709 protein-coding genes, 12 tRNA genes, 2 other RNA genes, 1 pseudogene and 1 riboswitch (2 of these 725 cut by a window edge) are annotated in these 922,746 nt (G+C 44.6%); of the genes and pseudogenes, 473 read left to right on the top strand and 251 right to left on the bottom strand.

The features are described from left to right. The 16 genes from rplF to carA form a co-directional block, all read left to right on the top strand. Window positions 1–282 carry the 3' portion of a 50S ribosomal protein L6 gene (gene rplF, locus K1Y79_RS08065; protein WP_220249471.1) on the top strand. It extends 273 nt beyond the left edge of the window, so only the last 282 of its 555 coding nucleotides appear in the window; its start codon lies beyond the left edge, outside the window; it ends in the stop codon at window positions 280–282. Window positions 283–368: 86 nt separating this feature from the next. Continuing rightward, window positions 369–722, top strand: a complete 354-nt coding sequence (rplR, locus tag K1Y79_RS08060; protein WP_220249470.1) for a 50S ribosomal protein L18 — start codon at window positions 369–371, stop codon at window positions 720–722. Between the two features lie 36 nt (window positions 723–758). Continuing rightward, window positions 759–1,277, top strand: coding sequence for a 30S ribosomal protein S5 (gene rpsE / locus K1Y79_RS08055; protein WP_106604070.1), 519 nt, complete (start codon window positions 759–761; stop codon window positions 1,275–1,277). Window positions 1,278–1,345: 68 nt separating this feature from the next. Continuing rightward, window positions 1,346–1,531 (top strand): 50S ribosomal protein L30, encoded by a 186-nt coding sequence (gene rpmD, locus K1Y79_RS08050; protein ID WP_220249469.1) that lies wholly within the window; start codon window positions 1,346–1,348, stop codon window positions 1,529–1,531. A gap of 109 nt (window positions 1,532–1,640) precedes the next feature. Then, on the top strand, window positions 1,641–2,087 hold the full coding sequence (gene rplO / locus K1Y79_RS08045; protein WP_220249468.1) for a 50S ribosomal protein L15: 447 nt from the start codon (window positions 1,641–1,643) through the stop codon (window positions 2,085–2,087). Window positions 2,088–2,261: 174 nt separating this feature from the next. After that, window positions 2,262–3,605, top strand: coding sequence for a preprotein translocase subunit SecY (secY, locus tag K1Y79_RS08040; protein ID WP_220249467.1), 1,344 nt, complete (start codon window positions 2,262–2,264; stop codon window positions 3,603–3,605). A gap of 220 nt (window positions 3,606–3,825) precedes the next feature. Continuing rightward, on the top strand, window positions 3,826–4,626 hold the full coding sequence (map, locus tag K1Y79_RS08035) for a type I methionyl aminopeptidase (RefSeq protein ID WP_220249466.1): 801 nt from the start codon (window positions 3,826–3,828) through the stop codon (window positions 4,624–4,626). A gap of 114 nt (window positions 4,627–4,740) precedes the next feature. Next, window positions 4,741–4,959: a translation initiation factor IF-1 gene (gene infA / locus K1Y79_RS08030; RefSeq protein ID WP_012789309.1), complete on the top strand. Its 219-nt coding sequence runs from the start codon at window positions 4,741–4,743 to the stop codon at window positions 4,957–4,959. A 26-nt stretch (window positions 4,960–4,985) separates the two neighbouring features. Beyond that, window positions 4,986–5,102 carry a 50S ribosomal protein L36 gene (gene rpmJ, locus K1Y79_RS08025; protein ID WP_012789310.1) on the top strand — a complete coding sequence of 39 codons (117 nt, stop codon included), beginning with the start codon at window positions 4,986–4,988 and terminating at the stop codon, window positions 5,100–5,102. Between the two features lie 36 nt (window positions 5,103–5,138). Continuing rightward, the gene (rpsM, locus tag K1Y79_RS08020) at window positions 5,139–5,519 is read left to right on the top strand and encodes a 30S ribosomal protein S13 (protein ID WP_162334101.1); all 381 of its coding nucleotides are present in this window, start codon (window positions 5,139–5,141) and stop codon (window positions 5,517–5,519) included. A gap of 92 nt (window positions 5,520–5,611) precedes the next feature. Beyond that, window positions 5,612–6,013, top strand: coding sequence for a 30S ribosomal protein S11 (gene rpsK, locus K1Y79_RS08015; protein WP_012789312.1), 402 nt, complete (start codon window positions 5,612–5,614; stop codon window positions 6,011–6,013). 163 nt (window positions 6,014–6,176) lie between these two features. Further along, window positions 6,177–6,782, top strand: a complete 606-nt coding sequence (gene rpsD, locus K1Y79_RS08010; RefSeq protein WP_220249465.1) for a 30S ribosomal protein S4 — start codon at window positions 6,177–6,179, stop codon at window positions 6,780–6,782. 126 nt (window positions 6,783–6,908) lie between these two features. Next, entirely contained in the window at window positions 6,909–7,904 is a 996-nt protein-coding gene (locus K1Y79_RS08005; protein WP_012789314.1) for a DNA-directed RNA polymerase subunit alpha, read from the top strand. A 66-nt stretch (window positions 7,905–7,970) separates the two neighbouring features. Continuing rightward, a complete protein-coding gene (gene rplQ, locus K1Y79_RS08000; protein ID WP_220249464.1) occupies window positions 7,971–8,453 on the top strand; it encodes a 50S ribosomal protein L17 in 483 nt (160 codons plus the stop codon). A gap of 163 nt (window positions 8,454–8,616) precedes the next feature. After that, window positions 8,617–9,444: a hypothetical protein gene (locus K1Y79_RS07995; RefSeq protein WP_220249463.1), complete on the top strand. Its 828-nt coding sequence runs from the start codon at window positions 8,617–8,619 to the stop codon at window positions 9,442–9,444. A 95-nt stretch (window positions 9,445–9,539) separates the two neighbouring features. After that, window positions 9,540–10,649, top strand: coding sequence for a glutamine-hydrolyzing carbamoyl-phosphate synthase small subunit (gene carA / locus K1Y79_RS07990; RefSeq protein ID WP_220249462.1), 1,110 nt, complete (start codon window positions 9,540–9,542; stop codon window positions 10,647–10,649). Between the two features lie 807 nt (window positions 10,650–11,456). Here the strand turns inward: carA and K1Y79_RS07985 are convergent. Continuing rightward, window positions 11,457–12,650, bottom strand: coding sequence for a pyridoxal phosphate-dependent aminotransferase (locus K1Y79_RS07985; RefSeq protein WP_220249461.1), 1,194 nt, complete (start codon window positions 12,648–12,650; stop codon window positions 11,457–11,459). A 153-nt stretch (window positions 12,651–12,803) separates the two neighbouring features. Continuing rightward, window positions 12,804–13,196: a DUF1573 domain-containing protein gene (locus K1Y79_RS07980; RefSeq protein ID WP_220249460.1), complete on the bottom strand. Its 393-nt coding sequence runs from the start codon at window positions 13,194–13,196 to the stop codon at window positions 12,804–12,806. A gap of 207 nt (window positions 13,197–13,403) precedes the next feature. Between K1Y79_RS07980 and K1Y79_RS07975 the strand changes: the two genes are divergently transcribed. Both K1Y79_RS07975 and K1Y79_RS07970 read left to right on the top strand, forming a co-directional pair. Next, window positions 13,404–15,803 carry an alpha-ketoacid dehydrogenase subunit alpha/beta gene (locus K1Y79_RS07975; RefSeq protein ID WP_220249459.1) on the top strand — a complete coding sequence of 800 codons (2,400 nt, stop codon included), beginning with the start codon at window positions 13,404–13,406 and terminating at the stop codon, window positions 15,801–15,803. Window positions 15,804–16,223: 420 nt separating this feature from the next. After that, a complete protein-coding gene (locus K1Y79_RS07970) occupies window positions 16,224–16,934 on the top strand; it encodes a response regulator transcription factor (protein WP_220249458.1) in 711 nt (236 codons plus the stop codon). A gap of 84 nt (window positions 16,935–17,018) precedes the next feature. On the opposite strand, the gene K1Y79_RS07965 is transcribed toward K1Y79_RS07970, so the two are convergent. Beyond that, window positions 17,019–17,729 carry a YebC/PmpR family DNA-binding transcriptional regulator gene (locus K1Y79_RS07965; RefSeq protein WP_220249457.1) on the bottom strand — a complete coding sequence of 237 codons (711 nt, stop codon included), beginning with the start codon at window positions 17,727–17,729 and terminating at the stop codon, window positions 17,019–17,021. Window positions 17,730–17,894: 165 nt separating this feature from the next. Further along, window positions 17,895–19,385: an amino acid permease gene (locus K1Y79_RS07960; protein ID WP_220249456.1), complete on the bottom strand. Its 1,491-nt coding sequence runs from the start codon at window positions 19,383–19,385 to the stop codon at window positions 17,895–17,897. 199 nt (window positions 19,386–19,584) lie between these two features. Between K1Y79_RS07960 and K1Y79_RS07955 the strand changes: the two genes are divergently transcribed. The 3 genes from K1Y79_RS07955 (at window position 19,585) to K1Y79_RS07945 (ending at window position 23,001) form a co-directional block, all read left to right on the top strand. Next, window positions 19,585–20,946: a dicarboxylate/amino acid:cation symporter gene (locus K1Y79_RS07955; RefSeq protein ID WP_220249455.1), complete on the top strand. Its 1,362-nt coding sequence runs from the start codon at window positions 19,585–19,587 to the stop codon at window positions 20,944–20,946. 132 nt (window positions 20,947–21,078) lie between these two features. Continuing rightward, on the top strand, window positions 21,079–21,723 hold the full coding sequence (locus K1Y79_RS07950) for a DedA family protein (RefSeq protein ID WP_220249454.1): 645 nt from the start codon (window positions 21,079–21,081) through the stop codon (window positions 21,721–21,723). Between the two features lie 39 nt (window positions 21,724–21,762). Then, window positions 21,763–23,001 carry an MFS transporter gene (locus tag K1Y79_RS07945; protein ID WP_220249453.1) on the top strand — a complete coding sequence of 413 codons (1,239 nt, stop codon included), beginning with the start codon at window positions 21,763–21,765 and terminating at the stop codon, window positions 22,999–23,001. 54 nt (window positions 23,002–23,055) lie between these two features. Here the strand turns inward: K1Y79_RS07945 and K1Y79_RS07940 are convergent, their stop codons facing one another. The 3 genes from K1Y79_RS07940 to K1Y79_RS07930 form a co-directional block, all read right to left on the bottom strand. After that, the gene (locus K1Y79_RS07940; protein WP_220249452.1) at window positions 23,056–23,517 is read right to left on the bottom strand and encodes a MarR family winged helix-turn-helix transcriptional regulator; all 462 of its coding nucleotides are present in this window, start codon (window positions 23,515–23,517) and stop codon (window positions 23,056–23,058) included. A gap of 255 nt (window positions 23,518–23,772) precedes the next feature. Then, window positions 23,773–24,711 (bottom strand): malate dehydrogenase, encoded by a 939-nt coding sequence (gene mdh, locus K1Y79_RS07935; protein WP_220249451.1) that lies wholly within the window; start codon window positions 24,709–24,711, stop codon window positions 23,773–23,775. Between the two features lie 81 nt (window positions 24,712–24,792). Beyond that, the gene (locus K1Y79_RS07930; protein ID WP_220249450.1) at window positions 24,793–25,302 is read right to left on the bottom strand and encodes a peroxiredoxin family protein; all 510 of its coding nucleotides are present in this window, start codon (window positions 25,300–25,302) and stop codon (window positions 24,793–24,795) included. Between the two features lie 366 nt (window positions 25,303–25,668). Between K1Y79_RS07930 and efp the strand changes: the two genes are divergently transcribed. From efp to accC, 3 genes are all read left to right on the top strand, one after another. Then, a complete protein-coding gene (gene efp, locus K1Y79_RS07925) occupies window positions 25,669–26,235 on the top strand; it encodes an elongation factor P (RefSeq protein WP_220249449.1) in 567 nt (188 codons plus the stop codon). A 54-nt stretch (window positions 26,236–26,289) separates the two neighbouring features. Next, window positions 26,290–26,769 carry an acetyl-CoA carboxylase biotin carboxyl carrier protein gene (accB, locus tag K1Y79_RS07920; protein ID WP_220249448.1) on the top strand — a complete coding sequence of 160 codons (480 nt, stop codon included), beginning with the start codon at window positions 26,290–26,292 and terminating at the stop codon, window positions 26,767–26,769. 112 nt (window positions 26,770–26,881) lie between these two features. Continuing rightward, window positions 26,882–28,219, top strand: a complete 1,338-nt coding sequence (accC, locus tag K1Y79_RS07915; protein ID WP_220249447.1) for an acetyl-CoA carboxylase biotin carboxylase subunit — start codon at window positions 26,882–26,884, stop codon at window positions 28,217–28,219. Between the two features lie 77 nt (window positions 28,220–28,296). Here accC and K1Y79_RS07910 read toward each other — a convergent pair whose 3' ends face one another. From K1Y79_RS07910 to K1Y79_RS07900, 3 genes are all read right to left on the bottom strand, one after another. Continuing rightward, on the bottom strand, window positions 28,297–29,118 hold the full coding sequence (locus K1Y79_RS07910; protein WP_220249446.1) for a hypothetical protein: 822 nt from the start codon (window positions 29,116–29,118) through the stop codon (window positions 28,297–28,299). A gap of 107 nt (window positions 29,119–29,225) precedes the next feature. Beyond that, window positions 29,226–30,047 carry a hypothetical protein gene (locus tag K1Y79_RS07905; protein ID WP_220249445.1) on the bottom strand — a complete coding sequence of 274 codons (822 nt, stop codon included), beginning with the start codon at window positions 30,045–30,047 and terminating at the stop codon, window positions 29,226–29,228. A gap of 182 nt (window positions 30,048–30,229) precedes the next feature. Then, window positions 30,230–32,428: a glutamine synthetase III family protein gene (locus K1Y79_RS07900; RefSeq protein ID WP_220249444.1), complete on the bottom strand. Its 2,199-nt coding sequence runs from the start codon at window positions 32,426–32,428 to the stop codon at window positions 30,230–30,232. Between the two features lie 362 nt (window positions 32,429–32,790). Between K1Y79_RS07900 and purL the strand changes: the two genes are divergently transcribed. Beyond that, window positions 32,791–35,043 (top strand): phosphoribosylformylglycinamidine synthase subunit PurL, encoded by a 2,253-nt coding sequence (gene purL / locus K1Y79_RS07895; RefSeq protein ID WP_220249443.1) that lies wholly within the window; start codon window positions 32,791–32,793, stop codon window positions 35,041–35,043. A gap of 1,442 nt (window positions 35,044–36,485) precedes the next feature. Here the strand turns inward: purL and K1Y79_RS07890 are convergent. After that, window positions 36,486–37,727, bottom strand: a complete 1,242-nt coding sequence (locus K1Y79_RS07890) for an aminotransferase class I/II-fold pyridoxal phosphate-dependent enzyme (protein WP_220249442.1) — start codon at window positions 37,725–37,727, stop codon at window positions 36,486–36,488. A gap of 120 nt (window positions 37,728–37,847) precedes the next feature. Between K1Y79_RS07890 and pafA the strand changes: the two genes are divergently transcribed. The 3 genes from pafA (at window position 37,848) to K1Y79_RS07875 (ending at window position 41,185) form a co-directional block, all read left to right on the top strand. Continuing rightward, complete coding sequence (gene pafA / locus K1Y79_RS07885; RefSeq protein WP_236059524.1) at window positions 37,848–39,539, top strand: alkaline phosphatase PafA; 1,692 nt, start codon at window positions 37,848–37,850, stop codon at window positions 39,537–39,539. 96 nt (window positions 39,540–39,635) lie between these two features. Next, window positions 39,636–40,415: an enoyl-CoA hydratase/isomerase family protein gene (locus K1Y79_RS07880; protein WP_220249440.1), complete on the top strand. Its 780-nt coding sequence runs from the start codon at window positions 39,636–39,638 to the stop codon at window positions 40,413–40,415. A 125-nt stretch (window positions 40,416–40,540) separates the two neighbouring features. Then, the gene (locus K1Y79_RS07875; protein WP_220249439.1) at window positions 40,541–41,185 is read left to right on the top strand and encodes a DUF4412 domain-containing protein; all 645 of its coding nucleotides are present in this window, start codon (window positions 40,541–40,543) and stop codon (window positions 41,183–41,185) included. 90 nt (window positions 41,186–41,275) lie between these two features. On the opposite strand, the gene K1Y79_RS07870 is transcribed toward K1Y79_RS07875, so the two are convergent. Then, window positions 41,276–41,659 (bottom strand): hypothetical protein, encoded by a 384-nt coding sequence (locus K1Y79_RS07870; RefSeq protein WP_220249438.1) that lies wholly within the window; start codon window positions 41,657–41,659, stop codon window positions 41,276–41,278. 152 nt (window positions 41,660–41,811) lie between these two features. Here K1Y79_RS07870 and K1Y79_RS07865 point away from each other — a divergent pair, with 152 nt between their 5' ends. The 3 genes from K1Y79_RS07865 (at window position 41,812) to K1Y79_RS07855 (ending at window position 45,025) form a co-directional block, all read left to right on the top strand. Continuing rightward, a complete protein-coding gene (locus K1Y79_RS07865) occupies window positions 41,812–43,242 on the top strand; it encodes a tetratricopeptide repeat protein (RefSeq protein ID WP_220249437.1) in 1,431 nt (476 codons plus the stop codon). A gap of 277 nt (window positions 43,243–43,519) precedes the next feature. Beyond that, entirely contained in the window at window positions 43,520–44,284 is a 765-nt protein-coding gene (locus K1Y79_RS07860; protein ID WP_220249436.1) for a phosphosulfolactate synthase, read from the top strand. A 9-nt stretch (window positions 44,285–44,293) separates the two neighbouring features. Continuing rightward, a complete protein-coding gene (locus tag K1Y79_RS07855) occupies window positions 44,294–45,025 on the top strand; it encodes a shikimate dehydrogenase family protein (protein ID WP_220249435.1) in 732 nt (243 codons plus the stop codon). 97 nt (window positions 45,026–45,122) lie between these two features. Here the strand turns inward: K1Y79_RS07855 and K1Y79_RS07850 are convergent, their stop codons facing one another. Next, on the bottom strand, window positions 45,123–45,920 hold the full coding sequence (locus K1Y79_RS07850) for a class I SAM-dependent methyltransferase (protein ID WP_220249434.1): 798 nt from the start codon (window positions 45,918–45,920) through the stop codon (window positions 45,123–45,125). Between the two features lie 102 nt (window positions 45,921–46,022). On the opposite strand from K1Y79_RS07850, the gene truB reads away from it, so the two are divergent. Continuing rightward, window positions 46,023–46,712 carry a tRNA pseudouridine(55) synthase TruB gene (gene truB / locus K1Y79_RS07845; RefSeq protein ID WP_220249433.1) on the top strand — a complete coding sequence of 230 codons (690 nt, stop codon included), beginning with the start codon at window positions 46,023–46,025 and terminating at the stop codon, window positions 46,710–46,712. A 67-nt stretch (window positions 46,713–46,779) separates the two neighbouring features. Here truB and tamL read toward each other — a convergent pair whose 3' ends face one another. Beyond that, on the bottom strand, window positions 46,780–49,155 hold the full coding sequence (gene tamL / locus K1Y79_RS07840) for a translocation and assembly module lipoprotein TamL (RefSeq protein ID WP_220249432.1): 2,376 nt from the start codon (window positions 49,153–49,155) through the stop codon (window positions 46,780–46,782). A 167-nt stretch (window positions 49,156–49,322) separates the two neighbouring features. Here tamL and K1Y79_RS07835 point away from each other — a divergent pair, with 167 nt between their 5' ends. Further along, window positions 49,323–50,069: a TrmH family RNA methyltransferase gene (locus K1Y79_RS07835; protein ID WP_220249431.1), complete on the top strand. Its 747-nt coding sequence runs from the start codon at window positions 49,323–49,325 to the stop codon at window positions 50,067–50,069. 70 nt (window positions 50,070–50,139) lie between these two features. On the opposite strand, the gene K1Y79_RS07830 is transcribed toward K1Y79_RS07835, so the two are convergent. After that, entirely contained in the window at window positions 50,140–51,372 is a 1,233-nt protein-coding gene (locus tag K1Y79_RS07830; RefSeq protein ID WP_220249430.1) for an ABC transporter permease, read from the bottom strand. Between the two features lie 148 nt (window positions 51,373–51,520). On the opposite strand from K1Y79_RS07830, the gene K1Y79_RS07825 reads away from it, so the two are divergent. Continuing rightward, window positions 51,521–52,813 carry a type IX secretion system plug protein gene (locus K1Y79_RS07825; RefSeq protein ID WP_220249429.1) on the top strand — a complete coding sequence of 431 codons (1,293 nt, stop codon included), beginning with the start codon at window positions 51,521–51,523 and terminating at the stop codon, window positions 52,811–52,813. Window positions 52,814–52,981: 168 nt separating this feature from the next. Here the strand turns inward: K1Y79_RS07825 and K1Y79_RS07820 are convergent, their stop codons facing one another. From K1Y79_RS07820 to ffs, 3 genes are all read right to left on the bottom strand, one after another. Then, window positions 52,982–54,298, bottom strand: coding sequence for an NAD(P)/FAD-dependent oxidoreductase (locus K1Y79_RS07820; RefSeq protein WP_220249428.1), 1,317 nt, complete (start codon window positions 54,296–54,298; stop codon window positions 52,982–52,984). A gap of 251 nt (window positions 54,299–54,549) precedes the next feature. Next, the gene (fsa, locus tag K1Y79_RS07815; RefSeq protein ID WP_220249427.1) at window positions 54,550–55,200 is read right to left on the bottom strand and encodes a fructose-6-phosphate aldolase; all 651 of its coding nucleotides are present in this window, start codon (window positions 55,198–55,200) and stop codon (window positions 54,550–54,552) included. Window positions 55,201–55,442: 242 nt separating this feature from the next. Further along, window positions 55,443–55,542, bottom strand: an RNA gene (gene ffs / locus K1Y79_RS07810) — signal recognition particle sRNA small type. Window positions 55,543–55,799: 257 nt separating this feature from the next. Here ffs and K1Y79_RS07805 point away from each other — a divergent pair. Both K1Y79_RS07805 and K1Y79_RS07800 read left to right on the top strand, forming a co-directional pair. Continuing rightward, entirely contained in the window at window positions 55,800–56,249 is a 450-nt protein-coding gene (locus K1Y79_RS07805; RefSeq protein WP_220249426.1) for a DUF5684 domain-containing protein, read from the top strand. A gap of 91 nt (window positions 56,250–56,340) precedes the next feature. Further along, window positions 56,341–56,814 (top strand): RDD family protein, encoded by a 474-nt coding sequence (locus K1Y79_RS07800; protein ID WP_220249425.1) that lies wholly within the window; start codon window positions 56,341–56,343, stop codon window positions 56,812–56,814. Between the two features lie 6 nt (window positions 56,815–56,820). Here K1Y79_RS07800 and K1Y79_RS07795 read toward each other — a convergent pair whose 3' ends face one another. Next, the gene (locus K1Y79_RS07795) at window positions 56,821–57,546 is read right to left on the bottom strand and encodes an RDD family protein (protein WP_220249424.1); all 726 of its coding nucleotides are present in this window, start codon (window positions 57,544–57,546) and stop codon (window positions 56,821–56,823) included. 231 nt (window positions 57,547–57,777) lie between these two features. On the opposite strand from K1Y79_RS07795, the gene K1Y79_RS07790 reads away from it, so the two are divergent. The 5 genes from K1Y79_RS07790 to K1Y79_RS07770 are packed head-to-tail and all read left to right on the top strand — an operon-like array spanning window position 57,778 to window position 63,185. Further along, complete coding sequence (locus K1Y79_RS07790) at window positions 57,778–58,761, top strand: stage II sporulation protein M (protein ID WP_220249423.1); 984 nt, start codon at window positions 57,778–57,780, stop codon at window positions 58,759–58,761. Further along, complete coding sequence (locus K1Y79_RS07785; RefSeq protein WP_220249422.1) at window positions 58,758–59,621, top strand: hypothetical protein; 864 nt, start codon at window positions 58,758–58,760, stop codon at window positions 59,619–59,621. Before K1Y79_RS07790 ends, K1Y79_RS07785 begins: the two co-directional genes overlap by 4 nt. Window positions 59,622–59,629: 8 nt before the next feature. After that, complete coding sequence (locus K1Y79_RS07780; protein ID WP_220249421.1) at window positions 59,630–60,853, top strand: DUF4350 domain-containing protein; 1,224 nt, start codon at window positions 59,630–59,632, stop codon at window positions 60,851–60,853. Beyond that, window positions 60,854–61,834 (top strand): AAA family ATPase, encoded by a 981-nt coding sequence (locus K1Y79_RS07775; RefSeq protein ID WP_220249420.1) that lies wholly within the window; start codon window positions 60,854–60,856, stop codon window positions 61,832–61,834. A 10-nt stretch (window positions 61,835–61,844) separates the two neighbouring features. Further along, window positions 61,845–63,185 carry a DUF58 domain-containing protein gene (locus K1Y79_RS07770; protein ID WP_220249419.1) on the top strand — a complete coding sequence of 447 codons (1,341 nt, stop codon included), beginning with the start codon at window positions 61,845–61,847 and terminating at the stop codon, window positions 63,183–63,185. On the opposite strand, the gene K1Y79_RS07765 is transcribed toward K1Y79_RS07770, so the two are convergent. After that, entirely contained in the window at window positions 63,174–63,818 is a 645-nt protein-coding gene (locus tag K1Y79_RS07765; RefSeq protein WP_220249418.1) for a hypothetical protein, read from the bottom strand. The genes K1Y79_RS07770 and K1Y79_RS07765 overlap by 12 nt on opposite strands. 343 nt (window positions 63,819–64,161) lie before the next feature. On the opposite strand from K1Y79_RS07765, the gene K1Y79_RS07760 reads away from it, so the two are divergent. Beyond that, a complete protein-coding gene (locus K1Y79_RS07760) occupies window positions 64,162–64,629 on the top strand; it encodes a hypothetical protein (RefSeq protein WP_220249417.1) in 468 nt (155 codons plus the stop codon). Between the two features lie 19 nt (window positions 64,630–64,648). On the opposite strand, the gene K1Y79_RS07755 is transcribed toward K1Y79_RS07760, so the two are convergent. Next, window positions 64,649–65,047, bottom strand: coding sequence for a winged helix-turn-helix transcriptional regulator (locus K1Y79_RS07755; RefSeq protein ID WP_220249416.1), 399 nt, complete (start codon window positions 65,045–65,047; stop codon window positions 64,649–64,651). 171 nt (window positions 65,048–65,218) lie between these two features. Here K1Y79_RS07755 and K1Y79_RS07750 point away from each other — a divergent pair, with 171 nt between their 5' ends. Beyond that, window positions 65,219–65,818, top strand: a complete 600-nt coding sequence (locus tag K1Y79_RS07750; RefSeq protein WP_220249415.1) for an FMN-dependent NADH-azoreductase — start codon at window positions 65,219–65,221, stop codon at window positions 65,816–65,818. 186 nt (window positions 65,819–66,004) lie between these two features. Here the strand turns inward: K1Y79_RS07750 and K1Y79_RS07745 are convergent, their stop codons facing one another. After that, window positions 66,005–67,006, bottom strand: coding sequence for an NAD(P)H-dependent flavin oxidoreductase (locus tag K1Y79_RS07745; RefSeq protein ID WP_220249414.1), 1,002 nt, complete (start codon window positions 67,004–67,006; stop codon window positions 66,005–66,007). 15 nt (window positions 67,007–67,021) lie between these two features. Then, on the bottom strand, window positions 67,022–67,612 hold the full coding sequence (locus K1Y79_RS07740; RefSeq protein WP_220249413.1) for a riboflavin synthase: 591 nt from the start codon (window positions 67,610–67,612) through the stop codon (window positions 67,022–67,024). A gap of 76 nt (window positions 67,613–67,688) precedes the next feature. Between K1Y79_RS07740 and rpsU the strand changes: the two genes are divergently transcribed. The 12 genes from rpsU to nusG all read left to right on the top strand — a co-directional run bounded on the left by rpsU (window position 67,689) and on the right by nusG (window position 72,663). After that, window positions 67,689–67,928, top strand: coding sequence for a 30S ribosomal protein S21 (gene rpsU, locus K1Y79_RS07735; RefSeq protein WP_236059523.1), 240 nt, complete (start codon window positions 67,689–67,691; stop codon window positions 67,926–67,928). Window positions 67,929–68,010: 82 nt separating this feature from the next. Then, window positions 68,011–68,955 (top strand): tyrosine-type recombinase/integrase, encoded by a 945-nt coding sequence (locus K1Y79_RS07730; protein ID WP_220249412.1) that lies wholly within the window; start codon window positions 68,011–68,013, stop codon window positions 68,953–68,955. 191 nt (window positions 68,956–69,146) lie between these two features. Next, window positions 69,147–69,446, top strand: coding sequence for an HPF/RaiA family ribosome-associated protein (locus K1Y79_RS07725; protein ID WP_220249411.1), 300 nt, complete (start codon window positions 69,147–69,149; stop codon window positions 69,444–69,446). Window positions 69,447–69,695: 249 nt separating this feature from the next. Then, window positions 69,696–69,769: transfer RNA gene (locus K1Y79_RS07720), tRNA-Thr, on the top strand. Window positions 69,770–69,836: 67 nt separating this feature from the next. Then, window positions 69,837–69,918: transfer RNA gene (locus K1Y79_RS07715), tRNA-Tyr, on the top strand. A 131-nt stretch (window positions 69,919–70,049) separates the two neighbouring features. After that, window positions 70,050–70,122 (top strand) — tRNA-Gly (locus tag K1Y79_RS07710). Between the two features lie 68 nt (window positions 70,123–70,190). Further along, a tRNA-Thr gene (locus K1Y79_RS07705) sits at window positions 70,191–70,262 on the top strand. A 30-nt stretch (window positions 70,263–70,292) separates the two neighbouring features. Then, window positions 70,293–70,364, top strand: a tRNA-Phe gene (locus K1Y79_RS07700). A gap of 70 nt (window positions 70,365–70,434) precedes the next feature. After that, entirely contained in the window at window positions 70,435–71,622 is a 1,188-nt protein-coding gene (gene tuf, locus K1Y79_RS07695) for an elongation factor Tu (RefSeq protein WP_220249410.1), read from the top strand. A 119-nt stretch (window positions 71,623–71,741) separates the two neighbouring features. After that, window positions 71,742–71,812, top strand: a tRNA-Trp gene (locus tag K1Y79_RS07690). 66 nt (window positions 71,813–71,878) lie between these two features. Then, a complete protein-coding gene (gene secE / locus K1Y79_RS07685; protein WP_220249409.1) occupies window positions 71,879–72,073 on the top strand; it encodes a preprotein translocase subunit SecE in 195 nt (64 codons plus the stop codon). Next, the gene (gene nusG, locus K1Y79_RS07680; protein WP_012789374.1) at window positions 72,073–72,663 is read left to right on the top strand and encodes a transcription termination/antitermination protein NusG; all 591 of its coding nucleotides are present in this window, start codon (window positions 72,073–72,075) and stop codon (window positions 72,661–72,663) included. The genes secE and nusG overlap by 1 nt, the downstream gene beginning before the upstream one ends. Before the next feature lie 57 nt (window positions 72,664–72,720). Here the strand turns inward: nusG and K1Y79_RS07675 are convergent, their stop codons facing one another. Next, window positions 72,721–73,296 (bottom strand): DUF1579 domain-containing protein, encoded by a 576-nt coding sequence (locus K1Y79_RS07675; RefSeq protein WP_220249408.1) that lies wholly within the window; start codon window positions 73,294–73,296, stop codon window positions 72,721–72,723. 111 nt (window positions 73,297–73,407) lie between these two features. Between K1Y79_RS07675 and K1Y79_RS07670 the strand changes: the two genes are divergently transcribed. The 14 genes from K1Y79_RS07670 to K1Y79_RS07605 all read left to right on the top strand — a co-directional run bounded on the left by K1Y79_RS07670 (window position 73,408) and on the right by K1Y79_RS07605 (window position 96,136). Then, window positions 73,408–74,613 (top strand): transglutaminase domain-containing protein, encoded by a 1,206-nt coding sequence (locus K1Y79_RS07670; RefSeq protein WP_220249407.1) that lies wholly within the window; start codon window positions 73,408–73,410, stop codon window positions 74,611–74,613. A 272-nt stretch (window positions 74,614–74,885) separates the two neighbouring features. Then, entirely contained in the window at window positions 74,886–75,329 is a 444-nt protein-coding gene (gene rplK, locus K1Y79_RS07665) for a 50S ribosomal protein L11 (protein ID WP_220249406.1), read from the top strand. A gap of 46 nt (window positions 75,330–75,375) precedes the next feature. Beyond that, a complete protein-coding gene (gene rplA, locus K1Y79_RS07660; RefSeq protein ID WP_220249405.1) occupies window positions 75,376–76,065 on the top strand; it encodes a 50S ribosomal protein L1 in 690 nt (229 codons plus the stop codon). 39 nt (window positions 76,066–76,104) lie between these two features. Beyond that, a complete protein-coding gene (rplJ, locus tag K1Y79_RS07655) occupies window positions 76,105–76,638 on the top strand; it encodes a 50S ribosomal protein L10 (RefSeq protein ID WP_220249404.1) in 534 nt (177 codons plus the stop codon). Between the two features lie 96 nt (window positions 76,639–76,734). Continuing rightward, entirely contained in the window at window positions 76,735–77,109 is a 375-nt protein-coding gene (gene rplL / locus K1Y79_RS07650; RefSeq protein ID WP_220249403.1) for a 50S ribosomal protein L7/L12, read from the top strand. A gap of 245 nt (window positions 77,110–77,354) precedes the next feature. Next, window positions 77,355–81,164, top strand: coding sequence for a DNA-directed RNA polymerase subunit beta (gene rpoB / locus K1Y79_RS07645; protein WP_220249402.1), 3,810 nt, complete (start codon window positions 77,355–77,357; stop codon window positions 81,162–81,164). A 146-nt stretch (window positions 81,165–81,310) separates the two neighbouring features. After that, window positions 81,311–85,606, top strand: coding sequence for a DNA-directed RNA polymerase subunit beta' (rpoC, locus tag K1Y79_RS07640; RefSeq protein ID WP_220249401.1), 4,296 nt, complete (start codon window positions 81,311–81,313; stop codon window positions 85,604–85,606). Between the two features lie 99 nt (window positions 85,607–85,705). Next, a complete protein-coding gene (locus K1Y79_RS07635; protein WP_220249400.1) occupies window positions 85,706–86,422 on the top strand; it encodes a DUF4397 domain-containing protein in 717 nt (238 codons plus the stop codon). A gap of 145 nt (window positions 86,423–86,567) precedes the next feature. Further along, window positions 86,568–87,185: an OmpH family outer membrane protein gene (locus K1Y79_RS07630; protein ID WP_220249399.1), complete on the top strand. Its 618-nt coding sequence runs from the start codon at window positions 86,568–86,570 to the stop codon at window positions 87,183–87,185. An 89-nt stretch (window positions 87,186–87,274) separates the two neighbouring features. Beyond that, window positions 87,275–88,696, top strand: a complete 1,422-nt coding sequence (locus K1Y79_RS07625; RefSeq protein ID WP_220249398.1) for an APC family permease — start codon at window positions 87,275–87,277, stop codon at window positions 88,694–88,696. 907 nt (window positions 88,697–89,603) lie between these two features. After that, on the top strand, window positions 89,604–90,563 hold the full coding sequence (locus tag K1Y79_RS07620; protein WP_220249397.1) for a FecR family protein: 960 nt from the start codon (window positions 89,604–89,606) through the stop codon (window positions 90,561–90,563). 109 nt (window positions 90,564–90,672) lie between these two features. Beyond that, complete coding sequence (locus tag K1Y79_RS07615) at window positions 90,673–93,831, top strand: TonB-dependent receptor (protein ID WP_220249396.1); 3,159 nt, start codon at window positions 90,673–90,675, stop codon at window positions 93,829–93,831. Window positions 93,832–93,929: 98 nt separating this feature from the next. Further along, the gene (locus K1Y79_RS07610) at window positions 93,930–95,318 is read left to right on the top strand and encodes an FIG domain-containing protein (RefSeq protein ID WP_220249395.1); all 1,389 of its coding nucleotides are present in this window, start codon (window positions 93,930–93,932) and stop codon (window positions 95,316–95,318) included. A 62-nt stretch (window positions 95,319–95,380) separates the two neighbouring features. After that, entirely contained in the window at window positions 95,381–96,136 is a 756-nt protein-coding gene (locus K1Y79_RS07605; RefSeq protein WP_220249394.1) for a hypothetical protein, read from the top strand. A 458-nt stretch (window positions 96,137–96,594) separates the two neighbouring features. Here K1Y79_RS07605 and K1Y79_RS07600 read toward each other — a convergent pair whose 3' ends face one another. Further along, window positions 96,595–97,956, bottom strand: coding sequence for a S41 family peptidase (locus tag K1Y79_RS07600; RefSeq protein ID WP_220249393.1), 1,362 nt, complete (start codon window positions 97,954–97,956; stop codon window positions 96,595–96,597). A 42-nt stretch (window positions 97,957–97,998) separates the two neighbouring features. After that, entirely contained in the window at window positions 97,999–98,517 is a 519-nt protein-coding gene (locus K1Y79_RS07595; RefSeq protein WP_220249392.1) for an RNA polymerase sigma factor, read from the bottom strand. Between the two features lie 155 nt (window positions 98,518–98,672). On the opposite strand from K1Y79_RS07595, the gene K1Y79_RS07590 reads away from it, so the two are divergent. The 5 genes from K1Y79_RS07590 to K1Y79_RS07570 all read left to right on the top strand — a co-directional run bounded on the left by K1Y79_RS07590 (window position 98,673) and on the right by K1Y79_RS07570 (window position 101,559). Then, on the top strand, window positions 98,673–99,275 hold the full coding sequence (locus tag K1Y79_RS07590) for a DUF4254 domain-containing protein (protein ID WP_220249391.1): 603 nt from the start codon (window positions 98,673–98,675) through the stop codon (window positions 99,273–99,275). Window positions 99,276–99,278: 3 nt separating this feature from the next. Further along, window positions 99,279–100,331, top strand: a complete 1,053-nt coding sequence (locus tag K1Y79_RS07585; RefSeq protein WP_220249390.1) for a glycosyltransferase family 9 protein — start codon at window positions 99,279–99,281, stop codon at window positions 100,329–100,331. Between the two features lie 61 nt (window positions 100,332–100,392). Then, window positions 100,393–100,463: transfer RNA gene (locus tag K1Y79_RS07580), tRNA-Gln, on the top strand. Window positions 100,464–100,555: 92 nt separating this feature from the next. Beyond that, window positions 100,556–101,092 (top strand): dihydrofolate reductase family protein, encoded by a 537-nt coding sequence (locus K1Y79_RS07575; protein ID WP_220249389.1) that lies wholly within the window; start codon window positions 100,556–100,558, stop codon window positions 101,090–101,092. A gap of 71 nt (window positions 101,093–101,163) precedes the next feature. Next, a complete protein-coding gene (locus K1Y79_RS07570) occupies window positions 101,164–101,559 on the top strand; it encodes an acyl-CoA thioesterase (protein WP_220249388.1) in 396 nt (131 codons plus the stop codon). Window positions 101,560–101,645: 86 nt separating this feature from the next. Here K1Y79_RS07570 and K1Y79_RS07565 read toward each other — a convergent pair whose 3' ends face one another. The 4 genes from K1Y79_RS07565 to K1Y79_RS07550 all read right to left on the bottom strand — a co-directional run bounded on the left by K1Y79_RS07565 (window position 101,646) and on the right by K1Y79_RS07550 (window position 105,873). Then, a complete protein-coding gene (locus K1Y79_RS07565; RefSeq protein WP_220249387.1) occupies window positions 101,646–102,653 on the bottom strand; it encodes an acyltransferase family protein in 1,008 nt (335 codons plus the stop codon). Between the two features lie 102 nt (window positions 102,654–102,755). Then, complete coding sequence (locus tag K1Y79_RS07560) at window positions 102,756–103,421, bottom strand: methyltransferase domain-containing protein (protein ID WP_220249386.1); 666 nt, start codon at window positions 103,419–103,421, stop codon at window positions 102,756–102,758. Between the two features lie 157 nt (window positions 103,422–103,578). Then, the gene (locus K1Y79_RS07555; protein WP_220249385.1) at window positions 103,579–104,382 is read right to left on the bottom strand and encodes a TerC family protein; all 804 of its coding nucleotides are present in this window, start codon (window positions 104,380–104,382) and stop codon (window positions 103,579–103,581) included. Window positions 104,383–104,415: 33 nt separating this feature from the next. Continuing rightward, window positions 104,416–105,873 (bottom strand): SDR family oxidoreductase, encoded by a 1,458-nt coding sequence (locus tag K1Y79_RS07550; protein WP_220249384.1) that lies wholly within the window; start codon window positions 105,871–105,873, stop codon window positions 104,416–104,418. Between the two features lie 133 nt (window positions 105,874–106,006). Between K1Y79_RS07550 and K1Y79_RS07545 the strand changes: the two genes are divergently transcribed. Then, window positions 106,007–106,705, top strand: coding sequence for an HAD family hydrolase (locus tag K1Y79_RS07545; protein ID WP_220249383.1), 699 nt, complete (start codon window positions 106,007–106,009; stop codon window positions 106,703–106,705). Window positions 106,706–106,855: 150 nt separating this feature from the next. Further along, entirely contained in the window at window positions 106,856–109,219 is a 2,364-nt protein-coding gene (locus tag K1Y79_RS07540; protein ID WP_220249382.1) for a family 78 glycoside hydrolase catalytic domain, read from the top strand. A 263-nt stretch (window positions 109,220–109,482) separates the two neighbouring features. On the opposite strand, the gene K1Y79_RS07535 is transcribed toward K1Y79_RS07540, so the two are convergent. Further along, window positions 109,483–109,818, bottom strand: coding sequence for a S24 family peptidase (locus K1Y79_RS07535; RefSeq protein ID WP_220249381.1), 336 nt, complete (start codon window positions 109,816–109,818; stop codon window positions 109,483–109,485). A gap of 563 nt (window positions 109,819–110,381) precedes the next feature. Between K1Y79_RS07535 and K1Y79_RS29260 the strand changes: the two genes are divergently transcribed. Further along, window positions 110,382–110,507, top strand: coding sequence for a hypothetical protein (locus tag K1Y79_RS29260; RefSeq protein ID WP_262903159.1), 126 nt, complete (start codon window positions 110,382–110,384; stop codon window positions 110,505–110,507). A gap of 33 nt (window positions 110,508–110,540) precedes the next feature. Here K1Y79_RS29260 and K1Y79_RS07530 read toward each other — a convergent pair whose 3' ends face one another. Beyond that, window positions 110,541–111,479 carry a hypothetical protein gene (locus K1Y79_RS07530; protein WP_220249380.1) on the bottom strand — a complete coding sequence of 313 codons (939 nt, stop codon included), beginning with the start codon at window positions 111,477–111,479 and terminating at the stop codon, window positions 110,541–110,543. A gap of 44 nt (window positions 111,480–111,523) precedes the next feature. Here K1Y79_RS07530 and K1Y79_RS07525 point away from each other — a divergent pair, with 44 nt between their 5' ends. Together K1Y79_RS07525 and K1Y79_RS07520 are read left to right on the top strand one after the other, a co-directional pair. Next, window positions 111,524–111,892, top strand: a complete 369-nt coding sequence (locus K1Y79_RS07525) for a type IX secretion system membrane protein PorP/SprF (protein WP_220249379.1) — start codon at window positions 111,524–111,526, stop codon at window positions 111,890–111,892. Window positions 111,893–112,184: 292 nt separating this feature from the next. Then, entirely contained in the window at window positions 112,185–114,419 is a 2,235-nt protein-coding gene (locus K1Y79_RS07520; protein WP_220249378.1) for a GH92 family glycosyl hydrolase, read from the top strand. 124 nt (window positions 114,420–114,543) lie between these two features. On the opposite strand, the gene K1Y79_RS07515 is transcribed toward K1Y79_RS07520, so the two are convergent. Beyond that, a complete protein-coding gene (locus K1Y79_RS07515; RefSeq protein ID WP_220249377.1) occupies window positions 114,544–114,846 on the bottom strand; it encodes an ArsR/SmtB family transcription factor in 303 nt (100 codons plus the stop codon). A gap of 103 nt (window positions 114,847–114,949) precedes the next feature. Between K1Y79_RS07515 and lysA the strand changes: the two genes are divergently transcribed. The 4 genes from lysA (at window position 114,950) to K1Y79_RS07495 (ending at window position 118,645) form a co-directional block, all read left to right on the top strand. Beyond that, window positions 114,950–116,257: a diaminopimelate decarboxylase gene (gene lysA / locus K1Y79_RS07510; RefSeq protein WP_220249376.1), complete on the top strand. Its 1,308-nt coding sequence runs from the start codon at window positions 114,950–114,952 to the stop codon at window positions 116,255–116,257. 13 nt (window positions 116,258–116,270) lie between these two features. Then, window positions 116,271–116,927 carry a suppressor of fused domain protein gene (locus K1Y79_RS07505; protein ID WP_220249375.1) on the top strand — a complete coding sequence of 219 codons (657 nt, stop codon included), beginning with the start codon at window positions 116,271–116,273 and terminating at the stop codon, window positions 116,925–116,927. Window positions 116,928–117,113: 186 nt separating this feature from the next. After that, window positions 117,114–117,950, top strand: coding sequence for a DUF4846 domain-containing protein (locus tag K1Y79_RS07500; protein ID WP_220249374.1), 837 nt, complete (start codon window positions 117,114–117,116; stop codon window positions 117,948–117,950). Between the two features lie 131 nt (window positions 117,951–118,081). After that, window positions 118,082–118,645, top strand: coding sequence for a DUF1349 domain-containing protein (locus K1Y79_RS07495; RefSeq protein WP_236059521.1), 564 nt, complete (start codon window positions 118,082–118,084; stop codon window positions 118,643–118,645). Window positions 118,646–118,791: 146 nt separating this feature from the next. Here the strand turns inward: K1Y79_RS07495 and K1Y79_RS07490 are convergent, their stop codons facing one another. The 6 genes from K1Y79_RS07490 to K1Y79_RS07470 form a co-directional block, all read right to left on the bottom strand. Further along, window positions 118,792–121,191 (bottom strand): glycoside hydrolase family 2 protein, encoded by a 2,400-nt coding sequence (locus K1Y79_RS07490; protein ID WP_220249373.1) that lies wholly within the window; start codon window positions 121,189–121,191, stop codon window positions 118,792–118,794. A 233-nt stretch (window positions 121,192–121,424) separates the two neighbouring features. Then, window positions 121,425–123,158: a discoidin domain-containing protein gene (locus K1Y79_RS07485; RefSeq protein ID WP_220249372.1), complete on the bottom strand. Its 1,734-nt coding sequence runs from the start codon at window positions 123,156–123,158 to the stop codon at window positions 121,425–121,427. A 191-nt stretch (window positions 123,159–123,349) separates the two neighbouring features. After that, on the bottom strand, window positions 123,350–124,216 hold the full coding sequence (locus K1Y79_RS07480) for a TIGR02452 family protein (protein ID WP_220249371.1): 867 nt from the start codon (window positions 124,214–124,216) through the stop codon (window positions 123,350–123,352). A gap of 227 nt (window positions 124,217–124,443) precedes the next feature. Beyond that, window positions 124,444–125,043: a hypothetical protein gene (locus K1Y79_RS07475; RefSeq protein WP_220249370.1), complete on the bottom strand. Its 600-nt coding sequence runs from the start codon at window positions 125,041–125,043 to the stop codon at window positions 124,444–124,446. A 262-nt stretch (window positions 125,044–125,305) separates the two neighbouring features. Then, complete coding sequence (locus tag K1Y79_RS29255; protein WP_262903158.1) at window positions 125,306–125,437, bottom strand: hypothetical protein; 132 nt, start codon at window positions 125,435–125,437, stop codon at window positions 125,306–125,308. Window positions 125,438–125,832: 395 nt separating this feature from the next. Then, window positions 125,833–126,141, bottom strand: a complete 309-nt coding sequence (locus K1Y79_RS07470) for a LysE family translocator (RefSeq protein ID WP_220249369.1) — start codon at window positions 126,139–126,141, stop codon at window positions 125,833–125,835. A gap of 154 nt (window positions 126,142–126,295) precedes the next feature. Here K1Y79_RS07470 and K1Y79_RS07465 point away from each other — a divergent pair, with 154 nt between their 5' ends. Continuing rightward, the gene (locus K1Y79_RS07465) at window positions 126,296–126,958 is read left to right on the top strand and encodes a hypothetical protein (protein WP_220249368.1); all 663 of its coding nucleotides are present in this window, start codon (window positions 126,296–126,298) and stop codon (window positions 126,956–126,958) included. Between the two features lie 62 nt (window positions 126,959–127,020). Here K1Y79_RS07465 and K1Y79_RS07460 read toward each other — a convergent pair whose 3' ends face one another. The 6 genes from K1Y79_RS07460 to K1Y79_RS07435 all read right to left on the bottom strand — a co-directional run bounded on the left by K1Y79_RS07460 (window position 127,021) and on the right by K1Y79_RS07435 (window position 135,315). Further along, window positions 127,021–130,032, bottom strand: a complete 3,012-nt coding sequence (locus K1Y79_RS07460; protein ID WP_220249367.1) for an ATP-binding protein — start codon at window positions 130,030–130,032, stop codon at window positions 127,021–127,023. 1 nt (window position 130,033) lies between these two features. After that, window positions 130,034–130,453 carry a response regulator gene (locus tag K1Y79_RS07455; RefSeq protein WP_220249366.1) on the bottom strand — a complete coding sequence of 140 codons (420 nt, stop codon included), beginning with the start codon at window positions 130,451–130,453 and terminating at the stop codon, window positions 130,034–130,036. 291 nt (window positions 130,454–130,744) lie between these two features. Beyond that, window positions 130,745–131,635, bottom strand: a complete 891-nt coding sequence (locus K1Y79_RS07450; protein WP_220249365.1) for a hypothetical protein — start codon at window positions 131,633–131,635, stop codon at window positions 130,745–130,747. 743 nt (window positions 131,636–132,378) lie between these two features. Continuing rightward, window positions 132,379–132,449 (bottom strand) — tRNA-Gln (locus K1Y79_RS07445). 219 nt (window positions 132,450–132,668) lie between these two features. Further along, window positions 132,669–134,237 (bottom strand): S8 family peptidase, encoded by a 1,569-nt coding sequence (locus tag K1Y79_RS07440; protein WP_220249364.1) that lies wholly within the window; start codon window positions 134,235–134,237, stop codon window positions 132,669–132,671. A 271-nt stretch (window positions 134,238–134,508) separates the two neighbouring features. After that, window positions 134,509–135,315, bottom strand: a complete 807-nt coding sequence (locus tag K1Y79_RS07435; protein WP_220249363.1) for an AraC family transcriptional regulator — start codon at window positions 135,313–135,315, stop codon at window positions 134,509–134,511. A 147-nt stretch (window positions 135,316–135,462) separates the two neighbouring features. On the opposite strand from K1Y79_RS07435, the gene K1Y79_RS07430 reads away from it, so the two are divergent. From K1Y79_RS07430 to K1Y79_RS07420, 3 genes are read left to right on the top strand one after another with little or no spacing between them, the layout of a single operon-like run. Next, the gene (locus K1Y79_RS07430) at window positions 135,463–136,746 is read left to right on the top strand and encodes a TolC family protein (protein ID WP_236059520.1); all 1,284 of its coding nucleotides are present in this window, start codon (window positions 135,463–135,465) and stop codon (window positions 136,744–136,746) included. Window positions 136,747–136,749: 3 nt separating this feature from the next. Continuing rightward, a complete protein-coding gene (locus K1Y79_RS07425; RefSeq protein ID WP_220249362.1) occupies window positions 136,750–137,817 on the top strand; it encodes an HlyD family secretion protein in 1,068 nt (355 codons plus the stop codon). Beyond that, on the top strand, window positions 137,810–139,405 hold the full coding sequence (locus K1Y79_RS07420; RefSeq protein ID WP_220249361.1) for an MFS transporter: 1,596 nt from the start codon (window positions 137,810–137,812) through the stop codon (window positions 139,403–139,405). The genes K1Y79_RS07425 and K1Y79_RS07420 overlap by 8 nt, the downstream gene beginning before the upstream one ends. Here the strand turns inward: K1Y79_RS07420 and K1Y79_RS07415 are convergent. Next, complete coding sequence (locus K1Y79_RS07415) at window positions 139,402–140,919, bottom strand: hypothetical protein (protein ID WP_220249360.1); 1,518 nt, start codon at window positions 140,917–140,919, stop codon at window positions 139,402–139,404. The genes K1Y79_RS07420 and K1Y79_RS07415 overlap by 4 nt on opposite strands. Before the next feature lie 846 nt (window positions 140,920–141,765). On the opposite strand from K1Y79_RS07415, the gene K1Y79_RS07410 reads away from it, so the two are divergent. Genes K1Y79_RS07410 through K1Y79_RS07365 form a run of 10 tightly spaced genes read left to right on the top strand, consistent with a single transcriptional unit; the run spans window position 141,766 to window position 158,995 of the window. Continuing rightward, entirely contained in the window at window positions 141,766–144,669 is a 2,904-nt protein-coding gene (locus tag K1Y79_RS07410; RefSeq protein ID WP_220249359.1) for a SusC/RagA family TonB-linked outer membrane protein, read from the top strand. Continuing rightward, on the top strand, window positions 144,669–146,183 hold the full coding sequence (locus K1Y79_RS07405; protein ID WP_220249358.1) for a RagB/SusD family nutrient uptake outer membrane protein: 1,515 nt from the start codon (window positions 144,669–144,671) through the stop codon (window positions 146,181–146,183). The genes K1Y79_RS07410 and K1Y79_RS07405 overlap by 1 nt, the downstream gene beginning before the upstream one ends. Then, on the top strand, window positions 146,180–147,781 hold the full coding sequence (locus K1Y79_RS07400; protein ID WP_220249357.1) for a carbohydrate-binding protein: 1,602 nt from the start codon (window positions 146,180–146,182) through the stop codon (window positions 147,779–147,781). The genes K1Y79_RS07405 and K1Y79_RS07400 overlap by 4 nt, the downstream gene beginning before the upstream one ends. 11 nt (window positions 147,782–147,792) lie before the next feature. After that, window positions 147,793–148,833, top strand: coding sequence for a DUF5007 domain-containing protein (locus tag K1Y79_RS07395; protein ID WP_220249356.1), 1,041 nt, complete (start codon window positions 147,793–147,795; stop codon window positions 148,831–148,833). 25 nt (window positions 148,834–148,858) lie between these two features. Continuing rightward, window positions 148,859–151,993 carry a SusC/RagA family TonB-linked outer membrane protein gene (locus K1Y79_RS07390; protein WP_236059519.1) on the top strand — a complete coding sequence of 1,045 codons (3,135 nt, stop codon included), beginning with the start codon at window positions 148,859–148,861 and terminating at the stop codon, window positions 151,991–151,993. Window positions 151,994–152,011: 18 nt separating this feature from the next. Further along, on the top strand, window positions 152,012–153,538 hold the full coding sequence (locus tag K1Y79_RS07385; protein ID WP_220249354.1) for a RagB/SusD family nutrient uptake outer membrane protein: 1,527 nt from the start codon (window positions 152,012–152,014) through the stop codon (window positions 153,536–153,538). A 10-nt stretch (window positions 153,539–153,548) separates the two neighbouring features. Continuing rightward, the gene (locus K1Y79_RS07380; RefSeq protein WP_220249353.1) at window positions 153,549–154,250 is read left to right on the top strand and encodes a hypothetical protein; all 702 of its coding nucleotides are present in this window, start codon (window positions 153,549–153,551) and stop codon (window positions 154,248–154,250) included. 17 nt (window positions 154,251–154,267) lie between these two features. Next, window positions 154,268–155,839: a DUF5008 domain-containing protein gene (locus tag K1Y79_RS07375; protein WP_220249352.1), complete on the top strand. Its 1,572-nt coding sequence runs from the start codon at window positions 154,268–154,270 to the stop codon at window positions 155,837–155,839. Between the two features lie 17 nt (window positions 155,840–155,856). Further along, entirely contained in the window at window positions 155,857–157,581 is a 1,725-nt protein-coding gene (locus K1Y79_RS07370; RefSeq protein WP_220249351.1) for an alkaline phosphatase family protein, read from the top strand. A 31-nt stretch (window positions 157,582–157,612) separates the two neighbouring features. Further along, window positions 157,613–158,995 (top strand): discoidin domain-containing protein, encoded by a 1,383-nt coding sequence (locus tag K1Y79_RS07365; RefSeq protein ID WP_220249350.1) that lies wholly within the window; start codon window positions 157,613–157,615, stop codon window positions 158,993–158,995. An 84-nt stretch (window positions 158,996–159,079) separates the two neighbouring features. Here K1Y79_RS07365 and K1Y79_RS07360 read toward each other — a convergent pair whose 3' ends face one another. Next, window positions 159,080–160,339 carry a PA2928 family protein gene (locus K1Y79_RS07360; protein WP_220249349.1) on the bottom strand — a complete coding sequence of 420 codons (1,260 nt, stop codon included), beginning with the start codon at window positions 160,337–160,339 and terminating at the stop codon, window positions 159,080–159,082. 183 nt (window positions 160,340–160,522) lie between these two features. On the opposite strand from K1Y79_RS07360, the gene K1Y79_RS07355 reads away from it, so the two are divergent. Together K1Y79_RS07355 and K1Y79_RS07350 are read left to right on the top strand one after the other, a co-directional pair. After that, a complete protein-coding gene (locus K1Y79_RS07355; protein WP_220249348.1) occupies window positions 160,523–161,041 on the top strand; it encodes an O-acetyl-ADP-ribose deacetylase in 519 nt (172 codons plus the stop codon). Window positions 161,042–161,111: 70 nt separating this feature from the next. Further along, on the top strand, window positions 161,112–162,263 hold the full coding sequence (locus K1Y79_RS07350) for a glycoside hydrolase family 172 protein (RefSeq protein ID WP_220249347.1): 1,152 nt from the start codon (window positions 161,112–161,114) through the stop codon (window positions 162,261–162,263). Here the strand turns inward: K1Y79_RS07350 and K1Y79_RS07345 are convergent. Continuing rightward, on the bottom strand, window positions 162,257–162,691 hold the full coding sequence (locus K1Y79_RS07345; protein WP_220249346.1) for a response regulator: 435 nt from the start codon (window positions 162,689–162,691) through the stop codon (window positions 162,257–162,259). The genes K1Y79_RS07350 and K1Y79_RS07345 overlap by 7 nt on opposite strands. Before the next feature lie 191 nt (window positions 162,692–162,882). Between K1Y79_RS07345 and K1Y79_RS07340 the strand changes: the two genes are divergently transcribed. The 40 genes from K1Y79_RS07340 to K1Y79_RS07145 all read left to right on the top strand — a co-directional run bounded on the left by K1Y79_RS07340 (window position 162,883) and on the right by K1Y79_RS07145 (window position 226,114). Next, entirely contained in the window at window positions 162,883–163,644 is a 762-nt protein-coding gene (locus K1Y79_RS07340; protein WP_220249345.1) for a hypothetical protein, read from the top strand. 1,290 nt (window positions 163,645–164,934) lie between these two features. Further along, window positions 164,935–165,447, top strand: coding sequence for a hypothetical protein (locus K1Y79_RS07335; protein WP_220249344.1), 513 nt, complete (start codon window positions 164,935–164,937; stop codon window positions 165,445–165,447). A 39-nt stretch (window positions 165,448–165,486) separates the two neighbouring features. Next, window positions 165,487–166,491, top strand: coding sequence for an AraC family transcriptional regulator (locus tag K1Y79_RS07330; protein WP_220249343.1), 1,005 nt, complete (start codon window positions 165,487–165,489; stop codon window positions 166,489–166,491). Between the two features lie 821 nt (window positions 166,492–167,312). Then, entirely contained in the window at window positions 167,313–169,049 is a 1,737-nt protein-coding gene (locus K1Y79_RS07325; RefSeq protein ID WP_220249342.1) for a hybrid sensor histidine kinase/response regulator, read from the top strand. Between the two features lie 116 nt (window positions 169,050–169,165). Then, window positions 169,166–170,200 carry a terpene synthase family protein gene (locus tag K1Y79_RS07320; protein ID WP_220249341.1) on the top strand — a complete coding sequence of 345 codons (1,035 nt, stop codon included), beginning with the start codon at window positions 169,166–169,168 and terminating at the stop codon, window positions 170,198–170,200. 253 nt (window positions 170,201–170,453) lie between these two features. Beyond that, a complete protein-coding gene (locus tag K1Y79_RS07315; RefSeq protein WP_220249340.1) occupies window positions 170,454–171,809 on the top strand; it encodes a T9SS type A sorting domain-containing protein in 1,356 nt (451 codons plus the stop codon). 623 nt (window positions 171,810–172,432) lie between these two features. Next, complete coding sequence (locus tag K1Y79_RS07310; RefSeq protein ID WP_220249339.1) at window positions 172,433–175,609, top strand: SusC/RagA family TonB-linked outer membrane protein; 3,177 nt, start codon at window positions 172,433–172,435, stop codon at window positions 175,607–175,609. Window positions 175,610–175,620: 11 nt separating this feature from the next. Continuing rightward, on the top strand, window positions 175,621–177,384 hold the full coding sequence (locus tag K1Y79_RS07305; protein WP_220249338.1) for a RagB/SusD family nutrient uptake outer membrane protein: 1,764 nt from the start codon (window positions 175,621–175,623) through the stop codon (window positions 177,382–177,384). Window positions 177,385–177,445: 61 nt separating this feature from the next. After that, window positions 177,446–179,551 carry a DUF3826 domain-containing protein gene (locus K1Y79_RS07300; RefSeq protein ID WP_220249337.1) on the top strand — a complete coding sequence of 702 codons (2,106 nt, stop codon included), beginning with the start codon at window positions 177,446–177,448 and terminating at the stop codon, window positions 179,549–179,551. Beyond that, window positions 179,544–182,633 (top strand): DUF6298 domain-containing protein, encoded by a 3,090-nt coding sequence (locus tag K1Y79_RS07295; protein WP_220249336.1) that lies wholly within the window; start codon window positions 179,544–179,546, stop codon window positions 182,631–182,633. Before K1Y79_RS07300 ends, K1Y79_RS07295 begins: the two co-directional genes overlap by 8 nt. 9 nt (window positions 182,634–182,642) lie before the next feature. Further along, window positions 182,643–184,043: a glycoside hydrolase family 140 protein gene (locus K1Y79_RS07290; RefSeq protein WP_220249335.1), complete on the top strand. Its 1,401-nt coding sequence runs from the start codon at window positions 182,643–182,645 to the stop codon at window positions 184,041–184,043. 11 nt (window positions 184,044–184,054) lie between these two features. Next, complete coding sequence (locus K1Y79_RS07285) at window positions 184,055–184,957, top strand: glycoside hydrolase family 43 protein (RefSeq protein ID WP_220249334.1); 903 nt, start codon at window positions 184,055–184,057, stop codon at window positions 184,955–184,957. A 5-nt stretch (window positions 184,958–184,962) separates the two neighbouring features. After that, window positions 184,963–186,795 (top strand): exo-alpha-sialidase, encoded by a 1,833-nt coding sequence (locus K1Y79_RS07280; RefSeq protein WP_236059518.1) that lies wholly within the window; start codon window positions 184,963–184,965, stop codon window positions 186,793–186,795. Then, entirely contained in the window at window positions 186,795–190,550 is a 3,756-nt protein-coding gene (locus K1Y79_RS07275) for a family 78 glycoside hydrolase catalytic domain (RefSeq protein ID WP_220249332.1), read from the top strand. The genes K1Y79_RS07280 and K1Y79_RS07275 overlap by 1 nt, the downstream gene beginning before the upstream one ends. Beyond that, the gene (locus K1Y79_RS07270) at window positions 190,547–191,440 is read left to right on the top strand and encodes a sugar phosphate isomerase/epimerase family protein (RefSeq protein WP_236059517.1); all 894 of its coding nucleotides are present in this window, start codon (window positions 190,547–190,549) and stop codon (window positions 191,438–191,440) included. Before K1Y79_RS07275 ends, K1Y79_RS07270 begins: the two co-directional genes overlap by 4 nt. 70 nt (window positions 191,441–191,510) lie before the next feature. Further along, a complete protein-coding gene (locus K1Y79_RS07265; RefSeq protein WP_220249330.1) occupies window positions 191,511–195,884 on the top strand; it encodes a glycosyl hydrolase in 4,374 nt (1,457 codons plus the stop codon). Continuing rightward, complete coding sequence (locus K1Y79_RS07260) at window positions 195,884–198,265, top strand: glycoside hydrolase family 2 TIM barrel-domain containing protein (RefSeq protein ID WP_220249329.1); 2,382 nt, start codon at window positions 195,884–195,886, stop codon at window positions 198,263–198,265. The genes K1Y79_RS07265 and K1Y79_RS07260 overlap by 1 nt, the downstream gene beginning before the upstream one ends. A 14-nt stretch (window positions 198,266–198,279) precedes the next feature. Further along, window positions 198,280–201,069, top strand: a complete 2,790-nt coding sequence (locus K1Y79_RS07255) for a family 78 glycoside hydrolase catalytic domain (RefSeq protein WP_220249328.1) — start codon at window positions 198,280–198,282, stop codon at window positions 201,067–201,069. Between the two features lie 613 nt (window positions 201,070–201,682). Further along, window positions 201,683–202,663, top strand: a complete 981-nt coding sequence (locus K1Y79_RS07250; RefSeq protein ID WP_220249327.1) for a pectinesterase family protein — start codon at window positions 201,683–201,685, stop codon at window positions 202,661–202,663. Between the two features lie 20 nt (window positions 202,664–202,683). Next, window positions 202,684–204,219, top strand: a complete 1,536-nt coding sequence (locus K1Y79_RS07245) for an MGH1-like glycoside hydrolase domain-containing protein (RefSeq protein ID WP_236059516.1) — start codon at window positions 202,684–202,686, stop codon at window positions 204,217–204,219. A 207-nt stretch (window positions 204,220–204,426) separates the two neighbouring features. Continuing rightward, window positions 204,427–206,682, top strand: coding sequence for a beta-glucosidase BglX (gene bglX, locus K1Y79_RS07240; protein ID WP_220249325.1), 2,256 nt, complete (start codon window positions 204,427–204,429; stop codon window positions 206,680–206,682). Window positions 206,683–206,907: 225 nt separating this feature from the next. Beyond that, on the top strand, window positions 206,908–207,762 hold the full coding sequence (gene hisG, locus K1Y79_RS07235; RefSeq protein WP_220249324.1) for an ATP phosphoribosyltransferase: 855 nt from the start codon (window positions 206,908–206,910) through the stop codon (window positions 207,760–207,762). A gap of 156 nt (window positions 207,763–207,918) precedes the next feature. Further along, window positions 207,919–209,208, top strand: a complete 1,290-nt coding sequence (gene hisD / locus K1Y79_RS07230) for a histidinol dehydrogenase (RefSeq protein ID WP_220249323.1) — start codon at window positions 207,919–207,921, stop codon at window positions 209,206–209,208. Between the two features lie 11 nt (window positions 209,209–209,219). Beyond that, entirely contained in the window at window positions 209,220–210,275 is a 1,056-nt protein-coding gene (gene hisC / locus K1Y79_RS07225) for a histidinol-phosphate transaminase (protein WP_220249322.1), read from the top strand. Window positions 210,276–210,353: 78 nt separating this feature from the next. After that, the gene (gene hisB / locus K1Y79_RS07220) at window positions 210,354–211,490 is read left to right on the top strand and encodes a bifunctional histidinol-phosphatase/imidazoleglycerol-phosphate dehydratase HisB (RefSeq protein ID WP_220249321.1); all 1,137 of its coding nucleotides are present in this window, start codon (window positions 210,354–210,356) and stop codon (window positions 211,488–211,490) included. A 335-nt stretch (window positions 211,491–211,825) separates the two neighbouring features. After that, window positions 211,826–213,235, top strand: a complete 1,410-nt coding sequence (locus K1Y79_RS07215) for an anthranilate synthase component I family protein (protein ID WP_220249320.1) — start codon at window positions 211,826–211,828, stop codon at window positions 213,233–213,235. Window position 213,236: 1 nt separating this feature from the next. Then, the gene (locus K1Y79_RS07210) at window positions 213,237–213,806 is read left to right on the top strand and encodes an anthranilate synthase component II (protein WP_220249319.1); all 570 of its coding nucleotides are present in this window, start codon (window positions 213,237–213,239) and stop codon (window positions 213,804–213,806) included. Window positions 213,807–213,816: 10 nt separating this feature from the next. Beyond that, on the top strand, window positions 213,817–214,812 hold the full coding sequence (trpD, locus tag K1Y79_RS07205; RefSeq protein ID WP_220249318.1) for an anthranilate phosphoribosyltransferase: 996 nt from the start codon (window positions 213,817–213,819) through the stop codon (window positions 214,810–214,812). After that, a complete protein-coding gene (gene trpC / locus K1Y79_RS07200; protein ID WP_220249317.1) occupies window positions 214,809–215,609 on the top strand; it encodes an indole-3-glycerol phosphate synthase TrpC in 801 nt (266 codons plus the stop codon). Before trpD ends, trpC begins: the two co-directional genes overlap by 4 nt. After that, a complete protein-coding gene (locus K1Y79_RS07195) occupies window positions 215,606–216,241 on the top strand; it encodes a phosphoribosylanthranilate isomerase (RefSeq protein ID WP_220249316.1) in 636 nt (211 codons plus the stop codon). Before trpC ends, K1Y79_RS07195 begins: the two co-directional genes overlap by 4 nt. Before the next feature lie 7 nt (window positions 216,242–216,248). Continuing rightward, window positions 216,249–217,475: a tryptophan synthase subunit beta gene (gene trpB, locus K1Y79_RS07190; RefSeq protein WP_220249315.1), complete on the top strand. Its 1,227-nt coding sequence runs from the start codon at window positions 216,249–216,251 to the stop codon at window positions 217,473–217,475. Between the two features lie 10 nt (window positions 217,476–217,485). Further along, window positions 217,486–218,262, top strand: coding sequence for a tryptophan synthase subunit alpha (gene trpA / locus K1Y79_RS07185; protein ID WP_220249314.1), 777 nt, complete (start codon window positions 217,486–217,488; stop codon window positions 218,260–218,262). Between the two features lie 3 nt (window positions 218,263–218,265). Beyond that, entirely contained in the window at window positions 218,266–218,859 is a 594-nt protein-coding gene (gene hisH, locus K1Y79_RS07180) for an imidazole glycerol phosphate synthase subunit HisH (protein ID WP_220249313.1), read from the top strand. A gap of 1 nt (window position 218,860) precedes the next feature. Continuing rightward, complete coding sequence (hisA, locus tag K1Y79_RS07175) at window positions 218,861–220,018, top strand: 1-(5-phosphoribosyl)-5-[(5-phosphoribosylamino)methylideneamino]imidazole-4-carboxamide isomerase (RefSeq protein ID WP_220249312.1); 1,158 nt, start codon at window positions 218,861–218,863, stop codon at window positions 220,016–220,018. Between the two features lie 132 nt (window positions 220,019–220,150). Next, the gene (gene hisF / locus K1Y79_RS07170; protein ID WP_220249311.1) at window positions 220,151–220,906 is read left to right on the top strand and encodes an imidazole glycerol phosphate synthase subunit HisF; all 756 of its coding nucleotides are present in this window, start codon (window positions 220,151–220,153) and stop codon (window positions 220,904–220,906) included. A 69-nt stretch (window positions 220,907–220,975) separates the two neighbouring features. Beyond that, a complete protein-coding gene (hisIE, locus tag K1Y79_RS07165) occupies window positions 220,976–221,584 on the top strand; it encodes a bifunctional phosphoribosyl-AMP cyclohydrolase/phosphoribosyl-ATP diphosphatase HisIE (protein WP_220249310.1) in 609 nt (202 codons plus the stop codon). A gap of 24 nt (window positions 221,585–221,608) precedes the next feature. Further along, the gene (locus tag K1Y79_RS07160; RefSeq protein ID WP_220249309.1) at window positions 221,609–222,691 is read left to right on the top strand and encodes a TlpA disulfide reductase family protein; all 1,083 of its coding nucleotides are present in this window, start codon (window positions 221,609–221,611) and stop codon (window positions 222,689–222,691) included. 129 nt (window positions 222,692–222,820) lie between these two features. Beyond that, on the top strand, window positions 222,821–223,966 hold the full coding sequence (locus tag K1Y79_RS07155) for a TlpA disulfide reductase family protein (protein WP_236059515.1): 1,146 nt from the start codon (window positions 222,821–222,823) through the stop codon (window positions 223,964–223,966). Window positions 223,967–224,096: 130 nt separating this feature from the next. After that, on the top strand, window positions 224,097–224,453 hold the full coding sequence (locus K1Y79_RS07150; RefSeq protein ID WP_220249308.1) for a BlaI/MecI/CopY family transcriptional regulator: 357 nt from the start codon (window positions 224,097–224,099) through the stop codon (window positions 224,451–224,453). 5 nt (window positions 224,454–224,458) lie between these two features. Continuing rightward, window positions 224,459–226,114, top strand: coding sequence for a M56 family metallopeptidase (locus K1Y79_RS07145; protein WP_220249307.1), 1,656 nt, complete (start codon window positions 224,459–224,461; stop codon window positions 226,112–226,114). An 87-nt stretch (window positions 226,115–226,201) separates the two neighbouring features. Here the strand turns inward: K1Y79_RS07145 and K1Y79_RS07140 are convergent, their stop codons facing one another. Beyond that, window positions 226,202–227,254: a formylglycine-generating enzyme family protein gene (locus tag K1Y79_RS07140; protein ID WP_220249306.1), complete on the bottom strand. Its 1,053-nt coding sequence runs from the start codon at window positions 227,252–227,254 to the stop codon at window positions 226,202–226,204. Window positions 227,255–227,356: 102 nt separating this feature from the next. On the opposite strand from K1Y79_RS07140, the gene K1Y79_RS07135 reads away from it, so the two are divergent. After that, window positions 227,357–228,712 (top strand): GH1 family beta-glucosidase, encoded by a 1,356-nt coding sequence (locus K1Y79_RS07135; RefSeq protein ID WP_220249305.1) that lies wholly within the window; start codon window positions 227,357–227,359, stop codon window positions 228,710–228,712. A 1,271-nt stretch (window positions 228,713–229,983) separates the two neighbouring features. On the opposite strand, the gene K1Y79_RS07130 is transcribed toward K1Y79_RS07135, so the two are convergent. Continuing rightward, entirely contained in the window at window positions 229,984–231,216 is a 1,233-nt protein-coding gene (locus tag K1Y79_RS07130; protein ID WP_220249304.1) for a hypothetical protein, read from the bottom strand. 20 nt (window positions 231,217–231,236) lie between these two features. Further along, window positions 231,237–232,571 (bottom strand): DUF4270 family protein, encoded by a 1,335-nt coding sequence (locus K1Y79_RS07125; protein ID WP_220249303.1) that lies wholly within the window; start codon window positions 232,569–232,571, stop codon window positions 231,237–231,239. Window positions 232,572–232,822: 251 nt separating this feature from the next. On the opposite strand from K1Y79_RS07125, the gene K1Y79_RS07120 reads away from it, so the two are divergent. From K1Y79_RS07120 to K1Y79_RS07105, 4 genes are all read left to right on the top strand, one after another. Continuing rightward, window positions 232,823–233,842: a Kelch repeat-containing protein gene (locus K1Y79_RS07120; protein WP_220249302.1), complete on the top strand. Its 1,020-nt coding sequence runs from the start codon at window positions 232,823–232,825 to the stop codon at window positions 233,840–233,842. Next, window positions 233,835–234,203 carry a DUF4907 domain-containing protein gene (locus tag K1Y79_RS07115; RefSeq protein ID WP_220249301.1) on the top strand — a complete coding sequence of 123 codons (369 nt, stop codon included), beginning with the start codon at window positions 233,835–233,837 and terminating at the stop codon, window positions 234,201–234,203. Before K1Y79_RS07120 ends, K1Y79_RS07115 begins: the two co-directional genes overlap by 8 nt. A gap of 178 nt (window positions 234,204–234,381) precedes the next feature. After that, entirely contained in the window at window positions 234,382–235,644 is a 1,263-nt protein-coding gene (locus tag K1Y79_RS07110; RefSeq protein WP_220249300.1) for a sensor histidine kinase, read from the top strand. Beyond that, entirely contained in the window at window positions 235,619–236,329 is a 711-nt protein-coding gene (locus K1Y79_RS07105; protein WP_220249299.1) for a LytR/AlgR family response regulator transcription factor, read from the top strand. The genes K1Y79_RS07110 and K1Y79_RS07105 overlap by 26 nt, the downstream gene beginning before the upstream one ends. Window positions 236,330–236,422: 93 nt before the next feature. Here the strand turns inward: K1Y79_RS07105 and K1Y79_RS07100 are convergent, their stop codons facing one another. Beyond that, complete coding sequence (locus K1Y79_RS07100; protein ID WP_220249298.1) at window positions 236,423–237,550, bottom strand: cysteine desulfurase family protein; 1,128 nt, start codon at window positions 237,548–237,550, stop codon at window positions 236,423–236,425. 436 nt (window positions 237,551–237,986) lie between these two features. On the opposite strand from K1Y79_RS07100, the gene K1Y79_RS07095 reads away from it, so the two are divergent. The 5 genes from K1Y79_RS07095 to K1Y79_RS07075 all read left to right on the top strand — a co-directional run bounded on the left by K1Y79_RS07095 (window position 237,987) and on the right by K1Y79_RS07075 (window position 245,748). Next, window positions 237,987–238,583, top strand: coding sequence for an RNA polymerase sigma factor (locus tag K1Y79_RS07095; RefSeq protein WP_220249297.1), 597 nt, complete (start codon window positions 237,987–237,989; stop codon window positions 238,581–238,583). 55 nt (window positions 238,584–238,638) lie between these two features. Further along, window positions 238,639–239,622: a FecR family protein gene (locus tag K1Y79_RS07090; protein WP_220249296.1), complete on the top strand. Its 984-nt coding sequence runs from the start codon at window positions 238,639–238,641 to the stop codon at window positions 239,620–239,622. A gap of 131 nt (window positions 239,623–239,753) precedes the next feature. Further along, window positions 239,754–242,969, top strand: a complete 3,216-nt coding sequence (locus tag K1Y79_RS07085) for a TonB-dependent receptor domain-containing protein (protein WP_220249295.1) — start codon at window positions 239,754–239,756, stop codon at window positions 242,967–242,969. Between the two features lie 11 nt (window positions 242,970–242,980). After that, window positions 242,981–244,399, top strand: a complete 1,419-nt coding sequence (locus K1Y79_RS07080) for a hypothetical protein (RefSeq protein WP_220249294.1) — start codon at window positions 242,981–242,983, stop codon at window positions 244,397–244,399. A gap of 8 nt (window positions 244,400–244,407) precedes the next feature. Next, window positions 244,408–245,748 carry an alkaline phosphatase family protein gene (locus tag K1Y79_RS07075; protein WP_236059514.1) on the top strand — a complete coding sequence of 447 codons (1,341 nt, stop codon included), beginning with the start codon at window positions 244,408–244,410 and terminating at the stop codon, window positions 245,746–245,748. Between the two features lie 153 nt (window positions 245,749–245,901). Here K1Y79_RS07075 and glmM read toward each other — a convergent pair whose 3' ends face one another. Next, complete coding sequence (glmM, locus tag K1Y79_RS07070) at window positions 245,902–247,284, bottom strand: phosphoglucosamine mutase (protein ID WP_220249293.1); 1,383 nt, start codon at window positions 247,282–247,284, stop codon at window positions 245,902–245,904. Window positions 247,285–247,507: 223 nt separating this feature from the next. On the opposite strand from glmM, the gene K1Y79_RS07065 reads away from it, so the two are divergent. The 30 genes from K1Y79_RS07065 to K1Y79_RS06920 all read left to right on the top strand — a co-directional run bounded on the left by K1Y79_RS07065 (window position 247,508) and on the right by K1Y79_RS06920 (window position 278,902). After that, window positions 247,508–249,520, top strand: a complete 2,013-nt coding sequence (locus K1Y79_RS07065; protein ID WP_220249292.1) for an LTA synthase family protein — start codon at window positions 247,508–247,510, stop codon at window positions 249,518–249,520. 47 nt (window positions 249,521–249,567) lie between these two features. Then, complete coding sequence (locus tag K1Y79_RS07060) at window positions 249,568–250,311, top strand: class I SAM-dependent methyltransferase (RefSeq protein WP_317197475.1); 744 nt, start codon at window positions 249,568–249,570, stop codon at window positions 250,309–250,311. A 2-nt stretch (window positions 250,312–250,313) separates the two neighbouring features. Further along, window positions 250,314–250,892 carry a phosphatase PAP2 family protein gene (locus tag K1Y79_RS07055; RefSeq protein WP_220249290.1) on the top strand — a complete coding sequence of 193 codons (579 nt, stop codon included), beginning with the start codon at window positions 250,314–250,316 and terminating at the stop codon, window positions 250,890–250,892. After that, entirely contained in the window at window positions 250,889–251,620 is a 732-nt protein-coding gene (locus K1Y79_RS07050) for a ZIP family metal transporter (RefSeq protein ID WP_220249289.1), read from the top strand. The genes K1Y79_RS07055 and K1Y79_RS07050 overlap by 4 nt, the downstream gene beginning before the upstream one ends. Window positions 251,621–251,644: 24 nt before the next feature. After that, window positions 251,645–252,946 carry a hemolysin family protein gene (locus K1Y79_RS07045; protein WP_220249288.1) on the top strand — a complete coding sequence of 434 codons (1,302 nt, stop codon included), beginning with the start codon at window positions 251,645–251,647 and terminating at the stop codon, window positions 252,944–252,946. A gap of 162 nt (window positions 252,947–253,108) precedes the next feature. Then, entirely contained in the window at window positions 253,109–254,647 is a 1,539-nt protein-coding gene (locus K1Y79_RS07040) for an HAL/PAL/TAL family ammonia-lyase (RefSeq protein WP_220249287.1), read from the top strand. A gap of 20 nt (window positions 254,648–254,667) precedes the next feature. Then, window positions 254,668–255,396: a 3-oxoacyl-ACP reductase FabG gene (gene fabG / locus K1Y79_RS07035; protein WP_220249286.1), complete on the top strand. Its 729-nt coding sequence runs from the start codon at window positions 254,668–254,670 to the stop codon at window positions 255,394–255,396. Between the two features lie 266 nt (window positions 255,397–255,662). Further along, a complete protein-coding gene (locus K1Y79_RS07030; RefSeq protein ID WP_220249285.1) occupies window positions 255,663–256,886 on the top strand; it encodes a beta-ketoacyl-[acyl-carrier-protein] synthase family protein in 1,224 nt (407 codons plus the stop codon). 237 nt (window positions 256,887–257,123) lie between these two features. Further along, window positions 257,124–257,381 carry a phosphopantetheine-binding protein gene (locus K1Y79_RS07025; protein ID WP_220249284.1) on the top strand — a complete coding sequence of 86 codons (258 nt, stop codon included), beginning with the start codon at window positions 257,124–257,126 and terminating at the stop codon, window positions 257,379–257,381. A 263-nt stretch (window positions 257,382–257,644) separates the two neighbouring features. Next, complete coding sequence (locus K1Y79_RS07020) at window positions 257,645–258,271, top strand: lysophospholipid acyltransferase family protein (RefSeq protein ID WP_236059512.1); 627 nt, start codon at window positions 257,645–257,647, stop codon at window positions 258,269–258,271. A 9-nt stretch (window positions 258,272–258,280) separates the two neighbouring features. Continuing rightward, complete coding sequence (locus K1Y79_RS07015) at window positions 258,281–258,700, top strand: 3-hydroxyacyl-ACP dehydratase (RefSeq protein WP_220249282.1); 420 nt, start codon at window positions 258,281–258,283, stop codon at window positions 258,698–258,700. 13 nt (window positions 258,701–258,713) lie between these two features. Continuing rightward, window positions 258,714–259,418, top strand: a complete 705-nt coding sequence (locus K1Y79_RS07010) for a hypothetical protein (RefSeq protein ID WP_220249281.1) — start codon at window positions 258,714–258,716, stop codon at window positions 259,416–259,418. Window positions 259,419–259,436: 18 nt separating this feature from the next. After that, window positions 259,437–259,886: an acyl-CoA thioesterase gene (locus tag K1Y79_RS07005; RefSeq protein WP_220249280.1), complete on the top strand. Its 450-nt coding sequence runs from the start codon at window positions 259,437–259,439 to the stop codon at window positions 259,884–259,886. Beyond that, complete coding sequence (locus K1Y79_RS07000; protein WP_220249279.1) at window positions 259,883–261,031, top strand: beta-ketoacyl synthase N-terminal-like domain-containing protein; 1,149 nt, start codon at window positions 259,883–259,885, stop codon at window positions 261,029–261,031. The genes K1Y79_RS07005 and K1Y79_RS07000 overlap by 4 nt, the downstream gene beginning before the upstream one ends. A 17-nt stretch (window positions 261,032–261,048) precedes the next feature. After that, entirely contained in the window at window positions 261,049–262,116 is a 1,068-nt protein-coding gene (locus K1Y79_RS06995; RefSeq protein ID WP_220249278.1) for a methyltransferase, read from the top strand. A gap of 22 nt (window positions 262,117–262,138) precedes the next feature. Then, window positions 262,139–263,386 (top strand): NAD(P)/FAD-dependent oxidoreductase, encoded by a 1,248-nt coding sequence (locus tag K1Y79_RS06990; RefSeq protein ID WP_220249277.1) that lies wholly within the window; start codon window positions 262,139–262,141, stop codon window positions 263,384–263,386. Window positions 263,387–263,388: 2 nt separating this feature from the next. After that, window positions 263,389–264,009 carry a beta-ketoacyl-[acyl-carrier-protein] synthase family protein gene (locus K1Y79_RS06985; RefSeq protein WP_220249276.1) on the top strand — a complete coding sequence of 207 codons (621 nt, stop codon included), beginning with the start codon at window positions 263,389–263,391 and terminating at the stop codon, window positions 264,007–264,009. A gap of 14 nt (window positions 264,010–264,023) precedes the next feature. Next, on the top strand, window positions 264,024–264,281 hold the full coding sequence (locus K1Y79_RS06980) for a phosphopantetheine-binding protein (protein WP_220249275.1): 258 nt from the start codon (window positions 264,024–264,026) through the stop codon (window positions 264,279–264,281). Between the two features lie 3 nt (window positions 264,282–264,284). Beyond that, complete coding sequence (locus K1Y79_RS06975) at window positions 264,285–265,499, top strand: beta-ketoacyl-[acyl-carrier-protein] synthase family protein (RefSeq protein ID WP_220249274.1); 1,215 nt, start codon at window positions 264,285–264,287, stop codon at window positions 265,497–265,499. A 3-nt stretch (window positions 265,500–265,502) separates the two neighbouring features. Further along, on the top strand, window positions 265,503–266,567 hold the full coding sequence (locus K1Y79_RS06970; protein WP_220249273.1) for a beta-ketoacyl synthase N-terminal-like domain-containing protein: 1,065 nt from the start codon (window positions 265,503–265,505) through the stop codon (window positions 266,565–266,567). Then, window positions 266,561–267,337: a polysaccharide deacetylase family protein gene (locus K1Y79_RS06965; RefSeq protein ID WP_220249272.1), complete on the top strand. Its 777-nt coding sequence runs from the start codon at window positions 266,561–266,563 to the stop codon at window positions 267,335–267,337. The genes K1Y79_RS06970 and K1Y79_RS06965 overlap by 7 nt, the downstream gene beginning before the upstream one ends. Beyond that, window positions 267,330–267,962 carry a LolA family protein gene (locus K1Y79_RS06960; RefSeq protein ID WP_220249271.1) on the top strand — a complete coding sequence of 211 codons (633 nt, stop codon included), beginning with the start codon at window positions 267,330–267,332 and terminating at the stop codon, window positions 267,960–267,962. Before K1Y79_RS06965 ends, K1Y79_RS06960 begins: the two co-directional genes overlap by 8 nt. Next, window positions 267,940–268,560 carry a hypothetical protein gene (locus K1Y79_RS06955; protein ID WP_220249270.1) on the top strand — a complete coding sequence of 207 codons (621 nt, stop codon included), beginning with the start codon at window positions 267,940–267,942 and terminating at the stop codon, window positions 268,558–268,560. The genes K1Y79_RS06960 and K1Y79_RS06955 overlap by 23 nt, the downstream gene beginning before the upstream one ends. Beyond that, window positions 268,560–268,925 (top strand): 3-hydroxyacyl-ACP dehydratase, encoded by a 366-nt coding sequence (locus K1Y79_RS06950; protein ID WP_220249269.1) that lies wholly within the window; start codon window positions 268,560–268,562, stop codon window positions 268,923–268,925. The genes K1Y79_RS06955 and K1Y79_RS06950 overlap by 1 nt, the downstream gene beginning before the upstream one ends. Continuing rightward, the gene (locus K1Y79_RS06945; protein ID WP_220249268.1) at window positions 268,925–270,133 is read left to right on the top strand and encodes a DUF2062 domain-containing protein; all 1,209 of its coding nucleotides are present in this window, start codon (window positions 268,925–268,927) and stop codon (window positions 270,131–270,133) included. Before K1Y79_RS06950 ends, K1Y79_RS06945 begins: the two co-directional genes overlap by 1 nt. Before the next feature lie 15 nt (window positions 270,134–270,148). Further along, entirely contained in the window at window positions 270,149–274,024 is a 3,876-nt protein-coding gene (locus K1Y79_RS06940; RefSeq protein WP_220249267.1) for a trifunctional MMPL family transporter/lysophospholipid acyltransferase/class I SAM-dependent methyltransferase, read from the top strand. After that, a complete protein-coding gene (locus K1Y79_RS06935; RefSeq protein WP_220249266.1) occupies window positions 274,014–275,519 on the top strand; it encodes a phytoene desaturase family protein in 1,506 nt (501 codons plus the stop codon). Before K1Y79_RS06940 ends, K1Y79_RS06935 begins: the two co-directional genes overlap by 11 nt. 12 nt (window positions 275,520–275,531) lie before the next feature. Next, window positions 275,532–277,220: a C45 family autoproteolytic acyltransferase/hydolase gene (locus tag K1Y79_RS06930; protein ID WP_220249265.1), complete on the top strand. Its 1,689-nt coding sequence runs from the start codon at window positions 275,532–275,534 to the stop codon at window positions 277,218–277,220. Window positions 277,221–277,222: 2 nt separating this feature from the next. Then, complete coding sequence (gene acpS, locus K1Y79_RS06925) at window positions 277,223–277,600, top strand: holo-ACP synthase (protein WP_220249264.1); 378 nt, start codon at window positions 277,223–277,225, stop codon at window positions 277,598–277,600. Window positions 277,601–277,612: 12 nt separating this feature from the next. Continuing rightward, window positions 277,613–278,902, top strand: coding sequence for a phenylacetate--CoA ligase family protein (locus K1Y79_RS06920; RefSeq protein ID WP_220249263.1), 1,290 nt, complete (start codon window positions 277,613–277,615; stop codon window positions 278,900–278,902). Here K1Y79_RS06920 and K1Y79_RS06915 read toward each other — a convergent pair whose 3' ends face one another. Next, on the bottom strand, window positions 278,903–279,388 hold the full coding sequence (locus K1Y79_RS06915) for a DUF6702 family protein (RefSeq protein ID WP_220249262.1): 486 nt from the start codon (window positions 279,386–279,388) through the stop codon (window positions 278,903–278,905). Window positions 279,389–279,458: 70 nt separating this feature from the next. Between K1Y79_RS06915 and K1Y79_RS06910 the strand changes: the two genes are divergently transcribed. After that, the gene (locus tag K1Y79_RS06910; protein ID WP_236059511.1) at window positions 279,459–280,049 is read left to right on the top strand and encodes a HupE/UreJ family protein; all 591 of its coding nucleotides are present in this window, start codon (window positions 279,459–279,461) and stop codon (window positions 280,047–280,049) included. A gap of 44 nt (window positions 280,050–280,093) precedes the next feature. After that, window positions 280,094–282,421, top strand: a complete 2,328-nt coding sequence (locus K1Y79_RS06905) for a M1 family metallopeptidase (protein WP_220249261.1) — start codon at window positions 280,094–280,096, stop codon at window positions 282,419–282,421. A gap of 484 nt (window positions 282,422–282,905) precedes the next feature. Here K1Y79_RS06905 and K1Y79_RS06900 read toward each other — a convergent pair whose 3' ends face one another. Then, the gene (locus tag K1Y79_RS06900) at window positions 282,906–283,091 is read right to left on the bottom strand and encodes a hypothetical protein (RefSeq protein ID WP_220249260.1); all 186 of its coding nucleotides are present in this window, start codon (window positions 283,089–283,091) and stop codon (window positions 282,906–282,908) included. A 17-nt stretch (window positions 283,092–283,108) separates the two neighbouring features. Then, on the bottom strand, window positions 283,109–283,984 hold the full coding sequence (locus K1Y79_RS06895; RefSeq protein ID WP_220249259.1) for an SPFH domain-containing protein: 876 nt from the start codon (window positions 283,982–283,984) through the stop codon (window positions 283,109–283,111). A 186-nt stretch (window positions 283,985–284,170) separates the two neighbouring features. On the opposite strand from K1Y79_RS06895, the gene K1Y79_RS06890 reads away from it, so the two are divergent. After that, entirely contained in the window at window positions 284,171–284,980 is an 810-nt protein-coding gene (locus tag K1Y79_RS06890; RefSeq protein WP_220249258.1) for an alpha/beta hydrolase, read from the top strand. Window positions 284,981–285,131: 151 nt separating this feature from the next. Here K1Y79_RS06890 and K1Y79_RS06885 read toward each other — a convergent pair whose 3' ends face one another. The 7 genes from K1Y79_RS06885 to K1Y79_RS06855 form a co-directional block, all read right to left on the bottom strand. Then, on the bottom strand, window positions 285,132–286,718 hold the full coding sequence (locus tag K1Y79_RS06885) for a SusD/RagB family nutrient-binding outer membrane lipoprotein (protein ID WP_220249257.1): 1,587 nt from the start codon (window positions 286,716–286,718) through the stop codon (window positions 285,132–285,134). 11 nt (window positions 286,719–286,729) lie between these two features. Continuing rightward, the gene (locus tag K1Y79_RS06880) at window positions 286,730–289,849 is read right to left on the bottom strand and encodes a SusC/RagA family TonB-linked outer membrane protein (RefSeq protein ID WP_220249256.1); all 3,120 of its coding nucleotides are present in this window, start codon (window positions 289,847–289,849) and stop codon (window positions 286,730–286,732) included. A 334-nt stretch (window positions 289,850–290,183) separates the two neighbouring features. Beyond that, window positions 290,184–291,773 carry a SusD/RagB family nutrient-binding outer membrane lipoprotein gene (locus tag K1Y79_RS06875; protein WP_220249255.1) on the bottom strand — a complete coding sequence of 530 codons (1,590 nt, stop codon included), beginning with the start codon at window positions 291,771–291,773 and terminating at the stop codon, window positions 290,184–290,186. A 13-nt stretch (window positions 291,774–291,786) separates the two neighbouring features. Next, window positions 291,787–295,251, bottom strand: coding sequence for a SusC/RagA family TonB-linked outer membrane protein (locus tag K1Y79_RS06870; RefSeq protein ID WP_220249254.1), 3,465 nt, complete (start codon window positions 295,249–295,251; stop codon window positions 291,787–291,789). 84 nt (window positions 295,252–295,335) lie between these two features. Next, a complete protein-coding gene (locus K1Y79_RS29090; protein WP_220249253.1) occupies window positions 295,336–296,340 on the bottom strand; it encodes a FecR family protein in 1,005 nt (334 codons plus the stop codon). Between the two features lie 63 nt (window positions 296,341–296,403). After that, a complete protein-coding gene (locus K1Y79_RS06860) occupies window positions 296,404–297,003 on the bottom strand; it encodes an RNA polymerase sigma factor (RefSeq protein ID WP_220249252.1) in 600 nt (199 codons plus the stop codon). A gap of 218 nt (window positions 297,004–297,221) precedes the next feature. Continuing rightward, entirely contained in the window at window positions 297,222–298,097 is an 876-nt protein-coding gene (locus tag K1Y79_RS06855; RefSeq protein WP_220249251.1) for an AraC family transcriptional regulator, read from the bottom strand. 292 nt (window positions 298,098–298,389) lie between these two features. Between K1Y79_RS06855 and K1Y79_RS06850 the strand changes: the two genes are divergently transcribed. From K1Y79_RS06850 to K1Y79_RS06815, 8 genes are all read left to right on the top strand, one after another. Next, window positions 298,390–299,424, top strand: a complete 1,035-nt coding sequence (locus tag K1Y79_RS06850) for a LacI family DNA-binding transcriptional regulator (protein ID WP_220249250.1) — start codon at window positions 298,390–298,392, stop codon at window positions 299,422–299,424. A gap of 483 nt (window positions 299,425–299,907) precedes the next feature. Further along, entirely contained in the window at window positions 299,908–303,027 is a 3,120-nt protein-coding gene (locus tag K1Y79_RS06845; RefSeq protein ID WP_220249249.1) for a SusC/RagA family TonB-linked outer membrane protein, read from the top strand. Between the two features lie 18 nt (window positions 303,028–303,045). After that, a complete protein-coding gene (locus tag K1Y79_RS06840; RefSeq protein WP_220249248.1) occupies window positions 303,046–304,938 on the top strand; it encodes a SusD/RagB family nutrient-binding outer membrane lipoprotein in 1,893 nt (630 codons plus the stop codon). 210 nt (window positions 304,939–305,148) lie between these two features. After that, window positions 305,149–305,724, top strand: coding sequence for a redoxin domain-containing protein (locus tag K1Y79_RS06835; protein ID WP_220249247.1), 576 nt, complete (start codon window positions 305,149–305,151; stop codon window positions 305,722–305,724). Between the two features lie 71 nt (window positions 305,725–305,795). Then, the gene (locus K1Y79_RS06830) at window positions 305,796–307,076 is read left to right on the top strand and encodes a cytochrome c (protein WP_236059510.1); all 1,281 of its coding nucleotides are present in this window, start codon (window positions 305,796–305,798) and stop codon (window positions 307,074–307,076) included. A 459-nt stretch (window positions 307,077–307,535) separates the two neighbouring features. Continuing rightward, window positions 307,536–310,844: a SusC/RagA family TonB-linked outer membrane protein gene (locus K1Y79_RS06825; protein ID WP_220249246.1), complete on the top strand. Its 3,309-nt coding sequence runs from the start codon at window positions 307,536–307,538 to the stop codon at window positions 310,842–310,844. Window positions 310,845–310,876: 32 nt separating this feature from the next. Continuing rightward, window positions 310,877–312,481: a SusD/RagB family nutrient-binding outer membrane lipoprotein gene (locus tag K1Y79_RS06820; protein ID WP_220249245.1), complete on the top strand. Its 1,605-nt coding sequence runs from the start codon at window positions 310,877–310,879 to the stop codon at window positions 312,479–312,481. A gap of 117 nt (window positions 312,482–312,598) precedes the next feature. Beyond that, the gene (locus tag K1Y79_RS06815) at window positions 312,599–313,921 is read left to right on the top strand and encodes a cytochrome c (protein WP_317197474.1); all 1,323 of its coding nucleotides are present in this window, start codon (window positions 312,599–312,601) and stop codon (window positions 313,919–313,921) included. 86 nt (window positions 313,922–314,007) lie between these two features. Here the strand turns inward: K1Y79_RS06815 and mutS are convergent, their stop codons facing one another. Beyond that, entirely contained in the window at window positions 314,008–316,614 is a 2,607-nt protein-coding gene (gene mutS, locus K1Y79_RS06810) for a DNA mismatch repair protein MutS (protein ID WP_220249244.1), read from the bottom strand. Between the two features lie 106 nt (window positions 316,615–316,720). Between mutS and K1Y79_RS06805 the strand changes: the two genes are divergently transcribed. The 9 genes from K1Y79_RS06805 to K1Y79_RS06765 all read left to right on the top strand — a co-directional run bounded on the left by K1Y79_RS06805 (window position 316,721) and on the right by K1Y79_RS06765 (window position 323,223). After that, window positions 316,721–317,263 carry an RNA methyltransferase gene (locus K1Y79_RS06805; protein WP_317197473.1) on the top strand — a complete coding sequence of 181 codons (543 nt, stop codon included), beginning with the start codon at window positions 316,721–316,723 and terminating at the stop codon, window positions 317,261–317,263. Continuing rightward, window positions 317,260–318,126 (top strand): UbiA-like polyprenyltransferase, encoded by an 867-nt coding sequence (locus K1Y79_RS06800; RefSeq protein WP_220249243.1) that lies wholly within the window; start codon window positions 317,260–317,262, stop codon window positions 318,124–318,126. Before K1Y79_RS06805 ends, K1Y79_RS06800 begins: the two co-directional genes overlap by 4 nt. 10 nt (window positions 318,127–318,136) lie before the next feature. Continuing rightward, on the top strand, window positions 318,137–318,547 hold the full coding sequence (ruvX, locus tag K1Y79_RS06795; RefSeq protein WP_220249242.1) for a Holliday junction resolvase RuvX: 411 nt from the start codon (window positions 318,137–318,139) through the stop codon (window positions 318,545–318,547). A 45-nt stretch (window positions 318,548–318,592) separates the two neighbouring features. Then, window positions 318,593–319,171: a peptide deformylase gene (gene def / locus K1Y79_RS06790; RefSeq protein ID WP_220249241.1), complete on the top strand. Its 579-nt coding sequence runs from the start codon at window positions 318,593–318,595 to the stop codon at window positions 319,169–319,171. Between the two features lie 67 nt (window positions 319,172–319,238). Further along, a complete protein-coding gene (locus tag K1Y79_RS06785) occupies window positions 319,239–319,787 on the top strand; it encodes an RNA polymerase sigma factor (RefSeq protein ID WP_220249240.1) in 549 nt (182 codons plus the stop codon). 4 nt (window positions 319,788–319,791) lie between these two features. Continuing rightward, complete coding sequence (locus K1Y79_RS06780; protein WP_220249239.1) at window positions 319,792–320,652, top strand: anti-sigma factor; 861 nt, start codon at window positions 319,792–319,794, stop codon at window positions 320,650–320,652. Window positions 320,653–320,879: 227 nt separating this feature from the next. Next, entirely contained in the window at window positions 320,880–321,431 is a 552-nt protein-coding gene (locus K1Y79_RS06775; protein ID WP_012789579.1) for an RNA polymerase sigma factor, read from the top strand. Between the two features lie 2 nt (window positions 321,432–321,433). Continuing rightward, window positions 321,434–322,267: an anti-sigma factor gene (locus K1Y79_RS06770; protein WP_220249238.1), complete on the top strand. Its 834-nt coding sequence runs from the start codon at window positions 321,434–321,436 to the stop codon at window positions 322,265–322,267. Window positions 322,268–322,293: 26 nt separating this feature from the next. Next, window positions 322,294–323,223, top strand: a complete 930-nt coding sequence (locus K1Y79_RS06765; RefSeq protein ID WP_220249237.1) for a hypothetical protein — start codon at window positions 322,294–322,296, stop codon at window positions 323,221–323,223. Window positions 323,224–323,309: 86 nt separating this feature from the next. Here the strand turns inward: K1Y79_RS06765 and K1Y79_RS06760 are convergent, their stop codons facing one another. Both K1Y79_RS06760 and K1Y79_RS06755 read right to left on the bottom strand, forming a co-directional pair. Beyond that, window positions 323,310–324,974, bottom strand: coding sequence for a gliding motility-associated C-terminal domain-containing protein (locus tag K1Y79_RS06760; protein WP_220249236.1), 1,665 nt, complete (start codon window positions 324,972–324,974; stop codon window positions 323,310–323,312). A gap of 64 nt (window positions 324,975–325,038) precedes the next feature. Further along, window positions 325,039–326,109 (bottom strand): RluA family pseudouridine synthase, encoded by a 1,071-nt coding sequence (locus tag K1Y79_RS06755; RefSeq protein ID WP_220249235.1) that lies wholly within the window; start codon window positions 326,107–326,109, stop codon window positions 325,039–325,041. 165 nt (window positions 326,110–326,274) lie between these two features. On the opposite strand from K1Y79_RS06755, the gene lipB reads away from it, so the two are divergent. Further along, on the top strand, window positions 326,275–326,997 hold the full coding sequence (gene lipB / locus K1Y79_RS06750) for a lipoyl(octanoyl) transferase LipB (protein WP_220249234.1): 723 nt from the start codon (window positions 326,275–326,277) through the stop codon (window positions 326,995–326,997). A 247-nt stretch (window positions 326,998–327,244) separates the two neighbouring features. Here lipB and K1Y79_RS06745 read toward each other — a convergent pair whose 3' ends face one another. From K1Y79_RS06745 to K1Y79_RS06730, 4 genes are all read right to left on the bottom strand, one after another. Continuing rightward, window positions 327,245–328,006, bottom strand: coding sequence for a hypothetical protein (locus K1Y79_RS06745; RefSeq protein WP_220249233.1), 762 nt, complete (start codon window positions 328,004–328,006; stop codon window positions 327,245–327,247). A 198-nt stretch (window positions 328,007–328,204) separates the two neighbouring features. Next, window positions 328,205–329,134 (bottom strand): 1-aminocyclopropane-1-carboxylate deaminase/D-cysteine desulfhydrase, encoded by a 930-nt coding sequence (locus K1Y79_RS06740; RefSeq protein WP_220249232.1) that lies wholly within the window; start codon window positions 329,132–329,134, stop codon window positions 328,205–328,207. A 208-nt stretch (window positions 329,135–329,342) separates the two neighbouring features. Then, the gene (locus K1Y79_RS06735; protein WP_220249231.1) at window positions 329,343–331,664 is read right to left on the bottom strand and encodes a family 20 glycosylhydrolase; all 2,322 of its coding nucleotides are present in this window, start codon (window positions 331,662–331,664) and stop codon (window positions 329,343–329,345) included. Window positions 331,665–331,770: 106 nt separating this feature from the next. Continuing rightward, the gene (locus tag K1Y79_RS06730) at window positions 331,771–333,111 is read right to left on the bottom strand and encodes an alpha-L-fucosidase (protein WP_220249230.1); all 1,341 of its coding nucleotides are present in this window, start codon (window positions 333,109–333,111) and stop codon (window positions 331,771–331,773) included. Between the two features lie 201 nt (window positions 333,112–333,312). Here K1Y79_RS06730 and K1Y79_RS06725 point away from each other — a divergent pair, with 201 nt between their 5' ends. The 16 genes from K1Y79_RS06725 to K1Y79_RS06650 all read left to right on the top strand — a co-directional run bounded on the left by K1Y79_RS06725 (window position 333,313) and on the right by K1Y79_RS06650 (window position 351,914). After that, window positions 333,313–334,215, top strand: a complete 903-nt coding sequence (locus tag K1Y79_RS06725; protein WP_220249229.1) for a sugar phosphate nucleotidyltransferase — start codon at window positions 333,313–333,315, stop codon at window positions 334,213–334,215. Between the two features lie 405 nt (window positions 334,216–334,620). Next, window positions 334,621–335,526, top strand: coding sequence for a branched-chain amino acid transaminase (locus K1Y79_RS06720; protein ID WP_220249228.1), 906 nt, complete (start codon window positions 334,621–334,623; stop codon window positions 335,524–335,526). 407 nt (window positions 335,527–335,933) lie between these two features. Next, complete coding sequence (gene ilvD / locus K1Y79_RS06715) at window positions 335,934–337,613, top strand: dihydroxy-acid dehydratase (protein ID WP_220249227.1); 1,680 nt, start codon at window positions 335,934–335,936, stop codon at window positions 337,611–337,613. Beyond that, window positions 337,579–339,336 (top strand): biosynthetic-type acetolactate synthase large subunit, encoded by a 1,758-nt coding sequence (gene ilvB, locus K1Y79_RS06710; protein WP_317197472.1) that lies wholly within the window; start codon window positions 337,579–337,581, stop codon window positions 339,334–339,336. The genes ilvD and ilvB overlap by 35 nt, the downstream gene beginning before the upstream one ends. Before the next feature lie 38 nt (window positions 339,337–339,374). Further along, complete coding sequence (gene ilvN, locus K1Y79_RS06705) at window positions 339,375–339,965, top strand: acetolactate synthase small subunit (protein WP_220249226.1); 591 nt, start codon at window positions 339,375–339,377, stop codon at window positions 339,963–339,965. 38 nt (window positions 339,966–340,003) lie between these two features. Beyond that, window positions 340,004–341,047 carry a ketol-acid reductoisomerase gene (gene ilvC, locus K1Y79_RS06700; protein ID WP_220249225.1) on the top strand — a complete coding sequence of 348 codons (1,044 nt, stop codon included), beginning with the start codon at window positions 340,004–340,006 and terminating at the stop codon, window positions 341,045–341,047. Window positions 341,048–341,139: 92 nt separating this feature from the next. Next, on the top strand, window positions 341,140–342,396 hold the full coding sequence (gene ilvA / locus K1Y79_RS06695) for a threonine ammonia-lyase IlvA (RefSeq protein ID WP_236059508.1): 1,257 nt from the start codon (window positions 341,140–341,142) through the stop codon (window positions 342,394–342,396). A gap of 120 nt (window positions 342,397–342,516) precedes the next feature. Beyond that, a complete protein-coding gene (locus tag K1Y79_RS06690) occupies window positions 342,517–343,470 on the top strand; it encodes an NADP-dependent oxidoreductase (protein WP_220249224.1) in 954 nt (317 codons plus the stop codon). Window positions 343,471–343,600: 130 nt separating this feature from the next. Beyond that, entirely contained in the window at window positions 343,601–344,731 is a 1,131-nt protein-coding gene (locus tag K1Y79_RS06685; RefSeq protein ID WP_220249223.1) for an NAD(P)/FAD-dependent oxidoreductase, read from the top strand. Window positions 344,732–344,850: 119 nt separating this feature from the next. Beyond that, window positions 344,851–346,557: a sodium/sugar symporter gene (locus tag K1Y79_RS06680; protein ID WP_220249222.1), complete on the top strand. Its 1,707-nt coding sequence runs from the start codon at window positions 344,851–344,853 to the stop codon at window positions 346,555–346,557. 49 nt (window positions 346,558–346,606) lie between these two features. Beyond that, a complete protein-coding gene (locus K1Y79_RS06675) occupies window positions 346,607–348,088 on the top strand; it encodes a xylulokinase (RefSeq protein ID WP_220249221.1) in 1,482 nt (493 codons plus the stop codon). A 63-nt stretch (window positions 348,089–348,151) separates the two neighbouring features. Next, window positions 348,152–349,480: a xylose isomerase gene (gene xylA / locus K1Y79_RS06670; protein WP_220249220.1), complete on the top strand. Its 1,329-nt coding sequence runs from the start codon at window positions 348,152–348,154 to the stop codon at window positions 349,478–349,480. A gap of 260 nt (window positions 349,481–349,740) precedes the next feature. Further along, on the top strand, window positions 349,741–350,691 hold the full coding sequence (locus tag K1Y79_RS06665; RefSeq protein ID WP_220249219.1) for an aldose 1-epimerase: 951 nt from the start codon (window positions 349,741–349,743) through the stop codon (window positions 350,689–350,691). 70 nt (window positions 350,692–350,761) lie between these two features. Continuing rightward, window positions 350,762–350,947 (top strand): CsbD family protein, encoded by a 186-nt coding sequence (locus K1Y79_RS06660; RefSeq protein WP_220249218.1) that lies wholly within the window; start codon window positions 350,762–350,764, stop codon window positions 350,945–350,947. 1 nt (window position 350,948) lies between these two features. Then, the gene (locus K1Y79_RS06655) at window positions 350,949–351,098 is read left to right on the top strand and encodes a lmo0937 family membrane protein (RefSeq protein WP_110054992.1); all 150 of its coding nucleotides are present in this window, start codon (window positions 350,949–350,951) and stop codon (window positions 351,096–351,098) included. A gap of 96 nt (window positions 351,099–351,194) precedes the next feature. Further along, window positions 351,195–351,914: a carboxypeptidase-like regulatory domain-containing protein gene (locus K1Y79_RS06650; protein ID WP_220249217.1), complete on the top strand. Its 720-nt coding sequence runs from the start codon at window positions 351,195–351,197 to the stop codon at window positions 351,912–351,914. Window positions 351,915–351,997: 83 nt separating this feature from the next. On the opposite strand, the gene K1Y79_RS06645 is transcribed toward K1Y79_RS06650, so the two are convergent. Together K1Y79_RS06645 and K1Y79_RS06640 are read right to left on the bottom strand one after the other, a co-directional pair. After that, the gene (locus tag K1Y79_RS06645; RefSeq protein WP_220249216.1) at window positions 351,998–353,086 is read right to left on the bottom strand and encodes a S1C family serine protease; all 1,089 of its coding nucleotides are present in this window, start codon (window positions 353,084–353,086) and stop codon (window positions 351,998–352,000) included. A gap of 41 nt (window positions 353,087–353,127) precedes the next feature. Continuing rightward, window positions 353,128–353,709 carry an RNA polymerase sigma factor gene (locus tag K1Y79_RS06640; RefSeq protein ID WP_220249215.1) on the bottom strand — a complete coding sequence of 194 codons (582 nt, stop codon included), beginning with the start codon at window positions 353,707–353,709 and terminating at the stop codon, window positions 353,128–353,130. Window positions 353,710–353,977: 268 nt separating this feature from the next. On the opposite strand from K1Y79_RS06640, the gene K1Y79_RS06635 reads away from it, so the two are divergent. From K1Y79_RS06635 to K1Y79_RS06600, 8 genes are all read left to right on the top strand, one after another. Next, complete coding sequence (locus K1Y79_RS06635; protein WP_220249214.1) at window positions 353,978–354,193, top strand: hypothetical protein; 216 nt, start codon at window positions 353,978–353,980, stop codon at window positions 354,191–354,193. A gap of 560 nt (window positions 354,194–354,753) precedes the next feature. Next, on the top strand, window positions 354,754–355,578 hold the full coding sequence (locus tag K1Y79_RS06630; RefSeq protein WP_220249213.1) for a prephenate dehydratase: 825 nt from the start codon (window positions 354,754–354,756) through the stop codon (window positions 355,576–355,578). A 33-nt stretch (window positions 355,579–355,611) separates the two neighbouring features. Further along, on the top strand, window positions 355,612–356,778 hold the full coding sequence (locus K1Y79_RS06625) for a pyridoxal phosphate-dependent aminotransferase (RefSeq protein ID WP_220249212.1): 1,167 nt from the start codon (window positions 355,612–355,614) through the stop codon (window positions 356,776–356,778). 5 nt (window positions 356,779–356,783) lie between these two features. Then, window positions 356,784–357,626, top strand: a complete 843-nt coding sequence (locus K1Y79_RS06620; RefSeq protein WP_220249211.1) for a prephenate dehydrogenase — start codon at window positions 356,784–356,786, stop codon at window positions 357,624–357,626. Window positions 357,627–357,706: 80 nt separating this feature from the next. After that, the gene (locus K1Y79_RS06615) at window positions 357,707–358,798 is read left to right on the top strand and encodes a chorismate mutase (RefSeq protein ID WP_220249210.1); all 1,092 of its coding nucleotides are present in this window, start codon (window positions 357,707–357,709) and stop codon (window positions 358,796–358,798) included. A gap of 13 nt (window positions 358,799–358,811) precedes the next feature. Continuing rightward, entirely contained in the window at window positions 358,812–359,837 is a 1,026-nt protein-coding gene (aroB, locus tag K1Y79_RS06610) for a 3-dehydroquinate synthase (protein WP_220249209.1), read from the top strand. Window positions 359,838–359,849: 12 nt separating this feature from the next. Continuing rightward, window positions 359,850–361,130 (top strand): 3-phosphoshikimate 1-carboxyvinyltransferase, encoded by a 1,281-nt coding sequence (aroA, locus tag K1Y79_RS06605; protein ID WP_220249208.1) that lies wholly within the window; start codon window positions 359,850–359,852, stop codon window positions 361,128–361,130. A 62-nt stretch (window positions 361,131–361,192) separates the two neighbouring features. Further along, window positions 361,193–362,188: a chorismate synthase gene (locus tag K1Y79_RS06600; protein ID WP_220249207.1), complete on the top strand. Its 996-nt coding sequence runs from the start codon at window positions 361,193–361,195 to the stop codon at window positions 362,186–362,188. 150 nt (window positions 362,189–362,338) lie between these two features. Here the strand turns inward: K1Y79_RS06600 and K1Y79_RS06595 are convergent, their stop codons facing one another. The 5 genes from K1Y79_RS06595 to gcvP all read right to left on the bottom strand — a co-directional run bounded on the left by K1Y79_RS06595 (window position 362,339) and on the right by gcvP (window position 369,701). Then, window positions 362,339–363,061, bottom strand: coding sequence for an FKBP-type peptidyl-prolyl cis-trans isomerase (locus K1Y79_RS06595; protein WP_220249206.1), 723 nt, complete (start codon window positions 363,059–363,061; stop codon window positions 362,339–362,341). 70 nt (window positions 363,062–363,131) lie between these two features. Continuing rightward, entirely contained in the window at window positions 363,132–365,027 is a 1,896-nt protein-coding gene (locus K1Y79_RS06590; protein ID WP_220249205.1) for a CocE/NonD family hydrolase, read from the bottom strand. A 23-nt stretch (window positions 365,028–365,050) separates the two neighbouring features. Next, entirely contained in the window at window positions 365,051–365,401 is a 351-nt protein-coding gene (locus K1Y79_RS06585; protein ID WP_220249204.1) for an MmcQ/YjbR family DNA-binding protein, read from the bottom strand. A gap of 130 nt (window positions 365,402–365,531) precedes the next feature. After that, entirely contained in the window at window positions 365,532–366,050 is a 519-nt protein-coding gene (locus tag K1Y79_RS06580; RefSeq protein WP_220249203.1) for a hypothetical protein, read from the bottom strand. A gap of 780 nt (window positions 366,051–366,830) precedes the next feature. After that, window positions 366,831–369,701 (bottom strand): aminomethyl-transferring glycine dehydrogenase, encoded by a 2,871-nt coding sequence (gcvP, locus tag K1Y79_RS06575; protein WP_220249202.1) that lies wholly within the window; start codon window positions 369,699–369,701, stop codon window positions 366,831–366,833. A 315-nt stretch (window positions 369,702–370,016) separates the two neighbouring features. Here gcvP and K1Y79_RS06570 point away from each other — a divergent pair, with 315 nt between their 5' ends. Beyond that, entirely contained in the window at window positions 370,017–370,511 is a 495-nt protein-coding gene (locus K1Y79_RS06570; RefSeq protein ID WP_220249201.1) for a YkgJ family cysteine cluster protein, read from the top strand. Window positions 370,512–370,515: 4 nt separating this feature from the next. Here K1Y79_RS06570 and K1Y79_RS06565 read toward each other — a convergent pair whose 3' ends face one another. Continuing rightward, window positions 370,516–371,772 carry an MFS transporter gene (locus K1Y79_RS06565; protein WP_220249200.1) on the bottom strand — a complete coding sequence of 419 codons (1,257 nt, stop codon included), beginning with the start codon at window positions 371,770–371,772 and terminating at the stop codon, window positions 370,516–370,518. A 305-nt stretch (window positions 371,773–372,077) separates the two neighbouring features. Between K1Y79_RS06565 and K1Y79_RS06560 the strand changes: the two genes are divergently transcribed. Beyond that, window positions 372,078–374,210, top strand: a complete 2,133-nt coding sequence (locus K1Y79_RS06560; RefSeq protein ID WP_220249199.1) for a carboxy terminal-processing peptidase — start codon at window positions 372,078–372,080, stop codon at window positions 374,208–374,210. A gap of 112 nt (window positions 374,211–374,322) precedes the next feature. Here the strand turns inward: K1Y79_RS06560 and K1Y79_RS06555 are convergent, their stop codons facing one another. Together K1Y79_RS06555 and topA are read right to left on the bottom strand one after the other, a co-directional pair. Beyond that, a complete protein-coding gene (locus K1Y79_RS06555; protein WP_220249198.1) occupies window positions 374,323–375,210 on the bottom strand; it encodes a transglutaminase-like domain-containing protein in 888 nt (295 codons plus the stop codon). Between the two features lie 23 nt (window positions 375,211–375,233). Beyond that, complete coding sequence (gene topA / locus K1Y79_RS06550) at window positions 375,234–377,588, bottom strand: type I DNA topoisomerase (RefSeq protein WP_220249197.1); 2,355 nt, start codon at window positions 377,586–377,588, stop codon at window positions 375,234–375,236. A 306-nt stretch (window positions 377,589–377,894) separates the two neighbouring features. Between topA and K1Y79_RS06545 the strand changes: the two genes are divergently transcribed. From K1Y79_RS06545 to K1Y79_RS06530, 4 genes are all read left to right on the top strand, one after another. Next, complete coding sequence (locus K1Y79_RS06545) at window positions 377,895–378,662, top strand: Rossmann-like and DUF2520 domain-containing protein (RefSeq protein WP_220249196.1); 768 nt, start codon at window positions 377,895–377,897, stop codon at window positions 378,660–378,662. Between the two features lie 86 nt (window positions 378,663–378,748). Further along, window positions 378,749–379,270, top strand: a complete 522-nt coding sequence (locus K1Y79_RS06540; protein WP_220249195.1) for a KdsC family phosphatase — start codon at window positions 378,749–378,751, stop codon at window positions 379,268–379,270. Window positions 379,271–379,325: 55 nt separating this feature from the next. Beyond that, the gene (locus K1Y79_RS06535) at window positions 379,326–380,267 is read left to right on the top strand and encodes a geranylgeranylglycerol-phosphate geranylgeranyltransferase (RefSeq protein WP_220249194.1); all 942 of its coding nucleotides are present in this window, start codon (window positions 379,326–379,328) and stop codon (window positions 380,265–380,267) included. Continuing rightward, window positions 380,267–380,845 carry a Maf family protein gene (locus K1Y79_RS06530; RefSeq protein ID WP_220249193.1) on the top strand — a complete coding sequence of 193 codons (579 nt, stop codon included), beginning with the start codon at window positions 380,267–380,269 and terminating at the stop codon, window positions 380,843–380,845. The genes K1Y79_RS06535 and K1Y79_RS06530 overlap by 1 nt, the downstream gene beginning before the upstream one ends. Window positions 380,846–380,873: 28 nt before the next feature. On the opposite strand, the gene K1Y79_RS06525 is transcribed toward K1Y79_RS06530, so the two are convergent. Beyond that, on the bottom strand, window positions 380,874–381,236 hold the full coding sequence (locus K1Y79_RS06525) for an iron chaperone (protein ID WP_220249192.1): 363 nt from the start codon (window positions 381,234–381,236) through the stop codon (window positions 380,874–380,876). A gap of 105 nt (window positions 381,237–381,341) precedes the next feature. On the opposite strand from K1Y79_RS06525, the gene K1Y79_RS06520 reads away from it, so the two are divergent. Then, window positions 381,342–382,445: a TlpA disulfide reductase family protein gene (locus K1Y79_RS06520; protein ID WP_220249191.1), complete on the top strand. Its 1,104-nt coding sequence runs from the start codon at window positions 381,342–381,344 to the stop codon at window positions 382,443–382,445. 152 nt (window positions 382,446–382,597) lie between these two features. On the opposite strand, the gene K1Y79_RS06515 is transcribed toward K1Y79_RS06520, so the two are convergent. Both K1Y79_RS06515 and K1Y79_RS06510 read right to left on the bottom strand, forming a co-directional pair. Then, the gene (locus K1Y79_RS06515) at window positions 382,598–383,794 is read right to left on the bottom strand and encodes a homoserine dehydrogenase (protein ID WP_220249190.1); all 1,197 of its coding nucleotides are present in this window, start codon (window positions 383,792–383,794) and stop codon (window positions 382,598–382,600) included. 165 nt (window positions 383,795–383,959) lie between these two features. Beyond that, window positions 383,960–385,138, bottom strand: coding sequence for a trans-sulfuration enzyme family protein (locus K1Y79_RS06510; protein WP_220249189.1), 1,179 nt, complete (start codon window positions 385,136–385,138; stop codon window positions 383,960–383,962). Between the two features lie 157 nt (window positions 385,139–385,295). Further along, window positions 385,296–385,416: riboswitch (SAM riboswitch) on the bottom strand. Between the two features lie 143 nt (window positions 385,417–385,559). Here K1Y79_RS06510 and K1Y79_RS06505 point away from each other — a divergent pair. From K1Y79_RS06505 to K1Y79_RS06480, 6 genes are all read left to right on the top strand, one after another. Beyond that, complete coding sequence (locus K1Y79_RS06505; RefSeq protein ID WP_220249188.1) at window positions 385,560–386,870, top strand: DUF2851 family protein; 1,311 nt, start codon at window positions 385,560–385,562, stop codon at window positions 386,868–386,870. 193 nt (window positions 386,871–387,063) lie between these two features. Beyond that, complete coding sequence (locus K1Y79_RS06500) at window positions 387,064–387,912, top strand: hypothetical protein (protein WP_220249187.1); 849 nt, start codon at window positions 387,064–387,066, stop codon at window positions 387,910–387,912. A gap of 41 nt (window positions 387,913–387,953) precedes the next feature. Next, the gene (lipA, locus tag K1Y79_RS06495; RefSeq protein WP_220249186.1) at window positions 387,954–388,868 is read left to right on the top strand and encodes a lipoyl synthase; all 915 of its coding nucleotides are present in this window, start codon (window positions 387,954–387,956) and stop codon (window positions 388,866–388,868) included. Window positions 388,869–389,195: 327 nt separating this feature from the next. Next, window positions 389,196–390,527, top strand: a complete 1,332-nt coding sequence (locus K1Y79_RS06490) for a TolC family protein (protein ID WP_220249185.1) — start codon at window positions 389,196–389,198, stop codon at window positions 390,525–390,527. Between the two features lie 56 nt (window positions 390,528–390,583). Further along, window positions 390,584–391,723: an efflux RND transporter periplasmic adaptor subunit gene (locus K1Y79_RS06485; protein WP_220249184.1), complete on the top strand. Its 1,140-nt coding sequence runs from the start codon at window positions 390,584–390,586 to the stop codon at window positions 391,721–391,723. Between the two features lie 36 nt (window positions 391,724–391,759). Beyond that, complete coding sequence (locus tag K1Y79_RS06480) at window positions 391,760–394,933, top strand: efflux RND transporter permease subunit (protein ID WP_220249183.1); 3,174 nt, start codon at window positions 391,760–391,762, stop codon at window positions 394,931–394,933. Between the two features lie 83 nt (window positions 394,934–395,016). On the opposite strand, the gene K1Y79_RS06475 is transcribed toward K1Y79_RS06480, so the two are convergent. Next, window positions 395,017–395,421 (bottom strand): MDR/zinc-dependent alcohol dehydrogenase-like family protein, encoded by a 405-nt coding sequence (locus K1Y79_RS06475; RefSeq protein ID WP_220249182.1) that lies wholly within the window; start codon window positions 395,419–395,421, stop codon window positions 395,017–395,019. 196 nt (window positions 395,422–395,617) lie between these two features. Beyond that, window positions 395,618–398,296, bottom strand: a complete 2,679-nt coding sequence (locus K1Y79_RS06470; protein ID WP_220249181.1) for an AsmA family protein — start codon at window positions 398,294–398,296, stop codon at window positions 395,618–395,620. Window positions 398,297–398,403: 107 nt separating this feature from the next. On the opposite strand from K1Y79_RS06470, the gene K1Y79_RS06465 reads away from it, so the two are divergent. Further along, window positions 398,404–398,997, top strand: a complete 594-nt coding sequence (locus tag K1Y79_RS06465) for a TrmH family RNA methyltransferase (protein ID WP_220249180.1) — start codon at window positions 398,404–398,406, stop codon at window positions 398,995–398,997. Window positions 398,998–399,012: 15 nt separating this feature from the next. Here K1Y79_RS06465 and K1Y79_RS06460 read toward each other — a convergent pair whose 3' ends face one another. The 3 genes from K1Y79_RS06460 to K1Y79_RS06450 form a co-directional block, all read right to left on the bottom strand. Continuing rightward, the gene (locus tag K1Y79_RS06460; RefSeq protein WP_220249179.1) at window positions 399,013–399,912 is read right to left on the bottom strand and encodes an NmrA family NAD(P)-binding protein; all 900 of its coding nucleotides are present in this window, start codon (window positions 399,910–399,912) and stop codon (window positions 399,013–399,015) included. A gap of 127 nt (window positions 399,913–400,039) precedes the next feature. Further along, a complete protein-coding gene (locus tag K1Y79_RS06455; protein WP_220249178.1) occupies window positions 400,040–402,448 on the bottom strand; it encodes a ribonucleoside-diphosphate reductase subunit alpha in 2,409 nt (802 codons plus the stop codon). 90 nt (window positions 402,449–402,538) lie between these two features. After that, the gene (locus tag K1Y79_RS06450) at window positions 402,539–403,510 is read right to left on the bottom strand and encodes a ribonucleoside-diphosphate reductase small subunit (protein WP_220249177.1); all 972 of its coding nucleotides are present in this window, start codon (window positions 403,508–403,510) and stop codon (window positions 402,539–402,541) included. A gap of 485 nt (window positions 403,511–403,995) precedes the next feature. On the opposite strand from K1Y79_RS06450, the gene K1Y79_RS06445 reads away from it, so the two are divergent. The 5 genes from K1Y79_RS06445 (at window position 403,996) to K1Y79_RS06425 (ending at window position 408,835) form a co-directional block, all read left to right on the top strand. Then, window positions 403,996–404,628, top strand: coding sequence for an ABC transporter ATP-binding protein (locus K1Y79_RS06445; RefSeq protein ID WP_220249176.1), 633 nt, complete (start codon window positions 403,996–403,998; stop codon window positions 404,626–404,628). A 9-nt stretch (window positions 404,629–404,637) separates the two neighbouring features. Then, on the top strand, window positions 404,638–405,744 hold the full coding sequence (locus K1Y79_RS06440; RefSeq protein WP_220249175.1) for a hypothetical protein: 1,107 nt from the start codon (window positions 404,638–404,640) through the stop codon (window positions 405,742–405,744). A gap of 96 nt (window positions 405,745–405,840) precedes the next feature. Continuing rightward, window positions 405,841–406,713, top strand: a complete 873-nt coding sequence (locus tag K1Y79_RS06435) for a YegJ family protein (protein WP_220249174.1) — start codon at window positions 405,841–405,843, stop codon at window positions 406,711–406,713. Between the two features lie 27 nt (window positions 406,714–406,740). Beyond that, window positions 406,741–407,823 carry a Gfo/Idh/MocA family protein gene (locus K1Y79_RS06430; RefSeq protein ID WP_236059507.1) on the top strand — a complete coding sequence of 361 codons (1,083 nt, stop codon included), beginning with the start codon at window positions 406,741–406,743 and terminating at the stop codon, window positions 407,821–407,823. Window positions 407,824–407,989: 166 nt separating this feature from the next. Then, the gene (locus K1Y79_RS06425) at window positions 407,990–408,835 is read left to right on the top strand and encodes an MATE family efflux transporter (protein ID WP_220249173.1); all 846 of its coding nucleotides are present in this window, start codon (window positions 407,990–407,992) and stop codon (window positions 408,833–408,835) included. A 3-nt stretch (window positions 408,836–408,838) separates the two neighbouring features. Here K1Y79_RS06425 and K1Y79_RS06420 read toward each other — a convergent pair whose 3' ends face one another. Beyond that, window positions 408,839–410,392, bottom strand: coding sequence for a hypothetical protein (locus K1Y79_RS06420; RefSeq protein WP_220249172.1), 1,554 nt, complete (start codon window positions 410,390–410,392; stop codon window positions 408,839–408,841). Window positions 410,393–410,609: 217 nt separating this feature from the next. On the opposite strand from K1Y79_RS06420, the gene leuC reads away from it, so the two are divergent. The 5 genes from leuC to K1Y79_RS06395 all read left to right on the top strand — a co-directional run bounded on the left by leuC (window position 410,610) and on the right by K1Y79_RS06395 (window position 416,160). After that, a complete protein-coding gene (leuC, locus tag K1Y79_RS06415; RefSeq protein ID WP_220249171.1) occupies window positions 410,610–412,007 on the top strand; it encodes a 3-isopropylmalate dehydratase large subunit in 1,398 nt (465 codons plus the stop codon). A 12-nt stretch (window positions 412,008–412,019) separates the two neighbouring features. Further along, window positions 412,020–412,778, top strand: coding sequence for a methyltransferase domain-containing protein (locus K1Y79_RS06410; RefSeq protein ID WP_220249170.1), 759 nt, complete (start codon window positions 412,020–412,022; stop codon window positions 412,776–412,778). A 38-nt stretch (window positions 412,779–412,816) separates the two neighbouring features. Continuing rightward, complete coding sequence (gene leuD, locus K1Y79_RS06405) at window positions 412,817–413,416, top strand: 3-isopropylmalate dehydratase small subunit (RefSeq protein WP_220249169.1); 600 nt, start codon at window positions 412,817–412,819, stop codon at window positions 413,414–413,416. 95 nt (window positions 413,417–413,511) lie between these two features. Continuing rightward, complete coding sequence (gene leuB, locus K1Y79_RS06400) at window positions 413,512–414,591, top strand: 3-isopropylmalate dehydrogenase (RefSeq protein WP_220249168.1); 1,080 nt, start codon at window positions 413,512–413,514, stop codon at window positions 414,589–414,591. 60 nt (window positions 414,592–414,651) lie between these two features. Continuing rightward, on the top strand, window positions 414,652–416,160 hold the full coding sequence (locus K1Y79_RS06395; protein WP_220249167.1) for a 2-isopropylmalate synthase: 1,509 nt from the start codon (window positions 414,652–414,654) through the stop codon (window positions 416,158–416,160). Window positions 416,161–416,208: 48 nt separating this feature from the next. Here K1Y79_RS06395 and K1Y79_RS06390 read toward each other — a convergent pair whose 3' ends face one another. After that, the gene (locus tag K1Y79_RS06390) at window positions 416,209–416,925 is read right to left on the bottom strand and encodes a M15 family metallopeptidase (RefSeq protein ID WP_220249166.1); all 717 of its coding nucleotides are present in this window, start codon (window positions 416,923–416,925) and stop codon (window positions 416,209–416,211) included. A gap of 115 nt (window positions 416,926–417,040) precedes the next feature. On the opposite strand from K1Y79_RS06390, the gene K1Y79_RS06385 reads away from it, so the two are divergent. The 7 genes from K1Y79_RS06385 to fucP all read left to right on the top strand — a co-directional run bounded on the left by K1Y79_RS06385 (window position 417,041) and on the right by fucP (window position 423,024). Beyond that, window positions 417,041–417,823 (top strand): SDR family NAD(P)-dependent oxidoreductase, encoded by a 783-nt coding sequence (locus tag K1Y79_RS06385; protein ID WP_220249165.1) that lies wholly within the window; start codon window positions 417,041–417,043, stop codon window positions 417,821–417,823. Between the two features lie 91 nt (window positions 417,824–417,914). Next, complete coding sequence (locus tag K1Y79_RS06380) at window positions 417,915–418,667, top strand: hypothetical protein (RefSeq protein ID WP_220249164.1); 753 nt, start codon at window positions 417,915–417,917, stop codon at window positions 418,665–418,667. 56 nt (window positions 418,668–418,723) lie between these two features. After that, complete coding sequence (locus K1Y79_RS06375; RefSeq protein WP_220249163.1) at window positions 418,724–419,575, top strand: fumarylacetoacetate hydrolase family protein; 852 nt, start codon at window positions 418,724–418,726, stop codon at window positions 419,573–419,575. 63 nt (window positions 419,576–419,638) lie between these two features. Then, window positions 419,639–419,971 carry an L-rhamnose mutarotase gene (locus K1Y79_RS06370; RefSeq protein WP_220249162.1) on the top strand — a complete coding sequence of 111 codons (333 nt, stop codon included), beginning with the start codon at window positions 419,639–419,641 and terminating at the stop codon, window positions 419,969–419,971. A 71-nt stretch (window positions 419,972–420,042) separates the two neighbouring features. Then, window positions 420,043–420,870 carry an amidohydrolase family protein gene (locus K1Y79_RS06365; RefSeq protein ID WP_220249161.1) on the top strand — a complete coding sequence of 276 codons (828 nt, stop codon included), beginning with the start codon at window positions 420,043–420,045 and terminating at the stop codon, window positions 420,868–420,870. A gap of 36 nt (window positions 420,871–420,906) precedes the next feature. Further along, window positions 420,907–421,689: an SDR family oxidoreductase gene (locus tag K1Y79_RS06360; protein ID WP_220249160.1), complete on the top strand. Its 783-nt coding sequence runs from the start codon at window positions 420,907–420,909 to the stop codon at window positions 421,687–421,689. Window positions 421,690–421,725: 36 nt separating this feature from the next. Next, complete coding sequence (gene fucP / locus K1Y79_RS06355) at window positions 421,726–423,024, top strand: L-fucose:H+ symporter permease (RefSeq protein WP_220249159.1); 1,299 nt, start codon at window positions 421,726–421,728, stop codon at window positions 423,022–423,024. A 51-nt stretch (window positions 423,025–423,075) separates the two neighbouring features. Here the strand turns inward: fucP and K1Y79_RS06350 are convergent, their stop codons facing one another. Beyond that, a complete protein-coding gene (locus K1Y79_RS06350; RefSeq protein WP_220249158.1) occupies window positions 423,076–423,654 on the bottom strand; it encodes an O-methyltransferase in 579 nt (192 codons plus the stop codon). A 61-nt stretch (window positions 423,655–423,715) separates the two neighbouring features. Between K1Y79_RS06350 and K1Y79_RS06345 the strand changes: the two genes are divergently transcribed. Both K1Y79_RS06345 and K1Y79_RS06340 read left to right on the top strand, forming a co-directional pair. Continuing rightward, window positions 423,716–424,444 carry an MbnP family protein gene (locus K1Y79_RS06345; RefSeq protein ID WP_220249157.1) on the top strand — a complete coding sequence of 243 codons (729 nt, stop codon included), beginning with the start codon at window positions 423,716–423,718 and terminating at the stop codon, window positions 424,442–424,444. 3 nt (window positions 424,445–424,447) lie between these two features. Then, a complete protein-coding gene (locus K1Y79_RS06340) occupies window positions 424,448–425,506 on the top strand; it encodes a cytochrome-c peroxidase (RefSeq protein WP_220249156.1) in 1,059 nt (352 codons plus the stop codon). A 1-nt stretch (window position 425,507) separates the two neighbouring features. Here the strand turns inward: K1Y79_RS06340 and K1Y79_RS06335 are convergent, their stop codons facing one another. Continuing rightward, window positions 425,508–427,724: a DUF4954 family protein gene (locus K1Y79_RS06335; RefSeq protein WP_220249155.1), complete on the bottom strand. Its 2,217-nt coding sequence runs from the start codon at window positions 427,722–427,724 to the stop codon at window positions 425,508–425,510. Window positions 427,725–427,745: 21 nt separating this feature from the next. Then, a complete protein-coding gene (gene glmS / locus K1Y79_RS06330; protein ID WP_220249154.1) occupies window positions 427,746–429,581 on the bottom strand; it encodes a glutamine--fructose-6-phosphate transaminase (isomerizing) in 1,836 nt (611 codons plus the stop codon). A 222-nt stretch (window positions 429,582–429,803) separates the two neighbouring features. On the opposite strand from glmS, the gene K1Y79_RS06325 reads away from it, so the two are divergent. Further along, window positions 429,804–430,337: a histidine phosphatase family protein gene (locus K1Y79_RS06325; protein WP_220249153.1), complete on the top strand. Its 534-nt coding sequence runs from the start codon at window positions 429,804–429,806 to the stop codon at window positions 430,335–430,337. A gap of 191 nt (window positions 430,338–430,528) precedes the next feature. Here K1Y79_RS06325 and mgtE read toward each other — a convergent pair whose 3' ends face one another. Together mgtE and K1Y79_RS06315 are read right to left on the bottom strand one after the other, a co-directional pair. Further along, a complete protein-coding gene (gene mgtE, locus K1Y79_RS06320) occupies window positions 430,529–431,905 on the bottom strand; it encodes a magnesium transporter (protein WP_220249152.1) in 1,377 nt (458 codons plus the stop codon). Window positions 431,906–431,956: 51 nt separating this feature from the next. Beyond that, the gene (locus tag K1Y79_RS06315) at window positions 431,957–432,826 is read right to left on the bottom strand and encodes a bestrophin family protein (protein ID WP_220249151.1); all 870 of its coding nucleotides are present in this window, start codon (window positions 432,824–432,826) and stop codon (window positions 431,957–431,959) included. Between the two features lie 97 nt (window positions 432,827–432,923). On the opposite strand from K1Y79_RS06315, the gene K1Y79_RS06310 reads away from it, so the two are divergent. The 5 genes from K1Y79_RS06310 (at window position 432,924) to hutI (ending at window position 438,362) form a co-directional block, all read left to right on the top strand. Then, on the top strand, window positions 432,924–433,313 hold the full coding sequence (locus K1Y79_RS06310) for an SET domain-containing protein (RefSeq protein WP_220249150.1): 390 nt from the start codon (window positions 432,924–432,926) through the stop codon (window positions 433,311–433,313). A gap of 100 nt (window positions 433,314–433,413) precedes the next feature. Next, window positions 433,414–433,899 carry a MarR family winged helix-turn-helix transcriptional regulator gene (locus K1Y79_RS06305; RefSeq protein WP_220249149.1) on the top strand — a complete coding sequence of 162 codons (486 nt, stop codon included), beginning with the start codon at window positions 433,414–433,416 and terminating at the stop codon, window positions 433,897–433,899. 22 nt (window positions 433,900–433,921) lie between these two features. Then, complete coding sequence (hutH, locus tag K1Y79_RS06300; RefSeq protein ID WP_220249148.1) at window positions 433,922–435,490, top strand: histidine ammonia-lyase; 1,569 nt, start codon at window positions 433,922–433,924, stop codon at window positions 435,488–435,490. Continuing rightward, the gene (hutU, locus tag K1Y79_RS06295) at window positions 435,468–437,132 is read left to right on the top strand and encodes a urocanate hydratase (RefSeq protein WP_220249147.1); all 1,665 of its coding nucleotides are present in this window, start codon (window positions 435,468–435,470) and stop codon (window positions 437,130–437,132) included. The genes hutH and hutU overlap by 23 nt, the downstream gene beginning before the upstream one ends. A gap of 3 nt (window positions 437,133–437,135) precedes the next feature. Continuing rightward, window positions 437,136–438,362 (top strand): imidazolonepropionase, encoded by a 1,227-nt coding sequence (gene hutI, locus K1Y79_RS06290; RefSeq protein WP_220249146.1) that lies wholly within the window; start codon window positions 437,136–437,138, stop codon window positions 438,360–438,362. An 82-nt stretch (window positions 438,363–438,444) separates the two neighbouring features. On the opposite strand, the gene K1Y79_RS06285 is transcribed toward hutI, so the two are convergent. Continuing rightward, window positions 438,445–440,163 carry a cellulase family glycosylhydrolase gene (locus tag K1Y79_RS06285; protein ID WP_220249145.1) on the bottom strand — a complete coding sequence of 573 codons (1,719 nt, stop codon included), beginning with the start codon at window positions 440,161–440,163 and terminating at the stop codon, window positions 438,445–438,447. 308 nt (window positions 440,164–440,471) lie between these two features. Between K1Y79_RS06285 and hutG the strand changes: the two genes are divergently transcribed. Next, the gene (hutG, locus tag K1Y79_RS06280) at window positions 440,472–441,473 is read left to right on the top strand and encodes a formimidoylglutamase (RefSeq protein WP_220249144.1); all 1,002 of its coding nucleotides are present in this window, start codon (window positions 440,472–440,474) and stop codon (window positions 441,471–441,473) included. 94 nt (window positions 441,474–441,567) lie between these two features. Beyond that, window positions 441,568–442,167 (top strand): hypothetical protein, encoded by a 600-nt coding sequence (locus K1Y79_RS06275; protein ID WP_220249143.1) that lies wholly within the window; start codon window positions 441,568–441,570, stop codon window positions 442,165–442,167. Between the two features lie 204 nt (window positions 442,168–442,371). Here the strand turns inward: K1Y79_RS06275 and purU are convergent, their stop codons facing one another. Further along, entirely contained in the window at window positions 442,372–443,235 is an 864-nt protein-coding gene (purU, locus tag K1Y79_RS06270; protein WP_220249142.1) for a formyltetrahydrofolate deformylase, read from the bottom strand. Between the two features lie 65 nt (window positions 443,236–443,300). On the opposite strand from purU, the gene K1Y79_RS06265 reads away from it, so the two are divergent. Both K1Y79_RS06265 and K1Y79_RS06260 read left to right on the top strand, forming a co-directional pair. Next, on the top strand, window positions 443,301–443,792 hold the full coding sequence (locus tag K1Y79_RS06265) for a metallophosphoesterase family protein (protein ID WP_220249141.1): 492 nt from the start codon (window positions 443,301–443,303) through the stop codon (window positions 443,790–443,792). A 38-nt stretch (window positions 443,793–443,830) separates the two neighbouring features. Continuing rightward, window positions 443,831–444,934: a DUF4421 domain-containing protein gene (locus K1Y79_RS06260; protein ID WP_220249140.1), complete on the top strand. Its 1,104-nt coding sequence runs from the start codon at window positions 443,831–443,833 to the stop codon at window positions 444,932–444,934. Here the strand turns inward: K1Y79_RS06260 and K1Y79_RS06255 are convergent. Together K1Y79_RS06255 and K1Y79_RS06250 are read right to left on the bottom strand one after the other, a co-directional pair. Continuing rightward, window positions 444,931–445,575, bottom strand: a complete 645-nt coding sequence (locus K1Y79_RS06255) for an HD domain-containing protein (RefSeq protein ID WP_220249139.1) — start codon at window positions 445,573–445,575, stop codon at window positions 444,931–444,933. The two genes, K1Y79_RS06260 and K1Y79_RS06255, sit on opposite strands and share 4 nt — an antisense overlap. 76 nt (window positions 445,576–445,651) lie before the next feature. Next, the gene (locus tag K1Y79_RS06250) at window positions 445,652–447,919 is read right to left on the bottom strand and encodes an aconitate hydratase (protein WP_220249138.1); all 2,268 of its coding nucleotides are present in this window, start codon (window positions 447,917–447,919) and stop codon (window positions 445,652–445,654) included. Window positions 447,920–448,153: 234 nt separating this feature from the next. Between K1Y79_RS06250 and K1Y79_RS29505 the strand changes: the two genes are divergently transcribed. Both K1Y79_RS29505 and K1Y79_RS06240 read left to right on the top strand, forming a co-directional pair. Beyond that, window positions 448,154–448,375, top strand: coding sequence for a PspC domain-containing protein (locus K1Y79_RS29505; RefSeq protein WP_220249137.1), 222 nt, complete (start codon window positions 448,154–448,156; stop codon window positions 448,373–448,375). Window positions 448,376–448,710: 335 nt separating this feature from the next. Continuing rightward, window positions 448,711–449,514: a DUF4382 domain-containing protein gene (locus tag K1Y79_RS06240; protein ID WP_236059506.1), complete on the top strand. Its 804-nt coding sequence runs from the start codon at window positions 448,711–448,713 to the stop codon at window positions 449,512–449,514. Between the two features lie 82 nt (window positions 449,515–449,596). Here K1Y79_RS06240 and K1Y79_RS06235 read toward each other — a convergent pair whose 3' ends face one another. Both K1Y79_RS06235 and kdsA read right to left on the bottom strand, forming a co-directional pair. Continuing rightward, on the bottom strand, window positions 449,597–449,998 hold the full coding sequence (locus K1Y79_RS06235) for a hypothetical protein (protein ID WP_220249136.1): 402 nt from the start codon (window positions 449,996–449,998) through the stop codon (window positions 449,597–449,599). A 284-nt stretch (window positions 449,999–450,282) separates the two neighbouring features. Beyond that, window positions 450,283–451,110 (bottom strand): 3-deoxy-8-phosphooctulonate synthase, encoded by an 828-nt coding sequence (gene kdsA / locus K1Y79_RS06230; protein WP_220249135.1) that lies wholly within the window; start codon window positions 451,108–451,110, stop codon window positions 450,283–450,285. A 253-nt stretch (window positions 451,111–451,363) separates the two neighbouring features. Here kdsA and K1Y79_RS06225 point away from each other — a divergent pair, with 253 nt between their 5' ends. From K1Y79_RS06225 to K1Y79_RS06215, 3 genes are all read left to right on the top strand, one after another. Next, window positions 451,364–452,308, top strand: coding sequence for an NAD-dependent epimerase/dehydratase family protein (locus tag K1Y79_RS06225; protein ID WP_220249134.1), 945 nt, complete (start codon window positions 451,364–451,366; stop codon window positions 452,306–452,308). A gap of 47 nt (window positions 452,309–452,355) precedes the next feature. Next, entirely contained in the window at window positions 452,356–453,216 is an 861-nt protein-coding gene (locus K1Y79_RS06220) for a helix-turn-helix transcriptional regulator (RefSeq protein WP_220249133.1), read from the top strand. A 77-nt stretch (window positions 453,217–453,293) separates the two neighbouring features. Next, window positions 453,294–454,313 carry a S41 family peptidase gene (locus tag K1Y79_RS06215; RefSeq protein ID WP_220249132.1) on the top strand — a complete coding sequence of 340 codons (1,020 nt, stop codon included), beginning with the start codon at window positions 453,294–453,296 and terminating at the stop codon, window positions 454,311–454,313. 75 nt (window positions 454,314–454,388) lie between these two features. On the opposite strand, the gene K1Y79_RS06210 is transcribed toward K1Y79_RS06215, so the two are convergent. The 9 genes from K1Y79_RS06210 to K1Y79_RS06170 all read right to left on the bottom strand — a co-directional run bounded on the left by K1Y79_RS06210 (window position 454,389) and on the right by K1Y79_RS06170 (window position 462,627). Beyond that, complete coding sequence (locus K1Y79_RS06210) at window positions 454,389–455,636, bottom strand: sulfate adenylyltransferase subunit 1 (RefSeq protein ID WP_220249131.1); 1,248 nt, start codon at window positions 455,634–455,636, stop codon at window positions 454,389–454,391. Window positions 455,637–455,747: 111 nt separating this feature from the next. Beyond that, complete coding sequence (cysD, locus tag K1Y79_RS06205) at window positions 455,748–456,656, bottom strand: sulfate adenylyltransferase subunit CysD (RefSeq protein ID WP_220249130.1); 909 nt, start codon at window positions 456,654–456,656, stop codon at window positions 455,748–455,750. Between the two features lie 74 nt (window positions 456,657–456,730). Continuing rightward, on the bottom strand, window positions 456,731–457,414 hold the full coding sequence (locus K1Y79_RS06200; RefSeq protein WP_220249129.1) for a phosphoadenylyl-sulfate reductase: 684 nt from the start codon (window positions 457,412–457,414) through the stop codon (window positions 456,731–456,733). Between the two features lie 780 nt (window positions 457,415–458,194). Further along, complete coding sequence (locus tag K1Y79_RS06195) at window positions 458,195–458,623, bottom strand: RrF2 family transcriptional regulator (protein ID WP_220249128.1); 429 nt, start codon at window positions 458,621–458,623, stop codon at window positions 458,195–458,197. Between the two features lie 57 nt (window positions 458,624–458,680). After that, a complete protein-coding gene (dapB, locus tag K1Y79_RS06190) occupies window positions 458,681–459,397 on the bottom strand; it encodes a 4-hydroxy-tetrahydrodipicolinate reductase (RefSeq protein WP_220249127.1) in 717 nt (238 codons plus the stop codon). 24 nt (window positions 459,398–459,421) lie between these two features. Then, a complete protein-coding gene (locus tag K1Y79_RS06185) occupies window positions 459,422–460,042 on the bottom strand; it encodes a DUF5683 domain-containing protein (RefSeq protein ID WP_220249126.1) in 621 nt (206 codons plus the stop codon). 73 nt (window positions 460,043–460,115) lie between these two features. Beyond that, the gene (locus K1Y79_RS06180; protein ID WP_220249125.1) at window positions 460,116–461,051 is read right to left on the bottom strand and encodes a ParB/RepB/Spo0J family partition protein; all 936 of its coding nucleotides are present in this window, start codon (window positions 461,049–461,051) and stop codon (window positions 460,116–460,118) included. Beyond that, entirely contained in the window at window positions 461,035–461,856 is an 822-nt protein-coding gene (locus K1Y79_RS06175) for a ParA family protein (protein ID WP_220249124.1), read from the bottom strand. The genes K1Y79_RS06180 and K1Y79_RS06175 overlap by 17 nt, the downstream gene beginning before the upstream one ends. Window positions 461,857–461,946: 90 nt before the next feature. Then, a complete protein-coding gene (locus K1Y79_RS06170) occupies window positions 461,947–462,627 on the bottom strand; it encodes a metal-dependent hydrolase (RefSeq protein ID WP_220249123.1) in 681 nt (226 codons plus the stop codon). 293 nt (window positions 462,628–462,920) lie between these two features. Between K1Y79_RS06170 and K1Y79_RS06165 the strand changes: the two genes are divergently transcribed. The 5 genes from K1Y79_RS06165 (at window position 462,921) to porQ (ending at window position 469,839) form a co-directional block, all read left to right on the top strand. Beyond that, the gene (locus K1Y79_RS06165; RefSeq protein WP_220249122.1) at window positions 462,921–464,186 is read left to right on the top strand and encodes a metallophosphoesterase; all 1,266 of its coding nucleotides are present in this window, start codon (window positions 462,921–462,923) and stop codon (window positions 464,184–464,186) included. A gap of 121 nt (window positions 464,187–464,307) precedes the next feature. Then, on the top strand, window positions 464,308–465,267 hold the full coding sequence (locus K1Y79_RS06160; protein ID WP_220249121.1) for a hypothetical protein: 960 nt from the start codon (window positions 464,308–464,310) through the stop codon (window positions 465,265–465,267). A gap of 189 nt (window positions 465,268–465,456) precedes the next feature. Beyond that, window positions 465,457–466,074, top strand: coding sequence for a porin family protein (locus tag K1Y79_RS06155; protein WP_220249120.1), 618 nt, complete (start codon window positions 465,457–465,459; stop codon window positions 466,072–466,074). Between the two features lie 175 nt (window positions 466,075–466,249). Next, complete coding sequence (lon, locus tag K1Y79_RS06150) at window positions 466,250–468,652, top strand: endopeptidase La (RefSeq protein WP_220249119.1); 2,403 nt, start codon at window positions 466,250–466,252, stop codon at window positions 468,650–468,652. 134 nt (window positions 468,653–468,786) lie between these two features. Next, a complete protein-coding gene (porQ, locus tag K1Y79_RS06145) occupies window positions 468,787–469,839 on the top strand; it encodes a type IX secretion system protein PorQ (protein ID WP_220249118.1) in 1,053 nt (350 codons plus the stop codon). Window positions 469,840–470,004: 165 nt separating this feature from the next. Here porQ and K1Y79_RS06140 read toward each other — a convergent pair whose 3' ends face one another. Beyond that, entirely contained in the window at window positions 470,005–470,736 is a 732-nt protein-coding gene (locus K1Y79_RS06140; RefSeq protein WP_220249117.1) for a pyridoxine 5'-phosphate synthase, read from the bottom strand. Between the two features lie 121 nt (window positions 470,737–470,857). Then, the gene (gene ahcY, locus K1Y79_RS06135) at window positions 470,858–472,186 is read right to left on the bottom strand and encodes an adenosylhomocysteinase (protein ID WP_220249116.1); all 1,329 of its coding nucleotides are present in this window, start codon (window positions 472,184–472,186) and stop codon (window positions 470,858–470,860) included. Between the two features lie 487 nt (window positions 472,187–472,673). On the opposite strand from ahcY, the gene K1Y79_RS06130 reads away from it, so the two are divergent. Beyond that, window positions 472,674–478,739, top strand: a complete 6,066-nt coding sequence (locus tag K1Y79_RS06130) for a T9SS type B sorting domain-containing protein (protein ID WP_220249115.1) — start codon at window positions 472,674–472,676, stop codon at window positions 478,737–478,739. 2 nt (window positions 478,740–478,741) lie between these two features. Beyond that, entirely contained in the window at window positions 478,742–479,653 is a 912-nt protein-coding gene (locus K1Y79_RS06125; protein ID WP_220249114.1) for a PorP/SprF family type IX secretion system membrane protein, read from the top strand. A 296-nt stretch (window positions 479,654–479,949) separates the two neighbouring features. Here the strand turns inward: K1Y79_RS06125 and K1Y79_RS06120 are convergent, their stop codons facing one another. The 6 genes from K1Y79_RS06120 to rplU all read right to left on the bottom strand — a co-directional run bounded on the left by K1Y79_RS06120 (window position 479,950) and on the right by rplU (window position 484,129). After that, window positions 479,950–480,444 carry a GNAT family N-acetyltransferase gene (locus K1Y79_RS06120; protein WP_220249113.1) on the bottom strand — a complete coding sequence of 165 codons (495 nt, stop codon included), beginning with the start codon at window positions 480,442–480,444 and terminating at the stop codon, window positions 479,950–479,952. 141 nt (window positions 480,445–480,585) lie between these two features. Then, window positions 480,586–481,212 (bottom strand): DsbA family protein, encoded by a 627-nt coding sequence (locus K1Y79_RS06115; RefSeq protein ID WP_220249112.1) that lies wholly within the window; start codon window positions 481,210–481,212, stop codon window positions 480,586–480,588. A 27-nt stretch (window positions 481,213–481,239) separates the two neighbouring features. After that, on the bottom strand, window positions 481,240–482,913 hold the full coding sequence (locus tag K1Y79_RS06110; protein ID WP_220249111.1) for a DNA polymerase/3'-5' exonuclease PolX: 1,674 nt from the start codon (window positions 482,911–482,913) through the stop codon (window positions 481,240–481,242). 100 nt (window positions 482,914–483,013) lie between these two features. Next, window positions 483,014–483,445, bottom strand: a complete 432-nt coding sequence (locus tag K1Y79_RS06105) for a histone H1-like repetitive region-containing protein (protein WP_220249110.1) — start codon at window positions 483,443–483,445, stop codon at window positions 483,014–483,016. 73 nt (window positions 483,446–483,518) lie between these two features. Further along, window positions 483,519–483,791 (bottom strand): 50S ribosomal protein L27, encoded by a 273-nt coding sequence (rpmA, locus tag K1Y79_RS06100; protein ID WP_106603224.1) that lies wholly within the window; start codon window positions 483,789–483,791, stop codon window positions 483,519–483,521. A gap of 35 nt (window positions 483,792–483,826) precedes the next feature. Further along, window positions 483,827–484,129 (bottom strand): 50S ribosomal protein L21, encoded by a 303-nt coding sequence (gene rplU / locus K1Y79_RS06095; RefSeq protein WP_220249109.1) that lies wholly within the window; start codon window positions 484,127–484,129, stop codon window positions 483,827–483,829. Between the two features lie 312 nt (window positions 484,130–484,441). Here rplU and K1Y79_RS06090 point away from each other — a divergent pair, with 312 nt between their 5' ends. The 4 genes from K1Y79_RS06090 to ssrA all read left to right on the top strand — a co-directional run bounded on the left by K1Y79_RS06090 (window position 484,442) and on the right by ssrA (window position 489,254). Then, window positions 484,442–485,935 carry a GH3 auxin-responsive promoter family protein gene (locus tag K1Y79_RS06090; protein ID WP_220249108.1) on the top strand — a complete coding sequence of 498 codons (1,494 nt, stop codon included), beginning with the start codon at window positions 484,442–484,444 and terminating at the stop codon, window positions 485,933–485,935. 130 nt (window positions 485,936–486,065) lie between these two features. Beyond that, window positions 486,066–487,232, top strand: coding sequence for a 1-deoxy-D-xylulose-5-phosphate reductoisomerase (locus tag K1Y79_RS06085; RefSeq protein WP_220249107.1), 1,167 nt, complete (start codon window positions 486,066–486,068; stop codon window positions 487,230–487,232). A gap of 95 nt (window positions 487,233–487,327) precedes the next feature. Next, complete coding sequence (rseP, locus tag K1Y79_RS06080) at window positions 487,328–488,662, top strand: RIP metalloprotease RseP (RefSeq protein ID WP_220249106.1); 1,335 nt, start codon at window positions 487,328–487,330, stop codon at window positions 488,660–488,662. A gap of 218 nt (window positions 488,663–488,880) precedes the next feature. Further along, window positions 488,881–489,254, top strand: a transfer-messenger RNA (tmRNA) gene (gene ssrA, locus K1Y79_RS06075). 700 nt (window positions 489,255–489,954) lie between these two features. On the opposite strand, the gene K1Y79_RS29500 is transcribed toward ssrA, so the two are convergent. Beyond that, window positions 489,955–490,149, bottom strand: coding sequence for a recombinase family protein (locus K1Y79_RS29500; RefSeq protein WP_394370758.1), 195 nt, complete (start codon window positions 490,147–490,149; stop codon window positions 489,955–489,957). Then, window positions 490,100–490,489, bottom strand: coding sequence for a serine integrase family protein (locus K1Y79_RS06065; RefSeq protein ID WP_220249104.1), 390 nt, complete (start codon window positions 490,487–490,489; stop codon window positions 490,100–490,102). Before K1Y79_RS06065 ends, K1Y79_RS29500 begins: the two co-directional genes overlap by 50 nt. A 902-nt stretch (window positions 490,490–491,391) precedes the next feature. Here K1Y79_RS06065 and K1Y79_RS06060 point away from each other — a divergent pair. The 17 genes from K1Y79_RS06060 to K1Y79_RS05980 all read left to right on the top strand — a co-directional run bounded on the left by K1Y79_RS06060 (window position 491,392) and on the right by K1Y79_RS05980 (window position 524,845). Beyond that, window positions 491,392–492,813, top strand: coding sequence for a hypothetical protein (locus K1Y79_RS06060; RefSeq protein ID WP_220249103.1), 1,422 nt, complete (start codon window positions 491,392–491,394; stop codon window positions 492,811–492,813). A 312-nt stretch (window positions 492,814–493,125) separates the two neighbouring features. Next, window positions 493,126–494,202 carry a hypothetical protein gene (locus tag K1Y79_RS06055; RefSeq protein ID WP_220249102.1) on the top strand — a complete coding sequence of 359 codons (1,077 nt, stop codon included), beginning with the start codon at window positions 493,126–493,128 and terminating at the stop codon, window positions 494,200–494,202. Between the two features lie 173 nt (window positions 494,203–494,375). Next, window positions 494,376–497,903, top strand: a complete 3,528-nt coding sequence (locus tag K1Y79_RS06050; protein WP_220249101.1) for a hypothetical protein — start codon at window positions 494,376–494,378, stop codon at window positions 497,901–497,903. A 40-nt stretch (window positions 497,904–497,943) separates the two neighbouring features. After that, window positions 497,944–502,338: a DUF6443 domain-containing protein gene (locus tag K1Y79_RS06045; RefSeq protein WP_220249100.1), complete on the top strand. Its 4,395-nt coding sequence runs from the start codon at window positions 497,944–497,946 to the stop codon at window positions 502,336–502,338. Window positions 502,339–503,716: 1,378 nt separating this feature from the next. Then, complete coding sequence (locus K1Y79_RS06040; RefSeq protein ID WP_220249099.1) at window positions 503,717–504,487, top strand: helix-turn-helix domain-containing protein; 771 nt, start codon at window positions 503,717–503,719, stop codon at window positions 504,485–504,487. 166 nt (window positions 504,488–504,653) lie between these two features. Then, entirely contained in the window at window positions 504,654–505,073 is a 420-nt protein-coding gene (locus K1Y79_RS06035; protein WP_220249098.1) for an ester cyclase, read from the top strand. A gap of 2,003 nt (window positions 505,074–507,076) precedes the next feature. Beyond that, window positions 507,077–507,319, top strand: coding sequence for a hypothetical protein (locus K1Y79_RS06030; protein WP_220249097.1), 243 nt, complete (start codon window positions 507,077–507,079; stop codon window positions 507,317–507,319). Window positions 507,320–507,428: 109 nt separating this feature from the next. Continuing rightward, complete coding sequence (locus K1Y79_RS06025) at window positions 507,429–508,643, top strand: DUF4221 domain-containing protein (RefSeq protein ID WP_220249096.1); 1,215 nt, start codon at window positions 507,429–507,431, stop codon at window positions 508,641–508,643. A 14-nt stretch (window positions 508,644–508,657) separates the two neighbouring features. Further along, window positions 508,658–509,116: a hypothetical protein gene (locus tag K1Y79_RS06020; protein ID WP_220249095.1), complete on the top strand. Its 459-nt coding sequence runs from the start codon at window positions 508,658–508,660 to the stop codon at window positions 509,114–509,116. A gap of 14 nt (window positions 509,117–509,130) precedes the next feature. Further along, complete coding sequence (locus tag K1Y79_RS06015; RefSeq protein WP_220249094.1) at window positions 509,131–511,398, top strand: hypothetical protein; 2,268 nt, start codon at window positions 509,131–509,133, stop codon at window positions 511,396–511,398. A gap of 95 nt (window positions 511,399–511,493) precedes the next feature. Beyond that, entirely contained in the window at window positions 511,494–514,148 is a 2,655-nt protein-coding gene (locus tag K1Y79_RS06010; protein WP_236059505.1) for an outer membrane beta-barrel protein, read from the top strand. Next, complete coding sequence (locus K1Y79_RS06005; RefSeq protein ID WP_220249092.1) at window positions 514,145–514,924, top strand: GLPGLI family protein; 780 nt, start codon at window positions 514,145–514,147, stop codon at window positions 514,922–514,924. Before K1Y79_RS06010 ends, K1Y79_RS06005 begins: the two co-directional genes overlap by 4 nt. Window positions 514,925–515,106: 182 nt before the next feature. Continuing rightward, entirely contained in the window at window positions 515,107–516,030 is a 924-nt protein-coding gene (gene lepB / locus K1Y79_RS06000) for a signal peptidase I (RefSeq protein WP_220249091.1), read from the top strand. Further along, a complete protein-coding gene (locus K1Y79_RS05995) occupies window positions 516,027–517,772 on the top strand; it encodes an O-antigen ligase family protein (protein WP_220249090.1) in 1,746 nt (581 codons plus the stop codon). Before lepB ends, K1Y79_RS05995 begins: the two co-directional genes overlap by 4 nt. Before the next feature lie 20 nt (window positions 517,773–517,792). Continuing rightward, window positions 517,793–520,501, top strand: coding sequence for an RICIN domain-containing protein (locus K1Y79_RS05990; protein WP_220249089.1), 2,709 nt, complete (start codon window positions 517,793–517,795; stop codon window positions 520,499–520,501). Window positions 520,502–520,696: 195 nt separating this feature from the next. Further along, the gene (locus K1Y79_RS05985) at window positions 520,697–521,482 is read left to right on the top strand and encodes an FkbM family methyltransferase (RefSeq protein ID WP_220249088.1); all 786 of its coding nucleotides are present in this window, start codon (window positions 520,697–520,699) and stop codon (window positions 521,480–521,482) included. A 456-nt stretch (window positions 521,483–521,938) separates the two neighbouring features. Further along, window positions 521,939–524,845 (top strand): CshA/CshB family fibrillar adhesin-related protein, encoded by a 2,907-nt coding sequence (locus tag K1Y79_RS05980; RefSeq protein WP_220249087.1) that lies wholly within the window; start codon window positions 521,939–521,941, stop codon window positions 524,843–524,845. Between the two features lie 125 nt (window positions 524,846–524,970). Here K1Y79_RS05980 and K1Y79_RS05975 read toward each other — a convergent pair whose 3' ends face one another. Continuing rightward, window positions 524,971–525,312 carry a HopJ type III effector protein gene (locus K1Y79_RS05975; protein ID WP_220249086.1) on the bottom strand — a complete coding sequence of 114 codons (342 nt, stop codon included), beginning with the start codon at window positions 525,310–525,312 and terminating at the stop codon, window positions 524,971–524,973. A gap of 377 nt (window positions 525,313–525,689) precedes the next feature. Here K1Y79_RS05975 and K1Y79_RS05970 point away from each other — a divergent pair, with 377 nt between their 5' ends. The 5 genes from K1Y79_RS05970 to K1Y79_RS05950 all read left to right on the top strand — a co-directional run bounded on the left by K1Y79_RS05970 (window position 525,690) and on the right by K1Y79_RS05950 (window position 530,378). Continuing rightward, entirely contained in the window at window positions 525,690–526,148 is a 459-nt protein-coding gene (locus tag K1Y79_RS05970; RefSeq protein ID WP_220249085.1) for a hypothetical protein, read from the top strand. A gap of 161 nt (window positions 526,149–526,309) precedes the next feature. Then, window positions 526,310–528,025, top strand: a complete 1,716-nt coding sequence (locus K1Y79_RS05965; RefSeq protein ID WP_220249084.1) for a tetratricopeptide repeat-containing sensor histidine kinase — start codon at window positions 526,310–526,312, stop codon at window positions 528,023–528,025. Then, window positions 528,022–528,654: a response regulator gene (locus K1Y79_RS05960; RefSeq protein WP_220249083.1), complete on the top strand. Its 633-nt coding sequence runs from the start codon at window positions 528,022–528,024 to the stop codon at window positions 528,652–528,654. Before K1Y79_RS05965 ends, K1Y79_RS05960 begins: the two co-directional genes overlap by 4 nt. A gap of 191 nt (window positions 528,655–528,845) precedes the next feature. Next, window positions 528,846–529,607 carry a hypothetical protein gene (locus K1Y79_RS05955; protein WP_220249082.1) on the top strand — a complete coding sequence of 254 codons (762 nt, stop codon included), beginning with the start codon at window positions 528,846–528,848 and terminating at the stop codon, window positions 529,605–529,607. 402 nt (window positions 529,608–530,009) lie between these two features. After that, the gene (locus K1Y79_RS05950) at window positions 530,010–530,378 is read left to right on the top strand and encodes a hypothetical protein (RefSeq protein WP_220249081.1); all 369 of its coding nucleotides are present in this window, start codon (window positions 530,010–530,012) and stop codon (window positions 530,376–530,378) included. Window positions 530,379–530,440: 62 nt separating this feature from the next. Here K1Y79_RS05950 and K1Y79_RS05945 read toward each other — a convergent pair whose 3' ends face one another. Next, complete coding sequence (locus K1Y79_RS05945) at window positions 530,441–531,631, bottom strand: hypothetical protein (RefSeq protein ID WP_220249080.1); 1,191 nt, start codon at window positions 531,629–531,631, stop codon at window positions 530,441–530,443. A gap of 283 nt (window positions 531,632–531,914) precedes the next feature. Between K1Y79_RS05945 and K1Y79_RS05940 the strand changes: the two genes are divergently transcribed. After that, the gene (locus tag K1Y79_RS05940) at window positions 531,915–534,953 is read left to right on the top strand and encodes a sensor histidine kinase (RefSeq protein WP_220249079.1); all 3,039 of its coding nucleotides are present in this window, start codon (window positions 531,915–531,917) and stop codon (window positions 534,951–534,953) included. Here the strand turns inward: K1Y79_RS05940 and K1Y79_RS05935 are convergent. The 7 genes from K1Y79_RS05935 to K1Y79_RS05905 all read right to left on the bottom strand — a co-directional run bounded on the left by K1Y79_RS05935 (window position 534,950) and on the right by K1Y79_RS05905 (window position 546,089). Further along, window positions 534,950–535,609, bottom strand: coding sequence for a response regulator transcription factor (locus K1Y79_RS05935; RefSeq protein ID WP_220249078.1), 660 nt, complete (start codon window positions 535,607–535,609; stop codon window positions 534,950–534,952). The genes K1Y79_RS05940 and K1Y79_RS05935 overlap by 4 nt on opposite strands. Window positions 535,610–536,008: 399 nt before the next feature. Next, window positions 536,009–538,795 carry a hypothetical protein gene (locus K1Y79_RS05930; protein WP_220249077.1) on the bottom strand — a complete coding sequence of 929 codons (2,787 nt, stop codon included), beginning with the start codon at window positions 538,793–538,795 and terminating at the stop codon, window positions 536,009–536,011. Between the two features lie 43 nt (window positions 538,796–538,838). Then, window positions 538,839–541,004 (bottom strand): hypothetical protein, encoded by a 2,166-nt coding sequence (locus tag K1Y79_RS05925; protein WP_220249076.1) that lies wholly within the window; start codon window positions 541,002–541,004, stop codon window positions 538,839–538,841. Between the two features lies 1 nt (window position 541,005). Beyond that, window positions 541,006–542,631, bottom strand: coding sequence for a HEAT repeat domain-containing protein (locus K1Y79_RS05920; RefSeq protein WP_220249075.1), 1,626 nt, complete (start codon window positions 542,629–542,631; stop codon window positions 541,006–541,008). A 37-nt stretch (window positions 542,632–542,668) separates the two neighbouring features. Next, complete coding sequence (locus tag K1Y79_RS05915) at window positions 542,669–542,863, bottom strand: hypothetical protein (RefSeq protein ID WP_220249074.1); 195 nt, start codon at window positions 542,861–542,863, stop codon at window positions 542,669–542,671. Between the two features lie 208 nt (window positions 542,864–543,071). Continuing rightward, window positions 543,072–545,486, bottom strand: coding sequence for a TonB-dependent receptor (locus K1Y79_RS05910; protein ID WP_236059504.1), 2,415 nt, complete (start codon window positions 545,484–545,486; stop codon window positions 543,072–543,074). A 219-nt stretch (window positions 545,487–545,705) separates the two neighbouring features. Next, window positions 545,706–546,089 carry a VOC family protein gene (locus K1Y79_RS05905; RefSeq protein ID WP_220249072.1) on the bottom strand — a complete coding sequence of 128 codons (384 nt, stop codon included), beginning with the start codon at window positions 546,087–546,089 and terminating at the stop codon, window positions 545,706–545,708. Window positions 546,090–546,182: 93 nt separating this feature from the next. Between K1Y79_RS05905 and K1Y79_RS05900 the strand changes: the two genes are divergently transcribed. The 3 genes from K1Y79_RS05900 (at window position 546,183) to K1Y79_RS05890 (ending at window position 549,113) form a co-directional block, all read left to right on the top strand. Next, window positions 546,183–547,412: an exo-beta-N-acetylmuramidase NamZ family protein gene (locus K1Y79_RS05900; protein ID WP_220249071.1), complete on the top strand. Its 1,230-nt coding sequence runs from the start codon at window positions 546,183–546,185 to the stop codon at window positions 547,410–547,412. A gap of 109 nt (window positions 547,413–547,521) precedes the next feature. Then, window positions 547,522–548,640: a DUF4236 domain-containing protein gene (locus K1Y79_RS05895; RefSeq protein ID WP_220249070.1), complete on the top strand. Its 1,119-nt coding sequence runs from the start codon at window positions 547,522–547,524 to the stop codon at window positions 548,638–548,640. A gap of 80 nt (window positions 548,641–548,720) precedes the next feature. Beyond that, entirely contained in the window at window positions 548,721–549,113 is a 393-nt protein-coding gene (locus K1Y79_RS05890; RefSeq protein ID WP_220249069.1) for a DUF5763 domain-containing protein, read from the top strand. A 5-nt stretch (window positions 549,114–549,118) separates the two neighbouring features. On the opposite strand, the gene K1Y79_RS05885 is transcribed toward K1Y79_RS05890, so the two are convergent. Beyond that, on the bottom strand, window positions 549,119–549,469 hold the full coding sequence (locus tag K1Y79_RS05885) for a VOC family protein (protein WP_220249068.1): 351 nt from the start codon (window positions 549,467–549,469) through the stop codon (window positions 549,119–549,121). Window positions 549,470–549,956: 487 nt separating this feature from the next. On the opposite strand from K1Y79_RS05885, the gene K1Y79_RS05880 reads away from it, so the two are divergent. Together K1Y79_RS05880 and K1Y79_RS05875 are read left to right on the top strand one after the other, a co-directional pair. Then, window positions 549,957–551,426 carry an RICIN domain-containing protein gene (locus K1Y79_RS05880; RefSeq protein ID WP_220249067.1) on the top strand — a complete coding sequence of 490 codons (1,470 nt, stop codon included), beginning with the start codon at window positions 549,957–549,959 and terminating at the stop codon, window positions 551,424–551,426. A gap of 123 nt (window positions 551,427–551,549) precedes the next feature. Next, window positions 551,550–555,158 (top strand): TraB/GumN family protein, encoded by a 3,609-nt coding sequence (locus tag K1Y79_RS05875; RefSeq protein WP_220249066.1) that lies wholly within the window; start codon window positions 551,550–551,552, stop codon window positions 555,156–555,158. Window positions 555,159–555,237: 79 nt separating this feature from the next. Here K1Y79_RS05875 and K1Y79_RS05870 read toward each other — a convergent pair whose 3' ends face one another. After that, entirely contained in the window at window positions 555,238–555,468 is a 231-nt protein-coding gene (locus tag K1Y79_RS05870; RefSeq protein WP_220249065.1) for a hypothetical protein, read from the bottom strand. Window positions 555,469–555,664: 196 nt separating this feature from the next. Between K1Y79_RS05870 and K1Y79_RS05865 the strand changes: the two genes are divergently transcribed. Continuing rightward, on the top strand, window positions 555,665–556,393 hold the full coding sequence (locus K1Y79_RS05865; protein WP_220249064.1) for an SDR family oxidoreductase: 729 nt from the start codon (window positions 555,665–555,667) through the stop codon (window positions 556,391–556,393). Window positions 556,394–556,504: 111 nt separating this feature from the next. Here the strand turns inward: K1Y79_RS05865 and K1Y79_RS05860 are convergent, their stop codons facing one another. The 3 genes from K1Y79_RS05860 to K1Y79_RS05850 all read right to left on the bottom strand — a co-directional run bounded on the left by K1Y79_RS05860 (window position 556,505) and on the right by K1Y79_RS05850 (window position 558,357). Next, entirely contained in the window at window positions 556,505–556,861 is a 357-nt protein-coding gene (locus K1Y79_RS05860; RefSeq protein WP_220249063.1) for a hypothetical protein, read from the bottom strand. Between the two features lie 433 nt (window positions 556,862–557,294). Further along, window positions 557,295–557,654 (bottom strand): DUF6717 family protein, encoded by a 360-nt coding sequence (locus K1Y79_RS05855; RefSeq protein WP_220249062.1) that lies wholly within the window; start codon window positions 557,652–557,654, stop codon window positions 557,295–557,297. Window positions 557,655–557,973: 319 nt separating this feature from the next. Continuing rightward, window positions 557,974–558,357: a hypothetical protein gene (locus K1Y79_RS05850; RefSeq protein WP_220249061.1), complete on the bottom strand. Its 384-nt coding sequence runs from the start codon at window positions 558,355–558,357 to the stop codon at window positions 557,974–557,976. A gap of 156 nt (window positions 558,358–558,513) precedes the next feature. Between K1Y79_RS05850 and K1Y79_RS05845 the strand changes: the two genes are divergently transcribed. Further along, on the top strand, window positions 558,514–560,490 hold the full coding sequence (locus K1Y79_RS05845; RefSeq protein ID WP_220249060.1) for a tetratricopeptide repeat-containing sensor histidine kinase: 1,977 nt from the start codon (window positions 558,514–558,516) through the stop codon (window positions 560,488–560,490). Then, window positions 560,480–561,115, top strand: coding sequence for a response regulator transcription factor (locus tag K1Y79_RS05840; protein ID WP_220249059.1), 636 nt, complete (start codon window positions 560,480–560,482; stop codon window positions 561,113–561,115). Before K1Y79_RS05845 ends, K1Y79_RS05840 begins: the two co-directional genes overlap by 11 nt. A 2-nt stretch (window positions 561,116–561,117) precedes the next feature. Here K1Y79_RS05840 and K1Y79_RS05835 read toward each other — a convergent pair whose 3' ends face one another. Together K1Y79_RS05835 and K1Y79_RS05830 are read right to left on the bottom strand one after the other, a co-directional pair. After that, window positions 561,118–561,672 carry a zinc-dependent metalloprotease family protein gene (locus K1Y79_RS05835; protein ID WP_220249058.1) on the bottom strand — a complete coding sequence of 185 codons (555 nt, stop codon included), beginning with the start codon at window positions 561,670–561,672 and terminating at the stop codon, window positions 561,118–561,120. Window positions 561,673–561,700: 28 nt separating this feature from the next. Beyond that, complete coding sequence (locus K1Y79_RS05830) at window positions 561,701–562,672, bottom strand: hypothetical protein (protein ID WP_236059503.1); 972 nt, start codon at window positions 562,670–562,672, stop codon at window positions 561,701–561,703. Between the two features lie 117 nt (window positions 562,673–562,789). Here K1Y79_RS05830 and K1Y79_RS05825 point away from each other — a divergent pair, with 117 nt between their 5' ends. The 6 genes from K1Y79_RS05825 to K1Y79_RS05800 all read left to right on the top strand — a co-directional run bounded on the left by K1Y79_RS05825 (window position 562,790) and on the right by K1Y79_RS05800 (window position 569,228). Continuing rightward, window positions 562,790–563,347: an RNA polymerase sigma factor gene (locus K1Y79_RS05825; protein ID WP_220249056.1), complete on the top strand. Its 558-nt coding sequence runs from the start codon at window positions 562,790–562,792 to the stop codon at window positions 563,345–563,347. Next, window positions 563,322–563,957 (top strand): hypothetical protein, encoded by a 636-nt coding sequence (locus K1Y79_RS05820; protein ID WP_220249055.1) that lies wholly within the window; start codon window positions 563,322–563,324, stop codon window positions 563,955–563,957. Before K1Y79_RS05825 ends, K1Y79_RS05820 begins: the two co-directional genes overlap by 26 nt. A gap of 14 nt (window positions 563,958–563,971) precedes the next feature. Further along, window positions 563,972–565,075 carry a hypothetical protein gene (locus K1Y79_RS05815; protein WP_220249054.1) on the top strand — a complete coding sequence of 368 codons (1,104 nt, stop codon included), beginning with the start codon at window positions 563,972–563,974 and terminating at the stop codon, window positions 565,073–565,075. A gap of 334 nt (window positions 565,076–565,409) precedes the next feature. Next, entirely contained in the window at window positions 565,410–565,793 is a 384-nt protein-coding gene (locus tag K1Y79_RS05810) for a VOC family protein (RefSeq protein WP_220249053.1), read from the top strand. Between the two features lie 91 nt (window positions 565,794–565,884). Then, window positions 565,885–568,224, top strand: a complete 2,340-nt coding sequence (locus K1Y79_RS05805) for a GAF domain-containing protein (RefSeq protein ID WP_220249052.1) — start codon at window positions 565,885–565,887, stop codon at window positions 568,222–568,224. Between the two features lie 143 nt (window positions 568,225–568,367). Further along, window positions 568,368–569,228 (top strand): helix-turn-helix domain-containing protein, encoded by an 861-nt coding sequence (locus K1Y79_RS05800; protein ID WP_220249051.1) that lies wholly within the window; start codon window positions 568,368–568,370, stop codon window positions 569,226–569,228. Between the two features lie 89 nt (window positions 569,229–569,317). Here the strand turns inward: K1Y79_RS05800 and K1Y79_RS05795 are convergent, their stop codons facing one another. From K1Y79_RS05795 to K1Y79_RS05785, 3 genes are all read right to left on the bottom strand, one after another. Beyond that, on the bottom strand, window positions 569,318–570,025 hold the full coding sequence (locus K1Y79_RS05795; protein ID WP_220249050.1) for a M17 family peptidase N-terminal domain-containing protein: 708 nt from the start codon (window positions 570,023–570,025) through the stop codon (window positions 569,318–569,320). A gap of 3 nt (window positions 570,026–570,028) precedes the next feature. After that, the gene (locus K1Y79_RS05790; RefSeq protein WP_220249049.1) at window positions 570,029–571,411 is read right to left on the bottom strand and encodes an alginate export family protein; all 1,383 of its coding nucleotides are present in this window, start codon (window positions 571,409–571,411) and stop codon (window positions 570,029–570,031) included. A gap of 213 nt (window positions 571,412–571,624) precedes the next feature. Further along, the gene (locus tag K1Y79_RS05785; protein WP_220249048.1) at window positions 571,625–572,101 is read right to left on the bottom strand and encodes a Dps family protein; all 477 of its coding nucleotides are present in this window, start codon (window positions 572,099–572,101) and stop codon (window positions 571,625–571,627) included. Between the two features lie 214 nt (window positions 572,102–572,315). On the opposite strand from K1Y79_RS05785, the gene K1Y79_RS05780 reads away from it, so the two are divergent. Further along, a complete protein-coding gene (locus tag K1Y79_RS05780) occupies window positions 572,316–572,762 on the top strand; it encodes an SMI1/KNR4 family protein (RefSeq protein ID WP_220249047.1) in 447 nt (148 codons plus the stop codon). 138 nt (window positions 572,763–572,900) lie between these two features. Here the strand turns inward: K1Y79_RS05780 and K1Y79_RS05775 are convergent, their stop codons facing one another. The 7 genes from K1Y79_RS05775 to K1Y79_RS05745 all read right to left on the bottom strand — a co-directional run bounded on the left by K1Y79_RS05775 (window position 572,901) and on the right by K1Y79_RS05745 (window position 580,073). Next, window positions 572,901–573,959: an aminotransferase-like domain-containing protein gene (locus tag K1Y79_RS05775; protein WP_220249046.1), complete on the bottom strand. Its 1,059-nt coding sequence runs from the start codon at window positions 573,957–573,959 to the stop codon at window positions 572,901–572,903. A gap of 74 nt (window positions 573,960–574,033) precedes the next feature. Further along, complete coding sequence (locus tag K1Y79_RS05770) at window positions 574,034–575,200, bottom strand: MFS transporter (RefSeq protein WP_220249045.1); 1,167 nt, start codon at window positions 575,198–575,200, stop codon at window positions 574,034–574,036. Window positions 575,201–575,206: 6 nt separating this feature from the next. Further along, window positions 575,207–575,890, bottom strand: a complete 684-nt coding sequence (locus tag K1Y79_RS05765) for an HAD family hydrolase (protein WP_220249044.1) — start codon at window positions 575,888–575,890, stop codon at window positions 575,207–575,209. A gap of 12 nt (window positions 575,891–575,902) precedes the next feature. Next, a complete protein-coding gene (locus tag K1Y79_RS05760; protein ID WP_220249043.1) occupies window positions 575,903–576,925 on the bottom strand; it encodes a zinc-dependent alcohol dehydrogenase in 1,023 nt (340 codons plus the stop codon). Next, window positions 576,906–578,168 (bottom strand): aspartate aminotransferase family protein, encoded by a 1,263-nt coding sequence (locus K1Y79_RS05755; RefSeq protein ID WP_220249042.1) that lies wholly within the window; start codon window positions 578,166–578,168, stop codon window positions 576,906–576,908. Before K1Y79_RS05755 ends, K1Y79_RS05760 begins: the two co-directional genes overlap by 20 nt. A 541-nt stretch (window positions 578,169–578,709) precedes the next feature. Next, entirely contained in the window at window positions 578,710–579,225 is a 516-nt protein-coding gene (locus K1Y79_RS05750; protein ID WP_220249041.1) for a hypothetical protein, read from the bottom strand. A gap of 338 nt (window positions 579,226–579,563) precedes the next feature. Then, complete coding sequence (locus K1Y79_RS05745) at window positions 579,564–580,073, bottom strand: hypothetical protein (RefSeq protein WP_220249040.1); 510 nt, start codon at window positions 580,071–580,073, stop codon at window positions 579,564–579,566. 185 nt (window positions 580,074–580,258) lie between these two features. On the opposite strand from K1Y79_RS05745, the gene K1Y79_RS05740 reads away from it, so the two are divergent. Genes K1Y79_RS05740 through K1Y79_RS05730 form a run of 3 tightly spaced genes read left to right on the top strand, consistent with a single transcriptional unit; the run spans window position 580,259 to window position 583,973 of the window. After that, the gene (locus K1Y79_RS05740) at window positions 580,259–580,759 is read left to right on the top strand and encodes a (2Fe-2S)-binding protein (RefSeq protein ID WP_220249039.1); all 501 of its coding nucleotides are present in this window, start codon (window positions 580,259–580,261) and stop codon (window positions 580,757–580,759) included. Beyond that, window positions 580,756–581,742 (top strand): FAD binding domain-containing protein, encoded by a 987-nt coding sequence (locus K1Y79_RS05735; RefSeq protein ID WP_220249038.1) that lies wholly within the window; start codon window positions 580,756–580,758, stop codon window positions 581,740–581,742. The genes K1Y79_RS05740 and K1Y79_RS05735 overlap by 4 nt, the downstream gene beginning before the upstream one ends. After that, window positions 581,742–583,973 (top strand): xanthine dehydrogenase family protein molybdopterin-binding subunit, encoded by a 2,232-nt coding sequence (locus tag K1Y79_RS05730; protein WP_220249037.1) that lies wholly within the window; start codon window positions 581,742–581,744, stop codon window positions 583,971–583,973. Before K1Y79_RS05735 ends, K1Y79_RS05730 begins: the two co-directional genes overlap by 1 nt. A 74-nt stretch (window positions 583,974–584,047) precedes the next feature. Here K1Y79_RS05730 and surE read toward each other — a convergent pair whose 3' ends face one another. Then, entirely contained in the window at window positions 584,048–584,782 is a 735-nt protein-coding gene (gene surE / locus K1Y79_RS05725; protein WP_220249036.1) for a 5'/3'-nucleotidase SurE, read from the bottom strand. Window positions 584,783–584,843: 61 nt separating this feature from the next. On the opposite strand from surE, the gene K1Y79_RS05720 reads away from it, so the two are divergent. From K1Y79_RS05720 to K1Y79_RS05710, 3 genes are all read left to right on the top strand, one after another. After that, window positions 584,844–585,734 carry a diacylglycerol/lipid kinase family protein gene (locus tag K1Y79_RS05720; RefSeq protein ID WP_220249035.1) on the top strand — a complete coding sequence of 297 codons (891 nt, stop codon included), beginning with the start codon at window positions 584,844–584,846 and terminating at the stop codon, window positions 585,732–585,734. A gap of 70 nt (window positions 585,735–585,804) precedes the next feature. Next, window positions 585,805–586,788 (top strand): ABC transporter ATP-binding protein, encoded by a 984-nt coding sequence (locus K1Y79_RS05715; RefSeq protein WP_220249034.1) that lies wholly within the window; start codon window positions 585,805–585,807, stop codon window positions 586,786–586,788. Between the two features lie 30 nt (window positions 586,789–586,818). Continuing rightward, complete coding sequence (locus K1Y79_RS05710) at window positions 586,819–588,375, top strand: 3'-5' exonuclease (RefSeq protein ID WP_220249033.1); 1,557 nt, start codon at window positions 586,819–586,821, stop codon at window positions 588,373–588,375. Window positions 588,376–588,377: 2 nt separating this feature from the next. Here K1Y79_RS05710 and K1Y79_RS05705 read toward each other — a convergent pair whose 3' ends face one another. Together K1Y79_RS05705 and K1Y79_RS05700 are read right to left on the bottom strand one after the other, a co-directional pair. Beyond that, window positions 588,378–588,800: a response regulator gene (locus K1Y79_RS05705; RefSeq protein ID WP_220249032.1), complete on the bottom strand. Its 423-nt coding sequence runs from the start codon at window positions 588,798–588,800 to the stop codon at window positions 588,378–588,380. A gap of 1 nt (window position 588,801) precedes the next feature. Beyond that, window positions 588,802–590,271 (bottom strand): ATP-binding protein, encoded by a 1,470-nt coding sequence (locus K1Y79_RS05700; RefSeq protein WP_220249031.1) that lies wholly within the window; start codon window positions 590,269–590,271, stop codon window positions 588,802–588,804. 282 nt (window positions 590,272–590,553) lie between these two features. Between K1Y79_RS05700 and K1Y79_RS05695 the strand changes: the two genes are divergently transcribed. The 6 genes from K1Y79_RS05695 (at window position 590,554) to recB (ending at window position 602,950) form a co-directional block, all read left to right on the top strand. Further along, complete coding sequence (locus tag K1Y79_RS05695; protein ID WP_220249030.1) at window positions 590,554–591,183, top strand: (2Fe-2S)-binding protein; 630 nt, start codon at window positions 590,554–590,556, stop codon at window positions 591,181–591,183. Next, window positions 591,180–592,169 (top strand): FAD binding domain-containing protein, encoded by a 990-nt coding sequence (locus tag K1Y79_RS05690; protein ID WP_220249029.1) that lies wholly within the window; start codon window positions 591,180–591,182, stop codon window positions 592,167–592,169. Before K1Y79_RS05695 ends, K1Y79_RS05690 begins: the two co-directional genes overlap by 4 nt. A gap of 18 nt (window positions 592,170–592,187) precedes the next feature. Next, window positions 592,188–594,359: a xanthine dehydrogenase family protein molybdopterin-binding subunit gene (locus K1Y79_RS05685; protein WP_220249028.1), complete on the top strand. Its 2,172-nt coding sequence runs from the start codon at window positions 592,188–592,190 to the stop codon at window positions 594,357–594,359. 102 nt (window positions 594,360–594,461) lie between these two features. Further along, window positions 594,462–596,267 (top strand): exodeoxyribonuclease V subunit alpha, encoded by a 1,806-nt coding sequence (gene recD / locus K1Y79_RS05680; RefSeq protein ID WP_220249027.1) that lies wholly within the window; start codon window positions 594,462–594,464, stop codon window positions 596,265–596,267. 16 nt (window positions 596,268–596,283) lie between these two features. Continuing rightward, window positions 596,284–599,475 (top strand): exodeoxyribonuclease V subunit gamma, encoded by a 3,192-nt coding sequence (gene recC / locus K1Y79_RS05675; RefSeq protein ID WP_220249026.1) that lies wholly within the window; start codon window positions 596,284–596,286, stop codon window positions 599,473–599,475. 16 nt (window positions 599,476–599,491) lie between these two features. Further along, window positions 599,492–602,950 carry an exodeoxyribonuclease V subunit beta gene (gene recB, locus K1Y79_RS05670; protein WP_220249025.1) on the top strand — a complete coding sequence of 1,153 codons (3,459 nt, stop codon included), beginning with the start codon at window positions 599,492–599,494 and terminating at the stop codon, window positions 602,948–602,950. Here the strand turns inward: recB and K1Y79_RS05665 are convergent. Together K1Y79_RS05665 and K1Y79_RS05660 are read right to left on the bottom strand one after the other, a co-directional pair. Next, window positions 602,947–603,837: a DUF6999 family protein gene (locus tag K1Y79_RS05665; RefSeq protein ID WP_220249024.1), complete on the bottom strand. Its 891-nt coding sequence runs from the start codon at window positions 603,835–603,837 to the stop codon at window positions 602,947–602,949. The genes recB and K1Y79_RS05665 overlap by 4 nt on opposite strands. 10 nt (window positions 603,838–603,847) lie before the next feature. After that, on the bottom strand, window positions 603,848–605,719 hold the full coding sequence (locus K1Y79_RS05660; RefSeq protein WP_220249023.1) for a beta-ketoacyl-ACP synthase III: 1,872 nt from the start codon (window positions 605,717–605,719) through the stop codon (window positions 603,848–603,850). A 435-nt stretch (window positions 605,720–606,154) separates the two neighbouring features. Between K1Y79_RS05660 and K1Y79_RS05655 the strand changes: the two genes are divergently transcribed. The 6 genes from K1Y79_RS05655 (at window position 606,155) to K1Y79_RS05630 (ending at window position 613,153) form a co-directional block, all read left to right on the top strand. Continuing rightward, window positions 606,155–606,451, top strand: a complete 297-nt coding sequence (locus K1Y79_RS05655; protein ID WP_220249022.1) for a hypothetical protein — start codon at window positions 606,155–606,157, stop codon at window positions 606,449–606,451. Window positions 606,452–606,528: 77 nt separating this feature from the next. After that, entirely contained in the window at window positions 606,529–608,844 is a 2,316-nt protein-coding gene (locus K1Y79_RS05650; RefSeq protein WP_220249021.1) for a DUF5703 domain-containing protein, read from the top strand. Window positions 608,845–608,906: 62 nt separating this feature from the next. Further along, window positions 608,907–610,388 carry an alpha-amylase gene (locus K1Y79_RS05645; protein WP_236059502.1) on the top strand — a complete coding sequence of 494 codons (1,482 nt, stop codon included), beginning with the start codon at window positions 608,907–608,909 and terminating at the stop codon, window positions 610,386–610,388. Between the two features lie 109 nt (window positions 610,389–610,497). Further along, on the top strand, window positions 610,498–612,009 hold the full coding sequence (locus K1Y79_RS05640; protein WP_220249020.1) for a S10 family peptidase: 1,512 nt from the start codon (window positions 610,498–610,500) through the stop codon (window positions 612,007–612,009). Window positions 612,010–612,059: 50 nt separating this feature from the next. Beyond that, a complete protein-coding gene (locus K1Y79_RS05635) occupies window positions 612,060–612,629 on the top strand; it encodes a Crp/Fnr family transcriptional regulator (protein WP_220249019.1) in 570 nt (189 codons plus the stop codon). Window positions 612,630–612,706: 77 nt separating this feature from the next. Then, entirely contained in the window at window positions 612,707–613,153 is a 447-nt protein-coding gene (locus tag K1Y79_RS05630) for a carboxymuconolactone decarboxylase family protein (RefSeq protein ID WP_220249018.1), read from the top strand. Between the two features lie 174 nt (window positions 613,154–613,327). Here the strand turns inward: K1Y79_RS05630 and K1Y79_RS05625 are convergent, their stop codons facing one another. Beyond that, complete coding sequence (locus K1Y79_RS05625) at window positions 613,328–613,993, bottom strand: response regulator transcription factor (protein ID WP_220249017.1); 666 nt, start codon at window positions 613,991–613,993, stop codon at window positions 613,328–613,330. A gap of 1,342 nt (window positions 613,994–615,335) precedes the next feature. Between K1Y79_RS05625 and K1Y79_RS05620 the strand changes: the two genes are divergently transcribed. From K1Y79_RS05620 to K1Y79_RS05505, 24 genes are all read left to right on the top strand, one after another. Further along, window positions 615,336–617,129, top strand: coding sequence for a T9SS type B sorting domain-containing protein (locus K1Y79_RS05620; protein WP_220249016.1), 1,794 nt, complete (start codon window positions 615,336–615,338; stop codon window positions 617,127–617,129). Between the two features lie 26 nt (window positions 617,130–617,155). Continuing rightward, window positions 617,156–618,166: a PorP/SprF family type IX secretion system membrane protein gene (locus tag K1Y79_RS05615; protein WP_220249015.1), complete on the top strand. Its 1,011-nt coding sequence runs from the start codon at window positions 617,156–617,158 to the stop codon at window positions 618,164–618,166. A gap of 26 nt (window positions 618,167–618,192) precedes the next feature. Next, window positions 618,193–620,517, top strand: a complete 2,325-nt coding sequence (locus tag K1Y79_RS05610; RefSeq protein WP_220249014.1) for an OmpA family protein — start codon at window positions 618,193–618,195, stop codon at window positions 620,515–620,517. 316 nt (window positions 620,518–620,833) lie between these two features. Beyond that, complete coding sequence (locus tag K1Y79_RS05605) at window positions 620,834–624,916, top strand: glycosyl hydrolase family 18 protein (RefSeq protein WP_220249013.1); 4,083 nt, start codon at window positions 620,834–620,836, stop codon at window positions 624,914–624,916. A gap of 128 nt (window positions 624,917–625,044) precedes the next feature. Next, complete coding sequence (locus K1Y79_RS05600) at window positions 625,045–626,499, top strand: T9SS type A sorting domain-containing protein (RefSeq protein ID WP_220249012.1); 1,455 nt, start codon at window positions 625,045–625,047, stop codon at window positions 626,497–626,499. Window positions 626,500–626,665: 166 nt separating this feature from the next. Beyond that, complete coding sequence (locus K1Y79_RS05595) at window positions 626,666–628,279, top strand: glycosyl hydrolase family 18 protein (RefSeq protein ID WP_220249011.1); 1,614 nt, start codon at window positions 626,666–626,668, stop codon at window positions 628,277–628,279. 79 nt (window positions 628,280–628,358) lie between these two features. After that, entirely contained in the window at window positions 628,359–629,525 is a 1,167-nt protein-coding gene (locus tag K1Y79_RS05590) for a carbohydrate-binding protein (protein WP_220249010.1), read from the top strand. A gap of 37 nt (window positions 629,526–629,562) precedes the next feature. Continuing rightward, window positions 629,563–631,641 (top strand): T9SS type A sorting domain-containing protein, encoded by a 2,079-nt coding sequence (locus tag K1Y79_RS05585; protein WP_220249009.1) that lies wholly within the window; start codon window positions 629,563–629,565, stop codon window positions 631,639–631,641. 285 nt (window positions 631,642–631,926) lie between these two features. Further along, the gene (locus K1Y79_RS05580; RefSeq protein ID WP_220249008.1) at window positions 631,927–632,511 is read left to right on the top strand and encodes an RNA polymerase sigma factor; all 585 of its coding nucleotides are present in this window, start codon (window positions 631,927–631,929) and stop codon (window positions 632,509–632,511) included. A 206-nt stretch (window positions 632,512–632,717) separates the two neighbouring features. Further along, window positions 632,718–633,725 carry a FecR family protein gene (locus K1Y79_RS05575; protein ID WP_220249007.1) on the top strand — a complete coding sequence of 336 codons (1,008 nt, stop codon included), beginning with the start codon at window positions 632,718–632,720 and terminating at the stop codon, window positions 633,723–633,725. Window positions 633,726–634,013: 288 nt separating this feature from the next. Then, window positions 634,014–637,673: a SusC/RagA family TonB-linked outer membrane protein gene (locus K1Y79_RS05570; protein ID WP_220249006.1), complete on the top strand. Its 3,660-nt coding sequence runs from the start codon at window positions 634,014–634,016 to the stop codon at window positions 637,671–637,673. 11 nt (window positions 637,674–637,684) lie between these two features. Then, the gene (locus tag K1Y79_RS05565; protein ID WP_220249005.1) at window positions 637,685–639,139 is read left to right on the top strand and encodes a RagB/SusD family nutrient uptake outer membrane protein; all 1,455 of its coding nucleotides are present in this window, start codon (window positions 637,685–637,687) and stop codon (window positions 639,137–639,139) included. Window positions 639,140–639,170: 31 nt separating this feature from the next. Further along, on the top strand, window positions 639,171–640,082 hold the full coding sequence (locus K1Y79_RS05560) for a zinc-binding metallopeptidase (RefSeq protein ID WP_220249004.1): 912 nt from the start codon (window positions 639,171–639,173) through the stop codon (window positions 640,080–640,082). Window positions 640,083–640,114: 32 nt separating this feature from the next. Then, a complete protein-coding gene (locus tag K1Y79_RS05555; protein WP_220249003.1) occupies window positions 640,115–641,398 on the top strand; it encodes a DUF4302 domain-containing protein in 1,284 nt (427 codons plus the stop codon). A 46-nt stretch (window positions 641,399–641,444) separates the two neighbouring features. Further along, window positions 641,445–650,387 (top strand): Ig-like domain-containing protein, encoded by an 8,943-nt coding sequence (locus K1Y79_RS05550; protein WP_220249002.1) that lies wholly within the window; start codon window positions 641,445–641,447, stop codon window positions 650,385–650,387. Between the two features lie 147 nt (window positions 650,388–650,534). After that, entirely contained in the window at window positions 650,535–654,578 is a 4,044-nt protein-coding gene (locus tag K1Y79_RS05545; RefSeq protein WP_236059501.1) for a PKD domain-containing protein, read from the top strand. A 22-nt stretch (window positions 654,579–654,600) separates the two neighbouring features. Continuing rightward, a complete protein-coding gene (locus tag K1Y79_RS05540; protein ID WP_220249000.1) occupies window positions 654,601–655,608 on the top strand; it encodes a PorP/SprF family type IX secretion system membrane protein in 1,008 nt (335 codons plus the stop codon). A 39-nt stretch (window positions 655,609–655,647) separates the two neighbouring features. After that, the gene (locus K1Y79_RS05535) at window positions 655,648–657,432 is read left to right on the top strand and encodes an OmpA family protein (protein WP_220248999.1); all 1,785 of its coding nucleotides are present in this window, start codon (window positions 655,648–655,650) and stop codon (window positions 657,430–657,432) included. 34 nt (window positions 657,433–657,466) lie between these two features. Then, on the top strand, window positions 657,467–658,498 hold the full coding sequence (locus K1Y79_RS05530; protein ID WP_220248998.1) for a PorP/SprF family type IX secretion system membrane protein: 1,032 nt from the start codon (window positions 657,467–657,469) through the stop codon (window positions 658,496–658,498). A gap of 70 nt (window positions 658,499–658,568) precedes the next feature. After that, on the top strand, window positions 658,569–659,129 hold the full coding sequence (locus K1Y79_RS05525; protein ID WP_220248997.1) for a hypothetical protein: 561 nt from the start codon (window positions 658,569–658,571) through the stop codon (window positions 659,127–659,129). 106 nt (window positions 659,130–659,235) lie between these two features. Next, entirely contained in the window at window positions 659,236–659,817 is a 582-nt protein-coding gene (locus tag K1Y79_RS05520) for an RNA polymerase sigma factor (RefSeq protein ID WP_220248996.1), read from the top strand. Between the two features lie 265 nt (window positions 659,818–660,082). Beyond that, window positions 660,083–662,704: an outer membrane beta-barrel protein gene (locus K1Y79_RS05515; RefSeq protein WP_220248995.1), complete on the top strand. Its 2,622-nt coding sequence runs from the start codon at window positions 660,083–660,085 to the stop codon at window positions 662,702–662,704. Window positions 662,705–663,251: 547 nt separating this feature from the next. Beyond that, complete coding sequence (locus tag K1Y79_RS05510) at window positions 663,252–663,593, top strand: LytTR family transcriptional regulator DNA-binding domain-containing protein (RefSeq protein WP_220248994.1); 342 nt, start codon at window positions 663,252–663,254, stop codon at window positions 663,591–663,593. 408 nt (window positions 663,594–664,001) lie between these two features. Beyond that, window positions 664,002–664,955 carry a hypothetical protein gene (locus tag K1Y79_RS05505; RefSeq protein ID WP_220248993.1) on the top strand — a complete coding sequence of 318 codons (954 nt, stop codon included), beginning with the start codon at window positions 664,002–664,004 and terminating at the stop codon, window positions 664,953–664,955. Between the two features lie 62 nt (window positions 664,956–665,017). Here the strand turns inward: K1Y79_RS05505 and K1Y79_RS05500 are convergent, their stop codons facing one another. Then, the gene (locus K1Y79_RS05500) at window positions 665,018–665,347 is read right to left on the bottom strand and encodes a hypothetical protein (protein ID WP_220248992.1); all 330 of its coding nucleotides are present in this window, start codon (window positions 665,345–665,347) and stop codon (window positions 665,018–665,020) included. A gap of 200 nt (window positions 665,348–665,547) precedes the next feature. Next, window positions 665,548–666,408, bottom strand: a complete 861-nt coding sequence (gene prmC / locus K1Y79_RS05495; RefSeq protein ID WP_220248991.1) for a peptide chain release factor N(5)-glutamine methyltransferase — start codon at window positions 666,406–666,408, stop codon at window positions 665,548–665,550. Between the two features lie 76 nt (window positions 666,409–666,484). Between prmC and ribD the strand changes: the two genes are divergently transcribed. From ribD to K1Y79_RS05480, 3 genes are read left to right on the top strand one after another with little or no spacing between them, the layout of a single operon-like run. Further along, window positions 666,485–667,546, top strand: a complete 1,062-nt coding sequence (ribD, locus tag K1Y79_RS05490; protein WP_220248990.1) for a bifunctional diaminohydroxyphosphoribosylaminopyrimidine deaminase/5-amino-6-(5-phosphoribosylamino)uracil reductase RibD — start codon at window positions 666,485–666,487, stop codon at window positions 667,544–667,546. Between the two features lie 44 nt (window positions 667,547–667,590). Next, the gene (locus K1Y79_RS05485) at window positions 667,591–669,069 is read left to right on the top strand and encodes a hypothetical protein (RefSeq protein WP_220248989.1); all 1,479 of its coding nucleotides are present in this window, start codon (window positions 667,591–667,593) and stop codon (window positions 669,067–669,069) included. A gap of 3 nt (window positions 669,070–669,072) precedes the next feature. Next, window positions 669,073–669,681 carry an IMPACT family protein gene (locus tag K1Y79_RS05480; RefSeq protein ID WP_220248988.1) on the top strand — a complete coding sequence of 203 codons (609 nt, stop codon included), beginning with the start codon at window positions 669,073–669,075 and terminating at the stop codon, window positions 669,679–669,681. A gap of 131 nt (window positions 669,682–669,812) precedes the next feature. On the opposite strand, the gene K1Y79_RS05475 is transcribed toward K1Y79_RS05480, so the two are convergent. Together K1Y79_RS05475 and K1Y79_RS05470 are read right to left on the bottom strand one after the other, a co-directional pair. Beyond that, the gene (locus tag K1Y79_RS05475; RefSeq protein WP_220248987.1) at window positions 669,813–670,712 is read right to left on the bottom strand and encodes a 3-hydroxyacyl-CoA dehydrogenase family protein; all 900 of its coding nucleotides are present in this window, start codon (window positions 670,710–670,712) and stop codon (window positions 669,813–669,815) included. A 47-nt stretch (window positions 670,713–670,759) separates the two neighbouring features. Then, window positions 670,760–671,443, bottom strand: coding sequence for a carboxypeptidase-like regulatory domain-containing protein (locus K1Y79_RS05470; protein ID WP_236059500.1), 684 nt, complete (start codon window positions 671,441–671,443; stop codon window positions 670,760–670,762). Window positions 671,444–671,611: 168 nt separating this feature from the next. Between K1Y79_RS05470 and K1Y79_RS05465 the strand changes: the two genes are divergently transcribed. Further along, window positions 671,612–672,706 (top strand): Mrp/NBP35 family ATP-binding protein, encoded by a 1,095-nt coding sequence (locus tag K1Y79_RS05465; protein WP_220248985.1) that lies wholly within the window; start codon window positions 671,612–671,614, stop codon window positions 672,704–672,706. Between the two features lie 86 nt (window positions 672,707–672,792). On the opposite strand, the gene K1Y79_RS05460 is transcribed toward K1Y79_RS05465, so the two are convergent. Both K1Y79_RS05460 and K1Y79_RS05455 read right to left on the bottom strand, forming a co-directional pair. Then, a complete protein-coding gene (locus K1Y79_RS05460) occupies window positions 672,793–674,148 on the bottom strand; it encodes a Gfo/Idh/MocA family protein (RefSeq protein ID WP_220248984.1) in 1,356 nt (451 codons plus the stop codon). Window positions 674,149–674,173: 25 nt separating this feature from the next. Further along, window positions 674,174–675,034, bottom strand: a complete 861-nt coding sequence (locus tag K1Y79_RS05455; protein ID WP_220248983.1) for a sugar phosphate isomerase/epimerase family protein — start codon at window positions 675,032–675,034, stop codon at window positions 674,174–674,176. A gap of 301 nt (window positions 675,035–675,335) precedes the next feature. On the opposite strand from K1Y79_RS05455, the gene pyrF reads away from it, so the two are divergent. The 3 genes from pyrF to K1Y79_RS05440 all read left to right on the top strand — a co-directional run bounded on the left by pyrF (window position 675,336) and on the right by K1Y79_RS05440 (window position 678,606). After that, window positions 675,336–676,157, top strand: a complete 822-nt coding sequence (pyrF, locus tag K1Y79_RS05450; protein ID WP_220248982.1) for an orotidine-5'-phosphate decarboxylase — start codon at window positions 675,336–675,338, stop codon at window positions 676,155–676,157. 142 nt (window positions 676,158–676,299) lie between these two features. Next, a complete protein-coding gene (locus K1Y79_RS05445; protein WP_220248981.1) occupies window positions 676,300–677,478 on the top strand; it encodes an acyl-CoA dehydrogenase family protein in 1,179 nt (392 codons plus the stop codon). A 102-nt stretch (window positions 677,479–677,580) separates the two neighbouring features. Then, window positions 677,581–678,606: an FAD:protein FMN transferase gene (locus K1Y79_RS05440; RefSeq protein ID WP_220248980.1), complete on the top strand. Its 1,026-nt coding sequence runs from the start codon at window positions 677,581–677,583 to the stop codon at window positions 678,604–678,606. A 61-nt stretch (window positions 678,607–678,667) separates the two neighbouring features. Here K1Y79_RS05440 and K1Y79_RS05435 read toward each other — a convergent pair whose 3' ends face one another. The 4 genes from K1Y79_RS05435 to K1Y79_RS05420 all read right to left on the bottom strand — a co-directional run bounded on the left by K1Y79_RS05435 (window position 678,668) and on the right by K1Y79_RS05420 (window position 682,254). Then, window positions 678,668–679,288 (bottom strand): outer membrane beta-barrel protein, encoded by a 621-nt coding sequence (locus K1Y79_RS05435; RefSeq protein ID WP_220248979.1) that lies wholly within the window; start codon window positions 679,286–679,288, stop codon window positions 678,668–678,670. 23 nt (window positions 679,289–679,311) lie between these two features. Then, on the bottom strand, window positions 679,312–679,944 hold the full coding sequence (locus K1Y79_RS05430) for a DUF4136 domain-containing protein (protein ID WP_220248978.1): 633 nt from the start codon (window positions 679,942–679,944) through the stop codon (window positions 679,312–679,314). Between the two features lie 285 nt (window positions 679,945–680,229). After that, a complete protein-coding gene (locus K1Y79_RS05425) occupies window positions 680,230–680,874 on the bottom strand; it encodes an HAD family hydrolase (RefSeq protein ID WP_220248977.1) in 645 nt (214 codons plus the stop codon). 918 nt (window positions 680,875–681,792) lie between these two features. Beyond that, on the bottom strand, window positions 681,793–682,254 hold the full coding sequence (locus K1Y79_RS05420; protein ID WP_220248976.1) for a hypothetical protein: 462 nt from the start codon (window positions 682,252–682,254) through the stop codon (window positions 681,793–681,795). Between the two features lie 315 nt (window positions 682,255–682,569). Here K1Y79_RS05420 and K1Y79_RS05415 point away from each other — a divergent pair, with 315 nt between their 5' ends. The 5 genes from K1Y79_RS05415 to K1Y79_RS05395 all read left to right on the top strand — a co-directional run bounded on the left by K1Y79_RS05415 (window position 682,570) and on the right by K1Y79_RS05395 (window position 691,777). Continuing rightward, window positions 682,570–683,166, top strand: coding sequence for an RNA polymerase sigma factor (locus K1Y79_RS05415; RefSeq protein ID WP_220248975.1), 597 nt, complete (start codon window positions 682,570–682,572; stop codon window positions 683,164–683,166). A gap of 71 nt (window positions 683,167–683,237) precedes the next feature. Further along, the gene (locus tag K1Y79_RS05410; RefSeq protein ID WP_220248974.1) at window positions 683,238–684,410 is read left to right on the top strand and encodes a FecR family protein; all 1,173 of its coding nucleotides are present in this window, start codon (window positions 683,238–683,240) and stop codon (window positions 684,408–684,410) included. Window positions 684,411–684,575: 165 nt separating this feature from the next. Beyond that, window positions 684,576–688,082, top strand: coding sequence for a SusC/RagA family TonB-linked outer membrane protein (locus K1Y79_RS05405; RefSeq protein WP_220248973.1), 3,507 nt, complete (start codon window positions 684,576–684,578; stop codon window positions 688,080–688,082). A 16-nt stretch (window positions 688,083–688,098) separates the two neighbouring features. Then, entirely contained in the window at window positions 688,099–689,490 is a 1,392-nt protein-coding gene (locus tag K1Y79_RS05400) for a RagB/SusD family nutrient uptake outer membrane protein (protein WP_220248972.1), read from the top strand. A gap of 73 nt (window positions 689,491–689,563) precedes the next feature. Then, complete coding sequence (locus K1Y79_RS05395; protein ID WP_220248971.1) at window positions 689,564–691,777, top strand: redoxin domain-containing protein; 2,214 nt, start codon at window positions 689,564–689,566, stop codon at window positions 691,775–691,777. A 110-nt stretch (window positions 691,778–691,887) separates the two neighbouring features. Here K1Y79_RS05395 and K1Y79_RS05390 read toward each other — a convergent pair. Together K1Y79_RS05390 and K1Y79_RS05385 are read right to left on the bottom strand one after the other, a co-directional pair. Then, window positions 691,888–691,971, bottom strand: a tRNA-Leu gene (locus K1Y79_RS05390). Window positions 691,972–692,035: 64 nt separating this feature from the next. Next, entirely contained in the window at window positions 692,036–693,184 is a 1,149-nt protein-coding gene (locus tag K1Y79_RS05385) for a sensor histidine kinase (RefSeq protein ID WP_220248970.1), read from the bottom strand. 114 nt (window positions 693,185–693,298) lie between these two features. Here K1Y79_RS05385 and K1Y79_RS05380 point away from each other — a divergent pair, with 114 nt between their 5' ends. Next, the gene (locus K1Y79_RS05380; protein WP_220248969.1) at window positions 693,299–694,324 is read left to right on the top strand and encodes a glycosyltransferase family 2 protein; all 1,026 of its coding nucleotides are present in this window, start codon (window positions 693,299–693,301) and stop codon (window positions 694,322–694,324) included. Window positions 694,325–694,375: 51 nt separating this feature from the next. Further along, window positions 694,376–694,576 (top strand): hypothetical protein, encoded by a 201-nt coding sequence (locus tag K1Y79_RS05375; RefSeq protein WP_220248968.1) that lies wholly within the window; start codon window positions 694,376–694,378, stop codon window positions 694,574–694,576. Between the two features lie 521 nt (window positions 694,577–695,097). Here the strand turns inward: K1Y79_RS05375 and K1Y79_RS05370 are convergent. From K1Y79_RS05370 to K1Y79_RS05360, 3 genes are all read right to left on the bottom strand, one after another. Then, window positions 695,098–695,170 (bottom strand) — tRNA-Gly (locus tag K1Y79_RS05370). Between the two features lie 104 nt (window positions 695,171–695,274). Continuing rightward, window positions 695,275–695,347, bottom strand: a tRNA-Gly gene (locus K1Y79_RS05365). Between the two features lie 727 nt (window positions 695,348–696,074). Next, entirely contained in the window at window positions 696,075–696,212 is a 138-nt protein-coding gene (locus K1Y79_RS05360; RefSeq protein WP_220248967.1) for a hypothetical protein, read from the bottom strand. A 113-nt stretch (window positions 696,213–696,325) separates the two neighbouring features. On the opposite strand from K1Y79_RS05360, the gene K1Y79_RS05355 reads away from it, so the two are divergent. Continuing rightward, window positions 696,326–697,864 carry an alpha-N-arabinofuranosidase gene (locus K1Y79_RS05355; protein WP_236059499.1) on the top strand — a complete coding sequence of 513 codons (1,539 nt, stop codon included), beginning with the start codon at window positions 696,326–696,328 and terminating at the stop codon, window positions 697,862–697,864. A gap of 182 nt (window positions 697,865–698,046) precedes the next feature. Here the strand turns inward: K1Y79_RS05355 and K1Y79_RS05350 are convergent, their stop codons facing one another. From K1Y79_RS05350 to K1Y79_RS05320, 7 genes are all read right to left on the bottom strand, one after another. Further along, window positions 698,047–700,602, bottom strand: a complete 2,556-nt coding sequence (locus K1Y79_RS05350) for a TonB-dependent receptor (protein ID WP_220248966.1) — start codon at window positions 700,600–700,602, stop codon at window positions 698,047–698,049. 335 nt (window positions 700,603–700,937) lie between these two features. Beyond that, window positions 700,938–703,196, bottom strand: a complete 2,259-nt coding sequence (locus K1Y79_RS05345) for a DUF4838 domain-containing protein (RefSeq protein WP_220248965.1) — start codon at window positions 703,194–703,196, stop codon at window positions 700,938–700,940. Window positions 703,197–703,207: 11 nt separating this feature from the next. Continuing rightward, window positions 703,208–706,075: a tetratricopeptide repeat protein gene (locus K1Y79_RS05340; protein WP_220248964.1), complete on the bottom strand. Its 2,868-nt coding sequence runs from the start codon at window positions 706,073–706,075 to the stop codon at window positions 703,208–703,210. 2 nt (window positions 706,076–706,077) lie between these two features. Beyond that, on the bottom strand, window positions 706,078–707,574 hold the full coding sequence (locus K1Y79_RS05335) for a glycosyltransferase family 2 protein (RefSeq protein ID WP_220248963.1): 1,497 nt from the start codon (window positions 707,572–707,574) through the stop codon (window positions 706,078–706,080). Between the two features lie 27 nt (window positions 707,575–707,601). Then, window positions 707,602–709,062, bottom strand: coding sequence for a glycosyltransferase family 2 protein (locus K1Y79_RS05330; RefSeq protein WP_220248962.1), 1,461 nt, complete (start codon window positions 709,060–709,062; stop codon window positions 707,602–707,604). 8 nt (window positions 709,063–709,070) lie between these two features. Then, window positions 709,071–710,198, bottom strand: coding sequence for a HEAT repeat domain-containing protein (locus K1Y79_RS05325; RefSeq protein WP_220248961.1), 1,128 nt, complete (start codon window positions 710,196–710,198; stop codon window positions 709,071–709,073). A 70-nt stretch (window positions 710,199–710,268) separates the two neighbouring features. Next, a complete protein-coding gene (locus K1Y79_RS05320; RefSeq protein WP_220248960.1) occupies window positions 710,269–710,652 on the bottom strand; it encodes a response regulator in 384 nt (127 codons plus the stop codon). 433 nt (window positions 710,653–711,085) lie between these two features. Here K1Y79_RS05320 and K1Y79_RS05315 point away from each other — a divergent pair, with 433 nt between their 5' ends. From K1Y79_RS05315 to K1Y79_RS05295, 5 genes are all read left to right on the top strand, one after another. After that, window positions 711,086–714,496, top strand: a complete 3,411-nt coding sequence (locus K1Y79_RS05315) for a response regulator (protein WP_220248959.1) — start codon at window positions 711,086–711,088, stop codon at window positions 714,494–714,496. Between the two features lie 15 nt (window positions 714,497–714,511). After that, window positions 714,512–715,333, top strand: a complete 822-nt coding sequence (locus K1Y79_RS05310; protein ID WP_220248958.1) for a CheR family methyltransferase — start codon at window positions 714,512–714,514, stop codon at window positions 715,331–715,333. A gap of 24 nt (window positions 715,334–715,357) precedes the next feature. Then, window positions 715,358–715,918, top strand: coding sequence for a chemotaxis protein CheB (locus tag K1Y79_RS05305; protein WP_220248957.1), 561 nt, complete (start codon window positions 715,358–715,360; stop codon window positions 715,916–715,918). 53 nt (window positions 715,919–715,971) lie between these two features. Then, window positions 715,972–717,057, top strand: coding sequence for a sensor histidine kinase (locus K1Y79_RS05300; protein ID WP_220248956.1), 1,086 nt, complete (start codon window positions 715,972–715,974; stop codon window positions 717,055–717,057). 72 nt (window positions 717,058–717,129) lie between these two features. Beyond that, window positions 717,130–717,342: a hypothetical protein gene (locus tag K1Y79_RS05295; protein WP_220248955.1), complete on the top strand. Its 213-nt coding sequence runs from the start codon at window positions 717,130–717,132 to the stop codon at window positions 717,340–717,342. 130 nt (window positions 717,343–717,472) lie between these two features. Here K1Y79_RS05295 and K1Y79_RS05290 read toward each other — a convergent pair whose 3' ends face one another. Both K1Y79_RS05290 and K1Y79_RS05285 read right to left on the bottom strand, forming a co-directional pair. After that, window positions 717,473–718,612, bottom strand: a complete 1,140-nt coding sequence (locus tag K1Y79_RS05290; RefSeq protein WP_220248954.1) for a FecR family protein — start codon at window positions 718,610–718,612, stop codon at window positions 717,473–717,475. Between the two features lie 42 nt (window positions 718,613–718,654). Next, window positions 718,655–719,188 (bottom strand): sigma-70 family RNA polymerase sigma factor, encoded by a 534-nt coding sequence (locus K1Y79_RS05285; RefSeq protein WP_220248953.1) that lies wholly within the window; start codon window positions 719,186–719,188, stop codon window positions 718,655–718,657. A gap of 457 nt (window positions 719,189–719,645) precedes the next feature. Here K1Y79_RS05285 and K1Y79_RS29495 point away from each other — a divergent pair. The 4 genes and pseudogenes from K1Y79_RS29495 to K1Y79_RS05270 all read left to right on the top strand — a co-directional run. Beyond that, window positions 719,646–719,963 (top strand): annotated as a pseudogene (locus tag K1Y79_RS29495) (STN domain-containing protein); the annotation flags it as partial. 36 nt (window positions 719,964–719,999) lie between these two features. Next, a complete protein-coding gene (locus K1Y79_RS05280; RefSeq protein ID WP_220248952.1) occupies window positions 720,000–723,170 on the top strand; it encodes a SusC/RagA family TonB-linked outer membrane protein in 3,171 nt (1,056 codons plus the stop codon). Between the two features lie 17 nt (window positions 723,171–723,187). Beyond that, on the top strand, window positions 723,188–724,546 hold the full coding sequence (locus K1Y79_RS05275; protein ID WP_220248951.1) for a RagB/SusD family nutrient uptake outer membrane protein: 1,359 nt from the start codon (window positions 723,188–723,190) through the stop codon (window positions 724,544–724,546). Continuing rightward, window positions 724,543–725,937 carry a TlpA family protein disulfide reductase gene (locus K1Y79_RS05270; RefSeq protein WP_220248950.1) on the top strand — a complete coding sequence of 465 codons (1,395 nt, stop codon included), beginning with the start codon at window positions 724,543–724,545 and terminating at the stop codon, window positions 725,935–725,937. Before K1Y79_RS05275 ends, K1Y79_RS05270 begins: the two co-directional genes overlap by 4 nt. 621 nt (window positions 725,938–726,558) lie before the next feature. On the opposite strand, the gene K1Y79_RS05265 is transcribed toward K1Y79_RS05270, so the two are convergent. Both K1Y79_RS05265 and K1Y79_RS05260 read right to left on the bottom strand, forming a co-directional pair. After that, window positions 726,559–727,080, bottom strand: a complete 522-nt coding sequence (locus K1Y79_RS05265; RefSeq protein WP_220248949.1) for a hypothetical protein — start codon at window positions 727,078–727,080, stop codon at window positions 726,559–726,561. A gap of 531 nt (window positions 727,081–727,611) precedes the next feature. Next, on the bottom strand, window positions 727,612–728,022 hold the full coding sequence (locus K1Y79_RS05260; RefSeq protein ID WP_220248948.1) for a MauE/DoxX family redox-associated membrane protein: 411 nt from the start codon (window positions 728,020–728,022) through the stop codon (window positions 727,612–727,614). A 351-nt stretch (window positions 728,023–728,373) separates the two neighbouring features. On the opposite strand from K1Y79_RS05260, the gene K1Y79_RS05255 reads away from it, so the two are divergent. From K1Y79_RS05255 to K1Y79_RS05235, 5 genes are all read left to right on the top strand, one after another. Continuing rightward, the gene (locus K1Y79_RS05255; protein WP_220248947.1) at window positions 728,374–729,639 is read left to right on the top strand and encodes a Gfo/Idh/MocA family oxidoreductase; all 1,266 of its coding nucleotides are present in this window, start codon (window positions 728,374–728,376) and stop codon (window positions 729,637–729,639) included. A 160-nt stretch (window positions 729,640–729,799) separates the two neighbouring features. Then, window positions 729,800–731,104 (top strand): HEAT repeat domain-containing protein, encoded by a 1,305-nt coding sequence (locus K1Y79_RS05250; RefSeq protein WP_220248946.1) that lies wholly within the window; start codon window positions 729,800–729,802, stop codon window positions 731,102–731,104. A gap of 94 nt (window positions 731,105–731,198) precedes the next feature. Next, window positions 731,199–731,606: a hypothetical protein gene (locus K1Y79_RS05245; RefSeq protein ID WP_220248945.1), complete on the top strand. Its 408-nt coding sequence runs from the start codon at window positions 731,199–731,201 to the stop codon at window positions 731,604–731,606. Window positions 731,607–731,908: 302 nt separating this feature from the next. Beyond that, a complete protein-coding gene (locus tag K1Y79_RS05240) occupies window positions 731,909–734,542 on the top strand; it encodes a glycoside hydrolase family 2 protein (RefSeq protein WP_220248944.1) in 2,634 nt (877 codons plus the stop codon). 556 nt (window positions 734,543–735,098) lie between these two features. Further along, a complete protein-coding gene (locus tag K1Y79_RS05235; protein ID WP_220248943.1) occupies window positions 735,099–735,845 on the top strand; it encodes a hypothetical protein in 747 nt (248 codons plus the stop codon). A gap of 326 nt (window positions 735,846–736,171) precedes the next feature. On the opposite strand, the gene K1Y79_RS05230 is transcribed toward K1Y79_RS05235, so the two are convergent. The 11 genes from K1Y79_RS05230 to K1Y79_RS05180 all read right to left on the bottom strand — a co-directional run bounded on the left by K1Y79_RS05230 (window position 736,172) and on the right by K1Y79_RS05180 (window position 749,030). Beyond that, window positions 736,172–737,575 carry an undecaprenyl-phosphate glucose phosphotransferase gene (locus tag K1Y79_RS05230; RefSeq protein WP_220248942.1) on the bottom strand — a complete coding sequence of 468 codons (1,404 nt, stop codon included), beginning with the start codon at window positions 737,573–737,575 and terminating at the stop codon, window positions 736,172–736,174. A gap of 149 nt (window positions 737,576–737,724) precedes the next feature. Then, entirely contained in the window at window positions 737,725–738,462 is a 738-nt protein-coding gene (locus K1Y79_RS05225; protein WP_220248941.1) for an FkbM family methyltransferase, read from the bottom strand. Next, window positions 738,459–739,562 carry a glycosyltransferase family 4 protein gene (locus tag K1Y79_RS05220; RefSeq protein ID WP_220248940.1) on the bottom strand — a complete coding sequence of 368 codons (1,104 nt, stop codon included), beginning with the start codon at window positions 739,560–739,562 and terminating at the stop codon, window positions 738,459–738,461. Before K1Y79_RS05220 ends, K1Y79_RS05225 begins: the two co-directional genes overlap by 4 nt. A 4-nt stretch (window positions 739,563–739,566) precedes the next feature. Further along, on the bottom strand, window positions 739,567–741,006 hold the full coding sequence (locus K1Y79_RS05215) for a hypothetical protein (RefSeq protein ID WP_220248939.1): 1,440 nt from the start codon (window positions 741,004–741,006) through the stop codon (window positions 739,567–739,569). A gap of 11 nt (window positions 741,007–741,017) precedes the next feature. Further along, entirely contained in the window at window positions 741,018–741,872 is an 855-nt protein-coding gene (locus tag K1Y79_RS05210) for a hypothetical protein (protein ID WP_220248938.1), read from the bottom strand. Window positions 741,873–741,926: 54 nt separating this feature from the next. Continuing rightward, window positions 741,927–742,568 carry a class I SAM-dependent methyltransferase gene (locus K1Y79_RS05205; protein WP_220248937.1) on the bottom strand — a complete coding sequence of 214 codons (642 nt, stop codon included), beginning with the start codon at window positions 742,566–742,568 and terminating at the stop codon, window positions 741,927–741,929. Continuing rightward, window positions 742,561–743,256, bottom strand: a complete 696-nt coding sequence (locus tag K1Y79_RS05200) for an FkbM family methyltransferase (protein WP_220248936.1) — start codon at window positions 743,254–743,256, stop codon at window positions 742,561–742,563. Before K1Y79_RS05200 ends, K1Y79_RS05205 begins: the two co-directional genes overlap by 8 nt. Beyond that, on the bottom strand, window positions 743,253–744,602 hold the full coding sequence (locus tag K1Y79_RS05195; protein WP_220248935.1) for a flippase: 1,350 nt from the start codon (window positions 744,600–744,602) through the stop codon (window positions 743,253–743,255). The genes K1Y79_RS05200 and K1Y79_RS05195 overlap by 4 nt, the downstream gene beginning before the upstream one ends. Continuing rightward, a complete protein-coding gene (locus K1Y79_RS05190) occupies window positions 744,595–746,955 on the bottom strand; it encodes a GumC family protein (RefSeq protein ID WP_220248934.1) in 2,361 nt (786 codons plus the stop codon). The genes K1Y79_RS05195 and K1Y79_RS05190 overlap by 8 nt, the downstream gene beginning before the upstream one ends. Window positions 746,956–746,963: 8 nt before the next feature. Beyond that, window positions 746,964–747,728: a polysaccharide biosynthesis/export family protein gene (locus K1Y79_RS05185; protein ID WP_220248933.1), complete on the bottom strand. Its 765-nt coding sequence runs from the start codon at window positions 747,726–747,728 to the stop codon at window positions 746,964–746,966. Between the two features lie 63 nt (window positions 747,729–747,791). Beyond that, the gene (locus K1Y79_RS05180; protein WP_220248932.1) at window positions 747,792–749,030 is read right to left on the bottom strand and encodes an acyltransferase family protein; all 1,239 of its coding nucleotides are present in this window, start codon (window positions 749,028–749,030) and stop codon (window positions 747,792–747,794) included. A gap of 322 nt (window positions 749,031–749,352) precedes the next feature. On the opposite strand from K1Y79_RS05180, the gene K1Y79_RS05175 reads away from it, so the two are divergent. Then, window positions 749,353–750,258, top strand: coding sequence for a hypothetical protein (locus tag K1Y79_RS05175; protein ID WP_236059498.1), 906 nt, complete (start codon window positions 749,353–749,355; stop codon window positions 750,256–750,258). Window positions 750,259–750,283: 25 nt separating this feature from the next. Beyond that, on the top strand, window positions 750,284–751,084 hold the full coding sequence (locus K1Y79_RS05170; RefSeq protein WP_220248931.1) for an FkbM family methyltransferase: 801 nt from the start codon (window positions 750,284–750,286) through the stop codon (window positions 751,082–751,084). A gap of 81 nt (window positions 751,085–751,165) precedes the next feature. Here the strand turns inward: K1Y79_RS05170 and K1Y79_RS05165 are convergent, their stop codons facing one another. Next, window positions 751,166–751,675: a hypothetical protein gene (locus K1Y79_RS05165; RefSeq protein WP_220248930.1), complete on the bottom strand. Its 510-nt coding sequence runs from the start codon at window positions 751,673–751,675 to the stop codon at window positions 751,166–751,168. Between the two features lie 212 nt (window positions 751,676–751,887). On the opposite strand from K1Y79_RS05165, the gene K1Y79_RS05160 reads away from it, so the two are divergent. The 3 genes from K1Y79_RS05160 to K1Y79_RS05150 all read left to right on the top strand — a co-directional run bounded on the left by K1Y79_RS05160 (window position 751,888) and on the right by K1Y79_RS05150 (window position 755,895). Beyond that, window positions 751,888–753,309 (top strand): RtcB family protein, encoded by a 1,422-nt coding sequence (locus K1Y79_RS05160; RefSeq protein ID WP_236059497.1) that lies wholly within the window; start codon window positions 751,888–751,890, stop codon window positions 753,307–753,309. Between the two features lie 73 nt (window positions 753,310–753,382). Next, window positions 753,383–754,348 (top strand): MBL fold metallo-hydrolase, encoded by a 966-nt coding sequence (locus K1Y79_RS05155; RefSeq protein WP_220248928.1) that lies wholly within the window; start codon window positions 753,383–753,385, stop codon window positions 754,346–754,348. A gap of 977 nt (window positions 754,349–755,325) precedes the next feature. Continuing rightward, complete coding sequence (locus K1Y79_RS05150; protein WP_220248927.1) at window positions 755,326–755,895, top strand: hypothetical protein; 570 nt, start codon at window positions 755,326–755,328, stop codon at window positions 755,893–755,895. Between the two features lie 114 nt (window positions 755,896–756,009). Here K1Y79_RS05150 and K1Y79_RS05145 read toward each other — a convergent pair whose 3' ends face one another. After that, a complete protein-coding gene (locus tag K1Y79_RS05145; RefSeq protein ID WP_220248926.1) occupies window positions 756,010–756,942 on the bottom strand; it encodes a helix-turn-helix domain-containing protein in 933 nt (310 codons plus the stop codon). A 105-nt stretch (window positions 756,943–757,047) separates the two neighbouring features. On the opposite strand from K1Y79_RS05145, the gene K1Y79_RS05140 reads away from it, so the two are divergent. Then, the gene (locus K1Y79_RS05140) at window positions 757,048–757,884 is read left to right on the top strand and encodes a methylated-DNA--[protein]-cysteine S-methyltransferase (protein WP_220248925.1); all 837 of its coding nucleotides are present in this window, start codon (window positions 757,048–757,050) and stop codon (window positions 757,882–757,884) included. A gap of 273 nt (window positions 757,885–758,157) precedes the next feature. Here the strand turns inward: K1Y79_RS05140 and K1Y79_RS05135 are convergent, their stop codons facing one another. Both K1Y79_RS05135 and K1Y79_RS05130 read right to left on the bottom strand, forming a co-directional pair. After that, window positions 758,158–758,544: a hypothetical protein gene (locus tag K1Y79_RS05135; protein ID WP_220248924.1), complete on the bottom strand. Its 387-nt coding sequence runs from the start codon at window positions 758,542–758,544 to the stop codon at window positions 758,158–758,160. 13 nt (window positions 758,545–758,557) lie between these two features. Then, the gene (locus tag K1Y79_RS05130; RefSeq protein ID WP_220248923.1) at window positions 758,558–759,091 is read right to left on the bottom strand and encodes a YceI family protein; all 534 of its coding nucleotides are present in this window, start codon (window positions 759,089–759,091) and stop codon (window positions 758,558–758,560) included. Between the two features lie 164 nt (window positions 759,092–759,255). Between K1Y79_RS05130 and K1Y79_RS05125 the strand changes: the two genes are divergently transcribed. Continuing rightward, complete coding sequence (locus tag K1Y79_RS05125) at window positions 759,256–759,702, top strand: DoxX family protein (protein WP_220248922.1); 447 nt, start codon at window positions 759,256–759,258, stop codon at window positions 759,700–759,702. Here K1Y79_RS05125 and K1Y79_RS05120 read toward each other — a convergent pair. From K1Y79_RS05120 to K1Y79_RS05105, 4 genes are all read right to left on the bottom strand, one after another. After that, the gene (locus tag K1Y79_RS05120; RefSeq protein WP_220248921.1) at window positions 759,695–760,270 is read right to left on the bottom strand and encodes a Crp/Fnr family transcriptional regulator; all 576 of its coding nucleotides are present in this window, start codon (window positions 760,268–760,270) and stop codon (window positions 759,695–759,697) included. The two genes, K1Y79_RS05125 and K1Y79_RS05120, sit on opposite strands and share 8 nt — an antisense overlap. Window positions 760,271–760,285: 15 nt before the next feature. After that, a complete protein-coding gene (gene coaA, locus K1Y79_RS05115; protein WP_220248920.1) occupies window positions 760,286–761,227 on the bottom strand; it encodes a type I pantothenate kinase in 942 nt (313 codons plus the stop codon). A gap of 48 nt (window positions 761,228–761,275) precedes the next feature. After that, window positions 761,276–762,634, bottom strand: a complete 1,359-nt coding sequence (locus K1Y79_RS05110; RefSeq protein WP_220248919.1) for an NAD-dependent succinate-semialdehyde dehydrogenase — start codon at window positions 762,632–762,634, stop codon at window positions 761,276–761,278. A 158-nt stretch (window positions 762,635–762,792) separates the two neighbouring features. Next, window positions 762,793–763,791, bottom strand: coding sequence for a helix-turn-helix transcriptional regulator (locus tag K1Y79_RS05105; RefSeq protein WP_220248918.1), 999 nt, complete (start codon window positions 763,789–763,791; stop codon window positions 762,793–762,795). Window positions 763,792–764,322: 531 nt separating this feature from the next. Here K1Y79_RS05105 and K1Y79_RS05100 point away from each other — a divergent pair. Beyond that, window positions 764,323–767,169, top strand: a complete 2,847-nt coding sequence (locus K1Y79_RS05100; protein ID WP_220248917.1) for a TonB-dependent receptor — start codon at window positions 764,323–764,325, stop codon at window positions 767,167–767,169. Window positions 767,170–767,392: 223 nt separating this feature from the next. Here K1Y79_RS05100 and pyk read toward each other — a convergent pair whose 3' ends face one another. Continuing rightward, window positions 767,393–768,883 carry a pyruvate kinase gene (pyk, locus tag K1Y79_RS05095; protein ID WP_220248916.1) on the bottom strand — a complete coding sequence of 497 codons (1,491 nt, stop codon included), beginning with the start codon at window positions 768,881–768,883 and terminating at the stop codon, window positions 767,393–767,395. A gap of 11 nt (window positions 768,884–768,894) precedes the next feature. Beyond that, window positions 768,895–769,875 carry a 6-phosphofructokinase gene (gene pfkA, locus K1Y79_RS05090; protein WP_220248915.1) on the bottom strand — a complete coding sequence of 327 codons (981 nt, stop codon included), beginning with the start codon at window positions 769,873–769,875 and terminating at the stop codon, window positions 768,895–768,897. Between the two features lie 387 nt (window positions 769,876–770,262). On the opposite strand from pfkA, the gene K1Y79_RS05085 reads away from it, so the two are divergent. Together K1Y79_RS05085 and K1Y79_RS05080 are read left to right on the top strand one after the other, a co-directional pair. Next, the gene (locus tag K1Y79_RS05085) at window positions 770,263–772,338 is read left to right on the top strand and encodes a prolyl oligopeptidase family serine peptidase (RefSeq protein ID WP_236059496.1); all 2,076 of its coding nucleotides are present in this window, start codon (window positions 770,263–770,265) and stop codon (window positions 772,336–772,338) included. A 171-nt stretch (window positions 772,339–772,509) separates the two neighbouring features. After that, window positions 772,510–773,403 (top strand): SDR family oxidoreductase, encoded by an 894-nt coding sequence (locus tag K1Y79_RS05080; RefSeq protein ID WP_220248914.1) that lies wholly within the window; start codon window positions 772,510–772,512, stop codon window positions 773,401–773,403. A 523-nt stretch (window positions 773,404–773,926) separates the two neighbouring features. Here K1Y79_RS05080 and K1Y79_RS05075 read toward each other — a convergent pair. The 3 genes from K1Y79_RS05075 to K1Y79_RS05065 all read right to left on the bottom strand — a co-directional run bounded on the left by K1Y79_RS05075 (window position 773,927) and on the right by K1Y79_RS05065 (window position 779,822). Beyond that, window positions 773,927–775,006: an HU domain-containing protein gene (locus tag K1Y79_RS05075; protein ID WP_262903156.1), complete on the bottom strand. Its 1,080-nt coding sequence runs from the start codon at window positions 775,004–775,006 to the stop codon at window positions 773,927–773,929. Window positions 775,007–775,081: 75 nt separating this feature from the next. Continuing rightward, window positions 775,082–776,731 carry a TonB-dependent receptor gene (locus K1Y79_RS05070; RefSeq protein ID WP_220248912.1) on the bottom strand — a complete coding sequence of 550 codons (1,650 nt, stop codon included), beginning with the start codon at window positions 776,729–776,731 and terminating at the stop codon, window positions 775,082–775,084. Between the two features lie 22 nt (window positions 776,732–776,753). Then, window positions 776,754–779,822, bottom strand: a complete 3,069-nt coding sequence (locus K1Y79_RS05065) for a tetratricopeptide repeat protein (protein ID WP_220248911.1) — start codon at window positions 779,820–779,822, stop codon at window positions 776,754–776,756. Window positions 779,823–780,324: 502 nt separating this feature from the next. On the opposite strand from K1Y79_RS05065, the gene K1Y79_RS05060 reads away from it, so the two are divergent. The 4 genes from K1Y79_RS05060 to K1Y79_RS05045 all read left to right on the top strand — a co-directional run bounded on the left by K1Y79_RS05060 (window position 780,325) and on the right by K1Y79_RS05045 (window position 783,982). Beyond that, window positions 780,325–780,738, top strand: coding sequence for a DoxX family protein (locus K1Y79_RS05060; protein ID WP_220248910.1), 414 nt, complete (start codon window positions 780,325–780,327; stop codon window positions 780,736–780,738). Between the two features lie 85 nt (window positions 780,739–780,823). Next, complete coding sequence (locus K1Y79_RS05055; protein ID WP_220248909.1) at window positions 780,824–781,243, top strand: acyl-CoA thioesterase; 420 nt, start codon at window positions 780,824–780,826, stop codon at window positions 781,241–781,243. Window positions 781,244–781,246: 3 nt separating this feature from the next. Continuing rightward, window positions 781,247–782,503, top strand: a complete 1,257-nt coding sequence (locus K1Y79_RS05050; protein WP_220248908.1) for a CinA family nicotinamide mononucleotide deamidase-related protein — start codon at window positions 781,247–781,249, stop codon at window positions 782,501–782,503. A 42-nt stretch (window positions 782,504–782,545) separates the two neighbouring features. Next, entirely contained in the window at window positions 782,546–783,982 is a 1,437-nt protein-coding gene (locus tag K1Y79_RS05045; RefSeq protein WP_220248907.1) for a dihydrolipoamide acetyltransferase family protein, read from the top strand. 235 nt (window positions 783,983–784,217) lie between these two features. Here the strand turns inward: K1Y79_RS05045 and K1Y79_RS05040 are convergent, their stop codons facing one another. After that, window positions 784,218–784,544 carry an RNA recognition motif domain-containing protein gene (locus K1Y79_RS05040; protein WP_220248906.1) on the bottom strand — a complete coding sequence of 109 codons (327 nt, stop codon included), beginning with the start codon at window positions 784,542–784,544 and terminating at the stop codon, window positions 784,218–784,220. A gap of 191 nt (window positions 784,545–784,735) precedes the next feature. Between K1Y79_RS05040 and K1Y79_RS05035 the strand changes: the two genes are divergently transcribed. Further along, the gene (locus tag K1Y79_RS05035; RefSeq protein ID WP_220248905.1) at window positions 784,736–785,452 is read left to right on the top strand and encodes an HAD family hydrolase; all 717 of its coding nucleotides are present in this window, start codon (window positions 784,736–784,738) and stop codon (window positions 785,450–785,452) included. A 27-nt stretch (window positions 785,453–785,479) separates the two neighbouring features. Here the strand turns inward: K1Y79_RS05035 and K1Y79_RS05030 are convergent, their stop codons facing one another. The 8 genes from K1Y79_RS05030 to K1Y79_RS04995 form a co-directional block, all read right to left on the bottom strand. Then, a complete protein-coding gene (locus K1Y79_RS05030; RefSeq protein ID WP_220248904.1) occupies window positions 785,480–786,094 on the bottom strand; it encodes a DUF4230 domain-containing protein in 615 nt (204 codons plus the stop codon). A gap of 243 nt (window positions 786,095–786,337) precedes the next feature. Beyond that, window positions 786,338–786,853: a cupin domain-containing protein gene (locus K1Y79_RS05025; RefSeq protein WP_220248903.1), complete on the bottom strand. Its 516-nt coding sequence runs from the start codon at window positions 786,851–786,853 to the stop codon at window positions 786,338–786,340. 93 nt (window positions 786,854–786,946) lie between these two features. After that, the gene (locus K1Y79_RS05020; protein WP_220248902.1) at window positions 786,947–787,771 is read right to left on the bottom strand and encodes a DUF6597 domain-containing transcriptional factor; all 825 of its coding nucleotides are present in this window, start codon (window positions 787,769–787,771) and stop codon (window positions 786,947–786,949) included. A gap of 198 nt (window positions 787,772–787,969) precedes the next feature. Next, entirely contained in the window at window positions 787,970–790,726 is a 2,757-nt protein-coding gene (locus tag K1Y79_RS05015; protein ID WP_236059495.1) for a S9 family peptidase, read from the bottom strand. Window positions 790,727–790,787: 61 nt separating this feature from the next. Further along, window positions 790,788–791,669, bottom strand: coding sequence for a DMT family transporter (locus tag K1Y79_RS05010; protein WP_220248901.1), 882 nt, complete (start codon window positions 791,667–791,669; stop codon window positions 790,788–790,790). An 8-nt stretch (window positions 791,670–791,677) separates the two neighbouring features. Next, window positions 791,678–792,424 carry a polyprenol monophosphomannose synthase gene (locus tag K1Y79_RS05005; protein WP_220248900.1) on the bottom strand — a complete coding sequence of 249 codons (747 nt, stop codon included), beginning with the start codon at window positions 792,422–792,424 and terminating at the stop codon, window positions 791,678–791,680. Window positions 792,425–792,493: 69 nt separating this feature from the next. Continuing rightward, on the bottom strand, window positions 792,494–793,267 hold the full coding sequence (locus K1Y79_RS05000; protein ID WP_220248899.1) for a 3'-5' exonuclease: 774 nt from the start codon (window positions 793,265–793,267) through the stop codon (window positions 792,494–792,496). Window positions 793,268–793,276: 9 nt separating this feature from the next. After that, complete coding sequence (locus tag K1Y79_RS04995) at window positions 793,277–794,629, bottom strand: UDP-N-acetylmuramate--L-alanine ligase (protein WP_220248898.1); 1,353 nt, start codon at window positions 794,627–794,629, stop codon at window positions 793,277–793,279. A 334-nt stretch (window positions 794,630–794,963) separates the two neighbouring features. Here K1Y79_RS04995 and ytxJ point away from each other — a divergent pair, with 334 nt between their 5' ends. The 3 genes from ytxJ to aroQ all read left to right on the top strand — a co-directional run bounded on the left by ytxJ (window position 794,964) and on the right by aroQ (window position 796,424). Continuing rightward, the gene (gene ytxJ, locus K1Y79_RS04990) at window positions 794,964–795,293 is read left to right on the top strand and encodes a bacillithiol system redox-active protein YtxJ (RefSeq protein ID WP_220248897.1); all 330 of its coding nucleotides are present in this window, start codon (window positions 794,964–794,966) and stop codon (window positions 795,291–795,293) included. A 93-nt stretch (window positions 795,294–795,386) separates the two neighbouring features. Then, a complete protein-coding gene (locus tag K1Y79_RS04985; RefSeq protein WP_220248896.1) occupies window positions 795,387–795,953 on the top strand; it encodes a UbiX family flavin prenyltransferase in 567 nt (188 codons plus the stop codon). 57 nt (window positions 795,954–796,010) lie between these two features. Then, a complete protein-coding gene (gene aroQ / locus K1Y79_RS04980; RefSeq protein WP_220248895.1) occupies window positions 796,011–796,424 on the top strand; it encodes a type II 3-dehydroquinate dehydratase in 414 nt (137 codons plus the stop codon). A gap of 85 nt (window positions 796,425–796,509) precedes the next feature. Here aroQ and bioB read toward each other — a convergent pair whose 3' ends face one another. From bioB to K1Y79_RS04955, 5 genes are all read right to left on the bottom strand, one after another. After that, a complete protein-coding gene (gene bioB, locus K1Y79_RS04975) occupies window positions 796,510–797,505 on the bottom strand; it encodes a biotin synthase BioB (RefSeq protein ID WP_220248894.1) in 996 nt (331 codons plus the stop codon). A gap of 110 nt (window positions 797,506–797,615) precedes the next feature. Then, a complete protein-coding gene (locus K1Y79_RS04970) occupies window positions 797,616–798,716 on the bottom strand; it encodes a M42 family metallopeptidase (RefSeq protein WP_220248893.1) in 1,101 nt (366 codons plus the stop codon). A 43-nt stretch (window positions 798,717–798,759) separates the two neighbouring features. Beyond that, window positions 798,760–799,614 carry a UbiA family prenyltransferase gene (locus K1Y79_RS04965; protein WP_220248892.1) on the bottom strand — a complete coding sequence of 285 codons (855 nt, stop codon included), beginning with the start codon at window positions 799,612–799,614 and terminating at the stop codon, window positions 798,760–798,762. Between the two features lie 152 nt (window positions 799,615–799,766). Next, complete coding sequence (locus K1Y79_RS04960) at window positions 799,767–801,305, bottom strand: acyl-CoA carboxylase subunit beta (protein ID WP_220248891.1); 1,539 nt, start codon at window positions 801,303–801,305, stop codon at window positions 799,767–799,769. 20 nt (window positions 801,306–801,325) lie between these two features. Then, a complete protein-coding gene (locus tag K1Y79_RS04955) occupies window positions 801,326–801,775 on the bottom strand; it encodes a hypothetical protein (protein WP_220248890.1) in 450 nt (149 codons plus the stop codon). Between the two features lie 129 nt (window positions 801,776–801,904). On the opposite strand from K1Y79_RS04955, the gene K1Y79_RS04950 reads away from it, so the two are divergent. Next, window positions 801,905–802,888: an acyl transferase gene (locus K1Y79_RS04950; protein WP_220248889.1), complete on the top strand. Its 984-nt coding sequence runs from the start codon at window positions 801,905–801,907 to the stop codon at window positions 802,886–802,888. On the opposite strand, the gene K1Y79_RS04945 is transcribed toward K1Y79_RS04950, so the two are convergent. Beyond that, a complete protein-coding gene (locus tag K1Y79_RS04945) occupies window positions 802,885–803,592 on the bottom strand; it encodes a hypothetical protein (protein ID WP_220248888.1) in 708 nt (235 codons plus the stop codon). The two genes, K1Y79_RS04950 and K1Y79_RS04945, sit on opposite strands and share 4 nt — an antisense overlap. Before the next feature lie 283 nt (window positions 803,593–803,875). Between K1Y79_RS04945 and K1Y79_RS04940 the strand changes: the two genes are divergently transcribed. The 3 genes from K1Y79_RS04940 (at window position 803,876) to K1Y79_RS04930 (ending at window position 807,116) form a co-directional block, all read left to right on the top strand. Beyond that, window positions 803,876–804,079 carry a hypothetical protein gene (locus K1Y79_RS04940; protein WP_220248887.1) on the top strand — a complete coding sequence of 68 codons (204 nt, stop codon included), beginning with the start codon at window positions 803,876–803,878 and terminating at the stop codon, window positions 804,077–804,079. Between the two features lie 534 nt (window positions 804,080–804,613). Further along, window positions 804,614–806,071 (top strand): T9SS type B sorting domain-containing protein, encoded by a 1,458-nt coding sequence (locus K1Y79_RS04935; RefSeq protein ID WP_220248886.1) that lies wholly within the window; start codon window positions 804,614–804,616, stop codon window positions 806,069–806,071. Between the two features lie 280 nt (window positions 806,072–806,351). Beyond that, entirely contained in the window at window positions 806,352–807,116 is a 765-nt protein-coding gene (locus tag K1Y79_RS04930) for a hypothetical protein (RefSeq protein ID WP_220248885.1), read from the top strand. A 397-nt stretch (window positions 807,117–807,513) separates the two neighbouring features. Here the strand turns inward: K1Y79_RS04930 and K1Y79_RS04925 are convergent, their stop codons facing one another. Both K1Y79_RS04925 and K1Y79_RS04920 read right to left on the bottom strand, forming a co-directional pair. Then, window positions 807,514–807,888: a response regulator gene (locus tag K1Y79_RS04925; protein WP_220248884.1), complete on the bottom strand. Its 375-nt coding sequence runs from the start codon at window positions 807,886–807,888 to the stop codon at window positions 807,514–807,516. A gap of 9 nt (window positions 807,889–807,897) precedes the next feature. Beyond that, window positions 807,898–808,626 (bottom strand): sensor histidine kinase, encoded by a 729-nt coding sequence (locus K1Y79_RS04920; protein WP_220248883.1) that lies wholly within the window; start codon window positions 808,624–808,626, stop codon window positions 807,898–807,900. A 429-nt stretch (window positions 808,627–809,055) separates the two neighbouring features. Between K1Y79_RS04920 and K1Y79_RS04915 the strand changes: the two genes are divergently transcribed. The 21 genes from K1Y79_RS04915 (at window position 809,056) to K1Y79_RS04815 (ending at window position 832,826) form a co-directional block, all read left to right on the top strand. Beyond that, on the top strand, window positions 809,056–809,760 hold the full coding sequence (locus K1Y79_RS04915; RefSeq protein WP_220248882.1) for a response regulator: 705 nt from the start codon (window positions 809,056–809,058) through the stop codon (window positions 809,758–809,760). 144 nt (window positions 809,761–809,904) lie between these two features. Beyond that, complete coding sequence (locus K1Y79_RS04910) at window positions 809,905–810,699, top strand: polysaccharide biosynthesis/export family protein (protein WP_220248881.1); 795 nt, start codon at window positions 809,905–809,907, stop codon at window positions 810,697–810,699. A 51-nt stretch (window positions 810,700–810,750) separates the two neighbouring features. Next, a complete protein-coding gene (locus K1Y79_RS04905) occupies window positions 810,751–813,141 on the top strand; it encodes a GumC family protein (RefSeq protein ID WP_220248880.1) in 2,391 nt (796 codons plus the stop codon). A gap of 183 nt (window positions 813,142–813,324) precedes the next feature. Beyond that, a complete protein-coding gene (locus K1Y79_RS04900; RefSeq protein ID WP_220248879.1) occupies window positions 813,325–813,888 on the top strand; it encodes a UpxY family transcription antiterminator in 564 nt (187 codons plus the stop codon). A gap of 20 nt (window positions 813,889–813,908) precedes the next feature. After that, on the top strand, window positions 813,909–814,928 hold the full coding sequence (locus tag K1Y79_RS04895; protein WP_220248878.1) for a mannose-1-phosphate guanylyltransferase: 1,020 nt from the start codon (window positions 813,909–813,911) through the stop codon (window positions 814,926–814,928). Window positions 814,929–814,943: 15 nt separating this feature from the next. Next, window positions 814,944–815,885 (top strand): GDP-L-fucose synthase, encoded by a 942-nt coding sequence (fcl, locus tag K1Y79_RS04890; protein ID WP_220248877.1) that lies wholly within the window; start codon window positions 814,944–814,946, stop codon window positions 815,883–815,885. Window positions 815,886–815,919: 34 nt separating this feature from the next. Then, window positions 815,920–817,266, top strand: coding sequence for a UDP-glucose dehydrogenase family protein (locus K1Y79_RS04885; RefSeq protein WP_220248876.1), 1,347 nt, complete (start codon window positions 815,920–815,922; stop codon window positions 817,264–817,266). Window positions 817,267–817,307: 41 nt separating this feature from the next. Continuing rightward, window positions 817,308–818,405: a GDP-mannose 4,6-dehydratase gene (gene gmd / locus K1Y79_RS04880; RefSeq protein ID WP_220248875.1), complete on the top strand. Its 1,098-nt coding sequence runs from the start codon at window positions 817,308–817,310 to the stop codon at window positions 818,403–818,405. Window positions 818,406–818,429: 24 nt separating this feature from the next. Next, window positions 818,430–819,758, top strand: coding sequence for an MATE family efflux transporter (locus K1Y79_RS04875; RefSeq protein WP_220248874.1), 1,329 nt, complete (start codon window positions 818,430–818,432; stop codon window positions 819,756–819,758). Then, a complete protein-coding gene (locus K1Y79_RS04870; protein ID WP_220248873.1) occupies window positions 819,755–820,771 on the top strand; it encodes a polysaccharide pyruvyl transferase family protein in 1,017 nt (338 codons plus the stop codon). The genes K1Y79_RS04875 and K1Y79_RS04870 overlap by 4 nt, the downstream gene beginning before the upstream one ends. Continuing rightward, window positions 820,728–821,849 carry a glycosyltransferase family 4 protein gene (locus K1Y79_RS04865; protein ID WP_220248872.1) on the top strand — a complete coding sequence of 374 codons (1,122 nt, stop codon included), beginning with the start codon at window positions 820,728–820,730 and terminating at the stop codon, window positions 821,847–821,849. Before K1Y79_RS04870 ends, K1Y79_RS04865 begins: the two co-directional genes overlap by 44 nt. A gap of 4 nt (window positions 821,850–821,853) precedes the next feature. Further along, complete coding sequence (locus K1Y79_RS04860; protein ID WP_220248871.1) at window positions 821,854–823,083, top strand: glycosyltransferase family 4 protein; 1,230 nt, start codon at window positions 821,854–821,856, stop codon at window positions 823,081–823,083. Between the two features lie 65 nt (window positions 823,084–823,148). Further along, window positions 823,149–824,507 carry a hypothetical protein gene (locus K1Y79_RS04855; RefSeq protein ID WP_236059493.1) on the top strand — a complete coding sequence of 453 codons (1,359 nt, stop codon included), beginning with the start codon at window positions 823,149–823,151 and terminating at the stop codon, window positions 824,505–824,507. Between the two features lie 535 nt (window positions 824,508–825,042). After that, window positions 825,043–826,224: a glycosyltransferase family 4 protein gene (locus tag K1Y79_RS04850; protein ID WP_220248869.1), complete on the top strand. Its 1,182-nt coding sequence runs from the start codon at window positions 825,043–825,045 to the stop codon at window positions 826,222–826,224. Between the two features lie 46 nt (window positions 826,225–826,270). Then, window positions 826,271–827,401, top strand: a complete 1,131-nt coding sequence (locus tag K1Y79_RS04845; protein ID WP_220248868.1) for an XrtY-associated glycosyltransferase XYAG1 — start codon at window positions 826,271–826,273, stop codon at window positions 827,399–827,401. Between the two features lie 7 nt (window positions 827,402–827,408). Continuing rightward, window positions 827,409–828,266 carry a glycosyltransferase family 2 protein gene (locus K1Y79_RS04840; protein ID WP_220248867.1) on the top strand — a complete coding sequence of 286 codons (858 nt, stop codon included), beginning with the start codon at window positions 827,409–827,411 and terminating at the stop codon, window positions 828,264–828,266. A gap of 5 nt (window positions 828,267–828,271) precedes the next feature. Beyond that, window positions 828,272–828,742 (top strand): VanZ family protein, encoded by a 471-nt coding sequence (locus tag K1Y79_RS04835; protein WP_220248866.1) that lies wholly within the window; start codon window positions 828,272–828,274, stop codon window positions 828,740–828,742. A 6-nt stretch (window positions 828,743–828,748) separates the two neighbouring features. Beyond that, window positions 828,749–829,315, top strand: a complete 567-nt coding sequence (locus K1Y79_RS04830; protein ID WP_220248865.1) for a WcaF family extracellular polysaccharide biosynthesis acetyltransferase — start codon at window positions 828,749–828,751, stop codon at window positions 829,313–829,315. Between the two features lie 33 nt (window positions 829,316–829,348). Then, window positions 829,349–830,596, top strand: a complete 1,248-nt coding sequence (locus K1Y79_RS04825) for a WcaI family glycosyltransferase (protein ID WP_220248864.1) — start codon at window positions 829,349–829,351, stop codon at window positions 830,594–830,596. Window positions 830,597–830,618: 22 nt separating this feature from the next. After that, window positions 830,619–832,004: an undecaprenyl-phosphate glucose phosphotransferase gene (locus tag K1Y79_RS04820; protein ID WP_220248863.1), complete on the top strand. Its 1,386-nt coding sequence runs from the start codon at window positions 830,619–830,621 to the stop codon at window positions 832,002–832,004. A gap of 135 nt (window positions 832,005–832,139) precedes the next feature. Further along, window positions 832,140–832,826, top strand: coding sequence for a histidine kinase (locus tag K1Y79_RS04815; protein ID WP_220248862.1), 687 nt, complete (start codon window positions 832,140–832,142; stop codon window positions 832,824–832,826). 108 nt (window positions 832,827–832,934) lie between these two features. Here K1Y79_RS04815 and K1Y79_RS04810 read toward each other — a convergent pair whose 3' ends face one another. The 7 genes from K1Y79_RS04810 to nirB all read right to left on the bottom strand — a co-directional run bounded on the left by K1Y79_RS04810 (window position 832,935) and on the right by nirB (window position 845,282). Then, entirely contained in the window at window positions 832,935–834,422 is a 1,488-nt protein-coding gene (locus K1Y79_RS04810; protein ID WP_220248861.1) for a malate:quinone oxidoreductase, read from the bottom strand. Window positions 834,423–834,581: 159 nt separating this feature from the next. Then, a complete protein-coding gene (locus tag K1Y79_RS04805) occupies window positions 834,582–836,063 on the bottom strand; it encodes a rubredoxin (RefSeq protein WP_220248860.1) in 1,482 nt (493 codons plus the stop codon). 2 nt (window positions 836,064–836,065) lie between these two features. Beyond that, window positions 836,066–839,623 carry a nitrate reductase gene (locus K1Y79_RS04800; protein WP_220248859.1) on the bottom strand — a complete coding sequence of 1,186 codons (3,558 nt, stop codon included), beginning with the start codon at window positions 839,621–839,623 and terminating at the stop codon, window positions 836,066–836,068. Between the two features lie 2 nt (window positions 839,624–839,625). Continuing rightward, window positions 839,626–840,930, bottom strand: coding sequence for a NarK family nitrate/nitrite MFS transporter (locus K1Y79_RS04795; protein ID WP_220248858.1), 1,305 nt, complete (start codon window positions 840,928–840,930; stop codon window positions 839,626–839,628). 39 nt (window positions 840,931–840,969) lie between these two features. Beyond that, window positions 840,970–842,316: an alginate export family protein gene (locus K1Y79_RS04790; protein WP_236059491.1), complete on the bottom strand. Its 1,347-nt coding sequence runs from the start codon at window positions 842,314–842,316 to the stop codon at window positions 840,970–840,972. A 53-nt stretch (window positions 842,317–842,369) separates the two neighbouring features. Then, window positions 842,370–842,738, bottom strand: coding sequence for a nitrite reductase small subunit NirD (gene nirD, locus K1Y79_RS04785; protein ID WP_220248857.1), 369 nt, complete (start codon window positions 842,736–842,738; stop codon window positions 842,370–842,372). 24 nt (window positions 842,739–842,762) lie between these two features. Next, window positions 842,763–845,282, bottom strand: a complete 2,520-nt coding sequence (gene nirB / locus K1Y79_RS04780) for a nitrite reductase large subunit NirB (protein WP_220248856.1) — start codon at window positions 845,280–845,282, stop codon at window positions 842,763–842,765. Window positions 845,283–845,475: 193 nt separating this feature from the next. On the opposite strand from nirB, the gene cobA reads away from it, so the two are divergent. Both cobA and K1Y79_RS04770 read left to right on the top strand, forming a co-directional pair. Further along, the gene (cobA, locus tag K1Y79_RS04775; protein ID WP_220248855.1) at window positions 845,476–846,234 is read left to right on the top strand and encodes a uroporphyrinogen-III C-methyltransferase; all 759 of its coding nucleotides are present in this window, start codon (window positions 845,476–845,478) and stop codon (window positions 846,232–846,234) included. Beyond that, window positions 846,221–846,913, top strand: coding sequence for a Crp/Fnr family transcriptional regulator (locus tag K1Y79_RS04770; RefSeq protein WP_220248854.1), 693 nt, complete (start codon window positions 846,221–846,223; stop codon window positions 846,911–846,913). Before cobA ends, K1Y79_RS04770 begins: the two co-directional genes overlap by 14 nt. On the opposite strand, the gene K1Y79_RS04765 is transcribed toward K1Y79_RS04770, so the two are convergent. From K1Y79_RS04765 to K1Y79_RS04745, 5 genes are all read right to left on the bottom strand, one after another. Further along, a complete protein-coding gene (locus K1Y79_RS04765) occupies window positions 846,910–847,533 on the bottom strand; it encodes a response regulator transcription factor (protein WP_220248853.1) in 624 nt (207 codons plus the stop codon). The two genes, K1Y79_RS04770 and K1Y79_RS04765, sit on opposite strands and share 4 nt — an antisense overlap. Before the next feature lie 16 nt (window positions 847,534–847,549). Continuing rightward, complete coding sequence (locus tag K1Y79_RS04760; protein ID WP_220248852.1) at window positions 847,550–849,532, bottom strand: tetratricopeptide repeat-containing sensor histidine kinase; 1,983 nt, start codon at window positions 849,530–849,532, stop codon at window positions 847,550–847,552. A 511-nt stretch (window positions 849,533–850,043) separates the two neighbouring features. Continuing rightward, the gene (locus tag K1Y79_RS04755; protein ID WP_220248851.1) at window positions 850,044–852,230 is read right to left on the bottom strand and encodes a catalase; all 2,187 of its coding nucleotides are present in this window, start codon (window positions 852,228–852,230) and stop codon (window positions 850,044–850,046) included. A gap of 58 nt (window positions 852,231–852,288) precedes the next feature. Then, window positions 852,289–852,897, bottom strand: a complete 609-nt coding sequence (locus K1Y79_RS04750) for a YciE/YciF ferroxidase family protein (RefSeq protein WP_220248850.1) — start codon at window positions 852,895–852,897, stop codon at window positions 852,289–852,291. Between the two features lie 224 nt (window positions 852,898–853,121). Beyond that, window positions 853,122–853,550, bottom strand: coding sequence for a DUF983 domain-containing protein (locus K1Y79_RS04745; protein WP_220248849.1), 429 nt, complete (start codon window positions 853,548–853,550; stop codon window positions 853,122–853,124). Between the two features lie 186 nt (window positions 853,551–853,736). On the opposite strand from K1Y79_RS04745, the gene K1Y79_RS04740 reads away from it, so the two are divergent. After that, complete coding sequence (locus K1Y79_RS04740) at window positions 853,737–856,964, top strand: AsmA family protein (protein WP_220248848.1); 3,228 nt, start codon at window positions 853,737–853,739, stop codon at window positions 856,962–856,964. An 86-nt stretch (window positions 856,965–857,050) separates the two neighbouring features. On the opposite strand, the gene K1Y79_RS04735 is transcribed toward K1Y79_RS04740, so the two are convergent. Beyond that, a complete protein-coding gene (locus tag K1Y79_RS04735) occupies window positions 857,051–858,379 on the bottom strand; it encodes a hypothetical protein (protein WP_220248847.1) in 1,329 nt (442 codons plus the stop codon). Between the two features lie 222 nt (window positions 858,380–858,601). Then, on the bottom strand, window positions 858,602–859,198 hold the full coding sequence (locus tag K1Y79_RS04730; RefSeq protein ID WP_220248846.1) for a hypothetical protein: 597 nt from the start codon (window positions 859,196–859,198) through the stop codon (window positions 858,602–858,604). A gap of 1,245 nt (window positions 859,199–860,443) precedes the next feature. Here K1Y79_RS04730 and spt point away from each other — a divergent pair. Genes spt through K1Y79_RS04680 form a run of 10 tightly spaced genes read left to right on the top strand, consistent with a single transcriptional unit; the run spans window position 860,444 to window position 871,483 of the window. Continuing rightward, window positions 860,444–861,649, top strand: a complete 1,206-nt coding sequence (spt, locus tag K1Y79_RS04725) for a serine palmitoyltransferase (protein WP_220248845.1) — start codon at window positions 860,444–860,446, stop codon at window positions 861,647–861,649. Next, window positions 861,650–862,828, top strand: a complete 1,179-nt coding sequence (locus tag K1Y79_RS04720) for a hypothetical protein (RefSeq protein ID WP_220248844.1) — start codon at window positions 861,650–861,652, stop codon at window positions 862,826–862,828. It begins immediately after the preceding gene. Further along, window positions 862,825–863,808, top strand: coding sequence for an NAD-dependent epimerase/dehydratase family protein (locus K1Y79_RS04715; protein ID WP_220248843.1), 984 nt, complete (start codon window positions 862,825–862,827; stop codon window positions 863,806–863,808). Before K1Y79_RS04720 ends, K1Y79_RS04715 begins: the two co-directional genes overlap by 4 nt. 36 nt (window positions 863,809–863,844) lie before the next feature. After that, window positions 863,845–865,170 carry an inositol-3-phosphate synthase gene (locus tag K1Y79_RS04710; protein WP_220248842.1) on the top strand — a complete coding sequence of 442 codons (1,326 nt, stop codon included), beginning with the start codon at window positions 863,845–863,847 and terminating at the stop codon, window positions 865,168–865,170. Further along, window positions 865,167–865,631 (top strand): phosphatidylglycerophosphatase A family protein, encoded by a 465-nt coding sequence (locus K1Y79_RS04705; RefSeq protein ID WP_220248841.1) that lies wholly within the window; start codon window positions 865,167–865,169, stop codon window positions 865,629–865,631. The genes K1Y79_RS04710 and K1Y79_RS04705 overlap by 4 nt, the downstream gene beginning before the upstream one ends. Next, complete coding sequence (locus tag K1Y79_RS04700; RefSeq protein WP_220248840.1) at window positions 865,628–866,029, top strand: GtrA family protein; 402 nt, start codon at window positions 865,628–865,630, stop codon at window positions 866,027–866,029. The genes K1Y79_RS04705 and K1Y79_RS04700 overlap by 4 nt, the downstream gene beginning before the upstream one ends. 10 nt (window positions 866,030–866,039) lie before the next feature. Continuing rightward, on the top strand, window positions 866,040–868,586 hold the full coding sequence (locus K1Y79_RS04695; RefSeq protein WP_220248839.1) for a DUF5686 and carboxypeptidase-like regulatory domain-containing protein: 2,547 nt from the start codon (window positions 866,040–866,042) through the stop codon (window positions 868,584–868,586). Window positions 868,587–868,608: 22 nt separating this feature from the next. Beyond that, entirely contained in the window at window positions 868,609–869,880 is a 1,272-nt protein-coding gene (locus tag K1Y79_RS04690; protein ID WP_220248838.1) for a DUF4833 domain-containing protein, read from the top strand. 25 nt (window positions 869,881–869,905) lie between these two features. Further along, window positions 869,906–870,526, top strand: coding sequence for a sterol desaturase family protein (locus K1Y79_RS04685; protein ID WP_220248837.1), 621 nt, complete (start codon window positions 869,906–869,908; stop codon window positions 870,524–870,526). A gap of 6 nt (window positions 870,527–870,532) precedes the next feature. Continuing rightward, the gene (locus tag K1Y79_RS04680; RefSeq protein WP_220248836.1) at window positions 870,533–871,483 is read left to right on the top strand and encodes a phosphatase PAP2 family protein; all 951 of its coding nucleotides are present in this window, start codon (window positions 870,533–870,535) and stop codon (window positions 871,481–871,483) included. Here the strand turns inward: K1Y79_RS04680 and K1Y79_RS04675 are convergent. Beyond that, the gene (locus K1Y79_RS04675; protein ID WP_220248835.1) at window positions 871,473–872,687 is read right to left on the bottom strand and encodes a tetratricopeptide repeat protein; all 1,215 of its coding nucleotides are present in this window, start codon (window positions 872,685–872,687) and stop codon (window positions 871,473–871,475) included. The two genes, K1Y79_RS04680 and K1Y79_RS04675, sit on opposite strands and share 11 nt — an antisense overlap. A gap of 309 nt (window positions 872,688–872,996) precedes the next feature. Between K1Y79_RS04675 and K1Y79_RS04670 the strand changes: the two genes are divergently transcribed. Beyond that, the gene (locus tag K1Y79_RS04670; protein WP_220248834.1) at window positions 872,997–873,689 is read left to right on the top strand and encodes a sulfite oxidase-like oxidoreductase; all 693 of its coding nucleotides are present in this window, start codon (window positions 872,997–872,999) and stop codon (window positions 873,687–873,689) included. 266 nt (window positions 873,690–873,955) lie between these two features. Here K1Y79_RS04670 and K1Y79_RS04665 read toward each other — a convergent pair whose 3' ends face one another. The 3 genes from K1Y79_RS04665 to K1Y79_RS04655 form a co-directional block, all read right to left on the bottom strand. Beyond that, window positions 873,956–875,551: a hypothetical protein gene (locus K1Y79_RS04665; protein ID WP_220248833.1), complete on the bottom strand. Its 1,596-nt coding sequence runs from the start codon at window positions 875,549–875,551 to the stop codon at window positions 873,956–873,958. Between the two features lie 51 nt (window positions 875,552–875,602). Beyond that, complete coding sequence (locus K1Y79_RS04660; RefSeq protein WP_220248832.1) at window positions 875,603–877,510, bottom strand: AAA domain-containing protein; 1,908 nt, start codon at window positions 877,508–877,510, stop codon at window positions 875,603–875,605. A gap of 156 nt (window positions 877,511–877,666) precedes the next feature. Continuing rightward, window positions 877,667–878,656, bottom strand: a complete 990-nt coding sequence (locus tag K1Y79_RS04655) for an EndoS/ChiA family endoglycosidase (protein WP_220248831.1) — start codon at window positions 878,654–878,656, stop codon at window positions 877,667–877,669. Between the two features lie 472 nt (window positions 878,657–879,128). Here K1Y79_RS04655 and K1Y79_RS04650 point away from each other — a divergent pair, with 472 nt between their 5' ends. Then, complete coding sequence (locus K1Y79_RS04650; protein ID WP_220248830.1) at window positions 879,129–879,923, top strand: phosphatase PAP2 family protein; 795 nt, start codon at window positions 879,129–879,131, stop codon at window positions 879,921–879,923. A gap of 223 nt (window positions 879,924–880,146) precedes the next feature. Here the strand turns inward: K1Y79_RS04650 and K1Y79_RS04645 are convergent, their stop codons facing one another. The 3 genes from K1Y79_RS04645 to K1Y79_RS04635 all read right to left on the bottom strand — a co-directional run bounded on the left by K1Y79_RS04645 (window position 880,147) and on the right by K1Y79_RS04635 (window position 882,513). After that, complete coding sequence (locus tag K1Y79_RS04645) at window positions 880,147–880,680, bottom strand: hypothetical protein (RefSeq protein ID WP_220248829.1); 534 nt, start codon at window positions 880,678–880,680, stop codon at window positions 880,147–880,149. A gap of 169 nt (window positions 880,681–880,849) precedes the next feature. Next, window positions 880,850–882,100 (bottom strand): adenosylmethionine--8-amino-7-oxononanoate transaminase, encoded by a 1,251-nt coding sequence (gene bioA, locus K1Y79_RS04640; protein WP_220248828.1) that lies wholly within the window; start codon window positions 882,098–882,100, stop codon window positions 880,850–880,852. A 32-nt stretch (window positions 882,101–882,132) separates the two neighbouring features. Then, entirely contained in the window at window positions 882,133–882,513 is a 381-nt protein-coding gene (locus tag K1Y79_RS04635) for a VOC family protein (RefSeq protein ID WP_220248827.1), read from the bottom strand. A 191-nt stretch (window positions 882,514–882,704) separates the two neighbouring features. Here K1Y79_RS04635 and K1Y79_RS04630 point away from each other — a divergent pair, with 191 nt between their 5' ends. Continuing rightward, entirely contained in the window at window positions 882,705–883,712 is a 1,008-nt protein-coding gene (locus K1Y79_RS04630; protein WP_220248826.1) for an RNA ligase (ATP), read from the top strand. Window positions 883,713–883,754: 42 nt separating this feature from the next. Here the strand turns inward: K1Y79_RS04630 and K1Y79_RS04625 are convergent, their stop codons facing one another. Next, a complete protein-coding gene (locus K1Y79_RS04625; protein WP_220248825.1) occupies window positions 883,755–884,486 on the bottom strand; it encodes a GntR family transcriptional regulator in 732 nt (243 codons plus the stop codon). 170 nt (window positions 884,487–884,656) lie between these two features. Between K1Y79_RS04625 and K1Y79_RS04620 the strand changes: the two genes are divergently transcribed. From K1Y79_RS04620 to K1Y79_RS04605, 4 genes are read left to right on the top strand one after another with little or no spacing between them, the layout of a single operon-like run. After that, entirely contained in the window at window positions 884,657–887,569 is a 2,913-nt protein-coding gene (locus K1Y79_RS04620; protein ID WP_220248824.1) for a glycoside hydrolase family 38 N-terminal domain-containing protein, read from the top strand. Between the two features lie 17 nt (window positions 887,570–887,586). After that, complete coding sequence (locus tag K1Y79_RS04615; RefSeq protein WP_220248823.1) at window positions 887,587–889,431, top strand: class I mannose-6-phosphate isomerase; 1,845 nt, start codon at window positions 887,587–887,589, stop codon at window positions 889,429–889,431. Next, window positions 889,428–890,741: an MFS transporter gene (locus K1Y79_RS04610; protein WP_220248822.1), complete on the top strand. Its 1,314-nt coding sequence runs from the start codon at window positions 889,428–889,430 to the stop codon at window positions 890,739–890,741. Before K1Y79_RS04615 ends, K1Y79_RS04610 begins: the two co-directional genes overlap by 4 nt. Continuing rightward, window positions 890,741–891,574, top strand: coding sequence for an ROK family protein (locus K1Y79_RS04605; RefSeq protein WP_220248821.1), 834 nt, complete (start codon window positions 890,741–890,743; stop codon window positions 891,572–891,574). Before K1Y79_RS04610 ends, K1Y79_RS04605 begins: the two co-directional genes overlap by 1 nt. 101 nt (window positions 891,575–891,675) lie before the next feature. On the opposite strand, the gene K1Y79_RS04600 is transcribed toward K1Y79_RS04605, so the two are convergent. Continuing rightward, entirely contained in the window at window positions 891,676–892,254 is a 579-nt protein-coding gene (locus tag K1Y79_RS04600; protein ID WP_220248820.1) for a dihydrofolate reductase family protein, read from the bottom strand. Window positions 892,255–892,391: 137 nt separating this feature from the next. Here K1Y79_RS04600 and K1Y79_RS04595 point away from each other — a divergent pair, with 137 nt between their 5' ends. Further along, window positions 892,392–893,372 carry a GlxA family transcriptional regulator gene (locus tag K1Y79_RS04595; protein ID WP_220248819.1) on the top strand — a complete coding sequence of 327 codons (981 nt, stop codon included), beginning with the start codon at window positions 892,392–892,394 and terminating at the stop codon, window positions 893,370–893,372. A 1-nt stretch (window position 893,373) separates the two neighbouring features. On the opposite strand, the gene poxB is transcribed toward K1Y79_RS04595, so the two are convergent. Then, window positions 893,374–895,098 carry a ubiquinone-dependent pyruvate dehydrogenase gene (poxB, locus tag K1Y79_RS04590; protein ID WP_220248818.1) on the bottom strand — a complete coding sequence of 575 codons (1,725 nt, stop codon included), beginning with the start codon at window positions 895,096–895,098 and terminating at the stop codon, window positions 893,374–893,376. Between the two features lie 236 nt (window positions 895,099–895,334). On the opposite strand from poxB, the gene K1Y79_RS04585 reads away from it, so the two are divergent. The 5 genes from K1Y79_RS04585 (at window position 895,335) to K1Y79_RS04565 (ending at window position 899,577) form a co-directional block, all read left to right on the top strand. Then, window positions 895,335–895,562 (top strand): hypothetical protein, encoded by a 228-nt coding sequence (locus K1Y79_RS04585; RefSeq protein WP_220248817.1) that lies wholly within the window; start codon window positions 895,335–895,337, stop codon window positions 895,560–895,562. Window positions 895,563–896,223: 661 nt separating this feature from the next. Beyond that, the gene (locus tag K1Y79_RS04580; protein WP_220248816.1) at window positions 896,224–896,886 is read left to right on the top strand and encodes a DUF4272 domain-containing protein; all 663 of its coding nucleotides are present in this window, start codon (window positions 896,224–896,226) and stop codon (window positions 896,884–896,886) included. Window positions 896,887–897,049: 163 nt separating this feature from the next. Beyond that, a complete protein-coding gene (locus K1Y79_RS04575; protein ID WP_220248815.1) occupies window positions 897,050–897,337 on the top strand; it encodes an ArsR/SmtB family transcription factor in 288 nt (95 codons plus the stop codon). A gap of 47 nt (window positions 897,338–897,384) precedes the next feature. Then, window positions 897,385–898,071, top strand: coding sequence for a GNAT family N-acetyltransferase (locus K1Y79_RS04570; RefSeq protein ID WP_220248814.1), 687 nt, complete (start codon window positions 897,385–897,387; stop codon window positions 898,069–898,071). Window positions 898,072–898,188: 117 nt separating this feature from the next. Continuing rightward, complete coding sequence (locus tag K1Y79_RS04565; RefSeq protein WP_220248813.1) at window positions 898,189–899,577, top strand: Fic family protein; 1,389 nt, start codon at window positions 898,189–898,191, stop codon at window positions 899,575–899,577. A 14-nt stretch (window positions 899,578–899,591) separates the two neighbouring features. Here the strand turns inward: K1Y79_RS04565 and K1Y79_RS04560 are convergent, their stop codons facing one another. Further along, entirely contained in the window at window positions 899,592–900,917 is a 1,326-nt protein-coding gene (locus K1Y79_RS04560) for an APC family permease (protein ID WP_220248812.1), read from the bottom strand. A 237-nt stretch (window positions 900,918–901,154) separates the two neighbouring features. Between K1Y79_RS04560 and K1Y79_RS04555 the strand changes: the two genes are divergently transcribed. The 4 genes from K1Y79_RS04555 (at window position 901,155) to K1Y79_RS04540 (ending at window position 907,918) form a co-directional block, all read left to right on the top strand. Then, entirely contained in the window at window positions 901,155–901,757 is a 603-nt protein-coding gene (locus tag K1Y79_RS04555) for an RNA polymerase sigma factor (protein ID WP_220248811.1), read from the top strand. A gap of 163 nt (window positions 901,758–901,920) precedes the next feature. Further along, window positions 901,921–902,880 carry a FecR family protein gene (locus K1Y79_RS04550; RefSeq protein ID WP_220248810.1) on the top strand — a complete coding sequence of 320 codons (960 nt, stop codon included), beginning with the start codon at window positions 901,921–901,923 and terminating at the stop codon, window positions 902,878–902,880. Between the two features lie 157 nt (window positions 902,881–903,037). After that, entirely contained in the window at window positions 903,038–906,268 is a 3,231-nt protein-coding gene (locus K1Y79_RS04545) for a SusC/RagA family TonB-linked outer membrane protein (RefSeq protein ID WP_236059490.1), read from the top strand. Window positions 906,269–906,301: 33 nt separating this feature from the next. Next, complete coding sequence (locus tag K1Y79_RS04540; RefSeq protein ID WP_220248808.1) at window positions 906,302–907,918, top strand: RagB/SusD family nutrient uptake outer membrane protein; 1,617 nt, start codon at window positions 906,302–906,304, stop codon at window positions 907,916–907,918. 108 nt (window positions 907,919–908,026) lie between these two features. Here the strand turns inward: K1Y79_RS04540 and K1Y79_RS04535 are convergent, their stop codons facing one another. Continuing rightward, the gene (locus tag K1Y79_RS04535) at window positions 908,027–908,491 is read right to left on the bottom strand and encodes an ankyrin repeat domain-containing protein (protein ID WP_220248807.1); all 465 of its coding nucleotides are present in this window, start codon (window positions 908,489–908,491) and stop codon (window positions 908,027–908,029) included. A gap of 105 nt (window positions 908,492–908,596) precedes the next feature. Continuing rightward, complete coding sequence (locus K1Y79_RS04530) at window positions 908,597–909,064, bottom strand: ankyrin repeat domain-containing protein (protein WP_220248806.1); 468 nt, start codon at window positions 909,062–909,064, stop codon at window positions 908,597–908,599. 297 nt (window positions 909,065–909,361) lie between these two features. Here K1Y79_RS04530 and K1Y79_RS04525 point away from each other — a divergent pair. Then, a tRNA-Gly gene (locus K1Y79_RS04525) sits at window positions 909,362–909,432 on the top strand. A 34-nt stretch (window positions 909,433–909,466) separates the two neighbouring features. On the opposite strand, the gene K1Y79_RS04520 is transcribed toward K1Y79_RS04525, so the two are convergent. The 4 genes from K1Y79_RS04520 to K1Y79_RS04505 all read right to left on the bottom strand — a co-directional run bounded on the left by K1Y79_RS04520 (window position 909,467) and on the right by K1Y79_RS04505 (window position 912,787). Continuing rightward, window positions 909,467–909,910 carry a PepSY-like domain-containing protein gene (locus K1Y79_RS04520; protein WP_220248805.1) on the bottom strand — a complete coding sequence of 148 codons (444 nt, stop codon included), beginning with the start codon at window positions 909,908–909,910 and terminating at the stop codon, window positions 909,467–909,469. A 77-nt stretch (window positions 909,911–909,987) separates the two neighbouring features. Beyond that, window positions 909,988–910,779 (bottom strand): HAEPLYID family protein, encoded by a 792-nt coding sequence (locus K1Y79_RS04515; RefSeq protein ID WP_220248804.1) that lies wholly within the window; start codon window positions 910,777–910,779, stop codon window positions 909,988–909,990. A 65-nt stretch (window positions 910,780–910,844) separates the two neighbouring features. Then, window positions 910,845–912,116 (bottom strand): sensor histidine kinase, encoded by a 1,272-nt coding sequence (locus K1Y79_RS04510; RefSeq protein ID WP_220248803.1) that lies wholly within the window; start codon window positions 912,114–912,116, stop codon window positions 910,845–910,847. Further along, window positions 912,113–912,787, bottom strand: a complete 675-nt coding sequence (locus K1Y79_RS04505; RefSeq protein WP_220248802.1) for a response regulator transcription factor — start codon at window positions 912,785–912,787, stop codon at window positions 912,113–912,115. The genes K1Y79_RS04510 and K1Y79_RS04505 overlap by 4 nt, the downstream gene beginning before the upstream one ends. Before the next feature lie 215 nt (window positions 912,788–913,002). On the opposite strand from K1Y79_RS04505, the gene K1Y79_RS04500 reads away from it, so the two are divergent. Beyond that, window positions 913,003–913,662: an alpha/beta hydrolase family protein gene (locus tag K1Y79_RS04500; protein ID WP_220248801.1), complete on the top strand. Its 660-nt coding sequence runs from the start codon at window positions 913,003–913,005 to the stop codon at window positions 913,660–913,662. 99 nt (window positions 913,663–913,761) lie between these two features. Here the strand turns inward: K1Y79_RS04500 and K1Y79_RS04495 are convergent, their stop codons facing one another. Continuing rightward, entirely contained in the window at window positions 913,762–914,415 is a 654-nt protein-coding gene (locus tag K1Y79_RS04495; RefSeq protein ID WP_220248800.1) for a hypothetical protein, read from the bottom strand. Window positions 914,416–915,145: 730 nt separating this feature from the next. Here K1Y79_RS04495 and K1Y79_RS04490 point away from each other — a divergent pair. The 6 genes from K1Y79_RS04490 to K1Y79_RS04465 all read left to right on the top strand — a co-directional run. After that, entirely contained in the window at window positions 915,146–915,793 is a 648-nt protein-coding gene (locus tag K1Y79_RS04490; RefSeq protein WP_220248799.1) for an SEC-C domain-containing protein, read from the top strand. A 183-nt stretch (window positions 915,794–915,976) separates the two neighbouring features. Beyond that, window positions 915,977–918,379 carry an ABC transporter permease gene (locus K1Y79_RS04485; RefSeq protein WP_220248798.1) on the top strand — a complete coding sequence of 801 codons (2,403 nt, stop codon included), beginning with the start codon at window positions 915,977–915,979 and terminating at the stop codon, window positions 918,377–918,379. Window positions 918,380–918,465: 86 nt separating this feature from the next. Continuing rightward, window positions 918,466–918,921 carry a 6-pyruvoyl trahydropterin synthase family protein gene (locus K1Y79_RS04480; RefSeq protein WP_220248797.1) on the top strand — a complete coding sequence of 152 codons (456 nt, stop codon included), beginning with the start codon at window positions 918,466–918,468 and terminating at the stop codon, window positions 918,919–918,921. A gap of 286 nt (window positions 918,922–919,207) precedes the next feature. Next, window positions 919,208–919,708, top strand: coding sequence for a hypothetical protein (locus tag K1Y79_RS04475; protein WP_220248796.1), 501 nt, complete (start codon window positions 919,208–919,210; stop codon window positions 919,706–919,708). A gap of 86 nt (window positions 919,709–919,794) precedes the next feature. After that, window positions 919,795–920,295, top strand: coding sequence for a DUF3347 domain-containing protein (locus K1Y79_RS04470; RefSeq protein WP_220248795.1), 501 nt, complete (start codon window positions 919,795–919,797; stop codon window positions 920,293–920,295). 958 nt (window positions 920,296–921,253) lie between these two features. After that, window positions 921,254–922,746, top strand: the 5' portion of a protein-coding gene (locus tag K1Y79_RS04465) for a hypothetical protein (protein WP_220248794.1). Its footprint extends 109 nt past the window's final position; only the first 1,493 of its 1,602 coding nucleotides appear in the window; its start codon is at window positions 921,254–921,256; the stop codon falls past the right edge of the window.

Here is a 922,746-nt window from a genome sequence, read left to right as displayed (position 1 = left end):
GGTGTGGGTTATAAAGCCGCTAACCAGGGTCAACTGCTGGATCTGTCTCTGGGTTACTCTCACAACATTGTGATTGAAATCCCTAAAGAACTGAAAGTATCTACCCTGACTGAAAAAGGTGCTAACCCTAAGATCATGCTGGAAGGTATTGACAACCAGTTGTTAGGACAGGTAGCTGCTAAAATCCGTAGCCTGCGTAAACCAGAGCCTTACAAAGGTAAAGGTGTTCGCTATAGCGATGAAGTGGTTCGTAAGAAAGCAGGTAAGTCTGCAGGTAAATAATTTTAATTAGCTAATCGGCGCGTGCCGCTGATTAGCTAATTCAACAACATTCCGGCAGTATCGGAATGATAAAAATAAAATCAGAAATGAGCACAAAAGTTAATAGGAGACAGAAGATCCGCTACCGCATCCGTAAAAAGTCTGTAGGTAGTGCACAGAAGCCGAGATTATCTGTATTTCGCAGCAATAGCGATATTTACGTGCAATTGATAGATGATGCTAATGGCGTTACTCTGGCTGCTGCTTCTTCCCGCGATAAAGATATCCAGGCACAGAAAGGTACCAAGAGCGAGAAATCTAAGCTTGTAGGTGCTGCACTGGCTACAAAAGCTGTAAACCTGGGCATTACTACCTGCATTTTCGACCGCGGTGGTTATCTGTATCATGGTCGCGTAAAGAGCGTTGCTGATGGCGCCAGAGAAGGTGGCCTTCAATTCTAAATCAAATTGATTAAATCGTAATTCGCAAATAACAAAATGGCAAAGAATACATTTAATAGAGTAAAGGCCGGTGACCTGGAGTTGAAAGAGAAGGTTGTGGCTATCAACCGTGTTACTAAGACCACCAAAGGCGGACGTACTTTCAGTTTTTCTGCCCTGGTAGTAGTAGGTAACGAGCACGGTGTAGTAGGACACGGTCTGGGTAAGGCTAAAGAAGTGCAGGAAGCTATCACAAAAGGTATCGACGATGCTAAGAAAAATCTTATCAAAGTCCCTGTAATGCATGGTACTATTCCTCACGATCAGTTAGCTAAGGAAGGCGCTGCGAAAGTCCTGATTAAACCAGCTGCTCATGGTACTGGTGTAATTGCGGGTGGTTCAATGCGTGCCGTACTCGAGAGTGCAGGTATCACTGACGTTCTTGCAAAGTCACTGGGTTCCGCTAACCCTCACAACGTGGTAAAAGCTACCTTCAAAGCATTAGGTCTCCTGCGTGAACCTATCCAGATAGCTAAAACCAGAAGCGTATCACTGAAGAAAGTATTTAACGGATAATAACACTATCCAGTTAACGGGGTGGATGATCCTTTCCCGGCAATTGTAAAGTGCTAATTCAAATAACAATGGCAAAGATCAAGATCACTCAGGTAAAAAGTGGTATAGACCGTCCTGAACGTCAGAAGCTCACCCTGAAGGCGCTGGGACTGAAAAAAATGAACGCCACTGTAGAAGTGGAAGCAACTCCCCAGATCCTGGGTATGGTGCGCAAGGTGAATCATCTGGTAAAGATTGAAGGAGAGCAGGCTTAATAAATTTTATTAGCCGGAAAATTATCCTACATTTATATCGGATATTTACGAACAAACATTTTACATTAAAGCGAGCGGTTAATTTCCGCGTAAGTAAAAACAATTAGAAATGAATCTGCATACGTTACAACCTGCAAAAGGTTCCGTACATAAAGAGAAGCGCCTTGGTCGTGGTGAAGCATCCGGTAAAGGTGGTACTTCCACAAAAGGTAACAAAGGTGGTCAGTCACGTGCTGGTTATCAGAGCAAAAGAGGTCACGAGGGTGGTCAGATGCCAATTCAGCGTCGTATGCCTAAACGTGGTTTCAAGAGCTTAAATCCAACAGAATATCAGGTGTTCAACATCGGTCAGATCGATCACCTGGTTGAAAAATATAGCCTGCAGGAATTTTCTCTGGAAAACCTGTATATCAACGGGCTGATCAACAGGACTGCGAAAGTGAAGATCCTGGGTCAGGGAGAACTGAAGGCGAAAGTAACCGCAAAAGTGAGTGCGATCAGCGAGAAAGCCAAGCAGCTGATAGAAGCAGCGGGTGGAACGGTAGAGCTGGTATAAAGATTTCACGACTGAGGAGACGCCTACGCAGTAGTGCGTCTTTTCACATTTTATCAAGCCAGAGAAAACAACACAAATCCCGGCCAGAGTTACTGGATAGCAGCTAATGCAGGTTCGGAATTTGGTCCCGCTTAAACCGGGATGAAATTTTGAATATTAAACATTCATCTTCCTGTGAAGAAATTTATCGAAACGATTAAGAATATCTGGAGCATCGAGGATTTGCGTAACCGCATTCTCACTACATTGCTTCTTGTCCTCATCTATCGTGTAGGATCCTATATCGCGTTACCCGGTATCGATGCCAACAGTTTGGGTATGGGAGAGTTTGCCAACAAGTCTGAAAAGGGTATCCTTGGACTATTCAACATGTTCGCAGGTGGTTCCTTCTCCAGGGCCTCCATCTTCGCTCTCGGCATTATGCCCTATATCTCTGCGTCTATAGCCATACAACTGCTTACAATTGCCGTGCCTTATTTCCAGAAATTGCAGAAAGAAGGCGAAAGCGGTAGAAAAAAGATTAATCAGTACACCCGTGTATTGACAGTGATAGTTACTGGTTTCCAGGCAAGCGCTTACGTAGCCTTCCTGAAACAGCAATCTGCTGGTTCAATAATCCCTGAATACGGTTCAGCTTTCTTCTGGCTGACTACTACCGTTGTACTTACAGCAGGTACACTGTTCGTAATGTGGCTGGGTGAGAAAATCACAGACAAAGGTATCGGTAACGGTACTTCTATCATAATCATGGTCGGTATCCTTGCACGTCTTCCTCAGGCGATTATCCAGGAGTTTTCCTCCAGGAACGCCCAGAGTAACGGTGGTGCAATGCTGTTCCTGATTGAGCTGGCTGTATTCGTACTGATTACTATTGGTTTGATCCTGCTGGTACAGGGTACCCGTAAGATCCCGGTAAACTATGCAAAACGTATTGTTGGTAATAAACAATTCGGCGGTGTACGTCAGTTCATTCCACTGAAAGTAAACGCAGCTGGTGTTATGCCGATCATCTTTGCACAGGCGATTATGTTTATCCCGGCAACAGCTATCGGGTTTGCTACAGATAGCAATTCCGGCTTTATCCGCATCTTCAGTGATCATACAAATGGCTGGTACAACCTGATTTACGCTGTACTGGTAATTGTATTCACTTATTTCTATACTGCGCTGATATTCAATCCGACTCAAATGGCGGATGAAATGAAACGTAACAACGGTTTCGTGCCAGGTGTTAAACCAGGTCAGGCTACCGCTGATTACATCGGTGCTGTAATGGATCGTATCACCCTGCCAGGTGCATTCTTCCTGGCGCTGGTTGGTATCCTTCCTGGTATTGCAGCTGCCGTGAATATCAACAGCAACTTTGCTACCTTCTTTGGAGGTACATCCCTGCTGATCATGGTGGGCGTTATCCTGGATACGCTCCAGCAAATAGAAAGCCAGCTCCTGATGCGCCATTACGATGGTCTGATGAGCACCGGCAGGATTAAAGGAAGAACAGCTCCGGCTAACGTTTAATCCTTATCCGGCCACTGGCGATAAATAGCCACAGAAGCATAAAACCAACAGAGAGTCACCTCATCTGCGGGTTTTATGCTTGCGTGGCTTCATATTTTAAGTAAGAGCTTTGAGAAATTTGCGGTAAGGGCAGATTCCGTATTTTATGTGGTTACGATCATTATTGACACAATGTGTTACCGCACTTTCGAAACTGAACTTTCCGAACCCGTTTTTAAGTATGGTGCATTATAAAACAAAGGAAGAAATTGAGCTGATGCGTAAAAGCGCATTGCTCGTGAGTGCTACATTGGAAGAAGTGGCTAAGCATCTGAAACCGGGGATGTCTACCCTTGAAATCGATGCAATTGTAGAGAAATTCATCGTTGACAACGGAGCTGTTCCGTCTTTCAAAAATTACAAAGGATTCCCGAAGAGCTGTTGTATATCTGTTAATGCAGAAGTTGTGCACGGTATCCCGAATGCTTATGTTTTACAGGACGGAGACATCGTAAGTGTGGATGTTGGTGTGCTGCTGAATGGCTATCATGGCGACAGTGCCTACACATTTGCCATCGGCAATGTGAAACCTGAGGTACTGCAGCTGATGAAGGCTACCAAAGAGGCATTGTATAAAGGTATTGAAAAGGCAGTGGCGGGCAACCGTATCGGTGATATTGCCTATGCTATTCAGGAACATACTGAGAAACAGCGTGGTTATGGCGTTGTGCGTGAGCTGGTAGGGCATGGACTTGGAAAGAACCTCCACGAGGATCCTCAGGTGCCTAACTACGGTAAGCGCGGCAGTGGCCCTATCATGAAGGAAGGGCTGGTAATAGCAATAGAACCTATGGTCAATCTGGGAGTGAAAGAGGTAGAGTATATGGAAGACGGATGGACTGTTATTACACGGGATGAGAAACCGTCTGTCCATTTTGAGCACAATGTGGCGGTAATGAAGGGTAAACCAGATATACTTTCCTCATTTGAAGGTATAGAAAAGGCGGAAAAGGGCAACCCTGCACTTAATTCAAGCTATTGATTTTCAATGCATAAACACTGTTTCAAAAAATTATCCACAATTATTGAACGTGTTTGGGTATTAATTTTTTCTTTTTCTTAAGATTTCACTATCTTTGCAGTCCTAAAAATTTTTATGGCAAAACAGGCACTCATTAAACAGGATGGAATAATACTAGAAGCCTTGTCTAACGCTATGTTCAGAGTTAAGTTAGAGAACGGGCATGAGATTTTAGCGACCATTTCTGGCAAGATGAGAATGCACTATATCCGCATCCTGCCTGGTGACAAAGTAGGGGTTGAGATGAGTCCATACGATTTGAGCAGAGGCAGAATCATATTCAGATATAAATAACAATACAGACTTATAATTTATAACTTATGAGGGTAAGAGCTTCCATAAAAAAAAGAAGTGCAGATTGCAAAATCGTGCGCAGGAAGGGTAAATTGTTGGTGATCAACAAAAAGAATCCCCGTTTTAAACAACGTCAGGGATAATCATTTTATAATAACACAGTAAATTAAAATACAAATATGGCACGTATCGCCGGTATCGATCTTCCTAAAAATAAAAGAGGAGAAATTGGCCTGACCTACATTTTTGGTATTGGTCGTTCTACCGCTCAATATATTCTGGAGAAGTCTGGTATAGACTTAAACAAGAAAGTTAAGGACTGGAACGATGATGAGCAGGCAGCTATCCGTAACATCATCAATGGTGAGTTTAAGGTAGAAGGCCAGCTGCGTTCTGAAGTACAGATGAACATTAAGCGTCTGTTGGACATAGCTTGCTATCGTGGTCTGCGTCATAGGAAGGGCTTACCGTTAAGAGGTCAGCGTACCCGTACCAATAGCCGTACCCGTAAAGGTAAACGTAAGACGGTTGCAGGTAAGAAGAAAGCGCCTAAGAAATAAACTTGATAATACAAATAACAAGTTCCGGTTTCCAGTAGTCGTATATATGGCAAGGGGAATCTGGAACCTGGAACCTGGAATTTTTTATAATTATGGCAAAAGCACAAAATACAAAAACTGCTGCTAACAAAAAGAGAGTAGTTAAAGTTGACAACTACGGTGATGTACACATCTCTGCTAGCTTCAACAATATCATCATCAGCATTACCAACAAACAGGGACAGGTAATCTCCTGGTCTACTGCAGGTAAAATGGGCTTCAAAGGTTCTAAAAAGAACACTCCGTATGCAGCTCAGCTGGCTGCTTCTGACGCTGCAAAGACAGCAATGGAAGCAGGTCTGAAAAGGGCAGATGTTTTTGTAAAAGGCCCAGGTGCTGGTCGTGAGAGCGCAATCCGTGCTATCGCTAACTCCGGTATCGAGGTTAACATGATCAAAGACGTTACTCCTTTACCTCACAACGGTTGCCGTCCTCCTAAGAAGAGAAGGGTATAGGATTCAACATATTCTGCGGTACTTCGAAAGTGGAAGGCTGGAATATCATTCGGGCCGGCGCTTTCGAGTTGCCGTTTGACACTTTTATTAAATAATGGGTATATGATCAGGTTTAAGATTTTTTAAAGATCATATACCAGCACTAAAAAATCTATTACAGAACATGGCAAGGTATACAGGACCAAAGACCAAGATCTCCAGAATTTTTGGAGAACCGATTTTAGGAAACGGTAAATATTTAGGCAAGAATAGTAACCCTCCGGGTCAGCACGGTGTAAGCCGTAAACGTAAACAGCTGGGCGAATACGCATTGCAGCTGCGTGAAAAACAGAAAGCGAAATACACTTATGGTGTACTGGAGCGTCAGTTCGCTAATCTGTTCGTTGAAGCTAACCGTCGTAAAGGTGTTACCGGTGAAGTATTGATCAAATTGCTGGAAGCACGTCTGGATAACGCAGTATTCCGTCTGGGTATCGCACCTTCACGTCCTGCTGCACGTCAGTTGGTTTCTCACAAGCATATCACTGTTAACGGCCAGGTAATGAACGTACCTTCTTATCAGCTGAAACCAGGCGATATCATCGGTCTGAAACCATCTGCAACAACCAACACTGCTATCACTAGCAACATTCGTGGTAAAAACCCTAAATTCAGCTGGTTGGATTGGAATGAGAAAGAAATGAAAGGTACTTTCATCGCATATCCAGAGAGAGAGAGCGTTCCTGAGAACATTAAGGAGCAGCTGATAGTAGAATTGTACTCTAAATAATAATATGTCTTTAGCCGTTAAGCATGGGTCATTAGTTGCCAGCGTATTTAATTTACGCAGGTTGCTAAAGGCTGCATGTTAATGGCTAAAGCCAGTTTTACATAAACAATTAAACTTAACATATCAATGGCAATTCTGAATTTCCAAAAGCCTGATAAGATCGTTTTGCAGAAGTCAACAGACTTTGAAGCTCAATTCGAATTCCGGCCGTTAGAACCGGGTTACGGTGTGACTGTGGGTAACGCGCTGCGTCGTGTGCTGCTGTCATCTCTGGAGGGTTATGCCATTGTGGGAATAAAGATTGAAGGTGCAGATCATGAGTTTGCTACTTTAAAAGGAATTACTGAAGACGTTACTGAAATTATCCTGAATCTGAAACAGGTGCGTTTCAAACGTATTGTTGAGAACGAAGTTAACAACGAGAAAATTCAGATCTCTATTAAAGGTAAAACTGAGTTCCGTGCCGACATGATCGAGAAAGCAACCAGTGCTTTCCAGATCATGAATCCTGAATTGCTTATCTGTACGCTGGATCCATCTGCAAAGCTGGATATCGAATTAACTATCGGCAAAGGCCGTGGTTATGTGCCAGCTGAAGAGAATAAACCTAAAGATGCTGTTTTCGGCTATATCGCTATCGACTCTATTTTTACGCCAATCAAAAACGTAAAATATAGCATCGAGAACACCCGTGTGGAACAAAAGACTGACTATGAGAAGTTGATCATGGAAGTGATCACTGATGGTACCATCCACCCGGAAGAAGCTGTTAAACAGGCCTCCCGTATACTGATTCAGCACTTGATGATCATCACTGATGAGAATATCAGCTTTGATACAAAGGATACTGAGAAAGAAGATGTGGTTGACGAACAGACTTTGCAGCTGCGTAAAATCCTGAAGACTCCTCTGGAAGATCTGGATCTGAGCGTTCGTGCCTTTAACTGTCTGAAAGCAGCTAAAATCAATTCCCTGAGCGAACTGGTGCAGTACGAGCAGGAAGAACTGATGAAATTCAGAAACTTTGGTCAGAAATCTCTCAGCGAAATAGAGCAGGTACTGAACGAAAGAGGTTTACATTTCGGTATGGATCTGTCCAAACTGAAATTAGACGAAGAATAGTAACATTCAATAATAAGTACCCTGTAATTCCTGACACGGTATAGGGGAATCTAAAAACAAAGCGTCATGCGTCACGGAGTAAAATTAAACCACCTCGGCAGAACTGCCTCACATCGCAAAAGCCTGTTATCTAACCTGGCAATCGAACTGATTAAGCACAAACGTATCACTACCACTCTGGCGAAAGCTAAGACTCTGCGTGTATATGTTGAGCCACTGCTGACAAGAGCTAAAAGCGATTCTACCCACAACCGTAGAATTGTGTTCAGCTACCTGCAGGATAAAGAAACTATCAAAGAACTGTTCGGTGCTATTAGTGAGAAAATCGCTAACCGTCCAGGTGGTTATACCCGTATTATCAAATTAGGTAAACGTGTTGGTGACAACGCGGAAACTGCGCTGATTGAGCTGGTTGACTTTAACGAAATTTATGGCGGTAAAGTTGAAAAAGATGCAGCTCCAGCTAAGAAAACTCGTCGTGCTGGTGGTAGCAAGAAAAAAGCTACTGAAGAAGGTGCGGCTTCAACTGAAGAAAAAGCAGCTGAATAATTATTTAGCACAGCTTCAATTCATAAAGAGATCCCGGAGAATACTCCGGGATTTTTTTGTCTATACCCTTCCCCATACACTCTAAATTAATTATATTTTTTTGTAATATCGTGCCTTGAATGAGTTTCCGGCGGACGATTCCGCATTAAAGTCTCTATATCTTATGATTTACCTGAAATGTAAAAGTTGTGGGCACTACAACGAGCTCAAATCTGAGTTTCTTACCTTTTGCGCAGATTGCGGCAAAAAATTACCTGTCAACTATGCAGAATGGAAATTGAAGCATCCTGAAGGAAGTTTCGAGCAGTTTCAAAAAGACAAGGGCGTCAAACAAAAAAAGGCAAGGGCAAACCATTTGGGGATTTTACAACAAAGATATTTGGCCTGGGCTGGCCGACGTGGCGTAATCATTACGCTGATACTAGTGATTGGACTGGCAGCAGTAGCTGGCGGCTATATCGGAAAGCGCGTGGTATACAACTTGATTTACCCTAAAATCAATAAAGCCTGGTTATATTCATCTTGGGAAACGGTAAAAATCGGTAGACAAGCTATTGAGATTAGCACTCCAATGCATCTTGGTGTAAACGATAGACCTCTGGCACCGGAAATAGCTCAGTTTGTAGAGTATGCGAAAAGCTATCGTAACAGAGTAGAAGAGGGAATGCACGTGGAAGTGAATATGTACAGCTATAGGGCAAATGTATCAAATGATCTGGAAGTCGCAGGTGCTGCGTCCGCTACAGAAATGAAGAAGAATAAGGAGATTTCTGATCTGAAATATACTACAGATACCCTGAGCCAGAATGGAATGGCTGCTTTACTACAGGAAGGCAGCTTCCTGTACAAAAACGGTGTTCGTCTGTCCTTTGCCAATCTTCTCATGGTAAATGGCCAGCATCGGTGGGAAGTGGTAATTAGGTATCGAGAGGATGATACAATAGGATTGGAGACGGCACATCGTATTATAAAATCGATTCATGTCAAATAACGAAGCAAAAGATTAACAATTTATCGTGGTAAATTCACGATTGTTAACCATTTATTCAATAACTTTGCACGATTTTTTAAAACGAAAAAATAAGCATGCCTCAGACTAGATCGATCCAGCCAGCCGTACTGTTGTTAGATGACGGAACGGTATATCACGGAAAAGCTTTTGGTAAAATAGGCACCGCCGCCGGTGAATTGTGTTTTAACACTGGAATGACAGGATACCAGGAAGTATTTACGGACCCGTCATATAAAGGCCAGGTACTGATCATGAACAACTGTTACGTAGGTAACTATGGTGTTAAGAAAGATGATGTTGAGAGTGAGAATGTTAAGATCAGTGGATTGATTTGTAAGAATATAGCTTACAATTACTCCCGTCAGATGGCTGACGGTTCTTTGGAGAAATTCCTGGTTGAAAACAACCTGGTTGCTATCCATGATGTGGATACCAGGGCACTGGTAGCTCATATTCGCAGTAAAGGTGCTATGAACTGCATTATCTCATCGGAAATACTGGATGTAGAGCAGCTGAATGCTAAATTGCAGCAGGTGCCTTCAATGGAAGGACTGGCATTATGTGCTGAGGTGTCAACCAAAGAAGCATATAATGTTGGAGATCCGGAAGCAGAAATTCGTATTGCAGTGCTGGACAACGGCGTTAAGCGTAATATGTTGAAGTGTTTGTCAGAAAAAGGTGCTTATCTGCAGGTCTTCCCTACAGATACTCCGTTTGAAGAATGCGAGAAGTTCAAACCAAATGCATATTTTGTTTCTAACGGCCCTGGAGACCCAGCTCCATTAAAGTATGCTGTAGACACCGTTAAGAAGATTTTGAACGCCAATAAGCCAATGTTCGGTATTTGTCTCGGTCATCAGTTGCTGGCACTGGCAAATGATATTCCTACTTATAAAATGCATCATGGACATCGCGGTTTGAATCACCCTGTAAAAAACCTGGCAACAGGTCGCTGTGAGATTACTACTCAGAATCACGGTTTCGCAGTTGATCCAAAGGCAATCGCTGCAAGCGAGACAGTGGAGGTTACACATGTAAACCTAAATGATTCTTCCATTGAAGGTATCCGTATAAAGAATAAGCCGGCATTCTCGGTACAGTACCACCCGGAATCAACTCCTGGTCCTCACGATAGTCGATATTTATTCGATGACTTTTTTAGCATGATTAAAGAAAACATGTGATATTATTAAAATAAAGCTGGAGAGGCGGTCCTACAAGGCCGCCTCTTTTCATTAAAGACTTCATGATTGTAGTAACGCATGTATTATAACACGTCGGCATGCTACTGAAATTGTATCCTATTTTTTAATTTCTTAAATACCTAAGGTTAGTCGAGGAGTATTTCAGAAACAAGTACACTGATTGATCGGTGATAGGTAAGGTAGTATGATGTGGGAGAAATACTGGAAAATGTTATTAAACCAACTAGTCATAAAACCAACTAGTCATAACTAAACTAATTGATTATCAATTAGATTGAAATTATTGGGCAAAAAAATACGGCTCCGTGATCGGAGCCGTTTGCCTTTATAAATTCCACGTTATGAAAAACTGATACAAAAATACGGTATTTAGCTAAAACGTTTTAGTTTCTGTCAAACTTTTTTACAAAATTTTGATAAATCATACTTCCGTGTTACTAGCTCGCAATTCACTTTCACAACTCGAAGTTCAGAATAATAAAACGTCTATAGAAATTCTTAAGGTTAAATTTATGCTAAACAAGTTTAAGCCACAATCATCAGCACTCTTCAACACCATTTGTTTAGTTGCCTTTTGCAATTCAAATATACGTCGGAAACTTGAAGAAAAAAATATTTCCCGTTGAAAAATTTAGGTTTCGCTATGCAAAATGTCTATATGTAATTATTTATAATATTAAAAAAGGGCGTTTTATGCCCCTTTTTGGTAGAACTACAAATATTAAGGCTATATAGAATTTAATTTAATGCATTAAAGAGGCGATTCGCCTACTGGTAATGTTGTACTTACACTCGCCCAGGATAAACTTCAAGTGCTTTCGCTAAACAGATCATGGCCTGACGTATATCATTTTGATTAAGCACATATGCCAATCTAACTTCGTTTGCACCCAATCCAGGGGTTGCATAAAATCCGGTTGCTGGCGATAACATAACGGTTTGCTGTTCGTAGGAAAAAGATTCCAGAAGCCACTGACAGAATTTATCCGCATTATCAATTGGTAGCCTGGCAATGGCATAGAAAGCCCCCCCCGGATTGGGACAGAATACGCCAGGTATTTCATTTAGCATACCTACCAGCACATCGCGTCGGCTCTGATACTCAGCTTTAATTGTATCAAAATAGTCTAATGGTAAATCAACGGCAGCTTCACCCGCAATCTGGGCAAAGGAGGGTGGGCTCAAACGAGCCTGCGCAAATTTCATAACTGCATCTAATACAGTTTGGTTTTTTGTAACCAGGGCTCCGATTCTTCCTCCACAAGCGCTATAACGTTTTGAAATTGTATCCATTAGGATCACATTTTCTTCCAATCCTTCCAGATTCATCGCGGAGAAATGCTCTCCGGTATAGCAAAATTCACGATATGCCTCATCAGAAAATAGGTATAGGTTATGGCGAAGGCACAGATCTTTCAAAATAGAAAGTTCTTCCTTACTATACAAATACCCTGTAGGATTATTAGGATTGCAGATCATGATTGCTTTAGTGCGGGGAGTGATCGCCTTCTTAAAGGCTTCCATCGCAGGTAAAGCAAAGCCAGTTTCAATTTTCGCAGTGATTGTACGTACATTTACACCAGCTTCGATAGCAAAGCCATTATAATTGGCGTAAAATGGCTCAGGCACTAATACTTCGTCTCCTGCATCCAGGCATGCCATAAAGGCAAACAGTATGGCCTCTGAACCTCCTGTAGTAACGATAATTTGCTGGTGATTCAATTTGATGCCAAACCGTTCATAATAAGTAACCAGCTTGCGACGGTAGCTTTCATTACCTGCGCTGTGGCTATATTCCAGTACCTTGAAGTCTGAGTGGCGTACTGCGTCTAAAACCTGTTTCGGGGTTTCAATATCCGGCTGACCAATATTGAGATGATATACTTTAGTCCCGTTCTTTTTTGCATTTTCTGCAAATGGAACCAGCTTTCTGATGGGAGAAGGTGGCATTTGTTCCCCTCTCTTACTAATGGTAGGCATAAAATTGTTTTGATTTTTGAGTAGACAAAGGTAGTGGATAATGAGGGGATATGTGGATAAGTTATTATCAACGTGGAGTAACTATAAGTTAAATGCAAACGCCTTACAGACTATCTGTAAGGCGTTTAGCACGTTTATAAGGTATAATGAATTTTAGTTTTCTACAGTACCAGTCAGGTGCAGTTCCTTGTCCTGATCGATACCTTTTAACCTTACCCAAACAGTCTTATTCTGTTGGCCTACACTGTTAGCGCTGTAGCTTGCGGTAATTTTACCTTTTTTACCTGGCAGAATTGGCTCTTTAGTCCAAGTAGGAGTAGTACATCCGCAACTAGCACGAGCTGTTTCGATCAGTACTGGCTCTTTGGTAGTATTTGTGAATTCGAAGTCAACCGAAACTGGTTTATTCAGTTTGGTCTTGCCGAAATCAATAGTTTCCTGTTTGAATTTTACTTTCGCATCAACAGGGTTTCCGTTCTGTGTTTGCGCCCACAGCGCTGTTGTTAACAGCATGCTCGCAAATAGGGATAAGATGAATTTTTTCATGTATAATGTGGTTTTAAAACGATTGGTTAAAAAAAAGATCATCGTTTACTTAATAACAAATTTACAGCCAAAAATAATGTCTTGACGAAGAATTTCTTAAAATCTTATTAAAAAAATTCAAATTATTTTATGCATTACATTCTCAGACATTTCGCAACTGTATAATTAACTATAATTAACCTTACTTTTGTACTTTAACAAAGAGGCATGATAGAAAACAATGAACTGACTATGAACACGGAAAGCCGGTTATCATTCGAAGAATTTCGGAAGGAAGTACTGGCTGATTACCGACTGGCCTGCGAAAGTAGGGAAGTTAGTCTGCTAGCCCGTAAGGAAGTACTTACTGGCAAGGCCAAGTTCGGTATTTTCGGTGATGGTAAAGAAGTGGCTCAGATCGCCATGGCTAAGTACTTCCAGCCCGGAGATTTTCGCTCAGGTTATTATCGTGACCAAACCTTTGCCTTTGCCACAGGTATTGCCACGCCAGAACAATTCTTTTCGCAGATGTATGCCGATCCGGACCTGGCAAATGAGCCATTTTCTGGCGGACGTCAGATGAACTCTCATTTTTCAACTCCTAATCTCGCAAAGGATGGAAACTGGCTGGATCTTACAAGTATCAAGAATACCGCTACAGATATGTCTCCCACGGCCGCACAAATGCCACGGGCGCTGGGACTTGCATTTGCATCCAAGTTGTTTAGAAATGTAGAGGTACTTAAAGAATTTACGAAGCTGTCAAACAATGGTAATGAGATTTGTTTCGCTACTATAGGAGACGCATCTACATCAGAAGGTCATTTTTGGGAAACAATGAATGCCGCTGGTGTATTGCAGGTACCCTTAGCTGTGTTTGTATGGGATGATGGCTACGGTATTTCGGTACCACGGAAGTATCAAACAACCAAGGATTCAATTAGTGCTGCACTTGAGGGCTTCCGGAAGTCTGAAGATTCTAACGGATTTGATATATATAAAGTAAAGGGTTGGGACTATGCGGCGATGTGTGAAACTTTTGAGGCTGGAATCAGAAAAATCAGGGAAACGCATACACCAGCGTTATTCCATGTCGAAGAAATGACCCAGCCACAAGGACATTCTACCAGTGGCTCGCATGAGCGTTACAAAACTAAAGACCGTCTGGCATGGGAGAAGGAATTTGATTGTAATCATCAAATGAGACAGTGGATACTAGAAAATGCACTGTCAGATGAAGCTACACTGCTATCAGTTGAAGCCGAGGCTAAAACGGTGGCACAAGATGCTCGTAAAAATGCCTGGGAAAAATACATCAATCCTGTGCGTCAGCATGTACAACAGATGTTAAGCCACGGTGAAGCCGTGGCGGGGCTGCCGGACGTGGATAATGGCAGAATAAGGACACTTCTGCATGACCTACAGGTAAATCGAGAGCCTTTAAGAAGGGATATTCTGAAAACTGCTGCAACTATCCTCTTTACCCATAAACGGGTGAAGGCACCAGAAATGGATGCCCTCAGAACATATTATGAGGACCTGTTGGCTCGGGAAAGGAACAATTATAATTCACTGTTGTATGCCGAAGGTGTAAACGCAGTATCCAGTGTACAGGCTGAGCCTGCAGTTTACGCTAATGATGCTGTTTCGCTGAATGGTTATGAGATATTAAACAAGTACTTTGATCAACTGATTGAGAACAATCCAAGGGTATTTGCTTTCGGAGAAGACGTTGGTAAGATTGGAGATGTTAATCAGGGGTTTGCTGGCTTGCAACAGAAACATGGTACAGATCGCATATTCGATACTGGTATACGCGAACTTACTATCATGGGTCAGGGGATAGGCATGGCCTTAAGAGGACTCCGACCAATAGCCGAAATACAATATTTGGACTACCTTATTTATGGTTTGCAACCCCTTAGTGATGACGTTGCCAGTTTGCAATATCGTACGAAAGGCATGCAGTACTGCCCAATTATTGTGCGTACCCGGGGACATCGATTAGAAGGTATCTGGCATTCGGGCTCACCGATGAGTATGATCTTGGGGTCATTAAGAGGTATGAACGTTTGTGTACCCCGTAATATGGTGCAGGCTGCGGGTATGTACAACACTTTGTTGGCTGCAAACGAACCGGCTCTGGTCATTGAGTCACTCAACGGTTACAGGCTGAAGGAAAAGATGCCACAGAATCTGGGCAGCTTCAAAGTTCAATTGGGAGTGCCAGAGGTTGTACACGAGGGCAGTGATATTACTATTGTATCTTATGGTTCAACATTGCGCATCATTGAAGAGGCTATTCAGTCACTTGAAAGAATGGGCATATCGTGCGAATTGGTAGATGTACAGACACTGCTGCCTTTTGATATTAACCATCAGATACTGGAATCACTGAAAAAGACAAATCGCATTCTGTTTGTGGATGAAGACGTTCCTGGTGGTGGAACAGCATATATGTTCCAGCAGGTGATGGAATTACAGGGGGGATACAAATGGCTGGACGTAGCGCCAAGAACATTGAGTGCACAAGCACATCGGCCAGCGTATGGTTCTGATGGCGATTATTTCTCTAAGCCCAATGTAGAAGACGTAATTAGGGTGGTGATGGAAATGGTTGAAGAATAGTTTAAATCGTTATAATAGAAAGCAAGGCATAGTAGCCTTGCTTTCTTATTTCTACTCAATTATGTTTAAGAAGATGTTAACGTACTGAACAAATATTGGAATTTGTTTCTATGCAGAAATACTTAAATAATAGCCTAATAACTATTAGTAGCAAGGGCAGAATTTCTATAGGACAATACATTAACCAAAAGTTATTTCCTATTCCGAATGACAATTAATATATTAGACATGCTTATTTTTCATTAGGTTGCGAATGAACGAAATGAATAGAAGTATAGATTGTAGATTAGCCAAAATCTGAGAGAATAAAACTAAATTGGATAAACATTTAGTCCACGTCAAGAGTTAATAATTTGTCATTTTGTAAGAGTTTTTTGTCAGGAAAAGACTTCTAAATTAACCATCAACCCAAAGCCATTTATGAAAGCAGGAGTTCTGTTAGTAGAAGACGACCATTTTTTTGCAAAAGTCATCAAAAGCCATCTTGAAAAAGCGGGCTACCTTGTAGTACATTGCTCTGATGGTGAGGAAGGATGGCATACCTTTCAGGAACGTCCCTTTGACATCTGCCTGCTTGATGTAGTGATGCCAGGAATGGATGGATTTGCCCTAGCCAGGGAAATCAGAGATAGGAATGAAAACGTTCCCATTATTTTTACTACATCCAGATACATGGAGCAAGATAAGTTGAATGGTTTTGAGTGTGGAGGTGATGACTACCTGGTAAAACCTTTCAATATGGAAGAACTTCTTTGCAGGATGGAAGTATTTATGAAGAGAAGTCGCCTACTGCAAAATGATAAACAGATTATTTTTAAACTTGGAACATTGATATTCAATTATAGCGAGTTTAAAATCTATCATCCACCAACTAGCCAAACTATTAACTTACCGCCTAAAGAAGCCGAATTACTCAAATTTCTCTGCGATAATCCTAATAAACGTTTAAAACGTGAAGGTATTCTACTCAGCGTATGGGGTAACGACGATTTCTTCACTGGCCGCAGTATGGATGTATATCTTACCCGTATCCGTAAGCATTTCAAACTGGACAATACCATTAAATTGGAAACAATACATGGTAAAGGATTGCGTCTTGTAATTGAGAGCGAGGTTTGCCGCGTTTTATAGCAATATATAATCATTAACTAACTACTATAAAAGAAAAGCCCTGTCATTTGACAAGGCTTTTCTTTTATAACTTTATCTCAACTACTAACGAAGGTTGTGGAAAACCTGCTGAACGTCATCATCCTGTTCCAGACGATCAATCAACGTCAACACTTCTTTAGCCTGTTCTTCGTTCAATTCAACTGTTGTCGTTGGTATACGTTGTAACTCTGAACTGATAGGAACAATACCTCTTTCTTCCAGCGCTTTTGACATATTACCGAACTCGGTGAATGCAACGTGGAGTACAATATTACCCTCACTGTCTTCACCAATTTCTTCCAGACCTGCATCGATCAATTCTAATTCCAGCTCTTCCAGGTTCTGCCCTTCGTTTTTAATCTTGAATACACCTGTACGGTTGAATAAGAAACCCACAGAACCACTGTTTCCAAGGCTACCGCCTTCTTTGTTAAAGTGCATGCGCACGTTGGCTACGGTACGGGTAGTATTATCAGTCGCTGTCTCAACCATTACCGCTACTCCATGTGGAGCATATCCTTCATATACTACTTCCTCATAATCAGTCTTGTCTTTGCCCATCGCCCTTTTAATAGCCGCTTCAACACGGTCTTTGGGCATGTTAACACCTTTAGCGTTCGCTATGCATCTACGGAGTGCGGGGTTATTATCAGGATCAGGACCTCCCTGCTTCACAGCAATCGCTATTTCCTTGCCTATCCTGGTAAACTGTTTGGCCATCCTGTCCCATCTGGCGAACATGGTGGCCTTTCTTACTTCAAATATTCTTCCCATAGTGGGTATGATTAATTTTTAAGAAAATCGAGACGCAAAAATAGTCACTTTTATAGTAATAATTAGCTTCTTAAGCAGTCTTGAAATAACAAGGCCGGAAAATCATGTGCTTTGCAGCCCTGATTTTCCGACCCCGGGATCAGTATATTTATACTAAGATTCTAATTACAATTTTCTGGCTTTACTATGCTTGACGCTGTAACCAAAGTAGATACCAAAGCCAAGCAGCAGCCAAACTAACAGACGTGCCCAGTTTTCAAATCCAAGACTAATAATCATCGTCAGACAGAACAGCGCGCCCAAAATAGGAATGAAAGGTACTGCCGGAGTTTTGAATGCACGTGGTAAGTCAGGATTTGTTTTTCTCATCACGATGACACCTAAACAAACCAGAACAAACGCAAACAGGGTACCGATGCTGGTCATATCGCCTACTACGCTGTCAGGAACGAATGCAGCGAAAAGTGATACAAATACAAAGAACAGCAGCTGAGATCTGTATGGTGTACGGAATTTAGGGTGCAGGTTTGAGAATACTTTTGGAACCAGACCATCGTTTGACATAGAATAGAATACTCTCGTCTGGCCTAACAACATTACCAGTATTACAGATGAGAAACCTGCCAGGATTGCTACAGTTACGAAAGTAGATAACCACTGGTAGCCAGGCATGTAAGTGTCAATTGCATAAGCTACAGACGCTTCACCACCTTCTCTCAGAAAGTCTTTATAAGGCGCAATACCTGTAAGTACATAAGAGAAGAGTATATACAGTAAAGTACATATAGCAAGTGATGCAAGGATACCTATTGGCATGTTCTTCTTAGGATTTTTGGTTTCCTGAGCAGCTGTAGACACTGCGTCGAAACCAATAAATGCAAAGAACACTACACCCGCCCCTCGTAGTACCCCCGGGAATCCATGAAACCAGAAGTCGCTATAATTGATCACTTTACCATTGTGCATAGTAACAGAACCTGCATCAGCTGGAATAGTGAATGGCGTATGGTTAGCCGGATTAATAAACTGCCATCCCAGTATGATCAGCAGTATTACGATAGCCACTTTGGTAATAACGATGATGTTATTAACAATGGCAGAACCTTCAATACCGCGGATTAATAATAAGGATAGTACCAATAATATAAACACAGCAGGTAAGTTCATGATACCGTGAACGCCTGCATCAGATGTTTCAAACGGACTATGAGACCACTCATATGGTATGGAAAACCCGAAGGCCGTGTCTAGTAGCTTATTAAGATACTGAGACCATCCAATAGCAACTGTAGCTGCACCAAGTGCATATTCCAGTACCAGATCCCATCCAATTATCCATGCGATAAACTCACCCATCGTTGCATAAGAGTAGGTGTAAGCACTACCAGCGATAGGAATCATTGAGGCAAACTCAGCATAGCAAAGACCTGCCAGGGCGCAACCAATAGCAGCAATAATGAAAGAGATCGTAACAGCCGGACCAGCATGTTGTCCCGCAGCGGCCGCTGTTCTAACAAAAAGCCCTGCACCTATGATAGCGCCTATACCCAAAGCTATAAGAGATCCCGCACCAAGGGTACGTTTCAGACCTTTTTCAGATTCGGATGCTTCAGCTAATAACAGGGAGAGTGGCTTTTTTACAAAAAGTTTGCCCATACTAATTGAGATATTGTGGTTGACGTTTAAGTGGTTTAGTTTGTTGTTTCGTTTTATTACAGATCGCCAAATATAAATATCAAAATGCAAACGCTCAGCTTTTATTTTATAAATGAGCTTACAAGTTTACAGTACTAACCTTATTTTTGGGGAATTTTAGCGTTTAGCATATATATTAATTGTAATTAAAAGGCAAGGAATGAAGAGATCCAACCGGCTTACCTTATTTATATTCATAGCCATGGTGCTGGGCATCCTGACAGGATACATTGTGAACGTAAGTTATGCGGAAACTTACGGCGGAGGCGCTCAACAGGTAGCAGCAGATAACAATATACATGGTGGGCTGGCCGGATATATTACCGGTCTGAATACAGGCAGAGGCAAGACAGGGGATATGGTTATTCAGAAGTTTGCGGATAATATTTCGATTCTTACAGATATATTTTTGCGTCTGGTAAAAATGATCATTGCTCCGCTCGTATTCTCCACATTGGTAGTCGGTGTCGCCAAACTTGGAGATATCAAGGCGGTAGGTCGTATAGGCGGCAAAACAATGTTGTGGTTTATTTCAGCTACTTTCGTTTCGCTTTTCCTTGGACTGGTCCTGGTTAACATTATGCAACCCGGCCATTCCCTGAATCTCCCCCTACCTGACTCACACGCAAGCAGTGGGGTGGCGGCAGCCAGCATGACGCTGAAAGGATTCTTTCAGCATGTTTTCCCGGATAGTGTTGTAAACGCGATGGCGCACAATGAAATATTACAAATAGTAGTATTCGCGTTATTTTTTGGTGTTGCAACAGCTGCTATCGGTAGTACGGGTGATATAGTGGTTAAGTTCATGGATAGCGTTGCGCACATCATGCTGAAAGTAACAGGTTATGTGATGAACTTTGCACCATTTGCTGTATTTGGTGCTATGGCAGCGATCATTTCCCAGAAAGGTCTGGGTATATTACTGACTTATGGTAAGTTCATCGGGCAGTTCTATATTGGTCTGGCGGCTCTTTGGATAGTTATTGCTTTGGCAGGATCAATTGTACTAGGTAGAAAAGTACTTATCCTACTAGGACTTGTTAAAGATCCACTTCTGTTAGCATTCAGTACTGCAAGTAGTGAAGCTGCTTACCCTCGTACAATGGAAGAACTCGAGAAATTTGGTTGTGACAAACGTATCGTAAGCTTCGTACTGCCATTGGGCTACTCCTTTAATCTGGACGGCTCTATGATGTACATGACCTTCGCCAGTCTCTTTATTGCACAGGCTTATAACATGCAGCTGGGTATAGAACAGCAGATTTCTATGTTACTTGTCTTGATGATTACTAGTAAAGGCATCGCTGGTGTGCCAAGGGCTTCCCTGGTAGTTATAGCCGGTACACTCGCTATGTTTGACATCCCGGAAGCAGGTTTGTTATTACTGCTCGGGGTGGATCACCTGCTGGATATGGGACGCTCAGCAACAAATGTAATTGGAAATGCAATGGCTACTGCAGTAGTTTCCAAATGGGAAAACTCACTTACTCCTGTATCTGACGCCCAGTTAAAAGAAGTATAACAAATCAATAACAGTTTTATGCTTAATTTGTCGGCCCTCTGCCATCGTTATTGCACACCAAGGCGTCTGATGCGGAAGTAAGGCAGTGTAAGCACCTATATTAGTACCTGATTTCGAGATTATAAAGAACATATGGACCAGTTTGTAGAATTATTCAAGCATCTTATTAATCCGCAGTGGATCATCGATCATGGCGGACTGTATTTATTATTGATGATCGTTTTCGCCGAGACCGGCCTGTTTATCGGTTTCTTCCTGCCAGGTGACTCCCTCCTGTTTGTAGCTGGTATATATGTAAACCTGCTTTCTGCAAGTTTCTACGATGTGCCTTTTGTAGTAATAATGCTGATGATTGCAGTTGCGGGTGTATTAGGTAACTATGTAGGATACTGGTTCGGTCGTAAATCCGGGCCGCTCTTATTTAATAGGAAGGACACTTTCTTCTTTAAACAGAAACATCTTTACCAGGCGAAGGAATTTTATGAGAAATATGGTGGCGGCGCTATCTTCCTGGCGCGTTTCCTTCCTATCATCCGTACGTTTGCACCTATCGTAGCGGGTATCGTACAGATGGAACCAAAACGTTTCATGTTCTTCAATGTAGTCAGCTCTTTCTGCTGGGTATTCTCTATGATGCTGGCAGGTCACTATCTGGATAAAGCATTCCCTACTTTGAAAGATCACCTGGAGCTGATAGTTATTATATTAATAGTTATAACTACTTTACCTGTCGTTATTAAGTTATTCTTTGGCAAAAGCAAGCCATCTGCATCCTGAGTATAGCGTTGCGAATGGATAAATAATTATTTCACTGTTATGAAACCGGGCAAGAGCACCTCAACGATTTTCAATGTCGCTGTGTTAGTAGCGTCATTGGGGTATTTCGTGGATATCTATGATCTTCTGTTATTTACGATCGTCAGGGTGCCCAGTCTGAAAGACCTGGGCGTACCACAGGATGAAATTGATTCAGGAGTAGGAATGCTCCTGATCAACGTTCAGATGTTGGGCCTCCTGGTAGGGGGGATTTTCTGGGGTATCCTGGGAGATAAAAAAGGCCGGTTGAAAGTATTATTTGGTTCCATTCTGCTTTATTCTGTTGCTAATATTGCCAATGGCTTTGTAACGGGTACCAACGGTTACCTGTTCTGGCGCTTTATTGCCGGCCTCGGACTTGCAGGTGAACTGGGTGCCGGTATCACTCTCGTTGCTGAAATTCTTCCAAAAGAAAAAAGAGGTTACGGTACCATGATTGTTGCTACGGTAGGAGTATCCGGAGCGGTGGCAGCTAATCTTATTGCTAAACTGGTACCTGACTGGAGATATTGCTACTTCATCGGCGGCGGACTTGGTCTCCTGTTACTCTTCCTGCGTATCAGTGTAATGGAATCGCATATGTTCAGCCAGGCGGTAGAGAAAGATGCTGTGGGTAGGGGAGAGTTTCTTGCTCTTTTTAATAATAAAGACCGGTTTGTTAGATACCTGAAAAGTATCTTACTGGGAACCCCCACCTGGTTTGTGGTAGGTATCCTGGTAGCCTTCTCCAATAAGTTTGCTGTGGAGATGGGGGTAAAATCGCCAATTAATCCAGGTGACGCGGTAGCCTTTTGTTATGCAGGACTGGTACTGGGTGATTTTTCCAGTGGCTTACTGAGTCAATTGCTCAAGAGCCGTAAGAAAGTCATGATGATCTTTCTAATGCTGACTGCTGTCTGTGTTGCCTTTTACTTAAACCTCCACGGAGCAGAAAAGTGGCTTTTCTATACAGTCTGCTGTATCCTCGGATTCAGTGTAGGCTTCTGGGCAATCTTCGTTACAATTGCTGCAGAGAGTTTCGGTACAAACCTGCGTGCCACTGTAGCCATTACAGTACCTAACTTTGCAAGGGGTATGCTTCCACTGATTACCATGTTATTTGCCGGTTTCCAGAACTATTTGACCTACCTGCAAAGCGGTGCTATCGTTGGTATGATCTGCATAGCAGTAGCGATGTTTGCATCTTACACAGTAGAAGAAACCTTCGGGAAAGACCTTAATTACGAAGAAAAAATTTAGAAAAATAACTGGACTGATTGAGTAACAATACTCATTCAGTCCTTAATTCTGACATCAATAACGTGTCAATATCTTATCCAGCAGTAGGTTGAGCTGGATCGCTTCCTCTTCATTAAGTGATAACTTCAAAGAATCTTCCAAATCAGGCAGGTCTGCATCTATGACATCTAGCAGTGCCAGGCCCTTTTCTGTAATCTGTACATCTACAGCCCTACGGTCTACTTCACTACTTTTTCTTTCTACCAGACCAGCTTTACGCAAACGTTCCACAAGACGTGATACATCACTCATCCTGTCAAGCATCCGTTCCTTTAAAGTATTGATATTGGCTGCTTTAGGATGTTGCCCACGCAGAATCCGGAGAATATTATATTGCTGCATGGTGATGTCAAACTTCTTAAAGAAATGTTGATGACGCGACACTATCCAGTTGCCGACGAAGATGAGACCAATTAACCCTTTATTATACTCGCTGGTAAAATTTTTCTGCGAGATTAGTTTTTCTATGTTTGACATAAGTGAGAATGTAGTCGGGTTAAAAATACGAATATTCAATCATGCATTTGGCAAACAAAACAACAGGTTTTGTATAATAGCCGTTGAAACGAATGTAATAAATCTTTTTAGTCACCGAAAAGTATTTATTCCGGAGAGTACAGCTGTATCAGCTGAAAGAGAGGGTTGGTACTCAAAAGGACATAGTAAAGGCTGACTGATAGCCTATTCATTTTTGGCTATTAGTCAGCCTTTTATATTAGGATGAATATATTATTAAGCGACCACTTTCATATTATCCAGTACATCCATTACCTCTTTTACGTGTGTAGCTGATGTCTGGAGAAGCTTAGTCTCGCTTTCATTAAGCTGTAACTCGAGTATTTTTTCAATACCATTTTTGCCCAATACTACCGGTACACCCAGATAAATGTCCTTCAGGCCGTATTCGCCGGTTAGCCATGCACAACAAGGGAATATCCTTTTCTCGTCCTTGAGGATAGCTTCAACCATTTGTGCTGCAGCAGCTCCTGGCGCATACCATGCAGATGTTCCCAGTAGATTTACAATCTCTCCTCCGCCTACTTTGGTGCGTTGAATAATAGCTTCGAGTTTATCGGAAGCAATAAGTTCTGTGACCGGTATGCCAGATACGGTCGTATAACGTGGAAGGGGCACCATAGTATCTCCATGACCACCCATCAGGATAGCCTGGATATCTTTTGGAGAGCAACCAATTTCATCTGCAAGGAATGCACGGTAACGTGCCGTGTCCAGAATACCAGCCATACCGAATACTTTACTGCTGTCTTTCTGTGCTGTCAGAAATGCACAATAAGTCATGACATCCAGCGGGTTGCTAACAACAATAATGACGGCATCAGGAGAATACTTATTAATATTTTCCGTCACTGACTTAACAATATTAGCATTAGTAGAAATCAGGTCATCCCTGCTCATGCCGGGTTTACGTGGTAAACCAGAGGTAATAACAACAACATCGCTGCCAGCTGTTTTAACATAATCATTCGTAACACCGGTCACTTTGGTGCTATAATAATCAATCGGGGCCTGCTGCCAGGTATCCAACGCCTTTCCTTCTGCTGTACCTTCCTTAATATCCAACAACACAACTTCCTGTAAGAAATCTCTGTGAGCCAGCACATTAGCACAGGTTGCGCCTACATTACCAGCTCCTACGACAGTAACTTTCATCGTTTGTATAAATTTTAAAAGGTGAAGAATATGAGGATGAAACAAATGTACCCATGGCCACTGAAACAGGCCCGCAACGAATTAATTAAGGTATTTCATCAATTCCTCCAGCTTTATGGTGCCCTCAAAGCCTTTTACAAACTTCTGCTTCTTGTCATAAACAAACACGCCGGGGAAATAATGAAGATCATAGAAATACATGATCTGCCTGGTAGGCTCGCTGGCCATTGTAATATTTGGGTACTTCTTAATATTATAACTATTATAATACTCTTTCATCTGATCCGCCTTGAAAGGTGTTAGCATCAGGATCTGAGTTTTTTTGAATTTGTCAATATTCTGCAAGACTTCCTCTGTAAAGTGCTTGCAATGATCACAATCTACACTAAAAACAAAGACAATAGTTGTGGTGTTTTTCTTCAGGTTATCTTTAGTATTAATGATGTGTCCGTCCGGTAATGTAATCTTATAATTCGGTACTACCGGAAACTGAAGATAAGGTGGTTGATCCGTTGGCCCTACTGCTGTTTTAGTCTGCGCTTGTATTAAAAACGGCAGACAGCAGCATAAAATGGTAAGAAAACGCTTCATGTTTGAGTCTGATTTTGTACGCTTGAGTTTTGTATCAGACTAAAGGTATCGAATTTTGTAATAGTCCAGACCAATGCTAAGCGACTCAGAACCTTTATTTTGGATGAATAATTTACTTAAACAAGGGCTATCCTATAGCCAGGGAAGGCGGGTGTGGACTATCTTTCGATTTTTTTATAAAAAAATTACTAGATTACCCTTCCTTACACTATGTTTGCATTCCTAAAAAAAATAATAGATAAGAATAGGGTCTCAGTATTACACTAAAACAATTAAGGAAGCAATCAGTTCATGAAGGATTTTGCCAGAATGAGTTACTTTTGCACTCCTAACGTATTTTTAACTATATAAATTAAGTATCCTTTTATGGCTACCACTGCAGATATCAGAACAGGATTAATTATTAAACTGGATAACAGTTTATATTCTGTTGTAGAGTTTGGTCAGAACAAAACAGCCCGTGCCGCTGCTAAAGTGTGGGCTAAACTGAAAGGTGTTGACAATAGCAGATCTATTGAACACACCTGGAACTCAGGCGACACCATTTACCCTGTACGTGTTGAAAAGAAAGCATTCCAGTTTTTATACCAGGATGACAGTGGCTATAACTTCATGGATAACGAAACATTCGAGCAGATCGCACTGCCTGAATCAATGATTGATGCTCCACAGTTCCTGAAAGAAGGTCAGGAAGTTGGCGTGTCTATCAATACAGAAACTGAACAACCAATGAGCGTAGAGCTGCCTGATAAAATCGTAGTAAAAGTAACTTACTCCGAGCCAGGTCTCAAAGGCGATACTGCTACCCGTACGCTGAAACCAGCAACCGTTGAAACAGGCGCTACTGTGAACGTTCCCCTGTTCGTAAACGAAGGTGAACTGATCAGAGTAAACACCAAAAACGGCGATTACATCGAAAGAGTAAAAGAATAGTTTTAGTCCATATATTATCTACTTACAAGCATTTCTAAACCAAAAACTGTCTACATGGATTTTAAACAGATTCAGGAGCTGGTAAAAATGGTCAACAAGTCCAATATCAGCGAACTGAGCATAGAGCAGGACAAGTTTAAGATTACTATAAAGCAAAAAGATAACGAACAGCCAGTTTATACTGTTCCCGCAGTAGCTGCTCCGATTTATCAACCAGTACCACAGGCAGCCCCTGTAGCACAAGCCGCTCCGGCTGCAGCTGCAGAAGCTCCTAAAGCAGAAGCTAAAGCTGACAACCTGGTAACTATCAAGTCTCCGATGATCGGTACTTTCTACCGCAGCCCTGGCCCTGATAAACCATCTTTCGTTAATGTCGGTGATGATGTTACTTCAGGTAAAGTAGTTTGTATCATTGAAGCAATGAAACTCTTCAATGAGATCGAAAGTGAAGTGAGCGGTAAAATTGTAAAGGTACTGGTAGACGATGCTTCCCCTGTGGAGTACGATCAGCCTTTATTTTTGGTAGAACCATAATTTATTACTTTAAAAGGTTGGAATATTATGAGATGGATAAGGAAATTTCCCTAATCTCATAGTTTTCCAACCTTTTAAGGTTTATTACTTTTCTTTAACCTATTGAAAAAACATGTTTAAGAAAATATTGATTGCCAATCGTGGAGAGATCGCCCTGCGTATCATTCGCACCTGTAAGGAAATGGGCATCAAAACGGTGGCTGTTTACTCTACCGCAGATAAAGACAGTCTGCACGTAAAGTTTGCAGATGAAGCGGTATGTATAGGTAAACCACAAAGTAGCGAATCCTATTTGAATATACCTCACCTGATGGCTGCAGCAGAAATAACCAATGCTGATGCAATACATCCTGGTTATGGTTTCCTGGCAGAAAATGCCCGTTTCGCAGAGATCTGTGGTGAACACGGCATCAAATTCATCGGCCCCACTCCGGAAATGATCCGTAAGATGGGTGATAAGATGACTGCAAAAGAAACAATGATCGCTGCAGGTGTACCGGTTATTCCTGGTTCCGGAGGCTTATTACAGAGCCTGGAGGAAGCAAAGAAGCTGGCAAAAGAGATGGGCCTGCCTATCATCCTTAAAGCTACTGCAGGTGGTGGTGGTAAAGGTATGCGCGTAGTGTGGAAAGATGAAGAGCTGGAAAACGCGTACAATATGGCTAAAAATGAAGCCCGCGCCGCTTTCAATAACGACGGTATCTACATGGAGAAATTCGTGGAAGAGCCTCGCCACATTGAAATCCAGGTAGCTGGTGATCAGTATGGTAAAGTATGTCACCTCAGTGAGCGTGACTGCTCCATCCAGCGCCGTCACCAGAAACTGGTAGAAGAATCTCCTTCTCCGTTCATGACACCTGAACTGCGTGAGAAAATGGGTGAGGCAGCTATCAAAGCCGCTTCTGCTATCAACTACGAAAGTGTGGGTACTATCGAGTTCCTGGTAGACAAACACCGTAACTTCTACTTCATGGAAATGAATACCCGTATCCAGGTAGAACATGGTGTAACGGAAGAGGTAATCAATTTTGACCTGATCAAAGAACAGATCAAAATCGCTGCCGGTATCCCAATCTCCGGCAAAAACTATACTCCGGAAATGCACGTAATCGAATGTCGTATCAATGCTGAAGATCCGTACAATGATTTCCGTCCATCTCCTGGTAAGATCACTACCCTCCACATTCCTGGTGGGCATGGTGTACGTGTGGATTCCCACATTTATGCCGGTTACGTGATCCCTCCTTACTATGATTCAATGGTGGCTAAACTGATTACCATTGCACAGACCCGTGAGGAAGCTATCAATACTATGGAGCGTGCGTTAAGCGAATTTGTGATCGAAGGTGTAAAAACTACCATTCCTTTCCATCAGCAGCTGATGCGTGATGAGAACTTCCGTAAAGGCAACTTTACGACCAAATTCACAGAAACATTCAAACTGGTTTAATCTGGTGAGATATATAAAAGCCGGCCTGTCCTTAACAGGCCGGCTTTTCTGTTTTTAAGCAATCCGGTTACTACTCGTTATTTACATTTATAGGTAATTGTAATATCGCTCAGGTCCGCATCCAGGAAAGGAACTACTAGTTCCGTGTTGTCAGCAGGAAACCGTAGCGGAAGGCCATACTTATTATAATTGCTGGCTGTTTTTACATTATTCTCGCTGTAATTACGAGTTAGCAATTGCCACACTTTATTCGTGCGCAGGAAATTGACTTTGTCGTCGTACAACCGGTAATATATAGTGTCTTTGTAGCCGAAATTTACGAGATTATACGTTTGTTTTGCCAGATTGTTGGCGCTGTTATATATGTAGGTTTTTTCATACCATGCATAGTTATCTTCATAGAAAGACTTTTCTCCAATAAGCCGACCCGCGTGGTCGTAATCAAAGTAAATAACAATCAGCATCATAGGATGAAATGGATAAGGGATGGGATGAGCACCGATGAAACCATTCGTATAAAAACTGTCCATGTATGGTCTGTCGCTATTACCCTGGTATTTGAAACGGTGCCATTCCCGAAATTCCGCTCCATAGCTACCATCTTCATAGTGAAGGATCTGATCTGTGAGCCGGTTTTTGGCATCATACCGGTAGGTTTCGTTTTCATTGCCGGTGGCAACATCCGAACGGGTACGTAATATTGGATTACCGGCGCTGTTGTAAGTAAATGTATTGACAACTTGTCCTTCTTCCCATTCGCTGTTCCCTACATATGTCTCTATTTGACAAAGGGGAGCACCACAATCAGGGGGAAAGTCCGTTTTACCGCAGGAAGCCAATACGCAAAGCATGCTTGCAGCGATGAACACATGAAAAGTAAAGTTGAGACGTTTTTGCATGAGGGGGATTTTTTAGGGGGTAATGAATATGAGTCTTTAATAGGCTGTGAAGCCAGATTGACTGAAAATAGCAGGAGGGAGACGGTTAATAAGCAGTAGGGAGCTGATTATTTGCACTTATAGGTAATCTTCAGATCCGTGTATTCTACATCCAGGAAGAATTTCCGGGTTCCTCTATTAGCCGAAGCAAATTGTAAGGGCAGTCCGTATTTGTTATAGCTGTCAGCAGGGAAAGTGTTATTCTGGCTATAATCTCTTGTCAGGAACTGCCATACTTTGTTTGTGCGCAGAAAATTAATCTTGTTATCATACCTGGGGTAATAGACGGTATCTATAGTACCGTGTTCGTTGTAGACGGTGATCTGTCTTTCCAGGTTACCCTGACTGTTATACTCATAGGTAGCCTGATTCCATTGAGTGCCGTTTTCATCAAAGGAACTTTCTTTAATAATACGGCCTTTTGCATCATACTCGAACCGCACGGTCATGCGTAGGAAAGGTGCACCTGGACGTGGTATCGGATGTTCTCCGATGATACCAACCAGGTAAAAGCTGTCCATATAAGGCCGGTCGCTGTTACCCTGGTACTTGAAACGGTGCCATTCCCAGTAATCTTCGCCTTGTTCCATCCGTCCATAACCGGTGATCTGGTCAGTAAGTCGGTTTCGTGCGTCATAGCGGTAGCGCTCGTTTTCGTTGCCGGTAGCCACATCTGAGCGGGTGCGCAATACCGGGTTACCGGCGCTGTTATACTCTATAGTACTGTTGCTGGTCCAACTGTTAATGTAGTCAGTACCTTCAACTTTTTCAATCTGGCAGAAAGATGCGCTGCCGTGAGGTGGTACATCTGTTTTGCCGCAGGCTGTAAACAGGCAGAGTATTGCCATGCCCATAGCAGCATGTAGGGAAACAGCGGGATGTGTTCTCATGAGGGAGTTTTTAGGGGTAATGAAAAATGAGTGTGTGCCTTTGAAATAAATAGAGGATTGCTTAAAAACGGGCAGGAGGGGTATCGGGTTAAGAGTCTATCGAAGATAAGCATAAGTTATTATAACACAAAGCCCCGGGTAAATACCCGGGGCTAATCATACACCAAAACAATCTTACGGTTTTATCGCAAGAAAAGCAGCTCTCTGTACTTAGGCAGTGCCCATTGTTTATCATCAACAAGGAACTCCAGTTTATCCGCGTGATAACGGATAACATCAAAGTACGGCTTAATTTTATCACAATAATCTATAGCTTTCTGGCGGCTGTCAGTAACTTTATTAGCTACTTTGCGCGCTTCGATCATAGCCTGTACATTCTCACTGATGACATTAATATGTTCAGCTATTTTAGAGGCGATCTGCGTCTGCGCTTTAACGGCGTTGTCACCAAGACCAATACCCTTCAGACCATTGATGTTGGCAATCAGGCTGTTGAGATAGGTAATGGCAGAAGGCAGGATAGTGTTAGTAGCCAGATCACCGATAACACGGGCTTCGATCTGTACTTTCTTCACATAATCCTCGAGCAGGATTTCATGACGTGCATGTAATTCTTTCTCGTTGTATATGCCTACTTCAGTGAACAGTTTAGTTGATTTTTCGGTAACGTATGCATCCAGTGCTTTAGGAGTGGTTTTTACGTTAGCAAGACCTCTCTTTTCAGCTTCTTTCTCCCAATCTTCGCTATAACCGTCACCTTCAAATAAAACTTTCTCCGAATCTACAATATATTTCCGAAGAGTTTGCATAATAGCAATCTCTTTTTTCTCGCCTTTTTCAATCAGGGCGTCCACTTCCACTTTGAAGTTTGCCAGTGTTTTTGCAACAATTGTGTTCAGCACAGTCATAGCAGAAGCACAGTTTGCAGAAGAACCTACCGCGCGAAATTCAAACTTGTTACCAGTAAAGGCAAAAGGTGAAGTACGGTTACGGTCAGTGTTGTCCAGCAGCAATTCTGGAATGTGACGGTGCAGATCCAGTTTCAGGATAGCTTCGTCCTGCTCATCAAACTTGTTGTTCACACGGTTTTTAACTTCCTGCAGTACATCAAACAGGTATTTACCAGAGAATACAGAGATGATAGCCGGAGGCGCTTCGTTAGCACCCAGACGGAAGTCATTGCTAGGAGATGCAATAGATGCTCTCAGCAGGTCTGCATAATCATGAACCGCTTTGATAGTATTTACAAAGAAGGTCAGGAACATCAGGTTGGTCTTCGGGGTTTTACCCGGAGCCAGCAGGTTTACACCAGTATCTGTAGCAAGGCTCCAGTTATTGTGCTTACCTGAACCGTTTACACCTGCAAATGGTTTCTCGTGCAGTAATACTCTCAGTTTGTGACGTTTTGCCACTTTGGTCATAACGTCCATCAGCAGGGAGTTGTGATCCACCGCGATGTTTACTTCTTCAAAGATTGGCGCACACTCGAACTGGGAAGGAGCCACCTCATTGTGACGTGTTCTTAAAGGAATACCCAGTTTGTAAGACTCAACCTCGAAATCGCGCATGAACGCATATGCACGCTCAGGAATAGAACCGAAGTAATGATCTTCCAGCTGCTGTCCTTTGGATGGAGCGTGACCAACTACAGTACGGCCGCACATTACCAGGTCAGGACGCGCATTCGCCAGACTTTCGTCAACCAGGAAATACTCCTGCTCCCAACCCAGGGTAGCAGTAACCTTGGTTACATTTTTATCAAAATAGTTACAAACATCTACAGCCGCTTTGTCAATAGCAGAAAGTGCTTTCAGCAAAGGAGCTTTGTAGTCCAGTGATTCACCGGTATATGCAACAAATATAGTAGGTATGCAAAGTGTTTTGCCCTGACCCTGCTCCAGGATAAATGGAGGAGAGGATGGATCCCATGCAGTATAACCACGGGCTTCAAATGTCGCACGCAAACCACCATTAGGGAAGCTGGAAGCATCAGGCTCCTGTTGAACCAGGGCATCGCCATCAAAAGTTTCCAGCGCAGAACCATCACCTTTCAGTGTGAAGAAAGAGTCATGTTTTTCAGCAGTCGTACCGGTTAAAGGCTGGAACCAGTGGGTGTAGTGGGTTACACCTTTTTTCATCGCCCATTGTTTCAGACCAGAGGCGATTTGCTCAGACATCTTACGATCGATCTTAGTGCCGGATTTTATAGAGTTCATTAAGCTCTTATAAGCCTCATCACTCAGATTCTCGCGCACTACTTTTCCTGCGAATACATTGCTGCCGAACACCTCGGTAATCTTTGTACCGTTAAGTTGCTCAGGCTTGATTTTTAAATCAACACCAGAAAGGTTTTCCAGTGCGGTGAAGCGTAACGATTGCATGCTGTAAATAATTTTACACAAAAGAACAGTGTTGCGCTAACATAAGCAAGAATTAAGTTGATTTTAACTAAAAAATTACATTTAGAGTTGGAAAACGTTAATATTTTTGATTTTTAAATAAAAAATGAATACCCACTACCTTTTAAACTGATATATTAAAAAAAACATAATTTGATATATCTGAGGCCTGTTTGCATTGTACTATCGATATATCCCTCACCTGCCAGAAAATGATATCGCTAAGAGTATTGAATATCTTATATTTATAAGGCCTGTGAATTGGCAAGAACTTTGTCTGATGTCTTAAAAAAAACTATACGTTTTTTTTATTTGTTTTATCTCTCACTTATACATCTAGTTCCATGCAAACTAACGTAGAAACCACCAATAAATTCTCCCAAACAACTGTCGAAACAGCAGAACAACTTGGCCTTACAGCAGATGAATTTGAACGCATAATAGGTATATTGGGCCGCATCCCCAACTTCACAGAACTGAGTATGTATTCTGCAATGTGGAGTGAGCATTGTAGTTACAAAAACTCGATCGTGTGGCTGAAATCATTGCCCCATGAAGGAGACCGCCTGTTGGTGAAAGCCGGTGAAGAAAATGCCGGTCTTGTGGATATAGGAGACGGCTATGCATGCGTATTTAAGATCGAATCACATAATCACCCGTCGGCAATAGAACCCTTCCAGGGCGCTGCCACTGGTGTAGGCGGTATTCATCGGGATATCTTCACTATGGGCGCACGCCCTATTGCTGCACTGAACTCTTTGCGCTTTGGTAATATTAATGATAAGAAAACGCAACACCTGGTACGAGGGGTTGTAAAAGGTATAGGCCACTATGGTAATTCCTTCGGTGTACCCACCGTTGCCGGTGAAGCATACTTCGAGAATTGCTATAACACCAACCCACTCGTTAATGCAATGAGTGTCGGCCTGGTGAAAGTAGGCCAGACAGTATCCGCTACCTCGCATGGTGCCGGTAATCCTGTGTTCATCGTCGGTTCGGCAACAGGTAAAGATGGTATCGGCGGCGCAGCGTTCGCAAGCGCCAATATTACCGAAGACAGTGTGGAAGATCTGCCCGCAGTACAGGTAGGCGACCCTTTCCAGGAAAAGAAACTGCTGGAAGCATGCCTTGAGATTATCCCTACCGGCGCTCTCATTGGCATGCAGGATATGGGTGCCGCCGGTATTACCTGCTCTACCGCAGAAATGAGTGCCAAAGGTGGACATGGTATGATCATTCACCTTGATAAAGTTCCTACCCGCCAGGAAAATATGAAAGCCTGGGAAATACTGCTCAGCGAAAGCCAGGAAAGAATGCTGATCGTGGTTCAGAAAGGTAAGGAAGAAGATATCCTGAAGATATTTGATAAATGGGACCTTCACTGTGTACAGATAGGTGAAGTCACCACTGATAAACAGTTGAAGTTTTATCTACACAGTCAGCTGGAAGCAGATATCCCTGCAGATAGCCTCGTGCTGGGCGGAGGCGCTCCTCAGTACCATCGCGCCTACACTGAACCTGAATACTTTGAGAAAGTAAAAGCTTTCGATATTCATAAAATACCAGACACGCTCGACCCGCAGTTCGCAGCTGAAAGACTGGTTAAACTACCTAATATCGCCTCCAAACGCTGGATATATACACAGTATGACAGCACGGTGGGCGCTGCCAACGCCAGTACAAACGCACCCAGTGATGCTGCAGTTGTAGCATTAAAAGATTCAAAGAAAGCACTGGTGCTGACTACAGACTGTAACAGCCGTTATGTATATGTGGATCCCCATATCGGCGGACAAATTGCCGTTGCTGAAGCTGCGCGTAACATTGTATGCAGTGGCGGTGAACCTGTGGCAATTACCAATTGCCTCAATTTCGGTAACCCGTATGATCCTGAGGTGTACTATCAGTTCGTACACGCTATCAAAGGAATAGCAGAAGCCTGCCGCAAGTTTAATACGCCTGTTACCGGTGGTAACGTAAGTTTCTATAATCAGTCTCCGGATGGTGCCGTATATCCGACGCCAACAATCGGCATGCTGGGCCTACTGGATAATATTGCTGACCGTATTACCCTTGACTTCAAGGAATCAGGTCACCTGATATATATGCTTGGACGCAGCCGTAATGATATCAGCAGTTCAGAATACCTGCATAAGCTGATCGGTATTGAATATAGCCCTGCGCCGCATTTCCACCTGGAAGAAGAGCATCGTCTGCACCAGACCATCGCTAAGCTGAACAAAGCGGGTATTATACAATCAGCTCATGATGTAAGTGAAGGTGGATTGTTTGTTACATTACTGGAAAGCGCGATGAGCTCCGGATTAGGATTTGATATCCATACGAACCCTAATTTCCGTAAAGATGCCTTCCTTTTCGGGGAAAGTCAGAGCCGCGCTATTGTTACCATCAGACCGGAAGACAAGGAAAAGTTTGATGCAGTATTACATACAGTGATAGATGCTACTGAGCATTCAATTAAATTTGAGAAGCTGGGTGTTGTGAAAGGAGAGCATGTAGTGATCGATGGAGAAGACTGGGGTACTGTTGCAGTGTGGAAACAACCATATGATATTGCAATTGAATCTCATCTGTAGCAAAATATTCATACCATAAAATTTAGGAGGTACAACGTATATACCACATGGGTGTTATGTTGTGCCTCTTAACATTTTAAGCCTGTCCGTCATACACTTATACATGTGTAATGACGTCGAAAATCGCAACAGATCACGGTTTTCAGGTAGTGTTATTGTTATTGTATCGTTAATTTCTTTTAACAACTCATTAACAAAATGACATGTTCGTGTGAATTTATATCGCACTGCTTAGAGTACTTTTGATGAAGAGAAATGCGAATACACCGGGTCTGATGAAAAGGACCAAGTTCAATAATATTTTATCCCTGGAATCATGAAGGTGATTCCTGTCCTATGATAACCGATGCCAATTTTATCCTCGGAACTAACACTTCCGGACCTATGAAATGTAAAGAATCATTTTACCTACGGAATTAAAAGGATTCCGATCCTATGAAAACCAACTAGTCAATTATCCCTGGAATTAAAAGGATTCCAGCCTATGAAAACCAATTTGAATTAGAACAATTTGTATTCCTGGGGGCATTTGCTTCCAGACCTATGAAAGCTAGTTTATTTATCCCAGAAACCTTAGGGTTTCTCAATTCTATGGAGACCAATTGTTCTGCCATGTCCTAATGAAAGCTAAGTGAAATTTACACCTAGTGAGAAAGAACGATTTGTTGTGAAGCCCCTCGTATAAACGAGGGGTTTACTTTTTTATATACGTTCTAAGATTATGCAAATGTTGTGCCACTCGCTTCTGACTATGCCGATATAAAACCAGTGCCTCAAAAATTTATTGCTAACTGGTATATATTAACTACCATTCAACTTCATTTCACTCTAAAATTCAATACAGATAAGGGTTTCGCTATAGCAGCGCTACGTCCGCGAATTGATCAAATTATCTATTCCCGGGCCCGCTTACTCAAGTTTTTGAGTAGAAAATCGTGAATTAGACGGTACAACATGTGCTATTTGGTCCTTTGTTTCCCTACTTTTCCCAGTAATATGCCATTATTTCTTGTTCAATAAGTCTACGATCCAGGTAGATGAACCCCTCCTGGAAGTTGTGTGTGTCAATTGATTAAAGACATTAAAATAAGCGTCCTCATTATTTGATTTAATCAGGACTAATGTTTCATACCATCGGATCACCAAAAGGTCATGTTAAGGGCACCTCAATATCCCGGGGATATCGAAGTGCCCTTAACATGACCTTTTGGTGATGATATCATTTGAAAGTTAAAGCGGCATCTGACCAATTAGCAGCCGTCAGATCTTACAAATATTTTCCAGGGTAGCGGTCAGATGACCGAGTGAATTTCGTCGGGGGGCAACAAGTGCAGGCTGTTTTTTTGGTCAAGGGGAGGAGTGGGTTGCTTTGTCTGGTGCAGATTCCGGGAAATAAAAAAAAGCCCCGACCAACCGGCCGGGGCTTTTTCTATTGAGTTTGATTATACCATAGGTATTTCAGCAACCTCGTATATTTTCTTGTCCAGTTTCTCTTTCGTCTCGCTGAATGCTTTCAGTGTCAGTTCGATATCCTCATCGTTGTGTGCAGCGGTTGGGATAAGACGGTAGATGATCTGTCCTTTTGGAATAACCGGGTATACCACGATAGAGCAGAAGATATTATAGTTCTCACGCAGGTCGAGGCACATAGCTGTAGCTTCAGGAATATCGCCCTGCAGGTATATTGGCGTTACAGGAGAGTTCGTTCTTCCGATATTAAAACCACGGTCACGCAGGCCTTGCTGCAGTTTATTCACATTTTCCCAGAGTTTTGCTTTCAGCTCAGGGTTTTTGCGCATCAGTTCTACGCGTTTCAGATGTCCGATTACCAGTGGTAAAGGAATTGATTTAGCGAAGATCTGGGAGCGCATATTGTAGCGCAGGTAGTTGATGATAGCTTTGTCACCACTCATAAAAGCGCCGATAGAAGCACCAGATTTAGCAAAAGTGTTGAACAGCAGGTCAATTTTATCTTGTACACCCTGTTCTTCACCTGTACCTGCACCGGTTTTACCCATTGTACCGAATCCATGTGCGTCGTCCACCATGAAACGGAATTGATATTTTTCTTTCAGTGCTGCGATTTCTTTCAGTTTACCCTGATCACCCGCCATACCAAATACACCTTCGGTAATCACAAGGATACCCCCGCCGGTAGTTTTGATCAGTTCCTCTGCACGTCTCAGCTGTTTTTCACAATCTTCAATATCATTATGTTTGAACACATAGCGGTGACCCTGGTGGAGGCGCAGACCATCGATGATGCTCGCGTGGCATTCTGCATCGTACACAATTACGTCACGACGGTTACAAATAGCATCGATCGCACTCATAATACCCTGATAACCATAGTTCAGCAGGGTAGTGTCTTCTTTGCCCATGAAATCGGATAATTCTTTCTCCAGCTTTTCGTGGTAGTTCGTGTTACCACTCATCATACGGGCTCCCATTGGGGTGGCCAGACCGTAATCTGCTGCTGCTTTTGCGTCAGTAGCTCGTACCTCGGGGTGGTTAGCCAGACCCAGGTAGTTATTCAGGCTCCATACAACTTTCTCTTTGCCCCTGAAATTCATACGGGGGCCAATTTCACCTTCCAGCTTGGGGAACGCGAAGTAGCCATGGGCTCTGTCAGAGTGCTCGCCTATAGGGCCCATGTGCTTAAGCAGTTTCTCAAAAATATCCATATGTTAAATAATAATTAAGAGTGATCATTCGAAAACCCGCACAAAGGTATTAAAATATTAGTTTTTGTAAACTTGGGTTACCTTTGAAAATGTGAATAATAAATAATGTATTTAAGAACTATGAATTGTAAATTCTTGTCGTATGTATGCATCACGGCAACGCTGTTGGTTACACAATCGCTGAATGCTCAGAAAGCTACTTCACCAAAACCTGGTTATGCAACTGCATGGAGCAAACCTGCTGTTCAGAAGAATATTACCCGTCCCAAGCTGGTGGTGGGACTCGTAGTCGATCAAATGCGCTGGGACTATTTATATCGTTATGCTAACCGTTATGTTGATGGTGGATTCAAACGATTAGTTAAAGAAGGTTTCTCCTGCGAAAATACGCTAATTAATTATACGCCAACCATTACGGCCTGTGGTCATACCTGTATATACACCGGTTCTGTACCTGCTGTGCACGGTATTGTAGGTAATGATTGGTATAACAGAGAGCTTAACAGGGATGTGTATTGTGCAGAAGATTCAACTGTTAATACTGTAGGTAGTACTTCTGCTGCCGGTAAAATGAGTCCGCGCAACATGCAGGTCACTACTATCGGCGATGAGCTCAGGATAGCCACTAATTTCCAGAGTAAAGTGGTAGGTGTGGCTATCAAGGATCGTGGTGCGATACTGCCTGCCGGCCATAGCGCCAATGCAGCTTACTGGTATGATGGCAGCACTGGCAACTGGGTAACCAGTAGTTACTATACCAGCCAGCTGCCTGACTGGGCTACTGATTTCAATAGCATGAAATGGCCTGCACGTTACCTTAGTCAGCCCTGGATGCCATTGTATCCTATTGAAACATATACTTTAAGTACGGCAGACAACAAGCCTTATGAAGGTCCGTTTAAGCCGGCAGTAAACCCGACTTTCCCGCATAACCTGGGTGGTGACAAAGGAAATCCGTTTAAAGCGATTGCATCTACTCCATTTGGTAATACCATGACCCTCGAATTTGCCAAAAAAGCAATGGAGGCGCATCAACTGGGTAAAGGAAGTGTGACAGACATGCTGGCAATCAGTTTATCTTCAACAGATTACGTAGGTCACCAGTTTGGCCCTAACTCTGTTGAGATTGAAGACACTTATCTGCGTCTCGACAAAGACCTGGCTGCTTTCTTTAAATACCTGGATGCGACAGTAGGTAAAGGCCAATACCTGTTTTTCATCACTGCAGATCATGGCGTGGCACATGTCCCTGGATTTATGCAGGAAAACAAAATGCCAGGTGGTAGCTGGAGTGAAGGAAAGGCAGTAGTTGAACTGAATAAGCAGGTGAAAGAACAATTCGGTCTGGAAAAAGCAATAGCAGGTGCCAGCAATTATCAATTGTATCTTGATCACGATGCGATTGCCAGATCAGGTAAATCTGCAGTGGAAGTACGTGATTTCATTATCAATACATTACTGAAAGACCCTGCTGTCAGCAATGCATTCCCTTTACAGCAACTGATGACCACCACATTGCCTGAGCCTATGCGTACGATGATGGCTAATGGTTTTAACAGGAAGCGTAGCGGGGATATACAATTTGCTTTACAGCCTAATTATATTGACGGAGGTAAGACCGGTACAACACACGGATTATGGTATCCTTATGATGCACATATTCCATTAGTCTGGATGGGTTGGGGCGTACATGCCGGTAAAAGCAACCGCACGATGGGCATGACTGATATTGCACCTACCATTGCTGCCATGCTGCATATACAGATGCCGAATGGTAATGTTGGACACGTAATAGAAGAAGTTGCGAGATAATAGCAGCATTTCGGATAACAGCTAATTTCAGATCGCGGAATTTAACAAGTTCTTGGTATATTCATTCCGCGATCTGAAATCGCTAATCCGATAACAATGGTTTTCGAACATATCCTGTACAATGTAACCGAGCGTGTTGCCACGATCACGCTGAACCGTCCGGAAAAACGCAATGCGCTAAATGGCGCTATCGTTGCAGAATTACGTAAGGCTTTCCAGGAAGCCGATTCAGATCCGGAGGTAAAAGTCATCATTCTCAAAGGCGCCGGCGAAGCCTTTTGCGCCGGAGCAGACCTTGAATATCTTCAGCAACTTCAGCTGAATACCAGAGAAGAGAATCTTGCAGATTCCAAAGAGCTGATGCAACTCATGCAGCAGATTTATTATCATGACAAAATAGTGATTGCCCAGGTAGAAGGGCATGCCATTGCCGGCGGCTGCGGACTTGTTACGCTCTGCGATCTTAGCTATGCTGTACCAGAAGCGAAGCTGGGGTATACAGAGGTGAGAATAGGGTTTATTCCGGCGCTGGTTTCTGTTTTTCTGGTGAGGAAGATAGGAGAGGGAAGGGCCCGGGACCTGTTATTGACAGGCAGGTTAATTACTGCTGCACAGGCAGAAGCATATGGCTTGCTGAATGAAGTGGTGCCGGCCGATCGTATAGCAGCGCATGTAACTAAGGTAGCGGAAGACCTCTGCAAAGGAGCATCTGCCAACTCACTGAAAATAACCAAAAGGCTGATTACCTCTGTATTCGATCAGCCGATAGAAAACGCGTTGGAAATGGCTGCTCAGCTGAACGCAGATACAAGAGAACACACTGACTGTCAGAGAGGTATAAAGGCCTTTCTGGCGAAGGAAAAGATGGTCTGGTAATCCGGTATGATTTTTTCACTACACCTATAAAGCCACGCATAATTATCCCTATACAACGGAAGCGTTATGCAAGGTGACATCCGGCCTTAATTTTTAAAACTTTTCGGATGAAATACATAACTGTCATGCAAAAAGCTCTTTTAACACTTGTATGTTGCCTGCTGATTTCCAGTAGCCTGTTTGCGCAGCGGCTGGTATCAGATGCAAAGATTGTTTACAGTATCGAACATCCGCCACAGACAGAACCTTCTTTTGAAGGTGGCACCCTTACCCAGTATATGAAAGGGCATCTGAGCAGGGTAGATATCGACTTTAAGAATGTTCATTACAGCTATCTTATTAACAGTAAACAGGAATCGGTAGTAACGCTTATTAACAATCATGGGGACAAATACCTCATCCGGGCAGGCAAGGAGGAATATACCAAGGAACTGAAGGAATATACCCAGGTGCAGTTTAAAGATGCCGGGGAGACGAAGCAGATAGCCGGTTATAACTGTAAAAAGGCCATTGGGAAAATGGCAGACGGCCAGACTTTTGAGGTATATTATACTGCAGATCTGATACCGGAGAACAAGCAGTACAACCGCCGTTTTATCAATCTGAAAGGTATTCCGCTGCAATTCGAGATAATTAACAAGAGTGGCTCTAAAATGAAGGTAGTTGCTACGAAAGTTGATCTGTATGCAGTACCAGGTTCTTACTTTGACGTTCCAAAGACAGGGTATAAGGAAATAAGCCGTGAGGAATTACAGAAAATGGGAAGTTAATACGGAGAGATCCGGATAGTAATAAAAAGAGAAAGGTCCTGTATCATACAGGACCTTTCTCTTTTTATGCAAATGCAAAGTAGATGATAATTAGTTCTTCCGGAGGGGCAGCACGATGTGCAGCTGATGGAAGTTCAAATTAGTAGGTGGCTGAATCTGCGTAGCATATGGCAGAACATATGTTACGTTCCCTTTCTTGATAGTCATTACTGACTTAAAGTTCCAGGAATTGGTTTCAGACAGTTTGAAGTTAGAGCTCATGGCACCATTAAAACGGAACCCTGCATCAAGGCTCAGTTTTGTCTTTCCTGACAGGTTAGTCAGGGATACCTTCGTCTCGTTCTTCTTGATCTTGTCTTTATTATCGGAGGTTAAGTTATCGTTCGCAGCAGCAGTTAGTCCTGTGAACAACAGGAGGCCTGCCAATAAGAAAGACAATGAAAACGTGTGCAATATGTTAGTTATCTTTTTCATTGTATCACAAATGTACAAACTTTTCTATATATTATATAACAAATCCTTAACGAAGATACACAAAATTCCTAAAGTAATGTTAAATATTTTTAACAAATCTGGTCAATCTGGTGGATTGCTGGCCGATTCAAAAAATACTTATATTTACATTAATGAATCAAGACTTTCCATTTTTAAACGACGATTTTGAGGAGTTAAAAGACTTGTTGCTGCAGTTTGAAAACCTGAAAGCTGGCACGTCTCACTCCTTTCTCGACGAAGATTCTTTTGAACTGATCATAGACTACTATGATGAGCACGATGAACTTCCTAATGCCATGCAGGCTGCTGAGATGGCAATAGAGCAGTTTCCTTATTCATCAACGCTACTTCTCAAAAAGGCTAATTTACTTATAGAATCGAAGAAATACCAGGAGGCCATGGACCTGCTGGAAAAGGCTGCAATACTGGATAGTACTGATATTAACCTGTATATTCTGCAGACTGATGTGTACCTGGCAATGAACCAGCATGACAAGGCGGCAGCCCTGCTGGAAGAACAGATAGCTGCTTTTGATGGAGAAGATAAGACGGAACTGCTGCTCGAGCTGGCCGATGTGTATGATGACTGCGAAGAATTTGAAAAGGTTTTTGACTGTCTGAGACTTACACTTGAACACGACCCGAACAATGAGGAGGCTTTGCATAAAATCTGCTTCTGGACGGAATTTACCGGCCGGAATGAAGAGAGCATTCGCCTTCATACCAATATCATTAATGAGCATCCCTATAATCACTTAGCCTGGTTTAATCTGGGAACGGCTTATCAGGGACTTAAACTATACGAAAAGGCAATTGACGCTTACCAGTACGCTATTGTGATTGATGAGAAGTTCGACTATGCCTACCGGAACATGGGCGACGCCTATATCCGGTTACGCAAGTATGCAGAGGCAATCGATGTCCTGAAGAAGCACCTCGAGATAGCTAAACCGGAAGATGTTATCTACGAGGCTATCGGACATTGTTACGAGCGTCAGCGCAAGTACACACAGGCCCGCTATTATTATCGCAAAGCCTCTCACCTAAGTCCCGGCGATGACAAGCTGTACTACAAGATAGGGGTGGCCTATATGACAGAATCCAACTGGGAGAATGCGATCAAGTCTATCATGAGCGCAATTAAGATCAACAAGAACAGCGCTGAATACCTGATAGCCCTTGGGCAATGTTATCTTGAACTGGACAAGGACAAAGAAGGACTGATCCACCTGCTGGCAGCCGTGCGTATGCGTCCTTCCAGTATCACTACCTGGCAGGAGTTCATCCGTGGCCTGTATATAGCAGGATTCTTTGATGAGGCACTGATTCAGTTAGAGGCAGCTATTCAGAAGGTAGGACATAAGCCGGTATTACAGTATTACCTGGCCGCCATAATGTTTGCTACCGGTAAGTCAAAAGAAGGCATGCTTCAGCTGGAAACTGCTTTGCAGATGAATCCGAAACATGTGAAGAAACTCGTTGAACTGGATCCTACATTACTACAACATCCTGGTATTGTAGAACTCGTAACAAGGTACAAGCGAACCAAAAAAACGAAGTAATTATATCATAGTCCGGAACCTCCGTTCCGTAAATGCGTAATATTATGTGCTGTAATTTAGCATCATATATTACGCATTTTTCGTTTCAATATATTGATGGGTAATGTGTTATGAGATAAGAAATTTTCTTTCCGATAAAAGCCTTTATTTGAGACTCTTTAACCGGAATGTGTTAATTTTGCGCCGGTTAAATAAGATGGGCAGTCCCTATTCCGGAAAACCAGTGAAGTATAGTTGTTTGATTTTCAAACAATCAAGACGATAAAAAAACGTTCAAATGAATTTTAATCTGACACAAATTCCCGATCGGACAAAGAAACCTCGTAACCATGGTTTGACTATGGTGATGGATAAAGGGCTAAGTTTGGAAGAAGCTAAGAATTTTTTATCGGTAGCATCTCCTCACGTAGATATCCTGAAACTGGGTTTCGGAACTTCGTTCGTTACTCCTAACCTGCGCCAGAAAATAGAATTATACCAGTCTGCTGATATCCCCGTATACTTCGGAGGAACTTTATTTGAAGCATTCCTGATCCGTAACCAGTTTGACGATTTTGTGAATGTGATCAAAGATTATGGTATCAAACATATTGAAGTGTCAGACGGTTCTATCACTATCCCACACGCAGAAAAATGCGGCTATATCGAGAAACTGTCCAAAATAGCAACCGTATTAAGTGAGGTAGGTTCTAAAGATGCTGAGCACATCATTCCTCCATATAAATGGATAGAACTGATGAATGCTGAGCTGAGTGCAGGCGCAACTTATGTAATTGCAGAAGCACGTGAAAGTGGAAATGTGGGTATCTACCGCGGTACTGGTGAAGTAAGAGAAGGTCTGGTACAGGAGATCCTGACTAAGATCCCATCAGAGAAGATTATATGGGAAGCTCCGCAGAAAGCACAGCAGCTTTATTTCCTGGAACTGATCGGTTGTAATGTAAACCTGGGTAACCTGGCTCCGCATGAAGTGATCTCCCTGGAAGCAATGCGTATCGGCTTAAGAGGAGATACTTTCCACCTGTTCCTGGATAAAGCTTAATCGGTCTTTATGAAGGTATATGGTCTAATAGGATATCCGCTGAGTCACTCTTTCTCTAAAGGGTTCTTTGCAGAGAAATTTGCCCGGGAAGGCATTAAAGAATGTATATACGAGAGTTTCCCTATTCCTGCGATAGATGAATTGTCCACATTGATGGCTCAACAGCCGCAATTACAGGGACTCAACGTTACCATTCCCTATAAAGAAGTTGTTATACCATATCTTGATGAATTAAGTCCTGCTGCCGCTCAGATCAAGGCAGTGAACTGCATTCACTTTAAAGATGGCCGTAGAATTGGGTACAACACAGATGCCATCGGATTTAAAAGGTCGCTTGAACCTTTACTTACACCACATCATAACAAAGCATTGGTACTTGGCACCGGTGGTGCTGCTAAAGCTGTTCAATTCGTGCTGGAAAGTCTGCATATCCCTTACCAGCTGGTTAGCCGACAGGCTTCCGACAGTACAATCAGTTATGAGCAGCTGGATGCACCGACCATGGCATCACATACATTAATTATCAATACTACCCCCCTGGGGATGTATCCTAACGTTGATGCAGCTCCTGCAATACCATATGACCTGCTGACCGAACGTCATCTCCTCTATGATCTGATTTATAATCCTGTTGTAACTACCTTCCTGCAGAAAGGCGCAGATAAAGGTGCAACTATTAAAAATGGTCATGAGATGTTGATCCTTCAGGCAGAAGCAAGTTGGGAAATATGGAATGGATAAGAAGGTATCACCGGATAAAGAGATCTAAAATAAATATTAAATAAAGAGAGGGCGCACCATCCGGATGCGCCCTCTCTCTATTATCTTATAGCCATTCTTAATTGACCTTAATCATATAGTATACGCAGGTCGTAAAGAAGTTTCTTACGAACGGTATTGCCGCTACTGGTCCGAACTGTAGTCTTGGCTTAAGGCCGAATTTATACTTGTAAATCGGATTGATCAGGTAGAACTGTTTCTTAGTGATCATAAAGCCCTGCCGTTTTACAATTTTCTCAAAGCGCTCAATGGAAATACCGGTTTCTTTGATCTCCATCAGTTCTGCAATGATATTAGGCGGTTCACCGAAGGCGCGTAATACGCCCCTATATAATGGATTAGGAAGCAGGTGTACGTAAGGTAACATGCTCAGGACTTTGTTAACACAAGTCTGCTGGTGACCACCATGCGGCATGTACCAGGGTGGAAATCCGAAATATACCTGACCACGGGGAGTAAGCAGATTCTTAAGGTAACCGATAATCTTTGCCTGATCAGGAATATGTTCGATCGCATCTTTCAAAATGATCAGATCAAAGGAATGCTTATACTCACCCAGGAAATCAACATCATAGATGTTCTTGTTGACAAGCTGCATGTTTCCGGCATCCACATATTTCTTCAGATAGTCATGTGCCAGTGCGATCTTGTCATCTGACAGGTCTACACCCACACAATAACAACCTTTTTCAAGAAAGGGTATCAATACGCCTCCTTCACCACAGCCTATTTCCATGATCCGCAGGTCTGGAGTTATCGGCAGGGCTGCATCGATAAAAGGCAGCACATAGTTGATGGAATTATCCACCTGTTGCTGATATCTGACATTCGCGTTGCTGTGTTGTACTAAAGACATATTATGAAAATTGCGTGAAAATACTGAAAAAGCGCATATTTTATACCACTCTACTCTCTGACCTGGTGAACGCTCATGCTGTGTTTCTATTATCTTTGCGGGATGAATCAGACTGCTGAAAAGAATATTTACGAAGAAGGACAGGTGATATTGATCAACAAACCCCTGAAATGGACCTCCTTTGATATCGTAAGAAAGATCAGGAATACCACTAAAGCTAAAACTGGTCATGCCGGCACACTTGACCCGCTGGCTACAGGTTTACTGATCTGCTGTACTGGTAAAATGACCAAAAAGATCAATGAATACCAGGCACAGGAAAAGGAATATACTGGCACCTTCACCATAGGATCAGTTACGCCTACATATGACCTGGAATCTACTCCTACAGATTTTAAACCTGTTGATCATATTACAGCGGAGATGATTCATGAGGCTACTCAGCAGTTCCTGGGGGAACAACAGCAGTTGCCACCTATCCATTCTGCTATCAAACAGAATGGGAAACCTATCTACGAGCTGGCAAGAAAAGGTGTAGAAGTAAAGGTAGAGCCACGTACTGTGTTCATAAAAGAATTTGTAATTACAGCTATTGAGATGCCTGTTATACATTTCCGTGTGGTTTGCAGCACCGGCACTTATATCCGCTCTTTGGCTAATGACTTTGGCGCTGCATTGGGAGTGGGCGGATATATGAGCAGTCTTTGCAGGACGAGAATAGGAGCCTTCAAATTGGAGGATGCCTGGGAAATGGATAAGTTCATTGAAGAAGTAGGAGGAAAACTGAAATAAATCATTCCATATAAAAAGCCTGATCTCCAGATCAGGCTTTTTTATTTGCAGTAACAGATAGTATAGCTTAAAAAGGATAACCGATAGCTACGTTCCAGATAATATTGTCTCTTCGCCACTTTGAATCTCCCAGTTGCCACTGACTTAGATACCAGCCACTTTTATTACCTGTGAAATAAGGTACTTTAACTGGTATGCCCCAATCCATTCTCACCAGGAAGAAAGAGAAGTCCAGTCGTAGGCCAGCGCCGGTACCTACTGCCAGATCGTGATACAGATTCCTCAGATTAAACTCACCGCCCACACGAGTTGTATCTTTTCTCAACATCCAGATATTGCCAATATCCAGGAAGGTGGCACCTTTTAGATTAATACTGCCATCAAAAAGACGCAGCAGATCAAAACGGTATTCTATATTAGCTTCCAGCTTCATATCACCGGTCTGGTCAGGGAATGTGCTGGCAGTTAAAGAGCTGTCTTTAAAAGTACCTGGCCCTAATGTGCGTAGTCGCCAGGCGCGGATACTGTTTGGTCCACCAGCCGTAAACTGACGGATGTAAGGCATTACGTCTGACTTACCATAGGGAATACCCACGCCTCCATAAATGCGCGTTGCCAGTAATGAATGGTCGTTCAACGTCCAGTAATGCCGGTAGTCAGCCTCCAGTTTCAGGAAATTGGCGATTGGCATATTCGTCAGTCTTTCCAGGTCATTACCATTGGTAGCAATGGCGCCCCAAACACTATTGATCCCATTCAGCCAGGCTCCTGATTCTTCGATGTTGGCACGGAAATAAGAGTAATGATTTTTATGTAATACGTCGTTGTTACTATAGATGTAGGTTACGTTTTCTCCGCCAATGAATGCTGGCTCAAAACTACGCTTCAGGTACGGGTTCAGATTGACTACCGTCTCACGGAACACAGGATTCAGGTTCACGCCTACGTAGTTCAATGAGATTGGCTTCACGATCCAACGTTTATACAAAGAAGCATTCCATTCGTAGCCAAAAGAGGCGTTTACATTGGATATGTAGAATCTGGAAGAACGGGTCAGATAGTCAACTCCGGCGGTCAATCTCGTTCTCACTGTAGTACGGGTACCCTGGGCAATACGAAAAGGGGTGATGAATCTTGGAAATATCAGACTTACCTGTCCCCCGATCTCCTGTGATTGTAACATCCAGGAGCCTTGTGAGCGGATCAGTTCAATACCTGTATTCAAACTGACGTTCAGCTGTGTAGCTGAATGACCAATGTTCAGGTGTTTATAGTTTAAGCTGACGCCACTACCCATCAGGTAGTCAGAGCTGGTACTGATTTCAAAGTTAGCTCCAATTTCCTGGCGGCGTTTAGGGGTAAGGAAAAGGTAAGCATTCAGCGTATTAGGCGTATCTTTTCTTTCCCGGTATTGTAGCGTTACAAACTGCCATGCTCCCAGGTCGTATAATCTATTGATGGCGTCATTGGTATGTTGCTGGGAGAAGGTTTCACCACTTTTCAGCAGAATGGAACGGTCCAGGACAGATGGCTTGAGTATATTTTGCCTGTAACGGATGGTCAGCTCCCTTCGCTGGATAGTTTTGAACATCGAGTCTGCATTATTGCCGTATACAGGATAATCCGGGTAGGCAACAATACTATCGAGTACATATTTCTGGTAGCGGATGGACGAATCTTCCGGATGCCAGATACGTACACTGATATCCAGTTTAGGTCTATCCTGTCCTTTACGCTCGTTATAAACATTGACGATACCTTCAAATGGGTTCATCAGGTTGCGGAACAGTGTTTTATGCAGGGTATCGATCTCAAACTCGATAGCATCACGATCAAATTTGTAGTAACCCGCATTCCTGATCAGGCGCATAAGACGTTCCCGCTCGCTGCCTAATACTTCCTGTTTATAGGCCATCCCGGTTTTAATCAGTGATAGTTGTTCACCTTCTTTTACCACTTTCAGGATATTGGTATCAGGAACCTCGTAATAAATTTTATTGATGACGAAGTTCTTACCAGTGTTAACCTTGTAGGTAACTTCGACTTTCTGTCTTTTTACCGATTCCTCATAATCTATTGTCGCATAAAAGTAGCCCTGGTTATTCAGGTAGCCGAGCATGCGTTTGACAGATTCTTTTGTTTTTGTAGAATCATATATAACAGGTTCTTCCAGGTTACGGGGAGATAACACCAGGTTCCAGAACCAGTTGCTTTTTTTCTCATTATACTTCTGGTTGAACAGCCATACCTTAAAACGGGTGCCGAGGAAGAGAGAGTTGGACTGCTGCAGCATTAATTGTTTGGAAGTAAGGGAGCTGCGGATGTCCTGCTTTTCAACGGAAGACGCTTCTCCTTTTACATCTACATCAGCGTCAACATATAGCAGCTGATTTTTCTGCAGGTACTTTGTATTGGAACAGCCAGCCAGCGCGAGCGATATCATCAGGATGATCGAATAGTTCAAATAAGTAAAAAGGGAACTATGTGGCCGCTGCTGCATCAGAGTCAATACAATTATTAATAATTAGAAGCTTTGTTTTCTGTTTATTTTAATAGAGACCATTTCCGTGTGGCTTTGCCGATTAAAATAATTCCTGTAGGTTTGGCTCTATGTTGTCGAAGGCGCAAATTAAGTATATTCAATCATTACAGCATAAAAAATACCGTCAAAAATCCGGCCAGTACATTGCTGAAGGCGATAAGATCGTGCCTGAGCTGCTACAGGAGGGTGTTCCCGTTAAAGAAGTATATGCAACTACCGCCTGGATTAATACTCACAGGCCATTGTTAGACCGTACTGCTGGTGTAGGTGTAACGGTGGTAGATGAGAATATGCTGAAGCAACTGTCCGCACTCACTACTCCGAATCAGGCGCTTGCCTTGCTAGATATACCTGTCGCGCCTCCGGTTGTGCCGGGATCTCTCAAAGGCACAATATCACTGGCATTAGAGACTATTCAGGACCCGGGTAATCTGGGTACAATCATTCGTATAGCCGATTGGTTCGGTATCAGGCAGCTTATTTGTTCGCCTGACTGTGTGGATGCCTATAACCCGAAAACAATCCAGGCGACTATGGGTAGCATTGCCCGTGTGCGTATTATTGAAAGTGATATAGTCACATTCTTACAGCAATCCGGCATGTCATCTTATGCCGCTACCCTCCATGGTAGTGATATAACAGGGTTTTCGAGGCTGGAGGAAGGGATTATACTGATTGGTAATGAATCCCGGGGACTCAGTGACGCAGTAATAGCTGCAAGTACCCATAAGATCACTATCCCCCGCCTGGGTGGTGCAGAATCGCTGAATGCAGGTGTAGCTGCAGGTATAATCTGTGGTAGATTATTAATATAAAGTAATATTACAATAACAGAAACGGCGGCTGTTCTCATCAGAACAGCCGCCGTCTTCGTATAAAACAGTATTACTTGAACTGAATAGCCTTTACAGGAGTAATCCGCCTGATTACCCGCGATGGCACAATTAACACCAGCAGACATATCAGCAATGTGCCGGCATTAATCAGTACTACTTCCCACCAGTGTAATGAAATAGCGGCTACAGACATATAGTAAGACTCCTCAGGCAATTTGAAGAACCCGGTTGTCTTTTGCAATACAGCAATACCTATCCCGAGAATGTCTCCAAGGATAAGGCCTGCCAGGACTATATATCCTGCCTGATAGATGAATATTTTCTGGATATTGAAGTTCCGCATACCCAGCGCTTTCACAATACCGATCATATTTGTGCGCTCCAGAATAAGTATCAGGATGGCGGTAATCATGTTAATAACTGCGACAATGGTCATGATGACCAGTATAATGATCTCATTTTTATTCTGCAGCCTAAGCCAGGCGAAAATATTAGGGTAGATTTCTTCAATAGAGCGCATGAACAGCTTATCGGGTATTACTTCATAAGCAGCGCCTGCAATAGGTTGTATATTCTTGTAGTTATTGGTAAATACTTCATAGCCTCCTATACTACCGGGCTCCCAGTCATTCAATTTACGTATCAGTTCAAGATCCCCGATGATATAAGTTTTATCATATTCTTCAATGCCCGTTTTATAAATACCGCCAATTGTCAGTTTACGCGCCCTTGGAGGTTGTCCTGCACCTTGGATAAAATAAACAATCAGCGGATCATGTAGTTTCAGGTGTAATTCTCTGGCCAGACTGACAGATATGATGACTTCAGGAGCATAACTGCTGTCCCTATAGTGAATAGGGGTACCTTCCTGCAGGAACTGCTGTAAATTCTTCCAGTCATACTGGCGGTCTACTCCTTTAAAGATCACTCCCTCCAGGTCTTTTTCTGCCTTTACAATAGCTGATTTGGTGGCATATGCGTTAACTGTAAGAATACCAGGAATCTGTTTCAGCTGTTTTACTACCTCCGGATCAGCAATGAAAGGCGTCTGTTCTGTCAGTGGGCCTGCATTCGGCTGATACTGGGTAATGTGGATATGTCCCCAGAAACTGAAGATCTTCTGCTGGATTACCTGCTGGAAACCGTTCACCAATGCAACTGCGAGTATCATTACCGCTACGCTGATAGCGGTAGCCACAATGGCTATATTGATGATGAACCTCGAAAAGGAAGAGGACCGGTTAAATGCGATCCTTCTGGCAACAAATAAAGATAAACGCATGCGACAAATGTATTGAATATAATCCTAAACAGTTAGCTCCTCCCATATTGGCTCTGTCACCGCCGGTATAGCCATAATACCAAAGAAACAGCCTGCCGCGCTGTACAAGTTTAAAAAATAGTACCTTAATGTCTACTGAAATGAGATTATGAAGTTAAAATCCCTCTTTTGTATACCTGTAATATGCTTGCTGGTGTACGCCTTGCCTGTAACAGCGCAGGAGAACACCATTGGGCCTGACCACGTATACTACGATAACATCCGGTCTGTAAAGCTGAACCAGGCCGGCGACCAGCTAAGTTACCCCATGATCACACTGAATGGCAGCGAAAGACTGGAGCTGAGCTTCGATGACCTGGACAATGATGTAAAGAACTACTTCTATACATTCATATTGTGCAATGCTGACTGGACACCTGCACAGATCACACAGGTTGAATACCTGCGCGGCTTTTCTGAGAACAGGATACAGGAGTACCGCTTTTCCAGCATTGCATTGCAGAAATACACACATTATACCGTGCAACTGCCTAACCAGAACTGTTATCCCATCCGCTCAGGTAATTACCTGCTGAAGGTATATATGGATAGCGATACCAGTCAGCTGGCATTTACCAGGCGTATGCTGGTGGTAGGCAATAAAGCAGGCGTAAGTGGATTTGTACAGCAGCCGGTAACGCCCAAGATCTTCCGTACACACCAGAAGATCAATTTCTCTGTAAACACTGCCGGACTTAATATTGTCAACCCCTTCGATCAGACGAAAGTGGTGATTCTGCAGAACTACCGTTGGGATAATGCCATAAAATTCCCTCGTCCGCTGTTTGTGAAAGGAAACGTCCTGGAATACAATTGGGAGGTAGACTGTGTAATGCCTGCCGGTAAAGAATGGCGTTGGATTGATTTGCGTAGCTTCCGCCTGCAGACCGAGCGGGTAAAAAATACGGAATATGCGAGGGACCATACAAATATCTTCGCATTACCTGACTTTGAAAGAGGTGGGAAGATGTATCAGTTCATCAAAGATATTAATGGACTGTATTATCTCGCTACCTTGGATGATTATGATCCATTCTTTGAGGGAGATTATGCAACCGTGCACTTTTCCTTCCCGGTAGCAGAGCCTTATGCCGGGTATAATATGTATATACTTGGTGAACTGACCAACTACGAGTGTAATGATAATACCAGGATGATATTCAATCCTGCCACAAAAGCTTATGAAGGCACGCTCTTTCTAAAGCAGGGATTCTATAATTACGTGTATGCATTAGTGGATAATACGGTGGCTGGTAGTAAGCCGAGCACTGAACTGACAGAAGGTGACTGGTGGGAAGCAGAAAATAACTATACAATTCTTGTGTATTACCGTGCATTAGGAGGTAGAGCGGATGAGTTGGTATCTACAACAACATTAAATTCAATATTAAGCAGAAGATAAGGTCAGAAAGCAGGCATAGCGTAAAATACTGCCTGTTACCTAAAACGAGAAAGCTGCGGAAGTACTCCGCAGCTTTCTCGTTTTAGGTAACAGATCTTTTATTATCAGCTATATTTCAGTTGATACAGCACAGATACTATAAATGTCTGCATGCTTATGAGGTAATGACTAATTAACAGTTTGCCGCAGCTTCACAATATTGGCAGCGCCACGTTTGATAATGATCCTTGTACCACGGTCAAATGTAAAGTAGCGGTAGAACCAGTTACTGAATACTACCAGTTTGTTTCTGAAGCCAAGGAGGCTCATAAGGTGTACCGCCATCCACACCATCCAGGCTATAAAGCCACTCAGTTTCATTCCTGCAAATTCAGCAACAGCGTGGTTACGGCCTATAGTAGCCATGCTACCCAGGTCATTGTATTTGAAAGGTTTCAGACTATTACCTGAAGATCTCAGTATTTTTATCAGGTTAGCAGCCAGATTACCGCCTTGCTGGATAGCTACCTGCGCCACCATCGGATAACCTCTCGGGAATTTAGGATCATTTACCATCTGTGCAATATCACCGATAGCATAGATGTTGCTGGTACCGTTCACAAGGTTAAATTCATTGACAGTAATGCGGCCGTTAGGCAGGATAACATCCTGTGGAATACCATTTACCGGAACACCTTTAACACCTGCTGCCCACAGCAGGGATTGAGTATTCAGCGTATCGCCATTGCTAAGCACCAGTGTTTTGCCATCGTATTCTTTCACAACAGCATTACACAGTACTTTCACACCCAGGTGTTCGAGACTTTCCAGTGATTTTTTGGAAGAATGTTCGCTCATGCCGTTCAGTATACGGTTACTACCTTCAATAAGATAGATATTCATGAGAGACACTGGCAGTTCCGGATAGTCTTTCGGCATAATGTACTTACGCAATTCAGCAAATGCGCCAGCCAGCTCGACACCTGTAGGACCGCCGCCTACCATGACAAAGTTCAGTTTCGCTTTGATCTGCTCTTCATCAGTCAGCAACAAGCTTTCTTCAAACTGTTTAATCACATAGTTACGGATCTGAACAGCTTCGATCAGTGATTTCATGCCGATGGCATGTTCTTCAATAACTTTATTGCCGAAGAAGTTGGTAGTGCTGCCGGTGGCCAGTATCAGGTAATCGTATTTCAGTTCGCCAATACCGGTTTCGAGAATGTTTTCTGCAGGGCGTACACCGGTTACTTCGGCCATTCTGAAGAAGAAATTAGGCTGCTTTTTGAATATTCCACGAAGTGGGAAAGCTATACTATCTGTTTCAAGGCCGGCTGTTGATACCTGGTATAGAAGGGGTTGAAAGAGGTGATAGTTGTTTCTGTCCAGCATTACAATCTGTACAGGTGCATTCTTGAGTTTTTTAGCGAGGTTAATACCACCAAAACCTCCACCAACAATTACTACGCGAGGAAGTCCTGAATCCGGAATATTCGGTTGAATCATAATACAATCATTTAGCAATCAGAGAAATAAATTCAAAAATGATCGTGCTGTTTTCTATGCAACACTATGTATTCAAACGCCGGAGTTTATAAATGCATATCAAAATTACAATACTTTCAGAAATGAATGAAAGTTAATTGTGAAAGTGATAAATAATTCTGCAAAAATAGGTAAGGAAAGGGGATTCAGCGGTAAAAAAAAATCCCCGATGCTTGGCAAGCACCGGGGAATATACCCATCTAAAAATAAGACTACATTTTCTTTGCGTCTTCCAGGAATTTAGCCAGACCGATGTCAGTCAGTGGGTGTTTCAGCAGACCCATGATAGAATCGAGCGGGCAGGTACATACGTCAGCGCCAACTTCCGCACATTTGATGATGTGCAAAGGGCTACGGATGGAAGCAGCCAGGATTTCAGTTTTGAAGCCCTGTACACTGTAAATCTGAGCAATCTGAGAGATCAGTTCAACACCATCCCAGTTTGCATCGTCAATACGACCGATGAATGGAGATACGAAGGTAGCGCCTGCTTTTGCAGCCAGAATAGCCTGACCTGCAGAGAACACCAGCGTACAGTTAGTTTTGATACCGTTGTCGGTGAACCATTTCAGGGCTTTAATACCGTCTTTGATCATTGGCACTTTCACTACGATATTCGGGTGAATAGCAGCCAGTTTCTTACCTTCTTCAATAATGGCATCAAATTCAGTAGACAGTACTTCTGCACTGATAGGACCATCTACCAGCTCGCAAATTGTTTCATAATGTTTGAGGATGTTTGCCTCACCTTTGATGCCTTCTTTAGCCATCAGGGAAGGGTTAGTCGTAACACCATCAAGAACGCCCAGGTCGTTTGCTTCTTTTATCTGTGCAAGGTTTGCAGTATCTATGAAGAATTTCATTGTGAAATGATTTAGTCCTTTAAAATAAATATGCCGGTACAATAGTACGCAACAAATAAAATATAATCAATAGTAATCAGCATTCATTTGGTAATGAACTACCGAAACCAGATCTTACCTTTAATTAAACAGTTGAGATGCATTGGGTAGTAATCTCAGGTCATCCTTCTTTTAAGGTGAGTATAATTTATGTGTCTGATATCGACAGACGCCTGATGACCTGGAATAGAAAAAAGAAAAAAAAACGGCAAGTTACTTACATCGCACCGCTACAACCGCCTACCCTTGCTACATTCCTGTCCTGGGGGAGTTCAGCAGGAGCTGGTCGTATAAGACTTGCCGGTTGCAAAGGTAAGATAATTCAGATAACGAACAAATAAATGTTTAGAAAACACGAAACTTTTTTTAAAAAAGTTGATAAAAACCGCTAATCCAATGATCAATTCTGTATCTTTTGCTGTTATAAAGCTGTAATAAGTGAACAATTGAACCCTGCTGTTGCTGCTGAGATCTTGAAAAAATCTACCTCATGCAGGCAAAATTCATGATACAGCATCATCAAATTACATACATCCATTCTTCACCTAAACCCTCTCATCATGCAAGAAGCATCGTATGAATCTTCCGGCGAAGCCCTCATTACCGGATTTTCCCTGGTATTTATTTTAATTTGGTTCGCGATTATCGTATTTTACATCTATTGTAGCTGGAGAATATTTGAAAAGGCAGGAAAGCCAGGCTGGACCAGTATCATTCCTATCTACAGCACAATCATTATGCTGGAGATCGTTGGAAAACCCTGGTGGTACCTGCTGATGTTTCTGATTCCTATTTACGGATGGTTCATTTTGCCTATCATGCTTACCCATGATTTCAGCAAAAGCTTCGGAAAAGATATCGGTTTTACGCTTGGTCTGCTCTTCCTAAGTTTCATCTTTATTCCTATCATGGCCTTGAACAATGATATTCAATACGTAGGACCCGCCGGTAACCCTGGCGATCCTTCTCTCGATAATCAGATAGGCAGCATCGGGAAACCTGCCGTCTGAACAACTTTTTGCCATAATTAGTTATCTGCCGGTTGTGCTTAAAAAGCAACCGGCAGTTTCTTTTACCAGCGCCAACAATTATCACTATCATATGCAAAACCGCTTCGGAGACAATATTCACAAAAAAGGACTCATAGAAGATCTACACGCTATTCAATATACCCGCCGGGCCAGTAAAGCAGATCGTTTGGTCAACTACATCGTTGACTACTTCATCGGCGCGATCACCGGCTTAATCTTCTCCGGTGTATTACTTTTTATGATCAGCAGCATACTGAACAAACCAGGGTTTATAGAGTCAGACCTATTCGTCTTTCTGTGGATGGGACTTTACTTCACAGGGAAAATAGCGTACTATATTGGTTTTGAATATGGTAATAACGGCCGCACTATCGGAAAGATGATTACTGCAACCAGAGCTGTACAGGAAAGCGGTGCCCCACTTCAATTAAATGATGCATTTATCAGATCGCTGTGCCGCTGGATACCTTTGGAAACTTTCTCTGGTCTGGGAGATATACCCTTGCACGATGAATGGTCAAAAACAATGGTTATCAAGTATTAGTAAGCACTACCTGGTCGTGTAGTAGTTATAATCATTCAGGATAGTTTCAAGAAATTCAGCTGGCTGCATGTCTGTCTGTATCTCAAGCACATCCTTTACCCGATACGCCACGCGTGCTGTCAGTTCCGGATTCCTGGACTTAAATGCCTGATCCATCAGATTCTTGATCTTATTGATATCCCTGTCTGATAACTTGAGTATCTGGGGAAACTGTGGGGTGTAATCCACCGCAGACATATCTCTGAAAATAGTACCGCTCAGCGTTGCCCTTGTCTTTGTACTTACTACAATTGTTCCTGCCACAATATCTCCTAACCGCTGATCATAATCAGATCTTATCACCGCAATAACTGGAATAATGCCATTCCAGAAAAAATAAGGGGCTTCCAGCAATCTGAACAACCACCTGATCAGATGTTGACTGATACTCGGTTGCCCGCCCTGCATATTCCGCACTTTGATATTCATTATTACCTTGCCGGGTGTTTGTCCGTTCATAATAATCTCTAACACAAGGAAATAGAATAACACCGGTAACACACCCAGAAAGAAATACACCACGTAACTCGTTACCTGATCCAACTGCAGGTTATTGACTGTATATCCTAATATGACAATATACACCCCCCTGATAAAACTATCAATCAGCCAGCCAACGAAACGTTGAAACAGATTAGCTGTCTCAAATTCCAGGTCTATATTGAAAGAAGTGGGTATTTTTATATTGGCCATGTATAAATTTACTGATTAATCTATATGTTTGTAAGCAGCCTGTATGGCGCAGATTACAGACTAATCTAGCTACATTTCTCTAATATAAAATGATATCGGCACATTTTTTTGTATATTCTGAACGAATATCCGCCTAATGAGCAAATGGCCGCTTATTGACTTCAGTAACCGGCATGTAAACTTTGGACATTATTGCCTCTCAAACCAGGATGACGGACTAACAGACAGCCCATGCGTGAATCAACGTTTATAAAAAAGAATCTCCAGCGCTGGAAGAAGTATCAGGAACAACCTGCAGAAGATCCTGATGAAATGGCAGAACGCTTTACAAGCATCCTGGACGATCTGGCTTATGCCAAAACCTTTTACAGCTTCAGTAAAGTCACTACTTATATCAATAGCCTCGCAGCAGGCATCTATCATAGTATCTACGGCAATCGTAAAGAAAAGGACCATCGCTTCCGCAACTTCTTTGTGTATGAACTGCCCCTGTTGTTTCGTAAATACCACCGCCTTTTTCTCTTTACCTTTTTGTTCTTTCTGCTGTTCTGTATTATCAGTGCATTCTCTGCCGCACATGATGAAACCTTTGTGCGTGGCGTGCTGGGAGATGAATATGTGAGCATGACAGAACAGAACATCAATAACGGAGATCCCTTCGGCGTTTACAAACAGGAGAATGAACTCACCATGTTCCTGTGGATTGCCAGAAACAATATCACTGTTGCAATGATTACTTTCGTCAGTGGTATTACACTGGGCATCGGTACACTGTGGTATATGATGAAAAACGCTGTGATGCTGGGTGCATTTCAGTACTATTTCTTTTCAAAAGGACTAGGCTTCAAATCTGTACTGGTCATCTGGATACATGGTACGCTTGAGATCTCTGCTATTGTAATAGCAGGTTGCGCAGGCCTTGTAATGGTCAGCGGATTACTGTTTCCAGGTACGCGTAAGCGGCTGGATGCATTAAAGAAGACTGCCAGGGATGGTGTTAAAATCGTCATAACGTTGATGCCTGTATTTATTGTAGCAGCTTTTCTGGAAGGTTTTGTAACCCGTCATACTGCTATGCCGCTATGGGCCAGTTTCAGTATTCTGCTGGTATCACTGGTGTTTATTGTAGGATACTTTATTGTTTACCCGATCTACCTGCATAATAAAGGATATAAATTAGGTCCTAAAGCAGAAATTATAAAGCCGGAGCGATGAGGAAAAAGCGTGTCTATTATATCCTGATGTTATTCATCTTACCTTTATGCACCTTCGCACAGGAAGTAGTCTCTTCTGAACAACAGGATTCCATTGCGGTAGCTGATATAACAGAAGCAGCGGCAGCCAAAGAAGCTGTTGAGGTAGCGGCTGATTCTGCGGCAGCTGCGGCTGTACTGGCACGTACCAGACAGAATTACGCACTGTGGGATCAGGCGTCGCCTGCATTGGCAGATACGATACAATCTTATGCTGATTACCCGCTTGTCATACGTGGCGTACCTGATACTTTATTAAACATGCTCAGGAAAGATAAAGACCTGCAGTATGTACTGAGAACCAAAGAACCTCCGAAGGAAAATACTGCACTTACCAAGTTCCTGTTAGCGCTTAGTCAGCTGCTTGGCTACTTCCCCTGGCTGGTTATAATTTTCATCAGCGCCTGCTTCGCATGGTTGTTGTACGTATACCTGAAACAGAATGGTTATCTGTTTAAAAGAAAGTTACAGCATACAGTGAAAGTAACAGGTCTGGAAGAAGAAGTACAGACAGTAGACGTCTATCATCAGCAGATTGAACAGGCTATAAAAGATGGTCGGTTCAGGGTAGCGGTACGATTACTCTATCTGCAAACCTTAAAGGTGCTTGTAGATAAAGAGATCATCAGCTATAGCAGGGAAAAGACAAATGCTGCATACCTGCGCAGCATGTTGTCAACACCCTTCTACAAACAGTTTGCTGCGCTGACCTTGGATTATGAATATATCTGGTACGGAGAAGTGCCTGTTGATAACACACAGTTTAACAACATCCACACACAATTCCGTCAATTTATGAACGAATTAGGCTATACCCGGTGAAATCAAAGTTGATAGTAATAGTAGTGGCCATCATCCTGGTATTTGTAATCCTGCTGGCCTTCCTTTCAAAAAAGGCGCGGCCGGATAGTAACAATATCGAAGAGAAAGAATTGGCAAGACAAAGCTTTTCCTACAAGGATAAAAGCCCGGGTGGTTGTTATGCCATGTTCAAAGCAATATCCGGACTGTTTTATTATGAGATAAAGCCACAGGTTGTTACAAAACCTTTTACACGCACCTATACGAAAGATGCTACCTTATCATCCACAGATTATAACCTGTATATACTGGTTGCAGATAAGCTATTTATTTCGCCGGAAGATGCAAGTAATATGATGCAATTTGCCGCCGCCGGCAACCAGTTATTTATCGCAAGTAATCAACCTGATAGCCTGCTGCTGACGGAATTGCATATCTCCATACAGGATGAAGGCATCTTCCAGTACATGACCAATGCTGATCAGCGTTATGTGAATAAACGTCTGGCCCCAGACACTGCCTTCTCCCGTAAAGGGATAAAAGGAGGGAGTTACATTACCAGTCTTGATTCCAGTCGTACCACCATATTAGGAACAGATGCATACCATCGCCCGAATTTCGTACGTGTAACTGTAGATGACGGTGCCGTTTTCCTGCTGCTACAACCATCCACATTGACCAACTACTTCCTCATGAAAGACAGGAATATGGTATCGCTCGAAAAACAAATGGCATATACTCATCTTTACATGGACCATGTATATTGGGATGAGTTTTATAAATATCAGAATTACAGACAATCGTCTGACTTCAGCGAATGGCAGGTGCTGATGCGTTACCCTTCCATGCGGTGGGCATTATGGATGGCAGTAGCGTTGTTGCTGATATACCTCCTGTTTGAAAGCAAGCGCAGACAACGCATTATTCCTGACAGACCTCCGCTGGTGAACAACTCTCTGGAATTTGTAGATGCGCTGGGTCAGCTATACTATCAGCAGCATGATAACCGTAATCTGTCACAAAAGATCATCCTGCAGTGGCAGGAGTTTGTACGTACACGTTATTATCTGAATACAACAAATATGGACAACTTGTTTGCGGAAGCATTATCCCGCAAATCAGTAATGCCGATGAATCACATCAAGGGGCTGCTGCAGGATATCCAGCATATTCAGCAGACCAAACGGGTTACAGACGAAGAGTTACAGGTTTTTTACAAGAAAATACAGACGTTTTATATAAATACGAAATAAATGGAGGAGACTACATTTCAGCCCCGTACAGATTTTACTGCATTGCATGAGGCAGTAACAGCTATCAGGGAGCAGATCGGAAAAGTAATTGTTGGTCAGCATGAAATGATTGACCTTCTTATAGCAGGCCTGCTGACGCAGGGACACGTACTGATAGAAGGTGTACCCGGTGTGGCAAAAACGCTTACTGCGAAGCTGCTGGCACGTTGTATTGATGCAGATTTCACCAGATTACAGTTCACACCGGATATTATGCCGGCAGATGTAGTAGGCACATCTGTATTCAATCCGGAAAAGAGAGAGTTTGAATATAAGCGTGGGCCTGTCTTTGGTAACCTGGTACTAATAGATGAAATCAACCGTGCCCCGGCTAAAACACAGGCGGCTTTGTTTGAAGTCATGGAGGAAAGACAGATCACAAATGATGGTATCACCCATCATCTGCCTGCGCCTTTTATGGTGGTCGCTACTCAAAACCCGATAGAGCAGGAAGGAACTTACCGTCTCCCTGAAGCACAGCTGGACCGATTCCTCTTTAAGATAGAAGTAAAATACCCGACGTTGGCGGAGGAAATTTCGCTGTTACAGGCAATGAATCAGCACAATGGATTATCAGATATTACCAAACTGGTGCAGCATGTTGTAACTGCTACTCAAATCATCGAGTACCAACAACTGGTGCGCCGTGTGCATATTGAAGACAAACTGCTGCATTTTATAGCTGCCCTGATTCATGAGACACGTAATAACGCATCTTTATACCTGGGCGCGTCCCCGCGTGCTTCACTGGCTATAATGAATTGTGCAAAGGCGCATGCTGCCATGAATAGCCGCGATTTTGTAACTCCGGATGATATTGTCAATATGCTGCCGCATGTATTGCGTCACCGTATTGTACTGACTCCGGAACGTGAAATGGAAGGTATTACTACAGATGAAGTGATTGCACAGATTGTGAAGTCAGTAGAGGTACCACGATAAACAGCTTCTTATGTTAAAGGCATTTTATCAGTCACTGTTTTTTACCACCCGCTTCTATGCATTAATGGGAGGGATCGCTATTTTCTTTGTAGTGACTTTCTTTTTCCCATCTTTATTGATCGTAGCGCAGCTATTGACAGCGGCTCTATTGCTACTGGTCATGGTGGATATCTTTTTCCTTTACCAGGCTGGTAAACAACCTTTACAGGTGCAACGCGATATGGCCAGCAGGTTCAGTAACGGAGATGAGAATAATATCAGTTTAAAGCTGGTAAATAATTATCGTTTTCCCGTCACTGTTATTGTGATAGAAGAACTGCCGGTACAGTTTCAGGTGCGTGATTTCCGAAAGAAAGTCTTCCTTAAATCCGGAGAAGAAAAGGATATGAGTTATACGCTTCGTCCGGTAGAAAGAGGGGAGTACCAGTTCGGCAAAACAAATGCTTTTGTACGTAGTTTGCTAGGGCTGTCGCAGCGGCATATTGCGCCTGTAAATGAAACAACTATTAAGGTATATCCTTCATTCATGCAGTTGCGCAATTATGAGTTCTTCTCATTTAACAACAGATTGCAGGAATTAGGTGTGCATAAAAAACGTGTAATTGGTCATAGTACAGAGTTTGATCACATCAAGGAATACAGTCGTGGCGATGATGTACGTACACTTAACTGGAAAGCAACAGCCAGAAGAGGAACGCTGATGGTTAACAATTACGTGGAAGAGAAGTCTCAGCAAGTATATTGTGTAATTGACAAAGGCCGTAATATGAAGATGCCATTCAACGGCCTGTCATTGCTGGACTATGCAATTAATTCGTCTCTGGTGTTCAGTAATATTGCGTTACAAAAGGGCGATAAAACTGGTATGGTAACGCTGGCAGCGCAGCAAGTAGAAGTGTTGCCAGCTTCGAATAAGAAGACGCAGATGAACCTGTTGCTGGAGCGGCTGTACGCGCAGGAAACGCAGTGGGAAGAGAGTGACTATGAAAAGCTGAGTGTATCTCTGCGTAGTATGTTTTCACAACGTTCACTGCTGATATTGTATACAAACTTTGAATCGATGACTGGTCTGCAAAGACAGTTGCCTTACCTCCGCAGACTGGCAAAATATCACTTGTTGCTGGTAGTGTTTTTTGAGAACACCGAATTGAAAAAAGTTACAAAGGACGATGTGCATACTGTTGAAGGAATCTACCGGCAGGTAATCGCACAAAAGTTTGCATATGATAAGAAGCAGATGGTGAAGGAACTGACCCGTTATGGTATTCTGTCATTGCTGACTCCCCCCGAGCAACTTACATTAAACGTTGTAAATAAGTACCTGGAGCTGAAGGCCCGGTCACTCATCTAATAATATTTTCACGGGAATAGTACTGGTAATGGTCATCGCGTGATTTCTCTTATTCGTAGCTGTAACAGTAATGGAGCGGGTAGTCGCATCATTACTGTTTAGCAGCAGATCCTGCCCGATCAGTTTTCCCGCACTTGTCTCAAATTTTATCGTATTGGTATCCAGGGGATATATCTTTCCACTGCTGAAGATACCTTCTACGTTCAGGTAATATCTTATACCCCGTTTCAAGCTATCAGCATAATGGTTAAATCGGATGCTTTCCAGCCGGGGGAGCACAATTGTTGCTTTCAATGGTTTGGATGCATCTGGTATAGTAACCGTCAGATCAATAGCATAATGATCTTCCATCAATTGCTGCCTGTTAACCAGCAAATAACCGTTCTCTACATTGCCATTAGAACTGCTGATCTTGATACTTCTCCAGCGGTATGCTCCGCTTAATAAGCCTTCAGTTTTAACCTCCTGTCCGTCAGTATACTTAAATTCCAGTCCTATCCGTATGCGGTCATATATCTCCGCAACACCTTCCGGATCATAGCTTGCTTTCATACTAGTGATAGTACGCTGCTGTGCCTGCGCATTAAAATGGATAAGAAATAGTAGTGGTGCAAAGAATAGGTAAGCTTTCAAGTTCTTTTTTTAGCTGAAAAGTGAAAAAATCATTCCATATTTTCAAATAAAGTGTAGTAATGGGGGAGTATTAACAGATGTTAACAGTCTGCATGGACTGAGGCTATAGTTTAGTTGTTCGTTTTGATCGGGGTTAGTATTTTACGCTCTAAGGCTATCATAAGGTCACTAGAAGGTCGCTAAGAGGTCACTTGAATATCCCTGGGATATCCAAGTGACCTCTTAGTGACCGGATAATGCTAGTATGGACTAAAAGTAAAGGCAAAACATAACCCATCCCGACAATAATCCCGGAAAAATGTGTTATATTAGGAAACCATTCATTGTACGAAAATATCTCCCCATGGCAAAATATTTACAATACCTGAAAGACAGTCCGGTACACTTATTCCGTGTGCTGTATGTTGTTGCTTTTTTTACATTGATAAGCCTCTTGACTGTTCCATATGTCAAGGCGGTAGCTGCCACTTTAGGCAAAGGAACTTATAAGGACAATTTTGATGATAATCCCGGTCTTACTATTGCGTTTCTGCTATTGATCTCGCTCATCTTTTTCGTGGTAAATAAGCGGATGTTCAAAGCGACCAAAAGAGAGTCTAACGCTGTATGGACAATACACCTGGGGATAGATGTTGTATTATTTGCGCTCAGTGTATTATTGGAAATCAGCATGAATGCTTTGTGGGATAAATATGATTTCTCCACGCGTTCTTTGCTGGACCCGGTAATGATGTTGTTACTGCTATCGGCGAAGTACACTTTTATGCAGGTCTGGTATGCGCATCAGGATAGTAAGTATCTACCCAGGTAGTGATATAGATTTCAGATAATTACTTCGTCTCACTGTTGGCAGCAGCTTGCATTTCACTGCGGATCTTTTCTCTATGCATGGTGCCCCAGGCATCAAGCGCATGCAGTACTCCGCCGAGCGTATCACTGTAATCTGTCAGTTCATATTCTACCACTACAGGACGTCCATCATATACTTTTCTGATCACAAAGCCGTTCAATTCCAGTTCCCGTAGTTCATTAGACAATACTCTGGCAGAAATGCCTGTCACTAAACGCTGCAGTTCATTGAAGCGTTTACTGCCTTCTTCTCTTAACACGATAATGATCTTGAGTTTCCATTTACCTCCGATGGCATAGATCGCGTCATGAATAGCGTTAAGTCTTGCCGCACAGGCTTTTGCTGATCTTGCCGGATGTTCTGCTGTCTGTGTTTCCATGTACCGAAGATAATTAACTATCCGATAGGTTACTACTAACCTATTGTATACTGCTAACTATTTGTAACTAATCATGAATAGCTTTGTCCTATCAGTGTTAGTCACGGCTTGTCCGGCTTACTCACTAAAGTTTATTTAAATCTGTAAAAAACTAACAAGCAAACTATTCAGATGAAGAAGATATTAAAGATTGTATCGAGTGTTAAAGGTGCTGCTTCCAAGAGCACACAGCTGGCAGACGCTATTATTGAACAATTGATTGTGCGTTATCCTGGTAGCAGTGTAAAGGTAAAAGACCTGACGAAAGAGCAATATGCACATTTTGATGCTGCGCATCTGGCGGCGTTCAGAGGAGTGGGTGATATAGAGGGAGTAGCAGCGCAGGAAGCAGGTAAGGCTTCAGATGATGCCATTGCGGAGCTGCTGGAGGCAGATATTATTGTATTGGGGGTGCCGCTGTATAACTTTCATATTCCATCAACGTTGAAGGCATGGCTGGATCATGTGGTACGTGGTGGAAAGACGTTCTCTTATGCAAAGGGATATCCCGAAGGGCTGGTAAGTGGCAAGAAGGCATATATCGCACTGGCATCCGGCGCAATCTATTCGGAGGGGCCGGCAAAGGGAATGGATTTTGCGCCGCCATACCTGCAGACGATGTTAAACTTCATCGGCATTACTGATACGCAGCTGATCAGAGCTGAAGGATGCGATATGCCAGGTGTACAGGACACCGCACTGGAAAAAGCGTTAGCCACGCTGGAAGTATAAGCAGACGTGGATCAGCCAGGAGAGTATTGCCTGGCGATCGACCGGATGGTTTAATCTCCAGGAGGGTAATTGATTCGGAGCATGGAGTCTATATGATAGTATATAAGGAAAAAGCGGTAGCCCGTATGGCTGCCGCTTTTTCTTTTGATATAGTCTCACTGTATGTTTCCGGCAGACCGGTGTCATTTATCGGGTAATCAACTGACTGGTACGATCGAGTGTTTCTTCCAGTTCTAGCACCAGGCGGTCTACGATATTGCGTACGGGCAGGATATCTTCGACCATTTCGACACTTTGTCCGGCAGTCCATAGTTGTTGATAATTGCCGGGTTTAACAGCTTGTTCCAGCTTCTTCATACCTCTGACCTGTACCAGCATTTTGAAATATTTGCGGGTACTGGCGTTTTTACTCAGTTGTTTTTCCAGCCAGTTCTGTTTGTAGCCGATTTTTTGTGCAGCGGGCGTGTTAATCACGTTACACGGAGTGCCGGATAGTCTTTCAGTTAATACAATATCTTCCATGCCATAATCCAGAATGGCGTTTTTATAATCATTGCTTACGCCGGCTTCTTCACTGGCGATGAAGCGGGTACCGATGGATGCGCCATGTGCTCCGAGTATGAGGGCGCTGGCCAGTTGTTGTCCGGTAGCAATGCCACCAGCTGCTACGAGGATTTTGTCAGGAAAGGCTTTTTGCAGGGCGGGCACGAGGATATGCATAGGGTAGGGGCCGGCATGACCACCAGCACCTACGCATACAGCAATGAAGCCGTCGCATCCTGCCTGGGCAGCTTTTTCAGCGTGCTGGATGTTGGTAACATCACAGAGTACCTTTGCACCGTAGCTATGAGCGGCGGCAATCACTTCTTTGGGGTTACCCAGAGAAGTGATATAGAACGGAACTTCAGCAGCGACACAGTCTTTCAGGTGTTTGGCATAGAGTGGGTTTGTCTTTTGGACAATCAGGTTAACACCATAAGAGCCTTGTCCGGGGGGCAGTTGCGCCCGGTGTTGATTGAGTTGTTCCAGCACTTGCTTCAATTCTCCTTCTTTTCGGTAGTTGAGGGAGGGGAAAGTACCGGCGATCCCGCTGTCCATGGCAGCTTTGACCATTTTTTCATTGCTGACGAGGAACATGGGAGCCATAATAACCGGATGGCGGATGGCAAGGGCTGAGGTTAGTTGCATAAGTGGACGTTTGAGCTATGATCTGACGGCGAGCTGTCTGGCCACGAATTTACCCAGGATATCAAATTCCAGGTTAATAGTATGTCCGGGCTGAACAGCGGAAATATTAGTGTGTTCGTATGTATATGGAATTACGGCGATGGTAAATTCCGTATTAGTAACATTATATATAGTAAGGCTGATACCGTTGAGGCAGATGGAGCCTTTTTCCACAATCAGGCCGGCAAATTGTTCCGGGTAGCGGAAGCGGAACTCCCAGCTGCCGTTTTGCGGGGTGACAGATATGCATTCGCCAGTACTGTCCACATGGCCTTGCACCAGGTGTCCGTCAATACGGCCATTAAATATCATGGCTCTTTCCAGGTTTACTTTCTGGCCGGGGGTAAGTTGTCCGATATTACTTTTAATGAGTGTTTCGGCTACGGCAACGATATCGTATGATTCGTTGTCAACGCGGGTGACGGTCAGGCAGACGCCGTTATGGGCTAGGCTCTGGTCTATTTTAAGTTCGGGTGCCAGGGAAGAGCGGATGGTGATGACCATATTGCTACCTTCCTGTCTGGTGGCTATTACTTCTCCTAATGATTCAATTATTCCTGTAAACATGGGGCTAATTTAAGTAATAATAGGGATACGGGTGCGGTAGGGGGAGGTGTTGACATTTTTTTGATAATTAAAAAGAATGTTTTACTTTTGCCTTCCTGAAAAAAAAGGAGTATTAATTATGTTGATCATCGATTCCAAAGATTGCGAAAACATTGACAAGGCGCTCAAAAAATATAAAAAGAAATTTGAGAAAGCTCGCATCCTGTTGCAACTCAGGTCACGTCAATCTTTCACAAAACCTTCTGTTAAGCGTCGTACGCAAGTGCTGAAAGCTGTTTACAAACAGCAGTTAGCCAGTGGTAAATTAGACAATTGATTCTATCGGGGGTAATTCCCCACGCAAAATATCTGATGATTGTAAGGTTTACCATAACTTTACAATCATCAATTTTTTTATTTTGAGTGAAGTCTTACACCCGGTAGCCAATCAATTTTTGGCTTATATTCAGTATCAGAAGCGTTATTCTGCGCACACTTTCACTGCATATCAGCAGGATCTTACCCAGTTTTTTATTTTTTTGAAGTCACAATACGGCGATGTGTCCCTTCCGGACATATCGCATTTGCATGTCCGGTCGTGGCTGGCCTCACTGATGCGGGAGGGCATGTTAGCGAAGAGTATTAACCGCAAGATTTCCACACTTAAGTCTTTTTACAAGTATGCGATGCGTCATAAGGAGGTGACTACTACTCCGATGACGAAAGTGACGGCTCCGAAGATCGGGGTGCGGTTACCTGCGTTTATAGACGAGAAGGGGATGAAGGCATTGGCGGATAACAGGAGTTTGCGCCGGGGAAATGAGGGAGAGCCGATATTCAGTGATGACCTGACGGGGAAGACGCACCGGCTGATATTTGAGATGTTTTATCAGACAGGCATCCGTTTATCGGAGTTGATGGGGTTAAAGGCGCGGCATGTGGATGGGATCAGGTTAACCATCAAGGTGATGGGAAAGGGGAGTAAGGAACGTATTATACCTATCAGTGAGGGGTTATTGAAGCAGATCCTGGAGTATCGAGCGATGTGTAAAAGGGATTTAGCGGAGCCGGACCCGGAGATACTGATTATGAATCCGCAGAGTGGGAAGCCATTATATTCGCGTTATGTATACAATGTAGTGCATACTTACCTCACTTATCATGAGCTGACGACGATCAGCCGTAGAAGTCCACATATTATCAGGCATACCTTTGCCACACATCTTACTAATAACGGTGCGGATCTGAATGCAGTGAAAGATCTGTTGGGTCATGCAAGTTTGGCGTCAACGCAGGTATATACGCACAATAGCATTGACAGGTTGAAGGATGCGTACAGAAAGGCACATCCGAAGGGCGAATAGGACGTTTTGTACAGCTTTAACAAAATATTACTAAATGGTTATGTAAAAGAGTTGAAAGTTCATTAAATTAGTAATGAGTTCTTTGTATACTTTTTTCATTAGTCGATATCCATGACCATTAACACAATGAAAGCCTATGGACGTAATGTTACGAGCATGTACAAGATTGTTTAAAACTAAAAATTAGTGCTATGAACGTTCAAATTCAAACAGTACACTTTGACGCTGACTCTAAATTGATTGATCATGTGAGTAAAAAAATTCAAAAACTCAACACTTTTTATGACCGGATCATCAGCGTGGAAGTATTTTTAAAACTGGATGGAATTGCCCATCAGATTAAGGATAAAATAGCAGAAATAAAAGTCCACATCCCGCGCCAAGACTTATTTGTAAAGCACGAATCCAAATCTTTCGAGGAGTCATTTGATCTCGCCTTTGACTCTGTCGTTAACCAGATAAAGAGAACGAAAGAGAAAAAATTTCAATAAAATCTTAAAAATATTTTGGAATTAAATATCTGATTACTACCTTTGCCATCCCGATCAAAAAAAGGGATCGGCGAAGGTAGTAAAGTTCTTTACTGTACGGTGTTTTAGCCAATTAATACAAGTCGTAAAAGTTGGTATCCCGGTTGCGAAAAAAAAAGATTTTTGAAAAAAAATTTGGTGAAATGAAAAAATCACTTACCTTTGCAACCTCTTATAACGGATATCACTTATAAGATATCAGTATAATAAGCCAGCATAGCTCAGTTGGCCAGAGCTACTGATTTGTAATCAGTGGGTCGGGGGTTCGAATCCCTCTGCTGGCTCCGGAAAATTCCGAAGCAAAAAATAGTCCGGACGGACAATGATTTGGAGAGGAGTTTAAGGTAAAATGGGCAGGTTCCAGAGTGGCCAAATGGGGCGGACTGTAAATCCGCTGTCTACGACTTCATAGGTTCGAATCCTATCCTGCCCACACAGCGCAAATGTTCCGCCTTTGCCCCTAGCAAAGGCGGAACTTGTCTGTTAAGTGCAGGTTCTCTGATATAAGAAGGAGAGCGATAGAGTTGAGGCAAAGTTCTTTTTAATGTGTACCATTTATTAAATGCGGGAGTAGCTCAGTTGGTAGAGCGACAGCCTTCCAAGCTGTAGGTCGCGGGTTCGAGCCTCGTCTCCCGCTCATAGTGATACCGGTTCAACATTAGTTGTGGTATTACATGGGATGAAAGTTCTTTAAAAATTTTCAATGCTGTTGTAGCTCAGGGGTAGAGCACTTCCTTGGTAAGGAAGAGGTCGTGAGTTCAATTCTCATCAACAGCTCAACGGATTTCCAAACATCCGAGGTCCGGATTCGTTGTAGCTCAGTGGCAGAGCGTACCGGTAAAAACGGGAAGGGCGTGAGTTCAATTCTCATCAGCGAGGCAAGTTTGTAAAAGCCGTTTTTCAAAACAACTATCAATACAATCTTTACAAACCATCTAAAAAAAATACAATGGCAAAAGAAACCTTTAAGCGGGATAAACCCCACGTAAACATTGGTACCATCGGCCACGTTGACCACGGTAAGACTACCTTAACTGCTGCCATTACCAATATTTTGGCAAGCAAGGGTCTGGCAGAGAAGAAAGGATATGATGAGATCGATGCTGCTCCTGAAGAAAAAGAAAGAGGTATTACCATCAATACAGCACACGTTGAGTATCAGACAGCTAACCGCCACTACGCGCACGTTGACTGTCCTGGTCACGCTGACTATGTGAAAAACATGATCACTGGTGCTGCGCAGATGGACGGTGCTATCCTGGTGGTTGCCGCTACAGATGGTCCTATGCCACAAACTAAAGAACACATCCTCCTGGCTCGTCAGGTAGGCGTTCCTCGTATCGTTGTGTTCATGAACAAAGTTGACCTGGTTGATGACGCTGAGCTGCTGGAACTGGTTGAACTGGAAATCCGCGAACTGCTGAGCAAATATAACTATGATGGTGATAACACACCAATCATCAAAGGTTCTGCAACCGGCGCTCTGGCTGGTGAAGAAAAATGGGTAGCTGCAGTTGATGAACTGATGTCCGCAGTAGATGAATACATCCCACTGCCTCCACGTCCAGTTGATCTGCCGTTCCTGATGTCTGTAGAAGACGTATTCTCTATCACTGGTCGTGGTACTGTTGCAACAGGCCGTATCGAGCGTGGTAAGATTAAAGTAGGTGAACCAGTTGAAATCGTTGGTCTGATCGAAAAACCACTGACTTCTACATGTACTGGTGTTGAGATGTTCAAAAAATTACTGGATGAGGGTGAAGCTGGTGACAACGCTGGTCTGCTGCTCCGTGGTATTGAGAAATCTCAGATCCGTCGTGGTATGGTTATCGTTAAACCTGGATCTATCACTCCGCACACCGAATTTAAAGGCGAAGTATACGTACTGAGCAAAGAAGAAGGTGGCCGTCACACTCCGTTCTTCAACAAATACCGTCCGCAGTTCTACTTCCGTACAACTGACGTAACTGGTGAAGTTGAATTACCAGCAGGTGTTGAAATGGTTATGCCTGGTGATAACGTTTCTCTGTTAGTGAAACTGATCGCTCCTATCGCTATGGAGAAAGGTCTGAAATTCGCTATCCGTGAAGGTGGCCGTACCGTAGGTGCTGGTCAGGTTACTGAAATCGTTAAGTAATCACTTTGATATAATTAAAGGCCATTAGCAATTAGCAAATTGCAGCCGTCAGATAGATTTAATTTATGTAAATTTGTTTTGTCGGATAGCCTTAGGCTGAAGCTAATGGTCTTTTATACACGGGCATAGTTCAATGGTAGAATAGAGGTCTCCAAAACCTTTGATCTGGGTTCGAATCCTAGTGCCCGTGCTAAAATTGGTGAAAAGTGAAGGCTTTTCACCTTTCATGTTTTCAAACGGTTAATTTTTCAAACCAATGAATAAGGTTAGAGCATACTTCCGGGAGTCTTATCACGAGCTGGTTCATAAAGTATCCTGGCCTACATGGCAGGAGCTGCAGTCTTCCACAATGATTGTCTTAATTGCTACTATAGTTATCACTGCGATCGTTTGGGGTATGGACGCCCTCTCTCATCTCATGCTGACTCAATACTATAAAATTATTTCATAATGATCGATGCATCCAATAACCCTGCAGAAGAAACTAACATTCCGACCCAGGACACCAAATGGTACGTTCTGCGCGTAGTGAGTGGTAAAGAGAAGAAGGTAAAAGAATACCTGGATATCGAAGTACGCCGCTCCGATTGGGGTAACGTAATTACCCAGATATTTTTACCAGTAGAGAAAGTCTATAAAGTGCAAGCAGGTAAAAAGGTGATGCGCGAGAAAAACTTCTACCCTGGTTACGTAATGATCGAGGCAATAGATGGTAAGATGACTGATGAAGTTATCCAATCTATCCGCAACGTATCCGGCGTAATCCACTTCCTGGGTAAAGATAAGCCAATCGCCCTGCGCAAGGCAGAAGTCAATAAGATGTTAGGTAAAGTAGATGAAATGTCTGACAACGGACTGACCATGAGCGAACCTTTCATTGTTGGCGAGACTATCAAGATTATCGACGGACCTTTCAACGACTTCAATGGTATTATCGAAGAGGTAATCGAAGACAAGAAGAAGCTGAAAGTGACTGTAAAAATCTTCGGTCGTGCTACTCCTGTAGAGCTGAACTTTATGCAGGTAGAAAAAATAAGCTAACTATTTCAGCAATCATATTAAAAACGCCTCGTTCTAAGCGAGGCGTTTTTTTATTGTCTATTTTTTCCGGTTAAACTTGATCTCCATGGCCTTAAATTCCTTTCCGTCATGCGTCATGTACATCTCCATCTGATGATGGTCATCATCTAACAACTTAAAGATTTCTCTCACCGGCATGTCTTTACCCGTCATCGGGTCATATGCCTTACCAGTAAAAGTGATGGATTTGGTGGCATCATCCCAGGTCCCTTCAGTAGTCATGATACCTGTACCCATATTATCGATCCAGCTATTCACAAAAATCTTCTTTCCATTATCATAAGCTAATACGCCGTGACCCTCAAAAGGCATTCCCATCATTGTGCCCTTATGAATAGATTCCTGGTAGCGGCCTCCTAATATCATCTTGTTGACAGTAGTACCGGTTGATTTCGTTGGTGGCTGATCCGCAGCCATCCACATCGTCATATCAAAATCCCATTCCCCATCTGATTTGGCAATCATCTGATGGATCTGACCGGGACTCATATAATCCATCCAGGCTTTCTCTTCCGCAGATTGCGCCTTTCCGGCGGTGTTAAACAAAAGAAAGAATACGATCGCTGAGGCTGAAAATAACAATAGACGTCTCATAATTGGTGGAGTTTTATTGAAGAAATAACGTTTAAAACGAGAGAAGGTTGGCACCATGTCCGCTGTAAATCGTTGATTATTCTTAGTTTTGTGACTTCTTTGATGATATATATGAGATCTGTATACCTATTGTTAGCTGTAATGATATTTGCAATCAGCACATATGCACAGCCTAAAGAGAGAGTGAGCAGCGAGCGCCCTGTACCAGCCGCTATGACGATTCCGGCAGATGATTGTCGTACCCCGGTAACACTAAGTCATTATCTTAGCGCACACACCACTTCACAACGGGAATTTGTTCGTCAGCTATATAGCTGGATCGTTTGGATCATCAGCTATGATGTGACCAATATGTATAAGCCCGATTATTATAAAGATACGCTGGACGCAGCCAACAAGACATTGGCTACGAAGGCCGGTGTTTGTCAGGGGTATGCAAATCTGTACTATCTGACCTGTAAAGAGGCTGGTATTCCGGTACAGTTGATCGGTGGATATACCAAAACGCAGGGTAGGATTGATAATGCCAGCCATGCATGGGTGGCTGTTCGCCTGGACACGACCTGGTACATGACGGATCCGACCTGGGGTGCCGGGGTAGTTAATAATAACAAGTTTTTGCGTAAGCCGGTAGAGAGTTATTACCTGGTATCGCCGGCAGCGTTTATCAGAACGCATATGCCATTTGATCCGCTGTGGCAGTTGCTGGATCATCCGGTAAGAAATGAAGAGTTCCGTGATAATAACTGGGCGGCTGCTGCCGGCAGAGGTGTATACAATTATAAAGATTCAGTAGCTGCTTATAATAATATGGGCGACGACCTGCTGAAGTACAGGCTGGTAGTTAGTAGAATAGAAGGCGCAGGTATTACCAATCAGATGATCAGTCATGAACTGATGTATTTCAAGAACCTGGTAAGATTTATTGAAGATAACCGGAAGGTGGCAGCGCAGAACAGGCAGATTGATGATTTTAATACAAGCAGTAGTAAGTATAACAGGGCCGTTAACCTGTTCAATGATTTTGTACAGTATAAGAATAATCAGTTCAGACCTGCGAAATCTGACCAGGAGATTAAGGATATGGTAGCGGCGATCAGTAAAAAATTAGCAGAGAGCAGGAATGGTTTGGCGGGGTTAGATAGGAATGAGCCGGCGTTGAAGCGTAATATTGCAGAGCTGGAGGAGTCGTTGGCGGGACTGGAGAAGCGGGTAGTGGAGGAGCAGGCATTTGTGGAGAAATATGTGAAGACTGGCAAGCTGTTCAGAAAATCTTTATTTTATAAGACGACATGGATGGGAATACCATTAAATTAAACTAGATTTGTTGCCAACCATAGAGACATGGATAATGCCCTTGATAGTTTTTACTGAGGAGGGTTTAAGATAAAATACTTTTGCAATAGAATTGTAAAATTTCTGCCCCGAACTGATTATAATAGCAAAAAGAATGCCCGAAAGCAAATTCTTTTTGAGATTTAATATATTATTGTCTACCTTTGCATCCCCTTTAAAAGGTAAATTTTCTCCTTTTAGTTTTGGGAGTTTCGTCAGAAACGAGACGTTTTAACCAAATTAAACATTATAACATGGCAAAAGAGATCGCTACGTATGTGAAATTGCAGGTGAAGGGCGGCCAGGCCAACCCTGCTCCTCCGATTGGTCCCGCGCTGGGTTCCAAAGGTGTGAACATCATGGAGTTCTGCAAGCAGTTCAATGCCCGTACCCAGGATAAAATGGGTAAAGTATTGCCTGTGTTGCTGACAGTTTACACTGACAAGTCTTTTGATTTCGTAATTAAGACGCCTCCTGCTGCTGTTCAGCTGCTGGAAGCTGCCAAATTGCAGAGTGGTTCTAAAGAGCCTAACCGTAACAAGGTTGGTAAAGTTACCTGGGCACAGGTAGAAGCGATAGCTCAGGACAAGATGGCTGACCTGAACTGCTTCACCAAAGAAAGCGCTATGAAGATGGTAGCTGGTACTGCCCGTTCTATGGGTATTACTGTTGATGGTAACGCTCCGTGGAGTAACTAATTGTGTCACCCTGTTGAACGCAGGTTAACTTTAAAAACATTTTGCAATGGCAACTAAGAACAGAAAAGCAGCCGATACAAAGGTGGACAAAAACAAGGTTTACAGCCTGAAAGAAGCTTCCACACTTGTAAAAGATATTAACTGCACTAAATTCGACAGCTCTGTCGATTTACATATCCGTCTGGGCGTTGATCCCAAGAAAGCAGACCAGGCTATCCGTGGTTCCGTAACGCTTCCCCACGGTACTGGTAAAACAAAACGTGTACTGGTTCTTTGCACACCTGATAAAGAAGCTGCTGCAAAAGAAGCTGGTGCTGATCATGTTGGTCTGGACGAGTATATCCAGAAGATTGAAGCTGGTTGGACTGATATCGATGTAATCGTAGCTACTCCTGCTGTGATGCCTAAGATCGGTAAACTGGGTAAGATCCTGGGTCCTCGTAACCTGATGCCAAACCCTAAAACAGGTACTGTTACTAATGATGTAGCGGCAGCTGTTAATGAGGTGAAAGGTGGTAAAATCACCTTTAAAGTGGATAAGGCAGGTATCATTCACGCTTCTATTGGCCGTGTTTCCTTTGCTTCTGATAAAATTGAGCAGAACTCTCAGGAGCTGATCAACGCTATCATCAAGCTGAAACCAGCTACAGCGAAAGGTACTTACCTGAAAGGACTGTCAATGGCGAGCACAATGAGCCCGAGCATTACAGTTGACACTAAATCAGTTCAAAACTAATGATTGGCCGGTTGGCAGATCAACAAACTGACAAAAGCTATGAACAAAGATCAAAAAAATGAGGTGATTGAACTGCTGAAAAGTAAGTTCACTCAATATAACAACTTCTACATCACTAACACTGAGTCACTGACTGTTGCACAGGTGAACAACCTGAGAAGAGTGTGTTTCGACAAGAATGTAGAAATGAAGGTGGCTAAAAACACCCTGATTCGTAAAGCACTGGAATCTCTGGATGCTGAAAAGTATGCAGGTGTTTACGATGCACTGAATGGTGTAACAGCCCTGATGTTCTCTGACAGTCCGAAAGAGCCGGCAGTAATTATTTCTGCTTTCCGTAAGGACAACAAGAAAACTGAGAAACCTGAGCTGAAAGCAGCTTTCGTAGGTGATGAAATTTACACTGGCGATGCTCAACTGGCTAACCTGGTGAAAATCAAAACCAAAAACGAACTCATCGGAGACGTTATTGGTCTGTTGCAATCTCCTGCAAAACGTGTTCTCGCTGGCTTGCTTGAAAAAGCTAAGAAAGAGGGTGCAGGTGCTGAAGTTGAAGCAGCTCCAGCTGAGTAATCAGCTACAAGCCTTACTGGGCTTACATAACAACAATGGCTTCCAAGTCACAATATAAATCATTACAATACTTAAAATTCTTAAAAACACTATACAATGGCAGACGTTAAAGCATTAGCCGAACAATTAGTAGGTTTAACTGTTAAAGAAGTTCAGGAACTGGCAGATTTTCTGAAGAGCGAATACGGCATCGAACCAGCTGCTGCAGCAGTAGTAGTTTCTGGTGATGCAGGTGGTGGCGCAGCTGCTGCTGAAGAGAAAACTTCCTTCAACGTTATCCTGAAAAATGCAGGTGCTAGCAAACTGAACGTAGTTAAGATCGTTAAAGACCTGACTGGTCTTGGTCTGAAAGAAGCTAAGGAACTGGTAGACGGTGCGCCTAAGCCACTGAAAGAAGGTGTTTCCAAAGCTGAAGCAGAAGATCTGAAAGCTAAGCTGGCTGAAGCTGGCGCTGAAGTTGAAATTCAGTAGTCTTTGCTTAAAGATACCTCTTTATAAAGGTCAAAAGTGCTCCTGGCACTTTTGGCCTTCTTCCCTTTGGGAAAGTGTCTTTTTGGAGCGTCAAATAAGGGGGAATCACCAGGTCGGTGGATCTGACACAACAAGCGAAGACAGAAATTTTGAGGGTATTTGACAAAGATGTCTTAATTTCCCCGATTCATGTTGTGATTTACTTCACAATATTATATAAGTTAATATAACTGCTAACTTCGAATATGTCTCTAAAAAAAGCCCAAGCAAACGAAAGAGTAAATTTTGGAAAGATCAAACAAGTTACTGAGACACCGGATCTGTTGGCTATCCAAATCCAATCTTTCAAGGATTTCTTCCAGTTAGAAACCACACCAGACAAACGTAACAATGAAGGCCTTTTTAAAGTATTCAAGGAGAACTTCCCGATTACAGATACCCGCAATATCTTCAATCTGGAGTTTCTGGACTACTTTGTAGACCCTCCGCGATATACGATAGAGGAATGTATTGAACGTGGGCTTACCTATTCTGTACCGCTGAAGGCGAAATTACGTCTGAGCTGTAACGATGAGGAGCACGTTGACTTCCAGACTATTGTGCAGGACGTATTCCTTGGGAATATACCCTACATGACGCCTAGAGGTACATTCGTGATTAATGGCGCTGAGCGCGTGGTAGTATCCCAACTCCACCGTTCTCCTGGTGTATTCTTTGGACAATCCATACATCCAAACGGTACTAAAATCTACTCTGCAAGGGTGATTCCGTTCAAAGGGGCGTGGATGGAGTTTGCGACTGACATTAACAACGTGATGTATGCTTACATCGACCGTAAGAAGAAGTTCCCTGTAACTACCCTTCTGCGTGCGATCGGCTACGAGACAGATAAAGATATCCTCCAGCTCTTCGGAATGGCTGACGAGGTGAAAGCAGATAAGAAGAGCCTGGAAAAATATGCCGGTAAGAAACTGGGTGCGCGCGTACTCAGAAGCTGGGTGGAAGATTTCGTAGATGAAGATACCGGTGAGGTAGTGAGCATTGAGCGTAATGAGATCATGCTGGAACGTGACAGCATCCTGGATGAGGCGAATATCGAGACCATCGTGGATATGGGCGTGAAAAGCGTGTTTGTGCAGAAAGAAGAGGTGAGCGGCGACTTCTCAATTATCTACAATACTTTAAATAAAGATACATCTAACTCTGAGCTGGAAGCAGTTCAGCACATCTACCGCCAGCTGCGTGGTGCAGATGCGCCGGATGATGAAACAGCAAGGGGTATCATCGATAAATTGTTCTTCTCTGACAAGCGTTATGATCTGGGTGATGTAGGTCGTTATAAGATCAACAGAAAACTGGGTCTTGGCACTCCGCTCAACATGAAAGTGTTGACCAAAGAAGACATCATTGCGATCATTAAATACCTGGTACAACTTACCAACAGTAAAGCGGAGATCGATGATATCGATCACCTGTCTAACCGTAGGGTGCGTACCGTGGGCGAACAGTTATATGCGCAGTTTGGTGTTGGTCTGGCCCGTATGGCCCGTACCATCCGTGAGAGAATGAACGTTCGTGATAATGAGGTATTTACACCAGTAGACCTGATCAATGCAAGAACACTTTCTTCTGTAATTAACTCCTTCTTCGGTACCAGCCAGCTGAGCCAGTTCCTGGATCAGACTAACCCGCTGTCTGAGATCACGCACAAGCGTCGTATCTCTGCCCTCGGTCCCGGCGGTCTTAGCCGTGAGAGAGCTGGTTTCGAGGTGCGTGACGTACACTATAGCCATTATGGCCGTCTGTGTACTATCGAAACTCCGGAAGGTCCGAACATCGGTCTGATCTCTACACTTTGCGTACACGCGAAAGTGAACGATATGGGCTTTATCGAAACTCCTTACCGTAAGGTGAATGAAGGTAAAGTTGATATGGATAATGTGAAGTTCCTGAGTGCGGAAGAAGAAGATTCGGTGAAGATTGCACAGGCAAATGCACCGCTTGATGAATCAGGCAACTTCGTTAATGATAAGGTGAAATCCCGTGAAACCGGTGACTTCCCTATCCTTGACAGAGGGGAGGTAGAATACATGGACGTTGCTCCTAACCAGATCGTGGGTCTGAGTGCTTCCCTGATTCCGTTCCTTGAGCATGATGATGCTAACCGTGCGTTGATGGGATCAAACATGCAACGTCAGGCTGTACCGCTGATCAATCCTCAGGTGCCTATCGTGGGTACTGGTCTGGAAGGAAAAGCTGCGCGTGACTCCCGTCTTCAGATCACTTCTGAAGGTAAAGGTGTGGTTGAATTTGTTGATGCAAACGAGATCCATGTTCGTTACGAGCGTGATGAAATGCAGAAACTGGTTTCCTTTGAGGATGACCTGAAAATATATCAGCTGACCAAATTCGTTAAAACTAACCAGAGCACCTGTATCAACCTGCGTCCTGCAGTGAAGAAAGGTCAGGTACTGGAGTTTGGCGACTTCCTGACTGAGGGTTATGCAACCCGTGGCGGTGAACTGGCGCTGGGCCGTAACATGAAAGTGGCGTTCATGCCATGGAAAGGTTACAACTTTGAGGATGCGATCGTAATCTCTGAGCGTGTAGGACGTGAAGACCTCTTCACCTCTATCCACATCGACGAATACGAGCTGGAAGTACGTGATACTAAACTGGGTGAAGAAGAACTGACTCCGGATATTCCAAACGTAAGTGAGGAAGCTACCAAAGATCTGGATCAGAACGGTATCATCCGTGTTGGTGCGCATATCAAAGAAGGCGACATCCTGATTGGTAAGATCACCCCACGTGGTGAATCTGATCCTTCTCCTGAAGAAAAACTGCTTCGTGCGATCTTCGGTGATAAGGCTTCTGATGCGAAAGACGCGTCCCTGAAGGCACCTCCAAGCACAGAAGGTGTGGTAATTGACAAGAAATTGTTCAGCCGCGCCAAGAAAGACAAGAACTCCAAAACACGTGAAAAAGCGGCACTGGAGAAACTTGAAAAAGTACACCAGAAGAATGAAGAAGACCTGCTGGAAGTACTCATGGGTAAATTGCTGACACTCCTGAAGGATAAAACTTCTCAGGGTATCACCAACACTTACGGTGAAGTACTGATCTCCAAAGGATCTAAATTCTCTTCCAAGAACCTGGCAAACATCGACTTTCAGAATGTGAATCCGCTTGGCTGGACTACCGACGAGGTGACCAACGATCAGATCAACACATTGCTGCACAACTATAACATCAAGTACAATGAAGAACTGGGACGTTACAAACGTGAGAAGTTCAACATTTCAATAGGTGATGAGTTACCAGCAGGCGTACTGAAACTGGCGAAGGTATACCTGGCCAGCAAACGTAAGCTGAAAGTGGGTGATAAGATGGCGGGCCGTCACGGTAACAAGGGTATTGTTGCCAAGATCGTTCGTGATGAAGATATGCCATTCCTGGAAGACGGAACACCGGTAGATATCGTACTGAACCCATTGGGCGTACCTTCCCGTATGAACCTTGGTCAGATTTACGAAACTGTACTTGGATGGGCTGGTCTGAAACTGGGAGTAAGATTTGCTACACCTATCTTCGACGGTGCTACTACCGAAGAGATAGCAGACTATATAGACGAAGCAGGTTTACCAAGCTTTGGCCATACTTACCTGTATGATGGCGAAACCGGAGAGCGTTTCCACCAGAAAGCTACCGTGGGTGTTATCTACATGCTGAAACTGAGCCACATGGTTGACGACAAAATGCACGCCCGTTCTATCGGACCGTACAGTCTCATTACACAGCAGCCGCTGGGTGGTAAGGCGCAGTTCGGTGGTCAGCGTTTTGGTGAGATGGAGGTGTGGGCATTGGAAGCATACGGTGCATCCAACATCCTGCAGGAGCTGTTAACCATTAAGTCTGATGATATCGTAGGCCGTGCTAAAGCATATGAGTCTATCGTTAAAGGCGATAACATACCAAAAGCAGGCGTACCGGAGTCCTTCAATGTATTGATACATGAGCTTCGCGGTCTGGGTCTGGATTTGAAATTTGATTAATATTTGTCCATAAGTGATGGTCCATAGTCCCTGGCAGCCGCCTGGGACTATGGGCCTTAGGCTTTAGATAGTCAGACACGGTCCATGGATCAGCTTCTATGACCCGCGCACTGAATAACATGTGAATTTTCTTTAAACAACATACAATGGCCATCAAGAAAGAAAATCGTCCTAAATCTAACTTTAGCAGCATTACCATCAGTCTGGCTTCTCCGGATTCAATCCTGGAGCGCTCGTACGGGGAAGTGCTGAAGCCGGAAACTATCAACTACCGTACTTACAAGCCGGAGCGTGATGGTTTATTCTGTGAAAGGATCTTCGGCCCCGTAAAGGACTATGAGTGCTATTGCGGAAAGTACAAACGTATCCGTTACAAGGGTATTGTGTGTGACCGTTGCGGTGTGGAAGTAACTGAGAAAAAAGTACGTCGTGAAAGAATGGGTCACATCCGTCTGGTTGTGCCTGTTGTTCATATCTGGTACTTCAAATCATTACCAAATAAGATCGGTTACCTGCTGGGTATGAGTTCTAAAAAACTCGAAACCATCGTTTACTACGAAAGGTACGTGATCATACAGCCAGGTGCCAAACAGGAGAAAGGCCTGAACTATGGCGATCTGTTAACTGAAGAAGAATATCTTGACATACTGGATACCCTGCCGAAAGACAACCAACTGTTGCCTGACGAGGATCCAAATAAGTTCATCGCTAAAATGGGTGCTGAAGCGGTAGAAATGTTGCTGGCCAGAATCGATCTGGATGGCCTTTCTTACCAGCTGCGTAACCAGGCGGCAACTGAAACCAGCCAGCAACGTAAGGCAGAAGCCCTGAAACGTCTGAGCGTGGTGGAAGCTTTCCGTGAAGCAAATGGTCGTGTTGAAAACCGTCCTGAGTGGATGGTAATGCAATACATCCCTGTAGTACCACCTGAACTGCGTCCGTTAGTTCCATTGGATGGTGGCCGTTTCGCGTCTTCTGACCTGAACGACCTGTACCGCAGGGTGATCATCCGTAATAACCGTCTGAAACGTCTGATCGAGATCAAGGCGCCAGAGGTGATCTTACGTAACGAAAAACGTATGCTGCAGGAAGCAGTTGACTCGCTCTTCGATAACTCCCGTAAATCAAATGCGGTGAAAGCAGAAGGTGGTCGTGCACTGAAATCCCTGTCTGACGTACTGAAAGGTAAACAAGGTCGTTTCCGTCAGAACCTGTTAGGTAAACGTGTGGACTACTCTGGTCGTTCCGTTATCGTGGTAGGTCCTGAGCTGAAACTCCATGAGTGTGGTTTACCTAAAGATATGGCTGCTGAACTGTTCAAACCGTTCATCATCCGTAAACTGATCGAAAGAGGTATTGTAAAAACGGTTAAATCAGCGAAGAAGCTGGTTGACAGAAAAGAAGCAGTGGTTTGGGATATCCTGGAAAACGTTCTGAAAGGACACCCGGTAATGCTGAACCGTGCTCCGACACTGCACCGTTTGTCTATACAGGCGTTCCAGCCTAAACTGGTAGAAGGTAAGGCAATCCAGCTTCACCCGCTGGTGTGTTCTGCGTTCAACGCTGACTTTGACGGTGACCAGATGGCCGTGCACGTACCGCTGAGCAATGCTGCGATACTGGAAGCACAGTTACTGATGCTGTCTTCACATAACATTCTTAACCCGCAGAACGGTACGCCAATTACCCTGCCTTCTCAGGACATGGTATTGGGTCTGTACTATATCACCAAAGGCAAGAAATCTACTCCTACTGAAAAAGTAGAAGGTGAAGGTAAGGCCTTCTATTCTGCGGAAGAAGTAATCATCGCTTACAACGAGCAGCGAGTAAATCTGCATGCGAACATACGCGTAAAAGCAAATGTTCGTAATGAGAAAGATGAGCTGGTGAATAAACTGATCGAAACAACCGTAGGTCGTGTAATCTTTAACCAGTACGTTCCAAAAGAAGCTGGTTATGTGAACGCATTGCTGACTAAAAAGTCCCTGCGTGAAATCATCGGTGACATCATCAAGTATACTGATATCCCTAAAACTGCGAAGTTCCTGGATGATATCAAACAGCTTGGTTTCCGTACTGCATTCCGTGGTGGATTGTCCTTTAACATCAATGACCTGATCATCCCAGAGGTGAAACAGCACATGATCGATGGTGCTGCCAGTGAAGTTGACGAGGTATGGGATAACTATAATATGGGTCTGATCACGAATAACGAACGTTATAACCAGATCATCGATATCTGGTCCCGTGTAGATACCAAAGTAACAGAAACGCTGATCCGTGAGCTGGCAAATGACAAACAGGGCTTCAACTCTGTGTACATGATGCTTGACTCTGGTGCGCGTGGTTCCAAACAGCAGATTAAACAGCTGGCTGGTTTGAGAGGTCTGATGGCTAAACCGCGTAAGAGTGGATCTACCGGTTCAGAGATCATCGAAAACCCGATCCTGTCCAACTTTAAAGATGGTCTGAACGTATTGGAATACTTCATCTCTACGCACGGTGCTCGTAAAGGTCTTGCGGATACGGCACTGAAAACTGCGGATGCGGGTTATCTGACCCGTCGTCTGGTAGACGTTGCACAGGATGTTGTAATTAATGAAGAAGATTGTGGTACCCTGCGTGGTATTGCGACTTCCGCACTGAAAGATAACGAAGAGGTGGTTGAGCCATTGTACGATCGTATCCTCGGCCGTACTTCACTGCATGATGTATTCGATCCTCACACAGAGGAACTGATCGTTGAAGCAGGTGCTCAGATCACTGAAGATATTGCTCATCGTATCGAAGACAGCGCTATTGACACCGTTGAAATCCGTTCCGTACTGACCTGCGAAAGCCGCAGAGGTGTGTGCGTGAAATGTTACGGTAAAAACCTCGCTACGGGTTACATTACCCAGCGTGGTGACGCTGTTGGTATCATCGCTGCTCAGTCCATCGGTGAGCCTGGTACACAGTTGACCCTGCGTACCTTCCACGTAGGTGGTGTGGCTGGTTCTACTTCCGTTGAAACCGGCTTACAGGCTAAATTTGATGGTACTATCCAGTTCGATGGTCTGCGTACCACTACATACGAAAACAACGAAGGCGAGAAAGTTCAGGTGGTAATTGGCCGTACAGGTGAATTACGTATCATGGACATCAAAAATGACAGGTTACTGATCACTAACAACATTCCTTACGGTTCTACACTGCTGGTGAAAGACGGACAGAAAGTTGCTAAAGGTGATATGATCTGTACATGGGATCCATACAACGCCGTTATCGTGTCTGAAATCGCGGGTAACATCCGTTTTGACAGCATCATTGAAGGTATCACCTTCCGTGAAGAAGCTGACGAGCAGACTGGTCACCGTGAGAAAGTGGTTATTGAAACCAAAGACAAGAACAAGATCCCGTCTATCTATGTAGACGGTAATAAAGAGGTTAAATCTTATAACCTTCCGGTAGGTTCACACATCGTTATTGAAGAGGGTGAAGCTGTAAGAGCTGGTCAGGTAATCGTGAAAATCCCTCGTGTACTCGGTAAACTGCGAGATATCACGGGTGGTCTGCCACGTGTAACTGAACTGTTTGAAGCACGTAACCCAAGCAACCCGGCTATCGTATCTGAGATCGATGGTGTGGTAGCATTCGGTAACATCAAACGTGGTAACCGTGAAATCATCATCGAAAGCCGTGAAGGTCATATCAAGAAATACCTTGTTCCGCTGACACGTCACATCCTGGTGCAGGACGGTGACTTCGTGAAAGCTGGTACAGCGTTATCTGATGGTTCTATCACTCCTGCTGACATCCTGTCTATCAAAGGACCGTTTGCTGTTCAGGAATACCTGGTAAATGAGATACAGGAAGTATACCGTTTACAGGGTGTGAAGATCAACGACAAACACATCGAGGTAATCGTACGTCAGATGATGCGTAAGGTGAACATCGAGGATCCGGGCGATACCCGCTTCCTGGAAGGTGACACTACCGACAAATTCGAGTTCTTCGAGGAAAACGATAATATTTTCGATAAGAAAGTTGTAACTGAAGCTGGTGACTCTACCCTGCTGAAAGCTGGTCAGATCGTTACGCTGCGTCAGGTAAGGGAAGAAAACTCCCTGCTGCGCCGTGCAGATAAAAAACTGGTGGAATACCGCGATGCGAAACCGGCTACCTCCAGTCCACTGTTACAGGGTATCACGAAAGCGTCCCTGGGTACTCACAGCTGGATCTCTGCCGCATCCTTCCAGGAAACAACCAAAGTATTGTCTTCTGCAGCCATCAACGGTAAAACAGATGACATGCTCGGTCTGAAAGAGAATGTGATCACCGGTCACCTGATACCTGCAGGTACTGGTCTGCGCGAATTTGAGAATATGATCGTAGGTTCTAAAGAAGAATACGACATCCTGGCATCTTCTAAAGAAGTGTTCCAGTTTGACGAGGAAGAATAGTATTAATACACGCATGTATAAAAAAAATGTCCTGGCACTACGCCGGGACATTTTTTTTACGTGTAACTTTCGGCCAATTTAAATCATGGGATGAATGTTATGAAGCATTGGATCTATTTTGTATTAATTATCGCCACTGTGGGCATCGTTGCCTGCAACAAGGATAGTGACGACTCGATACCGGTTACCAGTTCCAACATCAATTTATTCCAGGCTATACCAGGCAGATCATTTGATGTATATGTGGACACGGTAAGCATCGGAAAAGGAGTGGAATATGGTGGAAGCACTGGATATAAATCGTTTGAAGCTAAACGGTACGTGATGATGATCACACCTGCGGGTAAGCCGGATTCTCCCTATATCGGGGGGCAAATAAGCTTACGTAATGGTTATCATTATTCAATATTTCTGTCAGAGAATAATGAAAGGCTGCCACAGGTGCTGCTAGTGGAAGATAATCTGAGGACTACGACTGCCGGTTATGGCAGGATGCGCTACGTTAATCTGAGCGACGCATTTATCAACAATTTTACAAGATTGACTGTAGACATCAAGGTGCACACAACTTTGTTGGATGGCAGAATTGATACAGCACGATATTTCCGTCGATTAAGTTACCAGGCAGCAACAGATTTTGCTGATGTGGCAGCAGGTCCGCATTCATTGTTTGTAACGTATCCGGATTCTACGCTGGCATTAAATGGGACTTCCGGCTATAGCTGCAATATCGAGGATCAAAAGCATTATACAATTATAGGTTACGGAAATGCGATGAAACCTGACTCTTTTAAATTAACAACATTTGTACATTAACATTCTCTTGGGTATACATTTCAAAAAGGGATATGTGAAAGTGTTGTTAAGTTAGTGAGGGACTTAGTATAATCATCTAAAAACCTTATTTTAGCCGTTCAATTTTAAAAAGTATTAAAGGAGATTAAAAAATCCACCTAACAACATGCGTACTACTAAACAATTTGTGAAAAGCGGACTATTAGCGGTATTAACAGCCGGAACATTTATTGCTTGCCAGCAGAGTAACAAACAGGGTAACAGTGGCGAGGCAGCTGCTGCAAAAGATGGCGGTGCTGTAACTAATAGCAGCTTTATCATTGCTTATGTGGATATCGACACCGTTGAAGCTCATTACGATTATTTCAAGGAGAAGAAGGCAGAATTGGAGAAGAAACAGCAGGCTATCGATAATGAACTAAACGCCAACGTACGCGCGTTACAAAATGAAGCAGCAGATTTCCAGCGTCGTGCAAGCTCAATGACCCAATCAGAGGGAGAGGCAACTCAACGTGCACTGTACAATAAGCAGCAGCAGCTTGAAGGCAAAGCACAGAATATGCGTTCACAATATGCTGAGCAGGAGAATAAGTTCAATGAGGACCTGCAAAAGAGGCTGAACGACTTCCTGACAAAATTCAATGCAGATAAACGTTATGCCTATATACTGTCTTATCGTACAGGAGCTAGCAACGTACTCTATAAGGATGAGAAGTATAACATTACTAATGAAGTAATTAAAGGTCTGAACGAGGCGAACGCTGAAGCTTCTCAGAAAAAATAATAGTTGCTATAGCAAAAACATTAGAAAATATTATATCTTGGAATCCCGTCTCATAATAAGAGACGGGATTTTTTGTAATATTCCCAGATATGGAAAACCAGAACACAGCTTTTCGTCCCAGTCTTAGTTTACTGGATGCAACCATGATCGTTGCCGGCTCTATGATCGGCTCAGGTGTTTTTCTAGTATCTGCTGAAATAGCCCGAAATGTAGGTTCCGCAGGATGGCTGACGTTAATGTGGGTGCTGGGAGGCATCGTAACTATTATAGCAGCTGTTAGTTACGGAGAGTTGTCTGGTATGTACCCTAAAGCCGGCGGACAATATGTTTACCTGCGTGAGGCATATAATCCGTTAGTGGCGTTCCTGTTTGGATGGACGCAATTCAGCGTTATTCAGACCGGAACCATTGCCGCTGTAGCGGTTGCTTTCGCAAAGTTTTCCTCATATATGATACCGGCATTTAGTGAAGAGAACTACTTGCTGAATCTAGGTTTTCTCAAAATATCTGCTGCGCAGATAGTAGCAATTATTTCCATTATACTACTTACTTGGATCAATACACGAGGAATCAAAAATGGAAAGATTATCCAGACAGTATTTACGTTGGCAAAACTGCTTTCCCTTTTTGGCCTGATCATATTCGGCTTTCTCCTGGGAGCAAAACAGGAGGTATGGGACGCTAACTGGACTAATGCCTGGCAGGCAGTCAGTCTGACGCAGGATGGTGGTCAGATCACAACCACATTGCTCTCAGGACTGGCATTATGCGGAGCGGTAGCTATTTCAATGAAAGGATCGCTATTCAGTAGTGATGCCTGGAATAATATAACATTCATTGCCGCCGAAATAAAAAATCCAAGAAAAAATATAGGCAGAGCGCTCTTCCTTGGAACTTTATTAGTAACAATCGTATACGTGAGTGCCAACCTGATGTATCTGGCAGTAGTACCTATGCACGATATTGCATTTGCTGCAAAAGATCGTGTAGCCGTAGTAGCCGCACAACAGATCTTTGGTAATAGCGGCGCTTATGTAATCGCTATAATGATCATGGTGTCAACTTTTGGTTGCAATAACGGACTGATCCTGGCCGGAGCTCGCATTTATTATACAATGGCAGAAGACGGGCTCTTTTTTAAGAAAGCTGCTGAACTGAATGAGCATAAAGTGCCAGCCAACGGTTTATGGATACAATGCCTGTGGGCTTCTTTACTTTGTTTGACAGGTAAGTATAATGATTTGTTGGTAATGGTTATATTTGGCGTGCTGATATTTTATGTTATCACAATTGCTGGTATCTTTGTGTTACGCAACAAACGTCCGGATATCGAACGTCCCTACAAGGCATTGGGGTATCCGGTGTTACCGATGATCTATATTGTAGTGGCTTCAGCACTCGCATTGTTACTGCTGATGTTTGAAAGTGGCTACGCTTTATCAGGTTTATTGATTATTGTTATAGGCTTTCCTTTATACTATTTAGCCATGAAGACACAAAAAAGCGTATAAAGGTCTACCAAAAGCCAAAACGGACAAGAAATACTTGTTGTTACACAAAAGTTGTATGTAAAATGGTTGAAAAAATATCCTACTGCTGTGGAACTTTCAGTGAATTGATGTAATTTGCATGAAGACTTCCGGATTAGAGGATCAAGTTATGTGTAACCCTTGACTCAACGACACGTATGAATAGAAAACCCTTTGTCAACTAAGAGCGCTACTTTACCAAGAAAGTGGTGAATGTATGGGAGGGAACCTATCATATAGCCTACGGTTGGAAGCCCGACAAGCATAAAGAGGAGTTAGAAGAGCCATTCCGACATCCAATTCAGATGTGTATGAAAGAATGACCATTCCATCAACATTGTTTGAAGATAGGTATTGCGTTCAGAAAAGAAGAAGGTTAACATTAGAAGACTATATGCCGACAAACGACATCAGAAAAAGACATTTATCATAAATTATTATAAGGCAATTCTTGCTCATTATGTGAGGCGCAGAAGATTTTGAAAGAAATCTCTCAGTTCTACAATGAACATTGAACGCCTGAAAGATTTGCATTCTCGAACATTCACATGACAATCTTAACAACAAGCGTATGGTATCTACCATACGCTTTTTTTATATTTATAAACATGCAGAGTGACACTGTTAGCAATGACCACTTTCAACAGTACCGTCGATAAAAGCCCGTTCCAGGCTGGCCCATGTCTATTGATACCCCGTGCTTTATATTGACCTCCTAGTTATGTCCTGTCTCTAATAGATATACTGTTATTAGTAGCACACAGTGATTTCTGATTAAATGCTGCTTAATGTTAAGGAATTATGAAGTCCGGTTTTGTGATTGGTACATCTTCTATTTCGTGGCGTTCTCTTTTTGTAGATTGAATAATCAGGACTACGAATACCGGAAATGAAAATAGATAAGCAACTACTGGAAAAATACTTTAAGGGTAACTGTACGGCTGAAGAGGCCGACCAGGTGGCAGCTTATCTGACTCAGCCGGATACTCCTGAGGCTGACGACTGGTTCAATGCAACGTACAGGGAAGTAGAGAGCGAGGATGTACAACCAACAACTCAGGCTATTAAAGAAACGAGAACAACAATCATCTACAGCAGATGGTATAGCATTGCGGCAGCGATAGCGGTACTGGTTGGTGTATGTACCTGGCTCTTACAGACCAGACACCGTAATGGTGCAAAAGTGACTTTAGCACTGACCTGGGATACTTTGGCCAATCATGATAAGAGTATCAAGCTGATGACAATGACTGATGGCTCGCGTGTATGGCTCGCTCCGCATTCAAGTATTGTTTATCCCAATAATTACAACGATACCAGCAGGGAAGTGTGGTTGCACGGAGAAGCGTTCTTTGAAGTTGCTCAGCATTCCGAAAAGACCTTCAGTGTTCATACTGGTCACCTGAAGACGATTGCGCTCGGTACTTCGTTTAACATCTCTACCGGCAACTATGCTGATGGTAGCATCCAGGTAAGTTTAAAAGATGGAAAAGTAGCGGTAATCAACAAGACTTTCTCACTCATATTACGTCCAGGAGAGATGGTCCGCTGTAGTGATAGTAGTTACTCCACACCTATAGCATTCAGTACGAAGGAAGTGATGGACTGGAGGAATGGGAAACTGGTATTTGACAAAACTGCGTTAGGAGATGTATTTGCAAAATTGCAATCCCGCTATGGATGTAAGATAATGGTAGATCAAACTGTAGTAAAGTCACAAAAGGTTTCCGGTGTGTTCCGCGCAGGAGCACCGGTACAAAATATCCTGGAAGCAATACAATTTGTCCATGGCTTTGAGGTGGTTAAAATTGATGAGAACACGTATGAGATAACTACGGGAAACAATTAAAGGTCACAACATAATTATCAGGGAGCACCTGACCTGTATTTATTTACTATCAAATAGCAATTTCTAAAGTATGCAAAAATCTACAAAAGGGTTTTGTAATGGGAGAGTTATGCAGAGCTGGAAAGCTTTCCTGTTATGTTTTTTTGCAGCAGGATCGCCTGCTGTGTTAATGGGGCAATCTTATCAAACACTAGGGGACAAAGTGTCTGTGAATCTACAAAATACCAATGCTGCAGCAGTGGTAAAATCACTTGAACAACAAACATCCTATACGTTCGCATATGATCCGGAATACCTGGCACATTGTACATTGGAAGCGGTAAAATTCAATGGTCAGCCGCTAGCCCAGGTCCTGAATTACCTGGACGTATATGCACCTATAGATATTGTTTTTGCAAATAATACTGTTGCCCTTAAACAGGGTAAACAAGATAGATCTTCTGTAAAAGAGAAAGGCCGTATTAAGGGTAAGATCGTTGATAACAAGAATGAACCTTTGCCTGGCGTGACAGTACAAGCAGATGGAGGTTTAGGCGTAGTGACCAGTGTGGATGGTACTTATGAGCTGAATCTTACACCAGGAACCTATACACTTACATTCAGCTATGTTTCTTACGACACCCGTAAGGTGACAGAAGTAGTTGTGAAAGAAGGAGGTGTAACTCCATTAGACATCATCATGAAGAGCAGCAGTTCGCGCCTGAAAGAGGTGACTGTAACTGGTAACTATAAGCGTGCATCTGTAGAAGGATTGTACGCACTTCAAAAAAATAATGCTGCTATTACTGATGGCATTAGCGCTGAGCAAATCAGCCGCACTCCCGATAAAAACATCGGGGACGTATTGAAACGTGTCACTGGTCTTTCTACTGTAGATAACAAGTATGTTGTAGTACGCGGCTTGAGTGAGCGTTACAACCAGGCTGTATTGAATGGCCAGATCATGCCAAGTACAGAATTAAACAGGAAGAATTTCAGCTTTGATATTGTACCCGCAAACATTGTTGAAAACGTAACAGTAGTAAAGACGCTGACTCCTGACCGTAGTGCTGAATTTGGTGGTGGGCTGGTTGAAGTTAATACACTGGATATGCCTGTTAGAGATTTCCTGAATATTGGTGTGGGTGGAAGTATCAATACGCTCACTACAGGAGAAAACTTCCGCACATTAAAGCTGGAGGGAAAAGAATACTGGGGTAAAGCCGCTGATCATCGTAATCTCCTCGGTCAACTGAAGTGGAATAATTCTGCGGAGGTGATAGCAAAATACGACGCTAGTAACAAAGACTTCAGGCAGTTTAGTAATAACTGGGGTGTATATGAAATGAAGGCTCCTTTATCTCAGAACTACCAGTTATCTGGTGGTAAGGTATTGCCACTTTCCGGTAACAGACAGATAGGTTTTGTAGCATCTGCCAGTTACAGGAATACTTTTCAGACGCAGGAAATTGATATGACGAGAGATGGTTTTGATTATGGCTTCAGTGGTAAACGCTATGGATTCACAACAAACCTCGGTGGTCTTGTGGGTATAGGTTATAAAAGCGAACGTACCAGATTAAGCCTGCAAAGTCTTTATATACGTACACTCGATCAGCAGTTGCTGATAGGACAGGGTGGACACATTGATCCAAGTGGATATCTGCTTGGATATTATGACCTGACCACACAAACATCATTGTCGCAGACCCAGTTGAAAGGGGAACAGGCAATTGGTAGTCGTGGTATTAAATTGAAGTGGTTGGGTAGTTATGTGTTATTAGATAAACAGAAGCCAGACAACCACCAGTTCCTGGCCTACACACTGGAAGATAGTAAGCTGCCTTCTAATGAGTTTAATATCAGCGGGCCATTTAGTGGCGGAATTAATGCCGGGGCATTACGTTGGTGGAGCCGTGCTTATGAGAAAGACTATAACTGGGATATCTCAATTTCAGCGCCCTTCAAACTAGGTGAGGGTAGCTTCCGTACAGATAATACTTTCAAAGCAGGCTATTCCGGCTGGAGCAAAAACAGGCTGTTTTACGTACTGAACACAGGATCCAGCAACTTTGATACACAGGATTATCCGCCATTGTCTCAGGCATTCTCACCGGAAAGAGGAGGTGAAATCTTTCTGAGCCGATTCTCTGATGATTTTCGCAGAACAGCGGCATTACACGGTATGTATGCAATGCTGGATAACAAAATCAACGATAAATGGAGACTAGTATGGGGTGTGAGAGCAGAACATTTTAACCTGAACAGAATCAACAATGTGTTGGATTCGGTATTCAGAATGATCAATGATTCGAGAGGAGGAAATAATCAGTTGGATTATAGCTCATTGTTAAACAGAGAACCCAACTGGCGATTGTTTCCATCAGCGAATCTGACATATAGCATGACGCCTTCAATGAACCTCCGCTTATCATATGCAGAAAGTATTATTCGCCCGGATCTGAGAGAGCTATCTTTCTTCCGTGAGTATGACTTCGAGCTGGGTGGTGCATATGAAAGTGCATTGGTGAAATCAACAACAGTTAAGCACTTTGACTTCAGGTATGAATGGTATCCCGGACCTGGAGAGATCCTGTCTGCGTCATTGTTCTACAAGAATTTCAATGACCCCATGGAAATTTATAAAATGGGAGATCTAAGAGTCTATCAGCTGAAAAATAATAAGACAGCTAAAAACTATGGTCTGGAGTTAGAAGCAAGGAAAAGTCTGGCATTTACAAAGGTTCCTTTCATCAAAGACATTACACTATATGGAAACTTTACAATGCTGGCTTCCCGGGTAACTCCGGTTGATATTGACTTCAACAGACTTGATCCGAATGATCCTAATAAAGTATTACCAAGTGAGTCAGTAAGAAAGGAAGAAAAAAGGCCACAAACAGGCGCAAGTAATTACATGGTTAATGCCGGCTTATATTATGATAAAAAGTTTGCCTCATTCAGCCTCGTGTATAACTATGTAAGTAACAGAATGTTCCGTCCGGCAGTATACTACAGCGAATCTCTCTTTGAACGTCCGCTGGAAGCACTCGATGCTCAGGTAGCAGTTAAGCTGCTCAAGCAGAAAATGCAGCTACGTCTGAATGTATCCAACCTCCTGAATAGTTATTCAATTGTATACCGCAATTTCTATAAAGACCCCGCTATAAGCACCCATCAGAAAGACCCAAGTGTGAAGGATCTCCTGTTTAAAAGAGGAGAAGACCAGATCGATTATCAGGCAAGGCCAGGAAGGACTTTTAGCGCAACTATCACTTATAATTTCTAAGCTTTTTTGCATACGCGTAAACCCAAGATAAAACCCTGATCAGGTATTATTCTTTAGACACACAAACCAAAAAACAAACAAACTCAAAACGAGAACCCATGAGAAAACAATCTCTGATTCTTTCTGTAGCAGTAGCGCTGATCGCTTTCAGCTCTTCATGTAAGAAAGATAGCAACATCGTAAACGATCGTCCATTGACAGCTGCAGCAGCTGACCACACTTGTGGTGATAGCACCATCTCCGGTGTAATCACTTCTAACCTGTATCTGGGTGACTGTAAGATCTACAAACTGAGCGGTATTGTGTACGTATCTAATAATGCTACACTGACTATTGCTCCAGGCGCTCTGATCCATGGTGTTAAAGGTGCTGCAGGTACTGCAGGTGGTACTTTAGTTATCACTCGTGGTGCTAAAATCAATGCTGCTGGTACCCAGGCAGCTCCAATTATCTTCACTTCTAACCAGGCAACGCCAGCTTCTGGTGACTGGGGTGGTGTAGTAGTATTAGGTAGAGCTGACATCAACCAGGGTGATTCTGCACTGGTAGAAGGTATCGGTGGTACACCTCCAGCAAGCGCTTATTATGGCGGTTCTATCAACAATGACAACTCTGGTGTACTGACTTATGTAAGAATTGAGTACGCTGGTTTTGAACTGACCTCTGACAACGAACTGAACGGTCTGACACTGGCTGGTGTTGGTTCCGGTACTACAGTTCACCACGTTGAAGTTTACAAATCTAACGATGACGCATTTGAGTTCTTCGGTGGTACTGTAAATGCTTCTTATCTGATCGCTATCGATCCGCTGGATGACATGTTCGATTTCGACAACGGTTTCTCTGGTACTATCGACTACGCTTTAGGTGTGTCTGATCCTACCCGTGCTGATAAGAGCCAGTCAAATGGTATCGAAAGCGATAACCTGGCTACTGGTGATTCAACTGTTGCTCCTTACACTAAAGCTATTATCAATCACATGACTATCATCGGTCAGTCAACTGCTGCTGCTGCTGCTATCACTAACGGCGCTCCGTCTGGTACTGGTAGATATGGTCGTGCTGCACACTTCCGCAGAAGCAGCCGTTTCGATGTAAGAAACTCTATCTTCATGGGCTTCACCAATGGTATCTCTGTTGATGGTTCTTCTGTAACATCTGGCGGTGTAACAAGAGTAAGCAACACTCCATGCGCTTATGTAAGAAACCTTTCTACAATGAGCAATAACCTGGTACATGCTTATACTAACCCAACTTTGTTGGAAGGTTCAAGCCTGTGTTCTGCGCTGCTGGCTAATAGATTTGCTGCACAGGTACTGCCTTACAGCGGTACTAATGCTAACGCTGGTATTCGTCTGGTTAACCCATTCGTAAGAGGTACAGCTGCTAACTATTATCCTGCTGCTACTAGTGATGCGCGCACATTTGCTGCCGGTGCATTCACATTTGGTGGTGCTGACTGGACTGCTGGTTTCGGTCGTTTCTAGTGATCACTATTATAGAGTGTGGAGAGCAAGTCTCTCCACACTTTCTTTAAAAACAATAAAACATGTTGAGATTTTCAAAGGTTATGTTAATGGCAGTTTTCGTATTAATGGCTGCCTGCAAAAAGGGGGAACCTGTAGATGAGTTTTATTTTGCTTCATTCACAGCAGAATTACTCGCTTTACCAGGAACAACGACAATAGATGCATACGTTGATGGCGTAAAAGTTGATTCGCTTGAATCAGGAAAAATTATAGGTACTGCCTCACCTTTAATGCTAGCCGCCGGAAGGGAAAGCACAATTGCATTTAAAAAGGCGGGTACAGACGAAGTGCTGATTGATACAGTGGTAAATGTTACAGCTGGTGATAAACTGGCGTTAAAATTGGCTTGTAGCCCGGAGCTTGGTATTCAAAGCTTTATCTCAGCCAGTGAAGGGAATATAGCAGTAGATACAGCTGTGTTCTTCATATTTAATCAGTTGCCGGTTGAATTACAGGCAGACGATGTACATGTTGACGCTTTTCTTTTCAAATATAATGGAACTGAGTATGTTGAAACAGGTATCTCCTGGATTGATTTTGCGAAGAACAAGCTGCATCCAAATCAGACAAAAATACAGGTGACCGCAGAAGATGGATCACCTATTGAATATATGGTCAAACTAAAGAATAGTGAAACCGGTGAATATCTGTCAGATGCTTTTGGTATCAGTGAACTTGGACTCTACTTTTTGCCTGGCGAAAGGCAGATCATCACATTTAGAGCCATGCAGGCATTTGGAAGATGGAAATTTATGACGGATACCGCTGCTTATTAAACATGATATTATTAACAATCATGACTGATAAATTAACCCCTTTGGCAAAATATGATGTTTGCATCGCATAACATCTCCTAGAATGTTTCACCGAATGGTATGTTGTATCAACAGCGTACCTTTTTTTATTATAAGCTACTGGTATACCTGAGGAACTCTATCCCTAATACCTTATTAAAAAGATTGTTATGAAAATGACCTTTTGACTAGTCCCAGTCATTATTGTACTGTTGACCTTAAACATTAACCTATAATAGCGTAATCCAACAACTGCAGTAAGCTATTTGTCTACTGTAGCTGTGCTGCCGAAGTACTAGGTATCAATGCATATATCTTGGCGGCTCCTGACTGGACAGAAGGCTTCTCAAGATGCTGACAATTGGTTTTCGCATAATAGCAAAGGGCTGCCTGAAAACAGCAAGCAGCCCTTTTATCATAAGGGTTATATCAACTAGTGATTATCTTAATACCGTTGGTATCTTTAGGATGTTCTTGTCTGCTATGTCACCCTGGGCATCAAAGTAGCGTTTCACTGACTTCTCTGGGAGTATATGTTCTCTTCCGCCGCCTGATATGATAGCAATTGCTTTGGCTATCAGAGGGTCACTTTCTTCTCCAATTTCGGCCAATGGTAACTTGCCCATTTCATCTACCTGGTAGTCCGGAGTAATACCATCCACATAACCGCCTGCATCTCTAGCATTGAACAGATTGTAAGTGACAGGTAGTAAAGTATATGGTATACGCTGCGGAGCACGCATATCTGTGATAATAACTGCTGCTTTATCTTTTCCAAGTGTAGACTGCCCGATCTGTATTACCTGCATATAAGGTTTCAGCGTATTAATGGTAAGTTCAGCCGCGGAAGCTGTTTGTGGTCCGGTAAGGATAAATATGCGCTGCAAGGACAATCTGGCGTCAGTAAGACTACTAAATTGTATAGGAGCATTATTCTCTGGCACTGATAAAGCAGACTTAAATGAAACAGTGCGATGTCCCATATTGTTATTACCTGCATATTTAGCGAAGGTGCTATTTTCATCAATATCTGGCGCAACTAGGGCATTAAGTAAGGCGGCACCTGCTACACTGCCCCCTGGATTATAACGCAAGTCGAGAATCAGCTCTGTGGCTCCAACGCTTTTGAACTGGGTGAATGCATGAATGACATTCGCATTGTAGCTGTCGTTAAATGCATTGTAGAACAGGTAGGCTACATTCTTACCATTCACCTTCCGGATATCTTGTTTGTATATAGGCTGTTCTCTGATGGTCCTGGCATTCAGGGTGATGTCTGCGCGTTTCGTAATTACATTATTGTCAGCAGTGGCCATTGTGAGTACAGCATCATTGCTGTTCAGCATGGACCGGCTCAGCGATGCTGCGTTGTCAGGGGTAAGTATTGTACCATTGATAGCAATGAAATAATCTCCTCTTTTGATGCCAAGGTTTGCAGGCCCGGAGCCGGGTACGGTCAGTTGTACAACACCAATTGCTCCGCCTGGTGCACTGGTATGGCTGATGATATTAAAGGTTAGTCCAAAGGTATGCAGCATATACCTGGTATTAGAGGATGGATTGTCAGGGCGGTAGATAGTCGAGAACCTATCAGCCTTGTCTTTCAACATACTGAAGAAATCTATAGCTGACGGCTGACTATCTGCCCTGGCAGGTAATGTGTGGTTCCAGAGGTAGAAGTATCTCATGCTGTCTAGTATCCAGGTATTGACCTCATGCCGGGTTACTACACCTGTAGGCACTGCGGGCTTATCTGCATCATCTTTTGAGCAGCTAATGACCAGTAAAGAAGCTGTTATCATGAAAAGGGGCTTCCGAAGCATATCACTGTAGGGTTAATCTGTTTACATATCATAATGCGCCATCATTTCCCGCCTGATATACTGCAGGGCAAGATTAAGATGATTTCTTACAGTAGTGGGCGACAAGCTTAATTGGTCAGCGATCTCTTTATGGCTTTTACCTTTGTCACGGCTCAGTAGATAGATATTCCGCCGTTGTTCAGGCATTTGTTCTATCAGTTTATGTACCTGCTGGCTAAATTCCTTCCGCATGAGCGAATCTTCATCTCCGCTTTCTGCTGTTGCCTGCCCTGTTGATAGTTCTGACAGTGATTTTCTTTCGCGGTATAGTTTTCTGGTCTCATCAATCACAATATGTTTGACAAATACGAACAGGAGGGGGAATACGTCCTGATCCTTATTCACCTTGTGAATATTCTCCCAAAGTTTGATGAAACACTGTTGTGTCACTTCCTCTGCCCGCTGACGGTCATCAGTAAGCTTAAATGCGAACCTGTACACCTTCTCCCTGTTGGCTTCAAATAACTGCCCAAAGAGTATTTTGGATGGGTTATCAGACATAGTGCTTGATATATGGTTGCTATAATGGAAAATAAATGTACGCAGCACATGTTACTTGAATGTTAAGCCTCTGTAGCAGGGCATTTCAGCTGTCGGAAAGTGGGTAGAAACTAGCCTATTATGAACTATTTCATCAATTTATATACATTTGCCCCATGTCTACAGAATTGTATAATAAGATATTTGATCAGTGTATAGCTGATTATCATGTACACAACAGCGTACACCAGCCTATCCATAATCCTTATGAAAAAACAGCTTTTGAGCACCTCCTGTACCTGAAAAACTGGATTGATACTGTGCAGTGGCACCTGGAGGACATCATCCGCGACCCATTAATAGATCCGGTAAAGGCGTTGGAAATCAAGCGGTGGATCGATCGCTCTAACCAGGAGCGTACTGATGTGGTAGAGTATATTGACGGTTATTTCCTTGACAAATACAAAGATACTCCAGCGGCAGCCGGTGCGACTATTAATACAGAAAGTCCTGCCTGGGCAATAGACCGCCTGTCTATCCTGGCATTGAAAATATTCCATATGCGGGAGGAAGCAACCCGTGCTGACGCTACTCCGGAACACCGTGAGGCCTGCCAGCGTAAACTGGATATCCTCCTGGAACAGCGTCAGGATCTGGGTAGTGCTATCAGCCAGTTACTGGAAGATATCGCTGCTGGACGGAAATACATGAAAGTCTATAAGCAGATGAAGATGTATAACGATCCTTCCTTAAATCCGGTGCTCTACAAGGGAAAATAGTCTATGCCTCAACATCTGAAAACTATACTGGCAATCCGGTTTTCCGCCATGGGAGACGTGGCAATGACCATTCCGGTAATGCAGCAGGTATTGGAACAACATCCTGATATACAGATCGTTTTTGTCTCTAACAAGAACTGGGGCGCTCTTTGTGCCGGTATTCCCAGGCTTATATTCCATCCTGCTGATCTGAAAGGTGCTCATAACGGTTTCAAAGGCCTCTTCCGCCTGTTTCGTGAACTGAACCAGACCTACCAGATTAACGCTGTTGCCGATCTGCATCATGTACTGCGCTCACAGATCGTGCGTACCTTCTTCAAATTAAGTGGCAGGCCAGTAGCTGCTATTGACAAAGGCAGGGCAGAAAAGAAAGCGCTTGCCCGTCCGGAAGCAAAAGTCCTGGTACCATTAACCAGTACTATTGAGCGATATGCGGCGGTCTTCAGGAAATTGAACCTCCCGGTCACCATTCACCCAGATCGTCCCGTTTTCACCCGTCAGGAGCTAAGTAATGAGATTCGGGAAGTTACTGGTCCTAAGAATGGAGATAAATGGATTGGATTGGCACCTTTTGCTACTTACAAAGAGAAAACTTACCCGCTAGCTAAAATAGAAGAGGTACTAGCCGCCCTGGTAAAAAGAAAACATACCAAGGTATTGCTGATGGGCGGGGGCGCAACAGAAGTCGCCCAACTAACTTCCCTGGCTGTAAAATATCCTGAGGCTGTCGTTGTAGCAGGAAGATTCCGCCTGCCACAGGAAATGGCCATCATTAGTAACTTCGATGTCATGATCAGTATGGACTCTGCCAATATGCACCTGGCGTCTCTATTTGGAGTGCCGGTTGTATCTATATGGGGCGCTACCCATCCATACGCCGGCTTTATGGGGTTTGGCCAGGATGAAAAGAATGCGGTACAACTGGAAAACCTTTCCTGCAGGCCCTGTTCCATCTTCGGCAACAAGCCTTGCTTCCGCGGGGATCATGCCTGTATGGAGTGGATTCCCCCAGCTTCTGTAGAGGAGAAAGTGATAAATTTGACAGAATCTGAATAAAATTTCAAGAATTTTTTTGCAGATTAAAAAAAAATACTAATTTCGCCATCCCAAATCGCGCTGTCCTATAGTATAATGGTAGTACATCTGATTTTGGTTCAGACTGTCTAGGTTCGAATCCTGGTAGGACAACAGAATAAAGAAACCGCTCTTGCAGCGGTTTTTTTATTACCCATACGTAACCCGGTTGTTCAAAAAACTTAACATTTGTAAAAAATACCCCTATGAGAAAGATAATCCTCTACATAGCTATTAGCCTCGATGGCTTTATTGCCCGTAAAGACGATGATATCAAATGGCTGACTGAATTTCCATATCCGGAAAATGACGACTATGGATATGCAGACCTGCTTTCCCGTATTGACACTACTATCATGGGGAACGCCACCTATAGCGTCGTAAGGGATTCACTCGAGCCCTGGCCCTACGGCGATAAAATGAGCTATATATTTACCCGTTCCGCTGCCGGTGAAGACACTGACAATATAAAGTTCATCCGTAACGATATTCCGGCTTTTATTGACCACCTGCAGCAAACCCCAGGTAAAGATATCTGGCTGATAGGAGGGGGCAAGCTCAATACCCTGTTTCTTCAACATGACTGGATTGATGAAATGATCATCCATGTCATACCCGTTATCATCGGAGAAGGCATCTCCCTGTTTGAAGGCAGTACTTTCGAGCGCCGTTTTAAACTGGAAGAAACCCAAACTTACTCTACCGGTGTAGTCATGCTACGCTATTCCAGACAGAACACTTAAAATCAATTCTGCATTTGTTACCGCTGTAGTATAATTTTGCAACTATACGTGTACGGCTAAATAACAGAGCAATGAATTTTTATACGCGCAAATGGGTTAAACCGGAAGACCTTAACGCACATGGTACCTTATTCGGAGGTAGCCTGCTGCGGTGGATAGATGAAGAGGCAGCCATCTATTCTATCATACAGCTGGGAACTAACAGATGTGTGACCAAGTATATGTCCGAGATCAACTTCGTCAGTTCTGCAAAACAGGGCGATATTGTAGAACTGGGCATAAAAGCTACTCACTTCGGGCGTACCTCCCTGACGCTGACCTGTCAGGTGAGAAATAAAATCACCCAGAAAACCATCCTGACTGTGGATAAAATGGTATTTGTAAGCGTGGATGAAAATGGTACTCCCTGGCCACATGGACGTACCAGGATTACCTACACCGATGAACGGTTACGCGAAGAAGGCTAATACCAGCTTTAAACAGTTATCATACACAAAAAAGCCAGTGAAATCATCGTTTCACTGGCTTTTCTTATATAATCAGTTTAATTGACTCAGGCTGCGGCGGCAACTTCCATCTGCACCGTCTTCCGGGGCGCATATTTAATCCTGTTTGATCTTTCAGAGAATGGACGCTCTATGTACTTCCAGAATACATATCCCACACCCAGGCAGAATAATACAGTGAAAACAAACAGCGCTATATCATACTGAGGCTTGACATACCGGCCTGCAAGATTGATAAGCTTTATCCCCAACGGGAAATGTAGTAAGTATACTGAATAAGAGATCTCCCCCAGAAAATCAAATGATTTATGCACCTTGCCGGTATATAGCATAATCACCAGGATTGTGAACGTTGCGGCAATAGTCGGCGCGGCCCCATCAAAGAGATAGGTAAATGCAACTATCGCTGTAATATACCCTGCTTCCAGCCAGTTTTTCCCGCCTTTCATGTACATCACATAGCCAATGATGCCTATCATAAAGTATAACAGATGACTAAAAAGGTCTATGTAGTTCACTACTGCTGTCTGGCTAAGCAGCATAAATAAAGGAATGCTTACTGCCAGTGTCAATCGCTGATACTTTTGCAGTAATACAAAGAATAACCCGATAAACAGATAGTATTCCGCTTCTACCTTCAGTGTCCAGAATACCGGATTGGAGTCTGGGTGATGCAGGTAAAAAAGACTAAGGAAAACAGACCAGGTGGTTTCGGGAAAAGCAATATGTTTTACTGCTGTGGATAATGCCAGTACAACCAGTGTGATGCCCAGCGCAATGAGGTATGGAGGATGTAAACGGATCAGGCGTTTTAATAGAAACTTTCCATAGTGTTCCAGCTGATAACGTCCTTTGTCCAGACTAAGGGGAATCACAAATCCGGAGATAACAAAAAATACCTGTACGCCGTATTTGCCATATTCATGAAATGCATTAAAAGTTCCTGCAAAGGCGTTACCCTCATTAAATGGTTGACCAAAGTGGCAAAAGCATACCATCAGCACAGCAAGTGCCCTTAGGAAGCTCAGGCTCTCTACCTTCCGTTGTGTGTTCATGATAAAAGTTTTTCTAAAGTATGGTAAGACAAAGATACTTTCTCTCACCTGTTGGTTCCCTTACTTAAAAGAGGGCATTTTAACTACTATAACAAGTAGCGTCTAGCCAGGAGTGCTTACCAATACCGAACCCTTCAGGATGTCCATTTTGACAAATGAGTCTGTTTCCCGGAAGCCGGCATCTATCCACAACTGCTTACATTGAGGGTTGGCATACAACACCTTAACAGGTCGTTGCTTCCTGTCAATACTCTCTTTTACCTTGTTGATAAAGTCCTCCATAATCACCTCGTCAAAAGGATTAAACAGAAAAATGACGCCCACTGTCTCAGGAACGGTATACTTGCGGGCATCCTGACAAGCAACACTGATCCGGATGTTCTTATAACGGGTATATAACATGTCCCGCATCTTGACGGCCGACTGATACAGGCGTGGGGAAAGGTCAATACCTGCCAATGCTTTGAATCCATAGGCGGCACCCATAGCCAATACTCTGCCTCTGCCACAGCCTACATCCAGCAGGGTGGTCTTCAGATCAGTTGGTTGAAGGTGGTCCAGTAGCCAGGTTGCGGTATAATAGTTAACCGGCTCATACATAGCAATGTGTTGCCGGTCCTCATCCGACACTTCTGTCGCCAGGTTGTCTGTGCCGATGGTCCGGATACCGTATTTTTTCTCTCCCCGGATCTCATGCCGGATGATGAACAATGCCAGGGCGATACCCCAATGCCAGCCAATATATATGAAATAAGACAGGTACCGCATAGTATTTATTGAGATGCAAACTGTTACAGGGTAATATCTTCGGGATTATAGGGTTCAAGCAGTAACATCTGTAATTTAAGTAATTTCTGGCAGATAGGGGTATAATGTAAAAGCTGCCCCGGGTCAGGAGGCAGCTTCCATAAATATGTATAGTCTTTTATGAATGATCCTTCAGCCGGGGCTGACGTAACTGTACTGGTTTGGTACTCTTGGACTTCATTTTCAGATTCAGCATCTCTATAAATACAGAGAACGCCATCGCAAAGTAGATATATCCTTTCGGGATGTGCTGCTCAAAGCTTTCTGCAATCAGCGACACACCAATCAATAACAGGAAGGAGAGTGCCAGCATCTTCACCGTAGGATGTTTATTTACAAAGTTGCTGATGCTTTCTGCTGCCAGTACCATTACGCCTACTGCAATAATTACCGCTACTATCATAATCTGGATATGGTCTGCCATACCCACGGCTGTAATAACAGAATCCAGCGAGAAAACAATATCCAGCAACAATATCTGTATGATTGTCCGGGTAAAGCTGGCCGGTTTAAAGTTCTCTGATTCATGCTCTCCGCCTTCCAGCTTTTCATGAATCTCTGCGGTACTCTTGTAGATGAGGAACAAGCCGCCTACCAACAAAATTAAATCCCTGCCGGATATAGCAGTAGCCTCCAGCCATTTGGGCGACGCTATACCTATCCATTCCCCGACATTAAACAGGGGGGTAGTCAGCGACATGATCCAGCTGATAGACAGTAATAGCAGTATCCGTACAAACATCGCCAGGGTAAGACCCAGCCTGCGTGCTTTTTTCTGTTGATCCGCAGGTAACTTACCTGCCAGGATGGAAATGAAGACAATATTATCTATTCCCAATACAATTTCCAGCACGCTTAGTGTTAAAAGGCTGATCAGTGAATCTATTGTAAACAGGCCTTCAGCGGAAAAGATGTTTTCCATGTTCAATATGCATTATAGGTTTGATGCTCAATCTTACACTTTTTTCCCTTTATCCTTTATTCCATTTGATAGCCGGCGAATCATACCGCCGAAAATGAAGTAATGGAAGGGTAACATCGCATACCAGTATAACCTTCCCCAAAGTCCGCGGGGCCGGAAAGTAGCCGTTTGCTTCAATACTGGTTGCTGATCCTCCTCCACTATCTGGAACTCCAGCCACGCTTCGCCGGGTAATCTCATTTCCGCAAACAGTAACAACCTGCGCTGCTGCTTGTCTGCCACCAATACCCGCCAGAAGTCCAATGCATCGCCGGCATGGATATCCTCAGGATGGCGTCGCCCTCTGCGTAAGCCTACTCCGCCAACTATTTTATCCAGAAAGCCCCGTATACGCCAGAGGGTATTCGCATAATACCAACCGGTATTGCCACCTATCCGCCATACATTCCCTAGCACTGCGGCCGTATCCATATCCTTACGGATTGGTATACTCTTCTCATCTTTCAGACAGCCATAAGTGGGTACTTCAATGTTATCCATCCACGTCTGCGGGGTGTTGGCTGAAGAAAAGGAGTCTTTCCAGCTGCTGGCCACCAGGTTCTGCTCTATCTTCCCGAAGGCTAGCTGTACTGCGTTCTTATAGGGCACGGGTTGAATGCCCAGTTTCCCGGCCAGATCGTTAGGCCTCGCTGTGACATCTACCTTCATGCTATCCACCAAATTTACTGCCAGCGGATAAGAGGTAGACGTAATGAAATATAACCAGTAAGAAGACAACCGGGGTGTCATTACCGGTAATGTCAGAATATAACGCTTCAGTTGCCTTACTTCCGCATATTGTAGCAACATCTGACGATAAGTAAGTACGTCCGGACCGGCAATGTCGTAATTCGCATTATAAGTATCTTCCCTGCCTGCCACGCCACAAAGGAAGTAGATGACGTCTCTGATGGCTATCGGCTGACACCGTGTATTCAGCCAGCGGGGTGTGATCATTACCGGCAACTTCTCTACCAGATCCCTGATAATTTCAAAGGAAGCACTGCCGGAACCTACTATAATACCGGCCCTCAACGCGGTTAAAGGTACCGGCCCCTCTTTCAGAATGTTCTCTACTTTCAACCTTGAACCTAAGTGCCTTGAAAGGTCTTCCTGGTTGACTATACCCGTCAGGTAGATGATCTGCTTACAATCGGTATTACTGATGAGTTGCACGAAACGCTTAGCCGAGGCAGTTTCCTTCTCCTCAAACTTACCCCGTGTGCTCATAGAATGTACCAGATAGTACGCTACATCAACATCCTTAGGGAAGACTGTTGCTCCTTCAGATTGCAGGAAGTCCACTTCCAGTACCTCTACCGGATAGTTCTGCTGCTGGTTAAACCTGTCTTTATCCCTTACGCAGCATATTACCTGATGTCCCTGTTCCAGCAGTACGGGAATCAGTCGCTGGCCTATATAGCCATTTGCGCCTGTCAGCAGTATCTTCAAAGTGAAAGTAGTTGATAGTTATCCCATGTACCGCAAAATCTGCACCAGTGATGCAGTGAACATTAACGGCTAAAAAACAGGGAAAACCGGCTGTTATTGGATACTTTTGTTTCATTAACCCTTATATAACAATATGAGTATAAAAGTAATTGCCTTTGATGCGGATGACACGCTTTGGATCAATGAACCCTATTTCCGCGAAACTGAAGCAGAGTTTTGCCAATTGATGGAAAGCTACCTGCCACAGCATACCGTAGTACGTGAACTACTCCAGACTGAAATCAAAAACCTGTCTCTCTACGGATACGGGATCAAAGGTTTCATACTGTCAATGATCGAAACCGCCCTGACCATCTCCAATAAAACTATTGATATCAATGCTGTGGAAAAGATCATTGAGTATGGTAAAGCGCTGCTGGCCAGACCAGTAGAAGTACTCGATGGCGTACCCGAAGTACTTGCTGCACTGAAAGAGAATTACCGGCTGGTAGTAGCTACCAAAGGTGACCTGCTGGACCAGGAGCGTAAACTGCGTAATTCCGGTGTGCTCCACTTCTTCCATCACGTCGAAATCATGTCAGATAAGCAGGAAGCCGACTACCGCAAACTGCTCAAACACCTGGATATTGCGCCCGAACAATTCCTGATGATAGGCAACTCCCTGAAGTCAGACGTACTGCCTGTACTCGGTATTGGTGGCAATGCTATTCATATCCCATATCACATCACCTGGGAACATGAACATGTAGATGTGCATATCGATAATCCAAACTTCAGGCAGGTAGAACATATCTCAGATGTACTGCCGCTACTGTATGCACCATCCATGTAGCCATACTATCATCCTCACTATATAACCATCCTATACTGTCTGCATAGCAGCGGATATACTATTGCCCGTAAATGCCTAATTATTACCGGGATTTACTATTTTGTAGCCCACGTTAAAATTCCATATTTACTCACTACTCAAGTCTAAGAAATGAATATTAAATGGATAGTGTACAGCGCTGCCGCACTAAGGAAGCTGCTGACTTTCGCTTTCTTACTGATCACGTGTACACTGCATGCCCAATACAATTCCTGGCAAGGTAGCTGGATCACAAATACAGAAGATACCACAGCCACCAAAGCACCCTACTTCAGAAAGACCTTCCGCGTTGATAAAAAGATTGCTAACGCTACTGCCTATGTAGCCGGCGTAGGTTATCATATCGTATATGTGAATGGCCGCTCCGTTACTGACGCAGTACTGGAACAGGCCTATACCCGCTATGATAAAAGACTGCTGTATAAAGTATACGATGTTACGTCGTTACTCTCCTCCAAAGGACCACAAAGTATTGCCGCCGAGCTGGGTAATGGCTGGTACAATATACAGTCACACGCGGTATGGGGCTTTCAGAATGCACCCTGGAGAAACACACCCCGGCTGCTGCTGGACCTGGTCATCCGTTACGAAGATGGTACTACTACCACTATTGCTACTGACGATTCCTGGAAATGTGCAACTGGTCCCAGCCAGTTCAACTGCCTTTACTCCGGAGAAATCTATGACGCACGCCAGGAAGTACCTGATTGGAATCAAACTACCTTCAATGACGCTTCATGGAAACAGGCGATGAAAACATCCTCTCCCGGCGGAGAGCTGCATGAACAGATAATGCCTTCAATCAAAATCATCAGGCATATAAAACCGGTATCTGTTAAGAAGCTGGGTACCGGCAAATATCTCTTTGATATGGGCCAGAACTTTTCAGGTGTTGCCACCCTGCGTGTAAAAGGGATAGCTGGTACCAAAGTGACCATGTATTACGGAGAAGTCCTTAAAGACGGCGCGCTCGATATGGTCCATAATACAGAACATATGCGTAGTATGCCCGGCGAACTCCGTTTCCAGACAGACGTATACTACCTGAAAGGTGGCGGCCAGGAAACGTTTACCCCCCGGTTTGTATACCACGGATTTCAATACGTACAGGTAGAAGCTGACAATGATCTTGCATTGGATAAACAGTCTCTTGAAGGGCTTTTTTATAGCACTGATTTTGAAGAAGCTGGGCACTTCACCAGCTCAGATGAGATGGTGAACAAACTATATGAAGCTGCCCGCCAGTCATACCGTAGCAATTTCCTCAGTATACCTACAGATTGTCCGCAACGTGAAAAGAACGGCTGGACTGCTGATGCACACATTTCAGCAGAGATCGGCCTGTGGAACTATCATACTGCCAGCAGTTACCGTAAGTGGCTACATGATGTGAGAGATGCCCAATTACCAAGTGGCAGTATGCCTGGTATTGCTCCGTCTAATGGCTGGGGGTATGACCGCCCGGGTAATGAAGAGTTTACTTTTGGCCCTGCATGGGGTAGTGCATTGGGATTTGTTACCTGGTACATGTACCTGTATCATGGAGATACGGCCCTTGTACGTGAACACTATGACGCATTTAAAAAGTATACAGATGTGGTAGCAAAAGGTGCAGAAGGGTATCTATTTAAACATGGACTGGACGACTGGATGTCGCTGGTTAAAACACCTGTTACCTTTACCTCTACTGCCTATTTCTACACAGATGCGTTACTGGTAGCTAAAATGGCGCGGGTGCTGGGAAATAAGGCAGACGAAGTTACTTATACAACACTGGCAGATAGTATCCGCAATGCTTTTAACCGTACTTATTTTGATGGCAATTCAGGGCATTATAAAGATAGTACCATGACGGCATTAAGTGCAGCCGTTTTTCATGAACTGGCTTCACCTGATGCAGCAGTATCTGCTGCGAAACAACTAGCTGCAAAAGTAGCGCGAAATAACTACCATGCAGACTTCGGTGTGATGGGTACCAAATATGTATTACCGATGCTAAGTGAGCATGGGTATGCCGACGTTGCATTCAGACTACTGACTGATACCGGTTACGCCGGTTGGGCACATTGGATTGCTAATGGCGCTACCACCTTGTTTGAAGACTGGCCAGGTGAGTTATCACATAATCATATCTTCTTTGGCGACTACTGTGCCTGGTTTTATAAGACACTGGCCGGTATCCGTCCGGATGAAAATGCACCTGGCTTTAAACACTTCTTTATACAGCCTGCTTTTGTACAGGCGCTCAACTTCGTAAAAGCTGATTATAACAGCCGGTATGGTAAGATCAAGGTAGAATGGAAAAGAAACAAACAAACTATCACACTTCAGGTTGAAGTGCCCTCATCGGCTACGTTGCGGTTGCCTGCAGGTTTGTTAAAAGACAAATCTTTGAAAAAGGTTACCATCGGTAATCAACCCTATGAAGAATTAACATTAGGCAGTGGCAAATACAGCTTCAAGATAAAAGCATAACATCACATGATTGCTATCAGATGCCCGGTATAACAGCCGGGCATTTTCTTTTGAGTAATGCCAGTATATTCCGTTGTATAGAAATGTACTGTAGTTACTTAGATGGATAACTGTTATTAGTTGGTGTAAATTGTGTTGATATGATATCCCGTGATGGGGTAGAAGGGTAGTAGCGTGTTTTCAGGAAGGTAACAGACAGATGGGAGGGGGTAGTCACATTATTTTGAGGGAAGGTCTGCGGGTTAAACACTTACCCTCAAATGTTACTTCTTTTTAGCGGAAGCCTCATAGATAATCTGGTGCTGGTATTCTCCGGTCACTACCTTTCCATAAATCGTCCTGGTCCAGCCATTTTCAAATCCGTGGTTGTTGGCAATAAGGAAACCTTTATGTGCATCCGTTTTAATGATCTTGTGGGCGTCAATGTAATGCCCTTTTACTTTGCAGAATACAATATCTCCGACCTTGTATTCGCTGGCTTTCTCAAAGGTCAGGCTGGTTCCGCTTTTAAGAATAGGCAACATTGAGCTGCCAAACGCCTTCATCTTTCCCCGGCCAGTTACTTCCAGCTCGTTTTTTAATCTTTCGTACTTGTTCATATTGCATTGTTTTCATGCTTATTGTTTCGCCTGCAAAGTAGGGTACCTGTATGCAATCTATTTGCGCAGGTATGAAGAAAATATATCATAAAATACTAACGCATTCATCTTGAATCATCTTTTCTCTGAAATGCACTCTGATACAAGATGGTCCATTTACTGCCTGTTCAGGCTTTAATATCCAATTCATATCAGCACTTATCCGTCACCAAAAGGGCACTTCAATATCCCCGGGATATTGAAGTGCCCTTTTGGTGCCCTTATGGTATAGGGATAATATGCATGCCAGACCGATACCAGGCGAGGTACACTATATGGAAATGGCCAGTTACCGGATAAGTCAATAAGGCTGTTGACATGCTGCTGACCGGGAGTGGTTGGACCCGGATCCCTGAGAAACAGCTGGCCAGGTATGACTGCCCGTCTTTATATTTGCCTGACACAGCAACCTGATCTGGTATGGAAAGGAAGGTATTAGTGGGTAAAAGCAATACAATCCTCATAAAGGAAGTATCACTGCCATTAATTTATATATTAATAAAATACTAATAAATTTATCTGTAATGCAGCATGCAGTGGCGACAAGCATAAAAAAGGGATGCCGGCGTGTCACGACGTTGCTGAAAAGAGTAGTGCTGGAAGGTATCCCGGAATTTCTACTGGCGCTGATAATGGGAGATATCTTTTGATCGCAGCTTGAAGGTAAGCGCTTCCCTCAGTGATCAGAACTGATGACTGTAAAAGTTCAATGCAGGCTCTTTGCCCTCGCTGATGGTTACATATCCTGAATTATCCGGCAGCAGTGCAATTCCTTCTCCTTGTTTTTCAGGAATATAAGGCAGCATCACCGCAGGTTTTGACATGGCTGCTTCTACACTTTCTCCCTGTTGCCTGGCCCAGTAGTATACCTGGTTTTTATCTTTTATGACGATATGTCTGCCATCCTGGGATATATCGCCGGCAGTGATCCAGGTAGCAGGTACGGTACCGACTTTCTGTAACGTGACTTTATCGCCATCTTTGAAGTTCAATGGCGTTTTATAAATACCTACGGCTTTCTCGCGCTTACTTACCACATATAAGAATCCTCCGATAGGATCTACCATTAGTGTTTCAGCATCCCGAGGGCCATCCGGGTAAGTAATATTCAATATCTCAGGTCTGATGCTCGTTTTACTACCTGGTGTTTGTACAGGTGCAGGAAACCGATAGATGCGCGTACCCAGGTCCAGGTGAATATTGTTACCAATATCGCCCACATATAGATATTGTTTTTGTGGAACCGGGCCGGGGCCTTCCGCAATATCTTCCCAATCGCGGTTCTTTACATCTTCCAGCTGTATTGTGCTGGTCAGATTTCCCTTATTGTCCAGCAGGTATATCTCTGGTTTATTGCCGCTATCATTGTGTGTCCAGAAATGGCCGGGTAACGCTTTGCTTGCTGCAAGGCCGGAGGCTTCGGTAATGTCAGATGAGTGTACTATCCCCAGCACCTGCGGTTGGACAGATGCATTGAGTGAGGAGGATTTCTTTTTCTTCTGCGAAGAGTGCTCTTGTTTATCTTTCTTCTTGTGGTCCTTTTTCTTCTTCTGCGCAGGCGCTGTTATTGCTACAGATAACAATATCGCCAGCAGGCTGTTAAAGATGATCTGTTTCCTCATTATACGATACTACGAAATAATGAGCATATAAACCATTCTAAGGCGTGAGTGCCTATCTAGGGAAGCTGGTGCCACCTTTGATTTGTACAGCAGGATACAGCAGGTGGGTTAAAGAGTACATCAGCCTGTTACCTTCTGTAATGATCAGATATCTTACCACATTGCCGGTAAGATCTGATATGAAAGCAGGATTGCAATACCGAGATCGTGTATGGGTAGATAGTGCTTATCGTCATCATGATAGTATGGCTGCGATGGTAGGAATAAATATTACTGCTGCTTTTAATATTGGCTATGCTTATAACTATAGAGCATCAGGCTGCAATATCATAAGTCAAGGCTTTTATGAAATTGTTACTGGTATGATGACTGGAAACCGGTTAGCGGATCTGTGTCCGCGCAATCTATGGTAATATGACGCTGTAGTAGCCGCTTTATCTGCATGTGTGGCTGGAGATAATGCTGTTAGCCTTTTCTGAATTGCAAACATACACCGAGACAGTAGCCAGGATGTCAATGTATGCTTTGATGTTATATGGGATCATTTTTTCAGGTGTATGTGGTAAAGATGTTGACGCTGGTTGGGCAAGTACAAAAGAAGTCGTCAGTACTATAACGTAGGAAAATAGCAGAAAACAGAGACGCCGGTTTTGGAGTCTCTGTTTTCATTTGTACTTTACCTGTCCTATCATGCAAAATGGAATTATGAAAAGAAACAGGTACTTGATAAGTACAGCCATGTTATTGGGGATTGTCACTACAGGTGTGGCGCAGCAACAAGCACCCACAGCCTCCGGGAATGCTAACCTTGAATTTATTGATCCAACAATTGGTAGCGTAGGACTAATACTTGAGCCGACGCGTCCGGCCATGTACCTGCCCAACAGTATGGTCCGGGTATTCCCGTCGCGCAAAGATCAGCTGGATGACCAGATTGGTTATTTTCCACTTACCATTGCCTCACACAGGCAACAGAGCCTGTTTGGATTTATACCGGTTTCTGGTGAGCTAACCAGTGATAACTGGCAGCGTGGCCTCACCTATGACCAGGAAGCAGTTAAGCCTTACGCTTATAAAGTATACCTGGAAGATGTGGATACATTGCAATTTTCTCCATCTGAGCGCAGTGGTTATTTCAGTGTTGGATTTTCGGGTAATAAGCCACATTTCTTGCGTCTCAGTGTTTTAAATAACAATGGTGAGTTGCACACACAAGGTAAGCGCGTTATCAGCGGGAAAGAGACCTTTAACGGAATGAGTGCCTTCTTTTATGCAGAGTTAAACGCTGATATTATTAGCACTGAGTACCGTGGAGATAAGAAGCAGCATATGTTTGTTGCGTTGGGTAACAAGTCACAGCGTGTAGATGTACGTTATGGCGTGTCTTTTATTAGTGTGGAAAAGGCAAAGGCTAATCTTCAGAGAGAAATTAATGTATGGAATATCAAGCCAGTCAGAGACAGGGCTTATGAGGCCTGGCAGCGTGTAATAGGCGGTATTAATGTGAAAGGGGGTACAGAAGCGCAGAAAAGGGTATTTTATACGTCGCTCTACCGCTCTTACGAGAGAATGGTGGATATCAATGAATATGGTCAGTATTACAGTGCTTATGATCATAAGGTGCATAACTCCGGTAGTCCGTTTTATGTGGATAACTGGCTATGGGATACCTATATAGCTTTAGAGCCTTTACAGACATTGCTCAATCCGGATGCACAGGTACATAAGATCAATTCTTACATTGCGATGTATGAACAGAGTGGGTGGATGCCTTCGTTTGCAGTTGCTCATGGAGATATGCCATGTATGACCGGTAACCATGCCGCTGCATGGATAGCTGACGCTTGGTTTAAAGGAGTAAGAGGTTTTGATCTGGCCAAAGCTTATGAGGGACTGAAAAAGAACTCATTGCAGGCAACATTGCTACCCTGGAGAAACGGTCCGGCTACATCTCTGGACTCTTTTTATAATAAGCATGGTTATATGCCGGCACTTAAGCCTGGAGAAAAGGAAACAGTCAAAGAAGTGCATGACTTTGAGCGCCGTCAGGCAGTGGCTGTAACGCTGGAAAATAGTTATGACGACTGGTGCATTGCACAGCTTGCAAAAGCAGCAGGTCATCCTGAAGACGTACCACTATTCCTGAAACGAGCCGCCAATTATAAGAATGTGTTCCGTGCAGATAAAGGCTTTATGTGGCCGAAAGACGCTGAAGGTAAGTGGATTGAACCTTTTGATCCAAAGTTCTCCGGCGGACAGGGTGGGCGTGACTATTTTACAGAGAATAACGCATATACTTATAATTGGGATGTTAAGCATGATCTGCAGGGGCTGTTTGAACTAATGGGTGGAAGAGCAAAAGCAGAAGAGAAGCTGGATAATCTCTTCCGTGAAAACCTTGGTCGCAGCAAATATCAGTTATGGTATACTTTCCCTGATGCAACTGGTCTTGTCGGACAGTTTGTGATGGGTAATGAACCTAGCTTCCATATTCCCTACCTCTATAACTATACCGGTGCGCCCTGGAAAACGCAGAAGCGTATTCGTATGCTGCTGGATACCTGGTACACAGACAACCTGTTTGGTATACCTGGAGATGAAGATGGCGGTGGGATGACTGCTTATGTGGTATTCTCTATGATGGGATTCTGCCCTGTAACGCCGGGTATTCCTGTATATAACATTGGCAGTCCGGTATTTGAAGAAATCAGTATTAAGCTTGCCAATGGTAAGACATTTACGGTATCAGCGCCAGGCAGTTCGGGAACTAACAAGTACATACAGAGCGCTATGCTGAACGGTCAGACGCTCAACAAGCCCTGGTTTACACATGATGAGTTAATGCAAGGAGGGGTGTTGAAATTGGTTATGGGCGAGCAGCCTAACAAGCAATGGGGTGCGGACGAAAAGGCATCACCGGTGTCAGCTATTGGCAATTAACAGTTAGTGATGGTTGGTCAATGTCAGTGACTCATTTTTTTGAATCTTATATAATCACCAAGGGCGCTTCATACTGTGAAGCGCCCTTGGTGATTATATAGACTTGTATGTTTCAGGAATCTTATTACAGTTCCTCTTTTATATGCATCCCTAGCTGCCTGATAGCTTCTTCATTTCGCTTATAGTGCGTCCATTGTCCCATACGGGTTGCTATCAGCAGATTAGCACGCTGCAGCATAGAAAGGTATTCTGATACTGTAGATTGCGTAAGTCCTGACTTTTGTTGTATATGCCCCACACATACGCCTGTCTTATCGAACTCACCACATTCCTGTTTTGGGAAGTGTTTTTCCGGTTCTTTTAGCCAGGCTAATATTTCGAGCCTTTTTTTATTGGATAAGGCTTTAAAAACTTCTACTTGATCCATACGTACAAAGGTATCGGAATTACTCGATTTTTATAGTTAGGGATTTCATAATGTTTTTATGAAAATAATTTCTTTTATCTTACTGTTTTATAGATAATTTTTTATGGATCTGTTTCAATATAAGAACGGCATATTGCATTGCGAAGACATTGCTGTAGATAGTCTGCCTGAAAGGGGGCTACCTACACCTTTTTATCTGTATTCTGCTAATACCCTGCGGTTACATTATAAAAAGATTTACAGTGCTTTTGAAAAACTGGACCCTACGCTTTGTTTTTCGGTCAAGTCCTGTAATAATGTGCATCTCCTGAACGAACTGGCTGCCCTGGGCGCAGGTATGGATATTGTAAGTGGCGGAGAGCTATTTGTTGTAAAACAGAGCAATGCTGATTTGTCAAAAGTCGTATTTGCCGGTGTTGGTAAATCAGATGAAGAGATAAAAGAAGCAATCACCAGTGAAGTTGGATACATCAATATCGAGTCAGAACAGGAACTGGCCCGGGTACAGGAACTGGCAGGGGAATTAAAGCGTGAGGTAAATGTACTGATCCGTATTCTGCCTGATATATTGGATGAGAAAACTAATGAGAAGACCCGTACCGGTTACAAGGGGGCTAAATTTGGTATTGACTATGCCAATGTGGAGACATTGATAGAGGAGAATGCTGATCATCCGTATGTGAAAATCAGAGGCTTGCATTGTCATATAGGCTCTCCAATCTCTTCATATACTTTTTATGAAGAATGTATCCACAAGATGGTGGAGCTTACCAAGGCGCTTAAACAAAAGAATATCATTCTGAAGGTGCTTAACATCGGAGGAGGTTTTCCAGCTAACTACATGGACAATGATAACTTTTCCTGGGAAAGTTTCGCAGGACCCATTATCAGTCTGTTGGAACCCTATGTAAAAAACGAAGGATTTAAGATTATTCTCGAGCCAGGAAGATCTATTTCTGCCAATACTGCCATACTGGTTACGAAAGTATTATACGTAAAACAATCAGGCGAAAAGCACATTGCTATCCTGGATGGTGGCATGACAGAGCTAATCAGGCCTGCTATGTACAATGCCTTTCATTTCATCTGGCCGGTTAAGCCTGAACCTCAGCACATACTTACTAACAGGAATTATCCGGTTGAGCAGGACGGTCTTACCAACTATGACGTAGTAGGGCCTATCTGTGAATCGTCCGACTACTTTGCAAAAGAACGTCCTTTGCCTACCTTAAGGCAAGGAGATTATGTAGCGGTATTTACAACTGGTGCATACGGCATGGTGATGTCCAGCAATTACAATCTGCACGTAAGACCAGCAGAGATTATGGTAGACAAGGACAAAGTATATATTATCAGAGAACGTGAAACCCAGGATGACCTTGTAAGGAAAATGATCAGACACGAATTGTAAATGTTTATAACCTATGACAAAGGAAGAGTATCAGAAACTATTCAATGAAGAAGATGCCGTAGGCTGGTTGTCTATAGATAAACAACTGGAAACTATCTACGGAAAGCAGGAACCCAGACATTATGCGCCGCCTTTACACTATGTTGCAGGTGGCGAAGATCCTATTGACGGCAGTAGTATTTATGATAGCGAAAAGCAATTCAGGCACTATCATATTATCAGTTATGGTATGTCACAGCTGTACTATGATGAAGAGCAGGCAGGAGGCGAATTTAGTAAATGGGGGTTTGAGTTTACCTTCAGACTGAAGCCGTTTGCAGAAGATGACGGAGATCCACTGTGGGCAATTCAGGTAATGAATAACCTTGCTCGCTATGTATATCAAAGCAAACGCTGGTTTGAACCCTACCATTTTATACCTGCCAAAGGACCTATCAGGCTGGAAACAGCTACAGATATCGTCGGACTTGCCTTTGCACCAGATCCTGAACTGGGAACTATAAAAACACCTCACGGCGAGGTGACCTTCCTGCAAATGGTAGGACTGACTTCAAAAGAAGTTGAACGACTACTTGCAAAACCGCAGACCGGTGAGGTAGAACGGCTCATTAATGAAATAAGAGAGTATAACCCATTGTTGATCACAGACCTGGACAGAACAGATAAGTAGATATTTGGAACTTGGGGTGTTATTGATTAATACTTGTAGTGCAGTAACTGAGAGCATCTTGTGAAAGTATGCTGTACGCAATTACTAATCTTTAATTCCCAGGTTCTTAACGCTTCCCCAACAAATTTTATCTTTCAGTTATGGAATTGCCCTTTCTGCTGCATCCTTAATAAAAATGCTGATCCATTGAGATATTTTACCTGGACTACTATGGTCCTGTTTGTTACCGTGGCCTCTATGTTATTCTGGCAATATCTTGAAGCAAGAAGCCTGCAATTACATTCTGTTGTTCATTATAAAACAGTAGGGCACTTGCCATTGCCTGCCAGTTATACCAGACCAGCAGCTGCCCCCGGATCTTTTGCTGCGTGGCTAAGGGCGCGGCCACTGAAAGAAAACAATACAGTATACCTGTATAATGGTGAAAAAAAGCCTAATCAGCAGGCGCAGTTTGCAGTACTGGATATCTCTGTAGGGAAAAAGGATCTGCAACAATGTGCAGATGCGGTAATTCGGTTGTATGCAGAATATTTATATGAAACCCGCCAATATGGAAAGATAGCCTTCCACGCAACGGATGGTACGCTAATGGATTATAACAGCTGGATGAAAGGCTACCGGTTTGTGATAAAGAATGGCCGTTTGCAGAAGAAACTTATTGGCGCTGCGTGTCAGGGAGATGCATGTTTTAGTGAATATCTTCAGGTGGTATTTTCTTATGCCGGTACGCTCTCTCTGAGTAAAGAACTGAAAACTGTGGATACCCCAGGTGCTATTCAGGCAGGAGATGTATTTATCCGAGGTGGTTCTCCCGGTCATGCTGTACTCGTGATGGACGTGGCAGTAAATGCTGCCGGACAAAAGACCTTCCTGCTCGCACAGAGCTATATGCCCGCACAGGATATTCACATACTTAAAAATCCTTCAGCTACACAACAGCCATGGTATCAATATAAAGGTGAAAAAATATTGAATACTCCAGAATGGACTTTTGAATGGAATCAGCTAATGAGGTTCCCGTAAGATTGTCACTCCCTATACTATGTGAAGCCGGTTAGGCTACTGATATTATCAGTATGCCTGCCGGTTTTTTGTATATTAGTGATAGTGCCGGTGAGTATTGTAAACTTCCTGTACTTGTAATCTCATTTATCATGTCAGACACTCAAAATAATCAGATGAAATGGAATAATGAACCCCTGCATTGGTCGGGCGATCAAAAGAAAATGACTTGTACCGTTGAACCGGATACCGACTACTGGAGAATTACGCACTATGGTTTTATCCGGGATAATGGTCCTTTTTATTACCAGGAGCTTACTGGGAATTTTGAAGCAAGTGTGAAGATTACCGGAGAATATAAAGAACTGTATCATCAGGCGGGATTAATGATACGTATTGATGAAAAGAACTGGATTAAGACCGGTATTGAATATGTAGACGGTGTACAACAGGTGAGCGCCGTCGTTACCCGGGAGGTGTCAGATTGGTCGGTGGTACCAAGGCATGATAATCCCGCAGCCGTCTGGCTTAAACTACTGCGTAAAGGTGACTATGTAGAAATCAGGTATTCATTTGACAATACACGGTATGACATGCTACGATTAGCTTATTTCCCTCCTGATGTACAAGTTGGTATTGGTGTGGTAGCTGCTGCTCCTGGTAAAGCCTCTTTCCATGTTGTCTTCGAGGACTTTGAAGTAAAAGCTATTGACTAGGTCTTAAATGCCTATATAAAGTGAAGGGCCCGTTTAGATAAACGAGCCCTTTATTGTTGTTGTCTTTTAATGATTAACCCGGGCTTCTTTATGCCGGATTAGTTGGACAGATTACTGTCCCTCTTGCAACGGGTAATATAATAAAGTTATTGATTCTTGCTGTTATCAATCGCCTGACGGAACATATTCCTTTCTTGCTCCGGAATATTCTGTCCATATTTTTCCAGGTAAGTATTAGCTACAGATGCGTAGTTGGACCAATCCTGTTTATTAAATGTATAGACGGTTTTCGCTCTCAGGTAAATTTCTTCACCAGGATCGCCATAAGGCTTGATGCTATTGGCTATAGCTGACCAATCAGGATCTGTGCTTTTCTGCAATACCGGGTCGATAACATCTTTAAATACTATGTTCATCAGTTTTACAGTAACCGGCCTTTTTTCAGTATTGGAGTTACTGCTTTTCAGGTGTTGCTGTAGTACTGCAAAGCCCTTGTCTTTGGTACTATTAGTAAACTGAAGGATCAGGTCCATTTGCTCAGGTGAATATGGAGCCTGAAGGGATGCAATATATGCACCTCCGGCAATATTTGCTCCTTCTTTGTCACCTGCTTGTTTGGCCATCATTGCCATTTTTAACAGGAATGCCGGATCGCGGCGTCCGTCGATATACTCCTGCAGCAACTTACTATACGCTACTGCTGGATCAGTAAGATCAGCGTTCATTGCTGTTACAGCAGGGATAGTACCAAGATCAGGATTGAGCGGCGCATGTATCTGACGCATTTGCTCAAAAGGAATTTTCACTACCTCACGGTCATATGTTAATAAACCGTTTTGTTCTCCTTCCACATCAAAAGGCTGTGTGTAAATAGAGCCAGATAGACCATCTGCTTCCAGCAGCTTCAGATGCTGGTTCATAATAGTATATTTCGCGGCCAGGGCAGCTGGTTTTTCCTGTATATACCCCCATGCGCTACCAGTATTCCACTGATGGTCAGGAATAAATACGCCAATACCACCAAATTCACCCAGTACTCTCGCTTTACCTGGTTCTGCAGGTGCATTCATCGGGTCAGGATATGAGTGAACATCAGTCATGTCTGCGCTTACCCAGGCATTAGGTGATGGGCTGCGAAGCTGCTCGTTTACATATAACATCTCGCCAGAGTGGCCATTTACTATACGGGAAGGATCTGCTGTTTTAATCCACTCTGTGATACGCTGCTGATCATATACTCCCCACTTCTCATTGAAGATAACCCAAGTAGTAATGGAGGGACTATTGTGTAATTGTTCCAAAGTCTCTTTAGTTTCTTTCTCATACTGCACCTTAGACCCTTCCGGCAATCCCTGGTTTGGGTTCACAAAGTCCTGCCATACCAGCATACCCAGCTTGTCAGCATGATAATACCAACGCGCAGGTTCTACCTTAATATGTTTGCGGATTGTATTAAAGCCCATGGCTTTGATCGCTTCAATGTCATACTTCAGTGCATTGTCTGTAGGGGCAGTGTATAGTCCGTCAGGCCAGAACCCCTGATCGAGGGTACCCAGGTTAAAGTATGGCTTATTATTCAGGAATATCCTGTCAACACCTTTAGCATCCTTCTGGATAGCAATCTTACGCATACCAAAGTAGCTTTTCACCTCGTCAGTAACCTTACCGCCTTTGGTTAATCTAACGGTCAGATCATAGAGAAAAGGACTGGCAGGAGACCAGAGTTTCGGATTCTTAACAGGCAGCTTCAGTGCAACGCCTGGCTTTCCCTTCACTTTCCCTACCTCAGTACCGTTGTCGATAGCAATCAGCTCAACCGAAGTACCGGCAGGCGCATTTACACTAACGTTCAGTATATTCTTGTCGATATCAGGTGTGAGGGTAAGTCCGGCAATATGTGCAGCCGGCACTGTCTCCATCCATACTGTTTGCCAGATACCGGAGGAAGGCGTATAATAGATATTTTCAGGGTTCAGCACCTGTTTACCATGTGGACCTACCCCTTCACTGGTGGGGTCATATACCTTCACGATAATCTCATTCTCACCATCTTTCAGCGCAGCGGTAATATCTTGCGAGAAAGACTGATAACCGCCGGTATGTGTACCGGTTTCTTTACCATTTACATACACTGTAGCCTGCCAGTCTACTGCCCCGAAATGTAAGAGTACATGCTCTCCGTCTTTCAGCGCTGGTTTGGTAAAGGTGCGTTTATACCAGAGATTCTCAGAAGGCTGTAGTGCCTTCTTCACGCCGGAAAGTGCTGACTCCAGCGGAAAAGGTACTAATATCTCTCCCTGGTAACCTGTAGGAGTAGCAGCATCTTTAGGGGTAACGGCGTAACTCCATAATCCGTTGAGGTTCTGCCAGTTCTCACGTACCATCTGTGGACGAGGATACTCTGGTAAGGCATTGGTAGGGGAAACTTCCTTGGCCCAACGTGTTTTAATCGTTGTTGGCTGGATCTGCCAACCGGTCTGTGCCATCAGGCCCTGACCAATCGCGACACTCAATAAACATACACTTGCGGTCTTAAACAGATTCATTGCTGTAAATGATTGGTTATTAATTGATTTTAGTCGTTGTGGAATAGTTCTAATGCCCCAGGTAATCGATTACGCAGTAATAGATAAAAGATCAGCGTTGAGGTATCACATCTAATAAGTATTTATTGATTAAATAGTAACGTGCGAATCAAAATCCTATCCTGGGGAAACAATTGTTTTGGTCTTAACTTCTCTTAGTTTTTGCATATAAAGATACGAAAAATCACTGAGAATCACTCGATTTTTATCACCGAACTTCTTATACCTGCTCCGTTTTCGTTGATGGGTTCGATCGAAAAATAATAGCTTGTATTTTTATCAAGTGTCTTCAAATAATACTCGTTTACACCGTATACCATAATACTAGTATATGACTTATCCGGTGATATGCCATAGTAAACATTATAAGCATATGCATCTGCCGAAGGGTGCCATTTCAACCATGCATTCCGTTTATCACTTTCCTGCCGGAGTACCATAAACTTCCTTACCTCAGCGGGTGGCTGCCCATTACCCTTGCCAAATACCCTAAGTCCACTGATGGCAAATTTACCATTAGCCATATGCACATTCTCCAGCTTTATATACCGGGTATGCACCGGCTTTCCCAGCTCTATATAATCATGCGGAACATCCTTTTTACTGCGGCTTTTATCAACGAGCAGCTGCCATTTCCTGCCATCCACAGAATGCCATAGCCTGTATTGGTGGTAGATGTCGGTCCGTTTACCCAGAATGTCTGCATCCTGGTCAGCATAATTGATCTGTACTGCATGTACTGCTGATACCTTTCCCAGGTCCGTCTGGATCCATTCCCCAGCTTTTGCAGTAGCTGCGCACCAATACGTTTTGATACTCTCATCTACGGCATTATTGGCATGAAAGGCTCCATAGGTAGAGGATACTGCAACCGGACGCTGATAGTTCAGCAGCATCCAGCCAGTAAATTGTCCTGCGCTGGTATTGTCAGGCAGGTAGTGCGGATAGTCTCCAAATGCGGTATTACAGTATAATATTCCTTCGCTGTCAAAACCCGCCGGCCAGATACCTATCCTCCGTTCAAAGTTGTTCTTAACATTTATTACTATAGTAGACACATGCCACCATCTATGATGCGTATCCTGGAAGGTCGCCCCATGCCCAGCTCCCCGGGCAAACCCACCTGCCTTATAGCTGAAAGGATTGTGTGACTGGTAGGTGAATGGCCCCAGGGGATAATCACTGATATATACCCCATCCCCATACCCGCTAAATTCTGTACCTGGTGCACCGTATTGAAGGTAATATTTACCCTGCTGTTTATTCATCCATGCGCCTTCCATGAAGGGCGACATAAAGTTGTTGTCACTGTATTCTCCAAAACGCTCCCACCCATGTTCATCATCATGCAGCTGTATCAGGTCCTGACGCTCGCCCTTGGGTTGCAGGGTGTGTCTGTCAATCTCCTGACCATACAGCGGATAGGTATTACTGGAACCATGATACAGGTATAGCCTGTTATCATCGTCCAGGAAAAAGGCAGGATCCCATGCGCCGGCACGGAAAGAATCCACCACTTCTTTCCAGGTGTCAGTACGGGGATTTGTGCTCATCCAGATAGGGAAGTTCTTTTCGTAGGTTGACCCGATAACAAACAACGTATCGCCCATGACAAATACTGCCGGTGCACAAAGTTCATCATATACCTTATGGTAGGGCTTCAGAAATTTTCTGGGTACAAAATGCCAGTCATACATGTCACTGCTCCACCAATATCCCCATTGGTTAGTGGAAAAGAGGTAGTAATCGCCTTTGAATAAAGTAATTACCGGATCTGCGGTGGCGCGGTGCCTGCCTGCTTCGGAAAAGTCAGGAATAGGGGTAAACCCATAGTCTATATTTACAGGATTGCAATACGTCCTTTGTTGCCCGCTTACCTGCACAACCATCAGGCACAACGACACCAGTAAATACATGGAGCTTTTCATAACAAACAGTTTCAGACACGCTAAAATTAAGGCTTTTGTCCAGGTTAGCTGTCATACTCTGCCCTTGTAATCGGAGTGATCCTTGACGGATCACTCCTGGTATAACCAGTTATAACAGAAAAATCCGCCTTGCAGTAGTAGTCATAAGGGTGTGAGCTGGTTAGTAATGGAGGCTACAATATTACCTGCTATTATCCGGTATAACCTACGGCTCCAAATTCCTTTCTAAAGGCATCAATGCTTGTACGTTTTGGAGAAGGATCATAGATGGCAAATACAATACGTTTAAACGCATATTTGAAAGTCTCGCTATACAGATGATGGGCAAACCAACGGGCCACATCTTCCGTCTTGTTCCTGAATACACCGCATCCCCATGCGCCAAGTACGAGCGTCGTCTGGTTGTTGACAACTGCGACCGACAGCAGCTTTTCTATCCGTTCCATCATTACTGGCTCTATTCTAGGTTCACTGGCTGGCTCATTATTCAATAATGCCCCTCTATTTACAGCGGGAGCTGTAATGATAGAGACGCGGTAAGGTACGTCCAATAAATGGTCCCTGTCATTTCTGAATACGGGTACCAAGGGAGAATAGATCATATGATCCGTATACAGTAAACTGCGGTTTTCTCGATTGATCTGATACATCTCTGGTTTAGCTTGCAGACTGGCATATAGCCCACTCGCCCTTGCGAGGCTCTCTTCCTGTGCCTGTGCGCCTGTCAGAAACCCACCGCCAGGGTTCTTCGCTGAAGCAAAATTCAGGCAGCATACATTCTCCTCCTGCTCCTTTATGATCAGCCTTGCAGCTGCTCCAAATGTCGTTTCGGCGGTAACCTCAAACCTGCACATGTCAGTTCCCCGCGTTTGCAGTAATGCGTCTCTTCTGATGATCACCTGATCAAAATCCTCGGGGGTATAGTGAACGGTCTGGCCTATTGTATACTGCAGATCTGCACTCAGATCTACTACTTCGTTGCTCCGGTTGGTGTAATTGCCTGTCGCTAATATGTCCTGGGTCTCATAAGCAATTCTTACTCTTTCATTCCTGTTCATCCGATAAAAATTCTTTGCGTAATAATGACACAAAGAGACTGCTTTTTACTGAAAGCGACAAATTAATTTCACCATACAACCTATTTTCTCAAAGCATATTCTATAAGTAATCTCACCTCTACACCTCTCCTTACCAACAAAATTACCTGTCCGCCTCCTACATCCTGCCGCCAATAAAAAGCCCGCTGTATAGACTACAGCGGGCCACCTTACTAAAAAAGATATGCTTATTTCGGTTGTACAACGCTCTTGGCAGCTGCCACTTTCAACGAAAGACGAGTTATTGAATCATTCAATACCACAAACTTCTCCTTCAGAAATTCCCTTTTTCCTCTGTCCAAATGATCCATTGCCAGTGAGTCTGTTACGGCCGACAGATTCTCTTTATAACGATTAAAACGCTCACGCTGTCCCGGGTTATCCTCCAGCTCCATATATTTCTGCAAAGTATCAAGGTAGCTGTTCTGCCTTGATTTTGCATCAGTAATCAGCTGACTGTCAAGATTCCGGCAAAGACTATCCGATAATAATTTACTCTTCTGGGAGGTGGCCAGAATGTTTAACACAGTATCCTTACTTTTCAGCAATGCTGCCTGATCAGAAATGACATGGTTCTTGTACGAAGTAGTCATAAAGGTAAAAATGCCTACTGTCACCGTCATGATGAAACATACCAGCATATAACGGTTAATCATTTTAATGATGTGTGGATTAACATCAGGCAATGGAACCAGGCTGCTGATCAGTTTATAAGCCAGGTACATCAGCAGAAAGCCAAAACCGGAAAGGCCGGTTCCTAATATCTGTACGATATCAACATTATCCATGGTATAGGTTTGAAAGTTCGATTGGATGTCAAATATAGAATATTTGGAATGTAATAGTCAATACCGCAGGTGGCTTCCCACAAAAAGAAACAGCCCGAAAACGGGCCGTAACTTGTTCTTTCTCATTTATTACCGTCCTACTTTCTTTGCTTATCCATTTTTTGCAGCAATGCTTTGGAAGGATACTTTGCCTTATACATAGCGTAAGTATATCCGGCTGCAAACCGAAGATTATCATACCACGGAATACAAGTAACCTGACTTACCTTATCACACCCGGTACACCTCCATCAATATCCTTTGTTTTGCCGGTGCCATTGTTACCTGAAAAATATATCATAGCAGTAACAGCGATGCGTAACATGCCGATCTCCGCCTTACGTGTACACTTCATTACCAGATCTATTTTGCGTGAAGGGAGGAATAGACAAGACAATAATGCCACAGACGGATGTTGCGTCCTGCACCATGTTATTGCCATGCAGTTTTCAGATAAGGTGTTCGTTAAATCGTTATGGATGTCAAATTGATTGGTTGATGTATAATAGTTATGGTTTTCGCGTCGCTGTTTGAGGTCAGTCTATGCATACAAGATACAGATATTTTCACACACAGACATACAAATCCAGTGGTAAATATTTTATAATGAATGACTTAGTATTGTACTGTTTTTTAAATTGTTGAGAAGATCATATATGTACATCCTCGCCTGGCAATACTTATTCCTTAAATAAAAAAGCCGGAGATATAGATCCTATCACCGGCCTTCAGTATATATCAAACAACTAATTACCTCTTCGTCATAGCAATCTTAATCCCCATCAGTATATACACCACACCAGAGGTCTTATTCATCCACTTATTGAAGCCCGGATTTGCCTTCAGCCGGTCAGAGAACATGGAAGAAAAATAAGTTATTATCAGAAACCACATCACTCCCAATATAGCATAAGTGATCCCCAGTGTTATAAATGGTGCCGGACTATTAAAATACTCCTTCCGGATAAACTGTGGAAAAAAGAAAAGGAAGAACAACGCTACTTTCGGATTCAGTGTATTAGTGAAGGATATACCGACTATACTACCTGTGCATGTCATAGGACGAAATAATGATGGTTTTGCAGGTTTTAAACAGGTATAACAAAAGGAACTTATCATGATATTCGTATAAATCCTTTTGAGTTTATATATTTACCTTTTTGCAGGCAATATCTGATTACCTCGTTTTTTGAAACTCTAATTAGCACTTTTTATGGGACTAGACTGGCGTCCGTTAGGCAAACCAAAGCCTGGCTGTAAGGACCGATTTGATCAGTTGTTTCGCATACTCCGTGGTATTGATCCTATACCGGTTAAGCCCGGTACAAGAAAGCGCTTTACAAGGGAAGAGTTGAAAGCGGAATGGTTTGATATCCAGATCCCATCTTATGAAACGATCCAGGCTCCCCGGGTAGGAAGAGACCAGGAGGCGGATGACTGGGTAAAAAGGCTATATGAGGCAAGTGAGCAGTCAGATACCCTGGAGGACTGGCAACGCCACTACGAGGGATACTACGTCATAGAACTGGCAAAAGAAACAGAAGGCGTACCGGTATACATCTCTGAAACCCAGGATGAAAATGTGTTCCGGGCAAAGTTTATTGAAGTATTCTGTAAAGAACTGCTGGGAGAGGCATTATATAACAAAGCATGGGAAACCCATACAGCCGAAGAGACGCTGGCATATGGTAAGCAGCTGCTGGAAGTAGCAGACAAACTGGCCAGTACACACAATCTTTGTTCTCTTAAAGATCAGCAGTTGCCGCCCGACGTAGAAGTAGGGTCGCTATCCAGCCAGGTACACATTCTCTATTCAGCCGCACGCTGGCTGATATTCTATGGGTCAAATGGTCATGGCTTTGAAGCTGATGCCTGATAAAAGCATAGGGGCCGCTGATTATCTCAGCGGCCCCTATGCTTTTATCAGTAAATAGATGTTTAGTTCTGCACAGGATCTACTGCCGCTGTTCCATCAAGAACAGGTAAATAGATAGAAAAAGAGCTACCTGCTCCCGGCTTTGAAGTAACGTTGATCATTCCCTCATGGTTCTCAACAATCTTCCTGCACATAGTTAGTCCAATACCATTACCCTCATAATGGGTTTGCTTCACCAATCGTTGGAAGATAGTGAATATTCTCTCTGCATACTGCTGGTCAAACCCGATCCCGTTATCCTTCACTACTATTTCATGATAGTCTACATTCTTCAGCAAGCCTCGTATGTTATTATGCGTTCCGGCGGTAATTACATTGGCTGTGACATGAATAACAGGCGCTGTTGTGGAGAACTTTAACGCATTACTCAACAGATTGAAGAACAATTGATTCATCTGGACTGGTATTGCTTTTATAACTGGCAAATGACTCACATTGATCACTGCCTGCCTGTTACGGATCACCAGCTCAAAATCATTAATGACCTGTTGTACAATAGTATTAAGATCTGTAACTTCTGTATGTGCGCTGGTAATATTCAGTTTTGAGAAATGTAGCAGGTCGTTGATCAGCGTAGACATGCGATTCGCAGAAGCTACAATCTTCTCCAGGTATTTATCGGGCGCAATAGTGCCTTCCTGTGACTGTTTAATCAGGATATCTGCAAAGATCTGAATCTTACGCAGCGGTTCCTGCAGGTCATGACTGGAGATGTGGGCAAAGTCCCGCAACTGTTGGTTACTACGCAGTAATTCCTCATTGGCAGATTTCAGATCGCTGGTTCTTTTTGACAGTGTCCTGGCAACGCCTATCTGCGTTTTGATCTTGGTAAGCAGTTCTTTTGCCGAAAACGGTTTCACCAGGTAATCATCTGCGCCGTCTTCCAATCCATCTACCCGGGCTTCATTTCCCGCTCTGGCTGAGAGGAAGATCAGCGGAATCGTCATCGTATGAACGTCTCCTTTCAACCGCTGCAACAAGCCTTTTCCATCCATTACCGGCATCATGATATCACTGAGTACCAGTGCAGGGGGCTGCTGCCTGATTTTATGCAGTGCATCCTGCCCGTTTGTGGCAGTCTGTACGGTATAATAAGGTTCCAGAAGTCTTGTGAGGTATTGACGCATATCTGTATTATCATCCACCACCAATACGACGTCTTTTCCATCGGACAGGTCAGGAGCAAATTCTTCAGCTTTCGACGGACTATTATCCAGCAGAGAAGCTGCTTCCTGCAGAAATGCCTTTTTCAGAAAATTGGTATCTATCTGTTTCTCTTTTTCTGATACTTGTGCCGCCGGCAGATGCGACCTGCCGAAAGGGATGCGGATAGTAAAGCAGGTGCCTTTGCCTAACTCACTCTCTATGCTGATGTCTCCGTTATGCAATTTTACCAGTTCATGCACCAGCGACAAGCCTATGCCTGATCCTTCATGGGTACGGCCTACGGCCTGCTCAACCCTGTGGAAGCGTTCAAACATATGCGGCAGCTCTTTTGCAGGAATGCCGGTGCCCGTATCTTCCACCTGTAGTATAGCTTCTGTTGCCGACTCAGATAGCCGCACGGTGATTGCACCCTCCATCGTATACTTGAAGGCATTGGACAGGAGGTTCAGGATGATCTTTTCCCACATCTCCTGGTCGGCATATACCTGTTTACTCATTGGCGGGCATTCTACATGCAGCTGCATGCCTGCTTTTTCAATGATCGCCCGGAAGCTGCTGGACAGGTCAGCGGTAAGCTGGGAAAGATTAACCGGCTGAAAGAACGCCTGTACACGACCTACTTCAACCCTGCTGTAGTCCAGTAAGTTATTTACCAGTTTCAGCAGCCTTTGTGCATTGCGGTGGGTAGAGGCAATATTGTCTAATACGGCAGGTTCTTCTTTGATTGCATCATGCTGTAACAATTCTTCCAGCGGGCCTAACATGAGTGTCAGCGGAGTTCTGAACTCATGGCTTACATTACTGAAGAAGGCTGTTTTAGCCCTGTCAATTTCTGCCAGTGCGGCCGCACGTTTCTGTTCCTGCTCATAGGCATACACATTCGAGAAGGCCGTATTAAAGGTGTTATTCAGTAATTCATAGAAGTTAAGGTAGGCCGGGTCCATAGCACGACAGGCGCTCACGCCGGCTACAAGAAAGCCAAAAGGTGTTTCCTGGCCGGATATCTGAATAGGTAGCAGCATGGCTGTACCTGGCGCTTGCGGATAAGGCGCACATTCAAACTGACCGAAAATATTGCCTAGTTCATCTACCTGCTGGATCCTGCCCTCTAATACGCTTCGCAGCGGCCATTTGTCATGGTCATTGTCAGGCGTAATCGTCTCCGGAGCCAGCATCGGAGCTTTCTCCACACCCATAGAAGTCATTAGTGTGGACTCGCCAGAATCGGCATTGATCTTATATAATAGCAGGAAGGGCAGGTCTGTAACATAATCCTCATGATGTGCGCCTGCCAGTGTGCAGATGTCATCAACAGTCTGCGCTTTCCCTATCTGCGCCGCAAGATCACGGAGTACCTGCGTGCGGCGAGCACTCAGCATCTTTTCTGTTGTTTCGGTAATAGGGTGGAAGATCCCTCCGACACCGCCCGATTCATCCCTGATAGGGGCGAAGGAGAAGGTCATGAAGGCTTCTTCAAGGTAGCCATACCGATCCAGAAACATGCGCTGGTCTTTGATATAAGTACCCTCGCCTTCCTGTCCGCGTGTAAAGGCATCGCCTACTACCGGTAATGCTGTCTCCCAGCAAATACGGAAGTTCTGTCCCATAGAGGCGGGATGTTTTGCCCCACAGATAGGGCGATAACTGTCGTTATATATCTGAATAGTCTCCGGCCCCCAGGCAATGAGAATCGGAAATGTAGATGATAAGCAAAGACTGACGGTAGTTCTTAAACTCTGCGGCCATGTCTCTATCGGTCCAAGCGCCGTTTGAGACCAGTCCATTGAGCGAATAAGTTTCCCCATTTCCCCTCCACCGGAAAGGAATTGCGTAGTATTTTCTGTCATGCTAAAGACCTTGTTGGGTTGGTTTGTATGTCGTAAAGAAATCACTCAACCTGTTGACCAGTTCATTGAATTTTGTTGGCTTGGATATAAATGCCGTAGCGCCAAGGCTTAGTGCCTGCGCCTTATTGTGCTCATCACTTGAAGTAGAATAGATGGCAATGGGTATCTGTTTCAGCTTTTCCTGATTCCTGATTTCGCTGAGGCATTCCAGGCCATCCAGACGGGGCATGTTGAGATCGAGAAAAATATAGTCAGGAAGCAATCCTTCATTCAGTCTTTCCATTGCTTCTACCCCGTCACTGGCAAATACGCACGAGTATTGCTTCAGTATACTATTCTCCATCGCAGCGGAAAATAACTCCTGATCATCAATATCATCATCTACAACAAAACAAGTAACAGGGGATTTTTCTGTATTCACTAAAGTCGTTATTTATTTAAAAGTACTCAATTTCAAGCATTGAAGACGCGATTATTTATCAGGGAAACTGTTTCTAGTCAAATTTCAGCATCGTTCAATATCCCAGGTGCCGCTGGTTATCAGTGTTAAATCGAAATCACCAGTAAGGTAAAAATGGTGTAAACCAGCGTTCAGGGATGATGGGTTACTAATATGAGGAGAGTGATAGGTAGAGAAGAAGGGGCCTGCATACAAAGGGCATTGTTTTAGCAGTAGCGGCGCTATAGCTATTCACTATAGCGCCGCTATGTATTATCTGATCATATATTCAAATGTCATGTAGGTATAATTATGATACATTCCATTAAAGTAAGATATTCTATACGAACCAACGTCGCCTGCTGTATTCAGTTCAAATTTGTTCAGCACATCTTCTTTGGTGTTGAAAGGGGCAGCAGGGGCAGTTACACGGTAATCAGCAGTCCCATTTCTGATAGCCAGGTCCTGTGGATTGACAAACTGATTGGTAAAGTGATTCGCATATGAACTTGTAGCGAACAAGGTTTTGAAGTTCGTTCTGTGTGCCAGTGCAAGTATATAACTCCTGTCAAAATTAAGTAGGGGCCTCGCATCTGCCGGCGCAGTATCATAGACATAACGCATGGTTGAAAGCACAGTCGGATACAGATTTTTAGATACAACAGAATCCAGTTGCGTATTTCTGTAGTAGTCATTTGTTGATATCAGTGTAAGATCCCCAGGAAAAGTCTGATACGTCAGCACACTTGATATCTTGTTTTTCGAATCGTATTTCAGCAGGCTGTAAAATTGCTCCAATGCCTCTTTCTGTACAATACTGTCGAGGCGGTTATCTTTATTGTAATAGAAGAAGTAATCGCTGTTTGAACTGGTATTCTTCTCATTCCTGATATGCATCTCGGTTATCTCTCCGTTGCCATTATAAGGGAACGTATATTCCAACGTGTCAGTATTACGCCAGTAGGAATAGAGCTTGCTTAGCTGTTTATTGGTATTGTATTCCAAGGAATCGATAATATACAGATCTCTCACATTGGAATTTTCCGATTCACTATAGGTATACGTTTTTGTGATCAGCGGGGTTGGTGTATTGATCTCCTCAGGCGTCTTTTCTTTAGCGCAGGCTGCCAGCAGCAGTAATACTGGGATAAATCTCGTTTTCATTAAAAATAATTAGGTAAGGGAATTTGGAATTGTTCACGAACTGACACCGTTCAATATAGTGTCGGTTCAATAATAATAATTTTTAATCAAATAGTTAAATATTAATAATTCTGTAAAGTGAGAGGTTATATTATTGTAGATAAGCTTTCTGGTAACAGCCATCTGCATTTCCCTGCCGCCGTGCGCCCGGTATCAGCAAATCAGGGTTGGTGCCGGGGCTACTATTAGTCTGATCAGCTTGAACCCACCGTGGTCAATTTCCTTTGTCCCCACAGACCAACATAATAACCCTATTGATAGTAGGCCTGGCAACGGTCAGAATAATGGCTTTTTAAACGGAAAGGATCTTAGGCAGCGCCCTGGCAGGAACGGTCATAGATATGGGTGTCGTAACCGCTAATTACCGTCTTGAACAGGCCTTATGTTTTATATTATCCCATCACCAACAGGTCACCAAAAGGGCACTTCAATATCCCCGGGATATTGAAGTGCCCTTTTGGTGACCTGTTAATCCCTGTTTAGTGTAAAACATGAGCCCTGAATGAGCATACCTCCATACCCGGCAATTGTGGCCGGCGGCATTGGTTGAAAAGTGATTTTAAACGGGGGAGATAAGGTCGTGTCAGGGATCGATAATAGCATGGGATGGTAAGCTGGTTGCCAGGCGTAGCGGTACGATAGCGGCGGGCGGCTTATGTACGGGTAAAATGAAAGAAGCCCGCTCATTGAGCGGGCTTCTTTTGTTGCCTGACCTGGATTCGAACCAAGACAAACAGAGTCAGAGTCTGTCGTACTACCGTTATACTATCAGGCAAGGTAGTGTTTGTTTCCCGTTAGCTTGTTGCTTGTTCGGGACGGCAAAATTATACAATAATTCACATTTTCCAAAAAAATCATGAAATATTTTACAAGTCATTGGTTATGAGTGTGAAATATTTTTAGCACTGGGAAACCAACGTACGATATAGCGCAAAAAGAAGGGCTGACCTTATTGGAGGCCAGCCCGTTATTGGAAATTGGAGATTTGATTGTCTTATTTGGTTTTGGCAGCCAGTTCCAATGCCTTATAAGCATTTACTACACCACCTGTACGGCACAGATCAGTCATCTGTACTGATTTAGGCTGTTCGTCTACGACGATGGTCACCGGATGATCTACCGGTACTACTGACTTCAGAATAATATCCTTTACCTGAACAGCGCTCAGTTTCGGATAATAAGAGCGGATCAGCGCAGCCAGACCGGCAACTACAGGAGCCGCCATACTGGTACCATCATGCAATGCGTATTTAGAGCCCGGTGTAGAGGAATAGATAGCTACTCCAGGAGCAAATACGTCTACACTCAGCTTACCATAATTAGAGAATGGAGCAGCCAGCGTTTCATTATTTTCCGGACCTGAGGCACCTACTTCAATCCATGCAGTAGCGGTATCGCCATTCTGGTATACACGGCTTGGATAGTTAGGCGTTACATCAATATTCTCAGCATCATTACCTGCGGCATGTACCAGCAGTACGTCTTTGGATATTGCATACTTCACTGCATCATCTACCACGTTTTTCTCAGGAGAGTAAGCTTTACCAAAACTCATGTTGATCACTTTAGCACCGTTATCAACTGCATAACGGATAGCATTTGCCACATCTTTATCTCTCTCGTCGCCATTTGGTACTGCTCTTACTGACATGATACGTACGTTATCAGCAATACCGTCAATACCCAGGCTGTTATTTCTGCCAGCACCTATAATACCTGCCACGTGTGTGCCGTGGTCAGCATCCGGACCAGTGGCATCGCCAGAACCGTAATATCTTTCAGTTGGATTATTATAGTCGTCACCAACAATAGCGCGCGGATCATAATCCAGGTTCAGCTGGTATTCTACCTGCTCTTTGAAATGGTTCAGTGCAGCATCCAGTTCTGCTGTTCTGAAAGCATTGAAATCAGGATAACGTTCCAGCTGCTGTGAGATCATTTGTTTGATCTGTGCCTCAGCAGGATTCTGTGGCGTATAGGCCTGTAAGTCTGCCGCCGTTGGATTAGTATTGCCCATCTTATTCAACATTGTATCTACCATACCTACAAAGCGGGTGATACCTGCCAGTGTCTGCTGAGCTTCTGAGAGTTTCAGATCATATTTGGACTTCAGCGTCTGGTACTGGTACAAACCAGCAGTATCAGTTGCAACACTGTTCAGACTGCCAAATTGTTTCTGTTGCTTACGGACCATTCGGGTCAGCTCAAGGTTGTCATAATCGACATTTCCTTTGGGGGAACCGATGAAGTTCCATCCATAAATATCGTCAGCATAATGGTTTTTATCGTCGTCCTTACCATTCGCTCTTTTCTCTTTAGCGTTGATCCAGAGAACGCTTTTCAGATCTTCATGTAATGTATCAACACCGCTGTCGATTACTGCAACAATAACTGTTTTGGATTTTTTGCCCTTCAGGAGCTCAGTATAAGCTTTCTCAACACTGATACCGAATACGGAATCTTTCTCAAGGTCCATGCTCTGCCAGTTGTGTTTCTGTGCATTAGCACCATACGCGGACAATAATAAGGTGGCAACAACTGCCGCTCTCTTACAAATATTCATGTGATAAAAAATTCATTGATCAGCTGTAGTCTTTTCTATTTGGCGACTAGCTGGGGTTGGTTTATTGAATTGTATGTTTTATAAATGCTACGTCCAATCCTGAGGTGCTCTGACTCGTGCTCGTGACCGAAATACTGTGGCGCAAGGTAGAAATTTAATAGTATTGGAAATGTTAAAAGTGGTTAGTGGTAATAGATTTATTCAATTGGATTAACCAATAAACTTTTAGCTGGCGTGTTACGGTGTTAATATACTATTGAAGAAGAAGTGTTTAGCTGGTTTTCAGATGTACATCATGCTGGAAGCTGGAAGGGCGTTTGTTGGTGAGCTGATAAAACACTTTACTGAAAGCGGCAATACTGCTATAGCCGGTCTGATACGCAATCTCACTCAGCGTTTGATTTGTTTGTAAGATCATCTCAATACCCTTCACAACCCGTAAGGTTTGCAGATATTGTACAAATGACATTTCCAGTATATTGGTGAATAGTCGGGAGAGGGTGCGTGCGCTGATATCAAACTGGTGACTAACACTTTCCAGGGTCAGCTGTTGATCAAAATGCGCTGCAATATATTGTAACACAGGCTTCAGACGTTCATGCTGAGTAGTAGGCAGGGAAACCGGCAATGCTGTTGTACTGATATCAGGCAGGATGTCTTTGATTGAACTTAGAAACCGGAAGCCGGGATCTCCTGGTAATACATGCCTTTCCCACCTGGCAGAGTAGTTAATCATTTCCAGTAACAGTTCAGTCACCGGGTATATTCCCAGCCGTGTATAAAACGGTGTAAGATGATCTTCCTGGCTGTAAAAATAGAGGTTCCTGGTTGTTGTGGACTTGGAGTGCCGGATCTGCATGTAATGCGCCTGTTGCTTCGGAATCCATATATAGTGACGGGCAGGTATGACGTAAGACTTGTCAGGCATATTGCAGAAAGCAATGCCGTTCTCCACATATGTTAACTGGCCTTTTTCATGGGCATGCATGGAGAACCTGCGTTCCACCTTTTCATGCATGACGTATACAGACGTAGGATGTACATCTATCTCATTTAAATAATCTGCCAGTACCTGCATATAAATAAAATGGCTTGATTGGACAAATAATTGGCAATTTAGATAAAAGCGTTCATATCTGCCCATAGTACCTTTGCCAGCAGAATAAAGATTATGTGTACCGATATAAGGAAGGTGGTGCTGATACTGCCTTTTATAATTCTAACAATGTGTGTAACGGCACATCAACCATATGATACTACAGCACCGTTACATCTCACCATCACGCAGATCTGGGAGAAAGCAGCCCTTAACAACAAAAGGATAGCCATGTCCCGCCTGCGCGTACAAACTACGGAAGAAGCAATTAAAGATGCGAAGGCGGAACGCCTGCCAGAGATAGATGCTGCCGGCACTTATGCCCGTGTTACCAATATGCCCGTATACAAGGACGGATATTTTAACACGCCTGAGCAATTTCCGGTGCTGCACAACTTTTACAAGGTAGGTGGAGAAGCGTACTTTAATATTTACAATGGCAATAAGACGAATCTTGAGATTAAGAAAGGCATTACGGAACATGCAATAGCGGAAGAACAAAAGAACCTGACCGTATCAGAAGTCAAATTCAATGCGGCAGTCTGTTACCTGGATCTGGCGCGTAGTTGCCGGTTTAAAGAACTAATAGCAAGAGATATAGAAGAACAGGAAAGGCAACTTGCCCATATCCGGGAGTTACAGAAGAATGGCGTGGTACTAAAAAGTGATGTACTGAGAGCAACGCTTAAGTTGTCCCGTCAGAAAATGGGCATGGTACAGATCGAAAATGATATCGCTATTGCCAGTCAGAAGCTGGCATTGATGATTGGTGTGGATGAACATCAGCTGATTGAGCCTGATAGTTCGTTTACAGCAGCATTGGAGCAACCGGCGTCATACGAGGCATATCTGGATATGGCAGCAGAACATGCGCATGAGTACAAGATCTCAGCAGGTGAGACCGCGTTAAGAGAACTGTCGCTGCAACAGGTAAAAGCAAACGTATCGCCCAGCGTAGGACTGTTTGCAGAATATGCTTTTTCTTATCCGCAGATACAGTTTTATCCATATGAAGGGGCTGCTTACGGCCTGGGTATGTATGGTGTAAAAGCCTCTTTTCCCATCTCATCGTTCTACCACAACAGGCATAAAGAGAAAGCTGCCGAGCTGCAACTGGAAAGGCAGGAAGTAGAACACCAGGAAACAGGAGACATGGTAAGGCAACAGGTAAATGAGGCATACCTCCGTTATAAGGAGGCGCTGACACGAATAGATGTAGCAGAGACCAATATTAAACAGGCAACAGAGAACCTGCGGATAGTGAATAACACGTACTTCAATCAGCTGTCTCTCGTTACCGACCTGCTGGATGCAGATACGCAGATGTTACAGACCAGGTTTGATCTGGTATCAGCCAGCATTGCTGCACGTGTCAGATATTATCAGTTACAAAAAGCTATAGGCAATTTATAAAGTATGACAGCCAGGAAGAACAGTCATAGCCGGACAGACAGGTTAATTACCTCCATCACAGGATGGGCGGCAGGTATTATACTGATGGTGCTGGGTATATGGGGAATAATGACATTACTTGAGCTGCGCAGGTACGAAGAGACCAATGATGCGCAGGTAGAAGAATATATTAACCCGATTACTGCCAGAGTAACGGGTTACATCAGCAGGATCAATTACGAAGAAAACCAGGATGTAAAGAAAGGCGACACCCTGCTGATCATTGATGATAGCGAATATCAGCTTCAGCAGCAGGAAGCGAATGCGGCGCTGCTGAATGCACAGGCACAGGTGGAGGTATTGCAAAGCAGTGTGTCTACTACAGCAAAAAGTGCAGCGGCTACAGCGGCTCAGATAGCGGCAGCAAAAGCAAAGCTCTGGAAGCAGCAGCAGGAATACGATCGTTACAAAAGACTCTACGACGCAGAATCTGCTACGAAACAGCAACTGGAGAATGTACAGACTGCGCTGGATGTGGCAAAGGCAGATTATGAAACAGTTCAGAACAGTTATGAAGCAGCAGTATCAAAAGTCAATGACATCCGGTCACAGAAAGCAGTACTACTAGCAGAAATAGAACGCCGGCAGGCATTGCTGGGACGTAATAAACTGGATGTATCCTATACAGTTATCCGTGCTCCTTATGACGGTAAAATGGGACGTCGTACCATACAGGAAGGACAACTGATACAAGCCGGACAGACTCTGGCATTCATCGTGAATCAGGCTACCGGTAAATGGATCATCGCCAACTTCAAAGAAACGCAGGTAAGCCATATGCATATAGGGCAGCCTGCAGATATTGAAATAGACGCTTTTCCCGGCAAGACCTTCAATGGAACAATAGAGTCCCTGTCACCCGCTACAGGCGCAAGGTTTTCATTATTACCTCCGGATAATTCATCGGGTAACTTTGTGAAGATTGTACAACGTATACCTGTACGTATCAAACTTACCAGCAGCAGTGCTGAAACAGTATCGTTACGTGCAGGCATGAATGCTACAGTAGCAATCAGTAAGAAAAATGGCTAACAGACATACCATATTCAAACCATGGGCTTCCGAATGGCTTATCCGTGCGGTGATCTTTCTGAACCTGCTTCCATCCATGCTGATGTTTGGTATCTCTACCGCCAGCGGGCCTAATGCGGCCGGCTACTACGGTATAGAACCAGCAGATGTGCAGTACTCCATGGTATTATTCTATGCATCGCTGGCCGGGTTCTTTGCGCTTGAGCGGAGATTCTTTGACTTCATCGCCAGCAAGGAGTACCTTGTTATTGGTGTGATCCTGCAGATCGTAACGTCTTATTTCTGCTATGTTACCCGGGATCTGTATGTATTACTTCCATTACGCTTCATACAGGGGATGGCAAATTGTGTGACTACCAGCGTGTGTATTACACTTGTGTTCAGCAGACTGAAGACGAACCGCTCACGGGAGATTGGTTATTCCCTTTTCTATGGGGTGCTATTGTGTATTACCGCATTTACTACACTCGTTACTGCGCCGATTATCGATGCTTTTGACTTCAATGTGTTGTACAAGTGGATGATCTTCATTTATGTGCCCGGAGCTGTACTATTGGTTATTATCATGAACAGGATACGGCTAACAAAGAAGTTTCCGTTGTACCAGCTTGACTGGGCCAGCTATGTAGTGTATACCACTATGCTTTGTCTGATGGGATACATATTATTGTACGGACAACAGTACGATTGGTTGAATGATCCGCGTATTCAGGCCGCCAGTATTGCCGTAGTACTACTGCTGATCATACATGTGCTGAGGCAGCGTTCATTGAAAAGGCCTTACCTGAGCCTGGAGGTATTCCGTTACCGTAACTATGTGATAGGAGTAAGTCTGATTGTTGTACTGTACGTGTGCAGGGGGGCTTTTAATATTACTACTAACTACTTCACAACAGTACTGGGTATGGATCCCAGGCATTTGTCCTATATACTACTGATGAATATTGCCGGCATTATTGTGGGCGTACTTTACTCCTCCCGATGGATATTGTTGAAGCGTTCCATGCGGTGGATCTGGATAGCAGGATTCTCTCTTTTACTCATATTTCATCTGTGGATGCATGTACTTTTTGCAACACAGGCCGATACACCTACTTTTATTGTACCATTAATTTTGCAGGGCATAGGCGTAGGCCTCCTGATGGCACCGATGATTATCTATGCCATTTCCTCGGTACCTCCGCACCTGGGTGGTACCGCATCCGCAACTGGCGTATTGTTCCGTTTCGCGGGGTTCTGTATCAGTATTGCGTTAATCAATTACTTTCAACTGTTCTCCAGGAAAGTTCACTACAACCGTTTCCTGGACCTGGTCACATCGCTGGATCCTTTGGCGACGGCTAAGCTGGTACACTATAAAACAGCTGTTGCAGCAAAAGGGATCCCAGCGGACCAGGCATCAAAAATTGCTAACGGTTTATTGTATCGCACAGCAGATATACAGTCGCAGATCAGGTTCTCTATGGACTACTATTACATGATCAGTTGTGTACTGGCGGCGATTATATTACTGATTGCATTTGCGCCTTACCTGAATCGTACAGTGGTTAATCTGAGGAATAATCAGCCAGCACCTGCAGCATACTAGTTTCTGGTACCTTGCTTTTCCTGCAGCACTGCCCCGAGAGATTTCCTCTTTAGTTTCGCTTCTATCCAGGCGCTGAAGTCAAACAGCTTTAACTGTTGTCGTTCGTATTTGTCGGCTCTTATCTTGTCAAAGCTGGCATTGATCTTTTTCCACAGCGCCGTTCTATAAGCTGTTACGGCAGGTATTTCACCACTTCCCAGGAATTTGATCACTGTTCTTTCCAACAGGTAAGAACGCCTGGTATCCGGTTGCAGGTGCCGCCGGAAGGCCCTTGTCTCATAGCGGATATATTCATAGTTACCCAGTTCGTACTGGATCAGCAAATGTACCAGCCGGCAGGTACGGTATACCGGGAGGGTACTGTAAAGGTTACTTTGCAATACCTGCTCCAGGCTGTTATGTGCATTGTTGATATCTTCATTGCCGAGGTAGATGAGCGCCATATATAGATAGAACTCTGCCTGCTTGCTGATGTCCATCAGGGGGATGTTCTTCTTTATAAGAGGTACATATTGGTATAACAGTGTCAGTGCAAATTTAAAGTTGCCGCTATCAATATATGCGCCTGATTCATAAATAAAGAGCAGGCGTTGCTGCATGATCTCAAAATAGACCCCATCACTTTTAAGGCGTTTTACCTTGTCGATGAAGGAGAGGAGTTCTTCATAATGTTTACCTGCCCGGAGGCTGTCAAGTATACCTTCAATGATCAGCAGGTGGTCGGCTGGCGTATCTTCAAACAATGAGGGGTGAGTCTCCAGTAACTGATTCAGCTGGTGGAACACCTGTAATGCGGCAGGATGATCGTTGGTAGCCAGGTGATAGTGCGCCTGGAAGAGCAGGTGTACTTTCAGGCTGGTAGCTGAATGAGGCAATGGATCAGGCATTCCTGCCTGTAATATGTCAACAGATTCCTGTTGTCTGAGCGTACGTGCGCTGCCTCTGTATAGCAGTGTATGGCGCAATGATTCATATAGCGAAGCCTGTTGCCGTATTTGTTGCATGGCAGTCATAGTCTGCAGGATGTCTGTCTGTTTATGCGCCAGTTCCTCTTCAGTAATACCCTGGAAGTTCAGCTGTTGCAGCAGTTGTATCTCTTCTTGCTGGGCCCATAGGAGTAATAGTTGCTTTTCATTCTGGGCAGCGGTAGTCTGTACTTTCTGCAGTTGTTTTAAAGCATCTTCATGTAAGGACCGTTCAAACAGGATGTCACATTTGAGTATACTGGCGGTCAGCATTGCAGTAGGGTGTTTCTGCATCCGAAGGTGCAGGAGGCAGTCCAGCAGTACCTTATAAAGGTATTTGCTGCACACCTCATAACTGCACCCGGCGTATTGCTCCTGAAATGCCAGTTTGAGAGCAGCAGTACTTCTGAAGGACTGATGTTCCATCAGATCGAATAGATTGACATAGTCTTTACTTCCTTGTTGGAGAGCAGTATACATGCGAAAGTATCTTTTTTCAGCCTTGGTTAGTGTATTAATCAGCCTGCTAAGCATATCAGCTTTAGCCATAATTCTGGTCGTTTAGATTTATAAGCCCTCAAAATTTTCCATTGTTGATGAAAACAGATATTGGTTGATGTGAAACAAAATAAGTTAAATAACGAATAGTACGTAGTTCAACTTGTGAAGCCATCATTATGCTTTTGGATTATCATAAATGTATGTAAATATTATATAATTGTTCTGAATTAGAACAGAGTTAAATTGTTGATTATGAACGTGTGGTAGGGGTCTGTAGTTTTGTTGTGTGCGCCGGAGGAGGTAATTGGGAATGTCTATTCTTTATAAAAAAAGGTTAAAAAGTTATCATATGGCTCATTATATTTGAATCGTAATAAAGGCACAAATGCAGATAGCATTAACCTGGATGTATGGATTCCCGTTAGCGAGCCCTGATGAAATCGAAGACGTTTAGTTAATCATAAGTATTCAACCTAATATCACCGTAGAAAACAAAAATTGTAGCAGGATCTAAAAATTAAATTAACAGGAGTAAAGTAACCAGCAGCTTCACAAGCATCAACAGCCAAACACATTTATTTCTTAAACCTAAACACAGAAGACATTTGATGAAAAGCATACGCTAAAACGTTTTATACGACAGTTAAGAGATACTAAATCCCTTGCAGACAACTGCATAAGCATCTATTTCACGTTATAGTTTCCACGGGTCTGGTTCGTGTTGTTCACCCAGAATACTGGTATAAATACCTCTCTTAGCGGCATGCTGCAAGAAGGCATAATGACTTTGGTTATGCGCTTCTGCTAATATCACTTTAAAATACATGATGTAATCGATTACTCAGCGCGTATACGTTGACGTGATCAACTCTGCCTGTCTTAAATTATTACCATATGCGTGTACTTGTACGAATCATAGTTTCGTGCCTGGCAGTATATTGCCCTAACCTTCTGGCAGGGCAGGACACTGCTAAGTTATACAGACGCCAGGTCAATGTGACCAGGGCTGACTCTATCCCGATGGAACGGGAAAATGCTTATCCATATTCTTCTTTGCATCAACTGCTGAAGGGAAATGCAGCCGGCGTATATATACAGGAGCCTACAGGAGAACAAGGGGCCTTCAGCAGTATTGCGCTGAGAGGTACTGCTATTCCTTTTATCAGTAGTAAGGATATATATGAGTCGCAGCCTACTGTTATACTGGATGGTATTCCATTGATTATGGATCATCCGTTCAGTTTTGATATACAACTGTTTGGTTATAATCGGCTGGGACCTGCTACCAATATATTCTCTGCTATTGACCTGAACAATATAGAGAAGGTAGAAGTGGTAAAAGACTTCGGGCGCGCTGCCATGTATGGGCCACGCGCTGCGAATGGAGGTGTAATACTGTTAACTACTAAAGCGCCTGTAATAGGCCGGCGTAAAATAAGCTTCAATACATACTTCGGTATGGTGCAACGCCCGCATATCCATACGACCAATGCTAAGTTTGAAAATGATTTCAGACAACGGTTTTATGATAAATATGCCACTACCGAGCAACTGCAGACATACCCGCTTTATCTGCGGGATTCTACTAACAATGCCTATTATGGCCCTTCCAACTGGACAGATCACTACTTTAAAAATACCCCGGTGTATGGTGTGAATGCCAGTCTTTCCAGTGGTACCGAACGCGCCAATTTTATGTTTGCTGCCGGTAACCAGCGCTCAGCAAATACAGCAGACAATAGTAAAATGGATCGCTATAACGCCATGTTTGAAATTAACATGGTGCCGTTGCATGGTTTTACAGTGTCTTCTATGATCAGTGCATCCAGATTGGAAAGAAGCCGTAGCTCCTGGCTACGGGATCGTTTCGCTGAAATGCAGTATATGCCTGATCTGAGTAGTCCGCTGCCGCCGAACAAGCAATACTACGGTCAGTACCTGAATGAGTTTAACAAATCTTTCGATGACAACAAGACCAACGAAATAAACGGTTATTTCAAGATGAACGTAAAGCTCGGAGACAGCTGGCAGATCACATCTATGTTTGGCTTTGATTATAATGAAGGCTTAAGGGACCTGTTCTATCCCAGCACACTGCTTGAAAAGGTAAACTACCTCTCTAATTACTTCGGATATAACCAGCGGGTTTTCTTTAACAATACCATCAGTTATAATCATACCTGGAAGCAGAAGCACCACCTGACTGTAGAAGCGGGGGAGAACTTCCAGGCTGATTATCATCGTTATAATTACGCTTATGCGTACAAAGGGCCTAACGATCTGATACGGGTAAATCTCCTGCACTCAGACAATACCAAATCAGAATATCTTTCTCCTAAGTCGTTTAATCATGCGCTGATATTCTCCTTCCTGGATAAGCAGCGGGCACGCCTGTTATCTTTTTATGGCCGTGCTGCTTATTCCTATGATGACCTGCTGGACGTATCCCTCCTGTTTCGTGCAGATGGTTCTTCCAGTGCACAGCCTGACAACTGGTGGTTATACACACCAACATTCACAGGAGGTGTAAATATCAAAAATATCTGGTTGAAAGACCAGGAGCAGGTGAACACATTGAGGTTACAGGCCAGCTGGGGAAGAATAGGCAGACTGATGCCTGATGACCGCTTCGGTGAAGGTCCGCAGTATACTTCCGATATGTCATTCAGTAATAATCCTGTGCGTTTCTCATACAATGGTTTCCCGGGTATCAGCAGGGCATATTCTTCCGGTTATATCGGATATGGTATTACCTGGCCTTACGCTGAGCAGTTGAATATAAATGTCAGCAGCGCTTTGTTTAATAATAAGTTGCAAGTGTCCCTGGACTTATATAACAAGGTTGATCACAACATGTTATTAGGTGTTCCCTTCGGTGCGGAATACGGCTATAACTTCCGGTATAAGAATGGGATGGACGTACGTAACCGTGGGATAGACCTTGGTGTGAAGGTGAACATATTACCTGCTTCCAGTGCTGTACAATGGGTGCCTGGCATCACGTTCAACTACAACAGGAATACCCTGCTGGCTTTGCCTGACGGACTCAGTGAACTTACCATTGCAAATGGCACTAAACTGTTAAGAGTAGGGCATGCAATTGATCAGTATTGGGTACTGGAGAATGATGGTATCTATAATCGTGATACAGATATTCCTGTGAACCCTACAGAAGGCCGGCGGCTGAACTACAAAGGTATACCGCTACAAGCAGGCGATCCCCGCTGGAAAGACCAGAACGGAGATTATATAATCGATGATAAAGATAAAGTGCTGAAAGGGCATGTGCTGCCAGTACTTTCCGGTGGTTTCAACAGTGACTTCTATTGGAGAGGTTTTACACTTGGTTGCTCCTTCTACTATACACTCGGAAGGAAGGTGATGAATGCAGAAGTGGCGGATAGGTTTGACTTTATCAATCGTGAAGGAAAGATAGACATGAGCGCAGTAAAGGAGATCACTTTCTGGAGCAAGGCAGGCGACTACGACAAGTATCCTTTATATAATCCATGGAGCACAGTTGACGCTTACCGTATAGATCAGGATATGTTTCTCGAAAACGGCAGCTTCCTGAAGCTAAGAAACCTTTCCCTGCAATATGATCTGACAACAGCTAAGTGGTGGAACAAGAAAGGAAAGGTTAACGGATTGTCGGTATATGCAACAGCCAGTAACCTGTTTACCATCACTCCTTACACTGGTGGCGATCCGGAACTGGTGGATTTCAATGGCTTTGATACCGGTTACTCCCTGCCGCTCTCCCGGACATATACCATAGGACTTAAAATGGATCTCTGATGAAACGTTTATTGCTTATAATAATCTGTTGCTGCTGTACGGCGCTTACAGGCTGCAACAAGTTGCTGGATATTAATTCATCTCATGCTGTATCTGAGGAGAACTTCTGGAACTCTCACCAGGATACCCGCACAGCGCTGATAGGCGTCTATGGGTTGCTGCGTGCAGCGCTGGCGGATAATAATGCCTGGTGGATGTATGGCGAATTTCGCAAGGGCGACTTCTACGCTATACAGCGGCAGGATATGAAAGCGCTGATCAGAAATGATCTCAGGGCTGCTTATCCTTTACTGGAACAGCTGTCTAACTGGAGGCGTTTCTATGCGGTGATCAATGCCGCTAATATGTTCCTGGAAAATGTTGGCAATGTACGTATACGCGACCCTAAATACTCTGAAGAGAATATGCGTGTGGATATAGCACAGATGCGTTGTATCCGCGCATATGTGTACTTCTTTCTTGTGTCAGTATGGGGAGACGTGCCGCTGATCACTGCTTCTCATGATGGGCAGTTCACCTTAAAGGCAAGGGAAAGTAAGGAAACCGTTCTTGCTTTTGTAGAGAAAGAACTGTTACAGGCCGCCGCCGATCTGCCTTACAAGTACAGCGCCAATGATCCTCAACAGTCAGGTAGCTACTATAATGAAACCAACACCCGCTGGTCTGGTGTACTGGCCCGTAAACACACTGCCTATGCTATTCTGGCGCATGTTGCCGCCTGGCAGGGTAAATACGTGGATGCTTCTGTGTATGGTCAGTTTGTGCTGGATAACTATTCTAAAGGAGGCAGCTACTACATTGGTACAGATGAATTAGTTAACAGTAATGGTTTCTTCAAATGGAAAAAGGATAATCATATTCTGGGCTTCAATTTTGACTGGGGGCATGTAGACGCGTCTTTCTCCGGGCACCTGGAAGAACTGACACTGGCTGCGCCGGTGGTGAATAAGGCCCTGCCAGATATCTATGTTCCGAAAGATACTATCCTGTCTTTGTTCAATCTGCCGGTGGATGAGCGCTTCAGTCTGGATACACTGACCGGAGTGCCAACATCACAACGCTACTTTACCAATTTCAATAGCCAGATACCCATTTTCAGTAAGATCAAAGTGATACAGGATGGTAATGTGGCAGATCCTTCGTTCCGGATTTACTCCAGCACTATTATTATCACCAGACTGGAAAATATAGCCCTGTTACAGGCAGAGGCCCTGGCCGTAATAGGGCAGCAACAACGCGCCATAGACCTGCTGAATACCATCAGAGACCTCCGTAGGATAAAACGATATGACAGTGCAAGAGAAGGAGATCTGATCGATGCCATATTCCGGGAAAGACGGAAGGAACTCATGGGAGAGGGATGGCGTTGGTTTGACCTTATCCGCTATAACAAGATCAAACAGAATGATCCGGCTTTTATGTCGCTGATTAATAGCGGTGGCATATTCTGGCCTGTGTCAGACGATGTTATGAAACAGAACCCATTGATCACCCAGAATCCTTATTGGCAATGATAAATAAGAAGAAAAAAAGGTTCGCTCTCAGCGGTTGGCTGGTACTGTCAGCCTGTATTACACTGTTGTATGCTGGTTGTAAAAAGGATAGCGGGTATTATGGTTATCAGAACCAACGTAAAGAGTTTGATGGCACAACTTACGATTTCCTTAAAAGTGAACATCAGTATGATTCATTCCTGCTGGCTATTGACAGGCTTAAGCTTACAGATACACTCAGGAATGGTCTGTATACTGTTTTTGCTCCTACAGACGCCAGTTTTAAGCAGGCTATTGAAAACATGAACACCCTGCGTACCATACAAGGCAGGGCACATATGTACATCAATACAGTACCATATGAGCAGCTGGATTCCCTGGTTTGCAGATATATCATCAGGGATACCTTCTCCTCACGTGTAATGACTTTGCAGGATGGACTAGGTTTAACGGCTATCAAGTATAGCTACCCCATGCATGGCAAGTTTAAACGTACTGATGCGGAAGGCCATGTAGAAGGAGGGCCGGGTGTAATCACCTTCAGCGATACCAAAGGAGTGATCTATACCAACCGTTGGAGTAAAGCCACTACAGTAGCCATAGATGTTGTTACTAAGACTGGTCTGGTGAACGTGCTGGAAAAGGATCACATGTTTGGCTTCGATGAGTTTATCCCAAGGATGAACCCCACCGTCTCATCTCCCTGGAATGATTTCCCTTTATACATCCCGGGTATTATCGGAATGGAACAATTTAACCGTGGCGGTAATAAGGTGGCTTACCTGGATTTCTCCCTGAACAACCAGGGCGGACAATACCGGCCTGCTGACCAGGTAGACATTACTACAGCCGGCGAAGGCGGACTAAAGGTTGGCTGGACTGAAACCGGTGAGTGGCTGGATTATACTGTTGAGGTAACAGAAACAGGTGAATACGATATGACACTTCGCTATGGCAGCGGGGGAGATGATGGCCGTATACATCTCGAGATGAATGGCCGCCCTGTTATCGGTAGTGCTATACTGATGCCAGGTACCGGAGGATATGACTCCTTCCGGGATATTACAACGACGGTGCAGCTTACCGCAGGCAGGCACGTGCTGAAAGTCTATTATGACTTCGCCAATTTCGATCTGCGCTTCCTGAAGTTTGTGCGTAAGAATGCGCCAATGCCAATACCAGGTGTCATTACCCTGGAAGATTACGATCCAGGTGGAGAAGGCGTAGGCTACCATGACAACAATACCCGTAATGAAGGCAATAAGTACCGCCAGTCAGAAGGTGTTGATATTGACTTCGCCAAGAACGAAGGCGGTGGTTACCAGATAGGCTGGACCGGCACAGGGGAATGGATGAATTACACAGTTAATGTGAAACAGACTGGTACTTACAACACATTTATCCTGGTAGGTTCAGAAGGTGTCAATGGCCGCTTTCATCTGGAGTTTGACGGTGTAGATGTAACAGGCCCCCTGAAAGTTCCAAATACCGGCGGTTATCACAAGCGACAGTCTATTGCTACCAGTGTGTACCTGACTAAAGGAACACATGTGATGCGCTTCTTTATTGATCATGATGGCTTTGATGTAAAGTCTGTCACTTTCCGTCCATTAAACTAATACGATCACCCATGCGAAGAACCTTACTGATATTATCACTGGTCCTGCTGCTGTTTGCCTGCCGGAAATGGGCAGCTGATGACCTGGATTTCCTTAGCGGAAGAGCAGTGTACAACCAGAAAGTCTTCTCTCCCATACTGGGCAGAACAACTTTGTACTCCCAGATCTTTAACACGGACAATTCCAGTACGCCAATCAGCTTCCGCATACTGAACGTGCGTTATAAGAAAGATGGTAAGCCCGCTGCCGATTTTGAGCAGCAGATGGATGTACGCGTATGGAAATCTACCTATACAGGAGAAGAGAAAACCCTTGCAGAAATAGAGGCCAAGCGGAGTATTGAAAAGCGGCCCATTTTTGAAGTGAATCCTACATCCGGCGACTTTATGCTTTGGGCAGAGGCTGTATCTGCAAATATGCGTCACCAGCCAGACTCAGGATACTTGTTTGATGTGGAAGCCACTAACTCCGGCGGTACTAATACCTACAAGGATCTTTCCCTGATGCCTATGCGGGAACAGGCCTATGCGCCTTATGAATACGACGCCATCACAGGAAGACGGCGCGCCAATTATCCCAACCCTAATGACTCCTCCCAGTTTGAGCTGATCTATAATCATCCTGGCGTGTACAATATGGTGGATGATGATACCAATCTGGATCTGAAAGGCGATAGCGTCAGGGTATTCTTCAACAGAAAAGGCAATGGCAATTCCCTGTCTTTCAAATTTATGGATAAAGACTCGCTGCCTATTAATCCAGCTAGTTTCAACCTTACGCCCTGGGATTCGCTGCTGCATGGCTTCGATAAAAAGATGACGGCTACAGAAGTTACTTACCAGGTGGCTTACCCCATACCTGCGATGCGCTTCAAAACAAGATATACTAATGGAGACGGATCTCAGGCTTACGTAAAATTCAGTTTCAGCCGCGTAGGGTTCGGCAATATCCGCCGGGTAGGGGTACTGGACCTCAATTTCAATATCTATCAGCAGGGAGACTGGGAAATTATATTCTACTTCCGAAATAACCCCCGGTTCAGGGATGAATGAGTTATCAACACAAAAATCTATCGCTATGCAATGTAAGCGTATGTATAAATTTTCAGGACTGCTATTACTACTATTGTTACCACTTTTCCTGAAGGCTCAGGAGAAAGTGGAGATCAAAGGTGTGGTAAGAGACGCACAGACCAATGAGCCGCTGGTCGGGGTAAGTATTATGGCGGGCACGCCCCCTAAAGCGGTAGGGGTGACCAATGCAAGTGGTACATTCTCTGTTGCTGTACCTCCGGATGCTCCGCTCGTATTCCGGTATATCGGCTTCTCTGACTATAAGCTGAAGCTAAAAGATAAACGCGACCTGGTAATCCGGTTGGTGGTGACGGAAAATAAGCTGAATGAAGCTATCGTTATCGGCTATCAGAAGAAGACCAGGGAAGTAACTACAGGGTCGGCCGTGATTGTCAGTGGTAAAGAACTGCAGGACATACCTGTATCCAACGTAGAACAGCTGTTGCAGGGCCGTGTAGCCGGACTGAATATCCAGAATAACACCGGTACGCCGGGTGGCAGAGGATTAATACAGATAAGGGGACTTTCTAACATCAGCGTATCCGGTAGTGGTAATGACGCGTTCCTGTCTCCCACATCTCCGCTGTATGTGATAGATGGTGTGCCCGTAGAAGCAGATGCAAATTTTGAATATGGCTACCAATCTGCAGGGCCGGGTGTAAGTCCTTTATCCCTCATCCCGCCGGAAGATATTGAAAGCATGGAGATTCTCAAAGACTCCCAGGCTACTGCCCTATATGGTTCAAGAGGTGCGTATGGTGTGATTCTGATCACTACCCGAAGAGGTAGTTCACCCATACCACTGGTAAGATATACAGGCAACTTCTTTATGAATAACCCGCCTAAACTGCGTCCGACAATTGGTGGTAAAGAAGAGAGAAGGATCCGTCTGGGTATGATCAACGGTGGCAGCAACATGGAAGATATCTACCTGATTTCTACCAAGCCGTTCCTGGCAGATAGCCTGAATCCTTACTATAACAACTCGACCGACTGGCAGGCTGTTTTCTATAATACGACCTACAACCAGACGCATAACGTAAATATCAGCGGTGGCGATCCTAAGTTCAATTACAAGGTGGATCTGGGTTACTACCATGAAAATGGTGTGATACGTAATACCGGCTTTGACAGGTATTCCATCAATACAAATATGCTGTACCAGCCTAATCCTAAATTCCGTGTATTTACTACGCTATCCACCCAGGTGGGAAGAAGGAACAAAGGGAATGGTAACGGTCTGACGCAAAGCGGGGTATCCAGCAATGCCTCCGGTTCATCCTTATTACCTGGCCCATCTTTCTATCAGAGCACCGCAGGTGTATTATCTGCCCTGAATACCAGGAACGATAATAAAACGGGCAACGTGCGTACCAGCCTGGATGTGAGCTACCAATTGGTGCCAGGACTGAACCTGGGTTCAAGCGTAAGCTATGATTACGCCTCTAATACGGAAGACAGGTTTACGCCTGCAGAAGCCAATAACGACTTCTCACAGATATATGCGTACAATGACCGTAAGTTTACTTTGTATAACCGTAACACGATCTCCTACAACCATGTCCTGAATACAAACCATAACTTCTTCATCTCTGCTTTCAATGAATTTTATAACCGCGGCTTCCAGGCACAGGTTATCCGGCAGGAAAAAACGCCGAATAATCAATACGAAGGACCGCTTGGTTATGATGGATATGCTTCCCGCGGAGGGGGTCTCCTGGATAACTACAGCAAGCAACATGTGGCCTCCTTTGCAGGAACATTCTCTTACAACTACAAGCAGAAATATGTATTCGACTTCAGCTATAGAATGGATGGTACTTCCAGCTCTGGCTTTGAAGATCCATACTCTAAAAACCCCGCTATCGGGTTCCGTTGGAACTTCAATAAAGAAGCCATCTTCGGTGACAGTAAATGGCTGACATATGGTTCACTGCGTGGTAGCTGGGGACAGAATATTGTGCCTACCGGCGATATCTTTTCCATCTATGGTACCTACGATCCGAGAGGAACCTATAATGCTAATCCGCGCCTTGGTATCAGCTTTAACCAGTTGCCCAATACCTTCCTGCAACCTACAGCTACTACCCAGTATAATGGCGGTTTTGAGGCCGGCTTCTTTGACAGCAGGATAGAGGTGATATTTGATGCTTACTACAAGACGGTGAAGAACCTGTTACGTACCAAGTCCCTGTCTAACATCACCGGCTTTAATGAAATTACTACCAATGAAACGTCGCTGATTAACTATGGATATGAACTGACACTGACCTTCCGGCCACTGCCGCGTACCAGTGAAGTACAATGGACACTGTCATTTAACGCTGCACTGAATAAGGATATCCTTACCAGTCTTCCTAACGGGGCCCGACAGCTGGTACAGTATGATAATAATACGAGCCAGCATACGCTGTTCCGTGTGGGCCGTAACAGCCTGACCAATTATCTGCTGCAAACAGAGGGGGTATACGCATCTGATGCAGATGTACCGGTTAATCCGGCTACAGGCCAGCGTTACCGTACCGCCAATGGTACCTTCTTCAAAGCCGGCGATCCTATCTGGAAAGATGTGGACGGCAACTACATCCTGGATGCCAACGACTATGTGGCAGCTGGTAACTCACAGCCACTGATCACCGGAGGTATACAATCTTACGTTAACTGGAAGAACTTCTCGCTGAATATCAGTACTTCCTTCACCCTGATAAGAGATATTCTCAACAATGCATTCGCTGAAAGAATGCAGTTCCTGGGTGATCCTTACGCTACTAAAGCAATGGTTGACTTCAGCGATGTGGATTACTGGAAAGGCCCCGGTAGTAGCGCCAGATATCCTAATCCTTTTGATTATAAACGTTACAATGATGTTCGTCCCTACCGTTATGATCAGACGCTGATACAGGAAGATGGCTCTTACTTCAAAGTGAATACCATGACGCTGGCTTACCTGGTAAGCAGGAAGTTCACCAACCGCTATGGTATCAACTCTGTCCGCATGTATATGTCTGGAAACAACCTGATCACCTTCTCTCCTTACAGCGGTCCTAACCCGGAAAATGTGTCAGCTATGGGCCGCGATCAGTCGGGTGGTTATCCGATAGCCCGCAGTTACAACGTAGGATTGAATGTGGAATTTTAACGTTTAAAATGTATTGCTATGTTCCGGAGGTTTATTTATATAACTGCCTGCCTGCTGCTGATAAGTCAGTACGGGTGTAAGAAGTTCCTGAATGTGGAGCCGCTGGACCGGCTGTCAGGAAACACTTTTTTCAAATCAGTGAAAGATGTGGAAGATAATGCATGGGACTTATACGGTTTGTTCAGAGATGCGACAGGCTCCTGTCCGCTGTTTGCACTTGCCGGAGAAGCCAGGGGTGGTATGCTCGCTATGTCACCTAAAAGTGATGGATCTGACAGGACATTTGTGGAGTTTGTATCAAGGAATGAATTGATACCGGTTATTTACCGGCCTGCGGGTAAGGAATTTTGGGACATCTTCGACTTGCATATGCTTGCTGACTGGAAGCCCTTTTACCGTGTTATACAGGCCTGTAATATCCTTATATATGAAATTAACAGGCGGGCTATTCCCGACCTGACTGAAGACCGTAAAAAGGCCTATATCGCAGAAGCTACCTTCATGCGCTGCATGGCATATTTTATCATGGTAAGACTCTGGGGCGATGTGGTATATTATACTGACGCTTATCACCAGTCGCCACTGCCCAGAGAGAAAATGGTGACCGTGGTAGATAACTGTATTACAGAACTGAATGCCACATTAGCAGATCTTCCCTGGACATTCAACGAGCCTGCCTACCAGGGTGCCCGTGCCAGCAGAGGTTCAGCTATCGCCCTGTTAATGGAGTTCCATATGTGGAATGCCGGCTTTGATAAAGCCAATGCGCAGAAACATTACCAGGCCACAGCCGATCTGGGCCAGGAACTGATGGAAAGCGGCGCTTATATGCTGCTGCCAATGGAAGAGTCTTTCACTATTTTTAAAGGCCGCTCAAGAGAAAGTCTGTTTGATATCGTGATCAGTTCCAACTACGGAGAAGGACTGGCAGAAAAATGGAATGACCTGTCTGAATTTGTAGTACACTATCCCTACAAACGTCCTGCAAACGGACACCAATACAGCTTTACCTATTTCCGCGCTGAATACCTGCGCCGACTGTATCCTTCCGGTGTACCTGATGCACGTATAGAAATGTGGTTTGACTCACAGATGTTTGCCAATGACGGCACATTCATGTTCCTTAAATATAACAGCTTGTACGAACAGGGTAATTCTGATGTGAATGTGGATAACAACCTCATTGTGTTAAGATACGCCGGCGCTGTCCTGTTAAGAGCAGAAGCACTGGCAGAGCTTAATAGACCGGATGAAGCGGTTAATCTGATGAACATAATCCGCCAAAGGGCCAGGACGCCGGCATACCGGGGCGGTACCCTGCAGGCGGTGAAAGATGCCATCTTCACTGAAAGAGCCAAAGAACTCATGATGGAAGGACACTATTACTTCGACCTGGTACGCACCGGCCGCGTTACCAATCAGCAATGGTGTTACTATCCACTTACTCAGGCACAGTTCGATAACGGCGGATGGACCTGGCCTATCAACACCGCTGCACTCGATAACAACCCTTACATGCAACTGAACAACTATTGGTTAAGATAAAAACAGTTTTATGCGCACAATACTATATCCGATCATAGCGCTGTTACTTGTGTGCAGCGCCTGTGGAAAAGATAAATATTACCAGGACTCAGGTACTCACGAACCTGCGTTTAATGGTACTTCGCTGGACTACCTGGATGCTGTTCCATTTTATTTTGACTCTGTCGCCACTATCGTCAGACTGGCAGGTATGGAAGAAGTGTTCAATGCTGATACGCTGACGTTCTTTGCACCTACTGACAGAAGTGTCTTAAGACTTATGCAGTTATTAAACGAACAGCTTTACATGCAGGGATATGATACGCTTAAAACGTTGGCAGACGTGCCCCGGCCTGTATGGCAGAAATACCTGCAGATGTACATGTTCCACGGCCGCAATGAACTGAAAGATTATCCGCAGATAGACTATGACCTGCTCAATACATATCCTGGCCAGGGATACCTGTCCTGGTTCGGTACGCCGATGAATATCGGCGTGGTATTCAATACCGACAATGGAGTGAAATATGTGGGCTACCGGCAACTTACCCTCGCCTGGATACCCGACCCGGCCAGACCCCGGGATAACTGGACTATAGAGTATGTAGCATCCTGTAACATTACAACCAGTAATGGGGTAGTACATGCCCTCAATACCAATCACTATTATTTCGGTTTTGACCCCTATCTCTTCCTGGCCGATGTGATTTCCTACATGGAAAACGGAGGTTGATTAAACGCCTGTAGCATATGAAAATGATTACCAGTGCAGTACTGCTGATGCTTGTCATGGCAGCCTGCGAAAAAGACGAAAAGTATACTGATCCGTATGCGGGAGGTAAAGATCCGTTAGGAGTACAGCTGAGTACTGAAATTCCGGCTCCTTCTGAAGCAGGCCCCGGTACTACTATAAAGTTCCGTGGAAAAGGACTGCTCAAACATAAGGATGTTTTGAAGTTCAATTTTAATAGTGAACCCGGCGAAATCGTCAATGTAGATTCTGCCGGCATACAGGTAAAAGTTCCGGTAACGGCAAGTACAGGTGTAACTTCTGTAACAATAGGAGATCAGATCTTTTTTGGTCCGCTATTCAGGGTAAGAGGTAACCTCGATATTGATAATAACTACAAGGTCGTTGTAGGCGCTAATAACTGGGTAAATGATGTACACCGCTTTGCGGATGGCAGGCTGTTGCTCGTAGGCGATTTCCTTGACTATGAACGCAAAGGTATTGTACGCCCCATCAGCAGAATTGTACTCACTTCCAGGGATGGTGAAATGGATCGTACGCTGCAGTCTGGAAGAGGTGCAGACGGCTCTCTTAACAGCATTGCAGCGCTACCCAATGGTAAGCTGGTAGTAGCCGGTAGCTTCGCTTCTTATGATATCCACCAGGCGGAAATACATAATATTACGGTGCTGAACAGTAACGGGTCGCTGGACTCTGTTAACGTCAAGACCTTTACCGACAGGGATACCGTTCCTTCATTCAATGGCGGTACAGATGGGCACATCTCTAAAGTATTTGTACATAATAACCGTATCACTGCTATCGGTCGTTTTAATTACTACCTGCAGTTTGTATATGGTAAATCCGACTACCGCCAGGAACGCGACTCCCTGATTACTGACAGTATACTGGTACGTCAGCTGATACGCTTCCACCCCGATGGCTCGCTGGACTCTTCATTTAATTATGATCTGACCCGGCACAGAAGCTTCGACGGCCCTAACGGCCCTGTTACAGACGCTTATCAGCAGGCAGATGGTAAAATCATTATAGTCGGACGCTTCACCCGCTATAATGGTCTGCCTGCACCTTATATAGCCCGTATTAACAACGACGGTACGCTGGATGCAGGCTTCGGAGGCAGCGGTGCTGACAATACAATCGGCTCTATTCGATTTAATGAAGTCACCAGACGCTTTGTGCTGGCCGGCCAATTCAAAAAGTTTGATAGCTCTCCTGCGGATGGATTAGTCCTGTTGCGTGAAGATGGTACGCCTGATGAACAGTTCAGGGCCCTCGGCAAAGCCAGCAACGAAAGCTACTGGGCCGCACAGCAATTAAGCAACGGAATGATCGTAGTCAACGGTGGATTTACCCGTTATGACGGTGTACACCGGAGCGGCTTTATGATACTTGACAGTAAAGGTAAGCTGGCACCAGGGTATAATAATACCGGTGATTTCTCAGGTACCCTCGTTCAGCTACTTGAGACCACCAATAGCTCCGGACAAATACAAGCCCTGATCATGGGACGGTTCAACCGCTTCAATGAAAAAGAAATCGGGAACGTGGTCCGTCTCTTATTCAAATAAAAATAATAACCGCTTATATGAAGAAGTTCAGTTGGCTGATACTCATCATCGGTATACTTTTTACAGCCTGTAATAAAGGCTTTGACCGACTGCTTGAAGACAGGGAATATGTTGACACTACTGGCGTAACAGGCAAACAGCCCAAGATATTGTTCCTGGTGATAGATGGTGCACGCGGAGAATCTGTAAGAAAAGCACAAGGGGCTAACCTGTTGGCGCTGGCAGATAATGCCATCTATTCGTGGAATAGTGTGAGCGATACCTTGCACCTCACTGCAACAGGCTGGGCTGACCTACTCACCGGTGTACGGAAAGAAAAACATGGTGTTGTGAAAAGTGATTTCAGTGATAACAAGTTGTCACAGTATCCTGTCATATTCAAATACATTAAAGACCGGATGCCTGCATTTCGCGTAGCTGCCTATAGCTCCAGCGACTCATTGGGTAAAATGCTCATCACAGATGCGGATGTGAACCGTACCTTCGGTAATGACGATAATGCTACCAGGCAGGCAATCCTGGATGAACTGAAAATAGACACTGCCGGCTTGGTATTCGGACAGTTTCACCAGGTGGCAGTTGCCGGTAACAATTACGGATATGACATCAGCATTCCGGAATATAAAAATGCTATCCTTCAGATAGACGATTATATAGGCGATATCATGGACGCACTCAGGCGAAGGAAAAGCTATTCACAGGAAAACTGGCTGGTTATTATCACTTCCGGCAATGGCGGTTCCTATCAGATCTCACCCGACGAAGATGACGGTACCATCCTCAGTAATCCTAAAATAAATACCTTCACGATCTTCTATTCTACCCGTTATATGCCCAGCTTTATTGATCGCCCTTATACCGGCGCACGTTATACCGGCAAATCAGTACGCCTGTATGGCAAGACGGCCGCAGAAGCTGTATATGCGACCATCGATAAGGGCAAGGAAGATCTGAACCTGGGTAAAACCAACCAGGTAACCATTGCCCTCAAAATCAAAAAAAATAAGACTATCTACGGAGACTATTCCTATACCTATCCAAATATTATCGGTAATAACCTGTCACTGGACTGGTGGAAAAATACCGGCTGGAGCATGTCTCTTGAGACAAATGCCTGGGGCGTACACTACGGACAATCAGGCGCCGGCTTCAATATGGTAACCGGCGCAAATATCAGCGACGGTAAGTGGCACGACCTGACAGCAGTATTCCTGAATCGTGATAACAAACGCTTCATCCGCCTGTTCACTGACGGTAACTTCAATACCGAACAGGAAATTACCTCCTATGGTAATTTTGATACAGACGCGCCCCTCACACTAGGCTGGGTGCCCGGTAATGTTGTTGATGATAACCGTTGGCTTAACGCCAATATCACCGAAATCCGGTTTTGGAGAGCAGCACTACCTGACAGCGTGATCAAAGCATATGTATGCGCTGACGAATTACCTTCCTCACACCCCTACAGGGATTACCTCATTGGTTACTGGCCATGCCGGGACGGTTTCGGAGGCGTGTTCAAAGATCAGTCGGAATATCAGCATGACTTCGTATTACATGGCGCTTACCAATGGGATGACTTCAATGACCTGATGTGCCCCAGTACAGCTACTAACCTGACACAACTGGTGCCGCAACCGGTAGATGTAGCCCGGCAGATACTAAACTGGTTGCAGATCGCCGCAGACACCAGGTGGCAGATGGATGGACGAGTATGGGTTACGCCTTACGCGACCATCTGAACCTGAATTATTAAATCGCAAATACGCTGATATGAGCCGCAATATATTTCCTGCACTGTTATTAGTATCGCTGTCCATAGTACTGTCCTGTAAAAAGGATAATAAGTTCAACGATGAGCAGCTGTCGCCTGTAAACGTCTCCATCCGCAGTACGAATGGAAAGATCATTGTCCCCTCGGGCAATAACTATACCCGCACGATTGATTACATGAATGTTCCCGTGAATATTCAGTTGTCTGCTACTGCACCAAAGATTTTTACAGTAGATGTGCTGGTTAACAACGACACCGTGCAACATATGATCGATGCCGGACAACTAGGCAATGCTGTATTACTGGAAGAGAATTATTATCAACTACCTAAATCAGCAGAGATGCGATTTGGTACAGATACACTAGCGCTACCTTTGCAAATCAGTATGCAGGCCATCGAAAGATTCTATGGTAAAACCCTTGCACTAGCCATCGCGCTTGACGATGCCGGTAAACAGAATACGCTGGATGCCGCAGGGAAAATGGCTGTGCTGCTGATTAATACAAAGGAAATAATTAAAGAAGAAGACATACACTATATCTCTTTCACCGGCGGTGGCAGCATCCTGAAACAACCCTCCGGCACAGATCATACCCTGGGTACCAGCCTGGTAGTACTGCCGGTTAGTGTAACGCTGGCCGGGTTAGCCGGTGGTGCATTTACGGTGAATGTGAGTGCAAGCGCAGATACTGCACAGGCATTAATAGATAACGGCTCATTGCCGGAATCTGTTATACTCAAAGAGGGTGATGACTACACTATTCCTTCTACGTTGTCATTTCCGGCTAATACGAATACAGCCCGGTTTGACCTCGTTATCAAGACAGAATCGTTGAGAAAATACGAACTCAATAAACCTATATTGGCATTGCGACTCAGCAGTCCCACCAAACATCTGCTGGATACAGCACGTAGTACTGTTGTAATGGAACTGGAGCCTGCAAGGTTGATTGAAACAGATATTACCAATACCAATATTGGTTTCAAAACACAATATGAGAATACCAGCAATGCGAATGAGACATCCGGCAAGTTGATTGACAACAACGTCAACTCCAAGTTCCTGCTGTTTAACTTCTCAACTCTCTGGGCGCAGCTGGAGTTTGCCACACCGCAAACAACCGGTGCCTATACCCTGACATCCGCAAATGACGGACCTGAACGTGACCCGAAAAACTGGACACTGGAAGGCTCTGATAACGGCTCTGACTGGACAGTGCTGGATACGCGTACCGATCAGTCTTTTGGCTCCCGTTTTCTGACAGTGAAGTATACATTTTCTAACCAGGTAGCTTATAAGTTTTACCGGCTGAACGTGTCGGCTGTCAGAAACAGTGACTTATTCCAGCTGGCTGAATGGCGATTGTTAAAACGCCCCTAACGTTTTCCTGTTCCCTCAAAATCAGGAGGTTTTAGATCCGCAGGCCGGCAAGAGTGCCGGCCTTTCTTTTATTTTCTAAAGAGATTATTCCGTTTTATCCGACCGGATATTGTAGTCGATAGTCCTGCCATCAGACAGTGAAATCAGGAGTATATGGTCTGCATCACCGGAGCGGCCGCCGTGATCAGCGCCGAGTATATAAAGCTGGTTACCTGCCCTGCGCACCTGGCTAATACCAGTTAACCTGGTAGCAACATGCCATAGCTTATCACCATCAGCAGCGATAGCGGTAAGTAATAGCGGCGCATGTTGTGCTACCGTCGCTTTGTGTAACACCAGGTATCCACCTCCCGGCAGCCTCAGCGGAATGTTTTGCTGGTGATTACCCCTGCTAAGTAACTGGTTAGCGGCTTTATAAAATTCAGGCTCCTTCACGGAGAATAAATTGCTGTCCTGTCCGGGTGCTTTCAGAAAGCCACCATATAGAAATACCTTATTATTTATCTTGTTTAGCGATACGATTGCAGTATCCTGCTGTGTGGTGTAAAGAAAGCGTCTGGGAGCTTCCAAAGCGCCGTAGGGTAACGCCATACCCTCCTGCAGTAACTCATAGTCATTATCATCCATAAAAGCGAACAGTTGGCCATCCGCTTTTGTCAATGTAACCAGCTGCTCCTGGTAAGTGCTGATAGCTGCTTTACGGTGCCGTTCCTGTTGTTGCCGAAAATAGCTGATTGCATGTATGTTACTGGCTGGTCTTGCAACAAGGGTGTTTTCATCCAGCAGATAGGCCAGTCCGTCAGCGCCTTTTATAACAACCGCATGCAGGGAGTCGTCGTATACATAGTTGTTGATAAATGCAGGGAAAATACTGCTTTCATTCATAGTCTTGCCTTCAAGACCTTTCAGGTCTTTATTGCGGGCAATCAGTTCCCCGCTTTCTTTACTGATTACATATAACTCGTTTCGTAGAAAGAAAAGATATTTGTCTGATTGTCCTAATAACACTGCATCACCCCAATTCTTGCCAGAACCATTTCTGGCATTCAGTTTTACCTCCCACCGTTTTTCTCCATGTGCAATATCGTATCCGCATGCGTAGTAGGTAGTGGAACCTGATACGCTGGTGGTACCGCCGCCTTTTGTGACGGAATGAGCGTTGAACTTCTTGACAACAGTAGCCAGTATTGTTGTGCTGCCCTGCCTATAAATCACAGCATCGCTTTGGGCGCTTATCCTGCTGTATTTGTTCATCGTCGAGAAGATGATATATAGCAGTCCTCCAAAGAATAACAGACCAATAATAATTGCCAGTATGCCGGTAAGCCTGGTCTTTTTACGCATAAGCAGCTTGCATTTACAGTACAACAAGCGCACAAGGTATAAATTTTATACATTTGAGAAGTAGCTGGCACTGGTAACAAGTGATGTTGATCGGCTGCAGGGGCTGCCTTACAGGACCGGTAGCCGATTTGTGGAAATGTAAGAATAGCCGGTCTTATTATAGTATGTGAAAGCGATTGATTTATGAAAATAATACTATTACAGGGAGATATTACGAAGATGGAAGTAGACGCAATTGTCAACGCAGCCAACACCTCTTTATTAGGTGGCGGAGGGGTAGACGGCGCTATCCATCGTGCCGGTGGACCTGCCATCCTGGAAGCATGTCGTAAGATTCGTGATCGTCAGGGAAGATGTGCACCAGGTGAAGCCGTAATCACAACAGCAGGTAACCTGCCGGCAAGGTTCGTTATTCACACTGTAGGTCCTGTCTGGAATAAAGGAAACGACGAAGAAAAACAGGTGCTGCGCAATGCATATCTCAACAGCCTTGACCTGGCTGTTAAAAATGGAGTGCAGACAATTGCTTTTCCGAATATCAGTACGGGTGTATACCGCTTCCCTAAAGATGTAGCAGCGGCAATTGCGGTCGCTGCCGTTAAGGAGTTTATGTCTCAGGATGACAGGATCACACACCTGATATTTGTCTGCTTTGAAAAAGAGAATTACGATATCTATTCAGGGCTGCTTTCGCAGAATTAACCGAGCGAAAATCAGTAATCAGGAATTACTGATTTTCTTTCCGTATTTTATGTAGCAAACCTGAAATACGATGAGAAAATTCCCGTTATCCTTCCTCTTCTTTTTCTGGGCATTGCCTCTGATGGCACAGCAGTTTAATGGTCTGGATATGAATCTTGGTAACCTGTACAGGTTATCTGATGCAAAGACCCGTTCTATCAGCCCCGAAAACTTTACCGGCGAAAAAGGTAAAGGCGGTATGGCCATCCCTGCCAAAGATGGGCCAGCTAATACAGCAAATGCTTCCCATGCTGCCCGCGATCTGGGGCAAGGCTGGAAAGTCAATCCCTTTGTTATCATCAAGCCCGGACAAACCTTTACTATGGGGGAAATAACAGGACCCGGCGCTATCCAGCACATCTGGATGACGCCTACTGGTGTATGGCGGTATTCTATTCTGCGCATCTATTGGGATGATGAAAACGAACCATCTGTAGAGTGTCCGGTGGGCGACTTCTTCGGGATGGCCTGGAACGAATATGCACCGTTAAATTCTATGGCTGTTACTGTCAATCCGGGTAGTGCCTTTAATAGTTACTGGATGATGCCCTTCAGAAAGAAATGCCGTATTACAATGGAAAATATCAACACGGAGCAGATGACATTGTACTACCAGATAGATTATACATTAACGGATGTGCCCGATGATGCAGCTTACTTTCATGCACAGTTCCGCCGGGTAAATCCGGATACTGCGTCTGACTATGTACTGGTAGATAATATCAAAGGGAAAGGGCAGTATGTGGGTACCTTCATGGCCTTGGGTGTGAATAACTCGGGTTGGTGGGGAGAAGGGGAGATCAAGTTCTTTATGGACGGCGATACCAGGTTTCCGACAATCTGCGGTACAGGTACGGAAGACTACTTCTGTGGCTCATACAATTTCGACAGGGGAGGGAAGTATACTGAGTTTTGTACACCCTACGCCGGATTACATCAGGTAATACGACCCGATGGGACATATAAAGCCCGGCAGCGATTTGGAATGTATCGCTGGCATATCATGGACCCTGTCCGCTTTGAAAAGGACTTACGTGTTACTATACAGGATCTGGGATGGAGGGAAGGAGGACGTTATTTGCAGCAGCATTCTGACATATCATCTGTTGTTTACTGGTACCAGACAGAACCACATAATACATTTCCTAAACTACCAGTTAAAGACAAACTGGAAGTTTACTGAGGAAGTGCTTTAGAGATAACCGCCTCCAGTTGTTTACAAAGTTCACCGAAACTGGATGGTTTAGTTAAAAAGTGAGATGCGCCCATCTCAGCAGTTTCCATACCATCTTTTTCTCTTAAAGAGGTAGAAAAGATCACGACAGGGATGTTACGATAGGCACTGTTCTTTTTTATCTCGGCTAGGAACTGCTTGCCGTTCATCTTTGGCATGTTCAGGTCCAGGAAAATAAGATCACATTCAAGCCTTTCATTCTCCAGCATATATAAACCCTCTTCACCGTCTGAAGCAAAATAACAAGTGGCCTCATTATCCACTATAGACATCGCTTCCCCAAAAAGCTCCTGGTCATCCAAGTCGTCGTCTACCAGCAAAATTACTTTATTAGCCATATGTGGCGCAAAAGTAAAGATAAATCTGCTTATCAGCATGATTTGAGGGCCATATTGTTTGCAGGTAATTATATTAAATAAAACATCGATAAGTATGTAATTTGCATCCATTACAAATCTTTATACCTGACCTATGACGACATATTTTAATACAACCCAGCGCCGCATACTTACCTCAGTATGGGTCATGTTGGTGGTATATTTTGTATGTTACCTGGCATCCGATATAATTGACCATAATACAGGTTATAAGTAGCAGGGAATACCTGGTGTTATATTTCTTCCTTGCTGGCGTGCTGTTCTTTAGCACAGCAGCGCTGGGGTATAGTGCTGAAGCCATCTATTACAAGACAAAGGGTGGCGATATCTGGTACCCCGTGATTTTACCTTACAGCATTTTACTAACCAGAGGTGTGGCCTACCTGGCCGTCTGTTTACTCGCAGGTTATTTGCTGCGCAACATTGTTATGAGTAGGAGTCTGACTATTGGCAGTAAAAATGGCTGTGCATATCTCTTTCATTTTACTTTTCCGTTTAGTATTGTTCCTGTCATATCCTGGTTGAAGGCCGCGCAGGTCCATACAACAGCAGAAGAAAATGCGCAGTTCTATCTTACCAGGGAGCGATCGTCATTGAATAATTTCTTTATCAGGATAGGATGTGCCGCAACGCTGATATCAGGTATCCATTCAATGACTGCTGCTGATAAGTTAGGTAGTGGCGTGGCTACAGGTATTGCTGTATTATCTTTCCTCACGGCATTGATGTATCCTATGTTGAAGCGCGTGAAAAGTGCCGTCTACTGGATGGTGGGATTCAATCTGTGCTCGCTGGCGTGTAAAGTAATGCTTGACAGAGAGATGAATGGGCTATTGGCGTATTATTTTGTCAGCGTATATATTTCTATGTATGTGATGATGGAAATGTTTCATCCGGTATTGAAGGATGTAGCGCTGGTTGAAGCGGAAGAGCAAGAGGCTGCCATGGCGTAATAGTGTTAATTATATTGCTGAAGACATCTTATCTCCGCTAATCATTTGCAGCTAAATAAAACAACTTATCATCCTGTAAAAAAGCTGCAGTGTGAGCAATTGTTTTTTTAGTGTAACGGTCTGCGATAGCTGATAACTATTCATCATGTTTCTGGCTTTTATTTCTGGAAATGTTGTAAATTCAATTGTCACATTTACAACTGAAATGCGCTACTGCACTGCTGCTGCGGTATGAAGCGCGGAACTAGCTAAATAACAGCCGTACGGAAGTATTTTGTTTGTTTTAAAGGACCAGCGATGTTTTGACGAAGATCCTACGAAGAGGCGACTGCCACCAGGTGTACTTGATTAGTTCAAGCGATGACCACGGGACGACTAAGCGAAGTCGAAGACATGGACTTGAATAGTCCAGGCGACGACCAAGGGACGGCCAAGCGAAGTCGAAGACGTGGACTTGAATAGTCCAGGCGACGGTCAAGCGAAGTCAAAGACGTGGACTTGAATAGTCCAAGCGACGACCAAGGGACGGCCAAGCGAAGTCGAAGACGTGGACATGAATAGTCCAAGCGACGACCAGGCGACGACCAAGCGAAGTCGAAAACGTGGACTTGAATAGTCTAAGCGACGACCAAGGGACGGCCAAGCGAAGTCGAAGACGTGAATATGAATAGTCCAAGCGACGGCCAAGCGAAGTCGAAGCCATGGAGTTGAATAGTCCAAGCGACGGCCAAGGGACGACCAAGCGAAGTCGAAGACGTGGACTTGAATAGTCTAAGCGACGGCCAAGGGACGACCAAGCGAAGTCGAAGACGTGGACTTGAATAGTCCAAGCGACGACCAAGGGACGGCCAAGCGAAGTCGAAGACGTGGACTTGAATAGTCTAAGCGACGACCAAGGGACGGCCAAGCGAATTCGAAGACGAGGACATGAATAGTCCAAGCGACGACCAGGCGACGGTCAAACATCGGAGAAGAATTAGACCCTGATCGATGAAGAAACAAACAAGTGACAAACAGCCTACGGTAAAGTGGTGAATCAGCGATTACAACAAAACCGTGTACAGTTAAGTTAACCTGAAATGGAAGGCAATCTTTACCTACGCTCGAGAAGCGTAATGTCTTTACAATCAAGCTTATACTTCACTTTTCCAGGTGTTTCGGCCTGCTGCCACCGACGATACTGCATCCTGCCTGCAGTGATATCCCTCCAACGTGTAAATAAGCCTCCCGGATAGGAAGGTTACAGCTTATCCCCCTGTTATCCTCTTCACTTATAAATAACTGACTGACATGAAACTTGACGTAAACTTCAATTCATTGTTACCGTTTAAACAATCGGAAAAAATACCTGCGTCTTTCGAGCATTTTTTATCTTCGGAAAAGCCCCCGTTGTATTACGACACGCCACAATGCAGTGTGTTGATACAACAAATGCATCTTTTTGAGAGAAGTTTCTGGTATACAGTTGTCAATGCGGCTGATGACAATCTGCTGCTGCGCTTTGACGTGTCCCCGGGCTTGCAGAAACTATTAATCTATTCCATCAGGAACGATAATGAAATCATGTTCCTCCACCAGGATATAGGTATTGATATTGCAGAAAACGATTACTGTTATCTGGGAGGAGGTTTCCAGTCCAGAGACCTGCGGGTATTAGTCAGCAAAGGCAACTACCAGTTACTGGCGTTTCCGTTTTCTGCCGAGCAGGATGATTATGAAAGTATGAAAAGTGCGGATACATTTACCTTTATCAACAAGTTCCTTTTTGCCCTCGGTTTGTTGAATACAGAGGCACGGAAGTAACAATTGTTGACCATGATTCTATCATAAAACCTTACCAATATGCCAATTGAGTTCCGGTTACCCGGGCCGCTTGCCCGGGAGGCAGTGGTAACCCACGCTGTGCCCGCGCGTTATCGTAAGTTACGATTGCCGGTGGATGATACGGTTGTTTATTGTACCTCCGGCAAATGGGGTACACTGTTACAACAAGAGGTGCAGCTTACAGACGGCTTTTATTGTGAGCTGTACATTGAGCCTGCTGAAGACCTGACTATTACATTGGCAGTGGCCAGACCACTGATCATAGTTCATACAGTGATGAGTGGCAGTACCCGGATGACTTACCCCGCCAGTCATATACAGTTGCAGGCAGGTAAAATCGGATTGCAATACCTGTCGTCTGATGTGGAATATAGCATCAGACTGACAGCCGGTGAGCCTTTTCGCAGTATTTATTTGCAAGCGCCGGTCGCCATGCTTCAGGAGCTGACGGGTGCCTATCCGCAGCTGCATGAGATGCTGCAGGCGGTAGCTGCGAATAGTACTTACGCTGCACATCTGCCGTATATCCGCCTCAATAGCGCTGTACGGACAGAAATGGGCAAAATGAGATGTTGCTCATTAACAGGCCAGGTGCGCAATCAGTATTATAGCAACCGTATCAGCGATATTGTCATTTCTTACCTGGATAGCATGCACCGTATAACCCTGCAGGATAGCCGCCTTATATTGCTCCACGAAAAAGAGATTGATGAATTTATAGAGAGAGTGGATAAATGTCCGGAAGAACATGTCAATGTTGAACAACGCGCCCACGCCCTGGGATTGACAGAACGGGCATTGGAGAATGCGTTTAAGCTGAAGCTGGGTAGTACTGTAAAGATTTATGTGTTACAGCAAAGGTTGGAGAAGGCCAAACAGTTATTGGTAGAAACGATGCGTAGTATTACAGATATTGCTATGGAAGTAGGCTATTCAGACCCCTCTTACTTTATCAGGATATTTAAGCAGTCAGAAGGTGTGACACCCGGCCGGTACCGGAGTGATCACAGCGCAACTGTATAGCGGTATATAGGAGAAAAGAAATAAAAAAGGCAGAATGGTTATTTGCCTTTGTCCTGCTATTTTTTAAGGTGGTTGGCGATATTTGTGACGTAACAATGATATTAACCCATATTGAGTATTCCCTGAGTCAGATAGTTAATGCCACATATGTACCTGATAGACCCTTGTTTTTGATCTGACGATGAGTATCACTTAAAGCATAATAAACGTAATTAAACATATTTGCCTTTTCATAATAATGCGGACAGGTATTCTCCAACGAATGCTGTTTTCCTCAACTACTTACGGAGTAAGTATGTCCGCATGAAGATCCATCAGCAGGATGACCACTCCTTTGCACAAGGTAAAGGGATGGCCTTCCGCTGGTGAAATATGAATGCCAGGCAGCTTTTTTTAATGGTATATTGAGGATATCTAGCTGTTCTGCCTGTCCAGGCGGGACATTTTCCGAACATCTTGTAAAGCATTTCGCTATAACAATGGAGATGGTCTTTTCAGTAAGAAAAGCCGTCATAAGCGATGCTTGTTCGTAAACTTCTTTTAGTGTCAGATTGATGCCTGCCATTACAATTCATCCATTCCGTTAATCCGTCATATGGCAGGCAGGACTAGTGTTGCACAGTTTCAGTATGGCCCGACCTTTCCCTCGTTAACTTGTTGTGTCAAAATGAACTGTTCCAGTCATTCCGGGAGAAGACATGCGTCTTTTCCCGGAATTTTGTTGCCCTGCGGTCTCTACTTTCTAGCTATTTGTCATTCATTTTCATTAAATTAGCATTGAATAACACCCTACAAAGTTACACCGGCGAAAACCTCAAAATATGTACAGATTGCTTTCCCTGATCAAGACGGGGACCGATGTTTTGGAGGAGAACAGGAAGCGCACCACAGTTGTTATAGTCAACGTCATGGCGATAATCCCTGCTATACTTGCACTTATTATGGGGCCTGTACTATTTGCTATAACCGGCAGCTGGCAAACTCTGATTTACCCATGGATAGAAGCAGGTATACTCACCGCCGCTGTTATTCTCAATAAAAGGCACCAGTTCAACAGGGCAGCCTTGCTGACATTCCTGGTACACTCTTTCGGACTCTTTTTCTTTGGGCTTTTTCTGGGTAGGGCTGCCTGCATAGAAGGGATCGTCATATTTATGATTGGCTTTAGTTTCCTGCTGTTTGAACGCCGGAAAGAACAGATATTAAGCATCTCATCTCTCTTGGTCATAGCCCTGCTTTTAGAGCTTAATTCGTTCTATAATGTGGTGCCCCACCTGCCATATCCGGAAAGTGCCGGCAACCTGATGTATACTATCATCTTTTTCCTGGTGACTTTCCTGAATATTATGGTATTACGTTTTTATAGTCAGGACTTCTCTGATTGGATAAGACGGCTGGAAATTAAAAGTAATTCCAAGAGTAATTTTATTGCCAAAACCAGCCATGACCTGAGGGGATCGATCAACGTTATTGAAAGTATACTGGAAGATTGGTTTGATCCTGCACATACAGCACCAGGGGAGTCTATTACAGTTTCCTATGACCAGGTATCTAATATGTACTTTGCTACCCAGGATGTCAAGCTGGTGATGAATGATGTACTAAGCCTCAGTAAAATCGAGTCAGGCTCTTATGACGACATCACGCGGTCAACAGTCAGCGTCCGGGAATGGCTTGCAAAGCGGGCCGCAGGGTATCAGGTGCTCGGAAACAGGAAGGCCGTGACCGTAACCTGCCATATTGAGGACGACGTTCCGGACTATATTGTAACAGATGCCGCTAAGCTACACCGCATCGTCATCAATCTGCTAACCAATGCCATCAAGTTTACCCGGAACGATACAATAGTAAAACTGCATGTATACCAGCAGGCGGGTACTACTATATGTCTTGATATTGCAGATGAAGGCCTGGGCATTGAGGAAAAGAACCTCGAAAAGATATTCAGTCCTTATGTATCGCAACAACATCAGCAGACCGAATCCACGGGCCTTGGACTGACTATTTCCAGGCATTTTGCCCGTCGTATGGGCGGGAATATCACCGTGAGAAGCGTGCCTGGGACAGGTAGTATTTTTACCTTAACACTGCCACTTGAGCAAGGAACTCCTCCACAAACGAAGATTCTGCCTCCGGCAGGTCATCAGATCAATGCCGCCCATAGTCATGAGCCACTATTGCCATTTCATGTATTGGTAGTAGATGATGATATTATGTGCCGGACTATCGCAGAAAGGCTGCTGAGCAAAATGGTGAGAAGCGTCATGGTGGCAGACAGCCTGGACAATGGTCTGTGGCTTGCTAACGAACAGCCGCCTAACCTTATTTTGCTGGACCTGAATATGCCGGGTATAAGCGGAAAAGAGATGCTTCACAAGATAAAGCATCACCCCCGGCTGGCAGATGTACCGGTTATTATCTGTTCAGCAGATGCATATGAAGAGACTATTGCCGATATGAAGAATTTTGGTGCAGACGGTTACCTGGTCAAGCCTATTACTACTTCAAGTCAGTTGTACAATGAAATTGTCAAATTCACCCCGACAATAGCAAACTGATTAATAGTTATTTTCCTCCTATGTTGGTTGCTGTGCAGCCATATAAATGCAGCATGGATTTATTTAAATTCAAAGTGATAAGAAACGATCTCTTAACATTTCTAAATCGCTTTGCCATGTTGTATTCGACATTCAACATCCCCACACTGTATTGCCCCTTTAATTCGCAGATCAGCCCTTATGCCAGTGCCGTAGAAGCCCATACAACCCAATGGGTGCAGCGGTTCGGATTACATGATGCTATAAGAGGCTACAAAGAATCCAAGTTCGCTTACATGACATCCCGCTTTTACCCCACAGCGGAGTATAAACGTCTTTGTCTGGCGAATGATCTGTTAGTATTACTCTTCCTGATGGACGACATCTTTGACAATAAAGATGAGGAAGCCCAGCATCCTGAGAATCTGAAGAAGCTCTTATATGCGTGCCTGGGTATTCTCAGGGAAGGACACATTTATACGCTGGAAGACTGGCATGACAGGAATACTCCGGGACAGGATATTGTGCACCGGAGTATCACCCAGGCGATGGTCGCAAAAGAACATCTGAACATCCTGGCGGCATTGTCTGACGTCTGGCAACGCGTTCAGCATTGTACCTCCGAAAGGTACCAGCAAACTTTTGTACAGGATATGCTGAAATTGTTTCACGCGGTGGACTGGCAGAATCAGAATGTGAATGCCGACCGTATACCATCTGTAGCTGACTATATCGAATCCCGTCCGCTGATAGGAGGTGCTCATATCGCCGCCACATTAATTGAACTGGCCGAACAGGTTCACTTGCCGGAGCATATCATTAATCATAAGAAACTTATGACACTGACAATGTTGTGCGGTCACCTGGGTTGCTGGGCCAACGACCTGTATTCATTGAAGAAGGAGATAGAGCAGGGCGATACCCACAATCTGGTACTCGTAATGAGGCAGGAGCGGCAGCTGGATATAGAGGAGGCCATCAATGAGACAGTACGGCTTCATAACCAGGAGATGATACAGTTTGAGCGGCTTTTCCATTCCCTGCCTTCTTTTGATGATCAGACGGACGAGGAAGTATATAAATATGCCTTTTGCCTGGCGATGATTGTACGAGGTAACATTGACTGGAGTTTACAGGATACTTCCCGGTATCAGCGACAGGCGTTCGCGTAAGGAAGTGAGGAGAAATGGTACAGTGGCAGGTGGGATTAATGCTCCTGGGATAAGTAACATTGCCAGTCAGAGGCATAAAATGTCAGGGAGACACATTAGGGTATCTGGATAAGCGTCGTTGAAACAGCTGACGGATAACTGATTAATACCCAATATGGTAATAGGGTATAGGGCTGCTTGTTATATCAGGCAGCCCTCTATTGTCTTACATATATAAGAATATTATTCTTTTTTAAGAAAACTATTCATTACTTTGATAGTAATTAACTATCCGGAGAACCTGATGACTATACCAATTAAGAAAACGCTTCCCTCAATAGCGCTAACCATTATTTATTGCCTGGCCTCATCCTTATTTATTCATGCACAGCATACCTATGTCATTGATCATGCCCGGTTTGCTTACAATCAGTATAACATAACGAGGATACAGGACAACAGGTCGGATTTCTTTCCCGATACAGGTACCGCGGACGATAATGCTCCGGCAGCGCCTGTAATAACCGTTCCCTTAAGCAATACAATCTATACAGATATAGCAATGACGATCAGTGGCACAGCCGAACCTTTGTCACTCGTAACGGTTTATCTGGATGGCAGTATACTGGTTACTGCTAGTGCAGATGATAGTGGCAACTGGACCGCCCTTTACACGTTGAACGGCATCACTGATGGAAACCATGTATTGCGTGCCACTGCTACTGATGCCACCAGGAATGTAAGTCAATTAAGCGCAGCTGTACCCGTTGTAAGGGATATATCTGTGCCTGGTCCGACGGCAGTGACTATATTATCTGACAATAAGAATAATTCTTATGCAAGAATAGGTGACGTAATTACCGTATATATTGCTGTGGAAGATCGCATTGCAGAACCGCAGATATTGATTGCTGACAGGCAGGTTCCGGTGGTAGCGGTGGGAGAGAAGGAATATACAGGAACCTATACCGTTACAGAGCAGGATATAGATGGAAACGTACCTTTCAGTATACGCTTTCACGGCCTCAATGGCAATGCCGGCGATACAATCACAGTAACTACAGATAACAGTCGGGTTTACATCGACAAAAAGCCGCCGGTAGCCACCATTAATACACTTGACGTTTCGCCGGTGAGAAAGGCTTTTGTAGTATATATCAGTTTCAGCGAGCCTATAGCAGACTTTGACCTGAGTTACCTTCGGGTGACCAATGCGGCCATTTCCAACCTCGAACATATCAGTAATAATGTGATGACCATTTTGGTGTCTCCTACATATGATGGTCCGGTTACGCTTGGTCTTACAGCCGGTGCCTCCCATGATGTGGCCGGGAATCCCAGTCTGGAATCAGACCAGTTTCAGATGGAGGCTATCTTTGGAGGGTATTTTGAGAAAGTTTATCCTAATCCTGCTTCCGGCATGATGCGTCTGCAGTTCATAGGTACAGTCAATGACAGGGCTAAAATAACGATGACCAGCTTCAGGGGAGTAGTAGTGTATGAAAAGGAGCTGTTAATGGATAGTAAGGCCCTCACACTGGATGTAAGTAGTATCCCTGCCGGGGCATATATTGTGACTATTCAGTCCAAGAATTATAGTTTCTATACGAATGTAATGGTAGTGCATTAACCCCGGATGAAAGAGGGATTGTTAATCTGGGAAATAAAAGCTTATGACAGTGGGCTACATGACAATTTTTAAGCGTCAATTATATTGTTGTTACAACATTTTACATATTTAAATGCTGCTTCTCTGGTAGATAAAAGCAATGTCTTTTCCCTGCTCATATCTTGTACAGTAAAGGTTTTTCGCGCATTTACATATGGAATCCCCCGCTTTTTTCACGCAGTGAGATTGTTAACCCCGATTTCCGGCAACGATTGCGTAAATAAAAAGCGAGAGAATAAAATTATTCTGTAGCTTGTCAGAAATTAGTGTCAGTAAGACACTGTAGACAAATAATTAGGTAATAATTCCATGGTTGTGAAGGGGGGCTGTAGCTCAACGACTGGTCCAGTACATATTGTCAAGATGCTCGGTGAAGGTTATGAAGATAAGCTTTAAAATTCCTTTGGTATGAAAATTTATGTATTCCACCATCTGGTCGCACAGAATATTTTTGGCAGGCGACTATGTTTGCACCGTTTCCTTAATTAAGAGGGTACCATTACTAGTATAATTCCACTATTACAAGCAGCATTTCGTTACGCCAACCGCTTAATGCATGCTGTATTCAGCAAAAAAATCAGCTGATGAAAGACTTTTTATTCCACAAGAAATTATTACTGCCAGGCGCACTATTACTGCAAATGGCAGCTTCTGCGCAGCAACTTGCTGCAACGAATCCCAATACGGCGCCGCCGGCTGTTACTCAGGCAAAGGAAATTATCCTGAAGGGGAAAATTATCGGTACTGAAGAAGGTGCTGGTATACCAGGTGTTGTTGTACGTGTAAAAGTAGGCAACAAAGGCACTACCTCCGGTGTAGACGGATCATACACACTTAAAGTGCACGAGAACTCTACCATTGTAGTGTCCCTGATTGGGTACACAACACAGGAAGTTCCTGTGAACGGCCGTCAGGTGATCAATGTGAATCTTGCCAAAGATGTGAAAGCGCTTGGTGAGACTGTGATTGTCGGATATGGTAGTCAGAAGCGTGCAAATGTACTGGGTGCAGTTGCAGCTGTCAATGCTACAGAAATTGAAGATCTTCCAGTAGCGAATCTGGCAACTGCCTTACAGAACAAGGTACCGGGAGTTTCTATTGCACAGGCTTCAGGACGGCCTGGTTCTTCAACCAGTCTGACTATCCGTAATCCTGTCACCTGGGCTGCTACCGGGTCTTCTACAGATCCACTATACGTAATTGATGGTTTCCAGTTATCCAAGCAGGATTTCGATAACCTTGACGCTACCCAGATAGAAACCATTACTTTCCTGAAAGATGCAGCAGCTTCTATCTATGGAGCCCGAGGCGCTAATGGTGTTGTACTGGTGAAAACAAAAATGGGCCGTCCGGGTAAGCCTCGTATCAGTTATGCCGGTTCACACGGTATCTCTTCTGCGACTTATATACCGGAAATGCTCAACTCTTATGACCATGCTTCCCTCTTGAACAATAAGTACACTTCGCTTAAGGAAACCAACCAGAATAAGTTTTATTCGCCTGAAGAACTGGAATATCTGAAGACGCATAACTATAACTGGATAGATGATGTGTGGAAAAACTCTCATCTCAGCCGTCATACTATCAATGTGAGTGGTGGTACTGAGCGGATCACTTTCTTCGCAGGTGGTAACTATTACTCCGAAGATGGTAATGTCGGTGATCTGAATATTACTAAGTATGGCCTTCGTATGGGTCTTAATACTAAGATAACGGATGGACTTACGGCCAGTATTTCCTTTGCAACAGATAACTCAAAAATAAACAGGCCCACGCCTAAGACAGTGCAGGCCGGAATGACAGAACAGTCAGACCAGATGAGTGCTACTGTCAGCGCCTTATTGCTTACGCCAGGATGGGTGCCCATGTATATCGATGGCAGGCCGGTATTCTCTTCTATACCAGGATGGCATCCGGGTGAGCTCGTAAAAACGGGCAGTTATAGCCGTAGCCGTACGCAGGGACAAACGATTAACGCCTCACTGGAGTATAAGGTGCCGGTAGTTGAAGGGCTGTCTTTCCGCGTACAGTATGCACGCAGTAACAGGACTAACTTCGGTAAAGAGTTCTATGTGCCTTATTACCTCTACAACTTTGTTAAAGAGGGAACGCATGAAAGCATACAGAATGTCATCTTTACCAACCAGCTTACCAGTACGAACCCGATGACGATGATCAAAAATGGGAACGTCATGACAGAGTCGTACGGTGGGTCTTCAAATTATCAGTTGAATGAAGCGATCACATACTCCCGTTCATTTGGAAAGCATGACATCGGGTTGGTGCTTGTTGCAGAGCAAAGTGAAGGAACTTCTGATGCATTTGATACCCGTCGTGAGCAGGTTGTAATACCAGGTATCGACGAGTTGTTTGCTTTCAGTATGGACAAGAACTTCTACGATAATTCCGGCTCTTCTGGTGAGACAGGCAGGATGAGTTACGTAAGCCGCCTCAATTATTCCTTTAATGATCGCTATCTGCTGGAAGCTACATTCCGGGCAGATGCTTCGCCGAACTTCCCTAAACAGTCCAGATGGGGATATTTCCCTTCTGCAGCAATAGGCTGGAGAGTATCGCAGGAAAAGTTCTTCCAGGATAATGTGAAGTTCATGAATGAGTTGAAGATCCGTTTCCAGGTAGGTCTGACGGGTAATGACGCGGTGAAGAACTTCCAGTATAGAGAACGTTATACACAGACCACCGGTATGCTGTTTGGCAATACCATGACCAGTGGCTTAAACAATAATGATATTCCTAATAGCACAATTACATGGGAGAAAGCCCTTTATAAAAACCTGGGCTTTGATGGTAGCTTCTTCGACCGTCGTTTCGACTTTGCCATAGATCTGTATCACCGCTATAACTATGATATGCTCATGCAGCCAACCAGTACAGTACCTACCAGCTTCGGCGGCGGTATTGCTGACCAGAACTATGGCCGCCTGAAGACTTATGGTATAGAAGCCGGGTTGACTTACAATGGTACTATTGGTAAGGAATTTAGATACTACACCACTGTTAACTTTGGTATCAGCGATAATAAGGTAATCCGCAAATACTACGGCGCTGGCGATACTGCCTGGAGAAATCCAATCGGGCGTAGAACAGATAATGGGCTGGAAGGATATAGGGCAACCGGCATGTTGCGCACACAGGCTGACGTGGATGCGCTATTATCAAAGAATCCTGATTGGACCATAGATGGGGAAAAACCTATTCCTGGTTTTATGAACTATGAAGACATTAATGGAGACGGCCGGATAGATCAGAATGACAAAACCAGGATAGCCCCGAGAGGTAGCAGCCTGTTTGGCGTAGGCTTTAACCTGGGTGCATCCTGGAAAAGCTTCAAGTTCAATATTAATATGTCTTTACAGGTAGGCGGTCATACGGTATATGACAAAACCGCACGTACACCGGCCACAGAAAATCAGCGTGCACTGGCCCTCTGGAGAGATTCCTGGTCACCGGAGAATCCAAACGCCAAGTATCCGCTGATCAATGCGCCGTTAATTAAGGAAATCTCAGATATCTGGATGGTGAGTGCTACGACTATGCGCGTCAATAATGCGACAATGTCTTACGCTATTCCGCAGGCATTGTCTTCCCGTCTGAAAATTCCGGAATTGAGGGTTTTTGTAACAGGTACTAATCTCTGGTCAATTATCAATAACCAGCCGTACAAGGATCCGGCTACTAATCTGGCTGTTGATTATCCTGCTTTACGCACCTATACTTTTGGTCTGAATGTGAGCCTCTAAATTATTATGCCATGCGAAAAATACTCAGCTATATATTACTTACCGCCAGTCTCACAGCCTGTTCAGATATTCTCGACAAGCGTGACCTGACAGGAATTGACGAACGTACCTGGGACCACGAGTCTACAGCTACGCTATATCTTAACAGGATATATGATCTGTCTATGCCTACCTGGCCTAATCTCAGCAGTGGGTCAACATTACCTACCGCCATTCATGACGTTTCCGACGATTACAACGGCGGTGATCAGAAGATATGGTACGGCACCCTGTCTGTAGATAACATTAATGACTTCTTTGGGGGTAATGCGTCTAATAACGTATGGGCCTACATCCGGAAAACAAATATCCTGCTGACAGAAATTGAGAAAGGCGCTTTACCACAGGATGTTAAAGCCAAGATTAAGGCGCAGGCTTATTTTCTGAGAGGATGGATGTATTTCCAGCTGGTGAAGTTATATGGCGGAGTGCCATATATTAGTCATCCGCAGGACTGGGTAACTGAAAATCTTTACGTTGCCAGGAATAAAACTTCAGAATGTATAGACTCTATTGCCCGTGATTTTGATATGGCTACATCCTTGCCTGCAGTTTGGGGTAGTGCAGATAAGGGCCGGATCACCAGAGGCGCTGCATTGGGTGTAAAAGGGCGTATGCTGATGTATTGGGCTAGTCCGCAGTTCAACCCTGGAAATGATCAGTTGCGCTGGGAAAGGGCTTATAAAGCCAATAGAGCGGCATATGATACCCTCCTGATAGATGGATATGGTTTGTTCCCCAGCTTCGCCAATATATGGCTGGATGAAGGGAGTGGTAACAAAGAGATTATCATGCTACGCTCATTTGATGGTGCTACCAAGGCCAGCTTGTTTGAAGACGCTGCACGTCCTAATTCTGAGTCCAATGGTGGCGGAGGTTCTTATCAACCGACACTGGATCTCGTGAATGCATTCCCGACCATCGATGGCGTGCCTATTACCAATGCTGGTTCAGGTTATGATCCTGTATATTACTGGAAGAACCGCGATCCGCGTTTTGATGCCACTATCGTTTACAATGGTGCAACCTGGGCACTGAGCAATAAAACCGGTCGCAAACAATGGATATACGCTGGGGTAACAGATGACAGGAATAAGCCTAATGTTACCGGATTCTATTGCCGTAAACATATTAATACGTCTACTATCAAGGATAATACAAAACTTGGCAAAACGGACTGGATAGAAATGCGCTTCGCAGAAGTAATGCTAAACCTGGCAGAGTGCGCTAATGCTACCGGTCGTACTCAGGAAGCATATGACCTGCTCATCGCTATTCGCAAAAGAGCCGGTATCAATCCTGGAGAAGGTGGACTATATGGTTTGAAACCAGGAATGACCAAAGATGAGATGTTTGAGACAATCATCAATGAGCGTCGTATAGAGCTGGCATTTGAGGGTAAACGTTACGATGACCTGCGCAGAAATAAGTTGTTTGATAAGCTGAACGGTAAGAAGCGTACAATCTTGAAAATCAGCGTTAAGGCACCATATACCGTAGCAGATCTGGAGAAGCCGGACGCAACTGGTATTCCACTGCGTGATAAACTTGATCTTAACGGACCGGATTATACAACGTATTTTACGGCAACGGAAGATGTGCTGGATACACAGCGGCCGATTAACTATCCGTCAAACTATTATTTTTACGCCATACCCACTACCAATATTACCAGAAACCCGAGTCTTGTGCAAACCCAGGGGTGGGGGAATGGCAACTTCAATCCTCTGGATTAAAAACATAACTTAATATACTATCTGTGAGCCATGCAGGTACACAGACCATTAAACTACTCGTATGAAACAATATCTCGCCGGAACTATGTTGATTGCCGCACTGGGCGCGGCACAGGGAGCATTCGCCCAGTATCCGACCATACCCAAGGCTGTGCAGAGCGTCAGTGATTCTATGCTGGACGCAGCAAAAAAGCATGCTGACGAAGCATGGGAGAAAGCATTGCCTATAGTAAAACAGGAAGCGCGTCAAGGTAAACCGTTTATACCCTTTGCTTCCAGACCTACTGATCTGCCTCAGGCCGCAATTCCTGCCTTTCCCGGTGCAGAAGGTGGCGGTGCGTATACCTTCGGTGGCAGAGGAGGAAAGATATTTGTAGTAACCAGCCTGGAAGATAGCGGACCTGGTACGTTACGCGAAGCATGTGAAGCTGGCGGTGCACGTACAATTGTGTTCAACGTTGCTGGTATTATTAAGCTGAAAACACCTATCATTCTGATGGCACCTTATATCACTATTGCCGGACAAACTGCTCCGGGCGATGGTGTATGTGTTGCCGGAGAATCATTCTGGATTAACACGCACGATGTCGTTATCCGCTATATGCGCTTCCGCCGTGGGGAGACAAATGTTGGTCGTAGGGATGATGCTTTGGGCGGTAATCCTATCGGTAATATCATCATCGATCATTGCTCTACCAGCTGGGGTCTTGACGAGAATATTTCTCTATACCGGCATATGTATAACCCGGGTACTGGCTATGCAGAAGAGAAGCTGCCTACGGTAAATATCACTATTCAGAACACTATATCATCAGAGGCGCTCGATACCTACAATCATGCCTTCGGTAGTACGCTGGGTGGAGAAAACTGCTCCTTCATGCGTAACCTCTGGGCTTCTAATGCCGGCCGTAACCCTTCTATCGGTTGGTATAGCATATTCAACTTTGTGAATAACGTAGTATTCAACTGGAAACACCGTACTGTAGACGGTGGCGACTATCGCTCCCAGTACAATATTGTAAATAACTATTTTAAACCTGGTCCTATTACACCAGCTGATGATCCGGTAGGTCACCGCATACTGAAGCCTGAATCCGGTCGTAGCAAACTGAAGTACCGTGAGTTTGGCAGGGCCTATGTAAATGGCAATATTATGGAAGGCTATCCGAAGATCACTGCCAATAACTGGGCTGGTGGCGTTCAGATAGAAGATATGGATAACGCAGGCGAATATGAGGCAGATATGAAAGTGAATAGTCCGCTGCCAATGCCACGTATGATGGTCATGTCAGCGAAAGATGCTTATCAGTACGTGCTGGATAATGCAGGTGCTACATTGCCTGTTCGTGATGCGGTAGACAGAAGAGTAGTTGAAACTGTAAGAACAGGTAAGATCCAGTATAAAGAGAACACTACTTCAAAAGTAGGTAGCGAGTACATCAAACGTCGCCTGGGTGAAGACTCTTACAAGCAGGGTATTATCTACGATATTGCCCAGGTAGGCGGTTATCCTGAATATAAAGGTAAACCTTACAAAGACAGCGACGGCGATGGTATTCCAGACGAATGGGAGATCCGTCATAAGCTGAACCCTAAAGATCCAAAAGATGCTGTACTGGATGCCAATGGAGATGGATACACAAATATCGAGGACTTCCTGAACGACATCAAGGGAGATAAGAAAAGCTACCAGATGATCGTTACGGAGCGTGCTGCTAAAATAGTGTCTACACTTGATATACACGATGCCGGTAAGTCACTGGAGCTACAGGATGTAATTGCACAGCAATATGCAGACCTGCATGAACTGGACGAAAAGAAAGACACTGTACGCGTACGTCAGCTGCATGATCGCTATCTGTCAAAACTGTCTTCTATGCTGACTACCGAACAGGTAACCCGTGTTAAAGACGGAATGACCTATGGTATTCTGCCTATTACATACAATGCCTATCTCGAAATGCTACCGCAGCTTTCAAAGCAGCAGCAGCAACAGATTCTTGCCTGGCTGGAAGAAGCGCGTGAGAAAGCAATGGATGCCGGATCTTCAGAGCAGAAACATGCCTGGTTCGGTAAATACAAGGGACGTATTAACAATTACCTCTCTGCAGCAGGTATTGATATGAAAAAGGCGGAAGCCGAATGGAAGAAACGTCGGAATGGCTAAGAGAATATTAACGATATGTATAGCGTGTTGCCTGCCATTACTGGCAGGCGCACAGGCAAAGAAACCAAAGCCTTTACCTCCCGTGTCATGGGACAAAGGACAGCTGGTATATCAGCCGGATGATAAGGGAAATCGTATTCCTGACTTCTCCTGGTGTGGATATATGGCTGGTGAACAGAAATTGCCCCTGGCCCCCGTAAGGGTCAGGGTGCTTGCTATGGAGGGTGATGCGACGGCTACCATTCAGGCTGCGTTGGACTACGTAGCTGCTCTGCCATTGAAAGATGGACTCCGCGGCGCTGTAGTGTTAGACAAAGGTATTTTCGAGATTAACGGCGGCCTGCATATCAACGCTTCAGGTGTGGTATTGCGCGGTAGCGGAGATAGCACGGTTTTACTGGCAACAGGCTACAGCCGAGAAGTACTTGTCCGTATCAGTGGTCGGAGTGATAAGAAGCTATCCACACCTGTGGGTATTACCGACAGTTATGTTCCTGTGAATAGCTCTGTGCTGCATGTGCCGGAGGGAACAACCTTCAAGGTAGGTGATGAAGTAGAAGTTACCAGGCCCAGTACTGCTTCCTGGATACAACTACTTGGTACTGCCCATTTCGGTGGCGGTATTACAGCTCTGGGGTGGAAACCCGGTGATCGTGATATACACTGGTCCAGGAAGATTGTCAGCATACGGCAAAATGAGGTTACACTCGACGTGCCCTTGACTAATGCGCTGGATACTACTTATGGTATAGCAACTATTGCCGCTTATACCTGGCCTGGACGTATTACACAGTCGGGTGTGGAAAACCTGCATTGCCGTTCCATCTATGATACGACTAATCTCAAAGATGAAGATCATTGCTGGACAGCCATTGCAATTGAAAATGCTGCTGATGCCTGGGTTAGACAGGTGAGATTTGAACATTTTGCTGGTTCTGCGGTAGCGGTACTGGAAACTGCCCGCCGCGTTACAGTGGAAGATTGTATTTCAACTGCTCCGGTATCAGAAATAGGCGGACAACGCCGTTATACCTTTTTTACGTCAGGGCAACAGACTCTGTTCCAGCGTAACTATGCACAACATGGCTATCATGACTTTGCAGCTGGTTTCTGCGCAGCTGGTCCCAACGCATTTGTACAGTGTACCTCTGATATGCCGTACAGTTACAGTGGGGCAATTGACAGTTGGGCTTCCGGATTGCTGCTGGATAACGTGATAGTTAACGCGCAGGCACTGGGTTTTCCTGACCGCGGCCAGGATGGCCAGGGTGCAGGATGGACTGCAGCTAATAGCGTATTATGGCAATGTGCCGCAGCAAGGATAGATTGTCCACGCCCGCCAGGGGCCATGAATTGGGCTTTTGGTGCATGGGCACAGTTTGCAGGTACTGGCGAATGGTATGCCTCTAATGAATATATACAGCCTCGCAGCTTATATTATGCACAGCTGGCCTCCAGAATAGGAGAGAAAGCTGCTGAACGGGCATTCCTGTTGCCCGATCTGGGAGATGCCTCAAGCAGCCCCACGCCGGCGGTAGCTGCACAATTGTCCAACGAGGCAGTTCAACCTGCAATTACCCTATACGAATGGATAGGGCAGGCAGCTCAACGCACGCCTATTCCCATTGAAACAAAAGGCATACGTATACAGGAAATAGTACAACCAGTATCTCCTGTAGCAGTAACAGGTATGCAAATCGTCAACGGATGGCTGGTTAACAAAGGCTCGGTACTTGTAGGAGAGCGCAGGGACGTATCCTGGTGGAGAGGGAATATCAGACCGGATGGTATTGAAAAGAGCACTCCGCATATTACCCGCTTTGTTCCGGGAAGAACAGGAACTGGTCTGACAGATAATCTCGACTCAGTAACGGCCTTTATGACCCGCGAGCATGTCGTTGCTATGGATCATAACTACGGCTTGTGGTATGAAAGAAGAAGAGACGACCATGAAAGGGTACAGCGCCTTGATGGCGATGTATGGCCGCCATTTTATGAACAACCTTTCGCCCGTAGCGGTGAGGGTATTGGCTGGGATGGACTCAGTAAATATGATTTGACAAAGTATAACCGCTGGTACTGGTGGCGGCTGCAGCAGTTTGCTGCACGAGCTGACCGCCAGGGGCAGGTACTGATACACCAGCAATACTTCCAGCATAATATCATTGAAGCGGGCGCTCACTATGCTGATTTCCCCTGGAGACCTGCCAATAACGTGAATAACACCGGATTTCCCGAACCACCACCATATGCAGGTGGTAAACGCATCTTCATGTCTGCACAGTTTTATGATACCACACATCCTGTGAGGAATCAATTACACCGTGCTTACATCCGCCAATGCCTGGACAACTTCCGCCTCAATCATAACGTCATTCAGCTGATTAGCGCTGAATTTACAGGGCCTTTGCACTTTGTGGATTTCTGGACAGACGTGATAGCAGAATGGAAAAAGGAAAAACAGGAACATCCTGTTATTGGCCTGAGCACTACTAAAGATGTACAGGATGCCTTGCTTCAGGATGCGCATCGTGCGCAGGTAATAGACCTGATTGATATCAGGTACTGGCACTATCAGGAGAATGGTACAGCTTATGCACCTGCCGGCGGGCAACATCTCGCGCCCAGGCAGCACGCACGCTTACTGAAGCCTAAACGTACTAATGAGAAAGAAGTCTATCGGGCAGTTCGTGAATACCGGGACAAGTATCCCGGTAAAGCGGTCATTTATTCTGCTGATAGTTACGATAAATACGGCTGGGCTGTATTCATGGCAGGAGGTTCTCTCGCCAGTATTCCATCCATAGCTGATCCTGGTTTTCTGTCTGCCGCTGCTACTATGCATCCGGCAGACATGCCGGGATTATGGGCGCTGACTAATGATCATAGTGATTATATTATTTATACCGCCGGTGCTGCCAGTATCAATATCCCTGGCGCTGCTGCCGGCTACCACGCCGTATGGATAGACCCATCCACCGGTAAAACCATACTCAGTAAGAAAAATATTAAAGCCGGTACCGGTCACGCATTATCTGCGCCGCAACAAGGTGCACTGGTACTCTGGCTCGTACGTAAATAAGGACCTACTATGCTGAACAGGAATTGTATTGCCATGCTCTCATTCTGTATGCTGCTTTGTTTTTCAGGATTGACCCAGGCACAACAGAAGAAATTGTTACCATTAAAGGTATCTGCTAATGGCCGCTATTTTGAAACCAGTGACGGAAAGCCATTTTTCTGGCTGGGCGATACTGGATGGTTGCTCTTTACCCGTCTTACCCGCGAAGAAACAGAACAATATCTCGATGACCGTCGCAAGAAAGGATTTAATGTTATCCAGGTGATGGTGCTGCCCGCAGTTACCGCTGCTAATATCTACGGCGATTCTGCCCTGATCCGAACAAATGTTGGTCAGACACTGACGACTACCGGCAATCAGCATACAGATTCTGTGCAATACGATTACTGGGACCATGTGGACTTTGTCGTCTCTAAAGCGGCACAAAAAGGATTGTACCTCGCGCTTGTACCGGTATGGGGTAGCCCTGTTAAGGCCGGGCTGGTAACAGCTAAGGACGCAGGAACTTATGCCTCATTCCTGGCCGACAGGTATAAACATGCGCCCAACATCATCTGGATGAACGGCGGCGACATCAAAGGCAGCGATGGTATGGATGTGTGGTTGACCATCGGCAAAACGCTACAACAGAAAGATCCCGGACACCTCATCACCTTCCATCCCAGAGGACGCACGCAGTCGTCAGATTGGTTTCATGATGCGCCCTGGCTCGCATTCAACATGTTCCAGTCCGGACACCGGCGTTATAACCAGGATACTGCTGCCATCGATAAGCAATATGGAGAAGATAACTGGAAATACGTAAATGCAGACTACAACAGAAAGCCTGTTAAACCTGTCATTGACGGAGAACCCTCTTACGAGGGTATCCCACAGGGGCTCCATGACCCTATTGAGCCATTCTGGGAAGATAAAGATGTACGCCGGTACGGATACTGGTCTGTTTTTGCCGGTGCATGTGGATATACCTATGGCCACAACGCCGTAATGCAGATGCATAAACATGGCGATGGAAAAGGTGTATATGGTGTAAGGGAATACTGGGAAGATGCTATAAATGCGCCTGGTGCCGGGCAAATGAAATACCTGCGGGAACTGATCTGCTCCCGTAACTATGCTGCACGTATTCCTGATCAGTCGCTTATTGCTGAAGATGGCAAAGGCTACCAGCATTTACAAGCCACCCGTGGAAAAGATTACGCATTTATTTATTCCTATACCGGTAAAAATATGGCTGTCAATATGGGACGTATACAAGGCAGCCGTGTCAAAGCAGCCTGGTACGACCCGAGAAACGGACAGACGAAAGAGATCGGCACATACCCTAATAAAGGCGTGATCGTGTTTGACCCTCCGGGAGAAGAGAAAGAAGGTAACGACTGGGTATTGGTGATGGATAGTGTTAAATAGTCTTTGTGCATATGCAACGAATCGCTTTATATATCATACTTGTCTCACTTTTCGCATGTCGCAGCAGTAAGGATGTGTACATGTTCAGCTCCTTCCGTGAACCCGGTAAGGACGGACTACACTATCTATACAGCTACGACGGCTATAAATGGGATAGCCTGCCTGGTAGTTTTCTTCCACCTTCTGTCGGAAAAGACAAGATCATGCGCGATCCCAGCATTGTAAAAGGCCCGGACGGTACCTTCCATCTTGTCTGGACTACCAGCTGGAAAGGCGACAAAGGTTTTGGTTACAGTGCTTCCCGTGACCTGCAACACTGGTCACCTCAGCAGTTCATACCTGCCATGGAGCATGAACCATCCACGGTAAATGTATGGGCTCCCGAGTTGTTCTATGATGATGTAAGTAAACAGTTCATCATCATCTGGGCTTCCTGTATACCCGAAAGATTCGAGAAAGGCATCGAAGCTGCAGATAACAATCACCGGATGTATTACACTGTAACTAAAGACTTTAAGACCTTTTCACCCGCGAAACTTTTCCTGGATCCGGGCTTCAGTGTAATTGATGCCGTCATTGTTAAGACTGCGCCAAAGGCATATACGCTGGTACTAAAGGATAATACCCGCAATGAAAGAAACCTGAAGATAGCCTTTGCTGAAAGTCCTTTAGGACCCTATAGCCAGGCTTCTGCTCCTTTTACCGGCAAACTGACAGAAGGTCCCACGGTGCTAAAACCTGGTAAAGAATGGTTGATCTACTTTGATGACTACGGTAATAAAAGATATGGCGCTGTAGCTACAACCGACTTCCGCCATTTCAAAGATATCAATACATCCATCCTTGTACCTGAAGGACATAAACATGGCACTGTATTTAAAGTACGCCGTAAAATATTGGATAAGCTCAAATGACGAATATGAGGATTACTGCAACGATATGTCTGCTGCTTGCATCATTGGCTGCTACTGCCCAGGAAAGTATCCGCTATACTAGCAATACCTTGGTAAATGTGGATTACCATCATGGTCAGCTACGTCCGGTAGCAGGTGTGCATAACATCCAGATCATGCGCGCTAACCGGGAACACCCGGAACTAGGTGACGATATGGGCTGGACGTACAATCATGCACCCATGCTGGCATATTGGAACAAACGCTTTTATGTGGAATACCTGAGCGACGAAGTAGGTGAAAGCATCCCTCCTGGACAAACCCTGCTGCTGTCTTCCGCTGATGGTTATCATTGGGAGAAACCAGTATTACTGTTTCCTCCATATAAGATACCTGACGGTACTACTAAGGAAGGGCATCCTGGTGTTGCTAAAGACCTGTACGCGGTGATGCACCAGCGTATGGGGTTTTATGTTTCTAAAAGCAATAAGCTGCTTGCACTGGGCTTCTATGGTATCTGTCTGGATAAGAAAGATGATCCTAATGACGGCAATGGCATAGGTCGTGTCGTGCGTGAGATATTACCGGATGGCAAATTCGGCCCTATCTACTTTATCAGGTATAACAAGAAATGGAATAAGAACAACACTATTTATCCCTATTACACTACCAGTAAAGACAAAGCTTTTATAGCTGCCTGTAATGACCTGCTGGCTACTCCGCTGATGATGCAGCAATGGAATGAAGAAGCTGACAGAGATGATCCCCTGATACCCATACAGAAGCAATACAAGGCTTTCTGTTACTATCACCTGCCAGACGGTAAAGTGGTAGGGTTATGGAAAAATGCGCTCACAGCTATGAGTAAGGACGAGGGGCGTTCCTGGAGTACCGTTGCGCGTGCGCCCGGGTTTGTTAACAGCAATGCCAAAATATGGGGGCAACGTACCACCGACGGCCGTTATGCTACCGTATATAACCCGTCAGAGTATCGCTGGCCACTGGCATTATCTGTAAGTCAGGATGGTATTGACTATACCAACCTTTTACTTGTCAACGGTGAAATTACTCCGATGCGGTATGGCGGTAATTATAAATCCTATGGCCCGCAGTATGTCAGAGGTATTGAAGAAGGCAACGGTATCCCTGCTGATAGCAACTTGTGGGTAACCTATAGCATGAATAAAGAGGATATCTGGATCTCTAAAATACCCGTCCCTGTTACCGATAAGGTGTCTGCACATGTCAATGATGTATTCCCGTCATTAGCTGCTGCTACTGCACTTAACAGCTGGAATATCTATAGCCCACGCTGGGCGTCTGTATCAATAGGTACTACTCCCGGTAAGGAACAGCAACTTATATTGGAGGACAAAGATCCTTTCGACTATGCCAAGGCAGAACGCCTGTTCCCTGCGGCACAGCAACTGGAAGTAGGCTTTACTGTAACGCCTGCGCAGAACAACCATGGGTGTTTACAGATTGAATTACAGGATGGGAAAGGTATACCAGGTATCAGACTGGTATTTGATGCAGATAGTGTATTCAAGGCTAAAGCAGGCGCGCGTTTCAAACACTTTATGAAATATGTACCTGATAGTGTATATAACGTTCGCCTGAAAATCAACACTGCGAATCGTTTTTATACCATCAATGTGAACGGTAAAGATGTGCTGACCAGCCTGACGTTCGCTCCGGTAGACAAAATGGAAAGAATCGTTTTCCGTACAGGTGAGCCCAGGCATTTTCCTGATGCGGATACGCCGGCAGACCAGGAATATGATCTTAAACGTGCCGGAGAACAAGAGCCACATACTGCGAAATTCTATATCAGGTCGCTCAAAACCTTACCACTATAATGCGTTTTTTTCTATACATATTATTCCTGCTCGGAAGTGTGCATGCTGTAAAAAGTGCTGCTCCTGTAGCGCTTTCCAATCTCCGTTGTGAGATGTTGGTGAACCCTGAAGGGATTGACGCTATCCGTCCCCGCCTTAGCTGGGAAATAACTGCCTCCGCAAGAAACGTAAAACAGGTGGCTTATGAGGTACAGGTGGCTTCTACCCGTCAGCAGCTGCTGTCAAACCAGGCTGATTTATGGAACAGTGGAAGGGTAGCTGCTGGTAATAGCATCCATATCGCATACAATGGAAAACCTTTGCTAAGCCGCCAACAGTGTTATTGGCGCGTGCGGGTGTTTACAACAGCCGGCGCTTCTGACTGGAGTGAGGTAGCAGTGTGGAGTATGGGACTGTTACTGCCTGCCGACTGGAAAGCCAGCTGGATAGGCGCTGATACCAGCTTCGCCTGGGATAGTGCACATGCCAAATTCTCAAGGCTTTCTGCCAGATACTATCGTAAGTCATTTGCAGTGAAACATCCTGTAAAAAAGGCAATGGTATATATCGCTGGCCCCGGACTGTACGAATGCTACTTCAATGGTCAACGTACCGGCTCCGCCGTTCTATCTCAGTCGCCTACCGATTACCGGAAGTCGGTGAAGTATAATACCTACGACGTTACCAATGCTATCAAAAAAGGCGAGAATGTCATCGGGACTGTGCTGGGTAACGGACGCTATTTCACTATGCGTCAGCAGTATAAACCGCATAAAATTACCACATTCGGGTATCCCCGGCTGCTACTGCAACTGGAACTGGAATATGCCAATGGTAAAAGGGAAACGATTGTCAGTGACGAAACCTGGAAGCTTACTGCCGATGGCCCGATCCGCAGCAACAATGAATACGACGGCGAAGAGTATGACGCGACTAAAGAAATGCCTGGATGGAACACTACAGGATTTAATGATAACAACTGGCTACCGGCTGGTATAGTGCCGGCTCCGGGTGGTGTGTTGCGCGCTCAGATGAATGAGCCGATGCGCGTTGTCAGAAGAGTAACCCCACTTGCTGTAAAGGAAAAAGCACCGGGCAACTATATCATTGATATGGGCCAGAATATGGTCGGCTGGTTGCAGATAAAAGTCAAAGGCAAGAGAGGACAACAGGTGGTATTACGGTTTGCAGAAACACTGAAAAATGATACTGCCTTATTCATGGATAACCTGCGCGATGCCCAGGTGACAGATAAGTATACCTTGAACGGTAAGGGAGAAGAAGTATGGGCTCCTTCTTTCGTATACCATGGTTTCCGGTATGCAGAGATCAGCGGTTATCCCGGTAAGTTGTCGGAAAAAGACCTGGAAGGCCAGGTTGTCAGTGATGATCTGGTGAATACCGGCTCATTTGAAACTTCCGATCCTACAATCAACAGTATCTATAAAAATGCCTACTGGGGTATACTGGGCAACTATAAAGGAATGCCGGTAGATTGTCCGCAGCGCAATGAAAGAATGCCCTGGCTCGGTGATCGTCCTACTGGTGCTTACGGTGAAAGCTTCTTATTCGACAATGCTAAGCTATATGCCAAATGGCTGGATGATATCGGTGAATCCCAGACCGATGCCGGCGCAATCCCGGATGTAGCACCTGCCTACTGGAAATACTATTCCGATAACATGACCTGGCCAGGTACTTACCTGATGATAGCAGACATGCTGTATCATCAATACGGCGATCTTCAACCTATCACAAAACACTACGCTTCCATGAAGCGCTGGTTGGCGTATATGAAAACCAAGTACCTGAAAGATGGTATCATGACTAAGGACAAATACGGCGACTGGTGCGTGCCACCTGAATCCAAGCAGCTCATCCATTCCAAAGACTCTTCCCGTATTACTGAAGGCGCATTGCTATCTACGGCATACTATTTCCGCTACCTGACAATGATGGCCCGCTTCGCTACCCTGCTGGATAAACCACAGGATGCAGCGACATTTAAGTCCGCTGCTGAAACTATACGGACTGCTTTTAATAAACGTTTCTTCCATAAAGACCATTACGGCAATAATACAGTGACGGCTAACCTGCTGCCGCTGTCATTTGATATAGTACCCGCCGCTGCACGTAAGCAGGTATTTACGCATATTATAGACAGCACAATGCTGAAGTACGGCGGACATATAAGCACGGGTGTAATCGGTACCCAATGGTTAATGCGTGGGCTTACTGCACAAGGACGTCCGGATGTAGCTTACCTGATCGCTGCTGACAGAGACTATCCTGGGTGGGGTTATATGGTCGCTAACGGGGCTACTACCATATGGGAACTATGGAATGGTAATACGGCTAATCCTGCTATGAACTCTCATAACCACGTCATGTTACTCGGTGACCTGCTAATATGGTTGTATGAAGATCTCGCCGGTATCAGGAGTAGCGGACCTGCTTATCAGCAACTGGAGATGAAGCCTGCGCTGGTGCCTGGTATGGACTTCGTCAATGCGTCATTTCATACTATGTACGGAATGGTGCGCAGCAACTGGAAAAAGGACGTAAATCAGTTCTCCTGGAAACTGAGCATTCCTGTAAATACTACAGCAACGATCTATATTCCTGCGTCAGCTGTAAATGCAGTGCTGGAAGGCGGCAAGCCTGTCTCCGCCAGTAAAGACATCACCTTCCTGCGGATGGAAGATGGTAAGGCAGTATTCAGTATCGGATCGGGGGATTATGAGTTTGCCTCCGATCTGCAACTGCCCTGGAAGAAAGGTATCCTGGAAGATGAATACATCTTTATTAACGCGCCTTTCCCCGAGAGTCACGCTGCTACTATAGCCGAGACGCCTGACGGCCTTGTCGCCGCCTGGTTCGGAGGTACAAAAGAGAGAAACCCGGATGTGGGTATATGGGTAAGCCATAAAGTCGGTAATAAGTGGACACCTCCTGTAGAAGTTGCCAATGGTATTATGTCTGACACGCTCCGTGTCGCCTGCTGGAATCCGGTCTTGTACCAGGTACCGGGCGGCGAATTACAGCTATACTATAAAACCGGTACAAAGGTCGCTACCTGGGTAGGATGGATGCGTACCTCCCAAGATCATGGTAAAACATGGTCTGCTGCCAAAGCGCTACCTCAAGGCTTCCTCGGGCCTGTAAAGAATAAGCCGGTATTGCTGGATAACGGCGAGCTGCTTTGCCCTTCCAGTACCGAAGGTAATGGCTGGAAAGTCCATTTTGAAGTAACCACTGATAATGGCCGTACCTGGACAATGAGAGGTCCCATCAATGATGGTAAAGCATTCAATACTATTCAACCCAGTATCCTCAAGCATGGTAACGGTAAGCTGCAGATACTTTGCCGCAGCAAAGAAGGCGCTGTAGTGCAATCCTGGTCGGCCGATAATGGCCGTACCTGGTCAGCAATGACAGCCACTGAGTTGCCCAATAATAATTCGGGTACAGACGCGGTTACTCTACAGGATGGTCGTCAAATGATTGTATATAACCATGTGAAAACACCCAAAGGAAAATCCAAAGGCGCGCGTACGCCACTCAATATCGCCGTGTCTGACGACGGCATCCACTGGTCTGCTGCACTTATTCTGGAAGACTCTCCGGTAAGCCAGTATTCCTATCCATCCATTATTCAGACGGCAGACGGATATGTACATGTTGTATATACCTGGCGCAGACAGCGCATCAGGCATGTGAAGATCGACCCACGCATGCTGGAAACCAAACCAATAATCAACGAACAATGGCCATGACAGATAAAACAAACAGAAGACAGTTCCTGGGTAATGCTGCCTTGCTGGCAGGTAGTATGTTACTGCCAGATGTGCTGCTGGCGGCAGTGAAAAAAGCACCGCGTTACCGTATTGCCGTTTGTGACTGGATGATACTGAAACGGCAAAAATTAAGTGCTTTTCAGCTTACGAAAGACATTGGGGCTGATGGGCTAGAGGTAGATATGGGTGGCCTGGGTAACCGGCCCACTTTTGACAGTAAACTCTCTGATCCTGCTGTAAGGCAACAATTCCTTGATGCCTCAAGAGACCTGAATGTAGCAATCAGTTCCATCGCTATGTCAGGTTTTTATGCGCAGTCATTTGCTGAAAGACCCGAGTATGAAAAGATGGTGCAGGACTGTATAGATACCATGGTGCAGATGAACGTGAAGGTTGCCTTTCTGCCCTTAGGTGTACAGGGCGACCTGGTAAAACAACCTGAGCTGCGCCCAGCTATTGTACAACGCCTGAAAACCGTCGCTGCTCATGCAGAAAAAGCCGGTGTGATCATCGGTGTTGAAACAGCGCTGCCTGCGAAAGAAGAAGTGAAATTACTCGATGAAGTCGGCTCACCCGCTGTCAAAAGCTATTTTAATTTCTCTAATGCATTGCAAGCCGGCAGAGACCTGATACAAGAGCTGAAAACATTAGGCGCAAAACGCATCTGCCAGATCCATTGTACTGATACAGATGGTGTATGGTTACAAAATAACCCACGTATTGACATGAAGGCTGTTAAAAAGACCCTGGACAAAATGCGCTGGAGTGGCTGGCTCGTTATTGAGCGCTCCCGCGATGCCAACGACCCGCGTAATGTAAAAAAGAATTTCAGCGCCAACACCGCTTACCTGAAATCAGTATTTCAGTAATAGCAGGCGTTACCTCATATTTATCCGACCGGAAAGAAGTTCCATTAGCTAAGTTCTCTGATTAAATGTTATGAAAAAGTTTTGCTTATCGATCATATTGCTGATTAGTGTATTTACTGGCAGGTCGCAAAACCTGGACAGCCTGTTCTGGCAGCCACCGGCTACTGCAAAGCCCTGGGTGTTCTGGTACTGGATGCATGCCAGTGTATCCCGGGAAGGCATAACAGCCGATCTGGAAGCAATGAAAGAAGCAGGTATAGGTGGCGCTTACCTGATGCCTATCAAAGGCAAGGCAAAGCCTCCTTACATGAATCCGCCGGTAGAGCAGTTAACCCCTGCCTGGTGGGATATGGTACGCTTTGCACACAGCGAAGCTGCCCGGCTTGGCTTACAGCTGGGTATGCACTTCAGCGATGGCTTTGCACTTGGTGGCGGTCCATGGATCAAGCCGGAACAGTCAATGCAGAAAGTAGTATGGACGGCCACCCAGGTAAGAGGCGGCGTCACTTTTAATAACACTTTAACTCAGCCAACGGCTTATCAGCATTATTACAAGGATATTGCTGTTCTCGCATTCCCGTCCACCGCTCCCCAGCTGCAGGTACCTGTGGTAACAACCAGTCAGCCGGGTATAAATGCGCAATTCCTGGCATCGCCGGGCAGTAAAGAAAGCTTCCGCAGCCAGGAGCCCTGCTGGATACAATATGCCTACGAAAAGCCGTTTACCTGTCACGCTATTACCATAATGACAAACGGGAACAACTACCAGTCACACCGGCTGCGTATTTCCGTTAGCGACAATGGGGTTGATTTCAGGCCTGCTGGTAAAATGGAAGCGCCCCGCCATGGATGGCAGGATACCGACGCGCCTGTTACCCACGCAATTAAGCCTGTAACGGCCCGCTACTTTCGTTTCTACTATGATAAAGAAGGTTCGGAACCAGGCGCTGAAGACCTGGACGCTGCCAAATGGAAGCAAAGTCTGAAAATAGCCGGACTTATTCTATCCGATCAGCCCCGGATTCACCAGTTTGAAGGTAAGAGTGCCGCCGTATGGCGTATCAGTCCATATACAACGCCTCAGCAACTACCTGACGCCGACTGTATTCCCCTGGATAAAATTATTGACCTCACTGCACTGATGGATACTAATGGCCGCCTTAACTGGAAAGCGCCGGCCGGTAACTGGACGGTGCTAAGAATCGGACATACCTCTACAGGACATACAAATGCTACCGGTGGTGCTGGTGCCGGACTTGAAGGAGATAAATTCAGCAGTACGGTAGTTAAGCTTCAGTTTGACCGCTGGTTTGGAGAGGCAAGACGCCAGATAGGTCCTGCCCTGGCAGATAGTATCCTGAAAGTATTTCATGTTGACAGCTGGGAGTGTGGCAGCCAGAACTGGTCGCCCGACTTTCGCAGTGAGTTTCGCAGACGCCGGGGATATGACCTCCTTCGCTACCTGCCTGCCATGGCAGGTTATCCCGTCCAGGATGCCAACACCTCCGAAGCTTTCCTGCATGACATCAGATCAACCATCACCGCATTAGTGCAACAGAACTTTTACGATACACTGTCGGCATTGGCACACGCTCACGGATGCCTCTTTACCGCTGAAAGCGTAGCTCCGGTAATGCCCGGAGACGGGATGCTACATTATCAGTCTGCCGATATACCGATGGGTGAATACTGGTTACGCAGCCCCACGCACGACAAACCTAATGATATGCTGGATGCTATATCAGGGGCACACATCTACGGAAAGCGCATCGTGCAGGCAGAGGCTTTTACAGAACTCCGCATGCGCTGGGATGAGCACCCCGGTATGTTAAAAACGCTGGGTGACCGCAATTATGCACTGGGTATCAACAAACTGGTTTACCACGTATTTACACACAACCCCTGGATCGACCGGAAGCCAGGTATGACGCTGGATGGTGTCGGACTATACTTCCAGCGTGATCAGACATGGTGGAAACCTGGCAAAGCATGGGTCACTTACGCGCAACGTTGTCAGGCGTTATTACAGCAGGGGAGGCCTGTAGCTGATATTGCAGTATTTACGGGAGAAGGTATTCCCCGCAGGGCTATCTTACCGGAAAGACTGGTGAACGTATTACCCGGTCTGTTCGGCGATAGCCTGCGACAGGCGGAATCACAACGCATGGCTAACAGGAGTAGCCCCCTTCGTGAAATGCCTATAGGTGTAACCGCCTCGGCTAACATCACAGACCCTGCTCACTGGGTTGATGCCCTGAAAGGATACCATTACGACTCATTTAATAAAGACGCTTTAGTCAGACTGGCCAGTGTTAAAGACGGTAACATCGTATTACCTGGCGGCGCTGTATATCGCATGCTCGTATTACCCGGCCAGCTGGCCATGTCCCCGGAAGGTAATCTTCTCTCCCGCGAGACCGTTTTCCACCTCAGAAGACTCTTGTCACAAGGTGCTACCATCCTGGTCAACGGCCCGGTAAGATCGCTGGAAGCGCCTGACAGTACTATCGTGCTGAAAGGTCCCGGCGTGCTGCAAGGCCCCTGGAAAAATAGCTCGCTGGAGACGCTGGGATTGACTCCCGACGTACTGGTAAAAGAGACTTCAGGTAAAAGGGCCGCTGCTATCGCCTGGACACATCGTACGGCTCCCGATTACGATATTTATTTTATTTCCAATCAGCAGGAAGGAGAGCGTACCCTCGATTTTTCATTCCGTATAACTAATCGCCTACCGGAGCTGTGGAATGCAGTAACCGGCGAACAACGCACAGCTTCCGACTGGGAGATGAAAGACGGTAGAACGTCGCTCAAAATACAACTCCCCGCTGCCGGTTCCCTGTTTGTGATTTTCCGTAAACCTGTATCGCCGCATACTATGCATCATGCCCCTAACTGGGCCGCATTTACTACCCTGCAAACCTTGAATAATGACTGGCAAGTCACCTTCGATAGTGCATCGGGTGGTCCCGCCGCACCGGTATTATTCAAAGAGTTGAAGGATTGGAGTAAAGACCTTACTCCGCAGATACGTTATTACGCAGGAACGGCACTTTACCGGAAGACCTTCCAATGGACGGCGTCTGACAGGGATACCATGAGCCGCATATGCATTGATCTCGGAAAGGTGGCCAATATTGCTACCATAACAGTCAATGGTATTGATTGTGGTGTAACCTGGACTCCGCCTTATAAAGCGGATATTACCCATGCTGTTCGTGCCGGTACCAACGAACTGGTAATTGCTGTAACCAATACCTGGGGTAACCGCCTGACCGGCGATACTGCTTTACCGGCAGATCAGCGCATCACCAATACTACTGCACCATTGAGGTTTGAAAAGACGTCTTTACTGGAGGCGGGACTGCTAGGACCGGTACAGCTACAGCAGGAAGTGGTGGTGCCGGCAGGAGAGGTAGCACAGTCTGTTATGCAGCAGGTCTACGAAGAAGTGAAAACTCCCTATAAGTATGGAATGGTTATGGTGCCTGCGGATGATAGCAAAAAGCTGGATTGCCCGAGCATTTTCAAAAAAGGACGTAAGTGGTATATGGTCTACATCATCTATGATGAAGGCCGTGGTTATGAAACCTGGCTGGCCGAAAGTAAAGACCTGTTGCATTGGAAAACGAAAGGTAAAATGATGTCATTCGCAGATACTTCCACTACCTGGGACAGTAATCAGCGTGCAGGCTATATCTCTCTGCAGGACCATATATGGGGTGGCAATTATAAATGGTATGATTACAAAGGTAAACATTGGATGACCTACATCGGAGGTGCACAGACAGGATATGAACAGGGCTTATTGTCTGTAGGAATTGCCAATACCAGCAAGCATATTACCAAACCACATGAATGGTACCGCTTCAATAAGCCCGCATTGATGGCTACAGATACCAATGCCGGCTGGTGGGAGAATAATACTATCTACAAAAGTTCGGTGATGTGGGATAAAACAAATACTACCGGACACCCATTCGTGATGTATTACAATGCTAAAGGAGATAGTCTGAAGCCTAAGCGCGGCAAAGAACGGATAGGTATGGCTGTGTCAGATGATATGGTGAACTGGACCCGGTTCGGTAAAGATCCTGTACTGGATCACTTCACCGGTATTACCGGCGACGCAGTGATACAAAGGATGAACAATACCTGGGTGATGTTCTATTTCGGTGCCTTCTGGAAAAACCGCCCGACGGCCTTTAACCGCTTCGCCTGCTCCTATGACCTGGTACACTGGACCGACTGGAATGGGCCTGATCTGATTAATTCTACAGAGGAATACGATGGGCGGTTCGCACATAAATCCTTTGTAGTAAAACATAAAGGAGTTGTATATCACTACTACTGCGCAGTGAATCAGAAAGATCAGCGCGGTATTGCTGTTGCAACTTCTAAAGATCTCGGAAAAAGTACTCTTCAATTTACGAAAGCTAAAAAATAATGCGCTGTCTACTAATCATCTCTTTCCTCTTTCTGTCTTGGATGCCGGCTAAAGCGCAGCGGATACAATTGTTTGACGACAACTGGTTGTTCTGGCGTGGTGCTGCACAGGGTGCAGAAGATACCTTGTTCAATGATGCTGACTGGCGTAAGGTAGGTTTGCCGCACGACTGGAGTATAGAAGACCTGCCAGGTACCGGCTCTCCCTTCAGCAAAGGTGCCTTAAGCCAGGTAAGCGGTGGCTTCACTACCGGTGGCAGCGGATGGTACCGCAAGCATTTCCGGCTACCTGCTGCTGACAAAAACAAACGTACGGTTATACAGTTTGATGGTGTTTACATGAATGCGCAGGTATGGATCAACGGAAAAAAATTGTCCAAACATCCATATGGATATACTGCTTTCTGGTATGACCTTACTCCCTACATACGATATGACAGGGAGAATATCATTGCTGTGAAAGTGCGCAATGAAGGAGAGAATAGCCGCTGGTATGCCGGTTCCGGTATTTACCGGCACGTATGGTTGCAAACGCTGGAGTCTGTACATGTTGCACAATGGGGTACTTACATTACTACGCCTGTTGTTACAAAACAATCTGCTGATGTACATGTTATTACAACACTGAAGAATGAGGATAAAACCGCAATTACTGCAACGCTGCTAACGCGCTTACTGGACGCTAAAGGACGTATGGTTGCGGAGCAGAAAACGCAACAGCTGGTCAGTAACTCCCGCGATACTTCATTACAACAGGTATTGCAGGTGAAGTCCCCTGCCTTATGGGATGTCAACGCACCGGTATTATATAAAGCCATCTCATACGTATATGTGGATAATGTGCTTAAAGACAGTGTGACCACACCCTTTGGTATACGTACGATTACTGTGGATGCAGAAAAAGGTTTTCAGCTGAATGGCAAAACCATCAAACTGAAAGGAGGATGTGTGCATCATGATAACGGTCCGCTAGGTGCAAAGGCTTATGACAGGGCCGAAGAACGGAAAGTCGCCTTGCTCAAAGCCAGCGGCTACAATGCAATACGTTGTTCACATAATCCACCATCGCCTGCATTCCTGGATGCATGTGACAAACAGGGTATGCTGGTAATAGATGAGGCATTCGATATCTGGAATGATGGTAAGAACCCTGACGATTATCACCTCTACTTTAAAGACTGGTGGCAGCGCGACCTGGAAAGCATGCTGTATCGTGACAGAAATCATCCGTCGATCATTATGTGGAGTACCGGCAATGAAATCCCTCACAGAGAAAAGCCTGAAGTAGCAAAAGTGGCGCGTATGCTGCGTGATCATATTCGCAGTATCGATACTACCCGCTTCGTTACCTGCGGTGTAAATGGTATTGCACCTGATAAAGACGCCTTCATTGCTACACTGGATGTAGCCGGGTATAATTATGCTGTTGATCAGTACGTGAAAGACCACGAGCGGGTACCACAGCGGGTCATGATGGCTACCGAATCTTTTGCCATAGATGCGGATAAGTATTGGATGGCAGTGAATGACAATCCCTGGGTGATAGGTGATTTCGTATGGACTGCTTTTGATTATATCGGAGAAGCAAGTATAGGCTGGTTAGGATATATGCAGCATCAGGGCTTCTATCCCTGGAATCTTGCCTATTGCGGCGATATTGATATCTGTGGATGGAAACGTCCGCAATCATACTACCGCGACGCATTGTGGATGCCTGACCAGATATCACTGTTTGTAAAACCTCCTACGCCTTCGTTCGACACCAACACCCGTAAAGTTGAATGGAGCCGCTGGGAATGGTATGACGCACGCGATAGCTGGAACTGGCAGGGTCATGAAGGCAAGCCGCTGGATGTAAGTGTGTACACATCTTACGAAGAAGTAGAACTGTTCCTCAATGGTAAGTCTCTCGGACGTAAAACTGCTGGTCGTGCCAACAGGTTCATGGCTGTCTGGCAGGTGCCGTATTCCCCGGGAAAGATCAGCGCCGTCGGTTACAATGGGAAAAAGAAATCTAAAGAAGTAGCACTGCAAACGGCAGGTAATACTACTCAGATCAACCTGACTGCCGATAGACAAAAGATCACTGCGGATGGTCAGGACCTCAGTTATGTTACAATCACGCTACGGGATGCTGATGGCAATATATGTCCTGATGCCGATACACAGCTGAAGTTTGATATCACAGGCCCTGGTACTATCGCCGGCGTTGGCAACGCGAACCCGGTAAGTACTGAAAGTTACCAGCAACCGCAACGCAAAGCCTGGAGAGGGAAATGCCTGGTTATCATCAAAGCTGAGCAGCAGGCAGGTGATATTACCCTGAAGGTGAATGGTGCAGGTTTACCTGCTGCACAGATCACAATTAATTCCACCCTGTAATAACAATAGATCATATGAACAAGTGGATGACCCTGTTATTGCTGATATGGTGTGGGAAAGGAAGTGCGCAGCAATTGCAGGTAGTTAACCTGCGAACAGACAGTAAAACAAATCCTGTAGGTTGTCAGCTGACGCCAGGACTTAGCTGGCAGCTGTCAGCCGATTACTATAGCTGTACTCAGCAGGCCTATCAGCTTCAGCTATCTGAAGATAGTACTACCTTATCAGCAAAAGCACATACCAGCAAGCGTATTGTCGATACCAACGCCTCCTGCAGGTTGCTGCCCGCTACGGTCAATCTCAGTCTACAACCGGCACGTACTTATTACTGGCGTGTACAGGTATGGGATAAAGAAGGTCGTACCTCCGGGTGGAGCAGGATAGCGCATTTTACTACCGAATTGAAAACAGTAGCAGATTGGAAAGGCGCTCAATGGATCGGTTATGAACAGATACCTGATTCCATGCTGGTAGTACCAGGTGTACACAGAGGTACTGACAAGTTCTACGAGAAACATAAAGCGCAGCAAAGGCCTGTAGTTCCACTGTTTCGCCGGGAATTTAGTGCCACGGGAAAGATTAAAAGCGCCCTGTTGTATATCAGTGGATTAGGGCATTATGAAGCCAGCCTTAACGGCAATAAACTGGGAGATAACTTCCTCGCTCCTGGCTGGACGCACTACAATGAAACAGCACTTTACAACACCTATGATATCACTTCACAGCTCAGACAAGGTGCGAATACGCTGGGTGTGATTGTCGGTAATGGCTTCTTTAATGTGAATAAAGAACGTTACCGTAAGTTGTCAATCGCCTATGGTATGCCACGCATGATCTGTAGATTGCTGATCACTTATGAAAATGGCAAAGTACAGGATATCATTTCCGGTCCGGATTGGAAAACGGCTCCTTCTCCTATAACCTTCAGCAGTATATATGGGGGAGAAGATTATGACGCCTCTAAAGAACAGACAGGCTGGGATCAACCGGGCTTTGATGACGCCACATGGAAGTCCGTTATTACCCTTAAAGCAACAGAGAAACGTTTGCTACCGGAAGAAGATCACCCGGTGAGGGTGATGGAAGTATTGCCGGTAAAAGCAGTTACACGACCGCAAACCGGCGTATACATGTATGACTTCGGACAGAATGCTTCGGGTATTGTGTCACTGAAAGTGAAAGGAAAGAAAGGACAGACTATCAAACTGATTCCTGCTGAACTGATCAATGACAGTAAGCTGGCCAACCAGAAAGCCACTGGCGGACCGTATTATTTCAGCTACACATTAAAAGGCGATGGGGAAGAGAGCTGGAGGCCACGATTTACTTACTATGGTTTCCGGTATGTACAGGTAGAGGGCGCTGCGCCAGACACGGCCTCAGATAGAGGCGACCTGCCTGTGCTGACCAACCTTGACCTTCTACATACCCGTAATGCAGCGCCGGTTAATGGCACATTCTCCTGTTCTAATGACTTGTTCAATCGTATACATACCCTGATACTGTGGGCTATTAAAAGCAATATGCAGAGTGTGCTGACGGATTGTCCGCATAGAGAAAAACTCAGCTGGCTGGAACAGGACTACCTGATGGGCAATGCTATACAATACAACTATGATATTGACCTGTTATACCGTAAGCTGATCCGGGATATGCAGGAAGCACAAACTAAAGAAGGGCTGGTACCTGATATTGCACCGGAGTATGTATTTTTTGACGATAAAGGATTTGGCTTCCGCGATTCTCCTGAATGGGGTAGTGCCAGCGTCATTGTACCCTGGCTGACTTACCGCTGGTATGGAGACAAATCCATTATCAATAGTGCCTACCCGATGGCCCGTAAATATGTGGAATATCTGACATCCAAAGCGGTGAACAATCTACTATCATACGGCCTGGGAGATTGGTTTGACAATGGACCTAACCGGCCGGGAGTGGCGCAGTTAACACCTGTAGGCGCGTCAGCAACAGCTATCTATTACTATGATATTGTATTAACTGCAAAGATGGCAACGATACTGGGTAAAGCAGCAGATGCCACCGCATTGAATAAGCTGGCCGCTACGGTAAAAAGTGCTTATAACAATGCATACTTCAATCCCGCTACGAAAGTTTACGCTACCGGCAGTCAGACGGCCATGGCGATGCCGCTATGCGTTGGTCTGGTGGACAGTGCTGACCGCAAAGCAGTGTTCAATAACCTGGTTGATTCCATTCGTCAGCAGGGCAAAAAACTGACAGCCGGCGATATCGGCTTCCACTTCCTGGTGCAGGCATTGCAGGAGGGCGGGGCTTCCGACCTGCTCTATGAAATGAACAATCGCAGCGATGTAGCAGGATATGGCTTTCAGCTTGCGAAAGGGGCAACAACCTTAACAGAATCCTGGGCAGCATTGGAGCAGGTTTCTAATAATCACCTGATGTTAGGCCACCTGATGGAATGGTTTTATACCGGACTCGGAGGTATTACGCAATCACCTGAATCAGTAGGTTATCGCCAGATACAGATCTGTCCCGAACTGGTAGGTGATATTACCTGGGTCAAAACCACCTATAATACGCCACACGGAACTGTTCGGAGCGCCTGGAACAAGAAGGGAGGGAAGGTGACTTATAACATCAGTATTCCGCCTAATACAACGGCTATTGTCAAGCTCCCGGCTACCAAAGACCGGCCAGTCAGCGCAGTTAGTGGTAATGCTGGACAAGTGAATGCGCTTGACGTGCAGCGGTACGAAGAGGGTAGGGCCGTGATTCATTTAGGGTCAGGAGATTATGAATTATTGGGCGCAGCGGTATTGTAGGTTGCCGGGAATTGTTAGGTAAAAGTATGGGTATTATTCGCTGAAGGTGGTACTAAGAGGTGAAGATACGGTTGACTTGAGTAGTCCAAGCGACGGCCAAGCGACCTCCAAGCGACGGCCAAGCTGTAGACATGGGTAGTCCAAGCGACGAACAAGCGACGAACAAGCGACGGCCAAGCCGTGGACTTAAGTAGTCCAAGCGGCGAACAAGCGACGGCCAAGCGACGGCCAAGCCGTGGACTTGAGTAGTCCAAGCGACGAACAAGCGACGGCCAAGCGACGGCCAAGCCGTGGACTTGAGTTGTCCAAGCGGCGAACAAGCGACCTCCAAGCGACGGCCAAGCCGTGGACTTGAGTAGTCCAAGCGGCGAACAAGCGACCTCCAAGCGACGGCCAAGCCGTGGACATGGGTAGTCCAGGCGGCAAACAAGCGACGGCCAAGCAACCTCCAAGCAAAATACAAGTGGATAACTAGCCGTCGTACACAATAAATGCCCGCCGACTGCCCTAGGCTTTTCCGGTAACGATTGCGTAAATAAAGCCTTCCCGCTGCTTCCTGAAATGGTAGATTTTTTTTAGCTTGTCCAATTCTGTTGGTGAATAATTCCTTGTTATGAAAAAGTACTTGTCTGTTATTTTCTTACCCGTTTTATTGCTGCTATGTGCGCAAATGTCGGCACAGGATACACGTGCCCGCCTGGTGGTAGCCACGGATGGAACAGGCGACTACAAGACTATCCAGGAAGCTGTGAATGCAGTCAGGGACTTTACACTATTCCGGGTAACTATCTTCATCCGTAAAGGTGTGTATCATGAGAAATTATGTATACCTACCTGGAAGTGCAGTATCACATTACAGGGAGAAGACAGGGATAGCACCATCATTACCAATGCCGATTATTCCGGCAAGGATTACCCCGGTAAAGATGCCTCCGGAAGAACAAAATTTGGTACGTTCACCTCTTATACTGTACTGGTTGCAGGCGATGATATCATAGCAGAGAATCTGACATTTGAAAATGCCGCCGGCCCTGTCGGACAGGCAGTAGCACTTCACGTAGAAGGAGATCGCTGCATATTCCGTAACTGCCGGTTATTAGGTAATCAGGATACTTTCTATGCAGGCAGGGCAGATAGCAGACAGTATTTCCAGGATTGTTATATAGAGGGAACGACAGACTTCATATTCGGCGCAGCAACTGTGTGGTTTGAAGGATGTACTATCCACAGTAAAAGAGATTCTTATATCACAGCTGCTTCTACTACACAGCGTCAATCTTATGGCCTGGTATTTAATCATTGCAGACTCACGGCAGATAGTACTGCCCGAAAGGTATACCTCGGCCGTCCCTGGAGGCCCTATGCAGCAACTTTGTTTATGAATAGTGAGCTGGGATCCCACATACACCCTGACGGGTGGCATAACTGGGGAAAACAGGAAAACGAACTCACAGCACGGTACAATGAGTATAACAATAGCGGAGCAGGTGCCGTTACAACCAGACGTGTTGCATGGGCGAAACTGTTAACAGCAAAGCGTGGAAAATATATTACACTTACTAAAGTATTTGGCAATTGGGATCCATTAAAGTAATAATTGTAGCTTGTCTTTTCATGCCGTTGCGCTTGTTTGCACAGCAGGTGAATGAATCTTCCGGGAATGCACAGGTACTCAATCCTGTGTTGAAAAAGTATGTAGCGCGTTTCAATTCGCTCGATTCAGAATATGTGAAGAATCATGTGAGTAATGCACAGGCTTACGAATGGCTGCAGGAAAATGTGCCGTTATTTGAATGTCCGGACACGACTATTGAACAGACCTACTATTACCGGTGGTGGACGTTCCGCAAACATCTGAAGGAAACCCCTGATGGTTTTATCTTCACAGAATTTATCTTGCCAGTGAAACATGCAGGCAGGTTTAATGCGCTGAGCTGCGCCTTCGGCCATCATGTATATGAAGGCCGCTGGTTAAAGAATAAGACCTACATAGATCAGTATATCCGGTATTGGTACCTGAAAGATGCGCAACAGAAAGCGCCCCGCTTTCATCAGTTCAGCAGCTGGGCACCTGATGCTATCTATAGCCGCTTCCTGACGGATGGCGATAGCGGTTTTGTGAAAGAGCTGTTACCATATATGGATGCCGATTATCGGCTCTGGGAACAGGAGAAGCGTTTGCCCGACGGCCTCTTTTGGCAATTTGATGTGAAGGATGGAATGGAAGAATCTATCAGTGGTGCACGCCGGGAAAAGCATACCCGCCCTACCATCAGCAGCTACATGTATGGTAATGCCAAGGCCCTGGCAAAGATAGCGGTAATGGCTGGGAATGATACCCTGACAGCCCGTTATACTGCTGATGCAGCCAGGATCAGGCGACTGGTACAGGACAGGTTATGGGATGATACCGCAGCGTTTTTTAAAGTCAGGCAGGCCATAAAAGGCAGAAGCGATACCCGATTCTCCAATGCGAGGGAACAAATAGGTTTTATACCCTGGTATTTTGATCTCCCTGCGGATAAGGCAAAGTATGCAAAAGCCTGGGAACAACTAACGGATACAAGCGGGTTTGATGCCCCATGGGGTATTACCACAGCAGAAAGAAGACACCCCCTGTTCCGCTCTCACGGATCAGGAGGCTGTGAGTGGGATGGTGCATTATGGCCCTTTGCCACCACCCAGACACTCAAAGGCCTGGCTAATCTGCTTACGAACTATAAGCATAGGGATGGGATGACGTCCGACGTATACTACAATACGCTACAGGTATATGCCCGTTCTCACCAGAAAAACGGTGAACCATACCTGGGTGAATACCAGGATGAACGTACCGGCTATTGGCTGAAAGGAGATGATCCGAGAAGTAGTTACTATAACCATTCAGGCTTCTGTGACCTTGTGATCAATGACCTTATCGGTCTGAAGCCCGCTGCTGATAATAAACTTGAAATATCTCCGCTGATACCTAAAGGTAAGTGGGACTGGTTTTACCTGGAAGAAGTACCATATCACGGAAAGCTGGTAAGTGTGATCTGGGACAAAACAGGCAAGCGGTATGGCAAAGGAAAAGGGCTGAGGGTGATGGTAGATGGAAGGGAAGTGTATAGCGGGAAAGATTTGAAGCGGGTAGTTGTGAAACGGTTATAAACAGTAATTTAATTTTATGTTACTCCCATTCAGCATAGCTGGATGGGAGTATTGTTTTATAACCCGCTTTCAATGGTCAACTGCCTTGCAATGGTAGGCTAGGCAGCGTATGGTTTTGGATACAGGTTGGGTGGCCGGCAGTGCATCATTCCCAATACAAAGATTTCCTACCTTTAGCCCCTCAATTAACTCCTAAACGACACAGTTATGAACAACCCGAAGCGCTTGTTAACAGCCCTTCTGCTATTAGCAGCACTCAGCGGGAAGGCCCAGACTACAAAACAGTCCTTCCTGAATAATCTTATTAAACGAATGACGCTGGATGAAAAGATCGGCCAGCTCAACCTGTTAACCAGTGATATGGATGTTACCGGCCCCTTCATGAAACCTGGCTATAAGAAGGACATTGAAGCAGGTCTGTGTGGCTCCATCTTTAACGCTTATACACCTCAGTACACCCGCCAGTTACAGGATATGGCCATGAAAACCCGGCTGAAGATACCACTGCTGTTCGGCTATGATGTTATCCACGGGCACAAGACGATTTTCCCTATTCCTTTAGGCGAAGCCTGTACCTGGGACATGGTATTACTGGAGCAAAGCGCCAGGATCGCCGCACAGGAAGCGAGCGCTGACGGCTTACAATGGACTTATTCACCTATGGTAGATGTTGCCCGTGACCCACGCTGGGGACGTGTAGCAGAAGGGGTAGGTGAAGACACCTGGTATGGTGTTCAGGTAGCGAAGGCAAAGGTGAAGGGTTACCAGGGATCAGACTTGTCTGCCAATAATACCATACTGGCCTGTGTGAAACACTTTGCACTGTATGGAGCCATTGAGGCAGGACGAGACTACAACACAGTAGATATGAGCCGTCGCCAGATGTACCAGTACTATCTGCCTCCGTATAAGGCAGCAATTGACGCGGGTGTGGCAACCGTTATGACCTCTTTCAACGAGATAGACGGTACGCCGGCTACCGCGAACAAGTGGCTACTGACAGATCTTCTAAGAAAAGACTGGGGCTTCAAAGGGTTTGTAGTGACTGATTATACCTCCATCAACGAGATGATCTCCCATGGAAATGTGAAAGATGAGTATGAGGCAGGCGCTGCTGCATTGAATGCAGGCGTGGATATGGATATGCAGGGAAGTGTCTTCTCCGGTCAGCTGAAAAAGCTGGTACAGGATGGAAAAGTTACCCAAAAGACAATAGATAGTGCGGTATATCGCATACTGGCAGCCAAATATGACCTGGGATTGTTCAAAGATCCGTATAAGTACTGCGACAATGCCAGGGCAGAAAAAGAGATTATGTCGGCAGAGAACCTGGCTGCTGCACAAAAGATAGCGGAGCGCTCTATTGTTTTGTTGAAAAACCACAATCAGCTGCTACCATTGAAAAAGGACGCTAAAATAGCCCTGATTGGTCCGCTGGCCGACAGCAAAAGAGACATGATTGGTAACTGGTCTGCCGCTGGCGACTTTAATAAGGCCGTAACCTTGCTGGAAGCGCTGAAGAAGAAAGGGGCCAACGTGCATTACCTCCCGGGGGCACATTATACCGCCGACACTACCTTATACAAAAGGGCCACCCAAAAAGCAAAGCTGGATGCAGCTGATACTGCTGATAGTCAGCAGATGCTGGCAGCAGCAGTAGCACTGGCACAGCAGTCTGACATCATAGTGATGGCTTTAGGAGAATCGCAGGGCATGACCGGAGAGGCAGCCAGCCGCTCCAACATCAGTATTCCGGAAAACCAGCAGGCACTTCTGAAGGCAGTATACGCCACCGGTAAACCAGTGGTATTGGTACTGATGAATGGCCGGCCTGTAACCCTGGAATGGGAAGATGCCCATATACCTGCTATCCTCGAAACATGGTTTCTGGGTACAAAAGCGGGTGATGCCATTGCGTCGGTATTGTATGGCGACTATAACCCGTCGGGTAAACTGACCATGAGCTTCCCGCGTAATGTAGGCCAGATACCCATATACTATAACCATAAAAATACCGGCCGGCCCATGAATCCGTCCAATAAGTATTCTACCAAGTACCTGGATACTGACAATGAACCCCTGTATCCGTTCGGTTATGGACTGAGTTATACAAAGTTTACCTATGGAGAGTTACAACTGAGTAAACAACAGATGACCGCCTCAGATAAGCTGCAGGTCAGTATACCGGTTACCAATAGCGGTAATTATGACGGGGAAGAGGTAGTACAACTCTATATCCGCGACCTGGTAGGCTCAGTAACACGCCCCGTTAAGGAGCTGAAAGGGTATAAAAAGATCGCATTAGCAAAGGGGGAGACGAAGACAGTTACTTTCGAGATAGCCGTGGAAGACCTGAAGTTCTATGATAAGGATATGCGCTGGAAGGCTGAACCAGGCGATTTTACGGTTTTTGTGGGCACAAATAGCCGGGACGTAAGGTCGGCAGGGTTTACATTAAAATAACAGGTCAGAAGGTAAAAATTAATTTGATTATTCAAAATAGTTATTACCTTCGCATCATTATTCAAATTATGAGCATCAACGTACATACCCATCATCACCATCATTCTTACCGCGCAGGTAGGCTGGGATGATTTTATGTACTAAATAATAAAGAAATTAGAACATGATCAGGGGCTTACCGAACGGTAAGCCCCTTTTTTGTTTTCACCGGAATATTGATAAAATATGAAACTCAGAATTGCGATTCAGAAATCCGGTCGTTTACACGACGACTCCATCAAATTGTTGAAAGAATGCGGCATAGACATCAACAATGGTGTTAATAAGCTGAAAACAGAAGCCAGCAACTTTCCGCTGGAAGTCTTCTTCCTGAGGGACGATGATATTCCGCAATACGTGGAAGACGGCGTAGCAGACATCGGTATCGTAGGTGAAAACGTAATCCTGGAAAAAGGTCGCCCTGTCCGAATCGCAGAAAAGCTGGGTTTTGGTAAATGCCGCCTGTCCCTGGCCGTATCTAAGACAGTAGAATACAATGGCGTGCAGGACATGGATAAACTGCGTATCGCTACCAGCTATCCGGTGATCTTACAGAACTTCCTCAATGAAAACAATATTACTGCAGAGATCCATGAGATCAGTGGTTCAGTAGAGATAGCGCCTGGTATCGGTCTGGCAGATGCCATCTGCGACCTGGTAAGCAGTGGTTCTACGCTGTTTATGAACGGCCTGAAAGAGGTGGAAGTAATCCTGAAATCAGAGGCAGCACTGATCAGTAACAATAACCTGACGCCAGAGCAGGAAGCGCTGTTGCAGAAGCTGTTGTTCCGTATCCAGGCCGTGAAGAAAGCAAAGAACAACAAGTATGTACTGCTCAATGCTCCGAATGATAAAGTGCAGGACATTATCAAACTGCTGCCAGGTATGAAGAGTCCTACCGTACTGCCGCTGGCAGAAGAAGGCTGGAGCTCCGTACACTCCGTGCTGAATGAAAATGCTTTCTGGGATATCATTGAAAATCTGAAAGCTGCCGGTGCCCAAGGTATACTGGTAGTACCGATCGAAAAGATGATCATGTAACATCTCATCCGGTCATTACACCTACTATCTTACTGATGCAATAGCAGGTCGGTGATGTAAAAGGCAACAATAGCTTGTTGCTGAAAGCATCACCGGCACTGAAAGCAAAGCGTCAACTGAAACAATTAATCCTTAATTCTTAATGTTTAATTGAGAATGCAATTCTTCAAATATCCTGAACGCTCACAATGGCCGGAACTATTACAAAGGCCGGTTTTAGATACAACAGCATTGGAAACCAGCGTGAGTAACATACTCGCCGCTGTACAACAGGAAGGTGATACTGCCGTACGCAGGTATGCACAACAGTTTGATAAAGTCAGCCTCGATGCGCTTGAAGTTAGTCCGGCGGAATTTGCAGCAGCAACAGCCTCGCTAGATGCAGCTCTGAAGAAAGCCATTCTCCAGGCGAAGCAAAATATTGAAGTGTTTCATAAAGCACAGCAGGAGCACAGCAAGATTATTGAAACAATGCCGGGCGTACAATGCTGGCGTAAGCCGGTGGCCATTGAAAAAGTGGGACTGTATATTCCGGGAGGTTCAGCACCGTTGTTTTCAACAATACTGATGCTGGGTATACCTGCGATGATTGCTGGTTGTAAGGAGATTATTCTCTGCACCCCTTCCAATGCTGCCGGAGAAGTACATCCCGCAGTGTTATTTGCAGCGCAGGAAGTCGGCATTGAACGCGTATTTAAAATAGGTGGTGTACAGGCGATTGGTGCAATGGCATATGGTACAGAAAGCGTACCGCGTGTACATAAAATATTCGGTCCGGGCAACCAGTACGTAACATGTGCAAAGCAACTGGTGAACAAAAGCGGCGTAGCAATAGATATGCCTGCTGGCCCTTCAGAAGTGGCTGTATTGGCAGATGAAACATGTGTGCCTGCCTTTGTAGCTGCAGATCTGCTTTCTCAGGCAGAACACGGCCCCGATAGTCAGGTGCTGCTGGTCACCACTACAGATGAAATTGTAGCGGAAGTGCAGAAAGAAGTAGCCGCTCAACTGGCCCAGTTGCCCCGTCAGGATATAGCTGCACGTGCTTTGGAAAACAGCCGTATCATATTGGTAAAAGATACAGCCGAGGCTATGGAACTGCTGAATACCTATGCGCCTGAACACCTTATCGTAGCTTGTAAAGATGATATAGCTATTGCAGATGCAGTGGTGAATGCAGGTTCTGTATTCCTTGGTAACTACTCTCCGGAAAGCGCAGGCGACTATGCTTCCGGTACTAACCATACCCTGCCTACCAACGGTTATGCAACAGCTTACAGTGGCGTATCACTGGATAGTTTTGTGAAGAAGATCACCTTCCAGCGCCTGACACAGGAAGGATTGCAGCAGATCGGTAATACTATCGAGATCATGGCGGCAGCTGAAGGACTGGATGCGCATAAGAACGCAGTAACAGTACGTCTCAAACAAAAGGCTCAATCTTAAAACTAACTACTATGTTCGATCTGAACAGCTTACTACGCGATAATATAAAACGCCTGGTGCCTTACTCTACCGCCAGGGATGAATTTAAAGGAGAAGCATCAGTATTCCTGGATGCCAATGAAAACAGTTTTGGTTCTCCGTTGCCGGTCAACTATAACCGCTACCCTGACCCGATGCAGTGGAAGGTAAAATATAAGCTGGCTGACATTAAAGGCGTGCCTCCGCAGAACATCTTTCTCGGTAATGGCAGTGATGAAGTCATTGATGTGTTGTACCGCTCATTTTGTCGTCCCGGAGTTGACAATGTAGTATTGTTCCCACCAACTTATGGCATGTATGAAGTAAGTGCTAATATCAATGATGTAATCGTAAGGAAGGTGTCGCTTACCCCCGATTACCAGATAGATATGGCCGCGCTGCAGGAAGCGGTGGACGAACATACAAAGCTGATCTTTATCTGCTCTCCGAATAATCCTACCGGTAACTCTATCAAACGTGCAGATATAGAGATGATCCTGAATAACTTCGATGGTATTGTTGTGGTGGATGAAGCTTATATCAACTTCGCCCGTCAGAAAACATTCATTGCCGAACTGACGGAGTATCCTAACCTGGTTGTAATGCAGACGCTCTCCAAAGCCTGGGGACTGGCAGCTTTACGCGTAGGGATGGCATTCGCAGGAGAAGAGATTATCAATGTCCTGAACAAAGTAAAGCCTCCGTATAACATCAATCAGGCAGCACAGGACCTGGTACTGGAAGCCTTGGATAACATTACGCAGGTGAATGAATGGATACGTGAGACAGTTGTGGAAAGAGATAAACTGGCAGCAGGTCTGATTCAGTTGCCACAGGTACTGGAAGTATACCCGAGTGATGCCAACTTCCTGCTGGCTAAAACAACAGATGCAAAAGGTATCTATAATCACCTGGTAGAAAAAGGTATTATTGTGCGTGACCGTTCGAAAGTGGAACTGTGTAATGGTTGTCTGCGCATTACCGTAGGAACACCGGATGAGAATACCGTGTTGCTTCAGACGATTGCAGAAGTGCAGGTAACAGCTTAATACAGCTCATTAAGATATCTCCGGCAGCATCATATCTCTGCCGGCCAGGAAAACATAAAGCGCCATAATTACAGTATAATGAAAAGAGTCCTCTTCATAGACAGGGATGGTACCATGATCAAGGAAGTACCTCCAACTTACCAGATCGATAGCCTCGAAAAGGTAGAATTTTATCCGAAGGTATTTACCTATCTGGCTCGTATAGCAGCAGAGCTGGATTATGAACTGGCCATGGTAACCAACCAGGACGGCCTGGGTACGAATAGTTTCCCGGAAGCCGATTTCTGGCCTGCTCAGAACTTCATTCTGCGTGCTTTTGAGAACGAAGGAGTGAAGTTTGATGCAGTGTTCATAGACCGCTCTTTCCCGCACGAAAATGCGCCTACGCGTAAGCCGGGCACAGGTATGCTTACCAGGTATTTCTCTCCGGACTATGATTTGGCTAATTCATTCGTGATCGGTGATCGTATCACAGATGTACAGTTGGCAAAGAACCTGGGTGCTAAAGCCATCTGGATCAATGAAGGTACAGGACTTGGCGGAGCAGAAATCAGCGGGGATGCAGCAGCGCTGAAAGATACTATTGCACTGGAATCGACTGACTGGGAGAAGATATACGAGTTCCTGAAGGTAGGGCTGCGTACAGTTACGCATACCCGTACAACCAAAGAAACAGATATAACTATCGCTATCAACCTGGATGGTACCGGTAAGGCCGATATCAGCACCGGATTGGGCTTCTTCGATCATATGCTTGATCAGATTGCCCGTCATGGCAGTATAGATCTTACCGTAAAGGCCAAAGGAGATCTGCATATTGATGAGCATCATACGATAGAAGACACTGGGCTGGCATTAGGCGAAGCAATGGCACAGGCACTGGCTGACAAAAGAGGCATAGAGCGCTATGGATTCTGCCTCCCTATGGATGATTGTCTGGCACAGGCTGCTATTGATTTTGGCGGCCGTAACTGGATTGTCTGGGACGCTAAGTTCAATAGGGAGAAAATAGGGGAAATGCCGACAGAAATGTTCTTCCACTTCTTTAAGTCATTTTCTGACGCAGCTAAGTGTAATCTGAATATCAAAGCTGAAGGTGAAAATGAGCATCACAAGATAGAAGCAATATTCAAAGTGTTTGCGAAAGCTATCAAGATGGCAGTAAAGCGTAACCCGATGAATATGCAGCTGCCAAGTACCAAAGGGGTATTGTAGCCGTCTGGTGAGGGTAAGATATCCCAAACGACTGAGGTGACAAATACAGGGAGTATTGACAGAAAATCAATAATTCCCCCGGAAGTTGTCACTTCACCACGAATCTCAAAATAAATTTGCATGTTTTCAAAAAACACCGGATATTTGTTTCGCAAGAAATTTAAACATGACAACAATTATTACAAACAAGCATTGGTGGTGGCACAATATCAGATCCTGATAGTGTGTTACAGTGCCATGTTTCGTAATGAGATATAATTGGAAGGCCCGCTGTTACACAGCGGGCCTTCTTCGTTTTTAAGATAGTCTCCCGACAAAACTCAATCACAAATCCAATGGGCAGTATTCAAGTCAAATCCAAATTCAAAAAAATGCTGGCAGACGTATTTACGCCTGTTGGTATTTATCTGCGGCTCCGCGACAAATTCCCCGGTACAGTATTGCTGGAAAGTACAGACTATCGTGCCAGCGAAAACAGCTTCTCTTTTATCTGTATCCAGCCGATAGCAGGAATAGAGGTAACAAGTACCAAGGACTTTGAATTTAAATATCCAAACCTCCCGCCAGAAAGGAAACAACTCAAGAACAAGCAGAGTGTACTGACTGAATTGGAGAAATTCCTCGGTAACTTCTCCTTCGTTGATAAACCAGTACTACCCGTAGTACACAGCCTGTTTGGATATAGCACATTTGAGTCTGTTCAATTCTTTGAGACAATAGAGTTTAATAAAGACAAGCAGAACGGTAATACCATCCCGCTGATGCGTTACAGGTTTTACCAGTATATAATCGCCATCAACCACTTCAAAGATGAGTTGTATCTGTGCGAAAATCAGGTGGATGGCCTTGATAGCGAGTTTGATCACATTGAATCACTCATCAGGCAGAAAGATGTGCCTAGCTATGGCTTCAAGGCAGAGGGATCAGAAAAAAGCAACTTTACTGATGAGCAATTTATGGAGATTGTCGAAAAAGGAAAACAACATTGCTTCCGCGGAGACGTTTTCCAGGTAGTACTCTCCAGAGCTTTCCAACAGCAGTTCAAAGGTGATGAATTTAATGTATACCGCGCACTCCGCTCTATTAACCCTTCTCCTTATCTCTTCTTCTTCGATTATGGTGACTATAAACTGATGGGTTCTTCCCCGGAAGCACAGCTCATCATCAAAGATAATAAAGCAACCATCCATCCGATAGCAGGTACTTTCAAACGTACAGGCAATGATGAGCAGGATCGTGAATTAGCAGCAAGACTGCTGGAAGATCCTAAAGAGAATGCAGAACATGTGATGCTGGTTGACCTGGCAAGGAATGACCTGAGTAGACTGGCTACTGATGTGGAAGTAGACTCTTATAGGAAAATACAATACTACTCACACGTTATTCACCTTGTTAGTGAGGTGACCGGTAAGATACAGCCGGGACTAAATCCATTCTCGCTGCTGGCAGCTACATTCCCGGCAGGTACGCTGTCAGGTGCGCCTAAGTATAGAGCGATGGAGATCATTGATGAAAATGAGCCAACTGCACGCGGCTTCTATGGTGGATGTATCGGCGCTGTAGGCTTTAATGGCGATTTCAACCACGCAATTATGATACGTTCCATACTCAGTAAGGCAAATACGCTGTACTATCAGGCAGGCGCTGGTGTAGTAGCCAAGTCTGTCGCGCAGTCTGAGATGGAAGAAGTGAACAATAAACTGAATGCTTTAAAACAGGCCATCATCCTGGCTCAAAATATCTGACATGAACATTCTGGTATTTGATAACTACGACTCTTTTACATATAACCTGGTACACCTGGTGGAAAAGATCATCAATGGCAAAGTAACTGTTGTGCGCAATGATGAGATTCCGTTAGAGAAAGTAAAAGATTACGACAAGATTATTTTGTCTCCAGGACCCGGCATTCCTGAAGAAGCAGGGCTGTTGCTGCCTTTGATTAAAGAATATGCATCCAGCAAATCTATATTCGGCGTATGCCTCGGGCAACAGGCTATAGGGGAAGCATTTGGCGCTAAGCTGATCAACCTGAAGGATGTATACCATGGTGTTGCTACCAATGTAAATATCACTGCCAGAGATGGACGCCTGTTCAATGGCCTGCCTGATCAGCTGGAAGTAGGCCGTTACCATTCCTGGGTGGTGGATGCAGCAACACTGCCGGCCGAACTGACTGTTACCGCAAAAGATGATAACGACTTCATCATGGCATTACAACATAAGACATACGATGTAAGCGGAGTACAGTTCCATCCGGAAAGTGTACTTACGCCACAGGGCGAAATGATATTGCGTAACTGGTTGAATGCATAAATTCCAAGCAATGAAAAAGATACTGAACTACTTATTTGAACATAAAACATTTACCCGCGATGCCGCTAAAGAGATACTGATCAGTATTTCAAAAGGCATGTACAATGAGAGTGAATTGGCCGCCTTTATGACAGTATTCCTCATGCGTAGCATCACGGTAGACGAACTGCTTGGCTTCCGCGATGCCTTACTGGAACTTTGTATTCCCGTAGATCTGAATGGGTATGATGTACTGGATATCGTAGGTACTGGCGGCGATGGTAAAAATACCTTCAATGTATCCACACTGTCTTGCTTCATCGTGGCAGGCGCGGGTGGTAAGGTGGCTAAACATGGTAACTACGGAGTCTCTTCAATCAGCGGTGCATCCAACCTGATGGAATCTGCCGGATACAAATTCAAGAACGATGATGCTAAACTCAGACAGGAACTGGAAGAAGCAGGTGTTTGTTTCCTGCATGCACCATTGTTCCACCCTGCCTTGAAAAATGTGGCAGGCATCCGCCGTCAGCTGGGTATCCGCACATTCTTCAATATGCTGGGACCATTAGTGAACCCGGCTTTTGCACAACATCAGCTGATAGGTGTGTACAGCCTGGAACTGGCAAGAGTGTATAACTACCTGTTCCAACAAACTGACAAACGCTATGCAATTGTTTATAGCCTCGATGGATATGATGAGATCTCATTAACTGCTGATACCCGTGTTATCACCAATGAAGGTGAAAAAGACTGGACACCTGAACAGCTGGGTAAACGTAAAGTGTATCCTGAAGATATCTACGGTGGTAATACAGTAGAAGCAGCCGCAAAGATCTTTATGAAGATCCTGAAAGGAGAAGGTACCTGGGCACAAAACTCTGTGGTGCTGGCAAATGCTGCAATGGGCCTGTATTGTATGAAGAAATATGATAACTATGCAGATTGTTTTCAGGCGGCTGTGGAGTCGCTGGAATCAGGTGCTGCACATAATGCATTCAAGAAGCTGATAAGCCTGCAATCATGAAGAATATCCTTACAGAAATAGTCGCTCATAAGCGTATCGAAGTAGCGGCTCTGAAACAACAGCGAAGTGTGGAAGTACTGGAACAGGCAGCCTGGTTCAAGCGCCCGACGTTGTCAATGGCGCAGTTCCTGCAGGACCCTGCAAAGACAGGAATCATTGCTGAGTTCAAACGCCGCTCTCCTTCAAAAGGAGTGATCAATGGTACTGCTACTGTGCAGGATGTGACAACTGCCTATGCCCGCTGTGGCGCATCGGCTCTGTCTGTACTCACAGATGAAAAGTTCTTCGGTGGTACTTCAGAAGACCTTCAGCAGGCACGTACACTGAATCATATACCGGTATTACGCAAAGATTTTATAGTAGATGAATACCAGATCATAGAGGCGAAAGCTATTGGTGCAGATGTTATTCTGCTGATTGCCGAATGCCTCACTAAACAGGAGGTTGCACATCTGGCACAATTTGCGCATAACCTGGGACTGGAAGTGCTCTTGGAAGTGCATAGCGGGGATCAGCTCGAAAAGGTAACAGATCATATACAGTCAGTAGGTGTAAATAACCGTGATCTTACTACTTTTAATGTAGATTTTAACCGTTCCTGCGAGCTGGCACCGCAGATACCCGCCGGTAAATGTAAAGTAGCAGAAAGCGGTATCAGCAATACCGATGCGATCATTACACTGAAACAGGCAGGTTTCCAGGGCTTCCTGATCGGGGAGAACTTCATGAAGCAGGATAGTCCGGCCAGGGCGTTTGAACAATTTGTTACAGAACTGGCTAATAAATCAGTACAATGAAAATAAAGGTCTGCGGTATCACCAGGAAAGAAGACCTGCAACGGCTCATAGAGTACCAGGTAGACTATGCCGGATTCATATTCTATGAGAAGTCGCCTCGTTTTGCTGCCAGCAAAATTGACGCACGCACTGTACGGGAGATTACTGGAATAAAGAAAGTAGGCGTATTCGTGAATGCTTCACAGGAACAGGTGCTACGCACCATCCTGGACTTTGGCCTGGATATGGTGCAACTGCATGGTGATGAAACACCAGCTTTCTGTGCTGCGATCCGGGAGAAAGTCACGGTGATCAAAGCTTTCCGTGTAGGAGAAGATGTCAACTGGGACGCGCTGCTTGCTGCTTATATGCCGGTAACTGATTATTTCCTTTTTGATACAGAAGCAGGCAAAGCATATGGTGGTACAGGCAAACGCTTCAACTGGGAATTATTACAGACATATCCATATACACATCCTTTTTACCTGAGTGGAGGAATAGGATTGGAAGAAACTCCCGAACTGCTGCAATTGCAGCTGCCGGCACTATTCGCAGTAGATGTCAATAGCAGGTTTGAAGAGCAACCAGGTATAAAGAATATGGAAAAGGTACGTTTGTTTATAGATCAGATTCAATCAACTTACTTAAAATAGTCATAGCATGAAGATAGCGGATAGCACGTTCGGCTCTAAGTATCATGTAGATGAGAAAGGTTTTTACGGACGGTTCGGTGGAGCATACATCCCGGAGATGTTGTTTCCTAATGTGGACGAGTTGCAACGTAACTACCTCAAGATTCTGAAAGATCCGGCCTTTCAGCAGGAGTTTGATGACCTGTTGAGAGATTATGTAGGTCGTCCTTCTCCTTTGTATTTCGCCAAACGTTTGTCTGAGAAATACAAAGCGCAGATCTATCTTAAACGTGAAGACCTCAACCATACAGGCGCACATAAGGTTAACAATACTATTGGTCAGATACTCCTGGCAAAGCGACTGGGTAAGACACGTATCATTGCAGAAACCGGCGCAGGACAACACGGCGTTGCTACTGCTACAGTATGTGCCCTGATGGGACTGGAATGCGTGGTGTATATGGGTAGTATCGACATTCAGCGTCAGGCACCAAATGTAGCCCGTATGAAGATGCTGGGTGCAACCGTTGTTCCTGCCACCAGTGGCAGCCAGACCCTGAAAGATGCCTGTAACGAAGCTATCCGTGACTGGATTAACAATCCGGTGAATACACACTATATACTCGGCACGGCTGCCGGCCCACATCCTTATCCTGACATGGTTACCCGTTTCCAGTCTGTAATAAGTGAAGAGATTAAGAAGCAACTGCTTGAAAAGACAGGCAAGGCTAATCCGGATTACGTGATGGCCTGTATCGGTGGTGGCAGTAACGCCGCCGGCGCATACTACCACTTCCTGGATGAGCCGGATGTGAAGCTCATTGCAATAGAAGCAGGTGGTAAAGGTGTCCACTCAGGTCATTCCGCAGCTACTACACAGTTAGGAAAGCTGGGTATCATTCATGCCAGCAAGACCCTGCTGATGCAAACGGATGACGGTCAGATCACTGAACCATACTCTATATCTGCCGGCCTGGACTACCCGGGTATTGGCCCATTGCATGCACATCTTTATGAGACCGGCCGTGCAACCTTCCTCAATGCGACAGATGAAGAAGCATTACAGGCAGCCTATGAACTGACCAGACTGGAAGGAATTATCCCTGCGCTGGAGTCTTCTCATGCACTTGCAAAACTGGCACAGGTTGCCTTCAAACCAAATGATGTGGTAGTAGTATGCCTGAGCGGCCGTGGTGATAAAGACATGGAAACATACATTCGTAATTTGCCCGGTAATACTGGCGGTAACGTATAAATACATTTTTATGAGCAATCGTATAGATCAATTATTTGCCGGCAAAAAAACAGGTGTACTAAATATCTATTGCACAGCAGGATTTCCTGAGCTCAACGATACCCTGCCTGTAATGAAATCGCTGCAACAGCATGGAGCTGATATGATAGAATTAGGTATGCCATTCTCTGATCCCCTGGCAGACGGCCCTGTTATACAGGATAGCAGTACCCGTGCCATCAAAAATGGAATGAGCCTTAAAGTCCTGTTTGAACAGCTGAAAGATTTCAGACAGCAGATACACCTGCCTGTGTTGCTGATGGGATACCTGAATCCTGTATTGCTGTATGGCATTGAGAACTTCTGTAAGAAATGTGCTGAAGTAGGCGTAGACGGTGTTATCTTACCCGACCTGCCCATGGATGAATATGAAACTGAGTATAAACCCGTTTTTGAGCAATATAACCTGCATCTGATATTCCTGGTTACACCGGAAACTACGGAAGACAGGATCAGAAAGATAGATACTGTTAGTAAAGGATTTATCTATGCTGTATCTTCATCTTCTACTACCGGTAAGGATAAGGACATGGGCCATCAGCAGGCTTATTTTGAGCGCCTGAATGCATTGCAACTTACTAATCCGGTATTGATCGGGTTTGGTATTAAAGATAAAGCTACCTTTGAGGCAGCCGCATCTCACAGCAATGGAGGGATTATCGGTACTGCCTTTATCCGCGCTATTGAAAATACGACCAACCTGGATACCTCAATAAAAGAATTTATTGCAGGGGTAAAACACAACTAGTATATGAAAACGGTTATCATAAAATACAATGCCGGTAATATCCGTTCGGTAATGTTCGCATTGGACAGAATAGGGGTGGAAGGTATTGTAACGGACGATCCGGAGACAATTAAATCTGCAGATAAAGTTATCTTTCCTGGCGTAGGAGAAGCCAGTACCGCCATGAAATACCTGCAGGAAAGAAAACTCGATAAGCTTATTACAGACCTTAAACAGCCGGTATTGGGCATCTGCCTCGGTATGCAGCTGATGTGTAAACATTCGGAAGAAAATAATACACCCTGCCTGGGCATCTTCGACGTAGAAGTAAAACGCTTTACATCTCCGGTAGACAATCTTCTGAAAATACCACAGATAGGCTGGAATAATATCACAGGACTATACAGCACTATGTTTGAGCATGTGCCTGAAAACTCTTACATGTATTTTGTGCACAGCTACTACGCAGCGCTTTCATCTGAAACAGTAGCTACTGCTAACTATGTTATCAACTACAGTGCAGGCTTGCAGAAAGACAACTTCTATGCAGTACAGTTCCACCCTGAGAAGTCAGCTGTAGCTGGTCAGAAAATACTTGAGAACTTCCTGAAGTTATAGTATGGCTATACAGATAAGAAGAATTGTCATTGATGATGCTTTACCATTACGCAGAGATGTGCTGTATCCGGAGTGGGAACTACATGCAGTCAGAGTCGATCATGATGACGACGGACTGCATTTTGGGTTATATGAAGATACCAGACTAAGAGGAGTGGTGTCGCTTTTCCTGCAGAAAGACAGTGCTCAGTTCCGTAAACTGGCAATACATCCTGATGTGCAAGGCAAACGATATGGCAGTCTGCTGATGCAATATGTAGAAGATTTCTGCCGGAAAGAACATGTCAAAACCTTATGGTGTAATGCACGTGATACTGCTGCCGGCTTTTATAAGAAACGTGGGTATGAATATGTAGGGGATCATTTCACAAAAGATAATATTGTCTTCATCAAAATGAAAGTACAACTTGACAGAAAAACGGATACCGGTATTACCGTTATTCCGGCTATCGATATTATAGATGGAAAGTGCGTGCGCCTTACACAGGGGGATTATGCACAGAAGAAAGTATATAATGAGCATCCGCTGGAAGTAGCCAAGGCATTTGAAAGTATTGGCGTCAGCCGCTTGCACCTGGTAGATCTGGATGGAGCAAAGAAAGGTGCTGTTGTTAACTGGAAAGTACTGGAAGCCATTGCAGGTAAAACTAACCTGGTAATTGACTTTGGCGGCGGCATCAAAACAGAAGATGATCTGCGTATTGTGTATGAGAATGGCGCTGCGCTGGCTACTATCGGAAGCATCGCAGTAAAAGATCCTGCCCTTTTTGCCAGCTGGGTAAAGAAATACGGTGCAGATAAAATCTTCCTGGGCGCTGACGTAAAAGAGGAAAAGATTGCTGTAGGTGGATGGCTGGAAACAACTGAACTCTCTGTTTTTGATTTCCTTCAGGAAAATATCAAGCAGGGTGTCAATCATATCTTCTGTACTGATATAGCTAAAGACGGTCTGTTACAGGGGCCTTCTGTCGCCCTATATGAAAAGATATTACAACAGTTTCCGGGTATTGATTTTGTTGCCAGCGGAGGTGTCAGCACAATGGCTGATGTACATACACTGGCTGAAATCGGGTGTAGCGGTGTGATTGTCGGTAAGGCAATCTATGAGGAAAAGATCAGTATGAAGGAACTGGCAGACTTTATCAAATCAAAAAACTAGCCATCGGCAATCAGTACCAAGGGTTGATAAGCTACACTCAGCTGATCTGAACTGATAGCTATTGCCAACAGATAAGCTTCTTGCCTCCGTTACTGATTACTGACGCTTAGCTCCCTAAACAAAACTTGTTTTATGTTAACAAAACGCATCATTCCCTGTCTTGATATTAAAGACGGTCGTACAGTAAAGGGTGTGAACTTTGAAAATATACGCGATGCCGGTGATCCAATAGAACTTGGTGCTTTATATGCAGAACAAGGCGCTGATGAACTGGTGTTCCTGGATATTACCGCTACTAATGAACGCAGAAAGACACTGTCTGAACTGGTCACCCGTATAGCAAAACATGTGAATATTCCTTTTACCGTTGGTGGGGGAATATCTTCCGTAGAAGATGTAAATGTGCTGTTACAGTCCGGGGCAGATAAGATTTCTGTGAATACCTCCGCATTTAAACGTCCCGAACTGGTAGACGAGCTGGCCCGCGAATTTGGTAGTCAATGTGTTGTACTAGCTATTGATACCCGGTTTGAAGATGGAGACTGGTATGTATACCTCAATGGCGGTCGTGTTAAAACAGATATTAAAGCGTACGACTGGGCAAAAGAAGCAGTACAACGCGGTGCAGGAGAGCTCCTTCTTACCTCTATGAATAATGACGGTACCAAGCAGGGTTTCGCATTGGATATTACCGGTAAACTATCGCAGCATCTGAATGTACCAGTAATTGCTTCAGGTGGTGCAGGTACTATGGATCACTTTGTGGATGTATTTGAAAATGCGCAGGCTGACGCTGCGTTAGCTGCCAGTATCTTCCACTATAAAGAGATCGAAATCCCTGCCTTGAAGACCTACCTGTATCAGCGCGGACTGAATATCAGGTTCTGATGCGCCGGAAAACTACTAATTTTACCGCGCAAAAGGGATTCCTTACCAATCAATAAACAAGCGTACAGCATGTACAATAATAAACAGATCAATTTCCAGAAAAGTGCCGATGGCCTGGTTCCTGCAATCGTGCAGGATGCAGCAACTCATAAGGTGCTCATGTTGGGATATATGAACCAGGAAGCCCTGGATAAAACACTACAGGAAGGAAAGGTGACCTTTTTCAGCCGCTCCAAACAGCGCCTGTGGACAAAAGGAGAAGAAAGCGGCAATTTCCTGACCCTTCAGGAAATAAGAGTAGACTGTGATAGTGATACCTTACTCATAAAGGCTACTCCTGCTGGCGTAGTATGTCATACCGGTGCAGATACCTGCTGGGAAGAAAGTAATGTGAGCAATGACTTCCTCGCAAAACTGGAGAGCATTATCACTGACCGTAAAAACAATCCATCAGACAGTTCCTATACCTCCAAACTGTTTGCTAAAGGAATCAATAAAATTGCACAGAAGGTAGGGGAAGAAGCTGTGGAAGTCGTTATAGAGGCGAAAGATGATAACGAAGAGCTTTTTCTGAACGAGTCTGCCGATCTGCTATTCCATTACCTGGTGCTGTTAAACGCTAAAGGTTACCAGCTGTCAGACGTGCTGGCCGTTCTCCAGAAAAGGCACAGTAAATAGCAGTTATTTTATATATTAGTGGGAATGAAACAACTTGTTACCAGCGCCTTTGCGGTGCTATTTTCATTTACAACCTTTGCACAGCAGCAGGTATCGGGTACACTGACAGGCGCAGACGGCAAAAAGCTGTACCTGTATTCAGATGATAGTAATACGCCGAAAGATTCCATCCTGTTGAAAGGTGGGAAATTTTCTTTTCAGATACCAGCTACCGAAGGACCCAGGATATTTGCTGTCATCCTTCAGGATGTTCAGAATCCCTTACTGGTTGTATCCGGAAAGGAGACTGCTCAGTATACACTTACCGCCCAGCAATTCCCTGTAGCTTCCTCGTTCAAAGGAAATGAGGATAACAGGACGATGCAGGCCTATCAAAGAACATTCCTGGCGCTTGTACAACAGGCACAGGCCCTGAATGCCGAAGCTGCAAAAATCCAGACAGACGATGAAGCAGGTAAGAACGCTTTCCGTGCTAAAGCATCTATCTTCAATGAAGATGTCATCACCGCTGGTACTGACTTTATCAAAGGCCATCCAAAACAGCTGGCCAGCCTGTGGATACTGGTCAATGAACTGAGAGGCAGACTGGAACCGGAAGACTTTGAAAAGTATTACGACCTGCTGGATAAATCACTTAAAAAAACCAAATACGGAGAAGCAGCCGCTAAATATATACGCACGGCAAAAGGAGAAGATGGTGGAGTAGCCACTGACTTCACCCAGGATGATGTGAATGGAAAACCCGTGAGCCTGTCCTCCTTCCGTGGTAAATATGTGCTGATTGACTTCTGGGCCAGCTGGTGCGGGCCTTGCAGAGCAGAGAATCCCAACGTCGTAAAGGCTTTTGAACGTTTCAAAGGTAAAAACTTTACTATCCTCGGCGTTTCGCTGGATCAGAGCAAAGATCGCTGGCTAGGCGCTATCAAACAGGATAATCTGCAATGGACCAATGTCTCTGACCTGAAAGGATGGGGCAATTCAGTAGCACAGTTGTACCATATTAACGCAATTCCTGCCAATTTGCTAATAGACCCTGAAGGAAATATAATAGGACGAAACCTGAGAGGTAGGGCTCTGGAAGCCAAACTGGAACAAATATTAAAATAATCAACTTGCCGGCCTCGTTCCCACACGAGGCCGCTTTATTTACCCTCACTCCCTTCACCGTTTATCACAATCAGGTTGATTTTCCTGCCGGGATATGTGAATTTCGTTAGTCTTAAATCATCTTAATCAATGAAGTCCGTAATGATGGCCGTGGCGTTTCTTGCGCCTATGGTCCTGTTGGCGCAGGAAAAATGGAAGGGCGAGCAAGCGTTTACGATTCAGGGAACCGTTACTGCATTACAAAAACCGGCAAAAGTATATTTGAATATCAGACGTTATGGTGATCATACACTCGATAGTGCCGAGGTGAAAGAAGGTAAATTTACCTTTTCCGGCACGCTGGCCGAACCTACAATTGCAAATATGTACCTCAGAATCCAGGAGCCTGTCGTGCAGACTGACTCTCAGGAAAGGAAAAGCTGTGACCTACTGACCGTATTCCTCGATAAAGGCAATATGACGCTTACTACAGAAGACTCTATCAGTCACGCAGTGGTAAAAGGATCAGTAGCACATGATGATTACATGCAGCTTAGCCAGCTGCTGAAAGACGTTAACGGTAAACTGGATGACCTGGAAAAACAATACCGGCAGGCATATATGGCTGAAGATGAGGAAGGTATGAGAAAGCTGGAGCCCCAGTTCGATGAACTTGAGACGCAACAGAAACAGATTCTGACCGGTTATCTGAAGAATAACAGCAAATCGCCTATCGCACTGTTTGTCTTAAATAAATACGCCGATTACGATATTGACCTGGCTGAAATTGAACCTATGTTCAACCGACTGGCCAAAAACATCCGTACTACACCGTCAGGGAAGGAATTTGCCGCCGGACTGGAAAAAGCAAAGAAAACAGCCATTGGTCAGCCGGCAATGGACTTTGCACTGCCGGATAAAGACGGTAAAAACGTGACCCTCTCGGCCTATAAAGGCAAGTATGTGCTGGTGGGTTTCTGGGCCAGCTGGTGTGGTCCCTGCAGGGCTGAAAACCCAAATGTGCTAAAAGCCTACAGCCGCTTTAGACACAAAGGGTTTGATGTCGTATCTATCTCCCTGGATGAAAAGCGGGAAAAATGGCTGGCAGCTATCCAGGCAGATAATCTTGCCTGGACCCAGGTGTCTGATCTTAAAGGATGGAAAAATGCTGTCGCTGAGAAATATGGTATCAAAGCTATTCCCCAAAACCTGCTCATCGATCCAAATGGTAATATCATCGCAAAGAATCTACGCGGCGATGCACTGGAACGTAAGCTGGAAGAAGTATTAAAGTAAGTACCCACCGTATAATAAAAGAAAAACATCCGTCACAAGCGGGTGTTTTTCTTTTTTAATTTGGCGGTTTACGAAATATTCGTAGATTTACGAAACGATCGTAAAAGGTTGTTTTCTAAATTGAATAAATATGGAAAAGCTTACACAGCAGGAAGAGCTGGCAATGCTGGCTATATGGAAGACAGGTAGTGGCTCCGTTAAAGACTTCCTGGAAGTACATCCTTCTCCCCAACCGCCATATACTACCCTGGCTTCTACCATCAGGAACCTGGAAAAGAAAGGATATCTCAGCAGCCGTAAAACCGGGAATGTATACGAGTATACTCCCATCATTCCCGAAGCAGAATATAAACAACGATTCATGAACGGTTTTGTAAAAGACTATTTCGAGGATTCGTATAAAGCCCTGGTTACCTTCTTCGCCAAAGAGAAGAAGATCACTCCGGAAGAACTAAAGGAAATCGTCAGGATGATAGAGAAAAACTGATAACCATGCTTATTTATCTGCTGAAAGCTAACATAGCACTTGTTTTGTTTTACCTGGCCTATTACTTCGGATTAAGGCGGTTGACATTCTATACCCTCAACCGTTTCTTCCTGGTAGGTGGTATCTTATGCGCTGCGGTTTGTCCGCTGATTGACCCTTCACTGTTCATCAGGGAACATCATGAGCTGAATGCGGTGGCAATCAGTTACATACCCGACCTGTCTACCCTGAAGCAACATCCTTCGGAGCCCTTTATCAACACCCTCCTGAAATATGTATTCTGGAGCGGTGTGGTGATAATGTCAGTCAGACTGATGGTACAGCTTTTCTCCTTATGGGGGCTACATCGGCAAACCAACAAGACGATCTATGAAAATGAGTCGCTGCGGATAATGGAAAAGCAGGCCAATCCTTTTTCTTTCCTTCGGAATATCTATATCAATCCATCCCTGCATACACCGGATGAACTTGTTGCTATCATCCGGCATGAAAAAATACATGTACAACAATGGCACAGCCTTGATGTACTGTTGGGAGAGCTGAACAAGATCTTCTATTGGTTTAACCCGGGTGCATGGTTAATGAGTGTTGCCATCCGGGAGAACCTTGAGTTTATTACTGACCGGAGCATTCTCCGCCAGGGAATTGATGCAAAAGCTTATCAATACAGCCTTATAAAAGTAAGTGGGATCCCATATGCGACGGCCATCGCAAACAATTTCAATTTCTCACACTTAAAACAAAGGATTATGATGATGAATAAGAAACGCTCATCCCGTTATAACTTGCTGCGTTACGTGGTATTGGGTGCTGTGATGGGTATTGCGGTACTTTCCCTGAATTTCACTCGTGCTATTGCCGGAGTAGAGACGTCTGCGAAACAATTAGCCGTAGTATTTCATCCGGATACGACTGAAAAGGATGCGCTACCACCACCTCCGCCTGCGCCACCTGTGCCGCCAGCTCCTCCGGCTCCACCTCCTCCGGTGAAAGGTAAAGCAAAAGTGTCGCCGCCAGCTATTCCAGCTGCACCTGCGGCAATACCTGCTCCTGCAGCAGCACCCGCGCCCGCAGCCACTCCTGCACCTGCTCCTGCTGATGAGTCATTGACAATGGCCGTTGCAGCAGAACCTGCACCTCAGGCTGATCCTGGTAAAGCAAGTGTTACACTCAGAAATGGAGGTGGCATCACTAAGAAGCCACTGTATCTCATCGATGACGTAATTATTGGCAATGACCTGCCAGAAGGCATGATAGACGGGAAAGATATCGCCTGCATCTTCGTTGAAAAAGATGAAGTGAGTATACAGAAATATGGTGAAGCAGGTAAAAATGGCGTGGTTAGAATTTATACAATCGCCCATGGCGCTCCTCCGGCAAATGCGAATGTACAGACATCAGCCAGCCAGAAAACGGCTCCAGCCACATTGGTATCAAGAGTTACTAATACCCCTGTTGCTGCGCCGGGTGCGTTATCCATCCAGGGAAACAAACACCGTGCATTACCCAGAGGTATCTCACTGAGAAAACCTCTCTCTTCCCATTCTGCAGTGACGGTTACCAGTAACGGGAAAAACAATGTCTTTGTAAACGGTAGCACAGATGTTAAGTCACAGATCAACGTAAATACAAATACTGCTAATACTACCGATAACAAGTAATACGCGGTGATCACATCAATAAAACAACACAAATTAAAAGCGGGTGCATCAGCTATGATACACCCGCTTTTAATTTATTTCCCAACACTATTTCGCTATACTTTTCACACATCTGAATCCAAGATTCTCCAGCCCTGACTCAGGAGATGTTTTCATCCTGGCTGTAACCCGGTATCCTGAACAATATTCATCTGTGCACATAAAAGAACCACCCCGTATCGTATGTTTAGCAATGGCTGGATCATCAGGATCATAACCGCCGGCAGGTCCCTGTGGATTCTGCTGTGCTTTCTGCGCATAATACCTGCTGTCATACCAGTCTGCACACCATTCCCATACATTACCGGCCATATCATACAATCCATACCCGTTGGGCGCATAGCTTTTCACAGGCGCACTTCCGAAATAACCATCCGTTTGTGTATTCTCGTAAGGGAAGTGTCCGTTCCAGGTATTCGCTTTTACCTTGCCTGTGGCTAAAGGTTCCCCGCCCCAGGGAAAAGGCTGGTCCTTCAGTCCACCCCGGGCAGCATACTCCCATTCTGCTTCTGTAGGAAGGCGTTTTCCGGCCCATTTGGCAAAAGCCTGTGCATCATACCAGGAAATGTGTACCACCGGCAGATTTTCTTTCCCTTTAATATCAGTAGCTGGTCCGCCGGGATGTTGCCAGCTGGCCCCTTTAATAAAAGACCACCAGAGAGACACATTATCAAGCGGAACAGGCTGCGAAGGTGGTGTAAAAACAATAGAGCCAGGTGCAAGCGCACTGCTGTCAGGCTCCGGAGAACCGGGAGGCAGCTGCTGCATCAGTTCTTCTTTCGATATTGGCTGTTCCGCTGTAGTTACATAACCTGTAGCCTGTACAAAAGCAGCAAATTCCTCATTAGTGACCTCATGTTCATCCATCCAGAAGCTGTCTACATATACTTCATGCCGTGGCCTCTCATCTGCACGGGCATCGGCATCATCTGCACCCATCGTAAATGAGCCTCCGGGTACTAATACCATACGATTCACTGCGTCGCCGGGTGCAGGTGTAATAGTAGTAGTGGCTTTGGTGACAGGCGCTGGCTGTTGTGCGCAGGCAGCCGACAACAGGCTGGAAATCAGCATCCATCTGGCAGTAGCATTACTAAACATTGTCTCAAGATCGTTAATCTGTATGTTAAATTTTAGTCTGCTTAACAATTAAATAATCGGTTATACAAATAAACTATTGTAAACTGCATCCTTGTTTTATCTATGGAACAATTCAGCGCACCTTTCAGCCGTCATGATTTTGGAGAGAATTTCCTTTGGGGAGTAACGATTTCCGCGTTCCAGAACGAAGGTGCCTGCGATGCAGATGGGAAAGGAAAGTCTATCTGGGATGAGTTTACCAGGAAGAAAGGTAAAATCAAGGATGGTGCCAATGCGCTTATTACCGTTGATTTCTATAACCGTTACAAAGAAGACATCCTGCTGGTAAAACAGATGGGATTCAATGTCTTCCGGTTCTCTATATCTTGGCCACGTATCTTACCCGATGGTACCGGTCAGGTGAATGCTGCCGGTATTGCCTTTTACCATAGGGTGATAGATGCCTGTCTGGAAGCCGGACTCATACCCTATATTACGTTATATCACTGGGATCTGCCACATGCATTGGAACAAAAAGGAGGCTGGTGCCATCGTGGTGTCATTTTCGCTTTTGAAGAATATGTACGCATCTGTGTAGAGGCTTTTGGGGATAAAGTGAAGAACTGGATCGTGATGAATGAGCCCTTTGGGTTTACCTCGCTTGGATATATGCTGGGGGTGCATGCGCCAGGCAAGTTTGGCGTTTCCTACTTTCTGCCTGCCGTGCACCATGTATTGCTTGCACAGGCTGCGGGCGCTAAAGTGATACGGGAAACCGTAAAGGGAGCTAACATCGGGACATCCTTGTCCTGCTCTTATATTTACCCGTATACGCAACAGGAAGCTGATATACAGGCTGCCAGGAAAGCGGATGCCTTGTTCAACCGGCTATTTATTGAGCCGGTACTGGGGATGGGGTATCCGGTGGATAGCTTTCCGCTGTTGCGCCGGATAGAGCGGCGTTATGCATTATGGCGGGACTGGGATCAGCTGTCTTTCGATTTTGATTTTATTGGTATACAGAACTACTTTCCGCTGGTCGTGCGGCGCAATGCCTTTATGCCTGTAGTGGGCATCTCTGAAGTAAAGCCTAAAATCCGTAAGGTGCCAATGACAGCGTTGGGTTGGGAGATCAGTGGAGAAGGAATGTATGCTATTCTGAAGCAGTTTGGCGCTTACAAAGATATCAGGCGTATGATGGTGACAGAGAGTGGAGCTGCCTTTGCTGATATTATGAGTGGAGGTAAAATTGATGATCAGGATCGTATCAGATACTTCAGCGAATACCTGGAAGGCGTGTTGAAGGCAAAAAGGGAGGGGATACCGGTAGATGGTTACTTTGCCTGGACGCTGACAGATAACTTTGAGTGGGCGGAGGGCTACCGTGCCCGTTTTGGCCTGGTACATGTAGACCGTGATACGCAGATACGTACGATGAAGAGCTCTGGCCAATGGTTTAGCTGGTTGTTAAACGCATGACGGACGGTTATTGTACACTGTATGCGCGCTGTCAACAGCTATTTTGTTCCTGTCTGGTCGCTTGCACTGTTCACTTTCAATAATGATAGCTTACCTATCTGCCCATCAGGTAATCAGTATGTAAGGTTCGTTAGACGGTCTACTTACACCATTACCAGATCTATTGAACAACCTGGTGATTCCCTTTGATACATTATCCTACTCGGAAAGACGATAATGATAGTAAACGGGTTACACATTTCCCGTACCAAACCCGGCAATACACTTATATCTCCTGATGGCCCGCTGGCCACTATTCCAATTGAGCTGCTATGAGAACTATTTCCGTGTCTCTCAAACCGCTTCCCACAGGCTCCCCCTTTAATAGAAAATATTACTTGCCGCTGATAATCATTGTGTTGAGAACTTAGAGGCCTGCTTTTTTGCCGGTATTTACCTATTACAATTGCCAGGGCCTTTATCCAGGTCTTATCGATATTGAAATGGCTGGTAGTGGGTGCAATTGTAGCTGTATGGGCGTCGGTTAGATAAGGGTTTATGTTTTACATCAACGATGCACCAAAAGGTCACCAGAAGGTCACTTCAATATCCCCCGGATATTGAAGTGACCTTCTGGTGACCTTTTGGTAAAGGCATGGAATAAAGAATAAGACGAGCATAAACCGATAAAACAGGATGAAGAATGCTACCCGGTTACCGGGATAGTAACACGGAAAAGCAAGTTTTTTGGAAGCAGGGTGAGGATTCTGCTTAGGGAATTGCCTTAGATGGCCTTTCCGGGGAGGCTGTGTTGATTATTTCGCGGTAGAGTACGGTGTTACATGTTCTTACTACAGTAATGGGATGGCATAGAGAAGCAGGCGCGGCTAGCCTCATACATTAGGATGAACAACGCTACCTCGTTACCGGAATAGTAGCACAGGAAAGCGAGTTTTTTGGAAGTCGGGGGATATGTTAACTTAAGGAATTGCGATGAATTGTTCTTCCGCAGCGGATAGCTAGGTTACTTTCCTGTAGGGTACTGTGTCGAATGGTATTGGGGAGATAACACGTTGCGTCAGGTAATGGGTGGGGGTAGGTTATCTGTGGATAAGTTGTCCGGAGTATCTGACCAGGGCGGTGAGAAAGTAGTGTATTCATCCTGTACCGGGTCTGGAAATTGCTGAGCAGGAGTACTATACAATGTATATCCGAGGCAGCATATCATTTAATGAAAAAAGCCCATAGCAATTGCTACGGGCTTTAATATGTTCGGGAATGATGGAATCAGATCAATCGTAAGTTCTGCGCAGGAACCAGATATCTCTTAATGAGAAGTGGAACACACCGTTCACATAAGTTTCTCTGATCAGACCGCCGCTGGTGGTACCTCTTTGTCCAACTTCAACACCGATATAGTAACGGAGGTAGTTAGATTTGGAAGGAAGTGATACACCTACAGTACCGGCGATATCTTTGATCTGGTTGTTATTGACAACCAGGTAAGATTTATAGTAGGAGGCGCCTGCCTGGATAACTACACCTTCAATCTGTTGTGAGCCGTACATGCGTCTGAAGGTATATTCCAGACCGGTTGATATACGTTCTGAGTTGGCCAGTTTATAATTAGCGGTGTTTGAGCGGGTTTCCCCCCACATTTGTCTGCGCCAGTCAGCCAACCAGCTGATGGTACCATTACTTAAGTGGATACCGGCACCATATTGTTCCGGGAGGGTATATTTTTCTTTAGGGAGATTATCCTCATAGAGGGTAGTCTCATTTGTGTTTATCACTATCAGCTTTTTATCATAGCTGAGATTAGTTTTGAATCGATAGGTAGCGCCCAGGCCCAGTACCCAGTCTCCGCCAAGTCTGCCGGCATATTGTATACCTGTATTGAACATGGTACTGAATGCATAGCGTTGGGTTTTGGTAGACACTGTATCACGGCCTACGTTTTCAACGACGTTGTTGGGACCAAAGAGGAAGTTGGTAGACACCCCAACGGCAAAGTTCTTATTCAGTCGGAAGCCATTGGAGATATATGCTTTATACACACCACCGGAACCTTCAGTAGTAGTGGTTTGGGGTGATGTATCGATGAATTTATTGGATATTAGTTTATAGTCAACGTTGCTGAACTGACCGAAACCGGCGCTCATACCCCATCTGCTATTCACTTTAAAACCCATGGCCAGACGCTTGATATTAACATCACCTGCTTGTCTGTTGAGGGTGCTGGCATCTTTATAAGTAACTGATTGAGCGCGCAGTGATACGTCAAACATGAAATGTTGACGAGGCAAAGCTGCATAGGAGGCAGGGTTCAGCTCATTCAGGTAGTTATCTGAACGACGGCCTATACCAGAGCTTCCCACACCGAAGTTGCGGGTGTAATCATGTTCTTCCTGGTCGCCGATGGCATACGCAGAATAGAGTGAATTGATACCGTGTTGTGCCATTGCCTTGCCGCCCAGTAAGAGCATCAGGCCGCATAAGCCGGTCGTATATTGTATTCGCTTCATGTAGTCAATTCTTGATTGCATTATTTATACCGCAGGTAATAAATCTGTATTGTGATCCTGTTAGAGGAATTTCTGCTATCCCCGAGTACTGTGCGTTCAAAGGTAGTTAAACCGGTCGTTCTCGGAGGCAGCAATGCAAGCCCACGGTATGCATTATCCGTAGCGTTCAATTGTGCAATACAATAATTGGTAATATCGTAAGTATACTCAGTTCCTGTATTATAAATGAAGTCAGTGATCAGATTGCCATACTGGACACCGCCGGTGAGCGGTGAACGGACTGTGTCTACAATCACATTGGCGTTATTGATTTCACCTAGAGGCAGGTTCGCCGGCAGTAAGTATGGGTACTTGTAGGTTGCTTTTTCCGGTCTGACAGTGAGTGTTGCTCTCATAATTTTGGAGAACTTGCTCAGCAGGTTAAAGGTGCGCAGGTATGGAAAATCAATACGGCCTACGAGGTTGGTCAGCGGCTGTACATAAAGTCTGTTGCCAGCAGCAGTCGAAGGCAGCAGTTTTTTGCCTGGACCGATGTTAACCAGCGGGGATCCTGCCGGACGTTCTACGTCAACATGGTTGAACTGCAAGGCAGGGTTGTATACAGCGAAGTCCCTGGTTTCCTGTTTAATCTCTCCCGGAGTGGTATGGAAGAAGAGGCGCAGGCACAGAGAGTCATCTGCTCTCAGGGAGGAGATGAGCTGGCTGTTAGGACCAGGTTTCAGTGCCAGACCTTTAAAATATTGTAAGAATTGTTGTTGATTGGTGATGGTGGTGGAGTTTTTGTTAGCCAGGTCAAAGAACTCTCTACCCAGTTCGTCATTGATTTTGATCCGGTAGATGGAATCACGGTGAGGGCGGAAAGTCATAGAGAGGCTACCCAGCGGCGTAGGGTCAGTAGCAAAATTGCTGTAGCTATACAGGAATGCACTGTTACCCGGGCGTTTGATCTCCTCTGTGACACGATATACTGAAATGTCCTGCGTTAAGGCGGTATCGCCGTAATGCTGCTTATTAGGACGTATTAATAATATAATTGAGTCATAGATAGCCCTGGAAGGGATAGCGCTACCACTGTAGGAGCGTACCTGCCAGAAAGAGGAGGCGGTTATTTTTCCGAAATACGGGTCATTGGTGGTACCAACGAGGGCAACACCCATGTTGGAAGTAGGAACAGAATCAAGGTATGCCGTGCTCATGTTCATAGTAATGGTATCTGTTACCAGATACTCTGTACCACTCTGGTCTGTGATACCTTCATACAAAAAACCTTCCTTTTCACAGGCAGCGGCGCCAGTGATCAATAAAGCACAAACCAGGTATTTACAGGCCACTTTGGCGCGGATACTTTTATTCATGGAGCGCAATTTTAGACAGGAACCCAACTTCCTGCTTATTTAATATGCGAATAAGCTCTTTTCATCGACGAATAACCATTCACATTCTTTGTGCTACTGTTGGGGTAGCAAGGCTGGCTATATCCTAAAAAACCAGTTGGCAGATAAAATGCCGGGATTTATCTGTCAAAAGTACCTAAATGTCTATTTTCTGATTGCACTTAAATAAGTGCGGATAATTTTGGCAGCTATTAAAAAAGTAAAAATAACTTATGCGCTATTTAAATGTATGTTTTCTGGGATTGGCAGTACTTACGTTAGCCTCCTGTTCATCAAGCGAAGATACGACCAGGCTGGGTAACTGGGTAAGAAGAGCAGATTACCAGGGCGACGCCAGAAGGGAAGCCGTAAGCTTTGTTATCGGAGATACAGCGTATGTGGGAACTGGCACCAGTGGTGTTGATGGTGGTACATTGTTAAGTTCTTTTTATAAGTACGACGCAGCGAAAGACAACTGGACTATGATAGCGTCTTTACAGGATCCGGCAGATGCCACCAGAAACCTGGCTCGTACAGGTGCTTCAGCTTTTGCTGCTGCTGGTAAAGGCTATGTTGCTACCGGTAGCGATGCAAATTTCAGATCCCTCCGGGATACATGGGAATACGATCCTGCTACCAACAGCTGGACCAGCAAAGCTGACTTCCCTGGTGCTGCACGTTATTTCGCTGTAGGTTTCTCTGTTAAAGGTCAGGGTTACATTGGTACCGGCTACGATGGCGGTAACAACATGAGTGACTTCTTCAAATACAATCCGGCTAGCAACAGCTGGACGCCGATCACTGCACTGAAAGATAAAAGAAGACAGGCAGTATCTTTTGTAATCAATGATAGCGCATACGTAGTAACAGGTACCGGCGCTGGTACAGTTCCTACCCGTATGTATGTGTATGATGCTACCAACGATATCTGGGTTGAAAAGGCTAAAATCGAAAACGCTACTGATGAGTCTTTCGATGATGACTACTCTTCTATCTCCCGTTACGCTGGTGTTGCTTTCGTAATCAACAACAAAGCTTATGTTACCACAGGTTCAAGCTCTGCTACCTGGGAATATGACCCAATTAACGACCGTTGGACAGAAAAAACCGCTTTCGATGGTGCTAGCCGTACCAGCGCAGTTGGTTTCTCTATCAAAAACAGAGGTTTTGTAGGTACTGGTTACTCCAGCAGCACTTACCTGGATGATCTGTATGAGTTTTATCCAGACCAGGAAAACGATACGAATGACTAATAAAAGGTCTTTTCTGATCGCTTCTCTGGCTATGGGACTGGCTTTTACAGCCTGTCAGCAAAAACAGACTGAACGAACTGAACATACTCAGACTACAACTACCGCAGTGCATGACAGCATTGCGGTAGTTACATATAAGCTGGACAACGGTGGTTGGGGCTATAAGATCAACAAAGGCTCCCACACCTACATTGAACAGCCATTCATTCCGGTTATCATCGGTAATAAGCCTTTTCAAAGCGAGGCCGATGCCAGGAAAGTAGGAGAAAATATTGCCGCTAAGCTCAGGAATAATCCCGGCGGACTGCCAGATCTCAGCCGGCAGGAGCTGCTTGAAATGAAAATAGCCGGTGTAGAGTAGCACTAAAACTCTCCGGTAGAAATATGTTAACTTCCTTTAATATTGGCCACAGTATTGTGTCTGGCCATACTGGCTGCCTATTCCCTCCCAAATTTTAACATTCCTTTTACTACGCTTAACAAATTTTAACAGCCTCTTTACCAGAATTGAGTGTAAGTTTATCGCGCTTTTGGGCTACATGATAAATTTAAAACAACTCTATAGAAGCAGGTTATTCAGGGTAGGACTGCACATTGTCGTCTGGACCAGTTTCCTGTTCTTTCCCTTTTTTATCTACCGGATTAAGATCCAGCATCCCTGGTTCTTCGCCCGGGAAATTGTGGATAACCTCTTCCTCATAGGCGTGTTTTATCTCAATTTTTATGTACTCATTCCCAGGTTTTTTACTTTAAAGAAGATTGTATACTATCTGTCTTTTGTCTTGCTGACGTTGATTTTCATCATTATGCAGCAGGCTGTCACAGAGTACTTTTTCTGGAAAACCTTTGCCTCCCAGGAAACAGTCATGGTACCGGGAGGGAACAGAGAAGCCGCTTTTGCACCACCGCCTCCGGGATTTATCAGGTATCACCTCCTGGAAAGCCGGTTTCATGCAAAACATGCCGAGTTGAAGGATGCAGCGCCGCAATATGCAGCTGCCACGCTGAATGACTCGCTCGGTTTCAGGGGAAGAGGGATGATCACCAGCCGGCAGGAACTGTCCTTCGTGGACTATGTAGTGTTCCCCGAAATACTGCGAAAGTCAATCTTTGCAGCGTTGCTGATGCTCTTTATGAGCGGGTTCATCAAAATTGCTCAGGAGTGGTTCAAGAGCGAGCAGCAAAGAGAAGCCCTGAAAGTGGAGAACCTGAATGCTGAGTTGAAGTTTCTGAAGTCGCAGATTAATCCACACTTCCTGTTCAACTGCCTGAATACCATTTATTCACTGGCACATAAACATTCCGTACAGACAGAACATGCTATCGTAAAGCTGTCTACCATCTTACGGTATATGATTTATGACTCCAACGAAGACAAGGTACAGCTGCAACAGGAATTGCAATACCTGGAAGACTATATTGATATTCAACGTCTTAGAATGCCTGATGACATAGTTGTCGATTATGCGGTACAGGGGAATACCGCCGGACTAAAGATAGCTCCCATGTTATTGGTACCCTTTGTGGAAAATGCCTTTAAGCATGGTATCAGCTACGCAGAGCCTTCGTTCATTGCCATTGCACTGGCTATTGAAAAGAATGAGATGAGGCTGGTTGTGGAAAACAGCCGTTTCAAGCAAAGAGTAGCAGAAAAGGGAGGTATTGGTTTACAGAATGTGCGTAAGCGCCTTGAATTACTGTATGCTGATCACCATGAGCTGGAGATCACAGAATCCGATAACCAATTTATTGTTGATTTAAAAATTGTGTTGAAAAATGATCAGGTGTATAGCGGTGGATGATGAGCCACTTGCGTTGGAAATAATCACTGATTTTGCAAAGAAGGTGCCCTTCCTGCAACTGGTAGGCACATTTGAGAATGCGACGGAAGCCTTACGCTTTCTTCAGGAAGAGCGTGTTGACCTGCTTTTCCTGGATATCAAGATGCCCGATATTACCGGTATTCAGTTGATGAAGTCCCTGAAATATCCCCCTATGGTGATCTTTACTACTGCATATGGAGAGTATGCACTGGAAGGATTTGACCTGGAAGTGGTGGACTATCTGCTGAAGCCAGTACCGTTTGAACGTTTCCTGAGAGCAGCTACTAAAGCCCTTGAGCTTAGAAGTATGTCGCAGCAGAAGAATGGCGACAGTAATAATGGGCATGTCAATGACTACATCTTCATTAAAACGGAATACAAGATCATCAAGATCAACCTGGAAGATATTTTATTCATCGAAGCACTGAAAGACTATACGAAAATCTATACTCCTTTTCAGCCAGTATTAACACTGCGCAGCCTTAAATCATTTGAGACCCGTTTGCCTGCAGACAAGTTTATCAGGGTACACCGCTCTTATGTAGTGTCACTGAATAAGATCAACTCTGTAGAAAAGAACACCGTGATGATTGCCAATCAGTCTATTCCTATCAGCGATGGCTACAGGGAAAAGTTTTATGATGTGATTAACCGGAATAGTTAGTACATCAGCAACTGTTAAGCTATAAAATGACAAGGGGAACCAGTATAATACTGATTCCCCTTGTCATTTTATAGCTTAAGCGGATATTACAGCTTAGACAATCTCTTTCAGTTTGGCAACAACTGCGTCAATCTCCTCTTTGGTATTATCTTTTCCAAAAGAGAAACGTACAGCTATTTTATTCGGATCGCTGTTGATAGCACGGATCACATGAGATCCCGCATCAGCGCCGGATGTACAGGCACTACCGCCGGAAGCGCAGATACCATTAATATCCAGGTTGAACAGTAGCATTTCACTCTTCTCTGTTTTAGGGAATGAAACATTCAGTACTGTGTACAGGCTGCGTCCATACAGGTCGCCATTATATCCTACACCGGGAATATGTTTTGTCAGCTCATCCATCATGTACATACGGAGGTCATTTATATGACTGCTGTATTTGTCCATATGTTCAGTAGCCAGCTCCAGCGCCTTGGCGAAACCAACGATACCGTATACGTTTTCAGTACCGGCACGCATGTTACGCTCCTGAGATCCTCCATGAATAAAAGGAGATATTTTTACATTCTCATTCACATACAGAATCCCTACGCCTTTAGGACCATTGAACTTGTGAGACGAACCGTTGATGAAGTGAACAGGTGTGTTACGCAGGTCAAATGGATAGTGGCCTACAGTCTGTACGGTATCAGAATGGAAGATAGCGTCAAACTCCTTACACAGGTTACCTACAGCATGAATGTCCAGCAGGTTACCGATCTCATTGTTGGCATGCATGAGACTCACGAGGCAACGCTCAGGAGAGTTAGCGAGTAATTCACGCAGATGTGCCATATCTACATGGCCGTTTGGCAGCAGACGTACATTGCTCAGTTTTATCTTTTCTTTGGAATGTGCATGCTCTACTGAGTGCAGGGTAGCATGATGTTCAATTTCAGAAGAGATAATGTGACGGCAGCCCAGGTTATGGATTGCAGCACTCACTGTGGTATTGGTACTTTCTGTACCACCGGAAGTAAAGAAGATCTCTCCGGGATTTGCATTCAGGATTTTGGCTACTGATTTACGTGCATTCTCTATGGCCAGTCTGCTTTCGCGGCCATAGGAGTAGATGGAAGACGGATTCCCGAACTTTTCTGTAAGGTAGGGCAGCATCACGTCCAGCACTTCTTTATCCAGCGCCGTGGTGGCTGCATTATCAAAATAAATTCTTTTCAAGATAGTGGGTGGTTTTTGATAAAAAAATGCCGTTGGCGGTGACAAAGGTCTGAATTTTTTACAAAAAATACCTGGTGTAATATACTACGTGACACTATTGTGATGATAGCTTCTATGCAAACCCAGTAGGCTTTGTCAGCATCAGGAGGCTTACACTTCGACTGGGATTGAGCTGTTGTTTTAAAGGTGTTTATTCCCAGTATAAGATAGGCCGCTATCTTTTTTAATAAATTTCTCCAGGGACCATGTTATTTCACCATTTTATAGGCTGATCTACCATAGAATAGCCCGTATACGACTGCTTATTACTTTATACTTTCTACATCACAGCCTGGATACTGACATTGTACGGAGTGGATGGTTACTAATAATAAAATGCCGGATATGATGAAGTTAATATTGAGTTTACATCCGGAAAGTATGTTTGTACCCTGATATGGAAAATTATTCAGACATCCGGCTACTGGATCTGATCAGGGAGGGCAATAATCACGCATTTACAGCTTTAGTGAACAGGTATTGGGAAAACCTGTACACGCATATCTATGCCAGGCTGAAACATCATGATGATGTGAATGATATACTGCAGGAAATATTTATATCTGTCTGGAAGAACAAAGAGACCATCACTGTAGATGACAATGAAACAATTGCTTCCTACCTTTTCAGGGCGGCCCGCTATTGCATCATAGATCATTTTGGTAAACCGCAGACGGCCATTTACAACGAAGAGTTGCTGGCAGAAAGCCTGGCAGCGCACATAACCGTCTCGGCACATGAGATATTAGTATCCAAGGAAATGGAACAACAGGTTGACGAGGTACTGAATCGTATGCCGGAACGCCTGCAGCTACCCTACCGCCTAAGCAGATACCAGCATCTGTCTAACCGGGAAATAGCCTCCCGGCTGTCGTTGTCAGAACAGACAGTGAAAAACAATATATCTATTACATTAAGATACCTGCGCACTCATTTCAATGAGCAAAACGGTATGGCCGGCATACTACTGATTACGATTATTATTCCTTCATAATTCCTTAACACACTTTAGCAGTACCACTGTTTCTGCCGGGAGATATGTATTGCGTATGAACAAAGGACGTCTTTCTACGGCCCAACTGAAGGTTGTATTGAATAAATATATGCAGGGTACTGCCACTCCCGAAGAGATCCGGGCGATCGGGGAATGGTATGACTCATTTGGACAGGACGAGAAGGTTTTACTGCCGGAAGAAAGGGAAGTATTGCGTACACAGGTGGTAACTGATATTGTGGATAAGCTGCAGGTTGCCGCATTGCCTAAAAAACGACGTACGTACCGCTGGCGGCATATTGCCGCTGTACTAGCAGGTGTCATAGCCGCAGGCACCTGGTTATTGTGGAAGAATCCTGGTAAACAGCAGCAGATACAACCTGACCAGGTCGTGGCAACAGCCGCCGGAGATAGAAAAACCATCCGTTTGTCTGACGGAACAGCTATTCACCTGAATGCAGGCAGCCGGGTATCTATATCTGGTGATTATGGAGAAGAGCGCCGCCTGGTGAAGCTGTCCGGAGAAGCATTTTTTGAGATAGCTCCCGATGCGGCACATCCTTTCCAGATACAGTCTGACAGTATCATCACTACAGTGTTAGGCACTTCCTTTAATATCCGCGCCTATCCGGGACAGGAAGAATGGCAGATCGCAGTTGCTTCGGGAAAGGTGAAGGTGATGGATGCTGCTTCACAGCAGATCCTGGCAGATACACTTACTGCAAACAGAGCCCTGAGCTGTAACCGCCTGACCAATAAAGTAACAGTAAGTGATATCAACACTAATATGACAGGCGCATGGCGCAATAACATCTTTTACTTCAATAACAGCTCCATCAGTGAAATTGCCGCAGAACTTGAGCGGCAATACAATATAAAAGTGTCGGTACATGGTTCAGGGCAGGAGCAGGGACATTATCAGATCAGTTTCTCCCGCGAGCCGGTGGACAAAGTGCTTAAAGTATTGGCAGGGTTAACAGGAATTACCTACAAGATACAGCCTGACAGCATCATTATTTACACACAAAAAACACATTAGCAGTATGGTAATGTAAAAATCAGTATGCCAACAAAAAACCGGAAGTGCTGGAACCACTCCCGGTAATGGTTGACTGCTCAAAGGCAGCAACATTTTTAACGGATTCAACTCACATTAAAAACATGTCAAAGATGCAAAAAAAATTCGCAGGTTATCGCGACCTGCTCAAAATGCTTTTTTCGCTAAAAATGAGACTTACCACCTTACTGACGCTTTTCTCTTACATGCTGTCTTTCGCTGCGAGCAGCACCGGGCAGTCTATGAATGAGGTTAAAGTAAGCCTGCAGGTTAATAACAGGCCATTGAAAGAGGTTTTTGCGCTGATTGAAGGGCAATCGCCTTTTATTATAGGATATAACAGAGATAACATTCCTGATAGCAGCCGGGTAACGTACAGCGCTACAAACAGGCCGGTAAGCGACGTGCTGAATGATCTGCTGCGCCTTTACCCGGTAGCGGTTAAACAGGTTAATGAGAAATATATTGTTGTGAATAAAGTCAGCCTGGCCGAGAAGCTATTGCTGCAACAACAGGTATTCGTCACTGGTAAAGTGACTGATAAGATCTCTGGCGAACCTTTGCCAGGTGTAAGCATCAGCATAAAAGGTACTTCTTCCGGAACAGCTACCAGTGCAGAAGGTAAGTTTTCACTGCGTTATCCGCAGGAGATGGAAAACATAACCCTGGTTGTATACTATCTGGGTTATAAGAAGCAGGAGCTGAATATCACCCGTGCTAATGCAGGTGCCCCACTGGCGATAGCGCTGGCCACTGACCGCCTGGGACTGGATGAAGTGGTAGTAACCGGGCAGGGACTGGACGTAAGTAAAAGAAGATTGTCAACTAATATCGTGAGCATCGGCGCAAAAGAACTGGATCAGGCCCCGTCAGGCAGGATAGACCAGATGCTGCAGGGTAAATTGCCAAATGCTCAGATAAGACTGACAGGCGGACAGGCAGGCGCTACTTCTATCATCCGCGCCAGAGGAGTAAACTCTGCCTTTGTTAACTCTACGCCTATTATTTATGTGGATGGAGTAAGAATGGATAACCTGAATACCGCCTCCAAATTAGGAGGAGGTAGTGCATCAGGTGCTGCGGTGAGCGCTATTGCCGACATTCCGATGGACAATATTGAAAAGATTGAATACATTAACGGCGGTGCAGCTACCACAATGTATGGCTCGGATGCAGCCAATGGTGTGATCCAGATATTCACCAAAAAAGGAGGCTCTGACAGAACCGATATCACGCTCGAAACACAGATGGGCATAGAAACGCCTACGTCGGACTACCTGCACTTCAAACGTACCAAAGACCTGTTATTCCAGAATGGTTTCTATCAGAAGCATCACCTGGCTATCAACGGAGGAAAGGATAATTTTGGATACAGCTTTTCCGGGAATTATAGTAATAGCGCCGGTGTACAGGTATTTGATCAGAACCGTAACAAACGTATAGATTTCTCCAGTGGTTTCCGTGCAGCATTAGGTAAGAAAGTTACTTATGAAAGTTCACTGACCTATGTGAACAATAACTATAAACGTAACAGAAATGGTAATCAGGGCGCTTATACTGGTCTTTGGTTTGCAGAGAGTGGCGCTTCTGCTATTACCGGACCGAGGTTCAATCCCAAGATAGACTCATTGTCTGATGCGGCGTTTCAACAAATGAAGGACTATGTATGGACAGCAGAGCAATTGCAGGATAATAGCATTAAAGTAAACCGTTTTCAGACCTCGCAGGTATTCAAATATACACCGCTTAAAAATCTGGTATTTAAAGCAACAGGCGGGGTAGACTACCGGGTATCGAGAAATCAGGTGATATCTACTAACCGGTACCTTTCCTTTACCACTAATACTAATGTTACCAACCAGGGTAGTGTAACAAATGCAGACAGAAAATACCTGGGTATTACGCTGGAACTCAATGGTCAGTGGAATGCAAAACTGGGTGATCTGTCATTTGTGACTACCGCCGGCGGACAGCTGTTCCGTAATGAGGATCAGCAGATATCCTATGTAGGTAGCGATATCAGGGATGGCTCCAAAATTATCACCAATGCCGCATTAAAGACAAGTGATGAATATTACCTGGAGGCAGTAAACTATGGTATCTATATCCAGGAGAATATTGGTTATAAAAACAAACTGTTCCTGGATTTAGGTCTGAGAGGCGATGGTAACCCGGCATTCGGTAAGAATATTGGTATACAATACTATCCTAAGGTAGGATTGTCTTATGTGCCAAGTGCAGAGCCATGGTTTGATGCAATAGCAGGAGTAATGTCTTCCGCCAAGGTAAGAGGTAGTTTTGGAGTAGCGGGTAATTTGCCAACACCGTTTGCCAATGAGCGTACCATTACCTTCAGTGGCTACCAGGGACAACAGGCAGCTTATTTTGGTCAGCCAGGCAATGATAACCTGAAGCCAGAGAAGACACAGACGGCGGAAGGAGCCATTGACATGGGCTTTGCACAGGACCGCATACTTGTATCAGCAGGTTACTACCATTCTATTACCAGGGACGCTTTGTTTTATGTACCACCAACACCCTCCAGTGGCCAATCGCAGTCGCAGCTGTATAATGTAGGTAAGATTCTGAACCGTGGTTTTGAGTTCAATATGATGGTGGTGCCAATACAGACTAAAAATACCACCCTTCGCTTTAATGCATCAGTCAATACCCTGTATAATAATGTATTGAGTTCTAACGGAGTAGCGCCTTTCAATATTAATGGTTTCAGTGCCAGAACTATCCAGACTGTGGTACAGGAAGGTTCTCCTATTGGTTTCCTGAGAGGTAACTACGGCGTATTTGCCGCAGATGGAACTTTGCAAAGTACTACTGCACAGCAGAATCTGGGAACTACTATTCCTGATATGTTCGGCAGTTTCGGCATGAACCTACGCTATAAGAACTTCGAGCTGTATGCAAACGGTGATTATCAAAAAGGTGCATTTGCCAATTCCTTTGACAGGCAGTTCCGCTTCAACTATGGTGCAGATAATGAGGGTATTTCCCAGGCAGAGGTTGATAAGAATGGCCGTTTAAACTGGCTGAACTTCACCAACAGGTTTATTGAAAAAACAGACTTTATTAAGATCAGAACTATTGGTATGAACTATACCCTGCGGGGCGGTGTGTTGCACAATAGGATCAAATCGGTAGTGATTGGCTTCATGGCGGTCAATCCATTGAATTTTGCAGCATCCAGCTTTGATCCTGAAGCGACTATTAGTGGCGCTGCTCAGGGACAGGGAGGTGCAACGACCGGCGGTATTTCCTATGCCACATACTCGGCTCCCCGCCAGTGGCTTGGATCATTAAGATTGAACTTTTAAATCCGGAAACAATGAAAAAACTCGCTTTATATACAATAGTAATAACAATGTTAGGCCTGGGCGCCTGTGATGTACTGAATCCTAATGTGACTGGTGATGTCTATGTGGATAATGCCGGCGCTACATCCAGCTGGATGAATGGATTACGGAGGCAGCTGGCATTAACAATGAATCAGGTAGTGGTGAGTACGGAGCTAGTATCTGACAACTACTTTAATAACCGTACACTGAGTAGTAAAGTGTTTGATATTCCTCAGATTGATTATTTCGATCTGGATGTCAATAACATGCAGGTACAGATACAGACACTGCGTACGATGGCCGAGTACGGATTGAGTACAGTGTTACCAAAGGACTCCAGTACCAGGGATTCACTGGTAGCAGAAGTATACTTCAGCCTGGGATTTGCGCATCTGTTGAGTGGTGAAATCTTCGTAGGCTTGCCTGCTACAGATAAAGGGGGGGTACTAACACCGGCAGAACACCTGAATACAGCTATCAGCAACCTGGATAAAGCAATCAGTTTACAATCTAATGTTGCTGAGAAGGCTGCTTACACATTGCTGAAGGCAAGGGCTTATTACAGTCTCGGAGATGCGGCCAATGCGGCAAAGTTTGCGCAGGAGGCGATGGGTAACACAGCATTATTGCGCCAGGTAAAGTATGACGGAGCGAATGGTGTATCTAATGACATGCAGACGTACATTTTCTCATCCGTGAACAATGAGTTTGCCCCTTTACCAAGGCTGGACTTTCTGGATCCTAAGTACTATCATATAAATCTGATCGCTACAGATCAGAAGCCTGTAACAATTGTGAAGGCCGAAGAAGCGTGGCTGATACTGGCAGAAACACAGATCTCTGCCAATAACCTGGATGCAGGTCGAACAACGCTCAAAAACCTGCTTACGAATGTTGTAGCACAGCGCCCGACTGTACAACTGGACGATTCCAAGGAGACCCGCAATGGAGGAAATAGAAAAGATTATCCGCTTACTTCAGCGCAGGTGAAGTTTGATGCAGAAGACAGTCCGAAAAGTGGCTATGTACTTGACCGTAAAGCTGGTCCGGTTACCGCATATACAGTATCCGGCACAAAAGTAACCCCTTCTTTGCTTGATGGCGCTGTTACACAGGACCAGCTATTGTACCTGTTGTACCGTATGCGTCAGGAGATCTTTTTTGCTGAGGGCCGTCGAATGATGGATCTGGGTATTAAGTTCCCGGTATCGCAGACAGAGCAACTGAATAATAGCAATGTAAAAGATGCAGATATCAAAGCACAGATTCCTTCTTTTATTCCGTTGAACCGTGGTATGGACGACTTTACCTATGATGTTACTAATAACCTGGTAACAATGAAATATGACATGAACAGAGTACTGGTGTCTAATAAGACATCTCCATTCATTTTCCCTTTTATCAAATAAACTATTACATGAGAAAGATATCCGTTCTGACTATTATTATATTGTGTTGCAGTGGTTTGCTGATGGCCCAGAAAGCGAAATACGTTATTATGGTTAGTGTAGATGGTTTCAGGCCTGACTTTTATATTGATCCGTCTTATCCGGCCCCTAACATGCAGCAGATGATGCATAAAGGAGTGTATTCAGCAGGTGTGAGGGGTATTTTTCCAACTGTGACCTATCCTTCACATACAACACTGGTAACCGGAGTGATGCCGGCAAAGCATGGTATTGTGTATAATACTCCTTTTGACCCTAAAGGACTGTCCGGCAAATGGGTAAAGGATGCTAAAGAGATCAAGGCACAAACATTATGGGCAGCGGCGCATGTAGCCGGTTTGAAGACGGCTTCTGTTTCCTGGCCCGTATCAGTAGGAGCAGATATTGATTACAATATTCCTGAGACATGGTCTGAGAACCATCCGGGTGACCGTCGTCCGGCTACTAGTCAGGATGCCACACCCAAGGGATTATTTGAAGAGGTGCAGGATAATGCAACTGGTAAACTGGAAGCAAATGATATGGATCTGCATTACCTGAGTATGAACGAAAACCTGGGTAGGATGACAGCCTACCTGATCAGGAAATACAAGCCTAACCTGGTAACAGTGCATCTGCCCTGTACCGATGAGGCACAGCACCGGGAAGGACGTGAAGGAGAGAGCGTACGAAGAGCAGTAGCATCCGCTGACAGAGCGATAGGGTGTATATGGGAAGCAGTGCAAAAGGCAGGTATCGAAGATAGTACAGCTATTATCATAACCGGTGATCATGGATTTGTAGATACTCATTCCAGTTTGTCCCCGAATGTATGGCTGGCAAAGATGGGACTGATAGGTACTACACCTGATAGGGGGAACTGGAAGGCTACCTTTCATGCTTCAGGAGGTTCTTCTTTTCTGATTCTCAAGGATCCCAAGGATATGAAGACTTTACAACAGGTAGAAAATATGCTGGGGTCGCTTCCACCTGCTCAGCAGAAACTTTTCAGGGTAATAGATCGTAAAACAATGGACAGGATGGGAAGTGATCCGGCTGCGGCCCTGGCGTTGACTGGTATGCAGGGTATTACTTTTAATAACAGTGCTGAAGGGCCTTTCCTGAGGCCAGGTAAAGGGGGGGCACATGGATATTTCCCTGATTTTGATGAGATCCGTACAGGTTTCGTGGCGATGGGAGCAGGGTTAAACAGTGGTAGTGTATTACGTGAAATGGGGCTGGAAGATGTCGCTCCGTTAATAGCGAAGCTGTTAGGAATTGAATTGAAGGATGCAGATGGAGTAGTTTATCCAGGGATAATAAAAAAGTAGCTAGAGATCGATAGTTACTGTAATTGTAAAAAATAATAGGGTGCTTCAATCAGAAGCACCCTATTATTTTTTATGTATGAACATCTAAGAAATTGAGGCCTCAAAACAGTTGTTCTGTTATAAAGCAATATCTTAGTTTCTGATTGTTAATGCTTAATGCATGAACTCCCTGATATCCTGCATAATTCTCTTCGCAATATTGTCGGCTGTTGTCTCATTCTGGCTTTCAGCATATATGCGGATGATAGGTTCTGTGTTGGAAGTTCTTAAGTGTACCCAGTCTCTGTCGAACTCTATTTTCAGTCCATCCTCAGTATTTATAGGCTGGTTTTTGTATTTCCCTCTGATTTTGTCAAAGATGGTGATTACGTCAACACCTTTATCGAGCTCAATCTTGTTCTTTGAAATGAAATAGTCTGGATAGCTATTACGGATTGCTTTCAGGTTCTTTTTACTGAGTGCCACATGGCTTAGGAAGAGACCGATACCGATCAGTGCATCGCGACCATAGTGTAGGTCTGGAACGATGATACCACCATTACCTTCACCACCGATTACAGCATTTACTTCCTTCATCTTACGGACTACATTTACTTCACCAACAGCGGAAGGGTGATATTCTCCGCCATTTTTGATCGTAACATCCTTCAAAGCCTGAGTAGAAGACAGGTTGGATACAGTGTTACCTTTTCTGCTTTTGAGAACGTAGTCAGCGACAGCCACCAGTGTATATTCTTCACCGAACATGCTACCGTCTTCGCATACAAAGCATAGGCGGTCTACATCAGGATCAACAGCAATACCAAGGTCGGCACTGGATTTATTGACTTCGTTACTCAGGGCGGTCAGGTTCTCCGGAAGAGGTTCCGGGTTATGACTGAAGCGGCCGTTAACTTCTTCAAAGAGTACGGTAACATCTTCTACACCCAGTGCTTTCAACAGGGCAGGAACGAAGATAGCGCCGGTAGAGTTAACAGCATCTACCACTATTTTGAAGTTGCGGGCTTTGATAGCTGCAACATCTACAAGCGGGTAGTTGAGCACCATATCGATGTGCTTCTGCATGTAAGAGTCGTCCTGTTTGTAAGAGCCGAGTTTATTGACGTCAGCAAAGGAGAAATCTTCGCGGGCGGCCAGGTCAAGTACAATAGCACCATCTTCTCCGGAGATAAATTCACCATCACCGTTCAGCAGTTTCAGCGCATTCCATTCTTTTGGATTGTGACTGGCGGTAAGGATAATACCACCTGCTGCATGTTCTGCCTTAACTGCCACCTCAACAGTTGGCGTAGTTGAAAGGCCGAGGTCTACAACATCCAGGCCTAATCCGTTAAGAGTAGCTACAACGAGTTGCTTGACCATTTCTCCGGAAATGCGTCCGTCTCGTCCTATCACCACTTTTTTATTATCGGATTGTTTGAGTAGCCATGTGCCGTATGCTGCTGTGAACTTTACAACATCGAGAGGAGAGAGCCCTTCTCCGGGTTTGCCTCCGATGGTTCCGCGAATACCAGAAATCGATTTGATCAGTGCCACGAATTTCAATTTTAAAGGAAGGGCAAATATAAAATTACAATCAGCAAAGAACAAATGAATTAAATATATAGTACTGCTTTCCAGTGATATAGTAAAATAATAGATGTGTTATAGTTTTAATGTGGGTGTATTATATAGGGGTTGGGAATCTTTTGGCCGTTTTTCTTTAATGCCACAGTTTAGCATACTTTTGCGTGTCAAATTAATCAACAGCTACGTTTACATGAAATATTTATGGAAGAGTATACCCCGGTATATTCGGTATGTGATCGTTCAAATCTTATTCCTGTACCTGTTCATGGTCGTATTCCGACTGGTATTTTTCCTTTTCTTCTTCAAGACGACAATTACTGGCAGTGCTCCCATACTAAAAGCCTGGAGCCTTGGATTACGGTTTGATCTACGGCTGGCTCTTTTTCTGTCGATACCGCTACTTATAACTGCTTTTATCGCCAGGAACCATTTTTTTACAAAGGCAGGTATCCGCAGGCCGTTGTTTATATACCTCTTCCTGGTATACCTGCTGCTTACCTTCGCCTACGTGTTTGACCTGGGACATTATGCCTACCTGGGGCTACGGATGGATCCGACGGTTACCCGATTTCTGGCTTACGGAGAGCGGGCAGATAACGCCCGTATGCTATGGCAGAGTTACCCGGTAGTACGTACAGTGTTTGGAATCGGGCTATTCCTTTTTCTGATAACGGTACAGTTCACGCGTAGCTATTACAGGTTGGGGGAAGAGCCCCCAGTTTTCCTGAATTGGAAAAGATATACAGGCTGGGTGGCTGCTTTGGTGGTGATGTTTGCTGCAGGTATTTATGCCAATATTGCCTATTTCCCATTGCGCTGGAGCCAGGCGATGTTCACTAAAGACAATGGTGTAACCAGTTTGTCCCTGAATCCGGTATTATATTATGTATCGAACATGTCGATGCAGAAGGACACATATGATGTAAGTAAGACTAAGGAGTTTTACCCATTAATGTCGCAATATCTGGGAGTGGAACAGCCCGATATAGAAAAATTGAACTTTGTACGTAGTATACCTGGAAAGGACGGAAACAGGATGAATGTGGTATTGGTAATGCTGGAATCGACAGGAGCGGCGGTTACCAGTATGTATAACAATCCCATGATGCCTACTCCTAATATGAAACGGCTGGCAGACAGCGGAATACTGTTTAAAAACTTCTATGTACCAGCGATCAGTACTGCCAGAACAGTCTATGGCGTAACTACAGGACTACCTGATATTACTGCCACAAAAACTGCTTCCCGACATCCGCAGATGGTAGACCAGCGGGTATTAATGGATCAGTTTAAGGGCTATGAGAAATTTTATATGCTGGGAGGAAATACCAATTGGGCTAATATCCGGGCGGTGTTCACCAACAATGTGGATGGAATACGGATCTTTGAAGAGGGGTATTATAAAGCCCCTAAGGCAGATGTATGGGGGGTGTCAGACTTTGATCTGATTACGGAAGCAGATGAGATCTTCAGGGACGCCACCAAGCGGAAGCAGCCATTTATCGCATTTCTACAATTGGCAGACAACCATCCGCCCTATACAACCACCAAAGGCCGGGGTGATTTTAAGAGGGTGACTGAAAAGGACATTGACCAGGAGAAGTTTAAAAAGGCAGGATTTGTATCAATGGAACAATTTAACGCCATTAGGTATGAAGATTATAATATTGGGCACTTAATGGAACTGGCAAAGCAGGGCGGTTACCTGGAGAATACGATATTTATCATGTTCGGAGATCATAATTGTACCCTGAATCCATATCATTTTATGCCTACGCCAGAATATGAGCTTATTATAGGAGGGGTGCACGCTACCTGTTTTATTTATTGCCCGGCGCTTGCAAAGCCCAAGGTTGTGGACTATGCAGTAAGTCTGGTAGATATATATCCTACTATGGCAAAATTGGCGGGAGTACCTGCAAAAAATTATACTTTAGGCCGGGATATGCTGGATACCACTATTACTAACAGGTACGCATTTGCTATATATTTAAAGAATCTCCAGCCTTATATGTCAGTGATTGGAGAGCGTTATCAGTATGAGATTAACACGTCTTCTCAGAAGTCGTACCTATATGATATGCAGGGAGATCCGTTAAAGGACGTGCGGCAGCAGTACCCGGATACGGCAAATGCGCTGGATAATTTAACGCGTGCATATTACGAAAGCACCCGATATTTGATGTTTAACAATAAAAAATAGAGCTTTGGGGCGTTCATCTGATCATGGAAGTTTTTAATGAGTTAGCAGTGGAAATACAAAAACATTGGTTTAAAGACTGGTTCAATTCGCCATATTACCATTTGTTATATAATAACAGGGACACGGCAGAAGCGGCGACATTCATTGATAAGCTGCTGCAGTACCTGCGTCCGCCGGCTGACGCGACAATGCTGGATGTAGCCTGTGGAAAAGGGCGACATTCTGGCTATCTGGCCTCCAAAGGATATACGGTAACGGGCATTGACTTGTCTATCCGCAGTATTAACATTGCCAAAAAGCTGGAAAATGACCATCTTAGTTTTTTTCAGCATGATATGCGGCTGCCATTCAGAGTGAATTACTTTGACCTTGTATTTAACTTTTTTACCAGCTTTGGTTATTTTGACACCGAACGTGAGAACGAGAACGCTTTGCGTACGATGAAAAACTCCTTGAAGCCAGGTGGAAAACTGGTACTGGATTATCTGAATAGCGCCTATGCGATGGCTAATTTGGTGCCAAATGAGGTGAAAGAGGAGGGAGACGTTGTATTTGAGATAGTGCGGGAGGTAAATGATGGTAAGTTTCAGAAGCAGATCAATATATTAGACCGTGCGAGGTTACAGCGTGCGACCTTTACAGAGAATGTGAGTGCATTTACCTTGTCAGATTTTGAAGAAATGTTTGTCCGCCAGGGTTTACAGATAACCGATATCTTTGGAGACTATCATTTTAATAGCTATGATGAACAGCATTCGCCGAGGCTGATTATTATAGCTGAAAAACAATAGCCATGTTAGAAAGACTGTTAAGACTGGATTACAAATTATTCTTTCATATCAATAACGTATGGAGCCATCCAGTACTGGATGCTTTTGTACCATGGTTGAGGGAGCCGTTTGTATGGGCACCGTTATATCTTTTCCTGCTAATGTTTGTAACGATGAATTATGGCTGGAGAGGTTTGTGGTGGGCAGCATTTTTCCTGATCACTTTCGGCCTGGCAGATCAGTCAAGTCTATTTATCAAAGATACTGTAGGGAGACTGAGGCCCTGTCGGGATCCGTTGATACAGCACTTCGTTAGATTGCTCGTTGTACACTGTCCGGGTAGCGGTAGTTTTACTTCCTCTCATGCAGCCAATCATTTCGCACTGGGCACTTTTTGTTTCCTCACTTTTAGGCATATCTCTAAATGGTTTGCCGCTTCGTTTTTTGTCTGGGCCGCGGTGATCTGTTACGCACAGGTCTACGTGGGCGTCCATTATCCGCTGGATGTAACAGGAGGTGGCCTGTTAGGTATATTCCTTGGAGTAATGAGCGCCGGAGTTTTTCAACGGCGTATCAGACTGGAACCTGAATTATCAACATGAACTGGATCTTTTTATTAATTGTTTTACTGGCTACCTTAGTTGGTGGAGTGATTCCTATGGTGGTTAAGCGGGTAAATCCCAATTTACCCATTTATATGCTGGCATTTACAGGAGCATGTCTGTTTGGCATTACTATCATGCATCTGTTGCCAGAGGTATACCATGAGTTGGGGCATCAGGCCGGAATCTTTATTGTATTAGGCTTTTTTCTGCAGGTAGCATTGCAGACCTTGTCGCATGGTACAGAGCATGGGCATACTCATATACCGACGGATAAGCATCACCACGTGCACCTTGCACCACTGCTGCTGGGATTATCAATACACGCCTTTATGGAGGGGATTCCGCTCGGTTTTCGTTTTCATGACCAGGCGGCCTTATCTTCCCTGGTAATTGGCGTTGCTGCGCATAAATTGCCAGAAGCGTTTACGTTGATAACGGTATTAATGCATTCGCACCAGCGGGCGGCTGTTACCTGGCGTACATTGATATTATTTGCACTGGTAACGCCCGTGGCGGCTTTACTGGCATCAGAGCTCGGTGAACATTCAGCTTTTATCTCCAACTTTACGGCTTATATTGTAGCGTTGGTTATAGGGGCATTTTTACATATTTCTACCACTATTTTTTACGAAAGCGGTACCAAGCATCATGAGCTCAGCTATCGTAAGGTGATAGCCATAGCGGCGGGTCTGGTTTTAGCATTTCTTACCTTAATATTTGAATAATTCTTTATTTTTAGGCTTTTAAACATGGAAGTCGTCGTCATTATCCTCATCCTTATTTTACTAAATGGCTTATTCTCAATGTCAGAGATTGCCATGGAATATGCTCGTAAAGCAAGGCTGGAATTTCTGGCCAACAAAGGGGATGAAAAGGCAAGGGCAGCCCTCAGGTTGGCCAGTAACCCGGACAGGTTTCTATCTACTGTTCAGGTAGGCATCACACTTATCAGCATTTTGATAGGAGTATTATCAGGTATTAGTCTTAAACCGCACCTGGCTTTTTACATATCTACTTTCCCTCAGTTAAGTAGTTATAGTGATGGCATTGCAATCACTATAATTGTAGTAGTTGTTACTTTCTTCACATTAGTGATAGGAGAACTTGTACCTAAGCGTCTGGGCATTTTAAGGCCTGAATCAATAGCCCGGCAGATGGCTGGACCGATGAAATGGGTTGCTACCATTACTTATCCCTTTATCTGGCTACTGTCTATTTTTACAAATTTCCTGATTAATATTTTCAACCTTAAACCGACCATCGATGGCAATGCCACTGAGGAGGAAATAAAAGCGCTGATCAACGAGGGTGCTACATCAGGAGCAATTGAAGAAACGGAGCAGGAGATAATTGAGCGGGTATTTCACCTAGGGGACAGGAATATCACGTCGTTAATGACGCACCGTACAGACATAGTGTGGCTGGATATCAATGATCCCAAAGAAATTATCCGGAGTAAAATATTTGATAGTCCTCATTCAGTTTATCCTGTGTGTGACGATGAAATCGATAATATTAAAGGTATAATATCTATCAAAGACCTTTATATGGCGGCAGCTGATAATAAACATGCGCTCGCTCCGATCATAAAAAAGCCGCTATTTGTCCCTGAAAATAACTCAGCATACCAAGTATTGGAGAAATTTAAGGAAACCCAAAGTCACGCAGCCTTTATTGTGGATGAATATGGGACTTTCCTAGGAATGATTACACTCAACGATATTCTTGAAGCAATTGTAGGCGATATGCCGGAAACAGGGCAGGACGATGATTATGAGATTGTGCTCCGGGAAGACGGTTCTTACCTGGTAGACGGACAGATACCTTTTTATGACTTCCTGGGCAAATTTGACCGGGAAGACTGGATGGCGGAATTTGAACAGGAATTTGATACTATGGCCGGCTTTATCCTGCACCATCAGGAGCATATTCCCAAGATTGGGGAAAAGTTCGAGTGGAGAGGATTTACTTTTGAGATAGTTGATATGGATGCCCACCGTATTGACAAAGTGCTTGTAGAAGCACCGGGGGAAGACGTTGAAGAGGGCTGATTACATAAGCTGTACGAGATCACACTTGTTACGAATTGTAAGTGGCCGGATACGTAGGATTATCATACTGATAAATTACGTAGTTCCCCATTTGTAATTCGTAATTGTTTTTTGCTAATTTTGAGCACTTTTTTACATAATCAAATAATTTAATTTAAGATAATGGTTGTTTTAGGAAGTAAGGTGCTTTCACTGGACGAAGTGTACCGCGTGTTATTTGATGGGGAGGAGTTAAGCCTGGAAGAAGCCGCTTTACAGCAGGTATCAGAAAACTTTGAGTTTCTGAAGAAGTTTGCGGCGAAAAAACTTATCTACGGTATCAATACAGGCTTCGGGCCGATGGCTCAATACCGCATCAGCGAGAGCGATACCCACCAGTTACAGTATAATCTTATCCGCAGCCATAGTTCAGGAGCAGGGAAATTCCTTGCACCACTATTGACAAAAGGTCTTATGATAGCGCGGCTCAGCAGTTTCATGCAGGCGCATTCTGGAGTACATCCGGAAGTAGTGCATTTACTGCGTGACCTGATTAATAAAGATGTATATCCTTGTGTGTGTGAACATGGTGGTGTAGGTGCCAGCGGCGATCTGGTACAGCTTGCTCACCTGGCATTGGTGCTAATTGGTGAGGGTGAAGTAATGTATGAGGGTAAACTTCGTCCGACAGGAGAAGTATATGCCCAATTAGGTTTAAAGCCTATAGGTGTGCATGTACGGGAGGGCCTTGCTGTGATCAATGGTACTTCAGCGATGACAGGTATTGCATTGGTAAATATCATTGAAGCGAAGAAGTTGCTTGGTTGGAGCTGTATCCTTTCGTCTATGATCAACGAGGTAGTTGAAGCTTTTGACGATCATCTGTCAAAAGAATTAAATGCTGTTAAGCGTCATGAGGGACAGAATAAAGTAGCTGCCGCTATGCGTAACGTGCTGAAAGATAGTAAGATGATTAGGCATCGTCCAGACCACTTCTACAAAGAGCTTGAAGAAGAAATCTTTAAAGATAAAGTGCAGGAATACTACTCTTTACGTTGCGTACCACAGGTGCTAGGTCCTATCTATGATACTCTTGTGCAAGCAGAGCAAATTGTAGTGCAGGAATTGAACTCTGTAAGTGACAATCCGGTAGTGGATCACCATCAGGAGAATGTATTCCATGGAGGTAATTTCCACGGAGATTACATCTCGTTGGAAATGGATAAGGTGAAGATTGCAATAACAAAGTTATCAATGTTGTCGGAGAGACAGTTAAACTACCTGATGAATGACAAGTTGAACCATAAGTTCCCTCCATTTATGAATTTGGGCAAATTAGGTCTCAACTTTGGAATGCAGGGTATTCAGTTTACAGCTACCTCCACAGTAGCGGAAAATCAGACTTTGTCATTCCCAATGTATGTGCATAGCATTCCTAACAATAATGATAATCAGGATATTGTGAGCATGGGTTGTAATGCGGCACTTATGACAAATCGCGTGATCGAGAACGCTTATGAAGTGTTGGCTATCCAGGTAATGACAATGCTGCAGGCAGTAGACTATCTGAATTGCCATGAGAAGTTGTCATCCATCTCAAACCGCATTTACACTGAAGTAAGGGCAATTTTCCCTAAATTTATTGAAGACAGTCCTAAATATAAAGACGCTAAAAAGATCAAGGAATACCTGTTGCAGCATGATCCAGCAATCGTGTGGTAACCTCCTAAAACAATTATCGGATGAAATGTGCTTTAATAACAGGTGGCTCCAGAGGTATCGGCAGGGCTGTATGTGTGAAAATGGCCGAAATGGGGTACTATATACTGATTAATTATAAAGGCAATGAAGCAGCAGCCATTGAGACGCTTGAAGCGGTAAGAGCGAAGGGGAGTGATGGAGCGCTGCTGCAGTTCAATGTTGGCAACAATGAGGACGTACAAGCTGTGTTAGGTGCTTGGGTGGAAAACAATAAAGAAAAACAGATAGAGGTACTGGTAAATAATGCTGGTATTCGTGAGGACAATCTGTTATTCTGGATGAATGCGGAACAATGGAGAAATGTACTGAATATCAGTCTGGATGGTTTTTATAATGTTACCAAACAGGTGTTAAATAATATGTTGATGAAACGTTATGGGCGTATTATTAACATCGTATCACTTTCAGGTATTAAAGGCCTTCCGGGACAAACCAACTATTCTGCTGCTAAAGCTGGCGTAATAGGTGCCACAAAGGCGTTGGCTCAAGAAGTAGCTAAACGGGGCGTTACGGTGAATGCAGTAGCACCTGGTTTTATCAAAACAGACATGACAGCAGAACTGAATGAGAAAGAACTTGCTGCTCAGGTGCCGATGAACCGGTTTGGTACGCCTGAAGAGGTAGCAGAAGCCGTTGCTTTTTTCGCATCTAAAGCATCTTCCTATATCACAGGGGAAGTGTTGTCAATCAATGGTGGACTATACACGTGAGCCTTGGTGATTAGAATGAAGAATCAGAATTGTTGTACACTGGACTTCTTTAGAGAAATTTGCTTTGCCATTAATCTCGATTTGTCCTGAGTTTTTGATTTTACAACTGTATACCAGTATAATGATAACAGGATTGAACATAAATTCCTGCATCAGTAAGATACCTGAAAAGTTAGGCATCAGAAGTATAAGAAGGTATTGTGGAGATATTCACGGCATTCCACGCTTAATACTTCATTCCTAATTCCTAATTTAAACAGTATTGCATGAACAGAGTAGTGATAACAGGATTAGGAATATATTCCTGTATCGGTAAGAACCTGGAGGAGGTACGTGATTCATTATACAAAGGAAAATCCGGTATTATACTGGATCCTGCCAGAAAGGCATTTGGTTATCGTTCAGGACTGACGGGTTATGTAGATCGTCCAGACCTGAAAGGCGTTCTCGACCGCCGCGCCCGGACAATGATGCCGGAGCAGGCGGAGTTTGCTTATATGAGCACTCGCGAAGCGCTGGAACAGGCAAAAATAGATCCTGATTATATAGAGAAAACAGAAGTTGGATTATTGTTTGGCAATGACAGTTCTTCCAAGCCGGTGATAGAAGCGAATGATATTATGCGGGAGAAGAAGGATACAATGCTAGTGGGTTCTGGCTCTGTGTTCCAGACAATGAACTCTACTGTAAACATGAACCTGGCTACTATTTTTAAGCTCAGGGGAATTAATTTTAGTGTAAGTGCAGCATGTGCGAGCGGCTCGCATGCAATCGGACTGGGCTATATGTTTATTCGTAATGGTATGCAGGATTGTGTCGTATGTGGTGGAGCCCAGGAAATTAATATTTACTCAATGGGAAACTTTGATGGTATAGCCGCATTTTCTGTGAGGGAAGATGATCCGGCAAAAGCCAGCCGCCCATTTGATCGGAACCGTGACGGTCTTGTACCAAGTGGCGGTGGTGCTACCGTGATATTGGAAAGTCTCGAATCTGCACAGCGCAGAGGTGCAAATATTCTGGGAGAGGTGATTGGTTACGGATTTTCTTCCAATGGTGCACATATATCGAACCCTACTATTGAGGGACCGGCACGTTCTTTACAGATTGCATTACAGGATGCAGGTTTACAACCTAAAGATATCGCTTACATCAATGCTCATGCAACTAGTACTCCAGCGGGCGACGCAAGTGAAGCAGCGGCAATTGATCTTGTATTTGGCGATTCAAAGCCATATGTGAGTTCCACGAAGTCGATGACTGGCCATGAATGCTGGATGGCGGGTGCAAGTGAGATCGTTTATTCCATGTTGATGATGCAAAATGGTTTTATTGCTCCTAATATCAACTTAGAAAATCCAGATGGAGCAGCTGAAAGGCTAAATATTAACAATACTACCATTAATAAAGATTTTAATATATTTTTGTCTAATTCCTTTGGCTTTGGGGGTACAAATTCTTCCCTAATAGTCAGAAAATGGGAAAAATAGATAGTTAACTGTCAACACTTTAATTACCACAACACCGGCAATAGTTAATATCTGCCCGGATATTTTTACCTTTGAGGGACTAAAAGAACAATACGCAGGAAAGGTTAATCGGTGAACTATTTGGAGGATCGCAACAATTGAAGAAACATCAGTCCGGATTAACAGCCAATCTAAAGCGAACTTTAATTCTGAATAATAACGTATATAGCTCAACCTATATCCTAGAGTTACACTGATATGGACAAACAAGAAATCATAAGAATTACGAATGCATTCCTAGTAGAGGAATTTGAAGCGGATGGGGACAAAATCACGCCTGATGCCAACCTGAAAGCTACACTTGATCTGGATAGTCTGGACTATATTGATCTGGTAGTTGTAATTGAAAACAACTTTGGATTTAAAGTAAATCCTGAAGATTTCCAGGGAATAGCCACATTCCAGAACTTTTATGATTACGTGGCTGATCGTATCAAACAAAAGGAGCTGGTATAATGTCTTCCTGGGAGGGGAAATCCAAAGGAAATAAGCTGGGGTATAGTATTTTTATAGGAACATTGCGTTATGGGGGCGTACTGCCTGCTTATGTATTATTAAGGTTTGTAGCCGCATATTATTTTTTGTTTTCCTATAGCTCCTCGCGCCCCATTTTTCAATACTTCAGAACCAGGGTCGGATATAGCTGGTGGCGTTCTCTAATAAGTCTGTACCGAAATTATTATATTTTCGGCCAGGTGCTTATTGATAAGGTCGTTGTTATGTCTGGCATAAAAAATAAATTCACCTTTGAATTTGATGGTGAACATTACTTGCGGGAAATTACTACTGCTGGTAGAGGCGGTATTATGCTCAGTGCTCATTTAGGTAACTGGGAAGTAGCAGGACACTTATTTAGTCGTTTGGAAACACGTATCAATATTGTCATGTTTGATGGCGAGCATGAGCGTATCAAGAAATACTTATCATCCGTTACAGGAGAACGTAACGTGAATATTATTGTTATTAAGGACGATTTGTCGCACATTTACGCTATAAATGATGCCCTCAGTAATCAGGAACTGGTATGTATGCATGCCGACCGGTTCTTGAAGGGAAACAAAACGGTGACTGTTCCTTTTATGGGAGCAGATGCCCGTTTTCCAGCAGGACCGTTCCTGTTGGCATCTACATTTAGGGTACCGGTGTCATTGGTGTTTGCCTTTAAGGAAACTGCCACTCATTATCACCTGTATGCTACCCAGCCAAGGGAATATCATGGCCGCCGGCGGCAAGGGGTAGAAAATGCCGTTCAGGATTTTGTTGGAGAACTGGAGGGAATGGTAAGAAAATATCCTGAGCAATGGTTTAATTATTACGATTTCTGGGAAATGCCAGAAGAAAAATAGACGATTTTTATGTTCATCCACACCGACAACATTACAGCATACATCCCGCAGCGTACACCAATCGTGATGATCAGCGGAATATTGGAAGTGAAAGACAATATCACCCGTACTGGTCTCCAGATAGCCGCAGACAATCTTTTTGTCGAAGAAGGTGTGCTTAAATCACCAGGATTACTGGAGAACATGGCTCAGACCGCCGCTGCGCGTGTGGGTTATGTTGCATTACAGGAAGGCACACCTGTACCTATCGGTTTTATTGGCGCGGTAAAAGACTTTGAAGTCTTCGCTTTTCCACCTGCTGGATCTTTTATCGAAACTACCACAGAAATACAAAGCCAGGTGTTCAATGCTACAATGGTTGCTGCCAAAGTGACCCTGGATGGAAGATTAATGGCTCAATGTGAACTGAAAATTTTCATAAATCCATAAATCCATTTTGTATATGACCACCTTAAGGAAATGTCTGTTTGCGAGCTTGACACTGGTATTAATCTGCTTGTCTCAAAGTGAGACCCATGGGCAGAGCCTCAGAGATTTTTTCAGCGATGAATCCGCTCCGCTGACTTACCTCGGTGTTGACTTCTCCATTGCAAAAGTGGAAGGCGAGGTAGCTACCGCTGATGAGATTGTGGCTAAATTTGAACCCATTAATACCGTTATAGTTACAGAACCAAAGAAGTATGATGTAGCTGGCAGTTTTAAGCGAACAAGTGTCATAAATTACCTTGATGCGGTAAGAAAACTTAATGCGAGTGTCAAAACTGACAAGATCAAAACAGATGTATTAGCAGAGCTGGAAAAAGGATTGACTGCGGTTGATATTGACAAACATGTGAAGAAATATGAATTGTCAGGCAAAAAAGGTATTGGACTGGTATTTATTGTAGATGGAATGAGTAAGACAAACAAGGAAGCATACGTATATGCAACTTTGATTGACCTGGCCAGCAAAAAGGTGCTCCTGGCAGAACGTTTTGCTGGTACAGCAAAAGGCTTTGGCTTCCGTAACTACTGGGCTTACCCAATATATAAGGTGCTCAATTCTATTGACCATGGTAAATACAAAGAGTGGAAAACCAAGGCTACAGCGACAGCTGAAACTAAGGTAGCTGCTATTGTCGGTCAGCACTGGAAGATGGCAAACTAATCAGGAAAAATAAAGATAATGAGCCCTGTATTGACCGAGCAAGTGAACATTTTGGTAAAGTTTAATGAAGCAGATCCATTAGGGATTGTATGGCACGGACACTATGTTCGTTATTTTGAGGATGGTAGGGAAGCATTCGGTGAAAAATACGGGCTGCGATACCTCGATGTTTATAGGGAAGGATATACCGTTCCCGTTGTCAATGTGCAATGCAACTACAAGCGCTCATTGCGCTATGGAGATCGTGTTATTGTGGACACTACCTATGTAAATACGGCTGCGGCAAAAATAAAGTTCGAGTATAAACTCTATAATTTTACAACCGGTGAACTGGTAGCAGATGGCAGCTCGCTACAGGTATTTCTTGATGCACCAACATCTACACTACAATTGACTATTCCACCGTTTTTCGAGAAATGGAAAGCCGATCATGGACTGATTCTTCCCCCTAATAATGTGAAAAGATGAAAAGCGTGTATGTAGTAGCGGATAATATTTTATCTCCGCTGGGCAGAACAACTGAAGAGAATTTTGCAAATGTCAGCAGTGGGCAAAGCGGTATAAGCCTGCATGATGATCCTAAAATGTCTGCGGGGCCCTTCTATGCTGCTATGATGGGAGTTGGACAGCTCGAGAGTAGCTGGAATGATGAAACTCTGGAACAATACACCAAGTTTGAGCAGCTGTTAATTCTATCAGTACAGAACGCCCTGGACAGAACGGATATTAATATTAACAATGGTCGTACTGCATTCATTGTTTCCACAACAAAAGGAAATATTGAATTACTTGAACAGCAGGAAAATCCTGCAAATGCGCCTTTGCAGGAGATGGAACTGACCAATACGGCAAAGAAAGTGGCGCAATACTTTAATTATACAGCAGAACCTATTGTTGTTAGTAATGCCTGTATTTCAGGATTGCTGGCTATTCTAACAGCTAGAAGGCTGATACTTTCCGGCCAGTATGACCATGCGGTCGTAACCGGTGCTGATGTCGTAACCAGATTTGTATTATCAGGATTTCAGTCTTTTCAGGCAGTTAGTAATGAACCTTGTCGTCCCTTTGATGCTGAGCGCAAAGGTGTCACTCTGGGTGAAGGTGCCGCAACCGTGATCATGACAGCTGATGAAACTTATCTGACTCCTGCATCTATTCGTGTAGGAGCCGGCGCAGTGAGCAATGATGCCAATCACATATCTGGTCCCTCCCGCACTGGTGCAGAGCTAAGTCTTGCTATGCAGCAGGCAATGAAAGGATCCGGGCTTACGCCTGCTGATATTGGGTTTGTTTCTGCGCATGGTACAGCTACGTTATATAATGATGAAATGGAGTCAAAAGCATTACACCTTGCGGGGCTTCTGGATGTACCAGTGAATAGCCTGAAAGGGTATTATGGGCATACACTCGGAGCCGCAGGGCTTATTGAAGCTGTAATAAGCATGCATGCTTTACAACAACAGATAGTGATCCCTACTATAGGATTTCGTGAGCTGGGCGTACCTCATCCTGTAAAGGTGAGCAATCAGATCAGCAGCAGGCCTATGCAATATTTTATGAAAACAGTATCAGGCTTTGGCGGTTGCAACGCGGCCATGATATTTTCAAAATAATCTAATCTTAATTTAGAATGGAGTTTTTTACTAAAGAGACGAAAACAGCATTACAGGCACAGGAAGCAGCACTAAGACTAGCCTTTGCCCCAATAGCTTTTCAGGCCACCCGCGCATTACGCGATATGGGTATTCTGCAGGCTATCAGCGATGCCGGACAAACAGGGCTTACAATTGAGGAAGTCATTGAGAAAGTATCCCTCTCCCGTTACGCTGTACGCGTATTACTGGAAGCAGGTCTGGGTATTGAACTGCTGATCATCAAAGATCAAAAATACATTCTAACTAAGACAGGTTATTTTATTCTGCACGACAAACTAACCCGCATTAACATGGACTTTTCACAGGATATCTGCTACCTCGGCATGAATCACCTGCAGGAAAGTTTACGGGAAGGTAAACCTGCTGGCTTAAAAGAACTCGGTCCATGGGATACTATCTATCCTGGTCTACCATTGTTGCCTCCTGAAATAGGAAAAAGCTGGTTTGACTTTGACCATTATTATTCCGATCTGGCGTTTCCACAGGCATTGCCAATCGTATTTGCAAATAAACCACGTCGCCTGCTTGACATTGGTGGCAACACTGGCAAATGGACACTTGCTTGTACTGCCTACGACAAAGATGTGCAGGTAACCATGTTTGATCTGCCAGGCGAGATTGCTATCGCTGCTCAGCGTGCAAAAGATGCAGGTGTAGCCGATCGGGTAGCGTTCCACGAAGCTAATATCTTAGATGAAAGCCTGCCTTTCCCTTCCGGTTTTGACGCTATCTGGATGAGCCAGTTCCTGGATTGTTTCTCCGAAGAACAGATCGTTTCTATTCTGAAGCGCTGTGGAGATGCCTTAACAGATCAAGGAACGATCTACATTCTTGAGCCCTTCTGGAACAGACAGCGATTCAAGGCGGCAGCCTTTTCATTACAGCAGACTTCCTTGTATTTCACCGCTATGGCAAACGGCAACAGCCAAATGTACCACACGGATGATTTCTTCAAATGTATTGAAGATGCAGGATTGCAGATTATTGAAGAGAACAACGAAATGGGTTTAAGCTACACACTGCTGAAATGTAAGAGAAAATAATCCATGTAACATAACATATCCCATGACCACAGAAACAGTAGACGTATTAGTGATAGGTGCAGGCCCTGCCGGAACAGTCGCAGCGTCAATTATCCACCAGGCGGGTTATTCCGTAAAGATCGTAGAAAAGCTTACATTCCCCCGGTTTGTAATCGGAGAAAGTCTGCTACCACGTAGTATGGAAGCCCTGGAAGAAGCAAAGTTCATCGACGCGATCAAGGCTCAAGGCTTTCAGGAAAAGTATGGGGCTAAGTTCGTGAAAGGAGATAGTGTTTGTGACTTCACATTCAAAGAGCAGCATACTCCGGGCTGGAACTGGACCTGGCAGGTGACAAGAGCTGATTTTGACAAGGCGCTGGCTGATGAAGTGGCCGCTATGGGTGTACCGGTTTCTTATGAAACTACCGTGACTGATATTCAGTTTAACGGATCTGATTCTGTAACAACAGTTGAAGACAAGCACGGAAACAAAAGTCAGATCGCTGCACGCTTCATTGTAGATGGTAGTGGTTATGGAAGGGTAATACCGCGTCTCTTTAACCTGGAGAAAAATTCAGTGCTTCAGCCACGTAAAGCGCTGTTTGCTCATACAGTTGATGCACGCCGCTCTATGGCAGATGAACCTAACCGTATCACAGCGGTTGTACATAAACCGGGCACCTGGATCTGGATCATTCCATTCTCAACAGGTATAACATCTCTTGGTTTCGTGGGAGATCCGTCTTTCTTTGAAGAATTTCCAGGAACGGCAGAAGAAAAATACCGGGCTATGCTGGAGTCAGAGCCATTTACCAGGGAGCGTTTTCGCGATGTGGAGCTGGTATTTGAGCCGCGTATACTGGAATCATGGTCTGCTACGACTGATAAGTTCTATGGCGATGGTTTTGTATTGACAGGTAATGTAACAGAATTTTTAGATCCTATTTTCTCATCTGGCGTAACTTTGGCATGCGTTTCCTCACAGACTGCAGCTAAACTGGTAATCCGCAAACTGAAAGGAGAGTCGGTGGATTGGGATAAGGAATACATGGAGCCAACCATGCAGGGTGTGAATACTTTCCGCTCTTACGTGATGGCCTGGTATGATGGTACGCTGGATAAGATCTTTTTCTCAAAAGATCAGCGCCCGGAGGTGAAAAACCAAATATGTTCAGTGCTAGCAGGATATGTATGGGATATGAGCAATCCGTTTGTTCAGAACCACAATACAGCCCTGAAACGACTGGCGCGTACTATTGAATTAACAGAAATAATAAAACAGGACCAATAGCTTTGTATAACGACGAGGCATATATAACAGGTAGTTGTGTGATCCGGAATAACCGGGTTTACCGCAATGGTACATTATTGTGGGAAGCACCGCAGGAACAGGAATTACCTGAGTTTCTGCGTGCCGGATATGATCATTTTGCCGGCCAGTATCCAAAGTTTCATAAAATGGACTCCCTCAGTAAACTAGGCTGGCTGGCAACGGAAGTGCTGCTTAAAGATCAGCCGCTGGATTATCCTGCTGAGAGAATCGGGCTGGTTTTGGCAAATAAAAGCGCCAGTCTTGACACGGACCTTCGGTACTTCGATACTGTGAAGGATATTGCGAGTCCGGCGTTATTCGTATACACACTTCCCAATATCGTCATGGGCGAGATCAGTATCCGGCATGGTTTCAAAGGAGAAAATGCCTTCTTTACGTCGGATGCTTTTGATGCAGCATTCATGACCGGTTATATCACGCAGTTATTTGCAGAAGGAGCTATGAACGCCTGTATCTGTGGATGGGTGGAGGTGATGGGACCTGTTTATGATGTATTCTTATACCGGGTAGAGCAGCAAGGGAACGGTGAAATATTTAATACACACAACCTGCAACGGGCAATTAACATTAAATCATTATAGCGTAATATTTTATCATGGAAAATTTGATGGCGGCACTGAAAGCGCAGATCGTGGAACAGCTGAACCTGCAGGAAGTTAAACCTGAGGATATCGGAGACGATCAACCTCTGTTCAAAGACGGTTTAGGGCTGGATTCTATTGACGCACTGGAGATCATTGTATTGCTGCAACAGCAGTATGGTATTAAGATAGCTAACCCTGAACAGGGACCTGAAATATTTCATTCCGTGCGTACGATCGCAGCATTCATTACCGCGCACCAAAATAAATAAATAATGCATAGTGATGTATGGATTGCCGGAGGCGGCGTCATTTGTGGTATAGGCAACAATCTGTCTGAATGCATGACTGCGTTCAAACATATGGAGCCGGGTATGGCGCATATGCAGTATCTGCACTCTGTACACCGTCATACATTTCCGGTAGTAGAAGTGAAAGCTTCCAATGAGATGCTGGCCGGATGGACCGGTATGTCTGCTAAACTTAGCCGCACAGCTTTATTAAGCCGTGTGGCTGCAGAAGAAGCATGGCAGAGTACAGGGCTGGGCGATATACGCAAGTTCCGTGTTGGTTTTATTTCAGCTAATACGGTCGGTGGAATGGATAAAACAGAAGATTTCTTTGCTGAGTATCTGCAGGATAATTCCGCAGGCCAACTCAGTCAGGTAATACATCATGAATGTGGTGCTATCACCGAACTGGTAGCTGACGCAATGGGTATCCGTCATCATATATCAACAATCAGTACTGCCTGTTCCTCTGGGGCGAATGCCTTAATGTATGGAGCAAGGCTGATTAAAAATAATATGGTGGATGTAGTCATTGCTGGTGGAACTGACGCATTGACCCGTTTTACACTGAATGGTTTTAACACCTTAATGATACTGGACCAGGCTGCCTGCCGTCCATTCGATGACACCCGTACCGGGCTGAATCTTGGAGAAGGCGCTGGTTATGTAGTACTGGTAAGTGATGCGCTGGCCGCAGAAATGCCGGCAGGAAAAACCCCTTGGTGCAGGCTAAGCGGCTTTGCCAACGCGAACGACGCTTATCATCAGACGGCCTCTTCTCCTGACGGTACAGGTAATTTCCTGGCAATGAAAGGTGCAATGGATATGAGTGGAATCAAACCAGAGGATGTGAGCTATATCAATCTGCATGGTACCGGTACGCAGAATAATGACGCGGCGGAAGGGAGCGCTATTGCAAGATTATTCGAGCCGCATTATCCACCGGTAAGCAGTACAAAATCTTTTACTGGCCATACCCTAGGTGCAAGTGGCGGGATAGAAGCGGTATTTTCTGCCTGGGCAGTGAAAGAAGGGGTGATCTATCCCAATGCCAATTTTACTAAACAAATGAAGGAATTACCATTTGCGCCGGTAACAGCCTTCTCTTCCGGTCATCAGCTGCAGCACGTCATGTCCAATTCCTTTGGTTTTGGAGGAAACTGTTCAAGTCTGATATTTTCAAAAAGTGCGCAATTGTAATATATGAACATCTATATACAAGGAACGGGTTGTGTATCTGCGCAGGAAACTTCAAAAGGTGGCGCGTTCCCGGAGGACATACTTCCCTGGGAGGGACCACGTCTGAAAGCCAGTGAGCCTGACTACAAGCAATGGATAGATGTAAAGCTGATACGCCGTATGAGTCGCGTCATAAAGATGGGAGTCGCAGCGGCACAGCTGGGCCTGCAGGAAGCAGGTGTGCAGAAACCTGACGCTATCATCACCGGCACTGCTTATGGTTGCCTGGATGATACCGGTGTGTTTCTTTCAAAAATGATCAACCAGCAGGAAGAGATGCTGACACCCACAGCCTTTATACAGTCAACGCACAATACTGTCGCCGGACAAATAGCGCTGATGCTGGGATGCCATGGTTATAACAATACCTTTGTACATAAAGGATTCTCTTTTGAAAGCGCCCTGCTGGATGCAGTCATGATCCTCAGGGAAGGCCAGTCTTCCACTATCCTGGCAGGAGCTATGGATGAGTTGACTAATCATAGCTTTAATATACTTTCCCGTTTTGATCTATATAAGAAAGAGCCTGTTACTCCTGATACGCTGTTAAACAGTCATACTCATGGTACTGTAGCAGGTGAAGGAGCAACCTGTTTTGTACTTGGAACGGAAAAAGGAGCGAATACAAAGGTGAAACTGGCTGGTGTGACTACCTTATATAAACCGGGAGGGAAAGCCGAAATTTCAGCAGATATTGCTGCTTTTCTCGCAGCTCATCAGTGCAGTGAGGAAGAGGTAAGCCTGGTGATTACCGGGCGCAATGGTGATGCCAGCGGTGATGAATGGTATGAATATGTGGAAACTCAGCTGTTACCAGGTAAACCTGTAGCCTGTTTTAAGCACCTCTGCGGAGAATATCCGACAGCTGCTGCTTTTGGTATGTGGATGGGGGCTAAAATCATTGCTGCACAGCAGGCACCTGCTGCTGCCCTGTTCAAAGGTCATTTGCCTGGAGAAGTGCGGAAGATATTGATTTACAATCATTACAAACAGACGCATCATTCGCTGATCCTCTTAACGGCATGCTGACACACCGTACCGCAAATATCGGCCTTTGCTTACTGGTAGTAACAGCGCTGCTGGTACATAACCTGTGGCTGACATTACCCTGGTGGATTTTTCTCATATTGCCAGTACCTTATGTTGCAGCATTGGTGTGGGGAGCCTGTACAATCAGCTCAGATTTTTATATCCCAGTGGTATGTGCGGCAGATACAGCAGAGAAAAAGATTGCAATTACTTTTGACGATGGTCCGCTTGAGCAACATACGCCTGCTATACTGGACATATTGCAGCGGGAACAAACGCCTGCCGCATTCTTTTGTATCGGTAGCCGCATCGGTGGCAGAGAAGCAATATTGCGTCGCATAGATGCAGAAGGACACATCATAGGTAATCATAGCTTCTCCCACCATTTCTGGTTTGATATGTTCGGACCACAAAAAATGCTGGCGGAGTTGCAACAGATGGATAATGCTGTAAAACATACAACGGGTAAACGTCCACTGCTCTTTCGACCGCCTTACGGGGTGACTAACCCTAATCTGGCTAAAGCCATTAGAATGGGAAATTACACGCCGGTTGGCTGGAATATCCGTTCGCTGGATACGGTGGCGAAAGATAAGACGGAACTGCTTGAAAGAATAAAGAAAGGTATACGCCCTGGAGCGGTGTTACTACTACACGACTCTATGGCAATAACCGCGCAGATACTACCCGAACTGATCTCTTATCTCAGGAAGGAGGGTTACTGCATTGAACGAATTGATAAATTATTAAATATACCTGCTTATGCGTAGATGGATTCTGCTATTGGTTTGTATGATCAGCGCCTTTCCTCTGATGGCCCAATCAGGTTTTAAGCCTGTAGCTGATGTGAGTGCCTTCAAACAACAGTTCGCAAAAGCATCTCAGGCCACCCAGTCTATTCAGTGTGATTTTGTGCAGGAAAAGAATCTGAGCATGCTGGCTGATAAGATTGTATCAAAAGGGAAGTTCTGGTTCAAAAAGGACAACAAGGTACGTATGGAATATGCACAACCATCATATTACCTGCTGATAATGAATGGAAAGGATATCAAAGTGAAAGACGGGCAAAAAGAGAACCGTGTATCCACCAAAGGAAACAAATTGTTCGATCAGATCAATAAAATCACCGTAGACTGTGTGCAGGGAAATATTGTGAATAACGCAGATTTTAATACAAAGGTGCTTGAAAATGCACAGGCTTATTTGCTGGAGATGACGCCAGTTAATAAGTCGTTGGCGCAATATTTTAAATCAATTCATCTGCTGGTAGATAAGAAAGACTTTTCCGTTAGTAAAATTGAAATGTATGAAGCTGGTGGCGACGATACCAGTATCAGCTTCCTGCACAAACAACTGAATGTAAACATTGCAGATGCGATTTTTGCTGTTAAATAGTATACTATTGGTTGGACTATTGTCTGGTTGTTCTTCTGCATATAAAAATCTGCAGCAGACTAATGGAGACGTACATTGTATCACAAAGTTCCGCCCGCAGTTTAAGAATACGCTCTATAGCACACAGGTTGATGTACTGAAGCATCATCTTAGCGGATTGCTGTTCTTCAAGCAAATGCCTGATAGCAGCTTACGGGTAGTGTTTGCCAATGAGATGGGCTTTAAGTTCTTTGATTTTGAGTTTACTAAAGACGGCGGTTTTTTCAAACATTACATGCTGCCTAAGATGGATAAGAAAGCAGTCGTTAAAACACTGCGCAGCGACTTTGAACTTGTACTCCTGCAGCCGGATCTGAGTAAGGCGCAGATAAAACGGGACAAGGACTATCATTACACTGTGGTACCAACAGAAAAAGGTAATAATTACTACATCACAGATACAACCTGCCAGGAGCTTGTAAGGATTGAAAAATCCTCCAGCAGAAAGCCGGTTGTAAAGGTCTGGATGCAGGACTATACTGCTGGCGTACCGGATACCATCAATATCCGTCACCAGGGCTTTAAATTTAATATTTCACTACAACGCGTACAGAAATAATGTTAGCAGGAAAATTATATACAGTAGAGCAGGAGCAGACTGCAGGAGAAACTGGCACATACCAGGTTTTATGGAATGCATCGCATCCCGTATTTGAAGGACACTTCCCTGGCCGTCCTGTAGTACCTGGTGTTTGCATGATGCAGACAATTCAGGAGCTATTGGAAAAATTGCTGGATAAAAAGGTAGTGTTGAAAAAGGCTGCCAGCCAGAAGTTCCTCAATATGATCGATCCTAACGCTCATCCGCGTGTAGAGATCGGTGTTCAGTATAAACTGCAGGACGGAGAGATAAAAGTGACTGCTTCTCTAAAACATGAAGCTATCACCTTTATGAAATTCCAGGGCACATTTGTTAGTGCATAATGACCGATTTTACTACATATAACGATCAGTTCACTGCACAGAAAGCAGCAGTCCTGGTACCCACTTACAACAATGCTAAAACGCTGGAATCAGTTATAAGAGATATTCTTTCTTATACTAACCATATTATTGTTGTTAATGATGGCAGCACAGATGAAACTGCGGCCATCCTGGATACCTTCCCGCAGATACAACGTGTTGAATACTTACCTAACAGAGGTAAAGGAATTGCACTACGCCGTGGTTTCAGATACGCTGTTGAACAGGGCTATGAGTATGTGATTACCATGGATGCCGACGGACAGCATTTCGCGTCTGATCTGCCGGTGTTCCTGGAAAAACTGAAAACAGAAAGGGAGACTATTGTTATCGGTGCCCGTAATCTCCAACAGGAGAATATGCCTGGTAAGAATACTTTCGCCAATAAATTCTCTAACTTCTGGTTCTATGTGGAAACAGGTCTGAAAGCGCCGGATACCCAATCCGGCTACCGCCTGTACCCGTTGTATGCCATGCGTAAGATGCGTTTCTGGTGTACTAAGTATGAATTTGAAATAGAAGTGCTGGTCAGAAGCTCCTGGAAAGGCATTAAGATTGACTGGGCACCTATTAAGGTATACTATCCCCCCGCAGAAGAAAGAGTTTCACATTTCCGTCCTTTCAGGGACTTTTCACGTATCAGTGTACTCAATACGGTACTTGTAACCATCGCCTTCCTATATATCAAACCCAGGGATTTCTTCCGGTACCTGCTGAAAGCTGAAAGCTGGCGTAGTATGTGGTACGATCACGTGCTGAATAAAGAAGAATCTAACTTTACCAAGGCCCTGTCTATTGGGTTTGGCGTATTCATGGGTATTATCCCGATATGGGGCTTTCAGATGGTTACGGCAATGGCGCTGGCTGTGCTATTCAGAATGAATAAGGCGCTGGTGTTTATGTTCTGTCATGTAAGCCTGCCGCCTATGATCCCTTTCGTCATCTTCGCCAGTTTTGCTACCGGCAGGATATGGGTAAAAGATGGGAGTCTGCTGCTGCCATTTAGTACCAGCCTCTCCCTCGATATTATTAAACAGAATCTATTTCAATATTTAACTGGCGCTTGTACACTGGCGGTCGCTGCCGGAGTACTCGTCACACTGTTTGTATATGTGCTGCTGGCTATCTTCCGGAATGATCCGGCCAGGCAACGCCAGGTACAACAGTAGTTGCTATCAAAAGATATGGGTAAGTTATTCGTAAGCATATATGATTTCTTCAACCGCCGTAAAGACTGGCTTTGGATATGTACCATCGTCTGCTTTGCCATGGCTGGCTATTTTGCCTCCCGTATTGAGCTGGAAGAAGATATTACCCGTATTCTTCCTAAAGATAAAACGCTGGACAAACTCCAGCAGGTCTTCAATGACTCCCGCTTTGCAGATAAGCTCGTAGTGATTGTATCTCAGAAAGATACTACCCAGGCTCCACAGCCTGATAGCCTGACTGCTTTCGCCCAGGCCTTTACGGATACAGTCACTGTTAAGTATGCCGATCATATCAAATCCTTTCAGTCCAGGGTAGAAGACAATACTGTCCTTGATCTCATGCAGGTAATACAACAACACCTGCCGGTATTCCTGGAAGAAAACGACTACCGGAAGATCGATTCATTGATCATACCGGACAGGTTACAACAGACGCTGCAGAGCAATTACAATACATTGATATCTCCTGCAGGACTTGTCGTGAAAAAGGTTATTGCTGCTGATCCTGTTGGCATGTCGTGGCTGGGTATCAAGAAGCTGCAGCATCTGCAGTATGATGACCAATTCGAGTTGTATGACGGGTTTGTAATGAGTAAAGATCAGCGGCATTTGCTGTTGTTTATCACGCCTGCCAATCCCCCTGGCGCTACCAGTAAAAACATGGTACTGCTCGACGGTCTGCAGCATGAAATTGATGCTCTACAGCAATACGCTACTACTACTGATGCCTTTTTCTTTGGCGCTGCTGCTGTTTCTGCCGGCAACGCTACCCAGATCAAGCAGGATTCGTTCCTGACGCTAGGGATCACTATTACCCTTATAGTGGTGCTCATCGCACTGTTTTTCCGCAGAAAGCGCGCCCCCGTTGTAATCATGCTGCCTGTAGTATTCGGTGGCCTGTTTTCGCTCGCAATTATAGCGCTTACACAACATAGTATTTCGGGTATCGCATTGGGCGTAGGCGCAGCTGTATTGGGTATAGCAGTGAACTATTCGCTGCATATCTTTAACCACCACCGTCACTCGCCCGATATCCGGGAGGTAATCCGGGATCTGGCTGAACCTATGACTATAGGTAGCTTTACTACTGTAGGCGGTTTTCTCTGCCTGCAGTTTGTACATTCGCCTATGTTGCAGGATGTAGGACTCTTCGCTGCCTACAGCCTTATCGGTGCTGCCTTTTTCTCTCTGATATTTCTGCCGCACTGGATTGTATTTGGCCGTGAGTCTGTACAGAAAGATGCGCATGCCGATACCTGGCTGGATAAGCTGGCTGCCTACCGCCCTGAAAAGAATAAGGTACTCGTAATGGGTATCCTGGCGCTCACCGTATTTTTCTTCTTTACTTCCAGTAAGGTAGAATTTGAAAGTGATATGATGCGGATGAACTTCATGCGCCCCGAGCTGAAAGCTGCGGAAGCAAAGTTCAATAAGATCAATGCCTATACTGCACAATCTGTCTACCTCGTAACCGACGGTGCCAACCTGGAAGAGGCCTTACGTAATAGTGAAAAGCTACAGCCGCTGGTACAGCAGCTACAGGCAGCAGGCATTGTGAAAAAGTATACCAGCGTTAACACCCTGCTTTTCTCTCGCCAGGAACAGCAACATAGAATACAACGCTGGAATGAATACTGGACGCCTGAAAAGAAGCAGCTATTGATCAGTTACCTGCAGCAGCATGGCCCTGCAGTAGGCTATAAAACGGCTGCATTCGACTCTTTTGCCAACTGGTTACAGCAGGACTTTACTGTTATACCTGATGAAGAGCTGCAAGCATTACGAACAGGCAACCTGGGTGATTTTATTACAGAGAAACCAGGCAGTGTATCCCTGGTTACGCTCCTCAAAATAGATCCCGCACAAAAGAATAGTGTATATGAGGCGCTTGGCCATCAGGAACATACTACCATCTTCGATAAGCAATATGTAGCTAACCGTCTGGCTGTAGTAATCCGTGATGAATTTAACAGTATAGCCTGGATGACGTCGCTCCTGGTATTTGCAGCGCTGCTTATTTCATACGGACGTATAGAGCTGGCATTGATCACCTTTATACCAATGTTAATCAGCTGGGTCTGGATTCTGGGTATAATGGGCTTATTCGGCATTAAATTCAATATTGTTAATATCATTCTCAGCACCTTCATTTTCGGCCTCGGAGATGACTATAGCATCTTCACCATGGATGGACTGATGCAGGAATATAAATACGGGAAAAAGGAAAATCTGTCCTCTTTCCGGTCCTCAATCTTCCTGTCTGCATTAACGACCATCCTGGGTATAGGCGTTATGATCTTTGCCAAACATCCCTCACTGCAGTCGGTAGCTCTGATCTCTATCATAGGTATCAGTTGTGTGGTATTGACCTCCCAGGTACTGATACCATTACTCTTTAACTGGCTGATTACTAATCGTGTAAAAAAAGGCAGGGCTCCCTGGACCATGCACGGCTGGTTAAAGTCAGTTTTCGCATTTACTTATTTCACCATAGGCTGCCTGGTATTAACCGTAATTGGCTGGATACTGGTGAAGTACAATCCATTTAAGAAGAAAGAACAAGCTAAATATCTCTACCACCGTATATTATCTGCTTACACCAGATCTGTGATTTACATCATGGGTAATGTGAAAAAGAAGATCATTAATCCGCTGGGAGAAAAGCTGGACACTCCTGCGGTCATTATCAGTAATCATCAGTCTTTCCTGGATATACTGGTTTCTACTATGCTGCATCCCAAGGTAATATTGCTGACCAGCGATTGGGTATGGAACTCACCTGTATTCGGCGCTGTTGTGAGGATGGCCGATTACTACCCGGTAGCTGAAGGTGCAGAAGGTAGTATTGAAAAGCTACGCAGGAAGGTAGCGGAAGGGTACTCTATCGTTGTATACCCAGAAGGTACCCGCTCTGTTGATGCCAGCGTCAAACGCTTTCATAAAGGCGCATTTTACATTGCTGAGCAGCTGGGCCTGGACATATTGCCTATCATGCTGCATGGCACCGCCTATACCATGAGTAAAAATGATTTCCTGCTGAAAGACGGTACTATTACCGTACAATACCTGCCCAGGATCAAAGCCGGAGATGACAGCTGGGGTGAAGGATACGCCGCACGTACTAAACAGGTCAGCCGCTATTTTAAGGCTGCTTATGAAAAGCTCCGCAGTGAGACCGAAACGCCTGCCTATTTCCGTCAGCAACTCATTTACAGCTATATCTATAAAGGTCCGGTATTGGAGTGGTACATGCGTATCAAAACAAAACTGGAAGGTAATTATGCCCTGTTCGACCAGTTATTACCCAAGAAGGGCCGTATACTCGATATCGGGTGTGGCTATGGCTTCATGAGCTACATGCTGCATTGGCTCTCTGCAGACAGAGAAGTGAAAGGGTTGGACTATGACGAAGAGAAAATAACCACTGCGCAACACTGTTACCTGCGTAATGAAAAGGTGAGCTTTGCCCATGCCGATATTACCAATTACACCTTCGGGCAGTATGATGCCTACGTCATCAGCGATGTACTGCATTATCTGCAACCGCATGAACAGGAAAAGGTATTGTCGGCCTGTATCGGCCAGCTGAATGACAATGGCGTCATCATTGTAAGGGATGGAGACAGCGATCTGGAAAAGCGCCATGAAGGTACTAAGCTGACAGAGTTATTCTCTACCAAGTTAATTGGCTTCAACAAAACAAAGGATAAACCCTTGTCCTTCTTTTCTTCTTCCCGTATGCGGGAAATCGTTGCTGCAAACGGCGCAGTAATGGAACAGATAGACAATACCAGATATACCTCGAACGTAATATTCATCATCAAAAAGTTACCCGCTGTATATGCAGTATGATGTAGTCATTATCGGAAGCGGGCTGGGAAGCCTCGTGTGCGGAGCTATTCTCGGCAAAAACGGATACCGTGTTTGTATTTATGAAAAGAACCGGCAGATAGGCGGTTGCCTCCAGACCTTCGCAAGAGATAAAGCCATTATTGATTCAGGTGTGCATTATATCGGCGGACTGGCACAGGGAGAGACGTTAAATCAGGTGTTCCGCTACCTCGGTATAATGGATAGTATGAAGCTGAAACGGCTGGATCTGGATGGATTTGACCGTATCCATTTCGGAGATGAAACCCAGGAATACCGGCTGGCGCAAGGATATGATAATTTTATCAGCCAGCTGTTGAAAGACTTCCCCGAAGAAAAAGACGCTTTACATGCCTACTGCGAAAAGATAAAAGATGTGTGCGATAAGTTCCCCCTGTTCAACCTGCGGATGGGAGATTATCGGGAGAAGGAAGCTGTCATGAAGCTGGATACCTATGATTTTCTACGTAGTATAACAGATAATGAAAGGCTGCGGCATGTACTGGCTGGTAACAATATGTTGTATGCCGGGGAGCAGGGGAAAACCCCTTTCTATGTCCATGCGCTGGTTCAGCACAGCTATATCGAAAGCTCCTGGAAGTGTATTGACGGTGGCTCCCAGATAGCCCGCAGCCTCAGTAAGGTCATTAAGGAAAATGGTGGCGATATTATCCGGAACACAGAAGTCAAACATATCGTTGAGTTTGATGGAAAGGTAGACCATATCGTGCTGGGCAATGGGGAAGAGATCAGCGCCAGGCACTATATCTCAGGACTGCACCCGACAACTACCATGCGCATGACACAAAGCGTCAGCCTGCGTAGTGCGTATCGCAACAGGTTACTGAACCTGGAGAATACCTTGGGTACATTCATGCTGAACGTAGTACTGAAACCAGGCACTTTCCGGTACCAGAACTACAACTACTACCATCACCTGTCAGATAATGCCTGGGATGGCGTAAAATATACCGATGACAACTGGCCGAATACCTATGCGATGTTCGTCTCTGCCTGTACAGGTAAGGAAGTATATGCTGATAACCTGTCCATTATGACTTATATGCGGTATGAAGATGTGGCGGAATGGCAGGATACATTTAATACAGATTCCCTTCCGGATGAAAGGAGCGCTGGTTATCAGGCTTTTAAGAAAGAAAGGTCAGAAAAGCTACTGGACGCTGTAGAAAGGCAATTCCCAGGGCTGCGTAATTGCATACTTGCCTATTATTCGTCTACTCCGCTGACCTACAGAGACTATCTGGCCATGCCGGAAGGCAGCATGTATGGGGTAGCAAAAGATGTCAACGATCCGTTAAAAACAGTTATATCTGCCGCCACCAGGCTCCCCAATTTGTATCTTACAGGGCAAAATCTGAACTTGCATGGGATTTTAGGCGTAACGATGACGGCAATAGTGACAAGTTCCGTATTGCTGGGCATGGAAAAGCTGATAAATGATATTAATGCGGCATAAATAAACTGATCGATGTCATTGTATAAGGGAAAAAGACGGAGCGGATGGCGTAAACTGGGAAGGGCGCTGTTGTATGTTATAGGGGCCATTATGTTACTGCTGGTTATACTCGTGGTGTATGTGATGAGTGTCTCACACATAAAACCACCAGAGATAGCTGATAAATCTTCCCTGCAATGGCAACGTAAACCACTGGACAGTACCAGCTACACGCTTGGTAACAGCTGGTTCCGGAAAAGCGAAAGCGGACTATATGAACTGTATGTTGAAGGAAAGCCCTTTGAAAGAGGCGTAGTAGAGGGAAAACTGACAGCAGAACTGGTAAAACGCCAGGAAGACCACTTTACTGATCAGATCAAGAAAATGATCCCCTCTCAGTCCTACCTGAAATTCCTGCGCTACTTTGTCGGTTTCTTTAACAGAAACCTGGCTGACAATATTGCTGAAGAAAATAAAGAAGAAATTTACGGTATCTCTTTTTCTGCTTCTGATAAGTATGACTTTATCGGTAGTAATTATGAGCGTATCCTCAATTATCATGCTGCCCATGACATTGGACATGCCTTGCAGAATATGGCGCTGGTAGCCTGTACCTCTTTCGGTACCTGGGATGGCGCTTCTGCGGATAGTAACCTGATCATCGGCCGTAACTTCGACTTCTATGTAGGCGACAAATTCGCAGAAGAAAAAATCGTTGCATTTTACCGTCCGGAGAAAGGATACCGCTTTATGATGGTCACCTGGGCCGGTTTTACCGGTGTAGCATCCGGAATGAATGAAAAAGGACTGACGGTGACTATCAATGCAGATAAGAGCGATATACCAACCGGTTCTGCAACACCTGTATCCCTGGTAGCCAGAGAGATCCTGCAATATGCCCGCAATATTGACGAGGCATGGCAGATAGCTAACAAGCACAAGATGTTTGTCTCTGAATCTTTCCTGGTCGGCTCTGCCGAAGATAACCGCGCTGCAATTATCGAGAAAACGCCTGAAAAGATAGATATCTACGATCCTAAAAATCAGTTCATTACCTGTACCAACCACTTCCAGGGAGATCTACTGGGTAAAGAAGATCAGAACGTCGAACAGCGGGATGCAACTGCTTCAGGCTATCGCTTCAACCGCTTATCCGAATTACTGAAGAAGAAAGGTCCGAATACGGTACAACAAACGGTAGACATTCTCCGTGACCGTTTTGGTATGCACGGACAGAATATCGGTATGGGCAACGAGCGGGCCATTAACCAGTTTATCGCTCATCACGCTGTGGTATTTGAGCCTAAGAAGAAGATGGTCTGGGTGTCTACTGCCCCCTGGCAGTTAGGTAAATTTGTAGCTTACAACCTCGATAGTGTATTCAGTATGAAAGGGTTGCAGTACAATCATGAGATACAGGATACTACGCAGACTATCGCTGCTGATCCGTTCCTGCAAACACAGGATTACCAGTCATTCGCCGCCTTCCGCAAGATCAAAACTGATATCATGGACGGCAAAGACGCTGATGTAAAACAGCTGATCAGGCTTAATCCTGAGTATTATCATGCTTATGTACTGGCCGGCGACTATTCCTTTAAAAGAAAGCAATACGGCACTGCCGCCGCCTATTATAATACGGCTTTGACCAAGGTCATAGCTACCAAAGCAGAGGAAGAACATATCCGCACACAGCTTGAAAAGTGCGCTGAAACCCATTAAGTATGATATACGGAATAGGTACCGATATTGTTGAAGTAGACCGTATAGCGGCTAAAATCCAGAAGGGGAAGGGATTCCGCGACCTGGTATTTACCGGGAAAGAGATTGCCTATTGCGAGCAACAGGTACATCCTGCACAGCATTACGCTGCCCGTTTTGCTGCAAAAGAGGCTTTCCTGAAAGCTATAGGTACCGGCTTCGGACATGGAGATGTACACTTCAACGAAATTGAGGTGGTAAACAGTGAAACAGGCAAACCTTCATTGCAGCTTACAGAGCATGCTGCTGACAGTTATAAACAAATACAGATTAAACAGATACATGTCTCTCTATCCCATGTGAAAGCAACCGCTGTCGCTATGGTGCTCATAGAGGTCTGAAAACCTACTACCATGTATATACCCGACATAGAACTGCAACCGGCCGCAGCCATCAGGAAGTTTCAGGAGAAAGAAGTACTACACCTGCTGGGATACCTGCGCCAGTTTTCTCCTTTTTACAGAGAATGGTTTGCGCAGCATGGTATACAACCTTCCACCGTTAAATCCCTGAACGATCTCTGGCTCATTCCACCGGTAACTAAAGAACATCTGCAACAGCAGAACTGGGATTTTTTATGTGTGGATAAGGGTAAAATTGCTGAATATACAACTACCTCGGGCACACTGGGTAATCCTGTGATCATTGCACTGACACAGAAAGATCAGGAACGCCTAAGCTATAATGAATACATCTCTTTCTGCTGTGCCGGCGGCACTGACAGCGATATCTACCAGCTGATGCTGACGCTGGACCGTCAGTTTATGGCCGGTATGGCCTATTATAACGGCATCCGTAAACTAGGAGCCGGCGTATTACGCGTTGGGCCGGGCGTTCCCTCCCTGCAATGGGAAAACATCCGCCGTATACAACCTACTACCATTGTGGCAGTACCGTCTTTTATTGTGAAGCTGATCGCTTTCGCCAAAGAACATAATATCGATATCAATGCATCCTCTGTAAAGAGTGCGGTATGCATCGGTGAAAACATCCGTAATGTGGATTTCTCTTTGAATGTGCTGGGTAAAAAGATCACTGAGCAATGGGATATCAAACTATATTCTACCTACGCCTCCACCGAGATGCAGACTGCCTTTACAGAATGTACTGCCGGACATGGAGGGCACCATCATCCGGAGCTGTTATATGTAGAGTTACTCGATGATAACAATCAACCCGTAGGTCCGGGGCAGGATGGGGAAGTCACCATCACCACGTTAGGTGTGGAAGGCATGCCGCTCCTGCGTTATAAAACAGGCGACATCTGCCGGTATTATGAAGAACCATGCACCTGTGGCAGGCATACCATGCGCCTGTCTCCTGTAATCGGGCGCCGCAAGCAGATGATCAAGTATAAAGGTACTACCCTTTATCCGCCTGCGCTGTTTGATCTGCTCAATGATATGGAGGAAGTGAAAGAGTTCGTAGTGGAAGTATTCTCCAATGAAATAGGTACTGACGAGATACTGCTGCATCTCTGGCCGATTGCAGAAACAGAAGATATTGACAGAAAGATCCGTTCCTATCTACAGGCAAAACTGCGTGTTATACCACAGGTACGTTACTGTTCACAGGCTGACGTCATGAAGATGCAGTTCCCTGAGGGCAGCAGGAAACCAATTAAATTCCTCGACAGGCGATAATCAGAAGGAGAAGTCTGCCGCTGCTTCCGGATTGTCCAGTTTAGTACTCTTTCTTATCCCGTTCAGGATAATATGAATCATGTTAATCTGATTAGGATGATTTTCATACAGGATGTCATTACGGACGTGCGCTTTCCGGAAAGGGAGGATCTTCTCTGCGGACAGGAAGCACCAGGCTGCCTCTTCTTCAATCTTATAGCCAAGATATTGCAGGCGTACCGGTTTGCCATCTGCAGTAATAAAAAGGTGTTTACGCAGGTAACCCGCTATCAGGCTGTCAGTAGCCGCCCTGTTGGCAGGATGGATAATATCCAGGGGGCCTTTGGATTGCTTCTTCAAGGCATTCTCCAGATCATCCGCAAAGATCCGGCAACTGATTTCCAGTTCATTACTAGCCTTGTTATGCACAATTTCTGTAACGCTTACATAAAAAGGGTGCCATGCCAGCCATGCGGTCACTAACCATTTATATAATAATACCCCCACTTGCCTAAAAAATTTTAAATATTAAACTGAGCTTTGTATAATTACTGAAACTAGCAACAAATATAGGGTAATGAATGAGTTTGTGATGTACTTTGAAATGGGATGGCAGCATATCGTGGATTGGGAAGGCATAGATCATATTCTGTTTATCGCGGCTTTATGCGCTATCTATCTGCTCAAAGACTGGCGGCAAGTACTGGTGCTGATCACGGCTTTTACCATCGGTCATTCTATCACCCTGGCATTGAGCGTAACAAACGTGGTGCATATCAGTAGTAGTCTTATCGAATTTCTGATACCGGTTACTATTTTTATCACCGCATTCTTCAATATTATCAGGAAGCAGACTGTTCCGGGTAAAGTGCAGCTGAACTACTTCTTTGCAGGGTTTTTCGGCCTGATCCATGGAATGGGCTTCTCAGGATACCTTAAAAGTCTGCTGGGCACACAGACCAATGTTGTTAAACCCTTGCTGGCCTTCAACCTGGGTCTGGAGTTCGGCCAGATAATGATCGTTACAGGTGTCATGCTGCTGGCAGGAATCATTGTTAATGTTACCCGTGTAAAACAGCGGGACTGGAATATGTTCCTTTCTTCTGCTATTTTCGGTATAGCATTCCTGATGGCTGCTGAGCGCTTTAAAGAATTAATGGTTAAGTAAGCAGTATTCAACCAGCTGCGACCTTTGAAATATAGATTTTGTTTATGAGAAAGAAATCCTTCCGACTTGCACTAGCCTTGTCCTTCATAACGGCACTTGCGCAGGCACAGAATCCGGGATCTAATCATGGTAACCGCTTTGAACAACTTGGTACCATGATCGCTGATCCGAATATGTATCGCTCTGCCTCCGGAGCGCCCGGACCTAAGTACTGGCAGCAACGTGCTGACTACGACATTTCTGCCACACTGGATGATGAGCAGCAGAAGCTCACCGGTGCAGAAACTGTTACTTATTACAATAACTCTCCGGATCCCTTGACGTACATCTGGCTGCAGCTGGATGAAAACGAGCATGATCTGAAAAGCGATAATAACAGCTTTGACATCACCACCATGTCTGAAAGGATGAGCATGCGTGCTGTGAATGGGCTGCTGGGTAACCCTGGCAGTAAAGAATTTGGGGTAAATATTGTTAAGCTGACAGATGAAAATGGTAAGGCAATACCTTATACCATCAACCAGACCATGATGCGTATTGATCTGCCGCAGGCCCTACAGCCAGGCCAGAAGATCCGTTTCAAGGTAGAGTGGTGGTATAATATCTCTGACCGTATGGTGCAGGGCGGCCGTGGTGGTTATGAATACTTCCCTGAAGATAAAAACTACCTGTATACAATAGCGCAGTGGTACCCCCGTCTGGCTGTTTACTCTGACTTCCAGGGCTGGCAGAACAAGCAGTTCACCGGTCGTGGCGAGTTCGCATTAACCTTTGGTAATTTCCGCGTACGTATGAACGTACCTGCTGACCACATTGTTGGTGCAACCGGCGAATGTCAGAACTATAAGGAAGTACTTACGCCGGCACAGTTTCAGCGCTGGCAGCAGGCGCAGACTGCCAAGCAGCCGCTGGAAGTAGTAACGCTGGATGAAGCTAATAAGTCACTGGCCGGCCATGCAACTGCCCGCAAAACATGGGTATATGAGGCTGAGAATGTACGTGACTTTGCCCTGGTATCTTCCCGCCGTCTGGTATGGGATGCCATGGCTACCAACGTCGAAGGCAAAAAGGTAATGGCCATGTCTTATTATGGTCCGGAAGCCTATCCGCTGTACAATCGTTACTCTACCAAAGTAGTCGCACACACCGTTAAAACCTATTCGAAACATACTATCCCATATCCTTACCCTGTAGCCATCTCCGTAGAAGCGGCTAATGGTATGGAATATCCGATGATCTGCTTCAACCATGGCCGTGCAGAAAAAGACGGTACCTACTCTGAATCTACCAAAAATGGTATGATCGGAGTAATCATCCACGAAGTAGGCCACAACTTCTTCCCAATGATCGTTAACTCTGACGAGCGCCAATGGTCCTGGATGGATGAGGGGCTGAACACCTTCTGCCAGTTCCTTACAGAACAGGAGTGGGACAATAACTTCCCTTCCAACCGCGGTCCTGCCTACAAGATCACTGACTATATGAAGATGCCGAAAGATCAGCTGGAGCCGATAATGGTCAATTCAGAGAACATTATCCAGTTTGGTCCGAATGCATATTCTAAACCAGCAACCGCTTTGAACATCCTGCGCGAGACCGTAATGGGACGCGAACTGTTTGATTTCGCATTCAGAGAATACGCACGCAGATGGGCATTCAAGCATCCTACGCCGGCTGATTTCTTCCGTACAATGGAAGATGCATCTGCCGTTGATCTCGACTGGTTCTGGCGTGGATGGTTCTTTGGGACAGAACCTGTTGATATTTCTCTGGACAGTGTCAGATGGTACCGCCTCGATACAAAAGATCCTCAGATCAGCAAGGGAGAAGCTAAAGCTAAGTATGAGCGCAGCGCTGACCATATCTCCCGGGCGCGTAACAAAGCAGCAGGTATGACGTTTGAAGTGGATAAAGACACCAGTCTGCAGGACTTCTACGTTAAATGGAACCGTTTTGAAGTAACACCGGAAGATAAAGCTGCATATGATGCATTCACAGCAGGTTTGTCACCGGCAGAAAAACGACTGTATGAAAGCAAAAAGAACTTCTACGAATTGTCTTTCTCTAACGTAGGTGGTCTGGTAATGCCGTTGATTGTAGAGTGGACGTTCACCGATGGTACAAAAGAAACTGACCGTGTTTCTGCTTACATCTGGCGTAAAAACGAGTTCAAAGTGACCAAGGTATTCGCCAAGGATAAAGAAGTAGCCAGCATCAAACTGGATCCATTGCGTGAAACTGCTGATATTGACGAAAGCAATAATAGCTGGCCGCGTGTAGCTGCGCCGTCCCGTTTTGAGATGTTCCGTCAGTCACAAGGTATCCGTGGAGCTTCCACCGGTAGCAACCCGATGCAGCGGGCAAGAAAGTAAAACCAGGATTTCTCATTCAGGTAGTATCTGCTGTTGGTATGCAGCAGGTTACAGACCAGAATAATATATAATAAGAAAGCCGTCTCAACAGTATGTTGAGGCGGCTTTCTTATTTGCTGCAAATGGCCATCCGGTTACTATCTCCCGGCCTTTTCATTGCCGGGCTACCGCCTGATAACGCTCTGGCATCCATGTTAACGGTTCACTTATCCGTCACCAAAAGGGCACTTCAATATCCCCGGGATATTGAAGTGCCCTTTTGGTGACCTTATGGTGAGGAGAAAATGTAAAAGACAAGACCTTATCAGACAGGCTTTCCAACGGGTTCTGACAGCTTTACCGCGTCAAAAGGAGGCCAGGTTGGAGATGGGAGGGGGCCAGACGCAAAAAAGGCCTGATCTGCCATGAGACCAGGCCTTTTTATTTCTAAGCCTTTTAAAGGGTAGTTACCGGATAACTGCTAACTTTTCCTGTAGCGTTTTCCTTACTGACCGTCTTTTTTCGGTTTCTCAGGTCCTTTCTTTACGGACCGTCCTGCTTCTTTCAATGCACGGTGAATGATCCATTCCAGCTGGCCGTTGATGCTACGAAATTCATCCGCAGCCCATTTTTCAATAGCCTCATACGTCTGGGTATCAATTCTTAGTACAAATGTTTTCTTATCCGCCATACCCTTTATTTACCAGGTTATTGATGAAGGGTACCTGTATTAACCACAGGTGCTACTTTCGATTCACCGCAAAGTACGACAAGCAGATTGGAAACCATTGCTGCCTTACGTTCTTCATCCAGTACAACAATATCTTTCTGGGATAATCTGTCCAGGGCCAGTTCTACCATTCCTACAGCACCTTCAACGATCTTGGTACGCGCTGCTACGATAGCAGTTGCCTGTTGGCGCTGTAGCATAGCGCCCGCAATTTCCGGCGCATAGGCCAGGTGACTGATACGCGCTTCCAGTACACTAATACCGGCTGGGCTCAGGCGTTCATTCAGTTCTTTTTCCAGCATCTCATTTACTTTGTCGCCACCATCCCGCAGGGTAATGTCTTCGGAAGATTCATTATCTTCCATTCTGTCATAAGAATAGCTTACTGCCAGGTGACGTACCGCCGCTTCACTCTGCACATTCACATACTGGAGGTAGTTATCCACCTCAAAAGAAGCCTTGTAAGTATCCTTCACCCGCCATACAGTTACAGCGGCAATTTCTATCGGATTACCCAGTTTATCATTCACTTTCAGCTGTTGCCCGTTATGGTTATGGGCTCTCAGGGACAGGTGAGCTGTTTTATATAACGGGTTTACCCACATTAAACCGTTTTCTTTTACAGTGCCGATGTATTTACCAAAGAAGGTTAATACACGGGAGTGATTAGGGTTGACGATGATTACTCCTTTCAGGATAAATATGCCTGCCAGGAAAAAGATGCTGGCAAAGAAGGCGTAAGAGCCAATGCCTTGTGCTGAAGACCAGATAAAAAGTATGAGGGCAGCAAGCAGGCTTACAAGAGCAAGGAAGATTGCCAGGTAGCCGGAGACGGGTTTAATGATCTTTTCCATGTTAATCTTGTTTTGATATCAAAATGATATCAAATCTAATTAAAAGTTATTGAACGGCCAAGTCCGTTTTTTAAGTGGATAGGTATGCATATCTGGTAATATGCAAACGGCAGGGATAGGGTAGTAACCGGAAGGTGAATTTGTACGCTTCGGGTAAACAGCTTATTTTAATGCAAAATTCACGATATGAAGTATATGTTAGGAAGTGTGCTGCTTTTGCTGGGCTTTTTCAGTGCCAATGCCGCAAAAGTGGATACAGTTGCGATCTATAGCAAGGCTATGCACAAAAGTCTGAAATGTGTGGTCATTACGCCAGACAGTTACCAGGATAAGCAGCAGCGTTATCCGGTAGTATACATCCTGCACGGGCATAGTGGCAATTATAGCAATTATATCACGAAGATACCAGCTATAGCCGCAGTAGCAGACGCCTATCAGATGATACTGGTATGTCCCGATGGAGGCTATAACAGCTGGTACCTGGATAGTCCGGTAGACAGTGCCATTCGTTTTGAAACGTATGTCGGGAAAGAAATACCCTCATTTATAGATGCTAACTACCGTACAAAAGCATCCCGTGAAAGCCGTGCTATCACCGGACTGAGTATGGGCGGGCATGGTGCATTGTACCTGGCTATTCGTCATCAGGAAACTTTTGGCGCTGCCGGCAGTATGAGCGGAGGTGTGGATGTACGCCCTTTCCCTAATAATTGGGAGCTGTCACAGAAGCTGGGTTCATATAAAGCGCATGCCGCCAACTGGGACCAGCATGTAGTTGTAAATCAGTTATCCCGTTTGAAGAGTGATTCGCTGTCAATCATTATTGACTGTGGTGTCAAAGATTTCTTTATTGATGTGAATCGCCAGTTGCATCAGCGGATGCTGGAGCAGGGTATTGCGCATGATTATATTGAACGTGCAGGTGCGCATACCTGGGAGTACTGGAGTAATTCCATCATGTATCAGTTATTTTATTTCCACCGCTTTTTCAAGTAGTATACGTACCTGCTGATAAGCAGGAAGGCCTTTCTGCATAAACGGTCTGCCACCACATCGCTGTATTAAATAAGTAAAAGCCGGACCTCGACAAGTCCGGCTTGTTATTGCTGCTTTTTTTATAGCGGTATAGATGGCTATACGAGAATTTTTATTGCTTATCCCACCACACGGGAGTGGTCAAAGCATTTGTGCCTTGTCTTGTAATGGCTTCCTGGTAATTAGTAGGGTTAGAGGCTAACTCTGTAGATGGGTACAGCATTCTGCGTGGAATCTTTCCACCTGTAGCATTGCCTACATAGTTTACAGGTGTCAGCTGCGGATAACCGCTTCTGCGCCAGTTTGCCCATGATTCATACCAGTCAAGCAGGCTTGCTGCCCAGTATTGCGTATTGATCTGATTATATCCATCCGCATCAGTGTACGGATGTGCAGTTAGATACGCCTGGATATCAGCATCACTGATCGCTGCTGTTGCACTATACTGCGCCAGTTGTTTCATAGCTGCTCTTACACCATTATTATAGTGAGTAGCTGCATTCGCGCCTACATCCCAGCCTCTTTTTGCCGCTTCTGCCAGTAACAGTTCTGTCTGTGCATAAGTGATTAGGAAGGAAGGGCCGTTTAATCTCAGCAAGACATTCTTGTTAAGCACTGAATATTTCTTCAGGTCACCAGGGTATCCGGGTGCTTTGGAAATATCTGTAGGACTGCTGCTGCCATTGGTATCATAGCCATTAGGCATGCCCAGCTGGTCGGCAGGTACTTCACTGTTGCTGGCAGGTACTACTGCGATGTATTGCAGGCGTGGATCATTGTTGTTTTTCAGGAAATCCATGAAGGTCTTACTGATGCTGGCTTCGCCGGGAGTATTAATAGCATTCCACTCACCCGAGAGGATGTTGCTCACCCTGTTCACCGTAGTTCTGCCACCAGTAGCATCATGTATGATAAAGGCATTGTCTTCGTTAGAGGCAAATAGTCCGCCGTCATATGCTTTTTCAGCCCAGGTTTTTGCAGCTGCTTCGTCTCTTTTGGTGAGGCGCATAGACAGGCGCAGCATTAGTGAGTAAGCTAGTTTTCTCCAGCTGGCAACTATCTGCGTACCATTCTGGGAACCGCCTTTATTGTATATCAGGTCGCCGGGTCCAGGTAATGGTTTGGTAGCATCCAATGCTTTGGCCGCTTCATCCAGTTCTTTCAGCATGTCCAGGTAAATGTCCTGCTGTGCATCATATTTAGGTGTGAAGTTTCTGTCGCTGTAACCTTTACCTGCTTCAGAATAAGGAATATCGCCGTAGATGTCTGTCAGCCTGTGAAAGATCATAACCTTTGCAATACGGCTGATGTTGTACAGGTTAGCCTGGAAGGGATTATCCTTGGTTACTCTGACTACATCCGTGATGTATTTGATCTGATCAGGATAGGCGCGTTCAAAGTAAGAAGCTGCCCAGCCTTCGTTTTGCAGGTATTTATCGCCGGCATACCAGCTTACATTAGACAGCTGTTGCATCATCATTGCGCAGTAGATGATGTTAACACGCCATGTTTCATAGCTGTAATCGCTGTTGCCTGTATATTCCAGCAAGGCGCGGGAGAAGTTATATTCGGGTACGCCGCTGGCTTCGCCAGACTTGTTTTTGTCAGTGTTGATGTCTTCAAAGTTCTTGGTACATGCCGGAGCCAGTAACAGCGCTGGCAGGCAAAGTACAAGTATGAGTTTATGGAGAGATTTCATTATTCCGGATTTTAGAATTTAACATTCAGGTTCACACCAAAAGAGCGGGTGGTAGGCAGACCTGCATACTCCAGTCCCTGTGCGTTACTGTTGCTGTAGTTGGATTCAGGATCGATGTTAGGCGTAGACTTTTTGAAGTAGAAAAGGTTACGGCCTACCAGGGAGATACTGATGCCATTCAGCTTTTCATGTAATGCTTTTCTGGAGAAATCGTAAGTCAGCGCCAGTGATCGGAACTTTATAAAGTCCGACTTGTATACCTGAAGTGCAGAGATAGAGGCCAGTCTGTTGTAATAATCATCCGCAACGATAGTAGTTGTTTTAGCTTCGCCGCCCTCGGTTACACCAGTTACTACCACACCGCCTTCACGTCCTGCCAGGGTTTCCTTGTGAAGACCATAGCTATATGCGTTGGCATTTGTACCGGAATAGATCTTACCACCGGCTTTAAAGTCAATCAGGAAACTAAGGTGTAACCTGCCGTAAGACACTTCGTTGCTCCATCCTCCTGTATAAGGCGCAACACCTGTACCCTGAGCAATGAGGGCATCTGTGCGCTGTGGAATACCTGATGCATCCACAATCATCTCACCTTTCTCATTACGTTTGAAATCATACACCATGATTTGTGAGTACGGCAGACCAACTACGTGGTTGATGAAGCCATCTTCAGTACGGGATTCGCCGCCTTCTACCAGCATGGAACCCTGACCTTCTGCCAGCTGAATAACCTTGTTTTTGTTATGTGCAAAGTTGAAGGTAGTTGTCCAGGAGAAGTTGGCTGATTTGACAGGCGTACCACCAACCATTACTTCAATACCTCTGTTCTCCAGTTTACCGACGTTTACCAGCGCGCTGGTATACCCTGAACCAGAGGATACAGTGGCAGTAACGATATCGTTGGAGGCCTGTTTATTGTACCAGCTGAAGTCAGCGAATATGCGGTTGTCGAGCAATTTCACTTCTGCACCCACTTCCACCTCTTTAACTTTCAGTGGTTTTAGCGCACTGTTAGGAATTTTGCTTTCTATTTCACCTAGCGGTACGCCATTGATGGTGTTACCCAGTGTGCTATAGTAGAGTGCAGTTTTATATTCATCTGCGTCGCCACCTACCTGTGCAAAGCCAGCTCTCAGTTTACCGAAGCTGAGCCAGTTTGTTTTGATAGTTTCAGAGAAAACATAGGAAGCGCTTACAGAAGGGTAGTTGTAAGAGTTGTTTTGTTTAGGCAATGTGCTGCTCCAGTCATTACGATCAGTGACGTTCAGATACAGGGTGCTGTTCCATGCCAGTTCCAGTGATCCGTATACAGAGTGTACTTCTTTATTATACTGGATAATCGAGCTGTTTTTGGTAGCGGCTGTAGCCGGGTTGTATACAAAAGGAAAGGCGAAGTTAGAGGCAGTTACATCATTGACTTTATCAGTTTTCTTCAGCAGGTTTGCGCCGGCGTTAAAGCTCAGTGATAACTTGCTGGTGATGTCTTTATTGATACCCAGCAATGCGTCTATGTTGGTTTCGTTGAACTGACGGTTTCTTTCCAGGTCAAGGCTGCCGGCAGGGCGGTAGGCGGTACCGGTAGGAGTGATGGATGTTGCGTTGAATCCGAAGTAGTCATTGGCCACACGCGCCTGTATGAATAACCAGGGAACAGGTGTGTATCGCAGACTGGTTACGCCCAGCACACGATCTTTCTTTGTATTATTTCTGAAGCGGTTGGCTGCAAAGAAGGGATTGGTGCTGAACAGATCGCTGGTATATACCAGTTCTTTGAACTGGGCATCATAGCCTGGTTCCAGGTAGCTGGCTGCTACGTTGGCAGGCAGGAATGCAATAGCATAGTTACCATTACCAGGGGCATCGCTGAGGTTAGAGCGGTTGTTTGTTATTTCTTTAGTATAGATAACGTTTGTTTGTCCGCTGAATTTATCAGAAAGCTTATAGTTCAGGTCGATGTTAACGTTATTGCGGATGTATTCAGTGTTAGGGTAGATACCTTTGTTGCGAAGATCTCCGACAGCTACACGATAGGTAGTTTTATCGCTGCCACCGGCTACTGACAGGGTATTACTGAATGTTGAACCTGTTTTATAGAAGTCTTTCATGCGGTCGCCCTGTTTGGAGTAAGGGTGTGCCACACCATCAAAAAGGGTAGTGGCAGAGCCATCCAGTTTGCTTCCCCAGCTGGAGAGGCCACTGTTAAGGGCTGACTGCTTATCAGTAGGCTTAGCGCCTTTGATACCCTGGCCGTATACATCCTGGAAGTCCAGGAAGTCATTTGCCTTTTCTACAGTTACGTTGCTGTTGAGTTCAACGCGCATCTGGCCGGCTTTACCGGATTTGGTGGTGATGAGAATAACCCCGTTCACGCCACGCTGACCATACAGTGCAGAGGCAGCAGCGCCTTTGAGGATGGTCATATCTTCAATATCATCAGGATTAATGCTGGATATACCGTCGCCTAAGTCAGTACCGCCCCATTTACCGGCAGAGCCGAGGTTAGCGTTATGCATAGGGATACCGTTCACTACATAGAGTGGTTGGTTAGCCCCGCTCAGAGAAGAGTTACCTCTGATAGTTACGCGGGATGAGCCGCCGGGGCCAGTAGCAGGAGGTGCGCTGTTCACACCAGCAACACGGCCAACGAGTCCGTTGGCTACGCTGATTTCCCTGGCTTTGGTCATATCAGCGCCTTGTACTTTAGATACAGCATAGCCGTTACTACGAGCTTCTTTACGTATACCTAATGCCGTTACAACTACTTCGTTGATGTTGGCCACATCTTCCAGCAGGGTAATGTCAATGGATGACTGGTCTCCGGCAGGAACTTCTTGTGTGAGGTAACCGATAAACCTGAATATCAGAATGTCTGACGGGGATTTAACAGAGATAACAAATTTTCCGTCTGCGCCGGTCGCAGTACCTGTTGTGGTGTTTTTAACCTGGATGTTAACGCCTGGGATGGGATTGCCGTTTTTGTCTCGCACGACACCCCTTACCTGCTTCTGCTGCCTCATGCTGGAGAGGGGCGTTGGAGCTGCGTAGGCAGTCTGTATGCCTTCCGTAAGCATCAGACCAAGCATGACTCCTGCAGTAACGCATGCTTTGTTAAAGCGTAGTGTACTTCTCATAGATACTCCTTTTGGTTGAATTGTTTAACCCTTTTTTTTGACATAGTACGGGCATCTGGATGCCGGGATGCATCCATACATTCTTTTGTCCAGAAGCCATCTATACTATTTCTGCGATACGTTTTTACTTTGGTTGATGAACGGCATACCAATGCATATCGATACGTTTTTCACGCTCGTAATTGTTGTGTTGCAATTCGTTAATCTGATTATTAGTTACATGTTCATTACGTGATGTGCGGCCTTGTCCCTTTGTGTCTCAACAGGAAATATCCTGCACATAAAGAGGTGTCGTGCGGAAATTACAATGGTACCATGCGAACAGAAAAAAAAGTTACTTTCTATCCCACCATAATCTGATGCCTCCGTTGTCTTCTCCGCGAAGCTTGCTGATAGCGCGTTTCACGCCTGCAGGGTTGGTAGCGTATTCAAATTGAATGAAGGGAATGCGGCGAATAAATGAGGAAGAAGGTATTTTTCCGCCACTGTTATTTATAACTATCGGAAATAATTTCGGGTAACCGGTGCGCCGAAATTCAGACCAGGCCTCTTGTCCGTCAGGGAATACAGCAATCCACTTTTGGGTAATGATACGTTCCAGCTTTTCATGTTCGGGTGCTTGCTCATTCCATCTGATGGTACACTGGCTAAGGTATACGCTGCCTTCGGGTATATTATTGACAGGATTTTGAGGATCTGTGTAGGGTTTAGGCTTCAGCGTATCATCGTTTACGTAACGGTGGTAAGCATTTGTGAGGTTATATTGTCTGAACGAGGCGTAGATGCCTTTCTCATAGTTCTCTTGTGCATCGCCTGCACCTTTCCAGGAGTAAAGTGCCGCTTCTGCTTTCAGGAAGAAGGCTTCTGAGGCAGTACATAGCTGTATCCGGGAGGGCTGCCATGCCAGTTTGGAGAATCCTGCATAGATATCCTTGCTTGTAATGGTGATACCGTTGCGGATACCATGGTAAATAGAGTCTTTTGTATCGGCAGGTACGAAATAATGAGGCAACCTGGGATCCCGGTATCCGCAGAGGAAAGATTCCATTGGTGCCCCCATCCTGATATCATTCCAGGAGTTACAGATTACATTCAGCGGGTGGGTAACAGGAGCAATACTGATATTAAAATTGTCTTCCGTATTATAAAGAAGTCCATATGTCTGGTTGAGTGCCGCTTCTCCTTCTTGCCTGGCCCTAACCGGGTCAGCAGCAGAAATGCGTAGTGCCAGGCGTAGTCGTATAGTATTGGCCAGTTTGATCCATTTGGTATAATCGCCGTTGTAAGACAGGTCAAACCTCCTGAACCGGTTGTCCGTCGCTGTTGGTATATACTGGCTTAAGGTAGTAATCGCTGAATCGAGATCTTTGAAGAAGGCATTATATACTTCTTCCTGTGTGTCGTAATCAATACTTCTGTCCTCATTGATCATGGCATACCGGGTATAGATAATAGGACCATAGATATCACTTACCCTATGCATGGCCAGTACCCGGATAATTTTGGCCCATGCATAGAAGTCGGGATACCTGCCCCGGCATTTATCCATTACAAACCGGCAATTCGGCATTACATTACCGTATGCAGTCAGCCAGGCGTCATCATTCCAGTTATCCAGCAGGTCATAGGTGATATTATTTCGGTTATCCTGGAAGGGGCTGGGCGTCATCATATAACCGGAGAACACATCCCCCATCAGGTTCTGCTGTAGCTGGGTGACTGATACGTCATTGCTGACATAAATGTTCAGCATAGCCTGTACTAAAGGGTCGCCTATTAGTCTGAAGTCGCCCTGTAGTTCATCATCATACATGTCATAGGGGTTGGTGTTGATACTTTCAAAGTTGCGGGTGCAGGCAACCTGTAAGATCAGCAGTGGCAATAGTATGATGATAATTTCGGTGACAGATTTTCTATTATTCATTCATAAGCTCTTTTTAAAGAACCAGTTTAATGTTGGCACCAAAGCTCCTTAGCGCGGATACACCAAAAGCGTCTATGCCCTGAAGGCCGTTACCGCTGCTCATGGATACCTCCGGGTCAAAAGGTGCGTGGATGGCAAAGAAGCATAGATTTCTGCCAATCAGTCCGAGCTGGAGTTTATTAATCCATTTACTCTTCAGTGGCAGCCTGCAGGTAAGTGATAACTCTCTGAGCCGGATATTGGTCGCATCGTACATATACATCTCTCCGATGCCTGCCCGCCCGCCGATTGTAGCATAGAATCTGCGTTCGTCATAAGTGGTGATGAGCGGGGTACCATCTTCATAGACTGCGTTGATAGTCATACCGCCTGCATCTCTGGCTTTTGCGCTGGCTTCGCTGACGCCGTAGGCATCGAGTACAGAGTTGGTTACACTCATGACTTTACCGCCAAAACGGCCGTCTATCAGAAAGCTGAGTGCGAAGCTTCTATAGGTCAGTGAGTTGTTCCATCCCAGCATAAACCGCGGATTAGGGTTGCCTACTTTTTTGAGTACGTTGCGTGTTTCCAGATTTCCTCTGCTGTCAATAACAAACTGTCCTTTATCGTTTTTGTATAGTTCTTTATTGGTGTAAATATCTCCCCATGAGCCGCCCTCCCTGATGAAGGACCCATACATGTTGGTGACAAAGTCAGTCAGGATATAGTAGTTATCCGGTCCGGCTCCGGGGATGCTGTTGTTGCTGAGTGTAACCACCTTATTGTTGTTTACCGTCAGGTTGAAAGTACTGCTCCATTTCAGATGGGTACGTTGAACAGGCACCAGGTTTAATATGGCTTCCCATCCCTGGTTCTGTATATTTCCCAGGTTCAGATAGTAGAACAGGTAGCCCGATCCGGAAGGGGCACGCACTTCCATGTACTGCTGATAGTTATTGTTCTTATACCATGTCAGATCTATGCCTACGCGATCCTGGAGTATCCGAATCTCTGCGCCGGCTTCCAGTGAGCGGTTATCCTCCGGCTTAAGGTAGATGCCGGGGTAGGGGGCACGCGTATTGAAATTGACACGCGTTACGCCGCCGGTAGTCTGTAACAGGAACCGGGCCGGTCTGGAAGCATAGGGAGCAATGTCGTTACCGGCTTTCGCATAGGATAGGCGTACTTTGGCAAAACTTACAGCGGCCGGCATACGGAGCCATTCGCTTAATATGGCGCTAACACCAGCCGAATAATAGAAGTAACCTTTGGCCTTTATAGGCGTGAAGGCAAATGTGCTGGACCAGTCGTTGCGGCCCGTTACGTCCAGGAATATGCGTTGCTTCCAGTTAAGCTGTGCGCTGCCAAACAGCGCCTGCAGTTGTTTCTTATCAATGCTTTGCTGAGCGTCCAGTGCACTGGGAGAAATGTTTGTAACTGCGAACACATTTGGTACGATCAGTCCTTCAGCAGCAGTAGGATTAGTACTGATCAGTGAACGGTCATGTGCTTTGACATCTGTAATACTTACACCCAGCATCGTCTGTAGCTTTAAGCCTGGTGATAGCTTCCTGGTAGCAGTCAGCATCATATCTGCATACAGCTGGGTATTATATTCTGTTTCGCGCGTAAGCCTGCCATTTGGCGGACTTAACACCTGTTGGGTACCAGCATGAGCCGACATCTGATAACTGTCGTTACTCCGATCTATATTACCTCTTACCTGTAAGGACAGCCAGTCTGTAATCTTGTATTTCAGTGAAAGGGATAACATGCTACGGTTCCTGGCTTCTTTTCGCTGCGCTTTATATTGGATCCAGTAAGGGTTCTGCTGATCATCCAGCCCCGGCCAGTTCAGGTCATTGCGGATGTTCCACCAATTCTGCAAGGGCAGGCTACGGCGTGTGTCAAAGTACTGGTACTGCTTATAATCATCAAAATTGATACCCCGGGGTAGGTTGTACAGGCCAGTCAGTGCGTTGTAGTAAAGTCCGGAGGAGGGTTTGTTCTCCACATCCTGTATCAGGTAGGTAAAGTTGGCGTCTACGAGCAGCTTCTTTTTAAGCAGATTGGCAGTGACACGGGTATTGAAAGTATGTCGTTGCAGGCGGTTCGCCGGTAGAATACCTTTATTCATTGTATTGGCGTAGGACAGATAGTATTGGGTGTTTTCGGCCCCGCCGCTGTAAGAGATGCTATTGGTGGAAGTAAGGCCTGTGCGGAAGAAGCTCTTTACATGGTTGGGCACATTGATACTACCGCCCCAGCTGTCAGCCGAACCAGGCTGCAGGTTATCTTTATCATCTCTGTAGGGGCGTATGGTTTGTCCGTAGCGGAACTGCAGGTTGGGCAGCAGTAAAGGAGCGTCTATCATCAGGTCAGACGATACATGGATCCGCGCTTTACCAGCCAGTCCTTTTTTAGTAGTAATCATGATGACGCCATTAGCAGCCTGGCTGCCATAAAGGGCAGCAGCAGAAGCGCTTTTCAGTACGCTGATACTCTCAATATCGTCGGGATTAAGGTTAGAGATACCGTCGCCACCATCTCTTCCGGCAGAACCTACAATACCAGAGGATTGTCCCCATATATCTGTAGGCTGTGAGGGCGTGAAGTTAGCCATAGGAACCCCGTCAATAATATAAAGTGGCTGGTTTTCCCTCGTCGATTTATTCCCTCTGAGTATAACCCTGGCAGAACCGCCTATACCGGATGCGCTTCTGTTTATCATGACGCCGGCAATTTTCCCTGACAGGCTGTTGATGACGTTAGCGTCTTTTACAGTAGAGATGTCTTCACTTGCCAGCTGGCCGGTGGAGTAGGAGAGTTCTTTATTGCTTTTGGGAATACCAAGGGCCGTGACAATCTGTTCATTGAGTCCGTGTACACTTTCTGTCAGGGTAACATCGACCAGTGGCCGGTCGCTGACAGCAACTTCCTTATGCAGATAGCCTACTGAGCGAAAGACAAGTACATCAGCTGGTGCAGCGCCGATGTTATAATAACCTTCATCATCAGCTTGTACGCCTTTATGAGAGCCTTTAATCAGAATAGTAGTACCTGGTAAAGGTTTTCCATGCGTGTTCAGTACCCGTCCGGTTATGCGGAAATCGTCTTTCCTGCTGTCGGAGGGGAGATCTGTACCAGCCGTTTGCTGTATATCTGACGATATGATGATCTTATCGCCTTTGATAAGGAAGGTAAGGCCGGTACGGGAAGACAGCCTGGTAAGTACTTCCTGTACCGGCAGATCTTTGCAATGAAGAGATATTCTTCTATTGAGATCAATGGTATTTTTATCGTAGTGAAAGTTCAGCTTACTCTGCGTGGATATGTCAATGATGATTTCAGAGATGTTCTTATCGTTGGCAGTGATAGTGACGCACTGATCGCAGGTACCGGCAGGTTGGGCACAAGCGGGATTGATTCCAGTCAATGAGGCCATTAACAGGAAACCGGCAATAATACATACTTTGCAGAAGTATGATTTTCCCCTCATATAGCCCCATTTACGTTTAGATACAAAAGCAGCTTCAGTGACGAAATATGATATGCCCTGCGAAGGGCAGTTGCTAAAACAGTATTACTTATTCTTCAGCCATACGGTGTCCTTCCCGATTGAATAGGAAAGTGATTCTGTAAGGCAAATGGTTTCGATGACATTTGCCAGGGTTTCCTGTCTGAAATTGCCGGTGTAGGTCCAGTCTTTTTTGCCGCTTTGATTGATGATAGTAATGCCATATTTATTTTCGATGGCGATACGTACCTGTTCATAGGAAGCGTCTTTAAATACCAGGTAGCCTTTTTGCCAGCCAATTGCCTCTTCTGTATTACAGGCGGTTTTAACCAGTTGTTGTGAGCGGAGGTCAAAGCTGACCTGCTCACTTGGCTGTAATATAACCGGTGGTTGAGAGGCGGTAGTGATTTTTACTTTACCAGTAAGCAGGGCCACGGTGATTTGTTGTTCGTGCGGGTAGGCGCGTACATTGAAGGTGGTACCCAGGGCAGTAGTATTAATATTGCCGGCATGAACGGTAAATGCTTTATTGGGAGCAGTAGCAGCGTCAAACCATGCTTCCCCTTCTTCCAGGAAGATGTCGCGGCTATTACCTGAGAAATGTTCAGGATAGCGTATCCGGGTAGCGGCATTAAGCATAATCTTACTGCCATCTTCCAGGGTCACTACTTCCTGGTTGCCTTTGGAAGTATGGACAGTCACGAAACCATTAGCTATGGTGCGGTTGCTTTCAGCGACATGACCGGCTAGCGGTTGGTTGGGAGAAGCAGGATGCGCCGCTCGTTGTTTTTGCTGGAAGAACCAGGCCCCTGCGGCCACCAGCAGCGTTACAGCGGCTGCCACGTAGTACCAGGTGCGCAAAAGGGGGCGTACCGGGGTAGCGGGTTGTATATGATAGTTAAGCGTGCGTTGTACCTCCGCGAGGTCGGCTTGTATCTCACGCTCACTTTTAGACGACGTATGTTGATTACCAATACTATCAAACCACTGTTCGATGACGGCGGTTTCTTCCGGGGTGCATTGGCCTTGATTATAACGTTCTAATATTTTCCTGATCTGATCTTGCTCCACTGCTTGCAATTTTGAAATGTCCCAATGATATGCTGATGTCGTGCCATAGGGGCAGAAGTACCATCAGTTAGCAAAAAATGAGTACATGGCCCTTGTAATGAGTAGGAACGCTACAAGGTCTGTTCTGGCATGATTGGCACGTAGTATCTTAAGGGCTTTGGTTATTTGGTTTTTAACGGTTTGCGGGGAAAGTCCGAGCCTGGTGGCAATTTGCTCAACAGTCTGATGTTCGACGCGGCTTAGCATGAAGATTTCTTTCATGCGCCCTGGCAGGTGGTTGATGGTTTCAAATACATCCTGTGTACGGGCTTTATTATCAACCAGTTCGGCAATGCCGCCAGGTTGTACGTCAAAATGTTCTATCAGTTGCTGGAGGTACTTGCGGTAGGTGGAGTTTTTACGGTAGATGTCGATGATCTTATGTCTGGCTGACTGGTACAGGTAAGACTTTAGTGATTCATTGACACTGATGGATTGCCTTCGTTCCCAGAGGGAAGTGAAGAGGTCCTGCAATACATCTTTGCCAGCTTCAGCGCCATCTATTTTACTAAGAATGTAAAGGTATAACGGGTGACTATAACGCTCGTAAATAACGTTAAAAGCATTTACACTGTCTTTTTGCAGCAGCGATAGTAATTCTTGGTCAGTATAATTACTATACATGGATTACAGTAAATAGATTTTGGTTGATAAATGGCTTATTATCAGCGAATAACTCCATTTATGTCGGCATCGTTCGTTATCAGCCGAAAGGAAATTAATACATTTTAGTCAATTACCAAATAATTTACAATAAGCTATCCTGGCCATGGCGCTTACCTGGCTGAAGATCAGTGTATAGCCTTGCTGATTTCAATAGCAAAGCTTTATAAGCGTATATCTCACGCTTCTTTCAGTCTCAATTCGTTTTTATACTCTTTCGGTGTTTTGCCTACAATCTCTTTAAAGAAGCGATTGAAGTTAGACAGGTTTTTGAATCCGCAGGAGTAAGCTATTTCCGCAATGGACCAGTCTTCTTCTGTCAGCCGTTTACATGCATGTCCTATGCGTACTTCATTCAGGAACTGTACAAAGGATTTCTTGGTACGGTTCTTAAAGAAGCGGCAGAAGGATTGCGGAGAAAGGTTGGTAATACTGGCCACGTCCTGGAGCGAGATTTCTTTGGAGAAATTACCCATCACATACTTGAATACTTCGTCAATCTTATGATTGTCTTTGGCGTTAAAGGCATGTGAATAACCAGTGCTTGCGAGATACTGTACATCTTTGGTTTCGGCCAGTATTTTAAGGATACTGAGCAGGGATATAATACGTTCCAGTCCTTCTTTCTTAGGCAGGGAAAGTATCTGTTCCTTCAGTATATCATAGGTTGGGCCTAGTATTTTCATACCTCGCTGTGCCCTGTGGAAAAGGTCTGTCAGTGACTTTGTCTCTGGCAGGCCGTAAAATTTCTCCCCGAAGATGTCTTTCGGGAAATAGATCACCACCGAGCGGGCTTTCAGCTGCTCATTGTTCTTGTGGTAGCTTTCATCATTGTACCATACGTGTGGAATGTGTGGTCCCAGAAACACCATGTCGCCTACATCAAAGCTTTCGATGCTGTCTCCAACGATTCTCTTACCATTGCTTTCCATGACGAATACCAGTTCACATTCAGGATGGAAGTGAAATGGTGTATTAAAATATGGATCACATCTTTCTATGATGGTGATCTGATTGTCGGCAAATGCCCCCACTTTTATCAGAATGGGTTTCATGTAGTTATAATTTAATCTTCCCTTTAACCCTGTGATGACTCTCGAAACAGTAATAAATAAACAATCGTTCGGTATATGACCCCCCTACTGTAAGTTATACAGACAGTAATTGCAAATCTCCCTGACAAAACTTTTTCTCAGAAAGTGCCAAATTATCAAATTTTGGTTAAAAAAGCATCAATTGTCCGCAATATTCATGATTTAAAAAATCCGCCTGTTATTTTTATTTTATTTGGCAATCTGCACTTAAGAGTCTAATTTTCTAACGAATATCAAACCAAATCTGAATTTCGTGAAAGGAATATCCATTAAAGATATTGCCCAAGAGGCAGGTGTTTCTCCTACAACAGTTTCTTTTGTATTGAATGGTAAAGGAAAAGAAAAAAGAATCAGTGAACAGGTCAGCAAAAGGATCCTGAAGATAGCTGGAAAACTTAAGTATAAGCCCAACCAGCTTGCCAGGGGGTTACGCACCGGCAAAACGAAAACAATCGGATTGATAGTGGAAGATATTGCCAATAGTTTTTTTGCTAATGTGGCAAAGGTCGTTGAAGACGAGGCGGATAAGTTTGGCTATAAGGTGTTGTTTGGTAGTACCGAAGACAATGAAGAAAAGGCCAAAGGTCTGCTTGAAGTACTCAGATATCGTCAGGTGGATGGTTATATTATTACTCCTACGCTCAATCTTGATAAAGAAATAGCCTCATTACAGAAGCCGGTTGTGCTGATGGACCGGTACTTCCCTAACATCGCAGACTCCAATTATGTGGTGGTAGACAATTTTCAGGGGGCTTATACAGCAGTTACTCACCTGGTAGAGCAGGGATATAAGAGAATCGGGATTATTACTACCACTTCATCCCAAATTCAGATGCAGCAGCGTCTCGAAGGGTTTGTGGATGCCTTGAAGAAACATGGACTGCCGGCAGGCAAGAATGTTATTAAGCGCCTTCCATTTGATCTGGACAGAGCTGGATTTATTCAGGAAATTACCCAGTATCTGCAAACGAATAAGGATCTTGATGCCTTGTTCTTCGCAACTAATTACCTCGGAATCTGTGGTATAGAGAGTATCCGTGCTATTGGTTTGCATATAGGTACAGACCTGGGTATGGTAAGCTTTGACGATCATGACATCTTCAGATTGCATAGCCCATCCATTACCTGCGTAGCTCAGCCGGTAGAGGAAATAGGCCGGCGACTGATACATATGCTGATTGATGAACTGGAGCAAACCACTGAAATACATGTAGCACAACACGTTGTACTTTCACTTGAGCTCAGGAAAAGAGAATCTTCTGTACCGGCTGTTCATGCTAACGTCTGACAGGCATTCACCGAGAAGCAATTATAGTCCAACCTGATACTATGCTGTCATTTACTTGATCAATTTTCAATAAACAAGGAATTTTGAATTGACATGTTTATGGCTGCTGGTATTTATGGACATTTCATGTGATGATTTGTGATGAACTGTGTGTTACTACTCATGAATATAACATCATTGTGTCATTTCATTGGTGTCGAACTACTGTAATTTTACCGAACTGTCAGCATAGTACTAAAACGTTTTACAGACTTGCCACGCAAGAAAAATTTTTATCAACTGGAACTAAATCATTCCACAATTATTAGTTACTCTGGAGGAGGGAAATTTTCAGAATAATTTAAAAAAAACTCAGGGACAAAAAGGGGAATAAACACGGAAAAACAAACGGGAGCTGCTTAACAGTACGATCTCAGGCGTATTGATTAACCGGTTTGCATGTCATATATTTTCTAAATCCACATTCATCATCAAAATCGAACTATGAAAAGATTGCTCATCTTTTTATCGCTATTCCTATGCGTGTGCATCAATGTGTCCGCACAGGATAAGCAGGCGGTATCAGGTACTATCAGAGATGCAGACGGTAGTCCGCTACCAGGCATAACAATTCTTGAAAAAGGCACTAAAAATGGCGCGCTTACAGACGCGGCCGGATCATTCAGACTACAGGTTGACCCCAAAGCTGTGCTGGTAGTTTCCGGTATAGGGTTTATCTCACAGGAAGTAGCTGTAAACGGCGTGAGCACACTTAATGTGAGTCTGGTCGTTGATAACAAAAATCTTGGCGAAGTGGTTGTAACTGCGCTGGGTATAAAACGTGAAAAGAAATCACTGGGTTATGCATTGCAGGAAGTTAGTGGTGAGAAGCTGGTTGCTGCAAGGGAAAGTAACCTGGCTAACGCATTGACCGGTAAAGTAGCCGGCCTACAGGTACTCCGTTCTAGCAATGGTCCTGCTGGTTCTACTAAAATTACCCTGCGTGGTAATAACTCTTTTAGAGAAGGTGGTAACCAGCCACTGATCGTTGTTGACGGTATTCCTCTGGATAACTTCACCGGCGCTTCTAATAATGACTATTGGAATCCTTCCAAAGATATGGGTAATGGTCTTGCTGACGTTAACCCGGACGACATTGAGTCTATGTCGGTATTGAAAGGTCCTGCAGCATCTGCATTATATGGTTCCCGCGCTGGTAACGGTGTGATCCTTATCACCACCAAGACTGGTAGAAAACAGAAAGGTCTAGGTATTACTTATACCTCTCAGGTAGGCTTCTCTGATATCTTCGCGCAACCTAACAGACAGAACACTTTTGCTCAAGGTAAAGAAAACATCTTTAATCCGGAGGAAACAGTAAACTGGGGTCCCGCTATTGAAGGCCAGACAGTAACAGACTGGCAGGGTAAAGAAACCCAATTAAGGACATATGACAATGTAAACAACTATTTTAACAGAGGATTTAATTTTAAGAATACTATCTCTTTCCAGCAGCAAGTGAGTGAGGGTACCTCTATCTACACTTCCATTACTCACCTTACTGATAAAGGTATTATTCCAGGCGCTAACCTGAATCGTACTAATCTGACCGCCCGTGCTGTATCGCGCTTTGGTGCATCCAAACGCTGGACAACCGATACCAAAATACAATACATCAATTCCAGAGCTAATAACCGTCCACAAAATGGTGATAACTCAGGTAACGTATTCCGTACCATTTACATGTTGCCTGTAAACATGGACATCAGAGATTTCAGCGTAGCAAGAAGGGACAACGGCAAAATGTTATGGTATGGTAACGGTAATGCTATTAATCCGTACTGGGCAAGACAATACGATCTGAACGAAGACGTAAGAGACCGTTTCCTGATGACAGGGGCATTGAAATATGATTTCACATCCTGGCTGAATGCTGAATTAAAAGCAGGCGCTGATATGTACGGTACTAACATAGAAGCTAAGCGTTATGCAGGTAGTCCTTCTCCGGTGAATGGCAGCTACAGCCATGGTAAAGAAACCTTCTCAGAATTAAACTACAGTGCATTGGTGACTGCAAGAAAAGACAATGTCATTGGTAAACTGGGAGGTGCGCTGACTGTAGGTGGAAACCTGATGAGACAGAAGCGTGATAAGCTGGATGCCTCTGTAGGTGAATTGCAGATACCTGATTTCTTCTTCCTTAACAACGGAAGATCTGCGCCATCAATCACTCCGTTCCTGAGCGAAAAAAGGATCAACTCCGTATATGGAAGCATTGGTCTGAATTGGGATGCATACTGGTTTGTGGATGTAACAATGCGTAATGACTGGTCTTCAGCGTTAAGCAAAGCCAATCAGTCGTATTTCTATCCGTCTGTGAGTTCATCACTTGTAGTTACCGAGATGATTTCACACCTGGGAGGCAGCCTCCCTTCATGGCTTTCCTATGGTAAATTACGTGCGTCTTATGCGATGGCTGGTAATGACCTGGATCCATATAGCCTGTACAACACGTATGAAGTGACTAAAGATCCTAACGGTAATACAGTAGTAAAAAGAAAACCAGTACTATATGATCCGAACGTTCGCAGTGAACTGATCAAATCAACAGAAATGGGTGCTGAAGCACGCTTTTTCAACAATCGCCTGAGTGTGGATTTCGCATGGTATAAGTCTAATGCAACCCGTCAGCTGATAGATCTGCCGATGGACCCATTGAGTGGTTATACAAAAAGAAAGATTAACGCAGGTAATATCCAGAATACTGGTATCGAGCTGATGCTGAATGCACGTGCATTGGATAATCCAAAAGGGTTGTCATGGGATGTAACAGTTAACTATTCCAATAACAAAAATACAATTGAAGAGCTGACACCGGGTATTAGTACTTATCCATTGGGTGGCTTTGATGATGTACAAGTACTGGCAAAAACCCATCAGAAGTATGGTGATATATGGGGTACTGCGTTCCAGCGTGTAGAAGATCCAAATAGCCCTGCATTTGGTAAGATGATAGTAAGCGCAAGTGGATTTCCGTTGGCTACACCCGATAAGAGATATTTGGGTAATCAACAGCCGGTTGGTATGCTGGGTGTGACAAACACGTTCTATTACAAAGCATTCTCTCTAGGTTTCCAGGTAGATGCACGTATCGGAGGAAAGATGTTCTCAGGTACACACTCTGCCCTGCAGAGAAATGGTATGGCGGCAGAAACTGTTGTGAACGGCAAACGTGATGAATTTGTAGTGGATGGTGTAGTGTATAATGAGCAAACAAAAACCTATGATCAGAACACCGTAGCGGTTAGACCTGAGCAATACTGGTCTTTAGCTATCAATGGTACCAACGTTGGTATTGTTGAAGCAAACCTGTATGATGCAACAAATGTTCGTCTGAGGAACCTGAATCTGAATTATAACCTGCCAGGTAAATTGCTGTCAAGAACACCAGTACAGAGAGCAAGCATTGGTTTCACCTGCACCAACGTGTGGATGATCTCCAGCCATATGAAAGGGCTTGATCCAGAGGCGGTGTATGCAACTTACACGAATGCTACAGGTTTTGAAGCAGGTAGTGCTCCGACATCACGTTCTTTCCTGTTTAACTTAACTGTTGGTTTCTAATTGTTGAAAAAAGAATTTATGAAAGCTATAATAAAGAGTGCTTGTTTAGTATTGACTGGTAGCTTATTGTTACAGTCGTGCTCTAAGTTTGAAGAGATTAACAACGATCCTAATAGTGCAAGTGAAGGCCAGGTAGAAGTAGAATACGCAATTAACGGTTCCATCACAGGTGCGCAGATGAATCCTGATGTAGCAGAACGTTCTTTCGTGCTTTACTGGAAAACCGCCGGTCGCCAGCACAGACAAGGTGGTCTCTCTAGCGGCGGTTATGATGATGGATGGACATCCGCCTACTATAATCAGGTGTCTGGTTGGCTGAATGGTATCAACTTGGCAATAGAGTTGGCCGAGAAAAGAATGGCTGACAATTCGGCTAAACCGCATACAAAAAACCTGTTGCAGGTAGCGCGTATATGGAGAGCTTACCTATTAAGTGAAGCGTCAGATAACTTTGGTCCGCTGCCAATTGAAGCTTTCCAGTCAAAGAACCCTGAGTTCAATAGTGTAAAAGAAGTATACTATTATATCCTGAAAGAGCTTACAGAAGCGGTAGCCGCTATAGACGAATCAGTAGCCAATCCTGATGGTCTGAGCAATTTCGATCCTGCGTATGGATATAATTATGCTAAATGGGTCCGCTACGCTAACTCCCTGCGTATGCGCCTGGCTATGCGTTTGTCAGAGGTAGATACAGAGAAGGCAAAGACAGAATTTGAAGCGGCAGTAGCTACCGGGAAACTGATTACCGAAGCAGATCATATTTTCAAAGTACAAGAAAAACCAGGATGGGATGACTTAACAGGTGTGATGAGCCGTGAGTGGAACGCACAATTGCTGTCGGCAACACTTAATAATCTGTATGTTGGTCTGGGTGGTATACCTTCTCAGCAGCAATTGCCGGATTCACTGCATAAGTATATCAAACCTGCTGATTATGTGGGGCTGAAGTTTGCCAATCACATGGCGTCTATGACGAATGATCCTGTTGCTGGTTATTGGTTTGATGGTTTGCAACAGACTATTGACCCTCGTGCTTATAAGACATTTATTGTTCCAGGGCAGTTCAATAACCCTGATTTCTCTCCTTATCCAACTTACACCAATGACGCGAAAACTGTAAAGCGTAATATGGACGGTTTTGGAGAAGTAAATGCGTCTTTCACCTGGAATGCAGCGACAACAGGAGACTGGGGTGAAAAGGGAGCGAAAAACTTCCTTTATACATATCCGGGTACTAATCCTCGCTTGGCACAACGTTTCAGAAACAGCACTAGTCAGCGTATATTCTTTGCACCATGGGAGACTTATTTTCTGATGGCTGAAGCCGCGGTTAGAGGTTGGGCTACTCCGGTATCTGCACAGAATGCATATGAGACAGGTGTTTCAAAAAGTTTTGAGTATTGGGGAGTAACTCAGTTCCTCAGCACTTACCTGGCATCTCAGGACTACAACAGAGCAGGCACTTCTGTACGATGGACGCATACAACAGAGCCTGGAGCAACGCATGCTATGAATTATATTGACGCATACACCAAAGCTCCTGGTACAGCCAATATCCTGTATCCGTCAAATACGCTGTATAAAAATGGTACGGTGAAAAATGATGCTTTGACCAAGATTATAACACAGAAGTTTATTGCTCAGGTGCCATGGTTACCGCTGGAAGCATGGAGCGATCAGCGCCGTCTGGGATTACCATTCTATGAGAATCCAGCTATTGAACGTCCTTTGCCAAATTTACCGGCACTTAATGCTGGTAATTACATGACAAGTGATATTCGGTTCTTCCCGCAGCGTCTAAGATACCCGAGCGGGCTCCCCAATAGTAATGCTGAGGGATACCAACAGGCAGTATCATTGCTTGAAGGTGCAGATGCAGTACTTACTCCATTATGGTGGGCTAAACACTAGAAAAGAATATAGGATAATATAAAAAAAATCCATGCTTATGCATGGATTTTTTTTATTACTTGTTTTAATTGTATATTGCTGCATATGAGAAACTAGGATGTATATCAACCACAACATCTATAAGAATCTATGAGAGCCTGAGTAGCAATTACCTAACTACTCTGCATCACGAACGATCGGATATACTGTTATGAGAAAACAATTGTCACTATGCCTAAATTATTTTTTTGGGTCCTGTTGTCAGGGCTGCTATCCTTTCAAACCATTACGACACATCTGATAGCCAGTACTGGAAAAATAACGGGAGAGAAATTAAAAGATTACAAAGGAAAGACCCATACCATCAGGCCTAAGGGGAAAGCGGTTGTATACCTTTTTCTTTCTCCGGAATGCCCGTTGTGTAAGAATTATGCGCCGGTTGTACAGGCAATACAAAGTAAATATCCAGAGATACAGTTCTATGGCATTGTGAGTGGAAAGACGTTTACAAGAGAGATGGTTGGAGAATATGCCAAAGATTATAAAATATCGTTTCCAATACTGATGGATCCGGATAAGCAGGTAGCGGACTACTTGCGGGCTACAGTGACTCCGGAAGCCTTGCTGATAGGTGAAAATGGAAGGGAATACTACCGTGGCCTGATCGATGACTGGGTAACCGGATTAGGTACCAAGCGCGCTAAAGCGAGTAAGCGTTACCTGGAACTGGCTATAGAGAACCTGCTATCAGGCAGCGACTTGACATATTCCACACGACCAATTGGTTGTCTTATCAGCAATTATTAATCTAATATACCAATCTGGTGAGCATGCACTGTAGGGTTGTGATAATATTATTGGCAATCTTTTTAAGAACTATGCAAGGCGCATCTGCGCAGAAAATTACGTGGAATCAGCATATAGCGCCGATCATTCACACTAATTGTACACCTTGCCATAAGAAGGCAGATGCGGCACCGTTTGAGCTGGTTACTTATGAAGACGTGGCGAAAAGAGCGGCGTTTATCAAGCAGGTGACTCAAAGCCGATATATGCCCCCATGGAAAGCGGATACGCACTATGCCAGCTTTGCCAATGAAAGACGTCTGACAGACGAGGAGATCAGGATGATTGCGGAATGGGCGGACACTAAAATGCCGAAAGGCAAAGATGTAGCGAAACAGGAGCCAGTCAGATACCAGGAAGGGACGCATTATAGCCGTCAGCCGGACACTATATTACAAATGTCTCGCCCCTTTCACTTGAAAGCAGACAACAAGGAGCGATTCATTGTATATAAAATACCGTTTGAGTTACCGGCAGATATGAATGTAGAGGCAATTGAGTTCGTGTCCAGCAACAGAAAGGTTATCCATCACGCCAATTATGAAATTGATGCTGTACCTGACCTTGATATTTATGCCGGACAGGAGTATATTAACCTAACAGAGGAAGACAGGGGAAAGTACCTTCAGTATGTACCTTTCCGGCAGCGAATGATATATTATGGAGGCTGGATTCCCGGAGCGACGTGCGAGTCTTACCCTAAAAACATTGGCTGGGTAATGCCTAAACGCGGTGTAATCCTGCTGACGTTGCATTACGCGCCGGTCGGAAAAGAGGAGGACAATATCAGTGGCATACAGTTGTTCTTTACTAAAACGCCGGTAAAAAGGGAGATACGCGCAGTGAGTTTTGGTTCAGGAGGAGTAGGTGAGAAGGACATTGATCCATTTTTCTATATACCGGCGGATGCAGTTAAAACGTTCCGTCTTAAAGTTACAGTGCCTGAAGACCAGTCTATAATGTATGTGTGGCCACACATGCATTACATTGGGAAGAAGTTCAAGGCATTTGGCGTTACTCCTGTCGGAGATACTGTTAAGATGGTATCAGTCACCGACTGGGATTTTAAATGGCAGGAAGTTTACTGGTACCCTAAATTATTGAAGTTACCCAAGGGTACGGTCATCCATATTGAGGCGATCTACGACAACACCGCTGCTAACCCGGCTAACCCATCATCGCCCCCACGGCTGATCTACTCTAGTGGAGACATGAAATCGACAGATGAAATGTTAACATTAGTGATGCTTTATCTGAATTATGAGAAAGGAGACGAAACAATTCCGCTGAAAAATGAAAACATATTGAAATAGGATATAATACTATTTTATTATTTCATTGTGCAAATTTCTCGTTTTAACCTGATTGTTAACAATAGCACAAAAATCTGTTAAATGTTTCTTGTTCATTCTGTTTTTATTTTTTAGCTTGGCGTTCGAAAGAGAAATAATAATATTATTTAATGTGTGAATTGAGGAAAGCGAATAAATAAGGGACATATAGAACAGTGGAGAACCAACAATAGAAGTATCGGAATAAAGTATCACCTATGCCGAATGATTTACGCTGATACTGTTCATAAAATAAGGTGCTATTGTAAAGAAGGAAACTGTGCAAGAAGGTAAACGAATCTGCTTTTTAATCTCAGCATTGTAGTAAAGATTTTTTATGAAGGAACATGAAGTGTTACCTCTTAATGGGAGAGGTGCAACTATACCTGTGTGTTTCATAAGACTAAACAAACATAATAAACTAAAATCCAAAAGAAAGCTATGCGAAGATCTCTCTTAGTGTGCACATTGCTTTTCTTATGCTGCTGCTTTACTGCGTTAGCACAGACTAAGATAGCGGTGACGGGAACTATCAAAGATGCCAAAGGGACCCCTCTCCCTGGCGTGACCGTTAAAGAAAAGGGTGTCTCTAATGGCGCCATGTCGAATCCAGACGGTACTTTCAGGCTGTCTGTACCAGCAGAAGGAACACTGGTAATTTCGTATGTAGGATTTGTTTCCCAGGAAATTCCTGTTGCTGGAAAAACTACAATCAACATCACATTGCAGGAAGATAACAAGAACCTGAACGAGGTTGTTGTAACTGCAATGGGTATTAAAAGAGAATCACGTGCACTCGGTTATGCTGTAAGCACTGTGAGCTCTAAAGATTTGACTCAGACTGCCAGCCCTACCATCGGTTCTGCCCTGTATGGTAAAGCTGCGGGTGTAAAAATCTCGACTGCTCCAGGTGGTGCTGGTGGCGCTGTTAACGTACAGGTGAGAGGTGTGTCTTCAGTAGGTCTGAACACACAGCCATTGTATGTAATTGATGGTGTGCCAATGAGAAACTTCTCTAACCCTGCAAGCAACAACTTCGGTACCAGCAATGGAAGGATCGATGGTAACGGTGCGAATGACATCAACCCGGAAGATATCGAAAGCCTGACAATCCTGAAAGGTGCGAGTGCAACTGCGCTGTACGGTTCTGAAGCGACCAATGGTGTGGTAGTAATCACAACTAAAAAAGGTACAAAAGGTAAAGGTCTCGGTGTAGAAGCTAACTATTCCTTCAACCAGGAAAGACTGGCAATGTCACCTGATTATCAGAATGAGTTTGGACCTGGTTATACTCCTGGTATTAACCTGGGTGCTTCTCCTAACAACCCTAACGCTGAAGGTTGGATCACTGAAAATGATGGTGATGTACACCCTTACTACAGAGCGTATGCTTCATTTGGTCCTAGATTTGATGGCCGTGAAGTTACCTACTGGGATGGCTCTAAAAGAAAATATGAGGCTCAGCCAAATAACTATAAAGATTTCTACCAGTCCGGTTACAACTCACAGGCAAACGTAGCTATCTCTAACGCAAATGATAAAGGTAGTTTCCGTTTCTCTTATACTCGTCTTGATTATAAGAGCATTATGCCAGGAAGTAACCTGTACAAGAACAACTTTAACTTCAATGGTACTCTGAAACTTCATGAAAGAGTAACATTGGATGTAATTTCTAGCTACAACAACTTCTTCAACCACAACCGTCCTAACGTACTGAACAGTGTTACCAACGCTTATGAAGGTATGTTCGGCCGTATGGATGATATGAGTGTTTTCAAAACCAGATATCAGACAAGAGATGGTTACAAATATGTAAGATTTAATAACTTGGCATATGGTGCGGAAGACAGATTCCCACTTAACCTGAGAGCATATCAGTTGCTGGATTATTTCTGGGATAACCTGCGTAACAGCTTCGATGAGACTCAGAACCGTTTCATCAACACTGCTACCCTGAGCATCAGATTACTGGATAACCTGACTATCAGAGGTAGAGCGGGTGGAGACTTCACTAACATGTCCTCTTCAGACATGCGTCATAACGACAGACCAGCAAGACTTGGTTACTCTGGTATGTACGCTACTGATTCAAGAAATAACAACGTATTCTACGGCGATGCGATGGTGGTGTACAACCCTAAGCTGACAAAAGACCTGGATATGACTGTTACCGGTGGTTATACTGCTCGTAAGACTACCTATAAATATAATAGAGTAAGCACACAGAACGGTCTGGTTACTGAAAACTGGTTCAGTATGCAGAACTCTGCACAGCAGGTACAGGCAGTTTCTGAACGTGCAACTCAGTATGATGTTGCTGGTTTCGGTGTCCTGAACTTCGCTTATAAAGGCTTCCTGTATGTAGAAGGTACTGCTCGTTACGAAGCAAGCAATACACTGCCTGTAGCTGTAAATTCTTATTTCTACCCATCTTTCAACGCAGGTTTCATCCTTTCTGATGTAGTTAAAATGCCAAAAGCAGTTAGCTATGCTAAGTTGAGAGGTTCTTACGGTTTCGTAGGTAACCACCCTAACCTGTATCAGGCGAACGTACTGTACACACAGTATGGTGTGCTGTACAACAACAACAATGTACTGTATCAGCAGCCTAACCACAAAGATTTCGGTAACGGTGGTCTGAAATCTGAAAGGAAAAGAGAATCAGAATTTGGTCTGGAAACGAGATTACTGGATAACAGAATCAGTGTTGACCTGAGTTATTATAACAATAAGGTTAAAGATCAGATCCTGTTCAGAAGCACTAAACCTTCTGATGGTGCAATCTCTCAGCTGGTAAATGCCGGTGACATTGCTAACTATGGTTTTGAAGCTGCAATCAGCGCTACTCCGATTGAAAGAAAAGATTTCCGTTGGAGCACCCGTTTCAACTTTGCAGTAAACAGAAACAAACTGGCTGCATTACCTGACGGACAGACCTTCCTGGAAGCAACCAACCTGGATAACAGATATGTTGTAATTCGTTCTCAGGTAGGTGATGCATTAGGTAACATCTATGTTCACCCTAACGTAACTGATGGTAAGGGTAACAAAGTTGTTGACGAAAACGGTCTTTATACTATCAACACTGTTGATTACGTAAAAGTTGGTAACATCATGCCTAAACTGGTAGGTGGTTTCTCTAACACAGTTAGCTATAAAAACTTCGCACTGGATTTCACACTTGACTATCGTTTCGGTGGTCACCTGGTTTCTACTCCTCAGTATTACATGATGGGTACAGGTATGCTGAAAAGCTCCCTGCAGTACAGAGACTTAGCTCGTGGCGGTATCTCTTACCGTGTTGAAGGTAATGAAGCAACCCAGGATCCAAGCCAGTTCTCTTTCGTAGCTGATCCAAACGGTCCTCGTAAAGATGGTCTGATCCTGCCAGGTGTGAAAGCTGATGGTACTCCTAACGACAGAATGATTTCTGCTGCTGATTACTATTTCAATAACTTCACATGGGGTAACACCGGTGACTATAGCGCAGCTGTTTTCAAAAACAACTATATCAAACTGCGTGAAGTTGCCCTGACTTACAATGTACCACAGAGCATCGCAAACAAAGCTCGTTTCCAGGGTGTTCAACTGTCTCTGATCGGACGTAACCTGCTGTATGTTTACAAATCACTGCCTAAAGGTCTTGATCCAGAGGTTGGTGTAGGTTCTCAGTGGTTTGCTCAAGGTATCGATCAAGGTACTGCTGGTCCAACAAGAAGCTACGGCGCTAGCATTCGTGCTCGTTTCTAATGTGTAATTGCAAATTGGATAAATAGAAAATAATGAAAAAAGTCTTCGTAAATATAGCCCTCTTCTGCTCATTGGCTGGTTTGTTCAGCTCTTGCGCTAAAAAGATGGAGGAGTCTTTCAACAACCCGGAGAAGATTTCCGAGGGTTCTTTAAGTAAACTTTTGACAGGTATGTTCCTGAACAAAAGGATACATCCTACCTATCATGACTACTTTACATTCATCATGCCGCTGACGGCTAACTACTCTCAATTAGTAGCTGCTCCATCAGGTAACCAGATGTATATCGTAAACCCTGCGTACATAGACGTTCGCTGGACAGACTTTTATGCTGGTTCCCGTGCAGATGATGGTCAGAACCCTGACTATAACTACAATGGTCCTGGTATCCTGAGCAACTATCGCGAAATGCAGACTACCTTAGGTCTGTTGCCAGCTGATCAGCAGGCAAGAAACCAGGTTTTCCTGAAATGTGCAGAAGTAGTGTTATACGATCAGGCATCTCAGATGATCGACCTGTGGGGTGACATTCCATTCTACCAGGCTGGTAACCTGAATACACCTGACCGTGTTACAAAAGATGCTCCTTTTGACGATGCGAAAGGTCTGTATAATGAGTTCATCACTAAGCTGAAAGACATCAACACTTACCTGGACACAGTTAATGTAGAAGTTGACGTAAAGTCTGAACTGACAACTGCTGATATCCTGCTGAGAGGCGACCTGGTTGCTTGGCAGCGTTATGCTAACTCCCTGCGCTTACGTCTGCTGATGCGTATCTCTAACACAGACGCAGCTGCACAGGCAGAAGTTACCACTATGCTGGCTAACGAGGCTACCTATCCGCTGGTTTCTAATAACGCTCAAAACGTGTTGTTCAAAGAAAGCCCAACCGCTATCAGAAGTGACCTGGTTGATCCGTTCACTAACTACTATTTCGGTCCTGAGTATCTGATCAACACCCTGCAGGAAACAAACGAAGATCCTCGTATACACGTAATGTGGGATGAAAATGAGTTCAACGGTTACAATGGTTTCCCTTGGAACGGTACTGCTGGTCAGTGGGAAGCTACTCAGCGTCAATACTCTGCGTTTGATACCGCTACCTTCACTTATAACGATAACATCCCTGGTGTGATCGTTACCGCTTCTGAAGTAAGCCTGCTGAAAGCTGAAGCTTATGAAAGATGGGGTCTGGGTGATGCGGCAACTCAGTACACAAACGGTCTGAGACAGTCAATCGAGTTCTATTACGGTATCAACCAGTCTGCTATTAAGAGACAAGGTCAGAATAACTTCAACCGTGCACCACTGGCTTCTCCTACTGCTGAAGCTATCAACAATTTCTTGGGTAAACCAGCTATCGCATATACTGGTTCAACTACAGAGAAACTGGCGAAAATCTATACACAGAAATGGGCACATTTCTTTGTACTGCAGGCAGGTCAGGCATGGGCAGAGCTGAGAAGAACTGGATACCCGGTATTACAGTTCCCGAACGTAGCTAACTCTATGGCACCAAACCCTCCAAAACGTCTGGTATATCCAACTAGCGAACAGATGTACAACGCAACCGAATACAGCAAAGTTGTGGAGAAAGACAAACGCGATAGGCCAATTTTCTGGGATGCTCAGTAATCTCCAGTAAATATAATATCCTGATAAGGGCCGGCTACCAAGCCGGCCCTTATTATTTTACCCCTACCTTTCCACGTTTTTAGCTACCTTACAGGTCTTAACTTATTCCTAATTCCTGTGAAAACGCTGCACAAAGGTTTTATATCATTTTGCTGCTGCCTGCTCCTAGTAATGCCGGTACTCCACGTGTCCGCCCAGCAGGTTACCTGGTCTCAGCATATCGCGCCTGTTATCCACCGTAATTGTACTCCTTGTCACCGTCCCGGAGACGCGGCTCCTTTCTCGCTTATCACTTATGAAGATGTTGCCAAAAGAGCCAATTTCATCAAGCGTGTAACAGAAAGTCGCTATATGCCTCCCTGGAAACCTGATCCGCACTATGTGTCATTTGCCAACGAAAGAAGGCTTACAGCCGAAGAAATCAGGCTGATCGGTGAATGGGCTGAGTCAGGCATGTCTAAAGGCGATGCTCCTGTTAAGGAAGAACCTCCAGTAACAACAACGGGCACGCTTAATAACCGACAGCCCGACCTGGTTGTGAAGATGAAAACTGCTTATACACTGAAAGGAGATAATGTAGAGCGCTTTATTGTATATAAACTGCCGTTTGAACTGCCTGATTCTATGGCGGTCGAAGCCATTGAGTTTGTGTCCAGCAACCGTAAGGTTATTCATCATGCCAATTACGAAATCAATGACGTACCTCACGCCGATTTTGATAATACTGCTGATTATGTAGATAACACAGAATCTCACCTGGATTATTACCAACAGTATATCAATTATCGTAAAAAGATGAAGTATTTCGGTGGATGGATCCCAGGCAGTAGCTACGAATCCTACCCTGAGGATATTGGGTGGATGATGCCAAAACGTGGCGTCGTATTGCTCACCGTACACTATGCGCCTGTAGGAAAAGATGAAGAAGTTATCAGCGGAGTACAGTTCTATTTCAGAAAGAAACTGATAAAGCGGATCATCAATGCTACCACTTACGGTTCCGGTGGAGTAGGAGAAAAAGACATTGAACCATTCTTCTATATCCCTGCGAATGTTGAAAAGTCTTTCAAGCTGAAAGTAAAACTAACTGAAACACAGTCATTATTATACGTTTGGCCACATATGCACCTGTTAGGTAAGTCTTTCAAAGCATATGCTGTTACACCGGCTAAAGACACTATCAGGCTTGTTTCTGTTCCGCAATGGGATTTTAACTGGCAGGAGATTTACTGGTTTCCGAAGATGGTTAAACTGCCCAAAGGAGCTGTGCTGATGATGGAGGGTGAATATGATAACACCGTGAATAACGCCTCAAATCCTTCTTTTCCGCCCCAGTTAGTATACGGCGCTATGCGAACAAAAGATGAAATGCTGACAATGATTATGATGACATTATCATATGAAGAGGGGGATGAAGGGCGCGACTTAAAACGACCTTAATACCATTAGTTATATACCAACAATAAGAAAGGGACTGTTCATTTATCTGAACAGTCCCTTTCTTGTAAATACAGGTAATGGGCTTGTTATAAGAGATTCTTGATCTCATTCAGCTTTAACAACGCCTCCACCGGCGTAAGCCTGTTGATATCTACCTCACCCAGCATATCCCTGATCTCTTTAAACGTATCACTGTGGGCATCAAAGATGCTAAGCTGTACTTTCTGTGCAGGACCTGCAATATCTTTCACATGCTTATCCAATGGCGCATCAATATGTTTCTGTTCCAGGTGTGAAAGAACTTCATTAGCACGTTGCAGTAATTGAGGTGGCATGCCCGCCATGCGCGCTACATGTATACCAAAACTATGACGGCTACCACCTGGTGCAAGTTTGCGCAGGAAGATCACCTTATTGCCTGACTCTTTATTGGTAATATGGTAGTTCTTAATACGACCATGTTTATTTTCCAATTCATTCAGTTCATGATAGTGTGTGGCAAAAAGTGTTTTAGGCTTATGCGGAGTCATATCATGCAGGTATTCTACAATACTCCATGCAATGGAGATGCCATCATATGTACTCGTACCACGGCCTATCTCGTCAAGTATCACCAGGCTGCGCGGAGTAATATTGTTGATAATACTTGCTGTTTCATTCATCTCTACCATGAAGGTTGACTCGCCTCCGCTGAGATTGTCAGATGCGCCTACACGGGTGAATATCTTGTCGGTCAGCCCTATCTCCGCTGCCGTAGCCGGCACAAAACTACCCATATGCGCCATCAGGGTAATGAGCGCTGTCTGCCTGAGTAAGGCTGACTTACCACTCATGTTAGGCCCCGTCAGAATGATGATCTGCTGTTGTTCTTTGTCCAGCACAATGTCATTTGCTACGTAACTTTCTCCTGGTGGTAAACCCCTTTCAATCACCGGATGCCTGCCTTCGCGGATATCAAGATGATAGCTTTCTGTTACTTTAGGACGATGATATTTATATTGAATGGCATTGTTGGCAAAGCTCAGCAGACAGTCCAGACGTGCAAGTACCTGCGCGTTCTGCTGTATAGCCTGAATATGCGGTTGCAAGGCTAACAGCAATTCATCAAACAGTTGAATTTCCAGGGCAAGGATTTTCTCTTCTGCTCCTACTATCTTTTCCTCATATTCTTTCAGCTCAGGCGTAATATATCTTTCTGCATTTGCCAGTGTTTGCTTACGGATCCAGGTTTCAGGCACTTTGTTTTTGTGCGCATTGGTAACTTCCAGATAGTAACCGAATACATTGTTGAATGCAACCTTCAGACTGGGAATGCCAGTGGCGTCAGATTCTGTTTGCTGTATACGTAGCAGATATTCCTTACCCGAGTGCGCAATCGTGCGTAGCCCGTCCAGCTCCGCGTGTATGCCATCCTGAATTACGCCTCCTTTGCTGACAAGCACCGGAGGTGTTTCCACTATCTGTTCGATAATGCGGCAAAGTATGCCCGGACAAGGATCCAGTCGCTCGCTCAGTTTCTTAAGGTATGGATGGTCGGATGCATCCAGGAGCTTTTTCACGCCTTCTACCTGCTGTAATGCTTTGGCGAGCATCATCACTTCGCGTGGATTGATCTTACGCAGCGGAATCTTGGAAACCAGACGTTCCAGGTCACCCGTTTGTTTCAGGTGTTGCAGTACTTCCCTTGCCAGGTCACCCTGTTTAATAAAGTATTCTGTTACATCCAGCCTTTCATTGATCTGGTTGATATCCCGAAGCGGAAGTACCATCCAGCGCTTCAATAACCTGGCTCCCATTGGCGTAACGGTAGTATCCAGTGTCTTCAGCAGTGTATGTCCATTCTCTACGCTGCTGCTCAGCAGTTCCAGGTTCCTGATGGTAAACCTGTCCATCCACAGGAAGTCATCCTGTTCAATACGCTGGATGTTGGTGATATGCTGCAGGTGAGGATGCTCTGTGTCGCGCAGATAGTGCAGGCATGCGCCTGCTGCTATAATAGCCTCAGGCAGCCCTTCTACGCCGAAACCTTTCAGACTGTGGGTTTCAAACTGTTTAAGCAATGTCTCCTGCGCATAATTGGCAGTGAAGATCCACTCTTCAAGTGTATATGTATAAAACCTGGAGCCAAATTGCTCCTTAAAATGTTTCTGTTGCTGGCGAGCAAATATGACTTCTGCTGGTTTAAAGCTTTGCAGTAGTTTATCTACATATTCAAGATTACCCTGCGCTATAAAAAATTCTCCGGTAGAAATATCCAGAAAGGCGACTCCATTAAGGTCTTTTCCAAAATGAACGGCCGCCAGGAAGTTATTGCTGGAGTTTTCCAGGATCTTGTCGTTTACTGCAACTCCCGGCGTTACCATTTCGGTAACTCCTCGTTTCACAATACCTTTTGCCACTTTCGGGTCTTCCAGCTGGTCACATACGGCCACACGGTAACCGGCTTTTACCAGTTTGTGCAGATAGGTATCCAGGGAATGATGAGGAAATCCTGCCAGGTCCTGCTGAGAGGCAGATCCGTTAGCCCTTTTGGTCAGTACAATACCTAATACTTTGGATGCAATGATCGCATCCTCATTAAAAGTTTCATAAAAATCTCCCACGCGAAACAACAGCACAGCGTCCGGGTAACGGGCCTTGATGGCCTTATGCTGTTGCATGAGCGGGGTTTCTACCGATTTGCTTTTTGCCATTCGGCAAATATATGGGAGAATTGGAAATTAAGAATTAGGGATTGAGAATTGAAAATGCAAATTGGTAGGGCTCTTCACACTTTACATTTTATTGTACTTTTGCAAAATGCGCAAACTTAGCATGGATGAACTAGGCCGTAAGACGGTTGACCAGTTCAGAGCGGCAGATAAAACTCCTTTGGTACTGGTACTTGACAATGTACGCAGTATGCATAATGTCGGTTCCGTATTCCGTACAGCAGATGGATTTCTCTTACAAGGCATCGTTTTATGTGGATATACGCCTGTGCCTCCGCACCGCGATATTCAGAAAACAGCATTAGGTGCTACAGAAACGGTTGAATGGCAATACTTTCCAACTACCGTAGAAGCAGTTAATGCATTACGCGAAGCCGGATATACTATTATGGCGGTTGAACAGGCAGTGAACAGCGTTATGCTGGATCAGTACACGCCGAACGCGGAAAAGCCGCTAGCGCTGGTTTTCGGTAACGAAGTATCCGGTGTGGATGGTGAAGTAATGAAACTTGTGGATGGCTGTATTGAAATACCTCAATCAGGTATGAAACATTCCCTGAATATATCCGTGAGTACTGGTATTGTGGTTTGGGATATCTTTGCAAAATTGAAAAAACAACAGTCATCATGATCGCAACTGTTAATAAATATCTTTCGCTGGTTAAATTCAGCCACACCATCTTCGCAATGCCTTTCGCACTGACAGGCTTTTTCATCGCTACTGTCAAGACGGACGCTGTTTTTAGCTGGCAAACGTTTCTGATGGTGGTGCTGTGCATGGTGTTTGCCCGTAGCGCGGCTATGGCTTTCAACCGGTACCTTGATGCGGATATCGACCGGAAGAATCCGCGTACAGTACAGCGTGAGATTCCGAAAGGGGTGATCACCGAAAAAAACGCCTTCATCTTTGTGGTGGTTAACTGCCTGTTGTTCATGGCCACTACCTGGTTTATCAATCTGCTGTGTTTCCTTTTATCTCCTGTAGCGCTTATGGTGGTACTGGGATATAGCTATACCAAGCGGTTTACGGCTTTTTGTCACCTGGTACTCGGATTGGGGCTTTCCCTGGCACCGGTAGGAGCGTACCTGGCTGTGACCGGGGAATTTGCAGTATTACCGGTGTTATTGTCTGTACTGGTACTATGTTGGGTGGCAGGATTTGACATTATCTATTCCCTCCAGGACGAAGATTTTGACCGTTCTCTTGCTTTAAATTCTATTCCTACCTGGTTAGGCAAATCTGGCGCGCTGCACTTCTCGGAAGGTCTTCACGTCGTAGCCGGGTTGCTGGCTGTTATTATAGGTATCTATGGCCAGTTCCATTGGGTATATGCTATCGGTGCGCTTGTATTTATAATAATGCTGGTTACGCAACATATGCTGGTAAAACCCAATGACCTCAGTCGTGTCAATATTGCCTTCATGACCACTAATGGTATCGCCAGTGTGGTGTTTGCCGTATTCGCCATCGCCGACATGTTCATATTCGGATAATATATATTATATGGCGCGCGTATTAGCGATTGACTATGGAAAAAAGAGAACAGGGCTGGCAGTAACCGATCCGTTGCAACTAATTGCTACCGGACTGACTACTGTCGCTACTCATGACCTGATCCCTTATCTGAAGAAATACCTGGCACTGGAAGCAGTGGAGCTGTTTCTGATTGGAGACCCGAAGAACCTGGATGGCGGTGCAACTCATGCTACCGCCCTGGTCACTGAGTGTGTACGTATCCTCGAAAAGAACTTTCCGCAGATACCTGTACGAAAAGTGGACGAACGCTTCACCTCCAAGATAGCCTTTCAGGCAATGATTGATAGCGGACTCAAAAAGAAAGACCGGCAGAATAAAAGCCTGGTTGACGAGATCAGCGCCACTATCATACTGCAGGAATATTTGCAGAATAAGTAATTGCCAATTCATTCTTACCTTTGCATTTCTGAAAAAAAATATACAATGATTCTACCTATAGTTGCTTACGGTCATCCGGTATTACGTAAAATGTGTGAAGATATAACTCCTGATTACCCGCAGTTAGAGCAACTGATCGCAAATATGTGGGAAACCATGTATGCTTCCAATGGTGTTGGACTGGCTGCTCCGCAGATTAACAGACCTATCCGTCTTTTTGTGGTTGATAGTGAGCAGATCATTAACAGCCTGGAAGAAGATGAGAAAAAAGACTACCCGGGCGATAATGGTATCAAACAGGCATTCATTAATGCATATATCGTAAGCACAGGCGGAGATGAATGGGCATACAACGAAGGTTGCCTTAGTATCCCTAAAGTGCGCGAAGACGTATACCGTCCCGAAACCGTAACGCTACGTTATGTAGATGAAAAATTCCAGCCACAGGAAAAAACCTTCACCGGCATTACCGCCCGCGTAATATTCCATGAATACGACCATATCGATGGTAAACTGTTCATTGATCACCTGAAACCATTAAAGCGCAGGATGATCAAAGGTAAGCTGGACGACATCTCCAAAGGCAAGATAAACGTTGATTACAAAATGATATTTCACAAATAAAATAAGTTAAAATTTTGTAATGTAAGAAAAGCCTGTTATTTTAGTGCCTGCAAACTAATACAATACATTGGGAGCGGCAGTCACATATACAGAATCCGAATTGGTACTTGGCCTCAAGGCGAGGAACGAAAAACATTTCGGGTACTTATATGATCATTATTCACCGGCATTATACGGTATTGCACTTAAAGTTCTTAACGATGAGTCAATGGCCGGTGATGTGCTGCAGGAAATCTTTCTCAAGATCTGGCGTGGTATTGAACGTTATGATACCGACAAAGGCCGTCTGTTTACTTGGATGGTGAATATCGCCCGTAATACTGCTATTGATACACTCCGCTCAAAGTCCCATAAAATGGGACAAAAGGTTGCAGAATTAGGCAGCAATACCCTTGCTTCTGAACAACTGGCTATTCACCCTTCTGTAGATCATCTCGGACTCGTGAAAGTGCTGGAACTACTCAGCAGGGAACAACGTGTTATTATAGACCTGGCTTATTATAAAGGATGTACGCAGGATGAAATAGCGAAGATATTGGACATCCCTCTGGGAACTGTGAAGACCAGGATGCGTAACGCGATCATACAATTGCGGAATATTTTAAAACAGATCTAAGCAAGTGGATGTTCAACGTTACATATCGTCCGGTGTTATTGAAAATCACGTTACAGGGTTGCTCTCTGAACCTGAAGCCCGTGAGGTAGAAGGAGCCATTCAGGAGTATCCGGAAGTAAAAGCCGCAGCAGACGCCATCCGGCAGGATATGGAGCGCTACATAGAATTGTGGGCCCAGAAACCGCCGGCAGGTATCAAACGGCAGCTCATGGAGCGCCTGCGTAAAGACGATGTACAAGACACACCCGCTGCATCTCCAATCACAACTACTACCGAAAAAACATACGACGACCCCTTCTCCGAAGAAAAAGGCGAAGGTGTTGCTCCTATTCGTATATGGCAATACAGTGCCGTTGCAGCTATCATATTGCTGCTGGCCAGTGTGACCATGAATGTAGTCTCTTATGGCAATTCCGATCAGTTTAAAGATCAGTATGCCGAAATGCAGGCTGAACAGGAAGCTATTAATGCCGAAAAACAAGCGCTTAAGGATGAACTAGCCTCGGTTCGCAAAGAGGCTGACATTCTGAAAAATCCCGCTTTTAAATGGACCCGCATGCCGGGTATGGGAAAACATACCGGCATCGTAGCTACCGTAGGGTGGAATCCGCAAACCAAAGAAACCTTCATCCTGGCACAGGAACTACCCGAGCCGCCTGCTGATAAGCAATACCAGTTATGGGCTATCGTTAACGGTAAACCCATTGATGCCGGTGTATTTGAACTGGGTAACAATGCCCGCGTCATACAAAAGGTGAAAGCTGTTGAAAATGCCCAGGTATTCGCAGTAACCCTCGAAAAGAAAGGCGGCAGCACCTCAGCAAGCCTTGACCAGATGTATGTAGCTGGTAAAGTTGCCGGTTGACCATCTCACTAATTTTACTCCATTCCTCCAACTATAACGCTCATTATCAATTATTCCGTAATAATTGCTATCTTTCCTTTATTATTGCATTCCCATTAACCATCGTTATTAGGATTTATTTGGATTGTAACTTCATGTTGTACCGGTACCAGTTAGTAGACTGTAGCACCTGCAGCTGAATGTAGTGAACACTGTGAAAAGTATTTTTAACAAAATTATTAACTGTTTTGGAATCCGCGTTCACATATACGGAATCTGAGCTGGTACAGGGGCTGAAAGCCAAAGACCAGAAGGTATTCGGCTACCTGTATGACCGATATTCGCCTGCCTTGTACGGGGTAGCACTTAAAGTGCTCAACGACGAGAGTAATGCGAATGATGTGCTGCAGGAAGTGTTCTTAAAAATCTGGCGTAATATAGACCGGTACGATGAAAGTAAAGGACGTTTGTTTACCTGGATGCTCAATATTACCCGTAACTCTGCTATTGACACACTCCGTTCAAAGGCACATAAAATGGATCAGAAAATCCAAGACATTGGAGATGACGTACATTTATATACAGGTAATTTAACTGTACACCCATCCGTTGACCATCTTGGACTTTCAAAGGTTCTTGAAAAATTAACTAAGGAACAACGAATCATCATTGATTTAGCGTACTATAAAGGTTGCACCCAGGAAGAAATTTCCAAGGTGCTGGAGATCCCTTTGGGTACAGTTAAGACTAGGATGAGGAATGCAATTATTCAATTGAGAAACTTGTTAAAATTAGTATAAGAGTGGACGCATCACGTTTCATATCGTCCGGATTGATCGAAGCTTATGTTAGTGGATTAGCAACCTCCAACGAAATAGAGGAGCTGGAACGCGCCATGGCACAATATCCGGAAGTAAGGGCTGCAGTAAATGACTGCCAGCTGGATATGGAACAATACATTATCCTGCAGGCAAAACCTGCACCCGCATTCATCAGACAAAACCTTCTTCAAACAATAGCTGATGAAGAAACAGCGCGGGAAAACGGAACCTATGTCGAAACATCTGAATTTCCGGAAGAAACAAAACAAACCGTTTATGTCAACAGCGCATGGCGCTGGGCTGCTGCCGCTGCGATCCTTCTGCTCCTGGGTAGCGTTGCCATGAATTACATCTTCTTCGGTCAGATAAATGACTACAAAGGACGTTACGAAGCATTACTCTCCGCACAAAATACATTAGCTTCCGAGTCTAATCTTTACCGCGCCCGCATGGAACAGATGGAACATACCATCAACATCTTCAAAGATCCCTCCATGAAAGCTGTCAGGATGCCCGGTACCAAACCCTTCCCAACTGCACTGGCAACTGTATACTGGAACCAGCAGTCAAAGGAAGTGTTCCTCATGGCCAACAACCTGCCAGCGCCCGCTGCCAATAAACAATACCAGCTCTGGGCTATTGTAGATGGTAAACCTGTTGATATGGGTGTACTCGAAACTACCAACACTACCGAACTGCTGCACAAAATGAAATCGATCGAAAATGCTGAAATGTTCGCTATCACTCTCGAAAAGAAAGGTGGTAGCCCGGCCCCGACGCTTGATCAGATGTATGTCGCAGGAAAAGCCAGCTAGTACAAGAAAATACATAATTTCGCAACATGCGAAAACTCTGGATCTACACTGTCTCACTACTATGCTTTCAACAATCCTTTGCACAGGATACCGCCATTTATAAAGGAATGACCGTCAACCTCGATGAAGTGATCGTTGAAGCCAAACGTATAGGCTTTGACGTCAACAGCTTTATCAAAAGAGTAGAAGACGATACAACCTTCTATCGTGCTTTTAAAAACCTACACCTTCTCGGTTATACCGCTGACAATGACATCCGCATCTACAATAAAAGCAATGCAGTACAGGCGTCACTGAAAAGTGAAACCCAACAGTCCATGCAAGGCAGATGCCGTAGTATGAAAGTACTCGACCAGCAGGTCACCGGCGACTTCTTTGATAAAAAAGGAGATTACAATTACTACACCGCCGAGCTGTATGGTAATCTCTTCTTTACCAAAGGTACTGTCTGCGCAGACGCGACCGGCGAAGAACCTGAAAGTGCAAAAGGTAGTATGGCCCGGCATAAAGCCCAGCTGAAAAAACTCATCTTCAATCCAGGTAAGCCTGTACGCGGTGTGCCCATCGTTGGAGGTAAAGTCGCTATCTTCGATCCGGAAGTAATGCGCCTGTATAACTTCGCTATCTCCTCCCAGGACTATCTTGGTGTAACCTGTTATGTCTTCAGCGCCAAAGCCAGGCCCGATCTGAATAGTATAGACAGGGGAGATGTAGTGGTTAACGAACTGATTACTTACTTCAATAAAGATAACTTTGAAATTGTTGGTCGTAAATACTCGCTGTCTTACAAAACCATGATGTTTGATTTCGACGTGAAAATGGATGTTCAGATGACCAAACAACAAGGCCTCCTCATTCCCGCGCTCGTTACTTATGATGGTACCTGGGACGTACCCTTCAAGAAAAGAGAGACGGCGAAATTCATTGCAAAATTTCATTCGTTTACGGCAAACTGATAACTGTCAATAACTGTTCTTATCGTTCATCTGGTCAACTATCTATAAACAAGAAGGGATGCTTTGTATAAAAGCATCCCTTCTTGTTAGTATATAACGGTTACTGCACCTGTCTTCTTTACTTTCTCTCCTGTCGATATCACCTTATAGTCTACCACCCACACATATGTGCCGACTGGCACTCTTCCTTTATCCCACGTGCCCTTCCAGCCAACTTCCGGATCTGTGGTATAGTAAATTCGCTGTCCCCACCGGTTATAGATGACCAGCTCAAAGTCACTGATCGGACATCGGACCTTCGGCCGGAAATAGTCATTCACCCCATCTGCATTAGGTGTAAATGCTGAAGGCAGATATACCTGGCAACCACATTCCTGAAACGCAATATCTATTTCATCTATTGATTGACCACAACTATTATTGGCCACGATCGCGTAATGCCCTGCCTGCGTAACCGGGAATATCGGTAAAGACGAACTGTCCTGCCATTTATAATTAGCGCCGGCTCCGTCAGGATGCAGGTTATACACCGTACCCATACACAACAAGGTATCTGCACCTAAATTAGTACGTAAAGTATCTTCAAAGATGACATGAATGGTATCCTGATCTATACATCGTCCCACCTTCGCTTCTACCCAATAATAACCGGTTTCCCTTACATAAAAGGTGGCCTGCTTCGAGGTATCCTGCCAGCGATATGCGGCAGTGCCAAAATCAGCTTTTAATACCAGCGTTTCGCCTTTACAAACAACGGTGTCATTGCCGAGTTCCAGCGCTTTTTCCGGGTTATAACGTATCAGGATTGTATCCAGTACCTCACAGGTATTATTGATTTCTACAAATACCCACAGGTCCCATCTGCTTCTGATAGTAGTAGTCCGCGTTGTTGCACGGTTGCCCCAGCGGTAGCCGGTTGCGCCATCGGTGTAAGCATCCAGCGTGACAGTTTCCCCCGGACAAAGAATAGTGTCCTTACCCAGAGAGAACGGATGTTCTGCGCCGGCAAATGCGATGTATATGGTATCCCGGTATACTCCGCAGCCCTTCGCATCTGCTGTAACAATATACTGAGTGGATGGCATCGCGGTGTCGCTGTGTACAATGATATTTGGCGTAATTTCTCCGGTACTCCAGAGATACGTACAGTTTTGTGCGGTGGCATCCAGCTCGATTGTCTCGCCGATACATAATACCAGGCTGCTATCGCCCAGGTCCAGTTCAGGAACAGGTGTATAAAAGATATTTACAGAATCCGGTACCAGACACCCGTTAATTTTCACCTTGTAGGTTGTCATCGAGTCTACCAGGATGCTGCGCTCGGTAGAACCGTCCTGCCACTCATAAGTAGCGCCAGGTACATCGGGTGCAGTAAGAGTAATTGTGGTGCTGTCACAGAGGGTCTGATCCGTAGGGCCAAAGTCATGTATGACGGGCTCCACGATGGTAAATGTTGTGGTAGATGTCTGCGGAACGCCTGCTCTGTAGGCGATCAGCTGCACAGTATAGTCACCAATGGTATTGTAAAGGTGGGCGCCTTTTATTCTTCGTGAAGTATCAGCCGCTCCGGAAGCCGGGTCACCAAAATACCAACGTACTGAGTCGATACCTGCAAGATCAGCTTGTGCAATATCAAATCTAACACTATCATTCCGGCAGGTCGTCGAGTACGTAAATTGTGTCTGTGCGCGGGCACTAAATGCACCCAGCATGGTTGTCAAAACCGCGATAAATAGGTATAGGTTTCTCATGAAGGGACATGGGTAAGCCGCTAAATTAAAACAAAAAATGATATGTTTTAATTTTTTAATGGATTTACTCCTCCAGTGGTCTGGCACTTACATAGCGCTTCCATTTCTCTAGCACAGACTTAAAATCCTCCGGTAACGGACTCTCAAAATGTATAGGTTTGCGGGTACGCGGATGGATAAATCCAAGTGTTTGCGCATGCAGGGCATGACGCGGCATGATTTCAAAACAGTTTTCCACAAACTGCTTGTATTTGGCGAAAACAGTACCTTTCAGGATACGGTTACCACCATAGGTATCATCATTAAACAGGGAGTGACCAATGTGCTGCATATGCACCCTGATCTGGTGCGTACGGCCTGTCTCAAGACGGCATTCAACCAGTGTCACATAGTTAAAACGTTCCAGTACCTTATAGTGTGTGATCGCCTCTTTACCATATTCCCCATCCGGATATGCATCCATGATCTTACGGAATCGCTGGTGACGGCCTACATGGGCTTCAATTGTTCCTTCATCTTCCTCAAAATCACCCCATACCAGGGCAAGGTATCTGCGTTGTACGGTGTGGTCAAAAAACTGCTTGGCCAGGTCGTTCATCGCCTTGTCAGACTTGGCGATTACCAATAAACCACTGGTATTCTTGTCAATACGGTGTACCAGCCCGAATCTTGGTATTGCCGGTTCCGGTACAGGGGTCGTACTACGGTCTCCCAGGTACCAGGCCAGGCCGTTCACTAGGGTACCAGTATAGTTACCGCAGCCGGGGTGTACCACCATGCCGGGCAACTTATTGATAATCATCAGATCTTCGTCTTCATAAACGATGTCCAGCGGCATTTCTTCCGGCAGTACTTCCGTATTCTCCGGATTTTTGTTAGAGAACACCACAATGCGGTCGTGTGCTTTTACCTTATAGTTGGATTTTACCGGTTTGTCGTTAACGATGACCATTCCATTATCGCAGGCCTGCTGGATCTTATTACGGGTAGCACCTTCCACCCGGTTCATCAGGAACTTGTCCACCCGAAGTGGCTCCTGTCCTTTGTCCGCTATAATATTTACCCGCTCGTACAGCTCCTCGCTGCCTTCTCCATTTTCCAATTCATCGTCAAGTTCAATCAGTTCTTCCGCCATGAGGATTTTAAATTTTTGCAAAGGTACAAATAACCGCGCGCAAGTAAGCAGGTCTATACGATGTACCTGCCAGATTCGTCTTCCTGAAAACATATCTTCGACCGGTTGCCGTCTCCGGGGCAGTAATCTCCGCAACCGGTAAATGCGTACTTTTGCACCTGTAATATGAACAAGAAGATCCATACCAAAGACCTGGGAATCATTGATTATCAGAAGGCCTGGGACTATCAGGAGCAACTTTTACAGGAGAATGTCCGCATCAAGCAGGCATTGGCAAAGGGGGAGGAGCCGGCAGGTCTGGCAAAGGAAACCACTAACTATCTGTTGTTTTGTGGTCATCCGCACATTTATACCCTTGGTAAGAGCGGGCATATAGAGCATCTGCTGCTGAATAGCCAGCAGATGGAGGATAAGGGCATTACTTTCTCAAATACCAACCGTGGGGGCGACATCACCTACCACGGCCCCGGCCAGGTAGTAGGTTATCCTATCCTGGACCTCGAAAATTTCTTTACAGATATTGGTAAATACCTGCGTAACCTGGAGGAAGTGATTATACTGACACTGGCAGACTATGGCATTAAAGGCGATCGTTCCGCCGGAGAAACCGGTGTCTGGTTAGATCCGCACGATCCCGCCCGGGCGCGTAAAATCTGTGCAATGGGCGTACGCTGTAGCCGGTGGATCACCATGCATGGCTTCGCACTGAATGTGAATACGAACCTGGATTACTTTGGTAACATTGTGCCCTGTGGGATCGTGGATAAGAAAGTAGCCGCTATGCATGAGGAACTGGGTAGGGAAGTGTCAGAAACCGAAGTTAAGGAACGTCTTGCCCGGCATTTCTCGGAAGTGTTTGAAGCAGAGTTAATTATGAATGTGCCATAAATTAGCGCAGGATAAACAACTATCAGAGGACGAACAAGGAGCAAGGAGCGGGTAAACCCAGGTAGTACAAGCGACGGCCAAGCGACGGCCAAGGGGTAAAGAAGGGGTGAACCCAGGTAGTACTAGCGACGAACAAGCGACGAACAAGCGACGAAGAGAAGGTGGACTTGATCAAAACATCATAAGTACAAAGGCCTGTAATACTATATTACAGGCCTTTGTACTTACTATTTTTTACATGGAATACTCAATTCCTGTAGCTCAATGGTATATAGAGATTCCATTTCTCGAAAGCCTTACCATCCTCATAGATCTCAAAGTTAAACCAACCCGCATGAAGGAAGATCGCTTTCTCCAGGATCAGGAAGGGTTCTTTCACCTGCCGGATCTCAAAAAGGAAGGAGCCATCTGGCTCAAAAAACTTCACACTGTACTTCTTATCAGGTGCATCTGGCAGTTTAATATTCACGTTGCCATCCGCGGTGGTGTAGATATAATTTGACGGATGCCATACAATTTTCTCTTCTTTCACCGCCTTCTCCTTAGTAGTCGGATTAGTACCGGTATTTACTCCAGCTTCTTTAGCAGCGGCAATAGCCTCCTTGACATCTGCCAGCTGAAGCTTCTGACTGCCGTCAATAGTACTGTCAGGAACGGCCATAATGATCTTTGAATACAGGTAGCGCCCGTTATTAAACTGGATAAAAAGGCGGTAATAGTTAGAGCCGGGTAGTGGTTTAAAGTCCTGGTAACTGATCCTGAAGTCATTCGGATTGCTAACCAGTCCGATAGTGCTGAAGTTCAATATACTATCCAGAGAGCGTTGCACGCCTATAAACTTCACATCCCGGAACCCGGATATGAAATCCAGCTGGATTTTACCGGTCTTAATAAGGGCAGAGAAATCAGGTAATACCGGAGGTGTATTGGGTTGAGTCTGTGCCTTTGCTGAAAATACTGATGCTATTAAAATGAATGCGAATAAAATAAAACGCGACAACTGCTTCATATATGCTAATTCCTGTACTGTATCCATGTCTCCAGTAACCCGCCTGCGCAGATATCCTGGCTTTCCTCTTTAAGTTGGCAAAAATAATAAAATGATGCACCTGTGAGGTGCTAAGTATCGTTAAAAAAATCAAAACAAAGGCATTATTAGCCCCTATGAGACTGAAAATAGTTATTAGCGTAAATATAATCAAAACTGTTATATGGCGTTCCCCTGCAATCCGCCTGTGTGGATAAGTAGCACGTTGCTGCCATAAGGATATCTTCCGGCCTGCACATCTGTCCGGAAGCCCATCAGTAGTTTGCCGGTATAGACAATGTCCAGGGGCAGGTGCATGTCCTCATTGCTTGCCGCAATGAATGCTTTCAGTTCGGGAGATACTTTTGCGTATCCTCCTCCATGATGCATATGTAGTAATTCCCAGTGTGGCAGTGGCTGCGGATGTAGTAGCGCCTGTATTTCGCCTTCCAGATAGGTGGCCCCTTTCAATACGACATAACCCAGCACCGTCTGACCTGGAGCCGCACTGTTGATAATACCGGCCAGGGTCGTACCTGTGCCAACAGCGCAGGCGATATGCGTGAAGGTATCCGGATCAGAAATCCCACTTTTATCAACGCCTGCTGATTGCTTCAAAGGTGTGTTTTTCAGGGCCTCCACTGCAAGAGGCAGTATTTCTTCGCAGCCTTTAGCTCCCAATGCATTGTTGCCTCCTTCAGGCACTATATAAGCCTCCGGATAAAGGGCTTCCCAGTCGGTGTTGGCTTTGTTACGATAAGCTTCCCGGCTGATGAAGACCAGCTCCATACCTTTGGCAGCTGCACCCTTTAACGTATGACTCAATTCAGCTGCCTGTTCTCCCCGGATGATGCCTGTACACGGAAACCCTGCCAGGTGACAGGCAGCGGCAGTGGCCGCAATATGATTAGAGTAAGCACCACCGAAAGTGACTAGTCGTTGCTTACCTTGCCGGATAGCCGCGTCAAGGTTGTGTTTTAGTTTGAACCACTTGTTACCTGATACCTCAGGGTGAAGCAGGTCAAGCCGTAATACCCATGCCTGTATCTCAGCCGGAAGCCAGGGAGGGGTAATTTGTTGCAGAGAGATATTGTTATAGTTGAACTGCATCCGGCAAAGTAACGATCATTTACACATATTAGTCCAGTATAGCTCCGTTCCTGCAAAGTAGCAGGAATTGGTTCCTTTAGTAGTCGGATGTTTGCCATATACCTAAAGGCCGGGGGAGGAATACAACCTTATCTGCAGCTTTTCGTTCCAGCGGCTGCAGATAAGGTTGTCAAATATATGGCTGACAAAGATACTCCATGATCGCTGACTACTGCCCTGTATACAATACATCTGCAGGATTCAGTTTCTCTCTGTTCCTGTAGATGCCGGCATCCAGCCATGCGCCGGATCCCGTGTTAAAGTATTGTACCTTGATCCGGTGCAGTCCTTTACGCAGTGGTATGAAGCCGCTGCGGTCCTGTAAGTCATGTTGGCCATCATTGTCAACTACTACCTGATCATCAATATAAAATATTGCGCCGTCGTCGCTGTTAAGATGAAGCTCATAAAGATCATCCGCAGGGACTTTTAGTAGTCCGGTGAAAGTAACGCCAAACTCCTTTACAGGTAACGGGCGGATATCAATAGCAGGTAACAGGCCGGTGCTGTCGCCCGTTTCCGTCAGCTGTCTGGCACTGGATGGCGGTGTTTTCACCAGGGAGAACCTGATGCCCTTATTTCCCTGTTTTGTAGCAATTGCAGGCAGGAAAGGCTTATGTACATAGGTAGCGCTGTACATCGGACTGATACGTCCGTTGGGCAGTACTACAATACAATTGACCGTAGCAGTACCATTCTCAGGTACATGGATGGTAAAGGCACGGGTGTATGGCGCACTGCGTACTCCCGGCTGACTACCATCAATGGTATAATAGATCATACTACCTTTCACTGGCGGTTTAAGTGTGACAGTAGCAGTAGTACTGGTTACTACTTTGCTTTCAAGACCGGCAGGTTCTGGTATACGGAAGTTGACGCCCGTATAATCCATACGCGCCAGTTCCAGCGGCAGCTTTTGCAGAAAGCGGTCGTAGTTCTTTTTAGAGGGCTGGGCCCATGCTATTTCTGACAGGGCGAGTGCGCGAGGCCATAGCATATAGTCCAGCATTGGCTGATCAGGTATAAATTCTGTCCAGATATTCCCCTGTACGCCTTTGATATAACGTTGTTCGGCAGGCGTGAGAGACCGGGGTAAGGGCTCATAGTTATATACAGTTTGCAGTGGCAGATAGGCTGCTGCATTGAGTGGTTCAGTGGCCGGCTGACCTTGGGTATAATCGAAATAGAGATAAGTATTAGGCGTCATGATGACATCATGTTTCTGCTTAGCCGCAGCAATCCCGCCTTCTTCACCGCGCCAGCTCATAACAGTGGCTTTCGGCGCGAGGCCGCCTTCCAGTATCTCATCCCAGCCAATGATAGAGCGTCCTTTACTGTTGACGAACTTTTCCATACGCTGGATAAAATAGCTTTGTAGGTCATGCTCGTCTTTCAGTCCCAGCCTGCGGATCATACGTTGTACTTCAGCAGATTCTTTCCATCGGTCTTTCAGACATTCGTCGCCGCCAATGTGTATATACTTGCTTGGGAATAGATCTATGACTTCCGTTAATACATCCTGTAGAAATACGAATACCGAGTCATTAACAGGGTTGAGCACATCTTTGGATATTCCCCAGGTAGTGCGCACCTCATAGGGCCCTTTTGTATTGCCAAATGATGGGTAGGCAGCAAGTACGGCCTGCGAATGACCAGGCATTTCTATTTCAGGTATAATGGTAATATTTCTGTCGGCTGCGTATTTGACAATATCCCGTACTTCCTCCTGCGTATAGTAGCCACCGTAAGGTTTGCCATCATAAGTATTACTGCGTCGGTGATGACCAACAATGGTCTCTTTCCTGGTGGAGGCAATCTCCTGCAGACGTGGATACTTCTTGATTTCAATACGCCATCCCTGGTCATCAGTAAGGTGCCAGTGGAAGCGGTTGAATTTATAGAGCGCCATCATATCAATAAACTGTCTGATGGCCGCAGGAGGGAAGAAGTGGCGGCTTACATCCAGCATCATCCCGCGGTAAGCGAAGCGCGGATAGTCCTGGATTTTTACACCCGGCAGGTGCAGGCTGCCATTGAAGGGCTTTTGAGTGACGGAGTCAGTAGCCGCTTTAAAATGCTTGTTTACAGGAAACAGTTGTAGTAGTGTTTGCAGTCCATAAAATAGCCCTGGCGCATCGCCCTGCATATATACCCGGCCGGTATTTACTTCCAGTATATATCCTTCTTTTTTACCAGTAGGCGCTTCTACTATTTTTATGACAGGTAATGATTTAGGAGTGCCTTTGGTAGCAGGACTGACAGGTAGTTTAAAGTTGTAATTACGTTGCAGGTAATCATTGAGGAATGCGGCTGTTGTTTCTCCGCCTTTACCACTGAATTGAATAGTAGTTTCTTGATTCACAACAAAGCTGCCAGGCATAGGATTGAGCAGCAGCGGTTCAGGGATGATGGTAATGTCACCGGTTTTCAGCTGTGCTACTCCGGACAGAAAGCAGCATAGTGCGAGCGTTGACAGGAATAATGTTTTCATATGCATAATATTGGTATGGTTATTTACTGGCATTCTTCATCGTTCACATTCACCTCTATTGTATATAGCGACCTGCAGCCCGCCCTGAGACGGGCTGCAGGAGTTGTTATTCATTAGTCAGGAATCCACCTTTTCCGCGGTACAGTTTTACCTTACTGTCCAGTTCAAGGGCCAGTACCGTCATGTATTTATCCTGCACAGCCGGGGGCACGTCAATATAGACAAGTCCGGGTACAGCGCTCCAGGATATTTTACCTACAACTTTATGATGTAGCTGCTGGCCGTTTCCGACTGCGCTGATCTTTTTAATAGTATTCACCAGGCCTTTTACCATTACCTGACCAGTCATATTGCCGGGCAGGAAGAGGTATAAGGTAGTGGAATCTTTTGACAAAGTGGTAGGACCATAGAAGTGTCCTGCCGGGATTCCCGCTACAGTATTGAAGATAGCGGGAGCATGTTTCTTATTCCATGCGCCCAGTTCTTTCAATACGTTCACTTGTTCAGCAGGAATAGTGCCATCTTCGGCAGGACCGATATCCAATAGCATGTTTCCGCCATTGCTGACAGCGTCGGCAAAGATGGTGATGACCTCGTAAGGTGTTTTGAAATTAGTATCATCAGGATGATAGCCCCAGTTGTTATTGATAGTCATGCACAGCTCCCACCAGTGATAGTTGGGTCTGGATACGGGGAAGTTCTGTTCGGGCGTTTCATAGTCGCCATAGCCTTGCAGACGGCCATTGATAATGGTGTTTGGATGGTGGTCCGTCAGCATTTTTCTCATTTTCTGGGCTTCCCATTCTTCAGCGCTGTGTTCCCAGTCGCCATCAAACCACCAGAGGTCTGGGTTGTATTGTTGCATCACTTCTTTCAGCTGACCTTGAGAGAAGCGGAGGAAGCGCTGCCAGCGTGCGGCATCTTTCTTTGCGTCATAGCGGCTGCTGTCTTTCAGGAATTGCGGATAATCAGGATGGCTCCAGTCTATCAGGGAGAAGTATGCACCTGTCTTAATCCCTTGCTGCCGTAGGGCCGTATATAAGGGCGTGAGTACGTCGCGTTTGGCGGGAGTGCTGTTAGCTACATCCAGCTTGCTCAGTTTACTATCCCATAGGGCTACGCCATCATGGTGTTTGGTAGTGACCACCGCGTAGCGGGCACCGGATTCCTTGATCAGGGCGGCCCATTCTTCCGGATGATAGTTCCTGGCGGTGAACCCTTTCAGCTGTTGCATATAGTCATTGTAAGCTATTTTTTTGTTATAGAATGACCAGGATTCGTCTACCCCTTTGACTGAATAGATGCCCCAATGGATAAAAATGCCAAGTTTTGCATCAGCAAACCATTGCATTTTGTTCCGGATAGAATCGGGTGGAGTGTGTTGTTGAGCATTGGCAATTGGCAATAGTGGCAGCATGAGCACTGCGGATAAGAATAGTCGTTTCATCTTTTGATTCACATGGATTTAATCTATAATGTTTGTTTATTTACGAAAACAGCCCCGGTTGGTACGGGATTTGTTGCATGATGGCCCGTAGGCGTAACAGTTTCATAACAAAAAGAAGCTGTGAAAATAGTTTTAATCGTTAAATTTAGCGCCTGGAAAATATTCATCTAATACATGGAAACACAAAAAACAAATCTATAAATGCAACCAACTTTATTGATCCTTGCTGCCGGTATGGCTAGCCGATATGGTAGCCTCAAACAGATACAGCAGTTTGGCCCCAGTGGTGAAACAATTGTTGATTACTCCATTTATGACGCTATCCGTGCTGGTTTCGGCAAGGTAGTGTTCATTATCCGTAAGGAATTTGAAAAAGAATTTAAAGAGATATTTGAACCCAAACTGAAAGGTCGTATAGCTACTGATTATGTGTTCCAGGATATGAATGCATATCTGGATGGTTATCAGGTACCTGCTGACCGCACTAAACCTTGGGGTACTGCGCATGCAATACTCTGTGCAAAAGATGCTATCAATGAGCCTTTTGCGGTGATCAATGCAGATGATTTCTATGGTCGTGACTCTTTTGAGAAGGCGGCTACTTTTCTGAAAAATGCTGCAAAGCCAGACGTTTACAGCGTAATTGGCTATCAGCTGAGCAAAACGATCAGCGAGCATGGATCTGTTTCACGCGGTGTATGTGCGGCTGATGAAAACAGTAACCTGGCGGCTATCAATGAAAGGACCAATGTGTATAAAGACGGCGAGCAGATTGTGTATGAAGATGCAGATGGCACCAAACATCCGCTGGCAGGTGATACACCTGTTTCCATGAATTTCTGGGGTTTCCATCCATCGGTATTTGAACTGAGCAAAGGTTTATTCAAAGAGTTCCTGGAAAAGAGCGGTGATAAGCCTAAGTCTGAGTTCTTTATTCCTATCGTGATTGATCATTTCATTCAGAACAAACTGGGTGTTGTAAATGTGATCCCAACTGCTGCACAGTGGTTTGGTGTAACATACAAAGAAGATGCTCCTGGTGTACAGGAAAGTCTTTCTTCACTGGTGAAAAGAGGTGAGTATCCGGATAATCTCTGGAAATAACCTCGGATGAATTGTAATAATTTTGCTATTTGTGTGGATTTTGGTTAAAGAAAGGACGTTTTATTTCAATATCTTCAAAAAGTGAAGATTTGTTTGCGAAATGACTAAATCTTTTGCATTGTATTGTTTTTTAGTCAACCGACCAATACATTTGTAGTAGCAAATAAAAACATACCTCCATGTGGGTAAATAAAGACAATAACAAGATTAATCACATAGTAGCTCAGTTGAACTGGGCCATTACACTAGTCGTGATTGTCGTTGTCATTATTAGCCACCAATATGGAGGATAGGTAAACGTGTACAATCACTAACGATAAATAGAATGCCTTCCTCCATCGAGGAAGGCATTTTTTTGTGCCTGTAATTAGTTCAATCCAAAATCGAATTTCTAATATCTGAATTATGTATAGCTATTACAACGAGAACACCATTCTTTACATCAACGGGGAGTTTAAGAAAGCCACCGCCGCTACTACCGACCTGTATGGCCAGTCACTGCATTATGGATATGCCGTATTTGAGGGTATCCGCGCTTACAAAACAGCTGATGGAACTGTTAAGATTTTTAAAGCAAAAGAACACTTCGACAGATTTAAGCGTTCCTGCGAGTTGATACACATGCCGTATCCATTCGATAACGACGAGCTGGTTGCTGCATGTTACAAGGTGCTGGAAATGAACAATATGGAAGAAGCGTACATTCGTCCGCTTGCTTTCTGTCCTCCCAATATGACGTTGAAAGCTGCTTCCGAGACGCATGTACTGATCTGTGCATGGGAATGGGGTGCTTACCTGGGTGAAAAACTGCTGCGCGTTATGACATCGTCTTACCAGCGCCCTAACCCGAAAGCATTTAAGATCGAGTCAAAGACCGCTGGTCTGTATGTAAACTCCATCCTGGCTTCACAGGAAGCGAAGGAAAACGGTTATGATGAGGCATTGTTGCTGGATATCAACGGCTATGTAGCTGAAGGTCCGGGTGCAAACCTCTTCTTTGAGAAAGACGGTAAAATCTTTACCCCTCCCCCAGGCAACATTCTGCCAGGCATTACCAGGGCAACAGTGATTGAACTGTGCCACGAACTGGGTATTCCATTGGAGGAAAAGCTTTTCACTGTTGATGAACTGAAAACAGCTGATTGCGTATTCTATTGCGGTACTGCTGCTGAGGTAGTTGGATGGGATTCACTCGACGGTCACACTTTTGCTAAACCATGGGCTTCTTCCCTGGGTAAGGTGCTACAGCAGGCTTACAAAGCGAGAGTACTCGAGAAAGAATTTGATCGCGCTGCGGTCCCTGTTGCATAAGCGACCGGTATCCGTACACAGATATTCGTGAAAACTCGTGCTGATTCAGGTTGGACTTACTCAATATGCCATACCTGGAAGTGATACACTATTAGTCAAAACTGATAGTATTGTATCCTTGTTTCAATCAGATAGCTAACAAAGCATCACGCTTCGTGTTGATAAAACAAAGCGTGATGCTCTTTATAACACTTCGTACCAACCTGTCAGTCTTCCCGTTACAGCCTTTTTTAATTAGTTGGAATTTGGATTTTTCAAAGTAGGATATCTAGTACCACAGCGGATTTAGCCATAAAATGAAGAGATTTGAATACCGGTTAACAGGTCAGTAATTGGTTTGGAACTTGGCTTTTATCACTGCTATTTTGTACCTACTTAAATAGCAACCAGGAAATTTTAATAAACAGATGGAATTAAACAAATACAGCAAAACGCTTACTCAGGATCCTACGCAGCCAGCCACACAGGCGCAGCTGTATGCACTCGGTCTAACTGAAGAAGATCTGAAGAAAGCGCAGGTAGGCATTGCCAGTATGGGCTATGATGGTAATCCGTGTAACATGCACCTGAATGATCTCGCACAGGAGGTCAAGAAAGGGGTCTGGGCTAATAATCTCGTTGGACTCACTTTCCATACCATTGGCGTTAGCGATGGTATGACAAACGGTACACCCGGTATGCGTTATTCCCTCGTCAGCCGTGACCTGATTGCTGATTCCATCGAAACCGTTGTAGGCGCACAGTACTATGACGGTGTGATTACCGTACCAGGCTGTGATAAGAACATGCCAGGTTCACTGATCGCTATGGGACGTCTTAACCGTCCGGCTATCATGGTATATGGTGGTTCTACCGCTCCTGGTAAATACAAAGGACAAGATCTGAATATCATATCAGCCTTTGAAGCATTAGGCCAGAAAATGGCTGGTCAGCTGAGTGAAGATGACTTTAAAGGAATTGTACAGCATTCATGCCCTGGCGCTGGTGCCTGCGGTGGTATGTATACCGCAAATACCATGTCTTCCGCTATTGAGGCATTAGGTATGAGCCTTCCTTATAGCTCTTCCAATCCAGCATTAAGTAAAGAGAAGAGAGAAGAATGTCTGGCAGCAGGTAAGTATATCCATATCCTGCTGGAGAAAGATATCAAACCTTCTGATATCATGACATATGAGGCATTTGAGAATGCAGCTACAGTTGTTATGGCATTGGGTGGCAGTACTAACGCTGTACTCCATTTCATCGCCATTGCAAAAGCTATAGGTGTGAAATTCGGACTACCTGAATTTCAGCGTATCAGTGATAAAACCCCACTGATCGCCGACCTGAAACCAAGTGGTAAATACCTGATGGAAGACCTTCACAATATTGGTGGTGTTCCGTTAGTAATGAAATATCTGTTGAAAAAGGGCTATTTGCACGGCCACTGTCTGACAGTTACCGGCAAAACCCTGGCAGAAAATCTGGAGAGTGTTCCGGATATCGATTTCGATTCACAGGATATAGTAGTGCCTGTTGATAAACCGTTGAAAGTAACCGGGCATATCCAGATGCTGTATGGTAACCTGGCCGAACTGGGTTCCGTCGCTAAGATAACCGGTAAGGAAGGCTTAAGCTTCCGTGGTCCTGCACGTGTATTTGAAGGTGAATATGAGCTGATTGCAGGTATACAAAACGGTCGTGTAAAAGCAGGCGATGTGGTAGTAATCAGGCAGGTTGGTCCGAAGGGCGCACCTGGTATGCCTGAGATGCTGAAACCAACTTCCGCGATCATGGGCGTAGGACTGGGTAAAAGCGTAGCGCTGATTACAGACGGACGTTTCTCTGGTGGTACGCATGGCTTCGTAGTAGGTCACATCACGCCTGAAGCAGTAGAAGGCGGTACTATCGGATTAGTAAAAGACAATGACATTATTGAGATTGACGCCGAGAAAAATACAATCAATGTTGAATTAAGTGCTGAGGAGCTGGCAGCCCGCAGGGCACAGTGGGTGAAACCCGCATTGAAAGTAACTAACGGTGTATTATATAAATATGCAAAACTCGTTTCAAATGCAACAGAAGGATGTGTTACCGATGAAGCCTGAGCCGGCTGAAAAGCGGGCAGTAGCAAATGCTGCTCCACTTAATATCACTGGTTCCGAGGCAGTGATCCGCTCGCTGATTGCAGAAGGTGTTGAAACCATTTTCGGCTATCCGGGAGGCGCTATTATGCCCATTTATGATGCCCTGTACGATTTCCAGGATAAAGTTCATCATATATTGGTCCGTCACGAACAAGGTGCAACGCATGCCGCACAGGGTTATGCGCGTACCTCTGGCAAAACAGGGGTGGTCTTTGCCACTTCAGGTCCTGGCGCTACCAACTTGGTCACAGGCCTGGCAGACGCTTACATGGACTCTACACCTATGGTGTGCATTACCGGTCAGGTAGCTGCTCACCTGTTGGGTACTGACGCCTTTCAGGAAACCGATGTAATTGGTATTACTATGCCGATTACAAAATGGAATATCCAGGTTACACGCCCTGAAGATATACCTGGCGCTATTGCCAAAGCATTCTATATCGCAGGCACCGGCCGTCCGGGACCTGTTCTGGTTGATATTACCAGAAATGCGCAGGTAGCCAAATTCGACTTTGAATATAAGAAGTGTGATTATATCCGTAGCTACCGCCCCGTACCAAGATTGGACCTGGAGGCTGTAGAAGCGGCAGCAGAGCTGATTAATAATTCCAAAAAGCCGTACATCTTCTGTGGCCATGGCGTATTATTATCAGGTGCAGAGAAAGAACTGATAGCGCTGGCTGAGAAAGCTGGTATACCGGTGGCATCTACCTTACTGGGTCTGTCTGCAGTACCGGTTGATCATCCGAAGTATGTAGGTTATCTCGGTATGCATGGTAACTATGCTCCTAACATCATGACTAACGAGTGTGATGTATTACTGGCAGTAGGTATGCGCTTCGATGATCGTATTACCGGCGATGTGTCCCAATATGTGAAACAGGCCAAAGTTATCCACATAGAGATTGATGCAGCTGAAATCAACAAAATCATTAAGGCCGATGTAGCTATACATGCAGATGCAAAAACTGCATTGGAAGCACTGATTGCATTAGTGAAGCCACAGCAGCATGATGAATGGATACAGGAGTTTCGTGAAGCAGATAAACAGGAGGAAGAAAAAGTAGCCCGTAAAGAACTTTATCCTGCTGAAGGTGGTTTAAAGATGGCAGAGGTAGTACGTCTGATCTCTGAGAGAACAGAAGGTAAAGCGGTATTGGTAACAGACGTAGGTCAGCACCAGATGATTGCTTCCCGTTACTATCGCTTTAAAGATCCGAATACCAATATTACCTCCGGTGGTATGGGTACTATGGGATTTGCATTGCCAGCTGCAATGGGAGCGAAAGTAGGTACGCCTGAAAAAGAAGTGGTAGCAGTAATCGGTGATGGTTGCTTCCAGATGACCTTACAGGAGCTGGGTACTATATATCAGTCAGAGATAGGCGTGAAAATAGTGATCCTGAATAACAACTTCCTGGGTATGGTGCGTCAGTGGCAGCAGCTGTTCTTTGACAAACGTTACTCTTCCACCGAAATGACCAATCCTGACTTTGTACAGATAGCAAAAGGATTCTTTATTCCTGGTAAGAAGGTAACAGACCGTTCGGAAATTGCTGCAGCAGTAGATGAGATGATTTCTCATAAAGGAGCTTACCTGCTGGAAGTAGTTGTGGAGAAAGAAGACAACGTATTCCCCATGGTTCCTTCCGGTCAGCCGATCGCTAACATCAGGCTTGAGTAGGAGGAAGAAGCAATCTGCAATCATTAACAACGAACACTATGCAAAAAGAATATACAGTAACGGTATATACGGAAGACAGAATTGGTATCACCAACCGTATCTGCGTTATCTTCACCCGCCGTGGAATCAACATCACGAGTCTTACAACGGCTGAAACTGAGATTCCGGGCGTATATAAGTTCATCATCACGGTTATCTCCGAAAAGGAAAAGCTGGTGAAGATCGTTGGTCAGATAGAAAGACTGATCGAAATTCACAGAGCATTCGTACATGACGAGGACGAGGTGGTGTATCAGGAGCTGGCACTATATAAGATCTCCACAAAGGCTTTGCAGAATGGTAATATAGAGCAGCTGATCCGTGAGAACAATGCCCGTATCCTTACCATTACAGAAGAGTATTTTGTATTGGAAAAGACAGGCCATCAGCAGGAGCTGATCAATCTGCAGGCTAAACTTGCGCCTTATGGACTGATTGAGTATTCTAAGAGCGGAAGAGTAGCCATTATCAAATGGAGCCGCCGTTTCCACGATCATCTGAAAGAGCTGGAAACACAGCGTATTGACAACCTGAAGCAGGCACAGTATAAAGAGCATACTGAAGTATCTGCGGAAGAAGAAAGTATCTAGTTTAAATCATTTATAAAAAAAACAAACACTATCAAAACATGGCAACCATCAATTTTGGAGGGGTACTGGAAGACGTAGTAACCAGAGAAGAATTCCCAATGGAAAAAGCTAGAGAAGTGCTGAAAGATGAGGTGATAGCTATCATCGGTTATGGCGTACAAGGCCCCGGCCAGGCACTGAACCTGAAAGATAATGGTTTCAACGTGATCGTAGGTCAGCGTAAAGATTCTAAAACCTGGGATAAAGCCGTTGCTGATGGCTGGGTACCAGGTCAGACACTGTTTGAGATCGAAGAAGCTGCACAGAAAGGTACTATTATCCAGTTCCTGTTGAGCGATGCCGGTCAGATCGCACTGTGGCCTACACTGAAGCCACACCTGACTGCTGGTAAAGCATTATATTTCTCCCATGGTTTTGGTATTACTTATAAAGACCAGACAAACATTATTCCTCCTGCTGACGTAGACGTAATCCTGGTAGCTCCTAAAGGCTCCGGTACATCTCTGCGCAGACTGTTCCTGGCTGGTCAGGGTCTGAACTCCAGCTTTGCTATCTACCAGGATGCAACAGGTAAAGCACGTGACCGTGTTATCGCACTGGGCATCGGTGTAGGTTCAGGTTACCTGTTTGAAACAGATTTCAAAAAAGAAGTTACTTCTGACTTAACAGGTGAGCGTGGTACCCTGATGGGTGCTATCCAGGGTATCTTCGCTGCTCAGTACGAAGTACTGCGCAAGAATGGTCACTCTCCATCTGAAGCATTCAACGAAACAGTAGAAGAGCTGACGCAGTCGCTGATGCCGCTGGTTGCTGAAAATGGTATGGACTGGATGTATGCTAACTGTTCTACTACCGCTCAGCGTGGTGCGCTTGACTGGTGGAAGAAATTTAAAGAAGCAAGCCAGCCAGTATTTGAAGAATTATATGCAAGCGTTGCTGCTGGTAAAGAAGCTGCGCGTTCTATCGCATCTAACAGTACTACTGACTATCGTGATAAATTGAACGAAGAGCTGAGAGAACTGCGTGAAAGCGAAATGTGGCAGGCTGGTGCTGCTGTAAGAAAGCTGCGCCCTAATAATTAATTTAATAATTAGGAATAGTAATTAGTTGAATGCAGCGGAGATCTTCGCTGCATTCAATTTAATTCCTGATTCCTGATGCTAATTTTCAACAAATGTCCCAGGTACTAACAAGTGTAAATCCGCTCAATATACTTGATGCAGCGGTTAAGTTAAAACCTGTGGTGAATCGTACTCCGCTTACTTACAGCGCCACGCTCTCCCGCAGGTATAATGCAGATGTCTATCTTAAAAGAGAAGACATGCAGATTGTAAGATCGTATAAACTACGCGGAGCTTACAACCTGATTAGCAGCCTGGATAAAGAAACGCTGTCAAAAGGTGTGACTTGCGCCAGTGCCGGTAATCATGCTCAGGGCTTCGCCTATGCATGCCGCCAGCTGGATATCAAAGGCGTGTGTTTCATGCCTATTATTACGCCAAAACAGAAAGTAAACCAGGTGAATATGTTCGGTGGCGACAACATCGAGATCAGGCTGGTTGGAGATACTTTTGATGATTGTGCAGCAGAAGCTCAGGCTTATACCAGAGCGCACAATATGACTTTTATTCCTCCTTTTGATGATGCCAAAATCATTGAGGGACAGGGTACCGTAGCCGTAGAGATACTGGAAGATCAGGCGAAGATTGATTATGTATTCGTGCCCATAGGTGGCGGAGGACTTGCAGCTGGCGTAGGTACTTATTTTAAAACATATAGTCCCCAGACGCAGATCATTGGTGTTGAGCCCGAAGGCGCTCCATCCATGAGCCGTGCGCTGGAGGCAGGCGAACCCGTTACACTCACTGAAATTGAGCGTTTTGTGGACGGAGCTGCCGTAAAAAGAGTAGGTGCGCTGACATTCAGCATCTGCAAAGACGTTCTGACAAAAATGCAACTGGTACCGGAAGGGAAGGTTTGCTCTACTATATTAAGATTGTATAACGAAGACGCTATTGTGGTGGAACCGGCAGGAGCACTCTCAATAGCAGCCCTGGATTACTATGCAAAGGAGATTGAGGGCAAAAAGGTCATCTGCGTGGTAAGCGGTAGCAATAACGATATTGACCGTATGCAGGAGATCAAAGAGCGCTCACTGTTATATGAAGGGTTGAAACACTATTTTATCATCCGTTTCGTACAACGCCCGGGAGCACTGAAAGAGTTTGTGAACCATGTGCTTGGGCCAGATGATGATATCACCCGCTTCGAGTTTATTCAGAAACACAACAAGGAAACAGGCCCGGCACTCATTGGTGTTGAACTGAAAAATAAGGAAGACTATGACATCCTGGTAGCTAATTTCCGTAAATACAATATTCATTTCACTGAGCTGAACAAAGACGATAACCTGTTCGGGTACTTGGTATAAGCCGGTGTAAGCGACATGCTTTTAACGGGGCATTATGTTTTGGTTATAAAACATAATGCCCCTTTTGCATATGTGGCATTTAGCGTTTTTATCGCTAATTTGAAGGCAAAATCTGTACGTATGAGTAATTTTATGCAGGCGGCTGTGTTGCCAGAGTTCGGGCCGGCCACTGCTTTCAGGATTGAGAAAGTAGCGATACCTCTGCCGGGCGCTGGACAGATGCTTGTTAAAGTAAAGGCGGCTGGCCTGAATCCCGTTGATTTTAAAACTCGTTCAGGAAAAGGATATGCCTCACATCAAACCCTTCCAGCTATACTTGGCTGGGATATAGCCGGTGAAGTGGTAAGTGTAGGAGAAGGCGTAAGTAAGTTCTTTACAGGGGACCGTGTATTCGGTATGAGTAACTTTCCGGAGCCTGGAAATGCATATGCCGAGTATGCCGTAGTACAGGAAGAAGAGTTTGCCATTATACCTAAAGAAATATCTTTTGAAGTAGCAGCAGGTACTCCGCTGGCAGGACTTACTGCCTGGGAAGCGCTGTTTGATCATGCCGGTATTACCTGGGGACAGCGTGTGCTGATTCATGCCGGCGCAGGTGGTGTGGGCCATATTGCGGTGCAGCTGGCGAAGTGGAAACATTGTTTCGTGGCAGCTACTGCATCTGCCGCTAACCACCCTTTTCTCCAACAACTCGGTGTTGACCTGGTAATTGATTATAAAACTGAGAATTTTCAGGATGTGGCAGAACGCTTCGATGTAGTCATTGATGGAATGGGTGGTGAGACTACCCTCCGCTCTATCGACATACTGAATCGTGGTGGTATAGTAGTATCATTACCAAGTATGTATAAAGATGATCCGGCGGCTATAGCAAAGGCAAAAGAGAAGGGAGTCGAAGTAAAGTGGATGTCAGTAAGGCCCTCAGGCGAAAGAATGGAACAATTGGCTGCCCTGTTGAGTAATAACCGCCTGAAGGTAGAAGTGGAAAGAACATTTCCTCTCAAAGAGATTGTCCGTGCACACCAGGAGTTGGAACAAGGGCATGGAAGGGGTAAAATAGTATTAACAGTGTAGCTATATCAGACAAAGGATTGAAGCCTGATTAATGTCAGCCTGACATCTAAAAAATGATTACATTTGAAGATATAATACGTCGTAGATTCCAACGTTTGAAAAACAGGCTGTTACAGCCAAATCAAAGCGCATGCTGAGTTATTGGGAGAAACAAAGCCTTTTACAGTATGATTATATCATTGTTGGCAGTGGTATAGTTGGGCTTTCGACTGCCATCAGCCTGAAAGAGAAACTGCCGGCAGCACATATTCTGGTATTAGAAGCCAATATACTTCCAACGGGGGCCAGTACAAAGAATGCTGGTTTTGCCTGTATTGGAAGTCTGACAGAATTGTTGTCAGATCTGAAAACCATGCCCCCGGATGAGGTAATTTCCCTTTTACAGATGCGCAGGCATGGACTGCAGCTGTTGCGTAAACGAATAGGGGACGAGTACATGGAATACCGGGAAAATGGTAGTCATGAACTGATTGGTGTTCAGGAAGAACATGCCCTTTCAGCAATAGACAAGGTAAATGCTATGTTACGTCCATTACTGGGAGCAGATGCATTTACACTGGTCAGTGAGCGGATTAGTGCCTTCGGTTTTGACAGTAAATATGTCAGAGCGCTGATTAGCAATAACTTTGAAGGAGAGCTCCATACTGGTAAAATGATGCGTACACTCATAGACATTGCCATCGCCAGGGGAGTAGAAATAAAAACGGGGTGTTTTGTCAGCCGGCTGGAAGACCTGGAAACAGGTGTACGCGTAGTAGTACCCAGGGCTAACGCTGAGGAAATCGGATTCTTGGCCCGCAGGGTGGCTATCTGTACCAACGCTTTTGCCAGGCAATTGCTGCCAGACCTTGATCTGCAACCTGGAAGAGGGCAGGTGCTGCTGACAAATGTAATACCTGATCTCCCCTTCAGGGGAGTGTTTCATATGGACGAGGGCTATTATTACTTCAGAGAGCTGGAAGGCAAGGTATTATTCGGCGGAGGTAGAAACCTGGACTTTGAGAAAGAGACCACAACCAGTTTTGATATTAACCAGGAGATACAGCAGCAATTGGAAAACCGGCTTCGGGATATTATCTTACCAGGACGTTCCTTTTTGATAACTGACCGCTGGACAGGTATCATGGCTTTTGGAAAGACCCGCCAACCCTTGATACAGTTCTATACCCGCAACATAGTATCTGGAGTCCGGATGGGAGGTATGGGCGTCGCAATAGGTTCCGCTGTAGGAGAACAACTTTCTTCGTTTATGACTGAGTAACTAATGAAAAACAGAATATATGTCCAACACGTAGTGAAAAATTTTAAACGTAAATTTTACGTTTATTAAAAATGTTGCTATATTGATTCCTAATTTAATTACCACGTACCACGTTTTTTATGCAAAAGAGCTTACAATTCCTCGATTATGTTGTTTTTTTAGTGTATTTCGTGATTGTTGCCGGCTACGGTCTCTATATCTACCGAAAGAAAAAACGCACAACGACCGATTCTAAAGATTTCTTCCTGGCGGAGGGTTCTCTTACCTGGTGGGCTATCGGTGCCTCCCTGATTGCTTCCAATATATCTGCGGAGCAGTTTATCGGGATGGCAGGTTCCGGTTTTAATATTGGTCTGGCTATTTCCACCTATGAGTGGATGGCAGCAGCCACCTTAATTATAGTTGCAGTCTTTTTCCTGCCAATTTATCTGAAGAATAAGATATATACCATGCCGCAATTCCTGCTGACAAGGTATAATAAAACTGTAAGTACCATCATGGCCGTCTTCTGGCTATTACTGTACGTGGTGGTAAACCTCACATCCATCCTTTACCTGGGTGCCCTGGCCGTAAATACAATTTCAGGTATTCCTTTCTTTGTATGTATGAGCCTTATCGCAGTATTCGCGATCATCATTACATTGGGTGGTATGAAGGTAATTGGTTATACAGACGTTATTCAGGTATTCTTCCTGATACTTGGTGGTCTGGTAACGACTTACCTGGCATTGAGCATGGTATCTGAGCATTTCGGTGAAACAGGTGTTCTGAAAGGGTTCTCATTAATGACTAAAAATGCAGAAGAGCATTTCCATATGATCCTGGAAAAGGATAATCCACATTACCTCGACCTTCCTGGTCTGACCGTACTGGTAGGTGGTATGTGGATAGTGAACCTGAACTACTGGGGTTGTAACCAATATATTACACAGCGTGCATTAGGCGCAGATCTTAAAACTGCCCGTAGCGGTCTGCTGTTTGCAGGTTTCCTGAAACTACTCATGCCTGTGATCGTGGTATTACCAGGTATCGCAGCATATGTGTTATATAAAGAAGGTGTGTTCTCATCCGAAATGATGAAAGCTGGTGAATTGAATCCTGATAATGCTTATCCTGTGTTAATGAACCTTCTGCCTGCTGGTATGAAAGGTCTGGCATTTGCAGCGCTGACTGCAGCAGTGGTAGCCTCCCTGGCTGGTAAAGCAAACAGTATCTCCACTATCTTCTCACTGGATATTTACAAAGAAATTTTCAACAAGACAGCAGGTGAAAAAGAGATTGTAAACGTTGGTCGTATCGTGGTAATTGTATCCATGATATTGGCTATCATTATCTCTCCATTCCTGGGTATCGATAAAAAGGGTGGTTTCCAGTTCATACAGGAATACACCGGTTTCGTATCGCCAGGTATATTTGCGATGTTCCTGCTTGGTTTCTTCTGGAAGAAAACTACCTCCAATGCAGCTTTGTTTGCAATGATCGGTGGTTTCCTTATGTCGATCATTCTGAAGTTCCTGCCTAACTCCGTAGATCTGTCTCCACTGTATAATATTGGATTCGCTGTACCTAATGCACAGGGCGTTTATGAAATTCCGTTCCTGGACCGTATGGGTATTGTGTTTGTCGTTTGCGTACTGGGTATGATCATTATCTCACTGGTAGCTCCGGCAAGAAAACATGTCCTGGTTGGCGGTACACTGGTAACAGATGATGCGCCTAAAGGTCTTGAAGTGGATCCTTCCATGTTCAAACCATCAACTGGTTTTACTGTAATCGCACTGCTTATCTGCGGTATCCTGGCTGCGCTGTACACTATCTTCTGGTAATAGTACACGCACTGACAAATTAACCATCAAGAACGAAGAAGATTGCTATATGAGATATACGATAGGATATGACATCGGTTCCTCCTCTGTAAAAGCAGCATTGCTGGACGTAGAAACAGGGAAGTGCCTTGCAACAGCCATCAGTCCCGAACAGGAAATGCCCATGCTGGCCCCTGTAGCAGGATGGGCAGAGCAGGATCCTGAATTGTGGTGGCTGGAGATACAGCATGCTACGAAAAAATTACAGCAACAGCATCCCTTTGACGGGAATGCTGTTGCTGGTATTGGTATCGCTTACCAGATGCATGGTCTGGTTTGTGTTGATAAAGACCAGCAGGTACTGCGTCCTTCAATTATATGGTGTGACAGCCGTGCCGTGGAAATTGGTAATGAAGCATTCAACAGTCTAGGGCAAAACTGGTCATTACAGTACCTGTTAAACTCCCCAGGTAATTTTACTGCTTCCAAACTCCGCTGGGTGCAACAATATGAACCGGAAATCTATAAGCGCATAGATAAGATCATGTTGCCCGGAGACTTTATTGCAATGCGCCTCACAGGCGAGGCTGCTACCACAATCTCGGGTTTGTCAGAGGGAATATTCTGGGACTTTAGTGGTCGCCAGGTATCGCCGGTATTATTAAAGCATTATGCTATTGATGAAAAGCTGCTCTCTACGATAGTGCCTACCTTCGGGCTTCAGGGTAAGGTAACAGAGAAAGCGGCCTCCTTGCTGGGCATTGCTGCCGGTACACCAGTTACATATCGTGCAGGAGACCAACCCAATAATGCCTTCTCACTGAATGTACTGAGACCAGGAGAGGCCGCTACTACTGCAGGCACATCCGGTGTGGTATACGCTGTACATGATCATATCGCTTTTGATAAAGAAAGCCGGGTAAATACCTTTGTACATGTTAATGATACTGCTGAAGCACCCCGTAATGGTGTATTGATGTGCCTTAACGGTACTGGTATTCTTAATAGCTGGTTAAGACAAGCTACCGGCAATCTTAGCTACAATGAAATGAATACTCTGGCCGCCAAAGCATCTGCAGGCGCTCGTGGATTAAACATTTATCCTTTTGGTAATGGTGCAGAACGCATTCTCAGCAACAGGGATACCGGTGCAATATTTAACGGACTTAATTTCAATATACATAGTCGCGAACACCTGCTGCGTGCTGCACAGGAAGGTATCGTGTTTGCCCTGAAGTATGGCATGGATATCATGACCGATATGGGCTTACAGATCCATCGGGTAAGAGCAGGACAAGCAAACATGTTCCTCAGTCCACTATTCAGGGAAGTATTTGCCAATACCGCCAATGTAGTAATCGAACTGTATAATACAGACGGTGCACAGGGTGCGGCCAGGGCAGCTGGTATAGGAGCCGGTCTCTACAGTGAACAGGATGCATTCCGCGGCATGGAGTGCCTGGCTACTATAGAGCCAGAGGCCGCCTTGCAACAACAGTACGCTGGTATCTACAACCAGTGGCTGGAAGGATTACAACACATTATCAGTTAACTGCGTTACACGTTAGCAGTTGCATAACATACACATACGTATTGGTTCAAAAAAAGAAAGACAATGAGTATTACTTTAGGGAATCAGGAATACTTCAAAGGCATTGGCAAAATAGCCTATGAAGGTCCTCAATCAACAAATCCATTTGCTTATAAATGGTATGACGAGAATAGAAAGATCGGTGGCAAAACCATGAAGGAACTGTTCCGTTTTGCAGTATCCTACTGGCACACCTTCTGTGGTACTGGTGGAGATCCGTTCGGTCCGGGTACTAAAGACTTTCCATGGTTAACTGCAACAGATGCAGTACAGAGTGCGAAAGATAAAATGGATGCTGCTTTCGAATTCTTTACCAAACTGGGTGTACCTTATTATTGCTTCCACGATGTGGATCTGGTAGACGAAGGTGCAACGATCAGCGAATACGAAAGCCGTATGCAGCAGATCGTAGAGTATGCAAAAGAAAAACAGAAAGCCAGCGGTGTAAAACTGCTGTGGGGTACTGCTAATGTATTCAGCAATCCGCGTTACATGAACGGTGCGTCTACCAACCCTGACTTTTCTGTAGTGGCTTATGCCGGTACACAAGTGAAAAACTCACTCGATGCAACTATTGCACTGGGTGGCGAAAACTATGTGTTCTGGGGCGGACGCGAAGGTTATATGACCCTGCTGAACACTAACATGAAGCGCGAACAGGAACACCTGGCCCGCTTCCTGACTATGGCCAAAGACTACGCACGCAAACAGGGCTTTAAAGGAACTTTCTTTATCGAGCCTAAGCCTTGCGAGCCTACCAAACACCAATACGATTATGATGCTGCTACTGTAATTGGTTTCCTGCGTCATTACGGACTGGATAAAGACTTTAAGCTGAACCTGGAAGTAAACCACGCAACGCTGGCCGGTCATACTTTCCAGCACGAACTGCAGGTAGCCGCAGATGCAGATATGCTGGGTAGCATTGATGCTAACCGTGGTGATGCGCAGAACGGATGGGATACTGACCAGTTCCCGATGAACCTGAATGATATGGTTGAGTTCATGCTGGTAATCCTGGAAGCAGGTGGTTTTTCAGGCGGTGGCGTTAACTTTGATGCGAAAACACGCCGTAACTCTACCGATCTGGAAGACATCTTCCATGCTCATATCGGTGGTATTGATTCCTTCGCACGTGCTGCTGTTATTGCAGAGAAAGTGCTGGAACAGTCTCCTTACAAACAGTTCCGTAAAGATCGCTACGCATCTTTCGACAGTGGTAAAGGTAAAGACTTTGAAGACGGTGTACTGTCTCTCGAAGACCTGCGCAGCTTTGCTGTCAGCAATGGTGAGCCTAAGCTGATCAGCGGCAGACAGGAATGGCTGGAAAATATCATCAATCAGTATATCTGATTATACACGCTGTAGTTGAGTTGAAATAGAGGCAGTCCCGCTATATGCGGGACTGCCTTTTTTATAGCTCCGGCTAATGAACATACTTGATTAATAGAATGCCCCCTGCCTGCGTAGCATACAATTAATTACTAAATCGTTAAGCATTGCCGGTAGTGGATAGTGATGGGAAGTTTGTGTAACTTACCATATATACCAGCTGTGATAATACCAATGTTAATGCCCGGATATTATAACAGTTACAAACTGAAAAACAACATATGTTTTCTGTAAGAAAGATTCATGTAAATGGTTTTGATATCATTGCGCTAAAAGATGACCTGAGTGATGCAGAGATACACGTTCTTCCTGCACAAAGCGCTATGCTCCATGCATTCAATATACCATTTGAAGGAGCCATGCTTAATATCATTGATGGATATGATAGTATAGAGGACTATCATGCTAATAAGTCATTGTATTTTAAAGGTGCCAAGTTAAGTCCGTTTGCTTCCCGTATTCCTGGTGGAAAATATACCTGGGACAGACAGGAATATACTATCGAAAAATCTGTCACTCCTGGTAATCACCTCCACGGCTTGCTGCATGATGTTGCTTTTGATGTGGTAGAAACAACAGCAGACGAAAGAAGTGCACGCGTGAAACTGCGTTATACATATAATGCGTCGGATAGCGGATATCCGTTTCCGTATACTTGTGATGTTGAGTATCGCTTGCAGCCTGACATGCGCCTTGAAATAATTACTACTATCAGCAATCTTCATACATCGGCTATTCCTCTGATGGATGGCTGGCATCCTTATTTTACAACAGGTACGCCAGTAGATGAAATGGAACTGCAATTTGCATCGGAACAGATAGTGGAATTTAATGCGCAGCTGATACCAACAGGGCAGGTATTGCCTTATGACAGATTCCTTGAATCATCTCCTCTGACCGGTATTCCGCTGGATAATTCCTTCCTGCTCAATTTCAGGCAACATGCTTCTTCCTGTACGTTAAGGGACCCAAATAAACATATTGCTATTACGTTTTACCCAGACGAAAGCTACCCCGTATTGCAGCTATATACACCGCCTCATCGCCATAGTATTGCTATTGAGAACCTGACAGGTGTACCCAATGCATTTAATAATGGAATAGGTCTCATCACCCTGCCGGCAGGAGAGAGCAGAACCTTTACCACCGCAATAGCTGCCGCAACCTGGTGATTGCTGGCATCCTCCCGTTGGCATAGTCTTTGGAACTTTACCTGTATTGTTCACCCAAAAAAGATATGTTATGGATACTTTAGAAATCAAAGGCAAATGGAACGAGCTTAAAGGCAAGATTAAGCAACAGTATGCCGATCTTACAGACGATGATCTGCTGTATGAAGAGGGTCAGGAAGACCGTCTGATTGGTAAACTCCAGCAGAAATTAGGAAAGTCACGCGACGAAGTTATTAAACTCTTAAAATCTGCGTAAAATGGGAAGTCTGTTATATCTGATAGCTGTTATACTTATTATTGGCTGGTTGTTAGGCTTCTTCGTTTACTCTGCAGGTGGGCTGATCCATATCCTTTTAGTGATTGCGATCGTAGCCATCCTCCTTCAGATTATCCGGGGATCCAGATGAGTCTGTAATTTTAATATCATGCAAATCCTCCCGCTACCCGGGAGGATTTTTCATTATTTTTTTAGGATATTGCCAGTAGATTAATCCATCAGCTACATGAAAAGAATCATCACCGGGTTATTATTACTGTTTTGTTGTTGCGCCCTGCTGGCACAAGATGCACAGGCGCAGGTAACAGTAACAGGTACCATTATAGACAAGGAGAATCAACTGGTGCTTCCATATGCCAGCATTACCAACAAAAGTACTGGCAGACGCACCTATTCAGATAAAGGAGGCTTTTATAAAATAACAGCTAGTCCGAAGGACGTCATTGTATTTTCCTTCCTGGGTTATAAACCGGATAGCCTGGTAGTAACACAAAGCAGCGGAACCGAGACGCGCGATATGTCTCTTGTAGTAGAAGCCCGCCAGCTGCATGGTGTGGAAATTGGTACGCAGTACACCCCTTATCAGGCAGATTCTATCGCCCGTAGGGAAACATTCGGATATATTCTGGATAAAAGAGATATGCCGCTTGCTGGAAGCAATACGCCCGTAGGTGCCGGTATTGTATTCAGCCCATTTACCCGCTACTCCCGCAAAGAGAAACAAAAACGTGAGTTCAAGAAGATCTTTGCGAAAGCAGAGCAGGAGCGTTACGTAGATTCCAGGTATACTCCGGTGTTCGTCAGTAAAGTGACCAGTCTGAAAGGCGATTCATTGCAGATGTTCATGCGTAATAATCATCCTGATCATCATATGCTTAGAACAATGCCTCAGGAAGATCTGATCTACTGGATAACTGACAGGTATAAAGCCTGGATAAAGCAATAAAATAAACACTTACCATAATAAGCAACGGCCACCCTGTCTCCAGCGTGGCCGTTTGCATGCAGAGGCCAATAGAAAATATCTTATCAGTTATAGACTTTCACCATATAAACGAACTCTTCCACCTTCTTCACCTGGTCTACCCGGTTGAGTCCTTCGAGCTTATTTTTATGGTTCCATTCCTTTTTAGGTAGCTTTTCTTTCGGCATTTGCTCCAGCAAACGTTTCAGGTGAGCTGACTTCACTGCAAATGCAATACCATCTGAAGTAGTTTGTTTGCCGGTAATAATACCTACTACGTCACCTTTGTTGTCCATCAGCGGTGCTCCACTGTTACCAGGGTTAACAGGAATAGACACCTGGTACGCTGCGCTGTCTCCATTAAAGCCAGTCTGAGCACTGATGTAACCTTCTCCGTACACGATCTCATCTCTGGGATATCCCAATGTGAATACCTCTTCTCCACGTAACGCACGCTGTGGTTTCAGAGAGTAGGGTAGCGGCTGGCCTTTAAAGGTAGAGTCAGTAATTTTGAGAATAGCCAGATCACTGGAAATATCTTCAAATACGCTGGCTGCTTTAAATGCCTCACCTTTTGTATTCTGTATATATATGGAGTCAGCGCCTGCAATGACATGATAGTTAGTTACTACATAGCCATTGTTTGAGATGGCAAACCCGGTACCGCCATAGGTACCCGGATTAACCGGCGCTTTCTTTGAGCTGTTAATGTCATGGATGAGGGCGTTCTGGGAGCGCTGGATATGGTTCAATACCCGTCTTACATCCTCATACTCAGCAGTAGTTTTCTGTCTGCTGGCTTTCTGCATCAGCGCAATGGTAGAAATAGACGCCAGCAGGGCAATGCTGGCAGCTGCTGCCATATTTAATACCAGCCGTCTGCTGATTACAAAAACTTTCTTGGGTGCAGGTACAGGCGATGGGGCTGATACATGATTATTTGCCAGGCTGGCGTGGATTGCATCCATCTTATTCTGCAACGCTGTTCTGCGTCCGAAATATTCCAGCTGCTGAATGAGCTGCTGATGTGCCAGCACCTGCTCATCAACTACCGGATCGGACTGGCGAAGCGACTCGAACGCAGCTTTTTCCTGCTCGTTCATTTCGCCTTCCAGGTAGCGTTCAATATCCCGTATCAATGAAAATTCGTTCATCCCTGTAACCGCTTTTGCAGATCTGCCAGATGTAACACCTGTCAGGTCTTAGATTTATATTGTTCAAAAAATAGTTTCTTCAATCTCATCAGGCACTTATACTTCTGATTCTTAGCATTTTCTGAGTTGGTATAACCAAATTTCTCAGCAATGTCCTGCATTGACATCTTCCTGACGTAATAATCTTCCAGGATGGTTTTACATGGTTCTCCCATGTCACCCATTGTCTTTTCCATAATTCTGAACTGCTGGTCTTTCTCCTCATGTTCTGCCAAAGAGTCAGTTTCTTCGGCAGGCAGCACTTCTTCCAATTCCTCCGGAAGTGCCAGTTGCCAGCTTCCAGTCTGCAACTTTTTCAACCAGAGATGACGACATACAGCGTACAGATAAGTTTTTAGCTTGCTGTAAAGGTCAAACTCGCCTTTTCCGGCTTTCTCATATAATACAATCATCGCCTCCTGGAAAAGATCTTTCGCGTCATCTTCAGACCCATTATACTGTAAAACCATTCTTAATATCGAAGGATAGTTCTCCTTATAGATGGTAGCCAGCGCCCTGTCATCATTCCTGGTAAGTCCCAGCAGTAATTCCCGATCCCGTTCTATGTTCTGATTATGCTTCACTTATTAATACGATTAATTGGCTTTGGTAACCCAAAGTAGCAGAAAAAAAATCCAAATCCCAAATACAGTAGAACATCTGCCTGATAGATGACTCTAAAGGTGGCCCTTTCATATATACTTGATACCCCATATAAGGATGTTGTTGCCAAAGTGCCGGAAATACCCCTCCATAACAGGAGAAAAAAAATTTTTAAAAAAGTGGGTTACCTTTTTTCTAACCCGGTATAAAGAGTAAATAATATTTCAAAAAACCTAAAACATAGTCAAAATGAAAAATGCTCTGAAAATTGGTTTCTTAGCTTTAGCTCTGGGTGTATTTGCAGCTTCTTGCGGTGGTAACAGCCAAACTCCAGCTGAAGATACAGCTGCTACTGCTACTATCGATTCAGCTGCTGCAACTGTAGATACAGCTGCTGCTACTGTTGATTCTGCTGCTGCTGTAGTAGATTCAGCTAAAGCTGTTGTTGACTCTACCAAAAAATAATCAACTGGTAAGCAAATAAAAGGCTTTTATATAACCGCTCTGTTTCTGAACAGAGCGGTTTTTTTTTGTTATGCTGCCAAGTTAACATCAGTTATTGAATAAAATAATTAAAAAATGCTCTTTTATTAGAAATAATATAATTTTTAGTAAAGGTGCTTGGACAATTCAAATCGTGATGTATTTTTGTCAGGCAATACAGCATATATGATACAGCAAACAACCTTTGGTTACTTTTATGGTTTCTACTTTTTCTGGTACCAGAAATAGGGAGGTCGTTTGTAGTACTGAAATATAAAAGAAACTAGCAAAGGCCTCCCGGATGGGAGGCCTTCTTTTTTTCCGACAACATTCAATAAGCATTTATGTTACGCAGCTTCTGCCTTTATTCTTATTACTTTTTCTTTTACTTCTTTTACGTCGTAAAGGCCGGGACTCTTTTGTAACAAATGCACTTAGAAAAAATAACTGCAAAAAAAGAGGGTCCCGGCTCAACCGGGGCCCTTTTTCATTTTATACGGTAGTTGCTACAGCAACTACAAATCCAAATCAAACATTAAAAAATGCGTATCGCAATCCAGGGTTTTGAAGGATGTTTTCATCAGATAGCGGCAGAGGCTTATTATGGGAAAGGAATAGAAATTGAATGTTGCGCGTCTTTTCCGGAACTCGTAAAAAAAGTAAGTAAACAAAAAGATGCTGACGCCGGAGTAATGGCCATAGAAAATTCCATCGCCGGAAGCATTCTGCCTAACTATTCACTGCTGAAGAACTCAGGTCTGCATGTAATCGGTGAAGTATACCTGCACATCAGACAGCACCTCATGGTTTTACCAGGCCAGACCCTGGAGGATATACGTGAAGTACATTCACATCATATGGCACTGCTCCAGTGTACAGAATTTCTGGATAAGCATCCGCATATGAAACTGGTAGAAACAGAAGATACTGCCTTGAGTGCCAAACATGTTGCTCAGAAAAAACTGAAAAGTACCGCGGCCATAGCTGGTAAACTGGCTGCAGAGATATACGGTCTCGATATCATCGCGCCGAATATCCACACGATAAAAAACAACTATACCCGCTTCCTGGTTATATCTCCCAACGGAGTAACACCTGCGCCGGATGCTAATAAAGCCTCCGTTTACTTCCAAACGTCTCATGACCGTGGAAGTCTCGCCAAGGTACTTACACAGGTAGCACAGGCAGGAATCAACCTGAGCAAAATTCAGTCGTTCCCAATGCCTGCTAAAGAATGGAACTATTACTTCCATGCTGACTTTGAATTTGAAAATCTGAGCCACTTTGAAAAAAGTATCAGCAAAATTCAGCCGCTGACAGAAGACCTGAAAGTATTAGGTATCTATCAGAAAGGAAACACTCATTAATCACATACATCAGGACGCGGAAAACAAAGTATTATGAACTTACAGGTAGCAAAAAGGTTGCAGCAAACAGAAGAATACTACTTCTCCAGGAAACTCCGGGAAATAGACGAAATGAATAAGGCAGGTGCCAAGGTAATCAACCTCGGTATCGGTAGTCCCGATCTGCCCCCGCATCCATCTGTTATTGCTGCATTGCATGAATATGCGCAGAAACCTGATACGCACGCTTACCAGGGTTACAAAGGTATTCCTGCTCTCCGCAAGGCAATGGCTGACTGGTACCAACGTTTTTATGGCGTATCCCTGGATGCTGAGAAAGAAGTGCTGCCACTGATAGGTTCTAAAGAAGGCATCATGCATATCTGCATGACTTACCTGCAGGAAGGAGATGAGGCGCTGGTTCCCAATCCTGGTTATCCTACCTACCGCTCTGCTGTAAATCTGAGCGGCGCTACCGTAGTTGATTATGACCTGGAAGAAAAGAACGGTTGGCTGCCTGACCTGGATGCGCTTGCAAAAAGAGACCTGAGCAAAGTAAAACTGATGTGGGTGAACTATCCGCATATGCCAACAGGTGCCCGCTTCAATGAAGCATTTGCTGCTAAACTGATCTCATTTGCCCAACAGCATAATATTTTAATCTGTCACGATAATCCATATAGCTTCATTCTTAACAAGCAACCACAAAGCCTTTTACAAACGCCTGGCGCAAGAGAAGTGGTACTTGAACTGAACTCCCTCAGCAAATCTTCTAACATGGCCGGCTGGCGTGTAGGTATGCTGGTAGGTAAACAGGAATGGATCAATGAAGTGCTGCGTTTTAAAAGTAATATGGACTCTGGTATGTTTCAGCCGCTTCAGATGGCCGCTGTCAAAGCACTGGAATTAGGTCCTGAATGGTATGCGGAACTGAATGATATTTATGAAGGCCGCCGTAAGAAAGTCTTTGAACTGCTTGAGCTGCTCAACTGCACTTTCGATAAAAATCAGGTAGGTCTTTTCGTCTGGGCAAAGATACCAGCAGGTGTAAAAGATGGATTTGAACTGACAGACGAAATCCTGCAAAAAGCACAGGTATTCATCACTCCCGGTGGCATCTTTGGTAGCAATGGCAATGGCTATATCAGGGTAAGCCTCTGTAAGGATGAAAAAGTGTTTGAGGAAGTGCTGGATAGAATAAAAACGAAATTTAAGCAGTAACAGTCATGATCGCAACAATAGTAGGAACAGGATTAATAGGAGGTTCACTGGCTATCAGCCTGAAAGAGAAAGGTGTGGCTAACTGGATACTCGGGGTAGACCAGCTTGAAGCTAACCTGCAGAAAGCGCAGGAACTTAAGATCATTGACGAAGGTGCTTCCCTTAAAGATGCTATGCAGCGATCTAAGCTGATCGTGCTGGCTATTCCGGTGGATGCACTCTTGCAGATACTGCCAACTATACTTGATAACGCAGGACCTGAACATGTCATCATGGACGTTGGTTCTACCAAAGAAAAAATTCTGCAACTCGTTGCCGGTCATCCTAATAGAGGACGCTTTGTAGCGGCTCACCCGATGGCCGGCACGGAGTATTCCGGCCCCGAAGCTGCTATTAAAAACCTCTTCACTCACAAAACAATGGTACTTTGTGATGTGAAGAATAGCGATGAAGATGCCCTGGAAGTTGTTGAAAATATGGTAGACAAACTACAGATGCGCCTCGTATATATGAATGGTGTTGAGCATGACCTGCATACAGCATATGTATCACATATCTCTCATATTACCTCTTTCGCACTCGCATTAACTGTGCTGGAAAAGGAAAAGGAACAGGGCCGCATTTTTGAACTGGCCAGCGGTGGTTTTGAATCAACCGTGAGGCTGGCAAAAAGCTCCCCTGACATGTGGGTGCCTATCTTCAAACACAACCGAAATAATGTGCTGGACGTACTGGATGAGCATATCCATCAGTTACAGCAGATGAGACAGTTGCTGGATAGTGAAGATTATGAAACATTCTATAAGCTGATCCAGAAATCAAACAAGATCAGGAAAATATTAAAATAGCCGATAGTCGGACAAACAAGAAAACAAACATTAACAGGATTATGGACGACTATCGTCTATGGTCTGCAAAGCGTCAAACGATGGAACAGATTCTCGCAAAAACTAAATTCTCCGATCCGACTTCAGATAAGAAGCCGCTGATCATTTCCGGTCCATGCAGTGCAGAAACCGAAGAACAGGTACTTGATACAGCCCTTAGACTGGCTAAAACTGGTAAAGTAGATGTACTGCGCGCAGGTATCTGGAAACCACGTACCCGTCCGGGATCTTTTGAAGGTATTGGTGTACAGGGCTTACCTTGGTTGCAGAAAGCGAAAGAACTGACTGGTCTTCCCCTGGCAGTAGAAGTAGCTACCGCTAAACAGGTAGAAGAAGCACTGGCGCATAAAGTTGATATCCTGTGGATTGGCGCACGTACGACTGTAAACCCGTTCTCTGTACAGGAAGTTGCTGACGCCCTGAAAGGTGTAGATACAACTGTACTGATCAAAAACCCGATCAACCCTGACCTCGAACTGTGGATCGGCGCTGTAGAGCGTGTACGCAATGCAGGCATCACTAAAATTGGTCTGATCCACCGTGGTTTCTCCAGCTATGGCAATACCGAATACCGTAACGCACCGATGTGGCACCTGCCTATCGAAATGAAGCGCCGTATGCCTGAACTGCCTATCATCTGCGATCCAAGCCATATCGGCGGCCGCCGCGATATCCTGCAGGAACTTGCACAGGAAGCAGTAGATCTGGATTACGATGGTCTGATGCTGGAATCTCATATTGATCCTGATAAAGCATGGAGCGATGCAAAACAGCAGGTTACTCCTGAAAGACTGGCAGAAATTTTGGAAGGTATCACCTGGCGTCATGAGCACACCAATAAAAAAGAATTTAACTCTGCTCTCGATAAACTCCGTGGTCAGATCAACCAGATCGATGATGAAATACTGCTGCTGCTCGGCAACCGTATGAAAGTCGCTGAAAAGATAGGTCTGTACAAGAAAGAAAATAATGTGACGATCCTGCAGACTAACCGCTGGAACGAGATCCTGGAGCGTGGTATCGCTAAAGGTGAGAAACTGGGCCTGACTAAAGATTTCATCCTGAAATACTTCGATGCAGTACACCTGGAATCCATCAACAGGCAGAACAGAGTGATGAACGAAGACAAATAGATACAACACAAATATGAGAACGTTATCTTACCAGTTCCAGCATAGTAATACAAAATACTATCTGGGTGACAGCCTGCTACAGCTGGGCAATTATGCTGATCCTTCCCGTACTGTACTTGTGCTGGATGAAAATGTGGACGAACACCACGGGCATAAACTGCCAGGCTGGAAAAAGCTGGTGATCCCGGATGGAGAGGAGCATAAAAGCGGTGAAGTCCTTGACCAGATCATTAATGGTCTGATAGAACTGGAGGCTGACCGTAAAACTATGCTCGTCGGCATCGGTGGCGGAATGACCACCGATCTTACAGGTTATGCTGCCAGCATTTACATGCGGGGAATGCCTGTAGGTTTTGTTCCTACTACCTTGCTGGCACAGGTGGATGCGTCCATTGGTGGCAAGAACGGAATAAACCATGGTAAACATAAGAACATGCTGGGTACCATCCGCCAGCCCGAGTTCATTCTGTTTGATTACTCACTGCCGCTTACAATGCCGGCAGAAGAATGGCACAACGGGTTTGCTGAGATCATCAAGTATGCATGCATCCTCGATGCCAGCCTGTTCACCTACCTGGAAGAAAACCGTGATAAAGCCATGCAGCGCGATATGGCCGTACTGCAATACCTGATTGAACGTTCTGTAGAACTGAAAACCAGGGTTGTACTGGAAGATGAATTTGAAACCAGCTCCCGCCGCTGGCTTAACTTCGGTCATACACTCGGCCATGCAGTTGAAAAGATCGACAACATCGCTCATGGTAAAGCGGTAGCTATCGGCATGGTGGCTGCTGCCAAAATATCTGAAAAACTGAAAGGCTTACCTGTAGAACAAACCAACAGGTTAATACGTCTCATCAACGATTATCAGTTGCCAGTAACGCTGACATCCAATAAAGAAGAAGTGTTTAACCTCTTCAAGCTGGATAAGAAGCGTGAGAAAGATGCGATTCACTTTGTGCTGCTCGAAGAAATAGGAAAAGCGCTGACACAGCCTGTTCCTATCGCAGAACTGAAGCAATTGCTGGATGAACTTTAAATCAAACTAATTATGCAAGTAACAATATCGCCCGGCGCTATCAGTGGTACAGTGACCGCCAATCCTTCCAAAAGTGCTATGCAACGTGCCGTTGCTGCTGCGCTGCTGAGCAACGGGACCAGCATCATCCGTAACCCCGGCCTTAGTAATGACTGCCTTGCAGCATTGGATGTAGCCGGTAAACTGGGTGCTGAGATTAAACGTAATGAAGATCACATCGCCATTACCAGCAAAGGAGTACAACCTGTTGCAGATGAAATTAATTGCGGAGAATCCGGTTTGGGTATTCGTATGTTTACGCCGATTGCAGCAACTTCTGATAAAGCAATCACCATCAACGGGCATGGTAGCCTTACTACCCGTCCTATGGATTTCTTTGAACAAGTGCTGCCACAGCTGGATGTTAAATGCACCACCCGCGAAGGCAAACTGCCATTGAAGATTCAGGGCCCCTTGCAGCCGAAAAATATTACTATTGATGGTTCTCTCAGTTCACAGTTCCTGACAGGTCTGCTTATGGCTTACGGGGCCAGTGCAGAAAATGTAACTATCACTGTAAAAGACCTAAAAAGCAAACCTTACATTGCACTTACGCTTCAGCTGATGGAGCAGTTTGGCGTACAGGTAAAGGAAGAGCATTTTGAAACATTCCACTTTGGCAAACGCCAGTCTTATAACGCAGGCGAGTATACAGTGGAAGGCGACTGGAGCGGCGCTGCTTTCCTGCTGGTAGCTGCTGCTGTAGCTGGTAAAGCAGAAGTGCATCACCTCAATACTCAGTCTGCACAATCCGATAAAGCCATCCTCGAAGCATTGGAGAAATGCGGTGCAGGTTTGTTGCCTGGCGTCTTTACTGTAATCGTGGAAAAGCAAAAACTACAGGCGTTTGATTTTGACGCTACTGACTGCCCTGACCTGTTCCCTCCATTGGTGGCGCTCGCCGCTAATTGTGAAGGTACTACCAAAATCATTGGTGTAAACAGACTGGCGCACAAAGAAAGCGATCGTGGTAAAACACTGCAGGAAGAATTTGGTAAAATGGGCATCGTCATTGACCTGCATGGTGATGAAATGCTGGTACATGGCGGTACAGGTATCAAAGGTGCTGTAGTGAGCTCTCACAACGACCACCGCATTGCCATGGCTTGCGCTGTAGCAGGGCTGACTGCCGATGCTCCCGTTGTCATTGAGGATGCAGAAGCAATCAATAAATCATATCCCGAATTTTATGATCATCTTCAGCAGATCGGCGGTATTGTAAAACAGCAGGGCGCTGCAAGCCTCACTCATTAATAGCAAAATACGGGGCGGCAGTGTTATACTGACGACCAGTATTGAAAAAATATTCAAACAGCATGAACAGCTTTGGTAGATTATTCCGGGTGAATGTATTTGGCGAATCGCATGGTGCCAGCGTAGGTGTGAATATTGACGGCATTCCTGCCGGTATTCCACTTACTCAGGAAGACTTCCTGCCTGACCTGGAAAGACGTAAAGCCGGTGCAAAAGGCACTACTCCCCGTAAGGAAGAGGACCTGCCTTTCATCAAATCCGGTGTATTCAACGATCATACTACCGGCGCTCCTATCACCATATTATTTGAAAATAATAATACCCGCAGTACCGATTATGAGAAGCTCCGTGAGTTTCCCCGCCCCGGTCATGCGGACTTTGTAGCTACACATAAATTCGGCGGCTATGAAGATTACCGTGGTGGTGGCCATTTCAGTGGCCGTCTCACCCTTAATCTGGTTGCTGCCGGTGTTATCGCCAAAAAGATCCTGGGCACTGGTATTTCTGTAAAGGCTACCCTGAAAGAAGTAGCCGGCTTACCTGATGCCGAAAAAGGCCTTGAAGCTGCAATTGCAGCGAAAGACTCTGTAGGCGGTATCGTTGAATGTGTAGTTGACGGACTGCCAGTCGGATTGGGTGAGCCATTCTTTGATTCTATCGAATCAACGATTGCACATGCTGTCTTCTCCATACCTGCTATCAAGGGTATAGAGTTTGGCGCAGGTTTCGCCGCTGCCCGGATGAAAGGTGTTGAACATAACGACGCTATTCTTGATGCAACCGGTAAAACGGCTACCAATCACGCTGGTGGTGTAGTAGGCGGTATTACCAACGGCAATCCGCTTGTATTCCGTGTAGCTGTAAAACCTACCTCCAGCACGCCCAAAGAACAACATACACTGAACATCAAAAGTGGTGAAGTAGAAAACTTCAGTGTAAAAGGCCGTCACGATCTCTGTATCGCGTTACGCGTACCTGTTGTACTGGAAGCAGTGACAGCTATGGCACTGGCAGACTTTATGCTGCTGGAACATCAGGCTAAAAGAATCTGGAGATAATAAGCATCAGCATACTAAATAATAAACGGGCGCTTCATCTTGAAGCGCCCGTTTATTATTTACATCCGGAAAGAAATCAGCATTCACAACCTATCATTAACTGAACAGCTGTATGCTTTATGCCGATTTTATATCCCTGACTGTTTGAACTTAGTTTTCAATTGCAATCAGTTCTACTTCAAACACCAAGGCGCTGTTTGGTCCGATTTTCGGGCCTGCCTGGCGCTCACCGTAAGCCAGATCAGAAGGAATGAACAGTTTCCATTTAGAACCTACCGGCATCAACTGTAATGCTTCTGTCCAACCTTTGATAACACCGCTAACAGGGAAGGAGATCGGCTGACCTCTTTCTACTGAACTATCAAATACAGTACCGTCAATCAGGGTACCGTGGTAGTGAGTTTTCACCTTACTGTTCAGCGTTGGTTTAGGACCGGTACCTTCAGTAATGATCTGGTACTGTAAACCACTTGGCAACGTTACGATGCCTGGTTTAGTCTTATTTTCAGCAAGGAACTGCTCGCCGGCTACTTTGTTTTTCTGCATCTTTTCAGCTTTTAACTGTTGTAAATATTCGCTTACACTCATATTGCCTTGTTCTTTAGTTATTAAAGGTGTGCCGTTATTAAGGGCATCCTGTAACGCCTGGGTTAATGCTGCAGTTTTCACACTGTCAAGTCCCTGCGTTTTCAGCATACTGCCAAATTCCAGGCCAATCGCATAACTGATCGTATCCAGTTTGGTCTGTAATAATGGTGCCGGCGCAACAGCTACCGGAGCTTCTTTGTCTTTTTTAGACTTTTTTTTCTTTTGCGCGTAACCTGGAAGGGTTGCCACGCCTAAAACTCCAAGTAATAGGGCTTTTCTGATCATAAAATGGTTTATTGAACTTGTTCAGATAACCGGCAGATTATCCCTACCGGAATGCCCTGCAAGTTAGTAACTATTTGATTACCGGCAACTCTATGTGCGATGGGTGCTGTGCATCATGATAAATTCTGATATCTGCTTTGCGGAAATCCTTGTCATCGCAGGTATAAATATCTGTAAATACCTGCGGATTCCTGTCTACCAGTGGAAACCAGCTACTTTGTACCTGTACCATGATTTTATGCCCCTTTTTGAATGTATGCGCTACATCCGGTATACTGAAGTTAACAGCTGTCGGCATATCTGGCGTAAATGGCACTGGCTTTTCAAAACTGCCACGATACTTTCCACGCATGATCTCGCCTCTTACCAGCATCTGGTATCCTCCCATCGGATAAGTGGCAGAAGGCACCCTACGATGGTCGCTTGGCGCGTCCTGCTGGTATTTGAAGTCATTAGGGAAAACATCGATCAGCTTCACCACAAAGTCAGCATCCGTACCACTGGTGCTCGCTATCAGTTTCGCTACCAGCGGACCGGCCACTGTAACATCTTCTGTCAGCACATCTGTCTCAAATACAGCTACATCCGGCCGCCTGGAAGCAAAACGCTGATCATCTGTCATATAAGTGATCGTCCGGTTGAAATGTACATCTTCTGTATAAGGTACCGGTTTGGAAGGGTCGCTCACATACCCGGTGAAACTGGATGCAGCCTGCGGTTTACTGAAATTCAGCTTTCCATTGGCCTGCAGATAAATAGGTTGAGTCTGAACACCAGCCAGCGGCCATGTCGGCAGCTTGCGCCACTTGTTTTCTCCTGTAAAGAAGATAGTAGCCTCTGCTATGCTGTCAGCGCCTTTCCCTTTAAGATGATAATTGAAAAATGGTACTTCAATATTGTCCTGGTACCAGGTAGAAGTAGCACTCTCAAAACGTACATTACCCAGTGATGAGCCGTCATTAACAATCGAAGACCATTGCCCGTGATACCATGGGCCCATTACAATACGGTTGTTGGTCCTGGCGCTCTGTTTTTCAATGGCCTTGTAAGTATTCCACGCACCGAAACAATCTTCCGCATCAAACAAGCCGCCTACAACCAGCGTTGCAGGTTTTACATCTGTAAGAAACTGCCTTACGTTGCGCGCCTTCCACCAGTTGTCCAGGTTTGGATGCGCCACCAGGTCTTTCCAGAAGGCAATGCTATCACCCATCAGCTTAGTAAAGTTTTTTACGGCTCCTGTGCGCAGGTAAAAGTCATAGTTATCCATATTTTTGAAGTCAAAACCGGTAGGGCCAACCGTAGTCGGCTTAGGTCTCGGCTTACCAAAACTGGTGTAAAAAGCGAAGGCATCTGTGATAAAAAATGCACCATTATGGTGGAAATCATCTCCGATAAACCAGTCAGTAACCGGTGCCTGCGGACTTACAGCCTTTAATGCCGGATGACCGCTTAATGCTGCCATAGTAGAGTAAAACCCAGGGTAAGATATACCCATGATCCCTACATTGCCATTATTACTTTCCAGGTTTTTTACCAGCCAGTCAATCGCATCATATGTATCACTGGCTTCGTCAATGTCTTTTTTACCCTTTTTTTCCGGCTGGAACGGGCGTACATCAACAAAGTTTCCCTCACTCATCCAGCGGCCTCTCACATCCTGCATCACAATAATGTAGCCTTCATCGAGGTACTTCTTAAAGTGACTGCGCCAGAAAGGAAGAAAATTGTCTTCTCCATATGGGGCGCAGGAGTAAGGAGTGCGGGACATGAGAATGGGGTGTTTCTCCGATTTGTCCTTCGGCATATAGATCGAGGTAAACAGCTTTACGCCATCCCGCATGGGAATATAAACCTCCTTTTTAATGTAGTTTTCACGTACCCACAGTGAGTCCTGATTAAGTGCATGCACACAGGAACTATGCAGGATCAGTGCTGCTGCAAACAGCATTAACAGTTTTCTCATAAGCTATTTAACGGTTTAGAAATTTAAGATAACAGACTTTCCCTGTCTTTCTTCGGCAGCGACTTCACCACAAGATCATATGAGTCTCTGATCCATTGATAGATCAGCCGGCCCGGGATGTTGGAATGAACGTCCACTGTATTCCAATGCTTCTTGTTCATATGATAACCTGGCGTAACGCCTTCATAACGCTCACGAAGTTCGACCGCAATTTCAGGGTCACATTTCAGGTTAACGCTTTCAAAATTATCCAGTTGGGTCAGTGCAAACATTTTCCCCTTAACCTTGTAAACCAGTGTCTCTTCTCCAAAAGGAAACTCTTCTGTCACGGCAGGCAGCGCCAGACAATATTCCCTGAATTGCTCAATATTCATGATATGTTGTATCTCTGTAAGGTGATTATCAAATATAAAAAAAAGGGGCCAACCTGATAACGGTTGACCCATGGTTATAAATGAGATGATAAGTTGCTACAGGCAGTAGATATGGTTAATAGTAATAAGTTTACAGCCGGTTGATGGAGAGAATAACGCGGGAATAACGCCCGTATATAATCTCGACATCCTGACCCGCTTTGAACTCGTCCATCCGGCCGCGCATCCAGTAAAACAGTCGCTTGCTTTTCTTCACACCTTCCTGTTTTACAATAAAGCTGGTCTGCTCTTCATTGTTACCCTGGTACACCATTTCCAATGGTACCTGTATTTGTCCTTTTTCCAGCTTGGTCAGATCTTTTTTGATCGTAAAGTAACGTACATCTGTTACTTTAATCAACGCAAAAATCAGTGCAACCACAAATGAAGAAAGCCATATCCAGAACCAGGTATTTCTGTAAGAGAACAGTGAGTCATTGATCTCTTCTTCGCTGAGACGCCTGCTCAGAAAATAATGAGGTACAAAAGCAACGATGATTACCAGTAGCAGACCAAACGATATGAATTTGTAAATCTGCTTTTTGTTCTTTTTCAGCGCATCTTGAAGGAGGAAAATCTCCTCGATGGTCATGAAAGAGTATTCCTGCATAAGTATAGTGGTTTTTCTTACTATGTAATATATATAAAAAATTACTGAATTGATCATGATAGCGTGGCAAACAGAGAGAAATTTGTATCAGCAGAACTTAACAAACTGGTTGTCAGTAAAGAATTTTTCCTCATCCGTAACCTTTTCCCAGCTTCCATGCCGAAGCGCAGAAATCCCTGTAGCTACACTATTGTATCAATTAGTCACAAGCTATAGCCGTGACTTATTACATGCAAATCCGAACATTCAATTTCAAAGAACTGAAACAATATTAGGGCAAAGTTGAAGGCTTTTTCGGCCAATGTCCATAGGACGCCAAAACGTGTCCACAGGACGCTGCCTTTTCATATAACGTATTTATATTCATATAGTTATTGTGTCTCTGAAAACGGCTCTCTTGCAGGGCATACCGGACCAGGATGGCGCCGTTACGGTTGAAGTTATTACGGGTATTTACGCTAATTGCCGTGAAGCTGACAAAGTAATCCTGAAAGCGCTATACTTCATCGAGTGCATGCATCTGGCCAATTGTGGACATTGGAAATGTCAACCTTTTTCAGGATCGTGCAAACGAGAGAAATTGTCATGATCTTACGTTGATCCTACGTCTTTGAACGTAGGATCAACGTAAGATCATGATCATCAAACCGGCGGGTGTTCATTGGCTGGTACCGTAAGAAACAGCGCATTAAAAAAGCGGCGATATCTTTCGATACCGCCGCTTATATTTTCTGCCTGTCTTGACTCCAGGACTTTATTTTCAGTGCTCAGAAATCACAATTAAGCTTCTGCTTCTGCGTATGCGCTAACAGGCTCGCAGGTACAGATCAGGTTACGATCGCCATGCGTGTTGTTCACACGGCTGATAGATGGCCAGAATTTGTTCAGCTTCACGTAATCCAGTGGATAAGCTGCCTGCTGACGGGTGTATGGACGTGTCCAGTCATCCGCAGTAATAACAAACTGTGTATGCGGAGCATGTTTCAGTACGTTATTCAGTTTATCAGCAACGCCAGTTTCTACTGCTGCAATCTCTTCACGGATAGAAAGCATAGCGTCGCAGAAACGATCCAGTTCATCTTTATCTTCACTTTCTGTAGGCTCAATCATGATGGTACCTGGTACCGGGAAGCTCAGGGTTGGAGCGTGGAAACCGTAGTCCATCAAACGTTTTGCCACATCTTCTGCTTCAATAGCAGCTGACGCTTTGAACGGACGCAGATCAACGATGAACTCGTGTGCACAGGTACCATTCACACCGTTATACAGGATATCGTATGCTTTTTCCAGACGCGCTTTCATATAGTTAGCGTTCAGGATAGCAAACTGAGAGGCCTTTTTCAGACCATCAAAGCCCAGCAGGCGGATATATGCATAAGAGATAAGCAGGATAGAAGCAGAACCATATGGCGCTGCAGATACAGCATTTGCCTGTGCTTTTGTATCCAGACTAACGTGACCAGGCAGGAATGGAGCCAGGTGTTTAGCTACACAGATCGGGCCCATGCCAGGACCACCACCACCGTGAGGAATAGCAAAGGTTTTGTGCAGGTTCAGGTGACAAACGTCTGCACCGATCAGACCAGGAGCAGTCAGACCTACCTGTGCATTCATATTAGCACCATCCATGTACACCTGTCCGCCAAATTCGTGAACAGTATTACAGATGTCTTTTACGCTTTCTTCGTACACACCGTAAGTAGAAGGATAAGTGATCATGATACCTGCCAGGTTAGCAGCATGCTGCGCAGCTTTCGCTTTCAGGTCAGCTACATCGATGTAACCATTTTCCAACGCTTTCACTACTACTACCTTAAAGCCAGCCATTACAGCAGAAGCCGGGTTGGTACCATGTGCAGAGATAGGAATCAGCATCACGTTACGGTGACCTTCTCCTCTGCTTTCATGGTATGCTTTGATCACCAGCAGACCTGCATATTCACCCTGCGCACCACTGTTAGGTTGCAGACTGCATGCATCGAATGCGGTTACTTTACACAGGTAATCTCCCAGTTCATCAACGATTTGCTGATAACCGCCTGTCTGCGATTTAGGTGCAAACGGGTGCATCTTGCTCCAGTGGCTCCAGCTTAGCGGAATCATCTCAGTAGCTGCATTGAGTTTCATGGTACAGCTACCCAGAGAGATCATGGAAGTGTTCAGAGAAAGATCTTTATTTTCCAGCAACTTCATATAACGCATCATCTCAGACTCGCTGTGATGGGTGTTAAACACCGGATGCAGCAGGTAAGCCGAAGTTCTTTCCAGACCCGCAGGGACACTGGTAGTTTTCAGTTCCGGACTGTTACTGGAGATAGTTTCTGCTTCAAAGATGCCGAGAATATCATTTACATCCTGGATAGTTACGGTTTCATCGAGAGAGATGATAACGCGACCAGCTTCAGGATAGAAGAAGTTAATACCTATTGCTTCCGCTTTATTCTTGATAGCAGCGCTGTTGCTAACACGTACTTCAATGGTATCGAAGAAGAAAGAAGCACCCAGTTCAAGACCTTTTGCTCTCAGCTTCTGAGCCAGTGCATTTGTCAGGATGGCAACGCGGGTAGCAATGTTTTTCAGTCCTTTAGGACCATGATATACTGCATACATGGCGGCCATATTAGCCAGCAGTGCCTGTGCAGTACAGATATTGGAAGTAGCTTTCTCACGTTTGATATGCTGCTCGCGTGTTTGCAGCGCCATACGTAATGCGCGGTTACCTTGTGCATCGATGCTCACACCAATGATACGGCCCGGAATGCTACGTTTAAAGTCATCTTTTACGGCAAAGAAAGCTGCGTGCGGACCACCAAAACCCAATGGCACACCGAAACGTTGCGCAGAACCTAATGCTGCATCAGCACCCAGTTCACCCGGAGTAGTCAGTAATGTCAGGGCCAGCAGATCTGTAGCCATAGCAACATAAGCGCCGGCAGCATGAACTTTCTCTATAAAGTTGCGGTAATCTTCAACGCTACCTACACTGTTTGGATACTGAATCAGTGCTCCGAAGTAAGTTTCGTCGATTTCTGCGGTATGATAATTACCCACTACTACTTCGATGTTCAGTGGAGTAGCACGGGTGTATATTACGTCAGTTGTCTGCGGGAAAGTGTTTGCATCAACAAAGAATTTCGGACGGGTCAGTTTGTCGTGATCTTTGTTCAGCGCGCTGAAGAACATTGCCATAGCTTCAGCAGCCGCACTTGCTTCGTCCAGCAGGGAAGCATTAGCGATTGGCAAACCGGTCATGTCGCTAACCATAGTCTGGAAATTCAGTAAGCTTTCCAGACGGCCCTGCGCAATCTCAGCCTGATACGGAGTGTATTGGGTGTACCATCCCGGGTTTTCAAACACATTACGTAAAATCACACTTGGCGTGATCGTATCGTAATAACCCTGCCCGATGTAGTTTCGGAATACATGATTCTTCAGAGATACTTCCTTCAGATGGCGCAGGTAATCACTTTCGCTCATCGCAGGAGGTACCGCCAGCGGTTGCTGCATACGGATAGCTCCAGGAACAGTTTTGCTTACCAGCTCTTCCAGGGAGGATACGCCAATGGTATCCAGCATTTTTTTAGTCTCAGCTTCATTTGGCCCTATGTGACGGCCAACAAATTCATTCTGTTGTATATCAAAAAGATTCATGATGTAAAGCAGGTATGTTTGAAAAGAATGTGCAAAGCTATATTGTTTTTTAGCAATGGCCAAACCAGGGCGGTCGTTGGAGAAAATGCGGTGATAAATGTCGGTAAGAAAGTGATCTTATTGTCACGAAAGTGTAACCAAAATACTGTACACCTTGATACTTCCGGTTCAATGTTATAAAAAGCACCCGGGATCCGGGAATTATCACTTCCAGCCAAACTAACTATATCGGTGCACCAGCCTGAACTTATTCCTGCAGGAAAGGCAAATTACGCTGACTTTCAGCTTTCCGTTAATCCTTATCTTTGCGGTCAAATGGACGATTTACTTTTAAACTGGGAGCAGAAAGCCCAGGAGCAGCAGAAGACTAACAAACAGTTCCTGCAGAAATTACAGACAAAGAGAGGGAGAGGCGTAGAAAAATTACTGCCGGATATGCACGATGAAGCTTTTAGTCATGTGGATTGCCTGAAATGTGCCAATTGCTGCAAGACAATCAGCCCGCGCTTCAAGATGCCCGATATCAAACGCATCTCCAAATACTTGGGTATGAAAGAGTCTGCGTTTATTGACCAATACCTGCGGATGGATGACGACGGTGATTATGTGGTAAAATTCAGTCCATGTCCTTTCCTGGATGCTGACAACTATTGCAGTATCTACGATGCCCGCCCGGGAGATTGCGAGAATTATCCTTATACAGACAGCTTCGATTTTATCAAAAGGCCTAATATCACCTATCTGAACAGTACCATCTGTCCTGCCGTATACTATGTACTGGATAAACTGAAGAAAGTTACCAAACTATAGTCCGTCAGGCTTTCAGATCCAGCTTACGCATGGCGGGTGAGATGATATAGGTGGTGATCACCACGCCAAGGGTCACACATCCGCCAAATACAACAGAGGGTACCAACCCGATGGCACGCGCCATAAATCCGCTTTCAAAAGCGCCTAGTTCGTTGGATGAGCCAACAAACATAGAGCTTACCGCAGCTACGCGTCCGCGCATATCATCCGGTGTTTTCAGTTGCAGGATAGTCTGGCGGATTATCACGCTGATGCCATCCAGCATGCCGCTGATCAATAATGCAAAGAAGGAGAGTATGAAACTGGTGGACAATCCGAATACAATGATACACAGTCCGAACCCAAATACGGCCGCCAGCAGCTTAAGACCGGGATGGTGTACCAGCGGCTTGTAGGCCAGTACAAACATGGTGGTAAGTGAGCCGACTGCGACAGCTGCCCGCAGTAAGCCAAATTCCAGTGAACCAACATGCAGTACATCAGTTGCAAAGATCGGCAACATGGATACCGCTCCGCCAAATAATACGGCAAACATATCCAGCGCCATGGCATTTAACACCACTTTAGTCTTCCATACAAAACGCATCCCTTTGGTAAGGCCATCCAGGAAACTTTCTCCCTGTGCTTTGTAATGGATGGGCTTGGGCTTGATCCTGATCAGGCAGTAGAGCGGTGCAAGGAAAATGCCCACTACCAGTAACATAGACCAGTGTATGCCCAGGAAATAGATAAACAGGCCACCCAATGCCGGACCTGCCATACCACCTATCTGCCAGGAACTGCTGCTCCAGGTTGAGGCATTGGCATACAGGGTTCTCGGTACAATCAGTGCCATAAGGGAGAAGTTGGCCGGACTGAGAAACGCCCTGACTATGCCACCAATGAATACCAGGCCATAGACCATGTTCAGCACCCATTTCAGCGGAATGCCTGCTACTGCTTCATCCCAGGTAAGCAGGAACAGTCCTGCGCCTATCAGGATATAAGCAATTACACACAATAACAGCAATCCACGTTTTTCCCGCTTATCCACAATATGTCCGGCAAAAGGCGCTACAAGCACCGCTGGTATCACTTCTGCAAGGCCGATGAGACCTAGCGCAAACGGATCGTGTGTCAATGCATTCACCTTCCACTCAACAATGGTGAATTGCATAGCCAGCGCGAAGACCAGCGCAAAACGGATAACAAGGTAGTAGTTAAATTCTGGGATGCGTAACGAAGCGTACGGGTCATTTTTGGTAGTAGCCGGAGTATCCACTGTGCAGTTTTTAATAGCTGCGGCAAAAATAGATAATTTGATGCATTGGCCGGAATACCAATCTGATAAACGGTTAGATAAAATCGGTAGAAGATGCGTATTTTTATCTATAAGATCCCGATTCGCTTAGAAATTGGTCTGGTTTTGGCATTTGTTGGATTGTAAAGTGCAACCTGTTAAATGTAAGCCAATTGCATCTCACACTGTATTGTACTGTTTCTCAATCTTTTGTTAAAAGCATTTCACCCTTCTGATTCGATGGGCGATTTTATGTTATATTTGATGACGCTCAATTTTGGATTTCTATGAGAAGAATGAAAGTGATTATTCCGGTTGCCTTGCTCACCATCTCGATGGGAGTGCTGGCATTCAGCAAACTACATAAAGAAGATCCTCCCGGCAGATACGAAGTGATCATGGGCCTGGTTGGACAAATACTCACCCAGGGACACTATCAGCCCAAGGCCATTAACGATGCCTATTCAAGGGAAGTTTTTGATAAATACCTGAAGAGCCTGGATCCTGAGAAAAAGTTTTTTCTGAAAAGTGATGTGCAGGGGTTGCAGAACGTAGCTACGCATATCGATGATGAATTACAAGGTGCGCCACTCGATTGTTTCAATGCTGTAAATGGCATTATCAAGCAACGTGTGACTGAAGCTGCAGCTATCTATCCGGAAATACTTGCACAACCTTTCGACTTTACCAAAGAAGAAAAGGTAACGCTTGATCCTGATAAGATCGACTATCCTGCCGATCAGGCAGCGCGCAAAGATGCCTGGAGGAAAGTGCTGAAGTACCGTACCCTGGAGAAATTCATTGAACTGCAGGAAAGCCGCGATAAAGCAAAAGATCAGAAAGATAAAGCCACCGAAAAGCCTAAGACAGATGCTGAACTTGAAGCAGAAGCAAGGACAAAGGTGAAATCTGTATATGACCGTTACTTTGACCGTCTGAAAAACAAGCAGGATGATAACGAACGTTTCAGCCTGTTCATCAATGCGATCACAACTACCATGGACCCGCACACTGACTTCTTCCCGCCTGCTGAAAAGAGGGCTTTTGAAGAGCAGATGGCTGGTAAGTTCTTCGGTATCGGCGCTCAGCTGAAAGAAGAAGATGGTAAAATAAAAATTACCAGTATTGTGACAGGTAGCGCCAGCTGGAAAGACGGCCGTCTGAAAGCAAACGATGTTATTCAGAAAGTAGGACAGGCAGACAAAGAACCTGTTGATATCACCGGTTACGCTGTTGAAGATGCGGTAAAATTGATCCGCGGTAGTAAAGGTACCATCGTAAAACTGACAGTGAAGAGTGTGGATGGTACCCAGAAAGTAGTTGACATTGTACGTGATGAAGTAGTGCTGGACGATACCTTCGCTAAGTCGGCCATTATTAATGGCCAGCATAAATTGGGTTATATCTATCTGCCTGAGTTTTATGCAGATTTCAACGACAGAAACGGCGCACGTTGTGCAGAAGATGTCGCCAAAGAAATCACTAAGCTGAAAGCTGAGAATGTAGAGGGTATTATCCTTGACCTTCGTTTCAATGGTGGTGGTTCCCTGCAGGATGTTGTACAGATGGCCGGACTGTTTATTCCAGAAGGCCCTATTGTACAGGTAAAATCCCGTAGCGGAGATCCGATGGTGCTGCGCGATCGTGATAAGAGCGTACAGTATGGCGGTCCGCTGGCTATCATGGTTAATGAATACAGTGCATCTGCATCCGAGATCATGGCTGCTGCAATGCAGGACTACAAACGTGCGGTAATCATCGGTAGCAATACCTTTGGTAAAGGTACTGTACAGCGTATGCTGAACCTGGATGATTTCTATTCCAATAAAGAACTGGGCGCTCTTGGAGCAATTAAACTGACCCAACAGAAGTTCTACCGTGCAAATGGTGGTTCTACACAGCTCAAAGGTGTAACATCCGATATCCTGCTGCCTGATCCATATTATGAAGTATCAGAGCGTAAAGATGACGATGCACTGGCATGGGATGAAATTCCGAAGGCTTCTTACGCTACCTGGATTGATCCGGTACCGGTGGAGGCGCTGAAGAAAAGCAGCGAAAAACGTGTAGCTGCCAGCGAGGCATTCAAAATGATGAATGACAATATCAGCACACTGAAGAAAATGGAAAGTCAGGAAACTTATTCACTTAACATGCAGACATTCAAAGCAGAGCAGAAGTCTAACACTAACGCCCTGAAACGTTATGATGCAGTTAATGAAAAAGTGAAAGAACTGAATATCGTAAGTCTGAAAGTAGATCTTGACAAACTGGCGAGCGATTCTTCTAAATTAGCGCGTAATAAAGACTGGTTAAAATTCAGACAGAAAGATATCTATCTGGATGAAGCAGTAAACGTGATGAATGACCTGATCACCCTGTCTTATCCTAAACTGCAGGGTAAACCGGCTAACAAGTAATCATACACTTCGTTATAAAATAAAAGACGGCTCGTGATAAATGAGCCGTCTTTTATTTTGTATATAAGCGAGATCTTACTGTCTGAACTTTGCGGATGGCCGGTTAGGCTGATCAGAGGTCCCTGTTCTTTTCACCCAGTAGTTTTGCCAGTGTCCTTAACTCATCTCTCCTGAATGCATCTTTTTCATCCTGAAAGCATTTAACCAGTTCTTCCAGCAGGAACTGGATAACCCGTTTGTTGGACTGCGGCTGAAAAAAGTAAGGCGTTACCGGTATGGACATCCTTTTCAGGTAGCCCTCTACATCCTGGTGGGAATAGATCTGGCCCTGAATGGGATCAATGAAGAACAGGATACGGGTATCATCTGGTCTGGGTACTTCGGTAAAGTCGTAAAACGAATCGAAATAGCCTAGTATGAACTGGCGGGGAATGTTCACTGCATATACCGGCAGGTCAAGCATAGCGCAAAGGCTTTGGTACACAATGCCGTTGGTCAGCGGATTGCCTTTGCGTGATTCGATTACCTGGTTAATGAAAAACTGGTTCTTTCGCACATAAGCTACTTCTTCGCCTTTCAGACCGAAGTAGTTATAGATCATGCTGTTAAGTACATTGATCTGTTCCAGCGGCGTCAGATAGTTGTTCAGTTCCAGCCAGATATTCCTTTTAATCCTTTCGATTTCTGTGATCACCTGCGTTGGTTGCATATCAGGGAACTGATAACGGGCTACCAGTATGGCACCCTGCAGCAGGTCAGGCATATCTGACTGACTCCAGTCCAGCAACGCTACCTGTAAGTCATTATAATGCACCCGGTGGATAAGCTGTTCTATCCTTTCCTGGATGGATTCATCTACGGTGTTTTCCCACAGATTTTCCAGGTTAGGGATGATCTCTTTTCCGAACAACAGAATTTTGCTGGCAACAGTATCATACACCTCCTGATCGGGGTCATCCAGAAGATGGAACAAAGCATTTATTTCCTTGGTCTCGTGCATAGAATGAATATACAGATGTCCACTTATTCCGCCTTTTTCTTTCTTGGAGGCGCTTTTTTCTTTGGAGGATTGGCCTTCACATCTTCAATGATAGCTTTGGCTTCTTCCAGCGTTATATCAGCGGCGGTGTCAATTTTTTCTTTCGGTATCTTATAGTTCCTGAGTCCTTGTTTTATATACGGTCCGTATGGGCCTTTCAGTATCTGGATCTTCTCTTTTTCAAAGATTTTTATAGTACGTTCGTCTTTAGCAGCTCTTTTTTCCACAATCAGCGGGGCTATTTCATCTAACTCTACTGTGTATGGGTCCATTTCTTTTTTAAGAGAATAGAACTTTTTATCATGTGCTGCGTAAGGGCCAAATCGTCCTATGTTCACCAGTACATCCTGATCTTCAAACTGTCCGAGGTTACGGGGAAGTCTGAACAATTCCATTGCTTCATCCAAAGTAATGGTTTCGATACTTTGAGTAGACTTCATTTTAGCGAACTTCGGTTTCTCTTCATCTTCTGCTTTACCGATCTGGATCATAGGACCATAGCGGCCCATGCGGGCTACGATTGGTTTACCGGATTCGGCATCAGTTCCCAGGAGACGTTCACCTTTAACTCTTTCCGCATTTTCAAGTGTGTTTTCCACATCTTTATGGAAAGGCGTATAGAAGTCGTTCAGCATTTTGTTCCAGATCTTCTTACCGTGGGCTACTTCGTCAAACTCGCCTTCGATTTTGGCGGTGAAGCCGTAGTCCATTACTGAGCTGAAGTACTGGTTCAGGAAATCGGTTACGATCATACCCAGATCTGTCGGAAACAGTTTGGATTTTTCGGCACCGGTATTTTCGGTTTCAGTTACTTTAGAAATTTTATCAGCTTTCAGGCTTAGTATCCGGAAGTCTCTTTTCACACCTTCTTTATCACGTTTCTCTACATAACCACGTTTCTGAACGGTGGTGATGGTAGGAGCGTAAGTAGAGGGACGGCCAATGCCCAGTTCTTCCAGTTTCTTAACCAGACTTGCTTCCGTATAACGGGGAGCAGGGCGGGTATAGCGTTCTGTTGCCTTCATTTCTTTCAGGTCAAGGACCTGTTTAACAGCCAGGGGTGGTAAAGAGCCATCTGAATCTTCTTCATCACCTTCATCTTCATCATCTTTACCTTCCATATATACTTTCAGGAAGCCGTCAAATTTCAACACTTCACCACTGGCAGTCAGCTCTTCGTGATTAGTGGAGATATCTATTTTAGCGATCGTCTTTTCCAGTTCTGCATCACTCATCTGGCTGGCGATGGTACGTTTCCAGATCAGCTCATACAGCTTTTTGCTGTCACTGTCATCGACAGTTGCATTTTCCATGTAGGTAGGACGGATGGCTTCGTGCGCTTCCTGTGCTGATTCGTTCTTGTTTTTAAACTTACGGTGCTGATGATATTTCTGGCCGTAGTTTGTGGTAATCGCGTTCTGGATGTCCGCAAGCGCTGTATCAGACAGGTTTACGGAGTCAGTACGCATATATGTGATCTTACCGCTTTCGTACAGTTTCTGAGCAAGCAGCATTGTTTTGGAAACGCTATAACCCAGTTTACGGCTGGCTTCCTGCTGAAGCGTAGATGTAGTAAAGGGAGCCGCAGGTGATTTTTTACCTGGCTTTACCTGGATGTCTTTCACAGCATAAGCAGCACCAACGCACTGTTGCAGGAATTTTTCCGCATCTTCAGCCGTTTTGAAACGAGTCGGTCCTTCAGCCTTAAAAGTAATATTCTTGCCCTGAAGATCTTTAGCAGTAAAGAAAGCTTCTACTTTAAAACTGCTGACAGCATTAAATGTATTGATTTCACGTTCACGCTCAACGATAAGTCTTACGGCAACAGATTGCACACGGCCGGCGGATAATGAATTACGCATGCTCATCTTACGCCAGAGCACCGGCGATAATTCAAAACCAACAATTCTGTCAAGAATACGTCTGGCCTGCTGGGCATTGACCAGGTTCATATCTAATAGGCGGGGTTGTTGTACGGCTCTTTCTATGGCAGGCTTAGTGATTTCGTGGAATACAATACGTTTGGTGACATCAGGATCAAGACCTAATACTTCACACAAATGCCATGATATGGCTTCCCCTTCACGGTCCTCATCCGTCGCTAACCAAACTTCGTCAGTGTCTTTTGCAAGTTTCTTTAATTCTTTAACAATCTTCTCTTTATCCTCAGGTATAGTATACTTCGGTTTAAAGTTGTTGGCGATGTCGATACCCATATCATCCTTCTCCAGATCACGAATGTGACCGAAGCAGGATTTCACTTCGAAGTCCTTGCCCAGTATCTTTTCTATTGTCTTGGCTTTCGCCGGAGACTCAACTATTACTAGATTTTTTGCCATGAATGCCGTCTTTATGAGCTACTAGATACGTAAAATTTCGTATAAAAAATACAAATACGAATTTTGCAAGTATATAAAAGTAGCTTGAGAATAAAAAATAAGACTCTTTTAATGCATTGAAGATAAATGTAATATTTTTGATAAAATCATTAAAAATGAATCAATAACAGTTTAATAGTTAAATTGCTGGATAGCTGCGTAGCTAAAAGGGGCGTAGCCTTGCCATATAAAGATATGAGTGCGATACCTCCGCATTGCTGTTAATGTAACCGGTACACCATAATATATTATTTAACCTTACACCGAATGGATATAGTAATTATTGGCGCAGGAAATGTGGCGCATTGTTTTGGTCATTTATTGAAACTACATGGTCACCAGATCTTACAGGTGATCAGCCGTAGTAAGGAACATGCTGTAGAACTGGCGGAAGCATTACATTCCACAGGTACCAATGATCTCCTTGATATTAACATGGAGGCCGATGTTTACCTGATGGCTGTCAGCGACGCTGCCCTGCCGGAATTGAATGACGAGTTAAGACTGGGTAAACGTTTTGTTGTGCATACTGCGGGCGCTGTACCGTTGGATGCTATCAAAAAGATTTCGATTAATACCGGTGTAATGTACCCATTACAATCTCTCCGTAAAGAAGTGAAGAACTTCCCACCCATCCCTTTATTGCTGGAAGGATCTAATGAAGAAGTGATGCGCAGACTGCGGTCGGTTGCCCAGAGCGTAAGCCCTGATATCAGAGAGGTTAACTCCCAGCAACGCCTACAGCTACACCTGGCTGCAGTGCTGTGTAATAACTTTACTAATCACCTCATGGCCCGGGCAAAACAGTATTGCGAAAGCGCCGGTCTTGATTTTACTTTGCTGCAACCTATTATTAAGGAGACTTTTGACCGCCTGGAAAAATTCCCACCGGAGTCAGTACAGACAGGTCCGGCGGTTCGCAAAGATGAAATAACCATGTCCCGTCACCGTGAATTAGTGGCGGATGACGAATACCTGAAGCTCATCTACCAGGTAATGTCAGACAGTATCTATGACTTTCACAAAAGCCGATAAGGGCAGACAGCAAAAACTATAGTACTTTTGAGCAATCAGGAATGAAGAACAGCGATTCTTCATTCCTGATGCCTAATTGATATATCATGAACATATTGTCACTCTTTAAACCTGTTTCCACTTTTGTATTTGATGTAGATGGTGTACTGACAGACGGTTCCGTACAACTGCTACCTAATGGCGAACAATCCCGGAGGATGAACATCCGTGATGGTTATGCCTTGCAACTGGCTGTTAGAAAAGGGTATCGTGTAGTCATTATCTCCGGTGGAAAATCTGAGAGTGTAGTCAGCCGCCTGCAGGGGCTGGGAATAAAAGATATATATATGGGGGTATTGGATAAGCAGGAAAAACTGCAGGACTATGCCTTCGAGAATGAGCTGAAATGGGAAGAGATCCTGTTTATGGGGGATGATATTCCTGATTACCGGCCCATGCAACTGGTTGGTTTACCAGTTTGTCCTGCTGATGCGGCCCCTGAGATTAAAGGCATCTGCCGGTATATATCGCCGGTCAACGGCGGACATGGCTGCGTACGCGAGGTAATCGAAAAAGTACTCAAGCTGAATGACCACTGGATGATGGATGAGGAGGTTGCCAGCAAATAACAGCTGCGACCATATTATATATAACCGGAATTATTTTTACCGCAATTATTAAATTATGAAATTGCTGACTGCCTTCCTCAGGCTGATCCGATATCCGAATCTGATATATATAGCCCTGACACAATTCCTGTTACAGTACTGCGTAGTTACGCCGATACTGACATTTAACGGAGAAGCCCCCTCCTTGTCCTGGCTATCTTTCTGCCTGCTGTCATTATCCACAATACTGATAGCTGCGGCAGGTAATATTATTAATGACTACTTCGACATCAATATAGACATCATCAACAAACCCGAGAAGATGGTGCTTGATAAGATCATTAACCGCCGGTGGGCAATGGCGTGGCACACCATATTTAATATGGCCGGCGTGTCTCTCGGTTTCATAGTTGCCTGGCGCATTGGGGTGATTTATCTTGGATTTACCCAGGTAATCTGCTCACTTATACTCTGGTTTTACTCTACCTCTTTCAAACGCCAGGTATTGATCGGTAATGTACTGATCTCTCTACTGACCGCCCTGGCGGTAGTGGTAGTGGGCTTTTATGAAAAGCAGATCTATGAAAGCTTTGAAGCAATTTTATCTCCTGTAGGCCGTCAACTGATACAGGTAATCGGTGTATATGCCCTGTTTGCTTTTGTTATTTCGCTGATCCGCGAGATAGTGAAAGACCTGGAAGATATGCTGGGTGACAGTAAAGATGGTTGCCGTACTATTCCCATCGTATGGGGAGTCAATCCGGCTAAACAGATCTGTTATGCATTGATGCTGGCATTGCTGGTACTGATATTCGTGGTACAGATCCGGATCGCCTTTATCGGATGGTGGTCTGCCATCATTTACCTGGCCCTGCTGGTACAGGCACCTGTGTTTTATATTTACAGTTTACTAAGGAAGGCGCACCTCCCGGAACATTATCACAAGGTAAGTTCGCTGGTGAAATGGCTGATGCTGACCGGAATCTTATCAATGATCTTCTTTAAAATACTACTCTGATGTATACCGGACAACATGTAATATTAGCTTCCCAGTCTCCCCGCAGAAAGCAATTGCTGGAGCAGGCAGGTATTCCATTCGAGGTAAAAGTGGTGGATACCGCTGAGACATTTCCTGCGGATATGGCCATTCCCGAAATTCCTGTATACATTGCCCGGCAGAAATCAGCCGCAGTTGCGGCCCTCTGTAACGCAGATGATATCATCATTACCGCTGATACGGTCGTAGTACTTGATGATACCATTATCGGAAAACCGAAAGACCGTGAAGATGCTATCAGGATACTGTCAGCGCTCGGCGGACGTATACACCGTGTTATTACAGGTGTAGTGATTACAGCGAAGGGAACAGAAACAGCCTTTTCAAAAGAAACGGAAGTACATTTCAAATCACTGACTACAGAACAGATCACTTATTATGTGGACGCTTACAAACCATACGACAAAGCTGGCGCATACGCTATCCAGGAATGGATCGGCGCAGTAGGCATTGATCGTATCAACGGCTGCTTTTATAATGTGATGGGGTTGCCCGTGAGTAATGTAGTAGAAGCCCTTGAGGCAATCAACAAGAAATAATGACAGGAGTAAGATGGCGATTGTCGTCTTACTTTTTCTTCTCTTCCTGCATCCTTTTAATCCTGTACTTCACGATACGCGTAATCAGATCCAGCGGCATAGGCTGGTCTAAAGGAAATTGTACAGACCCTTTCCCTTGCTTATATACAGATAGATCGTTTTCAAATTCAGCTATACCTGTTGGGGTAGGGTAGAAGCCTATGTGCTGTTTGAAGGCGGCAAAATGTACCAGGTTGCCGTTAAGTACAAAGGTCGGAATGGCATACTTAATATCTTCGGTCGCTTCCGGCGCTGCTTTATGAATAGTAGCACGCACTTGTTGCAGCAAGACCTGTACATGTTCAGGGAAGTCTGCAATATAAGAATCGATATCCGGGGCGGTGTTTTTCATGGCGGCGGTATTTATTTACAAATATATACAACAAAGACGCTAAGATTTAGAGGGGAAATGCCTTTCTATTGTTATACCCGATTAACATTAAAATACATTTTCACCATGAACATTGTTCTGAAAAGAAGTTTGCTGGCCCTGAGTTTGTTACTTCCTGCCCTGTTAAATGCCCAGAAAAATAACTTTCGCCTCACCGGCGAGTTTAAAAATACCCTGCCACAAGCGAAGGTATACTTTGCACTTGTGCTTGAAAATGACAGTCTTGCGCTGGATTCGACTGAGATGATCAATGGCCGCTTTGTGATAGAAGGAAAAGTAGACAATCCTACAGAAGCGCTGCTGGCAATTACGAAGACACCCGATGGAAAAGCGTATGATAAAGGTCGCCTGTTTATTGAGCCCGGAGATATTTTGATTAAAAGTGATGGTCCCTTGGCTGAAGCCATTTTCCCGGGATCAAAGATCAATGATGAATACAAAGCGATGAAAGCCGATGCGGCGATCATTGAAAGAGTAATGGATAGTATAAATGCACATTACTCAAGCGAGGAGGTAAGGCAGCAGGTATATGTGCAGCTGCGTGACCAGGAGAATCAGCAGGCCGCCGCATTTATTGGTCAGTATCCGGAGTCTTACTTCAGCCTGTCGGCGCTAGAGCATCTGCTCACTCAGCGCGTGTTGACACCGGCGCAGGGAGAGTCGTTATTCGGTAAGCTGGCCAATAACTATAAAAATACCAAAAAGGCAAAAAAGCTGGAAGCATATATCGGGAAAGGGAAGCGGGTAGCATTGGGTGTTGCCGCGCCAGACTTTACTTCTCATGATGCAAACGGTAATCAGGTTACACTGTCGGCTTTCAAAGGGAAATATGTGTTGCTGGAGTTCTGGGCTTCCTGGTGTAAGCCTTGCAGAGCTGAAAGTCCGTATCTGATAGCGGCTTACAACAAATATAAGAATGCCAATTTTACTATACTCAGTGTTTCACTGGATGCGGAAGGAGATAAAGAGGCGTGGCTGAAGGCCATTGAAAAAGATGGTACCAGCGCATGGACGCATGTTTCATCACTGAAACGTTTTCAGGATAATGCGGCCAAACTCTATATGGTACCCTACATCCCATATAATGTACTCATTGATCCATCCGGCAAGATCATCGCAAAAGAATTACGTGGCGAAGCGCTTGCTGCCACGTTGGAAAAAATATTATAAGCAATTACCTATGTCCTATTTATCCCGATGCTAACCGTTTAAACCTGAGCGCCTGGTCTTTCAATGATCAGGCGTCTCTTTTTATGACAAAAAAGAAGCGCCCGGCATACACCGGGCGCTTACTTGCTAATATATGGCTGATTAAACGATGACTAGCGGGAATGATCTTCACCCAGTACCAACAGATTTACATCTTTATTTTTTAACCAGTCTGCATCTTTCAGCTTCTGCAGATTGATCACGCCTACCACATAGCTGTAGGTGGAAGATTCGTACTTCTCAGAGATGTTATAGAAGTCTGTCAGGTGTACCTGTGATGCATTGCTGTAACGCAGGTATATCTTCAGCTGTACATCATTTGTAAATGCAGGCTGATTGGACTGTTTGATCTTTTTATATTCATAACGGTAGTTGTACAGCAAAGCAGAAATATCTGACAATACTGCGCTACCTGTAGCGGTACCACCTGCGCCTTTACCTACAAAGAACTGTTTGTCAGTGAAAGCACTTTCCAGCAGTACGCCGTTATATTCATTATAAACATCGTACAGCAGATTATGTTCACGGATCAGGTGAGGCAATACATATGCATTTACATGCCCGTTCTGCCTGCGGCAGTTACCTATCAGTTTAATAGTGCAGTTACGTTGTTTGGCAAACTGTATATCGAAATCGTTCAGGTGATGGATGCCGAAGTTGAATACTTCTTCTGGCTTCACGAATGTACCGAAGGCGTGCAGCAGCAGGATAACGATCTTGAATTTCGGATCATAACCTTCGATATCAAGCGTAGGATCAGTTTCTGCGAAACCTTTGTCCTGAGCCTGTTTTAAGGCAGTCTCAAAGCTCCAGTTTTCTTCAAATATTTTGGTAAGGATGTAGTTGGTAGATCCGTTACAGATACCTTCTACAGCATTCAGCAGATCATTATCATAGTATTCTTCCAGGTTGCGGATGATAGGAATACTTGCACAGCTGGATGCCTCATAAAGGAAAGGCACTTTGTTTTCTACTTGCAGCTGATACAGTGCAGGCAGGTTTTCTGCGATCATGCGTTTGCTGGCGCTTACAACGGCTTTACCATTGCGCAGGGCAGTGCTTACTATTTCAAATGCAGCGTCAGTTTCATTGATCAGCTCAACTACCACGTCAATGGTGGGGTCATTGAGAATTTCATTTTTGTCGGTAGTGAAATAACTGGCGTCAATAGGACGCGGCTTGTTTGGATCTTTGATACATATCTTTTTGATACGGGCATTGATACCTTTAGTCCTGTTCAGTACCTCGTATAACCCTTGTCCCACACAACCAAATCCGAAAATACCTAAATTGATGATCTTGTTTTCCATGTTGTATACTTAGTGCTTATACTTTCCTTTTAAATGCAGCTGGTTGATAAAATGGTGCTGCTTTATGATGAAAAATGTTGTAAGAATATATTGTCCCTGCGGGTGCAGACAGTAGTCTGATAAAAGCAGTTATGCTGTTATATAACCTGCTTTTAAAAGAAATTGTTACTGTAGTACCGTCATTGTTTTTCCTGCGGGCAGATTGAGTTTATCCAGCGCCTGTTTGAGATCATTAATGAGGTCTTCTGCATCTTCAATACCTACAGATAACCGGATGCAGGAGTCCTGCAGGCCTGTCTTCTTGCGGAAATCTTCAGGGATGTTGCGGTGTGTCATGGTGGCAGGATGATCCAGCATGCTTTTTACACCACCAAAGCTTTCAGCGAGTTTGAACAGTTTCGTTGCATTGACTACGCGGATAGCATTTTTAATATTGTCATTCTTCAGGGAGAAGCTGACCAGCGCACCGTATTGCTTTTGCTGTTTGCGGGCGATGTGATGATTTTTATGTGTACTGAGTCCGGGGTAATACACTTTATCCACGGCAGGATGTGCAGACAGCCAGGTAGCGATGGCCATTGCATTGCTGCATTGTTTGTCCAGGCGGAGGCACAATGTTTCTATACCGCGGATAGTGAGCCATGCTTCAAACGGACTGAGAATACTACCGGAAATGTTCTGGTTAAAGCGTAGCTGATCTGCCAGTGTTTTTGAATTGACTACTACCAGACCTGCAATAACGTCTGTATGTCCTGCAAGGTATTTGGTGGCACTGTGAATAACGATGTCAGCGCCCAGTGGCATAGGTTGCTGGATCAGTGGTGTACAGAGCGTATTATCAACTACCAGCAGTACATTATGTTGTTTGGCTATCTTGCTGATAGATTTGATATCAGAGATGCGCAGGGTAGGGTTGGTAGGAGATTCCAGCCAGATCATCCTGGTGTTTGGAGTGATGGCTGCCAGTACTTTATCTGTATTGCTGGTATCAACAAAATTGGCTTTGATACCAAAGCGTTCAAACATGTGCTGGAACATCTGGAAGATACCGCCATAGGTGTCTTCAACAGCCATAATTTCATCTCCGGTTTTGAGTAGTTTCATAACAGCATCAATTGCTGCCATGCCGCTGGCGAAGGCGAAGCCTGCATGTCCTTCTTCCAGACCGCAGATCAGATTTTCCAATACTTTACGGGTAGGATTATTGGCACGGGAAAACTCGAAGCCTTTGTTAATCCCGGGAGACTCCTGTACGAAAGTGGAGGTCTGGTAGATAGGAACAGAGATAGCGCCTGTTAACTCATCCACCGGGATACTATGCAATAATTGAGTCGAAATTTTCAATCTTCAAAGTAATTATACTGTTATTTAAACCCTGTTTGGCACACGCACAATCAGACATTCATTCAAGCAGATAACTACCAGAACGGGCATAAAAAAAGCCCTTCCGTTGTTGGAAGAGCCTTCAAGTATTTTATTACAGTGAATATCAATCTCTGCCAACTTATCTTCCCTCGGTCATATGTATAACCGGGGCCGGAATTAGCACCTTTCCCTGTATCGCTACAGGTTGGTTGCTAAGGCATCGCAGGGCCAAGTCCCTCCGCCTTTCTGGATAAGTCATGTGTAAGAACTGGGTGCAAAGTTAAGGGTACTTTCATCAAATTTCCAAATAGCAATTTTTTAAATTTTTTGGACGTCTCTTTATTTTCACTAATTTGATAGATCGAGTCAGACGATTATTGTTTCTGTTAACCAACCAATTATGACCATTGCACCTGTTGATCCGCTGATGTCAGAGGACCTGTTCCAGCACATCTGGCAATTTCGCCTTTTCACCCAATCAGGACTGACCACACTTGAAGGCGAGCATGTACAAATTGATTATCCCGGGCGACTGAACCGGCATGCCGGACCAGATTTTACCGGCGCACGTATCCGCATAGGCCGTACCCTATGGGTGGGAAATGTTGAATTACATCTGAAAACGTCTGATTGGTTCCGGCATGGACATCAGCACAATCTGCAATACCGGAATGTGGTACTGCATATTGTCTTTGAGCATGATATGGATGTGACACATACCCAGGGCATTCCTGTATTGGAACTGCGCCATTGTATTCCTAAGTTGCTGTTGCACCGGTATGAATGGTTACGGCAATCTGCTGCTTTCATTCCCTGCGCCGGTTCTGTCAGAGAAGTTCCTTCCCTGGTATGGACCGGCTGGAAAGACCGGCTGCTCATAGAGCGGCTGGAGCAAAGAGCAGCCATGTTTCATACCTGGCTGGTACAGACGCAGGCAGACTGGGACGAAGTATGTTACAGGGCGCTGGCCAGGGGGTTAGGATTGCCGGTGAACGGGGAGCTGTTTCTGGAACTGGCTATGTCTTTGCCGTATAAGTTGCTGCTGCGCCATCAGCAGGATATGGTGCGGCTGGAGGCATTGTTGTTTGGACAAGCCGGCATGTTAACAAACAGCCCAAGAAATATAGCGCCGGATCATTATATGCAGCGCCTGCAGGAAGAATATGCCTACCTGCGGCATAAGTATAAGCTGACCCCACTGGAAGGGCAGCGGTGGAAGTGGCTGCGGATGCGGCCAGCTTCCTTTCCTTCAGTAAGGATAGCTACAATGGCAGCACTGCTACATCAGCATAACCGGTTGTTTTCCAGTATACTGGAAGCTCCTGATGTGAATAGCCTGGAACGACTGCTGGCGGTGCAACCGGCAGATTACTGGCATACTCACTACCGGCTGGGAGTACCAGTGGCGCGTACCCGGCTGCCGGGAAGACGTGCAGTACATGCTATGCTGATCAACATTGTACTGCCATTATTATATATGTATGGCAGGGAGAAAAAGGATAGTCTGCGGCAGGAGCAGGCGATTAGTTTTTTAGGGCAGCTGCCACCGGAAGACAATCACCTGATACATGGTTGGGAAGCCATTGGTATTCCCTCGGGATCAGCAGGAGAGACACAGGCTTTGCTGCAGTTAAAACAGGGGTACTGTGAGCAGAAGCGGTGCCTGGAATGTGCGGTGGGAGCACGTTTATTAAGAAGCGGAATAGCATAACACTGGATCCTGTAACCATTTTGACATCCACGCGTTATATATACATGGGCGTGGGTTTACAAACTAAAACAAATTTACACATGAAAGAAAAAACGTGTAGGTTTGTAACAGCAGGCATACCAATATAGTGCCCCTTGCGTTTATATAGCATAGCCGGGAGGCTATACTCCCTTAACAAAACAAATCTACACAGGTGAAAAGACTATACTTATCCTTGCTTTTAGTGGCCATGGCGGGTGGTTTGTATGCCCAGAGTTCCAATACAAACGCTCCTTCAAAAAGGGAACAACGGGAGGAACGCAAGCTGAAGCGGATTTCATTGTTCAAGCAGCTGGAAGAAGGAGAGAACCTGTATCAGCGTGAATTTTCTTTAGGTGGCCGTATCAATACGGACGGCTGGGGCGGTTTTTTTGAACTGGGCTGGAGAAAAAGCAGAACGAAAGTGACCTATGCACAGTTTGAGTTTGGTGAAAAGAAGAATCCGAAAGAGGATAAAAAGCCAGGTGCGTTGAAAGATGTTGATGCATATGGTTTTATCTATTCTGAGAAGCCTTATATCTTCGGTAAGCAGAATAATTTCTACCAGGTGAAGGTTGGTGTTGGTCAGCAGCGGCTGATAGGGGGCAAGGGCAATAAAAATGGTGTACTTGTAAATGCCATTTATTATGGTGGTATTTCTGCCGGTCTCCAGAAACCTTACTATCTGAATATAGTAGACCCTAACACGGAAAGGGGTGTCCAGGTCAAATATGGCCAGGATCCATTATATGATCAGGCATTTATGGACAGGTCTTCCATTATCGGAGGGGCTGGTTTTGGTAAGGGCTGGGGAGAAGTCAGCTTTAACCCCGGAGTACATGCCAAAACGGGTCTTCGCTTTGACTGGGCGCGATTTAATGAAGTAGTAAGCGCCCTGGAAGTGGGTGTAAATGCAGAGTATTACACGAAAGATGTGAAGATTATGGTCGATCAGGACGGTAAGAAATTTTTCTTTAATGCCTACATCGCTGTGCAGTTTGGAAAGCGTTGGGACAAGAAATAGTTCAGAAGTATTAAATTTGTATCCTAAAGAAAGGATCAGCGATGGAAGAAACACCGATCACAACCGCAACGCCATGCAGCACAGCGCCTGCTGCCCCAAGGACTAAAAAGCCTGACTGGCTGAGGGTTAAGTTGCCAATAGGAGAGAACTACAAGCAGGTCCGCAACCTGGTTGATACGCATAAATTACATACAATCTGCGAGAGCGGTAACTGCCCTAATATGGGAGAATGCTGGGGAGCCGGCACCGCGACTTTTATGATACTCGGAAATGTCTGCACCCGTAGCTGCGGATTCTGTGCGGTTGCTACCGGCAGGCCCGACGCTGTAGACTGGGATGAACCTCAGCGTGTTGCAGAGGCAATCTACCTGATGAAGGTAAAACATGCCGTAATTACCTCCGTAGACAGAGATGAATTAAAAGATGGTGGTTCCATTATCTGGGCCAATACCATTAAAGCAGTCAGGTCGCTCAATCCTGACACTACTATGGAAACGCTTATCCCTGATTTCAGAGGTCAGTGGGAAAACCTGCAGCGCATCATTGAGGTAGCGCCTGAGGTGGTTTCTCATAACCTGGAAACAGTGGAACGCCTGACCAAACAGGTACGTATCCAGGCAAAATATCACCGTAGCCTGGAAGTGATCCGCCGTCTGAAAGACGGAGGTATGCGTACCAAGAGCGGTATTATGCTCGGCCTTGGCGAAACGAAAGAGGAAGTGGTACAGGCCATGCAGGACCTGTATGACAATGGATGTGACGTGGTGACACTCGGACAATATCTCCAACCTACTCCAAAACATCTACCGGTTGTCCGTTTTGTACATCCAGACGAGTTCGCAGAATTGCGTGAAATAGGATATAACATGGGTCTTGATTATGTAGAAGCAGGACCACTGGTAAGATCCTCCTACCATGCAGAAAAACATATTCACAGTGGACGTACCGCGAAGTAATTTAAACTGTTGTTTAAATTTACATCAGTGGTAACATGTTTCTAATTGCGAGTCATTATCTTTGCCGTGCAATCGCGGGAACGAGGTTAGCTACAGCTCCCTATGGGAGCTGACTTGCCACCTTTTATATGTTCGGCATTTATCCCTACAATTGTATCTACCGTTAACGACCTGAACCTACCTGTTTGCAGTTTGTGCATAATGCTAAACTGTGCCTGTCTGTTTTGCTGAAGATCACATTAGCATTTTATTGATTAATATATAATGGACAAAATCGTCGTTGTCCACCGATTGGTGTAAAGAAGATTCTGATTGTCAAAACCTTTTATGAAAAGAGTATTTTATCTGACCGCCGTACTTAGTGCCGTGCTGTTTAACGCACCGACTTATGCGCAACAGGTCTCCGATTCATTGCTTCCTCAGGCTACCCTGCAGGCTTGCATTCAGTATGCACTTACCCACCAGCCTGTTGTAAAACAGGCCCAACTGGATCAGGACATCACTGAATACACCATTAAGGGTCAGCTGGCGGATTGGTACCCACAACTTGGGTTAGATTACAGCTTAAACCATTATCTGAAGATTCCAACTTCCTTTTTTAATGGTAACTATGTACAGCTGGGTGTGGAAAACTCCTCCTCCGCCCTGTTTCAATTAAACCAGAACCTGTTTACCCGCGATCTGCTGCTGGCTGGCAGAACATCCCGCGATGTACGTAAACAGGCCAGGCAGAATACAGAAAGCTATCGTATAGATGTGGTAGCCAATGTAACCAAGGCTTATTATGGTATATTGCTTACCCAGCGCCAGATAGATGTGCTGGATGAAGACGTTATCCGCCTGGAACGTAGCCTGAAAGACGCTTATAACCAGTACCAGGGTGGTATTGTGGATAAGACGGACTATAAAAGGGCTACTATCTCTCTCAACAATACCCGTGCACAGCGTAAAAACGCAACGGAACAGCTGAAAGCAAATGAAGCTTCTCTTCGTCAGCTGATGGGCTACCCGGTAAGCGGTCCGCTGCCACTGGTGTATGACACCGTACAGATGGCGCAGAACGTACAGCTGGATACGACTATCACCGTTACTTATAATAACAGGATAGAAATGCAGTTGCTGGAAACACAGAAAACTCTGCTGGATGCACAGCTGAAATATAATAAGTGGAGCTTCCTGCCTACTGTATCAGCATTCGCTAACTACAACTTCAACTACCTGAATCCGGAGTTTGCCAAGTTGTATAGCAACAATCTGCCCAGCTCACAGGTAGGACTGAAAATTTCAGTACCTATTTTCCAGGGCTCTAAACGTATCTATAACATCCGTCAGGCAGAACTGCAGATTAAACGTAACGACCTGGATATAGAAAACATGCGCAACCAGATCAATACGGAATACACCCAGGCAATGGCTACTTACAAGGGTAACCTGAACCAGTATTATGTGATGAAGGAGAACGTGGACCTGGCCCAGGAAGTGTATTCGCTGATTGAAATGCAGTACAGGGAAGGTATCAAAACATACCTGGAAGTGATCACTGCACAGACAGATCTGCGCTCAGCACAGCTTAACTATTATAATTCTATGTACACTGTACTGTCCAGCAAAGTGGACCTGCAACGTGCATTAGGTACTATATCAACTAACAACTACTAATAAGGTAACTGATCAGGTCTGTACAGCCTGATCATTGAAAGGACAAATATTTTCAGATGAAAACAAAGCAACACATTCTCCTCATTGGCGCTACAGGCTTATTTTACCTGGCTTCCTGTAAAGGCCCGGAACAGAAAGCAGGTATGGTCATGCCTCCTACTCCGGTAAGCGTTGTGCCAGCAGTTACTGGTTCAGCTATTTACTACGATAAATATCCCGCAACTGTGGTAGCACTGGAACAAGTGGAACTGCGTGCGCAGGTGTCAGGATATATTACCGGCATTTTCTTCAAGGAAGGTGAAGTGGTACAGAAAGGAAAACCGCTCTATGAAATAGACCGTCGTAAGTATGAAGCTGCCTACCGACAGGCACAGGCCAGCATTGCACAGGCCAAAGCGAACCTTACGAAATCACAGAAAGATGCAGATCGTTATCATAAACTGGCAGAACAGGACGCTGTTGCCCGTCAGCTGGTTGACAATGCAGATGCTGCCCTGGATGTAAGCCGTAGCCAACTGGCTGCTGCTGAAGCATCTTTAATGGCCGCGCGTACTGACCTCGACTACTCTATCATCAATGCGCCATTTACCGGCCGTATTGGTATCTCTCAGGTAAAACTGGGCGCACAGGTAAGCGCTGGTACCACATTGCTGAATACCATCTCTTCAGAAAACCCGATCGCTGTTGACTTTGTGGTGAATGAAAACGATATCCCACGCTTCTCTGCATTGCAGGATAAAAAGTTAGCCCCGGGCGATTCTACTTTCCGCCTGCAGTTGCCTAGCGGACAGGCTTATTCTGAGCCAGGCCGTCTGACAGTTATTGACCGTGGTGTGGATAACCTGACAGCTACCATTAAAGTGCGTATTGCTTTCAGCAATCCTAAGAATGAACTGAAACAAGGTATGAGCGCTGTGATGAATGTACTGAACGACCAGTCAGGCGAACGCGTAATCATCCCTTACAAATCAGTAGTAGAGCAGATGGGTGAATTTTTCGTATTCGTTGCAAAAGACTCTGTTGCAGAACAACGTAAAGTGCATCTGGGACCTCGTCTGAGAGATCGCATCGTCGTGATGGATGGTGTACAGGAAGGCGATCTGGTAGTATCAGAAGGATTACAGCGTCTGCGCGACGGTGGTAAAATTGATACCAGCACAGTGAAGAAAGCGCCGCCTGCCGCAGCTAAGAAATAGATAACAGTTAGAGTTTGAATCAATAGAAGAAGAAACATGATTGCAAATACTTTTATACGCAGACCGGTTACCGCAATAGTTATATCTGTTGTACTGGTACTGGTAGGGTTGCTGGCGATGACAAACCTGCCCATCGGCCAGTATCCGGAAATTTCGCCCCCCACTGTACAGGTGACCGGTACCTATATCGGCGCTGATGCACAGACGGTGGAGCAGACCACAGCCACCCCCGTGGAAGTACAGGTGAACGGTACACCTGGCATGACCTACATGACCAGTAATAGTACCAACAGTGGTGCAATGAGCTTAACCGTCAACTTTGAAGTAGGTACTGACATCAATATCGCCGCACTGGACGTACAGAACCGTGTAGGTATTGCACAGCCAACCCTGCCTCAGGAGGTTCAACGTCTTGGTCTTACAGTAAGAAAACGTAACCCCAGCATCCTCATGCTGGTTGCCTTATATTCTCCGAATGGTACACATGATGTAACATTCCTGGATAACTATACCAACGTATACATCAAAGACGCCTTGCTCCGTGCAAAAGGGGTGGGTGATATCTTCACCCGTGCTGACGACTTTAGTATGCGTGTGTGGCTGAAACCTGACAAGCTGGCCCAGATGGGTGTTACAGCAGAAGAGGTAAGAGCCGCTATCACAGAACAGAATGCACAGATCTCTGCGGGTACCGTTGGTGCACCACCACAAAAAGTAGGGCAAACATATGAGTATACCATTTTCGTGAAAGGCCGTCTCGTTACGGCAGAAGAATTTGGTAACATCATTATCAAAACCCGCCCTGATGATGGCGCTGTTGTGTACCTGAAAGACGTTGCCCGCGTACAGCTGGGTAAGTTCAGTTACAGCAATAACTCCTTTGTAGATGGTAAGAGGGCTTCCTACCTGCTGGTATACCAGGCACCAGGTAGTAATGCGATCGAAACTGCCGAAGCAGTAACCGAAACAATGGAGCAGCTGAAGAAAACCTTCCCGAAAGACGTAGCCTATGTGGTGCCGTTTGAATCGGTGTCTGTAATCGAAGTGTCTATACATGAAGTGGTGGAAACACTGCTCGAAGCACTGGTACTGGTGGTGATCGTAGTGTTCCTCTTCCTGCAAAGCTGGAGAGCAACCGTTATTCCTGTACTGGCAATTCCGGTGTCAATTATTGCAACGTTCATCTTCTTTATACCACTCGGATTTACCATCAATACGCTGACCCTGTTCGGTTTCGTACTGGCCATTGGTATAGTGGTGGATGATGCTATCGTGGTAGTGGAGGCCGTCCAGCATAATATGGACCACGAGCAGATGTCGCCAAAAGACGCTACCTATGCCGCGATGAAAGAGATCTCTGGACCGGTAATCGCTATCGCATTGATCCTGGCAGCTGTATTCGTACCAGTAGGTTTTATTCCTGGTATCGTAGGTCGTCTGTATCAGCAGTTTGCGATCACTATCGCCATCTCTGTACTGATCTCCGCATTTGTGGCATTGTCCCTGACACCGGCACTGTGTATCCTGATCCTGCGTCCTATGCACCTGGATCAGAACTCAAAAGGTCTGAACAAGTTATTCTACAAATTCAATATCTGGTTTGGTCACGTAACCAGCCGTTATTCACTGGGTGTGAAGAAAAGCATCCGCTGGTCGCGTTATGTGCTGATCATCCTGCTTTGTATGATGGTTGGTACATTGTTATTGTTCAGAGGTAAACCTACCGGCTTTATTCCGACAGAAGACGACGGTCGTGTGTTTGTGACATTTGACCTGCCGGAATCTTCTTCCACTGAACGTACCGTAGCTGTAATGACTGAGATGATGCATACGCTGGATAGCGTGAAAGCAATTGGTCACTATGCAGCATTGGGTGGCTTGAACGTAGTAAGTTTTGCCACCAAATCTAACAGTGGTACTATCTTCTGTCAGCTGAAACCGTGGGATCAGCGTAAGGATAAGGCACAGCAGATATTTGGTGTAGTAGCAGAGTTACAGGCGAAATTGTCCAGATTTAAAGAAGCCAATGTGGTGGTAATTCCGCCTCCGGCAATTCCAGGTCTGGGTTCTACTGCAGGTTTCTCCTTCATTCTTCAGCAGAAGAGTGGTGGTGGCGACATCAAGGAATTTGAAGGCGTACTCCAGAAGTTCACAATGGCCATCAACCAGCGTAAAGAAATATCCAGAGGATTCTCCTTCTTTACTGCGCGTACCCCTGGTTATCAGCTGGAAATAGATCGTGAGAAAGCGAAGAAAATGGGTGTGCAGATCTCTTCCATTGCTGCTGCCTTACAGACTTACCTGGGTAGTGCCTATGTCAATGACTTCACCGTATACGGCCGTAACTTCCGTGTGGTAACACAGGCGGATTCTGCCTATCGTGGCGATATCAAGGACCTGGCGCAGTATTATGTGAAAAACTCATCCGGTAATATGGTACCACTGAGTGCGCTGACTACCTACAAAATAACAGAAAGCGCTCCGGTTATTTCCCATTATAACCTGTTCCGCTCTGCCGAGATCAATGGTAGCCCTGCTCCCGGCTTTAGTAGTGGCGACGCTATCAAGGCACTGGAAGAAGTGGCTGCAGAGGTACTGCCTGAAGGTTACGGATACGAATTTTCCGGTTTGAGCCGTGAGGAGATATTGTCAGGTTCTAAGACGGTTTACATCTTTGCCCTGTCTATTATTTTCGTATTCCTCTTCCTGGCTGCCCTGTATGAAAGCTGGTCAGTACCATTCTCCGTACTGCTTGCTGTACCTATTGGTGCATTCGGTGCGATCGTAACGTTGACCTTCCTGCCAAACCTGACCAATAACGTATACGCTCAGATCGGTCTGATAACGCTGATCGGTTTGTCTGCGAAGAATGCGATCCTGATCGTAGAGTTCGCAAAAGAACGTGTGGACAGAGGTATGGAAGTGGTAACTGCGACCGTGGAGGCTGCCAAGCTGCGTTTACGGCCTATCATCATGACTTCCCTGGCGTTCCTGCTGGGTATCCTGCCGCTGGTATTGGCAAGCGGCGCGGGTGCAGAGTCTCGTAAAACGATGGGTTGGACTGTATTAGGCGGTATGTTCACTGCTACCTTCCTGGCTATCTTTATCGTACCGGTACTGTACGTGGTAATTACCCGTCTGGCCTATGGTAAAGAGAAACTGAAGCAGATGCAGGACAATTATAAAGACATGCAGCATAACAACTTATAAACGGAAATCATTGCAACTGAAAAAGGCGTCCTGCGATAAGCAGGACGCCTTTTGTATTTCGTAATAAGAAATAGCTGTAGTTACTAAGTCATAAAGAAGAAAATAACAGCGGCTGCCACAGAACCGGCAATCATTACCAGCAGGGATATCAGCAGAATTTTCCACCCTACATGCACCCTCATGGTGTTAGGAGGAGGCTGTACATTCTCAAAGCGTACATCCTGCCTGTCGTACCAGTTGCCACTACCTGGGCGGGCATCCGGTTCCATCGCTATCCGCTGCATAATAGTCGTCTTCAGTTGTGCAGGCGGTAAAGCAGCCTCTCTGAACGCCAGGCGCTCGATGCGGCGTTCTATTTCTTCTTTCTCTGTCTGGATTTCCGGAAAGAATGCCAGATGCATCCGAAATTCCTCTTCTTCTTCAGGAGTTGCGAATCCCAGAAGTACTTTTTCCAGATTTCCATCTGATATGTAACGCTCGTAGTCCATAGTTACATGCGGGTATTTCTCAAGTTAACACATCCTTTGTTACAGGATGGAGAATAAATAATATGCAGTTCTGCGAAGGTGATGAAAAAGTCAGACATATAATTGTCCAATCTAGTGAAATAAGTAAGTTCGCTTAAAAAAATATAGTGAAACCAGTCTTCAGTGATCAGAAAGACTGGTTTCGCCTGTTTATAGCTTAGTTACCTTTCTTTTTAAAGATATTCCCTAAAGTACTTTTTACTGCTTCCTCTGCCTGTTTGCCAGCATTCTGCAAAGGCTGTGCCTTGTTTGCAGACGTATCTTTCTGGCCTGTTATCTGTTTGGTGATCTGGTCTTTCAGTCCGGCTACTGCTTTGTCCTTTACAGCTGTCAGGGAGTCCTTCAGTGCATTTTTCACAGTATCTACCCTGTTTTTAACCAGCTCAGTTGCCTGATTTTTAAGGTTATCCAGGGCACCCGTCGCTGTCTCCTGCAGATCCGTCTTATAGGTAGGCTTCGTGATATTACCGCCCAGCAACACGTTCAGGTGAATACTATCACTGATATTTACAGGTATACCTTTGCTGCTTGCTTTGGAAGCCAGACTGGTAATCAGTGCATCTCCCTGTTTACCAATCACATTGCGGGGAAGGGTCATCTGCAGGGTATAGTCCAGAGACTGGTCAAACCCGTGAGAACCTCCTACCAGCATACTGAAGTTGCTGACGTTTACCTTGAACGGATTCACTTTTACGCGGCCGTTTTCAAAGGCAAAGTAAGTCTTGATATCTTTCACTGAGATATTTTTCAGTTGTGTCACATTCAGGGTAGACGCCAGCTGCTCAATAGGCGCAAACTTCTGCAATGCTCCATCCAGTACCAGCAGGTTACCGTCTCCGGTCAGACTGTTCAGCAAAGGCATCATATCCTGACCAAGTTTACCGGTCAGCGCTAGTTTTGAATTGATCTTACCGTTCAGGAATCTAGCTACCGGCATCAGCGCCTGTACAGTATTGAACGCATTGAACGTCTGTTGTACATCCACATTCTGCACATTATATGACATGTTGATGTCCGGGTTGGTTTTACTGTTTTTAGTGCTGTAGCTTCCGTCCACTTCCATGTTACCCTGCAAAGCGTTTGCTTTGATGTTTTGCATGGATACCGTTTCGTCTTTCAGCAACAGGTTACCCGACAGGTTAGACATATCCAGCTTGTCATAGTGTACTTTGTCTACCTGTGCCGTCAGGGCAAAATTAAGGTTGGCCGGTACTGCAAAAGGTGCACTGGCTGTATCTGCTGGTGTTTCGGCAGCAGCAGTTTCTGTCGTACCCATCCATTTGTTCAGGTTTACTTCGTCTGCTTTTACATTCAGTTTACCATCCAGCGGCTGGTTTTTCAACATGTAAGCCAGCATATTATTCACCTCGCCGTTTGCCTGGAAGTTAGTACCCAGGTATTGCCCGTCGAACTGGGAAACAGTCACATTCCTGGGATTAAACTGCATAGACAGGTTATTCACTTTCACACCTTCCGGATAGTCTTTGCTACGGTATAGCAGGTTGCTGATCAGGATACTGCCCGCTGCATAAAACTTGTCATACGCCTGTTTCTCGATAGCGCTCATATTACCTTTGGCGGTTACGTCGGCATCCACCAGGCCACTCAAAGCAGTACCTTCATCCAGTTTCACGAACTGTGATACTTTTGACAGGTCCAGTTTACCTTTCGCAGCCCCGTCCACATACATGTCAGATACAGGTGTTTTAACCAGCAGGCGTATGTCCAGCGGGGTATTATCCATTTCTGCATGTGCGGCAGGAATGTCTACAATTGTATGGTCAGGTATACCATCTGGATTGTTGATATTCATTTTTACCTGGATATTCTTCACAGGTTTCGGAAGGTCAGGATATTGGAAGAAGCCATCTTTTACGGCAAGGTTTACACCAAACGCCGGCAGTTGGTTGGTACTATAGTTCCCTTTTACATAACCGTCAAAGGCTGCCGTACCAGAGGTCTTGATTTTCTCGAAGTCCTGCATGAATATAGCAGGTACCAGGGAAAGGATGTCTTTAAATTCGATAGCGGGTGCTTTCATGGTCAGGTCCATACCATAGGTACTATCATCCACCAGTTTGAAGAAGCCCTGGAAAGCCAGTTCCAGGTTATTCAGCGTTGCCTTACCTTTCTGGAAAGTATAGGTACTGGTTTTGTTATCCACCTGTATATCTGCGTCCAGCGTTGTTTTGGTACGCACCAGATAGGGAATGAGGCCATAACGGAAGCTCACGCCTGCTGCCTGGGTATTGGTCTGCAAGGTGAACAGGTCCTGGGTGAAGTCGCCTTTGCCCTGGTGGTTCAGTCCTTCGATAAGCAGGCCCATGTCACCCTGTTCATCATCATAACGGATCGTGGCATCTTCAATACTGTACTGCTGCAGGTCCAGGGCAAATTTTGCTGCCGCTGTATCTGCCGGAGTTGCCTGTGCGGTATCCGGTTTGGTGATGTCCCAGTTTACAAGTCCTTGTTTATTGATGATAGCGTGTACGCGGGGAGAAGTGATCGCTACGTTGTAGATATCCATTTTCTCGCCTTTGATCACACTCATAAGGTTCAGTGCGAGATCGATTTTCTTTATTGCAACCAGGGTATCTCCTGCGAACGGAGCCCTGTTTACTACGCTCAGGTCCTCCAGGGCTACCGCCAGCCGGGGGAAGCGTCGTATCAGACTGATATCTACGTCTTTAAAGTCCACGTCAGCTACCAGCTGTTTGTTTAGCTCTGTCTTGACAATTGACATGATCTTACCCTTGAAGAAGTATGGAATGGCAATAGCTGCAATTACCAATACCAGCAAGAAGATCCCTACAAACTTGAGGATTTTTTTGAGCATGTGTTAGATGGATGTTTTTTATTATGTATGAAGGTAGTAAGGAAAAGCGGTATACAAAAGTCCGATTTAAGTTAAATTTGCCGACGAAAATTTATACACACCTGATTATGACGCCAGAACGTAGGGAAAGGTTACTATCCGTATTAAATAAAAGACAGGCGGGGCTCACGGTGGTCCTGGAGAATGTACAGGATCCTCACAATGTATCTGCAGTAATGCGCACCTGCGATGCAGTGGGTATTCAGGAGATCTATGTCATTGATAACAAGAAGCCACGGCAGAAGAAATGGGGGGTCAGAAGTTCTTCCAGCGCTGCCAAGTGGCTCACCGTTCACCAGTTTGCCGACCCTGCGTCCTGCGTAGCGGCATTGCGGGAGAAATATAATAAGATTTACACCACGCACCTAAGCACTGATGCTGTGGGTCTATATAAGCTGGATTTTACCGGTTCTGTTGCATTGGTATTCGGTAACGAACAGGAGGGAGTAAGTGAAGAGATACGGTCGCTCAGTGATGGAAACTTTCTTATTCCGCAGGTAGGAATTATCAAATCCCTGAATATATCCGTTGCCTGTGCGGTGACCATATATGAAGCTTACAGGCAAAGAGAACTGGCAGGACTCTATGACAAAAGAACCCTGCCAGATGCCCAGTTCACTGGTTTGCTGGAAGAATGGGGCTTCCAGGAGGAAGACCTGTAAACCGGACCCTGTTTATCAGGGCGCTTCTACCAGCATGTTCACAAATGTCTTTGCATCTGCAAACTGAATATCACTATAACGTTTATTATCAAGCGGAAACAGTGTTGTGCTGAACATGCTATGCACATACTGCAACTGTTGCCAGGCCGGATATAATTCCTGCTCTCCTTCCGGATGTGCAGCTCTTTCCCGCTGGATCAGTGCACGCAGGTCTTCCAGGCTGCCCTGTCTGATCAGTTCAAAGGGCTGTTCCTTACTCTCTCCGGCAATAGCGGCCAGCTCTTTAGGCGATACCTGAAAACCGGCTATACGAAGTATCCGGGGTGTAGTCGCATCCATCGCAGCAGCGGCAGTAAAGGTGGCTACGTCGTCCATCATGGTAAAGTCAAGCTTTTTATCCTCATCTTCCCAATAGCTTACACTGTTGTTATTCACATCCAGCAGTGGATTGCCACGAAATAATATCTCTGCAAAAGCACCATTTAATATGGATGTTACAGCAATGGGCGATTTGTCCAGTTGTTCGTGGAATTTACGCCTCAGATCGAAGTTCCGGTTCTCACCAGCTGCCTGTTTCGTAAAGTCGCTGGCATAATCAGAAGGAATAAAACGAGGCACACCGGCATTGACTGCTGCTTCCAGCAGCGCTGATTGAACGCCGATGATCACATCTTCCAGGCCATGTACTGCTGATACTACACAATCTACGTCCTGACAGGCAAGTGTCAGTTCGTTGATATTAGACATATCTGTCTGGATCACGCCAATATCGTATTGTTTAAGTTTTCCTATCTTTTCCAGCGGCGTGTTAGGGCGGATCACTACGCGTACATCTGCACCTTCATCCAGCAGTTTACGGAGGATCTTTTCACCCAGATGGCCGGTTGCGCCGGCTAACAGAATTTTTGCGTTCATACTTTCCAGGTTTGAGATAAAGCTACCGCATTATTGATGCCTGTTTTTATCCCGGTAAATCAAACATATAGAAAAAGGGCAGCCGGTAATGACTGCCCTTTACGTATAACAATGTGTTAGTAAGACATTATGCGCTGCAGGTTACACAACCTTCTTCCATGGTGCAGACTGCGCCTTCGACAAATTCTACTTCATCCAGCTTGGCGTCTACTACTTTACCGGCTTTTGCTTCACCGGCTTTCTTTTCCACCATTGGTTCTATCTGCTGGCCGCCCTGTTTTTCAACAGTGAACTGCACTGCCTGTGCCGCTGCCTGTGTACGCAGGTAGTACATACCTGTTTTCAGACCTTTCTTCCATGCATAGAAGTGCATTGAAGTCAGTTTTGCAGCAGAAGGCGTATCCACAAACAGATTCAGCGACTGTGACTGGCAGATAAAAGCACCGCGATCGGCTGCCATGTCAATGATTGTACGCTGTTTGATCTCCCATACTGTTTTGTACAGTTCCTTGATCTGTGAAGGGATCTCAGGAATGTGCTGGATAGAACCATTGGAGGTAATGATCTTGTTCTTCATATCATTATCCCATAGGCCCAGTTCTACCAGGTCTTTCAGCAGGTGCTTATTCACGACTACAAACTCACCGCTTAGTACGCGACGTGTGTAGATATTCGATGTGTAAGGCTCAAAACATTCGTTATTACCCAGTATCTGAGAAGTAGATGCCGTTGGCATCGGTGCCAGCAACAGGGAGTTACGCACGCCATATTTTTTTACTTCTTCTTTCAGTGAGGCCCAGTCCCAGCGTGGAGATGGTGTTACACCCCACATATCAAACTGGAAGATACCTTTGGAGATAGGCGAACCTGCATATGTTTCGTATGCGCCATCTTTCATTGCCAGGTCTTTGGATGCGGTCATCGCAGCAAAGTAGATGGTTTCAAAGATTTCGCTGTTCAGCTGTTTAGCTTCTTCACTTTCAAACGGATAACGCATCAGGATAAATGCATCTGCAAGTCCCTGCACACCCAGTCCGATAGGACGGTGACGCAGGTTACTGTTACGAGCTTCATCTACCGGATAGAAATTATTATCGATGATGCGGTTCAGGTTGAGCGATGCCTGATAAGTAACTTCATACAGTTTCTCATGATCGAACTTACCATCAATTACAAAGCGCGGCAGTGCGAGTGATGCCAGGTTACATACTGCTACTTCGTTGGCATCAGTATATTCAATGATTTCTGTACAAAGGTTGGAACTCTTGATAGTACCCAGGTTCTGCTGGTTAGACTTACGGTTGGCAGAGTCTTTATACAGCAGGTAAGGTGTACCTGTTTCTATCTGTGCATCCAATATGGCAAACCAGAGATCCTGCGCTTTAACTGTTTTACGGGCACGGTTTTCCTGCTCGTATTTGGTATACAGTTTCTCAAATGCTTCACCCCAGCACTCATGCAGCCCTGGCGCTTCATGAGGGCAGAACAGGTTCCAATCGCCATTTTCTTCCACACGTTTCATGAACAGATCCGGTACCCACAGTGCATAGAACAGGTCTCTTGCACGCATCTCTTCCTTACCATGGTTCTTACGCAGATCCAGGAACTCAAAGATGTCAGCATGCCATGGTTCCAGGTAAATAGCAAAAGCACCTTTACGTTTACCACCACCCTGATCTACATAACGGGCAGTATCATTAAATACACGCAGCATCGGAATGATGCCATTGGAGGTACCATTGGTGCCACTGATATAGGAACCGGTAGCACGGATATTATGAATGCTCAGACCAATACCACCAGCGCTCTGGGAGATCTTCGCAGTTTGTTTCAGTGTATCGTAAATACCCTCAATGCTATCATCCTGCATTGTCAGCAGGAAACAGCTGGACATCTGTGGTTTAGGTGTACCGGCATTGAAGAGGGTAGGAGTGGCATGTGTGAACCAGCGCTCACTCATCAGGTTGTATGTTTTGATCGCTGCGTCAATATCTTCTTTGTGGATACCAACAGCTACGCGCATAAACATATGCTGCGGACGTTCAGCTACCTTGCCATCTAATTTCAGCAGGTAAGAACGTTCCAGTGTTTTAAAACCGAAATAGTCAAAAGCAAAGTCACGGTCGTAGATGATGCTGGAGTCCAGTATCTCTGCATTCTTTCTGATGATCTCATATACATCGTCGGCCAATAACGGAGCAGGTTTACCTACTTTAGGATCGATGTATTCATACAGCTTCCTCATTGTTTTAGAGAATGATTTCACTGTATTTTTATGGAGATTGCTTACAGCAATACGCGATGCAAGCAAGGCATAGTCAGGATGTTTTGTAGTAAGCGACGCTGCAGTTTCTGCGGCAAGATTATCCAGTTCGCTGGTAGTTACTCCGTCATATAAACCCTGTATCACTTTCTTCGCTACGTCTATGGCGTCTACGTACTCCGCATTCAGTCCATAACACAGCTTTTCAACACGAGCAGTAATCTTGTCAAACTTAACAGCTTCTTTGTGGCCGTCGCGCTTAATTACAAACATGGTTTAATGAATTTAAGAGGTTGAGTAATGTGATTATTAAATTGTGGTAGTTGGCAAATTCTGCAACAACATGCAATTATTATGCCTTTATCAGAAGTCTTCATCCAGACTGAAAGTCTGCGTATCCTTGCCGGACATCACACCTGCTTTCTGATAATCTCCCACTCGTTTTTCAAAGAAGTTTGTTTTACCCTGCAGAGAAATCATCTCCATAAAGTCAAACGGATTTGCTGTATTATATATTTTAGCATATCCCAGTTCACTTAACCAGCGGTCTGCAACAAACTCAATATATTCACTCATTAATTTGCTGTTCATACCAATCAGCGCTACCGGCAAAGCATCCGTGATAAACTCTTTCTCAATAGCTACTGCATCGCGGATAATTGTATGCACCTGTTCCTGCGGCAGCTTGTTTTCCAGCATACCATACAGCAGGCAGGCAAACTCACAATGCAAACCCTCGTCACGGCTGATCAGCTCATTCGAGAATGTCAGACCCGGCATCAGACCTCTTTTCTTTAACCAGAAAATAGAGCAGAAACTGCCACTGAAGAAAATACCCTCCACTGCCGCAAATGCCACCAGGCGCTCCGCAAAATTCCCGTTCTCAATCCAGCGTAATGCCCACTGCGCTTTTTTAGTTACCGCAGGCACCGTTTCAATAGCGTGAAATAAACGATCTTTCTCAACCGGATCTTTCACATAAGTATCGATTAATAATGCATATGTCTCAGAATGGATATTCTCCATCATAATCTGAAAACCATAGAAGCAACGCGCTTCCGGTAACTGCACCTCGCTCATGAAATTCACAGCAAGATTTTCATTAACAATACCGTCGCTCGCCGCAAAAAAAGCAAGTACATGCGTGATGAAATGACGCTCGCCATCATTGAGATTATTCCAGTCCTTCATATCCGCACTAAGATCTATCTCCTCTGCTGTCCAGAAACTGGCCTCATGTTGTTTGTACTTCTCCCATACCTTCGGATAATTGATAGGCAGCAGTACAAATCTGTCCTTGTTTTCCTTTAAAAGCAGTTCATTCTCTAAATTCATCGCTCAATAATTTTATATGGTTAACGTATACAGATAGAAAGGTCATGAAGGAGATGTTATCTCCATTTTAAGTTATTCATTGGACCTTTTCTGATACCCTTTGATACGTGAATGCGTTCCGATCGAAATCGCTATTGCCTGCTCGGTTAGTATTTATCCCTCCCGGCAACCGGGGTCTTCGCTTATATCCCTTTGAGACTTGTTACTCGTATCGTGAACTTCTACAAATGTACATCGGAATAACAGGGAGGGAATTTTTAGTTTTTAACAGTTTGTGGAAAAAGAATACTCCCAATTTCGTAATCGCCTAGCAGCGCCGGAATGAGCTAATTGACATATTGAAAAAAAACACAATTCTACATATTGTAGAATCCGGTGTGGTAATACACGCTCAGGTCGCCCGAAAAGTTTTGTTAAATCCATTATTCCCGGTGAATTTCAGCAACTTATTCCACATATTTACCACAAAAGAATATCTCTTCTGTATGTCTGCTCCTATCCTCCATTTATCGCATGTTATCAAAGCTTATCATGATACCACCATACTGGAAATTCCGGATCTCCGGCTCACCTATGGTGTGTACTGGTTACTAGGAGGAAACGGGGCTGGAAAAACGACCACCATGAAGGTCATAGCCGGCCTGATACCCTTCAGCGGCGACATTATCCTCAACGGTACTGTCAGCTGCTCAAAACAGCCGGTGCAATACCGCCGCCTGGTTAATTACGCTGAGGCAGAACCCCTCTATCCTGGCTTCATCACCGGCAGTGATCTGGTAGCATTGTACGTCAAAACAAAAGGCCCCGGATTTAAAGATGTGGAAAAGATGATAGAACTGCTGGGCGTCAGCGCATTTATCCACCAACCTGTCAGCAGCTACTCCAGCGGCATGCTAAAAAAAGTATCCCTGCTGCTTGCATTTACCGGTCAGCCACAGGTAATTTTACTCGACGAGCCACTGATCACCCTCGATACGCAATCACTTCCCTTGTTATATACATTGGTGGAAGAGTTTCATCAGCAATATGGCGTAACATTCTGCATTACTTCCCATCAGCCGGTAACAGCAGGCGCTATCCAACTACAGGTACAGGGTAAGAATATTGTAAAAATCTAAATATCAGCAATGGCACTATCAAAGATTTTTACAATCCGTTTCTATGCTAAGAATACTGGCTTCTTCCTGGTATTATTTTATTTTTTCTTTGGAATTGTACCCGGCGGACAACTACCAGCTTATCACCATACACTCATAAAAGGCTTTACCGGCACGCCGGAATTTCTGGCTCTCGTATGCTTCATCTGGTCGCTCTATAATCTGAAGTGTGTAGCTTTTATATTTAACCTGCTATCTTCAAAGGATCATACCTTTTTATACGGCACCTTAGGACTGCTGGAAGGCATGCAGAAATGGCGTACCTGGTTGTGGCTGCACATTACCATATATGCGCCTGTATTGATTTACGGCGGAATATCAACTATAGTGGCAGCTAAATCAGGCTATTATATGGCCGCTGTCATTATTGTGGTTTTTAACCTGGTGATGATGACGGCGCCGCTTGCGCTGTATGTGCGTAAAATGAAGCATCCGGGTACGGTCTCTTTCCTTGCCAGGTGGCAGCATTGGTTTAACAGAACTTTCAGAAAACCGATATGGTCTTTTTATGGTTATGAACTGCTGAACAACAATATACGTTCATTGGCTATCAGCAAAATAGTTACTGCCATTGTGATCATACTTACCTGTTCGGTGATGGCCGGTAAATATGATGAAAGAATGCTGCTGGTAGGTGTGCTGATCTGCGTGCTGGCACAAAGTATATTGGTGTACAATCACAGGCGGTTTGATGATTTGTACCTGTCTTTATTACCACAATTACCTGTGCCGGTGTGGAAAAGATATTTACAAAACTGCCTGTTATATCTGATACTGACAGCGCCCGAACACATCCTGATTATCGTAAAAACCTGGACAACTGGTATGCCTGCTCACTGGCTGATGCTGGTACTCACAGGTGTATCACTCATGACACTGTTCCGTAGTCTGCTTTATATGGCAGGTATAGACCAGGACAGATATTTCAGATGGGTGGTGATAGCAATTGTGGTCGTACTTTTTCTCGGACTTGCACACTTATACTGGTATAGTATCATCCTGGTGCAGGTCACTGCCTGGTGCCTCTTCCGGTATCGCTATTACCGCTATGAAGCGCCGCTGGAAAAAGTGGATTAGATACGGTCCGGAATCATAATGAAAATATGGGTATATTCGTTCGGAGGGGCATACAGGTCGTCCACTGAGACACAAATATTACATAACCATTCACCTATGGGTTTCTTATCAAAATTCTTTGGTAAACGTAGCAAAGCTGACTTAGAGGAACAATTGCCAGTTGTACACATCGCTGATGACGATGAAAGAATGAACTGGGCTATTGAAAAAGCTATTGCCACTTTGCACTATTTTCAGGATAATTTGCTGCAGCCTGACCCGGTACAGCAATATTTTTCTGTCAAAGTACTGATAGACGACGGTGTGAACCGCGAACATCTCTGGTTAACTTCTCCAAGTTTTGATGACGAAGGAAACCTTTACGGTATAGTTGGTAATAAACCCGTGTATGTTAATTCTGTGGCTGTCAATCAGAAGATAGGTATTGATCCGCGGTTTATTTCTGATTGGATGATTATTGAAGATGGGCGCTTGATTGGCGGCTATACCATCCGCGCAATACGCGATGGAAAACCTGTGCAGGAATGGGCGGAGTTTGACCGGCAGATCGGGTTGTATATTGACGAAGGGATCGACTATTTTGCACATGATTTTTCCACACCCGAAGGTGCTATTTTATGCCTCGAAGATGCATATGATGAGCAGGATATTGACAAAGCGGTAGATTGTAAAAACTTTGTAGAAGAAGCCCGGCTGCTGCTCATGAAAATGAATGATATTTTCAGTGGGAATGATATCCTGCATACCACGGCCGACATTCTGCGTACATCATTTATAAAAAGTCTGGAAACAGATGGTTTTCCGGTGTTCAGAGACCTGCGCCGCGCTTTCCCTTATCGTAAAAAGATCACAGATCAGCTATACCTGATTACAGAGGTATGCATCTTTCCGGATGGCGGGAAGCGTACCCACCAGATCTATACTTTCAAGGGAGAAGACGGCTGGCGCGTACTGAACCTGGTACAATAATACACTCAGGTCCAAATAATCCATGTCATGATGAAAATCTTAAGCCAGGGTATGCTGCTGTTAATGGCTGCCCTTACTGCCACAGGGCAGCAAAAACCATTGCATGTCGGCGTAGCCGGACTATCCCACGACCACGTACATCAGCTGATGAACCAGTGGAAAAAGGGGCAGGTTACCCTTGCCGGTATTGCGGAACCGGATGCAGCGCTCGTAGCACGTTACAAAAAGACTTACCAGTTACCGGATTCCCTGTTCTATCCGGATCTGCATACCTTATTGAACCGTAAGCACCCCGATGCTGTGCTGGCATATAATGCGGTTGCTGAGCATATTGACGTAGTAGAAGCCTGCGCGCCTAAAGGAATAGCTGTAATGGTGGAGAAGCCGCTGGCAACCACCGTAGCACAGGCAGAACGGATGGCCGCACTGGCCAGGAAACATCATATTCAGGTGCTGACCAACTACGAAACAACCTGGTACAATACCAATCAATATGTGTATGACCTGGTGAGAAAGCAGGATGCCGTAGGGCCGGTAAGAAAGATGGTAGTACATGACGGGCATGAAGGCCCCAGGGAAATAGGCTGTAGCGAAGATTTTCTCCGCTGGCTTACCGACCCGGTGAAGAATGGGGGCGGCGCACTGATGGACTTTGGTTGTTATGGCGCTAACCTCATGACCTGGCTGATGAACGGTAAAGCGCCATTATCTGTCACTGCCGTAGCACGCCATATCAAACCGGACGTCTACCCAAAGGTAGATGACGATGCCACTATCCTGCTCGAATACCCGGAAGCTACAGGTATCATTGAAGCCTCATGGAACTGGCCATTCAGTATTAAGGATTGGGAGGTGTTTGGCACTAACGGCTATCTGCATGCCCTGAATCCTACCGAGTTACAGCAGCGTAAGAAAAATGAATATCAGGGAGTTAAAGTTCCGACAGCCACCTATACGGATAATATTACATATCTTGCAGCCGTGTTGAATGGTACCTTAAAGCCGGGCAATGATCTTTCTTCGCTGGAAAATAACCTGATCGTCGTGCGGATTCTGGAAGCAGCCCGTAAGTCGGCAAAAACAGGCAGGAAAATACTGATAGAATATTAACATTTCTGCCTGGACGAACAAGCTTCGAACTAGCGGCGAAGAAGCGACGGCCAAGCGACGAACAAGCAATGTTGAAAATATGCACAGCCATACCGTTGTTAATAGCAACGGTGTGGCTGTCTTGATAATAAGACTATCCACCAGTAACACTATTTAAAAGGAACCTATGTCCAACCACACCAAGAAAGCCCAGCCGTTAAAAGACCGCGCCTGGATTATTACCCTGACTGCCCTGTTCGGAATAACAGCCGTTCTCCTGTTCTACATCATTATCTGCATCTGGCCGTCGGGTTACGTTAGCAGTAAAGACCCCTTCCGATTGTTTGGCGCAGTGTATAACATTACGGCAGAACACCGTTTTCTGTTACTCATGATTTTGGGAGGAGCGCTTGGCGCGAATGTTCACCTCATTATTTCTTTTACCGCCTTCGTGGGCAACCGTATGTTTGTAACCACCTGGATACCCTGGTACCTGCTCAGGCCTGTAATAGGCGCTGGCATGGCAATGTTCTTTTACATGCTGCTGAGGGGTGGGATACTTACTTATAGTCCGCCGGTATCGCCAGAATTACCCGAGTCGCCACAGGTGACAGAGAATACGACCCCTCCGGCGGTTGCTGAAGGTAACGTTAACGAGGGCGCTGCCCGGCCAGACTCTCCGGAGGGGCCTGCCGCGACACAGGATACGGTGAAGCCTGACTGTCCGCCGGCAGGAGCCGACACACATGAAGCCATTCCACCGACTTCCCGCAGCGAAGCCAATCAGGAGAGAGACAGTGTGCCGCTAAATCCTTATGGGATGATGGCGATTGCGTGCCTGGTTGGCCTGTTCTCAAAAGAAGCGTCTGAAAAGCTGGAAGAGGTGTTTAAGACCTTGTTCAATGTAAAGGAGAAAGCACAGTACAAAGATCCGCTGCCTGCAGACACTAATCCGGGCGTGCAGGAAAATACAGGCGACTCCGCCAGCGAAGATGGCAGTGACGATGAGCAGAAGCCGGAACCATCAGCTTAACCGTCAGATCCTTTTTTCTTTACGGATAAACTTCCGGTGTATGATTTCCTGCACCGGAATCCCTTCTATCTTGCTTTCCAGCCAGGAGATGATGTCGAGATACAGGAAAGACCTGCGTTCGTAAGGATTCTGGGACAGTTGTACCAGTCGTTCTTTGAGATCGGCGAAAGCGCTGCGCAGGGCTTTCGGATGAGCATAGATATTCCGGCGGAGGAACTTCAGAATCTCTTCCATCATCTGACCAAGGTCTTTATTCTTGGCTATGAAGTGGTATACGGATTTGATCAGGTATTCTACCAGGCTGTAGTTTTCCAGTTCATAATGGGCTATTAAGTGCAGGATACGTGCAAAGCACTGTATATCAGCTCTTAAATTGCCTATTCTGAGATGAATAATCTTATTGAGGTATACGATGGCCTTATTATTGTCTCCGCTGCCAAAATAGAGACAGGCTATTTTGTAATAAAATAATAATACACGGTGTTGGTCAATTTTCAGCTGATGTTCCGCTATTTCGGTTTCCAGTTGTGGCACCAGGGATAGGCCATCGCTGAAAGTTCCTTCCAGGAAGTAACGGTTGATACGGGCGGTATACACGTACACGAAGGCGGAAGTCTTGGTGTTTTCATTGAAGCTCTCCTGATTATCAGCAATGAATGTCTCCAGCCGTTCCAGGTCTTTCCTGAACTTTTCGTGGTTCATGGTATAGAAATGGGCCGTCAGCAGGTTGTGCATGGCTTTGATGTAAAGCTCTACGTCGGTTCGCTGCAGGGAGGGATATTCATTGAACAGGTTCACCCATTTCTGGGTATACCGGTAAAACATCACGAAGTCCTGAAGGATGTAGTAATACCAGCTGTAGGCCTGGAACATGTGTATTTTCTCGTAAAAGCTCATGTCTTTACCACAGTCTGGAGGCAGTTCGGTTTCAAAGAAGGTACGAACCATGTCTGCATCTTTTTCATCCCGGGCATGGCCAAGCTTCAGGTACAGGCCATACATCCGGAGGGAAAGGGTAGACAGGCGGCTGATATTGCTCAGGCGCAGTTCTATCTGCCGGGATTCGGCGCTGAGTTCATCTGCCCTGTTTTCCAGGCTGCGGGTAATATGCCGGCTCTCGATCTGCTTTTCAAATTCGATAATTTCATAGCTTAGCATAACTTCTTCCTGCTCAATAGCTGTGGCTTTAGCTTTGGAGAGTATTTTCAGGCTCTGGTTGTAAAGTCCTTTACTGTATAATACACGGGCATAATCCAGCTGTTCCCTGAGATCGATCAGGGGGTCTTTCTGCTTGTAAAGTAGTCTGAGGCTGGTAAGAAGTTGTTTATACAGGTGGGCTTTGACGTTACTGAGCTGCTGTTTTTTGATAGCGGGTATTTTCTTGAGGATCATTTCCTCGTCATACTCCTTTAACTTGTCCAGGGTATTGAATAGTTGAATGAAAAGAACGTCCTCCTTAGTATTATTTTTATTAAAAGCAAGTTGGAAATTCCGCTTTTCGGCTTTGGTGAGTGTTTTAATTAATATAAAGAGGGCGTCGTGCTGATTGTTGGACATCGTTAATAATGTGTTATAATTTGCTGACAATCAAAACGATAGCTGAAGTCAGGTGTATTTATATATCGTAATTAAGTCAAATTTAGCTATATGGTAATTAAACTTGACCATTAGCTTTGAAGGTACAAACAAACTAGGAAGCACAAAATTATCAATTTCGCGGGCGCTGATGGTCCGATAATCTCAGCACAGAGCGCCACAAAATGTAAAATTACGGATGGGAAAAACATTATTTGACAAGATCTGGGACAGCCACGTGGTGGTTAGCAAACCCGGCTTTCCGGATGCAGTATACATCAACACACATTTTATCCATGAAGTAACCAGTCCGCAGGCGTTTGATGGATTGCGTAAAAGAGGTATCCCGGTTTTCCGTACTGCCAAGACCAGGGCGACGGCAGACCATAACGTACCTACTATCGATCAGCATCTGCCTATCAAAGAGGCCCTGAGCCGCAAGCAGGTAGAGATGCTGACTGCCAACACAGCTGAATTTGGGGTGGAATTGTATGGTCTGGGACATCCTTACCAGGGTATTGTGCACGTTATCGGTCCTGAGCTGGGTATAACCCTGCCAGGTATGACCATCGTATGTGGAGACAGCCATACCAGTACACACGGCGCATTCGGTGCTATTGCTTTCGGTATCGGTACCTCCGAGGTGGAGCAGGTGCTGGCCACCCAGTGCATCCTGCAGTATCGTCCGAAACGTATGAAGATAGAAGTGAACGGACAGCTGAAAAAAGGAGTTGTATCTAAAGATATCATCCTGTATATCATTTCTAAAATATCTGCTTCCGGCGCTACCGGTTATTTTGTGGAGTATGCTGGCGAGGCCATCCGTAGCCTGAGTATGGAAGCGCGTATGACCATCTGTAACATGAGCATCGAAATGGGTGCGCGTGGAGGTCTGATCGCACCTGACGAAACAACATTTGAATATATCAAAGGCCGTGAGTTTGCGCCTAAAGGTGCAGACTGGGATAAAGCCCTGGCTTACTGGCAGACGCTCTATACAGATGCTGACGCTGAATTTGATGTTGTGCTGACATTCGATGCAGCAGACATTGAACCAATGATCACCTACGGTACTAACCCGGGTATGGGTATGGGTGTAACCCAGCATATTCCTTCCCTGGGAGAAGTAGACGATAAGGAAAAGCCATCTTTCAAGAAGTCCCTGGACTATATGGGACTGGAGCCGGGAAGTGAACTGCTGGGTAAGAAGGTAGATTATGTATTTATCGGTAGCTGTACCAATTCCCGTATTGAAGACCTCCGTATGGTGGCCGACTTTGTAAAGGGTAAGAAAAAGGCAGACGATGTAGTGGTATGGATAGTACCTGGTTCTAAACAGGTAGAGGCACAGGCGAAGAAAGAAGGTATAGATAAGATCTTTGAAGCAGCAGGCTTCCATCTGCGTGAGCCAGGTTGTTCTGCATGTCTGGGTATGAATGAAGACAAAGTACCTGCCGGCATGTATTGTATCTCTACTTCCAACCGTAACTTTGAAGGTCGTCAGGGACCTAACGCCCGTACTTTCCTTGCCAGCCCGCTGTCAGCAGCAGCAGCCGCTATTACTGGTAAAGTAACGGATGTAAGAGAACTGGTATAATATAACTGATATATGTCCTGGAACGCTGATTTATATAGAGAAAAGCATGCTTTTGTATTCGATTATGGCAATAGCCTGATTGAATGGCTGCAACCCGCAGCAGGAGAGACCATACTGGATCTTGGCTGTGGTACCGGCGAACTGACTGCACAGATTGCAGAGAAGGGCGCAAAGGTAACAGGTATAGATAGTGCAGCTTCTATGATTGAGAGTGCGCAGCAGCATTTCCCCGGCGTTGACTTCCGGGTGGCTGATGCTACAGCTTTCTCGCTGGAGGAAAAGTTTGATGCCGTATTCAGTAATGCAACCCTGCATTGGGTGCGTCAACAGGAGAAGGCATTGGACCGTATCTATAATCACCTGAAACCCGGAGGCCGTTTTGTGCTCGAGATGGGAGGTAAGGGGAATGTAGATGATATCACCGGTGCATTGGAGAAAGCCATGCAGAACAGAGGGTATCAGTATAAGCCCTTCTGGTATTTCCCTTCCGTAGGAGAGTATACCTCTTTGCTGGAAGAATATGGATTCAGGGTTAACCAGGTACATTACTTTGACCGCGACACCGAACTGGCAGATCCTGAGAATGGAATAGTGCAGTGGTTGCAGATGTTCGGATCACATTTCTTAGAACAGGTACCGGAAGAGGATAGGCAGCCTATCCTGCAGGAAGCGCAGGAATCCCTGCGTGCAACCAACTTCCGCGATGGTAAATGGTACACTAAATATGTGCGCCTGCGGGTAAAAGCAGAAAAATTGAGTACAGATCTTTAACTTTAAAATGAAAGACCTTCTTTGAAGGCTATATTATAATGAGTAAGAATTTTCAACACCTTGTATCCACCGCAGTACCTATTGCGATTGAAAACATTGATACAGACCAGATCATCCCTGCACGCTTCCTGAAGGCAACTACCCGGGACGGTTTCGGCGAGAACCTGTTCCGCGACTGGCGTTTCGACAGTAACAATGAACCTAAACAGGATTTCATCCTTAATAATCCGATCTATAAGGGTCAGATACTGGTAGCAGGCAAGAACTTCGGTTGTGGTTCATCCCGTGAACATGCTGCCTGGGCTATCGGCGACTATGGTTTCAAAGTAGTGATCAGCAGTTTCTTTGCTGATATCTTCAAAAACAACGCGCTGAATAATTTTATACTGCCTATTACCGTTACAGACGAGTTCCTGGATAAAATCTTCCGTGCCATCGAAGCAGATCCTGCTACTCAGCTGGAAATAGATATAGAGCAGCAGACGTTGAAGATTGTGGCTACCGGCGATGAAACCAAATTTGACATCAACCCGTACAAAAAGGCCTGTCTCATTAACGGCTATGACGATATAGACTACCTGTTGAGCCTTCGCAAGGAAATTGAATCCTACGAAGCCAGCCGTGAGTTTAATTTTTAACATTTCACTTCGGTGGTTTAGCTTTACTTTCCGGAAGGAAGGTATGCCACTGGGTGTACAGAAGTAAACATCAATTCTAATCAACTCTAAACTAAATGGGCGTAGACAAAAAGATACTGGTAATACCCGGAGATGGAATCGGACAGGAGGTGACTGCCTGGGGACAAAAAGTACTGCAGACAATTGCAGTTAACTACAAACACAATTTTGTTTTTGAAGAAGGCATAATGGGACATGTTGCCATCGAAGCTACCGGTAATCCACTGCCTGATGAAACACTGGAAAAAGCCCGTAAAAGTGATGCGATACTGTTCGGCGCTATCGGTCATGCGAAATACGATAATGACCCTACACTGAAAGTGCGTCCTGAACAGGGATTGCTGAAAATCCGCAAAGAGTTAGGACTCTATGCTAATCTGCGGCCTATTAAGTTGTTTGATGAACTGCTGGAAGCATCCAGCATTAAGCCGGAAATACTTCGCGGAGCAGATATCCTGTTCTTCCGCGAGCTGACCGGTGATGTATACTTTGGCGAGAAGAAACGTTCAGAAGATCGCAACACTGCATCTGACCTGATGATTTATCACCGTTTTGAAGTAGAGCGTATTGCACGGAAAGCTTTTGAAGCTGCACGTAACCGCCGCAAAAAGCTATGTTCTGTAGATAAGGCGAATGTACTGGAAACCAGCCGCCTGTGGCGAGAGGTAGTACAGGAAATTGCAAAGGAATATCCTGACGTGGAAACAGAGCATATGTTCATTGATAATGCCGCCATGCAACTGGTAAAAGATCCTAAACGTTTCGATGTGGTACTGACAGCTAACCTGTTTGGCGACATCCTGACTGACGAGGCTTCTCAGATCGCAGGTTCTATGGGTATGCTTGCTTCAGCATCCGTAGGCGATAGTACCGGTTTCTACGAACCTATCCATGGTTCTGCGCATGATATTGCAGGAAAAGGTATTGCTAATCCGCTGGCGTCTATCCTGTCTGCCGCATTGATGCTCGATATCTCTTTCGGTCTGAAAAATGAGTCGCTGCGTGTGATCAAAGCAGTTGAAGCTACGTTGAAACAAGGCTTCCGCACTATGGATATTGCTAACAAGCATACGGAAAATCACTTTGTGATGGGTACAGATGCAATGGGTGCTAAAGTGCTGGAAAACCTGAACTGATTCGTTTCAGACGCAATAGCCTGAATAAAGTAAATTCTCCAATAACGTAATTAATATAAGATGAGCGATAAAAATCGTGTATACGTCTTCGATACTACACTCCGTGATGGCGAACAGGTCCCTGGTTGCCAGCTGACAACCGTCGAGAAAATTGAGGTAGCTAAGGAATTGGAATTGCTCGGAGTAGATGTTATTGAAGCCGGGTTCCCAATTTCCAGTCCCGGTGATTTCCAGAGTGTCGTTGAAATATCGAAAGCAGTAAGCGAGCCTGTGATCTGTGCACTGACACGTGCCAACACCATGGATATTGATGCTGCTGCTGAAGCGCTTCGCTTTGCAAAACGTAAACGTATCCATACTGGTATCGGAGCCTCCGATATGCACATAAAATATAAATTCAACAGTACCCGCGATGAGATCCTGAGACGCGCAGTTGATGCCGTTAAGTATGCACGCAAATTCGTGGATGACATTGAGTTTTATGCGGAAGATGCCGGTCGCGCTGATAATGAATACCTGGCCAGAATGATTGAAGCAGTTATCGCCGCAGGTGCAACTGTTGTTAATATTCCAGATACAAACGGATATTGTCTGCCTGACCAGTATGGTGCCAAGATTAAGTACCTGATGGATAACGTATCCAACATTGATAAAGCTATTATCTCTGTGCACTGTCACAATGACCTGGGACTGGCTACTGCCAATACCATCGCAGGTGTAATGAATGGTGCACGCCAGGTAGAATGTACTATCAATGGTATTGGAGAGCGTGCCGGTAATACATCACTGGAAGAAGTAGCGATGATCCTGAAGACGCACCACGCAATGGGCTATCATACAGGTATCAATTCAAAACGTATCTATGGTATCAGCAACATGGTAGAAACCATGATGCGCATGCCGGTACAGGCAAATAAGGCTATCATCGGTCGTAACGCGTTTGCACACAGCTCCGGTATTCACCAGGATGGTGTATTGAAACATCGTGAAAACTATGAGATCCTGAATCCGGAGGATGTAGGTATCCCATCCAACGCTATCATTCTGACTGCACGTAGTGGCCGTCATGCACTGAAGCACCACCTGGAACGCTTAGGTTATAAGCTGGATAAGATCAACCTGGATGAAGTATACCAACGCTTCCTGGTTATGGCTGATCAGAAGAAGGATATCAATGATGCCGATCTGCAGGAACTGATGGGCGACGGCGATGATAAGAACTATGACGATAAAGCTATCAAAGTAACGTTGTTGCAGGTAGTATGTGGCGATCCGCTGCGTCCTATGGCAACTGTGAAACTGAAGATCAATGGTGAAGAGAAAGAAGCCAGCTCCGCTGGTAACGGTCCTGTAGATGCTGCTATCAATGCCATCCATGAGATCATCAAAGATCAGATAGATATCGACGAGTTTAACATACAGTCAATGCGTGGTGGTAGTAAGGATGTAAGTAAAGTAAACATGCGTGTAAAACACAATGGCCAGGCTTATTATGGCTATGGTTACTCAACTGACATTGTGAATGCCTCAATGCATGCATATGTTGATGCACTGAATAAGATCTATTAAGCAACATCATTATAACAAAAAAGCCCTGTCATTGACAGGGCTTTTTTGTTATATACCACTGAACGGGATGTCCATCAGCGGATATTCTTTATATGTTTTGAGGTAATAATGCCACCATTCAGTGGTTAAAGGCAGAAAGCCATGTTTCTCCATCACACTTCTTAACAATTGCCTGTTGGCAGCAATCATAGTATCTGACACAGGATACGCATGATGCGCTTTCTCTGTAAAGTCGTCAAAACCGGTAGGCATAGCGACTGGTTGCCCGGTTTGGAGCTTGACCAGCGTCAGGTCTACAGCGACACCGCGATTATGTCCCGAGCCATTGCGTGGATTAGCTGCATAGCGGTCATCTGGTACAATCTCCCACATCTTTTCCGTAATACTATAAGGACGGTAAGCATCAAATATCAGTAGTCCAAGTCCCTGCCTGTTCAGTTCTTCCTGCACGGCCTTTAGTGCCCTGGCAGCAGGTAGCCTCAGGTAGGCTGCTGCATACGGGTACAATACCTGATGTGTAAAGTTGTCTGCTGTAGCATATCGGATGTCTGTACGTATGCCGGGAATATAGGCTGCAATATCAATCAATGCCTGGTTACTGTCGGCCGCTACCAGTTGCTGATAATGTGCGGTAGTTTGCACAACGGGCAGTCCATATTTATTCTGCGGAACCGGTTGTCCCTTTACCGTCAGGACGCTTATTGTCAGCATGACATGTAATAAGAGTATACCGGGTATGCAGGCAATCGGGTAATTGATTTTCAACTGTTTTTTATTTAAAAATACCTAAATATGGTAATAAAGTACAAGTTACTGGTAAAAAAGGATAGTTTTTGCCTTGGTAAAAGGGTTATTTTAGAACCCTTAAATTAAGGAAAATATGAACCTGTTTAGATTAGATAACAAAGTGGCTGTGATCACCGGTGGTGGCAGCGGCATAGGGCAGGCTATAGCAAAGGTATTTGCAGCGCAGGGCGCGAATGTACATATCATTGAATTGAATGAAGACGGAGGTAAGCAAACGGTAGCAGAAATCGCAGCTGAAGGTGGTACTGCGCAGGTACATGCCTGTAATGTGGCGCAACAGACAGCTGTTGTAAGTACAATGGACAAGATTATTGCAGCGGCAGGCCGTATTGATATTCTTGTGAACTGTGCCGGTATTGCGCATGTCGGCAAACTGGAGTCCACCACGGAGGAAGATCTTGACAGGGTATATAGCGTGAACGTGAAAGGTACATACAATTGTATGTATGCTGTCATCAAACAGATGAAAGAACAAAAGGGTGGAGTGATCCTGAATGTGGCTTCTATTGCTTCCAGCGTAGGTATTCCTGACAGGTTTGCGTATTCTATGAGTAAAGGCGCTGTATTAACAATGACGCTTTCTGTGGCAAAAGATTATATCAGCGATGGCATCCGTTGTAACTGCGTGTCTCCGGCCCGCGTACATACGCCATTTGTGGATGGTTTTATTGCTAAGAACTATCCTGGTAAGGAACAGGAGATGTTTGAAAAGCTCTCTAAAACACAACCGATAGGCCGTATGGCTAAGCCGGATGAGGTGGGCACACTGGCATTATTCCTATGTTCATCCGAAGCAGGATTCATTACAGGATGTGATTATCCGCTGGACGGCGGCTTTATCAAGCTGAATAATTAAGGAATAGTAAAATGCTGCTTACGAATGGCGGATTGGTTATATTCGTAACTCACTTTTCTTATATCTCATTCGTAAATCAACGCATAATTCCATGAAAGCTTGGTCTTTACTACTTATTGCAACATTATTCTTTGCCTGCGGATCACAACAGGAGAAAGGTTCGGCTGCTGAAACGGACGATACCTCTTCTGCGGGAGAAGCTTTTCAGCCGGTAGAACCGGCAGGAAAAGTAAGCGTTTCATTCCCCGTGACCGATACTACTGAGATCAAACTGGTATTTGAACTGGACGGGAAAACAAAGGAAAAACAATTCAGATTGCCACTGGCAAAAGATGTAGAGGAAAAAGACCTTTACCGCCTGGTGTGGGACAAGCCTAACAGCTGTTACGTTGGAGTACTGAAACAAAACCGTACTACCCGTTACTACCATGCAAGTGTGGACGATAAAGGTTTCCTGCAGATCAATCATGTAGGTACTCCTCCGGCTGGCGTGTGGCAGTATGCAGAAAATAAACTTGGCTTAGGCAAGATCAGTGCAGCTGGTGCTGCAAAGCTGGAAAACTCCTATACCAAAAACCTGAAATCAGGACAGATCATTGCAGATTTCATCGTAAAAATAGTACCGCTGGCGTCTAAAGATTCAGTACATGTATATACTGAATTTGCTGGTGCTAACAGGACATTGTCACAGGCAGTACCTGCCGGTTTCAACCCTGGTATCCTCGTGTCAGAAACTAACAAGGACCAGTGTTTTGTAGTACTCGAAAAAGATGGTAAGCTGACTAACACCTATGAAATCAAGGTAGAAAATGGCCGTCTGCAGATCAACACATTATCAAGATAGTGCGACGCTGGTAAAATGGTGTCCACAGCATTTAAGTTAAAACAGTAAATTATTATATGAAACTGATCAGATTTGGTTTACCCGGTGCAGAAAAGCCAGGTATTGTAACAGAAGCAGGTACATTTGATGTAAGTGCATTTGGAGAAGACTTCGGTGAGAAATTCTTTGAAACAGATGGTCTGCAAAGACTGGCTGCCTGGTGGGAAAAAAACAGCGGTAGCTGTCCGCAGGTACCTGCAGGTACCCGCTTCGGTTCTCCTGTTACACGTCCTTCAAAAATCATCTGCATTGGTCTGAACTATGCTGACCACGCAAAAGAAACCAACGCAGCAATCCCACAGGAGCCAATCGTATTCTTCAAAAGTACTACTTCCCTGGTAGGTCCTAATGATGACCTGATCATTCCACGCAATAGCGAGAAAACTGACTGGGAAGTGGAACTAGCAGTAGTAATTGGCAAAAAGGCCAGCTATGTAGAAGAGAAAGATGCACTTGAGTATGTGGCTGGTTACGCATTACACAATGACTATAGCGAGCGTGCTTTCCAGCTGGAACGTGGTGGTCAGTGGGTAAAAGGTAAAAGCTGCGACACTTTCGGTCCTTTAGGCCCTTGGCTGGTAACCAAAGATGAAATTAAAGATGTGGATAACCTGCGCCTCTGGCTTACTGTAAATGGTAAGACTATGCAGGATGGTACCACTGCTAACCTGATATTCAAAATACCTTTCCTGGTATCTTACCTGAGCCAGTTCATGACCCTGCTCCCGGGCGATGTGATCTCTACCGGTACTCCGGCAGGTGTAGGCCTGGGTATGAATCCGCAGGTGTATATCAAAGCAGGAGATGTGATAGAGCTGGGTATAGACGGACTGGGTTCTTCTAAACAGACGGCCGTAGCATTTAAATAAAAAAGTCAGGCATCAGGAAGCTACTTATGCTTCCTGATGCCTGATTGCTAATTTCCAATTATTATGAATCGATATTGCTTAGCGCTTGATCTGGTTAATGATCCTGCGCTGATAGCTGAATACGAAGCCTATCACCGTGAGATATGGCCTGAAATAAAGAAGAGTATCATCGACGCCGGCATTACTAATATGGAGATATACCGTATCATGGACCGCCTCTTTATGATCATGGAAGTAAACGACAGTTTCTCCTTTGAAGCAAAAGATGCGGCAGATGCGGCTAACCCTAAAGTACAGGAATGGGAGCAGCTGATGTGGAAATATCAGAAGGCTGTACCCGTAGCTAAGCCTGGTGAAAAATGGGTGATGATGGACAGGATCTTTTCACTACAGTAATGTAGGACGATTGCACGAAAGAAGTATAGCTTTATAGCAAGACTGATAAGGAAGAAAAACGTTATGAAATAATGATTATAGACGCACACCAGCATTTCTGGCAATACCACCCTGTAAAGGATGCCTGGATCACTGATGATATGAAAGTGATACAGGAAGATTTCCTGCCACACCACCTGCTGCCTGTATTACAGGAGAACGGTGTGGACGGCTGTGTCGCTGTACAGGCAGACCAGTCCGAAACTGAAACCGGCTTCCTGCTGGATCTCGCTGCACAACATGCCTTTATTAAAGGCGTTGTAGGATGGGTAGACCTCCGTGCAGACAACCTCTCAGACAAACTGGCCCACTACAGCCAATATGGTAAACTGAAAGGCTTCAGGCACATTGTACAGGGAGAACCCGATCCGGCATTTATTCTCAGGAAAGATTTCTGCGAAGGTATCAGGGCGCTGGCTGCACATAATTTCACATACGATATACTGGTTTATCCCGTACAATTACCCGCAGTAGCGGCCTTTGTACAACAGTTTCCTGATCAGCGGTTGGTAATAGACCATATGGCCAAACCATACTTCAAAACACGTGATATCAGTGCCTGGGAAACTCATATGAGGGCAATTGCCCAACAGCCAAACGTATATTGCAAATTAAGCGGACTGGTTACTGAAGCAGACTGGCAGAAATGGGAACCCGCTCACTTCGAGCCTTTCCTCGATGTGGTATTGGATGCTTTCGGCCCCGAACGCCTGATGTTTGGTTCCGACTGGCCGGTATGTAAAGTAGCAGCCAGCTATACACAAGTGAAGGCAATTATCACCGATTATATCAGCCGCCTTTCTGCTACGGAAAGAGCCGGCATCATGGGCGGAAACGCTGTCAGGTTCTACAGTCTGTAGTACCTGCACATATTTTAAATTATTCAAACTACTGACATGGATCTGGGATTAAAAGATAAAGTATTTATAGTAACAGGAGGTGCAAAGGGTATTGGTGAGGCTATCTCAAAACTGATAGCAGCTGAAGGCGGCATTACAGTGGTTGCCGGTAGAAGTACTGCCGATAATGAAAAGACAGTGGCTGCAATTGTAGCTGCCGGCGGACAGGCAGTAGAAGTAACAGCCGAACTGGGTGAAGCAGAAGCCTGTAAAAAGGTGATCGAATTTACCGCACAACGCTTTGGCCGTATTGATGGCCTGGTGAACAATGCCGGTGTAAATGACGGTGTTGGACTGGAAAGCGGTAGCCCGGAGAAGTTCATGGCTTCCTTGCAGAAAAACATCTCCCATTACTACAACCTCGCACACTATGCACTGCCTTACCTGAAGCAGAGCAAAGGAAATATTGTGAATATCGGTTCCAAAGTAGCAGATACCGGCCAGGGTAAAACTTCCGGTTATGCAGCTTCCAAAGGTGGTATCAATGCGCTGACCCGCGAATGGGCAGTTGAACTGCTGCCTTACGGTGTACGCGTGAATACCGTTATTCCTGCCGAAGTATGGACGCCGCTGTATGAAACCTGGATCAACTCTTTACCTAATCCGAAAGAAAAGCTGGCTTCCATCGTTGCAAAAATACCATATGAACAACGTATGACCACCTCAGAGGAAATCGCTAATATGACAGTATTCCTGCTGTCAGGCGTATCTTCTCACACTACCGGTCAGATCGTTTATGTAGATGGTGGTTACACACACCTCGACAGATCCATTAGCTAGTTGCCAACAGCACTTTTCATCTTATAAATTATACTTATGGCCGGAGCCGCAATGCCCACTTCCACAGTTAAGGCAAACATCGATACAAAGAAGAGTTACCTGTTTCCTTTTATACTGGTAACGAGTTTATTTTTCCTCTGGGCGCTGATTCATAATATGAGCCCTATCCTGATTCCTCATCTGAAGAAGGCCTGTCAGTTAACTGACATGCAATCGGCGTTCATTGACTCTGCCGTATTTGCTGCCTACTTCCTGATGGCATTACCTGCAGGCGCGGTAATGAAGAAATTCGGATATAAAGCTGGTATAATCTTCGGCCTCTGCCTGTATGCTGTGGGAGCATTTCTATTCCTTCCGGCCGCCAGTACCCGCGATTATAACTTTTTCCTGGGAGCGCTGTTTATCATCGCATCTGGCCTTACATTCCTGGAAACTGCTGCTAATCCTTACGTATCTGTATTAGGTAGCCCGGAAACAGCCACTACTCGTCTGAATCTTGCACAGTCATTTAACGGCGTAGGTGCTATGATCGCTCCGATATTAGGGGCAAGATTTATTCTTTCGGGTACAGAGCTTACTGAGGCACAACTCAACGCTATGTCTCCGGACGCATTACAACAATACCTGATCGGCGAGGCAAGTACGGTAAAAGTACCATACCTCATTATCGGCATCGTTGTATTACTGATAGCCCTGCTTTTTGTGGTTACAAAGATGCCTGAAGTAACTGAGCAACAGGATGAGCAGGTAGACGCTACCGCTAATGAAAAAGGCAGCATCTTCAGGCATAAACACCTGATTGCGGCCGTGGTGACTATGTTCTTTTATATCGGTGGCCAGGTAGGCGTAAATGCCTTCTTTATCCGTTTTGCAAAATATACTGCTGATATAGGTGAGAAAGATGCCGCTGTATTGCTGGGCTCTGTAGCTGGTCTCGGCTTTATGATCGGTCGTTTCTTCGGCACCTTCCTGATGCGTAAAATGAAACCGCAGGTGCTATTGGCTGCTTATGGCCTGATCAATGTACTGCTGCTCCTTATCGCAATGACTACCAAAGGACAAATAGCCGTTTGGACCGTATTGGCTGTACCGTTTTTCATGTCTATCATGTTCCCGACTATCTTCTCTCTCGGTATCAAAGGACTGGGTGGAGATACCAAGTTTGGTTCTTCACTGATCATCATGTCTATCGTAGGTGGTGCTATATTCCCTCCGCTTATGGGATTGATCTCTGACAACTCAAATATCCAGATGGCATACATCCTGCCCCTGATCTGCTTTGCAGTAGTGGTATGGTTTGGTGCGAAAGGTCATAAGCTTGACCGCGCACACTAAAGCTTAATGCATATAAAACAGAAAGGGCGTACCACCCGGTACGCTCTTTTTTTATCTCTTTACTGCCACAATTATTCCTGTTGCCCACACTTGTTTTGTTACTAACAGATCCTCCCTCGCTTCCAGGTCTTTAATCAGCTGGGTGACCTTTTCAGCATGTCCTTCCGGCCAGTTAGGCTGCGGCAGCATATCGTCGATGATGTATAGTCCGCCCTTGTTCAGCATAGCCAGCGTTTCTTCCAGCATTAAGTACTTACCATGCCAGGTATCTGCAAAGATGAAATCAAACTTCCTCCGCCGGTTCTCTTTTAACCATTCTCCGCCATCTGCATGTACCAGTTTGATCCTGCTGTCATCCCCCAGGAAACGGATAGCAATATCCAGGTACTCCTGTGCATTATCCACAGAAATTAATGTGCTTTCTCTGTCCATACCATTTAATATCCAGGCGGTGGACAAGCCCGTTCCTGTACCCAGCTCAAGAAAACTGCCATAGGGTTTTGCTGCCGCCAATGTACGTAGCAAAGAGCAGGTCAGTGGGTCAGAGGCCATGGTGAATCCGGAGGCATTGGTCGCGTCGAGAATGTATTGATAGTGGTCTGGGTATTGCTGCTGTATGTCCTGTGTCATGAGCTGTTTATTAATAGGTCTTTCGACAAGGTAATAAAAAAAATCGCTTACTTTGGGTATTATGAACCGCCTGTTGATTCTGATTCTCCTGTTTACCTGTACGGGCACAGCTGCGCAGCAGGTGCGGCTGGATATTAGTCACGTTGTAGGCAATATGCCTATGCAGCTGAAAGTCACCGAATACCACAATGCCGCAGGAGATACCTTCACTATTACTGTCTTCCGCTATTACCTCAGTAATTTCACGCTATCCGATGCAACGGGAAAGGCAGTGAATGCTGAAAAAGCATATTTCCTGGTAAGTGAGGATAGTACCCGCTCAAAACAACTGCTGCTAAAGAACTGCCCTGCAGGCAAATACACGCGGTTATCGTTTATGATAGGGGTGGATAGTGTGTTAAATTTCAGTGGCCCGCAGTCAGGAGCGCTTGATCCTATGTATGGCATGTTCTGGACCTGGAACAGCGGTTATATTATGGCTAAGCTGGAAGGCTTTTCTCCTTCTTCCCGTCTGCCTAATCACATGATTCAGTTCCATATCGGTGGATATAGAGCGCCACACGTTACGCAGCGGCTGGTAACCCTGGAATTGCCCACACCGGTAACTGTCAGCGCCAGGCATACCCCCCAGGTCAGTTTAGAGGCCGATGCCGCTACCTGGTTTGACGGATTGCATAAGATCAGCTTCAGACAAACAGCCGGATTCATGGCCCCAGGTACTATTGCCGACAGAATAGCAGACAATTATCAGCATATGTTCACCGTTAAAGAAGTAATACATCGAAGATAAAGCATGACCCGCAAGGCCATATACCTGCTTGCTGCCTTCTGCGGGTGGTTATGGATCATGGGAAGCTCCCGTGATACGCTGACCGCCCATGCGCCAGTGGTAGAATACTACCAGCTGAAAATTCCTGACAGCCTGCCTCCGCCGGTATATGACTTCAAAAAGAACCCGCTGACAAAGGAAGGTATTGCCCTGGGCCGACACCTGTTCTACGATCCGAAGCTATCCCTGGATAGCTCCGTTTCCTGCGGATTCTGCCACCAGCAGTTCGCTGCCTTCGGCCACTTCGATCACGCCCTCAGCCACGGTGTGTTAGGAAGAACCGGCGTTCGCTCAGTACCTACCCTTTTCAACCTGATCTGGCAAAAGGACTTTATGTGGGATGGCGGAGTCAATCACCTCGATATTCAGCCTTTAACGCCTATTACAGACGAAAATGAGATGGGGATGGATATGCGGGAGCTCATCACCCGTTTACAGGGGAATAAGACCTATAAAGGGCTTTTTAAAGCAGCCTATGGGTCGGAGGAAGTAACTACAGAAAGAATGTTCCGGGCGTTGTCGCAATTCATGGCTATCATGCTGTCATTTGAGTCTAAATATGACAGCGTCATGCGCAAAGAACCAGGGGTTAAATTCACAGCAGAAGAGGAGGGGGGCCACCGCACATTCATGCAGAAGTGCGCCTCCTGTCATAAACCGCCGCTGTTTACAGATTACTCCCTGCGCAATAATGGCTTACCTTATCTGCCATCGATGAACGACGTAGGCAGGATGCGTATTACCAATAATACAGCCGACTATCTCAAATTTAAAGTCCCTTCGCTGCGCAATGTACTGGTCAGCGCACCCTATATGCATGACGGCCGTTTCTTCGATATCTTCCAGGTATTTGACATGTACGATCACGGGCAGGAAAAAGGAAATACCATTGATCCTCTTGTGAAGAACGGTATTCCCCTGAATGCAAAGGAACAAAGACAATTGTACATGTTCCTGAATACACTGACGGATAAAAACTTTATTAAAAATCAGGACTTCAGCGAAGTGCTGATTACGGACTAACTTATAATTTCCAATGCGCTATCACATCGCTTACCTGTTGCTTATACGCTGCTAAGTCAGCAAGTGTTTGCTGTATAAAACTATTGTCATCCAGCTTACCTATCACTGCGTCCATCTCTGCCTCATTCTCATATGTCATCTGCCGGAAAGGATTCTGATAGTCTTTTGCACGTGCGCCATAGATGCCTTCTGTTAAAAAGGTCTGCATATGCAGCGATTGCACCAGGCAGTTTTTCAGGAAAGCCGGTGTGAAATCTCTCGCCTTTTTCTCTTCCACATACAGCAATGATGCAATAGCATGCTGTAACTTATCCAGGGCATAGTGCTCACCGATTTGCCTGTAGTGCTCATGCAACTGTTTCCAGCTGCCAATATCTCCTGACCGTATCTGCTGTTTCAGATTGGCCAGTGTTTCATCTTTCATGAGCTGCCCGCCTACATTATGCCATGGGCCGCGTTCGGCTGTTTCCACAATACCGCGCAGCGATGTAAAGTTATGTGAAGTATCCGCAGTAATATAGCCGAAGATATTGCGGACTGCATATAGATTAATCAGCTCTTTAAACAACGGGTATGACCGGTGTACCTTCAACAGCTGCACTTTCCGCGAACTGTTCTCCACATTATCTGCATAGATCTGCAATCTCGCTACTTCTTCCGGTTCATGCTGCAGCAGTTCTTTACCTTTTTCCTGTACATCATGTGCTGACAATGAACCTGCTTCCGGTTCATGCCTGGCGTACCATGCCTGCCCGGTAGCTATTTCCATCAGCGCCATCGCATGAATCATCTCTTCCACACTATCCGGCGCGAGGTAATCATATTCTATCAGCTGTGTTTTATCCGTACGTTTATCCCTGTCAATATACTTCCAGGAATTGCGGGCCAGCGCATACATATTATGCAGGAACCAATACCCGGTCATGATTTTCAGTGTATTCTGCTGATCGTCATTTAATACCAGGCTGAATGGATAGGGTACATCCATTTCATGCATGTAAGTGCCTTTCGCAATCAATGTGAAAGTGGCAAAGCGTGAGTTATGTTTCAGACTTACACACAATCCCGGCCAGAAGCCGCGTCCTGCAATTACCTCCCCATCCGCGCCACGTGAATTATGGTTAGAGCCGATCGTTGCGCCGGCAGCCATATTACTTTGTCCCATGATCAGTGCTGCACAAAGGAATGAGTTGTTATGATGCTGTTCATGCGCCGGGAAGATCAGTGAATTAAGTACTTCACAGCAGGAGATAGTTGCATTGTTGCCAAGATAGGAGTTAATCAGGCGGGCACCATATTTTAACTGCGAATGTGAGGCCATCACAAAACGTACTGCCTTCACACCATAGAATACACGGCAGCCATAACCTACAATACCATTCACCAATTCGCAGCCTTCACCAATCTGGCTGGTGGCGTCTGCCGAACTGTTGATCGTAACATTCTTAATTTTATTGGCCCCTTTCAGATAAGCATCGGTGCCAATAGTAACATCTTTAATAATCTTACAATTCTTGATCACGCTGCGGTCGCCCACCATGCCATAGTACCCGCGTTTCTTGTCAAATTGTTTCTCTGTGAATGTCTTAAATTGTTGTTGTAAAACCGCATCATTCCGGTTACGTGTCCATAGCCAGGCATCGCCGGGCAGCATGCCATCAAACGGCATCACGCTTCTGCCACCGTTTTCATTACACAGCTCCAGCCAGATGCGCAGGGATTCAGATTCTCCCTCCTTTACAATGCCATTACCAAATTTGGCATGATCAGTAGTGATCATTTCATTTACATTGCAAATGATGACTTCATTACCGATGATATAATGAGAGAGATAATTAACGTTGTGTATAACTGCATTATCGCCGAAGTCGCACGATGAAATAGTACTGTTATACAATCCTACTGGCAATCTGAGATTGTGAAATTCCAGGTAATACGGCTCGAGTTTCCCGATGCGTACTACACCAAAGAAATGGCAGTGCTTAACAAGTTGCGGACTGAACTCATTGGCTACAAAGATATTGTTCCAGTCGTCAGAAGTATTGTCATTACGCACCAGTATTTCAATTTCCAGCGCACTTAATTTACGGTAGTTGGTTTGTTGTTTGCCCAGTTGACTGTTCCGCAGGTAATACTCGTCTTTACCTTCCGGCAAATAAGAATCTGCTACAAAATTGTAGCCCAGCTCAGTGAGTGGCTTCTTCTGTATTACATTCATCAAAAAAGAGTTGAAGTGTTATTATTCTACGGTTACTGATTTCGCCAGATTCCTTGGTTTATCCACATCAAATCCTTTCAGTACACCTATATGATATGCAAGCAGCTGCATCGGAATAACAGAGACAATAGGGGCTACCAGCTCGTCTGCTGCGGGTACTTCAATTACGTCATCGGCCATGCTGCGGATGGTCTGATCGCCTTCTGTAACTACAGCAATCACTTTACCTTTACGTGCCTTGATTTCCTGAATATTGGATACTACTTTCTCGTAATAGCTGTCATGCGTAGCGACAAAAACAACAGGCAGGTTTTCATCTACCAGTGCAATAGGGCCATGTTTCATCTCAGCAGCAGGATAGCCTTCTGCATGGATGTAGGAAATCTCTTTCAGCTTTAATGCACCTTCCAGTGCTACCGGGAAATTGTACCCTCTTCCCAGGTAGAGGAAGTCACGGGCATCTTTATATTTATCAGCAATCTGTTTGATCTGATCGTTCAGTTTCAGCGTCGCTGCTACTTTATCCGGAATAGCCTCCAGCTCACCTAGCAGGTGTTGCAGGCGTTGTGCAGTAATGCTGCCTTTTTCCTGTGCTACTTTCAGTCCGATCATACATAATACAGCTAGTTGCGCAGTGAATGCTTTGGTACTGGCTACGCCTATCTCCGGACCAGCATGTGTGTAAGCGCCAGCATCTGATATACGTGCAATGGATGAACCTACAACATTACATACACCCAGGATGATAGCGCCTTTCTTTTTGGCACTTTCAATAGCTACGAGCGTGTCAGCAGTTTCGCCTGACTGCGATACGGCAATGATCACATCTCCTTCGCCTACGACCGGATTGCGGTAACGGAACTCAGAGGCATATTCTACTTCCACTGGTATGCGGCAAAGCTCCTCTATCATGTATTCAGCAACCAGGCCTGCATGCCAGGATGTGCCACAGGCAACGATGATGATACGTTTTGCCTTGCTGAGTAAAGCTGCATGTTCACGTATACCACCTAATGTAAGCGTACCACGTTTGGCATCCAGACGTCCGCGCAGACTGTCAAAGATAGTTTGTGGCTGCTCGAATATCTCTTTGATCATGAAGTGATCGTATCCGCCTTTTTCGATAGCTGCCAGTTCTATGTCCAGTTTCTGAATGTAAGGCGTCTGACGTTCGTTGGAGATGTTTTTCAGGATCAGTTCATCTGCCTTGATAATAGCAATTTCATAGTCATTCACGTAAACCACTTCCTTTGTATATTCTACGATAGGAGAAGCATCTGAGGCCAGGAAGTGTTCGCCTTTCCCTACCCCGATCACCAGCGGACTACCCTTACGGGCAGCGATCAGTGTATCAGGGTTATCCTGGTCTACAATCACGATTACATAAGCGCCTACAACTCTTTTCAAAGCAATACGCAGGGCTTCTTCGAGTCCGCATTGATTGCTTTCCTGTATTTCTTCGATGAAGTGAATGAGTACTTCAGTATCTGTATCGCTTTTGAAGATATGGCCTTTTTTCAGCAGCTCCTGTTTAAGCTGGGAATAGTTCTCAATGATACCATTGTGTATCATGGCTAGTTTGCCGTTGCCCGAAGTATGAGGATGGGAGTTGCGATCACTGGGTTCTCCATGGGTAGCCCATCTGGTGTGACCAATTGCAATATGGCTGTGTACATCTTTTCCGCTGAGGTAGTCTTCCAGTTCCGCTACTTTTCCTTTCTTTTTATACACCTTAAGGCCTCCGTTTAGCAGCGCTACACCTGCACTGTCATAACCGCGGTATTCTAATCTCTTTAATCCTTTCAATACGATGGGGTAGGCTTCTCGCTGGCCTATATAAGCGACTATTCCGCACATAAATGTTTTTCAGTTTTACATGGATAAAGCGTGCAAGTTGTATAAAAAATGTGAAAAACGTATAAAAGATTGCGAATAATGACCCAGAATAACAAAATGATGCTCATCTGGTTGTCAGCTTAAGTACCATTACTTATGAGATCGGGGCTACCCGGATTTATCAAATTGTATGCCTGCTGAGAAAATACGTAATTTGTATGCTTTAACCGAATCAAAGGTCCTATGAGATACGTTGTAATACTATTACTATGCTGTCTGGCATGTGAACAACCCTTGCCCGAGCGGCAGCCGGTACCGGTTGCAGAAGACAGCACATTTCTCACGGGCACTTTCTTCCTTGTAGGTCACGCAGAACAGGCGTCCGGCGAAGATGCAGCCCTCAGCGAAACAGGGCAGCAGCAGGCCGGAGCATTGTACAGAAAGCTGCAGGATTCCGGTATTCAGAAAGTATACTTCACACGTCATATCAGCAGTATGCAGACTGCCGATTCTATCTGCCAGTATCTTAGCCTGGATACGGCTTCCTACGTAACAGATTCACTTGGAGAAGGATTATTGTATGAGATCACCCGGCATAACGACTGGGGTAAAAAGCTGTTGATCATCAGCGATCACCACCGCCTCATTCCCATTATGCATTCACTGAAGGCAAAGCCAAAGACGGAGGCCGTTGCCGGCAATGACTACGGACATATGTTTGTGGTGCGTAAGTTCAGAGATAGTGTGCGGGTAAAACGGTTTAATTACCTGGATTAAAAAAACCGGAATAGCAAAGGTTGATGTCCTTCTACTATTCCGGTTAATTGTCCACTAAGTCCGGGTCAGTAACCCTATTGATAATGAATATGTTAGGTGTCCGAAAGGGCACGTTTAGGCGTCGTAACGTATTGAGTACGAATAAGATGCGGACATGAGGTGGACTTGATCGCTTGTCAGGGCTTTTTTAACTACAATAAAATCCCTTTCATAAGGGCGAAAGCGACAGAGAAATAGATGAGCAAACCAGTCACGTCTACCAGCGTTGCTACGAAAGGCGCTGATGATGTAGCCGGATCAGCCCCAAGTCTTTTCAATATCAGTGGTAACATGGATCCTGAAAGGGTTCCCCACAGTACCACACCAATCAGTGATAGTCCGACGGTCAGGCCAATCAGTACGGTATGTTCACCATAGGTATGGAAGAATGAGTTCCACAGCAAGATACGAATGAAGCCTATCAATCCGAGCACACTGCCCAGCAACAGGCCGGAAATAATTTCTCTGCGCATCACGCTCCACCAGTCTGATATTGTAATCTCGCCCAGCGCCATGGCCTGTATAATCAGGGTGGATGCCTGGGAACCGCTATTACCACCGCTGGAGATGATTAATGGTACAAAAAGGGCAAGTACGACTGCTTTGGCAATTTCATCTTCAAAGAAGCCCATTGCTGTGGCTGTGAGCATTTCTCCGATAAAGAGAACGATCAGCCAGCCTATCCTTTTCTTCAGCAGTTTCAACAGGGGAATGTCCAGGTAAGGTTCATCCAGCGCCTCGGTACCACCAATACGCTGTACATCTTCCGTATGTTCTTCATTGGCTATCCAGAGGATGTCGTCAATGGTAATAATACCCAGCAGAATGCCTTCATCATCTACCACCGGCAATGCCACGCGGTTCTCCATACGGAACACCTGGATAGCTTCCTCCTGGTCATCATTCACATGCAGGGCTACAAAGCGGTCATCCATCAATGTATGCACGACTGTTTCGGGTGCTACCAGCAGGAACTCCCTGATACGGAAGTCATCAATCAGTTTACCCTTTTCGTCTACCACATAGATTACGTCAATCGTTTCACTGTCCCTGCCATATTCCCTGATATAACGCAGCACCTCTTTCACTGTCCATTCTTCCCTTACTGCAATGTAGTCGGGCGTCATCATACGGCCTACACTGGTCTCAGGGTAACCCAGCAGGCTTAGCGTAATCTTCAGTTCCTCAGGATCGAGTAGTTTAATCAGTTCTTTTACTACATCACTGTGCAGTTCACCCAGGAATGCCGTACGGTCATCCGCGGGTAGTTCGTTCAGCAGTTCGGCTACTTTAGCGGCTGGCAGCTCCCGGATTACATCTTCCTGTGCATGAAACTCCAGGATTCTGAAAGCTGCGGCAGCTCTGCCTATCGACAGCTGATTCATGATAATGTCGGCATGTTCCGGCAACTCATGAATGAGCTCGGCGATATCTGTGATTAACTGGTCATCCAGGTATACCTTCAGTTCCGGGAAGTTCTGCTCAGCGACCAGCGTCTCGAATTTTTCCTGTAAAGCTTCATTTTCCATAGTCCAAAATGCTGTCAGTGAGGCGAAATTAAAGAAAGTTGAGGTCCTACATTACAATATCTCTGCCACATGTTTGCGGATATTGCCCGAAATCGTATCTGTAGGAAGGTCGTTGGCGTCAAATCCAAAGGGGTCTTCTATCTCTTCCGCAATCAGCTCAAGACTGGCCAGCACGTAGAAAACGAATACGACAACTGGTATGATGAGGTAGTGCAGGGTGAATACATAGCCAATCGGCAGGGTCATTACAAAGAAAAAGATAAACTTTTTAATGAATATGCTGTAAGAAAAAGGAATAGGGGTATTCTTGATCCGTTCACAGGCACCGCATATATCAGTAAAGGATAACAGCTCCGGGTTGAGACTGAGTAACTGTTCCCCGCTGATCTGTCCCTGACGGTACAGTTCGTGGACATGAACCATGATCTGTGCAGCAATCTGGTTAGGCACATGCTTCTCTGGCTGCAGCTGCATACGCTCGGCCTGTTGAAATTCTTCCGGGATATACTTGTTACGCAGATGGTTCTTCAGGCTGAAGGGGTAGTTGCCGATCATCATCCTGAAGTACTCACGGGAAGCCGTATTGGAAGCCGGTAGTATGGCATTCAATTTCAGCGCCAGGTTGCGGGAGTTGTTCACCAGCGATCCCCATAACTTTCGTCCTTCCCACCAGCGGTCATAAGCCGAATTGGTGCGGAACACCAGTAGCAGTGAGATAACAAAGCCAAGTAAGGAGTGGACCAGGGTTACTTGTTTGAGGTCGCTATTGGGGGACAGATGCAGGAGCTCCAGTTCGAGGAATGCGATCAGTGCAGAGTAGGCAGACAAAGCTATAAACATGGGTATCAGCTTCCTGACCGTATCTGCTTTATGAAAGCGGAATATAAAGGTGAACCAGGCCTTAGGGTTGTAGTCGATCATATATTATACTATACATTTCTACAAACGTAAAAATTTTACACATGATTTTGATAACTTCCTGCTTTACCTTTATTTTACGGTTCCTTTACACATTATTATGATCAAGCCATATTTATACGTAGACAAGACAAAAGGCAAAGGCCGCGGCGTTTTTACTAAAGAAAGAATACCTGCCGGTACCCGCATTGAAACTTCGCCTGTACTTGTTTTGTCTTACGATGATACCGAGATTGTCGATAAAACGAAACTGCACAATTACATTTTCTTATGGGGCGTAAGGGAAACCCGCTCCTGCATTGCGCTTGGTCTTTGTTCCATCTACAACCACTCTTACGAACCTAACTGTGAGTACGAAATGGATTTTGAAGCTGAAACGATGAGTATCATCACCCGCAGGGAAATTAAAAAAGGGGAAGAACTGAGCATCAACTATAATGGTGATGTGACTGATTCGTCTCCTGTTTGGTTCGACGTAAGGAAGAAATAACGACAGGCAAAGGCCATCGCCTTTCTATAGAAATTTGATAAGGAATTGAGAAATTCCTTATTATTGTACCTAATTATATAAGTGCTTATATAATTTTATTATGAGCTTTTACGCATCGTTGGGATATCTGGTTTTTGGGAGCCGTCTGAGGCGGTTGAGTGAATACTTCCTCATGGAGGTGAATAAAGTGTATGAGCAGGCTGGTATTGCCTTTGATGCCAGTTGGTTCCCCGTTTTTTATATCCTGTCAAAGCAGCAGAATATCCCTTTGATTGATATTGCCGAACAGCTGGAAGTATCTCATTCGGCTGTCAGTCAGCTGGTTACTAACCTGAAAAAGAAAGGGCTGGTACGTACTGCTCCCTGTCCGGATGATGGTCGCCGGCAGTTAGTGATGCTCAGCAAAAAAGGAGAGGAGTTACTACACCAGGTGCAACCCATATGGGAAGCTATTAGTACAGCCATGGAGGAGTTGACCAAGGAGCATAAGCAGAGCAGCCTGGTGCTGGAAGCCATCCGGCAGATAGAAAGTGCAGCACAGGCGACGCCCCTGTCTGCAAGAATCAAGGCGTCGATGAAGGACTGATTACCGCTCAATTCAATCAATAATGATACACCAATTCAAATACGGTATTGATCAGCTTACCGTTGCCAGAGCGCTGGATATTGCCGCAGGCCGGCTGACCGGCGTACTGGTACCGGAAGTGATTGCACGCATTAATGCCAGCGCTGCACACGTACAGGCTATCGTCGCTGCCCACAGCACAGTATATGGCATCAACACCGGCTTTGGGCCGCTCTGCGATACCAAGATATCAGAAGAAGATACCCGCACCTTACAATATAACATCCTGCAAAGTCATAGCGTTGGCATAGGGAATCCTATTCCGGAAATGGTAGCCCGTGTAATGCTGGTTACCAAAGTACATGCATTGGCACAGGGGTATTCCGGCGCTGCACTATCCACCTTGGAACGCATTATCTGGCATATAGAGCACCAGGTAACACCGGTAGTACCTGAAAAGGGATCCGTAGGCGCTTCCGGTGATCTGGCACCGTTATCCCATCTATTCCTGCCATTAATAGGGTTGGGAGAGGTCTACTATAAAGGACAAAAGCAACCTGCCGCCGCGGTCTTACAGGCCGAAGGACTGGCACCGGTGGTACTGGGCCCTAAAGAAGGTCTTGCATTGATCAATGGTACACAGTTTATATTGTCCTTTGCCGTTACTGCTTTACAGCGGATGCACAATGCGCTGGATGCCGCCGATATTATCGGTGCCTTGTCACTGGAAGGACTGATGGGTACTGCCCGTCCGTTTGATCCGCGGTTGCATGCCATCAGGCCATTCCCCGGTAATCAGCTGGTTGCACACCGTCTGAAGACGATGCTGGATAACTCAGGCATTATGGATGCTCATGCCGACTGTGGCCGTGTACAGGACCCATACTCCCTGCGCTGCATGCCACAGGTACATGGTGCATCCCGTACCGCATGGCATCACTTACGTGAGCTGACGGTAATTGAACTGAACGCTGTAACAGATAACCCCATTATCTTCAGTGCAGAAGATACAATCAGCGGAGGCAACTTCCATGGTCAGCCGCTGGCTATGCCACTGGACTATGCCACTGTTGCAGCCGCAGAACTGGGTAACATTGCTGATCGCCGCTGTTATATGATGATAGAAGGCCGGTATGGGCTACCTAAATTGCTGATTGAAGACGCCGGACTGAACTCCGGTTTTATGATACCACAATATACAACCGCTGCACTGGTAACAGAGAATAAAACCCTTTGTTTCCCTGCCAGCGCCGATAGCGTACCCACTTCACTGGGTCAGGAAGACCATGTGTCTATGGGCTCGATCAGTGGCCGTAAGCTGCATCAGGTAATAGATAACCTGGAGTACATATTGGCAATAGAGCTGCTTTATGCTGCACAGGCGGTAGATTTTAGAAGGCCGTTAAAGTCAGGCCCTATTCTGGAAGCAGTACACTCCTTCGTACGGCAAACAGTATCATTCGCCGCCAAAGACAGGATCTTTGCCCTGGATATCAAACAACTGCATCAGCTGATTGTAAACCAATCCCTGGTCAAAGTGGCCAATGATGCAGCGCTGACCCATCACTTATCTTTAAACGGTATTTATCATGAACAGTTCGGAATTTATTAAAACATACGCTGCACATCCGCATTATAAAGCACCCCGTGGTAACAAGCTGCATGCCCGTTCCTGGCAGACAGAAGCACCCCTGCGCATGCTCTTGAATAACCTGGATGAGGAAGTAGCAGAGAATCCGGATGAACTGGTAGTATACGGCGGTATCGGGCAAGCGGCACGTAACAGGGAAGCCCTCCAGAAGATAATCGAAATACTCCTGAAGCTGGATGAAGATCATTCATTACTGGTACAATCAGGCAAACCGGTAGGGGTAGTACGTACACATCCGCAGGCACCGCGCGTGATGCTGGCCAATAGTAACCTGGTACCTAAATGGGCTACCTGGGAACACTTTAATGAGCTTCGTGCCAAAGGCCTGATGATGTATGGCCAGATGACAGCCGGCAGCTGGATCTATATAGGCACACAGGGTATCCTGCAAGGTACTTATGAGACGTTCGTAGCCTGTGGCCGTCAGCACTTCAACGGAGACCTCAAGGGCAAGTTACTGGTCACTGCAGGTATAGGTGGTATGGGCGGCGCACAACCACTGGCAGCAACCATGGCGGGAGCTGTATTCCTCGGTGCTGATGTAGACGAATCACGTATCCGTAAACGGTTGGCTACCCGCTATATTGATCGTATCACACATTCTTATGAAGAAGCGATAGCCTGGGCAATGGATGCCAAAGCCAAAGGCCAGGCATTGTCTATAGGGTTGGTAAGTGATGCCGGAGATATGCTGGAAAGGCTACTCAATGACAACATTATTCCTGATATACTGACTGATCAGACTTCAGCCCACGACCCTATCAATGGGTATGTACCGAATGGGTTGTCGCTGGAAGCAGCAGCAGCCCTTCGTAAGGCAGATCCTGCAGCATATAAAGCCCGTTCACTCAAAAGTATGGCCCGTCATGTCAGTTATATGCTGGCATTGCAGGAACGCGGCGCTATTACGTTTGACTATGGTAATAACCTGCGTGAGTTTGCCCGCGAAGGCGGTGAACCTAATGCTTTCAACTTCCCCGGATTTACACCAGCATATATACGTCCGCTGTTCTGTGAAGGTAAAGGTCCTTTCAGATGGGTCGCCTTATCCGGAGATCCGGAGGACATTTATACCACAGACCGGGCATTAATGGAAGCCTTTCCAGAGAATACAGCATTACTCAACTGGTTGAAGAAAGCACAGGAGCAGGTGGCATTCCAGGGCCTGCCGGCACGCATCTGCTGGTTGGGAATGGGTGAAAGAGAAAAGGCTGGCCTGATATTTAATGATCTGGTAAGGACAGGTAATGTGAAAGCACCTATTGTAATAGGCCGTGATCACCTGGACTGTGGCTCAGTAGCTTCTCCTAACAGGGAAACAGAAGCTATGAAAGATGGTTCTGACGCAGTATCTGACTGGACGTTGCTGAACCTGATGGCTAATACCGGCGGCGGCGCTACCTGGGTATCTTTCCATCATGGCGGCGGAGTAGGCATGGGATACTCACAACATGCCGGCATGGTCGTAATGGCCGATGGCTCGGAAAGGGCAGAGGCTTGCCTGAAAAGAGTATTATTCAATGATCCGGCGCTGGGCATCTTCCGTCATGCAGATGCAGGATATGAAGAAGCGAAAGCCACCGCCGGCAAATTCAATATCTGATATATGGAACTCATAGGCCCCTTTTCACAGATATTACCGCTGACAGACCTGCCGTTGAAAGGTCCGTTACAGGATGAGCAACTCACCATTATTGAGCATGGAGGTGTTGTGACAGATAATGGAAAGATTATTGCCACAGGCACTTTTAAGGAGTTGCAACACCAGTTTCCCGATTGCGATGTAACCCGCATTACAGTACCTGCGGTATTACTACCCGGGTTCATTGATTGCCATACACATATCTGTTTTGATGGTTCACGTAACCGCGACTATGCCATGCGTATTGCAGGGAAGTCTTACCTGGAAATAGCCCGGGCAGGTGGTGGTATATGGGATTCAGTTACTAAAACCAGAGCTGCGGATCCGGAGGTATTAATGACCAATACGGTACTGCGCGCCAACAGGCATCTGCGTGAAGGTGTGACTACCATTGAAGTAAAAAGCGGCTATGGTCTGGATATGGATGGAGAGCTGAATATGTTACAGGCCATCCGCGCAGCAGCCAGTCATACGAAAGCTACCCTGGTGCCTACCTGCCTGGCAGCACATATGCGGCCGAAGGATTTTGAAGGTGATGATACAGCCTATTTAGCCTGGATACTTAAGTCCTTATTACCTGTGCTCCAGTCAGAACAACTTACTCAACGGGTGGATATCTTCATTGAGGAAACAGCTTTTTCTCCGGAAGCAGCCAGGCATTTTCTGCAGCAGGCTGCTGAGATGGGCTTTGCTGCAACCGTACATGCAGATCAGTTTTCTACCGGAGGAGCAGCTGTAGCAGTGGCAGCAGGCGCTTTGTCAGCAGATCACCTGGAAGCCAGCGATGATGCAGCTATCTCACTACTGGCGGCGGCAGATATAGTAGCTGTTGTACTACCAGGAGCTTCCCTGGGACTGGGTATGCAGTATGCACCGGCAAGGAAATTATTGGATGCCGGTGCGGCCGTAGCAATAGCGAGTGACTGGAACCCAGGTTCAGCACCAATGGGGGATTTATTGCTACAGGCAGCAGTATTGAGTGCAGCCCAGAAGCTATCCGCCGCAGAAGTATTCGCAGGACTAACCAGCCGGGCAGCAAAGGCATTGGCTTTAGAAAATGTTGGTCAGCTGACCGCAGGGTACTTAGCAGATATGCAGGCATACCCGTGTGCAGACTACCGCGATATTTTATATTATCAGGGAAAGATGAAACCTGTGAAAGTCTGGAAAGAAGGGGGGCCTGTTTTCTGATAATAACTGATTGACAGCAGAAGGGTGCATCAAAGCAATTGATGCACCCTTTGTCATGTTGGGGATACGTGTTATATGCTGATTATTGTTTGATAATTTTGCGGGTGATCACCTGCTGACCATAAGTAAGCTTCAGGGTATATACACCTTTTGGCAGCTGTGTGCCTGTAAGGCTGGTATTGTACTGGCCTGCGTCCAGGCGACCGCGTTTTAATACAGCAACCTGCTTACCATTCAGATCAAATACAGCAAGTAATACCTGGGCCGGTTTGTCCAGATAGAAGCTCACTGTACTATGCTCACTAAATGGATTAGGATAGTTTGTCAGTGAGGCAGGCTGTTTTTCCGTTGGGATCATCTTCGTGGCTGCCAGTGTGGAAGCTGCCGCACCAGAGCTGATAACTCTGACTTCCGTGAGGCTGTTCCATGCATTGGTACTGTTACCATGTCCTACAATTCTTACATATTTAGCGCTGCGGGCCGCAAAGTTGAATGCCTCCAATGCATTGGAAGTACCACTGCTCTGTAAGCCGGTAGCAGCGTTCGCCCAATTGTTACCATCGGTACTGGTCAGGATATCAAAGAAAGTACGGCGGGTAGTACCATTGTAGAAAGCGATATTCACCCCTGTTACGGTAGTGGTATTACTCAGGCAGAACTGGATCCATTGACCGTCTCCTTCAGCAGACCAGCGGGTACTGTAGTTATTGTCCTGTACGTTGGCAGGTACGTTGCCATCATTTGCACTGGCAGAAACAGGTACGCAGGTATTGCCGGTCGGGAAGTCATCTGCAGGGTTCAATATACGCTCCCTTATCCACGCGCCTGCAGGTTTCAGGCGTGCAGTCGTCCATGGACCGTTAGAGCAGGTACCTGTAATCCATACCGCACCTGAGCGGAAATCATCTGAGTAATTCCAGTTAGTCCAGCTGATCTTTTTCCGCGCCATCAGATCAATAAACTGCTGGGCCATAGTAAAGTCATTGGGGCCGTCTCCGCTGGCTTCCTGGGTACCAAATTCAGTGACGAATACAGGTAGTCTGTCAGACGCTGTATTCAGCTGATTTAAGTAGGGAGTACGGTGATCCATTGCATAGAAGTGAAAGGTATACATGACATTGGCATGCTGCAGGGGATTATTGAAAATGTCCTGCAAGGATCCGTCCCCAGACAAGCCCATGGTAGACCATCCATGCGTACCTACCAGGATCACAGCGTCATTATCAATGGCGCGTATGTGAGGAATCATCTGATCTGCATACAGCTTGATCCTGGCCCAGGTAGCGCCAGAGTTAGGCTCATTACAGATATCATAAATGATGTTGTTTTTGTTTTTGTGCGTGTTGGCAATGGCAGTGAAAAACGTTTTGGCCCTGCTGAGGTTTTCGTTAGGGTCGCCGGGAGTCAGCTGATGCCAGTCTACCAGTGCGTACATGCCGCGTGCAGTAGCTTCTTCTATCAGTCTGTTAACCTGGTTAGTAAAACCTGTAGGATCGCTGGCATAACCGCCTTCCTGTACATACAGGGAAATCCGCAGGATGTCTGCACCCCAGTCATAGGCCAGCGCATCTAGTGAGGCCGCAGTAAGACAGCTTCCCCAGCCATACCATTGTATACCGTGTGTGCTCATACCTCTGAGCTGGATGGGGTTACCATACTGATTACACAGCTTGGTACCAATAACCCGTAACTGGCCGTTTTTCTGCACCGGCGTCTGCGCACGGGCATGTAAAGTGATACTCAGCAGGCAAAAGACAAATGCTGCCAGCCGGAAAGAAAGGTAGGTTCCAATCTTCTTCATTTGGATAGTTGTTTTGAGGGTGATAAATAATAAAACTATGATGGATTTGTAATGGCTACATACGTGGAATTTGACATGGTAAAAACATAGGCGCTATGCTACAGGTGATAGGTTATTCAGTCGCTACAGGTCTTTATGCAATCGTTTGCTGCAATATAGGGAAAAATATTGATCAGGTACATTTCTGTCTTCCTCCACTCACGAATCCCGGCATAACACTGATAGGATACCGATATCTATCCGTCAGTTACCGTGCAAACACGCGGATAACGTCACTATTCCGTTAACAGTACTAACTTTGTAGTACTATGATAAAGCCAGATTATTACAGGCAGCCGGTTGCCTGGACAGGAAGAATAGACGGGACTGCCGAAGAATTATTACGCTGGCATCAGCGAATTATTCCGGTTAATCTGTTGACAGGTGCACTACCGGTATTAAAACCACATCAGCAAGGTGTTGTTTTCCTGGGGTTTGCCAGTGATGAAGGTGTACGCCGCAATCAGGGCCGTGTGGGTGCAGCAGAAGGTCCGGCCGCATTAAGGCTTGCATGTAGCAATTTCCCTGTTCATTTCGATAGTGAACTGGTACTCGCTGATGCAGGTGATATTATCTGTAAGGACAATCAGCTGGAGGAGGCGCAGCATTCACTGTCTGCAGCAGTACTGAGCATTCGTAAGGCGGGTTATCTGCCGGTACTATTGGGTGGAGGACATGAGATCACTTACGGACATGCGCATGGCATATATCAGCACCTGACAGGACGGAAGCGTGGTGAGAAGCTAGGACTACTGAATATGGATGCACACTTCGATCTGCGCATGACAGGTACAGAAGGTAGTACATCAGGTACCAGCTTCTGGCAGCTGGCCCAGGACTGTAACCTGGAAGGTGTTCCTTTTCACTATCTGGCCCTTGGTATACAGGCTAACAGTAATACGCAGCAGCTTTTTCGTATAGCGGGAGACCTGGAAGTACAATATGTTGATGCCGACGCTTTTCACCTCCAGGATAAGCCACTGGTCCATGCTGCTATTAATCAGTTCCTGCGGGATGTGGATCATGTATACCTGACTATTGACCTGGACGTATTTTCAGCGGCTTTTGCACCAGGTGTAAGCGCTACGGCATACAATGGTATCCGTCCGGATGGATTGTTCCTGGAATGTTACCGGAATATCCTGCAAAGTGGTAAACTGGCCGGGATAGATATTGCAGAATTGAACCCCTCTCTCGATGTGGATAACCGGACAGCAAAACTTGGAGCAGGATTATTATTTGAGATGATCAGTAACTTACACTACCACTGATAGTGTCAACAATTGCGGAATGTACGCATTCTTTCCGGCAGCAGTTTTTTCTTCTTCTGCTTTTATATATTTGGCATATAAAAACATAAGTATCATGAAGTTATTCTCCGGATTAGCAATTGTAGCTGCAATCGTTTTATCCTCCACACTCACAGTAGATGCTCAGAAAATTAAGCTGAAAGAAGGCGACCTCTCTGTACTGAAAGGACAAACAGAGATCAACACCGAATTTACCTATGACGCTGTTAAAGTAGGTGAATTTGATGATGAGAATGATTACATCAAAAAGAAAACAGACGAGTATAACAAGAAGGAAGCTGGCCGGGGTGATACCTGGGCTGCAGCCTGGAAAGCCGACAGAGCTGCACGTTTTGAGCCTAAGTTTGACGAGCTGTTTTCCGAAGCAAGTGGTGTTAAGTCAGGTAAAAATCCAAAGGCAAAGTATACGCTTATCTTTAATACTACTTTCGTAGAACCAGGCTTTAACGTCGGCGTTATGCGCAAGAACGCATACGTCAATGGTGAGGCTTTAATTGTGGAGACTGCAGATAAGAGTAAAGTAATTGCCAAGCTATCTGTGGATAAAGCACCGGGTAGAATGGCCTTCGGTATGGACTTCGATACCGGTGCGCGTATTACCGAATCTTATGCAATGGCAGGTAGAGGTTTAGGCCGATTTGTGAAGAAGCAATAAACGTATAAAGATATACTCCATGGATGTATTCATCCCGATGGAATATCCTTAGTATACCTTAAATAGGTAAGTCGATCACATCAGTTTTCTTATATAAAGGCGGCTATCTCAGATACCATTGAGATAGCCGCCTCTGTTCAGGAAGCAACTACCTTCTCCATATATGTAGCGCTGTTACTTCCCATATAGTTTTAATAGCTCTTATCAGAACACGATTGTCTTGTTGCCATGTATAATCACCCTGTCTTCAACGTGTGCAATAACTGCTCTTGTTAACACCTGTCTTTCGATGTCCCTGCCTAACATCACCAGGTCATTCACTGCGTGACGATGACTTACCCTGGCTACATCCTGATCAATGATCGGTCCTTCATCCAGGTCGTCAGTTACATAATGGGCAGTAGCTCCAATTAGTTTTACACCCCGTGTATAGGCATTTTTATAGGGATTTGCACCTGCGAAGGCCGGCAGAAAGGAGTGATGAATATTGATAATCTTTCCCGGGAATGTGCTGACAAAGGACGGCGATAATATCTGCATATAGCGGGCCAGTACAGTAAAATCAGCCTTCGCATCCTGTATCAGTTGAATAGCTTCCTGTTCTCTGGCTGCTTTACTTCCCGGATCCACAGGAAGATAGTGGAAGGGTATACCAAAATCTTCAGTTACCTCCCTGAGATCTTCATGATTGGAGATAACCAGGGGAATATCCACCGGTAGTTCTCCGCTGCGCCAGCGCCATAATAATTCCATCAGGCAGTGATCATAACGGGATACCATGATAGCCATTTTCTTGCGGTGGGAGCTGTAATCAATACGCCAATCCATTTTTAGCGGCGCTGCTACCTTTTCCTGGAACTGTTTTTCCAGTTCAGCGATAGTGACAGCAGTATTTTCAAGGTGAAAGACCATGCGCATGAAGAAAAGACCTTCCTTCGGATCAGTACTATGCTGACTGGCATCCAGGATATTTGCGCCACAGGTAAACAGGAATTGGGATACGCCGGCAACTATACCGGGCCGGTCAGGACAGCAGATCAATAACCTGCCGGTAATATCGGTTTGCATAAAAATAGGTATATATTATCAGTAAAATACTAAATGTTATTTTACTTTTGGCCCAATTTTGATGCATGAAGAAGATAGGTTTGATGTCAGATACACATAGTTACCTGCACCCTGACGTATTTAGATATTTCGATAAAGTCGATGAGATCTGGCACGGCGGGGATATCGGGAACACAGCACTGGCGGATAAACTGGAGGCTTTCAAGCCTTTTCGTGCAGTATATGGTAATATCGATGGCGCTGAGTTAAGGGTGCGTTATCCACTGCATCTGTCCTTTGAGATAGAGCAGGTAAAGGTTTTCATGATCCATATTGGTGGATATCCCGGAAAATATGCCCCGGGTATCAAAGAACAGCTGAAGGAATATAAGCCCAAATTATTCATATGTGGTCATTCCCATATATTAAAGGTAATGCCTGATCCGGCTCTGCAACTATTGCATATTAATCCGGGAGCCTGTGGGATTCAAGGATGGCACAAGGTCAAAACTTTGTTACGCTTTGAATTATCAGATGGTAATATCAGTCAGCTGGAGGTAATTGAGCTGCCGAAGTAACGTAGGAAACAAGGTGTTAATACTTCAATTGTAATGTGATGCTGAAATGGCTTGCTTTATTGACGGCATGTTTGCTGATTTGTGTAGCAGTTTCTGCACAACATACCCCATTTTTCAAAAAGGCCATCCGCTGGCTGGAAGCCGAAAATGATTCCAACTATATCGAAGAGCATACAGAAGACCTTACTGTCCGCCTGTTTGGTTCCAGAAAGTATAACAACTACGATATAGTGGATAATGATATCGTAGAAGGCTCCGTTACTGATAATGGGGTAGTTAATGCTAAAAGCTCAAAAGATGTCTTATACCGGCCCAATACGCCCTTTAACGTCGGTTTTGGGTTCAACTACCGTTTCCTTGCTATTAATCTGGCCTTTAACCTGTCGGCGATCAATAAGGAAAGTGGAGAGTACGGTAAGACCAAAATGCTGGATCTGCAGACCCACATTTATACCCGCAGACTGGTAGTAGATTTCTACGGACAGATTTATAATGGTTACTATATCGCCAATACCCGTCAGCTGATAAGCAGCCTGGGTACTAATGCCGGTTCCAATAATGTGGAAATGATCCGTCCGGATGCCCGTAATGTCAACATCGGGTTAAACGTACAGTATATCTTTAATTCCAAGCGCTTCTCCTACCGGGCGGCCTACTTACAAAACGACTACCAGAAAAAAAGCGCCGGGTCATTTCTGGTGGGAGGGGAGGTTTTTGGTGTAAGGATGAAAGGCGACTCCGGGCTGATACCTTCCTACATTCAAAGTACCGGTTTCTTCAACGGAGAGAACTTCAACCGCACGCGTATTATCAGCGCTGCTGCTAATGCCGGATATGCGCATACATTCGTTTATAAGCAACATTGGTTTACTACACTATCCCTGAGTGGCAGCCTTGGCGTCAATCATACAATCATGAACAGGGTAGCAGCTACCGACCTGAGGAAGATAGGTCTTCAGTTCAATAATAATGTGCGGATATCCGTAGGTTATAACTCCAGCAGGTACTTTGCAGGTATCCACTATGTATACCTGACTACGCGCAGCCAGTCTCCCGTGCCTGATACCTACCAGACAATGGGAGCAGGCAATTTCCGCGTTAGTTTAGCCAGAAGATTTACGCTGAAGAAGCCACTCTTTTAAGAGAACTGTGTCTGCAATGATGCCATTTCTGTCCTGATATTCTCAATAGCAACTGCCTCATATTGCTCTCTGAAAGCGGTAGTCTTGAATATCGCTGGTGCATTTAGAAAATGCTGTAAGGCGTTTCTCCTGCCGGCATTATACACGATATCTGAATAAATATGATATTCCTTTCTGATCTGTTCTGCATATGCCTGATACTGCTCAGCAGGTGCTCCTAATATAGACAGGTCGAAATCCAGGAAATAGTCCAGATCCGGATTGCCGGTAGTATTCTCATGCGACTTTGTAGCACGGATAAAGTGCATGACGGTTTCTATATCGTTCGCCGGGTAATCTGTCTGGAAAAGGAACTCAGCTGCGGCCATCGCACTCTTCTCCTCATTGTCCACCTGCTGGATATCGTAGATGATATCATGGAAGAAGATTGCCAGGAGAAAGTTCTCATTATCCGTAATAAGGTCGCTATGCTTTACCTGCAGTTGCAGTAGCGCATAGATATGGGAAAGGTTATGGTAATGGCGGTGGGTTGCGGAATAGTGATCTGAGAGCAGCTCAAATCCCTGATCTATAAATGCCTGATTCTTTGTGTAGGGTTCCAGCAGTTGTTGCCAGACGTTTTGTAAAGTTTCTTTCTGCATAGGGGTAAAGGTAAAAATAAAAATCCCGTCTGCAGACGCAGACGGGATCCTTTATCATTTTATAGCATAAAGCTGATTATGCATTTGCAAACTGGGCACGGATTACGTTCAGTGCACCACCTGCTTTGAACCACTCAATCTGTTGTTCATTGTAGGTATGGTTTACTGCTATTTCGTCCTTGCTGCCGTCTTTGTGGTTAGCCACAACAGTCAGCTGCTTGCCAGGTGCGAAATCATTCAGGCCAACGATATCTAATGTATCATCTTCCTGGATTTTATCGTAATCTTCCTTGTTAGCGAAGGTCAATCCGAGCATACCCTGCTTTTTCAGGTTAGTTTCGTGAATACGGGCGAAAGATTTCACCAGGATAGCACGAACGCCCAGGTGACGTGGTTCCATAGCAGCGTGTTCACGGCTGGAACCTTCACCATAGTTTTCATCACCTACCACGATAGAACCGATATTAGCAGCTTTATATGCGCGCTGTACAACAGGTACGCCTGCGTATTCGCCATTCAGCTGGTTCTTAACGGTGTCAGTTTTGTCATTGAATGCGTTCACCGCACCGATCAGCATATTATTAGATATGTTGTCGAGGTGACCACGGTATTTTAACCACGGACCAGCCATAGAGATATGGTCAGTAGTACATTTACCTTTTGCTTTGATCAGCAGTTTCAGACCTTTCAGATCTGTACCTTCCCATGCAGCGAATGGTGCCAGCAGTTGCAGACGGTCGCTGGTTGGAGATACGATTACCTGAACACCGCTACCATCAGCTGCAGGAGCCTGATAACCAGGATCTTCTACAGAGAAACCTTTAGTAGGCAGTTCAAAACCACTTGGTTCGTCCAGCATTACTTCCTGACCGTCTTTAGTCTTAAGTTTGTCAGTCAGCGGGTTGAACGTCAGGTCACCTGCGATTGCAAAAGCTGTAACGATCTCAGGAGAAGCAACGAAAGCGTGCGTAGCAGCCAGACCATCATTCCTTTTAGCGAAGTTACGGTTGAAGGAAGTGATGATTGAGTTTCTACGGTTTGGATCATCGATGTGACGAGCCCACTGGCCGATACAAGGACCGCAGGCATTAGCCAGTACAACACCACCGATCTGATCGAAGGTATTCAACAGACCGTCTCTTTCGATGGTATAACGTACCAGTTCAGAACCCGGTGTGATAGTATATTCAGCTTTTACGTCGAGGTTTTTATCAACCGCCTGTTTCGCCAGGGAAGCAGCACGGGAGATATCTTCGTAAGAAGAGTTAGTACAGGAGCCGATCAGTGCAACTTCCAGTTTCTCTGGCCAGTTGTTTTCTCTTACAGCCTGTGCAAATTTAGAAATAGGCCATGCTAAATCCGGAGTGAACGGACCATTTACATGTGGTTCCAGTTCGTTCAGGTTGATTTCAATTACCTGATCGTAGTATTTTGCAGGTTCAGCATATACTTCAGCATCCGGACGCAGGTGTTCTTTTACTCCGTCAGCCAGAGCAGCTATTTCCTGACGCTCAGTAGCATTCAGGTAAGCAGCAATCTTGCTATCGTAAGCAAATACAGAACAAGTAGCACCGATTTCAGCACCCATGTTACAGATAGTACCTTTACCGGTAGCGCTCAGGCTATCAGCACCTTCACCAAAATATTCAACGATACAGCCAGTACCACCCTTAACAGTCAGTACGCCTGCTACTTTCAGAATTACGTCTTTTGCAGAAGCCCAGCCACTCAGTTTACCAGTCAGTTTAACACCGATCAGTTTAGGCATTTTCAGCTCCCATGGCAGACCTGCCATTACGTCAACCGCATCAGCACCACCTACACCGATTGCCAGCATACCCAAACCACCCGCATTAGGAGTGTGAGAGTCAGTACCAATCATCAGACCGCCCGGAAACGCATAGTTTTCCAGTACTACCTGGTGAATGATACCAGCGCCTGGCTTCCAGAAACCAATACCGTATTTGTTAGAGATAGACGCCAGGAAGTCGTATACTTCCCTGTTGGTATCCACGGCAGTCGCCAGATCTTCTGTGGCGCCTGTCTTAGCTTGAATGAGGTGATCACAGTGTACGGTAGAAGGAACTGCAACTTTATCACGACCACAGGTCATGAACTGCAACAGCGCCATCTGCGCGGTAGCATCCTGCATCGCTACGCGATCGGGAGCAAACTCCACATAAGACTTTCCACGCTCAAACGCCGCAGTGGTAGGTGCATATAAGTGAGCATATAAAATCTTTTCTGACAGTGTGAGCGGGCGTCCCAGCATTTTACGGGTAGCTTCCACCTTACCCGGCAGTGCCGCGTACACTTTTTTAATCATTTCAATATCAAACACCATGGAAAAAAATAATTTAAGACCGGTTAGAAAATGCACCGCAAAATTAATTAAATTCAACAAGTTTTTAAAAGATATGTAGACGATTGTCTATAAATGGTCAGCTCGCAAAATGACCGGTCGCCCTGAAGTAACACTGTTAAATATGCCGCTAATTCACTGCCAGCGCACTATCAGCCGCTTTCCGGTATAGAAATTGAACTTGTTTTTGAGCCGGGATTGTAATAAATTTGATATATGAATAGAATTAAAGATTACGTGGAATGGCAGGCCTTCGGGGTTTGTACAGCTATCGGCAATAAGCTGGGCATAGCAACCTCACGTATCCGCCTGTTTTTTATCTATACTTCATTCCTTACGATGGGGTCCCCAATCATCGTGTATATGATTATGGCGTTCTGGGTTAATATGAAAAATTATATCCTCAACGCCCGCAGGAACCCCCTCAGGTATTTATAGTTTCCATTCCCGCTTACCAGTATAATAACAGCAATGTAGTAATTTGATGGATGCCACCCCACCCCAGGGCATGCTATGTCCATCTATTACAATGATTTATACGATAAAATATACCTGCCACCGCTATTCCTTACCCTACCTCCAGCGCCACTTATTCCATCATTCACATGTCATATACATAATGTGGATAATTTCTTCTGCGCTTACTTACAGTATTTTATAAGTGAAATACACCGTATCTTTCCCCGATCGTTCTCACTCTTCCAATTTCCTTTAGATTCAGGTACTACTTTAGCTCAGCAATTGTCGGAAATTTTAACCAAATACACTATAGAATGAGAATGCCTGCACTGAAACACCTTGTTAGCAGTATGCTGCTGCTAAGCACTACCTTGCTCATTACCTCCTGTTCAAAAGATGATAAACAGGATAAAGCACGTTTACAAGTTGCACTAACAGACGATCCCGGAGATTTTAAAGCTGTCTACATTGACGTTCAGGAAATTAACGTTAATTACAATGACAATGATGACAATGGTTGGCAGCCATTACCCGGTATGAAAAGAGGCCGCTACAACCTCCTCACCCTCGTTAATGACAAAGATACCGTACTGGCCGATGCTGAAATCACATCAGGAACTATAAAAGAAATAAGATTAGTACTGGGGGATAACAACTGGGTAGTTACCAATAACGGCGACTCAGTAAAACTGCAAACGCCAAGCGGACAATCATCCGGTATCAAGCTGAAAATCAATATGCCGGTGTCTGGTGGTATATTATATAAGTTACTCCTGGACTTTGATGTAGCTAAATCTATACACGAAGCTGGCAATTCAGGTAAATACATCCTCAAGCCTGTTATCCGAACTATCCTGGAAGCGCAGGGAGGAAGTATCCGGGGAGTAGTCCTGCCAGCAGTGCTGCCGTCCGCTGTACTGGTACTGAATGGTAACGATACCATTGCCAGTACCTACTCAGGTACCGGTGGCGCTTATATGCTGAAAGGCCTTGCGGCAGGTACCTATGCGTTGCACTACATTTCGGTAGACTCCCTGTTACAACCTGTTGTAAAACAAAGCGTAGTTGTGGAAACAGGTAAAGTTACCAACATTGACACACTGACATTAACACGATAATCACCCGAGTGTCTATTGCTGATAACCACAAATAAAAAATCCATCCGGCTGTCCGGATGGATTTTCTGTTTATAAGAATATCTTAGTCCAGGTGGAAATTTGTCATCTCATGATAATGATTCTGCAACTGGTTAACAGTAATAGCGCCTTTGATCTCCCTGTGCTCATCACGATAGTCCAGTCTAGTAGCCGGCCCGCCATCAAGTGTGTGCAGCTTCACAGAGAACGGTCCTCTTACATAGATCTCACCGCCGCTGTTAACAGATAAAGATTCGTCTTTTTTAAACTTTAGCCTCAATAACTGCTCTTCATTCAGTGGAATAGCATACAGGTCTTTCAGATCATACCAAAATTCCTGCTCGCCTGTTAATACGCAGACCTGCTTGTCTTCACGGTTAACTTCTAAAACCTGACCTTCCACAGTGCGTCCTTCATACTCCACTAAAACTGTATCTCCTGCTTTTACATCATGTAAATTGATCATGGTGAGTAAATTTTTTTGGGTGTTAGTATTAATTATGAGTCTGAAAATGAGTTGGTCGTACACCAATATAAGAAAAAGAATCAGGAATTGGCACTGGTAATTTTACACTGCTACTCCTGATCAGTAACCCATTCCTCATCACTCATAACGCTTTCCTTGCAGGTAATCAGGCAAACCGTCTGCCAAATAATCCGGGTACACTATCCGGCATAAAAAAATGCAGCGAAGAAAAGTAGCCTGCTACCTGTCTTCGCTGCATTACTGCTATATAATGACTGTTGCTCTTAGCTTTTTACTACTTCTCTGATTCTCACCAGTTGCTCCAGTAAACCTTCCAGCAAGTCCAGATGTAACATATTAGCGCCATCAGATTTTGCTTTTGATGGGTCAGGATGTGTCTCAATAAAGATACCATCTGCGCCAGTAGCAATAGCTGCTTTTGCAATAGTGCCAATCAGTTTAGGATTACCACCTGTTACACCACTGGTCTGGTTAGGCTGCTGCAATGAGTGCGTACAGTCCATTACTACAGGTACGCCATGCTCACGCATCACCGGAATATTACGATAGTCAACTACCAGGTCCTGATAACCGAAAGTAGTACCACGTTCAGTTAACCAGACCTTGTCATTGCCTGATTGCTTTATTTTCTCTACAGCAAACTTCATTGCTTCTCCACTTACAAACTGGCCCTTCTTTACGTTCACAAACTTACCGGTTTCCGCCGCTGCCAGCAGTATGTCTGTCTGGCGGCAAAGAAATGCCGGAATCTGTAATACATCTACGTATGCCGCTGCCATGGCAGCTTCTGCCGCAGAGTGAATATCGGTTGTAACAGGCAGATCAAACGTTTCTTTTGTCTTCTGAAGCAAATCCAGACCCTCTACATCGCCTACTCCGCTAAAGGAGTTGATGCTGGTACGGTTCGCTTTACGGTAAGACGCCTTGAACATATATGGAATATTCAGTCTCTTGCAGATTCCGGATACTTTTTCAGCTACATGCATCAGCAGCGCTTCATCCTCTACTACACACGGACCGGCGATCAGAAAAAAGTTGTCAGGATTGTATTGATCCTTAAAAAGGGATTTCAGATGTGTTGTTGCTGACATGATTTTTGTATTTGAGACCGCAAAGTTACGCTATTCTCAGAGATTACCTTTCAGCATCAATACTATCCTGATCAGACGATTTGTCATGGTATTGTAATCCGGTGCTATGGGGCGTTCTCTGGGCGCGTATCTTCTATAGAAGGGTTTTGCAGATTGTTACCGCATTGTCATGCGAGGAGCCAGGCACTTCTGAATTATTGCGGAAGCTGTTAATATTACGTTTCAATTAAACAAGCCATTCATTCGAGATAGCATGAAGAAAGATAAAATACTGGTAATCGGAGCCTGCGGGCAGATTGGTGTTGAACTTACACTCGCATTAAGGAAGATGTACGGAGATGCAAACGTCATCGCTTCAGATCTCCGCGAAGAGCACGACCTGCTTAAAGGTACCGGCCCTTACGTATCCCTTGATGTTATGAACAAGGAAATGCTGCACGTACTGGTTATACGTCACAATATTACCCAGATATACCTGCTCGCCGCTATCCTTTCTGCTACCGGTGAAAAGAACCCGCTGCTCGCCTGGCACATCAATATGGCCAGTCTGCTGAATGTACTGGACATTGCAAAAGAAGAAAATATTGATAAAGTATATTGGCCAAGCTCCATCGCTGTATTCGGTCCTAACTCACCGAAAGATGAAACGCCTCAGCACACTGTTATTGAACCAACTACCATTTACGGTATCAGCAAATTTGCAGGTGAACGCTGGTGCGAATACTATAACCACCGTTATGGTGTTGACGTTCGCAGCCTCCGCTATCCAGGCCTGATCAGTTATAAATCTGCTCCCGGCGGCGGTACTACCGACTATGCTGTAGAAATATACCATGAAGCACTGGAAGAAAAGAAATATACCTGCTTCCTCTCTGAAAGCACTTACCTGCCAATGATGTACATGCCTGACGCTATCCGCGCTACCATCGAACTAATGGAAGCTGATAAGGATAAAATCAAAGTACGATCTTCCTACAACCTGGGTGGTATGAGCTTCTCTCCAAAAGAAATCGCTGCGGAAATCAAAAAACATATTCCTGAATTTACCATCAGCTACGAACCAGATTACCGTCAGCAGATCGCTGACAGCTGGCCAAAGAGCATGGATGATACCCTGGCCCGCCAGGACTGGGGCTGGAAACCAGAATACTGCCTCGAAAAGATGACTACAGATATGCTCAAAAACCTGAAAAAGTAAGCGCTTCTTCCTACATTTGGCTTAGCGCAAACCTTCAACTTTCGCGTATGAAGCTGGAAAATGGGGAATATCTGGGTAAAAACAGTCAGACTTTCTATGCAGACGGTCTGATTATCAGTAAAACTGTATACCGGGAAAAGGTGTTTGAAGGATGGCATTATCATCAGAATAATCACCTCTCCTTCATACTGAATGGCGGTAACCGCGAATACCGCCACCATACAGACAAGATTATCTTACCCGGTAATATCGTCTTGTATCATAGCGGTGAATGGCACCGGAACTGCCATACACAGCATCCTTCACACAATATCAATCTTGAGATAGAAGATCGTTTTTTACAACAATATGAGGCCTGCTTCAACAGGTCTCATATTGCTTTTAAGCCCCTCCATACTCTTCAGGAACTCACTTCCGGCATAACCGCTATATCCCAACGCAACCGCCTCACGCAAACCAATGCATGGCTCACCGCCATCAGGATATACCATGACTGCAAAGCCGGAGATATACATACTGCTACTTCTGTACATCTGCAGCTGCTATCCCTGCTGCAAGCTGCCACCGGCAAGCCAAAAGAAGAGAAATACCTGTTCGGCGGCAATACCGAAAAGATCATTGAACTATTGCATGACCGCTGGAATGAATCTGTATCCCTGCAGGAACTGAGTAGTGTCAGCGGCCTGCACCCTGTCACAGTATCCCGGCACTTTGCTGCTTATTTTGACTGTTCCCTGGGAGAATATATGCGCCGTATCAGAATACAAAAAGCGCTCTTCCTCGTCAGGCAACCTGATATCTCTCTGACAGACATTGCCTATCGCTGCGGCTTCTTCGACCAGAGTCACTTCATCCGGGCTTTTAAAACGCAGACCGGCTTCCTGCCAGGTGCCTTCCGCAAGCTGTAATCATCTTTTTATCTCCCGCTAAATCCATCCTATTTTTAGCGCGCCGCTTCACAGACCTTTGCCCTAAAAACAAGGATATGCATCTACGGATCATAGCGTTAATACTTATCTGCCACCTCTGTTGCCTCACAGCAGGCGCGCAGTCATTTTCTTCTACTACAGCTAATACTGCCATAAAGAAGATGGCCGCACTACTGCGGGATCATTACGTGCATAAGGAAAAGGGCGATACCCTGGCCCTTCGGTTGCTGGCTGCCCATAAAGCAGGCCAGTTTGCTACTGCAAAAAGCTGGAAAGACCTGGAACAACTCACCACCAGCTATCTGCAGGAAATAAGTCATGACGGCCACCTGTACGTCAAAAATGACCCCGCTACCAGCAAACAATTACTGGCGGCTAAGGCTATTCCTGCGGATACAACCGGCACCGCTGCCAGGAAACTCTCTGCCAGTGAAGACCTTTTCTTTTACGGTCCGGAGGCGGCCGCCCGCAATTATGGCTTCGAAAGTGTACGTGTAACGCCCGATAATGTGGGACATCTCCAGCTGTCTGCCATCAATATTTCCCGTAAAAGCCTCCCGACCTTGTATGCGGCCATGCGTTTTGTGGCCAACACGCGGGCATTGGTAATCGACCTGCGGAATAACGGAGGCGGTGGTAGTGATACCGGAGCGGTATTTGAAAGCTACTTTCTGCCGCCTGCAATGCCCTTGCTGGTATTCACAGGCAGAACAGGTATACAGTCTGCCGATAGCACAGTATCCTGGTTAAAAGAGGCTCCCTATAAGCAACCGGTATTCATTCTGGTCAATGGCCGCACGGCATCCGCAGCAGAAGCATTCACCTTTGTTTTACAAAAAACAGGTAGGGCCTTAGTGATAGGAGAGCGCTCTGCCGGCGGAGCAAATATGAATGTATGGTTCCCGGTCAATGATGAACTGCTGATATCTATCTCTCAAATGGCCCCGGTATGGCCAGGGACTACGGATAGCTGGGAGCAGAAGGGCATACAGCCTGACTGTATTGCCACCACTCCGGCAGAAATAGATGCCTGCATCCATGCGCGTATCGGCAAGCCCCGCTACAGACCCCGGTAACTCCCTTCCGCCAACAAATAAAAAGGGCTGACCATTTAATTGGTCAGCCCTTTGACATATTAGTAAGTTCAGTTGTTAGTCTACAAATCCCACTGCCACCGTTGAATTGCTCATCTCATCAATCAGGATGAACGCTCCATTGGCAGGATTCGCGTCATAGCTGTCAGCAAATATCGGTGAGGCGGTCTTCAGTGATATCTTACCGATATCATTCAGCCCTAGTTCCTTTTTGTCTTCCACTATCTTATTGGAAGTCACATCAATCACATGCTGTATCTGCTGCACTTTCGCTTTCACCCGGTTTACGCCATGCTGTAACAGGTAAGTCTTACCAGGTACCAGTTTTGTCTGATCCATCCAGCATACCTGTGCAGCTATTTCTTTCAGCAGGGCAGGTGCATTCTCAGGTTTCGAGAGCATGCTGCCACGGCTGGTATCAATTTCATCTTCCAGTGTGATGACAACACTCTGACGGGCTTCCGCTGTAGTCAACTGTGTTTCAAACTGTTCTATCGTTTTAATGCGGCTTTTCTGCTGTGATGGCAGGGAGATAATCTCGTCGCCCACATTAAAGTGACCGCTTACAACTTTACCGGCAAAACCACGGAAATCATGGTAGGCATCTGTCTTCGGACGGATCACTGACTGCACCTTAAAGCGTGCAGGGTGGCTGCTGTCAGCATGATCAAAGGTAATCTGTTCAAGATATTCCAGCAGCGACTCACCGGAATACCAATTGATCTTTTCTGAGCGGGTGGCCAGGTTCTCTCCATACAGGGAAGAGATCGGGATGAATTTAATAGAAGGCGCTTTAAATGTAGCGTTGGCAATCAGTTCCTGGAAATCTTCCACAATCTGATTAAAACGCGCTTCGCTGTATTCAACAAGGTCCATCTTATTCACACACACTACCAGGTATGGAATACGCAGCAGAGAGGCAATGAAAAAGTGACGGTATGTTTGTTCCACAATACCTTTACGGGCATCGATCAATATCAGAGATACCTGTGCATTGGAAGCACCAGTAACCATGTTACGCGTGTACTCAATGTGACCCGGAGTATCGGCAATAATGTATTTGCGGGAAGGAGTGGAAAAGTAGATATGTGCTACGTCAATGGTAATACCCTGTTCACGTTCAGCCACGAGGCCGTCTGTCAGCAGCGACAGGTCAGTAAAATCAAGTCCTTTGCGTTTGCTGGCAGCATGTAAAGCTTCCATTTTATCCTGTGGGATAGAATGTGTATCATAAAGCAATCTACCTATGAGAGTGCTTTTACCATCATCTACACTGCCGGAAGTGGTTATACGTAAAACCTCCATGTTATATTTTTTAAGTGACAGCAGAGGGGCCTCTCCCGTCATAATTTTATACTAGTTGAATAATGCGTATCCCTGCTAAGGGGAATGAATGTAGCCGTACAGGCGTACTGCTTAGAAGTAACCGGCCTGTTTCCTTTTCTCCATAGCGGCTTCAGAGCGCTTGTCGTCAATACGGGCTCCTCTTTCAGATATCTTGGCTTCCAGTATTTCAGAGATGATATCTTCCAGTTTATCAGCCTCAGAGATCACAGCAGCAGTACATGTCATATCGCCCACAGTACGGAAGCGTACTTTCTGGCGGAATGGTGTTTCTTCTTCTGTCGTATTGAGGAATGGAGAGTATGGCCAGTACATGCCATCTCTTTCAATGATCTCTCTTTCGTGGGAGAAGTAGATAGATGGTATCTGCAGATTCTCTCTGCGGATATAGTTCCATACATCCAGCTCCGTCCAGTTGGAAATCGGGAACACACGTACATTCTCACCCAACTGTATTTTACCATTGAGCATATCAAACAGCTCCGGACGTTGCATTTTAGCGTTCCACTGACCAAATTCATCTCTTACAGAGAAGATCCTTTCTTTTGCGCGGGCCTTCTCTTCATCTCGACGTGCACCGCCGATGCAGGCATCAAATTTCAGTTCTTCAATTGCATCCAGCAGGGTAACTGTCTGCAGTGCATTTCTGCTGGCATATTTGCCGGTTTCTTCCTGCGCTTTACCCTGATCAATGCTATCCTGCACATATCTTACTCTAAGATCCAGACCCAGTGACTCCACTAACCAGTCGCGGAACTGGATAGTTTCAGGGAAATTGTGACCAGTATCTACATGCAGTAAAGGAAAAGGAACTTTACCAGGGTAAAATGCCTTCTGCGCCAGTCGCACAATCGTGATTGAATCTTTACCACCTGAAAACAGGATAGCAGGACGTTCAAATTGTGCAGCTGTTTCACGTAAAATATAGATGGCCTCGTCTTCCAATGCCTGCGGAAACTCCCACTGTATTTTATTGGTCATAGTCTTTATATTTAAATGTCCCTCGGGGACCATATGAATCAAATCAGTTACAAATTAAAAAAGGGAAAGTGAAATCAGCCATGCAATCCGCATTCTTTTTTCGATAGCTCCCACCACCATCTGCCGGCACGAGGATGTTCGCCGGGTTCGATGGCGCGTGTACAGGGGGCACATCCGATAGAGATGAAACCTGTATCATGCAATTTATTGTAAGGAACGTTCTTTTCTTTCAGATAGTCTATCATCTGCTGGTAGCTCCAGTCGATCAGCGGATTGAATTTATACAGCTGCCTGTTCTCATCCCATTCCAGTGCGTGGAGTGACTGCCGGTTTTCCGATTGCTCAGCGCGCAGCCCTGTAATCCATACTTTTACACCTTGTAAGGCCCGGTTGAGCGGTACTACCTTGCGGATATTACAACACTCTTTACGGTTTTCCACAGAGTCGTAAAAACTATTAGGACCTTTGTCCAGCAATAGTTTTTCAACTGATGCTGTTTCCGGGAAATAAACTTCAAACTGTTTTTTGTAGCGGGCCCGGGTAAGATCCATCAGGTCATAGGTTTCCTGAAACAAACGACCGGTATCGAGTGTGAATACCCTGATGGGTAGGTTGGCGCGCCAAATCATGTCGGCAATCACCTGATCTTCCTGTCCAAATGAGGTGGAAAAAGCCACCGCCCCGGGAAATTGTGCTGCCAGATACTGCATGGCAGCAATTGGATCTAGCCCTTCCAGTGCTGTACTGATATTATCCATGTGATCTATCTCAAAAATCCGGCATCCATTCATAGTTGCCTGTGAATGCCAGTGATACTTCCTTTTATAATTGACAACTTCTGCTGTCTACAAAAATACATAAACTCTATAAAAAAGATAGGCTTTTTTTGATGGTGAGAAGGTGGTAATATATGTTATTGACAATCAGCATGTTGTATGTTTTGCTTGATCATGCAGGTAGCCGGCGCTGAATAGGATTATGAGGAATAATACAGCTTTCTTCAGGTAGCGGAGTCTGCTTTTAGGGACTGTTTTTATAGGTTAAACGCGTCGGACTAACAGTATCGTAATGTTGAAATGTATTTGGCTGAACGATGGGAACGAAATCTGACCACCGTCTACCGGAATTGCTTGTTCAATGGTCGTTGCTTCCAATTTGCAGGGTCGAATCAGGTATAATGTATCATATCATCGGGCAGTCAGGAGGTCACTAGAAGGTCACCTCAATATCCCCGGGATATTGAAGTGACCTTCTAGTGACCTTTTGGTGTATAGTTAATATGAAAGGTAGACCCTGATTAAGCAGACGCTTAAGGCAGCGTGATTGTAAGCCGGAAGCCGGATGTATAAGACAATTGGTGAGGCCGGCACCATTATGGAACAGCATATCGGAAGTCGGAAACGAGGAGGGTGATCAGGGAAGAGAAGGTGGTTTGCCAGAAGGAGGGGAGGCGATGCAACAGGCAATTAATATTAAGCTGCCCGGCGAAGGGGAGTAGTGGACATAAAAAAGCCGGAGCGTTAACTCCGGCCTTTTTGTTAAAATATAGACACATTTCGTGTCAGGATATCCTTAAGTGTCTTATTCTCAAGGATTTTCAGTGTTGCGTCTCTTACTTTGCCCATCACGTCGTTCAATCCGCAGACAGCCTCATCCCGGCAGTTCTCACATTTCTCATAGTAATTGAGGCTTACGCAGGGAAGTAATGCGATGGCTCCATCCAGCAGTCGGATGATTTTCGCCAATGGAACTTCTTTTGGCGTTTTCAGCAGGTAATAGCCTCCGCCTTTACCTTTTTTACTGCCAAGAATACCGGCATTCTTCAATTCCAGCAGGATATTCTCCAGGAACTTGATAGAAATGTTCTTTTCCTGGGCGATTTCAGATATCAGAATAGGTCCTTTATCTGCGTTTTCTGCCAGGTGTATGAGTGCGTGAAATGCGTACTGTGTTTTTTTAGACAACATATCGTTTCTCCCAGATGATCTAAGAATAATACTGCAAAGATAACAGCTTTTTAGCTCTTACAGGCTCAATACGTCCTTCATACTGAATACGCCTTTTTTACCGAGTATCCATTCAGCGGCAACTACAGCGCCGGAGGCAAATCCTTCACGTGAGTGTGCAGTGTGAGTGATGGTAATATCGTCAATGCTGGAGGTGTAGGTAATGCTATGAGTACCTGGTGCAGGGTCGATGCGTTTAGATACGATAGATAGTTGCGCTTCGGCTGCTTCCTCAGTATTTACCCATTCTTTTTTACGCAATACTTTCTCCATCACTTGTTCAGCTAGGGTTATAGCCGTACCGCTTGGAGCGTCTTTTTTCTGTGTGTGATGGATTTCTTCCATTTTCACACCGTATTGTGACTGGGTAGCCATTAATTCGGCCAGGCGTTTGTTGATTTCAAAGAAGATATTCACGCCTACGCTGAAGTTACTGGCATATAGGAAGGCCTGGTGTTGTTCCAGGCACAGGGATTTTACTGTAGGGAGGTGTTCGAGCCAGCCGGTACTACCACAGATAACAGGTACATTGGCAGCGAAACATTTCAGGATATTGTTATAGGCGGTTTCGGGACCGGTAAACTCGATAGCTACATCAGCCTTGCTGAGGGCATCTTTCTCCAGCAGGTGCTGGCTATCCTGGTCAATGCGGTGAACAACTTCATGTCCTTTGGCAACGGCGATAGCCTCAATTGCCTTTCCCATTTTTCCGTAACCGATAAGCGCTATTTTCATGATATTCTATTAGTAGGGGAGGTGTTACCATTTACTACCGAGGGCGAGGCCCTGGCGATAGGTTTTTTTCTTGCCGATACTTACACGAAGACTGAGTCCCAGTGCCTGATTGTTGATAATAGTTGGCATTACTCTCATACTGAGGTCGTCTGACATATTAAAATCTCTCAGGTGGGCGAATACTGTTGCATCCACTATATTGAGGCCGTAGGCCAGTACGAAGACGAGTACAGAGTAATCCACATATTCTCGGTATATGTCTCTGAGGGACTTCAGCGAGTTAGGATTAGGATATCTGGTCTCGAACTGGTCGCGGGTATCGGCGTTACCGTCCATGCGGATGCGGTAGGCATCGCGGTAGGTACGGTAATTATCCATATTAAAGATAAAGGTCCCGGTGGTGATACCGAGTGCCGCATATACCAAAGGAAGTTTCCAGTATTGACGGTTGTAGATCTGTCCCAGGCCGGGCAGGACGGCAGAATAGAAGGCTGCTTTCCTTGGGCTGTGGGGGCTGCGTATCATTACCGGAGGTACTGAATCTCTTTTTACAAATAGTTCAGTGGTATCCTGCCGGTTATCTGGCTGTTGTTTTCGCAGGTAGTCAGCTTTGAGGCTGTCCTGGGCAAACAGGCAGGTTGGCATGCAGATAATAACAACCGGTAGTACCAGTAAACAAATGCGAGATAAATAAAAGGAGAAAATGTTCCCTGACGTATTAGCCACCGTATAAGTCTATTTTTTCTAAGATGCTGTCGAGTTCCTCGTCAGAGTAAAACTCGATGGTCACACTGCCTTTTCCGTTCTTGCTTCTGTCCAGCTTTACTTTTGTTGAAAAATGGGTTGCCAGGTTGTCTTCTATTTTCTGATAAGCAGGCGGTAATGTGCTTTTACCAGCGGCCTTCTTAATGTTGTTTTTATCGAGGCTGGCAGTTTTACGTACCAGTTCTTCTGTTTGGCGTACAGACAGGCCATTTTGCATGATTTCGTTGTAGACGAAGAGTTGTTTTTCAACATTTTCTACAGCGATCAGTGCGCGGGCGTGTCCCATGCTGATCTGGCCATTACGAACAGCTACCTGGATATCAGGTGGCAGTTTCAGCAGGCGGATATAGTTGGTGACGGTACTTCTTTCTTTACCCATACGGTCAGCTACCTGCTCTTGCGTGAGTACGCACTCTTCCATGAGGCGTTTGTAGCTGAGGCCTATTTCTATGGCATTCAGATTTTCGCGTTGCAGGTTTTCCAGCAGGGCCAGTTCCAGAAGTTCCTGGTCGTTAGCCTGACGGATATATGCCGGAATATCTTTAAGGCCGGCCATTTTACTTGCACGCAGACGTCTCTCACCTGCTATGAGCTGGTACTTTTTAGCTCCCAGTCTGGACACGGTAATAGGTTGTATTACATCGTGCAGTGAGATGGACATGCTTAATTCCTGTAAAGCTTTCTCATCGAAGTCCCGGCGCGGCTGTTTCGGATTGATTTCCACCTGATCGAGCGGGATACGCTCGATACCAGTAGCCTGTGCTACGACGTTGTCCCCCAGTGCGCTGGAGGTTTGTTTCAGGTCTGTATCAATATTTTGCAGCAGCGAACGGATACCTTTACCCAACGCCTCTTTCTTATTAGGATTGCCCTTACTCTGATTGCTCATTGTTAATTGCTAAGATTTTGTCTTCCAGGTTAATACGTGTAAAGTTATTCTTTTGCAGAATTTCTTTTGCCAGGTTCAGGTAGTTAATGGCGCCGGTACTGGCAGCGTCGTACATGATCACGGATTTACCGAAGCTTGGTGCTTCACCCAGTTTGGTATTACGGTGGATGATGGTGTTGAATACACTTTCTTCAAAGTGTTGTTTTACCTCATCGACTACCTGGTTGCTGAGGCGAAGGCGGCCATCGTACATGGTCATCAGGATACCTTCGATAGCCAGGTTGGTGTTCAGACGGCTTTGAACGATCTTAATGGTATTTAACAACTTACCCAGACCTTCCAGTGCGAAGAACTCACATTGTACGGGGATGATCACAGAGTCAGACGCCACGAGTGCGTTCACAGTGATCAGGCCCAGGGAAGGAGAGCAGTCTACTATTACGAAATCATAGTCCTCTTTTACAGCATCTATCACCTGCTTCATCACCTGTTCCCTGTTTGGGTGGTTGATAAGCTCCAGTTCTGCACCTACCAGATCAATATGGGAAGGCAGCACTTTCAGGTTTGGCGTGTCCGATTCCAGGATCACATCTTTGGCCTGCCCCTCATTCACCATACAGTCGTACAGACTCTGCTGTACATTACGCAGGTCAAAACCTAAACCGGTGGTACTGTTAGCCTGCGGGTCCGCATCTACCAGCAATGTTTTATACTCCAGTACAGCCAGGCTGCTTGCCAGGTTAATAGCACTGGTAGTTTTCCCTACCCCACCTTTCTGATTAGCGATTGCAATTACTCTTGCCATTGTTGATTAGGTATTTCTTAGGTTTTACTATAGGACAATAAATAGGCATGGCGCTGGAATTGCCGTTACCATGTTAAGAATATGCTTTTGCTAAAGATCTATGCTACTTCCTATTTCAGGCAGTAACAAATCCAGTCCTGCAGCGGCAAACTGCTGCTGCGTCTTGTCCTTATCTATTTTGATATACCCAAAGGTGTCATAATGAACGCCGATAATACGCTTGCAGTCAACAAATTCTGCTGCTACAATCGCGTCTTCAGCTCCCATGGTGAAATTATCTCCTATTGGTAAAATTGCAAAATCCAGTTTAGCATACTTTGGTATGAGCTGCATGTCTAAGGTCAGTGCCGTATCCCCTGCAAAATAGAAATTTCCTTCATCCGTTGTAAACACGAAGCCCATTGGGTTACCACCATAGGAACCGTCAGGCATACCGCTGGAGTGATGAGCAACGACACATTTTACTGTGCCGAAATCAAACTGCCACTTCCCGCCAGTGTTCATTGGGTGTACCTTTTCCAGTCCCTGTTTGCCGGCCCAGCTGGTCAGTTCAAAAGCACCCACTACCGTAGCTTTAGTGCGTTTTGCCAGTACAACCAGATCTGCCACATGGTCATCATGGCCATGAGAACAGAAGATGTAATCTGCTTCTATCTTATTGATGTCCACCGCTTTTGCCAGTTCGTTATGTGTAATGAACGGGTCAAAAACAATCTTCTTTCCCTTCACCTCAATAGAGAAACTCGAATGGCCGTAATAGGTAAATTTCATTCTGCAGGTATCTAAATGAACAATAGTATATAACTAACCAAGTGTACAAAAGTACAACGAATAGCCTATAATAAGGTCTAATGCAAATATTATTTATTCACAGTGGAGGTATAAACAACTTGTTAATATATTCATAATGAATTATTTATTAAAATTTGTTAAAGTAAATGCAAATTCCGGGAGTTTATACAATATCCCGTGGAGCTGTCCGTCATAACATCATAGCGCCTCCGGTACCAAAAAAAGTGATAGCTGTACTGAAGGAATTACTTTTGCAAGGACAAATAAATCATATGCGCAGAGGATCAGGACTCAATACGATCATACTATTAGCACTACTGTTATTACTGGATATTTATGTTTTTATGGCTGTAAAGGCCATTTTCAGCGGCTCTTCTACCCGGGTGCGCAATATTGTGTTTGGTAGCTACTGGGCGGTATCTGCCTTGGTAATCATTACGGTTGGTCTGTTACCCTACCTGAACTGGCAGGATTGGCCGGCTAATACCCGTTCTTATATACTGACTATCATCTTTGGGATTGTCTTCGCCAAAATGCTGGCAGCTGCTTTCATGTTGCTGGATGACCTGCGTCGCGGCGTACAGTGGATCATTAGTCGCTTCACTACCGAAGGGGCTGGCGCTGTTGCTGACAATGGCATATCCCGGTCCCGCTTCTTTTCCCAGGTGGCCCTGTTGTTGGGCGGAGGTATGTTTGCTACGCTGATGTACGGGTTATCCAATAAATATAACTACCGTGTTCATAAGATGACGCTGGCTTTTAAGAATCTGCCCCCGGCCTTTAAAGGACTGCGTATTGTGCAAATCTCTGATATTCACTCAGGTAGTCTGACCGATAAGGAAGCGGTGATCAAAGGCATAGAAATGATCAATGCCCAGAAAGCAGATATAGTGCTGTTTACAGGAGACCTGGTGAACGACCGGGCGTCGGAAATGGATAGTCTGATGGAAGTGTTCAGCAAGATTAAAGCGCCTATGGGCGTATACTCCACATTGGGCAATCATGATTACGGAGACTATTATGCATGGCCCGACAAAGATGCTAATGGATACAGCGCTTTGCGTAACCAGAACCTGGAAAGACTTAAGCAGGTGCATAGCGAGATGGGATGGAGGTTGCTGATGAATGAGCATGTGACGCTGGAGCGCGGCGGACAACAGATTGCTTTACTGGGCATTGAAAACTGGAGTGCTATGAGCCGCTTCCCGAAGTATGGAGATATGAAGAAAGCTTATGCAGGTGCCTCACATCTGCCATTTAAAATACTGATGTCGCACGATCCTACCCATTGGGATGCCCAGGTAAGGACCGAATACCCTGATATTGATCTGATGCTGGCGGGGCATACCCATGGTATGCAGTTTGGTGTGGAGATTCCGGGTTTCAAATGGAGTCCGGCACGTTTCATCTATAAGGAATGGGCAGGGCTGTACAAAGAAGGTGCGCAGCGTCTGTATGTAAACAGAGGCTTCGGATTCCTTGGTTATCCGGGTCGAGTAGGGATCCTGCCTGAGATCACAGTCATTGACCTGGCATAATATACACCGCTTTTCTATCTATCAGTGCTGAATAATTACCGGCAGGAGGGTTGTTTTCATCGACCGTTGGCTAGGGCCTGTCGGGTATTTAGCCTATCTTGCGGCTGTAAAATGCTTCTGCATGCGCTGCTGCTTTATATTGCTTTTGTTGTTATGTAGCCAGGCTGCCATGTGCCAGTCCCTTGCCGAATTAGAGAAACAACTGGACTCCCTGCTGAAAAAGCGGCAGAGGAGTGAGCTGGTTGTAGGGATTGGCTATGGGAATAGTCCGGCATATGGCAAGAAGACGCAGACCTATGAAACGCCTGTGGTCATGAAGCCTTTTCTCTCGCCAAGTGTGTCTTACTACCATAAAACGGGTCTTTATACGAATGTTAGCGCCTACCATTTGTTTGAAGCAATTGGTAAGCCCTGGTTTGAGTGGGACCTGTCGGTAGGGTATGATTACAGTAAAAACAGGAAGTTTCTTACTGGGATCTCTTACACCCGTTATATTTTCACCGACTCTACTGACATACCAGTTACGCCAATTAACAATGAATTGTTTGCTTACTTCTTTTACCGCGACTGGTGGTTACAACCTGGCGTCAGCCTGGATCTGGGTTGGGGAAGTACACAGGAAACCGTCGCCGGCGGACGACTAAGCCGTACGCTTTCAGGCACAGACTTTAACGTAGTGGCGGCGGTGCGCCATCCTTTTATTTTTATAGACGTCCTGAAACACGATGACGCGGTGTTGTTAACCCCTTCCCTGGGACTAACCATGGGAACTGCCAACTACTATAGTAACCTGAAGTCCTTTCAGTATATCTCCCGTTCTCAGAAGCTGCACAGTGAATGGAATAAGAAGCCACCCCGTGGCGATGGGCCTCCGCCGGGACAACCGGCAAAAGGAGCGTTCATGAGTACCAGGACGGCAACTGGTTTTGATGTAAGGGCGGTTGACCTGACACTGAATGCATCTTATATTATTGGTAAGCTTACTATCTCACCTTCCTATACCATTTTCAAGCCTTTTCAGGGGGATGATAAAGGGCTGATCGGATATTTCACCGCACGCTTGGGATTGACTTTCAAATAGCTGAATTAATCTCAAGTTATTAATTTTCCTATTTTATTATGCACACACTGCCATGTGTTAATAAATGTAGCATACATTTTGCTATGTTTGGTATAGGGGTATGTCTTGTGAGGAACGTTATAAGAATAGAATCTGGAAAAACCTTTAAATCAAACATAATTATCACCTCTTTCGAAAAAAAACAACTATATGAAAAAACTGTTTCTCGCGATCGCAGTACTCAGCGTGACTGCCGTTTCTACCGCTAATGCCCAGACAAAGTTCTTAAGATTTGGTCTTAAGGGTGGTGCTAACCTGGGAAAACTGGACGGTCAGGGTTACAAGGATGGCTTTAATCTCGGTTATCACCTGGGTGGTTTTGCACAGGTAAACCTGACTAAAAGCTTTGGCGTACAGGGTGAGTTGATCTTCTCTTCTTCTACCGTGAAAACAACTAACGATTTCAACCAGGTAATTAATCCTGATAATCTGAACGATCCGGCTAACAATGACAAGAAAATCAAGCTGAACTATCTGAGTATTCCTATCCTGGCTAACATTTCTTTAGGTAGCCCGCGTGTGAAACTGCAGGTAGGTCCTCAGTTCAGTGCTTTAGTGAGCGATAAGAACGTGATCAAAGGCGCTGACGAAGCTTTCAAAGGTGGCGATGTAGCAGGTGTGGCTGGTCTGTGGTTACAGCTGCCAATTGTTAACATCAGTGCACGTTACATTGTTGGTTTCACTGACGTGAAAGGTATTAATACCGTTACTGACAGGGGTAACTGGAAAAACCAGGGTATACAGCTGGGTGTTGGTGTGACTTTATAATAAGCAATAGTCTGACATATTACAGGTCGCCTCGTGGTGTAACGAGGCGACTTTTTTAATTTTAGCTTTTGTGGTTCGTGGCATTATACTTGACAATATACCTATGCTTATAAAAAAGAAAGGAAAAGAGGTCGCAGGCTGACAAATTGACCGCTTTTCTGTTTAAATTACGCAGATGAATAAATTCTATTTTGCAAACTCGGAAGAAGAGATGGAGTTCATGCCTATCATCCCCCTGAATGAGGAGAGTGATGGGCAGGAAGACGAGAAAATACCTGATGAACTGGCGTTATTGCCATTGCGGAATACGGTGCTTTTTCCTGGTGTTGTACTGCCAATTACTGTTGGCAGAGATAAATCCATAAAGGCAGTTAATGATGCCTATAAGGCAGACAAGCTGATCGGTGTTGTTGCACAAAAGGATAGTACTGTTGAAGACCCTAACCTGGTCGATCTTACCAATGTAGGTACCGTTGCCCGCATTGTCAAACTGATAAAGATGCCTGACGGTGGTACAACCATTATTATACAGGGCCGTAAACGTTTTAAAATCAGTGAGGTAGTTTCAGAAGATCCATATTTCAAAGCAAGAATTGAACTGCTGCAGGATGAAATGGTGACAGATGATCCTGAGTTTGACGCTTATATATCCTCCATTAAAGATCTGGCAGGTCAGATCATTCAATTGTCTCCTAACCTGCCATCTGAAGCAAGCATTATCCTGAAGAATATTGAAAATGAGTCTTTCCTGGTTCATTTCGTATCCTCCAACCTGAACTGTGACCTGAAAGACAAGCAGCAGCTGCTGGAAATCAATAATCTGCGCACACGTGCAGAATTATTGCTCAAATTACTCCAGGTAGAACTGCAGCTTGCTGAACTTAAAAATAAGATTACCAATAAGACCAAGGCAGATCTTGATAAGCAGCAGAGAGAATACTTCCTGCAACAACAGCTGAAGTCTATCAAGGAAGAGCTGGGTGGAGATAGCAATGATCGGGAAGTAAAAGAGTTACAGCGTAAGGCTGAGACAAAGAAGTGGACGGAAGCGGCAGCTGAACTGTTCCGCAAGGGTATAGAAAAGCTGGAGCGCATGCATCCCAGCACCCCGGATTACTCGGTGGTATATAATCACCTGGATCTGATGCTGGATCTGCCATGGAAAGAATATACCGAAGATAGCTACGACCTGAAGAAAGCGAAGAAAATCCTGGATAACGACCACTATGGTATGGACAAAATCAAGGAGCGTATCCTGGAGTACCTGGCCGTACTGAAACTGAAAGGAGATATGAAGTCGCCTATTCTGTGTTTCGTTGGTCCTCCAGGTATTGGTAAAACGTCTCTGGGTCGTTCTATTGCCAGCGCTATAGGCCGTAAATATGTAAGGCTGAGTCTTGGCGGGCTTCACGATGAAAGTGAAATCAGGGGGCACCGTAAGACCTATATCGGAGCAATGCCTGGGCGTCTGCTCCAGTCTATCCGTAAGGTAAAAACCTCTAATCCGGTAATGATCCTGGATGAGATAGACAAGATCGGTAATGATCACCGTGGCGATCCAAGCTCTGCTATGCTGGAAGTACTGGATCCTGAACAGAACGGTACTTTCTATGACAACTACCTGGAACTGGAATATGACCTGAGTAAGGTGTTGTTCATTGCTACCGCAAATAATATCAATGCGATCAGTCCTGCCCTGCGGGACAGGCTGGAAATCATAGACCTGAGTGGATATTCTATTGAAGAGAAAGTAGAAATTGCGAAGCGTCACCTGGTACCAAAGCAGAAGGATGCACATGGACTGAAGTCGCTGAAGATGCGTATCAGTAATAGTATTCTGGAAAAGATAGTGCAGGATCATACCCGTGAGAGCGGCGTGCGTGAGCTCGACCGTCAGCTGGCGTCTATCATGCGCTCCATTGCGAAAGATGTAGCATTGGAGGAAGAAATTCCTGATGCGCTGACAGAAGAGCATGTGGAACGTATACTGGGTAAAGGCCGTTACTCCAACGAGATATATAAAGTGGGTAATCCGCCGGGCGTAGCAGTAGGTTTAGCCTGGACATATGTAGGAGGAGACATCCTCTTTATAGAAACAAGCCTTAGTGAAGGCAAAGGTGACCTGAAGCTGACCGGAAACCTGGGTAACGTGATGAAAGAGTCAGTGAGTACTGCGTTAAGTTATCTTCAGGCACATGCAGGCGAATTTAAGATTGATCCTAAGTTGTTTACGCAACGTAGTATCCATGTGCATGTACCCGAAGGCGCTGTGCCAAAGGACGGTCCGAGTGCAGGTATTACCATGCTTACAGCGCTGACCTCTGCCTTTACAGGAAGAAGAGTGAAGTCTTATCTGGCGATGACAGGAGAGATTACGCTGCGTGGACAGGTATTGCCGGTAGGTGGTATTAAGGAGAAAATCCTGGCTGCCAAAAGGGCGGGTATTAAGGAAATCATCCTGTGCTGGCAGAATGAAAAAGATATTAAAGACATCAATCCGGACTATATCAAGGGCCTGAAATTTCATTTTGTAAAAGAAATGAACCAAGTGATCGATATAGCGTTATTAAAGAAGTAACATTTCAATGCCGGTTTTTTAAACAGTTGTGGCCGGCCTTGATTACTAATGTTGATTGTTTTAAGGGTTTAAGCCGAAGCCATTCTCCAGATGACGGGAATGGCTTCGGTATTTTTTTTAGCTTTATACTTCCTATGAGGAAGAATATTATTGCGTTATTGCTTGCGCTGCCATACCTATGCTGCCTTATACCGTCTGCTAATGCCCAGGTGCTGGGAGGAAAGCATGTGTTCTCTTTTCTGGATTTGCCGGTAGCACCGCACATAGCAGCGTTGGGCAGTGTGAATGTCAGCCTGCAGACTAATGATATTGCCTTGTCCTCACTGAATCCCGCCCTGCTCCGGCCTGTCATGCACCAGGATCTTCAGGTTAACTATACCAATTACTTCGGTGGTGTAAAGTATGGTCATGCTTTATATGGCCATCATGCTGAGAAATACCAGACCACTTTTGGAGGAAGTGTGCAGTATATCGATTATGGTATGATCACCGCCACCGATGCTACAGGCACTATACAGGGTACTTTCCAACCCAGGGATATGGCAATACAGTTAACAGCTTCACGGCGGTATCTGGAGCGATGGTATTATGGTATCAGCATGCAGTATGTTCATTCTTCCTATCAGCAGTATCGTGCCTCCGGACTAGCCTTTCATGTTGGGCTGACCTATCAGGATACCGCGCAGCATTGGCAGGCAGGTTTGGTATTTCGTAATATGGGAGTGCAGTTGAAGACATATACCAAGGATAATCAGGAGCCTTTACCCTTTGATTTACAGGTTGGTATATCAAAGAGGTTGAATAATGTGCCTTTACAGTTCTCCGCTACTATACATCATGTACATCAGTTCGATGTGCGCTATGCAGACCCTGATTTTCAAGAGGGAACAATTATTTCAGATGGAGACACTGCAACTACTGGAGGAACAGCAGATAAGATATTCCGGCATTTTGTATTGGCTGCTCAATGGGAGATAGGACGTTATATAGAATTAACAGCAGCTTATAATCACCTGCGCCGGCAGGAACTGGGATTGCCTCAGCAAAAGGGTATGAGTGGCTTTTCTGGTGGAATAGGGATTATTACAAGGAAGTTGCACCTGAGATATGCAAGATCATGGTATCAGCGGAGTGAGGCACTGAATCAGCTGGGCGTAAGTATGCCCTTAAAGGAGTGGAAATATTAGGGGCTAATTGGGAATGAGAAGTCAGGAATCAGGAATTGTTTTAATTGTATGGCTCAGACTTTTAATCTTCACTGTATTTTGATCCCTGATTCCTGCTTTCTATTCGCTGAATATAAACAGGCCAGCCTTATTGTCGGTATAGCCTTGTTCCGGATGTTGGTACTTTTATTCTGCGAGTTGTCTTTTATACATCTGAATTGTATTCTCGAGTCCCAGATATAACGCATCACAAACTAAAGCATGTCCGATTGAAACTTCTTTCAATTGCGGGATGTGTAGTTTAAAGAAACGTAGATTATCCAGATTAAGGTCATGTCCTGCATTCAGGTCAAGTCCGATAGCGGTTGCAGCACGGGCAGTATTCTTATAATCATTGAACAGCTGCAGATTCTGCGGTTGCGTACGAGCACGTTCATACTCTTCAGCATACGGGCCGGTATAGAGTTCGATGCGGTCAGCGCCAGCTGTTTTAGCAGCTTCTACTTTATCTACCTCTGCATTAAGGAAGATGGATACTCTGATACCATTTGCCTTTAAAGTTCCGATTACTTCACGAAGGAAAGACTGATGTTGAATAGTATCCCATCCTGTATTGGAAGTAATGGCATCAGGTGGGTCGGGTACAAGTGTTGCCTGATGGGGTTTCACAGAAAGCACCAGATCCATGAAATCCTGAGAAGGGTATCCTTCAATATTAAATTCAGTTGTTACCAGCGGTTTCAGGTCTCTTACGTCCTGGTATCGGATATGCCGCTCATCCGGTCTTGGATGTACGGTGATACCGTCAGCGCCGAAACGCTCACAATCCTGCGCCACTTTCAGAATATCCGGCATATTACCACCACGGGCATTACGAAGGGTGGCAAATTTGTTGATGTTTACGCTTAGCTTGGTCATAGTGCAAAATTAGTGGAATTACGTGGATACTCCATCGTGGCAGATATGGGTGAATAACTAAAAAAAGCAAAGCTCATAACTATCATAGTTATGAGCTTTGCTAATATACTGATTAATCAGACTAGTATCTGTAGTAATCTGGTTTGTAAGGACCTTCAGCAGGAATGTTGAGGTAAGCGGACTGAGTTGCAGTCAGCGTATCCAGTTCAACACCGATTTTCTTCAGGTGCAGACGGGCAACTTTCTCATCCAGGTGCTTAGGCAGTACATAAACTTTGTTTTCGTACTTGTCTGTATTCTGCCAGAGTTCCAGCTGAGCCAGTGTCTGGTTAGTGAATGAGTTACTCATTACGAAAGATGGGTGACCAGTTGCACAACCCAGGTTTACCAGGCGACCTTCAGCCAGGAGGATGATATCTTTACCATCGATAGTGTACTTATCAACCTGAGGTTTGATTTCAACTTTGGTATTACCATAGTTTTTGTTCAACCAGGCAACGTCGATCTCGATATCGAAGTGACCGATATTAGATACGATACATTTGTCTTTCATCAGTTTGAAGTGCTCACCAGTGATGATATCACGGCAGCCTGTAGTAGTAACGATGATATCAGCTTCTTTAACAGCGTCGGTCATCTTTTTCACTTCGTAACCTTCCATGGCAGCCTGCAGTGCACAGATCGGATCAATTTCAGTAACGATTACACGAGCACCAGCACCTCTCAGTGATTCAGCAGAACCTTTACCTACGTCGCCGAAACCGGCAACTACAGCAACTTTACCAGCAATCATCACATCAGTTGCACGACGGATAGCATCTACACAGGATTCGCGGCAACCGTATTTGTTGTCGAATTTGGATTTGGTTACAGAGTCGTTGATATTGATGGCAGGGATAGGTAAAGTACCTTTTTCCATACGCTCATACAGACGGTGAACGCCGGTAGTAGTTTCTTCACTCAGACCCTTTACGTGCTGGATCAGCTCAGGGTATTTATCAAATACCATATTAGTCAGGTCGCCACCATCATCCAGGATCATATTCAATGGACGATCAGCAGCGCCAAAGAACAAAGTTTGTTCAATGCACCAATCAAACTCCTGCTCGTTCAGACCTTTCCAGGCAAAAACCGGAACACCTGCAGCAGCGATGGCAGCAGCAGCATGATCCTGAGTAGAGAATATATTGCAGGAGCTCCAGCGTACTTCAGCGCCTAGGTGTACCAGAGTTTCGATCAGTACCGCTGTCTGGATTGTCATATGCAGACAACCAGCAATGCGTGCACCTTGTAATGGCTTAGTGTCACCGTACTCTTCTCTCAGAGACATCAGACCGGGCATCTCGGCTTCTGCAAGTTCGATTTCCTTACGTCCCCATTCAGCCAGAGACATATCTTTTACCTTGTATGCAAGGCTAAAGTCGATGTTAGAATTTGCTACTGTAGACATTTATTCTTGTTTTTTGCAAATCTAGTGTTATTTTATGGGTTTAAACTATGCATTTGTTCTTTTTTTAGATAAGCAAATAGAACATTTGTACTTTTTAGTCTTTGTCAGCCAGTGATATCAGACTAGTTAGTCGTTATAACATTGTTTCCCTCGCAGAATATTTCACTTTTCCACTGTTTGGGTGAATTTACAAGTGACTGAAGCTTAATAGATGCCGCTGGTTATCCACATTATTAGAACCGACATATTAACAAAACATATAAAATTGTTTGTGTAAGTATCAAAAAACAGATATGTTTGTATTTAATATATATGTATTGTCTTTTATTTTATCAGATAATACGGTGGTGGTTCCCTGGAGATGGGCCTTTGTGAATTGTTTGATGAACTGCCAAAAAAAACCGGCACATCAGTGCATAGGATAACCATCTTTATTGAACAGTGACTTTTTTAAGTTTTTGACGGATAATACAACTTTACACGTACTATGTTGAAGCTTCCCAATCCTATGAAACGTAGCAGTTCTGCTTCGTTCCGTAAAGTGCAGAATGCCCTTTGCAGGATAGTGCTGCCTTTATTATTACTGTTTTTTTGCAGTGAGGCAAACGCGCAGAATGTTAGAGCTGTGATCAATCCTACCGGAGGTACGCCTGCGTTAAATGACCTGAAGATAGAAATCCTCAGTGATGGTGGTATCAAGGTCACGCGTAAGGGTTTATTAGAAAGTTATATCAGAACGGATAGCTCTCAAGGTATGAGAGCTTTTTTAGATTTTAAGAATAGCGGCTATCTGGCCAGCGCTAACCTTAGAAGTCCAAGTATCTGTTATATTTCCCCCATATCAGGTACTGGTGAATACTGGGATCCTTTTAAAGTACATATTGTAGGAACTATTGTGGATAGGTATAAGAATTATCCGACCGGCCAAACCGGTACGGTAACTATTATTGTATCCTATGTGAAGAATACTAACTATTTCTTCATGGACTACGTCCTGCACATGCCTCAGACCAGCGGTTTTACCAAAGCCCTGTTGTATCAGTCTGAGCAGGTAGTAATGGGTGCAGCCGCAGGAGATGATCCGGATGCCGCCAGCCCATGCGCCTATGGATTTGTCAGCCCGGATGGTACTACAGTTGGGGTCTACAGAGATGCTAGCTGCTCTACTACTCCCGAAGCTCCAAGGAGTCACGTATACCGATCTCTGAGGAAATTTGATTCGTGGGAAATATCAGTTCCAAGTCACAGGTTTTATGTTAATGATGGAGGGTCCTTCCCATACAATACTGTTGCTGACGGTATAGATGGTAATGGCCGTTCTATGGGTATCATGAAACAGCTTGGCGCTATCTTCAGAGATGGATCACTTGATCCTGATCCTATGAACTTCAAAACATATCGCCTGTTATCAGGATATGGTACAACTATGACTGAATTTGATTCCATCAAAGCGATGAAGGATACCATTCCGGTTCCTGGTTTCGCACCGGTGAATATTAAATTCTCAAATGGTACGCTCTCTGGTAATGAAGGTAATACTGCTGATGGTGAACAGGCTGCACAGGGACTCACCCTGACCGTATCAGGTGGCAAGCTGAATGCCCCGGCATATGTTCTCGTAAGGTACGATGCTGCGTATGCGTCAAATTATGCACATCCAGCTGTACCAGGAACCGATTTCAATCTTACACAAGAAGCTTTCCTAGTTCCAGCAGGAGACTATACTACTCCTAAAACGGTAACTATTCCTAATCTGCGTGTTATTGGGAATGATCAGCTGCAGTACAGTCGTACTCTGCGTTTAAAACTTGTAAGTACCTGTACCTCGTTATTGAGCATATCCGGTACTTCGGAAGTAGATTATACAATTGTAGATGACGAGCCAAGAACGCTCACAATGAATATTGACAGTAGTTCTCTGTTTGAAGGTCATTCTTCAAAAGCAAGGATTACGCTGCCAATTGGTATTACCTGTCCGGAAGATATTGTAATTAGTTTCTCTCGTGTAGCTACTTCTACCGCCGGTGATACTGACTACGTTGTTCCTCCAAATATTATTATTCCGGCTAACCAGACAGGTACTCCTATCTTCAATTTTAGCGCAAAAGCAGATAAGGTACTGGAAAATACAGAAAATCTGTCTCTGCGATTCCAGGGAACAATTTTAGGTATTGGCGTAGCAAGTCAGAAAGACATACAGATTAAAGACAGCACATTCCTGAATCCTGCTTATTCCCGGATCATGGCAGATTGCGTATCTCCTGATGCTGCAAGGCCAGTTCCTGAAGGATATACAGGTTTCCTTGGGTTACACCTGCCTCCAGGTGTGACCACAGAGGTAACAATTAATATGCTGGATGTATATGTTGATTGGGATAACTCAACCGCAGAAGATCAGATAGACTTTGATCTGAACTATTATTCAGGTCTCGATTTCAAAATCACTCCTGGTAATACAGTCGCCAAGATTCCATTTACCGTATTTGCGGATAATCTGATGGAAGGACCTGTACCAGAATACTTCAATCTGAACTTACTGGCAATCGATGATGTAGGCGCTGGACGAGTATATAACTATGTTGGTCCTGCAGTAACTATAAAAGATGTGGATGCCGATAGTAGCATGAAACTGATTGTAACAACCACACCATCAACTATCAGAGAGGGAGAAGCAGGTGCGGCTGTGACTATCGCATTCCCTAACGGTATTACGTCTTTATATGATGTACCGGTAAGTATATCGAGAGGCTTAAGTTCGCAGGCTACAGAACTTGATCTGGAAAGCCCGTTACCCACCAACCTCGTGATCCGGGCAGGTCAAAATTCTGTAAGCTTCCCTGCTAATATCAGAGCGAAAGCAGATAATGTGCTTGAAACAGATGAAAGTCTGTGGATAGTCGTTAAGCCTAATGGTTTTACTACTGATTCATCATTAATTACTATCCAGGATGTTACCGGTGAAATACCAGGGAATAAGGATATGAAGATAGAACTGGTTACGCCAGCTCTTAAAGAAGGAAACAGTACTGGTATCAGAATCAGTTTTGCGAATACCACATTAACTTCTGAATACCCGATTAATATTAATCTGTCTCATGACGCAGCTTCAGTAGCAGCTACAACCGATTACTCAATTCCTGCAACAATCACACTGCCTGCAGGCATGAATAATTATACAGTTGTTGATGGCTTTAGAGCTGTGAGTGATAAGATACTGGAATTAGATGAGGCACTAACTGTTACAGGCGTATCTACAACGATTCCTGGTCTGACTGTGACTGGATTCAGCGGTACGGTATTAGATGCGACAGGGGATAATCCAGAAAATAAGAAAATCACCGTTATACCAAGTCATACGGAAATGGATGAAGGTGGTACAGGGTACAGTTTCACATTTAGTCTGCCGCCAGGTTATACAACAGAAATTCCAATTGTAATCACACCGGAACTGGCTACAGGGTCTACAGCCGCTCCAGATGATTATGAACTTCAAACTACACCGCTTACTATTAATAGTGGAGCTACAAGTGTTACTACCAATGTGAATATCCTCACTGACATGGTCGTTGAGGGTGACGAGATCATGGTGATGGGCGCTTCTCTTGCTTCAGCACTGAATGGATTACAGGTAGTGCCAGCTACTGTAATCATCAAAGATAAAACGCAGGCAGCTGTTCCAAAAGTCACTGTTGACACCACAACTCTGGTGGAAGGCGGGGCCGGTGCGTTTATCACGGTGACGATGCCTTTTGGAGCAGTTCCTTCAACTCCATTGAACGTAAGGATCTTAAGAGGATTGAGTTCTCCTGCTGTCAGTGGCTTTACGGGTGTACCGCAGACAATGTTGCTAAGTGGTAATACTGTGACTATCCCTGTACCTATAGCAGCAAGTATGGATAACATACTGGCTGACGATGATAAGCTGGTAGTTGTAGTAGAAATAGATGGTGCTCCTGCAGACTCTATCACATTCAATATCGTTGATGTAACGATTAATGATCCTGAAAAGACAAAGATTCACTTCAATCCAGAGCCTGTTTCCCGTGGTAACCGTGTAAAGGAAGGTGAGACATATACGGTGCGCGCGAGTTTCCCTACAGGAGTAACTTCTGCAAAATCGCTATTTGTGCAGGTAGCAGCAATGCCCGCTTCTGAAGCCACTTCAGCTGATTACACCGGCTTGCCAACTACCTTCACAATGAATCCCGGTGAAAACTTTGCAGATTTTGATATTAAAGCACTTGCTGACAAAGTAATTGAAAACCCTGAGTTGGTTAGATTTTCAGGTGCAGTAACTCTACTGCCGATGATCGTTGTGGATAGCTTTGACCTGTATATTGACGATGCTACAATTTCTGATCCGTCAGTATCTGCGCTGAGAATTACCTTCGATTCCTCTGGTATACATAAAGGTGGTGGTGCGACAAAGGTTACTATTGGTTTTGTAGATCCACTGGTTACATCCAAAATGCCGATCACTATCAATGTAACACCAGATCCTTCATCTACTGCCGATATCACCAATTATATCGGATTGCCTACCGTGGTAACGATACCCGCTGATAGCAACAAAATAACATTCTTCCTGAGCGTACCTGACAATTTCAGACTGGAAGGAACAAAAGTGTTGCAATTCGCAGCAGGTGCAGAAGGTTTTACATTCATAGCTATACCGCCGTTGGAGATACTTGAGATTACAGCCGCTGCACTGACAATAGATAAAATCAGTGACGCAGGCGAACCTTCAACTGATGGAGCATTTATTATTAAAATGCCTTTGGTTTCTGTTACAGATGTGACCGTAAGTTTCAGATCTGTTTACAACAGCGATAATATTGAACCATTGCCTTCATCTGTAATTATTCCTGCTGGATCCACATCGGTGGTTGTACCAGTGCGTATCAAGGACGACCTTATACTACAAGGTGATGAAACATTGCGTATTACATTGACAAGTGCAGTTGCTGAGAACAACGGTAATCCGATCAATCTTACAGTAGATATTTCTCCCGTTTTGATTCTGGTTACGGATGATGAAAATGCACCTACTGGTCCGAAGGCAGAAGCGCGTAAACTGCTGATTGAGAAATTATCTGATGCAACACAGCCATCCACAGAAGGTACATTCAGGATACGCTTCCAGGATACAACGTTAAGAGCTTCTGATAATGTTCGAGTATTATACAGCCTGTCCGGTACAGCTACTTCTGGCATTGATTATAACATCCTGCCCGGATACGCGATTATTCCGAAGGGAGAAAGCATGGTATATTTCAACTTATCACCAGCAGGTATACGTTATGCCGGCCCTGATCTGATGGTGCTGTCAACATTGACAAGTGCATCGTCTGCATTACCAAACGTGGAATGGAAATTCGTAGATAATCCAGTTGCAACGATGATCATCTACAACCGTAATATTGATACGCCTGTTGTAAACATTTCAACCAATACCAGTCAGCTGGTAGAAGGTGGTGAGACACAGTTTAATATCAGCCTAAGCCGTGCAATTACTGTTGATATTCCAGTTACAGTAGAAATGACCAATGATATGTTCCGTACGCTGACACTTACAGGCGGCGATGTATCTGGTAATACTATAGTCGTAACAATACCAAAGGGTACTAAAGAGGGTAGTTTTAAAGTGAGAGTTAATGACAATAACCTCAATGATGACGATGGATGGATTAAGGCAGCAGTGAAAGAGTTTAACCCACTGAGTGGCGGTGCTCCTTACTATGTTGGTAACAGAAGCGAAATATCGAATACAGTTAGTGATAATGATTCATTGAAAGTATCATTTACAACAACCAGTTATGCACTGAAAGTTAAGTTTGATACTATTGGACAGCCATTGCCATTCACTGTACAATTTAACCGCCCAAGTTCCCGTATAGTAACTATTTACTATGAATTTTATACACCTGCACCGACAGAGGTTCCTGCTAATACCATGTTAGCAGAGGCTCCGAAGGATTATGACGCTACTGTTATACCAGTGCTCGTGATGCCTGGTGAAACATCTGCAGATATTGTTGTGCCAGTTAACAGTGTTGAGAAAGATAAGATCTTCGGTATGCGACTGCTGAGAGCAACGGTTGCATCTAATCAGCAGGTGCCTGCAGTTGATTCTATTATAACGGCAACCGGCCTGATTCAGATATGTATGGACTGTGATTCGGATGGTGATGGTGTTCCTGATTATGTGGAACGTTTCATTACCGATGGCAGATGGAGAGATAATAACAACGGCGGTATACGTGTTCATCCTGCGATGTCGCCTAACCATGATGGCTTAGGTAATGAAGTGTTGATGATCGAAAATATTGACAAGTACCCTGATAATGAAGTGACAATCTTTAATCGTTGGGGAGGCACTGTGTTTACAACAAAGAAATATCATAACCAGACGAACAACTTCAATGGCAGAGGCAACTTTGGCGGTGCTAAAAACCAGGACGTACCGGATGGATCTTATTTCTTTATTGTGCACACAACAGATGCAAATGGTAATAAACAGCGTTACACTGGGTTCATTGTAATAAAACGATAGCGATGATTGATAAGAAGAAATTCCTTTTTGGTCTGCTTGTAACTGCTGCCTGTTACATACCGGCACGCGCACAACAAAGCCCTATCTATTCGCAGTATATGCTAAACGGGTTGGTAATTAACCCGGCTTATGCAGCTACTGACGAATCAGCAAGTCTGACTGTCGTAGGTCGTAACCAGTGGGTTGGCGTTGATGGAGCTCCTAAGACAGCGACGGTAAATTTTTATACGCCGCTAAATGAGAAAGGTACCAGCGTTGGTTTCTCTGCAATGAAGGAGTCAATCACAGTTCAGTCACGTACTGACTATAATCTATTGGCCGCACAGAAGGTATCGCTGAGTGAAACAGTTCATCTGGCATTAGGACTGCAGGCCGGGATGTCACAGTACAAAGAAAATAATAGTGAACTGATAACCACAGATCCAACTTTTGCGACTAATCTGGCCTATTGGAAGACGCAGGTAGGTTTTGGGTTTTCACTATACTCGGAAAATTTTTATTTGGGATTGTCTGCACCTGCATTTAAATCCTTCGACCTTGGTAATAGCGTAAATAAGGTAAAGTCAATTTCACATTATTACCTGCAGGCTGCGTATGCTGCACGTGTAAATGACGACTTTCTTGTTAAGCCATCCATATTGTTGAGACAGGCGCAAGGCAGTGGCATGCAATATGACATTAATACAAGTGTACTGATCAAGGAAGTGCTTTGGTTGGGTGCATCTTGGCGTTCCGAGAAAACCGTTACGGGATTGGTACAAGTTAGATTGGGTACTGGTTTCCAACTTGGTTACTCTTATGATACACCGATGTCTTCTAATCTAAAAGGCGCGCAATCTGTGTCTCATGAGTTAATGCTGAATTACAGATTTGGATGGAGTAGTGATCATGAAATTATCCCAAGAGTATTTTAATAGTTAGTCTATATTACCGAAAACACATACTGATTTATCTATTTCCCGCATTTTCCATGCGGGAAATTTTTTTACAGACCTATCTTATTGATACTGAGTAAATAATGAGAATTGCTTTTTTTCAAAAAAAAGAACAACTTAAAATCCGTGTTTAAACATTTATCGTAAGTATTTATAGACAGGTGGAAAGGAAAATGACTTTTCCGAATACACCTAAAGAATTTTAATTAGAAAAGTTGTGTCTTTTAATGGTTAACTTGGGAAACAGCCTGGTATTTTTACCAGGCTGGATTGTTTTATAAAGGTCTTCTCATTACGTAATCGCGCATCCAATAGCCATTTCCAATATCTGTATCCTTTTCCTGTGTAATAACGAAGCCTTGCTTCTCATAGAAGAATCGGGCTTTATTATCTCTTTTTACATCCAGTTCAAGGGTTGTTCCATTTTCTATTCTCACTCTTTCAATTATGTCCTCCAGTAATAGTTTCCCTACACCTTTTCCCTGATAGTCACTATGGAGATATATCTTTTGCAATTTGTATATGCCTGCTTCCGCTGTCGTACTGTAGGATGCAAATCCGATAGGACGTTGCTTGTCATATAGTAGAATGAAGCGGTGTTGTTTCTCTACCATCTGACTGGTCAATGCTTCTGTGCTGTACATCATTTCCAGCATATAATCAATCTGTTCTGGCGTCAGGAGATCTTTGTATGTCGGACGCCAAATCTCGTCTCTTAACTGCTGGAGAACAGGAATGTCGTTAGTGTCAGCAATCCTGATTGTATACATGATCAAATTTCAGAATTAAGATTAATGAAATAAAGCATTAAAGTTATAGTGGCGTAGTGAGTTGTTGAATAGTATCGATTATGATTTGAGTATTATCAGTTACTAGTACAAATCAATGCACTACTCTACAATTCTTATATCTTAACTACTTTGTTTAATTTTGTCAATCACTTCGATAAGTATTTCTAACGGAGTGTATCCTTTAGCGATTAGAAAGTATTCTTTGCCATCATCAAAAATAGCTGCTGGGAAACCTGTAATACCCCATTGTTCAACCTGGTTAAACTCCTGGATAGTATCATATTTTACTGCATCATCTTTCATTTTTTCAAGAAATGCATCTACAGGTAGTTGGTATTTGGCGATCAGTGTTCGATAGGTTGCATCTTCATTCAGACTCTTGCCTTCATAGTTGAGTGCGATCTGCATATCATGTGCAAATGCAAGTGCTTTTTGAGGTAGATATTCCTTGAATACTGTTAACGCAATACTAGGTTTTTCTGAATCCATAATATCATCTGTGCGAAGGTATTCTTCCAGGAATGCCTGCCCGAATTGTACACCGGAGGTTGTTTCTACCTGCTTGTGCGCTTCTTTAATATAATTATACATAGCGGATGCTGGCCTGTGATTAGCGCTGCGAAGCATTCCGCCTGAAAGCACTTCTACTTCTGTGTCAGGTCCGAGGTGTTGCTGTAAAGCTTCGATTACTGGCGTGAATCCATAGCACCATCCACATAAGGCATCGTATATATAGATCAGTTTCATGTACAAAGTTTAGTTGACTGAATTGCTTTATTTCTTCTTTTTGCTGATGAACGCTTCCAGTTCTGCAGTGCTGAAGCTGCTGAGATTCTGCGCAGCTGTGAGTCCTCCTTTTCTCGCCGCCAAAGCACCATAGTAGATGTCGTGGAAGCCATCTGTACTATGCGCATCTGGGTCTATGGATAACAATACATTTTTTTCAAGGGCATAGGGAATCCATTCCCAGTCAATATCTAACCGGCGTGGATGCGCATTGATCTCAATAACCACATTATGTGTAGCGCATGCATCAATTATCTGTTGATGATTTACAGGATAGCCGTTTCGGCTGAGTAACAAACGTCCTGTCATGTGCCCAAGAATAGTTGTATATGGATTTTCTATTGCTTTCAGAAGTCGCATCATGGCTTTTTCTTCACTCATCTTCAAATTAGAATGAACCGATGCAATCACCAGATCAAAAGAAGCAAGTATTTCATCAGGATAATCAAGACTGCCGTCATTGAGTATATCAGCCTCAATACTCTTAAAGATGCGAAACGGAGCAAGTTGTTTATTCAGTTCATCAATCTCTGCATGTTGTGCCTGTATTCTTTCAATGCTTAGTCCATTTGCATAAAAGGCAGATCGTGAGTGATCACTGATTACGAGATATTCAAATCCTTGCGCTTTTGCAGCAAGTGCCATTTGCTGCAAAGTGTGCTCACCATCACTCCATGTACTGTGACTATGAATGATCCCTTTTATGTCTTTATGAGTAATAAGCGTAGGAAGTTGTTGTTTTTTAGCAAGATCAATTGCAAGACCGCCATTACGCTGGCAAGGCTCTATATAGTCCATTTCTGCCAGTGCAAAGATGCCTGCTTCCGTTGTATTATCCGGAATGCTGTTCAGGTCTAGTGCAGCATTAAAATGTTCCAGGAACAATGTGTCACCTGTGGTAATGAAGCATTTTTTCTCAAAATTTTCGGCTGTAGCTGGATATATTTTGATCTTTATGTGTTGCTCATGCTCATATATCAGGGCGTCTTCGTCAGTGGCAATTGCAGTGAGTACCGGCAATTGTGATAACTTTTCCTGAAGAGTAGGATGGGGGAGTGCAGCAACAAATTCTATCTGATCGATAATGTTTTCTGTACGGCGGAATTGTCCGGTTAGTGCAATAGCAGCCGGTGCAAGTAACTCACTAAATTCTTTTTCAAGCTTCAGGGCCAACGATTCAACCTGGGCATATAAATAGCGTCCCTGGTTGCTAAAGTAAAATTCAATACTTTGTCTTACAGCTTCCTGTGTTTTTTGTCCGAAGCCTTTAAGCAGGGTGAGGCGATTTTCATTGCATGCATATAATAGCTCTCCCAGTGTTTCCACTTCCAGTTCCTTCCAGATAGTTGCTATTTTTTTAGGGCCGAGGCCCTTAATTTTTAGCATTTCCAAAATGCCTGGAGGTGTTTTAAGTAGGTAGGCATCAAGTGCGGCAAATCGGCCTGTTTGCAACATTTCCTGAATAGCTTTGCTGATAGAATCACCGATGCCTTTCATTTTAGCTATATCTTCGGGCGGTGTAACCTGTAACTGTACAGGTAGTTTCTCTACAGTAAAGGCTGCACTTGCGAAGGATTTGGCTTTAAAACTATTATCCCCTTGTATATCCATCAGTTTGGCTATAAGTGAGAAATTATCGGCAATAGAGTAATTATCGAGCATAATTTGAATTGAACTGCGAATTTAGTGAGGCTGGTGTATAAATAAAAAAAGATCCTGGCGATAGCCAGGACCTTTTATTTTACAGTTTGTAAAGTCGATCTTACAACTCTGGAGCGATTGGAGCTGCCGGAGCTGGAGTGGTAGAAGCTGGTTTAGTAGCTTTCTTCCTTGTAGCAGCAGCTTTCTTTTTAGGAGCAGCTTTCTTAGCAGCAGCCTTTTTAGGAGCAGCTTTCTTAGCAGCAGCCTTTTTAGGAGCAGCTTTCTTAGCAGCAGCCTTTTTAGGAGCAGCTTTCTTAGCAGCAGCCTTTTTAGGAGCGGCTTTCTTAGCAGCAGCTTTTTTAGGAGCGGCTTTCTTAGCAGCAGCTTTTTTAGGAGCGGCTTTCTTAGCAGCAGCTTTTTTAGGAGCGGCTTTCTTTTTAGGAGCAGCTTTCTTAGCAGCAGCTTTTTTAGGAGCGGCTTTCTTAGCAGCAGCCTTTTTAGGAGCAGCTTTCTTAGGAGCAGCTTTTTTAGCCGCTTTTTTAATTGTTGCCATTGTTTTTTGAATTTTGGGTTAGTAATTAAAATTGGGTATTATAAAAAACTTTATGGCAAACACTGTTCCAGACTTACGCCTGAGCAGTGGTGTCAAGTGATTTTACGGAAACGATGGTTCTGTTCTCACGTCCTTTTCTGAACTCAACAACTCCATCAGCTACAGCGAAAATGGTAAAATCTCTACCAATTCCAACGTTCTGTCCAGGGTGATAAACGGTACCGCGCTGGCGAACAATAATGTTACCAGATACGGCTGCCTGGCCACCAAATATTTTTACTCCCAGCCTTTTGCTTTGGGAATCACGGCCGTTCTTAACGCTACCTTCACCTTTTTTATGTGCCATTTCTTATGTACGGTTTTAATACTTTATCAAATAAATTAAGCGATCTCGTTGATCCGGATTCTCGTAAAGTGTGTACGGTGACCAACTTTCTTTCTGAAACCTTTTCTGCGTTTCATTTTGAAAGCAATTACCTTATCACCCTGAACGTGGCTCAGGATCTCTGCTTTTACCACTGATTTTACATCAGTACCAACGGTCGGCTTACCACCATTATCTACTAACAACACTTCAGAGAACTGCACTTTATCTCCAATATTTCCCTGCAACTGTTGTACAAAGATTTCCTGGTCTTTTTGTACTTTGAATTGCTGACCTGCGATTTTTACAACTGCAAACATAGTTATCCAAAAATAATTTCCTGCAAAGGTAGGATTTGTTTTCTAATTGACAAAGTTTTCTCAGCTTTTTGCTACCAGGCCTAAAAACAGCCTGATTCCACTGAGAAATACAATTTATGTTTTCAAAGATACATACTTTATTTTAATATAGTTGATTACAATATTACCCCAATGACACTGATTTCGCTGCAATCCTTGCCTGTATTGATCTTACGCTAAACACGCAACCATGTTGTAACACAAGTAATATGACCTTTCATAACAATTTTTATTTTATACATTTGTCCTTTCTCTTATCTTAAAATATAAGGCATGAAGCTTAAATCACTGCTTGCCAAACCATTTGCTTCCATCGTTGCCAGCAAGATCAGGAAGGAGATGCAAAGGGCGGTAGAAGACCAGGAAGCCATCCTGGAGGAGTTGATAAAAACAGGCAGGAAAACTGACTTCGGAAAAGATCATCATTTCGGGAATATCAATAACTACAATGATTACAAACAGGCAGTGCCTGTCAGAGATTACGAACAGTTCAAACCCTATATCAATAAAATAAAGGATGGAAAACAAAACGTTCTCTGGAAAGGTCTACCACTCTACCTCGCTAAAACATCCGGCACTACCAGTGGTGTAAAATATATACCCATCTCAAAAGACTCGATCTCAAATCATATAGATACTGCGCGTAATGCACTGCTTAACTATATGGCAGAAACCGGTAAAACCGAGTTTGCTGATGGCAAACTTATATTCTTATCCGGTTCTCCTATTCTGGAAAGAGTAGGTGGTATCCCTTACGGTCGGTTGAGCGGAATTGTTAACCACCACGTTCCCCGCTACCTCCGTACCAATCAGCTTCCTACCTATGAAACCAACTGCGTGGAAGATTGGGAAACCAAGCTGGACAAGATAGTAGATGAAACCATCAATGAGGACATGCGTCTGATCAGCGGTATTCCACCATGGATGCAGATGTACTTCGACAGGCTAATCGAAAGAAGTGGTAAACCTGTAGGCGAGCTGTTTAAGAACCTCGATGTACTGGTGTACGGCGGTGTAAACTTTGAACCATACCGTGCAAAACTTATGGCTGCTATCGGCCGTCCGATTAATACTGTTGAAACCTTCCCTGCATCTGAAGGATTCTTTGCATTTCAGGATACTCAGGAACATAAAGGCCTCTTATTAAATACCAATTCAGGCATTTTCTACGAATTTATCCCTGCCAACGAGATATTTGATGCTAATCCTACCCGTCTTTCACTGAGAGATGTAAAGGTAGGTGTCAATTACGCACTTGTAGTGAGTACAAATGCAGGATTATGGGCCTATAATATAGGTGATACAGTGAAATTTGTATCCACTAATCCTTACCGCCTCTTAGTAACCGGCCGTATCAAACACTTCATTTCCGCTTTCGGTGAACACGTAATCGGAGAGGAAGTAGAACATAGCCTGATGCGCGCTGCTAAAGAGGAAAATCTCCAGATTACCGAATTTACTGTAGCGCCTATGGTCGCTCCACAGGGTGAACTGCCTTTCCATGAGTGGTTTGTTGAATTTGAACAGCAACCAGCTGATATCGCCGCTTTCGCCAAGAAAGTAGACGCATATATGCAGGAAAAAAACATCTATTATAATGACCTGTTAACCGGTAATATTCTACAGCCATTGAAAATCAGGCCAGTACGTAAAAACGGATTCATTGATTATATGAAATCTGTTGGTAAACTGGGTGGTCAGAATAAAGTGCCACGCCTCAGTAACGACAGGACGCTGGCCGATGAACTCACGAAATTTCTTTCATAATTGGATTTATAAATCAGGGATTAAGAACTAGGAATTATCCGCAGCCATCTTCGCCGCATTTGGAAAATTCTTAATTCTTAATTCCTAATTCCTAATTTCCAATTGTCTTATTTCCCTTATTATTGCAGCAATGAGTAAGAAGAACATAGCCATCTTTGGCTCCACAGGATCTATTGGCATCCAGGCATTGGAGGTGATTGAAGCACATCCTGACAAGTTCAGCGTGGAAGTATTGACAGGCGGCCAGAATGCTGACCTTTTAATAGAACAGGCTTTGAAGTTCCGCCCGAATGCGGTGGTGATTGCCGACGAGGCACAATATCAGAAGATAAAAGACGTATTATTTGATAAAGGTATCAAGGTGTTTGCAGGTGCAAAAGCTATGGTAGAAGTAGCTGCCTGGAGCTCCATTGATATGATGCTGGCAGCTGTAATGGGCTTTGCAGGACTAGCACCAACACTGGCTGCTATAGAACAGGGCACTCCTATTGCGCTGGCTAATAAGGAAACCCTGGTTGTAGCAGGTGACATTGTAATGGCTGCTGCCAATAAACGAAATGTTCCCGTTATCCCGGTTGACTCAGAGCACTCCGCTATCTTCCAGTGTCTGCTCGGTGAAGATGTAAGAAAGGTTGAGAAGGTAATCCTCACAGCCTCCGGCGGACCATTCCTGGGCAAAAAGCCCAACTTCCTCATCAATGTTAAAAAAGATCATGCGTTACAGCATCCTAACTGGAGAATGGGCGCAAAGATCACCATTGACTGTGCTACGCTGATGAATAAAGGGCTGGAAATGATCGAAGCCCGCTGGCTGTTTAACCTGCCTCCTGAAAAGATTGAAGTAGTCATCCACCCACAATCTATTATTCACTCTATGGTAGAATTTGTGGACGGATCGCTGAAAGCACAGTTGGGTGTTCCAGATATGAAATTACCTATTCAATTGGCATTAGGATTTCCGGAAAGACTGGCAAATGACTTCCCGAAATTCTCTTTTAAGAATAATCCAACACTGACATTTGAGCAGCCTGATACCAAGACCTTCCGTAATCTCGCAATAGCTATTGACGCTATGCACAAATGTGGAAATGCTGCCTGTGTAATGAATGCTGCCAACGAAGAAGTAGTACATGCCTTCCTGAAAAACAGAATCGGATTCCTGCAGATGACTGAAGTTATCGAAGAAGTACTGGAAAAAGTAGCTTTCGTTGAAAAGCCTACACTGCATGATTACTATGAGAGCGATCAGGCTGCAAGAGAATACGCCAATTCCATGATTAATGCGATAGTGATTTAATATTACATTAACGCTTTACTGCAGTTGAACCGCCTATATTTGCCGGACTATCTATAGATTAATAACATTATATATTTACTGTCAGATTCATCTACATGACCACACAAGAAATACTGGTAAAGGCCGGGCAGTTAATACTGTCACTCTCTATTCTGGTCGTTTTACACGAGCTCGGACACTTTATCCCCGCCAAGCTTTTTAAAGCAAGGGTTGAGAAATTCTATCTGTTCTTTGATCCCTGGTTTTCCCTGTTCAAAAAGAAAAAAGGAGATACCGAATATGGTATCGGATGGCTGCCATTAGGAGGATATGTCAAGATATCCGGTATGGTGGATGAGAGTATGGACCGCGAACAAATGGCCAAACCCCCACAACCATGGGAGTTCCGTTCTAAACCAGCATGGCAACGTCTTATCATTATGATCGGCGGTGTTACTGTTAACATCTTCCTGGGCTTCCTGATCTATGCCATGATGTTATGGCACTGGGGTGAAAGCTATCTGCCGACTAAAAACCTGACTTACGGTATCGCTGTTGACTCACTAGCCGGAAGTATCGGATTACGTGATGGTGATATGGTATTGTCTGTAGACAATAAACCTGTTGAAAATTTCCGCTCTATTCCTGCTGAAATCATTCTCCGCGAAGCAAAAAGTATTCAGGTAGAACGTGATGGCAAGCCTGTTGATATTAAAATTCCAGAAGGCTTTGTTCGTGAAATGATCAGAAGGAAAGGTACATTACTCGATGTACGTATCCCTTTTGTAGTAGATACCGTATTACCTAAATCAGCCGCTGAGAAAGCCGGTTTCAGAAAAGGAGACAGGACATTATCCGTAAATGGTGCACCTGCTGCTTATTTCCATGAATTTAGGAAAGCATTACAAGCATATAAAAGCCAGACTACCCCGATACAGGTTTTACGCGACGGAGACACTATTCAGTTAATCGCACAGGTAACTGAAAATGGTACCGTAGGTATGGCACCAGCTAATCCGGAGAAAGACTTTAAATTTGCTACAAGAGAATATACTTTATTACAAGCAATTCCGGCAGGTTTCTCCAAATGCGTTAATACGCTGGTGAAATATGTACAGCAGCTCCGTCTGATCTTCGTTTCTAAAGAAGTTAAAGCAAATGAATCCCTCGGTGGTTTTATTAGTATCGGTAACCTGTTCCCTGCTTACTGGGATTGGATTGCTTTTTGGGAAATGACTGCTCTACTCTCTATCATCCTCGCATTTATGAATATCCTGCCTATTCCGGCACTGGATGGTGGTCATGTACTGTTCCTGCTGTACGAGATCGTTACTGGTCGTAAGCCGAGTGAGAAGTTCCTGGAATATGCCCAGATAGTAGGTATGATCATCCTGTTTGGACTGTTACTATATGCTAATGGTCTGGATATCTGGAGAAGCTTATTCAGATAACTAATTATCAAATATTAATGAAAAGAGGCCCATAAGAGGCCTCTTTTTTTATGCCCTCTCTATCGGCAATTGTAGCCAATATTTACCTAGTATATTGATTCATAATTAATTAGGCCACTACCATGATTGTAAACCCTGTCCCACAACCAATTCTCTATATAAATATTTCTTGAATTTCAATTAAAAGCCATATCTTTGTTGGCTGCGAAAGCAAACTAGGGGTCGCCTGGTTTTGACAGCATAGATCTTTGAAAGTGTAAGCATGTCGTGCGTTGTATAATTAGCACGTAAATCTGAATATACAACCTTTAATTGGCGAATCTAACTACGCCATGGCTGCCTAATCAGCGATTAGCGCACCCATTTTGGCCGCCGCGGTTCCTGTCTGCTAGAACTGCCGCCGCCTAATCAAAACCTTAGCGGAATAGGTACACATGGTTTCTGTGAGTGTGTACTGAAACTAAACGGATAAGGACCAGGCTGGTTAGTTGCGCCCCTGGCAAGGTCCCGACAACCTAATGCGCAAATAAACATGTAGAAAGCTTTCGGCGGATATGTTTGGACGCGGGTTCGATTCCCGCCGACTCCACCTCACGGGACTTTTGACTTTTTGAGTCGAAAGTCCCGTTTTCATTTTCACTCAAACCCACGCCCAGAGCGTAAAGTAGCCGAGCAGTACTGTTCAGGTTGGTGGTCCAATCTTTGATGTCAGAAATTCCGATCTTTTTGGCGTAGGTCGAACCAATAATTTTTCTTTTTTGCTCTGTGTTGACATGAACATATAGAAATATAGGTTGCATAGGTTCTCATGCTCCTGTGCTAATAAGGCTTCAATGTTGTCCCTGCCTTTATTAGCTTGCTCCAACTTTGACTCAAGGATGATACTCTTTCGTTCGCAGTCTTGATTCACCTTTTTTGAAATCAGCAGGTTTAAGGTCGCTTCGACAACGAGGTCTCGTGCCTTCGTTATCTTATTCATTAAAAATTGGATTTCGCTTTTTGACTGATGTTTGACTTCACGGCCATCCTTTGTCTGTAGCCTATATTCTCTGGAGATAGCTTTTCTAATCAATTCGATAGTTCCCGCTTTAGGAATGAATCTCTTTAAAGATTATTTGAACTTGTCATTTAGTTCTGGTGCCGCGAATTGCGTCTTGCATGGGGGCAATGGTAATAATGAATATTGACCTTTCCGGCCTTTCGAAGCGCTGCCAGTTAGCATCTTTTTGCATTTGGGGCAGACAAGATATCCTCTCAATGGCAGTTCATCCTCAGACACAACCTAGGACTAACTATTTTAAATTTCCTACGACCATAATTATGTCCTGTACCTTGTAGAATAATGCCTCAGAAATCAATGTTTCGTACTGACCCTCTAGCGTACATTCTGGCTGATCATGAAATGCATGAATAAAGATTGCTCCACAGTAAATCGGATTACTGATGATCGCCAATACTGGCTTTTGCTTTTTTTGAAAATAGGTCATTTCTGCTAGCCAGAACGTAGGCCTGCTGTGTGTTTGCCCGTTCCTTCGCAAATTCATTTAAAATCCATATAATGACATCGGCTTCTGGATGAGTAGGAGCAATGTACTTTCTATGATCTTCAGTTATTTTATTAGCATAACCGTATGGGGCAACTCCTATAAATCGACCTTCCTTTCTTACCTTTCTCATCCCGTCAGTTATATTTAATGATCGCCTGTCGTTTTCAACCTCGGGTTCTGCAAGATAAACGGCCAAGATCATCTTACTTTCGGGTATGGATAAATAAATTGGCTGCTCGATTGCGCAGGCCTCGATTTCCAAATCAAGTTCGTTAATCATAAAAATATGCATCCCCTGTATTTCTGCTAAATCTATCCACTTGGAAACAGGAGAACGTGTGGTCTGGTTTTTTTCTTCTTATAACCTGCAAGCATTCGCTCCATTCAGGCCGGTTAAAATGACTTAGCGGAGTGATCCTCGTAGATTACATTCTTCACATATATCCCATGTGTTTGACAATACTTGTGAAGCCGTTCATCTTGATCTCTTTGAGAGTATCCTTTATCTACCTGTTCATCTGTACTTACTCGGATATTCTTTCCTTTCAAGCTTCAGCATCACTTTTCGATTATTCCGGCTTGCTTCCATTTGTTGAAATAGTAGTAAACTATTTGCCAGTAAGGGAAACACTATTAAGATCACGCCATTGAATACCTGTTCTACAAATCTATAAGATAGCATTTATGACGTCTCGAAGGCAATGTTTTCGCTTTCTTTTGTCCGTAAGTATTTTTTTTATACTTTTCCATTGCGAATCGGTCAATAACGTGAACTTCGTTCTCATAGTTTGTGTTGTGGTAAATCCAGACTAATTGATCAATTCGTTTTTTTCAAATTTAACCCCAGCCAATTTTTAAACATGTTCTAAGATTCAAAGGCATTTTATTACTTATGTTAAACGGAGCTCAGGTTGAAAAATTTTACATTGTAATGCTAGATGAACAACGTAGGACCTTCTCAATTTTGCCCTTAAATAATTAATGGTCCTGAATCTTTTCTTACTATATACATTGCGTAGTGTCTCTTTTACTTTGTATACAACTAAGATGAAATGATACAACTAAAGTGCTATGTGATATATCTTCTATATGCGCCAATTTTGGAGTTTGATACTATCTTATTAGCCGGTGATAGTGTTTAAGAAATTAATATTACAGTTGTCTTCCCTATAACCTGTACCTATGAATGCATTAATAATAGGCAGCTTGCTATTATCAAGTATGTTGACCTCAGTGCCTCCATCAAGCCCACCAACACATCTTATTATTGATTCGTCAGCAAATGCGCATTTGAACGACTTTAATAAGTATATCTACGCGGTTGATCATAAATCCGTACAAGTGAAAAGATTAATCGACAGGCGTTCAGAGAAAGTCATCAATCGACTATTAAAGTTAGAAAACCGGATGAAGTCGCGTTTGGCCCAAAAAGATAGCGTAGCCGCTAATGAGATATTCAATGGTCCGATAAATCTGCTTAAGAATCTCAAATCCGGACTGCAGCAGAGGTTTCCACGATACTCATCGTTAGGCAATCACTATATAGATTCTCTAAGTTCTACCTTAGATTTTCTAGGTGCACAAAAATTGACAAATAATCCAAGCCTTACGGCTGTAAAAGAAAAAGTCGCCGACCTTAATAGCTCTTTCACTGCGGCAGCTGACATAAAATCATACATCAATGCTCACCGTAAGGAATTAAAGGAAAAGCTTTCGGGATATACTGCTTTTTCTAAGGACTTGCTTAAAATAAACAAGCAAGCCTATTATTATGGAGAGCAGGTCAAAGAATATAAAGAAATACTTAAGGATAGAAAGCAGGCCGAGGCCAAGGCTATTAAGCTATTAAGCAAGACGCCAGCCTACACCGATTTTATAAAAAGACATTCCCAGTTAGCATCCCTGTTAAACAATCCAGTGACAGCTGGTGGTAGTGTTCCGACTTTAGAGGGATTACAAACCCGTAGTCAAGTCGAAGCACTGATTCAACAACGTATTGGCGGTGATCCAACTGCCCGTCAAGCTGTCACACAGCAAATGGATCAGGCCCGCGCAAAGCTCAACGAATTGAAAAGCAAATATCCTGATGTAGAAAATGCTGGAGAGATGCCCGACTTCAAACCCAATCCGATGAAGACGAAAAGTTTTTTACAAAGACTGGAGTTCGGTGGAAATATTCAGTTTCAAAAATCTAATCGTTATTTTCCGACCACCGCAGACATTGCGGGGCAAGTGGGCTATAAGTTCCATAAGAATGGGACTGCTGGTATAGGCGTGTCTTATAAGTTGGGGCTGGGTACCGGCTGGAACCATATAGCAATGAGCCATCAGGGTGTTGGCCTGCGTTCTTTTGCAGACTGGAAGCTTAAGAGTACGTTTTATATAAATGGAGGTTTTGAACAGAACCATATGTCAACGATATCGCGCCTGGACCAGTTGAAGGATTGGAGTGGCTTGCAGGGGAGTGCACTGCTTGGTGTTTCGAAGAAATATAAGATAGGTCCAAAAGTGAAAGGCAATATTATGTTCTTATATGATTTTTTAGCCAAACAGAATACACCCACCACAAGCCCTATCAAAATCCGCTTAGGATATACTTGGTAACTGACTCAATCGCAATTGTTACAAGAATTCAGACAAATTTTATTTCTAATAAACATTGAAATATTTTATATCATATGAACAGGCATTTCATTTTCTTTTTTCGGCATTATCCTGCCTTCAAAGCATTCAGATGTACTTCGAAACTAGAACCTTCTTGGTGTTCCCTGTGCGGAAGATGTTTTTGATGGAGGTAGACGTTGGGAAAATGGACATACTATTGCTCTATAAAATATTGAACCGGGTTGTGTACAGTAGATATAGAGAGTAAGTCCATCAACAATAACTTACAATTTAGAACTGGGACATATTATTATGAAGAATTTAATTTTAGTGCTCATTGTTTTGGCAGGGACATTCAATATCACAAGTGCGCAGACGGCATTAACCACATCGACATTGAATACAACATCTCCAACTCCGGCGGTTGGAGCCTCAGTTCAGTTGAGAATGTATAATGGCAATGCCAATGTCTTATCTAATACGAGGTGGGTAATGGGATTAGCTGGCCCTGAAGGTGTGAATAATGATGGATCACACTTTAGATTGATGCGCTATGATAGCGCCGGCAGTTTTATTAGTAGCGTATTTCTGGCCAACCGGTCAACAGGTATGCTTGAAATGTATTCTGGCTTCAGAGCGGCGTCCGGTTCGGGAATTTTGGGAACCGGGTCTGGCGTTCTCAATTTGTCCTTTATGGGTTTTTTTGAATCCGATAAAACCACTCGTCAAGGATGGGTAGGCAAGGGCTCTGGAGCGCATACCGATATCTCTTTAGGCTCTGATATAGGTGGTGTGAGTTTAAACCCGTTCAATGGGATGGTAACCCTGCGCAATGCCACCGGCAGTATGATTACCTATAACAATACCGGCTACGCAATTCCTACAGGTATCAACAGAAGTAGAGGAACCAAGCTTATACTGCATGAGGCAATAAACGCATCAAACAGCAATGTAGATTTAGCCATAGGTGCGGACCAGGTAGGCGGAAATATCCATGGCTGGTTCTCCCTTCCTACAAATACTACAATGAACTATTGGAGCTTTTACGGCGGGACGACCATGATTGCCAAATTAGACGGTGTTGGAACTTTTACCAGCCGCAGAATAAAAGTTACACAGAACGACTGGGCAGATTTTGTTTTTGAAGATAACTACAAGCTACCATCTCTGAATAGCATTGAGAAATTTATCAAAATAAATAAACACCTTCCGGATGTCCCCTCAGCCCAGGAAGTGGTGGATAAAGGTTTGGATCTAGGGGAAATGAATAAGATTTTACTTCAGAAAATAGAGGAATTGACACTGCATCTGATTAATCAAGAGAAGGAATTGATTAAAGTTAAGAACGCATTATCATCCTTAGAACAGAGAAGTAAATTTATAGATTAGGTTACAATGTTAGTGTACTAATACCGTTACCAGAGTTTCAATCAATAATACAAGTAAGGGGATAATAAGCCAATTTTAAGGGGTATTTTAATTGAAAATTGATGGCAAACTATTTCTTTCTCGACGTCAAACGCAAATAATACTATTCAAATTTTAATGGAGTAGATAATTCTATGATAAAGCTGAATGCACTGATGACTGGCCTACTATTATTAAGTATGCAAGCCATAGCCCAGATTGATATTACGGAACAGCCATCATTAACAAAAGTGACGCCACCTTCGCCAAATGCTTCCTCTCTTGGTAAGTTTGGGGACGTTCCGGTAAGTATGGCGACTGGTATCCCGCAGATCAATGTCCCTATCTATAATTTTAAGAATTTCGAAAATTCACTTTCACTAGACGTAACCTTGGACTATCATGCAGGTGGTGTCAGGGTAAATGAGATGGCGTCTGACGTTGGTATTGGGTGGACGCTGAATGCGGGAGGAGCGATTACAAGGACACTTAGAGGTATTGCTGATGAAATTCCGACCTATGGATTTATGAATAATCCATTGATAACTGAAGAGAAGGCAGGTAACCGATTTAATACTGGGTATTATTACCCCAATTACTTTTACCGTATTGCTAATGATCAGTATGATGGCCAAAATGATATTTTCAGCTTCAACTTTGCAGGAAAGTCAGGTAGATTCCTTTTTGGAAAGAACGGTGACTTTCTGATGCTGACGTCTAACAAATTAAAGGTTCAAACCGAGATTTCAGAGGGTAAAATTGCCAGATTTACGATTGTAGATGAATCGGGTACGACCTATGTTTTTGACGCTGTTGAGGAATCTGATAATGGTACTATCGAAAATTTCCACTTGCATAATTCTGCATGGTACATGACAAAGATGATTGCACCATCCCGCACAGACAGTATCATGTTTTCTTATGAACAGGAATGGAGCAGATATACACCTGGAGAGTTTGTTACCATGAGCTATAGCCTAGGCCTTCAGCTGGGCATACCAAGTAGAGCGGAGCAAACATCCTACAGTACTGTAATCACAAATGGTAAACGTTTGAAAAGTATTATCTTCCCAAATGATGTGAAAATGAACTTTATGTATGATGCAAATCGTCGGGCTGACCAGGAAACTAATTCTTCGATGAATCGCCTTCAACAAATCTCTTTTACAGACGGTGTGTATACGAGAGGATATAATTTGTATCACGATTATTCAGTTAATAGGCTCACGTTAAAAAAAGTAATCCCTTATAGTGCTTCAGGCGAAGGTGCAGGTTATGAATTCTCTTATAACGGGAGCTTACCTGAATTTTTAAGTAACAGTCTTGATCATTGGGGATTTTATAATACTAATGCGAATGGCAGTCTGCTTCCTCCCTATAAAGACAATACAGGGTTGATGTTATCAGGAGGAAATCGTTCTACTGATCCAACACTCGTGAAAATGGGTTCACTTACTCGCATTAAATTCCCTACAGGTGGATATACTGAGTTCGAGATGGAGGCTAATACAGCGGAAGATCCGAGATTAATAGACAGTACGCTTACTATTGTCAGAGAAAAGAGCTATGAAAGAGGCATATATGTTAGCAATAATGGTGCTGCAACTGAGTCATTTAAGTTTGGTGGCGACGCTGGGTCCAATGGAGAATTTAATGTGCAAGTTTTTCAGAATGGTTCCTGTACTGGATTATCTCCCTGCAATTTTCTCGTACAGTTAAGGAACAGTTTTAATCAGGTAATATATACGTTGCCAATACCTGGTGATAATTCGTTTCAGTATAAAAACTATTCGTTTACAGTCTCTAATATGCAACCTGGCAATTATAGCTGGAATGTGTATGTACAGAATATGGAATACTCCGGCTACATAACAATGTCATGGATAGAAGTACATAATCAGCATCCGGATACTATTAAGACGGTCGTAAAGGATCTCTATATTGGCGGAATCAGAATAAAATCAATTAAGGATTATGACGGTATCAGTAGCTCGCCAGTTAGTGCTAGGAATTACGAATACCTGAAGAGTAACAGCACAGAATCCTCGGGTTCTCTCGGTGTTATTCCTAAATATGCTTATCCTGTCTATTATGATTTTTATCCGCATGATCATATTAAAGGAGAAACATTTCCTGATACCCTTCGTTATGAAGACAATGGTATAGGAAATTACATTGTTCGAGCGAGCTCGCCCACGCAATCCCTTGCTAGTATAAACGGCAGTCCTGTTACTTATAGTAGGGTGGTCGAATATTATACAAATAATGGTGTAAGTAATGGTAAAAAGGAATGTTATTTTACATCTTATTTATCGGGCGGATTAGAGGGATATAATCCATTACCATATACACCACCTACATATGTAGACTGGAGCTATGGACAGTTGGAGAAAGAGATCGTTTATAACAAGGCAAATGATACCGTTAGAAAGACAAGTAACCAGTATCAGAACTATACAGATACCTACTATTATAATACAAACCGCCTAAACAACTTTACTTGTCTTGCGCTCGCTCCTGTTGTATATCAATACAACGCTACCTATCAATTCTTTTTTACATCTTGGAATCAGGCTGAAAAACCTCTTTACTACAAGGTCCGTACTTTTACGCCGGCTGCTGGCAGGAGAGACCTAATTAAGACAACAGTATCCGAATATCGAAATAGCATAATATTAACAGATGAAAAAAGTTATACTTACGATACTGCTTTTAACGTCAAAACGATTACACAGTACAATAGTAAAGGAGAAAAAGTAGAGATAGTTAAATATTTTCCTTACGAGTATACTGTATCTACAGCAGCCACTATGAAGTCACAAAATATGTACGATGCTGATATCAGCACCGAAATATGGAAAACGATAGGCAGTTCAAAATATCTTGTAAACGGCACTACGAATCAATATATTATAACACCATCCGGTATAAGGAAAGCTAAAGTAGCGTCCTTCACAAGTTCAACACCGGTTGCATCAACTGCTCTTGGCACATTTAAAGCAGCTTCGTTCAATCGTGATTCTACAATATTTAAAGATTTTTTGACCTTCAACCAGTATTCAGCAAAAGGTAATCTGTTGGAACAGTCAAAGGTCAAAGGTATGAGTCATGCCTATATTTATGGTCACAACGCCTCTTTCCTGATTGCAGAGGTAATGAATGCTACTTCTGCAGATGTTGCATTCAGTAGCTTTGAAGAATCAGGGAAGGGTAATTGGACTTATACGGGAGTGCCCGCCACAAATCCAACGGCGATTTCTGGAGCAAAGCTTTATGTTTTGTCTGGCGGCTCAATATCCAAAGCAGGATTGTCATCCGCTAAAACTTACAAAGTATCTTACTGGAGTAGAAGTTCTCCAGCTACTATAAGTGGATCCACTGTTACCCAGGGTGCATCCAGAAACGGATGGACTTACTTTGAGCACACATTGCCTGGAGGTGCTACATCTGTTAATATTCAGGGTAATGTAACCATTGATGATTTGAGATTGTACCCCGCAGGTGCCAGTATGACGACATTCACCTATCAGCCGTTATATGGCATTACTTCAGTAGCAGATTCCAAAAGTCAATACACTTATTATGTCTATGACGACTTTGGCAGACTAAAAGTCATTAAGGACCAAGATGGAATGATACTAAAACAATTTGATTATCAGTACCAGACATCTATCTCAAAGTAATCATACAGATATTAAGCATCTTTTCAAATACTCTTAACCTATGAATCTACATAGACATATTCTACAAATTTGTATCTTTCTGCTGGCCGGACTCAGCCCTGGAGCTTTGTTTGCCCAAAAACCTGGTGGTAACAGGGCTACCGCTACTGCTAACTCTATACCCGGTCCTTATACAAATACAAGTATCAATTTCATAAGAACATGGGAACCGAGCATGCCAATCAAAGATACCGGTATTGTGACGGCACCCAACCGTTTGATACGAGAGGTAAAGCAAACGTCGCAATACCTTGATGGCTTAGGACGCCCAATTCAGAGTGTTTCAAAAGGAATTAGCGCTCGCGGTGGGGATCTGGTGATGCCTATTATTTATGATGATCACGGGCGAGAGCAGTATCAGTATCTTCCTTATGTGCAACAATCAGCGAATGTTAATGACGGCAAGTTTAAGACTGATCCGTTCGGTGCACAAAGCTCATTCTACAAGAATGGAATACTAAATCCAGGTGTCCTGGGAGAAAATGTATTCTATAAGAAAATAGAGTTTGAGGCATCTCCATTAAATAGACCTTTAAAAAGTTTCGGTCCTGGAAACAGTTGGTCAACTCGTCCAGTTGAAACTAAATACCTGTTCAATACAGTTGAAGATTCTGTAAGAGTTTGGAATGTTACGACAGGACTACCTACTACTAACACTATCTATGCGACTGGTCAATTATCGAAGACTATTACAATTGATGAGCAGAGTGGCCAAACTATTGAATATAAAGACAAAGATGGCCAGATTGTGCTAAAGAAAGTTCAGATCGCCGGCGCTCCAGGTACTGCACATATGGGATGGCTATGCACTTACTATGTGTATGATGATTTAAACAATCTTCGTTTTATTGTTCCACCTCTAGCTATTGATGCAATAAAAAGCACATGGACAGTTTCTACAGAAATTGTAAATGAATTATGTTTTAAATATCAGTATGACGATCGCAGATTACTTGTGGTTAAACAAGTACCTGGATCAGGATCGGTATTTATGGTTTATGACAATAGAGACCGGCTCGCGTTCACACAAGATTCGACGCAACGAACTAAATCACCAATGGAATGGCTAGTCACCTTTTATGATAACCTTGACCGTCCGACCATGACAGCTATTTACAGAGGAAATCATTCTAGAGATGGCCTTCAAGATTCAATGCTAACCGCATCCGCATCTCAAACCGTATCTTATACTGTACCTGCAAAGCAAGACATGGTACTTTATACATACGAAGGAGCAGCATTGTATACAGCGACTAACAGTATAAGCATGCTTGATAATTTCGATTCAGGTACTGGAGCTGAATTTGATGCATTCATCAATCCTACCGCAGCCGGCGAAACCAATGTAGTGTTGGCAAGTAATGCATTGGCGAATATTCCGTCATCAGCTCTGATACCCTTAACCTATATTTTTTACGATAATTATGATTATTCCGGTAAACTGACGTTTTCACCCACAGACACAGGTAGGTTGCTTGGAGCTGATACACTGTACCCGGAGAAACTCCCAGTAAGTACCATGACGAATGGGCTCGTTACAGGAGGGAAAGTCAGGGTCCTAGGAACAGACAAGTGGTTAACTACCACTACTTATTATAATGCTAAAGGGCGACCCATTCAGGTTATAAGTGATAATAATATGGGTGGCAAAGACATGGTCAATACACTGTATAGTTTTAACGGAGCAATATTGTCAACTCATATCCGTCATCAAAATCCAAAGAGTGTTACGCCGCAAACAACATTATTAACCGTTTTGACTTATGATCAAGGAGGGCGATTGCTTACAGTAAGGAAGCGTTTAAATGACGATATTAGTCAAGAGCGATTAATAGCTGCCAATACTTATGATGAGTTGGGTCAACTGCAACTTAAACTGCTGGGCGTGGCTGCTTCCGGAGCGATAATGGACAGTTTGAATTATACCTACAACATCCGCGGTTGGCTACAAGGCATTAACAAAAACTTTGTTACCAGTAGTAATAGTACCTCAAATTGGTTCGGACAGGAACTTAGCTATGACCATGGTTTCTTAGCCAATCAATATAGTGGCAACATTGCGGGTGTAAAATGGAAAACACGATCTGATAGCGCTTGGGCTTACGGATATTCCTACGATAAAGCTAATCGGCTTATCGGTGCAGAATTCAATCAAAAAAATGGTGCTGACTGGTCACAGGACAAAAAAGATTTTACTGTTAGCAACATTACATATGACGCTAATGGTAATCTCCGCTCGATGTGGCAAAAAGGCATGATTGGTACGAAGATTGATACCATTGACCGTCTTACTTATACCTACCAATCAAATAGTAATAAGCTGGATTCAATATCAGATCCTCAATCCACTAAAACTGCTTCAGCCCGATTAGGGGATTTTATTAACGGCTCCAATGCAGGTCGGGATTATTTTTACGATGGAAATGGCAACCTGGTGGCGGATTCCAATAAACATATCAGTGCTATTGTTTATAATCACTTGAATTTACCATCAGAAATCATTATTGAAGGTAAAGGAAAAATAGCCTATCAATACGATGCTACTGGAATTAGGCTATCAAAGACGGTTTTAGAGAAAAAAGGAAGCACGGTTAAAACTACAGTGACGGACTACGATGGCCCGTTCATATATAATCAGGATAGTTTAGAACTGATTAGCCATGAAGAAGGACGTATCCGTCCCATTTATAGAATAGGTATGCCCATTAGCTATGTTTATGACTACTTTGAGAAGGACCATCTAGGCAACGTGCGAACTGTGTTAACTGATCAAACGGACTTCAGTATATATGCTGCCACAATGGAGATCGAGAACGCGCCTAAAGAAGTATCATTATTTAGCAACATAGACGAAACAAGGTCAGAGAAGCCATCAGGTTATCCACATGACCAGACTACCAAGGAGAATAAATCAGTGGCAAAACTTAATGCGAAAGCCGGAGGAAAGAAGATTGGACCTTCCTTAGTTTTGAGGGTAATGGCTGGAGATACCGTGCAAATTAATGCCAAAGCATTCTACAAATCGCAAGGACCTGAGGATATCAGCCAAAAGCCGCCTGTAGAGGATATGTTGACCGCTCTTATTGATGCATTTTGGGAACCCGATGCAAAACCCGGTGCGCATAATTCAGCAACTGTACTGAACGTCACCCCCTTTAATGAAAACTTTTTAAATGATTATCAGTTCTTAAAGAGAGAGAATCAACAAGGACAATATGATGAGCGCCCAAAGGCCTATCTTAACTTTGTCCTATTTGATGATGACTTTAAAATAGTTGAGGCCAACAGTGGGGTGCGCCGAGTCAAAGCTTCTTCCGATGAATTACAGGAACTGGTAGTGGAAAAAATGCTTATTGAAAAGAGCGGATTTTTGTATGTTTACACAAGTAATGAGAGCCCGCGGGATGTAATATTTGACAATGTTATATTGGGTTTGAGTAGTGGTCCATTGTTGGAAGAAACTCATTATTATCCTTATGGACTGATAATGGCTGGCATCTCTAAAAATGCATTGAATAGTACTCAATATCCTAAAAACAGGATGGGATATAATGGAATTGAACATACAACTGATTTAGATTTGAATCAAAACGATGCATTCTTTCGTACCCTCGATCCGCAGATAGGAAGATGGTGGCAGCTCGACCCGAAGCCCGAACATGCTTCAAGTCCTTACATGTCAATGTCTAACAATCCCATCCTAAAAGCTGACTTTTGGGGTGACACAACTAGTTTTGGCTCCTCTCGTAACGAGACATTAACGGTTAATGGTAAGACAGTAAGTGGTCAAGAACTGGTCAATAAAACACTCAACGAGTGGAGCAAGATCGGAAATGTGAAGTTAGGGATTAACAAAAAGACAGGTCAAGTCGAATTTAAAGGCAATAAGAAAGGTGCTTATAGTGCAACCGGTAGAAAGGAGGTTATGGATATGGTCACAGGAAACGGGCAAGTGAAAATAGACTTCGCTACCAATGTGTCTTCTCAAACAGATGGGAATAATATTACAATTAACCCTGAACAGATAGATGGGATGGTAGCCGGAGCATCTTCGGACCTAAACCCTACGACTATTAGTTATGGTATGGTTTCATTACATGAATACCGTCATACGGATGCTGGCGGGGGATCTGCACATGGGCCATTAATACTATCCAATTTTGGCCTTATAGATTTACCAGATAGGATAGGAAATCAAATACGAAGTGAACTTTCAACTTTGACAAATAGCAATTGGGGCCAAAGATCTTCTTACTTAGGTATAAGTATTTTTGGGAAATCATATATGCCATTTTCAGAAGAATCTCGAGGTGCACTGCTACGTGCAAAAGCATTAGAGTATAGTATATATAGCACCCCACTAATACCGAAAACCTCTTTAATTTCTTTACCTTAATAAAGTCTCCTTAAAGCATGAAATTAATTATCTTATTATCATTGTTTCTTTTGGGGCAACCAAAACTGGAAAAAATATACTCCAAGGAGGAAATTCTCAGTTCGTATGATCATGTAGTAATACGGCAATGGGAATTGAAATTATTAGATCAGGGTGTCTTTATGCTAAATTATAAAATGAAAGACAGTCGAAAAGAAAAGCTTTATAAGGCTAGCATAATCGGTACTTGGACAATTCAAAAAGATTCGATACTACTTAAAGGATCATCGCAAGGTGATCAGGAATGTTATTTTAAATCCGCTAAGTATATCATAACTAACAGCGAACTTAAATCAAGTGATATTGATCTTTGTTTTCCAAAATCTCTTTGCATAGGTAATAGATTTACGATAAAGATCTAGCTTTACCATGCTGGGCAATCATTGATCATAACGTAAATGTAATAGGAAAGATAGATTAGTCACCGTCTTCCTATGACCATCAATTATATGAGATAGATTTTATATTTGAGCGTCCAGTTTAGGTGTAGATGATTTTATGCGTAATGGCTTCGATTTGATTTGATACTTGGGTAAAATTTAGGTAGCTGACGATAAGTCGTCCAGCTGCTTTTTTGCTAAAAGGTGCTATTCTTCAACTCTTCGTAAAAGTGCTTGTCAGCAGTATTTGTCAGTATGTGTCCGATTACGCATAAAATGATCATCCACTCGTCTAAATCGGTCTGGATCTGTTCAATATCATTTTTTTCTATATTCGGAACTGGCCTTGAAATGAATGCATAATAGTAGCCGCCAATCAGAAGAATAAGATCTTTCACATAAAAACAGGAACGCTTGCCTTTCCTGTAAGCTGAAACAGGTTTTGATACTTATGTTAAATAGAACTAAGGTTGAGCAATTCTACATTTGTAATGATCTGCTAATCAATTAAAATAGACGCGAAGCGCTTAAGGTCAATGATGAATTGATTAGACTTTAGTGCCTCAAAGTCCACAAAATAGATTTCCCACTTGAGAAGAACTGGGAAAAAACAAAAAAGGTCGTCTTGAAAAAGACGGCCTTTTTTGTTTGTGTAAAGTATTGGCTTTTATTACATTACCTCTCTTGCTACGCCAATAACACACAGAAAGAATGATCCTTTGTATACTGCTAATCCTTTTATGTATACCTATATGCCGAGAATGAGAAAGAAGCTACCGGTAAATGACTGAGTGTTCATCCATTTATAAAAGGAATATGCCTTCAAAGTCATAGCTCCCTTATAATCCGATACAGTATCACAAGCCGTAGAATAGTTGCATATTCATTTCCCCTTAACATGATTAACTTTATGCGGCGATAGTTGCCGTTAGTTGAGTAGTGACGTCATCGTAAATGATATGAAAACGCTTGATATTTTACCATCGACGATGCTTGCGCCTTTTATCAAAGGATATAAGATGATTGAAACTGGGAGTCCGGTTACCAATCGTATTATTCCTGACATATCCATAGCACTGGCGTTCCGGTATACCGGCACCATAAGTTACAGTCATAGCGGATGCTACGAGGCACTACCTCCTTTTACCTTATCGGGGTTGCGTAAGACGCACCGCTTAATTAATTACACGCAGCATGCAGGCGCAATCATTGTGATGTTTCATACAGCAGCATTTAACGCGTTCTTTAACCTGCCTGCACACGAGCTGTTTGGTAAGAGCATTTCACTTGCAGAGCTGCTGTCGCACGATGTATATGAACAACTTACGGTACAGTTCAATGAGGCGAATACCACGCATGAACGCATCATGGTTATTGAAAAATTTCTGATTCAGCGATTAGCTTACAGTAAACAAGATCAGCTTATTATTGGAGCTGTGGAGACAATTCAGAAAACCAATGGACTTATCCGCATCAAAGAGCTGGTAACATCTTGTTACCTGAGTCAGGATGCGTTTGAGAAACGTTTCCGGAAAAACGTTGGTGCAAGTCCTAAACAATTTGCAGCTATCGTAAGAATGCGTTCCTTGCTTGCTCACAACAAATCTGACGGACTGCTGGATATTGCCTTTTCAGCCGGCTTTTATGATCAGGCGCATTTCAATCATGAAGTTAAAACCTTTACAGGCCTTACACCTACAGCACTCTTCTCTTCGCGGGCATTTTGGTAATCAATGATTTTTTACAATGAATGGAGATAGTTGTTGGCGAATTTTGTGATCAATAAACGTCGTCATAATGAAAACAACAACTTACGTAGTAATGCTTTTAGTGGCCTTTTATAGTCCACTGAAAGGTGCTTCAATAACATCCAGTCATAGTCAAAAGTTTCAAATCATGGACACTACGAATAATAGTGCAAAACAGCCCAAAGAAGTGATCATTCATCTGTATAATCATATTTTGAACAAGCGCCGGTTCGAGGATCTTGAGGCGCTTATTGCTGATCAATATACAGGCACCAAAGGCATAAAAGGTGTTGCAGGTTTCCAACAGTCCATTAAGGAGCTGATCAGCGCATTTCCTGATATACAGTGGAGCATTGTGGAGATAGTAGCTGAAGGTAATAAGGTGATGCTAAAACAGGTTGTTACCGGCACCCATAGCGGTGTCTTTCTGGGTATTGCTGCCACTGCTAAAAATATCCGTATACAAGCTTATGCTACTTACGAGTTTGAAGCAGGAAAGATAATACGGTCAGAGGTGCTGACCGACCGGATCAGTCTCTTTCAGCAGCTGGGCGTATCGACGCTGTAAGTCAGCTTTAGGTTAATAAACCAGCTATTGGTCAACGGGTGAATGAACAACCCGATATTACACTCAAAGACCAGCTATTTCAACAAGATTCTTATCACTCATTTCTATGACAATACACTTTTATGTGTTGTCTATTACAACCTATGCGTACTGATCAGTACGCATAGGCTTATCAGCATGACTGACCTGGACAGCCTCGTCCATTATAGTGTGATTTTCCGAAATATGAAAGCTGTGCCGCTATAGCTTGTCACTTCGTCTATCGTCCGATAGTTTTTTACTAAAACACGGTTTAGTATTCAATCCATCGGTACACCAAAAGGGCATCAAAAGGTCACTTCAATATCCCCGGGATATCGAAGTGACCTTTTGATGCCCTTTTAAAGAGGGGTAGGAGTGAAAGATTAACCGATATCTGACCAATAATTCTACAACCGGCATCCCTCGATTGCTAATTGGGTAGCCATATTCCACAAATGGCACATAGCGCCCGGTAAGGGCGTTTTAAGACACAGTAACTGCTTTTATTGGGCGGCCCCTGATTTGGAAATCATCTGAACCCGGATATGCATCCGGTGCCGCGTGAGGGTAATTGTGGTGGGTTTTCCATTGCTGAGCTCAAATGTCAATCGGTTAGGATACTCGATAAGTCTGAAGGATCCATTTTTCAAAGGGTCACCAGGTACAACGCGGTCAATACCATCGTAAACTGCTTTAGCCATTTGCACGAAGTGAGACTTTCGCCGTTATAGTTTTCCAGATAGATCTTTTTCGTGGTTCTTAGAATTGAAAAGACGGCAACGAAATAATGAATCATCTGAAGATGAAAAAGAATGTGATTGAACTGTAGTTCTATCATGCTTTGACGGTGGATGATGAAATCAATTTTGCCAGCCGCATCAGCACTATAAAAGCGAGGCAATAAAACCAGATTGGCAAGTAGAAAGGAAGCAGGTGAATACTGTGTTTTGGAGTAAGCCTGAAATCAGCGTAACAAACCGATAACACATACAGGTGGAAAACAGGGGATCTGTAGGAATGCTGCCATATTGCGAAGCATCCCCCAATTGGAAGGACCGTCCGCTATAAACTGAACGAATGGCTCGCTGATGTCTATTGCTGTGATGATCAGAAATGCTGCAAAGAGAACATTGCTTATCCTGTGTTTTGTTTTTACTGTGAGCAGGAATATGGGCAGAAGTAATGAAATGAACAAAGAGATAGTATTGGCGGTGATCAGTAAACTTGTATTGTCCAGGTGTTATGTTGAGTGTAATATGGAATACTGCTCAGCGTAATTATGTTTTAATAATCAAGCTAAATGTAAACAATATTATTGCTACTTATAAACGTGAGGCATATAGCCTTCATAGCAGGCATATTATCGATAAAGGAAAAAAATATTTTATGCGTTAAAAGTTTGTGGAAAGACCGTATCTATATCATGTATCGTTGGTGAACTGATGCGCTGTAAGATATGTCGGTATTCAGTAGTTTACACGTTAGTAGCTTCATGTGCGTTATTGTAATAATTTATTGTCAGGCTGACATGTGATTAATCTTTATCAGTTATCAGTAGTCAGAAGAAAAAATAAAAATTACTTCTTGTTTAATTAGAATTTGTTGCCTAAATTTAATCTGATTTCAAAACCCTGTGGAAAGAATAACCCCTTTCCAGCATACTAGATACCATTGATTCTTGACCAGATGTGCTAAAGAGAAGTCCACGCCATTCCACGGACACAATATTTGATGGTCACATTATTTCAGTTTACTTACCAACGGAGTTGTCTCCACATTTTTTTTTAAACAAAACAGCAAAGAAAATGCGCTAATAGTTAAAATCCATTGAATGTATTAGCATTAAATAATTGAGGTCATTACAGTAATGTAGTGAATAGGTACTTTGTTAGCCGGGTATCTGAGGTATGCTGCGATCATATCCCTCAGTAAAGACCATCGTATGCAATGAATAATTTTTCCAACATTTTAAATCGTTAACCATGAAGAAAAAAATCTATGGCGCGCTCGGCGTAGCGGCACTTGCATTAGCTGCATTCCTTACTACAAACACTTCAGCTTCTAACTCTGATACCACGTTGTTCAGCTTATTTAAAATCAACGCTGCTAACGCAGAATGTTGCAGTACTCCAATCAATAATGGCCGCTGTAGCCAGTTTACAGGAAACTGTTATCCTAATCCAGGTGGTACAGTTGACTGTGATTCTACAAAAGGCAGTTGCTGATTATAATTAACAAGGCTATCTGTTCGGCTGCTGCATTGGCTATGGCAGCAGTCGGGCAGATTGCTCTACGTTAACACAAGTATCTTATTTACGTATGAAAAAGCGTCTTATGTTTCTCAGAATACCGTTAATGCCACACAGTTTTGCTTATGTAATGATTCTATGCCTCTTTGTATCCTGTAGTAACAGTACGCGTGTAGAAATGAAGAATGAAAAGCATGGAAGCCTCAAAGCCGTAAAGACACTGACAGCAGGCAATGAAAAGAAATTCCCGTTAGATAGTCTGTCTGCTCCCCGTCCCCCGTATATACAGATTTATAATGATGATAGTGGTAAAGAATACCTTGCCATGCTGAGTGGCTATTCAAAGAACATCTTTGTGTATAATTATGATTCAGCTGGTACTGCCGTAAACCAGATACCTATAGGTGCAATTCAGATGCCGCTTGCATTCCACATTAGAAATATGGACTCCATCTATGTCTACAATGACAAAATGATGGAAATGATATTGCTGAATAATAAGTCCGAGATAGTGTCAAAAGTGTCCCTGATCAATAATGAGAATATGAAAGATCTTTCCTGGGCTAACCGTTATCCACAGTATGTGCCACATACTGTTAACCCTATTTTAGAACATGAAGGTAAACTGGTTTTCCCCGGACAGTTCATCTGGACGCTCCCTGATACAGTAGCACAGAATTTTAAATTTACCTCATTGATTGATATTAACAGCAATAAAGTAAACTACGTACATAAATATCCATACGAGATATACGGTCATGGTTATATATGGGATGAACCATTGTTCACCGCAGTATATCATGAGGCTATGCCAGACAATAAACGGATAATATATAGTTTCCCTGTGTCTCATGATCTGATTATATCCGATCTGGATGGCGAGCAGCAACAGCGTGTATATGGAGGTAGTAATGAGGCTGCGAGTATTTCTTCCTTTGATGCCGGCAAGTTCAAAACCAAGTCAGGCGTATCTAAAGAATATATTTATCAGAAAGGTTGTACCAGTGACCTTTATGGAGGTATTCTTTATGATAAATACCGGGATGTATATTATCGTTTCCTGAGAAAAGCCCTGCCTGAAAAATCCACAAGGCTTCGCTGGGAGAATAAAAAGGTAGCGGTAGTGGTAATGGATAAGGACTTTAAATATTTAGGAGAAACGGAGATAGGAGACTTGAATGAGTTTTACCCTGAAAACGCCTTTGTAACCAGGGAAGGATTGAATGTAGAGTATGTAGCCCCTAATGATGTGGATGAAAAGTTCCTGACATTCAAAATCTTCACATTAAAAGATATCTAAAAAAACTTACTGTAATGAGACTAAGAATTATCTTATGTTGCCTCATGCTTTCTATGATTACATTATCTTGTGAGCAGACCGACGCAAACAAAGAAGGCACAATCATTGAAGATGGCATAAAAGAGCTTAAATTGAAGCCGCAATATGATTGGCTGGTCATTATGCCCGGACTTGGCTGCAGAGGTTGTATTCAGGAAGCAGAAGCTTTTATGCGTGATTATCTTGATAAGCCGGAGATCTTGTTTGTGTTGACCAAAGTGCAGTCCCTGAAGATTCTGGAACAGAAAATAGGGAAAGAGTTACATAGCCGGCAAAATGTCTATATTGATAAGCAAGGCTACTTTGATATCCCGACTAATAACACTATTTATCCTTGTATCGTGCAGCTTGACAAAGGAAAAGTTGTTGAGCACCAGTTTCAGTCACCAGAAAACGGACAGGCGTTTCAGTTACTGAAGACCCAGATTGAATAAGTAAATATCCACGAATGAATTATACCATTAGCATCTTCTTTTTCATCAGCTTGCTCGGAGTGGCAACAGGAATACATGCTCAGCCCAAACAGGCATTGATAGACAGCCTTGCTCAACGCTTGCAGGCCTATGCTAAAACAGGAGAAACGAACGTTTACCTGGCCAGCAATAAAGATATTTATATAGCCGGTGAGGATCTATGGTATAATGCTTTCGTACTTGATCAGCAAACGCTGGCCCTTGCAGAACAGGAGAAGATATTACACCTGCAACTGATGAAAGAAGGCGCTGATAGCGCTGTCTGGAAAGAAATGTATCCTGTTACAAATGGTATATCTGCCGGCCATGTGTATCTGCCACAGACGCTACAGGAAGGCCGGTATCTGCTGAAGGCATATACTGCGCGTTCTATCTTTTCTTCGCAGCCTTACTTTTATGCGGTAGTGCCCATACAGGTAGTACAGGATCCAAGGTCTATTAAAAATAACTGGCAACTTGGACAGGCTAAGGCTTCCGTTCAGGCAGACCAGCTGCACCTTGAGGCATACCCGGAAGGAAATGTATTACTGGCAGGAGTGGAAAATACGGTGGCTTTTAAGGCGGTTGATAAAGACCACCTTCCTGTAAGCCTCAGTGCACAACTGTGTAAAAATGGCTCGCCTATAGCCGAAGTAAAGACGCTGCACGGTGGGATGGGCCTATTAAAGATAGTGCCGGAAGCGGATGCATCTTATGTATTACGCTATCAGGGACGGGACTTCAAAATACCCGCCGTTGTAAAGGAAGGAGTTGCGCTTCATCTGCTGAGAAATGAAAAGGATACACTACTCTTCAGGCTTCGCACCCAGCGCACACAGGCACAACAGGTATTGCTCAGGATACAGGTCCGGGGTACAGTACAGGTTATCGCCGCAGGAATGCTGAAAGATAGTCTGCTGATGAAGATCCCTGTAACACAACTGCCGTCAGGAATAGCAGAGGCCACATTATTTGACGAACAGTTGCGTGCGCTTGCAGTGCGGCTGGTTTATGTAAATCATGACAGGAAGCTGTATTTACGTTTCAGCCAGTTGAAGGATGCCTATGCGCCTAAAGAACAGGTAACACTAAAAATCACTACTACAGATGAGGCAGGGAAACCTGTTGCCGCAGCCTTAAGTCTGAAAGTATACGACCGCCTGTTTGGTAACCGTAAGTATACCCGGGATATGCTGAACTATTATCAGTTATCCACACAACTGAGGGATACTATCTATGATCCGTCTTATTACTTTGATACCGCGCATGCTGACAGAAGGGATGCGATGGATATGTTGTTACTTACCAGTAACGCGCAGCAGTATAATCTGGGTGAAGAAAGACTGCGGATGGATAAAACAAAGCAGCCGATATTAGCTGACAGTCTTCAGGCATCAGTTATGCCACTCAACAAGGCAGGTAAGAAGAAAGAGCCGATATCCTTGATGCTGTTCAACTATAGCAAGAGTATTAATCAGGTCGCTACTACTGACAATGAAGGCATATTTCACCTGAATACGGAAAATTTATCTATAGGACAGGGCTTCTTTGTTAAATATTTCTCCGAAAAAGAACACACTATAAATGTAGGAGATCCTTTTACATCTATCAGTGCGTGGGAAAAGGAACAACATCCGGTGAACCTGTTAAGTGAGCGGAGTATAGTATTGGAAGAGAAAGGTGTTGACAGTAACCGCCTCCAGTATGGTAATATGCTGAAAGAAGTGATTGTTCAGAGTAAAGGGCGCGGATTCGGAGACCGCTATATGGGATACCTTGATAGTATTGCCCGGTTTGAAGGTAACCTGGATTATGTAGGTCAGTGTGGATGGCTGAACTGCCCAGCCTGCGGTAGTGGTACTCCGCCAGTAGAAGGAGCAACCTATTCCATGCTAATAGAGCCTAAAAGAAGCCAGGTGAGTGGTCATCCGTTTTCATTTGGTGCAAATGATATGAAACGGGAAGTATATCACTATCCGAAGTATACGGAAGAAGAACTGCTGAAGAAATTCAAAATGATTATCACAAAAGGCTTTCATCAGCATGCGCCTTTCTATTCACCAGACTATCAGAAAGAAGATAAGGCAATGACAGATACCCGTAACGCATTATACTGGAATCCCATTGTGGTAACCAATCAGCAAGGCGAAGCAACCATCAGTTTCTTTTGTTCTGATATTAGAAGCGGGTTTATTGGCGTTGCAGAAGGTGTAAGCGGTAATGGAGATGTAGGCACAGGTACATTTAGTTTTGGCGTCAGGTAAATAGTATAAAGATGCATCGCAGGTGTGTAGTATTATTAATAATGTTTCTATGCTGTAATATGAGCTCCTTTGGGCAGTCCTATACACTAAAAGGGATGCTCAGGGATACAAATATACATGTGCCGCTTTACAGAGTATCTGTAGTGCTGTTACAGGCCCGTGACTCTTTTATTGTTGCCGATACCCGTACAGACAGGCAGGGGCAGTTTACCTTTCATCAACTCGCTGATACGGCAGAATATATCTTGTTTTACTCCTATCCAGGTTATGCCGCCTATTCACAGAAGCTGACTACTGAAAAGCCGGTAAACGGCATACTGGACGTTGGAATAGTAGGGCTTATGCTTCGGGAGAAATTATTAAGAGAGGTGATTGTAAAAGCGCGTACAGCAGTCATAAAGATAAATGGAGATACAACTGAGTATGCAGCCGATAGTTTTAAAATACAGGCCAACGCTTCGGTAGAAGATCTGCTGAAGCAACTGCCCGGTATGCAGGTGGATCAGTATGGCAATGTTACAGTGCAGGGACAGAAGGTAAGAAGGGTACTGGTTGACGGAGAAGAGTTCTTTGGAGATGATCCTACTCTTGTTACCAGGAACCTACGCGCTGATATGATAGATAAAGTACAGGTGTATGACAGGAAATCAGACGCTGCTACTTTCACAGGTATTGAAGACGGTGTCAAAGACAAAACAATCAATCTGAAGATTAAGGAAGATAAGAACCACGGTACATTTGGTAAGGTCGAAGCAGGAGGCGGCTCAGATGGACGTTACAACGGGCAGGGTATGTTGAACGCTTTTAAAGCAAAGCGGAAGATGGCCCTGTATGCTACCACTGGTAATATCGGTCGTGCAGGATTGGGCGCTGCTGATAAGCAGAAGCTGGGAACAGGAAATGATGGCGCTGAAAACTATGACGGCAAAGGTCTACCCAGGATAACTACGGCAGGCGCACACTATGATAATAAATGGAAGGATGATAAGCAGTCTTTCAATGGTAATTATAAACTCAGTACCATAACTGTTACCGGGGATGATGTTGTAACATCACAGAACAATCTGCCTGCCGGATTGATTCGTTCTAATTCCTTTAACAGATTTGATAACCAGCATACCCGACAGTCTGCCAATGGGAAGTATATATTCAAGGTAGACAGCACAGCTACTATCACGGCATATGCAGACGGAACTGTTACAGACAGCAGGCAACGTAACTATGGTAATGTGCAGAACTTCCGTGATGACAGCAGCATGATCTACAATAATGAGACAAGTGCCCACAACGATTATCATCTCAATGTATATAATGCCAACCTTGCCTGGGAAAAAAAGCTGAATAAGGTTGGCCGTACACTGTCGATATATCTGGAGAATAATTTTTCAGATGATCATTCTACTGGGCTGAGTCGCTCACAAAGTGAATTTTATGATTCAACCGGTACCAGAGACAGTACAGCGCTTTTATATCTGAATACCCGTACGGACAATAATTGGCGGACCAATAACCTAAGAGGAATCTACACCGAGCCGTTATCAGGGAAGTTGTCGCTGATAGTTAACTACCAGTTTGAGAATAAGTTCAACTATGATGACAAGCGGTCCTATAACCTGGGAGAGAATCCTTCAGGCAAGGATCTGGATGATCAGTTCAGTAGCGAAATGCGTAATAATACATGGTCTAATCAGGGAGGAGTTGCACTGAATTATGTAACACCAAAACTTGTGCTGAAGGCGGGTAATAACATCCGTAAGGTGTCTTTGAATATGGAGAGTATCCTGGATAGCTACAAGCTGAAGCGCAATTTTCTTAACTGGAATCCCAGTGCCGGCATGCAGTATACTATCAAGCAATATACAGTGTTAGATCTGAGTTATACGGGAAACAGTGTCAATCCTGAAAGGTCACAGTTATTACCGCTCAGGTTTGATAATGGCCAGCTTTTTACATTTATACCCAATCCCGATCTCCGTAATAGCTTTTCTCATAAGGTAAATGGTGCATATAATTCAGCCAAGATGGTATCAAACGTGTACTATGGCGGTAGAGGAAATATAACGTTTGATGCCAATCCTATCACACAGACTATTAACGTAGATCCCTCGGGAAGATATATCTATCAGTTTGTCAACATGCCGGGATATACCAATATCAACTACCAGGCAATGACCTACTATAGCAAGCGGTTGATGCCCATAGAGATGCAGCTGGTAGCGATACTGAATACCAGTGGCGGAAGAAACTTCAGTCTGGCAAACGACGCTGTTAATAAACTAACATACCAGACCTATAGTGTCGGACTTGAAACATTTAAGGCTAAACTTAAAAAGTATGACGGATATCTGTTAATACAGGCAGGCTATAATACTAACAGGTCCTCATTGCAGCCCCAGGTGAAGAATGATTTCCCTTCCTTGGAGGTTAAGTCAAACTTCACGGTCTACTTTCTCAAAAAGTTTGAACTGCATACGGATATAAATTATCTCTGGCAAAGGAAGTCTGAAGCTTTTAATAATAACTTCAGTCGTGCAATCTGGAATGCATGGCTGGGGCGCAGCTTTCTGAAGGAAGATCAACTGATCATTAAGGTGTCCTGCAATGATATTCTGAATCAGAATAATGGTTATGCACGTACAGCGAAGAATAACTTCTTTTCTGAAAATAGATTTACTACAATCCGGCGGTTCTTTATGCTGGGAGCAACATGGAACTTCACCAGATTTAAAACTATAAAATCGGAGACATGATGAGATTCTATTTTATTATACTCCTGATGGTTTTTTCATGTGCTGTTTATGCACAGCAGGACGTTTTTGTCAATAGCGGAAAGATTGTGTTTGAGCGGAGAGTGAACACTTTTGCCGTAATGGATATGTTTATCAGAGATAGTAAGATTGTGCCACTGGATCAGCGTCACAGTTATCTGCAGCAATACAAGAGTAATAATCGGCAATTTTGGACAGATGATTTTGAGTTATACTTTGATTCAGTAACTACAGTGTATAGACCACAGGGATTGAATAATATGTCAAAAGTGTCTTACATAGGAGCGGTCGCTTATAATAATAAGGTCATCAGCAGCCTGGATTCGGGTAGAGTGATGGCGTTGAAGCAGGCGTTTGATCACTCATTCCTGATAAAAGATACAATAAGAAAGATGCGATGGAAGCTGACGGAGGAAACCCGTGAGATTGCAGGTTTTCAATGCCGTAGGGCAAATGCGTTAATGTCTGATTCTATTTATATAGTTGCTTATTACGCAGAGACTATTCCTGCCAGGGGTGGCCCTGAATCATTTAACGGGCTGCCGGGAATGATTCTAGGAGTTGCTCTTCCCCACCAGCATATTACCATATTTGCCAAAAGCGTGAACCGGCAGGATGTCACCGCGGATATCAGCAGGTTACGGAAACAGTTGCCTGGTGAGGTTATCAATCGGCAACAGTTCAAAGAGTCAATGAAAAAGATCCTGTATCAGTTTAGTTTGAATGTGCCATGGGTACAGGTATTTATGGATATATAATGACGAAATGATGTAAAATGAAGACGCTGTTTTTAACCCACCGCAACTATCTGATGATTGCGGTCATGATGCTGATTCCATTGGTTTTTGGTTTGGGATGGTTATCCATGTTATTACTGGTTCCATTCATAATTATGTTAGTATTCATTTACTTTTCTCGCAGATTTCTGAAAGGGTCTTCGATGTCAACAGTAACAACCGTATCTAAATTCCTGTTGCTGATCACCTACACGATTATCTGTAAGTTGTATGTCTTTGATATTTATCAGGTCAACAGTAGTTCGATGGAGGGCACACTCATGAAAGGAGATGTTCTGTTTATCAATAAACTTGCTTACGGTCCGCAGGAGATCAATAGTGTTGATAACATCTCATGGGTTAAGCTATTTCATAAAAATCCAGGAGAGGAGCAGATCTGCCTTGCTACCAACAGGAAGCCGGGATATACTAACATCCGGCGCAATGATGTATTCATATATGAGCTGTTTCCTGGTTATTTTGTCGTAAAGCGTTGTATAGGTATGCCGGGAGAGGTATTATCAATACGGAATGATACAGCATTAGTTAATAATCGTATAGTAGATTTTCCTGCGGACAATCTGAGCCAGTATCATATTCAGTTTGCAGATGCTGCCAGTATGAAAAAGTATCTGTCAACAATATCAAGGTCCGTAATTGACTCAGTAAATATTGAAGAGAAGGTCCTGGTAGCTAACCTGTCACCTGGCAGTCTACCTCAGAAGGCTTGGCAGGTAATGCGTTTGCCCAATAAATTACTGATAGGTAAGACGCCTTATTTCTTACCTGGGGAATGGACAATTAATCGTCTGGGGCCTTTGACAGTCCCTTACAGGGGTTGGGCTGCCTCACATGATGCGTTATATCGCAGTACTATTGCCCATTGGGAATGTAGTGGTAAGTCTGCGGGGCATGTGTTTAAGGATAACTACTATTTTATGATGGGCGACAACAAGCCATATTCTGAGGACTCCCGTTATCTGGGTTTTATTCCGGAAAAGAAGATTGTCGGAAAGGTAGCGTTTATACTATTCTCTTATAATGAAAAGGGGTTTGTATGGAACCGCTTGTTTAAAAATATTCTATGAATACGCTCAGCAAAATACCAGCTTATCTGAAAAGGTGCGGCATCTTTGTGTTTGTGTTACTTTTTGTGCTGATGCCCTTGCAAAACGATGCTACACTCCAGAACGGCGTAATAGTCTCGAAGACCTTCTTTTTTACTGAAGGAATAATGTTGTTGCTGTTGATAGGTTGTGTAATATGGCTATTGTCAGACGGGCGTGTGTGGTTAAGTATCTCCAGGATAGATGTTGTGCTCACTTTATTAACAATCTATATCATACTGCGTAGCGACGGACGAACAACCCCAAGAATGATTGAGCTGTTAGCTTTGTACTGTTGTTACGTATTGCTTCGCAGATCCAGGTGGAGACATTTTTTGTTCCTGCTTTATGCATTATCTGTAGCGGGAATCATTCAATCTGTTTATGGATTGCTGCAACTTTATAATATACTGCCTTCCCATAGTCAGTTCAGGTTAACAGGTACGATGTTTAACCTTGGTGCTTATGCCGCATTTATAGCATTAAGTGCGATTGTGTCTCTGGTGCTGGTCTTTTATTTTAAAGAAAAGCGTTATAGTATTATCCCGCAACTGAATGTGGTGTTAGCTGTTATTATACTTCCGATTAGTCAGAATCGGGCGGCCTGGATGGCAGTCATTGTTGCAGGCGTATTTTTATATGCTCATCTTAAAAGGAAGTATGTGCATTACGGCCTGCTGATAGTCGCAGGAGTATTAGTGCTGGCAGGAGGATATTTCCTAAAGAAAGATTCTGCTGACGGAAGGGTGTTGGTATGGAAGGTGACCAGTCAGATGATCAGCGGAGAGCCGGTGACAGGTATAGGCTACGATCGTTTTGCTGCCCGGTATATGAATCATCAGGCAGACTATATGCAGTCAGCAGCGCCAGCAGGTGAGAAACAGCTTGCCGATAATGTCTATTATGCCTTCAATGATCTGTTACAGCTAACAGCAGAATTGGGTATTCCTGGAGGCATAGGTATTCTGGGATTAATACTTATTTGTTTTAGTATAAAGGGTCACAACAATTTCAGATACGCAGGGCAAGGTATTATAGTGGGATATATCATTATCGGTATGTTCTATTATCCGCATTTTATACTGCCATTGAAGATGATCGGCATAACAGGGCTTGCCATGTTATCGCGCCTGGATACTTCAGCTGTATATAGCGTACGCATTACGCAGATGCCCCGGTTACTCTTAGTATTTCTTATAGTAATATTCGGTATTACAGGCGTTGTGATGATTGAACAGCGAAAGGTCGCGTATCAGCAATGGCGTCAGGCCGAATTGATGTATCAGCAGCAGCGTATCAGTGAGAGTCTGCAATACTATAGGGAAGCTGTTACCGTGCTTCCTAAAGATGGTGAATTACTATCAGCAGCAGGTAAAGCGTACTTTCTTGCAGATTCGCTGGAAAAGGCGGCTGATTATCTACAGCAAAGCAGGCAGTATCTGAATAATACTGTTATTGAGACTACCCTCGGAGATATCAGTATGCAACAAGGGCAGTATGTAGCAGCAGAAGGGTATTACCAAAAGGCACTGCATATGGTGCCCAACCGGTTTTATACAGAGTATATGTTATTGAAACTGTATGTTGCCAGTAATGAGAATGATAAAGCCTGCTCCAAGGCGAATGTCATTCTGCAGAAACAGGTAAAGGTCTCATCGACAGCCGTGCAGCAAATTCAGGATTCAGCCAGAGCTTATTACGCAAATAATAAATGCCATCGTTAACAAGTCCCATATCCATTGTTATGAAACATAGCTTAATTATTATCACGTTTGTTGTCCTGGGTTTATGCTTGTCCTGCAGTTCCAGGAAAATGAATTTAGAGCAGAAAGTGCTTGCACATTTTGAAAAACAGCAGCATCCGGAGAAGCTACAGGCAGCAAGATACTTATTGAAACATATGAAAGGTCATTATAGCCTGGGCGGACCTAATTATGACAAGTATGTCAAAATATTCCATGAAATAAGTGTCATTCCCGGCGACAAGAGAAATGCAGCAATTATGGATCGGATGAATTTCCATAAAATAGGAGATAGCTTTTTTATGAAAAAGGATGAGCAAGCACTGACAGCGGAATATCTTATCAAACACATTGAATATGTGTATGCCGTATGGGAGAAAGTACCCTGGCGAAAGGATTACGATTTCGATATTTTCTGTGAATATGTGCTGCCTTATAGGGTGGAGAACGAGCATCACACTGATTGGATCGAACGTTTTCACGATGCCTTTGCTGGCATATTCAGAGAGTTACATTTTACCGGCGGAACTGTGTATAAGGCGGTAGACTATTGCAGCGATACAGTACGGTATATTAAAATGGAAGATGGCGATAGTACTACACTCGTTAAACTTACACCTGGTAAAGATAACATCACCTTTGACAGTGTAATGGTTGATGAAGATGGTGACAAGTGGGTGCGTATTCAATATACAAGTGGACTAGATTCTGCTAAGGTCCGGCTAGTCATCAATGGGAAGGATACTATTACGAAAAACCTAAATACCGCGGGCAGCCTTTATTGTTATCCAGGTCATCAGGTAAGGATAAAGCATCCATTCCGAAAGGGGCTAAATACAATTGAGGTAAGCGTATCAAGTAAGCCAATCGGACTAGACTATCTTGATATCATTCCGGCAGAAAAATACTACCGCGATGATCCCGGTTTTAAGATAATAGACGGCGCTAACTATGCAATTTACAATGCAGGAAATGACAAGGGATTGCATACGTTACTAAAGTATCCGCAAAAGGTGAATATCCAGAATATTGATTATGGATTTTTTGTGCTGAGGACTAAGGAGCAGAAAAACGCGCTGACATTGGCCTGGAATACATATTATAGCCAGGACACGTTAAGGCAGACCGTGTTCTCCGGCAATGACAATCAGCAGTGGGCAGTTGTTCCGGTTGGTGATGATCATTATAAAATAGTGAGTAAGCTCAATGGCAAATGTATGGAGGTTACTAACGACGGCCGTCTGGCTGTCAGAAATGATTATTCTGGCAGCGCATACCAACATTGGCGGTTTGAACGGGTAGATAATACCTTAAGTTTTGACACGGCTACCCACGTGCCGCAGAACACGCCTTTGGAATACGCCTGTCGCGTAAAGGATGCTCTTAACTTTGAGTGGATGACATTCAGTAATTATTTTCCTGCACTTCCGGCAAATGATATTCTGACTGCTCATGTAGGAGATTGCAGGGCACAATCTCACTATCTGGTTTATATTCTGAGATCATTGGGCATTCCTGCCGTCAGTGAAGTGAATCTACAACGCCCGAACAAAAACATGGGGCATGACTGGAATGCGATCATAGGCAGTAAAGGCGAAACAATTTATTATCAGATAGATACCAAGCCCGCGACTGGTAAGCCGGATTCACCGATAGCAAAGATATACAGAAGGACATTCAGTGTTGATTCCAGTGCATTACCATTTAAGAAATATCCCAATGAGTTTGTACCGCTGACCTTTGATAATCCTTATCTTAAAGACGTTACCAAAGACTATTTCAGTACCAGGACGGTTTCAGTTGATCTTTTTTCGACAGCCAAAGGTATTTCAGACAGGCATGCCTATTTATGTGTATGGGATGATACCAAATGGTTACCTGTTGCATGGGGAGATATCAGCAACGGCACCGCTACCTTCCGGGATATGGGACTGAACGCCCTTTATCTGCCGGTGATATACAAAGATGAGAAGACATTTGTACCAATTGGAGCGCCATTTATACTAAAGGATAGTCTGATTGAATATATCTCACCAGCGCCTGATAAGCAGATTCAGGCCGCTTTAACACGTAAATACTACTGGCCTGAGAAGCATTTTATGGACTATCGCCTGAGAGGAGGAGCCTTTCAGGCAGCAAATAAGGAAGATTTCTCTGATGCAGTTACTTTATATACTGTAAAGGGTAAAATTGCCCCTGTTGCGTATAATATACCTGTTAAGGATCCGAAAGCATACAAATATTATCGTTTTAAGAGTCCGGATCATGGTTATGGCAATATAGCAGAATTGAAGTTTTACGATAAAGCCGGTCGCCCGATGCAAGGCAAAATCATTGGCAGCGATAAGAGCTACAAATTATTAGGTAATACAAAAGAGAAAGCTTTTGACAATGACATCCTTACTTTTTATGACGGATTCAGCCGCAAGAGTTGTTGGCTGGGGATGGAGATGGCAGAGGCGAAGCCGCTTGGTAAGATAAAGTTCGTTGCCAGAAACGATGGTAATTGCATTGAAGTAGGGGATGACTATGAACTAATGTATTGGGATAATAAAACCTGGCAGTCTCTGGGGCTTGTAATAGCAAGGGAGGATGTGCTGGAGTATAAAAATTGTCCCAAGGGGGCGGTGTTTTTACTCCGGAACAAAACAAAAGGCAAGCAAGAGCGGATCTTTACAATAGATGACAGCGGCAAGCAGGTGTGGTGGTAAATATGGGTGAAGAGGACGGTGTTTTGTAACATTTTAGTGTTGTATACTCCTGATAAAGCTTGTATTGTAATAAATATTCTGGCAACATTCGCCGACAAATATTAATTTTGGCCATTATATCCCTGATTACTAATACACAAACACTTTATCATTATTATGGGCCTTGCTCAGAGTATTCAAAAATTGGCGAAAAATATGACGAAGAAACGCCGTCCGAATGAATTTACCTTCCTGCAGGAGTTAAGACTTAAAAATCTACCCCGTAATAAGATGCATAGCTTCGATTTCAGAAATGGAAAGATCTGGTTTACGCATCACAAAGAGTTCAGACATTCCTATCAGGAGTTGATTGTTGACGAAATCTATAAATTCAGGACAGACAATGAGACGCCTTTCATCATAGATTGCGGCGCTAACATTGGAATGAGTGTATTATATTTCAAATGGCTTTATCCTAAAGCAAAGGTGCTTGCATTTGAACCGGATGATGCTAACCTGGTTTATCTGAGAAAGAACATCGAAGGGTACGGTCTTACAGATGTGACAGTGCGTACCGAAGCGCTTTGGACGCATGATGGCACCATATCTTTTGAGGCAGATGGTACCCAGGGCTCAAAAATAGCCGGAGGTGAGTCTACTGAAAAGCAACTGGTAACAATTCCATGTGTTCGATTGGCCACAATGTTAAATCAGAAGGTTGACTTTCTGAAGATGGATATTGAGGGGGCTGAGTACGAAATCCTGAAGGATTGTAAGGATCAGTTGAAGAATGTGGAATATGCGTTCGTTGAATATCATGGCGATATACTTGAGTCTAATCATCTCACCGAGATTTTACAGATACTTAACGACGCAGGATTTAACTATTACATTAAGATAGCAAGCGATAACGTGGCTAATCCTTTATTAAAGGAGAAGCAGAACAACACCTTTGATCAGCAATTAAATATCTTCTGTCACAGGGGGCAAGCTGTTAAATAAACATATCTGTTACGATATTCTAAAAGTCCCGGGCTTATAGTCCGGGACTTTTTATATGCGGACGGGAATGTTCCATCAGCCCGGACAGGTACAATATAAATGAAAGAATACGCGGCTTGTCAGCGTACACAGCTATTGCAATTTTATTATCTTTGTAGCGTCAGATGTTACGTGCAGGCAAGAGGTCCCGGACAAGGATGGATTTTCTTACCTGTCGGCATTTGAACACGGATTAGTTTTCCCTATACCTATAGACGATTCCGGCTGTTAGGGCATAATGCTGCAGCCGGTAAACCATTAAGAAAGATACCTGTTTCCAGGGCTGCAATTTGTAATTGCAGGCTCTCCTGTTAGAGGGCAACATACTTCTGCATGTAGTTAAAGGACAAAACTTTCCATTGTTGTAATCCTGTTATCGCTTGATAGCAGTCATATTCCCTATCAATTAGTTTTTAGATGTTTAGAAGAATTGCCCTGTTTCTGCTTGTTTTTTTAGGCATAGGTATGCATGCTGACGCACAATATGCTGATATGGGGGTCGGCGTTATCAGAAATCACATATGGTGGTTTAACTGGAATGGGTTCACTGTAATGAATGGTGCGACCAGGGATTTTGTTACAGATGATGGTTTGAATGTGCATATCACATTTTCACAGGTAAGTGGCAGAGTACCAAGACCTAATGTGATGAATACATGGTCGGGTGCTGTATTACATTTCCTGTATGACTTCTCTAACGCCAGTATCATGCCTGCACTGGCGGCGCCGAATAATGGAGGCGTAAGTACATATTTTACCATGACAGTCAGCGCTACAAGAGACGGTCAGCCTGTACCTTTTACCTTTCTAGCTGCAGATGCGGAAGGGAGCCTAAGTCCCGTGGAAAATACCACCTTTATTACTTCCGGCGGTAACTGGAACTTCCTGGACTTTTACAGAAACTCTTCACAGACAGGCAATCCTGTAACAGGATGCGGTACCCAGCAGATTGTTATCACAGATACACAGGGATCTATGAATGGCTCACCCGTAGGACAGAATCCATTGATGGCAACAGTAGCGCCATCTACAGGTACCATGACAGTAGATGTAAGAATGGAAACCACTGTACCAGGCGGTATGGCAGTTGCCTTTGGCATTTATGCACCGCTGGATAGGGGAGATCTGCCCGGTAGTTATGGATATGCCAGGCACCTGCTACGATATGTACGTAGCAATGGCTGTAACTTCAATCCACCCTTCCCCGCGCTTACCCAGGATGAAAGTCTGATCATTGGTAACGTAGTGCCTGATGCGGATGGCGCTGATAATGTCGATGATAACCTGGTAGGAGTAGACGAAGATGCCTTCACCACTTTTCCTGACTATACCGGTAATGGGACTTATAGTGTAGATGTGCCGCTTTCCAATAACACAGGTGCTGATGCATGGCTTACAGGATGCTTTGACTATAACAGAAATGGGATATTTGATACGGATGAATTGGTCACCGTAGTAGTACCTGCCGGCGCTCCAAGTGCTACATTGAACTGGACAGGGCTGCCTGCAAGGTTTGTATCTGGTAACGGCGGACTGTTTGCATTACGCTTCCGTTTGTCTTCCAACCGGGACGCTACCAGGGATGTGGCAATAGCAGCGGAAGATGGTGAAGTAGAAGATTATATGGTGCGTATCAATGCACCCTGTGATATCACCACCAACTATACTTCTACTACCATTTGTGCAGGTACCGGGGTGCAATTGGAGGCTGCCGGAGGAACTACTTTTAACTGGAGTCCGGCAGCCGGTTTGTCTGATATAACAATTGCTAATCCTATTGCAACGCCTTCAGTAACTACCAACTACCAGGTGCTCGTATCAGATGCCGGTGGTTGCGGCGGTATAGGGCAGATAGAAGTTATTGTGAATGATATAGCGGATGTGGATACCAGAACAGATACCACTATCTGTAGCGGTATAGCGATTCCACTCACTTCTAATTCGGCTAATGGTACTGCATTTACATGGACGCCCGCTATAGGATTAGATAATGTCAATGTATTATCTCCCATTGCTACGCCGGCTGTGACCACCCGTTATGTTATTACCGCAGATAACGGTACAGGATGTACCAGTCAGGATGCTGTGTTGATCACTGTTATTCCGCAGAATGCAATGTCAGTAACGCCGACAGACACTGTTATTTGTGCCGGCAGTGTTATTACCATTCAGGCAACGGGTGGAGATGCTTATGAGTGGATAGAAGGAGGGAATACGTTGCCGCAGACGACTGCTGAGATAACCTTAACACCTGCCCGGACAACTACCTATGCTGTTAATATAATTAATAGTACTTGTCAGACAAATGAAAGCTTTACTATTCCGGTAACCGTAAACGCTATTGCAGATGTTGCTACCCGTATTGACACAACTGTTTGTAACGGAGCACCTGTTCGGTTAATATCTGCATCCGTTAATGGAACCAGTTTTAGTTGGTCGCCGGCAATAGGCCTGGACAATGCAGGTATACTGTCGCCAATTGCTACGCCCGCGGTTACGACCCGTTATACAATAACAGCTGATAATGGTACTGGTTGTACGAGTGAGGCGAATGTGCTGATAACAGTTACGCAACAGGAACCAATGACAGTGAATATGGGGGATACCGCCATCTGTGTAGGTGGGACGATTACCTTGGAGGCTAGGGGAGGAGATCGTTATCAATGGCTGGAGAACGGCGCTATATTGCCCGAGACAGGCAATGCTATTAGCGTGTCGCCTGACAGGACTACTACTTATAGCGTAAATGTGGCCAATAATACCTGCCAGGTAAATGAAAACTTCACCATACCAGTAACAGTAAATCAGTTACCTCAAACGCGAGTAACCAGCTCAAATGATATTGATTGTTCACATATGGCTGCAACACTGCAGGCAACCGGAGGAACAGCGTATATGTGGGAAGACGCACCTGGTATCAGTAATACAACAATCGCGAACCCATCTGTAACACCGATAGTGACAACCACTTACTATGTTAATATCACCGATGATAATAACTGTACAAGCAGAGATTCAATCACTGTAAATGTAGCTTTTAGCTCCGGACAAAGTGTATATCCGATGCCTTCTGCATTTACACCAAACGGCGACGGAAAGAATGATTGTTTTGGATTGAAGTACTGGGGTGATCTGAAGACACTGGACTTCAGGATCTACAACCGCTGGGGTACGATGGTGTTCAGTACACAAAATTCTGGCGAATGCTGGGATGGTACTTTCAAAGGGGCGTTACAGCCTAATGGCGCATATGTATATGTGATAAAGGGAACTACTGCCTGTGGGGAGGTCGAGCGTAAAGGAGTAGTTACATTAATACAATAGTAGCACCGTAACAGCATTATTGTCATGATTACGGCAAGAAAAGATGTCAAGCATCTTTAAAACAAGGGCTGGGGATATAACTTCCTAGCCCTTGCTTATTATTATACATCAAATAACTGTTGTTCTTACTTAGCACTTAATGCCTGTCCCTCAAAAGCTATCCCTGACCAGCCATGTTGCATGAACTGTCTGATATTCTGATGATCAGTCGCATCTGGCGTATTAAGTACGGCATGGTAATGCTCGGCAAATAAATAGAGTGTATCCTCTTTGCTCAGGTTATTCATTTGAGCAAAAGAGAAGACTTTTGCACTTCCCTGGTTCTGATCAGCATTATTGTAAGCATCGCCATTCTTGAAGGCGGTCGGCTGATGTTGATAATTGGCCTCTATAAATTCAATCACCTCTTTAAACAGGAGTGACTTGTCTTTTGATCTTTGGATCAAAGTCGCTAATTGTTCTTGCATGCAGATATCTTATAATTGGAAAATTAATGAATGTCCTTTACGGAGCACAAATATAAATTGAAAGATGCTGTTTTTAGCAGCTATATCCTGTTTTTACAAACTGTGCTAATGGGAATCTTATAATCTTGATCTGCCAGCTATTGGCTATAACCGAGCACATTCCGGAAATGAAAGCAGATGCCTGCCAGTGTATCGGAGAAATAATCAGTGATAAATGAGTCAGGTTTGAACAATCTTATTAGACGAATGTTAATACCCTGAATATTTGTCTTTAGCCCTAATCAGGGATGTACGTTTTGAGTAACCACAACACCATGTATGAAAAACTGTAAGCAAAATAACCTTTGAAACCATAATCCTTTAAATACACCAACCCGATGACAAATTCAAGACACATTTTCGTTCAGATAGATACCAGTCGTCTGATTGCAGGTATTGGCCTCAATCCACCCACAAATGATCAGGTAAGAGAAAATACCGCTATTTACGATCAGGGAGCCATGTCCCTGGGAAATCCTGTAGAAAGTTTTGCTATTCCGGTGATAGCGCATGAAACTATCTTTTTTACAATTATCCCCCTGGTATTGTACTCTTACCACAAGTTATATTTCACTGATTTTAAAGTGATACAGTCGAACGGTGGAATAACTGTTCCTGATGAAATCGCCTTACACGGTCATCAGGTGAGTTTTAAGGTGCATGTGTCTGAAGTCAATGACGGCGGACTATTGAACTTTTACCTTTATGCCATGCTCGAGTATCAGCTGGGCAGCGATATAGTGAAGATACCATTGTGTATTGATCCGGTGTTAAGGGCCAATCAGGGAAATGGTTAACTTTTAAAATAGAAGAAGGCTTGAATAGGCAAATTGCTATAAGTATTTTATACTGCCTTTTCCTTGGCGTATGCAAAAATGTGGTTGCGCAGCACCAAGGGAAGGCAGACAGCCTTAAGTTGCTGCTGATAACTACTGATACTTTATCAACGGTATCAAGGATGACTATATTTGCCAGAATTGCTGCATATTCCTCTTACCCAGATGAAGTACTGCTTTATGCGGATACGCTGTTTGAGATGGCCACTGCCCGTGGGCAACCAGACTTTATCATTGAAGCGTTACAGTCAAAGGGAGTCGCTCACAGGCTGCTTGGTAATCTGAGAAAGTCGCAGGAATACCTCTTTCACAGTGCTAACCTGGCTATAGAACATCGGGCCTATAAACGGCTGATCACTGGTTACCTGGAAATTGCCAATACTTACATCGCTAATAATTATCTCAGGAATGCCCTCTTGTATAATCAGAAAGCCATCGGAATCATCAGATCTCATGGAGACAAGGAACAGTTGGCCATCAACCTGCTAAATACCGGATATAGCTATTATACGCTGAATGAACTGGATTCCGCTTTGTTATTATATAACGAAGCAGTTCCTATTTTCAGAGAGATAGGGTTGAAAATCGGGCAGGCGTATACCGTTGGGAATACGGCCCTGGTGCACTGGAAACAAGGGCAATATAAGACGGCGGAGAAAGGTTTGTTAAAGGCTATAGACATGCTAAAGCCTTTAGGGGACCAGTTTGGTATGGCTGACTATCATAATCAACTGGGAAAGCTCTATGCTGAAGAAGGGTATACTAAAGCTGCTATCCTGCATACCACCGATGCACTAACTATAGCCCAGGCACTTGACTTGAAGGAACAAAAGCGGGATGCCTCATTGCTCTTATCAAAGTTGTATGAATCACAGAAAGACTATGCAAGGGCATTTAATCACCAGAGTAACTACATCGTGTATAAGGATAGTATAGAAAACTCTGGTACCACCAGGCAGCTGGCTAATCTGCGCACTGAATTTGAAGTCAGTCTGAAGGAAAAAGAAATTGCACTGCTGGAAAAGCGGCAATTGCTGAATAGGATATACATTATCATTGCTATCTTTTTTCTCTTACTAGCAGTGCTGATATTGTTATACTTCCGTCAGCGGTTCCGTAATGCCCGGTTACTGGCAGAAAATGAAAGAAAAGAACATGATGTAAATATCCGAAGTCTGCTCAATACGCAGGAAACGAAAGCGCTCCAGGCAATGGTACAGGGACAGGAAAATGAACGCCGCCGGCTGGCCAGAGAGTTGCATAACCATTTCGGTAGCCTACTGGCAACCATAAAGGTGAATATGAACGCTGTTGATCATGCGGCGGTACCTAATCATCATACACTGACTACCCTGATCGACCAGGCATGCACTGATATACGTAACCTGTCTCATTCCCTCAACGTGGGTATCTCAGATAACTTTGGCTTGGTTCCGGCCCTGACGGAACTAACTTCCCACCTGAGACAGTCCAGAAAACTGGAGGTAGAGTTTTCCGCTTCTATGTGTGAGCAGCAGATGGAGGTAAGGAATGAGATCATTATATATAGAATCGTTCAGGAACTGGTAAGCAACGTATTAAAACATGCAGACGCTACAAAGTTGTCTATCCTCTTAACCTGTTTTGACGAAGAGAACCTGGTTAATATAATAGTTCATGACAATGGGAAAGGATTCGACGTTAACGCAGCCCAATACGCCGGCATAGGTTTAAATACGCTAAAGGAAATGATCCATAACCTGCGTGGCGAGATTCGTTTTGATAGTAATTCAACCAGTGGCACAACTGTAAACATAGATCTGCCTATCACCCCGATAACTCTTAACTGGCACCTATGATAAAAGTATTAATTGTAGATGATCACGACCTGTTTGCAGAAGGAATATCCTCTCTCTTTAAGCCTGATGACGGTATTGTCATAATAAAGCATACTAAAAACGGGTATGAGCTTCCCGCTATCCTATCTGTGATTGAAATAGACGTTATTCTGCTGGATATAGACATGCCTGTGCTGAATGGTATAGCCTGTATGGATTTATTAAAGAATAAGGGATATGACAAACCGGTGGTGATGTTAACCATGCATCAGTCGATGCGCCAGATCAAGGCTGCATTAGAGAAAGGCGCATGTGGATATGTATTAAAAGACGCCTCTAAAGCCGAACTGGCACAGGCAATCAGTAATGCAAAGGAAGGTAAGACTTACTTTCATCCCGGAATTAACGACCAGGTGTTTGACTACTTCCGTGGGTTGAGTACAGGCAGGACAGGCATGCCGGAATTGTCAGACAGAGAGAAGGAGATCATCAGATGCCTGGCAGACGGCCTGAATACGAAAGCAATATCCGCCCTGCTGTATATCAGTGAACATACCGTGAAGACACACCGCCGGAATATTATGCATAAACTAAATGTCAAGACGTCAGCAGAACTAATTAAGCTATCGGTGGACAAGGGCTTTATCTGATACTAGCTGCTGACGTTCTACATGAAGCAATCTGATACCCCAATCGGGGTATTAACTAAAACCACACTTTTTCCTGATCAGAGCAGTGAATTATTTCTTCAACTTTGGAATGTCTTCAATGCGCATTTAAGTAAGACAAGGCGAATCCGAAAAGCCTGAATAGAGTAGGAAAATAACCAAAATTTATAATCATGTCCTCAATTAACTGGAACCAAGGTCAGCTTATTACTATGGGACAGGGCGATACCGCTACCTGTACCGGAGGTTTAAATAAGGGACAGCTTTATGGCCTTTTCTTTTATAATTCTGCAGGAAATGATGCCAGCACCAATGTAATAATTACTGGTAATAACTCATTGCCACCGGTAACTGTTACAGTTCCTGGAACGACAGCAAACCAGGGATTGGCAGCCATTTGTTTTGTTAGTGGTGATGAAACCGCGACCATTGCCGCATCCGTTCTAAATAACCAGCCAGGCGCTTCTGTACAGGCGTTTATTGGCAGTGTTAAAATGCCTACCGATACCTCTGGAATAAACAATCAGAACCTCCCTCTGGATGGTCAAATTCATCAGTTTCAAAAGTTCACCCGCTACTATTCCGTTCCTGCGTCTCACTGGTACGCCGCACAAATCACCAGCAACGTTAACACATTCATTTCAGTACAGTTTACTGAAAATACGGCAACCGTTATCAGTGTAAATACCAGTATCAACGGTATAGATAATGTCATCACTTACTACGGTACACAGGCACAGCCTAAAGTAAAGACCAATACAACTTCCCTGCAGTCATACCCATGGAACTTCTCGGGTAATGGCTCACAGATTGTATGGATCAACGCTGACAGCGTGCAGAACTCTCAGGCTGCGACAATATCTGTTCAGTCTCTGCAGGGGCTCTTTGCAGCTGCTAAACGTGATGATGTGAAGGCAGCAGCCGGGGTTGTTTGATAACTAATGTATATTGAGGTTTTTTGAGTCAAGTTGATGCCCTCCATTTTTGGAGGGCATTCCATTTTATACCAATACGCAAAAAATACAAACTAGTTGGTATTTTATAAGGCGGAGCTTATAAGTAATTTCGGGAGGATAATGTGGTAGTCAACAAATGTCCCTTTTATTTTGATATGCCTGGTGGAGAATGTGCAACATTGGCATGTAAAACAATCATTGTGCAATGCAGAAATAGCAGCCCAAAGGAAATTGTCTTGCTGAAATAACCAGAATGGCTGGATGTCTATTGCGTTAGGCATATAGAGATTTGTATCGTTTGTAATGAGCTATCTGTAAAATTGCAGTAGGCCATACCAAGCGTTGAGCAACTTTATTTATTTACCCCTAAATTATAACAACATGGCAGAATTAGAACCAGGTATTATTATGAGATTCAATCCTCGGACAAATGAACTAATGGCGAAAAAACTTGGGAAGTTTAAAGCAATTTGCTCAGATTCCGTAGAATCCCCGGGTGAGGAGATTTCAATTAAGATTGAATTTGAGATAAAAGTAGACGGTATGTTGAAGAAAACTAAATTCGATCCCGAGCAGATCGACCCTGTTGGCGAAGGGCTGATCTACGTAAAATTTGATAATGTAGAAGAGCAAAGCTTTGATCATCCTACGTTAAAAAACCCATTAAATGTTGTCGTGCCTGAAAGCGCTGCCGCTGGAGTAACTATAAATATGGAGTTCTCCGATATAGGCAAAACGAGATGGGGATGAGAATAATCGTCTAACCCTAATAACTATAGTTAGCGCAAAGCCCCATAATGGGGCTTTACTTATTAACATATGTTATGGAGCTTTATTTTCTTGTTGAGATATTTTTCCAAAAAATTATCCCAATATTGGCATCCTGAAAATTCACCTTTGAAGTAGTAAGCCAGCAGGTTATCATATGTAGTCTCATCCTTGCTGCTTAAGTTGCGAGTTCTTCTCGGGAAGAAAATGCCAAATGATTGCGGATATAGCGGAGATTCAATGTCAAAAGTTGAGTGGGGAGTGCCAATATTAGTTTCACCTGAAGCATTTATCAAATTGCCAATTGCAGTTTTTAGACGTGGCGAATTGACTGAGTTGATATTCTTCTGAAAGTCAATAAGAAAGTTCCTAAGATCAAGAAAGGTAAACGTATCACTTATACTCATAACTTCCGTTTCAGCAAATCTGCCTCGCTCACGAGTATCATATACATAGCAACATAGCTTTTTCTCTCCCAATAGGGCGTCAAAATCTTGCTGAAACAATAATGATAAGTTGTTTAGTTGGTTAAATATATCGTTGTAACTTGTCAATGAGTTTAGTGAAATCGTTATACCATCGTGGTCCCCATAAGGTCGTTGTAATTCCCGCGACTGTCTATAAATAAAAGCTCCTTTTATAATTTCAAATAGTGAAGGGATTTTTACCAACGGATCTGTTGCAATTCCTGAAAATACCTGTTTATATTCTATACCATATTTCGGAAAACCTATATTCGTCCCGCACAGATATTTTACCACCTTCCTTAGTGCATACCCATTCTCAAAAGTCTGCATATAACAATTCACCTGCAGCATCATATCAATCGGAATACCTTCCGGATAGGTATAACCATACGTCTTTCTCGCCATCTGAAACTCCGTCTCAATAATGTCCGCAAACTGAAAGCTAGTAAGGTAATTAATCAGCGGCTGTGTTTCAATGTGGTCATTGATAATAGACATAAATTCATCCCTTATAAGATTGGACTTATTACCCGATAAATAGTCAGATAAAGTAGGTCGCTTGATTGGTATTGTATTCGTCTTGAGGTTGTTTACTATAAATCCCAATACCGTACTCAGGTCTTCTTCTACCGCTAGTACCTCTTTCTGGAAACTTACAAATGCCTGATCGCCGAGTATATTGCTTTTTTCGCCGGCTGATAGGAGTACCTTTTTCAGGTCATTTCGCCTGATGATCCCAAAGCCCGCCCCGTGGCCAATGGTGATCATTATATACCGGTCTGACTTTACCGGCTGTCCACGCTCTGTTAATACATACTCACGGAGGAAAAATGGGACTGCTCCATCTAACCTGTCCGTATTATAGAAGTCTTTGGCTGCCAGGGACTCTTTCAGAAAACATGTCCCATTTGTCCATATTTGTGCCTCACAGATGTTTTTTTCGTCCAAACATAGGAAAATGTATCTGATATTTGGGGAAGCATCAATAGCCTCAAAGATCTCTTTTGTAAAAGTGTCAACCTCCGTTCCTATAAACTGAAGAATTGTAACAATGGTTACTTTAAAGTCACTCATAAGAAAAATTGTTTTGCTGTTAGCCTTGTTGGGGTGTGGTAATAAAATGTGTGGTCAGTCAAAAACAATTGTCCCGTTAAATCTTTATACCCAGGATAATGGCCTGGCATCACTCAATATAAGAAAAATTATCCAGGATAAATATGGTTTTATCTGGCTGGCTACGCAAGGTGGACTAAGCCGCTTCGACGGACAACATTTTACCAATTACCGTCCGCTGGAACCTGACCCTCGCCGCAATATCCTCAATAACGATGTTGCTGATATATCGTTTTCTGCAGACAGCTCACAACTATACGCAGTCACCCCCTACGGCGGTATTTCCATTCTGGATATCAATACAGGATTTGTGCGCAAACAATGCCCGCTAGCTAGTCTGACAGATGGTACCCCGCTGACCGTTACAAAAGCCATCGCTGCCGGCGACACCCTGTTTATAGGAACAGATGAAGGCTATTTCCTGATGTATGATTGTCGCAAACAGAAGATCGTCAAACAAACTTTCTTCCAAACGTATGGCAAGCTCGCATATATCATTTCAAATTATGTGCTATTCAAAAACCGTATCAGTATCTTCCTTTCTAATGGCGACGTATACCAGTATACTACTGACCTCAGATTATTAAATAAAAGCTCCTTAGGGATATCCATCGACCTGTTGCAGGGTATCCAGGTAAATACAATACTACCACTAAGTGATAGTATCTGTGCCCTGGCTACTGATAAAGGTCTGCTCTTCTATGATATGCTTAGGAACCGCCCAGCTACTGCTCCGGCGGATTATACCGTCGTAACTACTTCTTTCAGGCAGGCGGACTGTAAAGATGTACAGCTATACAAAGACAATCTATGGGTAGTGTGCAGTAACCAGGTATGGCGATGTAATATAAAGATCGGTACGGTGACCGAATATACCGCTGCCCGCGATCCGGAGATGCAATCCTGGTTAAGGGAAGCCAAATCGCTGCTGCAAACTGATAATACCCTATACCTTACTTCCGGTAAAGGTCTCGCCGCTATTACAAATATCAATTGTCCCTTTACTGCCTACTATAAATCCAGTGATGGTAAGTTCAGTATCCCGCTATCTTATACCCTTTGTAGCCGCCCTGATTCCGCTGTTATAGTCGCTGCGTCAGATGGTATATATCGTGAACAAAATCATAATCTCTCCAAGATATATACTGGAGAAAATGTACACTTTGTAGCACCCTTTCTGGCAGACTATCTGATAGCTTCACAAGCCGGGAAGACCTTTCTGCTGGACCGTAACTTCAAAGAAATCTCCCTTACCAGCCGCTTCCCTGAATTATCTCCTGTGGCACATGATCTGGTCATCAGCAGCGTCAATATAGGCGATAGCCTGTTGCTGTTTGCCAGCGACAATGCTAATGGCGTTTATTTCTGGTATCCGAAAGCCAGGAAGCTGCATATCGTCAATTCGGGTTCCGATGGCCTGTTTTTGAAAGCGAATACCCTGAATGCCCTATACCTGACAAAAGACAAAGAAAAGGTAGTCATCCTATGTGATAATCAATTATCCGTATATCATATCAGGACAGGCGCTATTGCGCATGCTTCCCTGGTTAACCCTGCCACATCGCTGCCCTTGAATATCATACTTGATATCTGCGAATCCGGTGGCTATTACTGGGCGGCGGTATATGGAACAGGCATTGTGCAACTCGATCAGCAATTCAGGCTGGTGAACATTTACGGCTTGAAACAGGGGCTGCCCACTTCAGAGATCTACAAGATCATTCCCGTAGACCGGCAACTGTATGTTTCAAGTAATAAGGGTATTATTCTGTTCAATACAGCCAGAAAGACTACCCGCCTTTTTACCCGGGACGACGGCCTACAGGCTAATGAGTTTGAAGAGTACAGCGGACTGTCAGCTCATGGCCGTATCTATTTCGGTGGCGTTAATGGCTTTACCGCTATTAACCCTTCACTGGTAAATGAAAACACCATTCCCCCGCGTTTCTACCTTACTCATGTCAATGTGCAGACCAAAGATAAAAGGGGACAGATTGACTCCAGTAACCTCTTACTGGACAGGATGACTATACCTAATAACTGGTTGCAGGCAACTCTTTCCTTTACAGGTATCAACCATGCTAACCCTGCCAGGTTGACCTACCAGTATCGCATCAGAGAAAACGACACAGGCTGGATAGATCTCGGTAAGCAGGATTTTATCAGCCTTATTGGCCTGGGGCCAGGCACCTACCACCTGGAAGCAAGGGCTGCCAATGAAGATGGATATATAAGTCTGCCACGGCTATTGCAAATTGCTGTACAACCCAGGTGGTTTGAAACATGGTGGTTTTACCTGTCTGTGGTATTGTTAATAGCTGCTATTATTTATGCGCTCTATAAATGGCGTATACGGCAGCTGAAGCAGCAACAGGACAGGTTAAAAGAGCTGCGTCAGGAAATTGCCGGCGACCTGCACGATGATATTGGTAGCGTATTGAATGCTATCAAGCTATTTGCCCATATGGCGGAACATGCACCCGAAAAACAACAATACTTCGTTAATATCAAAACTTCACTGAAACAGGCTTCTGAAGGACTGCGGGACATGATATGGGTACTGGATGATAACAATGATGCGGCCGACGAATTACTTAACAGGATACAATATCTTTTACTGCCAGTGGTAAAAGCCTGCAATGTGGAATTGGTGATTGTCAGGAACTTCAGTCAACCAGCAATTCTAGGCAAACGTGAAAAACGCAACCTGCTGATGATCACAAAAGAAGCTGTCAACAACAGTCTGAAATATGCAAATTGCAAAAAGATTACTATTGAGTTCACCGCCTCCGGACAAACTAGAAGTTTGTTGATAAAAGACGACGGCCAGGGATACGCCGAGCAACAGATAGTGCCGGGTAACGGTCTTAAGAATATACAATATCGCGCTCGGCAGATCTGCTACGATGTGCAGGTGCACACTGCCCCTGGACAAGGTGTAGCGTATACACTGGTCGCCCAGCACATCCGGGTTTAAATTTGTACAAGCCTGTTCCTGATGGCAAACATCACCAACCCGACTCTCGTCGTAACTTCAAGTTTCCTGAACAAAGCATCCCTGTATCCATCCACTGTACGTTCGCTTACAAACATCTCCTTGGCTATCTGCTGATAGGTTTTTTCACTACATGCCAGTTTCAGAAACTGTATCTCCCTTTCTGTCAGCCTGGCAAAGGTAGGTAGCGGATTTTTGTCATCAACCAGCTGGTTGATAGACTGCATCACCTTCTGGGTGATAAGCTCGTTATAGTAAGAACCTTTCGACATAATCTCATCAAAGGCGACCTTTAACTCTGAAGGATCCGCATCTTTAAGAATATATCCTTTTGCACCATGTTTAATCATCTTGATGATCGCTGTCTCTGACTCCAGGGTACTCAATGCCAGCACCCTGATGCCAGGAAAGTGTTCCTTCAGATATTCGGTGGTCTGATAACCGTCTTTCCCAGGCATACTGATGTCCATCAGTACAATATCAGGTAGTTGTTCGGGGTTTAACTGCCGGATAAGGTCTTCACCATCTGATGCGGTAAACAGTACCTGGTGATTGGGAAACATGTTAATAACCACTTCTAATCCTTTCCGTAGCATAGCATGATCATCTGCTATCGCTATAAGTCTCATATCTCGCATAAAGATGATTTGGCCGGGGTATAATCTTAAACTGCTAAGTACAAGTTACTAAAAAATCGTATCCGGAATAATGCTGCCGGTGAACTGCTTACTGTTAAAGGCATCGGCAGTCTTAACGGTATTCTTGTGCCAATATGTGGATACCCAAACCGGCACCTGCCTCCTGCATACCCTGGTGTGTTACAGTGAAGTATGGCTACCTCTCTATAAGGAATTTGTTCAGCTGCAAAGTTTCGTTACCCGCCAATGGTAAACAAGCGCTAAAAAACCATAAATGACAGGGGTGTTTCCCCCGGTAGCCTTACTAAGCAGGTAATACGACTAAGTCCTATCCTGCAAGAGAATGGCCTTCTGGTATCTAATATCAGAAGGCCATTGTTATATAACAGTAACATATACTTACTTCATCTGTTCTTCCAGCCGTATCAGGGCATTATTAATATTGCTCATTTGCTCTTTCACAAGCTTCGTATGAGCATATTGTGCCACCAGCTCCTTCAATGACTGGTAACCTTTATTCATCTCTCCGGATTGTAATGCTTTAGCTGCCTGCTGGTATAACTGCTGCGCCGCGTCCTGGTCCGGATCAGCTTTAGGGAAGTGCCTGTATTCAAATGTCTCCCACAATTCATTGTTCCAGGGCCATTGCTGATGTACTACATCTTTGTTCATGCCTTTCAGTATATCAGGAAACTTCTTACCCGTGAAGTCAGGCTCAAGCCGCTGCTGCACCTTACACACCGCAATATATACTTCTGCAGCAGCTGTGGATAAGTCAGCAGGTACCGGACTACCATTCAGTATTCTGACATAATCATTCCATTTTTTCCAGAACACATATACCATCCTGTCTCTAAGCCCGTTTTGTTCAGGTAGTACACGGATGTTTTCTGACAGCTGCCGCAGGAACGCCTGCAAAGCATCCACATTCCCATAAATACTCCTGGCCCAGGTATTTTGTGCCTTTCTGAACAGATGTTCAAGTACCAGATATTGTAATGTTGCTTCCGGAATGTCGTTGTCTGCAGGCGGTGTAGCATACAATTCTGTAATGATCTGCCCAGGCTCCATAGCAAATACCAGCTCAGCAACAGGCCATTCATTATATGCATTATACCAGCCGCTATATTCCCAGTCGTTTAAGGTATTATACCGTTTCCTGGTATGCAATCCCGGCATGGTATGCTGCCTGTACCTGCGGAAGTGTTCCTGCGTAAATAAGGCTAATACCCTGCTTCTGTACTCAAGATCAAGGTAACCGGTACTTTCCAGGTATTTCCTTACCATGTACGCCCCATCTTTGTCTATAGGGGTCAGCAGGTAATCAAGGCTGATCTGTACCAGTTCAGGCGTAACCAGTTTCCCGGTCTGCATAATGCTTAACAGGCGCTGTAGGATGCCATCTGCCTTCGGCAAGCTTAATAACATCTGATATAATGCGATTACCTCGGCTTTCTTGATTGTCCTGTTCTGCCAGGCGTCATTCAGCATTCGTTCTGCTTCCATGAACGTTTGCATGCCATTTTTTTTCAGTAACGTCTCCTTGAAAGCAGGCAGGAAAGCGCCTGTCTGATCGCTTTTATCTGTTTCTGACAACAGCCAGTTAGCTTTTGTCAACGCAACGATGTAAGGAAGTTCTGCGCGTATGTGGGCGTCCTGTGCTGCCAGTTTGCCAAACAGCTGTACCCATTCATCAAGTGGCGCTTGCGGATAATAGGCAATATGCCTGTACAGCACATTGATCATGGCAGGGGCCAGCTGATTGATATCTGCCTCCAGCGTTTTAAGTAGTTTGTATATGACTGCTACTTCATTAATATCTTTCGCCTGTTCCAGCATCAGTCCGAGACTCTGCTTCAGATCAGGTGAGTTGCTATATGAATAGGTGGTTAACCGAGCGGTTACCTGCGCTTTGATATGCGCCGGGAAATACACGCCTTCCATGATCTCACGGAATAATTGCAGCAACGCCTGGCTGTTTTCCGGTGTTACTGCAAATTGAGTGGCCACTTCTGCCAGCTGTATCTTCAGGCGGTGGTCTGTCTCTGTCAGCGCCAGCGAAATAAGAGCTGCTTCTGTCTCTGCCGATTTCCGGCCCATGTGCAATAGTACATGCAATAATTCGCTTCGTAATACCGTGAGCGGCTCTTCCCGGATTGCCGTTATAAGCGCTGGTTCTATTACGGACTGATGGCGGGCGAAATGCTGTTGCAGATAGGGCAGCGCAGCTTCCCTCACATATGGATTGTTATCACTCAACCCACTGATCAGCAGGGCCGGAATATCACTATGTTGTAACAATGTCAGCAGACTGATTTTTAACCCCGCAGCGTTGCTGGCGGTAAACAACTGTGCCAGTTGCTCCTGCAATTCCGGATGCGCTGTAAGCCGGTCTCTGAGTATCGATAACAGTTCCGGTTGATCTGGCATTCGTTGTAGGGCAGCGATAATACCACTGAACAGTGACTCATCTACAGTCTTTAGGTTAGCCAGTAACCGGATGATGGCTGCTCTCACCTGTACATCTGTCTCCGTCAGAATTGAGGCAGACAGCTGACTGATAATCGCAGTAGAGGGTGCCGGTAAGGTGGCCAGGAAACTGATCGCATCCAGCCGGGTGCCACTGCTTTCCAACGGAGATATAAATTGCATGGCCATATCAGCGGCTGCCGGCAATGGGAACTGCTTTACCAGTTGTAACAGTCCGGCTTTAACTGCTGCCGGGGCCAGCGGAATGAACCCACTGATCAGTTCAATAGTAGCAGGTGTTTTATGTACTATATTGCCCAGGCCATAGATGCACTCCAGCTGTATCCGGGTGTCCAGGTCATTAACCAGTGTTTCTGCCAGTATTTCCTGTACAGGCTCTACATGTGCTGCCAAAGCTGCCAGCTGGTGAATAGCCAGTAGCCGTAGTGGCCTTTCAGGTTCCAGGGCTGCAAACCAGCAGAAAGTGTCAATATATGCTTCCCGCTGCGATAACCGGGTGATAGGAATAGCGCACAGCAATTCCAGCATTCGTTTGCGGATGGAAACGGTGGCTTCATTTCTTGCTGCAATGGATAATTTTTCTGCTGCTTCATCAGTAGCGAGAAAAGGTTGCAGACTGTTTAATGCATCCAGGCGTTCTGTCTCAGTACGTTCTGTTGATAATAGTATATCGAATAAAGCTAATTCTTCAGGCATCTTTTTAAGTTATTGGGTCAGCAATGAGTACCGGTACTGTGCATCAATCAGCGAATCCCGGTCCTTCTTCGTCAGCAAATCCTGGTTGTTCCGGAGTAGCGCTGCGCAGCATCTTCTCCAGGTCCATGCCGGCATTGCGCGTAGCATCCTTCAGCGCGCGCATGGCATCGGCATCCTGCTGTACAAATGGCCGCTGCACTATCCAATGCAGCAGGTCAGGTACAGGCGTCCAGGAACTGTTAACAGTCAGGTAGCTGATGTAAGGTTGTATACCAGCGGCAGATTGCTGCTTTTCCAGGCGCTGCCGGAACACCGTTTCCAGCTCGTCTCCCCAGATCAGGCGGTTCAGTTCATCCAGCTGGATAAGATTGATATAACGGCCCCGCTTCTCCAGCAGTGACCATAATCCTTCTTTTAGCTCAGCAAACTGTGGATTGCTTTTCAATATCAGCAGATACTCTTTGAACTTCGACTCATTGCCCAGATCTGCGGTTAACAGCTGGTTCAGGGCATACCGGCTGAGGTTATCGTCAATACCTGCTTTTACTGCCAGGAAGCGGAGTATTTCCACGTCAGAGACCCTTTCCTGGTATATGGAAGAACTGCCAGCCGGATTAAGCGCCGACCATAGTATACTATGCGCCATAGCTGGATTATCATCATAGTACATCCACAGATGCGGGAATATGCCCGAAAAGTCATGCGCTACATCTGCCTTATGTAACCATTGCTCCCAGTTGATATGTGCGCCCCCGGCCTGTGATATGGCACTTTCCTGCACCTTTGTACAGATATCCCTTATAATACTATCCTGCTCATGATCGGCCAGTTGATTGAATACCTGTACGGTAGCCGAAGGTAACTGTGGGATAGTACTGATCTTTTTTGCCAGTGTGCGGCGCAGATCATTCGGGATACCCGGGTGCAACAATACTGGCGCTGCTGCTGCTACCGTCCCGGTATTTGCCCTGGTAAGCGGTATCTGTAATATACCACGGATGCCTGCTTCTTTTATCTGAAGAGAAGGTGCTTCCAGTGCTTTCAGGTAGAAACTATTCAGCTCATCTCCCGGGGTTACTGCTGCTGCAATTGCATTCAGCATCGCCGTACGGCAATCTGTTTGCTGCTCCTGCTCAAACAGTACTACAAACTTTTCAAATAGTGCCGGCCGTTGCGGAATCAGCCTGCCGAGTATCTCATAGATGCGTACGGCCAGCGCGGTTTGTATCGGCTGCTGTACCAGCTCCAGTAGGGCATTGCTGAGGATCTCGTGTTGGGCAGTATAAGGTGCCAGCATATTGATCAGGCCTGCTGCTATACCGGCATCTTTCTCAGTAGCCAGATTCCGGCACAGATGACTGATAATCTCCGGCGTTAGCTTGATACTGTAGGAGAAAGCATGCAGCGCCGCATTCCTGACTGCTGCATCAGGATCATTCCTGCCCGATTCCAGCAAGATATCAATCAACGCCGGATCATCCAGGCCATGTACCGCCAGCAATTGAATACAACGGATGCAGATCAGGGGAGATCTGTCAGTCTTAATTAAATTGGCTAATGCGGCTGTAGGTACGAAAGACCGGTCAAAGCAGAACCGCAATACCATTTCCTTGATAAGAAAGGGCTCCTCCGGTGTCAGTAAACGGCTGATCAATGCCATATCTGCTTCATCCTGCAGCAACAACCTGTTCACCAGTACAAGCTTCTCCGCTTCATCTGTTTTGTCCAGCATCTCTTTGTAAAAGGCCAGATCTTCCGGTGTAGCGGTTATGGGTATCAACAGCCAGGAAAGTATCATGCGGCTGACATCTGCATTATCCTGTTGCTTGTAAAAAGTAATCAGGTGTTGCCTGGCTGTGGTATCTGTAATGGCATATCTGCCGAGGATAGGAAGGATAATATCTCTGCTCTCATCCTGTTTTAAAGATTCAATCAGTATCTGTATGAACCGCTCTTTTACTGCTATCTGCCGCATCCCCGTTACTGCCAGCTGCTGCAGCATATCTGCTTTCAGCCGGGTATCTGTTTCTGCTGCTGTCAGCTCCATCCACTTCTCTGCAATGGCCGGATCGTGCAGGTAGGCGCTCGCACCAGACAACAACGAATACTTGGTATCTATGTCGGAAAGCGGTACCATCTCCAGCATCATCAGTGACTGAGAGGTATTAGCGTTTCTTCGTTCTCTTATCTGTTCTATAATATTACTCATATCAGGATGTTTTCAACGTATTGGGTTTAATTCCTGCAAGTGCGGTTGTCAGCTCATCCTGCTGACTGGTATCCAGGGTTAACTTGATGACAGCATCCAGCGCTTTCTGCCTTGACTGCAGGTCTGTACTTTCATTACGTACTACTGATAACAATACATCAAAACGTTGCTCCACCCCGGGGCGTAGATAGCCATCAAGGCATAGGCGTACCAACTCTCTTTCTGTGTCGTATTGCAGCACGTCTTCCAAAGCAGGCACTATCTGCGGATAAAGTGATGCTACGCCCGCCAATATACCCGCACAGGTAATCCGGAATGGTGATCCCGGTTCTGTCAGCTCTGTACAGAACACATCCACCAGTTGCGGATGCCTGGCTACTGACAATGCTTTTACCTGATTAAACAGTACTTCCCGCAAACTTTCATCACGTTCTTTCCTGAATAGTGCTACCAGTTGATCGATTACCTGTTCTGTCTTCAGACGTCCTATCAGCAACGATAATACCTTTCTGCGTTGGTCAGTATTGGGTAGTCCGTTAATACTTTCAAGCAGCATGGTGCTGATCACCGCGTCCCTGCCTGCATATGGGGTAAGCATTTCTACCAGCTGATTGAACTCAGCATTGTCAAATACGCCCGGATGACTACTGAAAGCACCCGCTACTGCGTTCCGTATTTCAGGTATACGCATCACTGGTTTCAACAGTCCCAGTAACGTTAACCGTACACCTTCAGAACGGTCTGTTGCCAGTAGCTCCGCCAGCTGTATCAGCTGTTCATTACTCAGTTCCGGCATCTCTTTCTGAAGCAGCAATGCCTGCTGACGAATGCCCTCGTCGCTGTCTTTTGTGGATGACCAATACAGCTGTGCCACCATGTCGCCTGTCCAGGGTCGGATGCGTTGCAATGCCAATAGCGCCTGACTGCGCATATATGGGTCATTGTCAGTATGTAACACCTGTATCAGTAATGGCACATAGGCTACGTCCAGTAGTTTGGCATCAGCCAGGCGTTTCAGTATACGTATCCGTACCTCCCTGTCGTTCTTTACATCCAGGTAGGGCTGTAGCGCGGCAACAATTTCAGGTCCCCATGCGGTGCATTTCTCTGCCAGGGTCAGTGCCTGTAATTGCAGGATGGTGGGCGCATTTTTATGCGTAGATAATGCTGCCAGTGCAATATCCTGGGTAATGGCAGGTAGGGTAGATAAGGCATCCTGTACGGCCAGCATTTCCCGTTCACTGAGCTGGCTATCTGCCGCAAGGCTGATGAAAAACGATGCCAGCCGGCTATCCTGGTGCAGACTTTCCTGTAACCGGTATAACAACGCGGTGCGCGTATCTCTGTCTTTTTCCTGCTGGAATACCTGCAATAAGGTATCAAACAATACACGGAGGTCGCTGAAGCGGGAAGTGTTTAATGACGACAGGAAAAACAGCAGCTTGTCACGCGTTTCTTTGTCTTTGGTTTGCGGAAGTACTTCCAGTAACGCGGTGGTCACTTCCGGTACATGCAGCTGTTGTGAAGCCAGCTGAATGATCTGAGCCTTAATTACCTGTTCAGCATGCGGGCTGCCCAGTACCTTGCGGATCAGTCCCGGCAGGGAATGTTGGGTCGTATTGTCCATCCTTTTCAATTAGATATGATATAATAAAAGAGCGCAATTACAATGTCTCAATCGCCTCTATACTTTCTGTTCTGATAATACAGCGTTTGCCTTCACTGGTTCTGATTTCTACTGCTCCGGGATAAAGGGTGCTGACAATACCCTGCAAACGCACGCTCGTCAAAAATAGGGTGAGTGGCTGTTGTTCTGTATAACTGTTTTCCAGTATTTTCTCGAACAGGCTAGTTGACATGACTTCCGGGTTTTTATGAGGTTACGTAATAAAATACTGCATATTAGCCGGCCAAAAATAACAAAACAATGTAAAACGTGTTCCCCGTATATGTTAAAATAATAGTAAACGTTGAGGGACATTGGATAAAACAAAGCGGCCTGCACGCTGTTAGGTGTGCAGGCCGCCGAAATATATGACTATCCGTTAAGACATGTATAAGCGTATGTTAGAATCTGAAAGTAACATTTGCTGACAAACGTCTTGGCATTTGTTTTTCCAGGGTACTCCATCCGCCGAAGTATTCTTTATTAGCAACGTTATCCAGTTTCACACCCAGACGGTAAGACTTTGCATTGTAGAATACAGATGCATTCAGCACGGTATAAGAAGGCAATGTGAACAGACCCGTGTAAGATGTATTGCTGATGAAGTTCTCACTGGCATAGTTACCACCAAAACCTAATCCCAGTCCCTTTACTTTACCTTGTGTAAAGGTATAGCTGATCCAGGCGTTAGCCAGGTTAGCCGGACCTGCAGATACTGGCCTTCTCCCTTTCAGGTGAGCATCAGATTCTACCATTTTGCTGTCATTGTAGCTATAACCAGCTACGATATTCAAGCCCGGAATCGGGTTAGCTATCAGATCAAATTCTACCCCTTTACTTTTCTGTGTACCATCCTGAACGGTTACGTTATAGCTGGTACCATCACGCAATACGGTTTCCTGACGGGTCATATTGGTAACCAGCAGGTCATAGTAGCTGGCAGTTAACGTCAGTTTGTGATTGAATGCATCCAGCTTTACTCCACCTTCCCACTGGTTAGCCTGCTGGGGCTTGAAGATGTTGTTGTAGTCAGGCAGTATACGCTGCCCGGGAGCTACGTTGCTGAATCCATTCATATAGTTACCAAACACGCTCACCTGGTCTTTTACGATCTGGTACACCAGGCCCAATTTAGGGGATACCGCTGTCTGGCCATATTTGTCCGAAGTAGTATTGGTCGTAAAGTCTTTATAGCCTTTGCTTTCAAAACGGTCTATACGTACGCTCGCCATTGCTATCAACGCGTCTGTGATATTCAGTACGTCAGATACATAAGCGCTGTACACCTGTGCGCTGTTACCGTCTTTTGTTACTGGCTGTCCCGCCAGATTAGCATCTACCGCCGCTTTGTTCAGCTGACCATAGCGTGGATCATCATTACGGGTGATGTTCACAAAATCAAATAGTGCGTAAGCTGAGTTATTATTTACTGAGCTGACATCAGAGAAGTCCAGGCCAAATACCAGGCGGTTACGCAGGTTACCAATCCTGAAGTCACCGATGAAGTTCTGCTGTATGTTGGTAGTAGTAGTGGTAGAATTTTGATTGTAAGCAAAGCGTGATAACAGTGTATCATTTGGTGGCGTCTCTGCTGTAGGACCAAGATCCAGTAACATTACGTAGGAATAGTAACCATTGCTCTTACGTACACTTCTGGAAATGTTAGTCTGAGAAGACCATTTATCAGAAAACTTGTAAGTTGCCTGTCCGTATAGGTTCAGGGTAGGGGTCTTGTAAGTCAGATCATTGCTGGTATAAGATCTGTTGAAGTCCATATTCAGTTCCTCCGGTGTACGGGCAAACAGCTGACGGCCTCTGTTCAGGAACAGCATCATTGCATTGGTGCTTTCGGCTGAATAGATCTCAGTATTGATCAGAAAGGATAATTTATCATTCACCTTGTATGACAGGCTGGGAGCAAAGAAGAAAGACTTCTTAAAACCTGCATCCTGGAAGCTGCCCTCATTGTGATAAGCTGCATTCAGACGCAGTAAGGCACTTTTATCTTCATTCAGCGGTGTATTTACATCAGCTGTAATACGGTTCAGGCCAAATCCGCCAGCGGTATAACTAACTTCTCCGCCAAAGCTGTCATAAGGTCTTTTAGTTACTATATTCAGTAAACCACCGAAGGAAATAAAGCTGCTGCCAAACAAAGTGCCTGATGGACCTTTGATCGACTCAATACGCTCGACATTCGCAGGATCAATGCCTCCATTTGTCAGACCAGGCACACCATTGATCATGGTTGGCTGTACTGCAAAACCACGCATAGAAAAGTAGCCTGCACCATCACCCGGACGACCAGTAGAAGACCACAGTCTGTTCACGCCAGGCGTATTCTTGATCGCATCGTCAAAGTTTGTTACGATCTGCTCCTGCATCAGTTCTTTGGAAACAACATTATATACCTGCGGGTTTTCCAGGTTTTTGATAGGCAGACGCGCCACATAGTCAGATTCTTTCTTTGCAAACTTGCTGCGGCCAGTAGCTATTTCCACTTCTTTCAGCTGTATATCGGAAAGCTGCAGGGTAATGTTCAGCTGTGTGGTATTATCAGCCGTTACCACCACCATTTCTTCTTTCACGCCATGACCTACCAGTCTTACCAGCAACGTATAATTGCCCGGTTTTATATTATTGAGCAGGAAAGCTCCACTCTCATCTGTAACAGCAGATTTCTTAGTGTCTTTAAGCATCACTGTTACCATAGCGGCTGGCTTACCATCTGTAGTCGTCACAATTCCTTTAATGACACCATTCCCGTCTTCCGCATTATGAGCAAGAAGCACGCATGGACTGAAGGCTAGTATCATCAAAAGAAACGTTTGGAGAAGTCTCATATGTTCACTTATTTGGGCCGCAAAGTTGGGGCATAACGGACTTCTCCGTTTACATAATCGGGAAAATGATTTACGCTATCCGGAAAAAAACAATAGGGAGCCCTTCCGTTCCGTAAAGCAGTATGTTCCTGCCGGGGCCGGTTGCTGGAGTAACTATTACTGCAGGTCTTTATTACATTGTATATGGGGGTATTATGAAAGTGGGTGCGTAACCCACCAGGTATTGCCGAATGGATCTTTGATACCGGCGCTTCTGCCATAGGACTGGTCAGCCGGCGGCAATATACTTTCTGCTCCTTTATCCAGCGCCCGCTGATATGCGCTGTCGCAGTCTGCTACATATACAAAAATTCCTGCATTCTGGCTGGCGTATTCATCTGTCTGCTCAGCTACCATGATGGTACTACCATGTATGTTGATTTCTGCATGCATGATCTTTTGATCATCGCGCATCGTTCTCATCTGCTCAGTAGCGTCAAATATGTCTTTGGCAAATGTGATGAAACCGGCTGCGTCTTTAAGAATGAGATAAGGCATCACGGCCTGATAATTAGGGGGGAGGTTTAATGCTGCCATTAGTTTTTATTTAGGGGCCCGTAATTCCGGGTATGATTAAATGCAGGATGATCGATAAAGTTAATTATTTTGCCGGTATCGTAACTTGTCAATATGAAGATAATATCCACAATAGCCTTGCTCCTCAGTCTGTTTATATCATCAGGTACTTTGCCTGACAATATGCTTAATTCTCCTGCCGGAGACGACAAAAAAGAAGAAATTATAACAGGGGCTTGTCAGACCGAAGCTTATCTGCCTTATTTAAAGGGCAAAAGAGTCGCAATATTGGCAAATCCGACTACGGTGATAGGAAAGGTGCATCTGGTAGATAGCCTGCTTAAAAAGGGCGTTAAAATCGTTAAAGTGTTTGGTCCGGAACATGGCTTCCGGGGAAATGCCAGTAATGGAGCCAAGGTAAAAGACGAAAAAGATGCGGCTACCGGTTTGCCCATCATCTCTCTCTACGGCGCAAAACGTAAACCTGCTGCTGCTGATCTCAAAGATGTGGATATCGTCATCTTCGATATACAGGACGTAGGCTGCCGCTTCTATACTTACATTAATGTACTCCGGGATGTGATGGAAGGCTGCGCTGATAATAACAAGGAACTCCTGGTGCTGGACCGTCCCAATCCCAATGGATACCTGGTTGACGGACCGGTACTGGATATGCGCCTGAAGTCAGGTATCGGGCAGTTCCCTATACCGGTAGCGCATGGTATGACCATCGCTGAATTTGCCAAAATGATCAATGGTGAAGGCTGGCTGCCCGGCAAAAAGCAATGCCGTCTGAAAATCATTCCGCTGAAGAACTACCAGCATGATCTGACCTACACCTTACCAGTTAAACCATCGCCTAACCTCAATACACAGCAAAGCATCCTGCTGTATCCATCCACCTGCCTGTTCGAAGGTACTATCATCAGCCAGGGCAGGGGTACCCTGTTTCCGTTCACCATATTGGGCAGTCCTGCACTGAAAGATAAATATGCGTTTTCTTTTACTCCGGTAAGTATGCCAGGTATGAGTGAAACACCCCTTCACATGAACAATGCCTGCTATGGCCTGGATCTGCGCAATTATGACACTGATACACTGCGTAAACAGAAAAGGATTAACCTGGACTGGATGATTGCACTTTATAAAGCATATCCTGATAAACAGCGGTTCTTCGACCGGAGTCAGAGTAAACAGATGGGCAATATCGACGTACTGGCCGGTGTATATGATTTCAAACAACAGATTATTGCCGGAAAGACGGCTGATGAAATCCGCGCCTCATGGGAACCTGCCCTTTCCGGATATAAGCAGATGAGGAAGAAATACCTGCTGTATCCGTAAGAAAGGGGATTTTTCCGGTATTTGCCTGTACCTGTTTGTGCATGTATCCATTTCTTTGATCTTTGCTTCCAGCCACAAAAAACTATCATACCCCCTAATTATTTATCCCATGGCATGGAGCTATAGAAAAAGAATCAGGATCATCCCCGGCGTACACCTGAATATCAGCCGCAGAGGTATCAGCACCACAATTGGTGTGAAAGGCGCTAGCCTTAATTTCGGCCCCCGCGGCACCTATCTGAATACCGGCATACCCGGATCTGGCCTGTATAACAGGCAACGGATATCGCCCGCACGCAGCACCACTCCGCAACATATACCGCAGGATGTGGCAGTACTGGAACCAGCATCGCGTGGTAATATTTTCAGTGTTGCGCCCGACGAGGTTACCAGTAATGATATGCAGGGTATAAAAGACACGATCATTGCTGCTCATCAGCAGAAAAAGGAGTTAACCCTGGACCTGGAAAAGGTCAAGATGGCCCTGGCCTCATCCAGGTTGAAACTTACGCTGTCATACATATTCCTCATCGGATGGATAGTAAAGAAAGTGTCTCAGCAACTGAAGGATGCCATTGCTGCACAGCAGAATGCTATTCATCAGATCAGCGAACAACTGGAGAACAGTAGTATGACGATGGATGTTGAGTTTGATGAGGGTATGAAAGGGAAATTCGATGCACTGAGCGAAGCCTTCAAACGGCTGTCTGCTGCCGATAAAGTATGGGACGTCACCAGCGCAGTATCTCAGAACCGGGTGGCTGCAAGATCTGCCGCCTCCACACTCATCGAAAGAAGACAAGTCTCCATCGGCATCCGTAATATACCCGATATCAGTGCGGCTATTGCCCCATTATGGCTTAAAAATGCAAATGGTGCCGACCTGTATTTTTACCCTGCCTTCCTCATCATGTATGACTCCCGCGATCAATTTGGCATCATCGGTTATGATGAACTGGACTTTGACTATGGTCCGATACGTTTTGTAGAGGATGGCCCCGTTCCACGGGATACCCAGGTCATTGACAGAACATGGGCCAAGGTAAACAGGGATGGTAGCCGTGACAAACGGTTCAAAGATAATTATCAGATACCCATCGTAAAATATGGCAGAATCAAACTGCGTACCCGCAACGGTATGCATGAAGAATATGACTTCAGTAACTATGAGGCGACGGAACTATTCAGCAACGCCTTCCTGAATTATGTCAAGGCCCTTAAAAGCTGAAACAGCAATACTTCCTGCATCTTGCCGCCACGCACGATGCATGACCCTCAGATACCAGATCACCCAAACCTCATAAGTGAATGGACGTTACCCCGTACAGAAAAGATAAACAAACCCGGTGGATCAAGGCCGGTATCCTGATTGTATTAGTGCAGCTCCTGGTTATATTCAAACCGGGGCTGCACTCACAGTCGGTCTATAAAACGCCTTATGGAAAGAAATACCATACTGCTGATTGCAGAATGGTCAAAAATGTATCGCAGCAGCTAAGTCTTTCCGAAGCACGCCGCTTACACCTTGAACCCTGTCTGATATGTCATCCGGAAACGGAAAAAGCCGCAGTATTGCCGCGTAAAAAGCCTGCAGGTACCGGTGCTACCGTACGTTGTAATGGTATTACAAAGAAAGGTACCCGATGCAAGCACATGACCAGCATCGCCAATGGTTATTGCTTCCAGCACCAACCCGACTAACCGGCTTATTCCACAAAGTGCCAGCATACACCGGCAATATCTATAATGTTCACCTCCTTGCCATAAGGTTGCTGTACCGGTTTGCTTAGTTTGATGCCAAACCTTTCCGGGAGCTGCTTCTCAGATACTTCTTGCCAGAACGCATCGGCATTCTCTATGCCCACCGTCAGCATAAAGTTCTGCGCGAAGTCAACATTGTCATATTGCTGCAGGATAAACGTGCAGCCATCCTTGGCGAAACTGACATAATCCCCCGCATCCCAGGCTATGGTAAATCCTAATTCCAGAAATAATTGCTTTGACGCGGCAAAGTCACGACCGGATGGTACAAACGGGGCTAATGAGAGGAACTTCATAGCTGCATTTTTTTTTGAATCAATGAAGGATCTCCAAATATAACCAAATTCACCCCGGCTTTCTCTATCATTACCTGTTAGATTGACAGTATCACTGCGAAATATGATCGGCTAAAAATACCCGCCAAAAGATTTTGCCAGCTCCTCCGGAGTACTTACATTTAAATGTAAAGTCTACAATTAATCATTCGTCAGCCTGATGCCTTTCCGGTTTTTGAGCAGTACACGACCCCGGGTAATTATTCCGAAATATGCATTTGTACGTATAGTGTTTGAAGAACTCGCGCAAATTTACCTGATCTGAGAGAGAACCCTGGAACAATATGCTGGCAAATTTCCTTTGGACGAAGAAGGGTAGTACAAGCGACGGCCAAGCGACGGCCAAGCGACGAACAAACGATGAAAAAGCCCCTTGTCTGAAAGTCCGGGCTCCGGTATCCTCCTGGTGAACAAGACCCTCATGTTTTATTACAATAAACTTTCACGTATGAAAAGAAAACTTCCACTGCTTGCTGTTGCAATTATTCTCTTTTCCTGTCAAAAAGACATGGATGATACTCTGGACAAACCCCTGCCTGTTCAGGGCCACCTGGCAGCTGCTGCGGCATTGCCATCTGCCGATTTTAAAGGTGTAAACTGGGCTGATGTACGCGATAATTTTGCCGATGATGAGCTGGTGCTTTCGGGTACTACTATCAATGATAGTTATGCTACCATTCAGACGAAAGCTGATTACATCCTGAACGGTTTTCAGTCTGCCGGGGCCAATACCGTTCGCCTGCCCGTCAATCCTCCCACTATACTCGGTACCTGGTGGAATGCCTACAAAGGCGCTATTGACAAGGCTGCCTCGAAAAATATGAAGGTTTTACTCGCATACTGGGAAGGATCCTCTTCCCGTAATGGCCTGATTGATAATACCACCAGCTTCTGGCAGATGTGGGACGCCATCGTTGCCACCTATCGCAATAATCCGCTGATCTACTTTGAAGTATTCAACGAGCCGCATGGTTATAGCGCCACCGATCTGCTGAACATATATAACCAGTTTATCAACAGGTACCCGGGTGTGCCTAAAAACAGGTTTGTACTGGATGGTACCGGCTACTCCACCGGCGTTAACACCGTAGGCGCTGATAGCCGCTTTGACAGCTGTCTGCTATCCTTCCATGACTACACATGGTTTGAAGCCAGTAAAACAACTACCGCCGACTGGGAACAGCCGGTTAAGTCCCTCAACTATCCTGCAAGAACGATTGTCACAGAGTTTGGTACAGTGATGACTGATGGCACTAATTATACCGGCGCGCCAGGTTCTAATGTGAATAATACCTACCTGCAGGGAATGACTAACGCCATGCGTGAACTGGGTGTTGGCGGCATTTACTGGCCAGGTCTGCGTACCGGCGATACGTATAGCATGTTTACCACCAATGGCAGTGCCCTGGCTGTTAGCAACAACTCCGGTCTTACGCGGTTGAAATATGCATGGGGGACCGGTACAATCACACCCCCTTATGCGGCTTTTACTGCAGGCACCTATTACAGGGTCACCAATAAAAACAGCGGTAAATCGCTGGAGGTATATAATCAATCCACCGCTAATGGTGCAGCTGTTGACCAGTGGGACTATTGGGGCGGACTGAATCAGCAATGGTCATTCACTGCCCTGAGTGGTAATTACTTTTCAGTGATCAACAGGAACAGTAATAAATCGCTGGATGTAAATGGGCAGTCTACCACTGCCGGAGCCGGTATTGTGCAATGGGACTACTGGGGTGGGAATAATCAGCAGTGGCAGATCATAGACATAGGCTTCGGATACTATAAGCTACTGAACAGGAACAGCGGCTTTTCGCTGGATGTGAACGGACAATCTACCGCTAACGGGGGCAGCATTATCCAGTGGAACTGGAACAGTGGGGCCAACCAGCAATGGCAGATTGTGACTCCCTGATAACTAACGTTTTGTTGCCATAAAACGAGAGACCGTTCTTCATTCGGAAGACGGTCTCTTTCTTTAAGGAAAATCAGTAAGAAAGTACAGCGGGCATCTAAATACTTTACTATTTTTGTGTATATGTTAGTACGTAACACCCGTTCCCGGCAATCAATGTCCGGTTTATTACCCCGCATGACATGTCTTGTATTGCTTGCATTGTTCATTTGTCCATTTATGCTGAGGGCGCAGCATAGCAAAAGAGCTGGATATCAGTTGCTCTGGCGGATAGAAGGCCCCGGCATCACCACACCGTCATACCTTTTTGGCACCATGCACCTGCAGGAACGAAGGGTATTTGAGTTCAGTGATTCTGTATTACTTGCGCTGCGCAATGCGGAAACCTTTGCGATGGAGGTAGATATGGATTCCGTGATGACGTATATGCTTGCTCCTGGTGGTCCCCTGCAGGATACGGTCAACTACATGCGCCAGCTATTTACCCCCCAGGAATATAGTTTTGTGGATAGCCTGGTTAAGAAGAAGTCAGGCGTGACCATCAACCAGTTGAACGTCAAAAGACTATGGTTTCTGGAACGGCTGCTGGAAGATGAAGATGAGGTCATCAACAAAACCGCCGGATCGGGCGCTAAGGCCGAGAACATCTTCCTGGATGGCTGGTTGCATCAGAAGGCGACTTACCTGAATAAACCTGTTTATAGCCTGGAGAAGGTGGAAAATCAGCTGTCTTTTATGAGCGCAGAGGTATCTGCCTTACAGAAGGATATTTTCCTGGAAACAATCGGTTATAACAGTACCGACACCGATCGACCGGGAGATGAGGAGATATTTGATGCCAGAGTGTCCTTCCTGGATTCACTGGTTAAGATCTATCATGAAGGCGATCCTGACAAGATCTATACGATGGTAGGCAACTGGGAGGATCATGGTAACGGTCCAGGCCTGCACAAACGGAATATTGAGATGGCTGATAATCTGGCAGCGCTGGTTACCAGAAAGAGCGTATTCGCCGCTGTCGGGGCTGCGCATCTTTCAGGCTCAGGAGGTATAATTGCGCTACTGAAGTCTAAAGGTTTCCGGGTAAATCCTGTAACGGCTACATTCACCGGTGTTGCCAGGAAAGAGCGTCAGCGGCTGGATAGCGTTAAAGGTTATACTATGAACAGGATGGCCGACGGGTATAGCGTATTATTTCCCGGTGTGCCGATGGCATATCCTATTCCAGGTATGAATAAGAGCATGTACATGGGTACTGCCGATAATGAAGCTGCCTTTGCACTTTCTATGGATCTGCCGCACCTGGGTAAATCTGAACGAGAGCTGCAGGATATGCTGATTGAGAATATGGCGGCACAAGGTAAAGCAGTCATACAAAAGACTTACCCCATCAATTACAGAAACCTGCCAGGTACAGAAGCAATTATGTTACAGGGGAAGACGCCCTTCTACCTGCGGTTGTTTATCCGTAACAACAGGGCATTTGTATTTATGTATGCGGCTGAAAATGCCGATAGCCTCGCCCGGAAAGAGTTCTTTAAATCTGTAAGATTCTATGATATTGTTCGCTCCGCAAGTGTGTATGATACGCTGAAGCGTCCTGCTTTGGGCTTTTCAGCCGTTATACCGAATGATGCCAGTTATGTAAAAGCTGAACATAAAGGGGAGGGGCGGCCGGTAGAAGCTTACTCTGCCCTGGATGATGCTAACCATGTATCTTACGTAGTACGTGTGGAAAAAATGAAAGCAGGGTATTACAACCTGAATGATGACGCTGCCCTGGAAGGTATCCGGTATGTATTACTGCGTCAGGACTCCACCATGCAGCTGATTGATTCGGTGACAGTTAAAAATGACGAGCGTAGCGATTATCAACTGGTATACCGTCACCAAAGCGGTTATATCTCACGTATGCATTTTATATCCAGAGGAAACATCGCCTATAGCATTTTATGTACATACGATGGTAACAATCCTGATAGTACATATTGGAAAGGCTTCTTTAACAACTTCCGGATATTACCGCTGAAAGCAACAGCGTTAACAGTGCCCTACCAGTCGCCGGATAGTAGCTTTACTGTCAATGGACCCGCAAAATTCACTGTCTATGGTAATGATGAATCATCTACAGAAGACTGGCGTGATGTGTATAATGTGTTGGATACAACATCCTATTCAACTTATATCGTTACGGTTAACAGGTATGCCGCTTATATACAGGGGCAGCCGGACAGCCTCATGAAAGCATTCCTGTATCCTAAAGATTCCGCTTATATAATCACCAGCCATAATAAGTCAGTAGTCAACGGACTGACTGTATATGATACAGAATTGAAGGTGGCTAAAACTACACTGCGTTGTTTCAGAAGAATAGTTGTAGCAGGCCATACCATCTTCAGCTTGTCGGCAGTAGTGCCTGAAGAGGTGGCGGGAGAAGGCCGCGCAGGTCAATTCTTTGCCTCGTTCCGTCCCGGTAAGAAAGTGCTGGCAGATACGCTCAGGCTGGAAGATAATAAGCTGGGCAGGTTCCTGCATGACCTCCAGGGAGTGGATTCAACGGATTATGAAAATGCACTTCAGCATATTTACAATATGGAGATTGATAGCCTGAATAAACCAGTAGTATTACGGGCTTTGAGACAACCTTTCCCACTGGATAGTACCGGATTCACCCGGTTGAGGGTATTGCGTTCAGTAACAGATTACTCACAGGATAGTCTGCTGGATGTTGCAGTATACCTTTTCCATCAGTTGAAGGATACTAATGCACGTATTAATGTGTTGAAATTCATAACAGCGTTAGCCCCCGATACAGCTATACATACCGCTTTGCGGCTTGCCCTTGAGATTCCGGAAAATAACCATGCGTTTAGTAACATCTTCAGCTACCGTGGGATGAACGATACGCTCTTTGAAAAACGGCTGCCCGAAATTATTACTGCTGCTGCGCAATCAGGTTCTATTCTGCAGCACCTGGTCATGTCTACTTATTACGATTCTCTGTGGATCGCACCTAAGTTTACACAGTACAAACTGGATGGATTGATGCCACAGTTACTGGCACTCTTTGAACGGCAGGTGGCCGCATTGAATGCCCACCGGACAGATGACGAGCAGCTGCCGCTCTGGAAGTACCGCGTCAGGGCAACCGGCGATATCCTGTCCGCTCCGGGTATGAACGTGCCGGCAGATCAGTTATTCAGCAGATTCCTTTCGGATAGTATTTTCCAGTTGCGGGCAATGGCAGCGCGTGGCCTGATGAATCATAGCATCAAGGTGAGCGATAAGGTGATTAAAAGTATAGTAGATGATAATTCGATTGCTCATACATTCATCAAGACAATATATGACGATAAGCAGCAGGCACAGATTAAGCGGGTGCTAACACAGGAAATAGTGAACAAAGCATATGTTGTTTCCTATCTCTCGGATGATGATTATGATATTACAGATATTGAGCAGATTACCCGCATCAAAGTAAAGTATGAGAAACAACCAGCTGTATGGCTCACATTGTATCGTTACAGGTACGATGCGGAAGAAGGGGAGTGGATTTACGCTTTCAGCGGACCGCAACCGGCAGACACAAAGCAGTTTAACCTGGAGCCGGAGTTATATCACCGCGTGGAAAATCCCGAGATTATTAAGAATAAAAAAGAGCTGAATGCCGAAGCTGTCAGGGCGTACAAAGAGTACCTGGAAGAGCAGAAAGCAGCAGCAGAAGAACAATAAATAGCGTAATCAGGGATAACAGGTACAAAAGAAAAGCCGGATAGCTGCTCACAGCTATCCGGCTTCCTTTTGATTTATCTTAGTGCTTGTCCTGATCGTGTTCTTCTTTCCTGTCTACCTTTTCCTGTACAGAATCCTCATCTTCTCCGAAGTTATCATCAGCGCTTTCTTCTATTTTCTTGATGATTGAAGAGATGGGGCCTTCCATGTGTTCCTGTGGTTCTGGTCCCAGTGTTTCAGGATCTGGCTTAATGCTGGCATCCTCATTGTTGTCTTTAGTCGCTTTGTTTTTTGAATCATTGTTTATCATAACTATATAGGTTTAATTCATACGATAGCGTAGAAAAATCATGCCAGCAGACGTCTGGGACAGAGGACGCTGTATACTATGGCTTCACCATCAGCGGACTGAAGGTTTGAATTATGTAATTATCACTTTGATATTCGCAATGGATAGAACCAGGGGTGCAACTACCTTTGGCAGGTAAATTCTAAAAAAGTAACGTATGCAATTAGCGGGTAATAAGATATTGATCACCGGAGGCGCCAGCGGGATAGGACTGGGGCTGACAGAGCGTTTTCTTCAGGAAGGTAATACGGTTATTGTCTGTGGCCGGCGGGAGTCTGTGTTAGATGAGCTGAAAGCAAGGTACCCGGCAGTTATTACAAAAGTTTGTGACTTGTATTCAGCAGAAGCACGGATAGACCTGTTTAACTGGATTCAGGAGCAACATAAGGACCTCAACGTCCTGGTAAATAATGCCGGTATACAGCAATGGACTAATATTACGGATGATGACTTTTATCTGCGGGCTAAGGAGGAAATTGCGACAAATGTGGAAGCCCCTGTACATCTGACGGCCTTATTCAGTAGGCTGGCATCTCTCCGCACGATTATGAATGTAACCTCCGGACTGGCCTTTGTACCATTCACAAAAGTGCCGGTATATAGTGCTACCAAGGCATTCTTCCATTCATTCACCCATTCCAGCCGGTACCTGTTGCAGGAGAAGGGGATAGAGGTGATAGAGATTGTGCCGCCGGCACTTAACACCGATCTTGGAGGTAAAGGGCTGCACGACGCTGCACCTCCGGTAAGTGATTTTATCTCGGCGATCTTCAGACAGCTGGCAGAAGGTAAAACGGAACTTACATTTGGCTTTAGTGAGGCGATGGTGAAAGCAGGGCCTACGGAGATAGCAGCCGCTTTTAACAGGCTTAATCCTGATAAATAAGAATTTCGCTCATAGTATAAAGGTTGTTTCCTATGTGGGAAGCAACCTTTTGCTTTAACACGCAACGGCGATGCTTATGTAAGCCGCCTCATTTCTCGTAGGCTTGTAGGATCATAACTTATGCTGCTCTTCCTGGACATCGGCCTTTATAAGGTCAGCCGGCAGGTACCGCTTGACCAGTATCTTCCCATCCACCATCAGATAATAGAGGTTGGTCTTGTCATTCATATGGTAAGACCGGGTAATGATATACCCTGTGCGTTGTGTTTTGACGTTCTTACCAGGGACGGTGGTAACACGTTCCCCCACTTTAAACTCAAAAGGAGGAATGCCTTGCCCCAGACCCATCATCTCTCCATAGTATGTGCATACCTCGGCTGAAGTATATTGAGTAAGTATCTGCATGATCTGCAGGAAGAAGTGATGGGCAAGTTTAAACGTATGTTGATGTAACTTCTTTTCCAGCAATAGATGTTCAGTAGTACCTGAATAGCCCAGCTGATAATAAGTGACCCGTAGTACAGCATCACTCCAGGAGTTATTTTGCCATGAGAATACCAGCGGACTACCTTTATAAACGAAGGTGAATGTAGTAGGCTCCTTGTTATATAGTGTGCTGTCAGATAGCTGTTTATAGAATTTTATTAATGTATTCAGCCGGATGCCCGAATGTTTATCCCACTTCAGTACGTGGCCTAGTCCGGGGGGGAGCTCGCAGGTGCAATAGATTTTCGTCCTGGTAGTTCAGTGTAAGCCAGGAGTGGAGAAGAGGTGATTGGGCTTGGCGAAAAGCGCAATGTTGTCAAACATCTTAGTTAGTTTTCATTGATAGATATAATAGGGATAGTATGAATGGTAGCTGGTAATCAGTCAAAAGGCTGGCTATGAAGCCGCCTTACCACTAATTATGATGGTGGGCAATGTCTGCATAGATGACTTCAGGAAGCCCTGCAAAGACGTATTCAGTTACTTCACATAGCCACATTTCCTGGTTGACGGGTTGTCCTTTGAAGTATTCCATCAGGTAGTTACCACCACCGATGGATTGTTGCAGGTTTTCTATCAGTCTGATAGGGTCCGCACCTTCAAAAGGCTCGTCACTGAGTTCGAGATAGCACTCGTTCGTATACCCACTTACTTTATCCAGCATGGTATCTGCACCTAATACCATTTCAAGGGCAGCAATGTCGTCTGTCCAGCCGGGGAGGTCTATATACCATTTGTTCCCGGATGTTTTGTAAAATCTGAAAGTACTTTTCATAATGTATAGGTTTGGGGAATGCAAAGGTAACTGAAGTAATATTACCAGTAAAATTACTAGTATAACTGATTAGTCTTCAGTGTGAAAATAGTTTTCAGGCAGTGGCATGTGTATGGTGTTGTCAGCGCCTGGGCCGGATGTGGGTAGTTGTACGCCCACTTGGCCGATGATGATGGTCGGTAAGAGATACGGGGCCGGCATTACATGAGAGGTATTTAAATGAGAAAAGGCAACATGGATATGTTGCCTTCAGAACTGGGATTACAATACAATAAATGTTTACCACATATGCACAGCGTGGCTTAACTAATAGAAAGACCTAAAATCTATATGATACGGATGCACTTAAAACACTTCCGCTTGAAGTACCTTCTTCTCTCAATTCACCGTCTACAAATAACTGTAGTTTCAGTGTAGAGGTATTGCTTGCCCCGTCAGCGCTTACAGCTGCGTTAGCAGATATTGCGCCGGCAGGAACTTCTATCTCAGGGCTGGTCCAGGTAGTACCTGACAGACTTGAGGCTGTGGTGACTTTACCGTCGTAACCATATACAGCGACAGATATATCAGACCCTTCGCTAGCGATTGCTTTAAAGTAAATTTTGTGGGAGGAGGAAGACGGCTTGTCATCATCTTTTGAGCAGGCTACAAATGCAAAAGAAAATAATACAGCCAGTAAAGCATAATTTCTCAATAACTTCATATAATACGGTTTTTTAAAAATGCCTACTCTATCGTTCAGTTTTCGGCATACCCTGTCATCGGGCTACAAAGTTATAGTTGCTGTTCAGCCGTGCCAATACCGGGAACCGGTTATTTATTTCTACCTGTTTCCAGGTATTTTATCTATTTTTCGGGCATGATCCGTATATACACCCTGATTGCATTGATCGTAGCCATGTCCGTACGTTGTGAAGCCCAGGTATCATTAAACCAGCAAAGGTATTATGATAGCCTTACTGCTATACTCAATAGCCCAGGTGCTGATAGCCTGAAAGCAAGGGCGCATTATGCGTTGACCATTTACTGGGTACCCAGGGATACTACCAAAGCAAAACAGTGTATAGAAGAAGGAAGGAAGCTGAGTAAAGGCTCTGCTTTCCTTCAGGGAATTGCTTATGCCAATGAAGGATATCTGTATTACGGGTCAGATATAGACAGGAGTGAAGCTGCTTTCAAAAAGGCCGATAGCCTGCTTACCCCTTATGATAACCGGGATGCCTGTCAGATACGCGCCAACATCTGGATTAACTGCGCTGTTATCCAGCAAAGGAAGGATGACGACAGGGGATATATTGACCTGGTATTGAATAAGGCTATTCCGCTGGCTTCCAGGGCAGGAGACAGCGTTATCATGGCCTCACAGTATGTAGGTGTCAGCGTGGCTTTTATGAATATAGAGCAATATGACAAGGCGGAAGTATACCTTAATGACGCCATCAGGATCTACAAAGCAATACATGCGCCGGCACATCGCCTTGTGGCCGCTTATAACAGGGCGGGAGAAAACTATATTCTGCTAAAGAAATATGAGGCGGCCAAGAAAACTGTGGATGAAGTCAAGCCATTGCTTGCGCCTTTCCCGGAGTCAGAATTATATGCAGGCCATTATATGGTGGAAGGACTGTATTACCATCACCGGCAACAGTATACTGATGCGATCAGGTGTTTTGATAAGGGAATGGCTGCCGCTAAAGGTCCGAATAAAGTGTTTGCTATACAGGAGCTGCAATTCTATAAGGTTAAATCCTTGCTTGCAGCAAAGATATATGCACCGGCAAAAGATATTTTGTTGCAGTTAATGTCAGACGAAGACATTATCTCTATGAACAGCAGCCGGTTAGAGATATACGAAGGGCTGGCCGAAAGTTATGCCGGTATAGGAGAGATGAAGCATGCCTATGAATGGCTGAAGAAGTCCAGACATCTCAGTGACAGCCTGCATGCCAGCGATGTGGAAAATGATATCAATGCACTGGAAATGAAGTATCAGCGTGCAGAAAGTCAGAAGCAGATCATAGCCTTGAAAGGTAAAACAGCGCAGGCTGCCCTTGCAGCTAAGAATAGCCGGTTATACAGCTGGCTGTTTGCCATTACAAGCCTTTTTCTGCTGGTGGTAGCCTCGTTTGCCCTGCTTTACTACCGTAGTAATAAGAAGTTGCTGGTGCAGAAAGAGTTGAATCATCAGCAACAATTGAATGAGATAGAACAGGAGCAGCGGTTGAAGTTTGGTCAGGCGGTACTACAGGGCGAAGAAAGAGAACGCCATAGGTTGGCACGCGATCTGCATGATGGGCTTGGTGGAATGCTGGCGGCTGTAAAGCTGAATCTCTCTGCACAACTATCCGGCAATGGGCAGGAAGGCATGGAAATGCGGAAGGTCATCAGCCAGGTAGATAGTTCTGTAACAGAGTTAAGACGTATAGCGCATAATATGATGCCTGTCAACTTGCTGAAGTTTGGACTTGAAACTGCCCTGAGAGATATGTGTGAATCACTGATGACAGATAAGTTGAGTATTGACTTTCAGGCATATGGCGTCGGCAATCTGTCAGAAGAACAACAGATCCATATATACCGCATCGTGCAGGAAATGTTATCTAATGCCATTAAACATGCTGACGCAACACATATTATTCTGCAATGCAGCCAGGATGGGGATACCTTCCTCATTACACTGGAAGACGATGGGAAGGGTTTTGATACCACTATCAGCAGCAAAGGAATAGGATTAACGAATCTCAGGAACAGGGTAGGTTTCCTGAATGGGTCAATAGAGATCACCTCGGTGATAAATGAGGGTACAATAATAAACATCGAACTGAATGTCGGATAAGCGTGCTAAGCTGGTCATTGTGGATGATCACCTGATTGTTCTTGAAGGATTGCAGAAACTGTTGCAGAATGCAGCGAATATTACCGTTGAAGGCACCTTCACTACCGGCGCTGCCTTTCTTACATTCCTGGAGCAGCATAGTGTAGATATAGTCCTGTTGGATATTAGTCTGCCAGACACCAATGGAATTGACTTATGCCGGGAAATAAAAAAGCTGTCCCCTGCTACTATTGTGTTGGCGCTTAGTAATCATAATGAGCGTAGCATGGTATTGCAGATGTTACAGCAAGGTGCATCGGGATATCTGCTGAAAAATATTGCAGGCGATGAACTGATTGTATGTATACAGGAGGCCTTAAATGGCGAGATGACCTTCAGCCAGGCTGTGAAGGAAATTATGTCCCGTCCGTCCGTAGCTGAGTTAAAAGGGATTCCCAGACTTACCAAGAGAGAGAAAGAAATATTGCAGCTGATTGCCGAAGGACAGACTACTCCCGATATAGCAGCAACCCTCCATCTCAGTCCTTTGACAGTAGAAACGCACCGTAAAAGCTTATTGCAGAAGTTTGAAGTGAAGAACGTCGCCTTGCTGATCCGGATGGCTGTGGAGCATAAACTGTTATAGCCTCAAAGGTTCCAGCCTTTTTTGCGGAGAAAGGCGCTGCATTTCGGGCAGAAGCCTTTTTCTTCGTCAGTAGGATCTCCACCCTTGGCATCCCGCATATAGCAGGTGAGTACGGGGCAGTGAGAGAGCCCCATATTATGCCCCAGTTCATGAATAACCAGTTTAAAGAAATTCTGTTTATTCTTCAGACGATAGCTGGATACAATACATGCGCTACCTGGGCAGTAACCCAGGCCCATAATGCCATAATCTGCCAACTTCCCTTTCGTAGCACTGATATCCTGCATAGTGATACCAACGTATATCTCATTGCGGGCGGCCATACTGCTCATCCAGCGGATGAGTGAGTCAGCCCTGTTGCGGTTGCGGGGTTCATAATACGTAAATGCCGGCATGTCCCTGGCCGGCAGTACCTCTGTCTGCGGATAGATCTTACGGATACCCTCATAGCTCTCCTTTATCTGGATGTCTTTCACTCTGCCAAGCGGTAATATCTTCACGCGAATGGTCGCCTGTATAGGCCGGCTTCTGGTGCCGGCATCTTTGCAGGCAAACATTGATACACATAATAGTATCAGGAGAAGGCTATATCTGATTACCATGTTCTGCTCTTCCTTTTATGATGTGTAAGATATTGTCCTGGATATCCTTCATGATCCATCCGGCCCACCAGCTGGCATAGGTATTAAAGGTGGTGGTCAGCTGGAAATTACTATATAGGTGCAGCCGTTGGATATTATTGTCCATTTGCTCCAGTTCAAAGGTGCTGTTTAGTACATCGAAGTATTGTCCGCCAATAACGATATGCTCATCCATCGTACTGGCAGGTATATCATATGGATTGGCTTTTATGGTAAAAGTCATTTTCCGGCCGGGCTCATAGTCAGTTACGGTTTCATCGAAGGTCAGTCCGCCCTCAAATACCCCCTTCCTGTATGCGCCTATACCTGCATAGTTGAGTTCCGCTTTCACCGGGCGGGGTATACCTATTATGTTTGTCAGCCAGCCGGTATGTTCAGCAGGACTTATTTCGGATACGCTGGTTGCATGGCTCCAGACTGTTTCTTTAGCAGCCTGAATATCCACGTAAGTATATACTTTATAAACAGCAGGGCTTCTGGTAAGTTGCTTTTCCAGTGGCGTTATCAGGAGCGGAAGTAATGTCAGCAGGGATACGAAGATCCGGTTATGTGGGTGGCCACGTAATTTAAAGTATCCGGTAATCAGTGCGCCGATGGAGGAGCCCAGCATAAAAAGCGGCAGTATCATTACCCAGCAAAGGAAGCCTTCAATAGCAAGGGCTGTAGTGGCCAGCATGAATATGAATACACTACGCCACGGATGGGTAATCCTGAACTGCAGGCTTTTGACATCCTCAATATCAGAGAAGTAAATGGTTAACGCGCCCATGGCAAAGGGCGTAAGTACAAAAAAGGAGATCGTCATCACTGAAAAAACTGCTGAGAGCATGCTTATTTCAAATAGTAGTCTTAGAAATAATGCAAACCCCACCGTGATCACATAAGGTACCGGGATCTTTTTTAACCTCGAAAACATTGGTATAGGATAATGGCTACAAAGATAGATAAACGCCTTGCGGCAAAATAAATTTATTTGACCAGGCAACCCTTTCTCAGTAAACTGCATTTATAGTAGCATAAACCGGACATTTACTTGACTGAAGCCGAATATATAAAAGAAGCCAAAAAAGGCAGTAGTGCCGCCCAGAAATGGCTGTTTGATGAATTATCAGGCAGGATGCTCATGGTATGTCGGCGCTATGTCAGGAATGAGCAGGATGCGGAAGAACTGATGCTGGACGGCTTCTGTAAGTTCTATAGTTCCCTGTCAGGATTGCAGTATCAGGGGAGCGCAGCACTTTTCAGCTGGGTAAAACGGATTATGATTAATGAGTGCCTCATGTTCCTGCGTAAGAAACACACATTTGTTATAGTATCAGAGCATGTAGCAGAAACGCTGGCTTTGCAGGAAGACATACTTGACAACCTCTCGGCAGCAGAGATTTTTAACCTGGTAATACAGCTTCCTGCCGGTTACCGGACAGTCTTCAACCTGTATGTAATTGAAGGGATGAACCATGGAGAGATAGCAGCCCTGCTGGGAATCTCGGAAGGTACTTCCAAATCACAGCTAAGTAAAGCTAAGTCTTTATTGCAGAAAATGCTTTTGCAGCAAAATATTGAGTATGGAAAACGAAAAACGCAGCAATAGTCTGATGGATAAGATGGATGGCCTTTCAGGTCTTCCGGGGGATGCAGCTTTCAATAGAGAAGCTGCCTGGAACAGGCTGCAACCTAGGTTGCCGGAGCAGCGGGCGTCCAGGAAAATGGTATGGTGGTGGGCAGCGGCAGTAATACTGATATTGTGTATATCGCCTTTCCTGCTCAAAGACAGGTCCCGTGCCGTAATGCCGGCACCTGCATTGGTAAACAGTACAACCCTGCCCAAGCCTGCACCTGTTATTACGCCAGATACCATTGCTCAGGAAAAGCCGGTACCGGTTATCCTGGCGAAGGCAAAACAAGTAAGCAAAATGACAGATGCTGTAGTAATACCTCCATCAGATACGCTGGCAATTACTCAGCCACTGGTCGCAGCCGTACCCCGGCAGGACTCCCCGCTTATACAGTCAACTGCAGCTACCATCCCTCCGAAGAAGCGGGTAGTACACATCAATGAGGTGGGCGGAGATGTAATAGGTAACACCTATATATATCCTGAACATAAGCAATTTAAAGTAGCGATCAGCGGGCCAGCAGGTTTTGCCAGTCAGATCGTAGCGGATAAACCCTCCAATACAAGCAACCTTCCCAAAAACTAGATAATCAAATGAAGATGAAACATTACTTTCTGATGCTCCTGACGAGCATCACAGGGACGCTGTATGCCCAAAATCAGCAGCCTGCATCTAATGAAGACAGGGTCTTTGATATTCCACAGCAGGAGATCAACAAACGCTTCCTGATATCGTTGGACAAGGGTGGTAAGATGCAGATAGAGCTGGTAGATTTGAAGGATCTGGACAGGGTAGGCAACATTGATTCATTGCTGAACCTCTTTCTAAGGGATCTCGTGCCGCTCAAAGACTCCCTGACAGATGAGCTGTCAGTAAAGATAATAGACTATGTGATGGAGCCTCCCGCAGCAAAAAAGATCCGGTTGCGGCAATTCAGGCCATCGGGTAGTAGTTATCTTGTACAGCAAGGTGATGTTGCTGCACTGAAACTGGAGCAGGATACCGTCCATTTTATCGGGATGGTACCAGTACCCGGAAAGAAGGAAGTACATCGCTTCAGGATCAGTTTCTTCGTTAATCAGTTAAATGACCTGGCCGGATATACCAATGGGCAACTACAGGCAAAGCTGGTTAGCCTAAAGCAAAACATGTATAGCGACTGGGTAAAAGATGATAAAGGTATGATGCACCTGCGAAAGGACTATACTATTTCATCCCGGATGGCACGCGGCTGTATTAGCGGACAGGGAGATTACCTGTTACTGAGTGGCTCGGTGAATGTCCAGAACTATAAGAATTACTTTGTGCCTTCATTTACACTAGGTGCAACTGTAATAGCAGGAACCATGTTTGGAACCGGGCGGCGCGTACATGAATTTGGCGCTTACTGGGAGCCTAACTTCTTTTTCGGCAGGGATAGTGAAGGTAAACTAAAGACTTACAGGAATGATTTTGTAACACTGGTGTATGGCGTAGGAGATGCCCGAAAGAGGGAAACCAGGAAAGAACCCTATCTGCAATTTATATGCTCAGTAGGATACCTGGTACACCGTAGTGGAGACTACTTTGAAAAGCAGTCTTTCCGGGTAGGACTTGGTAGGATGTCAGTGTTTGAAGGAAAGACGAAGATTGAGCCGGTAGTTTACTTTCATGAGTTTTTCAGAGGAGTAACTCCAGGCGTCAGGTTGATTCAGAGCTTTTAATATCGGTAATACTTAGCGTTAAACTAACCGGCGTTTGGTATCTGTTCGCTATTAATCCGGACATACTATAGCCGAAATTCATACAATAAGCGAGGCTGTCTCAACGTATTGAGCAGCCTCGCTTATTGTATGTTTTTGATGAAAGCAGCGAGTTGATATATAATCATTTGCCTTAATGGTATAGAGACTTATAGCAAATACGCGTAATTTCCAGCTATTGCTGCTGATAGCCCGTTTAACCAAATTGCTACAATCTGTACAGGTTAGTCGCTATTTGCCAGGAAAAGGCTTTATATGCGCGAATTTTGCATGATAAGGATAAACCAGATTAATTATGCATATAGATCATACTACCATCAGAACGGATCAGCTGGAGGAACCAAGGGACTTTCTCATCAGCGTTTTTGGGCTACGGGAAGGGCCCCGGCCAGAATCTATAGCTAGAACGATTAGGGGGTACTGGCTGTATTGGAAAGACGCCCCGCTGATTCATCTCATAGCTGCAACTGCTGACTATGAGAGAAACGGACAGCAGCCCGCAGAGGCTATTGACCATACGGCCTTTGTCTTGGATGATTATGAGGCCTTCAGGCAGCATCTTACCAACCTGGGCATACGATTTTCGGTAAAAGACTTACCCGAGATAGGAGTGCGCCGCATCTTCCTGCGTACTCCTGCTGGCATACTCCTTGAAACAATATTTAAGGATCGATCATAATGACATAAGTATTCAGCCAGCTAGAGATACAGGTACCCCGGTTCTTACGTATGTTCATTAAATTTGTGGTAATCCGCCAAAGTAACTGCACATGAAAAATAACATACTGGACCTCTCCAGTGAAGTGGTTATACCACTTGAACTGGACGCGGCCATATCTTTCCGGCCCTTCATAGATTATCTCCGTAAAAGAGTGGCAGGGGAAAGAACGGCCAAGGCTGGTATATATACTAAAGCGCTCGAGCTTTTTGATCAATACAATATTCGCGAAAAGGACATTTCCCTGGAGGAAGTCAATCAGTATCCCGAATTGCTGGAATTGCTATATGTGTGTCTTTCTCCGCCCCTGGCTGACGAGGGCGATCTGGCCTGGGGATTAAGCTTCCCATTCCAGCCACAGGTATTTTACGGTACTGAACTGTTATTTCAACTACTGGAAAGTAAAGTAGGCGAACATGACAGGGAGAAAGACCCTAAATCCCCTGAGGCCTACCATAAAGACAGATTGCAGTTGTTGTATTCTTTCATTCTGCAACGGTTGTATAACCTTCGTATGTCTGTTAAAACAGAGCAATACCATGCGGGGGTACATCCTGAAACCGGATTGTTGCAGTATTACCAGGTACATATCAATACCGACTTTCTGGACGTTGAGCCAGTGGGCCCATTACCCGAGCCTAACTTTGGAGATATTTCCTTATTGATGGCCGACGATACCGGCTATGAAGCGTTTGAGAAAATACTGCCGCTTTCTGCCTTCCGCTTCCGCGGGATATGTGTATTATCCATCTCTGACGTAACAGTACAGAAAGCTGTAGATAATATAGAGAATGTAAGACTGGCCCGTACCCCTGATAATGACGAGAGCAGCTACCGGAATGTCATTAATTCACTGAAAACAATAGTCGGTAATCAGAAGATAGAGTTTGATCTGTTTCCGCTGGTAAAGATCAATAATGAGCCTGTATATGGCTATAAAAAGGCAGGCACAGGCATATTGTTCGAGGTATGGGGCGACCGCCTGTCACCGGATGTGTTCCGTAAGCAGGCAAAAGGGTACTTCTCTCATCCTAATTCCTTCTTCTCAAGAGACCTTTTTGGCCCTAAAGAGATGGAAATATCTTTCCTGGAGCACTTCCGTAAGTTAAAGGTCCGCTCCCTGGCATTGTTACCTGTGTTTTATAACCGGCAGCCGGTCGGGGTACTGGCCATGCATACCTGGGAAGACGAAACCTTTGAAGAGACTACGGTTTCTTTACTTGAACCGGCATTGCCGGCCATTGCTCAGCTGTTTGAGGTATATATCGACGAATTTAATCTGGAGATTGAAACGATCATCAAAGAAAAGTTCACCTCTATACAGCCTTCGGTACAATGGAAGTTTAACGAAATAGCCTGGCATTATCTCCGCGACAGGAAGAAAGGTCTACCCGAAGTGGCTGAGACAATCCAGTTCAATGAAGTATATCCGCTTTATGGTGCTGTGGATATCCGGAACTCTACTATTGAAAGAAATAAGGCCATTATATCTGATCTGGACACCCATCTGGAACTACTGATGACCACTTTAAAAACGCTGCAGACAGAACACTATACTGTACTACAGGAAGAAATGATCTATAAGTGCGGCAAATGGAAGGAGGTACTGGGTCAGCAGCAACTCAATGGTAATGACGAAAATAAACTGGTCGGCTTCTTCAGGGAAGAGACAACGCCATATCTGCAACATATCTCCAAACAGAATGGTAATAGTTTGATTTTACAGGAATACCTGACTGCACTCGAGAAGTTCAATAGCAATCTGCACGGTAGTAAACATGCGCTGGAAATGTCTATGCAGACGATCAATACGGTAGTGAATAACTATTTTGAAGCTCAGAAAGACCAGTTACAAAGTTCTTACCCCTGCTATTTTGAGAAGTTCAGGACAGACGGGGTGGAGTATGACATCTATATCGGACAATCATTCGCACCTGACAAACCTTTTAATCATTTTCACCTGAAGAACCTCCGGCTTTGGCAGCTGTCTTCTATGGCAGCAGTAGCCCAGCTAACAGCTTCCCTGGTACCGGAAATGGCAGTGCCTTTACGCACCACTCAGCTCATTTTCGTGCATAATCATACGATTGATATCAGCTTCAGGGCTGATGAGCGGAAGTTTGATGTGGAAGGCGCTTATAACATCCGATACCAGATGATTAAGAAGCGTATTGACAAGGTACATCTGCGTAATAGTGAAGAACGGTTAACCCAGCCAGACAAGATCGTCCTGATTTACTTTGATAATAAGGACATTGAAGACTATCTGCCATTTATCCAGTATCTCCAGGAAAAAGGCACGCTCAATAATGACCTGGAAGAACTTGACCTGGAAGATCTTCAGGGTTTAAGCGGCCTGAAGGCATTAAGGGTAGGGGTAGCACAATTATGACAGATGCCAGTATAGCTTCGTAAACTTACGATATATCGTCAGTAGTATTTCTGACGAGATAGATGTAACTAGTTGTATACTAGTTTATTATCGGTATGGCACCTTCATTGCCTCATAAAACGTGAATTAAAATCTGCCGTTTTATGATCCACATCCAGGAAAATACACAATTGAAGTCAAAGATTCAGATCCACTCATTTGAGTCAGCGGAAGCTATTAATGCATTATCTGACCATCAGGCATATAAACTTGAAAATGTAGAAATACTATGGTGTAAGTACGGTACGGGTACCGTACAGGCAGATGGTAAGTCTATGCCTCTGGAAGAAAATCAGATATATTGCTTCCTGCCAGGACAACTGCGTAAGTTCCAACTGGATGCTCCGGTAGGTGGTTACTATATTTCCTTTTCCCCCGATTGCCTGTACCTGGCATATAACCTGAAAGATATGATGTCATCTTTTGAAGAATCCATACTTAATATGCAATTACTCAGCTTCAGGGCAGATGAAGAAATGCAGGAAGAGCTGGAAGAAATTGTCAAAAAGATGCAGCGTGAATGTGCCGGTAACCTCTGGATGCGTTCTGAAGTATTATCCGGCCTGCTGAATGTATTTATGATCTATTTATCCAGAGAGCTGGGTATGTGTACGCAGGCACAGGTGCTTTCCAGGGAAGGAGATGTGGCCAGGAAATTCATGACTATGCTGAAGAAACACTTTATTACACGTAAGAAGGTAGCTGATTATGCAGATGCCCTCAGTGTCACACCTAATTACCTCAACGCAGCAGTTAAGAAAGTAACCGGTTTCACAGCCAGTTACCAGATTCATAAGCAGATTATTATAGAGGCGAAACGCCGCATTCTATACGCTGATACCAGCCTTAAAGAAATTGCCTTCGACCTGGGTTTTGACAATCAGGCGCACTTTAGTAAGTTCTTCAAATCAAAGACGGGCATGAACTATACTGCCTATAAGCACAGTATGGCCGAGATGGTATAAGTAACTGGACTATATTATTACCAATAAATAAAACCGGGAAGAAGCTGACAGTACTTCTTCCCGGTTTTATTTATTGGTAAAAGAAATGATTAATGCTGGTAAGGAACCAGTGCATGCTTTACTGCTTCTGAGGAAGCTCCGTAAAAAGCAGGTCCGGATAACAAGGTGAACTTAGTCACCGGTTTGAATACCGACATCTTTTTCTCTTTCAGATATACTTGTGTATTATAAGCATCCAACGCACCTTTAACTACATTCTCTGCTACTTCTGCGGTAGGAGAGTCTATTCCTGCATCTTTAATATTGCTGGCATGTGAATAGGAAGGCACGCCTAACTTTAAAGCTTCTCTCATACCAATTGCCCCAATAGTGTACATTACCTGGGCGTTGAAGGTATTTCTGTCGCCAAGGCCGATCAGCAAGAGCTGTTTTGCCTTTAGTGTACCGGCAGGCGGTGTAATGAGCAGCGTCTCGAACGCATGTCCGGAGAACTTGCCACTCTTGCGCAGATAACTGATCATACCATGCAAAGCCTCATCTACATGTAGCATACCATTCAGCGCTGCAGGCAAAGCAGGAGGATTGGTGATATCACCTTCTGTGTATTCAAATACGCAGGCAATCTGGAGGGGTGTTTCCTGTGCCGAGGGCGCCGTTACCTTTACTTCAACGGCAATGCCTTCAGCTTTACCTACTATAGCGGAAGTACCTATTGCCGGTAGATCCTTTACCTGCGCTTTTACTGCAAATACAAAAAGTAGCAGTAAGCCGGTCAGACTTGTTTTAACTGTTTTCATATATCAAAACTTAAATGATAACTGTGTATTGAAGAAGAATGAATTAGTAGATGGATTGACCAGTTCATTGATGAAAGGTCCTGTTTTGAAGTATTGTAAGCCACAACTGAGCTTAACAAACCTGCTGAATACATAATCGCCGCTTAGTAGGTAGGCTGTGCCGATATACCTCCCGTCAATAGCTGAACCGCCGGTATCGAATGAACCGCTGGGCCTATAGATCCCGTCTTCTCTGGAATAGCGCCAGTTGAATACGACATCTGCCTGGATCCCGAACCGGTCGCTGAATGTCAGTGTACCGTAAGGATGCAGGTCTATCAGATTGGCAGGTCCGACGCGGGGATTAAACCCGAAATAGCCTCCTTTGGGATATAAGGGGTTGAATGTTTGTAGTTTGCCGTCACCAGCCTTCCTATCTCCGGAAATGTAGTCATTACGCAAGTTGATTGATGGTTTAAACCGGGCATGTTCAAAAGAATACCCAATGTCAATAGCGGTAGTCCAGGCACTGATGCGGCCTTCGCCAAAAGAACCGAACTGGTAGGCCGCTTCGAGGTTATAAATGAAGCCTCCGCCATACTTCCAGTAACGTACGGCTGCGGTATGCCGCAGTTCTTCCTTTATGCCCTCCTCAAATTTGGCGTTGTCTCTTCTATACCCCAGGTAGTAAAGGTCCAGGTTACCGGCAGCGGGTACAATAATATACGCGTAAGTGCCCCAGAGATTGGCCTCCCGTGTAATATGGTTGTCGAACACATAGGGCTTTACTTCTTCATCCATCATCAGGAAGGCGTCTACTCCAAACTTAGGCGCTGTGTACATTACTTTACCGCCGTTAAAGTACTTACGTACATTCGGTCCTTCTCTTACGGATATCAGCCTGCCGGTTCCATAGTCCAGTTCCTGCCTGCCAGCCCTGGCAACCAGCTTCCGGTTTTTGTCCGGCCAGGTTTTGAGCGTCACATCAATAAACAGGTTCTGTACTGCCAGTTCGTCTTTGTTGATAGGAGGTGTACGTAGCTTACTGAAGTTTTCCAATGCACTGCTTAGCTGTGCAAACACCCTGACGCTTTTGCCGAGGTGCAGATCTGCATGCAGGTTATACCTTTGTAACAGGATACCATTATAGGCTCTCCCATACCTGTTCCAGTCTTCATGCACCGACATTGCATATTCATAACGGGCTTCTCCTCCGAATGAGAGGTAGAAATGATCCCTATCAGACAGCGGAATATATTTAATGCGGTTGTACCAGTTATTGGTACTGTCTTTATGCAGATAGTAGTAATCTTCGTTATATCGCAGCAGTTTAAATGACTGTGCAGACAAGGGAAACACACCTATACACAGAAAGAGTATGAATACTGCGGTAGTCCTATAGTTCATGCTGTTTGGTATTCACAGAAGACTACCGGCTATGATCAATTTTTCATGCGTTTCCGCCCGGCAATCTTTCTACTCCAAAGTTATCTGAAAGCGGTGTTTCCACGGATCGCCAAATCATCGCAACTGTTGTATAATTCCCTATATTTTGGGGGATAAAAAAAAGGCGTCGCAGCTAAACATGCTGCGACGCCGGCTATATATAAAAAGTGTAGGTTACCCTTTATAATGTGCTCTTAACATCCAGGCCATTTTCTCATGTTCTTCCATGAGTCCTGTAATAAAATCACTGGTGCCTGCGTCTTTGTAGGTGTTGGCGAAAGCGTCTATATTACCACGGATGAACTCAATAATGCTTTCATGGTCGCTTTGCAGTTCTTTAATGAATCCGAGGCTGTCGTTGTTTCTTTCGCTATATTCTGTAAGATGCGTCAGTTCCAGGAAGCTTTTCAGTGTGCCTGGTGCATAATGTCCCAGGGCACGGATTCTTTCCGCTACGCTATCCATAATTTCATCCAGCTGGTTGTATTGTGCTTCAAAGAAGAGGTGCATAGAATGGAAGTCTGGTCCTTCTACATTCCAGTGCGCATTGCGTGTTTTTGTATAAAGTATAAATTCATCTGCTAATAACTTTGCAAGCTGGTTAGCCACCTGCTGTCTGTTGGGTGCTGTAATGCCAATGTTGGTGTTCATATAGAGCTGTGTTTTAAATGCCTTATTATAAACTTAAAGGTAGCACAAACCTGTTTCGGAATACTTATTCTGTTATAATTAACACATCATTAGCAGTAAAAAATACAAACATAATGTACCGTAATTCTAAGAAACGTTTCTGTCTCATTTAACGTAAACATGCGGAACCCTGCGAAAGGAAACGTAACTTTGCGCACTTATTTTCTCTAAAACTATGAAAACACTAACGATTACCTGGCAGGCAGCCCCGGTGGAATTAGCAGATGTTAAAGCCGTAGAAGCACTAGGTGGAATCACTTTCCCTAATAATGTAAGAGACTTCTTCCTCAAGTACAGTGGCTGCAGTGTCAAAGAACAATACTTTACTGAATCCTGCTCGTTTTTAGGTATTCTTCCTTTAAGATCTGATCGAAGTGCATCTGTGGAGTTGATCCTGGAAGGTTACCTGGAGGATATGGAAACAAGAGATTGGCTACCCTTTGCTATTGATGCCGGGGGCTGGGTGTTTGCCGTGTCACTTGCCGAAGATACCTATGGCCAGGTATGGCTGGACAGGTTTGATAGCGGTGAGGAAGATCCATTTAAATTCCTCGCTCCTTCATTTGAAGCTTTTGTTAATCAGTTATATGCAGCAGAACTGGTCCATAGTTATATAACATAGAAGAAGGTGTATCAAAAGCATGATACACCTTCTTCTATGTTATATACACGATGTTATCCAGGCAATGCAAAATGCCTTTGTATATCCAGATATACTTTTGCCAGAATGTAGGAATACCGGCACTTAACAGTGGTAACCTCAGGAGATAGTTGTTTTGATCATTTCAAGGGCCTGTAAGACCCTGTTCATATCTGCTTCTGCTCCTAGTGCTATCCTGATATATTCTCCGGTGGTTCCTGGTGCTGCAAAGGTGGCCCCTGCCATTATCTCCACGCCTTTCTCAAGCAGGGCTTTATACACACCGGTAGAGGTAAGCCCTGCAGGCAGCTTTAACCAGCAATGGAAACCGTTCTCATGTCCTTGAATATCATAGCCTGAGAGGTACTCCCGGGTCTGTGCCTGCCGTTTCTTACCTTCCGCCCGTTTCCTGCGCAGCAGGTCTGCCAGTTCGCCTGTATTGATCATATCTGTTACAAGTGTCGAGAAGAAGGTAGATGGATTACTGCTGGTCATTCGGATGGCTACTGTAATCATCTCTTTATACCGTTCAGGTGCTACCAGGTAAGCTACTTTGATATCGGGGGCTAATGGTTTTGACAGGCTGTATATAAACCAGCCCAGATCGGGTGCAAGCTGTGCAAAGTTAGCGGGTGGATTTTCTTCCAGGAAACCATAGGCATCATCGTCTATAATAATCTGTCCGTTCTTCCGGGCAATATCGATAAGCTCCAGTCGGCGCTCCAGCGGCATGACAACTCCTGTAGGGTTATTGATTGTACCCATCACATAAACAGCCTTGATATTATGTTTTGCGGTAGCTGCTTCCAGCGCTGCGGGCAGCATGCCCTTTTCGTCTGTTTTACAGCCTATTACTTGCACATTCAGCCACCTGGCAATAGTCAGGAAGTTCCCATAGGTAAACTCATCAACTGCTACTGCTGCACCTTGTAAGGAGGCTGCAAGCAGCGCTACCGTAATAGCCTGATGGCCGGAGGTAAGGATAGATACCTGTTCTTCACTGATGGCGGGTCCATTCCCTGACATCCAGCTGGCTGCGGCCTTACGGTCTTCTGTATTGCCGTTAGGGGATTTCATTGTGAGCCACTGATCGTAAGTGGCATAATGCCTGTCAACAATGCTTTTAAATTCGGCTTGCTGTTCTGCTAATACCGGGTAGTTGGAGCTTAAGGAGATCATGTGCAGTGGGAATTTGGATCGCCAAAAGTACAAATAAATCGGCAGGGCGGGTGGTGATAACCGTAATTACCAGCCTACTTATCATCTGCAATCCTGCCTGCCTGTGCTGCCAGCAGGATAATACCTGTTCCCAGCAACGCAATAAAGGCAAATGACCACCGCAGACTAGTAGCTTCTGCAATAAACCCTATCAGGGGTGGACCCAACAAAAATCCCAGGAAGCCAACTGTAGATACGGCTGCAATAGCTACCCCGGGCGCCAGTGTTTTCGATTTCCCTGCCAGTGCCAGCACCAGCGGAACAACTGATGATACACCAATCCCTACCAGCAGAAAGCCAATGGTGGCAGTGACAAGATAAGGCAGACAAATGGCAATCAATAGACCGCTTGTTGTCATCATACCACTGATCTGCAGCACTCTTTTAGTGCCCAGCTTCGTTACAAAGCGGTCGGCAACAAAACGGCCGCCGGCCATTGTACTCATAAAGGCAATATACCCTACTGTTGTTAAGTGTTCGGGTGCCGCTACTGTTTTCTGAAAATAGATGCCGCTCCAGTCAAACATCGTACCTTCTGTTACCAGGCTGGAAAAGGCAATCAGCCCTAGTTTGAGTATGCTGCTATCTGGTTTGGCAAAGATGGGCTGCGAACTGTCTGCCGCTTCATCTGCCGGCAACAGATACCTGTATGCTGCCAGTACCAGCAGCCATGAAAGGCCGCAGATAAAAACGAAATGGTACAATACCGGCATCTCTAATGAGATAGCAACAGTGCCGATGCCTACACCCGCAAACCCTGCTAAACTCCACAGACCGTGGAAAGAAGCCATAATGGACCTGCCATATAAAGCCTCTATTCCAACAGCCTGTGTGTTCATGGATATTTCAAAGAGATTATTCATAAATCCAAAGCAGAACAATAGCAACACTAACTGCCAGATGCCCGGAGCCAGCCCTATTGCTGCCAGCATTAGCGGAAATAATAGCCCCGCGCTGATCAGTACCTTCCGGCTGCCCATACGGGTAACCAGCCAGCCCGATACCGGCAGACTTACCATCAGCCCAATTGGCAGTGCAAACAGTACGCTGCCTAATCCTGCATTGCTCAGCTGAAATATAGCCTTGATATCATGTATCCTACAGGCCCAGCTGGAGTAGGTAAGTCCGGCGATAAAGAAAAAGATGCTTGCGGCAATACGGTGCGAACGCTTCAGGTTTAAATCGACAGTCAGGTCTTTCATACGTTATCAGGAGGTTAATGTCATCAGGCCCAGGTGCTGCTCTAGTTCATCATAATCTGATATTTTGATGATATCATGAATATGAGCCAGTTTCTTATTATCAATACCGATAAACTTTATGCCAAGTTGCTGCGTAGCCTGATAATCCCAGTTGCCATCACCTACATAGATAATGTCTGAAAGGGCAGGGGTAAGCTGGTGGCGTTTGTTCATCTTACTAATTGTTTGCCAGATGATGTCGCGCCTTGCAAAAGCGTCCTGTGCAAAAGACGCTGCGCTGCAAGCCTCGATATTGATGCCCGCGCATTGCAGTTTAAACAGGGCTGACTGTTTCCAGCCGCCCGTGGCCAGTCCTATGCGTAACTCTTCATTCCGTAGCAGACTATTGATTGTCTTGCCGGCCTTCGGTATTTCGCGGAAGTAATGGGGCTGCTTCTCGTAAGTGCGCTCCAGCAGATTGCAGAAGCAGTCTATGAAATTCTCTATTTCTGTAACCGTACATGGGCGGTTCCTGCGCTCAAGTGATAGCTGGTTAAGAATGCCTGAATCAGTGGTGTTCTCGTAATGACCGTAATTGGTGTTAAAGTCCGAGAACTGAAACGTTTCGGTGATGGCCTGTGTATAACAAAGATCGTCAATCTCTGTGGTATCAGTCAGGGTGCCATCTATATCGAATATTATATACTTCATAATGCCTTAGATTTAAAATGTAATGACAGATTTCAGGCTGCTGATGTCATTGTTTCGTTGCTGCTTGCCGACGTTGCAGCCGAGATGTAGCACTGCTTCTTGAAAGTCATCAATCCCATAAGAACGGGTAATGATCTTTTCCAGTCCGAGCACCTGGCTGTTGATCAGATCAACTGCATGTTTAAAGGTATCCTGTGAATCGATGGAGCCGATGATAGAAATACTGCGATCGGTGATTTCCCGTGGATTGATAGTCTGCTGATTGTTACGCAGTCCTATCAATGCAATCTTTCCGCCATCGGCTACCGCATCGATTGACTTTTCCAGCATGCTACCTGTTGTATCAACAATCAGGTCATACTGGTGTTTACGAGGTGCAAAATGACCAGACAGGTACCAGCCTGATGTCAGGATATCATTGCTGCTGATCAGGTTTGTCCTGTTAGCAGATGTTTCATATATAGTACCTGCCTGTATACCGTACTGTTTTAATGCCAGGTAGAAGAGCAACCCAATGGGGCCACCACCAAGGATGGCTACGTTATAAAAAGGGGTGACTGCCAGTTTCTTAACAGCCGTAAGTACACAGCTTAAAGGTTCAGACATAGCGCCCTGCTCGAAGGGTACATCCGGTGCCAGCGGATAAATAAAGCGCTTGGTAGTTTTAAAGTACCTGGTAAAAGTGCCATCAATGGATACGCCTGCCTCTGTAGAGGACTTCAGCGAGCAATGGTTGCGCAGGCCTTTCCTGCAGTTCTCGCAGTAGCCGCAATAGTAAGTAGGATCAATGATGACGCGGTCGCCAATATTGAAATTCTCAACACCGGCTCCTTTGTCTACAATGATACCGGCAGATTCATGTCCGATGATGACTTTATTTTTAGCATTGTACTCACCGGAAATGATGCTCAGATCTGTGCCGCAGATGCCTGTAGCGCGTATTTCAACAATCACATCATCCGGTAGGGCTACGGCTGGTTCTTCACGTTCTTCCAGCTGTATATTCCAGGGTCCGTTATAAACAATAGCTTGCATGGGTAACAGTTTTTACTTGACTGAATAGTTTATCCAACCTGCCGCAGATCTCTGTTATATCATCGATGGTAGCTGTAAGGGCTGGTCTTACTTTAACAACATTGCCGAAGCCGTAGCGGGAACCTCTCAGTATGAGTTGCTGATCGGTCAGTGCATTGTCAATGATCCTATTGGTCAGTTTGACATCGGGAGCGCCGTCCTGGTCAACTATTTCCAGTCCCCACATATATCCCATGCCACGTACGTCGCCAATGAAATGGCCATACTTTTCTTTGAGGCCATTCAGCAGATTGCCCAATACGATACCGTTGTCACGGACGTTTTGCAGAAAGCCTTCTCGTGAGACAACTTCCATGGTTTTTCTGGCTGCGCCGAGCGATAAAAGGTTACCGCCTGAGGTATAGGAATGTTCCCATTTCTCTAGTACGGCAAATTCGGGCCTGTACAGGATAGCTGCCGTAGGAATGCCAATACCACCGAGGCCTTTGGCTAATGTGATAATATCAGGCTCCATATCGAAATGTTCGCTGGCAAACATATAACCGGTTCTGCCTATGCCTGTTTGTACTTCATCCGCAATCAGCACAATGTCCAGTTCTTCACAGATCTTTTTGACTCTTTCAAAATACTCTGGTGGAGGTACAATATTGCCGCCGTTGCCGAGTATCGGCTCCATGATCATGCAGGATACCTGGCCTGAACTGCCATACTCCACATAGTCGTAAATGGCTTCTGTGCAGAGATACCCACAGTTAGGATATTTGGCAGAGAAAGGGCAGCGGTAGCAATAGGGAGCCGGAACAACTGCATGCGTGCTGGACATGGTATGTGCAAAAGACTTTCTCCTGAACGCATTACCGGAAATATTGGTTGCAAAGAGTGTTTGTCCGTGATGAGATAGTGACAGACTGATCACTTCATTTTTACCATTGAACTTGTTGGCGATCTTCACAGCGCCTTCGTTGGCAGTAGATCCGATAATATCGCGCATCCAGCCATCAGTAATGCCCGCAGGCGCATGAGCAAGTATGCTGTTCAGTACATCGCCGGCCAGTTCGCCGGTAAAGGAGGAGGAAACATGTATCAGGTCTTTTACCTGCTGTTGCAGGACCTCTACCACTTCGGGATGACTGTACCCGAGTGCGAGGTTAAATGTGCCGGATACGGCATCAATATATTCTTCGCCATGCGAAGTGTAAAGGCGTATGCCACTGCCTTTGGTAAACTCTATGTTAGCTGACATGAGGGAAGGGGGTTTTACATAGCAAATAAAAAAATAGTGGAATGGGCGTAAGATAACGGTCAGATAGACTGAGTTACATAACGAACAAGGGTTTCATGAACTTCCTGCAGGGAATCCGGGTTAAACAATCATTTTTTAGGACGTGGTGGAATAAAATGGTATCAATATTTGATATCAGAAATTGACAGCTGAAAAGTAGAATGTATTTGTGAGAATTACATTTTTTTATTTTCAGTGAAACCTTTATTTTCTATAAATCAGATATAATAATACTAGTACTGAGCAAAGTGGTTGCAACTGCTATAATCCAATACAGGAAAGGGAAGGAGAGACGTGTATATATACCATTTGCATGATTATCTCTGAAGTAATATTGCATTGTCTTGTTGATAAAAAGTTGCTGAACATTGTTAGCTATTACCCGCATACTACATCCGGTATTTCTTTCAGATTACCTGAAACGGAAACGGCTATTCTGTGTAAGCAGAACAGCCGTCTTCGTATTATTTTTCAATTCTTTATATAGAACAACAAACTGTTGTTATTCTACCACTGTAAGTTGCCCGCGAAAGAAGCCGCTAAGCGTGTTTCCCCGGCCGAAGTCCAACGTGTAAGTGAATGCCTGGTATTCCGGGCCATTTATAAAAGTCAGACTTCCGCCTGTAGGTTTGCTGAAAATTTCTCCGGTTCCTGTAACTTCAGCACCGGATTTATATGCTACATTTTTGAGTAATAATGCAACGTCAAAGTTTTTAGTCTTGTCGTATGCCACCGCGTCAGATGACATGTATGTATAAGTCCCCGAATCTCTCAGCGTATCCAGCAGGAACTGTACTGCATGTACATTACCTGACGCAGATGCTGCAGGATGCATGTCAGTGAAAGCAATCTGCGTCCCTCCGGACCATTCCTTTCTGACTGCATAATCAGTATGTATAAAATGCTTATCTTGTGTAAATCCGTTTATCGGATCTGTTTCATTGTTCTTACCATCAGTGCATCCGTAAAAGGCATAACATAATACTCCAGCTAATAAGCTGTATGCTGATCTGGTCATCTAGTTGTAGGTTTCTGTAGTCGTATACTGATTGTGCTGCAAATATATAAATACTTTCTGATTGCATACACACATCGATGTGTCATAGATTTTATTGTAATATAATTTTAACACAGAAATACACCAGGTACACAATAAGTCCACCTCAAGTCCACCTCTAGTCCGCCCTGTATAAACCTTTTCACTATCTATTCAATAGGCCTTCTGTATGTTTTCCATAGGCGCATAACGTCATTTCAGGGTTACCTGGGTTACATCATCGTGTTAGTACACCGGTGTGCTGTAAATAGAAAAGCTGCCCGATTACAGGCAGCTTTTCATCCTTATGGGTGCATTAACTATTTTAACAGTATCAATACATCGTTAAATTCTCCTTTCACCGTCGTATTCGCATATTTGAGGTCATATACAACACTGTAATAACCCTCTACTATTCTCACCGTAACAGAACCACCTGTCAGTGAATCCAGCCCTTTGGCCGCGTCAGTAAATTCGCCGTTGGCAAATGGCTGGTTATGATATACCTGGGCAGTGCTGAAATTCTTGGTACCATCATAGCTGGCCGAATCTGTGCTTTTAAAAGTATACGTCTGGCCGGATACAATTTTGTCCAGGTCTATACCAATGGCACTTGCATTTCCGCTGAAGCCTTCAACACTGATATCCTTGTCTGTAAAAATCAGCTGACTGCCATCCTGGTTCCAGTCTACCAGATACCCATAACGGGTAATTACTTCCTGATCATTGATGGTAAAGCTGTTAGGTGGACTCTGGTTTTCATCTTCATCTTTTCCACAGGCTGTGAACAGAAGTGTGGCGGCCAACAGGCCCAGGGCAAGTTTTTTCATTACATCTCGGGTTTTTATAGGTATAGGTAAATAATCGCTGCCAGCGGTAGCTATGTCAAATATAGAGATAATAAATATATTAGAGAATAGTTTAAAATGAGCTTCTTTTCATCTTTGCGCCTGCTAGTGGTCAGTACCCCATGGCGCAATCTTTGATCCCGCTACTATGATCAAAACATATTCAAATGGATCAAGTTGCTGCATCGGTAATGGTTGATCAACCCACTCATACTATTACGCTGACTGTTAATAAAATCACTTACGAACTCAAAGTGCTTCCCTGGGTAACATTACTGGACGCTATCCGCGAATACATTGAACTACCCGGCACCAAAAAAGGGTGCGATCATGGGCAATGTGGCGCGTGTACTGTCCTGGTAAACGGGAAGCGTATCAATTCCTGCCTTACACTTGCTGTGATGAAAAATGGCGCTGACATTACCACCATAGAAGGCGTAGCGGAAGATGGTGTGCTGCATCCTTTACAGCAGGCATTTATAGATCACGACGCGTTCCAGTGCGGGTATTGCACGCCGGGTCAGATCTGTTCTGCCATAGGCCTGATCAACGAAGGGAAAGCCACTACAAGGGAAGAAATTCAGGAGCTCATGAGTGGTAATCTGTGCCGCTGTGGTGCTTACCCGAATATTGTGGCAGCTGTGCAACAAGTAAATGGTAAACTATGAACAACTTCACTTATACACAGGCTGACGGTGTAGATAATGCCGTACAGGAAATAGCGGGACATTCTGAAGCGCGCTTCATAGCAGGCGGAACTAATCTCATCGATCTGATGAAAGAGCATGTGATGCAGCCGGAACACCTGATAGACATCAACAGCATTCATCTTAACAGCATTGAATTTCTTGAAGATGGCCGCCTCCATCTCGGCGCATTGGTCACTAACGCAGACACAGCCTGGCATCCTGCGGTAGAGAAACATTATCCGCTGCTCTCTGACGCTATACTGGCAGGCGCTTCTCCGCAGTTGCGCAATATGGCTACCAATGGGGGTAACCTTATGCAGCGTACGAGGTGTTACTATTTTTATGATACTACTACGCCTTGTAATAAAAGAGAACCTGGTGCCGGCTGCTCTGCCATGAACGGATACAATCGTATTCATGCTATACTTGGTACCAGTCCGCATTGTATTGCAGTACATCCCAGTGATATGTGCGTAGCCCTGCGTGCGCTTGATGCGACTATCCAGGTGAAAGGCTTACATGGTGAACGCCTGATCCCCATTGCAGACTTTCACCGGTTGCCAGGCGATACGCCGCAGCTGGATAATAATCTGGCACATGATGAACTGATTACAGGTATCATTCTTCCCCGTGAGCATTTCACCCAGCACTATAAATACCTTAAAGTACGTGATAGGGCATCCTATGCGTTTGCTTTGGTATCTGTAGCTGTTGTAGCAACCATGGAGGAGGGCATTATCACTAATATCCGGATGGCCATGGGAGGCGTTGCACATAAGCCATGGCGAGATGAAAATGCAGAGCAGTGGCTGAAAGGAAAACCTGCTACGCAGGAGAACTTCGCCTATGCAGCAGATATGATATTGCAGGATGCAAAGACATTCGGCACTAATGATTTTAAACCTGCCCTGGCAAAACGTGCTATTGTACGTGCCTGCCGGGAAGCAACAAATATCGGGTGATGAACAATAACACAAACTATATTGGTAAGCCGGTAAATCGTGTGGATGGATATGCGAAGGTGACCGGCGGCGCTAAGTATGCGGCTGATCATCATGCCAGAGGACTCTGTTATGGTGTAGTCGTATCTGCTGGTATTGCCAAGGGAAAAATCCTGCATATCGATACTACGGAAGCGATGCAGCTGGAAGGTGTATTCAAGATATTCACACATGAAAATGTCTCCGGACTGGCATGGTTCAACCATAGCTATAAAGATATGGACGCGCCTCCGGGCAAACACTTCAGGTACCTGCAGACAGATACCATCACTTATAGCCAGCAGCCGGTAGCACTGGTGGTAGCCGAAACCTTTGAACTGGCGAGGTATGCTGCTTCACTGGTGAAGGTGACTTACAAAGCAGATGCACACGTTACCAACCTCACTGGCAATCTGGATCAGGCACGGCCACCGAAAGGTAAAAAGTCAGGCTTTAAAAAGCCATCCAGCCGTGGGCATTTTGACAAAGCATTTACTGCTGCACCTGTAACTTTGGATGCTACCTATTTTCATGGAGCGGAACATCATAATCCCATGGAGATGCATGCTACCACGGTGTTGTATTATAAAAACGGCAGTATTACCGTATACGATAAAACACAGGGTATTCTGAACACACAGAGTTATGTGAAAAGTGTGTTCGGACTGTCAGGCAGGAAGGTAAAAGCATTATCCCCTTTTGTAGGAGGTGCTTTTGGCTCGGGCTTAAGGCCGCAGTACCAACTATTTATGGCGGTACTGGCATCCCTGGAACTAAAAAGATCTGTGAAGGTAATGCTCACCAGGCAACAGATGTTCTCCCTGGGCTTCAGACCTATTACCCAGCAGTCATTGTCAATAGGATCAATGGAAGATGGATCTCTGCAGGCCATCAAACACGAAGCCGTATCAGGTACCTCCCAGTTTGAAGACTATGTGGAAAACATTGTCAACTGGTCGGGTATGCTGTATCATTGTAAAAATGTAAAGCAGTCTTACCAGCTGGTTAGCCTGGATACTTATACGCCGCTGGATATGCGTGCGCCAGGAGCTGTAACCGGTATGTTCGGACTGGAATGTGCAATGGATGAACTGGCGTATAAACTGAATATTGATCCGCTGGAACTAAGATACATCAACTACAGTGTAGAAGATGGCAGTATGAAAAAGCCTTATTCCAGTAAAGCGCTGCGGGACTGTTATCAGCAGGCTGCTGAAAGGTTCGGCTGGTCGCAACGTAATCCGGAGCCCAGGTCTATGAAGAACGGGCATTTGCTTACTGGTTGGGGTATGGCCACTGGCATGTGGGATGCTATGACGGTACCTGCCAGGGCAAAAGCTACTTTTACTGCGGATGGACGCTTGACGGTAGGTAGTGCAACGGCGGATATCGGTACTGGTACTTATACTATCATGACACAGATTGCCGCAGAGACGCTGGGACTTCCTATGGACAATGTCACTTTTCAACTGGGAGACGCCTCATTGCCATACGCTTACCTGGAAGGTGGTTCTGCCACTGCCGCTTCAGTTGGCACCGCTGTTCAGAAAGCCTGCATGCAGGTAAGGGAGCGGTTGCTGGATCTTGCTAAAGACATACCTGACTCACCCTTCAAGGGATTGTCTGTTGCGCAGGTGTCCTTTGCAGACGGTATGATGTTTATGACAGAGACGCCGGCTAACTTCATTCACCTGAAGGATATCATGACACTGACTGATACAGGAGAGATCAATGTGACATCCACACCGTTACCTAATGTATTCAAGCAGATGAAGTATGCCAAGAATACACATGCTGCAGTATTTGTAGAAGTACAGGTAGATGAAGAACTGGGTGCGGTGAAAGTTACAAGAGTCGTGAGTGCGGTAGCTGCTGGCAGGATACTGAATCCTAAGACAGCACGTAGCCAGATTATGGGTGGTATTGTGTGGGGGATCTCAGGTGCATTACATGAGGAGAGTGTGCTTGATCACCAGTTTGGCCGCTTTATCAATCATAACTATGCAGAATATCATATACCTGTTAATCTTGATATCAATGATATTGATGTCATCTTTGTTGAGGAGCAGGATGATGTAGTGAACCCGATGGGAATAAAAGGAGTAGGGGAGATCGGGCAGGTAGGTGTAGCGGCGGCTATAGCCAATGCCATTTACCATGCAACCGGCAAGCGAATCAGGGAGCTGCCGATTACGCTGGACAAACTATTATAATCGAAAAAGGCTGCAATTGCAGCCTTTTTCCAGTTATCAGCTATGGAGCCTGACATCTCTTTGGTCAGGGTAAATTACAATGAGTGACTATTCAGTGCCGCCTGTAATTCCTCCTCATTAGTCAGGTCCAGGCGCAATGGCGTTATGGACACAAAATCGTTCTCAACAGCCCATCTGTCCGTGCCTTCTTCAGCAGGTTCCAGCGGGGTTACGGTGAACCAGTAATGCTTACGGTTCATCGGGTCTGTACCCGGAACGATCTTGCCATCATATAAACGTACGGATTGTCTCGTCCAACGGATTCCTTTAGGTTGCGGAGGAAAGTTAACATTGAACAGACTGAGCCCTGGTTTATCCAATAATAGCTCCAGTACCTGGGCTACATAGTCTTCAAAGGCCTCAAAATCCGGCTCTGTTTTTCCTACCGGCGTACTCAGGGCAATACCTTTAATACCCAGCAGTACAGCCTGTTTGGCTGCAGCCAGCGTACCGGAATGCCACATCCCGTTACCAAGATTAGGCCCCATATTGATGCCTGAGAGCACCACATCTGTCTTGCTGTACAAATGTGTTCCCAGGGCAACACAGTCTGCCGGGGTACCATTTACACGGTATGCTTCAATACCTTCAAAATTGATAGGAGAAGCTTTAAAGGAAAGCGGGCGGGAATGTGTTACCGCATGCCCCATCGAAGACTGTTCAACATCCGGGGCTACTATCCTTACTTCGCCAAACCGGGAAGCTACCTTAGCTAATGCCGCAATGCCCGGACTGTATATGCCATCGTCGTTTGTGATTAGTATTCTCATACTAATGCGGCCTCCAAATTCATGCCATCGGCCGTGGTATCCTTTTTGTAATTAATATGTTATGAAAGCGCATTTACTGCATAACCCCAAAGCAGGTGATAAAGATCACTCTGAAAATGAACTGGTGAAAAAGATCAGTGCTAATAAGATTAAATGTATCTATTCTTCCGCAAAAAAGAACTGGTGCAAAGACCTTACCCCGGATGCCGACTTTGTAATCATTGCTGGCGGGGATGGTACCGTCAGAAAGGTGATACTGGAGTTCCTGACGGGCAGGGCGGGCCAGCAGCGGTATCCGTTGGCGCTGTTGCCTATGGGAACGGCTAATAATATAGCCCGGTCGCTACATATTACCGGTGAAGAGGAAGATATTATCGCTTCGTGGCATCAGCATAATATACAGCGTTTTGATGTAGGGAAGATTGCCGGTTTTCATGAGGACATGTTCTTCCTTGAAGGCTTCGGTTGTGGAATCTTTCCGGTACTGATGGATACCATGAAACGGCTGGAAGAACCGGATGATCCGGAAGAAAAAATCAAACTTGCGCTGGAGACCCTGCATGATATTATTGATAACTATCAGGCACAGGCCTGTAAGCTGGAGATTGATGGGGTGGACTACTCCGGCAATTACCTGATGGTAGAGGTAATGAACATCCGCTCTATCGGTCCGGGTTTGAACATGAATAAAGATGCTGATCTGTGTGATGGTGAGATGGAAGTAGTGTTACTGAGTGAAGACAAGCGGAAATCGTTTTCTGCTTACATAAAAGACCGTATTGGTTCCAGTGCTAATAAAGACTATGACCTGCCGGTTATTAAAGGAAAAAATATCCGTTTGTCATGGGCAGATGAGCATGCGCATATTGATGACGAACTGATAAAATCCCGGGAAGGTAAAAGCTACATTGTCAGCATATTGAAGCGTGAACTGGAGTTTTTAGTACCGTGATGACTGTCTTTACTTGCTTCCTCCCTCTTTAAGTGGTAATTTGCAGCTTTTTATGTGATATCAGCTTAATATGAATCTGTTAGAAGTATCGGACGTGCGCAAGCAGGAAGGGGAAGAAGAAGTACTGAAAGGTGTAAGTTTTACACAGCAGGCTTTCCAGAAAGTGGCAATTGTTGGAGAATCGGGGTCTGGTAAAAGCACCCTCCTCAAAATAATAGGCGGCCTGACGCAATCAGACGGTGGTGAAGTGCGGTTTGAAGACGTAAAGGTGAAAGGTCCGCTGGAAAGATTGCTGCCTGGTCAGCCGGGTATTGCCTACCTTTCTCAGCATTACGAGCTGCGTAACCATTACAGGATGGAAGAGATTCTCTCTTACGCCAATACCCTGACAGATGAAGATGCAGAAAGATTATATAAGATCTGCCGCATTGATCATCTCATGAAAAGGAAGAATGACCAGCTATCCGGCGGTGAAAAGCAGCGCGTAGCCCTTGCACGGTTGCTGACAACAGCCCCCCGCATGCTGATACTGGATGAACCTTATTCCAACCTCGACCCCATTCTGAAACATACTTTAAAAGCAGTTATCCGCGAGATCAGTGAAGATCTGAATATTACCTGTCTGCTGGTGTCGCATGACCCCCTGGATACCCTCTCCTGGGCAGACCATCTTATCGTAATGAAAGAGGGCCGGATTGTGCAGCAGGCTGACCCGCATACCATCTATAACAAACCTGTCAGTGAATATGTTGCGGCCTTATTTGGCAGTTACAATATGATTTCTCCGGATCAGGCTAACGACTTCAGCCAGGTGGAGGGTTTGACTATTAATGGTAAAAATATGTTTATTCGTCCGGAGCGCTTTCGTATAGTGGAAAGCGGACAGCACAGTATTACCGGCAAGATCAACGATATCAGTTTCCTGGGCAGCAGCTACGAATTGCAGGTAGCCCTGGCATCCGGTGTAATTACTGTAAAGACCGATCACAACGGATTTGAGAAAGGCGCGCCTGTTTACCTGGCTTTATCCGCTGCGGATGTGTGGTATGCCTGATAATAGCTGCAGATGATGTAAATTCGGGCCATGAAATTGACTCAGGAGCAGGCTGCTATTATCAACAGTAAAGGAGATATCAGGATCATCGCAGTTGCAGGAGCAGGTAAAACAACGACCCTTATTGAGTATGCAAAGGCAAGACCGGATAAACGTATCCTCTATCTGGCATTTAACAAAACCGTTAAGATAGAAGCAGAGCGGAAGTTTGCAGAAGTGAAGCTGATGAATGTGCGGGTAGAGACAGCACATTCGCTGGCATACTCTTATATTGTCAGAGGCTCCGGATATACTATTAAAAGTGAAGGTTATAAAATCAATGAGATTGTAGATATCCTGAATTTACGCGGTCTCAAGGGAAAACATGCCGAGTCTATACTCGCTACACATATCAACGGATACCTTTCTTACTTCTGTAATAGTGCGCCGCCAAAAGTGCAAGATCTTGACTATGAAGATGTACTGACAGATCGTGAGGCCATAGAATTTGCTACAAAATACAAGAAAGACATTCAGTATCAGACCCGTCTCTTCCTCGATAAAATGAACAAGGGAGAGATTCCTATCACACATGATTTTTACCTGAAGAAGTTCCAGTTAGCCCGACCAGTGCTAAATTATGATGTGATCCTGTTTGATGAGGGACAGGATGCTTCCGGTGCAATGCTGGATGTATTCCGTTCGCAGGAAGGAGTGAAGGTGCTGGTAGGAGATAGCCATCAGCAGATATATGGATGGCGGTATGCAGTGAACTCACTGGACAAACTGAACTATCCGTTATATACACTCAGTACAAGCTTCCGTTTTGACCAGGATATTGCAGATCTGGCGTCTTACGTCATTCAGTGGAAGAAATTGTATAGTAATCCTCTGCTGGTGAAGGTGATCGGTTTCGGCAGATCACGCAAGACGAAGAGCAGGGCTGTTGTAGCCAGAACAAATGCAGGATTGCTGGTGAAAGCTATTGAACTGCTGATAGAAAAGAAAGAGATCAAAACGGTCTATTTTGAGGGCCGTATCGAGAACTATACTTATGCTAATGAAGGCGCTTCTATTTATGATATTCTGAATCTTTATACCGGCGATGTAGGCCGTATACGTGATCGTACTATCGCATCGATGGATAGTATGGAGGACCTGGAAGAATATATTAAGACCACAGGCGAGACTCAGATGGGTATGCTGGTGGATGTGGTGAAGAAGTACGGTGCCAAGATTCCCGGTTATATCAAGAAACTAAAGGACTGTCACCTCGACCACGATGATAAGGAACAGGCAGATATGATCTTTTCAACAGTACATCGTTGTAAGGGAATGGAGTATGACGAGGTGACACTGACGAACGACTTTATCACACATGACAAGGTAGTAAAGCAGGCAGAGAATATTGATAAGGTGAATATTCAGAAGTTATCAGAAGAAATTAACCTGTTGTATGTAGCAATTACAAGGGCAAAAAGCCATCTGTATATACCGCAGGAGATATTGACCGGGCAGCAGAAGCCTATACCGGTACTAAAACGGAAAAGAGTCTCCGGTGCAGCAACAAAAGGAGAAAATTATGTCTACGCCGGAGAGCGGAAATAGCCCTAGACCTTTTTAAAGTTGAGCAGATCTATCATCAGGTTGAATGCATCCATAGCGGATGGACTATTCAGTTTCAGCGGTTTGATGATATAACCGGATACGCCCAGTTTTTCTGCAGTTACTTTATCTGTTTTATCGCCAGAGGTGGTGAGAATAAAGCGTTTAATCTGTTTCAGTTCTTCCTTGCCGTGCATATATTGCAGCACTTCAAAGCCATTGACTTTGGGCATGTTGATGTCTATCAGCATTACATCAGGTAGTGCATCAGTACCCGCAGCGATCTGTTCATCGAGCAGCGTAATGGCTTCCTCTCCATTACGTGCATTAGTGAGTTTGTAAAAAATATTCAATTTATCAAGTGAACGCTTAATATCTATCACATCCAGCTTATCATCTTCTACCAATAAAATATTAATCGGTTGCATTTTATTCTTTTGACCAGGTGAATGAAAAGACAGAACCCTTGCTTGGTGCGGAGACAACATTGATATGTTGCTTCTTTGTCTCTATAATTTTTTTGACAATTGCCAATCCTACACCTGTGCTTTCGAAACTATCCCTGTCCTTTAAAGTCTGAAAAATAGTAAAAATCCGCTTTTGATAATGCTTTTCAATTCCATTTCCATTGTCAGCAATGAAAAATTCATAGTGATCAGATCGGTCTTCATAATAGACTTTTACAGCAGGGTCGGGCCTTTCATTGTGTTTGATGGCATTACCAATAAGGTTAGAAAAAATTTGAAATAACCACAGCTTTTCTCCGTGTAAAACCGGCAGATCTGCAATTTCCACTGTTACATGACTGGTGTCGGGCAGGCTGTCAATTACTTCTCTGACCAGGTTATTGAGTACAACTTCTTCTTTTTCTATGGCTTCTCTGTCTGCACGGGCATACGATAGCAAGCCTTCAATCAGGTTTTCAGCCCTGGTGATGCGTCCTTTGATCAGTTCCATGTATTCATATACTTTGGGGCTCAATTCTTTCTCATGATCCTCCTCAATCCACGATACAACATTGCTGATACCTCTCAGTGGCGCTTTCAGATCGTGTGATACGATGTGTGCGAACTGGTCCAGTTCTTCGTTAGAACGTTTTAACAGGGATATATGGCGGGACAGTTCTTCGGTCATATGGTTCAGTGTTGCGCCCAGCGAACTGAGTTCATCACTACCGGTGTCGTGGATGGTAACGTCATAATTGCCTCCTGCAATGCTATTGGCCAGATCTGTCATTACTTTGATACGTCTGGATATTTTGTGGGTAACGTAGATGATGATAAAAAGCCCCAGTACAATGGACGCTGATATAAGCATCAATGACAGGATATTGGTATTGACCACGGAGGCAGCCAGTTCCTCCTTTCGTGCATCGCGCCGGTCATACTCATATGCAGAGAACTGTTTGAATTTTTCCTGCAGGGCGGTCTGAATGGCTCTTTCATGGCCGGAGGTAAACTTTTCCCTGTATAAGATGTTAAATGTATCCAGGTGGTGGCGACTGATGGAAGCAGACATCTTGGCGTGTTTGAGCGGGTCGGTATATTCAGCCGTCCACTGTTCATTCAGTTCTGTAATTTCCTTAAGCATACTAAGTTGCGCACTATCCATTCGCATGGTAGACATCTCCTGCAATATCAGCCCATTTTCAATATTAGAAGTATCATAGGCTTCCACAAACGAGCGTTCGCCTGTAAGCAGGTATCCCCTGAGGCCATTGACCATGGTCAGCACATTTCGCTGAAAGCGACTGCTGTTACGTACCAGGTTGGTAGAGGCAGTGAAATAGGCATTGTTTTCTGTAACCGCGTTGGAAAGACTGAAATTCACGAATGTGGTGAAGGAAAACAGTACCAGGATAGATACAAATCCCAGGAATATATAGTGAGAAATCTTCATAGCGTCGCAATGGTAACAAAAAATGAGATGACTGCCTAAGTTACTATTAAGGAAAATAGTAAGCATTTTCCAAAAGTTCCGGTATATTTTTAGCGGCAATTAGCTATGCGCCAGATTATTTTAAGTAGGTAAATTACGTTATGTGTGAACGAAGATAACGCTTTTTATGGTAAATGTACCCTGACTCATGAAGTTGTGGTATATTAACATAAGACTGCAACGTAAGCGAACTAATTGAACGATAAGGAAACAGAAATACTGTCAAACTGATAACGAAGCAATATGAAGGATGACCAACTCATGAACGAAGAGCATTCGGGCACTTCCCGGCGCTCCTTCCTCAAACGAACCTCATTGATGACTGCTATGGCCCTTGCGCCGGAGACTGTGATCAAGGCTGCTGAAAAGGGGCTTGATGAAAAGATAGCAGCTACCATCGAAACCATGCCGCTGAATGTAACCATTAATGGTGTAAAGCAAAGTGTCAGGATAGAACCGCGTGTTACACTGCTGGATCTACTGCGGGAGCGGCTGCAGCTGACAGGTACCAAGAAAGGCTGTGATCATGGCCAGTGTGGTGCGTGTACCGTGCACATTGATGGCGAGCGGGTAAATGCCTGTCTGACGTTGGCAGTGACAACCGAAGGCCGTGATGTAACAACAATAGAAGGACTGGCAAAGGGCGACGAGCTTCATCCTATGCAGGAAGCATTCCTGGAGCATGATGGTTTTCAGTGTGGTTACTGCACGCCGGGACAGATCATGTCTGCAATATGTTGCATCAGGGAAGGACATGCTGATACGCCTGATGAGATCAGGGAATATATGAGCGGTAACATCTGCCGTTGCGGTGCTTATTCCAATATCGTGGATGCCATCATGGACGTAAAACAGGGAGGGAAGAAGGTATGAAACAGTTCAGTTATGTAAGAGTCACTTCCGGTAAGGCTGCTATCAGCGAATTATCCAAAGATAAGACAGCTATGTTCCTTGCAGGTGGTACTAACCTGGTGGATCTGATGAAAAGCGGTGTTACCAATCCTGAGCGGCTGGTGGATATTACCCGTGTGCCATTAGCTACTATTGAAGCAACTAAGACTGGGCTCCGTATCGGCGCACTGGCTAAGAATACTGCTGTTGCAGAACATCCGCTGGTGTTAAAGCACTTCCCTTTGTTGTCGCAGGCATTAAATGCAGGCGCTTCGCCGCAGCTGAGGAATATGGCAACAGTAGGCGGTAATATGATGCAGCGTACACGATGCCATTACTTCTACGATACAGCATTACCCTGCAATAAAAGAAATCCGGGTTCAGGCTGTGGCGCAATAGGCGGTTTTAGCCGTATGCACGCCATATTCGGCGCAAGCGATAAGTGTATTGCAGTACATCCCAGTGATATGTGCGTAGCACTGACTGCACTTGATGCTGTAATAACAGTAACAGGTGCAAAGGGAGAGCGGAAAATATCTTTTGGTGAATTTCACCGGTTGCCGGGTGATACGCCTGAAATAGATAATACTTTGCAACGTGGAGAGCTGATCACAGCGGTAGATATTCCTTTCAATGATGCGTTGCAACAAACACATTATCTCAAAGTACGCGACCGTGCATCTTACGCGTTTGCACTCGTTTCTGCCGGTGTGGCGCTATCACTCAAAGGCAATAACATTGCTGATGTGAGGATAGCAATGGGTGGTGTTGCACACAAACCCTGGCGGTTAAAAGAAGCAGAAGCTTATCTCAAAGGCAAGCCGGCTACAGAAGAGCACTTCAGAGAAGCCGCCCGCCTGACCATGGCACAGGCAAAAGCAGAAGAAGGCAATGCCTATAAATTAACGCTAGCGCCAAATACTATTGTGGAAGCACTGAAACTGGCCGCTGCAAACGGTAATATCTAACTACTTAAAACCCGTAGAATGGGAACAGATAAAAAAAGTGAACCGCTGAACAGGGTAGACGGCAGAGCCAAAGTTACAGGAAAGGCGAAGTACTTCGCAGAGTTTGAAGTGCCTGGTGTGACTTACTGTGTGCTGGTGACCAGTGCAATTACCCGCGGTACCATCAATACGATCAATACAAAAGATGCTGAACGTGCTCCTGGGGTACTGGCAGTATTCACTCACCTGAATATGCCTGTTATTCCGGGCTGGGCTAACCCCGCTAACCCGAATGCGAAGCCGCCTTCCGGTGGAGAGAAATATCAGATACTCGGCAGTAATAAAATACTATTCAATGGTCAGCCAATAGCGCTGGTAATAGCTGATACGCTGGAACGCGCACAATACGCCGCTTCCCTCGTAAAAGCGACTTACAATAAAGCTACTCATCAGACTGACCTCCTGAAAAACACAGAGAAGGCTGCTATGCCAGGCCGCTTTGGTGACTATTCCAGAGGAGACAACAAAGAGGCGCATAAGACTGCGCCGGTAACCCTGGAAGCAGATTATACCGTACCGGTAGAAGTGCATAACCCGATGGAACTCGCCGGCATTCTTGCTATATGGGAAGGGGAAGACAAAGTAACTGTCTATGCAAAAACGCAGGGTGTAAAAGCCACTCAGCGTACACTGGCAGGCGCGTTTAAACTGGAAGAGAAAAATGTAAGCGTACATAGTGAATTTGTAGGTGGCGGTTTCGGTATGGGCTTACGTACCTGGCCCCAGGAAGTAGCTGTAGTAGCTGCCGCCCGTCAGCTGAAAAAGCCTGTTAAACTGGTCATGACGCGAGAGCAGATGTTTAATCTGGTAGGACACCGCCCTTACACCATACAGCGCATCAGTATGGGGGCAAACAAAGATGGGCAGCTGCAGGGTATCTATCATGAAGCGACGGCTGAAACAGCCAGTTACGATGACTTTACGGAAGGTACTGTTGCCATGACACGTTTTATGTATGCATGTCCGAACGTGACTACCAAATATCGCATTGTGCCGCTGGATAGAGGCGTACCCATCTGGATGCGGGGTCCTGGTGAAGCAACCGGCGCATTTGCACTGGAATCCGCTATTGATGAAATGGCACACAAGGTAAATATGGATCCTGTGGAGTTTCGGGTGAAGAACTTTACGCTGACAGACCCTGAGAAGAATAAACCTTTCTCAAGTAATAATCTTAAAAAAGCATATCAGCTGGGTAGTGAAAAGATCGGATGGAGCAAACGCAATGCTACACCCGGCGCTGTGAAAGATGGGGAATGGCTGGTGGGTTATGGTATGAGTACGGGCGTATTCGGGGCACATCGCGGCGAGTCTACCTGCCGTGCGCAGCTCAATGCAGATGGAACACTGGTATTACAAAGCGCCACCAGCGACATTGGTCCGGGAACCAGTACTGCTATGGTACAAATAGCGCATGAAGTAACAGGACTGCCCATCAAACAGATCCGTTTTGAGCTGGGAGATGCAGCTTTGCCGCCGTCTGGCAGTCAGGGAGGATCAGCTACGGTATCATCCGTAGGGTCAGCGGTATATGACGCCTGTATGGCCCTGAAAGGCGTATTGGCGGATGCCGGTCTGACCTTTGAAGACGGTGCCGTAAAACCAGCAGCCGGCAAATCGGCTGGTCTGCCACAGGTGTTAGCTGCCAGCAACAAACAGTTCTTTGAAATTACGAAGTCCTCAAAAGGAGGGCCTGAGCAGCAGAAATATTCCATGTATTCATTCTCTATTCACTTTGCTGAAGTCAGGGTGCATCCTTTAACCGGTGTAGTACGTGTAAAGAGAGTAGTAACAGTAGCAGACTCCGGCAGGATTGTAAGTCCGAAGACTGCTGCCAGTCAGATGATAGGTGGTGTAACCGGTGGTATTGGTATGGCGCTGATGGAAGAAGGTGTAATTGATCACCGGTTCGGACGTATGGTGAATAAGAACCTCGGCGACTATCATGTACCGGTAAGCGCAGACGTGCCGCATATTGAAACGATCTTTATCGATGAACCTGATCCATATAGTAATCCGATGGGGTCCAAGGGTATGGGAGAAATTGCCCTCATAGGATTTTCGGCTGCAGTCGCCAATGCGGTGTATAATGCTACCGGAAAGCGTATCAGGGAATTACCCATCACACCGGATAAAATATTGTCAGCCTGATAGTTTGACAGGAGGCGCTCTTACAGGGCGCCTCTTTTTTGTATGCAACCACATAAAAGTCGTAATTTCACAGATTGCCTCCGTGGGGGAGGCCGACGAGATATGCATACAATCAACGACGTTCATCAGCAATTTGCAGAATACTTTCAGATGCCGGCTTTAAAGCCGTATGCTTACCTGCTTTCGAGGAAACTCAGCGAAGGGCATATCTGCCTGCACCTGGATAAGCCGGTAGACAAAACCACTGATCTGCCTGCATTCTGTGAACACCTGCCTGCAGGCAGCAAATCTTTGCGGCAGATTCCCCTCGTAGCAAAAGATGGACAGGACAGTCAGCCTTTTGTATTATATCAGGAGCGCTTATATCTCCAGCGTTACTTTAGGTATGAGACGACTTTCCTGCAACGTATCTATCAGTTTCTGGATACTGAAAAAGAAGTGCTGGCCGACAGGTTGAAAATGCTGGAGACCAACCGTGCATTTATCAGTAATCTTTTTGCTGCGGGTCCTGCATTTACTGCCGATGGAGGCGACCCGGCTGACTGGCAACTGAGTGCCGCAGTAACAGGTGTGCTGAATAACTTTACTATCATCACCGGCGGTCCCGGTACGGGAAAGACAACCACAGTAGCAAAAATACTGGCCATCCTATACCACCTGGATCCTCAGTTGAAAGTGGCGCTTGCCGCACCTACCGGAAAGGCCGCTGCCCGTATGGCAGAAAGTCTCAGAAATACCGATCTGCCGGTAGACGACGCTATCACTGCACAGTTCCAGCGCCTGGCACCCAGTACCATACACCGCCTGCTCCGTTCAAAGAAAGATAGTCCTTACTTCGTATACAATGCCGACAACCCACTCAACTACGATGTGATCATCATTGATGAATGTTCGATGATTGATGTGGCGCTCTTTGCCAAACTCCTTGCGGCAGTGGGTAAAGGTACCAGGCTGATATTGCTGGGAGATAAAGATCAGCTGGCGTCAGTAGAAGCAGGTAGCTTATTCGGCGATCTCTGTCAGGCACAGGAAGCATTGAATATGTTCACCGCAGAACGGTTGTCACTCATCAATTCTTTTATACCAGATGAGCGCCGGAAGATACCTGCTACACATATAAAGGCGCAGGATACGCATCCGCTGTTCCAGCACCTGGTAGAACTTCGCCGTAGCCACCGTTTCAGTGGAGACAAAGGAATTGGTAAATTCAGTAAGGCCATCATTAACAATGACCAGGCTGCCATTAAAGGCTTCTTACTGCCGGATGCAGATGAACAGGTGATGATTGACCAGATTTATTCCAAAGAACTGTTTGCCAACTTTGTAGCCGGTTATAGCGCCTTTATTGTAGAAAAGGATATCCGTAAGGCATTAGCGCTGCTGAACGACTTGCGGGTGCTATGCGCCATCAGGGATGGTGAGGAAGGATTGTATGCTATTAACAGGAATATAGAAAAGATATTGCATGATAAAAGACTGATCCGTGTAAATGCAGAATTTTACGAGAACAGACCTATTATCCTGACACGCAACTATTATGAACACGGCCTGTTCAACGGTGATACGGGCATCATCCGTACAGATGAACAGGGTATATTGATGGCATGGTTTGAAGACAGTAACGGCGACCTCAAAGCAATATTGCCAGGTTACCTGACAGAAGCAGAAACGGTGTTTGCCATGACCATCCATAAAAGCCAGGGTTCTGAATTTAAAGAAGTAATGGTCATTCTGCCACATGCCAGAGATGTGCCCATCCTGACGCGCGAGTTGCTGTATACAGGTGTAACACGGGCCAAACAGCAGGTATATGTTCAGGCAACAGAAGATGTACTGATGCAGACAGCCGCCCGTTTTGTAGAAAGAGCTTCGGGTATCGCACAGCGCTTTGTGGACGACCGCCCCTGATAATTGAATAACTAGTATGGCACTATATCTGAGAGTGTCCAACTCCCTGGAGAATTTGTCCAGGGGTCTGGCACACACACTTAAAGCCTCCAATAGCCAGGTATTTGAACAACACCTGATCGTTACACAGACGGAAGGTATGAATAACTGGCTTAAACTACAGCTGGCAGCCTACCTGGGTATTGCTGCCAATTGCCGTTTCCTGAAACCGAATGACCTGATCCATCAGATCTATTTCCTGATGGAAGGTCAATATTCAGAGATGCTCTCCGGCAGAAATCTGACCTGGCTGTTATACAAACTGCTGGGCGAAGAAATCTTCCGTGAAACGTATCCCGCTGTGGCCACTTATTATCATACAACAGAACCTGACAGCGACTTGAAAAGAATGGCACTGGCAGAAAAGACGGCCGATCTTTTTGACCAGTACCAGATCTATCGTCCTGAAATGATCAATGTATGGAACGCGCCACCTGAAGATCCATTAGCAAAAGTGGACTGGCAACAATACCTGTGGGTAGAAGCCAAAAAGGTTTCCGGTCACGCTTTACCTGATAAAACCATTGTTGGCCAGCACATCCTGGACATGCTCAAAAATCCTGATCAGCAGGCCATGCTGTCCCAACGGATGCATACCGTACACCTGTTCGGTCTCTCCATTATCACGGCGTATCACGTACAGATATTGCATGAGTTGTCAGCATTTATCGATATCCATTTTCATATCATCAACCCTACTCCTGAACTATTCTGGTTTGAAGATAAGAGTGAAAAACAACAGGCTCGCTGGAGACAGAAAGGCAGACCTGTTCATGAAGATGATGTAGCCGGTAATCCATTACTAATGGGCTGGGGCAGGGTAGTACAGGATACCTTCGGACTCTTCTTTAAATATGACGCATTCATCAATGGATATGAAACTGAAGGACTGGTAGAACCGGAGCCTGATACGTTGCTGAACAAGATTCAAAATGATATCTACCACAATGCTAACAATCAGCGTAATCCGATCTTCCCGGAAGATCTGGAAGATGGTTCTATCACAATCAACAACTGTTATACCGTAGCCAGGGAAGTAGAGGTACTGTACAACTATCTTGTACACCTGGTAGATAAAAAAAGGCAGACATTGTCTCCACGTGATATTGTAGTCATGGTAAGAGACATCGATGTGTATGCACCCTATATCAAAGCAATCTTCAATAATGCCCCGTATAAATTCCGTTATACGATAGCAGATGAAAGTTATGCTGACAGTGATAACCTGTTCAATGCCGTGCATGCCATCCTGCGGTTAAATGAAGATAATTTCAAGGCAGAGGAAGTGTTGCAGTTGCTCGACTCTTCTTATGTGCGTAAACGCTTTGGTATTAACAATGTACCCCTGATCCGTCATGTAGTGGATCAGGCCAATATCCGTTTTGGGATTTATGGTGCGAAAGAAGATGAAACTTTTCTTGTTAGCTGGAAATACGGCATCAGGCGTATCATGTTTGGCATCTGCATGAGTGGAGACCAGGAATATGGTAAGGGAGATGAAAGCTTTTTCCCGCTGGATATACTGGAAGGCAGCGATAGCCTGGAAGTCATCCGTTTCTGCCACTTTGCCGAAGTGCTGATGTCTGCTATAGAAGAACGTAAAAAAGACCGTAGCATCAGCGGATGGGTGGCCTATATTGAAAACCTCCTACACAACATGGTGTATGAGCCGGAAGAGGAAGTAGATGAAGACTATAATACACTGATGCAGCAGTTGTCTGACTACAACCTGCTGAACGAATATATGAGCGACACTGTCGCTTTTGATGTATTCAGCCACAGTTTCCTGCAAACACTGACCGGCACTACGCGAAGTGGCCTCTTCGTGAATGGCGGTATTACTTTCTGTTCCCTGATTCCTATGCGTAGTATTCCTTTCAGGGTTGTTGCTATGCTGGGGCTGGACTATGACAAGTTTCCACGCCGCGAGCAACCTGTAGGATTCAACCTGATGGAGAAGAACAAACAGAAAGGCGATCGTAATGTGAAGGACAATGATAAGCACCTGTTCCTGGAAACGGTATTGTCGGCAAGGCAATATCTGTATATCAGTTACGTAGGTCAAAGCGCTAAAGATAACAGCCGTATGCCGCCTTCCGCACTTGTTGATGAACTGCTGGACTATATAGAATCCGGTTGTGAAGACCCCGAGCATGTGCGGGATAAACTTGTTACCCGGCAACCATTGCAGGGATTCAGTAGAAAATACGGGTTGGGAGATGAGCGGTTATATAGTTACCTGAACAGTGCAGTGGCAGAACGTACTATTACACGTGCTGACAAAGTAGTAGAGCAGGTAACAATGGAGGAGATTGACCTGGATGAACTGGTACGCTTCTTCAAAAACCCTTTTAAGGCTTATTATAATAAAGTATTAGGCATCTACTATAATGATGAACAGGTACTGCTGAATGAAACAGAAATATTCCACCTGGATAGTCTGCAGAAATGGAATCTGAAAAATGAACTGTTGCAGATGGATAGCAACGCCATTGCCAATATGAAGATCCGGTTGGTGAAGACAGGGCGTTTGCCATTAAAGAATATGGCCTATGTAGCGTTGCAGCAGATAGAGGCAGAGGTCAATCCTGTCAGGGAAAAGTTCAGAATGTGTATCAACGGAGCAGAAGAAACTGCTGTGCAGATAAACCTGGATATAGCGGGTACTTTGCTGAAAGGGACGATTCATAGTGTGTTTGATAATAAGCTGGTACAGGTGTCCTGGTCCAAAAGGGAAGATAAGTACCTGATGGAAGCATATATCCGTTATCTTGCCGGGCGGGCGGCAGGCGTATTGACAGGCATGTATTTCATTTCAGGTGCTACTAAAAAAGAAGCATTTGAAGCGATGCCGCTCACGCAGGAGGAAGCATTGAAAAGATTAAAGGCACTGGTCAGGATATTCAAGGAAGGTTTTGACAGCATCACTCCGTTCTATCCTGACTTTGACATAAAACCTGCAGATGTCGCAGAGCTGGATTTTGCTAAATTCAGTAAGAAAGTGGAGAAGGCGCTGGACAAAGGAGACGATATCACCATTGATCCCTACATTTCCCGGGAATATGAAAATGGTTTTTTCAAGGAAGAAACCACACTGGATATGTATAAAGTGATCTGCAGTCATGTATTGCTGCCACTCGCGGAAATAATTCCGGGTTATTACAATTAATACAGCCAAACAACACATGCGCGAACATATCAATTATCAGGATTTTGATGCGGCTACCGTGCCCCTGCAGGATAGTAACCTGATAGAGGCCAGTGCGGGTACCGGAAAAACGTATTCTATTGCCATTCTCGTATTGAGATTGATACTGGAGAACGCGCTTTCTATCAGAGAAATCCTGATGGTAACTTTTACCAAAGCCGCCGTAGCCGAACTGGAAGAACGTATCCGGCTGTTTGTGCGTACAGCCCACAAACTGACTACCGGACAGGAAATAAAAGACGAGAATATTTTCAGGATAGTAGCAGAAGCCGTAGATCGTAACGGACTGGAAGTAGTGCAGCAACAGGTGCGTGACGCAGTATTGTTTCTGGATGAAACAGCAGTACTGACTATCCATAGCTTCTGCCAGAAGACACTCAATGAATTTGCGTTTGAAACAGATCAGCTGTTTGGCGCTGAGATGATCCAGGATACAAAAACACTGATCGCAGAAGAAGTACAGAAATTCTGGCGTAAACACGTTACTACCCTGCAGATACGGCTGTTAGAGAAAATATGGGAACCGGATATGATGGAGCATATCAATGTTGCACTCAATGAACATATGGGTGGCAAACGTTATTATGCATATCAGCCGGGTACGCGCTATGCCATCAGGCAGAAAGAACAGGAAGAGTGGTTAGAACAGCTCGAAACGATTGATGAAAGGAAGGCTGCCGCGGAACAGACATTACTGGACTATGTTTGTGATGGCAAGGAGCGGTTAACAGGCCTATGTGAAGGGAACAGGTACGCGAAAACAGCCTTGCTGCCCTTTGTGAAAGACCCGGAGCAGTTTATAAAAGCCGTAGCTGATAAAAGAAATACCGCCAAGTATATCGCCACGTTACTACCAGATATGCTTGAACTGATGGATCAGGTGGCGGTGATAGATGAAGAGCGTAAAGCTATTGTACAACAGGTAACCAGCAGACTGTATTGCTTTGCTATAGAAGAGATAGCAGCAGGCGTGAAAGGGTTTAAGAAACGGAATAACCTGCTGAGCTATGACGATATGATCACCAACCTGCATAAAGCATTGGTAGATAAAAAGAATCCCAGACTGGAAGAAGTATTAAGAGAGAAGTATAAAGCGGTGTTTGTAGATGAATTTCAGGATACTGACAGGATGCAGTATGAGATCTTCGAGCAGGCATTCGGAGAAAATACCATCCTCTTTTATATCGGAGATCCAAAACAGAGTATTTACGCATGGCGTAAGGCCGACATCTTTACTTACTTCAAAGCCAGGAACACTGTACAGCATGTATATGGGATGAACCACAACTTCCGCTCATCCGAGCCGTTCATTGAAGCAATGAACACGTTCTTTTTGCCGGAAGCAGACTTTGATACCTTTTATTTCAGCGGAGAAGATAGTGCTATCAACTATATCAGGGTGGATAGTCCGGAGCATAATTCTAAGGGCCTGTTGCTCAGGAACGAAACGCCGGATGTCCCTATTTCTATTTTCAATGCGCCTAATAGTACAGAGCTGTCAGAAAGTGTCGCAGCGCAGGTAGCATTGCTTTTAAGAAGCGGAGAATACTTTATTGAAAAAGACGAAGAAAGACGTGCGGTAAAGCCTTCTGATATAGGTATACTGGTACGTACCGGCAGGCAGGGAAGGGAAGTGAAGATGCAGCTGGCAAAACTGGGCGTACCCGCGGTAACCGTGGATGACGCCAAAGTGTTGCAATCGGAAGAGGCGACTTACCTCTTGTACCTGATGGAGGCGATGCTTGCACCTGACAGGTCTTCTATCAACAGGGCATTATTATCTCCTTTTACCGGTTTAAAGCTGGAATCGGTACTGAAGCTGGATGATGAGGTAACACTTGCATTGTTCGGTAATTACAAGAACAGGTGGCAGCAGGATGGTATCTATACGGCCATGATGGATTTCGTCACCGACTTCAATGTAAGAAATGTATTGCTGCATGCGCATACGGAAAGCGGCGAGCGCGTTATCTCTAACCTGTTTCAGCTGACAGAGCTGGTACATCAGATACAGAACCGTAAGAATCTTTCGATGTCCGAGCTGGTATCATGGCTGAAACGCGGTATAGATGGGATGGCAACGGAAGGAGATGAGTATGAGCAACGTATGGAAAGTGACGAAGAAGCGGTGAATATTGTGACTATTCATAAAAGTAAGGGGCTGGAATACAAAATTGTGATGGCCCCGTATCTGGACTTTGTTGAAAATAAATACGTGGAATTTTTCAGCTTCCGGGATCCTGTTACAGGCGATTATGTAGGCGTAGAGAAGAAGCGTATGACAGAAGCACAGCAGACCTCTTTTGCGCGTCAGGCAGAGCAGGAGAACAGAAGGTTGTTGTATGTCGCCATCACCCGTGCAGTGTATAAGTGTTTTATTTTCCGGAACAATTATCACCGTAAATCCACACTGCTCACATTCATAGATGCGTTAAAGGCAGCTGCACCATCACCGGACATCATCCGCTTTGAAGAAGGCGCGCCGGTGGTGCCGGAGCAACAGGCGCAACGTAATATATTGCCGCTTGCGCCGCTGGATAGTAATACGCCGGTGCGTTTTGTGTTAAAGGAGCAGAACTGGCGTAAGATGAGTTATACCATGCTGGCAGCTAAGGCAGCCCATAACCTCAGAACACGACCCTCGCAACAGGAAGATCCATATGAAACATTTATCTTTTACACCCTGAAGCGTGGTGCAAAAACCGGTAATCTGCTGCACTTCCTGTTTGAGAATATTAATTTCTCAGATGACAGCAGATGGGAGAAATGGATTACTGAAACCGTACGCCGCTTTGTGCCGGGCCAGCAGGAACTGTACGGGCCTATGTTACGGCAGTTACTGGAACACGTACTGCAAACTGACTTTACGGTAGACGGCCGAACATTTCCGTTGTCAGCGATCATCTGGCATAAACGTATACCAGAATTTGAATTTGATTTCCCGGTATCCGCTTTCTTCCCGGATATGCTGAACGGCCTGTCTGACGAAGGAACCAGTGTAGTAGTACGCCGTTTTCATGAACATGGCAATCATGAGCTGGAAGGAATCATGAATGGAAAGATGGACTTATTCTTCGAGCATGAGGGCCGGTATTACATACTTGACTGGAAGTCTAACTATCTGGGGGGTACGCCGGAAGAGTATACACCAGCAGCGGTAGCTGTAGCCATGAATGAGAATAACTATCACCTGCAATACCTGATTTATACACTGGCCGCCAAGAAATACCTGGAGAGCCGTCTGCCTGCTTTCGATTATGAAAAGCAGTTTGGGGGTGTAATCTATTGTTTTGTGAGAGGTATGAGAAAAGGGCAGTCTACTGGTATATTTACCACTAAACCACCCTTATCCAAGATCCTGCAGCTGGAGAATAGCCTATCGCCTGATGCGAATAAAAAACAACCTCCACAGCAGCAATTATTTAATATTTACTAAGCTGCCTGCCGCTGTTGCTCCAGTTTGGCCTGTACCAGCAATGCGTGCAGCACTTCTGTGGAAAAACCATGTAGTAACAGGCGGAAAGCTGCACCTGCCATCGGCAGCGGTATCATCGGATGTTTGTTATTCAGTGCCGTCAATTTCTCCGGACAATCCATGATCGTTGCCGCATAAATTCCTATTACTTCATCCAGTTGCAGTGAGTTGGTTGCCCGCCAGAAATCAGCGTCTGTCAGAAAGAACTGATATACCGGTGTGAATATCTCTATTGCTGTTCCCAGATCAATGAAGTTGGTCCACCGGTGACGGAAGTTTTCAAACGGTATAGGCGTAGCAGAAATAGCACTGAAATCGGGAGTCTCCTGTTTGCGGACCTTTACACCTTTTTCATCAATTGCTTTATTGAGATTGATGATGAAGTTATACAGATTCAGATCGTGTTCCAGGAACAGATTGTCCCTCACATCGCCCACCTTCGTTGGCTTGAGTGGATTCATCGGAATGTTTTCCGCACCACGTACATTATCCTTAATGAAGCGTAGTACTTCAGACCCCAGGTAAAAATGCCGTAGTATCAGAAAGTTGGCCTCCGGGGTAATGAAGTATTTCATGCCCCAGTAAAGGCTTTTATGCAGCATTTTCGGCGCATTGATCAGATTTGGTACAAATATCTTGAATATCTGCATCAGCACAATGCTGAGGCGCGCAAATGCTTTTATGACCGGGTAGAGGAACTGCCTGCTCCTGGTAGAAGAGTCATACAGGAATGCCGCTTTTGCATCCGGATTGAATGGAATACTTTTATCAAGGAACAGCGCATGCCAGTGACTCGGATTACGGGAGTCATGCGGCATCTGCTGATAATATTCTTGTGTGTGTAACATATCAGAATCTTTAGAAATTGTCCAGTTCTTCGAGTTGCATACGGTATAGTCTTGCAACTACCTTGGCCGTCTTAACGATCTTCTGCGCCATTTCCTGTGTAAGCAGTTCAGATTGTATGGCTGTCTCGAACCTTTCAAAGTGGTTGTCATTACTATCGCTGCTTTCATGATAGATAAAGAAGGATACCTGATCTGCATTCAGCTGCAGCTGTTGCTGAATGGCCCGTCCCCATTTCCCCGATACCCGGTTGCCCAGTCCTTCGATAATAAACATACCGCCTAACAGGTCAAACGGATCTGGCTGACTAGCCCGTTGGAACATATAGGCACTGAGCGCTTCACTGCCGATGTTCTTTTCGCCGGTGTAAAGGTCTTTTTCATTACCGCCGCAGTTGATATAGTTCTTCTCCAGTATCTGGTAGTCGCGGTGTTCATCTGAAGAGTGGCGGATAAAGGAAGAACGTACATGAAAGTATTGCATGCTGACATTGGAAGCGGCCCTGGCGATCCATTGAGAACCGTCTATCACCTGTTGCCGGAGGTTCAGCAGCAGGCGTTTATATTCTTCCAATGTGAGTTGGCCGTTGAATATTTTCTTTACGATCGGTACCTGCTGAAGGGAGCGTTCAAAGTCAAACCACAAACCGGTCAGTTGCCTTACCAGCCATTCCTGTACTGGTTTCTGTTGCGTTCTGATCTCAGGCGCTTTGATGGTAGCGATATCTTCGGTAACAGTGCCAGTATTGGCAGGAGCTACCACCCGCAGCATCATATAACCGGTAATGAACCTGCCGCTTTCGGGCACCATGCAGAGTATCTGTTGCCCATGCTGTAGTTTGCCGCTGCGCAACAATTCATCCAGCATCACAAAGATAGATGCCGCTCCGACGTTACCAACGGTGTACAGATTAGTGAACCATTTCTCAGCAGGTATATTGACACCACCTTTTTCCAGCAGGTCAGTAATCTGCTTTCTGAAATGATGGGAAGAATAGTGGCATACCAGCCAGTCAATGGCATCCGGTGATATTTTGTTTTCATCTACCAGTTCAAAGAAACGTTGTATGCCCAGTTTCACGATATTGTCTACCAGTTGCATGTCCTGTTTCAGGTTAATAGCGCCGTCTTTGTCGGCCGCACTCATGCTCTCATAATCCAGCCACGTTTTGGTGATGCTGCCGTTAGCCTGTTTATTCGTGCCCGTATACATGCAAAGTTCATACTGGTGCGCATAAGAGCGGAGGTCTATCCATTCTACTTCCAGCGATACGCCGGTACGGGAGGGAGCAGGTTGTAACAGCATAGCACCAGCGCCATCACTCAGCATCCAGCGGAGGAAGTCGATATCTGCAGGCAGTGCAGCATCTTCTCCCACGATGGACTGTCCGGCAAAGCGGGAGGCTTTGAACATCCTGCTGGGTAACTCTGCAGCGCAGGCAACCGCATTACGTGCCTGCCCTGCCTGCACATGCATCCAGGCATTTTGTATAGCCATAATACTGGCGGCACATACGCTCTGATGTGAAGCCAGGGTACAGGTACCAATACCACTTTCTCCCTGTACCATACTGGCAAAGCCCGGTACAGGCAGATCACTTTGCGTAGTAGCAGTACTGAGGAAGTCTATGTCCTGTTTGCCCGCAGCTGCGTAACCAAGGCAGTCATCAATAGCTACTGCCGCCATCTGGTAAGCCTGGTGGGTAGTTTGCTGATGGGTATCGAGTGCATAGTAACGGGATTTGATACCGTTTTTTCTAAGGAAAATATCTTTGGTACGGGAAGGCATGCCGTTAATTCTACCCAGATAATCTTCCATTTTGTCATTGGAAATTGGTGTATTGGGTAGGAATTTTCCGGTAGCCGTAATGAACACTTTATGCATACAACTACTATTTTGGAATACAGGTTAAAGCCTGTGTATTGTCCTGTTCTTACTGATTCAAAGCAGGAATATAGATAAAATCTTAATAAGTGGTCTTTTGAGGCGGTATTTTTAGCATTTCTGCAACATATTATGGCTGTTTTTCGATCAGGTATTTGCCATCTTACGTTCATCCTACGTTCAGGAACGTAGGATGAACGTAAGATGGTGGGGATTAAAGCGGGAGGGTAACGTCCTGAAATAGGTTTACATTGGATGCTGTCCGTCTTTTAAATGCTTTTTTAAAATCTTATCTTTGTTTGGGATGATTAGCGCATGGTCGCCATTAACTAACAGTAGCATGCGAATAGAACAAGCATGTCTTACATAAGTAAGGGACGGACGCCAATTCTATCAGTGTAGAGAAGTTTTACGGAATTGTATTAAAGTAATTTCATGTCTGATAATCGTCAATTTGGTTCAATAGCTGTTGACAGGCTGCATCTTGATCCGGAAAATCCGAGATTACCCGAAAGGCTGAAAAGGGCTTCTGATATTGACGTGTTGAATTGGATGCTTTCTGATGCAACACTTGTTGATCTTATGGCTTCCATCGCCGAAAATAATTTCTTCAATGGTGAGCCTGTATTAGCTGTAAATGAGAACGGAAAATACATTGTTGTTGATTTATTGAGTTGCTGGAGAAGTCGGCTAATGAAGATGAAATTGTTGACCTGTATCAGGACCTGTTAGCTGAATTAACATCCACGGAAATTCTATTTAACTGATTGCGCTAGTATCTCCATTAGCAACTAAAGTTCCGCGTGCCCATGTATAAGATGAAAGACTGGTATATATTTCCGATTGTAATTATATCACTACTGATGACAGTGCAACCATTGCTTGCGCAGCCATCTAACCTGTCACGCTATGACGTCATCTGGCATTCCCAGAGCCGGCATGCCGGCGATGCTATGCCATGTGGCGGCGGAGACATTGGATTGAATGTATGGGTAGAGCAGGGAGAACTGTTATGTTACCTCTCCCGTAGCGGCACATTTGATGAGAATAACGCAATGCTTAAACTGGGAAGGGTGAGGATAAAACTATCTTCCGGCCCTATTAGTAATACCGGATTTGTGCAACAACTGAAATTAGCGCAGGGATATGTACAGATCAGAGATGGACAGAATGAAATTAGTGTATGGGTGGACGTATTCCGGCCGGTAGTTCACATTGATGTGAAGAGTGCCGTTCCGGTGAAGGTCACTGCTACTTATGAATCATGGAGGTATCAGGATTATGTGCTGACAGATAACAGGGAATGCAGGACTAATTCTTATAAACACCTGCAGCCATTTCCTATTACAACTTACAGAGATAACGTCAGCTTCAGTGGTAATGATGTTTTGTTTTACCATAGAAACAGACGCGATGTTCAGGATATTTTCAGTTATACTGTACATCATGAAGGTATGGACACAGTAAAGGATCAGCTGTATGATCCGTTACGGGATAATACTTTTGGAGGGATGATGCGTGGTGAACAGATGTTACCGGTAGGGGTGGATTCAGGAATATATGCGGATGCACGCTTTCATTCATTGTCATTGCAGAGTAAGCAGCCGGTACGGAGTCAGCACGTCATGATAGGCATGGAAGTATCGCAGTCGCCTACACTGGAAAACTGGAAGACCGCGCTGATGCAAACCATGCGGCAGAGCAGTAAAGACATTGCTTCTGCACGGCGGCGTACACAACAATGGTGGGCCGATTTCTGGGACAGAAGCTATATTTACATAGACAGTGAAGATACTGCAGCAGTCACTGTAGGCCGGAATTACCAATTGTTTCGTTACATGCTGGGATGTAATGCCTACGGGAAATGGCCGACTAAATTCAATGGCGGGTTGTTCACCTTTGATCCGCGTTATGTAAATAAGGAGTTGCAGTTTTCGCCTGACTTCCGATTATGGGGTGGTGGTACAATGACAGCACAGAATCAGCGGCTGGTGTATTTCCCTTTTCTGAAAAGCGGGGATGTTGATATGATGAAAGCGCAGTTTGATTTTTACCTGCGTATTAAGCGAAATGCAGAATTGCGCAGCGAAGTATACTGGCAGCATCCCGGTGCATGCTTTACGGAACAGATTGAGAACTTCGGGTTGCCAAACATTACAGAATATGTGATAAAACGTCCTCCCGGTACAGATCCGGGTGTAGAGTATAATGCCTGGCTGGAATATCAGTGGGAAACAGTATTTGAGTTCTGCCTGATGATGCTGGACGCTTATCAGTATACAGGTGTTCGTACACCGGAGCACATGGCTTTTATTGAAAGCTGTCTGACGTTTTATGATGAACACTACCGGCAGCTTGCCAGGAAAAGAGGGAGGCGTGAACTGAACGAGAAGGGCGAATATATCCTTTTCCCTACATCCGCGGCAGAGACATTTAAAATGACCTATAACTCTGCGACTGTTATTGCTGCATTGAAAGTGATCACCATGCGTCTGCTGGAGTTGCCGGAATACCGTAATGATACAGTCAGCAGTAAAAGGCTGAAGCAGATCGAGGCACGGATACCACCGTTAGCTTTGACAACCATTGAAGGGCGGCAGACTATTGCACCTGCCCTGCTATGGGAGCGGATACAAAATTCCGAAGCGCCTCAGTTGTACCCGGTATTTCCCTGGGGACTCTACGGAGTGGGGCAGCCTGGATTGGACATTGCCCGTAATACCTGGGAATATGATCCACATGTAGTGAAGTACCGTAGCCATATCGGTTGGCGACAGTATAATATTTTTGCAGCCCGACTGGGCCTGAAAGCAGAAGCGGCAACATTAACAAAGCAGAAGTTTGCCGACGGGACTCACCGCTTCCCTGCATTCTGGGGACCAGGGTTTGACTGGACACCCGATCACAACTGGGGCGGATCCGCGATGATCGGTTTGCAGGAAATGTTACTACAAACCGATGGGAGGAAGCTGTACCTGCTGCCCTGCTGGCCGGAAGGATGGAATGCCGCCTTTAAGCTGCATGCGCCCTATAATACTACGATCGAAGGAAAGATCGTAAATGGTAAAGCTGTAGATCTGAAAGTTACACCCGCTTCCCGTAAAGACGACATCATCCTGTTATAGATGTGGTGGCATGTGGTTTGTATCTCTTATAGCATCTTTCCCCAAATCACAATGTACAACATATGAAAAATGGTACGATGATGCAGTTTTTCCACTGGTACTCACCAGAGGATGGAAGTTTATGGAATACCGTGAAACAGGAAGCGCCGAAGCTGGCTGCCATGGGTATTAACGCTGTTTGGCTGCCTCCTGCTTATAAAGGAGCAGACGGCATACACAGCAGAGGATATGATGTGTATGATCTTTACGATCTCGGGGAATTTGACCAGAAGGGAACTGTACGTACCCGCTATGGCTCCCGCAAGGAGTATGAAGAAGCTATTAAAACAATTCAGGAAAATGGTATGCAGGTGTATGTGGATGTAGTAGCCAATCACCTGATGGGAGGAGACGAAACAGAAAAGATATGCGTCAGAAAGGTAGACCCTGAAAACAGGAATGAGTTTATTTCTGAGCCGATGGAAGTAGAAGCTTATACCCGTTTCACATTTCCAGGCAGGAAGGGCGAGCATTCCGACTTTGTATGGGATCATCAGTGTTTTACCGGTGTCGATCATGTCAGTGACTCAGATGAAGAAGGCATCTTTACCATACAGAACGAATATGGAGAAGGCTGGGAAGAAGTAATTGATACAGAGAAAGGCAACTACGACTACCTGATGGGCGCTGATATCGAATTTCGTAATCCTGCCGTTAGAGAAGAGTTCAGAAGATGGGGAGAATGGTATTACAATGCTGTGAAGTTTGATGGTTTCCGCCTGGACGCAGTAAAGCATATCACGCCAACCTTTTTCAACAAATGGCTGGATCAGATGCGTGAGTATACCGGCAGGGAACTGTTTGCCGTGGGCGAGTACTGGGCCCCTGGACAGCTGGACCTTCTGCTGAAATACATTGATGCGACAGAAGGTAAAATGTCATTGTTTGATGCCTCTTTACATCATAACTTCTATGACGCCTCCCTGGCAGGCAAAGACTATGACCTGACGAAGATCTTTGATGGGTCGCTGGTACAGGCAAAACCATTCCTGGCAGTGACAGTGATTGGTAATCATGATACACAGCCTTTGCAGGCCCTTGAAGCAACCGTTGATTACTGGTTTAAGCCAATCGCCTATGCACTGATCCTGTTGCGTGAGCATGGATACCCTTGTGTATTTTATCCTGATTTGTACGGCGCTAAGTATACCGACAAAAACAAGGAAGGCGAAGACACAGAGATAGAACTGGTACCAGTAGAAGGACTTGAATTAATTATTCCGGCCAGAGACCAGCATGCATATGGCGTACAGCGTGACTATTTCGATCATCCGAATTGTATCGGCTGGACACGTGAGGGAGATGAGCAGCATACCGGTTGTGCTGTGGTGATCTCTAACGGAGAAGAAGGCAATAAACATATGGAGATTGGTAAGCGCTATGCAGGGAAGCGTTTTAAAGATATTCTGGGAAAAAGAGAAGAGGAAGTGGAAGTTGATGAGGAAGGATGGGCAGAATTTCTGTGCGCAGCCGGCTCAGTATCGGTATGGACGCTGGCGGAGTAACAAGGGAATTGCCCGTATTTTAACGACATTTCTCCTTTTATCCTAAAAAGGCTGATATAGAAAATGCGTTGCGCTATATTTACGGCAAAACCATTTATCAATCAGTTTTATGATCAGCAAATTCTTAATGCCCCTGCTGCTGGCGGGTACTGTCATTACACAGGCGACAGCCCAGACCTCAGAGGCGCAGATGAAACCCTCGCCTTCCCGCCTGTTGAATATAGACTCTTCTGTTGTGACTAAACATGCAGTCACTATCAGAGGACAGCGTATACCTTACACCGCCAGCGCCGGCAGCATTCCTATCTGGGATGAGGATGGCAAACCGTTGGCAGGCGTATTTTATACTTATTATGAGAGAGATGATATTAAGGATAAATCCAGCCGTCCGCTGGTAGTATCGTTCAACGGCGGACCGGGAACGCCATCTGTGTGGATGGAGATCGGGTATACAGGTCCGCGTATGCTGAATATTGATGACGAAGGTTATCCTGTACAGCCTTTTGGTATGCGTGATAACCCACATTCTATCCTGGATGTAGCAGACATTGTATTTGTTGATCCGGTGAATACAGGGTTTTCACGTCCGGTAAGTAAAGATATCCCGGGCAGTAAGTTTTACGGAGTAAATGCCGACATCAAATACCTGGCAGAGTGGATCAATACCTTCGTTACCCGCAATGGCCGCTGGGCATCTCCTAAGTTCCTGATAGGAGAGAGCTATGGTACAACCCGTGTATCAGGACTGGCACTGGAACTGCAGGAAGCGCAGTGGATGTACCTGAATGGAGTGGTATTAGTGTCGCCTACAGAACTGGGAATTGAGAGAGATGGTCCGCTGAACGCAGCATTAAAACTGCCTTATTTTGCAGCGACAGCATGGTATCATAAAAAGCTGCCTGCTGATCTGCAACAGAAAGATCTGAAGGATGTGTTGCCCGAAGTAGAAGAATTTACCATTAACGAGCTGGTACCTGCTTTATCGAGAGGCGGCTCGCTGGATGAGACAAAACGCAAAAGTATCGGCGCACGCATAGCCCGTTACAGTGGATTGAAAGATATTGTAGTACAGGAAAACAATCTGGATGTATCTGTCAATCTTTTCTGGAAGGAACTGCTGCGTGATCAGGGGTATACTGTTGGCCGGCTGGATTCCCGTTACAGGGGCATAGACCGTCAGACGGGTGGTACCAGTCCTGATTATAATGCAGAACTGACCGCATGGATACAGGCATTTACGCCAGCCATGCATATCTATCTGAGAGAAGAGCTGAATTACAAAACGGACCTGAAGTATAATATCTTCGGTCAGGTGCATCCATGGGACAGAAAGAATGATAATACCGGGGAGAACCTGCGTCAGGCAATAGCACAGAATCCTTTTCTGCATCTGTTGGTACAGTCAGGTTATTACGATGGTGCCTGCGACTATTTCAATGCAAAGTACAGCATGTGGCAGATGGATCCCGGAGGCAAGCTGAATAACAGGTTGAAATGGGAAGGTTATCGCAGCGGGCATATGATGTACCTGCGAAAAGATGATCTGGCTGCGGCGAATGAGAATCTGCGGAAGTTTATATTGGAATCTATACCAGCAAAAGGACAACCGGCAAAATATTAATCAGGAGAGGCCCCGTAATGGGGCCTCCTTTCTTTATTGTATCATTGCATATGCAAAGGCTCATAGCACATATCAGCAGGTTTGTTGACCTGACGGAAGAAGATAAAGACACGATCCTTTCCGTTATCCAATATCAGCAGGTGAAAAAGAAGGACCACCTGCTCAGGCAGGACATGATATGTAATGCTAATTATTTTATTCTGAAAGGATGTTTCCGCCGGTATTATATTGATGAGAAAGGAACAGAGCAGACTATCCAGTTTGCTATTGACAACTGGTGGATTACTGACTATGATAGTATGGAGAAGCGTAGTCCTTCCAGCTATTTCATCCAGGCAGTAGAAACGGGAGAAGTAGCTATACTGGACAAAAGGATACAGGAAGAGTTGTTTCAGAAGGTGCCTGTGATGGAGCGTTATTTCAGACTTGTGTTACAAAGGTCATATGCAGCCGCCATACAGCGTATCCGCTATATTTATGAATTTTCAGGGGAAGAGCGTTACAATCACTTCAGTAGCCTGTTTCCTGAATTTCTCCAACGTATTCCCCAATACATGCTGGCGTCTTATCTTGGATTTACGCCGGAATTTCTCAGTAAGATCAGGGCTAAGAAAAACTAAGCGGTCTTTTATTGAACTTGATTAAGTTTTTACCGGCAATAGTGTTTCAACTTTGTGTCAACAAAAACACAAAAGTCATGAAACAACGTTTTGATATGTCCAAAGTAGCGCCAGAAGGTTATAAAGCTATGTTTGGTCTGGAAAAATATCTTCAGGGAACGCAGATTGAACCGCTGCATAAGGAGTTGATTAAGATAAGAGCTTCGCAGATCAACGGATGTGCCTTCTGTATAGATATGCATACTAAGGATGCCCGTAAGATGGGAGAGACAGAGCAGCGGATCTATGCATTGAATGCGTGGAGGGAAACACCATTCTTTTCTCCAGAAGAGCGGGCAATCCTTGCATTAACAGAAGAAGTGACGTTGATCAGCAATCACGTAAGTGATGCAACATTTAATGAGGCGATCAGTTTACTTGGCGAGGAGCTGACAGCGCAGGTGATTATGGCGGCAGTAGTAATCAATTCATGGAACCGGATAGCGATTTCCAGTTTATTGATGCCAGCTGTTGATGAGGCATAAGGATATAAATTAAGAATCAGGAGTTGACAGCACAATGTGATACACTAAACCAATGGCAATATTGGCCACAGGTGGCTAACCAACGGGTTCTGGTAGTATCCGGGTGTTTAAGGTTTGTGAAATAATGGTCAATCAATTCCTGATTCTTAATTATTGGTACTTAATTATATGGGCTCATTTCTGCTGTTGTTGAATAATGTTTCTTATTACAAATTCTGTCAGCGCATTTCTTCCTGCGATGCCGAGTTTACCTGCAATTCTGTACCGGTGATTTTCAATTGTACGGATACTTACATTTAATTCGTCGGCCATCTGCTTGGTACTTTTACCTTCCGCGATCATTTTAATGATCCGGTTTTCGGCTTTACCGAGTCGGTGATACAATGCCTGTTGAGCAGTGGTTGAGTTAGCCAGGGATACGCTTCTTGTTTCATCAGGCGTGTGTACATGATTGAATTTTGCGAATCTGCCGAGGCGGGAACGGATACTAAGCAGGAGATCCCTTTTCCGGAAGGGTCTTGCCAGGTAGTCGTCAGCGCCGAGGTTCATCGCCATCCGCATTTCCTGTTTGTTATCTTTTATGCTAATAAAGATCAGGGGAATATGGTCAAATCCAGGATCGTTTCTGAGCGCCATGATAAAGTGGTGTCCACCTGTTCCCCGCAGGTGAGCGCCACAGATAATAAGGTCAGGTTGTTGTTGCTGACAGATGATGATTCCTTCTTCTTCTGAGGAGGCTGTATAAATATCATAAGATTGGGTAATCAATAACTGCCGGGTCTGTCTCACAAATACCTGGTCCTCATCTACAAGTAAAATTTTATAGACTGCAGTATTCATCAGAAAAGTGTTTGCAGGTTGTAATACGGGTATGCTTGTAACTAATTACAATACCCATATGTGAAGCGGGTACTTTTCAGATATGACATGCGGAACGGGCCTCCGGCCGGCGGAGATGAGCTTGTTATAACAATAGAATGGAACGGTCGTGTGCATTTTAATTTGGTTAATATTAAGAAGTTAGCGGTAGTTGCAGACACTTGACGTGGCATAGTGTTTCCGTCGTGTATCCAGCTTCCATCAGCTGTTTCCATCATGGTTTTGCATGTAGAAGATATGGGAATGGTCTTTCCAGTGGCGTAAATATGTATAGAATAACGGGTGCGATTTCAACTAATGCTCGTCGTCATAGATAAAATAAGCGCTAGTACTCAAAAACAGGTGTGCATATACTTACTACCTCATATGGCTTTAGCTGCTACTCCTAGCATAAGCGGGGACCTATATATAAGTAAATATAGCTATTTATTTCAATATGGTTATTCCCTGCCATATAATACCTTCAATTTATCATGTAGTGTAAGCAGTAATAATGCCAGGTTATATGTGAATGGAGTATAAATTAATGAGAAGATAGTGTAGGCAGCGGTAGGGGTTGGGCATAGACGATTATCACCTATCTATCGATGAATTTCAATGACTTTGGTTGTCCGGTTCACCCTCAATATCTACCATAATAAGCGAAAATAGTATCGATGAAAACCTCGTTTTCAAAATATGCGTACAACAAGCGCCTCGAAAGTTATCCACAAAAAAGCCCTTTTAAAGCCCTTAAAATGTGGATAACCAAAAACTACGTAGATGCGATGAGGATAGCTATGTCATTCACTCCCAGTTAATTTATTGTATGGTAGAAAAAATATATTTGAATGGCTCGCAGCCCTTTACAGGATGGTGATACATCGTCTCATATGTGCTGGAAATGGCAGGTGAATCCTCCCGGAAAATGGCCATTTTTAAACATGAAAAACCATGTTATGAGATGTGATTTCATTTGTAATGTTCTGATTTATAACTGACAAGTTGGAAGGGGTGCGGGTTATTAATTTTTAAAAAGATATTGTTTTCTCAATAAATATAGATATTTTTATATTCAAATTTACTATATCCCTGACTGTTGGATATTAATAAATCATAATCCATAACCAATGAAAAAAGCCACCTTATATGCTTTGTGGACCGCCCTGATAGCGGTATTTCACAGACAAGACATGCATCACCGGTTTGCCCGGATATATGTATATAATAATAAGAGGACAGTTGCTACACGCCATTTTTAGTGTGAGAGCGATTCATTGGTACAATAGCATTCAAAAATACTATCTGCAGTAATCCTAAGCCTATGCGCAAAAATTTCAATTCCGCTCGTGTAAACCTGCCAGGTATGCAGCGACGAGTTGGCGTGGTCCTTACTGATATTACAAAGCTGTCTGCACGCATCCTGCTCATGCTACTTTTTATGGTGGGTATGACCTGGTTGCCGGCTGTGGCGACTTCCTTACCATCAGGTAAGACAACTGTAAAGAATGTAAGATCAGCAGACAGGCCATATGCCAAATCTGCCGACTACTGGATGACATACTCCTTTACTCCTTCAGGTACCGACCAGTCAGTGACTACCGGTGACAGGATTAACTACAGGATATATGTTCGTAATACCGGAGACGAGCCATTGACAGGTGTACGTATCATTGATACTATTCCGCTGCACACTTCCTTCTTTGGCGCTACCAACGGTGGCGGATTGAATGGTGGGCTTTCAAATGGTGTACTGACCTATTCAAACGTAACCATTCCGGTGGGTTCTACCATCTATGTGGATATTGCGGTGGATGTAGATAACAGTCTTACGGGTGTAGATTATATTAATAACACAGGTTATATCGACCTGGGCGACGGTGTACCTGTACGGAACACCTTTGGTCCTGCTACAGATAATAATATTACTGCAGGCATGGGCGCTGACAGGGGCTGGCCTTCTACAAGGGTGCCGGTAGATAACGGGATGAACACAGTAGCATGGGTTGCTTCCGGTTACATCGGTAGCGGTCCTGACGGTATCATTGCTTCAGGCGACGTGATTACCTACGTAATACATGTAAGAAATACCGGTACACAGATACTGAACAATATCCTGGTAACAGATTATATCCCGGTGTATACAAACTTCTATGATTCAGAAGATGGTAGCGCGCCTGATGCCAACAACCTGATGTCATGGACAATTCCTGTACTGAATCCTGGTCAACAGGCATCCCGCACTTTCCGCGTGAGAGTTGCCACCGACCTCACAGGAGCAAGAACAATCGACAACACTGCATTTGTAAATAACGGTAACGGTAAAGGCGCAGTACCAACACTGCCGGCTTTATCAAACGATCAGAACCAGCCCGATATCGGCGGTGCAGGCAGACCATCTTCCAGCATTCCGATTGTGAGTGTGGTATCCTTTGAAGGATGGAAGATCGTACTGAATGCAAGTGGTGAAACAACCGTGTCATCCGGTGAAGAGCTGTCATACATTATATATGTACGTAACACCGGTAACATCACCATTCCTAAACTTGTGGTAAGTGACCCTGTTCCATACTTCACGAAGCTGTCAGGCGTATCTGACGGTGGTTTATACCTGGAAGGTTCTAATACGATCAGCTGGCAGGTGACTAACCTCGCAGCAGGCGCTGTAGCTACCCTGCACTTCAAAGTAAAAGTGGACGATTTACCGGATGGTATCAACAGTATTGATAACACAGCAAGGGTGAACATTGGTGGTAACTCAGATTCTACTTCCAGACCAACCTACAACTGTGACCCTAAAGAGTCAGATTGTGCGAAAGGTATCATCACCAGTATCAAAACAGCTGGTAAGGCAGCAGGTATGGTGATTACCAACGTGGTTACACCAAATGGTGACAATAAGAATGATTATTTCGTTGTAAGAGGAATTGATAAATACCCTAACAGTTCGCTGTACATCTTCAACCGTTGGGGCGGTGTTGTATACCAGAGTAAAGACTATCAGAATAACTGGAATGCGACGGGACTAAGTGAAGGTACCTATTACTACCGGCTGGAACTAAACAAGCCCGAAGGTGGGGTTGAAGTATTCAAGGGCTGGGTAATGATTATTAGATAATGAACTGTGATCCTAAAAGTGCAATTATGTACACGACAAAAAAATGGTTTACTGTAGTATTATTACTTTGCCTGGCCGCAGGTTCCCGTGCACAGCAAAGTGTCCAGTTCAGCCAGTATATTTTTAACGGATTAGCGATTAACCCGGCTTATGCGGGTTACAAGGATGTACTGCATCTGAATGCTTCATACCGTCAGCAGTGGACCGGTATGGATGGTGCGCCGCGTACCATGAGTGTATCCCTGGACGGCCCGTTGAACAGGGGTAAACAGGATGCAAACGTTGGTCTGGGCGTACAGGCAATGATGGATAACCTGGGACCGCAGAGCGCGATCTCCCTGTATGCTTCCTATGCATACCGCATCCGTCTGGATGAAGAGGATACCCGCCGCATCTGTTTCGGTCTTGGTGTGGGTGCAACGCAGTATGGTATGAATGGTAAGGATCTGGTATATCTCGATAACGGAGACCGTATCATTCCTGACGGTTCAGCTAAAGCAACTACTCCGGATGCACGTTTAGGTATCTACTATTATTCTCCTTCTGTATACATCGGGGTGTCTGTACTGGACCTTTTGTCTAAATACACCAGCTCGGGTTATAAATGGAGAGGATATACATATGAAAGTATCCGCAGGAAACAACATGTGTACATCACAGCCGGTTATATGTTCTCTGTGAATGAAAATATCTCCCTGAAACCATCTGTATTGTTCAAGACTGATTTCTCTGGTCCTGCCGGATTAGATGCAACGCTGATGATGCATATAGATGAACTGCTGTGGGTAGGTGGTTCTTACAGAACAAACCTTTCTGTGTTAAACAAGAAATCTGTAGTTAATAACGCGGGTCTTGACAAGGCGAATGCTGCAAGCGCTATCCTTGAGTACTACATCTCTCCAAAGTACCGTGTGGGCTACTCATATGATTACAGTATGAATAAACTGGCGGGTATTCAAAGCGGAGCACATGAACTTTCGATCGGTATATTATTTAATTCAAAGCTATTCAGTACGTCTAATCCCCGCTATTTTTAAATTCTAAAAGATCATCAAATCTTTATATGCTACGACGTTGTTACGCGATATTATTGTGCACCACTCTGACGGTTCCGGCAGCACTGTTTGGCCAGGAGCAGAAAAGCGTAAGGGTAAGGGCTGATGAGGCTTTTGAAAGGCAGGAATATGCTGTTGCTGCATCCTTATATGGAAGGATTATTTCTAAAAAGAAAACGAAGACTTCCATAGATCTGTTGCAACGCATTGCCCTCTGCAATCGTGAAATAGGTCAGTACGAAGACGCTGCCTTCTGGTATGAAAAGATGGCCGAACGTCCGGATTGTCCGCCAGTGGTATATCTGCAGTATGGAGAAGTTTTGAAGAGTGTGGGTAAATATGTTGAAGCAAAACAACAAATAGCCAAATTCAAAAGTCCGAAGCAGGATAGTATCAGACTGATGAACGTCATGATGGCAGGTTGCGACAGTGCCATCGCCTGGAAATCAGGCCGCCTGGATATGGCGATGGAGAATATCAAAGAACTTAGTTCTTCCGGTTCTGATTACGTAAGCGGTGTAACAAGACAAGGTTTACTCCTGGTTTCCAATGGTTACCGGAAAATGACCATGAACCTTTTACCTGAACGTAACCCGGCTATTGATACCCGTACCAATCAGCCTTATTACAAAGCCTACATTTTCAAACAATACGCACAGGGTGTAGCTAATACTTTTGTTGAAGAAGTTGTGCCACAGTTACTTGCCCTCGTACCTTATCACATTGGTCCTGTATGTTTCAATGCAAGAGAGGATACCATTTACGTTACACTGAACTCCTGGCAGCAGGATATTGCTAACCGCAAAAAACGCGGTCCGGTAAATGGGGAACGTGTTATGATGGTGTTCTGGTCTGTAAAAACCGGTGACGAATGGAGACCACTTGAGCCGCTGAAAGAAATTAACTCAAATGGTTATTCTACAGGTCACGTGGCATTAAGCCGTGATGGTAAGACGATGTACTTCGCTTCCAACAGAAAAGGCGGACAGGGTAGAATGGACATCTGGTTCAGTGAGAAGCAAAAGAATGGAAGATGGGGTAAACCAAAGAACTGCGGTCCTATTATCAACACTCCTTTTGACGAAGCATTCCCTACCTATAATGAAGAAGACATGTTGTATTTCTCCAGTAAAGGGCACCCGGGAATGGGAGGATTTGATATGTTCCGTGTAGCTGGTAAGGGCGCTGACTGGCATCGTCTGCAGAACCTGCGCTATCCGTTCAATTCCGGTGGAGATGACCTGGGCTTCATTATGAAGGCGAATATGTATGAGGGATATTTTTCTTCCAACCGTCCCGGTGGCGGTGGTAGTGATGATATCTATCGCTTCATGGATACCCACTTCTCAGAAAGATTTAATAATGACCAGGGTATCCAGCCTTATAAAGAGCTGGAAGCAGGTATAAAACCAGAGCGTCAGATACTGGCAGCGAACGATCCGGAAAAACAACCGGCAGAATCCACTTCAGTGGCATCCAAGCCGAAGGAACCGGTGGTTGTATCTCCAAGACAACCGGTAGTAGTGCCGATCAGTTTACCAACCGGTACCACTTCGCAGGATCAGACCGAGACAGTGAAAGAGCCGGTAGTATACTCTCCGAAACAACAGGTATCTGCACCTATCAATATTCCGTCTACCGTAACTACTACACAGCATCCTGTTGCTGATCCGGTAGTTGCCAAAAACGATCCGGTTGATGTGCCAGCGAAAACGCCGGTAACAGAAACTAAGACTACTGCACCGGTAAGACGTGGTCCAGGCAGTAACAACAAGCCAACCAAGCCTGTTACAAAACCTGAAACCAAAACGCCGGTAGCCGTAACCAAGCCTGACCCTGTGATAGCGCCGCCAACAGGTAATGAGTATGTTGAGACGCCTGCTGAAAAGCCATCACAGAAACCAGCCGAACCAGTAGCTATCTCTCAGCCAGAGCGTCAGCAGGACCAGGAGATGGATGAAATGGACAAGGCGATCCAGAGCAAGATGGAAACAATGGAGTTCTACTATGACTATAACAGCGCTATCCTGACTTCCAAGTCAAGAAACCTGCTGGATAGGGTAGCGGTAGTACTGAACCAATATCCTAACTGGAAGCTCCAGATCCGTTCTTACACTGACAGCCGCGGTTCCGACGCCTATAACAAGGACCTGTCTGCACTGCGTTGTTATGCAGTAATAGAATACCTGGTGAGAAAAGGTGTAAACTCTACAAGACTTTACTACGAGAACATCGGTAAAGATCCTGCAGATCCATGCGGTAAAGGTGTACCTTGTACGGATGAGCAGTATATGAAGAGCAGACGTACCATGCTGAAAATCATTCATCAATAGTCTGACAGCATTTAAGATAAGAAACGCCCTCCCGGTTAGTTACCGGGAGGGCGTTCTGTTTATGTCAAAAAAAATTACATTTGGGATAGTACTATACCACGTTAGGTACGACACCTATATAGAGTCTGGAAGTAAGAATCCGTAGCGATAATTAACCATAATACCTTAAAATACCATTTACCTGTGAAAACCGGTCTTATATCTGCACATCATTAATTCAGAGAGCAAACTGACACCGTTGATAATACCTGTGGCCTGGCATTTTTAAGCAGAGATAAACCAGTAGTTCCATATCGTCTCAAAAAAACCGTTATACATGAAAGTAAATTCTACCTTTCGTAGCGCATTGCCGTACCATTACGTAAGGCATGCATTGCTGCTGTTACTGCTTATCCTGGGTGTATATCCCGCGATGGCGCAGGTAACGCCGCAGGTGCCCGCTACTACAAAAAATCACAACAAGCAGGTGATAGGATATATCACCCAGTGGGATGCCTGGAAGGACGTTGCCGGTATCGTTCCTAAAGGCGGTTATAACCAATTGAACGTAGACTATTCGCAGTACACCATCCTGAACTTCTCCTTCTTTGGAGTTGCAAAGGACGGCTCTTTACACAGTGGAGATTTCCGTAACAAGAACATCTATCAGCCCGGCTCCGTACAGGAACCTGGCGCACTGGTAAATGAGGACATTTACAGCAGCTGGGACATGTTCCTGCTGTACGGCGAACTGGATGCACCGCTTTACTACATAACTGAAGGAAGTTATCCCTATACCCTTGGTTATCGTAATGAGGGCAGTGGCTGGAAAAATGTTAATACCGGCAGAACCGGTGCTTTCCCTTTATCTGTACCCAAACAGGGTGGCGCGCAGGGAGTGCTCGACCTGGCACATTCCAAAGGGGTAAAAGTAATGGCTTCCATCGGTGGATGGAGTATGTGTAAACACTATCCGGAAATGGCAGCTGATGCCACCAAACGTGCAAAATTTGTAGCCGGTTGCGTAGAGCTCATTAATATGGGCTTCGATGGTATAGACTTCGACTGGGAATATCCGAATGATCCGGGTATGAACATAGAAAGATATAGCGCTGCCGACTACACCAACTTTGCATTGCTGGTTGAGGCTGTGAGAACAGCAATTGGTCCCGGCAAGCTTATTACGGCAGCATTTGCGGCATCTCCTGCCAAGCTGCAGGGATTTGACTGGGCACGTCTTAATAATTCAATGAATTATTATAACATGATGACCTATGACTATAACGGCGGCTGGTCTAATAAGGCAGGCCACAACGCGCCGTTATATGATTATCCCGGAGCTGAATACACCAATTTCTCTATCGATGCAACCGTAAAAGCACTGAGAGCTCTAGGCGTAAATATGTCTAAAGTTAATATTGGTGCACCTTTTTATGGTCGTGGGGTGGTTACCTCCGGTACAGCTGCATTAAATGCTGCTACGACCAAACGTGCGGAAACCGTACAACCGGATGGGCCTATTCAGACCTGTGCTGACTATACTAACTGGGCGAAAGACCTCTGGGACGGTACGCCCAATTACAGCTATATACTCCAGCAGACAGGTTCCGGTTGGACGGAAGGATGGGATGACGTAGCCAAAGTTCCGTATAAGACTAAAGGCAACTATTTCCTCAGCTACGACAACGAGCGTTCAGTAGGTGAAAAAGCAAAGTATATTAAAGATAACGGATTGGGAGGAGTGATTATCTGGCAGGTATATGGGGATATGCTGAATATGACCAGCAATACCGTTGCCAAAGGGAAACTGATTTATTGTCCCGGTACCACCTCTCCGCTCGTTAACAAGATCAACGCAGTATTTGCAGATGGCACTACACCGGTAAATCAACCTCCTGTAGTGAGCCTTACAGCTCCGGCAGCAAATACAGCATTCAGCGCACCAGCAAGTATTACGGTAAGTGCTAATGCAACAGACAGCGACGGCAGTATCAGAAGAGTGCAGTTCTACAATGGTGCTACGAGTCTGGGTATTGACTCCGTATCTCCATATAGTATCAGCTGGAATAACGTAGCGGCAGGAACGTACAGCATTACTGCCATAGCTACAGATAACAGTGGCGCTACAACTACCTCATCAGCAGTATCTGTTACTGTTACCAATGGTACAAATCCACCGGTTGACAACAGTAAAGTAGTGGTAGGTTACTGGCAGAACTGGAACCTGGCCGCTGCTCCTTACATCCGCCTGCGCGATGTAGACAGCCGTTATAATGTAATTGAAGTGGCATTTGGTACTACCGGCAGCGACTTATCAACGGTAAGCTTTACTCCGGAAGGAACAACCGTTGCAGAGTTCAAAGCAGACATTGCAACATTGCAATCTCAGGGCAGAAAGGTGTTACTCTCACTCGGTGGGGAAACCGGTACCCTGGTGATCAACACAGCAGCTAACAAACAGTCATTTATCACCAGCATGAAGAACCTGCTGGATACCTATAATTTCGACGGTTTTGATCTGGATATTGAAGGAGGAACGTCTTTGCAGCTTAACAATGGTGATAATAACTTTATGGCTCCGACAACGCCAAAAGTAGTTAACCTGATCTCTGCTGTGAAAGAGATTGTTGCTTACCGCAAGGCACAGGGTAAAAACTGCCTACTGACCATGGCACCTGAAACCTACTATGTACAGACAGCCTATGGTTCTACTTATTCTCCACTGGTAGGCGCTTATCTGCCTATCATTTATGGTTTGCGCGAAGAGCTGTCCTGGATTCAGCCACAGTTGTATAATACCGGTTCTGTAATGGGATTGGATAATAGGGTGTATAACTCAACAACTGCAGACTTTATCGTGTCAATGACTGAGATGCTGTTACAGGGTTTCCCTGTGTCGGGCACCAGCCAAACTTTCCCGGCATTACGTGAAGATCAGGTAGCCTTTGGCCTACCGGCTGCACCAGCAGCCGCAGGAAGTGGTTATACTGCACCGGCAGAAGTGAAGAAAGCGCTGAACTACCTAACCAAAGGTCAGTCGTACGGTGGCACTTACGTCTTAAGGAAAGCTGCAGGATACCCTGGTTTAAGAGGTATAATGACCTGGTCAGTGAACTGGGATAAAGTTAACAACAGCGAGTTTGCTGCCAACTATCATCCTTATTTCTTTGGTTCCACTCCGGGAAATCAGTCACCCGTAGTCAACATTACGGCTCCGGCTGCTAACGCAACATATAATGCCCCGGCCTCTATTACTATTACCGCAAGCGCATCTGATGCAGATGGTTCTGTAGCGAGAGTAGAATTTTATAATGGTAGTACCAGATTGGGTCAGGCTACGGCTGCGCCATATTCCTATACGTGGACCAATGTAGCCGCAGGTACTTATAGCCTCACAGCTGTAGCTACTGACAATGCGGGCGCAGTGACTACCTCTGCTGCTGTGTCGGTACGAGTAAATGGCACTGGAGGAAATCCCTGCGATGGTATTGCCGTATGGTCAGCTAGTATTGCATATAGTAATAACCAGCAGGTAGTATACAATGGTAAAGTATATGCCGCGAGATGGTGGACGCAGGGAGATCAACCGGATACGCACAGTGGTGCAGACCAGGTATGGGCCTATGTACGTGACTGTGGTGCTAACCCTGGCAATCAGCCGCCTGTAGTTAGTATTAGTTCTCCGGCAAATGGAGCCGCATTCACTGCACCTGCTGCGATAGCTATCCAGGTTACTGCTTCAGATGCAGACGGAACAATCGCCAAAGTAGAGTTTTACAATGGTAGTACTAAACTGGGAGAAGCGACAACCAGTCCGTATACTTATACCTGGAATAATGTAGCTGCGGGTAGTTATAGCATTACAGCCAGGGCTACCGATAATGGTGGCGCTACTACAACGAGCGCAGCTGTAAACGTTCAGGTAGGTAATGGTAACACCGGAAACTGTGCCGGAGTAGCTGCTTATCAGACGTATCCGAAAGTATATAACCAGGGTGATAAGGTAGTATATAACGGCATACTGTATGAAAGTCAGTCAAATGGTTTATATAATGTAACGCCTGGTACTGCTGAATGGTGGTGGAAACCACTGGGTGCATGTGGCGCAGCTGCAAAAATTGCAGCCGTATCCATGACGCCGGATGCAGGTACTGCAAATGACAGGCTGGTAGTATTCCCTAACCCGCTGACCGGCTCTATCCTGAAGGTGCAGATCAATGCAGCGCAGGGAGAAAGAGTGGTAATTGAGTTATGGAGTAATAATGGTCATGCTATTCTGCGCAGGCAGATTACAGCGGGTACTAAAGGTCAGCAGATAGTTGATCTGGATGTATCGCAGGTACCGTCAGGCTCGTGGATATTAAAAACCAGCAATCAGCAAAGCGGCCGGAAGGCAACGGCGAAGATTGTGCGGTTATAGTTGATTTAATATATAGTCATTAGCATTAAGAATTAGGAATCTGCATAGTCAGATTCTTAATTCTTAATGCTGATTTATCGAAGCTGCTTTATTTCTCTCAAAATATGTTAACGCTAAAATTCCAACGTATGATGAAAACATCTACCCACTTATGCTTTTGTTTTTTTCTGATGATCTGCCTGCTTGCAGGTTATTTGCCGGTGATGGCACAATCAGCTATTTATGGTGGCGGTCCCATTTACAAAAACCGCAATTATTCAATTAATGAACTCAGGAACTCAGGTTATACCTGCGTTGTAGTATGGACAATTCACATTGATGCCAGTGGAAATTTTAGTTTCAATGCAGAGTTCCCATTGATCCAGAACGGTACCTATATAGGTGCCAGCTCCTATCCTGATTTTGTGGATGATATGGCAAGACTCAAGTCTGCGCCAACTACTATTAACAGGCTGGAATTTTGTCTCAGCGCCTGGGGATCTCCGACTTTCACCCATATTAAGAATCTGATTGCAGCACAGGGTACTGGTAGTACAAGTATCCTTTACAGAAACTTCCAGGCATTACGTAATACCTTTCCGATGGTAGATGCCATTGGATTTGATGATGAGAGTGCATACGATGTCAATTCTTCGACTGCATTGGCAGTAATGCTGGGCAATATGGGTTTTAAGGTGAGTCTGGTACCTTATACCAATCCATCCTACTGGACAAGTGTTGCGACTAACACAAATAATCAGCGTCCAGGTACTGTAGACAGGGTTGACCTGCAATGTTATGCCGGTGGTGCAGGTAATTCTCCCTGTAACTGGAATTTCGGATCTATACCTGTATATGCAGGATTATGGGATGCTGAGAAAACCACTTCTCAGGTACAAAGTCAGTTGAATACCTGGAAGAACAGTTGTCCTTCCCGTATCAGCGGAGGGTTCATATGGTTGTATGACGACATTGATAACAGTCCGCAAACGGCAGCTTATGCTACCGCGATTCGCAATGTATTTGGAGGTGGTACGCTCAATACGCCAGCAGCTACCTTTTACAGGGACTGTAATTACACCGGACTGGCAATTAGCCTGCCTGTAGGAGACTACACGTTATCAAGATTGCAGTCTTATGGCATCCGGAATGACGACATTTCATCTGTATCATTAAATAGTGGATATAGTACCCGTCTATATGTAAACGATAACTTTGGAGGTAATTCCCTACCGCTGACAGCGAGTACCTCCTGTCTTGTAGCAGCCGGCTGGAATGACCTGGCAAGTTCGCTCATCATACGTTCAGGAAGCGGTGCAAGAACTGCACAAGATGTAATGATGCAGAAGACCAGCATGTCTGTCACACCTGTAATAAAAGATTTTATACTCTATCCTAACCCTGTAGTCAGTGAATTAAGATTCCAGACCACAGATGATTTGTCTGGTGCCCAGATCAGGGTATTTGACCTCAGCGGACAGCAAGTGCTCGCCGCAAGAAATATTGCCAACAGGCTGGATGTATCCAGGCTGCATGCTGGTGTGTACACTATTGTGATTGACAAGAATGGTAGCGTAACTACACGGCAGTTTGTAAAACAATAGCAATAACCATTTTAATTTGATAAATCCTTTTTGCAGGTTCTGCTTTACACTTCCAGTAACTGATATAATAAGGGAAACACAACTTTGCCAGGAGGCAGCAGGCAGAACTTGCATCTGAATCGCCGGCTTACGACCGGTGCATCTTAAATCCCTCAAAAATTACAGCATGAAAGCAAAAAAATGGATAAAGGCAGGTTTGCTGTTTGCAGCAGGTTTGTTGTTGTCTGCGCAGATCTTCGCACAGTTTAAGGTGGTAGGCTATATGCCTTCCTGGTCAGGCAGCGTAAGCGCCATCCAGTATAGTAAGCTGACGCACATCAATTACTCTTTTGCCTTGCCTACCTCTACCGGGGGGCTGCAACCAATAGAGAATCCATCTAAGTTATCCAGTCTGGTGAGCAGTGGTCATGCCAATGGTGTGAAGGTACTGATTGCTATTGGCGGATGGAACAACGGAGATGACAGCGCTTTTGAAACTCTTGCAGCAAATGCAACTTACCGCACCAATTTCGTTAATGCGGTAATGAGCTTTGTTAATCAGTACGGTCTTGATGGTGTGGATATGGACTGGGAATATCCCGATGCAGGGGCATCTGCCAATAACTATTTACTGCTGATGCAGCAATTGTCTACAGCGCTGCATGCGCAGGGCAAACTGCTTACCGCAGCAGTAGTAGGAACAGGTGGTGCCAGCATCCTCAGCGGGGTATTTAACGTAGTTGATTTCCTTAACCTCATGGCTTATGATTACAATAATTACGAACATTCTACTTATACGTATGCTTCACAATCACTGGCTTACTGGAAGGGCAGGGGACTACCTGCTTCCAAAGCTGTGTTAGGCGTACCGTTTTATGCTCGTCCATCCTGGAATAGCTATGCCACTTTGCTGGCCAACGGAGCAAGTCCTAATTCCGATTATTTTGGTAGTGATTATTATAATGGTTTACCTACCATCAGAAGTAAGACTAACCTGGCGTACGACCAGGGAGGTGGTATAATGATGTGGGAGTTATCGCAGGATGCTACAGGCGCTAATTCATTACTGAGCGCTATCTATCAGGTAAAAATTGACCGCGGCGGTACGAATCCACCGCCACCGGGCACCCTCATCCAGGCAGAAAATTATACATCCATGTCAGGTGTACAAATAGAACCTTGTACCGATGCTGGTGGTGGTTCCAATGTGGGCTACATCGAAACCGCAGACTGGATGGCTTATGCAAACATCAACTTCCCTACTTCCGGCGCTTATAAAGTAGAATACAGGATAGCCAGCCAGGGCGCGGGAGGTCAGTTGTCACTGGACTTAAATTCCGGCGCGACAGTATTGGGGTACCTGAGTGTACCCTCAACGGGCGGCTGGCAGAACTGGACAACTATTTCACATACAGTAAATGTCAACGCAGGTACATACTCCGTGGGTATCTATGCACAGACAGGCGGCTGGAACATCAACTGGATACGCATTACAAAAGTGGCTGCTGCTGCGAGTGCGACGACAGCAGTTACGAGTGTAAAGGATCAGTTGTTTGACAATCAGGAAGTTGAAAAGGCTCCATTACTCTTCCCGAATCCTGTTGTTACGTCACTCAACCTGAGAGGTAGTTTAAACCAACCAGGAGGCAACATCACCATTTTTGATCTGAATGGTAAACAGGTGCTGAATGCCAGAAGCGGTATTACCAGTATCAGCGTTGATGCACTTCCTGCCGGTACATACCTGTTGGTATACACCAAAGACGGGAAGAAGGTAACCCAGAAATTTGTAAAAAAATAAACTGACCTGCTGCTTCCGGCAAAATGTGTTTCCCTTATTAGTAATTCCCTTTTATTAACCATTTTAAATCAAAACCCGTATGATGCGATCATTAAAACTGTCCCTCATGTTAACCGCTGGTCTGGCACTTACCGGAAGTGTGGTATCAGCTCAAAACTGGCAGCTGGTCTGGCAGGACGAATTTACCAACAGTATAGGCCCTGACTGGGTATTTGAAACCGGCACCGGTTCCGGTGGCTGGGGTAACAATGAACTTGAATATTATCGCCGCGAAAATGCGACCATAGAAAATGGTCAGCTGGTGATCACCGCTAAGCAGGAAAGTTTCGGCGGTATGAATTACACTTCTGCCCGCATGAAAACCCAGGGCAGAAAATCCTGGACATATGGAAAGATTGAAGCACGCATTGCGATGCCTTCTTTCCAGGGATCATGGCCGGCATTCTGGATGCTCGGTAGTAATATTACGTCCGTAGGATGGCCTTCCTGTGGAGAGATAGATATTATGGAGCATGTAAACACCGATCCAAATGTACATGGCACTGTACACTGGACAGGCAGTAATGGTGCTTATGCTTCTTATGGCAGTTCAACGCCGGTAGCAGTAACCGGCTATCACGTCTACAGTATCGAATGGGACGCCAATACCATTAAATGGTTTGTAGATGGTGTACAATTTAATGTTATCAACATTGCAGGTAATGTTGGCGGTACAGAGGAGTTTCACAGGGATTTCTTCATCCTGCTGAACTTTGCTATTGGCGGTAACTGGCCGGGATTTACAGTGAACAATGGAGCACTGCCGGCCAAAATGTATGTAGATTATGTACGCGTATACCAAAATTCAGGCGGGAACAATCCCGGATTTTCCACGACTATTCAGGCCGAATCTTATAGCTCTATGTCCGGGGTACAGGTAGAACCTACTACAGATGCCGGCGGAGGATCAAATGTCGGTTATATTGAAACCGGTGACTGGATGGCTTATCCATCCGTGAATATACCTACAACCGGTACTTACAGAGTTGAATACCGCGTAGCCAGTGCGAGCGGTGGACGTTTGTCAATTGATGTAAACGCAGGCGCTAACGTACTGGGCTATGTTGACATTCCGTCTACCGGAGGATGGCAGAACTGGACCACAGTATCCCATAATGTGACGATTAATGCCGGCACTTACAACTTCGGCATTTTTGCCCAGACAGGCGGTTGGAACATTAACTGGTTCCGTATTACCAAATTATAACCATCATCTTTTATCAACACTTTAAACAGTTTACCCTATGAGCAAAATGTTAAAATATATCGCTGGTACGTCAATGGCATTACTGGCAGTTACTGTTGCTTCTGCACAGCAGAAAGAACCCTATCGTCTTGGTACACCTGCCGGCATTCTGCAGGATATCCGTACCCAGGCAGCAAAACCACACGCAAGACTTGTAAGTGCCGCCGAACTGAAAGTTGGTCCTGGCATTGTATTAACTGGTAAAGTGAATACCCGCCACACAGATGGTAAAACGATGGAATCTGTGATTGGTGAAATTGAAAATACACCAGGTTCCTCTTTTTTCCTTCAGGTAAAGGATGGCAAGGTGACAGGTAACATAGTGCTGCGTAACAGCAAAAAAGGCTATAAATATTATACAGACAATACCGGCACTGCCTTCGTAAAAGAGGTAGCGTTGGACTCCCTGTTATGTATTGACTATAATAAAGCGCCGGAGGAAACAGCCGGAAGAGTAGCAACCGGCAATGCAGGTGCATTGGCATTACCAGAGCTGCAGAGTCGTCCCGGAGCAAACGGGGTGGTACTGCTGGACTTTGACGGGCAATATGTATCAGGTACCCTGTGGAATGGTGGTAACCCTATCAATGCCGCACCTACTACACTCACAGAAGCACAACAACTGGAAGTGTGGGAACTGGTAAGTGAAGACTTCCGGCCGTTCAACCTGAATATTACCAATAGTGAAGCAGTCTACAATTCCTATCCTGCCAACAGAAGGATGCGCTGTATCCTGACACCTACAAATACAGCAGCACCCGGTGCTGGTGGTGTAGCATATGTAGGCTCATTTAACTGGGGTAATGAAACACCCTGCTGGGTATTCAACGGTGGCGTAAAAGGTGCGGGAGAAGCAGCTTCTCATGAAGTTGGACATACTTTCGGACTTAGCCATGATGGTCGTACCTCCCCATCAGAAGGTTATTATGCAGGACATGGTACCTGGGCACCAATCATGGGAGTAGGTTATTATGTACCTGTTTCACAGTGGAGTAAAGGCGAATATGCAAGTGCTAACCAGACAGAAGATGACCTGGCAAAAATTGCCAGTGCTACTTATGGCGTAGGTTACAGAACAGACGATGCAGGAGGTAGTACCGGAACTGCGGCCCTGTTGAGCATCAGCACCAGCGGCGCAGTGAACACCAACGGTGTGATCGAACGCACGGGAGATGTGGATTTCTATTCATTTACCACAGCAGGAGGAGCCGTTAGTCTGAATTTTGCTACTCCGACGCGCCATGCAAACCTCGACATCCTTGCTACATTATATAATAGCAGTGGAGGGGTGGTAGCAAGCAGCAATCCAACCGGGTTATCAGCATCTATTAGTGCTACGGTAGCAGCCGGCACTTATTATGTTGCCGTAACAGGTACCGGTTATCTGAATCCGCTGAATACCGGTTATTCCAACTATGGTTCATTGGGCAGTTATGCTATTACAGGTTCAGTATCCTCTGCATCAGGTGCAGCAGCAACCGTATATAAGGATTGTGATTACGGTGGATATGCGGTAACGTTAGGAACTGGTACTTATACCTTATCTCAGTTACAGGCAAGAGGAGTAGTCAATGATGACATTTCTTCACTGAAAGTTGCGAATGGATATGAAGCGCTGTTGTATCAGCATGACAATTTCGGTGGTGATGTATACCTGTTCAGAGGCGACTTTGCCTGCCTGGTAAACCTGAGCGTAAACGGCGCACCACTGAATCTGAACGACTGGACATCTTCAGTAGAAATACGGCCATCAACTGCCGCAGCAGCCCGTACGAAGGAAGTACTGCCTTATATTGAAAAGGTGACCACCGCAGAACCTGCTGAAAGCAAATTGAATGCTACACTCAACGTGATGCCAAATCCGTTCGTTAATGAAGTGGTAGTAAGAACTACTGCGACGACGAAGGAAGGTTACCTGTATGTGACAGTATTCTCCCTGGATGGTAAGACAATCTTGCAGCCTAAGCGTATTGTGAACGGTGAGAGAATTGATCTGTCGAAAGTGGGTGCTGGTATCTACTTGATTAAGATATTTAACGGTAAAGAAACGGAAATACGGAAGATTATTAAGCAATAGCAGATCTCCTCTTTGCAGGACATTATGGGCAAAAAACGGGAGTAACACCTGATAAAAGGTGGGGCTCCTGTTTTTTGCCTTTTTTGTTTTCTCCTTTTCCACAATAGTAAATACATTCCAAATACTTTTAATTTAACTTTTTGTTATAAAATGCTATACAATAAAAAGAATTGTTACTATTTTATAAGTCGAAAAGATGGAGAAATCATTGTAATGAAAACCCGGAGCCATTAAAACTGCCGTATAATTTGTACCCAGCTGGACGAATTATATAAACGACGTGATATGAATACACAAGATGCCGAGTTAGTTATTAAATTACTGGAAGATGATGTAACAGCCTTTGATGCCCTTTACTGGAAATACCACCAGGCAGTATACCGGAATATCTTCAAGTTTGTTAAAGAACCCGTTGCAACAGAAGATATTTTGCAGGAAGTTTACGCCCGGTTATGGGAAAAACGGAAAGATATCAATGCTAATCAGTCTGTAGCCGGCTGGTTATTCGTAATCAGCTTCAATCTCTCGGTGGACTATGTCAGAAAGAAGCTACGTGAACATACGTTTCACAAGGAATTATACAATCTGAACATTGACGCCGGCGAGTGGGAAGATAATCCGGTTGCCTACGAGGCACAGTACCATCTGTTGGAAGAAGCTATTGGTCAGCTATCCTCTAAAAAACAGAGGATTGTGACTTTATGCAAACTTGAAGGCAAGACATACGATGAAGTAGCTGATGAACTGAAGATTTCCAGAAATACAGTAAAAGAACATCTATCCATTGCGATGACCCGTATTAATGAATATATTCAGAAGAATAAGGAGCACAAATACGTATTGCTGTTGCTGCTGTTCATAAAGAATTAGTTCGTAAACCGGACAGCCGGTTCTGCTGTACCATGCCAGATATCGGGAACCTGTGATGAAGGCTGTCATACAATTGGAAATATATATTAATCACCAACCATTATCATGCAAGACACATTAAGAATAAGAATATGTAATAATTATCGGAAACGCACCCACCCATAATATGAAGAGTCACGTATTTAGGGTAAATAATCATTAAAATAGTGCAGAACAGGAAGGAATACCTAAAGCAACTGTTGCATCAGAAAGAGTGGAAACAGGAGGATCGGGATTGGCTGCTGCAGTATTTAAATGAAAATGATCTGACAGATCTTCAGGAAGTTGCCGCTGAGGCTTATTATGCTGAATTGCCAATTGAAGGTCCGGTACTGGAGCAGGCACATTCGGCACGTATCCTGGAACGGATACATCAGCGTATCAGCGTACCGAAGGGAACTATCGTGAGGAGTATGTGGTTCAGTCGCTGGAAGGTAGCAGCAGCAGCCATTATTATCCTGGCAGCAGGCGTAGGTATAGTAAGTCTGTTCAGAAAACCTGTAAAGCAGCTAATGGTGGTAGCGGAGAAGCAGCGGAAGACGTTTACGCTGCCGGATGGTTCAGTTGTGCACCTGGAGCCCGGTACTGTACTGCAATATGCTGATGATTATGGTAAAAAGGCGCGTAATGTTACCCTGACAGGTGAAGCCCTGTTTAATGTAGAAAAGGATGATAAACATCCCTTCGTTGTAGCTTCATCACTGATCAGTACTAAAGTGCTTGGCACTTCTTTTAATATGGAAGTGAAAAGTACAGCCGAAGCAAAAGTGGTAGTGCTGACAGGAATGGTACAGGTAGCTGCACAGGATGGGAAAGATACAGAAGGTAAGAAACTGATTTTAACAGCCAATAAAAGAGCGGTATACAATAAGGCTACTCAGCTGCTGGAAATGTCCGATGCCACTGAAGATGCATGGTTTTATTCTCAGAGACAACAAGGACGGTTTGTATATGATGGAGAAGAACTTATAAAAGTAGTAAACGATTTACAGAGATACTATAACACGGAGATCAGACTAGACAGGAGAATACAGCATTGTGCATTTTACGGAGATGTAAACATTACACATGACCTGGAGATGGCACTCAACTTGATTGCAGTGTCACTGAACGCCAAAATCAATAAGGATAAAAGTGGAAACGGCTATACAATTGCCGGAGGTAACTGTCAATAAAGGACACATTGCCAACAGTTAACCAAGCCAGACGCCTTAATATGTACGAGCATACCGACGTATGCCAGCCAGCTTATTATATGTAGATAGATATTGCACACAACCAAACTAAATCGCTTTATGACGACCCAGGAAATAACGCCATCCGGTTAACTATACCCTATCAAGTTAACTCAGTAAGATAAAACGTGAACTGCACCGCAGCTGGTGCTGTATTGTGCTGGTCCCGCAAGGACCGGTAATGGGAAAGCTATTTTCCGGAACAACCAAAATCAAATTATACAAGAAATGCTGAAAAAGGCAACCCTATCCCTCCGCCTGATCATGCTTGCTCTACTGGTATTATTGGCACAGACCATTGCTATACCTGTAACAGCGTCAGGAATACAGGATGCGCTCGACAAAAAGATTTCTCTGGAACTGAAAAATGTGTTGCTGAAAGAAGCACTGGACCAGATAGGTAATCTGGCAGATGTATCGTTCATCTACGCCGGCAACAAAACGATTGTTGCCAATAAAGTAGATGTGAAAGCACACAATGAGAAAGTAAGTGATCTGTTAAAAAAATTATTAAAACCACATTCACTTTCCTATACCGTTGTATATGACCGTGTAGTGATCCGGCCTGTTGAAAAAAAAATGGACGACCTCTCCGTTCCGCAAAACAACCGTCAGGTAGCTCCCCGGCTACAGGATGTAAAAGGCACGGTGATGTCTCCAAGGAATGAAGCGCTGCCCGGCGTTGCTGTAGTGCTGAAAGGAACTGCAAGAGGTACCACTACCAATGACAAAGGATACTTTGAACTGAAAGGTGTACCGGCCGATGCAATACTGATATTTAATTTTACCGGCTACGAACAACAGGAGGTTAGTGTGGCTGCCTATAAGAATGGCGTGATTAATATCCAGCTGAAAGAAAAGACAACCAAACTGCAGGAAGTAGTGGTGACTGGTTTTCAGGATATTGATAAGAGTAAATTCTCAGGAGCTGCAGCCCGTATAAAAATGGATGAGGCAAAAATTGACGGTATGGCGGATGTAAGCCGGATGCTGGAAGGACGTGTAGCAGGTGTTGCTATACAAAACGTTTCAAGCACATTTGGTACAGCTCCTAAGATCAGGGTGCGTGGCGCTACATCCATTAATGGCGATAACAAGCCACTTTGGGTGGTTGACAATGTTGTATTAGAAGATGTCGTAAACATCTCTAATGATCAATTATCCAGTGGAGACCCTACTACACTACTTGGTTCAGCAGTAGCTGGTCTCAACCCGAATGATATTGAAAGTTTTGACATCCTTAAAGATGCTGCTGCTACCGCATTATATGGCGCACGTGCCATGAACGGGGTAGTAGTGATCACAACGAAAAAGGGACGTGCAGGCGTAAAACCCCTTGTGACTTACAGTGGCAATTACAGTACGCAGCTGAAGCCTAATTATGATAATTACAACATCATGAACTCTGCTCAGCAGATGTCAGTACTGGCAGAACTGGAGCGTAAAGGCATGCTTACCTCTGATATACTGTCCCGCGGTGATATCGGAGTGTATGGAAAGATGTACGAAATGCTGAATGCAGACGATAAAGGGAACTTCCCGCTGCAGAACACACCTGCTGCAAAACGTAATTTCCTGCTTCGTTATGCGTCAGCCAATACAGACTGGTTTGATATCCTGTTCAAGACAAGCTTTATCCAGGAACATTCCCTGAGTGTTTCTTCTGGTAATGACAAAGGGCAATCTTATTTCTCTACCAGCTTTTACCATGATAATGGTTGGACCGTAGCTGATAAGGTGAGCCGGTATACACTCAACTTTCGTAATAACTATAAATTATCCGAGAAGGTAAGTACCGGTTTCTCCGTATTGGGTTCTGCCCGTCAGCAACGTGCACCTGGTGCATTGACACGTACCAGCAACCCTGTGGAAGGACAATATGACCGTGATTTTGACATCAACCCTTTCAGTTACGCCTTGAACACCAGCCGTACACTTACAGCTTATGATAAAGACGGAAATCTCGAATACTTCAGAAGAAACTATGCACCATTCAATATCATCAACGAATCAGCTAATAATTATCTGAATCTTAGTATGATGGACCTGCGATTACAAGGTGATCTGTCCTGGAAGATAGCCAAAAACCTGCGATACGAGTTTGTTGGTGCACTTCGCTATGTAAAGTCGTCCCGTGAACACCAGATTACGGAAAACAGTAACATGGCAAACGCTTATCGTGCCGCAGATAATGCTACTATCGCAGAGAATAACAAGTTCCTGTATCGGGATCCTGCTAACCCTGACGCATTGCCGGTAATCGTACTGCCCTATGGTGGTTTCTATAACCGTACAGAAGATCAACTGATAAATTTCGATTTCAGGAACAGTCTGAACTATAATACTACTATCAATCAGCGTCATAGCATTACCGCAATGATCGGTCAGCAGGTAAAATATGCAGATCGTCAGAATGCTTCCAATACTGGTTACGGCTATCAATACAACAATGGTGGCGTGCCGTTTACCGACTACCGTATTCTGAAACAGACGATAGAAAGCAGTTTCCCTTATTATGGTATGAGTAAGGACTACGACCGTTTCGCCGCTTTCTATGCTACCGCTACCTACGCCTTGGATGGTAAATATAACCTGACGGGTACTACCCGCTATGATGGATCAAACAGACTGGGTAGATCAAAAACCGCCCGCTGGCTACCTACATGGAGTGTATCCGGATCATGGAACATCGATAGAGAACCTGCAGTACAGGATCTGGGATGGGTGGATTACCTGGCCTTAAGAGCAAGTTATGGTCTGACTGCCAGTCTGGGACCAGCTACCAATTCAAACATTGTATTCCAGACTGTCAATAGCAAGAGGACACATCTGGATGAAGTGGAGTCCGTCATCAAAATTGCACACCTGCAGAATGATGATCTGACCTGGGAGAAACTGTATACCACCAATATAGGTCTGGATGGTACATTGTTCAACAGGCGTATTAACTTCTCCATAGATGCATATCGCCGTAATAGCTTTGACCTGATCAGCATCATTAAAACATCTGGTATTGGGGGTGAGACCCTGAAAGCTGCAAACTACGCAGATATGAAGTCAAAAGGTATAGAAGTATTGTTAGGCGGTGAAGTAATAAAACGAAAAGACTGGGGATGGAAGGTCAGCGCTACTTTTGGTTACAATACCAATAAGATTACTAATGCCAAGAACATTCCCAGGATTTTTGAACTGGTTGTAGCTGAAGGTGGCAATAAAGAAGGTTATCCTGTCAGAGGATTGTTTTCACTTGAATACAAAGGACTTGATCCGCATACGGGCGCGCCACAGTTTGTTAACCAGCATGGAGCCATCAGCAAAGATGTGTTTTTGCAGGACCTGAATACAAATAACCTGGTGTACCAGGGCCCTGTAGACCCTCCGGTAAATGGAGGTCTGAACAACACCTTTCATTATAAGGGACTTTCACTGAACGTATTTGTGACTTACCAGTGGGGTAATAAGATCAGGCTATATCCTGCATTTAAAACCGCCTACTCTGACCTGGACGCAATGCCAAAAGAATTTTATGACCGCTGGATCATGCCGGGTGATGAAAAGGAGACGCAGACACCATCTATTCTGGATAGATTGGAACAGGTTATGCTTGGAGGCGCTTACCCATATAATAACTACAACTACTCTACAGCCCGGGTAGCTAAAGGAGACATGATCCGCCTGAAGACTGTGTCACTCACCTGGATGGTACCTGCAAACGTATTGAGGCGAACTGCTTTCAGTAACATATCACTGACAGGGGCAGCTATTAACCCATGGCTGATCTATTCAGATAAAAAGCTGAGAGGACAGGATCCTGAATTTTTTAACACAGGCGGCGTGGCGCAGCCAATACAAAAACAATTTACGCTTTCTCTGAAAGTAGGCTTTTAATAAGAATGGTTATGAAGACTTTTTTTATAAGGGTATTGGTTATCGGATGCTGTTTGACATCCATGGCCGGATGTAACAAATATCTGGATAAATCCCCTGATAGCACATGGACAGAGCTGGATACACCTGAAAAGGTTTCTCAGTTGCTCGGTACTGCTTATCCACAGGCCAACTATATCGTGTTTGCAGAGTCAATGACTGATAATGTTGAAGATAAAGGGGCAGGGGTAATTGAACGTACGAACCTGGATCCTTACTTCTTCAATGATGTTTCTGCCACAGAGCAAGATTCGCCGGAAGCATACTGGCAGGCTTGTTATGCTGCAATAGCAGCGGCTAACAATGCGCTTAAAGCATGTGAGGCAGCAAAGGACAAAAACCTGTATACAGCGCAAAAAGGAGAAGCGTTGGTAGCAAGAGCATATGCGCATTTTATGCTGGTCACCTTTTTCTCTAAGTTTTACGATGCAGAAACAGCGGCTACAGATCCGGGGATACCGTACGTAACTGAGCCGGAGACAGTAGTTAATAAGCAGTACGAGCGTAAAACCGTGAAATATGTCTATGAAATGATTGAGAAGGACCTGGAAAACGGGTTAAAGCTGATCAGCGATGAGAACTATGACGTACCTCGTTACCATTTCAACAGAGCGGCTGCTTATGCATTTGCCACCAGGCTTTATCTGTTTAAAAAGGATTATCAGAAGGTGCTGGAGTATGCCAGCCAGGTATTCCCCAACAATGATATCGCCAGCAACATGCGTCCATGGAATACCACCTATAAGACGCTCAGCCCTGCCGCAATCTGGGATACGTATGCCAGGGCAACAGAAACTTCCAACCTGCTGCTCGTTGAAACACAGTCAGTCTATGGCCGCTATGTGGCGCAATACAGATATGGACTTACATACAATAAGCAATTGCAGATACTTGGAGCTAATGTAACAGGAGGGACCTATGCTTATCCGTTGTACTATTATGGAACCAGAGACTATTTCGTGCCTAAGCTGACAGAGTATTTTGTGAAGGCATCAGTGAATGCCACAATTGGCGATGCCTATGTGATGGTGCCATTATTCACAACCGAGGAAGTATTGTTCAACAGGGCAGAAGCAAATGCTTACCTGGGTAATAATACAGCGGTGCTGAATGATCTGAATCTATTTGCCAGCAAACGTATCAATAATTATAACGCCTCCACCCATCGGGTAACATTATCGAAGATCAGGAACTTCTATAATATATCAGATGCAAGGGCGGGGCTGCTGCAAACCATCCTTGACTTCAAACGTGCTGAGTTTGTACAGGAAGGGCACCGGTGGTTTGATATCCAACGATACAAGGCCGTAGTGACCCACTATACTGACAGGGGCGAGACGCTTGTACTGGAAGCAGATGATAAGCGACGTGTATTACAGATTCCCTCATCCGCAACCGCTTCAGGTATTGCTTTGAATCCGAGATAACTTTCAACCATTCACATAAGAACTTACAGATATGAAATGCTTAAAAATATTCTTCTTGATACTGACAGCAGTGACATTCGCTGCATGTTCACAAAAAGAGGATGACCTCAGTGGTGTGCAAGACATCCCGGGCCTGGGTGGCGATACCTGGGTACCGGGATCTTTAGATGCCTGGTTGCATGATACTATGACTGTACCCTACAACATTGAGGTAAAATATAAATGGGACCAGTTTGAATTTGATGTTACAAAAACATTGGTGCCGCCAAAAGAAGAAGTAGTCATTCCGGCTATAAAAGCAATTAAGAAAGTGTGGATTGATAATTATATTAAGGCAGCCGGAGAGGTGTTCTTCAAAAAGTATTGCCCTAAGTTTTTTATCCTATCTGGTAGCGCCAGCTGGAACGATAACGGTACCATCACATTGGGTACAGCAGAAGGCGGCCGTAAGGTTGTAATGTATCTTCTCAATGATTTCCGTACCAAGGAGATGCCTGGATACACTAAAAGTGACACCGCTACTGTTAAACAGATCTTTCATGTTATCGAACATGAATTTGCACATATTCTTCATCAGACTGTTATGTACCCTGTTGAGTTTAAGAAAATCTGCGCAGGGTATTACACTGGAAACTGGAACAATATCGCGGATAGTGAGGCCAGAAAAGATGGCTTTGTTACAGCATATGCCATGTCAAATGAAAGCGAAGACTTCGTTGAAATGATTTCCATGATGCTCATTGAAGGGAAAGCCGGATTTGACAGAATAGTGAACAGTATTCCAGAAGGATCTAGTGTCAACGGCTCATCACAGGCACAGGCAAAAGAGCGGCTACGACAGAAGGAAGCTATAGTAGTAAGTTACTTTAAGGCATCTTATAATGTAGATTTTTACAGCCTGCAGGACAATACCCGGAAATCCATTGTACAGCTCTTATACTAAGACTATCAACCAAGATCAATTACATAATCCTTATGAGAAGAAATTTATCAATATGTTTTATGCTGCTCCTCGTCGCATTTACTTCCTGTAAAAAGGAGTATGATGATGTCTTCGATGGGTCGCCAGACGACAGGATCAATGAAACACTGGCAGCATATAGTAAGGCACTGACAGGCGCTCCATATGGCTGGAAGGCATTGGTCTATCCATCAGCATTGCCTGCCACCGGCTTTGGATTTTACTTCAGGTTTGATAGTACTAACAGGGTAGACATGTTTTCTGACTTCGATTCATTGTCGGCAGTTACGGTAAGGACAAGCAGCTACCGCCTGAAATCATTGCAGCAACCTTGCCTTTTGTTTGACACCTATTCCTATATCCATGTACTGTGTGATCCTGATGCCAGCAAGAATGGCGGATATTATGGAAAAGGATTATTTTCTGATTTTGAATTTTCTATAGATAATGTCTCTGAAGATACTATAAAACTTACAGGACGTCTGAATGGCAGTAAGGCCATCTTCGTTAAAGCTACCTCGCAAGAGGCACAGGATTATTACGATAAAAAACGGAACTGGGAGTTCAATAAATTTTCCCGGTTCCTTACTTATTTCAAAGAGCTGACTGTTGGAAATAACAAGTATGACATATACGCCGATCTCAGATATCGTCAGCTCAGATTTACCTGGAACTCGAATAATGGAGAGAAGACATTTATTACGAATTATCACTTTGATAATAATGGTATTGTTTTTTCAAATCCATTCAGAGACGGGGCAATATCATTCTCCGGTTTTAACGATATAAAATGGAATGCCAACACACAGCGCATGACAATGAAAGCTGGAGAAAACACCGCACTTATTTCCAGTTCTATCAAACCCCAGGTGCTGGATATAGCTGCAGGAAGACGTTGGTATAACACAGCCGCAGCTACCCGTACCTATTGGGCATCTCCATTAGGATTTCATATAGATGGCGTTGACGATGCCTATGGCGTAAACAGACTTGAAGGATTCAACTTTATGGTTTATTTCCCGGTTTATGACGGCACTTATGATTTCACCGGTATTGTGCCAAGCGGGTTTGCCTATGGTCCAGCGTTAACCCCCGTATTCAGAACAAATGGTACTGTAGCCTTTGAATATACGCAGCTTGTATTCGGAGACATTCCTGCAACAGCTTCAAACACAGTTTCCAGGATCATCACAAAATATCAGGAAAGTGAGGGTTTTTATTTTGTGCAGACAAGTCCCACTTCCTATGATATGGTAAACGCCAGAGATGCCAGAACCTGGATTAGCTGGCAACAGTAATGTTTGCCCAGCGCATTATTCAAAGAAATACTTAAAATAAACAGCCATGAAAACTCAGCCTGTTTCTGTATTATATAAGGCTTCTTTATACCTGGTCGCGTTGTTATTATCTGGTCTGTACTCATTCGGACAGACAGATATTACTATCGGGACAGCCAACGGCGCCAGTAATAACAATGGTTACCCCTGCCCCTTACAAGACTACTATGAAGGTTCCAGAGGACAGTTCCTTTATCTCGCCAGTGAAATGACAGCTGCAGGCATGCAGCCAGGTTATATCAATGCAGTAAAGTTTACTGTCAACGGACTTAATGGCACCGGCATTATTGAAGATTACACAATAAAAATCGCCGGCACATCCGTAGCTACGCTCAATGCTGCTACCTGGGAACCTTCCGGAAGTACTGTTTTCGGACCGGTAAACTATCAACCTGTTACAGGCGTGAACAGCTTTAATCTCCAACCAACGTTTTTCTGGAATGGTACAGATAATATTATTGTAGAAATCTGTAACGGAGGGGCTGACTATACTGCAAATCCTGCTGTTCAATGGACGACAGGTCTGAGTTTTAATGGCTCGCATCAATACAGGGCTGACAACATGGGTAACCTATGTGCGACTAATAATACCAGCAACTCTGGTACGATGACCACACGTCCTGTTATTATCTTTAATTATACCCCCGCAGCTGCCTGTACAGGTACACCAGTTGCAGGCACCGCTACCTCCTCCCAAACAAACATCTGTATGGGAGGCACGTTTAACCTGTCGCTTACCGGGGCTACAGCTGCTACCGGGTTAACCTACCAGTGGCAGTCATCTGCTGATAATATCAACTGGATAAACATCGCTGGTGCTACAACTCCGTTTTTACCTAACAGGACGCAGACTGTTACTACCTATTACCGATGTGTTGTGACATGTACTGGTAGTGGCGCTTCTGCTAGTTCTTCGGCTGCACAGGTAACAAGTCCGGCCCTGATACGTGGTGTTTTTACTATTAACAAAAATGCCCCTGCCGGCAATGGTAACTTTGTATCATTTAACGCTGCTTATGACTATATCAAATGTGGTATAGATAGTGCAGTTGTGTTTAATGTAGTAGCAGGCAGCGGTACATATGATGAACAACTGATCATTACTCCCGTTGGAGGCGCATCAGCTACTAATACAATTACCTTCAATGGTAATAACCAGACTATTACTTACCTTTCTACAAATGCGAATGAAGCTGCAGTAATTAAATTAAATGGTGCTGACTACTTCACCTTTAACGATCTGAAAATAGTACCGAAAGGTACTACCTCTGCCCAAAGGGGAATTGGCGTTCATCTGATCAATGATGCAGATTTCAATACTATTAATAACTGTACAATTACCCTACAGGCTACCAATTCAACCTCAAGTTATGCAGGTATCGCGTTGAGTGCCTCACATTCCGATCCGGCGGGAAGAGGTGCTGCGAATTGTGATGACAATACATTCAGTAACAATACTATTACAGGTGGATATTACGGTATTACACTGGTGGGTAGTTCCTCTGTTGCTAACCAGCGTAATAAAATTACAGGTAATACAATTACGGAATCCTATTACAGAGGTGTATATGTGCATGGAGCGTTCAATACGCTAATTAAGAATAATAACTTTAGCCGGCCAACGCGCAATGGAGTTACCACCTATGCGGCTATTCATCTCCAGGACCTCAGTACTAAGGTGTCAATTGACGGTAATAGAATATCTAATCCATTCGGTGGCAACACTACCAGTACTTCCTCATTTTATGGCATCTACCTTGACAATGTAGAGGCCTTGTCAGGTCTGGAAAATGAAGTAGTGAATAACCTGGTTTATAATCTGAACGGAGCAGCGAACCGGTATGGTATCTACAACAACGGAGCCAGCAACGTCAGGTTTTATCATAATACTATCTCAATAGATGGCACATCATCCAGTACTAATAATACTTACAAGCTCGCGGGTTATGTCCAGATGAATGATGCCGCAGGTATTGAGTTTGTTAACAACATCATTACGCTAACTGCAACCTCTACTATTCCACAATACGGACTGTATTTTGGTAATGCTTATCCTGCAGGAGATGTCGTGTCGGACAAGAATGACATTTTTATCAATCCCATTGGTGCTAATAAATTTATAGGTTATTATACCAAGAATCAACCTACACTGAGTGACTGGAAAATGGCTAGTCAGCAGGATGCTGCATCATTTTCAGTCAATCCATTCTACCAGGACATCGCAACCGGTAATTACTCGGCGACCAATGCAAGTCTGAATAACCGAGGAAATGTTGTGAATACCCCTGTTGACATTAACAACATCGCGCGTAATATCAGTGCACCTGATCTGGGTGCATATGAGTTTACCCCGCCACCTTGTGTTACTCCACCAACCGGAGGGTCCACACAACTCAGTAAGCAGATAGTGTGTGCTGGTGCGCCAGTAATATTGAGTCTGGCTGGCAATTCAATGGGCGATAGTCAGACTTATCAATGGCAGTCATCTGCAACGCTAAATGGAACTTATACAAACCTGGGTCCGTCATCAAGTTATTCAGACAGTACAATTCTTGCAAGCACAACGCTTTATTACAGGGCTGCTTTGACCTGTGGAACGAATACAAGTTATTCCACCCCGGCACTGCTTACCGTTAATGGTGCCTTGGCACCAAATACATATACTATTGATAAGAATCAGCCAACAGGCGGATTAAATTATAACAGCTTTAATGATGCAAAGCAGGCAATGATGTGCGGAATAGCTGGTCCGATCATCTTTGAAGTAACTGCGGGTCGTACACCATATGAGGAACAACTCGTGCTGGATTCTATTCCAGGTGCGTCTGCTATCAATACTATCACTTTCAAAGGTAATGGTAACACCATCCATTTCTCAAGCAACGATGCAAGTGATAAAGCAGTCATAAAACTACGTAAGGCTGACCATATCACCTTTGATAGTCTGAAGATAGATGCAACAGGTAATGGTAGTTATGGTTGGGGTGTACAGTTCTTCAATCATGCTGATAGCAATGTTGTTACCAGGTGCGAAATTCTTACGAAGGCAGATGCGACAAGTGATCAGTATGCAGGTATTATTGCCAGCACCTCTGAAACAGATGCTGTAAACAACAGTGCGAATAGTTTTAGTGTCAGCAATATCTTCAGCCGCAACAGGATATCCGGTGGCTTCTATGGTATAGTTGTAATGGGCTACTTCAATGCTGGAACATCCAACTACCAGATCGTAGGTAATGAGGTAAAAGACTTCTATTCCAGAGGAATCTACTCTTCATATACCGGCAATACACTGATTGCAGACAATATCGTGAGTCGGCCAACCCGCCAGAACGCTGATTGGTCTGTATATGGTATCTCTATGACTTCCCGTCACAATAATGCCAGGGTATTGCGCAATGTTGTTTCTAACGGAGCACCACAACCTACGTCCAGCACATATTATGCTATATCCTTTGATAACTGTAATGCAGATGACGGAAAAGCCGATACAATAGCTAACAATGTTATCTATAATATGAATGTCAATGGCAACCGCCGTGGAATCTCCATTTCATATTCTACTAATATCATTGCATTGCATAACAGCATCTCTGTAGATGCTCCGGGTTCTACACAAACATGGAACACTACTGCTGGCTGTTACATTATATCCGGTACTAATACTAAGTTCATCAATAACAACATTACAGTTACCAGTACCGGTGCAGAGCCGAAATATGCAATTTATCTGAGTGGCGACGCAGATATACAGAATAACAACTATTATGTGAAGGGAGACGATGCGGATAACTATGTGGGCTACTTCAACGGTGCACGCAGCACATTGACTGAGTGGAAAGCCAATACCCAGAAAGATAGTGCATCGACCGATTTCGATCCAATCTATGCAGATCTGCAGAATGGTAATCTGATGCCTGTATTTTTCAAATTAGACAATACAGGGATACCCCAGGGTATAACTAGCGATATCTTAGGGAAGTCCAGAAGTAGTACAACACCTGATGTCGGTGCTTATGAGATTAGTCTGCCACTATGTCAGACACCAATAAATGCAGGTAAGGCGGTCGTAAGCCCCAATACAGGTATCTGTATGGGTACACATATCACGCTTGATCTGATTGAGAACACAACAGCAGGTCGTCTCACCTACCAATGGCAGGCTTCTTACTCAGCATCAGGTCCATGGATCTATATCAGTGATACGGCTTATATCCCAGGACTGAAGACAGAACTCGGCGCTAACAATTATTTCCGTTGTCAGCTGGTGTGTAGTGGTACAGATACAGCCTGGTCTGAAGTAGCATTCGTTAATATGAATCAGCCACTGATCAAAGGTGTATATACCATTAATCCTACCGGTACAGGCACAAGGAACTTTACATCTTTCCAGGCAGCAGTTACTGCTATGGAATGTGGTATAGCCGGAGAGGTGATTTTTGATGTAGTACCTGGTACTTATACAGAGCAGATACGCATGCACCGTATTCCTGGTGCATCTGATACCAGTCGCGTAACATTCCGTAGCCAGAATGGCAATCCGGCTTCAGCAACCCTCACCTATGCAGGAACAGCAGCCAACAATTATGTCCTGATGCTTGACAGCGCCAGTTACATTACCTATAGGAATATTACTATCACTGCTACCACAGCTGCAAGTGGACGAGCAGTGGTATTCTCCGGCAACGCCGTTAAAGACAGTCTGGTGAACAACCATATCAATGTACCTGCTGTAACGGCAGATAATACGGATGCGGTAGGTGTTTTCGCAGATGAGTTTAAAGGTGGAAATATCGCAATTGTAGGTAATACGCTTAGAAACGGGTCAAGTGGCATTCACTTCTCCGGTACCTCAGTTAATGATGAAGTACATGGATTGGTAGTCGATAGTAATAATATTGCTGGTGTATTTTCAAGCGGCATTTATTTACACTACGTAACAAGACCTGTTGTATCAAAAAATATTGTTGATATTAAAGATCCGCTTGCGGGAACTGCGTATGGTATCGTACTTAATTCAGGCGATACTGCATATAAAGTTATCAACAACACACTTACAATCAGCAATACAAGTGCCTCCATCTGGGGTATAGCCTTGCAGGATTGTAGGGGATCGGCTGCAGCTACCGGCCTCGTTGAAGCAAATAAGGTAAATGCATTGAATGGTAACACGGGTATGATATGGGCGCTTGCAAATAATACTTCGTCTTATAATACAACGGTTAACAACATCATATCAGTAAAGACAACCGGTGCTGTAGCGTATGGCTTATTCAGCAATCAGGGTAACAATATCAACTACTATAACAACTCTGTTTATAATGCCTCTACCTCAACGGGACCGAATGTAGCGGGATATTTCTCTCATACCAGTCCGGCTGATGGAAATGTACGCATGCGCAATAACATCTTTACGAACGAAGGTGGTGGCGTTGCAGCTGAGATTGTACTGAGCGACTATATCAACAGTGATTACAACACTTATTACACAACAGGCAATACACTGATATCAAGAAGTGGGACAGGCGACGACTATGATAGTCTGTCTCACTGGATTGCGGCTTCAGACCTTGATATCAGCTCCATTGTGTATAAGCCGGCGTTTGCCAGTATCGCTACGCTTGAACCAGATCTTGCAAATCCGGATGTATGGGCTATCCACGGCCGTGGTGTACAGATAGCTGGTAACGATCATGATATCAATAGAAGATCCCGCCCCGTTTCACTGACTGCGGGTGTGCCTGATATGGGAGCCTATGAGTTCCTGCCAACCGCACAGCCGACAGTACTGCAGGCTATTCCTGCTACACCGGCACCTGGTATCACCCAGCAGTTCCTGTATGGTTCTGATACGGTCGCTAAAATTACCTGGGATCCTAACACGGCAGTACCATCCACTATTGTATTGAAACGCTACTCAGGTGTGGTACCTCCTAATCTTACAGCTGGTACGCCATTCATGTACTTCTATACAGATGTTGATGTAACAGGCGGCAGCAACTACAAGTTTAATATCGAGCAGTTCTACGTAGATTCCTGGTTGGGGTATATGGACAGGGAGAAAAATGTGCGTTTAGGCAGAACGGATGCCGCTGATACCTGGATTGTTAATGATAGCAGTACTGTGAATGAGGCTAAGAACATCCTGGCAGATACTGCGCTGCAATACCTCGATAAGTTCACCGGGCTGAAAGGAAAGTTGATTTTTGACAATGAAGGTCCGGCGGGAGCAGATACTTCCAACCTTGGTACCCGCTTCTGGGTTGCGTATGGTCATGACAGAAGTTTTATTACGGACAATGACCAGAATCTTGCCTTACATCTTGTAGCTGGCCAGACGCCTGCACATGTAGTAGTAAAAGTGAATGGCACTGCGTGGGGTAAAGATTATCTGGTTCCGGCCAATTCATCACTCACTACTGATTTTATACCGAAAGCAGGTCTGAGCGACGCACGTCTTTCGGGAGAAGGTTTATATCCTTTCGGTATCAGTATTGAAAGCGATGCGCCGATCACAGCTTATGCCCATCAGTATAGCTCGTCCACAGCGGGTGCTACTCTCCTGATGCCGGTAGGTACTTATGGATATGAGTATCGTCCAATGACTGCACGCCAGTATGCAGATGCGAATGCATTCTCCTGGTTCTATATTGTTGCAGACAATGACAGCTCTGTAGTCGAAATCACACCTTCGCAGGCGACAGCCGGTGGCCGTACCGCCGGAGTGCCGTTCCAGGTAACACTGAACAGGGGTGAGGTGTACCAGGTACTGGGCGCTAGCATGAATGAAGATGAGGGGTATGACCTTTCCGGAAGTATTGTTCGCGCTGTACAGAACGCGGCTGGGAAATGTTATCCGGTGGCCGTATTCTCAGGCAACAGCTTCAGTTCCTTCGGATGTGGTGGCTCTGGTGGCTTTGTAGGTTCAGAGGGCGATAATATCGTTCAACAGAATCTGCCGGTACAGTCATGGGGTAAAACATTCCTGACAGCTCCATCTTCCGGTATGGCAGATCCTGTACGGCTGATGAATAATATATACCGGGTGCTGGTGAAGGATCCTGCTACCATGGTGAAAAGGAACAATGTACAGATACCGCTTAATACACTCATTAATAACACCTATTATGAATTTGAAAGTAAGGTAGGAGAGTCTATTGAAGCCGACAAGCCGGTAACTGTAGCACAATACTTCACAAATGATGGTTCTTGTAACAATGCTCCTGGTGGGGATGTGGATATGGTATATCTGACCCCTGTTGAGCAAGCTGTTAAGAAAGCTACTTTCTATCGCAATGCTGATGCGGGCATCGACTATAACTTCATAGCGCTGGTGATCCATAAGCAGGGACTTAATTCCTTACTGATCGATGGAAGTAACACCTTCAGTTATACATTCAATCATCAGAATAAGGCAGATTACGTAGTAGTGGTAAAACGTTGGGATGCTGCTGATGCGTTAAGTACTGTTAAGAGTGATTCAGCGTTCACGGCAATTACTTATGGGTTTGGATACGATGTGAGCTATGTATATAATGTAGCTATGCAGATCAGAAATCTGAACATACAACCAGCATTTGCCAACACAAATAATCAAACAGGTAATAAAAATGCTTATACTTGTGTTAAGACCCCATTCCGTCTTACAGCACTATTGCCAATGGCGCCGGCAACGCTCACCTGGAAACTGAGCGAGGTGAGCAACCTAACGCCTTCCACAGATATCGTTTCAAATAATCCTGTTCCTGAAGACACACTAGTTATAGACGGACAGACATATTATCAATATCAGATTGCAACGGAATATGCTTTCTCAGCACCGGGCGACTATCTGATACCTGTTAAAGTAACTGATCCTGCTATTGAAAGTTGCGATAACAGTATAACGACCTATCTAAAAGTAAAAGTAACACCTGCACCGCATGTAGACTTTGCAATCAGCTACAATGGTTGTATCAGTGATGTTGCCGTGTTGAACGGAACTGCTACTACAGAGAACAATGCGCTGATCAGTAAGTGGAAATGGTCATTTGGTGATGGCACAAGCGCTGACACACGTAATGTGACCAAACAATATGATGCAGCCGGTGAATACTATGATACGCTGCAGGTAATTACCAGAGATGGTTGTGTAGGTGATACCGTGAAAAAGATAGTTGTTAACGAACCAACTGCCGCTCTTCTGATAACAGATACGCTAACTATCTGTGCAAACACCGATGCATCTTTTACAGTACTAAACCCGGATCCGGCAGCAACCTATAACTGGTATAACTCGGTTACCGGTGGTGCACTCTTAGCGAGCGGAACGACGCTGGAGATAAAAGATGCAGTCAGCCCGGCAGTATACTATGTCGAAACTACCAAGGGTGGTTGTGCAGGTATGATACGTACCCCGGCAACATTACTGGTTATGCCTCAACTGGCCGCACCGGTACTCAGAGTAGATTCAATTGGTGTTGATCAGATCAGATTTACATGGAATGAAATTGCTGGTGCGACAGGTTACCTGGTATCAACAGACAATGGTACAACATGGTTGACGCCATCTGCTGGTGCCGACGGACTGGAACATCTTGTAACCGGTCTCAAACCGCAGCAGAGTGTGACCCTGCTCGTAAAAGCGACCGGTTGTGAAGACAAAGTGTCTCAGGCAGTTACCGGTAAGACATTACCGGATGGCATTTATATACCGACAGGATTTACCCCTAACGGTGATGGTAAAAATGACACGTGGCTGGTATATGGCGCAGTGGTAAGAGAAATTCATTTCATGGTATTCAACCAATGGGGTGAAAAAATCTTTGAATCCAATAATCAGCAACTCGGATGGGATGGTACCTATCAGGGTAAAGCACAACCATCCGGCGTATACATCTATATCTGTAAACTCAGACTGGCAGATGGAACCAGTATAGAAAGAAAAGGTACGCTCAACCTCCTGAGGTAATATAAATATGGTTTTATGGAGAAATGGACATTCAGATCAACCAGACAACTCTTTGCTTGCTATTGCTCTTCGCCTTATGGCGGGAGCAACAGCGGCGGGAAGTTGTTAAGCAGTCTTATAACTGCTGTAATAATCCTGCTAACTTGTTTGCAAACCTATGGTCAGAATTTATCCAACAAAGGAAAAAGCTTCTGGGTTGGCTACGGGCACCATCAGTTCATGGAACCTGGCAGAGGTAATACCCAGGAGATGGTACTCTATCTAAGCGCAGAAGAACCTGCTAATGTCACAGTAACTATTGATGGTACTACGTGGACAAGATCGTATACTATTCCCGCTAATACAGTAATAGCCACAGATCAGATACCTAAGACAGGTGCATTTGATGCAAGGTTATATTCAGTGCCGCCAACATTTGGTGGTACTGGTGGCGAAGGACTCTTCCAGCGGAAAGGTATTCATATAGTCAGCGATGTCCCTATTGTTGCCTATGCTCATATCTATGGTAGTGCATCTTCAGGCGCTACAATGCTGATGCCTGAAGAGACCTGGGGTTATTACTACGTTTCGCTGAATAGTCAGCAGGAATATGATTTTGACTGTTTCTCCTGGATGTTTGTAGTTGCCAGGGAGAACAATACCGTTGTAGAGATAACTCCCTCCGTACTAACCCGTAATAACAAACAGCCTGGTGTGCCGTTTACGGTTACGCTTAACAGGGGAGAGATCTACCAGGTTGTAGGCGCTTCTCTCGGAGGAAGTGCAGGCCGTGAAATGACGGGTACTACAGTCAGATCAATCGCAAATGCTAATGACACCTGTTTCCCGGTAGCGGTATTCTCCGGGAGTAGTCGTACAAGTATTGCCTGTTCCGGCGGTTTCGGTTCCAGTGGCGACAATAACATTCAGCAGGTGTTTCCTTCCCAGGCATGGGGAAAAAGGTATCTGACAGCCCCTAGTTCCACAAGTAGTACCCCCAGCAGCTTTATGACCAATCCATATAAGGTTGTAGTAAAGGACCCTGCTACTGTCGTAAAGCGTAATGGTGTACAACTTACCGGGTTGCTGAATAATTCATACTACGAATATGAGAGCGATACCCCTGATTATATTGAAGCTGATAAACCTATTCTTGTAGCACAATACATGTCGTCTACCGGCTCCTGTCCGAATACAGGGGGAGACGGAGATCCGGAAATGGTTTACCTCAGCCCGGTGGAGCAGTCAATTAAACGCATAGGTTTTTACAGAAATAACCGTGAAAGTATTAATGTAAACTACCTTACCATGATCATACCTACCGAGGGTGTTAATACATTATCTATTGACGGTGTAGGTAATTCCTGGAACTATATATTGCCTCATCCTAACTTGTCCGGTTATTCAGTAGTGGTAAAGAGGTGGAACGCTTCCCAGGCACAATGTATAGTACAAAGTGATTCAGCTTTCACAGCAGTTACCTATGGCCTTGGTTCTGTAGAGAGTTACGGGTATAACGCCGGGACGCTTATCAATAACCTGAATGTTATCGGCGTAATTCATAATGAACATGATACCTCCAATTATAAGAATGATTTCACCTGTACACAAACACCTGTTGAATTATCTGTCTTACTGGCGTATCAGCCTACTGAAATGCATTGGAATATCAGCAAGCTGGGCAACCTGATTACTCCCAATGCTGATGTGACACAAGCCAATCCTTCTCCAGTAGGTGAAGAGCTGGTAAATGGAGTGCCATATTATAAATATACACTTCCGGGTACTTACTCATTCAGTACGATAGGTAAATATGAAATACCAATTATCAATACACATCCGGGAATTGAGAAGTGTGATCATACAGAAGAAGTGAAAATTTCGGTAGATGTAAAGCGTAAGCCTGTTGCTTCTTTCTCGACAGATTTTACCGGGTGTACATCAGATACCGTTTATTTCAAAGCAGACAGCAGTGGGAACGGTTATACTATAGATCGCTGGAAATGGACTTATCCCGGAGCGGTACAGGACAGTGGCGCACTGGTTAAACACACCTTCCCGGTAGGTCAGCAGCAGGTACAACTTGATGTGATTTCAAAAGAGGGGTGTATTGCAGATACCCTGATACCGGTAACCGTTGTGGCCAGACCTGTAGCTGATTTTTCTACAGCGCCGACAGCTGTATGCGAAGGTGGTAGTATAAGCATGACAGATCAGTCTACATACGGCGGAACAGCTGCTATTAATAATTGGTACTGGGATTTCGGCAATGATATCACGATTGCTGTTGACCAGGATACAACCCAGACTGCGAAATATGCAGGTTATGGAATCTATACAGTATCACATGTAGTTAGTATCAGCGAGCTATGTGTAAGCGATACTGTGACTAAACAGGTAGTTGTAAATGCGAAGCCGATTCCGGGATTCAGCTACCCTGACAGTTGTTTGCTGGCTAGCGGTGAAGTGCAGTTTACAAGTACTTCTACCGTGCCTGACGGACAAACAATTGCTGCCTACACATGGAAATTCGGAGATCCAAATGCTACACCTGGTAATCCCGATACTGCGAATATTGCAGACCCCCTGCATAGCTACTCAAAGTTCGGAACCTACACCATCCGCTATACGGTAACTACTGCACAGGGTTGTACTAACGATACTACAGTTCGTGCGACATTCAATCTGAAGCCTGCCTTGACGTTTGGCGCATCCTTGCCAGCCGTGTGCGTAAATGATAAATCTGTAATATCTGTAGCACGCGCAAGTGTGACAAATGGTGTAACAGGTACAGGTGTTTACAAAGGCCCTGGTGTATCGCAATCAGGTGTGTTTGATCCTTTGAGTGCTGGTGCCGGTACGCATACAATCTGGTATGTATTTACAGCGCAGGGCGGCTGTACTGATTCCATATCTGCTCCAATCACCGTATATCCTAAACCGCAACCTGCATTTGCAGCGAATGAGAATGTATGTCTGGGAGATACTGTTCGTTTTTCCGATCAGTCCACAATTACATCAGGTACAATTGCTGCCTGGAAGTGGTATTATGGTGATGGTAGTACTGAGACCCGTACAGATAATGCTGTTTTTAGTAAAAATTATGCTGCCTGGAAAGCATACAATGCAAAGCTGGTTGCTGTAAGTGACCATGGTTGTAGCAGTGATACTGCAACAAGAACGATCAATGTACATGCGCTTCCGGTTCCCGAGTTTATACTGCCAGGCAACATCTGTATGCCCGAAGGCGCTGCGCAGTTCACCAACCAGTCAACCACTCCGGATAATGCAGTAATGACTTACCAGTGGGCGTTTGGCGATGGAGGTGTGGAAACAGCGGTATCTCCGCTTTATCACTATCAGAATGCAGGTACTTACACAGTTTCACTAACTGCTACCTCTGTATATGGTTGTACCGCGACAACGGCAAAGGTGCTGGATGCCTTCTTTGCACAGCCTGTGGCCGACTTCTCAGTATCTCCGGATACATTATGCCAGGGAGCTGATAATGTATTCACCGACCAAAGTTTAGATAACAATAGTGATATTGTATCATGGGCCTGGACATTCGGCGATGGAAGTAGTTCTACCGACCGTAATCCGGTGAAACGATACACTGACCCGGGAGACTATTCCGTGCAGCTGGTGGTGACTAATGGCGCTGGTTGTGTATCTGTACCATATACCGGTAATGTGGTGGTGTATCTCCAGCCAGTTATAGATGCCGGTCAGTCATTCATTGTTAATCAGGGTACGCAGATCAGGTTTAACCCAACCGCTAATGATTCCACCGTGTTAACCTTCCGCTGGACCCCTCCGGACGGACTATCAGACCCCACAGCTTTAAGGCCTGTGTTAAGAGCAATGGAAGATCAGGTTTATACACTCACTGCAATAGGAGAGGGGAGTTGTATAGCAACTGATGAACTATCAGTCAAAGTATTCAAGCCAGTCACAGTGCCCAATGCTTTTTCACCTAATGGCGACCAGATCAACGACAAGTGGGTACTGACTAACCTCTCAGAGTATGCAGAATGTGTTGTCGAAGTCTTTAATCGCTACGGGCAACGGGTATATTATTCTGAAGGCTATAAGACACCTTGGGATGGCACCTATAAAGGCAGTTTGTTACCGCAGGCCACGTATTACTATGTCATCAAACTAAAACATGGATTTGCCCCAATGACAGGCTATGTAGTCATTTTACAATAATCATCTGAAAATATCGACCAAAATGAGAAATATACTATCTATCATCCTGGTATTGCCCTTTTTGATCTTCACAGGGAATACAGCAAAAGCGCAGACCGATCCGCATTTTTCCCAGTATTATGTGTATCCGTCGTGGCTCAATCCGGCACTGACCGGCGCATTTGATGGCCAGTATCGTATCGGAGCCATCTATCGTAACCAATGGGGGAACATCAGTGACCCGTTTACAACCTACGGCGTAGCAGCTGACTTCACCACTGAGAAGCAGTTTAATTTCGGTGCAAGTGTACTGAACCAGCGCGCCGGCGATGGTGGCTACAATTATACAACAGCATATGGAAGTGCATCTTATACAGGTGTACGGTTTGGTGCTGCTGGTAACCATCGTGTAGTCTTTGGTTTGCAGTTTGGGCTTATCCAGCGTAAATTTGATGCCTCCAAGCTTACATTCGGAGACCAGTGGAATCCTATCACAGGTTATAATCCCGGTACTCCAAGCGCTGATGGCTTCAGCAGAACCGCTGCTACTTCATTTGATGCAGGCGCAGGTGTATTGTACTACGATGCAGCACCAGGAAAGGCGTATAATATCTTCGGTGGTTTCTCCGTAGCGCATCTTACCCGTCCTACCGACCAGTTCAGTGTTACCGGAGATGCCCGGTTCCCCATGCGCTTTACTGGTCATGCTGGTGTAAAACTGGCAGTCACTGATGCAATTAGTATAACTCCTAACATACTCTATCTCAGACAAGGTAATGCGGAGGAGAAAATGGCAGGTGCTTATGGGCAGTTGTTTGTTAATCCGACTACAGATGTATTACTGGGTGTGAATTATAGATTCAAAGATGCGGTATCCACACATGCGGGCTTTACCTACCGGAGCTTTACGCTTGGTGTAAGCTACGATATCAATACCTCAGAGCTGAGCAAGATGGCAAGGGGCTCCAACAGTTTTGAGTTATCACTCACATTTATCGGCAGAAAACTATTCCGGTCCCAGGAAGTGGAGTTTGTTTGTCCGCGCCTCTAAAATTGAACCTTATCCATCCAAACGTATCAAAAGAAGAACATGAAACGTATTTTTCTTACCGTAGCAATGTTTTCAGCAGTGGCAATCGGCAAAGCACAGGTTGCCTACAATTATCTGAGGTCTGCGGATTACTACTACAAAAATGCAGAATATAGCTCAGCTGCACCATATTATGAAAAGTACCTGGCTGGTTCCAGGAAGATCGTAAGCAATGCAGCGTATAGACCATATAACACACAGCAAGCTGCTAAAAAGTCACTGGCTACCGTCAGCAGTGAGCAGCAGGCTATCTACAAGCTGGCAGAAAGTTATCGTCTTTTACATGATTATAGTAAGGCCGTACCGTGGTATGCTGAAGCGCTGGAATTTGATAAGGCGTCATTTCCGCTCGCAGGTTATCATTATGCAGTAGCACTTCGTGCATTGGGCAGACATGAATTGGCAGAAAAGGCTTTCAGGAATTTCCTTGATAGTTATACTATAGAGGATAATTACCGCGCTACAGCTCAAAGAGAATTACAGAACCTGCAATTCATCATGGCTGAAATGACCAAACCTGATCTTAACCTTTATAAGGTTGATAAGGCACCGGCAGTCATCAATCCTGTGGGGGCCAATTATGCACCGGTATGGTTGAAAGATAGTATACTGGTATTTACCTCAACCAGGCCTGATAAGGATGTAAAGGGACATGCTTTTGTCAATCGTGTTTACACTGCGAATTATGCAATAGGCAATCCTGATACGGTTACTAAGCTGAATATCCCGCAACCCAAGGATATTGACCAGGGAGTTATTACTGTGACTCCGGATGGTAAGACATTATTTCTGACCCGTTGGACTATTAAGCAGGGCAAAAAAAGCGCAGCTATCTACAGCAGTAAGAAGACAGGAGACACCTGGAGCGATCCTGTGCAGTTGGACACAATTCTGAATGTACCTGGTTATAACTCACAGCAGCCTTTTGTTACACCAGACGGCAAACGTCTGATATATGCCAGTGACAGACCCGGAGGCGTTGGTGCTTTTGATTTATGGGAAGCGGAATTGAATGGTGAGGGTACGCCGTTTTATACTAAGAATCTTGGTCCGGTAGTCAATACTGCCTGGAATGAGGAAGCGCCTTACTATCATGCTGCTTCAAATCTGTTGGTATTTTCTACAGATGGTCGTGTAGGAATGGGTGGTTTTGACTTCTTCTATTCAAAAGATTCTGCTGGTGTATGGGCTGCTCCCGTAAACTTCGGTTATCCTGTTAACTCAGTGAAGGATGATATGTATTTCACCAGTAAAGGCAGTAGAGAAAATATCCTGGAATCGGTATGGCTTTCGTCTGACAGAGACGCTGCCTGCTGTCTGGAGCTGTTTTCACTGAAGAAGGTAGTGCCACCGCCACCGCCTCCTCCACCCGCACCAAAACCGGAGCCTCAGATTATCGCCCTGGAGCCACCGGCCACAGATGGTCCTATTGTACTTGAAAATGTATACTATGACTTTAATGAGTCCTATCTCCAGCCAGCTTCTTTCCCTTCTCTGGATAGATTGGTTGCAATGCTGCAGAAGTATCCTGCTATTGTCATTGAACTGAGTGCTCATACTGACAGCAGGGGGTCTAACGATCTTAATGAAAAGCTATCAGATGCACGTGCTAAGAGCTGCGTAGACTACCTGGTCAGCAAAGGGATAGAGAGCAGCCGTTTACAGTTCAAAGGATATGCAGCAACACGTCCTGTAGCTCCTAATACAAATCCTGATGGTTCTGATAATCCGGAAGGCCGTGCGCGTAACCGGAGAACGGAGTTCAGGATACTTAGCGGCAGGTAATAAGCTAATGCACACCACTTAAAACAAAAAGCTTATGAAAAGAATACTATTGTTGCTGATGTTGCTGTTGGTCTTATCGCAGGCTATGTATGCACAACAACAGCCACATTACACACAGTACATCCTGAATCCTTTTATTATCAATCCGGCAGTAGCGGGCATTGAAAATTACTGGGATGTAAAGGCTAGTCACCGTCACCAGTGGGCTGGTTTGAATGGTGCTCCGGTGACGACTTATCTCACAGTACATGGACCGCTTAGGAAAAGTGATTATCCGGTAGCCAGTGTAACAGGTTTGACGCCTCCCGGTGATAATCCCAGAGGGCGCGCTTACTGGCAGGAGTATGCCACCCCTCCCGCACATGCGGGAGTAGGTATGACGATTCTGAATGATAAGACCGGCCCGTTGAACAGGTTCTCGATCAGTGCTACATATGCACATCATATTCCTTTATCCTCCCGTCTGAGTATAAGCGGAGGTATTTCGGCAGGTATGCAGTCAGTTTCCGTAGATGCTTCCAAACTACAATTCCAGCAGCCAGGCGACCCGGTTGTGGGTAACAGCACCCTGCTGAACAAATGGCGACCGGAAGTAAATGCGGGATTGCTGTTGTATGGCGCGGATTTCTATATTGGAGCAGCAGCCCAGAATATTATTCCCCAGGAAGTAGCTTATGATAATGGTAGAATAGTTGGTGACTCACTTTACCGTGGAGAGCTGGTGCCGCATCTGTTTTTCTCAGGCGGATACAGATTGTGGTTAAGCGATGATTTTACCATGTTACCCTCTGTTATGGTAAGACTTGTAACAGCAGCACCTGTGAGCTATGATGTCAATGCTAAGTTTATGTACCGTGACCGCATATGGGTAGGTGCCTCATACCGTGTCAAGGATGGCTTTGCGGGCATGTTGGGTGTAAATATCAGTTCTATGGTAAACATCGGGTATGCGTATGACTATACTACCTCTTCTCTAAACGCAGTAAGTAAGGGCACGCATGAGATTCTGATTGGTTTTCTGATAGGCAACCGGTATGGAGACCTGTGTCCGAGGAATAATTTCTAGTATGGATGGAATGACATATGATATTTTATTTAACCAAACATCTTAATTAAACACAAACAAACAATTACTTATGAAACGAATTTCCAGTTATTTCTTTGTTGCAGCGATGTTTTCTTTAATGCTCGGACTTGCTTCCTGCGGAAAAGACGGCGATGTAGGGCCAGCAGGTCCTGCCGGTGAAAACGGTGCTAAAGGCGACAAAGGGGATAAGGGAGACAAAGGGGACCCGGGTTCATCAAATATTATTTATTCTGAATGGCTGGAGACACAATTTGGTCTGGATACAGTTAATCAGGAGTTTGTATGGGAGCTTGAAGTACCTGAAATCACTACAGATGTAATTAACACAGGACTTGTAAAAGTATATTTTAACCTGTATCTGGCATCAGATCCAAGGGTATCTTCTGTGCCTTATATCGAGGGAGATCTGTATATCAGAGATTTACTGGCAGAAGGCTCATTGATATTGATGAGTAATTATAATATAAGTACACAGACGAATGCGTCTGGTCAGAAGAGATTCCTGGTAAGATATGTTATTGTCCCTGGTGCAGCTGCCGGACGTGTTTCCAAAGGCATCAACTGGGGTAATTATGATGAAGTAAAGGCTTACTTCGGACTGAAGAACTAGTTTACTAATGACCATCTCCATCAAAACCACATGTAAGATGGCTGCTTTATCCAGGGCGGCCGGTTTTTAAACATCTTTTTAGCCCGGTATTTAAAACATTAATGAAATGAAAAGATATTGTGACCTGACAGATGAAGAACTAATCAGAGCGTATCGTTCGGGTGATGATCGTGCATTTACGGTCCTTGTATATAGGCACAAGAACCGGATTTTTACCACTATCATGCTATTAGTAAAAGACAGATGCCTGGCAGAGGATATATTCCAGGATGTGTTCATCAAGATCATCAATGCCCTTAATGAGGGGCACTACCTCGATAACAACCGTTTTATTGCATGGGCGGTCAGAATTGCCCATAATAGCTGTATCAGCCATTTCCGTAAGAAAACATCAGCTTTTGCTGTCATCTACAGAGACGAAATTTCCAATCAGATATACCAGCAGGTAGAAAGCCAGGAAGAACGTATCATTACCAAAGAAACCCATGCATCCGTGCAGATATTGATAGATCGGCTGCCAGAAGTACAGCGTGAAGCGCTGATCCTAAGATATTATGCAGATCTGTCATTTAAAGAGATCGCACAGATAGTCAATGTTGGTATCAATACCGCATTGGGCCGGGTACGGTATGCGGTCATGAATATGCGCAAAATGATGGAAAGAGAAGCTACTCCCGAAGCCGTGTAAAAGCTCCTTTTGGAGCTTTTTACCGCTTTTATGCCTATACCGCGCTTAATGTGCAGTACCTCTATATTTTTACTGGATATCTCCCCAAAAAGGCCTAAATTCATCTGGCAAAAACAGCATAAAGCTGGAGGATACTTTTGCCACTTTACAGGATACCCGGAATCATGATTTGTTTGTTATAAGCCGTTTAGCCCAGTTAATCAGTTGTTAGCCCGTAATCAGCAGTATCCACAATACAGGTATGAAATGAATTGCATAATTTCTTATGAAGAGGATTTTCCTGCTCATTAGTTTACTTTGTTGCCTGCAAACATTGCTGGCACAGACAACATATAACGTGTCAGGTACCATCAAGGACACCACTGGCCAGGAAATGATCGGTGCTAATGTCTGGCTGCTGGCCGGCAGGGACACCATGCATACTATCAGCAATGAAACCGGCAAGTTTGTTTTCCAGCAGGTACCGCATTCCATCTTTACAATTCGTGTCACCGTAGTTGGTTATCAGACGTGGTACCGGGAGTTTTCTTTTAACGAAGCAGGTACACAGATCGACCTCCCCCTGATCCGGTTGTCTATGAAGCCAAGTGAGTTGAAGGAGGTCGTGGTCAAAGGCAAAATGTCGCCGGTAGTGATCAAGGAAGACACGATAGAGTATCGCGCTGACCAATACAGGCTGCGTGAGAATGCTGTTGCTGAAGACCTGTTGAAGCGGTTGCCCGGAATGCAGGTCGATATGGATGGTAATGTCCAGACGATGGGAAAGCGGGTTACCAAAGTCAGGATTAACGGAAAGGACTTTATGATTGATGATATTAAGACCCTCACCCGTTTGCTGCCCGTTGACCTCATTGATAAAGTGCAACTGATTGATGATTACGGAGATATGGCCCGGGCTACCGGGAGAAGGAGCGGCGAACCTATGAAAATATTAAATATTCAGACCAAGTCTGATCTGGACAGGGTATATCAGGGGCAGGCCCTGGCCGGCACCGGTAACGATGGTCGCTATAATGCAGCGTTACTTGCCAACTACTTTAGTGAAAAACAACAGTTATCTATTAGCGGGAATACAAATAATATAACGGCCCAGGTAGGAAATACTGTCGCCTCCACAGGGAGTGTCAATTACCGCGGGTCTTATTCCAAAGAATTTTCCTTGAATATGGGGGCGGTGGCCGGCCGCACTACCAGTGAAATGGAATCACTCAGTACTGTTAAAACAGTTACTGACGCCGGGACACTATCCAGCATCAATAGCAGTAGTAATTATAGCAGAGCTGATAACTATGTGTTCAACATGGGGGGCGAATACAAACCTAAGGAGTTTGATCTTTATAATTTCAACCTGAATTACACAGGAAACAAGACTACGAGTAACAGCCTGACAAGTGCAATACAAAGCGGACTACAAAGGAAAGATCAGATCACGTCCAGCAGGAATATCAATGATGCGCCCGTTTTAGTAGCTGGTCTCTTTGGATCACATCGTCTTTCTGGTCTGGGAAGAACATTATCACTGGGTATCAATGTGAATAGTGCGAAGAACGATAATCTGCAGGATGGTGTTGACAGCCTTAGATATTATAATACAGATAATACACTTGCCAAAGATTCCCTGCTTCACCAGGTATTGGATAAGCGGAATAATAACTTTGTTGTTAATAGCCAGGTTTCCTATGTGGAGCCGCTGGATTCAATTAATAGCCTGGAACTGAAATACGCCCTGAACTATAATAAAACGAATAATTTACAGGAAACTTACTGGATCAACCCTGAGGGCAAGAGTAATCGAATGGATTCTCTCAGTAATCATTATATCTACAGGGAGGTGCAGCATCAGCTGGAGCTTAATTACAGGTACGCCAAAAAGAAATGGGATATGACCCTGGGTATGCGGTTTCAACCAGCCAGCCTTGTGAGCAGTATGGTAGGCGGATTGAACAGGGCAGTTGTGAAAAGCAACAAGCTGGTGCCAGTTTTTCAATTGCAATATAAGCTGCCGAAGCAGGCAATGATGAGTCTTTCGTATTCCGGAAATGTGATGTTTCCCGGATACCAGCAGCTGCAACCAGTACCAGATCTTACCAATGCACAGTTTCCTGTTATAGGGAATCCGAATCTGCGTCCGGCGTTTGCCCATGCATTGTTCTTTAACTATCGTAACGGCGGACTAAATACCGTATTCCTGCATGTGTCTGCTAATTACACCCAGGATAAAGTGGTTACAAATGTGTCGCTGGTTACAGATAGTTTTAATACGGTAAAACAGGAAACCCGCTTTTTAAATGCAAATGGAGATTATAACGTCAGATTTATCTATGGATGGTCTTATCGGATAGCCGATGGCAAGTATAATTTGTTTCTTGATGGTAATACCACTTACAACAATAATATACTGTATATGGATAATGTACGTAAGACTGGCCAGAACCTGGTCATGAATCAGTCTTTACGTGGTAATATGTTGAGAGAGTGGATGGAATTGACCGGAGGTGTAACCTATACTTACAACAGAAACGTGTACGTGTTGCAGGAGAACAATATTACGAACATCAATACCTGGAACTTTAATGTGAATGGAAAGGCCTATTTTCTCAAGACCTTTGCCATAGCGGCTGATTTTACGAAACAACTAAACAGTGGCTTTAGTGGCGCAGTGACTGCTAATCCTACGTTGATCAATGCCACATTTGAAAAGATGTTCTTTAAAAGAAAGCTTACCTGCCGTTTGCAGGGTTACAATCTCCTGGACGAAACATCCAGACTATCCCAAACCATAACTGGCAATACTATTGTGGAAAACCAAAACAGGCTACTTGGCCGTTATTTTATGTTCAGTTTACAATGTGACCTACGACTATTTAAAGGTAGTCACAAGCAATAGTAGTTTCTCCCCGATTAATGCAATTGAGTACTAGGCACATATGGTGGCGTTAGCCGCGAGCATTATTTATTGATAGTTCTCACTTTGATATTATTGAAGTGCGTTGGATTATTTCACCTGTTTTACCGGTTATTAACACAGTAGGATTGTATGTTTAATCTGACGTTTGCAATCTATGTAGACTAGATTGGATAAGTTTACAGATATGTAGGTCTGTCAAAAAAATCTTGATCGCAATAAACTCATTTTGATCTTGTAAAAATTATTTTTGTAAATTAGCTGCATCTAGTATTAACCCAAATTGATAAAAATCTCAAAATGACATCTTTATTTTTAACACCAAACATGATTTGTATGAAACCTTTCACTTTATCTATTTCCGCTGTATCCCTCAATAGCAATACTTCTTTCTCCTTAGTGTCATTTGTAACTATCCCTGTACTGAACTTCGCTTACCTACTACTATTCCTACTACTATATTCCCTAGCAGTCCTACCATTTCTCTCCGCTTCTCTCACTTATTTGTTAAACCTTAATCCCTCAAACAATGCTTCACAATATTCTCGAGAAACCGCTGCTGCTTCCGCAAAAGGACGGCCTTTTTAAGACAGTTCATCTGAAAGATATCCTGTATGCCGAAGTTCATGGTGCATACATTGTAGTCAGGTATATTAACGGCAATAGCGAGCCCTTCGCACTGAGCCTGACTAAACTAGAAGAGACACTTCCCACATATCTCTTCTGCCGTATTAACAGGAACTCTCTTGTATCCATTTATCGGGTTGATAAAGTTGGAAAAAACTATGTCGAAATAGCGAATAAGGCGTTCTCACTAACTGATAATTTCAAAAAGCAATTTCTTGCCCGTTACTACGTACCTGCTGGTTAGCCAGGTCTGTTTGTAGGCTGATTTTTGGTGTTTATATCCCAAATTGAGGTCTTTATACAGTTTGTTAGCAGGCATTGTCAGAATCGTCTGTATTATTGCATTATCATCATCTGCAGGAGTTGAAAAACATAATGTGGTATGGTTGGAAACACTGCGGATGATGATAGTATCATGCAATGATACACGAATGATATATACTACGTGTATGCGTGTATGTATATAATTAATACGCGCAAGCTGCTGCCTTTTTCGGTGCTAATTAATTTACAAAGATATTCACTTTTTACGAGTGCATTAAGCACCGCGTAGCAGACATGCTATTGCCTGTCATAGAACATAGCATTGTGGAATCAGCTCAGTTTGTTGATGTAAATACTAAATTATTCTAAACACTATAAATTTTAAACCATGAACACGTTAACGTATTTTGAACAGATTATCAATGTAGAGTTAGTAAAACAGTTTACTACATCTGATACATTAAGTCAGGAGTTTGTTGCTTCAGTTTTGGATGGAGATCGCCGGTACAAACGCCAGAAGCAATCGGATTTGTTGTTTATTGCCGATGACATCAAATCCAGCCAGGAACTCACAATAGGTGTCAGAGTGCATCAGGGTAAATTGGTGACATTGTTGGATAAGGTGATATCCTATCTTCCGGTAAGGCATCGTGAGGATATGGCGTTGCCGGAAGAGAAAGATACTGTGTATTTGTTGAAATATTTGTATGGTTGTTTGATGTCTGGTTTAAGTTATCTGGAGCGTAAATTCAGGTGCCATATTGATAAGGAAATGGGCATCCCTGCAGGAGAGGTCATTTCTTTGTCGAGGCGTGCAAGAGAAGAGTTGCCATTGATTACGGGATCTCCCCGTATGCAACAAGTCCCGGCAGCGTTGAGCGAAATAGTTACTAAACCGTTGTTGCAATTGTCAGAAGTCATGAATATACAACAACCTTTGTTGACATGGCAAAGGAAGCATTATTTGTTAAGATTGTTAGAGCAGTTGAAGAAGTTCATAGCCCCGGAAGAGCTGCCAGATCAGCATGTATTGACGAAGGAACTACATGCCTTATTGCAGCAAATCAATTTCAACAAACGGGCATACATAAATTACATGATTAGTCTTTTGGAGGAAGAAGCAGATGAGCAGCGGAATATCAGGGATAAATGTACAATGATAATTATGCAGCAGAGAAGGATCAGCAGATGCATTAGTGAGAAGCATGTGGTATATGACATATCTCAGCCTCCCGTACGGGAACAGTTGTTGGAATGGCTGGGCTATGAGCTGGACTGCTTTGAGAGCATGTTGCGCCTGGATGTGATTTCAAATACGGATATCAGACAATGTTTGAACTAACCTGGTAACCTTGTATTGTTCGTAATACTCATTACAAGTAGCATTGAAAGATATGGCGATGATCAGGCTGGTACGGCTTCTTCAAATGTCTTGACAATAGTGACGCTGGCATTGATGGAACCTAGGATATATCCTTTTTGTTTTAGCAGAAAAGAGTCATCCTCAGTGGAAGTATGTTGGTAAATTCTGAAGATAGATGATATTTCCTTTTTCAGTACACTCTTGACATGTGTATTCTGGCACATAAAAGAGCAATAGGAAAGTGTGATGCAGGTTTTCAACAGAATATTCCTGTATTCATTCCGATCCTGGTCGGAGGTCAGATATTGTTGCTTTAAAGACTCACGTAAATGTACGAGTGTCTTTAGTTGGTTAGCTAGAGACAAATGCATTGGCAAACGGGTATTTACATCAGATAGTTATATAGTTGGCTGTGTCTTCGATTAACGGTTGTTACCTGGAGCTTTAAGTTAAGGTACGAAGTTATGCGCAAACGGACAAGCATCAGCTTTTAAATTTAGATAAATACATTGGGTAACGTCGGGTTGTTTATCGGATGTGATCCCCGGATTTAGTCTTATTTTCGGGTCATTTAAGTTCTTAGGCACTTTACCATTCTGTCTTTACCAAACAGGTCTTTTTTGATCTCTACCCCGATGTAACCTAAAGTTTCAAGTAATGCTGTGGTTTCTTTTCCGAACGCTTCATTAATCTCGAAATATAGCGCGCCGCCAATACGTAACTTTTCTTTTGCCATGACTGCTATTTCCCTGTAAAACAGCAACGCGTCTTCGTCAGGTACAAACAGGGCCAGGGACGGTTCGTATGCCACTACCTGCTCTTGCATGTCGGCACTTTCACGTTGGCAGATATACGGAGGGTTACTTACAATGATGTCGAACATAGGGAGGTGTATCCATGCCTGTTGTTGCAGAATATCGACCTGTTCAAAATGAATATCAAGGTGTTGCTTAACGGCGTTTTCCTTGGCAGTTTGTAATGCTCCTTCACTCACATCGAGTGCATATACGGTCGCATGCGGCAATTCTCTTTTGATGGCGAGTGGGATTGCGCCGCTGCCAGTGCCAATATCAAGTATGGTAGCATCCAAGTGTTTCGCTGTACGGATATCCTGTACGATCCATTCTACCAGTTCTTCAGTTTCAGGACGAGGTATTAGAACATTTGCGTTGACTTTCAACTCCATACCGTAAAACCAGCTGACGCCGGTTACGTACTGTACTGGTTGATGTGCCAGCATTGCTTTAACAGCTGTATCAAGTGAGGTTTGCTGTTCGGGCGTTAATATCTGGTCCTTGTATACAATCCGGTCCATTTTTGATAGTCCGGTAATATATTCCATCAATATATGTGCAATATTGGCTGCTTCGCGCTGGCCCTGTAATGGCTCCAGCGCACCGATAATATGTGTAAAGGCAGTCTGTATGGTCATATTAAATGCATGAGGCAGGGAAATTCCCCGCTTAAACAATATTTTTGCACACAAATGTATAATATCAGACGCGATCATGGACAGCTCTATTGATGAATTTTACATGCAACGGTGTATTCAGCTGGCCAGGCTGGGCGCAGGGAATGTAGCGCCTAATCCTATGGTAGGTGCTGTACTTGTTTATCAGGGCCGTATTATTGGTGAAGGTTATCACCGGCAATATGGTTATGCTCACGCAGAGGTAAACTGTATACAAGCAGTAAAACCGGGAGATAGACACCTGATTCCGGCGGCCACAATTTATGTTAGCCTGGAACCATGTGCCCATTACGGGAAAACGCCTCCTTGTGCTGAGCTGATCGTGGCTGAAAAGATTGGTGAAGTTGTAATTGGCTGTGTAGACACATTCTCGAAGGTTGCAGGGAAAGGTATCGAAATCCTTAAGAATGCGGGTATAACCGTGAGAACGGGGATACTCGAAGCCGCTTGCCGGGAACTGAATAGCCGATTTTTTACTTTTCATGAGCAACAACGTCCCTATATTATCCTTAAGTGGGCACAAAATACAGATGGGTATATGGCTGGCGCTGACGGTAGACCAGTAAGAATCTCTGATACATTGACAGACCGCCTTGTACATCGCTGGCGTAGTGAAGAGATGGGGATACTGGTAGGCGCTAATACGGCTATCGCTGATAATCCCCGCCTGAACAATCGCCACTGGACAGGCAAGGATCCTTTGCGTATTGTTATAGACCGTGCGTTACAAACTCCTCGTGCATATCATTTATGGAACGGGCCGTCAGCTACTTTATTTATCACTGCCTCGTCTGCCGAAAAGACATCAGTTGCTGAGGCAATAACAGCTGATTTCTCACAACCATTGCTGCCGCAATTGATGAAGATATTACATGGAAGAAATATTCTGAGTGTGCTGGTAGAAGGGGGAGCATATGTACTGGAACATTTAATTGCTGCCGGACTGTGGGACGAAGCCCGTATAATTTTTGGCAACAATCCGCTGGCGCAGGGCGTTAAAGCACCCACATTACCACAACATTTATTAATGAAGGAAATTTCCATAAAAGGTGACAAAATCCTGTATTACCGAAACAGTAGGGAGGCATTAACAATATGAAATTTATGATGCGTTCTGTCCTGTTGTTCATATGCCTTTGTTATATGCTTTCAGCCAGTGCCCAGACTGATAAATGGGTCGGTACCTGGTCAATGGATTACAAACCCTGGCCTACAACTGGCGGTATTAAGATGCAACTGCAGATAGCTAACCCTGAGAAGCATACTTTATATCCTGCTCAGCTGACAATTAGTTATCCGCCATTTAAAGGTGTATATCAGCTACTGCTGGCAAAGAAGAATGATCATCAACTGGGTATTGGTCGTAATAAATATCCGATTTCCGAATCTCCATTCCACCTCGGAGCCTGGATGATCTATCTGAATGGTACCTTGACCTATGAAAAAAAGAGTTCCCCTGAGCTCTCGGTACAGCGGATGTGGATAAACTCACATGAATTATATATGCAAGGACTGTATTCAGATGACGAAATGTATGCTTACATGAAAGATCTGCTTAGAGAATTGCTTGCGCAAAGGGATATAGCGCTAAAAAAGATTAACAATACACCATGGCAGCATCCGGATATCCAGCGTATAATACACCCGGAAGGTAACAAAATATATTTCGGTATATATGACAAAGTAGACGTGTATGACAGCATTGTGCCTCTTGCTATTAAAGACGAAGATGCTATTGACAAAGATACTGTCACGCTAGTGCACAATGGGAAACAGCTATTAACCAGCGCCTATATCAATGACACTGGCAGGATATTGAAACTTCCCCTGGATATCGGCCTCAATTATGTAACGTTGTTTGCAGACAACTACGGCAGGTTGCCGCCTAATACCGGCGTCTTCCGTATAGCGGCTTCTGATGGTAGCCGCTTTATTTACGATTTTATGGATTCTCCTAACCGGTATGCAACGTTTATGATTGCTCAGCTAAATTATGTACCCCGGAAGCCTTTGAAGGACAGTATAATAAACCAGAAGACTATCACTACTAGCACCAATGATGAGCAGCAGCAGGCCATATCCACATCTGAGGTGGCAACTGAAACCCCCACAGAGACTTCCTTGGTCATTACGCAAGCAGGTACTGATATGAGGCAATTGAGAGGCAGGAAGTCACAAAATGCTCCTACAGATACGATTAAACCAGTGCTGCTTAGAAAGATTGACGACAAACGTATTACTGAAAGAAAAAACAGCTTACTGGACAAAAAGTTTGTGGTGAACGAGCCTGAGATCTTACTCGAGTTATGGGATGACGCAGCAGAAGATGGTGACAGCATATCTATCCGTATGAATGGGCAGGAAGTAGTTACCGGTTTTCCTGTAATGAAAAAGCGGCAACAATTAAAAGTAACCTTGCAAAAAGGAGAGAACCGGCTGATCATGGTGGCAGATAACCTGGGTAGTATTCCTCCTAATACAGCGGTATTGCGTATTGTAGCTGGAGCTTTACGTAAATTTGTGAGTATCAAGACAAACATGAAGCAGAACAATATGCTGCTGATCGTGTATGAGCCGAAGGAGATTCCTGTAGGGAAGAAGGGGAAATCCCGAAAAAATTAAAGCATGGAAGTTTACTATACAATAGAGAAAAGTGCAATGGCGGAATTTAAAGACAGGGGCAGTAAGTTTCTGGCTTATGCCTGGCCCGTCAAGACGACGGATCAGGTGAAAGAATGCCTACAGGAGATCAAGAAAGAGCATCCAAAAGCAACGCATCACTGCTTTGCTTACCGTTTAGGGACCGATGGACTACAATATCGGGCAAATGATGACGGTGAACCTTCAGGGACAGCCGGTAAACCCATCCTGGGGCAGATAGACAGCAAGCAGCTCACAGATGTACTGGTGGTGGTAGTCCGATACTTTGGCGGTACGCTGTTAGGTGCTCCCGGCCTGATTAACGCTTATAAGCTCTCTACCTCAATGGTTCTGCAACTAATACCGGTCGTTCAAAAGAATATTGAAGTTAAATATCATCTTAGTTTTGATTATACAATCCTGAATGAGGTAATGACTATTATTAAACAGCAGAACTGCACGGTATACTCGCAGGAACTGCAGCTTTTCTGTGCGATGGACATTGGTATACCTAAAGCTGTGCAGGAACTGGCAGTATTGAAGTTGAAAGACATCAGAGGACTTGAGATCAAACAAATGGGTGTTAAGAAGTAGATATTAAAACATAGTGCAGGTAGCTGAAGGGGTCTCAATCAACATATAAAAGACAAGGGCAATTCGATGTGAATTGCCCTTGTCTTTTATATAGGTATATATCCCAGGTGCTAAGTATCGCTGGGAAGCAATTAAAAATTGCTTCCTGAAAACCTTTTACTTATCACCAATTCCTTACTTCCCTTTTCATACTTATAAAATCCTTCTCCTGTTTTTACCCCCAAGTATCCTGCGGTAACCATGTTAACAAGCAGCGGACAAGGGGCATACTTCGGATTACCAAACCCGTCGTGTAATACACGCAGGATGGAAAGACAGACATCCAGTCCGATAAAGTCTGCCAATTGCAATGGTCCCATGGGGTGGGCCATGCCTAGCTTCATCACTGTATCAATTTCGGCCACGCCTGCTACCCCTTCGTAAAGCGAATAAATGGCTTCATTGATCATCGGCATCAGGATGCGGTTGGCAATAAAGCCTGGGTAGTCATTAACTACACAAGGAATTTTATCCAGCTTTTTTGAAAGATCAACGATAGTGTCTGTAACTGTTTTTTCGGTGGCGTAACCATTGATGATCTCTACCAGCTTCATTACTGGTACCGGGTTCATAAAGTGCATACCAATGACCTTTTCTGGTCTTTTGGTGACAGCGGCAATCCGGGTAATCGAAATAGAGGAGGTGTTAGTGGCCAGAATAGCGCCAGGAGCGGTATGCTGATCCAGGTCCCGGAAGATCTTAAGTTTCAGGTCTGTGTTTTCAGTAGCAGCTTCTACTACCAGGTCTGCCGACTGGACACCCTCAGCAAGGTCCGTAAAGGTAGCGATCCGCTGCAAGGTCTGCTGTTGGACCTCTGCCGTAATAGTACCTTTTGAGAGTTGTCTTTCGAGGTTTCTGTCAATAGTTTGCAGCGCCTTTTCCAGCGCGGGGGCAGAAACATCAATGAGATTTACTTTAAAACCGTTCTGTGCAAATACGTGCGCAATACCATTTCCCATGGTACCTGCGCCAATAACAGCAATTTGTTGCATGGTGTATTGATTTAAGAAATACAGCCTGTCAGGACGTGGGGCTTCTATCAGGGCGACTGATAGTTGGTGCCGCCATAGCTGTAGTTGTTATTATTCTTACTCTTGAAGTCACCCCGTTTCCACGCCTGAATGAACTGAGCCCAGGCCATTGGGTTAAGGATGTTTTGAGGAGGTACCTGACCGGCATAGTACAGTGATTGTGCCTGCCTGTTCAGATACATGTTTGTCGCTTCACGTGCATCCGGCGGTGTATAGCGGGATAGTGCACGTATGCGGGCACCTTCCGTGTTTTTACGGGCCTGCTCATATTCATCGTCAGGAATATCCGTACTCACGAATGCCCGGTCAAATTCCTCACGGGTGGGGTATGGTTTGATAATGGTTACCGGCAGATACGTGGTATCATCCACCAGCAGTTGTATCATGGAATAGTTATTACCCGGCAGGTTAAGCGGGATTTTGTATTCTTTTTTCTTAAAACCTACGGCACTGAAACTCAGGGTATCTCCTTTAAATGCTACAATCGAAAATACACCCTGGCTATTGGATATCGTACCACGGCGCTGCCCTTTTACCAGAATACTCACTGCCGGTACCGCCCTGAGGCTGTCCGCAGTCATAGTTATACCGGATATCTGGATAATGCTGTCTTTAAACTGAGATAGCTGGGCTTTCACCAGGAACGGAAGAAACACAAAGGATAACAGTATGTAGGTACATTTTTTACTCATGCCGCCTCTAAGATAAATTATTTGTTTTAAAACCCTGGCCATAGGATTGTATTCCAGTCAATATAGATGATGAGTGGAAGAGAGATCGACAAAAACTATGACAGCGGGGACAAATTAACTCGCAATTGGGTTAACTTTGCATTCTGGAATTAAAATTAACAACTATTTATGATCACTACGGAGCAGATATTGAAGGCTTTGAGTAATGTGGAAGAGCCTGATCTGGGGAAGGACCTGGTAACACTGAATATGGTGAAAGACATTGAGATTGATGGTAATAAGGTGAAGTTTACCGTTATCCTGACTACCCCCGCCTGCCCGCTCAAAGATCTGATCAGGAATGCTTGTGTGAATGCAATTCACCACCTTGTAAGCAAGGATGCGGAAGTTCAAGTGAATATGACAGCCAACGTAAACTCCAACAGGAAAGATGGCAGAAGTGTATTACCTCACGTGAAAAATATCATCGTGGTAGCTTCCGGTAAGGGAGGCGTAGGTAAATCCACCGTAGCAGCTAACCTGGCTCTGGCCCTTTCGGAAGGTGGTGCCAAAGTAGGACTGATGGATGCAGATATTTACGGCCCGTCCGTGCCTATCATGTTCGGTATCCGCGGAGAACGTCCTATGATGGAAAGCGTAGAAGGAAAAGGCATGATAGTCCCCCTGGAAAAGCACGGTATAAAGCTGATGTCCATAGGGTCACTGATAGATGAAAAGCAGGCAGTTGTATGGCGTGGACCAATGGTCAGCAGCGCATTAAAACAGTTTCTCACAGACGTAAACTGGGGAGAACTTGATTACCTGGTAATTGATACCCCTCCGGGTACAGGCGATATCCACCTGACACTCGTGCAGACTGTGCCGGTTACAGGTGTTGTTATGGTTACCACTCCTCAGGATGTGGCCCTGGCAGATGCTAAAAAGGGTATTGCTTTCTTCAGCGGGCAGGTCAATGTACCGATCCTGGGTCTGATAGAAAATATGGCCTATTTCACTCCTGCAGAGTTACCTAATAATAAGTATTACATCTTCGGACAGGAGGGAGGTAAGCGCCTGGCTGAACAGCTTGAACTGCCGTTCCTGGGTCAGATACCATTGGTACAGAGCATCCGTGAGGGCGGTGATGATGGTATACCGGCAATGATCGGTACCGACAATCCGACTAAACTGGCGTTTATGGGCGTCGCCAGCATCGTGGCGCGTAATATCGCAATGAGAAATGCAAACGTAGCACCTACGAAGATCGTAGAGGTGTTTGTATAAGCGTTTAATGTAACAACAATAAGAAAGCCATCCTGCAACCAGGATGGCTTTTTTCGTTTTTCGTTTTTATAGCGCATCTGATACCACTACATAATAAACGGTTTGCCTCCTACCATTACTTCCTGCGTTTTTTCGTCGAAAGTTGCTTTCAGGCCGGTACGGTAAGCCGCATTAGCCATGATCAGCGCAATGGAGTGAGAATAAGCCGCTTCTATAGGCGCATTGGCCGGTTTGCGGTCACGCACGCACTGCATCCAGTTACGCATGTGTGCATTAGTCAGCGGGTCGCCTCCCATATTTGCAGCTGTAGCTGCTTTGGTTTCAGTGGCTGCCAGGGACATTTCAGGTAGCAGATTAGCATGCAGCCCCATTTCCTGAGCTTCCCTTTCTGTCATACCACCAGTAGGAGTGATCTTATTCTTGTCAATATCGATCGTACCGCCATTGGAATAGTACATTTCCTTGATGCCACCGGCAGAGTTGGAGAAGCGGGAGCTATAGCTTACCTGGAAGCCACTGTTTGGATCTGTTTCCGGACCATAGTCAAATACAGCTGTGATCGTATCTGCATTGGTACGGCCATCTTTCCACATATAGATACCACCATTGGCTACTGCACTACGCGGGTGTTGCAAGCCGGTAAACCAGTGAACAGTATCAATCTGGTGGGTCATCCACTGACCGAAGATACCGGAAGAATATGGCCAGAACAGACGATATTCCAGGTACTTACGTGGGTCCCAGCTATCTTTCGGCCGGCCTGCCAGGAAGCGTTGCCAGTCTACGTCGGATTCACGGATCTCATTCACCAGCTTAGGTCTGCGCCAACGGCCAGGTTGATTCACGTTCCAGGTCATCTCTACCATCGCAATAGGGCCGAACTTACCTTCCTTGATGAAGTTGTTAGCAGCATGGTAGCTATCGCCGCTACGGCGTTGAGTACCAACCTGGAATATCTTTCCGGAAGCTTTTACTGCTTTCAGCGCCTTACGGGCATCATCCATGGTTTCTGCAAATGGTTTTTCGCAGTATACATCCATGCGATTACCCACAGCCTCTATGGTATGATAAGCATGCTGGAAATCGGCTGTTGCAACGATCACGGCATCCAGATCTTTTATTTTGTATAACTCGTCATTATTTACACAAGCTTTCACATCATGACCGGCTTTCTGTTGCAAATATGCCTTACCCTCTTCACGCCGGCGGTTCCAGATATCAGATACCGCAATCAGGTCGAAGTTCAATTCCTTATGATTGGAAAAGAAGCAGGGCAGCAATGTTTGTCTTGCACGATCAGAAAAGCCTACCAATCCTACATTGACCCTGTCGTTTGCACCTATGATACGGGCATAACTGCTGGCAGAAACACCCATTGCACTAATCGTCACACCCGCTGTGGTAAGCAGGGACTCTTTCAGAAATTCACGACGTGATTTCATTTCTATATTGGATTTAAAGTGTTGATTATTTGTTATATGCGGTCTTTATCTGCTGCTGCATGTAATCCATTGTAGGTTTACTCTGCGCCTGCAGGTTATCCCAACGGCATTCCAACGATATCCTGCCGGTATAGCCAATGCTGCCTAGCGCAACCATATATGGCGCTACATCGTTGCCGGTAGCCCCTGGCGCTGTACGTTTTTCCCTTTCTGCAATGTGACAGTGTACCAGGTTTTTGCTGGCCTTCTTCAGCATTTCAGGAGATTCATGCTCTTTCAGCATATGATAAATGTCGGCTGTCAGCTTAAAATTAGGATGTGCCACGGCTGTCACCACATTATTGGCTTCCTCCAGAGTAGTAACAAAATTGGTTTCTGTGGTGTTCAGATTCTCAATAGCCACAACAACGTTATACTTTTTGGCTACGCCGGCAATCTTCCTGCACAGGTCTATAAACTGTGCGGTGGCCGCCTGTTTGTCTAAGCCGTCAGGCAGCTTGCGGGAATTACCGCTTCCCAGCACAATCAACCGGATGTCAGCCTGCTTGGCCCGGGCCATCACTGTATTAACATAGTTCAATACCTTCTTTTCATCCACATCAGGTCCGGTTAATCGTATGTCAGCCGGGAAAAAGCTATTGCAGGCCTGTACCTGGCATTTCAGTTTCCGTAGCTGCGCCAGCTGAAGGCGAAACGTATCCTCCGGAACGGCCGGCGACAACAGTTTCTGTACGCTTTCCTCAATATAAACATAGCCGGCGGCATGTAATAAACTGTCGTTCGACTTAGAACCACATACGCCAACCCGGGGTACCCCAACTTGTGCATTCGATTGCATTGTAGCAAAGAAGGTGGCAAAAAATAGCAGCAAATAATAGTTTTTCATAACAACTTTTTCATAAACGGGTGGGTAAAAGTTAGGAACAATATTTTATAAATCCAAGCGTCAACACCTATAAAGGACTAACCGGGCCACCATTCTCCAATACGGACAAACCTGCCTAAAACAGCCACTACACTAAGCTATAGCGGTAATAACACCATGCCTCAGGTGCCGGAAATTGTTTTCGGATTCTTTTCCTATATTTATAATAATCCGGGAAGTGCATCACACAATTTGCTAATATTATCATTTAAAACGGCATTGCTTAAGTTTTACTTAACTTTGCGCCCCAAATCAATCTTTTATGAACAGACAGGAACTGGTGAATCTGATTAAAGAGAAGCAATCTTATCTCTGTGTGGGATTAGATACTGATCTTCAAAAGATCCCCCGCCATCTACTTTCACATCCAGACCCCGTATTTGCTTTTAACAAGGCCATTATTGATGCTACTAAAGACCTCTGCGTCTCCTATAAAATCAATACCGCCTTCTACGAGTGCATGGGTATCCGTGGCTGGGAAAGCCTTCAACGTACGGTGGAATATATCCCTTCCGGACTGTTTACCATCGCTGACGCCAAAAGAGGCGATATCGGCAACACTTCTACTCAATACGCCAAAACATTCTTTGAGACATATAAATTTGACGCTGTAACCGTAGCCCCTTATATGGGACGTGACAGCGTACAGCCTTTCCTCTCTTTCCATGAGAAATGGACTATCATGCTGGGACTGACCTCCAACGAAGGCAGCCAGGACTTCCAGTTACAACAATCTGGCGATGAATACCTGTATGAAAAGGTACTGAAAGCCGGTATAACCTGGGGTACGCCGGATAACCTGATGTTTGTAATCGGTGCCACCCAGACCTCTCAGCTGGGGTATATCCGTAAACTGGTACCTGACCACTTCTTCCTGGTACCCGGCGTCGGCGCACAAGGCGGTAGCCTGAAAGAAATATCTGCCCAGGCAATGAACAAGGATTGCGGACTACTGGTAAATGCCAGCCGCTCTATCATTTATGCCGGCAATGGTGAAGACTTCGCACATGATGCCCGTAAAGCCGCACAGGAACTCCAGCAGGAAATGGCGCAATACCTGAACGTAACAAAGACAGTAGCTTAATAGCATAAATCAGCCTCTACACAGCTGAATCACGACAGTCCATAGTCAGTAGATATATTCTTCAACGGAATGTTTCTCAGACTATGGACTTTTTTTGTCCATGAATCATTAAATTGAGATAGACTTATAAAACGTGTTCCACATGCTTAAAGACCTGTTTCAATCCCCCGACTATTTCCACGTGGATGGTTTGTTAACCGAAGAACATCTCATGGTACGCGACGCGGTACGGCAATGGGTAAAGAAGGAAATTTCCCCGATTATCGAAGATGCCTGCCAGCAAGCTACCTTTCCCTCTCACATTATCAAAGGTTTAGGTGAATTAGGCTGCTTTGGCCCCACCATTCCGCAAGAGTATGGTGGCGGCGGTATGGACCATATCTCCTACGGCCTCATGATGCAGGAGCTGGAAAGAGGAGATAGCGGCGTCAGGTCTACTGCCTCTGTACAAGGCTCACTGGTCATGTACCCTATCTTCACCTTCGGCAGCGAAGAACAGAAACGCAAATACCTGCCTAAACTGGCCAGCGGTGAATGGATGGGTTGCTTCGGACTGACAGAGCCAGACTTTGGCTCCAACCCCTCCGGTATGATCACTCACTTTAAAGATGCCGGAGACCATGTAGTGCTCAATGGCGCTAAAATGTGGATATCCAATGCACCATTCGCCCAGATAGCTGTTGTATGGGCAAAAGATGAAGAAGGCGTGATCCGCGGACTGATTGTCGAACGGGGCATGGAAGGATTTACCACACCGGAAACGAAAGGCAAGTGGAGTCTTCGCGCCAGCGCCACTGGTGAACTGGTTTTCGATAATGTAAAAGTACCTAAAGAGAATATATTGCCCAATGCTAAAGGCCTGAAAGGTCCGCTCAGCTGCCTTTCCTCTGCCAGGTACGGCATTGCCTGGGGCGTAACCGGCGCTGCCATGGATTGTTATGACGCTGCCTTGCGCTACGCAAAAGAACGTATACAGTTCGGTAAGCCGATCGCTGGCTTCCAGCTAACGCAGAAAAAGCTGGCTGAAATGGTCACAGAGATCACCAAAGCACAACTCATGAACTGGCGCCTGGGGGTATTGAAAAATGAAGGTAAGGCTACTCCTGCACAGATATCCATGGCAAAACGTAATGCCTGCGAAATAGCTACCCGCATCGCCAGAGAGGCCCGTCAGATACTCGGAGGTATGGGTATTACCGGAGAATATCCAATCATGCGGCACATGATGAACCTCGAAAGTGTTATTACCTATGAGGGTACTCATGAAATACACCTGCTCATCACCGGACTGGATATTACCGGTCTCGATGCTTTCCATTGATACTGATATGTTTACAAAATCCTGCGAAGCAGTGGCAAAGCTATCTTACCTTCGCAGTTTGCTTTTCCTGGTTCAGACAGTTCTTGAATGCTAAATAATATAATGACCGGCAAACCCGCTTTTGCAGGATGGAGCATCCTGTTATATCTTCTTTTCTCTTCAAACGGAAGAGCATCTGCACAACAACTGACCGAAATGTCCGGCCAGGCTCAGGGTACCTATTTCATTGTAAAATATTTGGCCGACGATACCAATTCTCTGCGTCCGCAGATAGATTCCATATTTGCGCTAATAGACAACTCCTTGTCGCTATATCAACCGGGTTCCCTGATCAATCAATTCAATGAAGGCATTGAAGTGAAGATGGACGCGCACATGGCGCATGTCATACAGCGTTCCCTGGAGATCAGCAAGGCCACTATGGGCGCATTTGATATCACTGTAAAACCCCTGGTAGACGCATGGGGATTTGGCGTACATAAACCTGCTGTACAGACTATACCTGGTCAGGATACATTAAAACAGATACTACGATATGTTGGATACCGCAACCTGCGGCTGCAGGGAAAAAGGCTCACCAAACGGCATAAAGATGTACAAATTGATTGCAATGGTATTGCCCAGGGATATACTACAGATGTAATTGCACGCTTCCTGGAACAAAAAGGTATCTCCAACTACCTGGTAGACGTTGGTGGAGAGCTTCGTAGCAGTGGCCGGAATCAGCGAGGGCTAATATGGACCGTAGGCATTGAAACGCCGGATGCCTCGCAGTCAGCTGTACCGGCACAGGCAGTGTTAGCGCTGGATAATAAGGCGATCACTACCAGCGGTAACTACCGCCGGTTCTTTGAGCAGGGAGGAGTAAGATTTGCGCATAGCATCAATCCTGTAACTGGAGAGGCCTTGCATAGCAATATTATCGCTGTAACAGTATTGGCTAAAGATGCTATTACTGCAGACGGCTATGACAATGCACTGATCTTAATGGGGGTGGAAAAGGGACTGGCATTCGTAAAGGCCCATCCGGAATACGGGCTTGACGCTTATTTCATTTACAAAGACAAAGACGGGAAGATTCAGACAGCGTTTTCAGACGGATTTAAGCAATTGACTATACTGGAATAAAGAAGGTCCGGCGCTTGCACCAGACCTTCTAAAAAGCAGTTCTTCATACCAGCGGTCACGCTTAGTTAATATGTACTCTCAACCCCACATTTCCCTGCAATACATTATAACTGGTGATCTCCTGCTGTTTGTATGGGGAGTAGCTATATTGCACACTCGCATTGAACAGTACCGGTGATCCTTTGCCAAACGGAATATTAATACCTATTTCCGGCGAAGCGGCAAACTGCCAGCTGTTATACCTGTCAGTAAACTGGCCGTAGTACTTATTGTACACCATATTTGCAGTACCTATACCCAGACCCACATACGGGATCACCGCAGCATCAGGTTTAGTCAGTTGATATTGTACGGTAGCCAATATCGGCGTTACCTGCAAGGTACGTGTCTGTACAGCAGATATATCCGTGCCTTTATCAGCATATACAGCGCGTGGCACTCTTTCATAAAATTCCTGGAAACCACTTCTGATACCAATAGCCAGCTGGTCGTTCAGCTGATACTGGATACCTGCTCTCCAGCCACGGAAACTGGTTTTATTAGCATAATCTTTCAGTGATCCAAACGGTTGCGCAACAGAATAATCTGCGTTGATGGACAGGGGAGAACGTACCTGCGAAAATGCACTATGCACGCCCAGTGAAGCTGCCACCAGTAATATCCAGAGCTTAATACTTTTCATCTCAGTCTCTTTTAAATGATTCATTAATTGTTAGTTGCTTTCAGATAGGCTGACTGTTCAAATACAGCAGACACCATACTGTTAACATTACTTACATTCCATACGCCACTACCGCGTAGCATAGCATTCCAAACTGCTACCAGCTGGTTGTTACGCGGATTTTTCAGATCGACCATATCGATGGATACTGCCCTTTCCTGCTGGTATACCTGGTAGTAAGATGGCCAGTAATAACCGTAACCAGGGAAGCCCCAGTAGAATGGATCATAGTAGCCGCCAATGCCTGACCAGTAACCAGGATTATAATAGACAGCGCTGTACGTATTGTCAATACGTGTCAGGTTAACTGCCAGATCAGGTTTTGCAGCCCTGTCCACACGGGTATACCCTCGCGCCTCCAGTGAACGGGTTACATCCTGGATGAGTTGCTTATCATAATCGGTCAGTGCACGGCGCTCGTTGGTATTAGTAGCTACTGCCACCGAGTCAACAATACTGAACGTTCTGTAAGATGAAAAATTGACGCTATCGTCATAATTTGTTACGTAGATCCTTGACTCTTCTTCTGTCATGTCCTTCAGCGGATCTTTACTACAACTGCTGAATGACAGTGTAACGCCTAACGCAGCGCACATTACTAACATGGCTTTTTTCATATTCACGGGTTTTATTTTGTTGTCTATTTCAGGCAGGTACAGGGAGGAAACGAGACCACTGTAATTAATACATACTAATACAGGAAGTGTGCCAACCACTTTTCACTATGGCATTGGCCGCACATCTGTTTAACGTATTTGAACTACTGATGTTACATGAAGTTTATCTGCCGATTGTTAAGGTATTCCTAAAACTGAAAATCGTATTGAAAGCGGGGTGGGATAAAACAAGCCGGGCCCGCTATGTGCGGACCCGTTATAAAAAAACATATAGGTAATCTGTGATCAGGAATGGACAACTGCAGGCAGAATGGCCTGTTCTTCCAGTTCTCTCCTCAGCTGGCCGGCTGACTGGAAATGTATTCCGTCAATTCCACAGGCGGCTGCTCCACGGATGTTACGTTCATTATCGTCAATAAAGAGCGTAGCAGCTGCATCCAGCTCGTAACGATTTAGCAACAGGTTATAGAAGGCTGCATCCGGCTTACGGATCTTTTCTCTGCCTGATACAACAATACCATCAAACCATTGGAGAAACGGATAGTTTAATAATGCCAGGGGAAAAGTTTCGTTTGACCAGTTGGTCAGTGCATAGAGCTTATATTGCTTGCTGTCTTTAAGGTCTCTGAGGATCTCTACAGTCTCTTCGATAGGCCCGCCTAACATCTCCTTCCAACGGCCATAGAACGCCCGGATCTGGGCTTCGTATTGCGGATGTTGTGTAATCAGCAATTCAGTACCGTCCTGGAGGCTTCTGCCGGCATCCTGCTCCTCATTCCAGTCCGACGTGCAGATGTTAGTCAGGAAAAAGTCAGTCTCTGCTGCGGTCGCAAATATCTTATTATAGAGATAACGCGGATTCCAATCTATCAGCACGGCGCCGAGATCAAATACCAGGTTGGAATAGTTTGTGGTTACAGCAGTCTTCATATGGATAAAGATAAAGTAAATTATAGATTATGGAAAAATTTAAAATGATTCAGTGATGCAGAAATATCTGCTCACTTCGGTTGTGGTGAATGTATTAATAACCAGGTGGTAAGCAAGGAGATGAGCAGAATAATACCCCAGATCCGCGTCTGTAGCCTTCCCCCGGTTTCCAGCATAGTTGGTTGTATAGTAACAGTGTTAATTGCTGCTGACATTATAACGGTTGAAAGAGTGCTGATATTGTCTGGCGCTACCCTCCGGATATGAACCGACATTATTCAGTAAAACGGGATAAATCAGCAAAAAGCCCCGTATTCAGGTGAACACGAGGCTATATCAACATTGCAACTGAGTAAACATATTACCAGTAGCTTTCAGAGACAGTAACTCCGGGATAATTATCCGGCAGCCTGTTGGCGCTCGCTGATAAAAAATTCGTGGCAGGACGGGTAAAGTGACCCATGATGCATGAATTTATATCAATAGAGAGGCGACCTTACTCCCTAGCTGTCAACAAATATATTGCTTTTTTTAATATAAAGCAGTGATATGCCAGACAAGCCCGTAACGGCGCTTGTTGCAGCCTTCTTCCGGAAGAATTAAACCAGTTTATCCCGTCATACTGGAAAGGACTCCTGCCTACCGCCGTCCCAGAACGAACATTTTCCTGTATTTTTGCTTACAGATATCTCCAGAAACAATAATTGGTCAATTTGATCAAGTCCACCGCTTGTTCGTCGCTAAGACTACTCTTGTACTACCCTTGGACTATCCTGACTAAACACCATCAATTTCTTTACTCCACCACCAGAGTAGCATATGCTATCACATCCGGTGGAAAATCACCAAATACAAAAAGGCTGTCTGCCACATGCACGCATGCGGCAAACAACCTTTTCACCCTTATTGATATGTGACTTATCTATATTTTTTTCTGTCCATCAGTTTATGTACTACGCCTGCTATTAAACCTGCAGATACATACAATCCTAATGTCAGCAATTGTGTTTTGGTCGTTTCATTACTGTATTTCTGGCTTAAACCCAGTTTTTCCGGTAATGCAAGTGCTCCGATGCCAGCCATGAGTCCTAATGCGGCCCCGGTAACAATACTATTTTTAGGATTTGCACCTACCAATGCATAATACCCAGCATTTCCGGCAATATCTCCGGCCATCGTAGCATAATAACGCTTGTTTTTGGATGGTAATGCCATACCTACGCTTTCCATAGTAGATTCCAATGCCTCCATACCAAGTTTATCCATTCTCGGTGCGTGCGATACATTATTCTTCAACGTTTGATGAAGCAGTGTTAATGCAACTGAACTAACCAGTCCGCTTGTGAGTGAAGCCAATGTTTTCATAATTCTCTTTTCCATTACTGAAAACAAAAAACAGGCCCTAATCTACAGCCTGAATGCCTACTATATGCTGCTGTTGCGCAAAATACTCAGATAGAGAGTGTTTATAATCATTCATTACCGGCGGGTTGTATTGTATCTCTGCGTATACTAGAATTAAGTGTAAACCGTAAGCTGTGGATATGCCGGATATTATTAATACGTCTCGCTCATTATCCTCCTGACTAACTATCTATAACCTATATCATATCACAACTTGTCCTAACAACTTAGGCGTCCGCTATAACGCTATGAGTATTTTTCATATTTTGTGAATCAATACCAGATACATCCTTGTCCGCAGATCAACAATATGAAGAGAAAGTTTTGCTGTCACTTATAGCTAAAGGTGATGAAGCTGCATTTACAAAATTATATAGTTACTATCAACCCCGTTTACTTCGATACGTCTCACCCTTTGCACTCGGCAAAGAGCAGGCAGAAGAAATTGTTCAGGAAGTCCTGTTCAGGCTCTGGACAAGAAAAGAAACATTTGTCGGTGTAGCTTCCCTGGAGGGTTATCTGAGGCGGTCTGCCAGGAATCTTTTGCTGGATATATTCCGCAGGCAGGCGCTTGAGAAAAAGTATATGGAACAGCAAGGGGCAGTACAGCATACCCAGGTATCTGCTGATGACAACCTGCAACTGAAAGAATATCATGAACTGGCAAAACAGGCAATCGCATTACTCCCACAGAAACAGCGCGAAGTATTTATTTTACGGCATCAGCAGGACATGACACTGGAAGAAATAGCTGTTTATACTAATTCCTCCTATGACGCTGTACGTAAGAATCTGCACCGGGCAGTACAGTTTATTAAGTCCTTTCTGAAAGATCATGGGGAATGGGTAGTCTGCCTGGTCTTGTTACTACTAGCTGAATGTCCCTGAGAAATATTTTTTGGAATTGATGTCCCAAATTCTTTTTTCGTACGTCCTGTTATAGAATACGCGTTACAATCATGATGCACCGGGATATATTAAAACGATTTGCCGATGGCTCCGTCACACCGGAAGAAGCCAGCCAGTATCGGGAAGAACTGGCCAGACTATCCACCGATGAGATAGAATCCCTCATGGATGCATATGAAGATATGCTGGATGCCGCTCCTGCATACGAGCCTGTAGATCAGCGCCTGCTATCAGATATACAACAGCGTATTGCTGCCTGGAACCGTAATGATCACAAGCCTGTGGTGAAACCATTGTTCAGGAAAATTTGGATAGCCGCTGCCGCTGCTGCCGCCATTGTACTCCTCCTGGCAGGTGGTATCTGGTGGCGTGAAACGCATTCTGAACGCGCCTACGTGACTAATCACTTCGAGACTATCATCCCCGGCCATGATGGGGCTATTTTAACACTCAGTGATGGAAGCTCCGTTACGTTGGATAGTACCAGCAATGGCCTCATTGCTGAAGAAGGAGGAAGTCAGGCTACCTCTGGAAACGGTCTGTTATCATATAACGTAAATACCAGTAATGAACATAAATTGGTATACCATACCATACGTACTGCTAATGGCCGCCAATTCCGGCTTATATTACCTGATGGTACAAAGGTATGGCTGAATGCAGGCAGCTCTGTAACCTTTCCCACCATATTCCCCGGGAATGAGCGGCGCGTGCAGATTACCGGAGAGGTATATCTGGAAGTAGCTGCCAACACACAACAACCATTTTATGTGACAGTAAATGACACCTATGTAGTAAACGTACTCGGCACAAGCTTTAATGTGAATGCTTATTCCAATGATAACCTCATACGCACCACACTTGTTGACGGGGCTGTGAATGTTGAGGTATCAGGAAAAATATATCCACTGAAGCCATCGCAACAACTGTCTGCCAGCATGCTCAGTAGCACAGCCAGCACTACGGAGGTAGAGGTCAACAAGATCATCGCCTGGAAAGATGGGCGCTTTGACTTTGACGGCTTGCAGCTTCGCGACGCCCTGAGCCAGTTGGAGCGCTGGTATGATATTGACGTCGTATATGAAGGAGATGTACCAGACGTAGTTCTATATGGAAAAGCAGATCGGAGTATTAGTCTGGAAACTATTATAGGCGCTTTGAGAGGACCAGATGTGAACTTCAGAATCGAGGGAAGAAAATTGATTGTATCATCTATTCGTTAAAATTCAAATACTAATACCACCAACCAATACTGAACAGTGAACTTTTGTAGCCAGCAAATGCGTACTATAATTATAGCATCGCGTCCTGCCTTGCTATATGCATAGCGGCATATATGAGAAAATAGTAGTTAATGACCGTCGTTATCCAACCAAAATCAACAGTGTATGCAAAAATGTGCAAGATGGCTGTCCTGTAGGTCAGGCCGCCCTTTTATTCCCGACTACTGTCTGAAAAGCGCCGTCAGCAATCGTTTCAGGAGGAACCGCGCTGCTTTACTGACGGTAGTACTCCTGCTGATGATACAGGGAGCTACCTATGCCCAGTCCATTTCTCTGTCCGGTAAAAACATGACTTTAAAAGCCGTCTTTACGGAAGTAGAAAAACAAACAGGATATGTGGTCTTTGGTAAAGAAGCCTTACTGGCTAAAACCAAACCCGTTTCCGTGGCGGCAGTAAAAATGCCGTTAGGCAGTTTCCTGGATGTTGTACTGAAAGATCAGCAGATAGCCTATAAGATAGAGTCTAAAACAATAGTGCTATCTCAGGTTATGGAAGACAACAATCGCACAGAGACTGTCGATGCTGAATCCGCTATTTCAGGCATTGTTGTCAATAAGAACGGGGAGAAGATGTCGGGTGTAAGCATCCTGTTAAAAGGACAGGCTAAAACAATTGTAACAAATGAAGCAGGTGCATTTACCGTCAATGCCAAACCAGGAGATATCCTCATATTCAGGTATGTGGGTTATGAGACAAAGGAGTTGACTATTAAACGCGATCTCCCACTCTCCGTAATGCTTGAACAAAATGTCAGCAGCCTGAGTGAAGCAGTTGTAGTAGGTTATGGTGTGGTTAAAAGAAAAGACCTTACTGGCGCTGTTGCTTCCGTGAACCAGGAGGAAGTGAAGAACATTCCGTTTACCAGCCTGGATCAGGCGTTGGTGGGTAAGGCTGCCGGTGTACAGGTTATTCAGAGTGATGGCTCTCCCGGGGGCGCTACGCGTATGCGTATACGTGGTGGCGCATCCCTGATGGGGAATAACGATCCGCTGTATATTATTGACGGGGTACCTGTCACTATCCAGAACAGGTATGTGCAGAATGCTGCTGAGATTGTGAATCCAGTAGAGACCTACTCCAATAATAACTTCAATAGCAGTGTGTCTGGTTCCTTCTCGCGTGGCCTTAACAGTCTTGCCGGACTTAATATTAATGATATTGAAACCATTGATATTCTTAAGGATGCTTCTGCTACTGCTATCTATGGATCAAAGGCTGCCAATGGTGTAGTTATCATTACCACAAAGCGCGGCAGCCGCAATCAGAAGCCGCAACTGGAAGGTAATTACTATGCAGGTATGTCTGTGCCGTTAAAAGAGAAAGTGCTGAATGCTGAGCAATATAAGATGATCTTCCGCGAGGGTGCTATGAATCTTAATAACGAACGTGCCCGTCTTGGCATGACGCCAAACGAGACAGCCACGAGCATTCTTAACAATCCTAACTACTTTGGCACTGCTGATACCGACTGGCTGGGGCTTGTACTTCGTACTGGGTTTACACATAATGCTGACGTATCTGTGCGCGGTGGAGGTACAGGCTCACGGTATTACACCTCCATTGCCTATACCCGACAGGACGGTGTGCTGATTGGTACTGACTTTAACAGAATAGCCGGTAAGATCAGTCTGGACAATGAGATAAACAGTAAACTGAAAGTTATCTCAAATCTTGACTACGGCTTCTCTACCAACAATATCACCAATGGGATTTATAGTCAGGCATTATACGCGCCGCCAACTGAAAAAGTCTACAATGAAGACGGTTCCTTTTCTAATATGGGCAATATCAGTACGGCCTATCAGGGTTTTCAGAATCCCCTGGCAGTGGCTTCCGGCATTAACCGTGCTAAAAACGTTTCTTTGCTTGGGTCGCTGGCATTGGAATATGATATCTTGAAAGATCTGAAGTTCCGTTCTGTTGTATCTATCAATTATAGTAACTATCACCAGTTAAACTATGTTCCCAGTTACGTGGATATTGGTAGTTTCTACGGTAGAGAAAGCTCCGGCGGTGGTACTGGGTCACAGTCGTACAGTAACTCCATCAATTCCTTTTTTGAAAATACGGTCACATGGAATAAGGTCTTCAATGAGAATAACCGGTTGAATATGGTAGCCGGTACGTCGTGGGAGAAGTTTCGTGCCAGTATGTTCTCCGCTACCGGACGTGGATATCCGGAAGATAAGTTTCTGAATAATCTCAATTCTGCCGCAGTACCGGTATCTGTACGCGGTAGTGACCCTTCCAGTCAGAACTCGCTGTTATCCTTTTATGTGCGCGCCAACTACGCGCTATATGATAAGTACCTGTTCACTTTTACCGGCCGCTCAGATGCTTCTTCTAAGTTCGGCCCCGGTAATCATGTAGGTTACTTTCCTTCCGGCGCTGTGGCATGGAGAATTTCTGATGAAGCCTTTCTGAAACATGTGAAATGGATTGATGAGATCAAACTCCGTGTCAGCGCTGGTCTGACAGGTACACAGTCTATTGCTGACCATCTGTGGCGTACCTTGTATACGCCAGTAGCCTATGCAGGTAATAATGCGCTGATTCCATCACAGTTGGGTAATCAGGCAATTAAATGGGAATCCACCTTACAGAAGGATCTGGGACTGGACTTTGCATTTTTCAATTCCCACATCAGGGGTACGTTTGGTTACTATGAGAAAGTAACAGATGGCCTGCTACTGAATATATCCACCGCGCCCAGTTCAGCCTATAGCAACATGATAGTGAATCTGGCAAAGATCAGGAACCGCGGATTAGAATTTGATATCCGCACTGACATCCTGCAAAAGCGGAATGTGAAATGGAACGTTGCCTTAAATATCTCGCGTAATGTATCGGATGTGTTAAATATTGATGGCGGGCCGTTCTCTGATCCCAACCAGCGAGATGCCCTCAATCTTGGTACTGGTATTGTGCAGGAGGGACGTCCGTTGGGTCAGTTATATGGCCGTGTATCAAAAGGAGTGATAAAAACACAGAAGCAACTGGAAGATTATAAAGCAGCGTTTCCTTATTGGGAGATATTCTCTCCTTATCTGAACATAGGCGACCTGGCATATGAAATAGAGGACGGCTTCTGGAAAAACGATATTATCGGTCATAGTTATCCATCATTCTATGGGGGACTGACGAATACCGTCAATTATAAAAACTTCAGCCTGATAGCCTTGCTAACATTCTCTTATGGCAACCAGCTGATCCTGCAGAATGATGTAAGCAGCCTGAGTGTGGATAACCTTGCTAACAGAAGTACGCGGATCCTGGATCATTATTCAGCTACAAATACTGCGTCTGACAGACCAAGACTATTATACAATGAAACCAACTTCCTTTCTAACAACAGTGTATTCGATGCTTCTTACCTGAAGCTGAAATCACTTACCATTTCTTACAATGTACCGCAGGCTATCACCCGCCGTATGAACTTCCGTGATTTGTCATTCTATGTATCCGGCACAAATCTGTTCATTGTAAGTAAGTATCCCGGCCTGGATCCTGAAGTGAGTGACGACCCTATGAGTGTAATTGGCGGAGGACGTGATATCAGTTCATATCCGACTAACCGGATGTTCATAGCAGGTCTGCGCTTTGGTTTGTAACAGCAAAACTTTTAAGATGAAACGTATTCTTTCTTATATAATCATACTGGGCGTTGCTGCCGGACAATATGCATGTAATAAACAATTGAATGCCTTACCTGATCAGTCGAAGGTAGAAGAGAATGTTATTCTCGACCTCAAGGGGGCAGAGGTAGCATTAAACGGCGCTTATTACAGATTCGTAAATGGTGGGGATGACAGAGGAGTACCCAGTACTATCACAGCGAATGATCGTGAAATATTCCCCGGCAGACTATCCGGCTACGTAGAATATCCTTATGGTGGTGGTGACCTTACCAACATCACTATTCAGGCGGAGAGCTTCAGTATACTTCCTGCCTGGACCAATTCCTATATGCTGGTGAATGCTGCCAATGGTGTGATCAAAGGTACGGAGGCACTGCCTCCGGCCAAGATCAGTGATCAGAAGAGAAAAGAGATCCTCGGCCAGGCAAGATTTTTAAGAGCATACGGTCACTATCGCCTGTTGAGTTACTTTGGGCAGTTCTACGATATTAACAGTGCCTATGGTGCATTACTCAGACTGGAGCCTGTCACTAGTAATAACATTTCAAAACAGCGCTCGTCTGTAAAAGAAAGCTATGACGCGATCATGGAGGATGTAGATTACGCTATTGCGAATGCACCTGCTACTAATACCAGCTATTACGCAAGTAAATGGGCAGCGAAAGCGCTTAAGGCAAGGATTCTGATCAACAGGGCACAACCAGGCGACTACCAGGAAGTCATAAATATTGGTAGAGAATTTATGGGTGGCAGCCCATATTCCCTGGAAGCTGACCTGCGCCAGTTGTTTATAAACAAGGGAATCGAAAGCAATGAAGTCATACTGGGCATATTGCCAATGCCTAACCAACGCAGTAAGGCAGATACTTATTTCTACTTTGGACCCGGCTATGTTCCTACACAGCCGCTGACGGATATTTTTAAAGGCGACCCACGCGCGAACTGGGTGCTGGGAGATATGTCAGGAAGTGTAGGCATTACCAAGTTTATAGGTCCTAAAGTAGAGCATTGTTATGTATTCAGACTGACAGAAATCTACCTGTTAACAGCAGAGGCTATTGTACGGTCAGGGGGCTCGGTAACAGAAGCAGGTGGCTATCTCAGGACGGTAATGGAACATGCAGGTGTAACAGACTTTACGGCTGTTAACAATGCAACGACCGCAGATGCTATGCTGATAGAAATTTATAAGGAGACAGTCAGGAACATGATATGTGAAGATGGCCAGGAGTGGTTTGCCCTCTTACGGCTACCATTTGCTACTGTGCAGTCTATCCGACCTGCTATCATCAGCATTAACCAATATATACTGCCGATACCAAGAACGGAATTTCAGCGCAATGCGCAGATAGGAGAGCAGAATCCTGGATTTAATAAATAGGCTTCACGGGTGCGACCATAGGTATCTGGTGAGGTGTACAGTTATACATGCAATCAAAACAAATCAGTTTTTTATGATGACACGACGTTTAGTTTATTGGATCGGCCTGATGCTGATTACCGGGCAAGTAGCAGCCAACGGTCCATTTACATTGAAAGGTAAGATCAGGGGAGCAACCGGCAAGTACATTTATCTTTCTTATCAGGGGGAGGGCGACAAGATGATCAATGATAGTGTGCGTCTTAAGAATGAATCTTTCCAGTTCAAAGGCACGCTTGCACACCCGGTCATGGCAGTACTTTACCTGGACAGAGTAGCGGCTATGTCTGAGAACGGCTCTGCGCGGGTATTTATAGAGCCAGGGGAAATGACCATCACTGGCGACAAAGACCAACTCACAGCGGCTGTCCTGAAAGGGTCGAAGTCCAATGAGGAGCTCCGTGAGTTAGACGATATGCAGCAGGAACATCGTGCAAAGCTTACACAACTGTATCAGCAATATAATCAGCTGAATGAGACCTATATAGATGCTTCCGAAGCTAAAAAAGATTCAGCAACGCTTGAATCGTACAAAAAGAAACTGGAAGAGCTGAAGACACAGATGGAGCCTTTCCAGGAGAAAATGGCAGCCAGTGAAGAGCAGTTTATCAAAAGTCATCCTGACTCATATGTAACAGGCTATTTGCTCAACTATGGTATATCCCGGTATCCTTACCAGGAAGCAGCCGCGGTATACGCCCGGTTATCTCCACGCATTCGTGAGAGTAGCTATGGGAAAGGCATTGCTGGGGAGTTGGAGAATATGAAGAATGGCTCACCTGGAAGCACTGCCTTTGTGTTTGCAAAGCAGGATATTAACGGGCAGACCTTTAATCTTGCTGATTATAAAGGTAAATATGTGCTAATTGATTTCTGGGCCAGCTGGTGTGTGCCTTGTCGCGCGGGGAATCCTCATCTGATAAAGCTATATGAACAATATAAGAACCGTGGTTTTGAAATTGTGGGCGTCTCTGATGATGACAGGAATGAGGATGCCTGGAAGAAAGCAGTTGCCAAAGATGATATTGGCCGGTGGAAGCATGTACTGAGAGGTCTGGATATGGATAAGAAGATGAAAGGGGAAGCCGATTCTAATGATCTCAGTGATCGTTATGGTATTCATTCCCTGCCAACTAAGATTCTTGTGGACAAAGATGGCGTTATCATTGGCAGATATGGCGGCGGCGGTGAAGGTGATGATGCATTAGACGCTAAACTGGCAGCTGTATTGCCGGCTACCATGTTGACCCTGACAGGTAATATCAGGGGGCTGAAAGACTCGCTGGACATCACCTGGTATGATGAGAAAGGCATGCAGCAGGAAAAGATAGGCGCAACCGAGGGCAGGTTTGTCTGGACCAAGCAGCTTAGTGAACCACAGAAGATATATATATCAACGCCAAACGGATACAAGGAGCTATTTGTTGCAAACGGTGATGTAACTATTGATGGAGAGATTGATTCGTTTTATGATAGTAAGGTAACGGGATCTGCGGTACAGGATGAATATGTAAGTTACCGGGCGCACCTTGAGCCATTGCTGAATGCCATGTATGCCCTGCAGGGACGTTTACATGAGGTGAATGGTACGCCAGAAGCAGCCGTACTGGAACAGCGGATTGATTCTATTGATCACCTGCTGGACCAGGAGGATATTGCCTATGTTAATGCGCATCCGTCCAGCCCTATCAGTGTTGACCTGGTAGAGAATGCAGCTGTCATGGGAGAATATAGAGATGTGGCCGCGATGTATGACAAGCTATCTGCTGAAGCAAAAGCAACCTTGACTGGTAAGCGTCTTCAGGAGCGGCTGGCTTTGCTGAAGCGCAGTGAGATTGGAGCGCCTATGATAGATTTCGAGATGCCTTCTATTAATGGCAAGACCGTCCGCCTGGCCGATTTTAAGGGTAAATATGTATTTGTTGACTTCTGGGCAAGCTGGTGTGGCCCCTGCAGGGCAGAGAATTCTAATGTACTTAAGGCGTACAACAAGTACAAGCATAAAAACTTCACGGTGCTAGGCGTGTCTCTGGATGATAACCGTACAAAGTGGAAGGAAGCGGTTGCAAAAGATAAGATGCCCTGGGTACAGATATCTGACCTTAAAGGATTCAATAATGAATTGTCTTCCTATTATGGTATTCGGGCCATCCCCAGTACTTTCCTGATTGATCCGCAGGGTAAGATTATAGAGAAAGGGTTAAGGGGAGATAAACTGCATAGCCGACTAGCGGAGATACTGCAATAAGATTGTCTGTTATATACACAACGTATTAAAGTCGTTGATTATCAAAAACCACCCACCATTTAAAAACAAAAAAGGAGTTATTTCGTAATGAAATAACTCCTTTAGTGCTGTGCGGAAGAGGAGATTCGAACTCCCAAGCCCTTTCAGGCACTACCACCTCAAAGTAGCGCGTCTACCAATTTCGCCACCTCCGCAGCTTTGAAGTGGTGCAAAATTAATCGGTTTTTGATAACGAACAAATTTAATTCACAATAAAGCCTATTTTCTTAGTAAAATTCTGAAGGTGGTACCCTTGTTCAGCTCGGACCAGCGTACATTTAGCCGCCCTTTATGGTATTCTTCAATAATTCTTTTTGCCAGGGACAAACCCAGTCCCCAACCCCTTTTTTTGGTACTGAAGCCCGGTTTGAACACCTTATCAAAGTTAGCCTTCGGGATGCCTTTGCCATTATCAGTGATATCTATAATGATATGAGTGGGGTGGTTTTCGATATATAAATCTATTGTTCCTTTTCCTTCCATAGCATCGAGTGCATTTTTCAGCAGGTTTTCGATGACCCAGTCAAATAATGAAGGAGAGATCATTACAGGAATTTCTGTTTCCCGGCAATGCATGGTCAGTTTCACTTTCTGTGGCGCTCTTTTGCGGATGTAGGTAACCATAGCTTCTACCTGCGTCACTACATTATGCTCTTCCAGCTGTGGCACACTGCCGATTTTGGAGAAGCGTTCTGTAATCAGTTTCAGCCTGTCTACATCTTTCCGTAATTCAGTAGCCACCATTTCATTCCCTTCATGCTCTTTCAGTATCTCTATCCATGCCTCGATAGATGAAAGCGGGGTGCCCAGTTGATGGGCAGTTTCTTTGGCCATACCCACCCATAGCAGGTTCTGAGTGGCGCGGTTAGAGGTAGATAATGCCACCAGTAATATGATCACGAAGAGGGCTACGACAATCAGTTGAATATATGGATAGTAGCGTACCTGTTTCAGAATGAGGGAGTCGCCGTAATAAATATAATTATACAGATTGTTTTTGGCGTCTATCTCCATGATGAATGGCGGGTGCTGATCTTTGAAGGTAGCCAGTTCCTCTTCCATGTATTTCGGGTTGCGGGCAAGCTTAGTCGTATCAAGATTGCGGGAATCAATGATATGACCATTCTCGTTTGTAATAATAACGGGAATGCTGGTATTATTTGTGATAATCTCAACGGCCAGATTCAGGTTGGCCTCATTGGAAGCCTGAAGTAATTCCCGGTTAGCAGCTACCCAGGTAGCTACTTTCTTGGTTTCTTCTTCTTCCAGTTTGCTGGCAATGCTGCTTACGTACCAGATCGTACCCACAATGATGATCACCGCTGTGGATACCAGTACAAACTTCCAGCCTATAACCTGTTTAAACATACTGGCGTCTAAATTAAGTATAATGTGCAATAAGTGTAGTGGACTCAGAAGCTATTATAATTTGTTGCATATTTGTAAGGCAAAAATTTATTATTCACGCGAAAAAGAGTGCTTTTGTCAGTATTACCATCGGTAGCTGTTGTTATATTGAACTGGAATGGACGTAGTTTTCTGGAAAAGTTTCTGCCATCTGTCTGCCGGTCCACTTATGGGAACCTGCAACTGTATGTTGCGGATAATGCTTCAACAGATGATAGTGTAGCGTTTGTGCGTGAGAAATTTCCGCAGGTCGGCATCATACAGAATCCCACCAACGACGGTTTTGCAGGAGGCTATAATATGGCCCTGCAACATGTAAAGGCTGATATTTACGTATTACTGAACCAGGATGTAGAGGTGGAACCCGGCTGGATTGAGCCGGTAGTAGCGCAGATGGTGCGCGATCACCATGTGGCTGCCTGTCAGCCAAAACTACGTTTCTATCATAATAAGACGGAATTTGAATATGCCGGCGCTGCCGGAGGATGGATGGACATCCTGGGATATACTTTCTGCCGTGGAAGGATACTGTATACAACAGAACCAGACGAAGGACAGTATAATGATGCGCAGGATATTTTCTGGGCCACTGGAGCTGCGCTGTTTATCCGTTCGTCCTGCTTCCATGAAGTAGGTGGTTTTGATGCAGATTTCTTCGCCCATATGGAGGAAGTGGATCTTTGCTGGCGGTTGAAAAGAGCCGGTTACCGCATCTGTTACTGTCCTGACTCAATTGTGTATCATGTAGGAGGGGGGAGCCTGCCGCAGGGAAATCCCCGGAAGTTATACCTGAACTTCAGGAACAACCTGATGATGTTATGGAAAAACCTGCATCCGGCTGACCGCTGGATCGTTTTATTCCAACGTTTCTTTCTGGATGTACTGGCAGGGGTGAAGAGTCTGGTGGCGGGAAAACCCGCCGATATGAAAGCCATCTATCGGGCATATATCGATTACTTGCGCTGGCGGAAGAAATATAAACTGTCAGAAGACCGGCTGCCACAGAAGCGTTTGCTGGAGATGTCCGGCGTCTTTCATGGTATTATGATCTGGCGGTATTACTTTCTGAACCGGCGGACTTTTTCAACATTGGAAAAATAACTTGCAATATTATGTGACATGACGTAAGTTTGCAATGCGAAATTAATAGCTATGGAACACAATACTGTTGAAAATAAGAATGACTTTACCGGTAGCTGGGTATCATCTTCCCGTTTCCTGTTTTATGTGACGATCTTCTGCCTGCTGTCTTTTGTATTAGGCGGATGTTATAATCTGTTTAAACATCGCTATCAGGGTAAACCTGAAGTAGTTGTACCGGAAAGTAGCCTGTACAGTCCTAAATATAAATAAGCTAATTTATTATATTGGTAAAGCCTCCTGGTGTTCCCGGGAGGCTTTTTTATTTCCCGGCTCCGCCGGATGTATATGGTTCCGCCTGGTAATCTCCCACCGATATTTAATAACTGCCAGCTGCCCTTTACTCCCGTCCAGCTTTCTGGTCACTCACTCACTTCTGCAGATAAATAATAACTATTTCTGTTCAAAGAAACGGGGCTGTTTGCGCTCAGTGTTCGGTCAATGTATCACATGATTCCTTCATCAAAAGGTCACCAAAAGGGCACTTGGATATCCCGGGGATATTGAGGTGCCCTTTTAGTGACCTTTTGGGAGCACGCCGGATTAAAACACAGACCCTGATTTGGTGAAAAACTGTTGAATGATAATGGGAAGGGGGAAGATCGATTTTTACAACTATTGACGGAAGGGATAGATGGTTGAAGCGGTGAAAACAGCAGCGTGCGGTAGCAATACGCCGGCTATCAGGGGCATAAAAAAAGTCCTGATGCATAACACCAGGACTTTTAAAGAAGAGCGGAAGACCGGGCTCGAACCGGCCACCCCAACCTTGGCAAGGTTGTGCTCTACCAAATGAGCTACTTCCGCAGGTAAATGTATCAGTTCATATAACGGGAATTACGTAAACTGAAGTCAATAATTAAGAACTTGATTGCTAAAGGCCGATAGTTGTTATCAGTACTTTAGAGAAGAGCGGAAGACCGGGCTCGAACCGGCCACCCCAACCTTGGCAAGGTTGTGCTCTACCAAATGAGCTACTTCCGCAGGTGAAAAGTCTAAGTTTTATTCAGCATTTGCTTTTTAAAACCGCCTTTTATATTAAGAACTTTCGTAGTTCCCGTTCGCGCTGTTTGCGATTGGGATTGCAAATGTACAACATTGTTTGAAATCACAAAATATTTATGGGGTTTTTTCAAAAAAATCTATCGCAGTCTCACACTGCATTTGCGCATCCCGCTACGTCTGATCTTGCAGAATCTTTGCAGGGAAAGGGTTTTGCTTTGCTTTCATGACACAGTCATGTATATCTTTATAACGATAGTTTCTTCACGGTTTTGTATACCTGACTGCTGAAATTATCAATTGTTTACCTGACTGGGTGTTGAGTGTTTGCTGTATTAATAGTCACTGTGCCTGCCTGGGTGACCTGGCTACCTTCGTTCTCCGCCTGAATGACCATTTTATATAGCCAACTGCAATAGTCACTGTGCCTGCCTACGAGACCTGGCTACCTTCGTTCTCCGCCTGACTGGCCATTTCATATAGCCAACTGCAATAGTCACTGTTCCTGCCTGGGTGACCTGTTTACCTTCGTTCGCCGCCTGAATGACCATTTTATATAGCTAACTGCAATAGTCACTGTGCCTGCCTGGGTGACCTGGACTCCTTCGTTCTCCGCCTGACAGACTATCTCATATAGCTAACTGCAATAGTCACTGTGCCTGCCTGGGTAACCTGGCTACCTTCGTTCTCCGCCTGCCTGGCCGGCTTCCTATACCCATTCACAATTCTCGCTTTCACTTCCCGTGTCGCCTGCTGACATCCATGCCTCAACAGATACCTCCACCAGCTGGTCGAACACGTCTCCCGGCCTGAAAAAAGAGGCAGCACACCGGGTTAAGTGAGGCATTACCGCGGCATTAAAATAGTTGTATGATTGACATTTATTTTTTCTATCTTAGCAAGCATTCCACGTCTTCACCAAAATATCAGCAAAGTCAATTTGTATATAAATTCTAAATTATGAAGAAGAAGCTGTCCTTCCTGTTATTAATGTGCTGGACCGTTGCCACGCAAGCACAGCATACCGCCAGTCTGGTAATACAGCCTAAGTCAGATCACCAGATCAGCCGTCATATATACGGCCATTTCTCTGAGCACCTGGGCCGTTGTATTTATGATGGTTTCTGGGTAGATCCTGCATTGAATGTACCTAAGAAAGACCGTATCCGTCTGGACGTAGTAGATGCTCTAAAAAAGATCCGTATACCGAACCTGCGCTGGCCGGGTGGTTGCTTTGCAGATGAATATCACTGGCGTGATGGTATCGGCCCCCGCGATCAGCGCCCGAAAATGGTGAACACTAACTGGGGCGGTGTAACAGAAGATAATAGCTTTGGTACACATGAATTTCTGGAACTGTGCGAACTGCTCGGAACAGAGCCTTACGTCTCTGCAAATGTGGGTAGTGGTACGGTAGAAGAAATGGCTAAGTGGGTAGAATACCTGAACTTCGACGGTATCAGCCCGATGAGTGCCCTCCGTAAACAAAACGGTCATGAAGCCCCATGGAAAGTAAGCTTCTGGGGAGTGGGTAACGAAAGCTGGGGCTGCGGTGGTAATATGACCGCTGCCTATTATGCTGACCAGTACAGAAGATATGCTACCTACGCACGTAACTATCCGGGCGCTCCCCTGAAAAAGATCGTCAGCGGCGCTAGTGATTATGATTTTAACTGGACAGAGACCATCATGAAAAATATTCCGCTGGGACAAATGTGGGGTGTAAGCCTGCACTATTACACAGTGCCCCTAACCTGGAATAACAAAGGTTCTGCTACCAATTTTTCAGAGAAAGAATACTTCACTACCATGAAGAAATGTCTGGCCATGGACTCCCTGGTGATCAAACATTCAGCTATCATGGACAAATATGATCCGAAAAAACGTGTAGCCCTGGTTGTAGACGAATGGGGTATCTGGACAAACGTAGAACCAGGTACTAACCCAGGCTTTCTGTATCAGCAAAATAGCTTGCGCGACGCACTGATTGCCGGCAGTACCCTGAATATTTTCAACAACCACAGCGACCGTGTGAAAATGGCAGAACTGGCGCAGACTATCAACGTATTACAGGCGCTGATCCTTACTGAAAAAGAAAAAATGCTGCTGACGCCAACATATCACGTGTTCGATCTGTATAAAGTACACCATGATGCACAATATCTGCCGGTTCAGCTGAATAGCCCTGCCTACACTTCCGGTGATGAAAAGATCCCGTCCGTAAACGTGTCGGCTTCCCAGGATTCTACAGGCGCTGTGCATATCTCTCTGGTTAACCTGAATCCTACCCAGAAGATCAGCATATCTACCAGCCTGCAGGATGTAAAATGGAAAGCAGTAACTGGTCAGATACTGACTTCCGGAAAAGTAACAGATGTAAACACTTTCCAGCAGCCTGATAAGATCCGTATTGAGAAATTCAATGGCGCTAAGAAACAAGGCGATCAACTGGTGGCTGAACTGCCCCCTGCTTCTATCGTCGTACTGGAACTGAAGTAATCGGTTGCTAATTAATGCATGCCTAAGTGATTATAAATCATATAGCTATAAGCATATTGTTAAAGTATTACTTTATAGCAAACGTAAAGGGCTGACTATACGATAGTCAGCCCTTTACTTATATGCCAAGTGGGCTAACCTGATGGCTAGCCCACTTGGCATGTGTCTGATATAAGGGGTTATTATTGATGATATGAATAGCGGATAGTCACACCGTATGTCCGCGGGTCGCCCAGTACTGCTGCATAATGTCCTGCATTACCTGCGGCAGGCAGCAGCTGCTCAAAATAATCTTTGTTCAACAGGTTACGCCCCCATACAAATACTGTCAGTCCATTCAGTGTACGGAAGCCGACACGGGCATTGAACAGGGTATACCCGTCAATGTTCAGGTATTTGGAAGGAGATGGGCTGGATGAGAAAGAAGACCGGAAATAGGCATCTGCTCCTGCAAAGAAGCGGGCATTCTGTCCAAGTATGATACCCGGGTTGGATACCACCTCTCCGCCAATAGAACCTGCCCATTTAGAGATGCCCGGCAGCGCGCCACCGGAAATGTCTTTAAAGGCTGACGGACCACCTGTTTCCTCTAATGGTACGGGTGCGTTTTTAAAAGATACATATTTACCATCGGTATATGCCAGTGCGCCATATAGAGACAGTGCGCTACGGATCTTCAGGCTTGCATCCAGTTCCACGCCCTGCACGCGTACCTTTTCTGCATTAGCCAGGTAACCACGGTTTACGCCCACTTCTGCTGTCTGCACCTGCGTTTGATAATCCTTAATATCAGTATGATGATATACCAGGTTCACTGTAGCATTCTTTGCCGGAGATGTTTTCACGCCTATCTCAAAGTGCTTTACTGATTCAGGCTTAATCCTGGCCAGTTCCGTCATTGCCTTGCCGCCAGATGTGGGCAAACCGCCCAGGTTCACACCAATCGGTTTATAACTGGTAGAATAGGTGGCAAACGTATTCACACCTTTGGTAGGTTTGTAAGAAACGGTCACCTGACCGGAAACATTACTTTCATCTACATCTGCATTGAAGGTCTGGTTGGTATACACAATATTTTTCAGGGCAATCAGCGCCGGATCGTCTGTCTGCAGACCACCATACGTCTGTCGGTCATAGTCCACCTGCTTCTTATCATAATTATACCGTAACCCTGGTAATACATGCAACTGATCGGTGATAGCCCAGTCCAGTTGTCCGAATACTGCACCGCCGAATGTTTTCAACCTGGAAGTAGTTTTAATACCATAGCCATCAAATAGTCCGGGAGTAGCCCACAACTCACTGTTGGAACTCTGGGAGAAACGCCATTGTGCATTACCGGATTCCTCGATGTGTGCAGGATCTGTTTTCAGGTCCTGCCAGATGCCAAATACTCCTACAACACCACTCAACCGGGATGTCAGGTTACCGGCATACCGTACTTCCTGTGTCCATTGTTTATGTTTAGAGGTAGCCTGCGACAGTTGCAGCACTGCCAGTCCGGTAAAGTCCCTGTCATTAGACGGGTCCCAGTTCCAATACCGCCATGCAGTAGTGGATGTGAGGGTACCGTTACCGATTTTGGCGTCAACGTTCAGAGACACGCCTCCCAGTTCATTACCTGAGCGCCATGGGGTATTATGATCTACCAGCCGGTCAAAAGGATTTTCACTCGGCAGCTTATAGTTCAGATCAGCAATGATCTGTCTGAATTGTCTGTAAGCAGGTCTCAGGGTAGGTGCTACACCCGCTATCACCTGCGCATATCCTTCAGGATGTTGCTTGGAATTATCGCCCGTCAGCGTAATCTTTACTTTATCAGAAGGAGTATACACCAGTTGTCCGCGTAAGCCCAGGTTATTCAGGTCATTAATATGTTTCTCTGTCACTACATTATACAGCGTACCATCGCGTTGAGTACCCGAGAAGGAGACACGGGCTGCAAACTTTTTACTGAGTGGTCCGGATACAGCTGCTTTAGCCTGGATATATCCATAGTTGCCATAACTTACTTCAAAGTTGGCTTCCGGTGTAAAACTGGCCGAGCGGGTGGTAATATTGAATGCACCTGCGGTAGTGTTTTTACCAAAGAGCGTACCCTGTGGCCCGCGTAATACCTCTATCTGCTCAATATCTACGAAGTCGAGCGTAGTAGCCGCCGGACGTGCATAATACACGCCATCCACATAGAAACCCACACCAGGATCAATACCGTCATTGGTCAGTCCGAAGGTAGAGCCCAGACCACGTACATTCAGTGTGGTATTCCGCGGATTGGATGAATATAACTGTACAGTAGGTATAATTTCTTTCAGCCGGTTAACGTTGAAAGCGCCGGCATCAGCTACCAGCGCACCGCTTACTACCGAAATAGGAATGGGTACTTCCTGTGCAGTTTCAATACGGCGGCGGGAAGAGATGACCACCTCAGATAAGCTGGCATCACTGGTCAGGGTGATAGTCAATGGAGCAGGAGGAAGGGCTGTAACCTTTACTTCTTCCAGCTTATAACCCAATGAGCTGATAAGTAAGATGAATGGATATGCTTTTTTTGCGGGAATGCTGAATCGCCCGCTGGTGTCTGCAATAGCGTGTACGTTAGTTCCTTTGATGACTACAGTTGCCCCCACAACGGCTGTCCCCTCGCCATTTCTGATAGTACCTACAACCGCATCCTGCGGGAATGCAGTAGCAGCCAGTAACAGCATTGGCATAAGGAAGAGTAATGATTTGCGCATAGATAAATACATATTTGGTGATAAGTGTTCAGATACGTTTTCAGGTAAAGACATGCCAGTGGCTAAACACACAAAAGATTGTATGCTACAGGCTATATTAAATGCTGGCTGTCTGCTTATCTGACATGCTGGTGGCTCATGTCAATAGTTCAACATACAGGTGTCCCTATGCGGCGGGCGCACAGGATTTATTGGGTTGATATCTATTAACATATATGGTGGGTTATGTTAATAGTCTATTAAAATTGTAGACAAATATATAAATAGGAATGCAACAATGGAAATTTTCATTGGAAATCTTTTGAATAGCCTGTTTGGAAGAGGGTGGACAGCCGCTATCTGACGTATATTTCGTCACAGCAGATGGCAGCTTTTTTGCCTGGAGCAGCATCCCGCCAGGCGGGAATTGTCTGAAGGCAACGGCCTGTTACCCTGACGTACCGGGCCTGTAATGCGGGTAGGGAAAAGCGGAAGTTATTGATCCGGGCATCATATTCCTCTGCCGCTACCGGCGTAGTCTGTTGTTTACCGGCGGGAGAGAAGGTATTGCCATCATTAGAAATCTCTATAATAATATCAGTCGGATTAAAGATATAATGACGGGCATCCTGCAGGAAATTCATTTGCACCTCTTTTACGGTGTGTGCAGTGCCCATATCAATTGTTGCTACCAGGTCTTTTCCATAGATGAACAGCCAGTTGATACTGAAATCCTTATCGCCCTGCAGACCATCTGTAAGGGTTTGTTCTTTTTTAGCCGGATAGTCCTCTGCCCAGGGATGAAGCAAAGCGACTTTTGCCCTGAAGGCCAGACTGCTGATCCATTTACGGGCAAAGATCGTTTCCCATTCCCGCTGATAGGCGTCTGCATTACCGCCCCCTTCAGAGAGTTCCTTTACGCCTGCCGCTTTGGACTGTGCAGTGAATTTTTTGACACGTTCAGGCCACCGGGGATTGACTACATATTCATTCCCTTCAGGCACCAGGTATCCGAATTTTTCAGTACCAAAAAAGCGTGACTGTTGTAATACAGTATATTCCAGAGGCAGCCGTGCATTATATATTCTTGTCAGCAGTGTATTGTTGCCTTCCACAGCTTTTTCAGCTTTGTCGAGCAGGGAAGAATACTGATCAATAGCTTCAGGGGAGAGGTAGTTGTTATAGTTATTAACAGGATTACCGTAGATGTCCAGTAACGTCTTTGTAGTATGCAGGGTCGTAGTCAGTGCCTGCAGATATTGCTTAACAAACGGACCTGCCTTACCATAATATCCATTCATAAATTCATCGGTGATCTCTGCGGTGGTCAATGCAGGATTCCATAGCAGTTTGGCTTGCAGGTAGCTGTTGTATGCTGCCATGTCGCTATAGGTATCGCCGCTACCCTGCGAGAAAACGCCCTTTACTTTATGATCTTTCAGGTATTGCAGATTGGGTTGCAGGTTATCGTAATCAGGAAACGGGGCCAGGTAATTGGTGAACTGTGTGGTATAATCCCACAGAAAAAGATTGTCCGTAATAGCGCCCCAGCCTTCCAGGTCTTTTCTAAATGCAGCAGCAGAAGCGATAGTGGCCAGTGGCTCATGACGATAAGCATCGATGCTGCTGAGCATAATCCAGACGTTCTTCGCGGGCTTCGTTTTCAGTGGTGGATGTGCGGTGTACTGATACGCCAGCGTAGTAAACTGCTGGTCAGGAAAGGTGGCAGCCACACGATTGATAAACCGGATCAACGGTCCTTGTACACCACCTTCTTCTTTCGTTACTTTACTACACTCGTCACAGGTACAGAATCCACCACCATCTTCCGGCGCAACAGACCAGTATAAAGCATCAGGATTGTCGGAAATAGCAGTACGCAGATAGTCAGTGACCGCTTTAAATGTGGCCTGACTACTCAGACAAAGCTGGCTGGGCTGCCGTTGACCATTTACCAGCGCATAGTATTCGGGATGGGTACTAAAGTACGTTTTTGGTGGCAGTATTTTAAAAAAGGAATGTCCCCATACTCCCCACAGATCTTCAAAACGATGTAGTTTGTGCCATTCCAGGTATTCATTATCGAAAGCAGCAGGGTAGTAGGTTTCCCGGTAAAGGAAAGCAGGCTCCTGTTTATCCATTAGCTGTTGCGGTAACTGCAGACTTTTCGATACCGGTACGCTGACAGGAATGTCTGCATATTTGCGGCAACCGAAATAATCTTCCAGTAAAGTATATACACCATATATCACACCTTTGCCGCTTCCACCTTTGATATATACATCTCTTTTATCAGATGCAATAAAAAAGGCTTCTCCTTTTAGAGGCGCTGCTGCCACCGCATTGGTATGTTCAGTATTACCAATAAAGATAGAAGGTTGTTCCTGATATGTTTTCTCCGGAATGATCTGCAGAGAGGCTCCGCAGATACGTTGCATATATTCCTGCAACAGCTTTGCTGCTTTTGTTTCATTCTTTGTGGCTTCATCCGGCAGGACGATGACATAACTGGAAGAACCATTCGTAGCAAGGTTAATATTCCCGCTGGTCGGCTGACAACTATTATATGTCAGTAAGGTCATTATAAGCAGTAAGCCATGCATCATCCTGAACATGAATAAAGTGATTAGAATTTACGTTGCAGGGTTATATAGATATCATACTGGTTCTGAAATTCGGTATTGCTGATTTTCTGGTTTATCCAGGTACCGAAGATCCCTGCAGTAGTACGGTATTTAAAAGTTTTCTGGTAACCAGCCCCTACACTGCGGGTCAATAACCCTGCCAGTTTAGGGAATTGTATCAGCCGGCTGCGGTCGTCTGGAGAGGTACCCAGCCCTGCGGTGAAAGAGATATAATCCTGCTGCCGGTTCATATAATACCGGGTAGTAAGATTGTAGGAAGTGTAAAACTCAGGTGCGTCACTGATGAAGTATGCACGGAAATTTACCCAGAAGTCTTTCCATGTTTTAGCAATGGAAGCTACACCTGAAATACTGTTAGAACTGTCTGCGTTCAGGTAACGTACCCCCAGCTCACCTTCAATATCATGTTTGAAAGTTTTGAAGATAGAGTACCCGAGACGTGCTCTTGGGAATACGACTTCATTAGAGTAAGTCGCCAGGGCATATGAATACAGCTTAGGATTGTGGATATAATATAGTTCAGCCTCGCCTTGCAGACCGGTACCTTCCTGTCTGCCTGCGTAGTTCATACGGGCAGCATAAGAGCCGCGTTTGAAATAGTGCCGGTATTCCAGCGTAGCAATGTTATATTTTGTGTCCTGGTAGTCGTAGCTGGAATGCAGGAAGAACATGCCAAACTGGTTCTTCATCGTTTTGCTGCGCAGATAATCTGCATAATCCACATATAGGGGATTGCCATTAAGTTTTACGACAGAGTCAGCTGCCTGAGTAGCTTCCGCATACATCTTTTTACTTTCGAGTGTCACCGCACGTTTTTGCAGGAATGTTTCGTTGTCAGGATAGTACCGGATGCCCTGATTGGCATAAGCCAGTGCGCTGTCATACGATTGTCTGCCATTGAGCAGATTAATACTGTATAACAAAGCCAGTGAATCTTTTCTGTTGATGCTGAGTACTTGCCGGTATACCGCCAAAGCACTGTCGGGGGCATTATTCCGCTGATAGTTATTGCCGGCAGCGAGCAGGCCATCTGTATAAGCGGTTCTGTACTTCACCGTATAAGGATAACGCTGCATGAGTTGATAGGCAATTGCGTTAGCTTCATTATAACGTTTCATTTCCGTTAGTACACCTGCTTTTTTCAGTAGCAGGTCTTTGTTGTCAGGGTGATATTGCAATGCCCTGTCAGCATAGAAAAGCGCACTATCTGGTTGTTCAACAGCTGCTTCGAGGTTGATAAGATAATTAAGGGCTTCCAGGTTATCAGGAGCTTCAGCAAGTACGGCCCTGAACTGACCGGCTGCCATATCATATTCTTCTGCCTGCATCATCTTTCTGCCGGCAGTGAGGCGCAGATCTACGAGGTTAGCACTATAGCGTGCATCGCCGGGGTAGCGACCGGATAGTCGGGCTGCAATATCTGCCGCCTCGTCATACTGCCCGGTTTCAGCAAGTACGCTGGATTTCTTCAGCAGGAACCTACCGTTCTCCGGATATACATGCAGGCCTTTGTCCAGTATTTCCAGTGCATGAACATAGTCTTTCTGACTGATGTAGGTATTGGCCATGAGGTCAAGTGCGGTTGTATCCTTGGCATCTGTCTGCAGTACTTTATCAAATTCAGCCAGTGCAAGGTCATATTGCTGCTGGGCAAGGTAGTCTCGGCCACTGGCAGTTTTCAGATAGATGTACCTGTTGCGCTGGTCGGCATTGGCAGCATAGTTATAGCGTAGTCTTTCGGCCAGCATAGCCGCTTCTGTAAATTTGCGATCGCTTTCCAGCACATCCAGTTTGAGCGACAGCAATCGCTGATCGTTAGGACTGGTTTTCAATCCGCGGTTGATCCATGCCAGTGCTTCGCGATAAGCGCCACGGGATATACTCAGACCGATTACTTTATCCAGTGCTTCCCGGTTGCCAGGGTTTTTCTCGAGTACACCGGCGTATAACAGGTAAGGGTCGGTATTGGCATACCAGGCGCCGGCTTCCATACGTAGTTCAGTTTCCATACTTCTTGCTTTGGCATCAGTAGGCCAGCGTTTCAGTATCTGTTGCAGCTGATTGATAGCGCCGGCATAGTCATGTGCATCCTGTAACAGTCCGAGTTTACGCATCATAAGCTGATAAGAACCGGGACTGTCAGCCAGTTCTTCATTCACCTGTTCAATTGCCCTTGTATAGCTACCACTTCTGATGTTCATATTGTTGATGGCAGACCGCGCTTCTTCATTGTTAGGGTCCAGCATCAGTGCGCGCTGATAATTCTCATGCGCCAGCAGTTGATTATTCCTGCGCTGGTAGTAATTGCCGGCCAGCAGGAAGTGTCCGGTATAAGCACGTTGTACGGTGGTATCGCCGGCATATTTGTCAAGGAGGCTGGTAGCATAAGCGCCGCCCTGGAAGAAGCGTTCGGAAGCATCCAGGATACCCAGTTTTTTCAGCATCAGCTCCTTATCGTATGGGTATTGATATAAGGCTTCGTCAGCAAAACATTCCGCCTCTTCATATCTTTTAGCGCTTAGCTCAATGTTGATGGCATAGAGGTAAGCATCTTTATACTTCGGATCTTTAGTAAGTACGTCTTTCACATATCTCCTGGCCAGGGTGGTATTACCCGTCAGCATGTACAACCGGCCGAGCAGCAGTTGCTGATCGATGAAGTCAGGCCTTTTCTGCAGCGCCTCTTTTGACAGTTGTATTGCCTTCTGATAGTGTTGCAGTTTTGTTTCCTTTACAGCCTCGTTATACAGTTCATCCGCATCTTTTCCTTTGCTGAAGAGCTGCGCCTGTACCTGTAGAGATAAGCAGAGTACCGTGCCTGATAGAATATATTTTAAAAGAGACATCATGATTAAGTGTTTGCTGGTTTCTTCTGTCCGAATCCCTGGCGCTGCATATTCCCCCAGGTATGTTTTTTGCCCGTTATGAAATTGAAGTAGCCGCGCAACGCGAAGAAGACGATCAATGGATGGTAAATGAATGGTTCTATGAAGGCCATTAAAGCAAGTCCGACCACTTCTCTCCAGGTTTTGTAATATTTATACGTGATCTGATCCCATAATACAGCCAGTGTAGTGATCATCACAGAATACAGATATACGAATAACAATAGAATCAGTGCATTCTGCCAGTTGATATTGCCGGTAATGATCTGGTAGATATAATAGATGATACCGGTAAATTCGATGATAGGGGCCAGGAACTCGAAGAAGAGGTTGTATGGAAGTACCACTAAACCAAGCTTGCGGTAACGCGGATTAAAGATCACTTTACGGTGAATAGTAATGATCTCTGCCAGACCACGGCCCCAGCGGGTACGCTGACGGCTGAACACCTTCATATTGGGAGGTCCTTCCGTCCAGCACTGTGTAGTAGGAATGTACCTGATCGCATATTTCAGTTTGTTATCGATCATATAGGTACACATGCGGGTTACAATGTCCATGTCTTCCGCAAAAGATTTACTGTCGTAGCCGCCGGCTTTAATGGCAATCTCTTTATCAAAGAGTCCGAGGCCACCGGATACGTTGGGTACGCAGTTGATCACACTCCATCCCATTTTACCAAGTACATATGCACGGAGATATTCCATCTCCTGGAAACGAGGCAGCCATTTTTCAGGAGGGCGCACACGGGTGATCACACCTTCATCAATTTCACAGGAGTTAGCAATACGCAGGGTAGCACCGGTGGCAATGACACGTACGCTGTCTTCCTTTACATGCACATATCCACATTCAGGACAGGGCTCGCCAACCTCCGTAATCTTGTTATGTTCCTCATCCATAAATGGCTTGATCATGCGTAACAACGTATCTTTTTCAATGATACAATCAACGTCGGTACACAGGAAGTAATCATAGGCAGCCGCATTAATACCCGCGTTGGAGGCATCCGCCTTACTTTTACCATTGACTTTATCTATCACTACCAGTTTATCGTAAGCAGTATTAACAGACTTGAAGAGTCGCTTTACAGGTTGGGATTTGATACGCTCGTTATAGGCAAAGTCCACTTCCTGTAACTGAAACTCATTGATCAGTTTCGTTAGCGTGTCGTCTGTACTACCGTCATTGACAATGATCACTTCAAAACGCGGATAGTTCAGCGTCAGGAGAGAACGCACGTTCTGGATAATAGTGACGCCTTCGTTGAATGCGGGCGCTATAATAGAGATGCCGGGCGCAAGCGGAGACTGCAGCATTTTATTGTAGTCTACATAACTGTTCTTACGCTGGAACCTGATAATGCCCCGGAGTGAGAGGATGGCCAGTAACGCGTACATGAACAGCATGGTGCAGCCATATACAAATACAAAGCCCTCGTAAAAGTTTCTGAACAAATCCACAGTATCGTGCTTGGTTTTATATTATGATTACTTGGCAGTAACAGTTGCAGCTGCCTTTTGTGTAGTCTGGAAACCTCGTCGCTGCATATTACCCCATGCGCTCTTTTTACCCGTAAGGAAGTAATAATAGCCGCGGAGGGCGAATATTACAATCAGCGGGTGATAAAGGAAAAACTCCATAAAAGGCGTCGTACAGAGGAAAGCTACTTCCTTCCAGGTTTTATAGTACCTGAAAGTCAGCTGATCCCAGAGTATGGCGATGGTTGTAATCATGACAGAGTAGGTGTATACAAACACGAGCAGCAGAATTGCCGTCGGCCAGTTGATGAGACCCAGGCAAGCCATGACTATATAGTAAATGATACCAGATATTTCCACAATAGGCGCGAGCAGTTCAAAGAAGAAGTTATAGGGAAATACGATCAGTCCCATTCTGCCATACCGGGGGTTGAGGAACATCCCGAAGTGTGCATACATCAGCTGTGCAAGTCCTCTGGCCCAGCGGGTACGCTGCCGGTTGAAGATCCTTACAGAAGCAGGCGCTTCTGTCCAGCATAAGGTTTTAGGTATATAGCGGATAGCATAGTCAATCTTGTTATCATGTGCGTAGCGGCACATACGGGTCATTAGCTCCATATCTTCACCGAAGGAGCTATGGTCATAGCCGCCGGAACGAATGGCTATTTCTTTGTCAAAGAGGCCAAGACCACCGGATACATTAGGAACACAGTTCAGCAGGCTCCAGCCCATTTTACCCAGTACGAATGCACGGATATACTCTACTTCCTGAAAGCGGGGTAGTAACTGCCGCGGAGGACGCATACGAGTCATGACACCCTGGTCAAATTCGCAGGAGTTGGCGATACGCAGCGTAGCACCGGTAGCTATTACCCGCTTTTTTTCTTCCTGCATCACCGGCTTAATCAGTTCGAGCAGGGTGTTTTTGTCAAGGATGCAATCCACGTCGGTACATACAAAGTGATCGTAAAGGGCAGCATTGATACCGGCATTTACGGCATCCGCTTTACTTTTACCATTCACTTTATCAATAACCATTAGTTTGGCATAGGCCGGATTGGTAGATTTGAAGACCTTTCTGACAGGTTTAGTTTGTATTTTGGCATTATAGGCAAAGTCAACAGGTACCAGTTCAAACTCATCTATCATCTGCTCGAGGCTATTATCAGTACTGCCATCATTAATAATAATGATCTCATACCGGGGGTAGTTTAAGGTAAGCAGGGAGCGAACGTTAAAGATGATGGTCAGTCCTTCGTTGAACGCCGGAGCCAATACTGTGATGCCCGGAGCCAGCGGAGAGCTGAGCAGGATATTTTCCTGGTTGAACTTATCTTTCCGCGCATAGGCACGCACTGTGATCATTGAAAACACGGCCAGCAAAGCATAGGTGATCAACAGTATTGTACCGTAGATAAAAACAGTGCTTTCATAAAATCTTCCTATCGTTTCCCAGATACTATTTTCCATCTCCTCGATCAGAATTTGATTAACGGGTTCATGCTATGTTTCAGGATCAGCTTGTTTTCAGCCGTAGCAGTATCTATCAGTTCCTGGATAAGACCTTTTGCCGCCCATTCATTTTTGATCAGTGACTTAGCAGCGTGTTTACGCACATCGAAGTCGGTGGCATGCAGAAATTCCTGGCGGAGGAAGTCAACATTACGGCCGCTGTTGATCCGGCCGATGGCTTTCAGGATTTCCAGGCGGCAGTTCAGCGGCTGACTATTATACATGTGTAGTAATTTCTCTTCTACATCTTCTATCTTAAGTTTGCCGAGACAATTGATGGCGTCGGCGCGCAGATAGTGGTCTTTGGTATCCAGTAACCTTACGACAGCAGGTACAGCGCTGACCTGGTTATAGTGAACGACCAGTTTGAGGCAGAAGGATACGATGCTTTTATTGGAGGAGTAGGTGATCCATTGTGCGAAGTTGGGTATAGCGATGTGTTCGGTAGTTGAAATGATCTTGAACAGTTCAACCTGATCCCACATCAGCAATGGTTCAGTTACCACGTCGAAGAATTTAAATGGCTCGTTCTTACTGAGTTTGATATAGGCATGGCGGGCAGCAGCGCGCAATTCACGGTTGCGGCTGTTGGTAAGCGGGAGGATGGTTACGTCAGCAATAGACATATTCATATTGCTGAGTTCTGCCAGCGCCTGTACCTTTTTATCCCATTTACGGGATTTCATTTTTCTGAGAGAGTCCTTGTCGAGTTCGAGTTGGATATACAGGTTTCTGAGTTGTTCACCCATAGAGCCTCTGACATTATTACGATATTCAATCAGGCGGTCTATCAGTGCCTGACGGGCCCACTTTTTTTCAAATACCGGCAGTTGAAATACTTCTATAGGAAGGGCTACCTGTTCGGCTGGCACATTGCTGGCCAGCTCGTCGTTGAGCAGGATATGCTCCATCAGCAGGTTATCGATGACCGGGTTGAGGTTGGCGAGTTTCTTTTCCCTTTTGTACGCTTTGTATCTGCCGGTAAGGATAGACAGGTAGGCAATTACAGTGCAGGATACCGCAATGAAAATAAAGATAATAGCGATCTGAATATTCAGAGAGGCGCCTCTGAAATCATATAGACTGTATTCCATATAGGACTGGTCAAGTTAATCAAAGGTTCAACAAAGGAAGTAACAGTGAGCTGGTATATAGTAAGTTCAGTTATTTAGCGTATTGCATAATCAGTCTTTTCACACGAATGAGCAGTTCGCCTGGAATGACAGGTTTTTTCAGAAAATCATCTGCGCCGAGTTTAAATCCTTCAAGGATCATTTCTTCGTTGCCTGCATTTGAAACAATAATAACCGGGATTGGTTTACCGTCTTTCCTGGTTTTTACTTTGCTAAGGATTTCAAAGCCATTGGCATACGGCATCATGATATCGGTAATGATCAGGTCATAATCGTAGTTGGTGTCTTCGAGACGTTGAAATGCTTCTTTTCCGTTTGTTACATGCTCAATCTTATATTCTTCTTTATGAAGTATCCTTTCCATGATTTTAGGCATTACTTCATCGTCTTCTACGAGCAGTATTCTGTTACTCATAAATTGGCTTTTAGTATATAGATGAACTGAGGAATGGTGTCCTTCAGTATCATAGTTCAAGGTAGTTCACTTCAGTATTCAGGTGAAAGGATGCGGCTGTAATCTGTCATTTACAGTAGTGTATTCTTTCATAGTCTCAATGGTATCCCTATATATACTGAAATTTGCAGTTCCGGGATTTAATGGATTGAGAAAAATGTCAACTTATCATACATTGTGAATAATCATAACTTATTGTTCCTGTTAAATGTATCAGTTGCGATTCCTGCTATAGCAAAGGTACGTTGACTGCCATTAAGACGGCCATATTATCGTCAGAAATATATGACGGGGGCTCAGGCGGCTGTTATGTTTGCGGGTGCATAGGGACTACAGGACTATTTCCTATATTTGTTAGGTCGTATTGTTATTATCCTACTGTACTTTATTTTATATGAGAAATACCTTGAAACTTCGGCTGTATATAGGTTTTGCCCTTGCCCTTATTTGTGTAACTGCGGGGGGTATCTTTTCATATATCACTTTTACGCATCAGCGTACAGAGGGTAAATGGGTAGAGCATTCGTATGAAGTCATTACCTCCGCACAGCGGCTGAACCGCTATGTTTATGAGATTGAGTCGGCGGGGGCTGCCTACAGGAGTACGCGTGTGCGCAGGTTCTTACAGCCATATTATCAGAACTCTCCGAAGATACTTCCCTTAGCCCAGGATCTTCGTAAGCAGGTGGCAGATAATGCGTCACAATACAGGCGTGCGGGAAGGCTGGAGAACCAGGTGATTGCCTTATTGAATTACTGGCAGGCTTTACATAGCGATACGTCGGCCATGTTTAGCAATCCGCTGAATGTGATCCAGGAGGAGAGGCGGTTTATCGATACAGTGCATAACCAGATCACCGAGATTATCGGAGAAGAGCGGGCGTTACTGATCACCAGGACAGCCTCAAATAAGGAGTCAGTTGGCAGGGCTATCACTATGCTGATAAGTAATACTGTCTTTATACTATTGATCGCTGTTACGCTGATGATTGTCTCATACCGGGAGCTAAACAGCAGGATGAAGATCCAGCAGGAACTGAGGAGGCGGCTGAAGGAGCTGGAAGAGTTGAATCAGCAGACATCGGAAAGGAACTGGCAGCTGACAGGCGTCTCGCAGATCAATAATAGCCTGAGCGGCGACCTGGAAACACGTGTGTTAGCCAACCGCTGCCTGGACGTGATGGTATCATATCTGAAAGTACCCGCGGCCGCGTTTTACGCGTATGACAACCGGGAGAATGTGTTGCGGTTATGTGCAGGCATTGCCTTGCCATCGAAGGTAAAAACCGAGTATGCCTTACATGAAGGTATAACTGGGCATGCCGCTAGCAAGAAAGAAATTACGATAATAGAGCGTATTCCGGCTACTTACTGGAATATTGAAACAATAGGCGGAAACGCCCAGCCGGGATCTATCATATGCGTACCGCTGTGGCATAATGAAGATCTGATGGGCCTTATCGAACTGGTAACCTTCGGGGACATATACCCGGGAACAATTGAGTTACTGAACACTACGGCCAAGGCAATAGCCGTAGCTGTAAATGCAGCTGAGGCCAAAACAAGGGTGCTGCAATTACTGGAAAAGGTACAGGAACAAAATGAGGTACTTGAGACCCAACAGGAAGAACTACGACAGTCTAATGAGGAGCTGACCCGTCAGTCAGAAACCTTACAGGCCTCAGAAGAGGAGCTTAGGGTACAGGAAGAAGAGTTACGCCAGGTGAATGACGAGATGAATGTGCAGAATAAGGCCCTGGAGATTGCGCGCCAGCAGTTGTCACAGAAGGCGGAGGAATTGGAGCAGAGTAGCCGTTATAAGTCAGAGTTTCTGGCAAATATGTCTCATGAATTGCGGACTCCGCTTAACAGTGTTTTGATACTGGCACGGTTACTGGAAGAAAATAAGGAGCGTAATCTGAGCCATAAGCAAGTAGAATATGCCGGAATTATACATCGGTCAGGTTCAGACTTGTTGAAGCTGATTAATGACATCCTTGACTTATCGAAGATAGAGGCAGGGAAAGTGGAAATGCAGATAGAGGCGGTACCGGTAAAGCAGATCGTGAGTGACCTGGAACAATTATTCCAGGTGGTAGCAGAAGAAAGAGGTATACGTTTTTCTACCGAGATTCAGCCCGGAGTACCGGAGACGATCCAGACAGACCATCAGCGGCTGGAGCAGGTAATTAAAAACCTGTTATCGAATGCGTTTAAGTTTACGCCGAAAGATGGAAGCGTGAGTCTGCGCTGGATGGTTAAGTCTGACGGTATACACATTGCCGTGAAAGATACGGGCACAGGTATTCCGGCAGACAAGCAGCAGCTTATTTTTGAGGCGTTCAGGCAGGCAGACGGTTCTACCAGTCGGAAGTATGGAGGTACCGGCCTTGGACTTTCTATCAGCAAGGAGCTCATGAAGCGGTTGGGAGGAGAGATACGACTGGAGAGCCAGGAAGGAGTCGGTAGTACATTTACGGTAGTTATATGGGGTGAAGGATATGTGGGTGTACCGGAAGTAGAAGCACAGCCGGTTAAACTTATAGAAGACGTGCCAGTCCAGGAGCCGGTAATTAGACCTTCTCCACAAGCGGAGACACGGTTGGCTGTAGAGGATGACAGGAACCAGTTGGGCAGGCAGGATAAGCTTGTACTGATAATAGAAGATGATCACAACTTTGCAGCTATCCTGCGTGACTTTGCCAGGGAGAAAGGGTACAAAACGATAGTTGCTCAGAATGGTAATGACGGGCTATTCTTTGCGAGAAAGTATCTGCCCGCAGCTATACTGCTAGACATGAGCTTGCCGCTTATCGATGGTAATAGCATACTGAAGATATTGAAGAGTAATGACGATCTGAAGCATATACTTGTTCACGTAATATCAGCTGGCGAGCTTTCTTTACAGGTCAGGGATAGCGCAGAGGGGTATACGCAGAAGCCGTTGCAACTAACCGATATAGAGTCTGTCTTCAGTGATATCAGCGAGCAGCTGCAGGCACGGTTTAAGAAGGTGCTGGTGATATCGGACGGTGTATTGCTGAATCACCCGTCGTTGCAGTCGATGAGTGATGAAAGGCATTTACAGACGCAGTACCATCCGGTAAGAAGTATGGAAGAAGCAGGCAGGGAGTTACAGCAGAAGAGCTATGACGCAGTGATACTGGATGCCAGCATTGATATGCAGGACAGTATCCGGAAGATGCATATGCTCAGGCAGCTGGCAGCAAATAAAGGGATGCCTATTATTGTATATCTCGATCACGATATTTCCGAGGCAGACGAATTACAGCTTAAGAAAGATGCCGCAGCTATAGTCAGAAATTCTACGTTTTCAACAGATAGGCTGATGGATGAACTGGAGTTATTTCTTTATAAGTTACAGGAGACGCCTCCGGAGCAGCATGGAGAAGTAGTGGCATCAGAAAATACACTTTCAGGACAGAAGATATTGCTCGCAGATGACGACATGCGGAATGTATTTTCTCTAAGCGCCCTTTTGGGGGAACAGGGAATAGATGTCATTACCGCAGCAGATGGCAAGGAAGCATTGGAGAAGCTGGAAGAGCATGCTGACATCCGGCTGGTACTGATGGATATTATGATGCCCGAGATGGATGGTTATGAAGCCATGCGAAGAATCAGGGCAATTGCACGTTATAAATCGCTACCGGTGATCGCGCTTACCGCAAAGGCTATGGCCGGCGATAGGGAAAAATGTATTGCGGCCGGCGCTTCCGACTATATCGCTAAACCTATTGAAAGCAGCAAATTATTATCACTAATGCGAGTGTGGATGGTGTAAATCTTATTGTTTGTTATGAAAGAGGAACTCTCAAATGTAGATTTCCTGGACATCATCAACATTGTCAGGTTACAGTACGGATATGATTTCACCGGTTATGCACAGGCTTCTATCAAACGGCGTTTACTCCGTTTTATGGGACATATGCGGTTGACTTCCGTTTTTGAGCTGAAGCACAGGTTGGTCAATGACCAGGATTTCTTTGCACGTTTAGTGCAGTATATTACCGTGAATGTGACGGAAATGTTCCGGGATCCGTTGTTCTATAAGACTTTGCGGGAGCAGGTATTACCTAAACTGGCGGCATACCCCAATATTAAAATATGGCATGCCGGTTGTTCTACCGGAGAGGAAGTGTTTTCCATGGCTATTCTTTTGCATGAGGCAGGCCTGTTAAGCAGGACGAAGATCTATGCAACTGATTTGAATCCGTCAAACCTGGATAAGGCGATGACAGGTATTCTGGCATTGGATAACATGAAGGACTTTACACAGAACTATATTCAGTCCGGTGGGTTGGCAGACTTTTCTAATTATTATACCGCCAGGTATGATAATGTCCTTATCAAAAAGGAACTACGACAGCAGATTGTGTTCTTTCAGCATAATCTGGTAACTGATAAGGTTTTTAATGAGTTTCAGCTGATCTGCTGCAGGAATGTGTTCATTTATTTTAACAGGGATCTGCAGAATACGGTGCTGCAATTGTTTTATGACAGTTTATCGCCCCGAGGATATCTGGGAATGGGAATAAAGGAGACCATGCGATTTGCCGATATCCACACGAGGTTCGAGGTTGTGCATGCGCAGCATAAAATATACCGGCGTAAGGAGTAGCAGATTATATGATTATCACCGTTTATGAATAACAGATTTGACGCAATAGCGATAGGTGGATCTGCAGGCAGCCTGGCAGTGCTGACAGACATCCTTGATTCGTTACCCCATCAGCTTAGACCGCCTGTTGTGATTGTATTACATAGACTTAGAAATGTGCAGAGTGAAATGGGAAGGCTGTTGTCTACGAAGAGAAAAATTGTAGAGCCGGAAGATAAAGAGCCGGTAAAGGAGCATTGTATATATCTTGCACCTCAGAATTATCATTTACTGATAGAAACGGAAAGAACGTTCATGCTTGATTATTCTGAGCTGGTGAATTATAGTCGTCCGTCCATTGATATGACATTTAGCAGTATTGCCGATGTATACGGTGAGCGGGCATTGGGTATATTGCTGAGTGGCGCTAATAAAGACGGAGCCGAAGGGCTTTGTCAGATTATAGCCGCCGGAGGTACCGGACTTGTACAGGACCCGCGTACAGCAGCCTTTGAAGCGATGCCACAATCGGCATTGGAGATGTGTGCTGCTGTGAAACCATTATCCATAGAAGATATTAAAAAATTTATAATTGGTGAAACGTAAATACGCAGCCCTACGTATATACGTCAAAATAGCCGTTAAAAGAATTTAGAAGGATGATGACGAAATTTACTATTCTACTGGTGGATGACCGGATGGAAAACCTGCTGTCTCTCGAGCAAATGCTGCTTGCGGATAACAGGGTGTTTCTACAGGCCACCTCAGGGAATGATGCACTGAAGCAGGTACTGAAGAATGAAGATATTGGGTTGATCATGCTGGATGTGCAGATGCCGGATATGGATGGATTTGAAGTGGCGCGGTTATTAAAAGCCAATCCGAAGACAAGGGATATTTCTATCATCTTTGTGACAGCCATAAACAAAGAGGAGTACTATGTTTTAAAGGGATTTGAAAAAGGCGCAGTTGACTACCTGTCTAAACCATTGGATATCAATGTGACCCGTGCTAAGGTAGATGTATTTGAGCGACTCTATTTTTATCAGCATGAACTTAAGCAGGCACTTAGAGACAAAGAGCTGATCAATGGTCAGCTGGAGCGGTTTATGCATGTGGTAGCCCATGACCTGAAATCTCCTTTGTCAGGAATTACAGGTTTATTATTGCTGATGAAAGAGGAAGAGGAAATTATCCAGTCAGCGTTTTTGTCTGAGTATACTGACATGGCTATTAACGCTACTTCTCAATTATCTGACATGATAACATCTATCCTGGACTATAGCAGAGATCATCAGTTCAGGCATAAGGAGGAGGACGTAGACGTGAATGAGTTATTGCAGCAGCTGATAAAACTATTGTTTCCACCTCCCAAGGTGGAAATAACCATAGAGGGCGAGCTGCCGATAATCCATACCAGCAGGCAGAAGTTGCAACAGGTATTTCAGAATCTCTTGAGTAATGCTATCAAATATAATGATAAGGATCGGACAAAAATTGAAATCGGGAGTAGACCAGACGGAGATTTCTATGAATTTTATGTTAAGGATAACGGGCCTGGAATAGAGGAAAAAGATAATGAGCGCATATTCAGATTATTTGAAAAGGTAGACAATGATGACGAAAAAGGCACAGGAATAGGCCTGAACATATTAAAATTACTGGTTGAGACGCAGGGAGGCAAGGTATGGGTTGATTCAAAACTGGGAGAGGGTAGTAGTTTCTATTTTCAATGGAGGAGATAAAAAGCGCTCAAGTAAGGAAAAAAAATCATAAATTAAATGTTGAATGAAAGGAATAGCCCATTCAATATGTGTATGATAGAGTTTTATTTATATTCAGACAGGGACAATGAGCAGACATCTGCAACCGGTAAAGAAGAAGAAATTGTACATACCGGATCAGGAGGTGCATTTGATGAAACTGAATCCGCCGCTGATGAGGCTGAGTGGGAAATGACTGACGAGCAACTGGACGAGCGTCTGGAGAATCAGGAGACGATCAACAGGAAAAAGCGTCCGGCGTATTAGGTAATCGCGATTTTCGTTTACGGCAAGGCATAAAAAAAACCGGCACTAAAGGAATAAAGTACCGGTATTTCATTTTGCATTGTTCGTAAACGGAGTTTATAGTATCTGACGGCATCAGAGCCGGGAGCTACTACTTAATATGTATAGTATCATTTGTGTAGTAATAATCTGCAACACGGATAACCTTCAGCATCTCGAGGAATGAACCTATCCCTTCTGACTTGGTGATTTGTCCATTGAAAGTCTTATCTGCTACATCTGGATTATCAGGGATAATGGTGACATCATACCATCTTTCCAGAATGGGGATGATATCTCTAAGAGGCGTTTTATTAAACGTATATTTCCCTTCAAGCCATGAAAGTACGTCGTTTTTATCAAATGGACGTGTATTGATGCCTTTTTGAGTAGTATATTCTGCCTGCAGGCCTGGTTTTAGTAAAACTTCCTGTTTCCCTGCCAGTACCTTTACGGCGCCGTCTACAAGTGATACAGCTGCATTATCCGCTGTATAGGTGTTTATATTAAATTCAGTGCCGAGTACCTGTATGGTAGCTGCCGGCGTATGTACAGTAAAGGGCTGTTTAGCCACAGAAGCTACCTGGATATAAGCTTCTCCGGTAAAAGTGATTTCGCGGCTGTTACGATTGAATCCGAAAGGGAACTGCAGCGTACTGCCTGCATTCATCCGGATTTCAGTACCATCTGCTAATCTGATGGAGTACTCTTTGCCGGGAGGTACTACCAGTTTATTTAGTCCAATGTTATTCCTGTCTGCAGAGAAAGTTAGTTTATTCCGGCTGTTATTGAGTGTTACCTCTCCATTTTCAGTGCTGTAGTGCGTTTCCTTACCTGAGAGATCGAAGATCTCGCCATTCTCCAGCTGAAGGTAAACACTTTTTGGCGGAATTTGCTTATGACTGTCAGTCAGGACTTTAGAGTTATGGTTGGTTTTTGAGACTAAATATATACCAAAGGCCCCTGCTCCGAGGAGGATGGCAGCTATGAGTAGTTTTTTAAACGGGAAAGGTCTGGGCTTAATGTATTCCCTCCTTTCTATCACCCCCTGCATGATTTCAGCGGCTGACATGTTCTCAAAATCTTTTCTGCGCTGCTCATCTTTCTGGAAGAAATCCTGTAGATTTTTCCATACTTCGGCTACTTCAGGATCTTTTTCGATAAGGGCATCCAATTGGGCTTCCTTTTCTTTATCGAGTTCCTTGGTAAACTTGAGCAGTAACAACTCGTATATGTCAGTTCTTTCGCGCATGTACTTCTCAAAGTGACAATACCAGTAAAAATGCTTTAGTGCTTACAGTACTTTTTTCAGTTTTTCCTGTAATTTTTTGCAGGCAGTATGAATATGTACATTAACGGTGTTAATGGACAGGCCCATATCAAGTGCTACTTCCTTTCTTTTTTTCCCTTCTATAAATACCTGAGTAAATATATTGGAAGATTGTAGCGGAAGCGTCTGAATAGCGGCGGAAATGGAACGCTTTAGTTCCTCTCTTTCGAGTCCACTTTCAGATTTTGTGACAAAATCCTGGAAGAAGGACCATGCATTTTTCCTGGTTTCTTCCGTGTCTTTTGTTTTGATATGCCGGTAACATTTGTACCTGAGAGACTGAAACAGGTAGGAGCGTACGTTCGTCTGCACGTTAGAGAGAGAACGTTTTTCCCAGATCTCTATGATCAGATCCTGCACTAGATCTTTTGCTTCCTGACTATCTTTTAATAGTCTGTAAGCCTCTGCCCAGAGCGCCTTTGCATGGTTCTGGAATATAGTCTCGTATGTGACATTATCGTCTGCCCTATGCAGATCGTTAGTATTCGCATGACGCATTATATAACCCCTTTACTATTTACGAATATTATGCTAAGCCCCCTTGAACAGATGCAATTTATATCGTTTAAAAAGTGGGGCGAAAGTACTAAACACATATATGTTATTTTGAAATTAACTTATGGGTACTCATGTGAAAAATTGTAAATGTCCTGATGAAGTAAGTACGTTAACAATGCTACGATAGTATAAATGCTTGTCTTTTAATTCTTTGGGTAAAGCTAGTAATCGTGGATGTCTTTTTTTGAGATTGTTATGGCACTGAGTACATGTACGTTAAAACAAGGAGGGCGGATTTCAAGTTCTCAAAAAAAAGAAAAGAATATTGCTAAAGCTTTTTTGGAAAAATTGTCACTCTACTTTTTGACTAACTGTTACTATGCAAATTTAACCATCAGATCAGGCCAGTGCAATTGTGAAGTAAACGATTTATTGACCATTCTAATTTCTGAGATTTATGTTTCACCGTTATTGGGACTGTATTTTATACAGCCTCGGGGTCATTGTTGTATGTATTCTCCCCATCCGTTCCGTCTATGCCCAGGACAAAAACAGCCAGCAGAGAGTATCCCTGCAATACGACAATATTAAGCTTGTTGATCTTTTCAATATCATTTCAAAACAGACAGGTTATACATTTTTCTACAATAATCAATCTGTAAATGATCAGGCCAGAATTACAATTCATCAGAATAATGTAAACATTGAAGACATACTTAATAAGGTATTGTCACCCCGGGGATATGCCTGGGAATTGCGTTCTGGCAGAATTGGTGTATTCAGGAAGGAGGGTACAGAAACTACTGAAAAAATGATGACAAGAGAGGTAAAGAATCTTTTCAGAGGAATTGTAACCTTGTCAGACGGTACGCCTCTTGAAGGCGCAAGTATTACAATAGCCGGTACCGGCGTTGCTGTGGCAAGTACAGATGAGAAAGGACTTTTTTTTCTGGAAGGTTCAGGAGATAGTATGCTGATCGGTGTAAGTTATACTGGCTTTCAACGTAAGGAGATTATGATAACATCTGGCGTATCATCCAAAATAACCATGCAACCGTTGATTACAGAGTTGTCGGCAGTTGCAGTTAGGAGTAACGGCTATCAGAAGATTCCCCAGGAAAGGGCAACAGGTTCTTTTGTACAGATAGATAATCAGTTGCTGAATCGACGGATTGGACCTACAATACTGGAGCGGCTTGAAAATATAGCCAGTGGTTTAATGTTTCCGAATAAAAACATTCCGCCATATTCAACAGAAGCCTATATTTCTGTACGCGGGCGAAGCACGATATTGGCGAATGCCCAGCCATTGATAGTTGTAGACAATTTCCCATACACTGGTAATATTAATCTGCTCAATCCGAACGACGTCGAGAATATCACCATTTTGAAAGATGCAGCGGCGGCGTCTATCTGGGGTGCCTTTTCCGGAAATGGGGTAATCGTTATTACGACAAGGAAAGGTAAGCTAAACCAGGCGCTTAAAGTAGAGGCAAATGTTAACCTGACGATGGGAGCAAAGCCAGATTTATATTATAGCCGGAATTTTCTTCCATCAAGTGAGTATATACCAGTCGAACAATATCTTTTTGACAAAGGATATTATGATGATGATCTTCTGAATGACTACAGTTATCCGCTTATTTCTCCGGTAGTTGAGTTGCTTGATAAAAAGAGAAGTGGTATAATGCCAGCTGCAGTAGTTGATGCAGAGATTAATAGATTAAAAGGTGTTGACAGAAGAAAACAGTTCGAAAAATATCTGTACAGACACAGTTTGAATCAGCAGTATGCTATTAATATGAGCGCAGGAGGTGAGCATAGCTCATATTTATTCTCAGTAGGGTATGACAGAAATCTACATAACACGGTGGGTGACGCAAACGATAGATTTACGCTTAATAATCATAGTATATTCAATTTTTGGGGTAAGGCAGAGTTATCCACAGGTGTGTCACTGGTGATGCAAGAAAATGAAATAGGGATTATCCACTCTATTATTCCAAGAGGAGGGAAACTTGCGTATTCGTACTTAGAGCTTGCAGATGAGAAAGGAAATGCATTAGCAATACCAAGAGATTATCGGTACAGTTTTGTAAGTAATCCACCCGATGAGGGCTTATTAGATTGGACCTATCGGCCATTGGATGAAATCAGATTTGCAGATAATATAGAACGGAGATACCATATCCGTCTGAATCCTGGATTAAAGATTCCGATCACAAACGGACTGAATATGGAGCTAAGGTACCAGTTTGAAAAGCAGTGGTCCAGAGTGAAAAACTATCAAAGTGAGAAGACCTACGAAACCCGGAATGTTATTAATCTGTTTACCCAGGTAGTTGATGGAGTGCTTACTCGACCGCTGCCCATCGGAGGTATTATGGCCGAGAGTGATGGTGAATTGACGAGCAATAACTACAGAGTACAACTAAACTATAACAGAAAATTCGCAGGGAGGCATTCATTAGCTGCTATTGGAGGATTTGAACAGCGGGGCATTGTAACTGAAGATGAGACAAATATTTACGCTGGTTATAACAAGGAAAATAGTACATATGCTACCAATCTGGATCATTCCACCTACTTTGATGCTTATCGCTACCTTGGCCCAGGCGGATATCTGCCGGGTGGAGGCACTTTAAAACAATTCAATAATGAATTTATCTCCTACTACGGCAATATGACTTACATACTTGATGATAAGTATAAAATATCAGGTAGTATGCGATTTGATCAAAGCAATATTTGGGGGATCAATGCAAATCAAAAAGGCGTACCATTATGGTCAGCCGGGTTGCTCTGGGATATTAGCAGGGAAAAGTTTTACAAATCTCGTATCGTGCCTACATTGCAATTGCGTGCGACATATGGTGTTAATGGTAACCTCGATCCGACAGTTTCGGGACGACTGGTAATTGTTACTAATCCGATACGTAATGTTGCAGGGCTTCCTAGTTCTGCAATTGCTAATTATCCCAATGCAGATCTGACATGGGAAAAGTCAGCCATGTTAAATATCGGTGCAGACTTTGAAATTGGTAATAACATTCTTAGAGGAAGTATTGAATATTATCGGAAAAACGGAAAGGGATTAATTGGTCTTGTAGTTCCTGCTTTGCAGGTTGGTACAGATATGATCAGAACCAATTCGGCCACTATGAAAGGTGGTGGAATAGACTTTTCACTATCCTCCATTAATGTTAACAGAAAGATAAGCTGGACGTCAGATTTCATTTTCAGCTACAATTGGGACGAGATCGTGAAGTATAATTTTCGATCACCTTTAACGACTGCCATTACTTCAGCAGATGGTTCAACGGAAGCGCTAGTTCCCATAATTGGTAAGCCGTTGTACGGTATATATAGCTACGAATGGGGTGGTCTTGACCCTCAAAATGGAGATCCTATCGGATTTATGGGTGGGCAGCCCTCAAAAGAGTATGATAAATTAGCTGGCGTAGGAGGATCGGCTGACATCAGGTATCACGGTGCTGCTCGTCCGACTATGTTTGGAGCGTTTCGTAATACAGTTTCTTATAAAGGTTTGTCATTGTCAGTGAATTTCGGATTCAAACTCAGATATTACTTTCGAAGATCCGGTTTGTCCTATGAATCCTTGTTCGCAAAGTGGCATGGGCATGCGGACTATTTATCGCGCTGGCAAAAAAAGGGTGATGAACAGTGGACACATGTACCTTCAATGATATACCCGCTGGACGGTAACAGAGATTATTTCTACCAGTATTCCGAGGTTCTGGTGGAAAAGGCAGGTCATATACGTCTACAGGATATTAGGTTTAGCTATAATTTGCGTCCAGCATTTTTATCAGGTTCCCAAGGAAAATACCTGCAATTATATCTGTATGCAAACAACATTGGGATTGTCTGGAGGGCAAATAAGTTGAAAATTGATCCTGATTATGTTGCCGGAGGTCCTGTTCCTCCTTCTCTCGCTATAGGTTGCAAGATTGTATTATAGTACTTAATTGTAAGAAAATGTATATCCACATCATTACAATAACGCTGTTCATATTACTGGCCGGTTGTACAGAAAAGCTTGAGGTTAAGCCAGACCAGTCTATGACAATACCCGAAACCGTAGATCATTACCAGTCGTTGCTAGATTTTTCCGCTAACATGAATGCGGATGTGCCGGTTTATGGAGAAGCCAGTGCTGATAATTATTATGTAACTGACACACGTTTCAGCGTACTAGTTTTAGCTGATCGCGAAGCTTACCTGTGGCGTGACAAAATGTTCCCGGCCGTTGTTGGAAGAGTTCTTGACTGGTCTACGCAATACATTCGTGTTAATTACTGCAATACGGTCCTGGCTGGATTAAAGGGAGTATCCGGTGAAGCCGGAACTGCTGCTTATAATAATGTAAAGGGGTCAGCACTGTTTTTTCGTGCGTTCTCTTTTTATGTACTGGCAGAGGTGTTTTGTAAAGCGTATGATAGTACCACAGCGACCAATGATCTAGGCTTACCGCTGCGAACCACAGATGATGTCAAGCAGATATTTCCCAGAGCAAGCCTGAAGGAGACTTATGATCAGATTTTTAATGATCTGTATGCATCAATCCCGCTATTGCCCGATATTGGTACTGTAAAGACACGGCCATCGAGGGCGGCAGCTTACGCTCTACTATCAAGAATGAATCTGATACTGGGCAACTATAGCGACGCTAAAAGGTATGCTGATAGCTCACTCGTAATACATGACAAGTTGCTGGATTACAATACAGTTGAGGACGTAGGCGCATCTCCCTTTGATAAATTTAATCCTGAAGTGATCTTCTATGCAACGATGACTGGCACTCCGCTCATTCTGCCTGGAACTAGTGGTACTGATACAGCATTGCTTAATCAGTTTGCAGAAGATGATTTGAGAAAGATCTTATTCTTCAGGCCTGGTACGGTACCAGGATTCTTTTCATTCAAAGGGTCGTATTCTGAAAACCCGCGTCACTTGTTTGGTGGTATCGCAACCGATGAAATTTATCTGACACGGGCTGAATGCTATGCGAGAGAGGGAGATGTAGACAGGGCAACTGCTGATCTGAACAAGCTATTAAGAATGCGTTGGAAGTCTGGTAAATATGTTGAGCTGACGATAAAGGATCCGGAGATAGCACTGAGGACAGTATTGGCTGAAAGACGTAAGCAGCTGATGTTCAGGGGTAGACGTTTTCCTGATTTGAGACGTCTAAATAAAGATCCAAGATTTTCAACAACTGTCATCCGCAGCGTAAATGGAGTACTTTATCAGTTACCACCCAATGATCCAAGATATGTGCTTCCTATTCCGGAGGATGAAATTATAGTAAGTGGCATACAACAGAACGAGCGATGAAAATAGCTGTGCTGTATCTATTTGTTATGTCAATGATTTTAATGGTTTTGGTTGCTGTAGGGCAGGATAGAGAGCTAATGAAAAGGCAACCACTTCCTTTAAAACCTGTAGCCATTGGAACAACGGTGCCAAACATTGTTTTCCGTAATGTGGTCAATTATTACAGTGAAGAAGTATCTATTTCCCAGTTTAAAGGAAAGGCAATACTCATTGATTTCTGGGCAGCCTTTTGTCAGCCATGCCTGGCTCAGTTTCCGAAGCTGATGCAATTCCAGGAAGAATTTAAATCGGAATTGCAGATTATTACGGTTACAGGCGACGATATACAAAAAGTAAAGGCGCTATTTGCTGAAATGAGTTATGAGAATATACGCCTTATTACAGCTACTAATGATGGTCCTGAAGTCAATGATAGTCTATTTTTCTATTTCCCACACAGGTACGTACCTCATTACATATGGATTGCACCTAATGGCGTGGTCAACGCTATAACCGGATATGAAGCGGTTACCCGGGAAAATATTCGGTCTCTAGTTCAAGGTAATCCAATAAACGCAGCTAATATTTCGATAGCGGAGCAACCACAGAATTTTCATCCCGCTTTATATACTTACCAGGAAGCAGATATTGCCGATCAAATTATGTTAAATGATTCGATTAATGGATTACTTGCATATTCCATCCTGACTGGGTATAAGAAACAATATCCACCGAGTTCCGCAATTGATAATTCCGGAATCTATAATCAACGGAGAATACGTGTTTGGAATCTTCCCCTCAGCACAATGTTCAGGCTAGCCTTCGGAATTTTAAGTCCAGATCCAAGTCAACAACGACTCATCCCAGTACCCAAACTGTTTTTTGATATCCGGAATAAAGAAACACTTGAGAAGCTGACAAAAAATTATGAGCATCCCCCGGATACAGCTTCTGATTTATATTGCTATGACTTAATTATTCCTGGTAAGGGAATGCGTCTTTTGCAGGAAAGAATGAAAGAAGATCTTACCAGATATTTCGGCGTATATGGAGCGGTCGAACGGAAAAATTTAGTATGTTATACCTTAAATATGAGAGATAGTTGTTTAATTAAAACGGTCGGTGGTGCTATGTTGCAGGAAGGGAATATGTACTATTTGAAGTTGAGAAATTCGCCATTATCACGGTTGGTGGAGCATATTCGTGCATATAATGAAGATAGCAAAACTGTATTTTATAGAGGCATAGAGTCAGCTATCCTGATAGATGAAACTGGATTTCAAGGTTGCATTGACATAGACTTATCTGTCCGTATGAATGATCTACAATCCTTAAAAAAGGCTATACACTCATACGGACTTGAGTTATGTGAAGAGCAACGCTGGGTAGATGTATTGATTATTAGAGATTAATTACAACTTAGAATTATAGTTTTGTACCAAATATTGTTACTATCGAACTTGTACTCTTACGAATGGTGACATACCCAGCGCCTCGCTTTTGTATGACATATAAGCTAGAGCTACCCTGGGCTAGGTAACAACAATGTATATTAGCGTTGTAAGGGCATTCGTTGTCAATATTGGCTCCAGTGCTAATTGCAGTAGTACTGCACTCGGAAACAAAATTGGCGTGTTCGCTCGTAGCATATGCGCTCAAAGCGCTAAGTAAGAATACCAATAAAATTGGATTCAGCTTAACCGTTTTCATTTGTTGGACAGGATTTTAACAACGCGTGGAACGCATTTGGTTTTTAGAAAAATTTGCTCAATCGGCTGATTCGTTTGGACATAGGCCAATATATCCATACATTTTTACCGATGTTGGCTTAGGATATCGATTTGTAATATTTAGCTAGTCTAATTGCGTATTCTCCGCGTTAAATATACTAAATGAATTTGCTTTGGTATGTAAGATTCGCGTGGGAATGTTTGTCCGTATTAGCATTTAATTGAAGTTCATTTTGTGGATTGCTTTGGATGACTAGTATGGATAAAATAAAGTACTGATTGTTGCTTAAGTAAGCAGTGTAGTTAGGGCATTTGATATATGGAAACACTGGTAAGATCGGTTACAATAAGCCTTTTCCCCGAAACGTTAAAAGAATTTAATGCTTCGCCATTTCTTAAGGGTATGTAGAAGCTTTCAATATAATTCCCGCTTAATAGATCATACACATCAATAACTGTATTGTGTTTATTCTTTATTAGTGTCTCATTATCCGCTTTCACAAGACTATTAACGTATATCTTTCCTTCATAAACCTGGCTGAGGTAATTAATCATCATCCAATTTCCGCCAGGCTTATATAAAATGCTATTGCCAGCTGACTGATTATGAGCTAGGTAATTAGCGCGATAACGTGTAAATGTGTCAATTGTATGTACAGTTGGCAACAAACAGAATGCCGTGTCAAATATTGTGATACTATTGCTGAAATGATGAACAAAAGCAAGTGTTAAATGCCTGAGGTCATATAGTAATGTGCCGCTACCTGATAAATTTGATTCTGTTAGCAGGTTCGCCGCTTTAATCGCGCCCGTGTTAGTATTCAATCTGCAAAAGGTTTGGTCTGTGAGATGTCCTGTGAAGTACTTCAGTATAAACGTTGTATCATTTATTTGAACAGCATTTGTATAGTTGTGTTGTGTGTTTATAAAGGATAGCTTTTTTTCATGAATGTTATAACATATTATGTTTGCTACATTGTAGGCATATAGATAAAGGTCAGGGTGATTAACGTGTATGCGAAAGCCGCTGACTAATTGTCTTTTTAGACTGTCAACTGGAATGTGAATCGCCTTTAGACTATTAAGTCCGGTGTCTGTGTATAGAACATAGGTTGGGTCCTCACTATGGAAATAAAGGGTGTCCTTATCTCCACTGGCGATAAATAACGAATGCGGAACGTTAATTGAACGTATTAACTTGACTCCATTCTTGCTAAAAATGCGGGTGAAGCCGTGTTTATTTTCAATAGGCCGTCTGGAAATGTATACAAGTATAAATATTGTGCTACCAGTCAGGATAGTTATTAACACTATGGTATAAAGTCTTTGGTTCATAGTTTTATATTGAAGGGGCCCCTATTTTTTTACGGGTATTAGGAAAATGCCGGTAAGCGAGATAAGGGTAAATATGATGTTGAAGATGAGATGCTGATTCCAGTTCATTTGTGAAAGTACCCCGCCGCAGGCACAGGGTATAAATGGACTGTAGTGTAACATAGCATAGATGTAAATTGTAAAGGATAGCATCATTGCGTATGAGAGATAAAGTCCTGTCAGTCTGGTTTGAGGAACTATTAGCAGTGCGGCAATTAATAGTTCAGATAAGGGAACGAGCCAGACAACAGTACTTGCATAATCTGCAACAAAAGGAGACTGTCCGAGTTGATGTTGAAACATACTGTATTGCAGCAATTTACTGAGTGCTGCATAGGTGAATAGCATTACTAGGAGTACAGCGGGTAAATCAACTATAAGTTTGCGTGTCATATGGATAACTGGTTATTCTGGAAAAAGATTTATATATAATCAAGCTGCCTTATGCAGGACCGATATCAGCACATCGGGTAAAGTTTGTTTGTTGGTATACTTATAACTTCCTCTTTTTTGCAGAGTGCGAACTGTTGTTAACAACATGGAACGTTTTAGCTAGCATAATGGGTTATCAGGGACGATGTCTTTCACGGATTAATAAACTCTGAGTTTGGCTAACAATGTAGGCCATTCAGCATGGCCGAATATAGAGAATTTTGTTCAAAATGATCATCAGGAGATCATATTAATGTACACTTGCAAAATCATTTTCATATCTTGGTGTCAGGTATTCAATTTAATCACAACATGGGGCAGAATAAGAATCAGTCAAGAAGAACATTCCTGCGGAATGGGATAGGAGCAGTAGCAACATTTACGATAGTGCCGCGTCATGTGTTAGGGCGTGGGTATTTGGCTCCTAGTGATCAGCTCACGAAAGGTGTGATCGGTACTGGTGCGATGGGTAGAGTGCATTTCAACTATGCAGGGACAAGGGTTGTTGCTATTTGTGATGTGGACAAAGGACACCTTCAGCAGGCCCAGGACATATTAGGTGGCGGCGTAAAGGCTTTTAGTGATTACCGGGAATTACTCCAGCTTCCGGAGGTTGATATTGTACATATTGCAACACCACCTCATTGGCATGGTACTATTGCGATAGATGCTGCCCGTTCGGGAAAGGATATCTGGTGTGAGAAACCAATGACACATACTATAGGAGAAGGTAAGCGAGTGAAAGAAGCTGTACAGCAATACGGTCGTATGTTTCGCCTGAACACCTGGTTTAGGTTTGAAGATAATTTCTACGGGATGAATACTCCTGTTAAACCAATAAAAAAATTGGTAAGTGCAGGCTTACTGGGATGGCCACTGACAATAACACTTAGTCCGCACACAGGATTTGATTGGAAACAACACTGGGTAGGCAAGACCAATTTGCCGCCCGTATCAATTCCGGTAGAACTTGATTATGATCGATGGTTAGGACCAGCGCCTTACAAACCATATCATCCGCACCGCGTACATCAGCATTTCCGGGGATATTGGGATTATGATGGTGGGGGGCTTGGAGATATGGGGCAACATTATCTTGACCCGGTACAGTACATACTCGGCAAAGATGACACTAGTCCGGTAGCCGTAGAGGTTGATGCACCGCAACAACATCCAGATGCCGTTGGTACATGGAGGAGAATCACATATACGTACAAGGATGGTTGCAGAATCGTTCTTGATGCAAACGGCCGGGATGAGCAGGCCGCCTTTATCGAGGGTCCGTCAGGAAAACTCTTTCCAGGTTTCCGATCAGACATTCCTGATCTACATAAGAAGCTGGCCGCCTATCCAGATCCACCACCTCAGATAACGGATTTCCTTGTGTCTGTGAAAGAAAGAAAACTTTTCGCATTGAATGAAGAGAATGGTTATCGTTCCTGTATGTTGGTAAACATGGGCAAGATAGCCTTGCAGTTAGGCCGCTCCCTGGAGTTTGATCCGGAAAAACAACGATTTCTTTATGATGATGGTGCAAACAACTTGATAGACCCACCTGCCCGTGCATATTGGGCGTAATAGATAGAAAATCTTCATGAAAAAAATTATACTATTAGCTATTTTCTTGTGCAACAGCCCAAGGTTATTCGCCCAACAGATACCGCATCCATATGCTGCTAGTATTAATCGTATATTGAAGTTGTTGCCGGCCAAGGATCAGCAGCAACAGGATAGTTGCATGTTAGCAATATCTAAACTGGGAATAAACGGTTTGACTGAAATGGCTACCATGCTCCAGCCTGCTGGTAAAGGAGACAATACATCATTACAATTTGCTCTGGCAGGGTATGCAAAATTTGTATCTGCTGCATTGCGTGACACCTTGCGAGGCAGGGCTATAAAAGCCTGGAGTAAAGCGCTCCCCATGACAACTGATGCTAACAACAAAATCTTTCTCATAGAACTACTGCAAATATTTGGGGATAACAAGGCTGTTCCCTTATTAAAGCCATATCTGTTAAATTCGCGTTTTTCCGACCCCGCTATACGCGCTTTGGTGCAGATAAAAAGTCCGGCCGCAGTAACAGCTATGGAAATAGCTCTCGATAAGGCTAAGGGTGCAAGTGAAATAAGTTTAGTAAAGGCATTGGGCCAGCTGCGTCACCTAGGTGCAGAACCTGGTATAATGTTGCGTGCAAAGTCTGACGATCCTGTGTTAAAAAGAGCTGCGCTTTTCGCACTCGCAAATATAGCAAGTGAAGATAGTGAACCATTGCTGGCGGCAGCCGCAGAGAAAGTTAACTTTGGTAACGATATAACAGGTGCAACAGCCGCTTATCTGTTATTTGCGTCAAACCTTGCCAATAACTGGCCGACAGCACCTGCAGTGACGGCGGCTAATAATGTACTAAGAAAGTGTAAGGAAGATAGTGTCGCTCATATCCGGATTGCTGCATTGAAAATAATTGTTGATGTGATGGGAGAGAATGCAACACGAACACTTATCACGGCTGCTGATGATAAGAACCGAGAGTATCGAGGTGCTGCGCTTGCTATGGCTGCAAGGAACATAAACGCAGTTAGCGCATCTATGTGGACGGACAAAGCAGCAACTACTGAAGGAGAGCTCAAGGCTACTATAATAACCATGTTGGCAGAAAGCAAGCAGCGTATCGCAATATCATTGTTTACCAAAGCGTTAAAAGACAGTAGTCAGCTGGTAAGATTAGCGGCGATAAATGCTGCTGCACAAGTGCAGAGTATGGAAATGCTCAGCCCATTGCTTGTAGCTATAAAAACAGCCGATACTGCTGAATTAAAAGCGATAGGTAATGCCTTACTACATATCAGAAGCCGGGATGTGTCCGGATCTGTAGCTGTAGCTATGTTACACGTGCCGCCTGCTGCTCAGCTTATATTGCTCGATGTATTGGTCAGTAAAAAGGCGGTAGACAAAGAGCAATTTATCAGCAGACTACTGGCAAGTGAAGATGCTACCGTCATATCGGCTGCCAGGGCAGCACTTAAGGCTATCAGGGAGTGACCGCTTTTGTGGCATCGTATTTGTTATTTATCGGATATCTTATGATCGTTTATTATATCAATCTATATTATATCACTATCAATATTTCTCTTTTATGAAATCACTGTTGCTTCTGCCCATGCTGTTGTTGGGTCTTGTATTCTCCAGCTGCACTAAAGAATATATTACCCAGGAAGCTGTCATACCTAATAGAACTATTCAGTTTGATGTGCAGGCATCAGCATGGCAATTTGATTCTGATTCCAAAACCTGGTATGCACCGATTCCTGTACCTGAAATAGATGATTATGCAAATCGCAATAGCGGTATACTTGTTTACATCTCTTCAGATAAAGTAACCTGGGAAGCTATTCCTGATGTATTTAATGGTTCAACTTTTGTATACACTTACAAACCAGGAACGATCTACCTGGAAGTTCAGAGAGCAGATGGCGCAACGATCGATCCTCCTACTTCAACAATATATACTAAGGTGGTAATAGTGGAATCTGACCCTATATAATAAATTTATCAATTGCCATATAAGGGTGGAAGGTGATTTTATCACTTTTCACCTTTTTTATTTAAAGCAGTTCACCTTTCGGTAAGTATTTTTACTAGTCGAGACTAAATTATTGGCCGTATCTAAATAGTTGAAAATTACAAATGATAGCTAACTTCTAATTATGTTAAATAATTAATATTTGTTCAGCTAAGTTACCGCCTATCCAATATTAGCCTGTTCGCATTTTGATTTTGAGCTTTCAACCTATATTTTTGTTTTATCAGTGAATGTTGGCACTTTCTGCCTAAAAAAATCTTTTCATGCACATTATGGTTCGGAAATTATTGAATGTTACAGGTCTCTTATTAGCACCTTTTTTACCATTGGCTGCGCAAAGCCAGTATGAATTAAACAGCGGCTGGCAGTGTAATAACATTGCAAAGGTTACTGTCAAGGGAGAAGCGCTTTCTACGCCTTCTTACAAACTATCAGGATGGATGCCGGCAACGGTACCAGGTACAGTTTTGACTACTCTGCTTAATAATCAGCTGGTGCCAGATCCCTTTTATGGGATGAACAATGAGCGTATTCCGGACATTTATACCACCGGAAAAGATCATTATACTTATTGGTTTGTAAAAGATTTTACTGAGCAGAAACCGGCCGCTGACGGACAGGTATGGCTGCACTTTAGAGGAGTAAACGATGGTTGCGACATCTATGTGAATGGGCATCGAATTAATAACGCTACTCACTTTGGCACTTATCTCAGACACTCATACAACATCACCCAATGGTTGGCAAAAGATGGGAAGAATAGACTCGCTGTTATTGTCTATCCGCCTGCTGTTGTTGGTGACCCGAATGGTGGTCAGGGTGGTGATGGCACTATTGCAAAAAATGTTGGACCACAGTATACTGCGGGTTGGGACTGGATCCAGCCAATGCGTGATCGTAATACCGGTATTTGGGATAAGGTAACTATTGAGAAGACAGGGGCTGTCCGTATTAAAGATCCACAGGTCATCACTAGAGTGCCTGGTATTCGTTTACCGGAAGGACCGCAAGCACCTGCTACGCTTATTGTCAAAGCTACTCTTCAAAATGCTACTGCTAAGGTTGTTGAAGGTGCATTGCGGTACAAACTCTCAGGTAATACCATTTCAAAGAAAGTAACGCTAGCGGCAACTTCGATGACTACAATAGATTTACCAGATCTGGAGCTTAAAGACCCAAAGCTGTGGTGGCCTAGTGGCTATGGTCCACAACAGCTATATAATCTTCAACTGGAATTTGTAGATGATAATGGCATTGATGATACTGAAGATATCAGCTTTGGCGTACGTGAAATCCAGACCTATTGGAACGGGCATACTAATAGCCGGGAGGTAGCTGTAAACGGTCAGAAGATTTTTATCAAAGGTGGTAACTGGATAACTTCCGATGCAATGTTCCGGTTCAGTAAAGAGCGTTACGACGCAGAAGTGCGTTTCCATAGGGATATGAATTTGAACCTCATACGTATCTGGGGTGGAAGTTTAACTGAAAGACCAGAGTTTTACGAAGCCTGTGACAAATATGGAATGCTTGTATTCCAGGATTTTTGGATGTCTGGAGATTGTAATGGAAGATGGGTTGATCCACTGAAGAAAGAGGACCAATGGATTCGCCGTCGTTATCCTGACAATCATAGCCTTTTCATTGAGTCAGCGGCTGACCAGATTAAAATGTTGCGCAACCATGCTTCTCTGGCTTTCTGGTGTGGTGGTAATGAAATTACACCTCCGGTTGATATTTTGAACGCTATAAAGGATTCTTTAGCTGTGTTAGACAATACCCGTTTCTTCTTCCATTACTCCAACTCAGACAGTATGTCTTACAATGCGATCGGCGGTAATGGAGATGGACCCTATAATATACAACCGATGTCTGTTTTCTGGAACGAGAAAACATTTCCTTTCAATTCGGAGGTTGGATCTGTAGGGGTTGGAGATTATGAGTCTCTGGAGAGATTTATACCTACTGCCAACATGAAAGCTCCTGAAAATAAGAAAGGTGGAGTCGATTCTGTATGGGACTATCATAAATATATTCCTTATTTTAATCATCTTGACCCATACGGCAAGCCTAAAGATGTAAAAGACTTTGCTGCCAAGGCTCAGCTCGTAAATTATGATCAGTACCGTGCCCTGATGGAAGGCTTTAGCGCTCATATGTGGGATTGGTATACAGGAGTTATTATTTGGAAAACACAAAATCCGTGGACTGCTTTACGTGGTCAGATGTATGATTACTATCTGGATCCAAATGCATGTTTATATGGTAACCGTACCGGAGGTGCACCATTGCATGTAATGTGCAATCCAACTGATGGTAACATCTTCACAGTCAATAATACCTTTAAATATCATACAGATATTATGCTGCAGCTGACGGCCTTTGATATGGCAGGTAAGGGCACGCAACTTACCCAGGTGTTCACCGAAATCAGTCCTAAAACTGTGCAGAAATACCTTTCAGTGAAAAGTGGCCTCGATAAAATGGGTGCAAAAGATGGCGTTTTTCTGTCGGCGCGATTGTTAGACAAAGACAAGCAGCTTATTGATGACAACCTTTACTGGTTCCCGGACAGCACAGGAAACTACTCAGGTCTGCAAAAAATGGAAACAGCTAAAGTGCAGATACTTGCCCAAAAGGCTGGGAATGATAGCATTACTGTAAAAATAAGCAATCCTGTCAACGGTCCGATTGCGTTCTTCAACCGCGTTTCTCTAGTTAACAGCAAAACAAAAAAACGTGTTCTGCCTGTATTTTATAATGATAATTATATTTCCGTACTGCCTGGAGAAGAGAAACTGGTGACTATTAGCGGAGAAGCTATAGGCCAATCCGGTAACATAGTCGTAACTGTAAAAGGTTGGAATGTGCCTGAACAAATCATCAACATCAAGTAGATAAAAATGACGATTTTTTAGAATCTTTTAGGGTCGGAATCTCATTCCGGCCCTTTTTCATTTATCCCTGAAAATGGCGATTTTTCACTTTTACGGCAAAAAAGTTGCCCTTGACTTAGGAAAAGTGAAAAAAAATTCTAGGTATTTAGTTGGTTCGTAAATTGCTGAAAATGAGATGGTATTATGTTTTTATCTATGTTTCAGGTTGACACAATTGCGCTATTATTAATATAAAAAAATATTAATAAATAAACTATTTCCTATATTTATTACTCGGTTTTACACCATTTCAAGTATTATGCTAACGAAAAGATTGTCGTTTCTATCTGATTTTTTCAACTGTTCCTTATAGGGAATATCAGATACAGCCCGGTCAGTGTCAGGTGGACTAATAGCAGTGCAGCAATACTAATTGTGAATAACAGGAAAACAAGAGTCAGCGAATACATATCCAATATCCTGTAACCTTATGATATCAATTAAACGAAATCTGATTTCTAAATATTGTCTTAAAGATCATATTAAAAGTCTTAAGGGGTTTGATGAATATTCAGCAATGCGGCATAGACATCTATTAATAGCATTATTTATTGGTATTTCCGGTTTGCTAGCTGCCTGTGGCGGCGGTGGCGCTGGCGGTAAAGAAACCGTTTGCGACCTCGGACTGAAGCCTAAGATATCCTCGAACGCTCCTTTGGGTAATAATGATACCCTGAGATTGTCTGTTTTTGGAATCGATGAGCCGAAGAAATATACCTGGGAAGGCCCGAACGGGTACGTCTCTCATGAAAAATCTCCGGTAATCGTGCGTCCTGATAAGGGTCCGCATGTATATACATTGAGTGTTGTTACAAATGGCGGTTGCACCTACACTGCCAGCTCTGGAGAATTAACTGTTACTGGTCCATGGGATCCGTGTGATCTGGATAGCAACGTATTAAGAATCCAAAGGGTATCTTTAATGTCTTTTAATAAGATAGAAGGGCGTCCTAATGGTTCCAATTTCGTTGTGCATCTAAGCAATGGAGAACTAGCAACATGTGATTTTGAATTTTCAGGCAATCAACCTCCAGCTGAGGGCCGGTATCCCGTAGTAACTGGTACTGGCACCGTACCTGCTGGTCGAGTTAGAGTACTGGTAGATATCTCTGCATTATCGTTCCCATATAATGCAACCGGAGGAGAGGTGTTGGTCACACTGAACGGAACTACAACAATGATCAGCTTCTGCGGTGTAACATTTACGTCCAGCAACCCTATTTCCAGTACTACTGGTGGGGCTAATATCATGTGGACGCCCTGATAGAATTATTGATCCTACATTTAGATTAGTAGAATATTCAAGCGCATATTATCGGTAGTGTCCGGCAATATGCGCTTTTTCATTGTTAATAGCATCGGCGGATATACTGGATCAACAGTCTTCATTAAGCGAGGCATCTACAACATTAATAGCTTTTTCACGGCACCATGATAATCATAGACTTTTCTCTGCTAAGACCTGTAACACAGAATTGCCTTATATAATGCCTAACAAGATCAGAAGTATGTGCTATTGTTCAAGTTTTTAGTCTCCTTAATAGCGTTTACATATATTGGTCTGAATCGAGTTAAATTGTCTATTAATAATTAATAGGCGTTTTTGTCGCCTTTAATCATATTCATGAGAGTTTGAAAAATGATCTGGCAGTCGAGCCAAAAGCTGTAATTTTCAATATACCATATGTCCAGGTCAACACGTTTTTGCATCTGACCTGAAAAACGAGTCTCACCTCTGCAACCGTTTACCTGGGCCCAACCGGTAATACCGGGTTTTACCATCTGTCGCAACATATAATGCTGTACGGTTTCCCTTGATTCGATATGTAAAGGTGTGGCATGAGGGCGCGGTCCAACGAAAGACATGTTACCCATCAGTACATTGATGCATTGTGGCAGTTCATCCAGATTTGTTTTACGCAAAAATCTCCCTATAGTTGTAACACGCTCATCATCTCTGGTAGCCTGCATAAACTTACCATTACTATCTACCTCTGCAGATTGTACTTTCATGGAGCGAAATTTATAACAGGTGATCTTCTTGTTTTTTAATCCCCATCTTTCTTGCTTGAAGAGTACTGGACCTTTGGACGATAGCTTAATAAGTATGGCAATTAAGGCAAATAGCCAACTGAATGCAATCATGATGGCAAGCGTAAAGAAAATGTCAAAGGCCCTTTTTAAACGCTGATGTCCCGGATCGTCTAATGCAAAGGAGCGAAGATTGACCAGCGGAATAGTTCCCAGCAGATTCATGCTGGTTGTAGGTGTACAATATTGATGTACATCAGAGATAAGTTTGACCCTTTTGGCTGCTCTTTCACTAGTGACAATAATCTGCGCTGTCTGCTCTCTTGCTGATTCAGGCAATGCAACAATTACATCGTCTATCTCATTTGATTCAAGTATATTAGTTAACTCAGATATCTTACCAAGATAATGTCCGTTTATTTGAGCATTTGTATGATCATCCACAAATCCGACACAATTATACCCGAAGTGATTATTGGCTGTGATGGTCTGGTAAAAGTTAATGCCCGTCTGACCAGTACCCACTATTAATACGTTTTTGGGATTACTGTGATGAGATCGCCAATGCAGCGTGAGTTTTTTTACAACGTACTTGGTAATAATAACGCCCGCAAATATGTACACTCCATACAATAAGGTAAAAGTACGGGGATAGGGGTATGATCTGAAAAAGTAAAAAAATAGAAAGGAAAACACACAAACATGCAGTAGTACGTTTTTTAGTATAGCTACAAACTCAAAAGAGTAAGACGAAGTCTTTCGATAATCATCATATAAGCGTAGCGATGTGCCGGTAATTGTCCATATGAAAAGGCTCGTCATTAAAAGAAGAATATTAAAATTGGAAAGAAATACATCGCCTTTCCCAGCGATATACTTCCTGGTCAACAGAAATGCGGCAGTCAGCACCATATAATCAATACTTTGTCTTAGAAACTGGATAGCATGAATACGTCGTTTCATATGGATGTATTTATACAGATTGCATGATTAGAATATGGGGTATTGCTATGAAATAACGTGCTCTTAAGGTTAAACTCAGGGATTAGCTAATAGTATTATTGGTGATAAACATCCATTCATATACGAGCTAGATGTTACATCGATCATGATTATTTTCTTTTCTTATACAATAGGTCCATCTGCAATATTTGTAAGTCATCTGTCTGCAGAAAGCCGACTGGCGCAATGAACTCAAATCCAAGTTCTTTGACATAATTATGCATTTCATCAAACAGTGGCTCACCATCATACATCTGTACAAACGATGTTTCAAAAAGCAGATAATCTATGTGTTCCAGACTATGTACTGCTCCTTTTAATACCTCTTTTTCAAAGCCCTGTACATCTAATTTCAGCAGAATAGGCGGCTCTACAGGTAACCCTGGTAACAGATCATCCATACACTTAACAGGTACCTTAATCTGGTCGGCTTCTGCTGTTTGCGGTAATAATTGTTGCTGTAAAGATGACACATGCAGCGCCGAACTAGCATGTGAATAATGATTCGCATAAAATTCAAGTGTACCATTTGTGCTACCCAACGCAAAATTGTACGTATGAATACGTGGGATGTTACGCGTATTCTGTTCCAAGGTAGAGTACACTTCTGGTATTGGTTCAAAGGAATGGATACCGGCTTTAGGATAAAAGTACTTAGCTGATAATGCAAACTGGCCTCTGTTTGCTCCAACGTCCAGGATAGTATTCACTTCGGGAATGTAATGCTTGCAATTATGCAATAATTGCGTTGATGCAATTGATACACCTTTTTTCAGCATTGATGTTAATCCTCGGCCGGATTGTAAAAAGACTTTAGCAGCATCTGCTAGTTTGAAGATAAGGTTCATGACACAAATTTGTTATTCCAGCAATCTTTATAAAAACTTATAGTTTCCCTGACACTTTTTTCCCAGGTGAACAGGCTAGCCTGTGCAATTCCAGCGCTTACGGTTTCCTGACGAAACTGATTGTTTTCCAGTTGCAGAATCTGATCTGCAAATGATTTTGCGGTAATTTCACCAGCCAGAAGGCCGGCATTGCCAACTACCTCGGGCATGGAGGTGCAGTTTGTTGTAACCACAGGACAACCTGCTTTCATCGCTTCACCAGGAGGAAATCCAAATCCCTCATAACAAGAAGGATAGAGCAGGCACCAGGCATAATTGTAAAGCGTATTCAAATCAGCGGGTTTTACATTTTCAACAATGAAGTAGCGTCCTGGCAGTTTTTCTTCCAAAAGCTGCCTTTCTGTTTTATGCCAGGCACCGCCACCTGCTATCACAAGTGTATACTTAGGTGGTAATAGCATAATTGTCTCAATCGCAGTTCTGAAATTTTTATAATTATCACGTCCGCCTACATACAGTATATATGGGTTACGAATATCTGCAGGTAACAATGGCGCGGATGACTCTGCCTTGTCAAACGGGTGAAAGGTATCAGCAATGCCATGATATACAACACGCAATTTCGCAGGATCGGTATCTGGGAAAAAGTGCAATAACTCCCTTTTTGTACTGTCGGAAATACAAATAATTCCATCCGCACGTTTGATACCGTAAGCCTTCTGCTTTATATTAGCTAGTCCGCGAGGAAATGGTGTTGCAATCCTCCGCTCATGCGCAAAGTCATGAATGGTTAATATATTCAGCACATTCTTCTGCGGAGACACTCGGAGATATCCTGCATGAAACACCGCACTGTGAGGTAAAGTACGTTGTAAGGGAAGATACCGCAGGTATCTTGGTGGTATCCAGCTTTCTCTAATACAGGGGTGTTGTTGATAATTCAGCTGTCGCTCAAATATATTTGCAGGATTCAAACCTGCGTTTAGAAAGCTCACTGACAGACCTGCATTACATATACCCTGAAGCAGCTCATACCAGTATACTGATACTCCACCTGCTTTCTGTATGGTAAACACAATATTGTCCAGGAAGATCTGCATATGTCTAATAAGAATGTTTCAGTTGATATACTACTGGATCAAAAACGACTTCCTCCTCATATGCGCATATCAGCGCTGTAATGATTAGAAAAAGATCTATCTGACTAAAGAAAAAACAAACCCATATAAAGGCAAAATAACTGCTCTGAAATGGAGATATGTTCTTTCTAGTGTGCGTTAGTATGAAGAAAAAGATGATTAATGAAAAGAAACCAAATTCTGCCAGTATATAGAACCATCGCATGTTAAGATTATGTCCACCAATACCATTTAACCGGCTTTCATAGTTCATCTGCCCGAAAAAATACTGTGCAGGTATAAAAGTGCTATTGCCTGCACCGTATCCTGATAATAGTAAATAGGGCTGATCTTTGAAGAAATCTACTACCGGCAATTCCATATCCCGCTGTAAGGGCATGCCCATCACTACATTGTTCTTCTGCCAAATTTCATTGTCATACCTATATACCGATCTTTTGAATACCAGCTGATACATGGCACTGTTCTGGTTCTTTGCATATAACTTGATAAAATAGTCTTTTGATTCGTTGACGATCAGAAAGAGACTGACAATAATACCAAGCGTGCAAGCGATTTTTAATCTTGTAGAGGATATGCGGTTTACTACAAAGAAGGTAAGTATAGCAGATAGCATATTGATCCAGAAAGTCTGGGATACGGTGAGGAGCCCCATCAATATACTGATGCCAGCCAGACGATATTCTTTGTTACGTACAAACAGGGGGATTGACACTGATAAAAATGCGCTGAATACCTTTGGTTCACCAAATAGCGCCTGTACACGCATGCTGAATATAGACGTTGACGACTCCAGCATATAGCGCTGCTGAAGCCCAAGAATTTCCCCCAAGGTATTATTGTGTAATACAAACTGGCAAAATATCTGTAAGGTGGCAACTACAAAAGAAAACTTTGCAATACGTTTCAGAACAGCTGCATAATAGTCAAAAGACAGTTGCTCATTATCTTGTAATATTTTTGCACCTATAGCAAACAATGGAAGGTAAGTCTTGATATAAAAATATATCGGTCGTAAATAAAAGTCATTCTGCTTCCCTGGCGGATAATAGAACGGATCTTTATATAGTTGAACAATGAGAAAAATAATAAAGCTTGATAAAGCCGGTAATACAAGTAACAGCAAATATTTACGGTGAATATAAATCTGTCCTTTTATAAGGTAATGAAGCTGCTCAACAGTAAACGCCACGCTTACAAAAAACGTCGCTGTAAAAGTAGGCCCGATCCTTAGCATAGTATAAGCTTCTGTCGCAAATGCATACAGCAATGTCTCCAATGCAGTTATGCGGCCTTTGTAATGCAGATGTAATAACATGCCGGCAATTACCAGTGGCATTGTCTCTTTGAACACCTCCACATATGGATTGCTACTGACGAGTAAATTATAAATACTGTTATCCATCACCTCACGATTTATGATATGCGTTTGTACAAATTGTACAACATGCTATTACCTTTTACTATCTTTTTCATCATGTAAAACAGGTAGCTACATTTGAACACCGTATCCAGCGTATAAGTATCTGCGACGATATCAACTTTAATTGCCGCTGGATGTATGATTTCAGGGATACCGCCGTATACCATCTTTTTAAACCATACAGGTTCCGTTCTGGTATGCGTTGCTTCCTTTCCAAACCCGATATTCCTGACTAGATTAGTGTTAGGTGTAATAGCTATTCCTTTATTGAACAGCACTGTCAGAAACCATTGGGTATCCCACGTATCCGCTTTCTCTTCAAAAAAAATATCCAGTTCTCTTACAAGCTGTGGTGGCACGTCTTCTTTTGAGGCATGCCGGTACCGTTGCAACGAGATGTCGTAATACTGCCATGCTCTCCTCCAGCTTGCCCATCCCCATATATGAGCATATCGTGAGAAATAGTAAGACCCCTCACCTCTGCTGTTACCTGCCTGGTAATTGCTACCTCCTATATGCATTATCTGCTCATTATGTCGGTACCGTTCCAGCAATGTTGCACAAAAGCCGAAAAAGCTGGGGTCGGGTAAGCAGTCATCTTCCAGTATAATTCCTTCTTCCACCTGTGAGAAAAACCAAGTAATTGCGCTGCTTACTGATCGGGCGCATCCTAGATTTTGATCCCTGAAAAGTGTACGTACCTCACATGGCCAGTCTATGGCATTCATTACTGCTGCTCTTGTTTCCATGCACAATTCTTCTTCTCCTGCAATGAACCGGCGTGGGCCATCGGCTGCTACAAATAAATGGGTAGGTCGTTGCTGCCGGACACATTCCAGTATCTGCATGGTCTGGACAGGCCGCTTAAATATTAATAATAGAACGGGCGTATTCAATGCACTTTATTTTATAGCTTCTAATGCAACTGCACTTTCAAATCGCGATGCTTCCTCAACAAGTCTGAACATATCATCGGGACAGTCATTGAACCTGCATGTTCTTACCTGTCTAAAACCTGTTTCTTCTAATATGCTGGTAAGCGATGGAGTATCCCACATGTACAGATGTTCTCTGTTGCCGAGTGTAGTCTGTAATAATCCTCTTATTCCACGTAACCGTTGTCTTTTGCCAAGCATCGTCTTTTCCAGAAATTTAGTATTGGCCTCCCGATCCTGATTGGACAAGTCCTCCACATATTCCCGCGCTGCACTTTCCAGATCTGGCACTACGCAGCGGAAGTAACCGCCGGGCTTAAGTATACTATAAGTGTTGCGTACTGCCAGTACACAATCTTCATAAGCGAGATGTTCAAGTACATGAGAACAGTATACGCCATCACAGGAGTCAGGAGCGATACCGGGTAGCTCTTTTAAGATGTCTCCAAGTAATACATCCTGGGGGAACGTCACATGCATTCTATGCTTCAACAATCCGCCAATTAGCGGAAGTTGCTGTATACGTAGGGTGGGAGAAGCATCAAAGTTTTTCCAGCCTTTAGGAGCGGAAAAAGGTCCACAACCATATTGGACATATAACTTACTCATGGGTCATATTTTTAAAGAAGTAGGTATAATATGTTTTGGCGAAAATGGCATAACCGGCATGTTGCATGAACTGTCCCAGCTCACAGTTATCCATTTCTGACAGCAGGAAAGGGTTCGATTCTACCAGGATATAAGCTGGCCGGTATTTTTTCCAGTTGTTAGAGCGCAATACGTCCATATCAAGACCTTCAGCATCAATGGTTAAAAAGTCAATAGAACTGCCTGCCGGGAGGTAATGATCAAGGATGTCGGCAAGTGGCCAGGTTTCAATTTTTTTCTCTCTGATTACCTGGTATTTAGGATCCTGTGTATACTCTTCAACCTTATCAGTTGAGAAAGTATTGAGTGCCGGCTCATTGAAAATATGATAGGTAAGATGTTGTCTGGTAGCAGAAACACCCATTTCGAGATTTACATCCTGCGGACGGTACCTATCAAACAATGCCTTAGAACCCGGCATAGGATCGATATTAATACCAGTCCATTTCATTTTGTAGAACAGGTAGGTATTGGATACACGGAAGGGATGATGTGCGCCTACATCCACATAGACGCCGTTTGTCTTGTTGTCAAAAATCCTTTTCAGAATAAGGTCTTCTCCTTCTGAACTATAAGCTGGTGCCAGATAACGTATCTGTGGAACAACTTTAGAAGCAATTGTCGCTATGATTTTTTTTACACTCGTCATTTCGTCAAATACTTTTCGCGTATTACTGATAAGAAATTGTCTGAAAATGTTTTAAACGCATCAAACATATATCTGGCATCAGCAATCGCTTCCGCCGGATATACCATTTTCTGCATCATTCCTGCAAGCCTGCCAGTTTTGTCCAGGGCTACCAACGTTGTGCAAACTGCTATGTAGGAAAGTACAGTAGCAGTGGCTGCTCCAACGCCTGCCATGGAGGGGATTAATAGTATGTTAATGACAATATTTACCAAAATCCCGGAAAGACTGGCACACAGGTTAGTTTTGTACGCTCCTTCTATTAGTTGATATTGCATGAGCGCAGTACAAAGGAAGACAGGTATATTCGCCCATATGTGAATAGACAGTATGATACCTGATCTGGGATATTGTACGCCATATAATAGCTGCGTCACCGGCATTGCTGAGAATGTAACTAAAATGGCAACCAGCGTACTTGCCCAGAACGATAGACGTAGCCATCGCTCCATTGCCTGTACATAAGCTGACACATCTCTTCCCTTTTTCTTGATAAGCCCGGGTAACAATGCTGTAGATAAGACCGTTGGTAGGGCGTACCATATTTCTGATATTCTGGCCGCCGCTGCATACTCGCCTAATTGCGCAGATGTGCCAAGTGTATCCAGCAATAGCTGATCTGCTTTCAGGTATAGCAATACTAAAAGGCCAGTAAACATTACCGGCCAGCTCTCCGTAAGTAAGTGTTTGATTTCCTGAAAACTTATGGCTTTCAGTAGGCGTCTGTTGCCGCTTCGTATATAGTTAAAGAATATAATAAGGTATGTTACAAGCAATTCAATAAATGATACCCAGAGCAACTGAATGAAAGTGCCATCCATATAAACCAGTAGCAGTTTAATTAAACAGAAGAAAATAAATACTGTTACCTTAGGAATAATTACCCGCTGAACTTCATTGTTTGCCTGATAGTAAGAGTCAAACACATCAAATGCCTGCAGTATCACAATCAGTCCGGTGATCGCTGTTGTATACAGATATACGTCTGAATACCCTTTAATTGCAAATACAATCGCATTAATGCCTAGAAATGCGAGTAGCGCAGCCACCAAACGAACTGCCAGTGATGATGCAATGATCCGGTCAGCTTTCTCAGGAAACGATACTACCTCTTTTACTACTATTTTGTCAAGTCCAAGTGTAGCAAGACTACCTAGTATGGCCGTCAGAGCGAGGGCATAATTCCAGATACCGAACGCCTCCGGACCGATATGCCTTGCTATTACTGCCATAGTAACAAGTCCTATGAACAAACGGGCAAACTTGTCTGCCAATAACCAACCGCTATTTGTAAATACTTTATGCAATGCGTTGTCTCATTTTTTTAGCTAATGATGACCATACTTTCTCTTTATGGCCATTATCGGAATAAGAATAATGATCATAGTAGTAATATGGATAGAAAGAATCCTGCTCAATACCATTAAATATGACGCCCGACTTGCGGAAGAAGCTGTCTCTGACGCTCTCTGCTACAGCTGCCATTTTGGACTTCAAAGTGAAGTTGTAGCGTACCATAAACAGTGTACAGTCAACGAATGGTGCCAGGCTCTTGGCATCAGATACAATACCAATTGGTGCGGTATCAATAAGGATGTAGTCAAACCGTTGTTTTAGCGTTTCTATCAGCGTACGCATCCTGGCACTTTCTATCAACTCAACAGGGTTAGGAGGAATTGGGCCAGAGGATATCATATAAAGCCCGTCTGTACCCGGCACATTCTTGATAATTTCATCCAGGGTTTTACTTTCCACCAGATAGCTGGTGATTCCTGTCTGGTTGTCCAGCCCAAGGGAGCGGGAGAGCTTAGGTTTGCGTAAGTCCAGCTCCAGCAGTATTACTTTTTTATTGTTCACTGTCAATGAATTTCCCAGATGGGCAGTCATAAAGGTTTTACCCTCTCCAGAGATGCTGGATGTAATCATGATTGTAGACTGACCATGGTGCTCATTCAGCAGGAAACGGAGGTTAGTACGCAGGTTGAAGATCTGTTCAAGTAATACTGAACGGTTATGCAGGGACAGGTCTTTTTGTCCTGTTTCGTCCTGGTAGATCTCTGCCATTACCGGGCGGCCGAATGCCTGTTCAATTTCTGATTTGTCCAGTACTTTATTATTCAGGAAATATTTTATATACACATAGACAGTACATAGTACCAGCGCAACTGCCAGGAAGCTCACAAATACCAGCGTCTTTTTTGGAGATTCCGGTTTAGCCGGAATAAAAGCAGGTGCAAGTACCTTATTGTCTGTTACATTGCTGGCGTATGAAACAGCGGCTTCTTCCTTCTTTTTCAGAAGGTGCAGGTACAGGTTTTCCTTTACGCTTTGCTGTCTCTTCAGATTAATGTATTCCCTTTCATAAGCTGGTATACTGGCTATCTTTGCCTGTATCTGGTTGACCTTCGCCTGCATCTGATTTTGCGCTACACCTGCATTACGCTTGTAGCCGGAAATGTAGTTTTTGATGGTATTCCTTGCATCGGCAATCTGTGCTTCTGTATTCTGTAGTATCATACTACCGGGTTGCAGGGATAACGACAATCGTTTTTTCTCCTTTAACAGCTCTTCATACCGGTTGATCATACCTGTCAATGCCTGATCAACATTCCCAAGTACCGGGGCAAAGGGATAGTCCGTGCCGGGGTCATTAATATAAGACTCTACCTGATCGAATACAGAGAGTTGCATATTGGCGTCGTTCAGCTTGATGTCAGCTTCCTTTACCTGCTCAAGTGCGAGTTTTGAACTACCCTCAATGTCTGTAATCCCCCGCTGTACTTTGAATCGCTCTTCCTGCTTTTCCAGAAATCCTAATTCATCTTTTAATGAATCTATACGTACGGTAAGGAAGCGGATGGTCTTAAGTGCAACACGATTTTTATCATCCAGGGTATATTCATTGTAAGTATCCAACAGTGCATTCAGAAAGTTTGCCGTGCGGGCAGCAATACGGTCTTCGTAGGTAACCATTACAACAGTGGCATCTCTGTTCACAAGTGCAGTTCCAATATCTTCAATCTTTTTATATGCCAGTTCCTCCACTGAGTCTACCTGCACCCTGAACGTCTCATTTAGAGGTTCATTGCCGGATGGATGATAGCTGATGCTGAACCTGTCCTTGTTTACAAAGAAAGGATCATCGGAATGCACATGGAAGACAATCTCTTCATCTTTTGGATTATTAACCCATTTAACATTCAGTAGATCCTTCTCAGGAGTAATGTCAAATTTGTAATTTCCCACCTTTGCGCTATCACTCAGAAAGTTTAACCTTAATGGATTCTGATCGTAGATTTCCTCATTCCGGAACGCCCCTTTTGTAAAATAGCGTACGTTAAAGCGATTGTCTCGTATCACCTTTTCGATTAGTATGGGCGATTTCAATACTTCCATTTCATTCTCGATATTCTTACCGCTATTGAAAAGTGACAACGATTTAAGCAGATCCGTCTCTTCCCCGTTTTTCTTTTCATCCTTCAGATAGAGTTTAGCGGTAGACATATATCGTGGACGTGCATATTTGAGATATATCAATGCGCCTGCCGTTGCGACCAGTAGTACAATTAAATACAACGGCCAGTGAAACAGCAGTTTCCTGAACAGATCTCCAAGGTCTATCAGTGCACTTTTATTGTTCAGTTCCTTATTTCGATTCATTTGATGTATCATTTAACAGAAACAATGACGATGGTGGTGATTAATGAAAGAATACCGATAGCCGCTGGCAGTAACTGTACGAGCTTTGAAGTGCCAAACAGTTTATTGGAACCAGGCTTGACATAGATAACGTCATTATTATTGAGGTAGTAGTAAGGCGAAGCCAGTGTTTTTCCATCATTCAGATTGAGAGAAACATATTGCTTTTCGCCGTTTACCTCTCTAATTAGCATAATGTCGTTACGCACGGCGGTGGTGTTCAAATCACCCGCCATACTAAGTGCATCCAGTATCGATGCTCTTTCACCAGGTACTCTGTAAGATCCGGGACGGGCTACATCGCCCAATACCGAGACCCGGAAATTGGCGATACGCGTCGAGACATACGGATTTCTGATCGTCTTGTTCAGTTCCTGTGTAATAATATCATTGATCTCAGAAGTAGTTTTTTCTTTGACAAACACCTTTCCTATGAGCGGCAGACTAACGAAGCCGGCACTATCGACAATATAACCCGCATCCATACCGGTTGGATTAGTGGGAGATGTGTTAACAGCTGCCGGGTTCAGAATAAGCGAAATGTCCTTGTCAATCGTCGTAATTGTAATTTGTAAGATATCTCCTGGCTGTACTTTAAATGACTGTAATCTGTTTGTTGTTTCTGTTCCGTTAATTTTCTCGAGATCATTGAAATAGGTAATCTTCTTGGTGTTGACACAGCCTGTAAGCAGGACCGAGGCAATAAATAACAGTAAATGGATTTTAGCTATCATATTCAATGTTGATTAATAAAAACAAAGGTGACGACAGTGGTCTTGTTTCATTGGCAATATGTATTACGTGGTAATTTGTTTGTTGACGGCGGTAACGAGTCCAGGTGACGGCTTTCTGAGCAGCCGCTTTCTGAAAAGGTCCTGGATAGGTAACTCGAAATAATAATGAGTAAGTATACTTAGTGGAATCAATACAGCATAGAATGTAAGCAGCGTGAGCGGAGAGTGGAATACGTCTCTGCTGAGTCCGAGGATATCTACCATGATAAAGAATACAACCATTAGCGGAAAGTGTATCAGGTACAATGCATAGCTGGCATTGCCCAATACCAGTGCCCATTTGATCTTCAGGCTTCCCCTTGTAGTCTCCGTCAGTGCGAGAGTAAGTATGGTAACAGGAGAGATGATAGTACGGAAGAAGGTATTACGTGAAAGATTGAACAATGCAGTATGAAAGGCTTCATCTTTCCCTGACAGTACTTTCTTCATTACTATCATAGAGATATCCCGGATATAGGAAAACGCATATTCCGTCACAACAACTGCCCAAAGCAGCACCGCAGCCACTGTTACAATATTAGCAATACGTCTTACATTTTTCTGTTCCACCATCCATGCGTAGAGATGGTAGCTTAGGCCGCCGAGGAAGAAGGAATAAATGCCCTGACCTATCATTGAATAGACATATTGTATTACTGCTCCTGCTACTACTATACCAATGATCAGCAGTTTGTGCCGGTGCAGGTTTTTCCATGCGAGCAGGAAGAACAGCAGGTATAGTAACAGTTCGACTGACATAGACCAGGACGGCCCGTTAAATCCATTCAGTGCCGGGGTCTTCTCAAACCCCCAGCTATGTATTGCCAGCAGGTTAAGAATAAAATGATAGGTGTCATTATTCTGAATAATAAACGTGTGGCCGTTCATACTCCGCATCACATATTGTATGAATACCAGTGATATCAGGGTAATGAGATGTACCGGGTATAGCCTGGTAATCCTATAGCACATAAAATTGCCGAACGGAGTTTTCCTGTCAGCTATTTTATCTGCATAAAACCAGAAGAAAATGAATCCTGATAATAGAAAGAACAGATCCACCGCGAAGAAGGCGTGATGGTAAAAAATTGAAAGGTATGGATACAAAGGTACTCCCAGCTCTTCAAGCGGTTTGGTCTGGAGCGTCTGATCCTCATAAAAGTAGAACTGCCAGTGACATAAAACTACTATGAGCGCAGCAAAGCCCCTTATAGCATCCAGGCTAAAGAAATATTTGGGTGATGGTTTGTTATTAGGAGTCATGGAATGGCTATCAGATCGAACAATAAAATACCGTACAGCGGTTGGGGCACCACTATATGCAAGTGAGATTTTTGCAGATTTTATTGATTATGCATTCGCAGACTGAAGCAAGTTAAATCAAAAATGTCATATGCACAAAATTGGAAAAAAAAGATATTTTGCAGGAGTCAGGCCCTGTCATACTGTGTATACGGAGAATGTTTGCTAAACAGGATATGTTAGAAATAATTACGAAATGAACAATATTTATATTATTACTGTATTTATCAGTTGACATATTTTCGGAGACCGCTCCATTCACTTAACTCATACCATGTTTTTGATGAAACGAATGAAGAAATTGGTTAATGTCCTACACCATTTTTTGTATACTACCAGGAAAGCCCAGCAAACAGATCTTTTACTATTAGGAACCATCCTGGCCCGACAGAATAAAGACCTGCCAGTACTCGACAATCTTGCCGCTGCTGAATTTAAAGTTTTCTCACAGAATGGAGATGATGGTATTATTCAGTATCTCATTAATAAAGTGCATGTACCTTCAACGACCTTTGTTGAATTTGGCGTGGAGAACTACGTTGAATCTAACACCCGCTTCCTGCTGAAATACAATAACTGGTCGGGCGTTGTTATTGATGGCTCTGAGAAAAGTATCAGCTATATACGGTCAGATGATATCTACTATCAACATGACCTTAAGGCTGTGAAGGCATTTATCAACAGAGATAATATCAATGATCTGATCGCTTCTCAGGGGCTTCAGGGAGAAATAGGTCTATTATCTGTAGATATTGATGGCAACGACTATTGGGTATGGAAGGCAATTAATATAGTTGACCCCGTTATTGTTGTTGCGGAATACAATAGTGTATTTGGTATTGATAGAGCTATTACGGTACCTTATCAACCTGACTTTATCAGGGAACGGGCCCACTATAGCCATCTGTATTTTGGGGCCTCATTGAAAGCTTTATGTATGCTTGCCGAAGAAAAAGGTTATGCATTCGTTGGCGCTAATTCTGTAGGTAATAATGCTTATTTTGTAAAAAAGAGTCGTCTGGGACCGCTGAAAGCGCTTACGCCTGAAGAAGGTTATATATATTCCCGTTTTAGGGAAAGCCGTGATAAAAAAGGAAACCTCAATTACCTGTCTGGTCATGATAGATATGAATGTATCAAAGGTATGCCCGTCCATAATGTAGCGACTGGTATACAGGAACAACTATAATTCATTCCACCCAAATAATCAACCAATGAACCTGCTCACAGACACCCTAAGAAAAGTCTATGTATTCGTCTTTGCACGTAAAGCGCTATACTCCTTTAACCTCTTACTATATAAATTGAGTATGCGCGGATTAGGGATCATGAATCATGAGAATGACGATATCAGTGGGGAAAACGCGTTTGTTAAATACATGCTGAACACCGGGAGGTTTAATGCAGGCGTTATCCTGGACGTAGGGGCTAATGTAGGTGGATACTCCATCATGCTGCGCAATAAGAAAGTGTCTCTGCCCATTTATGCTTTTGAGCCTCATCCGGTGGCTTATAATAAACTGGAACAGGCGGCGTCGCTTCATCACTTTATTCCGGTACAGAAAGGAGCGGGTGATGTAATGGCTACTACCTACATATATGACTATGTGGAAAACAAAGGTTCTGAACATGCCAGTATGTATAAGGAGGTGATTGCTGATTTCCGCAAGAGCGAAGTGGAAGAAATACCGATTGACCTGATTACAATTGATGAGTTTATAGTGGATAACAGACTATCAAAAATAGCCTTGCTTAAAATCGATACAGAAGGTCACGAACTGAACGTATTAAAGGGTGCGCGTAAAGCAATTGAAGAAGGTATCATTAATGTTGTTCAGATTGAATTTAATGAAATGAACGTGATCTCACGTACCTTTTTTAAGGACATTATAGACATTCTGCCAGGTTATGATTTCTACCGTTTGTTACCTGATGGCCTCCAGGCCCTGGGCGCATACAATGTAGCGGCTTTTGAAATCTTTGCCTTTCAGAATATTGTTGCTATAAAACGCTGACCAAAAAGTAAAAACCTTACCAGTTTGCTGGTAAGGTTTTTTTAATTATTTAGGGGTTATAGCAGATAAATAAAGGGACTATTAAGCAAGTGCTTTGTTAACCGGTTTTAGTGCTGGTAAATCTGGATCAGCCCTGTAATTAGTCCATTTGTCAATTTGATCCAGGTCTTTTTCAATCCTTTCTAATCGACATTCAACTCCATCGAATCGAAGATCTACTGCATTAAATCTGGCATCTACAGCATCGAATCTAAGATCCATAGCGTTTAATCTGGCATCAACGGCATCGAATCTGGCGTCTAGTCCATCGAATCTAAGATCCATGGCGTTTAACCTGACATCAACGGCATCGAATCTGGTGTCTAGTCCATCGAATCTAAGATCCATAGCGTTTAACCTGGCATCAACGGCATCGAATCTGGCGTCTAGTCCATCGAATCTGAGATCCATGGTGTTTAACCTGGCATCGACAGCATCGAATCTGAGATCCATGGCGTTTAACCTGGCGTCTACAGCATCAAATTTGTTGTTCATCTCTGTTTTCAGAGAAGTAATTTCCATTAAAAGTGTCTGGAAATGGTTTTCTGACATAAATAAAAGTTGAAAGTTAACAGCGTAAAACTAGCGCTTGCTCAATTTATCACCAACTTTATGCAAAACATTAACCTGACATTAACTTGCTGATATTGAGCATATAGCATACGTTCAGAGGCACTTTTATTCTACTATTCTCAAACTGCGCAAGAAAAGTGCGCACATGGTCCTGATTATTGCAGTATAATTATAACAAATAACAAATGCATATGAACAGGATTAACGGTAAAGATCTGTTGACGCTCGGTTTCAAACAGGGTAAAATACTGGGCCTCGCACTGGAAGTACTGGAAAAGCACTATCAGGAGGCAGATCGTGAAACAGTGCTGACAACTATGAAACTACTGCTGGAAAAACCGGAAGCATTCCTTGATGATGAGATCCTTGAAGATCTTGCTACCAGCATGATAGAAGAAGCTAACGAACCTAAAGATACAACCATCGAGTTAAACGCTGCTGCAAAGCAATTTGCTATCTATGGCCAGGAACACATCGATGAGGGTGCTGTGAAACAAATGAACACTGCCATGCGGCTGCCAGTAACCGTTGCTGGTGCACTGATGCCCGATGCTCACCAGGGCTATGGCCTGCCAATAGGAGGGGTGCTGGCGGCAAAGAATGCGGTCATCCCATATGGTGTAGGTGTAGACATTGGTTGCCGTATGGCACTGTCGATCTTCGATATACCTGAAAGCCACTATACAGCCCATCCGGATATTTATAAAAGGGAACTGATCGATCATACCCGTTTCGGTGCAGGACAAGGTTTTCTAAGACACCAACGTACCGACCATGCCATATTGGAAAGAGAGGAATTTAATATGACCCAGTTTATAAAAACATTGAAAGAGAAGGCATGGTCTCAACTGGGTACTTCCGGTGGTGGCAACCACTTTGTGGAATGGGGTGTTATCGAGTTTACTGAAGATGACAAGCCGCTAAATATCGCCGCAGGAAGATACCTTGCATTGTTGTCGCACTCCGGCTCCAGAGGCCTTGGTGCAACCATTGCAGGCTATTATACCCGGTTGGCAAAAGAGATCTGTAAACTGCCGAAGGAAGCAGCTAATCTCGCTTACCTGGATATGAACAGCGCTGAAGGACAGGAATACTGGCTGGCCATGAACCTGGCGGGTGACTATGCCTCTGCCTGTCACGAGGTCATACATAACAAACTGACAAAAGCTATCGGTGGTAAATTGCTGGCAAGAGTTGAAAACCATCACAACTTTGCCTGGAAAGAAACCTGGAACGGTGAAGAGGTAATTGTACACCGTAAAGGTGCAACGCCTGCCGGAAAAGGTATCATGGGTATTATCCCGGGTTCTATGACTGCCCCCGGATACTTGGTAAGAGGAAAAGGTGAAGATACAGCTATCAATTCTGCTTCTCATGGCGCAGGCCGTCAGATGAGCCGTACACAGGCAGTAAAAACCATCAGTCAGCAGGAGATGAAAGCCATCCTGAAAGCTAATGATGTGACCCTGATAGGCGCAGGCCTGGATGAAGCGCCGATGGCATACAAGGATATCAACATCGTTATGAATGCGCAACGTGAACTGGTAGACGTTGTCGCAAAGTTTTCTCCGAAGATGGTAAGAATGGCTGACGACGGAAGCAAAGAAGACTAGTAACGGCTGTGGCTGATGGACTGAGCATGAGTTTTGTTAGAGACAAGACAGTGTTCATGTAATTCCTTAAAGTATGAAAAAGCAACAAGCACTGGTTAAAATCAAAGCATGCGCAGAACATGAATGGTTTTATGTGGCGCCCGGAGTCTGGGGACTGCGCGACAGGATTGTCAACGTATATTTTATACATGATCCGTCTACCAATCACTGGATACTGGTGGATGCCGGTATGGCTGGTGCGGCTGCAAGGATCAGAAGAGTAGCAAGAGAGTTATTCTGGCCACAGGCTACTCCTGCAGCTATTGTACTCACACATGGTCATTTCGATCACGTGGGGGCTGTAATGGAACTCGCGGATGAATGGGACGTGCCCGTATATGCTCATTACCTCGAAGCGCCTTACCTCACCGGACGTTCTGCTTATCCACCACCTGATCCGACAGCGGGCGGCGGACTGTTTACATGGTTCTCCTTTTTGTTTCCTAAAGGCCCCGTTGATCTGGGCGGCAGACTGCTGATGTTACCCGAACAGGGCAATGTTCCCGGACTGAAAGAATGGAAATATATTCATACTCCCGGTCATGCCCCCGGCCATATCAGCCTCTACCGGGAGCAGGATGGTGTACTTATCGCCGGAGATGCTTTCGTAACCACTAAACAAGAGTCAGTACTGGCAGTGCTGAAACAGCAGCGTACCATTTCCGGCCCTCCAAGGTACTTTACCTACGACTGGAAAGCAGCAGAGAAATCTGTACAGACCCTGGCATCTCTGCAGCCTGCTATTGTAGCTACTGGTCACGGCCATCCCCTGGAAGGGGAATCTCTCGCTGCCTTACAGGAACTGGCTGATAATTTCAGAGAGAAAGCGGTACCGGTGAACGGACGTTATACCGAAGATCCTGCCGTTGCAGGTATCAGTGGTGTGGAATATGTACCGCCGGCTAAAATCAGAAAACCCCTCCTGAAAGCAGTCGCAGTACTGGCTGTAATAGGTATAGGTGCACTGCTGGCAAGTGAGGTGAAAAAAAGATATACCTGATAACGACCCACAAACACATAAAAGTAAATAGCTCCCGTCATTGGCGGGAGCTATTTTTTTGCTAAGGATGGGGTTGTGGCGCATAGCCTTTAAGAAGTGAAACGATTACACCTGTGTTGATATGATAAGTTTGAATCAATTAATATTTGTGTTATATTGGTAGAGTTGCCATTTCTACCCACTTGTTCCACTTTACAAGTTCCGCCCCGTATATACGGAACGAAACCTGCGAAAGTGAAATTCCTGTCCGATGAGTATGCAAATTACTATAACATAGTCAGTTAAGTAAGCGTAATACTGCGGAACATACTGCGTAGAACTACGGATATTTTCCGATTGACAGAACCCGTAATTTCCCCTAATCACCTCACAACAGATTCCTTCAACATGACCCGAATCAGACAAATTATTGCACAAAACAAAGCGTATAGCGAAGTATTACTATCTCTGCTGGTAATGGCCGTAATATTACTGGCCGCTTCCCGCCTCAAAAGATAACCGGTACAACGAGTCCTGCAGCGGCTTTCACATAGTCTATCGCTGTATGAAAAGCTGCTTCCCTGCCTCTGCTAACAGCTTCCGGTAATCGCATTTGTTTGCGATAAAGAGACGGAAACCCTTCTGCCGCCAGACTATCACATATGCCTTTAGTATAAAAACAAACGGGTGTATGATTACACCCGTTTCTACCTAAACCTACAACTGTTTATTACTGTAATAATGTTTTCTTTTTTCGTGTCACAAATGTAGCACCCCTTAAGGGTATATGAAAAACCAATATCTCGGTTTAATAAACCAATTTTTCGGCTCGCCTAAAGAAAATCTTGCGATCGGAGAAATTGGCTATTTTTTCCGTGAAATTGGCATTGACCTGCACCAGATTCCGGCTTACTTTTGTGTCATCAGATTTATACAGCAGCTGCGATATAACAGAAGAGACAATAGATTAACTAAAGAATAGATTAAAACGAAAGACGATGAAAAAGACAATGAAGGCAGGCATTACCACATTAGCATTATTATTAGCAGTGGCAGTAGGCGTTAAGGCTCAAACGAAAGGTAACAGTGAATCACAGCGACCATCATTCTCACTGAGTGTTGGTCCGGAAGCAGGAATACCGGTTGGAAGTTTCAGTGACTACTATAAATGGTCTTTAGGCGGTTCCGTACAGGCAGATTATGCCATCATTGGTAAGACATTATATGTAAACCTGAATGCAGGATTTGCAAATGTATTTGCAGATGATGTACCTGGTCTGGATGATTTGCAATGGATTCCCGTGAAAGCTGGTTTAAGGTATTATCCTTTCCACAGCAATAATCTGTATGTACAGGGACAAGCCGGTGTTAACTTTATCACGAATGGGCCGGTTGGCAATAAAACAGCTGCATTCACTTACAGCCCTCAGATCGGTTACCTGATCCCGCTGGCTAAAGGAAGTTACCTGGATGCAGGTGTTAAATTCGATGGTAATTCCAAGTTTGTTGATGGTGGAGAACCGGCTAATCTTATCGGACTGAGAGTAGCTTACACCTTCAGCTTGTAATAAGTACAATTTGCATAGGACATAATTGTTTAAGGGGTTTATAATCAAATGTAATAGGGCCTTTCAGATGAAAGGCCCTATTTGTATTGTGTACGACGGAAAAAAATGCAAAGGTCAGGCTACTGATAACTTCTTGAAATCAGACGGATTCTCATCTGCAAACTTTTTGAAGAAACGGCTGAAATGAGAACTCGTATCAAAGTTCAGCTGATCGGAAATTTCTTTTACACTCAATGAAGATGTAGACAGCAACAGCTTCGCCTCAAGATATAACCGGCTATGAATAATCTGCAATGCATTCTTACCGGTTTCCTGTTTAACAATCTCACTCAGATGTTTTGCGGAAATATGTAACATATCTGCATATTCCTGCACTGTTCTCTTATCCAGAAAATGCTCTTCTACCAGGTCCCGGAAGTTGACAAACGTAGCATATTGTCTTGTCAGCTGATGATTAGGGCGTGTTTCCTGGCACTTTTCAAATGCACGGTTCACCTCATACAACAACTCCACTACCTGCAACCGTACAATCTGCAGAAAGAAAGGATTCGCTTCTCTATATTCTTTCTCAATCCTCTCAAACAGTTGCTTGGTCTTTACAAAATGTGGCTCCGATAAAGTGTATACCGGTGCACATGATGGATTCAGATCTATCAGCGGATCCAGCGCACTTTGCTTGATAAATGTATCGGTGATAAACTCTTTCTTGAACATCACCATGTACAGCAACAGATCATCCGAAGCATGATCAAAAGAAGTAGTATGTTTAGGCGATACGATGTGCAGCGATCTTGGGCCTACCTCAAAAGTAAATGCACCGATCGTCTTCTGGCAGGTGCCCCGTATACAAAGGATAATGGCATAGTGATCCGTCCTGATAGGTGGACCGCTTTTTATGCTCCCCTCATTGCTCAGTACTGCAAAATTATTCGGGTGAAGCAGCTCATCGTATTTATCCATCCCAAAACTCTGTGTCACCTTTTTATCCAGCGACAGATAGTAGCGTATGGTGGACGGAATATCGAATATTGGCAGGTTCGTGTTCATAATCAGGTGGCAAAATTACGTTAAAATTAACGGAATGAACTCCGCAAGAACCGGGTTTATCAGATTCAGTAGAATGTCTACTTTTGTATTGTAAATGAATTAGATATGATTTCACAGGAACTGACAGATTATGAGCGTATTGCCAGGGCAATTGACTACCTGAAAGAACATTTTAAAAGACAACCTTCTCTGGAGGAAATTGCCGGAAATGTATACCTCAGTCCCTACCATTTTCAGCGCATGTTTACAGCATGGGCAGGGGTTAGTCCGAAGAAGTTTACCCAGTATCTGAGTGTCGGATACGCCAAATCTTTACTAAAGGAACGCCAGACTTCCCTTTTTGACGCAGCTATCGAAACCGGCTTATCCGGTACCGGCAGGTTACATGATCTGTTTATGAATATTGAGGGAATGACACCTGGCGAGTACAAAAACGGGGGCGAGGCGCTATCCATAAACTATAGTTTTGCAGAAAGTCCGTTCGGACCGTTAATACTGGCGGCTACGCCTAAGGGACTCTGTTACCTGGCATTTGAAGAAAACCGGGATCTGGCCTTCCGGCAGTTGCAGGAACAGTTTCCGAATGCCCGTTATCAACAGGTGCTGGACATGATACAGCAGAACGCATTATACTTTTTTACACAGGATTGGACAACGCTGGAGAAAGTCAGATTACATCTCAAAGGCACGCCTTTCCAATTGAAGGTTTGGGAGGCATTGTTACATATACCGATGGGGGCATTGTCTACCTATGGGCAGGTAGCGGGCGCTGCAAAGGCTGATCGTGCTTACCAGGCAGTGGGTACTGCTATTGGCAGCAATCCGGTAGCATTTCTGATACCTTGCCACCGCGTCATCCGTTCAAATGGAGAATTTGGTGAATACCACTGGGGAGCCACCCGAAAGATGGCCATGATCGGGTGGGAAGCAGCTAAAAGGTAGTCGCTTCACAACTGCTTGTTCGTCGCTAGTTCTACGCTAGTTCGTCCAAACTTCTAAAACAGTGCTTTAGGGTGCATTCAGGACATATTAACGTAAGCAGCTGGAGTTCCTGTGAGGAGATATTGTCTAACAGGATATCGGATCAACGCAGACAGATGATATACAAGCGGACTACTTTAATTTCTATGAATAAATCCTATGTAATAGTTATCATAAAGATCTACAAGAAGTAATCAGTTTAAAGCACCTGTTCTTACAACGTCGCTGCAACTATCAGTTGTTGAAAAAGGGTTTTACCGCAAACCATGCTAATGTGGGAAATAGTTGCATGGGTACAACAAGCCCTGGAAATAACTCAGGCTGCGCTGCATCCAACGGAAGATCTGTCATGAAGGGAATCGTCATACCTGCGAATGTAAATAACACAAGTAATATACCTGCCGGTATATCCTGCGCTTTCTTATAACATACATACATGGTATAGTACAATAACGTGATTAGCATACCGGCAAAAAGACATGCGCTGAATATAGCAGGCGGTGATACCTGCTGTGTAAAATTAACAGCTATCGATGCTGTATATATTCTGCTATAAAAAAAAGCAGCAAGCCCTGAAAGGATGCCTGCTGCCAGTCCGGTAAGAAAATATTGTCTAAACATGTAAGGTTGGTAATTATTGCGTAACAGGGACTGTTACCTGTAATTTGAACACATCATCTACGCGGCCGCCTGCATCTCCGATGCCGAAGTCAACACGGTTTACGTCAAAGTTGCCGGTAAAGGTACCGCCGCTACCATTCTTTGCAAATGTAAAAGGTATGGTGAAAGGTTTTTTTACACCATGCATTTCCAGCTCTCCCTGTGCATCATACCCCGTAGCCGTTTTTGTTACTTTAGATGAGACGAAGTGTATAACAGGATATTTGGAAGCATCAAACCATTTACTGCCTTTCGCATGTGTGTTTTTTAAACCGTTCCCGGTATTAATAGAATTAACGGCGATAGTTACGTCAAATTTTGAAGCGGCAGGGTTTTTCTCATCAAATACTACCTGACCTTTCAGATCTTTGAATATGCCATTCGCCCCGGACCCTGAGAATTTAACGGAATAACCTTCCGCAATTTTCCAGTTCTGAGAGGATACGAACGTAAAGGCAGAAGCCAGTAATACAATCGCAAATGCGAACGGATAGAGTGCTTTTTTCATTGTAATGTTCATTGGATATAAATGAGTGGATCAAATGTAATCTGATAATTCATCTGCTGCAAAAGGGATTGCTATAAATAATTGTTAATAAGTCCCTGGAAAAGCTAACATATGTTAGTCCGCCGCAACCGCTTATCCTGGAACTTTGTATCAAAATCAAGCATATGGCCTTCTTATCCGGACTTTTAACAATAGGACTTTTATCCCTGCTTACGGGTTACCTGTTCAATATTCCCTGGTTAAAGCACTTACAGCATGATGCTCTGATTGCAGCAGCCGTAATGTTTATCCTGATAGGGATTATGCACCTGGCCACGCCCCGTAAGCTGACCTACATGATTGAAGGATGGTTGCCATATGCACTGCAGCTGGTGCTGATCAGCGGGGTGCTTGAAATTATCCTGGGAGCAGGCCTGTTGATACCTGCTGTTCGGGTCTACGCTGCCTGGGGACTTATTATCTTGTTGATGGCCATGTTCCCGGCCAATATCTATGTAGCGGTACACGAGTTACCTGCGCCAGGCGGATTGCCGGCTAAACCCTGGTACACCTGGAGCCGGCTGGCATTCCAGCCAGTATATATCTTATGGGTATGGTGGTGTATCAGGTAAGTCCTTTTCTGATTCTGCTGAGGCTTTCGGGTTCAATACCCAGGTAGGAAGCGATGTACTTAACCGGTATTTGCTGAATCACGTGGGGATGTTCGTCCATCAGCTGCTGGTAGCGTTCTTTGGCGGTATATTGTAAAAAAGCCAGCTCACGCCGGTATTTACGCAGATACTGGTATTCAGCTAGCAGCCGGCCGGTTCTTTCTGCAGCATGACTGACATTATACAGCTCCTGCAAATCTTTATAATAAAAAGCAAAGCCCATTACAGGCGTTATAGCCTGTAAAGACACTGTAGAGGGTAACTGGGTAATAAAAGAAGCATAAGCGGTAGAAAACTGGCCTGGAAATGCGAAATCAAGGCATACCTCCTTGTCCTGATGAGGAGTGAAGACTCTGACAATACCTGAACTGATAAAATAGATAGCAGACGAGACCCTGCCTGCATGGGTAAGAAAAGAGCCGTTACTGAAACTGACGGGTTGCAGTAACGGCTCAAACAAATGCCAGTTTTCTCCTGCATTTTTATCAAGCTGTAAAAGCGCTTGTCTGACCTGGAGTGTATCTGGCATTGGTCGATATTTTTATCAGATCCTTCTGAGTTTCAATGACTGCACAAAATGATGGCTGCCTTTTTCAAGTATCAGACTGGCCCGGAAGCGTGTAGGCAGGATATTGTTTTCAAGATTCGGCCTGTTGATCTCGTTCCAGATATTCGTGGCAATCTCCTCTGACGCTTCATCAGACAGATGCGCGTACCGGTGGAAGTAGGAATCAGGACTCTGGAAAGCAGTCTGACGCAGGGATTTGAACCTGTCAATATACCACTGCTGCAGGTCATCCAGTTCCGCATCCACAAAGATAGAGAAGTCGAAAAAGTCAGATACGAAGATAGTAGGCTCCTTTTGCTGCTGACGGGGGCGCACCTGTAATACGTTCACACCTTCGACGATAACAATATCAGGTGATTCTATCCACTTCAGTTCATTGGGCAGTATATCATATTCCAGGTGACTGTACACCGGCGCAGAGACTCTTTCCTTGGCTGATTTTACATTAGCCAGGAATTGTATCAGTCTCCGGATGTCATAGCTCTCAGGAAATCCTTTACGGTTCATAATACCCTTCTGTTCCAGTACTTTGTTAGGATACAGAAAGCCATCTGTGGTGACCAGGTCTACTTTCGGGTGGTTCGGCCAGGCAGACAACAGGCGCTGCAATACACGGGCAGTAGTACTTTTACCCACAGCAACGCTACCCGCTATGCCTATGATAAAGGGGACTTTCAGGAACTGGCTGCCCAGAAAGCTATTGGTAGCTGCGTGTAACCGCTGGGCTCCGCTAACATACAGATTTAGCAGCCGGGAGAGCGGTACATATATCTGGGTGATTTCCTCCATGGTCAACGGTTCGTTCAACCCTTGTAAGGTATCCAGATCGTTTAATAGGTGTAACATGGGATCGTCACTCCTCTTAGCCCATTCTTCCCTGCTGATAGTAATATAGGGAGCATAATTATTCCTCGTCATGCAGATTTTGTTGCCTGTTTACTTGTTGTACCTGTAAGTTTCAGGCTGCTAAGCTATATAAACCGTTTTAACATTCAAAAATTCATGTGTGCCTTCGGTGGATAGCTCCCTGCCATAGCCGGATAATTTTACCCCGCCAAATGGCAGCCGGGCATCAGAATGCACCAGGGCATTGATAAAAACATTGCCACTGTCTATCCGGGGGGCCAGTTGTTTCGCCTTATCGAGATCTGTGGTCCAGAGGGAAGCACCTAGTCCGAACGGCGTCTGATTAGCCAGTTCTATGGCGTGGTCTTCCTGTTTTGCTTTAATGATCACCGCCAGCGGACCAAAAGTCTCTTCTTCAAAAGCCGTCATGCCTTTCTCCACGCCAGTCAGCAGGGTAGGGGCAAAATTAGCAGACTGCTGTTGTCCGCCTACTGCCAGTCTGGCTCCCTGACGGATGGTCTGCTGCAGTTGCTGGGCCAGTTCGTCTGCCAGATCCGGACGCGCCATAGGGCCCATATCAGTATCCGCAGCAAACGGGTCTCCTTGTTTCATAGCGTGCAGCAGATGACTCACTTTATCAGTAAATGCATCTGCAATTGCTTCTTCTACAATCCATCTTTTAGCCGCAATACATGACTGGCCGGCATTCTGCATACGGGCTTTCACCGCTGTGCGGGCAGCATCTTCCAGATCCGCATCTTTCAATACAATAAACGGATCACTGCCACCCAGTTCCAGCACCGACTTTTTAATGTATTTACCGGCAAGTGCGCCTACACTCATACCTGCAGCAGTGCTGCCGGTAAGCGTTACACCCTGTACTCTGCTATCGGCTATTACAGGTTCAATATCTTTCGAGTTGATGAGTAATGCCTGAAAAGATCCTTCGGGAAATCCGGCTGCTGCAAATACCTCTTCAATAGCCAGCGCACAGCCACTGACATTGCTGGCATGCTTCAGCAAACCGCTGTTACCAGCAAGCAGGTTGGGAATAGCAAAACGGAATACCTGCCAGTAAGGAAAATTCCATGGCATAATAGCGAGGATAATACCTTTTGGCTCGTAAGTGACATAGCTTTCCCTTGCATCGGTGCTGATCAGTTTAGGACGTAACATGGCGGCGATGTTCTCTGCATAATATACCGCCGATGTTGCGCATTTCAGTACCTCTGCTTTTGCTTCTTTCAGTGTTTTACCCATCTCCCGGGTAATGATCTCCGCATGGTGGTCCACATTCGTCTTCAGCAGTTCCGCAGCTTTCAGCATCCATTCACATCGCTCTTCAAGAGAGGTTTGCGCCAGATGGCGATATGCCTTGTGGCCTGCTGCCAGTCTTGTTTCTATTGCTGCCTGCGTATGAGTGGCATATTCAGCTATTGTTTCCTGATTGTAGGGGTTGATACTCTGAAAGGTGCTCATATAATACAATTTACACTATCCCAGACAACATACATGCCGTCTGTAATACTGTAAATGTAAGGTTTCTAGGATACTCTCCCTGAGCCGGAGGATAAACGGTAAGGCACCCATTCTTTTCTCTGCATACTAATAGGGGCTATATCGTTGATGCACCGGCGCTAACGGAATACAGTAGTATCGCAACCAAAATATTTATAGAACGCAAGATTCAGTGCAGCATAGTTCCGGAAGCCTGTGAGCCTGGCAATACTCTCTACCGGCATATCTTTAATAGACAACAGTTTGGTGGCATATTCCATCCGGTACATGTGTATAAAACTACGTATGCTGATACCATTCAGCTGACGGAAAGCCTTCTCAAGAAAATTAGGACTCATGTTGAACTGCTCGCTGAGCTGCCTGCTGTTTACAGACCTGTGACTGTTCAACTTGATATATTCTTTGACACAATCCAGGGTGATGATCTGCTGATCGGTTAGCTCCATTTTCAGTTCATTGGCATATAACAGCTGTCGCAGAAAATGTTCAAGCATTAGCTGGCATTTCTTTTCCCTGTAAAAGATCGTTGCCAATTCGTTGAAACTGCAATGTCTTATCTCATGGATCAGCATCATAAAGTAAGCATCCATAGAAACCTGGGCAGGCTCATTGATCATACCGCCCATCAGCTCTTCTACCTGCTTTACTTTTTTTTGCAGCTTCTTGAGCAGGCCTCTGAAAGCCTTCTTCTGCAGTATACCAAACAAGGTATCATTAGTGAAAGCAAAATGGAAAAACCAGTGTTTACCTTGTGGAAGAACAGCAATGTTAATCTCTTCGAGGTAGAACAGGTTCACTTCGCAAGGCCTGAGCGCTACGCCTTCACGGCCGTTGACATAAGCATCCACTTCATTGTCATCCATGGAGATGTGCAGATGTAAAGAAGGCGTAAGCGGAGTTGGCAGAATTTCTTTCTCGGGCGCTACACAGATGACATGATGTTCAAATACTTCATACGGGCCTGCCGGCAATCGTTGCAGGAAAATTGTCTTGTGCTGGTCACCATGTAACACCTTGCAGGAATGGTGCATGATCTTACTGGCAAATCGTACGGGAACATCTGAGGGTGTGCGCAACTCCCGGAAAAACTCGATGGAGGCGGCTGAAAACAAATACATTGTCTCGATTGGTTTTTATTAGGTGATAAAAAACGCTTTTATCGTATCCCGGCTATTCGCCGGTCGGATGTGTTATATGGAATTTTCGGTTGATTCCGGACAATGGTTATCCGGATGCGCATGTCAACAGTTAAATGGACGTGGAATCCATAGATGTATCAATTAACTCTCACTATGACATAAAACAAAAAAAGGTGATTCTCTGCCGGTGGGTACCGTTTACTGCGCAGCATAAAGTTATCTTTTTGTTTTTATGTAATAGTTAATAACTAGTTAATGGTTTTCGATTGCATTCAGCTTAGGCTGAAATGTGTTATTGTCACCTTCCCAGTAAATTATTGATTTATAGTGCCATTCGGTTAAACAAGTGTTAATGAATAAGTGTTTATTAAGAGAATGTATGATCTATGTAGAATGGGTTAAATATGTTGTTATAACACGTATGTATGTACTACTTGAGTAGAAGAAGCGGCTTTTAGGTATATGCCTGAAATAGGTTATATTTATCAATAACCCAAATTTCCATATAATATGATGTCAACCAGGAGTCTAAATCGAACCATTCTTTTATTGTTATGCCTTTTTGTACCATTTGCTGCTGCATTTGCACAGAAACAAAGGATTACCGGTAAAGTTACTGACGCTACAACCGGCGTACCGCTGGAAGGTATTACTGTACGTGTAAAACAAGCTGCCACTGGTACCTTAACCACCAAAGACGGCGCTTTTGCCATTGAGGCTACATCAGACGATGTACTTGAATTTAGCGCCATCGGCTTCAGACTGCAATCAGTTCCTGTCAATGGCCGCACTGTCGTAGATGTCCAGCTGGCATCCACTGTCTCAGAGCTGTCGCAGGTAGTATTGGTGGGTAGCCGCTCCGGGGGCCGCGCCAGAATAGAAACACCCGTGCCAGTGGATGTTATCTCTATGAGTCAGACGGCCTATCCGACAGCTAAAATGGACCTTACTGCCCTGCTGAACGTGTCAGCGCCTTCCTTTAACTACAACAAACAAAGTGGTAGCGATGGTGCTGACCAGATTGACCTTGCTACCCTGCGTGGTTTAGGCCCAGATCAGACACTTGTATTGGTGAATGGTAAGCGGCGTCACCAGACTGCCTTTGTTGCGGTATATGGTACCCGCGGACGTGGCAATTCAGGTACTGACCTGAACGCAATACCCGAAGCTGCCATTGACCGTGTTGAGATCCTGCGCGATGGCGCTTCTGCTCAATACGGCTCTGACGCTATTGCAGGTGTTATCAACATCATCCTTAAAAAAGAGGTGAACCACCTGTATGTCAATGCCGGATATGCCGGCTACTATGACCATAAGCACAATACTTATTTCGGACGTGACCTGAAACAGTACAAAGACAATGGTCCCATCGACGGAAATGCAGTAACTGTTGGTCTTAGTTATGGCGTGCCACTGGGTAAGAATGGTGGTTTCCTGAACTTCTCGGGCAATTTCCTCAAGCAGGGCAAAACCTTCCGTCAGGTGCTGGATACCAACCTCGCTAACAAAGATGCTTTACCGATCAATGTGGTAAGAAGATCTTATGGCGACGCATCCAAAACTACCGGCGGTGGCATCGTAAACCTGGAACTGCCTTTTGCTGACGGTAAAACGACTGTTTATGCCTTTGGCGGATATAACTACAAGTTCTCCGATGCATATGCCTACACCCGCCATTTTAACGGTAATAACCCTAGTTCCAGCGGCCACCCTGATCGTTTCCCTACGGATGATAACGGTAACCTGATCTACTACCCGGATATCATGTATCCCGTGTCATCTCCTGGTGGGGCTGCCAATGATACAGTGTTCGATCCGCACATTCAGAACAGGATACAGGACTGGTCTGCGGCTGTCGGTATCAAAGGTGAGTTTGGCGCTGGCTGGACCTGGGATCTTAGCAACACCATCGGCCGGAATGACTTCCATTTTTATGGAGACAAAACATTCAATGCATCTATGGGAGCTAATACACCTACCCACTTTGATGATGGCGGCTTTTCCTTCCTGCAAAATACCAGTAACCTGACCATAGGTAAGGACTTTGCCGGAGTGGCCAAAGGCCTTCACCTGGCATTGGGAGCAGAGTACAGGTATGAAAACTATCAGATCTATGCAGGCGAGGAGGCATCTTACCGCAACTTTGATCCTACTTTCAACAAAGCTACCGGTGCACAGGGTTTCCCTGGCTACCGTCCCAGTGATGAAGTAAATGCGGATCGTTCAAATATAGGCGGCTTCATAGATGCTGAACTGGATGTTACTGATAAATGGCTGATCGGTGCGGCCATCCGTGCAGAAAACTATAGTGACTTCGGATTTACCAGTAACTACAAGTTTGCTACGCGCTACAAAGTAACTTCCAACTTCAATCTGCGTGGTTCTGTAAGTACAGGTTTCCGTGCACCTTCGCTGCAACAGATCAATTTCAGTTCTCAATACACCAATGTACAGGGTGGTACGATCACGGAAGTGAAGATTGCCCCTAATCAGAATAGTATCACACGTGCGGCAGGCATCCCTGATCTGAAACAGGAAAAGTCAGTAAATGCGAGTCTGGGTTTCACCTGGAAACCAGTCAGTGCGCTGTCTGTAACTGTAGACGGATACCTCGTAAAAGTAAAAGACAGAATTGTATTATCTGGTCAGTTCAGCGCGTCTGACAACACCTTGTCTCCGGAGCTTTATAACACGCTGAACGAACTGCGTATTGACAACGCACAGTTTTTTGCAAATGCGGTGAACACTACCAATAAGGGCATCGATATCGTAATTGATTATAATAAACGTTGGGACAATCAGCGTTTCCGTACACTGCTGGCTGCCAACTTGCAGGATATGACAATTGATAAAATCAATGTGCCGGAAAGGCTGAATGATACTTATCTGCATAGAAAATCTTTCTTCAGCGACCGCGAAGAACGTTTCGTCCTGGCTTCTGCACCTCCTGTTAAACTGGGGCTGAACCTGGATTATGGTATCAATAAATTAGGCATAAGCGCACATGTTACCTACTTTGGTAAGGTGGAACTGTTTGGCTACGGATGGAGCGGAGATCTTTCCGGAACCGGTATTAATCCTGTAGTTGGCTTGGATAATAATCCTGATAAACTGGTCCCTGAGTTATTTAAATACAAAGGTAAGGCAGTTACTGATCTGGCGTTTAACTACAAGTTCACTCATCAGTTAAATTGGTTTATTGGCGCTGATAATATCTTTAATGTACATCCTTCCCTGGGTGTTGTGGAAGGTGCCAGACAATCTGCTTACGACAGTGAAAGTGGTGGTGCCTGGGATGCAGTACAGATGGGCTTCAACGGCGTTCGTCTGTTTACAAGATTTGTACTGACCCTGTAATAAAACCGGCTGTCAGTGAGACATACATGACTAATTAGCTATCAGATATATTATTAAAGCAGACCTTTCCCAAACCATCAAAAACAACTCAGACAAAAACAAAAAGGCGCCTTTGTAAGAGCGCCTTTTTATATCTTCTGCAACACAGCATCCACTTTATCTTCTTCACAAATCCGTGCTGGATTCCATTGTATAATTTTAAAAACAGATTACTGCTGCATGCTTATTCAGCAACAGTAGAAATCTTGATAGTATTCGTTGGCAGGTGTTCTTTCACCGGTGTGCTACCAGTGTTTACAACTACGTCGCCAGCTTTCACGAAACCTCTTTCTTTCAGGATATTGATCTGGTCAGCGATGATCTCGTCCAGGCTCTCTTCACCATCATAGAAGAAGGCGCGTACACCCCAGCTGAGGCTCAGCTGATTCACCAGGGTTCTTTCTTTAGTGTAGATGAACAGTGGAGAACGTGGGCGGTAGCTGCTCAGCATAAAGCCGGTGTAGCCGCTCTGTGTCATACCGATCAGTGCATCTGCATCCAGGTCTTCTGCCATCTTACAAGCGTTATAGCACAGTGCATCGCTCAGGAAGGTAGGAGAGTGACGGTGAGGGATCAGGTTACGGTTATAGATGATGTCTTCTTTTTCAACTTCATCGATGATCTTTCTCATGGTCTGGATAACCAGTTCCGGGAACTGGCCAGTAGCAGTTTCACCGCTCAGCATTACCGCATCAGCACCTTCCAGTACAGCGTTAGCTACGTCAGTGATTTCGCTACGGTTAGGACGGGTACGGTCGATCATGCTTTCCATCATCTGTGTAGCCACGATTACAGGCTTAGCACGGTGGATACATTTGCGGATAATATCTTTCTGGATCATCGGGATCTGCTCAACAGGCAGTTCCACACCCAGGTCACCACGGGCAATCATAACGCCGTCGCTTTCCCAGATGATTTCCTTCAGGTTAGCAATTGCCTCAGGTTTCTCGATCTTAGAGATCACCTTCATTTTGGAATTGCGCTCTGTCAGGCGTTTACGGATCAGGTGGAGGTCATCAACGTGTCTTACGAAGGACAGGGCAACCCAGTCACATTCGTTGTCGATGATAAATTCCAGGTCGATGGTATCTTTTTCGGTCAGTGCCGGCAGAGATACTTTAGTATCTGGCAGGTTGAAGCCTTTTTTGGAAGACAGTACGCCTGGCAGGGTTACTTCTGCTTTGATTTCTCCTTCAGCAGTGATTTCCCTTACTACAGTTTCGATTTTACCGTCATCCAGCAGGATCTTCTGGCCTGGTCTAACGTCTTTGTGCAGGTCTGCGTAGGAAACATAGATTTTCTTGGCATTACCTACCACTTTCTCATTAACGAAGGTCAGGATCTGACCTGGTACCAGTGGTAATGCGTTGTTCTCGATTTCACCCACACGCAGTTTTGGACCTTGCAGGTCAGCCAGGATGGCTACATTGTAAGGCTCAGTGGTGTTGATCTGGCGGATATACTGGATGATTCGCAGTTTATCTTCATGAGAGCCATGCGAGAAGTTCAGACGGAAAACGTTAACTCCGGCACGTACGAGTGCTAATAATCCTTCATAGGTATCGCAGGCTGGGCCAACGGTTGCTACAATCTTTGTTTTGTGCAGGGAATGTGCACGGGAAGCTTCATGATCCATCTGTTTGTGTACGTATTTTGATAAATCTTTTGTACTCATAGCTCTATTTTTTAACTCGCAAGTATTTTAACCATCTTTAACCACTCCGGATCGAGATGCTCTTTGGCCTTGATAGCCTGTTCCAGAGGAGTATATTGGATTTTGTTGTTTACAATTCCTACCATTACATTAGAAGTACCGTTTAACAGTGCGTCTACTGCTGCGTAACCCATACGGCTGGCCAGGATACGGTCCTGACAGGTAGGGGAACCACCACGCTGGATGTGCCCCAGGATGGTTACGCGTGTATCCAGCTGAGGACAGCTGGTTTTTACCATACGGGCTACCTCTTCTGCACCGCCCGCTATTGAACCTTCCGCAACCACGATGATGTTCACCAGTTTTTTGCGGCGTTCGTTAGTCTGAAGATCTTCGATAATATCTTTCACATCAATCAGATGCTCCGGAGTCATGATGTGCTCTGCACCCGTAGAAATACCACTGTGCAAAGCTATATAACCAGCATCACGTCCCATTACTTCAATAACAAATAAACGGTCGTGCGCATCAGCTGTATCGCGTATTTTGTCAATCGCATCTACCGCTGTGTTCACTGCTGTATCAAAACCAATAGTAAAATCTGAACCTGCAATATCTTTATCAATGGTGCCAGGTAAACCTATGCACGGAATGTCAAACTCCTGGCTCATTTTGTAAGCGCCATTGAATGAACCGTCTCCACCGATTACTACAATACCGTCAATGTTGTGTTTTTTGAGATTCTCGTAGGCTTTTGCACGGCCCTCAGCTTCGTAAAATTCTTTACAACGGGCAGTCTTTAAGATAGTACCTCCACGCTGAATAATGTTTGCCACAGATTTGGACTCCAAAGGAAATATCTCGTTCTTCAGCATTCCCCTATAGCCATACATAACACCATACACATTTAACTGGTGGTAAATTCCGGTTCTTACGACTGCGCGAACAGCCGCATTCATGCCCGGCGCATCTCCGCCAGATGTAAGGACTGCGATGTTAGAAACTTTTTTCATAGTTATGTTTATTTCCCTCTCTACGTTTTTATGTTGGATTCCGGGAACCCTGAGATTTTTTAGCTTCCTATACCCTTATATACCCCAAACGTGTGATATTGCACTCTCCGTTTCCATTCTTCCTCTTTTTACGTTTTTTCCCTGAAAATCACGCTGCTTATGCATAAATTGCCAGGGAAATATCTAAGTGGCGCACAAAAATAACATTTTGCGTATTCTTTCTAATAGTATTCTGATGAATTACACGAAATTTTCATTTTTAATTAACTAACGACACAAAATTTTCAAAAAATTTACATAGATATAATTTAAATACAAACCCAGTAAATGATGCAAATGAAAACAAGTCAATCATCCCGCCCTATCTTTACCTTATTGTATTTACTCATGATAACAGGACCCGCAATGGCGCAACAGTCAGGAATTAATTATCCGGCAACTAAAAAAACAGACGTTACAGACAATTACCACGGCACATCCGTTGCCGATCCGTACCGCTGGCTTGAAGATGATAACAGCCCTGAAACCAAAGAATGGGTTAAAGCTCAGAACGCTGTCACATCTGCATATCTTGACAAGATTCCTTTCCATGGCGCTGTCAGGAAACGCCTTGAAGAGCTCTGGAACTATCCCAAGATAGGCGCTCCCTTTAAAAAAGGTGAATACTATTACTTCTTTAAAAATGATGGTCTGCAGAATCAGGCTGTGCTTTACCGCCAGCGCACTCTGAACGGTACGCCTGAAGTATTCATAGATCCGAACAAATTCTCAGCTGCTGGTACTGTAGCGCTGGGTAACATCTCTTTCTCAAAAGATGCTAAATATCTTACCTATCAGATCGCTAAAGCAGGTTCTGATTGGCAACAGGCGTTTGTGATGGATGTGGCCACCAAAGCGCTGCTCAAAGATTCGATTGACTGGATCAAGTTCAGCGGTATCTCCTGGCGTAAAGATGGCTTCTATTACAGCCGCTATGATAAGCCAACTGAAGAAGGCAGACTGTCCAAAAAGAATGAATTTCACAAGGTGTATTACCATAAGCTCGGTACTACCCAGGACCAGGACGTACTGATATTTGAAGACAAAGACCATCCGCTCCGCAATGCCGGGGTACAGGTAACAGAAGATGAACGTTTCCTGATATTACATCAGACAGAAGGTACTTCCGGCAGACAACTATTCTACTGGGACCTGGAAGATCCTTCCCAGAAAGCATTTAATCTGCTCGTAAAAGGATTTGAGTACGAACCGGATGTAATTGATAACAACGGAGACAAACTGCTGCTCAAAACCAATGAAGGCGCACCAAACTATAAAGTAGAACTGGTAGATCCGAAAAACCCATCCAGCCGAAAAGTGATCATCCCTGAGCAGAAAGAAGTGCTGCAAAGCGTTGGTACTGCCGGCAAGCGCCTCTTTGCCAGCTACCTGAAAGACGCCGCTTCACGTGTGGCGCAATATACCTATGATGGCAAACTGGACCGTCAGATAGATCTGCCTGGTATTGGTACTGCCGGTGGTTTCGGTGGAGAGGACACGGATAAGGAGTTTTTCTACACCTACACATCATTCGTAAGTCCTGCTACCATCTACAAATATGACATTGCCAGCGGAAAATCTACCCTGTTTGCAAGAACAGAAGTAAAGTTCCGTCAGGAGGACTATGAAACCAAACAGGTATTCTTCAACAGTAAAGATGGTACCCGTGTGCCGATCTTCCTGTCTTACAAAAAAGGTATTAAGAAGGATGGTACTAACCCGGTATTGCTGTATGGTTATGGAGGATTCAATATCCCTATGACGCCAGCTTTCAGCGTATCCAATCTGTTTTTTATGGAGCAGGGAGGCATTTATGCAGTTGTATGTCTCAGAGGTGGTAGCGAATACGGCGAGGCCTGGCACAAAGCAGGTATGATGGACAGGAAGCAGAACGTATTTGACGATTTCATCGGCGCTGCCGAGTTCCTGGTGAAAGATAAATATACCAGTCCTTCCAAACTGGCTATCCGTGGTGGATCCAATGGCGGTCTGCTGGTAGGTGCCTGTATGACACAGCGTCCCGATCTGTTTAAAGTGGCACTGCCGGCCGTGGGTGTAATGGACATGCTGCGGTTCCAGAATTTCACCATCGGATGGGCGTGGGTAACAGAATATGGCTCCAGTGTTAAACCTGAGCAGTTCAACTACCTGGTAAAGTATTCTCCCCTGCATAACCTGAAAGCGGGTACGCAGTATCCGGCTACCCTGGTTACTACTGCCGATCACGATGACCGCGTAGTACCAGCACACTCCTTCAAATTTGCAGCTACCCTGCAGGCAGCTAATGCGGGCACTAACCCTACGCTTATACGTATTGAAACCCAGGCCGGCCACGGTGCAGGTAAACCTACGTCCAAGCTGATAGAAGAAGCTGCCGACGTATGGTCTTTTACCATGTATAACCTGGGAATGAGCTTTAAATAGATATAAGACTGTAAACTAAAGGGAAAGGGCTGGCCATTGGCCGGCCCTTTTGCATAGTACGTGTGTCCGTACAGGCGACCAGACACGGATAACCAATTTAATCCTCTTATTACACCGGAAATGACAATTAGTATATGAAACAATTCGTAATTTTAGTAAAAGGCATAGATCATGAAGGTATTAATCACAGGAAGCAACGGATTATTGGGCCAGCACCTTATTCCCGTTTTTTTGGAAGATAGCCGGTATCAGGTAATAGCCAGCGGAAGAGGGCCAAACCGTCTGCCCCGACAGGCGGGATATACCTACGAAGCGACCAACCTGCGGGATGCCACCAGTGTTAAACATCTCCTGGACAAACATCAGCCGGATATCATCATTCATGCTGCTGCCATGACCCAGGTCGATGACTGCGAACGTAACAAAGATCTCTGCTGGGACACCAATGTCGCTGCTACACGTTATCTGCTGAAGGCTGCTGAAAAGCATAATGCCTTCATCATTTTTCTGTCCACTGATTTTGTTTTTGACGGTTTACAAGGCCCCTATGCAGAAGATGCGGCAGTTAACCCTATCAGCTATTATGGTTCCAGCAAGGTGGCAGCAGAGAACATGGTGCGAGGCAGCAGCCTGCCATGGGCTATTGTACGTACAGTACTGGTATATGGTATCGCCGCCGACTCCAAACGCAGTAACATCATTACCTGGGTTAAAAACAACCTGGAACAGGGCAAAAAGCTGAAAGTCGTAGACGACCAATGGCGTACCCCAACCCTTGTTCAGGACCTCGCAGCAGGTTGCAAACTGGTAGCCGACAAAAATGCAACCGGCATATTCCACATCTCAGGTAACGAAACGCTGACCCCTTATCAGATGGCAGTACAGACTGCCGATTATTTTAAACTGAACACACAGTTGCTCGAAAAAGTAGATGCCAAAAGCTTCACACAACCTGCCAAACGCCCCGCTAAAACAGGTTTTGTTATAGACAAGGCCGTAAACGAGTTGGGTTATGCCCCACACAGTTTTGAAGAAGGACTGGAGATCGTAGCAAAAGAGATCTAGTGTATTTGTAACTCCCGTTTTCCAATTCTAAAGTGAATGTTGCCACACAAAAGAGCACAGCCTTATCCTGTACTCAGCATTGGTGTGTGCCTAAAAGACTAACAATCAACATATAAACTATCCTTCTGATGCCTTCTTCCCTTTTCCGGCTACCCTATAGCCGGTAGGACGCTTATTGTATCTCCATGATCCTACGTTATTTCTACGTTCCAGAACGTAAGAATAACGTAGGATCATGAAGGTATAAGATAAAAATCCTTCAGCTAACCGTTGCCTGTATTCTATGTAAGTTAATGAAATTCAATAAATTGTGATATTTGGTGGCGTCCTGTGGACACGATTTGGCGTCCTATGGACATGGGCCGGAAATGAGCTGACAAATGCGCTAATATTGTATTGCACAATGCTGATCTGCAGGTCAGCAGCTGGTGCTGATACAGTTCTTTGACATATTGTAGCCTTTTAATGAATAAAAAAAGCCGGCAGTTTATGCTGCCGGCCTTTTATAAAAGTGGTAATATATTTATGGTTTGCGCAGATCGATGAAAGTCTTGCCTTTAGCTCCATACTTGTTACCGATAGAATCCTTCATGGCTGTCGTATCAGCTGGAGCCGTACGGAAGTGTTCACCCAGATAGAATGTGCTGGAATCAGGACCATTAATTAATACTACTGGTCTTCCCCAGCCTTTTTGTTTTTTAAACATGCTCTCGGCCGCTTTCCGGGTTTTGTAAACGCTGAAAACCACATCGTACTCTAATATCTGGGATTCAGTAGCCGCCGCTGCCGCCGCTGCTTCTTCATTGGCACTGTCAGCGGCTGCCTGGTTCTCAACTGCAGGTACCGCCTCTACAGGTGCAGGATTGACAGCACTTTCAGCTCTTGTAATTTCCGGACGGTTTTTGTTAACAGAATACCAGACACCGGCAGCAGCCAATACCGAGGCAACAGGTATTGCTATCCACAGCCAGCGCAGTTTAGACGGTATTTCCTCAGCATACCCTTCATATTCGTAGTCATTGCCGGTAGTAACTGGCGTTGATGGCGTCGAAACTTTAGGCTCCGCTGCCGCAGGGGTGGGCGCTGGTGTCGCCGCTGGTGAAGAGGAGGAGGACTTTGAGGAAGGCGAAGCCGTAAGATGGTCTACCACCTGGTTATTCACCATTTCCCTGTTTCCTACCGTCACCTTATGGCTCACGTCCTGCCTGATTACAGGACTTACATGCAGCACGTCCCTGGTCAGCGCCGGAGGTTCCTGGTCAAAACTAACCCTGCCTACTGCATTTGCATGCAGCGTGCCGACGCCTGCAATCTCAATCTTTTCGCCGTTTTTAAGGGCTCTCTTGAGATCTTCCAGGTATTTTTCCATCTTCAGCTGTGCAATGGCAGGAACAAGATGTTCCTTCTGCGATATCCACTCCAGCAGACCGCCATCATTCGTTAAGGTCTCCTCAAAAGTGATGATCTCCCCCGGAGGTAAGATTGTTTTGCTGGTAACATCATAACGAGCTGGGGTGTGCGTTAGCTTGAATACGCCTAGTTGGGGCAGACAGCAGATATGCTGTCTGAACAAAATTTCCTGTATGTATTGCTGTAGTACCAAGTTTAAAAGTTCGGCTGTGATCAATGAGAGGAACGGAAATTAGCATTTACCACTCCTTACTGCAATTTTACGATATTAAAATTTAACCATTACTCCACCCAAAATGTTCAGCCCATATGTAGGATATCCATACCAGCGCTGATATCTTGAATTGAACAGGTTATTAGCATTTACCCAAAGGTTGAAATTTTTACTGATATCGTAGTTTGCACCCGCACTCAGGTCCCAGCGGCCTTTGGTTTTATCAAAGTCCTGTGTGGCAAATACCTGGTAATAAGTACCACCCAGGTAGTACAGATTAGCGTTCAGGTGCAGTTTTTTGGCAATCGTATACTGTGCATAAGCGTCTGCCTGGAAAGGAATCAGGCCCCATGGCTTGATCTCGCTTTTCTGCTTATTGTAATTGAACCAGTCAAAGGTGAGTCTTAACTGGAACTTTTCTTCCTGAATATATCCCACTTCTGCATGCAGGTTGAATGCTCTCAGCTCTTCTTCATTTTTAGTATAGAAAGTCTTACCGTCTATACTATCATTGACAAACAGCGGCATGTTGCGCCATGTCATTGCAGAGAATTTGGTGTTATAGTTAAAATGGCTGCCAATGGAACCTTTGATACCAGTATACTTTTCTTCCACTCTTGTATTCAGGATGCCCTCTCCGTAACTGCCGATAAACGGATTCTGGTTAGCCAGGTTACGGTAGCTGTTCTTGTTGATATAAGAGATCCATCCACTGCTCAGAATAACTTTCTTGTAAATGATGTGCGACTCGTTCACGATATCCGGCAGCAGGTAAAACTTACCATTGGTCCAGGTAGGATTTACACCGGCATGCAGCATAAAGCGTGGTTTCACAATTTCCAGCGCCGGATGTACTGCTACGACGTTGTTGTTGATCTGCTTGTTATCATCTTCCTTAAAGGAGGAGAGGTCAAAGATACCTTCCGCCTTCAGGTGGATGTCTTCAAACAGCTGCTTGGACACCGGAATTTTAAATATAGCGGTAGGTTCCTTGCGTTTGTAAGAATCGCTGAAGAAGATAAATCTTGCAGTAGGTTCAAATTTGAAAGCCCAGTCATTGAGCGTTCTGTTTTTTGCGCCTACCTGTGCTGAAAACTGGCTATAGGCTTGTCTGATATCACTCTTGTCAAATTCCAGTTGCGCATGGTCATAACCATAATAGTGCACCTGGTTACGGTCATACCCGATACTACCGCTCAGTTCCCACAGCGGAGTGAAATAGGAGCCTGAACCCAGTATATTCAGCGCACTGTAATCCTGGTTTTTAATATCTCCTTTAGAGGAAGTATAGTTAAGGTACAGTCCTACGTTGTACTTTTCTTGCCGTCCGCTGCCGAAACCTGCCTGAAGCAGGGGAGTACTGAGGTTACCGTAACCTGCTTTGATGAAGTTATTTTGTAAGCGGTTCAGTGAGTCTTTACCCAGTGCCAGCGGCTTCAGTGGAATAGGCTGATACATGAAGTACAGGTTCAGCCCCGGCACCTGGTATTGAAGTACCGGACGGGTTGTATCGAAAGCCGGCATGGAGGCAGTCAGGTTAAGTTTGGCTGCATCGCGCAACTTGGGCCGGTAATTGGAAATGATGTCAATAGTTTCTTCCTTCAGATTCTCTTTCTGTGCGAATGCCTGTTGTTGTGACAACATGCCTGCACTGCATCCTGCAACTGCCAGAAACCGGTGAATATATTTGATATAAGCGTTCATGCTAACGTAATTCAGAATTAATTTACTTGGATTTAATTTTAGAGGCAGCTTTTTCGTCTGCTTCTACTTTCGCCAGTTTATCTTTTGCTTCCTGTTTCAGCTCAGCGATCTGACAGTTTTCGGCAATACTCTGGAAAGTCGCTTTTGAGTTGAAGTAATCTTTCTGACGGTGATATACATCGCCCAGCAGGATGTAAGCTTTTGCCACCCAGTATTCGTAACCTGGTGTATTCTTTATTACTTCAAAACCTGCTTTTTCAGCGCCGGTCAGGTCGCTTTTCTGTAACAGGCAGTAGGCGATGTTATAGCGGGCTTCTGCACCGATTTCTGATTTCGTCAGGCCTGCTGCTATTTTATATTCTTTGATCGCTTCATCGTAGTTGCCGCCTTCCTGTTCTGCGCGGCCCAGGTATGCATGACCAATGATCTGATCATCTGTACTGATATTGCTGCTTGACAGCAGGATTTCCGCATAACTGTTCACTTCATCCCAGTGTTTCAGCAGATAGTTGCTGCGTAGCAACCCGCGGGTAGCAGCAAACGTGTTCTCTTTGGTAGTAGAAAGATCCTGCAGTTGCAGATAATAAGTGCGTGCTTTCTCGTAGTCTTTTACCTGGTAGAAGTTGATATTGGCGGCCTGCAGGGCAGAACGTTCTGCATACAGGCTGTTGTTTTTGGTTAGCACAAATTCATAACCTGGCAATGCAGCTGTATAGTCTTTTGCATTATAAGCGCATTCAGATTTGTAGAAATTAGCCGGTAATACAAACGCGCCAGTAGGGAAGCGCTGAAGGTAGCTGTTAAATCCAACAATTGCACCAGAGCAGTCACCACTGCTGAATTTGGATTCAGCGGCAGCATAACTCAGTGAGTCTTCAGCAGAAGCACTCACATGCTGACCGGACGCTTTCAGCAGCGCAATATAGGCATCAGTTTTACCTTGTCCTACGTAAATGTCTTTCACTGCAACCAGTGCTTCATTCGCTTCAGGAGAATTTGGGTATTTCTGTATTACCTGACGGTAATAGGAAATCGCTTTTTCATCATTGTCTTTATTGAAATAACACAGACCCAGTTTCAGCAGTGCGCGTGGTACATTCGGACCATTAGGCTGTTTCTGCAACACGTTTTCCAGGTAAGGAATTGCTTCGTTGTATTTTTCTTCAGCAAGATAGGTATTCGCAATTTCCAGGTCGGCATCATTACCGAAACCGGAGGTAGGGAATTTGTTACCAAGGGTTTTCAACAGTGCCACTTTTTCATTCGTTTTACCCTGTATACCCAGGATGATACTTTTCTGATAGGTAGCGTAGTCAGAACCTGGCTGATTGTTGGCGATGATCCTGTCGTACAAGGCCAGCGCTTTGGAATAGTCTTTCAGCATGTAATAACAGTCAGCGCTGCGGAGAGCCGCATCAGTAGTGATACGTGCTGCATTTGGTCCGGTAGTACGCTGTGCCGCTTCAAAATGCTGTAATGCGCGGGTATAGTCTTCTTTCTTCAGCAGACTGTAACCCATATTGTAACTGGCAGTTTGGGCATTTGCTTCACCGGACGATGGTGCTACGCCGGTCAGGTATACATTCAGGTGACTAATGGCATTGTCTGTCCTGTTCTGTCGCATGGCAATTTCTGCTTTCCAGAAGTGTGACAGCTGAACCAGGTTTTTATCGTAAGGATTTTTAATAGCGATATCCAGTAAGCGGTCTGCTTCGGCAAGTTGCTGGTCATTGATCTGCTCTGTGGCGCGTCCGAAGGCTACCTTCTGATAGGCCTTCAGTACGGCAGGCGTCTTTTCCGGCATTGCTTCAATAATGGTCAGCGCATCATTAAAGTTGTTGGTATTAGTGAAGAGGTTTACGAGGATCTCGCGGGCTTCCTTGTTATAGGCAGAACGCGGGTAGCTGTTGACAAAGCTGGTCAGCTCAGTGATAGCGGCATCCTGGTAGCCCAGCTCATAAGACAGTTTACCATAGTTAAAGCGTGAAACCTCCTGTTGCTGCGGATTGGCACTGTTACGGGCGCAGAACGCAAACGCATTACGCGCATTGGCTTTCTGGTTGGTACGCAGGTAACAATCACCGAGGAGGTACATAGAGTTTTGTCCGAGGGAATCTTTTTCGCTGCTTAACTGTTTAAACCCGTTGATTGCTTTACTGAAATTACCTGTCTGATAATAGCTGTAAGACAGTTGATAGATATCTTCTTTCCTTACTTCGTCTGAGTTATCCTGGAACTCCTGGAGATAAGGCAATGCTTTCTGATATTCTTTTCTTTCAAAATAAGCCTGCCCCAGTAGTTGTTTCAGTTCAGCTTCGTAATAAAGTCCGCCTTTTTTTACCAGCGGTTCTGCATAACTGATCAACTGGTCTTTCTTATTCTGGAAGTAATAGATTTCAGCGATATAATAAGGTACGATGTTGCTGTATTTAGGATCGTTCACAACACGCTGAAAGCTGGTCAGCGCATCATTATACTGGCGGTTGTAATAGGCAATAAATCCATAATAGTAGTTGGCCGGCATGTAATATTTGCCCTGTACTTCCCTGATAGAGCCGAAAAGAGGTTGTGCTTTCTGGAAGTCTTTTACGTTGAAATAGCAATAGGCCAGTTCAAACTTTGCTTCTGCAATTTCGCTGTTGGAAAGGTTCTCTATATTGGCTTTTTCATACAGGGGAATAGCCTCTTTCAGTTTGTTCTGGTGGAAATAGTATTTGGCCAACTGGTAGCTGACAAGCTGTTCCCTGGCATTATTATTATAAGTGGCGAGAAACTCCAGGGCCAGTTTTTCTGCATTGGCTTGTCCTAGCTTGAGGGCACAGACGGTATAATAGTATTGAGCGTCTGTGCGGACGAGGCTACGGCTTGTCTCCTGGAAGTAGCCGATATTATCGATCGTTTGCCGGAACAATTGCATGGCCACGGCATATTTTTCCTGCTGGAAAAGTTGCTGGGCATCCTTGAAAACTTTATCTGGCTCTGTATAGACGCGCGTCTGCTGGGCTTTCACCGGCGGCGCAGCCAGTATACAGAGGGATGCCAGGAATAAGTACCAATGTCCGGAAACAAGAAACTTTCTTATGAATTGCATGCTTTTAACCTGTTATAACTTAAATTATGCGTTTAAAACGGATCCGTCACAGAAATTATTTCTGTTCAGAATCAATAAATATATTGTTTGAGGGAGACAAAAACAGCAACAAAGATAGCTATTGGATTTAATTAAGCTACAAGCCGTCTGTCCTGGATGGTGGAACCGGATGCCCGGTCCCTGGTACGCGGAACCTGTCTTTGACACTATTGGCCCTGATCTTAAATTAAGGTCTTGACTCGCAATAATTAAACCAACTTGTGCAGTAGATCAGTCCTGAGCGGGATAATTGCCGCCGTCAAAGATGCAGGGGCAACAGTGGAAAGAGAGGGTGGTGCATGGACTCCTGACGCTGATAGCCTTTTAATTGTTTATTATTAATCATATTTTTGGCGCATTCTAAAACATAAACCAGAAAACGGATTTTCTAACGTTCCTGCCAGATCGCCATCCCTAAAAGAGGATGGTACATCAGGAGGAGCAGGGGCTAAACCAATTCTTTATGAGTAAACTCTTTACTTCCCGTGTTAATGCGGGTGCGGTAAGTGCGGCTATGCTGGTATTGCGCGTGGCTTCCGGCGCAATGATGTTCACACATGGATGGGCAAAACTGAACACCTTTTCGGCCAAGAAGGACAGTTTTCCAGATCCTTTGCATGTAGGACACGCGGTATCGCTGTCTATGACAGTCTTTGCGGAAGCGCTTTGTGCGGCCTTGATAGTGATAGGTTTGCTTACACGTCTGGCTGCCATTCCACTGGTAATCTGTATGGGAGTGATAATATTTATGGTAAAGAAAGGTGCGCCGCTGAACGAAATTGAAATGGCTATCCTGTTCCTGGCAGCGTTTTTAGCTATTTTATTTGCCGGTCCGGGTAAGTATAGCCTGGATCATATGATCGGAAAAGGAAAATAACACACATACCTGACGCCGGGAAGTAACGCGGAATACATTTTGCAGTAGCTCCCGGCATCAGGTCTTATCAATAAAGAACGATATAATGTTTACACAGACGACACAGATACGCGTACGCTACGGAGAAACAGACCAGATGGGATACCTTTATTACGGCAATTATGCGCTGTATTACGAAGTAGGACGTGCAGAGGCTATCCGTACACTGGGCTTTACCTATGCGGAACTGGAAAAGCAAGGTATTATAATGCCGGTGGCAGAACTTAATTCAAAGTACCTTCGTCCGGCCTATTACGATGACCTGATAACCGTAAAGACTATATTGAAGGAGCTGCCGGTCGATCATAAGATCAGGTTCCATTCAGAATTATATAATGAAAAGGGCGATTTACTGAATATAGGTGTTACCACCCTGGTTTTCCTGCATGCAGATACCAAACAGCGTTATGGAATGCCACCTATATTGATGGAACGCCTGGTTCCTTTTTTTGAAAAAAGCGAATAAATCATGACAATACAACCGGGTAAGGTAGTAGCCAGTATCATCACCATAGGCGATGAATTACTGATAGGGCAGACAATAGACACCAATTCTGCCTGGATAGCGCAGCAGCTGAATGCGATGGGCATATGGGTACACCGCCGTGTAGCCATCGGTGATGTAAGGGAAGCTATCCTGGAAGCGCTGGAGAAGGAGGGGGCCGTGTCTGACATTGTATTGATAACCGGAGGGTTAGGTCCTACGGCAGATGACATTACTAAACCCGTACTATGTGAATATTTTGGCGGTACACTGGTAAGAGATGAGATTACCTACCGCCAGGTCATGGAGTTTTTTGAAAGCAGGGGATTACCGGCATTGAAGCGGAATGAAGATCAGGCGCTGGTGCCCGATGTCGCTACTGTATTGCACAATTCAAGAGGTACCGCGCCGGGAATGTGGTTTGAAAGAGAGGGTAGCGTGTATGTTTCTATGCCCGGTGTACCGCATGAGATGAAAGGACTGATGACAGATCATGTGTTGCCGCGGTTGCAGGAATACTTTCATACACCTGCCGTTGTACATCAGACGTTGCTGACCTCTGGAATGGGAGAATCATTTGTAGCAGAGAGACTTGTACATTTTGAATCTACTCTTCCACCACATATTAAACTGGCTTATCTGCCATCTTACGGTTTGCTTAAACTCAGACTGACAGGTACCGGCAAAGATAAATTGTCTACTGCAGCGGCTTTGTCCATCTATTTTCACCAGATGAAAGATATTCTGGCAGATATTACCGTGTATGATCAGGATGTGCCGATGGGACAGGTGATAGGACAACTGCTCAAGGAGAAAGGAAAAACAGTAGGTACCGCTGAAAGTTGTACTGGCGGTTTTATATCGCACAGTATCACACTTATACCTGGAAGTTCGGCCTGGTTTAAGGGTAGTATCGTGAGTTATGCCAATGAGATCAAAAGTGGACTGTTGGGTGTAAAACCTGAAACATTGCAGGCAAATGGCGCTGTGAGTGAAGCAGTTGTGCGGGAGATGGCAAGGGGCGCGCTTGAGCAGCTTAAATCAGATTATATTATTGCCGTATCGGGAATTATGGGGCCTGACGGAGGTACGCCGGATAAGCCGGTGGGGACCGTCTGGATAGCCGTAGGCAGTACAAAAGAGCTGGTAACAATGAAGTTCCAGTTACGCTATGACCGGCTCAGTAACATACAAATGACAGCAACTTACGCGATGAATGAATTGAGGAAGTTGATCGTATAAACCTTACTTTTGTTTCCGTACCTAAAAGCTAAACACAATTTTATGGCCATTGTAGAACTGGTAATGCCCAAAATGGGGGAAAGTATTATGGAAGCCACCATATTGCGCTGGCATAAGAAGCCGGGAGATCAGGTTAAATCTGACGAGACCGTGCTTGAAATTGCAACGGATAAGGTGGACAGTGAAGTACCTTCTATTGCCGATGGGCAGATTACCGAGATACTCTACGCAGAGAATGACGTTGTACCTGTAGGTACAGTTATCGCTCGTATCAATACCAGTGCTGATGCCAGCGCTGCAAGTCCGGCACCTGTTGCTGCTCCGCCTGCGGCAACTGCACCAGCAGCTGTAAAGGAAGAAGTACCTGTTGCGACACAGGATGCACCAGCTGCGCCTTACGAAGCACAGTTTGTAACCGGCGGCGCACGTTTTTATTCACCACTGGTGTTAACTATCGCACAACAGGAAGGCATCAGCTTTGCCGAATTGGAAAAAATACCTGGTACCGGTACAGAAGGCCGTGTAACCAAGAAAGATATTTTAAACTTTGTAGAAGCAAAAAGCAAGGGCCATGTGCCACAGGCCGCTCCTGTTGAGCCAGTTGCAACGCCAGCTGAACAACCAGTAAGCCGTCCTGCTGCTACTACGCCAGAACCAACTCAGCCAGCAGCGCCTGCTGCTACACCAGTAGCTCCAGTGAGTAGTAATGGTGTGAATGCTACTCCTGCACAACCGGCTAATCCGCCTGTAAGCATGGGTAGTTACAGTGGTAATGTGGAAATTATTGAGATGGACCGCATGCGTAAACTGATTGCAGACCATATGGTTCGCAGTAAACATACCAGTCCGCATGTAACCAGTTTCGCCGAAGCAGATGTGACAAACATGGTGAAATGGCGCGATCAGATCAAAAAAGAGTTCGAGAAAAGAGAAGGGGAGAAGATTACTTTTACACCACTTTTCATAGAAGCGCTTGTAAGATGTATCAAAAAGTTCCCGCTGCTGAACAGCTCTCTGGATGGGGATAAGATCATTCTGAAAAGAGATATCAATGTTGGTATGGCTACAGCATTACCGACAGGTAACCTGATAGTTCCGGTAATCCGCAACGCGGACATGCTGAACCTGGTAGGGCTCACCCGTCAGGTAAACCACCTGGCTACGGCTGCGCGCAATAACCGCCTGAAACCAGATGATACGCAGAATGGTACAATTACATTGACTAATGTGGGGTCATTTGGTAGCCTGGCAGGTACGCCGATTATCAACCAGCCGCAGGTAGCGATTCTGGCAGTAGGCGCTATCAAGAAGCGTCCGGTGGTAATTGAAACACCACACGGCGATACGATTGCGATCCGTCATATGATGTATCTCTCCCTGTCATACGATCACCGCATTGTAGACGGAGCGTTGGGTTCCACTTTCCTGAGTGCGGTAGCACAGGAGTTGGAGCACTTCAATCCTGAAAGAGAATACTAGTCGGAGTTAAAAGAATAAGTTACGGAAAGAGTTTTTCCGATGTATAAAAAGAGGGCTGATCAGCATACTGGTCAGCCCTCTTTTATTGATTATTGTTGGGAATAGCGATGTTGACAGGTTGGAGGAAAGTGGCGTATCGCCTGGAAAACGGAATCAGGGTATTGGTTTAAAAACAAAAAAGGCCTCCACAGTGGAAGCCTTTTTTGTAATGTCTTGACCGCTCGGGCCAACAGAATTAATAACGACCACGACCGCCGCCGCCGCCGTATCCGCCGCCACCGCCGCGATTGAATCCACCACCTCTTGAGTTATTATTCGGTTGTTTAGGTCTTGCTTCGTTAACCATCAGTTGTTTGCCTTCGATTTCAGTACCGTTCAAACTATCCATAGCCTTGCTACCTTCTTCCTGGTTGGGCATTTCCACGAATCCGAAACCGCGTGAACGGCCAGTCTCGTGGTCCTTGATAATTTTAGCAGAAGTAACCTCGCCAAATTCGCTGAATATCTGGTGAAGGTCTGCATCGTTCAACCTGTAGTGCAGGTTGGCTACGTAAATGTTCATGACTAAAAAATTAAAAAAATGAAAAATAATATTGAAGATAAAGAAATAGTTTCAATAAAACCATCGCATCCGGAAATAATTTCATAAACAAAATATACCGGTAACACATACCATATTTACCACTTCCGTTTTATGGATTGTTCCCTGTTTTTTTGTAAATTAATAAGGATAATCCATTAAACTATTTTAGTATGAGTAGCCTGAGCGAGACGTGGTTTGCGGACGGTTATATCGACTTTGAGCAGAAAAAGTATACATTATTGGCCTATCTGCAGCAAATAACCCGCTATTTCAATCAAAATAAGCTGTATCCCCAGCTATCTGATGTAATCTTCCATTACAATAACCTGGTAGCCTTCAAGGAAAACAAGCAATTTCTGCAACAACAGTTCCCTAAACGGCTGACGGCTGTCAACATGGAACGCCTGCAACTGCTGTATGAACAGATGATCTCGGACGATGAACTGATGCAGGAGCTGGAAAATATCATTCAATATGCTATTCAGAAAATGAATAGCGCTATACGGGAGGGTACTGAGATCTATGAATTTGTGGAAGGAAGCCTGAATATTTCTCCCGTCGGACTGATCCCGCTGGATACCCAGGAGGGCTACCTGTTCCTTTGTGATGGCAGGTTTACAGAGATTATTGTGTATGAATACCGGCTGAGCATTTTTGAAAGACATGATGAAAAGTACCGGGGCATCCATACTCAGTATCTGGAAACTTTTACAAAAGACCTGGTGCATACCTGTGAGCATATCAAAACGACCCTGATACGTCAGTATAAAAAACTGCCCAATCCGGCGGTATACCGTATTGATACGAACCTGGTCTTCCCGGTAACTGAAACATTGTTACCGATTGCCAAACGGTCTTTGGTGAAGTACATTGCAACCAGCAATTAACACTTGCTAAGTGCCGATTATTGGCTGCTAGTTCAGTTTGATAGGACTGCTACTACCAAAAACTACCTCTACTTCATGGTCATGAAGGAAGGGCTGGTAATACTGTCTTATAATCTTTGTTAATTTTTCTTTGGACTGATTGATATACAACTGGTTGTTCTCCAGTTGCTCGCGTGAGGTCTGGTACAGCTTTTTCTGCACATCGGTGTATGTCTCGTCATTCTGGAACAGCAGCCAGCCTTTCCGGTTGGAAGTTTCCATTTTATCTACTTTGAGTTCATAACTCAGTAGCTTCGGCTGGGGTATATTAACAGTGATCTTATTATCAGATACTGTTACCTTGAAATTCTTCTCATCGGCATTAATACCATATTTGGCCAGGTAAGGAATAGATACCCAGATAGTATTTTCCATGAACGCTTTTTTGAGGTTGGTGGTCCATTCCCCGTCATCAGTAACGTTACTGCGTTTGATGCTGGCATTGCCCTGTACTTCAAGGCTGGCTAATTCTGCAATCTCCCGTACAATCTGGCTATTGGAAAGGATGCTTTGATTCACACTTTTACTGCCGAACTGTTTACCCAGCCAGAATAGGAGGATAGCTATGGCAATGAAAAAAACGAAACGAAAAAATCTTTTCATAACGAAGGCGATAGTTGCTGCAGACGATCGGCCATGCCGGACGAAAGTCCTGTTTTGACAATGTTTTTAGTTAGTAATAATATCATATCCTGCAAACGACAGGCCACCGGATAGATGTGATCAGCCGGCATGTTGTGCTTTCTGAATATAAGTTATAACTCCTGCGGGAATCATCCCGGCGTCACGGCGAATATAGTCTTTATAGTGGATAGTCACAGAATGATATGTGTCAGTTGCATTATATCAACCGTGTACCAGTGAGGCAATCAGCTCCGCATGCTGAGGATATACAGCCCGCAGATTTTCTTTTGTGGCCAGCTCAAAATCAGCGAAATCGAACCCTGGCGCTACTGTGCATCCAACAAGTGCAAATCCTCCGGGTACTTCAACGCGGGAGGCAAACCAATGTCCTGCTTTTATTACAAGCTGCGGTTGTTCTCCGTCTTCGATATTAAGCCCGAGCTTATGTACCGTAAGTTCTCCTGATGGATTGATGTCATAAATAGCGAGGGAATGTCCATCGTAAAAGTGCCACATCTCATCAGCGGCAATACGATGGAAGGCAGAAAACTCGCCTTCTTCCAGGAGAAAGTAAATACCGGTAGAAGCGTTCCTGTCGCCATTCATAGCTGGTGGTAATACGGCTTTTTCAAACTGCCAGGAAGAACGATAGGTTTCTCTGAAGGCACCGCCTTCAACATGTGATTGTAATTGAAGGTGTTCGCGCCAGTAGGCGGCTTGATGTCTTGGGTTGTACATATCACAAAAGAAAGGAAAATTGCTCAAAATGAAAAAGCCGTCCCGTGAACGAGGCGGCTCTCTTATTTTTCATTTTATTAGTCAGCTTAGATGTTACGCCACAGCAACAGGACGTCCTACCGGCATCTGTGCGATAGCAGTTCCTTCTGTCAGTACCGGCACCTCGCCTTTGAAGAAGAGGTAATCCTGTATGAATAAAGCCTGGCTGTAATAATCGTTGTTGGTGATAAACGTCTGCCACTCTTCCACATTCATCTTCTGCATATGACGCATCGCTTCTCTGAAACGTAACATGCGTGCATACAATTGAGGCGTCAGACCGATCACCTCCATGAACTTGCGCTCCATGGTATGACGGGAAATCTGGAATTTCTTCGTCAGGCGGTCAATATTCGTATAGCCCTGTGTACTGATGATATAATCTGCAATCTCATCTACCTGTTTCAGGTTGTGCGTTTGTGTGCACATCATGTTGGTAAAGGATTTGTCCAGTACTGCATCAAGGGTAGTGATGTCGTTATGAGCGCCAATCCTATCGGACAGTTGCTGCCAGCACTCCCGGTCCTGCTTCAGCAGATCACGGAAATAATTGTTGAATGCAGACATGTCCAGTCCGGCCATTTTATAACAGCCATACGCATTCAACTGTACAACAGTCATCTTTACAGGTCCTTTCACCATGATCTGATGATGGCAGGTGAAATGCCCTACAACAGCTGCTTCCGGAAGTCTGAAAGATGCGTGCTGCGATGGCTGGAATATCACTTCTCCTTCCTGCAGGAATACCATGTACAGGTCTCCGAGAGAAAAAAGATTCTGCGGCAGATTGATAAGTCCGGGATTACTGCTTTGTAAATGATAATACTGCTTAACATAAGGAGCCAGCGAAGTTGCCGGTTGATAGATACGGAAATTCATAGGAATATGTATAAGGTTATCAGATATTCAGAACATCCACAATGTCGGCCTAGGTCTTCAATTTCGATACAAACTTAGCTGTTTGACAGTATATAAAAAAAAATAATTTGATGAGCCTGACTAACAGCAGGTTAGAAAAAAAGGAATGAGGAATCAGCATTGCTAATCCCTCATTCCTCTTTATAAAAGGGGTATAAGTTATTCTGTTTCCCAGCCCCAGTTCCTGCCTTTCTCTGTTGCAGGTACGCCAACCTCCATCCACTCAGGTGCAGGGGCGTTTTTCAGGAAGTGGTCAAAGAACTGCTGCTCACGGCGCTGGATATCTTTTCTGTTCTGACGATGAATCAGGTTGTGTGCTTCATTGTTATAATTGAGCATCCATACTGGTTTACCTAGTCTGCGCAAACCAGTAAACAGTTCAATACCCTGATACCAGGGAACTGCACCATCAGCGTCATTACTCATGATTGCCAGTGGCGTAGTCACTTTGGGCAGATGGAACAGCGGTGAGTTTTCTATATATAACTCAGGCTTTTCCCAGAGGGTAGCGCCTATACGACTTTGAGAACGCTCGTACTGGAACTGACGGTTCATACCGCTTTCCCAGCGGATGCCACCGTATGCGCTGGTCATATTAGCTACCGGTGCACCAGCCCATGCTGCTTTGAACAGGGAAGTACGGGTGATCAGGTGTGCTACCTGGTAACCACCCCAGCTCTGACCCTGGATACCCATGTGCAGACTGTCAGCCCATGGATTTGCCGCTAATGCTCTTGCGCCACTTACAATGTAGTCGTATGCACCCTGACCCGGATAACCATTCTCGTAACTGATATCAGGTGCCAGTACCAGGTAGCCACGACTTACAAAGAATGAGATGTTCAATCTTGACGGCGTAGGCGCGGGTGGCATATAATTGTATAATCCTTCTGACAGCTTCTCATAGAAGTACAATAACACCGGATATTTCTTGGTGCTGTCAAAGTCTTCTGGTTTATAGAGAATGCCTTCTGCCGGTTTACCATTGTAGGCAGTCCATTTAAACAGTTCTGCTGTGCCCCAGTTATATTCCTTCTGCTGTGGATTGATATGACTGATCTGCTCCGCCTTATCCAGGGAAGTGGCTGTATACAGGTCAGGAGAGGAGACATAGTTTGCCCGGGTGAAAATGTAGTTATCTGCATTCTCTGCCTTCACAGGGTCGCTGTAGCTGTAGGGGCCCATTACGACGAGTGAAGGTTTAACAGGTGATTTTTTGAACGTACTGTTGGTAGTATAGAAGCCGTTTTCTTTGGTGGTTTCGTTGAACGTTTCCAGTAACATCTGCTCACCTGCATTGATGAAACGTGCTTCCTTATCCAGTTTCACATAACGGAAGCGCAGTTTCTGTTCACGGCCATAACCTGCAGTCAGTAACTGCGGTGCTGATTTACCGGAAGGATCTACCTGCCAGATGTCATAACGGTCATAGATATATACAGCTTTATCATCTTCCAGCCATGCAGCTATACCATATGGCGCTGGCATATCAGGATGGTCATCATCTTCTTCCGATAATGATACAGGTATTTTCTCGGTGATATTGCGTGTAGTACCGGTAGCAGTTTCATAGGCATACCATTGTTTCTGTTGCAGATTATACCAGGTGATGTAACGGCCTGCCGGTGAGATGCGGCTGACGCTATCAAGGTTTTGCTGCAGCAGTTTACGGTTACCATCCTGCAGATTGACCAGGTAGGAAGTCTTGAGCGAATGTCCGGTCCATTGCATGGATACACGCTGGCCTTTATCTGTATAACCCAGGGCATATGGGCTATTACCTTTGTCGGCAGTGGCCAGGTTTTCCATGTCTTTATCTGCCAGCTGTATTACCTTTTTACTGCCAGGATAGTATACAGCCTGGTAGCTTCTTTTTAATTCTTTATCAAGATTTTTCAGCTGCATTGGTTGCAGGTAATCATCCTTATAGTTCCAGATATCTACTTTTGCTACCTCGAAATCAACAATATTGGTATCCTTTGGAGGTGCTACCGGCGCGGTGCCAAAGAAAAGGCGCTGGCCATTTTCGCTGAACCATACCTTACCATCCGGACTAACAGACCAGTTGGCCGGGAAGGCAGCGTTACCTTTATCAGCAGTGATGATACCACTGTCCTGACCTTGGCGGTAATAATAGAGTGCATAGAAGTGCTGGAGTGCCTTTACGCTGTCACGTGAACTGCACCAGGCCAGTTGTTTACCTGCATCATCAAAAGCAAACTGTTTACGTAAAGCAGTGCCGCGGCTGATGGTATCAGCTTTATGAGCGGCAACATCCCATAGCAGGACAGCTGCGCGCGAAAGTGAATCTTTTTTATCAGCAACAGTTTCAGCTACCAGGCGGTTACCTGTTTTGCTGAACTGATAGTCCTGCACATTACGGATAGTATCAGCCGATTGCTTGTCCAGGTATTGAATCACCAGGTGACCACTGGTTGTGTCTGCCTGCGGCTTCTCTTTCAGATATGCCATTACGCCGGTTCCTTTTTCAGGTGTTTTGAAGGACCTTACGGAAGGAACTTTAAAGAAATTTCCGGTTGCCAGAGTGACGATACCCAGAGAGTCTTTGGGCATCTCGGAAGTTTTTTTCTTTTTGATCTTTGCCTGCCTGGTTACTGCGTAAGGCGTTTTGATGGCAAATATCACATAGCGGCTGTCTTCTGTGATCACCGGATTAGCGCCACGTGGTGCTTCCAGGTGTTGTTTGGTTTTGTTATTGTAAATAAAGAGAGTAGCGTCACCTTCCTGTGGAGTGACGGTATAGACGATCCATTGTCCGTTATTACTGATTGATTTACTGCCAATGCTTTGCCATCCATCGTACACTGAATGATCCAGTGGTTTCTTCGCTGGCTGCTGGGCATAGGTCAGCAGGGAAAGGCCTGATAAAGCGGCCACGCACATGAGTTTCTTCATGTGGCCCAAAATAAAAAAAACGCAAATTTTTGAAGTAAGATTTGCGATGGACGGTCAAAAATCAGGCATGAGCATGTTTGATGGTCCTGGCAACCCTGGTCATTTGTAGTACTACCGACAGGATGATACAGGCCAGACCGATGTAGAATGCGTACGTCAGCTGCTTATTTTCATGGAACAGGATGAAGGCGATAATGATACTATACACCGGTTCCAGGTTGAAAGATAGATTAACAGTGAAGGGAGAGATCTTTGTCAGCGCGTTCATCAGTAACATGTACATGCACACAGTACATGCCCAGGCCAGTATCAGCAGGTAACTAACGTCGCTGAGGGACGGCAGGGCCAGTGGCTGCGGAAAGAAGTACAGATAGCCTGGGAGTAGTACAGTCAGGCCAACAAAGCCTGCTCCCAGTTCGTAGAACGTAATAGTTGGCGTATCATATTTGGCAATCAGCCGCTTGTTGTAGATAGTGAACAGCGCGGCAAACATGGCAGATATGATGCCCAGGATAATAGCCGTGCGGTATTGTGTATCAAAGTGGAAGATCAGGAAAATACCAAACAGGGTGATCGCACTCAGCAGCAGTTCTGTTTTATCCAGCCGTCCTCTGTTGATAAGTGGATCAAAGAGGGCGGTGAACAGGCTGGTCAGCGCAAAGCATACTACCGCTATAGACACGTTGGAATACTTGATACTGGCGTAGAAGAAGAGCCAGTGCAGTACCACGATCATACCGGTAAGTCCGATGGGAACGATTTGTTTAAACGTAAGTCTGGTAAGCATACCCTTCCACCGGAAGAGTATATACAGTGTGATGATGGTAAAAAGCAACCTGTACCATACAAGCATGCCTTCGTTAAGAGTAATCAGTTTACCTAATATACCGGTAAAACCTGCCAGGAATACTGACAGGTGTAATTGTATCAATGCTTTTTTCATTAGCCCGCTTATTCACTGTTTCTTACGCGTCTTTCATACTTGCGGAACAGGCTTTCCCATTGAATTTTGAGTACGCCCAGAATGCCTTCTTTCACAATACCCTTACTCATTTTGGAATATCCTTCTTTACGGTCCTTGAAGGTGATAGGTACTTCTTTAAGTTTGAAGCCCAGTTTCCAGGCCGTGAATTTCATTTCTATCTGGAAGGCATAACCCACAAAGCGGATGGCGTCGAGGTTAATGGCTTCCAATACCTGGCGTTTGTAGCAGACAAAGCCTGCAGTTGCATCTTTTACCCGCATCCAGGTTACAAACCGTACGTATACAGATGCACCATAGGAGAGCACTGCTCTGTCCCATGGCCAGTTTTCTGTTCTACCGCCTGTTACATAGCGGGAACCTACTGACACGTCAGCACCCTGCGTGGCGCAGGCATCATATAACCTGGTCAGGTCGGCAGGACTATGGGAGAAGTCAGCATCCATTTCAAAAATGTACTGATATCCTTTGTCGAGTGCCCATTTAAAGCCGTGGATATAGGCAGTGCCTAAACCCTGCTTACCGGATCTCTCTGCCAGGAATAACTCGCCGGAGTGGGACTGCTGCAAATTCCTTACAATATTACCTGTACCGTCGGGCGAACCATCGTCCACGATCAGTATATGAAAGTTTTGTCGCAGGGCAAAAACCGCGTCAATGATATTACGGATGTTATCCTTCTCATTGTACGTGGGAATTATCACGAGCTTTTCCAATCTAGCAAATGTTGTTTTAGGAATGCGAAATTAGTGCAAACGCCAGATAAAGTATGGTTTTTATAAATATTAAATCTTTTTTAACATCATACTGTGATAGATTTCTGTCAGTTTCTGCTTGGTATTCAGCGGAAAGTCTGCTTTCATCATCCAGTCATAATATTGCGGCTCAATCTTGAGCACTTCTCTTACCGCGCGGCCTTTATATTTGCCGAAGTTGAACATTTCAACACCATTCTGCATCACCATTCTACGAGCGAAGTCAACATACTCGTCTTCTTTGGTAAAGTCAGCCAGCGGAGCTACTTCTGCCTGCAGCTGTTCGTAACGGTTCAGCTGTGCTTCCAGTATCTCGTAGGTAGCCAGTGCATCTGCTTCAGCGCTGTGTGCATTCTCGAGGTCTTTATCGCAATAGAATTTGTAGGCAGCACTGAGCGTACGTTTCTCCATCAGGTGGAAGATCTTTTGTACGTCGATGAATTTACGGTCTTTTACGTCAAAATCTAGTCCTGTGCGCAGAAACTCTTCTACCAGCAGGGGAATATCGAAACGGTTTGAATTATAACCGGCCAGATCACAGTTATCCATGTACTGGCGGAGTTCATTTGCACATTGTTTAAATGTCGGACAGTCCTTTACATCCTCGTCAGTAATGCCATGAATGGCAGTGGAGGCTGCAGGGATAGGCATGCCGGGGTGTATCCTTTTCACCTTCGACTGTACAGTCTTATCAGGGAACACCTTAATGATAGCAATTTCAATAATACGGTCCGTGGCCACGTTGGTACCGGTCGTCTCCAGATCAATTACGGCCAGCGGCCTTTTAAGTTGCAAAGAGGGCATGACTAATTTTTATAGATACTTTTTCAGCGAATTTACGTCCAATCCTTCATAATCACCCGAACTCATCATCAGGAGGTTAGCATTCCGGTATTCCTGTTTGTCCAGGAATGCGGTAAGATGCTCTCTGCTGGTAAAGATTTCCAGGTCTACACGGCCAAAACCCTGTGCTACTACTTCGGGCATCAGTTCGGGCATACGTTTTATTTCCAGCGCATGTTTGCTGTAGAACACTACCGGCACATCTGCCTTGTCCATACAGCCGAGGTACTGTACCATAAACTCGGCGTTCAGGCTACTGTAAGTATGTAGTTCCAGTACCCCAATCAGCTTACGTTCCGGATACTGGTCGCGCAGCGCATTGATGGTTGCTTTTACTTTGGAAGGAGCATGGGCAAAGTCGCGATAGATAGCACAATGCTCGTTTTTGCCAACCAGTTCCAGTCTTTTGGCAGCACCTTTAAAGGTGGCGATTGCTTTCAGGAATATTTCATCGCTGAGGCCCAGTTCATTACAAACAAGGCGGGCGGCATGCATGTTCAGCAGGTTGTGGTCTCCGAATACCTCGAGGGCGGTCTCCTGACTGCCGAAGGTAACGGTGGTCACCCCATTGCTGATCTGATGCTGCGGAATATCATAAGGTACCAGTTTGAGGTGAAGGCCTTCTGCTTTCACCAGCTTAACCAGTTCCGGGTCTGTATTGTTGTAAATGAGCACGCTGCCGGCTTTCATCGTACGGAGGAAAATGGCGAACTGCTCGAGGTAGTTCTCGAAGGTAGGGAACACATTGATATGATCCCAGGCAATGCCCGTCAGCACAGCTATGTGCGGATGCAGGAAGTGGAATTTAGGACGCTTCTCTATTACAGAAGCGGGGTATTCGTCTCCTTCACATACAATAACTGGTGCATCGGTAATATTGACTGACTGAGCAAATCCCGCCAGTCTTGCACCTACCAGGTAGTCAAATGCCTGACCTGATTGCTGCAATACGTGCATGATCATTGCCGTAGTAGTTGTTTTACCATGGCTGCCGCCTATTACAACACGCTTTTTATCCTGGCTTTCCTGATAAATGTATTCAGGGAATGAATAGATCTTCAGCCCCAGTTCTTTTGCTTTCAGCAATTCAGGGTTATCTCCACGGGCATGCATACCCAGGATAACAGCGTCCAGATCAGCGGTGATACGACTTTCATCCCAGCCCATTGTCGCTGGCAGAATACCAGCCTGAGCGAGGTTGCCTTTAGCAGGCTCATATATCTCATCATCACTACCGGTAACCTGGTAGCCCTTGATTTTCAAGGCGATAGCCAACTGGTGCATCACACTGCCACCCACAGCAATAAAATGTACTTTTGCCATATAATTTAAACCAGATACCTGCGTTTTATCGTTATATTTATGTGTCTAAGGGAAAAAGGAATGATATTATATCTAAATTCTTTAATATAAATTTTATATTTGCAAAGTAACGTCAAAAATTGGCGATTAAAAAAGTGATATCACCATTCCCTATGAAATTTCATTATTCAACTAAACATCCCTTTATGCAAGTATCTTATCTGAAAGTTTTGGGCGGCGCCTGTCTTTTCTTTATCTTAGCGGCTTTCTTAACTTCTTGTGCATCACAGAACAAGTTAGGTTGTCCGATGAAAATCAGTAAAGTGACGCACGGGGCAAACGTGAAAGATTGTTAATGAACTGGATACCACTTACTACAGAAACTCAGTTAACAGAGATAAAAGAAACTTCAGTAACCAGACCGGTAGTTATCTTTAAACACAGTACGCGTTGCTCCATCAGCGCTGTTGCGAAATCGAGACTCGAAAGAGCTGCCGCTCCGGATACGATCTCCTTTTATTATCTTGATCTTATCAAATTCCGAGACATTTCAAACAGGATCGCTGCGGACTATAACATTCCGCATGAATCACCTCAGGTGTTGCTGATCCGGAACGGGGAATGTGTTTACGATGAAAGTCACAGCGGTATCACTATGGATGACCTCGTGACTAAGTCTAACTAAGCAGGCATTTTCACTATTTATCCAAAGAATTTAGTACCGGCCGATGGCCGGTATTTTTTTTGACCTAGCTTTGTACTCTATTAAGCTGAGAGTATGAAACATCGTATAGTTGTAGCGGTTACGGGAGCCAGCGGATCTATCTACGCCAGGCAGTTGCTGAATAAACTGCAGGCGGCATCCGCACAGACAGACCAGATTGCACTGGTGATGACCAATAACGCCCGTACCGTTTGGGAAACAGAGCTGGGCACTGACGATTATAAGCAGTTACCTTTCAAAACATATTCACAGCAGGACTTTCATGCACCCTTTGCCTCCGGCTCAGGCAGATTTGATACTATGATTATCTGCCCTTGTTCCATGGGCACATTGGGCCGAATTGCGACAGGTATCTCCAATGACCTGATCACCCGTGCTGCAGATGTTGTACTGAAGGAAAGGAGAAAACTGATCTGCGTTGTAAGAGAAACCCCCTATAACCTGCTGCATATCAGAAATATGCTTGCAGTAACGGAAGCCGGCGGTATTATATGTCCGGCCACCCCCTCATTCTATAGCGTGCCTAAAACACTGGAAGAAGTGGCAGCAACTGTGGTAGACCGCGTACTGGACCTGGCTGGTATAGAACAGGATACCTTCCGTTGGGGAAGCAATCATTGACCCTTCACCTGCTACCGGCAGTATAGTACTCATTGTTTACAAGAATTGTCAATTTATATGAAGATCGCCATCATCAACGGACCTAATCTGAACCTCCTGGGTAAACGCGAGCCCGGTATATATGGTAATGAGTCCTTTGAATCTTACTTTGATAAGCTCAAAGCCCAGTATCCCGATATAGCGCTGACCTATTTCCAGAGCAATGTAGAAGGGGAAATGATCAATCACCTCCATGAAATAGGCTTCTCTTATGATGGCATACTACTTAATGCCGGTGGTTATACACATACCTCTGTAGCCCTGCGGGATGCCATTGCAGCTATCAAGACGCCTGTACTGGAAATACATATCAGTAATATTCATGCAAGGGAAGAATTTCGCCATAAAAGCATGATTGCACCGGTGTGTGTGGGTAGTATCTGCGGACTCGGAATGAAAGGTTATGCGCTGGGTATAGCTTACTTTCTTTGATTTACCACCTGTCTACGGCAGGTGTATCCATAAAACGAGGGTGTATCAAATTTTGATACACCCTCGTTACTATAATAAGTATTAACTAGCTGAATATTTCAGTCTCAATCGGCTGATCTTTGAAAGCCTCTCTTGGCTTAAGACCCAGCAGCTGGAACATCATGTGGTCTTCTTCAAAAGATGGATTATCTGTAGTTAACAGCTTCTCACCTGTGAAGATGGAGTTAGCGCCTGCCATGAAGCAGAGTGCCTGCTCGGAAATGCTCATTTCTGCGCGACCGGCACTCAGACGTACCATTGCTTTAGGTATTACAATACGGGTAGTAGCGATCATACGCACCATATCCCAGAAAGCAACTTTGGGCATGTTTTCCAGCGGAGTACCTTTTACGCGGGTCAGTGCATTGATAGGTACTGAGTCTGGATGCTTCTCCATATTGCTCAGGGTATGTAGCATCTTGATACGGTCTTCGTGAGACTCACCCAGCCCAATGATACCACCGCAACAAACGCTTACGCCTGCTTTGCGGACGTTGTCCAGTGTGCGCAGACGGTCATCATAGGTACGGGTAGTAATGATAGACTCGTAATACTCATTAGAAGTGTCCAGGTTATGGTTATAGGCATATAAACCTGCATCTGCAAGTTTCTGTGCCTGTTCTTCTGTGAGCATACCGAGTGTAGTACAAACTTCCATACCCAGGTCGTTTACACCCTTTACCATATCAAGTACGCGGTCAAAGTCACGGTTATCCCTAACTTCTCTCCAGGCAGCGCCCATACAGAAACGGGTAGAACCTGCTTCTTTCGCTTTCTGCGCGTAAGCAAGTACTTCCTCTTTTTTCATGAGGCCATGCACTTTGATATCGGTATTATAACGGGCTGCCTGCGGGCAGTAAGAGCAGTCTTCTGAACAACCGCCGGTCTTGATAGAAAGCAGTGTACAAACCTGTACTTCTGCGGTATCCTGCGTTTGTCTGTGAATAGATGCAGCACGGAATACCAGTTCCAGCAAGGGGGTATTGTAGATCTCTTTTATTTCTTCAATAGACCAGTTGTGACGGATCTGCACATCTTGCATAATAATCTAATTTGAAAACAAACCTACAAATTAATATTCAATTAAAATCTCACCCGCTGGGAATGATACATTAGTATGATTTTTCCACAGTGGCGTCTGATGAAATTGATTTACAGGTATTTGAAATTCGTCTTTGGCGTAATATTGAGCAATGTCTGGTAGATCAGATGTATGGTGTTCTCAACATCATCTCTTTTGATCATTTCTACAGTAGTATGCATATAACGCAGCGGAATGCTGATCAGGGCAGATGGGGTACCATCATTAGAATAGGCGAAAGCATCTGTGTCAGTACCGGTGCTGCGGCTTACTGCATGCAGCTGGTGAGGAATCTCGTTCTTTTTAGCTGTCTTGATGATCAGATCACGCAGGATGTTGTGTACTGCCGGACCATAAGTGATGCTTGGACCATTACCACAGCGGATCTCTCCTTCGATGTTCTTGTTGATCATCGGGGTAGTGGTGTCGTGGGTCACATCAGTGATAATAGCCACGTCGGGCTTGATGCGCTTAGCGATCATTTCTGCTCCGCGCAGGCCTACTTCTTCCTGTACGGCATTCACGATGTAGAGTCCGAATGGTAATGATTGTTTCTTTTCTTTCAGCATGCGTGCTACTTCCGCAATCATAAAACCACCAATGCGGTTATCAAGTGCGCGGCAGATGAAGTAGTCGTAATTCAGCTCTTCAAAGCCATCCTCGAAGGTGACTACGCAACCTACATGGATGCCCAGATCTTCTACTTCTTTACGGTTACGGGCACCGCAATCCAGGAAGATGTTTTCCACTTTCGGCTGTGGGTCTTTTCCTTCGGTGCTACGTAAGCGGGTGTGTATAGCAGGCCAGCCAAATACGGCTTTTACAATGCCTTTTTCTGTATGGATGTTCACTCGCTTGGAGGGAGCGATCTGCTGATCGGAACCACCATTACGGATCACATATATCAAACCTTCCGGAGAGATGTAATTGACAAACCAGGATATTTCATCAGCATGTGCTTCAATCACCACTTTAAACGGTGCTTTCGGATTAATGATACCGACTGCCGATCCGTAAGCATCCACATAATGCTCATCAATATATGGCTTCAGATATTCCAGCCACATTCTTTGTCCTTCTTTCTCAAACCCGGTGGGAGATGGGTTGTTCAGGTAATTCCGCAGAAAAGTAAGCGCTTCTTTACTGAGTATGGATTTTTGCTTTTTAGACATTGCTGTACTTGTTAATGTGCTGCAAAAGTAAGTGTTTGACAGCTTACAGCAATCCTGATCGGACCAGAATAAAATGCAGCAGGGAAGACAGCATCACCATCCCGTCTACCACAAAGTAATAGAAGTGATCAGAGCGGTTTTGCATAATGTATCGTGTAAGCCCGGTTGTTATTACTACCGGAGCCAGCAAAATGCCTGTAAGCAGCCAGTTATCCACCGGGTATAATGCTAGTGCAAATACTGCTGCCAGTACCAGCGACGTAGCATACAGCTTCCGGAGGTTCCGCGGACTCAGCCACGTAATCAGTGACCGGATGCCTTCCCTTCTGTCAGACTCCAGGTCACGATAGTCAAATAATATGCAAAGTGCATATACCAGGAAAAACCGGTGTAGGGCAAACAGCAGCATATCATGAGAATAGGGCTGTCTTTCTATAAACAAAGGAAGTACAGTTGTTACATAGATCCAGACGGTTGTAAGGAAAATGGTCTTGCCTACTGCTATCTTCCGCAGCCATACAAATGCACGTTGCGGCAGCTTGGGGGCCGAATACAGGAACGTTAGTACAGCTGCTCCACCCAGCGGCAGCCAATGCTCTTTCAACAGCCAGAATCCATACAGTGCCCCTGCTCCGCTGATGGCACACAATGCCAGCTGCAGCCCTTTATGTCTTGCTCCCCATTGGATACGTTCGGACGTGGAGTAGTCTGCCGGCGTCAGATACCAATGGAAATTATAGCTGCACATGGTTGCACAGAATACGAAGAAATAATATACGTGGTTCACTTCCTGCACATGCAGCAGTGTATTGGTCTGCCATATCATAACGATGGCAATACATGCTACGTAAAGAGATGAGAAAAGCAGGAAATTAAACAGACCACGTACGGCAGACATCAGCAGATAACAATTAGTAATTAAAAATTATGAATCAGATTGCGAAGATCGGTGTTGGAGAGAGAATATCAACACCTAAAAAAAATCAGGAATCAAACTGCATTATACAGCTTGATTCCTGATTTCTGATGCCGGAGGCTTTATGCTGATCTTTACAGGGGTATATTGCCGTGTTTCTTCCGCGGCATACTTACCACTTTATTTTCCAGCATTGCATATCCTTTAATGAGTTTGATTCTAGTCTGGTCAGGCACAATTACCTCGTCTATATACCCTTTCTCTGCTGCCAGGTATGGATTGGCAAAACGCTCTGTATATTCTGCTACCAGTTCATTCATGCGGGCTTCCCGATCGGGAGCTGCATCAATCTCTCTTTTGTAGATGATCTCTACCGCACCTTTTGGCCCCATTACGGCAATTTCTGCCTGTGGGAAGGCAAAGTTCAGATCTGCTCCGATATGTTTGGAGTTCATGACACAGTAAGCGCCGCCATACGCCTTACGGGTAGTGACGGTGATCTTGGGAACAGTCGCTTCACTTAGGGCAAACAGCAATTTAGCACCGTTGGTAATAATACCATTCCACTCCTGATCAGTACCGGGGAGGAAGCCGGGTACATCAACCAGTACCAGCAGGGGTATATTAAAAGCGTCGCAGAAGCGGGTGAAACGGGCCCCTTTGACAGAGGCATGGATATCCAGTACGCCGGCAAGGTGGGCAGGCTGGTTAGCCACAATACCAATACTTCTGCCAGCGATGCGGGCAAAGCCTACTATAATGTTTTCTGCAAAGTCTTTATGTACCTCCAGGAAGCTGTCAGTATCAGTCAGTTCGCTGATCACGTCTTTCATGTCATACGGGTGACTGGAGCTTGGGGGGATGATGGTATTCAGCGCAGGCCGGATCTCGTCAGTACCTTCGTATGGGTAGATAGGGGCGTCCTCCTCACAGTTCTGCGGCATATAGCTAAGCAGCTGCCGGATATTGCGGATACATTCCACCTCGTTGCCGCAGGAGAAATGTGTAACACCGCTTTTGGTAGCATGGGTATGCGCCCCACCCAGCTCTTCTGAAGTTACTTCTTCATGTGTAACTGTCTTTACTACGTTCGGACCGGTCACAAACATATAAGAGGTTTCTTCTACCATCAGGATAAAGTCTGTGATAGCAGGGGAATACACTGCTCCGCCTGCACAAGGCCCCATAATGGCTGATATCTGCGGAATAACGCCTGAGGCGCGGGTATTACGGTAAAAGATGTCGGCATATCCGCCCAGGCTGACAACGCCTTCCTGGATACGTGCACCACCGCTGTCATTGAGGCCGATAACCGGTGCGCCGTTCTGCATAGCAAGGTCCATGATCTTACAGATCTTGCGGGCATGCGGTTCTGATAAACTACCGCCATAGACGGTAAAGTCCTGTGAAAAGACATATACCAGTCTGCCGTTAACAGTGCCGTAACCTGTAACAACGCCATCACCAGGAAACTGTTCCTGGTCGGTAGTCATACCACGGTTACGGTTATGTACGAACATGTCCAGTTCCTCGAAGGAACCTTCGTCAAGTAGTAGTTGTAACCGTTCCCTTGCGGTCAGTTTACCTTTCTTATGCTGAGAAGAGATGCGGGCTTCGCCGCCACCAATGATGGCTGTAGCGATCTTTTGCTGGAGTTCGTGGAATTTGTCCATAAAACAAATATAAACGATTCCTACTCATAAAGTATTTCCACTTTAGGAGTTACTATAGTATCACTTATATTTCCAGCATTGTCAGTGATGAACACCAGGAAGTGTACACTGTCTTTTGGTATCGGGAAGTCGCCCTGCTGCGGGAAGTCTGTAGCTGTAAGATGCAGGATCACTTCTGCATTCAGGTTGGTACCCTTATGAGCTTCCAGCTTTGGCATAGGCCGGGATTCGTATGGGGTATCCACTAAAGCAGGCTGGCTATCGTAGATAGTTGCAAAATTAAAAGAGGTTTCAATGTCTCCGTCCCCGTCCTTCACCTGGAAGTTAACATCGGTTCCGAATGATGCATCAATAGGGGATGAGGAATAGGAAAGGAACGTGATAATTGGCTTGGTTCCTATCGTATCCTTCCCGCAACTGCCCAATATAGTCGCCAGTGCAAACAGGGATAAAACGAGTGTTTTCTTCATATAACAAACGTACATTATTTTTTTTAGTCTAGCTAATAGCCGCCGGCAAGCAGGGGCTACTGTGTTATAACGTAAAATGTCGTTTGATTGTTACGTATGCCCTAAATTTGTGCGTTCAAAGCAAGCGACATGAGTGGCATAAATACGGCAGCACTATTTACATTACAGCAGCAGGATATCGAGGCGGCAGCCCTGGAACTCTTTCATTACCAATACAGGGAGAATGATCTTTACCGGGCGTATACGGATGCCCTCCGCCGCAAACCCGCTGACGTCCGCTCCCTGCTGCAGATCCCTTTCCTGCCTATACAATTCTTTAAAACACATGCAGTTACCTGTGGCCAGTTCACACCGGAACTCATTTTTGAAAGCAGTGGTACTACCCAGACCATTAATAGCCGGCACCTGGTAAAGGAAGCTGCGGTATATGAACAGAGTTTCCTGACTGCTTTTGAGCAGTTCTATGGCCCTGTTTCTGATTTTGTAGTACTGGGTTTATTGCCTTCCTATCTGGAACGGAAGCATTCGTCCCTCGTTTATATGGTGCAGGATATGGTAAAGCGGAGCGGGCATGCAGCCAGTGGCTTTTACCTGTATGAACATGATAAACTGGCCGCTCATCTGCAGGAGCTCGAAGCCCGGCAGCAAAAAACGCTGCTGATCGGTGTTACCTTCGGACTTCTTGACTTTGCCGAACACTATAATCTGGAGCTGAAAAATACAATTGTCATGGAAACCGGTGGGATGAAAGGCCGCCGGGAAGAATGGACCCGCCAGCAGGTACATCAGTACCTCAAGGACAGATTAGGATGTACGCATATCCATGCGGAATATGGGATGACAGAACTGCTGTCGCAGGCATACTCCTTCGGAGACGGTATATTTACTACTCCGCCCTGGATGAAGGTACTTGTACGTGATGAAAGCGATCCTTTTCAGCTATCCGTTGCCAATGCTTCTGGTGTTATTAATGTCATTGACCTGGCCAATGTCTATTCCTGTGCGTTCATCGCCACGGAAGATATAGGTAAAATAAAGGCTGATGGGGCCTTTGAAGTATTAGGCCGGCTGGATAATTCTGCGCTGAGAGGCTGTAGCCTGATGGTCAGCTAAGCTGCCTGCAAACGGGCTGTTTCCAGTAGTTGCTCCAGGCGTTCCGGGTGTGCTTTCAGGGCCACCAGCTCCTGCATATAAGGAAAACTGCGGTGGTCCATGCCAAACTTCGCCAGCAGATAGGCATCCAGTGCAGATGTATGCTGCGGCTGCTCGAGGAAGCTACGCAGGAAGTAGAGGAAATGTTGTCTCTCTTTCTCAATAGTCAGGGCCAGCGCTATCTTCTCTTTCAAAGGGTTGGCCGCCTCCGATCTGAATAGTTGTAATACCTGCCTGTACTGTTTTTCAGTCAGATCTTCAAAATGCACAGGTAGAAAATCAAAACAGAAGTATTCTACTGCAAAATCATCCATAATACCGGCACTCAGCTGATCCTCGGATATTGTATACCAGGTTGCCCAGTCAAGTAACTCCTGGACGGTAATATCATGACGCAGCAACGCTTCCAGGTGGTGAATAAGTCCCTGGCGGGTAGGTACTGTACCAGAGGTGTGTTGAAGGCTGTCTACGATGTCTGCATAAAATGCATCGTTCATTTCATGGGCGGCAGCTGTCAGTAACTGACTTACTTCTTTATGTGCATTAGCGGGGAGTAAATCTGCTGTTTCCGCGAGTATTTCAGGCTTGGTTTTATGGCCCTGAAGGTATGCTTTGATCAGGGATATAAAATAGGTCGAGGTGATATAAGGCAGCTTATCCTTCATACTTACAGGTTTTATCTTTCAGTCTTGACAATAGCGCTATATGCTGCTTCAGGTCATAGTTAGTAGGCATAGGGAGCATATGAATATGTACCCGAAAGTTACCACTAAAATCCCGGAAAAACTGCTAAATGGGTGAAAATGATCAATCCGGTCCCGAATTTTAAGAGATTTTTTACATACGAAATGCACCGAGTACTATAGACGTGGCTGCTGCTGCTGGCATGGTTTTGGGTCTGCATCACATAGAGTATACTTTATTTTTTAACCATAAAAAGCTAAAGTTATGGCGATAAGAGACAGATCAATCGGTAGTACTGGCCTTGAACAGGGAGGTCCTAATCTGGGGAATGATTATAGCCGGGATATTACCCGTGAAAAGACTGCAGACGATACGTTGAAAGTAGTCATTCCAAAAGACAAGAAAGACAAGTCTGAAAAAAATAAAGACAACAACGATCCTGAAGAAAATAATAATCAGGATACCTGATGTAGATGAAATTACTATCCTGCTTGTCCATTTATAAGATAGTAAAAACATCATAAAAAGAGTCATCTGTACTTATTTAAGGCATAGGTTTTCCTATGCCTTAATTTTTGTGGTAGAGTGCGGTACTACGTTGAGTATTAAATGAATAAATAGAATAAATTTTTTAGTAAAATCATATATTATATTAAAACATATTGTATCTTTATTGTACTGGGAATGTAAACTCAAAGCAAGCCATTAATTTAATTAGCGGAGGACGCTCTATATCCTCCTCACCATACCTGTGAATTAAATCAGACTACTAGCTGGGCTGCATCCAAGTCCATTGGAATTGCTAATCACAAGACAAGACGATGCTTTTTTGATTGTGTTCTAACTAATATTCCTATGATTGTAACTAACCAAGCCGGCCACACCCGGCTAATGGGAAAACCATGTTGTTATCTCACATATCCTGCTATGAGGTTATGTGTACTAATTCTGATCTTGCTGTTGAGCTGTTTGTTGAATGTAGCGTATGCACAGCATCTTACATTGCGAAATTCATCCCTGGAGGGAACGCCTGGTGTAAAGGTGGCTCCCGGCGGATGGACTGTAGCTGCCAATACACCGGACGTACTGCCCGGCGTAATGGGTATCTACAAAATAGCTAACGCAGGTAATACTTTCGTCGGACTACAAGGCGGACCGGTATACCGGGAAGGAATCGAGCAGGAACTGCCTGCTCCACTTATCGCTGACAGGACTTACACAATGTCCTTTGACCTTGCTTACAATGAAATGTACGGTCATAAACATTGCTATGGTAACCTGGCGATCTTCGGTGGTAGTTCTCCAAAAGATACCGCTGAGCTGTTATGGACTTCCGGTAGTTTTACCGATACTTCCTGGCACCGGTGGAACGCGATATTTACACCGAAAAAAACGCATACTTACATCTCGTTTTACGCTTATCCGTCTGAGAATTGCCCTGTCAGCAGCTATGGAGTACTGGTATTCATAGATAACCTGTCTACCATCAAACAAATACTACGGACACAGCTGACTGCCACATCCTCCTGTAAGACAACAGGTACAGGTACTGTACAGGTAAAAGTAAATGGAGGTGCTGAGCCTTATACTTACCTGTGGACGCCTGGTAATTATACAACGCCAGAGGTATCAGGACTAACGGCGGGCACGTATGCTGTAACAGTAACAGCAGCCAATGGCGTAACGGCGAAAGGAGCGGTGACTGTAGAAGAATCAGATCTTCACGCAGCGCAGCAGGTCACCATATCTGACTGTGCCGGTGATAACAAAAATGCCATCTCTTTAAACATCACCGGAGGACTGCCCCCTTATGACTTATCATTAAACGGAAAGGAGACAGAAGAGCGGGACTTCCGTCAGCTGACACCAGGTAATTACGTGTTTGTATTGAAAGACAAACAGGTATGCGCTGATACCTTTAACATCTTCATAAAAGAACCCAAACCTTTGCAGATACGGCAAGTAGCAACTACGCCCTGCAGCTGTAGTGAAGTTACCGATGGCAGCATCCGGTGGGAGGTAGATGGCGGTACCCGTCCGTATAAATACCGTGTCAATGAATATGCCTGGCAGCCGGATAGTATACAGGCAAATCTGAAAGCAGGTAATTACCAGTACGAGGTGGCAGATGCAAATGGTTGCGTTGATGGTGGCCATACCAGTATCACTTCCCCCAATCAGTACTGCTTTGTAATGATGCCTTCTGCTTTTAGTCCTAATGGAGATGGAAATAATGACCTGTTTCGTCCCAGGGTCTATGATGCAATAACTGATTACAGGCTGAGTGTATATAACAGGTGGGGCAGCCTGGTATTCCAGACAAACGATCCGAAGACAGGGTGGGATGGTTACTCACATGGTGTGCCGCAAACGCCGCAGGCATTTATCTATGTATGTACTTTCACTACCAGCAAGAGCGAGCCGAAGTCTTATACCGGATCTGTTGTGCTCGTGAAATAATTGATCACTAACAAAACGATACTATAAGAAGATATTTGAGACCATATGTATTATTGACTATAACTACTTGTATTCATCAGCCGTCATAGATGGCAGGACCGGAAATTATTGAAAAAACCTAAAGACAACACGAATAGCATTGATGATTGCTCAATGCTGTTCGTGTTTGTTTTGTATGAATGTTAATCACTCTCCTCCAAGCCTTAGATATTATTAAACCTGTTCCGCTGAACACTTCACAGGGCTGTAGTATCTTGTATATTCACCAGTATCCAGTAATATGGCAAAACAAACATCGCTGATCACGTTCACCGGCAGATTGGGTAATATGATCGGTTACCGGCGTAACCGGAAATTCTATTTACGCAGCATGCCCGCAATTGTGAGGCAGACAACAGCTACACGTCGTGCGGCGCAACGTTTCGGTATAGCCAGTAAACATGCATGCCTGGTACGCAAAGCTTTGATTCCCGCATTAGATATACCGTGCGATGGCCATCATGTAAACCGGATGAACCAGTTGTTGATGAAGGGACGTTCCAACCGGGTATGCAATCTAACCGGCTATCGTTTCAATGAATGTACGGGCATTACACAGTTAATTGGCGTAGCGCCTTACATGGGCACAGACGGCAGGTTGTATATTCCTGCACAGACGTTGCCGGCAGTAAAAGGATGTGATGCAGTGGAGATAACGGTAATAGTTACACGTATCAGTTTTGCTTATCAGCAGATTAAGGCTGTAAGGGCAACAAAGACGATATTACAGGCAGGCGTACATTTCGATGGCGCTGTATTGCCTGTTGATATTGAAGGCAAAGGCACACTGATTATTGCAGTGCAGGTAAGGTTGATGTGTGAAGGGCGGCCTGTATGTAACAGCAAGCAGGTAGCTGCCGATATCCTGGCAGTATATACGCCTGATACAGGCACTAAGCCTGGTACTGATCAAACAGCGGTAGTACCCGCATATAGCGTAAATGGTGTACCTGCTCAGGTGGTTATACAGTATGTACCTGGTCCTGTATTGTGCCGGCGGGAATAGCGCCAGAGAAAGGTAACCAGGTATACTGGTGAGTGAACAATGCGTAGTATTTATAAGTTATTTTATCCGTAGTAAGACAATGGCTGATTGACGAATGTGGCAATCAGCTTAGCAATCTGTTATATATATAGCCGGTAGGAGGGGCAGCCTTCACCGAAAACCCTATGATAAACATCTATATTATATGTATACGGGCAATATCAACCTAAGTTGCCGGTAGGTTTTACAGCATTTTAGCAGTTCTGGCATCATCAGCCAGCATTTTACACTTCCAACACCAGGGGAAGAACTCTCCGGATCAAGTCCACGTTTATAAGGTCGCTACTTCGTTTGTAGCAGGTATTGCTGCCTGGCTAACAGGCAGTCTTTAGTGACGGGATAGTGGCGAACGTATGTGTCAGGCAGTCCTGACCAATAATCTTTTTATTTCTTCGTGCAGATGTGCAAATACGAAAGGTTTGGTAAGGTAACCCGCCGCACCTTTCTGCAGGACGTCTTCAATTTCCTGCGGATCGTTCTTGGCGCTGGTTATAAGTACGGGGATTTTACAGAGTTGCGGATCCTGTTTAAAACGGTCGAGTAGTTCATACCCGTCCAGCACTGGCATATAGATATCGCTTATAACAAGGTCAGGAAGGTATCTGGTGGCGACGGTCAGGCCTTCCGCTCCGTGGCTGGCTGTAAAAACGGTATAATCATGCAATTCCAGCAGACTTTTTAATGTGTCCAGAAGTCCGGCTTTATCTTCTATCAGGAGAATGTTGGCGTTCATGCGAATAATTTACTTACAGGTATCAGGATACTTGAAAGCAAGTGTAAAAACCGTGCCTTTATCAGGAGAGCTGGTAACGGTGATATTGCCGTTGTTAGCGGCGGTGAATGATTTAACGATGCTAAGACCGAGTCCGGTACCGGCTATGCCTGCGGTGTTGCTGCCCCGGAAGTAGGGGTCAAAGAGGTAAGGCAGATCTTGTTCGGGGATACCTATACCGTCGTTAGACACGGTAATGACAGCTGCATGTTCCTGGTAGTCCAGGTGTATAACCGGGGCTTTGTCTCTGGAGTACTTACAGGCGTTGCTGACGAGGTTAGTAAGTATTCGGGTGATTTGGGCCGGGCTGGCGTAAATTTTTTTTGGTGTGCCAGTCAAAACAATTTCGGGCTGTCGATTGTCTTCAATATAGGCATGATACTGCTCTTTTAAGGGAAGTACATAATTGCTGAGGTCAATAAGTTCTTTGACCGCCTCAATGTGCCCCGAGACTATATTGTTGATTGTCAGCATCTCATCAACCATACTGTTCAAAGAAAAGACTTCTGTAGTAATTCTCGCCAGTTGTTTTTCATAGAATGCGTTCATATGTTGATCTGCTTTCAGCTTGGCTGATAGTAGGTCAACCACAGATGTGATGGTGGTTAGCGGCGTTTTAAATTCATGTGCAGTGATGGCAATAACATTACTTGCATTGCTGAGTAATGCGTTGTTTTCAACATGATTAGCGGAGTCCATTGTTCGATACTTTTAATGATGGTCGTGCAGCAATATGACAGGATAACTGACTCAACAATATGTAGAGAATCACCACAGGTGTTGCATACACAGTTTTTCAACAATTGAAAGGCAAAATACTCAATATAGGAGTAATTATCTAGTGCGTATTAGTTTTAAAGACGTATTTTTACCTGAGTAGTAGCACATGTCGTGAATTTCGAGAAAAGTTAACCAAAAGATCATATATGAGAAAAATTAATAGATTAGTCATAGGCCATTAGATGTAGTAGCGTAAATACCTTAATCTTTATTGTTCTCACCATCAATCATTTACAAAATTGTCTTATAAAATCACGTTTTTGGAATTATTTTTGCACAACCAAGCCGTAATTATATGCCATATTTTTTTATTGAATCAATTATGAACCTTGCTAACTTTTTACCCCTATGATCAATATTGGAATTATAGAAGACAATTATTTCCAGTTGAACAATTACAAAGAGTTTTTAGAAGATTTTCAGGAGTGTAAGGTTGTATTTGCTTGTAAGTCAATGGAGGAGTTCAGAGCGCTTCCATTTAAAGAGACGGAGGTTAATGTAATATTGCTGGATATTTCGCTGCCAGGGGAATCAGGCATACAAGGTATGCAGGAGCTGAAACGCATTTATCCTGAAGCGAAATTGATCGTTCTGTCGGGTCACGATGGGAAACATTACGTTATTGAGTCTATCCGCCAGGGCGCGAGTGGTTATATAATAAAGACCAGCCGCCTGATGGAGATTTACCATTCAATTATGGATGCAGTTAGTGAAGGTGGTACACTTTCCCCCAAGGCTGCTCATTTACTGATTAATTATATCGCCAAGGACCCCCTGGAAGATATTAAGCACAAGCTCACTAAAAGAGAGTATGAATTACTCGCGCTACTCAAGGAAGGCTACTCATATAAGGAGATGGCTGAGAAGCTTTTTGTGACAGTTTTTACGGTAAATCAACATTTAAAGAAGATTTATCAAAAACTTAATGTCGCTACAAAATCAGAACTAATTTCAAAAATCTGGTCAAATAGTTTGTATTCTTTCTTTTTAATTACGAATTCTTGGATTTTTTTTCAGATGCTTTCATTTGAGAATGTGATCTCGCTTTTGTAAAACACACTACTAGAGTAAGTAGGCACGTTTGTGTTATCACTGCGTTTTTTACTCTAAATAGTAGTAGTGCCGACTAAGGCTATAAACTAATATTGTATCACGGAAAGCGCGGAAGAAAAACCTTTAAATATTCAAAACGGTAAGATGATTCTAAAGAAGGATTATTTACGTTATATCTTTGTTGTTCCGGTCCTTATCTGCTGTTTCTTTTTTACATCTTGTGTCAGTACACAGAAGTCAGTGTATTTTAACAATCTTTCTGATACTGTTATTGCTCCCGTAAAAGGAAATTTCGAGCCGGTAATACATAAAAATGACGTATTACAAATTGTTGTTAGTAGTATGAACCCCGAGGATGCTATTGTATTTAACACCCCAAGTGTTGCATCCACAGGAATCGCAGGAGTTGGCACCCAAACAACGGGTTACATGGTAAATGAGCAAGGGAATATAGAATACCCCGTGCTCGGACAGGTCAAAGCAGAAGGACTTACCAAAGCGCAACTTACAGCGTATCTGAGAAACGAACTGGATAGTCGCAAGCTGATGAAAGATCCGGTAGTGACCATTCGCTTTCTCAATTACAGGGTAACAGTAATAGGCGAAGTAGCCCGCCCTACAGTGGTGACTGTTCCAAGTGAAAAAATTACAGTACTCGAAGCCTTGGGAATGGCTGGAGATATTACTGTTTACGGGAAAAAAGAGAATGTACTCCTGATCCGCGAGGTAAATGGCGAAAAGACGATTAAAAGACTTAACCTCAATAGTTCAGAAATACTTACATCTCCATATTATTATTTGCAGTCAAACGATGTTGTGTATGTCGAGCCAAATAAATCGAAAGTCGCTGTAGCAACCGGCAGCCGAACTACAATACCAATCATCATCAGTACATTATCATTGATAGTGCTTACGCTTGACAGGTTGATCGTTAACTAGCTGAACTGATGTTATTCCAATAATTCATCCTACAAATTTGTGTTGAGTGCCATGCAACAGAAAGTAATTAATACGCGCACAAAGCGAGAGGAACATACAGGTCTCCTGGAAATGATCAGGCATAAATATCAGCCTTACTGGCCTTTATTTGTGATTGCGTCCATAATTTCTGTCTCAATTGCATATGTTTATCTGAGATATGCAACCCCGCTTTACAAAATCACTTCTTCTCTGTTAATCAAAGAAGATACCCGCCCTGGTGAAAGTTCTATTATTGAAATGATGGACCCGCTGGGCAGAGGTAAAAAAGTTGATAACGAGATCGAAATACTGAAATCAAGAACAATTGCGAAAGCAGTTGTAAAGAATCTTAATCTCTACGGAGAACTATTTGAAAGAGGTAGAATCAGAGATATTTCTCTTTATAAGAAAGGACCACTTCAGTTCAACTTCATCGATGCTGATCTTATTGATCCGATGGAAAATACAGTAGTGGATGTAACTTATGATTATAAAGGTGGTAAAGTTTCCCTGGATGGAAAGACATACCCGGTAAATGACACAGTGCATACCAAATGGGGACGCATGGTCATTAAACCAATGCCTGGTTTCAATCCTTCCGGTGAGCATGGTGAAGGTTATTACCTGCGTGTTGCTGGCGATAAAGCGCTTGCTGGCCAGTTCCTGAGCAATCTTAAGATCACTGCCGCCACCAAAAATTCAAATGTACTCAGACTTGAGTATGTAGATGCTGTACCTAAAAGAGGTATGGACTTGCTGGATGCGCTGATGAAAGAATATGATGCGGCATCTATTGATGATAAGAATAAGACTGCATCTAAAACAATGGCTTTCGTGGAAGACAGGCTGCGTATTATTACTGCAGAACTGAGCCAGGTAGAAGGCGAGATACAGGAGTATAAGACAAATGCAGGTATCGTGGATATCAGTGAGCAGAGCAAACTGTTCCTCAATGCCGTGCAGGATAACGATGTGAGGATGAGCGAAGCAGACATGCAGTTATCTACATTGTCAGCCGTTGAAGAATATGTGAAAGGTAGAAAGTCAGAAGATAACATTGTACCGGCTACTTTAGGTATTGCTGATGCAACATTATTGGGTCTGCTTAGCAAACTGCAGGAATCAGAGCTGCAGATTGAGAGACTGAAAAAGACAACAGGTGAAAACAGTCCGCTGCTGGCTAGTCTGAATGCGCAGGCAGAAAGATTGAGACCTGCTATCATGGATAACATCACCAGCTTACGTGCTAACCTGGAAGCGGCAAGGTCTAAACTGACTGCACAGAATAACCGCTTTATGAGTATGCTGAGAGGCGTACCAAGCAAGGAGAAAACTTTGCTGGAAGTGAGCAGGCAGCAACAGATTAAAAATAACATCTACACTTTCCTGCTGGAGAAACGTGAAGAAACGCAACTGCAGTATGCAGCTGCTATTTCTGACAGCCGCATAGTAGACTTGGCGGAAGCAGAGAGCTTTCCGTTCAGTCCGAAGAAATCAATGGTGATGGCGCTGGCAATCATCGCTGGTCTGGCTGTGGTAGCAGCATTCATTGCAGTGAAAGACCTGATGAATAACAAGGTGATGTTCCGTTCAGATATTGAGAAAGGCACATCTGCTCCGATCATCGCTGAGATTATGTTTGACAAGAATGGCGCTATTGCTATCACTGAAGGTAAGCGTACGCCTGTTGCCGAGCAGTTCAGGGCTTTACGTACCAGTTTATCTTATATTGGTATCAATGGTGACAACAAAACGATACTTGTCACATCTTCCATATCTGGTGAAGGAAAGAGCTTTATTGCAGTAAATCTTGCACTGAGTCTTTCCCTGACTAAAAAGAAGGTGGTATTGCTGGAGTTTGACCTTCGCAAGCCGAAGGTGAGTAAGATCCTCAATGTACCGCATCATCCGGGTATCAGTAATTACCTGGTGGGTCATTCATCACTGAATGATATTCTGAAGCAGCCAATAGAGAACAATGAATATATGTACCTGCTTTCTGCAGGTGTAATACCGCCAAATCCGACTGAGTTGATTTTGAACGGTAGATTGGAGCAATTACTTGCGACCCTGAGAGCATCATTTGATTATGTGATTATTGACTCTGCGCCTGTAGGCCCTGTAACTGACGCACGTTTGCTTGCACCATTTGCTGATGCGACGCTATATGTAGTACGTCACGAAAGAACGCCTAAGTTCAATCTGAAGATGATTGAAGACCTGTACGAACAAGGAGATCTCGGCAAGTTGAATATTGTATTCAATGGCCTGAAAATGCGCGGTGTACCTGGTTATGCGTATGGTTATGGCGGTGGCTATGGCTACGGCAACGGCCAGGGATATGGGTATGGTTATACGGATGACACCAAGAATGGCTCCGTGAAAAAAGGTCGGTTCAACAAGATTTTTAAACAAGATTAACAGTTGGTATTCCGGTGATTCGTTCACCGGAATGCCTTGAAAATAATGCACTTGATAACTACTCATGTGACTGAGGAGGCGAAGCTATGCCAATTCTCTTCCTCTTCTTTTCCCGCCTTTATGATTTCCACTTTATTATCTATTAATCTATTCATGCTTTATTAAACTTTTAAACCCACTGAAATGGAACAAAAGCCACACACCTGGTATGCAGTGTATACTAAACCCAGATGGGAGAAAAAAGTGGCGGATGCACTGGTTCGGAAGCAAATCGAAACATATTGTCCGCTAAACAGAGTAACACATCAGTGGAGCGACAGAAAGAAGGTGGTAGAAGAACCACTTTTCAAGTCGTATGTCTTTGTCCGTATTCCTGAGGACAAAAAAACACTCGTGCGTGAAACAAGTGGTATTGTGAATTTCGTTTATTGGCTGGGAAAACCTGCCAGCATTCCTGAACATGAGATTGACCTCATCAAACGTTTCCTGCGTGAGTACCAGGATGTGGAAGTTGAGCGTTTCCCGATCCAGGAAGACGATCTGGTACGTATCACCGCTGGTCCGCTGATGCATCAGCATGGCAGAGTTGTGGAAGCCGGCAAGAATACAGTGAAAGCTGTATTATACAGCATGGGTTTCTCTCTGATTGCGACTGTAAAGACAAGCGATCTTATGCTGCTCAACAATACTAATAACACAAAAGAATACACCGGCGCTGCGAAAGTAGGCGTAGGTAATGTGATCTAAAATATCAACCCTGGACATCTATGCTACACGTATTATTATGTGGAGGGTCAGGAACCCGTCTCTGGCCACTATCAAATAAACAGACGCCCAAGCAACTGCTGCCGTTATTTGACGGCCAGAGCTTATTGCAACTTACCTGGGTACGCAATAATTGCTTCTGTGATAGTGTGATGGCTGTGGTGAATGAACAACAAGCCGACATGGTGAATAAGCAACTGCAGGAAGCAGGTGCTAGTGAAATTCAGATGATGGCGGAGCCTGTAGGCCGTAATACAGCTGCTGCAATTGCACTGGCTGCGTTTACCGCATCGCCTGAGACCATCCTGCTTATCACGCCTGCTGATCACCTGATAGGTACACCAGACCTGTATGCTGAAACTATTCAGAAAGCAGCGTCGCTGGCGGCAGAAGGACACCTGGTTACCATTGGTCTGAAGCCTAATTACCCTGAGACAGGTTATGGTTATATCCAACATTCCGGTTATGATGTAATCCGCTTCACTGAAAAGCCAAATGCAGTTACTGCAGAAGCTATGCTTCAAAGCGGAGACTATCTCTGGAACAGCGGTATATTCTGCGGTCAGGCAGGCGTACTGTTGCAACAGTTACTGGAATACGCTCCGGAAATCTATGCAGCGGCAGCAGAAGCCGCTGTGATCTGGAAAGAAACCGGCGTTATTCCGCTGGCGGCTATGGAAGCTATTCCATCTGACAGTATTGACTATGCCGTGTTGGAGAAGAGCGACATTGTGAAGGTAGTGCCTAGCGCTATGCAATGGAGTGATGTAGGAGGTTATGAAGCACTGGCGGAAGCATTGGCCAGCCATTACCGCTATAGTAACAATCAGGCGGTATTCATCGAGAGTGATCCGGTTAACAGTATGGTCATCGGAAAAGATAAACTGGTAGCATTGGTAGGAGTGGAAAACGTTGTTGTAGTAAACACGCCGGAAGCCCTGCTGATCTTACAGAAAGGTAAAGGACAGGAAGTAAAACAACTGCATCAGTGGGTGAAGGAAAACAGACCTGAACTGCTGTAAACAATTATTAGCCGTATGCAACTGAACGATAAGATATATATAGCCGGTCACCGTGGTATGGTGGGCGGCGCTATCAGCAGAAGATTACAGACGCTGGGATACACAAACCTGGTAACGAGGAGTTCAGCTGAACTGGACCTCCGTTCACAGGCAGCTGTAAACGAATTTTTTGCTACAGAGAAGCCGGAATATGTATTCCTGGCAGCAGCAAAAGTTGGCGGTATTCATGCCAACAATACTTACCGTGCAGAGTTTCTGTACGATAACCTCATTATGGAGGCTAATATCATTCATGCTGCATGGCAGAATGGTGTTAAGAAACTGATGTTCCTGGGCAGTTCCTGCATCTATCCTAAATTGGCGCCACAGCCATTGAGAGAAGACAGTCTGCTGACAGGTCCACTGGAACCAACCAACGAACCTTATGCGATTGCCAAGATTGCCGGTATTAAATTATGCGAAGCATACCGTGATCAGTATGGCGCTAACTTTATCAGCGTAATGCCAACCAACCTGTATGGTATTGGTGATAATTACCATCCTGAAAATTCACATGTACTGCCGGCATTGATCCGTCGTTTTCATGAAGCGAAGGAGTCGGGCGCATCCAACGTAACTGTATGGGGCAGCGGTACACCTAAACGTGAGTTTCTGTTTGCAGATGATCTGGCCGCAGCCTGCGTTTACCTGATGCTGCATTATGATGAAAAGGAACTGGTTAACATCGGTACCGGCGAAGACCTGACTATTCGTGAACTGGCGGAGACGGTGAAAGAGGTAGTAGGTTTTACAGGTGAACTTGTTTTTGATAGCTCCAAACCTGATGGTACTCCACGTAAACTCATGGATGTATCAAAATTACATAAGCTCGGCTGGAAACACAGCGTAGAGCTGAAAGAAGGACTTGAACAGGCTTATGCCGACTTCCTTCAGAAAAATCAGATGGTCACATTGTAATAAAATTGTTTAACCGCGTCTCAATATTTATAAAATGAAAGCAATCGTAATTGGAACTGGATATGTTGGACTGGTGACCGGTGCCTGCCTCGCAGAAGTAGGTACGCAGGTAGTGTGTGTCGATGTTAATGCTGAAAAGATCAATAACCTCAAGAACGGCATTTTACCTATTTATGAACCGGGTCTCGAAGAGATTGTTACCCGTAACTATAACGACGGTCGCCTGTCATTCAGCACCAGCCTGGCTGAAGTGCTGCCGGGTGCTGATATCGCTTTCATTGCGGTAGGTACGCCTCCGGGTGAAGATGGCAGCGCAGACCTGCAATATGTATTACAGGTAGCAAAAGAAATCGGTACACACATGACTGATTATCTCGTTGTGGTAACAAAGAGCACTGTACCAGTAGGTACTGCTGTGAAAGTGAACAGAGAGATCAAACAGGCAATGCTGGACAGAGGCGCCCTGCTCGATTACGATGTAGCTTCAAATCCTGAGTTCCTGAAAGAAGGCGCTGCAGTACAGGACTTCCTGAAACCTGACCGTATCGTGGTTGGTGTGAATACTGACAGAGCAAAAGAAGTGCTGGAACGTCTGTATCATCCGTTCCTGCTGAATGGCCGTCCGATTATCTTTATGGATATAGCTTCTGCGGAAATGACCAAATACGCAGCGAATGCAATGCTGGCTACTAAAATTTCCTTCATCAACGATATCGCTAACCTGTGCGAACTGGTAGGCGCTGATGTGAATAAAGTACGTAAAGGTATCGGTAGCGATGCCAGGATCGGTAATAGCTTCATCTATCCTGGTATTGGTTATGGCGGTTCCTGCTTCCCTAAAGACGTGAAGGCGCTGGTGCGTACCGGTATGGATTATGGCCACGGTTTGCGTATCCTGGAGGCAGTAGAAGCGGTGAACAACGATCAGAAGAAAGTATTGTTCAACAAAATCAACAAACACTTCGATGGTTTGCTGAAAGATAAAACATTTGCAGTATGGGGCCTTTCCTTTAAGCCAGGTACTGACGATATGCGTGAAGCATCAAGCATTGTGCTGATTGAAGCACTGCTGGAAGCAGGCGCTAAAGTAAGAGTGTTTGATCCGGTTGCAATGCATGAAGCAAAGAAAACACTGAATGACAGCGTGACCTGGGCTACAGACCTGTATGATGCTGCTGAAGGTGCAGACGCGGTGTTGCTGGTAACAGAGTGGAACGAGTTTCGTCTTCCTGACTGGAACCGCATCAAGCAATTAGTTAAAAACCCTGTTGTATTTGACGGCAGGAACATTTATGAAAATACATATCTTGAGAAAAACGGTTTTATCTGTTACAGCATTGGTATATCCCAGCCGGCAGTTAGCGTACTCTCCAGAAGTTAAACACATCATTCCCCCCACTTATCTTAATTAAAAAACATAGTATGAAAGTTGCTTTAATCACCGGTGTAAATGGACAAGACGGCGCATACCTGGCCGAGCTGCTGCTTGAAAAGGGTTATATGGTGCATGGCGTTAAACGTCGTGCGTCATTGCTGAACACAGATAGGATCGACCATTTGTATCAGGACCCTCATAGTGAAAATGTTCGTTTCAGATTACACTACGGTGATATGACCGACAGTACTAACCTGATCCGCATTATTCAGGAAACTCAACCTGACGAGATTTACAATCTCGCTGCTATGAGCCATGTGAAAGTAAGTTTTGATACACCGGAATATACTGCAAATGCTGACGGTATCGGTACACTCCGCATCCTGGAAGCGCTGCGTATCTTAAAGCTGGAAAAGAAAACAAAAGTATATCAGGCAAGTACATCAGAGCTGTATGGTCTGGTACAGGAAGTACCTCAGAGAGAGACTACTCCTTTCTACCCACGCAGTCCGTATGCTGTTGCTAAACTATATGCATACTGGATCACTGTTAACTACAGGGAAGCATATGGTATGTTTGCCTGCAACGGTATCCTGTTCAACCACGAAAGTCCGCTGCGTGGCGAAACTTTCGTAACCCGTAAGATCACCCGTGCAGTTGCAGCTATTGCTCTGGGCCTGCAGGATAAACTGTTCCTGGGTAACCTGGATGCGCGTCGTGACTGGGGTCATGCAAAAGATTATGTAGAAGCTATGTGGAGAATCCTGCAGCAGGATACACCAGATGACTATGTAATTGCAACTGGTATTACTACCCCGGTACGTGAGTTTGTACGTATGGCATTTGACGAACTGGGTATCGAACTGAAGTTTGAAGGTACAGGTGTAGAAGAAGTAGCTTATGTTAGTGCTTGCCGTAACAAGGAATATATCCTGCCTATTGGCAAACAGGTACTGGCGGTAGACCCTGCATATTTCCGTCCTACAGAGGTGGAATTGCTGATAGGTGATCCTACCAAGTCAAAAACTAAATTGGGTTGGGAGCCTAAATACGACCTGCAGGAACTGGTGAGCGAGATGGTGACATGCGATGTGGAGTTATTCAGAAAAGACAGTAAAACTCAGTGGGAACAATTGGCAGGATAAGCGCTTGCTTCGCCGGAATCTGTTATGCGCGTGAAAGTATTTAATCAGTTATCTAATAATCCTAAGTACAGTAAAACATTAGAATGGGTAAAACTGGTCACTGTGACCGGTTTCGCCCAGGTTTTTGTACAAATCGTTAGTCTTGTAAGCGGTATCCTGGTGATCCGTATGCTGGAACCGGAAGAATACGCGTTGTATACATTGGCTAATACGATGTTAGGTACAATGACGGTATTGGCAGACGGTGGAATATCCACAGGGGTGATGTCTCAGGGTGGAAAGGTTTGGCAGGATCGCGATAAGCTCGGTACGGTACTTGCTACAGGGATGGATCTGCGCCGCAAGTTTGCTGTAGGCAGTTTGTTGGTCTCTATTCCGGTACTTATATACCTGATGCGGCACCATGATGCAAGCTGGCTGATGTCTGTGCTGATTGTGCTGTCGCTTATTCCTTCTTTCTTCATGGCATTGTCTGGCACCTTGTTGCAGATTGCGCCAAAGCTGAGACAGGACATAGCACCTTTGCAGAAGAATCAGGTGTACATGAATATCGGCAGGCTGGTATTACTGTCATTAACCATTTTCGTTTTCCCTTTTGCATTCGTTGCTGTTCTGGCGGCAGGTTTACCACAGATATGGGGTAACCTGAACCTGCGAAAGATATCAGCCGGGTATGCAGACTGGAATAAACCCCCAGACCCGCAGATCAGGCAGGATATTATGAAAATGGTAAGGCGGTTGCTGCCAATGGGGATCTACACCTGCCTGTCAGGACAGATTACCATCTGGCTGATCTCCATCTTTGGTACGACTAAAGGAGTGGCGCAACTGGGCGCGCTGGACAGGCTGTCGATGGTGCTTAGTTTTATTACGATTGTATTCGGTACAGTGATCTTACCAAGATTTTCCAGGTTGCCTAATAACGCAAAACTGCTGATGCGCCGTTTCCTGCAGATACAGGGTGGCATGTTAGCGCTGAGCGCCTGTATTATCTTCACTGCCTGGTTATTTTCAGCGCAGATCCTGAAAGTACTGGGACCGAACTACTCGAATCTGACAAATGAAGTGGTGCTGAAGATTACTATCAGTTGTCTGGGTATCATTGCCACCTCTACTTTTTCCCTCTTTACCAGCAGAAGCTGGGCCATTCACCCGTTCATATCAATTCCGGTAAGTATTGCATCGATTGCGCTGGGCGTTACGTTTATTGATGTTTCATCACTGCGCGGTGTACTCTTCCTGAATATTATGATACAACTGATTCAGGTAACGATGAACGTTTCATACAGCCTTATCAAGATCAGCAGAACAAACAACACATTACCCACTGAAAATAACAAAGAAACTATATGACATATTACTATCAGGTAGAAGGATTACTTCGAAACAATATCGGAGATGTACTTCAGGGAATGGTCGCTAAAGACCTGTTACCGGAAGGCGCAAGGGTAGCCGACAGGGAAGCAATCTCGGACCTGGCTGGCAGAGATAGCGGTGTACTGATCGCTAACGGCTGGTACATGCACTCTTTTGCGAAGTTTCCCGCACCAGATAATATTACGCCTGTATATGCAGCCGTACACGTAGCCAATTCGGCGTTACTGTCCAGCGAGCATGTAAGGGAACATTTCAAGAAGCACGCGCCTATCGGCTGTCGTGATACTAAAACATTACGTCTGCTACTGGGCTGGGGTATACCGGCTTATTATTCCAGCTGTCTGACCATCACTGCAAAGCCGCGTGGTCCTATCAATACCGATCCTAAAGGTGAAGTATTGCTGGTAGACAACGTAGACCATCCGGTGCCGGATGCTGTAGTAGCTAAACTGGAGAAAGTACTGGGCAGGAAGATGGTAAGAGTATCGCACGATCCACCAGATACAAGCGGCGATATTGAGGCATATGCAAAAGTGTCTGAGCAGCACATGAACAGTTTGCTGAAACGCTATTGTAATGCTTCCCTGATCCTGACTACAAAGATCCACTGCGCGCTGCCATGCCTGGGTATGGGCGCCAATGTGAAACTGATCCATCCTAACCCTGCTGACCCTCGCCTGGCGACAGTAGCAGAGTTTATCGATATCATCTCTTACAAGGATATCCTTGACAAAGCAGATGCAGGTCTCAACGATTCTCCTGTCAATAAAGAGGCGCTGGCAAAGAGAAAACAATTCCTGTTGCAGCTGGTAGCTGATTCCATTGCGGAAGGTGCCAATGCAGTACAGGTATCAGGTAAATCGCGCTACCGCCTTATCAGAATGAAGGCTGCCCTGTTGGCAAAACTGTACCGCGCCAGTGTGGTACTGTCTTACCGTACGGGATTTGCGAAAGAAAAGATTCAGAGAGTATATGGCGCAGGTTTCTGATAAGCAACGTATTCTGGTATATTCTACCCAGTTAATGGAAACCGGGGGCATTGAAAGTCATCTGCTGGAGTTTTGCCGGCAGATGGCTGCCAATGGTACTGAAATTGACCTGGTAGTATTGAACGCCAATACAACCCCTGAAACGGAGCAGTATTATAAAAGTATTTGCAGAAGAGTACTGTTTGGTAAACATGGCCGTTCTTACAAACGTATGCTGTGGATGTTGCAGACAGGCGTAAGATTACGCAGTTCCCGCAAATACGACGCGGTATATACCAACGGACAGGGAGAAAGTATCTGGATGCTGTCACGTATGCTGCCTGGTTATGACAAATGGGTGCACCATCATCATACCTCCGGGGATGCGAAAGACCAGGCTACCTGGGGAGAGAAATATAAGCGTACGTTGCAAACGGCAAATACAATCATTGCGTGTTCTCACAGGAATGCGGGTGATATGAAGAGTGTACTGAACCGTCAGATAGACGTAGTACCTTGTTTTTCAAGAAATGTAGAAGTTGCTTTTACACAGAGCCCGTCGGGTAAACTACGCTTTGGTTATTATGGCCGTCTGATTGCAGAGAAAGGTGTTGACCTGATCTGCAGGATGAGTGAAGATGCTGATCTGAGCGATGTGGAGTTTCACCTGTGGGGCGAAGGAAAGAATTATCCTGCCAGTTATTTCGATAAATACCCCAACGTACAATATCATGGTACTTTTGCCGGTGAAGCCGGTTTAAAGAGCGCTATTGCGCAGCTGGATGCTTATTTGCTTTTATCAATTCATCCGGAAGGATTGCCTATCAGTTTACTGGAGGCGATGAGTGCTGGTTTACCCTGGCTGGCTACAGACAGGGGCGGTATTCCGGATATAGCCTGTGATCCTCTGTCAACGAGAGTGATTCCGGCGGCGTCTACTTATGAAGAGGCTAAAAGCGCTGTCAAAGCGTTTGCAAAAGATATCAGAAGCGGCTTAGTTACAAAGACGACTCAGAAGGACCTATATGCGAACAGGTTCTCAGCCGTGGCATTAAGAACAGCCTGGAGTAATATTCTCGGACTACAAAAGCACAACTAAAACCATGGTGATTATATCCCATCCTACAGGCAATGCCAATGTCAGGGCCGCAGTAGCGGGCCTTGCAGATGCAGGCATACTGGCTGAATTTCACACAGCTATTGCAAGTTTCCCCGGTTCCACGTTTGGCCGCCTTTCAGGTTTTGGCCCTTTATCGGAAATCAAACGTCGTGGTTATGAACCCCGTTTGCAACCTTATACCAGGTTATACCCCTGGTATGAACTGGGCCGCCTGGCCGCTACTAAAGCAGGCTTCAAAAGTCTGACAAGGTATGAGAAAGGCATGTTTTCAGTAGATGCTGTTTATCACGCGATGGACAGACGAGTGACCAATCGTTTGAGAGATGTGTCACGTAAAGTAAATGCGGTGTATGGTTACGAGGATGGTGCTATGCTCTCATTCAGAGAAGCCGGCCGTCTCGGATTAAAACGCCTGTACGACCTGCCTATAGGTTACTGGCGTACTTCACAGCGCCTGCTCGGACATGAGCTGGAACGCTGGCCCGCATGGAAAAATTCAATAGTGAGTCTGACTGCTTCCCAGAAGAAACTGGACAGGAAAGATGAAGAGCTGCAACTGGCTGACAGAATATTTGTAGCCAGCAGCTTCACTGCAACAACGCTGAAAGATTATCCTGGCAAGCTCTCACAGATTGACGTAATCCCTTATGGATTCCCAACTGTAACAGGTTCCAGGGACTATAATAAAATTTCTGGCCGTCCGCTGAAAATATTGTTTGTTGGCGGATTGTCTCAACGTAAAGGTATTGCTGACCTGTTTGCAGCCGCAGATAAGCTGGGTAATGCAGTACAACTGACAATAGTAGGTAAGAAGATGTCAGACAACTGTCCGATACTGGATAAGGAACTGGCAAAGCATAAATATATTCCGAGTCTGGCGCATGCAGACATCCTGAGAGTAATGCGGGAGCATGATGTGTTCATCTTCCCTTCACTGTTTGAAGGATTCGGGCTGGTAATAACAGAGGCGATGTCGCAAGGTACGCCGGTAATTACTACAGACCGTACAGCAGGTCCTGATTTGATTACGCACGGTAAGAACGGTTGGCTGACAGAGGCCGGTTCAACCGAGGCATTATATAACGCAATAGCAGCATTGCTGAACAATCCTGACAGTGTGCCTGAAGCAGGCATTGCTGCAATGGAAAAAGCGCGTAGCAGACCTTGGTCAGCTTACGGCCAGGAGCTTGCAGCAGCAATATCAAAAGTTTAATAGCAGGATTCTGCAAGAGTGTGAAAATGATGAATCAGTATCCGGGTAACTTATCAGCAAATCGTATGGCGGAATTAGCGGCCGCCCGGTTTGAACAGATCACAGCAAGAAACTCACAGAAGTTGATGCTGCGGCTGCAACAGGGTGTGTGGTTATACCTTTTGCTGCTATTATTTGAGGGCGCTTTACGTAAGTGGTTTCTGACACCGCTGGCAACGCCATTATTGATTATCCGTGACCCTGTTGCGATATGGTTGATTGCGATGTGCTGGCAAAAGAAGCTGTTTCAGCCTTCTTATTCCCTGCCATTGATGACCATCATTGGGGTGCTGGGGCTGATATTTGCAGTGACTATTGGCCATGGTAATCCATTTGTAGCCATATTTGGCGCACGTATATTACTGATTCACTTCCCGATGATATTTGTGGTGGAGGCCCTCTTTACACGTAAAGATGTAATCAAGATAGGGAAGTTTCTGCTGATGGTAGCCATACCAATGATGGTATTAATCTCGTTGCAGTTTTATAGTCCGCAGTCAGCATGGGTAAACCGGGGTGTCGGCGGTGATGAAGCGGGCGCTGGTTTCAGTGGTGCGATGGGCTATTTCCGTCCGCCGGGAACGTTCTCTTTCACAAATGGAACAACGTTGTTTTTCAGTCTGGTAGGGCCTTATGTATTATACTTCTGGCTTAATCCGGAAAATATTAAAAAGTGGGTGTTGATAGGGGCGACAATGGCGTTGCTGGTGGCGATACCACTTTCAATCAGTCGTGCGTTACTGTTCCAGACTTTGATTGCAGTGATGTTCTGCATGTTTGCGGGTTCCAGTAATCCAAAGTACGCAGGGAAGCTGTTCGGGGCGCTGGGCGGACTGGTTGTGCTGGTGTTGATATTGAGTCAGACGTCTATTGTAGGGGGTGCGATTGAGGTCTTCCTGGCGCGTTTTGATTCGGCCAATGAAAGTGAGGGAGGTATGGAAGGGGTGTTTGTTGACCGATTTCTGGGAGGATTGCTGGGAGCCTTTACAACAACATCTGCGCTGCCGTTATGGGGCTATGGCATCGGAATGGGAACAAACGTAGGTTCTATGCTGCTGACAGGAGGTGTTACCTTTCTGATTGCAGAAGGGGAGTGGGGCAGAACGATTGGTGAATTGGGACCTATTCTTGGACTTGGCGTTGTGTTTATCAGGATTGCCATGTCATTTAATCTTGCTTTTCTTTCTTTCAATAGATTACGCCGTGAGGGAGATATGTTGGCCTGGATGTTAGTCAGCGATTGCTTTTTGCTGCTGGCACAAGGACAATGGGGACAGCCTACTGCATTGGGATTCTCAGTGTTTGTGGCCGGACTGGTACTCGCCTCACTGCGGGAAGATGAAGAGGAAATAACTACAGGAACATATCAGGAAGTATCTTCCTGACAAGATGTTAATAAACCTGTGCCAACTATTGTGAGCAGTACACAAAGAGTGCCTGCAAACGAACCTGTGTTTTGATCATTGAAATCGTCTTTAACCGTACTTATTGTTTAAGAGAGCTTGCCTGTCTGCCTGGTCTTATGTTCATAAGAGGCTGACAAACTCTCTCCTCCAACACCCTGACATATCCGCAGCGTGTGTTGTAAACTGCAATATTTTACCTGGTTTGAATAAATGTATCCAATTGGTGCTTTAAAGAACAATGCGTAGTGTATGCGTCGATTGTGACTTTATCATCAAATTACTATGAACACCCTGAACTTATCATTTATGGTATTCCTTTTGTTAAAGGATGTTCCGGTTTGTTCATAGTAGGATATCCGATCACACTATTGAATGAACGTAGCCAACATTCGCTGTTCAACTGCTTAGCGCAGTAAGGAACAGGTTTTATGAGACCAGTTACTGGTCTCAGCATATATCCAGGGTTAAAGAACTAGCCAACGGTTTAAACGAAAAGGAAAAATTACTGATAAGTATGCGCATTGTTTTAGTGGGGAATTATCGCAAGGACAAACAGGAAAGTATGGAGCGATTTGCCCTGATGATGGAAACCGGATTCAAAAATGCCGGGTATACAGTGGACATCTGGAGACCAACAGTATTCTTCGGGAGCTTTTTTAAAGCAACAACCGGAGGTATTCCGAAATGGATCGGATATCTGGATAAATGGATTTTGTTTCCGCTGGTACTTCGTATGAAGCGGTTATTCGGATCAGCGGATACATTGTATCATGTGTGCGATCACTCTAATTCTTTTTATGTAAGACATCTTCCTGATGCACGCACCAGTATCACCTGTCATGATGTACTGGCTATCCGTGGCGGATTGGGTTATGCTGATGCTTATGCACCAGCTTCAGGATTCGGGAAGTATATGCAGCGTTGGATATTATCCAATCTTCTGACCGCAAAAAAGATTGCCTGTGTATCTCAGTTGACACTTAATCAGCTTAACGACCTGGCAGCGGCAAAAGGTAAAAAGCCTGCAGCATGGCAGGTAATACATAATGGGTTTAACGCTGATTTCAGTCCTCTCGGGAAGGAAGAGTGTCGTGAACTGTTGCGCGGTACAGGAGTGAATATCGACGAGCCTTTTATACTGCATGTTGGTTCGCGTCAGCTGCGTAAGAACCGTCAGATGTTGATTGAAATGGTGCATGAATTGGGAGATAAATACACAGGAAAGATTGTATATGCAGGTTTTGATATTGAGCCGTCTCTTTATAGCTATGCTGACAAACTAGGTTTGAAAGACAGGTTGATCTCTGTAACCAAACCACCGCATAAAGTGTTGAAGGCATTGTACAGCTCCTGTTATGCTTTTATATTTCCTTCATTATCAGAAGGGTTTGGCTGGCCGGTAATAGAAGCGCAGGCTTGTGGTACAGCGGTAGTTGCAAGCAGCACTGAACCTATGCCCGAAGTAAGTGGTGGCGCAGCGTTGCATGCAGATCCTACAAAACCTGAGGAATTTGCTAATGCATTGCTTCAGCTATCTGATAGTTCGCTCAGAGCAGAGTTGATCAGGAAGGGAAAACTGAATGTAACACGCTTTACACCGGATATCATGATTAACGCATACCTGTCTATGCTGGGTATTGGCGCTAACACAGGTAACGCCGGGGTACAAGGGCATAACAGGCCGGTGGCAGTATAAAAGTAACTGAACAATAGTAAACTAATCAATAGAAAAGAAAGCACTGATGAATATTCTTCATGTCATCCCTACTTATAAGCCGGCTTATATTTACGGAGGCCCTATTTATTCCAGCTCAGCATTGTGCGAACAACTCGTGGCCGATGGGCATAAGGTGACCGTACTGACTACAACAGCTAATGGAGAAGTTGAACTGGATGTGCCTCCAGGTGTGGCACAGAATGTTGATGGTGTACAGACACTATACTTCAAACGTGTAACAAAAGATAATACAAATTTCTCTCCTGATCTTGTAAAGTATCTTTATAAGAATATCAAAAATTACGATGCTGTGCATATCCACTCGTGGTGGAACCTGGTAGCTATCTTTACTGTATTGGTATGTTATATCAAAAGAGTAAGGCCAGTATTTTCTCCGAGGGGTATGCTCTGCCAGTATATTCTTGAAACAAATCATCCGTTTCAGAAGAAAATCATACAGGCGGTAATCGGCAACAGGTTGTTACCAAAGGTAAAGTTTCACGCTACATCCACAATGGAAGTACACGAAATCAAAGGATTATATCCCAAGTCACAGGTAGAAGAGATCTTCAACTTCGTATCAGTACCTGAGCAACCTGCACCTGAAAAAGCACCGATAGGAGACAAGATCAAATTCCTGTTTATGAGCAGGATAGATCCGAAAAAAGGATTGGAACTGCTGTTTAAAGGACTGAGTATGGTACAGTTTCCATACGAACTGACAATAGCAGGACCATTTAAAGAAGACTACGTAAATCAGTTAAAAGCACTGACACGTGAATATGGAATAGAGGCGCATGTTAAATGGGTGGGACCAGTATACGGAGAAGCGAAGTTTAAATTGCTGCATGAACATGATGTGATGGTGCTGACCTCTTATAATGAGAATTTTGCCAATATCGTCATAGAATCCCTTGCTATGGGTACGCCTGTACTGATCAGTAACATGGTCGGACTAAGCGCCTATATTGCTGAAAACAAACTGGGGTGGATCTCCACGATCGATCCTGTAAATATTAAAGAGACGCTTGAGAAGGCTTACGCAGAAAGAGATCGTTTGCCTGAATTGTCGAAGCTTGCACCGATATTAATGAAAAGGGATTTTGACAGGAAAAGACTGGTAAATAAGTACCTGGATTTGTACAAGTCAAAATAAACAAAGTGTGACAGATTTAATTACCGTCATCATTTTAAGTTATAACGAAGAGAAACATATCGAACGCTGTATTGCGAATCTTAGCAGGATAACCAATCGCATTATCGTTATAGATAGTTTGTCAACCGACCGCACAGTTGAAATAGCAACATCTTTGGGAGCGGTGGTTATACAGAGAGCATGGCCGGGGAACCAGGCAGACCAATTTAACTGGGCGCTGGATAATTGTATGATTACAACCCCCTGGACAATGCGGATGGACAGTGACGAGTATCTGCTGGATGAACTGATTGCAGAGATCAATTCAAAACTGCCACAGGCTAAGCCGGAAACCGGAGGTTTTATTATCAGGCGCAGAGTGATATTTATGGGTAAATGGATCAGGTGGGGAGGATTTTACCCGCATTGTTTACTGCGAATCTGGCGAACCGGTAATGGCAGACTGGAAAAGAAAGAAATGGATGAACATGTAGTGTTGAATACAGGAACATACGAAACCCTCCAACATGACATGGCCGATCATAACCTTAACAATCTGACCTGGTGGACCACAAAGCAGAATGGTTATGCTTCAAGAGAGGTAAACGATCTGCTGGAAAGGAAACGGGTTATCCAGGAAGGAAAGTTGGAAATAGAGCAACCCACTGGTGAAAATACGTCCCGCAAAAGGTGGTGGAAGGAAAATTTATATAACAGGAGCCCGTTGTTGATGCGTTCAATACTGTATTTCTTCTACCGGTACTTTGTACTGCTCGGGTTTCTGGATGGGAAAGAGGGGTTGATCTGGCACGTATTGCAAGGCTTCTGGTATCGCTTTCTGGTCGATGCGAAGATGTATGAATTAAAACGTAACAAGGGATTTTAGAAAGGATGACAATCAGATTAAAAAGAGGGACTGTTATTATCTTATTGATCAGCTATTTGCTGGCTGTATTATATATCGTGTTCCTCGAGCCGACAAGGGGTGCAGGCGAGCATTATGCTCCACCAAGATGGATGCCGTTGAAGAGTACTTATGATTTTATTATTGAGGCAGGACAGGCAGTGACGTATTATCGTTACTGGGCTTTCTTTCTGCTTAACCTTCTTGGTAACATCATCATGTTTATGCCTTTAGGCTTTCTGGTTGATGCTTTATCTGAAGGCGCAGCCAACAAAATTAAAGTAATAGCTATCGCATTCTTTTTTAGCCTCAGCATAGAACTGCTGCAATTGGTACTGATGATTGGAGTATATGACGCTGATGATGTAGTACTGAACACATTGGGTGCATATCTGGGTCTGGTGTTATATCGAAGGCTAGAAAGAAAAAGGATGGTTCTTGTTTATAGTAATACTTAATTAGTAATGAATAACTTTTATCTGTCACAAGTCCGTCTGAAGGATTTTGACGCCTCAGAAGGTCTGGACCGCGGCGCAGGCAAGTTCAAGGAAGCCTGCTGGTATTTTGTGAAAATGCTGTTTTTCCTTACAGCCTTTCCTGTTCCTTCCGGCATTAAGGCAAAGCTATTGCGCCTTTTCGGTGCTAAGGTGGGTAGCGGCTTGGTGATCAAACCAAGAGTTAATATTCACTTCCCGTGGAAGTTGGAAATCGGGGATGATGTATGGCTGGGAGAAGAAGCATATTTGTTGAATTTTGAACCGATGGTGATAGGAAACAACGTGTGTATTTCACAACGTGCCTTTCTATGCGGAGGTAATCACAATTACCGTCATCCGGCGATGCCTTATCGCAATGCACCTATTATTCTGAAAGACGGATGCTGGGTAGGCGCTTGTGTGTTCATAGGTCCCGGGGTAACTATAGGTACTGATACGGTAATTACAGCAGGTTCGGTAGTAACAGCGTCCGTATCACAGAATGGCATCTTTAAAGGCAATCCATTGACCTTTGTATCAGAAAGATGGAAATAATCAGAAAGCAAAACTAGAAATTTATATAGCGGTATGTCCAAGCGATTATTACTGATTGGAGGTAATTTCTCACCCGAACCAACTGGAATAGGTAAATACAATGGTGAAATGATCAAATGGCTGGCAGCCGGAGGATATGATTGCACCGTTATTACAAGTTATCCCTATTACCCTGAATGGAAGGTGCAGCCTCCATATGACAAGAACAAAAACTGGTATAAGAAGGAAGTAATTGAGAGTAATGGACAGGGAGGTAAGATCACCATATACCGTTGTCCGCAGTTGGTGCCTGCGAAGCCTACGGGTAAGACACGTATCATGCTGGACTTTTCATTTGCAGTATCTGCATTCCTGAAAATACTGCAGCTGCTTCCTAAGAAGAAGTTTGATGTAGTGATTACGGTGGTACCACCGTTCCACTTGGGCTTACTGGCAGTATTGTACAAGAAGTTTAAAGGAGCGAAGTTCTTCTATCACATACAGGATATGCAGATAGAGGCAGCGCGTGATCTGAATATGATCAAGTCTCCGAAATTGATTAAAATGCTGTTTGGCCTGGAGCGATACATCTTTAAAAATGCTGACATGGTTAGCAGTATTTCAGATGGGATGATGCGTAAGATTCAGGAGAAGGCAGGAAAGGACATTTTCTTCTTCCCTAACTGGGTAGATGTAAATCTGTTCCATCCTATTGAGAATCGTGTTCAACTGAAAACGGAATACGGATTTGATGTTAATGATAAGATTGTACTGTATTCAGGTGCCATTGGTGAGAAACAGGGATTGGAAGCAATCCTGAAGACAGCAGAGACACTGAAAGCGGATAAAAACCTGAAGTTCCTTATCTGTGGTTCAGGACCTTACAAAGAGAAACTGAAAGGCGATGCAGAAGCAATGGGATTGAGCAATGTAATTTTCTTCCCTTTACAACCATTTGAGAAGTTTAACCACTTCCTAAATATGGCAGATGTGCATCTGGTAATACAGAAAGGCAATGCAAGCGATCTGGTAATGCCATCGAAACTGACCACCATTCTTGCAGTTGGCGGGCTCGCGCTGATCACTGCAAATGACGGTACTAGCCTGCACGACCTGGTGAAGAAATACAACATGGGTATACTGGTGAAAGCAGAAGATCAGCAGGCGCTTACTGATGGTGTAATCAGAGCGATGCAGGACAACGCTGCAGAAATAGCAAGGAATGGACGTGTATACGCGGAGGACAATCTGTCTGTCGGTAAGATCATGTCAAGATTTGAAGAAGCCGTAGTTATTAACTAACACTACTGAACCGTACTTTATTATGTTAGACCGTTATCTCAAAATATGTAGCATCCAGATACTTGTGCTGGATTTCATATGCCTCAATGCCTTCTTTTTCTTTACACTGTACTGGATGCAACAGTATGGCATACCTGTAAGTGTTAGCAAGGATACATTCCTGCTGGCGACCAATATTTCCTGGATCGTGGCACTGTATACCACTGGTATTTATTTCATGAGTCAACAAATGTCTGTGGAACGTATCACCAAGAAGTTATTACAGAGCATCATGCTGTACCTGTTACTGATGCTGGTATTTGTTTTCCTTACCAAAGAAGCGTTCAACAGAATATTTATTCTGTCCTATTGCACGCTGTTTATTCTGCTGGTATTACTGGACAGGCTTTTCTTTTACATGCTAACCAATTATATCATCCATCGTAAAGAGATCGAGCGTAAGGTGGTGATAGTTGGTTACAATGACCTTTCTAAGCAATTAGTGGATAACCTGATGGGCCGCAAAAGTAATCTGCGTTTCGAGGGTTACTTTGAGGACTATAAGAACGTGCATGAGTTATCTGTCCACCCCGTAATTGGAAATTTACGAGACTGTATTCCTTACGCGCAATCAAATGGTATTAAAGAGATCTATTCGACATTGTCTCCCGAGCAGTTCCCCTATCTTTATACGTTGGCGCATGAAGCCGAACGTCATTTTATAAGGTTCCGCTTTGTACCGGACTTCAGGATGTTTGTGAACCGTCAGATCTATGTAGACTATCTGGATAACATTCCGATTATTTCGCTGCGGGCAGAGCCATTGGATGATGTAGCAAACAGATTGAGGAAGCGTATTTTTGATATTATGTTCAGCGGCGCGGTGATGTTATTTATATTAAGCTGGCTTATTCCACTGTTGTCACTATTAGTGATGCTGGAATCAAGAGGTCCGATATTCTTTGTACAACATCGTACAGGACGTAATAATCAAACGTTCCGTTGTCTGAAATTCAGAAGTATGTATGTGAATAACGAAGCAAACTCAAAACAGGCAACGAGAAACGACCGTCGTTTTACAAGGATCGGGCGTATACTTCGTAAGACGAATCTTGATGAGATGCCGCAGTTCCTGAATGTATTCCTCGGTGACATGTCGATCGTAGGGCCACGTCCGCACATGCTTAAGCATACAGAAGAGTATTCTGCTATCATTCAAAAGTATATGATCCGTCACTTCCTGAAGCCGGGTATTACAGGATGGGCACAAGTAAATGGATACCGTGGTGAAATTACGGATGAGCTGCATTTGCGCAAACGTATTGAGCATGATATCTGGTATATGGAAAACTGGTCTGTATGGCTGGATATTCGTATCATCTTCTTAACAGTATTCAATACCATCAAGGGCGATAAAAACGCTTTTTAACATTTCCTATAGCATATTTTACTCGTATTAGTAAGAATGTTAATGGAAAAGAAATCGCGTTAAGTGTTATTTTTACACTCCGGTAGTAGTCAGGATACGCCGGAGTCAACCAGGGATGCCTGTAAACAACTTTACATGAAAAGTTCTGTGTCAGCACACAATTTCCTTGATGACAACCGGTTGATTGAAGATATCTTTCACGAATTGAAGTCTATTGTAGCAAGCATTCTTTCAAGCGTTGAATTGATAGTATTATATGACGGGAAGGCTATGGGAAGTAAGATTACCCGTCAAGCAGAGTCGATAAAATCACAAGTAATAGAGCTGGATTTTCAGTTGCAGAACATCAGGATTATACAGCATATGCTTGGGAAGACTTTTCAGCTGAAGCGAAAAATGACCAATCTGTTATTCTTTTTAGGCCAGCTGGTAAGAGAAGAACCATATAATAATCTGTTGTCATCTGCAGTTGAATTGCAACAGCATAAAGCGCCAGTAGAAGCCAGCATTGACGAGTCAGTAATGCGGCAATTGATTCTGAACCTTTTTTTTTGGATGAACAGGCATTCAACAACACATCAGCTCCCAAAGATGGTGTTTAGTTTTGAACCTGGATATTTTCAGATCAAAGGATCTTTTTACGCTAACTATATCTTTTCCTCTCCTTTCAGATCATCGGAGAAGGGGGATACAGCCATAATACACCAGCCTATATGTCAAATGATGTCCTATTTGACGGCCTTACATGAAGGTACGTTTGAAATAGTGACTGAGCCGGAGAAGAATGTGGAAGTGCTGGTGAAAATACCCTGCAGGACGTAAGAAATGCAGGCCAAAACATGTCTCTTAGAAACAATAAGATAAGGTTAAAACAAAAGGGGATATTTCCATATCCCCTATTTTTTTTATTACCAGTATATAATGTTGTAATTATTTTTTCAATTCCAGTACCGCATTAGACCAGTCTCTCACCTGTTCGAGCAGCGTTGGATTTTCCGCAAGTTTTTGACCGTATGAAGGGATCATTTCACTTAGCTTGTTTTTCCATTCATGCGTAGCGAGTTGCTGAGGGAAGCAGCGTTCAAGCAGTTCCAGCATAATAGATACGGCAGTAGATGCGCCTGGAGAAGCGCCGAGTAACGCAGCAATAGAGCCATCGGCAGCGCTTACCACCTCGGTTCCAAATTCAAGTATACCCCCATGTTCAGGATCTTTCTTAATTACCTGAACACGTTGTCCTGCTACCTCCAGTTCCCAGTCTTCTAATTTGGCTTCAGGAAGGAAATCGCGCAATGCTTCTAATCTTTCTTCCGGAGATTGGCGTACCTGATCGATCAGGTACTTTGTGAGCGGCAGGTTATCCATACCGGCAGCCAGCATTGGGCGGATATTATTGAACTTGATTGATCTTGGCAGGTCTAGCCATGAGCCGTTCTTCAGGAATTTGGTAGAAAAACCCGCATAAGGACCGAACAACAAGGCTTTCTTACCATCAATCATACGGGTATCTAGGTGAGGTACGGACATGGGAGGCGCGCCTACAGAAGCCTTGCCATATACTTTAGCCGCGTGTCGTTCAACAATAGCCTGGTTCTTACAAATTAACCATTGGCCGCTTACAGGGAAACCACCAAAGCCTTTACCTTCCGGAATGCCTGATTTTTCAAGCAATGGGAGGGAGCCACCACCAGCACCTATGAATACAAATTTGGTATGTAACTTTCTTTTCTTGCCTGTCTCCAAATTCTTCACTTTCAGATACCAGCTTCCATCATCTTCTTTCTCGATATCACGTACTTCATGTTTTAAGTGTACATGAACGCCATCCTGTTGTTGCAAATAGGAGATAAGTGCGCGGGTCAATGCTCCGAAATTGATATCGGTACCTGCATCCATACGGGTAGCAGCCACTTTATCAGCAGAATCGCGTCCCTCCATTACAAGTGGGATCCATTGTTGGAGCACGGCCTTATCTTCGGTGTACTCCATACCTTTGAACAAGTTATTGCTTTCCAGCAATTGCTGGCGTTTTTTTAGGTAGGCTACGTTCTTTTCTCCCCATACAAAGCTCATGTGTGGGACGCTTTGTATAAATGTCTCCGGCGATTTCACACAACCTTGTTGTACCAGAAAGGACCAGAATTGCTTAGACACCTCAAAAGATTCAGCAATCTTGATTGCTTTACCTATTTCGATGGAACCATCCGCCTTTTCGGGCGTATAATTCAGTTCGCAGAAGGCGGAATGCCCTGTTCCTGCATTATTCCATGCGTCTGAACTTTCTCCTGCTATGATATCCAATCTTTCGAATATCTCAATGGTCAGTTCGGGCTGTAATTCTTTCAACAGTACGCCAAGCGTTGCACTCATTATGCCTGCACCGATTAAAACGATGTCGGGCGCCGATTTAGGAGACATATTAACTTTATTTACGCGATTTGCACCGCAAAAATAATACTAAAAAGATAAGTTGTGTAAGGTTTTAGTAGTTGCATAACGTCTTTTTATGATAATATCTCCTCAATTTTCACTGTAATTACCTGCTGTAGTGCATATGCGAAAAATGCAAATATAATGTTAATCCTGCCCGCCGCCCAGCCATCCCAGTGATGTTGCAGGAACCATAGCGAAATTGTAGAGCGGTGCATCGCATAATGAGCAAAGATAGGTGTCAGGGAGCTGCTCGAATGTTGTCCCTGGCGCAATTGCCTGATCTGGATCCCCAACAGTTTCGTCGTAAATCGTAAGACACCGCACACATTGATGTACAATTTTCTCAACAGGCTTGGCTGCAGTAACAGTTTGCTGGCCAGCAACATAGGTTATTAGTGGATCGGTTAAGGCGCTATTCTCGTAAAATTCCCTGCATAGGGAGGTAATGTATGGGCCAAGGTGCTCTTTTGCGACACCTGCCCGGTAGACTAGCAGTGTACCGGAATTGGGGTTGAAATCCTGGGTATAGCTAATATCGTAACGATGATGTCCTTTTAGCCTGCTCTTGAACTTGTCCTCCTGTTTGCTTATAATAATAGAACCAAAGCAATTATTACCAGGATTGATGCGGATACTGAAACATAGCCCATAGGTTCTAACATCCGCATTATCAAAGTGTCTGATAATATGTCGCTTGATAATCAATGCATCCTCACTGTTATCTTCCACATACCAGTTCAGTTCATTTGCTGCATGACGAACGTTTATCCCATATTTACCCAGTACATAGTCCCACAAACGCCTGTGTTCAGGCGCGATGTTCTTAATGATCAGCGACTTCCAGGAAGTTGCATATATCTGTCCGGTTTTTGTTTCCAGGCAAATATTACAGAGATTACGCAGGAAGGCCACAGAAAATTCCTGATCACGTCTATAGATACCAAGCCAATAGTGATTCTCATGCCGGTTAAATCCTTCATAATAAGGGAGATGGAACATAGGAAGCTCCAGTTCTGTTGTTACGGGCTTGCTGGTGTATTCCAGTTGCGCTATTACTGCTGCATAAAGCCTTTCATTATCGATGTCGGGCGTTGCGGCTAATAAGGCTTCTACACATTGGCTGACTTGTGCAATATGATTTGTATAGATAAGATCCGGCCATGCAAACAGGCGGCTACTTTTGGGAAATCGTATGAATAAATACCAGTAGTGTGCAGGGCCTGCTGCTATCCAGTTAATATGTCCTGAAAAGAAGGGGGTGAATGTCTGTCTGTTGTCGCAGATATTAACTTTCATTCCAGGGATGTAATCAAATAAGGCGAAGATGTCTTTATAAATACCTTCTGTCAGCCAACCGTCATTAATAAATATACCAGCCGCAGGGTAGGAGCTGGTGATGTTTGGTGCAATGCCGTGTGCGTAAAAGGGGATTTGTTCACGTCTACAGGCTGCTTCAAACTGATCATAGTATTTGCCAGGTACCTCAATGAGCAATTGCTGCCGAAGTCCAAACTGAACTTTACTTACCCGTGCTGCTACTGTAATATCAAGTATAGTCAGCAAATGGCCGGGTGAGATAATACCTCCTGTAAAATTAATACTGACAGTCTGTGTATATCTGCTCATGATTAAACTGCTTGCATGATAAATATTGATTCCTCCTTCCTTTCGATTAGCGTTTCTTTTTCTAGTAACGCTTTGATTTCCGGTCTGCAGCTGCCACAACCGAGGCCTGCACCTGAAGCCTGGCAAAGGTTTTCTAAAGTCTGGAAACCTTCTTTTATCTTCTCGCAGATATTTCCTTCCCCGACACTGCCACAACTGCATACCAGTTTACCAAGCACAGGTGCTGCTTTCTTTCCGGACCGTAATAGTTCCAGTCTTTTTTCTGATAATTCAATTTTGTTGGCGATAAGGTCCTTAAATTCAAGGAACTCCGACTTGTCGCCTATCAATATTGCACCAACGAGCCGGTCATTGTGGATAACACACTTTTTGTAATAGCGTTTAGATTTGTCGATGAAGACAACTTCCTCATACGAAGGGTCTTCAGGCGTCTCAATCATTCCCAACGAGCAAAGCTCTGTACCATGCATTTTTAATATATTCATAAACAATGATCCCTGATAATAACCACTCAGATCTCCTGAAAGATGGCGGGCGACGATCGCAGCCTGTTGTTCGGCAGCTGCTGTAATACCATATAAAATGCTGTTAAATTCGGCAATTTCGCCAATAGCATAAATAGATGAGTCGCTGGTTTGCAGATACTCATTAACGATCACTCCGCGTTTGCACACTAAAGACGCTGCTTTAGCCAATTCTATATTAGGAACTGTACCGATTGACATTACCACGGCCTGACACTTTACATGGCGGCCGCTTTTGAGGCGTACACCATCGATTTTAGTAAGGCCCGTAAACCGTTCTATTTCATCGTTGTACATAATTTCAATGCCGCGATCAGTGAGCTCTTCAAATAACAGCTGGCTGCCGAGGGCATCCAGCTGTCGGTCCATCAGTTTAGAAGTGCGTTGTAAAACCCCTACTTCTATATCCATTTCTCTTAGTGAAGCAGCTAATTCAATACCCAGCAGTCCACCTCCCACAATAATCACTTTTCCAGCTGCCGGGTCAATATGCCGGATGAATGCATCAGCATCCCTACGATTACGCATGGTAAAGAGCCCTTCCAGCGGAGGAGTATCTTTGAGCGTTGCTGCACGACTGCCCATACCCAATATTAATATGTCATAGGCATGTGTACGACCCTTACAGTCCGTCACAGTTTTTTGTTCTCTATCTATTTTATCGATACTGGTTCCCCTGTGTAAGGTGATGTCAAACGACGACTCTTCATCGTCGGTCATTTTTACCAGTTGTTCCCACTGCTGGGTACCACTGATATAGTCAGGTAACATAACCCTGTTGTAAAAGGGGAGGTCTTCCTTGCTAAAGACAGTAATTGGATCAGTTTGATTTATTGCCCGGTACGATTTTACAAAGCCACATGCGCCAGCACCGGCTCCAATTATGATAATGCGTTGTAAACCTTTCTTATAAGATTGTACTTGCACCGTAGTATATTTCAGGTCGGGCTGCTTTGATATTTTATCAACAAGCCTGTTTGTCAGGTTATTTGCTCTGCTTAGGTCATTGTCCAATATCCTGCCCCAATGCATGGGAAGAAAAACTACACCCTTTTTAATGGAGGTGGTTAGTCGCGCCTTTACCCTCACGACACCATTAGCACTGGATACTTCAACAATATCGCTGTCTCTGATTTGTCGTTGTTCTGCGTCCTCTGGATGTATTTCAAGTAATGGCGCTGGAATGTGTTGCTTTAGTTTACTGACCTTGCCTGTTTTGGTCATTGTATGCCATTGGTCGCGTATTCTACCTGTGGTAAGTATTAGTGAAAATGCAGGATCAGGCCGTACGGATCGGTTATCATCTGAGAATGTGTGTATAATTGCTTTGGTGGATGATGTATAGAACTTATGATCAGTAAATAGCCTGGGAGTACCCGGTCCAGTTGTACCGACAGGGTAAGGCCATTGTAAGGATCGTCTTTCTTTGAGTATCTTATAGTTCACACCGGTGATATCGATATTAGTACCTGCGGTGAGTTGGGTATGCTCAGCGTAAATGTCTGCTGGCTGTTCAAAATCAAAGCCATGGAACCCCATCTTTCGTGCAAACCGGCAGATTATCTCGGCATCCGGCAATGCTTCGCCTGGCGCATCATTTACCTTTTGCAGATAGGTAATACGCCTCTCTGCATTGGTCATAGTGCCTTCTTTCTCGGTCCATGCCGCAGCAGGTAAAACAACATCTGCATAACGCAGTGTTTCTGGTCTGGATGATATTTCCTGCACAACTACAAACTTGGCCTTTTGCAATGCAGCTTCAGCCATGCGAGCGTCTGGTAAACTTACTAATGGATTAGTGCACATGATCCAGATCGCTTTCAGTCTACCATCATTTAGTGCCTCAAACATCTCAGTGGCAGTCAGTCCTGGTTTGTCAGAAAGGGCAGTTCCTCCCCAGAAATTTTCAACTTCCTTGCGATGCGCAGGATTATCCAGTACACGGTGTGCAGGAAGCATATTTGATAATCCACCTACCTCTCTTCCTCCCATTGCATTTGGCTGACCGGTGAGCGAGAATGGTCCGCAACCTGGTTTGCCGATTTTACCGGTGATGAGATTAAGGTTAATCAGACTTAGATTCTTATTGACACCTACTGAGCTTTGATTTAATCCCATCGTCCACATGGTCATAAATGTGCCGGCATTGCCCAACATCGTTGCGGCCGAGTATATCTTTTCTTCTTCAATACCACATATAGCAGCTGCGCTGGATATACTGCGTTGCATGACAGTATCACGGTATTTAGCAAAGCCTTCGGTATGCTCTTGGAGGAAGTGCTGATCAGTACGTCCCGTTTCAATAAGTATTCTGCCAATTGCATGGTGCAGTACGATGTCTGTACCAGGCATTAGTTGTAGATGGACGTCAGCAATAGCGCAGCTTTGCGTAACACGGGGATCGCTGACAATAATTTTTAGGGCGGGATTCTTCGCTTTTGCAGCTTCAATCCTGCGCCATAATATGGGATGGCACCATGCAGGATTTGCTCCAGCCACAAATATGCAATCCGTTTGTTCAATGTCATCATAGTTGCCTGGAACACTATCCTCACCCAAAGACATTTTATAGGCAGCTACTGCACTGCTCATACACAAACGTGAGTTGGTGTCTATGTTGTTGCTACCAATGAAGCCTTTGATCAGTTTGTTCACCACATAATACTCTTCCGTGAGGCATTGGCCGGATGCATAGAAAGCAACAGAGTCTGGACCGTACTGGGCGATCATTTGTTTGAACACTGCAGCTGTTCGGTCAAGTGCCTGGTCCCAGGAGACACGATGTCTAGGTAAATGCTTGTTATAGCGCATTTCAGGGTAATATAACCTGTCTGATGTATCCATTACGGTATAGTGAAGATTCATGCCTTTAGAACAAAGCATGCCTTTATTTACCGGGTGATCTTTGTCCCCCTCTACACTTATTTTGCCCTGTCTGTCCCTGTTTACAATGATACCGCAACCCACGCCGCAATAGCAACAGGTACTACGGTAGCTACCCGCAGGAAGTTTATTGTGTTGATGATTACCTGTCATGATTAATCTGCAAATGCTACTGCGCCCGCGGTAGTAGTAGCGGTTTCAGTAGCTGGTTTTTTGATGAATCTTGTCAGCAAGACGATAACTGATACAGCAATTACGATGTAGCCTATATAGCTAAAAGCGTCTACATAGGTAATTGATTCAGATTTGAAGAGGAAGCCAAACAGCATGCCCCCCAGGTTGCCACCAGCTCCTACAATGCCACTTACCAGTCCGACATTTTTTTCATTAATGAATGGCACAATGCCGTAGGTGGCTCCATTCGCCATTTTCAGGAATAATGCGAAGGTGAGCATTGAGATAATCGCGAGTGCAAGGGAGCCTGCTTGCGCGAACAGCAGTAGGCCAATACCTTCTAATAACAATACGCAGGCAAGTAAAATACCTTTTCCGCGCATACCTGATTTAGCGCCTACTTTATCTGACACAATACCACCTAATGCTCTGGCAAAAATGTTCATAAAGCCAAAGATGCCAGCCCAGAAACCTGCACTGCTTTGTGAGAGGTGAAATGTATCAACAAAATGTAATGAGGCAACATTGTCAAACGTAATCTCCATACCGAAACACATACCGTAGGCCAAAGTAAGCGCCCATATGCGCCAGTCCGTTAATATTGTCCAGTCGGTTTTACTTTTAGCTTTATCGGTTACACGGTTAATTTCATCAAAGTTTCCGGCAGGGGTGTCTTTTGTAAATCTGGCATACATCCATGCTACTATAAGCATCATGATACCTGGTACGATCATGGCAAAGCGCCATGCTTCCTGTTTTGTATATCCGAAGCCGACAATTGCTGCAAAGATAAGCGGCATCAACATGTTAGTAACTCCACCGCCCAGGTTACCCCATCCGCCGGTAATAGCGTTTGCAGTGCCTTTGATATTAGCGGCAAACATCATAGAGGTATGAAACTGTGTGACTACGAAGGAAGCTCCTATCACACCAATTGCAAGCCTGAACATTAGAAAGGAAGTATAATCTTTAGAAAGTCCCACCAGGAATACAGGTATTGAGCCTGCAATTAGCAATCGCACCGCTGTTTTTCTTGGTCCCCAGGTATCGCATAACTTGCCAATGATCAGTCTCGCGATAATAGTGCTAGATACAGATGCAATAATGATATTACCTACCTGTGCTTTGGTCAGATCAAGGTCTTCTCTGATGGTTGGCATCAGTGGTGCAAGGCCAAACCATCCAAAGAAACAGACGAAAAACATCAGCCATGTAGTATGGAAAGTGCGCATATGCACAGAATCGATAGAGAAAAGCGGTAATTTATTAAGAGGTTGAGTGTTCATTTTTAGACTTAGTTGATGTTGAGTGAATGACAATTAGCCTTAGTTCTTAAATACCATTTCCGGTCTGATATTAATCATTACATATGCCCAGTTATTGTTGCTTTGCGCGTTTGCTACATTTTTTACTCCTGCTGATGAAAGCGAAGCAGTGCTCCAGAAGTGACTGTAACCCGCTTCAAAGCTTATTACTTTGGTTAGTGGATAAGAGGCGACCAGATCCGCTTCAGTACCAAATTTGCTACTCAGGTTATCTGGGATGCTGCTGGCGCTATAGAATTGATGCAGGTCGGCAGTCAGCTGGAACTTTTTCCCGGGTTTATATCTAGTCTTCAGGTAATAATCCTGTAGCCCTCTGTTTCCGAAGCTGCTTGCTACATAGAAGTAGTCCATATAGCCCCAGAATTTATGCGGCGTACCGTACAAGGGGTCAAATGCGTGGCTTGTACCATCACTGGCAAGTCCACCTGTGGTATAGTCTGCACCAAGACCGGCACTGAACGAGTGACAAAGTTGGTATTGGAACGCTCCGGAGAGTAGCGCTGCACTTAGTTGCTGTGCATTGGCATTTTTGCCGAATTGGTAGTACCCTGCAGCGGTCAGCGTGAGTTTATCAAATGTATTAGCATAATAGAGTCCTGTTGTCAGGCGAGTATGAACGCCCTTATCCCAAATTTTGCCCCCTGTGCTATCGGGGTGAAACCGGGAGAACTGGTCTGACAGGAATAAGAAAGACATATGACCATATCCCAGTTTCCTGCCGGCATAGAAGTATTCCATACTTTTATACATTGCACTTCCATTAGTGTTAGCAGCATAGTTACCTGGGGGTGTCGGATTGTATACTGTACCAGCTGAGTTTTCCCTGTTCTGATTAAATGCAGCGCCAACATGTAGGGAGTAAGATCCGCTTTCATATTTGAGGAGAAGGGCATCATGTCTTCTGCCTTGCTGCAACCATTCCAGGTTTCCTAGCAGCCGGCTATCATCGTATATCAATTCCTGTCGGCCAATCTTCAGATTAAGCGTTCTACTCTTTATGGTGGTGTCCAGCAGCATGATTTCTGCCCAGGCTTCATGCAATAGCAGGCTGTTATTGTCTTGTGTGGTAGTTTTGTTAATGGTCGATGCGTCCTGTCCCCATACTCTGACGTCCTGTAATGTGGCACCTAATTTAAAGCGATAACCGCTAAAGCCAGCAGACAAACGGGTACGCTGTGATGTGAAAAAAGCCGGGGAAGCGCCTTTGGGTAGCGGAGCTGCCTGTCCGTCCCTCAGCTCAGTACGCGTTCGGAGCTGAGCTCCCAGTGTAAATTGCGCCTTAAGAGAAGGACAAAAAATAAGCATGCATAGCAAGCAGCAAGTGCCTGCTGAGAATAGTCGTATCATGCATTCAGGTTGATAATGTGAGCAATAGAGTATTCCCGCTCTCTCTGCTGTTATTATGCTTCCTGTGCAATCCCTATATATACCTTGTCTCCTTCAACTTTAACAGGATAGGTAGTCAGGGAACATTCTGTATCATCAGAAATACAACGGCCGTCTTCTAAGGAGAATGTTTTTTTGTGAAAGGGACATGCTATTTTGGGTTCGCCGTTGTGTGTACCTGTCATCCCACGGCTAAGCGCCATTTGCTGGCGGTGAGGGCATAGATTCTGTGTAGCATACCAGGCTTCACGCCGTGCAAAACGAAACAGGGCTATTTGTACTTCGTCGTATTTAACACATACGCCGCCGTTTTGCGGAACATCATTTACGTTACAGGCATAAAACCATACGGTTGTTGTATCTTGACTAATGGCGATGGACATAAGTTATAATTTTGGTTGAAGTAATTATTTCCATTCAGCGGCTTTCTTCTGATCTCTCAAACTATCAAATCTGACAGTAGGATCTTTTGTACCGGGTGCATTGATGAAGTGACTGAAGCGCTTGCGTAATTCAGGGTTTTCAACAACTTCTTTCCATTCGCATTTATATCTATCAACAAGCTGTTGCATCTCTTTTTCCAGTTCTACTGCAATACCCAGGCTATCGTTTATTACTACATTTTTCAGGTAAGTGATACCCCCTTCCAGTTTGTTCAGCCAGGTAGCAGTACGGGTTAATGGGTCAGCAGTTTTAATGTAGAACATGAGAAAGCGGTCTATATAACGAATACATGTCTCGCTATCCAGATCTGAAGCCAGCAGGATCGCATGTTGCGGTTTTGATCCTCCATTGCCACACACATACAGGTTCCACCCTTTTTCTGTAGCAATGATGCCAAAATCTTTTGATTGGGCTTCCGCACATTCGCGGATACAACCTGATACGGCAGATTTGAGTTTATGTGGTGCACGCAGGCCACGGTAGCGTTCTTCTATTTGTATAGCAAAGCTTACACTATCATGCAAGCCGAAACGGCACCATGTAGAGCCTACGCAACTTTTCACAGTACGTAATGCCTTACCGTACGCATGACCACTTTCAAAGCCTGCTTCTATTAATTCCTCCCAAATATTCGGAAGGTCATCAAGGTGGGCACCAAACAAGTCAATACGTTGGCCGCCCGTGATTTTGGTATACAAATTATACTTGAGGGCCACCTGGGCTATTACTAGCAATTTTGCCGGAGTGATTTCTCCACCTGGAATACGGGGAACCACGGAATAAGTACCGCCTTTTTGTATATTAGCCAGGAAGCGGTCATTTGAGTCCTGTACTGTATCATTGCCTTTTTCCAGAATCATGTCATTCCAGAGGCTAGCCATGATTGAGGCGATAACAGGCTTGCAGACTTCACATCCATCCCCTGCACCATAGTGGTCAAGCGCTTCATCAAAAGAGCGTACATTCTTTATACGGATCAGATCATATAATTCCTGACGTGAATAGGCAAAGTGTTCACAAAGCACATTGCGGATGTATTTACCCTGTGCTTTCATTGTACCGGTGATCAGATCTTTCACCATAGGAGTGCAACCTCCGCAGCAGGTAGCTGCTTTAGTACATTTTTTGATTGCATCAAAAGTTTCATTGCCTGCTTCTACTGCCGAGCAGATGTCGCCTTTGCTGATGCTTTCACAGCTACAGATAATAGCGTCATCAGGAAGGCCTAATACGCCAGGACCCGCGTCCTGGCTTCCGCCTCTAGCTCCAAGTAAAACATCTTCCGGATTAGGAGGGAGTATTACTTTGTTTTTTGCTGTCTGAAGCAGCATATTATATGCATCTGCATCCCCGATAAGGATACCACCCAGCAGGTGCTTTCCGTCATTGGTTATACTGATACGTTTATAGACACCTTTCATTGTATCTTCAAAAACAATACTACGACTGGTTTCTACTGGCGCGAACGGATCTCCAAAGCTTGCTACATCCACACCAATAAGTTTCAGCTTGGTACTCATGTCAAAGCCGGTGAATGTTTTTTTGGCAGCGGGAGAGGAGGAGACCTGATTGGCAATATGTGTTGCAACTACTTCCGCCATTTCATATCCCGGCGCAACGAGACCGTATATCATGCCATTATGCAAGGCGCATTCGCCTATCGCATATATCTCAGGATCGGTGGTCTGCAGGTGTTCGTTAACAATGATGCCACCCCTGTGACCTGTTTCAAGCCCACTGAGCTTGGCCAGTTCATCCCGGGGCTTAATACCTGCAGAAATTACCAGCATGTCAGCTTCCAGATGGGTTTCGTCAGCGAACCGAAGGCCGGTCATAGTATCATCGCCAGTTACTTCACTTGTGTTTTTATTGGTATGTATCTGTAATCCTAACTGTTTCAACTGTTGTTCCAGGATGCGGGAGCCATTTTCATCTATCTGACGGGGCATAAGCCGGGGCGCAAATTCAATTACATGCGTGTCGCTGATGCCAAGGTCTAATAATGCTTTTGCTGCTTCGAGTCCAAGCAATCCACCGCCTATTACAACACCTCTTTTAGCGCGAGGTGCATAATCTTGCATTAATTCAAGATCTTCGATAGTCCGGTATATAAAGACGCCCTTTTTGTCCACACCTGGTATAGGAGGCACGAAAGCAGATGATCCGGTTGCAATAACCAGATAATCATATGCTTCGGTAATACCTCTGTAGGAATGAACCGTTTTGTTGGAACGGTCTATTTGCTGAACAGGATCTCCTAAATGGAGGGTAATGTTGTTGGCAGCATACCAGGCTGCTGAGGCTAATAATAGGTCGTCAGCCGATTTGCCGGCAAAAAATTCGCTTAAATGCACACGGTCATAGGCCGGGCGAGGTTCTTCTCCGAAAACTACGATTTCGGCGGTATTGGCTGGTATTTTAGCGATTATTTTCTCGCAAAACTTGTAGCTGACCATGCCATTGCCTATAATTACAATTTTCATTGGCAAAGATTGAGTTAATAAAAATGAAACGGCTTGATATTATAAATATTCTAATATGATATATAGCTTCCTGTTTGGTTGATAAAAAATGCCGTTTTTTATGATTTGCATCATGAAATTAACAATAAAGGTTTTAATTTTATAGTGATTCGTATGATTTATCTTATATTATTTTAATCGTAATATATTTCTTATGGCATATTTATCCTTAGTAGGTGCCGGTCCCGGAGATCCCGAGCTAATTACCCTTAAAGCCATCAACGTGATTCGTCAGGCAGATGTAATTCTTTATGATGCATTGGTAAACGAGTCATTGCTGTCATATGCAAAACCCGGGGCTATAGTCCGGTTCGTAGGCAAACGATATGGTTGCCATTCCCTCTCTCAGCAGGAAATCAATTATCTGATAGTAGAATATGCACAATCTCATGGCCACGTGGTCAGACTGAAAGGAGGAGACTCTTTTGTATTCGGCAGGGCTACCGAAGAAATTGCAGCAGCTAAGGGCGCTGGCATCCCTGTACAGGTAATTCCCGGTATTTCCTCTGCACTGGCAGCGCCGGCAGGACAAATGATACCTCTTACTTCCAGAGGGACAACCGAAAGCTTCTGGGTAACAACAGGTACAACATTGACGGGAGAAATATCCGCAGACATTAACCTGGCCGCACAGTCAACTGCCACCGTTATAATATTAATGGCAATGAGTAAGCTGGAAGCAATTATGGATATATTTGCAGGATACGGTAAAGGCAGTCTGCCTGTAGCAATTATTCAGAATAGTACTACTGACAAGGAAAAAGCCGTTATCGGAACCGTTAAAGACATCGTATTTAAAGCACAACACGCCGGCATGTCCAATCCGGCAGTAATAGTGGTAGGGAAAGTGGTGGACCTGAAGGATATGGCTGGCACAGTGCAGCAACTAATTGACAGGAATGAAGAAAGATAAGCAAGGTTGCGATTTGCAATCCTGTATGTTATGTAATTTATGTATACCTGCGTGGAAACCAGCAATAGCGGCACACCGCCAGAACTTTACCATTAAAAAAGGACAGCTGCTTTTCAGCGAAGGCGATCCGGTGAATGGTATCTATTTTGTCAATACCGGCAAGGTAAAAGTACACAAGCACTGGGGCGAAGGGAAGGAACTCATTGTCCGTTTTGCCAGAGAAGGCGATATAGTCGGTCATAGGGGAGTAGGTAGTGAGATGGTCTATCCTGTCTCTGCAACTGCCCTCGAGACAGTCAACGTTTGTTTTATAGACCTGGCTTTTTTCCAGGCAACACTTAAGGTCAACCATGACTTCCTGCAGGCACTCATGATGTTCTATGCCAGCGAGTTGCAGGAATCCGAGAAGAATATGCGCAACCTGGTGCATATGCCTGTTAAAGGACGCATTGCACATGCCCTGCTATCCCTGATGAAGAAGTTTGGCGCTAATGAAGAAGGTTATATTAATATGACATTGAGCCGGCAAGACCTTGCATCTTATACAGGAACTACCTATGAAACGGCCTTCCGTATCATGAGTGACCTGATACAGGATAACATTATTGCTATATCCGGTAAAAGCATTGCGGTAAAAGATCCTGCAAGGCTTGCACTGGTAGAAAAGGAGGCCGGTTAAAGTAACTTATACTCAGACGCCAGCTTTACTACAGATGTGGTATTATTCACACCGAATTTCTCCATGAGATTTTTACGGTGACTTTCCACTGTATGTGTACTAATAAATAACTGATCTGCAATTTGCATGGTAGTAAGCCCCTTGCCAATCAGTTGTAATATTTCCTTTTCTCTCCTGGTAATACGGGGTATAGCCTTCAGGAGCTCCATGTCTGCATTCTTTAATGCTTCTTTGGTGCTGCTGCAAAGGTATTCCTCTCCATCCATGATGGCATAGATTGCACGAATAATCTCATTGCCCAAGGCATTTTTAAGTACATAGCCACTCGCTCCATTCTGTAACATACTATGTATGACTGGTTGCTCGTCATGTATGCTCAGCGCAATGACCTTAATATCTTCGTATTTCTTTTTTACCTCTCCGCAAAGGTTGACGCCACTGGTATCCGGCAGGTTCACGTCCATGAGTATTACGTCTGGCTGGCTTTTTTCCAATGCCTGCAATACACTTTTACCATCTCCATAATCGCCGCACACCTGTATTCCTGCATCACTGCGCAGGATATTCTTTAATCCTTCCACCATAATGGGGTGATCTTCTACCACAGCTACTTTAATCATACTTTCAATTATTTAACTAGTTCAGAGATGTTGTGCATTCAATAGTAATGGCAGTTCCTGTGCCTGGCTCAGACTGTACGTCTATTTTTCCGCCCAGAAATTCCACCCTCGCTTCAATATTGGCTAGTCCTGCGCCTTTCAGCTTATTACCTGCTGCGGCATCAAATCCTTTTCCGTCATCTTCTACTGTCAGGAACAGCGTATTGTCGGTTTGCTGTAGTAATACCAGTATCTGTGAGGCCTCTGCATGTTTGATAGCATTGTTTACCAATTCCTGCATAATACGGTATAGTACCACCTGGCGTGTATGCTCCATATCGGCTACCTGGAAGTTGAATACCTGACAGATAATATTGTCAGTTCCTGTTTTCTTCAGTCCCCGGCAATACTCCACTGTTGCCTCTCCCAATCCATACTTAATTAGAATTTCAGGCATCATACTACGCGCAATGCGCCTTAATTCATCCATTGCCCCGTCTAGTCGCTGCAAGGTGTTCTGTATCAATGCCTGCCTATGTACGGTTGTCTGAGAAGGGGTAACGGTTGATAGTTCCAGCTTAATGCCCGATAATAAACCTCCAAGACCATCATGCAGGTCGCGTGCAAGCCTGGTACGCTCTTTCTCCTGTCCTTCCAGCATGGCAGAGAGCAGGGAGATCTTGTGTTCCTGACGGATACGTTCTACCTCAAACTCATGCAGCTGCCGCTGTTGTTCCAGCAGCTTACGGCCATTTCTATAGAAAAGATAGCTCAGCGCGGCAACTACCAGTAAGGACAACATGATGACTACCATCAGTGAGATCAATAGCCGGTTCTTCTGCAACGCAAACTCCTGACGCTCATTTTCATGCTGCAACTGCATGATGCGGTTCTCTTTTTCAGAAGATTGATACTCAGCTTCCAGCTCATGTATCTTCTCGGTAACCTGCCGTTCTTTCAGGCTGTCAGCAAGTATAATATACTGGCGCAGATACTTGTATGCCTCATCGGGATAATGCTGTTTAAACGACAATTCTGCCATCAGGTCCAGCGCTCTTAAACGAAAAGGGAAGTCTTTCAGTGTATAGGATAATTTCCCATATTCGTCCATCAGCACCATTGCATGGTCGTATTGCCCCTGCTTCTCAAACAGCCTTGCCAGTGAATACAGGTTATTACATATTGCGCTATTATAACTGGTACGGCGGGCGATAGACAGCCCACTATAGAACATGGTCGCTGCCCGGTTATACATCTGGTGTTTAACCTCCATTCGTCCCTGGAGATGATAATAGTCTGCCCAAATGTTAATAGAGTCCACACCTGTTCTTTCCAGTTTTTCTTTGGCGCTGGCCAGCTGTGTTTCCATTTTCTGCAGACTGTCAACATGATACATAGAATTAGCCAGCCTCAGATGCCTGCTGGCAATCAGGTGACAGTAAGGAGCAGGGTCAGTATAGTTGCCCAGGCTTTTATAGTAATAGGTAATAGCCGTTTTGAACTGCGATTTATTAAAAAAGATATCCCCCAGGCTTTGATAGGTATCGTTAAGTTCCGGAATAGCATTCATTTTCTCCAGTATAGGAATGGTCTGCAGGTATTCTTCCGTTTGTAACTGGGTCTGTCCTTTATTCCCTAATACAACTGCAAGCGTCATTTTGGTATTGGCTAACAGCATACGGGCCTCACGGCTGGAATCTCTGAGCAGATTTTCCCTGGCTATTAGCAGGTGCTTCTCGGCTTCATTGTAGTTGCTGATAGCATTAAACCATGCACCTATAGCCAGATACGTTTTTGCAATACCGAGCCGGTTCTCATTTTTCTCCTCCATTTGTAATGCCTGCTGGAAATACTTCAGTGCCTGCACACTGTCCCGGATAGGAGATTTCCTTGCCAGCCTGATATACAGATCAGCAGAAACGGCATCGGCAGAGGTGCTTTTCTGATTGTCTTTAGACTGGTTTTGAGCATATAACGCTACCGTTATACAACATAGGACGATAAGTATAGGTATTCTCATGGCATAAATCTGAGCCGAAATATAGAATTATTTGAGATACATATTCTTGATATTTTTTATAAATGGGAGCGAGGGAAGTCGCCCTCCCTGACAAAACCCCTGTTTTCCGGGATTTATTTTACCTGAACTGGTGATTAATTTTGCACCATCATGCTGAAAGCCCTTAGAGAGGAAATGATCGTTGTAGGTACAGTCGCTTTGAAGTAATAGTAAAGAGAAGTCAGAAATCGATGATTGAGAGAAAAGCGCTACTGTCCGGTAAATATAAGTAGGCTTCGCTGATTTGGCAAGGGGAAAGCAGGAATGGCTGTCATGGTATAGCCGGTGAGTTGGAAACCGCCCTTGCGCCTGATTAAAACAGAAATCTTATAGTATCAACATAGTATCGTAACCATTTTTGTGACACCCCAGATTGTATTTTTATTGAAGAACCTAACTATTTCTTTGTTGAAAAGCCTGAGATGAGAGGCAGCGGGTGTGTGGACCCGCTGCCATCCAACCAAAAAGAATATTAAGCCGGTACCCTACGTGGTTTCTCACGCTCCCAGAACCGGTGTTGAGCAATTGCTGTTATAAATATCTGCGATAACCTGTCAATATCATTCTGAACGACAACGCCTTCCATCAGTGCAGATTCCTCTGAATCGTCTTCCGGCAGTTTGTTGGCAAAATAAGTGGCTTCCAGTACCTGCTTTCCTTCTGCATGTGCCGCAATAGCCTTACAATGCCTGTATGCTTCATTCAGGAAATGTACCGCGTCAGCATCAGCTTCCAGTGTAGCTGCACTGGTAACTCCGCCGGCTACATACAAAGCGTCATAGAATACGGAGGCTGCCGTTAAAAAGCTTTTATCCACTGGAACTAATGACTTATCATTGGTAACAATCTCTCCCAGGTGAGGTGCTACAATTTCAACTACAGCGCCTGCTGCCTCCAATGCACTCTTTGCACCATTTATAGATGCTGCATCAGCTCCATCGGCGGCAAGGATAGCAATTTTCCGGGTACTGATACTATCTTTTACCGTATTAGCCATACTCAATGCCAGTGAAATATCCGGTACCGGGTCTTTGGGCGGGAAAGGCTCGTAATGTGCCTGATCAGCATCAGCCGGTACACCATGGTTTACTGGTTGTTCCGGACCTGCTGGTGCTTCCAGTCCCAGTCCATATGCTACCTGCGCAGTAAGGTCCCTGTCAACCTGTGTCAGAATACCCAGCATCCTTTCTCTGATTGCTACTGTTTCTACTTTACCCAGCTCGAACCTGAAGGCATCAATCATGTGCTGTTTCTCAGGTGTTGACTGACTATTAAAGAACAGTTTGGCCTGTGTATAATGGTCGAAGAAACTGCGGCTTCTTTCTCTTACCTTCTTTGCATCAATTTTCTCGGTGTAGGAGGTAAAACCACCTTCTGCTGCCTTGCTCTGTATCGGATATCCTCCACCCAGTGAGTTAGGGCTGTAACTGGTCCTTCCTCTATTGATGGTTTGCCTCATATAACCGTCCCGCTGGTTGTTATGAACCGGAATGATAGGACGATTGATTGGTATTTCCTGGAAATTCGGTCCGCCGAGACGTATAAGCTGCGTATCTGTATAAGAGAAAAGGCGGCCCTGCAACAGCGGATCGTTTGTAAAATCAATACCTGGCACAACATGGCCTATATGGAATGCTACCTGCTCAGTTTCAGCGAAGAAGTTATCGGGGTTCCTGTTTAAAGTAAGTTTCCCTATACGTTGAACGGGAACCAGCTCTTCAGGAATGATCTTCGTTGAATCGAGCAGATCGAAATCAAACTTGAACTCATCTGCCTCCGGCACTATCTGTACCCCTAATTCCCACTCAGGAAAATTGCCCGATTCAATTGCTTCCCACAGGTCGCGGCGGTGGAAATCAGGGTCCTTGCCGGATATTTTCTGAGCTTCGTCCCAGGCTACGGCATGAACACCGAGCAGTGGCTTCCAGTGAAACTTAACGAAGAAGGATTCATTGCTGGCATTCACAAACCGGAAGGTATGCACGCCAAATCCTTCCATCATACGGTAGCTTCTTGGGATCGCGCGGTCGCTCATCAGCCACATAATCATATGGGTGGACTCTGGCATCAGTGAAATAAAGTCCCAGAAAGTGTCATGCGCTGACGCTGCCTGTGGTATTTCATTGTGCGGTTCAGGCTTTACAGCGTGTACCAGGTCGGGGAATTTGACAGCATCCTGTATGAAGAATACTGGCATATTATTACCTACCAGGTCAAAAATGCCCTCTTCAGTATAGAATTTCACGGCAAATCCTCTAACATCACGTGCAAGATCCGTAGATCCTCTGGAGCCAGCCACAGTTGAAAACCTTACAAAAACAGGCGTTTCTCTGGTGGTATCTGTCAGGAAACCTGCTTTTGTATATTTCTCCATGGATTCATAAACTTTGAATACACCATGTGCTCCGGAGCCGCGTGCATGCACGACGCGCTCAGGAATACGTTCATGATCAAAGTGGGTCATCTTTTCGCGGAAGATGAAGTCTTCCATCAGCGTGGGGCCCCGGTCGCCGGCTTTCAATGAGTTATGGTCATCGTTAATCCGGACGCCGGTATTGGTGTTGATATATTCACCGTTACTATCTTCTTTATTGGGGGACAGTTCTGCAATCTTTTTATTCTCTTCTGTTAACTTGGAGGTCGTTTTTTTACCAGGCATGATAGCTTGTTTTTGGGTTTCTGATAAGTGTGAGGGCTATGGAGTGCTATGTATCCGACTATTCAGCCGCTGCCTCACCATTAATGCTGCTCTCTGCTATTTGTGTCAGCAGGGCGTCTGTTTCCTTCTCTTCAGCCAGCGTTTCTTCAAGTAATGAGGCTACTTCCTGAAGGCCTAATGTCTTAGCCAGCTGTGCCAGTCCGCCGTAAGAAGCGATCTCATAATGTTCTACCTTCTGTGCAGCGAACACTAATCCTACATCTCTGGTAGCAGTACCTGGCAATGTATCTGCAATGATAGATTCTCCTTCCAGTACTATACCTTCTATTGCATCGCATTTTTTACCTCTCACCGGTTTACCCAGGATAGTGAAAATCTGCTCCAGACGGCTGATATGAGTGGCGGTTGCTGCCAGGTGATCCTGAAAAGCTGTCTGCAATTCTGGAGATCCTGCTGCCTTGATCATCTTCGGCAATGCAATCGTAATATGATTTTCTGCCCAATAAATGTCTTTCAGCTCTTCACAGAAAAAATCCTTCAAAGAGGTATCTGTCGTCAGCGCAGAAGCGCCTGCTGTATCCTGCGCTGCTGATTCGGCACCCTTACGGGCTGTACCGGAACCCTTTATTACAGTTGTTCTTGCGGTAGTAGATGATGTCTTTGACATAAGGTTAAATTTTCCTACTGTCTAACTAACACCATACCGTAATACAATTAATGGAAAAGCCCTGTACACAGCGCCATAGTGGTTTTATCAACTAACGGACGATGGTATACCCCGTAGTAATTATTACACAGTATGTATAGACTTAACAATAGCAAAGGGCGTAAGGAGATACCATTGCCGGAATCTTACCTTACGCCCTTCGGAATATCTTAACACTGTAGGTGTCAGACGCCTGATGGATGCGTATCCTTGAAGTCAGACCTGTACCTTACAAAGAAGGCCAGCCAGATTGTCCTGGACACACGCATGATAGGCGGCTGAAGTATCAACAGTAATACAGCATTAATGCCTAACCACCAGAACATCCGGTTGTCATAAAGGGAAAAGCCTATAATCACCCACCAGGCTATAAAAGTAGCCACACTGAACGCTACTGTCAGGGCATAGCTGACATAACCGGTACCATAGTAAAACCCTATTTCCCTTTCAAAGTCTTCCCCACACACCTGACAGTGATCATTCATCTCTGTAAAGTGCTTCAGGTTATATGCGGAATCTGATTTAAAAAGTTTACCTCTGCGACAGGCAGGACACCTGTTCGTTAGTATGCTGCCCAGTAAATTGGGCTTTTTTTCGGTTTTCACTGCACACATAAAAAAGTGATTTATTATGTCAAAGTTACCCTAAACTGCTTCCTCATCCATGGTACCATTCCCCTGTATTATGGTACTTTTTACCGATTCGTCGGATAAAAAGCACCCTACATATAAATTATTTTTATTTTATAGGGGTGCTGTCTATTTTTGTCGTCATTATCACTTAAGATAAGACTCAACACCATGACTGGCAAGACGCGAAAGAAGATCCTCCGTATCTTATTAATACCTATTGCTATCCTGCTCATATTAGCTGGCATCGCGGCAGGAGTACTCTACTCCCAACAGCAACGATTAATTAACCTGGCTATTAAAGAGTTAAATAAACAATTACCGGGTGAACTGGTAATCGGAGGGAGCAATATTTCTCCTTTCCAGAACTTCCCTTACATTTCTATCGGCCTTAAAGACGTTCGCTTTTTTGCAACTAAACAAAAAACCGGCCGTCCTATGTACCAGGTTGAAAGACTATATGTAGGGTTCAGCCTGCCCGACATCCTCAGTCAGAAGTATCATGTTAAGGTCATCTTCCTGAAAAAGGGGCACCTCGATCTGGTAAGGTATAATAACGGAACACTTAATATCGTCGAAGCCAACAGAATTAAACAAGATACCGTTGCTACTGCTGAGGCAGAATCTGCAGCACTGGACCTGGATATTAAAAAGATTGTCCTCAGAGATCTGGAGATAGACTTCACAGACAAGCCTAGCGGACAACATATATACGCTAATATTGATAAGATCAGGACAGCATTCAAGGCAGATGGAAAACAGATCTTTGCTGATTTTACAGGTGCTATGGTTGCCGATTATACTACTCCGACCGATACCACCCTCTTCCGGAATAAGCACTTTAAAGCCGATTTTACTGTCACCTACGATCAGGCCCGGGAGTTTGTAACTCTCTCAAAAGGGAACCTGAAACTGGAAGATTTCAGCATCAGCCTGGCGGGTACCGCAGACCTGAAAAACGGTAATAATATCGATCTTAAGATTAAAGGAGACAAACCGGATATCGGACAACTGCTCTCTTTCGCACCCGCTTCTGTAGCGGAGCAGGTAAAACAATATAAATATGATGGCAGGCTCTACTTTGATGGTATCCTGAAAGGAAAGGTATCTGGCGGGCAACTGCCACTAATCAAACTAAATTTTGGATGCGAAAACGGCTGGCTAATGAACCCTCAGGCCAAGAAACGCATTGACTCCCTCGGCTTTAAAGGATACTATACCAACGGTGCAGAACATTCCCTGAAAACCTCAGAACTGCACCTGATGAACATGAGCGCTATCCCGGAGAAAGGTGTCTTTAAGGCTAACTTCGTCATGAAGGATTTTACTGATCCTAAGATGGTCATGCAGATAGACTCAGACCTGCAGCTGGAATTTATAGGAGCTTTCCTTGGTATACCCGACCTGCAACGCCTGACAGGACATATTAGCTTGAAGATGAATTTTAATGAACTGGTGGATATGACACTTCCGGAAGCTTCTATGGGGAAACTCAAAGAAGGTATTCAGAGTGAACTGAGAGTCAGCGACCTGACCTTCCGTATTCCCAACTATCCGCATATTATCCATAACCTTAACCTGCATGCTGACATGAAGAATGGTTATGTGAAACTGGATACGCTTTCCTTCTACTTTGGTAACTCAGACTTTGCGATGAATGGCTCGCTGAGTGACCTGCCTGCACTCTTTCATAAGCAGGAAAAACCCGTACAGGTTACCTTTAACGCGCGCAGCAAACGTATGATCCTGAAGGAGCTGCTATCATATGATACTGCCAAAGCCAGAAAAGCAAAAGAAGAGATCTACAACTTCAACATAGGTCTGGCCTTGGAAACATCTGTTAAAGAATTGCAGCATCCTAACCCACTGCCTAAAGGCAAGTTTAAGGTAGAAAAGTTGTTTGCCAGTTTTAAGGAGTATCCCCATGCCTTTCATGACTTCGGAGCTGAGCTGCACGTTAACGATACGGCCCTGTTACTCAGAAACTTTGGGGGCATGATTGATAGCAGCGATTTCCGTTTCAGTGGTCGTGTGCTGAATTATCAGTTATGGTTTGATAAGATCATGAAGGGTAAAACACAGATCGCATTTGACCTGAAGTCACAGCGACTGGCCATGAGAGATGTACTCGGACCGATCAGCCGTAACTATGTATCCAAAGATTATCATAAAGAAGTCGCTTCCGGCCTGTGGCTACGCGCCAAAGCCGACCTGCGGTATGACTCCGTTTTCAAATTTGCAAAGATCAAATTAGCTAACGTTTCCGGCGAACTGAAAGAGCACAAGATCAAAATAGATAGTGTAAAAGGTACTGTAAAGGTGGGCGCTGACAACTTCCTGCGACTCGATACCCTTACAGGCCGTATCGGTAAGACCGACTTTGACGTGAGTATGCGACTGTACATGGGCAAGGATACTGTGAAACGTAAAAAGGAGAACTTCCTGCAGTTTACCTCCCGCAATCTTGACCTTGACCAGCTCACTAATTATAAGCTGACCGCCAATGAAGATGAAGAAACGGTTGTTGCCGCACCCGCAGCCACACGTACCGTTGTGAAAGATACCGCTCACGCAGCATCCTTTAATATCTTCAAAATTCCTTTCATCGACTTCAGGGCCACCGTGAATATCGGCAGAATCAAATACCACCGTCTCTGGTTGAGGAATGTAGTTTCTAATGTACGTATGCAGACTAATCAGCATCTGTACCTGGATACCTTAGGAATGGGAATTGCTGACGGGCAGATTGGTATGCGGGGATATTTTAATGGTACTGATCCGAAAAAGATATTCTTCCGCAGCAGAATCCGGGCCTTTGAAGTAGATCTGGAAAAACTGATGCTGAAACTTGATCATTTCGGCCAGGATTATGTTATCAACAAAAACCTGAAAGGACGCCTCAATGGCCAGATCAGAAGTCACATTCAGATGCACCCTGACCTGACGCCTATTCTTGATAATTGTGAAGCAGAACTTGATGTGAAGATCCATGACGGTAGTCTGGTGAATTTTGCACCTATGCAGGCAATGGCGGGTTACTTTAAAGATAAGAATCTGAATATGGTACGTTTTGATACACTGAGTAACAAACTGACGCTCAAAAATGGTGTACTGAATATACCTAACATGAATATCAACTCTTCGCTGGGCTTTATGGAGATATCCGGTAAGCAATCTCTGGATCTGTCCATGGAATATTACATGCGTATACCCATGAAAATGGTAACTTCTGTAGGCTTTCAGTCACTCTTTGGCAGGAAGAGGGAAGACGTGGATGTGGATCAGGTAGATGAGATAGAATATCGTGATAAGGACAGGAAGGTACGTTTTATGAATATCAAGGTTACTGGTACGCCGGACAATTTCAAAGTGGGCTTAGGTAAGGCTAAGAAGACATAAGTAATTATTCATGCTAAATAGTAAAGCCGTCTCATGATGATGAGACGGCTTTTTTTGTATGGATAAATTCGTTTATCGGTAATGCATTACAGGCTTCTGGTCCTGCCTGCTCTTCCGCCACGCTGCTCAGTATTACTATTGCCACCGGTTCTTCCACCTGGTGCATTTTGCGGTACATTATTACCTCTGGAAGGCGTTAACGCACCATTGTTGTTTCTACCACCGCGGGGATAGTTTGTAACCGGGCCGCCGGAGTAGCTGCCATTTCCTCTGGAAGGCGCATATCCACCTCCGGAATATGGATCGCGGCTGCCAGGACGTGGTGCAGGGTTGTTTCTATTACCAGACCAGTTATTACGCGGTGAGTTATCCCGGTAATTGCCAGGGCGGTTATCGCCGGGACGGCCGTTATTATTCCGGAATCCATCGTTGTATCTGCCGCCATTATACCTGTTGTCACTGTATCTGCCGCCGTTGTATCTGCCACCATCGTACCTGCCGGGGAACTGGCCACGGTCAGCTCTTGAAGAACGATAGTCTGTAACAATTACGCGGTTGCGGTTATATACAAAACCTGAGTAAGTTCTTACCGGGTAGTACATATTACGTGCTGGCGGGATTCTGCGTACAGGCGCGTAGGCATAACCATATCTGTACTGATGACAAACGGGCCTGTAGGCATATACTGGCATCGGACGCCAAGGTCTCCACCAAACAGGAGGATTCACCCATGACCAGGGAGAGGTCCATATAACATAAGCGGGGGCATATACCCGGCGCACACAAGGCCAGAACCACACATTTACGATGACCCGTGACGGAGCCAGGACTGACGCATTCATATCGGCAGCGGGGCCGTGCATGCGGGATGAAGGTTCAGCAAAATAAGAGTTCCTTTCAGTATCGTCAGGATAGACATTTTCGGCCACTTCAACAGGTTCTGCCAGGGTGGTTTCTCCGTAGATATCTTCATCACCGGCAATCTGGATAACAGCGGTATTGTCGCCGGTCTTTTCCAGTTCAATGACAGCGATATCCTGGCTTTCCTGATTGGATATCAGCGCCTGTATGATAAATAGTTGTACCTGTTGCTGTTTTTTATTGATAACACGGAGGTAGTCGATGTTACCATCTCCATTAAGATCCAGGTTATTCACCTTATTGCTTTCGGTATTGAGCAGCCTTTCAAATTCTTCAGGAGAGCCAGCCTGTTTAAAAAGGGTCAATGCACCCTGCAGACTGAAATTGTCTCCGGGAAGTCCGGTAGAATCCTGATCAGGGGGAGTCCAGCGGGCTTCATCCCATTCGTCAGGTTGTTCCTGTAATTGTTGTGGTCTGAAGTAGTTATCCTGTGCACGGGCAGCAATTGCCGACAGGCATATAAGCAGTACAGGTAGGGAACGGCAGAGTTTCATGACAGTAATGTTGTTGGTATAGCTATCAGTTAGCTTAAATGAATATACAAATATTGTAATACAATATATATGCCGGAGACGTAGCCGCCGGAAAAAAGTGATGTAGGATACAGGTAAGTGGTTAGTAGTGAATGTGTAAGAATCGGGCAAAGATTTCAGTACCCTTATCAGAACGAACGCCTGATGCAGGATTCATATGCTGGAATTTTTCAAGTGTCAGGACTAATGTTCTTTCGTTTTCAGGGAGGGTATAATTACATATACCATTAGCCATACTATACCGGTCAGGAAGGCGAGTACGGCGAGGAAAGCATGCATGCGCCAGTCTAGTATGTAGGCGATGCCTGCGTGCAGCAATACAAACTGTACAAGAAAGCCGGTTATTTGTCTGGCTTTATCGGCTACTTCATCGAGACTATGGAGCAGCAGGAGGGGCAGGTATATATAGCCAATGAGTCCTGCGCCTGATAGAATAACTATCTTCCGGATAAGCAGGTGATCCATTTGCATGTAGATGCCGGCCAGTAAGATGGCAACTGCAAAAAGGAGGAATTTGTTCAGGAATGAAGCGGACATAAATGAAGGGTACGGGTATTGGCGCTCTTTTTTACGGTTGATAGTCAATGATTTCTGTTGTTCCCATTCATGGCATGCGTCGCGGAAGGCGGTGTCAAAATCAGCGCCTTTTTTGGTACGCAATTCTATTTCAATAGTCAGATTTTCAGCCATTTGCTGTAGTAATCCGGGGTTGGTAACTGCATTAGCTTTAAGAAAGTCTAAGATTTTGTTGAATTGTTGTTCAGTAATGCCTGGCGTCATGTGGTTTGACAGTTTAAAATATTAGATCTGGTTCAGTGATCGGAGAATTTGCTTACCTCCTGCATTTTTAGTGCCGGATTCTATTTATCAGGTAGTGAGATATAATAATATTTACGTTATTTTCTGCTGACAGGGACGATATTGGTTGTAAGTGTACGGTTACTGGCCGGCTAGCAGCGGGTGAAGAATGAGGCCTGGCCGGGCTGCGCCTGATTCATTCACTGGTATACTCCTACTTTATATTGCCTGGCCGTCGCTAGTTCGTCGCTTGGCCGTCGCCTGGTATAATCAAGTCCACGTCTTGGCCGTCGCTAGTTCGTCTCTTGGCCGTCGCTTGGTATAATCAAGTCCACGTCTTGGCCGTCGCTAGTTCGTCGCTTGGCCGTCGCCTGGTATAATCAAGTCCACGTCTTAGCCGTCGCTAGTTCGTCGCTTGGCCGTCGCCTGGTATAATCAAGTCCACGTGTTGGCCGTCGTTAGTTCGTCGCTTAGCCGTCGCCTGGTATAATCAAGTCCACGTCTTGGCCGTCGCTAGTTCGTCCTTTGTTCGAATCGGCTTCGTACTTAGGCTAAATCATGCCTGGCTATGGTAATAAGTGGTACCTATTATAACTAACGCTTTATCTGATCGCATATAATAGACAATAGGAGGCAGACAAAAGTTTAAACCTCCGAGCGGAAGCGGACAAAAGACCGACAAATTATTTTTTATGCAGAAGCAGGGAGCTTTGATTATTAATCAATTAGTTAAATAGATGAGCCGGTTATCTAAAAGATGTGGGAATTATCCATTTGTTGTATATATGTAATATTTTCGTGGTAGCACCCAGTATTTTTGGTGCTTATTTGAAAATTTTTCCTAATTTGGTGCCGTCATTCCGGTTTAACTTGTGTAAAATCGGCTTATGAATCTGCCTTAAACCACAACCAGATACGCTGTTAGACCACCACTATCACCTATTGTTTCGTTCGAACCCGTAGCTACAAAAGCTAATTAGTTTAAACCGCAACTTGCATACTGTTAGAAAGTTAGGAGACTTCCGTTGGGTAGTTTTCGTGCTTGATTGACATAATTATTAGACACTGCATGTTTGCGGGGGGATTATCAACTTACCGTCGTCAAATCACTGCAAATTTTTAGTGTTCAATATATAAATTTGAATCTGAAAACGTTTTCAGAACAATAATCTTATACTTTCGCGTAAAATAGTATAAGATTATACAACAGCTTAAGAGATATATCAGATGAGCAAATTGTTACGTGCAAAGGAAGCCTCCTTGGCCAGAGTTTACACCACCAGAGAAAAGGGCATTTACCCTTATTTTAGACCAATCTCTTCTTCTCAGGATACTGAGGTGGATATTGAGGGTAAGAAGGTGTTGATGTTCGGATCTAATTCCTATCTGGGATTAACCAATCATCCGAAGGTGAAAGAGGCGGCTAAGAGCGCCATAGATAAGTATGGTACCGGATGTGCCGGGTCCAGATTCCTGAATGGTACGCTTGATCTCCATATAGAGTTAGAACGTCGCCTGGCGGAGTATGTAGGTAAAGAAGCCGCCTTGGTATTCAGCACCGGATTTCTGGCAAACCAGGGAGCATTATCAAGCCTTACCGGCCGTAATGATTACATTCTGCTTGATGAACTGGACCATGCTTCTATTATTGATGGAAGCCGCTTGTCCTTTTCAAAGGTGATTAAGTACCGCCATAATAATATGGAGGACCTGGAAGCCAAGTTGTCTTCACTGCCACAGTCGTCAGTACGCCTGATTGTTGTGGATGGTGTATTCAGTATGGAAGGCGACATTGCCAAGTTGCCTGAGATCGTAGCCTTGGCAGATACGTATGGTGCTAACATCATGGTAGATGATGCACATGGACTGGGTGTAGTAGGTCTGAATGGCGCTGGTACAGCTGCTCATTTCAATCTGACTGACAAGGTAGATGTGATCATGGGTACTTTCAGTAAATCATTTGCTTCCCTGGGTGGATTCATTGCTGGTGATGGCGAAGTGATTGAATATCTGAAGCATGCAGCCCGCTCGCTGATCTTCAGTGCAAGTATGACGCCGGCAGCAGCTGCGAGCGTGCTGGCCACTCTGGATATTATTCAGTCAGAGCCTGAGCACATTCAGCGTCTGTGGGATAACACCAACTATGCACGCAACTTACTGAAAGAAGCCGGGTTTGATACTGGCCACGTTTCAGAAACACCAGTTATTCCGATCTATATCAGAAACGAAGAGCAGGTATTCCGTATTACGCGTATGCTGCAGGATCAGGGTGTGTTTGTGAACCCTGTAGTTCCACCGGCAGTACAACCAGATGCAACTTTGATCCGTTTCTCCCTGATGTCAACACATACGTTTGCACAGATTGAAACTGCTATCGATAAATTAACGGATGTATTTACAACTGCGGGTATACCGTTAAAGCAAAAAATTTAAATGGAAACTTTGCAAACCTCTCAGCAGACGGTACATGCTTCGGTGTCTGGCGGCGCGGCGGTAACAGTAATACCGGTTACTACCAAAAAGCAGCTGGCACAGTTTATTGATTTTCCACATGATCTTTATAAGCACGATAAGAATTATGTGCCGGAGCTGTTCATCGCTCAGCGCGATCTGCTTAGTCCGGGGAAGCATCCCTTTCATGAACATTCTCAGTTACAGGCATTTCTTGCCTTGAGGGGGAATAAGATTGTAGGGAGGATTGCAGCCATAGATAATAAGAATCACAATACTTTCAATAAAAAGAACGACGGCTTTTTCGGATTCTTTGAGACAATCAATGATGAGAAAGTAAGTCAGGCTTTGTTCCAGACGGCTACACAATGGCTGAAAGAGCGTAAGCTGAGCACCATGATAGGCCCTGTTAACTTTTCTACCAACGAGACCTGCGGTCTGCTGATAGAAGGATTTGATGGTCCGCCGGTAATCATGATGCCCTATAATCCTCCATACTATGGTAAATTAATTGAGCAGGCAGGGTTGCAGGAACATGTGTCCCTGCTTGCTTATAAAATCATTCCCAAGTACATGAACGATCGTCCGTTCAAAATAATGAATGTACTAAAGGAAAGATTGTCCAGACGTAACATTACTATTCGTAAGGTGAATGTGAAGAACTTTAACGAAGAAGTAAAAAAGATTCAATTTATCTATAACAGTGCGTGGGATAAAAACCTTGGTTTTGTACCGATGACGGATAAGGAATTTGAATATCTGGCAAAAGATCTTAAGCTCATTCTGGATCCTGATTTCTGTTTTCTGGCAGAAGAGGAAGGCAGACCGGTAGGTTTTGCACTTGCCTTGCCTGATATTAATCAGATCCTGATCAAGATAAAAAGAGGCCGGTTATTGCCTACGGGAATCTTTAAACTGTTATTAGGGAAGAAGAAGATCAATGGTGTAAGGGTACTTACTTTGGGCGTACTGGAGGAATACCGCAAACTTGGTATAGATGCCTGTCTGTATGGCGAATTAATGAAGACAGGCAGAGAGAAAGGAATTGAGTATGGTGAAGGCTCGTGGATACTTGAAAATAATGAGTTGATGAATGCGGCGATGAAAGGTATTGATGCGGAGCCTTACCGGAGATACAGGATTTACGAAAAAGATATATGACACCTCGCGTACTGATAACTGGCGCCAGCGGTTTTGTGGGATATCATCTGGTTGAGGCGGCGCTGCAGGCAGGAATGGAGGTTTACGCTGCTGTTCGTGCATCCAGCAATGTTGCTCATCTGTCTGACTTACAGGTGAATTATGTATATCCCGATTTCAGCAGCAAAGAAGCGCTGATAGCAATGATGAAAGAATACCGGTTTGATTATATCATTCACGGTGCAGGAATAACAAAAGCAAGGTCTTTAGACGAATATAATAAGGTTAATGCAGGGTATACCCAAAACCTGGCGATGGCAGTCAGTGAATCAGGCATACCTCTTAAGAAGTTTTTATTTATCAGCAGTCTGGCGGCTGTTGGCCCCATCGCATATGACGCCAACTGGCCATTGCCCGATGTGGTAACCCCCCGACCAGTTACCAATTATGGAAGAAGCAAACTGCTGGCGGAACAATTCCTGGGTGCTGTTTCAAGCGTACCCTGGGTAATATTAAGGCCCACTGCAGTATATGGGCCAAGAGAGAGAGACCTTTTCGTATTGTTCAAAACATTCAGGCGGGGTTTGGAACCTTATATGGGCAGAGGCGCCCAGTGGCTGAGTTTTGTGTATGTGAAAGATCTCGCGACGGCTGCTATACTGGCCCTGGAATCTCAGGTGTCAGGAGTAGCATACAATATCTCTGACGGAAACGCTTATGATCGTTATGCCCTTGCGGCAATCATCAAAAGCCATCTGAAGCTGCGCACAATTCGTATCCATCTGCCTTTACCTGTCATAAAACTCGTTGCCGTTATATCGGAAAAGGTGAGTCGTGGCGCTCCCTTACTGAATAAGGATAAACTCAACGAACTGACAGCGGCTAACTGGAATTGCAATATAGAAAGACTCAAAAATGATCTGGGCTATCGTCCCCGTTATAACCTTGAAAAAGGTATGCAGGAAACGTTGGACTGGTATGCGGCGAACAAATGGTTGTAGAAGATTAACACAGAAACATAAAGTCTAACAATTGTTATGAAACAACAAATTAAAGAAGCAAAAGGGAAACTGGGTGTTTTAATGCCTGGCCTTGGCGCGGTGGCCACAACATTCATCGCCGGGGTTGAGTCTATTAAGAAAGGGCTTTCAAAGCCTATTGGTTCGGTAGCTCAGATGGGACATATCCGTCTGGGTAAAAGAACTGAAAACAGAAATCCACTCATAAAAGAATTTGTTCCGTTAGCAAATCTGGATGATCTGGTATTCGGTGGTTGGGATGTGTACGAAGATAACGTATACACCGCAGCTGTTAAAGCAGAAGTACTGGATAAATTTCAGCTGGAAGCCATCAGACCAGCACTGGAATCTATTATTCCAATGAAGGCGGCTTTCGATAAAAACTTTGTTAAAAACCTTGACGGTACACACGTTAAGGATTATAAGACCCGTTATGACCTCGCACAGGCCGTAATAGATGATATAAAGAATTTCCAGCAGGAGAAAGGATGTGACCGCGTAGTAATGGTATGGTGCGGTTCTACCGAGATCTATCATGAAGCAGCAGATGTGCATATGTCCCTCGCTGCTTTTGAGCAAGGGCTGAAAGATAACGATCCTCGTATTGCGCCAAGTATGATCTATGCTTATGCGGCGCTTACTTTGGGTGTGCCTTTCGCAAACGGCGCTCCAAACCTGACCTGTGACATTCCGGCACTGGTGGAACTGTCCAAAAAGACAAAAACACCGATTGCAGGTAAAGACTTTAAAACAGGACAGACGCTGATGAAGACAATTCTGGCTCCTGGTCTTTCTGCCCGCGCACTGGGCATGGAAGGCTGGTTCTCTACCAACATCCTGGGTAACCGTGATGGATGGGTACTGGACGATCCGGATAACTTCAAAACTAAAGAAGTTTCTAAACTGGGCGTACTGGAAGATATTCTGTTGCCGGATGAAAATCCTGAGCTGTATGGTGATATGTACCATAAGATCAGGATCAATTATTATCCGCCGCGCAAGGATAACAAGGAAAGCTGGGATAACATTGATATCGTAGGCTGGATGGGTTATAAGATGCAGATCAAGATCAACTTCCTGTGCCGTGACTCCATATTGGCAGCACCGATAGTACTGGATCTGGCATTGTTTATTGACTTTGCTAAGCGTGCGGGTATGAGCGGCATCCAGGAGTGGCTGTCTTTTTACCTGAAGTCTCCGCAGACGGCTCCGGGACTGCGTCCAGAGCATGATATCTTCAAACAGCTGATTAAACTGCAGAATACACTGCGTTACCTGATGGGAGAAGATCTGATCACACACCTGGGTCTGGATTATTATGATGGAATTTTAAACGAAGGATGATCCGGATTCATAAATTAATGGCTACCAGCCTGGGTATAGGTTACATTGGTAAAGGCGGGGGAACAGTCGCAGCGGCTGTCACCGCAGTTTGCTGGTATCTTGCACTGGCTGGTAGTGCAATATCTGATATTTGGCCGCTGGTGTTTACAATCGCAGTAACCCTGCTTGGCGTATGGTCTGGTACAGCGGTAGAACCTTACTGGGGCAAGGATGACAAGAAGGTGGTGATAGACGAAGTGGCTGGTATGTGTTTCAGCTTGCTGTTCATACCTGTTACATATGGTTATATACTGGCCGGACTGGTATTATTCAGGTTCTTTGATATCCGTAAGCCATTATTAATACGCCGCACCGAGCAACTGCCAGGTGGCTGGGGGGTAATGATGGATGATGTGATAGCGGGACTTTATACAAACTTGTTACTGCAGATTGCGTATCACAGTAACTTATTTGGAGGATGATAAAATTTTTAAAGGCTCAGGCCTCGTCATTGATAGCAACGGGCGTGGATTATACAGTAGTAATCCTGCTTTCAGCACTGGCTCATTCATGGTCAGCCGATGTAAATGTCGTCGGCGCCCTGGCTGGAGGTATTGCTAATTTTATGATTAACAGGCAATGGGTTTTTAACCGGGAAAAAGGAGCAATAGGAGGGCAGGCATTGCGCTATGGTATCACCTGGGTGGGAAATATGCTGTTAAATACAGCAGGAGTGTGGCTGATACTGCATTTTACAGGATGGCACAGCATTTCCAGTAAGGAAGATCTGTTCAGACTGTCCGCCGTTAAAATGTCAGTTTCGCTGCTGGTTGGTTTTACTTACAGTTATATAATGCAGAAGCGATTCGTTTTTAAATGATGTTAGTTAGATGAATGGTAGTAAAAATATCGGTTTAGGTCTTTTGTTATTGCTTACGCTTGGCTTTAGTTCAGTATTTGCACAAACAACGAGAGTAAAGGGGCTTGTTACGGATAAGTCAGGTGCCCCGTTACCATTTGTAAGCGTGTTTGTGCCGGGAACAGCGTTCGGTATGGTCACAGATGCTGCAGGAAGATACGAATTACAGTTTGACAGCCCAAAAGATAGTTTACGCTTTTCCCTCATGGGATATAAAGCAGTTACCATACGTATCAAACCCGGCCAGGAGCAGGTTAGGAACGCTGTACTAGAGAGCAGCGCAAAAACTTTGAGCGAGTTTGTCGTAAAGCGTAAGAAAGAACGGTACCGTAATAAAGACAATCCGGCTGTAGAGCTGATCCGACTGGTTATTGACAATAAGTCAAAGAACAGGATGGAACATTACGACTATGCCAACTATAACCAGTACGAGAAACTGGAGTTTGCATTGAGTAACCTCTCTGATAAGATCCGTAACAGCCGTTTTACCCGCAAATATCAGTTCGTTTTTGAGAACCAGGATACAACCAAACTGGAAGGACGTTCGCTCCTGCCTATGTACCTGGAAGAGAAACTGGCAGATGTATACTTCCGCCGGGATCCTGAAAAGAAGAAAACAATCATCAAAGCAGATAAGAAAGTCAGCTTTGAAAACTATATCGACAACCGTGGCCTGAGCGCCTATCTGAACCATATCTACCAGAGTGTGGATATCTATGACAACAACATGATGTTGTTTACTAATCAGTTCCTCAGTCCGATTGCCAACGCAGGTCCGACCTTCTACAGGTACTACATAGCAGATACCATCACTACGGCCGACAGTTCAAAGCTGATAGTGCTGGAGTTCTATCCGCGTAACAAGATGGACCGCCTCCTGGAAGGTAAACTGTACATTACGCTGGACGGTAATTATGCCATTCAGAAAGCAGATATGACTGCCAATAAGGAGATCAACCTGAACTTTATCCGTGATTTTCATCTGTATATGGATTTTGAAAAGACTCCTGACGGGCGGTATTTCATGAATAAGAATACACTGATGGCCGATTTCGGCCTGTTTAAGGGTAGCAGTGGTTTATACGGTGAACGTACTGTATCTATCAAGGACATGGTTATTAATAAACCTATGCCGGAAGCCTTTTACGCAGGCAGCCCAGTAGTGGAAAATGAGAATGAGACGGCCAAGCCGGACAGCTTCTGGATGGCCCACAGGCATGATACCCTTACAACGGCAGAAACCAAGGTGTACCAGAATATTGACAGCCTGCAGAATATGAAGTCCTTCAAGCGTACGATGGATATAATCACTTTCCTGCTGGCAGGATGGAAGAGTGTAGGGACAAAATTTGAGGTAGGACCGGTAAATACCTTCTATAATTTCAACCCGGTAGAAGGCTTCCGTCTGAGACTGGGGGGCAGAACCACGCCAAAATTCAGTAAGAGCATCTATCTGGAAGGTTATACCGCTTACGGTTTCAAAGACCAGCGGTGGAAGTATTACTTCGGCGGTTCTTATGCCTTCAACCACAAGTCGGTATACCAGTGGCCGGTACGCGCTATTAAAGCCAGCTATCAGCACGATACCAAGATTCCGGGTCAGGAACTGCAGTTTGTACAGGAAGATAACTTCCTGCTGTCATTTAAGCGTGGTAACAACGACAAGTGGCTCTATAATGACATCTTTAGACTGAACTATCTCCATGAGTTTGATAATCATTCGGCATTCCAGCTGGGTTTCAAACATTGGAGGCAGTCTCCGGCGGGCACGCTGTCGTATTATAAAGGGACTGGTATGGCAGATAGCGTAAAGCGGATTGCTACGGCAGAACTGTCACTGGAAGTAAGATGGGCACCGCATGAAGAGTTCTATCAGGGTAAGAACTTCAGAATACCCATCCCCAACAAATATCCTATTTTTACATTCAGAGCAATTGCGGGGGTAAAAGGATTGTTCAACAGCGGATACAACTATCAGAACATCTCCCTGAATATCTATAAAATGGTGTATATGTCGCAGCTGGGCTACAGTGAAGTGGTAGTGGAGGGCGGTTACATCTTCGGCAAAGTGCCATATCCATTGCTGACTATCCACAGAGCGAACCAGACATATGCTTACCAGTTGCAGTCATATAACCTGATGAACTTCCTGGAATTTGTAAGTGACCGTTATGCAGGCATAAATATTGACCATAACTTCAACGGTTTTATCTTCAATAAAATACCTTTGCTGAGAAAATTGAAATTACGTGAGGTCGCTGCGGTGAAGGTGTTATACGGTGGATTAAGCAGAGACAATGATCCGAGACTGGATCCTTCTATGATACAGTTCTCGAAGTATACAGATGGCACACCAATTACCTATACATTAGGCAAACAGCCATATATTGAAGGTAGCGTAGGTATTGCCAACATATTCAAATTACTCAGGCTTGACCTGGTAAAGAGGTTTACTTATCTGGACAACCCTCTCATTTCCAATTGGGGTATCAGGGGACGTGTCAGATTTGATTTTTAACAGATGTTTTTAATCGTAAGACATGAAAAAACGATTCAGAGATAAGCTACAGCAGGCAATTTACGTGGTAATCAATCCTTTCGTGAAAGGGCTGATCAAACTCGGGCTGACACCTAATGCTGTCACACTCATAGGTTTCCTGCTGAATATAGGTGTTGTAGTGATCTTCGTAACAGGTGTAGAGGAAGGTAACAGAGGAGACCTGTCTTATGTTGGATGGGCCGGCGGTTTGATCCTGTTTGCAGGGTTATTTGATATGCTGGATGGCCAGGTAGCGCGTCTGGGAAACATGGGTTCGCGCTTCGGAGCCTTATTTGATTCAGTATTAGACCGTTATAGTGAGATGGTACTCTTTCTGGGTATCTGTTATTACCTGATCGGGCATCATTACTTTCTAAGTTCGATATTTGCCTTTATTGCCCTGATCGGATCGATGATGGTAAGTTATACCAGGGCGCGTGCAGAAGGGCTGGGTATTGAGTGTAAAGGTGGTTTAATGCAACGGCCGGAGCGTATTGTCATTATTTCATTGTCAGCTATTGCATGCGGGGTTACTTCGCATTTCATCGGCGGTGATTATAAGCTATATATACCAGGTATTCCTTTCCAGGTATTTGAGACTATTTCGATCTTTACCTTCCCGCTGTTCATCATGGCGATTATGACTAATATTACAGCTGTAGGCCGTATCCTGGATGCGAAGAAAGCGATTGATAAGCAGGACCAGGTTACCCGTGTAATCAGAAGTGCAACGACTACACCTGTGATTGCTATACTGCTGATGGTAATGCCGGCCATGGCAATGGCAGCGCCTCAGGGTGGCAAAGAGCCGGTATTTCCGACGCCAAGTGGTATACCAACCATGCTGTTCTATATGCAGCGTACACCCAATGCAAATACGGTTATATATGATCTGAATCTGCAAAAGGATGGTACATTGAATGAATCTGAGCCGGTAAATATTTATTGGATCAGGTATACCGAGAATAACGAAAAGAAGGGATTAAGCTATATACAACGTAAATTTGCATATGGTCTCAAGGTAAAACAAGTTGCCAAAGACAAATATGAATTGCGTTCTGTAGCCTATGATAAGAAGAAATTATACCTGATGAAGTCAGCTGAAGGGCAGTACCACATCTATACGCAGATTGGAACCGTAATGGCCCAGCTGAACAGAATATATCTTCAGATAGAAGGAGGTACCTTCTGGTTTCCGAATGTTGTTTACATCGAAATGAAGGGAATAGATCCTACTACAGGCAAAGAGATTAAGGAGCAGTTCAAGCCCTGATAGTTGATTGTTAAATTCACAACGAATGAGTAATAAAAATTACATTTCCAACTCCCACGAGTCCATTCCTATGTTCCGGAATGGATTACTGGAAAAATTGTCCAAAGTTCACTTCAGCATTCCGCTGTTTTTATACATTCCTGTTATAGCCTGGTGTTGCTGGATGGCATTATTCCAGGTACAATCTGGTATAATTACCTGGGCATTGACGGTATTGGCCGGTATATTTGTCTGGTCATTTGTTGAGTATGTGATGCACCGTTTTGTATTTCACTTCGAGCCATCTTCCAAGTGGGGTAGAAGGCTGCATTTTATCTTCCATGGAGTGCATCATGATTATCCTAATGATGCGATGCGCCTGGTATTACCTCCTTCGGTGAGCATTCCGTTGGCAACAGGTTTTTATTTGCTGTATAAGAGTTTTATACCTGATCTATATTTCTATGGTTTTTTCGCAGGCTTTATAGGCGGATATCTTTTCTATGATATCTCTCACTATGCACTGCACCATTTCAATTTTAAAGGCCGGTTCTGGAAGAAATTGAAGAAACACCACATGATGCATCACTATGCCGATGCAACCAGGGGATATGGCGTAAGCTCATCCTTCTGGGATAAGATCTTCAGGTCAGATTTTCAAAAGTGAGATAAGATGGATGCACCTGTTCCTGCCGGATCAGCAACTACACTTTTTGATAAGCGCCACCTGCTGATTACTAGCTGTATCAGCATTGCTTATTTGTTGTTGTCCGCTTGGCTGGTTGGCTTTAAGACTGATCAGCTTTGGCTGATGGCTATTTTCAACGGCTGTTATTATGCTTCACGGCCCACCCGCCGGTTTATTTTAGGGTTCTCGATCTTTATATTTTACTGGATCGTGTTTGATTATATGAAAGCGTTCCCGAACTATCTGACGGGGCCTGTTCATATACAGGATATTTATGAGACAGAAAAGGCCTGGTTTGGGGTTATGCTGGACGGGGTCAGGGTCACTCCCAACGAATACTGGTTACACAATACCCGCGTATGGATAGATGTGATGACCGGTGCTTTTTATCTCTGCTGGGTACCTGTACCATTGGCATTCGCTGCTTACCTCTTTTATAAAGACAGGCTGCAGTTTATTCATTTTGCACTCACATTCATCCTGGTAAACTGGGTAGGGTATATTGTCTATTATACTTATCCCGCTGCACCACCCTGGTATGTGCAGGTACATGGCTTTGATTTTATTGCCAATACGGCGAGTAATGCGGCCGGATTGCTCAGATTTGATGAGGCGCTGCACGTGAACATCTTTGGTTCATTATATGCGAAGGGATCCAATGTATTTGCCGCAATGCCGTCTTTGCATTCTGCATACCCTTTGATCGTATTCTACTATGCCAGAAAGACGACCAACCTGTTCTTCACATCCGTATTCGGTATTATAGCCTTGGGTATCTGGTTTGCAGCAGTTTACACCAGTCACCACTATGTGCTGGATGTAGTAGCCGGTATTACCTGCGCGGCAGTAGGCATTGCATTATACAGGCTGGTGCTGATGAGAAGTGTAGCTTATAATGAAAGAATCAGCAGATTCCATACCGTTATTATGAAGTAGCTTTCTGATTATCCAGACGGCGTAATAAGTCGTCCACTTCATTCCCATAGTTACGTTTGAAGTGAAAGCGTTGCGCCTTCTGGAGCATCTCCCTGGCTGTTTCTTCGTCCTGTTCCTTTAAGGCTAATAAAGCCAGGTTACGGTAAGCATAGGCATTGCCCTTATTAAATTGTAATGATTTAAGTATCAGTTCTTTTGCTGCCGCTGGAAATCCGAGGTGCATCAGTACATATCCTTTGTTGTTATAGGCATAGGCGCATGTTTCATCATAAGCTATGGCCTGGTCGAAATACGAGATCGCTTCTATATACAATTCCAGCTTTATACATTCAAATCCGAGGCTGTTTAATAACTCAGAGGAACCAGGGTTCAGTGACAGGGCGTGGTCGTATAACTTATGCGCCCATTCATGATTACCCATCTCGCTATAACAGTGCGCCAGTTCCGCCAGTACACCCGTATGGTGCGGATGTTTCTTGTGTACCTTTTCATAAAAAGGCAAGGCTTTCTGGAAGTTTCGTTCTACTCTCCAAGTTACACCTGAAAGCCACAGGGCATTCACGTGGTCAGGCTGCATCTGTAATACCAGCTGACAAAGCAGGCGGCATTTGTGAATATCATTATACTGGAGTAATGCCTGGGCCTCGCGGAAGTATCTTTCTACCGCGACCTTTTTCTGCCGTTGACTATAAAACAGTTGTATGAGCGGATGAAAGAAACTGATATAGGAAGTCTTGATCCTCGGGCTGCGGAGGGGAACATCTATCTGTCGTTTTCTCAGTTCGAGAATTTGTTCCAGATAGGTGTCGAAGATGATACCAAGGGATTGGAATTTGTACTGACAGCGGTTTTCAATACTAAGTAGCGACAGAATGATGTGTTGGGGGTGGAGCTGTTCATCGCCTAGTTTTTTCTGGTAGTACGTAGCGTTTTCCAGCATTCTTTCTGCCTCTGTCATGATTGGTACTTTGGGTTTACTGCCTGTTGGAATAGGAGCGCCGGGACGCTTTTCCCAGTCAAGCGCATGTAACCACTGGACCATCTTATCTCTGTCGCCGGCTTCAATCGCTATATCATTAGCGTATGAATCCAGGATACCCAGTAATATCATCTGGCTATCTATGTAATAAAGCTTCCTGTCCAGGCTAAAACTCCTGGCATAGGCAAATGCTGTCTTTAGTTCATAGGAGGACGTTAATAGCATCAGCAATTGTTGAGTACAGTATCAAATTTATGTTATTTATGGGTATATACCAGCTGCGGAACTCCCGTAATTCAATGCACTGGCTGGGACAGCCCATGGGTTTACCGGTTTGGATATCACAAAAACTGCTCCACCGTCAGACAAGTTTACCTGTTTTCACTGCAATTGAATTGTAACTGAAAGGGTTATCTGACAGGGTATATTTGCAGCTACTGGTCGTGCCGGAAAGGGAGGTATCAACGACGGGGATTTTTTCCTCATTTTTCAACGGGAAATTCATATCAATCATAGAATAACTACCTTCATCATATGGAAGAATCAGAAAAACTCAGAAGGGTGGTGGAAGCCCGCATGAAACTTAAAGCCCGCTTTGAGGACAAGATGCGCCAGACGCCGTCTATGTCTGATGATAAACCTATGGGCAGCGGCCGTCCTAATCGTCATGGCATGCCGGTAGTACCGGTAGGGCAGGTGCTTACGCGGAAATGGCCTGTGCTGGATCTGGGTATAGAACCAGACATCCCGCTGGATGAATGGCGACTTAAGATAGACGGGGCGGTGGAGCATCCGGTGGAACTGACCTGGGATGCATTTATGGCACTTCCGCAAACAGAAGATACCTCTGATTTTCATTGCGTTACTACCTGGTCCCGGCTTGATATGGCCTGGAAGGGTGTGCGACTGCTGGATCTGGCTGCCCTGGTACAGCCCCTGGATACTGCCACACATATTCTCTGCTACGGATATGATGATTATACTACCAATGTATCGCTGGAAGAGGCGCTTAAACCGGATGTACTGCTGGCACATACCGTAGATGGCGGTCCGCTGCCGATAGAACATGGTGGTCCTGTCAGGATGATCACTCCTCAGTTATATGCGTGGAAAGGGGCAAAATGGATCAGCAGGATAGAGTTTCTGACGGAGAACAAGCCTGGTTTCTGGGAAGAGCGGGGGTATTCAGATACTGCTTATCCCTGGAGAAATGATCGTTACAGCTGATATGCGTATAAAATACTTAAAAGGCTCACCCTTCTGCCGGGTGAGCCTTTTTTATGCCTCAGCGGGAGGCAAATTGTTTGAATTTTATCATTAATACTTTGTTATGTACAATTTCAGGCAGCTAACACTGTGTAGCTTTGTGTCACTGAAAAAACATACTCACGATATTCATAGTCCTGGAAACAGCGATAGTAAACATATGTTACATGAACAGTGTAAACAGTTGTAGGTTTAGGTATAGCTGAAGTATTCCTGCTTCAGCTTTTTTATTTTTCAGGCGTTAGCCAGACAATCCTGGTATTCCGGCTCTTACCGTTGATTTCCAGTTTTAATGTAACGAAGATGTTTTGTTCGCTGTTATAATCTGCTATATTGAAGACGGACAGGGTATTGGTCTCATTCTTTTTCAGCGGACCAAAGAACTGTTTCCGTGCCGGCAGCGGAGTTCCTGTTTCCAGTGCATATGCTTGTCCGCTGTTGAGTGTACGCATTTGTGCAATCGTATTATTCTTTGGCGCTTCATTCTGCATTGCGTCATTCAGGAAGATGAAAGTCTTGTTATTGGTATGCAGGTAGGAGAATGAGCGGTATTGTTCACCCAGGATCAGCTGCTGTGCAGACAGGCGGCGATGTGCCGTATAAAATGGCGTGTAGGAAGTGTTTTTCAGCAATTGCTTTTTGGGAATGAAGCTGGTATACAGCAGTTTAGCGCTTGCATCGTAAGAGCTGACAGCCAGATTTTCCAGCAAATAGTCGGTATATGCCTGTGCATTTAGCGGAACGTGTTTATCGGTAATCAGTTCCTCGTAAATAATGGTAAATCCACCATCTTTCTGTACAATCAGATCCTGGGGAATGCCTGTATAGCCGTTTTTGTCTCCATATAGCTTCTTTTTCTGCACATCGGCTTCGGTTGGATAGATATCAAGGAATTGTTCAGTCTGGGCTTTTAAGGGGTCTATAATAGCCAGAAAACCACCATATGGCTGAGGGTCAACATCTTCGATGTGAGTAGTACCTAGCAGCAGCAGTTTTTTTGTCACCGGGTTATACCTTACAACGCCGCTATCCGCGATACGGTTATCAGGGAGCTCCAGCAGGTCGGCTTTTAACTTTCTGGCCCCGTTTGCCAGAGTAAGCAGTACCAGTTGCCCTTCACGGTCACTGGCAGCGATCTGGTTATAAGCAAAGCCCAGGATGTATACATTTGCTTCACCAACTACTGCCATATCCAGGTAGTTCAGAGAGGCATATTTAAAAGGCGGTTGATAGAATGCCCTGCCAGTTTCCTGGTGGCGGCCGTTATATACAATCACTTCCATCTGGTTCTTATCGGCGTATTCATTTTTGTCGCGGCGAACGAATACTGCATAGTTATCACCGGAGGGGTCTTTACTCACAGCAAAAGAGTTCACCGGGTCAAACTCAGGTATCCAGCGTACATCCATGAAATGGAATTTATCTGCTTCTGCAATTTTCTCTTCACGTTCAAGATTGCCGGTAGTGCCGTCAAATACAAGCCTATATAATATCGGAGTTCTTTCTTCTATTTCACTGACCATCACAACTATAGTACCTTCCGTTTCAAAGATGGCGTTGACGCGTGCGCCTTTCAGCTTCTCATATTTGGGACTATGATGCTTATTGGCTGCCAGTTTATGCTGCGGATCATAGAATGTCAGGTTGATACCGTTCCTGTTAGTAAGATGAACAACGACAGTATTACCGTTCTTCAGCTGGAGGAGTTTGGCAAAGCCGGATTCAGGCTCCTTAAATAAGGGCGTTTCCGCAACAGTTTTAAACTGCGCGAAGGCAATTGCCTGAAATAGTGTAAACAGGCAGAACAGGGCGGTTCTTTTCATAGGTTTTCAGTTGTTAGGATATTGTTACTCTAAGGTATTAAATATGATTGTTTAATTATCTATAAATTCCCAGGCGCTCTGGTAGGCGTTTTGCTGTTCTGCATAGGTTATAAAGCCGGCGTAGAAGGGCAGTTGGGATAATGTAGCACTGTCTCCTATGATTACCAGCTTTTTGCGCGCTCTGGTCATGGCCACGTTCATGCGGCGCACGTCAGACAGGAAGCCGATTTTATTTTCATTATTACTTCTTGTCATGCTGATATATACAATGTCTCTTTCCTGCCCCTGGAAGCTGTCAATTGTATTTACCGCAATTTTATCTCCATATGGCTGCAGTTCAGGTACGGAAAGCAACTGTTCCTTCAGGATATGGATCTGTTGTTTATAAGGGGAAATGATAGCAATACTAGGAAACTGTTGTGGCGTATAATGCGTGTGTAGTCCGGAGACCAACTGCCGGAGGTGTTTAAACAGAAAGGTCGCTTCTTCCGGATTCGTAGTGCTGGTACCTTCTGTTTGTTCGTCAAAGCCGCAGCCTGCAGTATCTACAAAAGACAAAGGCATGTCGTCAGGGAACAGGGTATGTGCCGCAACAGAAGCATGCGCTTTCAGTCTGTCTGCATAAAACACTGCAGATGAGTACCCCATAATCATCTCGTGCATACGGTACTGCTCTTCCAATAGTACAACAGCCTGGGGATGATGTGCGATGCATTTTTCCAGGAGGGTAGTACTTAACCCTTTTCTGGCTGCTTCTTCAGATTTAACAGTAGGGGATAGCTGGCAATGGTCGCCTGCCAGGACGACTTTTTGGGCTTTCAGTATAGGAATCCAGCAGGCTGGTTCCAGTGCCTGGCCAGCTTCGTCTATTACGATGGTATGGTATTTCAGCTGACGTACGGTATAATGGTTAGCGCCCACCAGTGTGGCTGTAATTACCTGTGCTTTTGACAGCAGGTCGTCCATGATATACTGTTCTGTATTTTCGACAGCTTTCATAATATTGCGGGCTTCGTCGAAGAGGGCTTTACGTTGTTCACGTTCAGCTTTGCCAAAGTTCCGCTTGTATTTGTGGGCCATATCCCTGAACTCATTCGCCTGTTTTTTCAGGCGTTTGATATCTTTCATGCTGTTATGTTCAGCCATCCGGCTGTCCAGTGTCAGGGAGGATAGTCTTTCAGAGACACGGGCAGGGTTGCCGACTCTGAGTACATTCAGCCCTTCTTCTGACAGCTTTTCACTGAGCAGGTCCACGGCAGTATTACTGGGTGCTACAACCAGTATCTGTTTGTTGTCCTGTTTAATCAATGCCTTAATAGCCTGCACCAGGGTAGTGGTTTTACCTGTACCCGGAGGGCCATGTACAATGGCAAGATCATTGGCTGCGAGGATGCGGTTTACCGCAGCCTGTTGGGAGTCATTTAATCGGGGAACAGTAATAGGGGGAAGGTTGTCCTGAAAAGTAGGCGCTTTTTCTCCTGTCAGTATTCTAATAAGATGGTCATTTTCTCCTTTGCTGACGATGGCATCTGCCTGTTTCACAGCATTCTGCATCTCGTCATAGCTGTTGTCATCGAACAGCAGGTCAATACCTAGTTTACCGTTATTAGCCCATTCCGGTAGTTCATCGGTGCGTAAGGTTATTTTTAACCGGTTACCTCCCTGGTAAGAGATGGTGCCTTCTATGCGGTCGGTTTTAGGATCATGATTGGAGAAAAGTACTGCTGAGACGCCAAAACGTAACTGGTGCACAATATCCTGGTGGGTGGTACGCTCTACTTCTACTGTGAGATAGTCTCCCCGGCTCATTTCGGACCCTCTGATGGCAATTGGGTACCAGCTGAGTCCATTGGCCCTCCGCTCGGCCACTGAAGTAGATGCTGTCATTTCCTGGTATGCCTTTCTATCGTCTTCCCGCTCTGTTTTCAGTAGCTCAAGCAGCTTTTTGAAATAATCCATGCCGCAAAGGTAAGGCAATAATCGGGTCGGGGGGCATGAAGCCTGAAAGGCGATATGTATTATGTCGCGCTGCGCAGCTATTGTTCGATGCGACTCTATACTGTTATTTAACTTTTAACGAAGCCGGATAATAGTTATCCGGCTTCGCGTATTGTACTATTGTTTTAGTCTCCCAATGATATTCCTGGTATAACTTACATCTTTCGTAATATTTCCGTTCTGATCTTTGTTATTGTAGCTACAGCCAAAGACAAATTCCATCATACCACCGCCTAAGCCAGTGGAACGTATAGTATCTGCTATCTTTAGTTCTTCGCCAGCAGGTGTTTGTTGTCCGGCATAAATTGCGCAACCTGCCCCAACGCCAATCAGTACATTTTGCGTACTGCCAATAGCGTCTGCATATGACCTGATGATATTTCTGATCTGGGTAGCCTTGTTCCAGTAAGACATGGTTTGTACGTAGTCAGTGTATTGCCTGGTGCGCCGGATCTGTGCTGCATTATGGTTATTGTAATCTACCACAGATAATATTCTGCCGGTGCCGGAGGCTGGTCCTATGTACTTTCCAAGCGCGATGACGCCACTATCAATATTGGCTGTCCTGCCGGAACTATATTCCAGGTCGAGGTCCACCCCATCAAACTGCCATTTGTCAAGAGAATCTCTGACTACTTTAGCCATGGAATCTGCTGCCGCTGCTGATAGCTTTATCAGCGAGCCGGCAAAGGAAGTGGCCACTATCCGGATACCACGTTGCTGTAAAGCATGCGCTTTGGTCAATACGTCATTCCAGTTGTTTTGTCCGGATACGCCCCTGTGTTCAAATTCCCATCCGCCTTCCGGCGTACGGCCTATGCCCAGGGTAAAGATATTTACCACGTCTACACCTTCGGGTATGGCATCCAGGGGGCCGACGGTGGAGCGGTCATAACAGCATCCTCCCCAGTAAGTTACCATTACCGGGCGTTTAGTTAGCGGAATGCCATAAAAAGGAGAAGTATGTTCCTGTTGAGTGGTATCAGGACCAGGCACTGACGGTGTATGTCCATTATCTTTTTTACAGGAATCAGCCAGTATCAGCAGTGAGCTGGTACAGGCCATCAGGAGGAGATACCTGCATACCAGGTGAAATGTGGGTTTCATACGTGTAACTAGTTCATTTAAAAGGTGATAGATAATAAATAAGGGTCAGTAATAGATACATAGCAGGGCATACCGGATTACCAGTAAGTATTGGGTCTATCAGAAGTAATAATCGGGAATATGTTATGAAGCAGTTGCTGACAGCAATAATAAACGCACAATGCCTAACAATCGTATAAAGGCAGTCCTTTTCATCCCTTTTTCTGATACTGCGATTTGGGTAAGGGTGCCTGGGTATTACAAAATTTAAGAAGCCGGGGTAATGAAAAAAATAGGATATACGGAATATAATAAATTTATATATATTGGTAGGGAATTGGGACAATAATCTGCCAGAAGATGCTTTCTTTTGAATCTCTTCAGATTTGCCTGATAAATTTACCTATGACTAACCGGATTGTTATGAGAATGTCCTATACCAGCTGATAACACCGACAACATTATTTATTACGCACCTACAACTGTTAAGATTATGCTTAAAAAAGTGTACTGCTTTTTGCTGCCCGCTATTGTACTATACGCGCAGTTTTCTACCGCACAAGATCGGACTGTTTCCACACTAGCACCAGCATCAGATTCCATCTATGGCTACGTCCAGCCTCCTTCTAAACACCTGGATGGCCGGTTACTGGCAATACCGGTTACCTTTATCGCTTATGGTGCTGCTTCTCTTAAACTGGGCGACCTCAAAAAGGTAAACACACACATGAATAGGGAGCTGTTCCTGGAAGGACGTCATAAGCCACTTCACTTTGATAACTACCTGCAGTATGCACCTGCTGCGATGGTATACGGCCTGAACCTCGTAGGGGTAAAGGGTAAGAATAATTTCATTGACCGTACAATGATCTATGGTATATCTAATGCGATACTTGGTGCTACTGTCATGACCACCAAAAAGCTGACCCGGGAATGGAGACCCGATGGCTCCAATCAGATGTCTTTTCCCTCGGGCCATACTGCTACAGCTTTCGCCGCGGCCGAGTTCCTGAGAAGAGAATACCAGGATGTATCTGTATGGTATGGTATTGCAGGTTACGCTATGGCTGCAACGACTGGGTATATGCGTATGTATAATAACAGGCACTGGTTTGGGGATGTGGTAGCAGGCGCAGGGGTGGGTATACTATCTACGGACCTTGCTTATTTTCTCTATCCTAAAGTGAAAAAGATATTTACCGGTAAGAAGGATAATGGGGAGACGCTTGTAACGCCCGTATATCAGAATGGCGCGGTGGGTTTTGCCCTGGTACATAATTTCAGATAAGTCTACACTTAATAAAGCAACAGGCAGCAGTTATCACATTCAGGTGATAACTGCCGCCTGTATATTATATAAAGCTGTCAGTTCGCCAACTTATCCCCGATTTTGGGGATAGGAGCGCAGGTTCTTTCTGCGGATATTTGCGCCCCGTAAATACGTACAGTATCTAAATCTAAATCGAACTTAACAGACATAAGCGCTTTATGCCTGAAGGCTGTAAATATGCTTATTCGGTTACTTCAGGCATCTGCCCTTTGTAATTACCTTGAATGACCGCATCAGTATAATCCAGTATATAGCTGATACGGAATACCTGGTCAGATTCTTTCTCAATACGTACGCTACCGGAACGTAACTCAGTAAGTGAAGTACCTGTACCATTCACAATAGCGCCGTTCTGGAAATCAACATCCAGACCTGTTGTAGCAATGCCAAAGTTCTTTTTCTTATCGAAAGGAAGTGAGTCAGCGGGCATAAACATATAGGTCTGTCCTTCTATAAGTGTATCAATTGTTATCTCTATACCTGTGATCTTTCCGGCAAAAGAAGGGTCATTCACATTTACATTTGATATCAGCAGTCTGCCTCCACCTGTTGCGCTCCATTGTGCCCTGAAACCAAACGGGGTTTCTACAGGATTTCCGCTGTTAAGACTAAAGGTATTTTCAGGAGCTACATCGCTCACTCCATTTTTCTCGTTTTTACTACAGGCGGAAAATAATCCAATAGCGATAGCTGCACCGAAGAGAACTTTTTTCATGGTCTTGTCTTGTTGTTTAAGTAAGTTTCAGGTTTATTATATGGTCACAATTTAGAATCTGGAACGGGGGTTAAATGAATGACAATTGGGCTGTTTCATGACAACAATAATGCCAGATACAAAAAGGCTGATCGCATGATCAGCCTTTTTGTAGTATCTTATCAGCCTGTTACTTTATCTGTCCGATCCATTCTTTCATTACGTTGATAATAGTCAGTAAATCCTGCTCACTGATAACGTAAGGAGGCATGAGATAGAGCACATTTCCTATAGGTCGCAGCCATACGCCTCGTTGTTGAGAGAATGCTTTGAACCCGTTGAGACATGCTGCATCCCGCAATTCTATAGCGCCTATTGCTCCAATGGTCCTTTTTTGTACTATAGCAGGAGAGCTGATATTGTCTAAAGCTTCGCGGATGATGCTTTGGATATGAGCTATGCGCTGCAGGTAATCCGATGATTCAATCAGAGATATGCTCTGTAATGCAACAGTACAAGCCAAGGGGTTGGCCATAAAGGTTGGACCGTGCATCAATGCTTTTTCATAATTCTCTCCCAGGAAGCTATTGAAAACGCTGGTTGTTGCCAATGTAGCGGCATGTCCCATATAGCCTGCTGTCAATGCTTTACCAATTATCATTATGTCAGGTGTAACGCCTGCATGCTCTGCTGCAAACATCTTCCCTGTGCGGCCAAAGCCTGTAGCTACTTCATCAAACACAAACAGTACGTTATACTTTGTGCATAATTCCCTTGCAATCTGCAGGTATCGCGGTGAATAAATGTTAAACCCACCTGCACACTGCACCACAGGCTCCACAATGAATGCTGCAATATGCCGATGCTCGGCGTGTAACAGCTGTTCCAGTTCATCTGCCGCTGCCTGTACGGTGGCTGTATCCGCATCGAAGCCCCCTGCAGGTATATCCAGAACAAAGCCTCTCGACAATACGTCCGCAAACGCACGGGTGAAGTCTGAATCATCACTTACCTCCATAGCTTTGAAGGTATCTCCATGGTAGCCATTGCGTAATGAGATGATCTTATTCTTACCCTGATAGCCCAGATTCTTCCAGTATTGGATACTCATTTTCAATGCTACTTCCACACCTATTGAGCCACTGTCAGAAAAGAACACATGCGCTAATCCGGGAGGTGTAATCTGTACCAACTTCGCTGCCAGGTCGAGGGCCGGACCGTGCGTCATACCTCCCAGCATCACATGCGCAAATTTGTTGACCTGTGTTATCAGTGCGGCGTTTAATACAGGATGATTATATCCATGAATCACTGCCCACCAGGAAGATATTCCGTCTATCAGGGAACGTCCATCCTCAAGGTGCATCATCACACCTTCTCCTGCTATCATCTTTGGCAACTCTTCCAATTGCTTCATCTGTGTATATGGATACCACAACATAACTGTAAAATTGCCGCAAAGATAGGTATCTGTTATGCTTTTTCCCTTTGCAGAATGGAGATGATATTGCCGGATGGATCTTTAAACCATGCGATGAATGGTTCTCCGGTGCGGCATATGCCTTTTTCATCTGTTTTAATAGGAGCCTCATACTGTAGAAAATGAACGCCCCGTGCGGAAAGCCCGTCTACTGCTTCGTCAATATTTTTCACAGGAAAGTTTAATATAGTGTAAGTAGCAGGCGTGTGATTATCCTTCGGATATATCAGAATATGTCCGCCACCATTGATGTTCAACTGTAACATACCGTCCATTTCTTCCACATCCAATCCCAATGTCTCTGCGTAAAAAGTCTTTGCCTTTGCAATGTCATTAACTGAAAAACTGCTAAATGCTTTTGTATGCCTGAACATAATGTATTGTTTTTTAGAAAGCAGAATCAATAAGCGGGCCGATTAGTACTATATATCCGGTAAATAAATAGTGAATATTCCACAATTGTAGGAAAGTTTGTATATTTGCGCCCTCATCTCTATACCTGGCAAAGGATGAATTAAACAGTATTTTGTAACCCTAAACACTTCACAATTTCAGAAGTACTACAATGGAAAGGAAATTAGTGTCTCCTGTTGTAATAGATGATGTACAACCTATTGAGGGGGCAGATCTTATTGAGGTTGCTACCGTAAAAGGATGGAAGCTCGTTACTAAAAAAGGAGAATTTAAGACAGGCGATCACGCGGTATACTGCGAGATTGACTCATTTCTGCCTGTTAAAGAGGAATTTGAGTTTCTCAGAAAAAGCTCTTACCGCAAGATGGGAGAGCAGGAAGGCTTCAGACTGAAGACCATGAAAATGAGAGGGCAGATCTCACAAGGATTGCTATTGCCCATAGGCCTGTTGGATGGTTACACCTACCAGCTGGGGGAAGATGTCTCCGCACGTCTGGGAGTGATTAAATATGAACCACCAATACCTGCAGCTTTGGGTGGTATTGCCAAAGGACTGTTCCCTTCATTTATGCCAAAAACGGATGAAGAAAGGATACAGAACCTGAGTGCTGACTACGAGCAATTCAGACATCATACCTTTTACGTAACAGAAAAGCTGGACGGATCTTCTGTCACTTTCTACTTTAATGAAGGGAATTTCGGGGTATGCTCCCGTAACCTGGATCTGGAAGAATCTGCCGAAAACAGCTTCTGGAAAGTAGCAATAAAAGAGCAGATTGCTGAGAAGCTGGCTGCTACAGGTAAGAATTTAGCTATACAGGGCGAATTGATCGGAGAAGGTGTGCAAGGGAATCCTTACGGTTTACGCGGACAAACGGTTAAGTTCTTCAACGCATATGATATTGATGAACGTATGTACTTTGGTCTCAATGAATTTAAAGCGATGATTGCCTCTCTAGGCTTACAGACCGTACCGATCCTGGACCTGAATTATACATTACCGGCCTCACTGGATGAACTACTGACTATCGCAGATGGTGCGTCGGTATTAAGCCCGCAAGGCAAGTCGGTGGAAAGGGAAGGACTTGTTATCCGTTCTACTGACAGAAAGATTTCCTTCAAGGTAATTTCAAACAAATTCCTGCTGAACGAAAGATAAAATGAAAGGGCGTCTCACCAGAGATGCCCTTTTAGTATCTGACTATCTTCTGCTCTCAACTGTATAAATAAAGCTGTCCGATTTATAATACCCAAGATTCAATTCAATCGGATGATCTTCCTGGTTATATACAAAGCGCTTCCTGAACAATACAGGACTACCCGCATCTATTTCCAGTTTACCGGCTATAAAGCTGTCTGCCGCCCTGGCACTGATCTCCTCTTTGGATAAGGAGGCAATGACATGATAGTCCTTCTCCAGTATCTCATACAAAGGCCGCTTAAAGTCCTCCTCTCCATTCAGCCCGATGTTTGGATGGAAGTAAGAAACAAAGTACACAAACGGACCTTCCGGCTGCCCCCTTAGTCTTTCGAGCTTCAGTATCTTCTGTTCCGGTTTGATATCAAAGAAATGTATCAGTTCTTCATGTGGCTTTACCCAGCTAATGTGCAGTTCAAAGTTCCGGATGGGAATACCTCGTGCTGCCATTTCCTGAGAGAAGCTTTTCCAGTTCATCGATTTGGAACTGACTGTTTTCTCAGAGACCTTGGTGCCTATTCCTTTCTTACGAACTAGTAATCCCTCATACACCAGTTTATTCAACGCCTGGCGCAAGGTAGTACGGGATATCTGCAGCTGTTTGGACAACTCAACCTCATTCGGCAGGAACTTCCCGCTGCGAAACAGCGGGTCTTCAATCATTTTCCTCAATAATTCTTCCGCCTGTATATGGAGCGGCACGCTGCTGTTATGGTCGATAGAAAGATGCATCATACTGGCCTAAAATATCAAAAGTAAGAGAACATGCGCATAAAAATGGCAAAATAAATTTGCTTTCTATGAACAATGTTTTATATGTTTGTACATAGTATAGGGTTTGTAAACGGCTTATTTACAGGTATACAGCGCCTGATTCCATCGTTAAGAACTAATATTAATAGTATATGTATATACATATAATCAATAGGTTAAGACTGTCAGCCGCAGGCAAATACTACCTGTTGCTATTAACCTGTCTTGCCTTCCATGCTGCTTTCGCCCAGTCTCAGCCTACTGCATTTACCTCAATTGAACTTACGCCTACCGTCGCATATCTCCGGTATAACGGCCAGTCTGCCCGGATGGTAAGGCTTGTCTTCCATGGTGGGAAAAGCTATGCCCAGGCAATGGTGTATATGCAGTTCAACGGACTGTACGACAGTATCCCTCTTAGTGCGACGGATCAGGGTATCCAGGTATTTGAACTACCACTCCCTGGTCCGGCGGTACAACGCGAAACGCAGTTGTCTGTCAGGCTCACAACTGGTGGAAAAGCATATACTGCCCGCTGTATGGTCGCCCCTGCTCCCGAATGGAAGGTATACCTGTTGCCGCATTCGCATGTCGATATAGGATATACCAATGTGCAGGAAAAGGTCATGCGCCTGCATATGAACAATATAGATGAAGCCATCAAAATTGCACAACGTACGAAAGACTATCCGCCGGATGCCCGTTATAAATGGAATACCGAAGCTTTCTGGGTGGTAGACCATTATCTCGCTGCTGCTGACGAAGACAAAAAGAAGGCTTTCTGGGAAGCGGTAAAGAAAGGATGGATCAATATAGACGGCGCTTACGCTAATATCAATACCAGTATTACTGACTCACGTCAGTTGATGCAAATGTTTCATACTGCTGTTAAAACTGCCCGTCAACAAGGTATAAACATTACTACTATGTTCCAGGGTGATGTACCTGGTGCTTCCTGGGGACTAGCCAGTCAGGCTGATATCACTGGTATCCGCTACTTCTGGGGTGCGCCCAATGCAGACGACCGTATCGGTTTATCTCCTGCCTGGAGAGACCGCCCCTTCTACTGGCAGTCTCCTGGTAAGCAGCAGCTGCTGTACTGGCAAAGTGAACCCTATTCCATCGGTTACAGACTTAAAGGCAGCAAAATACCTAACTTCTTTACTGTAGAAGACCCTACGCCCTATTATACCGGGCACCCCTCTGATAACTTCCTCAACCCTTACCTGTTTGACTACCTGGCTGCCCTCGACAGGAAGAAATTTCCATATAATATGACTATCATGACATGGGCCATGAGTGATAATGCGCCTATTGATCCTGAACTGCCTGACGCCGTTAAGGCCTGGAATGAAAGATATACTTCGCCACGCCTTATTATCACTTCTGTAAAACAATTCTTTACAGACTTTGAAGCGGCATACGCTGATAAAATACCTGTGGTAGCCGGAGATTATACCGAATACTGGACAGATGGTATTGCTTCTGCTGCCAGGGAAACCGGCTATAACCGTATTGCTTCTGAGACTTTACAACAGGCTGACGCTATATGGGCGCTTCGCAATAAACCCGCGTACCCGGCTACTACAATAGACACCGCCTGGAATAACATCCTGCTGTTTAACGAGCATACCTGGGGCGCGCATAACAGCATCTCCCATCCTGACGATCCGAAGGCTATCTCACAATGGAACTATAAACAGTCTTTCGCACGCAAAGGCCGTGAACAGTCTGCTGCACTGCTTACGGCTGCTACCGGCGGACAATCAGTTGCTGACGCAGTAGATATATATAACACAATTGCTGATATGCGTACCGCCCTTGCTATTATACCGGCTGATCAAAGTAAGGCAGGCGACCTTGTAAGAGACAGCCAGGGACGTAAGATACCTTCACAGCGACTCAGTACCGGCGAACTAGCCGTGCTTGTGCAGCACATTGCTCCTTACTCCAAACAGCGCTATACTATACACGCGGGAAAAGCCTATGCTCCTGTGAAATCCAGGGTAGCAGGCTATACCCTGCAGAATGATCTGTATAAAGTTTCACTGGATGAACGAACTGGTAATATCTCTCTACTGGAACGTTCCGGTGTTGCTTATAACCTGGCAGATTCCGCAGGACTTAACCGCTATTCCTACCTGCCCGGAGATTCGTTGGAGAAGGTACAATACGCCTCACCAGTTAAGATCCGTATCAAGGAAAACGGGCCGCTTGTAGTAAGTGCTGTTGTTGATGCAACTGCTCCCGGCGCTCACTCCCTGACCAGTGAGGTCAGGCTGACTGCTGGTGTTGACCGCGTCGAGATTATCAATACGCTTGATAAAAAACTGGTTACTGCCAAGGAAGGCGTACACTTCGCCTTCCCGTTTAATATAGCAGGCGCTCAGATAAGATACAGCATACCCTGGGGTAGTGTAAATGCAGAAGCGGATCAGCTGCAATATGCTAATAGAAACTGGTATGCTGCACAACGTTGGGTGGATGTATCTAATCAACACTATGGTGTTACCTGGTCAACGCCTGACGCGCCCTTATTTGAAATAGGTACGCAAACATCTGCCGGTATGGTAGGCGGTCTGCACAATCCTGCGCAGTGGATCAGTTTTACTGAACAACGCCCTGCTATCTTCTCCTGGGTAATGAACAACCTATGGCATACCAACTTCCGCCATGCACAGGAAGGCGTAACTACTTTCCGTTACTACCTTACTGTGCATCATGGATATGATGCATTTACTGCTAACCAGACAGGTCTTGCCAATCACCGGCCCTTAATAACAGCTGCGGCCACCGGCCCCGTTAAGGAAGCGCTGCCTTTCTCTATACAGTCTGACGCGGTATATGTAGAGAGCATTAAACCTGCTGCAAATGGTAATGGTGTAATAGTATGGGTGGTGAATACCTCTACGGAAGATGCTGCCATTACTCTTAAGTCAAAAAATACTACACAAAAACTTTATATCACCGGAACTAATATACTGGAAGATGCAGGAGAGACGCTCAGTAACACCGTCGTCCTTCCTGGAAAAGGTATACGCATGTTGCGGGTGGAAAACAAATAAAAACAATCAGATTGGATATGCTGAACTCAGAGAAAAACATGCCTGCTGCCGATATCGATAAACAGACAAATGCCAACTGGCGTAAATCAGGCCAACCTTTGCTGCCCATATTGCAACAGCCTGCCCATGAAGGGTATAATATCTATCCCGCACATGCACTGGGTAGTAATAAGATCTTTAAAGGATATGACTCACTTGCTGCCTGGATCGCTACGCAGCAAGTGGTACTCATTGATGGCTATACCGGTATCTTCTGGGATAACATTCAATCATCCCTGGACACCATACTTGCTGAAAAGGGGCTGCGCGTAAAGTGGCATACTACTGCGTCTGCTATGAAAGAAGAAGCTGACATTCAGCAACTGGTTGCACCCTTTATAGGCGATGCTGACGGGGTATGGGGTACCCGTACCTCCCTGGTATTAACTGACTTCTTCGATTTTAAGAAACTGTCTGCTATACAGCCTGATCCTGCATATGACCTGAATATCATCATCGGTACCGGCGCTGCTCTTACCGCTACTGGTAGTCCGGTGATATACATGGATATTCCCAAGAATGAATTGCAGTACCGTATGCGTGCGGGTACAGCGCTGAATCTGGGTAGCCGGCAGTCAGAGAAGCAGACAGAAATGTACAAGCGGGCCTACTTTGTAGACTGGGTGGTATTGAATGACTATAAGCAGGCTATCGCACCACGTATTGCTGTATTTGCAGATACGCAATGGGGCGATACGCTTACCTGGATATCTGCCGGCAATCTCATTGCTGGTATTACTCAGCTTTCCCGGGACACTTTCCGTGTACGTCCCTGGTTTGAACCTGGTGCATGGGGTGGTCAATGGATGAAAAATCATATTCCTGCATTGCCACAGGAAGAAGTCAATCTGGCCTGGTCCTTTGAAATGATTGTACCTGAAAATGGTGTAATATTTGAAAGCGATACTTACCTGTTCGAGATTCCCTTTGAGTGGATGATGTACTTCCGGCATCAGTATATACTGGGAAAACATGCAGATATCTTCCGGTATGAGTTTCCTATCCGTTTTGACTTCCTGGATACTTTCGACGGTGGTAATCTCTCTATCCAATGTCATCCTTCGTTACAATATATCAGGCAGCAGTTTGGCGAGACCTTTACGCAGGATGAAACTTATTATATCCTCGATTGCAAGGAGGGGGCCGGCGTCTATCTCGGGTTTACGGAAGATATAGATCCTGCTGCATTCAGACAGGTACTGGAGGATAGTCAGCAGTCCGGTCAGCCGGTGAATATCACGGACTATGTACAATATCATCCTGCTAAGAAGCATGACCTGTTCCTGATACCTAATGGTACTGTACACAGCGCCGGAGCAGATAACCTGGTACTGGAGATCAGCGCCACTCCTTATATCTTTACCTTCAAGATGTATGACTGGGTAAGACCGGGTCTGGATGGTAAGCCAAGGCCGATAAATATTGACCATGCTTTCCGTAATCTCGACTTCACCAGAAAAGGGGAACTGGTCAAAGACACACTGATATCTTCTCCTGTACAGATACAACAAGGCCATGACTGGCAGTTGTGGCAGCTGCCTGTTCACGAGCAGCACTTTTATGAAATACAGCGTATAGAAATAGAAACGCTTGTATCTTTTGATACCCATGAACGCTGTATTATACTCATGCTGGTACAGGGTACTGCTATAGCTGTAAAAACAGACAATGGCGAGGAGACAGTATATCAATATGCAGAGACATTTGTCATTCCTGCTGCCGCCTCACAATATACACTTATTAACAAAGGTCCGGGAAAGGCAAAGGTAGTCCAGTCATTCCTGAAACACGATCATCCGGTATTCAGCACCATCAGTTTATGAAAAAACAATCCACGTTACTTTTAATGACCACTATTGTGGCTTCCCTGGGAGGGTTTCTCTTCGGATTTGATATGGCCGTTGTTTCGGGCATACTACCTTTTGTACGCGACCAGTTTGCCCTATCGGCTTTCGGGGAAGGCTGGTTCGTATCTTCCGCACTTGCCGGTTGTATTGTCGGTGTACTGTTTTCCGGCCATCTCAGCGACCGCTTAGGAAGAAAGAAACTGCTGTACCTTGCTGCATTGCTCTTCCTGCTTGCTGCGCTAGGCTGTGCTTTCTTCTCAGGTCTTACCCTCATTATTGCTGCCCGTATAGGAGGGGGCATCGCAGTGGGTATTGCCTCCAGTATCGTTCCGTTATACCTTTCTGAGATTGCACCCGATGATAAGCGTGGGAGATTGGTTACCTATTATCAACTGGCAGTAACTATTGGTATTCTGGTTGCCTATTGCAGCAATGCAAAACTGCTGGCTTATGCAGAAGCGCACCGATCCCTGCCGGGTAGTGGCATCCTGCGTTTCCTGTTTGTAGACGAAGTATGGCGGGGGATGTTTGGTATTGGTATGTTGCCTGCTGCATTATTCCTGACAGGCCTGGTATGGGTACCTGAAAGTCCACGGTGGTTGAAACAGAAAGACCAGCCCTTGCAAAGGGAAGGGTACAGTGCGCTTTTTGTACCGGCAATGCGCCGGCCGCTGCTCATTGGTATACTGCTACCTTTCTTCTCGCAATTCAGCGGTATTAATGCAATTATTTACTACGGTCCTTCTATCCTCAATAATGCAGGTATTACATTAAGCAACTCGCTTATCAGTCAGATCATCTTTGGCGCTGCGAATGTCTTCTTCACCATCTTCGCTATCTGGAAAGTAGACAGCCTTGGCAGAAGGCCCTTATATTTATGGGGTACGGCCGGTGCTACAATAAGCCTTATTCTTACCGGCGCATGCTTTTACTACCAGGTTACAACGGGTATTCCACTACTGTTGTCCGTACTGGCATTTCTGGCGTTTTTCGCTTTCTCTATAGGACCGTTGAAATTCGTTATTGCAGCAGAAATATTTCCTGATAATATCCGTGCCAGGGCATTATCCCTGAGTATTATGGTGATGTGGGTATCTGATACGATTGTCGGACAACTTACGCCTGTCCTTTTAAGGCACCTTGGTACTGCGCAAACGTTCTGGTTCTTTGCTGCATTTTGCCTGGGCGCATTTATTGCAGTATACAGGTTGCTGCCAGAAACCAAAGGCCAATCATTTGAACAGATACAACAATACTGGAAGCATACAACTAAACAAGCAGTATAATGGGAGATATAATATTAGGTGTCGATATTGGTGGTTCGCACATTACAACTGCCCTGGTAGATGTACAGCAAAGGGCATTGGTGCCCGGCTCATTGCAACGTATACATGTAGATGCGCAAGCTGATGCTGCTGATATTCTTGATAGCTGGACGGCTGTTATGCAGCAAACGGTGGGTAATGCCGGTAACATACAGCACATCGGTATTGCTATGCCAGGGCCGTTTGACTACGAAAGTGGCATCAGCCTGATCAGAGGCCTGCATAAATATGAATCTTTGTACGGCCTGAATGTAAAAGAGCTACTGGCTGACAGACTACACCTGCCGCCATCAGCTATCACTTTTGCCAATGATGCTGCCTGCTTCCTGCAAGGAGAACTGTTTGCAGGTGTGGCCAGAGGAGAGCAGCATGCACTTGGACTTACGCTAGGTACAGGCTTTGGCTCTGCAATAGCCAGAGATGGAGTAGTGCAGGAAGGCGACTTCTGGAAAGCACCATTCCTCGATACTATAGCAGAAGAATACATTTCTACGCGCTGGTTCCTCCGCAGGTATGAGGCGCTTACCGGACAAAAGATCGCTTCTGTGAAAACACTAGCTGCTCTTGTGCCTACATCTGCCGATGCCCGCAGTGTCTTTGAAGAATTTGGCGGGCATCTCTCCACGTTCTTAAGTCAGCAGGCTGACCTGCCAAAGCTGGTAGTGCTGGGGGGAAATATCAGTCAGTCTTATGGGTTATTCCAGCATACCTTGCAGCAGCACCTGCCTGATACCAGGTTTGTAGTATCTCAGCTAGGTGAAGATGCTATACTAATAGGTGCCTGCACATACTGATGGATGACTGGCGAGCTGTTATCTGCGCATCTGCACATAACCTGCCTCTACTGTGTACAATATGTGTCTATGATGCTGGGACCGATTTAGTGTTCACCGTCTCAAACGGTTCCTTCATCGTTCATGATCTTATAATAAAGCAGTACAACACCACTCCTGAAAGTGCGTGTTCTTACAAACTGCAACGCTATATGTTCTTCCATCTTCCGGAACATGGGTACACCCTGCTGAATAAATACGGGGTGTACCCATATCTGTAACTCATCTATCAGCCCCTGGCGTACAAAAGATTGTACAATACTACCACTGCCATAAATGATCATGTCTTTTCCCGGCAGCTGTTTCATATCAGCTACCTGCTCACTGATATTCCCTTTTAAGAGGCGACTGTTCTGCCAGGTAGTATTGTTCAATGTTTCTGAAAATACAATCTTGGTATGACTATTCATCATCTCTGCATACTCTTGCGCGACTCCTGTAAAGGTTTTAACAGGCCAGTAGCCAGCCATATGTTCGTAGCTGCGCCTGCCCAATAGTATCGTATCCATCTTGCCCAGCTGGTGACAGATATATATTGACATTTCCTCAGTCCATAAAGGGAAATGCCAGTCCAGTTCTCCGTTAAGACCTGCCATGAACCCGTCCAGCGTAACATTCATGGATACGATTATCTTTCTCATGCAGTAAACATTGCTCTGCCCAAAGGTACTGCCGGCCTACAGCTCTGAGCGGGCGTATTCCGGACTTGTGACAGGGTTGTTTCTGACATACATTTTTACTTACTTTTGTCGGGCAACCTGTTTAAATCACATCCCAGATGAAACACATTTCTATTCTCGTGCCGGATGAGGCTGTATTAGGTACTATCTCTGATACACGCTACATGTTTACCACGCTCAATGAGTTCCTGGAGTCAGATGGAAAGTCTCCCATGTTCAAAGTACAGCTGGTGGGACTAGGTGAAGAAGTAAAGTTTCACCAGGGCCTCTTTTCTATACATCCGGATGTACGCATCACAGATGTAAAGAAGACGGACCTGATTATCATACCTCCGCTTAGCGGAAACCTGAAAGCAACCCTTGAGCGTAACAAGGACTTTATTCCGTGGATCATAGATCATTACCAGGATGGAGCAGAAGTAGCCAGCCTGTGTATCGGTTCCTTCATGCTGGCAGCAACCGGACTACTCAACGGCCGTGAATGCTCCAGCCATTGGGCCTCTGCTGCCGAGTTCAGAGAGATGTTTCCGGAAGTAGAGCTTATTGACGGCAGAATTATTACAGAAGAACAGGGCCTGTACTCAAGCGGTGGCGCTACCTCTTACTGGAACCTGCTGCTGCACCTGGTAGAGAAACTGACAGACCGGGAACTGGCTATCAGAATAGCGAAACTGTTTGCGCTGGAGATAGACAGAAAGACCCAGTCGCCTTTTGTGATGTTTAACGGACAAAAGAAACATGAAGATGAACCTATCAAAAAGGCGCAGGAGTTCATTGAATGTAATCTGACTGAAAGGATCTCAGTAGATGATCTGGCATCCAGGTTTGCTATCGGAAGAAGGCACTTTGACCGGCGCTTTAAGAAGGCGACCAACAATACACCCGCTGAATATATTCAACGGGTGAAGATTGAGGCCGCAAAGAAGTGGCTGGAAAACAGCCATAAGAATGTGAACGAAGTCATGTACGAAGTAGGATATAATGACACCAAATCTTTCAGGACAGTGTTCAGGAAGATTACAGGATTGTCACCTATTGACTACAGGAACAAGTATAACAAAGAAGCCGTTGTAGCCTGATCTAATCCAGGAAGTTGGAGCTCAGGGTATCCCACACTTCTTTACCATTACCATTAAATACCTGTTTCAGGGAATATACGCCAAAGCCTTTGGCCTGCGAAAATTCAATCTTCGGAGGCATTACCAGTACTGATGGATTCACAACAGCATCAATCAATACCGGACCATCATGCTCAAAAGCTTTCTGTAAAGCAATACCTACATTTGACGGGTCTTCCACCCTGATACCTTTCATCCCGATAGCTTCGGCCATCCGGGCAAAGTCGGGGTTTTTCAGATCTGTACCATAAGGCGGCATACCGGCTACTTTCATTTCCATTGCTACAAAGCCCAGTGAACTGTTATTGAAGATGACAATTTTTACGGGCAGATTGTATTGTACAATGGTCAGAATATCCCCCATCAGCATAGAAAATCCTCCATCTCCTGACAGCGAGATGACCTGCCTTCCGGGATATGCCAGTTGTGCCCCGATGGCCTGCGGCATTGCACTGGCCATAGAGCCATGATTGAAAGAACCCAGCAGGCGTTGACCTTTCTTCATCTTCAGGTAACGCGCTGCCCATACGGTGGGCTCGCCTACATCCGCAGTATAAATAGCATCTTTATCCGCCAGTTCATTGATCATATGCGAGAGATATTCCGGATGTATCGGAGCAGCATCCGCCTTACCAAGTGCATGACTTTCCAGCGACTTCCTGCTGTCCTGGTAATGAGCAGTACATTTATCCAGGAATGACCGGTCAGTACGCTGGCGAAGTAAGGGCAGGAGGCAATGCAATGTTTCTTTCACATCTCCTACCAGTCCGAGGGCAATACTACACCGTTTCCCCAGGTGTCCGGCACGGATATCTACCTGTACTATCTTAGCTTTTGAAGGCAGCCAGTCTTTGTAGGGAAAGTCAGTGCCGAGCATAATCACCAGGTCACTTCTTTCCATAGCATGATAACCGGAAGAAAAGCCGATTAACCCTGTCATACCAACATCAAATGGGTTATCGTATTCAACATATTCTTTTCCGCGCAGGGCATGTACCATAGGAGAGAAGATCTTTTCTCCCAAAGCAATCAGTTCATCATGCGCATCTGCACATCCTTTACCACACAGGAGTGTAACTTTGTCTGCACTGTTCACCATGTCTGCCAGTTTATGCAACTCTGCGTCTGACGGGCGGATGGTAGGACGGCTTATCAGTAGGGAGTGTTCAAGTCCGTTGCTTTCTACTGTTTGTGTGGCCACATCTCCTGATAATGCGATCACGGCTACGCCACCTAAACCTACTGCATGCTGCATGGCAATTTGCAGTACCCGGGGCATTTGTCTGGCAGAAGCAATCGTCTCACAGTAATGACTGCATTCGCGGAACAAGGCTTCTGGTCTTGTTTCCTGGAAATACCCGGTGCCGATTTCCGTACTTGGAATCTGCGCAGCAATAGCCAATACGGGTGCCATGCTACGGTGAGCATCATATAACCCGTTGATCAGGTGCATATTACCAGGGCCACAGCTACCTGCGCATACGGCCAGTTTACCTGTCAGCTGTGCTTCTGCGCCTGCAGCAAATGCAGCGGCCTCTTCATGCCTGTAATGAATCCATTCTATGTCTTTGTGCTGGCGTATCTCATCAGTGATGCTGTTGAGTGAATCGCCTACCACGCCGTGTATTCTTCTTACACCGGCGGCTACCAGTTGTTCTACTATTTGTGCAGCAATCGTCTTGGGCATAAACAAGGTTTTAGTAGTTAAATTTACAGTGTATTATCCGTGCATTCATCGGCCTTGCCGCGCTGACAGTGATTCTGCCATGAAGAACGATAATCCGTACAAAAGCTATCAAAGAACATACCGCTATCCCCCCCGTGTATTTCCCAAACGTATTCATTACCAACGCTGTATTATGAACTGTCAATTCCGGCAGCAAGGGAGATAAGACCGACTTTGCCAATATTGTAGGCTTTGGTATGATAGAGACCCTCGGTATCGAGATGAAAGCGGGCAGAAGTTCCAACAGCAGCAAGCGTGCAGGTAGTGCTGAGATCATCTTCAATGAGGCAGCGATTAAAAGCATGGGGCTAACAGATCCGGTAGGAAAGGTGGTGAAGATGTTGGGGAAGGACAGGAAAATAGCTGGGATTTTCATTTACGGTGGTAATAGTCAGCTATCAGGCCGTGAAGACTGCGCTGGCTGACCCGGTTCGCAGTTTGAACATTGAGTAGCAGCCCTTTACAAATGATGTGTTGGGCATGCCGGGTATGCCAACCGGCCGGTGATAGTCTGGTTATTTTTCCCGGTTGATGCTGGGTTTGTCTTTTATACCATCCAGGCTTCAATGGGTCATTAACAGGTCACCAGAAGGGCACCTCAATATCCCCGGGATATTGAGGTGCCCTTCTGGTGACCTGTTGGTATAGGGATGATATGAAGCCCAGACCGAAACTGAACCGATAAAATTGTAATAACCAGTCTGAAAAATTGGGGGAGAAAGGGTATTTTCGGGAAAAGCAGGTAAACCGGATGGTTGTACCACCCGGTTTATTGCCTGTAATAATGTCTGTAAATGGAGATGTGATGGAGACTGTTACACGGAGATACTTTAAGAAATAGCTGGATAGGAGTACCCAGCCGTCATATCTCACGTTATGAAGAGACATGCTACAGCATGCCTTTCAGGGACGCAATATAGCGTCCAGTCTGATAAAATGCTATTAAGGACTTGTTAAAAATGTAACATTCCTCCGCTTACTGCGGAGAACGCTGTATTTTATAAAAGTCCAGATATCCGCATAAATTGTATATTTATGGCGTAATATCCTGTGAATAAATTATATAGTAGAAGCCTGAACACATAAATGGTAGCAACACGAATTACAAGAATCGAGGAAAGACTCGCACAACATGGAATCAATAATTATCAGATCGCTTATCCCGAATACCTGAGATTTGATCACCTGCAATTTGCGACTCCCAGGGAAGTAGGGTGCAGAGTTATGATCCTGCTTGCGATCGCCTACACTATACAGGACAGTTCCAAGAAATACGGTATTGTCAACTGGCTGAAAAACGAAAATATATGGGGGCATGTCAGCAGAAAGGAGGGTGATTACCTGTTAGGTAATATGATGGTTAATGATGATGCGTTTATGGAGTTATCCTGGCGTATTGAATCTGCCTATATGCTGGCCTGGACATTGGGATTGGTACAGGAAAGTCCTATGCCAGGGCATGAAGTAACGGAAGAACAGATCAGGGATCTCATCACCCATACGCCGGCACTGGGTGACCACCTGGAAGAGTTCCTGAGTAAGTTGCATTTCCGTAGTATGGAAGAGATATATGACGAGAATATATTTTACGAACTGACTACTGCCCACTATCGTGATGCACTTTTCAGAGGCGGAAAGAGTACGGCAGATATACACATACCGGCTTCATTCGAGCGTCACTTTGCACTGAACTGGTTACGCCGCTTTATGAACAAACATGACTGGGATGCGACAGATACTTCTACCTGATCTGTCGGCCAGATAGTATTCATTCCCCTTTTTATTGCAAATAAGTTAACTGCAGCTGCTATCCCTGGCTGCTGCTGGTTGCCTGCCTGTTCATCTGCGTTATTACTCAGCGGGTAATGAGAATTTTGTATACCGTCAGACAGGAATCGATAAATTTGCAATAATGAATAAGAACGCAGACACCAAACGAATTGAGCGCATTTCCAAGGCCCTGGGCGATCCTTACCGCATCAGGATCGTGGAGGCCATCCGGCAGGACGGCGAGTGGACGCAGTGTAATGTACTACTGGAGATGCTCGATCTCGCACAGTCCACTGTTTCCCATCATGTAAAGCAGCTGGTTGATGCAGATCTGCTCATTGCAGAGAAGGAAGGCCGGAACGCGAAATACAGGCTTAATAAGGAGGCATTCGCAGCATATATTGAATACCTGTCCGCTTTTGCAGGCTGAATTGTATGTAGTATATAAGCAGCAGGCCACCAGCCAATAACCACGTCATGAATGAAGTTTTCGATATGCTGGACAATCCCGTCTGGCATGCTTTACAAACTACCCACCAGGCTTTTGCGCAGGGCAATGCCCGGATTCAGCGCTATCCGGCAGGAACCCTGCAGTTCACCGGATGTGCAGATCCGCTTACTACTGATCTTAACCAGATATTACCCTGGACAGTTAAAAACGAACGATTAATACTGATAGGAGACTTACCGCAGCTGCCGCCTGAATGGTCGCTGGTACGCCAGCTGGATTGTATACAGATGGTCTGCCATCAGCCGGAGACAGTGCCTGTTACGGCAGCAATTACCAGGCTGACATCAGCTGATGTGCCGGATATGTTGTCATTGACCAGTTTAGTACAACCCGGATTTTTCTATAAAAATACTCCCTTACTTGGGACCTACTATGGTATCCGGCAGGAAGGCCAGCTGGTAGCGATGGCTGGCGAGCGTATCTGTATGACCGGATTGACAGAAGTGAGTGGCGTTTGCACGCACCCATCCTATACGGGAAGGGGATATGCGCAGCAGTTGGTGTCAAAGATTGTAAATGAGAATATGTCTCAGGGCCTTATACCTTACCTGCACTTCGTGCATACAAATGAACGGGCGGGAAAGATCTATGACCTGTTAGGGTTCCGGGAGAGGAGAGCGATTGTGTTCTGGGAGATTATAAGAGTAGGTTAGGCTTAGTAAGGTGTTATTTGTCGCAATACTCAGGAATGTCGATTTATTCGGCAGATTTGTCTAGTATTTCGACAAGAAAGGGTGGAAGGTTGTAGTTTTATGTCGTATAACACGGATATGAAAAATAATCGCGCCACCATTAATAGGGAAAAGACATGTATCAGAGCAGCGCTCGCTCCGTTTCATCATGGAGTAACGCTGGAAAAACTGATGGCAGTACTAGGGATGGACATCTCAGTCCGCACCCTTCAGAGGCGTTTAAACGAATTAAAAAAGGAAAATCTTGTCACTTCTTCCGGCCAGGCAAGAGCCACCATTTACCATTTGAATGAAGGTGTTGTTGATATGGTTAATGAGGATGTGGTAAAATATGGTCAGACCATTTTATTATCTAAAGAAGGAGTTGAGATTCAGGATATTATTACTCAGCCTTTATCAGCCCGTCAACCTGTTGGATACAACGCTGAATTTCTATCTGGTTATCAACCCAATATTAACAGCTATCTCACCCCGGAGGAAAAAGCCAGGCTGGCTGAGATGGGCAGGACGGCAAGAAGGAACCTGCCTGCCGGTACTTATGTAAGGGAAATTCTGGAGCGGCTGCTGATAGACTTGTCCTGGAACTCCAGTCGTCTGGAGGGTAATTCCTATAGTTTGCTGGATACACAGCAGCTGATAGCCATGGGAAAAATGGCTGATCATAAAACGATGGAAGAAGCACAGATGATTCTTAACCACAAAGAAGCCATTGAATTTCTTGCCCAGGAGGCAGAGGAGATAGGGTTGAACCGTTATACTATCACGAATCTGCATGCTTCCCTATCTTATGACCTTTTACCAGAACTTTCAGCATCCGGCAGGTTGCGTATATCAGCAGTAGGTATAAGTAGTTCCGTTTTCAAACCTCTGGCTATTCCACAACAGATTGAAGAAATGTTTACACTGATGCTGGAAAAAGCAGGCGCCATTGATGATCCTTATGAGCAGGCATTTTTCCTCATGGTTCAGCTACCATACCTGCAGCCGTTTGATGATGTAAATAAACGTGTATCACGTCTTGCTGCAAATATTCCATTGAACAAGTATAATCTGGCACCTTTGTCCTTCGTAGACGTTCCTCACGATTTGTATATCCAGGGGATATTGGGTGTGTATGAACTAAACAGGGTTGAGTTATTAAAAGATGTCTTTATATGGGCATATGAGCGTTCTTCACTCCGTTATGCAGCTTTAAGGCAAACAGTGAGAGAGCCGGATCCTTTCCGTGTAAAATACCGGCAGGAAATCAGCGGCCTGATTACAGAAATAGTAACCAATGGCCTGTCACCTGCCGAAGCAGTAAGATTAATTGCAGATAGGAGCAGGAAGCTGCCTGCTGCGGAGCAGGCCAGATTTATAGAAATGGTCGATACGGACCTTCTTTCTTTACATGAAGGGAACTTCGCAAGGTATAAGGTCAGGCCTTCACAGTTCAGCCATTGGATGGCTGTCTGGAAGACGGTATAGCGTTATTCCAATGATCAGAGCGTGTCTCCCTGTATCCTGGATTTGAGAAAATAGACAATAACACCAGCAGTGGTTACTGTGATGCCGGCCAGCATCATATGTACACCGGTGGAAACAAAGATGCATCCCCAGATAATGACAGCCAGAATCACTGGTAGCGGATACAGGGGCATACGCCATTTGAAGAAGTTACGACCATTACGTCTGCTTAATAATATGAGTCCGATAGCCTGTGCTATGAACTGTATCATGATACGCATCGCCAGGATAGCATTGATGACCTCCTGTATCTTAAACAGCAGACTGAATAGGAATGCGACACCTCCTAAGAACAGCAGGGAGATGTGTGGAAAGTTTTTGGTAGGATGCAGCCGTGCGAATACTTTGAAGAACGCACCGTCTCTGGCAGCCGCATAGGGAATACGGCTATAGCCCAGCGTCGCCGAGAATACCGAAGCAAAAGCTACCCAGAGTATCAGCATCGTTGCAACCTTGGCGGCCATACTGCCTGCCAGCACTTCTATAAATTCACTGACTACAAAGTTACTTTGTTCTATTCTGTCTTGTGGAAGTACAGAAGCGACGCTGATATTCATGCAGAGATACAGGATAGTGATGCCTGCAATGGAGATCAGCATGCTACGCGGGATGTTCTTTTCAGGACGGGTGATTTCACCACCGAGATGGCATACATTATAATATCCCAGGTAACTATATACGGTTTTTACGCTGGCGATGCCCAGTGCGGCGGCAAACGCCTGGTTAAGTTCCAGGCCGTCATTAATACGTGCAACCGGTTCAAGGAAGTGTCCATGTGCAATACCACCACCAATAATCCATGCCATGGTAACCAATACGCCCATCCATAATAGTACGCTGATGCGGCCTATGGTTTCGATATTACGGTATAATAGAAAAACAATCAGCAGTACCATACCACCGCTGACAGCCTTGGTACCCCAGAAGCCTAATGGAAATATATAACCTGCATAATGTGAAAACCCGATGGCCGCAGATGCTATTACCAGCGGGGCCTGTATCATGGTCTGCCATACGAAGAGGAAGCTCATTAACTTACCTGTACGTGGGCCGAAGCCTTCCTTGAGGAAGTTATAACTTCCACCCGCCATAGGGAAGGTAGCCCCCAGTTCACTCCATACCATAGCATCAATGAAGGATAATACAGCGCCCGCTATCCAGGCGTAGAGGAAGCCAGGTCCGTTCATAGTGGTGGCGACCAGGCTTAGTACAATGAATGGACCTATGCCCACCATGTCTGTCATGTTTATAGCTGTTGCCTGTAGTAGGCTGATGCGTCTCGATAGTTCTGGCTGCTTCATTTGTATAGTAAAAATAGATATTTTGTACGCTTGTGCCTTCATATTTATTGAAGAGTATCAATATTTACGATTGCTTGACATAGCGGCCGGCATTAACGGTACCGGGTAGCGGTACATGGCGGAGTAGGGGAAACAGTGTTAAATAGCGTAGGTGGGAGTGGGATAGGGGTACATGGTCAGTCAGTTAATAATTTATTAATGTACACCGAGCGGCCGGATGGCTAATTTTGCGGCCGCATGATGTTACGAGATAACGAAGATAACTTGTCATTGTTCGCTGCTGCCAGGGAAGGGGATACGGCTGCATTTAAGGTACTCTACCAGCGTTACTGGAAGAAACTGTATGTCAGTGCCTGTAAACGTGTGGATGCAGACAGTGCGAAAGATATAGTGCAGGAAGTGATGCTGACACTGTGGAGGAGAAAGAGTGAGATTACCGTTGATAGTGAAGAAGACCTTAGCCGTTATCTTCATTCTGCTTTAAGATACCGCGTGATCTCGTGGTATGCCTTTAGTAACACCACTGTACAGATACCCGAATGGTATGACCAGCCGGTACAATCTTCTTTTGAATCTTCCTTTGATCTCAGACAATTAAAAGACCTGATAGACGGAGAGGTAGACCGTATGCCCGATCGTATGCAGCAGATCTATCAGCTAAGCCGGGAAGAAGACCTTTCCGTAACTGATATTGCCACGCAACTCAATCTTTCTGAACAGACAGTTCGCAACCAGTTATCCCTTGCTATGAAAAGATTGCGCGAATTGTTACGTAACCATCATCAGAGTGACCTTGTAATCTGTGGGATGCTGATGATTGATGTGTATATCTCCCTGTAATAGTTTATAAGATGTTATTATTAGTAGTCATACCGGCAATGGTGTGACTACATTTCCTGTTATACCTGCCTTCTGCCTAGCTTACTCATTTTGTTAATATACAGTTAACATACCGGACCCGGTATGAAATCGCATTTCCCGGATGTAGTAGTATAAGAGTGATATGAAATACCTGAAAATAAAACGCTTGTTCAGGAAATATCTGGCTGATAAGGCAGATCATGATGAGCGGAGATTAATTGAACAATGGTATGACAAGCTTGGGCACCGGGCATCTGTGCAGTTGACAGCTGATGAAGAAAAGCAGCTGGAAGAGGAGATGTGGAACCGGCTGGAACCTATGCTGTCAGCGCCGAAACGCAGTATGCGCAGGCTGTATACCTATATAAGTGTAGCAGCTAGTGTTGCCATTATTGCGTTTGCAGGCGTCATTTACCAGAAGCGGTATAAGACAGTGGAATCAAAGGTGGCAGATGTGAGTGAGCTTTTCCAGGACTATTATACCCGCACAGGAGAAAGAAAGCAGTTACGGTTACCGGATGGAACGGTCATAGCGATGAACAGTGCTTCACATGTGCGTGTATATCTTGATTTCAGTGAAAGCAGACGTGTAGACCTGACAGACGGAGAAGCTTATTTTGATGTACACCATGATCCTGCACATCCCTTCATTATTCGTTCAGGGAAAGTGATTACACGTGTGCTGGGTACAGCATTTAATATCAGGGCATACAGGGAACTGAAGGAAATTTCTATTGCGGTTACTGCCGGTAAAGTACAGGTCTCAGATACCGTCCAGGCATTAGGTACACTAGAGCAACAGCAGCAACTGATATTTAATCAGCAACAGGCTACTTACAGGATCCAGCCGTTTAACGAGGACGTAGCAGGCTGGAAAAGTGGAAAACTGATCATCAAAAATGCCTCATTTGATGATATGGCCCTGCTGATGGAAAAGAATTACGGCATATCTATTTCAACATCCAGTGCAGAAGTGCGTAAGAAGAAGTTCACTGCAAGTCTTCCTTCTTCGCTGTCTGCCCCGGAAGCAACTGAAATCATTGCCTCTATTTTTCAACTAAAAATAAAGCGGGGGGAAAAGGCTATCGAATTATATCGCTAACATATCTGAAAACAAAGAAGGCTTTGCTGCAACAAAGCCTTCATAAATAGCCGCTGCAACGGCTTAGCTTATCATTTTTTCAAATCAAAAAGCCATACAATGTATGAAAAAAAAGGGACAGTCCAGTAACAAGAAAAGAGATTTTATCATAAAAGCTATGAGACTAACATTTCTTTCCATAACTATTGTGCTTACAACATCCCTGATGCTTTCTGCTAACACCGGAATAGGTCAGGAGTTGAGTAAAAGAATATCGGTGAATATCCATAAAGGAACACTGGAAAAAGCATTAAAGCAGATGGAATTACAGCTGAACCTGAACTTTGCTTATGATCAGCAAATGCTTCAGCGTTATCAGACTGATGAACACGACTTCCGGGATCAGCGCCTGGATGGAGTGCTTACATTATTATTCGATAACAAAGACCTTTCCTTCAGGGAAGTAAACGGGGTCATTGTTATTAACCATGTCACAAAACCACCTGTTGTACAACAGCAGAAGGTAAGAATACAAGGTAAAGTAACCGATGAACAGGGGGCTCCGTTACCAGGCGCTACTATCAGAGTAGTAGACGGTACACAGCATGCTATCAGTGATGCGAACGGTGATTTTAGTATCCATGTAGAACCAGGTGTGTATACACTTGAAGCAAGCTTCATTTCTTTTAAGACCAAGCGCGTTGCAAACGTGAAGGTAGATGGTAAGGGCGATGTATCAGTGGGTTTCAAACTGGAAGCAGATATGGGCTCACTGAATGAGGTAGTGGTAGTAGGTTACGGTACACAGAAACGCAGTGAAGTAACTTCCGCCGTATCTACCGTAAAAGCTGACGATTTTAACAGGGGAGGTATCCGTTCTACCATGGAATTGATCCAGGGTAAGGTGCCTGGTCTGAATATCACCAAAACACAGGGAAATAACCCAAATGCGGGCGCTTCTATCCAGTTGAGAGGAGTTACCTCGCTGACAGGTACAACGGCTCCCCTGATCGTGATTGATGGTATTCCAGGTGGTAACCTTGATCTGTTGCAGCAGGATGATATTGAGTCTTTCAGTGTACTGAAAGATGGATCAGCTGCCGCTATTTATGGTACGAGGGGTAATGCGGGCGTTATTCTCATTACTACAAGGAAAGGTACAGCCGGAGAGCCTCGTTACGAGTATAACAATTACTTCCAGCGCGATTATACTGATAAGAAGCCTGATTTCTTGTCCGCAGATCAGTTCCGCCAGAAGATAGCAGAAGGTGTGATATCCTCAGGTTCTGACCTGGGTGGTTCTACCAACATGTATAATGAACTGATACATAAGCAGAACCTGAGTCAGTACCATAACTTATCAGCATCAGGAGGCAGTGAGAAGTCAAATTACCGGGCATCGTTGTACTATAATGATTTCCAGGGTATTGCCAGAGAGAACGGCAGAAAACAGACAGGGGGCAGGTTGAACATCAATCAGAAAGGGTTCAATAATAAGCTGACTATGCAGGCTAACATGGTGGCTAATTTCAATAAAGCCAACATGCTGGGTGGTGAAGGCGGTTATTTTGAACAGGCAGTAGCCTGGAATCCGACTGCACCACTCTATAAACCGGATGGCACCTTTTATGAGATACAGGAATATTTCAATCCTGCAGGCCGTCTGAAGAATCGTCTGAGTCAGCGAGACCAGCAGACCTTTGCCGGAGACGCACGTTTTACACTGGCGATCACCAAAGACCTGTCTGCATCAGTATTTGGTTCCTACCAGCGCGACAACTTCAATGACCGCTATTTCCGTTCCATGTATGACTTTGAACAACGTCAGGGTACCTCCTGGCAGGGAATGGGATATGCCAGTAAGCTGAATGAGATCAACTGGACCAAAACCCTCGATCCTACCGTAAATTATGAACACAGCTGGGGTGCGCATTCCATTTCCGCTATTGCTGGTTACAGCTATCAGTATAGTACCAGGGAAACTTTCAATGCCAATAACAATGGTTATACTACAGACGCCTTCATGGACTGGAACCTGGGAGCAGGTAGCGCCATTAATAATACCGCTTTGCCAAGGCCGGGTCTGGGTAGCTTCAAGGAAGACAATACACTGATTGCGTTCTTTGGTCGTGCGAACTATTCCTACAAGAATAAATACTATGCACAGGTTATTCTGCGCAGGGAAGGTTCTTCCCGCTTCGGAGCCAATAACAAATGGGGGAACTTCCCGGCAGCATCTGTTGGCTGGACCATTACCGAAGAATCTTTCATGGAAGAAGTGAAGTTTGTTAATAACCTGAAACTGCGTGTAGGTTACGGTGTAACGGGTAACCAGGGTATACCTAACTACCGTTCGCTGATCACACTGGGTACAGGCGGCGTATATCCGCAGCTGGGTACTTATCTGCAAACGTATGGTGCATCCCGCAACCCCAATCCTAATCTTCGCTGGGAGAAAAAGCTGGAATGGAACTTTGGTCTGGACTATGCGGTACTGGATAATCGTATCAGAGGTTCCATTGATGTATACTCCCGCGAAACGCGTGATCTGCTCTATAACTATGCAGCGCAACAGCCTGCCTTCGTCCGTGACGGGTTATATACCAACGTAGGTACTATCAGAAACCATGGTGTGGAAATACTGATCAGTGGTACAGCAGTGAAAGGAAAAGACTTCCAGTGGAATATAGACCTGACTGCCAACTCTCAGTTTAATAAGCTGACCAGGTTATCTAATGAGCAGTTTAAGGCAACGTTCCTGACGTTTGCCGATATTCCTAACCCGGGAGCTATGGGTCCAGCTATTCGCCTGGAAGAAGGTGGTGCTGTAGGTAACTTCTATGGTAAACGTTTTGCAGGGTTCACTGAAGATGGTAAATGGCTGTTCTACAAAGCAGATGGTACGAAAGCGCGCGCTTCAGAGATCAATGAAAATGACAGGACGATCATTGGTAATGGTGTGCCTAAATACAATGTTGGTCTGAATCAGACTTTCCGCTATAAGAACTTCGATCTGACTATGCTGTTCAGAGGTAAGTTCGGATTTGATATCCTGAATCTGCAGGAGATCTTCTTTGGTAATAAAAAATATCTGCCAAACAATATTTTCAATAGTGCCTTCAACAGACATGCGCAGTTGAACGACGATCCGCAGTACTCTGACTACTATATAGAGAAAGGCGATTTCGTTAAACTGGATAACCTCACAGTGGGTTACAACCTGCGGGTGAAGTCACCTTATGTGCGTAATGCAAGAGTATTTGTTTCCGGCCGCAACCTGCTGACCTTTACCGGTTATGATGGTCTGGATCCGGAGCTGGAAGATACCGGCTTTACCACAGGTGTGGATTCAAGAGGTTTCTACCCGAGAACACGTTCCTGGACCATCGGTCTGAACATTGGATTCTAAGTTTAAATAGGCATTCACTAAAAAGTCTGAGAAATGAAATATCTGAAAAAGTTGATATACTGCTGTGGGATGGGTTTATTGTTAGTGCAGGATTTTGGTTGTACAAAGCTGGATGAAACCATCTACAGCGAAGTTTATAAAGAGAATTTTTACAAAAGCAAAACGGAAGTATTGCAGGCAGCATTACGTCCGATGACACATATGCAGTCGTGGATTGCGCCTATCCGTGGCGATGGTTACTACTATCATGCAGAGATGAGTGCTGACCAGGTTGCGTGGCCTCAGAAAGGTCGTCATGCGTATGACAATGGCGACCATATGCGGCAGCATTATCATACCTGGACTACCAACGAAGGGAGGATGCGTAATGCGTGGGTAGGTATGTGGACCGGTGTAGGATACTGCAATGCCGTAATTGAAGATCTGGAGGTACTTGATTATGCAAAACTGGGGATGAAGGAATCAGAGATGAAAGCAATACTGGCAGAGCTGCATGTACTGAGGGCTTTTCACTATATCAAGCTGATGGATCTGTGGGGGAATATTCCTGTCGTTACACAGGTAGGCCGTCCTGCAAATCCTGCTACACAGCCTAGAAAAGAGGTGTTTAACTTCATTAAGACCGAGTTGGAGACATATGTACCGCAGCTGCTGCCTTATAGCCAGGACCTGGTAGGTAGAATAGGTCAGACCGGTGGATATGCAATGCTTGCAGAGCTATATCTGAATGCTGAGAAATGGGCAGGTACCCCGATGTGGGATGAATGTATCGCAGCATGTGATAAGATACTGAATGGAGATGCAGGAGGAATTGGCGGTAAACCAAGATTGGCCCCTGATCTTAAAGAAACATTTGCCAATACTAACAGAACAGCGCCGGAAGCACTGTTTCAGTATGCCTACAGCAACAAGGGCGGGTTTGTATGGGACTGGATACCTTTAATGGGTTTCAGTAATATGAGCGCTGCACTGGACGTAGGATATGCAGGTAATAACGGCTATGTCGTAATACCGTCATTCTTCGATTCTTATGCTGAAAATGACCTGCGTAAGAAAGAGTGGTTCCTGTTTGGTCCGCAGTACAAATACGGAACTACAGATCCAATCCTGGGAACTGAAGAATATAATGGTAAACCGCTTGTGTATGTAAATTACATCAGAAGAGCGAGTGAGAATAAGACAGAGAGTACAATGGCAACAGGTGAGGAGAATAGCGGCGCACGTTTTAACAAGTATAAAACAGGCCGGCTGAGTGATCCTAACTATCGTGAGAACCATTACATGATCTATCGCCTGACCGAGATATACTTCAATAAGGCGGAAGCGTTGATGCGTAAAAATAACAAGGTGGCTACACAGGCAGCAGTTGATCTGATCAACGAAAGCCGCAGGCGCGCTTTCAGTACAGAAGACTGGTCAGCGGCAGCATATACGGTAGCCACGCTTACCATGGATGAATTGCTGGCAGAGAAAGGACGTGAGTTTGTGTTTGAAGGAAGACGCCGTACTGATATTATCCGCTTTGGCAGATTCATTAACGGCGCATGGTGGGATCATGCTGCTACCAATAATCCGGAAAAAGAGATTTATCCTATACCGAGTACACAGATTGCTAATAATCCGAATCTGAAGCAGAACGACGGATATTAATGCTGTGAAGTTCTTCTAAATAGCATGAATGTTTCACAACAAGGCCGCACTACTTTTAGTGCGGCTATTTTATGCGCCATATCTTACGAAACGGGTAAGGGTGACATGTCATGAATTAGCTACAGCAGCTTTTTTAGGGGACAGCATTCTTGTGAACAATCCTATCACCATTTTTATCTTCATGCTAAATTTCTTCTTTAAAGGATTAGCACCGTGGTTCATTAACAGCGACACGATATGCTGGTGTCCGAACGTAGCGGCATATGTAAGTGCGGTAGCGCCATTGTCAGTTTCAGTACTAATAGCAGCACCTTTGTTGAGCAGCAGCCTGACGATAGCTTCATGTCCTTTAAAACATGCACCCATCAGCGCCGTATGTCCTAGGTTATCTTTTAGCTCCATTGCTGCACCAGCCTTCAGCAGGTAGCTGACAGCTTCGCTGTGGTTATAATAAGCGGCGATGATCAATGGGGTAGATCCTCTGCCATCTCTGGCGTTGATCTGTCCGGCAGCTACTTGTTGCTGCAGGAGGGGTATATTATTGATTCTGGCTGCGTCAAATATATCACTCATTGTAAGGTGTCTTTTCAGGGTGAGGATTGTTTACCGTATGTTAAACAAAAATCTTACCACAGGATATAGGCATACCCTGGCACTATTTAGCATTTATTGCATGTCTTACCTGGTAGCAGCAGCAAATAATGCCTCATAGGAGGTCCGGTTTTGTTGTAAACGTGCATAATCGATCGGACTTCTGCCAGATTTGTCCCTTTTGAGAGGGGATGCGCCATGGCTAAGTAACAACCGGATAATGCCAGTGCGCCCGAAAGTAGCAGCAAAGGTAAGGGCAGTAGCGCCATTATAGTTTTCAGCATCCACCTTAGCGCCATGTTTCAGTAGCAGATCGGCCATTTCTATGTACCCTTTAAAGCATACCCCCATGAGGGCAGTATTACCCATATTATCCTGAATTTCAGTATCAGCGCCTGCTTGCAGCAAGGTGGTGACAGCTGCCGCATGATTATGGTAGGTAGCTATAATAAGGGCTGTTGAGCCGCGTGCATCTCTGGCATTGAGCTGATGACTGGTAAGAAAACCTTCCAGTGCAGGAATATCATTAGTTCTTGCCGCTTCAAATATATCCATGGTGTATATCGATTTGAAGCAATATTAGGGAATGAAGGTCAATAATGGCAGGTCATAGATTTATATCATAGGGTATAGAGAAAATTTATAGGGGTGACCGGATTTAATTATCCTTGTCTATACTGTAATGCGTTTGGAAGGAGCATAAACATCACCTCTGCTTATATTGGATATCCTATATATGAATAAAAGTATGTATATTGGTGCCGCAGCTTCTAAATGTAGTTTAACTGGAAAAACACCGGGACGCTAATTCCAGGATATATAGGTTCGATTCCTGTCGTTATAATGTTGCAACGGAGGATAGTTTAACTGGAAAAATGAGGATTGCCAATCTGCAGATGGAGGTTCGAGCCCTTCTCCTCCGCAAATCAGCAATCGCATGTTGTTGTATTATTATAATCAGTCTCTTTTCTCTGAGATGATCTTTCCTGCCTGATCCAGGACAATATCCCATTTTTCGCCGGCAGCGTCTTTAATGCCAACCTTATAAGTCAGACCATTTTTCTCTTTCTTTTCGGCCTCGCGGACAGTACTGTTAGGGTACTTGGTCTTTATTGCGGATTGTATATTTGAAGGTACTGTGTTCACATCCAGTTCTTCTTCATAGGAGATCACTCCACCTTTGGGATTGTACTTGATTTCATAGTCGCGGTGGTTTATTTCAAATTCAACTTCATAGTAGTTGTTCTTGTGTTTCCACTCTACATCTTCCGCATTACGGAATTTTGTCTGGAAGTTGTTAAGCACAACGGAAGGAACGTCTTTAGACGGGATTTTCTGTGCAAATGCAGTTCCGAAAATAAAGAAAGTAAGGACGCTGAGTAATATTGTTCTCTTTTCCATTTTTTACTGATTGAGTGATTAATAATTTGTTGATAATACAAAGCTGCAACATGAAACCGGAAAGAATCTGGAATTGATTATAGTTTTATTTCAAGCCCGACCAGGAAATGGATGCCTTCTTTTGTCTTATCTACCGGGATCTGTGCGGCTAAGGTACATTCCGCCAGCTTATTTAATGCTAGTCTGGCCTGAGGGTATATGGTAGCTTCTTCCTTTATATTGTTCCTGCAAATGTATTCTAATCCAAGAACGTACCGGCGCTCAAACTGATAATGTATACTAATGTCATGATTGATATAAGAGTTGCCTTTATTGCCTGTCAGGTTCATCCATTCGTAGTTAGTGTGTATCATAGTATGGAAGTGCCTGCCCCATCGTTTTGCTGCTATCAGCGCAATGTTTTCTGATGATCCTTTCATTATACCGCCTTTTTGCTTCATTGTCCTGAATGAATGGAAATATGTTTCGTGGGTAATGGCTACCGCTACGGATGTCTGCACAGCGGGTAACACTGCTACTGTATACTGTAGTCCTAATTTTAGCCCTTCCATTCTGTTTTTGGGAAGCTCTTCACCCGGTACTGGATTGCTTTTAGGTTGATAGAAACTAAAAGGCAGTTGTACCTCAAATCCCAGCCTTTCTGCAATAGCCTGCTCATATTCAAGTGAGAAGTTAAGTTCATTGTATTGCCGTTGCATATCGGTTTCCATATCTACTTCAAACTCTTTGTCTCCATTACGGGCATCCAGGTCTTGAATAAGATCTAACTGGAGTGGTTCAACATGGCCGATTTTTTTTCCATTGTAGGCTTGACTGCAAGCACTCAGCCAATAGGTAAACAGCAGCAGGGTTAGTAAGCTTCTTTTCATAGCCGCAACAATTGGTATACGGCAAGATTAAGTGCAGAAACCGGAAAGAACCGGGAACAGGGTGGTTATTTACGGGGAAATAGGATAGCAATGGTATGTTGTTCATGCCGGTAGGTGTAATCAGCAGACAGACCATACAGATTGGCGATGGCTTTCACGATAGCAAGTCCGAGGCCTGTCGATTGTTTATTAGCCGAGTTCTTGTAAAAGCGATTGAACACCCTTGTTGTATCCAGGGGTTCAGCTGCGCCGGTATTGGTAATCTCAAATTTATAGGGCTGTATATTGATAGTAATCTTTCCGTTATCAATATTGTGAATGATAGCGTTTTTAAGCAGATTTACTAACAATGTGGCAGCGAGGTCTTCGTTCATTGAGAAAAGCAATGGCTGTTTAGCTTTTTCAATCTGAACGGTGATATTGCGGTGTTGATACAAGTCCTCAAATTCGGATATGAGCGTTTGTACCAGGTCATTGAAATTTACAGTCGTAGTAGCAGGAAACTGGTTGTTTTCTATCCTTGTAAGTAGTAGCAATGTCTTATTTAGCCTGGAGAGTCTTTCCAGTCCTTTCATGACCTGTGTAACAGACATTGCTGCGTCATCAGACAAGCTTTCATTTTCCAGTAGTAGTTCCAGTCTGTTCAGACTTATAGCCAGTGGTGTTTGTAGTTCATGAGAGGCGTTCTCCACAAACTGGCGTTGACTGGAAAAAGTGTCCTCGGCTCTTGCTACGAGAGAGGTAATGGTTTCGTTAAGTGAAGCAAATTCAGATATAGAGGTATCAGCGGTAGTTACTTGTGTATTCCTGCCAAGATGGAACTTCTCCATCTGACCAATGATGGAATAGAATGGCCGCCACAGCTTTCTGAGTAAAAGGTTGTTGATGAATAGTATACTTAATAGTAATGCGAGGTACAACCCAATAATGCCATATAGTATATTTTTGATGAGTGATTCTTCTTCCAGTGTGGAGGTAGTAAGTTCAAGTTTGTAGTATTTATTGTTGAGGGAAAAGGCGGATGTAAGTTTACGGGCTGATACGTCTTCACCATCCATAGAAATGGTGCTGTCATGGTAAGTATCCCTGATGGTCAGGGCTTCTTCTTCTGGTATTTCCGTTATATGGTAAACATCGCCTGATACAAATAACTGTGTTAGCACGGCAGAATCTTTCTGGGCCGCTTGTATAAAATCCAGTTTATAGTTATTCAGATTCCTGTCAAGGCTTTCCCCAATTTGTTCTTTTATATGGATGTAAAATAATACTCCCCACAACATGATGACGGAGAGTAAAGCAACTGCGAGGTATTTTAAGGTGTAGTTATGTAATTTCATGCTTCCAGTTTGTATCCCATTCCATACATGGCAGTGATTTTAATCTCTGCGCCGCTGTCTTTTAACTTTTTTCTGAGATTTTTCATCTGGGAATAGATAAATTCAAAGTCGTCGGCATCATCCATATAGTCGCCCCAGACTCTCTCTGCCAGGGACGATTTGCTGATAAGGCGGTTCCTGTTTGACATCAGGTAGACGAGGATGTCAAACTCTTTTCTATTAAGGGATAGTAGTTGGTCGTTAACATGCACAGTAAATTCGTTAATATCAACTTTTACATTGGCACATTCAAGTGTATTCTTCCCATCGAACTGTTTTCTACGTAGTACAGATTTGACTCTTGCATTCAACTCTGCGATATGGAAAGGTTTAGTAAGGTAATCGTCAGCGCCCAGGTTCAGACCTTTGATTTTATCATCAACAGAATCTTTTGCAGAGATGATGATTACATTCTCAGACTTATCCATTTCTTTGAGTTTTTCGAGGATACGGAGACCGTCGCCACCTGGTAACATGATATCCAGCAATACACAGTCGTAGTCATAGAAGCTGATCTTTTTAAGTCCTTCCTGAAAGCTACCTGCTGTTTCAACAAGAAAACCTTCTTTGGATAAAGATTCTTTTACAACTTCCTGCAGATCAGTTTCGTCTTCTATCAGTAGAATATTCATGATTCCAGCCGCTTTATTGTTTATGGTAACTATATAGTCAAAAAAGGCTAAAGGGCAAAGAACGAACCAGAAACCGGAAACATTCTGGAATAAGCCGGTAATGATCACATTTGCAGTGAAAAAGGTACCTTATTTCGGGTAAATTACCATGTTGTAGAACAGTGTATATATTCCTGACCATGCTTTATCTTTGAATGTCTGTTAAAAGTATGTTTATGGAAATTAGCTCTTTATCATTAGAATTACCTTCTCCCCTTGATAGCGTATCAGCAATAAGTATGATGCCGGAGAAGCCTGTATGTATAATGACGCTTGCGCATGGAGCAGGAGCGGGTATGGAGCATGCTTTTATGACAAGTCTGGCTACAGCCCTGGCGGAATCGGGAGTATGTACGCTGCGTTTCAATTTCCCGTTTACCGAGAACAAGAAAGGCCGGCCAGATACACCTGCCGTTGCACATAAGACTATTGCGACCGCCATTGATAAGGCACGTGAATTGTATCCTGCGTTACCGCTTTTTGTAGCAGGGAAATCGTTTGGGGGGCGTATGAGTTCACAGTATCTGTCTGTTATTCAGCGGGAGGATGTAAAGGGATTGATTTTCTACGGTTTCCCCTTGCATGCTGCCGGTAAACCATCAGTAGAGCGTGCGGATCATCTGAAGGAAGTGAAGACGCCTATGTTGTTTTTGCAGGGTACTAAAGATACCCTGGCCACATGGGAGTTAATAGAGGGGGTGTGTGCTTCTTTAAAGCAGGCGACGCTGGTTAAACTGGAAGGAGCAGATCACTCATTTAAAGCAGGTAAGAAAAAAGATATGCTGCCAGTATTGACAGCAGTGACGAGGGACTGGATAAGTCAGATACTTAGTTAGTAGAGATATGATGAACCTTGTGAGATAGAACCGGCTTCCTGCATATGGCACAGGAAGTCCGTTCTACATACAGATATAAAACCGGGCTTGGTTAACCTATTAAAATAGCAGATTGCTGGTATTAGTAGGCTCTTCTACCGGAATATTACTTTCAAGATTTCTTTTGATAAGCTCCTGGGCAAGGAGGATGAGAGTTTTGCAGTATTCATAGCTGAAGGGAGTAAGTCCGAATATCAGGCATTTGTTATCCTTTACCTCTATATTCAGGTCTTGTTCATTCATCAACATGGCAAATATATCCTGCCCGATTACTTGTTCGATGGTAGCTGCATCCAGCGATTCAAGAATGTATTTATGATTGAAGGCAGGAATTGACTTTACTTTTACAACATTCGGAAAATAAAGATTGAGGAATTTATCCCCCTGAGTGTTGGCTCTGATAATAAAATCAGGCATTACGTAATCAAACTTTATATAAATACCGGCGAACTTATGCGTAGCGGTAGCCGGAAGTTCATGTTGATCTGTTTGCTGAGCAGCAGTATTTACTTTGTAGCTATTACGATATTTAGCGAAATATGCACGTGGAGAAAAGTCGGTAAATCTCCAGGCATAAGTAATTCTGAAGTTGTTACTTCTATGAAATGAAGGAAAATGCTTAAAGTCTACTTCTTTTATTGATTCCTTGGTCAGAGGGAAATCTTTCTTCAATTCAGCGAGTATTTCTTTCTCCTGCTTTGCGTCTTCAGCCATTTGAACTTTAATTAACGAAATTGATTGTTTAGGTTTTACACCAGATATATGCTGTGATAAGAATGTAGCTTGTATATTAGGATACAGCTGTGTGAAATGCCTTTGCTAAAACAGTATTACGATAGACGTAAAGGCTTTTCCTGCTTCCTGTTGTTCAGATAATTAATAATTAAGATCTGGTTTTGTACAAACCACGTCATTTGCGCTGTAAGCGGCAGAAGTCTGTGGCTGACTTTCCTGTGATGGTAAATCATTTAAGAGTGATGTATGCCTGACATATATGGCTGCTGAGGGCAGCCTTGTCATTCCATCCAGATTACTCATAGTATAGTTCATGGGCATAAATATACTAACTCTTACAGTATAGTTCCAAGAATAACGTACAATTTTACAATTAAATATAAGATAATCAATCTGTTGTATATTGAATAACATGGTCTGGAGCAGGCTTATTGAGATCCTTTTATACACATAGAAATGTATCCTGGGGTAGTGTTGTATCGCAGCTATTTTAAATATGATGCTTGATTATGAGTCATTTAGCTTGAATGCGGCCATTTTAAGATAACCTCGTATAAATAATAGCAGTGTCTGGCTCCTAACTATCTCCGCCGCCAATTTATATCTCAGGTATTTTAGATGAACATTCCTGTAAGATGAGCAGATTGAACTATATACCTGTCTTCAGCTTACCTTTGCAGGGTTAAATTTGTAGTGTTTATTTACCAGTATGACAAATTCAATTGAGATAACGGCACCTATTCAGCAATTGATCAACAGGATAGGATCAGAATATGCGCATGAGATAATAAAAGTAGCGCCTGAGCCGGCGGCTAAGCCAGGAAACAGCTATGATAATGTACAGAAGAAGATAGCGAGCGATGGCGGCAGCATCGTATATGGATGGGCAATCTCGTCAGACGAGTTCACCTGTGGAGCCGAGCATTATGCGGTATGGGAAGATCGGGACGGTAATCTGACGGACATTACGCCTCATCATCCTGCTGTTGACCAGCTGATCTTCATTCCCGACGATAGATATCCTTATGAGGGCAAACATATTGCTGGTATCAGGATGAGCACAGGGGCAAATCCGTTAGCAGATCATCTGATCTTACTCTCGGATATGAAAGACTATATATTAAAATATGCTACCCGACTAGACGATGAGCGGATCAATTTCAATACCTATACAGGGAACATGTTCAACCACTATAATGCACTGCTGGAAAACGTGCAGCTGTTTATACAGGAAGGAGGTAAACTAGGTAGCCCCTGTTATTGTGGAAGCGGGAAGCCTTATAGTAAATGTCATGGGAAAGACCTGGCGGCTGCTATTGCCATAGATAAAAAGAATGTAGCTAAAGTGAATGAATAATATAGCAGGCTGGGTCAGATGGGGCATTGCCTGTAGCTGATTCAGCCTGTATAACTGCCCGCGGGCGCACACAATTGTCCTAAATCGGACGTTTGAATAGCAATATCTCCTTTTAATTTATTAATAATCATCTGGTTGTGATTTGGCATACGCGTTGACGCACTTAGGTGTTTTAATGAAGCTATGATAAAGAATTACATCAAAATCGCCCTGCGTAATCTCGCACACAATAAGGTATATTCTGTTATTAATATCGCTGGCCTGACCATAGGACTTACCTGTGCCATGCTGATATTGTTGTATGTGCAGGATGAAGCAAGTTTTGACCGGTTTCACCCTAATAGTAATAACATATACAGGGTTGTTTATCAGTCATTCAATCATGGTGAGGAGCAGAATCTTGCAAGTAGCGGGTTATTACAGGGCCCCAGGTTCCGTCAGCATGTGCCAGGCATCAAGTCATTTGTACGCGTACAGGATGGCTATGCAGACTTCAAAACAGGTTCAACCATAGATGGTAGAAGTCTGTTATTTGTAGACAGTAATTTCCTATCATTCTTTCACTTCCCTATAATAGATGGTAATGTTGCCAGTTGCCTGAAGGACCGGCATTCAGTCGTAATTACCAGAAATGAGGCAATTAAACGTTTTGGAACAGCAGATGCAGTTGGTAAAGTGTTAATGGTCCGCGAGGGTGAAGACTTTGCTCCGTATCAGGTTACCGCGGTAACGGAGAATTGTCCGCAAAATTCATCTATACAGTATAATATATTAATGCCTATCCGTGAGAAACCTGACGATCAGAAAAACGATGAGAATTGGTTTTCATACTACCTCAGTACATTTATTGAACTAGAGGAACATGCTGATCCCACGGTTGTGCGTAGCCAGATGCAGCGCTTTTATGAACAGGATGCCACAGCAACCTTTTATGCGTTAAATGCCAAATTCGGTAATACCTCAAAGGATGTCCGGATAGGTAACTATTTATTACAGCCATTGCTTGATATACACATGAGTACCACTTTTGCAGCGCAAAATGGTCTGGACAGAGCAAGTAATCCTATATATGCCTACATACTATCTGGTATTGCGCTATTTGTGCTGTTGATTGCAAGCATCAATTTTGTTAACCTGACTGTAGCCCGGTCTGTGAGAAGGGCAAAGGAGATAGGTATCCGTAAGGCAGTAGGGAGCGACCGTAGACAGTTAATTGTCCAGTTCCTGGGAGAGTCTTTTGTTCTGTGTGCAATAGCGTTTTTATTTGCAATATTACTGGTGCAGTTACTGCTGCCTGTGTTTAATGAATTGGCGAACAAAAAGTTAGCTATAGGATATCTGATTGGTGGAAAGCTCATTTCAGCTTATATCTTATTGTTTCTGTTAACAGGATTGATGGCCGGATGTTATCCGGCGTTAATTTTATCTGGTTACCGACCAGTAGACACGTTGTACGGCAGGTTTACATTGAAAGGCAAAGGTATTCTGCAAAAGTCTTTGGTAATCTTACAGTTCACGCTGGCGTCTTTTCTGATCATTGCAACCTTCACAATTTATTCTCAGTTCAATTACATGGTGAAGGCAGATCTGGGATATAATGATCAGGATATTGTGATGGTGAGCAGAAACAATATTACGCACCAGGAAGCCGCCCTTTTTAAGGAGCAGTTGCTTAGATTGCCCGATATCCAGTATGTTGCGCCTAAGAACGGGGGCGCATGGAGTACCATGGCAAATATGGCCAATGATTCTTCTATAAGATTTGCATGGGAGACAATAGATGAGTCCTACTTGGAAACCTTACAGATAGCATTGGTTCAGGGCAGAAATTTCTCTGCTGATCATCCGGGAGATTCCGTGCATTCTGTATTGGTGAATGAGACATTCGTGAAACAAGCTGGCTGGAAAGATCCAATTGGGCAGCCGGTGGTGTTTAACTTTCAGAATAACAAGCGGTATGAGGTGATTGGTGTAATAAAAGATCATCATTATGCGTCACTCGACACTAAGATACAGCCACAGTTATTTACAATGAGTAATGCCAATCCTTATGGCGTATTTTATATCAAGATCAGACCAAACACTGCTACCCGTAGCCTGGCGTATATCGAGCAGCAATTTAAAAAGTTCTTCCCTTTGACGCCATACCAATATGTCTTTAAGAATGAGGCCAATTTGAAGAGTTATGAATCGGAAGCCAGGTGGAAAAGGATTATCCTGTTTGGAGCAGTGCTGACTATCTTCATCTCCTGCATAGGGTTATTTGGATTGTCTGTGCTTTCCGCAGAGAAGCGTAATAAGGAAATAGGAATCAGAAAGGTACTTGGTGCATCAGTGCAGAGTATTGCGGCTTTGTTATCCTTTGATTTCATTCGGTTGGTACTAATTGCCTTAGTCGTTGCTATGCCATTGGCATGGCTCGCAATTGGTAAATGGCTTGAAAATTATCCTTATAGAATCACTCCCGGTTGGACCATTTTTGGCTATGCAGGAGGGGCAGTATTGCTGATTGCCGCAGTTACAGTCAGCTATCAGGCAGTGAAGGTTGCATTAGGCGATCCTGTCAAGAGCTTAAGAAGTGAATAGGGGTAGTAGTCAATGATGTTTGTCATTATTCCTTTTGATTCGGATCAGTGCTGGCGATTGCCTGGTATATTAGCTTTGCGCCACTCATGAAAAAGATCATACGTATTACCAGGATATTCAAATTTGAGATGGCGCATGCCCTTACCGGGTATAGTGGACTTTGCAGGCATATACATGGCCATTCCTACCAACTTGAGGTGACAGTAAGCGGGCAGCCCATAGATATGCCCGGACATAATAATGACGGAATGGTGCTTGATTTCTCAGAACTAAAATCCATTGTGCAGCAGGAAGTGATTGCACCACTAGATCATGCGTTAATGTTGAGGAGTGGAGGTGATACAATACCGGCTACGGCTGCAAATAGCGAACTGTTTGGCCGCATCGTCTGGACGTCATGGCAGCCCACTTGTGAAAATATGGTGGTGGACTTTGCGCAACGTATCAGTGGGAAGCTTCCGGAAGGGGTGTTGTTGCATAGCCTGAAGTTGTATGAGACAAGTAATTCTTTCGCTGAATGGTATGCCAGTGATAATTTGTAACAGTAATTACGGAATTGATATACCGTTCTTTAGGGAAGAAAAATGCCAAAGACAAACGCCGGATATGTAAACATCTCTGGCGTTTGTCTTTGAGAGATAAATCAGATCGAAGGACCGGTTTTTTCTTAATTTAGTACATTGGGAAAGTCCCTTAAGGATCGCATAAATGCCGGTCCATTTGATATAGCATATATTAGGATTTTGTTAGCATCATTAATTAAAAAGGATTTTTATCTTTATGCTGATGAAACGGACAATCCTTATAATAACAGTGTTAATGTCAGCTATGGCAGTAAAGGCTCAGCTGCCCGGAACTTTTGGTACTATGAGCGGCCTCCAGTCAGGATTATGGCCTTCTCATCAGTCTGCTGATACAGGTAAAAATGTAAGTAAGTGGTCTTTTTCCAAATATGCTGGTCTTTCGACCGGCTTTGTGGGTTTCCGGGGAGGTAGTAGTACCTATCTGTCGGCACCGCTGGCATTACAGGTGAACCGGCAATTGACGAATAACATATACGCCTTTGGTAACCTTACATTGGAACCCTATGTTTCCAGGAATAATGGTGGCTTTTTACAGTCTGGAGCCGGCAAGAATGGCGGGTTTATGCAACAGCAAACAACTAACTTCGGTGCATTCTCGACTGCCAGAATAGGGCTAATGTATACCAATAATGAAAGAACATTTTCTATTTCCGGAAGTATTGGTGTAAGCAGAAGCAGTTATAATGGATATTCTCCTTTTTATTCTCCATTCAATACGCCAGTGTTAGGGAATATGCAACAATAATAATCATGATCTGATTTAGTTGCTATATTTCAAAAAAGTATCTTTGTGCTAATCAGGCATTACGACAACATTAAAACAAACGAACAATGAAGAAATTACTGCTGCTGCTTGCACTGGCACCTTTTGCTACACTTTCTGCTCAAAACAAACGTGCAGTTAAACACAATCAATCTGTTTCAGTTTCCTATCTGGCAATTAAAGATGCACTGGTGGCAAACGACTCTGTTTCGGTAAAAAAAGCAGCTGCTTCTATGACAGCGGTTCTTGAAAATTTTAAGCCAGCTGGCATGTCTGTAGATTCACAGCAGGTATTTACGGCAACAAAAGCAAAATTGCTGGCAGATGTGACCAATATGGCCGGTACACAGAATGTGAATAAACAAAGGAAGTACTTTACGACTTTCTCGCAGACTTTCTGGCAACTTACTGGTATCATCCCAATGTCCAAAAATACCTTGTATTACCAGCAATGTCCGATGACCGGAGTAACCTGGGTTAGTGATAAAGAAGAGATTAAAAATCCTTATTATCCAAAAAATATGCTGACCTGTGGGAAAGTAATAGCGGAACATACAGCTTCCTTGTAAGGAAGCGAGATGATAATGTCTGCAGGGTTTGAATAGTATCTGATTTTAGATGTTATTCAGATCCTGCAGACTTTTTTTATGGTATTCGATACGGAGAAAACAGCGGTGTCGAAGTTGAATGCGAAAGCATTGATTAATAGAATTAAATTCTCTGTAAATGGGCGAGCTTAGATATAAAAGGTCATATGGGAAGATTTTAACTATCTTGGAAAGCAGGGAGGCAGAATCAATTCATCAGATATTTTAGCAGTGAAGATGGCAGGTTACTATGTGTGTATACAACATCTGCTGAAGCGAATAAATGGGGTAGTAATACGTTGTGAATAGTGCTAACGGAGAGATTGTCAATCAGATAAAAAATTATCAGTTTTAGGGCAGAATTGCCAGTAGCTTTTTTGGAAATGAACTGTTAACTCATAAGTTTAACACCTCTGCATATTTTAACAGCGGAGGTCAATGAAAATAATATATTTTGGGTCGGAATTAACTTCATAATTGATTAGCTGAGACTTAGATTTTCCAGAAGATATTCCAGTAAAAATGATAACGTTTAATCTCAAACGCTATTATTTTAAAGTATGAATCGGGATAAAAAAATAGATATCCACAAATTACTTTTTGGTGTACTTTGATTGTATAATTGCCTTACATTTGTAATCGAATACTTAAGTAGAAAAAATATATCGTTGACCTGAAAATAGAATTGTAATAATCATGTGAAATATCCTCTATACCCGTTGATATTACCCACTTCAAAACACAAAAAAATATACCCTTTTTAAAGTTGCTTTAATTATTTATCAGTACATGTTGTTCTGAGTTTTTTAGAGCTGCTACTGACAATTATATTTTTCATTTAAACGGAATCACACCACATATTCACACGAATATATAGCAGTCGCGTGTCCATGCCGCACGTAGTCAGCTTATATTATATTCATCTAAAACCAATTAGACCATGTTAAAAAAATCCCTATGGGGAGCTGGTGTAGCTGTGTCTGCACTTGGCCTTGCATTGTTTGTTTCTTGCGCAAAAGAAGAAAAGAACGGTGTACCCACAACACCCACCACACAAGATGCAGCTGTTCCCGAAGGAATGGTAAGATCACTACATTACAAATACGTTGAAGATAGCGTAACCGGAAAAGGTTCCTACGTATTTCTGGATGACACAACGCTAGTGCCCGCACCTAAAAATGTTAATGCAGGCGGACGTATTGTCGGAGGAGAGGCTGGTGCCAGAGAAGCGATAGTAGGTAATGCTTATATCTCTATCTTGAGCAAAGTGCCCAATTTTTCGACATTGTATAACGCGCGAATTGTAGTAAGTAATTGCTACGAAGCTGTAACGTTATATACCACCAGCATGCCTGGCCGTGCAACAGTTCAAAGTCTTGGTACTGTAAGCGTTCCAACAAGCCCTGGAAGTATTATCACTGTAGACAGGCAGATCACAATGGCTTGTGGTTATATTTACGGTGTCCAGGCAGATACGAAGAGTGCAAACCCACTCACGGCTGGTGGTGAAGCCCACCCAGAAGTAAGCTGGTTAAATGCTCCCGACGAAAATGTATTCCCCTATAAGTTCTATGCTACTCAGGCTGGAATCAGCGAAGCTGACGGTGCAGATATCAAAATTGGTAATATTGATAGCGACCCGAGACCAGATGTATTGTTAATGGGTAATGATGATCCTCCAGGTGCTAACTACTTCGAGTATACCTGGTTAATGAACATCAATCCTGCAACAGGACAGCCAGCAACGACATATTCTTTCAAGCGTCGTAACAGCGCAGGAAATGATGCTGAAGGTGCAGGCGTAGCTATCGGAAATATCAACGGTAACTCAGCTACAGATATCGTAATGATGTCTATCGATGCACCTGCTGGTGCAAACAATTTCCGCTACCAGGTGGGATTTGATGTAAATCCTGCTACAGGTGAGCCGACTACCTGGTCTAACACAATCGAGATTCAGGGTATTGGTAATGATAACACAGATGGTAGCGTTGCTTTAGCAGACATTAACGGCAACTCTATACCTGATATCATCCTGATGGGTATTGATGGCAGAGGTCCAAATAACTATTCTGTACGCTACAGAATCGGTTTTGACCTGAACGCACAAGGTGTAGCCTCAAGCTGGTCTACCATGAAGCAAATCAACCTGGCTGACCTGGGAGCACTCACTTACTTAGGTGGTGGCGGTATGGATATCGCGCCTATCAGAAACAATGGTAAACTTAACCTCGTTGCGGGCGTTTATCATCTCAATAATGGTGCAGAACACTTCAGAACATACATCTACGATCTGGATGTTGCTGGTAACCCAAGTAATGGTAATTATATGGATGTAGAAGGTGTCGGTGATCAGGCGCAAGGTGCGGGTGTTGCAGTTGGTAACCTCGACGGTGGCACACAGCGGAATGATATGATGCTGATGATGTTTGA

This window comes from Chitinophaga rhizophila, from assembly GCF_019492185.1.
GTDB lineage: Bacteria > Bacteroidota > Bacteroidia > Chitinophagales > Chitinophagaceae > Chitinophaga > Chitinophaga rhizophila.
The sequence above is the reverse complement of the archived record's forward strand: the minus strand, read 5'-3'. Positions and strand labels throughout refer to the sequence as shown.

What these genes read in the sequence shown, in the direction of transcription:
- rplR (WP_220249470.1), top strand. Translation starts at nt 369, where the DNA reads ATGAGCACAAAAGTTAATAGGAGACAGAAGATCCGCTACCGCATCCGT.
- rpsE (WP_106604070.1), top strand. Translation starts at nt 759, where the DNA reads ATGGCAAAGAATACATTTAATAGAGTAAAGGCCGGTGACCTGGAGTTG.
- rpmD (WP_220249469.1), top strand. Translation starts at nt 1,346, where the DNA reads ATGGCAAAGATCAAGATCACTCAGGTAAAAAGTGGTATAGACCGTCCT.
- rplO (WP_220249468.1), top strand. Translation starts at nt 1,641, where the DNA reads ATGAATCTGCATACGTTACAACCTGCAAAAGGTTCCGTACATAAAGAG.
- map (WP_220249466.1), top strand. Translation starts at nt 3,826, where the DNA reads ATGGTGCATTATAAAACAAAGGAAGAAATTGAGCTGATGCGTAAAAGC.
- infA (WP_012789309.1), top strand. Translation starts at nt 4,741, where the DNA reads ATGGCAAAACAGGCACTCATTAAACAGGATGGAATAATACTAGAAGCC.
- rpmJ (WP_012789310.1), top strand. Translation starts at nt 4,986, where the DNA reads ATGAGGGTAAGAGCTTCCATAAAAAAAAGAAGTGCAGATTGCAAAATC.
- rpsM (WP_162334101.1), top strand. Translation starts at nt 5,139, where the DNA reads ATGGCACGTATCGCCGGTATCGATCTTCCTAAAAATAAAAGAGGAGAA.
- rpsK (WP_012789312.1), top strand. Translation starts at nt 5,612, where the DNA reads ATGGCAAAAGCACAAAATACAAAAACTGCTGCTAACAAAAAGAGAGTA.
- rpsD (WP_220249465.1), top strand. Translation starts at nt 6,177, where the DNA reads ATGGCAAGGTATACAGGACCAAAGACCAAGATCTCCAGAATTTTTGGA.
- K1Y79_RS08005 (WP_012789314.1), top strand. Translation starts at nt 6,909, where the DNA reads ATGGCAATTCTGAATTTCCAAAAGCCTGATAAGATCGTTTTGCAGAAG.
- rplQ (WP_220249464.1), top strand. Translation starts at nt 7,971, where the DNA reads ATGCGTCACGGAGTAAAATTAAACCACCTCGGCAGAACTGCCTCACAT.
- K1Y79_RS07995 (WP_220249463.1), top strand. Translation starts at nt 8,617, where the DNA reads ATGATTTACCTGAAATGTAAAAGTTGTGGGCACTACAACGAGCTCAAA.
- carA (WP_220249462.1), top strand. Translation starts at nt 9,540, where the DNA reads ATGCCTCAGACTAGATCGATCCAGCCAGCCGTACTGTTGTTAGATGAC.
- K1Y79_RS07985 (WP_220249461.1), bottom strand. Translation starts at nt 12,650, where the DNA reads ATGCCTACCATTAGTAAGAGAGGGGAACAAATGCCACCTTCTCCCATC.
- K1Y79_RS07980 (WP_220249460.1), bottom strand. Translation starts at nt 13,196, where the DNA reads ATGAAAAAATTCATCTTATCCCTATTTGCGAGCATGCTGTTAACAACA.
- K1Y79_RS07975 (WP_220249459.1), top strand. Translation starts at nt 13,404, where the DNA reads ATGATAGAAAACAATGAACTGACTATGAACACGGAAAGCCGGTTATCA.
- K1Y79_RS07970 (WP_220249458.1), top strand. Translation starts at nt 16,224, where the DNA reads ATGAAAGCAGGAGTTCTGTTAGTAGAAGACGACCATTTTTTTGCAAAA.
- K1Y79_RS07965 (WP_220249457.1), bottom strand. Translation starts at nt 17,729, where the DNA reads ATGGGAAGAATATTTGAAGTAAGAAAGGCCACCATGTTCGCCAGATGG.
- K1Y79_RS07960 (WP_220249456.1), bottom strand. Translation starts at nt 19,385, where the DNA reads ATGGGCAAACTTTTTGTAAAAAAGCCACTCTCCCTGTTATTAGCTGAA.
- K1Y79_RS07955 (WP_220249455.1), top strand. Translation starts at nt 19,585, where the DNA reads ATGAAGAGATCCAACCGGCTTACCTTATTTATATTCATAGCCATGGTG.
- K1Y79_RS07950 (WP_220249454.1), top strand. Translation starts at nt 21,079, where the DNA reads ATGGACCAGTTTGTAGAATTATTCAAGCATCTTATTAATCCGCAGTGG.
- K1Y79_RS07945 (WP_220249453.1), top strand. Translation starts at nt 21,763, where the DNA reads ATGAAACCGGGCAAGAGCACCTCAACGATTTTCAATGTCGCTGTGTTA.
- K1Y79_RS07940 (WP_220249452.1), bottom strand. Translation starts at nt 23,517, where the DNA reads ATGTCAAACATAGAAAAACTAATCTCGCAGAAAAATTTTACCAGCGAG.
- mdh (WP_220249451.1), bottom strand. Translation starts at nt 24,711, where the DNA reads ATGAAAGTTACTGTCGTAGGAGCTGGTAATGTAGGCGCAACCTGTGCT.
- K1Y79_RS07930 (WP_220249450.1), bottom strand. Translation starts at nt 25,302, where the DNA reads ATGAAGCGTTTTCTTACCATTTTATGCTGCTGTCTGCCGTTTTTAATA.
- efp (WP_220249449.1), top strand. Translation starts at nt 25,669, where the DNA reads ATGGCTACCACTGCAGATATCAGAACAGGATTAATTATTAAACTGGAT.
- accB (WP_220249448.1), top strand. Translation starts at nt 26,290, where the DNA reads ATGGATTTTAAACAGATTCAGGAGCTGGTAAAAATGGTCAACAAGTCC.
- accC (WP_220249447.1), top strand. Translation starts at nt 26,882, where the DNA reads ATGTTTAAGAAAATATTGATTGCCAATCGTGGAGAGATCGCCCTGCGT.
- K1Y79_RS07910 (WP_220249446.1), bottom strand. Translation starts at nt 29,118, where the DNA reads ATGCAAAAACGTCTCAACTTTACTTTTCATGTGTTCATCGCTGCAAGC.
- K1Y79_RS07905 (WP_220249445.1), bottom strand. Translation starts at nt 30,047, where the DNA reads ATGAGAACACATCCCGCTGTTTCCCTACATGCTGCTATGGGCATGGCA.
- K1Y79_RS07900 (WP_220249444.1), bottom strand. Translation starts at nt 32,428, where the DNA reads ATGCAATCGTTACGCTTCACCGCACTGGAAAACCTTTCTGGTGTTGAT.
- purL (WP_220249443.1), top strand. Translation starts at nt 32,791, where the DNA reads ATGCAAACTAACGTAGAAACCACCAATAAATTCTCCCAAACAACTGTC.
- K1Y79_RS07890 (WP_220249442.1), bottom strand. Translation starts at nt 37,727, where the DNA reads ATGGATATTTTTGAGAAACTGCTTAAGCACATGGGCCCTATAGGCGAG.
- pafA (WP_236059524.1), top strand. Translation starts at nt 37,848, where the DNA reads ATGAATTGTAAATTCTTGTCGTATGTATGCATCACGGCAACGCTGTTG.
- K1Y79_RS07880 (WP_220249440.1), top strand. Translation starts at nt 39,636, where the DNA reads ATGGTTTTCGAACATATCCTGTACAATGTAACCGAGCGTGTTGCCACG.
- K1Y79_RS07875 (WP_220249439.1), top strand. Translation starts at nt 40,541, where the DNA reads ATGCAAAAAGCTCTTTTAACACTTGTATGTTGCCTGCTGATTTCCAGT.
- K1Y79_RS07870 (WP_220249438.1), bottom strand. Translation starts at nt 41,659, where the DNA reads ATGAAAAAGATAACTAACATATTGCACACGTTTTCATTGTCTTTCTTA.
- K1Y79_RS07865 (WP_220249437.1), top strand. Translation starts at nt 41,812, where the DNA reads ATGAATCAAGACTTTCCATTTTTAAACGACGATTTTGAGGAGTTAAAA.
- K1Y79_RS07860 (WP_220249436.1), top strand. Translation starts at nt 43,520, where the DNA reads ATGAATTTTAATCTGACACAAATTCCCGATCGGACAAAGAAACCTCGT.
- K1Y79_RS07855 (WP_220249435.1), top strand. Translation starts at nt 44,294, where the DNA reads ATGAAGGTATATGGTCTAATAGGATATCCGCTGAGTCACTCTTTCTCT.
- K1Y79_RS07850 (WP_220249434.1), bottom strand. Translation starts at nt 45,920, where the DNA reads ATGTCTTTAGTACAACACAGCAACGCGAATGTCAGATATCAGCAACAG.
- truB (WP_220249433.1), top strand. Translation starts at nt 46,023, where the DNA reads ATGAATCAGACTGCTGAAAAGAATATTTACGAAGAAGGACAGGTGATA.
- tamL (WP_220249432.1), bottom strand. Translation starts at nt 49,155, where the DNA reads ATGATATCGCTCGCGCTGGCTGGCTGTTCCAATACAAAGTACCTGCAG.
- K1Y79_RS07835 (WP_220249431.1), top strand. Translation starts at nt 49,323, where the DNA reads ATGTTGTCGAAGGCGCAAATTAAGTATATTCAATCATTACAGCATAAA.
- K1Y79_RS07830 (WP_220249430.1), bottom strand. Translation starts at nt 51,372, where the DNA reads ATGCGTTTATCTTTATTTGTTGCCAGAAGGATCGCATTTAACCGGTCC.
- K1Y79_RS07825 (WP_220249429.1), top strand. Translation starts at nt 51,521, where the DNA reads ATGAAGTTAAAATCCCTCTTTTGTATACCTGTAATATGCTTGCTGGTG.
- K1Y79_RS07820 (WP_220249428.1), bottom strand. Translation starts at nt 54,298, where the DNA reads ATGATTCAACCGAATATTCCGGATTCAGGACTTCCTCGCGTAGTAATT.
- fsa (WP_220249427.1), bottom strand. Translation starts at nt 55,200, where the DNA reads ATGAAATTCTTCATAGATACTGCAAACCTTGCACAGATAAAAGAAGCA.
- K1Y79_RS07805 (WP_220249426.1), top strand. Translation starts at nt 55,800, where the DNA reads ATGCAAGAAGCATCGTATGAATCTTCCGGCGAAGCCCTCATTACCGGA.
- K1Y79_RS07800 (WP_220249425.1), top strand. Translation starts at nt 56,341, where the DNA reads ATGCAAAACCGCTTCGGAGACAATATTCACAAAAAAGGACTCATAGAA.
- K1Y79_RS07795 (WP_220249424.1), bottom strand. Translation starts at nt 57,546, where the DNA reads ATGGCCAATATAAAAATACCCACTTCTTTCAATATAGACCTGGAATTT.
- K1Y79_RS07790 (WP_220249423.1), top strand. Translation starts at nt 57,778, where the DNA reads ATGCGTGAATCAACGTTTATAAAAAAGAATCTCCAGCGCTGGAAGAAG.
- K1Y79_RS07785 (WP_220249422.1), top strand. Translation starts at nt 58,758, where the DNA reads ATGAGGAAAAAGCGTGTCTATTATATCCTGATGTTATTCATCTTACCT.
- K1Y79_RS07775 (WP_220249420.1), top strand. Translation starts at nt 60,854, where the DNA reads ATGGAGGAGACTACATTTCAGCCCCGTACAGATTTTACTGCATTGCAT.
- K1Y79_RS07770 (WP_220249419.1), top strand. Translation starts at nt 61,845, where the DNA reads ATGTTAAAGGCATTTTATCAGTCACTGTTTTTTACCACCCGCTTCTAT.
- K1Y79_RS07760 (WP_220249417.1), top strand. Translation starts at nt 64,162, where the DNA reads ATGGCAAAATATTTACAATACCTGAAAGACAGTCCGGTACACTTATTC.
- K1Y79_RS07755 (WP_220249416.1), bottom strand. Translation starts at nt 65,047, where the DNA reads ATGGAAACACAGACAGCAGAACATCCGGCAAGATCAGCAAAAGCCTGT.
- K1Y79_RS07750 (WP_220249415.1), top strand. Translation starts at nt 65,219, where the DNA reads ATGAAGAAGATATTAAAGATTGTATCGAGTGTTAAAGGTGCTGCTTCC.
- K1Y79_RS07745 (WP_220249414.1), bottom strand. Translation starts at nt 67,006, where the DNA reads ATGCAACTAACCTCAGCCCTTGCCATCCGCCATCCGGTTATTATGGCT.
- K1Y79_RS07740 (WP_220249413.1), bottom strand. Translation starts at nt 67,612, where the DNA reads ATGTTTACAGGAATAATTGAATCATTAGGAGAAGTAATAGCCACCAGA.
- rpsU (WP_236059523.1), top strand. Translation starts at nt 67,689, where the DNA reads ATGTTTTACTTTTGCCTTCCTGAAAAAAAAGGAGTATTAATTATGTTG.
- K1Y79_RS07725 (WP_220249411.1), top strand. Translation starts at nt 69,147, where the DNA reads ATGAACGTTCAAATTCAAACAGTACACTTTGACGCTGACTCTAAATTG.
- tuf (WP_220249410.1), top strand. Translation starts at nt 70,435, where the DNA reads ATGGCAAAAGAAACCTTTAAGCGGGATAAACCCCACGTAAACATTGGT.
- secE (WP_220249409.1), top strand. Translation starts at nt 71,879, where the DNA reads ATGAATAAGGTTAGAGCATACTTCCGGGAGTCTTATCACGAGCTGGTT.
- nusG (WP_012789374.1), top strand. Translation starts at nt 72,073, where the DNA reads ATGATCGATGCATCCAATAACCCTGCAGAAGAAACTAACATTCCGACC.
- K1Y79_RS07675 (WP_220249408.1), bottom strand. Translation starts at nt 73,296, where the DNA reads ATGAGACGTCTATTGTTATTTTCAGCCTCAGCGATCGTATTCTTTCTT.
- K1Y79_RS07670 (WP_220249407.1), top strand. Translation starts at nt 73,408, where the DNA reads ATGAGATCTGTATACCTATTGTTAGCTGTAATGATATTTGCAATCAGC.
- rplK (WP_220249406.1), top strand. Translation starts at nt 74,886, where the DNA reads ATGGCAAAAGAGATCGCTACGTATGTGAAATTGCAGGTGAAGGGCGGC.
- rplA (WP_220249405.1), top strand. Translation starts at nt 75,376, where the DNA reads ATGGCAACTAAGAACAGAAAAGCAGCCGATACAAAGGTGGACAAAAAC.
- rplJ (WP_220249404.1), top strand. Translation starts at nt 76,105, where the DNA reads ATGAACAAAGATCAAAAAAATGAGGTGATTGAACTGCTGAAAAGTAAG.
- rplL (WP_220249403.1), top strand. Translation starts at nt 76,735, where the DNA reads ATGGCAGACGTTAAAGCATTAGCCGAACAATTAGTAGGTTTAACTGTT.
- rpoB (WP_220249402.1), top strand. Translation starts at nt 77,355, where the DNA reads ATGTCTCTAAAAAAAGCCCAAGCAAACGAAAGAGTAAATTTTGGAAAG.
- rpoC (WP_220249401.1), top strand. Translation starts at nt 81,311, where the DNA reads ATGGCCATCAAGAAAGAAAATCGTCCTAAATCTAACTTTAGCAGCATT.
- K1Y79_RS07635 (WP_220249400.1), top strand. Translation starts at nt 85,706, where the DNA reads ATGAAGCATTGGATCTATTTTGTATTAATTATCGCCACTGTGGGCATC.
- K1Y79_RS07630 (WP_220249399.1), top strand. Translation starts at nt 86,568, where the DNA reads ATGCGTACTACTAAACAATTTGTGAAAAGCGGACTATTAGCGGTATTA.
- K1Y79_RS07625 (WP_220249398.1), top strand. Translation starts at nt 87,275, where the DNA reads ATGGAAAACCAGAACACAGCTTTTCGTCCCAGTCTTAGTTTACTGGAT.
- K1Y79_RS07620 (WP_220249397.1), top strand. Translation starts at nt 89,604, where the DNA reads ATGAAAATAGATAAGCAACTACTGGAAAAATACTTTAAGGGTAACTGT.
- K1Y79_RS07615 (WP_220249396.1), top strand. Translation starts at nt 90,673, where the DNA reads ATGCAGAGCTGGAAAGCTTTCCTGTTATGTTTTTTTGCAGCAGGATCG.
- K1Y79_RS07610 (WP_220249395.1), top strand. Translation starts at nt 93,930, where the DNA reads ATGAGAAAACAATCTCTGATTCTTTCTGTAGCAGTAGCGCTGATCGCT.
- K1Y79_RS07605 (WP_220249394.1), top strand. Translation starts at nt 95,381, where the DNA reads ATGTTGAGATTTTCAAAGGTTATGTTAATGGCAGTTTTCGTATTAATG.
- K1Y79_RS07600 (WP_220249393.1), bottom strand. Translation starts at nt 97,956, where the DNA reads ATGATAACAGCTTCTTTACTGGTCATTAGCTGCTCAAAAGATGATGCA.
- K1Y79_RS07595 (WP_220249392.1), bottom strand. Translation starts at nt 98,517, where the DNA reads ATGTCTGATAACCCATCCAAAATACTCTTTGGGCAGTTATTTGAAGCC.
- K1Y79_RS07590 (WP_220249391.1), top strand. Translation starts at nt 98,673, where the DNA reads ATGTCTACAGAATTGTATAATAAGATATTTGATCAGTGTATAGCTGAT.
- K1Y79_RS07585 (WP_220249390.1), top strand. Translation starts at nt 99,279, where the DNA reads ATGCCTCAACATCTGAAAACTATACTGGCAATCCGGTTTTCCGCCATG.
- K1Y79_RS07575 (WP_220249389.1), top strand. Translation starts at nt 100,556, where the DNA reads ATGAGAAAGATAATCCTCTACATAGCTATTAGCCTCGATGGCTTTATT.
- K1Y79_RS07570 (WP_220249388.1), top strand. Translation starts at nt 101,164, where the DNA reads ATGAATTTTTATACGCGCAAATGGGTTAAACCGGAAGACCTTAACGCA.
- K1Y79_RS07565 (WP_220249387.1), bottom strand. Translation starts at nt 102,653, where the DNA reads ATGAACACACAACGGAAGGTAGAGAGCCTGAGCTTCCTAAGGGCACTT.
- K1Y79_RS07560 (WP_220249386.1), bottom strand. Translation starts at nt 103,421, where the DNA reads ATGCGGTACCTGTCTTATTTCATATATATTGGCTGGCATTGGGGTATC.
- K1Y79_RS07555 (WP_220249385.1), bottom strand. Translation starts at nt 104,382, where the DNA reads ATGGAAAACATCTTTTCCGCTGAAGGCCTGTTTACAATAGATTCACTG.
- K1Y79_RS07545 (WP_220249383.1), top strand. Translation starts at nt 106,007, where the DNA reads ATGAGTATAAAAGTAATTGCCTTTGATGCGGATGACACGCTTTGGATC.
- K1Y79_RS07540 (WP_220249382.1), top strand. Translation starts at nt 106,856, where the DNA reads ATGAATATTAAATGGATAGTGTACAGCGCTGCCGCACTAAGGAAGCTG.
- K1Y79_RS07535 (WP_220249381.1), bottom strand. Translation starts at nt 109,818, where the DNA reads ATGAACAAGTACGAAAGATTAAAAAACGAGCTGGAAGTAACTGGCCGG.
- K1Y79_RS29260 (WP_262903159.1), top strand. Translation starts at nt 110,382, where the DNA reads ATGCAGCATGCAGTGGCGACAAGCATAAAAAAGGGATGCCGGCGTGTC.
- K1Y79_RS07530 (WP_220249380.1), bottom strand. Translation starts at nt 111,479, where the DNA reads ATGAGGAAACAGATCATCTTTAACAGCCTGCTGGCGATATTGTTATCT.
- K1Y79_RS07520 (WP_220249378.1), top strand. Translation starts at nt 112,185, where the DNA reads ATGAAAAGAAACAGGTACTTGATAAGTACAGCCATGTTATTGGGGATT.
- K1Y79_RS07515 (WP_220249377.1), bottom strand. Translation starts at nt 114,846, where the DNA reads ATGGATCAAGTAGAAGTTTTTAAAGCCTTATCCAATAAAAAAAGGCTC.
- lysA (WP_220249376.1), top strand. Translation starts at nt 114,950, where the DNA reads ATGGATCTGTTTCAATATAAGAACGGCATATTGCATTGCGAAGACATT.
- K1Y79_RS07505 (WP_220249375.1), top strand. Translation starts at nt 116,271, where the DNA reads ATGACAAAGGAAGAGTATCAGAAACTATTCAATGAAGAAGATGCCGTA.
- K1Y79_RS07495 (WP_236059521.1), top strand. Translation starts at nt 118,082, where the DNA reads ATGTCAGACACTCAAAATAATCAGATGAAATGGAATAATGAACCCCTG.
- K1Y79_RS07490 (WP_220249373.1), bottom strand. Translation starts at nt 121,191, where the DNA reads ATGAATCTGTTTAAGACCGCAAGTGTATGTTTATTGAGTGTCGCGATT.
- K1Y79_RS07485 (WP_220249372.1), bottom strand. Translation starts at nt 123,158, where the DNA reads ATGAAAAGCTCCATGTATTTACTGGTGTCGTTGTGCCTGATGGTTGTG.
- K1Y79_RS07480 (WP_220249371.1), bottom strand. Translation starts at nt 124,216, where the DNA reads ATGAACAGGAATGAAAGAGTAAGAATTGCTTATGAGACCCAGGACATA.
- K1Y79_RS07475 (WP_220249370.1), bottom strand. Translation starts at nt 125,043, where the DNA reads ATGGATAATGTTGATATCGTACAGATATTAGGAACCGGCCTTTCCGGT.
- K1Y79_RS29255 (WP_262903158.1), bottom strand. Translation starts at nt 125,437, where the DNA reads ATGAAGTGTACACGTAAGGCGGAGATCGGCATGTTACGCATCGCTGTT.
- K1Y79_RS07470 (WP_220249369.1), bottom strand. Translation starts at nt 126,141, where the DNA reads ATGACATGCACAGGTAGTATAGTCGGTATATCCTTCACTAATACACTG.
- K1Y79_RS07465 (WP_220249368.1), top strand. Translation starts at nt 126,296, where the DNA reads ATGGGACTAGACTGGCGTCCGTTAGGCAAACCAAAGCCTGGCTGTAAG.
- K1Y79_RS07460 (WP_220249367.1), bottom strand. Translation starts at nt 130,032, where the DNA reads ATGACAGAAAATACTACGCAATTCCTTTCCGGTGGAGGGGAAATGGGG.
- K1Y79_RS07450 (WP_220249365.1), bottom strand. Translation starts at nt 131,635, where the DNA reads ATGAAAACGAGATTTATCCCAGTATTACTGCTGCTGGCAGCCTGCGCT.
- K1Y79_RS07440 (WP_220249364.1), bottom strand. Translation starts at nt 134,237, where the DNA reads ATGAATATTTGTAAGAGAGCGGCAGTTGTTGCCACCTTATTATTGTCC.
- K1Y79_RS07435 (WP_220249363.1), bottom strand. Translation starts at nt 135,315, where the DNA reads ATGCAGGTACTGGCAGATTATTTAAATGAGATAGATGTACATCCTACG.
- K1Y79_RS07430 (WP_236059520.1), top strand. Translation starts at nt 135,463, where the DNA reads ATGTGTGTAACGGCACATCAACCATATGATACTACAGCACCGTTACAT.
- K1Y79_RS07425 (WP_220249362.1), top strand. Translation starts at nt 136,750, where the DNA reads ATGACAGCCAGGAAGAACAGTCATAGCCGGACAGACAGGTTAATTACC.
- K1Y79_RS07420 (WP_220249361.1), top strand. Translation starts at nt 137,810, where the DNA reads ATGGCTAACAGACATACCATATTCAAACCATGGGCTTCCGAATGGCTT.
- K1Y79_RS07415 (WP_220249360.1), bottom strand. Translation starts at nt 140,919, where the DNA reads ATGGCTAAAGCTGATATGCTTAGCAGGCTGATTAATACACTAACCAAG.
- K1Y79_RS07410 (WP_220249359.1), top strand. Translation starts at nt 141,766, where the DNA reads ATGCGTGTACTTGTACGAATCATAGTTTCGTGCCTGGCAGTATATTGC.
- K1Y79_RS07405 (WP_220249358.1), top strand. Translation starts at nt 144,669, where the DNA reads ATGAAACGTTTATTGCTTATAATAATCTGTTGCTGCTGTACGGCGCTT.
- K1Y79_RS07400 (WP_220249357.1), top strand. Translation starts at nt 146,180, where the DNA reads ATGATAAATAAGAAGAAAAAAAGGTTCGCTCTCAGCGGTTGGCTGGTA.
- K1Y79_RS07395 (WP_220249356.1), top strand. Translation starts at nt 147,793, where the DNA reads ATGCGAAGAACCTTACTGATATTATCACTGGTCCTGCTGCTGTTTGCC.
- K1Y79_RS07390 (WP_236059519.1), top strand. Translation starts at nt 148,859, where the DNA reads ATGCAATGTAAGCGTATGTATAAATTTTCAGGACTGCTATTACTACTA.
- K1Y79_RS07385 (WP_220249354.1), top strand. Translation starts at nt 152,012, where the DNA reads ATGTTCCGGAGGTTTATTTATATAACTGCCTGCCTGCTGCTGATAAGT.
- K1Y79_RS07380 (WP_220249353.1), top strand. Translation starts at nt 153,549, where the DNA reads ATGCGCACAATACTATATCCGATCATAGCGCTGTTACTTGTGTGCAGC.
- K1Y79_RS07375 (WP_220249352.1), top strand. Translation starts at nt 154,268, where the DNA reads ATGAAAATGATTACCAGTGCAGTACTGCTGATGCTTGTCATGGCAGCC.
- K1Y79_RS07370 (WP_220249351.1), top strand. Translation starts at nt 155,857, where the DNA reads ATGAAGAAGTTCAGTTGGCTGATACTCATCATCGGTATACTTTTTACA.
- K1Y79_RS07365 (WP_220249350.1), top strand. Translation starts at nt 157,613, where the DNA reads ATGAGCCGCAATATATTTCCTGCACTGTTATTAGTATCGCTGTCCATA.
- K1Y79_RS07360 (WP_220249349.1), bottom strand. Translation starts at nt 160,339, where the DNA reads ATGCGTAAAAAGACCAGGCTTACCGGCATACTGGCAATTATTATTGGT.
- K1Y79_RS07355 (WP_220249348.1), top strand. Translation starts at nt 160,523, where the DNA reads ATGAAAATAATACTATTACAGGGAGATATTACGAAGATGGAAGTAGAC.
- K1Y79_RS07350 (WP_220249347.1), top strand. Translation starts at nt 161,112, where the DNA reads ATGAGAAAATTCCCGTTATCCTTCCTCTTCTTTTTCTGGGCATTGCCT.
- K1Y79_RS07345 (WP_220249346.1), bottom strand. Translation starts at nt 162,691, where the DNA reads ATGCTGATAAGCAGATTTATCTTTACTTTTGCGCCACATATGGCTAAT.
- K1Y79_RS07335 (WP_220249344.1), top strand. Translation starts at nt 164,935, where the DNA reads ATGAAACTTGACGTAAACTTCAATTCATTGTTACCGTTTAAACAATCG.
- K1Y79_RS07330 (WP_220249343.1), top strand. Translation starts at nt 165,487, where the DNA reads ATGCCAATTGAGTTCCGGTTACCCGGGCCGCTTGCCCGGGAGGCAGTG.
- K1Y79_RS07325 (WP_220249342.1), top strand. Translation starts at nt 167,313, where the DNA reads ATGTACAGATTGCTTTCCCTGATCAAGACGGGGACCGATGTTTTGGAG.
- K1Y79_RS07320 (WP_220249341.1), top strand. Translation starts at nt 169,166, where the DNA reads ATGTTGTATTCGACATTCAACATCCCCACACTGTATTGCCCCTTTAAT.
- K1Y79_RS07310 (WP_220249339.1), top strand. Translation starts at nt 172,433, where the DNA reads ATGAAAGACTTTTTATTCCACAAGAAATTATTACTGCCAGGCGCACTA.
- K1Y79_RS07305 (WP_220249338.1), top strand. Translation starts at nt 175,621, where the DNA reads ATGCGAAAAATACTCAGCTATATATTACTTACCGCCAGTCTCACAGCC.
- K1Y79_RS07300 (WP_220249337.1), top strand. Translation starts at nt 177,446, where the DNA reads ATGAAACAATATCTCGCCGGAACTATGTTGATTGCCGCACTGGGCGCG.
- K1Y79_RS07295 (WP_220249336.1), top strand. Translation starts at nt 179,544, where the DNA reads ATGGCTAAGAGAATATTAACGATATGTATAGCGTGTTGCCTGCCATTA.
- K1Y79_RS07290 (WP_220249335.1), top strand. Translation starts at nt 182,643, where the DNA reads ATGCTGAACAGGAATTGTATTGCCATGCTCTCATTCTGTATGCTGCTT.
- K1Y79_RS07285 (WP_220249334.1), top strand. Translation starts at nt 184,055, where the DNA reads ATGCAACGAATCGCTTTATATATCATACTTGTCTCACTTTTCGCATGT.
- K1Y79_RS07280 (WP_236059518.1), top strand. Translation starts at nt 184,963, where the DNA reads ATGAGGATTACTGCAACGATATGTCTGCTGCTTGCATCATTGGCTGCT.
- K1Y79_RS07275 (WP_220249332.1), top strand. Translation starts at nt 186,795, where the DNA reads ATGCGTTTTTTTCTATACATATTATTCCTGCTCGGAAGTGTGCATGCT.
- K1Y79_RS07270 (WP_236059517.1), top strand. Translation starts at nt 190,547, where the DNA reads ATGACAGATAAAACAAACAGAAGACAGTTCCTGGGTAATGCTGCCTTG.
- K1Y79_RS07265 (WP_220249330.1), top strand. Translation starts at nt 191,511, where the DNA reads ATGAAAAAGTTTTGCTTATCGATCATATTGCTGATTAGTGTATTTACT.
- K1Y79_RS07260 (WP_220249329.1), top strand. Translation starts at nt 195,884, where the DNA reads ATGCGCTGTCTACTAATCATCTCTTTCCTCTTTCTGTCTTGGATGCCG.
- K1Y79_RS07255 (WP_220249328.1), top strand. Translation starts at nt 198,280, where the DNA reads ATGAACAAGTGGATGACCCTGTTATTGCTGATATGGTGTGGGAAAGGA.
- K1Y79_RS07250 (WP_220249327.1), top strand. Translation starts at nt 201,683, where the DNA reads ATGAAAAAGTACTTGTCTGTTATTTTCTTACCCGTTTTATTGCTGCTA.
- K1Y79_RS07245 (WP_236059516.1), top strand. Translation starts at nt 202,684, where the DNA reads ATGCCGTTGCGCTTGTTTGCACAGCAGGTGAATGAATCTTCCGGGAAT.
- bglX (WP_220249325.1), top strand. Translation starts at nt 204,427, where the DNA reads ATGAACAACCCGAAGCGCTTGTTAACAGCCCTTCTGCTATTAGCAGCA.
- hisG (WP_220249324.1), top strand. Translation starts at nt 206,908, where the DNA reads ATGAAACTCAGAATTGCGATTCAGAAATCCGGTCGTTTACACGACGAC.
- hisD (WP_220249323.1), top strand. Translation starts at nt 207,919, where the DNA reads ATGCAATTCTTCAAATATCCTGAACGCTCACAATGGCCGGAACTATTA.
- hisC (WP_220249322.1), top strand. Translation starts at nt 209,220, where the DNA reads ATGTTCGATCTGAACAGCTTACTACGCGATAATATAAAACGCCTGGTG.
- hisB (WP_220249321.1), top strand. Translation starts at nt 210,354, where the DNA reads ATGAAAAGAGTCCTCTTCATAGACAGGGATGGTACCATGATCAAGGAA.
- K1Y79_RS07215 (WP_220249320.1), top strand. Translation starts at nt 211,826, where the DNA reads ATGGGCAGTATTCAAGTCAAATCCAAATTCAAAAAAATGCTGGCAGAC.
- K1Y79_RS07210 (WP_220249319.1), top strand. Translation starts at nt 213,237, where the DNA reads ATGAACATTCTGGTATTTGATAACTACGACTCTTTTACATATAACCTG.
- trpD (WP_220249318.1), top strand. Translation starts at nt 213,817, where the DNA reads ATGAAAAAGATACTGAACTACTTATTTGAACATAAAACATTTACCCGC.
- trpC (WP_220249317.1), top strand. Translation starts at nt 214,809, where the DNA reads ATGAAGAATATCCTTACAGAAATAGTCGCTCATAAGCGTATCGAAGTA.
- K1Y79_RS07195 (WP_220249316.1), top strand. Translation starts at nt 215,606, where the DNA reads ATGAAAATAAAGGTCTGCGGTATCACCAGGAAAGAAGACCTGCAACGG.
- trpB (WP_220249315.1), top strand. Translation starts at nt 216,249, where the DNA reads ATGAAGATAGCGGATAGCACGTTCGGCTCTAAGTATCATGTAGATGAG.
- trpA (WP_220249314.1), top strand. Translation starts at nt 217,486, where the DNA reads ATGAGCAATCGTATAGATCAATTATTTGCCGGCAAAAAAACAGGTGTA.
- hisH (WP_220249313.1), top strand. Translation starts at nt 218,266, where the DNA reads ATGAAAACGGTTATCATAAAATACAATGCCGGTAATATCCGTTCGGTA.
- hisA (WP_220249312.1), top strand. Translation starts at nt 218,861, where the DNA reads ATGGCTATACAGATAAGAAGAATTGTCATTGATGATGCTTTACCATTA.
- hisF (WP_220249311.1), top strand. Translation starts at nt 220,151, where the DNA reads ATGTTAACAAAACGCATCATTCCCTGTCTTGATATTAAAGACGGTCGT.
- hisIE (WP_220249310.1), top strand. Translation starts at nt 220,976, where the DNA reads ATGTACAATAATAAACAGATCAATTTCCAGAAAAGTGCCGATGGCCTG.
- K1Y79_RS07160 (WP_220249309.1), top strand. Translation starts at nt 221,609, where the DNA reads ATGAAACAACTTGTTACCAGCGCCTTTGCGGTGCTATTTTCATTTACA.
- K1Y79_RS07155 (WP_236059515.1), top strand. Translation starts at nt 222,821, where the DNA reads ATGAAGTCCGTAATGATGGCCGTGGCGTTTCTTGCGCCTATGGTCCTG.
- K1Y79_RS07150 (WP_220249308.1), top strand. Translation starts at nt 224,097, where the DNA reads ATGGAAAAGCTTACACAGCAGGAAGAGCTGGCAATGCTGGCTATATGG.
- K1Y79_RS07145 (WP_220249307.1), top strand. Translation starts at nt 224,459, where the DNA reads ATGCTTATTTATCTGCTGAAAGCTAACATAGCACTTGTTTTGTTTTAC.
- K1Y79_RS07140 (WP_220249306.1), bottom strand. Translation starts at nt 227,254, where the DNA reads ATGTTTAGTAATGCTACTGCCAGATGGATGCTGATTTCCAGCCTGTTG.
- K1Y79_RS07135 (WP_220249305.1), top strand. Translation starts at nt 227,357, where the DNA reads ATGGAACAATTCAGCGCACCTTTCAGCCGTCATGATTTTGGAGAGAAT.
- K1Y79_RS07130 (WP_220249304.1), bottom strand. Translation starts at nt 231,216, where the DNA reads ATGAAGCGAATACAATATACGACCGGCTTATGCGGCCTGATGCTCTTA.
- K1Y79_RS07125 (WP_220249303.1), bottom strand. Translation starts at nt 232,571, where the DNA reads ATGAATAAAAGTATCCGCGCCAAAGTGGCCTGTAAATACCTGGTTTGT.
- K1Y79_RS07120 (WP_220249302.1), top strand. Translation starts at nt 232,823, where the DNA reads ATGCGCTATTTAAATGTATGTTTTCTGGGATTGGCAGTACTTACGTTA.
- K1Y79_RS07115 (WP_220249301.1), top strand. Translation starts at nt 233,835, where the DNA reads ATGACTAATAAAAGGTCTTTTCTGATCGCTTCTCTGGCTATGGGACTG.
- K1Y79_RS07110 (WP_220249300.1), top strand. Translation starts at nt 234,382, where the DNA reads ATGATAAATTTAAAACAACTCTATAGAAGCAGGTTATTCAGGGTAGGA.
- K1Y79_RS07105 (WP_220249299.1), top strand. Translation starts at nt 235,619, where the DNA reads ATGATCAGGTGTATAGCGGTGGATGATGAGCCACTTGCGTTGGAAATA.
- K1Y79_RS07095 (WP_220249297.1), top strand. Translation starts at nt 237,987, where the DNA reads ATGGAAAATTATTCAGACATCCGGCTACTGGATCTGATCAGGGAGGGC.
- K1Y79_RS07090 (WP_220249296.1), top strand. Translation starts at nt 238,639, where the DNA reads ATGAACAAAGGACGTCTTTCTACGGCCCAACTGAAGGTTGTATTGAAT.
- K1Y79_RS07085 (WP_220249295.1), top strand. Translation starts at nt 239,754, where the DNA reads ATGCAAAAAAAATTCGCAGGTTATCGCGACCTGCTCAAAATGCTTTTT.
- K1Y79_RS07080 (WP_220249294.1), top strand. Translation starts at nt 242,981, where the DNA reads ATGAAAAAACTCGCTTTATATACAATAGTAATAACAATGTTAGGCCTG.
- K1Y79_RS07075 (WP_236059514.1), top strand. Translation starts at nt 244,408, where the DNA reads ATGAGAAAGATATCCGTTCTGACTATTATTATATTGTGTTGCAGTGGT.
- K1Y79_RS07065 (WP_220249292.1), top strand. Translation starts at nt 247,508, where the DNA reads ATGAAATATTTATGGAAGAGTATACCCCGGTATATTCGGTATGTGATC.
- K1Y79_RS07055 (WP_220249290.1), top strand. Translation starts at nt 250,314, where the DNA reads ATGTTAGAAAGACTGTTAAGACTGGATTACAAATTATTCTTTCATATC.
- K1Y79_RS07050 (WP_220249289.1), top strand. Translation starts at nt 250,889, where the DNA reads ATGAACTGGATCTTTTTATTAATTGTTTTACTGGCTACCTTAGTTGGT.
- K1Y79_RS07045 (WP_220249288.1), top strand. Translation starts at nt 251,645, where the DNA reads ATGGAAGTCGTCGTCATTATCCTCATCCTTATTTTACTAAATGGCTTA.
- K1Y79_RS07040 (WP_220249287.1), top strand. Translation starts at nt 253,109, where the DNA reads ATGGTTGTTTTAGGAAGTAAGGTGCTTTCACTGGACGAAGTGTACCGC.
- fabG (WP_220249286.1), top strand. Translation starts at nt 254,668, where the DNA reads ATGAAATGTGCTTTAATAACAGGTGGCTCCAGAGGTATCGGCAGGGCT.
- K1Y79_RS07030 (WP_220249285.1), top strand. Translation starts at nt 255,663, where the DNA reads ATGAACAGAGTAGTGATAACAGGATTAGGAATATATTCCTGTATCGGT.
- K1Y79_RS07025 (WP_220249284.1), top strand. Translation starts at nt 257,124, where the DNA reads ATGGACAAACAAGAAATCATAAGAATTACGAATGCATTCCTAGTAGAG.
- K1Y79_RS07020 (WP_236059512.1), top strand. Translation starts at nt 257,645, where the DNA reads ATGTCTGGCATAAAAAATAAATTCACCTTTGAATTTGATGGTGAACAT.
- K1Y79_RS07015 (WP_220249282.1), top strand. Translation starts at nt 258,281, where the DNA reads ATGTTCATCCACACCGACAACATTACAGCATACATCCCGCAGCGTACA.
- K1Y79_RS07010 (WP_220249281.1), top strand. Translation starts at nt 258,714, where the DNA reads ATGACCACCTTAAGGAAATGTCTGTTTGCGAGCTTGACACTGGTATTA.
- K1Y79_RS07005 (WP_220249280.1), top strand. Translation starts at nt 259,437, where the DNA reads ATGAGCCCTGTATTGACCGAGCAAGTGAACATTTTGGTAAAGTTTAAT.
- K1Y79_RS07000 (WP_220249279.1), top strand. Translation starts at nt 259,883, where the DNA reads ATGAAAAGCGTGTATGTAGTAGCGGATAATATTTTATCTCCGCTGGGC.
- K1Y79_RS06995 (WP_220249278.1), top strand. Translation starts at nt 261,049, where the DNA reads ATGGAGTTTTTTACTAAAGAGACGAAAACAGCATTACAGGCACAGGAA.
- K1Y79_RS06990 (WP_220249277.1), top strand. Translation starts at nt 262,139, where the DNA reads ATGACCACAGAAACAGTAGACGTATTAGTGATAGGTGCAGGCCCTGCC.
- K1Y79_RS06980 (WP_220249275.1), top strand. Translation starts at nt 264,024, where the DNA reads ATGGAAAATTTGATGGCGGCACTGAAAGCGCAGATCGTGGAACAGCTG.
- K1Y79_RS06975 (WP_220249274.1), top strand. Translation starts at nt 264,285, where the DNA reads ATGCATAGTGATGTATGGATTGCCGGAGGCGGCGTCATTTGTGGTATA.
- K1Y79_RS06970 (WP_220249273.1), top strand. Translation starts at nt 265,503, where the DNA reads ATGAACATCTATATACAAGGAACGGGTTGTGTATCTGCGCAGGAAACT.
- K1Y79_RS06965 (WP_220249272.1), top strand. Translation starts at nt 266,561, where the DNA reads ATGCTGACACACCGTACCGCAAATATCGGCCTTTGCTTACTGGTAGTA.
- K1Y79_RS06960 (WP_220249271.1), top strand. Translation starts at nt 267,330, where the DNA reads ATGCGTAGATGGATTCTGCTATTGGTTTGTATGATCAGCGCCTTTCCT.
- K1Y79_RS06955 (WP_220249270.1), top strand. Translation starts at nt 267,940, where the DNA reads ATGCGATTTTTGCTGTTAAATAGTATACTATTGGTTGGACTATTGTCT.
- K1Y79_RS06950 (WP_220249269.1), top strand. Translation starts at nt 268,560, where the DNA reads ATGTTAGCAGGAAAATTATATACAGTAGAGCAGGAGCAGACTGCAGGA.
- K1Y79_RS06945 (WP_220249268.1), top strand. Translation starts at nt 268,925, where the DNA reads ATGACCGATTTTACTACATATAACGATCAGTTCACTGCACAGAAAGCA.
- K1Y79_RS06940 (WP_220249267.1), top strand. Translation starts at nt 270,149, where the DNA reads ATGGGTAAGTTATTCGTAAGCATATATGATTTCTTCAACCGCCGTAAA.
- K1Y79_RS06935 (WP_220249266.1), top strand. Translation starts at nt 274,014, where the DNA reads ATGCAGTATGATGTAGTCATTATCGGAAGCGGGCTGGGAAGCCTCGTG.
- K1Y79_RS06930 (WP_220249265.1), top strand. Translation starts at nt 275,532, where the DNA reads ATGTCATTGTATAAGGGAAAAAGACGGAGCGGATGGCGTAAACTGGGA.
- acpS (WP_220249264.1), top strand. Translation starts at nt 277,223, where the DNA reads ATGATATACGGAATAGGTACCGATATTGTTGAAGTAGACCGTATAGCG.
- K1Y79_RS06920 (WP_220249263.1), top strand. Translation starts at nt 277,613, where the DNA reads ATGTATATACCCGACATAGAACTGCAACCGGCCGCAGCCATCAGGAAG.
- K1Y79_RS06910 (WP_236059511.1), top strand. Translation starts at nt 279,459, where the DNA reads ATGAATGAGTTTGTGATGTACTTTGAAATGGGATGGCAGCATATCGTG.
- K1Y79_RS06905 (WP_220249261.1), top strand. Translation starts at nt 280,094, where the DNA reads ATGAGAAAGAAATCCTTCCGACTTGCACTAGCCTTGTCCTTCATAACG.
- K1Y79_RS06900 (WP_220249260.1), bottom strand. Translation starts at nt 283,091, where the DNA reads ATGGCGGATAAGAAAACATTTGTACTAAGAATTGATACCCAGACGTAT.
- K1Y79_RS06895 (WP_220249259.1), bottom strand. Translation starts at nt 283,984, where the DNA reads ATGGAAAAGATCATTAAACCCGTCTCCGGCTACCTGGCAATCTTCCTT.
- K1Y79_RS06890 (WP_220249258.1), top strand. Translation starts at nt 284,171, where the DNA reads ATGAAGTATATGTTAGGAAGTGTGCTGCTTTTGCTGGGCTTTTTCAGT.
- K1Y79_RS06885 (WP_220249257.1), bottom strand. Translation starts at nt 286,718, where the DNA reads ATGAAATCTCTCCATAAACTCATACTTGTACTTTGCCTGCCAGCGCTG.
- K1Y79_RS06880 (WP_220249256.1), bottom strand. Translation starts at nt 289,849, where the DNA reads ATGAGAAGTACACTACGCTTTAACAAAGCATGCGTTACTGCAGGAGTC.
- K1Y79_RS06875 (WP_220249255.1), bottom strand. Translation starts at nt 291,773, where the DNA reads ATGAATAATAGAAAATCTGTCACCGAAATTATCATCATACTATTGCCA.
- K1Y79_RS06870 (WP_220249254.1), bottom strand. Translation starts at nt 295,251, where the DNA reads ATGAGGGGAAAATCATACTTCTGCAAAGTATGTATTATTGCCGGTTTC.
- K1Y79_RS06860 (WP_220249252.1), bottom strand. Translation starts at nt 297,003, where the DNA reads ATGTATAGTAATTATACTGACCAAGAATTACTATCGCTGCTGCAAAAA.
- K1Y79_RS06855 (WP_220249251.1), bottom strand. Translation starts at nt 298,097, where the DNA reads ATGAAACCCATTCTGATAAAAGTGGGGGCATTTGCCGACAATCAGATC.
- K1Y79_RS06845 (WP_220249249.1), top strand. Translation starts at nt 299,908, where the DNA reads ATGAAAAGATTGCTCATCTTTTTATCGCTATTCCTATGCGTGTGCATC.
- K1Y79_RS06840 (WP_220249248.1), top strand. Translation starts at nt 303,046, where the DNA reads ATGAAAGCTATAATAAAGAGTGCTTGTTTAGTATTGACTGGTAGCTTA.
- K1Y79_RS06835 (WP_220249247.1), top strand. Translation starts at nt 305,149, where the DNA reads ATGCCTAAATTATTTTTTTGGGTCCTGTTGTCAGGGCTGCTATCCTTT.
- K1Y79_RS06830 (WP_236059510.1), top strand. Translation starts at nt 305,796, where the DNA reads ATGCAAGGCGCATCTGCGCAGAAAATTACGTGGAATCAGCATATAGCG.
- K1Y79_RS06825 (WP_220249246.1), top strand. Translation starts at nt 307,536, where the DNA reads ATGCGAAGATCTCTCTTAGTGTGCACATTGCTTTTCTTATGCTGCTGC.
- K1Y79_RS06820 (WP_220249245.1), top strand. Translation starts at nt 310,877, where the DNA reads ATGAAAAAAGTCTTCGTAAATATAGCCCTCTTCTGCTCATTGGCTGGT.
- mutS (WP_220249244.1), bottom strand. Translation starts at nt 316,614, where the DNA reads ATGGCAAAAAGCAAATCGGTAGAAACCCCGCTCATGCAACAGCATAAG.
- K1Y79_RS06805 (WP_317197473.1), top strand. Translation starts at nt 316,721, where the DNA reads ATGCGCAAACTTAGCATGGATGAACTAGGCCGTAAGACGGTTGACCAG.
- K1Y79_RS06800 (WP_220249243.1), top strand. Translation starts at nt 317,260, where the DNA reads ATGATCGCAACTGTTAATAAATATCTTTCGCTGGTTAAATTCAGCCAC.
- ruvX (WP_220249242.1), top strand. Translation starts at nt 318,137, where the DNA reads ATGGCGCGCGTATTAGCGATTGACTATGGAAAAAAGAGAACAGGGCTG.
- def (WP_220249241.1), top strand. Translation starts at nt 318,593, where the DNA reads ATGATTCTACCTATAGTTGCTTACGGTCATCCGGTATTACGTAAAATG.
- K1Y79_RS06765 (WP_220249237.1), top strand. Translation starts at nt 322,294, where the DNA reads ATGCGAAAACTCTGGATCTACACTGTCTCACTACTATGCTTTCAACAA.
- K1Y79_RS06760 (WP_220249236.1), bottom strand. Translation starts at nt 324,974, where the DNA reads ATGAGAAACCTATACCTATTTATCGCGGTTTTGACAACCATGCTGGGT.
- K1Y79_RS06755 (WP_220249235.1), bottom strand. Translation starts at nt 326,109, where the DNA reads ATGGCGGAAGAACTGATTGAACTTGACGATGAATTGGAAAATGGAGAA.
- lipB (WP_220249234.1), top strand. Translation starts at nt 326,275, where the DNA reads ATGAACAAGAAGATCCATACCAAAGACCTGGGAATCATTGATTATCAG.
- K1Y79_RS06745 (WP_220249233.1), bottom strand. Translation starts at nt 328,006, where the DNA reads ATGAAGCAGTTGTCGCGTTTTATTTTATTCGCATTCATTTTAATAGCA.
- K1Y79_RS06740 (WP_220249232.1), bottom strand. Translation starts at nt 329,134, where the DNA reads ATGCAGTTCAACTATAACAATATCTCTCTGCAACAAATTACCCCTCCC.
- K1Y79_RS06735 (WP_220249231.1), bottom strand. Translation starts at nt 331,664, where the DNA reads ATGAAAACATTATTCCTGTCAACGCTCGCACTATGCTGCTTTCTGTCC.
- K1Y79_RS06730 (WP_220249230.1), bottom strand. Translation starts at nt 333,111, where the DNA reads ATGAAACGACTATTCTTATCCGCAGTGCTCATGCTGCCACTATTGCCA.
- K1Y79_RS06725 (WP_220249229.1), top strand. Translation starts at nt 333,313, where the DNA reads ATGCAACCAACTTTATTGATCCTTGCTGCCGGTATGGCTAGCCGATAT.
- K1Y79_RS06720 (WP_220249228.1), top strand. Translation starts at nt 334,621, where the DNA reads ATGTATAGCTATTACAACGAGAACACCATTCTTTACATCAACGGGGAG.
- ilvD (WP_220249227.1), top strand. Translation starts at nt 335,934, where the DNA reads ATGGAATTAAACAAATACAGCAAAACGCTTACTCAGGATCCTACGCAG.
- ilvB (WP_317197472.1), top strand. Translation starts at nt 337,579, where the DNA reads ATGCAACAGAAGGATGTGTTACCGATGAAGCCTGAGCCGGCTGAAAAG.
- ilvN (WP_220249226.1), top strand. Translation starts at nt 339,375, where the DNA reads ATGCAAAAAGAATATACAGTAACGGTATATACGGAAGACAGAATTGGT.
- ilvC (WP_220249225.1), top strand. Translation starts at nt 340,004, where the DNA reads ATGGCAACCATCAATTTTGGAGGGGTACTGGAAGACGTAGTAACCAGA.
- ilvA (WP_236059508.1), top strand. Translation starts at nt 341,140, where the DNA reads ATGTCCCAGGTACTAACAAGTGTAAATCCGCTCAATATACTTGATGCA.
- K1Y79_RS06690 (WP_220249224.1), top strand. Translation starts at nt 342,517, where the DNA reads ATGAGTAATTTTATGCAGGCGGCTGTGTTGCCAGAGTTCGGGCCGGCC.
- K1Y79_RS06685 (WP_220249223.1), top strand. Translation starts at nt 343,601, where the DNA reads ATGCTGAGTTATTGGGAGAAACAAAGCCTTTTACAGTATGATTATATC.
- K1Y79_RS06680 (WP_220249222.1), top strand. Translation starts at nt 344,851, where the DNA reads ATGCAAAAGAGCTTACAATTCCTCGATTATGTTGTTTTTTTAGTGTAT.
- K1Y79_RS06675 (WP_220249221.1), top strand. Translation starts at nt 346,607, where the DNA reads ATGAGATATACGATAGGATATGACATCGGTTCCTCCTCTGTAAAAGCA.
- xylA (WP_220249220.1), top strand. Translation starts at nt 348,152, where the DNA reads ATGAGTATTACTTTAGGGAATCAGGAATACTTCAAAGGCATTGGCAAA.
- K1Y79_RS06665 (WP_220249219.1), top strand. Translation starts at nt 349,741, where the DNA reads ATGTTTTCTGTAAGAAAGATTCATGTAAATGGTTTTGATATCATTGCG.
- K1Y79_RS06660 (WP_220249218.1), top strand. Translation starts at nt 350,762, where the DNA reads ATGGATACTTTAGAAATCAAAGGCAAATGGAACGAGCTTAAAGGCAAG.
- K1Y79_RS06655 (WP_110054992.1), top strand. Translation starts at nt 350,949, where the DNA reads ATGGGAAGTCTGTTATATCTGATAGCTGTTATACTTATTATTGGCTGG.
- K1Y79_RS06650 (WP_220249217.1), top strand. Translation starts at nt 351,195, where the DNA reads ATGAAAAGAATCATCACCGGGTTATTATTACTGTTTTGTTGTTGCGCC.
- K1Y79_RS06645 (WP_220249216.1), bottom strand. Translation starts at nt 353,086, where the DNA reads ATGAACGAATTTTCATTGATACGGGATATTGAACGCTACCTGGAAGGC.
- K1Y79_RS06635 (WP_220249214.1), top strand. Translation starts at nt 353,978, where the DNA reads ATGAAAAATGCTCTGAAAATTGGTTTCTTAGCTTTAGCTCTGGGTGTA.
- K1Y79_RS06630 (WP_220249213.1), top strand. Translation starts at nt 354,754, where the DNA reads ATGCGTATCGCAATCCAGGGTTTTGAAGGATGTTTTCATCAGATAGCG.
- K1Y79_RS06625 (WP_220249212.1), top strand. Translation starts at nt 355,612, where the DNA reads ATGAACTTACAGGTAGCAAAAAGGTTGCAGCAAACAGAAGAATACTAC.
- K1Y79_RS06620 (WP_220249211.1), top strand. Translation starts at nt 356,784, where the DNA reads ATGATCGCAACAATAGTAGGAACAGGATTAATAGGAGGTTCACTGGCT.
- K1Y79_RS06615 (WP_220249210.1), top strand. Translation starts at nt 357,707, where the DNA reads ATGGAACAGATTCTCGCAAAAACTAAATTCTCCGATCCGACTTCAGAT.
- aroB (WP_220249209.1), top strand. Translation starts at nt 358,812, where the DNA reads ATGAGAACGTTATCTTACCAGTTCCAGCATAGTAATACAAAATACTAT.
- aroA (WP_220249208.1), top strand. Translation starts at nt 359,850, where the DNA reads ATGCAAGTAACAATATCGCCCGGCGCTATCAGTGGTACAGTGACCGCC.
- K1Y79_RS06600 (WP_220249207.1), top strand. Translation starts at nt 361,193, where the DNA reads ATGAACAGCTTTGGTAGATTATTCCGGGTGAATGTATTTGGCGAATCG.
- K1Y79_RS06595 (WP_220249206.1), bottom strand. Translation starts at nt 363,061, where the DNA reads ATGATCAGAAAAGCCCTATTACTTGGAGTTTTAGGCGTGGCAACCCTT.
- K1Y79_RS06590 (WP_220249205.1), bottom strand. Translation starts at nt 365,027, where the DNA reads ATGAGAAAACTGTTAATGCTGTTTGCAGCAGCACTGATCCTGCATAGT.
- K1Y79_RS06585 (WP_220249204.1), bottom strand. Translation starts at nt 365,401, where the DNA reads ATGAATATTGAGCAATTCAGGGAATATTGTCTGGCGCTGCCTGCCGTG.
- K1Y79_RS06580 (WP_220249203.1), bottom strand. Translation starts at nt 366,050, where the DNA reads ATGCAGGAATACTCTTTCATGACCATCGAGGAGATTTTCCTCCTTCAA.
- gcvP (WP_220249202.1), bottom strand. Translation starts at nt 369,701, where the DNA reads ATGAATCTTTTTGATATACAACAGAATGAATTTGTTGGCCGTCACATA.
- K1Y79_RS06570 (WP_220249201.1), top strand. Translation starts at nt 370,017, where the DNA reads ATGGACGATTTACTTTTAAACTGGGAGCAGAAAGCCCAGGAGCAGCAG.
- K1Y79_RS06560 (WP_220249199.1), top strand. Translation starts at nt 372,078, where the DNA reads ATGAGAAGAATGAAAGTGATTATTCCGGTTGCCTTGCTCACCATCTCG.
- K1Y79_RS06555 (WP_220249198.1), bottom strand. Translation starts at nt 375,210, where the DNA reads ATGCACGAGACCAAGGAAATAAATGCTTTGTTCCATCTTCTGGATGAC.
- topA (WP_220249197.1), bottom strand. Translation starts at nt 377,588, where the DNA reads ATGGCAAAAAATCTAGTAATAGTTGAGTCTCCGGCGAAAGCCAAGACA.
- K1Y79_RS06545 (WP_220249196.1), top strand. Translation starts at nt 377,895, where the DNA reads ATGGATATAGTAATTATTGGCGCAGGAAATGTGGCGCATTGTTTTGGT.
- K1Y79_RS06540 (WP_220249195.1), top strand. Translation starts at nt 378,749, where the DNA reads ATGAACATATTGTCACTCTTTAAACCTGTTTCCACTTTTGTATTTGAT.
- K1Y79_RS06535 (WP_220249194.1), top strand. Translation starts at nt 379,326, where the DNA reads ATGAAATTGCTGACTGCCTTCCTCAGGCTGATCCGATATCCGAATCTG.
- K1Y79_RS06530 (WP_220249193.1), top strand. Translation starts at nt 380,267, where the DNA reads ATGTATACCGGACAACATGTAATATTAGCTTCCCAGTCTCCCCGCAGA.
- K1Y79_RS06525 (WP_220249192.1), bottom strand. Translation starts at nt 381,236, where the DNA reads ATGAAAAACACCGCCCCGGATATCGATTCTTATATTGCAGACTTCCCT.
- K1Y79_RS06520 (WP_220249191.1), top strand. Translation starts at nt 381,342, where the DNA reads ATGAACATTGTTCTGAAAAGAAGTTTGCTGGCCCTGAGTTTGTTACTT.
- K1Y79_RS06515 (WP_220249190.1), bottom strand. Translation starts at nt 383,794, where the DNA reads ATGGAAAACAAGATCATCAATTTAGGTATTTTCGGATTTGGTTGTGTG.
- K1Y79_RS06505 (WP_220249188.1), top strand. Translation starts at nt 385,560, where the DNA reads ATGACCATTGCACCTGTTGATCCGCTGATGTCAGAGGACCTGTTCCAG.
- lipA (WP_220249186.1), top strand. Translation starts at nt 387,954, where the DNA reads ATGGAAGAAACACCGATCACAACCGCAACGCCATGCAGCACAGCGCCT.
- K1Y79_RS06490 (WP_220249185.1), top strand. Translation starts at nt 389,196, where the DNA reads ATGAAAAGAGTATTTTATCTGACCGCCGTACTTAGTGCCGTGCTGTTT.
- K1Y79_RS06485 (WP_220249184.1), top strand. Translation starts at nt 390,584, where the DNA reads ATGAAAACAAAGCAACACATTCTCCTCATTGGCGCTACAGGCTTATTT.
- K1Y79_RS06480 (WP_220249183.1), top strand. Translation starts at nt 391,760, where the DNA reads ATGATTGCAAATACTTTTATACGCAGACCGGTTACCGCAATAGTTATA.
- K1Y79_RS06475 (WP_220249182.1), bottom strand. Translation starts at nt 395,421, where the DNA reads ATGGACTACGAGCGTTACATATCAGATGGAAATCTGGAAAAAGTACTT.
- K1Y79_RS06470 (WP_220249181.1), bottom strand. Translation starts at nt 398,296, where the DNA reads ATGCTCAAAAAAATCCTCAAGTTTGTAGGGATCTTCTTGCTGGTATTG.
- K1Y79_RS06465 (WP_220249180.1), top strand. Translation starts at nt 398,404, where the DNA reads ATGACGCCAGAACGTAGGGAAAGGTTACTATCCGTATTAAATAAAAGA.
- K1Y79_RS06460 (WP_220249179.1), bottom strand. Translation starts at nt 399,912, where the DNA reads ATGAACGCAAAAATTCTGTTAGCCGGCGCAACCGGCCATCTGGGTGAA.
- K1Y79_RS06455 (WP_220249178.1), bottom strand. Translation starts at nt 402,448, where the DNA reads ATGTTTGTAATTAAGCGCGACGGCCACAAAGAAGCTGTTAAGTTTGAC.
- K1Y79_RS06450 (WP_220249177.1), bottom strand. Translation starts at nt 403,510, where the DNA reads ATGAATTTAGAGAATGAACTGCTTTTAAAGGAAAACAAGGACAGATTT.
- K1Y79_RS06445 (WP_220249176.1), top strand. Translation starts at nt 403,996, where the DNA reads ATGTCTGCTCCTATCCTCCATTTATCGCATGTTATCAAAGCTTATCAT.
- K1Y79_RS06440 (WP_220249175.1), top strand. Translation starts at nt 404,638, where the DNA reads ATGGCACTATCAAAGATTTTTACAATCCGTTTCTATGCTAAGAATACT.
- K1Y79_RS06435 (WP_220249174.1), top strand. Translation starts at nt 405,841, where the DNA reads ATGGGTTTCTTATCAAAATTCTTTGGTAAACGTAGCAAAGCTGACTTA.
- K1Y79_RS06430 (WP_236059507.1), top strand. Translation starts at nt 406,741, where the DNA reads ATGATGAAAATCTTAAGCCAGGGTATGCTGCTGTTAATGGCTGCCCTT.
- K1Y79_RS06425 (WP_220249173.1), top strand. Translation starts at nt 407,990, where the DNA reads ATGTCCAACCACACCAAGAAAGCCCAGCCGTTAAAAGACCGCGCCTGG.
- K1Y79_RS06420 (WP_220249172.1), bottom strand. Translation starts at nt 410,392, where the DNA reads ATGTCCAACAATCAGCACGACGCCCTCTTTATATTAATTAAAACACTC.
- leuC (WP_220249171.1), top strand. Translation starts at nt 410,610, where the DNA reads ATGGGAAAAACATTATTTGACAAGATCTGGGACAGCCACGTGGTGGTT.
- K1Y79_RS06410 (WP_220249170.1), top strand. Translation starts at nt 412,020, where the DNA reads ATGTCCTGGAACGCTGATTTATATAGAGAAAAGCATGCTTTTGTATTC.
- leuD (WP_220249169.1), top strand. Translation starts at nt 412,817, where the DNA reads ATGAGTAAGAATTTTCAACACCTTGTATCCACCGCAGTACCTATTGCG.
- leuB (WP_220249168.1), top strand. Translation starts at nt 413,512, where the DNA reads ATGGGCGTAGACAAAAAGATACTGGTAATACCCGGAGATGGAATCGGA.
- K1Y79_RS06395 (WP_220249167.1), top strand. Translation starts at nt 414,652, where the DNA reads ATGAGCGATAAAAATCGTGTATACGTCTTCGATACTACACTCCGTGAT.
- K1Y79_RS06385 (WP_220249165.1), top strand. Translation starts at nt 417,041, where the DNA reads ATGAACCTGTTTAGATTAGATAACAAAGTGGCTGTGATCACCGGTGGT.
- K1Y79_RS06380 (WP_220249164.1), top strand. Translation starts at nt 417,915, where the DNA reads ATGAAAGCTTGGTCTTTACTACTTATTGCAACATTATTCTTTGCCTGC.
- K1Y79_RS06375 (WP_220249163.1), top strand. Translation starts at nt 418,724, where the DNA reads ATGAAACTGATCAGATTTGGTTTACCCGGTGCAGAAAAGCCAGGTATT.
- K1Y79_RS06370 (WP_220249162.1), top strand. Translation starts at nt 419,639, where the DNA reads ATGAATCGATATTGCTTAGCGCTTGATCTGGTTAATGATCCTGCGCTG.
- K1Y79_RS06365 (WP_220249161.1), top strand. Translation starts at nt 420,043, where the DNA reads ATGATTATAGACGCACACCAGCATTTCTGGCAATACCACCCTGTAAAG.
- K1Y79_RS06360 (WP_220249160.1), top strand. Translation starts at nt 420,907, where the DNA reads ATGGATCTGGGATTAAAAGATAAAGTATTTATAGTAACAGGAGGTGCA.
- fucP (WP_220249159.1), top strand. Translation starts at nt 421,726, where the DNA reads ATGGCCGGAGCCGCAATGCCCACTTCCACAGTTAAGGCAAACATCGAT.
- K1Y79_RS06350 (WP_220249158.1), bottom strand. Translation starts at nt 423,654, where the DNA reads ATGACACAGGACATACAGCAGCAATACCCAGACCACTATCAATACATT.
- K1Y79_RS06345 (WP_220249157.1), top strand. Translation starts at nt 423,716, where the DNA reads ATGAACCGCCTGTTGATTCTGATTCTCCTGTTTACCTGTACGGGCACA.
- K1Y79_RS06340 (WP_220249156.1), top strand. Translation starts at nt 424,448, where the DNA reads ATGACCCGCAAGGCCATATACCTGCTTGCTGCCTTCTGCGGGTGGTTA.
- K1Y79_RS06335 (WP_220249155.1), bottom strand. Translation starts at nt 427,724, where the DNA reads ATGAATGTAATACAGAAGAAGCCACTCACTGAGCTGGGCTACAATTTT.
- glmS (WP_220249154.1), bottom strand. Translation starts at nt 429,581, where the DNA reads ATGTGCGGAATAGTCGCTTATATAGGCCAGCGAGAAGCCTACCCCATC.
- K1Y79_RS06325 (WP_220249153.1), top strand. Translation starts at nt 429,804, where the DNA reads ATGAGATACGTTGTAATACTATTACTATGCTGTCTGGCATGTGAACAA.
- mgtE (WP_220249152.1), bottom strand. Translation starts at nt 431,905, where the DNA reads ATGGAAAATGAAGCTTTACAGGAAAAATTCGAGACGCTGGTCGCTGAG.
- K1Y79_RS06315 (WP_220249151.1), bottom strand. Translation starts at nt 432,826, where the DNA reads ATGATCGACTACAACCCTAAGGCCTGGTTCACCTTTATATTCCGCTTT.
- K1Y79_RS06310 (WP_220249150.1), top strand. Translation starts at nt 432,924, where the DNA reads ATGATCAAGCCATATTTATACGTAGACAAGACAAAAGGCAAAGGCCGC.
- K1Y79_RS06305 (WP_220249149.1), top strand. Translation starts at nt 433,414, where the DNA reads ATGAGCTTTTACGCATCGTTGGGATATCTGGTTTTTGGGAGCCGTCTG.
- hutH (WP_220249148.1), top strand. Translation starts at nt 433,922, where the DNA reads ATGATACACCAATTCAAATACGGTATTGATCAGCTTACCGTTGCCAGA.
- hutU (WP_220249147.1), top strand. Translation starts at nt 435,468, where the DNA reads ATGAACAGTTCGGAATTTATTAAAACATACGCTGCACATCCGCATTAT.
- hutI (WP_220249146.1), top strand. Translation starts at nt 437,136, where the DNA reads ATGGAACTCATAGGCCCCTTTTCACAGATATTACCGCTGACAGACCTG.
- K1Y79_RS06285 (WP_220249145.1), bottom strand. Translation starts at nt 440,163, where the DNA reads ATGAAGAAGATTGGAACCTACCTTTCTTTCCGGCTGGCAGCATTTGTC.
- hutG (WP_220249144.1), top strand. Translation starts at nt 440,472, where the DNA reads ATGATAAAGCCAGATTATTACAGGCAGCCGGTTGCCTGGACAGGAAGA.
- K1Y79_RS06275 (WP_220249143.1), top strand. Translation starts at nt 441,568, where the DNA reads ATGAAGTTATTCTCCGGATTAGCAATTGTAGCTGCAATCGTTTTATCC.
- purU (WP_220249142.1), bottom strand. Translation starts at nt 443,235, where the DNA reads ATGCAAACCGATATTACCGGCAGGTTATTGATCTGCTGTCCTGACCGG.
- K1Y79_RS06265 (WP_220249141.1), top strand. Translation starts at nt 443,301, where the DNA reads ATGAAGAAGATAGGTTTGATGTCAGATACACATAGTTACCTGCACCCT.
- K1Y79_RS06260 (WP_220249140.1), top strand. Translation starts at nt 443,831, where the DNA reads ATGCTGAAATGGCTTGCTTTATTGACGGCATGTTTGCTGATTTGTGTA.
- K1Y79_RS06255 (WP_220249139.1), bottom strand. Translation starts at nt 445,575, where the DNA reads ATGCAGAAAGAAACTTTACAAAACGTCTGGCAACAACTGCTGGAACCC.
- K1Y79_RS06250 (WP_220249138.1), bottom strand. Translation starts at nt 447,919, where the DNA reads ATGGTGTTTGATATTGAAATGATTAAAAAAGTGTACGCGGCACTGCCG.
- K1Y79_RS29505 (WP_220249137.1), top strand. Translation starts at nt 448,154, where the DNA reads ATGAATAGAATTAAAGATTACGTGGAATGGCAGGCCTTCGGGGTTTGT.
- K1Y79_RS06240 (WP_236059506.1), top strand. Translation starts at nt 448,711, where the DNA reads ATGAGAATGCCTGCACTGAAACACCTTGTTAGCAGTATGCTGCTGCTA.
- K1Y79_RS06235 (WP_220249136.1), bottom strand. Translation starts at nt 449,998, where the DNA reads ATGATCAATTTACATGATGTAAAAGCAGGAGATACAGTTTTAGTGGAG.
- kdsA (WP_220249135.1), bottom strand. Translation starts at nt 451,110, where the DNA reads ATGTCAGCAACAACACATCTGAAATCCCTTTTTAAGGATCAATACAAT.
- K1Y79_RS06225 (WP_220249134.1), top strand. Translation starts at nt 451,364, where the DNA reads ATGAAGAAAGATAAAATACTGGTAATCGGAGCCTGCGGGCAGATTGGT.
- K1Y79_RS06220 (WP_220249133.1), top strand. Translation starts at nt 452,356, where the DNA reads ATGAAGCTGGAAAATGGGGAATATCTGGGTAAAAACAGTCAGACTTTC.
- K1Y79_RS06215 (WP_220249132.1), top strand. Translation starts at nt 453,294, where the DNA reads ATGCATCTACGGATCATAGCGTTAATACTTATCTGCCACCTCTGTTGC.
- K1Y79_RS06210 (WP_220249131.1), bottom strand. Translation starts at nt 455,636, where the DNA reads ATGGAGGTTTTACGTATAACCACTTCCGGCAGTGTAGATGATGGTAAA.
- cysD (WP_220249130.1), bottom strand. Translation starts at nt 456,656, where the DNA reads ATGACCAATAAAATACAGTGGGAGTTTCCGCAGGCATTGGAAGACGAG.
- K1Y79_RS06200 (WP_220249129.1), bottom strand. Translation starts at nt 457,414, where the DNA reads ATGGATAATATCAGTACAGCACTGGAAGGGCTAGATCCAATTGCTGCC.
- K1Y79_RS06195 (WP_220249128.1), bottom strand. Translation starts at nt 458,623, where the DNA reads ATGTTGTCTAAAAAAACACAGTACGCATTTCACGCACTCATACACCTG.
- dapB (WP_220249127.1), bottom strand. Translation starts at nt 459,397, where the DNA reads ATGAAAATAGCGCTTATCGGTTACGGAAAAATGGGAAAGGCAATTGAG.
- K1Y79_RS06185 (WP_220249126.1), bottom strand. Translation starts at nt 460,042, where the DNA reads ATGCCAACCTGCCTGTTTGCCCAGGACAGCCTCAAAGCTGACTACCTG.
- K1Y79_RS06180 (WP_220249125.1), bottom strand. Translation starts at nt 461,051, where the DNA reads ATGAGCAATCAGAGTAAGGGCAATCCTAATAAGAAAGAGGCGTTGGGT.
- K1Y79_RS06175 (WP_220249124.1), bottom strand. Translation starts at nt 461,856, where the DNA reads ATGGCAAGAGTAATTGCAATCGCTAATCAGAAAGGTGGGGTAGGGAAA.
- K1Y79_RS06170 (WP_220249123.1), bottom strand. Translation starts at nt 462,627, where the DNA reads ATGAAATTTACCTATTACGGCCATTCGAGTTTCTCTATTGAGGTGAAG.
- K1Y79_RS06165 (WP_220249122.1), top strand. Translation starts at nt 462,921, where the DNA reads ATGCGCAGAGGATCAGGACTCAATACGATCATACTATTAGCACTACTG.
- K1Y79_RS06160 (WP_220249121.1), top strand. Translation starts at nt 464,308, where the DNA reads ATGCGCTGCTGCTTTATATTGCTTTTGTTGTTATGTAGCCAGGCTGCC.
- K1Y79_RS06155 (WP_220249120.1), top strand. Translation starts at nt 465,457, where the DNA reads ATGAAAAAACTGTTTCTCGCGATCGCAGTACTCAGCGTGACTGCCGTT.
- lon (WP_220249119.1), top strand. Translation starts at nt 466,250, where the DNA reads ATGAATAAATTCTATTTTGCAAACTCGGAAGAAGAGATGGAGTTCATG.
- porQ (WP_220249118.1), top strand. Translation starts at nt 468,787, where the DNA reads ATGAGGAAGAATATTATTGCGTTATTGCTTGCGCTGCCATACCTATGC.
- K1Y79_RS06140 (WP_220249117.1), bottom strand. Translation starts at nt 470,736, where the DNA reads ATGACCAAGCTAAGCGTAAACATCAACAAATTTGCCACCCTTCGTAAT.
- ahcY (WP_220249116.1), bottom strand. Translation starts at nt 472,186, where the DNA reads ATGTCTACAGTAGCAAATTCTAACATCGACTTTAGCCTTGCATACAAG.
- K1Y79_RS06130 (WP_220249115.1), top strand. Translation starts at nt 472,674, where the DNA reads ATGTTGAAGCTTCCCAATCCTATGAAACGTAGCAGTTCTGCTTCGTTC.
- K1Y79_RS06125 (WP_220249114.1), top strand. Translation starts at nt 478,742, where the DNA reads ATGATTGATAAGAAGAAATTCCTTTTTGGTCTGCTTGTAACTGCTGCC.
- K1Y79_RS06120 (WP_220249113.1), bottom strand. Translation starts at nt 480,444, where the DNA reads ATGTATACAATCAGGATTGCTGACACTAACGACATTCCTGTTCTCCAG.
- K1Y79_RS06115 (WP_220249112.1), bottom strand. Translation starts at nt 481,212, where the DNA reads ATGAAACTGATCTATATATACGATGCCTTATGTGGATGGTGCTATGGA.
- K1Y79_RS06110 (WP_220249111.1), bottom strand. Translation starts at nt 482,913, where the DNA reads ATGCTCGATAATTACTCTATTGCCGATAATTTCTCACTTATAGCCAAA.
- K1Y79_RS06105 (WP_220249110.1), bottom strand. Translation starts at nt 483,445, where the DNA reads ATGGCAACAATTAAAAAAGCGGCTAAAAAAGCTGCTCCTAAGAAAGCT.
- rpmA (WP_106603224.1), bottom strand. Translation starts at nt 483,791, where the DNA reads ATGGCACATAAAAAAGGTGAAGGTAGCGTTAAGAACGGCCGTGATTCC.
- rplU (WP_220249109.1), bottom strand. Translation starts at nt 484,129, where the DNA reads ATGTTTGCAGTTGTAAAAATCGCAGGTCAGCAATTCAAAGTACAAAAA.
- K1Y79_RS06090 (WP_220249108.1), top strand. Translation starts at nt 484,442, where the DNA reads ATGAAGCTTAAATCACTGCTTGCCAAACCATTTGCTTCCATCGTTGCC.
- K1Y79_RS06085 (WP_220249107.1), top strand. Translation starts at nt 486,066, where the DNA reads ATGAGTAAGAAGAACATAGCCATCTTTGGCTCCACAGGATCTATTGGC.
- rseP (WP_220249106.1), top strand. Translation starts at nt 487,328, where the DNA reads ATGACCACACAAGAAATACTGGTAAAGGCCGGGCAGTTAATACTGTCA.
- K1Y79_RS29500 (WP_394370758.1), bottom strand. Translation starts at nt 490,149, where the DNA reads ATGACCTATTTTCAAAAAAAGCAAAAGCCAGTATTGGCGATCATCAGT.
- K1Y79_RS06065 (WP_220249104.1), bottom strand. Translation starts at nt 490,489, where the DNA reads ATGATTAACGAACTTGATTTGGAAATCGAGGCCTGCGCAATCGAGCAG.
- K1Y79_RS06060 (WP_220249103.1), top strand. Translation starts at nt 491,392, where the DNA reads ATGAATGCATTAATAATAGGCAGCTTGCTATTATCAAGTATGTTGACC.
- K1Y79_RS06055 (WP_220249102.1), top strand. Translation starts at nt 493,126, where the DNA reads ATGAAGAATTTAATTTTAGTGCTCATTGTTTTGGCAGGGACATTCAAT.
- K1Y79_RS06050 (WP_220249101.1), top strand. Translation starts at nt 494,376, where the DNA reads ATGATAAAGCTGAATGCACTGATGACTGGCCTACTATTATTAAGTATG.
- K1Y79_RS06045 (WP_220249100.1), top strand. Translation starts at nt 497,944, where the DNA reads ATGAATCTACATAGACATATTCTACAAATTTGTATCTTTCTGCTGGCC.
- K1Y79_RS06040 (WP_220249099.1), top strand. Translation starts at nt 503,717, where the DNA reads ATGAAAACGCTTGATATTTTACCATCGACGATGCTTGCGCCTTTTATC.
- K1Y79_RS06035 (WP_220249098.1), top strand. Translation starts at nt 504,654, where the DNA reads ATGGACACTACGAATAATAGTGCAAAACAGCCCAAAGAAGTGATCATT.
- K1Y79_RS06030 (WP_220249097.1), top strand. Translation starts at nt 507,077, where the DNA reads ATGAAGAAAAAAATCTATGGCGCGCTCGGCGTAGCGGCACTTGCATTA.
- K1Y79_RS06025 (WP_220249096.1), top strand. Translation starts at nt 507,429, where the DNA reads ATGTTTCTCAGAATACCGTTAATGCCACACAGTTTTGCTTATGTAATG.
- K1Y79_RS06020 (WP_220249095.1), top strand. Translation starts at nt 508,658, where the DNA reads ATGAGACTAAGAATTATCTTATGTTGCCTCATGCTTTCTATGATTACA.
- K1Y79_RS06015 (WP_220249094.1), top strand. Translation starts at nt 509,131, where the DNA reads ATGAATTATACCATTAGCATCTTCTTTTTCATCAGCTTGCTCGGAGTG.
- K1Y79_RS06010 (WP_236059505.1), top strand. Translation starts at nt 511,494, where the DNA reads ATGCTCAGGGATACAAATATACATGTGCCGCTTTACAGAGTATCTGTA.
- K1Y79_RS06005 (WP_220249092.1), top strand. Translation starts at nt 514,145, where the DNA reads ATGATGAGATTCTATTTTATTATACTCCTGATGGTTTTTTCATGTGCT.
- lepB (WP_220249091.1), top strand. Translation starts at nt 515,107, where the DNA reads ATGTCAACAGTAACAACCGTATCTAAATTCCTGTTGCTGATCACCTAC.
- K1Y79_RS05995 (WP_220249090.1), top strand. Translation starts at nt 516,027, where the DNA reads ATGAATACGCTCAGCAAAATACCAGCTTATCTGAAAAGGTGCGGCATC.
- K1Y79_RS05990 (WP_220249089.1), top strand. Translation starts at nt 517,793, where the DNA reads ATGAAACATAGCTTAATTATTATCACGTTTGTTGTCCTGGGTTTATGC.
- K1Y79_RS05985 (WP_220249088.1), top strand. Translation starts at nt 520,697, where the DNA reads ATGACGAAGAAACGCCGTCCGAATGAATTTACCTTCCTGCAGGAGTTA.
- K1Y79_RS05980 (WP_220249087.1), top strand. Translation starts at nt 521,939, where the DNA reads ATGTTTAGAAGAATTGCCCTGTTTCTGCTTGTTTTTTTAGGCATAGGT.
- K1Y79_RS05975 (WP_220249086.1), bottom strand. Translation starts at nt 525,312, where the DNA reads ATGCAAGAACAATTAGCGACTTTGATCCAAAGATCAAAAGACAAGTCA.
- K1Y79_RS05970 (WP_220249085.1), top strand. Translation starts at nt 525,690, where the DNA reads ATGACAAATTCAAGACACATTTTCGTTCAGATAGATACCAGTCGTCTG.
- K1Y79_RS05965 (WP_220249084.1), top strand. Translation starts at nt 526,310, where the DNA reads ATGACTATATTTGCCAGAATTGCTGCATATTCCTCTTACCCAGATGAA.
- K1Y79_RS05960 (WP_220249083.1), top strand. Translation starts at nt 528,022, where the DNA reads ATGATAAAAGTATTAATTGTAGATGATCACGACCTGTTTGCAGAAGGA.
- K1Y79_RS05955 (WP_220249082.1), top strand. Translation starts at nt 528,846, where the DNA reads ATGTCCTCAATTAACTGGAACCAAGGTCAGCTTATTACTATGGGACAG.
- K1Y79_RS05950 (WP_220249081.1), top strand. Translation starts at nt 530,010, where the DNA reads ATGGCAGAATTAGAACCAGGTATTATTATGAGATTCAATCCTCGGACA.
- K1Y79_RS05945 (WP_220249080.1), bottom strand. Translation starts at nt 531,631, where the DNA reads ATGATCACCATTGGCCACGGGGCGGGCTTTGGGATCATCAGGCGAAAT.
- K1Y79_RS05940 (WP_220249079.1), top strand. Translation starts at nt 531,915, where the DNA reads ATGGTTACTTTAAAGTCACTCATAAGAAAAATTGTTTTGCTGTTAGCC.
- K1Y79_RS05935 (WP_220249078.1), bottom strand. Translation starts at nt 535,609, where the DNA reads ATGCGAGATATGAGACTTATAGCGATAGCAGATGATCATGCTATGCTA.
- K1Y79_RS05930 (WP_220249077.1), bottom strand. Translation starts at nt 538,795, where the DNA reads ATGCCTGAAGAATTAGCTTTATTCGATATACTATTATCAACAGAACGT.
- K1Y79_RS05925 (WP_220249076.1), bottom strand. Translation starts at nt 541,004, where the DNA reads ATGAGTAATATTATAGAACAGATAAGAGAACGAAGAAACGCTAATACC.
- K1Y79_RS05920 (WP_220249075.1), bottom strand. Translation starts at nt 542,631, where the DNA reads ATGGACAATACGACCCAACATTCCCTGCCGGGACTGATCCGCAAGGTA.
- K1Y79_RS05915 (WP_220249074.1), bottom strand. Translation starts at nt 542,863, where the DNA reads ATGTCAACTAGCCTGTTCGAGAAAATACTGGAAAACAGTTATACAGAA.
- K1Y79_RS05910 (WP_236059504.1), bottom strand. Translation starts at nt 545,486, where the DNA reads ATGATACTAGCCTTCAGTCCATGCGTGCTTCTTGCTCATAATGCGGAA.
- K1Y79_RS05905 (WP_220249072.1), bottom strand. Translation starts at nt 546,089, where the DNA reads ATGGCAGCATTAAACCTCCCCCCTAATTATCAGGCCGTGATGCCTTAT.
- K1Y79_RS05900 (WP_220249071.1), top strand. Translation starts at nt 546,183, where the DNA reads ATGAAGATAATATCCACAATAGCCTTGCTCCTCAGTCTGTTTATATCA.
- K1Y79_RS05895 (WP_220249070.1), top strand. Translation starts at nt 547,522, where the DNA reads ATGGCATGGAGCTATAGAAAAAGAATCAGGATCATCCCCGGCGTACAC.
- K1Y79_RS05890 (WP_220249069.1), top strand. Translation starts at nt 548,721, where the DNA reads ATGGACGTTACCCCGTACAGAAAAGATAAACAAACCCGGTGGATCAAG.
- K1Y79_RS05885 (WP_220249068.1), bottom strand. Translation starts at nt 549,469, where the DNA reads ATGAAGTTCCTCTCATTAGCCCCGTTTGTACCATCCGGTCGTGACTTT.
- K1Y79_RS05880 (WP_220249067.1), top strand. Translation starts at nt 549,957, where the DNA reads ATGAAAAGAAAACTTCCACTGCTTGCTGTTGCAATTATTCTCTTTTCC.
- K1Y79_RS05875 (WP_220249066.1), top strand. Translation starts at nt 551,550, where the DNA reads ATGTTAGTACGTAACACCCGTTCCCGGCAATCAATGTCCGGTTTATTA.
- K1Y79_RS05870 (WP_220249065.1), bottom strand. Translation starts at nt 555,468, where the DNA reads ATGATAAACAATGATTCAAAAAACAAAGCGACTAAAGACAACAATGAG.
- K1Y79_RS05865 (WP_220249064.1), top strand. Translation starts at nt 555,665, where the DNA reads ATGCAATTAGCGGGTAATAAGATATTGATCACCGGAGGCGCCAGCGGG.
- K1Y79_RS05855 (WP_220249062.1), bottom strand. Translation starts at nt 557,654, where the DNA reads ATGAAAAGTACTTTCAGATTTTACAAAACATCCGGGAACAAATGGTAT.
- K1Y79_RS05850 (WP_220249061.1), bottom strand. Translation starts at nt 558,357, where the DNA reads ATGAAGTTATTGAGAAATTATGCTTTACTGGCTGTATTATTTTCTTTT.
- K1Y79_RS05845 (WP_220249060.1), top strand. Translation starts at nt 558,514, where the DNA reads ATGATCCGTATATACACCCTGATTGCATTGATCGTAGCCATGTCCGTA.
- K1Y79_RS05840 (WP_220249059.1), top strand. Translation starts at nt 560,480, where the DNA reads ATGTCGGATAAGCGTGCTAAGCTGGTCATTGTGGATGATCACCTGATT.
- K1Y79_RS05835 (WP_220249058.1), bottom strand. Translation starts at nt 561,672, where the DNA reads ATGTTTGCCTGCAAAGATGCCGGCACCAGAAGCCGGCCTATACAGGCG.
- K1Y79_RS05830 (WP_236059503.1), bottom strand. Translation starts at nt 562,672, where the DNA reads ATGTTTTCGAGGTTAAAAAAGATCCCGGTACCTTATGTGATCACGGTG.
- K1Y79_RS05820 (WP_220249055.1), top strand. Translation starts at nt 563,322, where the DNA reads ATGGAAAACGAAAAACGCAGCAATAGTCTGATGGATAAGATGGATGGC.
- K1Y79_RS05815 (WP_220249054.1), top strand. Translation starts at nt 563,972, where the DNA reads ATGAAACATTACTTTCTGATGCTCCTGACGAGCATCACAGGGACGCTG.
- K1Y79_RS05810 (WP_220249053.1), top strand. Translation starts at nt 565,410, where the DNA reads ATGCATATAGATCATACTACCATCAGAACGGATCAGCTGGAGGAACCA.
- K1Y79_RS05805 (WP_220249052.1), top strand. Translation starts at nt 565,885, where the DNA reads ATGAAAAATAACATACTGGACCTCTCCAGTGAAGTGGTTATACCACTT.
- K1Y79_RS05800 (WP_220249051.1), top strand. Translation starts at nt 568,368, where the DNA reads ATGATCCACATCCAGGAAAATACACAATTGAAGTCAAAGATTCAGATC.
- K1Y79_RS05795 (WP_220249050.1), bottom strand. Translation starts at nt 570,025, where the DNA reads ATGAAAACAGTTAAAACAAGTCTGACCGGCTTACTGCTACTTTTTGTA.
- K1Y79_RS05790 (WP_220249049.1), bottom strand. Translation starts at nt 571,411, where the DNA reads ATGAACTATAGGACTACCGCAGTATTCATACTCTTTCTGTGTATAGGT.
- K1Y79_RS05785 (WP_220249048.1), bottom strand. Translation starts at nt 572,101, where the DNA reads ATGAACACCAACATTGGCATTACAGCACCCAACAGACAGCAGGTGGCT.
- K1Y79_RS05780 (WP_220249047.1), top strand. Translation starts at nt 572,316, where the DNA reads ATGAAAACACTAACGATTACCTGGCAGGCAGCCCCGGTGGAATTAGCA.
- K1Y79_RS05775 (WP_220249046.1), bottom strand. Translation starts at nt 573,959, where the DNA reads ATGATCTCCTTAAGCTCCAACTACCCGGTATTAGCAGAACAGCAAGCC.
- K1Y79_RS05770 (WP_220249045.1), bottom strand. Translation starts at nt 575,200, where the DNA reads ATGAAAGACCTGACTGTCGATTTAAACCTGAAGCGTTCGCACCGTATT.
- K1Y79_RS05765 (WP_220249044.1), bottom strand. Translation starts at nt 575,890, where the DNA reads ATGAAGTATATAATATTCGATATAGATGGCACCCTGACTGATACCACA.
- K1Y79_RS05760 (WP_220249043.1), bottom strand. Translation starts at nt 576,925, where the DNA reads ATGCAAGCTATTGTTTATAACGGACCCTGGAATATACAGCTGGAAGAA.
- K1Y79_RS05755 (WP_220249042.1), bottom strand. Translation starts at nt 578,168, where the DNA reads ATGTCAGCTAACATAGAGTTTACCAAAGGCAGTGGCATACGCCTTTAC.
- K1Y79_RS05750 (WP_220249041.1), bottom strand. Translation starts at nt 579,225, where the DNA reads ATGACCAGATCAGCATACAGCTTATTAGCTGGAGTATTATGTTATGCC.
- K1Y79_RS05745 (WP_220249040.1), bottom strand. Translation starts at nt 580,073, where the DNA reads ATGAAAAAACTTGCCCTGGGCCTGTTGGCCGCCACACTTCTGTTCACA.
- K1Y79_RS05740 (WP_220249039.1), top strand. Translation starts at nt 580,259, where the DNA reads ATGGATCAAGTTGCTGCATCGGTAATGGTTGATCAACCCACTCATACT.
- K1Y79_RS05735 (WP_220249038.1), top strand. Translation starts at nt 580,756, where the DNA reads ATGAACAACTTCACTTATACACAGGCTGACGGTGTAGATAATGCCGTA.
- K1Y79_RS05730 (WP_220249037.1), top strand. Translation starts at nt 581,742, where the DNA reads ATGAACAATAACACAAACTATATTGGTAAGCCGGTAAATCGTGTGGAT.
- surE (WP_220249036.1), bottom strand. Translation starts at nt 584,782, where the DNA reads ATGAGAATACTAATCACAAACGACGATGGCATATACAGTCCGGGCATT.
- K1Y79_RS05720 (WP_220249035.1), top strand. Translation starts at nt 584,844, where the DNA reads ATGAAAGCGCATTTACTGCATAACCCCAAAGCAGGTGATAAAGATCAC.
- K1Y79_RS05715 (WP_220249034.1), top strand. Translation starts at nt 585,805, where the DNA reads ATGAATCTGTTAGAAGTATCGGACGTGCGCAAGCAGGAAGGGGAAGAA.
- K1Y79_RS05710 (WP_220249033.1), top strand. Translation starts at nt 586,819, where the DNA reads ATGAAATTGACTCAGGAGCAGGCTGCTATTATCAACAGTAAAGGAGAT.
- K1Y79_RS05705 (WP_220249032.1), bottom strand. Translation starts at nt 588,800, where the DNA reads ATGCAACCGATTAATATTTTATTGGTAGAAGATGATAAGCTGGATGTG.
- K1Y79_RS05700 (WP_220249031.1), bottom strand. Translation starts at nt 590,271, where the DNA reads ATGAAGATTTCTCACTATATATTCCTGGGATTTGTATCTATCCTGGTA.
- K1Y79_RS05695 (WP_220249030.1), top strand. Translation starts at nt 590,554, where the DNA reads ATGAAGGATGACCAACTCATGAACGAAGAGCATTCGGGCACTTCCCGG.
- K1Y79_RS05690 (WP_220249029.1), top strand. Translation starts at nt 591,180, where the DNA reads ATGAAACAGTTCAGTTATGTAAGAGTCACTTCCGGTAAGGCTGCTATC.
- K1Y79_RS05685 (WP_220249028.1), top strand. Translation starts at nt 592,188, where the DNA reads ATGGGAACAGATAAAAAAAGTGAACCGCTGAACAGGGTAGACGGCAGA.
- recD (WP_220249027.1), top strand. Translation starts at nt 594,462, where the DNA reads ATGCATACAATCAACGACGTTCATCAGCAATTTGCAGAATACTTTCAG.
- recC (WP_220249026.1), top strand. Translation starts at nt 596,284, where the DNA reads ATGGCACTATATCTGAGAGTGTCCAACTCCCTGGAGAATTTGTCCAGG.
- recB (WP_220249025.1), top strand. Translation starts at nt 599,492, where the DNA reads ATGCGCGAACATATCAATTATCAGGATTTTGATGCGGCTACCGTGCCC.
- K1Y79_RS05665 (WP_220249024.1), bottom strand. Translation starts at nt 603,837, where the DNA reads ATGTTACACACACAAGAATATTATCAGCAGATGCCGCATGACTCCCGT.
- K1Y79_RS05660 (WP_220249023.1), bottom strand. Translation starts at nt 605,719, where the DNA reads ATGCATAAAGTGTTCATTACGGCTACCGGAAAATTCCTACCCAATACA.
- K1Y79_RS05655 (WP_220249022.1), top strand. Translation starts at nt 606,155, where the DNA reads ATGTCTGATAATCGTCAATTTGGTTCAATAGCTGTTGACAGGCTGCAT.
- K1Y79_RS05650 (WP_220249021.1), top strand. Translation starts at nt 606,529, where the DNA reads ATGTATAAGATGAAAGACTGGTATATATTTCCGATTGTAATTATATCA.
- K1Y79_RS05645 (WP_236059502.1), top strand. Translation starts at nt 608,907, where the DNA reads ATGAAAAATGGTACGATGATGCAGTTTTTCCACTGGTACTCACCAGAG.
- K1Y79_RS05640 (WP_220249020.1), top strand. Translation starts at nt 610,498, where the DNA reads ATGATCAGCAAATTCTTAATGCCCCTGCTGCTGGCGGGTACTGTCATT.
- K1Y79_RS05635 (WP_220249019.1), top strand. Translation starts at nt 612,060, where the DNA reads ATGCAAAGGCTCATAGCACATATCAGCAGGTTTGTTGACCTGACGGAA.
- K1Y79_RS05630 (WP_220249018.1), top strand. Translation starts at nt 612,707, where the DNA reads ATGAAACAACGTTTTGATATGTCCAAAGTAGCGCCAGAAGGTTATAAA.
- K1Y79_RS05625 (WP_220249017.1), bottom strand. Translation starts at nt 613,993, where the DNA reads ATGAATACTGCAGTCTATAAAATTTTACTTGTAGATGAGGACCAGGTA.
- K1Y79_RS05620 (WP_220249016.1), top strand. Translation starts at nt 615,336, where the DNA reads ATGCGCAAAAATTTCAATTCCGCTCGTGTAAACCTGCCAGGTATGCAG.
- K1Y79_RS05615 (WP_220249015.1), top strand. Translation starts at nt 617,156, where the DNA reads ATGTACACGACAAAAAAATGGTTTACTGTAGTATTATTACTTTGCCTG.
- K1Y79_RS05610 (WP_220249014.1), top strand. Translation starts at nt 618,193, where the DNA reads ATGCTACGACGTTGTTACGCGATATTATTGTGCACCACTCTGACGGTT.
- K1Y79_RS05605 (WP_220249013.1), top strand. Translation starts at nt 620,834, where the DNA reads ATGAAAGTAAATTCTACCTTTCGTAGCGCATTGCCGTACCATTACGTA.
- K1Y79_RS05600 (WP_220249012.1), top strand. Translation starts at nt 625,045, where the DNA reads ATGATGAAAACATCTACCCACTTATGCTTTTGTTTTTTTCTGATGATC.
- K1Y79_RS05595 (WP_220249011.1), top strand. Translation starts at nt 626,666, where the DNA reads ATGAAAGCAAAAAAATGGATAAAGGCAGGTTTGCTGTTTGCAGCAGGT.
- K1Y79_RS05590 (WP_220249010.1), top strand. Translation starts at nt 628,359, where the DNA reads ATGATGCGATCATTAAAACTGTCCCTCATGTTAACCGCTGGTCTGGCA.
- K1Y79_RS05585 (WP_220249009.1), top strand. Translation starts at nt 629,563, where the DNA reads ATGAGCAAAATGTTAAAATATATCGCTGGTACGTCAATGGCATTACTG.
- K1Y79_RS05580 (WP_220249008.1), top strand. Translation starts at nt 631,927, where the DNA reads ATGAATACACAAGATGCCGAGTTAGTTATTAAATTACTGGAAGATGAT.
- K1Y79_RS05570 (WP_220249006.1), top strand. Translation starts at nt 634,014, where the DNA reads ATGCTGAAAAAGGCAACCCTATCCCTCCGCCTGATCATGCTTGCTCTA.
- K1Y79_RS05565 (WP_220249005.1), top strand. Translation starts at nt 637,685, where the DNA reads ATGAAGACTTTTTTTATAAGGGTATTGGTTATCGGATGCTGTTTGACA.
- K1Y79_RS05560 (WP_220249004.1), top strand. Translation starts at nt 639,171, where the DNA reads ATGAAATGCTTAAAAATATTCTTCTTGATACTGACAGCAGTGACATTC.
- K1Y79_RS05555 (WP_220249003.1), top strand. Translation starts at nt 640,115, where the DNA reads ATGAGAAGAAATTTATCAATATGTTTTATGCTGCTCCTCGTCGCATTT.
- K1Y79_RS05550 (WP_220249002.1), top strand. Translation starts at nt 641,445, where the DNA reads ATGAAAACTCAGCCTGTTTCTGTATTATATAAGGCTTCTTTATACCTG.
- K1Y79_RS05540 (WP_220249000.1), top strand. Translation starts at nt 654,601, where the DNA reads ATGAGAAATATACTATCTATCATCCTGGTATTGCCCTTTTTGATCTTC.
- K1Y79_RS05535 (WP_220248999.1), top strand. Translation starts at nt 655,648, where the DNA reads ATGAAACGTATTTTTCTTACCGTAGCAATGTTTTCAGCAGTGGCAATC.
- K1Y79_RS05530 (WP_220248998.1), top strand. Translation starts at nt 657,467, where the DNA reads ATGAAAAGAATACTATTGTTGCTGATGTTGCTGTTGGTCTTATCGCAG.
- K1Y79_RS05525 (WP_220248997.1), top strand. Translation starts at nt 658,569, where the DNA reads ATGAAACGAATTTCCAGTTATTTCTTTGTTGCAGCGATGTTTTCTTTA.
- K1Y79_RS05520 (WP_220248996.1), top strand. Translation starts at nt 659,236, where the DNA reads ATGAAAAGATATTGTGACCTGACAGATGAAGAACTAATCAGAGCGTAT.
- K1Y79_RS05515 (WP_220248995.1), top strand. Translation starts at nt 660,083, where the DNA reads ATGAAGAGGATTTTCCTGCTCATTAGTTTACTTTGTTGCCTGCAAACA.
- K1Y79_RS05510 (WP_220248994.1), top strand. Translation starts at nt 663,252, where the DNA reads ATGCTTCACAATATTCTCGAGAAACCGCTGCTGCTTCCGCAAAAGGAC.
- K1Y79_RS05505 (WP_220248993.1), top strand. Translation starts at nt 664,002, where the DNA reads ATGAACACGTTAACGTATTTTGAACAGATTATCAATGTAGAGTTAGTA.
- K1Y79_RS05500 (WP_220248992.1), bottom strand. Translation starts at nt 665,347, where the DNA reads ATGCATTTGTCTCTAGCTAACCAACTAAAGACACTCGTACATTTACGT.
- prmC (WP_220248991.1), bottom strand. Translation starts at nt 666,408, where the DNA reads ATGACCATACAGACTGCCTTTACACATATTATCGGTGCGCTGGAGCCA.
- ribD (WP_220248990.1), top strand. Translation starts at nt 666,485, where the DNA reads ATGGACAGCTCTATTGATGAATTTTACATGCAACGGTGTATTCAGCTG.
- K1Y79_RS05485 (WP_220248989.1), top strand. Translation starts at nt 667,591, where the DNA reads ATGCTTTCAGCCAGTGCCCAGACTGATAAATGGGTCGGTACCTGGTCA.
- K1Y79_RS05480 (WP_220248988.1), top strand. Translation starts at nt 669,073, where the DNA reads ATGGAAGTTTACTATACAATAGAGAAAAGTGCAATGGCGGAATTTAAA.
- K1Y79_RS05475 (WP_220248987.1), bottom strand. Translation starts at nt 670,712, where the DNA reads ATGCAACAAATTGCTGTTATTGGCGCAGGTACCATGGGAAATGGTATT.
- K1Y79_RS05470 (WP_236059500.1), bottom strand. Translation starts at nt 671,443, where the DNA reads ATGAGTAAAAAATGTACCTACATACTGTTATCCTTTGTGTTTCTTCCG.
- K1Y79_RS05465 (WP_220248985.1), top strand. Translation starts at nt 671,612, where the DNA reads ATGATCACTACGGAGCAGATATTGAAGGCTTTGAGTAATGTGGAAGAG.
- K1Y79_RS05460 (WP_220248984.1), bottom strand. Translation starts at nt 674,148, where the DNA reads ATGAAATCACGTCGTGAATTTCTGAAAGAGTCCCTGCTTACCACAGCG.
- K1Y79_RS05455 (WP_220248983.1), bottom strand. Translation starts at nt 675,034, where the DNA reads ATGAAAAACTATTATTTGCTGCTATTTTTTGCCACCTTCTTTGCTACA.
- pyrF (WP_220248982.1), top strand. Translation starts at nt 675,336, where the DNA reads ATGAACAGACAGGAACTGGTGAATCTGATTAAAGAGAAGCAATCTTAT.
- K1Y79_RS05445 (WP_220248981.1), top strand. Translation starts at nt 676,300, where the DNA reads ATGCTTAAAGACCTGTTTCAATCCCCCGACTATTTCCACGTGGATGGT.
- K1Y79_RS05440 (WP_220248980.1), top strand. Translation starts at nt 677,581, where the DNA reads ATGACCGGCAAACCCGCTTTTGCAGGATGGAGCATCCTGTTATATCTT.
- K1Y79_RS05435 (WP_220248979.1), bottom strand. Translation starts at nt 679,288, where the DNA reads ATGAAAAGTATTAAGCTCTGGATATTACTGGTGGCAGCTTCACTGGGC.
- K1Y79_RS05430 (WP_220248978.1), bottom strand. Translation starts at nt 679,944, where the DNA reads ATGAAAAAAGCCATGTTAGTAATGTGCGCTGCGTTAGGCGTTACACTG.
- K1Y79_RS05425 (WP_220248977.1), bottom strand. Translation starts at nt 680,874, where the DNA reads ATGAAGACTGCTGTAACCACAAACTATTCCAACCTGGTATTTGATCTC.
- K1Y79_RS05420 (WP_220248976.1), bottom strand. Translation starts at nt 682,254, where the DNA reads ATGGAAAAGAGAATTATGAAAACATTGGCTTCACTCACAAGCGGACTG.
- K1Y79_RS05410 (WP_220248974.1), top strand. Translation starts at nt 683,238, where the DNA reads ATGATGCACCGGGATATATTAAAACGATTTGCCGATGGCTCCGTCACA.
- K1Y79_RS05405 (WP_220248973.1), top strand. Translation starts at nt 684,576, where the DNA reads ATGCAAAAATGTGCAAGATGGCTGTCCTGTAGGTCAGGCCGCCCTTTT.
- K1Y79_RS05400 (WP_220248972.1), top strand. Translation starts at nt 688,099, where the DNA reads ATGAAACGTATTCTTTCTTATATAATCATACTGGGCGTTGCTGCCGGA.
- K1Y79_RS05395 (WP_220248971.1), top strand. Translation starts at nt 689,564, where the DNA reads ATGATGACACGACGTTTAGTTTATTGGATCGGCCTGATGCTGATTACC.
- K1Y79_RS05385 (WP_220248970.1), bottom strand. Translation starts at nt 693,184, where the DNA reads ATGTTTAAACAGGTTATAGGCTGGAAGTTTGTACTGGTATCCACAGCG.
- K1Y79_RS05375 (WP_220248968.1), top strand. Translation starts at nt 694,376, where the DNA reads ATGGAACACAATACTGTTGAAAATAAGAATGACTTTACCGGTAGCTGG.
- K1Y79_RS05360 (WP_220248967.1), bottom strand. Translation starts at nt 696,212, where the DNA reads ATGCCTCACTTAACCCGGTGTGCTGCCTCTTTTTTCAGGCCGGGAGAC.
- K1Y79_RS05355 (WP_236059499.1), top strand. Translation starts at nt 696,326, where the DNA reads ATGAAGAAGAAGCTGTCCTTCCTGTTATTAATGTGCTGGACCGTTGCC.
- K1Y79_RS05350 (WP_220248966.1), bottom strand. Translation starts at nt 700,602, where the DNA reads ATGCGCAAATCATTACTCTTCCTTATGCCAATGCTGTTACTGGCTGCT.
- K1Y79_RS05345 (WP_220248965.1), bottom strand. Translation starts at nt 703,196, where the DNA reads ATGTTCAGGATGATGCATGGCTTACTGCTTATAATGACCTTACTGACA.
- K1Y79_RS05340 (WP_220248964.1), bottom strand. Translation starts at nt 706,075, where the DNA reads ATGATGTCTCTTTTAAAATATATTCTATCAGGCACGGTACTCTGCTTA.
- K1Y79_RS05330 (WP_220248962.1), bottom strand. Translation starts at nt 709,062, where the DNA reads ATGGAAAATAGTATCTGGGAAACGATAGGAAGATTTTATGAAAGCACT.
- K1Y79_RS05325 (WP_220248961.1), bottom strand. Translation starts at nt 710,198, where the DNA reads ATGGAATACAGTCTATATGATTTCAGAGGCGCCTCTCTGAATATTCAG.
- K1Y79_RS05320 (WP_220248960.1), bottom strand. Translation starts at nt 710,652, where the DNA reads ATGAGTAACAGAATACTGCTCGTAGAAGACGATGAAGTAATGCCTAAA.
- K1Y79_RS05315 (WP_220248959.1), top strand. Translation starts at nt 711,086, where the DNA reads ATGAGAAATACCTTGAAACTTCGGCTGTATATAGGTTTTGCCCTTGCC.
- K1Y79_RS05310 (WP_220248958.1), top strand. Translation starts at nt 714,512, where the DNA reads ATGAAAGAGGAACTCTCAAATGTAGATTTCCTGGACATCATCAACATT.
- K1Y79_RS05305 (WP_220248957.1), top strand. Translation starts at nt 715,358, where the DNA reads ATGAATAACAGATTTGACGCAATAGCGATAGGTGGATCTGCAGGCAGC.
- K1Y79_RS05300 (WP_220248956.1), top strand. Translation starts at nt 715,972, where the DNA reads ATGATGACGAAATTTACTATTCTACTGGTGGATGACCGGATGGAAAAC.
- K1Y79_RS05295 (WP_220248955.1), top strand. Translation starts at nt 717,130, where the DNA reads ATGATAGAGTTTTATTTATATTCAGACAGGGACAATGAGCAGACATCT.
- K1Y79_RS05290 (WP_220248954.1), bottom strand. Translation starts at nt 718,612, where the DNA reads ATGCGCGAAAGAACTGACATATACGAGTTGTTACTGCTCAAGTTTACC.
- K1Y79_RS05285 (WP_220248953.1), bottom strand. Translation starts at nt 719,188, where the DNA reads ATGCGTCATGCGAATACTAACGATCTGCATAGGGCAGACGATAATGTC.
- K1Y79_RS05280 (WP_220248952.1), top strand. Translation starts at nt 720,000, where the DNA reads ATGATGACAAGAGAGGTAAAGAATCTTTTCAGAGGAATTGTAACCTTG.
- K1Y79_RS05275 (WP_220248951.1), top strand. Translation starts at nt 723,188, where the DNA reads ATGTATATCCACATCATTACAATAACGCTGTTCATATTACTGGCCGGT.
- K1Y79_RS05270 (WP_220248950.1), top strand. Translation starts at nt 724,543, where the DNA reads ATGAAAATAGCTGTGCTGTATCTATTTGTTATGTCAATGATTTTAATG.
- K1Y79_RS05260 (WP_220248948.1), bottom strand. Translation starts at nt 728,022, where the DNA reads ATGACACGCAAACTTATAGTTGATTTACCCGCTGTACTCCTAGTAATG.
- K1Y79_RS05255 (WP_220248947.1), top strand. Translation starts at nt 728,374, where the DNA reads ATGGGGCAGAATAAGAATCAGTCAAGAAGAACATTCCTGCGGAATGGG.
- K1Y79_RS05250 (WP_220248946.1), top strand. Translation starts at nt 729,800, where the DNA reads ATGTTAGCAATATCTAAACTGGGAATAAACGGTTTGACTGAAATGGCT.
- K1Y79_RS05245 (WP_220248945.1), top strand. Translation starts at nt 731,199, where the DNA reads ATGAAATCACTGTTGCTTCTGCCCATGCTGTTGTTGGGTCTTGTATTC.
- K1Y79_RS05240 (WP_220248944.1), top strand. Translation starts at nt 731,909, where the DNA reads ATGCACATTATGGTTCGGAAATTATTGAATGTTACAGGTCTCTTATTA.
- K1Y79_RS05235 (WP_220248943.1), top strand. Translation starts at nt 735,099, where the DNA reads ATGCGGCATAGACATCTATTAATAGCATTATTTATTGGTATTTCCGGT.
- K1Y79_RS05230 (WP_220248942.1), bottom strand. Translation starts at nt 737,575, where the DNA reads ATGAAACGACGTATTCATGCTATCCAGTTTCTAAGACAAAGTATTGAT.
- K1Y79_RS05225 (WP_220248941.1), bottom strand. Translation starts at nt 738,462, where the DNA reads ATGAACCTTATCTTCAAACTAGCAGATGCTGCTAAAGTCTTTTTACAA.
- K1Y79_RS05220 (WP_220248940.1), bottom strand. Translation starts at nt 739,562, where the DNA reads ATGCAGATCTTCCTGGACAATATTGTGTTTACCATACAGAAAGCAGGT.
- K1Y79_RS05215 (WP_220248939.1), bottom strand. Translation starts at nt 741,006, where the DNA reads ATGGATAACAGTATTTATAATTTACTCGTCAGTAGCAATCCATATGTG.
- K1Y79_RS05210 (WP_220248938.1), bottom strand. Translation starts at nt 741,872, where the DNA reads ATGCAGATACTGGAATGTGTCCGGCAGCAACGACCTACCCATTTATTT.
- K1Y79_RS05205 (WP_220248937.1), bottom strand. Translation starts at nt 742,568, where the DNA reads ATGAGTAAGTTATATGTCCAATATGGTTGTGGACCTTTTTCCGCTCCT.
- K1Y79_RS05200 (WP_220248936.1), bottom strand. Translation starts at nt 743,256, where the DNA reads ATGACGAGTGTAAAAAAAATCATAGCGACAATTGCTTCTAAAGTTGTT.
- K1Y79_RS05190 (WP_220248934.1), bottom strand. Translation starts at nt 746,955, where the DNA reads ATGAATCGAAATAAGGAACTGAACAATAAAAGTGCACTGATAGACCTT.
- K1Y79_RS05185 (WP_220248933.1), bottom strand. Translation starts at nt 747,728, where the DNA reads ATGATAGCTAAAATCCATTTACTGTTATTTATTGCCTCGGTCCTGCTT.
- K1Y79_RS05180 (WP_220248932.1), bottom strand. Translation starts at nt 749,030, where the DNA reads ATGACTCCTAATAACAAACCATCACCCAAATATTTCTTTAGCCTGGAT.
- K1Y79_RS05175 (WP_236059498.1), top strand. Translation starts at nt 749,353, where the DNA reads ATGAAACGAATGAAGAAATTGGTTAATGTCCTACACCATTTTTTGTAT.
- K1Y79_RS05170 (WP_220248931.1), top strand. Translation starts at nt 750,284, where the DNA reads ATGAACCTGCTCACAGACACCCTAAGAAAAGTCTATGTATTCGTCTTT.
- K1Y79_RS05165 (WP_220248930.1), bottom strand. Translation starts at nt 751,675, where the DNA reads ATGTCAGAAAACCATTTCCAGACACTTTTAATGGAAATTACTTCTCTG.
- K1Y79_RS05160 (WP_236059497.1), top strand. Translation starts at nt 751,888, where the DNA reads ATGAACAGGATTAACGGTAAAGATCTGTTGACGCTCGGTTTCAAACAG.
- K1Y79_RS05155 (WP_220248928.1), top strand. Translation starts at nt 753,383, where the DNA reads ATGAAAAAGCAACAAGCACTGGTTAAAATCAAAGCATGCGCAGAACAT.
- K1Y79_RS05150 (WP_220248927.1), top strand. Translation starts at nt 755,326, where the DNA reads ATGAAAAAGACAATGAAGGCAGGCATTACCACATTAGCATTATTATTA.
- K1Y79_RS05145 (WP_220248926.1), bottom strand. Translation starts at nt 756,942, where the DNA reads ATGAACACGAACCTGCCAATATTCGATATTCCGTCCACCATACGCTAC.
- K1Y79_RS05140 (WP_220248925.1), top strand. Translation starts at nt 757,048, where the DNA reads ATGATTTCACAGGAACTGACAGATTATGAGCGTATTGCCAGGGCAATT.
- K1Y79_RS05135 (WP_220248924.1), bottom strand. Translation starts at nt 758,544, where the DNA reads ATGTTTAGACAATATTTTCTTACCGGACTGGCAGCAGGCATCCTTTCA.
- K1Y79_RS05130 (WP_220248923.1), bottom strand. Translation starts at nt 759,091, where the DNA reads ATGAAAAAAGCACTCTATCCGTTCGCATTTGCGATTGTATTACTGGCT.
- K1Y79_RS05125 (WP_220248922.1), top strand. Translation starts at nt 759,256, where the DNA reads ATGGCCTTCTTATCCGGACTTTTAACAATAGGACTTTTATCCCTGCTT.
- K1Y79_RS05120 (WP_220248921.1), bottom strand. Translation starts at nt 760,270, where the DNA reads ATGCCAGATACACTCCAGGTCAGACAAGCGCTTTTACAGCTTGATAAA.
- coaA (WP_220248920.1), bottom strand. Translation starts at nt 761,227, where the DNA reads ATGACGAGGAATAATTATGCTCCCTATATTACTATCAGCAGGGAAGAA.
- K1Y79_RS05110 (WP_220248919.1), bottom strand. Translation starts at nt 762,634, where the DNA reads ATGAGCACCTTTCAGAGTATCAACCCCTACAATCAGGAAACAATAGCT.
- K1Y79_RS05105 (WP_220248918.1), bottom strand. Translation starts at nt 763,791, where the DNA reads ATGTATTTGTTTTCAGCCGCCTCCATCGAGTTTTTCCGGGAGTTGCGC.
- K1Y79_RS05100 (WP_220248917.1), top strand. Translation starts at nt 764,323, where the DNA reads ATGATGTCAACCAGGAGTCTAAATCGAACCATTCTTTTATTGTTATGC.
- pyk (WP_220248916.1), bottom strand. Translation starts at nt 768,883, where the DNA reads ATGAGTACAAAAGATTTATCAAAATACGTACACAAACAGATGGATCAT.
- pfkA (WP_220248915.1), bottom strand. Translation starts at nt 769,875, where the DNA reads ATGAAAAAAGTTTCTAACATCGCAGTCCTTACATCTGGCGGAGATGCG.
- K1Y79_RS05085 (WP_236059496.1), top strand. Translation starts at nt 770,263, where the DNA reads ATGATAACAGGACCCGCAATGGCGCAACAGTCAGGAATTAATTATCCG.
- K1Y79_RS05080 (WP_220248914.1), top strand. Translation starts at nt 772,510, where the DNA reads ATGAAGGTATTAATCACAGGAAGCAACGGATTATTGGGCCAGCACCTT.
- K1Y79_RS05070 (WP_220248912.1), bottom strand. Translation starts at nt 776,731, where the DNA reads ATGAACGCTTATATCAAATATATTCACCGGTTTCTGGCAGTTGCAGGA.
- K1Y79_RS05065 (WP_220248911.1), bottom strand. Translation starts at nt 779,822, where the DNA reads ATGCAATTCATAAGAAAGTTTCTTGTTTCCGGACATTGGTACTTATTC.
- K1Y79_RS05060 (WP_220248910.1), top strand. Translation starts at nt 780,325, where the DNA reads ATGAGTAAACTCTTTACTTCCCGTGTTAATGCGGGTGCGGTAAGTGCG.
- K1Y79_RS05055 (WP_220248909.1), top strand. Translation starts at nt 780,824, where the DNA reads ATGTTTACACAGACGACACAGATACGCGTACGCTACGGAGAAACAGAC.
- K1Y79_RS05050 (WP_220248908.1), top strand. Translation starts at nt 781,247, where the DNA reads ATGACAATACAACCGGGTAAGGTAGTAGCCAGTATCATCACCATAGGC.
- K1Y79_RS05045 (WP_220248907.1), top strand. Translation starts at nt 782,546, where the DNA reads ATGGCCATTGTAGAACTGGTAATGCCCAAAATGGGGGAAAGTATTATG.
- K1Y79_RS05040 (WP_220248906.1), bottom strand. Translation starts at nt 784,544, where the DNA reads ATGAACATTTACGTAGCCAACCTGCACTACAGGTTGAACGATGCAGAC.
- K1Y79_RS05035 (WP_220248905.1), top strand. Translation starts at nt 784,736, where the DNA reads ATGAGTAGCCTGAGCGAGACGTGGTTTGCGGACGGTTATATCGACTTT.
- K1Y79_RS05030 (WP_220248904.1), bottom strand. Translation starts at nt 786,094, where the DNA reads ATGAAAAGATTTTTTCGTTTCGTTTTTTTCATTGCCATAGCTATCCTC.
- K1Y79_RS05025 (WP_220248903.1), bottom strand. Translation starts at nt 786,853, where the DNA reads ATGTACAACCCAAGACATCAAGCCGCCTACTGGCGCGAACACCTTCAA.
- K1Y79_RS05020 (WP_220248902.1), bottom strand. Translation starts at nt 787,771, where the DNA reads ATGAATTTCCGTATCTATCAACCGGCAACTTCGCTGGCTCCTTATGTT.
- K1Y79_RS05015 (WP_236059495.1), bottom strand. Translation starts at nt 790,726, where the DNA reads ATGAAGAAACTCATGTGCGTGGCCGCTTTATCAGGCCTTTCCCTGCTG.
- K1Y79_RS05010 (WP_220248901.1), bottom strand. Translation starts at nt 791,669, where the DNA reads ATGAAAAAAGCATTGATACAATTACACCTGTCAGTATTCCTGGCAGGT.
- K1Y79_RS05000 (WP_220248899.1), bottom strand. Translation starts at nt 793,267, where the DNA reads ATGCCCTCTTTGCAACTTAAAAGGCCGCTGGCCGTAATTGATCTGGAG.
- K1Y79_RS04995 (WP_220248898.1), bottom strand. Translation starts at nt 794,629, where the DNA reads ATGGCAAAAGTACATTTTATTGCTGTGGGTGGCAGTGTGATGCACCAG.
- ytxJ (WP_220248897.1), top strand. Translation starts at nt 794,964, where the DNA reads ATGAACTGGATACCACTTACTACAGAAACTCAGTTAACAGAGATAAAA.
- K1Y79_RS04985 (WP_220248896.1), top strand. Translation starts at nt 795,387, where the DNA reads ATGAAACATCGTATAGTTGTAGCGGTTACGGGAGCCAGCGGATCTATC.
- aroQ (WP_220248895.1), top strand. Translation starts at nt 796,011, where the DNA reads ATGAAGATCGCCATCATCAACGGACCTAATCTGAACCTCCTGGGTAAA.
- bioB (WP_220248894.1), bottom strand. Translation starts at nt 797,505, where the DNA reads ATGCAAGATGTGCAGATCCGTCACAACTGGTCTATTGAAGAAATAAAA.
- K1Y79_RS04970 (WP_220248893.1), bottom strand. Translation starts at nt 798,716, where the DNA reads ATGTCTAAAAAGCAAAAATCCATACTCAGTAAAGAAGCGCTTACTTTT.
- K1Y79_RS04965 (WP_220248892.1), bottom strand. Translation starts at nt 799,614, where the DNA reads ATGTCTGCCGTACGTGGTCTGTTTAATTTCCTGCTTTTCTCATCTCTT.
- K1Y79_RS04960 (WP_220248891.1), bottom strand. Translation starts at nt 801,305, where the DNA reads ATGGACAAATTCCACGAACTCCAGCAAAAGATCGCTACAGCCATCATT.
- K1Y79_RS04955 (WP_220248890.1), bottom strand. Translation starts at nt 801,775, where the DNA reads ATGAAGAAAACACTCGTTTTATCCCTGTTTGCACTGGCGACTATATTG.
- K1Y79_RS04950 (WP_220248889.1), top strand. Translation starts at nt 801,905, where the DNA reads ATGAGTGGCATAAATACGGCAGCACTATTTACATTACAGCAGCAGGAT.
- K1Y79_RS04945 (WP_220248888.1), bottom strand. Translation starts at nt 803,592, where the DNA reads ATGAAGGATAAGCTGCCTTATATCACCTCGACCTATTTTATATCCCTG.
- K1Y79_RS04940 (WP_220248887.1), top strand. Translation starts at nt 803,876, where the DNA reads ATGGCGATAAGAGACAGATCAATCGGTAGTACTGGCCTTGAACAGGGA.
- K1Y79_RS04930 (WP_220248885.1), top strand. Translation starts at nt 806,352, where the DNA reads ATGGCAAAACAAACATCGCTGATCACGTTCACCGGCAGATTGGGTAAT.
- K1Y79_RS04925 (WP_220248884.1), bottom strand. Translation starts at nt 807,888, where the DNA reads ATGAACGCCAACATTCTCCTGATAGAAGATAAAGCCGGACTTCTGGAC.
- K1Y79_RS04920 (WP_220248883.1), bottom strand. Translation starts at nt 808,626, where the DNA reads ATGGACTCCGCTAATCATGTTGAAAACAACGCATTACTCAGCAATGCA.
- K1Y79_RS04915 (WP_220248882.1), top strand. Translation starts at nt 809,056, where the DNA reads ATGATCAATATTGGAATTATAGAAGACAATTATTTCCAGTTGAACAAT.
- K1Y79_RS04910 (WP_220248881.1), top strand. Translation starts at nt 809,905, where the DNA reads ATGATTCTAAAGAAGGATTATTTACGTTATATCTTTGTTGTTCCGGTC.
- K1Y79_RS04905 (WP_220248880.1), top strand. Translation starts at nt 810,751, where the DNA reads ATGCAACAGAAAGTAATTAATACGCGCACAAAGCGAGAGGAACATACA.
- K1Y79_RS04900 (WP_220248879.1), top strand. Translation starts at nt 813,325, where the DNA reads ATGGAACAAAAGCCACACACCTGGTATGCAGTGTATACTAAACCCAGA.
- K1Y79_RS04895 (WP_220248878.1), top strand. Translation starts at nt 813,909, where the DNA reads ATGCTACACGTATTATTATGTGGAGGGTCAGGAACCCGTCTCTGGCCA.
- fcl (WP_220248877.1), top strand. Translation starts at nt 814,944, where the DNA reads ATGCAACTGAACGATAAGATATATATAGCCGGTCACCGTGGTATGGTG.
- K1Y79_RS04885 (WP_220248876.1), top strand. Translation starts at nt 815,920, where the DNA reads ATGAAAGCAATCGTAATTGGAACTGGATATGTTGGACTGGTGACCGGT.
- gmd (WP_220248875.1), top strand. Translation starts at nt 817,308, where the DNA reads ATGAAAGTTGCTTTAATCACCGGTGTAAATGGACAAGACGGCGCATAC.
- K1Y79_RS04875 (WP_220248874.1), top strand. Translation starts at nt 818,430, where the DNA reads ATGCGCGTGAAAGTATTTAATCAGTTATCTAATAATCCTAAGTACAGT.
- K1Y79_RS04870 (WP_220248873.1), top strand. Translation starts at nt 819,755, where the DNA reads ATGACATATTACTATCAGGTAGAAGGATTACTTCGAAACAATATCGGA.
- K1Y79_RS04860 (WP_220248871.1), top strand. Translation starts at nt 821,854, where the DNA reads ATGGTGATTATATCCCATCCTACAGGCAATGCCAATGTCAGGGCCGCA.
- K1Y79_RS04855 (WP_236059493.1), top strand. Translation starts at nt 823,149, where the DNA reads ATGGCGGAATTAGCGGCCGCCCGGTTTGAACAGATCACAGCAAGAAAC.
- K1Y79_RS04850 (WP_220248869.1), top strand. Translation starts at nt 825,043, where the DNA reads ATGCGCATTGTTTTAGTGGGGAATTATCGCAAGGACAAACAGGAAAGT.
- K1Y79_RS04845 (WP_220248868.1), top strand. Translation starts at nt 826,271, where the DNA reads ATGAATATTCTTCATGTCATCCCTACTTATAAGCCGGCTTATATTTAC.
- K1Y79_RS04835 (WP_220248866.1), top strand. Translation starts at nt 828,272, where the DNA reads ATGACAATCAGATTAAAAAGAGGGACTGTTATTATCTTATTGATCAGC.
- K1Y79_RS04830 (WP_220248865.1), top strand. Translation starts at nt 828,749, where the DNA reads ATGAATAACTTTTATCTGTCACAAGTCCGTCTGAAGGATTTTGACGCC.
- K1Y79_RS04825 (WP_220248864.1), top strand. Translation starts at nt 829,349, where the DNA reads ATGTCCAAGCGATTATTACTGATTGGAGGTAATTTCTCACCCGAACCA.
- K1Y79_RS04820 (WP_220248863.1), top strand. Translation starts at nt 830,619, where the DNA reads ATGTTAGACCGTTATCTCAAAATATGTAGCATCCAGATACTTGTGCTG.
- K1Y79_RS04815 (WP_220248862.1), top strand. Translation starts at nt 832,140, where the DNA reads ATGAAAAGTTCTGTGTCAGCACACAATTTCCTTGATGACAACCGGTTG.
- K1Y79_RS04810 (WP_220248861.1), bottom strand. Translation starts at nt 834,422, where the DNA reads ATGTCTCCTAAATCGGCGCCCGACATCGTTTTAATCGGTGCAGGCATA.
- K1Y79_RS04805 (WP_220248860.1), bottom strand. Translation starts at nt 836,063, where the DNA reads ATGAGCAGATATACACAGACTGTCAGTATTAATTTTACAGGAGGTATT.
- K1Y79_RS04800 (WP_220248859.1), bottom strand. Translation starts at nt 839,623, where the DNA reads ATGACAGGTAATCATCAACACAATAAACTTCCTGCGGGTAGCTACCGT.
- K1Y79_RS04795 (WP_220248858.1), bottom strand. Translation starts at nt 840,930, where the DNA reads ATGAACACTCAACCTCTTAATAAATTACCGCTTTTCTCTATCGATTCT.
- K1Y79_RS04790 (WP_236059491.1), bottom strand. Translation starts at nt 842,316, where the DNA reads ATGATACGACTATTCTCAGCAGGCACTTGCTGCTTGCTATGCATGCTT.
- nirD (WP_220248857.1), bottom strand. Translation starts at nt 842,738, where the DNA reads ATGTCCATCGCCATTAGTCAAGATACAACAACCGTATGGTTTTATGCC.
- nirB (WP_220248856.1), bottom strand. Translation starts at nt 845,282, where the DNA reads ATGAAAATTGTAATTATAGGCAATGGCATGGTCAGCTACAAGTTTTGC.
- cobA (WP_220248855.1), top strand. Translation starts at nt 845,476, where the DNA reads ATGGCATATTTATCCTTAGTAGGTGCCGGTCCCGGAGATCCCGAGCTA.
- K1Y79_RS04770 (WP_220248854.1), top strand. Translation starts at nt 846,221, where the DNA reads ATGAAGAAAGATAAGCAAGGTTGCGATTTGCAATCCTGTATGTTATGT.
- K1Y79_RS04765 (WP_220248853.1), bottom strand. Translation starts at nt 847,533, where the DNA reads ATGATTAAAGTAGCTGTGGTAGAAGATCACCCCATTATGGTGGAAGGA.
- K1Y79_RS04760 (WP_220248852.1), bottom strand. Translation starts at nt 849,532, where the DNA reads ATGAGAATACCTATACTTATCGTCCTATGTTGTATAACGGTAGCGTTA.
- K1Y79_RS04755 (WP_220248851.1), bottom strand. Translation starts at nt 852,230, where the DNA reads ATGCCTGGTAAAAAAACGACCTCCAAGTTAACAGAAGAGAATAAAAAG.
- K1Y79_RS04750 (WP_220248850.1), bottom strand. Translation starts at nt 852,897, where the DNA reads ATGTCAAAGACATCATCTACTACCGCAAGAACAACTGTAATAAAGGGT.
- K1Y79_RS04745 (WP_220248849.1), bottom strand. Translation starts at nt 853,550, where the DNA reads ATGTGTGCAGTGAAAACCGAAAAAAAGCCCAATTTACTGGGCAGCATA.
- K1Y79_RS04740 (WP_220248848.1), top strand. Translation starts at nt 853,737, where the DNA reads ATGACTGGCAAGACGCGAAAGAAGATCCTCCGTATCTTATTAATACCT.
- K1Y79_RS04735 (WP_220248847.1), bottom strand. Translation starts at nt 858,379, where the DNA reads ATGAAACTCTGCCGTTCCCTACCTGTACTGCTTATATGCCTGTCGGCA.
- K1Y79_RS04730 (WP_220248846.1), bottom strand. Translation starts at nt 859,198, where the DNA reads ATGACGCCAGGCATTACTGAACAACAATTCAACAAAATCTTAGACTTT.
- spt (WP_220248845.1), top strand. Translation starts at nt 860,444, where the DNA reads ATGAGCAAATTGTTACGTGCAAAGGAAGCCTCCTTGGCCAGAGTTTAC.
- K1Y79_RS04720 (WP_220248844.1), top strand. Translation starts at nt 861,650, where the DNA reads ATGGAAACTTTGCAAACCTCTCAGCAGACGGTACATGCTTCGGTGTCT.
- K1Y79_RS04715 (WP_220248843.1), top strand. Translation starts at nt 862,825, where the DNA reads ATGACACCTCGCGTACTGATAACTGGCGCCAGCGGTTTTGTGGGATAT.
- K1Y79_RS04710 (WP_220248842.1), top strand. Translation starts at nt 863,845, where the DNA reads ATGAAACAACAAATTAAAGAAGCAAAAGGGAAACTGGGTGTTTTAATG.
- K1Y79_RS04705 (WP_220248841.1), top strand. Translation starts at nt 865,167, where the DNA reads ATGATCCGGATTCATAAATTAATGGCTACCAGCCTGGGTATAGGTTAC.
- K1Y79_RS04700 (WP_220248840.1), top strand. Translation starts at nt 865,628, where the DNA reads ATGATAAAATTTTTAAAGGCTCAGGCCTCGTCATTGATAGCAACGGGC.
- K1Y79_RS04695 (WP_220248839.1), top strand. Translation starts at nt 866,040, where the DNA reads ATGAATGGTAGTAAAAATATCGGTTTAGGTCTTTTGTTATTGCTTACG.
- K1Y79_RS04690 (WP_220248838.1), top strand. Translation starts at nt 868,609, where the DNA reads ATGAAAAAACGATTCAGAGATAAGCTACAGCAGGCAATTTACGTGGTA.
- K1Y79_RS04685 (WP_220248837.1), top strand. Translation starts at nt 869,906, where the DNA reads ATGAGTAATAAAAATTACATTTCCAACTCCCACGAGTCCATTCCTATG.
- K1Y79_RS04680 (WP_220248836.1), top strand. Translation starts at nt 870,533, where the DNA reads ATGGATGCACCTGTTCCTGCCGGATCAGCAACTACACTTTTTGATAAG.
- K1Y79_RS04675 (WP_220248835.1), bottom strand. Translation starts at nt 872,687, where the DNA reads ATGCTATTAACGTCCTCCTATGAACTAAAGACAGCATTTGCCTATGCC.
- K1Y79_RS04670 (WP_220248834.1), top strand. Translation starts at nt 872,997, where the DNA reads ATGGAAGAATCAGAAAAACTCAGAAGGGTGGTGGAAGCCCGCATGAAA.
- K1Y79_RS04665 (WP_220248833.1), bottom strand. Translation starts at nt 875,551, where the DNA reads ATGAAAAGAACCGCCCTGTTCTGCCTGTTTACACTATTTCAGGCAATT.
- K1Y79_RS04660 (WP_220248832.1), bottom strand. Translation starts at nt 877,510, where the DNA reads ATGGATTATTTCAAAAAGCTGCTTGAGCTACTGAAAACAGAGCGGGAA.
- K1Y79_RS04655 (WP_220248831.1), bottom strand. Translation starts at nt 878,656, where the DNA reads ATGAAACCCACATTTCACCTGGTATGCAGGTATCTCCTCCTGATGGCC.
- K1Y79_RS04650 (WP_220248830.1), top strand. Translation starts at nt 879,129, where the DNA reads ATGCTTAAAAAAGTGTACTGCTTTTTGCTGCCCGCTATTGTACTATAC.
- K1Y79_RS04645 (WP_220248829.1), bottom strand. Translation starts at nt 880,680, where the DNA reads ATGAAAAAAGTTCTCTTCGGTGCAGCTATCGCTATTGGATTATTTTCC.
- bioA (WP_220248828.1), bottom strand. Translation starts at nt 882,100, where the DNA reads ATGTTGTGGTATCCATATACACAGATGAAGCAATTGGAAGAGTTGCCA.
- K1Y79_RS04635 (WP_220248827.1), bottom strand. Translation starts at nt 882,513, where the DNA reads ATGTTCAGGCATACAAAAGCATTTAGCAGTTTTTCAGTTAATGACATT.
- K1Y79_RS04630 (WP_220248826.1), top strand. Translation starts at nt 882,705, where the DNA reads ATGGAAAGGAAATTAGTGTCTCCTGTTGTAATAGATGATGTACAACCT.
- K1Y79_RS04625 (WP_220248825.1), bottom strand. Translation starts at nt 884,486, where the DNA reads ATGATGCATCTTTCTATCGACCATAACAGCAGCGTGCCGCTCCATATA.
- K1Y79_RS04620 (WP_220248824.1), top strand. Translation starts at nt 884,657, where the DNA reads ATGTATATACATATAATCAATAGGTTAAGACTGTCAGCCGCAGGCAAA.
- K1Y79_RS04615 (WP_220248823.1), top strand. Translation starts at nt 887,587, where the DNA reads ATGCTGAACTCAGAGAAAAACATGCCTGCTGCCGATATCGATAAACAG.
- K1Y79_RS04610 (WP_220248822.1), top strand. Translation starts at nt 889,428, where the DNA reads ATGAAAAAACAATCCACGTTACTTTTAATGACCACTATTGTGGCTTCC.
- K1Y79_RS04605 (WP_220248821.1), top strand. Translation starts at nt 890,741, where the DNA reads ATGGGAGATATAATATTAGGTGTCGATATTGGTGGTTCGCACATTACA.
- K1Y79_RS04600 (WP_220248820.1), bottom strand. Translation starts at nt 892,254, where the DNA reads ATGAGAAAGATAATCGTATCCATGAATGTTACGCTGGACGGGTTCATG.
- K1Y79_RS04595 (WP_220248819.1), top strand. Translation starts at nt 892,392, where the DNA reads ATGAAACACATTTCTATTCTCGTGCCGGATGAGGCTGTATTAGGTACT.
- poxB (WP_220248818.1), bottom strand. Translation starts at nt 895,098, where the DNA reads ATGCCCAAGACGATTGCTGCACAAATAGTAGAACAACTGGTAGCCGCC.
- K1Y79_RS04585 (WP_220248817.1), top strand. Translation starts at nt 895,335, where the DNA reads ATGATAGAGACCCTCGGTATCGAGATGAAAGCGGGCAGAAGTTCCAAC.
- K1Y79_RS04580 (WP_220248816.1), top strand. Translation starts at nt 896,224, where the DNA reads ATGGTAGCAACACGAATTACAAGAATCGAGGAAAGACTCGCACAACAT.
- K1Y79_RS04575 (WP_220248815.1), top strand. Translation starts at nt 897,050, where the DNA reads ATGAATAAGAACGCAGACACCAAACGAATTGAGCGCATTTCCAAGGCC.
- K1Y79_RS04570 (WP_220248814.1), top strand. Translation starts at nt 897,385, where the DNA reads ATGAATGAAGTTTTCGATATGCTGGACAATCCCGTCTGGCATGCTTTA.
- K1Y79_RS04565 (WP_220248813.1), top strand. Translation starts at nt 898,189, where the DNA reads ATGAAAAATAATCGCGCCACCATTAATAGGGAAAAGACATGTATCAGA.
- K1Y79_RS04560 (WP_220248812.1), bottom strand. Translation starts at nt 900,917, where the DNA reads ATGAAGCAGCCAGAACTATCGAGACGCATCAGCCTACTACAGGCAACA.
- K1Y79_RS04555 (WP_220248811.1), top strand. Translation starts at nt 901,155, where the DNA reads ATGATGTTACGAGATAACGAAGATAACTTGTCATTGTTCGCTGCTGCC.
- K1Y79_RS04550 (WP_220248810.1), top strand. Translation starts at nt 901,921, where the DNA reads ATGAAATACCTGAAAATAAAACGCTTGTTCAGGAAATATCTGGCTGAT.
- K1Y79_RS04545 (WP_236059490.1), top strand. Translation starts at nt 903,038, where the DNA reads ATGAGACTAACATTTCTTTCCATAACTATTGTGCTTACAACATCCCTG.
- K1Y79_RS04540 (WP_220248808.1), top strand. Translation starts at nt 906,302, where the DNA reads ATGAAATATCTGAAAAAGTTGATATACTGCTGTGGGATGGGTTTATTG.
- K1Y79_RS04535 (WP_220248807.1), bottom strand. Translation starts at nt 908,491, where the DNA reads ATGAGTGATATATTTGACGCAGCCAGAATCAATAATATACCCCTCCTG.
- K1Y79_RS04530 (WP_220248806.1), bottom strand. Translation starts at nt 909,064, where the DNA reads ATGGATATATTTGAAGCGGCAAGAACTAATGATATTCCTGCACTGGAA.
- K1Y79_RS04520 (WP_220248805.1), bottom strand. Translation starts at nt 909,910, where the DNA reads ATGGAAAAGAGAACAATATTACTCAGCGTCCTTACTTTCTTTATTTTC.
- K1Y79_RS04515 (WP_220248804.1), bottom strand. Translation starts at nt 910,779, where the DNA reads ATGAAAAGAAGCTTACTAACCCTGCTGCTGTTTACCTATTGGCTGAGT.
- K1Y79_RS04510 (WP_220248803.1), bottom strand. Translation starts at nt 912,116, where the DNA reads ATGAAATTACATAACTACACCTTAAAATACCTCGCAGTTGCTTTACTC.
- K1Y79_RS04505 (WP_220248802.1), bottom strand. Translation starts at nt 912,787, where the DNA reads ATGAATATTCTACTGATAGAAGACGAAACTGATCTGCAGGAAGTTGTA.
- K1Y79_RS04500 (WP_220248801.1), top strand. Translation starts at nt 913,003, where the DNA reads ATGGAAATTAGCTCTTTATCATTAGAATTACCTTCTCCCCTTGATAGC.
- K1Y79_RS04495 (WP_220248800.1), bottom strand. Translation starts at nt 914,415, where the DNA reads ATGGCTGAAGACGCAAAGCAGGAGAAAGAAATACTCGCTGAATTGAAG.
- K1Y79_RS04490 (WP_220248799.1), top strand. Translation starts at nt 915,146, where the DNA reads ATGACAAATTCAATTGAGATAACGGCACCTATTCAGCAATTGATCAAC.
- K1Y79_RS04485 (WP_220248798.1), top strand. Translation starts at nt 915,977, where the DNA reads ATGATAAAGAATTACATCAAAATCGCCCTGCGTAATCTCGCACACAAT.
- K1Y79_RS04480 (WP_220248797.1), top strand. Translation starts at nt 918,466, where the DNA reads ATGAAAAAGATCATACGTATTACCAGGATATTCAAATTTGAGATGGCG.
- K1Y79_RS04475 (WP_220248796.1), top strand. Translation starts at nt 919,208, where the DNA reads ATGGCAGTAAAGGCTCAGCTGCCCGGAACTTTTGGTACTATGAGCGGC.
- K1Y79_RS04470 (WP_220248795.1), top strand. Translation starts at nt 919,795, where the DNA reads ATGAAGAAATTACTGCTGCTGCTTGCACTGGCACCTTTTGCTACACTT.